This is a genomic window from Paenibacillus sp. FSL H3-0457 (assembly GCF_037981725.1).
GTDB classification, from domain to species: domain Bacteria; phylum Bacillota; class Bacilli; order Paenibacillales; family Paenibacillaceae; genus Paenibacillus; species Paenibacillus amylolyticus.
In genome coordinates, this window is the sequence record NZ_CP150283.1 from 5766453 (window position 1) to 6689198 (window position 922746).

Genomic DNA, 922746 nt, shown 5'->3' on the forward strand with positions numbered 1-922746 from the left:
ATCATGACTGATCACAGTGCGTAATGCTTCATGCCGATCAACAATGGCTTGCACAGCACTCCTCATAATATTTTCATTAAATGACCCTTTCATCTTTAACACGATGCTTTCATTTAGTGAAACTGATTTCCCCTCTTCAATTTGTGAAGCAAACCAGATTTGTTTTTGTTCGCTCGTTAGGGCATAGGTTGGGTTAACTAGCTTCACATTTGAGGCCAGAAAGCCTCCACGTGTTAAATCAGCAACTGTTTCCTTCACCGCTTGAATGATGAATTCAATATCTTCATCGGAATGTGCCGTAGATAAAAAGCAATTTCGGCCTTCCCAGATATACAATTTCTTATGAATGAGATGATAAAAAAATAATTCCAAGTCACCATAGGAAACAAAACGAAACAATGAGCCGAAATGAACCATCTGTATAGATACATTATTTTCCTTAAAGAAGGCATTGAGACGATTAACCATAGATGCTGTCTTCACGTTTAAGCTCGTATATAGAGGCTGACCTTGCTGACTTAAATACCGAAGGGTTGCATAGGCAACATCCATTGTAAGAGGATGTGTACAGAATGTTCCCCCGACAAAGGTCTTTTTCTCAGCAAATGGGGGGTCAGATTGATCATTGAAACGCCAAAAGCCTCCATCTATAACATCTAGGTACTGTGCTTTTCCTGCAACGATCCCTATCGGAAGACCGCCACCTGCTATCTTCCCATATGTGACAATATCCGCTTGAATATCAAACCATGCTTGGGCACCGCCAGGATGTATACGAAAACCTGTTATAACTTCATCAAAAATCAAGGCAATCCCGGCCTCTTCTGTCAGTGTTCTAAGTTTCTTTAAAAATGTAACGGGCTGTAAATCCGGCCTACGGCTTTGAATCGGCTCCACAAGTACAGCTGCCAGTTCATGAGCATGTTCTTTAATAATTTCAAGAGAAACAGGACTATTGTAATTTAGTATGATTACATCCTCCATCATGCTCTTGATTATGCCTGGAGCCATCGGTAATGCTCTGCCATATGAATCCTCGGGATCTGCAACCGCTAGGACACCATCAAATGTACCGTGATAAGATCCTGAGAAGATAACCACCTTGGAACGCCCGGTTGCCGCACGTGCTATACGTAGAGCTACCATAACGGCCTCTGTTCCAGAGTTGTAGAAAGCTACCCTTTCTGTGGATGTCATCTCGGATATAAGCGCTGCAACCTCTCCTGCTTTATTAGACATAGGTCCAACGGGAGGCAGGCTTAAATTAACGCTTGATAGCATGGTATTTACAATAAAGTCAGGATTATGACCCAACAAATTCACGCCAAATCCCATCGTAAGATCTATATATTCATTCCCATCGACATCCCGCATCTTAGAACCATTGGACTGCTCTGCTATAATTGGATACACTAATTCTTTCCAATACGAACGGTAACCCGAAACATTCCGATTGTTTGCATGCACTAGGCGGCTCTGTTGCGTTTGAGACTGAGAGAGCCTTGTCTGGGCCGTATATTGTGCAACAAATTGGTTCAGGTATTTTTGTTGAGAGAGAGTAAAATTACCTGCTTCAAAAATCAAAGGCTGATAGGGTGTAAATGGCTTTGGAGAACTCTCTTGTATAGTATTCACTTGATGCTTTTTCGTTTCTTGCGCTCCTACCCTTTCTTTCTTAACTTGAACATAATTTTCAGTTAGATCGGCAACTGAATTTCCATTTAGTATGCTTAATTTCAAAATTTCAAGCTGCTGATTAAATAAAGTATTTGTGAACTCTTGCTGTTGTGCGATGAGTTCCAGCTGCTTCGCCATAACAGAATCTAATGACCTGCTATGATTGCTGTCTAGACTGATTGGTTGTTTGCTTGCCTGTGGCGGAAGTTCTGACACTTGTCCATCTTTCATCCAAATTTCCGAATGCTGAGTTGTAGATGTTGCTGCTACAAGTTTGTCTGAAGATAAGGCCGACCCTACGTAGTCAATCAGCTTATCTAAGCTCGTTACCGATTCAAAGAAGAGATTCATAGGAATGTCTAGATCAAATACTTCCTTTAATTCCCTTCTAAGCGAAACAAGCATAATGGAATCCAGCCCCATATCCAGAAAATGGATACTGTTTTCAATTGCCGCCATCTCAATCCCGGAGGCTCGATGAATCATACCTTTTAACATCACAGCTATGTCATTTGCCATAGTCTTCTCCTGACTTATCATATCTTTCGTATTGCTTTCTATTTTTCCAGCATAATTAATCCAGCAACTCGTAGGTTCAAACGGATATAAGGGCAATTGTATTTTCGTCCCCTTTTTGTTAAACATGCTCCAGTTCACATCCGCACCTTTGATATATAGATCGCATATCTGTTCCACTTGCTCGCGGCTAATCGATCCCCTCTTCAGTAGTTCATCTAAAAGCACTTGAGCGGTTTCAGTTAGAGCATTCTGACCCGCGGCAGAAAGCTTGCCAAATTGCGAATGTTCTTTATGACCTTGAATTACGGAAGGAACTCCATCATGCTCTTTTTTTTGAATAACAGCCACAAGCTGTTCTTTGAGTTGACTTTGATTTACTACTGGAAGCGCAATTCTGTATTGATAATGTGATTTTTTTGTATTGGCTGAATAACATAAGTCTTCCATGGAGATGTCTTTAACACTTAATATATGAAGATATTTATCTACCAAACGCCATAAAGAGGCTTCACTTTTAGCCGAAATTGTAAAGATATTTATTTTTTCGGATTGTAGTTCAACCGTGGTCAGAGGGGCTCTGTATTCCTCTAATGCAATGTGGCAGTTTGTTCCGCTGAATCCAAACGAGCTTACTCCGCAACGACGGGGATGTATCGTCTCCTCCCATTCGGACAGCATGTTATTAACATACACTGGAGAGTTTTCAAATGAAATATTCCGGTTAGGCATGCTAAAATGCACCATTGGCACAAGTTGTTTGTGGTTTAAGCATAAGAGTGCTTTTATTAAGCTTGCTATACCAGCAGCTTCGTATAGATGCCCTATATTAGTTTTTAGAGAACCAATTGCGCAAAATTGCTTACGATCTGTATATTTGTCAAATGCTTTACGGATACCCTCAATTTCAATCGGATCTCCTAGTTTCGTTCCCGTTCCATGGGTTTCAATATATGTAACAGTTCTCGGATCAATATTACCTTTCTCCCACGCTTTCTCAATTACGCCTGCCTGAGAAAGAGGATTAGGTGCTGTTATTCCAACCGTATTTCCATCTTGATTAATAGCACTGGCTTTAATGATGCCATAAATGCGATCCTTATCTTCAACTGCCTTATGCAGTGGCTTAAGCAAAACCGATGCTACCCCTTCTCCCCAGCCGGTTCCACTTGAGCTATCATCAAAAGCTCTGGCTCGGTGATCAGATGACTCCATCCCTATACCCAACTTGAAGGGCATCAATATTGTCTTCACACCGCCTGCAATCGCCATTTCACAGTCTCCATTATGAAGCGCTTGACACGCTAAATGCACAGCAACCAGAGACGAAGAACAGGCGGTATCAACAGTCACAGCTGGCCCCTTCAGATCAAGTAAATAGGAGGCTCTGCTTGCAAGCACGGACGGCATATTTCCGATCATATGGTTGGGAATCGTACCCGGCTCAACTTCCGAAATCAAGCGTTCATAATCAAAGCTTGTTTTCGAGAAGCCTGCATAAATCCCTATATTTTGTCCAGAAAGGCTTTCAGGAGTGAAGCCTGCATCCTCAAAAACATGCCAAATATTTTGCAAAAATAACCGTTGATTCGGATCCATCATGACAGCCTCTTTAGGCGTCATTTTGAAAAATTGGTAGTCAAACTGATCTATATGCTCAAGATAGCCACCTTCTACAAACTCAATTTTGTCCCTGTCAAAGTTAAGATAAGATATATACCTCTCGGCTTCGCCCTGCCGGTTCCCATTTAATTTACCGACACCATCTTTGCCTGCCGCAAGATTCATCCAAAATGCATCTAGATCGTCCGCCATTGGAAATCTCCCTGCCATACCAATAACAGCGATATCCTTACTTTCACTTTCTATACCTTTGGCAGGAAATAATGCCTCATCTTGTTCCATGCTTGCTAGAAAGGCTGACATTTTAGCAATAGTAGGGTGAGAGAAGAGATCCGTTACATCAATCTTAATGTGAAGAGATTGCTCAATCTCTTCAGCAATTTGCACCATATGTATGGAGGTTGCTCCCATCTCAAAATAGGTGTCTTTCACATCAATCTGAGGGTTATTTAATATGTTCATACAAATTTCAGTCAGTCTCTTTTCAAACTGATCCTTGGTCGGAGAATACCCGTTACTTGTTTGAACCTTTTGATGTGCCAATTCCTTCAGTTGTTGCGAAATCTCAGCATATTTCTGACTTTGGTAAGCTTCGCTTAATTTGTAACGCTGTATTTTGCCGCTTGTCGTCTTTGGAATTTTTCGAACAGGTATAACATCCCAGATGTCCCACCCTCCCTTTAGGGTAAGATGGCTTCTCAACCTTTTCGCCAAAGGTATGAAGTTTGCTAAACTCTCTTTGAATAATACGAACAGGACAATTTTCTCTACATTATCTTCTTTAACCCCACACGCAACAATTTTGTTTAGGTCTATGCCATCTATTTCTTCTGAGACTCTCTCTATATCATGCGGATAGTAGTTTTGGCCATTAATAATGATGACGTCTTTAGATCTTCCGATTACAACTAAATTCCCATCTTTGATAAAGCCGATATCACCAGTACGCAACCATCCGTCCTTTGTTTTCACCTTCGATGTCGCTTCTGGATTGTTATAGTACCCCTCTGTCACGTTTTTCCCTTTAATATGGATATGACCAACAGTGTCTTCATCAACGACTTGATCCACATCGTCACACACTCTCAAATAACAATCAGCTATGGCTGAACCCACAGATACTAAACGGGTACCCTCACGATCGTTATCGTCCACCTCCATCACGGTACAGCCCATATTTAAGTGTTTTCGATGGAACGAATATGAAACAAGTGGCTGGTTAGGACGAGGGAAAGACACACCTAACGAAGCTTCAGCCATCCCATAGACAGTAAACATAGCTGTTCTTTTTAATCCGAATTTATCCATTTTATCTAAGAACAGATTGCATATTTCCACTGATATCGGTTCAGCACCGTTATATATCAAACGTATATGGGAGAGATCCCAGTTCATGGCATGCTCTGGTTTGAAGTAGTTTAGAAAATATTTGTATCCAAAGTTCGGTGACGATAATACCGTTGCTTTATGCTCATTAGCTTTTTTCAACCATAAAATTGGACGACGTATAAATAATGAAGTAGGGATATTATATTGATCCGCGTTCACCACAAGAGGCATTAGATGAAACCCAATCATCCCCATATCATGAGTGAAGGGCATCCAGTTGAGAAAAACATCATTCGAGGTATTGGTAGAACCCTCTATTATGCTATAGATATTAAACATTAGATTTTCATGAGTTAAAATAACTCCCTTTGGTTCACCTGTCGAACCAGATGAAAATTGGATAAATGCAATATCTGTAGGATTAGGGTAATATATAGTTCCCTTACCTGAGGAATCGGCAAATTGATCTATGTATAACGCACAGTCACTTATCGCTGAATCACCTAATAAGCCATGATCTTTCGCATATTTCTCTAAAGACTGCAATGTTTTGGGAGTTGTAATTAAACGAGGTTTATCCATTACTTTCCAAACTTTAAATACCTTAAGCTTGCTTTCGTCATTATCGCCAATGGTAACGGGCACTGGAATAATACCGCCTAATACACATGCCCAGAACATTTCAATAAACGGTTCATTTTCTCCAATTTGAAATAAGAGTTTGTCTCCTTTTTGCAGTCCCAATTGTTGAAAATCAAATAAGATCTGAATTGCCCTAGTATATAAGTCGTTATACGGAACACGTCGTTCTACTTTATCACCATTAATATATGTAATTCCTTTATCAAACTTAGATTGTATTTCAATTACTTCGACTAAATTAGCACATCTCATATTGTCAGCCGCTCCTACTCAACTAAAAATAGTAAACTATTCGACTTCTTCATTGGAATCGGAATTAAACTTTGCCATCATTAAATGGATATTCTGATCTGATAACCCTTTTACCGCCAGTATGCTTCGCAAACTATCTATTATCCCATTTTTTTCGCCCTCACTAAGCACTCCCTGCTCTGTGTGAAGTTGATTATACCTTCGTTTCATGCCTGTAATTGGCTCTATTACACCAGTAAAGAACTCATCTTTGTCCCAATTCTGGTTCCGAGAACAAACCGCTATAGTGATGCATGATGACAAGAAATCCTGATCTGACTGCAGTCTATTGCCAACGTCCATCTGTTCCCACTTCGGTAATGTCTCTCTCAGCCGAATTAATTCATTCAAGTCACGTTCAAATGAATAGCCATTGATTTCCTTTATGCAATTTACAAGGAGGTTATAAAGTGCTTTTTTAGGACCAATCTCAATAGCGCTATCTACACGTTGGCTCATTAGATACATCATAGTTTCTTGCCATCTTACGGGCATAATCATGTGTGCAGCTAAACAATCGGGTATCTCGTTTGGGTTCCCATAGGGTTGAGCCGTCACATTAGATATCACTGGAAACTGAAGTGGATTAAATATGTATTTCAGAAGCTCTTCTTTAAATTGCTCTGAAGCATTTTTCATATATATACTATGGAACGGAGCACTAACTTGTAAGGGTATTGCTTGCGCACCTTTGTTTAACACATGAGAAATGACATGTTCAACCGACTCCTTCAAACCAGAAATAACGTGTTGGTCCGGCGAATTGTAGCACGCAATGGTTACGGGAGTCTTTGGTGTTGACAGAATACGGCATAGATTTTCCATTTCTTCTTGACTTATACCTGTGATTGAGGCCATCATGCCATGGTTAGGCGACACAGCCGCTTGCATAAGCTCTCCTCTTTTTCTTACAATGCGAAGTGCATCAGAGAATGTAATAGCTCCCGCACAAGTTAAGGCGGTGATTTCACCCAGGCTATGACCAGCTACAAACTCAGGAGTAAGTCCAACTTGTTCCTTGTAAACGGCATAAGCCGCCATGCTTACTGTGAGCAAAGCAGGCTGCGCATTCTGGGTGAGTGAGAGTTGCTCCATTCCACCCTCGAAACACATTTTTTTCAAGTTAAACCCTAACATATCGTTTGCCTCTTCAAACACTAATCTGGAACAGGCAAAGCTTTCATAGTTCTTCTTTCCCATGCCGATGTACTGAGAACCTTGTCCCGGAAATAATAACGCTGTTTTTTTCAATGTACTAACCTCTTCTCAAATCAGGTTCTCAGGATGAATGTTCTTCGTTAACTGTCGGTTAACTATATTTAATAATTGGTTCGTATGGGTGTGGATAAAAAAATGGTCACCTTCCAACTTATATGTATAACACTCTAAATTAGAATGCTTTTGCCACCCTTCTATTGGCGACTTAAGCATATGATCATATATTCCATCTATAGTAGTAATATCACAATTCAGCTTGCTCTCACGTTGTATGTAGCGGTAATTTTCTGTTATTCTCAAATCCGACTTTATAATTGGAAGATAGTAGTCCCTTAACATTGGGTCTTGAAATACTTCAGAGGGCGTCCCTCCCATTGCTGTGAGCTCATTTATTAGCTCTTGCATCGGTAATGTATGCAGAATCTTATTGTTGCTCGTATAATCTGGGGGTTGCTTGGCAGCAAAGAAGATATGCTGAGGATTTTGTCCCAATAATTCTTTAATCTTATGTGCAAGCTCATAAGCGATTAAACTGCCCATGCTATAACCGAATAAAGCAAACGGTGTTTCCATGATATTGAATCTTTCATTCATACATGCGTAAATATCATCAACAGCCTCATGCAAATTTTGATAGAGGGGTTCTTGGCTCCTGGTTCCTCTCCCTGCAAGCTCAAACAAACATAATTCCACCCCAGGATTTAGTAACCCCCTCCATTTTTCATATGAAAACACTGAACCTCCAGCATACGGAATACAGATTAGTTCCATTTTCCTCATAAAACACAATCCTTTGAAATATATAGTAAAATAGTACTAATCACATGATAACATATAGTTATTTTTTTTCAACTTTTATCCAAGGCAATTATTTGAATATGTAGAGATAAGTACAAGCAAATGTCATAGAGAACTTTTTAATCCTCTAAAATGATAATATGGTTTATATCCCCAAATTGAAGAGCTTACTATAAGACACCCAGATGCATTTCATTCCAATTACTCATTAAAATGAACTCTTACTTTTTTCCTAAATGCTCATTCCCACACAACGAGGACGATTGAAAACTAACTGAGAATAAAAAAGTCCTGCAAACCAAGGAATTCTTAATCATCAGAACTAGAAATACTTAAGCCAGAAATCATTACAAACCCATGCCAAACGGTGACAGATGTCTTACACCAACTTATAGTTTTTCTAATCGCTCACAGTCTACCCCATCCTCTAAACAAATAAAAATTACTATCCCAAAACTCTCCCTCCTCCAACACGCTCTAACCCCTTACGCCGCATGCTTCTCCTCTATTTTCAAGATAAAAATTATTGTCCAAAAGGTGGAGAAATCAATGGGCAAAAGCTAAAGTTTAGAGAAAAAGAGCGAGAAAAGACTGGGGAAATGTGCGCTTGGATCAGCTGCATTTCTACCAGTCTTTAAAGTGTTTCCGAAAATTTATTTTTATTCAGGGACAGTTATTTGGGAATGGGACAGTTATTTGGGAATGGGACAGGAATTATTTAATGTTTACACCATCCTGTAGAAAACTAAAAATAACTGTCCCCACCTCCACCCCCCCCAATCCCTTACCCCACAAGGCTTCATCGCCATTTCCGAGATAAAAATAACTGTCCCCAAAACGCTGAGAAAAAGCCCTGAAAACTGGAAGGAAACTGGTTGAATTGTGAACGAAAACAACTAATAATTCGTGTCCCTGAAAGGATAGAGAATCGCCTGAGAAAAGCAAGGATCGGCATTTGAAACGCCTGGGTAAGAGCCTGGGAAATGACTGAGTAAAACCATCCGCGCTTACCCAAAAGCCTTGAGGAGACTGGGTTTCTGCTTGATTACCTATTCGGGATTTGGATGGGAAATCCCTGCTGTGACGCCTTAAAGCATGAAAAAAAAGACTGGAACAATGGTTGGCGCAATCGTCAACCAGGTTCCAGTCTTTGGTGGTTTGGGGACAGTTAATTTTAGTTAGGGACGGTAAATTTGAAATTGGACAGGAATGTGAGTTATATCATCAATTGAGACTAAAATCACGTGAAATAACGTGTTTCTATATCATAGTTTTATATTTTTTTTATCGTAATATAAGATAAACATATCTCTTCTATACTATAAAATGAGATTATACCGCTGACTAAACAATATTCATAACATATCCTTGATTTTATCACGTGCACGATCACGTGCACGACTAACTAAGATTACATCTGGAGAAGTACGAGACATTCTAGCTTCGATTCTTCTTAGTACTGTTTCCACTTCACCATACTTTGACCCAATATGTTCTGCTATTCTCCCTAATTGCTTTGTAATAAAACCAGCAAAGGGGATCGTGGAATTAGTGACTTCAATTATCGAGTCAAGAGTAACTCCTCTCACATCCCATACATCTAATCTTTTCCGATTTTTTTCGTAATGTTTTACTCTCTTGTTAAATTGTTCTATAATTTCAGTCATTTGTTCTTGTGATTGCTGTTCAGACAATCTCATGATTAAATTCCGTAGTTTATCTATCTCGCTCCCTTGAAAAGCTTCTGCAATTTCTAAAACTGGAACATGCCTCGATATAGTCAGTATTCCATCAGTAATTAAGTTAGGAGATGTCATAATATCATATTTCCAGTTATTATTTACGCCAGAATACAAATAAGCTAAATTCTCCTCATTTCTTGCTAACGGACCAACAGGGCAAAGAACTGCATTTTGGGCTGCTGCCCATTCAATTGAATTTGCAGCTTCCATTATTTCTAATTTATAGTTATTCCCAGTTAACGATTCAATTGTATTATGCAGAATTGGACCTAAACCTGTTATATATGTTCCAAGTGCTCCTTTTTTTGCAATTGACTCATACATCTTGCTCCATGAATCTGATAATACCATGGCAAAATTTTTCACCCATTTAGCTAAAATATCATCTTCATTGTTATTTAAGCTATCTGACAATCTGAAGAGTGCATTCAAGAATTCACTCTTTTCATTAGTCTCAATTGGAAGAAATATATATGGATTCCTGATCCTTTGATTTCTTAAAGTTCTGCATGCTAACTCTCTACTAAACACAAGATTTTTTGAGTTCACAGAAACAACTTTCTCGATGAACTTAGTATTGTATTTATTAACAGAGTGCGGAAGTACTATTTTTAATTTGTTCATCTCAATTAAACTCAAGAGTTCGCTTTCATTGACACCTAAACTGTTATAAAAATTTTCTTCAAAGGATTCTTTAGGAAGAATCAGATTAATCCCATTAAATAAAGTTAAATAGTTCCTTATATATTGGTTTCTCCAAAACTAGCATTCACAAAACAAGCTGAATGATTGTACTCTTGCTGGATAAAGTCATCAGTATCGTTCCATAATAAATTTTCTTTATTTTGGATCCATCCTTCTTCATCCTCTTCCCATTTGCGCATTAACTCTTTAGAAAAATCAAAGAACGAGTGCTTACTCACTGCAATTGAGATATTTGAAAATTTCTCGTAAACTGATTTAAATTCATTTTCAATATTTTCTGTCTGAGTTAAAATAATTTCTACCTGGTAACCCATCAAGTTAGAAATGCATTCTTTAACTATATCACTCTCATCACCTGATAAAATATATGCACTCATAATTTCCCATATATCATTTTTGTTATCATAATTCACCCAAATTGAAGGAATTTTATTGGGAAGGTTTAAAGACAAATGGAAATTAAAATCATTTAGGGTGAAAGGGCTACCCACTAAATTTTGTATATCTTTTTGCTCTCTTTCATTAATTCTTTGGGTTCCATTAGGCAAATCTATAACTAATTTAATTGGACAACTCGCAATTTTAATTTCTTTTTCGAAAGTACTATACATATCAGTATAAGTGCTATTAATGGGAACGATATTAAGATCATCACAAAGAATATAGTACCAACTTTGCTGTTTATATAAGCCTTTAAATTTTAATTGAGGTTGAAGTAACTGAAGACGCTCGTAACTGTACAATGCGTAATTTTCAATTATTTTACCTTCCATTTTTTCCCTCGATTCATTTTTTTTAGAAGCTAATGTTATTGTGCCGATATCTATTTTGATTAAACAACACTTTATACACAAAAACTCTGATATGAAAAAAGATATCATCTAGAAGTAGCTCGCTATTCTATTTTTTAATTTATTCAAATAATATCTGAAAAAGTGTAAGCGCATTCAGATTGCCCCGTTACTTCTTAGATTGACCATCAACTCGGGGTTATCATTTTCAACTTCAAAAAAGAAAATTTCATCTACATATTTTTCTATATCCCAATCATTAATACTCCACTCGTTTGTAGTAACAAATATAATTTTTCTTGAATTATTATCTTTGAGCCTAAGGAGAAATTTTTCATAACGCTTCGAATCGTTTAGGATAGTTTGAACTGGAAAAAACGTTGTAAAGGTGTTTTCGTTTCCGTTAAATTTAAACTTCGTTGACGTAGCATAACTAGTTATTAAAATTTCCATATCCCCTAATTCATAGGTAGAAGTAGACTTTACATTATCAGGAAGGAGCTTTATTTTAAAAGCATGATTAATTAATTCTGACACATTCGACATAGAAGACGTACTAATAATCCCTCTATCAAAAATTTTATTTAGACAGGAAAAAACTACCCTTAACTTAGCATCAGTGTCATAACCTCTCATCAAAAGTGTTCTTTTACTATCATCATTTAGAAAGTTTAAGACAGTTTGAACTGCTTTTTCCTCGTCTTTCACCGGATCTCCTCCTTAGGTCTTACCATATTTTTATATTTATACTACAGAAGTTGTTCACTATTTTTTGAACACTCTCAGATCCTTAGCCACTATAATTTCAGGAGTGAATCCGAGTGACCTAACTGTCGTTAACCATTCAATTATTTCAATTTTAAAATATATTGAAGCATTTTTACTGAAATCAATTTGTTTTTCTTTTCCTATTAGATTTGATGTAGTAACTATAAATATCATGGATATTTTTTTAATTTCATTAATCCCATAAGGATTTAATACGTTACCCTGCGAATTGTATAGTTCAGCACTATGGAGAGACTGTTGAATACAATATCTTAAAGATGAAGTCTCGCCTATCTTCAGATGGATTAGAGATTTTTGTTTATCATCATATAGATCTGCAAACTCAACATTTTTATAGAACAGTTGGCCCTTTTTACGATCAAGAAGCGTATATTGATGTTTATCTTCTAAGTAAATGTTGAAAGGATATTCTGCGTACTTGACACCACCGTCATATTTTTTCGGATTAGATAATTGTATCTTTCTTCCAGCCTCCAAAATATCATCTGTTAGACTATAGGCCTCATTATATGAAGATATTTGATTTACTTTTTTAATCTCACTAGCAATATAATCTATATATGACTTGTTAAAGCTCGCCCATCTTCCTTTGAAAAGACAATAATCTTTATTGCGGAGATTTGTACTGAAGTCTACCATTTTCAATAAACTAATTCTTTTATCTTTTTCTGATATAGTTTTTATTGAAACCTTTGATATGTCTTCACACTCAATCTCCTTTAACTTTCCACCTATAGATTCTATAGTATATGAATTAATTGGATGTCTTTTTGAAGCATATACAATTTCAATTTTTTCATCATTAGCAGGTCGAATAATAATATCTCCGTCATCCTCCATAAAATATGAGAGAGAAACCTTTGAATCCTCAGCTTTCAATTCCTTTAACAATTCACTATTCAAATCGGAAATTAAGGGCTTATTATCCTCATTGTTCTTGACAAAATTCATCCTTGGTAAACTTCCTGTTTTATCTTCATTGTTCAGAAGATAATGAAGCTCCGCTACAATCTCAATTATTTCTTGGGGCTTATATGTACGAACATTGATTTTAACAGTGGAACCAAATTTCAATCCTTCTTCATACTTGCTTAAAACGAACTGAGAATATTTTGGAGGAAATACAATTTTGCTAATCAGCATTTCATGACTTTCACCGATTTCAGTTGTTACATATGAATTCCTATTATATTGTGTCAAAGATTTGTTTTTTGATTGCTTAAAAAATTTCGCGGATTTAACATCTATTTTTTCGCTATCGTGTATAATTTCTGCAATATCAAAGCCAAACTCTATGTCTGCAAAATTGTTGGCGATACTATGGGCCCTCCCTAAGGAGATTGCATATAAATATTCGTCTACTTCAATAAGAATCATTCCATATGTTGATTCCACAATTTTAGTCTGCTAATCTGAATTCTGAAAATGAACCTTCCAATAATCGAACCATTCAATATTTGTGTTTTCATCTTCTGTCTTAAAAAAAAAGTCCATTTTAGTCTTCATTTTAATCTCTTGACTATCAATTAACTTTTGTAGTTCACCAACTTGTACAACACCAACTCTATTCATTTGATATTCTCGAGTTAAAAACTCTATGTAGTTATCTCTTGAAATTATTATTTTGTATATACTAAATTCCATGCTCTCATCTCCATAAATTCAATTTACACACCAAGAGCGAACACATTTTATTACCTTAACAAACTCTAATAACTTATTTCCGTGGTGATCACTAAGAAATGACATTATAAATCCACATTTTAAATTCTTACTTTGCTGAAGTTCACCAACAATATTTCTCACTTACATTTTACAAATGATTATTCATTATGTCTTAGACAACATAATGAAAATAACGTAGATCATTAAGACTACTCCCTTCATAAAACTAGTATAATCATACCACATACTCCTTAAATATATATCAAAATCTGGTATAAACAGGGGTATTAGTAAGAAGGATATAATTACATTTTTCAATATTCTTTTGAAGTTGCTTGAGGATATTCAATTATATATTTTCTTTTAATATCTTTTGTAACCTTCGACTAAATTATTTAGTTCTTTCGTTCTGACAAGAGTAATCACAAATTGATCTAATGATAGAAGAATCCCAACATTGTTCACAACAGTAATGACGCCTGGAAGAGCTTTGAGTTTTTCTGTCTTTGCTTTGGGAGATGTCGTGCAATTCGAACCGAAGTCGGGTTGCTCGGTGCGTAAGCCGAGCGATATTATCCCTTTTTCCAACCAATACCGAAAGCTCTTTCTGAATTTGGATATAAAAAAGACCAAAACGATATGCCTTCCCATACTCACATAAGGAAAATGCAATTTCATTTTAGTCATGCCTTCTTTACCAGTAACAGCCAAACACTGCTAATATTCAATTCGTTATTGATATAAACGTTTACTGGATCAAATATCACACAATAAATTAGTAGCATCACTTTATTCATTATATTTGTGTATGTTTCTTAACAGCAGGCATAATGATTGTTGCTAGTAGTTCAATGTTCTTTTTAATCTGATCCATACTGACGCCACCCGCATCGATCTCGGCTAAGAAGCGTTGTTGCCCATACATCTCGTATTGATACAACATTTTTTCAATAATTTGCTGAGGAGAGCCCACCATGAGTGCATCTCGATAATCGGTAGCAGCCAAGAATTGTTGCTCAGGGTAACCACTACCTCTTAATTGAACCGTAGCGTTATTAATATGTGGGTAGTATTCGCGTAAGGCTGTTTGGCTATCTTCAGCTACGTACATGAGACTCGTTGTGGAGATGGGTAATCTTGCAGGATCAAAGCCTGCACTTCGTGCAGCTTCACGGTAACGATCTACAGCAGTTTTAAATGCTGTTGACGGTCCACCAAGTGTCGTTAGCATCATGGGTACCCCTGCTAAACCTGCTTTAATCGCACTTGCCGGTGGTCCTCCTACTGCACGCCATATCGGCATTTTCCCATGTAATGGTTGGGGGATGATTTCGGCATGATGTAATGGTGCCCGGAACTCCCCTTGCCATGTAACGCGCTCTTCTTCGTTAATCTTCAGCAGTAATGCCAATTTCTCTTCAAATAGTTCTTCATAGTTACTCACATCAAAACCTAATAATTCATATGCACCTAGACGTGAGCCACGTCCTGCTACAATTTCCGCACGTCCATTTGAAATCAGATCCAACGTTGCAAAGTCTTCATATACTCGAACCGGGTCAGATGTACTCAGGACTGTTGCCGAGCTGGCGATTTTAATGGTTTTGGTTGCTTGGGCAATTGCTCCAAGGATCACAGTATGTGCCTGGGTTGCAAATAACGGCTGATGACTCTCCCCTACTGCGAATACATCAAGTCTTGCTTCTTCAGCCAGTTTGGCAGTTTCGATTAATTCGTTAATCCGTTGCTGTGCAGAGATGCGATGGCCTGTGAGAGGATTGCTTAAATGATCTCCAATGGAATAGAGACCGATCTCCATACCTTTTTCTTGTTGAATACGATATTGTTCCATCTTAGTCTGTCCTTCCATATGAGTTCCATGGAGGCCTAGAAACCAAAAGTTGGTTTCATCTCAATTCATTCGTTGATCTTACTGGCACCTAGTCCAAGTTTCTTGAGAAGATCGGTTAACTGTATTTTTTCTTCATTGGTAATAGAAGACAGATTTTTGGATATGACCTCAACGTGTTGAGGAAAGATCTCTTTGAATACATTTTGGCCTTGATCTGTAATGACTACAATTGAAGATCGACGGTCTGTCGGACTGGGTTCTCGCTTTACTAATTCTTTCTTTTCAAGCTTATCAACTACATATGTGATACTCCCGCTAGGGATCGAAAATTTCTCACTTATACTTTGGACCGTGTGTGGTCCTTTATTGTAGAGGAGTTCCAGCACCATAAAGTTCTCATTACTAATGCCGTATCGTTCTATATCTTTTACAACATCATCAAAAACAGTTTTACTGGCCTTTACCCACACACGGAAAAGCCGTAAATCTATCTGACTTTGTTCATCTCCTTGAAACATGTACAGGACCTCCTATTAGATACCTTCCCAAAAAACAGTATTTGTTATCTTGGTTTTCTGTATAAAGGATAATCAACTTCAGTCGGAACTTCAATAAGCAAGATTCTAAGGTCTTGATCAATAGCTTGTATGGCTACTCTCTCCTCTTGCTCTGATTGAACGATAATAAAATCCTTATGTGAGAAATGAGTTGCTTTAATTGTGTCTGACAAAAGAGTTCCATCTCCTCTAATGGCTAAACTAGCCAATGTACGACCCAAGGAAAGGCTATGAGTATATACTGTTCCCTTAGGAATAAGTACATCCCACATTTTAGCATCAGTCACGGTTTGCATAGGAGAATTGTTTCCTAAGAGTGTTTTAATTTTGACATCATCTATATCCACTAACGAAAACTGATTAGAATCGAATTGCGAATAAATAGGTGTACGTTTAACGGCTTGGCTTAGATGTGGTTCAAACCAAATTTGAAAGGCTTCAGTTGGTTCCTTTAACGCCTCAGCATGTTGCACACCAGAGCCTGTTTGCATGAGCTGAGCTCCTCCTTCTTGTACAACACTTTCCGTACCCAGTGTATCCCGATGATATCCCTTACCATGGATCACATAAGTGATGATTTCGAAGCCTTGATGTGGATGGAATCCGATTTCTGCTGGTTCCTGAGAATGAGCCCAAGCCCAGTAAAATAGGGGGCCTACTCGAGTAGTGATGGAGCCTTCTCCGGAAAAACCGATTGGTTTTTGTTCTTTGATTTTACCACCATCGAACTGACCACTCGCTTGATCTTTGGGTTTAATAATTTGGATTCTCATTATACTCACTCCTTAGTTTAACGGACCATTCACACAAACAAAGATCCGTAATTGATTAGAAATACGACCAACCCTAGAATTAATAAAATGATCGGCATAAGCATTTGTTTCAATTGATCCTTTATTTTAATGTGTGTCATGATCGCACCGATCATCGTTACCACGATGAGCAAACCACCCCATGCAGCTAAACCCTCATTCCAAATACCTGCAATAACTAAACCTGCTGCAATGACTTCGATCAACCCTGTAAACACTCGAAACGCTCCAGGATATCCATAGTGCTTAAATCCTTCTACCATCTGCTTGGACCCAAACTTCATCAACCCAAACATAAGAAAACCTAACCCTAAAATCACTTGCAAAACAATGGATAGAACACTCATAAATTCAATCTCCTCTTTACCCTATAATTATTAATCCTAATGTTAGGATATATGTATCCTAACATTAGGCTATATGTGTGTCAACAAAATTCTAATTAGACTAAAAACCTTCTCTCCGAAGGAAAGAAGGCTTTATGTTTAATTAAGATAAATTTATTAATTCAATCAGTATACTGCTGGTGTGCCGTCGTAATTGATTATCAGTCCATTGTGATTTTTATCATCCAAAACAAAATGTACTTCAGTTTACTCTGAAAATGCGAATGTACGTACCGAACCAAGTTCTTGTCCCGCGACGACGTTCGCCTCCTCATCTCCGTCAAAAAGATAATGGGCACTTGCGACGTTACCCGGATTTCACTACACAGTTGATATCCCGATCCATCTGGCAAATTGACATCCAACAAAATCAAATCGATCGTACACCTCAGCCCTTGTTTTATTTACATAAAATGGAATTGTAGTTTTTTAGATCACTCCAGCGTTAGTATACACCATTCTAACTTCTTCTCTAAATTTGCGTTTTGAACCCAATAAACAACACCTTTAGGCAAAGTAATTACGATTCCAATTTCATTTTTTGTATACTTACATCTATTTATTTTAGTATTCTACAAATTAAAAACAAACAGAATTAAGAACATAAGTGGAGGAACAGCTAATGCCGGCAACAGATTTAACGTCTTAAACTTTTTGATTCCTAAAATGCTCAATCCAGAACACAATATCAGGATCCCCCCAATGATTGATATCTCATTCATAAGATCTGTATTCAAAGAATTCTCTATTAAAGTGGCAATTAAATAAATGGAGCCCTGCCAGCAAAATAATACAAGAGCTGAAAATGCTATACCTATCCCAAATGTGGAAGCTAAAACAATAGAAGTGATAAAATCTAACATTCCATTAGCAAATAAGTATGTCATATTACCATTTAGAGCAGCTTCAACCGGACCGAGTATCGATAAGGAACCTATACAAAATAATAAAATAGCAGTAGATAATCCCTCCGCTAAATTCCCTTTCGAAAATCTGCTAACAATTTTGGAAAACTTCAATTCCAAGTTAAACCTCTGACCAATTAATGCACCTAAAGCCAGACTAACAATAAACAAAACCGGATATTTACTAGAAGGCATATGTTGTACGATCGAATTAATTCCAAGCGCTATCGCAGCTAATCCCATTGAGTTCATCAAGATTTCTTGGTATTCGTTTTTTATCCCCTTTTTAAAAACACTCCCAATACTACTACCTAAAATAATCATTAGTACATTAAAGACGGTTCCAAACATTATTTTTCTCTCCTTTAATAATCAGCTTATAAAAAAAATAAACCCTCTAGTTACTAGAGGGTCAAGTAATTTTGTTAGCGACTAAAAGGTAATAATATTTCTGTAACGTACTTTTCCACACTATTAGTGATTCCGTAATCAATTAATGTCACTTCGATAGAATCATCTAAAATATTATAATGATGTTCCCGACTATAAAGAAGTAGCTTTTCATAAAATAAAAAAGCATTGGCATGAGTTCCTCTAAAACGCACTCTTAAATATTCCCGAGAAGGAATAGTCACCGCCTTAGGGATTATGTCGCCTTCCTCTAAAATCATAAAAATACTGTTATATCTGTCAAATTTATTTGATTGAATGTCTTGTAAAGCAACCGATATACCAATTTTACCCAAAAATATACTTCCTTCAATGTTAAAGTTTTTTCTCAATTCAGCAATCGGATATTCAATATCTTCATCAGGTCTATATTCATGAATTAAATGGGCAACTCTTAGTTTGGGAAGCTTCACTTCTGCAATCGTGCCTAGTGGTTTGTTTATTGCATCATCTATCTGATCCAATCGTCGCTTAATTTTTTTATCTACTAACTCGAGTTCTCTAATTTTATTAGCAACTTCTATTTGTTGCTTTTTTAACATTTCAATTAGCCGATCCGTATCACGGTAATCGAAAAACTCTAAAAGGTCGTTTATCGGTAAACCGAGAGCTCTTAAATATTTTATAGTACTTAATCTTTCAAGATGTTGAGTTGAATAATACCGATAATTATTTTTTTCATCCACATATTCCGGTTTCAAGAGACCAATGTCATCATAATATCTAAGTGTGGAAATTTTAACTTGAAATAATTTTGATAAGTCACCTATCGTGAATAATTCCTTCATATATAAACCTCCTTTTGAAATCTCTTATTGAAAAGTGAAAAAAGCTATAATTCACAATTTACCTTTCTTGGAGATTAGGATTTGAGATAGTAGCTATTAGCTTAAAACAAGTCAATATAATCGGTCTGATATCATCCATTATTTTTTAAAGCGAAAGTTTCGGAATCAAAATAAACGCCTACTCAGGCGTTTATAAAAAAAAACTCGGTGTGCTTAGGCTCTGTCTGTGAAAAAATATTAATCAAGTTGATTAGGATATCTTTATTCCTTGTCCTCCCGATTCATACATATCTTACTGGATTTAGCCAAAGGATTGTATCGTCGGAACTATCGCAATTTTATCCGCCATTACCACTTGAGAATAAATTACCTTAGCTAGTCTTGTAGATCAATATAGTTTTGTTCTTTAGCACAAACTCTTCTTAAGCATCGTAATCAATCCAACGGCATACTTGATGACTAGTATTTAAATGCCTGGATATGAATCTCCTTAATTCCATGTCGTTACCCCTTTCTCAGCTATCTAGCTGTATACTTGTCATTTGTTTACTACTTTATTGTGTAATCTCAACCAACAAATCTATCCACCACTTATTATAACTGTAACAGTTAAACTAGATAGATGAATGAATGACTTGAAAATCAATATAATAAAAAGAAGGAGTGCTAAACGCAGTCCTTCTTTTCTTATTATCATTTACTTGTTCGACGAGAACTCCGTCAATAGATAATGGAGCACGCCAAACCCTCAAAAAAGAATTAAATTTGAATGAATGTGCAATTTCTTCTTAGCTTTATACGATTCCCATAATATCATATTTCATTAATACACTAAATCATTCTTTAGCTTCTGGTGAAGTTATTAGTAGCAATTGATTTGAGTTTGGATTATCCAAATTGACTTGAACCTGATCATAATTGAATGAGTTTGTAACCACAATCATTACAGTTGGATCGTAGCCTGCATCTACAACTTGTTTCAGATCAAACTCTACCAATTTGTCCCCAATTTTAATCTGATCATTTTCCTTCACCACGGGTTTAAAATGCTGTCCTTTTAGTTTCACTGTATTTATACCAATATGAATCAAAAGTTCAATTCCAGAATCCGAAACAATACCGATCGCATGCCCTGTTTTGTACACACTACTTATCTTACCATTGACAGGTGCGCTCACTACTCCACTTGATGGTATTATTGCTGCTCCCTTTCCCATTGCTTCAGAAGCAAATACTTCATCGTTTACACTAGTTAAAGAAACTACCTGACCTTCCACGGGCACCAATACCTCATTCGGAAGAGCTTTTACAGTGGGCATGATCTCACTTTTATTAGATACCCCGAAAAGGTATGTTAGGATAACAGCGCCAAAGAAAGCAATAATTAATCCAATTATCTCTCCTAGAAAACCATTTCCCAAATAGGTTGGAATCGCTAACAAACTTGGGAATGTGAACGTGGATGCATGAACTTCGAAAGAACCAATCACTGCTCCACCAATACCGGCAGCTATCATGGCACAGTAGAATGGGCGTTTTAATTTCAAAGTTACACCGTAGATTGCCGGTTCTGTGATCCCAAAAATAGCTGTGAGGGCAGCAGAGCCCGATAAACCTTTTAGCTTTTTATCTTTGGTTTTCAAGAACACACCGAGTGCTGCTCCAGCTTGAGAAAGTACTGCTGCACATACAATAGGTAACCATTGGTCGTATCCTTGGTTAGCGACGTTGTTAATCATAAGTGTAATAAGTGCCCAATGTACTCCAAAGATTACGATCGATTGGTGGAAAGCACCTAATACTAACCCAGCCAACAGTGGAGAAAAACCATAAACTCCAAGCAATATCCACGCAAATACATCGCTAATTTGTGTTCCTACGGGGCCAATAAGGGCCAAGGTTAATGGTAACATCATTACCAACGAAGCCAGTGGAGTCAACATATTCCGAATTGACTCCGGGAAAATTTTATTCAAGAATGGTTCCAGGTAGGAAAGGCCCCAGATAGACAACAAAATGGGAAATACGGAAGCTGTGTAAGTAATCGGTACAAGAGGTATACCAAAGAAATCAAGTGTTTGTGATTTTGTAACTACTTCTACCAAGGAGGGGTGAATCAGTGCCCCAGCTAAGGAAACAGCTACGAATTGATTCACTCTTAACTTTTTGGCCGCTGTAAAGGCCAAGAATATAGGTAAGAAATAAAAAATTGCATCACTTGCTGCATTCCATACTTTATATGCGCCACTTTCACTAGACAACCAGTTTAGTGTTATCACCAAAGCTAAGATTCCTTTCAGAATCCCTGCACCCGCTAATGCTCCAAGGAAAGGAGTAAATACAGCAGAAACGAAATCCATCAATTGGCTTATTGGATTAAATTTTTTATCCCCCTCCTCTGAAGCGCTTTCAGAGTTAGAAGAAATATGTGTATCCATTCCAGGCAACGAAGTAAGTTCTTCAAAGACTTGAGCCACAGAGTTACCAACAACAACCTGATATTGCCCTACACTATTTACAACAGTGATGACTCCATCTGTTTCTTCAATTTTTTTCGTATCTGCAGCATTGACATCCTTAAGTTTAAAACGTAGTCTTGTGGCACAATGCCAAACAGCATTCACATTTTCTTTACCGCCTACGCCCTCAAGGATTTCTTTTGCCAACTTTTGATGACTCATTGTTTTCCCCCCGGTTCAACTTTCCGGATCATCTTTGTTTATTCCATTAAACAAAGATGATCCGGGATGTCTTAATCATTTTGATTTATTGTCATTTAAACTATTCACACTTGGATGGGAATAATCTTTACCGTTTGAATCAATAAGCTGCTTATACCAGTAAAAACTATCTTTGTAATGGAATTGTCCACTACCCTTTCCCTCATCATCGTAATCCACATAAATGAAGCCATAACGTTTACTCATTTCTGCAGTACCTGCACTGATGATATCGAAGGGTGCCCATGAACAATAAGCAAATATGTCTGCGCCATCATGTATTGCTTCTAACATGGCGGAAATGTGATCCTTATGATACTCAATACGATAGTCATCGTGAACAAAATTATCTTCCGTTAATATATCTTTGAAACCAATACCGTTTTCTGCGATCATCATCGGAACATGATATCTATCCCAATAGTTAGACATGCAGAAATAAAGTCCGGTTGCATTGATAGACCAGCCCCAACGATTCGCTTTTAGATGGGGATTCTTGACGGTTGTATTCGGATCCATTGTATTTTCACTTGCCTTGACCGTATTGGACCAATAGTAGGATACAGCAAGGAAGTCCGCTGTGTTATTCCTGAGAAGCTCCTTCTCTTTTTCATCAATGTTCAACTGAATACCATTTTCTTCAAAGTAAGCGTAAGCGTAATCAGGATATTCTCCTCGAATGAGGACATCGCTATAAAAATATTGCATCCGGTTCCGTTTAAAGCTTAACTTCACATCTTCAGGCTCACATGAGTACGCTGTGGTTAACGTGTCCGCTAACATCACACCTAACTGAAGGTTTGAATTTATTTTGTGCCCATACTGAGTTATTTTTGATGAAGCAACAAACTGATGGTGAATAGCCTGGAATTTTGCCTGTTCGTAGTGATCGACTTTATCCTTCAGTATGCCAAGTGAAGCAAAAGCTTCTTTGTGTACTAAGTTAATCTGATTAATAATGATCCAGTACTTCACTTTTTTCTGAAATCTTTCTATCAAAGTTTGTCCATACTTCACAAAATAATCAATGAGTTTGGGGTTCACCCAACCTCCATATCGCTCAACCAAGTGTAACGGCATTTCATAATGGAACATGGTGACAATTGGCTCAATATTCTTTTGTTTCATATAATCGAACAATTGATCATAGAAGGCTAAACCTTGTTCATTTGGGAATTCATCATCCCCATTCGGATAAATTCTACTCCATGAAATGGATAATCGTAATGTTTTCACATGCATTTCAGCTAACACATCGATATATTCTTGATAGCGATCATAAAAATGCACCCCTTGACGTTTAGGGTAATAATAAGAGCCGTTTTTATAGCGTTCATACATTTCTGAATCCATCTCATTGAAATGCAACTCGGTGGGCTTAGCACCAGGTACAAATGGTTGAATGTCAGCAGTGCTTAGACCTCTTCCATCTCTCTGAAATGCGCCTTCGACTTGGTTAGCAGCAATAGCTCCTCCCCATAAAAAATCTTCTCTTATATCACTCATACACTTCCCTCACAATACTAATTCAAAATTTTTGTACAATTATAACTCCAGCAATAACCAACAATGCTCCCACCATTCGGGGAAGATTTATGGCATGCATTGTAGCTCCGACTAATCCGAAATGATCAATAATAATAGAGATAATAACCTGCCCTGCCAATACGTATCCCACAGTAGCCGCCACTCCGATTCTGGGCATAAGGATTGTTGTTGCCAAGACGTAAAAGGCTCCTAAGAGTCCCCCTGTCCACATCCACAAGGGAGCTTCCAACCATTCTTTCTTTACCAATGGCCCTCTCGTGAAAAAAGAAATAATTATTAGAGAAACTGCTCCTACTGTGAATGAAATGGCTGAAGCTGTAATGGGTGAACCAACAACAGTTCTTAACTGAGAATTCACACTGAACTGGGTGGGCAATGCCATGCCAGCCAGTAATGCAAATATCATAAAAAATATTGCCATTATTGTGTTTTCCTTTCGTTCAGAGAATGAATCACTCCAGCATCGGGACAAGTTAAACGTTCTCAATAATATCCATTCATTCATACTTTCACAACTCGAGTAGCACTTTTTACTCCTTAAAGAAAGAAATCAAATATCTATTGATTAATGGATAACCCGTGTAATCTCAGGACTATACTGGAGTGATTGATATTGATTTAACCATTGATTATTTTCTAACAATCCGAGTATAATCCAGAGATAAGAATAAGTAAAATTAATAATTAGTATGGGAGGTATACTGGATACTTATATGAATATAAACTTTGAACTGTATAAGGTTTTTTATATCACTGTTAAAGCTGGGAGTATGTCTAATGCAGCAAAAGAATTATTTACTTCCCAGTCGGCCGTAAGCCAGTCGATAAAACTTTTAGAAAGTAAAATGGGAAGACAATTATTTCACCGAAAGGCTCAAGGTGTAACTTTGACTTCTGAAGGGAAAATTCTTTTTCAATACGTGGAACAAAGCTACGAACTGTTACAAGCAGCCGAACGAAAATTTGAGGAGTTTAATAATTTGGATGCTGGCGAACTTCGATTAGCTGTCAGTACTACCGCCTGTAGTAATTTTTTGATGAAATATATAGAATCCTACTCTTTGTCATATCCTAACATTGAGATATATATTAAAGACCAATCTACGTATACCACGGTTAAACAGTTAGAATCAGGTGAAGTCGATATTGGCATTATTAATTTAGATGTAAAACAAGATTCATTATCTGTGATCGGAAAAATAGAAATACAAGATTGTTTTGTGGTCGGAGAGAGGTTTAGAGAACTAAGTCAGAAGGCAATATCACTTCAGGGGTTAGTATCTAATCATCCCATCAATTTACTTCAAAAGGGACTAAACACTCGAAATTACATTGACAATGTTTTTGCTTCATATAAGTTAAAAGTAACTCCTAAAGCTGAATTGAGTACGATGGAATTGCTAATTGAGTTTGCAAGAAAGGGATTGGGTGTTTCATGTGTCATTGAAGATTTCATTCATCAATATGTAGAACGCGAAGAATTATTTATCATACCTGTGAAGGAAAATATCCCAAAGAGGCATCTAAGCATAGCTGTGAAAAATAATTTCCCTCTAAGCTCAGCCGCCAGAAAATTCATAGAACTTTTCCAGAGTTCTCACATTTAAGTTTTTTTATAATTACTGAAAGACGCTAAATAGTAATTTTATTGCATAACCATTTTCATAACTAAGAGATTCTATAGCTATAATAAAATAAAGGGATAGGACGTTCCTGCGATGGTAGCATATGGTCTCCAATTCTACATTCATTTTTAACAAAATGAATGTAGAATTATTTACACTACAAGTGTATTAAGGGCTCCATCGCTATTTACTATTAGGATAGAATAGCTACTTTTTAATGTTTTATTTAAACCTTTGGTTCTTGCACTTTTTCAACCGTTACAATTACTAATACTTATACAACAAAAAAAGTCGCTATTACAGCGACTTTTTTTGTTGTATTATCCTTTTTTTCGCTGAATACTCTACAACAGCAATTTAGTGTAATATCTAGCTTTTTAATACTCTACTCTGAACATGATCCAACAGTAATAAGGTAATAAATCATTTGATTATTATGGAGCATTATATCGTTTTAACTTTAATTCTAAAATCCCTTCTACTTCTTGTTTATCTTCCACGTTAAGCCTTCGAAAGCCTGAAATTAAATTTGATTCTATCTCATTTAATCTCACATTAAATCTTTCTGAGTTTGAAACTATCGCACATTATCAAAAAGAAACGAATCCAGATCAACATCAAATTTTTCCTTCAAGGTAACTACCGTTTCCAAAGAGGGTTTATATTTATCTTTTTCTAAATCATTTAATGCTCCCTGAGACACACCAATTATCTGAGAAAACTCAGTTTGATTAAGCTTGTCCAACTTTATAATATATTTCATTTTTTTCCTATGCTCTTCATTATTACTGTCACGATCTGTCCATAAAGTACAAACAGTCCCCGAAGAATTATTACTATTCATGGGGACTGTTCGTGTTAGTTATTAAGTTTGTTATCAGCAGGAGGTTTATCTTACTAAATCATATAAAAACAAGAGAATTTAATTAGACGATTAACAGAACTTGAGAATATATTTATCCGCGTATTTATGTTGTCTCATTTTATGTTATAAGTTGTCTCATTCAATGATATAAACCACAAAATTTGAGTTATATCACTACCTATAACATCCGCTGTCTCATCGCCTCAAACAACAAAATCGTCGCCGCCATTGCCGCGTTAAGCGACTCTGCCTGTCCCTGCATCGGGATCGTAATCGCATCATCTACCAAACGTGCCGTAGCATCCGAAATGCCTTTGCCTTCGTTACCGATCACAAGCCATACCGACTGCGTAAAATCATAACTATAACATGAATGCTCTGCCTGCAAAGAAGTACTAACCAGCTTCACGCCCGCAGCCTTCGCTTCGGGAAGCAAAGATTCCAACTGGCCCTCCACAATGGGCAAATGAAACAATGACCCCATCGTCGAACGAATCGTCTTCGGGTTATACACATCAGCACAGCCCACGCCAAGTACAACCCCCGCTGCTCCAGCTGCGTCCGCACTACGGATGATCGTCCCCACATTACCCGGGTCTTGCACTCCGTCCAGCACCACAACAAGCCCGCGCGCTCCGGTAATCAGGCTTTCCAGTGGCTCACTGCCTTTACGCACAATCGCGAATACAGGCTGTGGAGTCATTGTATCCGTACATTTGGCGATAACCGCTGGAGATACACTGACCCACTCCACACGCTGAAGCGGGTTTTCAAGCCCGGCAAGCTCATTCGGTACGCCTTGCTCTCCATCGTACACGATACACTCCAGATTTGCTCCGGCACGTAGTGCTTCCTGTACAAGATGAATGCCCTCAATGATATATTTATGTTGACGGGTACGATGCTTTTTCTCCAGCAACTGCGCCCATTCTTTTACACGTGTATTTTGCGGTGATACAATATCCATCTTTCCATCCTTCCCATCTGCATCCATCACTTCGGATACGCAAGCTCCATTTTCGTCAAATGATCCTTGTGACCCACAATGATCAGCACATCTCCAGCTTCGATCCGATCCTCAGCGTACGGCGAGATGTTCATCGAGTTCCCACTGCGGATCGCCATCACGTTACAACCAAAACGTGCACGGATGTTTAATTCCATCAGGTTTTTACCGATCATTTGCTCGGAGGCTCTCATCTCCAAAATGCTGTAATCCTCAGATAACTCGATGTAATCCAGTATATTAGGCGAGGTCAGATGATGGGCTACGCGCAGTCCCATATCCCGCTCAGGATAGATGACTTTATCCGCCCCAATCTTCTGCAATACCTTACCATGAAGCTCATTTTGGGCTTTTACGATCAGAACGGGTACACCCATATCTTTCAATATCAGGGTTGTCAGAATACTCGCCTGTATATCTTCACCAATCGCCACAACGACAACGTCGAAATTCCGTATGCCCAGCGCACGCAGCGCTTCTTCATCTGTTGAATCTGCCGATACCGCATGGGTCACCACATTGGACATTTCCTGAGTCCGCTGCTCGTCCGCATCAATTGCCAGCACGTCGAATCCCATGCCACTCAGTGCATTGGCAACACTTGATCCGAATCGTCCCATACCAATTACGGCATACTGTTTCTTGGCCATTAGGGTCTTAACCTCCCGCTGCTCTTCAGCATGACGCATCATTACGGATACCCATGCTAACGTAAATAATCCTTCGTAGTATACCACAAAGCCCGATAAACTTGAATGCGCTCGCGCTTCCCAGGGAACAGTATTAGAGCAGCCGAATATACGAGGAGGGAATTGCGATGCCCATTACATTAAGCCTGCGTGAAGCGATTGTTCATAAAGTTCATGACAAGAGTGATGATCAGCTCCGGGAGATGATTGAAGGTTCAGTAGATGGACCGGAAGCTGCATTACCTGGACTTGGCGCCATTTTCGAGATGATCTGGAAGAACACAGAACCTGCCAAGCAGGAAGAACTGATTCAAATCGCGCAAGAGCATCTGCACACCATTCCCGTCCAACCGCTTAGCTAATCGAAGCAGTGGAGGGTAAGGTAACCATCATTACGTTTGTTCTGTCTGCAAAAGAAAGCTTTCCCTTATTCGGCTGGATCATACCCGCCTCTAAGTAAGGTGTATAGCAATAGATCCCTCCGCCACGATTGGCGGAGGGATCTTATTTTTAACAAGCTATCTCATCACATGAGCTTTTCACGTTTAACTAATTTTTTAACAATTCCCACGAAAGACTTCCGTCTTCACTTAAGGCGCAGTCTCCAGGAATTGAGCTGTAGGATTTTTATCCATAGCCGTTCTCATTGCATACTCATTTTCGAAGAGCACCACATAATTCCCTTTTTTATCTTTGACAAGCGCAGAGTTAATCCGGAATTTGCTTGGGTCCAGATTCTCGTCCACGATCCAGCGAGCGAACTGATAAGGCATGCGTTGTAATAGTACGTCTACCCCATACTCGCCTTTCATCCGGTATTCAAATACCTCGAACTGTAGTTGACCAATTACGCCGAGGATAGTCTCGTCGAAACTTGCCGTCTGGAACACCTGAATGGTTCCTTCCTCCGTCAACTGATCAATTCCTTTTTGGTACTGTTTATGTTTCAATGCATTTTTCACGGTAACTTTGGCGAAAATCTCTGGTGAGAACGTTGGCAACTCCTCAAAGACAATCTCGCTGCCTTGGCTCAGTGAATCGCCAATCCGGAAGATACCTGGATCGAACAAACCGATAATATCGCCAGCATATGCCTCTTCGACAATATCCCGGTCTTGTGCCAGGAATTGCTGTGGCTGTGACAGCTTGATTTCTTTGCCCACACGAGTATGCTTCACACTCATTCCACGTTGGAACTTGCCTGACACAATACGCAGGAACGCAATACGATCCCGGTGTGCCGGGTTCATGTTTGCCTGAATCTTGAACACATAACCGCTGAATTTCTCATTTGTTGGCTGAATCTCTCCTGCCGTACTACGACGTGGTTCAGGCTTCGGTGCCAGTTCCAGGAAGTTCTCCAGGAAAGTCTGTACGCCGAAATTGTTAATCGCACTACCGAAGAAAATAGGTGTCAATTCGCCGCGTTGAACTTTCTCCATGTCGAATTGGTCGCCCGCAATATCCAGCAACTCCAGATCCTGACACAATTGATCATGCAGGTATTCTCCTGCCATCTCACGGATAATCGGATCTTTGTAGCCATCTACCTTTTGTACTTTGATCGTTGAGTGATCGTCCCCTTGGAACAATTCCACCTGATTTTTCATCCGGTCATAGACACCACACAGCTCGCGACCTGTACCAATAGGCCAGTTCATCGGAACCGAACGAATACCCAGTACATTTTCAAGTTCTTCCATCAGGTCAAATGGGCTTTTACCCTCACGGTCGAGTTTGTTGATAAACGTAAAGATTGGAATGCCACGCTTCGCACATACCTGGAACAACTTGATCGTTTGTGCCTCGACACCTTTTGCCACGTCAATCAACATCACCGCGCTATCGGCAGCCGTCAGTGTACGATACGTATCTTCACTGAAATCCTGGTGACCCGGTGTATCCAAAATGTTGACGCGATGATCCAGATAATCAAATTGCATTACGGAAGAGGTAACCGAGATCCCCCGTTGTTTCTCAATTTCCATCCAGTCACTTGTTGCGTGTTTGCTGGCTTTCCGAGCTTTTACCGTTCCCGCAAGGCGAATCGCGCCCCCGAACAGCAACAGTTTCTCGGTTAATGTAGTTTTACCCGCATCCGGGTGAGAGATGATGGCAAACGTCCGGCGTTTGTCCACTTCCTGTTGAAGAATTTCATTTGCAGCTTTGCTCATAGGTTTAATCCCTTTCGTCCGTTCATTCACGTTAATCCGGCATGGCCGGTCCATCATTCAATCTTTATGCAATCCGGCGAGGCCGGTTGATTGTACATCAGTTTTTACGTACTAGGTATTTACACACTAGATTAATTTTACACATTTACAATGGAGTTCATCCTCCTCAAATCTGTGCTTTCATGTATACCGTGAACTGCTTCTTAACCCAACTCTCCTATTGTACCATAATCTGTACCGAAAATAACCGATTACTACCGCAGATTCTTCTCTTTTCCCTTGCAAAAAAAAGCACCCTTCAGCCATTTCCATGGCATCCAGGCACTCCTCATTCATTTTTATTTATGGTTTTAGAAAATCAATGCATCCAGCGCGTATTGTCCGCCACCTGTCAATGCCAGCGCTACACCAATCACCAGAATCGCGAGATTATATTCGAATCCGTTCTGTGTGGACCAGTATCCGTTCGCGCCATGGACTTTCACAATCGCAATGACCATCGTCAATGCAATCAGAATGCCACCTACCGGTGTGAGCAGACCTAGAGCCAACAGCAATCCGCCACCGAATTCCGCGAGTCCAGCCAGTAACGCCACCAATGCACCTGGCTTCATGCCCATCGACTCAAACCAGCCGCCTGTACCCTTGATCCCGTAACCTCCGAACCAACCAAACAGCTTTTGAGCTCCGTGCGCCATGAACGACAATCCAATCACCAAACGAATCAACAACAACCCTACATCCAACATCATTTTCTTTTTCCTCCATTCGATATATACAAAATAGTATTCTTAGATTAAAGATATTATGCACATTTTTTCTTCATGATTCTCTGTGACGCAAACCCCTTCAACTGGTTTACATTTTATCTCATGAATGATAACTTATCCGAAACGTTTGCCCGAATGAAGTTTGTCATTTGCGTAACTCTTTAACTCATGTGTTGAGTATAAGTTACATACTTACTTTTTGTCAACAACTTAATTTAAATTACTTATTTCCTTATGATGGATACCTACCTTTTCCCCCACTAAAAAGCCTGGGTACACCGCAAAATTTGCGATTTCCCCAGGCTCAGTCATGTTGTGTATATTGTTAATACTGTTGTTAATGCCCTTACTCTAACCATTCACTTGCCAGATCACGCTGTCCTCGTCCTGACCATTCACCGGCCACCAGTGGAATCCGTCCTGCTCCAGCAGCTTATCTGTCGCTTCTGGTCCCCAAGTTCCAGCAGGGTACGTATGAAGCTCTCCTTGATTCTGTCCCCAGGCTGCTGCGATTCGATCCACAAAAGACCAGGCTGTTGCCACTTCATCCCAACGGGTGAAGTACGTAGAATCCCCTTCTGCCGCATCGTGCAGCAGACGTTCATATGCTTCAGGCGAGTTAATTCCAATCATGCAGCTCTGACAGAAATCCATCGCGAGTGGCTGAATCTCGGAATCCGAGCCTGGTTTCTTGGCATTGATTTTGATATATATGCCTTCCATCGGATTCACCCGAATGACCAGCAGGTTAGGTTCGAGCTTATACTTTTTCCCAAGGTACACGTTGTTTGGCATCGACTTGAACTCAACTACGATCTCGGTCGTTTTCACCGGAAGTCGCTTGCCTGTCCGAATGTAGAATGGCACACCCGCCCAGCGGAAATTATCCACGAATACACGTGCTGCAAAATACGTCTCCGTATTCGACTGCGGATCAACCTTGTCTTCCTGGCGATACCCCGGAAGCTGCTTGCCACGGTACTCCCCTTCGGCATACTGCCCCCGCACAACGTTGTTGCTCACTTCCTCATCCGAGGTGAACGCCCGTAGAGAGCGTAATACCTTCACCTTTTCATCCCGAATGTCTTCCGGGAATAGGCGACTCGGCGGTTCCATCGCAATCATCGTCAGCATCTGGAGCATATGATTCTGCCCCATATCACGCAGTGCACCGGAGTGATCATAATAACCACCACGTTCTTCCACGCCTACCGTTTCACCAAGCGTAATCTGAACGTTGGCAATATGTTTGTTATTCCAGAGCGGTTCAAAAAAAGCATTTCCAAACCGAATCACTTCAATATTTTGCACCATTTCCTTGCCCAGATAATGATCAATACGATAGATTTCCTCTTCACGGAATACCTCACGAATCTGCTCATTCAGATGTTCGGCGGATTGCAGATCATAACCAAATGGTTTTTCGATCACCAAACGGTTCCAACCCTTACTTTCTAACATACCACCGTCCCGCAAACTGTACGAGACACTGCCAAACAGCTCAGGTGCCAGTGCCAGATAGAACAGCCGGTTCCCCGGCGTGTTAAACTTTGATTCCAGATGCTCCGTCTGCGCACGCAGCTCTTTGAATCCTTCCACATTATTGATATCCAGTGCTTTGTATTCAAAATGATCGACAAAAGCGTTCCACTCATCAGGTTCCCCCGCTGGATAACGGCAGAACTCTTTAATGGATTCATAGATGTCTTCCCGGAATTCTTCTGGGGACCTCGGACGACGTGCTACGCCAATAACCGCAAAGTCTTCGGCAAGCTTGCCTTCACGGTAAAGACTGTAGATAGCCGGAAACAGCTTCCGGCGGGCCAAATCACCCGTTGCTCCAAAAATGAAAAATACTGCGCCTGGTGTCTGTACTTCATCTTGCAATTGTTTTTCAACCATGGGCTCCTCTTTCTTCCGGGAAGATAACCTTCATGCTCTCCCCGAGCTATGTAATGGTGTTATATATGCACGACATACAACTGTCAATTACCAGCAAGTTCCTTCTTGGATGTGATGCCATTTTAGCATATCAACTGAATGGATGCACTATTTCAAACTCATTTTTCTGATAAAGATTCTCAATATTGGGTCCTAATTCATGAAAAAACCATTCCTTAATATTCAATCGTAATCACCGGAAACCCCACTGTAATTCGATTGTCGGCCTCGTCTCCAACCTGGTGAACTGCGAGTTGCATATTCAACATGTGCGAGCCACTCTTGATCGATAGGGGCAGCTCAGCCGCCTTATAAGAGACACTTCCGCTGGCTACATCTGTATAACGTTCAACTGAGGCGATATCCACCTTTGTGGACAGCTGTTTTTCGATCAGTTCCAGTTGCTGACTCGCATCATGTTCAGTAGCAGTAACTGCTGTACCTTGCACAGACATATTCCAGGTTGCCTTCATCCCTGAGTCTACAAGCAGTTGATCGACCTCTTCATGTAATGTCATTAATGCCTTCCGATCCGTGTGTGCATCCCCTGAGAGTTGTACGATGGCATAGTAACCATTGTCTCCTGTATCGACGACATTGACCAACATGCCTACGCCACCATTAGCTGTATCGACAATCTCTTCACTACGGTAAACATCATGACCCGTCTGGCGTACCCGCACAGGTTGTTCCAGTCCCAAGTGACCAGCCAGTAACACGGCCTGCGCTTGTGCATCTCCCTTGCCTTCTCCTTGCCATTTAATAACTAGACGATCCACATTATCAATCACGCTGTCAGCAGTATAGATTAACTGTTCCAGTTGGGCTGCTTTGGATTCATTCTTCTCTGCATATACCTGTGTCACACCGATAAGAATAATGATTGCCATTGCCAATATACCTGCTGTCATCCAACGATTTAACATTTGAATCCCCCGCTTCTTTCTTGCATTCTATGAATCTATCAACAGCATGCCCCTTTCGCATATTTGCTATACTTCTTCTGCACACAACAAAAAAGCCCCACCCGCCACTTGCATGGCAGATCAGAGCTTTCCATTCATCTTTTCTATATAAATTGAACTACACAATATTTACACTCGCCACTCCGATGACAGAACAACCTTCTGATCGCTGTTATCCCCAGATTTTTTGATTCCCTTTTTCAAGGTAAAAATCCGGGGATAAAGGCGAAGTTTATGCTTCCGAAGTAGCTTTCTTTCAGAAAGCTTTTAGCTTCGCTTCTTCAGGTTCTTTCTGTCCTCTTATCTATAACTTCCGCACATGAAAGCACGGTTCTTTGGCTTCATTATGTTATTACATATGATTCTTATTACTCTGCAAGTCCATTTTTATAAGCATAGATCGCGGCCTGTGTACGGTCGTCTACGCCCAATTTTGCCAGTAAGTTTGTAACATGGAACTTGACTGTTTTGATACCAATGATCAGATCATCAGCGATGTCCTGATTTGATTTACCTTTGGCGAGCAACCGCAGCACATCCATTTCACGGTCTGTTAATTCATCGTGCAAAGGAGCTGCTGCCTGTGGCTGCCGGAAGCGATTCATCATTTTCGAAGCCACCTGTGACTCCAGAACGGATTGCCCGCGAGCTGCTGCGCGAATCGCATCTGCCACTTCATTGGCTCTTGATGTTTTCAACAGATAACTGAATGCGCCTGCTTCAATGACAGGATACATTTTTTCATCATCCAAGTAACTGGTCAATACAATGACTTTGCACTCTGGATACATTTTAAGTACCTGACGAGTAGCCTCAATGCCGTCCATTCCTTCCATAACCAGATCCATCAGAACAACATCAGGCTTATATTCCTGTGCGAGCCGAATGCCTTCCTCTCCACTACCTGCTTCACCAACAACTTCAATTCCATCTTCGGTATCCAGTACCGCTGCAAGACCAATACGTACCATCTCATGATCATCCACGAGCAATACTTTGATCGACGTTTCCGTCTCCGTTTCGACTTCCGGTTCCATTGACATGTTCTTCCTCGCTTTCATCGTTCATCAAAGGTATCGTAATCTCAATCCGCGTTCCCTTACCAGGCGCTGTTACAAAATGTATGGCCCCGCCAATCTCCGTAACACGTTCACGCATGTTAGCCAGACCGTAAGAAGCTTGTTTATTCTCATCCAGATCAAAGCCTTGCCCATCATCACGAATCAATACCCGGATCGCATCAGTACGGCGCTGGATCCGTATCTCCATTTTTTCCGCTTTTGCATGCCGTAACGTATTGGACATAGCCTCCTGAACGATCCGGAACAGATGATTCTCGATGCCTTTGATCAGATCAATGTCTTCGTCCATTTCGAGCACAATGTCCATGGGTACTTTTGTTTTCAGTTCCATCACCAGATCACGCAGACCTTGTTCGAGATGTTTACCCTCCAGATAGACTGGACGCAGATGTAACAGTAACGCACGCATCTCGGACTGGGCTACCGAAGCCATCTCCTCAATCAAAGCCACCTGCCGCTGAGCACGTTCAAAATCCTTCTCCATCTTCCGTCCAACGGCCGTTGCTGTCATGGATATCGCAAACAATTGTTGCGATACCGCATCATGCAGTTCCCGTGCCAAACGTTGCCGCTCTTCCACAATAGCCGTAATTCTGGCTTGTTCAGCAAGCTGTGCATTATGAGTAGACAATCGCTGGAGCGTAGATATCTGATCTTCCCACTTTTTGCCGATTCGTCCGAGTTGCTCACTTAAACGGCCCACATCATCATCGCCCAGATCAGGTACAGTGCGTGATAGAGAGCCCTTCTCCCACAGTAGAAGTGTTTCCCGCAGCAGTTCAAGCCGGCGTTTAACCCGGTAACTCTGATAGAACCCAAAGACCGCACCAATCCCAATCAGAAGCAGCAATAAGGCCAGACCCGATTGAATCAGATGCCGCCAGCCTGTAAACGGAGCAAGATAACCATATGTATACAATACATACAAAATAACAGCTAGCACAATGAAAACCAGGAGGATCCCTTCACCCATACTTCGGGTTACCATGTCGGTATGTCGTTTTGTCTTCATCGGGGTCTCCTCCTTCTCTTCATCTATTTTACTACGGATTACTGATGTTTAGGTCGCCAACAATATAAGAAATGACAAATTTTGCTTTATGTTCACTGGATTCATATCCAGGCGTTCTCCATACTAATTTGTTCATCATGCCGCTATCTTGTTCTCCAAGAAGATTAATCCGGCCGAAAAGAACCGATGCTTCAATCTCCACACCATAATCTTCTGGTAGTGTAAGGCGAACATTACCCATAACTCCTTGCAGCAGCACAATTGTTTGTTTCTCCTCCGGAATCGAAAGAGATAGATCCGCGTTAACCTCACCTATGGCATGCCACAGACTCATACTACGTAACGTCCAGGATGATTGATCCCAGTAGTACCGAGCCATGAAATTCTGTTTCTTCATAACGCCTTCGTCCAGATGAATCTTTTTGTTTTTCGAATAAAAGTAAGCTAAAGAAGCCAGTACAATCAAAAATACAATCATTAAATTATCCAGCAATAACAGTGCCGCACCAATGCCAAGATACCGATGACCTTTGCGGGTATCCCCATTGCGGACTTGAAGCATTCCAACCGTTAACAGAATCAGTGCGGCAGCGGTCAGGAAGTTAATATTGTCATTCAATAACATCATTGTGCCAATAATCATAATGACAACTGCAAGCCATTTACTCTTTTGATTCATCCCCGCCGCACCTCCTCTGTAAGTTAATCTCTCTTTATTCAACGGAAAAGCCATACCAGGCAATGAAGTCCTGTATGGCTTAACTTTTGTTCTACCAACCGTACATTATACACGATTTATAGAATATCATATTGTCCACTAAGCGAACAGTTATTCTTTTGAAGTTCCGTTCGCTTCATTCTTGGAACCATTGCCCATTTTGTTTTTGAGGGCTTGTAATTGCTGATCCACTTTGAATTGTTTTTCCACATCTACAGGATTCGTATACGTGGATGATGTGTTGCGATAAGGTGCACGAGCTACGTCAGCTTCAGCTTCCAGCTGCATAATTTTCTCTTCCATGCGGTGGAATCCAAGTGATGCGCCGCCACTTTCGATCGAATGCAAGCTGTTGATAGAAGACATTTGTTTTTTAGCTTTTGCCATTTGTGCACGGGATACAAGTTCATTACGTTTGTTACGCATTTTGTAGAACTCATCTTTCATATCATGCAACTGTTGCAACAGATCTTTTGCTTGTGCTTCGGACTGTGCATGCAGTTCGCTGTACTCCGTAATTTTTTGATCAAAGTAGATTTTCTCTTCCAACAATTTGCGTGCCACTTCTTCCTGACCGTTAGACAGAGCAGCTTCTGCTTGGGACTCACGTTGTACCGAAGTACGCTCCGCTTCATCCAAACGTTGTTTCATGCGGCGCTCATTTGCCATTTGTTTAGCAACAGTTACCTCTGCCTCATGAATCTCAGCCTCCATATCACGCAAGTACTGGTTCAACATTACAATCGGGTCCTCTACTTTATCCAACATATCATTTACCGATGCTTTCGTCATATCCTTAATCCGTTTAAATACTCCCATTTTACTTTTCTCCCTTCTCGTAACGAGATAATTTTTGGCGAAGCTCTTCAACTTCTTTTTTCAGTGCTTTTTTCTCGATATCTTTCATCATGGAATCAAGTTCACTTTCTTGCGGTGCTCCTGCTCCGTAGGCGTTGTTGTCATAAGAACGGGGACCAGATTGAGGTCTGCCGTTGAATCCAGGGCCGGGACCGAAGTTACCAGGACCTTGTTGGTTGTGATTATTTTGAAAAGGACCTCTTGGTGGCTGATGATCATAGTTGTCGTATCCTCTGCCAGGACCAGGGCCTTGGCCCGGACCGTAGCCATATGGATCATAAGGCGGATACGGTTCTTTTGGTACCACCAGTGCTGCAATAAAGTATATTAACAACGACGTGCCGCCAGTTACGAAGATACTGATAACAAAGATGATACGCAGCAGGGTGGAATCCATTCCGATGGTTTCGGAAATTCCGCCGCACAAGCCGGTTAACATCCGGTCACGCGTTGAGCGGTATAATTTGCTCATGTGCTTGCTCCTTTCGTTTACTTGTATCCTCTTACGTTGGAATCATAAGCATATGGATCAACGTGATTGGATTCCTTTGGTACCACCAACGCAGCGATGAAGTAGATCAACAATGATGTACCTCCCGTAGCGAAAATACTGATGAAGAAAATGATACGTAGCAGCGTAGTACTCAATCCGAGATTTTCAGAAATGCCACCGATCAAACCTGTTAGCCTTCGATTACGCGCCGAGCGGTATAATTTATTCATTGTGACTACTCCTTTCTGTCATTGTTCAATTTTTGTCTTAAGCGTTCCAGTTCCTTATCCAGCGTAGAGGATGACATGCTGCCAGTCACTCCTGAACCATCTTGATTCATCCGCCGGATATCGCGGAGACTTTGTGCTTCATATTCGAGATCAGAGACTTGATCATCCAGTCGGTTGAACATACGGGGTACATTCTGACCGTTGTGATTGCCCCTCTGGTTCATACGTTGCTGTAACTGAATCGTCTGCATACGAGCGTAGTAATATTGGCGTTTGCTGTATACATTCTGATATTCAACCTTCAGCTGATCGATCTGTTCATCCAGCTCCTGTAATGCCGCATAACTTTGTGCATACAATTCATTGTACTGTTCCATTTTTTCCTCGTGGAGGATTTTCTCCTGCAAGGCCAGCTTAGCAAGATGTTCTTCCCCTGCTTTCAGAGCCATGGATGCCTGTTCTTCCCGTTTGTTCACCATACCTGCTGCCTGATCGGCTTGTTGTTTCATTTGTCTGGTATGGCTTGCATATTGATGACGAAGTTTCTCGGCTTCACCGATGTCTTGGCGGGTCGAGACCAGGAACTGATCAATCAGTTTGACTGGATCCTGACTTTGCTCCAAATGTTCGTTCAGATTGGCTACGGTAATATCCCGCATTCGACGAAATACACTCATTATGTTCTGTCCCTCCTTTTCATAATCGTGAAAGCTTAGTACCGTCCACGATGACTGCGGTTATTGCTTAGCATTGAGATACCAAAGATGATTAACCCGATCGCGATGATCGGTCCGATCAACCATGCTAGTTTACCCATCAGTGAGATGATACCGATGATGAGAACAATCCAGCCAAGCATCACATTCCCTCGTTTAACTCCGTAGTATCCCAGTGCAATCATCAGGACCGGAATCAGATAACCCATTAAGTGTCCAAGAAGTGGAGTTAACTTTCCGAAGAGGAGTAGTGCACCCAGCGCAATCAATACAATCGCCCAGCCATTTCCCTTATTCAATCTCATAATTGTTGTTCACCGCCCTTTCCATTCGTTCCTTTTAATGTGTTGAGTCATTTGTTCGTTTGTTTCTTGTTTTTTGTTTCCGTGTTTCTTGTTTAACCTTATGTCCTTATTCTAGGGGATTCCGCGACTTTTCAAAACAGACCGTGGACGGTTTTTCATCCTAGACTCAGGTCGGGGATCTAGTTGGACCTTTGTCTGTCCCTATATAAGACCAACGTTCCACCTAAGCTGAATAGCACTCCAGATACCTTCTATTACCCGTATTCAGGCTACCCTTTAGCAGATGTCGACCTGTAGAGAGAATGTTGTCCATGTCTCTATTTACGTTCACACTGCAATTTCGTTTCTCATGATTCCGTATTGGATAGTCAGTCCAAGCCATTTCTCTAACCTTTTCTGCAAAATCATCTATCAGCAATCCCTTATCTCTACTTCTATACACTTTTGTTAAATTACTTATTTATCCACATAAACAAAATTTAGATTGTTCTATATGTAAGCGTTTACTAAAATAGAAAGTGTTACTATTTCTAATGTCAGGGGTGGAACTGAAACTGTGCGACCAATCAGCTATCTCCATAAAATGATCATCTTCGGAATCCTGTTAAGCACCCTGCCCATTTTGTTAACGGGAATTGCCGCATTTATCTATTCATCAAACCAAACAGAGCTGCATCGTACGCAGGCTAACAGACAGTTGCTGGAACAAATGCAATCCAACGTAGAACACAAACTCGCTACAGTTAGTTATATGCTTGATCAGGCCGTTCGCTCTCCAGTAACCCTTCGCTCCCTGTCTGCTTCTTCTTCACTAGAGGGGAAAGGGCCTTTGCTTGCCGACAAGCTACAGAGCGAATTTCAGAATATGAGGTCATGGGAACCTTTGCTGGATATTACTCTGGTGAATCAATCTCAGAATTGGCTTATTGATCATGCCGGATTATATCGTAATACGGATTTTCCACTGGCTCTTCCCATGAAAGAATTGATATCGGATACGTTAACTTCTGGATGGCAGCTCTCCCCTTCATCGGTGTTCAGCAATGATGAGCGTTCACCCGGTACAGGCTGTATTTATCATATTGCCCTTGCGAGATCTATTCCGAATCTGAATACGTCTTCCGATGCTGCCCTGATTGCCGGAATCCCTGCCTGTTCTTTGCAAAACACACTAGGAGAAGCCTCCATAGGCAATGCTGCCTCAGGACTGATCATTTTGAATCGGGAACAACGTATCTTGGTCCATCCCGATCCTGTATACATTGGACAACCGTTGTCTGCCATTGGATTACAGGATCGGGATACGGAAGCCAACATAACCAAACTATCACCCATCACATTTTCAACAGGCTTTGAAAAACGGGAAGTTAAGATCGCCGATACACATTATTCTCTAACGTATAGCCCTTCTACCTTAAAAGGATGGACTTATGTTCTAATCTCACCTACGAATATTCTGACACAAGAATATATCGATATCGGATTGCACACCTTGTATATCAGTATCTTCTTACTTTTACTTTCATTATTACTCGCCTGGCTCGGCTCCAAGCGAATGCATGTCCCGATTCGTAAACTTTTAACCCAACTTGGTGACAACCATCTGTCCAAAGAAGGAAACACATTAGCTCAGCAATCACCACCATTTTCTGATGAGTTCGAACAGATCAGAGCAGGGGTCTCACAATTATCTGCCTCTCGCTCCCAATTAGAGAACACACTTAATGTGCATCTATTGCAGATTCGCAATCATTTTATGATGAATCTGTTCCAGGGTAAGATCCCTGTTCATACTCTTCCTGACACCCTGAGTGAATATGGCTACACGCATCAGGTTCGGGAATGGCAACAAATTGCTGTTATTACACTACAGGCCGATCTTGTTAATCATACAAAATATAGAGCTAGTGATCGTGACCTCTTATTATTCGCTATTCAAAATATATTGGAGGAAACCGTTGTGCATAACCAACAATTGCTTCCCATTGTGCTGGAACATACAGTAGTCACGGTGATTGGCACCGTGGAACAGGATCAGTTTATTTTTTCACAGCAGCTATATGTATTAACAGACCAGTTACAACAACAGATGGATAAGATTCTGGCTCTTCAAGTCAGTATAGGATTCAGCCAGTCGCACAGCTCTCTACATCACATCCCTCAAGCTTACACAGAAGCCTTGGAAGCACTGAGGCATCGGATGAAGCTGGGAACAGGCATTATTTTTCAATATGAGAACATAGATCATCACACTCCCACTTGGTCCATGACCTACCCGGAATCATTGGAATATTCGTTGATCCAAGCTATTCAAAGTGCGGATGAAGTCCAGGCCTCTGCTCTTCTGAAACAACTGCTTGAAGTAATCTTTGGTATGGAGGTTACACCCGAGGAGTATGAGGTGGCTCTTACGAGGCTGCTCACGCATATTTTGCAAATGACTCAGGAATCCGGCATACGACTCGGACAGATCTCCCAAGGTCGTGGCTCGATGTTTCATGAACTTCATAGTTTGCAGTACGCTGCTGAAGTTGAGGATTGGTTTAAATATCAAGTCATCTTGCCCGTCATTCAGGTTTTTAAAGCGAGACAATATGCCCAGTATCAGCATATATCTGAGAAAATGATTGCCATGATTCATCAAGATTATGATAAGGATCTGACGCTTGAGGAATGTGCCTTGAAGCTTCACTACAATGCCAACTACTTAAGTAGTGTTTTCCGCAAAGAGACAGGCTGTGCATTTAGTGAATATCTGACCAAGTACCGATTTAACATCGCTAAAAAATGGCTGGACGAAAGTGATCTAACCGTTAAAGATATCGCAGCACGACTTCGGTACAATAATCCGCAAAACTTTATCCGATCATTCCGTAAATGGGAAGGAATCACCCCCGGCCAGTATCGGGAGCGTAAGCAGAAAGCAGAAGTGTCGAACATCTCTAAATAAACGAGGGTCTGGTTCAAAGCGGTCGATGAATTAGTGGCTTCAAAAAAGAGGGAGCACATAACCTGCTCCCTTCACTTACAACTTTACTTCTGCAATCTTAACTTCATATGTTTGACACGTGTATCTTCTTGTTTTGCAGTATGATGCTTCCTAGTGTCATCTTAGAGGTTAGACTACATTGTCCGTCTCAATTCCTGATTATTAGTACACTTGCCACGCTTATGCGATTTATCGCTTATCCTTAGTGCGAACTGTTTTCATATTGGGCTGTTCAAGTTGGATTAGAATTTTACCAAATCTTCCTCCACGTGAGAAGGTCACCGTACTATCCTTGTACGTATCGTTAATGTAATCCTCAGCCAATCTGAGGGAATCTTCATCCGATGGTAACTCATACGTATTAAGCCATTCTGGTAGCTTCTCGATAATCTCTTCCACCGGTACTTCAAATGAGTTAACTTCTCTCGTAATGATCATCGTATAAGAATAACCCTTCAAATACAGCAACTGTTGGATATACCCCATATCACCGGCCTTGTATGAAGAAGTTACCCCCAGTACATCCTTAAGTTCATCCATTAGTGTGTGTTCCTTCTGTCCCGCCATAGTACTTATATACACATACTTCCGGGCACAATTGATCGCCTGCTCAATCGTTTCCCAATCCGACATCGCCGGACACATGGATGCAAATGCAAAGTCATATTTCTTCTCCCAGCCTTTATCCTTAATGGAGATTTCTTCATATCGTTCGTTTACGATTTCGATTTTGGATTCCAGAGCTGGAGGTATCGTCTCTTTCATAAGGGAGACAAGCAACTCAGAAGGCTCAACTGCGGTCACACTTGCCCCCTTTTCCGCAAAAGGAATGGTAAATATGCCTGAGGCTGCTCCAATGTCCAAAATGGATAACCCTGCGAATTCCACACCCTGGTTTTCAATCCAGCCCATAATGCGTTCAGAACGCTGCTTTCCTTCTTCAGTGAACGACTGTGCATGATAATCCCTGGCCCATCGCTCAAAAGCTTCTTCTATATTAGAGGGGACGCTTTTCTTCTTATATTTTGAACTTCTCGGACGATTCTTCCATGCCTCTTCCCATACAGAAAGATCAAATAACAGATCGGTATCCGATACATTTTTTCCATTAGTCACTCTACTTCACTCCTCCATATTAAAGACTTTACTTATCTACAATATACTCAATATAATCATACGTCAATCTTTATTAACGTCCATCTTCTCTTACTCTAGATTTTCTTACTGCACATAAATCGTTTCATATAAAATAAAAATAGCCCTACACATTGCATAAGCAACATGTAGGGCTATTCAATATACCGGCGAGAGGACTCGAACCTCCACGGTTTCCCACTCGATTTTGAGTCGAGCGCGTCTGCCATTCCGCCACGCCGGCATATGCTGGAGGCGCCACCCAGATTCGAACTGGGGATAAAGCTTTTGCAGAGCTGTGCCTTACCACTTGGCTATGGCGCCATATTTTGGAGCGGACGACGGGAATCGAACCCGCGACCCTCGCCTTGGCAAGGCGATGCTCTACCGCTGAGCCACGTCCGCATAATGGCTGGGGATATAGGATTTGAACCTATGCATGACGGAGTCAAAGTCCGTTGCCTTACCGCTTGGCTAATCCCCAATAAAAAATGAAAAAACAAAGGGGCGATCGAGGGGAATTGAACCCCCGAATGCCGGATCCACAAACCGGTGCGTTAACCACTTCGCCACGACCGCCATAAAAGGTTATTTTCTAAAAATTTAATTGGCAGGGGCAGCAGGAATTGAACCCACACCAACGGTTTTGGAGACCGTTGTTCTACCTTTAAACTATGCCCCTAAAAACTGGTGGAGGATGATGGATTCGAACCACCGAACCCGTACGGGAGCAGATTTACAGTCTGATGCGTTTGGCCACTTCGCTAATCCTCCAGGATTACATGGTGCCGGCGAGAGGACTTGAACCCCCAACCTACTGATTACAAGTCAGTTGCTCTACCAGTTGAGCTACACCGGCATATTAAATTATTTTAAAAATGGTGGCTCGGGACGGAATCGAACCGCCGACACGAGGATTTTCAGTCCTCTGCTCTACCGACTGAGCTACCGAGCCATAATAAAGTCTAATCTTAATTCCTTACACTTTATATAGGGCATCAGTGCCATACAGCAGATGTAGTGAACAGTTTGCCTCATGTAAAGATTAAATGGCGGAACCGACGGGATTCGAACCCGCGATCTCCTGCGTGACAGGCAGGCATGTTAGGCCAACTACACCACGGTTCCAGATCACTTTCTCAAAGGAAAGTATAATTGCGGGGGCAGGATTTGAACCTGCGGCCTTCGGGTTATGAGCCCGACGAGCTACCGGGCTGCTCCACCCCGCGTCGTTATAAAGTTTATATGGTGGAGGCTGAGGGGATCGAACCCCCGACCCTCTGCTTGTAAGGCAGATGCTCTCCCAGCTGAGCTAAGCCTCCGAACAACACATTTATGATCATACCATAATCTTGTTGTAAAAATCAACTTCTTTTTTTGAAGTTATTATGACCCGTAGGGGATTCGAACCCCTGTTACCTCCGTGAAAGGGAGGTGTCTTAACCCCTTGACCAACGGGCCTTAATATTATGGCGGAGAGAGAGGGATTCGAACCCTCGAGACGCTTGTGACGCCTACACGATTTCCAATCGTGCTCCTTCGGCCAGCTCGGACACCTCTCCATATGGCTCCCCGAACAGGGCTCGAACCTGTGACAACTCGATTAACAGTCGAGTGCTCTACCAACTGAGCTATCAGGGAATATGCTTCAGAGATCGTTCTCTGAAAACTAGATTCGAAACGAAACACGCGAATTACAACTTGCTATTGGATAAGCCCTCGACCGATTAGTACTGGTCAGCTCCATGCATTGCTGCACTTCCACCCCCAGCCTATCTACCTCGTCGTCTTCAAGGGGTCTTACATACTGGGAAATCTCATCTTGAGGGGGGCTTCACGCTTAGATGCTTTCAGCGTTTATCCCGTCCGTACATAGCTACCCAGCGGTGCTCCTGGCGGAACAACTGGTACACCAGCGGTACGTCCATCCCGGTCCTCTCGTACTAAGGACAGCTCCTCTCAAATTTCCTACGCCCACGACAGATAGGGACCGAACTGTCTCACGACGTTCTGAACCCAGCTCGCGTACCGCTTTAATGGGCGAACAGCCCAACCCTTGGGACCTACTTCAGCCCCAGGATGCGATGAGCCGACATCGAGGTGCCAAACCTCCCCGTCGATGTGGACTCTTGGGGGAGATAAGCCTGTTATCCCCAGGGTAGCTTTTATCCGTTGAGCGATGGCCCTTCCATGCGGTACCACCGGATCACTAAGCCCGACTTTCGTCCCTGCTCGACTTGTAGGTCTCGCAGTCAAGCTCCCTTATGCCTTTGCACTCTTCGAATGATTTCCAACCATTCTGAGGGAACCTTTGGGCGCCTCCGTTACTCTTTAGGAGGCGACCGCCCCAGTCAAACTGCCCACCTGACACTGTCCCCGCACCGGATTACGGTACCAGGTTAGAACCTAGATACGATCAGGGTGGTATCCCAACGTTGCCTCCACACAAGCTGGCGCTCATGCTTCAAAGGCTCCCACCTATCCTGTACAGATCGTACCCAAATTCAATATCAAGCTGCAGTAAAGCTCCATGGGGTCTTTCCGTCTTGTCGCGGGTAACCTGCATCTTCACAGGTATTAAAATTTCACCGGATCTCTCGTTGAGACAGCGCCCAAGTCGTTACGCCATTCGTGCGGGTCAGAATTTACCTGACAAGGAATTTCGCTACCTTAGGACCGTTATAGTTACGGCCGCCGTTTACTGGGGCTTCGGTTCACAGCTTCGGATTGCTCCTAACCACTCCCCTTAACCTTCCAGCACCGGGCAGGCGTCAGCCCGTATACTTCGCCTTACGGCTTCGCACAGACCTGTGTTTTTGCTAAACAGTCGCTTGGGCCTTTTCACTGCGGCCCCCTCGTGCTATTCACACTACCGGGGCACCCCTTCTCCCGAAGTTACGGGGTCATTTTGCCGAGTTCCTTAACGAGAGTTCTTCCGCGCGCCTTAGAATACTCTTCTCGCCTACCTGTGTCGGTTTGCGGTACGGGCACCATCACCTGGCTAGAGGCTTTTCTTGGCAGTGTGAGATCATGACCTTCGCTACTATAATTTTCGCTCCCCATCACAGCTCAGCCTTACAATGTGCGGATTTGCCTACACATCAGCCTTACTGCTTAGACGGACATCCATCAGTCCGCGTCACTACCCTACTGCGTCCCCCCATTGCTCATAACGGCTTACGGTGGTACAGGAATTTCGACCTGTTGTCCTTCGACTACGCCTTTCGGCCTCGCCTTAGGTCCCGACTTACCCTGAGCGGACGAGCCTTCCTCAGGAACCCTTAGGCTTTCGGCGGATCAGATTCTCACTGATCTTTTCGTTACTCATACCGGCATTCTCACTTGTATAATGTCCAGCGCTCCTTACGGTACACCTTCAACCCTTATACAACGCTCCCCTACCCCTGATGCAAAGCATCAAGCCATAGCTTCGGTGGTGTGTTTAGCCCCGTTACATTTTCGGCGCAGAGTCACTCGACCAGTGAGCTATTACGCACTCTTTCAATGATGGCTGCTTCTAAGCCAACATCCTGGTTGTCTGTGCAACTCCACATCCTTTCCCACTTAACACACACTTGGGGACCTTAGCTGATGGTCTGGGCTGTTTCCCTTTTGACAATGGATCTTAGCACTCACTGTCTGACTCCCGGAAGTAAGTCTATGGCATTCGGAGTTTGACTGAGCTTGGTAACCCTTGCGGGCCCCGCACCCAATCAGTGCTCTACCTCCACGACTCTGTTTTCCGAGGCTAGCCCTAAAGCTATTTCGGGGAGAACCAGCTATCTCCGAGTTCGATTGGAATTTCTCCGCTACCCCCACCTCATCCCCGCATTTTTCAACATGCGTGGGTTCGGGCCTCCAGTGCGTGTTACCGCACCTTCACCCTGGACAGGGGTAGATCACCCGGTTTCGGGTCTACGTCCACGTACTACATCGCCCTATTCAGACTCGCTTTCGCTGCGGCTCCGGCTCTTCACCTTAACCTTGCACGGGAACGTAACTCGCCGGTTCATTCTACAAAAGGCACGCCATCACCCCTAAAACGGGCTCTGACTTTTTGTAAGCACACGGTTTCAGGTTCTATTTCACTCCCCTTCCGGGGTGCTTTTCACCTTTCCCTCACGGTACTGCTTCACTATCGGTCGCTAGGAAGTATTTAGCCTTGGCAGATGGTCCTGCCGGATTCATACGGGGTTTCACGTGCCCCGCACTACTCGGGATCCGTCTCGGAGGGAACCAACTTTCAACTACAGGGCTTTTACCTTCTTTGGCGGGCCTTTCCAGACCTCTTCGCTTAACCGGTTCCTTTGTAACTCCATGTGAGACGTCCCACAACCCCAAAGAGCAAGCTCTTTGGTTTGGGCTTCTCCGCGTTCGCTCGCCGCTACTGACGGAATCACTATTGTTTTCTCTTCCTCAGGGTACTTAGATGTTTCAGTTCCCCTGGTATGCCTCTACACAACCTATGTATTCAGTTGTGAGTAACTGGAAATTACCCCAGCTGGGTTTCCCCATTCGGACACCCCCGGATCAAAGCTTGCTTACAGCTCCCCGAGGCAGTTTCGTTGTTCGCCACGTCCTTCATCGGCTCCTAGCGCCTAGGCATCCTCCGTGTGCTCTTAGTAGCTTAACCTCGTGCTCCGGTTTCGACTGCTCGCTTCCCTTGTTTTGCTTGCGCAAAGCCAAAAGTCGCTCCCATTCGATACCATCGTACGTGCAATCTACCTTATAAAAACACTTCACTTGTTTACACAAGATCAGCTTAAAGGAATGTTCTAATTCGCGTTTGTTTCGTTTCGATATCTAGTTTTCAAAGAACAAGCTCCATGCAAAAGCAAGCTGTTTGAGAGTTTGAGCTCTCAAAACCGAACAACGAGTGAGTGTTTTTGCAGCTAAGCTGCATATTTGAATGTTTCCGTTGCAGGAAACGATTCTCCATAGAAAGGAGGTGATCCAGCCGCACCTTCCGATACGGCTACCTTGTTACGACTTCACCCCAATCATCTATCCCACCTTCGGCGGCTGGCTCCTTGCGGTTACCCCACCGACTTCGGGTGTTATAAACTCTCGTGGTGTGACGGGCGGTGTGTACAAGACCCGGGAACGTATTCACCGCGGCATGCTGATCCGCGATTACTAGCAATTCCGACTTCATGCAGGCGAGTTGCAGCCTGCAATCCGAACTGAGACCGGCTTTGTTGGGATTGGCTCCATCTCGCGATTTCGCAGCCCGTTGTACCGGCCATTGTAGTACGTGTGTAGCCCAGGTCATAAGGGGCATGATGATTTGACGTCATCCCCACCTTCCTCCGGTTTGTCACCGGCAGTCTATCTAGAGTGCCCACCCGAAGTGCTGGCAACTAAATATAAGGGTTGCGCTCGTTGCGGGACTTAACCCAACATCTCACGACACGAGCTGACGACAACCATGCACCACCTGTCTCCTCTGTCCCGAAGGAAAGATACATCTCTGCATCGATCAGAGGGATGTCAAGACCTGGTAAGGTTCTTCGCGTTGCTTCGAATTAAACCACATACTCCACTGCTTGTGCGGGTCCCCGTCAATTCCTTTGAGTTTCAGTCTTGCGACCGTACTCCCCAGGCGGAGTGCTTAATGTGTTAACTTCGGCACCAAGGGTATCGAAACCCCTAACACCTAGCACTCATCGTTTACGGCGTGGACTACCAGGGTATCTAATCCTGTTTGCTCCCCACGCTTTCGCGCCTCAGCGTCAGTTACAGCCCAGAGAGTCGCCTTCGCCACTGGTGTTCCTCCACATATCTACGCATTTCACCGCTACACGTGGAATTCCACTCTCCTCTTCTGCACTCAAGTCACCCAGTTTCCAGTGCGATCCGGGGTTGAGCCCCGGGATTAAACACCAGACTTAAATGACCGCCTGCGCGCGCTTTACGCCCAATAATTCCGGACAACGCTTGCCCCCTACGTATTACCGCGGCTGCTGGCACGTAGTTAGCCGGGGCTTTCTTCTCAGGTACCGTCACCTTGAGAGCAGTTACTCTCCCAAGCGTTCTTCCCTGGCAACAGAGCTTTACGATCCGAAAACCTTCATCACTCACGCGGCATTGCTCCGTCAGGCTTTCGCCCATTGCGGAAGATTCCCTACTGCTGCCTCCCGTAGGAGTCTGGGCCGTGTCTCAGTCCCAGTGTGGCCGATCACCCTCTCAGGTCGGCTACGCATCGTCGCCTTGGTGAGCCGTTACCTCACCAACTAGCTAATGCGCCGCAGGCCCATCCCCAAGTGACAGATTGCTCCGTCTTTCCAGTTCCCTTCAGGCGAAGAAAACAATTATTCGGTATTAGCTACCGTTTCCGGTAGTTGTCCCAAACTTGAGGGCAGGTTGCCTACGTGTTACTCACCCGTCCGCCGCTAACTATCAGAGAAGCAAGCTTCTCTGATAGTCCGCTCGACTTGCATGTATTAGGCATGCCGCCAGCGTTCGTCCTGAGCCAGGATCAAACTCTCCAATAAAGTATTGAAAAGAGCGATAAGCTCATTTTGAATCTGACGAGATTAAAAATCTCATTTGTGCTCCAGTCGATTCAAGCCAAGGCTTGTTTCAAACTTTCGCGTTCATTCTGCAAGCAGAATGTTTACTCACTCGTTGTTCAGTTTTCAAAGATCAAACACGATTTGTTTTACTTTTTTTCGTCTCAACCAAGTTTCGGCGGCGACTTAAATAATGTAACACATTTCGTTTGTTTTCGTCAAGAACTTTTTTTAAGTTCTTTTTTGAAGCTTTAGTTCTTCACTTTTCCTCTGAAGAATTTATCGTTTGTTGACGATAATCTCGTTTAAGGAACGAAATATAATGTATCATATATCGTGAATGAGAGTCAACATCTTTTTATAAATTATTAAACAAACAAAAAAGGAAGGTTTCCCCTCCCTTATGTGATCAATATAATGTCAGGCCTCTGGAAAAGGTTATGCCTCAATCCAATACCGAATTTCCCGGCCCTCTCCTCCGATTGATGGCCATCCTGCCGATTCTTTTACAATAGAACGAAAGACCAGCTTACGTATTACCAAAGGCAGATCTTCTCGAACAAATCTTAACTGTGGATGATGAACAAGTTCATTCATGCTCCACGGCTCCTTGCGACTTCTTAACACACGCAGCAGCAGTTCTGAGCACTCACTCATTTTGGACATTACGGAAAACTCACAGGCAAGCAGGACAAGCTCTACTCGTTGCTCCAGCGTCTCCGAGCTTACGGTAAGCTCTTGATAAAGTTTCCATAAAGCGCGATCCAGATTCTGCACATGTGTCCAGACGGCATGATCCGGGTATATCCCCTGTTCAATCAATACAATTCTTGCCCAGTTCCCCAGAGCCTCTAATACATTGTAGTAGGCGTCTACAACATGACCTTCCTGAATATGACGTTTGGCCTCCACATACATTCTCAAGAAACTGGTGAATTCATGAAGCAGCTTCTGCTCACGCAATTCTGCCCCAAAGGTAGACAGTTCTTCTCGCAAATCACTTAAGGCGCTGTCCGCTTCCCAGATAATCTCACCTTCAATCAGACACTGGGTGAGATTATTATGATTCCCGGTTACTACACTACTCTTTAATTCATGACGGCTCGCATAGATCATCTGATAACGAAGATCACCATATCTGTAATGTCCGACCGTCGACTTCAATTGATCATCATTATGAACAACAAGTACTAATAATTCGAAATCTTGAATTAGGGAGCCGTGGAATCGCTCTCCCGGGTGGGAATAAGCGATAGCCCCAACTGCCCCTGTCTCTTCCGACTGTTCGGACAAAAAAGCAAGGTTCTTTAATTCCACGATTCCCTCCATACATTTCATGGCAGATAAGCGCCAAGTCAGTTATAATGTAATTCTACATCCAGACTGAAGTTTCCTTCTTTTCCAGGTCCAATACTACTCATACGATAGGAGCATTTTTCATGATTTTTAAATCAGCAAAAATTAATGCTTTTCGCACTTGGGGATTACTACTGACCATGCTAGGTATGGGCCTAATGATACTGGGAACAGCCGGGATTGTTTTCTGGGGACATGCAGGCAAGGTATTCGCAGCTGTAGGGCTCGTCATCGGACTGATTGCCATGATGGCCAGTCTAGCCATTTATTTCTGGGCGGGTATGCTCTCCACCAGCGCGGTACAAGTCGACTGTCCGGAATGCGGGAAGTTAACCAAAATGCTTGGCAAAACGGATCGTTGTATGTTCTGTCATACCATCCTCACCCTGGACCCTAATAAGGCCAACATGACCAGTCAACAACTGAAAGCGCCTTCTACACAAGCTCCCCCCACCGATGGTTAGCACGATATGATCTCCAACCGCTAAATGTCTTTTACCTTAATTTCATTGAAGAACAAAAAAAGGCCCGGTATGTTTACCGGACCTTTTTGGACTTGGCTTATAAGTGAGCCCTGATTGCAGTTATCAATAGCTAAAATATGAAATTAAGTTATAAGTTCTACGACCAATAAAACGGTATACTGTACGTATGATGGTATCCAATGAGAAACTTTGAACTTAGTGAAAATAAATTGGAGCAAGCAGACACTCTGAGTTCGAGTAAATTATTTCTGGTACCCGGCCTGCTTCAATACCTCCCATGCAGAAGCATTAGCAAAACTTCGATTCCATGCTGCTACTCCGCCCAGCTTCAGCGAAGCAATCAAATCCACACGCGCCTGAAGGGACACGGCATCTTCGATCCATATTTTCTTGGTAGCTCCGTCTTCCTTATATTCCACATAGTTCTGTCCACTTGCCTGATCCAGTTCAGGTTTGAGTTTCTTCTCTTGAATCAGCTCCACAATGGCATTCATGCCCACCGCTTTGGAAGACACTTTAACCTCACCCTGATCATTCGTCTCTTCCGTCCATATCCGGGTATAGAGCGGAACCGCCATGATCAACTTGTTAGAAGGGACTTCATCCTCCTCAAGTATGCGTCTCATGGAAGCCTCGGTCCAAGGCAGAGATGCTACCGAACCTGCCTTGGGACTGGCCGCCCAATGTTCATCATAAGCCATCACAATAACATAGTCTGCAAAAGAACCTAATGCACGGCGATCCAGAAAGGCAGACCACATCTCACTGTTTGATTTTGGTGTTACATCGATTGATAACATCAATCCATGTATACGAGCCATCGCCTTGATCTCGCGCACAAACTGCGTAATATTCGGCCCGTCATCGGTATACACGTTCTCAAAATCGATGTTGATACCATCCAGTTGATACGTCTGTGCATACTCTAACATTTGCTCAATAATATGAGTGCGTGTCTCGTAAGAAGCTACAGCTTCTTTTGTAACGTCCGGATCAAAGCTGTTATCCATGAGTCCCCATACTTCCATACCCGAACGGTGAGCCCAGTTCACATAAGCTTGGTTTCCCTTGCTTTTCACGGTGCCCTGTCCATCCGTAATATGAAACCATGTGGGGCTGACCACATTCACACCTGGCATTTTACCGATAGAGCCCACATCAGGCTGACGATTGTACACGGCTTCCCAAACCAGATTTACCGGTTTATTCTGCCACTTCTTCTCTACTGCAGTCAGCGTATACTTGGGCAAGTCCACCTTCTTTTTCTCGGTGAGGACAATATAATCATTATCTACATATCCGGCGTATCCATTATCGAGTTGAACAAAACTCTGTTTATCACCCGTCTGCCAAACACGTACCCGTGCATCCTTTTCCATGTCGGCAATGATTGGTGAGGATTCTCCCCCACGTTTATATAACGGCACCGTTTTGTCGGCTTTGGATGATAACGTATCAATCTCTGCATACTGTATCATGTCTCCACCACGCATCAGCAGCACAGCACCTGTTACTGAATCTTCCTGTACGGTTATGCCATATACTTCTTTCAAAGGTTTGAGCGGAATATAGGCTTCTCCGTCCTTAACCTCAGGCTTAACTGTCATAGGATAATCTTTGTGATTAAGTTCTGCTTGTGTGCTTCCATCTTTCATATGAAGGACTCGCTGAGGAGAGGCAATAATGATATCTCCCGATTCTGATTCATAACGTATGCCTGCATCAATCGCTTCTTGCAGCACATCTACAGGCAACTTGAGTTGATCTCCTGTACCCAGAGCGTCTCCATCCATCAGTTGCCCATCTACAAAAATAGGCTGGCTTCTTCCTACCCAGTCGGGGTCTTCATGGGTCTGGTTCAACCATACATTTGTTATAAGCCAGTAAGCCCCCCCGGCGATCAGACAAGCCCCGAGAAAACCGGGCCAAAATGAACGTCGCTTCTGACGTGTATATCTGCTTTTTCTACCCAAACGTCTACCTCCGTTAATTATGCTGATCATAAGGATGTGCGCATAAGTTGTTATAAAGATGAGCATTTTGCATAAATGCTAAAAAAAAAACGTGAAGAATCCATACTGAATTCTGCACGTTAATATTGTAATTCAACTCTCTTAATCCCTGCAACTTTTGCAAACGCCATATACTTCCAATCGGTGACCGTGTACTTCGAATCCTGTACTAGACTCCGCCTGAAGCTCTACACTTTTGAGTGAAGGATAGCTGAAATCTTCAATCTTGCCGCATTGATCACAGATAACATGATAATGATCCGTCACATTGGCATCGAAGCGACTTGAATTATCTCCGTATGTCAATTCCCGGACCATGCCAGCTTCCAGAAACATCTTCAAATTATTATATACCGTTGCCACGCTCATACTGGGAAATTGGGGTTCAAGGGCTCGGTAAATTTCATCGGCTGTCGGATGCCCCATGGATTCCATCAGATAGTTCAATATGGCATGACGCTGGGGTGTAATACGGACACCGGTCGTTTTCAGATGCTCCAACGCATGTTGGACACGTGTTGCCATAAAACCCACCGCCTTACCTTTCATTCTCTGGTGAAGAGTAAGTTACCGTCTCCTCGCTCAGAGTTGATTCCCGGCCATTAAGAACGACAATCCATCTTTCATGCCGTGTAATCTTGCCAGTGTACATTTATTGTACGGCGATTACAAGTTTATTGTCAACGCGGCAGTCAAGGAACCTCTGTAGAATCCTCCTGGGAATTTGCTCCGTCTTCGGTTGTCTGTTCCAGATTCTCAGCCGTATCTTCAGAATCAGGTGTAACTGTTTCAGGCGTAGATACAGCCGGGTTACTCTGAATGGTGAGATCACTGTTGCCTTCAATTTTCACCCTGTACTCGCCCTCACCGAGCTGGCCTTCTATGGTTTTATTCTGTACTTTGAACGGCAGATCCGTACTTAGATCTCCATAACTGCTGGAACCCGCAAGACTATAGTCTCCACGATCAGGAAGTAATACGTTAATGGCTCCCACCGCACTGTACACATCCCAGTCCCCTCCGACTTTGGTAGATACGATGTTAATACTGCCATTAAGTGATTGGGCTTTGATTCCCAGATTGGCTCCATCCAGCGTAATATTACCGTTGCGTGTCTCTGCGATGAATTCACCAACGGAGTCCGCAATACTGATACTTCCCACTTGTGTAGCAAGATCTACATCGCCGGAAATACCGCGAGCCTTCATATCTCCACGGTTACTGTCCAGATCGACATTACCTATGGCGTTGGCTACAATGACATCCCCGTTCAACGTTTTCCCGGAGATATCTCCAACAGCATTGGTAATCCGGATACGTCCGTTACCCGTTTCGGCCAGTATGGTACTAATGGCTTCCGGACGGTTTAATAATATGGCTCCATTGGAAGTTCGAATATCCAGATTAAAACGACGATCATCCGGGATCGTTATGGTAAGATTCATACGCGGCTGCGTTTTTTCATTGTCTCCATACGTCTTGCCTGTAGCTTTGATATAAATCACTTTTGTACCATCGGCCTCTACAAAAGAGGCTGCTGCAACGGCCTTTGCCTGTACTTCCGTCGTCTGATCTACCCAGATCACCGTCCGTACTTCAATCTCATCCGTATCTCCGCGTTGTACCGAGATATCTCCGTTGACACCTTCAACCACTAGGTCTGACGTATCCATGCGAACAGGTACACGAATCGTGCCCTTATCCTCCATATATCCTGCCGCTTGACTGTAGTCCATGGATGCCGCTCCGAGATTTAGACTCACTCTATTCCATAAGTGCATGTAATGATCCTGCTCGGTGACGATAAATACGGAAGCTGCCAAAATCAGTGAGGTTAGAATGCCTTTGGCATCGGGTCTGAAACGCACTTTGATTTGCTCATCAGGATTGCTCGGGTTATCCGATTGCACCTTGTTTCTTCTGCGTGTCCACAGGAACAGCACAATATATTCAACACCCAAAACAACGAGCAAAAATGGCCACCAGTCCACCATCTCATATACGTAGTCAGTTCCCCACCGTTTATCCAAAATCAACAGCACACCGACCGCTATGATTAAGGCGGCAGCCGTATAGCGGCCAACCCGGACTTTACGGTTCATCACGTTCCCTCCTTGTATCGTTTCCACTACATTTTTTTCTTGTTCAACATCACCCAGAACTCACGACCAAACAGAAGCAAACCGCCTACGATCATGAGAACCGCAAATGAATATCCGCCGTACATGGCGAGAAGCTCTTGAAACCAACGTGGTTTGCGGAAAAACAGTACCATCAAAGACCCTCCCACAATCAGAAGTAATCCAAACGATATGCCTCTCTCCCAGACCATCATTGCATCTCGTGTAGAACGTTCATTGGATATCGGCTTGTCCGAAGTTGCCTGGGTTACGGCTCTACGTCTGCGCATCATGACCCAATCCGCAGATTGCAATACATCATATACATTGTAAAAGTAAATAACCGGAATACACAAAGCCAGTAAGATGAGCAATGGCACATTAATCTGTATACCAATAGATGAGAAGTACAACACTGCTGACAGATCAAGCAAAACAAGCAGCATAAAGGTCAAACCCCTCATGTACAATCTCAGATAAATATGACCCAGGCCAGGAATAATGGCACTCAGTAATCCCGCAATAAACTTGTGAGTCCGATTTCTGACCGGTTTGGTCTGAACTGTACGAGTATTTTGGTTCAATTGACGTCTCCGTTTCATAACATACTCCTCTCTTCTGATCTGACCTTCCGCTCTTCATGCATTTGGTTAGATAGTACCCTAAAGAGCAAGGAGAGTAACTGGAAGAAATATGGATATGACCAAAAACCCTCCGGCACTACTGGCCTGGGGAGGGTTGTAATTCATTATTCGATCGACACCTTGGTAACGTGTTCCCATTGTCTTAACTTGGATACCAAGCCTACCGTTTGGAAATCATGCGGTACCTGAACATGTAACACAATCTCAATTTTACGTTCAACCGACACCATCTCTGCATAAGCCAAGTCCTGTTCATTCACGGTAATTTTACGAATTTTGATCTTCTCCTGCTCCATACATGAAGACAGTTGTTCGAGAAAACCGGGTTCTGACAAGGTATGAAGTGTAACAACATGCAGTTTGTTCCCTCGTAGATACCTTAGCTCTAATTTGTTAAATACCCAGAGATTAAGCAATACCAGAACGGTGGATACGATAGAGGCAAAAAAGAATCCCGCACCTGCTGCGAGCCCAATGGCTGCAACAACCCAGATTGAAGCAGCTGTAGTCAGTCCGGTAATGGATTTTCCCGTGAAGAGAATTGTCCCTGCTCCCAAGAATCCGACACCAGTAATTACAGCAGTAGCCAGACGGGCTGGATCAATCCTTACATTTAATTCATTAGCAAAATCTTTAAAGCCATAAACAGATAACATCATAATTAATGCAGAACCAAGACATACCAGGATATGGGTACGCAAACCGGCAGCATGATTGGACCGTTCCCGCTCCAGGCCTACGAGCCCTCCAAGCAGCATAGCCAGCAATAATCGTAATAAAATGTGCCACTCATCAATGAACCAGGGATCGCCCAAAGTTGGTATTCCTCCTCAAGTTGTTAATATTATTAAAGTTTATTCTTGTGAAAAGTCGTTAATTCCACTCCAGGTGCAATCTGTGTGACCTCCACGGGATTAAAACCAAATTTGGTGTACAGATTCACTGCGGGTTGATTCAGCGTTCCTGTGGAGACGATATAACGCGGAAGATCCGCATGCTGTTCCAACACATACGTCATCAAAGATGCCGCAATTCCCTTGCGAAAGTGATCCGGGTGCACCATCATTCGTGTAATGGTCAGTGTGTTCTCCTCTTCCTCCGCTACAGCGACAGCCCCGATAAGCTCTCCGTCATTATGGATACAACCATAAAAACTCTCTCCACAATCCCGAAGTGTCTCCATCGTATCCATCAAAGGAGGAATCTCCTGAAATCCGATGATTTCGGCTTCCAATCGATAGGCCACATGTTGTAGTCTCCATAACTGTCCCAACGTCTCCAGATCACTCAGTGACAATGGTTGAATGTTCATATCCGTTCCCCCGTCCGAAATACATTTGTATTTATCAATACCAAAAAGAGGCTGTCACAGGGACGAGCCTCTTTCTGTCCGGCCTCACCGGAAGGATTAGCGGTTCAGTACATCTGCAAGCAGTTGGTTGGCTAAAGCGGGATTCGCCTTGCCTTTACTTTCTTTCATAACCTGACCAACAAGGAAGCCAATGGCTTTTTGTTTACCAGCTTTATAGTCTTCCACGGATTGAGGATTATTCACTACAACCTGCTCAACGATGGCAAGAATGGCGCCTTCATCGCTAATCTGCACAAGACCCTTCTCTTCAACGATCTGCTGTGGAAGCTTGCCGCTCTCCAGCATTTCCTTGAATACCGTTTTGGCGATTTTGCTGTTGATTGTGCCCTTCTCAAGCAGCCCAATCATCTCACCCAAGCCTTGACCTGTCAGTGGAACTTGAGTCACTTCAAGGTTGCTCGTATTCAGGTAACCCAGCAAGTCGCCCATGATCCAGTTGGATACGGACTTCGCATCCTGAGTGTATTTCAGACTATCTTCAAAAAGATCTGCCACAGCTTTGGAGGAGGTAATAACCTCTGCATCATAACTAGGCAATCCATAATCAGCCGTGTAACGCGCCTTGCGCTCGTCTGGAAGCTCAGGTATGGTAGCTCTGATCCGCTCTTTCCAGGCTTCGTCGATATGCAGCTTCACGAGATCCGGGTCCGGGAAATAACGATAGTCATGCGCCTGTTCCTTACCACGCATCGACAGTGTTTTCCCTTGAGCTTCGTCCCAGCGACGCGTCTCCTGAACCACTTCACCGCCATCATCCAGAATCTCAGCCTGACGGTATTGTTCATATTCCAGACCACGCTGAACACCACGGAAGGAGTTCATGTTCTTCAGCTCGGCTCTTGTTCCCAGCTTCTCCTGTCCATGTGGACGCAAACTGATGTTGGCGTCACAACGCAGTGATCCTTCTTCCATCTTCACGTCCGACACATCACAGTACTGCATGATTGCACGCATTTTTTCAAGATACGCACGTGCCTCTTCCGGAGAAGAAATCTCAGGTTCGGATACAATCTCCACAAGTGGAGTACCGACACGGTTAAAGTCCACCAAAGACGCGTATCCGCCATCGATATGTGTAAGCTTCCCTGCATCTTCTTCCAAGTGAAGACGTGTAATGCCGATTCGTTTCGTTTCACCATTCACTTCGATATCAATCCAGCCATTCTCACCGATCGGTTGATCGAATTGCGAGATCTGATAGGCTTTGGGTGAATCGGGGTAAAAGTAGTTTTTACGGTCAAACTTGCTGACATCAGCAATCGTACAATTCAGGGCCATCGCTGCCTTCATAGCATAGTCTACCGCCTGACGATTCAGTACAGGCAGTACACCCGGATGTCCGAGACAGACCGGGCAGGTATGCGTGTTCGGCGGAGCTCCAAAAGCTGTGGAGCAGCCACAGAAAATTTTGGAGTTGGTATGCAACTCCACGTGGACTTCAAGTCCAACGACCGTTTCATATTTAGATGCGGACATTTCTATATTCCTCCGTTCCGGGCAGTCTACAGCTGCGGACGCTGCTTGTGGAATTCTGTATTTTGTTCAAACGCATGCGCTACACGCAATACGGTTGTTTCATCAAAGGCTTTACCGATAATCTGCAGGCCAACAGGCAATCCATCCGAGAATCCACATGGAATGCTAACAGCAGGTACACCAGCAAGGTTAACCGGAATAGTCAAAATATCGTTCAGATACATCGTAAGTGGATCATCCACCTGTGAACCCAGTTTGAACGCCGTAGTTGGCGCAGTTGGTCCGATAATCACATCATATTTGGAAAATACATTGTCGAAATCCTGTTTGATCAATGTACGTACCTTCTGTGCTTTCAGATAATAGGCATCATAGTAACCCGAGCTGAGTGCATACGTTCCGAGCATGATACGTCGTTTCACTTCCGGACCAAAGCCTTGACTGCGGGACTGATGGTACAGATCCAGCAAGTTATCCGGATTGTCAGCACGCACGCCATAACGTACGCCATCAAATCGAGCCAAGTTGGAAGAAGCCTCTGAAGATGCCAGCAGGTAATACGTAGCCACCGCATATTCGGTATGCGGAAGGGATACTTCTTCCCATGTTGCCCCGAGCCCTTCAAGAACTTTCAATGCAGACAAAACTGTCTCTTTCACTTGTGGATCTACGCCTTCACCGATGTATTCTTTCGGAACGGCAATGCGAAGCCCTTTAACATCACCTGTCAGTCCACTCAAATAATCCGGGATCTCTACTTTTGCAGATGTCGAATCTTTGGCGTCATAACCAGCAATGGCTTGCAATACATAAGCAGAATCTTCAACATTTTTCGTCAAAGGACCAATCTGATCCAGGGATGATGCAAATGCAACCAATCCAAAGCGGGAAACAAGTCCATACGTCGGCTTCAATCCAACAACACCGCAATACGAAGCAGGCTGTCTGATGGAGCCACCTGTATCTGATCCAAGCGTGAAGTATGCTTCTCCCGCAGCTACAGCTGCTGCCGAACCACCGCTGGAACCTCCTGGAACACGATCAAGTGCCCATGGATTACGTACAGGGGAGAAACTTGAATTCTCATTGGAGCCGCCCATGGCGAATTCGTCCATGTTGAGTTTACCAATAGTTACGGTGTCCGCATCTTTCAATTTCTCGACAACTGTCGCGTCATACACCGGGTCGAAATTACGAAGGAATTGGCTACCACACGTCGTGCGCAGTCCGTTCGTAACGATGTTATCCTTAATACCTACAGGCAGACCAAAAAGCAAACCTTTCTCCTCGCCGCTAACCAGACGGTCATCCAGTTGACGTGCACGAGCGCGTGCTTGTTCTTCATCCAGTGCCAAATATGCCTTAACTTTATCGTCATGCGCACCAATGTTCTGATACGCCTGATCCACCAAATCGCTGACCGACAGCTCTTTGGCATGCAGCTTGTTATGTAACTCAGGCAACGATTGTTCAAATAAACTCACAGTTTTTGTCCTCCTTCCGGTTATCCGTTATTCCATTACTGCAGGCACTTTAAACTGCCCGTCTTCTTCTTCCGGTGCATTGCGCATCACCTGTTCAATCGACAGGCTTTCTTTGGTCTCATCTTCACGCATAACATTGCTTACGTGCAGAACGTGAGTGGTGGGCTCGATGTCTTCTGTATCCAGCTCATTCAGCTTTTCTGCATATTTTAAAATCGCGTTCAGCTGACCTGTCAGGGTCTGTTCTTCTTCAGCAGTCAAGTTGAGCCGGGCAAGCTTGGCCACATGCTGAACGTCATTATTCGAAATACTCATTAGCGGATGCCTCCTTCATTCGTTCTGATTCCCGAAACGACCTGAAACGAATCGCTCGTTTAACGGGCTAAAGTCTCAAGATAACTTTTTTCATTATAGGTGAGATAGTTCGACAATTCAATGCAAATGACCTGACTGACTTCTGGGAAGCTAAAAACGAACTTATAAAATAAAAAAGAGCCGGCATCAGCCGACTCTTAAAATTCTAAATCCATGCACGCAGATTAACCTGCTTTATAAAATCCGCCTGTGACATAACATCGTTCGCGGTTTCCTCTTCCTCTTCCACAGCTTGAAAATCTCCGTTCATCAGATGATGAAACAGCTTCTCATTGTGTGTCGCAAGGGCGTAATCTATCAACGCTTCTCGCTCGACCCGCTCAGCTTCCTGCTTCAGCAGAACCTCTTCCAGATCGACGTCGCCGGATGGAACAAAAAAGTTCCGGTTTACCTGCGGCACTCGAAGCACGTAATCGAACGCATTGTCCGGATTCCGGTCATAAGCGATGATGAAACCATATTCCCCCACAGGAAGATTCTGCTCAAACGCATCCGCGACGATGACAACCTTCTCTCCTAATCGCAGCATCGTCTAACCTCCTGGTAGTCTATCATTAATATTTATTTGTATAGTCTACTAGAAAAGAATAACGATGTCTAGGAATACTAGAATTAAACAACATATTTGTGCAAAATCTTTTTTCCATTTTTAAAATGATGTTATTTCTGATTCCGTACACCTGGCTTGCGCTGTGATCGAATCACGACAAACCAATATATTATGAGCGGCGTAGGAAATCCTGTGATGCCCCATAATCCCCATAACCAAGGGAAACGTCCACGTCTGCGTGCGTCCTGAAAAATCCATGTGCCCTGAACCAGAAGAAAAATGCCAAGCAATGTAAGCCACAGTGGAGAAATCTCATCCAATGAATAATGCATTTTATTCATGATGAACCTCCTTCCGGCGCCATCCGGCCCAGATTACAACCAAAATCACCGCAACAGCTGTACCAAGAGCCTGAATTCCCAGATATAGAGCTGGAGCAGATACGAAAAATAATGCACTAAAGGTAATGGCAAGCAATCCAACCAACCAAAAACATATCATCTCAATCCAATTGGCTCGACGTCTAATCTGTCTCCGTTCCCTGACTTGGGCTTCAAGTGCACCCAAAGAAGGAATGCTTGTCGGCTCAAATGCATCATCCAGCACTTTCATGTGTTGCTGCAATCGTTCTACAACTTCTTGTTCTTGTGCATCATCTGATCTGCTCATCCTTACTCCAGCTCCTTTCTTAACTGACGGAGACCATAAGCTGTGCGTGACTTCACCGTTCCCGCAGGAATACCCAGCATTTCCCCGATCTCGTCATATCCGTATCCATAATAATGCTTCAGTAGCACTGCTACACGATGTTCGGGTGTCAGTCTTGTCATCGCATCCATGACATCTGTCCATTCTTCATTCCGAGTCTCAAGCTGCCAGCGGAATCGACGTACAGCCTGATCCCGAATGAGAGAAAGCCAGTTCTGTTCTCTCTTCTTACGTCTTGTCTTATCGATATAGATGCGAGTCGCAATGGTGATCATCCATGATGAAAAGGCAGACGTGCCATCATATCGATGGATATTTTCCATACAACGAATCATCGTATCCTGCACCGTCTCTTCTGCGAGGTTAGCATCCATCATCACTTTGACAAGATACTTATACACAAACGTGTAGTGACGTTGCAACAACGCTGCGAGTGCGCTATCGTCTCCCGATACTGCTCTGCGTACCTCTTCCAGCTCAGCTGCCTCTATCATGAAATCACCTGCTTCCCGTTCAATCTGGAGTTAATACGACAGGCTCTGCAAAAACGTTCAATGAAATCAAAAAAAATCAAACCCGACAATTTCCCGGGCAATCAGACTTGATTCCGGTAATCTTGCAGCTTGTCGAACCACGGTTGGTTGCGGGCTCCGTTTCTTAAAACACGGCTTGCCCATATATTCTGCTGAGACTTCACCACTTCATTGGCCATGCTAGGGTTATGTATTAAAGCTCGCTCAGTACCTGTTTCTCTTTTCCCACTTTCCAATATGCGACGGTTTTCTTCAATGATCGGATACTCGACACGCTGATTCAACGGAATAACTCTTGTTTTCTCCACTTTGATATTCCCCACTCTCATGATCTACTATTTCTTAAATTCATCGCTTTAAACAATCTGTACTTGCTGCTAACTTGCTATTGGTCTAAAACTGGCTTGTGATGAAGCGCATCTTGCATCTCTATGTAGCGTAAAAAAGGCTAATTCTGTGATAAAAAGGGGCTGAAAACAAAAAAAGAACGCAAACCGGGTATAGACCACAGTCTGCGTGCTTCGCGAGGTTGGGTGTTTCTTGGTAATGCTTCAGTTAGATGATGCCTTAACGCTTGTAACAACTAATTGCTATTCTAATGAAAAAGTTGTCACTTGTCCAGACTTTCTTCACATATCATGTCGGATTATCTTGCGGACACGTAAGGATTGTTCTGTTTCTCATAACCAATGGTCGTTTTGGGACCATGACCTGGATATACTTTCACTTCATCAGCAAAGGTGTAAAGCTTGTTCTGGATTGAATCAATCAGATCCCGTTCACGCCCTCCTGTCAGGTCCGTTCTGCCCACACCCATGCGGAACAGCACATCACCGGCAAACAGGTCGTTATCACAAAGCAAACTTACACTGCCTGGGGAATGTCCAGGTGTATGGAACACTTTAAACGTATGCCCAATCAGATTCAGCTTCTGCCCTTCGTCCATGGCATATTCAGCAGGATCTGTCGAAAGCGGTGGTGTCGCCTGCGGCCAATTCAAAGATCCATTTAATTTCGGGGTGGTGAGCCAGTCACTCTCCAAGTCATGAAGATAAACGGGACATCCCTTCAATTTACGGATCTCATCTACCCCGCCCATATGATCAAAGTGAGCATGAGTGAGGAGAATCGCTTCAATCTCCAAGTCTTGGATCGCCTTAAGCAGCGGCCCTGGATTCATGCCTGGATCGATAATGACGGCTTTACCCGGATCATCTCCTTGTAAGAGATACGCATTGGTCTGAAGCGGGCCTAGTGTAAACGTACGAATGTTAAGCATATCGGCTTAGTAACCCGAAATCAGTTCACGCAGCTCACGGATAATGGCCGCATGTGACTCCGTTCCTTCCCCATAACGTTTACCAATCTCTTGACGTGCTACAGCCAAATTTTCTTGATAATCTGCTGCTTCACGATCTGGATTAAGGCGTTTGAATTCAATCATGACTTCCTGTACATGCTGCGGACGAGGTCCCCACTGACCTAACACATGACCACCTGTATCTGCAAAAATAACGACTGGCACGGAACGGCCACCCATCGTCAGGAACTCATCCATCACTTCCGGATGGTTCTCCATGATCAGAACTTCAGTGGGGATTCCTGAGATTTCAAGCGCCTGGAACACAACCGGAATATTACGGACAACATCCCCGCACCAGTCAGCAGCCAGAATTAACACACGCAGATCATCGCGATGGTTCAGGCTCTCAAAGAACTCACGATCCTCTTCGTTCGACCAAGTAAAGCTATCATAGTTGGCCTGGAATTCACTTTGGTTCTTGGTCATACTCTCGATAAAATCTTTCGGTGGAAGACCTTTACCGAATTTGTGAGACAAGTTGGGTTTACCCATGACTAGACACTTCCTTTCTTTTTACGAACATTCATCCATTTAATAAGTACATAAACGATCATAAGGGCGAGAGCGACAAGCAAAATAGGCATAACATATGGTGCCGCTTTCTCATCAATATGCTTCCATTGATCTCCAAGAATCATCCCTAAATATATAAACAATGCAGTCCAAGGTATAACAGCGAGTGTAGTAAGCAAGATGAATTTGCCTGTGTGCATTTTCGTGATGCCAGCCGGGATGGAGATTGCATGTCTTACCACCGGAACAAAACGAGCCGTGAAAATGACACCTGTACCATACTTGCGGAACCACTCCTCGGAATGGTCGATGTGTTTTTTCTGGATGAGTATGTATTTACCGTAGCGTTCAAGCACAGGTCTGCCGCCATAACGGCCAATCCAGTAAATAAATAACTGGGCAATCACACCGCCCACCGTACCAAAAATCATAGCACCGAAGAAGTTGATATTACCTTGTGAAACGAGAAAACCTCCATACGCCAGCACAATTTCGCTTGGGATAACTTCCAACATTAATCCAAGCATGATTCCAAAGTACCCAAGACTTTGAATCCAATCGAACAATTGGCCAACAAGGTTATGAATAGCGTCCATCTCAACCCTCTTTCTCCATCCTGATTGGCGGTGCCCCTCCGCACCATGGATGTTCGTCCCTATTTTATCACAGGGCTGTGGACGTTGCTACTTCACGAGGTTGGGATAGTGTCCCGTTCGCAGCAGTCCGCATATGGTATGGGGAGAGGAGCGTGAGAAGATGTCACACAAGTCAATACCCGGTTCTCCGCCGGTCAAACATACGCAATCTGGTCAAAACCTTCCTTCCGCCAGAGGAATTCGCAGGGCATGCAGCAAGGAATTGTACCGGACAGCCAAAAGACTAAAAGTATATGTCTCTCCCGAACGGATGAAGCAGGCGGAAGAATATTATTACGGTAAGGTGATCACAAATCTGCTCTGGATTGGGGAGAATCGCGACAACCGCAAGAAATTATGTGAGTGGTGGAACAAGGATGTCAGTGCCGAGATCGCAGCGATGTGGGAAGTAGATGTTGAACCATTAAAAGATGCGTTTCAGCATGCATTTGGCGGTTATCGTCTGTAGATATGGAGGAATGAGGCAGATAGCTGTGTCTTCAAACCTACTGAAAGACGCAGCAAAGCTGAAGCGAATCTGAACATGTTAGGAACAGGCACGGGCACTGTGTCCTTAAACGTGTGATGTTAGTGCCTCCCTTCACGTACGAGCAAGCGATAGAGACAACATAAATGCGAATTGCTCACTTATGATGTAAAGCTTCGCTCTGGGCGGAATTCAGGGTCGTCCTCTGGCTTACGGATCGAGCAGAGCATGGAGCCGACCACCATGGGGAGCATGAACATAAGCTGAGAGTATATTTTCATGCTCATGCTCATGCTCATACTCATACTCAAGTTCAAGCCCATGAGCGGTAACGAATCTTAGGCGTCTTATTCGAGGATTTGAAGCACTCTTAGAAATCTAAGGAATCTGAGACACGTTATATCGGAATTTTTGGACTTTTATAGGGTTTTTGTTAGGGAATTTCCGGAAATAACGTGTCTGATGTTCCTTACAATTTAAAAGGAGGAGCTAAAGGCCAAATAAGACGTCCTGTGTTCCTTAGAAAATCGCATACCCATCCGCGAGGAGCAGCCAGCTTGGACTCCCAGAATTTTTAGACGTTGACATCCATCATCATTTCGCTTGGGTTAGCGTCAAGATCCAGCAGTGATTCAAGGGCTCCGCTTAGTCAACTCTGGAGTAAACGGAGGAGAAGAACCCGAAGCAAGCCTGCGCAGGTTCTCTCCATAGCCTGGAGCATGTTCTTCCAGTACAAAACGACGATCATTGCGAACGTTTCCTGCTTCCACTTCCTCAGCCAACAGTTGATACCGTTCATACATCTGTACACCAGCGGCGGCAGTCTGTCGGGCTCGATCCGTGAATCCTGCCTTCCATTCCCGCCGCGTTGCCTGCTCCATCCAATACAAAGCCGTGGATTGGCCAATGCCATCATACCGATTCAATGCGATCGCTTGTTCAAAATATTCTCCAGCTTGCTGTCCTTCGTCGAATTGGGCTGCCAATCGTCCCAGTTCGATGTAAATCTGAGGGTGCATCGGGGAATGGGACAAGCTGTTTAAAAGGAGTGTTTCTGCTTCTCGTACCGGGAGCGTTCGCGCAAAGGATATCACGATATCCGCTCGATTCGGGTTAGACTGAAGAGCAGCCATAAGATGCACCTTCTGCGCTGGAGTGCCATCCGGTTCAGACATCGCCTGACGGTACTGCACTTCTGCTACGGCATATCGAGAGGTCAGCCAGACTGTTCCACCAATCCAGAAAAGAATGATCATCACTGTGGATACCCTTATTAGCCGAGCAGTTACTCGCTGAAAAATATGAAAGAAGGAACGCATCGGGACAGCTGATGGGTGGGATTGGGTTGATAAATATCGCAAGAAAAGAGATCTGGTTTTAGATCTCAATTTAGATCCCGATTTGGATCTGACAGGAGTGTATTTCACAGTTACGCCGGATCGCTGGCCCCCCTCTGTTTCCGTCTTCAATGCGACTGCCCAAGCACCGAGCCAGATGAAGAGCATCCAAAATAATGTAAAGCTCCAGTCAAAGTCCATCACCCCATGCAGGCCAAAAACAAGCACGGATGGCATGAGCTGCGGTGCAAAATAAAAGATGCTTCGCAGGGTGAGGAGAAACCACCCTGCGACAAGCAGGATGCCGATCATGCCCGTGTCCAGGGCGAGATCGAGCAGGCCGTTGTGGACCTCGCCTCCAACATAAGGCGAGGATTGAATGGCGCGGAACATGTTGCGCCATGTATCCCCACCGTGGCCGAGCCATGCGGCCTCGGTCCACAGCTGGAGGGCGTCCCGCCACATCTGTAGGCGGGACATCCCAGTGCCGACACCCGCCGCGAGGCGATCGGCGGTGGAGGCCACGGCCATCAGTGCAGCGGCGGCTCCCGCCAGCACAATGGCCGTCAGAGCAGCGGCGCGCGGAGCCTTGGCGGCGCCGCTGTGCCATAGACGGCACAGCAGCAGCGTGCCGAGCAGCGCAGCTGCCCATGCCCCGGCCAGTGCCAGCAGGCCGGGCACGGGTGCAGGCGCCAGCTGGGCAGCAGCCAGCTGGCGGTACAGCCAGGCCGCGCACGCCAGTGGCGCGGCCATGGCCAGTAGCAGCGGCAGGCGGGCACCGCGCCGCTGCAAAGCAAAGGCGGCGACCGCGGCGCAGCCGGTCGCCAGCCAAGCGCCGCGCGACTCGCTCAGCAGGAGCGCGGCTTGCGCAGGCATGAGCGGCATCACTGCCGCGATGAGTCGCCCGGCCGGTACAGGCCGGGCTATGACTCGCGCGGTGGCTGTCAGCCGCTCCAATGCGTACATGCCAACAACGGCACCGTACGCATTCGGGTACTGCAATAGTCCGCCGAGCCTTGCTCCGGCGGAACTGATCTCGGGGTCAGCAGTCCGCATCACCCCGAAGGGCAGCGGCAATATCCCGCACACGGCAAAGATGCCGCTTAGCACAAGTAAGCCGCCTGCCATCTGCCAACCGCAGGCTAACCAACGCGCACCATTCGTGCGCGCAGCCAGTATTGCAGTGAGCAGCGTAAACATCGCAAGCAGGCTCCACCGCAGCATCTCATCCATGCTGCCCTGTTTACTCACTGAGCCTACCCATGCATGTAGCCCAAAACATGTCATCATCCCCAGCGGCCATAATACCCGCCACATTCCTGGAAATCGAAAAATTTTCTCAACGATTCGTTGGAGTCTCCCCCGACCCTGCCCCAATGACATGGGTATTCGTTCACTCGCCTTCTGCGGACGAATACCTACAAGGAAAAACAAAAACATAATCAATATGCTTCCTCCTGCGATCAAAAGGACAGGGTACAGATCCGCTGAATAGTACAGCCCTCGACTCAGACATCCTGCAAGCAGCAAGACAATGGAGAGTATGCCTACCCCAACAGTCCAACCCCATCCTGAATAACGTTTACACCTCAAACTTTGAGAAAAACGCCCTGACGCATCGGTCTGAATAGCTCCATTTGAATTATTTTTATCATCTTTTTTATACGTACCATCTTTGTTATATGTATCTTCCCTATTATATGTACTGTCTTTACTACCCTTACTGTCCCCATTACATAAGTCCCTGTTATCTACATATTCTGTACCATTTGCGTGGTGAGACCGTTCAAACGCCTGTTCCATCATTTCCTCATTCGCCGCATACCCTCGTCTATACTTTACAACTCCCTTATGCATTGTCCTATTCTTCATCCTTATACACCCTCCTTCCTTCCACCGCTCCATATGCATAACAAAAAGACAGAAGATCCCGATAACGGGTCCTTCTGCCTGATATACATCTGACAGTTATGATGTTGCTTGCTACGCAGTATGTGCATTGAATATCATTTTACATTCAGGGACCCTAATTGCAGTATGTCCCTGGATTGGCGTTGGCACACTCAGCAAAGGTCGCAATTTGCGGAATCTTGAACGGTTTCTTTGCTCGAATTTGATTTCCCATCGGCCTGCTTGCCATCGCCAGGAAGCAAATCGGCACAAGCCCGCTCCAAATATGGATCAGCATGAATGAAATCACGGAAAGCCGTATATTCATTCCACATCTCCGTCACTTCGCCAGCCTGACCGCGAACAGCACGAATCAATATGTTTTTAGGCGTATTCTCCATATCGATGAATTCAAGCAATTGTGTCTTGTATCCCATCAGATCAAGCAACTTGGCACGAATCCCATCCGTAGCCAGTGCGGAAAAACGTTCCTTGAGGATGCCATGGGACAACAACGGATTCATCACGGAAGCCTCTACTTGGTCAAACAGTTCATGCTGACAGCAAGGAACAGACAGAATAACAGAAGCCCCCCAACGAACTGCCTTCTCCAAAGCAGCATCGGTAGCTGTATCACAGGCATGCAGCGTGACAACCATATCCACTTCATTCAATTCATCGTAGTCCGCGATGTCTCCAACCAGAAACTTCAGATCGCCATAATGCAATCGATTAGCCAGATCATTACAGTGTTCAATTACATCTGCCTTCAAGTCCAACCCAATAATCTTGAGTGAACGCCGTTGTTGTACAGACAGATAATGATATAACGCAAATGTCAGATAAGACTTGCCACAACCAAAGTCAACGATGGTCAGTGGACGTCCTTCCGGCAGATGTGGTATGACATCCTGCACCATTTCGAGGAAACGGTTGATCTGTCTGAACTTGTCATACTTGCGGGCCAGCACACGACCTTCTTCGTTCATAATACCAAGTTCAACGAGGAACGATACGGGTACGCCTTCTTCTAATACATATTGCTTCTTGCGATTATGCGACAGATCCACCGCAGTTTTGGAAGCAGATTTGGTCAGAATGGATACTTTATATTTTTTGCTGATCAAAATTTGATAGTCTGCCTCGGTCGTACAGAGCAGCCCTTGACGAAACGTCTCTTCGCATAACAAAGTCATGCGCTCAGCCGCTTCAGCCGGAGTCAAATTCTCGTGCAGCACTTTGTTGTTATAATGAAATGCAAATTGATAATGCAGCTGATTCTTCAGTGTCACCGGCTTGACTTGCACTTTGGTATACGAGACATTGTCCCGTCTGCGCAGCTGGCTCCAGGTCGCTGTAATCAGCGAATTCTGTTCAAAGATGTCTTGTATAAGCTTTCGCAATGAATCCACGGGGTACATCTCACTTTCGATTTGGTTTGGTCAACCGTTACCATACCACAATTCCGTTCCCTCTCCAAGTAAAGGCATGTAACAGGCCTTGATCCAATCCATATTTTATGAGTTCATCTCTTGACGACTTAGTTCAGCTAGTCCCTCTTCAACTTCGTTCCGTGGCAGACCGCCCTGCTCCAGTTGTTCATCCGTGAGTGGGCTCAACCTTTCATAGAACGCCTGTACATCATCTCGGTAGCTCACCGGGAATTCAGCACCAAGCTGTAGCAGCCTGTACCAACTGTTCTCTGCCTGGTCATAACGCCCTTGTTGTTCACGATAAAGGGCAAGCTGTCTTTCGGTTCGAGCAGGGAGTTCATATTCTTTCGTAAGCCCCAACACACCCTCCACCCGTTCCGGTGCGTCCAACAACTTGGGATTAGCGCCATGATTCAATGCATACAGGTAAAAATGAAGTGATCTCATCAATCGAATGAGGGCGTCATCCTCTGCGTCCATTCTCTCCTGATCATCGATGCCTTCCACTTTGGCCTTCTCTTGATAGATGTAAGCCTCTTCTTCAATCAGCCTCGCGGCTTGCTGCAGATTATCTACCTCAATTATTCCGCGAAAACGGAACATTTCAATAACATCCTCTGCTGGCAATGAGTTCAGTAAAGATAAGTTCAACCCAAACTGCCTGCGCATCAACTCATCCAGTTCAGACAATGCCTCGGTGTGCTTACGCTGCTGTTTGAGCGTGAACACTTTGCCTATTGCTTCAGTCATTTCCTCCATCATGCGGAGCAGATAATCTTTTCTGAACATGCTGTATGCCCCCTCATCATTCGACCCTATACATTCAATCGTTCTCATATCGTTCCTTTATATTTATTTTAATTCATGCCATGACAAAAAGCCAAAAACAAGACACACGTGTCTTTGCTCTGGCCATGAACACACTAAACCCCTGCCTATCCCAAAGGGACGTGGCAGGGGCTCGGTTGAAATGGAACTGGGTACTCCTCCTCCACAAGAGGTTGAATCATCCAGGAACCAAACTATATTCTAATTATATCAACATAAATCACTTCATCAATTACTTCGATAATCCAGCCATAAATTGTTTAATGACCTGAATTAATTCTTCAGGAGCTTCATACATGCTCATATGACCTGCACCCGCAATCACGGCTTGCACGATATGTGGCTTGTCACTTGTAAATGTGCGTTCTGGCGGGATAACCGCATCCTTCTCTCCCGCAACCAGCAATACAGGTAAAGGTGTAGCCGATAACACATCGCGGCGATCCGGGCGTTCTCGCATAGCAAGTGCAGCACCAACAGCACCTTGAGGAGCAGTCTGGTATCCAATTTCCTTCACACGTGTTACATGCTTAGATAGCGATTCCACATGTTCCGGTGCAAACAGTCCGGGAACCAGTCCATCTACAAAATTCACGATACCTTCGGTCTGAATGGTGGATACAGCGCGCAGGCGTTTTTCCTTGGCTTCTTCACTGTCCGGATAGGCTGTCGAATGAATCAGACCAAATGCATTCAAACGCTCCGGGTGACGTTGTGCAATCGAGAGCGCAATGTATCCCCCCATCGAGTGTCCCAGAAGGACCGCTTTTTCCACATTCAACTCATCCATCAACTGTAATACATCGTTGCCCATCTGTTCGATGGTATAACTTCCTACAGGTGCATCTGTTTTTCCGTGTCCACGCAGATCAGGTACGATACAGCGATAACTGCGTGCCAGTTCAGGTACGACCTCATCCCAATACGATGAACTGCCACAGTATCCGTGGAGCAAAATGAGTGCTTCTCCCTTACCTTGTTCGGCATAACAAATCGTCGTTCCATCACACATCACTTTTTCCATATGAATCCCTCTCTCTGCGCGAATTAAATAATTCAGGTTGTATATTATTAAGCCTACATATCATGAATGAAACGTTTGTCTACATTTCCATGCTTCAATTGCGGCGTCTGCAATCGTTCGGGACATCCCCATGACCAAGTGAAGCGAGGTCATCTGCAAAATGGAATAGGGCCTTGGTCCATTCGCATTAACCACAGCTGCTACACTGTATTGTCCAACAGGGGGTAGCTTGCCTCCGACCGATTGGGCCGGAATGAGTGGGTTATTCGAGAGATAGTATGTACCTACCGCCTGCTTTGGACCCAGACATGCATCAATCGCTATGATGGCATGGTGTGCAGGAATAAGTGCCAATTTCTTTTCCAGCGTATCTGCATCACAAGGGGAAGACAGCGTGCCAATCACGTTCTCCATTCCGCTCTCTTGCAGTAAACTTCCTGTCAGTGGACCCAGAGCATCCCCGGTGGAACGATCAGTACCGATGCAGACAAACGTGATTTCAGCTGGAGAATGAAGTTGAACGATGTTTTTGAAAAATAAGACCAGATTCTCTGCAGGCACGCCTTTGCGGACTTCCCTTCCTTGATGGCGAACCATTTCTCGCTTATACGCTGCCAAGCTGTATTCCCTCCAGTGCACTCAGGTTTCCGTTAAATCCTGTTGTTGTATCCATCATTGTAACCGATGCTTGGTTTCCTCGCAAAAGCATTAGCCTGAGCGCTTCCAATCATGATACAATAACAAGAGTTTCCGATACGGAAGGGATGAACTTAACGATGGATTTAACACAAGCAACAGCAGCCAATATGGAATATATGATTGAAGCGATCAAAACCAAACTTCGTATGGCAAGCGGTGCCGCCATGCAAGCTTCTTCATTCCCACTTGAGAAATATGAAGATCTGTTTGACCTGTATGAAATGATTTTGAGCAAGGAACATCTCAGTATCTCTGAAGTGGAAGCTGTCGCTTCGGAACTGGGTAATCTTCGTAAATCTTAAGCCAAAAAAGGACCTGTTTTCCACATCACCGTGGGAACAGGTCCTTTTTCGCATGTTTATCCTTAAGGCAGGTCAACCAAAACAAATTCGGCAGGTTCACTGTCTGTACTCGTGATTTGCAGATCACAGCTTTTGCGAATTCGTGCGGCATCCCCCGGCTTGAGGTTGAAGTTACCATCCGAACAATGAATCTCCACATGTCCACTGATCAGGAAAAGATGTGTCCGTCGATCTTCGTGTTGCGGGTACATCAACTTTTTCCCGGACTCCAAATGGGACAGATAACAGGTTACATCCTGGGAAATAGGCAATGCGCCTTCGCTTCCCTCGCCCCCTTGCCCGGATACAATCGGACATAGACGATTCAAATGCTCCTGCGGCTCTATTCTCCGATTCGTATAGGAAGGTTTCAGCATACGCTCCGATGGCAAAAACCACATCTGGAGGAAACGTACCGGTTCATCCGCTGACGGATTGGTCTCGGAGTGTTCCACTCCCGTACCCGCACTCATCACCTGGACCGTTCCCGGTTCAAGCAATTGTTCTGTTCCCATACTATCCGTATGTTTGAGTGTACCTGATATGACATAACTGACGAGTTCAAGATCATGATGTGGATGTTTCTTAAAGCCTTCTTGCGGCATCAGCGTGTTTTCATTATGAGCCAACAGACAGCCAAAATGGGCATTGCTTGGATCATCATAATCCGCAAAGGAAAAGCTGAATTCACTGTGTATCCAACCTCGATCCGACGTGTGCCTTTCTTCCGATGTCACCACTTTAATCATGTTCATCCACCTCCAAGGGTTTAGAGCTGCCACATTACCGCGGCAGTCCATGCGTGTATATGAATTGTATAGATGAATACCAGTTGGTATGTCATCTTTACCCGGGGTCCGGCAACTCTAATCACGCCCCTTCTTAAGGTTATACGCTATCTTCAAGTGAGTGAAGAATGAACTCACTATCTGCATGACCTACAAGGGTACCCGCATCATTTCGGATGTCCGAAGGGAACACTTCAGCCAATCGTGCAATGGTTCTCTCATTGGAATAACCAATCTGTCTTAGGATGGATTGAGTGATGAAAGCCCACTCTTCCTCGGAACCATCAAGCACCTTGAAGGTGATTCCCAGTCTTTCTTTTTTCAGGCCAAAACCGAATACCCCCTTGAATCCACCCTTCGCTACAATGTTATTGTCTTCCAGCAGCACTGAATCTACACGCTCCGTGCCACCTACCATCAACGGATGTTCATTCATAGCTGATGTTATGGTCTCTACAGCTGTTCTTGTGGAAGGATCAGCGATAAGATCCGGACAAGCGAGCTTCAGATAAGCGTTCGACAATGCCGACAACGGCAAAGAAAATACCGGAAAGCCGCAGCCATCCGTCCCAAGCTTAATCTCTTTTTCCTCAATACCTGCCAGGTCGGCAAAGGTTTCAAGAATTTCTCGTTGTACCGGATGTTCCGGTTCAGCGTAACTGCCCAGATCAACCTGCTTCATCTGACTGTACCCCAGAATTCCCAGATGTTTTCCGGAGCAGTTGTGCAAGATGCGTCGTTTCTCTCCTTGTGCACGTAACCATTGATTACGGCTTTCTTCATTAAGCGGATAGCTTGGTGCACAGATCAGGCATTCTTCTCCCAATCCAATTTTACCGGATAACTGCTCCAGCACCCGAATGTGTTCCGGTTCCGAACGATGCGAAGAGGACATGATGGCAATCTCCTGTGCTGATAGGCCATAGTGACTGGCAATTCCTGCCCGAATACCTGGAATGGCTTGAAAAGGTTTGGCAGATGAGCGAGTGAACGCTCTAAAATGAGGGTCACCAGCCGAGTATACGATTCGGCCATACTCATCCGTAATACTTATGTGTCCGTAATGGGCGCATTCCATAACGCCTGCACGGTATTCTTTAATTAACAAGGCACTCTCCATGCGAGTTCTCTCCTTTGTGCTCCCGATTTCATCTCTGCTTTGCGTCACGACGCCGCATGGGATATCTTAAATAGTATAGTACAAAATCGACGTTTTTACAGTTTTTTCGACAGGCGTTTCGGGTATAGCTTTATCATCTATGTTCATCTACTACAATAACTGAAGGAGAAACTCATTATGCCGCGCAAAACGTATTCACCAGCCTCATTCAGTTCAAATTCCGGTACGTTATTACGTCCACTCTTCAACTGGGGGTTGGCTGGTCTGGCCCTCAGCGCATCGGTCGTATTTATCCTGGCAGGTCTGGGTGCCTGGTTGGGTGCTGATGTTATTATTCGTCTGGATGATCAAATTCAGCAATTATTTTATCTGAATTCAGATTCACGTCTTCATCTATTCCCTTACACTGCATTCATAACCGCACTGGGCTCATTCAAAATCTCTGCTGTGGCTGCAGGAGGTTTTGCTCTTCTTTTCTTCATTCAACGCAGTCCAAGGTTTGTTGTATATGGATATGCGCTCACGGGAAGTTTTGCCATGATGTGGATTCTGAACACCTTATTGAAGGAATTTTTCAGACGAAGCAGACCTGAACTGGATCATCTGCTGGTCGTTCACGGGTACAGCTTTCCAAGCGGACATGCCATGATCTCCATGGGCTTTTACGGCATGCTCTTTGTAATCTGGGCCATTGAACGACAGCGACATAACTCTTCCGGTGTGTGGCTTCCTGTTCTATGTGGTATTAGTTTTATTTTCTTGATTGGCCTCAGCCGGATCATGTTGGGCGTTCATTATCCTACAGATGTATTTACTGGATTTACTGCTGGATTGGCATGGATCTTCTGCATGGTTAAAGGCATTAAACAAAGCCACTAAAGAATCAATTCCTCTGATTTCCAGTTCATTCATCCTCATCTTTATTGTTTCACAGGGTTGCACGGGGTTTATATACGAAGTAAGCAAACGCGAACAGACAACATCCTACATCAAGTTTAAAGGAGGCGGTTGTTATGTGGGGCATCATTATCAGCATTGTGATGGCTGTCATCATCGGTTTGATCGGAGATGCACTTGCCGGTCACAACATGCCTGGAGGCATAATCGGTGCAATGATTGCCGGATTTGCCGGAGCCTGGCTGGGAGCACTCTTGCTTGGTAACTGGGGACCAGTTATCGGTAACTTTGCCATTATCCCTGCCATCATTGGTACAGCGCTCTTTGTTTTCTTGCTGGGGCTTGTGTCCAGACTGCTAAGACAGGCTGCCTGATTCGGGCAACAAGGTGTTCGTTGTTTCGTATTTGTTTCTTAAATTGAAGAAGGAGTGATTAGACATGAATAAAGCAGAAGAGCAATATCCTGTACAGACGGGTTCGACTTTCGCAAAAGGTATTTTCATCGGGGGTTTGCTGGGAGCTGCAGCAGCACTACTCTTTGCGCCTAAACCGGGACGTGAATTGCGTGGTGACCTTTCCGAGAAAGTGGGCATCGTTACTGACCGCACCAAAGAAGTGGCAACTGTTGTAGGTGACAAAGCCTCTGAACTGGCTAAAACGGTCTCTTCCAAAACTTCCGACATTGCAAAAACGGTAAATCAAGGCCGCAATGATGTAATGGACTCTGTGAGAAAAGCGTCCGCTGATGTGGCTAACGAAGCATCCCGTGCATCTGATGAAGTGGCTGCCGCTTCCGTTGAAGCGAAGGAAGATGCACGTAAAGAACTTAACTCGACTAGCCTGTAAGGCGATACAGATCGAGTGACTAATAGCCAGCTGCACTCCAGCTGGCTATTTTTTATCCAATGAGAGTTGAGGAGGACAAATAATATGAGTAAAGTTACAATCAACGGTAATACTCCAATTACGGGAGGAACACCGGCACAGCAGTATGATACAAGCGAGCACCCTTTTGAATTGCGTCATGAGGTAAAGCGATTGAACACCCGTCTGGACCAGATTGCGGACAGTCTGGAGAGAGCACAGATCAAGGATATTATTGAGAATTACAGCAGTCCCAAAAAGCGGATTATTACCAATTTTACAGCGGGCATGGCACGAGGTCTCGGTCTGACTGTGGGTACCTTTGTTGTTCTCGGTTTGCTGGCATTCATTCTCAGCCAATTCGTGAATATGCCAATTGTGGGCCAATATATCGCTGACTTGCTTGGTTATATTGAAGATTACAAAAACTAAGAGGACTAACCAACAGTAGGCTATCCCTTACGTTTTTCCGTTGCTCCTTTTTTCTCTGTCTCTTCAGCTGAAGGCTGTGAGGATTTCACTTTGAGCAGATCTCCTGTCCAGCCTTTCATCATCAGCCATACATACATGCTGATCATGCTTAAGATAATGACAACAAGGACCAGTACAACTCCCCATGATTTGTCGATAAAGGGCAGGTTCTCAAAGTTCATCCCCCATATCGCGCCAGCTGCCGTGGCAGGTATGAACACAGCAGTAACAATGGTCAGCGTCTTCATGATCTCATTGCCACGTACACCGGAGATCGCATTATCAATGGAGATTAACGTATCGATCTCTTTCTCGTAGTGACTAAACAAACGTTCCATTCGCTCTACTCGATGTTGGAGCTGCTGGAAATATCGATTTTCGTTGATTTCACTGAGATAAGCCTCATGGGCAGCAGCCATCAGTTCCGAATAGGGGATAAACAGATTGCTCCAGTATAACAGTTCAAATCGGGCGGCCAAAATCTGGTCCATTAAAGTTCGGGCATTGCGGGATTCCATCTTCCGTTCCAGATCACGCAGGTTCATCTCAAAATGATCCATCCCCACATGGTAGTAATGCAGTATAGCTCGAAAAAGTACAAACATCCCGTCCCTGGCTTCACTACATTGCTGTAACATATGGGCACGTTCATCCGTCTTCATAATGCCTCGTGTATTGTCATCCATATTCAAGGTAACCAGGTTATTGCGATCGACATAGAAAAACATCTGATTATCTTGACGTTTGTCATCTCTCTCATTCTTGACTGCATACAACAATGAACCAAATATGACTGGTTCTGTACCATTCACGAAACGGACGGACAAATAATTCGATTCCACTTCCGGAATCTTATGAAGCCAATACCGCATATCCGGAAACGCCTCTGTCAGCTCCCCCAACGCATCGTTCATGCTATCGGTGTCAGGCGCAACCCAATCCCACCATTGCCAATGGCCCGAGCAAGATAACTTGTCGCGGCGAGCTTCCAACTTGATTTGGTTCACAATCACAATATCCACTCCTGCACTCATGTTCTTCATTGCATACCCATCTTTTTGATCCCAAAAAGGACACGTATGCATTTCAGCGCATTGACGTGTCCTTCTTTATGCCGTACTCAACAACATTAGGGTTCCATTTTTCATAACATTGAAGCATTAGACATGATCTGTTTCAGTTTCTCTGTAGCTCGCTTCTGAATCCGAGATACACTCATCTGTGAAACACCAAGCTTCTGGGCAATTGCCCGCTGAGATTGGCCATCCTGGAATGCTAGAATAAGTACCTGCTGTTCTTGTTCCTTCAATTGTCCCAATGCCTGTTGCAAGTCCATCCGTTTTTCGACCGAATCATAGTCATTCACATCTGCACTGATCAGTTCTCCCAATGTTGCTGCACTGTCATCCTGAGATAAAGGAGAATCCAGTGATACATAGTGGTAACATTCCCGACCAGCCAGAACTTCAATTGTCTCTTCTGCAGTCAGATCAAGGTATTCAGCAATTTCGTTCACACCGGGTGAGCGCTCCAGCTTAACGGTTAACTCATCGATGGCATGTTGCACAAGGGCTCCCTTTTCCTTAATCCTCCGGGGCACCTGAATATACCAGGATTTATCACGCAAGTAGTTCTTCATATGACCGATCATGCTCTTCATGGCATAAGGTTCAAACGGAATACCTAGGTTGATATCGTATTGCTTAAGCAAACGAATCAAAGCCATCTGCCCGGTCTGATACAAGTCTTCGTATAGATCGGGGCGATTCCGAGCGATTTTACCTGCTGCCATCTTGACCATTGGTTCATATTTACGGATGAGAACTGTTGCAATTTCATTATCTAGGGTCTGCTGGTATTCCCAGATCAAACCTATAGCTTCAGACATGGACTCTGGGGGAGTCACTTTTTCATTCATACTTTCTCCTCACTTCTTGCAAGACGTTTTACGAGTACTACTTTCGTACCTTTGCCCGTCTCACTTTCCACACTGACATCATCCATCAAGGCTTGCATCAGGTAGAACCCAAGTCCGCCAATCTGTGCTTCCGTCAGTTCTTTGTCGTGTAGACCGGCACGTGACACAGCAGGGTTCATGTTCTCGAAGCTGGCACCTTCGTCCTTGACAATAATGGACAATGTTTCGCCATCCACTTCGAATACAACTTCAACCATGCCGCCTTCGTGTGAGTAGGCATACAATACAGAGTTGTTACAGGCCTCGGATACAGCAACTTTCATATCCTCAATGTCTTCGTAGGAAAATCCCATTTTGGATGCTACTCCATAGAGATTGAGTCTTACAATATCAACGTAATCAGCTGTCGCAGGTAAATTAAGGGTGACTCTTTGAACTTCTGCATTCATTCCTTTTTCGATCCTTTCCTATTGGGAATTCTTCTGTGTGACAAAGAATTTGGCGATGCCCGTCATGTCAAAAAGTTTCTGAATCTGCGCAGGAACTTCCTGTACTTCAAAGCGAGCTTCCATTCCATGTCTGGCCTTCAGAACAGATAACAGGATACCAATCCCTGTACTATCGATATACTTCAATTCTTTCATGTTAATCACAAGATCCTGTTCCTTGTTATCCACGAGCGGCTCCATCACCAAGCGGAAGTCAGGAGCAACCGACAAATCCAGTTCGCCAGTCAGATACACCGTACACACGCCGTCCTGAGTTTCAGTTCTTGCATTGAATTTTTCATTTTTATTTGTATTCATTAGACATCTCTCTCCTGATCAATGGTTTCCTTACCTAATAACCCAACTTCAGCACGAGTGAATCAGAAAGAAGTTTGGAAAATGTTTCAATTGGCCTGATTCATGGCTGAAGGGCCTGGGTCTAACATTTGTCGTTGTTTCTGAAACTGGGCTATTTTCTGTTTTACATTGCCCATTTTCACCGGTTTACTAATATAATCATCCATGCCGGCAGCAATACAGCGTTGCTGAATACCTTCCATCACGTTAGCAGTCATGGCTATAATGATTGGCTGATTAGACTGGGACAGACTCTCTCGAATCCGCCGTGTACATTCCAAACCGTCCATCACAGGCATCTGCAGATCCATAAACACATAGTCATAGGGATAACGGCTGCCGTTTACCATATCGAGTGCGCTCTGTCCATCTTCAGCAATGTCTGAGAGCAACCCCAGCTTACCAAGCATAATCGCCATCAACTTCTGGTTGATCGGATGATCATCCACAATTAATACCGTAGGATATTTATTCTCATTTTTCACATCCGTTGGTTTCTCTTCCCCGTTCCCCTGGACCAGTTCAGTTTCTACATAACGTTTCGCCTGAATTGTAAATACAAACGTTGCTCCCCGTTGCTCTGTTGTATCCAGATAGATCTGTCCACCCATCATTTCAACCAGAGTCTTGCATATTGCCAGTCCTAAGCCAGTTCCACCGTATTTACGTGTCATGGATGTATCCAGCTGGGAAAACGGCTGGAACAGGCGATCAACTTTGTCTGAAGCGATACCTATCCCGGTGTCTTTAACGGCAAACTCCAATGCCATTTCTCCATCCTCTTCTTCCTTAACTGACACGATCAGATAAACTCCACCCTGATCGGTAAATTTGATCGCATTGGCAATAAGATTCAAGAGAACCTGACGGAGCCTTGCCATATCTCCATAGATTAATTCAGGCACAGAATCTTCCAGGAAATAATCCAGTTCCAGATTCTTTTTGCCTGCTTCTGCAGCAAACAATCCCAACACTTCCCGAATACAGGAGACAATCTCAAAAGGATGCTCTTCCAGTTCCATTTTGCCGGATTCCATCTTGGTAAAATCAAGAATGTCATTGATAACCGTGACGAGTGCATCTGCACTGCGACGAACGATGTCTGCATATTCCTTCTGATCTTCCCTCAGTTCCGTCTCCATCAGCAGATCAACCATACCGATAACTCCGTTCATCGGTGTACGAATCTCATGACTCATCATTGCCAGGAACTCTGTCTTTGCATTGGCTGCAATTTCTGCTTCTTCCTTGGCCTGAATGAGTTGTTGGTTCATCTTCTCCAGTTCCTGTGTCTTCTGGTGAAGAAGCATGGTCTGTGTCTTCAAACGTTTATTGGTGATAAACATCTCCACAAAGCCCTCGATTTTGGATTTCAAAATCTGAGGAATAAATGGCTTAACCATGTAATCAATGGCCCCGGCTGAATATCCGGCAAACAAGTGCTCCGCTTCTCTGCTATTGGCAGAGATGAATATAATCGGCACATCCTTGGACTTGTCCCGTGCCTTAATTAACTTTGCTGTCTCAATTCCGTCCATTCCAGGCATCTGCACATCGAGAACGATAACCGCAAATTCGTCTTTTAGCAGACAGCGGAGTGCCTCTTCTCCGGAAGTTGCCTTAACGAGTTTATATTGTTCCGATTCCAGAACTGCTTCAAGAGCAAGCAAGTTCTCAGGGCGGTCATCTACCAATAATATGTGGATTGGTTCATTGAGCCCCATGGCTACCCCTAACCCCCTATTTGATCTTCCGGTATATTTTTTCGGTCCGGTCTAACGGCTCATAGGTATCACTGAACTCTGTAAAATGTATCGATTCTTTCGACCCCAGAACCAGAATACCAAAGTGGCTCAAGCTCTCATGAAACAGCCCATGCACATGGTTCCGCAGTTCATCATTAAAATAAATCATGACATTACGGCAAAAGATAACATTAAACTCGTTAAATGACCGGTCTGTTGCCAGGTTGTGCTCGGCGAAAATGATGTTCTTCCTTAGAAAAGGATGAAATATCACCGAATTGTATTTCGCTGTATAGTACTCGGAGAAGGCTCTGGTACCCCCTGCCTCCAAATAATTTGTAGTAAATAGTTTCATTTTCTCAATACCATATACGCCTTCTTTGGCCTGTTGCAAAGAGCGATCATTCATATCCGTTGCGTAGATTCTTGCCTTGTCATACAGTCCTTCCTCATGCAACATGATGGCCATGGAATAAACTTCCTCTCCTGTAGAACATCCCGCATGCCATATTCGGATATACGGGTAGGTTCTCAGGATAGGAATAATCTGTTCCCGAAACATTCGGAAAAGCGAAGGATCTCGAAACATTTCCGTTACAGGGATGGATAAGTTCTGTACAAAACGTTCAAACGCGGAACGGTCATGAAGAACACGCTCCTGCAAGCCGGATATGCTCTTAACACCTTCAGCATGTGCATGATGCCAGATTCTTCGTTTCAGGGATGGCAGTGCATAGTTTCTAAAATCATATCCATATAAACGGTGCATGCCTTCCAACAGCAACTCAATCTCGATCAGCTCGCGTTCTTCATCTTGCGGCATACGGACCAAATCTGCCCCCGTCTCGGTAGGTTCCCACGGTGTCATAAGTTCTCTCCACTTCTTCATTTGTTACTTGCGTATTCGTCGTATTGTCTTTCATTACCCAAACAATGAGCATACGAATAATGAACTTACGAATACAGCCATACGCGCATTAAGGATAACAATTGATCTGTCTGGATCGGTTTTTTCACATAATCAGATGCTCCGGCCTCAATACATTTGCCGCGATCCTCTTTCATGGCTTTGGCCGTAAGCGCAATAATCGGCAACTTTTCAAACTGCGGGATCTGTCTGATTCGTGTCATCGCTTCATAACCGTCCATCTCTGGCATCATCATATCCATCAGTACCAGATCAAATTCCGGATTTTTGTCTAAAATCTCCAAAGCCTCTCGGCCGTTCTCAGCAAACGTCACATCCATCCGATAGCCTTCAAGAACACTCGAAAGGGCAAATACGTTACGAATATCGTCATCTACAAGCAATATTTTCTTGCCTTCAAACAACGTTTCTTTGTTGTGTAGTTTCTGTAAGATTCGACGCTTGTCTTCCGGCAAATTGGCTTCTACCCGATGCAGGAACAAAGTGGTCTCATCCAGCAGACGTTCCGGTGACTTCACATCTTTGATAATGATGGATTCCGCATATTTGCGCAGCTTCATTTCTTCCTTGGAATCCAGTTCTTTGCCTGTATAAATTATAATCGGCAGATCGTTCAGATATTCATCATCGCGAATCTGGTCGAGCAACTCAAACCCGGTCATATCCGTTAACATCAGATCCAGTACCATACAGTCATAACGCTGGCTGTGTAATTCATTTAACGCCTCACTACCTGTCGACACAGCAGTGATTGCAACATCATCATGACCAATCAATTCAATAATGGCTTTACGCTGAATTTCATCATCTTCGACGATCAACAATCGTTTCAATTGATTCTCAGTATATGATTTGATATGTGAGAATGCTTTATCCAGTGAATCCTTGCTCGAAGGTTTTTTCAGATACGCAATGGCGCCCATCATCAGACCTTGCTTCATATCATCAATGACTGAAATCACATGAACCGGAATGTGGCGTGTTGCCGAACTGCTCTTCAGCTCGCCCAGAATGGTCCAACCATCCATCACCGGCAATTGAATATCCAGGATAATGGCATCCGGCAGATATTGACGTGCCATTTCAAGTCCTTTATCCCCTTGAAGGGCAACAAGTGCTTTGAAGCCTCTTCCTCTCGCCATATCCGTCAAAATATGTGCAAAGTTCACGTCATCCTCAATGATGAGCAGGATTTTGTCACCTTCCATCAGATTCTCCCGATCATCTTCGATCTGCGTGACATCTGGAGTATGGGAAGGAGAAAGATCTGTACCCACGCTACGCTCCGGATCAGGAGAGAGAATGGACTGATGACTTGAAAGCATGGTCCGTGCTTCGATGGACTTTTCATAAAGATCCTCTGAGGAAACAGCCGCTTCTCTTGAAGCACCTTCCTCCGCCAAGACTTCCTCTTCATGATTATCCGGCAGGTATAAGGTAAAGCAGCTACCTTCTCCCTCGGATGATTCCACCTGTATTGCACCACCAAGCAAACGTGCCAGTTCCCTGCTAATGGACAATCCCAGACCAGTTCCACCGTATTTCCGACTTGTGGTCCCGTCTACTTGCTGGAACGCTTCAAAGATCAGATCCGTCTTGTCCGATGGAATACCAATGCCGGTGTCTTTTACACTGAATCCGAGATATTCCTGATTGGTGTTCATATAACCCGGCAGTTCTTCCGGTTTCATCCGTCGTCCAATTAGACTAACCGAACCTCGATTGGTGAACTTAAATGCGTTCGACAACAAATTCCGTAAAATCTGTTTGACGCGATGGCTGTCGGTGTACACCCATTCCGGTAGATCGCTGTCGAAATCAATATTCAAGTTCAGTTCCTTTTTGTTCGCCATCGGTCCAAAGTTCTGCTGAACAAAGCTGGTCAGCTCTTCCATTCGTACGGTCTCATAATTGATATCCATCTTACCTGCGTCCACCTTGGACAGATCCAGAATCTCATCAATCATCTTCAGCAGATCCGCGCCCGACATGTAGATGGTTTGCGCATATTCCTGCTGTTTGTCAGTCAGATTTCCACCTTTGTTCTCCGACAATAACTGGGACAATATGAGCAGACTGTTCAATGGTGTACGGAGTTCATGTGACATATTCGCTAAAAATTCGGACTTGTACTTGCTTGTCATCGACAGCTGTGTAGCTTGCTGTTCCAACTGTGTCTTCGTTTTCTCAATTTCGTCATTTTTCTCTTCAACTTCACGCACCTGCTCTTCAAGCGCCCGCGTCTTGGCAATGAGTTCCGTATTAAAATGTTCCAGTTCTTCCTGCTGACGCTGTAGCAACTCCTCAGATCGTTTAAGCGCCTCTGTCTGCTCCTCCAGATTCTCATTGGAACGACGAAGTTCTTCTTGCTGTGTCTGCAATTCTTCCGATTGAACCTGCAGTTCCTCAGTCAGTGCCTGGGATTCACGTAGCAGCTCCTCCACACGCAAACGACGTCGAACGTTGTTCAAAATTACGCCCAGGTTCATAATCAGTTGTGTGAATAACTGCTTGTGCAGTTCATTGAAACCTTCAAAGGAAGCCACTTCAACTACACCAATCAGTTCATCTTCAAACACGACAGGATAGATCATGATACCCGCAGCACGTGTTGAGCCTGAAGCTGAACCAATATGCACGTAATCTTCGGGCGTATTTTCCAGAATAATCGGTGTCATATCCAGCGCGGCTTGACCAATCAGGCCTTCCCCGATGCGATACATTTCCTTACCAACATCTTCGTTCTCTTCAAATGCGTATGCACCGTAACGTCTCAGTTCGTCGGGATGTTTCTCCTCATCGATCAGATAGACGACACCCAACTGAGCACCAAGCACAGGTGTGAACTCACTGATAAACATCTGTGAAATTTGGCGAATGGAGCCAATCCCCCGAAGCAGCTCCGGGACTCTTGCGATGTTCGAACTCATCCAGTTTTGATCCTGCTGAGCCTGCACATAAGCCCTCTCGATCTCCAGTTTTTCTTCCAGATCACTGGATACATCTTTGAACACACTGGCAATCTGACCAATCTCATCGGTTGATTTGACCTGTATGCGCCGAATGGTTCGGTAACGCCCTTTACCAAAGCTGGTAATCATCATAGATACAGTGTTCAGACCCCGTGTAATACTCGGCAGCACCCACAGAATGACACCCAATGCAAGCAACAACCCGGCAATCATGATACTTATCGTGATCTGTACTGCTCTCGTATACGCTTCGTTAGCGTTCTTGATCTCAGCATCAATCTCTTGGTCCTGATAACGTGAAAGAGCATTCAAACTATCCACAGTTTCTTTTTGCACCGCGAGTCCTGTTGAATTGCGGTAGTTATTCGCATCTTCTACCCGGTTTTGGGACATCAGGTTGATCTGTCTCGTTGCATAAGATGTATAAGCGGTCCACGCCGTATTCACACGATCCACCAGTTGATGTTCAGGTGCACTGTCTGCCCGGTTTCTCACTTCTGCGAGGTAACCATCCCCCCGATCCTTCATCTCCTTCAGGTCACCCTCAGCAGCATTAATCGAATTGTTCGGATTCAATAACAAGTTAGCCAGCACTTTGGCAATATCATTGACCTCTCCACGTGCAGCAGAAGTGAACCTTACTTTGAGATAACGTTCCTGATACATCTGATCAATCTGTTGATTACTGCTGTTTAACCGTTCATAACTCACAAACGTGAGCACGATCAAAATGGCCATCAGAGCGGTAAAACCAATCAGCAGTTTATTCCTGATCTTCATTCATCCCCCGCCCCTTTATTCAAAGTAATCCAGACCAGACATTTATCATCATCCCGCTCTTGGGGAATTTCGTCGTCAAAAAACATGGCCTGCATAGCAGCTTCATTCCACTGATGTGAGCCAGTCAGTTTTTCGATCAGGAATTCATGTTGTTCTTCCTGCCCGCCCTGAACAGCTTCCAATAATCCATCCGTATAGAGTGCAATATGCCCGTCACCCTCATAATGGATCGTTTGTGGTTCAATATCCATCTTGTCAAATAAACCAACAGGACAGCAGACGCTGTCAAATGTGGTGACACTGCCGTCGTTTCGGAAAAATAAAGCAGGTGGATGCCCCGCATTAACATAATCAATACGTTTCATCCGTGTATCAACGACCAAATAAATTGCCGTGAAATAATACTGCACCAATTGTTTTTCCAGATGGAGCTGGTTAAAACGACGGTTCAACTCCTGAATGACCTTCTCTGGATCCACATAAGTGGTAACCGTATCTTTTAACACAGAAGCGATAAACATGGTAAACAGGGATGAAGATATCCCGTGTCCCATCATGTCGAGCAGCAGTACTCCGTAACGGCCTTCCCCAAGGGGGTACCAAGAATACAGATCACCCGCAAGCTCAAAGGATGGTTTATAGATGGCATGCACTTGGAACAACGGGTCCCTAATTGCCGGACTTAATACAGCATTTTGGACCATCGCTGCCAACTTGAGCTCATCCTGAATACGTTGATCACGCTCTTTATGCCAATCCTTCTCCTGTTTCAAACGAAGTGCGAGTCGAATTCTGGCCATCAGTTCGACTTTATTAATCGGCTTGGTCACATAATCAGATGCACCAGCATCCAATGCTTCGGCAAGTTTCTTGGAGTCTCCGATGGCAGTCACCATAATAATCGGTATATCCTTCAGATTCTCAAATTTCTGCACAATACTGCAGGCTTCGATACCGTCCATCTCAGGCATCATCATATCTAGCAAAATCAGGTCAATATCCGACGGTCTTGGACGAAGTTCGTTGCTTTCCTCCCCAATTCCTAACACTTCAAACATTTCCATGGCGGAACTCGCCGTTACAATGTCACGATAGTTTTCTTTTTTCAGAATTTCTCGAATGATAATGACATTCGTCGGATTGTCGTCAACAATAAGTATTCTCATTGATATCTCCTTATCTGTGGCGTCCGGGTTTGTCGATTCTTATTAGGTTAAAACAAACGTTGATTATACAAATTTTGCATACAAAACGGCAGTAGACATAATAATTCCTAGTATAACTATAATCGTAAAAACAAAAAACTTCTATCAGTAAATGGCACCATCGTAGGGGAATATCCCCGCGACTCACCCTGTTTTTGCAGCGTCCTGATCCCGCTTCCAAACTTGCAAAAACATAGATAAGGAATGGGGAAAGCCCCATTCCTTATCTATGTTTTTGATTAAGCATTTTACATAAATGATTCAGAAGCTTGTCCATGTTCAGCAAACTTCAACTTATCGAGTTAATCTTTCTTTTTAGCAATAACGAGTACTTTACCCTTGTCGAGTTCACTCTCGTAGAAGTCCGCTTCGGCTTCGGTAAAGCCCATCGAAACAATTTTGGCCCGGAGTTCATCACCACGTGAGCGGAACAGATTCGCCAAGGAATCAAATACGCCTTCTTCCTTTATGCCAATTTCTTTGGCATCTGCTGTATCGGCAATTCGATCTGTACGATCCTTCTCATGGGCGAGAACAAAGATTTGATCAGCAAGGTATCCGGTAATCTGCAATTCTTTCACCGCTTCTACCGCCTGGACTCCGTTTTCTACCACTTTTGCATAAGCTTGCTCATTGGTTGAATTCATCGTTTCCACTCTCCTCTGATTTAATCTTCTGTATCGAGCTACTTAGTATATAACCATACTATATGGGTTTGAAACGATTTGGTAATAACCAATCCTAGGAAACTGTGTCATCAAAAAGATCAATGCCTTCAATCTGATGAGATCCTGACTTCATATATACCTTCAGAGCCTGGTCTCCACGGAGAAACACTTCTCCGTCCTCTGCCACATAATAAGGTTTCCCTAGAGCATGATGGATCGCTTCAATATTCATCTCAATTCTCTTTCCGTTTAACATGATGTGATTCTCAGATGCATCGATATGCACATATTGAATGACATCCGTATCTTCACACAAGCCAACCTTCACATCATGAAAGTGATATTCAGGACATCCCAGATAAGGATCTTCCTGCTTATGCCCCGGCTGGCCCTTATTGGCCAACAAATCATCCATGGTGTCATCCAGAGAAATGCCATTCAGAGTCCGAAAATGCTGGAAAGTCTCGGATCGATCAACAGCCAGAGTTACCTCTGACGCCTTCTCTTCCATTGCCGTCCATTGCATATCGTGAGCAGCGGGTACCGCTGCCGGTTGAACGGAAAAGGGAGAAATTACGCTAAACATCACAAGCAGTAGTTTCATCATGATTCTCACCCTTTCATCAGGTTCATCACCGCTCTGAAGGCTTCTTCATGGGTTACAAAGCGGTCATGTTACTTGCGCATCCGTTGCCATACGTTCGCTGCAACATCAACATACTTCATCCAGTTTTTCCCGCCCTTAGCTTCACCATTATATGTAGCTTCATAGGATTGCAGGGTACGATCCGTTGATGTAGCAGGCGGTGCAGTTACATGAACCGCTTCAGCATGCTTGGTCTGTTCAGCGTTGTTACGTTTGGTCTGAAATTTCGCCATCAGCGTTGTGGAAACTTGTTTGGCTGCTGCCGTCACTTCATTTAACACTTCTCCCAGATTTTCAACAGATTCCATAACAGGATCAATTTTTTTCATTTTGTGTTGTACATCCACCGTAATATCATTGGCATGTCTTACCGTCTGCTTCACTTCATAACTAAGTTCGTCAATGGTTTTCTGTACCTCCTGCAATGTCTGTGAGACATTGTCCAAAGAACCCTGAGCGGATTTCAAGGTACGAATTAAAAAGAATACCAGTACTGCAAATGCCACTGCAATCAGGGCCACGCTAATTTGATAGATCATAGAAGAACCTCTCTTTCCATATGTGCATCAGTTTGTTATTGCTATAGTTACCCGGCGATTTCCCGGACGAAACAATATTATATATCCCTTCATATATGCCTTCGCTTGGAAAAAAAACCAATGTTTCAAGCGGTTAGCACTCGGTTAAAGTTAGACTACACAAGGCGGTGAGGTGAACACAACTCACTCCACAATCAATTATACGAAAGGATGAATACTTATGTTGAAATGGTCTGTATTATTTCTAATTATTGCACTGGTAGCAGGTATTTTTGGATTCTTCGGTATTGTTGAAGCAGCTGCTTCAATCGCGAAAGTACTCTTCTTCATCTTTGTTGTACTGTTCGTAATCTCCCTGATTACGGGACGTAGCCGAATGCGATAACCTCAGGCTCTGATATGACTGAGTGTTTACTAAACGAAATACATACAAAAGCCGATCGTGCTCCCAAGCCGATTGGCTTTTGTGCGTTCAGGCATAGGTCAACTTTTCTATATTATGTATTGCACTCCCTTCTGCTTTATTCCAATCCGCTCTCGTATGAATCCCAAAAAAAACAGGACCTTCTTGAGATAGCCAACCCGGTTTTATCCCACTGAAGTATGATATTTACAGGCTTGCTATATACCCACATATGAGCCAGTTGACACTGGAGAATGCAAGAAAATATTGTTATAATTTGTGATTCATAAGGGTGCTTGCTTGGTTACTTGTAATCAGGACAACATTTTACATACCTACCGAGGAGGAAAAACAAAATGAAAAAAATCGTAAGTTTTGCCGCTGCTTTAACGTTGATGGGTTCGATGGCTGCCGCTGCGGGTGCTGAGGAAGCGGTTACTGGAACGGTAAATCCGGAAACAGGAACTGAGGCTACAACAACGACAACGACCACAACAACTCCAGCTGTTGAAGTGAACAAACCTGCTGTAGAAACAGTAGAAGGTACTGCTGAGACTGTAACAGGTACAACAGTAGACACTACAGGTGCAGAAGGTACTTCAACTACAACTGAAACGCCAGCTACGACTACAGATGAGAAAATGTTTGAAGAGCCACTCGTAAAACCAGGTGATGAAGTACTGGCACCAACGATGTTGCTGAACCTTCTGGAGCGCACTTGGTTCTATGATGCACCTAACGGTAAACCAATCGGTGCATTAGGTTCCCAAGTCATCGATACAACAGGTGAAGTGGTTGATGGATTCGATGGCGGCGAGTGGGTACAAGTATACACTTGGAAAGGCAAAGCGTGGATCCACGTTGCCATTCAATAACATCGTATAATCGTTCTAATGATAAGTAAAGAGGACAGCACGCACAATTGCGGCTGTCCTCTTTTCATTTTCCAAGATGTTCACTCCCTGTTCAAGGGTTCCTTGTGACTTCTTCCGTCTTTGGTTCCACATGTACATGTACATGCATGATGTTATGCGATCGCTTCAACCGCTCTTCAACACGGTCACAGATCTGATGGCCTTCAATCAAGCTTAGGCCTCCGTCCACTTCAATGACTACATCCACAAGTACATGACTGCCGTGCACACGTGCCTTCACGTCCTTGATCATCTCAACACCGGGAACGCGTGCTACGGAGGATCTGAGATCCGTCAGTTCCTTCTGGTCAAATCCGTCGGTAAGACGATGTGTAGAATCCCGAAAAATCTCCCAAGCCGTTTTGCAGATCAACAGACCTACAGCAATGGCAGCTACTTTATCCAGCCATGGAAGTCCAAACTGCGCACCTATAATTCCAATTGCAGCGCCTATGCTGACCCAGGCATCGGAACGATTATCTTTCGCCGCAGCCATCAGAGCCTGACTATTAATTTGTTTTGCCAGACGGTGATTGTAACGGTACACGCCTAACATCACCACAGCACAGACTACAGCCACCGCTGCCGCCCACAGGTTTGGAGCAACAAAGGCTCCTTCATACCAGGAGCGAACGGCTTCAACCAATACTTGCAGCCCAACCATAGCCATAATAAATGAAGCTACCAAAGCAGCAACCGTCTCCGCTCTAAAATGACCATAGGCATGATCCGAATCAGGTGGTTTCTGGGAGATCCGAAGCCCAATCAGTACAGCAATGGATGCTACAATATCTGTAAGGTTATTAAAACCATCGGCCAGCAAGGCGCTGGAAGCAAATAAATATCCACAGATCAGCTTAAAAGCGGACAAGACGAGATAGGCTACGATACTAACCCAAGCCCCTCGCTCCCCTTTTCGAATTTCTTCATAAGCGTTCAAACCGGGCGACACCCCTTTAACGTTTCGTATTACGGTTTTTCCATGTTACCAAATGCGGAGCGTGTGGGTCTACAGAAACAGTGTTGCCAGGTTGCATTGCTGTAGGCAAGCCGAAACAAAGTTGCCAGACGGCAGGGCTGTAGTTATTGAGAAAAAATGTTGGCCTGGGTAAAACCAAAGGTTTTGAGCATTTTATCAGGTTGCCCTTGTAGGGCTTTTGTAAAACGTATAAAATAGGTACATCCCGTCCAATCTGGACGGCTCACTGTAAGACCGGGAGGGAAATAACGATGAGCGAAAATAACGAACCGAAAAAGGTCAGTTTGCAGGATGCTATACGCCAAAAACTGGCGCAAAAGAAAGAACAAGCAAATTCTGGTAACCAATCCAGCGCCTACTTTGAAGGCGGACCTAAAGCGATGAAGAGTCAAAACAACAAAAAGCCTAACAACCAACGTCGCCGTACTGGTGGATCTTAGGTCTTAAAGCCGCCGAGAAACCATTGAATTACAAAAAGAACCGCAAGCCCTCTTCACAGAGGCTTGCGGTTCTTTGGTGTTCCTATAATCATGTGCCGCAGATGATGCTTAGATTAAGCTTCTACCGGATACATTTTATTGCGCAGTTCTTTGATTTCATCACTTTCCAGATATTCGTCATAGCTCATTTGGCGATCAATGATGCCTGTTGGCGTAATTTCGATAATCCGGTTAGCAATCGTTTGGATGAACTGATGGTCATGGGATGTAAACAGCATTGTGCCGTCAAAGTCAATCATACCGTTATTCAGTGCTGTGATGGATTCAAGATCTAAGTGGTTCGTTGGCTCATCCAGAATCAGTGCGTTTGCACCTGTCTGCATCATTTTCGCCAGCATACAACGAACCTTCTCCCCCCCGGAGAGTACGCTAGCCTTCTTCTGGGACTCCTCACCGGAGAACAGCATACGGCCCAAGAATCCACGCAGATACGTTTCATCCTGATCTTTCGAATACTGACGGAGCCAATCCACGAGAGTCATGTCTACACCGTCAAAATATTGGGAGTTGTCTTTCGGGAAATAAGCCTGAGTCGTCGTTATACCCCAAGTATATTCGCCGCTATCTGCTTCGGTTTCACCCATGAGAATATCAAATAACAGTGATTTGGCATTTCCGTTCGGGCCAACAAATGCAATTTTGTCACCTTTGTTCACCACAAAGCTCACATCATTCAACATTTTCACACCATCGATGGATTTGTCAATACGATCTACCGTCAGCAATTGTTTACCTGCTTCACGTTCAGGCTTGAAGTTGATAAACGGGTATTTACGGTTGGATGGACGAAGGTCATCCAATGTGATTTTGTCGAGTGTTTTCTTCCGGGAAGTCGCCTGTTTGGACTTCGAAGCGTTCGCAGAGAAACGTTGAATAAAGGCTTGTAGCTCTTTAATCTTCTCTTCTTTTTTCTTGTTGGCATCCCGCTGCAGAGCAAGTGCCAATTGGCTGGACTCATACCAGAAGTCATAGTTACCTACGTACATCTGGATTTTACCGAAGTCAATATCTGCGATATGCGTACATACCTTGTTCAGGAAGTGACGGTCATGGGATACCACAATAACGGTACCTTCATAATCCATCAGGAAGTTCTCCAGCCATTGAATGGATTCGAGATCCAAGTGGTTGGTAGGCTCATCGAGCAACAGGTTGTTTGGACGGCCAAACAACGCTTGTGCCAGCAATACACGGACTTTTTCGTTTCCGCTCAGCTCTATCATTTTTTTGTCATGCATGTCACGAACAATGCCAAGACCGATCAGGAGCGCCGCTGCATCTGGTTCAGCATCCCAGCCGTTTTGCTCAGCGAATTCCCCTTCAAGCTCACCTGCACGCAAACCGTCTTCTTCTGTGAAGTCTGCCTTCGCATACAAAGCATCCTTCTCTTTCATGATGGAATACAGACGACTATGACCCATAATTACCGTTTCGAGAACCGGATACTCATCATATTCAAAGTGGTTTTGCTTCAAAACGGCCATACGTTCGCCCGGGGTGATGTGCACCTCTCCCGAGTTGGCTTCAATCTCACCAGACAAAATTTTCAAGAATGTTGATTTGCCGGCTCCGTTGGCGCCGATCAGGCCGTAACAGTTCCCTGGCGTGAATTTGATATTTACATCTTCAAAAAGTGCACGTTTTCCGTAGCGGAGCGTGATGCCGCTTGTACTGATCATTAAGCATACCATCCTTTATTGGTTAATCTGCATACTGCATGAATAGCAAGTTGCGTAAATCATGGATTCAATATCCCGATGCCTATTCTGGCACCATATTATAACACAAAAAAGCGGCAAATTCGAAAATTGGCCGCTTTTTACTTATTAAAGATTTGGTAAATACACTGTTCATGCAGGCATATCCCTACATTAACATATTTGGCTCACTTTTGTTAGCCCCGTTTACCTTCCTCGTGGTGAATGCGGAGTGTCTCGCCATGACCAAGCACCCGAATCCGCTCTTTACCAATGCCTAGCCGTTCACGTTCGGCTTCCAGCCGATCCAGCGCTTCCTTGGGCGTATCATCCGCCAGCTTGAATGTGCCGTAATGCATTGGCACCATGAGCTGTGAGCCGGATTCAACGAACCCCTGCAGCGCTTCTTCGGGTGTCACATGCTGAGAAGTCATGAACCATTCCGGATCGTAGGCACCGATGGGCATCAGGGTAACACCAATGTCAAAGCGTTCTCCAATTGTTTTAAAACCCTGGAAGTAACCTGTATCACCGACAAAATACAACACAGGCGGACCGCCTGATGTTTTGGATGTATCGTTCTTCCCTGATTCCGTGGATGATTCATCCTGATTGCTCGTTGTTGCAGCACTTTCCGCTGCTGAAGTCGTTGCCGAATGATGCGATTCCAATACATAACCGCCCCAATGGGACGTATTGGTGTCAAACAACGTTCGGCGCGTCCAGTGCTGTGCAGGAACAAAAGTTATTTTGACTCCGCCAAGTGTCATATGATCCCACCATTTCATCTCCTGGCATCGATGGAATCCTTTGCGAATCATCTTGCGCTTGAGACCATCGGGTACGATCAGCAACGTCTTGGCTGTAATCAGCTTACGCAAGGAAGCCAGATGCAGATGATCATAGTGGGAATGGGATATCAGAATCACATCCAACGGTGGAATATCCTGAATCGGAATGCCGGGGGCACCGAGCCTTCGTTGAAATCCCATTTTTTCGGCCCACACCGGGTCAGTCACGATGTTCAATCCATAATATTGAATGAAAAACGTGGAGTGTCCAATCCAGGTAATACTTGTGTCATCCCGGTTGGCATGCAGATAATCCAGTTCAGGCGGGTGTTTGGGCACGGTGTAGGAGTAGTCCTTCACTTTGCTCCGCCGTTGCTCCCTCCATTGTTTGAATTCCTTCAGCGTTTTGTCCGTACTTACATTATCGATATTGTTATAACGGATTTTCGGCATGAAAGGGCCCTCCTCCCTTCCTCATTTCTTAACAACAGATTACCCCAAACGGGAATGGACGTACCAACCAATCAATCCTTTGGGTTCTTATATACGGCCAGATATATAAACAGAAAGACAATAGCAGCCGCAATGATCAGTGGAGGGGCGTACATAATGGTGAATGTCTCAAAAAAGCTCAATCCGGTTATACCGGGTATCCCCGTGACTCCCTCAGTAGTGACCATGAACAGACTCATCCTTTCTTTTTACCAGAATTACCGCGCACATAATTGGCATCAAACAGGAACAGCTTCATAATCAGCACAAGCGAAGGAATGAGCACGAGTAACCCCAGACTAAACGCTGTAATGAGCGCAATCCCCATCGTGCGATTCGTAAAGCCGTCGTAAATATTGATGTAAGGATACAATATGTACGGAAGGTGAGATCGCCCGTAACCATACCAGGCAAAGGCAAACTGAAGCATGACAGCAACAAAACACCAACCCAGATATTTACTTCTCCACACCAGCGACACAGCAATGACAAAACAAATAAACGAAGCGATGAACATCCACGAAATATTTACCATCTGCTCAAAGTGTTCGGGATTCTGTTTGTTAATCTGCAGAAAAGCCAGAAAGCTTGCAAAAATGGTAGGCAAACTCCAGAGCAGCGCGTACTCTCGAAGTACCTCATATGCCGGCTCATCCCCCGCCCGTTTTGCATAATAGGAAAGAAACATCGCCGAGATGTACAGCACACTAACCAGTGCAAGCAAAACAACCGACCAGGTATAGGGATTCGTTAAAAATTCACGCCAGCGAAAAAACACCTGATCGCCCACCTCTTCAATGATCCCGCCTTCGGATATCGCCAAAATGGTGGAAAATACCGCCGGAATCAGCAATCCCGTCGCCCCGTACAATGCCATATAGATCCGGCTGTTCTGCCCATGATTGCCATAGGTATTGTAGGCGTAATACACGCCCCGGATCGCAAGCAGTACAATGGCCAAGGAACCTGGAACCAGCAAAGCCGTCCCGTAATAAAAGGCGCTGTCCGGATAAAACCCGACCAGTCCGACCACAAAAAAGATCAAAAATACATTCGTCACTTCCCACACAGGAGACAGGTAGCGCTGAATGATGTTATGAATTTTGTTCTCATGCCCGGTCAAAATGCTATAAAAGCTGAAGAACCCGGCGCCAAAATCAATCGACGCAACGATCAAGTAACCGAACAAAAACGTCCACAATATTGCGATGCCTGCAATTTCGAAACTCAATGCACGATCCCTCCTTCAAGCCCCAGAGACTCTAGTTCCTTCTCTGCTTCCTTGTTGCGGAACAGCTTGCTGAGTACCCGAATGCACGAGAAACACAGGATCAGATACAGCAAGATGAACAACACTAACATCCATCCTACCGAAGTTGACGTCGTGGCCGCTTCCGCCACCTTCATATATCCGCGTAAGATCCAAGGCTGCCTGCCCACTTCAGCGAACATCCACCCCAACTCGATCGCAATCATGGCCAGAGGCCCCAGCAAGACGATGCCAAGCAACAGCCATTTGGGGTATGGCTTACGCCCTGGCAACCAGCGCCGCAATACATATAACACAGGAATCATCAGGATGATTACTCCCGTTGTGACCTTCAGGTCGAACATATAATGAATGGACAGTGGTGGCCTCAGATCCGCCGGAAATTCTTCGAGACCTTTCACTTCCGTATCGGGACGATTCCCCGCCAAAATGCTAAGTGCATAGGGAATCTCAATCGCGTATTTCACTTCATTGTTCTCATCCAAAATACCCCCATAGACGAGCGGTGCCTTCTTCATTGTCTTGAAATGCCATTCTGCGGCAGCCAGCTTCTCCGGCTGATATTTCGCCAGAAATTTACCGGAGGAGTCTCCGATCATGACGGTGCTGATGGCAAATACGAGCGCAGATACCGTCGTGAGTTTCAGTGCTTTTTTGTAATACACATGATCCCGTCCCCGGAGCAAACTAAAGGCGGCTATCCCCGCCAGGATACCTGCACTCAGGGTGTAGGATGAGGCGAGTACATGGGACACCTTGGTTGGCGTCGCCGGATTCAACATCGCAGCAATTGGATGGATATCCTTCATGATGCCATTAATCAGGGTGAATCCCTGAGGCTGGTTCATGAAGGAGTTCACCGTTGTAATGAAAATCGCAGATGCAGATGAGCCGAGAGCTACCGGAATCAACAGCAGCATATGCGTATATTTCTTTTTGAAACGATCCCACGTATAGAGGTAAATCCCAAGAAAGATCGCCTCTATAAAAAAGGCAAACGTCTCCATGAATAGCGGCAGGGCGATTGCCTGACCTGCTACCCGCATAAACATCGGCCACAGCAGACTGAGCTGTAATCCGATCGAGGTGCCTGTAACAACGCCAACGGCAACGGTGATGACAAAACCTCGCGCCCACCGGCGTGCCAGCAAGGTGTAATGCATATCATTGGTTCGGAGTCCTCGCCACTCGGCCAAGGCAATCATAAGTGGAACACCTACACCGATAGAAGCAAAAATAATGTGTACAAACAGGGTAAGGCCGGTTAGTATCCGGCTGAGCAAAACAGGGTCCAGGGATGACATGGTTACACTCCTCTTTCACATAATCGTTATGTACGACAGCAGTTCCTCTGCTTGAACATGTATCTCAATAACTCATGATTCGGATGATGCTCTTCACAACGGCATACAGCACAACCACAGCTGCAACCAGACAGACGATAATGAGTGTTTTCTCTTGTTTACGGAACATATACCTGCCGTCCTCCTTTTGCATGGGATGCAAATTATGGCTCTATAGACAGTTTGCAAAAGAAGTTGTTTTTTTATCCGGGGAAATTGAAAAACAAAAAAAGCCTTTCCCCTTATCACGCTCACGCGCTGAAGGGCAAAGGCTCTATCCGTAGGTCTCGTACATAAACATTATTCATAAAAAAAGTGGAATACATTTCTTCATTCTTCATTAAATTCAGACCAATACGTCCTGCTTGGGCAGTCGAACCTTGAAGGTACTTCCTTTGTGCGGTGCAGATATAAAAGTCAGCGTACCCTTGTGATCCTCTACAATTTTACGGGAAATGTACAAGCCAATTCCTGTTCCACCAATCTGCCGATGATCCGAATTATCGACCCGATAGAATTTATTAAACAGCATGTCCTTCTCTTGCTCCGCAATACCTATTCCGTAATCACGCACATCAAGACATAACCATTCCTCTTCTTCCCATAACGTAATATCAATACGATCGGCTCCCGGAGAATACTTGACTGCATTGCCCACCAGATTATGTAGAACCTGAACCATCCTGTTCTGGTCAGCATAAGCAAAAAAGTCTCCATTAAACGTATGCACGTAGATACGTTGGGCAGACTTCATATTCCACTGTTCGGCAACCCCTTCTACCAACTCAACCAGCGGTACATACGTCATGTGGTAAGTCATACCTTCGTTGTCGAGACGTTGAATATCCAGTACATCATCGAGCAAACTGCTCAGCCGCTTGCCCTCCGAAGAGATGGTCTGCATGAATTCCCGCTGCTGAGCTGCCGGAAGGTCATACATCATCATGAGTTCCACATACCCCATTATGGTGGCTACAGGCGTTCGAAGCTCATGAGATACCACACTGATCAACTCATTTTTCATTCGATCCAGCCGTTCTTCTCCTGTCCGGTCACGGAACACCAGCAGAAACCCATGGTTTTTACCCGGGACATCCATCTGCTTCATGTACAAGGAAAATACACTTTTATCCACATTATTGAATATAAATTCGGTCTCGATAAACGCCGTTTCTCCATTCAGGAATGCTCTCGTCTGTTCCATCAGATTGAAGTTGTCCGTTAATACCATCGTATCAATCGCCTGCGCCAAATCCTCAATGGATCTTCCCATAAAATCACCCAAACCAAACATCTCTTCTATCCTTCGGTTGACGATGGTTATGGTCCCTGATCGATCAGACATCACGAGCCCTTCTCGTACGGATTCAATAAATTGCTCACTGATATCTCGCTGTTCCTGGATCGCAATCTTCTCATTGAACAACTCCGAGTTCAGCTTCTCCAGCGCAAGGGCATGACGTACACGATCTTCTTCTGCTCTGGTCCGCTCCGTAATATCCTTAATAAACAGGTTATATAATGTCTCATTTTTGCCCAACTGGATCTCAACAATTTTGTACTCAATCGGAAATACGGAACCATCCCGCCGGATACCTGAAATTTCTTCAACGATGGTGTATCTTTTACCTTCGACATATTCAAATCGCTCCAGCAAATTCTTGATCTCCTTGCAGCTGGCCCCTTGAAAAAGAGATGGTGCTTCCTTGTGCACGAGCACTTCTTCCCGACGCAATCCAAACATTCTTTCAGCCTCTGGATTAAACTCAACGATCAGCCCATTGGAGTCCACAGCGATAATCGCATCAATAGAGGATTCAATAATGGCACGTTTGACCTCTTCACTATTCTTGAGTTCCTTGGTACGCTCAATAACCCTGTCCTCCAGCGTTAACTTGTCGTGACGAATCTGTTCGAATTGTTCCAGCAGCACATCGGCCATTTTGCGCAAATTACCAATCAGGATCTGTACTTCGGTTACATGGCTGGTTGGCCACTCCATCTTCCCATTTCGAAACAGCAGTCTCGGAAGAGAGCCTGTCATTCGGGTCAGTCTTAACAACGGGCTAACAACCTTACTGCTGAGAGGAGCCGCTACGATCATGGAAGCCACGATGATGATGAACAGGGATTGCAGCGTGGTCAGATAAATGGATTCGATTCGGGGGTAATACTCGGACGAGTCAGTCACAATGAATACCCGATAAGGTGTTAACCTTGTCATTTCTGCTTCATAGATAAAAGAGGCTTGTTTCCAATGATTCAATACATCGCTGTAATGGATATTTGCGGAACTTAACAGAATGAGGTTATCCTTCGACTTCAGAAGACGGAATCTGTCCATGTCCAGATACTCGCCCACCTGTAGTGTATTCAAACCAGAAGCAACGACTGTATCATTGCGATTCAGCAGAATCACATTCACACCCAGTAGATGATGATAACGCGCCATATTCTGATCCATATTCTCAGAGGTAACGTACTCTTCATCAAGATCCTGAACAACCGCGGTTGCTGCATATTTCATATCACGTAATATGGCATCATTCATTTGACCCAATTGTCTGCGGCTATCTGCGGATAACAGTACGAGAGAAACAAATACCACAAAGGCGACTACGTATTTAAACGCAATTCTTGTTAGTGGAATGGTTCCCATGCGTTTTGACTTGTGTTCACCCGTGGTGATCCAAAAATCAACTACAATTCCCGCAATCAGCGCATTCACCATACCAATCACAGCAATATACATATACTCATACTTCAAATCGTCTATATTTAGACCCAACATAAAATGCCCGCCATAGATAACAGGAAGTAACATCACTACCCAAAAGACAGCATTAGCCTTGATTAAGCTGCCATTCTTCCAGCGGATCTGCCAACCGAGCATCCAAATTAATTCCATGAAGTGGGCAAGCATGACAGTTAAATTGTGCGGCACAATGCCGACAAAGACGGTATTCAGGAGATGGATAACTGTAAGGGTGACAAATCCATAGATGGCCCCATGCAAACGAAGAGCAATGAGTGCTGCCGCGCTACCAATCATAAACTGTACACCATAGAATAAAGTAAACGGAAAAATAGTGCTTAGTGAGCCCAGAATGATCAGAATGCTGGTCCCAATCCAGGGTATTCTCAGCTTCAACACGACCCAATCCAGCATTTGTCTTGCCTTTATACGATCCATAAGCAATTGCCCTCATGGATCATTTTTTCTTCTGTTTTCAACAACAACGTTGGTTCCCCCTATAAACTTAAGCGGATACAATATTACTTTTTTCCCCTTAACTCGTTCTGATCCATTATACTGTAATTAATACTTGGTGTAGCTTTGGGAAATTCTGATTGATCGGCAACCAAACTGCATTCATGCTAGAATATTGAAGTTCATTCAAAAAGCGTATTCTTTCTCTACATATACATCCTATATTTTGGGATAGAAACATTAAAAAATTTGCGGCATTTATTCGCAATTCACCTTGTTTTTTTAGCATTTTCTTAACATATTATTTTCACCAGGAGTGTGACCCTATGACTATCAAAGTACTTCTTATAGAAGATGAGAAAAATCTGGCCGACATGATTGCTTTCTTTCTTGAGGAGGAAGGATACATCACTGAACGGGTTCATCATGCCCGCGAGGCACTTCAACTGTTTCCACAATTCCAGCCGGATATTGTTGTAACGGATCTCATGCTTCCTGAAATGGATGGAAATGATCTCGTAGAAGCCTTTCGCCAGCACTCCACTGTGCCCATTCTGATGATCTCGGCAAGTACCATGCTAAATGATCGACTGCGCGCATTGCATAATGGTGCGGATGACTTTCTGTGCAAACCATTTAGTTTGAAAGAGTTGGATGCCCGGATTAAAGCACTGCTGCGAAGATCAATCATTTCCTATCAGGATAAACCGGTAAAAGAAGACAAGCAGGCAGAGGTTACTGGACATGTGAATGTGAATGAGTACAGAAGAACCCTGTTTGTGGATGGCGTTGAAATCGAGGTCACTCATATTGAGTTTGAGATTATGAAGGAATTGTACCGCAATCCGGGTAAAGTGTTCACCCGCAATGAACTGATGGATCGGATCAAAGGCTCCGAACGCGCCTATCTGGATCGTACCATTGATGTTCATATCTCAAGTCTACGTAAAAAAATTGAGCCTGACCCCAAGAACCCACGTTATATTAAAACGGTTTGGGGAACAGGCTATAAATATGTGATCTAATACGATCGTAACGATTAAAAAGTTAAACATTCTTTGGCCATATCTCTCTTTTATCTCATGGATAAGATGGGTGGTATGGCTATTTTTGAGTTATGGATAGACGAAGAATGAAACCAATTTTCCATATCCTTGATTAGTTGATTCGGGTCTTGCTCGTTCCAGAGAATCATCTTCATCTCACCCGTACCTGTAATTTCTTGCAGGTGACGCTTACGAATAAGGGATTGGAAATCCGTAATGACTAGTAACGGAAGTTGTGGCATAAAAGCCCGAATGGCATTTGCTGCTGACACCGCTTCTTCGGCAATCTGATAATCAACAATACAATAACGGGCATTTTCCCAACTTCCCCGATGTGTTTCTATCGCAGAACCAGATGTTGAGTCCTCAATCCAGTTCGTGAACAATTGAATAATATTCTCATATGCAATACGACGTTTTCCATCCGAGAGCACGGTAATGGGTTCCATAGGTATACCTCCAGTTGATTCTTATCTTTATTGTGCCAATTTTCGTTTAAAAATGTTTGTGCGTGAACATGAAAGAAGTGTTAACAAATTTCGCACTTCTTCACATTAAGTGTTAGACACGTCCACTTCACTTCTGGATGATTTCGCAGATTCCACACATTGATGTAAAATAGAGAAATACCCGTGTGGTTTAATTTACGGGAAGTTAAAGATGAATCTGGTACTATAGGAGGTTACATTGATGAATATTGTTTCCATTGAACCAACACCGAGTCCAAATACGATGATGTTACATCTCGATGAACGTCTGGAGGACGGAATTCGCAAAACATATACACTGGACAACGAACGATCTGCTCCGGCGTTCATTCGCCAGATGCTTCATATTCCCGGTGTAAAGAGTGTGTTCCACACAACAGACTTTGTGGCACTTGATCGTAAAGGGAATGCCGACTGGTCCGTTATCTTGGGCGAAGTCCAAAATCGCCTTGGACAGCACGGCATTGATCTGGACTGGATTGAATCCGAAGATGGTTCAGGCGAGCACTTCGGAGAAGCACAGGTATTTGTACAATTCTTCCGAGGTGTACCGATGCAAATTAGGGTCAAGGCCGGGGTCAAGGAAGAACGAATTTCGTTGTCAGACCGCTTTGTCAAAGCCGTAACAGAAGTCGCCAGTGCAACAATGATCAAAGAACGCAAACTGAGTGATTACGGTGTTCGATATGGTGAATTGCCTGATATTGCACGTGAAGTCGAGCAGGAATTGGAAGCCGCTTACCCGCCGGAACGGCTAGAGCAAGTCATTAAACAGGCCATTGAACATGGTACCAAATCCGAAGAGTTCGTCGAGCGCCGCCGTGAATTGGATGGAGCCGAACTTGAAGAGGCTCTGCGAAACGAAGACTGGAATGTTCGCTATGCGGCATTTGACAGCATGGAGCCTACGGCAGAAAGACTGCCTCTCGTAGCCCATGCCTTGCATGACAACAAAATGCAGATACGTCGCTTGGCTGTCGTATACCTGGGTGACATTCGTACACCGGAAGCGATGGAACTGCTGTATGAAGCACTTCAGGACAGTTCTCCTGCGGTACGCCGGACTGCCGGGGATACCTTGTCGGATATCGGTGATCCTGCCGCCACTCCAGCCATGACAGCTACGTTATCCGATAAAAGTAAACTTGTACGCTGGCGTGCAGCACGTTTTCTCTATGAGGTCGGAACTGAAGAAGCAGAGCAAGCGTTGCGCGTTGCAGCCGATGATCCTGAATTTGAAGTCAGCCTGCAGGCCAAGATGGCTCTGGAGCGGATCGAATCGGGCGAACAGGCTGCTGGAACGGTATGGCAGCAGATGGCTGGCCGTAATAAAAAAGAGGAATAGTCGTCTCTCAGACCTCACATCCAACAATTGTTATTGCACTGGAAAACCATGCGCGTTATACTGATTGTCTGTTTACTAAACAGGACACACGGTGTTAAGTTGTGTTGTTCATAATTTCATAGACAATAGATACACCTCATCCATTGATGGTGAGGTAGAGGTCGCGGGTGCGATCAGTACGCTGATGGAGGCGCTAAGGAGCCGCTTATGAGATCAGCCGAAAGGTGTACCCGCCGAAGCTCGCTGGACGTTCCTTATACGGTCCAGTGAGCTGGGGCTGCTGTCGAAAGGCGCAGAACTGTCACGGAAGTACATTTCCTTTATATAAAGGTATGAATTCTTCTGTGTTGAGCTATCTTAATCATCTGGGACATGGTGCGGACATTGAAATATTAAAGACCGCAGGCTGATGCCTGTGGTCTTTTTGTTTTTATGAATTCAAGTATCGCAAACATCAGTATATCGAATGAAGGAGTGTTCCCATGCAAGACCGCAATAACCCAACAACAACTGGACCTTCCCTGAAAAAAGGATTACGCGCACGCCATATGACGATGATCGCCCTCGGTGGCTCAATTGGTACCGGGCTGTTTCTCGCAAGTGGTACCGCCATCTCAACCGCAGGCCCTGGTGGAGCATTAATTGCCTATGTGGCCGTTGGCATCATGGTTTATTTCCTAATGACCAGCCTTGGTGAGCTTGCTACCTTTATGCCGGACTCCGGTTCATTTAATACGTATGCCGCACGTTTTGTCGATCCTGCTCTCGGGTTCGCCATGGGCTGGAACTTTTGGTACAACTGGGCGGTAACCATTGCAGCAGAGCTTGCTGCCGCTACTGTACTCATTAAATACTGGTTCCCCGACAGTTCATCCATGTTATGGAGCTTATTGTTCCTCGTGCTGATCTTTTCCTTGAACGTGTTGTCCGTTAAAGGTTATGGAGAGTCCGAGTACTGGTTCGCCATTATCAAAGTCGCTACTGTTATCATCTTCCTGGCCGTTGGTGTGCTCATGATCTTTGGTATTATGGGCGGAGAAGCCGTTGGTTTCAGCAACTTCACCATCGGTGATGCGCCCATCCATGGCGGATTCTTCGCTGTGCTTGGTGTGTTCATGGCTGCTGGATTCTCATTTCAAGGTACCGAGCTTATCGGAGTAGCTGCCGGTGAAAGTGAAAACCCGCGCGAGAATGTCCCTCGTGCAATTCGTCAGGTATTTTGGCGCATTCTGATTTTTTACATCTTGGCGATTACCGTGATCAGTCTGATCATCCCGTATACTCATCCGAATCTGCTCAAAGGTGACCTGGAAAATATCGGTGTCAGCCCGTTCACACTGGTGTTTGAGAAAGCTGGCCTCGCCATTGCGGCTTCCGTCATGAATGCCGTTATTCTGACTTCTGTACTCTCTGCCGGTAACTCAGGCATGTATGCTTCAAGCCGGGTTCTCTATGCCCTTGCCCGTGACGGTAAAGCCCCTCGTTTCCTCGGCAAGCTGAATAAAAAAGGCATTCCAATGAATGCACTTTTGCTTACAACAGCCGTTGGTATGTTGGCATTCCTTGCCTCCCTGTTTGGAGATGGGATTGTGTACACCTGGTTGTTGAATGCATCCGGTATGTGTGGTTTTATCACTTGGCTGGGTATCGCTATCAGTCATTATCGCTTCCGTCGTGCATACGTTGCACAAGGCAGGGATCTGAGCGATCTGCCTTACCGTGCACGCTGGTTCCCGTTTGGGCCGATCTTTGCTTTTGTCCTGTGTATTGTTGTGATCATTGGACAGAACTACCAGGCATTCACGGGTGATCAGATCGACTGGAGTGGAGCCATCGTTGCCTACTTGAGCGTACCCCTGTTCCTGGTGTTGTGGCTCGGTTACAAATGGATCAAAAAGACCAAAGTGGTGCCGCTACAGGAATGTGATTTCACACCTACTGATTCACCAAGTGATAAGCACTAACGAAGCAATATTTACACTTGCCACTTCGATGACAGAATAACCTTCCGATCGCTGTTATCCTCAGATTTTTTGATTCACTTTTACAAAGGTGAAAATCTGGTGATAAAGGCGCAGCGTATGCTTACGAAGTAGCTTTCTTGCAGAAAGCTTTTAGCTTCGCTTCTTCACGTTATTTCTGTCCTCTACGTTCTCATGTAAATGGTTAGTTTAACTTATACAGCTGATACGATTTAACTTCATATAAAAAAAACCTCCCCGTGGCGTTGCAGTCTTCCTACTGTAGCGAAACGGGGAGGTTTTGTTTGGATCGGCTTCCCCCTTCGAACATTTCTGTACGTCCTTTCGTCCCTGTCCATATTTTGTATAGGTCGGTAAGTAAAATAGAGAAAGGTATACTATTTTTCTTGGACAACGGGAGTTGATGTATAATGAAAAAATTCTCTATTCTGCTCGTTCTACTGGGCATCCTGATCATCAGCTTTCCTTTCCTGCGGGAAACGTATTATGACTGGCAGCAAACCCGTGTCATGAACGATCTGGAGCAATTGCAAAACGGCTTGTCTAAGCTTAATCACTCCTTCGAACAAGGCATGCAGGACGCAGCTTCCGCCGAGCCGACTACTGACAATACAGCTACAGTGCAAGAGCTCTCTTCGGATACGTTAGGGATACTATCAATTGACAAGATTGATGTCCGCTTACCGATTCTGGAGGGTGCAACGGAGGCTAACATGAAGGTAGCTGCAACCCATCTTGTTGAAACCACTAGTATCGGGAACAAAGGTAATGCTGCCATAGCCGCTCATCGCGCCCACAAAAAAGGACGACTATTCAATCGTCTGGGAGAACTCCAGATTGGTGATTCAATGGAAGTCACCCTGGCAGATCGAACGATTATCCAATACAAGGTAGATCAGATATCCGTTGTGGAGCCAACTGACTTATCTGTGCTGGAGGATCCCGGGCTTGGACAGGTCCTTACCTTGATTACCTGTGATCCACTCGTCAATCCAACACATCGCCTAATTGTAAGAGCTATTGCAGTGAAACCAAATGTTACGGGGACCTGATCCTCCCTAAATATCACCAAAAAATACCCTCTAGCATATTCACACGTCGACGCTAAGTCTTCGTAGTGATTGCTAAAGGGTATTTCTATCTCACACGATGAATTTTAGATACTGCGTGTTTCGATCTAGCGATGAAGCTGTTGTCTGCGGCGGAAGTACATGAATCCCGCGCTACCTAGCGCCATCAGCATCATGCCCACAGCAGTGTAAGCCATTGTGCTCTCTTCACCTGTTTGTGGCAGCATTCCCTGAGATCCAGAATTTCCGTTTGGCTGTGATGCAGAATTTCCATTGCCCTGTGATCCATCTGTATCCGTTCCAGCAGGAGGTGCAAGTGCACCATCCCCATCAGGTGCATCTGTATCCCCAACTGGAGGTGCAGTATCGTCACCGTTGGAATCGCCTGGTGTCGGTGTCACTACCCCGGAATCTTCATCTGTCGGACTTTCGCTTCCTCCCCCAGACTCTGTAGGTTCAGTTACAACCGTGCCTGGAACCGACGGATTTGGTTTTCCTGGTTCCGGAGTTACTGGTTTCTCTGGATCTGGTGTTACACCCGTAGTAGGTGTTCCCGGATTATAAGGTCCACTAGACCCACCACCCGATACCGGGATAGCTTGATTCGTTTTTTCCACAACTACAGCTTCGGTTTGTATGTTCGTAATTTCAAATGGTACGGGTGTTGTTTCCAACATGTATCCGTTAGGCGCTTTTATTTCAACCAACTGATATTTATTGATATCCAAGCCTTCAAGTACAATTTCACCTTGTTGATTGGTTGTCAGTGAAGCTTCATCTAGACCTGTTACCTTGTGGAATTTCCAATTCCCATTTGCATCCATCAATGCAGTTTGAGCTCGTAATTCAAATACAGCTCCTTGAAGGTGCTGAGTTCGACCCGCATTGGTTTTAATCAATTTCACAGAACGATCATTTTTTTTATTTTCAATGGTTAATTGAGTTTCCGGTTTGATAATAGATACAAGCGTCTCCGGCTGTTCAATAACAAAGCCTTCTGCCTTGGTCTCTACCAATGTATATGAACCATAATCCAAACCATCGAATTCAATGACCCCATTTAGGTCGGTTACTTTTGTATCGATGACAATGTTGGAACGATCACGCAATTCGAATTCAATTCCGCTTAATACGGACTTATCCTTGGCATTTACTTTGGTAACGACAAGTTTACCACCTGCACCCATTGCATTAGACTTCGTCAATGTAATACTCTCCGTCTGATTCTCTACAATCGTGAACGGAATTGATGTAGCATCCAATTGATAAAACTCAGGTGCCGCGACTTCTACCAGCTCATAATCCCCTGGCAACAGTCCACCTTTGGCGATCTTTCCATCTTCCCCTGTCGTTAACTCATCGATTTTCTCTCGCGTTGCTCCGTCCTTGGAGTACAATTCGAAAGTTGCACCCTTAAGTGTCTTGGAGGAGTCCACCGCATCTACCTTGGTTAATTCGAAGCCTTGACGAATCTTTTTATTTTCAATTTCAAAAGCGATATCCGCATCCTTGAATTCAATCGTTTTACCTGATGCAGAGCCATATTCAGGATCAACCAAGTATCCTGCCGGTGCAGATAATTCTTTTAACTTATAAGGTACACCGTTGGTTAGATTGTTTAATCGATAGTTTCTGGAGCTTTCAACCACACCATTCTCGTCCGTTGGTTTCAATGTTTCCAGAAGCGTAGTTCCAGACGCATTATAGATTGCAAATATTGCCCCCTCCAGCGGAACTCCTGTATCACTGACTTTGTGAATTCTGATTTTGCCCAGACCTGTAGAGGCTCCTCCACCTGCTCCAGCCAAGGAAACTTTGATTCCCGACTGATTACCTTCCCCGATTACCGAGGAAGATTGGCCTGCAAATTCAACCTTATTCTCAATTCGGGCGCCATGATCGGCATTAATATAAGACTGATATTCCAAAATGAATGCGGTATGGATATCTTTCTTGAAGGTAAAGGTAAATGTATTGCCCTCTACATTCAATTCATAATCAGCCGGATCAACAAGTCCAGCTTTGGTGGATACATTGCCTGAATTGTTGGCAGGTAAATTGGTTGCATATAATTTCAATGAATCAGCCAATAAAATCTGGTTCTCTGACAAGGTATCTGTTAATTGATTACCCGCGGGAATGAAAGATTGACTTGGATTGATATTTACCGTCCATGATGCTTTATCCGTTGTACCTTCTTGCTTCCCTGTTTTGCGCACGTATACACCACCGTTGGCAGGTGTAACACTGGCTGATCTATTAAATCGTATTGCACCACCCTCACCATCCGTCAGAACAGCCTGGTTGGCATATGCGCCTGCGACAGAATATGGTCCATCCAGACTTGTTTGGTACTGAATGCGATAAGCCATTTTGCCCATGTTACCCAGATCCAACGCAAAACCTTTACCGTCCGGGTTCAGCTGGAATTGACCAGGTGTGAGCGGAACCTCGCTACCTACAGCAGTAACATTATTGGCTCCCTGCAACTCTAACTCATGAACCTTCAATGAGCCGTCTACAAAAGATTGGTCTCCAGTGTACGCATCCTTAAGGATTGCGTCCTGAATATCAAACAAATTGTAGTTTACATCGATTGTCCAGGTGATCTTTTTATCTTTGGCGCTATATTCACCCTTTTTGTTACCATTTTGAATCGTGTAGTCCTGCGGTTTGACCGCAGCAGATTTTGTAATCGAAGTCTGTTTTACATCAGACTCTTCCCAATCGATCTTGGCTGAGTTACGATATTCATCATTCGTTGGCATACCCGCTGTGGGATCAAAGCTTGTCTTATAAGTAATAACATGCTCCGTACTGAGCGTTACGCCGTCTTTCAAGCGAAGTGAGAATCCTTTTTCATACGTTGGATCAGCCGGGTCTGGAGTCAGTTCAAAGTCCTCTTTGTTAACACCACTTACTTGAAGACTACCCGGAATCAGTTTCATATGTCTGCCTTCGTAATTGTCGGTGATGACGATATCCGTCATGTCCTGCAAATCACGGTTCAAAACAATCTGCCATTCGATTTCTTTTGTGTTGAAGTTTTCACTTTTTACACTCTTTGCAAAAATGACTTCCTGAACGTCTCTTCGGCCTGTTTTGGAAGTACCATCATACATGTTCACTGTGTTCGTAATGGTGTCGTTTGTATAAACACGATGAATAGATTGAGTATCATATTCGATCTCATAGGCCTTTGTAATATCGTTCTTAAAATGTAATCTAAAGCCATTATCGAACCCTGTACCCATCGCTTCGAGTGTGTATTCATTCGGATTGATCAGTGTTCTGTTGGAAGCCGCTCCACTTGCATTAATGTCCACTTGATACACTTTGACGGAATTGTTGATCAGTTGCTGTTTTGCCGTATCAAAGCGGTCTTCAATCCATGCATTCGTTTGCATAATTTCTTGCTGATTGTAGTTATATTGCACTTTCCATGTGACCGTCTGTGTTACCGGATCATACGCACTATCTTGCCCTGATTTGTTCAAAGGCTCATTAAAACTCACACGAACTCGGCCAATATCTGTTTCGTCGTGCTCGCTTTGATCCGTTGTAAGCGCAACCTGGTTTTGATACTCCACGTTGGTGAACGGAGCAGTGGTTGGTGCTTTAACACTCGTCGTATAAGTTACACGATAGGCCTTATCTGTGTCTCCCAATTGAATTGGAAACTGTGGTTCCGTTTGAACTACTGGGCCTTCTTTAACAGATCCATTCAATTGCACTTCCAATTCGCGAATTTCGATATCGCCCTTGAGCTCTAGCCCTGTTGGGAACGTGTCTGCAAGAACAGCATTTTTCATAGCCTTCTCGCCTTGGTTAAAATCTACGGTCCATTTAATCTCATCCGAGTTGAAGTTCTCTTTGTTTGCGCTTCCCGATTTCTTCAACTTATCTACAGCTGTGTTGGCAAAATGTACATCAATGATGCCCTGCCCTACGGAACTAAAGTCTATCTCCTGTTTCAAGCCATCTTCCATCTTGCTCTCATCGAACTTGATCCACACGTAGAAGTTGCCTTCCAGCTTCGCATGCTCGATCAATTCATTAAAGGTAAAGATGATTGTGCCATCTGGATTCACCACATACTCTCCAACACCACCATCCAGATTACCCTTAAGCTGCGATCCGATGATGAATTTATCGGGCAAGTTAAAGGTGAACGTAGAGCCATCGCTGTAGTTGTGGTTGTCATCTGCAAGTCCCCATGTAAAGACTACAGCCACCTCATCCTGAATGCGTGGTCGAATATCCTCGATTTTATCTCCTTTGACTTCAATCGTGCCATTCCCGTTGTCTTCTGGTTCCTGATTGTACATCTGCACACTGGTAATCAATTGATCTGTAATTACCGGACCTGCAGCTGCCATTGCTAGACTGCTCTGGTTGAGGTTTCCCTCCCCCTCTTCTTCCGGAGTGGCAGCAACGTCAACGTTGTTGACCTCTTCCGAACCTGCCAAACCTTCTTCTGATGCTGTATCGCTGATTGCACTGGCTGGCAAATTAGTTAATTCATCCTGAGCATGCATTGTTGGTGTAAATATCCAACCCTGCATCATTTGCGTGACCAGTAACAGAGCAATGATCACTATGCTCACTTTTTTCCTCATTTTTTGCATATCCTCCTCGTACGTAGTGTTGGCATACGCCGAAGATTAGAATAGCAAAGCGACATATACAAAAAATAGACAACACTAAAATCCTCGTTTTTGAACACAAAATTGAACACAAAAAAGGATACTCCTCAAGCGGAGTATCCTGTTCAAACGGTTGTTATAGTGTCCAGTTAATTTTGACGCGCAGATCCGTAGTACCTTCCATTTTGGACACATAATAAGATATCGATTTCATGCCAAGTTGGTACAAATCCTGCAAATCTTCAATCAGTCCAGCCTCCGTACCCTTGTACCTGAATGTCAGCGAGGTTCCGCCTTCCTTCAGCTTACTCTGAACTTTGGTCTTCAGCGCAGCATGGCCTTTAACGGCATCCTGTTCATCATACAGGGAATAGTCCAGAGCATGGTACAGCTTCTGATAAGCGGCTTTTTTGCTATCTCCGGCCTTCACCAGCTTTAATAAAGCTTCTCGATATGGGGCTGGCGCAGCGGGGTACTTGCTTTTGCCTGTCCAGATATGGTCACGTGCCATCTCATCATCACTCAGCAAATAGTAGCTGTGGCTAACCTTACCTTTGCGATCAGGGGTAGGATCATCCCAGGTGGTGTCCATGTGATACCACTTGCCGTCCAGGTTCACGATATTCCAGGCATGAAGCTGCCCGCCCGCTGTACCTTCCACAATCCGGTTATCGATACCTACTCGCTCCAGCATCCGATATGCCAACAGTGAATATCCCTGACAGACGGTACTGCCTGTAACAAGCCCGTCGTAGGCCGTATATTTCTTCAACGAAGTATCGTAGGAAAGGTTAAGCACAATCCAGTCATGGATGACCTTGACCTTCTCATGATCCGTCATGCCTGGTTTGATGATTTCTTTCAACACGTTTGTGACTTTACGATTCACATAATCGGTCTGCTCCTTGGTCTCCCGATAGGAGAGAGTCACATGCACCTCGGCCGACACATTGGAGCCTTTATAATTAAATGCATAACTTTTAACGGTATATTGGATATAGGGGTCACTCTTCATTGCCTCATCGATGGAGGTTTGTAATTGTTTTTTGAGGCCTTTCACATTGCCTTTGTATGTAAAAACAAGTTCCTCCGTTCGCTGTGACATTGCGGTAAGCAAGGTCTGGCGCAAATCTGTTGCCGTGGATATATCTGATGTCCCTGATGCAGCATACAGTTGATCCAGATCAACCGTACGTGGTAACGCTACAGCAATCAGACAGCCTGCCAGCAGTATGGTGATAATTCGTTTCCCGTTCTTACCCATGAAAGGAACCCACCCTTCTTTGCAAAGTTCTCACGCCCTATTGTATCACAAAAGGCTCTGTCGTCATTCTTCTAGTTTTGTAAAAATTAAATCAAAAGAGACCTTCTATGGAAGGTCCCTTTGATCTTTAGTTCATTGAATCACGATTACCCGTTATCTTCATCCTATGTTTCGTTTGGTCACGATATGAGTGATTCCTCGTCTAATACAGGCGATTACCACTCATAAACGTATCTGTTTTACCTTGAAGCTTCGCCAGCCGTTCCAATACCTGTGACGCTTCAGCTACCGTCACTTTACGTGCAGGCATGAATCGTCCTTCAATCGAAGGAAGCAATCCCAGCTTCAAACTCAGGGAGACCGCTCCCTTACTCGTAATGGCACTGGCATCCGCAATGTTGGGAAGATCCGATGGCAACGTATAGAATCCGGCCAGCTTCTCATAGCGTAAAATACGTACAAGCAGCACTGCCAATTCTTCACGTGTCATCTCTTCCTGCGGATTCAAATTCTGTTCAGGGTCCGCTCCCGCAAGCCAGCGCTGATCGATTAATGCCCGAACTGCCTTATAATAAGGGCTGTCAGGTGTCACATCAGCGTATAACTTGTCGTCTCCGTCCCCACTGTAGTACAGATCCATATTTGGATTAATCGCTCTTGCCAGATAGTTAAACCAATCTCCTCGGGTGATCACACGATCCGGGAATACGCGTCCCTGCTCATCAGCAAGCAATACGCCATGCTGTGTCATATTGCTTAGAGCCGCTTCGGCCACATGACCCAAGATATCCGTAGGTTCAGCCTTGGTTGCGGAGCTTGTGTCCCCGTATAAAAGCTTCCACTCCCCTGTGTTCGCATCCAGCGCTTCATAGTTGCCATAGATCGAATTCTCATCACGTGTAGGCATATAAGCAAGGTTCACCCCCGCTGGGATGACTTGACCACCGTTCATACCATATCCGCCATAACGGGAATATGCGAGGATCAGCTTGAATTCCTCCAGATAGAGTGCCTTGGCCTCTTCATAACTGATGGCTGGCTTAACATCTGCCGGCAGTTGTTCAGGCGTTGCCGCAATACGTGTATAGAACTCGTTAATCGTCCCGTTGTTTAACACCTGTACTTGTGCCGTATCTTCCTTAACCGGAATTCCGTTCAGATAACGCTGGAACAAAAATGTGCGAGCATCATCCACCTCAATCACGTTAGCCAGTCGGAACTGCTCCGTTGCGTCTGGAACTAGCGCAATCACCGTGTCCATCGCCAGTTTCTCAGCCTGCTTCCGGGTTACCAATTTGCCTGCCTTCTCCTCAGCCAGCTTCTCCTGTTCCATCTCCGGACCCATTCGTTGCATCATCGTATAACTGTAGATCTGCCCGGTAACTGCATCTACCTGTGCTGAGATATCCCGCATGAACATATAGGACATATTGGCACTTCGATCACTCCAGCTCAGACTCCACACCTGATTGTTCGGACTCGAGTAATATCCCTTGCCCAGCTGGTTATGTTCCAGCTTATAACCCTTGGGAATATCAAAGTTCGTTGCGACCCGATTGGCGGCCTGCTGTACATTTAACCTCGTACCATTGGCCGGGACAAAAGGCGTTACATCACCTTTCAACTTCGTATCCTGCTGCAAAGAATCTTCATCCACAGCTTTACCTGTTAATGTATTAATCCGTTCCAACGTATTGGCTTCAATCGGAATGATACTGATATTTTTTGGTGTATATGCAAGGTAATACTGCTGACCCTGTTTGGTAGATAGACGATCTTTGGCGATATAAGCCAGTTCCACATCGAACTGTTCTTCAAACTGCTGTCTGGCCTTCTCTTCTGAAGCTGCCGGTTTCGATGAGGGATACTTGGCTTCGATAGTACCTCGGGAGTAACCTGTCACCAAACCACTTTCATCCACATTAATGTAGACTGTCTCTGCGTCAGATAACAATCCATCATGTTTTAACTGGTACCCGTAACGATACTCTGTTCTGCCAAACAATGACTCTTGTTCGATGGAAGAATACAGATCTCCAATCGGAGCATATTCATTGTCCTTCAGACCTGGAATCGCTTGGTACAACAGTGCCACGGCCTTTTCTTCAGCTTGAGCTTTGGTTAACTTCACATCTGATTCCGAGACATGTTTATCCAGGATATCCGACGGCAAATGTACACTTAACACTTCCCCTGTGCCTGCATGTACAGTTCCACTGAATCCCGACGTATGATTGCCTTGTGTAATCTGGAACCCGATCTCCCACGCCTTGTATTCTGGCGGTGGATAGGAATTAGGTGAATCGAATCGTGCAGATGAGATCGTTGCTTTTTTTAATAATGGAAATAATTTCAGTATATTTTCACTGGCTTGCCTGGATGAGATTTTCGCTCCCTCAGGCACGTCATTGCTCGTTGCGTCTAGTTGTTCATTTTCCCCCGTTGTCGCTGCGGTCAACTGCTCTGCTTGCGCGGCTGATGCACTGCCTGCAAAACCTGGTGTTTGCGAAGCAAGCAGCAGTGTTGCCATCGCTGCGGTTGTTGCCTTGGTTGCGAACATTTTCAATCGTAAATTAAACTTCCAATTCAAACTCAAATCTGGACCTCTCCCTTCAATTTCATACAAAGAAGCATAACAAATAACCTCGCATGAATATTGCCAGTCTATTCTATGATACCATAAGCTTCCTTTTTAATCGTCGTTTTCGGGGCAATTTTACAAATGTGAATTTCTGCATATTGCTAGTAACAGCAAAAAAAACGCCAATTACGTTGGCGTTTTATCTGTTAGCCTGCACTCTTATGTAGGCTGAATCTACCTTGTCAACTACTCGCTTTAGACGAATCGTTCAACTTCGCCTGACCTTGGACATGGGTTTTCAAAAAGGGAATAACGGTGTCCCAGAAGGCGGGATCTTCCTCGGAACAACTGTGTCCTCCGCTGTTGACCCATAGATGTTCAACAGGCGGATCGGCTTTGGACATAAAATATTCAAGCTCACTCGGGGGAATGAAATTATCTCCCTTGGAGTGCACCATAAGCATCGGCAGTTGCATCCCCCTGCGCCGTTCATTCAGCATCATCACCGGATCACGCTGACGATAAGATTTCAGAGATTCACCCAGTCGCCAGAACCAGATTCTCGGAATTAACTGGGCCAGTGGAAACAAGGGCAGACGCCGGCGTCTCAGCTCTGAACTGACGATTACCTCAAATTGCGATGGCATCGAGTCCGTAATCACTGCTGATACAGGAATTCCCTCCGTCACTGCAAGAATCGTACCCAATCCCCCCAAAGAATGACCAAGCACTCCGATGGCATCTGCATCAATCTCCGGTCGTGCGGTCGTATACTGCAACGCCGCCAGCAGATCATCCCGGAACAAATAGGCAGATGCAGCACGTACCTGATCACTGGCCCCATGACTACGCACATCATACATTAATAAGGCATATCCCGCTTCCCAGATCGGACGTGCGTAACGAAGAACACGGGAGCGATTGGAGCCCCAGCCATGTGCAATAATAACGAGCGGCCATGGTTTCGAAATGTCGGCTCTGGCCGGGATGAACCAGCCATGCACCCGACCTCCCCCACTGTCAAAGGTCACATCCTCAAATGGCATTGGGGGTGTGAGTGTGATTGGAATCTTCTTGGGTGTCTGGCTCTTTACCGCTGCCTTCCATAAACCACCTGCCGTTACTGCGGCCACGGCGAGCATGCCGCCTATCATTGTTTTAGCTTTCACAGGGCATCTCTCCTCTCCGAATTCTGGCATACATCCATCATAAAACAATAGAATGAACGGCACGTTAAGCGACATGGGTTTTTATGATAAAGATTGATCCAACAATTAATCTAAAGGCACCTTCATATATATACCCAAATATACATATCCCTCATCTGATGTGGAAAACCTAGGCTTCAGCTGCTTCCACAAATCTCCGTGCACATGTTGCAATCTGCTCATGATCTCCTGCTACAAGAGCTTCTCGTGGTAAAAGTGCACTTCCCAGACCCACTGCAGCAGCGCCTGCTGCATAGTAGTCAGCAATGTTCTCCAGTGTGGCACCACCTGTTGCCAGCAGTGGAATATGATTCAGTGGAGCTTTGATCTCCCGCAGATACGGTATGCCCAGACTCGCCATCGGAAACAACTTCACAACTCGTGCTCCCGCTTCATGGGCAGCGACAATCTCCGTAGGTGTCATGGCTCCAGGCCAGATCTCGACACCATGTTCTACAGCATATTCAATGACAGACAGATCGACATTGGGAGATACCAGAAATTGTGCTCCTGCAGCGACTGCTTCCTTCGCCATCTGCACATTCAGTACCGTACCCGCTCCAACATAAGCCTTTCCTTCATGCCGCTCACGCCAGTCTGCAATAATATCATGTGCTCCAGGTGTGTTCAGTGTGACTTCCATTAGTCGGATGCCGCCACCTGTCATACCTTGTCCAGCTGTTACTGCCGCTTCGCGGCTTATACCGCGCACAATCGCGACCAGCCTCGACTCCAATAGTACTTCCGTCAGATTCATATCCAGTTCCCCTTGATTCATCAATTCGGCAGCCGAAGACAGGCAATCATCGTCACCGCTTTTCCGTTATTCATTATTGTAAAGCATATCCTCTCCTGGATGAAATCATTTGATCCAATATTCACTTCTTCCTTTTAAAAAGACATTGAATTCAACTTGGTTTTGTAGTCAACCTGAAGGAAACAAGGGCAATCGCCAACGCCAACAGCAGGACCATACCACCAATCCACCCCAAATTTTGAACGGAATTGTATTTCACAACTACACCTCCCAATCCGGCACCGAAAGTCATACCTATGTTCATTACTGCCGTATTGTAACTCAGGACTGTTTCAGAAGACTGTGGTCTCAATGTTATCAAATAGAACTGATTCGCGGGCGTTGTTATCCAGGCAGCTGTGCCCCAAATCATGATGGTCAGAAGAATACCTATTGTGGAACCTGCTGTGATTGGCAAAATAAAGAGGGCACCAGCATGAATAATCAAACTGATTGGAATCGTGCGAACAGGTCCCCATCGATCTACCGCATAGCCACCAAGACGGGAACCTATGAATGCAAATACACCCAATACAAGTAACGCCGTACTAATCATTTCTATTGAAAAATCGGCTACTGAACTTAAAAGTGGAGCGATATAAGCAAATACCATGGTGTAGCCCAGAATCCAGAAAACAGTCGTTAATAATCCGGTGATAACCTTTTTATCTTTGATAATCAATAATTGTTGCTTCAGGGAGAGAGACGGGGTACCCTCCATTCGAGGAATAAATCTGTACAACAGCATGAAATTAATAAATGCGATAATTGCAATCATGATATAAACGTAGTGCCAATCCATGTAGGCAGCAATGAAGGTACCAATCGGCACTCCTAATACCAATGAAACGGTGAATCCTGTGATGACAGTTGCAATGGCACTACCCTGTTTGCCAGAAGGAGCTAGTCTTGCAGCATAGTTCGTGGCTAGGACAAAATACAGACCACCACTCATGGCCAATACGATGCGTGAGAACATAAGCATGCCAAAGTTCAAACTGAAGAATGCAATGATATTTCCCAAGATAAAAATAAGCATGGAATACAGAAGTACTTTTTTACGTTGTAACTTGGAAGTCAGCATGACCAGAGCCCAGGCTCCCAATGCATGAGATAGTGCATATACGGTGACCAATTGTCCCGCTAATGAGATCGAAACCTGTAAATCGCGGGCAATGATATCTAAAACACCAGATACGACAAATTCGGCTGTTCCCACAACAAAGGCTCCTAAAGCCAATAAATAGATAATAAATGAATTCATTTCAGTCTCCTTTATTCAAAAGAATAGTGTGTGAAATCTTCTGGATATATTCGTTTGTTGAAATTTATAATAGATATAAAAGACAAATTATATCTATTATAAATACAAAAAAAATACTTAATGCATCATTGATATTTTACCGGCAATTGAAGATAATTTTCGATTTTTTAGCACTTCTTCCATCTGTCCTTCGGCAGTGATCATGGTTTCTTGAATTAAGCATCCCTGTTTATGATGACAGCAATCAAACAGAGAGGTTGTACCCTCAATGGCCTGTATGATGTCCAAAAACGTAAGATCCTCCCACTTCTCCTGAAGTGTATACCCGCCATGGGCACCAGATGAAGAATGAATCATCCCCTCTTTTGTCAATTTAGTTAAAATCTTGGACAGATATGTGGGTGAAACATTCTGCCACTTTGAAAGTTGCTGCACACCCACAGGTTTATCTGAATTGGATGCTGCAAGAAAAAGCATCGTGTGCAGGGCGTAATTGGTAGCTTTGGAATACTTCATCATCTCATTCCTCCTTAATAAAAGACTTAATATATCTACAATAACTCCTTTTATACAATTACGTCAATAACCCCCTCTCATAAAAGTGGCACATTGCGTCCACTCTTTTATCAGAGGAGGCTCTTGTTACAAACAACTGTTCCAGCAATATCTATACCTACACTTCCAATCTATATGCATGCTTTAGGCATTTTCCAATACGTTATCCTTCTCCAAATCTTTAAAGTATCGATCGTTATATAACATGCTTGGATGTGTTGGATGATAGGCGAGTGCGATATCATTATGTTCCCGGGCCTTGGCACGGTTACCCATCCGGTCATAACACACACATAGTTGCAGATGCGGCATCCAGGTCCAAGCTGCTTCATTCAGCACTACCATAGGGTCATCAGGACGTACAGCACGAGTCGCCTGTTCGTACCAGAACAGGGCCTTGCGATAATCTTCACGGTCGGCAAAATAACCACCCAATCGACAGCAAATCTCGGCTCTTGGCAAATCATAGGCAAATGATCGGAACAACGCCGTGACTTCCTGTTCCGAATGTTCAAGTGCAGCTTCACAATCCGCAATTTTCTGGCAAGCAGCGATCTGATCTTCCACCCAGCCCAGCCCGGTATCCAGAAACTTCTCATAGTACTTTACCGCATCCTCATGCTGGCCATGGTCCTTCAGTTCATTACCGAAATAATACAAGTCACGCGGCCCAAATTCCTCTCCGGCCTGTTCCCTTTTGCGATAGATCCGCAGATTACGATCGGTATACTCCTTATCTTTCTTGTGGGTAACCGCTATATCACTATGCAGCAGATTACCCGCTACAGCCAGATATTCATGCACCGCGCCAATCCAGCGAAATTGCCGATCCCGACGCACCAGACGATTCCGGCGCAGACTGTAGGCTACCTTGCCATCTGCTGTGAATGACAGATTGTAATCCATCGTGACACTATCAACATCCGGGTCGAGCGAACGTTTCAAGGCGATCAGTTTCGCCCGATCTTCCGGTTCGAACACATCGTCGGCATCCAGCCACAGAATATATTCACTCTTCGCCTGATCGAAGGCAAAGTTTCGTGCTGCTGCAAAGTCATCCACCCATTCAAAATCAACGATACGATCCGTATATCTGGAAGCGATCTGACGAGTACGATCCGTTGATCCGGTATCCACGATTACAATCTCATCGGCAATACCGTTGACCGAGTCCAGACATCTGGCGAGGGAAGCTTCTTCATTTTTCACAATCATACACAGGGTAATACTGATCGTCTCCTCACCTCTTCTCGCCCTGCGATTAAAGGCGGAAACCCCTGGCAGTTCGGACAATCGATAGATGTGGTACGCAGGGAAATGAGTATCAACGAACAAACGAAAACCCAGTGCCTGAGCACGGATGCAGAAATGACGATCTTCGCCCCAGAAGGATACATTGGGAATCTGGTCATATGAGACTCCTGCTGCCAGAACATTTTTGCGAATAAGGGTACATGCCCCTAGCCCTCCAACTTCATAACAACCCGGGATCCGCAGTTGAGTTAGAAAAGCAGTCGTTTGCGTGCCCTCGTCCTCCGTCTCGGTTCCGTCTACTGTTTTGCCACCACGGCGATACAAGGCATACTCATCTTGCAGCCATACCTGCGGCATTTCCCTGGCATCCGGCTGCCAGCGGGTCCAAAAAATATTGGATACAATGTCTTTGCCACTCAATACAAGTTGCTCCAGCGTCCGCGGATGCAGCACCAAGTCAGAATCAATCAGGAACACCGCATCGTAGTGATTGTCGCGTGCATATTGCAATATGCGATTTTTCAAACCGGCTACACGCCAAATCTGCTCATCCTGCCAATAGTGTCCTCCCTCATCCTTGCTGTACACCCCTTTGTTGTCAGGACTACCGCTACCATGTTCATCTGCTTGAATAACCGTCCCCTCATGCTGAAGCACAAATTCACGTAATATATTCGATGCGGCTTCTTCCACGTTATCGTCAACAAACAGATAGTCCGTCTTCACTGTTGTTCGTTCCAGTGCATGCAGAGAATCCAGAAATTCACGGAGCACCGGAGTTGTCTGGCGAACCGGGCTGGCGATCAGTATTCTTTCCTGGCCAGGCGCTTCAAGCGTTTCCGATTGGCGGGTTTCCAGCGAATTATCAGAACGTCTGGACGGTCGATGTTTACTCTGGCTCTCATGTTGCTCCTCTTTTTGATGTTCTTTCTCATTCTCTTTTTCTTGTGAATTCAGCTCTATTTGAGGTTGGGATTCTTCTTGCGATTTGCGTAACGGTTCTTTCTTCAACGTGCTCACTCCCCCTCTCCTTATTCGAACCATGCCAACAGTCGTGGCTCCTGATCCAATATCGATTCGTACTGTTCCTTCCAACCGTATCTTGCTTCAGGGTCCAGTGCTTGATAGCGTTCATATTTGCGGATACGGTCTTCTTCCCGCGCCCAACCATAGTGCTTCACCCGGGGAGCATGACATCCATAGGACCAATGTTGGATCGTTAACGGAAAACGACCACAATGCTGGGGTGTCTCCTTCCATTCATAGTTCATCCCCGGGTGATAACGAATCAGAAATGGCCGATAATAGGCATGCGCCTGCCAGAACTCATCTTCCCGGTAATGCGTCTCACTCCACATATCAAACAATCTGAAATAGATCGCATCTTCATTGCCACTGAGCAACAGATCCCGTACCAACCCAAAGTCACTGGTTAGAATCTCATCCGCATCCAGATTCAAAATCCACTCCGGATTGGTCGCCACCGTCTCTTCCCATTGTTGTTTTCTCAGGCTTACCTCGTCTGCAAAACGTGAAGCAGCGTTCTCCACTAATACGAGTGGAATACCGTCCAGAAGTTCCCTGCACAGCCCGACCGTTCCATCCGTGCTTCCGTCATCAATGATTACTGCGCGATCAATCCAGGGACGATGTCTCTCCAGTGCCTGCCTGAGATAACGATTCTCTTCATTACGAACGATCATCGACAAGGTAATATGTGGTCTTCCATGTTCCTCATGTCCATCCAAAGCTTCACCCCCTTGCTCAAACTTCTACCTATTAAAATTTCGGGCACACGATGCCTGGACGAATCACAATCCTCTATTTCCAATCTATGCAGAGCCTGAATGCGGATATGCAGGCCGAGTAAACCTTTCATGGGGTTAATCTTGATGAACGACAAAAAAGCACCCGCCTTCGCGGATGCTTTTAAATGTAATCATAAGATTAATGTAGTGAAATAAATGAATTAACGGTATTCAGCCAAACGATCATTGAGACTACGCGTCTGTCCATAGACTTCCTGATACAGTGCGAACAGTCCATCATAGACGGCAACCGTTTCCGGGTTCGGCTCATAGGACTTCGCTGGACGAATAAACGCTGTTGCACATTCTTGCAAAGACGGGAACCAGCCACAGCCATAGGCAGCCAGCATCGCTGCACCCATCGCTGGACCCTGTTCGCTCTCCAGCTTCACAATCGTGGCGTTAAAGACATCAGCCTGCATTTGCAACCAAGCTTCGTTCTTGGCGCCGCCACCAATGGAGATGACTTCATTGACGGTTTTGCCTGCACCACGCAGAATATCAATGGACTCGCGTAGCGAGAAGGTAATACCCTCCATCACCGCACGTCCAAAGTGCTCCAGCTTGTGCCCTGCATCCATACCGATGAAACTGCCACGGATATTCGCATCCGGATGAGGTGTACGCTCCCCAACGATATATGGTGTGAACAACAATCCGTTGCTGCCCGCCGGAATCTGATCGATGCCCTGCAAGAGCACATCAAACGATTTATCCGCTGCAAACGTATCCTTGAACCAGGACAGGCTATATCCTGCGGCAAGCGTTACACCCATAATATAGAAGGCATCTTTCTCTCCGTGGTTAAAAAAGTGTACTTTGCCTTCGAAGTCGAGATCTTTACGCTCTTCGTAGGAAAGCACAACCCCGGACGTTCCGATGCTGCACATCGTCTGTCCTTCACTCAGAATGCCTGCGCCAATGGCACCACACGCATTATCCGCACCACCTGCGTATACTTTTGTTGCAGCCGCTAGACCCGTTTGATCCGCAATCTCAGGCAGCAACGTGCCCACTTCCTCAAATGATTCCACAAGACGTGGACAAAGAGAGATTGGCAGTTCGAAAGCTTCTGCAATCTCGTCGCTCCACTGTTTGCCTGCAACGTCCAGCAACAAAGTTCCCGCTGCATCAGAATAATCCATAGCGTAATCCCCGGTCAGGCGATAACGCACATAGTCTTTAGGCAACAGGAACAAGGATGCTTGCTGTAACAATTCAGGCTCGTTCTCCTGAACCCACAGAATTTTTGGCAAGGTAAACCCTTCCAGTGCACGGTTCCGGGCAATACTTAACAGCTTGCCATCCAGCACTTTTTCGATGCGACGGCACTGAGCCGTTGTGCGTGTATCGTTCCACAGGATTGCGTTACGCAGCGGTTTACCTTCTGCATCCACCAAGACCAGTCCATGCATCTGACCGGAGAAGCTCAATCCCTCGATTTCCGAAGGCTGCACGCCAGATACTTCAAGCAATTTACGCAAGGAAACAATGGTCTGCTCTACCCAATCTTCGGGATTTTGTTCACTGTATCCAGCCTTGGGCTGGTACAACGGGTATGCCTCGGATGCTTCAAATGCCACTTTTCCTTCACGATTGACCAACACGGTTTTGACCGCACTGGTTCCAAGATCGACGCCAATTACGTAACTCATAGGTTAACTCCTCTCGTTTATCACAGGTTATATCCACGAAAGATCCAAGTACGCATGAAAGTCACTCCGTGATCAGAAAACCCTTGGATCGCCGTTACCCCCAGATTTCCTTTATACCCCTTAGCAAGGGTGAAATCCGGGGATAAATGCGACCGCTTTGCTTCCTCGGGTCCTTTCTGCTCACTCCGTTTTGCATGATACTGGACACACATGGATATGAAACGTGTAAAACATTACTCGTTCTTATAACAGAAAGATTGATCCAATAACCTTGATTCGTCATTGGTTATAAATGAAACCTTGATGCTCATGTGGTCACTCCGTGATCAGAAAACCCTCGGATCGCCGTTACCCCCGGATTTCCTTTAATCCCTTTGACAAGGGAGAAATCCGGGTATAAGCCTATGCTTCCGAAGCCAGCTTTCTTTCAGAAAGCTCTTAGCGAACGCTCCGCTTCCTCGGGTCCTTTCTGCTCACTCCGTTTTGCATGCACCATCTTAGACAACCATTTATATCAAAAAACTTAAAAACCATGTTATTTGTTTAACCAAAAAACCGCCCCCGTCTTCCCAAGGGAAAGTCGGGGACGGTCCGAATGTCATGCTTGTTCAGGCGTTCCATGGTACAAGCTAATCTTGTGCATAGGCTAGTTTGGACACTAATGTCCAACACATATGAGTTGAGTAACCATGGGTGGTCGACGTGCCCAACCCTGCCTAATCCGCTATTAGTCAGCCAGAATGTACTGGTTAAGTTGTGCTCTCAGCAATTCCTGACGTCCGGATTGGTTTTTGCGTGGGCTTTCGTTGTTGAGTGCATACTCAGCAAGGGAAGCCAGTGTTGCTTTACCTGCAACTACATCTGCACCGATACCTTCGCTGAAGCTGCTGTAACGTTTTTCGATGAAGTCATCGAATACGCGATCTTCAATCAACTTCGCTGCTACTTTCAGACCTTTTGCATACGTGTCCATACCTGCGATGTGTGCCAAGAACAGATCATCAGCTTCGAAGGAACCACGACGTACTTTCGCGTCAAAGTTCACACCACCACGGCCGATACCGCCGTTTTTCAATACTTCATACATTGTCAATGTAGCATCGTACATATCAACCGGGAACTCATCCGTATCCCAACCGATCAACATGTCGCCTTGGTTCGCATCGAGGGAACCGAGCATACCGTTTGTACGAGCAACGCGGATTTCGTGATCAAATGTATGACCAGCCAGTGTAGCATGGTTCGCTTCCAGGTTGAGTTTGAAGTGTTTGTCCAAATCGTATTTTTGCAAGAAAGCAATCGAAGTTGCTGCATCATAATCATATTGGTGTTTCGTTGGCTCTTTTGGTTTAGGCTCGATCAGGAATTGTGCATCAAAGCCAATTTCCTTCGCGTAGTCTACAGCCATGTGGAACATGCGAGCAATGTTGTCTTGCTCCAGTTGCATGTCTGTGTTCAACAACGTGTCGTAACCTTCACGACCGCCCCAGAATACATAGTTTTCAGCGCCCAGACGTTTACCAACTTCCAGACCTTTCTTGATCTGCGCTGCAGCGTGAGCGTACACGTCTGCGTTGCAAGTAGAAGCCGCACCAAACATGAAGCGTGGGTTCGAGAACATGTTCGCCGTGTTCCAGAGCAGTTTTTTGCCGCTGGATTTCATATGATCTTCAATCAGATCAACAATCGTATCAATGTTGCTGTAGAACTCACGCAGGTTGTTGCCTTCTGGTGCAATGTCCACATCGTGGAAACAGAAGAACGGGAGATTCATTTTTTCCAAAAATTCAAATGCCGCTTCCACGCGTACTTTCGCGAGGTCCAGACCCGAGTATTTATCCCACGAACGAACAGCTGTCTCCGCACCGAACGGGTCACTGCCGCCTGCAGTTAATGTATGCCAGTAAGCCATGCCAAAACGGAAATGTTCTTCCATCGATTTGCCGGCTACCACTTCTTCCGGATTATAATGTTTAAAAGCAAAAGGATTCTTGGAATCTTTACCTTCAAATGCAATTTTATTAACGGATTCAAAATAGGCCATGTGTAAAATGCCTCCTCAATAGTTTTAAGAAATCGTTTACACCGTTATCCTATCACATCGAATTTACTTTGTCTATTGGTTAAACAAAGTAAAATAAAATTGTTTTTTACATGGTTGTTTACGCTATAATAGTCGAATAACTTGTTTCGGATGTGGGTCAGAACCCTTTTATCAGAAGAATAGGAGTGCCTTAACCATATGAAAATTACCGGAGACCAGATGCTGGTCAAAAAAATAAACAAGTCGATCGTTCTGGATACGATCCGGCGCCATGCCCCTCTTTCTCGCGCACGAGTGTCCGAGGTTACGGGGCTGAACAAAGCAACGGTATCCAACCTGGTTGCTGATCTGATCAGTGATGACCTGGTGCAGGAGATTGGCCCTGGGGAATCCAGCGGCGGACGTAAACCACTCATGCTGCTGTTTCGAGGGACATCAGGCTATGCAGTCGGTCTGGAACTCAGTGTGACCCATTTGAAAGGCGTGCTTACAGATCTGGAAGGACACATCATTACAGAGTACGCAGTGACCTTGGAACATCATGACGTGTCCTCTGTACTGGAGCAATTGAAATTGGCAGCAAAACAGCTCATTGAAGCAGCTCCTGCTTCCCCTCATGGAGTCATTGGGATTGGCATCGGGGTGCCCGGCATGGTGGATGAGGCAGGAACGGTCCTGTTTGCACCCAACTTGGGGTGGGAGAAGGTAGCTCTGCGCTCGATGCTTGAAGAAGAATTTCAACTGCCTGTAACGATCGATAATGAAGCCAATGCTGGTGCCCATGGAGAGTTGAATTTTGGGGCAGGTATCGGTGTACGTCACATGATCTACATCAGTGCAGGCATGGGGATTGGTTCAGGCATCATGGTAGATGGTGAATTATACAAAGGCGCGTGGGGCTACGCAGGAGAAACAGGCCATATGTCCATTGAAGCGGAAGGTCTGCCCTGCTCCTGTGGTAATCGTGGTTGCTGGGAGTTGTACGCCTCGGAAAAAGCCTACGAGCACCCGGATCACCAGCTAAAATTACCTGCTCATACCACACGAGAGCTTATTCATCATGCGGAGCAAGGCCACGATGCTGTTCAAGAATTATACAACACGATTGGACGCAAACTGGGGATTGGCATTACCAATATCGTTAACAGTTTCAACCCGGAACGTATTATCATTGGCGGTCCGCTCTCTGAAGCAGGTCCCTGGATTGAAACAGCGTTAAAACAAGTTGTGGAGGAACGTACATTACCTTATCACCGCCGCAGTTTGCAGATTGAATGGGCAGCTCTGGGCAGCCGTTCCACCCGCGTTGGTGCCGCTTACTCTGCGATATCCCAGTTTTTAGGTAAAATTAGGGTGTCTGTCTAATAACAGATGAAAATTGACATCATTTCGCCCCATTTCCTCCCTTTTTGTTAAAGAAATCCAGATGTATAATGGGGTTATGTGATTTTTGTCATGGCTGTGTGAATCAAGCTGTGTTAATTCCGATAACGAAACGGAGTGAAAAAAAGCGTGACCTACGTGGATACTTCAGATATCTCGGCGCAAATGTTTGTCACCGTCCTCCTGTTCCTGATTGTGCTTGCGCCCCTGTTCAGCCTTGGCATACTCCGATTGTTCCAGAGCAAAAAGAAGGCTGGTTTCATGTACATGCTGTCAGGATTGCTGGTGTATGTTGTATTTCAGACTTTCATGAGTATTTTTTTCTAGATCATATTCTGCGTTTGCACAAAAAACCGTACCCTTCCGGGTACGGTTCTTTCTATATCCTAACGGCTCGCGAAAACCGGAATTGCATATGAATCGAAAATTTCTTTCAACACATGATGATTCAGATAATCAGCCTGATTTAAGCGTCCAATGCTTTGGCAAATTGGGTTTTATTCATACCCAGAATGCGATGTTCACCAATGACAGTCAATGGCACAGCACGTACGCCCATGTCCCATACTTGTTGCGCAAATTCATCGCTAGTTTCGATGTTGCGCTCTTCATAAGAGATACCTTTGTCAGCCAGGAACGTTTTTACGGATTTACAGTTCGGGCAGTTGGTAGATGTATATAAAATTACGTTTTCCATGTTTAATTCACCTCATATGTTTTTTATTAATCTATCGTTTGGTTGGAATCAGCTCATTCTATTACAGAACAACTGCGCTGTGCTCCAAGCTTTCAATGTATTTCTCTGTGTCCATAGCAGCCATACATCCGCTACCTGCAGCTGTTATCGCTTGTTTGTAACGAGTATCTTGAACGTCACCACATGCGAATACGCCTGGGATGTTTGTCTCGGATGTGCCTGGTGTAGTCAGGATATAACCATGTTCATCCGTAGTGATTTGTCCGCCAAGGAATCCCGTGTTTGGAGTGTGACCGATAGCTACGAATACGCCGCTTGCCGGAATCACTTCTTCTTCACCTGTTTCGTTGTTCAACACTTTCAATCCGGTTACGCCGTTGTCGCCAGCAAGTACTTCGAGTGGTGTACGGTTCAAAGCCATTTCTACTTTTTCGTTGCTACGTGCACGATCCTGCATGATTTTGGAGCCACGCAGTTCTTCACGACGGTGTACCAGCGTTACTTTGGAACCGAAACGGGACAGGAAGCTTGCTTCCTCAAGAGCAGAGTCACCACCGCCGATGACGATGATTTCTTTGTTACGGAAGAAGAATCCATCACATGTTGCACATGTGCTGACACCGCGGCCTATATTCGTTTCTTCGCCAGGGATACCCAGGTATTTAGCAGTTGCGCCTGTGGACAGGATCAATGTTTCCGATACGAGTTCACCCATACCTTCAACTTGAATCTTGAATGGACGCTCGCTCATGTCGATGTTGTTCACCCAGCCTGTGCGGAATTCAGCACCGAAGCGCTCAGCTTGTTTACGCATGTTGTCCATCAGTTCAGGACCCATAATACCATCAGGGAAACCTGGGAAGTTCTCCACTTCAGTCGTTGTTGTCAGTTGGCCACCAGGTTGTGGTCCTTCAATAACGAGTGGGTTCATGTTGGCACGTGCCAGATAGATTGCTGCTGTCAGCCCTGCAGGGCCTGTTCCGATAATGATTGATTTATACATGTATAGTTCCTCCCCCGGGTTCTGCAAAAAGGTTAGACCCTCCGGCATCAAAAGCTTAGGCTTTTGCATACACTAGAACGAAAAGCCTACATCATGTCCACAAGACCTGCCCGTGTAATGACAATTGCCCTATGCAGAAACGGAATTCTAATTTATAATCATTCTAATCTGTTGTTCATTATGATCTCTTTTATGTACGGTGTCAATGCTCGGCAGCGATTATGAAGAAGTCTTCATCAGGAGGGAAAATGGAAGCATGAACGATGCACTCATTGGCAGTTTTATATCAGCCATGTCTACCGGCCTAGGGGCCGTACCGATTCTATTTATGCGTAAAATATCACACCGTCTGCGTGATATCTTGCTGGCATACGCCGCAGGTATTATGACCTCAGCCTCGGTGTATAATCTCATTCCGGAAGCGCTTGGCCAATCAAATCTCTTTGTACTTGCATTTGGTATTATGCTTGGTAGCTTGGTTCTACTGGTGCTGGAGATGAAGATTCCACACGTCGATCTGGAGAATCCCGAGAAAATGCCATTTAAAATTGAAACCAAAGCCTTCATGATTATTGCAGCCATCACCATGCATAACCTGCCAGAAGGGTTATCCGTTGGCGTCAGCTATGCAAGCTCGGATGAGAACCTGGGCAATCTCATTGCCTTTTCCATTGGATTGCAAAATGCGCCGGAAGGATTTCTGGTGGCCCTTTTCCTAGTAAACCAGAACATTGGCCGCTTCAAAGCGCTGGGTATTGCCACCCTGACCGGAGCGGTAGAGATTATTACAGCTATGATTGGTTACACCTTGAGCAGTCTCGTAGCTGGTCTTGTGCCTTATGGTCTGGCCTTTGCAGCCGGTGCGATGATGTTCATTGTTTATAAGGAACTTATTCCCGAGAGTCACGGCGATGGCAATGCACGTGTGGCGACGATGTCCTTTTTACTCGGGCTCATCACGATGATTGGTCTGACCGAACTGTTTTAATTGAAGACTAAAGAACCCGGCGAACAGTCCAAGACTGTCAACCGGGTTCTTTGTTTAGCCACAAATGAAGATTCCATGAAATTACTGGGATCGTCTGTCAGAGGTATTATGCCCTCTCCTGATCAGGATTGGATGAAACGAATCAATTCCGAATTGAATTTTTCCAATTCATCATAGAATGCACCATGACCACTCTCTTCAAAAGCAATCAGCTGAGACGAAGCGATGCCTTGGTGCATCTGCTCGGCGAACTCAAACGGACAGATCTCATCTTTTTTCCCGTGTAAAATGGCTGTTGGCACCTGAATGGAACTCAGGTCACCTCGCAAGTCCTCATCCCGCAACGCAATTGCACTGCGAATGGTACCATAAGATGAAGCTTCCATGCCGAGGGCGTGGAACCAATCCATGAATGGCTGACTGTGTTTCTTCGCGAAGAACATGCCGCCAAACGTCTCCAGTAACTTCGGACGATCTGCAAAGATTGGCTCAATGATCTGCTCGTTCAGCTGCTCTGGAGTCAATCCATACGGATAACCTTCACGCTGTGTGAACACAGGTGCTGCCGCAGATAACAAGGCCAGCTTGGAGACGCCATGTCCCTTATGGCGAGCCATGTAATGTACTGCGATCGCTCCACCCATAGAGAATCCTGCGAGTACCGCGTCTTTCAGCTCCAGATCATCAATAACGGCACGAACATCGTCTGCCATGCGATCATAATCATATCCTGTGGAAGGCTTATCCGATAAGCCATATCCTCTAAAATCTATCGCAATGGCACGAATGCCATGGTTCGGCAGTACGTTCAATTGATATTCAAACATTTTATAATTAACAGGCCAGCCGTGCAAAAAGACAACCGGGGTTCCTTCGCCAATATCTTCAACATATACTTTTACATTTGGTTCCACTTGTACATAACGTCCCATATTTCACAGCTCCCTTAGTATCGAATCGTCTCTTCGAATCATTACCCGCTGACCCAAGGTTCAAACGTAAGCTGTTCAACCAGCCGCATACTACTAGCGAGACCAATTAGCCATTTTCCTCTTCTAATCTGATTACCGTAGCAGTCTAAGCCCATTCAGAATAACCAGAATTGTACTGCCTTCATGACCTACCACACCCAGAGGCAATGCAACGTCTTGGAGGAAGTTACCAACAATCAAAGCCAGAATAACGGTAATGGCAAAAAACATATTCTGTTTCACCGTGCGCTGTGCTCGACGAGCCTGCCCAATCACCCAAGCGATCTCTTCAATGTTATCGTTCATCAGTACCGCATCAGCGACCTCCAGTGCAGTCCCGCTGCCGGACAATCCCATCCCCATACCCACAGTAGCTGCTGCAAGTGCCGGTGCATCATTGACACCATCCCCTACCATCAGCACAGGACCATACTGTTTGCGGAGTGCTTGTACCTGCTTCACCTTATCTCCAGGCAACAAGTCTGCATAGACCATGTTTACTCCAGTTTCACGCGCAATTACAGAAGCTGATCTGGCTCGATCTCCTGTTAACATGGCAACTTTTACACCCATCGCTTCAAGCTTTTTCACTGCAGCTGCTGCCTGTGGCCGTACCATATCCCGCATCGCGATCAGCCCGACTAATTCACCATCAGCCATAACAGCGGATACGGTTTTTCCCTCCCCTTCAAGACGAGAGCATACATCGCCCCACTCAGAAGATACCTTCACAGGGTTAACATCATGTTCATCTGGATCAACGTTGCTGCCTGTCATCTTCTCTGACTGCATAGATCTCAGTACATCTGTTTTGCCAATGCTCCAGACCACATCGTTCACAGTTCCTTCGATGCCCCAGCCTGTTAGAGCCTGTACGTGCTCCGCTTCCTGAAGTGTAATGTTCTCCTTGTTCGCCTGATCTACGATGGCACGAGCCAAAGGGTGCATGGACAGGTTCTCAATCGCCGCTACTGCAGCTAACAGCTGGGCACGATCTACATGTTCAGCCGTAATAATATCGGTCACTTGCGGGGTGCCCATGGTCAATGTACCTGTTTTGTCAAAAGCCACGACCCGCGTGCGAGCCATATTCTCCATATGGGCACCTCCCTTAAAGAGAATGCCTCGGCGGGCGCTGCTGGACATCGCGGACAGCATAACAGGCATGATGGAAGACACCAATGCACAAGGTGAAGCAACAACCAGAAACACCATCGCTTTATAAAATGCCTCATTCCATGTCCAGCCAAGCAGTAGTGGAGTTCCTGCAATCACAAGTAAAGTTACCCCTACAACAAAACGTGCGTAAATTCCTTCAAACCGCTCCATAAAACGCTGGGAATCCGGCACTTCTGCCTGCGCTTCTTCCACCATTTTAATGATTTTGCCAAACAGTGACCCTTCAGCCGATTTTGTAACCTCTACGTATAATGCACCCTCCCCGTTTACCGTACCTGCATAGACTTCATCCCCCGCAACTTTGTCCACAGGCAGGGATTCTCCGGTGATGGATGACTGATTGATAAAAGAACTCCCACGGTACACCACGCCATCTGCTGGGATGAGTTCTCCCGGTTTGACCAACAGCAGATCACCCGGCTCCAGATCATCAATAGCCACGAGGTTCATCTGTCCGTCCTCAATACGCAGTGCAGTCTCCGGCTTCAGCGCCAGTAAAGATGAGATATCCTTATGACTTCGCTCTGTCGCATAACTTTCCAACGCACCACTGAGTGCAAAAATAAAGATTAGCATCGCACCTTCATTCCAGTAACCGATGGCTGCTGCCCCAAGGGATGCGGCAATCATCAGAAGGTTTACATCCAGATCACGTTCCTTCACCAGTGTCTCGATGCCTTCCTTCGCTTTGGTCCAACCGCCAACGGCATACGCCACAATGTAGAGCATGATGGATAAGGTACCAAAATAAGGTGCAGTTCCCCAGGCAATCAGCATCAACAGCCCGCTGCCCAATGCAGATTGCATCTCTTTATTCTGCACCATGGCTCGAAAATCAGGCTTACGTCCCCGGTTTGGGCCTGGTGTTTGGGATAAGCGCTGTTCCGCTTGTTTCTGTCTGTGTAGTGGTTGATGTATCGCTTGCATATGAATCACGTTCCTTTCGAATGGTAGGTTTGCGGATGACGAGTCTGCTAAATTCCGCTCCCAAAAATGAAGTTGTATTGAGAATGAGAGCCATTGTTAATGCCCTAAAAATGACACATGCTGCTGCGGGAATCCCGCAGCAGCATGGTTTTGTGAATGATTTTGAAATAATCTCGAATGAGAATGATAATCATTTTTGCACTTATGCAATTGTGTTTACTCAATACAACTTTTAATCAGTATATGCCTGTGATCCACATTTGTAAATGGGCTTTTTTCGATGGATAGTCATACATGCGTGTTCAAAAAGACAAAAAGCCGCTGTCCCGGGGGACAACGGCTTTAACCATCTATTGATATTCATATGACCTGTTTATGGCATATCACTTAAGTGATTGTTTATACATCCACCCAAATGCCATTTACGCGCCTACGCTTGCTCCCTGACTTGCTTTGATGGCTTGCTCCAGATCATAGATAATGTCCTGAATGTTCTCCGTACCCACAGACAGACGAATCAATTCCGGATTAACCCCTGCTGCAGTTTGTTCATCTTCGGTCAACTGCGCGTGAGTTGTACTTGCCGGGTGAATAATCAGTGACTTGGAATCGCCCACGTTTGCAAGGTGAGAGAACAGTTTGACACTTTCAATCAACTTGCGACCCGCGTCCGCACCACCTTTGATTCCGAAGGTTAGAATCGCACCCTGCCCTCTTGGCAGATATTTCTGTGCAAGCTCATAAGAACCATGGCTCGGCAGACCTGCATAACTTACCCAAGACACATCCTCATGTTTCTCAAGGAATTCCGCAACCGCAAGGGCATTGCTACTATGACGCTCTACGCGCAGATGTAATGTCTCCAGTCCTTGCAGCAGCAACCATGAGTTGAATGGAGAGATCGTTGCACCCAAGTCACGCAGAAGTTGTACACGAGCTTTGATAATATAAGCAATCGGTCCAACCGCTTCCGTATATACTACACCGTTATAACTGGAGTCCGGCTCCGTCAATCCAGGGAACTTGCCACTTGCTTTCCAGTCAAATTTTCCGCTGTCCACGATAACGCCACCAATGGATGTACCATGACCTCCAATAAATTTCGTTGCAGAGTGAACGACAATATCTGCGCCATGTTCGATTGGACGAAGCAGGTACGGACTTGGGAATGTGTTATCCACGATCAAAGGAATTCCATGTTCATGAGCGATGGCTGCCACCGCTTCAATATCCAGTACATTCCCCTTTGGATTACCGATCGTTTCGGCATACAATGCTTTCGTTTTCTCCGTAATCGCAGCCCGGAAATTCTCAGGATCACTGGAATCCACAAATTTTACGTCCAGACCCAGTTTCGGCAAAGTCGTCGAGAACAGATTGTATGTACCTCCATACAAACTCGCCGAAGATACGATCTCATCGCCTGCACCAGCAATATTCAGAAGTGAAAACGTAATGGCTGCCTGACCGGAAGCTGTAGCCAGCGCTCCAGCTCCGCCTTCCAACGCCGCAATCCGTTGCTCAAACACGTCGGTTGTTGGATTCATCAGACGGGTATAAATGTTGCCAAACTCTTTCAAACCAAACAAGTTAGCTGCATGCTCGGTGTCCTTGAATCCATAGGATGTCGTCTGATACAAGGGCACAGCTCGTGCGTTGGTGGTTGGATCAATTTCCTGGCCTGCATGAATTGCCAAAGTTTCAAATGAAAGCTCACGTTCGTTTGACATAAATCTGAATCCTCCCTCAATATATACGTTCTTTAAGTTCCTGATGTCTTCGCATGGTGGCGTATGTTTTCCATATTCTCTCACAAGATGTCGCATTTGAAAAGACTTATTTCCGATTGTTCCGATAAGAAAAATTAAATATGTACATTATCGATTTCTGTACCAAAAAAACCTTTGCACTCGCAAAGGTTTTTCAGCTACTTTGGCTTCGGTATGCAATACCTCATCCTGGGTTTGGTTAGACCCGAACTGCACTCCATACTTCACGCAAATGTTTGGCCGCAGGTACAGCTTCCTCCGCAGTTACGCCTTCAAGTGAAATATCGATATGTGGCTTATACGTTTTTAACAATTCAAAAAATAACGGGTAATCCAGTATTCCTGCCCCAGGTACCGGATTAAACTTCTCTCCCTGTGCATCAAAGGCTACATCTTTGGCATGGATCACAATCATGCGCTGATACAGCGATTCCATCACCTCGCGCAAGAAAGCCCCTTGATCTGCTGCATGTGGTTGTTTGATCAGATTACACGGATCGAACAGCATCCCCAGATTTGATGAAGGAATCTCTTCAAACAAACGTGTCATATGTTCATGGGTATGAAGAGTATGTGTCGACACAGGCTCAATCGCCGCATGCACGCCCCATTTCTCCGCTTCCTCAGCCAACTCCTCAACCGTTTCTTTCAGCACACTCCACGCCTTCTCTTCATATCCATCCGGATGTGTATCCTGATAGGTGTCCAAGCCGCCGGTCTCCGTTGCTACCATGCTGCAACCAAAATCCCGGGCATAACGCAGATGCTCCTTGAATCGATCAATGTCCGCACGTCGTCTTACCGGATCAGGGTCAATCGGATTAATATAACAGCCCAGTACTGCAATCTTCACCCCGCGCTGTGCAAATTGATCTCCGATTTCATTCGCTAGCCCTGGGCTCAGCTTGCCATTCGATGAGTCCACATCTGATAATGCTTTGGCCAGCGCCAGCTGTACGGAATTAAATCCGTTATCCGCAATCGTCTGCGCAAGCTGTGCTGTAGGCTGTTTGCCAAATGTATGTGCCAGAATACCAAGTTTCATCTCACTGCCTCCTTATGCTAATCCGATTATCAAGTGATTAACGTGCCATCCAGCCGCCATCGACATTCAGCACATGACCATTCAGATAATCCGAAGCGGCAGATGCCAGAAAGACAACCGGGCCTTTCAGATCTTCAGGTGTTCCCCAACGCCCCGCAGGAATACGGGATGTAATATCCCGGTAACGATTCTCGTCCGCACGGATCTGGGTAGTATTATCGGTTTCCATATAACCAGGTGCGATACCATTAATCTGGATTCCTTTACCTGCCCATTCATTGGCGAGTGCTTTGGTTAAACCGGCAACGCCATGTTTACTGGCTGTATACCCTGGCACATTGATCCCACCTTGATAGGACAACATGGATGCAATATTAATGATTTTGCCACTTCCACGTTCAATCATATGTCTGCCTGCCAATTGGCTTAGGAAAAATACAGTGTTCAGGTTCAGACCAATTACATCATGCCAGTCCTGAACTGCATGATCAGCCGCAGGTGTGCGACGAATGATTCCGGCATTGTTGACGAGAATGTCAATTCTGCCCTGGAACGCAAGCGCCTGTTCGAACACAGCCGACAACTCATCTTCACGACTTAAATCCGCTTCAATTACATAAGCTTTGCGTCCGAGTGCTTCAATGGCACTTGCCGTTGCCGCAGGCTTGGAATAAGAGACCAGCACCACATCAGCACCTGCTTCTGCCAAACCAATGGCCATCCCTTGTCCAAGTCCTCCCGAGGTACCTGTCACCAGTGCAACTTGTCCGCTTAAATCAAATGGGTTCATGAATGATTCCTCCGCATGGTTTTGATATGCAATCCTTAGATCCGTCCGTTCTTTAATCCCATGAATAATGAATGAGGTTAACTTTGATAATCCACTGTGACACCACTCTGCTCGTATAAGGCAGCCGTCTCTTCATCCAAACGACTATCGCTGATAATATAGTCCAGTTCCGAACACTGGGCGAAAGTTCGCAGTGCAAATTGTCCGAATTTATAATGATCCACAACGCCGTATACTTGCTGCGAGGCAGATATCATTGCTTTTTTCAAAGGAACCAGATCTCCGGTGTATATGGATAATCCAAATTCCGGATGAAGGGCTGTCGTGGATATAAAGGCTTTATGAATGTTAAGACTGGATATAAACGCAGCCGTATCATCCCCAACCAACATATTCCTTACACGCGCCCCGCCAGGCACAACCAGTCGCACTTGCTCCTTTTTGGTCAACTCCGCAATAATGAACAGGTCATTGGTCACCACCGTCAGAGGTTGATTATCGAGACGTTTGGCCATCTCCAGCGTAGTGCTGCCACCATCGAGAGCAACGATATCTCCAGGTCGAATGTAAGCAAGGGCACGTTCAGCAATCTCCGTCTTCTCCGAATGATGCTTCTCGGTAACTCCGCGGCTATTCAAGATGCCATACTGGTCATTCTGAGCCAGCATAGCACCACCATGGACACGTACGAGCAGTCCCATACTCTCCAACTTGTCGAGATCCTCTCGCACAGTCTTCCCCGTCACCTGCAACAACTCACTCAGATCACTGACGGTTACTTCCTGGCGTTCCAGCAGAGCCTCCATAATTTTTTCATGTCTTTTCAATGGATTCATCATAATCAACTTCCTATACCACCTGAGTCAAATGAATGAGTGTTCTAGTGTCTACCCTGTCCATTTAACTCAGACATCTGTAATTTATTATTTCAGGTCTTTCATCGCTACGCCGTCCATATCTTCGAACGTCTGGTTCTCACCAGCCATCGCCCAACAGAAGGTGTAATTGCTTGTACCCACACCACTGTGAATGGACCAGCTTGGGGAAATGATCGCCTGGCGATCACGTACAACCAGATGGCGTGTTTCGTTTGGCTCACCCATCATATGGAATACAACACCGTCCTCAGACAAGTTCCAGTACAAGTATACTTCGGAACGGCGGTTATGGGTATGTGCAGGCATCGTGTTCCACATGTTACCCTTGTTGAGTTCGGTAATGCCCATCACCAACTGACAACTCTGAATTCCGCCTTCTCCTTGGTGAATGTAACGATAGATCGTACGCTCATTGGAAGTTTCGATGCTGCCCAGATGATTTGGCTGAGCTTGTTCTTGTGTTGCTTTTACTGTTGGATAGGTGTGATGAGCCGGTGTGGATACAAAATAGAATTGGGCAGGTTGAGCCTTGTCACTGCTTGTGAACACAACTTCCTTCACACCTCTACCGATGTAGAGACATTCCTTCGCTCCAATCTCATAACCTTGTCCGTCCGCTGTCACTGTTCCGTGACCACCGACATTAATGATACCGATTTCACGACGCTCCAGGAAAAAGTTCGTTCCGATATCTTTCAGGTTCACTTCAAGGGTAATGTCCTTGCTCTCAGGTACAGCCGTTCCCACAATATAACGATCCACATGAGAATACACCGTTACCAATTCATCAGTTGCAAACAGTTGCTCCATCAAAAATTCCTCACGCAGGCGAGATGTATCATATGTTTTCACTTCATTGGGATGTGCAGCATAACGATTTTCCATTATTAATCCATTCCTTTCGTCATTTAAATTAGTTGGGATTGAGTTTGATAATGTTCATATAAGTTCATTTTAGTTCATTATGTATCTTTTGTGTACCTTTATTTTCGAAAAAGTAATTTATGTGATAAAACATTTATGATTCTAACTGCCTTCGATATAATACAAGACATGGTCAGTCAAAGGAGAGATGCAAGTTATGGATTACCAATCATGGATCGGAGTACCTACTCCTCCCAAGAAAATGGTTATTACCACAGATCAGATTGTCCAGTTCACACAAGGCTTTCCAGAAGAATTTCGTCCCGACGCAAGATCCATTCCTCTCACCTTTCCGATGATATGGTGGCAACAGACACACTTACCCTGGATGGAGCTTCCTGGGAAAATTATGATCCATGGACAACAATCGTTTACATACGAACGTAAATTGAAGTATGATGCAGCTTTATTTTACAGGATTGAACTTGCAAACGTACGCGAAACAACTGGATCTTTGGGGAAGATCCAGCTCCTTGATTGTACAATGAAGGTTACGAACGTCATGAAACAACCCGTACTCGTTGCTAACACCACATTAATACTTCTAGACTCTCCAGCGTTGCAGCCTTCGTACTCCGAACTCGAGCCTGTGTATCCGCAATATCCCTCGGAGATTTATTATCAATGGGATGGGAAACACCGTCTCTCATCTGGTGAACTCCTGTTCGACGCTTGTCTTGGAACCATAACCAGTGCTATGCTCATCGCCTATGCAGCCGCATCGAACGATAACAACCCAATTCATCTGGATGTTCTCAAAGCACATGAAGCAGGTGCACCTCGCCGAATTGCACAAGGTATGCTTATCGGTGGCATGATTGGAAACCGACTACAAATGCTGGGGTTGGATAACTGGATTCTATGCGATATAAAATACCGATTTCGCTCACCCGTGATGGAAGGGGACGCCGTCCGTGTCCTCGTGAGTGTCATCAACACGGATAACCTCTCCCATCTGGCATGCAGTATCACAGTCTATATTGAACATCGAGCGGGTGTTCCTTCTAACTTGCTAGCCTATGAAGGATCCGTTCGTTACACGGCCCGTTAATCCCACTCTCCAATTCGGACATGACCCTTAAGCAGATTGCGGGAAATAATCATGCGTTGAATCTCGTCTGTGCCCTCGAAGATTCTCCATACTCGCATTTCCCGATACCAACGCTCGATCGGCAAGTCCTTCGAATATCCGATTCCACCAAAAATCTGAAGGACCCGATCCACAATATCGTTTGCTCTACCTGCACCGTACAACTTGGACATCGTTGCATGATGTCTTGCATCCAGCCCCTGATCCACCCTCCAAGCAGTATATAATACCAGCCATTTCAGAGCCTCCAGCTCAACCGCAGAGTCGGCAATCATCCATTGGATGCTCTGCCGACTTGCCAACTGCTCTCCAAATGTCGATCGTTCTTTAACGTAGTCAATGGCCATATGGATCAGCCTGCCAGACGCACCTACAGCAATAGCAGGAATCACCCAGCGCCCTCGACTGATCCACTGCATCGCTGTTGTTAACCCCTGCCCCTCTTCACCGAGCACATTCCCGTTTGGCACGAACACTTGGTTAAACGTAAGTACAGAAGGACTTTTATCCCCACCCATCGTAGGAATCGGCTCTGACGTCCATCCCATGTCCCGGTCCACCAGAAAGCAAGTGATCCCTTTACCCGGCTCTGCCTGGACATCAGTCACTGCAAAAACAATCGCAAAATCCGCCTCGTTCCCGTTTGTGATAAATACTTTCTCTCCATTGAGTACCCAGCCATCCGCCACACGCTCAGCCCTCATCTGAATTCGACTTGCATCGGAACCTGCCGAACGCTCCGTTATTGCAAAACAGGACTGTTTCTCACCCGCAATAACGGGAAGCAAATACTTGCTTTGCTGTGCCTTGTTGCAAAGGTACAGAATATTGTCCGCTTCCCCCCCGAAGACAAACGGAATACACGTGCGTCCTAGCTCCATTTTCAGGAGTGCACTAGTGACCGTCCCAAGATTTGCTCCCCCATACTCTTCTGGTGTCTCAATACCCCATAGGCCCTGTGTTTTCGCCTTTTGTTGAAGCTCTCTAATCTGTCTAAGTTCGATCCCGGGTCTTCCCTCACGCTCGTTACGCAATAATTCAGGTTCCAACGGAATCAGTAGCTCGTCCACAAAATGGCGTGCGGCGGATTGAATCTGCTTCTGTTGCTCTGTCAATTCAAAATTCATGTCAACCTCCCGTATAAAATGTCATCATTTGGGGCCAGAACAGCTGATCCATGATCACTTGAAAATTTCATGTTTCACAATTCCCCTGACTGCATACTGATGGTACAAGTCGATTAACTGATCTTCCGAAGGATGCTTGTAATACAAAACATCAAATTTCTCGTTAATACATTGGCACAAGATATCCAGTTCCGATGATGGTGTCTTATCTATAACCAACACTTCTCTATGGGCAGCTTCTGCCGAAATGGTCTGGATCAGTTCTGGGCCCTCGGCATAGACAACAATGATGCTGACAGGTAATCGATCCCCCTCGTAACCCTGATGTGCTCTTACAACCTTCTCAAAGCGAATATAACAATCCCACCATGATTTTCTAATCTCTGGGTCAAAAAATTCCTTTAAGATGTTTTGCGCCTGTACTTCAAACATCGGATGACATTCGAGGAAATAATCCAGATTTGTTTTCCAACCATCATAACGATTCTCATCAAACTCGGAAGGGTGAAAGATATGGAAGGTTAACGCTTTTTTGTTCAATACGAACGTTCCTCCAGCCTGTTGCAGACGATAGCCAAGCTCACTGTCTTCCAACCCCCATCCCTTGAACCCTTCGTCAAACATACCCGATCGGATCAGTACTTCTCTGTTTACCGAGAAATTGCAGCTGAAAGACAGATGCCACGCTGTACGGAATACGCTTCCATTTTCCGAAAAACGTTCCATGAGCTGAAATCGTTCATCTGCTTCTGATGATGTAATAGCAGTATGCACCCATCCCGAATTTAACGACGTTATATCGATGCTCTCTTCACCCAAATATCTTCGAAACCCTATGACAAGTTTCCCCTCGGCTAGCTTGTGCACTCTCAAATGTTCATAGATAAAGTCCGGTCCGGCGAGTTGATCTCCATCAAGGAACACGATCACATCTCCATTCGAGATAGTAATCCCCTTGTTTCGTGCCGCTGCCCGACTTGATTGCTCCGTAGAAGGAATGTAATTATATCGTATAGGAAAATCATACGTAAGCCTGCCGATCATCTCGCCCGTGCCGTCTATAGACCCGTTATCGATAACTACAACTTCGTATTGATCGCCTTCACACAAACGCTGTCTCGATAAGGAAGACAAACAGGCCTGAATCACTTCTTTCTGATTATGCGATAGAATAATTACACTAGCTTTCATACGTATCTCCTCCCACATGCCGGACTACCTTTTTATTTGCGTTTGGCACCAATAATAGTACAAATCCCAGGAAGGCAAGTGCTGCCGAACAGGCAATCACTATTTTAAAACCAAAATAATTTCCGACTGCTCCGGCTAGTAATCCACCACCCATGGAACCAATGATGTTTGCATTGTTGTACAACGTTGTGGCCGTACCTGTCATTTTAGGAACCAAATCCTGAAAAAAAGTCATTCCAACTCCAAGTACAATCGCGATAAAAATGGCACTGAATATCTGGATAGCAATGATCTGCCATCCCGATTGGGTAAACCAAAATAGTGAAAAATAGGCGACTCCAAACAATCCCGCGCATTTCATAACTGTGATACTACCAAACCTTTTGGCCAGTATTCCCAAAATGATCATGGTGGGAACCTGCAAGGCTGCGTTAACTCCCGAGATCATGCCAACGTCCAACTTCCCGCCTTGCAACTCTTGCGTAACATATAAGGGAGTTACAATGCCCCCCATCGTATTAGCCAACTCAAATGCCATGAAAGCAAGTAATGAAAATACAATCTGCGGTGCCATCAGCAGGCGCTTGAAGCTACGTACTGAGTCAGATGATAATTCCGTTCCGCCCCCCGGTTCCCGAATCTCGTCTGCTCGAATCATCAGTACAAATACGGCAACGAGCATGTACATCAACGAAACAACCAGAAACAGGCCTGTGTACGAGAACTGGTAGATTATAAAAGACGCCATTACAGGACCAAGAATCCAGGCCAGAGACACCAGAGCTCGCAATACAGCCATAACAACGGTGACATCTTCACTCGCCTCCCTCTCGACTACTTCTCTCGCAAGAGCAAATAATTGCGGAAAGGCCGAGAAAGACAAGGCCATGAAAGTACAGGAAACCAGCATTAACACAATGTAACTGTCCGTATTTGCATAGAATACATAGCCTACAGAAGCAGATACACATGATCCAACAATGATCCACTTGCGCACAGGCTTTTTATCGGACAATCGACTAAACAGCGTACTAATGATAATGCCGCTTAACGATCCACACGCCATAAAGATCCCTAATGATAAGGGGCTCATTCCAGCCCGTTCTACTCCGAATAATGGCATGAATGGTAGCGTTAATCCGTATCCCAAACCAATAAAAAAAATACATACGGATAATAAAAGTAAGGCCGGACTTCTCAGGACAACCAAAAGACTTTTCAATAGAACCTTGCCCCCTCTTTACAACAACCGACGAATGAGTTCAGCTGCACGCCCGGCTCCTCCGTACTGCGAAGTACAGACGTTTTCCTTCAGCGACATAGCCTTATCCATGTCTCCATTAGTCATCATCGCGTTAACAGTCTCAGCTAGAGCGGATCCCGTAACCTCATCTGGGGACATTACTCTGCCACCGCCAACGTCCTGTAACTGCTTGGCGTTAAACTCACGTTCTGCCCAGGTCGGAATGACCAACGACGGCGTGCCTGTTAAGATCGTCGTCATGCAACTTCCATGTCCGCCATGGTGAATCATGACATCGCTATGCTCGGCTGCCATAACTCCCGATACATATGAGGTGAAGTGTACATTAGGGGGAACTTCCACGCTGTCCCCTTCCAATGGATTAAAACCAGTAGCAATCAAAAGCTCCGTCGAAGTGTTACCGAGTGCTCTAACGGCTTCCCTGAAAATATGACCACCACTCTCCACACCCCATTCCACGAGACGACTTGTGTACACAAATACACGTGGCCTCCTGTCGTTGTCTGATTTCTTCAACCAGTTCGCAGGCATTCCTGTCTCATTTGTATCTCTCCATACCACGGGACCGATATATTCAATTGGAACGGGCAGCTTCCCGATCTGTACCGGATCAAAATCCGGTATGCTCGGAAGAAGGGCAAGATTACCCGCCAGAAATGTGAGAAGGTTGTCCGTTTCAGGCAGACCATACTCAACCAACGCTCCGTTCAACACATTCGTGACATCTGGTATGTCTCCATATAATCCATAATTCGTTGTAAAAGGAAGACCACCTGGAAGTGTGCTGGACTGATTCATAGAAACGAGAGGAATGTCCAGCTTACAGGCAATGAACGCTGCGGGGACACTCGAATCGGAAATAACAAGATCCGGTTTAAAACCGATGGTTACCCGTAGACGAGCTTCAAGCTCATTTCGCATGTAAACAGGGTCCGAGTACCCCATCATGGACAAAAAGTGATTCATATCCTTGAAGTTTGGGTGGAAAACCTGTCCCTTGGGAGCAGGAATAACTGGAATCGGAATATAGGTAAAACCCATCTGTTCCATCGCCACCCCGGCATTTCCCCAGATTGTGAACGCCACCTCATGTCCCATCTCTCGTAACTTTAGTGCTATGGGAAGACAACGATTCACTCTCCCCATCCCGGCCATCATCCCAATAAAAATGCGTTTTTTCTTCAACAAAATTTCCTCCATCAATTCGTATATTTCGGAAATAGTTCTACACTTTCACGTAGGCTGACAACACTTGCTCAAAGAGTTCGCCTGCTTCCCAACCGTTCTCCCTACTGGATTGGGTGGCAACTATACGGTGCTCTGGAGGGGACCACACACCGATCTTTCCACCATTAACAGAGAAGATCTGACCGGTAACCTTACGGCAACGCGGCAGACATAAGGAAAGCATCAATTCGGCCACATCTTCCGTTGAACCTACTTTCCAGTACTCGGGAAACGACTCACCTTTCATTTCGGCGGTCTGCTTCGCCCGTTCGATATAGGGCATTGTCATGTCAGTACGCGCTGCGGGAGAAACTGCATTCACATTAATGCCATAAGATTCAAGTTCCAGCGAAAGTGTCCACGTCATGCCTATCAATCCGGCTTTGGCAGTACTGTAATTTAATTGCCCGATCATTCCGGTCAAGCCCGCCACGGAGATCATATTAATAATGCTGCCTTCCCTTCGTTCCCTCATGCCCGGCAGAGCGGACCGGATACAAGCAAAGGCTCCCTTAAGATGCGAATTCAATACAAGATCCCACTCGGTTTCACTCATTTTATGGGCCATCTTATCGTGAACAACTCCGGCGTTGTTCACCAGGATATCAATCTTGCCAAATTCGCGAAGACCCTCCGATATGATGCGTTCACCACCGGCCATGCTTGCGACGGATTCAACGACCCCAATAGCGGTCCCTCCCTGATTCCGAATCAACTGAACAACGTCCCATACCCCACCTTCTTGTACACCGTTGACAACTATCTTGGCTCCTTCTTGTGCCATACGTATTGCGGTTGCACGCCCAATTCCGCGGCTGGAACCCGTAATGACTGCTACCTGTCCCTCTAACAACAAAGGCTGTTTCCTCCTATTCGCACTTCTCCCACAATGATGCAAGCCCGATCCCGCCACCAATACCCAGTGTTGTGATTCCCCGAGCCCCCTTTATGTGCCTCATCTCGTTGAATAGGCGTGTAACCAGGATGGCTCCCGATGCACCGAACGGGTGTCCAAGCGCCAGTGCCCCGCCCCCCACATTAACAATGTGAGTTGGAATATGCAGTTCTCTTAAAGAGGCCAGAACTTGTGAAGCGAACGCTTCATTGAATTCCACAAGATCAATGTCTTCCATTGCCAAGCGATTTCGGCTGAGCAACTTGGTAACGGCAGGAACCGGACCGATACCCAAGTAGTTCGGGTCAACGCCCACTGCCACACTGTCGATAAATTTCATTAGTGGTGTAAGTCCTAACGATAATGCTTTTCCCATTGACATGATTAAAACGATAGCGGCTCCATCATTCAATGGACATGCATTACCAGCCGTCACTGTACCATCCTGTTCGAAAACAGATGGCAATGCTGCAAGCTTCGTAAGTGTTGTATTCGCCCGAGGACATTCGTCTGTATGAATGATTCTAAGTTGCTTACCCTCCGGGATAGACAATGGAACGATTTCGTTGTCGAAACGCCCGCTTTGTATTGAAGCAATCGCTTTCCTATGACTGGAAAGCGCATATTCGTCCTGGTCCATTCGAGTCACACCGTACTTCTTAGCAACGTTGTTAGCCGCCTTCCCCATATCCGGATCTCCGATCCATTCCGGAGAGAATCGTGTGCGAGTGATTACTTGAGGTACTACACTCCCGTACAGAGACAAGGGTTTCTCCAATCTCCAGGGTGCACGACTTGTGCTTTCGACACCACCAGCCAGATACACTTCCCCGGCACCTGATTGAATCAGCCTCGCTGCTAAATGAATGGCTTCAAGACCAGATCCGCATTGACGATCAATCGTCACGCCAGGGACCTCTACTGGGAGTTTGGCTTGTAACGCGGATAACCTGGCGATGTTACCTCCCCCACCTACTGCATTCCCCAATAGAACATCATCAATGTCACCGGGAGGGATGGGAATTTCGCTTAAAATGGCCTGAATGACTTCTGCAGCCAGTATCTCCGGCGGTGTCTCCTTAAACATCCCCCCGTATTTACCGATTGCAGTTCGCTTCGCGGAAAGAATAACAGGAATCAACATATTGTTCATATCTTTATTTTCAGTAACTCGTTCAGTTTTGTTCGCGAAATCTTTCCACTCGTTGTATAGGGGAAGGCATCCACCCGCATAATTTCCTTTGGACACTTGTAGGTAGCAAGCTCACGACGGCACAATGATACAATCTCATCATCACTAACCTCGCTACCCATTCTGAGCTTGATAAGTGCGCTCACCTTTTGGCCCCAGTATACATCGGGTACACCTACAACGATGACCTCCTCAATGCCTTCCAATGTTAACAACAGCTTCTCGATTTCCTCCGGATATATATTAAGCCCTCCGCTAATAATCATGTTTTTCTTTCGACCAACCAGATATAAATAACCTTCGGAATCTCGTGTTGCAAGGTCTCCCACAGTTGCCCATTCACCATGTACAACTTGGCTGGTTTCTTCCTCGGAACCATAATATCCGGTAAAGATCATCGGGCTCTTTACAAACAATTGTCCTACTGCGCCTTCGGTTACTTCCGTACTATCCGCTTCACGAATGGATACCTGCACACCGGCAAACGGTTTACCGATTGAATCAGGCTTATACCGATTTCCTTCCGGATCAAGTACTGTGACAAAGCTTAGCTCGGAGGCACCATAAAATTCATACAAACCTGCATTTTCAAATACCTCTTTCACCTTCCGTTTTGATTCTGGTGACCATTTATCACCTGACGTAATGAGAGATCTGACAGATGGCAGCGCAATAACTGAATCAGAAGCCATGAACGCTTTGTAGAGTGCTTCAAACATCGTAGGTACAAGATAAAGATGTGTAACCGCATGTGTTGCTAACGTCTCCAATACGTATTCCGCTCGGAATTTGCTTGTTAGATGGAATGTCCCGCCAATATACAACGTTTGAATGCACGCATATAACGTAAGTGAATAGACCAAAGAACCCGGCGCCAATACATGGTCTCCTGCATCATGCACGAATGTTTCACGCGCATATGCAAAGCTCTCGATCCATGAACGCTGAGAACGGAGATAGCCTTTCGGTCGTCCGGTCGTCCCGGAGGTATATCCCATGTAGAACAGGCTATCTTCAGTTGAGGATCGCTGTGGTTCGGCTTCTTCCCTTCTGAGAGAACGAGGTTCACCTGTATCCACAGTAATCACCCTTGTTGACGATGGAATATGAGGTATTCTGGCTTTGAACTCCACATCTATGACAAGCACACGAGGTTCACATTCATTAATAACCTCCGTCAGATCTGCATCGCTCCACTTGGGATCAAATACAGCAGCACACATTCCAATTTTGGTGGCTGCAAGAAAGTATTCGATCATCACGGCACTATTGTTCATCAGCAGGCCGACAAGAGGAAGTTCATCGGCTTCGAAATCTTCCTCAGTAGCCAGAATTGTATTTGCTGCCAGCTTTATTCCATGGTATAGCTCGGCGTACGAAATCTGCCGGGCATCATCAAAGATGGCAGTTTTCTCAGGATTCTGGGAAGCATGCATGCGTATCGCATCAGCCAGTAACATCATTTCACCTTCCTTACTGTATTAACTAAGGGGGTAGCCGGGAGCACTATCTCACCTGTTTTAACCAGATACAACCCTTTGTCCGATACACGAATATGCGGCAAATGTGAAGCTGTCAGAAATAAAAGAGAATACAGAGGATCACCAAATCGGTAACCGTGGACACGCATTTTCTCATTGAAATGATCCACACTAGCGCCGATTGATGCCACGCTCTCCAAGCTCATAGCTCCACTGAGAGGAAGAGGAATGTACAGTTGCTCCCCATCCACGAAATATACTAATATTCCTTCCCCGCGAACTTCCAACTCCTGAGATGCTTCGCGCATGACAGACAGAGATCGCCCAAGTAAAAGTGTATCGTTCGAAGCGTTGTAAGTACTTGCTAATGCCTTGATCCCACACGCTAAACCTTTGATTCGGGTGTTAATCACCCAACTTCCGTTAACATCCAGTAATGTCATCCAGTTCTCATCCGTTTCCAATTCCGCTCGGGGATCAAAATGGTACGATTGGGTGATGACATCGTTCACCAATTCAATACCGATGTCGGTTCGAGTTTCCATCTGGTCCAGCCTCAGGTTACCGATCGTTCGACGAGACCGAAAAGTGGAGCGCAACCAAGTGTGTATCTCTGCTTCATCTGGCTCTACTACTCGCCTTTGATTTTGGACCACCCAATCACCTCGTTGCAGGACATGCAGTGGATCAGGTTCATTTATGGAGGTTAAGACGTTCAAACAAGCCAGTCTGCCTGGTGCAATCCCGCCTAAGTCTTCATCCAGACCGTAATATACTGCCGGATTTAAGGTAGCAAGACGATAGGCATCCGCTACAGATATTCCCGTCTCCATACAGATCTTGATCATGCTGGCACAGCTCGTCCTCTTCACATAGTTTGGTGACGGGCCATCGCTGGTAAGCATCATTCGGTTCATATTGAATCGGGAATCACCTTTCATCCCTTTAAGGAGGTGTGGCAAATCAGGACGAATAGATGAGTATCGAAGAGAGGCGTACAGCCCCGCTTTTAATCGTCTAAGTACATCTTCGGCATGGAGAGCTTCGTGGTCAGCTGTGATGCCCGCTGCAGCCATAGTACTTATTTTTTCATAAGATACGCCCGGCAAATGTCCTTCCGCCCTCATCCCATGATGAGCCTTCGTTAGATAAAGTTGCTCTACCAATACTTCGTCGTTCGCCAGCAGTTTGGGCCATTCGGTCAGTTCCCCGCTCTGTATCACAAGGTTATGTTGTAGCCACTTGTCCATAGTCATTGGATCAGCTCGATCAGGACGGTCAATGTTACACCACCATAGGAACATATGGTGACTTGTCTCCTCCAGCTTCTCAATGAATGACAAAGCTTCAGTTCCTAGAAACGTTAACAGAGACAGATTATCATTAATGGACAAGACCGTACCCTTCTGTAACAGAGCTTCTCCCCATGTATAAGGATTGTACATTTGGCATGGGTGTGCATGAGGTTCAATATATCCTGGAACAACAACATGATCTTTCTCCAATTCAATGACCTGGGTCTGGTCTGAAGTGGGTAGTTCCTTGGCTCCAACGTAGGCAATACGACTTCCGGACAGATAGATATTCGCTTGTTCAACTTCCCCTGTGTATACGTTCAAGTAAGATGCCTGTCTAAACCACATTGTCGCAGGCTGATCACCTTTAGATACTGAAATAAGTCTGTGATATTCATGTAGATTTGTCGGGTAAATCCTCATAGCTTACCTCACTTTCGTAATGCCAACAAAAGTGCGAAACAAAAAATGGATATGATCAGCACTTTATAGTCGAGCTTTTTGAAAGCTAACGTTCTCAGTTGCGTTCGATTCATGCCAGGGCTATATCCGCGTGCCTCAACGGCCAGTGAAGCGCTTTCGGCTTTCTGGAATGCTAATAGAAGGATAGGGACTACAATTGGGATAAAACTTTGCAGACGACGAACGATATTACCGGAATTAAAACGAACACCTCTTGCCCGCTGTGCCTTCATCACGTTGTCGGTTTCATTCAACAGGATTGGAATAAAGCGGATCGTCCACGAGATCATCAACGCAAATTCCTGTGTAGGAACACCCAACCGCTTGGCAGGCTTCAACAGATCTTCAATAGCCTGTGCGAGATCACCCAGCTTTGTCGTAAGTGTCAACAATGAAGCGATGACGAGAAGAAGAATGATGCGAATGGCTATATTACCTGCTTTAATGACACCCTCCTCGTAGATCGAAAACACTCCCGCTTCAAGCCATAACTGCCCCCCTTGTGTCAGAAAAATGTGAAACACAGATGTGACAATGACTATTAGCCAAACAGGTTTCAATCCTCTAACAATATAGGAGGGTGGTATTTGCGATATAGTGACTACACACACCACAAACACCGCAGACAATACGTATGAAAGCCCTGAGTTCAACAGCATGACAGACAACATGAACAGGAACGCGATGACGAGTTTAGCTCTTGGATCAAGCCGGTGAATGATGGAGTTTCTGTGGACATACTGACCAATGATAAAGGATTGAGATAAGGACATAACTACAATTCCTTCCTCTGAAAAAAATCAGCAATATATGACAAAATCCATTCTTTCTTTACCGACTCCAGCTGCAATTCAACGTTCAATTTTACATTTATGGCTTCCACGAGCTGGAGCGCTTTAGGCAGCTTTAATCCCATATCTTTCAACTCAACTTGATATTCAGTGAACAATTGGAGCGGAGTCGTATGTCTTTGCACTTGACCACGTTCAAATATAATCACTTCTTCGGCGTACTCGGCAACAGTCTCCATATCGTGCGTCACCATAATGATCGTACTCCCCTGTTCCTGCTGCCAGGAACAAAAGAGTTCCATCAGCTGCTCTTTCCCTTCCGAATCCAACCCTACGGTTGGCTCGTCGAGAATAAGCACCTCCGGGTTCATCGCTAACACACTTGCAATTGCCACTCTCCGCTTCTCTCCGCCACTTAATTCAAACGGTGATCTATTGCAGAAAGATTCGTCCAGACCTACCATGTGTAATGCATCCAAGCATGTACTACGAACTTTTTCAGCTGACCAGCCCAAGTTCTTGGGACCAAAGGATATGTCTTTTATTACCGTATCCTCGAATAATTGATGCTCCGGAAATTGGAATACAATACCCACTTTATCGTAGAGAACGTACGTTTTCTTTCGATCGGTTGTCATTCGAAAATCCCCTATATCAACTGTTCCATTTGTAGGTTGCAGAAGCCCATTGAGCAGCTGTACAAAAGTTGACTTGCCAGATCCCGTTTTTCCCACAACAGCAAAAATGCGATTATCGCCCATGGTGAGTGTAATGTTGCTCAATACGTTGTTCTCCAGTGGTGTTCCAACATGATACGAGAAGTCCACTTCTTTTAGTGTAATTTGCATAAATCATCCACCAAATCTTCCAGAGTGAGTGCCGAAGAAGAGTGCAGCCCCTTCCGGTTCAATGTCTCTCTTGCCTCGACAACAAAAGGAGCCGTTATCCCGGGAAAACGCCAGTATTCCCCCTGAAACAAGGCCTCGGGCGATCCATCATAACAAATGTCACCCTGATCAAGTACAATAACCCTCGAAGATGCTGCAATCTCCTCTAAGTCATGCGTAATTGTTACAATCGTAATTCCTTGTTTATGCAACTCTCCCATCAGCAATGCAATCTGATCTTTGCCTTCCGGGTCGAGCATTGAGGTAGATTCATCAAAAACAATAACTTCTGGTCCCATAGCGAGAACTCCCGCAATAGCGATACGCTGTTTTTGCCCTCCTGATAACGAATATACATCAGAATTATAATAATCCAGCATCCCCACTTGGCTCAATGCCTCTGTTACATGACGCTCGATATTTTCAGTAGGGACACAAACGTTTTGCAGGCCGAAGGCGATATCTTCAAACACTGTAGATGCTACAATTTGATTCTCTGGATTTTGAAAGATCATTCCAATTCTCTGACGAATGATACTTAAATCATTTTCATTGGATGTCACATAATCATTAAAAGTTACTTGGCCTGTGGTTGGAAGGAGTAACCCGTTCATTAACCTAGCTATGGTGGATTTCCCTGCTCCATTCCTTCCAGCAAACGCCACATATTCACCAGAACCAATATGAAGGTTAATATCGTTTAACATTGTTGCTCGGTTTGCATAACCAAACGTTACATTGGAAAAATGAATCACTGTAGTACCTCCATCACTTGGGCGCGATTTACTTGTACAGAAGTGTTTAAGAATGTGCAGTCTCTGAATATCATAATGTTAGACCCCCGGAGTCTGCCTTTTCGTATCCTGGATCATTGTAGGACTTACCTTGAGGATTCTAACAGCAATAAGTGAAGCAAGCACTGCTTTGAGCAAGTCGCCTGGAATGAAAACAAGGTTGCCTATGATAGCCTGTGTAATTGGTACATCCGTTATAAAGGACAGGAATGGAATACCCACTGCATACACAACAAGGATTCCGCCCACGATGTTGCTCAGTAGAAAGTTCCAAAATTTAATGCCTGCAACGGATGTACGTTGAACTAACAACCCAATCACAAAAGCAGCAATCGGATAACTGAGAACATACCCGCCTGTAGGTCCAACCAGAACACCCAAGCCCCCTCTGCCACCGGACAACAATGGAGCTCCTAAACCAATCAGAACAACAAAGAGTAAGAGACTTATCCCTCCCAATCGAGCACCAAGGATACTGCCTGCCAGCATTACGCCCAGCGTTTGGACTGTAATTGGCACAGGTATAAATGGTAGTGGAATCGGCGGTAACAGTCCAAGTACTGCAATAACGGCTGCCATAATCGCAGTAAACATCATATCTTTAATCTTCACAACAAGGCCCCCAATATGAATTAGTTGTTAATTACGCATTCTTTATGTTGAGTTTTCCAAGTCTTATGTATTACTGTATTAAGAGAACCTTCCCCTCGATACCCGATTCAGCCGCTGCAATAGCCTGTTGTACATTCGTTAGTTCATACGTCGTCCCAATGTTTGCCATGACCAGCCTCCCTGCTCTGACCAGCTCCATCACCTCATGAAATACCTGTTCCCAGCGTTCTTGCGTACAGCGTTCAACCCAATGCTTTAACCAGAAAAGTTTCACATGAACTTGTGTCCCCCGGGTTACTTCATGCCATAATGGTGTGATCCCCGAAAGCAATCCTACGCTGATGACCGTCCCATTTGGCTTAAGGCAACTCACCAACTGTTCCCCATCTGTCCCTCCAATACAATCCACGGCTGCATCTGCACCGTAGCCCTCTGTTAATTCCGTGATTCTAGCCTGTAGCAACTCTTTCGTTGTACTGATAACAGAAGCTGCTCCAAGACGATACAGTTCAGCAGTATGACGATCATCTCTCGTAAGCGCAATCAATTTAAATCCATAGATTTTTGAGATCTGTGCAAAGATTCGCCCGATTGCAGATCCCCCTGCATTCACAATCAGGGTATCACCATACGTAAGCTTAAGCACCTCTGTACAGATCAACCAAGCCGTAACCGGATTAATATAGAGCTGACTTGCTGAGTGATCATCGATATCATTCGGCACAATGATTGTATGTCGCTCCAAAGTCTTCACGACGTCCTGCCAAGTATTCTCGCCTTTTAGTGGCAAGACACGGCGACCCAACATTTGATTGGAAACTCCCGGCCCTACTGCTTCTACCACCCCCACACCCTCAAACCCGGGAACAGCTGGTAATCGGGTACGATGCGGGTAAGCTCCTCGAACAGGAATAATATCGGAGGGATTAATAGGTCGAGCATACATCCTCACTGCTAATTCACCGGGGCCAGGGGGGATCACATCTTTTTCTTCCATACATAATACTTCACTTGGTTCGCCAAAACGATAATAACGGATTACCCTTGCTTTCATTAGTACATCTCCTAAAATAATTTTGCTAAAATTGCTCTAACTAAAATATTGAATATATTTCCAGAGTGTATAACAATAGTATCACTGGTAAATTATTTCATCAACGACTTATTATGATATAATACAACTTTTTTTTCATTAAAAAATGCGATAACTTCTGCTTAGAAAAAAAAGAGCCCCACAACCTTGAATTCCAAGGTCGTGAAGCTCTTTCATCATATCAATTAATGTGCAACAGCATTGTTAAGCATAATCCAGATCGAACCAATTACGATGGTCATCATAATCAGCAAACCGAAGATAAGAGCCATCACATTCCAGCGTGGTTTCTCTGTTTCACGGATATGCATGAAGAAGAAGAGTTGAACCACAAACTGAAGTGCTGCCGTGCCAAGAACAACAATGAGTGTTCCTGTTCTTTCCATCATATCATTGAGAACCACCACAAGTGGAATGATTGTCAGAACGACGGACAGAATGAAGCCGATGACATAAGACTTCAGTGAGCCATGTTGTTCATGGCCGTGGGAATCATGTGAGTTGTGCTCTGCCATCTACATCACCCCCATGAGATAGACGATCGACAGGAGGAAGATCCATACGACGTCCAAGAAGTGCCAGTACAAACTGATGACGTTAATTTTACCGCGAGTAACATCGGTAATACCACGTTTTTTCAGTTGTAACATAAGTCCAATCATCCAGATCAGACCGAGCGATACGTGAAGTCCGTGAGTTCCCACAAGGGTGAAGAATGCGCCAGAAGCAGCACTCGTTGTAAAGCTGAACCCTTCGTGAATCAACTCAATAAACTCATATACTTCCAGTGCGATAAAGCTTGCACCCAGAACGGCTGTAACTGCCAGCCAACTGATTAATTGTTTTACTTTGCCTTGATTCATCGCCAGTACGGCTAGTCCGCTCGTGAATGAACTTGTGAGCAAGATAAATGTTTCGGCAATAACACCAGGCATTTTGATCAATTCAGACAAAATCGGTCCGCCCGCCGTATTGTCACGCAACACAATGAAGGTTGCGAACAATACGGAGAACAGGATAACGTCGGAAATCAGGAAGAACCAGAAACCGAGAATTTTCATTTCCTGTGGATCATGATGTCCATGGTCGTGACCATGTGCATGATTCTCACCGTGCTTAGCGGCTGCTTGAGCCATCTATACCGACCCCCTTAACGACGCTTCGGTACGTTTAATTTCGTCGACCGGAATGTAATAATCCGTATCATATGAGAATGAACGGGCGATCATACAGATCCCTACGCCAGCGAGTCCGAGAATTGCCATCCACAACCATCCGAAGACAAAGCCGAAACCGGCGATGAACCAGAAGACAGACATGATGAACGGAATTCCAGAGTTCTTCGGCATATGAATCGGCTCAAGCGGTTGCTCTGGCGGATAGATGCCTTTGGCACGACGTTCTTTCTCTTCCCACCACTCATCAATATCATCTCCGCGCGGTGTAACGGCGAAGTTGTATTCAGGAGCTGGTGAAGGAATTGACCACTCCAGCGTACGGCCATCCCATGGATCGGCGGAAGCTTTGAGTGATTTGTATTTGCGAATACCGTCTGCGATTTGTGCAACTTGGAACAGGAATCCGACACCCATCAGGAATGCCCCGATTGTGGATACGAAGTTCAGTTCCCACCAGCCAGTATCCCAGCCGTATGTGCTCAGACGACGTGTCATACCCATTAGACCAACAGCGTACTGCGGCATGAAGCAGACATAGAAACCAATATTCCAAGTCCAGAATGCCCATTTGCCCAGTTTTTCTTCGAGTTGGAAACCGAACATTTTAGGCCACCAGTAGTACAGACCTGCGAAGTATCCGAAGACAACGCCACCGATCAATACTTGGTGGAAGTGGGCAATCAGGAAGTAACTGTTGTGGAACTGGAAGTCAGCAGGAGCAACGGATAACAGAACGCCTGTCATACCCCCGACAATAAAGCACGGGATAAAGGCAAGTGTCCACATCATCGGAGTCGCCATGCGAATCCTTCCTCGATACATGGTAAACAGCCAGTTGAATATCTTAACCCCTGTTGGAATAGCAATCAACATCGTAGTTACGGCGAAGAATGCATTCACGTCTGCTCCGGAACCCATCGTGAAGAAGTGATGCGCCCATGTGAAGAAGGACAGGAAGCTGATGATCAACATCGCGAACACCATCGATTTGTAACCAAACAGTTTTTTCCGAGAGAAGGTACTCACAATCTCGGAGAAAACACCGAATGCCGGCAAGACGACAATGTATACCTCAGGGTGACCCCACATCCAGATCAAGTTGATATACATCATTGGGTTACCGCCCAGATCAAGTGTGAAGAAATGCGCCCCGGCAAACCTGTCGAGGAATAACAATGCAAGTGTCACGGTCAAGATCGGGAAAGCAAACAAGATAATGATACAAGTGGAGAATACCGACCATGTGAACATCGGCATTTTCATCCATCTCATGCCTGGCGCACGCATTTTAATGATGGTAACCAGGAAGTTGATACCGGTAGCCAAGGAACCGATACCCGATATCTGTATACCCCATATATAGAAGTTCTGTCCTACCCCGGGACTGTGTGACAGCTCCGATAGAGGCGGATAACTCAGCCATCCTGCATCCGGTGAACCACCGATAACGAATGACAGGTTAAACAGCATTGCTCCCAGGAAGAATAACCAGAAGCTCAGTGCATTCAGGAACGGGAACGCAACGTCCCTTGCTCCGATCTGTAATGGCACGATAACGTTAAATAGACCAAACATAAATGGCATCGCCATGAACAAGATCATGATCGTACCGTGAGTTGTAAAGACCTGATTATAATGCTCAGGATTCAGAAATTCATTGTTAGGCATAGCTAGCTGAAGGCGCATCATTAGCGCATCCACACCACCACGGAACAACATGATAATGGAAGCAATGATATACATGATACCGATCTTTTTGTGATCGACAGTCGTTAACCAGTTACGCCAGAGCCAGCCCCATTTTTTGAAATAAGTTAGCACCGCTACAATAGTAATCATGGTAATTCCGATAGCTACCATCGCACCATAAATGAGCGGATCACCGGTTACGAAAAACTCCGATGCAAACTCTTTAAGTCCCTCTAACATTGGGGGCCTCCTTTCGAATCTTTAGTTAGCACTCTCGTCCTCGTCTTGATTGGACGTATCAGTTGCATTTTGAATGGCTCCAGAAGCTTCTTTTGAAGTTCCATGCTTACTGTGAGCACTTTGACCATCTACTACATACTTGGTCACAATATTTTGGAACAATCCTTCTGGGAAGGCAGAATAATAAGCAACGTTGCTTGTGCCTGGCTCAGCCAGTGCTTTGTAACCTTCTGTAGTCAACGCCTGAGAACTCTGTTTCACTTCAGCTACCCAATTGTCAAAATCTTCGTCCGATGTAGCATTCACATCAAAACGCATTTCTCCAAAATGCTCACCTGTGAAGTTAGCGCCTGAACCCCAGTACTTGCCTTCATGATCTGCCTGCAGATACAAGGTCATCGCCATACCCGACATCGTATAAATCTGTCCTCCAAGTTGCGGAATCCAGAATGAGTTCATCGGTGAATCCGCAGTGAGTTCAAATTTCACGGGCCGGTCTGCCGGAATATTCAACGTATTAACCGTTGCAATTCCTTGTTCTGGATACATAAACAGCCATTTCCAGTCCAGTGAAGACACTTGGATGGTAATTGGTGCTTTCTCGTGAGCCAACGGCTTCGAAGGTTCCAGAACATACGTGTAACGAATCGTTACAATTGCAAGTATTCCAATAATAATAATTGGAATGGTCCACCATACAACCTCCGCTTTGGTGCTATGAGCCCAGTTAGGTTCATATGCTGCTTTGTTGTCCGGTTTCTCACGGTAACGCCATACGATTACGGCAGCCAAAATGAGTACTGGCACAATAATGACAGCACACAAAATTGTCGAGATGACAATCAAATCTCTCTGCGAAGCGCCAATTGGCCCCTTCGGATCCAGAACAACGTACTGTCCGCCTGCCAGCATTGGCCAGACAATCAATGCAATTGTAACCAACGTCAGGACAACCGGAATGATAATCCGGATTAGCGACCTAGGTTTCTTGTTCATTTTGATCCCCTCTCCTTAAATTCGCTCATACTGAAAAATCAGTATACTACTCTCTTCCTACTAAAGATATCAGAAATGAACAACTTTTTTGTTCTTGTTAACAAATTTGTCGATTTTACACCTTAAATGTGTGAATTTTTTCTCACAAATCGCTTGCATGCTTGATATTTGTACTTCGTAATCTTTACACATCAAGTCACAAAATAAAACCCTTTGCAGTCCCGTTGAACAGTGTCAACGAATCCGCAAAGGGCTTTATTGACTGGATTCCGGGAACTTATCCAGTCTTATTATGAACGAATTAACGCAGGATTATAATCAATCGGCGCCTTCGTCTTCCCGGCGTGTATGAACAAGGCCAATCGCTTTGGCAATAACGTAAATAAACACACTACCTACAAGGAATCCAATACCAACCATCAAGCCAAGATTACGATCATTAAATTCGTTCAGATTGATCAGACACATGATCACTCCCGTAATGAGTGCGACCCATGCCAGAACTGTCATCGTCAAGACGGCGCGCCGCATATTTTTGTCTTTGCGCTCCAATTGGCTGACCATTGCTGTCTTCGATGCCATAGTAAACACTTCCTTTTCCCTTTTTGTAAGTGCTTTCCTTATACCAATATACCACATCAGTATGATTTTTAGTCAACAAATGTTCAAATTTTATTCGCAATTTGGACACTTTATTTTCATTTCGACCATTGACAAAACATTATTAAATTCTTTCATACTTCTTATAACCCAAAAAACGTCTCTTCATAACAGGAACTGCACTTGACCTTATGAAACCTTTATGAACTACTCATTTCCAACGGTAAAAACAAAAAAAAAAGACGGCACATTGGAATACTCCAATGTTACCGTCGTTCTCAGCTTTAATAAGGGAACCATATATAATGTGGACCTGCTCTACCCTTAAAACCTGCCACCCAAACTATTGGGGATTATGTTCGTTCCGTGTCTCCAACCAATTATTCTTGATGACGCTCTGATACCAGTAATAACTCTCCTTCGGTGTTCTCACGAGTGAACGATAGTCCATATGAACAAGACCAAAACGCATTCGGTAGCCTTCTGCCCACTCGAAATTATCCATCAGTGACCATGCCATGTACCCTTTCAGGTTAATCCCGTCATTAATGATGCGGTGAATTTGGGCCAAATGCTGCTCATAATATGAAATCCGGCGATCATCGTTAATCTTCCCGTTCTCCAGGTCATCATTGATGCAGGCACCATTCTCTGTGATATATACATCCACATTGCCGTACTTTTGCAAGTAATGCATAAATTCATACAAACCACGTGATTCCACAGGCCAGCCAATATCAGTTTTGGTGAGGCCCATATCAACTTCTTCCGATTGCAGAGCACCTGCCTCCGGATTGAAGCGATTGATGCCCATCGTGTAATAGTTAATGCCGAGCAGATCGATCGGTTGCGAGATAATCTCCATATCGCCTTCCTGAATTGGCACAGTAGCCCCCGCTTCTGCGAACCAATCCACCATAAACTGCGGATATGAACCTTTGTAGATTGGATCAAGGAACCAATCGGTATTAAGCGCAATTGATCGGTCACACGCAGCTTGGTCCTCGGGGGATTTGCTGTACGGCTCAGCCCAGCACACGTTCGGAGCAATACCAATCTGACCGGTTGTTCCCAAGCGACGGAAAGATTGAACAGCTTTACCATGAGCAACCAGCAATCCATGAGCAACATTGATTGAAGTTTGCAGGTCTTTGTTTCCTGGCGCATGAATCCCGAGAAGGTTCGACAGGAACGCGATACACCATGGTTCGTTGAATGTCAGCCAGAAGTTGATTTTGCCAGAGAATTCTTTGAAGATCACTTCGGCATATTTCACAAAAGCATCCACAGTTCTGCGGTTACCCCAGCCCCCGTCATCCTCCAGCGTTTGCGGAAGATCCCAGTGATACAGTGTGAGGAACGGTTCAATTCCAGCCTCGATCAATGCATCCACGAAGCGGTGGTAGAAGTCCAGTCCTTCCCGATTGATCTCTCCATCTCCGTCAGGAATAATGCGCGGCCACGCAATGGAGAACCGGTACGTATTAATCCCGAGTTTCTTCATCAGTTCGATGTCTTCCTCGTAACGGTGGTAACTGTCACATGCGACATCCCCATTGTCTCCGTTATATACCTTGCCAGGTGTGCGCGCAAACGTATCCCAGATGGATACCCCGCGTCCACCTTCCTGTGCCGCTCCTTCTATTTGATAGGAAGCTGTTGCTGTACCCCAGCGAAAATCTTGCGGAAATTTAAAAATGGTCATGGTTGGCTCCTCCGTCTCATGATGACACGCGGATCGTCTGTCCTGCGGTCATCGTTAAAATAATTACATAATCGCCCTGAGGCGTAAGCTCTGCCTTGGCTTGTTCATGTCCTTCCACTCGCAGCGGATAAGCACTGCGAAGGGTCAACGACTCATTTCGATCTGCCTTAATAACCGCTGACACAAGCTTGTTGTCCGTCCACGTTATTGCTACCGTATAACCACCTCTTGCACGAAGCCCTTCAACACGACCTTGAGTCCAGAGGTCAGGCAATGCCGGAAGTAAATGTAACTCGTTCAAGTGGCTCTGCAACAACATCTCGGCCATGCCAGCCGTGCCTCCAAAGTTACCATCGATCTGGAACGGCGGATGGTCATCAAACAGATTCGGATGTGTGGACCGGGCCAGCAACGTGCGCACAAACTGATGTGCCTGGCTGCTATCCAGTAGTCGTGCATACAGATTGATCAACCATGCACAGCTCCATCCTGTATGCCCGCCACCTTGTGAGATACGACGTTCAAGTGATACCCGTGCTGCTTCTACCAATTCCGGTGTGTGTACTCGATTGATCTGCTCTCCCGGATACAGTCCATACAGATGGGAGACGTGACGATGCCCTGGCTCGGATTCGGCAAAATCCTTAAACCACTCCAGCAATTGTCCTTCGATTCCAATTCGGAATGGATAGAGTTTCTCCAGAGCCTCACTCCACTCGCTTGCCAACGACTCATCTATATTTAGTTGCTTCGAGGCCTCAATACAGCGGCTGAACAGTTCACGAATTAACGTCATATCCATCGTTGAAGCCATGGATATACTGCGTGCCTCCCCAGCATCTGTGAGAAACTTGTTCTCTGGTGAAGTGGATGGAATCGTAACCAGATAACCATCGGGCCCTTCCACCAGCCAATCGAGACAGAACAGCGCCGCCTCTTTCATGATGGGATACGCACGTTCCTCAAGAAAACGCTGATCCCCGGTAAATTGGTAATGCTCCCATAGATGCGAGGTCAGCCACACACCACCCATCGGCCAAAAAGCCCAGCTTGCATCTCCGCCTGTCGGTGTAGAGGTTCTCCAGATATCCACGTTATGATGGGCAGTCCATCCACGGGCTCCATACAGAATCCGCGCCGTTCTTCGTCCTGTATCACTGAGATCGGTCAGCATATCAAACAGCGGCTCATGACACTCACTAAGATTGCAGACTTCTGCCGGCCAGTAATTCATCTCCGTGTTGATATTGATTGTGTAATCACTATGCCATGGCGGCTCTACCTGATGGTTCCAGATTCCCTGCAGGTTGGCAGGCTGGCTGCCCGGACGCGAACTAGCCATTAACAGATATCTTCCATATTGAAAATAAAGTGCCTCCAGTCCAGGGTCTTGTTGCCCTGTCTGATAAGCCTGCAGCCGCTCATCTGTAGATAATTCGGCGTTAGCCGATACCCCTAAATCAATAGAGACTCTGTTAAACAACGCGCTATGATCCTGAATATGTCGGTCACCAAGCGCTTCCGCGCCATGTGTGGTCGCTTTGGAGATCATCTCCTTGCATTCCTCTTCCAATACAAGATGGTCCTTCACAGGCAAAACATCATAACTTTCAAAGGACGTAGCTGCTGCCAGATAAAACACAACCTGATCAGCACCCTGAATATGTAACTTGCCTTCCAGATTGGAGACCTTCACCTGATCACCAGATGCCGTAAACGCTACACGGACAGCATAAGCCGTCCCCCGATCCTCTTCATAGAGGACGGATTCCGGGTGATCCCTGAAGTAATTGGACTCCACATGACTTGGGCACCGACTAAACATGGTTAGAGCATCTCCCGAAGTCTCAACGCGATAAGGATGGAGACTGTCTAGCGTAATACTTACACTCACAGCGTCCTTCTGATCAGCAGTTAATGTGCAGACCATTAGATCATCCGAAGCACTGGAATACACTTCACGTACGTATTGAGTTCCTTCCAATGAGTAGGTTGTGGTTGCAATACCCGATTCCAGATCAAGCTCCCGTTCAAATGCATCATATGAAGGATCATCCAGACCCTCATGGTGCAATAAAAAATGACCCATCGGCTGGTAGGCCTCTACATCACGACCAAGCATTTCACGGTTCAACAAATCCTCAGCTTCACCATACTGCCCAGACATGATCAACTCTCGCGTCTGCTTCAAATACCGCTGACTGCTGTATTGAATCGTATCCCGTGGAAACCCTGACCATAATGTATCTTCATTGAGCTGAATTCGTTCATCTGCTGCGCCACCGTACACCATGCCTCCAAGACGGCCGTTTCCGATGGGCAATGCTTCTTCCCAGCGTTTTGCCGGTTGTTGATACCAAAGACGATTGATTTTAGTTTGTTTATTGTGTTGGGACATGATTAGCTCCTGTTCCTGAATCAGCTGTATATTCCTCATGACGTAAAACGTTTTCGGTAAGTGCTTACAATAATAAAATTATATGTGATTTCAAAATTTGCGTCAATGCAAATCATCACATCATTCCACAAAAAAAGGCCCCATATAGGGCCCCTTCCTTGTGTAACCATGGATCACAGACAATCCATATTATTTTACGTCTTTTCCTGTCCACAGAGAGACACGTTCCTTAACCCAAACCGTAAATTGTTTCTCCATTTCAACTGCACCCGCTTTGTCCAAATCAGCCAGTAAAGCATCATAGGTTGCATCAAAGTTGGCTGGTGTAGTCAGAACAGCTTCCGGAATCCGTTTACGGATGATATCCTGCGTTTTCTGGAACGTTACCTCATAGTCTGTACCGGAAGGTACGGACATGTTATACGCTGCGCCCCAATCCTTAACTGGCAGATCTTCTTCAGCCGGATAGAACTCTTTCCAAGTCGTGATACCATAAGCTTTCAGCGTTTCTTTCTCTGCAGCCGTGTAACCAGCTACAATCTGCTCAGGGAAGTTTGTTGTGTAGTAGTTATCCGTAGAATCTTTTACACCATCACCGTATCTTGCGCTAAATATGTTATACATCCCAATTCCTGTTTCCTTACTGAAATTGGAGTTGTCATTCGTTTTGCGGTCTTGAACGTCTTCTGGAATCACTCGTTTACCATCTTCTACGTTGTAATGTTCACCTTCGATACCCCAGTTTCTCAGAACTTGTCCTTCATCGGAAGCAAGCCAATCCATGAATTTGATGATACGCACTGGATCTTTGGCCGAAGTTGTAATCCCGATGCCATAACCGTCAAATCCGGCTGGTTGGAACGTATGATCCACAATCTCATCGTTAAGTGATACAGAGAAGTGAGCGTATGTGGCATCATCCTTACCTGATGATTTAAGCGCGTTCTCCGCTTCTTGATAGTTCCACTCTTGGTCAATCAGACCGAGGACACGGCCACTGGCAATTTTGGACTTGTATTGGTCATCCTTTTGAACAAAGGCATCTTTGTCCAGTAGGCCTTCATTGTACATTTTATTCAACCAGCGGAAATATTCTCTTTCCTCTGGACGTTTGTAGTGCAATTTGGCTTCATACGTTTCAGGGTCAATGTAATATTCACCATCATCCGGTGCACCTGTTGCCTGGAAAGCCGGGTTCGTTACCGTGATCATGATTTTCCAATCATCTGCATTCAATGTTAATGGAATGGTTGGTTGACCATCAATGGTTGGATGTTTTTCATAATAGGCTCTAAGTACATTCTCGTAATCCTCAAGTGTCTTCACTTCAGGGTATCCAAGCTCTTTCAATACTCTTTGCTGAATTTCAAATCCACCTGTAGCGTCAAACGTAACATTATCAACACCCATATTGGTTGGAATGGTATAGATCGCTTGATCTTCCAAACTGTATTTCAAACGGTTCATCTGTTCTCCATAGATTTTTTTCAGATTGGGAGCATGCTCCTCAATCAGATCCGTGAGATCCAGCATCGCGCCTGCATCCACAAGCTTAGATAAGTTACCTTTAGGGTAGATCATATCAGGAAAGTCACCACTGGCAGCCATTAGTGCAATCTTCTGGTTACCACCATCGTTTACATCATACTCTGCTTCAATGGTAACGCCTGTTTGCTCCGTAATCTTTTTACCAACAGCATCTTGCATCTTGTTCCAGGTCGGACTAGCATCCGCCCCGAAGAATGTAACTGTGATCGGTTCGGTTCCGCTGGACTCCGAAGTCTCTTTGGTTCCCGAATTCCCACAACCAGCTGTAACCAACATTGCACTTGCGAGCATCAACATTGCAAACGTCTTGGGTGTATTGCCTTTCATTTTGCCTCTCATTGTCTAGTTCCCCCTATTATTTATGAAGGTTTTATCTGTATAACAGGCTTTATGCCTGAGGATACCACTTTTTTGAATGCGCTTTCGGTATCGTTCATTCCGACGTATTTACTGAAGCTGACGTTTCGATTCTGCCAAAAGAAAGATTCTTCTTCTAACGGACGTAAAACGTTTTCGTAAATGGAATAAACCGCTTACTGAAAGTGCTTACATGATAGATTATAGGCTATCCATCTCCTCACGTCAACAATAAAAAAAGCCCTTTCTCAAGGGCTTTTTTTGCTATGAAAATCCTTAACTTTAATGCTTGGTTTTCAAGCTTATTTCACATCTTTTCCAGTCCAAAGAGCTACACGTTCTTTGATCCAAACCGTGTATTGTTTCTCCATCTCCACTGCACCCGCTTTATCGAGTTCAGCCAGAAGACTATCATATACGCTGTCGAAGCTCTCAGGTTTGGCAAGGATCGCCTCTGGAATACGTTTACGTACGATATCCTGTGTTTTCTGGAACGTTACGTTGTAATCCGTGTCAGATGGTACAGGCATGTTGTATGCTGCGCCCCAATCTTTCAGCTTCAGATCATCTTCGGAAGGATAGAAATCTTTCCATGTTGTAATACCATAGGCTTTCAACGTTTCCTTCTCAGCTGCAGTGTAACCTGCTTGGATCTGTTCAGGGAAATTCGTTGTGTAATAGTTATCTGTGGCATCTTTCACACCATCACCGTATCTGGCGCTAAATACGTTATACATGCCTACGCCTGATTCTTTGGTAAAAGCAGAGTTATCATTGGTTTTGCGATCTTGTACGTCAGCCGGAATGATGCGTTTCCCATTCTCGACTTGATAATGTTGGCCTTCAACGCCCCAGTTTCTCAGGACCTGACCTTCATCGGAAGCAAGCCAATCCATGAATTTGATAATACGTACCGGATCTTTGGCCGAAGTTGTGATTCCGATACCATAACCGTCAAATCCTGTCGGTTGGAACGTATGATCCACAATATCCTTGTTCAGGGATACGGAGAAGTGGGCATATGTTTTGTCGCCACCGTTAGATGATTTCAAAGCATTCTCCGCCTCACCATAGTTCCACTCCTGGTCAATTAGACCAAGTACACGGCCACTGGCAATTTTGGATTTGTATTGGTCATCCTTTTGAACAAATGTATCTTTGTCAAGCAGGCCCTCATTGTACATTTTGTTCAACCAACGGAAATATTCCTTTTCTTCAGGGCGTTTGTAGTGTAGAACGGCTTCATAGGTCTCAGGATTAATATAATACTCACCATCATCCGGTCCACCCGTAGCTTGGAATGCAGGGTTCGTTACCGTAATCATAATTTTCCAGTCATCTGCATTCAATGTTAACGGAATTGTCGGTTGACCATCAATCGTTGGATGTTTTTCATAATACGTTCTCAGTACGTTCTCGTAGTCCTCAAGCGTTTTTACTTCAGGGTAGCCGAGCTCTTTCAATACTCTTTGTTGAATTTCGAATCCGCCCGTAGCGTCAAACGCAACGTTATCTACACCCATATTGGTCGGGATCGTGTAAATGGCTTGATCTTCCAAACTGTATTTCAGACGGTTCATCTGATCACCATAGATTTTTTTCAAGTTGGGAGCATGCTCCTCAATTAGATCGGTCAGGTCCAGCATCGCGCCTGCATCCACAAGCTTAGACAAGTTGCCTTTAGGATAGATAATATCAGGGTAATCACCACTGGCAGCCATCAAAGGAATCTTTTGGTCACCACCATTATTCACATCATACTCAGCTTCAATTGTAACTCCCGTTGCCTTAGTAATCTCTTGACCGACAGCATCCTTCATGTTATTCCAGTTCGGACTCGCGTCTGCACCAAAGAATGTAAAGGTCACTGGACTGGTTGTATCTCCGGAATCAACCGGTTTCTCTGAAGCGTTAGTTCCTCCTCCACTGCCGCTGCATCCTGCTGTAATTGCAAGAGCACTGGCTAACAGAAGCATTGCGAATGTTTTTGGTGTTTTGCCCTTCATGTGTAATCCCCCTTATGGATATTAATGAAGCTGTATATTTGTATAACAGGCTGACCTGCACATACCGTGACCAGATGAAACAAATATAATTTTCTTGTTTTTATAACATTAGAAGCGTTTTCTTAAAAAGAAAAAAATGTTCTTCTTGCCTTATTTCCTCTTCATTCTGCCAATGTTTACATTGAGATTCAGGTGTATGCCACGTGGTGTACAAGCAAATGTAAGTGCTTTCATAATTGAATAATAATCGCTCCTATATCCCTTGTCAATAGTGAATTTCTAAAATTGAAAACGTTTTTTAGAAAACGTTTTAGATAAAAAAAGAACCCAGATATCCTGGATTCTTTTTCGTTTTAGATCTGAATTGCTAATCGTTTATTTAGCCTCTTCACCGCTCCACAATTGAACACGGTTTTGAACGAGTTCTGTATATTGTTTCTCCATATCCTCTGCTCCTGCTTGGTTCACTTCTGCAATCATGCCGTCATAGATCGCATCGAACTGTTCAGGAGTACTCAGAATGGCTTCCGGGATACGTTTCCGAATGATATCCTGTGTTTTCTTGAAGATGACGTTGTAGTTGGAGTCACCTGGTGTTGGCAGATTGTATGCTGCTCCCCATGGTTTGATTGGGAACTCGTCTTCACTCGGGAACAGATCTTTCCACGTAGTAGCACCGTAAGCTTTGAGTGTTTCTTTCTCTGCATCGGAATAGGCTGCCACGATCTGTTCAGGGAAATTCGTAGTGTAGTAGTTATCCGTTGAATCCTTCACACCGTCTCCATAGTGACCAGACATATTGGTATACAGTCCAATACCCGTTTCTTTCTGGAATACGGCTGCATTATTGGTTTTCTGATCCAGAATGTCGGCAGGAATGACACGTTTGCCGTCCTTCACTTCGTACTGTTTGCCCTCAATTCCCCAGTTCATCAGCACTTGCCCTTCTTCAGAAGCCAGGTAATCGAAGAATTTGATCGTACGAACCGGGTCGGGATTCGATGTTGTAATCCCTACACCCCAACCGGATACAAAACCAGGATCTTGGTAGGCATGATCCTTGATATCCTCGGACAGGGTTACCGGGAAGTGTGAATACGTTGCTTCATCCTTGCCTGCAGATTTCAGTGCATTTTCTGCATCGGAATAACCCCAATCCTGGTCAATGACACCCAGAACACGTCCACTTGCAATTTTGGATTTGTATTGGTCTGTTTTCTGGATGAAGCTGTCCTGATCCAACAATCCAGTGTTGTACATATGGTTCAACCAGCGGAAGTACTCTTTTTCCTCTGGACGTTTGTAATGCAGACTTGCTTCATACGTCTCTGGATCGATGTAGTATTCACCGTCATCCGGTGCACCTGTTGCCTGGAAGGCCGGGTTCGTTACGGTAATCATGATTCTCCAATCATCCGCGTCCAGTGTTAACGGGATGGTTGGCTGACCATCAATTGTTGGGTGTTTCTCTTTGTACGCCTTCAATACATTCTCGTAATCCTCAAGTGTACGCACTTCCGGGTATCCGAGTTCTTTCAGTACACGGTGCTGAATGCCAAATCCACCACCTGCATCAAAGTACTTCTGGTCTACCGCATAATACGTTGGCAGCACATAAATAGCCTGATCTTCATTACTGTATTTCAACCGGTCCATGTAATTACCATACAGCTTCTTCAGATTGGGAGCATATTGGTCGATCAGATCTGTCAGATCGAGCATTGCTCCAGCATCCACCAGTTTGCTGAGTTCTCCTTTGGGGGAGACAATATCCGGATAGTCTCCGCTCGCCGCCATTAAGGATATTTTATCTTGACCACCACTAACGGCAAATTCACCGTTAAGGGTTATCCCTGTTTTTTCCGTAAGGACTTTACCTACTTCATCCTTCATGCCATTCCAGTTCGGACTGGGGTCAACGCTGAAGAAATCAAAAGTAAGTGGAGTTGTCTCTGCGCTTGTATCCTTGAACGACGTATCACTGCCGCTTCCTCCACCGCAACCTGCGAGTAAAGACATTGCAAGCACTGGTGCCAGTGCAATCTTCATTTTGGAACTTGCCATAATGGTAATCCTCCCTGTTTCATATGTCTGTTTGTCCGGGACTTTTTTGTCCCTGTCTATAGCTTCATGAATACCACACCGCAGCCCTATACGGTGAAGCGCAGACCAAATGGCTGCGCTTCGGGTATCCTGATGCTTCATTTGTAGATGTACGGCCGCTCTATGTGGCAGCCTGTACCCAATTGTTTAACCTTTTACTGCGCCCAGTGTCATACCGCCAACAAAGTACTTCTGAAGGAATGGATATACAATGAGGATTGGAACCGTTACAACGATCGTAATCGCCATTTTGATCGATTCCGGTGAAATCTGTGTCATTTGCTGCGCCATATCATTGGCATTTCGTCCAGCACCTGAGCCTTGCTGTGTACTTTGCAATACTTTCATCAGCTCATATTGGAGCGTGGTCAAATGTGCCTTTGAACCATTATACAGGTACGTATCGAACCACGCATTCCATTGACCTACAGCCAGGAACAATGCGATGGTAGCAAGCACTGGTTTACACAGCGGCAAGATGATTCTGTAATAAATTGTAAAGTCATTCGCTCCGTCCAGCTTCGCGGATTCCTGCAATGAGTATGGCAGGCCATCAATAAATGAACGGATGATGAACACGTTAAATGCACTGATCATGCCAGGCAATACATATACCCAGAATGTACCGATCAGGTTCAAGTCACGCATCAGAATGTACACCGGAATCAGACCACCGGAGAAATACATCGTGAGTGCGAGTGTTGTGGATACAAATTTTCTAAGTCCAAAATCAGGTCTGCTCAGTGTAAAGGCGATCATGGATGAACTGATCAATCCGAGCACGGTACCTACAAGTGTACGCAGAATGGAGATTTGCAAACCTTGTAACAATCCATCATATTGGAAAATCGTTTTGTAGTTCTGTAATGTGAATTCGCGAGGCCACAAGTAAATTCCGCCACGTACTGTATCTGTCGAGTTATTGAGTGAGATGGCTAGTACGTTAAGGAATGGATAAAGTGTTACAACCAGCACCATGGTCATCGCGAGGATGTTGAATATATCGAACAGTTTATCGCCCCGAGTAGCATTGAATGCTTTGTTCGCCATAATGTCGTCCCCTCCCTACATGATGCTTTCTTTTGTGAATTTTTTGAACAAGCCGTTCGCAGTAAACAGAAGGATGATACTGACAACGGAGTTGAATATACCTATGGCTGTACCATACGAGAATCGTCCCATATTCAAACCATAATTGAGCGCGTATAGATCAAGTACTTCCGAGTAGTCTGTGACCAGACTGTTGCCAAGCAAGAACTGCTTCTCGAAACCGATACTGATCAGATGTCCAATCGACATGATGAAAAGTACAGAAATCGTGGTCCGTATGCCAGGCAGCGTAATATGCCACATCTGTCTCCAGCGGTTGGCTCCATCTACACGGGAAGCTTCATACAGCTCATTGTCGATACCTGTAATCGCCGCCAGATAGATGATGGCATTCCAACCGGTTTCCTTCCACATATCTGAAGCGGTTACAATGTACCAGAACAAGTTCCCCTTGGCCATGAATTGGATCGGCTGATCGATGATGTTCAGTCCTACCAATAGATCATTGATAATCCCTCCATCGGTGGAGAGCATCTTCGTAATGATCCCGGCTACAACAACCCAGGATACAAAGTGAGGCAGATATGATACCGTTTGCACGGCACGTTTGAAGAACATGCCTCTCATTTCATTCAGGAGAATAGCGAAGAATATCGGTACGATAAAACCGACAACTAGTCCCATCAAGCTCATTGCAAGCGTATTACGAAGTACCAGATAGAAACGATCATCACTGAACAGCTCTACAAAGTGTTTAAAACCAACCCACTCTTGATCACCAAATGATCTGGCAGGTTTATAATTTTGGAAAGCCATCGTCCATCCCCATAGTGGCAGATAGTTAAATACGAAAACCCAAGCTACGAATGGCAATGACATGAGATAGAGATATTTCTGCTGTTTCATTCTGTCCCAAATTCCGTTCCGCCGATTCTTTAAAGGCGGTTTGGGGTCACTGCTTCTGTTCGCGGAAGCGGATTTTTTTGTTAGCGTTTCCATCTCCGTTCCCCCTCCTCTGTTTTATAAAATAATCATACTCGATAGAGCGTTTTCAAAATACCATCTGGATTTTAGAGAAAATCATATAAAAATTAGATATAGACATATATAATCAGACATTAATTCGTTAAATTCAGTGATAAACTCTACTTTTAAATGATATAAAAGTAATATTAAGGTAAAATACTATTCAAAGTGGTAAATATCGAAAACGTTTTATAGTAATCGTTTACTTCAATTACATGGCATACAAAAAGGACCCTTTCGGGTCCCTCTGATTACAATGTAAATTGAATGGTTTGCAGTTTAACGATGCCGAGTAATTGCGCTACGGATATGGAGGTTGCTGGACGGAATTGATCTCCATTCAGATAGGCAAGTATCTCCTGAAATAAGTAGGCGGCTTCCGGACGCTTCATTACAGCCAGATTGGCAAACGGAAGTGAGGATATCAAAATCTTGCCCTTCCCTACTTTTGCCTCAAAGGCATAAGCAAGTCGTTTGGCCCGATGGAAATGGTCCACCACTTCGATCAGCGGTTCCACCCCGGGCAACGTATCCAAACATATCGCTGGTGTACCGTTCACCAAGTGATACCAATGCCAGTCCGAAGCCTCATCATGCGGGAAGGAGCCTAGTAGTGCTGGCTGATCTCTCAAATACATGCCCATCGTTGCACCAGGCTGTGTAGCAAACATCAGGTAATTCCAGAATACAGGCAGATACTTGGTCTCCACTGAATCATATAACCCTTCTGCGGTTGGCTGTAGCCAAACACTTCCCCCGTTGACCACATAATCAACGACATTGGGTGTTAACGACTGAACGATAACCAAGTCAATCTCCTGATTTTTCAACAACTGAAATCCATCGATGCGATCTACGCAATCATCATGCGCTTCACCCAGGAATGGCTTCAACTCTGCCACGGTATTCCAGAACCGATTCGAACTCGGATGTGACTGATAAAAAGGAAACGACCAGCCCTGCCATACATTCGCTACAGTTCTTTCCGAATCGCCTGATATCAGCTCCGCTTCGATCCGAAAAGCTGCTGCCCCTTCATGAGGTGCGGTAGCGACGATGCTTCCCAGTGACATGACAGACCCACATTGGATATCTCCGGTCTTCCATGCCCCTTCAGTAAGTATCACATCATCGCTTATTAACCTCCACTGAATAACTGCGTCCTTAAGCGGCTCCTTACCGTAGTGAGAGATGCGTACATCGACATGAATGGGTTCTCCGTCGTAAAATGTACGCTCCTTACAGCTTAATAACAGTACCACATCTGCGTTGAAAAGCATGAATTCCTCTGGTGTTGTAATGCCTTTGTCATCCCAAAATACATCCAGAATGCCCGTCGTAGCATGTCCCTGCCCTGGAAAATCGCGAATGTCCAGAAGCTGTACGCCCGCAGCGTCCGGTGTTCGCCGAATCCGCTCCATGGCTTCTTTTAAGGAACGTACCAGATGGGTACCACTGACCTGTTGAAAATGCTCCAGGTCCTCCATCATGCCTTTGTTTGTTAACGATTCTTCGATCGGTCGTAACCAGCTAGGACGCAATACCCCAGTATACTTGGCTCGCTCTTGAGGCCGCACATACATGGTGTACTGTGCATGTTCGTGCCCAATGACGGGATGCTCCGCAAGCCGGGTGACTGCATGGTAGTCCAGCGTGGTATCCGGCACAGCAGAATATGCGGATTCCAGCGGGGGATGCCAGTTCAACGACTGAATATAATAATCACCTTCCCGCCCTTGCGCCGGAAGCTGTCCAAATCCTGTATTGTCCGTATATAACCGGGTCGGGTCCATATCCCTTGCCCTCGATACCCATGCATTAAGTTCAGGGTGGCCATTCGGACCAATGAGTTCATTCCCCATGGAGAACATGACGAATGAAGGATGTCTATACAGCGACTGAAGCAACCGGTCCAGTTCTTGTGTCAGATAGGACAATACTTCAGCTGGCGCAGACTGATCCGATTGCTCAAAGAAACGAGACCAATGGGGAAGTTCTGCCTGCACTAGCATGCCCGCTTCATCAGCCGCCTCCCAGAAAGGCTCCGGCGCGCTCCACCCATGCAGTCGGACATGGTTGAAGCCATACGATCTGGCGATTCGAAATTGCTGAAGATAATGCTCCTTGTCCCAGACGGGATAACCCGTCAGTGGGAAGATACAGCAATCGACGTACCCACGCAGATATACTGGTGTCCCATTCAATTCAAGCTGCTTCCCGTTTGCTGCAAAGGAGCGTACACCAAATGATTGCTCCAGCCGATCCAGTTCCTGTTCACCATTATGCAGACGGATCACAGCCTTGTATAATTCAGGGGATTCATCCGACCATCTTACGATAGACTTTTTTGTTCCAAGTTCCAATCGCCACTGATCTATTACAGCGTTGCTTACAGTTAACCCTGCTGAGCTTATATCCACATGTGATGGATCATTCAGATTCACATTACAACTATATCGATCAAGCCATGTGCCGTCCGGATGCTGGATATCCACATGTAATTGCATCGATCTAGCGGAATCATTTGCGGGAGCGCTTACAGTACAATCAACCAGAATGGTTCCGTTCTCAGCATCTGGTTGAATACGTAACGTCTGTAATCGGCATGGGGGCAGACTGTCCAGATAAACACCACCCGTGATTCCACCCCAGGCTGTGGCCGTATGCAATGAATGAATATGGCTACCCGCCAGCGGAAGTTTCATCGTATTATCCACGCGGATCTCCACACGATTCACTTCTCCCTGCTTCACCAGAGAGGTAACATCCCACTTCTGTTGATTCACCAGACTATCCTGCTGCCCGGCATACTGTCCATTGATCCAGAGATTTGTTGTCCATCGCACACCTTCCAATCTGAATACATAGTGGCATCCGGGATCGTCTGATGGAACATGAACATCCTGAGCATACCAGGCTGAGCCTTCATACTCGCGTACCTTGGTCCAGGTATCGAGCCTTTCGTATTCAGGCTCATCTCCGTATCCTTGCTCTTCCCATGAACCGGGAATCTGAATGGTCTCCCATGATGTATTTTTACACTGTGAAGGCGGTAATATCTCTTGTTCAACGAGTTTATCGGACTCCAGATCCAAACAAAACTGCCATGTCCCATTTAAGTTCAATTTATGACGTACAGCACCTATATCAGACAAATTCATATCGTATAGCCATCCCTTCATCTGGATTCTTGTAAATCCAGTCTAAAATGTGAAGCATTCCGTGACCATTGCTTATCATGGGAAGTGCATGGACAATATGATGAATCTGGAAATTTCTCAGAAATATCGAAAACGTTTTACACAATAGGCAAGGGCAACGCCCAGCACTCCGTACTTATTCCTCGTTTATATCCGTAGCCGTTCCTTTAATTGGTGATTGGGTTCTGGCCTGTTTGTAAGCGGAAGGGGATTCCCCTACATATTTCTTGAACTTACCGTGGAAGTAGTCCACATTTGCATACCCCACTCTCGCTGCAACCTGATGGACCTTCAGTCCTTCGTCCAGCAATTCTTTTGCCTTTTCCATACGAACCTTGTCCAGAAATGCATTGAAATACTCTCCAGTATGATTTTTGAACAACTTACCCAAGTAACTGCTGTTATAGTTAAACACTTCTGCCAGTACTTCGAGCTTGAGATTCTCGCCAGGGTTACGCTGGATAAATTCAATCATCTGTTTCAATACAGTATCCTTGCTTCCCCCACCCATACGTTGAATAAGTCGATTCAAATGTTCCGATGCCATGACTTTGAGATCAGACATCGTAAATTGATGATAGACTTCATTAATCAGAACCGAATGTTCCTGCATAATGGAGTGCATATGTTGATTCGTCGCTGCAAGCTTGTTGAACGCCAGGGAAAATACCTGTGAGAACGCCGTCTTGATCGCTTGCTCTGTTCGGTGATATGGAACCAGACGCTCTTCCATCTCACCAAGTACCCGCATAACGGACTCACTACTACGGATGTCTAACGCATAATACAGCTTGTCCGCGAGTTCGTCCTCAACTGGCTCATGTGCTCCGTCCACAGCTTCAACTTCTGGCTTAACAACGCTTTCGCCTTCGCTTCCTTCAGTCCACAGAATGATGCGCTGCTCCGTGAACAAGAAGCGTTCCCCGAGTAAACGATTCGCCTGTGTGTATGACCGCGCAATTTCAGAAGTGGAATGTACAGGTTCTCCCGCAGCACCGTACATGTGAACCTCCCATTCTCCCAGAAGTCCTTCCAGCTCATCATACAGATTTCTTGCAGATGACTCGGATGTGATTATTTCCTTACTTAACAGCCCCAGACCAGAATGGAACGAGAATACAATGCCTCGGTCTTTATGGTCAAATGCTTCAATCAGTTTGCGTTTCATAACACTTCCCCGCTGCAGGTCGGGGGTTACATGCATCTCAAGCAGCACAATCTGATAGTGAGGCCAGTGCAGCCCCAAGCTATCTTCTTCCATGCTACCCGCACCCTCCAGACTGTCAAAGAGCAAAGCCTCGATCTGATGCTCCCGAAAGACGGTATCTTCACCAGCATGACGTGCCATTGTCTCCCGTTCACGGGTCAGGATTGCAGCAATACGCTCCAGTTCACCAATAATCTCTTCTTCATCCACCGGTTTGAGCAGATAACCATCCACACCAAAACTGATGGCTTTTTTGGCATAATCAAAATCCGCGTAACCACTTAATATCAAAAAGTGCGAATCCGGATGATTCCGGCGCACTTCTTCAATCACATCCAGCCCGGTCATACCGGGCATGCGAATATCAATAATCGTCAGATCAGGCTCCAATTCCTCAAACCGGGAGATGGCCTCACGCCCGCTGGCAGCTGTAGCAATGACCTGGAATCCGTATTTTTCCCACTCAATAATGGTTGTCAGTCCCTCACGTATGCTCGGTTCGTCATCCACCAAAAACACTTTATACATGTTGGTCCCCTCCTGCTGGCAAAGTGAAAGAAACCTCTGTTCCTTCCCCATATACACTCTTAATCTGCAATCCATATGGCTCCCCGTACGTCAAGGTTAAGCGTTGATGTACATTACGCATGCCGATCCGGCTCTTCTCCTGTTCTTCTGGTCCACAGATGAACTGCATTACCTCAGCCAGTCGTTCTGGCGTTATGCCTGCACCATTGTCATCTACACGGATCTGCACAATGTTCTCTACTAAACGAATACTTATATGAACGCGGACTGTACCCTCTTTGTTCTCCAGACCATGGACAATCGCATTCTCAACTAAAGGTTGAATAATCAAAGGCGGAATGTACATCTTTTCCACCTCGGGATCGATATGGATCTGGAATGCAAGGCGGTCGCCGTAACGAAATTTCTGAATTTCCAAATAGGAACGTACCATTTCAAGTTCAGCCCGGAAAGTTGTTTTTCCACTGCCAATCTCCAGACTCTTGCGCATCAGTTTGCCCAACAGCCTGACGATGTTAGCAATCTCTGCTTCTCCCTTAATATGCGCTTTCATCCGAATGGACTCCAGTGCATTAAACAAGAAATGGGGATTGATCTGGCTCGCCATCATTTTCAGTTTAATCTCTTTTTGCGCGATTTCCAATTGATTGTTCTGTTCGGTCGCTTCTACAACCTGCGTCATGAGTTCATTAATACTTTTCACCATATAGTTGAACTGTCGTGACAGTTGCCCAATCTCATCGTTTCCATCAATCCGTGAAGTCACGTTCAGGTCTCCTAATGCAAGCTTGTTGAGGTGTTTACTCAGCCGGAGCAATCGGTTGGAAGTGAGGAACGAGATGATATATACGAAAAGTAGGGCGATGACCAGCACCAGTATAATAAAAATCATGCCGATCAAGCTGACCGTGTTGGCGTCTTTGACGATATTTTTGGTGGCAAAAACCGAAATCACCTTCAGGCTGTTCATACTCGATCCAGGGCCCAGCTCATCAATAACAATATTAGATGGTTCCCCCCGGAAATCACCCTCTATGGTGCCTTTTGCCTGATTCTGCAGATCGACGCCAAAATCAAGCTCGTCCAGCGTTTTTCCTACCAGTTCGGTATTCTTGGCTGCAACCACATACCCCTGCTCGTCCGTAATCATCGTCTCGAACTGTTCCTGACGCAACAATCCATTCAGCTCATCCTGATTGATCACAATCATCAACACACCCTCTGTCCGATACTCGGCAAAAGGTACTTTGCGCACCAGGCTGAGCTTGTGTACAGGATTATCTTCCTTGTCCGGAATGTAGAACCACCCGATGCTGGTTGTTTTCAGTGCCTGTTGGTACCAGTAACTCTCTTCTGTCTGCTTGTCTACCGGGATGAATTCGAGGTTGTTGATCAATGTTGGGTTAGTTGAGTAAAAACGAATGCCGGCTATCTCACGGTACAAACGCCTGTACTCCTGAAAGTCTTTGTATGCAAGATACGCTGAGGTTAACTCCACAACGCTCTTGTACCGCTTATTAACGATCTCCTTGAGATCTGCATTAAACATTAAAAGATTGGATATATCGGTTGGTACACGCAGCATGGTTGCCGTCTGGCTCTTGATCTTGTCCACATTAATGATTGTCTGTCCTATCGCATTGTCCAGGGCTTGCTGACGAAAATAACTGGTCACAGCAAGACCAACAATCAGGACCGGAATCATGACAACCAGTACATAGGAAATGAGCAATTTATGCTTTAATTTGAGATTATTAGTGGTTCGTATCAACCTTTTCAACATGTCTGCACCTTCCGTCATCTGTATAAGCGCTTACATATAAACAGCAGGATCAGGATGTTCTGTCCTCAGAATTAATCATACCACAGAACCGTCAGAATTCGGATTGTCATTGCAATGGGTACTATATTGCCAGGCTGTAAGCCAACCTACCTCTAGTAGAAGAGGCCGCCATTAACATGGCGACCGGGCTTACCGAATTTTTTCTACTGACAGAAGTTTAGTGACTCCTAGATGGGCGAAATCCCTGTTGAAGTGTTGGAAAAGCCAAAAAAGGCACTCCCACGATTGGAAGTGCCTTCTCAGTATCAGAGATTTACTCATATGTTATTAAGGACGAGGTGTACTTACCCCATTGAGGATCAGTTTAGGATGAATATCGGCGCTCAGCGAAGCGGAAACTGCACAATATTTTTCCTCAGCCATCTGGATGGCTTTCCAGATGCGATAATCCGGGATATCGCCATCGACTTTGAAGATCAGATCAATGGATGTGAAGCCTTTGGGCATCTCTTCACTGCGTGTGCCTTGCGCTTCAATCTCAATCGACTCAATTTTGTCCAGGAAAGCGTCCAGAATCATCGTAATATCGATTCCCATACAGCCCCCGAGACCCGCCAGTAACAATTCCATCGGGGTCGCCCCCTTGCTGTCACCACCATAAGCAGCAGTGGCATCCATGCCAACCGCGTAGCCAGAGGGTCCTTCGGAAGTAAACGCACGTTTGCCTTTCCATACGGTTGTTACATTCATGATGTTATCCTTCTTTCTCACAATAGTTTACGATTTGCAGAAATCCGTTCCGGGTACGGCTCGTTCTTCCGATCGCTGTTGTCTCCAAATATTTTTGATTTATATTCACAAAGGACAATATTCGGAGACAAAGGCGAGCGCTACGCTTCTTCAGAATCGATTCCGTCCCCTTCACTCAGCAGCTTATCGCTATAATCGATCGTATAAATCAGTATAAATTGTAGTAATGTAATTAGAATTCAGTAATCTGTTGCAAGAAACGGCGGGTGCGTTCTTGCGTTGGTTGTTCAAAAAAGGCTTGTGGACTTGCTTCTTCCACAATCGACCCGTCCGCCATAAAGACGATTTTGTTCGCCACATTACGGGCAAACTTCAATTCATGTGTCACAACCAGCATCGTCATGCCTTCCTCTGCCAGTTCCTTCATGACGGAAAGCACTTCTCCGACCAATTCAGGATCAAGAGCTGAAGTTGGCTCATCAAACAGCATCACTTCCGGCTCCATCGCGAGTGCACGCGCAATGGCAACCCGCTGCTGTTGTCCACCGGACAATCGGGATGGATACGCATCCTGCTTGTCCGACAAGCCGACCCGATCCAGAAGAATCCGGCCGCGTTCAGCCGCCTCGTCCCTTTTGATTTTTTTCACCGTAACAAGACCTTCTATCACATTACCCAGCACTGTCTTGTGCGGATACAGATTAAATTGCTGGAATACCATGCCGGTCTGGCGACGAATCTCCAGTACCCGGGCACGTTGGACTCGCAGCGGATCTGCGCTGTTGACCACAATGCCGTTCACTTCGATCTGTCCTCCGGACAACTCTTCGAGTCCATTCAGACAGCGCAGCAAGGTACTCTTGCCTGAACCACTTGGGCCGAGCAATACAACAATATCTTTGGCATCGACATGAAGATCGATGTTCGTAAGTACTTCATTTTGCTGAAAACGTTTGGTAAGTCCAGTTGTTGTAATCATCGGTTCTCTCCTCCCATCAGTAAGCCCGGGCCAACCGGCGCTCCACTTGTTCCAGAATGGCCGAGAAGCCGATACTCATAATCCAGTAGATCACACCAATAGCCAGATAAAAAGGCATATTCAATGCATATTGCGATACCAGCAGTTGTGCTGAACGCAACAACTCGGTAACACCAATCGCCGCCACAAGTGATGTTTCCTTCAACATGCCAATAAACGTGTTCCCCATCGGCGGGATGGCAATGCGCACAGCCTGCGGGAAGATAATGCGTCTCATCGCTTGAGCCGGTGTCATTCCCGTTGCATATGCAGCTTCTGTCTGTCCTTTAGGCACAGCCTGAATGGCTCCACGGAACGTCTCCGACAGAAATGCACCTGCATTCAGACTCAATCCCAGACATGCAGCCGTGAGTGATCCCAAGGTCACTCCATAATCGACCAATCCGTAATAAATAACGAATAATTGCACCAGCAGCGGGGTCCCCCGCATGATGGATACATAAAACCTTGCGATCAACCTAAGCCACATCGGTCCCTTCAGACGAGCAATCGCAACAAGCACCCCGATGATGAACGCAAAAAACATGGAGATCACAGTTACATACAGCGTATAATAAGCCCCCTTCAGAAAGAAGGGGATATTCTCAAATACCAGTTCCATGGGTCAAATCTTCCCTTCGCCTTGCAGGTTCATTATTGCGCAGGCTCTTCACCAAACCATTTTTTGAAAATGGTATTGTACGTGCCATCATCTTTCATGCCTTTGAGAGCATCATTCAGTGCTGCTACGAGTTCCGGATTGTCTTTACGAACAGCAATACCTGCCTGGTCACTCTTAATAGCTTCACCTACAGCTTTGATATTCAATCCGTTGGCATCCACAATCGGTTTCAGAGCGTACATATTGTTGATTGTTGCATCAATCCGCCCAGCATTCAGATCTTTGAGTGAAGAGATGACATCGTCATAGGTTTTGATCGTGAAGTCTCCCACTTTTGGCAACACTTCATTACGCAGATATGATTCATCATTTGTACCCAGACCTACGCCAATCGTTTTCCCTTTGAAATCTTCCAGCTTGGTAATATCGTTATTGTCTTCTTTTACAATAATTTTAACTTGGTTCGTAATATACGGATCACTGAAATCCAGTACTTTCTTACGATCATCGGTAATCGTCATTTGGCTGATAATGGCATCAAGCTTCTTCGCTTGCAGACTTGGTGTCAAACCGGAGAACTCTTGGGATACAAATTCAACCTCAACCCCAAGACGCTTCGCAACTTCACGTGCGATATCGGCATCGTAGCCGTCCATTTCTTTCTTATCGTTCAGGAAGTTGTACGGTGCGTATGTGCCCATCATGCCCACTTTGATAACGCCAGCCGACTTGATCTGTTCCAGTTCATTACTTGCCTGTGCACCATTTGTGCTTCCACCATCTGTTGCCTTACTTCCACAAGCACTAAGTACCAGCACGGTCATCAGCAGAATTGCTGTCAAAGACCAGCCTTTACGAGTTTTCGATCCATATGTGTTGTTCATTACGTTAACTTCCTCTCAGTCGTGTATTAATCTGGATGTACATTGGGTTACTTTATTGTGACTAAACCGCAGTTGTACCCATTATTCCCTGCTATTTGTTTAATCATGTGAATCTTATGTGCCCAATAGTCCGTAAAACTCAAAGCTTGCTGCTTCAGTTGCCAGCGATGAAGCTGTCATGGCTGAAAATTTGCTGTGTAACTCATCGGAACCGAACAACCAGCGTGATATCATGCCTTCAATCATGCTTACCAATAGCGCTGCTCGAAGTGGAACATCCATGCCCTTAGGCAACATGCCGAGTTCGATGGCACGTTCCATATTGTGACGAAAAGCAGTTTCCACGGCATTACGTGTCTCTTCGACCAGGCGTTGTACGGACTCTTCCGTCACGATGCCTTTGAGTAACAGTTCCATAAAATAACGATTCTGCGCGGCAAACAAAAACAAGTCAGTGAACAGCCTTTCCGATGCTTTCACCATATCCTCTACTGATCCGGCATCCTTGCGGTACCCTTGTCCAATCGACTCAAGTAACTCCTCCTTGCCTGTTAAGACAATCTCCGAAGCAATGGCTTCTTTACTCTTGAAGTGCCAGTAGAATGTCCCTTGCGCCACACCAGCCTCGCGGACGATATCGGAAATTTTCGTCTGATGGTAACCTTGGGTTGCAAAACGCTCCATCGCTATGCGTATTATTTGGTCCCGGCGTTCTTCACCGGGTTCCAAACCGTTAATTTTGGTCATTCATGTAACCCTCCCGATTGATCAGTCAGTCAGTTAAGTTATATCCTATGGGATAACTAGGTTTTTGTCAATATAGTTTTAAACAAATGGTTACAAGCATAAGTTGAAGTTGAGTGCATTTGTGATCATAATAGGTGATAGCCTTGTTCAAATGAACAGGCATGGTCAAGCAGGACAGCCTGTGCTGTCACCTGCATTTCAAGGAGGAAGAGAATTGGACATTATATCATCCATTATTATGGGCATCATCGAAGGTTTGACTGAGTTTTTGCCCGTGTCCTCTACTGGACACATGATTCTGACTGCCCACTTGCTGGGTTTATCGGAGGACAACGAGTCAGTCAAAACGTTTGAGGTGGTTGTTCAACTCGGAGCTGTACTTGCTGTTGTTGTACTGTACTGGAACAAATTCATTGATATGTTCCGCTTCACCGGAGGGAGCAGACCTTACTCCCGCCGCCTCAATCTGGGACATATCTTCCTGGCGATGGTTCCTGCCGTAGTCATCGGACTTGTATTCCGCGACTGGATCAAAGCACATTTGTTTGGTCCGGAAACAGTGCTGTACAGCCTCGTTATAGGTGGTATATTGATGATCGTAGCCGAACGTTGGAGCCGGAAGAGTGGGCGGATTACTACCCATGATGTCGATGATATTTCCTACAAACAGGCATTCGCGGTGGGTATATTTCAGATCTTGGCGTTGTGGCCAGGTTTCTCCCGTTCCGGGTCAACGATCTCAGGTGGTCTCTTTGCAGGGGTAAGCCGTGTAGCCGCTGCGGAGTTCACATTCCTCGTGTCTGTGCCAATTATGATTGGTGCTACGGGATATGACCTGTACAAAAGTATCGATCACCTGAACGGCAGTGATTTCCCAATCTTTGCGATTGGATTCATCGCTGCTTTCATCGTCGCCATGCTTGCGATCAAGACGTTCCTCTCCATTTTGAAAAAATTGAGCCTGACCGTCTTTGCTGTATATCGCTTTGTCTTGGCAGCCGTGTTCTTTATTATTTTGATGTAATCATTACAATTCAAGTAATTAGACAGGCAAAATCAATGGCGGCCTCACGTTCCCTTGGGAAGCGAGGCCGCCATATTTTATATTGCTATACTTCCGTTACTTCATGTTTCTGTTGCTTCACAATTCTGTTGCTGCTTCAGAGACAGCAATACCCGTAATTAGAAGAAGTCTGATTCTTCATTACTTCCTTCTTTGCTGGGTTGGTTCACTTGTGATGCCGACTAGGTTTACTATGTATCATGGACAACCATATTTATGTTCACTTCTGAAAAGCAGCCTGTCTAATACCACTCTTTTACTTGAAAGTTCCTGTGTTTCTTTCGACTCTTCAATCTCTCACGCAGATTATATCTATTCTCCTTTTGTTCCTGCAGCAATTGCTTCACCCCGATCATCAACAATCGGTATCTTCGGTCATCATTGTGACTTAATTGGTGCATTTCTTCAAAGATTTCATTCTTCATACGGATCTTGTTCACTCCAAATATTCAGTTTGTTCTCACAGTATACATGGGAGCACTGAACAAATTCTAAACAAGCGTTGTTTCTCAACTTCAGTTATTCAAATGCACATTTGAATGCACTTCAAGCGTGCTGGAATGAAACAGAAAAACCCCTTCCTGTCGCAGGACAAGAAGAGGTCTCCTTAGCTAAATTAATTAGACAAACTGCTGAGTCTCGTACGCTTAAACTTTGGATTCAAGCGTCTCCAGATACTCGGAGATTTGAGCAGGTGTTTTAGCCCATTTGCTATGCAGATGTGCGATTTTCTTGCCGTTCTGGAAGACGAGCAGGCTTGGAATGCCGCGTACACCATTCTCTTCGGCAAACGGCTGGAACTTTTCTGCATCCAGGGCATAGAAGGTTTTGTCCGTATGTTGGTCGATAACATCCCCGATAAAACGATCCAGGTTTTTGCAATCCGGACACCAGGTTGTATCAAATTTAATGACGGTAAAACCATCAGAGTTAATTGTATCCAAATATTGCTGTTCACTTTGAATTCTTTCCATATGTCTTCTCTCCCTTATATGTTCCTTTTTTGGCTGATCTTCATTGTACCTCGTATAGTTACAATTGAAAATAGGCTTAATGGAGTTAACGATGCTGCTTGTACAGATTAGCGGGACTGAGTTCTCGTATTTCCTGAATTTCCGCAGGGGTGAGTTCAGGCGAATTCGAAGCAGCAATATTATGCAACAACTGTTCTCTTGAACTGGCACCAGGGACAACAGCTGCTACGGCAGGATGGGATAACGCGTAGCGAATAGCCGTCTGAGCCATACTGCGTTGGTCTGTAACAAGACGACTTAGCCCTTGCCGAATGGTATATAGTTGCTCTGGCGTATAGTCCAGATAACCTTTGTCTGCCTTGGCAGATCCGGAATCGGCAAGCACACCGCTAGCTACTGGTCCACGGGCAATTACGCTGATCCCCTTTTGTTCCAATAAAGGCAGCACTTCTTCTTCCGCTCTGCGGTCAGCAATGCTGTACTGGTTCATCACACTGACGATGGCTGCCCTCTTTACATACTCCCGAATCACATTGGGACGAATGGAGGAAATTCCGTAATATCGGATAAGTCCTTCCTTCTTCAGTTCTTCAAACGCTTCGATCGTCTCTTCGATGGGGTCGTCCAAGGTCCCGCCATGTAGCTGATACAGATCGATGTAATCGGTCTGCAGACGCTTCAGACTTTCATGTACAGCCTGCTTAATGTAGGCTTTGGACGGGTCCCATGACCAGCCCTCTTTGCCAGGCAGACGACGATTACCTACTTTGGTCGCCACAATGACTTGGTCCCGACGCCCTTTAATAGCTTGTCCTACAATCTCTTCATTACGCCCTTCGTCATACAGATCGGCTGTATCCAACAGATTGACCCCATGATCCAGAGCCTCATGAACCAGGCCCACAGCGTGCTCCATTTCAGTTCCAAGTGACATACATCCCAGCCCAATCTCAGACACTATCAGTTCGGATGTACCCAGACGATTTTTCTTCATATGTGCATCTCCCTCCATACGTTCTGCAAGTATCCATTGTATCATTCTTGCTGGCAAAAATCGCATGCCTCACCGAAACAAAGGGTAGTTTTCATCTCACAAAAAAACCTGGAACGACTTCATCTCCAGGTTTCTCATGATCATCATTTAAATTCAATCGATAAACGAACTATCGCAATCTATTTCACTTCCACACGTGGTCTGGTTTTACTTGTTCCATTGGACGAATTGGAGTTTTTCATCATACCCGAGACAGTGCTAAACAGCTTATCTCTTGCTTGTTTGTTCCTCATCAGATAAGTCACACCTGCGCCGATAGCCGTCATGAGTATTCCTCTTCTTTTAGACATGTGCTTCTCCTCCTTCAGGATAAATGTACATCGTGTCTTGCTTGACAATTACCCTGTGGGAACAAAACGAAACGAAGTACAGGCTTGATCGCAGAAAAAAAGATGACCTCCGAATTCAATTCAGCGGTCATCTTCCAATCGTCCTGTTGAAACATCAACCGCACGAGATAAATCATACAAGCTTTCGTACAATCAAGACAAACATCCATGTCCAATTAATCAGATGGCGTTGCCACATGGGTCATTTCTTCATGTTTGTAGGTCGAACCATCGGCGGTCAGATAAAAGTGTCCGATGGGATGCAGATCTTCATCCAATTCGTAGACAAGCGGAATGCCCGTTGGGATATTGAGCGCCATCACGTCTGCTTCGGACAATTGGTCCAGATGCATGACGAGTGAACGGAGCGTGTTCCCATGCGCAGAGATCAGCACTCTTTTGCCAGCCGACACCATCGGTTTAATCTCCGCATTCCAGTACTCCAGTACACGCTTCGAGGTATCCATCAGGTTCTCCGTATACGGGATGGTGCATCCGAGCCGCTTGTACTTGTCCAGATCCTGCACATATCGGTCATCGGTTTCGTCCAGTGCCGGGGGAGATACGTTCACGGATCGTCTCCATTCCTTTACTTGGTCTTCCCCATACTTCAGAGCAGTCTGCTGTTTATTCAGTCCTTGCAGTGCACCATAATGGCGTTCATTCAACTTCCAAGTCTTCGTAATGGGAATCCACATGAGGTCCATTTCATCCAGCGCAATATCGAGTGTTCGGATAGAACGTTTCAGCACGGATGCATAGGCGTAATCAAAATCAAATCCCTGTTCCTTCATGATCTTCCCTGCTTTACGTGCTTCTGCGTAACCATCCGTCGTCAGATCCACATCTGTCCATCCGGTAAAACGATTCTCTACATTCCACATGCTCTGTCCATGGCGAATCAAAACAACTCTGTACATAAACGTGAACCCTCCTTCCATGGAAACATTACCCACAAGTCAAACTAATTAGCACAGTGAAACGTTCATCACATTAATAATATGGTGCCATCATCAGGTATACCACGACACCTGTAGAACTGACGTACAGCCAGATTGGCATCGTCCAACGTGCAATTTTGCGGTGTTTCTTCAATTGATTCGTCCAACCCCACACAAGTGTGAACAACGCCAATGGAACAATCAGGGCTGCCAGTATACTATGGGTAATCAGAATGAAGAAATAGATCGAACGAATGATGCCCTCGCCGCCGTATTTGGACGTCTCTGGTGAGAGGTAATGAAACGTCAGATAGGTCACGAGGAATAACAGTGTTGTTGAAAATGCAGCAAGAATAAATCGTTTGTGCAGCTTCACATTCCGCTTAATAATCGCAATAAGCGCTGCGAGCAGGAAGATGAAGGTAAAGCTGTTAAACACGGCATTAAACCGCGGCAACACCGTAATATCAAAGGTTACATCACCTTTGTAACCAATCGACGGTGCGAAGAACAATAATAAAATAATGACATTAGCGAGAATGGAAATCGTGATAATGATGCCTGCGAAATTTTTATTACTCGTCGGGGACTGAATGTTCGGCTCCCCTTTGTTATTTTTGCCCAATGCAAAATCCTCCTCATATCCTAACTTCTATGTTCTATATCATTATATCTCGCCAATTCCGGGCTGTTAAGTGACAACACTCTGAACAAAAACCGCTTCACTCCCCTATAAAATGCCCCTTTGCGGCTATTTTCACTCAAATCCAATCCGGCTCCCATTTACCGAATCCTTCATTTGTGGTATAATTAACGCAATTAATCACATACGCGTTGAAACTGGAGGAGCCTGTCACCAAGGGCCCCTCTTTGTCTTTTTCAGGCACAGAACGGCACTCTGCTAATGCCGTTCTGTGCCTTTTTGTCTGTTTGAAGCGGAGGATGGATCGCCCTTGGGTTGGTTAACCTATAGACGCTACTACTGGAGGGAAGAACACCTATGGAATTTATTTTGGTTCTTGCACTTATTTTAATCTTTACCAAACTTGCTGGTGATCTATCCGTAAGATTAGGCCAGCCATCCGTTTTGGGGAAACTGATTGTCGGTGTCATCCTCGGACCTGCGCTGCTCGGTTGGGTGGAGAAGACGGATTTCGTTCATTATATGGCCGAGATCGGGGTACTGTTGTTGATGTTCATCGCCGGATTGGAAACGGATCTGGAGCAGTTGAAGAAAAACTGGAAGGCGGCCTTTGCCGTAGCGGTCGGCGGTGTTATTTTACCTTTTATCGGAGGATACGGTTCGGCCATAGCATTTGGTATGTCGCAGACACACGCGCTGTTCTTTGGACTTTTATTCTGTGCTACTTCCGTCAGTATCTCAGTTCAGACGTTGAAGGATATGAATCAACTGAGTTCACGGGAGGGTACCACCATTCTGGGTGCAGCTGTTGTGGATGATGTGCTCGTTGTGGTTCTGCTCGCCGTGATGATGAGCTTGCTCGGCACAGGTGCAGGGGATGTCTCTATTGGATTGTTGATTGGTAAGAAACTTCTGTTCTTTGTCATCATCTTTGCAGCAGGCTGGTGGCTTGTGCCACGGGTCATGAAATGGATGGCCCCACTGCGGGTCACGGAAACCGTGATTACGACAGGACTCATTATCTGTTTCCTCTTCTCATACTTTGCAGAGTGGATGGGTGTTGCTGGAATCATAGGTGCATTTGCCGCTGGTATCGCTATCTCCCAAACCAAATTCAAACATGAGGTTGAAACTAAAATCGAGCCGATTGCTTACGGAATTTTTGTCCCGGTATTCTTTGTTAGTATCGGCTTAAATGTCACTTTTGATGGTGTGGGTTCACAGATTTGGTTTATTGTTGTTATAAGCCTCATCGCTATTGTTACCAAACTTATCGGTGGTGGAGCTGGTGCCCGGCTGACCGGGTTCGACCGTTCCTCTTCTATTGCTATTGGTGCAGGCATGATCTCCAGAGGGGAAGTTGCTCTAATTATTGCTTCGACCGGACTTGCTTCGGGCTTGCTTGATTCGGAATACTTTACCAGCGTTGTGATCATGGTTATTGTGACTACACTGGTTACTCCGCCACTCCTCAAAATCACCTTTGCACGTAAAAAAGGGGAGCAGCGGGTTGAAAAAGGAATTGAAGATTCTCATTTGAACGGGTGAGGTATTGAAATCATTCTGTATTTAAAAGCACGCCGCTTTGTTCCATTCTCTCCTTCTATCTCGAAGGTTGGAAATGGTCAGAGCGGCTTTTTGTATATTCACAAAGTTATCCGTCCGTAGCCGCTACTCATTCAATTTCGCTAAACTCATAGAAAAACAAAAAAAGACCACCTTACACTCAAGAGGTCTTCCATCCTTGCCTGTTGTTACAACAGGCTGTCCCATTTTAAGTTAACACGCCAACATAAAAACCAATCGAGATAAAGACAACACACCAGACGAATGCACCAATGCCCGATACAACTACGTACCTGCCGATTGCCATCTTGCTAATCCCGGAGAAACAACACATCAGATGACGAATGCCTGGAATGAAGTAACCCAGGATGATGGACCAATACCCATATTTGAGGAACCACGACTCCACCCTGCTGAATCGTTTGGCATTAACGCCAACCCACTTGCCGTATTTTTCAACCAGCGGCCTGCCCGCTTTTTTGCCAATCATGTAGCTAAGCAGCCCTCCGGTAAATGCGCCACCAAAACTGACGGCGATGGATACGGAGTAATTCAATACCGAGATGGAGGCGAGATAACCGACAAAAGTCATCATCACCTCATCCGGAATCGGCATGCCAATAACGCCGAGAGCCAGTAGTCCGTATATTGCGAAATAACCATATTGACCAATAAATTCTTTTGCAAATTCCATACTGACTCGCTCCTTATTTCGGTTCCACAATATCCTTCTCATGTGAGGCTAACACTTGTTTTAGAGACGGGAATCGGATTTGGCTCACCATGAGACCGGATAATACAATAATGACAAGATAGGCTACACCATGTGTGAAATAAGGACTCCAGAGTGCGAAAAAGGACATCAGACCTCCCGCAAATGTAATCGGCATTCCGACAAAACCACTGCTTGCTGTCTTCTGACAGTTATAACGGGCCAGACGCAAAGCACCGCAAATCGGAAACAATGCAGTCAGTGCCATCCCCAGCACACTCACTTCAATCATGGAATTCAGGTACAGAATCAGCACGGGTGCTGTTCCGAATGAAACTACATCCGCAAGCGAGTCCAAGGACTTGCCGAACTCACCCTCACAATGCAATTTACGAGCCGCATACCCGTCAAACAGATCAAAGAACATCGCTACCCATATCATCATCACAGCCAGGACAAATTCACCATGAATAGCCATAATGACTGCCAGCATGCCTGAACTCAGATTCCCCAAGGTTAAAATCGATGGTAAAGACTTCATAATATTTGACTCCCTTTCGTACTAGGCTTTAGGAAAAATAATATAAAAACGGACTCCATCCGGTGTATTCTCCACTCCATAACTGCACCCATGCAGATCAAGAATCTGCTTCGCAATGGCCAGACCAAGCCCGGTCCCCCCCATTTTACGATTACGTGAGCGCTCTACCCGATAGAACCTCTCCCATATATACTGCCGCTCAGTTTCAGCTATCTGCTCGCCCTTGTTCTCAATGGAAATATGGACAAAACCTTCACGCCTGCTGATCTCAATAGTTATATCGGTATGTGGTATCGCATGACGTATAGCATTCATCATGATATTGAAAATAACTTGCTCCAGCTTGCTTCGGTCACCCTCAACCGTCTGTTCTGTTGTGGATACAAGCACCACATCCAATCCTTTGTCCTTCAGTTGCGGGCCCAGACGGCCGGCGATATCTTCAATCATGTCTGCCAGTGCAACAGCATCCGTATTCAATTGAACCGCTGAGGATTCCAGTCGCACCAGATCCAGCATCTCTTCAACCATCGTTTCCATTTTGATCGTCTCATCGGCAATGATCTCAATGTAACGCTCCCGTTTGCTCTCACTGACGCCATCCTTCAGCCCTTCAGAATATCCCTTAATAATGCTGATTGGTGTCTTAAGTTCATGTGATGCATCGGCAAAAAACTTGCGCTGACGCTGTTCAATCTCCTGCTTCATTTCCATATCTGTACGCATCTGCGTGTTGGCCTGCCTCAGCTCTTCCAGTGTCTGACCCAAGGTTCCCGATAAGGCATTGAGGCTGTTAGACAGACTCCCGATCTCATCATTACGCCGGATGGGTGATTTCACCGTGAAATCCAGCGTAGACATTTTCTTGGCGACATGGTTCAAGGCCAAAAGCGGCTTCGTTATAATTCGGGACAGGAGCAACGCCAGCAACAGAATCAATATAAATGCCCCTATGCCAAAATACGCATAGAACAAACGTGTTGCCTCATTCGCTTCCCTCATCTCCTGTAGAGAGGTGAGCGAAAAGATCAGTTGTTGCTCGGGTCCAGAACGATGCACTGGAGCAATGGTGATGACATTGCGAACACCGCTCCAGCTATCCATCCATTCTTCATTGAGCATTTTGCCATTCGCCAACGCAAGTTGGTCTTCGGTGGACAACGGGAACCGGCTATCCAGTGCTTGCACCAGCAGTCCCTGCCTTTGACTCCACGTTGCCAGATTGGGAAGAACGACCTCGGTCAATACGCCTGACCATTCCTTTACCGGTTCAATCGATTCCTGAAAACTTTCTGTTCCCCATGCGGCAGAAGTGGCATCCTGGATTTTGAATGGATAGACCATGGATTCGCTGGCCGGACCTTTCACCGTCAATTCTTGCCCATATTTCAGATGGGATGTAATCCAGCCAGCATTCTCACTATTGATAAACAAGGACAAGGACACTTTCACGTGACTTCCATCCTCTTGAAGCAACGTAATGTGGAACGGGTCATTAACCAATCTTCCGGTATTCGTCAAAATGACCAGATGTGATTGATTCTGACGCATGAACTTCCCGGTCTCCTTGGCTAGCTGTAAATCACTCCAATGCCCATTAGAATATTGCTGTTCGAACTTGGACAGCTTTTTCTTCATACTGCTGACCTTTTGATGCTGATAGAAGTCGGGGAACCAGACCAACTGAGCAAAAACCGTCGTCCCATATAGAAGTACCAGACATCCTGCCATGACCAAGAAAAGCTTCATCGTTACGCCATTTCTTCTCATGCTTCTGCCTCGAAACGATATCCAGTACCAATCACCGTCCGGATACACTTGGCTTCATCACCCAATTTGCTGCGCAACTTCTTGATGTGGGTATCTACAACACGTGAGTCCCCTTCAAAATCAAATCCCCAGATCCGATTCAAAATGGCATCCCGGGACAACACAATGCCTGCATTACGTACCAAATAAAGCAACAGATCATATTCCTTTGGTGCAAGTTCCACTTCAATTCCGTCCTTCTCCAGACGTCTGGCCCATGGATCAAGGGTTACCTGTCCGAAGCGAATCACACCCTGCTCTCGTCCAAATGCACCTTCAACACGCTTCATTAATGTCTCTGCACGTGCAACCAGCACACGTGGACTAAACGGCTTGGTAACGTAATCGTCTACGCCCAGCTGAAATCCATGAATTTTATCGTCATCCTCGGACCGTGCAGTCAGCATGATAATAGGTACGGTGGATTGGGATCGAATATGCCCACATAACGTCCATCCATCCATTTCAGGCATCAAAACATCCAGAATAACCAAATCCACCTCATGCAGAGCCAACAGTTCCAGTGCCTGTACTCCATGTTCTGCTTCTATGACGTTCCATTGTTCTTTTATGAAATAATCGGCCACAATCTCACGAATGCGGCTTTCATCTTCCACCAGAAGCACTGTTCTGATCATGGCCGACTCTCCTTTTAGATTTCTGATGATAACATACCTATTCCATGTGTCGTTCATGTGTCCACACATGTTTTGGAATGCTCCCATGATATATACGATTAATATAAGCCAAAAGTTACTAATTTTTATAAAAATTCGCATAAAAAAAAAGCCATCAACGAGCAAGCTCCTGCTCATTGACAGCTACTTGAATGAAATCGAAGTGTGTTATCCAGAATTGATGCGCTACTGCGCGCTCCCTGGCAACACTTAACGTTGTTGCTCCAGACGGTGTGCCACATGCAGTGTCGGGCCAACAAAACGGTTTAGCGGGAATCCGCCGGCAATCGCTTTGGTCACGAAGGCTTTACCTTCACGAACAGCCTCTTTCACTGAAAGACCACGAGCCAATCCTGCGGTAATCGCCGCAGACGTCGTGCAACCCGCACCATGCGTATATCCGGAGCCGACAACATCGGCTTCAAACCATTCGTAGTTCGTTCCATCATAGAGTAGATCCATTGCTTTACCCGGGCTAATGACACCTCTGTCCTTGATCAGAACATGTTTCGAGCCATGGGCATGAATTGCTGCTGCCGCTGCTTCCATCTGTTCCTTGGAGCGAATCGGTCCACTCTTCGCCAGTTGGGATGCTTCGAACAGATTAGGTGTAACCAGATCGGCACCTGGCAACAGGAATTCGATCATCGCTTCCGTATTTTCCGGTTGCAGAACTTCGTCTGTACCTTTGCAGACCATTACCGGATCGATAACGATCTGTGGCAGACCGCTGCGGCGAATGTGTTTTGCTACCAATTCAATAATATCTACAGAACCGAGCATACCTGTCTTCATTGCATCAAAACCGATGCCGTCCAGAACCGTGCGAAGCTGCGCTTCAACCACATTTAATTCAACAGGAAAGACCTGGTGATCCCATGTTTCGGGCTCCATTGCCACAACCGTAGTCAGTACGGTCATGCCATACACACCCAGCTCCTGAAAAGTTTTCAAATCAGCTTGAATACCTGCACCGCCGCTCGTGTCCGAACCAGCTATTGTTAATGTTTTTGGAATCGTCATGGTAGTTGCATTCTCCTTCGTGTCTCAGTTGACATTATCCTATCCCTTGTACGAGCGGATGTCAATGGCATCTGAAGCCATACAGAGCATGGTTTTCCGAATGATTCAGTTCACATCTTTTGTCTCCAGACGAACCATGGACATCGAAGCAATCCATATCCCTATTGCTCCAAGGGTCAGAGGAATAATAATAAGAGAATGAATGGAAACTTCCGACCCGTTGAATCCGGAGCAGACAATCGAAACCAGCAAAATGGACGAGACCATTGTAGTTGTAACAGAATGCTTACGCATACCGAAGAATAGGGGAATGAGTGCCATACACGCAGCCGATAAAGAACTTATACTGTACTTCACCAGAAGTCCCAATATATCCCGATTCGTCAGTGATTCAGGAATGAAGGAGTAGAATTGATTAACAATCAACAATAGTGAGCCCATGAACAGATCGTTAACCATAATCATCACAAATGTAAAACCAAACACGATAATCAATTTGGCAGCGATGATTTTATGACGCTGGATGGGATAGGTGAACATGACGTTCATCGTTTTATTTCTATACTCACTGATCACCAGCTTGGATAATAAAGCCCCTGCAAATATGATAAAGGTCGCTCTCGCAAACGTATCGATAATCATAAAGGCGGTCTGGTAATCGGCATAGGCGTAATCTTCTGCTCCCACATCCACGAATCCAATCATGATCAGAAAAAGAAGAATGGCTATACTGGCAATACCTGCTCCTGCAAAATTACGTGCAAAACGGTGCTTCCGCATCTCAAGTCTGATTAGTTTAAGCAACGTCTTCATCCCCTTTCACAAGCTTCATGAAGTGTTCTTCCAGGGAATGAGCCCGTTTGGATATCGATTCGATCTCAATGCCGTGTTGGATCAGCTTGGTGTTCAGTTCCGATGGAATGATTCCCGGATCATAGATGCGTAACGTTTGGTCATCAACCAGTTTATAATTACTCAAACCAAGCTGGTGTTCAATGACATAGGTCGCTTTGCGGATATCCACCGCCTGTAACTCGATGTACTCATTTTGACTTCCACGAATGCTCTCCATCGATACTTCCTCCACCAAACGACCGCCGCGAATGACACCAACTGTGTCCGCAATCTGCTCTATCTCGCCAAGAATGTGACTGGAGACCAGCAGGGTAATGCGATACTCATTGCTAAGGCGCTTGAACAAATCTCGCATTTCCCGGATCCCTACAGGGTCCAATCCGTTGATCGGTTCATCCAGAATGAGCAGTTCTGGTGTGGTTATAAGTGCACGAGCCAGTCCCAGCCTTTGCTTCATGCCCAAGGAGAAATCCTTGACCGGTTTCTTGCCTGTATCCTTCAGCCCTACCATTTCCATCGTATTGTTGATGATTTTTTTGTTGTGAAACCCCATGTATTCACAGTGAAGTTCCAGATTTTCGCCAGCAGACAGTCTATCGTAGAAAAAAGGATATTCAATAATACTGCCCATTCGCTTCAGCACTTCATAGGAGGTCGGCGTTAGCTTCTCCCCAAACAGTTCTATCTCCCCTGTGGTTGGTTTGACGAGATTGGTGAGCATCTTCATGATGGTTGTTTTACCAGCACCATTCGGACCGAGGAATCCATAGATCTCACCTTGCTTAATATTCATATTGACGTTGGATACAACCTCCACCCCTTCATATACTTTAGTCACATCTATTGTTCGTGCGATATAATTCATCGTCCTTGTTCTCCTTTACGTCCCCTGTCCGGGTTCCTATATCTATATTGTAAAGAGAAAAGTCTTCTTTTTTATTAATCAAATCTTACAAAAACCTTAAGTCTGACCGGACACGCCAACGCAGGGTCTACCAAGCCTTTAAGGTAACCGAGAATACAGTCCGTTGATGTGGCACACTATGCAAGTGAATACTTCCACCCATCCGCTCAACTAGCCGTTTCGTAATGGTCAGACCCAGGCCACTGCCTTGATAGAGTCGATTACGGGAATCCTCCAGTGTATACATGCGTTCAAACACACGGCTATGCTCGCTCTCAGGAATCCCTTTTCCCTGATCCCAGATCTGTAACGTCACAGGTGCACCTATTGAATGATCAAGTGAAAGTCCCAGTACCTTACCCTCTGCTCCATATTTCATTCCATTGGTAATGAGATTATCCAGCACACGGTCCAATGCTTCTTCATTCGCTTGCACGAAGAGATCACCATCAGGTATCTCCAGCTCCACGTGCAACCCCAGATTCGTCAACATTTCATAAAAGGAAAGCATCTTCAACCGGCATAATTCACTTAAATTCACCCGACTAAGTACCAGTTCCGTATCTCCGGATTCCAGCTTCGCCAGATCAAAAAAGGAATGGATTAAACGCAGCACTTCCTGCGCCTTATCTTGTATTTTCTCCGTCATCATCTTCCGTTCCTGATCGGTCAATGATGGACTGTGCAGCAAGGTCTCACTATAGCCAAGCACTACCGTGAGTGGCGTTTTCAGATCATGCGAAATGTTGGAGAGCATATTACGCATCTCCTTCTCCTGGTTCGCATAACCGGCCTTAGCGCGGTGCGCATGATCCAGCAGCTGGTTCATGTCTTTCAAAAGCTGACTGACTTGGTCATCACTATTGAATACAAGTAAACGCTCAAAGGTGCCTTGATCCAGAATAGCGGATATTTTCTGATGAATATAAGACAGGTGTTGGGTGCGTTTCCGCAAGCTCATCCACAATCCAATGACGGTAATGGCCAAAATAGCTGTTGTACTGGCAAAAATCAGTGTCATCCCTGCTCCGCCTCCAGTTTATACCCGATGCCCCAGAGTGTCTTGATATACTGGGGAGCCGAAGGGTCTGCCTCCAGTTTCTCACGCAGACGACGCATATGTACGTTAATGATATTTTCGTCTCCATAATAATGATCGTTCCAGACGGAAGCGTAGATCTGAGCCTTGGTGAACACTTTGCCAGGATGGGTAACCAACAGCTTCAGAATTCCAAATTCCTTGGATGTCAGCTTGACGGGTGTACCTTCACGTTCCACCTCGTACGTCTCCATGTCAACTACGAGTCCTCCAATGTGAATACGTTGATCTTTAGCCACTTCAGCCACAGGCTGAGTCGTATAATTGGCGCGGCGAATCGCAGCTTTGATGCGGGCAGTCAGTTCGATTAACGAGAAAGGTTTGCTCAAGTAATCATCTGCACCGAAGCCCAGGCCTAATGCTTTGTCCACCTCCCCATCCTTCGCAGACAGAATGAGCACAGGTACCAGACTGACTGCCCGAATGGTTTGCAACACATCCATCCCACTTTTGCGGGGCAGCATCAGATCCAGAATAACCAGATCATACCCGGGTTGTGACTGGCTGAACTGACGTTCTGCCTCTAAGCCGTCATATGCATAAGTGACGTCGTAGCCCTCTTTTTCCAAGTATGGCCCGACCATCTCACTAATTGAACGATCATCTTCAACAAGCAACAAGCGGTGACTTAACACATGTTTCCCTCCCACATGAACAGTTTTCTTTATTACCTCACAGTTTGTTTGAATTGGCAATGACATACGAAAAAACCTGACAGGGTCACCACTTTGGTATAAAGTGTGTTTCCTGCCAGGTCTATGAGAGTTTATAGATGAGTGCTTATACGTCTAGTCTCTATATCCGTTCTCGCTGTGTATCCAGCACAGTCCAATGGTTCCTGCACCTGCATGGATACTTACCACAGGAATAAACGGCATGATTTCGGTCTTTAATTTAGGGAGCAGATTGGCAATCTGCTTCTTGATTGTAACAGCTTCTTCCTGATTGTTGGCATGCATAATGCACACATGCTTTACTTTCTCCATATCCAGCTTGAGCATATCCAGCATACGATCTTTTGTCCGCTTGAACGTGCGAATCTTCTCATTCACAACCACTTTTCCCTCTTCGAATCGAAGCAACAGGTGGATCTTGAGCAGTTGACTGATGATCAGCTGTGTGCCGGACACCCGGCCACTGCGGTGAAGATGTTGAAGACTGGCCGGTATGAGGTAAAAGGACATGTTATCAATCATCTGTTCAATGTTTACTTTGATCTCGGCAGCGGAACATCCCTGCTTCTGCCATTCCAGTCCTTGCATAATCATCTCACGGTGAGGATAGGCACCTGCCTTCGAATCAATTGCGGTCACCGTCACTCCTGCAATCTCTGCAGCCTGCATGGACGTATGCAGCGTTCCGCTAAGCTCTGTAGAGCAATGAATCGTAATAATCTCATCGTACTTGTCTTTGAGCGACTCATACAGTTCAATGAATTCGCCAATGGGTGGCTGCGAACTGCTCGCACGTGAAGCCTCCGCAAGTTTCTCATAGAACATTTCAGATGTAATGTCATCGGTTTCCCGGTAACATTCCTCTCCAAATAAGATGCGCAGCGGTACGATGTAGATATGATTTTGCTCCGCAAAAACGGGATCCAGTGTACTGGTACTATCGGTGACCCATGCAATTTTCTTCATGACATCCTTCTCTCTTGCCGGATTGTTCGTTCTGTATCTTCAATCGTCAAGCACAAGCCCGGCGGTTTATTTAAAATTTGAATATTTCACATTGTAAACGTTTGCGATACTACCTCTCAATTATAAATGAACGGACAGACTGTTGTCTTGTGGCGCAATCATGAACACCCCTGTTAATACCATTATTAGCTAAAAAAATGTCTTGCCTGTGAAGGAATAAATTGGTATGCTGTTGTCCTTCTCTCTTTTTCGCCTTGACTGAAGTGAACGGAAACGCCGTTCAATCCACTTATCGGAGGTGTCACATGCTTTATTTCACTCTGGCTTCCAAAGCCTACTCCCGGAATCTGCAATACCGCGGGGCACACATGGTACATAACTTGGCAAGCGCCATGTTTGGTTACATGTATGCCTGCCTCTGGATCGGCATCGGGGCCGACCATACTCTCGGAGAATATGGGACACAGGGAATGATCAGTTACATTGCGTTCACGCAATCCTCTCTCTGGATCTCGGGTTTTCTCACGAACGGATTGGGTATTCCCTTATCCGTCAGGACAGGGCAGATCGCACTGGATCTGATGAGGCCTGTTCATCTGTTCACCCACCTGATGGCACGCGAATGGGGGCAGATTGCCTACCAGTTCGTGTACAAAAGTATTCCGATCTACCTGCTCTTCTCCATTGTCTTTTCCCTGCATTGGCCCTCAGACGTTTCAACACTATTCTATGCCGCACTTGGTCTTGCCGGCGCCGCATACTTATCCATCTGTATGAACTACATCATTGGTGCTACGTCGATGTGGACCACGGAGTCCTCTTGGCTTCACTGGGGCAATCACGCGATGATGAATCTGCTGGCTGGTTTTTTCATTCCGCTGGAATGGCTACCGAACTGGCTTGAACAACTTGCCTGGATATCACCCTACCCTTTCCTGCTCTATGTACCTACCCGAATCTATCTTGGTTTCGAAGATGGCTCCTTGTTATGGGGAACCTTGCTTTGGTGTGTCTTTATGACGTTGATCTGTCTTGCCATCACCCAAGTGTTACGTCGTAAAGTGGAGGTACAAGGCGGATGAAGCGAACTTCCTGGTTCAATTTATATAAAATGCTCATTCGAACAAGCATCCGCAGTCGGATGCAATACAAGTTCAATTTCATCATGGCTTCCGTACTGGCTGCTTTAATTCAGATCTCCGAGTTTCTGATGGTTGCTCTCGTGCTGCACAAATTCGGAGCAATTAAAGGCTGGTCCCTCCATGAGATCGGTTATCTCTTTGCCATCATGACGTTATCCAAAACACTGTATCGAACGTTCGGAAACGAAGTTCATCATCTGGAAAAATATCTGGTTAATGGTGAGCTTGATCAACTGTTAACACGTCCCATGCCCGTATTGCTAGCACTGCTGCCGCAAAACTTCCGCATCATGGCTGGGGAAGTCCTGCAAGGCGGGTTCATTCTCTGCTGGTCAGTGGCAGGCATGATGCATAGCGGACAGATTGGCTGGATCGCCATTCCCTTCTCCCTGCTCATTATTCTGACGGGCGCAGTCATTCTCTTTTCCATCGGACTTGCTACCGCCACACTCGGATTCTGGACCACACGTATTGAGGAATTACAGACGATCACTGAAGATGCCGCACGAACGGCTGCCCAATATCCGCTAACGTTATATCCCAAATGGATGTCTGGCATTCTGCTAACGGTGATTCCCGTGGGATTCGTCAACTACATTCCGTCACTTTACCTGTTACGGGGTGAAGGAGGAGCGTGGATTCTTGTTGCTGTTGCGGCGGTTGCCGTACTAAGTTTGGCTGCAAGTCTGCGTTTCTGGCAATTTGGCATGACCAAATATCAAAGTACAGGTAGCTAAGGAGGCGAAACGAATCATGAACATGATCACAGCAAGGCATCTGCAAAAGGAATTCAAAACTCCTGTTATTCGCGAAGGACGTTTCTCAGGTCTACGTACGTTATTTTCACGTGAGTATGTGTCCAAGGAAGCGGTACGCGATATCAGTTTTGATATCGGCCCAGGGGAATTTGTGGGTTACATCGGTCCGAACGGGGCTGGCAAGTCTACCACGATCAAAATGCTGACAGGTATCCTGCACCCAACCTCGGGTGAGGTAAGGCTTGACGGTATGAACCCGCATCAGGACAGGCGCAGGACCGTTGGTCGACTGGGCGTTGTGTTTGGACAGCGCAGTCAGCTCTGGTGGGATCTGCCCGTGAAAGATTCATATGATATTCTAGCCGAGATGTACGGTGTCAGTGCCGAGGACAAAAAGAGACGGCTGTCCCAGTTCGCCGAGCTGCTGGACCTTGAATCGTTCTGGGCCACGCCTGTCCGCAAGCTCTCGCTTGGGCAACGCATGCGTGCCGATCTCGCAGCTTCCATGCTGCATGATCCCGAACTGCTTTTTCTCGATGAACCAACGATTGGACTGGATGTGAACGCAAAGCGGAACATTCGTCAATTTCTACGAACATTAAATGAAACGTTTGGCAAAACGATTTTGCTGACCACACATGACATGGACGACATTGAGCAGTTATGCAGCCGGGTCATGGTGATTAACCATGGTCAACTGACATATGACGGTACGATCTCGTCACTTCGCGAAACCATTGGACTACCTACGCTGATTCGGGTAACGTTCCGAGGAGAGTTCCACATCCCGGATGTTGTGTCGTCCGCGATACATATTACTGGAGTGGAAGGGCAAATCGTCACCGTCGAAGTGAACCGGAAGGAATGGAGTACAATGGACATTCTGAAACAGCTCGAGCACTGGGGTGAGATTGAAGATGTTGAGATGAAAGAACCCGATTTTGAAGATATCATTCATCGGGTGTATTAGTCGGCCCATTTTGTGAGGAAATAGGATGAAGACCTGTTCTTACGCCGTTACATGAAAGAGGGACATGGCGTACTGTAATAACGGAGGTGAAGCGTCATGCTTGTAATCAAACATGTCCTTCTAGCATCCACCGTACACGCTACTCCCTACTTCATTGTACGTGGCATGATGCCGGGACCCGTGATGTTCATTACATCCGGGGTTCACGGGAATGAAACGGCGAGTATGGCCGCTGCGCAAAAACTCGCAGATGATATTGCGACAGGTCGTCACGCCATTCAGCGAGGGCTGTTAATTATCGTGCCACGCGTGAACCAGCAAGCCTACGCAAAGAAAATCAGAGGCAAGCCAGATCTGAATCGTACGTTTCCACGCCGTATGTCAGGCAAGGCCAAGCATCCGCTCGCTGCGGCAGTTTTTCAGCTGGCGCGTGAACATCGGGCCGACTGGTGGGTTGATCTGCATGAAGCCAACGGCCTGTCTCAACTGAGTTCACGAGTGCTTGGACAGACGTTGATCACCAATCCCGGCAGTCAGACGATTCCAGCTTGCAGAAGAGTTATCGAACGGATGAATCGGTCGATTGCCATTCGTGATCGTCATTTTAACCTCAAGCAGCATGAATTGCCGGGATCTGCCCGTACAGCGGCTTCAAGACTATTACAAGCCCGTTCCGTCACAGTGGAGACCTGTTGGAGTCTGAAACGCTCGACCCGTATCAAGTATCAGATGAAGATTGTGCACCATTTTCTGCGTGAAGCGGGTATGTCATGATCAAGACCATTAAGATAGAACGAAAAAAACCTCCAACAGAGAGCGCCGAAGCACATCCTCAGGTGCTCTCTGTTCGTGGTGTTTTTTTATCTCTGCATCATGGCTTCCAGTATTTTATTACCCACAGGGTCCAGCGGCATAAGTGGATAAAGGTCTTTTTTAGTTATAAACTTGAATATCGCATCCAGATACTCATCCACAATAGAGGCTGATCCAAAACAATAATTGGACAATAATACGACGCCTATACTCTGTTCCTTATTTATAGCCAAATAACTGGAGAAACCAAATGTGCCACCGTTATGCCAGAGTATATTCTGATCTGAGATGTTATCACTGAACCAAGCGTAATGATGGGTTGAATCTCCAATCATCACAGACATATGACTTTGTTGTATTGCAGAGGCTGGCGGATGATCTTCATTCAGGTTGGCCTGTACAAATAAACACATATCGTGAAGAGATGACTTGATCGCCCCTGCGCCTTCATGTACACCCGTATCCCAGTGAGGCATCTTTTTCCCCGTTGACGTATGTCCGTCCACAAATCTGCCATTCTGTTCTGTATTCAGCATAGCTGCTGTCTCCGTCATGTTTAATGGACCTGTGATATATTTTTTCAGCAGATCGTCATATGTACTTCCTGATACTTTACATAGGATATAACCAAGTAAGCCCACGCCAGTATTGGAATACTCAAATGAACCCATCTGATCCGCAAAGTCAGCATCCGATAGAAAAGCAAGTAAATCATCTTCGGTATAATCTGAATACGGATTCAATCGGTTTTTCGTGGGGTTCAGATTTGTGGCAAGTCTAGGTAATCCAGAGGTATGCGTAGCAAGACTTTTTAAGGTAACCTTATTCAAATAATCGTTTTTACCGTTGTGTATGTACTTGCCAACCGTGTCATCCGCGGAAAGCTGCTGTTCACGTTCCAATTCTAACAGAAGGATCGATGTAAAAACTTTGGTTACAGAGCCGATTTCGAACAACCTGTGTTCAGGAGCAGCCACACTCTTCTTTTTGGGATTGCCCAATGAATGATATTCGATATCTCCCTTTGTAATGATGCCAATCTCAAGATGCAGATGTTTCTTTCCTTTGATGTAATCGGATACAAAACCTTGTAAATCCCTCATAGAAAATGTTACTCCTTTTGTGGTGTGAATTTCATTATTGAAATTATTGAAATCACGTTAACCACCATTATGTATTGGCAAACTAAACTATGTATTCTTTCTAAATCTCCGATTCCCTGCTCAATAGTCCACGCCTGTTTTCTGCTAAACAGGAAAAGAGCCGCGATTACGGCTCTTTCTTCTGCACCCTGAACGATTGAATATAATTGTCGATATCGTCCTCCGGTGTATGCAACAGTCGTGCCAGATTAATCTGCAGCTGTTCCAGATGGTCAATATGCTTCTGAATGTCAGTAATGCGTTCGCGTACAAGGGTTTTTAACGTTTCCTTTTCCATGTCTTCCTGACTGAGTAACTGTAACGTATCCTGTATTTCCTTTAGAGAGTAACCCAGCGACTGGGCATCCTTAATAAATTTAATCTTCACCAAATAATCCTCAGTATACACCCGGTATCCGTTGGAGGAACGACCGGGAGCGGGCAGAATCCCGCTGTCCTCATAATAACGGAGGGTTGCCATACTTACACCGGTACGCTTAGCCAGCTCTCCTCTTGTCATGGTTTCCATAGATACTCTCCATCCTTCTGCTGGGTTATTCCGCTTTTTGGTGACGTAGCTTGGTATACTTGGTATCATAAGTGGCCTCAGGGAATTTAGATGAAGGGCCTTGCAACAACGGCTGCTCCTCCCCCTTCAAATAACGGTCAAAGAATGCCAGCGCATAGGATCTGGTTATATCCACATTATGTTCTGGCGTCATGCCTCTGGCAAACATTTTCGGTGAAATTAACGAAATATCCGTAAAGCTTTGATGAAATAAATTCTCCACTGTCAGATAATAGGTATCATTAAGACTGTTTGACATCACCCGATCCAAATCAGGCTCAAACTCGGGATAAAATACTTTATCCTTGGCAGTGGCGTCCGGGTCCAGACTTTTGGCTGTCCCACCCGACATGATATACATAAACGGCTGTTTCAAGTCTGTTGTGGATACTTTACCCCAGAAACCGCCTTCCAAACTAAGTCCTGCTTTGAAACGGTCATCCTGAGCCAGCGCTTCCGCCGTGGTTGCACCGCCGTAGGAGTGACCCAAGATACCGACAGAATCCAGATCAAGCCTGCCTTCGAGCAATTGATTCGGATCATGTGAATTCCACTGTGTGAGAGTGTCCAGTACAAAGCTTGCATCCTCTGCACGAATACCTATACCTTTTATATTATATTGATATAGTTCTTTGGAGGTTGGGAAGTCAGGGTCCGGCTGATAAGAAGCGACATCGCCATCCGAGAATGTAACTTGTGCAGATGTATACGGATGGTCGATACCAACCACAATGTAGCCGTTGCTCACAAGTTCCTCAATCGCGGTCATACTTTGAAAGCGAGTAGAACGTATCCCTGGTGAAAACAGTAAAACAGGATACTTGCTCTGTGCGGCAGATACCTCGGCACCTTTAACAACATGCGTCGGAATCGTGTCAAGGTAACTGAATACCACTGGTGGAATACCAAATACCAGGCTGATCGCCTCTCCCAATTCGGCAGGATAATGCTCTAGCGGCAATCCTTTGGCTGTTTCCTGATCTACAGGATACCAGACATTGATCATGAGTTCCCGCTTGTCGCCCGGTTCAACCGATTTCGTTTCTTCCCGGGAATCATCCGTTAACTGCTGCGAAAAGGTTCCTATGGCAAATGAACCAGTCGATTCGGGCATCGTGAATGCAGGGAATAACGACGTCAACACCATTGTACCTGCACTAAGAGCCAGCACCAGAATGGATGCCAAAATGGTTTTGAACCACGATCGACGTTTCTGTTTCTGTGTATTCTGAATATTGCGCCGTGACTTCCATAATTGAACGGACAATACAATCAGTAAAACAAAGGCCACGATATAGGTAGGCATCAACTGCAAACGAAAATGATCCATTCCCCCATGCAAAAGGATAGCCAGTGCCAGTGCCGACAACGTACCGCCCCCCACTACCCGATGTTTGGGAGCCACCCAAATAACCACTGCGCTAATAACTGTCATGATTACCAAAATCCATTCTAAAATTCTCATTATTCAGCCTCCAATATTTCTTGATAAAAAAAGAATAAACCTTGAAGCATACTTCAAGGTCAAGGCTGTATTTTAGAAAAGATTTTATCGAGGAATTCGTAAATCCCATTTGCGAAGTTCGGTCAACGTGCACGTTCCGGACGAGAAAGCCTTAATACCTGTTGAGTTCGGCCCAGGATAGATCCGTCCTGTCATCACTTGCTCCCCCTGCTGAATGAACACCTCAATGGAGCTGACATCCATAAAGATATGAAGTTCCAGTTTCCCGTCAAGCAGTTCCACTGTTGCAGCTCGTTCTCCGCCCGGCCCTTGTCCGGCCTGCTCGCGATTCAAGCATAAACGCCGCTGCTCTACATCATAGGAAATCACGGTTTCTTCATCCTCACCCGTGCGCAGCTTTAACCCAAAGTGTTGTGCCTGTTCCGCTTCGAATACAGCATACAGTTCGTAACGGTCTCCACTGATTCCAAGATCAAAATCATGTTCATCACCATTTAAATGTATACCATACTGCTCGGTGCCTTCCGACCTGTACTGTATAAGTTCGGAAAGAGGCTGGAATATCAATCGTTCTCCCCTACGAATCAATTGTCTTGGCAACGTCATCGCTCCAGCCCAGGCATGGGACTGTTGTGTCGGGATTTCCGTTTCCCACGTATCCATCCAAGCCACCATGATTCGTCGTCCCTGTGCATCCTCCATCGTCTGAGGTGCGTAAAAGTCGAAGCCACAGTCCAACGGAACGTACTGCTCGTACTTCAACACACCCTGGTCTTCATCCAGCGTTCCCATCATATAAACGGTCGAATGCAAGTTGCGATAGTTATCTCCCTGAGCAGGCATGCGTTGCGGAGACATGATCAGAATATCTCGGCCATCCAGTGTGAACAGATCGGGACATTCCCAATTGTCGCCAAGCGTCCCGTCACTCTGGGCCATAATGTTGACATAACTCCAATCCAGCATGTCCGTTGAGCGGTATAACAGAATGACACCTTTGCCCGCAGCATCATTCGATCCAAGGACGCAATAGTACACACTGTTTCGTTCAAACACTTTTGGATCACGGAAGTCCTTCGTACTCGTATGCTCCGGAATCTGATCCAGCCGAATGACCGGATTCATCGTGCTTTTGACAAAATCAATCCCATTGTCCGAGACAGCGATATTCTGTGTCTGCAAGTAATCGTTATCCTTGTCAGGTCCAGTCACGACATGTCCCGTGTACATCAGCACCAACTTGCCATCCTGCACGATTGCACTTCCGGAGAAACAGCCTCCACTGTCGTAGCTCTGATCGGGCGCCAGTGCAACAGGCAGGTAAGACCACGTAACCAAATCACGGCTCACCGCATGGCCCCAGTGCATCGGCCCCCATACCGGTTCATAGGGATAATGCTGATAGAACAAATGATACATCCCACCGAAGTATATGAACCCGTTGGGATCATTCATCCAGCCCACCTCTGGCATCAAATGATAGGCCATTCGATAGGTTGGATCAACCTGATGTCGATGCTCCTTGATATATGCGTTGGCCCGGGCGAGTGTATACCTCTCCTTTGTTTGAGCCGAAGAACTCGTCAGTCCAAGGTCTGTCTCTTGCCTTGTGTCTATTTCCTGCTTCTCGTGTCGTTCCTGGTTCATATGTCCTTCACTCCTGTCTCTCTCTATATCACCCGACTGAACTTATTTGATTGCCCCTTGCATGACCCCCTGAATAATGTACTTCTGCGCAAACAGATAAACGATCAGGACAGGTAGCAGGGTCAACACCAGACCAGCCATCAATGGACCGTAATCCACTGTATATGTCCCATAAAAATAAAACGTGGACAACGGCAGCGTACGCTGCTCGGATGAAGTCAGTACTAGAGAAGGCAGCAAAAAATCATTCCATATCCACAATACATTCAGCACGCTAATCGTTACGGTTGTTGGCAGTAACACTGGCAGTACGATACGGAAAAAGGTCTGCACTCTGCCGCAGCCATCCATTAGAGCCGCTTCTTCAAGCTCCAGGGGAATACTTTTGATAAAGCCATGGTAGATAAATACGGCGAGCGGACTGCCAAAGCCAATATACATGTAGATCAGCGACCACTTGTTATCCAGCAGGCTGAGCGAGCCGTATATTTTAACCAATGGAATCATAATGGCCTGGAACGGAATAATCATCGCAGCTACCATCAGGAAAAAGAGATACTGATTCACCTTGCTTTTGTGACGAACAAAGTAATGGGCTGTCATCGCCGCAAAAAGAGCAATCTGTAATACACCTGCAATGGTAATGAGCAACGAATTGCTGAATGCGGATACATATCCCATTTTGTCAAACGCATTGACGTAATTATCGAATTGAAAGGAGCTTGGCAAGCCCAGCGGATCGGAGGTAATTGCCTGGTTAGCCTTGAACGAATTGACGATTAGAAGCACAAACGGAAATACAAACAAAATCATCACAATGATTAATGCAATAAACTTCATCCAGTTGAGAATGCGCGATTGTCCAGCCATCATGCCTCGACCTCCAGTTTTTTGCTGAAATAGACCTGGAGCAATGTAATGGCGGCTACAAGGATAAACAGAACAAAGGCTTCTGCCTGACCCAATCCGTAGTCACGAGCAAGAAAGGCCTGCTCATAAACATGCATGGATACCATCTCTGTGCTCTTGAAGGGCCCGCCACTGGTCAAAGAGACGTTCAGATCATACACCATGAATCCCCGTTGCAGTGACAAAAAGATGCATACAATAAACGAAGGAACCATCAGTGGCAATACAATGCGCGCCAGCATTTTGCGATTACTTGCCCCATCAATACTGGCTGCCTCCATAACATCCTTCGGCACATTCATCAGTCCTGCAATGTAGATAACCATCATATAACCGGCATACTGCCAAACGGTCACCACAACGAGAGCCCAGAACGCTTTATCCGGATCAGCTAACCAAGAGGTGGAGAACAGCGTGAGATTCATTTTTTGTCCTGCAAAGACGAGTACCTGATTAAAAATAAACTGCCAGATGAAACCAAGCACGATTCCACCCACCAGATTTGGCAGGAAAAATCCAGCCCGAAACCAGCCCTGTGCCTTCATTCCCCGAGTTACAACGTAAGCGAGCAGGAAGGCAACCGCATTGGTCAGCACAACGGTAATAAATACGTACTCCAGCGTCATCCCAAATGATTTCCAGAACACGGTGTCCTTGAACACACCGATGTAATTATCCCAGCCAACAAAGTTTTGATCGATGGCAATGCCATCCCAGTTCGTAAACGTCAAATAAATACCATACAAAAATGGAATAATCATCACCGTAGCAAACGCAAATAATGTCGGGCCAGTAAAGATCAGGCGGGTGCGCAGACGTGTCCATAATCCTTTTTCGGTCAGCATTGTCAACCTCCACTCTATCCAAATGATTAGCCTGGCGGTTATACCGGAAACAAGTCGAACAGACCTCGTGTGGAAGCTGTATGTTCACCATCTCCGGCGTACCGCAAGTCTCTCTCTATGTGCTGCACAGGGCTATGATTAATTCCTTTATTTCACGTTGCTCCAGTATGCCTGAATTTCACTGGCAAGTCCGGCACGGTCAATGACGTCAGCCAAATATTTCTGCATGGATGCACCCAGTTTGGACCAGTGATCCGCAGGAAGTGTGCTCATTGATTCCTCGATTTTGCCTGCCTTGATGTATTCACTAATGGATTTGCCAAGTGGATCGGTTGGCTCCAATGTAATGTTGCTGAATGCCGGAATAATACTGGCTTGATTCACCAGGAAATCCTGACCTTTTTCGTTATAAACGATCCAGTCCAAAAATTTCTTCGCTGCTTCCTGTTGCGCTGGTGTGCTCTTTTCCTTATCCAGCAATATTCGTTTGGATACGGCAGCAGAGATTTGCGTATTACCGAAATCATCTGGATTATTGCTCACAGGTACCGGGAGGAAGCCATATTTTCCATCTGCTGTATCAAAGCTTGAAATTTGTGGCCATGCCCAGTTGCCCTGGAACCAGATACCTACCTCACCCTTGCCAAGCACTTCAGGTCCACGCTCATAGGTTCCGGACAGTGGAGAAGCCTTGTCAATATTGTAGGTTTTCATCAGATCAAATGTATCTAACAAGCCATTAAACACGGCATTGGAAGCAAGGTCCACTTGACCTGCCTTCAGATCAGTAATGAATTGATCCACCTTCGCACGGTCTGAAGACTGCCCGCCATATGCAAGCCCCAGATAATGCGCACCAAGCGACCAATCCATCGGAGATACAATCAAAGGTGATTTTCCAGTAGCAGCGATCTTTTGGAACAACTCATCAAGCTGTGCAGTGGTCTGTACAGACTTTGGATCGAATGTCCCACCTACCGCCTGATCCAAGACATTCTGGTTATAGATGAATCCATATCCTTCAATAGAGAACGGGAAGGCATAATTTTTGCCATCAAACGTTGTAGCCGCTGTACTGTTCTCCACAGCATCCTTCATCCAAGACTCGGATGTGAGATCCAGAACACGATCCTTGAATTTCTCGACATCTCCTGTATCCAGCATCATCATCGTTGTAGGGCTGCCGGAGGCATACAGAGCAGACGCTTTTTCAAACGGAGACTGTCCACTGCCTACAGGTACAATTTCGAGTGTTATATTTGGATTTTCGGCATGGAAGTCTTTAGCTGCTTGTTCCAACTGACTGTTAATTTCCGACTTGGAATTAAGCAAGGTGATTTTAACACTCTCACTGCTGCTACCCTCTGAGGAGGAGTTGGACTCCGTCGCTGCTTTACTTCCACATGCCGACAATACAAGCATCATAATCAATGACAATACCGATAATTTCATCCATCTCTGTTCTCTTTTCATCTTGTTATGGCCCCCGATCAATAGTTTAAAAGGAAACGCTTACAAATCGAATTATAATGTCAAAGGTTTGACATGTCAATCGTTTGACATACCATTCAAAAAAAATTTTCTCGACTTCATTTCTTCATGGCAAAAGGACGAATAGGAAAAAACGACCTGTATCAGGTCGTCTCTCTCTCAACGATGTTAACTGGCAAAATATGCTCCATTCCGATCTTCTCTTCCGCGAGCTGGCGCCGAATCAGATCAATCGCCAGCTTAGCCATGGCCTCCACCGGCTGCCTGATCGTTGTAATGCCAGGCACCGTATACGCTGCCGCACGACTGTCATCATAACCTATAATAGCAATATCGTCGGGTACCTTGCGCCCACCTAACCCGATCTGCTTCAGCGCATGCACCGCCATCAGATCACTCGTTACAAAGAGCCCATCCACCTCGGGGTGTTGTGCAAGCAGCTTATCCACCAATTTCGTATACTGATGCTGATCAAACACATTCAGATCGGTTTCATGAATCATGACCGGTTTGACTCCATGAGCCTGCAATGTATCAACGAAACCTGTCGTCCGGCGATTGGACAGCATTTGCAATTCCAAATTACCGCAGATATGTGCCAAATGTCGTCTGTTCTTCGAGAGCAACAATTCAGCAGCCATAACCCCTCCCTGATAGTTATCAGATGAGATAAACGGGATGTCTTCACCGATCTTACGATCAAAGGTCACGATTGGGGAATGCAGATTCATATACTCATCAACTTCCAGTGTATGACTTCCCATAATAATGCCATCCACGCGATTACCCTTGAGCATTTCCACATATTCACGCTCTTTGGAAGGGTCCATGTGGGAATTGCATAACATAATTTTAAATCCATTCTGGTAAGCATGATACTCAACATAGCTAGCCAGTTCTCCAAAAAACGGATGGGATACATCGGGGATAATCAAGCCTATCACATTGGATTGCTTACGCAAAAGAGAACGGGCAATTTCGTTGGGTCGATAGTTCAGTTCGTCCATGGTTTGATACACTTTGTCACGAGTCTTCTGACTGATATATCCCCGGTTGTTTAATACACGCGAGACGGTAGTTACAGAAACTCCTGCCCTGAGTGCAACATCATGAATAGTTGCCATAACAGCCTCTTTTCCTACAACATTCTTCATACCTTTAACATTATAAACCTATTGTTAAACCTGAACCAAAGCCTTGGTACCCGCCTGCTGCTTCATTCCGCTACAATTCTCGCTCTCGGCATGCTATGCATAGCTCCGTGCGTAACATGGACCTGTACCACATACGTACCTGGTTCTTCAAAGGTATGCTGGATTTCATAATGCCCTTCCTCTGCCTCCTTGGCAGTTATAGCCCCCTGATTCTCCAGTTCGTCCGCTGTCATCATACCTTGTTCCGGAGATACAGAAGGCGGATCATCAAGCTCATTCCAGATCTGGAATTGCACATGGTCAGCATGACTTAACGGTGCATCTCCCTGTGTAAGCTTCACCTGCAACCGTGTTGGTTCATGAAGAGAAGCTTTCTCTGGAACGTCAAGTTTCACTTTGATCATCTCCGGCATCTCGCCCGATTGTGACTGTTCTTCATAAGAGCATCCCACCGTCAGGAGGAGCAGAATAACGAAGGGCATGAACCACCGAGCTTGTCCGCTCATCACCATCTATCCTTTCTTATTAAGAAGATTTTGGTGTTTTGCCGATACCCCACAGCATCACGATGATGATAATAAAGGCGATCAGTGCCAGTAATGGAATTGTGATGAAACCAAACCAGTTCAAATAGTCGGTATAACATGGAACCTTACCGCACGCGACGGCATTACCTGTAGCCGAAAAAATACGCTGGATCGTTACATGATATAACGAAATGCCGCCACCGACGAAACTCAGTGGGAGTACGTATTTCGTGATGCCCACGTCATCCTTAAAGTAAGCAATGCCCAGCAAAATCGTTAGTGGATACATGAATATGCGCTGGTACCAGCACAGATCACATGGAAGAAAGCCCTTGATCTCACTGAAATAGAGACTCCCCCCTGTTGCAATAACGGAAACGGCCCAAGCAACAAATAACCGGGTATCCACATTTCTCGCTGGGCGCTCCGATTTTGATGATGTACTCATTCCTCTGTCCCCCTCTTCATTTTGCTTATACCAAATTATCATACATCATTCTAGACTCCATCGGCTATTCAAGCTGTTATGTAGGTCATTACTCGATGATTATACCAAATATTTGAACTTTTGGGTGAATACAAAAAAGCTGCCGTATGGGGCAGCTCTTTTTGTTTTAATCTTGTTTCACTCTACTATTACATCGATTTAGTCAGCGTAATGGAACCATCTTTTTGTGCCCATTTCACGTCCCAGTTCAGAAGTTCAGCAATGAAGCGCAGGGGTACTTGCGTACGTCCATCTTTGTTTACAAATACAGTTGCACCCACATTTTTCTTCACACCATTCACTTCCATAACGTTGTTGTTCACCCAGAATTCAAGGGTATCATCGCCAGCCATTACGGTTACTTGTTGTGTTTTTTTGTCCCATTTAACTGTTGCACCAATACCTTCACTCAGGAAACGCAATGGAATGTATGTTGTGTTTTTCCAAAGCACTGGTGTAGTATCCATGTTGGTTGTTTTGTCGTTAATCTTCAGCATTTTGCTGTTCAGTTGCATCCACACCGTTGTCATTTCTGGCGCTGGTGCTGGTGTTGCTGGCTCTTGGAATTTGTCGTTGAATTGAGTCACGATGGCGTTACCCAGAGCTTGACCTACACCAAACATCACTTTGAAGCCTTCACGATTCGTTGTGTACGAAGCATCATAGTTACCTGCTGCATATTGATTCAATACGTTTTGTACTTGATTTTCATGTGTTGTCAGTGCTTGTTGTCCTGCTGCTTTTGGCAGATTACCAGCTGTTGCAGAATCCAGGAATGTAGCGAACTCTGTTGTGAATCCAGCAATACGTTTCTCTACTGCTGCACGAGCAGTAGCATCGTTGTTTTTAACGGCTTTTACATAGTCGCTTTGTGCGTTAACGTGGTTCGTTACCCAAATTTTCTCGAAAGCATTGGCACCATCATTACCGTAAACGGAAGCAATTGCTGCTTTGAAGTCAGCTGTGTTTCCAGCTTCAGTTGTAATCAGTGCGTTGGAAGCGGCTGTACGTCCATCAAATTGCTCTTGCATTTGCAGAGCCGAAAGCGCAAAGTGTTCGGAAGCCAAGTGGTTGAGTGCAGATCTCAGATCAGCTGCTTTTGTATCCGCTTTGGTATTTTCGAATTTCTCAGGCATTTGTGTCGTAATTGCTGTGGAGAGAGCCTTACTTACGTCGAACATTTCTTTGAAACCTTCACGGTAAGCCTTGTATGCATCAGCGTAATCTCCAGCTACATACTCATCAAATACTTTTTGCACGAGATCTTCATGTACTTTCAGAGCCTGTTTGGCTGCTGCTTTTGGCAACTTGCCTTCGGTAGCTGTGCTCAGGAATGTGGAGAACTCATCCACGAAACCGTTGATGTTTGCTTGTGCTTGTTTGATTCCAGCCTGGTTGCCCATTTTGGTTGCTTTCACCAGATCATCTGTGTATTTGTTATGAGCGCGGAAGATGCGTTCGAATTCTTTGGCACCTGCGTCACCGTATAGGGAAGCGATTGCTGGTTGCATATCCAGTGCATTCTGGTCGAGTGCTTTGTAGGCTGCATCTGCATCTTTTGCTCCGTCATATGCTTTGGCCATTGCCGTTACTGCGAGTGCAAAGTGCTCGGACAACAGGTGGTCCAGGTTTGCTCTCAGGTCAGCCGCAGGTGTGTTCACGGATGCTTTCATCATGGTCATTGGTGTCTGTGGTGCGGCAGCTGCTCCAGCGATCCCCGGCATCAACAGTGTCAAGCTAAGTACAGGTGCGATAAACTTCTTCATCTTCATTTTCATTACGTGTTCACTCCTCGATTATGTTGTGTGTATAATTTCTTTCCTCGTCGTCGTCTTCATAGGGTGTAACGCAGGGTTCTCTATTCTGGATCACTCTGTGGGCAAAAAAAATTCACAGCTTTCAGTGAAGAAAGCTGCGAACTCCTGTTGTATCAAGGTTTTTTTGAATTAAAAAAATATAAAATTGTAGTGATCTTTCCGATCCAAGACCACATACATACTGTAATATAGATACTTCATTTTCCTTTATTTCTCAACTAAAGCTTACATCAAAGGTTATCCTGAAGTACAATAAGGACATAACATATTATTCGCAAAGGAGGTCCATTCATGACCTGGTTGCCTTATGTTTTAATTGTGGGTATCGCCTTGTTTGGAGGTATTGCTACCATGATCATCGGAAATTCCAAAGCCAATCAGACCAGCAACCCCGAATATGACCGCCGCACAAAGCAAAACCTAAGCAAACTTTCCTATGTATACGTTGGTGCGATTGTACTTGGTTTTGGCGGACTAATCCTCTATCTTTTTAACTAAAATGTTTCGATTCGGCAAAGAATACGTTCAAACACACCAAGCAGCTTCAGTTTTCGTTCTACATTCTCCGTATATATACACATGTTTACAAGTTGGAGATAATTCAGAATTATTCTGGATATGTTCGGGGTTTAATATAAAGCCATAAGGGACAGCGAGCCCATTAAACAAAACTAACCCCAAACTTGAAGGAGAGATATATGATGAAAAAAAACATGAAGAAATCCGTAGCAACGATGATGGTACTGGGCATGACATTAACAGGAGCAACGGGTGTATTTGCCGGAACGCAACTGGAGAAAATCTCTGCATACCTTAACCATGGAATCAGCTTTAATGTCGATGGCGCGGCTTACTCACCAACGGATGGCAATGGCAACAAACTTGCGCCAATTACTTATAACAACTCTACTTATCTGCCCGTACGAGCGCTTGCCGATGCACTGCATGTGCCTGTATCCTATGACGGCAAAAAAGGACAGGTCATTATCGGCCAAGCTACGAGCAATCCATCAGCTCTGACAAATGTAACGTATAGCGCAGCACAAAAAGAGGCCATTCAAAAAGCTTTTGCACAATTCGATGGGTTCGAGACCGCTTATGCCCCTCAGCAGATGATCGCAGGTGACACGTTCAAAAGTGTAGGTGTGGGTGGCGACGGCGTCAGTTTTGTTTTCAACCATATGAAAGTGGATGTGTCTCCAAGAGATTATTCGGACGGTTATACGAGCAAAGACGTGAAACTGTCCAATGGTGTTATTGCCAAATGGTACACACCAGATCAAACGGGCATGCTCACATTCCAACTGGATGATCGCTACGTTACCCTTAGCTCCCCGGATCATAAGCTGAGCCAAGTTCAGTTGCAACAAGTCGCTGTCTCTGTTCAAAAAGCCAACAGCAACAATGATCAAGGGATCACTGCATTTGCAGATGTGAACTATAGCAAACAACAATTGGATAACATTCGCAAAGCATTTGCGAAGTTTGACGGGTTCACAACAGCCTATGCCCCACAACATATGGTTGCTGGAGATACGTTCAAAAGCGTAGGTGCGGGTGGTGATGGTGTAAACTTTGTTTTTAATCGTATGAATGTAACGGTATCCCCTAAAGATTACTCGTTCAGCTATGATGGCAAAACGGTAAAACTGCCTAATGGCGTATCAGCCAAATGGTATACACCAGACCAAACGGATATGCTCACATTCAAGCTGGATGATCGTTATGTAACCATCAGCTCGCCGAATAACCAATTGACTCACACTCAACTGGAGCAAATGGCGGTATCCGTACAAAAAGTGAAATAAACAAAAAAAGAAACACACATCATTTCGGTCCCGCTCTATGAGCTGGGGCTGATTTGATGTGTGTTTTGTCCTATGTAAGACACGCTACACTGATCTGAAAACAAGGCTTTTGTCCAGCTTCATTTTGAAAAAGATGGGGTTATAATGGAATATACATTATCTTATGCAAGAAGAGAAACGGAGTGGACCTCATGAACCAGCGTATTGATCTGTCCCCAGAAGAACTGCAACAACTTGCGGGTGAGTTCAATAAGGCATCCCAGAACGGACATGATATTCTTACCCAACTCAAAACGATGATTGATCAGTCTGAGGGACAGTGGGAAGGGGAACGCCAGCGAGAGTTTCTCGGGCGTATGAATGACAGCATGACAAACATCGGTCATTATTTGCGCGGTTTACAGGAAACCAGCACCAGTCTTCAACAGACAGCGACGCGTTTCCGCGAAACGGATCAGTCACGTTAGGACTGATCCGTTTTTTTTCATTTCCTCATATGTAGAACCGACCTTTACAACTCGGGCTACTTACGCTCCAGTTCCGCCGCAAATGTCTCTTCCTCCTGATCCACATACCCTCTGAAAATGATCTCTTCGATATCTTCATGATTGAATACATACGTATAATCCGGATTAATGTAACCCTCAGGGTATAGACAGCCAATATAATCAAATTGACGGGGTGGTTCTGTCATTAACATCTGCTTGCGTCCATAGATGACAAGCTTCTTGGTACCTTCTTTTAAACGAATAACAGACCCATTCGGCAGAAACGAAGCTATATTTTTTTCCAAAATGATCGCCCTCCTTAATTATGTCTCTATCCTGCAATTACCCCTCTGATTTGTTCATAACCTGGCGAAGCCAGTAATACCGATGCAAGTCCATAATGAAGTGAAACACGACAAAGGCCAGCATAATGTATACACACATCAGCACAACAGCCACAGTCTGCTGCGTAACAAAGGCCAGTGAAATATTGGCCAGAAGATATGCTCCGCCCGTAATCATCGTTAATGTGGCAACAGGCATACCCGGGCTTTTATCCCCTTTTTTCCGCTGAGGGGGCAGCCGTAGCTTACGCAAACGAAACTTCACGTATTGAAACAAGGCAAAACCATATACTGCAAATGATCCAATGGCGTACCAAGGTGTCGTCAGAGCAAGTGTCCCGTAGGCAAATTTCTGTATAATCACCATAAATCCCACAGAACAAACGATGCCAAATACCCCTCGGAACAATACATAATTCAGTTGAAGTCTGCGTGGGGCAGCAATAAGGGCAATCGCCCATATATTCATAAAGACTAGCGGTGGCACGAGAATATACGCATACATAGATTGGAACGGGACACTGAACACGGGAATGAGCAGAAATACGTTAAGAAAAAACAGAACCAGCGTACCTACACTCAGTCGAATACCATCTGCCGCATAGATGACCAGATAGTTCTCAAATGTTTCCCTTGGGTAAGGAGTGCCTTCATACATTGTAGAAACAACGACGTCACGGGCCGAGGGTTTTGAACGTTTTTTGTTCGCCATTTATTTAAACCACCCCGCCACTGTGGACCAGGCTTTCTTCGCACCATGCTTAACAACATCCTTCACCGAATCATCCTTCCCGTCACCGTCCAAATCCATATTCATCGTAACCCCTTCAGCTAGGTAAGTCAGACCTACGGAAACGCCCAACCCCACTGCACCTACTGCAAGCACAGGTGCCGCCGCAGGCAAGATGGCCGCAGTCAACAGCGTTGCACCTACCGTTGTTGCACCGCCTACGACAACATTCCCAATGATATCACCAGCAATTTTGTCACTGCCCGCGTTCTGATTGATGTTCTCTTGGGTATCTGTAAACACGTCTATTCCCACACTTGCCCAGCCAAGCTTGTCTGTCAAGGCCGATTTTACGGCATAACCAGGCTTGATCATAGAAGCTACTTCTTTAATCTGAGGAGTAGCCGTTCCATTGGCAATTTTGGCTTCGATATCACGCACATAATGGATTTTGTAATCCCTTGGTCTGCCGTTCGTAGCCTTATTGTCTTTAACCGAATCATAGCTCTCACGGACCAGAACGCGAGGAGAATTCCGATCCAATTGAGCCTTGATCATATAACCGTTCTTCACGCGATAACCCAATCTGGCAACTGCCGCTGCTCCTGTCAATGTTCCTACCGTGCTCCCAGGGCCATCAAAAGGAGCGAGTGGATTGATACCCGTAAGCCCAAATGTCCCCCCTGACTGATCCTCCTGTTCCATCTTCTCACGGGTTGTCTTTACATATGCAGCCAGCTGTTGCATGCTCTGTCCAGCCGTCTGAAACCGATGCTGATGTGTCTGGTACAGGCCAATAATAGTCTGTCGATTCCCCGACTGCCAGGCAGCTCCCTGAATGGCATGTTGGAGAACACTGTCCACCTGTTGCAGTTGTGCCGTCACCTGTTCAATCTGCTGTGCGAGTGAATTCAGATAGTCTGACTTCATGACAATTTTGGTCAACTGGATTCCCCCTTAGTTTACATATATGTATGACTCATATCGGACTTAAACTCCGGACAGTACGGATAATGAACGCGTCGTTAGCAGAAACAGGCTCTGCACCAGTTCTTCTTCCGTTATCTTGAAAGCTTTAATAGACCCTTCTCTTCCCCCTCAAGGAACAACCAATTACCGTGGATACTACCTATAAAATAAATGGTTTGCGGCTGTCCTTCCTGTCCTCGGGTGTACACTTCATACTGCCCCCACTTCTCCAGCGTGGCAAAGCCTTTAGCCAATGTCTGCATCAAAGTCTGATCCAGATGCCGGTCCTCTTGCAAAATAGATTCGATCATCTCCAGTGCTGAATCGACCGCCAACGCAGACAGACGCTGCAACGTTTCTACCTGCATGGGTGTACGAATTGTATCCTGTGATTGAGGGTTCACATTGGAAGCTAATGGATCAGGTAGTTCAATCCGATTCCCAATGACCTGAAACATTTTTTCGAATTCGTCAAAAGAAGTGAGTAGCGCCTGATCTTGTGCAGGTTCCCAGACCCACTCAACCATCTGCATGCCTGACAAAAATCCATAGGTCACCGATGATTTCCCATCTGTTGCACGCAAATCTAGTCTGGTTATTGCACTACTGAGCTTACAGCCTGTAAGCAGGTTATATATTTGCGGGTCCATGGTGATCTGTTGATTGTCCAATTCAATAATACCTTCTTCAACAAGACCTGTGAGAATTTGTTCATAGCTATGCTTGGCCTGTTCACCCTGTAATGGAGGGTCTTTCAGATCCATGAGAAGCTGATCCGCTTCCGGAATATTCATCAGTTGGAACAGCAACAAGGCCTCCCGGCCGCAACACTGAAACGATGTATATGAAGGCAAAGTCATTCCCCTTTTCCATGCTGTCAATTTAAAGAGGTCGGCGAAAGATTCTATTCTTTCATTGTAAAAGGAACCTTGGCTGGGCTCAATGCGCCCCCACTCCTGATCTTAAGCCATTAGGCCTGATTATATTTACCCAAAAAAATGAAAAAGGCACAGCAAAAATGATGCTGTACCAGAACTGCTTATTTTCTTTAGAATTTATTTTTATCAAATGGTTCTGGAAGCTTCAAGGAGTACACCATCGTTGATTTTCCTTCTTTCACGGGAACAATCACGTTAAGCACACCATCTTGTAACATGTTTTCTGGAATCTTGGCTGTGCTAAATCCCCACTTCCTCTCAGGTATGCCCGTTAAAGATACTTTCCCGAGCACCGAAGTGTAGTCTGGATTGATGAACAGCAACTCTGTAATTGAATCTTTAGAGGAGGAAATGGTCAATGTTCGATCAAAATTCAGCACCACACCATCAATTCGGTCTGGCACAGCTGATTCCATCGGCCTTGTATTTACCGGATCTAATTGGTAACTCTCCCCTACCCGATCCATCCATCGTGCTCTTGCATGAAAAGGAAGAATTTTGGAATCCATGGCTAGATCAGTTCCCTTTTCTTCATCGCTCATGCTTAATTGTTTGTTGTAACCAGTTGCTTTTGTTTCCGACACTTTGAGCCCCAAGTCCTTACTCCACTGACCTAAAGGAATAAAGGTCTGATTGTATAGCGTCAACAATTGTTTTGAAGGTTGATTCACACTGGAAGAACGCTGACCACGAGTGAAGGTGAGCCGATCCTTCCCGAGATTATATTGAATATGAAATGCTTTAGTGAATTCTTCTAAAGGAACATAATGCTGACCTTCCATATAGAAGGTGGGCTGCCCTTTATACTCCAATACACCCTGATCAGACTTAATAGCTACAGGTTCCATCGGGAAAAACACATTAGAGAACTGAAAAGAATTCCAATATTTTTTCCAGTCACTGTACGTACCATAATTCAATTTAAGATGTTTATTTTCTGAAATAACATATAAGGATGGCGGGTAAGAGCCTGGATTGGAAAAATACTGTTCAATAATATACTCATCCTCAGTAATCCACTGGATACTTTCGGTACGAGCGCGATAAGGAGAATCATAGGAACGAATCCGCTTAAGGGTCTTCAAATCATAGACTTGTACCTTGGACGACTCCATTTTACTATCCAGACCGTTCTCTGTGACCAGAACCAATGTTTTTCTTTCGGGTGAGATAAATGATTGCACATAGCCCACTCGCTCTTTAATCAGTGTAGTTTTTTTGCCATTTTTGGTTACAACCACAGTCCAGTCTGATTTCCGATCCCTCGTGTTGCCTTGAGAAACATTTAGATGAACATCTGCACTTACCTGAAAAGCTTTAGTAGACAAGCCCGTCTTCTGGTCGGGCTTCATCCACAAGTCGCTTACTTTGGCCTTCTTCCCCTTTATACCGCCATATTCAAGATAGTGACAATCTAAAGTATCTGTGCAATAAACCCCAAAATTACGGGTTTGTGGAATCGGTGATACCACATATTTGGTATCTGTAAAATCCCTTTCCAGCAAAAGCTTTCCGCGAGTGTATACTTTTTTTCCTGTGACCATGGAATAGTAGTTGGATTTAGGTACGTTTTTCTCATAGATCGTATAATATATTCCGATTTGAGGTTCCAAGTGGATACGGTTTTCGCCCTCATGGACCTTGCGAAGTGTGTTCGAGCTATAGTCATACTCGTACAAAACGTAATAATGCTGCTTATCATCCGTGGCATAATAAGTTATGTATCCTTTTAACCCTGCTGGTGTGTCACTAACGATAGGATCATACTGATGGGAAGTTGTCGTCAGACCGGTATGTATTCTAGGGAGAATAGCTGGATCGGTAAAATGGTACTCATTTTCTTTGAGTTCACCAGTATCAAAACTTGTTCGAAGCGTAGTCACGGTCACCTCCGTGCCTCTGATTGCAAAACGAATGTTATGTTGCACCCGATCTGTGGATGAAATGGATCGCTCTGCGTTCTGAGCCGTTTGAGTTATTGAAGTGGACGCTGAGACTGTGAATTGCGACATGCTGAGTATAAAAATTGAAACTAAACTGACGATGAGCCATTTGGATACTCTGGACATACTTAACTCCTTCTCTGTGTAATGGATTTGGTTGAGACTCGTTAAGTATAGAACTTTTGATCTAAATATTCATTACTTTTTCTTCCATCTTCTGGCCCTAATGGAACATTCCAAAGGACAGCGACAGATCTATTCATTTATCTGTCAACTGCCCTTTAGAATTCACTAAATCTCTTTCTACGTATGGATGCTACCGCTTAATAGCTGTTTCGGTTAACCCATCAAACCTTTAGTTCAGCCAAACGAATAACCCTGCGATACATCATCGCATCCATCAAATCCTCCCAGTCGAGTTCACTGGCATTAACGTCTCGATAATAGACCGTAGCAGCAGGCAAGAAACCAACCAGCGGCCCTGTACCGCCACATATCAGGCTACCGCCGTCTCCGCCTTTGGGCATCACATCTCCGACCGAATCCAGTGTAAGCTCATACTTGTAGGGATCACCAGCAAATTGCACTCCGAAGAAATTTGGCAGTTCCAGATCATAAGGACAATCATCCTTTTCTTCAACCCGTGAAGAGGCCGTCTCTGCCAATCCATCCACAATTTCATCCACGCCTTCCAGACTTCCAAAGTGCTTCAATCTCATCGTATAGTCGAAGCTGTCACCCCAGGGAAATAACGTGCGACAACCGCCGCCATAGATATACTCCCATTCGTCTTCGGTTAGTAAACCAAAACCCGCTGTAGCTTCCTCCCTCACAACGTCTTCCAACTCTATTCCTTCGTTGAACCACAGGATTCGGACTTCATTCTCACTTTGGCGAATCAGACGAAATTGTTGATGCAGTTCATATTCACGGATCTCCGACTGCTTAAACTGCTCCAGTGCTGAAGGGAAATCAGGATTTTCCTGTGCAAATGCTTCCTCCTTGGACACTTCAATCCAGCCAAGTGAGATCAGTTCGCATTCAACAAGCATCGGCGCAATGTTGACCGTTCTTACAGGTGACATTTGACTCGCCAGAAACGAATCTACGTCCTCCACACCATACTCACTGACCGTTTCATGCAGGTCGGCTGATGTCTCTTCGTTCATACCATGCTGCCAACGATCCCAGCCGAGTGTTACCCGATCCCCAGGCACAAACACAAATCTCAGCCCATCCTCCGTAAATACACCTGTCTCCATCCGCTGACCAAATCGTTCAAATGTCTCGAGACCCTCATATACCATACCGTCTGGTAACTGACGGACAAGCTTACGCATCCATGCCTCTTTGTCCTGAGCATTCAACGCCTGCCACATTTCTCGACTCAACGCTTCCATAACTCTCCCCACCTTTCCTTATGCACTTTCACTTCTCTGAAATGCTTTACTTACACAGCAATCTCACTTGTCTTGTTTACATTTTTATTTCCCTGCGGCCTGCAACAGTTCCAGTAATAATTCCTCCCGTCTTCCCTCCGCTTTGCGAGCAAGCGTTGAGAGCTTCTCCACCTTGCCAAAGATCGGATAGAGTACACGTTCCGCTTCATAATACTCAAGTTTTTGAATCTGCCTAACCAACAGTTCGAGTATTTCATCATTCTCCAGCTCGGGCTGAATCTTCAACTTCAGACTATCGGTCGAACGACGCAAGCTGGCGACTAACGCAGGTATGGATTGAGCCGTTACACCCTGTTGTTCTACAAATGCCGCAATGAACTTATCCTGAATCAACTGATGCTCATCATCCACTTCGCCCATGTAATATTCAACCAGCGGGAAATACCGCTCATCTACGAGCCCCAGCCCAAAAGTTGCATAACTGCCCGGCATACAGCTTTTCTCTCCCTCGGTATCCTCATAAAACTCAAACTCCTGGATAGCCTCACGCGCATACTCTTCCAGAAGCGGATGCAGCTCCGGGTACTCCAGTGCATTGGCAAAGAATCGGTAGGTATCCGACTTCGCGAGTCCCTTGATCGGCAAATACTGCTTTACGCTGGACTTGAGCTTGATCTTATAACTTTTCGGAAAGCCCTGTTTCAATAAATGAGTGATAAAGGTAAGTGCCTGTTGATAGGCACCAGCCTCTTCCTTACGAATGTGAATGGTCATCAAAGCAAATACATCATTTGCTTTGCATTCCACTTCTTCCGTTCTCACATGAATATCGTCCTTCGCATACGTTCCGCTACCTTCTGTCATCATACGTGCAGCACGTTTGCTACCGAGTTGCTTCGCGAGCTCCAAGAAAGTCAGACCTTTGGATTTGCTATAACTGGGTTCAAAACGTAGAATCATGACCGCCGCATATAATAGCAGATCGATTGATTGAGTTTCGGATGTTTGCTCCTTCCCAGGCTCGTTCAAATGTTGGCCTGCCTGTGTCTCAATGTTCGACTCCAGCGTTGCTCCAGGTTTTAGTGAATATTCATTGGTACGATAAGGCGAAGACTGAACATTATAATACTGTGGCAAAAACTGATTCTCCGCCCATGCCGTCACCGCACGAGTTATCTCACCACGATGTTCTGCAAGTGCCTCCTGACGCCCCTGATTCAACTCTTGTATCCGGTCATACTGCCCGATGGTCCATGCTACATCCAACTCCGGGAACAGCTTTGGATCGAGCAGATGGCTCGTCAAAAAGAAGGATTCCAATGGCTTCGTTGGATATGTACCGTGTTCCAGCTTCTTGTCTACATAGGTATGAATACGCTCAAGGAGTAGCTGTCTTTTCTCTTCGTTTATCCATTCCAATAAAGTCAGTTGCAGCTTGCCTTCAGTTGTTGGGAATTTCCCTCGCAAGGTGAAGCGGTAGTCAACCAACGGAGTATCTGCCAGCTTGTCCAATCTTTCCTGAACAACCTCTGCAAGCTTAGGCCCGATCTCGTTCCGTACCTGTTCCTCGGTAAAGGCTCCTGCCTGCTTTAATTTTACATCATCATCATCCAAACCCAGATCCAGGCTGTCTACCGTGGTCCGTCCAGGTCTGTAATCCAGTACAATATCATTAAAAATACCCATTTGCAGTGTAGTTCGCTTCACAACACTTTCCAAGTCATCCCGCTTTTCCTGTTCATCAAACCATTCATGGATCGTTGTCATCATCTCTTCCATCGCCTGATCATAAAGTGTACTCATCTGATCTCCTGCCTTCCCATGCATCTTATGATGTTCATCAACCACACTTGAACCTCTATGAATCCCGGATTAATCCGGGGCATCTATGTTATAAATACGTATTGATGTTCGTATATTACCTATTATTTTACTCTCTCAAGTACACCCGGAACAATAAGGCTTATGCACGGTTGTTTGCTGGTCAAAGAGATCTACGGATTCCTTTTTTTTCATAACTATGTACGCTCTCGGTATGCCCTCGCTATCATCATCCCCACGTTGTATAATCATTGTATTCCTTTTCAGGAGGTCTGACTAAATGAGCTACAGCAAATACTTCCCCTTGGAAAACTATTTGAATCAAGTTTCAATCACCCTTACATATGCAGAGCTTGAGGAGATTCTTGGATTTACGTTACCCCCTACAGCGTATAATCGCGAACAATGGTGGGTGAATAATTCCAATAATCATACACAGGCACTATCCTGGTTAAATGCCGGATGGAAGGTTGAGAATGTGATTCTAGGAAAACAAGTAACTTTTGTCCGCTGCGAGTCATAATCGATCTGTACGATATAGATTAATAGTTATAACTCCAAAGGTTCTATTTTTCCATAAATGTTATTCGAGACAAAAAAAGCAGGGTAGACTGATGAATTCATCAGTTCTCCCCTGCTTTGTAAATTAATTAACTGTCTTATACCACTCGTTCACTTCGGCGGTAATATCATCCCCGCCCATGGACTTCCACTTTGTCACAAACGCATCAAATTCCTCAATGCCCACCTGACCATAGATGATCTTGCTGAACGTATCTTTCTCCAACTTGTCGATTGCGTCCTTCTTCATTTTCATCGTCTCGGTTGGTGCCCCGGTGAACTTGTTCTTGATCGCGTTATCTTTATTCGCAACGACCACCTCAGCGGCTACAAATACTTCCGGTTTGTTGGCAATCTTCGTATTTTTCTCAAAAGGAGTCTCCGGTTCCTTGCCCTTTGCAAGTTCCGCCAGCGTATCCATCATGAGATTCGGAATCCGTGCACCATCATACGTAATCGTATATTTGAGTGGTGATACGCCGTCCTTCACTTCAGCTTCACCAACGACTTTGCCATCCACGATGTCATAATCATATCCTTGTGCGAAGCCATGTTCGAACTCGCTTCCCACTTCCGGATTAGCAAAGTTGTCGAACAGATAATTTTGGTACGTGAAGAAAATCTCCGGGTTCGCCATGTCTTTGTTAATCAGTACAACGCCGTTACTTGCACCAGAACCATGCTGGTGGCTCTCACCTGTTGGTCCTGTAGGTAAAGCAATGGCCTTGTACGTGGCACCGTCCACATTTTTCTTCACATCATCAATCGGCCAGTTTGGCATCCAGTGTGGTCCCACAATAATGCCTGCTTTACCTGCGGTGAACAATTCTGCTGCCTTGATCTCGTCATAGACACCCGCTTCTTTGGGCAGGTAACCTTTGGACAACCAATCTTTCATCGTTGCAAGGCCTTCCTTCACACCTGGCTGAATGGAGCCATATTGCAGTGTTCCGTCTCCGGCATCATTCCACTGTCCAGGCATCGTGTTGTACATGCCGAAGATCCAGCCGGATTCCGTCATCCAGGTATTGAGCGCATTTTTCATGCCCACGGTCAGACCATACGTATCTTTCTTACCGTTCCCATCCGGGTCCTGATTTGTAAAAGCATCCATGACCGTAACCAGCTCATCCATGGTTTTTGGTTCTTCCAGTCCCAGCTTCTTCAGCCAGTCTTCCCGGATAAACATGACCGAATCGCCGTTGTAGGCATAATCGAAGATCGGAATACCGTAACGCTCGCCCTCATACATGTATGGATACCATTCCTCGGGTGCCGATTCAGATGCCTGTTTCCATGTGTCCGAAGCATACTTGTCAAACAACTCGCCTGCATTCGCAAATTTGCCGGACTCAATTAATTCCCGTACCAGATTGTAGTCTCCCCGAATGGAGACAATATCCGGCAGTTCTTCGTTAGCGGACAGGGACAAGCGTAATTTCGTGTAAAATGTATCATTGGTCACCGATACAGCCCATGGCGTGGTCAGATCGATGCCAAGCCGTTCCTTGGCCCATTTGGTATGCACATTGTTCTGGGCTGTTTCCCCGTTCTTGAATTTCGTATCATCATTCCAGGCCCGCAAATAACTCATCTGTACCGCCGGTTCATACTTCCCATCTTGCAGAGCAAGTGGTGCAGCGGCTTCCTTCGCCGGTTCTTCCTTGACCCCCGAACTACATGCTGTTACAGCAACCATCGTGATTGCGAGCAATGCCGTCATCATTTTTCTATACATGAACTAACCCCTCCTCAGGTAACTTGGATACCCTTGCGTGCCAAATGCACCTTACATGAAAAGGATAGTGCAGCCGGGGAGGCAAACATATATCACAATTTCAATGTTCATATCGATTTGTTAACCGTTCCGAAAATCTTGCGGGGTCAGTCCATAATGTTTGCGGAACACCTGAATGAAATAAGGTGTATTATTGTACCCCACTTCCTGACCAACTTCATAGATCTTCATCGCCGTATGCTTCAGCAAATGAACCGCACGTTCCATTCTGGAACGGATAATATAATCACTAATGCCTTCACCTGTGGATTGTTTGTACATTTTCGACAGATATACGGGGTGCAAATGCACCTCTCCGGCAATGACCTGCAATGATAGATCCTCACCCAGATGATGGTCAATCCATTGCTGCACCTGCCGAATCAGCGTTGATCCGGCATCCTGTCCCGCATCGCTTGTGCTCTCTTCCCACTGCTTCATCACACATCTGGTCCACGTTTCCAGACTACGCAGCGAGATACCATATCCATCCTTGAGCAGCTGCTGGTATTGCTGGCCAAGCACATCGGCTAACTGTCTCCCTTCCCGATGAGCCATATAGGAGAATGCTGCCGCCAGATAATGAAAAGCCACATACACATGCTCCGGGAACACACTGTTCGACAGTTCGGCAAAGATCTGATCAATCTTGCGGTGTGCATCCTCCATGCGCCCGGCTTCCAGTAACGTCGTCAGACCCGGTGGTTCATACAGCGCTGCAAGAGACTTCAACGTGGCCCCATTGGTTCCTGCCGCCGCATTCAAATGTAATCCTTTGCCCGCCTCGGCCTGCTTGCGAAGTGCACTCACAGCTTGATGATATAGCTGCGGCACCTGATCTGGGAAACGCCCCATACGACTAACGGACAGGGAAATGGTCGCGTTCAGATACTGCCTCACACTGTGGATCAACCGCTCTCCAAGTCGGCCCATTAACATTTCCGGTTCGGCCTGAGTTTGTTTGGGACTGGCCATGAAGACCAGATCATCATAGGCATCATCCGTATGGCAGAGATGATAGGTACTGCCGTAGATCTCTTCCACTACATTCGAGATGGCGTACTTCATCAATCGAAACGCTTTATGTGTAGGTTGATGGTCATCATACCGGATGAGCAGCAGTTGCATTTTATCCTGTGGACGGAACCCGATCTCCAGTTGCTCCAGCTTGCCTTCGAGTTCAGCATCCGCAAATTTATGCCCTAACAGTACATCCTTCATCAGCTCCGCTCGCTTCTCAGGCAGATGTTCCCTTACCGAATACATGGCCCGCTGATGCAGCAATTGTTTCTCACCCTCCAGGCGAATCTGCACTACAGCCTGTTGCACGGATTCAATCAGTTCCTCATCCCGGACCGGCTTGAGCAGATAACTGACTGTCCCATGTTTGAGCGCCTGCTTCGCATAATCGAAGGAAGCATGCCCCGATAAAATAATACATTTGGTCTGTTCCCACTTTTGGCGGATGTGACTGACCAGATCCAGACCGGACATACCCGGCATGCGGATATCCGTGATAATAATATGGACCTGATGTGATGCCATATGTTCCAGAGCTTCTTTGACTGAATAGGCTTTGAATACCTGCCCAATCCCGTGTTCTCTCCACGGTATCGAGACAGCGATCGACTCTACTGCTGAATGTTCATCATCCACGACCATCAGATTCATCATGCGGTTGTTCCTCCTCAAACCATCGAATTTCTACACTAAGTCCACCATAAGGAATCGCTCCAAAATGAAGCCCGGACGACAGCCCATATCGCGTAACGAGACGCTGGTGCACATTCCACGTACCTGTTCCAATTTCCTCGCCCATCGGTTCATTGATCTCCCGTTCCAATTCCGCAATCTCTTCCGCTGTCAGCGTGACACCGTCATTGTCAACAAACAGGCTATATCTTGTATATTTCCGACCCTCAATATGTTCAGCTACCGCCATCCCCGTAACGACAACATGCCCACTGCCCTCCATCGGCTCGATGCCATGGATCACTGCATTCTCAACGATGGGTTGAATGAGCAGTCGCGGAATGTAGAGCTGCATCAAATGCTGCGGTACGGCAATCTCGTAGGTCAGCCGGTTGGTTCGCATCTGTTGAATGGACAAATAATGGTCCAGCAACCGGATCTCTTCTTCCACTGTCGTCATGTCATTCTCGCCCCGCGTAATGTAGCGATAGTAGTCTCCCAGACTTAGCGACATGGCAATAACCGCTTCACGGTTGCCGAGCTGGGTCATATTTTTGATATAAAACAGGCAGTTGTATAGAAAATGCGGATTGATCTGCGACTGCAGATGCTTCAATGTCGCTTCCCGTGAGCGAATACGTTCCTCGTATACCTTCTCGATCAGTTCCTGAATCTGCTCCGCCATATGGTTGAAGCTCTGGGTCAGGTACGCGAATTCATCACGAGAGTGATCGACCGGAATCCGTGTGGACAGCTGTCCTTTGCGAATCTGTTGCAGTCCTCTCATCAAACGGTGGATGGGCACCTGAACTTTTCGATACAAAAGCAGTGCAGCACCGATACTCAGCACGAGCAGTAACAAAATGGAAGTAATAAACATATTTCGGCTCTTGTCCATCGGGGTTAGCAAATCATCCAATACCACCGGGTTCACGTATACTGCTTGCAGTTGTTTGGAGTGCACGTAACTGACCAGATATTGTTTGCCGCCCACCTCCAATTGATGATTGCCTTCTCTCTCCGGCCCGTTAAAAGGCATATCACGCATAATCGCTTCGACCAGTTCGGGGTCCGCCGTACGATTCAGCAACGGATCATTACCTGGTACCAGCAAGAAAGGATCTCCTCCCTGCGTTTCTTTAAAATCATCCAACATGGCAACCACGTTCATCGGGTCAAAATTAATCTCCATCACCGTTCGCACGCCTGTGTTCACCGGTTTTTCATTCCACTCGTAGTTATCCGTGAAAAAGTAGGTGAAACTCCCCTGCTCCAGCTGCCATTGGCCAGGTTGCGGGAACGTCAACATCTTCTCATCGTAAACCGTCCGGCTGGACATGGTGGATAACACAAGTTCCGCTTGTGGCAGGACAATGGTAATATCGTTCTTCCAGCGGCTGGTGGACTGGTACAACGATAATTTGTCGAGAATATCCAGATAGATACTGTTCTTCTCATATTGGCTGGTGGAGTCCGTCATGTAACGGTAATGCAGGATACTCGGATCTCGCAGCAATGTCAGGCCATACAGCGAGAGCTGCTCGATATTTTTATCCACCTGCGAACTGAAATAATTGAACTGGTTCAGACTCGACTGTTGTTTCTCTTCAACGACCATGTCCACATTTGCCTGGTTCGCATACGTATAGAGCAGCAGAATGGGTACGAGCAGGCAGATTAAGAGAATGACCGTCTTCGCAAATACTGTGAATTTCATTGTTTCACCCTGTCCCTGAATTTGAAGTCGTTCTACACCGAAGTCCTATTTTATATTGAAAACCCTTACATTTCTATATGATTTTATGTTCTCCCGTTTTCCTGTGACTTGAAAACCTCTGTTTCCATCAACAAGTTAATATTTCAACATCCGCATTGAAATGTTGTTCTATAGTCGACCCTTCTCCGTTGCTATAATTCAGTTGCTCCACTCTGTGCTGAGGCTTGCTCGCCTCATGTTACCTGGGCTGGACGAGATAAAGGAGGGACCCTGATGGCTATCGAACAACCGTTAACAACCAATACGCCGGTGCGAAAAATGACACCCCATCCACGCAAACGTACCCGCTGGAATTTCAAACGTACGTGGCCGCTGCATCTGATGCTGCTGCCTGCTGTACTGCTCACATTACTGTTCGCCTATGTGCCCATGGGCGGCATTATTATTGCTTTTCAAGACTTCAAACCGTGGCTGGGATTCACTGGCTCCAAATGGGTGGGCTGGGACAACTTCCGGTTCATGTTCGAATATCCCGACAGCGTTCAGGTCATCTGGAACACGGTGCTGATTGCTTCGATGAAAATCGTGGCCGGACTTCTGGCCCCCGTGGTGTTTGCCATTTTGCTGAATGAGGTTCGGAACTCCACGTTCAAACGTTTCTCACAGACCTTGGTGTATCTGCCCCATTTCCTGTCCTGGGTTGTCCTGGGCGGCATTCTGCTCGATATGTTATCACCGGAAGGTGGGTTGGTAAACCAGGTGTTAGCGGCGGCAGGCGTTGAACCGATCTTCTTTCTGGGAGATGGCGACTGGTTCCGTGTAACGGTGGTTGTCAGTGATGTATGGAAGGAGTTTGGATTCGGAACGATTGTATTTCTGGCAGCACTTGCGGGTATTAACCCGGCATTGTATGAGGCTTCGGAGGTGGATGGGGCAACACGACTCAGACAGACTTTGCACATTACCCTACCTGCACTCGTGCCGATGATTATCGTGGTAGGTACGTTATCGCTGGGCAATATCCTGAATGCAGGCTTTGACCAGATCTTTAACCTGTACAATCCGCTGGTATATGAGAAAGGCGACATTATCGATACCTTTGTCTACCGGATGGGAATTCTGAATGGCAAAATGAGCTTTGCGACCGCTGTTGGACTATTCAAATCATTTGTCGCGATGTTCCTGGTCATCTCTGCGTACCGGATGGCGTACAAAATCGCCAATTACCGTATTTTTTAAGAAGCATTTTGCATAAATCCAGACAGCGACTTTCAATAAGAAAGATAGAGATCGAAATGGTTCAGTTCGTCTATATCTTGTACACGCGAGCGATTCAAATCGAATTATGCAAAATGCAGAGGAGGAATCAAGGTGTATCACAAAACAACCGGGTACCGTATATTCAATGGTTTCAACCTGATATTCATCGCGGCCGTCTCGATCCTGTGCATCCTGCCGCTGGTCCATATTCTGGCGGTTTCCTTCAGTGGTAAAGCGGCAGCATCCGCCAATCTGGTGACACTGTGGCCGATTGATTTTACGGTGGACGCCTATACCAAAACATTTGGTAACAGTAACTTTCTCAGCGCACTCTGGATTTCAGTTCAACGTACCGTTCTTGGCACACTGCTCAGTATGACACTTGTTTTCCTGACGGCTTATCCTTTATCCAAGGAGAGTCTGCATTTCAAGGGACGTTCATTATATGCGTGGTTTTTCATCTTCACGATGCTATTTAGCGGGGGATTGATTCCATCCTATATTTTGATCCAGAAGCTTGGATTGATGAATACGATGTGGGCTCTCATTTTGCCAGGCGCGGTGGCTGTCTGGAACCTGATTCTCATGATGAACTTTTTCCGCAACGTGCCGAAAGAGCTGGAAGAAGCCGCATTTATCGATGGAGCCAACCATATCACAACTCTGTTCAAAATCTATCTGCCTGTTTCCATGCCCGCCATTGCCACGATCTCCTTATTCACCATGGTAGGTCAATGGAATTCCTGGTTTGACGGTTTGATCTATATGAATGATGCTTCCAAATATCCACTCGCCACGTTAATGCAGACCATAATTGTACAGCAAGATTTCTCCAACATGAACGTGGATGCAACGCAGCTCCAGAACATGTCTCAACGTACGGTGAACGCAGCTCAGATCTTTATTGGCGCTCTGCCGATCCTGCTCGTATATCCGTTCTTGCAGCGTTTCTTCGTAAAGGGGATTGTGCTCGGGGCGGTAAAAGAGTAAGGCAAACACACGGAATCCCCTCTTGGAATTCTTTGTTCAGAAAGATCATGATTTCAGTTGATTCGAGATCGTTCTCCCGCGAGTTGCATTGTTATATTCATTAATTAACTCATCCAGCACCATGGATTGGCGAATAACCTCCGGATGCCATAGTTCCGGGTATTGACTTGCAATCTGGTAGAGTCTTTGCCGTGCATTCTCGATACATTCCTGAATGGTTTCCGGATTATGTACCATACTCCCGCCCCCTGTTGTCCTTGAATATCATCATCCAAAAAAGACCATCTAATATAATATTCGGAACAAGAGGGGATTTGGATTACCCCAAAATTAAAATTTTGGTTATTTTTTCTTGTAAAAGTTATGATTAGCGTGGATCATATAAGTTGATGTGCATATATGTTCAATACAAATAAACCGGATCGGCTGCGCCTGTCCGGTTTTATTCCTGCTGAGTTTTTCAATTTTCTCTATCATGCTCCAATTATCTTAATCCAACATCCTTAAAACGATTGCCTATCGTCTCTGGAAAGGCACGGTTAATGGCATCAATAGCACGTTGTTCCGTAGCCCCTGCCTTCCGGATAAGCTCAATAACTCTTTGCACACATTCCGGTTCTCTCGAATCCCAAGAGATGGAGTTGTCTATTTCCTCAATGATCATTGTGTACAGGTTTGCGAGTAGCTCATACTCGTTTATAACCTGGTCCATTTGAGTGGACAGATGCTCAAGTCCTGCAACATAAGAGGCAATATCCAATCTTGATTTGGCATAATAGCGAAGTACAGTTGCCGTTTGTTCTGCGTCATATGTTCCTGACTGCAAAGCAGCAGCCATAACCGTATACGCAGCCGCTCCACAGGCATAATCTTGGGGCGGCAGCATATAGTCATGAGTTTCCCATTTGTACACGGCCTGGATTAACGATTCCTTGCAGACTTCCCATAAATCGATAGGTGCACAGGCTTCCAGAACCTGATAATACCAGTAGGGTGTACTGTTCCTCCCAAACGAATCATAGGGCAGACGAATGATTTCATCACCTTTACTTTCACAGATGAATAACACCCGTTCCGCATCATCATATCCAGTAACAATGACAAATTGATCATGCCATAGAATCGCACCTACGCCCCGGTCAATGGAAGCTTTGATATCCAGCAGAGCCTGCTTCTGATACAGGGGAAAGGTTGGTTCGAACGAAAAGCCCGCTGCCTGGCTCGCCGTCACACCAATGAAGTCTGCTGCGACAAAGTTCTCTGCCATCCAATTGTATGCGGAGATTGACTCTGACGTCAGACGCCGATCCACCACTAATCGGAATGCACTTGCTGTCATACCTGCAATCATGTGGTGTGGGAAAACCGTCCACTGTTTATGTAATAAAATGCGAAACAACGCATCTGTATATGCGCTCACACCGCTCCATGATCTATATTCATCAGCAAAACTCGCAGCTTGCGGGGATTGAATCCAGTCCTGCAATACTACTTTTGTAGCCATCATCCTTCACTCCCTTCCCCTCTCATCCTATCGTGCGGAATGTGCTCCCCACCGTGGTATAGTGGACCTTTTACGGTCAGGATACTTCCTGGATATCACTCGAAAATAATCAATGGCCTGCTCTTCCAGTGCTTTCGCCTTCACGAGTACTTGTGCTAAATCTTCTGTGGTGTCTGGTCGCAAGACACGTCTATTCTCCTGCTGAACCATATATCCTTTCATTTGGTCAATTAACGTCCCAAGCTGTTCATAACATGCACAAGCCTGATCCAGTTCGTTCCATATCCCTCGAACACCCTGCAAATACATCCTTATTTCGGTTCGCGAATGGCAGAAGGATTCCAAAATATAACCTGCACCGGTTTCATCGAAATCCCCACTCCGCAGGGCCTCCACCCACACATCATATGCCTTTCTACCTGAAGTAATATTCTGATCAGGTAACAGACGATAGGGAATATCCCAATCCTCAATCGCCAGTCGCAGGGATTCCAGCAGCATCTGCTGTTCAGGGATACGGACCTGATCACCAAACACCTGACAATACCAAAATCCGGTAAAGTTCAAGCCGAAATTATCATATAGCAAAATCTGCGGTTCCTTGCTCCATCCGTCTTGCACATAAAAGATGCGGTCACTGTCATCATATCCATGAATAACACCGAACTCAGGAATCCAGTAAATCACACCAGTGCCTTCATCAATACTCCGTCTCACCCAGTTCACTGCATCCTGCTGGTAATAACCGAACGTGGAATGACGTGTACGTCCCCCATCCCAGATCGTGAATATCCCCAGGTTATCAATTCCGGGACGATGCGCTTCCCCCCATTGTCCATACGCTGTAACCGACATGGGAAGTAGTCTGCGATGCACCGACAGCTTAAAAGCCATGCCCGTATATCCGGCAAGTACAACCTTGGAACCTTGAAACTGGCCCGTATGGGTTAGTATCGCATGCAGACTATCCACGTATGATTTGGACTCCCGCTTCATGATGAGGTTATCTAAAATATTCTCAGCCAAGGACGGATCTTCTCCTCTCTATGCTGCTTTATTCCACGTTTTGCTTACTTTGTATCGCGAGCCTGTCAATTAATCCTTCTGCGCTTTGCTGAAGCTTGCGTCTAAGCCACCCAGGAGACAAAAGTTCCTCCCATTCGCTAATAAACAAATGCTGTAAGAAAGCATCCGTGTCATAAAATTCAATTGAATAAATCTGATCGTGCCTAGCCTGGATACGATACCCTTGCCATAGGTCCATTTGCTGCAATTCCTTCAAGCGAACCTCAGCTACAAACGGTTTACGCACAGGCAGTGGTTCTTCCCATCCACCTAGGAGGGTATCTGACCTGTACTCAAATCTCTCATCCAAGATCGATACATGAACAATGCCCTCCAAGCGAATCGCCACTTGCTGCACAGGATCTGCTTCATAACCCACCACGTAATCGGCGTTAAACTGGGATATCATCTTTAATGGACACAAGGAAAACTGCCGTTCTCCATCGTGATCCCTGTAATGAATATGCACTCTACGCAAGTCAGTTATGGCATGGGACAATAATTCAAAGAATTGCAGTTGCTTCGGTTGCGCCGAAAACACTGGGAGCTCACTACTTCCCATCTGTTGTTCCTCCAACGTAAAACGCTCCAGCAAATGCGCTACACGTTTCACCGCGTCCGATTGATCATAATCGTAATGCCGGTAACGATGCGCCAGATATTTCAGCACACGCTGCTCTTCTTCGGTCATATACAAATGGGGCAATCGAAAAGTCTGATCCTCATAACAATAGCCCCGATATTTCGCCATATACACCAAAGGGGCTCGCAAGGAACTTGCCATATATTCAATATCACGCTGAGCCTGACGACGGGAGATTTCAAATTCACGGGCAAGCCAGCTGCTATTCGGAAAACGTCCACCCCGAATCTGTTCGTCAAACCAGTGAATCCGATGCATGTTACTCATCTTCCCGCCCCCATCTCATCCATTCCTAATATATTAGATTATATCAAAAGACATGGCCCGTTCCGAAGAACAGGCCAGTTATGTTATACATGTGCCTTATCCACTCTGGATTGCACGGCTTTGAAGCATTTCTTGCATACTTTCAGACTTGTACCGTCTGTTTTTGTTTGCGTATACAACAATTTAATTCGGGTACTGCTGCACACCGGGCATGTTCCCCGGCCCCTGGAAGGAAGACTCCACAAAACGCGTCCTCTTTTAGTTTTTGCCAATGGTTGTGAACCTCTTTTCGATATGGTTTGTGTGTTCACCGTTATTATATAGGGCCTGGTACGACACAGAATGTCGCATCAGTATTAGAGCTAGTTCAGAAAATAAAAATGTCCCCTCTTCGACCTGAAGAAAGGACAACATTTAGGAAGGATCTGTGCTCGACTGAGCTGCGGCCTGCAATAACGGTTGCAGGAGTCCTGGAAAGCGCGTTTCCAGATCATCGGATCGCAGGGTGAGAAAATGCTGAGTGCCCTGCACTCTGACCCGAATAACTCCGGCTTCCCGCAAGGTACGAATGTGATGCGACATCGTTGACTTCACAACAGGTGCATGAAAATGACTGCACGGCTGCTCCCCGCTTCTCGCTGCTTCAGCAACAATCCCAAGACGAGTCGGGTCGCTTAACGCATACAATACGGAGGAAAGTTCAATATCTGATACTTGTGGATGATGTAAAATCTTCATATTGTAGTCTCCTTTTTTCAGACTATCCATTGTATTTTAACACAGATCCATGATATATTTCTAATGTTCGACACCAATCGAACTTTAATGATTTCGTTATGTAACCCCTGCTGTTAGGCACGGGATTGACATCATACTACATTTTGCAAATGTTACACACCGTTTCTGAAATGTTGCGAAATACACATCACTTTAGGAGGTTTTTATGAACAACACCGCAACCGCATCATCAGGGGAACGGACCGGAATACAGGAAGGATTAATTGTAAGCTTGCTTGGCTTCACCGTTGTACTCGTTGTTATGAATACAATGATGTTTAATCTGGCCCTGCCCAAAATTGCAGCCGAATTTATGCTTACATCCGTCGCTTCCTCATGGATTGTTACAGGGTATTCCATTGTATTTGCCATTTCCTCGATTACGTTCTCACGTCTATCGGATTTCATACCTATTCGTACATTATTCACGACCGGGCTTACGTTACTTGGCGCGGCATCCGTTCTCGGGTTCTTCAGTAATCATTTCATCATTTTGCTCATTGCACGTCTGATCCAGGCTGCGGGTGCTGCATCGGTTCCGGGGCTTGCCATTGTACTGATTACCCGGTACATTCCACATGATCGCCGGGGTAAATCGATGGCTGTAATCATGTCCGCGAGTTCACTGGGCCTTGGACTTGGTCCCGTCATCGGCGGAAGTATTACTCAGTTTCTGGGATGGCATGATCTGTTTATCGTTACGGGATTAACATTATTCTTGATTCCTGTATTCTTCAAACTGCTCCCGCGGGAAACACCGCAAAAAGGTTCATTTGACCTGCTGGGTGCCGTGCTTCTCGCCATCGGTACTACCGGTGTGTTGTTATTCCTGACTTCCCGTCAGTGGTACACGCTTGTTATCGGTGTTGCGGCACTGCTTCTGTTCTGGCTCCGAATTCGGCGCGCGGCAGATCCGTTTGTTCAACCTGCTTTGTTTAAAGACAAAAAATATATGATGCTCAGCTCGCTGGGGATTGTATCGTACATTAATAACTTCTCAACGTTGTTCCTGTTACCTCAAATCTTGGCGCATCTGTATGGACTGACACCTGCTCAATCCGGACTTGTCATCTTCCCCGGTGCAGTCGTGTCTATGCTGCTGTCCAACCGGATCGGCCGCATGATTGACCGACACGGCAATACGTTGCTGTTGAAATTTGCACCATGGTTGCTACTGGCCGCTGCCGGATTGTTCGCCTTATTTGCAGACAATAACATCTACGCCATCATGGCCGTGTATGTCCTGCTCAGCGTAGGCTTCTCTTCCCTAACCACCAGCGTGTCCAATGAATTGTCTGGCAATCTGACCATGGATCAGGTGGGCGCAGGTATGGGGCTGTTCCAACTTAGTCAGTTCTTCAGCGGTGCTTTCAGTGTTGCTGTTACTGGTGTAGCATTGACGGCGATGCAAAACTTGCCACTGTCCTCAGCGTACACCAATATTTTCTGGGGTATGACCGTAGTTGCACTTGCATCCGTTATTTTCTCTCAGGTGTATCTGAGAATGCAGTCACGAAAACAAGCTGCTGCTTAATATGAAGCAAGTCATAAAAAAGGCCCATAAAGCGATGTTCGCTTTATGGGCCTTTTTGCAAATTCCGTAAGGTTTCCTAGACTCCTAACTCGCAACCAGAATCTTTACCATGTTATGCGCTTCTTGTTCTATACCTATAATTTCTCCAATTTTACTCAACACTCGGTTCAACATGTGATAACGACTATCCATATCCAGGTACTGACTTTTCAATGTCATATTAGCGGCGAGATTCCATCGTTGCGCAGCATATTCGTATGCTTCCACCAGTTGATGAATATCCGGATTATATGGCATTCCCTCTCTTAGGAAGTGGCCATACAAATATCTGTTATTACTTATGCCAGCCAAGTCGCCATACATATTGTCCAGATATTCTTCGGTCAACACTGATGAATCTTGCATATGCTGACGTGTAGAGTCTATATATCGTTCAATTGCAGGCAGGCCTACATGCGGATTAACTAATTCATACCACTCAACCTGATTAACCAGTTGCCCGGATTTTCCATCCATTATTTCATGATTTTGATGAAGCATATCGTAGAATTCTCTCTCTTTTACCTGTTGGACGGCACTCCCAACATCTAATATAGCATAACGATAACGCGTGCCCTCACGAATCAACGATGTCTGACCTAGATCAAGAGCTTCAAATAACGTCTGTTCATCCATATTGCCTTTCAAATGATAAAAATCATCAATAAACTCAAACTGTCCATCTGTATAGTCGGACAATACAATACAATGCGACGAATGAAGTAATTGATAGAGTGAATTATACTGCATATAAAATACATCAACCCATACAATAACTGCTTCTTTTTGCTGAAGCAACGTCATGATTTCCTTTATAACCTCGGCCCGATCATTTTTTCTGACGATATTCAAATCAATATGATGAATATGTTGAAACTCATTTTCAACCGACATATACGTGGGAACAAGCTTCGGGGTGCCCCTCTCCGGGTCTTCATGGTACATCATCCCGCATTGTTTCCACACTGCAAGAAAATTCGTAATTTGTTTATAGTTGAGAATGCTGCTTACACATAAGGTAAAGCAATCTTCACCTTCTTCATGTGCTTCTCTGGGCTGAATATTCATATACTCCACTCCTTCCCCAAGGTTAGTGCAAAGATATGCATGCATGGATTGTCCGGCAATAGGATCTTGTCAAATGAAATGGGTTCTTCGAGTGTAATCTTCTGAAACCAGATAATAGGCTGTTTGGATGTCAGTAAGGCCCCCTTTTGGGTACACACCCCACTACATTGAAACATCATTTCCTCATTATAATGTGGAACCGTCTCGGTCCAGTTGGTCAGGTCCAATGATGCTCTCCCCATCCGCTCTCCATTTCGTTCAAAATAAATGAATTCATGGTATGAACCATTATCTGCTGCACCCAGAATGTATAGTGTCGAATATAGATCGATAGGTACCGGAATGTGCTGGCTATCCAGTTCTATATTATTAAACGCCTGTCTGTGTAGAGGAAAATGAAACGGAACATCCTGCCATTGTACCTTCTCCTGATCAGGCAGTTCGTCTCCAGGGTACGAGGAACCAAAGGTCGTGAAATTACCAATTTGGTTTGCAGCAAGATAACTGAATCCATTGTTGTTATAGTGTTCTTCCAAATGTAGTGGACAATAGATGGTCATGTCATAAACCTCCTAGGATCGTTCTACTTATTTCAGGTGACCACTGACCCGATACCTTGACGCTGATCCTTGAATAACGTGTCATACACCTCATGTCGTCCAGCCAGCTCCAGATGAGTGCCCGTAGCAACGATCTCTCCCTGATCGAGCACAATAACTTGCTCGGCATCCTGAATAGCTGAATAACGGTGTGCGATTACAAGCACGGTCATATCTTCTGCGATCCCGCGGATCACCTCATTTATTTTCCGTTCCGAGTCATTATCCAGTGCAGATGTTGCTTCATCCAGAATCAGCATTCGGGGTCTTGTTAACAGCACCCTGGCAAGAGCCAAGCGTTGCTTCTGCCCTCCCGATAGCTTAATACTTGACTCACCCAGGATGGTATTATACTGGTCGGGCAACCCTTCAATGAAATCATCCAGTAAAGCCATACGACATACCTCTCGTACCTCTTCTTCTGTTGCCAGAGGCTGTACGAGTCTGAGATTATCCATGATGGACATACTGAACAAGGCATTCTCCTGCATAACGACCCCAATATGTTGATAAAGATATTCTGATCCCAAGTCACCAATGGGCTGTCCGTCAACAAGAATGGCCCCTTGCTGTGTTTCGTTCTGCCCCAGAATAAGTTTGATTAACGTGCTCTTCCCCGAACCACTTCTGCCTACGATAGCCGTATAATCACCGGGCTGGATGTTCAGATTAATCTCATGCAAGACATTACTTTGATTCTCCTGATAATGAAAGGAGACATCCCTGAATTCGAGATGCCCTTGGAACTCTGGCTGTAATGCGAGCTTTCTCTGTGGTGTAACCGGAAGTTCCAGCAATTCAACGATCCGTTCAATGGAAGGTGTCACATCATGGAGTTGAACATTGGAGGCATTAATTTCATTAATGTTGTTAATCATCTGTTGATAGTAGGTCAGAAAGACAAGCAATCCCCCGATCGTTAATTCCCCCTGAAAAATTAGCAAACCACCGATAAAATAAAGATTCATCTTATTAATAAAGTCATCCTGGAAGGTATAATACAGCTCATTGGCGTAGGTGTACGCCAGATGCCGGAACTTGATTTTTCCAAATCTCTTCCAATATCCCACAAACTTAATGGATTCTTTGCGCTGCATATTCAGTGCCTTGATTTCCTTCCAGTGTCTGAAGCTGTTCGATATCCATGTCTCATATTCTCCGGTAGTCTGACGGAATTCGGAGACCAGCGCCTTGGCCTTTTTGCCCAATCGGGAACTGATGACGAAGGAAATAGGTAGCATGATAAAACCCAGCAAAGCCATCTTCCAATTCAGCGACAACAGAATAACCGCATATGCCCCTACGCTGATCCATTTGAACGTATAATCAATCAAATGCAAAAAGATAAAGTCTTTGACCAGTGTGACGTCTCCATCCAGCCTGTTCTTCAGATCTCCCGCACTATAGCGCTCATATAAAGTCGGCTTCATGCGCACTAATCTTTTCCACATATTCAGTTGTAAATCCAACTTGGTCCGACCTAATAACCGGTTACTGAACAGGGTTTGCAGCCCCAGAGCGGTTGTCTCCAACGCAAATAAGCCCAGGTATCCGGAAAGGATATAGGGCAACATTCCAAGCTCCCGTCCAACCATGACATGATCAATGAGCAGCTTGTACAGATAAGGAATCATGAGGGCAATAGCGGTCAGGGCCAATTTCAGTGCACCCAGAATAAAGATTTGACGGTCCGCATTTTTGATAAACGGCTTAATCTGTTTAAACAGTGCATACCGGGAAGTTGACGGTGCCTTGGTCACGACATCAGTCCCTCCTTCCGGATGAAATCTTCTGCAAATAACTCACGGTAGTGCTCACTATTCTCCAGCAGATATCCATGTGTGCCTGTAGCTACAATGCGTCCCTCATGCACAACAGCAACCCGATCAGCATTCAGGATAGAGGATAAGCGATGGGCGATGACAATCGAAGCCCGATCCTTGCTCAATTGCTGCCAGGAACGCTGGACCGCTTGTTCAGCTTCATAGTCCAAAGCGGAAGTGGCTTCGTCGAATATAATCAATTTGGGTTGCTTTAGAAAAATTCGTGCAATAGACAGACGTTGCTTTTGTCCTCCAGAGAACTCCATTCCCCCTGCGCCAATAACGGTGTCCAGACCCTGAGGAAGCGAACGGATAAAGTCTCCAATAAAGGCCTGATCACATGCCTCCAACAAGTGGTCGTCATCCGCATGAGCGCTGCCAAGCATCAGGTTGTAACGAATGGTTTCGTTGAACAGTATGGCTTCCTGCTGCACGATCCCTACTCTCTTACGCAGTCGAGACAGAGCATAGTCATCTATATGCCTGCCGCCAATGCGAATCTGCCCTTCTTCCGGGGCATAGAAACCGAGCAGCATGTTCACAATCGTTGTTTTGCCCGAGCCACTTTTTCCTACAAGCGCAACGGATTCATGGGCACCGATCTCCAAGGTGAGACCGTTCAGCACATAGGGACCCTGTTCCTCATACCGAAACCTTACTTGCTCGAATGACGTCTCCCCATCTTCCATATCCACTTCCGAGTGACCACCGCTTCTTTCCGTCTCTTCATCCAGAAGTTCAAAGACTTTGCGTGACTGTACCGTCAGCTTGGGCAGATTCACAACCGCCTCGTAGATCATCATCATGGATTGATTATTCTTGGTCAGATACGACATAATGGCAACAAAGGCTCCTGCCGTAAGCTGTCCCTGAACAATAAGCACACCAGCAATGGCGTAGATAGACAGATCCGATAGCAAAAAAATAAATGCATTAGAGCGGGTCGACATCCATTTCATGACTTCTGTCTGATTGTCGAGACGAATCACATCTGCACTCTGTCCCGTAAACAGTGTAGTGACCCGTTTACCACTCCCCAACAAACGAATATCTCTCATGCCTTGAAGCATCTCCAGCATCCAGCTGACAAAATGCCCGTATTTCTCACGCAAAATCGTCTGCTGCTTGGTCATCTTACGATTAAAATACTGTGATACCCAGACCGAAACCGGAACTAACACCATCATGGCTAAGGCGATATACGGATTTAGATAAAACAAAAAAACAAACGATACCAGCAATTTCGTGAACGGAGCAGCCATCTGAAAAATGATTAACTCTATTAACTGCATGACAGAATCCGTGTCTCTTGTTAGACGTGTGACCAGATCACCGGTCTGGACTTTTTGAAAATAAGACGCTTTAAAATGAAGAATGCGATCAAATAAACTTTTTCGAATATCAAACAGAAATTTAACATTCAAATAAATCCAGATGGATTTAATGATCCAACTCAGAGCCCTTACACCTACATACAAAGCAATATAAGTCAAAATAACATAGCCGAAGAAATGAAGATTACGGTGATAGAACACTTCGTCGATCAAAATGGCAAAAATAAGCGGTCCAATCAGATCCACCACCACCATGATCAGCTCGCAAAACAGCATGGTAATCAAGCTGATCCGGTAAGGTTTGGCGAATGTACGGATTCGTTTGCTCAGTGTAATATTCTCCATGCCATCCTCCTCTAGGATATCCAGCTCTCAAGTACAGTCTGGCTCTGGGACTGTACCTCCGTAACAATCGAGATCTCGGTTGTATGGGAGGACTTCATCCGCTCCCCCAGCTCTTCATTCCATACACCTTCGGCTGTAATACGAGTGGTAGCTGATGTGGGGTCTTGATTAACCTCAAGAATCTGCGCAGCATAACGTTTACCCTGTTCTTCTGTGTACCAGATCAAGGAGTCGCCTTTCTTAAATCCCGAATCAGGCTTTTCTGTAAATTCAGCTATAATGTGTACTTTGGTGTTCTCCCCTTGCATAGATTCAGCCACTGCACTTGCACTGGCGGTCTCACTGCGCAGATAGGAGGTCGTATGGAATTGCATGGCTAGTGTCACTAATGCGGTTACGGTTAATCCAATAATAACAAGTGCCGCCACGGGTAACTGAATAGAAAGCCTGAACCAGATCTGTCCTATTCGTCTAGTCCGGCTCATGTTCCGAATCTCCTTCAATGAGACTGACCAGATAATCCCTGAAATCGGAAATCGTATCGGTTTGCACAAAGGTCAATCGGTCGTCGTCTATTTCAATGTCGAATTCTTTCTCCATCTCAACCACAATTTTAATGTAATCGAGCGAATTCGTCCCCAGTTCGCCCCAGGCTTGATCCATCTGAATATCCGTTCCACACGCCATAACCTTGTCGATGACCTGTATTATTCGGGTCTCCAATGTCATGATTTCACTCATTCAGATCCTCCCCATCATGTGAGATTTAGCCAACTCATCGTAATACTCCCGTTCAAGCAAGCTTATATTCCTGTATATCTCCGGGAGTTTATGAAACGATGTTGGTTTATATGAAGAAGTAAGCACGTACTTGGCCAGAACTGCGCGAATATCACTCCACTCCATGACAATACGCTCACGAATATGTGTCAATCTGGAATCCGCACCCGTTAGATTGGCACAACGATACACCTCTGCCTTTTTGGCACTAATCAATTTATGCAACAATATAACCCATTCCTCAGCCATTGAAGACACCAGATGTGGATCATGAACAATGGCCTCAAATCGCGGCACACTCTCCACCAGCCTTGCCAGACTGCTCTCCACCCGCTCCTGTTGCTCTTCCATGTGACTCACATAGATCTGCCAGTATGCCTCCAACTGCTCCTGACTGGAATCTCTTCGATGTATCACCGGATTATGCTTGTTGTAGAACGTATAGAAGGTGTTTACTTCCATATTGAAATGATCGATATAACCATGATAACTGTCCATCAGATCCTGGTAACTGACGGTTCGTTCTTCATATGACAAGTTATCATGATGCTTATGCTCCATCACGGTAAACGTCTGGTTGATCGGATCAACACCGTATACAAGCCAGGTATGTGGAATATGCTTTTTGAGATACGTATCATTGCGTATGGATGTGTAATAGACGTCAACCCAGACAATAACCGGTCTGGCATTCAGTACAGCTCGACTGACATCCTGTATAATGTCCTCGCTGATTTTCACCATTTCATAGCCAATGCCCAGATCGTCCAGAATGTCTGTATCCTTGCGGCAGGAGAAGAAACCATTCACAAGAAATTGCTCATTGTCAGACCATAGATACTCGTCCACATGATGGATGAAGAACGGATGTATGCTTTTTTTCTGCTGCAATACAATCGGGAATAAAGAGTTATAGAAACATAATTTGAAGAAGACATCGTTAAAAGGATGGTATCCATCGGAATGGGCTCCCCATGAATGCTCCATGCCTATAGATGATGATGACGTCTTGTTAACCTGTACAACGTCAGATGCCTGCCCGTTATTTTCAATTTCATCTGAATCTGCAAGCCCGGGATTATCTTTCAGAACCGTTGCAAGCATCCTTATGGTCGGATTGTCATACAAAATGGAAGGCAGTACCCGAATACCGAGATTCTCCAGTTCGACCTCCATTCGAATCACAAGCAGGGAGTGCCCTCCAAGCTGAAAGAAGTCGTCGTCGATACCGATCCGTTCCATTTCCAGTAATGTACACCAGACATGTACCAGTTGGTGCTCCAGCTCACTCTCAGGCGGTGCATAGTTCATTCCAAAATGTAAAGACTGCTTCTGGTTCAATAACTCTCGTGTATCTATCTTCCCGTGGATCGTCCGCGGCATATGTGATATTTGAATGTATTTTGAAGGCAGCATATATTCGGGCAACAATGACATTAGATATTGGCGAACATCCATGACATACAGCTCCGTATCTGCCACGATATAAGCGGTTAGCACCTTTTCACCTTCGACTCCGATCGTCAGTACAACACATTCGCCAATCGGACCGTAACGGATCAGATGTCGCTCAACTTCTGCCAATTCAATCCGATGACCTCTGATCTTAACCTGCTTGTCCATCCTTCCCAGAAACAACACGCGGCCTTCCGCTGTCCACATCCCCGTATCGCCTGTACGGAACATCCGCTCTCCTTCAACAAACGGTGACTCGGCAAACTTCTGATCCGTCAATTCCGGCAATCCTACATATCCTCGGGATACCCCTTTGCCTGAAATACATATTTCTCCGGGTACGCCCACGGGTAACATTCGTCCATGCCGATCTCCAATATGTACGAAATAACCCTGAATGGGGCGACCTACCGGAATCGGATCAACAGTCTCTGATGACAGCTTCTCATAGAGCGCACATACCGTCGTCTCCGTGGGACCATACGTATTGTATACATTGGTATAGGTGAGCAGATGTCCAATGTCCGCCATCTTCAACACATCCCCACCGCTGATAAAGGTGCGAACACTCGCAAGATTGGGCATCCGGTTAAGCTCCCTCAGAATATGAGGTGTAGTACTGACAAGGGTGACCTTGTGTCGGTCCAGTAACTGCACCAGTCCGTGAATATCTAACAGTTGTTCCCGCTGAACCACAACAAGTGTTGCCCCCGCAGTTAATGCAGGAAACACTTCCTCCATATAAGTATCAAAGGTACTGGCGGCTTGTTGAAGCACCTTGTCTGTTGAATTTAGTTGAAACTCGGCTTGAAAAGCGTTCACGTATGCACTCAGATTTCGTTGCTCTACTCCGACCCCTTTGGGCTGACCCGTTGATCCGGAGGTGTATAGAATGTATGCTAGACCACTCATATCAGGTAAGGTACTTAAACCACTTCCATCTTCTGCTCTCCATGGGGCATCATCCAGCTTAATCATTTCTATGCCTGAGCCTGAGGGCATAGCCAATGTCATCTCCTCTAGAGCCTGTTGTACCTCCGTTTCCAACTTTCCCGTCAGGAAAATACGTGCATCCGATTCCATTAAAATATGACGTATACGCTCCAGGGGATATTCAGGATGAAGAGGAATATAGGTTCCGCCTGCCTTGAACACTGCCAGGATCGTAATGATTAATTCCACGGAACCTGCCATCATGACAAGCACTGGACTTTCGGCAGTCACTCCAGAGGCAAGCAAAAGACGGGCCAGTTGATTGGATTGCTCCTCCAGGGACTGATACGAAATTTGGCGATCTCCCTCTATAACCGCAGTCTGGTTGGGTATTCTGTTCACTTGTTCAAGAAATAAAGTACAGACAGAACGTTCCTCTGGCAGGGAAGAACGTGGACTTTTGTTCCAGCTTTCCATGATTTCATTCTCCTCTTCCGAAGAAAGGAGCCAACTTATGGATAAGGGTTGGTCTGGTAAGGCTGTTGTCTGTTCCAGCAATCGTATGTAGTGGGAACATAAACGCTCGGGTTGACTGGGTTCAAGAGGTATTGCACCATAACGGAGGGTCATGTGAAGTCGTTGGTCTACGCGATCAAACTCCAGTGAACAATGGGTTCCTTCATCCAGAACAGGCTCCTCATGAATTCCTTTCATATACAAAACCGTCTTCAACTCGCACTCCTCGGGAAGTCGTCCCAGCTTCTCTGCCATCTTATCGTAAGGAAAATGCCAGTACGTTCGGGCCGACATGACTTCAGCCTTGGTATCCAATACCAGTTGTCTGAACGATGCTGCCTCGTCTACTTTTCCACGAATCGCAAGCAAGTGAGAACTGCGAAAATCCTCGACTTGTTCTGGAGTTAGAGGCATACCCAACAACACATTCTGGTGTCCGTAATAACGATACAACAGATGTTGAAATCCCGATAAAAGCAATATATACAACGCCAGATTCGATCCCCCGCTCATGCGGATCAATCTTGCGGACAGTTCATCTGGAAAGGAAAAGGAAAGAACCTGTACGTTTGGTTCCCCAGTCTGGATCGAAGGTTGTAGAATTCCGTCAAACAAAGTTCCTATATGAATATCGCCATCTAGTTGTTCCTGCCAGTACGTTCGTTCTTCCTTAAATTTATCACTCGACATCATAACATTGAGTAGATGGATATCCATGATCTCACCCCGAATACATAGTAAACCGGCACAACAAGTGTTGATCTCACCTGTCATGCCGGTTGATTGGTGTACACGTACTTGTTATGCCGTAGGAACTTTATCGTCACTCCACAAATAATACTGTCCCGTCTCGTCCAGGATCTGGTGGAACCAGTCATCCCGCTCTTCCTGCTCTACTTGTTTGGTTTCGAATATGGTACCCAGCCATTCCAGAGACAATTTCATCTGCTCCGTAGTCGGTGCCCGATCCGCTGCCTCAAGTTCTTCTTGAAGCTGCTGGATTCGTTTATAAGGCTCAACGACTCCTTTTTGATATTGCTCCTGATCCCAATTCCGGTTCGGTGTGGCTACCGCCGCGGCCATACATTTGGTCACTACCGTTGGTCTCGGTCTGGATACAACAGCCTGATCCAGCAACTCCTTCAATGCTTTGCGGTCCTCTTTCTGTCCATAGGCAAAAGACTTCATGCCCAGCTTGTCCAGCTCCACCAGTCCGCTCAGGACATTCTTTGGTCCAAGTTCAATCGTCAGCGTGACACCATGCTTTTTGAGATATTGCATCGTCTGTGTCCACTTCACCGGCTGGGATAATTGCCTTTGGAGCAGTCCCTTAATTCGCTCAGCTTCGGTATACGGAGTAGCGGTCACATTAGATACGACGGGCCACTTGAATGGGTGGAAACGATAATTGGCAAGTTCTACCGCAAGCTGTTGACCGGCCGGCTCCATCAAACGGCTATGAAACGGCGCACTCATCATCAACGGGGTCGTCTGGGCATCTTGATCCAGCAAGAGGGATTCAACTTGTTCAATCGAATCCTGATGACCGGATATGGCATACTGACCTGAAGCATTGTAACAGGAGATCGCAGACCAGGCCGTATCGGTTGACACTTGCTCACAGGCTCTGCGGATCATACCCTCATCTGCACCATCAATGATGGTCATTCCCCCATCTGCTTCATCTGCGATGAGTTCGGTCAATTCGCCACGCCGCTTGGTGATCCGCACAGCATCACCAAATGTCATGGCACCGGAGCATGTTAGTGCTGCATATTCACCCAGGCTGTGACCCGCGCAGAACTGCGGGTTGATCCCGATCTCCTCCATGTAGACACGATAGGCAACAACACTTGCTGTCAGCAATGCCGGCTGCATATTGGAAGGTTTGTTCAGATCAAACAGGCTGCCTTCAAAACTCATTTTGGCCAGATCAAAGCCCAGAATATGATTAGCTTCTTCATACGTTTGTCTTGCAATCTCGTACTGATCATAGAAGTTTTTCATCATACCTATATATTGGGAACCTTGCCCTGGAAACAGAAATGCTATTTTTTCCATTGATTGAACACCTCGCCTCTTAGATTGGGTTTACGCGATAACTTCCATGGACACATACGCAGGCTGATCCTGAATCATGCTTAGATCACTCTCAAACAAATAAAAATCTCCGTTCTGCTCAATCTCACGGAATCCAGCAAATTTGTAAGTGATCATCATCGTACGATTGCGATCTGTTGATACAAACTCGGCCTGCAAACGGACGTTCGCTTCCTTAGCCATACGCATCACATGATGCAGCAGCAACGTACCTGCTCCTCTAGACATAACGCGACAGGAGACCAGTAGTAGTTTAAGCGTCCAAACTTCGTCATTTAATTCGAGCAGAGCCAGTCCGATTTTTCCATATGTGCCGTACTTGTCCTCCAATCCTGCAATCAGCAGTTTGTGACGTGGAGAGTACCGGAATTGATCGAGTTCCTCGTAAGAGTAGGTATAACCTGTGGCATTCAGTTGATGTGTTCTCACCGTCAGTTCTTCTGCACGCTGTAGATCCCCTTCCTTCACCTCGGAGATCGTGAAGATCATGCCAAGAGAGGCCAGGAATTCATCTTGAGTACCTTCAAATTCCTCCTCCTTCTCATTGCGGGCAATATCATTCATGTACATCTTTCTGCGTAAGGCAGAATCCTCGGTAATGAAACGTGGGTTCATCTCATCCATATCCGTTAATTCAAGGTAGGCCAGCGCATCGATACAGAGCACGTCGGGGTGAGTGAATAATACTTCCTCCCGTTCGAAAGGCTGATCATCGATAAAGGCAATCGTGTCCATTCCGATATTGATGGACTCCACAATCGTTTTTACCGATCGGGATTTGGCATTCCAATTGATTTGTGGATAGATGAAATATTCACGCAATCCGAATTCTTCCAATTTGGCCATTGCCAGTTCATGATCGTTACGGCTGGCAACCGATTGTAGAATGCCCCGTTCATCCAGTGTACGGATGACTTCTACAATATTTTCTTTCAGCGTGACCTCTTCATCCTCCAGCAAAATTCCGTTCCAAATGGTATGGTCCAAATCCCAGATCACACATTTAATTTTTTTCATGACAAAACAGCCTCCTCTTGTACGGATTCATGGGTACTCGCAGCGTATGAAGCAATAACCATCTCATGCATTTGTGTGGTGCCCTCAATAATCTCATTCACGCGGGCATCCCGATAGAAGCGCTCCACTGGATACTCCGCACTACAGCCCTTGGCTCCATGAATCTGTACCGCGCGGTGCGCTACCTTGTTGACCATATCAGCTGCATAATATTTAGCCGTCCAGGTCTCCATAATGGAATCCGGGTCCATTACTTCTTTCAGATAACCGGATTGATAACATAAGAGCCGCGCTGCTCTCACATCCACAATGATTTCTGTCAGCATTTTCTGAATTAACTGATTTTCCTGCAAAAGAGTTCCGAACTGACGGCGGCTGCCTGCATAACTCAGTGAAGCATCCAGACAGGCTTGTCCCAGTCCAATACAGCCCCAAGCTACGGTGTAGCGACCATAATCCAAACAATGCAAGGCTACCATGGAAACACCGATACCTGGGCTCCCTACCATACGATCCGGGCCAACATAACAATGCTCCAGATGCAGTTCCGCGAGCATCGAGCCTTTAACCCCCAGCATTCCGTTGATCGGCTGCGTCTTCAATCCCGAATTATTCCGTTCCACCAAGAATGCGGTTGGTTTATCATTCACTTGGGCAAAGATGAGAAACAGGTCAGCAAGCTGACCCATCGTGATCCACTTTTTCTTCCCGTTCAGCTGATACCCATCTCCATCCAATTCGGCAATAGTCTCGATGCTTTTGGCATCACTGCCCACTCCCGGTTCGCTCAGTCCAAAGGCTCCAATGACTTCACCCGAGGCCAGTCGTGGCAACCAATAGGACCGCATATCTTCGGAACCAAACTTCTGAATGGCTATGGCTACCATACCGTGAACAGTAAGCAGACTCCGGACGGATGAACATCCTCTTCCGATCTCCTCATTCAGCACCCCAACCGATATCGGATCAAGCCCCATGCCTCCATACTCCCTAGGAATCATGGAACCCAGATAACCGGAGGATTTCAGCGAATCGATAACCTCTGGATGAAGCCGTTCCTCTCTATCGTGCAAGCCTGCGTATGGGACGATATATTGATTGGTAAATGATGCAGCATCCTGCTTGCATTGGAGCTGCTGTTCGCTCAATTCCATTTTCAACACGTTAACCTCCTTAGAATGGGACTGGATGAATGCAAACGGTACACTGGACTGTGGACCGAATCGGCTTCCTAAGAACTGACCATCTTGCTCTCAATAAGCTCAACGATGGCGTTAATGGACTTGAAGTTCTGCAAATCCAGATCTTTATTGTCGACACGAATGGAGAATTCCTTCTCCAGAAACATAACTAGTTGCATCGCAAACAACGAATTCACAAAACCAAGGGCAAAGATATCCTCGTCGTCCTGAAGCTCGTGCTTTTTGAAAAAACGACCCAGAAACTTGCGAACTCTACCTTTAACTTCTTCCATGTGTATTACTCCCTTTCCCTCATTAAAATGGTGTTTTGAATACGCAATAAAGCTTTTCATGCCATGAACGATTCATGCAGTTGATTAGTAACTATAGAAACCTTCCCCCGACTTTCTTCCAGTCTGTCCGGCGTGCACCATCTTTCTCAGTAAAGGACAGCAACGGAATTTCGGGTCCTGATAGCTCTCATACAGCACATCGAGCGAATCCACAACAGTATCCAAGCCGATTAAATCTGCTGTCTCCAGCGGTCCCATCGTGTGTCCATAACATTTCACAAAAATATCATCCACCTCACGTGCTGTAGCCACCTGATCCTGTAGAACAAAAGCAGCTTCATTCATAAACAGATGGGAAATCCGGTTCGAGACAAATCCGGGAAAGTCGTTAACCAGAATCGTCTCTTTACCGATGGATGACAATAGTTCAGTTACTTCTTCAATGGTACGATCCGAGGTGTGCATACCCTTGATCACTTCAACTGCTGATTTCAGGGGAACCGGATTCATAAAATGAGTACCAATGACCCGATCAGGCCGCTTGGTTAGTGCTGCAATTTTGGTAATGGAGATACACGAAGTGTTCACCAGAAATATGCATGCCTCATGACAGATCGGATCGATCAGGCTGTACACTTCCTTTTTGATGTCCCACTGTTCATTCACATTTTCAACGATAATATCAGCTTCACGAAGCATCTCCAGTTCCGTCGTCATATGGATGCGCTCCATGATGATCTCCGGGTCTTCCAGTCCCTCTACTTTCTTGAATAACCTCAGCATCCGGATATTGTTATAGATCTCTTCTCCAGCGCTCTCCAGCACTTCATCCTTGATATCCACCAAGACAACCTCATGACCTGTCTGTGCAAAACTCTGGGCTACACCGCGGCCCATCACACCTGCTCCAATTACCCCGATCTTCTTCATTGTCCCTGTTCCTCCTGTTTGTGGGGGAGAGGCTATGCTCTCCCTGATCAGAAATTAAAATCAAGATCTTCTGAGGCCGTATCGTAAGAAACCAGCATATGCTTGCTGCTTTCCAGTTCAATCTCGCCAAGTTTTTGTTCCGGATGAAGCAATAACTGTTGCAGCAGCTCTACATAATCGTGAAGCATTTTCTCCGCCGTTTCCCGCTTGAAGAGCTTGGTACGATACTCCAGATTAAATCGCAGCTTGTCATGCTTCTCGATGATTTCGAGATACACGTCATAACGGCTTTCCGCAGCTCCAAACTCATATGGAGTCGTAGTGAATTTGCCCACAGTAACGTCCACTGTACCTACATTCTGAAGGGCAAACATCGCATCGAATAAAGGATTACGGTGTCTGTCTCTGTTCAAGTTAAGCTTCCGCACCAGGTCTTCAAACTGAAATTGTTGATTCTCATAAGACCTCAAGGCGCCTTCCCTAACTTCAGCCAGCAGCTCCAGGAACGTTTTCCCGGATTGTGGCTTGGTACGAATCGTGATGATGTTAATAAAAACACCAACGACATCCTCCAGATCGGCGTGAGATCTGCCCGCAATGGGAGAGCCCACAACGATATCCTCCTGATCTGCATATTTGGCCAGTAAAACGTTATATGCTGCAAGCAGCAGCATAAACAAGGTTGTTCCTGTCTTCGCAGCCATACGTTCCAGATCCATAGTCAAGGTTTCATTGCCGATAAACACGACCTGATCTCCTTCGAATTCATTAGCCAAAGGACGAGGATAATCGGTAGGCAATTTGAGCTGTGGAATGGAATCCTGATACAGGTTCAACCAATACTCTTCCTGTTTGAGCAGAGCACCAGAGGAGAGCAAGGCATTATGCCACACGGCATAATCTTTGTACTGAATGGTGAGTGGTTGCAGTTCACGCCCTTCGTACAGATCAATGATTTCCTGCATAATGATGTCCATGGACATGCCATCTGTGATGATATGATGCATATCAAAAAATACGGCGTGTACACGATCTGCAAGCTTAACCACTTCAAAACGGAATAATGGTGCCTGATCCAACTCAAAAGGTTTCACAAAACCAAGGAGCTTCTCGGTCAGTTGTTCCCGGGTACACTCTGAATAACCCACGTTGAAATCGACCTGATCCCATACCTTCTGATAAGGAATACCGTCCAGAATCTCAAACGAAGTCCGGAAGGATTCATGACGTTGAATCAGCTTGCGAATGATCTGTTCAAATGCCCCATGCTCAAAGTCCCCCTCCATGATGGAGGCTCTTGGTATGTTTGCATTGGTGTTTTGACCCTCCAGCCGGTCCAGAACGACGAATCTCTTCTGTGCAGAAGAGACTGGGTAATACGGTTGGGTCTCCACGCGAGTCAGAGCAGGCAGCGCTCCCACGGAATCTTCACCTATGGAAAGACCGTAAGACTCCTCCAGATAGGCAGCCGATTCCGCAATGGTTGGATACATCAGGATCTCTGCTGTGTTCACAAGAATCGACAACTCTTTTGTGAGACCATTGGCGATCTTGAGACCCAGAATGGAGTCTCCACCCAATTCATAGAAATCATCATAAATACTGAGTTCATTGACCCCAAGCGATTTACTCCATAGTCGGCCTAAGGCGTTCTCAATGACGGAATAAACTTCATCCATCCTGCCCAGCAACTTCATCTCGCCTGATGATTCATGTGAACGACTTGAATCTCCCTTACGTCCTGTCTCAATGGCCTCGCTAATATCGGAAGAAAACAGCATGAGCGGCATATCATCAGAAACATGCTGATAAATCCCTTCCCGGTTGAGTTCCCCGATCAGAACCTGGGTTATATCCTTGCGCATGGCTTCTTGCAGCCCTTGGATGCCCCGGGCTGTTGTGATCGCCTTGAATCCTCCATCTGAATTGGCATGAAAATCCCGGGCCATGCCGGTCTCTTTCCATGCTGTCCAGTTCACGGCAAGAGTGGACAAACCTGATTGCCTGCGATGAGCCGCGAACGAATCCATATAGGCATTAGCAGCGGTATAATCCCCCTGTCCAGGTTCACTAAAGAACGTGGTAGCCGTGGAGAACATGACAAAGAAGTCTGGCTGATCCGCACGTGTCAGCTGATCCAGACTCCATGTCCCCAGCACCTTAGGCCGCATAACGCGTTCAAAGGCTTCACGGTCTTTATTCATCAGGAAACCTTCGCCAGCCACACCAGCGCCGTGGATAATACCAGACACCAGACCATGTTGCTGTCTGATTTTGCTGAGCACCGAAGCAAGCTGAATGGGGTCAGCAATATCTACGCTGTATAGATGTACTTCTGTGCCCTGAGCTTCCATCTCTTTGATCCGTTGAATCTGAGCGGTTAACTTCGTTTCCTCACCTGAGGACAGCACCTCTTCCCATGTTGCCCGTTCTGGAAACGGTGAGCGGTTCATCAATACAAGTTTGATTTTCTCCGGCGCTAAAGATAGTGCACTCGCCGTCTCCATTCCAATTCCGCCTGTCCCTCCAGTAATGAGATACACACCGCCTTCACGCATGTGTATCGGTCGTTCCGGCAGCAAGGACATCGGGATTTCGCCCAACTCCTGAACATATCGCCGCCCCTTCCGGTACGCAGCAAGATATAACGTGTCCGGGTCGCGAATTTCCTGTAGCCATTGCTCCATCGGTGTCTCGGCATCAATATCAATGCTTCGGCAACGGAATTGATTCATCTCATGACAGATGGTCTTGCCAAGCCCAACCATGGGTGCGTGTTCTGGACGAATGTACAGCTCACTGCCCGTAACGCTTTGTGTACAAGATGTCACCAGTACCAAGTCGACCGGGCGTTTGAAATGAACCCTGGACATCGCTTTGGACAAATAAAACAGACTGTACACGCCACGATCAAGCGATTCTTCCAATTCCCCTACAGTACCTTCATCCGCATCCTGATCCAGTGCAAAGAAATGAAGAAGCTGCGAGATTTTATAAGGCTCTACCGCTCGGATTAACCGTTCATAATCTTCTTCACATGATCGAATGGTAAATTCGGCATTGGCTTGATTGGTGTAGGACTCTCCGCGGTAAACCTTGATCACAAGCCGGCCTTCCGCTTCCAGTTTCCCAGCTACGGATGTGGCTGTGCCATTTCTATCCATTAACATTACAACCGGTTCTGTACTGCCACCCTGTTGACCAATCGATATTCGATTCATTTCTTTCCACATAGCGGCATAGTGCAGAGGAGCCGGGACCTCTTCTATCGAGACCTCACGCAGCTGTGGACGTTCGGGAATGTTAATCCAGCAGCGCTTCCGTTCCAGCGGATACGCGGGCAAGCTGACTTTACGAGGGTGTTCACCTGCGTACAGTTCTTCCCAGTCCGCATCTGCTCCCTGTACATACAGATGGGCGATCTGCTTTAACAAATACTCCGACTCGCGTCCATCCTGTACAAAGCTCTGGATCGCTGAACGCATTAATTGGCTCAGACCCATTTTTTCCGATTCGGTCATTTCACCAGCAGCCTTATCCTTCTTGCTCTTGGGAACAGTCCGATGTTCACCGAACTCTACACCTAGTTGTGCAATGGATTGAAACGGTTTGTTCTCCAACTGTCTAAGCGTGTTCAGCAGCCCTTCCGTATCCCGCCCCATAAGTGACAACCGGAACGGGTAATGCCCTCGTCCCGTGCTTGCTGTACTGCAAATATCTGCGAGTGCATATTGCTCGTTCCGTTCAAGCAGGCGAACATAGTCGGCAACCAGCCGCTGAAGTGCCTCTTCGGATCGGGCAGACAATACCAGCAAATGAGGACGTGCTGTTACTGGTGCAGATACGGGTATTGTCACCGGGGGTTCTTCCAGAATGACATGGCAATTCGTACCACTAATACCGAACGCACTGACACCACAGCGACGCGGTCCGTCCTTCACTTTCCACGGTCGTAATCGTGTATTCACATATACAGGCGATGCATGAAAATCAATATTCCGGTTCGGACGATTGAAATGAAGATTCGGCGGAATCACACCATGTCTGACAGCCAGTGCAGCTTTGATCAGACTGATCATGCCTGCTGCCTCAGAGGTATGACCCAGATTGGTTTTAATGGAACCGACCGCGCAGAATTGGCGTCTGTCCGTGAATTGTCGGAACGCATTTTGGATGCCTTTGATTTCAATCGGGTCACCCAGTGCGGTTCCCGTGCCATGCGTTTCCATGTAAGTAATGGTCTCGGGATGAATACCCGCCTGTTTCCAGGCCTTGGTGATGACTTCCTGTTGAGCCGCTGGATTGGGAGCCGTAATACCGGCTGAACTGCCATCCTGATTCATCGCAGTGCCTTTGAGAACGGCGTATACCTGATCCCCATCCCTCAAGGCATGATCCAGCCTTTTTAGCATCACTACCCCGATGCCCTCACCAAGTCCAGCACCATCGGAATCATCATCGAATGCCCGGGTCTTTCCATCACCGGACTCCAGTCCCTGGAGCATGTTTTCATTCTTTTTGGTGATCGGCATGGTTGAGATTTTGATTCCACCGACTGCGGCCATGCTACACTCTCCACTTAACAGGGCACGCGAAGCAATGTGCACCGCTGTGAGAGACGAAGAACAGGCCGTATCTACCAACATGCTTGGCCCTTTCAAATTCAACAAATACGATATGCGGGCCGGAATGATCGATGGTGTGTTACCCACCACAGCATCCGGCAGAGCACCCAAATCCGTCTCATATATGAATCGTGAATACATATCGACTGTGTTGGTTGAATAACCCAAATAGACACCGGTATCTGACCCGGCCAATTTCCCGCCGCCATAACCCGAATCTTCAATGGCCCTCCACACCGTCTCCAGGAAGAGACGTTGATTCGGATCTGTCAGACTGGCTTCCTTAGGTGATAATTTGAAAAATGAATAATCGAATAAGTCAATGTCTTCAATAAAAGCTCCCGCTTTGGAATCCAGTTCCGGGAGATCCAGCCTTGTATTTTGCAAATACCAGTCCAGATCCTGTTGTCTTCGTTCCGGGAGAGGACGGATATGATCTACCTTGCCTTGAATATGCTCCCAGAATTCGGATACATCAGTTGTGGAAGCTACATTCAGAGCCATCCCTACGATGGCTAAATCTCCTGACAAAGGTCCAGGCACAGTTTGTCCTGGACGCTGCTGATCTTGGGAACCTGCCTCTGCTTGCTCCGCAACATGCGTGGATTCCTGTTTTTCGCTGGTCGCATATGCATCATCTATATCACTCAATACAGGATTAGCGTCTTCTTCCGATTCACCATGTTCTTTGAAAATATATTCAGCCAGCTTATGGATCGTAGAAAATTCAAACAAATCCGTCACGGCAAGAACACCAGAGTACCTCTTGGAGAGCCCCGCGTGAATTTTCAGCAGCAGAATGGAATCCGCACCCAACTCAAAGAAATTCTCATAGATATCGATTTCATCAAATCCAAGAACTTCTTTGCATACGCTGGCGACATGGCGTTCGGTAGCCGTATATCCGCCCCCGCTCTTGCCTGATAATTTCACTTCACCATTTGAAGTGCTGCCAGCCTTCTTGGTCGACCTCGTTTTGGAAGCAGCGCTTTGCAGATATTCGGCCACTTTGCCGCTGAGTTCTGTTGACAACCGAACCTGCATTTTATCCAGCAAGCGAACGCCGCCTCCACTGAAGTTCAGTTGCCCGATCAGCACCCTGCGGATCGAAGAGTTCATCGCCTGTGCCAAACCCTGTATTGCCTCTGCCGTAAGGACCGTTTTGAAGATGGTGTCTGCGGTAAAACCGGCATCCACCGACATGCCCGTCTCTTTCCATGTGGTCCAATTCACGGTGAGCGTGCGTTTTCCTCTTAAGGTACGCTCATCAGCAAAGGCATCCAGGTAGGCATTGGCTGCCACATAGTCTGCTTGCGTTACACCACTGAACATCGTGGCTACAGAAGAGTACATCACAAAGAAATCCAGATCATCACTGCGGGTCAGTTCATCCAGATTCCAGGTACCATATATTTTGGATGCCAGCACTTCGCTGAATCGTTCTTCACTCCGATCCAACAGAAGTTGATCTCCTCCGACACCCGCCCCATGAATAATTCCATGAATGGCCCCATAACGTGTACGCATATCCCGAATCACCATATCCATGGCTTCCCAGTCAGCTACATCCGCACTGTACCAAGACACTTCTGAACCTTTAGCCTCCAGCTCCGTAACGGCTGTAATGAATCGCCGAAGCTTGGCTTGACCGGGCTGGTTCATCAAGTTCTCCCAATGTATACGATCCGGTATCGGGGTCCGATTGATCAGAGCCAGGCGCACAGGTGCTTTGGAAGCCAGAAAACGCGCAGTTTCCAGACCAATACCACCGCCACCCCCAGTAATCAGATATACGCCCTGATGGCGTACAGATAATGGGGTATCCTCAGCAACCTGCACACGCGTAAATTCTTCAACGTAACGTTGTCCACCACGGTACGCGACCAGATAATCCCCCTGACCTTCTGTATCCAGCGCTTCCTCCATCCAGTCATCTGTGGCGGTGTCTGCATCTACGTCTATGGAGCGGAAAGAGATGGATGGATGCTCACGGCTCAATACCTTGCTTAGACTCAGGAATGGCGCATGTTCCGGCCGCTGAGCGGATTCGTCTCCCGTAATATTGTGGGCGTTCAATGCAATCAGTGTAATACCAGCAATCTCGGCAAAATCACTTCTCATCAGAGCACGCACTAAATAATACACACTGTACACACCTTGGCGCTGGCTGTTCTGCAATTCATTCAGACTGTGAATACCCGATTGCGGGGTATCCAAAGAACAGCCAACATGAATGATGTGATCCACCGACTTGTCCCGAAGGCTTGCGAAGAGACGGTCGTAATCCGCTTCCTCGTCACCAAGCGTATACCGATTGTCGCTCACATGTGCATAAGCAGAGCCCACTACAGCCCGGATTATATTCACGCCCGTGCGCTCAAGCACACGAGCTACAGAATCATCTGCACCAGGCTTGCCTTCAATCAGTAATACCGTTCCCGGTAAAACGGAGATCCCGCTGCCTGAACGTTTCCGTTCAGCAACTCTCCATTGCATCGTATAATGAAAATCTTCTGTCTGTTGAACAGGCACTGCTGCACCTCTATCGATACGACTCGAAACCAGATCCTCGGGCAGATCAATCCAGCAGCGATGGGATTCAAAAGGGTATACGGGCAGGCTGACCCGATGCACACCGGTACCTTTGTACAGTTCCACCCAGTTCACGTCTGCACCTTGTACGTATAACGAACCAAGTTCGGACACGCCAGCCTCATCAGTCCACTCGGAGAGGGTAACCTCTTGCGTAAGCTCCTGTACCCGTCGATCAAGCTTCTTCCGTGACGCTTCCGTCATATCACCTGGCTCAAGCTGTGATTTACTGGCAGGAACGATTTTATGCTCCCCGAAGCTAAACCAGGACTCAGGCTCATTCCACGTTTCCGCCAAAGATAGGACTTGCAGCTTCAGTCCCAGATCCGCGATACTTTCTGCTACTACAGCCAATCGGAAGTTGTAGTGTCCTCTGCCAACACTCGCGGTATAACACAGATCCTGCAGATGACATGCAGGCGGTTTTTCCTGCATTAATCGGCTATATGTGGCGACCAGTTCCCGCAGAGCTGGCTCAGACTTGGCGGACAACACGACCAGCCCTTCCTTCGCATAAGAAGAGTCAACATCTGTAGCAACCGGGGCTTCTTCCAGCACCAGATGACAGTTCGTTCCGCTAAAACCGAAACTGCTTACTGCACAGCGCATCGGAGATCCTTTTGCTTCCCATTTGCGAAGTCTTGTGTTTACATACACGGGTGATGTCTTGAAGTCGATCTGTGCATTGGGTCTGTCAAAATGAAGAGATGGCGGGATTTCACGGTTTTTGATAACCAGTGCCGCCTTGATCAGACTGACCAGACCTGCCGCTTCATAGGGGTGACCAATATTCGATTTCACGGTACCGATCGGACAAAATTGCTTTTTATCCGTATACTTCTGGAAAGCAAGCTCTAAGCCTTCAAGTTCCAACGGATCTCCCAGCTTCGTACCCGTTCCGTGTGTCTCAATGTAAGACAGGGTCTCCGGGTGAATTCCGGCCTGATCCCACGCTCTTGATATCACATCGGCCTGGGCCTCCGGGTTGGGAGCGGTGATCCCAATAGAAGCTCCGTCCTGATTGATGGCGCTGCCTTTAATAACCGCATAGATCTGGTCCTTGTCCCTGAGCGCTTTGCTCAACGGTTTCAGTAATACCGTAGCAACCCCTTCGCTGATTCCAGCCCCATCCGATGAATGGTCAAAGGCTCTTGTTCGTCCATCCGATGCTTCAAGCCCCCCACGGTAATATTCCGTATCCAGTGGCATCAGGTTCACACGTAATCCACCGGCAAGTGCCATATCACAATCGCCATTCCGAATGGATTGGCAGGCGAGATGCACGGCAACCAATGAGGATGAACAGGCCGTGTCCACCACCATTGAAGGCCCCTTCAGATCCAGAAGGTACGAAATTCGTGCAGGCATCATGGCGGCAATATTGCCGACGGCTGCATCGGAAGTTAATTGAATATCGATGTCCTGAATCATTCGCAGATAGCTGTCCTTAATGTTGCTGGCGAATCCCAGATATACGCCTGTACGGCTGCCAGCCAGACTTTTCCCACCATATCCTGCATCTTCGAGGGCACTCCAGGCTGTTCGTAGAAACAGTCTTTGAAAAGGGTCCATCAGCGCCGCATCCCGCGGCGGAATCCGAAATAATTTGTAATCAAATTGGTCAATGTCTTTCAGATAAGAACCATCACTGTATTTGATGTCCTCTCCATATCCTGCATATTGGAGATATGCATCAATATTTTGACGACGAGAGTCCGGAAAATTAGCAATGGAATCACAGCGATCACGGATGTTGTCCCAAAACTCGCCAATATTGTCCGCGGACGGAAGCATGGCCGATATGCCAACAATGGCGATTCCCTCAGAGTCGTTCCGCCTACCCTCCGATTTCAATCCTTTGAGCAGCTGGCCAGCAACCTGCTTGTCAATTTTGCCCGCGGCTGCATTCTCAATAATCATTCTCAGCATTTGGCTTGTTTGGTTCATCGGGTTCTCCTTCCTCAACGATCCTCGACGCTCTTGACTGCATCGTCAATGCTCAGACTACCGGCTTCAATATCTTTAAACAGCTGTTCAAAATCATCCACCGGTTGGACTGGCTCAGCAGCCGGTTTTATTTCCAGCTTGGTCATTACAAATTGGGATAGCGCATGTACACTGGTGTACGAAAATAGATGGATCAGTTTCATCTTGCCTGGATAGGCATCTTCGAGCAAAGAAAATAAACGGTTTAACAGGATGGAATCTCCGCCCAGATCAAAAAAGCTGTCGTGGATATCCAGTTCTTCAAAACCAAGTACTTCGTTATACATGCCTGCAATCTGCCGTTCGATGCTGTTGTAATCCTCGCCGTCTTTCCCTTTGAGCTCAACATGTGCATTCGTCGATTTGTTTCGTTTGGCTGCAACAGGAGCCACCTGCCGCGACTCTTCCAACTTCTCGGCTTCCTTCAGCCTGTTCGTCATCTCTTCCGAGAATCGGAATGGAAACTTGGTCAATAGCGCTTTGGCAAACCGTGGATGGTATGTAAATTCCCCGATTAACACACGCGGCACCTCTTTGTTCAATGCTGCCAAGAATCCGGCCGTTGCCTGTTCGGTCGGAAGGGCTTTCGTAATGGCGTCCACATTAAAACCGTAATCAACAGACATACCCGCTTCTTTCCAAGAAGACCAGTTGATAGACAAGGTCTTCAGACCACTTTTGCTGCGTGAGTAAGACAAAGCATCCAGATAGGCATTTGCCGCTGAATAATCCCCTTGTCCAACTTCACTTGACAGAGACAGACCGGAAGAGAAAAAGACCATAAAATCAAGCTCATCCTGCCGAGTCAGTTGGTCCAGTATCCAGGCCCCTTGCACTTTTGGATGAAGGACTTCGTCAAACGTTTCCTGGGTTTTGCGGATCAAATATCCAACCGCCGGTACCCCTGCACCGTGAATCACACCCGTGATGGACCCGTGCTTCTCCCTGACATCGGCCAGTACATCCTGCATCGCTGCATAATCCGACACATCGGCTGCATAACAGGATACTTCCGAGCCCTGTTGTTCAATCGCCAGGAAATTATGGAGACGAGCCGCCATCTTGGGTTCAAGTTCGGGGTCCTTAAGAAGAGTCTCCCATTCCGATCTTACTGGAACTGGGGTGCGACCAATCAGTACAAGCTTAACGTCTGCTTGGGCAGCAAAGAATTTTGCCATTTCCTGACCAATCCCGCCTGTACCTCCAGTAATGACGTACACGCCATCTCTTTGGATATGGACAGGAGAATCCTTTAACTCATTGGCTGGGACTTCACCCAATTCCTCGATATATCGAACCCCATTGCGGTATGCAGAGGTATAACTCTGATTTTGGGAACCCATTTCCTGAAGCAGTTCAGCTACTCCTGTACTCTCGTCCAAATCAATGCTTCGACACGTAATATGCGGATATTCCAGGGCGAGTACTTTGCCCAGACCGTATAACGAGGCCGCTTCGGGAGAAAGCCGACTCTCTCCGGTTGTGACTTCGTAGACCTGTTCGGAGACCAGCATCATATTCAGCGCGCTGTCACTTCCGTGCTCAATCAAGGCACGAATCAGATAAAACAGGCTATATACCCCTTTTTGCTGACTTTGTTCCAAAGCCTGAAGTGTACGAATTTCCGTGGAAGCCGGGACTGCAAAGAGATGCACAATGTCACTGATGGACGTTTCTCCCAACGCTACAAACAACTCCCCAAAGTTGCCTTCCGAACCATTTACCGTAAATGATCCATCCGGTTCCTGATTGAAAGATTCTCCATAACAGACCTCAATCACTTGGCGCCCTGACTGCTTAAGGCGTTCAATCAATTCACTTCCCCGGTTACCCTCATCCTTCAAAACCAGCACTGCACCTGTTCCTTGAATCGGCTCCGGCTCTGTTAGATCTGCTCTCCTCCAGTTCATCCGATAGAATCGGGCTGGCGTCGGTTCTTCCGAGTCCGCATTGCTGTAATTCGCGATAGCGGCGGTACGAGCTGCCTCAGGAACTTCAAACCAGCAGCGAGTCCGGGTAAATGGATAGGTCGGCAGACTTGTTTTGCGTAGCCCGTCCCCTGTATATAGAAGCTCCCAGTTCAGTTCTGCACCCTTCACATAATGCAGGCCAATCCGGTCCAGAATATCCTGTTCGACCTGCTGACCTTTGCCTATCTTCGCCAGTTCCGGATTCAGACTCATAGACCGATGGCCCGTATGCCCTTCTTCTCCACCTATGGCTGGTGAATCTGGACGGTTTTGATCGTTGCTGACCTTGTGATAACCGTAATAAATCCCTGGACTTCGATGTACATTGGGTCCTACACTTTTGCTTAAATTCTCATCCGCCGATCCGATCATTCGTCCAGCCTCAATTAAGCGAAGCTGAAGCTCCTCCGCATCCTGCCCGGTGACCAGTAAACGGTATGAATAGTGGCCCCTTCCCGTGTTGGCGGTATAACATACAGAAGGTACATGCTGAGATTCAACTTGAGAGAGCACGTTAGCATATTCCGTAATCAGGGTCTGGAGAGCTGCCTCCGTTTTGGCCGATACGGTTAGAAGATGTCCTCCCTGCACTTCCTGCACTTTAACCGTAGTGGTCGGTGCCTCTTCCAGAACGATGTGGCAATTGGTTCCACTGATACCAAATGCACTAACACCGCTACGTCGTGGTGTTGCATCGGTATCCCATTCCCGCAACCGGGCATTCACATAGACCGGGGAAGCCGCAAAGTCGATGGCCCGATTCGGTCTGTGAAAATGTTTGGAGGCAGGAATCTGTTTGTGTTGCAGTGACAGAGCAGATTTGATCAAACCCACGACCCCAGCCGCCTCCGACAGGTGGCCGATATTGGTTTTGACCGAGCCGATCCCGCAAAATTGACTTTTACCGGTGTGACGCCGGAATGCCTGCTCAATCCCTTGTACCTCTAGGGGATCACCCAGCATGGTGCCACTGCCATGCGTCTCAATATAAGAGACCGTCTCGGGATCGATACCCGCATCTGCCCAGGCTTGAAGAATCGCTTCGGTCTGCGCCTCTGGGTTCGGGGCGGCGATACTAATGGATTTACCATCCTGGTTTACGCCATAACCTTTAATGACAGCGTAGATCTGGTCACGATCTTCCAACGCTTTATCCAGCGGTTTGAGCATCACTACTCCTGCGCCTTCACCAATGCCCGATCCGTCCGAATCGTCATCAAAAGCTTTGGTTCTCCAATCTGTCGACTCAATCCCGATTTTGATATGATCACTCTTTAAAGGAACCAGATTAATCTTGATTCCCCCAACGAGTGCCTGATCACATTGCCCCTCCTTGATCGCCTGACAGGCCAGTGTAATGGCCACCAGAGAGGATGAACAAGAGGTATCCACCACCATGCTCGGCCCTTTCAAATCCAGTAAGAAGGATAACCGACCAGCCGCTACAGAAGCCAGATTACCCACAAGCGAGTACGCAAAGGATTCCGGTTCCGCATCGTAGATAAAACGTGAGTACAAATCCCGAATATTGTTGGACAGGCCCAGATATACACCGGTACGACTGCCCGTCAGTTTTCCGCCTCCATACCCTGCATCCTCGATCGCCTTCCATGCCGTTTCCAGAAACAGTCTGTGGTTGGGGTCTGTAAGACTAGCTTCTTTGGGTGACATTTTAAAATAGGCGTAATCAAATTTATCAATCTCATCCAGATAGGCATTTTCATTAAATTGAATTTCGTCTGGCGACATGCCCAAATATTGCAGATACGACTGGATGTCCGGCACTCTGGATTCGGGAAAGGAACGAATGCTGTCCGTGCCACTGACGATGTTATCCCAGAATTCGACAGGAGATTCAGCCTGCGGCAGCTTCAAAGCCATGCCCACAATGGCAATATCTTTGGCAGCATTGGTTGACCCGGACGCCGTATAAGCGTCCTCTTCCGCTTTGAGCTTTTTGAGTAGCTGCACGGCCACGGTTTTATCCAAGCTTCCGTCTTGCAGATGTTCCATGACAAACTTGTATACACTCTCCACCACAGTTCCTCCTTTACAGGTTAATCAGGTTATTCAATGCCTGCTGCAGCGTAACGTCGCCGCTTTCCATCTGGTCGATTACACGCTTCAAATCCTGCTCCATGTCTTGTGGCTTCGAAGTAGACTTCTCATCCATAAAACGAGCCAACCTAGTAATATTGGAGTTCGCAAACAAATCCGTGACTTTGGTCAGACCAGGAAACTGCTGATCGATCCGGGACTGTACCTGTATAAGGACGATGGAATCGGCACCCATTTCGAAGAAACTATCCCCTACATTAATTTCATGAAAACCAAGCATCGTTTTACAGATGGTGGCGAGTGCCTTTTCAGTCGGTGTATAGGATGCATCTGATTTACCTGTCAAAACGACTTCTCCGTCACGATTCTCTGACGAGGATGCTGGAAGACGCTTGCTTGCCAGCTGCTTCATCCGTTGGTCCAGTTGAACGCGAATAGAGGAAGAGAGATCAAACGGACTTTTGGCCAGTGCGGATATCAATTGACCCTCATAATGAATCTGGCCAATAAGTACTCGGCGAACCGAGGATTTCCGCATCACCAGAGACAATTGATTCATCGCCTGCTCTGTCGGCATGGCTTTGAACAACGTATCTACAGCAAACCCGTGCTCGGCTGACATGCCGGTCTCCTTCCAGGTAGACCATTGCACAGTCAGTGTGCGCTTGCCCATCATCGATCTGTAGTCAGCATACGCATCCAAGTAGGCATTCGCCGCAATGTAATCCGCCTGTCCCGGGGCGCTGAAGACCGAAGCAATCGATGAATAGAGCACCATGAAATCGAGATGATCCTGTTCAGTAAGTCGATCCAATACCCAGGTGCCATGCACTTTGGGAGAGAAGACCTCGGTGAATCCTGCCTGAGAACGGCTTGTGATCATTTCAGAGCTTCCGACCCCTGCACCATGGACAATCCCTTTGATTTTCCCGAACGTAACCCGAAGCTGATCCAGAAGTACACGCATGGCATCTAGATCCGACACATCTGCAGCATGGCAACTAACCTGATGTCCCCGGCTCTCCAGTTCACGAATAACTGTGATTTGATGAATCACTTTGAGTTTGGATTGTTCTGCAACAATGGCATCCCAATGCTCACGTGCAGGCATCGGTGTACGGCTGATTAATGCAAGATTTACTGGAGCATCGGAAGCCAAATACCGCGCGGTTTCCAGTCCAATTCCACCTGTACCGCCTGTAATGATGTATACACCATCGTTGTCAAAAACAAGTTCGTCTTCAGGAGGTGCTGATTCATTCAACGCTCTGAACTCCTGAACATACCGAGTTCCATTTCGATAGGCTACCTCATAATAGGAAGATGAAGTGCCGATCTCTTTCAGCAACAGATCCAGAGACGAACCTTCATCGATATCAATACAACGGCAATGAATCTGTATGTTTTCCTTGCCTACCACTCTGCCCATTCCAAAGGCAGAAGCCAGATGAGGTTTCATCCGCTCCGTACCCGTAATGGAATTGACCTCACGGGAAATCAGAACTAACTCGATGGGTTGACTCAGAGAACTGGACAACAACGCTCGAATAAACCGGAAGAACCCATACACACGTTCATTTAGAACAGACTCTAATGATTCCATGTCACTGGATTTACTTGCTGAATGTTCCTCACTACCAACACCGTTCAGATACACAATTCTTGAAAGTTGGTCTAGGCCCACCTGTTGCAGCACACGCTCATAGGCTTCCACTTGTTCCACATTTCGACTGTCCGGGTCAGATCGCAGAACATCCGTCTGAAGTACGGAATATACCTGCATCCCCGACTGCTCCATACGTGCCGCTATCTCAGCTGCATAATCGGACCCATCCAGAAGTACCAGTGTTGTGCCGTCGCTCACTTCGATCTGCTGATCGGAATCCCCTTTCGCTATCCCCTTCTGTTGCCATACCAGCTCGTAGGCTTCCGGTACCGCTCTGGTGCTCACTTGCGTGTATACCGAAGACTGCTCGGGAAGATCCACCCAGCAGCGTGTATTATCGTATGGATACAATGGAAGACTGATTTTACGAATTTCTTCTTCCCTGTACATCAGGCTCCAATCCACGTCACTGCCTGTGGTGTACAATCTGCATAATTCATGTAGTACTCCCGGATCTGAAGATTCCATGTATCGGGATAGGCACTCTCTACCCTCCTGCTTCAAAATGGACTTCTCCTGGCCCGTCAATTCGTAGTTCTTCCCTTCGTTCTTCTCTGTTACGACCTTATGCATTCCGTAATAGAGCTGATGCTCACCTACGGATTCGAGATCTGATGTAGCGAGTCGTCTCAGCTTCACGAGCAGATCGGACGTGTCCGTCACGCCAAAGGCGACACGATAAACATGATGCCAGCGCCCCGTATTCGCGGTATAACAGATGTTTTTGAGCGGAAGTTCCTGCTGACGTTCCGAGATAAAACGAATATAGTTATCAACCAGCGCAAGTAACGACTTGCGGCTCTTGGCACTTAGCGTGAATACTTCCACTTCTCTCGAAATCTTCCGCTCCTGAATAATAGGCGGCTCTTCCAGTACCAGATGGCAGTTGGTTCCGCTAAACCCAAAGGCACTGACTCCGCAGCGAAGCGGCTCGCCGTTTCCATCCCATGGTCTCGATTTCGTATTGACATACAACGGTGAATCCTGAAACGAAATGGAAGAGTTGGGCTTATCAAAATGAAGCGTGGGTGGCAATATCCGATGTTTCAAGGCCATAGCCGCTTTAACCAGACTGCCCACACCAGCTGCTTCAAACAAATGGCCTATATTGGACTTGACCGAACCTATAGCAACAAACTGATTCTTGTCTGTATATCGGCGCAGGGCCGTAGTAAGTCCATCCATTTCAATTGGATCACCAAGTTTCGTCGCTGTACCATGCGTTTCCACGTAACCAATGGTAGATGGATCAATACCGGCATCCTGCCATGCCTTCACAATAACATCCGTTTGCGCTTCAGGATTCGGAGCCGTAATGCCAATCGAAGCTCCATCCTGATTAATGGCACTTCCTTTGATGACTGCATAAATATTGTCTTTATCTGCAATCGCTTTGCTTAGTGACTTCAATACCACGGCGGCTCCGCCTTCACCAAGCCCCGAACCATCTGCTTCCTGATCAAATGGCTTGGTTAATCCATCCGAAGACTCAATGCCGACTTTCAAATAATCATGATCCAACGGACTGAGGCTGATCCGTGCACCAGCGACAATCGCCATCTCGCAATCACCATTACGAATGGCCCGGCAGGCCAGATGGGTAGCGACAAGTGATGCAGAACATGCCGTGTCGATGACCATCGTAGGCCCCTTGAGATCCAGTGGATAGGCAATACGGGTCGGCATCATGGCTGTGATATTCCCTACAATGGACATCGGATATTGATAAGGATCAAGATCACAGATCATTTTGAGATAAGAATCGTTCAGGCTACTGGCAAAACCCATATAGACACCCGTATTTGTTCCTTCGATGCGTCCCCCGTAACCTGCATCCTCTACCGCATGCCATGACGTCTTCATGAATAACCGCTGAATCGGGTCCGTTAATCCGGCCTCCTTCGGAGACAAGCGGAAATATTTATAATCGAATTGATCAATATCATCCAGAAATGCACCCTGAAGGTACTGTACTTCTTTGTCCGAACCCAGTCTGGCATTCATCCATTGATGATAGGCATCCATGTCTTTTTTGCGTCCCTCTGGAAAATCCGTTGTACAGTCCACACCGTTCAGGATGTTGTCCCAATACTGCTCTGCCGTATCTGCCATTGGCATTTCAGCAGCAATCCCAATAATGGCGATGGCCTCATCCTCTTCAACAGTTGTTTTCTTTTGCTCCAGAGGAGCAGCAGCTTTTGCTTTTACAGCCGTCCCGTTACCCTGATTCACATGCAGAGCCAGCTTATGAATAGACGTGTGGGCAAATAAATGAGCAATCTTCACTTGACCCGGAAACTCCTCGTTCAGTCTTTCATGCATACGGATCAGCATGATGGAGTTGCCCCCGAGATCGAAGAAGTTATCGTAAATGTTGATCTCCTGATAGCCCAGTATCTCACTGTATATGCGCGCAACCTGCTGCTCGGTTTCCGAATAGCGACCTTCCTCATTCCCGGAAAGATCTACGGGCCCCGTATGTTTCTCCTGTGGTATGGTCCGGTTCGGACGATGTTGCGCTCCTTGGTCAGCGATTTCCTTGCTGCGCTTCACTCCGGCTTCCAGCTTATCGGACAACCGGAACGGGAACTGCCCAAGTGCAGCAAGATGTTTGCTTCCATAATTCATTGCACCGATAAACACTCGGGAGAGCCGTCTGCTCATGGCCGCTTCCATCGCTGCAATCCCATCCGTTGTCGGAATGGTCTTGAACATGCCATCCACATTGATCCCAAATTCCACGGACATTCCAGTTTCTTTCCACGATACCCAATCAATGGAGAGTGTTCTGCGTCCCTGTCCCGTCCTCCATGCCGCGAAGGAGTCCAAATAACAATTGGCAGCCGTATAATCGCCTTGTCCAATTTCACCGATGACAGATATACCGGAGGAGAACAATACCATAAAGTCCATGTCTTGATCTCGCGTCAGTTTCTCCAGAATCCAGGTTCCCTTCACCTTGGGTCCAAGAATGGTCTGGAACTCATCATCGCTTTTGCGATATAAAAATCCGTCTCCCGGAATACCTGCTCCATGAATAACACCATTTATATTTCCATAGCGGTGAGTGATATCCTGAATCACTTCCGTCATGCCCACAACATCGGCCAGATCCGCACTGTAATAATGAACGGTTGCACCCAATGCTTCCAGTTCAAGGATGCCTTGCATTTTGGTACAGCGGGAGTCTTGGCCTGTTTGCAGTATGCCTTCCCACTCTTCCTTTGCTGGAAGAAGTGTCCGACCAACAAGCGCCAGCTTCACTGGCTTCGAAGAAGCCAGAAACCGTGCTGCTTCCAGACCAATACCGCTTGTACCACCCGTCACAAGATATACACCATCTGGACGCACCTCGAAAGGCACGCTCTCACTTTCATTAAGGTCTATCTCTGTGAACGTCTCCGTATAACGCTGTCCTTCACGATACGAAACAGCATAAGCTTTACCGTTTATATGTCTTTCCCTGAGGATGTCCTCCGCACATATGGACTGATCCACATCTACAAATTTGCTCCGAATATGTCCATACTCCTGCTGGATCACCTTACCCAGTCCCATCAAGAGTGCATTATGAGGGGTGATCCTCTCTTCTCTGCCTGTGACGTGTCCGGCGTATTCAGCAATCAGGTTCAGATGAATCTCTTCGGCGAAGCCTTTGCTCATCAGTGCCTGAACCAGATAGACAGGTGAGTAGAAAGCCTCCTGCTGCCTGGCTTCAATAGATGCCAAATCTTCGGGATAGAATGAACTCCCCATCATGGACATATAGATGATTTCAGTAATTTCACCGTCTGTGTACATGTTTAATAGCTGCGAATAAGCTCCAGGCATATCTCCGCCAACTTCGTATTGGTCCTCCGATATTTGCTGGAGCTGGTCACCCAGTCTCACATGGACTACCCGGCTGCCTTCGCCTTTCAGCCCAGCCGATAATTCCTGTTCCAGTTCGGTACCGTTACCGATAATCATTACTGTGCCTGAAGAGGAAGGTGCCGAGGTATCCGAAGTCGCATCCCCATGATCCTCTACCCAGCGCACCGTATGAAAGTAGTCTTTTAACGAAACAGCTGACGGTTCCTGAATATCAATCCAGCATCTGCTGGGCTCAAACGGATACGTAGGTAAGCTCAGCTTCTGAACCTGTCTCCCTTGATATAGCTGTCCCCAATCCATCGTTGCACCCTCGGCATAAAGTAAAGCCAAATCCCGGAGTGCTGTTTCATCCCACGAAAGTGGACTGGCAGCCAGTTCTTTGATCCGCTCTTGTGCCTGAGATGATTGACGTCTGGTGCGCTCACGTTCTTCCGAATCCATTCGCTCGGCTCCCGTAGGCTTAGGAGCAGGAGCACCGGCATAGACTCCTTCTTGTGTCTTCAATTGTGTCCAAGGCTGTTCCAACAAGTGGATCAGTTGAGCCGTATCCTCCACAAGCAGGGACAAGCGATGTTCATAATGTCCACGTCCTGTAGCTGCCGTATAACACACACTCGCAACAGGAGCTTCACGATTCTCCTTCAAGAAACGTTCATACCGCTGGAGCAATCGAACCAGTGCTTCTTCCGTCTGAGCCGAACACACAAACAGATGCTTGCCTGAACCCAGATTATCTCCCGGGTCTTTTACAGTAACAGCCGGAGCTTCCTCAAGCACGACATGGCAATTGGTTCCGCTGAATCCAAAAGCACTGACACCACATCTGCGCGGGATTCCCTCCTCCGCCTCCCAGGGTCGGAGTTGTGTATTTACATACACTGGTGTCTGCTCAAACCGGATGTTGCGGTTGGGTTTGGCAAAATGAAGGGATGGCGGGAGCTTCTGATGTTTCAAGGCCATCACCGCTTTGAGTAATCCTGTCACGCCTGCACATTCATATAAATGACCGATATTGGATTTCACAGAGCCAATCGCGCAAAATTGTTTTTTGGATGTAAACTGTTCGAAAGCGTTGGTAATCCCTTTAATCTCAATCGGATCTCCCAATTCTGTTGCTGTACCATGGGCTTCAATATAACGGATCGTCTCGGGGTCTATCCCCGCTTCTTCCCAAGCCTTCACGATCGCTTCCGATTGGGCCCGTGGATTCGGTGCGGTTAGTCCAATGGATGTTCCGTCCTGATTGGCAGCAGTACCCTTAATGACGGCGTAGATATGATCCCCATCTTCAATGGCCCGACTTAACGGTTTCAGAAGAATGGCAGCCACACCTTCACCAACACCCGCTCCATCCGAGGCATCATCAAATGTACGCGTCTCCCCGTCCGAGGACTCAATGCCAAATTGCTCATATTTATTAAAAACAGGGAGCGTATTCACCTTCACCCCACCCGCTATCGCTGCATCACATTCACCACTTCGAATCGACTGACAGGCCATATGGACGGCAACAAGGGATGAGGAACATGCGGTATCGACCACCATGCTGGGGCCTTTCAAATTCAGCAAATAGGATATTCTTCCTGCCAATACCGCCGTCACATTGCCCGTTACCGAGATGGAGATGGATTCCGGTTCTACATCGGCGATAATATTGGCATAATTATCTCGGGTGCTGCTGTAATATCCTACATACAATCCCGTATTGCTACCGGATAACCGCGCGCCTCCATAACCTGCATCTTCCACTGCTTCCCATGCCGTCTGGAGAAAAATTCTCTGGTCAGGACTCATCAGGGCTGCTTCTTTGGGTGTCAGCTTAAAATAGCGATAATCAAACTTGTCCACTTCATCCAGATAAGAGCCTTTAATAAAGCTTAACCCGTCTTCATCCTGCTGTTTGAAACGTACATATTTCAGAACATCCTCTTGTCTCGCTTCAGGGAACTCCACAATGGAATTCATTTTGTTCTCAATATTGCTCCAGAACTCCTCCACATGATCAGCCATGGGCATATGCGCAGAGATGCCGATGATGGCAATATCTTCACGAGTGTTCTTTTTCTGCTGTTTCAACAGTGTGATCATATCAATCGCCGTTTTTTTGTCGATTTTGCCACCAGATGTATTCTCAATAATATATTTAAGCAACTGTTCCAATGTATCGTCCCCTTACATATCAGATATGTTTTAATCCTTTGAGCATATCCTCCATGCTGATCGTGCCATCTTCCAACTGATCAAAAAGAGAATGGACTTCCTCGCCCAGCGCAATTGCACCACCTGTAGGCGCCTCTACCTGCTTGCTCTCCCGTTTATTGCCTGTTTTATCAGCCAGATATCCACCCAGTCTATGCACAGACGGATGTTCGAACAGATCTGCAACAACGAGTACTCCCGGATACTGACGGTCAAGTTGTGCATACATTTGTTTCACCAGTATCGAATCAGCTCCAAGTTCGAAGAAACTGTCATGAATATGAATTTCATTAAAGCCCAGTACGGCTTGGCACACATCCGCAACCTGCTTCTCCCATGGAGTGTATTCTCCGTCATCCGCACCATTCAGTACGGCATCCTGTCGGGCTACACTTTGCGGGGTCACTGGAGCCTTCGGTGATGATGTCCGCTGTAGACGTGAATCAATCCAGTTCTCCAGTTCAGGAGAAAGTCTGAACGGATAGTTGCGGATCATCTTCAACATGCCACGGTCTGTCGACATCTGTCCTATCAATACACGTTCAATCTGACGCCCTTCCACCTGATCCAGCCACGCCAGAGCCTCTTTATTGGTCATGGCTTTGAATAAGGTGTCCACTCCGTACCCGGTTGCAGCAGCTGCGCCTGTTTCTTTCCAGGTAGACCAGTTGACGGTCATCGTTCCGTCCAACTCCCGGTTGCGGTAGGCTGCGTAGGCATCCTGATACGCATTGGCAGCGACATAATCCGCCTGTCCCGGCCCGCTGAATAACGTTGCAATGGATGAGAACATCACAAAAAAGTCTGGATTGTCCTCTCTGGTGAGTTGATCCACAACCTGGGTTCCTTGCACTTTAGGGCGTAATACACGTTCAGCTTCTTCTATCGTTCTGTCCTTAAGCGGATGATCTCCACCTACAGCGACCCCAGCCCCATGAATGACACCTGCAATGCGGCCGTATTGCTGACGCAGTTCACTCAGAATGACTCGCATGGATGCTTCATCTGAAATATCTGCTTGGTAAGAGAGAACCGTGGCCCCAGCAGCCTCCATTTGTTGCACAGATCGGATTTTCTGAACTAACGCATCGTTGGAATCTGCTGCTACAATGCTGTCCCACTCCCCTCGAGTAGGAAGCGCAGTTCTATTCACCAGCGCAAGTGTGATTCCCGGGTATCGCTCCGCAAGTTGTAATCCAATCTCCAGCCCAATACCGCCCAGTCCGCCAGTAATGAGATACAATCCGTCATTGCGAATCTTGTAGTCCCGCTTAGGATATTGACTAGGGTCCATCGCTTCAAACTGCTGAATGTAACGAGTGCCCGCACGATAAGCTACACCATAATCATCACTTTCATGATCCAGTTCGGCCAGAATATCCTGGAGCGAAGTTTCCGCATCCACTTGGATGGAACGGCATTGCAGACGTGAGTCTTCTTTGCGCCCAGCCAAACCCAGACCAAACATCAGGGCAGCCTGAGGAAATACATTTTCTTCGGTTCCGGTAATGGAATGGATTGGATTCGTCAACAACACCACATCAACAGGCTCCGACGATTTCGTACGGATCATTTCCTGAAGAAGATAGAAAAATGGATGAAAGGACTGTTGCTGTTGAATATAGATGATCTGGGTGATCATCAATTCTCCCAAGTGAGCCCATAATTGCTCCATGCTCTCACGCTGGTGTGAAATGACGTACTCCCCGGAAGATACTTGAAGGAATGAAGGTCCATCAAACACTTCAATGAGCTGACGACCCTGCTTCTGTAGTGCCTTACGCAGAGAGCGGTCCTCTCTTTTTTCATCCATAAAAATAACGACATGACCTTCCGATAACTTCCGATCTGAATTGCGTTCCGGTTCACAGACCCAGCCCAACTCATAATGGTGTATGTTCTCCATAGTGATGGCACTTGTCTTGGTTTGGGTATAAGGAGCAGATAGCTCAATCCAGCACCGATGAGCTTCAAATGGATACGTTGGAATGCTGATTCGGCGAACATCCTCACCCGAATACAGACTTGGCCAACTTACCTCCCCACCACCAAGATAGGTTTCACAATGATCCGTTAAATGCAGTTGATTCGACTCCGGGACTGGCTGCTCTCGAATGGAGTGCAACCCGTCTTCTTCAAGTGCAACCAGTTGGGCGAGCAACTCCTCTTTGCTTGAAGCAATCCGTACCAGACGGTGTTCATAATGGGTTCGGGATGTGCCTGCCGTGTAACATATATCTGCTAACGTGTGATCGGTTGTTTTCAGATACTTCGTATATTTGGATATATATTGTTGCAGTGATTGAAGCGTCTTCGCTGAAAGGGGGAACAGATACTCCCGCATCTCAGTTTCGCTGGTGGTTTCCACTGCACCCGCCTGCTCCAGTATGAGATGACAATTGGTTCCGCTGAAACCAAATGCACTGACACCCATACGCGCAGGTGCACCCTCAGCAGGCCAGATCCGGTTACGTGTATTCACATACACAGGCGTTCCACTAAAATCAATATTGCGATTGGGGCGATCAAAATGCTGAACCGCTGGTAAAATCCCTTTTTTTAAGGACAATACAGATTTAACAAGCCCTGTAATGCCAGCGCTTTCATACAAATGTCCGATATTGGACTTTACTGAACCGATGGCACAAAATTGCCTCTTATCGGTGTATTGCTCAAACGCCCCCTTAATGCCGTCGATTTCAATCGGATCCCCCAAGACAGTCCCTGTTCCATGGGTTTCAATATACGAAATACTTTCAGGGTCGACCCCCGCAGCTTTCCACGCCTTCACAATGACCTCACTCTGGGCTCTGGCATTCGGCGCTGTAATCCCCATGGAGTTCCCGTCCTGATTAATGGCACTGCCCTTAATGACCGCATATACCTGATCCTTGTCCTTGATGGCATCCTGAAGTGGTTTTAGCATAATAACCGCCGCACCTTCACCTATTCCGGAACCATCTGAGCTATCATCAAAGGGACGTGTCATGCCATTGGACGATTCGATGCCCATTCGGTAGTAATCCTTGTCCAGAGGAAGCACATTCAGTTTTACGCCTCCTGCCAGCGCCATGTCACACTCACCCAAACGAATGGCATTACAGGCATGATGGACTGCAACCAGAGATGAAGAACAGGCCGTGTCCACCACCATACTCGGTCCTCTCAAATCAAGAAGGTATGATAGACGGCTGGGTAAAATGCAAGACAAATTGCCTGTGACCGAGATCGGCAAAGACTGTGGTTCCACATCATGAATCATTTCTTTATACCGATAACCTTCCAGATCCGAGACCAATCCCACATATACTCCTGTGTTGCTGCCCGCCAGCTTCTCACTGGTATATCCTCCATCTTCAAAAGCGGCCCAAGCCGTCTCCATAAAGATACGTTGGGCCGGATTCATCAAACTGGCTTCTTTCGGTGTAAATCGAAAAAAAGGATAATCAAAGGTATCGATATGTTCCAGATAAGAACCGTCCAAGTATTGGGCATCTTCACCAGTGTTCATTTTACGAGAGATATAATTATCGGCATCCTGGCGTCGCTGCTCCGGCAGATCCCTCGTACAATCCAGACCATGTAACAAGTTATCCCAGAATTGTTCCGCATCATCTGCCAAGGGCATACGAACACTGAGTCCAACGATGGCGATATCACCCGGACGGATGGCAGTTGTAGTTGGGGCTGGAGGCGTCTGACCAGACGACTCCGTCTGATTGGTGTCACGAATACCCAGTTCACTGAAATCCATCAGTTTGTTTTTCATTATTTATCCCCTTTCAGCCGCTGGGCGGAGACTTTCAAACACTTTGGCAAGCATTTGATCATAGGTTCTGAAAAAAAGATTCCATTGAATGGTGTTCATTCGGGGTTTGCAATACATCGTTACCAGCATATTTCGTTTTTCATTTTGAATTTCACAGATGACATCAAACAGCTCCTCCAGCGCCACCCTGCCTCCACTGACATAATCAGCCTCATAGAATAGCGGACGAATGGCGACATGTTGTGATTTCATACCTGTTCTAACCAGATCCTGGATATGGTGACCAGGCTGTTCGTCTGCTGTATGTAAAGCTTGTTTCGCTATAACAAACAACTCATTAAAATCCTGTACCTCTTGCACATCCAGCGAAATGGAACTGATATGGTTCATTCGATAAATCAGTGTATAGACCGTAAGTTGTGGCTGATTGCCAATCTCCGTCAACAGATATGCGAACAAAGACCACAACCATTCCACAGGCGTGCAACCTGCAATTCTGGATAAGTCTCTGATTTCATTAAAGCGATCCTTCTCGATCCTGAATTCATATCGATGGTCTTGAAGGACCTGTCCTGTATTCTGCATGTAATCCAACGGAACAGGATAGGCTTCCAGTTCCATGCCTTCCTGATCTGCGATGAATTTCGCAAGTCTGGAGATCGTAGGATAGGCAAACATATTGGTTAACGTAATTTGAGCTGGATATAATTTTTCAAGTTGATTATAGATCTGAGCAAGAAGCAGCGAATCACTCCCCAAGTCAAAAAAGTTAATCGTGGTGGTGACTCCCGCATCGGCTCCCAGCACCACATGAAATACGTCCAGAATGGTTGCCTCCAGCTGTTCTATTGGTGTAATTTGCCGTTGATTCATTGGACACCTCACCTCCGTATAGGATCTACTCCATATAACTTGTTAATGTCTGATTGATCATGCTGGTAACCCGATGCATACTGCCTTCGAATAAATAAAAATGCCCCCCTTTGTATATCCGGGCGGCACTTCCTTGTTCCGTATAACCTCTCCAATGTTCTGCACAATCCAGAATGTAGCCCTCATCCTCTGCTCCGTTCAGTATCGTGATATCACATTGCAGTTTATAAGGCTTCTCTTCGTAAGTATACGTCTCATTCATCTCCAAATCCTTACGTAATATGGGGATGAACATATCCATAAGTTGCTGGTTCTCAAAGAACTCATCCGGGGTACCGCCCATTTCCTTAATGCGGTCTATGAACTGTCCTTCGGGCAAATGGTAATAGACCTGGTCTTTTTTATAATCCGGTGTCTCTCGCCCGGAGAAAAACATGTGTATGGGTTTCCTGAACTGCTCTTCATGCATTTTGTTATACAGTTCATAGATAATCAGACTTCCGAGACTATGTCCAAATAGAGCATATGGCTCCTCATCTGGCAAATCGCGGGATATATAATCAAATACATCATCTACACTTTGCTGAATACTCTCATAGAGCGGCTTAGAGAATTTCAATCCACGTCCTGCAAGTTCAACAGGGTTCAGCACAATGGACTCGGATAACCCCTTTTTCCATTTGTTATATATTGATGCTGACCCTCCTGCATAAGGGACACAATATAATCGCATCTTGGCCATATAATCTCCTCTCCACTTACACGACTTCTCCCCATCTGATTGCTGTAGCGCAATAATACGTTCCAGCCCCAGCCCCAACCAACACGACACGGTCACCCGTTTTCAGTGCCCCTTGATTCACAGCCTCGGTCACCGCAATTGGCAAGCAAGCATTAGAGGTATACCCGTATTTTTCCATCGTCATATAGGCCTTTTCTTGTGGGATACCCAAGGCAACGGCCAGTTCTCTAATCAGATTACTGTTTGTTTGTGGGAAAATAAACAAATCTACTTCCCCCATATTCCATTTTACTTTGCGCAAAAGACGGTTCACGAGCCGCGGAATACCTCTGACCAATTGTTCATATAAATATCGACCATTGGACGTATAGACGGAAGCAGATCCATCAGAAATGTGTCCATAATGAACAGGCAGTGTTCCATAACTGATATCTTCCATATTCTCGTGATGCATAATTCCGTTCAGAAAAACGCTGTGATAGGAATCATTCTCATCTAATTCCTGTAAGACAAATGCCCCTGCTCCGTCTCCTACACTGGAACACGCTGCTCGATCCTGCCAATCAGTTACTTTCGAGTAGGTATCTGCGCCGATGACTAGAATATTGCTTATATCTTCTTCAGCCTGGAACGTATAATACGCATTCAATAATCCATAGCTGAACCCGGCACAACCCGCGCGGAGATCCAGACAAATGGCTTGGTCCGCTCCGAGCTTTTCCTTCACGAGAGCCGACGGATGAGGTATTAAACGATCCGGTGTGAACGTCGCCATAATGATCATATCAATATCCTCGACATCAATCGAAGCCTGTTCTATAGCTTGTCTCGCAGCTTCCAATGCCAAATCGCTGGTGTACTCATGCTCATGCGAAATTCTTCGTTCACGGATTCCGAGATTATGGTAAATCCAGTCCGCATTTGCGTTAATGTTCATAGCCTCCAGCCCCTGATTCGTTAACACGGATTCCGGCACATACATGCCAATACCCCGAATGGTCATTTTTCTCATGCATCACGTCTTCCTTTCCTGAATCTAAGGTAAGTAGCCCTCTCTGAAAACTATAAAAAATTTTTGAAGACAACAAAAAAACAGTTCAGCAGCTTACTCGCGCTGTACTGTCTCAGGAATACCTTTTTCAACAAAATGTAGTCTGGACCACTCCTAACTACACAGCTTCGCCCTGTTGATACACGTTGTGTATTTCAGAGTTTATGCATATGACTCCTTTGGTTGCATAATGTGCCTAAGCTTCATTCTGCTCCTCCGGTTTTGGTTGTCGTATGTGACCATAGCATATCTGAGTACATTATCATTTTTCTTGTTTTGCATATAAAATTTCAACACCCAAATCAACTAATCTGGGTTTATCATTACCTGTTAGGTGAAGCCATATCTTTGCTCTGCGCGTATGTCTGTCAATCTTCTTAATGATGCCTTCGTGTCCCATCAACGGGCCATCTAACACCACAACTTTGGTATTTTCCATATATACGGTTGAATAATCGATAATATCTTCCGGATTGATGAGGTTTAGCAATGTGGTCATTTCATGATCCGGGATTGGCGTGCAGCTTGCGTTAGTTCCCAGCATTTTAATGATATGAGGAATAGAACAGATTAAGTGGTAAGTTTCGGCGGTCATGTTGACTTGAATTAATACATAGCCAGGAAAGACCTTTTTGGTGCAGGCTTCAAAAATACCTGATTTCTTCTCCGGAACTTTTCTCTTGGGGACTAAAACTCGAATGGAGGTTCCTAGATACATATGTAGGTATTTCCTAATGACTTCTTCGCTTCCTGTGTGTACAAACAATGCGTACCAGTTCATGGCATCATCCTCTGATTAACAAATTAGCCAAGCGGAAATATACATATACATAAGAAAGAACAAAGACCCCAATTTTCAATTTGTGTAATAAAATGTATTTTATTTGTTGTAAGTATCTTAACTCATGACTTTTGGAACGTCAATGCTATTAATTCAATTTTATGTAAAATAACCTTACAATTCACATAAAACACTCACATTTTGTCTGATATCCAACTCCGGGACGTTACTCGTCTCCATTGTAACCAAAAAATCACTTACAGCATCAAGCATCTGTAAGTGATTATTATTCCATCCTTATACTATTCAAACAGGTCCAAACGAAGACGTTTCAAACTTGTATGTTTGATGTACCACTGGCCGTCGATTTTGACAAAAGTTTCGTGGTAATGCCCAAATCCGTGGAATGATTTGTTCTCATTGCCCTCCGGGAACGTGACCCAATCTTCCATTGGGGAGATGACCTTTGCTTCGTTCTCAGATACGAATTCAACTTCGGCGCTATGAACATGATGTACGGTTACGGCAACATCCACCAGATCACGGAATACTTGTACGATCGTATCACGGCCTGTTAATACCGGAATTGGATTGCCTTCTGTGCTGAAATCGGCCACTGCATCCGGAGCAAACACATCACTCAAGGTATCCCACTGTTTCGTATCAATATAGCGGCAATAACGTGCCTTGGTATTCCGAATGTTTTCAAGCGCGAGCAATTGTTCCAGTCCTGTGATCGTTGATTGGCCCATGTGTTGTCCCTCCAGAGATGTAAAATGTGATGTAAGATTAGGATCATGTATGTATGCATACTATACCTTCCTTATTGTACCATTCGCCTTCTATTAGGTACAACGATACAAAAAAATCTTTCCTTACCTCTCGCGAAGTTGGGGAAAGATCTGGATATACCTATGTGCCAGACGAGTTAACAGCGTCCATCGAAACTTCACTTCTAGTGCAAGTTACAGGGAATGTGCACCCTTCATCTGGGAAGCCAGTTCTGACATTTTTTTATTGTTCAAAAAACTTTCCATCTCTTCTTCCGCCTGCACCATCACCTGCTGGATCAAACAGCCTGCGTTATGATTCTGGGAACATTCGAACAGGGACGCCTGACCTTCAATCGCATGAATGATCTCCAGGAAAGAAGGATCCGGATTTTTACGACTAAGCCGGTAGCCACCATTGGCGCCAGAAGTCGATTCGATCATGCCCGCCTTAACCAATTTGGTCAAAATTTTGGACAGATATGTTGGTGATACCTTCTGCAATTCTGCAAGTTGGTGTACACTAACAAGCTGCTCAGGGGCAGTACTTACAAGATGAAGCATCGTATGCAAAGCATAATTTGTCGCTTTTGAATATTTCATGAGGGCACCTCATTATACACGGATTTAATTTATCCATAATAGACTTGATTGAGCTCTGTGTCAAACCACTATACCTCAAGCGCTGGCAACATCGAAAGGATACGGGTTAATTGTGATACAATCCGCGGTAATCCGTAGGTGTCATCCCCTCATGGGCCATGAACTGGCGGTTAAAATAACTGGCATTGGGATACCCCGCTTCCTCCGCGATTTGTCCAATGTTGGCCGTAGGCCGTTCGAGTAACCATTGCTTCGCCATCTGTAGTCGTGAACGAGTGATAAATTCCATGGGCGTCATCTCCACAGCGCTCTTGAACATTTTGCAAAAGTAATACGAACTCACACCTGCAAGATCCGCCCAGTCCTGCAACAGGAAAGGTTGACAGGCCTCCTGCTGCATCTGTGGAAGAAGTGCAAGAACCCGATTCTCCGCCTTACTTGTGGTACGTGTGCTCTTTAAAGGTACTGCATGCTGCACGAACTCGGCAAGTACGGCATAGGTCAGTGTGGATAGCTGAGCTGGACGCAGCATGGTGTTCTGTTCCGCTTCAGTGAGCAAGGCCAGATGAGCCTCTTCCCAAGAGTTGCGTTGCCGCAGTGTCCACAATAGATTGCGATGTAACCCCCGCTCGATCATATAATCATGCAGACGTTCACCGTAAAAATGAACCCATCGTACATCCCATGGATCATCTTCACTACTATAATAATGTTGCCGCTGCTGCGGGAAATAGAGAAATGCCTGACCTGCGCGAAGCTCATGTACCACCCCGTCCACTTCCACATATCCCTTGCCCGAAGCGACGTAGTGAATATTAAAATTGTTCAGTGCGCCGGCCTCACGCAACACGGCATGCTGGACGTGGTCCATATAATGTCCAACGGACTCGGGATAACAAAAATATGGAATATCCTGCAGGGTAAGCAATACGGTTTGTCTCATCATAGCCGGTTCTCCTTGATCAACAATATTGTGTTAACTAACTTCAATATATTATCATTTTAATTCATTGATCTATTCTTTATAATCACAATATACATTCATAAACGGGAGGATACAACACATGAATTCAGTTCAAAAATTGCGTTGGGGCATTCTTGGTAGCGCTAGCATTGCTGTGGAATCCGTCATTCCAGGCCTGCAGCAATCCGAGTTAAATGAAGTAACCGCGATTGCCAGTCGAGACGAAGATAAAGCCAAACAGACGGCCGAGAAACTTGGGATCGACAAGGCTTATGGCAGTTATGAAGCTTTGCTCGCTGATGATTCCATTGATGCCGTATATATCCCACTGCCGAATCATCTTCATCGGGAATGGACGATCCGGGCTGCTGAAGCAGGCAAACATATTTTGTGCGAAAAACCACTGGCTCTGACAGAACAGGAAGCTCAGGAGATGGTTCAAGCTTGTGCAGATGCAGGTGTGCATCTGGCTGAAGCATTCATGTACCGCCATCATCCAAGATATGAGCAGATCCGAGATATCATTGCCAGCGGTGAGATTGGTGAGATCCGTGGTATGCACAGCACATTTTCATTTAATAACTCCAATGCATCCGGCAATGTCCGCTTTCGGCGGGATTGGGGCGGAGGTGCACTGTATGATATTGGATGTTATTCCATCAGCGTAGCACGTCTGCTGCTTGGTCAAGAACCAAGTGCAGCCACTGTTATTGGCATGTTCTCCCCAGAGCATGATCAGGTCGATATGATGGCCTCAGGACTGCTGGAATTCGATAATCACGTTGGTGTGACCTTTGACAGCAGCATGTGGGCAGCATTCCGCAATACGCTGGAGGTACTGGGGTCCGAAGGAATTATTGAAGTCCCTTCGGCATTTATCAGCGGACAGGACCGCAGTTCCAACTTCTATGTAACGGCTGGTGGTGAACGCAGAGAGATTGAAGTCCCGCAAGTGAACCACTACTCTCTACAGGGAGATGATATGGCACGTGCTGTACTTCAGGGCAAGGATCTGCGCTTCGCCCCTTCCGATGCGGTAGCTAATATGAAAGTACTGGAAGCTTGCCTTCGTTCAGCGGAAGAACGTACACGAATTACACTATAATTGAGAGGATGAACTGACTTATGGAATATATCGAAATTGCTGGTGCAGGTAAACGTGTCTCCCGATTGATTAAAGGAACCGATTATTTCGTGCATAATGCCTACGATAAAGCAGCTACGAACATGGATGCTTTTCTGTCGATTGGCGGTAACACTGTAGATACAGCACATATCTATTGTGGTGGACAGAGTGAAGAAGTCCTTGGTCGTTACATGAAGGAACGTGGTAACCGCGACCAGATCGTCATTCTCACCAAAGGCGCGCATCATGACCAGAATGGGCCACGTGTGAATGCTGATGCCATCCGCAGTGACTTGATGGAAAGTCTGGAGCGTCTTCAGACAGATCACGTAGAGATGTATGCCTTGCACCGGGATGATCCCAATACCCCTGTCAGTGTTATTCTTGAAGCACTGAACGAACATATTGAATCCGGCAAAATCGGCGCAATTGGCGCCTCCAACTGGACCTGGCAGCGGCTCGAGGAAGCCAATGCATACGCTGCGGCAAATGGACTGAAGGGCTTCACATTCAGCAGCCCAAATCTCAGTCTCGCCAAAGCAAACGAACCTTTCTGGGAAGGCTGTGTGTCAGCAGATGCAGAGACGATGGCATGGCATGAGCAAACCAAACTACCATTGCTATCCTGGTCGTCCCAAGCACGTGGTTTCTTCACTGGAAGATTCACACCTGAAGTTCGGGATAACGAAGATCTGGTGCGTGTATTCTACAGTGATGATAACTGGGAACGGTTGCATCGGGCTGAACAATTGGCTAATTCAAAGAAAACAACACCAATCCAGATTGCACTTGCTTATGTATTGAATCAGACGTTCCCAACCTGTGCGCTGATCGGAGCCCAGAATCAGGCAGAACTGCTCTCCTGTGACGAAGGATCACGCATCACGCTTACTCCTGCTGAAATCGCATGGTTGGATCTGGGCAGTGATGTACCGGCTGGCATCTAAAGAAAATTAATCATTCCATCATTAATTTTGATGACTCTAAAGAGCTGATATTACGCGATAGGGCGTAATATCAGCCTTTTCTGTTGTGTAAAAACGATCCACTATTGTAAACCTATTGCACAATTACCGTATCCCTGTTCACTTTTCCCCACTTGCCCGGGGACAAATAAAGAAGGACTTACCCCAGAACACTTCTCTGAAGATAAGTCCCTTATATCATAGATTAAGCCATTTAGAATGTTAGAAATTGCACTGTCATTCGTATGGATTACAGTTTAACGATCTGACCTGTTTTCTCGGATTCGAATGCTGCCAAGATCACTTGCAGAGAACGCAAGCCCTCTTCCCCTGAAATCGCTGGAGGTGTTTGCGTGACAATCGACTCTACAAATGCGTCAATTACACCACTCGGCACTTGTTTCTCGTTGGTAGCCATGGCACCAACTTTGTACGTCTCAACTGTACCATTGGTTAGCTCAACGATAACTTCATCGCCTTCCACTGTTCCGATCTTCATAACACCATTCTCACACCACAGCACTGTACTGTTGTCTCCACCTCTGTATTGTGTCCAGCTCGCTACGAGCGTTCCGATCGCTCCGCTCTTCATACGCAGCAAACAAGTTGCGTTATCGTCAACTTTAGTGCCTTCCTTGTGCAGTGTGCTGATGAAACCAGCTACTTCAGATACTTCATCATTCAGCAAGTAACGGATGAAGTCGGATTTGTGCACGCCCAGGTCGCCCATAGCGCCCATAATCGCTTCTTCTTTACGGAAGAACCAGCTTTCAGCTCCGTCCACACTCCATCCTTCCGGACCCGGGTGACCAAATGATGTACGGAAATTCAGGACTTTACCGAGTTTGCCGGATTCGAGAATTTCTTTTGCTTTTACGTGAGGAGGCATCAAACGCTGGTTGTGTCCAACCATCAAATACACGCCATTTTTCTTGGCAGCTTCGATCATTTGCTCGCCTTCCTCAGTGGATACTGCCATTGGTTTCTCAACCAATACATGCTTGCCTGCATTTGCAGCAGCAATCGCCATTGGCGCATGCAGATAGTTTGGTGTACACACACTAACGGCATCCACTGTTTCGTTTGCAAGCAATTCTTCGTAACTGGAATACGCTTTACCGCCGTAAGTCTCGGCCATCTTCTCCGCACGCTCCACAACCGGATCGGCAAAAGCGACAAGTTCTACGTTCTCATTGGCAGCGTACTCTGGAATATGTCTGCGCTCGGCAATGGCTCCACAGCCGAATACAGCAACTTTAATTTTACTCATGTACATAAGTCTCCTTTGACAAATAGATTAGCATTTTTCATGGTTCGATGGTCCATTAGAATTGATTCAAGTAGTTCTCTTTCAACCAGTTGTAGCTATTGGATACGCTCTCAAGCGGAGGATTCTGACATACGTCTTGTTCCACGATCAGCCATTCCACGCCTGCATTCGTAGCGCCTTCAATAACAGCTGGCAGGTCAACCGAACCTTGTCCCAATTCCAGTGTTTTCATCTGGCCCTGTTCGTCTTTGCTGAAGTCCTTCAGATGAAGCAGCGGCAAGCGACCCGCATATTGTTTAATATACTCGATCGGATTTTGTCCCGCAAACTGTACCCAACATACGTCCATTTCCACTTTTACCGCTTCCGGTGATGTTTGAGCGAACATGGCATCAAAGGCATTGGCATCGCCAACCTGGCCATGGAATTCAAAGTCATGGTTATGGTATCCGAAGATCAACCCTTGTTTCGCTGCTTCAGCTCCATATTGTTGTAACTCAGCGAATAGCTTGGTCCAACCTTCTGCATTCTCAGGACGATCTTCTGGCATCAGGTAAGGACAAATGATATATTGTGCACCAATTGTTTTCAGGTAATCGATTTGTTTTTGCAAGTCCTCGCGCATTGCATGTAGTGAAACGTGGCTGCTGAATCCTTTCAGTCCAAGTTCATCTAGTAGCGCTTTCATTTCCTCAGCTGGAATATCGCCATATCCGGCAAACTCCACACCTTCATATCCAAGGGCCGCTACCTTACGCAACGTACCACGAAAATCTGCTGTAGTTTCATCACGGAGTGTAAACAATTGCAAACCAATATTAAGTTTTTTCATGTAGGATACACCTCTGTTCTCAAATTTGCTTTCATTGCTCTATCTGGTATCATCCTAACGCAAAACAGGCTAGAATGAACATATACAATATAGTCAGAACATGAACTATCTGATCAAATTTTATTTCCATCATTTTGCATCTATTGAATGTAGCCCATTTGAATGCATGCAGGATGTACATATTGGGGGATTTTATCTTTGGATACGTTAGAGACATCTGTACTGATCTGTGACTACTCATACCACTATAAAGCGTTCACTCATAATATGAAGGGCGAGTTGCAAACCTATCTGTTCCGTCTGCAGACCGAAGGCTCGTGCAAAGTGTATGTACAGGATGAAGAATTCAGGATGACTAGCGGGGATTTGCTGCTCTTAAAGCCTGGTGACGACTATCATCTCGTGGTCGATGAACCACATAAGGAAGGACGCTTGTCTAGCGGAGATTATTATCTGTTCTGCGAGGGCAGCTGGATCGAGAACTGGTGGAAACGGCAGCATCGATCTACCGTGAGCCGGATTGGACTTGATGACAAGCTCATCAGCCTGTGGAGAAATATGTTACTTGAGAAACGTCGCGGACCTCTTGAGGAAAATGCGGAGCTAAAGGATGCGTTACTACGCGGATTATGTCTTTATATCGACCGGGCAATTAAAGAAAATATTCAGACCGATCGGGCAGTTTCCTCTGCGCTGAAGTTAAAACGTTTTATTGAGGAGCATGCCACGGTTACGTTCAAGCTTGATGAAGCGGCTCGTTATGCGGGTCTCAGCCTGTCACGTGCAGTCCGTTTATTTAAGGAGCACTACAATCAGACCATGATTCAATATGCGATTGAGATCCGTTTGAATGCGGCATTGGAACGAATGAAATACAGTGAAATGACACTGGAGCATATTGCCGAATCCTGCGGTTTTGCAAGTTACTCCTATTTCCACCGGGTATTCCGGGCACACTTTGGTGTGTCTCCGGCGGAATATCTCAAATCCAAGCAGCATGAGCCTATCGATGATCTGGAGCATGTATGATGTTCAGTATCAGAAACCCATGACCTTAAAGAGGTTCATGGGTTATTTTGATACATTGAACTGTAATCAACTTTCAGTACGACTGGAAGTCAGAATGTTTTTTATAAGAATGAAGTTCACTTCAATATTTTTTCATGTGACTCCCACAGAACAAGACTGTACAATTATAGAGACAGTTTTTTTACAAATTCATACATATCCATTAAATCCATATCTATCATACTGGAGCGATACATATGCTAACCCACCAGCGCAAAGTCCTCATCATTGAGGATGAATCAGATATTTCGCGCATTCTGCGAGATTATTTAACCAAAAATCAATATGAAGCCGCCGTGGCAGCCACTGGACAAGATGGACTTCAGATTATGGAGCTTATTCAACCAGACTATATCATTCTGGACATTATGCTTCCGGACATGGACGGGATCGAGGTCTGTCGAGAGATCAGAAGGCGCAACAATATCCCCATCCTCATTCTAAGTGCCAGAGGCAGTGATACCGATAAGGTACTTGGTCTTGGCTTTGGAGCAGACGACTATATGACCAAGCCCTTCTCGCTGAGCGAATTGTTAGCACGAATTAATGCCCACTTCAGGCGTTATGACAGTATGACATCCGTTGGAGACAGAACAGATCTGTTGCATCTTGGAAACCTGGTGATTGATAAAAAAGCCTATAAAGTTACATTAAACGGATCGGAAGTTTCTCTGTCTGCCAAGGAATTCGAATTACTTCATTACTTGGCAAGCCATAAGAATCAGGTATTCTCCAAAGCCCAGTTGCTCGACGCCATCTGGGGATATGCAACCTACGGTGATGAAAATACCGTAACCGTATACATTCGCAGACTACGTGAAAAGATTGAGGCAGATGCCTCGCATCCGACCGTTCTGAAGACGGTATGGGGTGTCGGTTACAAATTCAATTACGAATAAGTGAGATTGGAGGCTCCCACATGTCATTGAACAGCTGGTCCAAACGCTGGTTGTTAACAACACTTGGGCTTCTCATTATTATCGTTTTAAGTATCCTTGCACTGTCGATGATGCTGTTACAAGATCGAAATTCAGGCGAATCCAATCTGTCCCTGAATCAGGTTCGACTCAAGGTCAATCCAATCTTACTCGCTTTGGAGCAAAATCATCAGCATCTTAATGAACAAAATATTCGTGAAGTCATACGTTCCACCGCCAGAGAGACCGGGGTTCTGCTTACCTATCTAAACTTGGATGGAAAAGTCATTCTGTCCTCCGCCCCCACCTCTGAAGGGACGCAAGCTAATCTGCGTAAAGCTCTTCATTATGATCTGCATCATGCCACTCAGGCCGCGGACGGTAACGATTTGCTTGATATTGCGTTTCCTGTGATGGACGGACCCACGGGAAGTCAGATCGGCAATGCCATCTTTTCCATCCCCCAAGCTATGGTTACGGTTCAGCAAGCGATGACTTTTCCGGTTATATTGATTAGCGCACTCATGCTCCTGTCACTGATTCTGAGCTTATTTCTATTTGGGATGAAACGAAAACTGGACAAACACCTGCTCTCTCCCATCCATCAATTGAAGCAACATGCGGAATCCATGCTTAAAGGCAATTATGAAGAAAAAATCCAGTACAACCGGAACGATGAATTGCTTGAAGTATATGCCATGATTGATCTAATGCGCACGGAGATTAAACATATGAGCGAGCAGCGTATTCAGCAGGAACAAGCACAAAAAGAACTCATCACCAATATATCTCATGACATTAAAACACCAATTACCACGATAAAAGCATACATAGAAGCTATTGAGGAAGGACTATGCAACGATCAGGAGACGCTGATGGAATATATGGGAGTGATGCGAACCCATACGGATAAAACGGCCCGCCTTGTGGAGGATCTGCTGGTTCATGCACTTCAGGAATTGGGGCAAATTTCGGTGGAAACCCGTGAGATGTACAGTGGGCCTATACTGGAGACGATGTTGAAACCTATTGAACATGTTGTCCTAACAAAGGGGCTTATCTATAAAGGACCCAATTACATCCCCAATGTGTTAATCGCTATCGACCCCACTCGAATTGAACAGGTGATCTCCAATCTTGCCGCCAATGCCCTCAAGCATACAGTTCCAGGAGACACGATCCGTATAGATATGGAACTGGAATCCGGACACTTGAAAGTGACGATTGCCGATTCGGGTCAGGGAATACGTGTACAGGACATGCCGTTTGTTTTTCAGCGTTACTTCAGAAGCCATACGAGTCATGCAGAACAACATATTCAGGAAGGTACAGGGCTGGGCCTTTCTATCTGCCAAAGTATTATTGAAGCACACAGAGGTCATATTTCCTTTACTAGTAAAGAAGGACAAGGTACAACCTTCCGGTTCTATCTGCCGATCTGCTGAGCCACCCTCCATAGCTGTAATACTTTATTCATAATTTGATAAGGCTTCCTCAACATCCCTCCTCTAGAATGAATCCTATACTGTACTCGGGAGTGATTCAATTTGTCGAAAAAGGTGATTATCCGTGCACAGAATCTGTGCAAAACGTACAACAGCGGAAGTGAACAACATCATGCCATCCGTAATGTTGATCTCGACATCTATGAAGGAGAATTCACGGTCATCATGGGTAACTCTGGCTCTGGCAAATCAACTCTCCTATATCTGCTAAGCGGACTGGACCAGATCACAGCAGGTGAGGTCTATTTTCGCGACCAGCGGATTGACGCTTACAGTGAACGCCAAATGTCCGATTTCCGCACCCGCCGGATCGGTTATATCTATCAAAGTATCAATCTGGTCCCAGACCTTTCCATCAAAGAGAACATTGCTTTACCGGGATATATTGCAGGAAACAAAAAGAAGGACATCCTATCCCGCGCTGCTGAGCTGATGAATGCCATGGATATTGATGGACAGCGTAACCGCCTCCCATCCCAAACTTCCGGAGGACAGCAGCAACGAGCTGCGATTGCACGGGCTTTGATCAATTTGCCGGATATCATTTTTGCCGATGAACCGACCGGAAGCTTGAATATGGAACACGGCACAGCTGTTCTTGATATCCTTACAGACCTCAACCGGAAAGGACAGTCCGTTGTTATGGTGACGCATGATATCAAGGCCGCCTGTCGGGCAGATCGCCTGATCTACATTTTGGACGGCAAGATTGGCGGAATCCTTGAGTTTGACACCTATGACGAACATCAAATTCAGGATCGTGAAGCGATTATCTTCGCTTTGGTTACGGGAAAGGAATAACGATGGCAGTCTTGTTTAAACTTAGCTTGTCGTATCTGAGTAGGAACAAAATACAAAATGCGCTGATTGCGCTGCTCCTGCTACTCTCGACAGTTCTTGTATCTACAGCTATTGTCATTCTGGCGAACACAGGCAATCAGTTTTATGAAATGCATACCCGAACCCATGGATCTCATCAGATCCTGACGTTTGAAAAAGGACTGAATGACCCTGACGCTTTGCACAACTGGTGGGCTTCTCAGGATGGAGTTCAGGTGTCCCCTTTGCTAACGTATCGTACATTGTCAGGCATCATTTTGAATGAAACTCACATCCCTAACATCTACCTGTACATGTTTAATACGCCTCCGCCGCCATGGGCTGTGGATGAACTAATTTTCTCAAGCGGGACGCCCGACACAGTTCCCGAACAAGGCTCTGTCTGGATTCCAACGTCCATGGCGAATGCTTATCATATTTCCGTAGGTGATACCATCGGCTTCAAAACCGGCTCAAGCACACTCGAATTGAATGTATCGGGCATTGTCATCGATGTACCATACGGGGCACCATTCTCCAATACAGCACGGGTCTGGATGAACCCTACCAATTATCAACATGATCTCGCGACACTTGCTGGCAACGAGAATCGTATGATGGGCATCCATTTTAACGATTACAGTATGAATTCGGTGTATTGGGAACGGTACAATCGTGAGACAGGTATTCCGTTTCTGGAATCCAAAATGGAGTTCGAGGCCATTGCCTCTTTCTATCTGATCATCAATCAGGTTATTGGATTTATCATGATATTCATGGGTGTTGTCATGCTCTCTATTGCCCTGATGACCATCGGGTTTACGATTGCGGATGCCATCCTGGCCAATTACAGAACGATAGGAATCCTCAAATCACTAGGTCTGACTTCCCGAAAAACGATAGGCACCTATGTTATTCAATATGCATTGATATCCATCGTAGCCATTATCCCCGGACTTGCACTCAGTATATGGATATCCAAATGGATCATTAATATTTCTGTATCCTCTCTTCGAGTGGGGAATCAGAACATTCCAGTCCAAGGATTGGATGCGGCCATACTGGCCGGCGTACTACTATTTGCTCTAGTGATTCTGTTCACTGTGTTATATGCCAAAAAGGCACGCAGCATACAGCCCGTGCAGGCTATTCGTTATGGTATGTCGGAGACAGATCACAGCCGGATGGCTGGGAAAATGAATTCGCCATGGGCACACTGGATCGGATTTACACGACTGCCTATCACCGCCGTACTTGGATTCAGACATGTGTTCAAAAACACCAAAAGCTCTGTTCTAACACTCCTGCTAGCCACCATGGCTTCCTCCGTACTTGTTCTGGGTTATGTTCTGCTGACCAGTATAACCGGAATTGAACAGACCGCAGCTAAATGGGGGTATGACAATGCCAATATCGCAGTAGTAGTCGTGAACAAAGGTAACTTTCCAAAGACTGAATTGAAACAAACGTTAGAAGAGGATACAAGGATTAGCAATGCAGGCTGGCAAGGGAACACAACGGGTGTAATTAGCCCGGAGTCTTCTGCAACAGTGAAGGGCCAATCCCTCAGTCTCAACTTGAGTGTACTGGACGGGAGTTATCAGGAACTTGGATTCGAAACGTTAAAAGGGGTTAACCCACAACATGCGAATGAAATTGCCATTGGTGTAAGTGTAGCCAAAACATCAAATAAAGATCTCGGTGATCTTATCGATATCTATATTGAAGGAGAAAAGCGTACATTCCTCATCACAGGCATCTATCAGGCGATCGCCAACATGTCTGTTTCAGGCAGAATCACCATTGATGCCATGAGAAGTGTGAACCCCGGTTATAGTGAATTTGATGTTATCTTCATCAATGTGAACGATATGGCACAAGCGGGTAAGGTTGCCTCTGAATTAAATGAGCAATTTAAAGATTTTGCTTCGGTAGTCACTCAGAAGACTTTGCTTGATTCGGTTTACGCGGAAGCCGCTAACATCCTGATCTATCCGATGAGCCTGATCGGATTTCTCTTTATCATTGTGACGTTCATCATTATTTTCAGTACTTGTAGAATCAATATCCGTAAAGAAAGCAGAACGTACGGGATATACAAATCGCTGGGAATGACATCTCGCCAAATCCGGTTGTCGCTCTCCATGGGAATGTTCATACTGTCCTCCGTGGGAGCCATACTGGGTATTTTCGTCGGCGTATACCTGCTGCCTCTTCTACTTGAAATGGTCCTTTCCGGTTATGGTATCGTACAGCTTCCACTGATCCTGCATTGGGGTGGAATGGTACTGTTCACCTGTCTAAGCATCATTGCAGCCAGTCTTGGCTCGTGGTTCTCTTCGAGAATCATTCGGGAAGCATCGCCACGTATGCTGGTTATCGAATAATGTAATCAGAATGCCTTAACACAATAAAACAAGCCCTTCCATACCTCTATAGGATGTGGAAGGGCTTGTTATCATGATATGAACTAATTCCGCCATTTCTTCGCAAGTGCACCAATCTGATGTGGCGTAGTACGGCAGCAGCCGCCAATAATCTGCGCGCCCGCAGCAACCCACTGCTCCGATGCGTCCCTCATACTACCACAGGTCCCCTGTCCGCTCCACGTCTTCGTTGCTGCATCATACGTCTCTCCCGAGTTCGGATACACAATAACAGGTTTATCGCTGGTACGGCGCAAAATACCCACTGCTTCCGTTACCACTTCCATCGGAGCACAGTTCAGGCCAATCGCCGCAATCTGCGGCTCGGAGCCAAACGTCTGTGCACATACCTCAAGTGGCGTACCCTCGCTGATGCTTGTCCCGTCTTTTAAAGAAAAGGATAGCCAAGCATACGCATGAGGAAACTCCTTCAGTAAATCAACCAGCACTTGTGCTTCCTGCAAGGAAGGAATCGTCTCAAACGCAAGAATATCAGCACCTGCTTCAATTAGCGCCGCCATACGCGGACGGTGAAATGCGACAAGCGTCTCATCCGACACGGCGTAATGTCCCACATACTCTGATCCATCCGCCAGATAGGCGCCGTACGGCCCAACGGACCCGGCAATAATTGGACGTGGACGAAGACAATCTCCTTCGTGATCTACTGTACGTTCTGTTATTTGCTCCTCATTCTCCACCGTCTCGGCACGTACCGAAGGAGCTTCTACAAGCTGACCTGTTGAGCTTTCTCTCCCTACTAAATCACTCTGCACTTCCGCCCATACGGCATCTCTCGCCTGAGCAGCCAACTCCACCGTCTTGCGGATCAGCTCAAGTGCTGCCTGTTCATCGATTCCTCTCTTGCGGAAGCCATCCACCGTCGCCTGATAACTGGATGTAATCGCACAGTCGGCTCCTGCTCGAAAATAATCTGCATGGACCTGAACAATAACATCCGGATTCTCAAGCAACACACGAGCAGACCATAGTGGATCATCGAGATCACATCCATGCTGTTCGAGTTCCGTAGCCAACGCTCCATCCAGAATCATGACTGGATGTTCACGCAGGATCTGTTCTATGGGGTTAGTCTGTTGTGCTTGCGTCATGTACTTTTCCTCTTTTCTTATTCACACGTTCTGTCAGATAATAAGCAGCGTAACATAATGCGATAAACGGAACCCCACAATACAGAGCAATTCGCTGTGTCGGGTCAAAGGCAATACCTATGCATGAAGCCAGACATAATATAAATGAAACAATTGGTACCACCGGATACAGTGGTGTGCGGTAGACCAGATCTTTGACCGCATGTCCTTCCCGGATATATTGTCTGCGGAACATGTATTGGGAAGCGCTGATGCTCATCCATACCGCAACGACAGCCAGACCTGAAATGGAAACCAGCGTAATATACACCGTACCTGGCGCAATAATACTGGACAGCAATGCCAGCGCACCACCCACCATACTAATCAGAAGTGCATTCAGCGGTACTCCGCTTTTGGTCAATTTGGCAAACCACGGAGAGATCGTTCTTTTGTCAGCCAGAGACCAGAGCATCCGTGAAGAAGCATATAGGCCTGAATTGGCAGCAGAGAGAATCGCCGTCAGAATAACAAAGTTCATAATGTCTGCTGCATAGGGTACACCCACCCGCTCCATTACCGCTACAAACGGACTTTCCAGTACACTGGCATCCGACATGGGCAGCAAGGCCGACAAGATAATAATCGTTCCGATGAAGAAAATAACCAAACGCCACAGCGTTGTATGAATAGCCTTTGGTATCGTCTTTTCCGGGTTCTCCGTCTCCCCGGCGGCAATGCCGATTAACTCGGTGCCTGAGAAGGCAAAGTTTACAGCAAGCATGGTCATCAATATCGCTGTAGCTCCATGAGGGAACCACCCGGATGCGGTAATATTCGATAGAAATGGAGCCGGTTCAGAATCCGCCATGGGAATAATACCAAACATGGCTGCGCCACCGATAATAATGAAAATTACGATAGTCACTACTTTTACAGATGAGAACCAGAACTCGGATTCCGCAAATAATTTCACCGTTAAAGCGTTGAATAGAAAGATCATCAGTGCAAAAACCGCGCTCCATATCCATACGTTCACCGATGGGAACCAGCGCTGCATCAGCAATCCGGCGGCTGTGAATTCGGAGCCAAGCGCAACAGTCCAGGTTAACCAGTATAACCAAGCCACCGTGTAGCCTGTTGCCGGTCCAATATACTTGGCTGCATAACTATGAAATGCTCCCGTCTCTGGCATATGAACAGACAGTTCACCAAGACAGAGCATCACCAGATATACAACGATGGCTCCGATCAGGTAGGACAGAATGGTTCCCAGTGGTCCCGCCTGCTGAATGGTGTAACCTGAGCTGAGGAATAATCCCGTTCCAATGACTCCTCCGAGAGAGAGCATGACCACATGCCGTGCCTGCATTTTCCGCTGAAAATGCCCTTTGTCGTTGTTGTTCTCCATACCTGCTGCTCCCCTACTTCTTCATCCAGAAAAAACAAAAAAGACCCACTCTGCCTAAAGAGTGCGCCGTTACTGACAAATAAAAACAAACGCTCCTATCTATCAGGCTTTCACCCGCTGGAATTAGCACAGTATCCTTCAGATCTGTTGCTGAGGTTTCTAAGGGCCAGTCCCTCCACCTCTCTGGATAAGAAAATGATTTTTTACTAATATAGCGATCTATCATGAATGTGTCAACATTTAAATATTAAATGGCACACCTCGCTATTCGGTGGAAGACCCCGGATTCGTGATGGTGGTCTTTACCTCATACGTGATCGGCACGGTGCTAAAAATTTTATCCCAATCGTCTTTGACTTTTTTCCATGTTTTAGGTTCTTTGATACGCAAGCTATCCCGAAAATCCGCAACATCTACTTTATAGGTATGCTGCAGTTTGTATAACAACTGTCGAATCTGTTGTTCGGCAAGTTCAGCAAATTCTTTTTCCAATTCCCTGAGATACGCACCTTTTTCCTCTTCCTCGGGAGCACGCCAATCCTCCATCAACCAGCCTTCGGATTCAGTCTTCACATGGAATGAAATATCATCGCCAACCACTTTTGGAATTATTGTTGTTTTTTTCTTCTTCATTTCATATACAACAGTGAACCCCGCTTTATTGTATGTCTTCAAGATACCTCCTTTTTCTTTAGGTCTGATCCACGATAGCCCTTCTAGATCCGTTTGGCTGAGTTCCCCGATGAATTTGGTCGTTTTCCCATCAAATATACTGGCACCGGAGAATTTGTCCTCTCCATTGGAGTTCAGTACATTCTGGAGCAAAAAGCTGGAACCGGATTGCATTTGTGCATCTAATTTGGAGAGTAGAACGGGGTCCAGGATTTTATTGGACAAGTACGAATTACTGGTAATGCCTGTAAGATAAAAGGCTGGAATCCGGGAAGGATCATCTGAAGTCAGTACATCAACAGCGCGATGATGGCTAATCAGCACCAGACAGTTAGGACGAATATCGTTATCCCGAAGTACAAAATCCAGTAGCTGATCCAGACCATACTTTTTGGCAATATCCTTGGACACAACGATAACCTTCAGATGATGTCCGATGAGCGGATGATCTCGCCTCAGTGCAAACTGACGAAAGATTTGCAGCAAGGAATCTCCAGTAAGCTGTTCATTGGAATAGGACGTTTTACCAGAAGCAGGCGAACCGGATTGTTGGCTCTTTTGGCTGCTAGAATTACCGGGAGCAATCTGTACCGTGGCCGTCAAATTGTTCTGCTTGGAATACGCTCCTCCCTGAGTAGCGATGTCTTTCTCAAATTCTGTCTCTTTACCGATATCGATCCCAAGACCAACGTAGACACTTAGATCCTCTATCTCCCGACTGCTCCAACATCCGGATATCGTTAAGAGAATGCATAATACAGTGGCTAAGCGTAACAACATACGAAATGTAATCATGCATGCTTGCCTCCTTTTTTGCGAATCAGACTTAACAACAGTAGTACCAGAGGTAAAATGCCAAACAAAAATACGGACACATTGCCCAGCATATCTCCTAGTGCAAAAGTATCATCCACTGTTTTGGGTATCATTGCTGTCAGATAAATGAACGGAAGCAGGCCGTACATGATGCCTTTGATTTTTTTGGAACGAAACAAATCACGAATACCCACTGAAGCGCAGTAATGTGTAATTGCTGTAGTTGAAAAGATTTGCATAATCCAGATGACCAGCAATAAGGATTCAAAACGCTCGAATATCAGACCCTGAATTTCGAAGCTTCTTACCAAATCCAGCGTTGGCCAGGTTCGAGTTTTGATGCCATCGAGCGATAAACTGCCTATAACCATCACCACCGTGATCAAGTAGATAATAGTGGATATGAGTATCCCCCAGGTCATCGCTTTATTGCTCTTCTTCGGATTTTTCATATAGGCAGTCATGATTAACATCACCTCATAGCCTGTATAAGATAATAGTGAAGGCTTCAACCCTTGGAAAACCGGCATGACCCCATCACCGAGTACGGGTCTCAGATTGCCAATTTCGAATAGCTGATTACTAAGCAAAATTTCAATCACAAATATAATAATCGTAATTGGAAGGATGATCTCAAACACGCGTACGATAACGCCAAGCCCGCCTGAAATCATATATACACCGATCCACATGAAGACCATCACAATCGCCCAGGTGGGGGTGCGTTCGAGCAGATACATCCCAGTTACTTCAGCCATAACTCTGATTTCGAATGCGGCAATAACTATGAAATACATAATCATAGACAATCCCAGTATGTAAGCAATCCAGCTGCCCGTAATCTCACGGGTGAACTGGAAGACGGTTTTCTCCGGAAATCTGCGACACAGGGTAACCAGAATTATTCCGACACCTATGATAATGAATCCAGATAGGATAATGGAAATCCAGACATCCGGTGTTCCGACAGCTTTGCTGGTCGTTCGAGGTAGTGTCAATATCCCGGCACCAAGCATGTAATTGACAATAATTACAACGGCCTGTGTCGTGGTTAGCTTTCCTTGGGAGCCATTCACTTTAGTTCACCTCCAGACCTTCAGTAGATAGAATTCCATTTATTTTTTCCGATCATCATCGATCGGATTAGTCATCTTGGGACGCATTCTCATCATATTTAACGGAGCACGGATAACGAAGTCTTTCCATTCATTGATGTGATAAGGAACGGCTGGTGCAACATAAGGTACGCCAAAGCTTGAGAGTCGTGCCAGATGTGTACACACAAGCAGAAAGAACATAACCACGCCAAACAATCCGAGTACGGCTGCGCTGAACATAGCGGCAAATCGTAGAATCCTTAGCGTTAATCCCGCACTATAGACCGGAATCGTAAAGGAAGATATGGCTGTTACCGCAACGACAATGACCAGAAATTGGCTTATTATTCCCGCTTGCACCGCTGCTTGGCCAATAATCAGACCTCCAACGATACCCATCGCTGGCGCAATCGGTTTGGGCAAGCGTATCCCGGCCTCCCTCAAGATTTCAATTGAAAGCTCCATGATGAGTACCTCAATAATTGAGGGGAATGGCACTCCGGTACGCGTTTCAATAATCGTCAATACCAGCTTGGTTGGAATAAGACCCGGATGGAACGAGATAAACGAGATATAGAGCGCAGGAGCAAGCAATGCCAGCATCGCGGCCATAAAACGCAGCACTCGCAAAAATGTTCCAGGAATCCAGCGTTCATAATAGTCCTCTGGAGACTGAAGCAACATGCTAAAGGTCACCGGTACAATTAATACAAATGGCGTTCCATCCAACAAAATTGCCACTCGGCCTTCCAGAAGGGCACCCATCACCCGGTCAGGTCTTTCCGTATTCAGTACCTGCTGAAAAGGACTCAGCGTATTATCTTCGATGAGTTGTTCCACATAACCTGATTCCAACATCGAATCCATATCCATCTCTTCAATTCGTTTGCATACTTCAGCAACGAGATTTGGATCGGCAATATCCTGAATATAAGCTATCGCCAAATCTTTTTTGATCCGTGAACCCACTTCATATTTCTTAATAAACAGGCTCTGATCACTTCCATAACGACGTAAAATGCCTGTATTATCGCTTAATTGCTCTGTAAAACCAATACGAGGCCCACGAAGCAGTCCCTCTGACAAGGGTTCATTCATACCTCTTGTTTTGATCTTATGAGCTCCAATTAATAAAGCACCTGGCAAACCATCAACCAGCAGTGCATTTTTCCCAAACAACACACCAACTGCAAGTTCTTGGAGGGACTTCGTCTCTTCAACCAGACTGACAGGAAGTAATTGATCTTGCAGATATGCCGACAGTAAGTGTGCGTTGTCTGGATGGAGAAAACCCTCCTGCTTAAGTAGAGGAACACCTTCGAACATCAACGGTGTAATCAAGTGATCATCAACTAAGTCCTGATCTACCAGGCCTTCGGTATAGATGACCGCAGCCCGTGTATTCGTTCCCTTAATAATAAATTCTCGAATATGCACGTCTGCATTGAGTCCAAAGCTTTCTTTCACACTCGTCAGATTTATGCTGTACTTTTCGGTTAATTTAATATTGGCATAGTGGCCTGTTTCGGTCCCTTCACCCTGCCCTTTGGCTGCTGGCGAGATATCCTTCGAGGATATGGACGATGGCTTCGAACGAGAGAAGCTTCCGCGCTTAATGGCAGCATTGATCCAGCGCATGCTCAATGTAATACCAATTGGAATGATGAAGACCAAGAATGCCTGAATCCATATGGACCAATCCGGCACGTAGGATACAATTGTTGACCACATGTTCCCACCCCAACATTTCTCTGCATGACATAGCTGCAGGTATTCCCAAGTATTGTGTCCCCGTTTGATCACAATAATTCCCGATTTTTTGAGTACTGAACGACAAAAAAACGGTTCCTGTGAAAGGAACCGCTATTACTATATATTGTTATACGATTCTGGTCACATGCTCCGCTTTGGCATCCAACAAGTGAGCTGAAGCAGCAATTGCTGTAAAATCATTCAATGCAATCTCAATCTGCTTCTGGCTCTGCTCCACATATTCTTCTACTTTTTTGGTGCCACCTGTGATATTACCAATCTCCTTCGTTATTCCAGTCACGCTATCACGAATCTCATTAATCGAACTCTCCACCATTGCGGATAGTTTCTTAACTTCCTTGGCCACGATATCGAATCCTCGTCCGTATTCTCCTGCATGTGCAGCCTCAATGGCAGCATTCAACGCGAGCAGTTGCGTCTGAGACGAAATCTCGCGTATCGTTCGTACCACGCCCTGAATCGATCCGGCCTGTTCCTGCAAATGAGTCAACGTTGCACGGTTAGAAGTCGACACCTCAGAGATATAGGAGATACTGGACATCAATTCCTGACTGCGTTCAATACCTACATCTGCCTGCCCATTCAGTTCATGAGACATTGTTTTCAGCTCATTCACTACGACCGAAATGTTGTTCTGACGGTTGGTAATGTTGGTGGCGATTTTGGAGACACCCAGTATCTTCTGATTTGTCTCATCGTACACCGGCATATATGTCGCCTCAAGCCATACGGAATTCCCCTTTGCATCCTTGCGTTCAACCTTGTCCTGGAAGCTGACACCATTAAATATGCTATTCCAAAAAGCATCATATTCCGGAGTATTTGCAAATTGACCGAAGCACAGTTGCTGATGCTTCATGCCGTACATCTCATCTACCGTATATCCCATCGTCTGGGCAAAGACTTCATTCACGTAGGTTACCCGGCGATCCAGATCGAATCGAATGATAGCAAGACTTTTCTCCATCGCCTTGATGACCATTGCATCGGTGACAACATCTTTCTTTTCCATATCTAATATAGACACTTGATAACCCCCACAGTTCATTCCATAATAGACAGCCTTTAACTAGCAAAAAACAATCATAACAACATATGTATCCATCAGGTTCTAGATGGCTCTACTATGGATACCCGATTTGCAGCATTTTGGATCACCTGTTGTTATTTATTTTTATTGCAACCCTGTGAAGTCAAAATATATAGTTGTTCCTTCGTTTCAATGCTTCTTCAATATCCTGGATAAAAGGGTTCCATCAACATACTTTCGGAGCATATTCATCGTCCAGAAAAGAGACGTTATAACTTATCTTATCCGTAAAATATCTCTGTATCTACTAGTACGTATCGTAACATAAGGCAAAGAGGTATACACTTCTGTATTTGTAACGTATTTGTAACATAATTTCTGTTTTTTAATAACCGTTTAACCCCTATATACAAGAAAAACAGAACGATTTGTCGTGCATCGTCCTGTTTCTTATCCAGTCTCATCTTTATTATTTTTTTCGTGGTGTCCAGCGCTTCGTTTCACTGTGATTCGGATACTGAATGCCCGCAGGATAGGAGATCAGCTCGATCAGCATCCCCCAAGGTGCTCTTCCATACACAAACTGATTGCCTTCCCCACCTTCAATATGACCGGTCAACGCCCCAGGCTCTGTTAGCAACACCCCGCCCGCTTCCTCGAAGTGTAGTGCAGCTTCTTGCATATCGTCCACATACAACGCCATATGTTGCAATCCGTAATCTGATGCCCTAACTGGCTCCGATTGCGCTGTATTCGCGTACTGAAATAACTCTATACTGGCGCTCTCCCCGAGCGATAACATCCGAATATGAATAACCTTTGCTCCTGAACGCAGTCCTAATTTAAGCTCTGCCTCGGGTCCTTCCTGTGGGGGATCATCCGGCGTTATATGGTCATAGGCAAGTTGAGCTCCAAACGCCTGTTGTAGAAATAGTGTCGCCTGCTCCATATCCGGTACAGTTATTCCAATATGGTCGAGTCCTCTCGTAATCATGTTATCCCTTCTTTCCTTTATCCATTGAACTTGCTTGTACACAGCGACATCCGTACCTCTATGATTTACACGAAAAGAGGTCCGCTATAACCATTCAGCTGTCTCACTTATCTGATGGTTGTGCGAACGACCTTGTATAAAAACCGAAAAAAGAAGAGAGCATGATATCCATGGCTCTTCTTTTTTTGATGTTTTTAAGTTAGTTACAGGTTTACATAACGAGTGCTTAACCGGGGGCCTGAACTCATTTTAAAAATCATGCACAGTGACACACAGCTGAATCGCAATGCCAAATGGGTCCCTTACAATACCGTATCCTGGGCTGAATTCATTTTGTTCATACGGTACCAGTACCTTCACACCCTCATGTTGCATCAGAGAATGATACAGTTGATCGATGGTATCTTTATCCTTGGATTGAATACATAGTGACGTGCTGTTCCCCAGCTGCCATGCTCTCTCCGTGTCCATTGCTTCTTCCGCAATCATGACTTTGTTAACCCCAATCTCCAGCACCGAATGTGTAATATACTCATCTTGACCAGCAGGGTACTCGAAACCTGGGTTCATTTCCTTCATCTCTTTATAACTTTTCTTGAATATCACCTTGGCGCCCAGAAACTCTTCATAAAAAGCAATGGCTACTGCCGCATCCCCGTTCATCGACAAAAATGGTATCACTTCAAAATTCATTATATTGCCTCCTTGTTCCTATTGGATTACACTTATCACTATAACAACGAAAGGTGCCAACACATGGCACCATTAAGAGGGTTTGATATGAAAAAATCAGAACGTATGAACCAGATGCTGCGCTTCATTAATCAAAAACAACAGTTCACCCTGCAAGATCTCATGCAGGAGTTCCAGATCTCCAAACGAACCGCGTTAAGAGATATCACTTCATTGGAAGAGTTAGGTGCGCCCATCTATGTCGAATATGGACGCTACGGCGGATATCGACTGCTGCAACAGATGCAGCTGCCTCCCATTTCGTTTAATACGGGGGAGCTTCATGCCCTTTATTTTGCGATGCAGGCTCTCCGCAGCTTCTCCAGCTTACCCTTTCAAGTCTCTTTCCGGACCATTCATGAGAAATTTATGAGCGCGTTATCCGACAAGCAACGACAGGATATTGAGAACATCCAACACCGGGTTTACTTCCAACATACGGAGCAGATCCGCGACAGTGCACATTTGGAGTTTCTGTTGATGGCTGCTGTTCAGAATATAGTGATCCAGATTACGTACGCTAATCAGCGTAGATCCTCTGATCAAAGGCCATCTTCTGCACACACCAATATCCGCACCATTCAACCCATCGCGCTCTATGCCAGGAAAGGTTATTGGTATTGCCAGGCCTATGATCTGCATAAACAAGCGTATCGTGTATTTCGCTGCGACCGCATCATTTCAGCCGAAACAACGGAGATTGAACCTTTAACTCATGTAAAGGAACTCTATTCACAGGATGCCCAATCTCTATGGAAACCATCGGAACAAGCAATTCCATTCAAATGCCTGATTGATGAAGCCGGGATGGAGCTATTCCAGCAAGAACATTTCCCATCTATGCAGATCAGCGAGAAGAGGGGACACATGTATCTTGTCGGTTCGTATGAACCTCACGAGCTTGATTTCATAGTGAGATATCTTGCGGGCTATGGTAAATCGATTAAGATTATGGAGCCCGTCATCTTACAGAAAGCATTAAGGCAGTACTACCTGGACTTATTGGATCATGTATAAAGATCATCATATTTCTATATCCATTTTACTTTACATGCCTTTTAGCTCTGCTCCTGGCTAACTTTTAAACTTTTTTATTGCCAATAGCCAATTGAACGATAATCTGCAACACGATGATGATAGCCAAACCATAAAATGCTTGCACGAAGCTGCCTGTTAGATCGCGGAGCCAACCAATCGCCAGCGGCCCAAGTGCTCCAAGAATGTAGCCACCAGATTGAGTCATAGCGGACCAGCTACTCGCTTCCTGAGCATTGTTTGTCTCATCAATCGGCAACATAAGTGCAATCGGGAACAGTCCACCTGCACCAATACCGAGCGGAATCGCCGCGAGCCACGGACTGACAGAGAGATTCAGCATCAGGACACCTATTAACTCCAACATCGCACATCCAACAAGCCAGAAGACACGTCTTTGGTACCGATGTACAAGCATGGGAATGAATAACGTTGAGGGCAGTGATATCAATGTAAATAACGTTTGGATGTTGCCAGCAGTCTCTTGGCTATATCCATGGCTCTGAATGGCTGGCGCAAGCCAGGCGGTTAATGAATAGAAGATCGCGGCCATCAGTCCAAAGAACAGTGTCAGCACCCATGCACGCCTGTTCTTCACCGGAAGTGGTGCATGGACTACAGCCGAAGTTTGTCCGGATTGCCGCTCTGTACGCGCAGACCAAGCTAATTTTAACCAGATCGGCAATGCAATGGCTGCGAGTAATGCCCATGTAGCCAAAGAACCTCTCCAAGATCCACCCAGCGTATGCTGGAGCGGAACCGATAACCCCACACTAATGCTGGCCCCCATCACCATTGCTGTAGAGTAGATGCCGACCATGGCTGCCACTCGGTTAGGGAAATACTGCTTAATGAAGCTTGACAACAGTGGCCCTGCCAATGCAATCCCTACACCAGACAGAAAAGAAGTGAACATCATCAACGGAGTTGCGCCTACGAACAATCGTAATCCCGTACCTATCCCAATAAGGATTAAAGCCAGTACAATGGCTCCTTCGTTCCCCCACCTTCTACTTAGTCTTACAGAGAATGGAGCGAATATACCCATACATAATACCGGTAGTGTAGTTAACAGACTGGCGGTCATGCCGCTCAAACCCAGATCATTCTGTATGGTACTCATCAGAGGAGAAATGGAAGTAATCGGTGGTCTTAAGTTCAGTGAAGCCAGAATAAGCGCCAATACAATATAAAAAAGTTTCATTATGAATCACCTCATGGGAGTAGTCTCGTTGCCTTCACCAAAGATCCTATTCTTTAATGACAAGATCTTCGGGTGGTGCACGAATTAAGTATAGGATCATTATAATGATTGAACAATACTATTGTTTCTATTAAAATGATTACTAAAACCAATGATTAGAGGTGAATTCATGGAGATTCGTCAAATGGAAAACTTTATTACGGTGTGCGAGGAGCTTCATTTTACACGGGCAGCGGAGAAACTTGGCATATCTCAACCTACGTTGAGTCAACAAATACGTGGGTTGGAAGATGAACTTGGTGTTCCTTTGTTTGACCGTGTCGGCAAAAAGATTGTGATGACCCAGGCAGGCACTCTGTTTCTGGAGCACTGTGTACAGATGATCCGGCATTTACAGAATACCCAGGATGCGCTAGCTGAATTTCGGAATGATCAGCGGGGACGATTGGTTATTGGTGTTCTTCCGTCGGATTTGGATTACCGTATCACTCCATTGCTCGTTGATTTTCATGCCCGATTCCCCAAGGTACAATTGAAGGTTATCTCTTCGATCTATGTCGTAAATCAAGTGTTGGAAAATGAAGTCGACATCGGCATCGAGATCACGTCTGCCCCGGATAGGCGGCTTGTACGCATTCCTTTGTGCAGTGAAGAATATGTACTCGTCGTTTCCGAGAATCATGATTGGGCTGAACGAAGCACAATTGAAATTCAGGAGTTACGTGATATCCAAACGGTGATGTTCCCCGAAGGATTCACAGGCAGAGAATTGGTTGACGGCTATTGCCGTAAATATGGATTTAGCCTAAATACCATCATGGAGACCAGTTCAGCAACCTCCATCATTAGCCTGGTCAAAGCCAACGTTGGAGGAACACTGCTGCCTTATCCTCTGATCCAAGCCATGAATGAACCTACGCTACGTTGCATCCGAATTACAGACGATCCGCCATACCGGCACTTTGAGATCATCCATCGGTCCGACCGTTATCTGACGAAATCGGCCAAGGCATTTATTGAGAAAACAATCGAGTATTTCAATCAAAGGTGAGATTAAAGGAGGATAATGAAATGATAATAAGAGAAGTTGGTTTGTTGACACATCAGGTCGAGGCCATAAAAGAGTTTTACGGTACACTACTGGAATTGGATCTTGTGGAGGATAATGCAACATGCGTTTCATTCCGTGCGGGGAACTCAGTCCTCTCTTTCAAGAAGGCGCCAGAACAAGAGAAGCCTTGCTATCATGTAGCATTTACGATTCCAACGAATAAACTTGCTGATGCAAAAAGATGGGCTCAAGACCGTAACATTTCATTGCTATCCAAAGATGGACAAGATGAATTTTATTTCCCCTACTGGGATGCAACAGCCTTCTATTTCTATGATCCAAGCGGCAACTTGATGGAATTTATCACTCACCATTCACTCGATAATGCAGTTGATGAAGCTTTCGAAGCGAAGCATCTGTTATGTATTAGTGAAATCGGTCTGCCTGTCGATGATGTTCCTGAGACAATGAACACATTGAATGAGCATTATCAACTTGAACCATTTGCCGGAGACGGAAAACAATTCTCCCCCACGGGTGATGCAGAAGGCATGTTTATTGTCATTGATAAACAGAAGCCATGGTTCCCAGACGGACGTATGCCTGGTGTATTTGTTACAGAGGTGAAGGTGGAAACTGGGCAGCCCGGTAATCTGCGTATACAGGACGGCCTATACTCCATTGTATCTAATTAAAGGAGAACAACTAAAAAAGCCGAATGAACTCAGGAATATGATCCTGACTTCACTCGGCTTCTATGACTTGACTTTAAACTCGTCTGCAACAATTGGCAATTACTTCTAAGAATTAGAAAATAATATCAATAGCCTCTAGCTCATCTTGCTCCTGTTCGGATTGCCCGTTCAGGGAAATATCCTTGAGCAGCACCGAAGGCTGTTCGCCAATTTGGGTGATGATCACGAGCAGGTCCTGAGCGAAATTGTCGATCAGATTGCGCGTAAACAACTTGGTAGCATATTCAAACTGCCCGTTCATTCCCTCATCCAGCAACGAAATGACCAAGGTAAGGTCAAATTGAGCAACCGCATGCGTTTCCGGATAAGATTCGATCTGGATATCCCCGAAGCTTTGAACGTTATCTTCCTTCGTTTCCAGCGCAAACATGACATCAAATACAGGATTGCGGCTTTGATCTCGCGGCACCTGCAGCTTTTTCACAAGCTCTTCAAACGGATAATCCTGGTGGTCGTAGGCCCCCAGCATCGTTTCTTTGACTTCGTTCAAGTAAGCAAGGAACGTCTTCTCCCCGGATGGATAATGACGAATCGCCAACGTGTTGACAAACATTCCGATGAGCGGCTCCAGGTCGGCATGTGTGCGGCCTGAAACCGGTGTGCCTACAATGAAGTCTTCTTGTCCCGAGTACTTGCTGAGCAGGATTGAATAGGCCGCCGATAACACCATATATAGGGTAGCACCGTTCTCATCGGCAATGCGCTGCAAGTTGTCAGTCATCTGCTTGTCGATACTGAAAGGCAGCACATCTCCCTCAAAGCTGCGAGCGGCAGGTCTGACAAAGTCCGTAGGTAGCTCAAGCGTTGGCAGTTCACCTTCCAGCATGTCCAGCCAGTAGGCTTCCTGGCGTTTCAGCCGTTCTTTTACAGGTTCGGACTGCTGCCAAGTGGCAAATTCCTTGTATTGAATCCGAAGCGGTTCCAGCGTCTCACCGTTATACAGGCGTAGCAGCTCTTCGATGAAGATACCCATCGACATGCCATCCGTGACGATATGATGAATGTCCAGCATAAGCAGATGACGTTCCGCTTCCCATTCAACTAAGCCCACACGCAGCAGCGGCGGCTGCTCCAAATCAAAGACACGTACAAAGGCATCCGCAATGCTTTTCGTTTCACTTTCCGTCGCCTTTGTATACTCGACGGCAAACTCCAAGTCCAAATAAATCCGTTGTACCGGTTCGCCGTCGACCATTTCGAAGCCGGTTCGCAAAACTTCGTGACGAGCGATTAATCCTTTGAGCGCCGCCTCGAATTGATTCCGCTCCAAGCGCCCGACGAGAACCGTCATGCCGGACATGTTGTAACTAAGCTCGGCCCCTTCCATCTGCTGCTGGATGTACAGCCGCTTTTGCACAGAGGAAAGCGGATAATACTCCCTTTTATCCAGAACCGGAATGGAAAGAAACTCCTGCTGCTCCAATCGGCTAATCACTTCAGCCATCGCTTCAATAGTCGAGTACCGGAATACATCGCGCAGTGGCAGGTCCACGTGCAGCTCCTTGTGCACCTTGCTGACCAGCGTCGTCGCCCGCAGCGAATGACCGCCGAGGTCGAAGAAGTTGTCCGTCACACCAATCGTAACTGACCCAAGCACGTCCTGCCAGATGGAGACCAGTTTCGTCTCCAGATCGGTGCGCGGCGCCACGTATTCGCGCCCTGCACTTGCTCCCTCTTCCGGCGCCGGCAGCGCTTTCCGGTCGATTTTCCCGTTTGGTGTCAGAGGTAAATGCTCCAGCTCCACAAAGTACGACGGGATCATATAACCTGGCAGCTCGCTGGAGATCGCTCGTTTCAGGTCGGCCGCCGTCAGTTCGATATCCGTTGTGTAGTATGCGCACAGTGCCTTTTGCCCGTTCGCATCACTTCGAACCAGCACCACCGCTTCGCGTATACCTACCACCCGCAGCAGCTGCGACTCAATCTCACCCGTTTCGATCCGGTAGCCCCGGATTTTCGCTTGATTGTCGATCCGGCCGATGAAATCCACGTTTCCGTCCTCCATCCACCTCGCCAAATCTCCCGTGCGATATAACCGCTCACCCGCGGTGAAAGGGCTGTCTACAAACTTCTCTTCCGTCAGCTCTGGACGGTTCAAGTACCCACGTGCTACGCCAACGCCGCCGATGACCAGCTCGCCCAGCACACCGACGGGTACGGGATTCAGATGTGCATCCACGATGTAAAACTTCGCATTCAACCACGCTTTGCCAATCGGCACATGGCCTGTTTGCGGCAGTTTCTCCAACTGCTCGTCATAGAAACTGGAGTCAATTGCCGCTTCCGTCACACCGTAGGCGTTAATAATGCGGAACGACGAGCCAAACCGCTCCTGCAAGGTACGGTAATCCGCTATACTGCAGCTGTCCGAGCTTGTGATCAACAGCGCCATACCGCTTAACTTTAGCCCCTGCTCATGCACGTATTCCATAAACGGCACGATCAGTGCTGGTGTTGATTCAAAGATCGTCACTTGCTCCTGCTCTATCCAGTGGTGCAGACGAGACGGATCAATCCGGTCGTCCTTCGGTACAATGACCATGGTGCCTCCGTTATACAACGTGCGTGCGATATCGCCCACGAAAACATCAAACGAGAAGCTTGCGAGTTGCAGCAGTCGCACCGGGAACTGATCCAACCGGTATTCCCGTCGGTAGCCCGCTGCCGTGTTCACCAGGCTGCGATGCTCGATCATCACGCCTTTTGGCTTGCCCGTCGTTCCCGACGTGTAGATGACGTACGCCAGATCCTCCGGACGGGCTTCATGGAAGCTGTCCATACCGACAACATCAACATCATTTGGATGACTCTCGCCACCACCGTTCACAGCCCCCGTTAGCTTGCCGTTGACTCGATCGGGAGCACTGTTGGAGCCTTGGCCAAAGTCCATTGGCACATTGCTTCGTTCCTCGCTGTATGACGTTTCGTCGTCGAGATACAGCACCGTCGCCAGTGCCAGTTCCTCTTCACCGAGCCAGGCTTCGGCACGCTCTCGCAGCGGCGTTTGCGTCAGCAGCACCTTCGCTCCGCTGTCTTCGAGCATGAACCGCACACGGTCTGCCGGATAATCCGGGTCGAGGGGTACATACGCCCCGCCTGCTTTCCAGACGGCCAGCACGGCCACCAACAGGTCCACCGAACGCTCGGCGAGAATGCCAACGATTGACTCCCGGCCGATGCCGCTTGTGCGCAGCGTGGCCGACAGGCGGTTCGCCCGCTCGTTCAGCTCCGCATACGTCAGCCGATCGTTTTCGTAAACGACAGCTTCAGCTTCCGGCGTGTGTTCCGCCTGTTCCTCGAACAGTCGATGGAACGCTGCCATAAGAGCCTCTTCCGGTTGCGCAGGGTTAAACGCGCCGACAATCTGCTCTTTTTCCTCTGCCGTTAACAAGTTCAGCTCGGCAATAGTCGCCGACGGGTTGCAGAGAATGGATTCAAGCAGCTGCAAGTAGTGAACAGCCAATTTCTCCACCGTTTCGGTTTTGTATAGAGCTGTGGCGTATTCAAACAGATATTCCAAGCCGTCCTCAATCTCCGTAACGTCCAAGCTGAGATCGAATTTGGAAACAATTTCTTCGCTGGCATACGTCGACAAATGCAGTCCCGGAAGCTGGATTTCCACATTTTCTGTATTCTGCAAAGCAAACATCGTATCGAACAGTGGATGACGGCGTAGATCACGAGCCACGTTTACCTTATCCACCAGTTCCTCAAACGGATAATTCTGATGTTCAAAAGCACTCAGCGTTGTCTCCTTGATCTCCTTCAAGTAGTCAAGGAACGTTTTACCGGCAGCCGGGTAACTTCGGATGGCCAAAGTATTAACGAACATCCCGATCAGCGGTTGAACGTCGCTATGATTTCTGCCCGCAATCGGCGTACCTACCACCACGTCTTCCTGACCTGAATATTTATGCAGAAGCACGTTATATGCCGCAAGCAGAACCATGTAAAGCGTTGCGCCGTTTTCAGCTGCAAGCCGTTTCAGACCTTCGCTTTTCTCAATATTCATAAACAATTGCAGCGTGCGGCCCTCATAGCTCTGCATAGCCGGGCGCGGATAGTCCGTTGGCATTTCCAGAACTGGCAGTTCTCCGCGGAACATGTCAATCCAGTAGGCTTCCTGCTTGGCAAGTTGCGTTTTCTGCTCGTCCGATTGCTGCCATACTGCATAATCTTTGTACTGAATGCGGAGTGGCTTGAGCGGCTCCCCGCTGTACAAGTGCACAAACTCTTCGATCAGTACGTCCATTGAAACGCCGTCCGATACGATATGATGTGTATCGAACATCAGGATGTGCCGGTCCGGCGCGAGTTCGGCAATGCCCACCCGCAGAAGTGGCGGCTTCGCTAGATCAAACGCACGAACAAATTGGCGCACCGTTTCTTCCGCCTGCTCCCCGCTGATCTGCACATATTCCACCTGGAAGGTGACTTCTTCGTAAATCCGCTGAACCGCTTCGCCTTCAACCATCTCAAAGCTGGTACGCAGCGTTTCATGACGAGCTACAAGCTCGCGGAACGCTTCTTCAAACCGCTGCCGGTTGAGCTGCCCTTTGAGCAGCATAGCTCCCGGTATATTGTAGCTCAGCTCGCCTCCTTCCAGCTGGTTCAAGATATAGAGACGTTTCTGCGCAGAAGAGAGCGGATAATACTCGCTAGGTTCCGCAGCCGGAATAGCCATAAACGAGCCGATCTCCAAATGCTCCATAGCCACAGCCATTTCCTCAACTGTCGAGTAGCGGAATACGTCGCGAAGCGGGAATTGGGCGCCCAGCTCCTTATGCATTTTGCTGACAAGTGTTGTCGCCCGCAGGGAGTGTCCTCCGAGGTCGAAGAAGTTGTCCGTTACGCCTACCGCCTTATCCCGAACAAGTACCTCCTGCCAAATGGCGGCCAGTTTTGCCTCCAGTTCGGTGCGCGGCGCCACGTAATCGCAGCCTCCGCCTGCTCCCCCTGCCGGCGCTGGTAGCGCCTTCCGGTCAATTTTCCCATTCGGCGTTAGAGGCAATTGCTCCAGTTCGACGAAGTACGACGGAATCATGTATCCCGGTAGCTCGCTGGAGATCGCCCGTTTCAAATCTGCCGCCGTCAAGCCTTCTTCCACTGTATAATAAGCGCACAACGCTTTCTGCCCTTCTTGATCTTCCCTGACAACAACGACCGCTTCCTTCACGCCACCTACACTCAGCAGCTTTGCTTCGACTTCGCCCGTCTCGATCCGGTAACCCCGGATTTTCGCCTGGTTATCGATCCGCCCGATGAAGTCCACGTTGCCGTCCTCCATCCACCGCGCCAAATCTCCCGTGCGATACAACCGCTCACCCGCAGTGAAAGGACTGTCTACAAACTTCTCTTCCGTCAGCTCTGGACGGTTCAAGTACCCGCGCGCCACACCGAATCCGCCGATAACCAATTCGCCCAACACACCGACCGGCACCGGGTTCAGGTACGCATCCACGATGTAAAACTTCGCATTCAACCACGCTTTGCCAATCGGTACATGGCCTGTCTGCGGCAGCTTCGCCAACTCCTCATCATAGAAACTGGAGTCAATTGCCGCTTCCGTCACGCCGTAGGCGTTGATGATGCGGAACGACGAACCAAACCGTTCCTGCAAGGTCCGGTAATCTGCCACACTGCAGCTGTCCGAGCTTGTAATCAACAGCTCCATACTGCTTAACTCTAGTCCCTGCTCATGCACGTATTCCATGAACGGCACGATCAGTGCCGGCGTTGATTCAAAGATCGACACTTGCTCCCGTTCTATCCAGTAGTGCAGACGAGACGGATCAATCCTGTCGTCCTTCGGTACAATCACCATGGTCCCTCCGTTGTACAGCGTCCGCGCGATATCACCCACGAACACGTCAAACGAGAAACTGGCGAGTTGCAACAGCCTTACCGGGAACTGATCCAACCGGTATTCCCGTCGGTAACCCGCTGCCGTGTTCACCAGGCTGCGGTGCTCGATCATCACGCCTTTTGGCTTGCCCGTCGTTCCCGACGTGTAGATGACGTACGCCAGATCCTCCGGACAGGCTTCATGGAAGCTGCCTATACCGACAACATCAACATCATTTGGGTGACTCTCATTACGGTCGTTCACAGCACCCGTTAGCTTGCCGTTGACTGGATTGGGAGCACTGCTGGAGCCTTGGCCGAAGTCCATCAGTGCATTCGCTCGGTCTTCGCTGTATGACGTTTCGTCGTCAAGATACAGCACCGTCTCCAGTGCTAGTTCCTCTTCGCCGAGCCAGGATTCCGCACGCTCTCGCAGCAGCGTTTGTGTCAGTAGTACCTTCGCTCCGCTGTCTTCCAGCATGAACCGCACGCGGTCCGCCGGATAATCCGGGTCAAGCGGTACATACGCCCCTCCCGCTTTCCAGACGGCCATTACGGCCACCAGCAAGTCCACCGAACGCTCGGCGAGAATGCCAACGATTGACTCCCGGCCGATGCCATTTGCACGCAGCGTTGCCGACAGGCGGTTCGCCCGCTCGTTCAACTCCGCATACGTCAGCCGATCGTTCTCGTACACGACAGCTTCCTCTTCCGGTATGCGCTCCGCCTGTTGCTCGAACAGTCGATGGAACGCTGCCACTGGAGCCATTTCCGGCTGCACCGGATTAAACACGCCGACAATTTCTTCTTTTTCCGCTGCCGTCAAAAGCTCTAACTCATGTACACGAACATTCGGATTAGCCGCAACCTGCTCCAATGCACGGGCAAAATGACCGTGGATCTGCCTGATGTCTTGCTCTCTAAATGTCAGTGCATTGTACGTAAACCGCAGCAAAATATGCTCTTCCGGAATGACGGTAATGTCCAGATCGTAGTTCGTTTGTTCCGGCGATTGGATATTAGCGATTTTCAGCGCTTCTTGTCCTCCGCCGACAACCTGCTCAATCTGTTCTTCCATCGGATAATTTTCAAAGACCATAATATGGTTGATCAAGTCGCTCTTTTGCTCGCTCAGCGACTGAATTTCGAAGAGCGGGAACGTTTCGTAAGCTCCCGATGTCAGCGCTTGATCCTGGGTTTTTCTCAAAATATCAGCTACCGTCTCCTCGGCTTTACCTTGAATACGGACGGGGATCGTATTAATAAACAGACCGATCATGCTTTCGATACCCGGAATCTCCGCCGGACGCCCGGATACGACGGAGCCAAATACAACATCTTCGCTGTTGTTGTATACCTGCAGAACCAGTCCCCATACGGTCTGCATGAATGTATTAAGCGTCACCTGATGCTGGCGCGCCACCCGCTCGATTTGCCCAGTCAGTTCCTTGCTGAGTTCCACATCGATCTCAGCTGCTTCAAAAGTGCCCTGCTTCAGCCCTGTTTTCTCCCGAGGCAGCTTGGTCTGCTGATCATAACCCGCCAAATACTCGGACCAGTAACGCGAAGCTTTCGCGGCATCTTGAGCTTCCAGCCATTCGATATACCGAGAGTACGAGGTAACCGGAGGAAGCTCCAGCGTCCGTTGCTCCTGGAACGCGAAGTAGGTGTCGAACACTTCCTTGATCATTAAGGACATGCACCAGCCGTCCAACAAAATGTGATGGTGACTCCAGATCACTTGGTAGGACTCGTCGCCCGTACGCAAAACTGTAACGCGCATCAGAGAGCCTTGGGCCAAATTGAACTTGTTCGCTTTATCCGCGCTGACAAAATCGGCTATCGTCTTCTCCGGGTGTTCATCTCTTGCCGAGCGAATATCTTCAAAGTACACTTCACACTTCCGCTCGCGGAATACCACTTGAATCGGCTCGTCTCTCCAGCCGGTAATAAAATTGGTCCGCAGCGCCTCATTTCGCTGTACCAGCGTATCCAATCCGCGGGTGAAGGCTTCCACATTCAGGCTTCCATACAGATCGAAGGTCACCTGTTCGAAGTAGGCTTCCGAATCGGCATCCAGCAAGCTGTGGAACAACATCCCTTTTTGCAGCGGAGTAAGGGTGTATACATTCTCCAGTTCGCCGAGTGCCGTCGTATGTTCTGACAGCCGCTCCAGTTCCTCCACCGTCACATCTTGAAGCAGTACGTCACTAGGCGTAAGCTCCGGCCGCTCTTTCGATACGCAATGGCTGATGACTTCAAGCAAACTCGATTGAAGCAGGGTGCCCAGGCGCTCAACCGTCTCCCGTTGATACTGGGTTTCCCCATAACGGATCGTAAGTTCCAACACGCCTTCCGATACCATACCGTTGATATCGAGGACATAATTCATCACAGCATTCGGGCTTGAATCGGAGCCCGGACTGAACGGAGACGGCTGCGAGCCGCTGCTTTCGTAATCCTGGTCGAACTGACCCAGATAGTTGAAACTGATCTCCGGCTCTAAAGCAAAGCGCTCGCCGTCATGCGGCGCCGACAAATAACGCAGGATGCCGTAGCCGATTCCTTTGTTCGGAATGCGGCGCAAGTTTTCTTTCACCTGTTTCACCTGATGACCGAGCGCCTGGACGTGACCCGGCTCCAGAACGACAGGGAATTGGCTTGTAAACCAGCCTACCGTCCGCGTAATGTCCACATCCGGCAAAAGTTCTTCCCGACCGTGGCCTTCGAGATTCACCAGCACGCGTTCCCGACCGCTCCAAGCTTGTACCGCGAGGCCAAGCGCGGCAAGCAGCAAATCGTTCATTTCCGTATGGTAAGCACGGTGTGCCTGCTTCAGCAGCTGTTCGGTTTCCTCCGCCGTCCAGCGGACGGTCACGAGCCCGCTGTCCTTCAGCTTGGATGTGCCTTGTTCAAAATCTTTTGGAAGCGGCTCATAGGTCAATTGCTCGAGATGCTGCCAATACGCTCTCTCGCTTTCCATCGCCGGACCGTTCGCATAATCAGCGAGCTGTTTCGCCCACGTTTGGAATGAATCCGTTTTGAGCGGCAGACGGATCAGCTGCCCTTGCAGCGCCTGCTCATAGCCGACAGCAAAATCCTCAAGCAGAATCCGCCAGGATACGCCGTCTACGACCAAGTGGTGGATCGCGATCAGCAGATGATCTCCATCCGTACAGCGGAACAAGCCGAGCTTCAGCAAAGGCCCTGCCTGCAGGTCAATGCTGCGCTGAAGCTCGTTCGCCTTGGCTTCGATCGCCTGCGCGCAGTCCGTCATTCCACGGAAATCGATCACTTCCAGGTTGTAGAGCTCGCCATCGCTTTCCGCGATGCCCCGGTTCCATGCCGCATACCCGCTCTCGGTCCGGCTGAAGACGAGGCGCAGCGCATCGTGATGCTCGGCCAGCTTCCGCACGGCCTGACGAAGCGCCGCTTCGTCATAGCCTTCCTCCCGGTACAGCATCACCGCCTGGTTAAAGTGGTGCAGCTCGGCGAACGACTGCTCGAAGAACCAGCGCTGAATCGGCGTCAGCCCCGTCTCTCCCGTTGCTGCCCCCTGATCGGCGCGTCTTAAGACCGACTGGAGATACGGGCTTAATTCCGCTACGGTCGGATATTTGAACAAATGCTTAATTTCCAGCTTGTACCCGGCCTGATGTAGCCTGGACGACACCTGGATCGATTTAATTGAATCCCCGCCGAGTTCGAAGAAATTGTCCATCACGCCGATCGGACGACCCGTTCCCAGCACCTTTTGCCACACCGCAACCAACGTCTGCTCCGCCGCCGTCCGGGGCGCCACGTATTCCGTTCCAACGAGCATACTGCTTTCCGGTGCGGGCAGCGCCTTGCGGTCGAGCTTCCCGCTGTGTGTGAGGGGCATCCGCTCCAGCTGCACGAAGTAGGACGGAATCATGTACGCAGGCAGATCCTCCGCCAGCGCGCTTCGCAGCTCGCTCGCCGCAAGCGGCTTGTCCGCCACGAAGTACGCGCAGAGCTGCTTCTGACCGGCTTCGTCCTCTCTGGCGATGACAACCCCCTCTTGGACGGACGCCGCTTTCAGGACCTGCGCCTCCACTTCGCCGAGTTCGATCCGGTACCCGCGGATTTTCACCTGATGGTCGATCCGGCCCATATACTCGATGTTGCCGTCCGGCAGCCATCTGGCCAGATCGCCCGTCCGGTACATCCGCCCGCCCGGCGCAAACGGACACTCTACGAATTTCTCCGCGGTCAGCTCGGGACGGTTCAAGTAGCCTCTAGCCAGACCTTCGCCCGCGATGCACAACTCGCCCGGCACGCCGACCGGCTGCAGCGCTGTCGTCCCTTCCTTGACAATATGCAGCCGGATGTTCGAGATCGGCTTGCCGATCGGCACCGATACATTCGCCTCTTCCGGTCCGCAATCGTAGTACGAGACATCAACCGTCGCTTCCGTAGGCCCATAAAGGTTGATCAGCTGCGCTTGATTCACGGATGACGAAATCCACTGCCAGAACCGGCTCACATGCGACGTCGCCAGCGCTTCCCCGCTTGCAAACACCCGTTTCAGCGAAGACAGCTTGTTACCCAGATCTTCGCTCGGCTGACGCTCGACATATTCGAGGAAGACGTGCAGCATCGACGGCACAAAGTGCATCGTGGTGACGGCTTGCCGTTCGATCGTGTCCAGAATCGTCTCGGGATTCTTCTCTCCGCCCGGCGGCAGCAAGCAAACTTTGGCCCCCGTCCAAGCCCACCAAAACAGCTCCCACACGGAAACGTCGAAGGTGATCGCCGTCTTTTGCAGAATCGTATCCCTGGAGTCGATCGGGTATGCATTCTGCATCCACAGCAGCCGGTTGATCACCGGACGGTGCTCCACCATGACGCCTTTGGGCTTGCCTGTCGAGCCCGATGTGTAAATGACGTAGGCCAAGTGCTCCGGTCCGCTCGCCGGCTCCAGGTTCGAGCCGTCTTCATCATACGCGGATGGATCGTTCAGATCGACGAGCGATAGACCACCAAGTGGCTCGGTCCCGGCAAATGACGCGCTTTCCCGCAAATGGCTCTGAATCAGCAGCAGCCTAGCGCACGAATCTTCGAGCATGTAGCGGATACGCTCCTGCGGGAATTGCGGGTCGATCGGCACGTAGGCGCCCCCGGCCTTCAAGATCGCATAGATGCCGACAATCATCTCCAGCGAGCGCTCGGCCATGATCGCGATCGGCTGATCGGCCTGCGCGCCAGAGGCACGCAAGGATCGCGCCAGCCGGTTCGCCCGCTCGTTCAACTCCCGGTAAGTCAGGCGGCTGTCCTCATAGACAACGGCCACCTGCTCCGGCGTTCGCTCTGCTTGCTCCTCGAACAGCTCGTGGATCGTTCTCTCTCTCCACGACTCATCCGCTTCCAAGCCTGGACCCTCTGAGGCGGATTGCTTCGCTAGAGCCGAAGACGACACGGCAAACCCGACCAGTAAATCATGCTTTTCGCTGTCCTTCAAGATGTTCAAATCCGAGATCCTCGCACCCGGCTGAGCTAGGATCGATGCCAAAAGCTGCTCGTAATGACCCGCCAGCCGTACCATCGTTTCCTGTCTAAACAACGAGGTAGCGTACTCGATCTTGCAAACCAGCTCGTTACCCTCTTCCACGATATCCAGGCTAAGATCAAACTTTGCTCTCTTTTCCTCGATGTCAAACAGCGACCATTGCAAGCCTTCCAGGGCTAAATCCAGACTTTCGTGCTTTTGCAAAGAAAACATGGTGTCAAACAGCGGATTCCGGCTTAAATTCCGGCTCACCTGAAGAGCTTCTACCAGCTCCTCGAACGGATAGTCCTGGTGCTCGTAGGCTCCAAGCGTTGTTTCCTTCACATCCTGCAAGTAATCCAGGAACATCTGTTCTGCCGTCGGACCCAAGCGAAGGGCCAGCGTATTTACAAACATGCCGATAATCGGTTGTAGGTCGGCGTGAGAACGAGCGGCAATCGGAGTGCCGACTACGATATCTTCCTGTCCCGCGTATTTATGAAGCAATACGGAGTAAGCAGCCAGCAGAAGCATGTACAGCGTCGCCCCCGAATCTCCGGCAAGCCGTTTTAGAGCTTCGCTTTTCTCCGCATCCAGCGCAAACGTGAGCGTTTGACCGTCAAACTGTCGGACGGCTGGGCGGGAAAAGTCAAGAGGCAGCTCAAGAACCGGAAGCTCGGATCTGAATACCCCGCGCCAGTATTCCTCCTGCCGTTTGATACGCTGACATTGCTCGTCGGATTGCTGCCAAACGGCGTAATCCTTGTATTGAATCCGCAGCTCCGGCAATTCTTCCCCATTGTAAAGCCCCACAAATTCGCGTAGTAGCACGTCCATGGAAAGACCGTCGGAACCAATATGATGCATATCCAGCGCAAGCAGGAATTTCTCTTTCTCAAGTATGATCAGCAGGGCGCGCAGCAAAGGCGCCTGGGTCAAGTCAAAAGGCTGAATGAAGCCTTCCAGAATGGCCGCGACCTGATCTTTGCTTGCTTGAAGCTTCTCGACCTTGAAATCTACGAGCGGATGAATACGCTGAACCGGCTCTCCATTCACGATTTCAAAACCGGTGCGCAGCATATCGTGCCGGGCCACCAAAGTAGTCAGCGCCTTTTCCATTTTGGCCTCGTTCAAATTCCCTTTCAATTGCAAGGCGCTCGGGATGTTGTAATTCAGCTCCGAGCTATCTAGCTGGTGCAGGACATACAGCCTTTTTTGCGCAGAGGAAACTGGATAGTACGCTTTCTCTTCCGCTTTTGGAATCGAGCTGTGCTCTGATTCTTCCAAGCTGGCAATAGCCCCGGCCATCGATTCTACCGTCATATAGCGGAACACATCGCGCAGCGGAAGTTCAACGTTCATTTCCTTCCGAATCTTGCTGACAAGGTTTGTCGCCCGCAAGGAATGCCCTCCGAGCTCAAAGAAATTGTCCAGGACTCCAATGCCGGAGTTGCCCAGCACTTCCTCCCAGATCTTCACAAGCTGGGACTCCGTAAGGTTACTAGGGGCTACGTATTCGACGCCTGTTTGCAAGCTACCTTGCGGCTCCGGCAGCGCTTTGCGGTCCACTTTGCCGTTAGATGTCAGCGGCATGCGCTCCAGCTGCACGAAATACGACGGGATCATGTATCCCGGCATTCCCTGTGCCAGCGAGGTTCTCATTTCGCTGACTGTCAGCGTCCGGTCTGCAACAAAGTAGGCAACAAGTGCCTTCTCTCCCTCGTTGTCCTGACGGGCGAGCACCACCGCTTCTTCCACGCCCTCCACGTTCAGAAGTTGCGTCTCGATTTCGTCCAGCTCGATCCGGTACCCGCGGATTTTGACCTGATGGTCGATCCGGCCGAGGTATTCAATGTTGCCGTCCGGTAGCCATGCCGCCAAGTCGCCTGAGCGATACAGTTTTTCCCCCTCCGCAAACGGGGAATCAACGAACCTTTCCGCCGTCAAATCCGGTCGATTCAGGTATCCTCTTGCCAGGCCTTCACCGGCCACGTACATTTCGCCTGCTACGCCGATCGGAACAGGACGACGGTTTTCATCCAGAACATACACGCTCAGCGTCGGGATCGGCTTGCCGATATTACTCTTTGCCGCCTCCATCTCGATCCATGTAATTTCCTTATACGTCACGTGAACCGTCGTCTCGGTAATACCGTACATATTGATCAGCTTTGTCTCCGGGTACTTCGTCTTGAAACCCTTGAGCAACAGCGGGCTGAGTGCTTCGCCGCCAAAGATGACGTTGCGAATCCGCAGATTGTACGGATGGTCCGCTAAAACCTCACGCAGCAGTTGGTAGAAATATGTTGGCGTCTGGTTCAAAATCGTGACCCGTTCGCGGCTCAGCAGTGCCAAGAACTCGGCTGGATTTTTCGCCGTAAGTGGCGGTACGATAACCAGCTTTCCTCCATTCAGAAGTGCTCCGTACATCTCCCAGACGGAGAAATCGAAGCAGAACGAGTGGAATAACGTCCACGTGTCGGACGGCCCAAAGTCGAACAGGTTCTTGTCGTTGAACAAAAGGCGCACGACGTTTTTATGCTCAATCAACGTGCCTTTGGGTTTGCCGGTCGTTCCCGATGTGTAGATGACATAAGCCAAGTTACCCGGGCCAGAAATTGGTTCCAGATTCGAATCGTCCAGTGCATCAGCGGAGTCCGCCCCTTTGTCGCCCCAAACGAAATCGTCCAATTCAAGGCGCGTTCCTGCGAAATCGGTCTTCTCATGCAAATGCTTTTGAATCAGCAATAACGGTGCGCCCGAATCCTCAATCATGAAGCGGATGCGTTCCTCCGGGTAGTCGGGATCGACAGGCACGTAGGCTCCGCCCGCTTTGAGAATCGCCAGAATGCCGACGACCATATCAAGTGAACGTTCGGCCAGAATCGCTACCAACTGATCCGCTTCGACTCCTGTCTCCCGCAGCTTACGCGCAAGGCGGTTGGATCGCTCGTTCAGTTCGTGGTAGCTCAACAGCCGCTCATTCATGACGACGGCCACGTTATCCGGGTAAAGCTTCGCCTGCTCTTCGAACAAGCCATGAATCGTCTGCTGCCGTGGGTAGTCTGCCTCCGAATCATTAAAACCGCGCACCAGTTCACGGATTTCCTGCTCGGTTAGCATTTCCAGCGAAGCAATATCCCCTTCCGGCGCTGTTGCGATAGTTTCGAGTAGCTTGTCATAATGTCTGGCGAACCGCTCCGCGGTCTCCTGTTTATACAAAGCCGTAGCGTACTCCAACCGGCATTCGAGCTGACCATCCAGCTCCGAAATATCCAGAAGCAGCTCGAACTTGGACGTTCGGTTTTCCAACGGATAAAACGATTGCTCCAGCCCCTCGATGACAATTTGCTCATTCTCCGTATTTTGCAGAGAGAAGAACGTATCAAAGAGCGGATTCCGGCCGGTCGCGCGCGGAATATGAAGACTTTCCACCAAATCTTCGAACAAATAATTTTGGTGTTCAAAAGCCCCGAGTGTGATTTCCTTCATTTCTTCCAGGTACTTAAGGTACGGCTTGGAACGCTCCGGATGGCTGCGAATGGCAAGCGTGTTGATAAACATACCTACGATTGGCTGCACTTCTTCCTGCGTTCTTCCGGCAATCGGGGTTCCCACGATCAGATCTTCCTGACCCGAGTATTTATGCATAAGGATCGAGTAAGCAGACAACAGCACCATGTACAGGGTCGTGCCCGTCCGTGCGGCCAGTTCTTTCAGCTTCTCCGTCCGTTCTTTCCCAATATCAAACTTCACGGTCCGGCCGTCAAAACTTTGCACCGCAGGCCGCGGGAAGTCCGTCGGAAGTTCCAATACAGGCAGCTCGCCCGACAGCTGTTCCAGCCAGTACTCCTTCTGCGGCTGGATCAACTGCCCGTAGGCTTCGGAATGCTGCCAAACGGCATAATCTTTGTATTGAATACGCAACGGAGCCAGCTCCTCACCCCGATACAGGCGGCTGAACTCGTCGAAAAGCAATGCTGTCGAGATGCCATCCGAGACGATGTGATGCATATCGAACAACAGGATGTGGCGATCCTCGGCGACTTCGATCAGGCCGATGCGAAGAAGTGGCGGCTTGGTCAGATCAAACGGGTGATAGTATGCTTCCACCACATGGTCCACTTCTCGCTCGCTCGCCTGGAAATAATCTACAGCAAACTCCAACTCGTCATAGATGCGCTGCACAAGCTCGCCTTGAACCTGCTCGATCCCGGTACGCAGCGTCTCATGGCGCTGAATCAGCGCCCGGAACGCGTACTCTACACGCGTGCGGTCCAGCTTGCCTTCGAGAAGAAGCGCCGCCGACATATTGTAGCTACGCTCGGCCGCGTCAAGCTGGCGCAGGACGTACAGACGCTTTTGCTCGGATGAAACCGGATAGTACTCGGTCTCTGCCGCCTTTGTAATCTCATACGTTTCTTGCTGCTTTAAACCGCTAATTCTTTGGGCAAGCTGTTCGATCGTGGTGTAGCGGAAAACGTCCCGCAGCGGAACCTCGACTTGCAGCTCTTTTCGAATCTTGGAAACAAGCGCGGAGGCCCGCAAGGAATGACCACCCAGGTCAAAGAAATCGTCTTGGACTCCAACTCGCACAATACCTAGGACCTGCTGCCAAATAAGAGCAAGTCTTGTTTCCAGCGTTGTGCGAGGAGCCACATACTCACGGCCGGCTTCTATCTCTCCGGTCGGCTCAGGTAGCGCTTTACGGTCAATCTTGCCATTCGGTGTGAGCGGAAGCTGATCAAGAGACACCAGTCGGGCCGGGACCATATGGGCAGGCAGCTCTTGTTTCAATTGGGACAGCAGATCGCTCAGCTGCAAGGAAACATCCCCCGCCACGTAACCGCACAAATACTTTTGCCCCTGCTCATCCGTACGGTCAGTCACCACAGCCTGCTTGACCCCCGCGAAACTGAGCAGGACCGTTTCAATTTCGCCGAGTTCGATCCGGAACCCGCGAATTTTCACCTGATAGTCGATCCGGCCGATGAAGTCAACGTTGCCGTCTTCCAGCCAGCGGGCCAAATCTCCTGTCCGATACAGACGTTCTCCAGGCACAAACGGGCTGTCTGCAAACTTCTCGGTGGTTAGGTCCGGACGGTTCCAATACCCGCGCGCCACCCCGGCGCCGCCGATGACAAGCTCCCCCGGAACCCCTACAGGAACCGGCTTTAACCCGGCATCTACAATGTAAAACCGGGCGTTCAGCCAGGCTTTGCCGATCGGCACATGACCCAACGATGGCAGCTTGTCCAGCGGCTCATCGTAAAAACTGCTGTCAATGGCCGCTTCGGTAACGCCGTAGCTGTTGATGATGCGGAATTGTCCGCCGAATCTTTCCTGCAGCATTCGGTAATCGGTGACACTGCAAGCATCCGAGCTGGTAATCAGCAAATGCATGGAGCTGACGTCCAGCCCTTCTTCATAAATATGCTGCATGAACGGCAGGATAAGCGCAGGTGTCGATTCAAATACCGTAATGTTTTGGTCCCGAATCCAGCCGTATAAGCGGTTCGGATCAATCCGGTCATCCTTTGGCACAATTACCATCGTTCCTCCGTTATACAGCGTCCGCGCGATGTCTCCAACGAACACGTCAAACGAGAAGCTCGCCAGTTGCAGCAACCGCACCGGGAACTGATCCAACCGGTACTCACGGCGGTACGCATCCGCCGTATTCATGAGGCTACCATGCTCGATCATGACGCCTTTTGGACGTCCCGTCGTACCGGAGGTGTAAATCACATAAGCCAAGTCTTGTGGGGCACTGTCAGCAGATTCAAATTCCACGGCTGAGGTATCCCCGTTATACATCTGTTCATCGTCCATCGCATAGACAGCTTGAAGCTTCAGCCGGTCATCGGCCAGCCAACCTCCGGCCCCCTCCAACAGATGACGCTGCGTAAGCAGCACCGATGCTTCGCTATCGCTGAGCATGTACTCAATCCGCTCCGCTGGATAATCGGGGTCCAGTGGTACATAAGCTCCGCCGGCTTTCCATACGGCGAGCACACCGACCAGAAGTTCCACCGAACGCTCTGCCCAGATCCCCGTAATCGTCTCCCTTCCCACGCCCTGTTCACGAAGGAGCGCAGCCAGCCGCTCAGCGCGTTTGTTCAATTCGCCGTAAGTCAGCTTTTTGTCCATGTAAACAACTGCCGGGTGATCCGGAATGTCTCGGGCAAACTTTTCGACATACCGATGAAACGCTATTCCCTCGCTCAGTGCTGCCACCGGCGGGTTAAACACGTCCAGAATACGGTGTCTCTCCTCATCGCTCAACAGAGAAATCTCGCTCACCCGCAGTTCCGGAGTCTCAAGAAACTGGTCCAAAACGGTTACATACTGTTCCATAATGCGATCAATCTCGGTCGTCTCGAACAGGCCGGTACGATAGGAAGCATGGAGAATGACATGGCCTTCATTCAGCATATGGTCGAAGCGCAGCAGTAGATCGTCCATCTCGTGTCTAGCAAAGTGAGCCTCCAGACGTACCTTGATTTCTTCGTACTCCACGATTTTCAAAGGTAGATATTCCAGAGACGTGCGGAACAACTCCGAAAGATCGTTGCGGCCGTGTTGTTCGCGTAAATCCTGAATCAATTGGTTATAAGGATATTTCTGATGCCGCAGATCCGCCGTATTTTCCTTGGAAACGGTTTGGATCAAGGAAAGCACGGACCCAACTGGATTCAGACTAATCCGCGTAGCCACGGTGCTGACGAACATACCGATCGTTTCTTTTTCCTTCTTGCTCGTGCGATTGGCAAAAACCGTGCCGACTGGAACATCGGTGCTGTCGGTCAGCTTATACAATAAGACGTACATGGCGGACAAAAATAACGTATATAAACTAACCTGATATTGTTCGCTAAAAGCCAGAATGCGGTCATAGCGGGAACCATCCAAAGTGATGGAACGTTTATTCGATTCGCTACCAATCGAGAATGGCGGAACTGATTTAATGCCGCTCGTTTCAGGCAAAGTCTTGTACTTGGTTAGCCAATATTCCTTGCCTTTTTGATAACGCTGCGATTGCTCATATTCATGCTCAGTTGAAATATAATCCAGATAGGATGGGGCCTGGTAACTGCTGAAGATGCCATTGCGCAGTTCCAGGTATTTTTCCATCACCGCATGCAGCAAAGCAGTGACGGACAAGCCATCGGCGATGATATGATTTATAGTCAAATTAAGCCATACTTGGCCGTTCGCAAAATGGATCATCGTAAATTGATAGAGGTGTTCGTCGAACACACTCGCCGGTTTTTCGGTTACTTCTTTCACCCAAGCATAGAATTGTTCGGTTGTGCCTATTTCGAGGTGGCTTATCCTGGTTTGGACATTCTCCAGCTCTTCGAACCACTGCGTTGGATTTTGCATATCCCCGCTAATGCGGATTCGGAAAGCGTCATAGGTTTTTACAATCTCTGCCGCCGCTTGCTCAAGCAGCTTGGTGTCGATCTCGCCCGTAATCTGGTAGGTCGCGGAAAGCATCGTGATGGATGTGCCCGGATTCATAATTTCCATGAACCATATCCGGCGCTGGGCTTGCGTTAATCCATATTGCTTGTTCGTATTCTCTCTCACATCGACACACTCCCGTATTAGAGATTGTTTGTAGATAGGCTTTATACCTGAATATCAGCAGGAAGCCGCCCGCCGAAAAGCGAGTCTAGCCGTACAGCCGCGCGTAGTAACCTCCGAGCGCCAGCAGTTCCTGATGGCGGCCCCGTTCCACGACCGTTCCTTGATTCATGACCGTAATCAAATCCGCATGTTCCACAGTGCTGAGACGGTGGGCAATCAGAATGGTGGTGCGCCCCTTCATCAATACGTTCAGAGCTTGCTGTACCCAATGCTGGGATTCGTTATCCAATGCAGAAGTCGCTTCGTCCAGCAGTAGAATCGGGGCGTTTTTGAGAATCGCCCGGGCGATCGCAATTCGCTGCCTTTGTCCACCTGACAATGACGCTCCCCTCTCTCCCACCGGCGTTTTATACTGTTCAGGAAGTTCCTGAATAAAATGGTGAGCGTACGCCGCTTTGGCCGCTTCCACCACTTCTTCATCCGTTGCATCCGGGTTGCCATAGCGGATATTTTCCTCAATCGTGCCGGTAAACAAAAACGGTTCCTGCGGAACGTATGCAATCTGCCTGCGGATTTCTTCCAGCGTGTAATGGCCGAAAGGTTTACCCTGAAGCAGGATATCTCCGCTGTCCACAGGATAAAAGCCGAGCAACAGCTTAATCAGCGTACTTTTACCGCTGCCGCTGGCTCCTACAATCGCAGCGACCTGACCAGGAAACACTTGCATGGACATGTCGACAAGTACCTTTTTATCCGCCTGATAGGAAAATTCCACATCGCGAAACTCCACCGCAGCCTCCGATACAAGCTCGCTACGAGAAGATCCCAAACGCTCCGGTTCCTCTTCCTCACTTAGTACCTCTTGAATCCGGTGAGCGCCCGCGAGCGAATTTTGGGTCATCGACAGAACCATCCCCAGGTTCAACAAGGCGTGCGTCAGATTCACTTGCAAAACTGCCAGAGCGGCGACACTTCCCATTCCCATCAATCCGTAAGCATAAAGAAGACTGCCGATGACGATGATGCCGCAGAACGTGACATAGCTGATAAAATGGTTCACCGCAGCCTGCATACCGTTCTTTTTCGCCGTTTGCCGAAGCGTTTGCGTCATTTGCTCGTTCAACGCCTCGTACTGGCCGTAAATCGTGCGGATGCGAAACAGCTTCACAATTTGAATGCCGCCCATAAAATCTTTAAATTTTTCGGTCATTTTACCGAGCGTACGCAAGCCTTGCTCGGACAAAGCGCGGATATCCCGTGCAAATTTCAGGCTGACCAGAGAAGACAGCAGCAGAATGACGAAGGATACGCCAGCAAACCGCCAATCGATCACCGCCATAGAGACAATGGAGCCGATGCAGAAGACAACTTGAAGCAGCAAAACGAAGTAAACCTGCGAGAATGTAAACTCAACGGTCGTTACATCGTTGTTCACTCGCGACAGCAAGTCCCCATGATGGTTCTGCTCCAGGAATCTCGGCCGCACCCGGCACAGCTTGTCATAAAGACGTTTGCGGATATTCAGCACAGTCAGCTCGACACTGCGCTGGTATAAGTAAATGAACCAGGGAGAAATTATATTTTCCAGGAACAGGGCCGCGCCCAAAATAACAAAAGCTTCTACCATCAGGGACGTATCTCGGGACACGGCGAAATCAACCAAGTTATGTACGACCAAGCTGAAGGCGATCAGAAACAATGTCTGGGTGAGCGCCGTTACAGCAAGGCCAATCGCGTACTGGGTTTTGCGCTTGCGGTTCATAAACGTCAGCAAGTAGCCGAGTTCTTTCACTTGTGATAGCCTTCCGCCCTTTTTCATGTGTACGACACCTCCCTGCGTTCGGCAGACTCGGTAAACTCCTGGTAATACGACTGGGCGTACAGTCCCTTCCTCTCGAGCAATTGTTCATGAGTGCCCTTTTCGACAATACTTCCTTGTTCCATAACCCAAATTTCATCGGCGTTTTGTACCGTAGAAAGCCGGTGGGCAATAACCATGGTCGTTCTCTGCTTCATCAATACGCCCAACGCTTCCTGAACCGCGCTTTCCGACTCCGGATCAAGTGCCGATGTGGGCTCGTCCAACAGCAGAACGGGAGCATCCTTCAGAAACGCCCGAGCCATTGCAATGCGCTGGCGTTGCCCACCGGACAAAAACCCGCCGCGCTCTCCGACATACGTCTGGTAACCGTCCTCAAGCTGCATAATGAAAGAATGAGCCTGAGCGGCTTTGGCGGCTTCGATAATCTCGTCCATCGACGCTTCTTGCCGCCCATAGCCGATATTTTCGGCGATCGTACCGCTAAACAAATATGAATCTTGGGTTACCACGGAAAAATGCGACCGAAGCTGCTCCGGATCTGCACCGTGGATCAGGCTTCCGAACACGCGGATCTCGCCCTGATCCTCCGGAAGTGGATAAAAGCCGCATACCAGCTTAAACACCGTACTCTTCCCTCCGCCGCTCGCTCCGACAAGTGCAATCGTCTTGCCTTCCGGCACCGAGAAGCTAACATTCCGCAGAATCGGGGAACTCTCTTCATACCCGAAGGTTACGTTCTGAAACTGGATGGGGGCGGCGCTCGCTTTTGGAAGCAAACGGCCATTTTCCGTTTCGGTCGGCTGCTCGACGATTTCGGAGACCCTTCTCAGGGCACCGGTCATTTCGAACGTGCGCGTGATGAGCTCGGGAATATGCTCCAGCGGCTCCAGACACAGATTAAGCAAGTACAGGAAGGCGATCAGTTCTCCCGCGCCTAGCTGCCCGTTGTAGATCAAATAGCTTCCGTAACTGACGGCGAAAATGATCGGGCTAATCATCAGCGTAGAAAGCAGCGGGTTGACCCAGGCTTCCCGCTTTTTCACGGCCAGCTTTTTTTGAGCTGTCAATTGCAACAGCACTTGGTAGGAGCGAGATAACATACCGGATAGCAGGTAGCTTTTTACAATAGGCATCCCCCCAAGCGTATCCTGGAGGTTGACGTTCATTCGGCCCATGTTCGCCTGGGCTTCCTCCGTCAACTGTTCCAACTGCTTGCCGATCCATTGGGAAACCAGCAGTGCTACGGGAAATAACAGCAGGCTGTACAGCATCAGCTCCCATTGGAGATACATCAAATAAGCGAAACAGCCGATAAATAATAGCGGATGATAAAACCACTGGGCGAGGTCCCGAATCATAAATTGCTGGATGAGCTGCAGATCGTTGTTGATCCGCGACAACACGTCGCCGGAGTGCTGCTTTTCCAAATAGGGGACCGGGAGTTTGCCGATATGACGCATGACATGGTTGCGGATATCCTGCACCGCAGAGGCACTGCTTCGCTCCACACCAAAGCTCATGAAAAACTTCGCCGGCACACCGATCAAGATGACCACAAAGACCGTGTACACGATCTGCAGAACGATAGGCCCCGCCCCATTCTCGGCCTGTGTGGTCAGCTGCTCGACCAGACGTCCCGTCCATATCTCAATAACCGCGGCGGCAATTGCGGACAGGATACCGACGATCATCCAGCCTTTGTGACGGCTTACATAGGACATCAGCCAGCGGAACGCTTTCCAGGTGGCATAAGCGGTTCGGCGCTTGGAAGGCGCCGCTGTGCCTTGTCCTTGAACAGACGTCTGCTGGTCAGCTCCCATGCAGGACCCCTGCCTCCGCTTCGATCTGCTGCTTGATTTGCACTAAGATGTCACGGATGACAACGGCCGTTTCGTCCACGCGCGCGAGTTCCAGTAACTCCTCGTGTGCGCCCTCCAGCCGGTAATCGGCGTAAGCTTGCGTCGTTGCCCTCTGCCAAGACGGCAACTGGTGCTCCAGGCGGAACGCTTCACTGTCCTTCGCAATCAGTTCGTAAATCCGGGCAGTTATCGTTCCTGAATTAATAAGCTGCGCTTCGTACGTCAATGTGGCTTTGATCTTCCGATGAACACGCTCCCGTACGAGCGGATTGCTCATTAATTCCTTCTCTTCTTCGTCGAAATCCGCAAGCATCTCTTCAAGCTCTTTCTCAGACGTTTCATAAGGTGTGAGTGTGTCCTTAATCCACGAGTCCACCATGAGCATGTCCGTTACGGAGTACCCTCTTCTTTCCATCGATTTGGCTACCTCGAACGTCAGGTTGCCTCCGAAGCAGTAACCGAGCAACACGTAAGGTCCTTCAGGCTGGATACGAACAATCTCATCCACATAACGGTTCAGCATGGCCTCGTAATCGATGACATCGTCGATAAAATCAATGCCGTAAAGCACGAATCGGCCGTCTAGTCTGCTTGCAAGCTCTCGGTAACCGATGCCGAAGCCGCTGCCTGGAGGGAAGCAGAACACGTTCAGATCCCCTGTTTTATTTAGCTTAATGAAGGAGTCTCCCCCTTTATCCAGACCCAGATCCTCCTCTCCAAAAGCCATGGCTTCAACGGTTACATGATGGAATTGGCGATTCAGCGGTATCTCGATGCCCGTTTCATCGTAAACGGCTTGAACGAGCCTAATCAGACTTAAGGAATTGCCTCCCAGCTCAAAAAAGTTATCCTTTACGCCAACCTGTGAAATGCCAAGTGTATCCTGCCAGACACGGGCGATCTTCATCTCGAGCAGCGTTCTCGGCGCGACATATTCCGTTCCTCCAGTGGGGGCTTCCTCTGGCGCGGGTAGCGCTTTGCGGTCGATTTTCCCGTTCGGGGTCAGCGGCATCCGCGAAAGCTGCACGAGGTACGAAGGAATCATATATCCTGGAAGCTGCTTGGCGAGCTGCTCCTTGAGTTCATGCGCCGCCAGCCTCGTTTCCGCAACGTAATAAGCGACAAGCTGCTTATGGCCGTTCGCGTCGTCGCGGGCGAGCACCACCGTTTCTTGCATGGCGGCGATCTTCAGCAGCTGCTCTTCAATCTCGCCGATTTCGATCCGGTAGCCGCGGATTTTCACCTGATGATCGATCCGCCCCCGGTATTCGATGTTGCCGTCCGGCAGCCAGCGGGCGAGATCTCCCGTCCGGTAAAGGCGTTCTCCCGGCGCAAACGGATGTTCCACAAATTTCTCTGCCGTCAGCTCCGGTTGGTTCAGGTAACCTCTCGCAAGCCCCACGCCTGCCACGCACAGCTCTCCGTCCACTCCAGGAGGCACAAGCTGCAGGTGGGCATCCAAAATGAAAATCCGGTGATTGGACAGCGGGCGCCCGATCGGAATAACTCTGCGCTCTGGCTGCTGCTCAACCGCATCCCAAAGCGTTGTAACAATCGAAGCTTCGGTAGGCCCGTAAGCATTGAAATAGTGGACCTTCTCCTTCCACTGCTGCACAAATTCGGCCGATACCGCCGAACCTCCCGTTACAAGCTTCGTTAAGCTGGGAAGGCGGTCCGGGTTCAAATATGCGCTGTACGTCGGAGGCAAAATCGCCGCCGTAATCGCATGCTCGTTCATATAACTCTCGAACAGGCGGTTGTCGAGAATCGTCTCGGCCGTCGGGATGTACAAAGTCGCGCCAAAATAGAGCGCTTTGAACACTTCCCAGCAGGACGCGTCGAATGACAGGCTGGCGAATTGAACGATCCGGTCATGCTCCGTGATGCCCAGCCTGTCCGCGAACATCAGCTTCAAACTGACCAAACCACGATGCTCCAGCATGACCCCTTTGGGTTTGCCCGTCGTACCTGATGTATAGATGACATAAGCCAGATCATTCGGACCGCTGGCCGGCTCCAGATTCGAAGCATCCAGCACACCAGTGGATTCCGCCCCGCTATCGCCCCAAACAAAATCGTCTAATTCAAGGCGTGTTCCTTCAAAGTCGGTTTTCTCGTGCAGATGTTTTTGAGTCAGCAATAACGGTGCACCTGAATCCTCGATCATGAAGCGGATGCGCTCCTCCGGGTAGTCGGGATCGACAGGCACGAAGGCTCCACCCGCTTTAAGAATTGCCAGAATGCCGACGACCATATCAAGCGAGCGTTCGACCAGAATCGCTACCAGCTGGTCTGCTTCTACTCCTTTTTCCCGCAGCTTCCGCGCAAGGCGGTTGGATCGCTCGTTCAGCTCGCGGTAGGTCAATTGCCGCTCGTTCATGACGACGGCCACGTTATCCGGGCGATGCTCCGCCTGTTCTTCGAACAAGCCATGAATCGTTTTTCCCCGCTCGAACTCGGTTTCGGTGTCATTAAATCCCTTGAGCAGCATCTCCCTCTCGACTGGGAACAGCATATCGACTTGTCCAAGCTCCAGATCTGGCTGAAATAAAAGCATGGACAGCAACCGAACAAGATGGTCGGCCGCCTGCTCCATAAATGCCCGCTCGTACCGCTGTCCGTCAAAGCTTATTTCCAGCTCGATGGAGTGGTTTTGGCGGTCGAAGCGAAAAACGGTATCAGCCGCCACACGGTTACCCAGCGGTCCCGGATGAATCGGGGCGAAGGATGCGATGGTGTTGACGACCGGGAGGCCATGCCCCGTATAGTCCAGATGGAGCGGCTCCACCATTTTTCGAAAAGGCAGGTGCTGATGCTCCAGCGCCTCGCCGATGGAGCCTTTGATGCCCCCAAGCAGCGTTTTCAGCGTAGTCTGGCTGCTTACCGATGTCTTGATCACCAAGATGTCATGCGGCGGCGTCTCGCCCTGGTCTGCGCTATACGAAGGCATGCCGACCAGCACTTGGTCCCGCCCGGTATATTTGAACAGCAGGCTTTTGACTCCTGCCAAAACAATCATGTACAGAGCCAAATCCGAACCGCTGGCGAGGCCAATGATTCTCTCCGAGAGTTCGCTCGGCAGAGTACGGTGAAGCAAGTCCGGCTCTGCCGCAGATTCCCCGCCCTCGAATAATTTGGAGGATTGACTGTATGGAAGGAAGCTCAGGCTATCATCTGCGTCAAACTTGCCGCTCCAGTACCGTTCTTCCTTTTCAAATAAAGATTTCATTCGTACCTCCCCTAAAAATGAAGTGACCGCATACCCCGACGCAGGTCCGAAAGAGCTTGCTTTCGGCCTGCGCGTTTACGGGCTTGATTTACGGACTAGCAAGTTGTTCGCCGTCTTTCTTGGGATGCGCACCACTTTCGGTTACGGCGGAGCGCGCTTGTCTTATTAGAACGCGAATTCGATCGTATCGACGGCACTCTTTGCGCCTGCCGCCGGTTTATGACATTCAATTCGGCTTAGCTCGAGTTGTGGATTTTCCGCAATTTGAGACAGTACCCGCAGGTAATCCTCAGTCAAGGTGCGGATCATCGTTTCTTTAAACAGCTTGGTGGCGTAGAAGAAGCCCCCGCTCAACGCCCCTTCGTTTTCATACATAAACAGCGTCAGATCAAACTTCGCTTCTTCCAATGGGTCAAGCTCGTAATTCTTCAGGCTGACCCCTTCCAGTTCGGCGTCTCGTTCTTCGATATTTTGCAAGTCGAAAACGGCATCGAACAGCGGGAAGCGGCCCGGCTCCCGTTTCACATTCAAACGCTCCACGAGATCCTCGAATGGATAATCCTGATTCTCAAAAGCACCCAAAGCCGTTTCCTTCACTTCTTCCAGGTAGGACAAGAACGTTTTGTCGCCAGACGGACGATTGCGGAGCGCCAGCGTATTAACAAACATGCCGATGACCGGCTCCAAATCGGCGTTAGTTCTTCCAGCCACCGGGGTACCCACGATCAAGTCCTCCTGACCGCTGTACTTGGACAGCAACACAGTATAAGCCGCAAGCAGCACCATGAACAGTGTGCTTTCACACTCGGCAGCCAATTCGCGCAACCGCGCAGAGAGAGAAGCTTCGACGTCGAACTCCACATGCGCGCCTTCGTAGCTACGAACGGCAGACCGTTCGTAGTCCATCGGCAGGTCCGCCGTGGGCAGCTCGCCTTCGAAGGTTTGCAGCCAGTACGCTTCCTGCCGCCCGATTCGCTCTCGGTGGGCCTTCGACTGCTGCCAAACGGCATAATCCTTGTAATGAATGCGCAGGGGTGGCAGCTGTTCTCCGGCGTAGAAACTCGAGAACTCCTCCATCACAATCGCCATCGATACGCCGTCGGACACGATATGGTGCATATCGAAAAGGAGAATACGCAGGTGCGGCTCCAACTCGATGACCCCGGCGCGCAGCAGCGGCGGTTGGCCGAGATCAAACGGACGAACGAAGTTGCGGACGATCTGCTCGATTTGATCTGAATCCTCTGTATCCGCTTGATGATGCTCGATAGCAAAATCGACCTGTGGGTATATCCGCTGAACCACTTCGCCCTTCATCATTTCAAAACCGGTGCGCAGCGATTCATGCCGTGTTATCAATTTTCGCAAGGCGGCTTCCAACCGGTCTAAATCAAACTCACCTTCCACCTGCACCAGTTCCGGCATGTTGTAAAGCTGATCTGCTCCATCCAGCGTGTGCTGAATGAACAGCCGTTTCTGCGCGGAGGACAGAGGGTAGTACTCTCTCTCTTCCGCTTGAGGAATGGCCTCATGCTCCCGCCGTTCCATCCGGGTGATCGCCTCGGCCATCGCCGCAATCGTTGAGTGACGGAATACGTCGCGCAGCGGCAGGTTGACGTTTAATTCCTTAAATATTTTGCCTGCCAGCGTCGTCGCCCGCAGGGAGTGACCGCCGATGTCGAAGAAGTTGTCGTGAACGCCAATCTGCTTCGCAAGCCCCAGCACCTCCTGCCAAATCACCGCTAGCTTCATTTCCAGCTCATTGCGCGGTGCGACATACTCTCTTCCACTTCCCGCTTCCCCTTCCGGCGCTGGCAGCGCCCTCCGGTCTATTTTCCCGTTCGGGGTCAGAGGCAGACGATCCAGCTCCACGAAGTACGACGGGATCATGTACCCAGGTAACTCCTGTGCCAGCGCGCTGCGCAGATCGTTCACTACCAGCTCAACTCCGGTATCCGGCGTGTAATATGCGCATAGCGCCTTCTGCCCGTTCGCGTCACTTCGAACCAGCACCACCGCTTCGCGCACACCTTTCACCCGCAGCAACTGCGACTCGATCTCCCCCGTCTCGATCCGGTAGCCCCGGATTTTTGCCTGGTTATCGATCCGGCCGATGAAGTCCACGTTGCCGTCTTCCATCCACCGCGCCAAGTCTCCCGTGCGATACAACCGCTCACCAGCGGTGAAAGGACTGTCTACAAACTTCTCTTCCGTCAGCTCTGGGCGGTTCAAGTACCCACGCGCCACACCGACTCCGCCGATAACCAATTCGCCCAGCACGCCGACTGGCACCGGGTTCAGATGTGCATCCACGATGTAAAACTTCGCATTCAGCCACGCTTTGCCGATTGGCACATGACCTGTCTGCGGCAGCTTCGCCAACTCCTCGTCATAGAAACTGGAGTCGATCGCCGCTTCCGTCACACCGTAAGCGTTAATGATGCGGAACAACGAGCCAAAGCGTTCCTGCAAGGTTCGGTAATCCGCCACACTGCAACTGTCCGAGCTTGTGATCAACAGCTCCATATCGCTTAACTTTAGCCCCTGCTCATGCACGTATTCCATAAACGGCACGATCAGCGCCGGTGTTGATTCGAAGATCGTCACTCGCTCCCGCTCTATCCAGTAGTGCAGACGAGAAGGATCGATCCGGTCGTCCTTCGGCACAATCACCATCGTGCCTCCGTTGTACAGCGTCCGGGCAATGTCGCCCACGAACACGTCAAACGAGAAGCTGGCGAGTTGCAGCAACCGCACCGGGAACTGATCTAATCGGTATTCCCGCCGGTAACCCGCCGCCGTGTTCACTAGGCTGCGGTGCTCGATCATCACACCTTTCGGCTTGCCCGTCGTTCCCGATGTGTAGATCACGTACGCCAGATCCTCTGGGCGGGCTTCATGGAAGCTGTCCATGCCAACAACATCAACATCATCCACAACATCCAGATGGTTCCGATCCGCACCGTTCACAGCCCCCGTTAGTTTGCCAGAGACCCGACTGGAAGCCATGTTGGAGCCTTGATCAAAGCACATCGGAGCATTTGCCCGATCTTCGCTGTACGACACTTCGTCGTCGAGGTACAGCACCGACATCAGCGCCAGCTCCTCTTCGCAGAGCCAGGCCTCGGCACGTTCTCGCAGCGGCGTTTGTGTCAGCAGTACCTTCGCTCCGCTGTCTTCGAGCATAAACCGCACGCGGTCCGCCGGATAATCCGGGTCGAGGGGTACATACGCGCCGCCTGCTTTCCAGACGGCCATCACGGCCACCAGCAAGTCCACCGAACGCTCGGCGAGAATGCCAACGATTGACTCCCGACCGATGCCATTTGCACGCAACGTGACCGCTAAGCGGTTCGCTCGCTCGTTCAGCTCCACATACGTTAGGCGGTTATTTTCATACACAACGGCCTCCGCTTCCGGCGTACACTCTGCCTGTTTCTCAAACAGACGGTGGAACGTAGCCGCAGGAGCCGCTTCTAGCTGCGCTGGATTAAACGCATTGAGAACTTGTTCTTTTTCCTCTGCTGTCAGCAAGTTCAGCTCGGCAATCTTCGCATCTGGACGGTTTACAATTGTCAGGAGCAACTGCTCGTAATGTTTTGCCAGCCGTTCAATCGTCTCCCTTTTGTAAAGAGCTGTCGCATATTCAAAGCTGTAATCCAAGCCGCCGTTCTCCTCGCCCACATCCAAGCTGATATCAAACTTCGCAGTATCAAGTACGCTCGGATAAGGAATCAGGCGAAGCCCTTCCAGCTCAAATTGCTCGTTCTCCGTATTCTGCATCGTAAACATCGTGTCGAACAGCGGATTACGGCTTAAGTCACGGGTGACTTGCACCTTGTCCACCAATTGTTCGAACGGATAGTTTTGATGCTCAAAGGCACGCAGAGTTGTTTCTTTGACTTCGTTCAGATATGACAGGAATGTTTTCTCCGAAGACGGATAACTGCGAATCGCCAGCGTGTTTAGGAAAATCCCGATCAACGGCTGCACATCTCCATGATTCCTTCCGGCAATCGGCGTACCAACGATTACGTCTTCCTGACCTGAATATTTATGCAAAAGCACGTTATACGCCGCAAGCAGCACCATAAACAGCGTCGTGGCCGTTTCCGAAGCCAGCTGTTTCAGGCCGCCGGTTTTTGAAGCGTCGAAGGAAAACTCCAGCGTTTGACCTTCGTAGCTCTGTACAGCCGGACGTGGATAGTCGGTCGGCATTTCCAGCACCGGAAGCTCGCCCTGGAACATGTCCAGCCAATACGCCCCCTGATGCTGAAGCCGTTCCTGCTGCTCCTGCGAATGCTGCCAAACGGTGTAGTCTTTGTACTGAATGCGCAGCGGCTCCAATTGCTCTCCACCATACAAACGCACGAATTCTTCAACAAAGATTTCCATTGAAACGCCGTCAGAAATAATATGATGCATGTCGTACATCAGAATATGGCGTTCCGGAGCCAGCTCAACAAGGCCTACCCTCAACAGCGGTGGCTTAGCCAAGTCAAACGGACGGACGAAACCGTGAACCACCGCTTCGACCTCTTGCTCATCCGCTTGATAGAACTCCACCGCAAAATTCACGTCCTGGTAAACCCGCTGTGATGCTTCTCCATCCACCATTTCAAACCCGGTGCGCAACATTTCATGCCGCGCCACGAGCTTACGGAACGTTTCTTCGAACCTTGCCCGGTCCAAAGCACCCTCCAGCAGCATCGCTTCCGGCATGTTGTAGCTAAGCTCCGCAACTTCCAGCTGATTTAGAATAAAGAGACGTTTTTGAGCAAAAGATTGCGGGTACACCTCTCGGACATCCGTCACCGGAATGGAAACAAATATCTGCTGATCCAGCCGAGAAATGGTGGTAGCCATGCTCTCGATCGTGGAATGGCGGAACACGTCGCGCAGTGGCAGATCCACGTTCAACTCTTTATGAATCTTGCTGACCAACGTTGTCGCTCGCAGGGAGTGGCCGCCGATGTCGAAGAAGTTGTCGTGAACACCAATCTCCTTCGCAAGCCCCAGCACCTCCTGCCAAATCGCCGCCAGCTTCGTTTCCAGCTCATTGCGCGGTGCGACGTACTCCGTTCCGCTTCCCGCTTCCCCTTCCGGCGCTGGCAGCACCTTCCGGTCTATCTTTCCGTTCGGTGTCAGAGGTAGACGATCCAGCTCCACAAAGTACGACGGGATCATGTACCCAGGCAACTCCTGTGCCAGCGCCCTGCGCAGATCGTTCACTACCAGCTCAACTCCGGTATCCGGCGTGTAATACGCGCATAGCGCCTTTTGCCCGTTCGCGTCACTTCGGACCAGCACCACCGCTTCGCGCACACCTTCCACCCGCAACAGCTGCGACTCGATCTCCCCCGTCTCGATCCGGTAGCCCCGGATTTTTGCCTGGTTGTCGATCCGGCCGATGAAGTCCACGTTGCCGTCTTCCATCCACCGCGCCAAGTCTCCCGTGCGATACAACCGCTCACCAGCGGTGAAAGGACTGTCTACAAACTTCTCTTCCGTCAGCTCTGGACGGTTCAAGTACCCACGTGCTACCCCAACTCCGCCGATAACCAATTCGCCCAGCACACCGACTGGAACAGGATTTAGATGTGCATCCACGATGTAAAACTTCGCATTCAGCCATGCTTTTCCGATTGGCACATGACCTGTCTGCGGCAGCTTCGCCAACTCCTCGTCATAGAAACTGGAGTCGATCGCTGCTTCCGTCACGCCGTAGGCGTTAATAATGCGGAACGATGAGCCAAAACGCTCCTGCAAGGTCCGGTAATCCGCCACACTGCAGCTGTCCGAGCTTGTGATGAGCAGCTCCATCCCGCTCAACTCCAGCCCTTGCTCGTGCACGTATTCCATAAACGGTACGATCAGTGCCGGTGTTGATTCAAAGATCGTCACTTGCTCCCGCTCTATCCAGTGGTGCAGGCGAGACGGATCAATCCGATCATCCTTCGGTACAATGACCATGGTGCCTCCGTTATACAACGTGCGTGCGATATCACCCACGAACACGTCAAACGAGAAGCTGGCGAGTTGCAGTAGCCGGACTGGGAACTGATCCAACCGGTATTCCCGCCGGTAGCCCGCTGCCGTGTTCACCAAGCTGCGGTGCTCAATCATTACACCCTTCGGCTTGCCTGTTGTCCCCGACGTGTAGATCACGTACGCTAGGTCCTCCGGACGAGCTTCATGGAAGCTGTCCAAGCCAGCAACCTTCAGATGACTCGGATCATCGCTGTTCACAGCACCCGTCAGCTCGCCGGAGACTTTACCGGAAACCATGCTGGAGCCAAGCGGTGCATTCTCCCGGTCTTCGCTGTATGACGTTTCGTCGTCGAGGTACAACACCTTTGCAAGTGCCAGTTCCTCTTGGCTGAGCCAAGCTTCAGCACGCTCTCTCAGCAACGTTTGTGTCAGCAGCACCTTCGCTCCGCTGTCTTCAAGCATAAACCGCACGCGGTCCGCCGGATAATCCGGGTCAAGCGGTACATATGCCCCGCCTGCTTTCCAAACGGCCAGCACGGCCACCAGCAGGTCCACCGAGCGCTCGGCGAGAATGCCAACAATCTCCTCCCGGCCGATTCCACTTGCGCGCAGCGTGGCCGCTAAGCCGTTCGCCCGTACGTTCAGCTCCGCATACGTCAGCCGAACGTTCTCGTAGACAACCGCTTCCGCTTCCGGTGTACGTTCCGCCTGTTCCTCGAACAGGCGGTGGAACGCGGCCTCCGGAGCCGCTTCCGGCTGCGCCGGGTTAAACGCGCCGAGAATTTGTTCTTTTTCCTCTTCCGTCAGCAAGTCCAACTCGGCAATCTTCGCATTCGGATGGCTTACAATCGCCGCAAGCAAATGTCCAAATTGAATCGACAGCCGCCGGATCGTGCTTTCTTTATAAAGAGCCGTTGCGAATTCAAAGTTGCACTCCAGTCCGCCATTTTCTTCCGTAACATCCACACTCAGGTCGAACTTGGCCATACCATATTCGCTAGGGTACGGGGACAATTTCAGCCCTTCCAGCTCAAACTCTGACTCCTCCAGGTTTTGCAGGGAGAACATCGTGTCAAACAGCGGGTTGCGGCTCAAATCCCGGCTAACCTGCACTTTATCGACGAGTTCTTCGAACGGATAATTCTGATGCTCGTAAGCGCCTAAAGTCGTTTCTTTCACTTCTTCCAAATACGACAGGAAGGTCTTCTCCGAAGCCGGATAATTGCGGATCGCCAGCGTGTTGACGAACATTCCGATCAAAGGCTGCGTGTCGCCGTGCGTTCTGCCCGCAATCGACGTTCCGACGATCAAATCGTCCTGACCTGTGTATTTATGCAAAAGCACGGTATATGCGGCAAGCAACACCATATATAGCGTCGTTCCTCTTTGAGCGGCCAGCTGTTTCAAGCCTTCGTTCGTTGCCTCGTCCAAGAAGGACGTCAGCGTATGTCCCTCATAGCTCTGTACAGCAGGACGCGGATAGTCCGTTGGCATTTCCAGAACCGGCATCTCGCCCCGGTAACGGTCCAGCCAGTAAGCTTCCTCGCGTTTCAATTGAATTTTTTGCTCGTCCGATTGCTGCCATACTGCATAGTCCTTGTACTGAATGTGCAAAGGCTCTAATGACTCACCGCCACACAGACGAACGAGTTCCTCAACGAACACGTCCATCGAAACCCCGTCGGAGATGATATGGTGCATGTCAAACATCAGTAAATAACGATCGGCGGCCAGCTCTACGAGCTCGGCACGCAGCAGCGGTGGCTTCGCCAAGTCGAAAGGTCGGATAAAAGCCTGCACGACTGCAGATGCTTCTTCCTCGTTCGCATGTCGCCACACGACGGAAAAATCAACGCTCTCGTAAATACGCTGTACCGCTTCGCCTTGCACGACCTCAAATCCGGTTCTCAACGTTTCATGACGTTGGATCAGTCCGCGGAAAGCTTTCTCCAGCAGGCTATGGTCAATTGATCCTTCGAGCAGCAGCACACCCGGCATGTTATAGCTCTGCTCGGCTCCTTCCAGCTGATTCAGGATAAACAGCCGCTTCTGAGCTGAGGAAAGTGGATAATACGCTCTTGCGCCTACCAGCGGAATCGACGAGAACGAATGTTCTTCAATCCGGGAGAGGGCGAGAGCCATCTGTTCGATCGTTGAGTAGCGGAATACGTCGCGCAGAGGCAACTCGACGTTCAACTCCTGATGCACCTTGCTCACCAGTGTCGTTGCCCGCAGGGAATGGCCGCCCAAGTCAAAGAAGTTGTCATGAACCCCGATACGCTCCAATCCAAGCACGCTTTTCCATATTTCAGCCAAGCTGGCTTCGAGCGGAGTCCGAGGCGGAGTATGTCCTTCGCCCGGTTGCAAGCTCTCCTCAGGTGCCGGGAGGGAGCGGCGGTCAACCTTGCCATTCGTCGTCAGCGGGAGACGCTCCAACTGGATCAGGTACGTCGGGATCATATAGGCCGGCAGTTCCTGAGACAGCACGCTCTTCAGCTCGGCCGCCGGAAGCTCACAGTCCGCTTCATAATAGGCGCAAAGCTGCTTTTCGCCGGACACGTTTTCCCGCGCAAATACTGTCGTTTTCCGAATTCCCTCCACTTTCTGAAGCTGAGCTTCGATCTCGCCCAGCTCTATGCGGAAGCCACGGATTTTCACTTGGTCGTCCGTTCGTCCCACATATTCAATCGTGCCGTCCGGTAGCCATTTCGCCAAATCCCCCGTCCGGTACATGCGCTCTCCTGACGTAAAAGGATTGTGCACAAATTTCTCCGCCGTCAGTTCCGGCCGGTTATTGTAGCCACGTACCAAACCTTCTCCGCCGACACATAGCTCCCCGACCACGCCGATCGGCAGCAGCTTATTCCGGCTGTCGACGATATACACCGTCGTATTGCTGATTGGTCGTCCGATAGGAACGGTAAGCGCCGACTCATCAACGAAGTCGACCGGAAGGTACGTGGTAAATATCGTGCTTTCCGTCGGTCCGTACACATGGTTGAGCCTACCCGCTCCAAGATGGGTGAGTGCTTTACGTACATGACCAACCGAGACACGCTCTCCTCCAAACAAAATCGCCCGGACATCCCGAAAACAATGGACGTTCACATCTACAAGCACGTTGAAGAAAGCCGTCGTAATAAACATGACCGATATGCGCTGGCGCTGGATGAGATCCGCCAGTAGACCAATTTCCAGCAACGTCTCGCGGGGAACCAGCACCAGCCGCGCCCCGTTGGTCAAAGCACCAAAAATATCGAAAATCGCTCCGTCGAACGAATAGCTCGAAAGCTGGAGGACATGATCGCGATTGGTGATGTGAATATAATTTGTATTTTGCACAACGCGCCCAATGTTGCGGTGCGAAACAAGGTTGCCTTTTGGCTTGCCCGTCGTGCCTGACGTATAGATCACGCAGGCCAGATCTGTCGCTTCAATCCCTTGATTTAGGTTTGTTCCGTCCTCGTGATAGAAGGACTCGTCATCCAGTAAAATCAACGAGTCCACACCCGCCAGGCGCTCGCGCAAGCGGCTTTGTGTCAGCATAACCTGCGCTCCTGAATCCTCTATCAAGAAACGGATACGCTCCTCTGGATATTCCGGGTCAATCGGTACGTAAGCGGCTCCGGCTTTGTGTGCTGCCAGTATACCTACAACCATTTCGATGGAACGCTCAGCCATAATGGCGACCAGACGTCCTTGGGATATCCCGTGGCTGCGCAAGGTACGGGCAAGGCGGTTGACACGTTCGTTCAGCTCCCGGTAAGTCATCTCTTGCTCATTCATGGAGATGGCGGCTGCATCCGGGATGTACTCCGCCTGCTCTTCGAACAATTGAATGAGCGTCTTCCCGCGCGGAAATTCCGTCGTGGTGTCGTTAAAACGTCCGAGAAGGTCGGCCTTTTCTGCCTCCGTCACAAGTTCCAGCTCGCCCACAGTAATTTCCGGGTTATCCGTTACCTGCTCCAGCAGATGCACGAGATGCCCCTTGAGCCGCTCAATGCTGTCTTTATCGAACACTTCGGCGTTAAAGTCGAATCGAATTTCGATCTCGGCTCCCGGCATTACAGTCACGTTGAAGTTATAGTTCGTCTGCTCCTCCATCTGAACGTCAGCAATTGTCAGGCCGCCGTGCTGCTGGTCCCCCGCCTGCTCCATCTGCTCGTCCACCGGATAGTTCTCGAAAGCGATGATATGGTTGATCAGATTCTGCTTTTGCACGCTGCGAGCTTGAATTTCATACAGCGGATAGTAATCATAACGCCCGGAATCCAGCGCCCTCTCTTGGAGCTTCGCCATCAGGTCGGCGAACACGGTGTCCACTTCGCTATTGACGCGGACCGGCACCGTATTGATGAACAGCCCGATCATAGACTCAATGCCCGGGATTTCCGCCGGTCTTCCGGCAACGACACTGCCGAATACGGCATCGTTTGTTCCGTTATATTTTTGCAGCATCACGCCCCAAACGGCTTGCAGCAGCGTATTGACTGTAACCAGGTGCTGTTTCGCCACCCGGTCCATCCGTTTGCTCAAGTCCTTGCCCAGTTCGACGGTGACGTGATCAGCCGTAAATCTGCCGCTCGGCGCTGGTTCCTTTTGCCCCGGAAGTACGGTTTGCCCTTCGTAGCCTGCCAGGAACGCCGTCCAATAGCCGGATGCTGCCTGATCGTCCTGTTTCTCCAACCATTCGATATAATCGCCATAATCCGATCCTTTACCTCCCGCTGGCTGCTTCCCAGAGGTCAGGGCCGAGTATATCTCAAACAACTCCTGCGTCAGCTGAGCCAGGCACCAGCCATCCATCAAAATATGTTGGAAACTCCACAGTACGTGATAACTTTGCTCTTCGGTGCGTAGAATCTTAAACCGAACGAGCGCATCATGTTCCATGTCGAAGCCACGAAGCTTGTCCTCCTCGGCCTTTTCATCCAAGTAAGCTTGTTTCTCGTGTACCTGCAAATGAAGCAGTTCTTCATATTCAAAGCCGACTGGCTTATCGCGGTATATGATTTGCAGCGGCTCGCCCGCTGGTCCATTCACAAAATTCGCCCGCAGCACCAGATGACGTTTTGCAAGCTCCATCCAGCTCCTCTCAAAAAGCTGGACGTCGAGCGCTCCCCGCATCGTAAACCGCGTCTGCTCAAAGTAAGCTGCCGTTTGCCGGTCAAGCGCGCTGTGGAACCACATACCCTTTTGCATCGGCGTCAGCGAGTAGATATTTTCGATTTCCCCGAGATGACTCGAGCGCTGGGCGATTTGCTCCAACTCTGGGATGGTCAAGCCTTTAAATTGCACGTCGCTTGGCGTCAATTCGGTGTTCTCTTTGCCTGCGCAGTGGGTAATGAGCTCTCGGAGACTTTGCTCAAGCCGCTGAGCGAAGGCTTCCATCGTTTCCTTGCGATACTGCTTCCGGCTGTAGCTGAGATCGAGCGATAAAGCACCGTCCAGCACCATACCGTTGATATCCAGCACAAAGCTGCGCGCCTGCCGGTCGCTAGCCGGGCTGCCACTCGAATAAGAAGATATGCCGATCTCGCCCTGGTTGACATCATCGTCGAACTGGCCGAGGTAGTTAAAATTAATTTCCGGCTCTGCGCCCCAAACCAAGCCATCCTCCGATTTCGAAAGATAGCGGCATATGCCGTACCCAAGCCCCTTGTTCGGAATGCGGCGCAAGTTTTCCTTGACCTGTTTAATCTGATAGGTCAAATCCCGGTCGGTTTCCGGCTCCAGGACGACCGGAAACTTGGTCGTAAACCAGCCAACTGTACGCGTGATGTCGATATCCGTTCCGATCGATTCACGTCCGTGTCCTTCGAGATTGATCCGCACCCGTTCGTGCCCCGTCCATTTGCGTAAGGCTATGCCAAGCGCCGTTACCAAAATATCATTCATTTCGGTGTTGAAGGCACGGTGAACCCGCTTCAGTAGCAGCTCCGTTTCTTCGGGAGCCAAACGGACAAACAGCGATTCGCTGTCCTGCTGCGTCGTAACGTCCGCCTCCGTATCCTTCGGCACGGCCGGAACCTCCATTTGATCCACGGCCTGCCAATAGGCCCGTTCCTTCTCCATCTCCGGGCTTTGCGCGTAAGCAGCCAACTGCTCGGACCAAGTGCGGTACGCATCTGTTTTCGCCGGGAAACGAATTTCTTCGCTTTTGCCAGTCTGCTCGTAACCTAGAGCGAAATCCTCCATTAAAATGCGCCAAGACACGCCATCTACCACAGCATGATGAACCCCGAGCAGCAAATGATCACCGTCCGCGCACTGGAACAGTCCCGCCTTCATGAGGGGCCCGTTCTCCAGATCGATGCCCGCTTGAATGTCCGTTGCCTTCGCTTCCACAGTCTGCGTGGGATTCTCCGCATCTTTGAAGTCGAACACGTCCAGCGTGAACATCTCGTCTTCCTGAATCGCGCGGTTCCGTGCGCTAAACCCTTGTTCCGTTTTGCGGAACACCATCCGTAAGGCGTCATGATGCTCGGCCAGCTTTTGCAACACCTGACGTACCATCTCTTCGTCGAAGCGTTCCTTCCGGTACAGCATCACCGACTGGTTGAAATGATGCGGGTCCGCAAAGGAGCTCTCGAAAAACCAATGCTGAATCGGCGTCAGCGCCGTTTCACCCGTAATTTCGCCTTGATCAATGGTACGTCCGATCGGTATCACATGCAGGCTAAGCTGTGAGATCGTCGGATATTTGAACAAATCCCGAATTTCCAGCTTGTACCCGGCTTGATGAAGCCGCGAAGATACTTGAATGGACTTGATCGAATCTCCGCCCAGCTCGAAGAAATGATCCGTTACCCCAACGCGATCGGCGTTCAATACCGCCTGCCACACATCGGCAAGTGTCCGCTCGGCTTCATTGCGTGGAGCTACGTACTCGCCGCCGGTCAGTGCGTTTCCTTCCGGTGCAGGCAAAGCCTTGCGGTCGATTTTGTCGTTCGGGGTGAGCGGCATCTGCGGAAGCTGAACAAAATGTGCCGGAATCATGTAATTCGGCAATTTTTGCGCCAGCGCGCTTCTCAGCTCGCCGAGCGTAAGAGGGAGACTAGCGACCAGGTAAGCGCACAGTTCTTGCCCACTTTTGCCTTCCCGCGCAATCACAATCGTCTCCTGCACCGAGTCGATCTTCAGAAGCTGCTCTTCAATCTCACCGACCTCGATTCGGAATCCACGGATTTTCACCTGATGGTCGATCCGGCCCAAATACTCCATATTACCGTCCGGCAGCCAGCGGGCGAGATCTCCTGTCCGGTAAAGGCGTTCTCCCGGCGCAAACGGATGTTCCACAAATTTCTCTGCCGTCAGCTCCGGCTGGTTCAGGTAACCTCTCGCAAGCCCCACGCCTGCAACGCACAGCTCGCCGTCCACTCCCGGAGGCACAAGTTGCAGGTGGGCATCCAAAATAAAAATCTGATGATTAGACAGCGGGCGCCCAATCGGAATGACTCTGCGCTCCGGCTGCTGCTCATCCGCATCCCAAAGCGTCGTAACAATCGAAGCTTCGGTAGGGCCGTAAGCATTGAAATAGTGAACCTTCGATTTCCACTGCTGCACGAATTCGGCCGATACCGCCGAACCTCCCGTTACAAGCTTTGTTAAGCTGGGAAGACGGTCCGGGTTCAAATGAGCGCTGTACGTCGGAGGCAAAATCGCCGCCGTAATCGCATGCTCGTTCATATAACTCTCGAACAGACGTGTGTCGAGAATTGTCTCGGCCGTCGGGATGTACAAAGCCGCGCCAAAATAGAGTGCTTTGAACACTTCCCAGCAGGATGCGTCGAAGGACAAGCTCGCAAATTGAACGATCCGGTCATGCTCCGTAATGCCCAGCCTGTCTGCGAACATCAACTTCAAGCTGACCAAACCACGATGCTCCAGCATGACCCCTTTGGGTTTGCCCGTTGTACCTGACGTATAAATGACATAAGCAAGATCATGTGGACCACTGGCCGCCTCCAGGTTCGAGCCATCGTCGCTATAGGCCTGCTTGTCATCTAGCGCCAATACGGTCCCTTCGAACGGGACTTGCTGTAACAGCTCTCTTTGAGTCAGCAGCAGCTGCGCGTTCGAGTTCTCCAGAATGTAGCGAATACGTTCTTCCGGGTACTCCGGGTCGATCGGCACGTAGGCACCGCCAGCTTTCAGAACCGCCAAAATGCCAATGACCGTCTCCAGCGATCTCCTAACCATCAAGCCTACCAACTGATTGGGCAGCACACCGACCGATCGTAGCGTACGCGCCAGCTGGTTCGCCCGTTCGTTCAACTCTGCGTATGAAAGCCGCTGCCCCTCAAAGACAACCGCCGTCGCCTCGGGCACACGCTTCGCTTGCTCCTCCACAAGCTGATGAATCGTCCGATCACGAGGATAGTCCTTCTCGGTATCGTTGAAGCTTTGTATTAATTGAAATTTTTCGTCCTCCGACAGCATGTCCGTTCGTACGATGTCCAGCTCCAACTCATGAAGCCCCACGGACAGTAGGCGATTCAGATGGCCGACGACCCGATCCATGAACTCGGAGTCATATAAGTGCTCGTTATATGACAGCGCTAGCTGTATCGTCCCGCCGGCTAAACTGAATTCAAAGGAACAGTCCGTGACCACGTTTTGCCCAATTTCGTCCAGATGCAACTCCTTAAGGGATACTAGCGTATGGACGAAGGGTATCCCTTCTGCATATTGCAGATCCAGCTTCTCCGTCATTTTCAAGAACGGAATATGTTGATGCTGAATGGCTTCCGGCAAGGAAGTCCTCAGTTCGCTCAGAAGCGTCTTAAAAGTTGCCCCCACCGAAAGCGAGTTTTTCAAAATGACCGTATGATTAACGGATCGACGCGTCTCCCCCTTTTTCGGCACAACCGGCATGCCAACCAGAATGTCTGAAGAACCTGTATATTTATGCAAGAGTGCCTGAACACCTGCGAGCAAAATCATAAAAGCAGCCAGCGGAGCACCCTTGCTCATTTGAAGGACCCGCTGCGCCGCTTCCTCCGAAAGCGAACCGCCAACGGTTTTCACATTGGGCACCAGGGAGTTTGGAGCTTTGCTGTAAGGCAACCGCGTCAAGGTATAATCGTCACTACCGAATTTTTCGTTCCAAAACAACGTTTCTTTTTCAAAAGCCATCTGGATCGTTCCCCTCTCTTCATCGGTAAAAGCAATCCGGCAGAGCATATGCCGAAGCAACGCTCCACTCCTTTTCAAACATCTGACAACAATATCAATGGCTTACGCCATGTCACCGCTTGGATTGCCCGGTTGATCGCATACGGCAATCCTCTGCCTAGCAGCTGTACCGCTCGGCTCCCATGCGTAAAGGACAACAAACATCGTTCTACGCAAGAGATGCGGCTACTTCGGACTCCTCTGCTTCAATAAGATTGCTGCGGACGAGCCACCCGAAGACGGGATTTGGTTTAACTTGGGGTTCGGAATTGGATTTGGGGATAGACGACAAGGAATGTTCCTCCTGTCGATGTAAGGCTTGCCGCAGGGTTCCGGCCGTCCAGCAGGAAGTCGATCGTACCTCCTGATTTGGTACCCGAGCTACCTTTGACGAAGCCTATGTTTAAGGGGTATTGATACACTCTATGTACGATTTGATTATTCCCCCACAGCCCTGGTGTGGATAAGTAAAGATTCGGCTGCGGGGTAGTGAGCTTTTCCTGACGATTAAATTTAACGAGGGTACTGCATGAGGCTCAAAGAATGCTCCGTATGGCACGAACGGGACTGCGCTTGGATTGCCGGAGAATTCCATGCTGATTGACGTTACCGCAGGTAGCGTGAGGTGAAAGCGCTACCTTAACATCAAGTCCGCACGCCCTCCGGAAGGCACTTTCGTGCCTCTTGCCGGGGGCGACCATCGGCTTGGCCAAGCTTAGGTCGTTACTAGTAAATCCTTGGTCTCCTGAGAGATCACCTGCTGCATACTGGACTTGATAATGTCGCAGCCGGCGGCCAGATGCTCCATCGAGACGGTCAGCGGAGGCATGATCTTCAGCACACAATCTCCTCTGCCGGCTCTTTCAATGATGAGCCCGTTCTCGAAGCTGATATCCGCCACCCGCTTCGCCCCGGTTTCATCCATGAACCCCGAGACGTCAATGCCCCAGATCAGGCCGAGTCCGCGGATGGCGATGGACGGATGTAGAGGCTTAATTTCTTGATCAAGGAACGAGCGCACATATTCTTCCTTCTGCTTCACCTGAGCTTCCAGTTCGGTTCTGTCCCGGAACTCGAGAGCAGCCTTCGCGGCCACAAAAGCCAGCTGGTTGCCGCGGAAGGTGCCGTTGTGCTCGCCCGGCGTCCAGATATCCAGTTCGGGCTTCAGCAGCAGGAGGGACATTGGCAGGCCGTACCCGCTGATCGACTTCGACAGGGTAATGAGATCCGGCTCGATCCCCGCACGTTCGAAGGAGAAGAATTCGCCTGTCCGGCCGCATCCTACTTGAATCTCGTCTGTAATGAGCAGAATATCGTGCCTGCGGCAAATCTGCTGCAGCTCACGTAGCCACTGCGCGTCGACAACGTGAATTCCGCCTTCGGCTTGTACCGTTTCAAGCAGAATCGCGGCCGGCTTGTCGATTCCGGAGTGCGAATCAGTCAGGATATTCTCGATATAACCGAGCGTATCCATTTCTGCGAAAGCCCCGCTCGGGTGCGGCATGAACGTAACTCCGTCCAGAGGAAGCCCCGCCCCTTCTCTCATGGACTTGGAGCTTGTCGCCGACAGACTGCCGAGCGACATGCCGTGGAAGCCACCCATGAATGCGAATATTCCACTTCTCTTCTTCGCCTTGCGTGCGAGCTTCAGGGCCGCTTCCACCGCATTCGTCCCTGTTGGACCGCAGAATTGAAGCTTGTAATTCAGCTTCTTCGGCTCCAGGATCCGCTCGGAGAAGCTCTGGATGAATTCACGCTTGGCCATTGTATACATATCCAGACCGTGCATAATCCGGTCGGAGGTCAAGTAATCGAGAACCCGGTCTTTAATATAATCGTTGTTATGGCCGTAATTGAGTGCCCCGGCACCTGCAAAGAAATCAATATATGCTCTTCCGTCCTCAGAATATAAAAGGTCTCCCTTGGCCCGGTCGAATACCACCGGAAAGCTTCTGCAGTAAGATCTTACGTTGGATTCCAGCTTTTCAAAAATGCTCACTCGCTTCATCCTCCATCGGAATTGGGATAAGGTTGGCTCCATCTTTCTGAACCTTCCTTTCTAAACCTTCTGACGTCATGGAGCAACATATTCTAGGCTGTCATTTTCCACAATTGTTGGTCCCCACATGCCGGCTTGTTGGTAAGCCAGTATACTGGTCTCTCGCACACAGCTTGGATGGGTATAAAAAACCCTACAATTCCATTTATTATAATAATAGGGAATAAGACCTAGGTTGAATTATATCAAAATTTACAAGAATGTATAGTGAAATTTTTGTTAAATATAGTCATTATATTGTTAAATTTGGTTCATAAAACATTATGTGTTAACATTTTTCGTTAAAAATAGTGAATGGAGAAGAAACGTTGGGCATGATTTGACATCAATCAAGGAATTCGACGAGTGTTGACATTCAGTCATTTAACAGGTAAATTTGGTATATATTCCCTTTAAATATTCTTTGCCGGTGTTCCGATTCCTTGCACTTTGTAATTTTCAACATGATTACCTGACCAATTTCTGAAAGCCTGGCTGGAAACTGGTCACAGCGTCCGCACGGATGGTAGCCGACATCGTTTTGTATCACGCCTTCTTCTCTACGCCTCTGTTAGAGTAAAGGGTAAATATATTCTGCTCCTCCTCGTCAAACCGTAGGTGAGGTTTTCCCTTATACGCTTTCCGATGTCCTTCACTCATTTACATGCAGATTACAATCGCGTTCTGAGTCCGAATTGAACGGTCAATAATTTTACTTCGCGTAATAAGCTTCTTCATCGAGCGCATTGTTGCTTCTTGGCATACCATTTTGTGAGTTGCTGAAAGATGTACCCGTCACGTTCAGTCATCTTCCTTTACCATTCAAATGATCTTTTATGCCCGATCCGCATCCTTCTTGGGGATATATTTGCACTTACGAGTTGCGAAGGTTAATGATTCTCTTTAAGAAGTTGATTACATTCGTGCACGAAGAATATTTCAAATGTGAGAATTACAAAAGGATACTCTTCCTAAGATACTTTATAATCTGATGGATTTTCGTCCAATGAATGACCGCAATTTACAATGAAAAAACACAAATAAGGTGGTTCTAATATTTAGAACCACCCTCCTGAAACATCAAAAAAGTCCTGATGACTTAGAGTCATCAGGACCATTATTTTGTCCATACTTTATTAGTTTACTGAATTCCTTACCTTACTCAACCGTTACACTTTTCGCCAGGTTACGTGGTTTATCTACATCATGACCCAGTGCCAGGGAAGCATAGTATGCCAGCAATTGCAGCGCAACTACAGACAAAGCAGGGCTAAGCAGTGGCAGCGTCTTAGGAATCGCAAACGCTTGGTCTACGGATTTCAGCAATGGTGCTACGTGCTCTTCATACGTAATTGCCAATACATCTGCGCCACGTGCTTTTACTTCCTTAATGTTGCTCACTGTTTTCTCAAGTACGTTCTCCTGCGTTGCCAGGGCAATAACAGGGATACCATCTTCGATCAATGCAAGCGTACCATGTTTCAACTCACCCGCAGCATACGCCTCGGAGTGAATATAAGAGATCTCTTTCAGCTTCAAAGATCCTTCTTGAGCTACTGCATAGTCAAGACCACGGCCAATGAAGAAGAGATGTTCATGTTTGGAGATTTGCTCTGCATATCCTTTAATTGCTTCCGCTTGCTCCAACATGGATTCCACTTGCTCAGGCAATGCTTGCATTGCTGCCAGCGTGTGTTCAATCTCTTCTGCAGATTGAGTACCACGAACTTGTGCAAGGTACAGACCAAGCAAGTTAAACGCGATCAATTGCGAAGTATACGCTTTGGTAGAAGCTACTGCAATTTCAGGACCTGCCAATGTTGCGATAACATCATCTGCATCACGTGCAATGGAGCTGCCCACTACGTTTGTGATTGCCAGTACATGTGCCCCATTGGATTGTGCTTCACGCAATGCAGCAAGCGTATCGGCAGTTTCACCGGATTGGCTCACTACGATTACAAGTGTATCTTTGTGCACGATTGGGGAACGGTAACGGTACTCGGAAGCCACATCTGTTTCAACCGGAATACGTACCAATTGCTCAATCACTGTACGTCCAACCAGACCTGCATGGTACGCTGTACCACATGCAATGATTTGAACGTTACGGATATTTTTGATTTGTTCTTCAGTCATTTTCAACTCAGGAAGTTGAACTTTTTTGCTTTCATTATCGATGCGACCCAGCATAGTATCACGATATGCTTTTGGTTGCTCATGAATTTCTTTCAGCATGAAGTGCTCAAATCCGCCTTTTTCTGCGGTTACAGCATCCCAATCGACACGAATCATTTCCCGAGAAATAAAGTTGCCTTCAATCGTCATCAATTCGACAGCATCATGTGTCAATACAGCCATTTCACCATCATTCAGAATGTACACGTTACGTGTATGCTCCAGAATTGCCGGGATGTCGGAACCAATGAAGTTCTCGCCTTCACCAATACCAATAATCAACGGGCTTGCTTGACGCACAGCTACGAGTTTCTCAGGCTCATGCTCTGTCAATACACCCAGTGCAAATGCGCCACGCAACAGCGTAATCACTTTTTGTACTGTTTTGACGATATCACCATTGTATTCACGTGCGATCAGGTGAGAGATAACCTCAGTATCTGTCTCGGAAGTGAACGTGTGACCTTGAGCCATCAATTCGTCCTTCAGATCCAGGTAGTTCTCAATAATACCGTTATGCACAACAGAGAACTTCTGGCTTCCATCTGTGTGTGGATGAGAGTTCTCATCCGATGGTTTACCATGAGTTGCCCAACGTGTGTGTCCGATTCCGGCATTACCTACCAGTGGTGCACCATCCAGCTTGGCTTCAAGGTTCGCAAGACGACCAAGAGCTTTCGTGATTTGCAGACCTTCCGGTGTGAATACTGCGATACCTGCAGAATCATAACCACGATACTCGAGTTTCTTCAATCCTTCGACCAATACCGACTGAGTGTTCTTATTACCAATATATCCAACAATACCGCACATAATTTATTTCCTCCGTTTGTATATGAATACTGTGTCACGAAGAGAAACAGGCAGAGGCGGCATATCGGAAAAATGAGTGATTGCCTAGCGTTTCATGAATACTTGGTACTTATTCAATTATCAATGATCAGAGCGACCTCGTGTCGCCCCGCTGTCATCATAAGCTGTAATGAATGCAATCATGAATGTACATCATTTTCCCGTCCGCGTACTGTTTACGCTCTTCACGCACATTCATTTGAATTTTAGTTTAACTCTTGCACCTGCACCGGCGCGTTGTGTGGACAGTCACCTATCCATTTTCCGCAATCCGGTTTACGGCTCTGGTGCTTCACCGGGAGGTCCCCGCCGAACAATCCGAACACCTCCACCTCGTCAGCTTGATTGCCGTTGATCTTAATCAGCGTTCTTCAACCTAGAAGAAATCCTGATCAACATCATCCCGCGCAACTCCAAGCTCTGGCGCTTGTATAACTGTAACCTTACGTTCCTCACTTTCTGTGTCTGAATGACGACTCCACTCATTATATGCACGTCAGGTCCATTTTGCAATGGAGCAAAGTACCTGTGACAATTTTAGCATATTTACCTACAATCCCGACCGGATAAACAGACCTATGGTCTCATCAGGCCGGGACGCAGGAATATCCATCTTTAGAGGAAATTCAAAAAGTCCGCTTTTGATTACGAATCATGCCTATTGGCATAATCAGCATCGAATATGAAATTCAGCCGAAATGTCCGTTGCTCACGTAGTTTCCCTACGCTCCGCTACTCCATTTCTATCTTCATTCCATCTTCTCGGTACTGAAAACCAAACTTTTTGAACACGCACTATATGTCCTAAATCCTGTTATATCATACCCTTTATACACAACAATTCCCTTTAGAAAACCGTATGCACATGGGATTTCTTCCGGTCCTATACCAGTTCTTTTTGCACTACATCTGCGATTTGAGACACAAATTGTTCAAGTTCGTCTTTATCTGGTCCTTCCGCCATAACACGGATCAGAGATTCAGTACCTGAAGCACGAACGAGTACACGTCCATTATCCCCGAGTTGTTGTTCTACTGTAGCAATAGCTTGCTCGATTGCAGCATTACCCTCGTATTTGCTCTTATCTTCAACACGCACATTCACCAATACTTGTGGGTACTGGGTCATTAGCGCTTTTAGTTCACTCAGTTTTTTACCGGAAGCCTTGAGCGTATCCACGAGTTGAATCGCAGTCAGCATACCGTCTCCGGTTGTATTGTAATCCAGGAAAATAACATGGCCAGATTGTTCTCCACCCAAGTTGTAACCGCCGCGACGCATTTCCTCCATCACATAACGATCACCTACTGCCGTTTTAGCTGTTTTCAGTGCAAGTTTCTCCGTTGCTTTGTAGAATCCGATGTTACTCATAACGGTCGATACAACAGTACTGTCCTTCAACTTGCCTGCACGATTCATCGCATCACCACAGATACACAGAATGAAGTCTCCATCCACCTCAGCGCCTGTCTCATCAATAGCAATCAGACGATCTGCATCCCCGTCAAAAGCAAGACCCAGATCTGCTTTATGTTTGAGCACTTCTTGTTTCAGGTTCTCTGGATGAGTTGATCCACATTGCTCATTAATATTCAGGCCGTTAGGCTCAGCGCCAATGGCAATGACTTCTGCACCTAGTTCACTGAACAATTTTGGTGCCAGTTCATAAGCTGCTCCGTTTGCACAGTCCAAAACAATTTTAAGTCCAGAGAACGATTCATTTACAGTCGTTTTCAGGAAATCAAGATAACGATAACGGGATTCTTCATCTGTCGTTACAGTACCCAGCCCGCCACCAACTGGCCGTGGCAATTGATCAGTCTCCGCATCCATCAGTTCTTCAATCCGGTTCTCTGTTTCATCAGAAAGCTTGAAGCCATCTCCACCAAAGAACTTGATTCCGTTATCCTCAACCGGATTGTGGGAAGCCGAGATCATCACGCCCGCGTCAGCTTTCAACAAACGTGCAATATACGCCACTCCCGGAGTGGATACCACGCCCAGACGGATCACATCAGCGCCAATGGACAGCAGACCTGCAACCAGTGCGGATTCCAACATCAATCCCGAGATACGAGTATCCATGCCGATAACCACTTTTGGTCTTTCCACACCACCTGCAAGCACGTAACCACCACAACGTCCAATGCTGTAAGCCAGCTCTGCCGTTAACTCTTTATTGGCAACCCCTCTTACACCATCTGTACCAAAATATTTCCCCATGATTTAACTCCTTCTATTCGCATCATATACGAGCACTATTATTATTTTTTTGAGAATTTTAAAATTAGAACGTTTACGGATTCGCGCCACTTTTACTGCCAGTACCGCTGTTATTATTATTTAAATTACCTCGACTGCTTGTGCTCCCCTGTTGACCCTGATCCTGAGTATCCGTATTCGATTCCGTTTCTTCATCATCAGGAACAGGCTCTGTTTCCCCATTTTCAACCTCGGCTGGTGTTGGGTCAGGTGCTACCGTTCCCTCGTCCGTCGGTTCTTCGCCAGGAGTGGTCGTGGTATCTTCAGCCTTTTCGCTAATTTTGACCGTCGCACTCAATGCAGTGGATGATTCATCCAGTTTGGCATAACGGGGCAGGTCGGCTTCAAGCTTGATCTCATGCGTTCCGACCGCAAGTCCAGCAAGATCCCCGGTTAACGTGAGATCATCACTACTCAGACCCTCAAGCATACTTGCTGAGCCTGTAAGTGTGAGGTTCAGACCGCCGCTTCGAGGCGTAACCAGCGTCCCTTCCAGTCCATTCCCCGCACCGGTAAGTGTGATGGGGACGTTCGGAAAGACTTTGGTTGTCTCCTCTGCCTCGTCAAATGGTGATATGGTTACCTTGATCTGAATCGAACTAGGCTCGATTTTCTCAAAACCGGAAGGCGGCGTCAAGTCCACGTTAACTGTCGATGTACCCGACTGATCAAACTGTGTAAGATCAAGGGTTACTTGGTCGTAGGACTGTATACCTGCAAGCGCATCCTCTGATCCATAAACCGAGACTTCTTTCACGTTTGGCTCTACCGTGGAGAGTACCAGGCCTTCCGGAAGCTGTCCCGAATATTTGATTCTTAAGGGTACAGATGTATAGGGCTGATTGACCGGAACTCGGACTTCAACCGTTTGAGGCGTTATAATCGCATTTTCAAGGACCTTGCCTTCAGCATCGTATGCTTGAAGTTTCACTTTTTTCTGTATGACATCTTCCTTGGCATCTTTCACGCTCACACTGCCCTGGACCTTCGCTACAGCCTCGAGTTGCCCTTCGGGCAGAGTTACCTTAACCGGCGTCGAAGGTTCAGTTACGGGCGTTCCAGCGCTGTATCCGGCGGATGGTTCCCCTTCGGGTACAATATTCACATTGAAGGATTTGGTGCCCAATTTTTCTACGTTCACCGTAACCATGGAAGGTTCCATGCTGACCACTTCTACCCCGGAAGGCAAATCAGGTACAAGTGGCAGTGTATTGGACCCATCTTTCACCTGACTCAGATCGACCAGTACCTTGTAATCGTCATTCGTAAAAATCGATGTTAGCATCGAGCGCTGTCCTTTAATCTCCAGCCGGACCTCATCCGTACTTAATGAAGTGAGCACATAGCTGTTGCTGTCTAATCCATAAGGTTGAACAGGCACCGTACGTTCCACAACCTTGTTGGTTGTCCCTGTTGTAATCGTAGGGGTGGTTGGTACTTCATCCAGATGAATCATGAACCAGAGCAACAGGCTCACCGCAAGCGCAAGTATTTTGGCAAAGTTATTATTGTTAAACCACTTATCCATTGTTACGTCCTCCCTTCCGTTTCCAGAAGGTTGTCCAGCCATTCTTTTTCAGATTGGATGTTGGGCGCAACTCCTCATACAGTTTGGCAATCAGCGATTCTTCCTTAATATCACGAACGACCTGTCCATTCATTGCCAGTGACACTTGTCCTGTCTCCTCGGAGACAACCAAACAGATCGCATCTGCAACTTCGGTAATCCCGATTGCTGCACGGTGACGTGTTCCCAATTCCTTACTGATAAAAGGATTCTCTGATAATGGCAAATAACAAGCTGCCGCCGAAATCTGTTTTCCCTGTATAATAACGGCTCCATCATGGAGCGGTGTATTTGGAATAAAGATGTTAATCATCAGCTCCGAGCTGACCAGAGAATGCATCTTAATGCCCGATTCCGTGTAATCGTTCAGACCTGTTTCACGTTCAAATACGACCAAAGCGCCAATTTTACGCCGTGACAAATAATTAACTGACTTAATAATCTCACCAATTAACACGGTTAGTTCTTCATCACTCGCTGCCGCTGAACGTCCAAACAGCTTACCGCGTCCCAATTGCTCCAGACCACGACGTAGTTCCGGCTGAAAGATAATGAAGACCGCAACGACACCAAACGTAAACATCTGGTTCATTAACCATTTGAGCGTATACAAGTTTAGCCACGTACTTAATGCCCAGATCAGCACAAGGAACAGAATCCCTTTTAGGAGCTGAACCGCACGTGTCCCCCGCACAAGCAAAATCAGTTTGTACATAATATAGGTAACGATCAATATATCGATAACGTCCTTAATGGACTCTGTCCACGTTAAGTCAGCAAAATAATTCATAAGCCAGCCCCCGCTATCCCCATTGATGAGTAAACCCTGATCTCATATTAACCCATTAGGATTTTATATAATCCTTTGTCTCCGCATTTTTGCATTATTTGATTTGTGCAAAATGCTTATCTATATGTAGTAGTATGTTCTCTTTAGTATCTAGGTTATAACGTTAACGTTCAGGTTGCAAGTTACGGCAGTCTCAAACTGCACATAAACATCACATTTACCATGAATTACAAAGTTTGCGTATAAAAAAAGAGTACCCCATGCAATCTGGAGGTACCCTGCTTGGTATATACCATTGAAGAATTTTACCCTGTTCTAGCGATAAGCCACTTCATTTACCATATTGGTTATTTTGTACCAGAACCAGTCCAGCGCCTGATCAATACTTTTCACCTGACCTGAAATATGCGCCGTTGAAGCCTGAAACAGTTGTCCGTCGATAACCGTCAGATTGCCGTTCACATCACCATATACTTGTGCGGTTCCATTTTCTATCGTAAGATCGCCAGCAATTGACTTACCTTCAGGAACAATAACCGTGTTACCCTGAATCACGATCTGGTCCAGATTATTTCCCTTAACAACCATTTCGTTATTCTGATTCCAGAAATTCAAGGCGCTAAAGAGCATCACGACCAAAAAGAAGGCTGCCGCCGTCAGCGCGGGATGTCCTTTGACCCATTTGAGCCATGCTTGCTGTCTCTTGGGCTGGGGCAGAGCATTCATAATTCGATTGGTCAGCTCATCAGAGGCAGACGGTGAATAGTGTTTCATGGCAAAGAGTAACATTTCCGTCTGTTCCAACTCTTTAAAGCGCATGCGACAATCCGGACAGATCACAAGGTGACTTTTCAGTTCAACCTTCTGGGCCGGGGACAACGACTCATCCAAACATTCATGCATTAAAGAGACGGCCGAGTTGCAATCCATATGAGAGCCAATCCTTTCTTAAATCACTTAGTCCATGTGCCATTAAAAAGCACGCATAAGACTTGCATACATTACATACGCATCCGTTTCGGATATGTTTCAAATAATTTCGCCCATATTTAAAGGCGCTTAACATTTATAACTTATACTCCAATTTTTTACGTAGAAAATCACGGCCCCGATGAACGCGTGTCTTGATCGTTGTTACGGGCATACCTGTCACATCACTGATTTCCTGTAGCGACAAGTCCTGTAAATATCTCAGAATCATAACGGACTTATACTTGGCTGGCAAACTGTCAATGGCCTCACGAATGAGTGTCTGCGTTTCTGACAGGAGAGCTTCACTCTCCGGTGTACGATCATCACTCGGGAGCATCGCATAACCATCAGATCCTTCCTGATCATTCAGTTCAGCATCCAATGAGTATGAAGGTTTCTTTCTGCGCAGTCGGTCAATACACAGATTCGTTGCGATCCGGTAGATCCAGGTTGAGAACTTCTGGTTCGGATCGTACTTCTCCATATTACGAAACACACGCAAAAACGTCTCCTGCACAACGTCTTCAGCTTCATGACGATTGTTCAGCATCCGGTATGCCAAATGAAATAGCTTGTCCTTATATAGTTCAACGATTTCTGCAAAGGCTCTCTGGTCGCCCTTGAGCACCAGTTTAATAAGCCTATTCTCCAAATTGTCCACCCTTATTCCCCCAGACATGCTGATGGGTCTTCCGTCTTCTGATACCCGTCCACACTTGTAATTCACCAATCAAATCGTAAATCAACTTTGGTCAAAAATCAAGACTGTATGACAAATATCCGCCAAAAACAGTAAAAACGGGAACTCCCGCAGGAGTCCCGTTTCATCTCTTACTCCGTAGAGCAGAGAATGGAGCTTTTTAGTTAACAAAGTAATGGGTACTTTGTTACATATAATTATTCAAATGCAGCAGTTCAATCATCAACCTGTGTTACGCAGTCCTGCAGCGATGCCATTGATTGTCAGCAACACTTCTCTGAGCAGTTCTGTATCATCCTCACCACGTTCACGCATATCTCTGAGCTCGCTCAGAAGTTGAACTTGCATGTAGGACAACGGATCTACATAAGGGTTACGAAGGCGAATGGATTCTTGAATAACCGGTACATCATCCAGAATTTCAGCTTCTCCGGTAATTTTCAGAATCAGCTCTTTTGTGAGCTTGAATTCGGCTTCAATCTGACCGTAGATGCGATCACGGGCTTCCTTGTTCGAAGTCATGGCTGAATATTCTTTGGCAATGACCAGATCTGCCTTAGCTACGGCCATCTGTACCGTATCAATTAATGTACGGAAGAATGGGAAGCTTGCATACATTTCTTTCAGGACAACCAGATTTTCCTCTTTATCCTGATAGTAACTTTGCAATCCTGTTCCTGCCGCATACCATGCCGGAAGCAGATAACGACTTTGAGTCCAGGCGAATACCCAAGGGATCGCTCTCAGATCTTCAAACTTATCACTATTTTTACGCTTGGATGGACGGGAACCAATATTCAGCTCACCAACCTCCGGAAGCGGCGTTGATTCTTTGAAGAAGGTGAAGAAGTCTGGATCACGGAAAATCAGATCCTGATATTTCGTCAGAGATACTTCCGAAATCTCTTTGATGATGCTGTCCCAATGACGTTCGGATGCTGACTCTTGCGGCTCAAGCCCGTTAAGTGCTGCTGTGATTAGAGCCGAAGTTGCCTGCTCCAGACTGCGGTATGCAATCCCCTGAAGGGAATAACGGGAAGAAATAACCTCTCCCTGCTCCGTAATCTTGATGCCCCCACCAATCGTATGTGGTGGTTGAGCAAGAATACTGCGGTTGAGTGGCATGCCGCCACGTCCAAGAGCCCCGCCACGTCCATGGAAGAACTTCAGCTTAACGCCGTGTTCATTACCTACAGCCGTGATGGCATTCATTGCTACACGCAATTCCCAGTTTGCTGTAACCACGCCGCCATCCTTGTTACTGTCTGAATAACCAAGCATGATTTCATGCAGTTCATTCCGTCCTTTTACGCTTGCGCGGTATACAGGAAGGTTGAACAGCTTCTGCATAATGTCCGAAGCCGCATGTAGATCATCAATCGTTTCAAACAGCGGTACCGCTTGAAGTGTAGATACAACGTCACCGTTGTGACCTTTGGTGAATAAGCCCACTTCTTTGGCAAATACCATAACCTCCAGCAAATCACTTGCGCCCTGCGTCATACTGATCAGGTAACTTGTGATACAGCCGTTCCCAAATTCGTTCTGGGCACGCTTGATGGTACGGAAGACATCCAGACACTCTTTGGTTCCCTCCGTGTATTGGTGATAAGGAGAAGTAAGTGGACGTGGATCATCCAGCAAACGAGCAAGCAGATCGATTTTACCGTCTTCAGTCAGACGCGCATAATCCTCTACAATGTTCATTTTCGCCAAAATCTCAGACATCGCATTTTCATGTTCCTTACTGTGCTGACGCACATCCAATGCTGCGGTATGGAAACCAAACAACTCGACTTGACGAATCATTTTGCGAATGGTCGTATCTGCTACGTAATCGGCAAAATGATGGCGCAGACTTCGATCAATAATCATCAGTTCATCAATCAAATCCTGTGCGCTATGATAACGGTCAGGCTGACCTAATTTGTTTTCATCCAGTACATTGTTCAGCTTGGCAATCATATAAGCCAATTTGATGCGGTATGGCTCTTTTTCATTCCGCCAGATATCCACTTTTTTCAATGTAACAGAATTACGATCCTGCTCAATCGACTGCACCAGCTCATCCGATACATGAATGATGTTTGTGCTGAAGCTGAGATGGCCCATAAGTTCAATCATAATCCGTTGGTATTCACGCAAAGCAAGCTTGCGTTGCATCAACAGTGTCTGCCATGTTACATCTGAAGTTACCGAAGGATTTCCATCCCGGTCTCCACCGATCCAGGAACCGAACCGCAAATACGTCGGCACATGCCAGTCATGGTCAGGATAAAATTTGTTCAGGCAGCGTTCCAGCTCCTGATATACATCCGGAAGTACGTGGAACAACGTTTCATGAAAGTAATACATCCCGTTCCGCACTTCATCAAGCACAGTCGGTTTGCGGTCGCGAAGTTCATCTGTCTGCCAGAGTGTAATAACCTCATTCAGCAGCTTCTCACGCAACTGTTCACGTTCACGCAACGTCAGCGTAGGATTATCAAGTGACATGACATCTTCGGATATCCGTTTATGAATGTCCAGAATAACCCGGCGCATAGCTTCGGTTGGGTGAGCTGTCATAACGAGTTCCAACGACAAATCGTCGAGAATCTCTTCCACCTCTATATGAGACAGTCCACGTTCCTTAAGATCCTGTACTGCTTTCTCAATCGATCCTGGCTGCACAGCGTCCCCAGCAGAACGTTCATAATCCCGTTTACGCCGGATCCGATGGTTTTGTTCAGCAATATTAACTAATTGAAAATAAATAGCGAAAGCCCGAATAACCTGGTGACGATTGTCCGAGTCTAATTCCTGGATCATCGTTTTGAACTCTGCATAGAGTTCTGGCAGAAATTCTGCACGTAACGATTTGCTCGTTTCCCGAATCTTCTCAACGATATCTAGAAGCTCCGTGCCGCCTTGATGGACAAGAACTTCTCCGAGTATATTGCCCAGGAACCGCACGTCTCGCCGAAGCAGGTTGTTGGATTGGCTTTTGCTGGCGGTTACCATAGTTTCAGTCATGCTTATCCTCCCATCTGATCGTTCCATTCGTACACGTAAATTTGACACCTTCATAACATCATACAATAAAATGGTACGAAAATCTTTATTTTTCTACTAGAAAAAATGGGGATTATCCCCGATTTACAGCACAAAAACACGCTTTTTTATTCATTTTCTTGTTCTGCTTCAATTAATGGTCATATACTGTCGCATGATACCTTTTTCACGTACTTTAGATAAATCAAAAGTCTCATACCTATTCTTAAAAACTCATAAATATACAGTTCTTTTAGATATGATCCCATGTACCTGATATTAAGGTTAAACCGCATAATTTCATTGTTTGAGAACAGATGATATACAAAGAAACATGACCGGCAAAGCAAGCTTTTGTATACTTTACCACAGTGACGCAATAAATTAAAGGTGTAATTATAATTTTCTTCCCACTACAGTCTGCTTACTAGGCAAGTTTCTTATGTATGTTGTTATTCAATTGGACTCAAAGGTATATCTTAACAGACTTTTTCTACATATTGTACTTGTCTTCTTGGGCAGATTAATCTGTAGCTCTTACTAAAAAGGAGGAATCCACATGATGAAGAAAGGTACAACAATTATTGCTTCCGTGCTTCTGGTGGCCGCGATGGCTGGCCCTGCTGCTGCTGATGGTCATATGTCCAAAGGAATGGATACAACCGGCTCACGTGTCCGGTCTTATCAGGACACCAACTACATGGACCGCACAAACACTAATTCTAACATGAATATGAACATGGATGGAAACTACCGCAACAATGGTGACTATCGTACCAACAATGTTCGGGCAAACGCCACAACAACCGACCGTGACAACGGCATGGATTGGGGCTGGCTTGGTTTGTTGGGACTGCTTGGATTAGCGGGCATGCGTAAAAGAGTGACGGATCGCAACGAACGTTAAATTGTACTCACGTCACTATACAATAGCTGCTACGTCTTAGAAGCAGCTCATCCACAGAGGTAAACAGAAGAGCCAAGACCCCTTTACTATTAAAATAGGGAGGTCTTGGCTCTTTTTTAAATAAACCTGTATTATACTTTACATAAATTATAATATAAAATAACTGCTGATTATTTCGTTAAATAAAATAAAAAAGCCTCTGCATCTGCAAAGGCTCTTTCATTATATTCTGTAAGCGGGTGATGGGAATCGAACCCACGCTATTAGCTTGGAAGGCTAAAGTTCTACCATTGAACTACACCCGCGTAAACAAAAATCGGGATGACACGATTTGAACATGCGACCCCCTGGTCCCAAACCAGGTGCTCTACCAAGCTGAGCTACATCCCGATACTAAAAAAATAATGGCGCGCCCTGAGAGATTCGAACTCCCGGCCTTTTGATTCGTAGTCAAACGCTCTATCCAGCTGAGCTAAGGGCGCAAAAATATTGGAGCGGAAGACGGGAATCGAACCCGCGACCCTCGCCTTGGCAAGGCGATGCTCTACCGCTGAGCCACTTCCGCAAATAAAGGATGCGCGTGGAGGGACTTGAACCCCCACGTCAAAGACGCTAGATCCTAAGTCTAGTGCGTCTGCCAATTCCGCCACACGCGCATATGATGGTGAGTCATGAAGGGCTCGAACCTTCGACACCCTGATTAAAAGTCAGGTGCTCTACCAACTGAGCTAATGACTCATACTAAAATGGCTGGGGATATAGGATTTGAACCTATGCATGACGGAGTCAAAGTCCGTTGCCTTACCGCTTGGCTAATCCCCAATAAAAATATGGTGGAGGCTGAGGGGATCGAACCCCCGACCCTCTGCTTGTAAGGCAGATGCTCTCCCAGCTGAGCTAAGCCTCCAACTATATGACCCGTAGGGGATTCGAACCCCTGTTACCTCCGTGAAAGGGAGGTGTCTTAACCCCTTGACCAACGGGCCCCATTTCCAAAGCTCTCAACCGGGATCGAACCGGTGACCTCATCCTTACCATGGATGCACTCTACCTACTGAGCTATGAGAGCAAATGGCTCCCCGAACAGGGCTCGAACCTGTGACAACTCGATTAACAGTCGAGTGCTCTACCAACTGAGCTATCAGGGAATAATATGCATTTGCAGGGCAAATGCAATTCATCGTACAACGTCCACATGCAGAGCCTGTTTTCTATGTATGATGAAAGAGTTCGCTTGGCGGCGTCCTACTCTCCCAGGACCCTGCGGTCCAAGTACCATCGGCGCTAGAGGGCTTAACGGTCGTGTTCGGGATGGGTACGTGTGGAACCCCTCCGCCATCGCCACCAAACGCGATTTGTCGAAGCATAGCTTCTTAAAATCAGATATGGAACTGAAAATCATACACACGTTCTGTGATGTACCAATTTTCATTTCAGAGATCGTTCTCTGAAAACTAGATTCGAAACGAAACATGCGAATTATCACTTGCTATTGGATAAGCCCTCGACCGATTAGTACTGGTCAGCTCCATGCATTGCTGCACTTCCACCCCCAGCCTATCTACCTCGTCGTCTTCAAGGGGTCTTACATACTGGGAAATCTCATCTTGAGGGGGGCTTCACGCTTAGATGCTTTCAGCGTTTATCCCGTCCGTACATAGCTACCCAGCGGTGCTCCTGGCGGAACAACTGGTACACCAGCGGTACGTCCATCCCGGTCCTCTCGTACTAAGGACAGCTCCTCTCAAATTTCCTACGCCCACGACAGATAGGGACCGAACTGTCTCACGACGTTCTGAACCCAGCTCGCGTACCGCTTTAATGGGCGAACAGCCCAACCCTTGGGACCTACTTCAGCCCCAGGATGCGATGAGCCGACATCGAGGTGCCAAACCTCCCCGTCGATGTGGACTCTTGGGGGAGATAAGCCTGTTATCCCCAGGGTAGCTTTTATCCGTTGAGCGATGGCCCTTCCATGCGGTACCACCGGATCACTAAGCCCGACTTTCGTCCCTGCTCGACTTGTAGGTCTCGCAGTCAAGCTCCCTTATGCCTTTGCACTCTTCGAATGATTTCCAACCATTCTGAGGGAACCTTTGGGCGCCTCCGTTACTCTTTAGGAGGCGACCGCCCCAGTCAAACTGCCCACCTGACACTGTCCCCGCACCGGATTACGGTACCAGGTTAGAACCTAGATACGATCAGGGTGGTATCCCAACGTTGCCTCCATGCAAGCTGGCGCTCACACTTCAAAGGCTCCCACCTATCCTGTACAGATCGTACCCAAATTCAATATCAAGCTGCAGTAAAGCTCCATGGGGTCTTTCCGTCTTGTCGCGGGTAACCTGCATCTTCACAGGTATTAAAATTTCACCGGATCTCTCGTTGAGACAGCGCCCAAGTCGTTACGCCATTCGTGCGGGTCAGAATTTACCTGACAAGGAATTTCGCTACCTTAGGACCGTTATAGTTACGGCCGCCGTTTACTGGGGCTTCGGTTCACAGCTTCGGATTGCTCCTAACCACTCCCCTTAACCTTCCAGCACCGGGCAGGCGTCAGCCCGTATACTTCGCCTTACGGCTTCGCACAGACCTGTGTTTTTGCTAAACAGTCGCTTGGGCCTTTTCACTGCGGCCCCCTCGTGCTATTCACACTACCGGGGCACCCCTTCTCCCGAAGTTACGGGGTCATTTTGCCGAGTTCCTTAACGAGAGTTCTTCCGCGCGCCTTAGAATACTCTTCTCGCCTACCTGTGTCGGTTTGCGGTACGGGCACCATCACCTGGCTAGAGGCTTTTCTTGGCAGTGTGAGATCATGACCTTCGCTACTATAATTTTCGCTCCCCATCACAGCTCAGCCTTACAATGTGCGGATTTGCCTACACATCAGCCTTACTGCTTAGACGGACATCCATCAGTCCGCGTCACTACCCTACTGCGTCCCCCCATTGCTCATAACGGCTTACGGTGGTACAGGAATTTCGACCTGTTGTCCTTCGACTACGCCTTTCGGCCTCGCCTTAGGTCCCGACTTACCCTGAGCGGACGAGCCTTCCTCAGGAACCCTTAGGCTTTCGGCGGATCAGATTCTCACTGATCTTTTCGTTACTCATACCGGCATTCTCACTTGTATAATGTCCAGCGCTCCTTACGGTACACCTTCAACCCTTATACAACGCTCCCCTACCCCTGATGCAAAGCATCAAGCCATAGCTTCGGTGGTGTGTTTAGCCCCGTTACATTTTCGGCGCAGAGTCACTCGACCAGTGAGCTATTACGCACTCTTTCAATGATGGCTGCTTCTAAGCCAACATCCTGGTTGTCTGTGCAACTCCACATCCTTTCCCACTTAACACACACTTGGGGACCTTAGCTGATGGTCTGGGCTGTTTCCCTTTTGACAATGGATCTTAGCACTCACTGTCTGACTCCCGGAAGTAAGTCTATGGCATTCGGAGTTTGACTGAGCTTGGTAACCCTTGCGGGCCCCGCACCCAATCAGTGCTCTACCTCCACGACTCTGTTTTCCGAGGCTAGCCCTAAAGCTATTTCGGGGAGAACCAGCTATCTCCGAGTTCGATTGGAATTTCTCCGCTACCCCCACCTCATCCCCGCATTTTTCAACATGCGTGGGTTCGGGCCTCCAGTGCGTGTTACCGCACCTTCACCCTGGACAGGGGTAGATCACCCGGTTTCGGGTCTACGTCCACGTACTAAGTCGCCCTATTCAGACTCGCTTTCGCTGCGGCTCCGGCTCTTCACCTTAACCTTGCACGGGAACGTAACTCGCCGGTTCATTCTACAAAAGGCACGCCATCACCCCTAAAACGGGCTCTGACTTTTTGTAAGCACACGGTTTCAGGTTCTATTTCACTCCCCTTCCGGGGTGCTTTTCACCTTTCCCTCACGGTACTGCTTCACTATCGGTCGCTAGGAAGTATTTAGCCTTGGCAGATGGTCCTGCCGGATTCATACGGGGTTTCACGTGCCCCGCACTACTCGGGATCCGTCTCGGAGGGAACCAACTTTCAACTACAGGGCTTTTACCTTCTTTGGCGGGCCTTTCCAGACCTCTTCGCTTAACCGGTTCCTTTGTAACTCCATGTGAGACGTCCCACAACCCCAAAGAGCAAGCTCTTTGGTTTGGGCTTCTCCGCGTTCGCTCGCCGCTACTGACGGAATCACTATTGTTTTCTCTTCCTCAGGGTACTTAGATGTTTCAGTTCCCCTGGTATGCCTCACACTAACCTATGTATTCAGTTAGGTGTAACTGGAAATTACCCCAGCTGGGTTTCCCCATTCGGACACCCCCGGATCAAAGCTTGCTTACAGCTCCCCGAGGCAGTTTCGTTGTTCGCCACGTCCTTCATCGGCTCCTAGCGCCTAGGCATCCTCCGTGTGCTCTTAGTAGCTTAACCATTTTGTTCCGGTTTCGGTCGCTCGCTTCCCTTGGTTTGGACTACGTCCAAATCCAAAAGTCACTCTCACCCGATACCATCACAAAAGCAATTTAACTACCTTTATACACTTGACTTGTTTGCACAAGTTCAGCTTAAAGGAATGTTCTAATTCGCGTTTGTTTCGTTTCGATATCTAGTTTTCAAAGAACAAACTTGTAAAACTTTTTTGGTGGAGCCAAGCGGGATCGAACCGCTGACCTCCTGCTTGCAAGGCAGGCGCTCTCCCAGCTGAGCTATGGCCCCATATAAAGTTTAAAGGTATAGATGGTGGGCCCTGGTGGACTCGAACCACCGGCCTCACCCTTATCAGAGGTGCGCTCTAACCAACTGAGCTAAGGGCCCACATTACATATACTATTTGAACCCAAAATGGGTTACGCTTGGCGGCGTTCTACTCTCCCAGGACCCTGCGGTCCAAGTACCATCGACGCTGAAGGGCTTAACGGTCGTGTTCGGGATGGGAACGTGTGGAACCCCTTCGCTATCGCCACCAAACGTTTGAGAGTTTGAGCTCTCAAAACTGAGCAACGAGTGAGTTGCTTGTGCTCTTCATTTCATCCACACCGAAGTGACGGACCGAAATGAATCGCTGTTGCAGGTTCTAAGAACCTGCGTATTTGAATGTTTCCGTTGCAGGAAACGATTCTCCATAGAAAGGAGGTGATCCAGCCGCACCTTCCGATACGGCTACCTTGTTACGACTTCACCCCAATCATCTATCCCACCTTCGGCGGCTGGCTCCTTGCGGTTACCCCACCGACTTCGGGTGTTATAAACTCTCGTGGTGTGACGGGCGGTGTGTACAAGACCCGGGAACGTATTCACCGCGGCATGCTGATCCGCGATTACTAGCAATTCCGACTTCATGCAGGCGAGTTGCAGCCTGCAATCCGAACTGAGACCGGCTTTGTTGGGATTGGCTCCATCTCGCGATTTCGCAGCCCGTTGTACCGGCCATTGTAGTACGTGTGTAGCCCAGGTCATAAGGGGCATGATGATTTGACGTCATCCCCACCTTCCTCCGGTTTGTCACCGGCAGTCTATCTAGAGTGCCCATCCGAAATGCTGGCAACTAAATATAAGGGTTGCGCTCGTTGCGGGACTTAACCCAACATCTCACGACACGAGCTGACGACAACCATGCACCACCTGTCTCCTCTGTCCCGAAGGAAAGATACATCTCTGCATCGATCAGAGGGATGTCAAGACCTGGTAAGGTTCTTCGCGTTGCTTCGAATTAAACCACATACTCCACTGCTTGTGCGGGTCCCCGTCAATTCCTTTGAGTTTCAGTCTTGCGACCGTACTCCCCAGGCGGAGTGCTTAATGTGTTAACTTCGGCACCAAGGGTATCGAAACCCCTAACACCTAGCACTCATCGTTTACGGCGTGGACTACCAGGGTATCTAATCCTGTTTGCTCCCCACGCTTTCGCGCCTCAGCGTCAGTTACAGCCCAGAGAGTCGCCTTCGCCACTGGTGTTCCTCCACATATCTACGCATTTCACCGCTACACGTGGAATTCCACTCTCCTCTTCTGCACTCAAGTCACCCAGTTTCCAGTGCGATCCGGGGTTGAGCCCCGGGATTAAACACCAGACTTAAATGACCGCCTGCGCGCGCTTTACGCCCAATAATTCCGGACAACGCTTGCCCCCTACGTATTACCGCGGCTGCTGGCACGTAGTTAGCCGGGGCTTTCTTCTCAGGTACCGTCACCTTGAGAGCAGTTACTCTCCCAAGCGTTCTTCCCTGGCAACAGAGCTTTACGATCCGAAAACCTTCATCACTCACGCGGCATTGCTCCGTCAGGCTTTCGCCCATTGCGGAAGATTCCCTACTGCTGCCTCCCGTAGGAGTCTGGGCCGTGTCTCAGTCCCAGTGTGGCCGATCACCCTCTCAGGTCGGCTACGCATCGTCGCCTTGGTGAGCCGTTACCTCACCAACTAGCTAATGCGCCGCAGGCCCATCCCCAAGTGACAGATTGCTCCGTCTTTCCAGTTTCCTTCAGGCGAAGAAAACAATTATTCGGTATTAGCTACCGTTTCCGGTAGTTGTCCCAAACTTGAGGGCAGGTTGCCTACGTGTTACTCACCCGTCCGCCGCTAAGTATCAAGGAAGCAAGCTTCCTATCAACTCCGCTCGACTTGCATGTATTAGGCATGCCGCCAGCGTTCGTCCTGAGCCAGGATCAAACTCTCCAATAAAGTATTGAAAAGAGCGATAAGCTCATTTTGAATCTGACGAAATTAAAAATCTCATTTGTGCTCCAGTCGATTCAAGCCAAGGCTTGTTTCAAACTTTCGCGTTCATTCTGCAAGCAGAATGTTTACTCACTCGTTGTTCAGTTTTCAAAGATCAAACATTCAATTTAGTGCTGTTTTTCATGTTGTCGTCGTTTCAGCGGCGACTTTTATAATATATCATGTTGAAGTTCTCTTTGCAAGCATTATTTTTTCGATTATTTTCAATCGCTTTATTTTCATGCTTGTTTCCGTGAACCGCGCCTAAAAAAGGAACGAAAATTAATTTACCATATGAAATTAGAAAGGTCAACCTTTTTTCGACAAAAAGTATGAAACCCTTAACAATTTCACATTCTCATAGTTCAGAGGTACAGCACCCGCTATGAAGAGCCGCACCTCACTTCCACTACTGTAAATCGAATATATGACCAGCTTCAGCATTATGGCTTCGACTTTTTCAGCTTCCCACCTCTGGCATACTTGGACAACTCTTTTGGCGGGGCAAAGCGTGCATACATGCGGAACACAGTCTTATATCGGCTCGCGATAGCATATTTGATCTCTTGGTCAAGACGATTATCACTTAGATCGAAAAGCATCTCATCTAATTCTTTACGCAGCACATAGTCTAGTTCCTTGCATTCCTTCTCGTTAAACAACATACCCAGCATTAGAGTTCTCCTTTTTGTGCATAGCCTCTTTATCACACTTACACAAGTTTCATGCAACACCCCGTGCATTCTCGCTTTTGTGGGTGCTGCTGAAACCCGTTTTATTGTTATGGTCAACTTTCTGAAAATTTATGAATGCCAACCACCACAAAATTTTATCCTCTCACCAGAGTATACGTAAGTGTGCTTTCGATGATTGCTGCAACAAGAAGCAAGATGACAACCCAGAAGGATGCCGTTAACGTCCTATTCATGAATGCTCTCCACCGGGTACCCATCGTATTTCGCTTGTCACTTCCAAGTTGTGCAAGGCTTTTGATAACCAGACCACCAAACTTCAGTCCGAAGGCGCAAGCAATAATTATGACCGGAATCTCAATAATGCCATGCGGAAGTAAACCTTTAACCACAATATCATAGAAGCTTGCTCCATAATTCATCGTGGTGTGCACCACAAATCCAAGGACCATCCCATTGATCAGCAGGAAGATGACAGGCAGAATTCCGAAGAATATACCGGCATAGATGACAAGTACACTTTTGATGGCATTATTGAAAAAGATAAACAGAAAGAAGTTCCATTGCACATTGCCCCCCTGCTCCAGCCGTTCACTGACTTCACGTAATCCTCCGATTTGGTTCAACAACAGTTCTTCCAGTGGCCCTGTACTCACCCATCCTGCCCCTATACCAACAGCAAACAAAACTACGGACCAGATTAATGCACTGCGGATGGAACCAAGATCTTTAAGAAATGTACTGAATTTTAACATAATAACCTCCTGTAGAATCTAAAATGATGGACAAACAAGGATCAGTGACGAATAACTGGGCAGTACGAGCATACATTGGAGAGTAAACAAACATTTCTTATGGGAGAGGGGCGCTTATTGAAATGAACTCGTTCTATGTATTTAGCGGCAAAAAGATTAAACGGTACTTGATTGTCCTCGTTGCTGCCATCTTTGCGATCGGTATTATCTATCTGGAGAGAGGCAATGTCTCCGTATTCTCGGAGGAAGCACCATCCGCCGTCTACAGCGTTCCAACCGAGAAGAAGGTAATCGCACTTACCTTTGACATTAGCTGGGGGGATAAACGGACGGAGCCAATTCTGAAAGTTCTTCAGGAGAATAAAGTGCAGAAGGCAACCTTTTTCCTTTCCTCCCCCTGGAGCAAGACACACCCCGAAATTGTTACTGCCATCAAAGAGGCAGGATATGAAATTGGCAGCCATGGTCACAGACATGAGAACTACAGCAGCCTGACTGAAGAAGAAATTCGAAAAGAAATTTCGACAGCTCATAGCATTTTAACCGATTTAACGGGAAAAGAACCGAAATTACTACGTCTGCCCAACGGGGACTTTGACAAGCGAGTGCTTCAGGTAGCCAATAGTCTGAATTATCAGGTTGTGCAGTGGGATACCGACTCCTTGGATTGGAAAAACCCTGGTGTACAGACCATTGTTGATCGCGTAGTAAGCAAAGCACATCCGGGTGACATCGTACTGCTGCATGCAAGCGATTCTTCTAAACAAACTCATGAGGCACTCCCTGTCATTATCGACAAATTAAAAAACCAGGGCTATGAATTCGTTACCGTCTCGGAACTGCTGAACCATTCTAGTGTCGAGGGCAAAGAAGTTCGTGACCAAGCCAGCGGTCAATGATTACTAGATCATTTGAGCCATAGCTCAAATAGGTGCTTAAAAGTTGAAAAGAGCTAACCAGGTTAGCTCTTTTTGGTATGTTTTTTATGCAAAATGAATTCTATACTCGGCTTTCTTTCAACTGTTCTGCCTTTCCACTTACACTCCGGTTCGTCGATACATCCACCAGCCTGTGCAATATCAGCATTTGGTATGCATTACATAGGAGCAAGGGAACCACAATAAATATGGTTGCAGCATTCACATCAATACGTAATACGCCGATCGTCTCCACTATGGAGACGGCAATCATGAAAAAGAGTGTAGGTACGAGCGCAGAGATATGAGTCAACTTTACTTTAACGTAAGCGGTAACAATTGCAGCTGCCAAAATAATGATACCTAACACAATATCCGATATGCGCTCCCGGTCTCCCCCAACAAACAGGCGTAAAAACATCACGTCAAGCAGGGCTAACACCGTTAGTACAATCTGCACGATCTGCCAACCGCGCTTTGGAAATACACCTTTACCCATATAATTCAATATCAGATATGCAAAGAAACCCATTTGTGAATACACGCTGATCATAACCCCTGATCCAAATAAGATCAAAAGATACAGAAGAAAATCATTCAATCCATTTGTTTTCTCCCCGTTCACCAGCATCATAATCAATCCTGTACCCAATGCTCCCGCGGCCCCAATAAGCAAGGCTGTCCAAAACAGGAAAAACCATTTACGTAAATTCAAAAGTTTTCCACCCCCGAGTGTTTATTTTACCAACCTTCTCAGCAAAAAACCATCATTGCTCAACATATTTCCCCCTTTCCCATCACATACTACATCCAGTATCTAATCAAGGAGGGATTGTACACATGAAACGGCCTTTGTGGCAGCTATGCTGTGTCGTACTGGGGCTATCCGTCATGCTTGCCGGCTGCGGTTCAGATCAGAGTTCTTCGCCTCCTCAGGGCAGTTATAAAGAGATGAAAACAATGGTTGTAGATATCTTAAAAAGTGATGAAGGCAAGAAAGCGGTGGAGGAAGCTCTTACAGGTCAAAGCTCATCCAGCGGAAGCAGCGGTTCTGAAGAAGGCGGCGGTTCGGGTGGTGCTTCGGGATCCATTGGTATGAAAATGTTAATGCCTGTGCAATCTTCGGAACAAATACGTATTGCAGTAAAAGATACCATCACAGCTCCCGAATATAAGAAGGAATTCGAAAAGATCATGACCGATCCGCAGTTTGCGGGTGAATTTGCCAAAGTGATCAACGCACAAAGTAAACAGCTTCATATGCAATTGATTAAAGATCCCACATATCAAAAGTCTGTTGAAGACATCATGAAGTCACCTGAGGTATCCAAGATGTTCATGGATATGACAAAGACTCCGGATTATCGCAAACAGACGATGACTGTCATGCAGGAAGTGATGCAAAACCCGTTGTTCCGCATGGAAGTACTCACTTTGCTCAAGAAGGTAGTACAGGACGAATTGCAACCCAAAGTGGAAAGTGGCGGAAAACAGGGGGAAGAGCAAGGCGGACAGCAAGGCGGACAGCAAGACGGTCAGGGCGAAGGTGGTAGTGATGGTGGAGATGGTGGAAGTGGAGATTCTGGCAGCGGTGGAGGTTCATAAACAGTAGATGTTGGTATATTACAGAAACTGAAAAGCCTGCATCCGAATGGTGGACGCAGGCTTTATTTGTATTTATAACACTCATACCATTAGAATTTGGAGTCAATGGACCGGGCAACTTCATCGTAGATAGCCCCTATACGGGAATCTGCTTTGTAAACCGAAGGTGAGAAATCAGGCTCGGAAGGATGATTATCCGGCGTGCCTAATGGAATCTGGGCAAGCAGGCTTGTATGCAGACTTTCCGCAAGTCTTCCCCCGCCTCCACGACCAAAGACATAATCCTTCTCTCCGCAACTGCCACACTCATAGTACGCCATATTCTCAACCACACCAAGTAACTCATGATCGGTCTGAATGGCCATCGCACCCGCACGTGCTGCGACAAAAGCTGCCGTTGCATGCGGCGTGGTAACGATGATTTCCTTACTCTGTGGCAACATCTGATGCACATCCAAAGCAACATCTCCCGTACCTGGTGGCAAATCCAGTAATACATAATCCAATTCGCCCCACTGGACATCCGTAAAGAATTGACGAAGCATCCGACCTAGCATGGGTCCACGCCAGATTACCGGGTTGTTCTCCCGAATAAAGAAGCCCATCGACATGACTTTGACGCCAAAACGTTCAACAGGTTGAATAACACCATCTTCAACGACCGGATATTCTTCAATCCCCATCATGTCGGGCACACTGAAGCCATAGATATCCGCATCAATTAAGCCCACTTTCTTGCCTTGACGTGCCAAGGCTGCAGCCAGATTAACGGTTACCGTTGATTTACCAACGCCACCTTTACCACTGGCCACAGCAATAAAACGAACACCTGATTCAGGACTTAACAGCTCATGTCCATCCAGACCCGCTGCGTGACCTTTTACGAGCACTTCGTCCCGATCTGGCTCATTATCGGGTTGTCCCATATTCAGGCTCTCACGATCATGCTCAGAAGCTGCACGCACACGAATATGTACATCCTTCAGTCCGTGCTGGGACAACAGATTACGCGCTGCATCACTCAAAGCTGTTGTATCCTCAGGTCGATTTTCCAGTGTCACTATGGTCAGAGCCACATGATTTTCTTTCACCATAATATCTCGAAACCATTCCAGTTCGGTCAGACTTACTCCCAATTGTGGTTCTTGTAATGGCTGTAATAGTTCAAGTATCTGTTCTTTTGATAACATCAGACAGCACCTCAGCTTTATCTATTGGCATGTAATTAGGTATGCTGATCCAATTATATCATTACCTTTCTTGTTCTGACTAACTTTTAGGCCGTTCTCCTGAGGAATATCTGAGAATTCCATTATAGATCGAAGCAGCTACCTTACGTTGATAAGCTTCGTCAGCAAGCATACGTGCCTCTTCCGGATGAGAAAGGAAACCCACTTCTACCAGCGCTGAAGGGATCTTCAGAGCCTGTAACAGATAAACCGTATTCACCGTTTTGGCGATTCGATCTGTATTCTCCAGATTACGAACCATCTCTTGTTGAAGCAAATTAGCCAAACCTTCGTTATCCGGATGGTTAGTTGTATAGAAAACCTGCGCTCCACTCCATCGGTTGGATGGGACACTGTTCATGTGAATGCTGATAAAGAGATCTGCTTGCTTATCCTCTATCCGTCGTACTCTTTGTTTCAGATCTTCCGTCTTGCGTTTGGAGTACCCCTTGGTGTCCGATTCCGCCAAATCAGTGTCTATTTCTCGTGTCATAACCACTAAGGCCCCTGCCTGTTGCAAATAATCTCTCACATACAGGGCGATAGACAGGTTGATATCTTTTTCAATAACCCCCTGTTTACTTACCGCTCCTCCATCTGGACCTCCGTGTCCTGCATCAATGGCAATGACTTTACCCGCCATCGGCAAACTCCAATAACCTGACGTCTTAGCGGAAGGCAGTTCATAGGACATTACCGCCACTAACATGGCCAGTAGACAGAGACTCAGCATGACCCTTTTGATTGTTTTTAGCCTAATCCAGACTACAAAGTGTTTCCCCATATTTTTACGCATAAAAAAACCACCTCGTCCCTATAAATGACTCTAATCATCTATATGGGACAAGATGGACAATTATACCGCTAGGAGCGGACTTGCTCCGCCATTCCTTCAATCAGCACCTCAGCTACCTCAGGACGTGTAAATTCAGGTGGAGGGCACTGGCCGTCACGGAGCAACCCGCGTACTTTGGTGCCGGAAAGCGCCATATGATGTTCTTTATCATGTGGGCAAGTTTTGCTGGATGCCATGTTTCCACATTTGGTACAGAAGAAACTATGTTCGAAGAACAACGGAGTAATCCCCAGTTCCTCTGCTGTAAAGTTAGTAAAGATCTCCTGTGCTTCATATGTTCCATAATAATCACCAACACCCGCATGGTCACGACCAACAATAAAGTGGGTACACCCGTAATTTTTGCGAACCATCGCATGGAAAATAGCTTCACGTGGACCGGCATACCGCATGGCTGCGGGGAACACACCAAGAAACGCACGATCAGCCGGGTAATAGTTCTCCAGTAATACCAGATAACTCTTCATCCGAACATCTGCAGGTACATCGTCCGACTTCGTCTCTCCAACAAGCGGATTCAGGAAGAGTGCGTCTACAATCTCCATAGCGCTCTTCTGAATGTATTCATGAGCCCGATGGACCGGATTACGTGTCTGAAAACCAACTACGGACTTCCAACCCTTCTCCTGAAAAATCTTCCGGGTATCTGCAGGATCATAATAGAATTCTTCGAATTTCGAAGGTTTTGGACGGTTCAACACTTGGATTGGACCTCCTACGTATGTTGCAGGACGCTCCAAAAGTTTTTTAACGCCCGGGTGCTCGGGATCATCTGTTTTGAATACACGCCGGGCTTCTTCACCCTGATCCACCTGGTATATACTTTGGACTTCGAGCAATCCATAAGTGACTCCATCTTGGTCACCAACAAGTTTCACACGTTCACCAATCTGGAGGGATGCGGCTTGTTTATCGTCAACAGCAAGTGTAATCGGTATACTCCAGACTGTTCCATCGGCGAGACGCATGCGAGACACCACCGAAAGGTAATCTTCCTCATTCAAGAAACCTTGAAGTGGTGAGAACGCACCTACACCAATTAGATCCAAATCTGATATCGTCCAAGTATTAATACGCAAAGAAGATAAGTTTTTACTGTCTTGTAACAATTGCTCCCGTTCTTCTCCTTGTACGATACGTTCAACCAACGTACCTCCATGAGGCAGAATCGATGTCATCTTGTCAGCTCCTTGTATATCTATTATTTATGAAGGCCACATTCCGTTTTATCATTACCAGACCAGCGTCCGGCACGTGGGTCCTCTCCAGGCATAACTTGACGTGTGCAATGCTCACAACCAATACTTGGGTAGTTCTGATCATGAAGAGGGTTATATACAACGTTATTGTCACGAATATATTGCCATACATCCTCAGTCGTCCAGTGAGCAATCGGATTAAACTTCATCAGGCCAAATTTGGAATCATACTCAACCTTCTTTGAGTTTGCACGAGTTGGTGCTTGATCTCTGCGGATACCTGTAATCCATGCATCATACTGAGAAAGAATACGTGTTAACGGTTCGACTTTGCGAATGTTACAGCACCCATTGGGATCAGACTTCCACAACTCTTCACCGTGTTGAGCTGCCTGCTCTTCTGGAGTAATCTTAGGTGACACACGTACAAATTCAAGGTTGTAGTTCTCCTGCATCTTATCACGTGTTTCGTATGTTTCTTTAAAGTGAAAATCTGTATCCAGATAAAAAATATCTGTGGATGGGCTGATTTTCTGCACCATATCTACAAGTACAACATCTTCTGCACCAAAACTACATGCAAAAGTGATATTTGGGAATGTTTCAATAGCATACCGAATAATATCCTCTGGACTGGCATGTTCCAGTTCCTCTGCCTTCGTCCGTGCCAAATCTTCTTTCTCCAACAAGTTCATCTGTGAATTTCCCCCATTCTGCATTTCAATACACCTAAAGCCGACTAATCTAATATGAATTATGTTTAGTATAAATCTTTCATTGGAGATGTCAATGCCTGCCATATGGTAAAATAAATCAGTTTTTGACCCTTTTTGATTGCCGCTATCACACAATATTTTGGTTCAATTTATCCATTTCTCTGTTAATGAGATAAAAACAATGATATTGGCCCAGGTCATTAGACAGGTAAAAATACATCGCTTAGCCTAGGAAACCTTTGCTGTTACTGGGTTTGGACAGTTCTTGTCGTCAAGAACAACATCAAAAAATCACTGGGCGATTGAAGTTGAAGGAAGAAAAGCTAAAGTTTTAAGGGGAGCAACGTTGCGAATTTTAGCTGTTGATATGTAAGAGACTTTTATCGTTTCCATAAGAAATACTGATAAGGTTTGCACCAAAGAATTAAGTACAAAAACAGTAAGCCGAGTGCATTCAAGAAATCCCTCGTGAGTTCTAATCGATGACTTTATAGGAGCTGTTATAAAATGTGTGGTGAGCGATGGGTATGAGAGTATTCAATGATCTAAACGATTAGAGAGGTTCAGTAAGATGTAGATGTATCAACGTACATATTATAGGACTGTATTGAGGGACATTAAGAGCACAATGAAAAGGCAATGAAGGAAAAATGCACAAGCACGGGGAGAGACATCAGAGATATGAGAGCTATCGCACAAACTAATATAATATATGGCGTGATGGTCATGAATATATAAAAAAGCCTTTGACCGAGGCCAAAGGCTTTTAATATTAACGTTTGGAGAACTGAGGTGCGCGACGAGCCGCTTTAAGACCGTATTTTTTACGCTCTTTCATACGTGGGTCACGAGTCAGGAATCCTGCTTTTTTCAGGGATGCACGGTATTCCGGATCTGCTTTGAGCAGAGCGCGGGAGATACCATGACGGATTGCGCCGGCTTGACCGGAGATTCCGCCACCATGAGCAATAACAAGAACGTCATAGTTGTTGAGCGTTTCTGTCAAGTTCAGTGGTTGTTTTACGATCAGTTTGAGTGTTTCCAAACCGAAGTATTCATTAATATCACGTTTATTGATGACAATGCGTCCTTCACCCGGTACAAGGCGAACACGTGCTACCGAATGTTTACGACGACCTGTCCCATAGTATTGTACTTGTGCCATGAAACTGTCCTCCTTTTAATTAACCGCGAAGTTCGTAAACTTCTGGTTTTTGTGCTGCATGTGGATGCTCAGTGCCTCTGTACGCTTTAAGTCTCAACTTCATTTTCTCGCCCATGCGAGTTTTAGGAAGCATACCGCGAACAGCCAATTCCAACATACGCTCAGGTTTGTTTTTAACCATCTCTTCAGCTGTAGTTACTTTCAAACCACCTGGGTGCATTGAGTGACGGTAGTATTTTTTACCTTGCATTTTCTTACCAGTCAATACGATTTTCTCAGCATTGATGATAACAACGAAATCGCCAGTGTCCACATGTGGAGTGAATTGTGGCTTGTGTTTGCCGCGAATCAAAGCTGCTGCTTCGCTCGCCAAACGTCCGAGGGTTTTGCCTTCAGCATCAATGATGTGCCATTGGCGCTCAACTTCGTTAGGCTTCGCCATGTACGTAGTACGCATGAAAAGTTCCTCCTTAAAATGTTCAAAATCATCATTTTCATTTATCTTCGTTCGTTAAGTTATAACTTCAGGTGTTGATGGATTGTAAATTTGATGTGAAACTCTTAATTGGGGCTGTGGGAAAGCCATTAAGAAAACACAACTTTTATATTACATGATAGGCGATTAAATCGCAAGTGTTAATTAAGCTTTTCACTCACCAAATTTAATCTTTTTTGTATTCAAGATCCCAGAGCATTAAACCGCAGCTAACTGCAGTAGGTCCTGCAGCAGATCGATTACATGCAGCAATCATTTTTGGTACATCAGAGGCTTTCCGTTTGCCCTCTCCGATCTCCAGCAGTGTCCCTACAATGATACGAACCATATGCTGCAAAAAGCCGTTACCACTCACATAAATGTGAATGACACCCTGATCGCGCGGATGGTCTCTGCACATTGATCGGTCCACTTCCATCCATGCTTCGTACACCGAACGGACATGATTCTCTTTCTGAGACTTGCGTGAAGCAAAAGAGGTAAAATCATACGTCCCTATGAAATGTCGTAAGCCCTCCTGCATTGCCATAATATCAAGCTTCGCATGATGATGATATTGCAGTCTTCTGTTGAATACATCCGGAAATTGATTCGCATTGACTGTATAACGATACGTTTTCTTTTTCGCTGCATAGCGAGAATGAAAATCAGCCGAAACTTCAATCGCATCAATAACGACAATATCGGAGGGTAATCTGGAGTTGAGTGCAATACACCAACGTTCAATCGGGATCTGGGACTCCGTAGGAAAATTGAAGATTTGTCTGCGGGCGTGAACACCTGCATCTGTTCGGCCTGAACCTGTAATTTTAACCTTCTCACCGGTTAAAGCACGAATCGCATCTTCAAGATGATCCTGAATGGTATTCCCACCCGGCTGTACTTGGAAGCCGTAATAGGCAGTGCCATCATAAGTTAACGTCATACATAAGTTTCGCATTATTACCACACCTTTGTTCCATACTATACATATCCCTATCCCGAACAGCAAAAGAAGCCCCTTACGGAGCTTCTATTACAGCACGAATTCCGAAATGAAGAGAAAAAAAGGGTTAATCCAGAATCGTTGATTCTGTCCCCTTTCCTCATCTCATCTGTTTTACGCGCGGTCTACCAGTTCCAAGTAAACCATTGGCGCTGCGTCACCACGACGAGGTCCCAGTTTCAAGATACGAGTGTATCCACCTGGACGCTCAGCGTAACGACCGGACAATTCGCTAAACAGTTTTTGGATTGCATCTTGCTCACCATCGATAGTTTCGCGGCGAACATAAGCTGCCACTTGGCGACGGGCATGAAGATCTCCCTTTTTCGCTTTAGTGATCAGTTTTTCAGCAATAGAGCGAACCTCTTTTGCTTTCGCTTCAGTTGTCTGAATGCGTTCGTATAAGAACAGGTCGGTTACCAGGTCACGGAACAAAGCTTTACGTGCGCTGGAATTACGGCCCAACTTTTGGTATGCCATTGTTTTCCCTCCTTCACTTCAAGCACTCGGCTGTCTATTCTTCTGTACGGAGTCCCAAACCAAGTTCCTCAAGCTTCTCTTGAACTTCTTCCAAAGACTTGCGTCCGAGGTTACGGACTTTCATCATGTCTTCTTCCGTTTTCGTAGTCAGCTCTTGCACGGTATTAATACCGGCACGTTTGAGGCAGTTGTAGGAACGAACAGAGAGATCCAGCTCTTCGATCGTCATTTCGAGTACTTTTTCTTTTTTGTCTTCTTCTTTTTCGACCATGATTTCTGCATCTTTCGCTTCGTCTGTAAGACCCACGAAGAGCATCAAATGCTCAGTCAAAATTTTAGCGCCGAGGCTTACAGCCTCTTCAGGACGAATACTTCCATCAGTCCAAACTTCCAACGTGAGCTTGTCATAGTTGGTCACTTGACCGACACGCGTATTTTCCACAGCGTAGTTAACGCGACTGATCGGGGTGAAGATGGAATCGACTGGGATGACGCCGATCGGCTGGTCATCGCGTTTATTCCGATCTGCCTGGACGTAGCCGCGACCGCGATTGGCAAAAATACGCATGTGAAGTCTCGAACCTGGTCCGAGCGTAGCAATGTGCAAATCCGGATTAAGGATTTCCACATCGGAGTCAGCACGGATATCTCCAGCCGTAATTGCTCCTTCGCCTTCAGCATCAATCTCGAGCACTTTCTCCTCGTCTGAATGAATCTTAAGCGACAAAGCTTTCAGGTTAAGAATAACCTCCGTTACATCTTCCATTACGCCAGGAACTGTAGCAAATTCATGCAGAACGCCATCGATTTGAACCGAAGACACTGCCGCACCCGGCAGTGACGAGAGCAAGATTCGGCGAAGCGAGTTTCCAAGCGTCGTACCGTATCCGCGCTCAAGCGGTTCTACTACGAATTTCCCATAGGTGCCATCATCGTTGACGTCTACCGTCTCAATTTTCGGCTTTTCGATTTCAATCACTGCAATACCCCTCCTTCAAAACGTCGGTCCTCTATGAAACATTTACCTTCTCTTGCGAAAACATGTAGTAGTATGCCTAAACAACCATTATTAGCAGATTGTGCCGGAAATATACCACACGCAGGGGCAAATCTCATTAGACACGACGACGTTTTGGAGGACGGCATCCGTTATGCGGGACTGGAGTTACGTCTTTGATCAGGTTAACTTCAAGACCAGCAGCTTGCAAAGAGCGGATCGCTGCTTCACGGCCTGCGCCTGGTCCTTTAACCATAACCTCAACGGCTTTCATCCCATGTTCCATTGCAGCTTTGGCAGCAGTCTCAGCAGCCATTTGTGCAGCAAACGGAGTCGATTTACGGGAACCTCTGAATCCGAGGCCGCCGGAGCTTGCCCACGAAATTGCGTTTCCGTGAGGATCCGTAATAGTAACGATAGTGTTATTGAAAGTGGAACGGATATGCGCCACGCCAGATTCAATATTCTTACGGTCACGACGTTTAGTACGTACGACTTTTTTCGGTTTAGCCATTTTCTCTTATCCCCCCTTATTATTTCTTCTTGTTCGCTACTGTACGACGAGGACCTTTACGAGTACGAGCATTCGTTTTCGTACGTTGTCCACGAACAGGCAGACCACGACGATGACGAACTCCACGGTAACAACCGATCTCCGTCAAACGTTTAATATTCAAAGAGATTTCTCGACGCAGGTCACCTTCTACTTTGACCTCTTTATCGATACTTTCACGCAATTTGCTGACTTCATCTTCCGTCAAATCACGAACACGAGTGTCCGGATTGATGCCTGTTGTGCTCAGAATTTTCTGGGAAGTCGTTTTACCGATTCCGAAAATATAAGTCAAGGCGATCTCAACGCGCTTATCACGTGGCAAATCCACACCAGATATACGTGCCATTTTACGCTACACCCCCTTCTTTAACCTTGTTTTTGTTTGTGTTTCGGATTTTCACAGATAACCATAACATTCCCTTTGCGGCGAATGACTTTGCACTTTTCGCAAATCGGCTTGACCGAAGGTCTTACCTTCATGTGAATTACCTCCTCAAAGTTTTGCTAAGCAAAACCCTCTTCGTAAGCATTGACCTTGTTCTACTATTGTAAAACCGGCTTCGAAGCTTTCGCAAGTTTTGCCGGGCAAAACCCGCTACATAAGCTTCACAGTTCATTGCAACTGTCTACTACTATTTACGGTAAGTTATGCGACCTTTTGTTAAATCATAAGGCGACAACTGAACAACTACTTTGTCTCCAGTCAGGATACGGATAAAGTGCATCCGCAGTTTTCCGGAAACGTGAGCGAGAATTTGATGACCGTTCTCAAGCTCAACCTTGAATGTTGCATTCGGTAGCGGTTCGAGAACCGTACCTTCCACTTCAATGACATCTTCCTTAGCCATTAGTCAGTCTCCTTTCTCTTCAGATTGAATGTTGGTGGATTCCAGAAATGAATGAACCGCGTAACGGAGCTTTCCATTTGTCACCCGACCACTCTCGTTTAAACTGTTCACAACCTCGCTGCTAATCATGGGCTGGAGCTCAAGATGAAGAAGATTCTTCTTCTTTGGTTGATCAAACTTACGTTTGTCTCCATCCGCAATATATACGAACTTACCGTCCGCTATAGCAACAATTACTGCGGCTTGGTCCGCATTGCGGCCTTTACGGATCTTCACAAGTTGACCGAGCTGCGGATTAGACTGACTGTTCATGCCTCATCACCTACGCATTCAGTTTCGTGAAAATTTCCATACCATCTGGTGTAACTGCTACGGTGTGTTCAAAGTGTGCACATAACTTACCATCAACCGTGACGACAGTCCAGTTATCTTCCAACGTTTTCACATACCGTCTACCTACGTTAACCATCGGCTCTATGGCCAGCACCATGCCCGCTTTAAGCCGTGGTCCCCGATCGGGAAGACCATAGTTCGGAATCTGTGGTTCTTCGTGCAGATCTGCGCCTATGCCGTGACCGACATATTCACGAACTACGGAGAACCCTTCATCTTCAATATATTTCTGAATCGCATGAGATATTGTAAACAAGCGAACGTCCGGTTTTACCAGCGCCAGACCTGCGTATAACGAAGCCTCGGTAACGTCCAGAAGACGACGGGCTTCTTCGGAAATACGGCCGACCGGATAAGTCCAGGCGGAATCTCCATGATACCCCTGGTACTGCGCGCCAATGTCAAACGTAACGATATCGCCCTCGTTCAACTTGCGTTTGCCGGGAAATCCATGTACCAACTCTTCATTGACTGAAGCGCACACACTGGCAGGGAAACCGTTATAACCTTGGAAAGACGGCACAGCTCCTTGACTGCGGATATATTGATCAGCCATATGGTCAAGTTCTCCAGTCGTAATACCGGGAGCGATATGCTCTGCCAAGAGACGATGCGTTTCCGCAACAATTCTCCCTGCTTCCCTCATCAAGCCCAGTTCCGTTTCGGACTTACCAATGATCATCAATTAACCTCTCAGTAAGGACACGATTTCTTGAGAAACTTGATCGATATCCTGTTCTCCGTTCATTTGACGAAGAAGACCTTTAGTCTCATAGAACGTGAGGAGTGGTGCTGTTTTGTTGATATACTCGTCCAGTCGTGTACCTACACTCTCTTCATTATCATCAGAGCGTTGATACAACTCACCAGCGCATTTATCACAAATACCTTCCTGCTTAGGCGGATTGAATACCACATGATAAGTGGAACCACAGTTTTTACAAATTCGACGACCCGTCAAACGAGCGAGCAATTTGTTGCGATCCACTTTCAGGTTGATTACATGATCGAGACCTGAGTTCAATCGATCCAGAATGCCATCGAGCGCTTCTGCTTGCGAAAGGGTTCTTGGAAATCCGTCCAAGAGGAAACCTTCTCTGCAGTCAGGCTGCTGCAAACGTTCTTCAACGATGCCAATGGTTACATCATCTGGTACAAGCAATCCTTGATCCATATATTCCTTGGCTTTCATGCCAATGGGAGTTCCCTGTTTGATCGCGAGACGAAATGCATCGCCTGTTGAAATATGGGGAATACCGAACTCTTTCACGATGACGTCTGCTTGCGTTCCTTTTCCTGCCCCCGGAGGGCCCATGAATAGGATGTTCACGTTATGTCACTCCCTCCAAGACTACCCTACATCAACAAACAGCACAATAGGTGCCGGCAAGTAAATCTTCACTCGACCGGTACCTATTGCCTATTTATTGATAAAACCTTTGTAGTGGCGTTTGATCAATTGGCTTTCGATTTGCTTCATCGTATCCAGCGCAACACCGATAACGATCAGGAGGGATGTTCCTCCAATTTGCGCAGATTGAGGCAAACCAGACAGTGCCCCCAAGATTACAGGCAGAACGGAAATGACTGCCAAGAACATGGCACCGGCCATTGTCAAACGAGTCATGACACGGGTCAGATATTTCTCGGTTGCTTTACCCGGGCGAATGCCTGGGATGTAACCGCCGTTCTTTTTCATATTATCAGCCATCTGCTGTGGATTCATCTGTACGAAAGTATAGAAGAATGTGAAACCGAAGATCATCACGACATACAACAACATACCCAGAGGTTTGTGTGTAGTCAGGTTCTGTCCGATCCACTGTGCCCAAAGGCGATCTGCCCAGAAGTTGGCGATGATCGTCGGGAACATCAACAACGATGATGCGAAGATGACAGGGATAACACCTGCTGCATTAATTTTCAGCGGGATATGTGTATTCTGTCCACCGTACATTTTGTTACCTACGACACGTTTAGCGTACTGTACCGGAATTTTCCGAATCGCCTGCTGAATGTAAATGACCCCTATGATGATCAACACAATAACAATTGCGATGATAACACCTTTAAGAATATTCATAAACAGTTGGTCAGGTTGAATGAAGTCGGATTCGATCGTTTGTTTGATAATGTTAGGCACCGTAGATAGGATACCCGCAAAGATCAAGATCGAAATCCCGTTTCCTATGCCCTTCTCGGTGATCTGCTCACCAAGCCACATCAGGAATGAAGTACCGGCCGTAAGTACAATCGCGATCAAGATATAATCTGCAAATGTAGCGTTAGGAATCATGTCTGTATTGTACAAGCGGTTGAATCCGATCGACGTACCAAACGCTTGAATCAATGCCAGGCCAATCGTTAAATAACGGGTCAATTGTGCAGATTTCTTCTTACCTTGTTCACCTTGCTTTGCCCACTCCGCTAATTTAGGAATAACGTCCATGGAAAGCAACTGTACTATGATAGACGCAGTGATGTAAGGCACGATCCCGAGCGCAAATATCGAGAACTGGAAGAGCGCTCCACCCGAGAACGTATTGAGAAGTCCAAAAACTTCTTTACCCGCAGAATTTGTCGCTTCGAACACGTCTTTGTTAACTCCCGGTACGGGAACAAAGGAGCCGATGCGGTAAATGATCAGTACAAAAAGGGTAAATAATACCCTTTTGCGCAGATCTTCAACCCGCCAGATATTCTTTAGGGTCTTGAACATTAAATCACCTCGGTTGTACCGCCGGCAGCTTCAATTTTCTCAATAGCAGATTGAGAAAACTTGTTAGCTTTAACAGTCAGCTTCACAGTGACATCACCGTTACCCAGGATTTTGATTCCGGATTTAGCGTTTTTAACTACGCCGTTCGTCATCAAGAATTCTGGAGTTACTTCAGTACCCGCAGCAAAACTGTTCAGGTCTTCAGTATTCACAACTGCATATTCTTTGCGAGTTGGGTTTACAAAACCACGTTTTGGCAAGCGACGATACAATGGATTTTGTCCACCTTCGAAGCCTGGACGTACTCCACCGCCAGAACGAGAATTTTGTCCTTTGTGACCGCGACCTGATGTTTTACCTGTACCACTACTTGGACCGCGACCAAGACGTTTACGTTCTTTGCGGGATCCAGGAGATGGTGAAAGCTCATGTAACTTCATCGTTCGTTGCACCTCCTTAAAGATTTGTGGGATTAACCCGATATTAAGCTTCTACTTCTTTAACAGCAACCAAGTGGCTTACTTTGTTAATCATACCACGGATGGCAGGATTATCGTTTTGTACCACTTTGCTATTGATTTTGCGCAAACCCAATGTTTTCACAGTTGTTCTTTGCGTCTCCGGACGTCCGATCAAGCTGCGGACGAGGGTAATTTCTAATTTAGCCATGAGAATTCCCTCCTTAACCCAGAAGCTCTTCGACGGATTTTCCGCGCAGTTTAGCCACGTCTTCAGCACGCTTCAAACGGGACAAACCTTCCAAAGTCGCATTGACCATGTTCATGGAATTCGAAGAACCCAGAGATTTTGTCAAAATGTCACCTACACCAGCAAGTTCGAGAACCGCACGTACAGGACCACCAGCGATAACACCAGTACCTTCAGATGCTGGTTTCAACAGCACGCGTCCTGCGCCGAACTTACCTGTTACCAAGTGAGGAATCGATGTTCCTACGAGTGGAACGTGTACAAGGTTTTTCTTAGCGTCTTCAATACCTTTGCGAATTGCATCAGGTACTTCGCCCGCTTTACCGATACCAGCTCCAACCCAGCCGTTGCCGTCGCCGACTACAACCAGTGCGCTAAAGCTGAAACGGCGTCCGCCTTTTACTACTTTAGCTACGCGATTAATATTTACAACTCTTTCAGTCAGTTCCAAAGTATTCGGATCTACACGCAAGTCGTTAACCTCCTTTTGAAAAATATCTTAAAACTCAAGTCCTGCTTCACGAGCCGCTTCAGCCAATGCTGCGATACGACCATGGTACAGATAACCGCTACGGTCAAATACGATGTTGGAAACACCTTTGTCTTTCGCACGTTTAGCAACGAGTTCGCCAACTTTACGAGCTGATTCAACAGATGCACCATTTTTGATGTCAGTGCTCAATTCTTTGTCTACGGTAGACGCGGAAGCGATTGTTACACCAGCAACATCATCGATGATTTGAGCATACATATGTTTACCAGAACGGAATACGTTCAAACGAGGACGTGCTGCCGTTCCTTGGATTTTCTTACGAACACGAAGGTGTCTTTTCAGACGAGCCTTATTTTTATCTGGTTTCGTAATCATCTCAAAGATTCACTCCTTTCAGGTTACCTCGCTGGCTTCAAAGCAGAAGCCACGGGGTATATTAGAAACACACGAAGCAAGCAAGCCGAAAGCCGCGCAAAGGCGGTAAGAGAAATCTTATTTCTTCTTACCGGCTTTACCTTCCTTACGGATGATACGCTCGCCTTCATATTTAATACCTTTACCTTTGTACGGCTCAGGTTCACGTACGGAACGGATTTTAGCAGCGTAAGCACCTACACGCTCTTTGTCAATTCCGCGAACGATGATTTTTGTATTCGAAGGTACTTCGAATTCGATTCCCGCTTCCGGTGTAATTTCAACCGGGTGAGAGTAACCAACGTTCAGAACGATTTTATCTCCGGATTTGCTTGCACGATATCCGACCCCAACCAATTCCAGAGATTTCGCGAATCCTTCAGTAACGCCGCTCACCATATTGTTTACAACGCTACGCGTTGTGCCGTGCAAAGAACGGTGAGTTTTGTTATCGGAAGGACGCACAACTGTGATTTCGTTATTTTCAACTGTAACCTTCATGTCTTTATGAAGCTCACGAGTCAAAGTTCCTTTAGGTCCTTTTACCGTAATAACGGTGTTGTCCAGGGTGATGTCTACACCACTTGGTACTGTGATTGGTTTGCGACCAATACGAGACATATGTTGCACCTCCTATCTTGTGACGTTATATTACCAAACGTAGCAAACGACTTCTCCGCCGGATTTCGATTGACGAGCTTCTTTGTCCGTCATGATACCTTTAGATGTCGAGATGATCGCGATTCCCAGGCCACCAAGTACACGAGGTACTTCGTTGCTTTTCGTGTAAACACGAAGACCAGGTTTACTGATTCTTTTCAGACCAGTGATAACGCGCTCGTTATTTTGACCGTATTTCAGGAAAACACGGATAATCCCTTGTTTGTTATCATCGATAACTTCAGCGTCACGGATGAAACCTTCACGCTTCAGGATATCGGCGATTTGTTTTTTCATTGTTGAAGCAGGCATTTCTACCGTTTCGTGACGAACAGTGTTCGCGTTACGAATACGAGTAAGCATATCTGCAATTGGATCAGACATAGTCATTGTGAGTTAACCTCCTTCCCGTTCAGGACTTTTTACCAGCTTGCTTTTTTCACGCCAGGGATCTGGCCTTTATAAGCTAATTCACGGAAACAAATTCTGCAAATTTTGAACTTTTGCAGGACCGAATGTGGACGTCCGCAACGCTCACAGCGTGTATATGCACGTACTTTAAACTTAGGTGTACGTTGTTGTTTAACTTTCATCGAAGTTTTTGCCACTTAGCCTGACACCTCCTAAATAATTTCGGAGAAAAGGGAGTCTTTCCAGACACCCGGAAACGTTATGCCAACATTACTTAACGAAAGGCATTCCCATTTGCGTAAGCAATTCACGGGACTCTTCGTCTGTTTTCGCCGTTGTTACAATGACAATATCCATACCGCGGACTTTATCAACTTTATCGTATTCGATCTCCGGGAAGATCAATTGCTCTTTCAGACCCAGTGTATAGTTACCACGTCCATCGAAAGCATTACTCGATACACCGCGGAAGTCGCGGACACGAGGAAGCGTTACGTTGAGCAGCTTATCTAGGAAGAAGTACATACGCTCACCGCGTAATGTAACTTTCGCACCGATAGGCATATTCTCACGCAGTTTGAAACCTGCGATAGATTTTTTAGCACGAGTGATTACAGGTTTTTGACCCGCGATCAGTTGCAAATCGTTTACTGCAGAATCCAACACTTTAGAGTTTTGGACAGCGTCGCCCACACCCATGTTGATAACGATTTTCTCGATTTTCGGCACTTGCATTACCGTTGTATAGTTAAACTTCTGCATCAAAGCAGGAGCGATTTCTTGCAGGTAACGTTCTTTCATTCTTGATGCCATGAATCATAGCCCTCCTTTCTCATTCGGTTCAATTAGTCGATAATTTCTCCGGAACGTTTAGCAACGCGCACTTTCTTACCGTTATCCAAAACTTTGTAACCTACACGGGTTACTTTTCCGCTCTTCGGATCGATGTGCATTACGTTGGAAACGTGAATCGGAGCTTCCTTCTCGATAATGCCGCCTTGCGGATTTTGCTGGTTAGGCTTCTGGTGTTTTTTCACCATGTTAACACCTTCCACAAGGACGCGGTTCTCACGAGGATAAGCAGCGATGACACGGCCTTTTTTACCTTTGTCTTTACCGCTGATCACCATAACCGTATCTTCCTTTTTAACGTGAAGTTTGTTGTTATGGGATTCCAGAACTTTTTTCACTCTTGGCATTTCGTACACCTCCTGTTTCTAACATCACGAGATTAAGCTTTAGATAACTTCTGGAGCCAAGGAAACGATTTTCATGAAGTCTTTATCGCGAAGTTCGCGAGCAACTGGTCCGAAAATACGTGTTCCACGTGGGCTTCTGTCGTCTTTTACAACAACCGCTGCATTTTCATCAAAACCGATGTAGGAACCGTCTTTACGACGTACAGAACGTTTCGTACGAACGACAACCGCTCTAACTACATCACCTTTTTTGACAACGCCGCCTGGTGTTGCTTGTTTAACAGAACAAACGATCAGATCACCGATTTGAGCTGTACGACGTCCCGTACCGCCGAGTACGCGGATACACATCAGTTCCTTCGCACCGGAGTTGTCGGCCACAGTCAAACGTGTAAATGGTTGAATCATTTAGTATTCCTCCTTTCAGCAATGCTGCTGATGCATTAGATGATAACCGCTTTTTCTACGATTTCAGTAAGTCTCCAGCGTTTATCTTTCGAAAGCGGACGAGTCTCCATGATTTTCACCGTGTCACCGATTTTCGCAGTGTTTTCTTCGTCATGCGCTTTGAATTTTTTAGTAACCTTAATGCGTTTATGGTACAAGTTGTGTTTTTTGTAAGTTTCTACAGCAACAACAATCGTTTTGTCCATTTTATCGCTGACCACTTTACCAGTTTGCACTTTACGTGCGTTACGTTCTTCGCTCATTGTTGGCCTCCTTCCTGATTACGGACGGATTGTCCATCCTATCCCTAATTAACCGATTCCCAATTCTCTCTCACGGATAATGGTTTTAGCACGAGCTATTTCTTTCCGCACATCACGGATGCGAGTCGGGTTATCCAGCTGACCGGTAGCTAATTGAAAGCGGAGGTTAAAGAGTTCTTCTTTAAATCCGGCAATCTTTTGCTCGATTTCAGCAGAGGTTAGGTTGCGAAATTCACTAGCTTTCATTTGCTTCACCACCCAATTCTTCACGTTTCACGAACTTCGTTTTGATTGGCAGTTTGTGAGCGGCAAGACGCATTGCTTCGCGTGCAATTTCCTCCGGTACACCAGCAAGTTCAAACATGATCTTACCTGGTTTCACTACTGCAACCCATTTTTCTACGTTACCTTTACCGCTACCCATCCGAACCTCGAGAGGCTTTTGAGTGATTGGTTTGTCTGGGAAAATTTTGATCCAAACTTTACCACCACGTTTGATGTAACGAGTCATCGCAATACGAGCCGCTTCGATTTGACGGTTCGTAATCCAAGCCGGTTCCGTAGCTTGCAGACCGTATTCGCCAAAGTTCAGAGTCGTTCCGCCTTTAGCTTGGCCTTTCATATGTCCACGTTGTTGCTTACGGTGTTTTACGCGTTTTGGTACCAACATGATTAGTTGCCTCCTTCCTTAGCAGCTTGTTTCTTAGCCGTAGGAAGAACCTCTCCACGATAGATCCATACTTTTACGCCGATAAGTCCGTAAGTAGTATGAGCCTCTGCTGTACCGTAGTCAATGTCAGCACGCAGTGTGTGCAGTGGAACAGTTCCTTCGCTGTAGCCTTCAGAACGTGCGATCTCAGCACCGCCAAGACGTCCGCCTACTTGAGTTTTGATACCTTTAGCACCGGAGCGCATAGTTCTTTGAATTGCTTGTTTCAGAGCACGACGGAAAGAAACACGACGTTCCAATTGTTGTGCAATGCTTTCAGCTACAAGAACAGCGTCCAAGTCTTGGTTCTTAATTTCAGAAATGTTGATGTGTACTTTTTTACCGCCAGCAATTTTCGTAATTTGGTTACGAAGATTTTCAACTTCCGAACCACCCTTACCAATAACCATACCTGGTTTAGCAGTGTGAATCGTTACGTTTACGCGGTTAGCCGCTCTCTCAATTTCTACACGAGATAAAGCGGAGTCTTTCAATTTATTTTTCAGGAATTCACGAATTCTCACGTCTTCCATCAAAAGATCACCGAAGTCTTTGCCTGCATACCACTTAGATTCCCAGTCACGGATAATTCCGACACGGAGTCCGACTGGATTTACCTTTTGGCCCACACATTTCCCCTCCTTCTACTTCTCAGATACCACCAAAGTAATGTGGCTAGTACGTTTGTTAATACGACTTGCACGTCCCATTGCACGAGGGCGGAAACGCTTCATTGTCGGTCCTTGGTTCACGTAAGCTTGCGAGATAACCAATTTGTTAACATCCAAAGAATAGTTATGTTCCGCATTCGCAATAGCGGAGTTAAGCAACTTCTCAACGATTGGAGAAGCAGATTTCGGAGTGTGACGGAGAATGGCAACCGCCTCACCTACTTGCTTGCCACGAATCAAGTCAACAACGAGTTGAGCTTTACGAGGAGCAATCCGGATAAACTTAGCATGTGCTTTTGCTTCCATTGTGTAACCTCCTTTCAAACATTAAAGATATTCATTTATCTTCTTGTTTTCTTATCATCAGCAGTATGGCCTTTGTACGTACGGGTTGGAGCGAACTCACCCAGTTTGTGTCCGACCATGTCCTCAGTTACATACACTGGCACGTGTTTACGACCATCGTAAACGCCAAATGTGTGTCCGATGAATTGCGGGAAAATTGTAGAACGACGGGACCAGGTTTTGATCACATTCTTCTTACCTGAAGCTTCCATCTCTTCTACCTTTTTAAGCATGTAGCCATCAATGAATGGCCCTTTTTTCAAACTGCGACCCATGTGGAGATCCTCCCTTCAAACATAGCTATTATGCATCCGCAGATGCCTCACGAAGTTATGCACAGTGTGTATTACTTCGTGCGGCGGCGAATGATGTATTTATCAGAAGCTTTATTTTTCTTACGCGTTTTGTAACCAAGTGTAGGTTTACCCCATGGTGACATTGGCGATTTACGTCCGATTGGAGCACGACCTTCACCACCACCGTGTGGGTGATCGTTAGGGTTCATTACTACACCACGAACCTCAGGACGTTTACCCAACCAACGGCTACGACCGGCTTTACCGATTTTGATGAGCTCGTGGTCTTGGTTACCTACAGATCCGATTGTCGCGCGGCAAACTTTCAAAATACGACGAACTTCTCCGGAAGAGAGACGAACGGAAACGTATTTTTCTTCTTTACCAAGCAATTGAGCTTCTGTACCAGCAGCACGAACCAATTGTCCGCCTTTACCTGGTTTCAACTCGATGTTGTGGATAACGGTACCTACTGGAATGTTTTCGAGTGGCAGTGCGTTACCGATTTTGATGTCTGATTCAGGTCCGGAGAACACTTGATCTCCAACTTTCAAACCTTTAGGAGCGATGATATAACGCTTTTCACCATCAGCATAGTGAATCAGAGCGATGTTGGATGTACGGTTCGGGTCATACTCAATCGTAGCAACGCGGCCCGGTATTCCATCTTTAGTACGTTTGAAGTCAATGATACGGTATTTACGTTTGTGTCCACCACCATGGTGACGAACTGTAATTTTACCTTGGTTGTTGCGGCCTGCTTGTTTGCTCAACGGGGCCAACAACGATTTCTCCGGCTGATTTGTGGTGATTTCCTCAAATGTAGAAACGGACATGTTCCGTCTTGCCGGGGATGTTGGTTTATACTTTTTGATTGGCACTGGGTTTCCCTCCTTACTTCAAAAATTCAATTATACAGTTTCAAAGAACTCAAGCGTTTTGCTGTCTTTTGTCAACGTTACAAACGCTTTTTTCCATTCGCTAGTATATCCGGAATAACGTCCGTACCGTTTCGGCTTAGCTGGAACACGAAGCGTGTTCACGTTTTTCACTTTTACATTGAAAATAGCTTCTACTGCCTTTTTGATCTCGGTTTTGTTTGCACGGATATCGACTTCAAATACATATTTCAAGTCGTTCATCATGTCAGCAGTACGTTCCGTAATAATCGGACGTTTTACAATATCACGAGGATCCTTCATTACGCGAGCACCTCCTCTACCTTCTGAACTGCTTCTTTCGTAATGATCAATTTGTCGTGCGAGAGCACGTCAAGAACATTAATACCGTCAGCAGCTACGAATTTCACGCCTGGAATATTCCGTGCGGAAAGAGCTACATTATCATCATAGCTAGGAGCTACGATCAAAGCTTTACGTCCCACTTTGAGGTTACTCAAGATGGCTGCAAATTCTTTAGTTTTAGGCGTACTCAACGTGAGAGCGTCCAAAACGATAATGTCATTGTCAAGCACTTTGGATGAAAGGGCTGATTTGATCGCCAAGCGGCGAACTTTTTTAGGCAGTTTATACGCATAGCTCCGTGGTGTTGGACCAAATACGATACCGCCGCCTTTCCATTGTGGTGAACGAATTGAACCTTGACGAGCGCGACCTGTACCTTTTTGTTTCCAAGGCTTACGTCCACCGCCACGAACTTCAGAACGTCCTTTTACTTTGTGGGTACCTTGACGAAGGGAAGCGCGTTGCATAAGAACTGCATCGTACAGAACGTGTTGGTTCGGCTCAATTCCGAAAACCGCATCATTCAATTCAACTTCGCCTACTTGGCTACCATCTACATTGTAAACTGATACTTTTGGCATTTTGTGTTCCTCCTTTCTTCAGTGGTTATTTTTTCACCGTTTCTTTAACTCTAATGAGACTGTTTTTCGGTCCAGGAATGGAACCTTTCACGAGCAACACGTTACGCTCAGCGTCTACTTTAACTACTTCAAGACGTTGAATTGTAATAGTGTCATGTCCCATGTGTCCTGGCAGGCGTTTGCCTTTAGGAACGCGGTTAGCTTGGATCGAACCCATTGAACCAGGGCCACGGTGGTAACGCGAACCGTGTGACATAGGTCCAGTGCTTTGTCCCCAACGTTTGATAACGCCGGCAAAACCTTTACCTTTAGAAATACCCGTTACGTCAACGAATTCGCCTTCAGCGAAAATGTCAGCTTTCAGTTCTTGGCCAACTTCATATTCTGCGATGTTGATACCGCGAACTTCACGAACGTAGCGCTTAGGGGCAGTGTTCGCTTTTTTAGCGTGACCTGCTTCTGGCTTGTTAGCATTTTTCTCTTTCTTATCGGAGTAACCGATTTGAATTGCTTCGTAGCCATCGTTCTCAATGTCTTTCTTTTGCAAAACAACACAAGGGCCTGCTTCGATAACCGTTACTGGAACGACGTTACCTTCAGGAGTAAATACTTGAGTCATTCCGAGTTTTTTTCCTAAGATTGCTTTCATGTTGACACCTCTTTTCCTTTATACATGGTCTTTGTTGTAGCTTATATTACAATTTAATTTCGATATCTACACCGGACGGCAGATCCAAGCGCATCAAGGCATCCACAGTTTGTGGAGTCGGGTTAACGATGTCGATCAAACGTTTATGTGTACGTTGTTCGAATTGTTCCCGAGAATCCTTGTACTTGTGCACCGCACGAAGAATAGTAATGATTTGTTTTTCAGTAGGAAGCGGAATCGGACCGGATACACCAGCACCCGAACGTTTTGCTGTTTCAACAATTTTCTCCGCGGATTGATCAAGAATTCTGTGGTCGTAAGCTTTCAAACGAATACGAATTTTTTGCTTTGCCATTTTAGTCCCTCCTTCTATCGCCCAATTTTTTATCGGACATACTCCGTGAAAATTTTCTAGCCACTCTCCCATGGCAAAGGGGCCGGGTGTGCCAGTAACCTCTCACATCATCGCAACGTCACAGAACAACATTCATTATTATATAGAAAAGATAGGCGTATTGCAAGCATATTTAAGAAAAACATTTAAACTTATCTTTTCTGATGAAATGACTTCGTTTATTGCAGTGTTAATCTTCAATATCCAGGCTGCCTTGCCAATCCTTCTAAACACGTAAATGATGTTCATTTCGTATGACGCAGGTTCCGAACTTTAAACATAATAAAAGAGTTCTCTATCCGATGTCGGATAAAGAACTCTTCCGAAGCTTCGTTACAATACAATGTTACTCGTTCCAGTACACTGTTACATATGCTTTATTCAGCGTTAAGCCGAATTATTTTTGGATAGATGCTACGGAACCGGCACCTACTGTACGTCCGCCTTCACGAATGGAGAATTTAGTTCCTTCTTCAATCGCGATTGGGGAGATCAGGGAAACAGTAACAGTGATGTTATCACCAGGCATTACCATTTCAGTACCTTCAGGCAAGTTGATGATGCCTGTTACGTCAGTTGTACGGAAGTAGAACTGTGGACGGTAACCAGTGAAGAATGGTTTGTGACGTCCGCCCTCTTCTTTAGTCAGAACGTAGATTTGAGCTGTGAATTCTGTGTGTGGCTTAACAGAACCTGGTTTTGCAAGTACTTGACCACGCTCGATTTGAGTACGGTCAACACCACGCAACAATGCACCGATGTTGTCACCCGCTTGAGCGGAATCCAACAATTTACGGAACATCTCAACGCCTGTTACAACGGATTTTTTAGTTTCTTCAGTGATACCAACGATTTCGATCTCTTCGCCGACTTTAACAGTACCACGCTCTACACGGCCAGTAGCAACAGTACCACGACCAGTGATGGAGAATACGTCCTCGACAGGCATCAAGAAAGGCTTGTCAGTTTGACGCTCAGGCAGTGGGATGTAAGTGTCGATCTCTTTGAACATCTCAACGATTTTTTGAGCCCATTCGCCATCTGGGTTTGCCAGAGCTTCACGAGCGGATCCACGAGTGATTGGAGTATCGTCACCTGGGAACTCATATTCGTTAAGAAGGTCGCGAACTTCCATCTCAACCAATTCCAACAACTCTTCGTCTTCAACCATGTCACATTTGTTCAAGAATACAACAATGTAAGGTACGCCTACTTGACGGGAGAGCAAGATGTGCTCACGAGTTTGTGGCATTGGGCCGTCTGCTGCGGATACTACCAAGATAGCTCCATCCATTTGAGCCGCGCCAGTGATCATGTTTTTAACATAGTCGGCGTGACCTGGGCAGTCAACGTGAGCGTAGTGACGAGTGTCAGTTTCGTACTCAACGTGTGATGTGGAGATTGTGATACCGCGTTCGCGCTCTTCTGGAGCTTTGTCGATTTGGTCGAATGCAATTGCAGCACCACCGTAAGTTTTGGACAATACAGTTGTGATTGCAGCAGTCAGAGTTGTTTTACCGTGATCGACGTGACCAATAGTACCGATGTTAACGTGGGGTTTATTACGTTCGTATTTAGCCTTTGCCATTTGAACGTGGCCTCCTTAAAATTATAATTTTATGTTTTCACTGAATGAAGTGCTCCGAATTTAATTCTTATGCACTTGCATCCAGTGTGAGAAAACTACTCGGTGCCTTTTGTTTTGGCAACGATTTCTTCAGCGATGCTCTTAGGAACTTCTTCATAGTGAGAGAGTTCCATGGAGAATACGCCGCGTCCTTGAGTACCGGAACGAAGAGTTGTAGAGTAACCAAACATTTCAGACAGAGGTACCTTAGCACGGATGATTTGAGCTCCACTACGGGAATCCATACCTTCGATGCGGCCACGACGGGAGTTCAACATACCCATTACGTCACCCATGTACTCTTCTGGAACAGTTACTTCTACTTTCATGATAGGCTCAAGCAGAACTGGTTTACACTTGTCTTTAGCCGCTTTAAGCGCCATAGATCCGGCAATTTTAAATGCCATCTCATTGGAATCGACATCATGGTAAGATCCGTCTACGATTGTAGCCTTAACGTCAACAAGCGGGAAGCCTGCAATAACGCCGTTTTTCATTTGCTCTTCAATCCCTGACAGTGCAGGTTGAATGTATTCTCTTGGTACGGAACCACCGACAACCTTACTTTCGAACTGGCTGCCTGTACCCGGCTCGAGAGGTTCGAATTCAACCCATACGTGACCGTATTGACCACGACCACCGGATTGACGTACGAATTTACCTTCAACGCGCGCTGGAGCACGGAATGTTTCACGGTAAGCTACTTGTGGTTTACCCACAGTAGTTTCAACCTTGAACTCACGACGCATACGGTCGATGATGATATCAAGGTGAAGCTCACCCATACCTGCCAAGATCGTTTGGCCTGTTTCTTCGTCAGTATGAGCACGAAGAGTTGGATCCTCTTCAGTCAACTTACCGAGAGCAACACCCAGTTTATCCTGGTCAGCTTTGGTTTTAGGTTCAACAGCGATTTCGATAACCGGATCAGGGAAGTTCATTGACTCCAGGATAACCGGATTTTTCTCATCACATAGTGTATCACCTGTACCTGTATCTTTCAAACCTACGGCAGCTGCAATATCACCGGAGTAAACTACAGTGATTTCTTGACGGCTGTTCGCATGCATTTGAAGGATACGACCGATACGCTCACGTTTGTTTTTAGTGGCATTCAATACATATGATCCGGATTGAAGAACACCAGAGTATACGCGGAAGAATGTCAATTTACCAACGTAAGGGTCAGTCATAATTTTGAATGCCAATGCGGAGAATGGCTCTTCATCGGATGACTTACGAATTGCTTCAGTTCCATCTTCAAGATGTCCCGTGATCGATGCAACATCTGTTGGAGCTGGCAAGTAGTCGATAACAGCATCCAACATCAGTTGAACACCTTTGTTACGATATGAGGATCCACAGATAACTGGGAAGATCTTAACATCTACAACACCTTTACGGAGTACGGTTTTGATCTCATCAATTGTGATCTCTTCGCCTTCCAGGTATTTCATTGTCAAATCTTCATCCAGTTCAGCAACGCGCTCAATCAACTCGTTGCGAAGTTCTTCAACTTGATCTGCAAACTCTGCAGGAATGTCGGTTTCTTCGATATCTTGACCAAGGTCATCTTTGTACATATGAGCTCTTTGTGCAACGATATCGATGATACCTTTGAAATCATTTTCAGCGCCGATTGGAAGTTGAATCGCAACAGCGTTCGCTTGAAGGCGATCACGCATGTCAGATACAACGTTCAGGAAGTCAGCACCGATGATATCCATTTTGTTTACATATGCGATACGAGGTACGCCGTACTTGTCAGCCTGTCTCCATACGGTTTCGGACTGAGGCTCAACGCCTTCTTTCGCACTGAATACACCAACTGCTCCGTCTAATACACGAAGGGAACGTTCAACTTCAACAGTGAAGTCAACGTGTCCCGGGGTATCAATAATATTAACGCGGTGGCCTTTCCAAGCAGCGGTAGTTGCAGCGGAAGTAATCGTAATTCCGCGCTCCTGTTCCTGTTCCATCCAGTCCATTGTCGCAGCGCCTTCGTGTACTTCACCGATTTTGTGCGTACGTCCTGTGTAAAACAGGATCCGCTCAGTTGTCGTGGTTTTACCCGCATCAATATGAGCCATGATCCCGATATTACGTGTATTTTTTAAGGAGAACTCTCTAGCCATGAAATGGGTCTCCCTTCAAAATTGAAGTTTTTTTATTGTGAACTGAATCCTACCAACGGTAGTGAGCAAACGCTTTGTTCGCTTCAGCCATTTTGTGCGTATCTTCACGTTTTTTAACGGAAGCGCCTGTGTTGTTGGAAGCGTCGATGATCTCAGCCGCCAAACGCTCTTCCATTGTTTTCTCACCGCGGTTGCGGGAGTAGTTCACGAGCCAACGTAATCCCAGAGCAGTACGTCTCTCTGGTTTCACCTCGATTGGTACTTGGTAGTTGGCACCGCCGACACGGCGAGCTTTAACTTCCAGGACTGGCATGATGTTCTTGATTGCTGCTTCAAATACTTCCATAGGGTCATTACCCGTACGTTCTTGAATCAACTTGAACGCATTATACAGAATGCTTTGAGCAACACCGCGTTTTCCGCCGATCATGATGCGGTTGATTAAACGAGTAACCAACTTGCTGTTATATAACGGATCAGGCAGAACGTCTCTTTTCGTAACTGGACCTTTGCGTGGCATGGATATCCCCCTTTCTTTCTTGTTCAGCAGATCCTGTACCTTCCAGACTTAGACCAGAAGGCTTTCAGGCTATCTGCCTATAATAGTTTAGGCTTTTTTAGCTTTTGGACGCTTAGCGCCGTATTTCGAACGAGCTTGCATACGGTTGTTTACACCAGCAGTATCGAGAGCTCCACGAACGATGTGATAACGAACTCCTGCAAGGTCTTTAACTTTACCTCCACGGATCAATACCACACTGTGCTCTTGAAGGTTATGTCCGATTCCCGGGATATAAGCAGTAACCTCGAGACGGTTCGTCAAACGAACACGGGCATACTTACGAAGTGCAGAGTTTGGTTTACGTGGAGTCATTGTACCTACACGAGTGCAGACACCACGTTTTTGTGGGGCACTGATGTTAGTAGATTCACGTTTCAAAGCGTTGAATCCTTTTTGCAAAGCTGGAGATTTTGACTTCTCAACTTTTGCTTGACGTCCTTTACGAACCAGTTGGTTAATAGTTGGCATGTGATTGCCACCCCCTTCCTCAAATATTCATGTTTCTTTACAAACCTCTTTGCACTAAGTCCACAGACCCAGGCGGTTCATAAAAAGACAAATGAAAAGTTTTTGCCTTGGAGAATCCTTAAAAGTTCTCGGACAAAAACGTTCCTTACCCTATGATTTTACGACAGCAGCCATAGCTGCTCCTACTCCAATCCCGCAAGCCTTGCCGAGATTTTTCATTGTATCCACTTTCGTGCATTTTACATTGTGTTGTTCACACAAAGCAATGATTTTGGAAGTAAGCTGCGGATCACTATCTTCTGCGACATAGACTTCAGAAGCCATACCTGTCTGCACCATCCGCATGGTCTGTTTGGTACCTATTTTGACATGAGCATCTTGCAAGGCTTTTTCATTAGACATTGTGTATTCCTCCGAATAGAACCATGTACAATCAGCTGCCCACGCACCTTTGATATATTAGCATCTAGCGCAAGCATTGTCAATGCTAATCCTAAAACATTTTTTAAAAGTTTACGTACATCAGGATTCGTCCGCCTGTATCATACAAACGTCCGTCTCCTGACGCACAAAACTTTCACTCTCCTCTAATGAGGAGAAATAAATTTAATCAACCGAAACTGGCTCAAGTTCTTCTACTGAAGATTGGCCATCTTCTGGCTCAGCAAATTTGATGCTGCGGTAACGGTGCATACCTGTACCTGCAGGAATCAATTTACCGATGATTACATTTTCCTTCAGACCGAGCAACTGATCGACTTTACCTTTGATCGCTGCATCTGTCAATACACGTGTAGTTTCTTGGAACGAAGCTGCCGAGAGGAAGGAGTCTGTTTCCAGGGATGCTTTCGTAATACCGAGCAGGATTGGTTTAGCAACCGCCGGCTCTTTATCACTAAGAATCGCAATTTTGTTAGCTCTTTCGTACTCATGCATATCCACGAACGATCCTGGCAACAGCGTTGTATCTCCTGCATCTACGATACGGATTTTACGCAGCATTTGACGGATCATAACTTCAACGTGCTTATCGTTAATTTCTACGCCTTGGTTACGATATACGCGTTGTACTTCCTGCAGAATGTAGTTTTGTACACCACGTATACCTTTAATCCGTAACATCTCTTTTGGATCAATGGAACCGTCTGTCAACTCGTCACCCGCTTCAACTTCCGCGCCTTCGCTTACGCGCACACGGGAACCGTAGGTAACGGCGTATACTTTGGATTCCGCTTCACCTTGAATTTCGATTTCACGACGATCTTTCGCTTCGCGAATCTCTTTAACCACACCATCGATTTCACTGATCGTTGCTTGACCCTTAGGATTACGAGCTTCGAACAACTCCTGGATACGTGGCAAACCTTGCGTAATATCGTCTCCGGCTACACCACCGGTATGGAACGTACGCATTGTAAGCTGTGTTCCTGGCTCACCAATGGACTGTGCTGCGATAATACCAACTGCTTCACCGATCTCCACGTGTTTACCAGTCGCGAGGTTGCGACCATAACACTTCTTGCAGACACCATGACTTGCACGGCAGCTGAGGACGGAGCGGATTTGCAATTTAGTAATACCTGCTTTGATAATCGCTTCTGCTTTATCGGAGTCAATTAATTCATTGCGACCTACAATGATTTCTTTCGTTTCCGGATGACGAAGTGTCTCGAAGCAGTATCTGCCTTCAATACGGTCGTAGAGATCTTCGATAACCTCTTTACCATCCTGGATACGACTTACCGTAAAGCCTTTATCTGTACCACAATCATCATCACGCACGATTACGTCTTGGGCTACGTCTACGAGACGACGAGTCAGGTAACCTGAATCGGCTGTACGCAGGGCTGTATCCGCCAAACCTTTACGCGCTCCGTGAGTGGAGATAAAGTACTCGAGTACCGTCAGACCTTCACGGAAGTTCGATTTGATTGGGAGTTCGATAATTCGACCAGATGGGTTGGCCATCAGACCACGCATACCGCCCAATTGGGTGATTTGCGATTTGTTACCCCGTGCTTTGGAGTCTACCATCATCATGATCGAGTTGTAACGATCCATGGACTTCATCAGAATCTCAGTGATGTCATCTTTGGATTTTGACCAGATATCAATGATACGGTCATAGCGCTCCTCATTCGTAATCAGACCACGACGGTACTGATTCGTAACGATTTGTGCTTTTTCCTCAGATTGTCTAAGAATTTCAAACTTCTCAGGAGGAACGATAACATCAGATACCGCAACCGTAATACCGGCACGTGTAGAGTATGTGAAACCAAGTTGTTTGATTTTATCCAAAATAACGGCTGTTTCCGTTGTGTGATAAATTTCAAAACAACGTGCAATGATGGAGCCGAGGTATTCTTTACCGACACCGCCAGCCAGAGGAGCATTCATAATAGCTTCTCTGAGATCAGCACCTTTTTCATATACAAATGAGTGATCTGCAGTACCTTGGTACAGGTTAGCACGAGTCGCATCATTGATATACGGGAAGCTTGCCGGGAAAATTTCATTGAAGATAATTTTACCGACAGTTGTCAGCAACATTCCTTCTTGTTGTTCTTCCGTGAAGCTTGTTTTACCAAGCGCCTTAACCGGAATAGCTACACGCGCATGCAGACCAGCAGTACCACGTTGGTATGCCGATACAGCTTCGTTAACTGTACGCAAGATCATACCTGTGCCCTTTTCTTCCTTGTTATCCATAGTGAGGTAGTAAGAACCAAGCACCATATCCTGGGAAGGAGTAACAACCGGTTTACCGTCTTTAGGGTTCAAAATGTTACCCGATGCAAGCATCAGGATACGTGCTTCCGCTTGAGCTTCAGCGGACAAGGGAACGTGCACGGCCATTTGGTCACCGTCAAAGTCGGCATTGTATGCCGTACATACGAGCGGGTGAAGACGAATTGCTTTACCTTCAACGAGAATCGGTTCAAATGCTTGAATACCGAGTCTGTGAAGCGTAGGGGCACGGTTCAACAGAACCGGATGCTCCTTGATTACTTCTTCAAGAACATCCCATACTTCAGGACTTACACGCTCAACTTTACGTTTTGCGCTCTTGATGTTGTGGGCAAGCCCTTTATTTACAAGCTCTTTCATAACAAAAGGCTTGAACAATTCAAGTGCCATATCTTTTGGCAAACCACACTGATACATTTTCAGGTAAGGTCCAACAACGATAACGGAACGACCAGAATAGTCAACCCGTTTACCGAGCAAGTTTTGACGGAAACGTCCTTGTTTACCTTTCAGCATGTGGCTGAGAGATTTCAATGGACGGTTACCAGGACCCGTTACCGGGCGGCCACGACGACCATTATCGATCAATGCGTCAACAGCTTCCTGCAACATCCGTTTTTCATTTTGCACGATAATATCTGGCGCGCCCAGATCAAGCAGACGTTTCAGACGGTTGTTCCGGTTGATTACACGGCGGTACAAGTCATTCAGGTCAGACGTTGCAAAACGTCCACCATCCAACTGTACCATTGGACGAAGTTCCGGCGGGATAACAGGAAGTACATCCATGATCATCCACTCTGGCTTGTTGCCGGAGTTGCGGAATGCTTCGATAACTTCCAGACGTTTGATTGCACGATTACGACGTTGTCCTTGCGCAGTCCGGAGCTCTTCTTTCAGGAACTCGAGCTCTTTGTCTATGTCAAGGTCTTGAAGCAATTTTTTAACCGCTTCTGCGCCCATGCCAGCATGGAAACCATAGCCGTATTTTTCACGGTAGCTGCGGTATTCTTTCTCGGACAACAGCTGTTTTTTCTCCAGTGGAGTTTCTCCTGGATCAGTTACAACATATGATGCAAAATAAATAATCTCTTCAAGAGATCTTGGTGACATATCCAGGGCAAGACCCATCCGGCTCGGAATACCTTTGAAGTACCAGATATGCGATACCGGAGCAGCGAGCTCAATATGGCCCATCCGTTCGCGGCGTACTTTTGCACGTGTTACTTCAACGCCACAACGATCACAGACAACGCCTTTATAACGGACGCGTTTGTATTTACCGCAATGACATTCCCAGTCTTTTGTAGGGCCAAAAATCTTTTCGCAGAACAGCCCTTCTTTTTCCGGTTTCAACGTACGATAGTTGATCGTTTCCGGTTTTTTCACTTCTCCGCGGGACCAAGAACGAATTTTCTCTGGGGAAGCAAGCCCGATCTTCATGTATTCGAAATTGTTGACGTCCAACAAGGAGCAACCCTCCTTAACCAATTCCTGATTCTAGGTTACGCCCACTCCGGCCGAAGCCGGAGCAAGACGTGAGCCTGATGAAAAACGCCGGTCATCATGCGCTCGAAGCGGTTTATTCCGCTCCGACCTCTGTACCCTCAAGGTTGAGGCTGAGCTTATCGCTCGCAGCGTCATCTTCATCGTCCATTTCTCTCATTTCAATCTCTTGCTCATCTTCGCTCAAAATCTTAACGTCCATACCCAAGCTTTGCAGCTCTTTGATCAATACTTTGAATGATTCAGGAACACCTGGTTCCGGAACATTCTCACCTTTGACAATGGATTCATACGTTTTAACCCGACCAACAACGTCATCGGATTTAACAGTCAAGATTTCTTGCAGTGTATAAGCAGCACCGTATGCCTCAAGCGCCCATACTTCCATCTCCCCGAAACGCTGTCCACCAAATTGGGCTTTACCACCCAATGGCTGTTGCGTAACAAGTGAGTAAGGACCCGTGGAACGGGCATGGATTTTATCATCAACCATGTGTGCCAGTTTGATCATGTGCATGACACCTACGGTAACTTCACGTTCAAACTCTTCACCTGTACGACCATCATACAGGACAGTTTTACCATTACGTTGCATACCTGCTTCTTCCATCGTATCGAAGACGTCATACTCCTTCGCTCCGTCGAATACAGGAGTTGCTACGTGAATACCCAGTTGCATCGCCGCCATACCCAAGTGAACCTCGAGTACTTGACCGATATTCATCCGGGAAGGTACGCCCAGTGGGTTAAGAACGATCTGAACCGGTGTACCGTCTGGCAGGAAAGGCATATCTTCTTCCGGCAAGATGCGGGCCACGACCCCTTTGTTACCGTGACGTCCAGCCATTTTATCACCCTCGGAAATTTTCCGTTTTTGAGCGATATATACACGAACGAGTTGGTTAACACCTGGAGGCAGCTCATCACCGTTTTCGCGGGTAAATACTTTCACGTCTACTACGATACCATCAGTACCATGTGGTACACGCAAGGAAGTATCACGTACTTCACGTGCTTTCTCACCAAAGATCGCATGCAAGAGACGTTCTTCTGCTGTCAGCTCTGTTACACCCTTAGGTGTTACTTTACCAACCAGAATGTCGCCAGCACTGATCTCAGCACCGATACGGATAATACCGCGCTCATCCAAGTTACGCAACGCTTCTTCCCCAACGTTAGGGATGTCACGTGTGATCTCTTCAGGTCCAAGCTTGGTATCACGTGCTTCTGACTCATACTCCTCGATATGGATGGATGTGTATACATCTTCCTTAACGAGTTTTTCACTGAGCAAGATCGCATCCTCGTAGTTGTAACCTTCCCAAGTCATGAAGGCAACAACAACGTTACGTCCCAGAGCCAATTCACCCATTTCCGTTGAAGGACCATCAGCGAGGATATCACCAGCTTTGACAGCGGCACCTCTTTTAACAATCGGACGTTGGTTAATGCATGTTCCTTGGTTCGAACGCATAAATTTGTGTAATTTATATTTAACGATGTCGCCTTTAACTTCCTGACCGTCCACTTCTTCAACACGACGGACCCAAATCTCGTTCGCAGTAGATCGTTCAATAATTCCGTCATAATCGGAGACAATACATACACCGGAATCTTTCGCGGCTTTGTGTTCCATACCTGTTCCCACAAGTGGTGCTTTAGGAATCAAAAGTGGAACCGCCTGTCGCTGCATGTTCGATCCCATGAGCGCACGGTTGGAGTCATCGTTCTCAAGGAACGGAATAAGCGCTGTAGCGACGGATACAACTTGCTTAGGAGATACGTCCATGTAGTCAACGCGCTCACTCGGCATCGTAAGGATGTTATCCGACTGTTTGTTATAACGTACAATGATCGCTTCTTCTTCAAATGTACTATCTTCATTCAGCTTCGCATTCGCTTGCGCGATAACATAGTTGTCCTCTTCGTCCGCTGTCAGGTAATCAATTTGCTCGGTTACAATACCTGTCTTCGGATCAACCCAACGATATGGAGCTTCAATGAAGCCATATTCATTCACACGGGCGAACGTAGACAAGGAGTTGATCAAACCGATGTTTGGTCCCTCTGGCGTCTCGATTGGACACATACGGCCATAGTGGGATGGATGGACGTCACGCACTTCCATACCTGCGCGCTCACGTGTCAAACCACCGGGTCCGAGTGCGGACAAACGACGTTTATGTGTCAACTCACCCAGCGGGTTCGTTTGATCCATAAATTGTGACAACTGAGAGCTACCAAAGAACTCTTTAATCGATGCAATAACAGGACGTATGTTGATCAATGCCTGTGGTGTAATTACGTTAGCATCCTGAATGGACATTCTCTCACGAACCACACGCTCCATACGGGACAAACCGATACGGAACTGATTCTGCAGGAGTTCACCCACCGAACGCAAACGACGGTTGCCCAGATGGTCAATATCATCCGTGCTACCAATTCCCTGCAGAAGGTTAAGGAAATAACTGATGGACGAAATGATATCCGCCGGCGTCACGTTTTTAACGGACTTGTCAATGATTCCATTGGCAATCAGTTTGACTACTTTACCATCTTCTGTTGGTGAAAATACATCGATCGTTTGCATAGGAACATCATTAGCATCCAGAACACCGTTACCCACGTGATACGTGCGGAAACCAACGCTCTTCTCCAGATACGGCATGATTTCATCCAACAAGCGACGATCCACCATTTGACCTGCTTCAGCAATAATCTCGCCTGTTTCAGCGTCAACAAGTGATTCAGCCAAACGCTGGTTAAACAAACGGTTTTTGATGTGAAGCTTTTTGTTCATTTTGTAACGACCTACATTAGCCAGGTCATAACGTTTTGGATCAAAGAAACGTGCTACGAGCAAGCTTTTCGCATTATCCAGCGTTGGCGGCTCGCCCGGACGAAGACGCTCATAGATCTCAATGAGTGCTTTCTCCGTGGAATCCGTGTTGTCTTTGTCCAGTGTGTTGCGGATATATTCGTCATTACCGAGCAGATCCAGAATCTCAGCATCTGTGCCAAAACCAAGTGAACGCAGGAGAACCGTAACCGGTATTTTACGTGTACGGTCGATCCGGACATAAACAACATCCTTCGCGTCCATCTCCAGTTCCAACCAAGCGCCGCGGTTAGGAATAACTGTAGCGGTATACGTTTTTTTGGCGTTTTTATCTACTTTGGTACTGAAGTAAACGCTAGGAGAGCGAACCAACTGGCTGACAATAACCCGTTCCGCACCATTAATAATAAATGTGCCCGTGTTGGTCATCAGCGGGAAATCTCCCATGAATACTTCCTGCTCTTTGACTTCGCCGGTTTCCTTATTAATGAGCCGGACTTTGACCCGAAGCGGTGCTGCATACGTAACGTCACGCTCTTTTGCGTCGTCTACTGTATACTTCGGTTCACCGAGACTGTAATCGATAAATTCCAAAATCAAGTTACCTGTAAAATCCTGGATCGGCGAGATATCCTGGAACATTTCGCGCAACCCTTCCTCCAAAAACCAATCATAGGATTTTTGTTGGATTTCAATCAGGTTCGGAACTTCGAGTATCTCGTTAATTCGTGCATAACTGCGCCGAGTGCGTCGACCATATTGAACAAGATGTCCTGCCAACTTAAACTCACCCCTCAATGTCTACTCACTTTAAAAATTTCGTTGCGAACCTCTGTTTGTAACCTTATAATGGTACACATACAGAGCAAAGCAATGCATCCACAAATAAAGAAAAGCCCTTACTCGAAATGTCGTTCGAAAAAAGAGCAACTTTGATCGGCGGATGTCTTTCCAAATCATTCTTATCCCCAGTTTGCCCAAAATGTACATATTATACGCCAAACGTAGGCATAATAAGCCCGTTCGGCGTAAAAAAAGGTTGACATTTTTAGTTAGCTAAAGCCAAGTAGGGCATCTTAATACTGACATTTTACAACTATACCACGACCTGAATTTCAAGTCAATAGTCCTATTGCAAAAAAAATGATCCCCTGCTTACTTTACAAACTCGGATTCAGCTTTTAGTAGATACCTCTTCCGATTTCACCGCTTTGAAAATCCGATAGCCTTTATCCTTCGTCACTTCTTCCACTCTTCCAAACAAAGATTCCAATTTCGCTTTCGCTGACGGTGCTCCTTGTTTCTTCTGAATGACAATCCACAACGAACCGCCTACCTTCAGATGGCGATGTGCCTGTTCGAAAATAGTATGAACCGTCTCTTTCCCAGCCCGTATAGGCGGGTTGGTTAGGATAACGTCAAAATCTTGCTTTTTTACTTCAGACAGTAGATTACTTTGCAATACCGTAACATTGTTAATTCCGTTCGCTTTTGCATTTTCCCTGGAAAGTTCAACGGCTCTCTCGTTGATATCGATCATGGTGACATGCCCATCCGGTACAAGTTTGGCTGCTGTAAGACCCATTGGCCCGTATCCACAGCCCACATCGAGAACATGAGCCCCTGATGGCAACTCTATCGCATCAATCAATACTCTGCTGCCATAATCGATTCCGTTTTTGGAAAACACACCGGCATCCGTCACGAATCGCAGACTGAATCCGCGAAGAACCGCTTCAGTTGCTCTGCGATCATGCGCCACTTGCGGTTTGTCCGAATAATAATGATTGGACATGCCCTCACTCACTTTCCATTTACAATTACAGCAACAAACCCCTTGATATAAGTCAAGGGGTTTGTTGTTTTGTTCATTTAGCTTGTAATAGCTAAATTATTTAACTTCAACTGAAGCGCCTGCTTCTTCAAGCTTAGCTTTAACCGCTTCTGCTTCTTCTTTAGCAACTTTTTCTTTCAATGCTTTTGGAGCGTTGTCAACCAATTCTTTTGCTTCTTTCAGGCCAAGACCTGTGATTTCGCGAACTGCTTTGATAACGTTGATTTTGGAAGCACCAGCGCTAGTCAAGATTACGTCGAACTCGGATTGCTCAGCTTCAGCAGAAGCTACTGCACCTGCAGCAGCTACTGGAGCTGCAGCAGTTACGCCGAATTCTTCTTCGATTGCTTTAACAAGATCGTTCAATTCCAGTACAGTCATGCCTTTGATTGCTTCCAAGATTTGCTCTTTACTCATGAGTGAACCTCCATATATAATATTATTTTTTTTAATTCGTTTGCCGCCTAAGCAGCATTCAGATCAAGTTGCTTACGCGCCTTGTTCTTCTTTTTCTGCAACTGCTTTAACCGCAAGCGCGAAGTTGCGCACTGGCGCTTGAAGCACGCTGAGGAGCATGGAGAGGAGTCCATCGCGGGATGGCAGTTCTGCCAATGCCTTAACTTCTTCTACTCCGATTACGCGACCTTCTACGACTGCACCTTTCAATTCCAGTGCATCGTTCTTTTTCGCGAAGTCGTTCAGAATTTTAGCTGGAGCCACAACGTCATTTACGCTGAATGCAATTGCAGTAGGACCTGTAAGAACATTTTCAAGTTCTGTCAGTTCTGCTGCTGCAGCTGCACGGCGAAGCAACGAGTTTTTCAGCACTTGGAATTCGATCCCTGCTTCACGAAGTTGCTTACGCAACTCAGTTACTTGGGCAACGTTCAATCCGCGATAGTCAACAACAACAGTTGTAACGCTCTCGCGCAATTTTGCTGTTACTGCATCAACGGATTCTTGTTTTGCTTGAATCACTTTTGCGTTTGCCAATCTGTACACCTCCTGATCAAATTTATCCCATTAAGAAAAGCCTCCGTAGAATCACGAAGGCTTGATATATACTCATCATCGATTTGCATCGTTCTAAGTTCTATAATCACACCTCGGCAGGAAATTAAGCCAAATGGCACCTACTGTCTACGGCAAGCATATTCAAATGTCAACGGTCAGTCACTCGGACTCACAACTTTTATATCTTATCAAAAACAGGACAAGCCTGTCAAGAGATATTATCTAAAAGCTGCTGCGTTCACGCGTGCGCCAGGGCCCATCGTGGAAGAAAGACTAACATTCTTCAGATAAACACCTTTTGCTGCCGCTGGTTTAGCACGATTCAGAGCTTCCATGAGAGCTTTGAAGTTCTCATTAAGTTGCTCAGAAGAGAAAGAAGCTTTACCAATCGGTGCATGAATTTGACCTGCACGATCCAGACGATATTCGATTTTACCGGCTTTAATTTCTTGAACAGCCTTAGTTACATCGAAAGTTACCGTTCCGGCTTTAGGGTTAGGCATCAGACCTTTACCGCCAAGCAGTCGGCCCAATTTACCTACTTCACTCATCATATCTGGTGTCGCTACGCAGACGTCGAATTCGAACCAGCCTTGTTGGATTTTGTTGATCATGTCTGCATCACCAACATAGTCCGCGCCAGCCGCTTCCGCTTCTTTCGCTTTGTCACCTTTTGCAAATACCAATACGCGTTGTGTTTTACCTGTGCCGTGTGGCAAGACAACAACACCACGTACAGCCTGGTCTTGCTTACGAGGGTCTACGCCCAAACGAACTGCTGCTTCGATTGTTTCATCGAATTTTGCAGTAGCTGCCTTTTTCACAAGCTCTACAGCTTCTGAAGGCTCGTAAGTTGCTTCGCTGTCAATCAGCTTAGCAGCTTCCAGGTATTTTTTACCGTGTTTAGCCATGTTTTATTCCTCCTTTGTGGTGTTAGCGGATATACCTCCCACATCAACCGGTCGCGAATCGACCGGTTTTACGAAGCCATGTTTCTTATGAAAATTAGTCTTCGATGGTGATACCCATGCTGCGGGCAGTACCTTCGACCATACGCATTGCGGACTCAACGTCTGCTGCATTCAGGTCAGGCATTTTTGTTTCTGCGATTTGACGTACCGCATCACGTTTAACAGTAGCAACTTTTTTCTTGTTCGGTTCGCCGGATCCTTTTTCAACTTTAGCTGCCACTTTCAACAGAACTGCTGCTGGTGGAGTTTTAGTGATGAAAGTAAAGGAACGGTCCTCGAATACAGAAATTTCAACTGGAATAATCAATCCCGCTTGATCAGCTGTACGAGCGTTGAATTCTTTACAGAATGCCATGATGTTGACACCTGCTTGACCCAAAGCTGGACCTACTGGTGGTGCTGGGTTTGCTTTACCTGCTGGAATCTGCAGTTTTACCATTTTAATAACTTTTTTCGCCATGATTGACACCTCCTTGCAAAATAGTGGTTAACGGGTTTTTCAACCCTCCCACAAGAAACTTGAAGAAACTAGATCTTCTCCACTTGTGTGTATTCCAACTCAAGCGGCGTTTCCCGTCCAAACATGTTCACGTGCACTTTCAACTTGCTTTTCTCTACCAAAATTTCTTCCACGGAGCCTACGAAATTCGCAAAAGGACCGACTTTAATACGCACGGATTCCTTAATATCGAACTCAATTTTCGGCTTAGGCTCAACCATTCCCATGTGCTTCAGAATTTGTTCCACTTCTTCAGGCAACAATGCAGTTGGTTTGGACCCAGAACCTGTCGAACCGACAAATCCTGTAACCCCTGGTGTGTTGCGAACAACATACCAAGAATCATCCGTCTGTACCATTTCCACCAAGACATAACCGGGGTAAACTTTACGCATAACGGTTTTTTTCTTACCGTCCTTGTTTACCACTTCTTCTTCCATAGGAACAAGAACGCGGAATATCTTGTCTTCCATGCCCATAGACTCTACGCGTTTTTCCAAATTGGCTTTGACCTTGTTCTCATACCCTGAATAGGTATGAACGACGTACCATCTTTTTTCCATATCAAGCCACCGGAACCCTTCTTAAATAATCGCTTCGATCACAAAGGAGATGCCAATGTCAATGACCCAAAAAAACAGCGTCATAACCACAACAGTACCAAGTACGATCAATGTGTAGTTGGTCAGCTCTTTACGATTAGGCCAGCGAACTTTTTTAAGTTCAGCCCAGCTTTCTGAGAAAAAGGAAATCAGAGATTTGAAACTTCGTTTCACGCCGACACCTCCAAAAACTATCTGGTTTCGCGATGAGAAGTCTGCTCGTTACAAAACTTGCAAAATTTCTTCATCTCCATGCGGTCGGGGTGATTACGCTTGTTTTTTGTCGTAGTGTAATTTCTTTGTTTGCAGTTAGTACAAGCCAAAGTAATAATTACCCGCATGATGTACACCTCCCGAAGACTTCCACATTCAAGCAGAGTCTCTAAATTGATCCTGAAAAAAAGCCATAAATTTAGGCCTACCTAAAACACTTTATCACAAGGGTATAACCATGTCAATGAAAGAATAGTCTTTCATTCATTGGGTATTACTTCCGTACAACGTACATTCGTTTCTCATCTCTGTTTTTCTCTTCTCCTGCTTGGACCGAGCGATTACTAGTATAAACATTCTTAGATTTTATAAACTTGAGACACTAAAAAAAGACTCAAACACCGAGCCTTTTCCGTCAACGACAACATGTGTTTAATTATCTCGAACTTCCAGGTACTTTTCAAGTTTGCGCTTGACGCGCTGAAGTGCATTATCAATGGACTTCACATGTCTGTCCAAATCTACTGCAATCTCTTGATAAGATCTCCCGTCCAGATACAACATCAATACTTTACGTTCCAGATCACTCAGAATCTCGGACATTTTATCTTCCAGGCCCACAAACTCTTCCTGATTGATGATAAGTTCTTCCGGATCACTGACCTGGGTTCCACAAATCACATCGAGTAACGTACGATCAGACTCTTCGTCATAAATAGGCTTGTCCAGAGATACATAAGAATTAAGCGGAATATGCTTCTGACGTGTTGCTGTCTTAATCGCCGTGATGATCTGTCTTGTAATACACAGTTCGGCAAAAGCCTTGAACGAAGCCAGTTTGTCCCCTTTGAAATCTCGAATGGATTTGTAGAGGCCAATCATTCCTTCTTGAATAATATCTTCCCGGTCTGCCCCAATCAGAAAATAAGATCTTGCCTTGGCGCGTACAAAGTTACGATATTTGTTAATTAGAAACTCTAACGCTTCGCTTTCGCCTTCACGGAAAGCTTCGACAATGTCTTCGTCACTTTGGTAATCATACTTAGATAACATGATATCTTTGAGGTCGACACTCACAGACAATCCCTCCGGCTGCAACGCAAGGTACCCCGTTACTCTACTCTATGAAATATAGGATCAGTATATATGATGGTACCTCACACCGTCAACCACGCTCTGCCTAAAAAAGAACATCAATAACATAAATGTCAAGAGTTTCAATATTCTAAATTTTGTAAAAACGTGCTGTTATTCCCGGCGCCATCGCTCAAACTCTTTTAATACATCGGGACTTAACTTACCCCCGAGTGTGTTACGCGTGGTCTTCGCCTGATCTTCTTCCAGTCGTTTTTTTAATTCTTTTTCGTTCTGCTCAACTTCAATTAGTAACTCCCTTGCAGATACGCGTAGCGCTCCCTGTCCAAAAATAACATGTTGCTCTACCATATCGCTCGTAGCCACATAGATTTGGCGTCTTCGCATGCTTAGTTCCCGAACGAGTCTTTCAATGCATTCGTCTGCCGTCTCTTTTTCCTTTGTAAAATAGATCTGCACTTTGCTCTGAGTAAAGGATTTACCGAGTCCAGGCACGAGGTAGGCGTCAAACACAACAATGACTCGACGGCCGGAGAAAGCCTGGTAGTCTGCAAGACGAAAGAGAAGCCTGTTACGTGCCTCTTCGAGCCCACTTTCCGCCAGTTTGGTTAATTCCGGCCAGTCGCCAATCATGTTGTACCCGTCTACAAGAAGCACATCACGGGAATCAGCCATACCTTCTATTCCTGCGCTTGACGCGAGCGGAGCACTTCGTACATGACAACCCCCGCTGCCACGGAAGCATTCAGGGAATTAATCTGACCTTGCATTGGTAGTTTGATAAGCACATCGCATTTCTCACGAATAAGTCGTCCCATTCCCTTGTTCTCATTTCCGATTACCAATGCCACAGGGCCAGTAAAGACTCCATTACCAAAGACACCTTCGTGAGCGGTGACATCTGTCCCTACAACCCATACACCTTCCTCTTTGAGGCGATCGATGGTCTGACCAAGATTACTTACACGAGCCACTGGCACGTACTCCACAGCGCCTGCTGATGTTTTGGATACGGTCACGGTTACCGCTGCCGAGCGACGTTTCGGTACAATGACGCCATGCGCACCCGTGCAATCTGCTGTCCGCAAAATGGACCCCAGGTTATGAGGATCTTCAATCTCATCCAGCAGAATCAGGAAAGGATGCTCATTCTTCGCTTTTGCTGCGGCAAGAATGTCTTCTACCTCCACATAAGCGTAAGGTGCTGCTTGAGCAACTACCCCCTGATGCTGAATGCCTGGTACCGTTTGATCCAGCTTACGCTTGTCCACGTGTTGAATGACAATACCTAGTTTTTTAGCTTCAGAGATAATAGGTTGAGTCAGATGTTTCTGTGCTGTATCGGCAATCCATATTTTATTAATGGTCCGGCCTGAACGCAGCGCCTCCGTCACGGAGTGTTTACCGGCGATCCATTCTTCTTCCATCGTTGTTCGATCCTCTCTGTAATGCATTGTTTTGTTGAAATTTCTATTTTTTTGTCGGCGATGGCGATTGTTGTTCCGCGTGCTCAATGCCAAGCCCGATCAGTTCAATCATGCGATCATGATGACCACTGCTATAGAGGTAACCAATGAGACATTCAAAAGCCGTAGCATGTCTGTACTCCAATACATCTGCATTTTTGGGTACACTACCCGACTTGGCATTCCGCCCTTGCCGGACGATATCCCGTTCTTCCTCTGTCAGTTCATCCTCAATCGTTGTAAGTATGCGGCTCTGTGCCTTCGCTGATACCAACCCGGTTGCACTACGGTGCAAATGATTGGGACGCATGTTTGCCTTCGACAACAGATATTGACGAACAGCTACCTCATATACCGCATCACCAATATAGGCCAGTGCAATAGGTGGAATCAACCTCGCAGGTCTGGAAGGAGGATAAGGGAACCACCCTCCCTCTGTGACCTGGTCCTGTTGTTTTGGTGTATTTGGATGTCCTTCGCTCATTTGCGCCGCCATCTCATGCCCTGCGCCGTATCTTCAAGCAGAATGCCACGTGCAGACAATTCATCGCGAATTTCATCCGCTCTTGCCCAGTTTTTGGACTTGCGCGCTTCTACACGCTCTTCAATCAGACGTTCTACTTCCTCATCCAGAAGTCCTGGCTCTGCGTCAGTATAAATGCGCAGTACAGCATTCAACTCACTGAACAACTCGAGGAGTGCGCGAATGTCTGCCGCATTAGCTACTTCTTGCTGCAACAGTTGGTTGGCTTCCCCTGCCCACTCAAACATCGCAGTAATTGCATCAGGAGTATTGAAATCATCCTGCATCTTCTCGTGATACTGCTGACGAATTTGGTCGAGTCTTGCCGCAAACTCTGCTGTGATGTCCTGATCAACAGTTACTGCATTCAGACGATGGTTCAGGTTACCTACCGCATTTGCAATCCGGTCCACACTGTTCTGTGCCTGCTCCATCGTATCCTCCGTGAAGTTCAATGGATTGCGATAGTGGGTAGATAACATGAAATAACGAATCGCTTCGCGTTTATATTGATTCCGCAAGTCTTTAACCAGAACACCATTACCGAGTGATTTCGACATCTTCTCGTTATCAATCCGGATGAATCCATTATGCATCCAGTAGTTCGCAAGTGGTTTACCTGTTAATACCTCGGATTGGGCGCATTCGCACTCATGGTGCGGGAACTGCAAATCCTGTCCACCCCCGTGAATGTCCAGTGTATCCCCAAGGTACTCCCTAGCCATGGCGGAGCACTCAATATGCCAGCCTGGTCGACCATCGCCCCAAGGACTGGACCAATAGATCTCACCTGGTTTGGCAGCCTTCCAGAGCACAAAATCTTCGGGATGCTCTTTGCGCTCGTCCACACCCACACGGATTCCAAATTGCAGCTCCTGCAGGTTTTGTTTCGAAAGTTTGCCATATTCGCTGAATTTGCCTGTGCGATAATAGACGTCACCGCCATTTTCATACGCAAATCCTTTTTCAACCAGCTCACGGATAAAATCAATGATCAGCGGCATGTTTTCCGTTACTCTCGGATTGCTGCTTGCCTTGGGAATACCCAATCCCTCAATGTCTTCATAATAGGCAGCTATAAATTTCTCAGCCACGTGAGGAACGTCTGTTCCAAGTTGTTCTGCTTTGCGAATCAACTTATCGTCCACATCCGTGAAGTTCACCACATAGTTCACATCATGTCCTGTCTGTTCCAGGTATCCACGAACCGTGTCGAAAAAGATAACCGGGCGTGCATTCCCGATATGAATGTAGTCATATACCGTTGGTCCGCAGACATACATTTTCACTTTCCCTGGCTCTTGGGGAACAAATTTCTCTTTGGTACGACTCATCGTATTATAAATCTGAAGCGTCATGGTCACTTATCCTTTCATCCTATACTGCCTTTATTTATTGTATCACGTATCACGCACAGTCTCATTTTCACGGGCATTTTGCAGTGTACGTACTTCTTCCTGCAATCGTTCGAGTTCTTTTTGCATACCGCGCAAGGAGTCAACGACCGGATCGGGCAATTGCTGACTGAGGCGATCTACCCGTCGGCCATCCTGTTTAACAATTCTGCCCGGTATACCTACTACGGTACTATTGGAAGGGACCTCCTTAAGCACAACGGAGTTCGCACCAATGTTACATTGATCTCCCACGCTAAATGAACCCAACACCTTGGCTCCGGATGAGATAACCACATTATTACCAATGGTCGGATGTCTCTTCCCTTTTTCTTTCCCTGTTCCGCCCAGGGTAACCCCCTGATAGATAACGACATCATCGCCAATCTCACATGTTTCTCCAATAACGACGCCCATTCCGTGGTCAATAAACAACCGATTTCCGATCGTAGCTCCAGGATGTATCTCGATTCCTGTCATAAAACGGCTAACCTGCGAAATGAACCGGGCAACCGAGAACCATCTTCGCTTGTATAAAAAATGAGCGATCCGGTGTGCCCATATCGCATGCAGCCCTGAGTAGGTGAATACCACCTCAAACCAACCTCGGGCCGCCGGATCGTTTTCAAACACCGCCTGGATATCTGATCTGATCTTCTTGAACATGCTCGTTCCCCTCTTGTTCAGGTTCCCGTCCTCCGGCTTACCGGACGGCGCGTTCCTTGGTAGTGTACTGCACACTCGCCTAAACAAAAAAACGCCCCTGCAGCATTTAGCTGCAGAGGCGTTTATCGCGGTCCCACTCTGCTCGGTCCATTCTTAAATAGAATGAGCCCTCAAGCGGTTTGGTAACGGAAACCAATCGTCACAACCTATCCTAACGTTTTCCCATGTCATGATCGACAAAGGCGGGGCTGGATTCGGCTGTGCAGCTCACGGGCGCATTTCGACTGATGGACAGTGGATGGTTCACAGCCACCGCATCCAAAGAAATCTCTCTTTGCTACGGGACCATCCTCTCTGAATCTGTCCGGGTCAGTCTACTCCTCCCGATCTTTGCTGTTCTATTAGATAAATCATATCAATTATTCGTTGTGTTGTTATTATAGCGAAAAGGCCTCAGACTGACAACAGCCTCCTACGTAATCTATCCATTGTAGGACTGTGTTCAGATTCCAAATAAACGGAATGTCTTCGACTAAGATTATTTTACTTGTGCAAGCAAACGTTCGATCACCGTATCACGACCCAGAAGCACGATCGTTTGGTTCAGATCCCGTCCATGCGTCTGTCCAGTCAAGGCTACACGAATTGGCATAAAGAGCTGTTTGCCCTTAAAGCCGGTTTCTTTCTGTACTTCCTTGATCAATGCAGCCATTTTGCTTGGAGTAAACTCTTCGCTCGCCTGTACTTTATCCGCAAATGCCTTCAGTACAGTTGGCACCTGCTCCTCCGCAAGCACTGCTTCTCCTTCACTTTCAAGCTCCAGATTGGAACGGAAGAATACTTCCGACAATTCGACAATATCGGAGGCAGAATTCATCTGCTCTTGGTACAGGTGTACCAGAGTATAAGCCCATTCTTTTTGTTCAGCAGACAGCTCGGAAGAAATACGTCCAGCCTTTTGCAGATGCGGAATGGCCATTTCGGCAATACGTTCCGGGTCAGCATGTTTGATATAGTGGTTGTTCAAGTGCGCCAGCTTGTGGGTATCAAATACCGCAGGGCTCTTGGACAGACGTTTCGTATCAAAAATGGAGATCAGTTGCTCTTGCGAGAAGATCTCTTCTTCCCCTTCCGGCGACCAGCCGAGTAAGGAAATAAAGTTAAACATTGCTTCAGGCAAATAGCCGAGCTGATCATACTGCTCAATAAACTGGATAACGGACTCATCCCGTTTACTCAGCTTCTTGTGATTTTCATTCACGATCAACGTCATATGACCGAATTGCGGTGGCTCCCAGCCAAGCGCTTCATAGATCATCAGTTGACGCGGCGTGTTCGAGATGTGATCTTCCCCACGCAGGACGTGGGAGATCTTCATCAAGTGATCATCCACAGCAACGGCATAGTTGTATGTGGGAATGCCGTCTTTTTTCACAATGACGAAGTCACCGGATTCCTTGCTGTTGAACGAGATTGTGCCTTTAACCATATCATCAAACGTATATGTGCGCTCTTCCGGCACACGGAAACGAATACTCGCTACGCGACCTTCCGCTTCAAACGCACTAATTTGCTCTGGAGTCAGGTCACGGTGTTTGCCAGAATAACGCGGTGTTTCTCCACGTGCGAACTGTTCCTCGCGCTCTTGCTCCAACTCTTCTTCCGTGCAGAAGCAACGGTAAGCCAGACCTTTATCCAGCAATTCCTGCGTATATTTACGATAGAGGTCCAGACGTTCCGTTTGACGGTATGGTCCGTATTCTCCGCCCACGTCAATACTTTCGTCCCACTCAATTCCGAGCCATTTCAGGTATTTCAGTTGGCTTTCTTCACCACCGGCAATATTCCGTTTCACGTCCGTATCTTCAATACGAATAATGAATTTACCGTTATTATGTTTGGCATATAAATAGTTAAACAACGCCGTACGGGCATTCCCGATATGCAGGTGTCCCGTTGGGCTCGGCGCGTAACGCACACGAATATCCGTGCTCATATGATCCCCTCCGTCACTAATTGATTGATGATATCACACACGTACAAGGCAAACAACGGATTGAGCGGCAATGCCCTCTCCCCGTCCCGGGAATCCCAGTTGCTCTGTCGTTGTTGCTTTCACGTTCACCTGCGTTACATCCGCTTCCAGTGCCTTGGCAATAACCTCAGCCATCTGTGGGATATAAGGAGCCATCTTTGGCTTCTGGGCAATAATCGTTGAATCGATATTCCCTAGCTTATACCCGCGATCCTTCACAAGCTGCCATACATGCTCCAGCAATTTCAGACTGTCCGCATCTTTGAATTCCGGATCGGTATCCGGGAAGTGTTTGCCAATATCCCCAAGTGCCAGCGCACCCAAAATGGCATCACTAATGGCGTGCAACAGCACGTCTGCGTCCGAGTGACCCAGCAGTCCTTTTTCATAAGGAATCGTTACTCCGCCAATAATACACGGGCGTCCCTCTACCAGCTGATGTACATCAAATCCCTGTCCTACACGTATCATCGCTTCTTCTCTCCCCCCAGCAAAAACGCAGCATATTGCAAATCTTCCGGCGTTGTTAATTTGATATTGGTATAATTGCCTTCCACAACCTTGACCGACATTCCCTGACGTTCAGCCAGCATAGCATCATCTGTCCCCAGAAATCCGTCCTGCTCGGCTGATTCGTAGGCGGAGAGCAGGGAAGAAAGACGAAAAGCCTGCGGGGTTTGAATGCTCCACAGACTGCTGCGGTCTGGCGTCGCCGTAACGACACCTTCCGCATTCACTTGTTTGATCGTATCCTTCACGGGAACCGCCAGTACAGCTGCTCCACCACCGGCTATGGCGGCCGCCATGCATCCCTTGATCTGCTCATGGTTCACAAAAGGACGTACCCCGTCGTGAACGAGAACCCAATCCGTCCCAAGTGCCTCAAGGCCTTTATGGACAGAATGTTGTCTCTCTTTCCCTCCGGGGATAACACGGACACGTGAAGCCAATTGGTATTCTTTTACCCAATCCTGGCAGCGTTCAACATCTGCGGTTCCTGTGACCAGCACCATCTCGCGGATCTCGTCCAGCACAGCAAATACCTCAAGCGTATGTATGAAAACGGGCTTGTCCTGCAGCAACAGAAACTGTTTGCTCTCGGTCGTCCCCATCCGGGTTCCGCGACCTGCTGCCACAATGACAACGCCCCACCCTTTATCCATGCCGCAATCCCTGCCTTGTCTGTCAGTTTATCGTCCAAAGATATACAATATCATTCAACGATACACTACCCATCATACCGCTTTATTGGGCTTTTTCCAACAGTTTCGGCTTGGCAAAAATCATTCGTCCGGCTGAAGTCTGCAACACACTGGTCACCAGCACTTCCATCATCATGCCGATATACTCGCGTCCGCCCTCCACAACGATCATTGTGCCATCATCCAGATAGGCTACACCTTGACCATGCTCCTTGCCATCCTTGATGATCTGCACCATGATCTCCTCACCTGGCAGAACAACCGGCTTAACCGCATTGGCGAGATCATTAATGTTCAACACAGATACACCTTGGAGTTCGCACACTTTGTTCAGGTTAAAGTCATTGGTGACCACTTTGCCCTGAAGCACTTTAGCCAGTTTAACCAGTTTGCTGTCCACCTCGGAGATTTCCTCGAAATCCCCCTCGTAAATCAGGACTTTTACATCAAGTTCCTTCTGGATTTTGTTCAAAATGTCCAGTCCACGCCGTCCTCTATTCCGCTTGAGCAGATCCGATGAATCAGCAATATGCTGTAACTCCTCCAGAACAAATTCCGGAATTACGATCGTACCTTCAATAAATCCGGTTTTGCATATATCAGCGATACGCCCATCGATAATAACACTGGTATCCAGAATTTTATGTTCTTCCATCCGTCTATCCTCGTCCACCTCGGGATGACCCCATCGTCCAGACATCCAGAAGGCCCCCAGATCGTCTTTCTTCGCCATGGCAAGGGTATAACCGGAATAAGCACTAATCACCGTCAGCGCCACTTGCAGCACCTCTCCTGCCGTCCCCATCCATCCCACAACAGGGTAAAGTAGCAAGGCCACGAGCAATCCTGCAACGGTACCTGTAGCACCTGCAGCCAATTCGTTCATAGGTACTTTTGCCAATGAATCAATTCCACTATGCAGCCTGTCTGCCATCAATGTTCCACCAATATTACATACAGCCATAAACATTACAGCTCCCAGCAGCGTCGATATACCAGCTCCCAGTAATCCTGCTGACTGAATCCACTCCGCCATCCATGGGACCGATTTTCCTGCCAGATGATATGCCGTGTAGCCGAACCATGCACCGCACAATCCTGTAAAAGTTAAAATGCCTTTTTTCCACATTAGTCCCTGCACCTCCTTCAATGTATCTTGATCTTTATATCCAGTATGATCCAATTCCTGAATTGCTAATCCCATCTGGAAGAACTTTTTGGAAATGTTGCAATCGTCAGTTGAAAGTAGGTAAATTATTGGCATATAATGAATTCAATTCATATCCCGAGGTGAGTGGCAAAATGAGTACGCTAAGTTTACAGGCTTTCCAGGATCAAGTTTCTGAACTGTTGTTGCGTCATCGCAGCCTGATTGATGTACTGTCCAAAACGGGACAAGCCGGAGCGTCTGTTAACCGTGCCGTGTCCAAAGCCATTACCGAATGCGGCTGCATCGAGCTGCACGCCACCAAGCAGAAATATGCCCCGGAGAGCGATATCGCTCAAACCAAGGGCCTGCTGGAAACGCATGTGGAAGGTGAGTTGTGTGAGAACTGCAGAGAGGTCATCAGCTCTGAGCTAGGGCGGAACCTGTTCTACATGTCGGCTCTCTGCAATCTGCTGGACATTAACATGGAAGAGGTCGTAAATCACGAATCACAGAAGTGTTCAACGTTAGGGATGTTTAATCTGTCGTAAGAAGATATGTATGTCGTCCGTAAGGGTTTCTTTTACCGTAAATAGATCTGAATAAACAAAAAGCACGCATTCTCCAGTTCAGGAGAGTACGTGCTTTCTTTGTATAGTGTTGTCCCCAAGGCGACTTAACGATCGGAAGGACGGGAGGATTTCTCATCCTTGCGCTTTTTCGCCCGACTACGCGAGGCCGCTGTTCGCACATTATGCTTCATTCCATACAAGGCGTATAACACCAGCGGAATAAAGATCAATTTGGATAACTGCTCTGGGAAAATAACGGCTACGGCTATGGCAAATAACACAACCCATGGTGCAATCCAGATTGCCTTGCGTGGCAACCCGACCTTTTTGAAATTGGGATATTTAAGCGAACTCACCATCAGATACGATAACAGCAATGTAGCAATCATCATGCTAACTGGGCCAATATCCTTATTGAACAAGGACAGTGTGGCCAGTACCCCGCCGGCTGCCGGTATCGGCAGACCTGTGAAGTATCCGGGAATACCCGGACGAACGTTAAACCGTGCAAGACGAATGGCTCCACAGATCGGAAAAGCCGCTGTTGCGATCCAGGCGAGGATCGGCATTGAATCTTGAAACGACACCATAAATATGATCAGGGCTGGTGCTGCACCAAAGGAAACCATGTCAGACAAGGAATCCAGTTCCTTACCGAATTCACTTTGAGCATTAAGTGCACGTGCCACTCGGCCATCCAGACCATCCAGTAGCATCGCTACAATGACCATAATGGCAGCCAAACTGTAATTTCCATCAATCGCAAGCAAAATTGCCATCATTCCAAGAAACAGATTACCCAGGGTAAAGAGATTCGGAATGAATCTGGTTAGCATCGTTGTTTCACCTCATCCATTTCAAGCCTTTATATAGGCAAACCCTTACATCTGTCTGTCGATAAACATTTGCTCCTGCAAACGTTTGAGGCCTTCCTTAATGGTCCGGGCACGAACTTCACCAATACCGTCCACTTCGTCCAGTTCTTCAATTGTAGCCATAATAACATGAGGCAATTGTTCGAATTGATCCACCAGATTATGGATAATGACATTGGGCAGGCGGGGGATCTTATTTAATACCCGGAATCCACGAGGGGCAACCGAATCCTCTGAAGTAGCCGCTGATGAAGGATAGCCGAGCAGACGGACAATATGATGTGCATCCAGCAACTCATCGTCCGACAATCTTTTCAGTCCCACGATAATTTCACGGATTTTGTCATCACTGTCGTCACGGGCATAGTCTTTATACAATAACCAGGCTTCTTCTTCCGTTGTACCCACAAGTTCTTCCATTTGCATGGAAATGAGTCGTCCCTCATTCCCGAGTTCATGAATGTACCGTTGGATTTCCGTTTTGATCCGCATCACCATTTCGGTACGCTGAATCACATTAACCACTTCAGGAATCGTTACTAATTCCTCAAATTCCGAAGCACTCAGATTCGTAAGGGACTGTGTTAATACCGCTTTGTATTTCTCCAGGGTTTGAATCGCTTGATTCGCTTTGGTCAAAATAACCCCGATTTCCTTGAGGGAATAACGAAGTGTTCCCTGATACAAGGTAATGATATTCCGGCGCTGTGATATGGATACGACCAATTTACCCGTTTGCTTTGCTACACGCTCTGCCGTCCGGTGACGAATCCCCGTCTCTGATGAAGAGATAGATGAATCCGGGATTAACTGGGTATTGGCGTAAAGAATACGCTTCAAATCCTCGCTAAGAATAATGGCTCCATCCATCTTGGCGAGTTCGTACAGATAGTTCGGGGAGAAATCACAGTTAATTGAGAATCCCCCATCCACCACTTCCATTACTTCAGGGCTGTATCCTACAACAAGCAGTGCGCCCGTCTTGGCGCGCAGCACATTTTCCAGACCTTCGCGGAAAGGTGTACCTGGTGCGATCAGCCTTAACAACTCATTCATATTATCCAGTTGGCTCATATCTTTCATCTTGTTATGCCCCCTAATCTAAAGCAACCGCTAGTGCATCTGCCACGGTATTCACACCGATCAGTTGTATCCCGCGAGGATGTTTCCAGCCCTTTAAGCTTTTTTCTGGTAAAATGACTCGTTTGAAGCCCAGCTTTGCGGCTTCCTTCACTCGTTGTTCGGCCCGTGATACGGCTCGAACTTCACCTGTCAGACCGATCTCGCCAAAGATGACGTCATCCGGCTTGGTCGGTACATCTCTCAAACTGGATGCAATGCTGACGGCAACCGCCAAGTCTACAGCGGGCTCATCCAATCGTACTCCACCAGCCACGTTCAGATACGCATCCTGGGTCTGTAAAAACATGCCCATCCGTTTCTCCAGCACTGCAATGATCAGATTTAATCGATGCAGATCTACCCCTGTTGCCATACGGCGAGGAGAAGGAAAATGGGTCGTCGAGATCAACGCCTGTAATTCCACGAGCAGAGGGCGTGTACCCTCCATACTGGCAACTACCGTTGAACCTGCTACACCCAATGGACGTTCCGACAAAAAGAGTTCGGACGGATTGCCCACCTCACGAAGTCCATCCTCGCCCATTTCAAAAATACCAATCTCATTGGTGGAACCAAAACGGTTCTTCACCGCACGCAGCAGGCGATACGTATGATGCCGTTCTCCTTCAAAATAAAGCACGCAATCCACCATATGTTCTAACATACGTGGACCGGCAATGGCACCTTCTTTGGTAACATGCCCCACAAGAACCGTTGCAATGCCTCTGCCTTTGGCAATCCGCATGAACCTTGACGTACATTCCCTTACCTGTGCAACACTACCAGGCGCACTGGTAACTTCGGGAAGATATACCGTCTGAATGGAGTCGATGACCAGAAAATGCGGCTGGATCTGATCCACCGCTTCCTCTACACGTTCCATATTGGTTTCACACAGTACATACAACTCGGCAGAGAGTGCCCCGAGACGGTCTGCCCGCAATTTGGTTTGCTTGACTGATTCCTCACCGGAAACATATAACACACGCAAACCCGAATGCGTCAGAGCATGGGACGTCTGCAACATCAACGTTGATTTACCAATACCCGGATCTCCGCCCACCAGAACGAGTGAACCCGGAACGATTCCGCCACCCAATACCCGGTTCAACTCTCCGATTCCAGTCTGTACACGCGGTTCCTGACCGCTATCTATATCTATGATAGGAAGCGGTTTATCTTTACTGTCAAACAGAGGAGAATTTCTCCCTTGTGTTTTGACCACCGTCTCTGTTTCTTCCACCATTGAATTCCATGACTGACAACCCGGACACTTACCGTACCACTTGGGGGCTTCATAGCCGCATTCCGTACATTGAAACTTGGTTTTAACTTTGGCCACTTCAGCACTCCTATAATTTAATTTTATAACAGCATTTTGCATTATTCGACGAATTTCACCCAAACTCCCTGACGTGCAGGGTTACTAAAAGTTTACCATTGTTTGAGATTTTTCGTAAAGGATTATCGCAAACTTTACACATGTTCCTGACATAATCATGTCCGTCTTCTGTCCAAAGTGAAAAAAATCCTCCCCGGCCGAAGCCGAGAAGGATTTGATTAAGGATTATGGATCAATACAAGCTGAAGTTTAACTCCAAAGCTTGCTAAATATTATTTAGTTTCGATTTCCTCATTGGACGGAACGACCACGTCTTTTTTCGTAACAGACAGTGCACCGTTCTCTTCGTCGATGAGCAATGAATCCCCTTTGGTTACGTTACCTGTGAGCAACTCTTCGGACAATTTGTCCTCGATATGCTTCTGGATCGCCCGACGAAGCGGACGCGCACCGTAAGCTGGATCAAAGCCTGACTTCGCAAGGAAAGACTTGGCATTATCAGTGAGTTCGAAATCGACCTCATGTTCGAGCAGTCGTTTACGAAGTTCTTCACTCATAAGCGTAACAATTTCAGCGATGTGTTTTTCTTCGAGTGAATGGAACACGATAATTTCATCAATCCGGTTAAGGAACTCTGGACGGAAGCTTTTCTTCAGCTCATCCATTACTTTCCCCTTCATGTTGTCATAATCTGCTCCTGCATCTACAACTGCAGTGAAGCCCAGTGTAGAGTTACGTTTGATCGCTTCGGCACCCACGTTGGATGTCAAGATAATCAGCGTATTGCGGAAGTCAACGACGCGACCTTTGGAATCCGTCAGTCGGCCATCCTCAAGCACTTGTAACAAGATATTGAATACTTCTGGATGTGCTTTCTCGATTTCATCGAGCAAGACTACGGAATATGGTTTGCGACGAACTTTCTCTGTCAGCTGACCACCTTCTTCGTACCCAACATATCCTGGAGGCGCTCCGACAAGTCGGGAAGTCGAGTGCTTCTCACCATACTCGGACATATCAATCCGGATTACTGCATTTTCATCGCCGAACATCGCTTCAGCCAGAGCACGAGCAAGTTCTGTTTTACCTACCCCTGTAGGGCCGAGGAAAATGAATGAACCCATCGGACGTTTTGGATCTTTAAGTCCCGCACGAGCACGACGAACCGCACGGCTGACAGACTTCACTGCCTCATCCTGACCGATGACACGTTCATGTAGAATAGACTCCAGATTCATCAGACGCTGTGTCTCTTCTTCTTTCAGTTGGTTCACAGGGATTCCAGTCCAGCTGGCTACCACTTGTGCGATATCCTCAGGAGTAACCTCGGAATCGGTGCGACCTTGTTTCTCTTTCCACTGGTTCTTCGTTACATCCAGCTCTTCACGGATTTTTTGTTCCGTATCACGCAGAGCTGCTGCTTTTTCGAACTCCTGACTTTGAACTGCAGCGTCTTTTTCCTTACGGATATCTTCCAGACGGCTTTCCAGTTGTTTCAGGTTTGGTGGGATCGTGTAAGAGTTCAATCTTACTTTGGAACCCGCTTCATCAATCAGGTCAATCGCTTTATCTGGCAGGAAACGGTCTGTAATGTAACGGTCAGACAGTTTAACCGCCTGCACAATTGCTTCGTCCGTAATTTTCACGCGGTGATGCGCCTCATAACGGTCACGCAAGCCGTGCAAGATTTGAATCGCTTCTTCCGGAGAAGGCTGATCTACAGTAATCGGTTGGAAACGACGCTCAAGCGCTGCATCCTTCTCGATGTATTTACGATATTCATCCAGTGTTGTCGCACCGATACATTGCAATTCTCCACGGGCCAGAGCCGGTTTCAAAATGTTAGAAGCATCGATGGCACCTTCAGCTCCGCCTGCGCCAATCAAGGTATGCAATTCGTCGATAAACAGGACAATGTTACCTGCTTGGCGAATCTCATCCATGATTTTTTTCAGACGATCTTCGAACTCACCACGATATTTGGTTCCAGCGACTACAGAACCCATATCCAGGGTCATTACACGTTTGTCGCGCAATGTTTCCGGAATCTCATTTGCAATGATTTTTTGTGCAAGGCCTTCAGCAATCGCTGTTTTACCTACACCTGGCTCACCGATCAATACCGGGTTGTTCTTGGTACGACGGCTGAGCACCTGAATGACACGTTCAATTTCTTTGCTACGTCCAATGACTGGGTCCAGGTTGTTCTCTCTCGCATAAGCCGTGAGATCACGTGCCAGACTGTCCAGCGTTGGTGTACTTACATTGGCAGGTGTGCCATTATGACTGGATACAGCTTCACTGCTGCCAAGCAATTGCAGCACTTGTTGCCGTGCTTTGTTCAGGCTAATTCCCAGGTTATTGAGCACACGTGCTGCAACACCCTCGCCTTCACGAATCAATCCAAGCAGGATATGCTCTGTGCCTACATAAGTGTGGCCCAATTTACGAGCTTCATCCATAGACAGTTCAATTACTTTTTTCGCACGTGGCGTATATGCAATGTTGGTAGGTTGCTCTTGGCCACGGCCAATCAGCGTTTCTACTTCATCCTGAATTTTTTCCAATCCGAGTCCCAGGCCGATCAGTGCTTTGGCTGCGATGCCTTCGCCTTCACGAATGAGGCCGAGCAAAATATGCTCAGTACCGATGTTATTATGACCGAGACGGACAGCTTCTTCCTGCGCGAGTGCGAGCACCTTTTGGGCCCGTTCCGTAAATCTTCCAAACATCATATCTCCTGCACCTCCATGGTTTTGGATAAAACGAGGGTCATATAATGAAATAACCGTCGTATTCTTCATATCATTTTTGTTTGCAGCCGTGCTGCGAATAAAGTCATTCGGCATTTGTACATGCCTTATTATATAAAAGCCGCAATGCGGCATGAAACCATAATTCAATACAATATCAGGCTAAACTAGGACTGCTTCGCTGCATTGATCGTATCACGAATCAACTGAGCACGGTAGATGTCACGCTCATCTGTGCGCATATCTTCCCCGAATGTTTTCTGCAAAAACCCCGGCTGTGTCATGACATTCAACTCATTCATTACCGTAATGGACAGTCCATCCAACAATCCGAGATCCACGCCAAGGCGTACATCCGATAAGCGCTGTGCAGCTTCCTTGGAATCAACAATAGCTGCATGAGACAATATGCCATAAGAACGCATGACACGATCCGTAATCCGCAGTCTGGAGTCGGTAATTAACCGTTCTCTGGCTGTACGTTCATGACCAATCATCTGTAACACAACACCATGCAGGTTCTCAATGACTTCCTGTTCGGTCTGTCCCAATGTAATCTGGTTCGAGATCTGGAACAGGTTACCCATCGCCTCGCTACCTTCACCGTATATTCCTCTTACCGTCAATCCCACTTGGGAAACTGCGGTTAGAATACGGCCTATCTGCTGTGTCATCACGAGGGCAGGCAAGTGCATCATAACCGATGCTCTGACACCTGTACCTACATTAGTAGGACAGCTGGTTAAGTATCCTCTGCGATCATCAAAAGCATAATCCACATGCGCTTCAAAAGCATCATCTATTGCGGAAGCTTTCTCCCAGGCTTCTTTCACCTGGAACCCCGGATAGAGGCACTGGATACGAAGATGATCCTCTTCATTAATCATAATACTGACAGACTCATCCTCACTGAGAATAACCGCACCATTCCTGGATTCATTCGCAAGACTTGGACTGATGAGATGTTTCTCCACCAGCACCCGTTTGTCGAGTTCGTCAATATCGATCAGATCCAACGTATGAAAATCCCCAAAGGCATGAACGTCATCGTATTGAAGTACTTCGCTCAGCTTATTCAGCACCTCTTCCGATTGCTCATTGGAAGCCAGCATCGGAAACGGAACATGCTGAAGGTTGCGTGCAATCCGGACACGGCTGCTAATGACAATTTCGGAATCAGCCGCATCACTGCGCATCCAGTCGCTGAGCGCCTTCTCTGTAAAGCGCAGATTAGGCATTACGCATCCCTCCTACTCATGACAAACTTTACTCCTGAGCTATTCCTTTTTCAAGTCCTCTGATCTGGTCACGGATCTGGGCCGCCTCTTCAAATTCCTCTTGCGCGATGCTCTCCTGGAGCTCACGCTTCAGATCAGCGATTTGCCGTTTCACCTTGATGCGACCACCAGCTCGTGCAGGCACTTTGCCTACATGGGACGTATTACCATGAACCCGCTTGAACAAAGGATCCAGACGGCTGTCAAAATATTTATAACATGAACTGCAGCCGAAGCGTCCTATCTTACTAAATTGTGCGTACGTCATACCACACTCTTCACATTGAAGAGCTTTTGCAGGTGGTGTTCCTGCCGATCCACTTTTGCCGGCTGGATCAAAATCAAGCAATCCGGACAACAAGTTGTGAATGGAAAACCCACCTGCTGTTCCAGGGATCATTTCCCCTTTTTCACGGGCACATGACTCACAAATATGGAATTCCGTCTTCTCTCCATTTACGATTTTCGTAAAATGAAGTGTCGCCGGACGTTTATTGCATTCTTGGCACAGCATATTGATGTACCTCCTTTGACCCCGATAGTTTTCATTTACCGAGCAAAGATATTAACATCGCCTTCAACATTCTGGCACGAATTTGATCCCGGTAAGGAAGTTTGACCAATATAACCTCTCTAGATACAGCAGCTCGCATCAACCCGGCTTCCCGCTTGCTCAAGAAGCGCGCTTCTTCCAATTGATAGATCAGACCTTCGGCAGCTGTCTGCCCGATCTCTTCACCAATACTATGGTGCAAATGATTATGCAGAGCTGATTGGGCCGGTAATTCAATGCGCTGTATGCGAACATAACCACCACCGCCACGTTTACTCTCTACCAGGTATCCCTTCTCGAGTGTAAAACGTGTGCTGATGACATAATTGATCTGGGAAGGTACACATGAGAATTGATCTGCCAGATCATTACGCTGAATTTCAACCATTCCTTCGGGACTTTCATGCAAAATACTCTTCAGATATCGTTCGATAATATCAGAGATATTACGCATCCAATCATCCTCCACTGTCTGAAACGTTAAGTCAATAAGGACCCACACGCCCCCACAGAGTACACCTTCTCTACCCATTTAACCAATCAGGGAAACAGCGAATCTTGCTTCCACAGGTGCCAACAGGAGAGCGAAGGAAGCACGAAGGTCCTTTAATATTCCCTTGATCCTCTGATGAAATGAATCCCGTATATTGGCGATCATGCATCAGATTGTAGAAAGAAAGCTACTTAAGTATTAAACCTTTAGTTGACTTTGACTTTCTTTGACTTTATAACCATTATAGCATATTTTGTGGTTTTGCCAAGTGGGGTCACTATTCATTTTTTACGATTTTACACGAAATATTCCCCGGACACAAAAAAACCTCCCCAAAATTGCTGGAGAAGTCCATTGGTCTTTCAATCACGCCGTATTTCTATATAAGCTAATCAAGTTAAATGGAGCAGTGGGAATAGTCATCAGAAGAAATCGAGCAAATAGGTTTCCCGTTCAGGAATCGCTTGTTCCAAAGCCTTGATTGCTGTGTTCGGTCCGTGAATTCTTCCGATTCGTGCCATTTCCGTTGGTCTGCGATATCCCATCAGGACCGCGGTAAGGGATTGAATATCCACCTTAATGATCTGATCATCAGTAATTGGCTCCGATGTTTTCCATATGGACGCTGTTCCGTTCATTGCCACGTTTAATTGCCATACCCCTTCATTCCATGGAGCGTGGGCATCTTCTACCTGAAGTACAATCTGCACCGGTGAGTCCTGGCTTGCAAATGGATACTGGGATATAAACTGCTCTACACTAACGATACGCGCCATAAAATAAGGTACAATCTCCTGCTGAATCCGTGGATTATCCAATTGGAAGGCAAGCGTATCACTGGCAGGCGCCTGCAACGTAACTTCCTGGATCATGGAATCATGGTTAGCAATGAAGGTCCACAGCCCTTGCCTAGCCTCTTCATTCAGATAGATGATCTCTTTAATGGTAAATTTATTTTCCTTAACCTCATATAAAAGATAACCTTGTGCTGCATCAGCTTCATCGTAATATACAGCCTTCTGGCTGGTCCCATTAACAAGAACTGAATTCTCCCACCTTGCATCATCCCGAACCAGAGTTCCGTTATAACGCTCAGCATAAGCACTGTATACTTCCTTTAATATGCTGAGGCCTGGATCCCCACGTCGAATCGTTCCAGGTGTCGCTTTTTTCAGAGGCAAATGAGCTGTAGGTACTTTATAACGTTTAAATTCAACATACGTCTCCCATCCATACTTCCGATAGAAACCAAAAGAGAATGGATGCAAGAATGATATGCTCTGTTTGTTACGATTCATTTCTTCCAACGCATGCTTCAGCAGACCCGCTACCCAGCCTTTGCGTCTATACTCTGGCCAGGTGGCAACACCCGCAATACCGCCCATCTCGAACGATCTGCCATGAATATAGGTTTGAAAAGGAATGATGTGAAGTTTGGCTCCTAGCTGCCCGTCCTCATATACACCCCATATATCCTGTGACGAAAATTGACTCCGCCGTTTTTCTTTCTGTTCTTCACTCATTACTACTTGAAAAGCATATTCGGAGAGTGCCATCGCCGGTTCAAAATCATCTACCGTCAATTTCTGAATTTCCATGTTGTCCTACACCCCATTCGCTAGAGTTATATCAATCCAAATCATGGCCTGATATCTGATATATGTACCCCTTAGAGTGTGTCAGAGGATTCTTACAAAGTCAAATAGGAGATGCTTTCGCATCCCCTAAAATAAACAAATAAAAACCACCACCGAATAACATCGGCAGTGGTTCTTCGCTTGGCGGCGTCCTACTCTCCCAGGACCCTGCGGTCCAAGTACCATCGGCGCTAGAGGGCTTAACGGTCGTGTTCGGGATGGGTACGTGTGGAACCCCTCCGCCATCGCCACCAAACGCGATTTGTCGAAGCATAGCTTCTTAAAATCAGATATGGAACTGAAAATCATACACACGTTCTGTGATGTACCAATTTTCATTTCAGAGATCGTTCTCTGAAAACTAGATTCGAAACGAAACATGCGATTTACAACTTGCTATTGGATAAGCCCTCGACCGATTAGTACTGGTCAGCTCCATGCATTGCTGCACTTCCACCCCCAGCCTATCTACCTCGTCGTCTTCAAGGGGTCTTACATACTGGGAAATCTCATCTTGAGGGGGGCTTCACGCTTAGATGCTTTCAGCGTTTATCCCGTCCGTACATAGCTACCCAGCGATGCTCCTGGCGGAACAACTGGTACACCAGCGGTACGTCCATCCCGGTCCTCTCGTACTAAGGACAGCTCCTCTCAAATTTCCTACGCCCACGACAGATAGGGACCGAACTGTCTCACGACGTTCTGAACCCAGCTCGCGTACCGCTTTAATGGGCGAACAGCCCAACCCTTGGGACCTACTTCAGCCCCAGGATGCGATGAGCCGACATCGAGGTGCCAAACCTCCCCGTCGATGTGGACTCTTGGGGGAGATAAGCCTGTTATCCCCAGGGTAGCTTTTATCCGTTGAGCGATGGCCCTTCCATGCGGTACCACCGGATCACTAAGCCCGACTTTCGTCCCTGCTCGACTTGTAGGTCTCGCAGTCAAGCTCCCTTATGCCTTTGCACTCTTCGAATGATTTCCAACCATTCTGAGGGAACCTTTGGGCGCCTCCGTTACTCTTTAGGAGGCGACCGCCCCAGTCAAACTGCCCACCTGACACTGTCCCCGCACCGGATTACGGTACCAGGTTAGAACCTAGATACGATCAGGGTGGTATCCCAACGTTGCCTCCACGCAAGCTGGCGCTCACACTTCAAAGGCTCCCACCTATCCTGTACAGATCGTACCCAAATTCAATATCAAGCTGCAGTAAAGCTCCATGGGGTCTTTCCGTCTTGTCGCGGGTAACCTGCATCTTCACAGGTATTAAAATTTCACCGGATCTCTCGTTGAGACAGCGCCCAAGTCGTTACGCCATTCGTGCGGGTCAGAATTTACCTGACAAGGAATTTCGCTACCTTAGGACCGTTATAGTTACGGCCGCCGTTTACTGGGGCTTCGGTTCACAGCTTCGGATTGCTCCTAACCACTCCCCTTAACCTTCCAGCACCGGGCAGGCGTCAGCCCGTATACTTCGCCTTACGGCTTCGCACAGACCTGTGTTTTTGCTAAACAGTCGCTTGGGCCTTTTCACTGCGGCCCCCTCGTGCTATTCACACTACCGGGGCACCCCTTCTCCCGAAGTTACGGGGTCATTTTGCCGAGTTCCTTAACGAGAGTTCTTCCGCGCGCCTTAGAATACTCTTCTCGCCTACCTGTGTCGGTTTGCGGTACGGGCACCATCACCTGGCTAGAGGCTTTTCTTGGCAGTGTGAGATCATGACCTTCGCTACTATAATTTTCGCTCCCCATCACAGCTCAGCCTTACAATGTGCGGATTTGCCTACACATCAGCCTTACTGCTTAGACGGACATCCATCAGTCCGCGTCACTACCCTACTGCGTCCCCCCATTGCTCATAACGGCTTACGGTGGTACAGGAATTTCGACCTGTTGTCCTTCGACTACGCCTTTCGGCCTCGCCTTAGGTCCCGACTTACCCTGAGCGGACGAGCCTTCCTCAGGAACCCTTAGGCTTTCGGCGGATCAGATTCTCACTGATCTTTTCGTTACTCATCTAAGCATTCTCACTTGTATAATGTCCAGCGCTCCTTACGGTACACCTTCAACCCTTATACAACGCTCCCCTACCCCTGATGCAAAGCATCAAGCCATAGCTTCGGTGGTGTGTTTAGCCCCGTTACATTTTCGGCGCAGAGTCACTCGACCAGTGAGCTATTACGCACTCTTTCAATGGTGGCTGCTTCTAAGCCAACATCCTGGTTGTCTGTGCAACTCCACATCCTTTCCCACTTAACACACACTTGGGGACCTTAGCTGATGGTCTGGGCTGTTTCCCTTTTGACAATGGATCTTAGCACTCACTGTCTGACTCCCGGAAGTAAGTCTATGGCATTCGGAGTTTGACTGAGCTTGGTAACCCTTGCGGGCCCCGCACCCAATCAGTGCTCTACCTCCACGACTCTGTTTTCCGAGGCTAGCCCTAAAGCTATTTCGGGGAGAACCAGCTATCTCCGAGTTCGATTGGAATTTCTCCGCTACCCCCACCTCATCCCCGCATTTTTCAACATGCGTGGGTTCGGGCCTCCAGTGCGTGTTACCGCACCTTCACCCTGGACAGGGGTAGATCACCCGGTTTCGGGTCTACGTCCACGTACTAAGTCGCCCTATTCAGACTCGCTTTCGCTGCGGCTCCGGCTCTTCACCTTAACCTTGCACGGGAACGTAACTCGTAGGTTCATTCTACAAAAGGCACGCCATCACCCCTAAAACGGGCTCTGACTTTTTGTAAGCACACGGTTTCAGGTTCTATTTCACTCCCCTTCCGGGGTGCTTTTCACCTTTCCCTCACGGTACTGCTTCACTATCGGTCGCTAGGAAGTATTTAGCCTTGGCAGATGGTCCTGCCGGATTCATACGGGGTTTCACGTGCCCCGCACTACTCGGGATCCGTCTCGGAGGGAACAGACTTTCAACTACAGGACTTTTACCTTCTTTGGCGGGCCTTTCCAGACCTCTTCGCTTAAGTTCCTTTGTAACTCCATGTGAGACGTCCCACAACCCCAAAGAGCAAGCTCTTTGGTTTGGGCTTCTCCGCGTTCGCTCGCCGCTACTGACGGAATCACTATTGTTTTCTCTTCCTCAGGGTACTTAGATGTTTCAGTTCCCCTGGTATGCCTCTACATAACCTATGTATTCAGTTATGAGTAACTGGAAATTACCCCAGCTGGGTTTCCCCATTCGGACACCCCCGGATCAAAGCTTGCTTACAGCTCCCCGAGGCAGTTTCGTTGTTCGCCACGTCCTTCATCGGCTCCTAGCGCCTAGGCATCCTCCGTGTGCTCTTAGTAGCTTAACCATTTTGTTCCGGTTTCGGTCGCTCGCTTCCCTTGTTTTGCTTGCGCAAAGCCAAAAGTCGCTCTCACCCGATACCATCACAAAAGCAATTTAACTACCTTTATACACTTGACTTGTTTGCACAAGTTCAGCTTAAAGGAATGTTCTAATTCGCGTTTGTTTCGTTTCGATATCTAGTTTTCAAAGAACAAGCCAAATAGATGAAATTGTTTGGTGGAGCCAAGCGGGATCGAACCGCTGACCTCCTGCTTGCAAGGCAGGCGCTCTCCCAGCTGAGCTATGGCCCCTCAAATTCCATCAAAACTGAACAAATGGATAAGTAACTGTGTTGCTGTTGCAGGTTCTGAGAACCTGCATATTTGAATGTTTCCGTTGCAGGAAACGATTCTCCATAGAAAGGAGGTGATCCAGCCGCACCTTCCGATACGGCTACCTTGTTACGACTTCACCCCAATCATCTATCCCACCTTCGGCGGCTGGCTCCTTGCGGTTACCCCACCGACTTCGGGTGTTATAAACTCTCGTGGTGTGACGGGCGGTGTGTACAAGACCCGGGAACGTATTCACCGCGGCATGCTGATCCGCGATTACTAGCAATTCCGACTTCATGCAGGCGAGTTGCAGCCTGCAATCCGAACTGAGGCCAAGCTTTGTTGGGATTGGCTCCATCTCGCGATTTCGCAGCCCGTTGTACCTAGCCATTGTAGTACGTGTGTAGCCCAGGTCATAAGGGGCATGATGATTTGACGTCATCCCCACCTTCCTCCGGTTTGTCATAAGCAGTCTATCTAGAGTGCCCATCCGAAATGCTGGCAACTAAATATAAGGGTTGCGCTCGTTGCGGGACTTAACCCAACATCTCACGACACGAGCTGACGACAACCATGCACCACCTGTCTCCTCTGTCCCGAAGGAAAGATACATCTCTGCATCGATCAGAGGGATGTCAAGACCTGGTAAGGTTCTTCGCGTTGCTTCGAATTAAACCACATACTCCACTGCTTGTGCGGGTCCCCGTCAATTCCTTTGAGTTTCAGTCTTGCGACCGTACTCCCCAGGCGGAGTGCTTAATGTGTTAACTTCGGCACCAAGGGTATCGAAACCCCTAACACCTAGCACTCATCGTTTACGGCGTGGACTACCAGGGTATCTAATCCTGTTTGCTCCCCACGCTTTCGCGCCTCAGCGTCAGTTACAGCCCAGAGAGTCGCCTTCGCCACTGGTGTTCCTCCACATATCTACGCATTTCACCGCTACACGTGGAATTCCACTCTCCTCTTCTGCACTCAAGTCACCCAGTTTCCAGTGCGATCCGGGGTTGAGCCCCGGGATTAAACACCAGACTTAAATGACCGCCTGCGCGCGCTTTACGCCCAATAATTCCGGACAACGCTTGCCCCCTACGTATTACCGCGGCTGCTGGCACGTAGTTAGCCGGGGCTTTCTTCTCAGGTACCGTCACCTTGAGAGCAGTTACTCTCCCAAGCGTTCTTCCCTGGCAACAGAGCTTTACGATCCGAAAACCTTCATCACTCACGCGGCATTGCTCCGTCAGGCTTTCGCCCATTGCGGAAGATTCCCTACTGCTGCCTCCCGTAGGAGTCTGGGCCGTGTCTCAGTCCCAGTGTGGCCGATCACCCTCTCAGGTCGGCTACGCATCGTCGCCTTGGTGAGCCGTTACCTCACCAACTAGCTAATGCGCCGCAGGCCCATCCCCAAGTGACAGATTGCTCCGTCTTTCCAGTTTCCTTCAGGCGAAGAAAACAATTATTCGGTATTAGCTACCGTTTCCGGTAGTTGTCCCAAACTTGAGGGCAGGTTGCCTACGTGTTACTCACCCGTCCGCCGCTAACCATCAGAGAAGCAAGCTTCTCTTCAAGTCCGCTCGACTTGCATGTATTAGGCATGCCGCCAGCGTTCGTCCTGAGCCAGGATCAAACTCTCCAATAAAGTATTGAAAAGAGCGATAAGCTCATTTTGAATCTGACGATTCATTGTGAATCAAAAGTTACTATCCATTTGTTCAGTTTTCAAGGAACTTGTATGTCCGTTTATGTTGATGTTTGTCAACCGGACAGGAATCTTATCATATCATGTTAACTAACTTACTGTCAACACTTTGTTTTCGTCATCTTTCAAATGATTATGACAATCATTCGTTTGAAGCGACAAGAAATAATATATCACGTAGTGATTTATTTAGCAAGCATTTTTAATCAACCTTTTGATATCATCATATCTTCATCTACGGCGTCTTGTCTCCAACCTGTTTCGACAGATTAGCACATGCTCTGAACCCAAGATGGGATAACGATCCCGGCTCTTCTGTTCGTTTGAAGAAAGTGATCCAAAAACTCTATAATAAGGTATATAGATATAGAGATAAGGTTAAGCAGTCAAGTGTACTACTTTCATAAGTAGCCTATGAACAATCGTATATCCATCTCGCATTGCACCTTTACACAGATCACGTACTCCATTCACAGCTAGCTATTACATATCAAAGTTATGAATAAACTCATTATTAACCTATATGGGGTGATCGCACTTGAAGCAATGGTTGAAGAACAGACGCAAAGGTTACGGCAAAAAGTTGGTTTCCATCCATGCGTGGAATGCCTGGATTGTTGTGATCCTTGCTATAACAGGTCTTATGCTGGTAGGCGGCTTTTGGCGCGAGATACTCGGAATTGGACGTGTCTGGTTAAAATGGCTACATATCATCGTTGGGCTAGCTATGCTGGCACCCGTAGTATATTACTTGATTTTGGCCGGAAAGCACTGGAAACAACTTCGAAATAGGCCTTGGCAAAGGGTGAACACCATCTTTGTTCTTGCGCTGCTGGTAGGCTGGATCCTCTCGGGTATTGTATTATGGCAGTTCAAGCTAGCTGGACCTCGATGGTCGAATGCTGCACTTTTGATCCATGACCTGCTGACTTGGGTGGGCTTACCTTATATTATCTATCACTCCATCACTCGGACCAAATGGTTAAAGGATCCTGCACGTCGTGCGGTTAAAACCACTACAACTTCAACACGAACTCAAAATACAGCTGACCCATCTGATTCAATATCGGATGAAAAAGAAACTCCGGCTCCTATATCTTCTTCCCAGTTTGATCGCAGTTCCGAGAGAGATCCCCTCAAATCAGAGGAGCGACCTCAACCGTTGTATACACGACGAGCTTTCATCCGTTCTGCTGTGGGGGTTGGTCTCGCCGTGACTCTTGGTCCTACTTTTATATCCTGGGTAGGACGAAATCTCAAGATCGATAACAGTATTGATAGCATGCTGGAGAACGACCCTAACCGCATGGTTCCTCTGCCACAACCGCTGTCTGCCTCTTCACCTCCCATTGGAGGCGGGGCTGAAGGTCATTTCCGCGTATATACGGTTACGCCCATACCGTCCTTCTCCAATGCTAACTGGTCTTTCCGAATCGATGGACTGGTTGAACGGGCACAGGTCTGGAATTGGGAACAATTCGTGAAGCTGGCGCGCACCGTACAGGTTAGTGATTTCCACTGTGTAACGGGCTGGTCTGTATATAAGAATACCTGGGAAGGCATTTCTCTTGCACAGCTTTTGAAACAAGCCGGGGTCAAACCGGAAGCTCACAGCGTGAAGTTTTATTCCGGTGATGGTGTGTATACGGATGCCATTACGATGGATCAAGCACAAATGGAAGATATTATGGTCGCTGTCATGCATGATGGCAAACCTATTCCTGCTGATCTTGGCGGTCCCGTACGGCTCGTTATTCCTCAGATGTATGCCTATAAATCAGTAAAATGGTTGAATCGCATTGAACTCATCGACAGCGAACATATCGGTTACTGGGAAGAACGAGGATATGATAAGGATGCATGGCTTACAGGCGCATCTCAGCGCATCCCTAACAATTTAAGTGGATCATGATGAGATAAGATTGGTGAGCGTTCTTTCGTTGTAAAAATAATTCAATAAATAGCAAAAGCCCCCGACCACATATTCGTGTCTTCGGGGGCTTTTTTCTTTTTCCTCATTATGAACTCTCTGATTACACTTTAACCCTGTGGGTTCAAAAGACGTACAAGTTCGTCCTCATCCTCAATCGTAGGAATGCCAAGATCATGGGCTTTGGTTAGTTTACTACCTGCCTTCTCTCCGGCAATAACCAAATCTGTCTTTTTCGACACACTGCCAGTCACCTTCGCTCCGAGCGCTTCCAGTCTTTGCGTTGCCTCTTCCCGCGTCAATTGGTGCAGCGTTCCGGTCAAGACGACCGTTTTACCACTGAAGAAGGAATCTTCCACAACAGCAACGGCTGGTGCCTCAGGTGCCTGAGCTTTCACGCCCAAGTTAAGCATTTTCTCAATTGCAGCCTGTGTAAACGGATCTGCAAAAAAGTTTACGATGCTCTCTGCCACAATACCACCGACGTCGGGTAGTTCAACCAGTTCTTCCACGGTTGCATTCATAATGGCGTGCAGATCTCGATAATGATCAGCGAGCATGCGCGTTGTCGATTTACCTGTGTTCGGAATACCCAGTGAGTATAAGAAGGAAGCCAAGTCTCTATCTTTACTAAGCTCAAGCGCAGCGATAAGGTTGTTCGCTTTCTTTTCCCCAAACCGCTCCAGCTTCACCAGATCATCAAACTGTAACGTATACAGGTCGGCAGGCTCACGTACGTTCAATTCATCATACAACTGAATCGCTGTTTTCTCACTGAACGTCTCGATGTCCATAGCATCACGGGAAGCAAAATGGGAAATACGTGCCACCGTTTGTGGTTTACACGCAAGTCTATTGTTGCAGAACAGATGCGCTCCGCGTTGCTCCAGTGGGAATCCACATGCAGGACACTGCTCAGGGAAGACGATCTCCTCGCCATCACTCTCCTCCGTCACTTTACCCAGAATCTCAGGAATGACGTCGTTGGAGCGACGGATAAAGACCCGTGTGCCCAGAGCGAACTTCAGATTTTTGCGCTCAATATCGCCGACATTGTTCAGCGTACAGTTCTGTACCGTTACCCCGGCAAGTTCAACCGGTTCTACGCGTGCCAGCGGAGTTACTTTACCAGTACGGCCCACATTCCATACCACAGCGTTAAGAACCGTCGTGGTCTCTTCAGCCTCGAATTTATATGCCACCGCCCAGCGAGGGAATTTATCGGTATAACCCAACACTTCGCGGGTGCGCATGTCCGTAATTTTGATAACAGCTCCATCGATCAGATAGTCCAGCTGACCCCGGTTCTCCTGAATCGCGGCCAATTGCTCCATCACATCATCAAACTCATGGAAATACGTGATGGATGGATTAACTTTGAATCGGTTCTCACGCAGGAAGTCCATCATCTGCTGATGATTGGCAAACTGAATGTCATCCGAATAACCTACATTATAAAAATAAGCATTCAGCCTACGCTCAGCCGTAGCCTTCGGATTCAGGTTACGGAGCGCTCCTGCTGCTGCATTACGCGCATTCTTGAGTGGCTCTGCCGCTGTCTCATTGTATCGGTCCAAGACAGACAGATTCATGATGCCTTCACCCTGTACTTCAATCGTACCGCTTGTGTAAGGAATTTTGAGCGGAACGGATCGGATCGTTCTTACCTGTGCCAAAATACCTTCACCTACGGCACCGTTCCCTCGTGTAGAGGCTTGCACCAACTCACCGTTGGTGTATGTCAGGTTCAACGTCAATCCGTCAAACTTCAACTCAATGACATAACCTGGTTCCGGTAAAGGCGTATCGGGATTTTTACTGTTATAGTCATTAATCAGTTTTAGTACACGGGTATTCCAGCTCCGAAGCTGCTCAATATTCTGTGCTTTGTCCAGACTCCATAATGAGGATAAGTGGCGATGCGGGGTAAACCCCTTTAGCAGTTCGCCACCCACACGCTGTGTTGGAGAATCAGGCAGAACCATGCCGCTTTCCTGTTCCAGCGTAACCAGTTCATCGTACAGAAGATCATACTCCTTATCGCTGATCTGTGGCTGATCCATCGTGTAGTACTGATAATTATGCTGGTTCAGCTCGGTAACGAGTTGCTCCATCCGGTGCATCGGGTCCATACAGGGCCATCCCTCCGTTAATTTGATCTATGTAGAAGGAACACTCCTATTGCACTGAACTGTGATAACAGAAAAACTTTCTGATCGATGTCATCCCCGGACTTCTTTTAATCCATTTTAAAAGGTGGAAATCCGGGGATAAAGGCGAACGCTATGCTTCTTCAAGTTATTTCTGCTCTCTCTGTTATCGTGCAAAAGGAGGTTTCGTTCTTATTCTACTTTCGTAATTGGGGCAAATCCGGCAAGCAAACGTTTCACACCCACCGGAGCCGGGAAGGCAATCTGCAGTTCGGTATCATTACCTGTCCCTTTGACCGCAACAATGGTGCCTGTCCCCCATTTGCCATGCTGCACTTTATCTCCTGCCTTGAATCCTGCTTCACCATCAGAAGCTACCGGCTTGGAAGCAGATGATGGCGTAGAATATGTTGGGCGGGAGACACTTGTGGTCACACGCGAAGTTGGCGTGGATGAGGTAGCAGATGAACCGCTTTTACTTTGGTGATCAAAGAGCTTGGTGCCGCCACCGAAGTTACTTCCTCCACTAGAGCCTAACCCACGTCCACCATATGAGCCGCCTCCACTACTTCCACGTCGGTAACGATCACGAGCCATGGAAGTGTCTTCCTTCAGCTCATCCGGAATTTCATCCAGGAAGCGGGAAGGCGGGTTCGCTGTTGTACGTCCAAACAACGTACGCATCTGGGCACAGGACAGGAACAGTTGCTCTTCCGCACGCGTGATCCCTACATAAGCAAGTCGGCGTTCTTCCTCCAGCTCTTCATTGTCCATAAAGGCACGGCTATGCGGGAAGACCCCTTCCTCCATACCCACGATAAAGACAACCGGGAACTCCAGACCTTTGGCGCTGTGCATGGTCATCAGGGTAACCGCGTCGCTCTGATCCTCTTCATCATCGTTCATGCTGTCGATGTCAGCAATCAATGCAAGATCGGTGAGGAACGACACGAGCGTTTTGTCTTCATTATTTTTCTCAAATTCCATCGTTACCGACAGGAACTCTTCAATGTTCTCCAGCCGTGCACGGGATTCGAGTGTGTTTTCATTTTGCATCTCAAGACGGTATTGGCTCATCTCAAGAATCTTCTCGGTCAGTTCAGTTACAGACAGATACTCTACCATCTGATGCAACGCAGCGATCATGTCATAGAACTCCACCAGCGCATTCCGCGTACGACCAGCAAAACCAAGATCATCTACGACCTGAAGTACACGGAAAATAGAAATTCCACGCTCTCCTGCCGCAGCCGCAAGCTTAGCTACCGTTGTATCACCAATGCTACGTTTCGGTACATTAATGATCCGGGTAAGACTGATATCATCGTCCGGGTTAGATAACAGGCGCAGATACGCCAGAATGTCCTTGATCTCTTTACGATCATAGAACTTGATGCCGCCGACAATCTGATACGGAATATCAGACTTGATCAGAATTTCCTCTATAACCCGGGACTGGGCGTTAGTACGGTATAAAATAGCATGGTTCTGATAGGATTTGCCGTTCTTTACATTTTTACTAATCTCGGAGGTAACAAAATACCCCTCATCATGCTCGGAATCCGCACGGTACACCTTGATCTTCGAGCCACCCTCTTTGTCCGTCCACAGTTTCTTCGGTTTACGCCCTGTATTCAGGCCGATCACTTCATTGGCTGCATTCAGGATATTGGAAGTTGAACGATAGTTCTGCTCCAGCAAAATCGTGTTTGCTTCAGGGTAATCTTTCTCAAAGTTCAGGATATTGCTGATATCCGCCCCACGCCAGCGATAGATCGACTGGTCACTATCCCCTACAACGCAGATGTGATGGTGACTGTCAGCGAGCATACGGCACAGCATGTACTGTGCACGGTTCGTATCCTGATACTCGTCCACGTGAATGTATTGGAATTTCTTTTGGTAAAAGTCGAGGACTTCCGGCACTTCTTTGAACAGTTGAATAGTCTGCATAATGAGATCGTCGAAATCAAGTGAGTTGTTGGCTCTTAACTTTTTCTGATACATCTTATATATCTTCGCTACAATACCCTCGAAATAATCTCCTGCCTGCTTCTCATATTGCTCCGGACTAATCAGTTCATTCTTCGCCGTGCTCATCATGGATTGAACTGCTTTGGGCTCGAATTTCTTGGTATCAATATTCTGGTCTTTCATACAGCTGCGAATAACAGATAATTGGTCCGATGAGTCCAAAATACTGAAGTTGGAGGTAAAGCCAATACGTTCAATATCACGACGCAAAATACGCACGCACATGGAGTGGAACGTGGATACCCATATGTCGCGGCCTTGGGAGCCACCAACTAGTTGGGATACACGGTCCTGCATCTCACGGGCGGCTTTGTTCGTAAAGGTAATCGCTAAAATGCCCCACGGGGGTGCTTTCCGTGTTGCAATGAGGTAGGCAATCCGGTGTGTTAGCACCCGGGTCTTGCCGGAGCCCGCTCCGGCCATAATCAGCAGCGGGCCATCCGTTGCCTCGACGGCTTGCCGTTGAGGGGTGTTAAGCCGTGCAACGGCATCATGTATATTTACAGGTTGCATGCATGCATGCTCCTTTCGTTGGTTGGTCTATAAAGCAAAATTAATAGGTTACACTCGCCACTCCGATGACAGAATAATCTTCCGATCGCTGTTATTCCCGGATTTTTCGATCTACTTTTTCAAAGGTAAAAATCCGGTAATAAAGGCGAACGCTCCGCTTCTCCAGCTTATTTCTGTCCTCTTCGTTCTCGTGTAAAAATTAGTTTAGCTTATATTTAAAGGTAGTAAAAATACAAGAGAGAACACTTCGTTTCTGTGTAAACCTTACTCTTGTATACGAATTGCTTAATTAGTAAGGGCAAAGTTCTATTTTAACAGATCATAAGGGGAAAATGGGGGAATGGTAAACTAAACCGATTAAATGGTTCCTTTTACAGCCAACACCGTCTCAAGTGCCTTAGTTAAATCGCTGTACACAATGTTACCTACCACGACAGTATCTGCCACTTGGGCAGCTTGCGCGGCTTTCTCCGAATCATCAATTCCGCCGCCGTAGATAAGGTGTGCCCGATCCAATTGTCTGTGTGTCTCACCAACAAGCTCCATATCTCCGAACGTTCCGCTGTACTCCATGTACACGATTGGAAGATTGAGCAGACGCTCCGCAGCCTGGGCATATGCCACCGCAGCTCCTGTCGTCAGATCCGTATCTGCGCCAGTCAACCGAGCTACCGTGGAGTTTGCATTGAGCACAATATAACCCTCGGCAATAAGTAGATCCCACGGGATGAGATAACCATAACGCTCTATCGCTTGCTGGTGGTGCCCAATCATCCATTTGCTGTCCGTTGCATTCAAGACCATCGGGATCAAATATCCGTCAAACCCGGGAACAACAGCCTCCAGATCGGATACTTCAAGCACACATGGCAACTCATAACGACGCACACGGGACATCAGGTCTACCGTGTTATCATAGGTAATCCCCGAAGATCCGCCAACGATAATTGCATCGGTCCCCGACATACAGACCAGATCGAGTTCTTCGTCCGTAATTTCCCGGTCTGGGTCAAGCTTAAATACATGTCTCCACTGCTTAATCATGTCTATCAACGAACATTCCTCCAGAGGTTCTTCTGCATCCTAGAAAGCTTGTAAACTAAGTCTAAGTCAGCAGGCAGCGAGTGTCAATGTTCGTATAAAAAGGGGAACAGAAAAAAATGTATTTTTACGGTTTCCAGGCAAAACGTGTATTCATTTCATCCAACTCCTGCTCCGTCAGCACGTCAGAGTATACCCCGTACACGCCCCATTTCTCATAGTTAGCCACCTGTTCAGTGTCGTTGATGGTGTGCACGTAGGTGACAGAACCTGCACTATTCAGCTTGGCGACGAAATTCTGGTTTACTTTATATTCCGGCATAGTCACGGCATCAATATCATTCTTTTGTACAAAATCAACAACCTGAGCTTCTGTATCCTGTGTGGCATATAACGTATAGATAATGGAAGGGAATGCATAGACTTCTTTCACCGTTTCGAGCATCGGTTCGTTATAAATCTGTACAACCACCCGATCCAGCACGGAGGGATCATGTTCTTTAGCTGCATCCACCAGGGACTGTAACACCTGCTGAATATCCTCATCCTTCTGTTCCTTGGTGTCGGTTACGATATACATATCCGGATACTCGGCCAGTACATCTATAATGCCATCAGCATCCATGGGTTGATACATGCCTAAAATAGGCGTATTCATAAATTCATCATGTGTCAGTGCCCCGGCTTGTCTATCCTCCGGAAGCTGTTCGTCCTGTCCTAGCATTTTGCTCATATTAGCGGTCCATTCATGTCTGGCTACGGCTTTGCGATCCGAGGTTAACATAAAGTCGATCTCAAATACACGTGTGCCTTTCTCGTAATTGGCAATCATCGCTTCATAGGCGTTGGTATATGGTTGATCACGAATGCTGCCCATCGCATGGGCGATTAATCTATAGGCGGTAAATCCGTCCCGTTGTTCCTCACTCTCGCTTTCATAGGCGAAAAAGAGTGTGCCCACGGTAACGATCAGTAGTATTAACACGGCGGCAATGCGTTTCATATCACATTCACATCCTCAGTACCTTTTTGTTAGCTAACTACCCGAATTGATGAGGTGTAAAACAAAATAGCCGCCCGAGGCGGCTGTTAAATGGTGGGTGTAGTTTGGGAATAAAGCACGGACCCTCCACATGCTCAGTCCTTTTGCTGTACACTCAACTCTTTCAAAAACGCAATCAGCGCCTCACGCCAAGGTCTCAGAGGTTCCAGAACGTTCGTTCGAATTGCCAAATGATCCATGACCGAGTATGCAGGACGGGGGGCTGGACGCGGAAACTGATCGGTTGTGCATGGCGTAAGTTCGGCTGTCGGCTCGAGCCCACTCTGCTTATTGGCTTCTTCTTTTATTGCCTCTGCAAACTCGTACCATGTGCAAGTTCCTGAATTGGAGGCATGATAGATACCATATTTTTCACTTATGGAAAGGATATGAATGAATCGGGCAAGATCGACCGTATAGGTTGGCGAACCTTGTTGGTCATGAACAACTTGCAGTTGTGGACGTTTTTCCATAAGTTCCAGCATGGTTTTGACAAAATTACTGCCATACACGCCAAACACCCATGATGTTCGAATGATAAACCATTGCGTACACAAACTTTGAACCAGCCGTTCCCCAGCAAGCTTCGACTTGCCATATACACTCTGCGGATTCGTTACATCGTACTCGCGGTAAGGTGTACTCCCGCTCCCATCAAATACATAATCAGTACTGATATATACCAATTTTGCTTTCACTTTCTCGGCGGCAACCGCGATATTTCTAGTACCTGATGCATTAATTGCGTATGCTGTATCCTCATCTACCTCAGCCTGATCGACCGCCGTGTAAGCAGCGCAGTGAATAATGATGTGAGGCCGGAACGTTGTAATCATATCTGTGCACTGCTGTTGATCGGTAATATCCATCTGGTTTTTGTCACAGGCCAATACCTGATGACCCTCTGCTTGAAAGGTCTTCACCACATCATAACCCAGCTGTCCTGCCGCGCCAGTCACCATAACTCTATAGTTCATTTGGACGAATCACCCATCCGCTTACCGTACTGAAGCTGAACATAGTCCTGATATGTGCCTGATTGAATTCTCGTCCACCAATCTTGATGTTTCAGATACCACTCGATCGTCTCCTTGATCCCTGTCTCAAAATTGTGTGCAGGTTGCCATCCGAGCTCTGTACGTATCTTGGTAGGATCTATACCATAACGTCGGTCATGTCCCAATCGATCCTGTACATATTGAATCAGACTCGCCGGTTTACCCAGTTGTTCCAACACGCTCTCCACAATATATATATTAGTACGTTCATTATTACCACCAATGTTGTATACCTCTCCAGATTGTCCATTATGAATCACCAGATCAATCGCGCTGCAGTGATCCTCGACATAAAGCCAGTCACGAATATTGAGGCCGTCACCATATACTGGAATGGCTTCATCATTTAATGCACGGGATATAATCAGCGGAATCAGTTTCTCCGGGAATTGAAAAGGCCCGTAGTTATTGGAGCAACGTGTAATATTTACAGGCAGTCCAAAGGTTTCATGATAGGCTCTTACGAGCAGATCCCCGCCAGCTTTACTTGCAGAGTAAGGACTGTTTGGCATCAGAGGTGTATCTTCAGTAAATAACCCTGTTGCACCCAATGATCCATATACCTCATCCGTCGATACCTGAACAAATTTGGTGACTTGATACTTCTTTGCCGCATCCAGCAGAACCTGAGTACCCATCACATTGGTACGCACAAAGATATCCGGGGACAAAATACTTCGATCCACATGAGACTCGGCAGCGAAATTCACAACCACATCGATGCCTTGAGAAAAAACAGCTTCCATCTGCTGTACATCTGCAATATCTGCCTTGATGAAGGTATATCGGGGATTGGACTCTACCGTATGCAAGTTCTCCAAGTTCCCTGCATACGTTAATGCATCCACATTGATAATTTCATAACTCGGATGTTCACGAAGCATATATAACACAAAGTTGCTGCCGATAAATCCGGCCCCACCCGTAACCAGTAGTTTCATGCTGTCTCTCTCCCTCTGCCTCCAGATACAGAAGTATCTGAAAAGTCTGATTAATTAGTCGAAATTCAGTTCAGCATCTTTCAGTAAAGGATGCTTCTGATCCTTCTCCGATAATATAGGTTTCGTCACAGGCCAATCAATGGCGAGCGCCGGATCGTTCCACAGAATTCCACGATCATGTTCAGGCGAATAATAGGCATCTACCTTATAAGTTACCCGGCAATTAGGCACCAAGGTACAAAATCCATGAGCAAATCCTTGAGGAACAAGCAGTTGCCGCTGGTTGTACTCACTTAGAATGACACTTTTCCATCGGCCAAAAGTAGGGGATGAGGTGCGGACATCCACAATCACATCATATATAGCCCCAGATATAACCCTAACCAATTTAGTCTGTGCTTTGGGCTGAAGTTGATAATGAAGCCCACGCAGAACACCTGCTTCAGCCGACAAGGATTGATTGTCCTGAATAAAGACGTGCTGTATCCCCTGTTCACGCAGAACCTGCTCATTATAACTCTCCATAAAATATCCACGGTGATCACCATAAACCTTGGGTTCCAATATGGCAGCGCCATCCATAAACAGCGGAAGTACCTTCATGACATCCCTCCGTTTTGCTGTTGACATCATTTCTTCATATTGACTATGTATATGTAAAGTGTCGGGTATGTGTTTGTTCATTGGCCTGTATAACCCTCATATTTGCTCTTCCATAAAATAAATTAAAGCCCAGCCGCGATAACATTCTTCGGCTGGACTTCAAGGGCATGCGGAAAACCATTTATTGATCCTTTACGACCTGTTCCAAATACTTTAAGAGATCTTTCCGTAGATCCGGGCGTTGCATTGCGTAGTGAATCGATGTCTCAATAAAGCCCAACTTTTCACCAACATCATGACGTAACCCATCAAAATGATAAGCAAGAATTTGTCGCTGTTCATTCAATCGGGACAAGGCATCCGTGAGCTGGATTTCTCCCCCGACACCAGCAGATTGTTGACCCAGTATCTCAAAGATATCCGGTGTAAGAATATAACGTCCCATAATAGCAAGGTTCGAAGGGGAATCTTCGGTCTTTGGTTTCTCAATTAAGCGGCGGGCCCGAAAAACACGATCATCGGTAGGAGTCAGCAATTCTCCGTCTACAATCCCGTAGCGGGATACCTCGCTCCAATCAACAGGCTGTACACCAACAATCGGAGATTGCAGTTCATCGTAGACATCGATCATCTGCTTCAGGCAGGGATGTTCCGCTTCCACAATATCATCCCCTAACAGGACGGCAAAAGGCTCGTTGCCGATAAACTTGCGGGCACACCAAATGGCGTGACCAAGTCCCTTCGGTTCCTTTTGACGGATATAATGAATATCTGCCATCTCGGAGGGTTTGCGTACTTCGTTAAGCAAGTCCCACTTCTGTTTGTCCGCCAGATTCTGCTCCAGCTCAAAAGAATAATCGAAGTGATCTTCAATGGCCCGTTTCCCTTTACCTGTCACAATAATGATATCTTCAATGCCTGAAGCTACGGCTTCTTCAATAATGTACTGAATCGTTGGCTTGTCCACGATGGGCAGCATTTCCTTAGGCATCGCCTTGGTGGCAGGCAGAAACCGGGTACCCAGCCCTGCGGCTGGAATAATCGCTTTGCGAATACGCACACGAACCCACTCCTTTTGCTAGATACATATTTTAATATATTTAATGATTATTAGTTCTACGATGCTTGGACTCCATTATACCATCAACAATTCGCGGATATCCTGTTCGGATAAGGTCGTCGATCCTCCGTCTCCCGGTTCGATCACTTCGGCAATTAAGTCCTTCTTCCGCTGCTGGAGTTCCAAAATCTTCTCTTCGATCGTACCTTCGGTCACCAGGCGGATGACTTGCACGACTTGTTTCTGTCCCATGCGATGGGCACGGCCAATGGCCTGTTCTTCCACGGCGGGATTCCACCATAGATCATATAATATAACGGTATCTGCACCCGTTAAGTTTAGTCCTGTACCTCCAGCTTTCAGGGAGATTAAGAACAATTCCGCTTCGCCCTCATTAAATCTATGACACATCTCGACCCGGCTCTGAGCAGGCGTCTGACCATCGAGGTAAAACAGGTTTTTTCCCTGTGCCGCAAGGGTCTGACGAATCAGGTTCAACATGCTTGCAAATTGGGAGAAGATAAGAATTCGTTTGCCTGAAGCCAAACAATCCTCGACCGTTTCAAGCAACTGTTCCATTTTCCCGGAATCGCCTTGATATCCTTCCACAAAGAGGGCCGGATGACAACACAACTGACGCAAACGGGTGATGCCAGCCAGAATTTTGATACGATTCTTCTGGAATCCGTTATCCTCCATGTCCTTCGATGCTTCATCCTGAAGCTGGGAAAGGTATGCGGCATACAATTTCTTCTGTTCAACCGTAAGCTCTGACCGCTGTACCGTTTCAATTCGATCAGGCAATTCTTCCAACACATCCTTCTTCAAACGGCGCAGAATAAACGGACGTACCATCCGCGAGATCCGTTCCGGAGGAAGGTCGCGGAATCTTCTGTAACTTGGAAATAACCCAGGGAATACCGCTTCAAAAATGGACCACAATTCATCCAGCGAGTTCTCCACAGGTGTACCTGTGAGTGCAAAACGGCGCGGAGCTTGAATTTGTTTGACTGCCTGCGCGGTCTGGGAAGAAGCATTTTTGATTGCCTGAGCTTCATCCAAAATGAGCGTATGGAAGGTTCGGCCGAGATAGGTGTCCAAATCCCGTCGCAACAGAGGATACGACGTCACAATTACATCTGCCTCATCCATGCCTGAAAGCATGCTGGCTCGTTCTTCTTTCTGACCTGCGGCAATCAGTACGTTCAGATGCGGGGCGAACCGCGCAAACTCATTGGCCCAGTTATAGGTTAGCGAGGCAGGCGCCACGACAAGTACCGGAGGGTGAATGACCCTCGTTCGGATCGTCAGTCCATCCTGCTGCATCGTGGACCATAGGCCATCCCTATTCTCTGAGGCCATCTTTTCCAATGGGAGACCAGTTTCGGGGTCGATGTCGGAAGTCGTTAACGTTTCACCGCCCCATAGCGATCCGCTCTCCCGGTATTTTTCACCGCCCGTATTGCCCATATTGTGCTCGGGCTTTTCCTGAAGCACCGCTGTAATATAGGCGATGCTTTGCAACGTTTTTCCAAGTCCCATATCATCCGCCAGAATGCCGCCAAAACGATAATAAGCGAGGGTTCGCAGCCACTGGTATCCGCTGTTCTGATAATCCCGCAGGATGGGGGTCAGTGATCCCGGCAATGCAAAATCCATCCTTTCGGGATCTCGGAGATCATCGAGGAAACGTTTCAGAGAGCCTCCCCACTTCACATGACCGGAAACTTCGTCCCTGCCTGGCAATTGTAACGCCCGAACAGCTGGCAGCCGGATATGGCTGCTCTTGATGTCATCTTCTCCCAGCCCAAGTGAATCGGCCATGTGAGCGAAGCTATCTGCACCTTCATTTTCAAGTGAAAGAAAGACACCGCTCTTGAGACGGAAATACGGTTTCTTTTCCACAATGCGACGCATGAGTTCTTGAAGCTCCTGCTCGTCCACACCTTCCATCTCAAATGAAATCTCCAGCCAGTCCAATCCTCTTCCCAAATCTGCCCGTACTTTCGGCGGTGTTGGATAGGATTGCACCATCGCCTTCACGGCGTTTGGCATATAGATATCTACCTGTTTCTCAAGCTCAGGCAACAGATGATACATTACATCATATATTGCATCTTCCCGTTCGCTCGCCCAAACACTACCATCCCTTTCGAGAAAGGATCGATCAAGCCGTTCAATCAGATTCCGCTCTTTGTATCGATCACGCACCAAAATAACCTTTTTCTCTTCTTCATCTATTAAATACTCGGCAAGCGGATTAATAACCATGACCTCATAGTCGAATTCCAGACGCGCTGTAATACGTTCACGATAGAAGTCAATGTACAGCTTCGGTGAAAGTTCCGGTTCCGCGATCTGTTCACGCACCTGCGAATCAATGGACAGATGTCCAAGCGTACGCAGTTCTGGCACGACATGCTGTACGAATTCATCCACCTGCTGAGTCGAAATATCGATGCTTTCCTTGATTCCATACGACGTGAGCGCCCCACTCAAGTCCTCCAGACTTCGCATCTGCATCGGCTCCAACATATGCAACTGTCCTTCCACCACGGCGGCATCATAAGCAGGAAGAAGAATCAGCTCACGCAGTCCCGAAATTTCAAGCTGATACCCTTCATTCGCTCCCTGGGCGATCCGGTAAAATAAAGGAAGTACCCCTTCCCCTAGTGTGAGTGGCCCATTGGCAAATCCCGTGCCCTCCATCCGACTGTCGGCCTGTAGTAGTAATTCCAGCAATGGCTTCCATACGAGCGGAGCAATCAATATATCCCGTCCGTCCGAAGCTCCCAGATAACCGGAGATGGATTGGCGATAGGCCTCCTCACTCTGTCTCATTCGAATAAGCATCGAGAGAATGGCCTGATCCTGCGGAGTGAAAACATGCATCAATGGATCATAGTGGAACAGTTTGGTAAATGACATGGGCTCGCCCTTCTCGATACAGTTCAGGAATTGCTTCACTTTCTGCACCACATACAGACGTTTGTTACCCACTTTCAATTCAAGAGCAAGTTTCCCACCACCATTGTGAACCTGTATCAGCTTACATATAAACTGAACCTGCAATTCTTCCCGCAGGGAGGAACGGCTGACAGGGGCAGTGTAATTACGATCATTTCCATGCAGCGGTCTCCGATCCTTGGCAAACATGGACAGAATCTGATCCGCCGTACGGTAAGAAGGTTTATCTGCCGAGCGGCCCCACCCCGAAGCTGAGCTTGGACGACCTGCTTGGGCAAAGTGAACGGGCGGACGCTCTGGGGCATCATTCAGTTGCTCTCGTTGTGAAGCGGACTGTGGTCGCTCCCATATGCTTTCTTCGACCAACGTCCCAACCCTGGACTTGGAACCTGAGCTGGAACTGGTATTGGCTCCTTGACCTGTAGCAGGTTGAGGAGCCTTCCCAGAAGCAATCGTGGCATTACGCTCCTGCTGCTCACCCCATTCGTGAATAGCCAACAAGACAGCAGCGACATGTTTACAATAGTCATAATGCCTACCGTCACCCGGACAACTGCAGCCTGCCACAATCTCACCTGATCCATCTACATCCACCGTAACCTGATAACGCTCCGATCCACGTACCTGAGCTTCATAATGAAGCTGATCCTCACCGACCACCAGATTGGTCACCCTGCCAGATTGGTTATAATCTTCTCCGCGCTTGAATGCCGTGACCCCGCACAGCAATTTGATATCCATAATTGTGAATGGCGCCACGCTTCTTCGCCTCCTGTATCATGATGTAAAAAAACCCCAAGAGCTCCTTAAAGCAGAGATTGGGGTTCCTTCATGCTTGTAACTGTTGTTGTACCATACAATCGTTATTTCACCAATTGACCACGTGTAACGCCCAGTTGGTTCGTTGCTTTGAGTGTTTTCCACACTTGTGTACCACTGATCTCGCCGCGCAGTGCACGGTTGTAAAGATCGATAACTTCGCGTACCTGCTCCGGTGTCTCTTCCAGGAATTCCACACGGTAACGGGATACACCCAGATCCATAAAGTTGGTCAGATACTCGGCACCAGACTGCTCCACTGCGTTGTACACCGTATTACGGCAACCTTCATCCACACGTACCGGGTGGGACATGCCGATCCGGTCTTGCAGGGATGCACGCTGTTCCTCACAAGGACGTCCACAGTTAGTATAGTCCGTTCCTTCACTCATGAACGTACAATATACACAGTGCTCGGTGTGGAACATCGGCAGATGCTGATGGATAACCACTTCAGTCTGACTTGTACGGGAGTGGCCCAGCAAATCAACCATTTGTTGAATGTTCAGGTCATAGGATGGGGTAATCCAGTCACATCCGGCTTCCAGGAACAATTCTACTGCTTTGTGATTAGCGATGTTCAATGAGAAGTCGCCGATCAGTTCCGGGTGCTTCGCATCCGGGTTTTCCATCCGGTGACGAAGGTAAAAGTACAGTGCGCCTGTATTACGTACCAATACCGCATCCGGCTTCAGACGCAGGATGTTGTTATGATATCCGTTCTCCCCAGGCATATGAATACGCGGTGTTGCCAGCGCGATCTTGCGACCAGCGGCATGCACAGCTTCCACGGCTGCCGGGAACTGTTTGATAAACTCGAAGTCGGCATAGATCATACCGATTCCTGCTTCAATCGCTGCCTCCACTTGTGGCAGGCTGCGGCAGAGTGCGGTCAGTTCTGCTTGACCGCGAGCGACTGGCGATGCCGGTTTAACCGAATCGCCGTACACATCTACCGCCCGTTTGACGTAGACGGGTGGTTTAGGGCGTTCGCCCGCGAGTTGTTCTACCGCCTGACGGCGAATGTTATTCAACTCGCGCATTGGGATGATGACGTCACCGTGCAAGTTGACGTCCATTCCTTCCAACTGGAACACGGTGCCTCCCAGACGTCCGAACTGCTCTTCGAGCAATTCATGTGTCATTGGACGTTTCTGCGCGATGTCCAGTTCCATCTCGGAATCAATACGGACGGTCGTGCCTTTCTGTACGTCTGTCCACCATGTGCTAAGCGGCTGCCCCGGGCTGCCGATGACCTTCACCTTCACCGGGAATACACGGTACGGCTTCTCGGTCTCGAAGCTTTGACGCAGACGTTTGTCCAGCGCCGGGTCATTCGTTTTCCACACTTTGTCGCCAACTTTCACGCGTCGCAGATCCACGTCACTGCGGCCTGGCACGACATCAACGATCCAACCCTCTTCGGCTTCGCCTTCGAGTTTTACGCCTTTGCGACGTACATCGTATACACGTCCGCCCTCTTCCTTCTGAGTCGGGTCTCCGGCGTCAAATACAATTCCGTCTCCACGTTTCACAGGTGCATCCAGTTTCAGGACCACACCATCGCGCAACACTTGATCTACACGACCGAGGTAGACACCACGGCTTTTCGGGAACGTTCCATCCACCAGTTCTTTGTTGTTTGTACCGCTCAGGAAACCATGTGTGAATCCACGGGAGAAGCTTTGCTGCAATTCGCGAACTTCTTCCTTGCTTGGCGGTGTGTTATCTCCATCAAAATAACGGTCAATCGCTTTACGATATTTGCTTACTACGTTTGCTACGTATTCCGGCGTTTTGAGACGTCCTTCAATTTTGAAAGAAGTTACTCCTGCTTCGATCAGTTCCGGCATCAGGTCAATCGCTGCCAGATCTTTCGGAGACAACAGATAGGCTACATCACCCATCGGTTTGTGTACCCCATCCACCATCAGGTCATATGGAAGACGACAAGCTTGTGCGCACTCCCCACGGTTCGCCGAACGTCCTCCCCACATTTCGGAAGTAAGACACTGCCCCGAGTAGGATACACACAGCGCACCATGAACAAATACTTCCATTGGAAGTTTTGCCTGCTCACCGATCTTCTGGATCTGCTTCAGGTTGTTCTCCCGTCCCAGAACGACACGTTCCATATCAAACGGCTTCGTAAACTCGACCGCTTCCGGAGACGTAATTGTCATCTGTGTTGAACCGTGAATCGGGAAATCCGGTGATATCTCGCGGATCATCTTCACCAAACCCAAATCCTGAACAATTACAGCGTCCACACCTGCATCGACACAAGCGTCAATCAGTTCTTTGGCATCCGTCAATTCATTTTCAAAAATCAATATATTAAAGGTCAAAAAACCTTTTACGCCATAACTGTGCAAAAACGCCATTATCTCCGGCAGCTCGTCCATACGGAAATTGTTCGCCCGTGCCCGTGCATTAAACTTTTCGACTCCGAAGAAAATTGCATCTGCGCCATTAGCTACCGCCGAACGCATACAATCCCAGTCACCAGCGGGTGCCAGAAGTTCAACGTCTTCTCTTCGTATTGTTGCTGTTTTCATGTAGATCCTCCCCATAACCGGCTATCCGCCGGATTTCATCCCTATATCCTTAAACGCCTGAACATACTAAGCTTAAGACTGCACCTTATCGGGTACACCTGCATTGTCACGGTATTACAATATCTATCTATTATGTCTGTATTGCCTGAACTCCAAGCTTACAGTCATTCCTATTCATCAGATCAGTAGTCATAACTCCTGAACTAGTATAGTGTACCACTTCTGCACCGACTCTTCTACGTTTTCCTGAAAAAACCGTTTACCATTTTCATTTCCAGTACAACGAAAAAAACCGAAAGGTCTTTTGACCCTCCGGCTCCACTACATTTATTTAATAAAAGTAAATGAGTTCACTGCTTTTTCCAAGGCGGATGCCTGAACTTCTGTCTTGTTGGCATCATTCAGCCCACTTGTGATCGTATAGGTTGTTCCGTCCTTTTCAAACACGATCTGACGACCCGCATATGGCACGCCTTTGTCCAGCTCATGATACGTAAAGGAAAATGCAGGCACACCCGCAAACGTCAGCTCTTCACTGCCAAGCAACTTGAAGTTCTTACGGGTTTTGGTGGCTTCGGCATAGGCTTCTCTCAATTGGCTGACCGTCATCTCGATTGACTTGTCTTCGCTCGCCGCAATGGAGAATTCTCCGCCAGTAAAGGTATACACCACAGGTGAATATTCGAATCGATCACTATACGGTGACCAGTAACGCGGAATATCTACACTGTATTTATAACGTTTGGACGTACGTGTAAGTGTCTTCGATTTGTCTGTCAAATAAGGATCTTCATCCAGCTGACCGAAATTATCGGCAACCGTATCAAAATCAATCTCCACACTCTTCATGATCCGTTCAAACCATGCCCGATCTGCAATCTGCTCCTCAGGGAACGTATACTCTGCATAATACCGATACCCATTCTTCTGTAAAAGAACATCGAACTCGGTCTGCCAGCCCCCGCCAAAGTTATAACGGAATTCATTCACCTCGGCAGTCTCTCCCGAGATATCCATCGTATATGAACCAATTGGCTCGTAACTCTCTGGTGTAAATGTCTCACGCATCCACTTATCCAGTTGGCCGCTCCAATCTTTTACCGTTGTACCTGCCTTCGCGGAAGTGACACGCCATTGCAGATACGCACCATCCTTGGCTTCATAGATCATCTGATTGTTATCCATCGACCAGCCGGCAGGAATCTTCAATTCAATACCATAATCATCATTCCACGCGGAGCGCATGCCATTATCTACGGTGGACAGATCTTTGATCGTTCGATCCGATTCTGCAAAGGTTGGCTGGAATGAGTTGAGCAGCGCTGCTCGTCTGCCCAGATCTTTATAATTCAAGGCTTCGTAATCCGCGAGGTACACATCATATTGACGGCCTTCGCTCAGATACTGACGCATCTCCCATAACATGCCGTCTACATCTTTCACGATAATCCGTGCATAAGGCGTTTTGCCTTTCGACACCGCTTCACGATCCAGCACCGTATCTCCCGATTGTTTGGCCTCCTGGACAAGTTGCTGCAACAAATCATCCGCATCCAGAGCCACATCCTGATCGCTGACATACACTTCAAGATAATAACTGTTGTCCGCAGCGCCGAAAGTCATCATGCGCTCCTGCTCACCGGTCTGGAAAACCATAAGGTCTGCCGGGTAGTTAATGGACCAACCGTAAAAACTGTTACCAATTCTGGTTTTGCCTTCGTCCGGATGAATGCCATCCTCTTCATCCACCGAATCATCGGTTTGCAACAGACGAATGACCATTTCTCCGGAGCTAGTCGGAGCTAGCGTCGCCCCGATACCGGCAGCAACCGGACGAAGTGGAACCATAAGTACACCATTCACCATCTTGGGAGCGGCACCCATCTCATGTTTTACACCATCCACCCAGGCAATTGAACTGCCAATCGTTAGGGTAACCGTGTGTGGACCTTCCTTGATTTTGACAACATCATTTTTCTCCAACCGGATTTCACTGCCAAATGCTTTCTTGAACACTCCCACAGGCACCATCGTAACACCCTTGAACTTGTAAGGTTTGGCTATGGCCTGCTTATCGCCGTTGATGTAGGCGCTCGTGCTCCCCGCTTTCACCCGTAGTTCACTTGTCGTCAGATCAGATGCCCATACAGGCAATGCCGCGCCAATGGTCAGCATCCCGGTTAATACACCTGTGCTTAGCACACGTATCCATGACTTTTTCATTCCGTTCTTTCGTCCTCTCTCCATCCGGGCTGATCGCCGGGCTTTATTGTTCTTCATCTGCAAGGAACGCTTCATCTTCCTCGTCTACGATGTCTGCGCGATCAGCAAGCACCAACGTGCGGGTGACGATATCGCCATCCGATTGCATCAACAGCCTTACCTTTTGCCCAGGCAGATACTTTTTGAGCAACTCATTGATATCCACTACTGAAGAGACACGTGTGCCCGCGACACTGTATAGGACATCGCCCTCTTTGATTTTGGCTTTCTTGGCTTCTGGAGACAGTACGCCCGTAATCGTTAAGGGATCATCTGTAGGCAGGCCCACAATCGCAGACCAACTTTCTTCCAGCTGTAGCCCCAGACTTGCACGTTTTATTTTTCCATATTTAAAAAACTGATCGATGATATATTGAACGGTATCCACTGGAATCGAAAACCCCAAACTCTCTACGCCGACCGCAGAAAATTTCATGGAATTGATACCAACCACTTCACCCTTCAGGTTGACCAGCGGTCCTCCGCTATTTCCTGGGTTAATGGCCGTGTCGGTCTGAATCAACCGGTATGTCGCCTCAACACCACGATTCAAGCCGCTAATTACCCCTACCGTTGCCGAGTTGCGCAAAGAAAAGGAAATCGGCGTACCCAAGGCAATCACCGTTTCTCCAACAGTGGTTTGTGAAGCTTTGGCAAAGCTCGCCGGTTTGAGTGATTTGGCATTGATTTTGATTAGCGCCAGATCACTGAGTGCATCACTGTATGTTTTCGTAATTTTGTATGTATTGCCATCGGTCGTTACGACCACGGGGTTCGTTAATCCGTCGACCACGTGAGCATTCGTTACAATCCATCCGTTCGACCGGATAATGACACCTGTACCATGTGCAAGATTATAACGGTCGTCTGATGTTGCACCGTCCTGCGCTTCGGTAGATTTCCCAATAATTCCTACGACGGAAGGAGATACCTTTTCGATCACTTTGGGAATGGCTTCACTTCCCTTGTACGTGTACGTTCCTGATTTGGCATCATATTGTCCAGTTCCACCAACTGCCTTGAGCAGATCCTTGGTGTTCACATAGACTTGACCGTCTACCACTTTCGCTTGCATCGCCGCTTTGGATTCAGCTGCACCGGCCGTTGCCGCTACACTAATCGAGAGTACAGCAGCCATCAGTATGGCTACCCCCTTTTTACCCAACACGCTCATATTCTCACCTGACCCTCTCTATACATCCTTCTTGCGCGACTCGACATCGGATTCATCGCTGAATCTATTCTCTTTTTCTCTCATCTGCAATTCCGGTATCCCTCAATGTATCATACAGAATCTGGATATACAATTGTTTTAAGTCCTATTTTAGTAGAGAAGATAGAATCTTGTTCAATCGCTCCATATAAACGAAAAAAAACACCCTCCATGTCTCCCATGGAAAGTGTTCCTCCATATCTCTTTTGGCTTAAATTCCATTCACTTCAGCAGCATTCCTACTGAGCAAACCAACCCGTTATCATCGCATAGTCTGTCATCAGAAATACCAGTAGGCTGACTACTGCAAATCCGATCGCAAACAGATTTTTCTTCGGTGCCCGAAGAAGCCGAACAACTCCGATGAAAATCAGGATCGTAAATAAGATGACAAAAATATCAAATGCATTAAAATTCGATGTACTCGCCGTGGCAGCTTCTGCAAACAGCATGGATAGACAGACCTCCTTACCATAGTTGAACAGCTAACGCATACCCTAATATCTTCCTCTATGTTATCTGTACCCCGCTTGTAATGCAAGCCCTATCATCCATAAAAATGAAAAAAAGACAATTTGGCCGAATATTCCTGTAACGCTCGTCGCAATGCATATGTAAACACTTTCACGAAATAACCTTAGTCCGAAGGAAACACCTTGCATAATTCATAATGAAAGCCCTTCTTCTCAGAAGCAGAGCACATTAGATCGTAATCCAACGTCTTTACCTTTTCGAGAAGAAGGGCCAATACTGCCACTTCATATTGATATAACTACTGGTTAGAGGACCTTAGTCCACCAACTGCAGTGCCTTGCTCCGCTCGGTATCCCGCTCCAGAACCGGCTTCAAGTACTTGCCGGTATAAGAAGCTTCCACTTTAACGATATCCTCAGGTGTTCCGGTTGCAACAATGGTACCTCCACCGCTACCGCCTTCTGGACCCAGATCAACAACATAGTCTGCCGTTTTGATCACATCGAGGTTATGCTCGATCACTAGCACCGATTCCCCAGAATCAACCAGACGGTGTAATACGTTCAGCAAACGGTCGATATCATCGACATGCAAACCGGTAGTCGGTTCATCGAGGATGTAGATGGTTTTCCCTGTACTGCGGCGATACAGCTCGGAAGCAAGCTTCACACGCTGGGCTTCACCACCAGACAATGTGGTTGCAGGTTGTCCCAGGTTGATATAACCCAATCCCACATCCATCAGTGTCTGCATTTTACGATGGATCTTCGGAATGTTCTCGAAGAATTGGGTTGCATCTTCAACCGTCATTTCCAGCACATCGGAAATATTTCTGTTTTTATATTTCACTTCAAGTGTTTCCCGGTTGTATCGTTTGCCTTTGCAGACTTCACAAGGGACATAAACGTCCGGCAAGAAGTGCATCTCGATTTTGATAATACCGTCTCCACGGCAGGCTTCACAACGTCCACCTTTGATATTAAAACTGAACCGGCCTTTCTTGTATCCACGTACCTTGGCTTCGTTCGTCTGAGCAAACAGATCCCGGATATCATCAAAGACACCTGTATACGTAGCCGGGTTGGAACGTGGTGTCCGCCCGATTGGCGACTGGTCAATATCGATAACTTTATCGATATGCTCCAGACCACGAATCTCTTTATGTTGACCCGGACGTACCCGAGCACGGTTCAGATCACGTGCCAGCGTTTTGTAGAGGATCTCATTGATCAATGTGGATTTACCTGAGCCAGACACACCCGTTACCGCAGTAAATACACCTACAGGAATCTTCACATTCAGATTCTTCAGGTTATTTTCTTTGGCTCCACGTACTTCCAACCAACGGTCTCCTACACTTCTACGTTCAGTACGAATCGGAATGAATTTGCGTCCACTCAGATATTGACCGGTTAAGGAGTTCTCATCGTTCATGATCTCCTCCGGTGTACCCTGTGACATGATGGTACCTCCGTGGATACCTGCACCTGGGCCAATATCAATAATATAATCGGCAGCCATCATCGTATCTTCATCATGTTCAACCACGATCAACGTATTACCAATGTCGCGCATATGCGCAAGCGTTGAGATCAGACGATCATTATCCCGTTGATGCAAGCCAATACTCGGCTCATCCAGAATATACAGCACACCCATCAGGCTGGAACCAATCTGTGTAGCCAGTCTGATCCGCTGAGCTTCCCCACCAGACAATGTTCCGGCAGCACGACTCAGTGTAAGATAATCCAGACCAACATTCACCAGGAAGCCGAGACGACTGTTGATTTCTTTCAGAATAAGCTTGGCAATCGTCTGCTCTTTCTCACTCAATTCCAATGAATCGAAGAATCGGCCAGCTTCACCAATGGACAAACTAGTCACATACGCCATGTTGTGATCATTAATCGTAACTGCGAGACTTTCCCGTTTCAGACGCTGACCTTTACATGTACCACAAGGCTTCGCACTCATGTAACCCTCAATAAACTCACGGATACCTTCAGATGCTGTATCCCGGTAACGACGCTCCAGGTTATTCACGATACCTTCAAAGGTAACCAGTGCTTCCTTACGTTGTCCAAAATCATTCTCATAGCGGAAACGGATTTTCTCCGTACCTGTACCCTGCAACAACTTGTTCATCTGCTCAGCTGGCAGATCTTCGACAGGTACATTTTGCGGAATGTTGAAGTGCTCACATACCGACTTCAGGAACTGCGGATAATAGGTGGATGTACCACCTGTCCAAGCATCAAAAGCTCCATCTTCGATGGTCTTAGTCCGATCTGGTACGAGCAGATCAGGGTCAACGATCATTTTGACACCTAACCCATCACAATCCGGGCAAGCCCCGAAAGGGCTGTTAAATGAGAACATCCGCGGTGCCAGCTCTTCAATACTGAATCCGCACACCGGGCAGGCAAAGTTGGAACTGAATCGCAGCTCTTCTTCACCCATAATGTCCACCAGGAGTTGTCCACCAGACAGATTTAGTGCTGTTTCAATAGAGTCGGCCAGACGCGCCTGTACATCATCCTTAACAACGATCCGGTCAACAACCACTTCAATCGTATGCTTTTTATTTTTCTCCAATTGAATATCTTCTGACAGGTCACGCAGTTCCCCGTTTACCCGTACACGGACAAAGCCCTGCTTGGACACATCAGCAAATACACTTTTGTGCTCGCCCTTACGGCCCGAGATAATGGGTGCCAAAATCTGCAACCGGGTACGCTCTGGATATTGCATAATGCGGTCAACCATTTGTTCTACGGTCTGGGAACTAATCTCCACGCCATGGTCAGGACAATGGGGATGGCCCACACGTGCAAACAACAGACGCAGATAATCATAAATTTCGGTGACGGTTCCTACTGTGGAACGTGGGTTACGGCTTGTTGTTTTCTGATCTATTGAAATGGCAGGAGATAATCCTTCGATGGAATCCACATCCGGTTTCTCCATCTGTCCCAGAAACTGGCGTGCATAAGCTGACAATGATTCTACATAACGCCGCTGTCCTTCGGCATAGATGGTGTCAAAAGCCAGCGAGGACTTGCCTGAGCCACTCAGGCCGGTCAATACAACAAAGCGGTCACGCGGGATGGTAATGTCTATATTTTTCAGGTTATGCGCTCGTGCGCCTTTAATGACAATGTTATCGCTCGCCAATAGTATTCATCCTCTCAAATTTACTAATCCAACCTTTTAAAAGGCTTTTCGATCCCTCCCAAACCCTCCCTTCCAAGGGAGGGCCCCAGAGGGCGCAGCCCTCTGGACACCCGAAACAAGCGGTGCAACCGTGAGGGGTCGGGTCTTGCTATGTGAAGGGTTGTCGTGTGCCCGCGGCTCCGTATAAGGTTCCGGCTCATTGCCGGAACCTTATACGGCCGCTCTACTGCGAGGGTGCGCTCTCGGCTTCGCCACGTTCGCGACAGGTCGCCATTGCCTTTGGCTCGGCTCCAAGGTCAACACCGGGGACGCTCTCAGCTTCGCCTTGATCGCGGCAGGTCGCCATTGCCTTTGGCTCGGCTCCTAGGTCAACACCGGGACGCTCTCGGCTTCGCCACGTTCGCGACAGGTCGCCATTGCCTTTGGCTCGGCTCCAAGGTCAACACCGGGAACGCTCTCGGCTTCGCCTTGGTCGCGACAGGTCGCCATTGCCTTCGGCTCGGCTCCAAGGTCAATACCAGGACGCTCTCGGCTTCGCCACGTTCGCGACAAGGTCGCCATTGCCTTCGGCTCGGCTCCGAGGTCAACACTGGGGCACTCTCGACTCCCAATTGCTTTCCTATAAACCTTTTAACCAATTTCAACATTTCTATCAGTATAGACCCGAATTCAAGATTTCAACATCTCTTATTATCGGTAGATATCAACGATTTCCTTACTCAACAAGAGAACGGCCAATTGGCCGTTCTCTTGTTACAGATCCATCTTTACTGGAGCATATGAATGAGCTGTATCTTATTCAGCGCGAAGTTCCAGCAACGCATCGCGAAGCTCGGCAGCACGCTCAAACTGCAGGTTTTTGGCTGCATCTTTCATCTCTACCTCTAGGCGCTGAATAAGCGCCTGGCGATCCTTCTTCGACATCTTCTCGGCTGCGCCTGTGAGATAGTCTTTCTTGGATTCGGCAACTTTGGTTGCCTCAATCACGTCACGCACTTTTTTGCGAATCGTCTGCGGTGTAATGCCATGTTTCTCGTTGTACTCGATCTGGATTGCACGACGACGCTCTGTTTCCTTTATTGCTTTATCCATCGAATCCGTTACTTTGTCACCGTATAGAATAACTCGACCCTCGCTGTTCCGTGCCGCACGACCAATCGTTTGGATCAGTGAGCGTTCGGAACGCAGGAATCCTTCCTTATCAGCATCCAATATAGCGACGAGGGAAACTTCGGGCAGATCGAGACCTTCCCGGAGCAAGTTGATTCCGATTAGGACATGGAAAACGCCCAATCTTAAATCACGTAAAATCGCCATCCGTTCCAACGTTTTGATCTCGGAGTGCAGATAACGAACCTTAATTCCAACTTCCTTCAGATAATCCGTCAGGTCCTCGGACATCTTCTTCGTTAATGTTGTGATCAACACACGCTCGTCTTTGGCAATCCGGTCGTTAATCTCACCAATCAAGTCATCGATCTGTCCCTTCGTTGGACGCAGTTCGATAATTGGATCAAGCAAACCGGTTGGACGGATAATCTGTTGCACCATCGTATCGGTATGCTCGATCTCATACGGGCCTGGTGTGGCCGATACATAGATGATCTGATCCATCTTACCTTCGAACTCTTCGAATTTGAGCGGACGATTATCCAGCGCTGATGGCAGACGGAAACCGTGCTCAACCAATACCGTCTTCCGCGCTTGGTCACCATTGTACATCGCACGGATCTGTGGCAAAGTCACGTGAGACTCATCGACCACGATCAACATGTCATCCGGGAAGTAATCCATCAGTGTGTATGGGGTATCGCCACGTTCGCGGAAAGTCAGTGGACCGGAATAGTTCTCAATCCCCGAACAGAATCCAACTTCCTTCATCATCTCGATATCGTACCGTGTGCGTTGCTCCAGTCGCTGAGCCTCCAGCAGTTTCCCCTGTTCACGCAACACTTCAAGACGCTCCTCCAGTTCACGCTCAATGTTCACCAGCGCAACCTTCATTGTCTCTTCTTGCGTTACGAAGTGAGACGCCGGGAAGATGGCAATATGTTCACGTTCACCAATCAGTTCTCCGGTTAACACATCAATCTCCGTAATTTTCTCGATCTCATCACCGAACAATTCAACCCGAATTGCATGTTCACCCTTGGAGGCAGGGAAAATCTCAACAACATCCCCACGAACACGGAACGTCCCCCGCACAAAGTTAATATCATTTCGCTGATACTGGATCTCTACCAGACGGGACAAAATCTGATTGCGCGGTTTCTCCATGCCTACCCGGAGTGACAGCAACATGCTTGAATACGAGTGCGGTGAACCCAAACCATAAATGCAGGAAACACTCGCTACAATGATGACGTCCCTGCGCTCAAACAACGAACTTGTCGCTGCGTGCCGCAGTTTGTCGATCTCTTCATTAATACTTGAATCCTTCTCGATATACGTATCGGAGGACGGGATATATGCTTCTGGCTGAAAATAATCGTAATAACTGACGAAATACTCAACCATGTTATTAGGAAAAAAATCTTTGAACTCACTTGCAAGCTGCGCTGCCAATGTTTTGTTGTGTGCAATAATCAGCGTCGGACGTTGCAGTTGGGCTATCGTCTGGGCTATCGTAAACGTCTTACCCGTACCCGTTGCACCCAGCAGTGTCTGGTATCTCTTCCCCTCCTGAACACCCTTCACCAATTCTATAATGGCTGCAGGCTGATCACCTTGGGGAGAAAACTCTGATTCGATTTCGAACGTTTTGTCGCTCATTATAATATCGCTCATTGCCGTATCTCACCCTATCGTCTAAAATAATAGTCACTATATATTGTCGAAGTTCCCCGAATTTTCATATGGGAAAACTTATAGTAATAGGAATATTTGTTCCCGTTTAATTATACCTCGTTCGTTTTAGTGATGCAAACGTGAAATGAAGATAGGAGTGGGTTAATTTATGGATATTGCGACACTTATCGGTATTATTGCCGGAATTGCCGCAGTCATTAGCGGTTTTTTGTGGGAAGGCGGCCAATTGTCTGGTCTCCTGCAAAAAACGGCTGCTTTAATTGTATTCGGTGGAACGATTGCTGCTGTGGTTGCCAGTTTCCCGGCGCATCGCCTTCGTACGATTCCAGCTGCCCTGCGTATGGCTTTTGGACGTAACAATAATGATTCAGGCTTGTGGGTTGAAGAACTGGTGGAGATGTCTTCTATCGCACGCCGCTCAGGTGTACTTGCATTGGAACGCAAGGTTATGGATCATCCGCATCCATTTTTGCAAGACGGTATTCAGATGGTTGTTGATGGTACCGATCAGGATGTGGTTCGCCAGATCCTGGAGATGGAGATCGATTCTATTGAACAAAAACATGAGGGTTACGCCAAAATATTCGAATCTGCTGGTGGTTACGCCCCAACCATGGGCATCATCGGAACCGTGATGGGACTCATTCAGGTCCTTGGCAGTTTGACCGATCCCACAGGACTCGGACCTGCCATTGCTGTTGCCTTTACCGCAACCCTGTATGGGGTCGCCAGTGCCAATCTTATCTTTTTGCCCATTGCCTCCAAGATCAAATCCAGAGGTGCCGATGAAGTGCAGACCATGGAAATGCTTCTCGAAGGTGTACTTGCCATTCAGAACGGTGAGAATCCCCAGCTTGTACGCAAAAGACTGGAGTCCTTCACCCTCACGCATCGTCAGCATATACGCCCCCTAGCAAAGGAGGGATTGGATGAGTCGGCGCAGTAAACGGCGCGAAAAACGTGAAACTATCGATCATCGGGATCGCTGGATGATTACTTATGCCGATCTCATAACTCTGCTTTTGATCTTTTTTGTCATCATGTATGCCATGAGCAATCTGGATTCCGGTAAATATGACGTCGTTACTCAATCGTTACAAAATACATTTAATGCGTCCGACTCAATCCTTGAGCTTGGTGAGGGACTCGGTGAGAAACCCGGTCAAACGATTACAGAGACTCCACCATCCGAGGTGCAGGGTGAAGATCCTTCAGATGGTGAAGGAAACCCTTCCGATTCCGGGACTGCAACACCAGATAATGACAACAAGCCCCTCACAGAACGGGAAGAACAGTTCAGATCACAGGAGCAGGAATTGCAAAATCTGTTCAATGTGATTACCCAATATATCGAGGATAATAAACTGGAAAATCAGATTTTTGTTGCGGACAAGCCACAGGGCCTATCCATTACACTTAGTGACCGCTTCTTGTTTGATCAGGGACAGGCCGCTCTAAAGGACGGTGCAGCACCAACGCTAAGTAAACTTGCCAGCCTGTTCCGTGATCTGAATACCGTTGTCAGCATCGAAGGACATACGGACAATATTCCGGTCGGGGCCAACTCCACGTACAAAGACAACTGGGAACTTTCTGGAGAACGTGCACTGTCTGTATTACGATTCTTTTTGGATACAGAGAAACTTAACCCGGACGGCTTCCAGTATGCCGGATATGCGGATACTCGCCCAACGGGTGACAACACCACTGCCGCCGGAAGACAAAAGAACCGTCGGGTTGAAATAACGGTCCTGCGTCAACTCCAACCTTAATCATCAATATCTCCCATAATGCATCATTCCTTATGTAAAGAAAGCACGCTCTAACTGAATTCAATTCAGCAGAGCGTGCTTTCTTTTATGTCGTATTACCTTATGCCTCTACTCCTGGCTGGCTAGGGCGTAGAATCGCAGAGCCTACAGTCAGCAAAATGGCAGCCATGCCAAACAAAATCAATAGTGGCAATGTGATATCCGATAACGTACCGCCAGCAGAGATTGTCTCCACCGCCTGAATCGCCCATTTCTGTGGAACAAAGTTAGCGAGCTTTTGCATATAATCAGGCATCAACGAGATCGGCCAGAAACAACCACCTATCATACAGGTTGGCATAATGACAAGTGAATTAAGCATATTGGCATTTTTGGGATTACGGATTAATCCTGCCACGGTACTTGCGATCCCCATGGAGACCAGCATGAATGCGGCCAAGATAATGAAATGAATGCCAAAAGGAATATCGGCATCATAATGCAGCAGCCACCTGCTGACTCCCAAAACGAGAACAATCTGAATCAAGCCAATGACAAAGCTACCCAGGAAATTACCAAGCGCAATCTCATATGCACGGACGGGTGCCGTATATACTCTGGCCATCGTACGTTTCCTGCGATCTTCCATTATCACAGCCACTACACTGGTCAGCAGCCCCATCATAAACATAATCGTAAATCCAGTCACATTGTTCAGGCCTGGCTTGGGATAGATCTGCAGATCGGTAACTTCACCAGCAACCTGATGTTTTCCTATCTCCTGTAAAAGCTGTTCAAATGGCTTCTGTGTACTCGATAATATGTCAGTCTCACTTGAGACAGGACCTGCCGCCACCTTAACAGCTGAAACAGATTGTAACAATCCGCTCGTCAAACCTTCAACTGCTGCTCGTAGGGTATAGGAACTTTCACTTATACGCAGTTCCACCAATTGAATTTCGGTTGGCTTTCCTTGTAACAAATCCTCCGTATAATGTGCCGGAATGATGATGCCAGAGCTTCCTTTTTGCTGAGCGATGGCTTCCTTCACTTCTGCTTCGTTTGTCATCGGTTTGAGCAGATACTCCTCTTTGCCGGCAAGTTCATGAATCATCCATGTCCCTGCTACCCCTGTATCCTCATTGACGTAGGGAATGACCGTCCGTGTACTCTGCTCACTTCCAAAAAGGGCAACCGCTCCCGTAACCACCAGGCAAGGCAGAAGCAGAAACGTAATGAAGCCCATTTTACGGCCAAGTGTACGTCTGATCATCAACCAGGCGATGTGTAGACTATTCATATCGGTATCCTGCCTTTCTATAGATCATCCCTGAGATGAACACTAATACAGCGCATACCACGCCTAACATTAGAATGTTATACACAATCTCTGCTACAGGTGCATCCAGCATCATTCTCAGAAAACTCTGGAGCGCCCAGTGGTTAACCGTAAATTGGCCAAGCCGTTGTACAAAATCAATTGGAATGGGCGTGAACCCACCGCTAATAAATGTCATGGCAACGATGATACCTTGGATGGTTGCACTGGCCGATGCTGTGCTTTTGCATACTAATGCCACGATTACGCCAAGAGTCATGGATGCCAATGTGATACATACACATGTCAGCACAATATACCAAGGATGGGTTCCCCAATCCACACCGTAGAGCCAATATGTCATAAGTATGATCGTTGTTGCTTGTAAGAAAGCGAGCAGACTATTGCCTGCAATTTTGCCAGCGAAAATGACTCCGTTACCTATCGGCGCAGCCTGAAGGCGAATTAACGTTTTGTTATCACGCTCTCCAAAAAGGCTGGTACTGGTTGTCATGCCTGAGTACAACATGAACATCGCCAGCATGGAAGCTGCATAGTATTGGGAGGCACTATACGCCGTACCTGTCTTACCTGGATTAGTGACAGCAATGGAGGTGGAATTCGCCGCACCGGACTCCGAATAAGAGGCCATGGCAGCAATTACTTCCGGACCGAACACTTTGGTAATCGCCATCTGTCGGTTCCATTCATCCGTAAAACGTGTGAACAAAGTTTCACCCAAGGTATTAAGTGTGTTGTCCTTTCCTCGTATCCACTGTAACCTGGCCTCTTTCCCCATCATCACGTTTTGCTCAAAATCCGAAGGAATCATTACAGCAAAGTCCAGCTTGCCGGTACGCAGCGAATGAACGGCCTCTTCTTCTGTCGTAAAGTTCTGCACCTTGACCATCTCAGCCACTTCCGGGGATTTAACGAATGTATCCAGCGCTTGATTAACCGTACTTGATTCTCCACCAGATTCAGTGCTCAAATGGATGATTCCCACGCGTACAGTATCCGGAATAACATCCTTCGCCGTACCCATCGTACTGGAAAGTGCCGTGCCCAATATAAAAATCAGTAACAACGGCAGAATGAACAGGTTCAACACCACAGATCGAATCTTAAGAATACGCCTTAATTCAAAGATGCAAATATGCCATATATTCATCTCTTGCTCCCCCTAGTCCCGAAGTGTACGCCCGGTCAGATTGAGGAACAACGTTTCCAGATCCGGCTCTTCGACCTTGAGCGACTGAATGGATACTTCATGTTTGCTGCAAATGAAGAGCAGATCCTGGAGATCCTGCTGTGCCGAAGGCAGCGTAATGGTCAGTGTATTCTCTGAAACGTCTACCATCCGCACACGGGGGTGAAGTTTCAGTTCTTCCACGACATCGGTACCGATACCGGAAGTGGAGAGCACTACTTTTTCCTCCGATGCTACACGTTCTCTCAGCTCTGCTTCAGTCCCACAGGCAATGATTCGTCCCTGATCCATAATCGCAACCCGGTGACTAATCGCCGCCACTTCCTCCATGTAATGACTTGTATATATGATCGTTGAACCCATCTTGTTGAGTGTCCGTACCGATTCAAGAATATGATTCCGAGATTGCGGATCAATGCCAACTGTAGGTTCGTCCATGATAATTAGATCCGGGCGATGTGTAATCGCACATGCGATGTTTAACCTGCGTTTCATACCGCCAGAGAAGGTCGAGGGGGCATCCTTTGCTTTATCCTGCAACCCTACAAATTCAAGGGACTCCTGCACTCTTTCCTTAAGCAACTTACCACGCAGTCCATACAGTCTGGCAAAAAAGGTCACATTCTCCGCAGCAGACATGGTTTCGTATAAAGCCAGATCCTGCGGAACCAGTCCGATCTTGCGCTTTACTTCAAGCGGTCGCTCTTTGACAGAGATCCCATCTAATCTGATTTCACCCTGATCCATATTCAGGAGCCCCGCAATCATGCTAATGGTGGTACTTTTTCCTGCTCCATTGGGACCAAGCAATCCAAAAATCTCGCCTTTGCCAACACTAAGGTTCAAATGATCCACGGACAGCTTGCTGCCGTATCGTTTTACTACATGATCCACTTCAAGTATGCCCATCCCTTTTACGCCCCTTTTCCGTTTCGGCCTTCGCCGCTGGATTTCATAATTTTATTGTAACGGATCGAAATCTGTAGCGAAGGTACAAAAAGTCATGAATCGAAGGTGACTTAAGTCATCTCCTGAATCGAATGCTGCTTATGGTATAATCAAGGGCGCATTACCAAGAGATTTTGTACTCCACTTTTTATATAAAGGATGTCACAACCATATGCCGATGCGGTTTCTGCAATACGGATTAATTATCGTTCCAGCAGTACTGTACCTGTTGATGCTGCCCTTGGAAAATGAAGCCGTCTACACCTTGTATGTCATCATTGCGCTTGGACTCTCCGTGTGGAAAGATTTTATCCGTTCAAGTACACAGCAATGGCTGTTGCTGCTGGCCGAAATACTCTGGAGCTGCTGGCTGATTGCTTCGTATGGACCATTCATGTTATTCCTCTCTCTATCCGTGCTCTACGTGTATATATACAGACTGGAGGGAAGTCGGAGATGGTTGATGTTTGCAATTCAGCTTGTCGCTAACAATGTCGCTTTGCATTGGCAATATTCTGTCCCACAGGCATCGCAGCCAGGGTTAACCACACTAAATACAACCGCCACTACATTACTCTCCACAGAGACAACCGCGATGGTTCTTGGCAACCTGCTTCTGCTCATCACAGCGGCTCTGTCCTGGCAGGGATCAAGAACGGCGAACAGCCGCGGACAACTGGAACAAGTCTATGACGAGCTTCGCAGCAAACATTACGAGCTACAAGAAGCGCGTGCGCAACTGCTGTTATTTACAAAGCAACTTGAAGGAGCGGCTCAGGCAGAGGAACGTACCCGTATTTCAAGACAGCTTCATGACGATATCGGCCATCGACTGATTCGCACCAAAATGATGTCGGAAGCCGCCCTGCTGACCCTTCCCCTGAATATGGAACAAGGAACGGAAATGGTGAGACAGATTCGCGATCAATTGGCCGATAGTATGGATGATATGCGCAGCACACTACACAAACTGCAACCTAATTCCTATGCATCCGAAGCCTACGCCCTGGATCGTCTCCTAGAGGAAGTGGGCAGAGATACCGGCGTGAAGACAAATTATGAAGTTCATGGCCCATCTCATGTGCTGTATCCCAGCATACAAATTGTTTTATTCAAAAATGCCAAAGAAGCCCTGACCAATGCCCTGCGACATGGAAATGCTACTTCGATCACAGTGGAGTTGGTATTCGGGGATCAAGAAGTGTGTATGCGTGTGAGTAATAATGGCAAAATCAATCCTCATTTTTCCAAGCGAAATGGCATAGGACAGGAAGGTATGCTTCTGCGCACACAAATGGTGGGAGGAGCCCTGGAGATTCAATCGGCTTATCCGTATACAGTGATTACACGCATTCCAATAACGAACCAGTTGAATATACTCTGAAAAAAGGAAGTGAATGTTCTCATGTCTGAACGTAATGATGTGAACAACAACAATGATTCAGCCCAACTCCCACTTATTCGGCTGATTCTCGCAGACGATGATTACTTCATTCGTGAGAGCCTGAAAGTGCTGCTTGGACTCGACTCCGGCATTAGTGTTACAGGCACAGCCTCAAATGGACAGGAAGCGTTGGAATTGCTTGAAGCAGGGACGTCTGCGGACGTGGTGTTAATGGATATTCGGATGCCGGAATGTGACGGAGTTGAAGGTACCAAACGCATCAAGGCACGTTTTCCTGAAATCCAGGTGCTCATGCTGACTACGTTTGACGACGATGAGTATATTATTCAGGCATTACAGAATGGAGCAAGCGGTTATTTGCTCAAAAATGTTCCACCCGAGCGGATTATTCAAGGCATCAAGACCGTACATAACGGTGATATGTTAATTCATCCGGATATTGCCCGCAAATTGGCAGGCCTTCTTCGTCCCGCTGCCACTCCCTTGACACAGAACCCAATCGAAGCCTATGGACTGACACGTATGGAGCTGGCGGTTGCCGAGGCCATATCGGAGGGGTTGTCCAATAAGGAAATTGCCGCCAAACTGTTCCTCAGTGAAGGCACCGTCAAAAACTATGTCACGGATATTCTCGGTAAGTTGAGCTTGCGTGATCGGACCCAAATCGCCATCTTTATGTTAAAACAATAACAAAAAAGGTATTTCCCTTGCCTGTGACGGCGCTCGGAAATACCTTTTTCATTGCTTGATTTATGCAACATACTTCATCACGTATGCTTAGTTGTTACATCTCTATGGACCCTTTATCACTGCCCACAGGGGCGGGCGGTAACGCCAAGGGAGCTTCGTCCCTGAGTGGTTTTTTCAGACGGGCAAACAATTTGAGGTTGATGATATGGAACAACGTCAGTGGACGTAACCGAATCGCCCAAACCTCGTGATTGTCCGGTGCCATAATGACCCCAAGCTGATGATGCTCCCCTTCATAGATCGCTCGTTGCATGAACTTGCTTTCTCCCTGGTGATTTCGCACCTCAAGTTTGCAAAAAGCCGGGTTCATCCGCAGGGCACGATGTAACTCTTCCGGTGAATGAACCAACTTACCATTCACCTTGTACAATGTCTCACCTGCTTCAATCCCCAAATCCGCTGCAGGACTCTCCGGAATAACAGCCAATACCTTCAGGCCATGCTGCGGATGGACAAATACCGGACTGCGGTTTTGCTCTTCAAACGCGCTGTACCATACCAGAAATTCATGTCCAATAAATGCGATAAGCGCAGCAACCACTATGAGTGGAGACCACCATGCAGCAAGCAAACTGAACACAAGCAAAGTTGCCCCGTATATCATCAACCGCTTTGATGAGATCTGTACCTTTTGTCCCGGAAGCATACTCTGCGTTATCTCACCAAATCCGAGCATAATCGGCAACGCAACCAGCATGTAACTATGACCTGCATTCATCAGTGGATTCCATATCAGCTCCGCGTCACCTCCTGTGACTGGAACAAGAATTAGTAGAGGAATGGCCCAGAACTGCTGCAGTTGATATCCCCCAACCAGTTTCCCGCGTTTTCCCTCGAAGAGAAGTGGTGATGCCATCGATACCCCCTGCATGCGTACCAACAAGGCTTCACCCATATGTAGAAGGGCAGCCAGGACAAGCAGTGCAGGCATATCCAGGGTACGTAGCGTTTCCGTGATAGTGCCCATCCAACCCGATGGTTGCCAGCCTGAAGCCACATTCAAACCAAATTGCAGCACACCCAGTAACCCGGTCGCATAAGCAAAGCACAGATACCGGATACGGAATAAGGATAGAATTAATGTTGCAGCCCATATGCATATCAGGCTTCCCAGTGTAAGGTGTGCACCGAGGAATAGGGACACGATCGAGACAATGGTACCGATGAGTATGCCTCCGAGCACCGCACGAATCGTCTGTGTTATCGAGCTTTGCAAACGGACATGAAACAATTTACGCTCCTGTAGTAACTGACGATGATAGATCAGCGCAATCAGGATCACCGCAATATAATAAAACGGCTGAATAAACAACTGCAACAAAGCTTCCCCTAATGTAGTTAACCACGGCCATACCCATTCCATTGTGGTCGGTCACCCCTCTCTTTCAGCCGGTTCAGAAAAAAAGAAGGCTGAAAATCAGCCTTCTTTATGGCTTCGACACAGCGGACGAAATATCCTTTGAGACATTTTCGATCGCGCGTTTCAGCTGTGCATCATATTGAGGATTGGCAATACGTTCAATCAGAGCCGCTTCCAGTGATTCAGCGGTTTTCTCGTCAATCTGGCCTGTAGCCTGAATGCCTTTTTGCTTCTGGAATGCCTTGACCGCTTCTTCCGTCTTCTGGTCGTAGTATCCATCCACACGATCCGGTTTGAAATCGAGTCCTCTCAGCATCGTCTGCGCACTTTTCACATCCGAGCTATTGCTGTCATATTTCAGTGGTAACTTCTCTTTGTTAATCGGTGCCACCGAGAAATAATCCGGCTGGTCTACCGCAATATCCGGTTTAATTCCTTTTTCATGAATCCAGTCTCCGTTCGGAGTGAGCCACTTGGCAATAGTGATCTTCAGCAAGCTGCCATCACCCATCTGCTTGTCATAACTCGTCTGGACGGTTCCTTTACCAAAGGAGTTTTCACCAATCAACTTAGCACCTGCTGACTGTTGTAATGCACCGGCCAAAATCTCCGACGCACTCGCACTGCCTTTGTTCATCAGGACTGTGACTGGGTAAGCTTTGGCTGATCCATTGGACTTGCTTTGTTCCTTTTTGCCGTTCTTGTCTTCAACCTGCACAATAACCTTGCCTTTAGGAACAAACTGTTCAGCAATATCAATAACAACTTGCAATACACCGCCTGGGTCATTCCGTACGTCGATGACCAGACCTTTCATGTTCTGCTTCTCAAGCTTCGCCAACTCTTCCTTAAAGCGATCACCTGTATTCAAAGAGAATTGAGTAATGGCAATAACGCCAATTCCGCCATCCTCCATGTGAGCATATACGGTCTCCAGATCAATATCATCCCGTACAATGACAAATTCAATCAGCTCGGAAGATCCAGCACGTTTGACCTGTACCTTCGCTTCACTGCCCTTGGGACCTCTGATTTTGTTAACAGCCTTGTTCAGTTCCAAACCTTGCAAGGATTCACCGTTGACCGACATAATCATGTCTTTTGCACGAATACCCGCTTTCTCGGCAGGAGATCCTTTGATTGGGGAAACAACAACAACGTTTCCATCCTGTGAGGATACCTCTGCGCCAATACCGGTAAATGAACCTTCGATCGACTCTTCAAACTGAGCAGCCGTTTCCTGCCCCATATAGTTGGAGTACGGATCACCAAGTGATTCCATCATGCCGTTGATCGCACCGTCAATCAATTTGGTCTGATCCACGTCCTTATAATAGTTGCTGGAGATCAAATCCATCGCAGTTTCAATCTTTTTCAAATCGTTCTTCTGCTGTGTATTGCCGGTTACACTAGCCAGCAAACCTTCGCCCGCTGTGGTTTGGTTTGCTATTCCCGGGTAAGTCATTAGTACCAGGGTTAGCAAACTACCACCCAGGAGACCCACAATGACAAGCAGTAGCGCCGATCTTTTCTTCATCATCCGTTTGTCACCGCCTTTAGTTTTGAAGCGTGTCCGATTCCATTGTTGCCAGAATCCATTCCCTGAACATGCCAGCTTAGTATATGTCTAGCTTGTACGGAATATGTTTTTTCCATTCGAACGATGGAGCAATAATTACAAATAGTTCATCGGATTTACAGCGGTACCGTTGTCTCTCACTTCAAAGTGCAAGTGAGGTCCAGTAGAGTTCCCTGTATTTCCTGACTCCGCAATGGTATCCCCTTTGCTTACTGTGTCTCCCTTGCTGACTTTGAATCCACCTTCGCGCAAGTGACCATATAACGTCCATAGTCCACCGCCGTGGTCCACAATAACCGTATAACCATAACCGCTATACCATTCAGCCATGATCACGATTCCGCCAGAAGCAGCATGAACCGAAGTTCCCTGAGGAACAGCAAAATCGACACCGGCATGCATTTTACCCACTACGCCCGTAATTGGATGGGTACGGGGGCCGAATCCAGAAGAAATACGTCCTCCAGATACCGGTCTGGAGAAGATACCATTACCGGATGAATACGTGACCTCACTGCTACTATCCGAACTCACTCTAGTAGGCGCCTTGGCTGCAGCTTTCGCCCGAGCCGCTGCTGCGGCTTTTGCTTTGGCTGCGGCAGCCGCCTGCTGTTCACGCAATTTATTTTTCTCTTGAAGAAGTGCCGAACGTTTGCTGGCAATCTGCATTAATACATCTTCCTGCTCTTGTGTCAGCTCTTCTGACTCTTCAATTTTAGCATCATATGAAGCGAGAAGCACTTGCTTTTCCGCTTCTTTTTCATTCAATTGGGACTTACGCTGTTTCTTCTGTGCATACAGGCTCTTGGCTTCCGCATATTGCACATCCAATTCTGCCTTTTTGTCCACGACAAGTTGCTTGTCCGCTTTGTGCTCATCCAGCAGATGCTGATCCTGATCCACAATCGTTTTGAGTGAATCCGCACGGGTCAGGAAGTCAGTGAAGCTAGTAGAGGACAACAATACATCCAGATAGGATACAGCACCGTCCGTATACATCAGGCGCACGCGTGACTCCAACAATTTTTCCCTTGCAACAATGCGTTCTTCTGCCGCTTGCAGATCTTTTTTCGTTGTACGAAGATCTTCCTCCGTGTTCTCGATCTGCAAGGATACACTCGCCAGTTCATCACTAACGACATTGATCTGTTCCATAACAACCTTCAGATAAGCGTTGGTTTTGTTCTTGTAATGCTGTGCTTCCTTTTTGTTGGAAGCCGCTTTTTTTTGCTCCTGCTTGGCAGAAGCCGCCTTGCTCTCCAGTTGCTGAATCTGTTGGTCAATATCGCTGATGCTACTCTTGGCATATCCGTCAGAAGGTTGAAGCGTCAAACTGGCCAATAACGTAAAGGCCAGCAGCGAAGCGGTTTTTTTCAAAATGATGATCCCCCATCCTATGATTTCACAAGAAAGCAACCTGCACAGGTGGTGAACAGCATGTTCTTTGCTTTCTTCAATCTTAAAAGACTCCGTCTTTCCTACATATCGTCAAACAGCGTCCATTAATGAACCTGCTTTACCATTCTTTTCGACATATTCTGCAATTCGATCGTTGAAAACAAAATTAAACGTTGAGTGATTTCCGAATGGACAGTGTACTTCCCAAAATACCTACCAGCACACCAAGTCCGATCAACAGTGTTCCAAACAGCCCCCAGATTTCGCCGAGCGGGATCAAGTTAAGCATCTGCATGAAAACATCCTGACCAATCGTCTTCATCAACTGGCTGTATCCAACAAACAGCACACCAACCGTAATGACCGAGCCAATAAATCCAATGAGTGCACCTTCAATAAAGAAAGGCCAGCGAATAAAGGTATTGGTTGCGCCAACCAGCTTCATAATTCCGATCTCCCGGCGACGTGCCAGAATCGTTACGCGAATCGTATTCGAGATCAGGAACATGGACATGAGACCCAGTCCCCCGACAAAAATAAATCCGATGTTACGAACAAGCTTCGTAAATTTGAACAACACTTCCACCGTTTCCTTGCCGTAGTTCACTTTCATGATCGGCTTCTCCGGGTGTTTTTCGTTCAAAGCTTCGATTTTTTGCGCCACAAAAGTGACGGTTTCCGGTTCAATGACCTCAACTTCAATGGTCTCCGGCAGTGGGTTGTTGTCCACATCGAAACCGCTAAGCACGTTATCTGCGCTCTCTCCAAGACGCTCACGGAACTCCTTGAGTCCTTCTTCCTTGGAAACAAAACGAATCTCACTTACTTCAGGCATCGCACTGATTTCTTGCTCCAGTGTGTTACGCAGGTTCTCGTCCACATTCAGTTCGAGGAACGTGCTGATCTCCACCTGGCTATCAACCTGATTCGCCATGGAGTTCACATTGAGGACCAGTAACATAAACACACCAAGAATCAATAGCGACACAATGATGGACATGATGGAGGCCACAGACATCCAGCCGTTGCGGAATACGTTTTTGAATCCCTCCCGCAGATGGCGCAAGAGAGTACTAAAATTCATAACCGTATTCCCCTCTCATCTGATCCCGTACAATCTGTCCACGTTCAATCGCAATTACCCGCTTACGCATCGTATTCACGATATCTTTGTTGTGGGTTGCCATAACAATGGTTGTTCCCCGGAAATTGATCTCATCCAGCAGTTGCATAATGCCCCACGACGTCTCCGGATCGAGGTTACCTGTAGGCTCATCCGCGATAATAACCGATGGGTTATTGACGATAGCCCGTGCAATGGCAATACGTTGCTGTTCTCCACCTGAGAGCTGTGAAGGTTCGCGATTTGCCTTGCTCCGCAGTCCCACCAAGTCGAGCACTTCCATCACCCGTTTTTTGATATGACGCTTCGGTGCTTCAATAACTTCCATGGCAAATGCCACATTCTCAAATGCTGTCATCCGTGGCAGCAGACGAAAATCCTGGAACACAACGCCGATGTTACGACGCACATAAGGAATCTTTCTTGGCTTCAACTTACCAATATTAAATCCGTTAATGGATATTTGTCCTTTGGTCGGAACTTCTTCTCTGTACATCAATTTCATAAATGTCGATTTACCTGCTCCGGACGGACCGACGATATAAACAAATTCATTGCGGTCGATCTTCACCGATACCCCTTGTAATGCGTGGGTCCCATTGGCGTAGGTCTTCCACACGTCCTGCATTTCTATCACATCATCACTTCCTGCTCGCATAGTTAGCCATTATCATTTCGACACAATCCCGGCATTTCCTTTAAAAAGACCTGAATTTCATCAGGGAAAAATCCACTTCGTTCCTGTTTCAATGGTGAAGCATGGATTCATATGAAGTTTATTGTAACAAATTTGTTACCTATTGAGTACCCGAAAGTTTTCCTGCATTGGATCATATATATAGAAAGTGTTACAAAGTCGGGAACAACTGAAGTATAAAGGAGCGTACGGTTATGAAAAAAATACATTTGACGGTCATTGTTCTATTCTCCATCCTCTTGATCGGCTCCGCGTCTTATGGATTGCTGTATATGTACGTGAATCAACCTGCCCTGCCCAAAAACGTTCATGTTGGCGGCATGCTGGTGGAGGGGAAGAATCGCAAGAACGTATTGCATGAATTGGATGAGCAGATCCAAAAGCTGGAGGACTGGCCTGTCACCTTTGAAGTGACTGAACCCAACCCCCAGACGATGTCGTATAGCGCAGCTCAGGTGGGGGTGAGCTACAACGTTAACAGCTTGAAATCCGCGATACAACAGCTGGAGGAAGGTAACCTGTGGGAACGCGCTTATGCACGTTATCATTTTCCGAAAGAGTTCTCTCTCGATATGACCTACAACTCAAGACCACTCCAAGAACATCTCAGCCCTGCCTGGGAAAAAGAAACCTTCGGTACACCTGCGGACGCTGTTCGCCGCATTACCACAAGTGACAAAGTCCAGTATATCCCGGAAAAGGGCGTCCGCCGCATTGATTGGGATACACTCACAAGTCTCATTCAGACCAAGTTGCACCGAGATTTCAGTGTACTGAACCCGGATGAAAAACCAGCCCCATTGCTGATCCAGGTACCACTGTATACGCTGAAACCTGAAGTAACTCTTGATTCGCTGCGCCAGGAAGGCATTGACCGAAAGATCATCCAGTTCTCCACGGGTCTGGGCAATAGTAGTGAAGGCCGGATACATAATGTCAGCGCAGCAGCGGAAGCGATTAACGGCATGATTTTGCCACCAGATGCCACATTCGATTATGAGAAGGTCGTCCGTAAAGCTGAAAAGGAGTATGGGTTTCGTGAGGCCCCGGTCATTGTTAATGGCAGACTAACCCCCGGAATTGGCGGGGGAATCTGTCAGGTATCCAGTACGGTGTATAACGCAGCGCTATTGACGGGTCTTGATATTATTGAGCGTCGCAACCATTCCCTGCCGGTCAAATATTTGCCCAAAGGACTGGATGCCACCTTTGCCTCGGGAGCCATCAATTTTCGCTTCAAGAACAATACAGGAAAATCCTTACTCATTCATGCAGAGGTGAAGAACCATCAATTGATGGTGAAATTTTTCGGCACATTCCCGGAGAATGTCAGCTATGCACTTGAATCTCGCACCATTGAAACATTAAGTGTTCCGGTAAAGTATGTGTCCAGTACTGTACTGCCTGATGGTGCACAGCAGGTGCTGCAAGACGGACAGCCTGGATATATTGTTGAGACGGTAAGAACCAAGAGACTGGACGGCAAAGTGGTCGAATCCAAAACGATTACACGGGATACGTACAAAGCTCAGAATCGTCTAATTGCCCGCTCCGGTCATAGCAGCTTGCCAGATCCACAAGAACCTTCTGTTGTCGAGGATGGTATTAGCGATACGAAGCAACCTTAATTTTTTTCAAAGCAACCGACAACTTACAGATCACGGAATGGTACAAACAAGGTCCTGCCGTAATTCATGGATAAGGATAAGCTGATCACACGAAAACAAAAAGACACACTTCACGTCCCTTTTGAGGATAAGCGAGAAGTGTGTCTCTACATTTTCAAGATATGTTATTCGAGTTTTACCAAGCTACAATCAGCTTTACTACCGTAACTTACAGTTTACTGCATTACGGTTTAGTGACCGCCAGTGTATTCGCCTTGCTCTTCGCCTACAACCATCTTCTCTCTTCCCATGAAGAAGGAAGCGACCAACGCGAGTGCAGCCGGAATTACAGCCCAGGCAAATAACTGTACGATGGAAGAAGACAGGGCATGTGTGATGGTATCCAGCACCTGAGGCGGAATCGCCTGTCTAAGTTCTGGTGAGAGTAGCGCATGTGGATCGGTCAGATCCACTCCCTGCGGCACGCCACCCGCTGAAGCACCACCTGCTTCCGCAGCTGAACCAGCGAGAGCATCGTTCATTTTACGCGTAAATACCTGGCTCTGTACGATACCAAAGATCGTAATGCCCATCGTCATACCGAGGGACCGCAAAAAGTTAAGTGTGGAGCTTGCCGCACCGCGTCTTTGCGGTTCAAACGCATTCATGGCTGCATTGCTAAGTACGGAGAACGAAGCACCGACACCCAGACCAACCATCACCATGTAGATACGTATCGTCCAAAGGGATGAGTTCTCATCCAACGTAGTCAACAATCCAAGTCCTATGACAAGTAAAGCCAACGTAGGAATCATGATATTACGATACTTGATTTTGGTCATCAACACCCCGCCCAAGGACGCCGTCACAACGGACCCAAGCATCATGGGCAGCAGCACAAGACCGGAGTTGGTCGCTTTACCACCGAGTACCCCCTGTATGAAGATCGGAATGTACACGGATGCTGTAATGAACGCCGCACCACTGAACATACCAATAACGTTACTGGACCAGTAGACCCGGTTGCGGAACATGCTGAAGGAGATGATTGGTTCTTTGGCTTTGGTTTCTGCAAAAAGGAAGAGCAGCGCTAATGCTACAAATCCGGCAAACAAGCCAAGAATCTGCCAGGAACCCCAGGCAAATGTTTTGCCGCCCAGTTCCAGACCAAAGATCAGGCACACAACAGCACCGATCAGTGTTACAGCACCCAGCCAGTCGATCTGTTGGGATTGATGCTGATGGGATTCTTTATAGAAGAACGCAATAAACACAAATGCAATCAAGCCTAGCGGCAGGTTGATATAGAATACCCATTCCCATGTCGCATACTGGGTAATGTAAGCACCGAGCAGAGGTCCGAATACGCTGGAGAGGCCAAAGACGGCTCCAAACAATCCACCCAATTTACCACGAGATTCTGGTGCAACGACATCAAACATGATCGTAAAGGCAATCGGCACCAGGGCCCCCGCACCAATACCTTGAATCGCTCTGTACATCGTCAATTCCACAATAGACGTTGCCGTTCCGCACAGCGCTGAGCCAAGCATAAACACAATAATACCAAATACAAAAAACTTCTTCCGTCCATACATATCGGATAACTTACCGAAGATCGGCATCCCTGCCATCTCAGCCACCATGTACGCGGAGGTAACCCAGACGAACTTGTCGAGCCCACCCAGCTTCCCGACAATATCCCCCATAGCTGTTGCCACGATGGTATTATCCATCGAAGCCATTAGTATGCTGAGCAGTAACCCTGCCAGCACCAATCCAATACTGTTTTTACGTGCAGCCATTGTACTCAATCTCTCCATTCACGCTCTATTCATATGACTGCATTAGTATATCCGAAAAGAAGTCTGCGTTAATCAGTCCAAGGACCGATTGCTTTGCAGCAAAACTTCCGATTGCGGATGAATTTGCAGAGATGAACGGTATTCCACTGTACCAATCCGGCAGCCAGGACCGATTTTTATTTTATCGCCACGGACAATCTCTGCCTCCGTATTCTCTAATTCAATATCATCACCTTCAATAACCTGTGCTTTGAGAATTGACTTACTCCCCGTAAACAAGTCATTCAACCGGCCACTCTTCACCGAGATGATGGAACCACCCATTTCCTTGACCTCGGATGGACCCATGATTTTGAGTGTCATGTGTTCAGCGCTTAGCATCCCCGCTATCGTCAAACGCCCGTTCAGCTTGATATTTTCCGCCTGACAATCCCCTGACAGATGAAGTTCACCGACCACTTTTATATGCTCAGCTTTGGCATGCAGGCCAGATGCCTGGATTCCATCCTCACCATCGTTGCTGGTCTCTCGCTCTGTTAGAGTCAGGGTTCCGGTAATTTTAATATCTGTGGATTCAAGCGATCCGTATATGACCGATGTACCCGTACATTTGAATCGTTCACAAGATAGATTGTCGTTAAAGGACGCGTCCCCTACGACCTTGATCTTGCCGTACACGCCACCAGAAGAACTGCCATCACCAACGATGCTGATATCCATTTTTTTGTCCAATGAACGCCCAGGATTGTTATTCATGTCGATCCCATCCCTTTCTCTCCATATCCAAACTTTAAATTCGCTGACTGCTGCCCACCTTGGCATCCTGATCTACCTCAAGTTCACCTGAATACTCAACCAGTCTGATGTTACAGCCGCGACCGATAAAAATGTTACTCCCCCGAACAATGTCAGCTTCGGTATCTTCCAGCACAATCTCATCACCCTCAATTAAGGAAGTCTTAAATGAAGGAGTCCCGCCCAGACCAATACTTTTCCAAAAGCCATTCTGTTGTTCCTTGCGACGAATATCGATACGCTCTCCGCCAATCTCTTTAGCCGAAGATGATGTATGCAGCCTGATCTCCACTGTTCCCGCATTCAGTAAACCGCTGATCTTAATATTGCCCCGTACATTCAGGGACTCACATTGGACATCCCCTTCAATATCGATCACACCGCCAATATCAATTCGTTCCCCATCCACTCTTCCACGTACGGTACACTTTCCGTTCACTTCAAGCTCAGGGCTATGGAGATCTCCGTTAATCGTCGTCAAACCATCCACCCGAACACGAGAACTGGTCAGAGGTCCATTCAACGTGCACATGCCGTTAATCGCTGCACTCTCGGAGGTCAAAGCGCCATGCATCTTCAATGTTCCATTCACTTCCATAGAGGTGCAGTCCAGGTTGCCGTTCACCTTAGCCATGCCATCAATAGATACACGGTGAAAATTCCCGCCTGCCGTTTGACTTATGCCCGCCACATTCAGATCATTCCGCTTATTCCGCTCTTCCATAGATGAACCTCTCCTTATCCCAATTTGAGTTTTAATTCTTCCATAAATGTTCCCATCGGCTGCCTAAGAACCACTTTCACACCATTGTCAAAATAAAACTCCGTTCCTGCTGTTACCAGCATGAATGAAGGAACACCCATCTTACGAATAAGCACGAGTTCGCTGGGTTTGCCAGTAAAACGATAATAATGTTCGGACATCACTTCGATCAGCAACGCACCCTCTTGCCGAGTAATATCTCCGCTCATTAACAGCTTATCAAGGACGTAGAGCATCATAATCTGCTCCAAAGCATACAGCGGTTGTTCTCGACCTGCTTCTTTTAACAGATCCAGCGAGATCTGTGAAACAATGTTTCGCTCTAATAGTTGCTGTGCAGACATCTCTACTTCACCCAACGTAGGTGAAAACACGTCTGCCAGCTCATCCAGCGATAATCCGTCTTTCATATTGAGAATCTTGTCAATGCGCAGTAAAATCTGTTGTTTGGGGAAAAAGGTCTCTTGTCCGGTGTAGGACGACTTCCGAATGAACCATTCTTCCGGAATGAGATTTTTTCGCTTCCAACGGTATAACTGGCCGTATGAGATTCCTGTCAGGTCCAACAATTCTTTCTTGGAGATCAAATCATCCGTCATATATGGTCCCCCTTTTTATTGAAATGAGTGTAACATAACATTGTTACGTTGTAAACCACATTGAAAAATCGATGATCAGATTACAGACTCCCATTTTAACCATTGGTGTGAGTTTCTTTGTTTTCTACTGTAGATCTTGTTATTGCAATGGAAGAGTAATGCGTATAACCTGTTACATATAAACACTTTGAGGCCTAGGCATCCGATTTCCATCCCATCGTCTCATGTCAGAACACGTGGTTAACGAACTTATGAAAGGGGTTTCTTATACTCATGGCACTTATTAAATGTGATTTTTACTCGGATACGCTCGGGCTTAGCACCAGCATGCATGTCATTCTGCCGCAACAAACCCACAATCAGATCGGCATGGAGAATGTGACTGGCAAAGGACTACACCCAACCCTGTACCTGCTGCACGGCCTGTCTGATGATGATTCCATCTGGCTGCGTCGGACTTCCATCGAACGTTATGTGGCCAACCTCGGGATCGCCGTTGTTATGCCACAGGTTCACCGCAGCTTCTATACAGATATGGTAGAAGGCGGACGTTATTGGAGCTTTATCAGTGAAGAACTCCCGGCACTTGCTCGTTCTTTCTTCCCACTCTCAGACCAACGGGAGGACAATTTCGTTGCCGGATTATCCATGGGTGGCTATGGGGCGTTCAAGCTGGCCCTTCGTAAACCAGATCAATATGTTGCAGCTGCCAGTTTGTCTGGAGCACTCGATATGTCTGCACATATGGATAGAAACGCATCCTCAGCATTGCAACAGACGGAGTTACAACGTATTTTCGGACCAGAGGTGGCAGGCACCGAGAATGATCTGATCCATCTGTTAAAAGAAAATCAATCTAGCGAAAATCCTCGACCTTTGCTCTACCAATGCTGCGGAACGGAAGATTTCCTGTATGAGGATAATCAAACCTTCCGTCAAGCCTGTGAACAGACGAACTTCGAACTGACATACGATGAAGGGCCTGGTGAACATGAGTGGGGCTACTGGGATGCCAAGATTCAGGATGTATTGAAATGGTTGCCTTTACAAAAGCGCGATTAGTGGAGAATTGCAATGGAGCTACCAGGAGTAACTAAACTGGTACTCCGCTAGTACAACAACCTACCTTCCGTTCGCGGTTGAGTTCAATATATCTAGGGCACATCGCTGTACAACACAAAGAAGCAGGCCGTTGAGAACAAAGTTCTCTGGCCTGCTTCTTTGTTGTACTGTTGTATCTGTAAGTGTACCTTATAGTAGCGGTGGTATTAACCGCGGTTCGTAATCCATTGCTCGGTGATCTCCAGTACCTTCTCACTGCGTCCAATCGCTTCAGCAACTTGACCCGAAGCTGTCCCGCCGTAAACATTACGAGCGTTCACTACCGCTTCCGGTTGCAGCACATCATAGATCCGGTCATCAAACAGTGGTGAGAACTGACGGAATTCATCAATCGTCAGATCCAGCAAATACTTGCTGTTCTGGATGCAGTACAGCACCGTTTTACCAATCACTTCATGCGCCTGACGGAAAGGCAAACCTTCGCCTACGAGGAAGTCGGCAATATCCGTAGCATTGGAGAAATCCTGGTTGACCGCTTGACGCATCCGATCCTTGTTCACTGTCATTGTCGCGATCATTGGAGCAAACAGTTGCAGCGCACCCTCCAGCGTCGCTACTGTGTCAAACATACCTTCTTTGTCTTCCTGCATGTCTTTGTTGTATGCCAGTGGAAGAGATTTCAGTACCGTCAGCAAACCGATCAGGTTGCCGTACACACGTCCTGTTTTACCACGCACGAGTTCAGGAACGTCCGGATTTTTCTTCTGAGGCATGATGCTGCTGCCTGTGCAGAATGCGTCGTCCAATTCCACAAAACCAAACTCCGTGCTGCTCCACAGTACCAACTCTTCGCTCAAACGGGACAAGTGAGTCATGATCAGCGAAGCTGCCGCCAGAAACTCAACGATAAAGTCACGGTCGCTTACTGCGTCCAGACTGTTCTCGTAAACCCCATCAAAGCCCAGTTGTTCCGCGACAAAATGACGGTCAATCGGGAATGTTGTGCCCGCGAGCGCACCTGCGCCCAGTGGCAGGATGTTAATGCGTTTGTAGCTGTCCATCAGACGCTCCGCATCCCGTTGGAACATGGATACATACGCCATCAGGTGATGAGCGAACAGAATCGGCTGTGCCCGTTGAAGATGCGTATAACCCGGTACGATGGTATCGAGGTTATCTTTCGCTTGTCCAATCAGTGCTTCCTGCAAGGAATGCAGCATGCCTACAAATCCAACGACGCGCTCACGCAGGTACAGGTGCATATCCGTTGCAACTTGATCGTTCCGGCTACGGCCTGTATGTAATTTACCGCCTACAGGACCAATCGTCTCGATCAGGTTTTTCTCAATATTCATGTGGATGTCTTCGTCCGATACGGAGAATTCCACTTCGCCCGCACGGATTTTGTGCAGAACGGTGATCAATCCTTCTTTGATGGTCTCTACATCTTCCGCTGGCAGAATGCCGCATTTGCCCAGCATCGTTACATGAGCCAGACTTCCTTGAATATCTTCCTCAGCCAAGGCCTTGTCAAAATTGATCGATGCCGTATATTCCTCAACCAAATGATTGGTTTGTTTTGTAAAACGTCCTCCCCACAGCTTGCTCACGGTGAGTACTCCCCTTTCGCTCATGGACAAAGCCGCTCCTGCCAGATGTGCAAGAACGGCCTGCCTTGTCATTTATATTGATATAGCTCTATAGATGCAGGTTGAAATTAGTTTTTGTTTTGCTCCACGCCGGAGTTTACTTTCAAACGCAGTGCATTCAGGCGGATAAAGCCTGTTGCATCACCTTGATCGTAGGCTTGCGTTGGATCAGCTTCCATGGTTGCGATGTCCGGATTGTAGAGGCTGACAGGACTTTTCACACCTGCGCCGATGATGTTGCCTTTGTACAGTTTCACACGAACCGTACCTGTTACGTTCTTCTGGCTTTCAGTCACCAGCGCTTGCAGCGCCAGACGTTCCGGTGCGAACCAGAAGCCGTTGTAAACGAGTGTGCTGTAACGTGTGATCAGGCTATCACGCAGGTTCATCACTTCACGGTCCATCGTGATGGATTCCATTTTGCGGTGTGCTGTGAACAGGATTGTTCCACCTGGTGTTTCGTATACGCCACGGCTCTTCATACCAACAAAACGGTTCTCAACCATATCTACACGGCCAATACCATGTTTGCCACCCAGCTCGTTCAGTTGCTCCATCACTTGCAGCGGGCTCAGGCGCTCACCGTTCAGTGCAACACAGTCACCTTGTTCGAATTCCAGTTCAACATATTCCGCTTGATCTGGTGCATCTTCAGGTGCACTGCTCAGCAGGAACATGTCTTTGTTCTCGTCCGCGCTTGGATCGAACCAAGGATCTTCGAGCACACCGCTCTCATAGCTGATATGCAGCAAGTTACGGTCTGTGGAGTATGGTTTAGCCGCAGAAGCGGTTACCGGAATGCCATGTTTCTCAGCGTACGCGATCATCTCGGCACGTCCCGGGAATTGGTTACGGAATTCTTCCAGACGCCAAGGTGCAATTACGTTAATATCTGGTGTCAGTGCAGCCGCGTTCAACTCAAACCGAACTTGATCATTTCCTTTACCTGTAGCGCCGTGAGCGATGGCTGTAGCACCTTCTGCACGAGCGATGTCCACCATACGTTTAGCGATCAGTGGACGAGCAATACTTGTGCCAAGCAGGTATTGTCCTTCATAGAGGGCACCTGCCTGGAACATCGGATAGATAAAATCTTTTGCGAATTCATCGCGTAGATCGTCGATGTATACTTTGGAAGCGCCTGTTGCCAGTGCTTTTTCCTCCAAACCGTCCAATTCATCCTTTTGTCCAATATCCGCTGTGAAAGCGATAATCTCTGCATCATACGTTTCTTTCAACCATTTCAAAATTACAGATGTGTCCAACCCGCCTGAATACGCGAGTACAATTTTTTCCTTAGCCATGTTCAATGGTCCTCCCCAAGATCAGTTAAGTTAAACAGAGCCTTCATACACTGAATCCTACGAGCCAGAAAATCCTTCCGATCACTGTTATCCCCAGATTTTTTTCATCCCTTTATGACAAAGGGTAAAATCCGGGGATAAAGGTGAACGCTTCGCTTCTTCAGGCTTTTTCTGTCTCTCCGTGTTTGTGTATGCTTCTTATTTAATTAACTTTTTAAAGTACATTATAGATGAATCTATCATCGCGAAATCTGCGCCTAAAATCAACCCATAAAGGCAAATAGCATCTATTCGCTCATTAATGCAGCCATTAATGCTTTCTGTGCATGCAAGCGATTCTCCGCCTGATCAAAGATCAGGGAGTTCGGTCCGTCAATTACACCGGCACTCACTTCTTCGCCGCGGTGTGCTGGCAGACAGTGCAAGAACATGTAGTCCGGCTTCGCGCCTTTCATCAGTTCCTCGTCCACTTGATATGCCGCAAATGCCTGCTCACGAATCTTCTGCTCTTCTTCAAAGCCCATGCTCGCCCATACATCCGTATACACGATATCTGCATCTTTGGCTGCTTCTTGTGCACTGTAGGTTACAGTCACTTCAGAACCGCTCTCCTGTGCGATAATGCGCGCCTGCTCCACAACTGCGCTATCCGGCTCATAACCTTCTGGCGTTGCTACAGCAACATGCATTCCCATCTTCGCTGCTCCGAGCATCAGGGAGTGTGCCATGTTGTTGCCATCTCCGATGTAAGCCATTTTCAGACCTGCGAGCTTGCCTTTGTGCTCCAGCACCGTTTGGAAGTCTGCCAGTACCTGACAAGGATGCGCTGCATCGCTCAGGCCGTTAATGACCGGAACATCGGCATGCTCTGCCAGTTCAGTTACATTATGGTGTCCAAAGGTACGGATCATGATGCCGTCCAGGTAGCGGGACAATACTTTGGCTGTATCATGTGTTGTTTCCCCGCGACCCAGCTGGATATCATTTTTGCTCAGGAAGAGCGCGTGTCCGCCCAATTGGAACATACCCACTTCAAAGGATACACGCGTACGTGTGGATGATTTTTCAAAAATAAGTCCGATCGTTTTGCCTTTCAACGGTTGAAAAGGTACACCGCTTTTTTGCTTGCCTTTAATCTCAATTGCGAGATCAAGCAGATAACGAATTTCCTCTGCTGTGTAGTCCGTGAATTCGATAAAATCCCGGCCTCTCAGATCAATTTTCTGAATCTTTTCCGTCTGTTGTGCTGTCATCTATAATGTCCTCCTTATTTCCGGTTCCCTGCACCCGCATGGGCAGAAGAGAGCAACGTTGACACTTTGTTTGGATGCTTCTCAAGTTTATTCATTTCCACCTTCTGCAAGTTCACCGCGCGGCTACAGGGATTCATCATCTCGCTCTGCTTCGAGGCCGGTAATGGCCCCGAGACAGAAAGGTTCTCATTTTTATGTTAGGCTTTCGCCGCTACGTGCTCTTCGATCAATGTGGCTACCAAGGATACCGCCTCGTCGATCTCTTCTTTGCTCACATACAGGTTCGGAAGCAAACGAATCACATTCGGTCCTGCAGAGACAAACAAGATACCGCGTTTTTGCCCAGCAAGTACAATATCACCTACCGGCTCAGCACATTCGATGCCGACCAACAATCCCAAGCCACGAACTTCCTTCACAAAGGAATTACCCACCAAACGATTCCGCAGGGAGCTCATCAGGTATTCACCCATCTCCGCTGCACGCTCTGGCAAGCGATCTTCCAGCATCGTTTCAATTGTTGCGATTACAACGGATGAAGCTAGTGGTGTTCCACCAAATGTCGTCGCATGGCTACCTGGCGTGAACGCATCCCGCAGGAAACCTTTACCCAACATCGCGCCTACAGGAAAACCACTGCCGATGCCTTTGGCAACGGTGAACACGTCTGGCTCAATGCCATAATGTTCGTGCGCAAACAATTTACCCGTACGTCCCATTCCTGTTTGTACTTCATCGACAATCAACAGCAACCCATGCTCGTCACACAATTTCCGTACATGTTTGACGAATTCCGGTTCAACCGGATATACACCACCCTCGGCCTGAACCATTTCCAGCATAATAGCTGCTGTGTTGGGTCCAATTGCCGCTTCAAGGGCAGGGATATCATGCAAAGGTACAGTTACAAATCCGGCTGGCAATGGTAAAAATCCTTCTTTCACCTTATCCTGTCCGGTTGCTGTCAGCGTTGCGAGTGTCCGTCCATGGAAGGACTGGGCAAAGGTGATCACTTCATAGCGATCTGTGCCTTTCACCTTTTGGTGATAACGACGTGCAACTTTGATAGCTGCTTCATTCGCTTCGGCACCACTGTTGCAGAAAAACACTGCATCAGCGCATGTATTGGCTGTCAGCAATGCTGCTGCTTTCTCCTGGCCTGGAATCTGGAACAGGTTGGACACATGCCACAACTCATCAATCTGAGCTTTCAGCTTGGCTCCAACTTTCTCCGGTGCATGGCCCAGGCTAGTTACAGCGAGTCCGCACATAAAATCGAGATAACGGTTGCCCTGGTCATCCCACAACAAGCTGCCTTTACCTTTGACCAGACTGATTGGATAACGCGCATACGTTTGGAAAAGCGAGCTTTCCGTCTGTGCGGCTGCACCGGTTGCTGTTGCGCCCGCTACCGCTGTGCCAGAACCTGGCTGTTCGTTGCCTTTTGCCATGACCCTATCACTCCTTATTGGTTGGTACAACGGCAATTATATAAGAGCTTTTATACACTAGATCACTCCGATTGCGGAACCATCTTCCGAACGTATGCATACTACACTTCGATGACAGAACAACCTTCCGATCGCTGTTATCCCTGGATTTTTTTTATTCCCCTTCAATGGGGAAAATCCTGTGATAAAGGCGCACGCTCCGCTTCTTCAGGTTATTTCTGTCCTCTCCGTTATGCATTTTTATTCTTCAGATTGGTTCTGCACCCTACGATATGTGAGTGTAATATTAGATTTCTTATATAAAAAAGCCGTGCACATATTTTATTTAAATAAGACTATTAAGACCCTAGCGTATCGAGCAAATTATTGCATACGGATGATTCTTGTTCCGATGATTTCTCCGCTGAGCACTCGGCTCAGGATTTGGGGTTCGCTGCCGTCTACGATGACGACCTCACGTACTTGGCCATGAATACATGCAATTGCTGCACGTACTTTGGGAATCATACCGCCATAGATTTCTCCGGTCTGGATCATGTCCTCAATCTCTTGTACAGATACGGATGGCAGTACTTTTTTCTCGCCGCCTACGTTCTTCATGATGCCAGGAACGTCTGTCACGACAATCATCCGGCTTACGCCGAGATGAGATGCCACTGCACCCGCAGCTGTATCTGCGTTAATGTTGTAGCGTTGTCCAGTTGCATCTACGCCAACCGGTGCGATAACCGGCATGTATCCCATGTTCACGATGCCTTGGATAATCTCTGCGTTCACACCAGTGACATCGCCTACCCAACCGATCTCTGCGTGGTTCGATACGGGCTTCGCCTGAATGAGACCCCCGTCCACGCCGGACAAGCCTAGTGCACGACCGCCCACACGCTGAATCAGGCGCACGATCTGTTTGTTGATACTGCCCGCAAGCACCATCTCCACTACGTCCAGCACAGGTTCAGTTGTTTTGCGCAGGCCATTAACGAATTCGGTTTCGATACCAAGCTTCGCCAGGTTATCCGAGATCGCAGGACCTCCGCCATGCACGATGACTGGTTGCGTGCCCTGAGACTGCAGATCACGCAGATCCGCAAAGAAAGACTCGGGCAATGCTGCCAGCGTGCTGCCTCCACATTTCATGACAAACATCTGTTTCTCTGTGCTCGCTTCCGTTGCGGTACTCTCGTTTGGCATTGTTGAATTCATGAGGGCAAGCTCCTATCATAGTAAAAATTATATTCAAAAAAATATAACACTTTTATACGGTCACAAAGCCTGGTAGGAGTCCATTCCGAATTCGGATTGTTCTTTCGATCGCTGTTGTCTCCAGGTATCTTGAATTATCCCTATATAGGGGAACACCCGGAGACAAAGGCGACCGCTCCGCTTCTGCAGAATCAATTCCGTCTTCTCCATTACTATCGCTATATGTCCAACACCAAACAACAAGTTTAAATTTCATTGATAATTTTTGAAACATCTCACGAAACAGCTTCACAATAGAAGACAGCTGTTTCGTAAAACCTTTACCCCAAAGGTTTATTACGTGCGGTATGCGGCGTTAATTCGGACGTAGTCATACGTCAGGTCGCAGCCCCAGGCTGTTGCTATTCCTTCGCCGTGGTGCAGATCCACCACAATGCGAACTGTATCAGTCTGCAAATAGGCCAATGCCGCTTCTTCATCAAACACGACGGGACGGGACTGCGCGAGTACCGAGATATCTCCCAAACGGATATCTACGGTATCCGGGTTTACCGGCTGTCCTGCACGCCCTACGGCTGCAATAATCCGTCCCCAGTTGGCGTCTGCGCCAAACATGGCGGATTTCACAAGACTCGAACCGATGACAGTTTTCGCGATTGCTTGCGCGGACTCATCACTTACTGCTCCTGTAACTTCTACCTCGACCAGTTTGGTTGCTCCTTCACCATCGCGAGCAATGGCTTTGGCCAGCACTTGGCATACATAGGTGAATCCAGCTGCAAAAGCATCCCAGTCCGGGTGCTCCATCGTCAGCTCTTCATTGCCTGCATATCCACTGGACATAGCTACCAGCATGTCGTTTGTACTCGTATCTCCATCTACGGTAATCATGTTAAATGTATGATTGGTTGCCTGGCGCAACAGGCTCTGCAACGCTTCTGCACCAATGACCGCGTCAGAGGTCATGAAAGCGAGCATTGTCGCCATATTCGGATGAATCATACCCGAGCCTTTGGCGGCTCCCGCAATTGTAACCGTCTTACCGTTAACTATAACGGAGACGCAAGCTTCCTTTTTCACCAAATCCGTTGTCAGAATCGCTTGTGAAAATTGCTCCGCCTCATTCGACTCCTTGCCCATATGCGCTGGAAGACCAGTGATACCTGAATGTACAGCATCCATTTTGAGCAACTCCCCAATGACACCTGTGGATGCCACAGCCACATCTTCTTCTGCCACACCCAACTCACGCGCAGCAGCCGATCGCATCGCATAAGCATCTTCTTCCCCTTGTTGCCCTGTACATGCATTAGCATTACCACTGTTAACGATAACAGCCTGAAGGCGTCCGTTGCTCAAGCTTTCGCGCGTTACTTTGAGTGGTGCTGCTTGAAACACGTTCGTCGTGTATACAGCAGCAGCTGTAGCCGGTACATCACATCGGATTGCTCCGATGTCATTGCGAGATGTCTTTTTCAATCCGCAGTGAAGTCCACCAGCAGTGAATCCCCCAGGGGTTACAATTGTTCCGTTCTCAACCACGGTAAAAGTCTGTTGCTCCACATTCGTTCCCATATCATATCCCCCGTATGCGTTCAGCTATATGCTGATGATCGCCTGCTTAACCTAATCCGTTCTCCCTAGAAGACTCTGAGAGAGCACTCTTACACCGAATGTCCCAGTGCTCCTCCTGAATTCCAATCCCTTATGGATATACCGGTGTCATGTTCAGCCCGAGGTTCTCCTCCCATCCCATCATCAGGTTCATATTTTGAATCGCTTGCCCGGAAGCACCCTTCACCAGGTTGTCGATGACCGAAATAATCGTTAAACGCCCTGTGCGAGAATCCACCGCAAATCCGATATCACAATAGTTGGATCCGTACACTTCTTTGGTAGAAGGCCAGATGCCCGGTTCACGTACACGTACGAAAGGTCGGTTCTCATAATATTTGCGGTACAAATCCACGATCTCCCGGTCGCTGTGTTCCCCAACGAGGTTTGCATACATCGTACTCATAATTCCACGTGTCATTGGCACCAGATGTGTTGTGAAAGTAACCGTAACAGGCGTTCCCGTTATATTGCCAAGCACTTGTTCGATCTCGGGAATATGTTGATGTTTATTCAGTTTATAGGCTTTGAGATTCTCGTTCATCTCTGCATAATGGTACGACAGATGGGTTCCCCGTCCTGCACCGGATACGCCTGATTTAGCATCAATAATAATAGTAGAAGGATCAATCCAGCCTGCCTCTACTGCAGGGATCAGTCCAAGAAGTGTAGCCGTTGGATAACAACCTGGGTTGGATATAAAATTCTGTCCCTTCACTTCTTCGCCATACACCTCAGCCATGCCGTATACCGCTTGTTCCAGCAAATCAGCTGGAGGCGCCGGATGTTTGTACCACTCTTCGTACACTGTTCCATCCTTAAGTCTGAAATCGCCAGACAGGTCAATCACCTTAAGTCCTGCTGCCAGCAGGCTTGGTACGAGCTTAGCACTTACGCCGGACGGGGTCGCTGTGAATACCAGATCCGCACGACTCGCAATTTCAGCCGGATCTACACCGTCGAGTGGCCTGTGAATCACGCCCGTCAAATGCGGAAATCCATCTGCGATGGACTCACCACTGCTCGATGATGAGATCACCGATGTGATTTCAACCAGCGGATGGTTCTGGAAAAAACGAATCAGCTCCACCCCGCCGTAGCCGGTGGAACCGACGATTGCTACTTTTAATTTGTTATTCACTCTCGCTCCCCCAATCTCGATGTATGCGCTACTTGTGCTATGTCCTTGCCTGAAGGATACTTGAACACAGCAATTCCGTCGCTTATATGCATATTTGTGTATTATTATACGACTCTGGTTATATAAATACAACACTCTATCATCAATTTCACATGGATTTTCATCCAATCCGAACATATCTTTTTTTCTCATCCGGGACGAATTGGTATACATCTGTTAAAATACGTATTAGTAGGAAACATTACAATCAGGGTCTCATTCATAACTAACCTGCTACCAAGGACATATGAATAGATTCATGATGGTCATTATGAGACGTGGGGGACTATAGTGCATATCGAATCCATTTTACTTATTGTACTCCTTGGCCTGAATATTATTTTTGCCGCAGCAGTCGTTTTCTTCGAACGGAAGGATGCCAGTGCTTCCTGGGCTTGGCTGCTCGTCTTGAACTTTATTCCGGTGTTTGGGTTTTTACTTTATCTTTTAACCGGTCAGAACCTGACCCGATACCGGCTTTTCCAGTGGAAGGAACGTAAGAAGCTCGGGCTAGAGGAACGTATTGAAGCCCAGCTCACGCAGTTGCACGATAACCGCACCCCTTTCCGCAACCAAGCAACCGAGACTAGCCAGGACATGATCTATATGAACCTGAAGCAGAACGGTGCTCTGGTGACGGAAGATAATGCGGTCGAGATCATTACGGATGGAACAGATAAATTCCAGCGGCTCTTGGATGACATCGAAGCGGCTCAGGATCACGTGCACGTACAATACTACATTTATAGAGGCGACCGTCTGGGCAAAAGAATTCGAGATGCACTCATCCGCAAAGCGCGTGAAGGCATCAAAGTTCGTTTGCTGTATGACGCGCTCGGATCGCGGCGGGTATCCAAACGCTTTTTCAAAGAATTGCGCGAAGCAGGCGGTTTGGTTGAAGTCTTTTTCCCCTCCAAATTCAGTCTGATCAACTTGCGTATGAACTACCGGAACCACCGTAAGATTGTCATCATCGATGGTAACCTTGGGTACACAGGCGGGTTTAACGTTGGAGATGAGTATCTCGGCTTGAACTCCAAATTCGGTTACTGGCGTGACACACATCTGCGTATTCAAGGGAATGCCGTTCATGCGCTGCAGACCCGTTTTCTCCTGGATTGGAATGAAGCGTCCAAACAACACGACACACCTTATGTTCCGGCGCATTTCCCTCATATCGAGGGTACAGGAAAGATTGCCATGCAGATTGTCTCCAGTGGACCGGATGCAGAGACTGAACATATCAAGAACAGTTACCTCAAGATGATTAATGGGGCCAAACAATCGATTCTGATTCAAACGCCTTATTTTATCCCGGATGCCAGTGTATTCGAAGCTATTCGTCTCGCGTGTCTGTCCGGCATTGATGTTCGCATTATGATTCCAAATAAACCCGACCACGCCTTTGTATATTGGGCTACGTTATCTTATATTGGTGAGTTGTTGAAGGTGGGCGCCAAAGTATTTATATATGATAATGGCTTCATTCATGCCAAAACACTTATCATTGACAGTTTGGTTGCATCCGTGGGAACCGCCAATATTGACTACCGCAGTTTCCGGTTGAACTTTGAGGTTAATGCTTTTATGTACGATGAAGCGATTGCGACAGCACTTGTACAAACCTTTGAGCACGACCTGCATGTATCGCGGGAAATGACGCTCGATGAATACCAAAAACGTAGTCTCATTATCCGCTTCAAAGAAGCCATTTCCCGTCTGCTATCTCCGATTTTGTAGCGGTCAATATTTATAGTAAAAAAACAGGCACATCCTCTCCCGTCATTTCGGAGAAGGATGTACCTGTTTTTTTCTTGTCTTGAAATTCCAAACTTATGAGCCTACACGGCTCACCCGCTATTTTTCACACCGTTCACACATGTTCTCCCCGCTTAAAACCTTCACCAAGCACTTCGTGCGCGTTACTAATAATGACAAAAGCTCCTGGGTCCACAGACCGGATCAACGCTTTAAGTCTTGGCACCTCATTTTGCCCAACGACTACCATCAGTACTGTTCGTTGATCGTCAGTGTAACCGCCTTTGGCTTCCAGCTTCGTTAATCCGCGATCCAGATCATCCAGAATCACTTTGCTAATCGCTTCGGTCTGGTTGGAGATAATATAAGCCACCTTTGAAAAGCCCAGCCCCATCTCAACAGCATCGATCACTTTACCAGTAACATACAACCCAATCAGCGCATAGAGGGACTGCTCCAACGACAATACAAAAGCAGCCATAATAATAACCGTAGCATCCATAATTACGACACAAAGAGAATAACTCAGTCCGCTGTATTTCTGTACGATTCTGGCAAGAATGCTCATGCCACCTGTTGATCCTCTACCTCGGTATACAATTCCAATCCCTAAACCAACACCAATCCCACCATACAGTGAACCAAGTAGCGGATTCGTTGTTGGAATGGCCCAATCCTTCGTGAGATAAACTAACAGTGGCAGGACAATACTGCCCAATACCGAGCGAACACCATACTGCTTGCCAATGAGCAGGAAACCCGCAATCAAAAGTGGGATATTAATTGCCCATTGGGTATATGCCGGCTCCCAATTAAGCCATTCCTTGCCCAGAATTGATAACCCGGACACCCCACCCGAAGCGATCTGATTTGGTAATAAAAATAAATTAAAGGCCACTGCAATTAAAAACGAACCTACAATGATAGATACCGTATCCACGACGTTTCTCCATGGACCATTGAGTGGAATGAGGCTAGTTATCCTCTTTTTGCGATTATTGTGAAGTTGTGATCGTTGTTGCATGTTCTCGTGCTCTCCTTTTATGTGACTGATCAGTTGTTCGCTCATTTTTTCTATCCTATAAAATTATTCAAAAAAAAGCTCCCGTATACACCAGCATACGCCTACACGTATGGGTCCATACAGGAACTTATATTAATCGGTTTCTACTTTAATCTGGCTACGCAAATAACCATCGATGAATGCATCGAGGTCGCCGTCCATTACTGCCCCTGTATTTCCAGTCTCTACGCTTGTACGGTGATCCTTTACCATACTATAGGGATGGAACACATAGGAGCGAATCTGGCTACCCCATGAAATATCCGACTGATCTCCTCGGATTTCATCCAGCTGTTGTTTTTGCTCTTCAATTTTACGCTCATACAATTTCGAACGAAGCATCTTCATCGCCCGCTCACGGTTCTTGATCTGTGAACGTTCATTCTGACACGTTACAACTACACCTGTCGGAAGGTGGGTAATCCGCACGGCTGAGTCGGTGGTATTGATATGCTGTCCACCCGCGCCACTCGCACGGTAGGTATCAATCTTGAGATCCTCTGTTCGAATGTCCAATTCAATCGTATCATCAATCTCAGGAACCACATCACATGATACGAAGGACGTATGTCTACGGCCCGATGAGTCAAAAGGAGAGATCCGCACCAGTCGGTGTACACCCTTCTCGGCTTTCAGATAACCATAAGCATTGTGCCCCTTGATCGATAGCGTGACACTCTTGATCCCCGCCTCATCTCCTGGCAGATAATCCAGCACCTCAACCTTGAAGCCACGCTTCTCGGACCAACGTGTATACATCCGCAGTAACATTTGTCCCCAGTCCTGTGACTCGGTACCACCTGCGCCCGGATGAAGCTCTAGAATGGCATCCATCTTATCATACGGCTGGTTCAGGAGCAGCTGAAGTTCGAACTCTGCCACCTTGCTCACGATCGCTGTGACGCTTCTACCGATCTCTGCAGCGAGGTCTTCGTCGCCTTCCTCGTCAGCCAGTTCTACCATCATCACCGCATCATCGTAGTCCTGTTGGAGTTTGGTGTATTGATCCACAGATCCCTTCACCGCATTTAGCTCAGCGATTACGGATTGCGCCTTGTCACTATCATCCCAGAAATCCGGAGCAGACATCTTCACTTCGAAGTTGCCGATCATCTCTTGCTTCAGATCTAAGTCAAAGAGACCCCCTAAGGTTGGTTAGTTTCTTGCCTATTTCACGCAGGTCATGCTTCACGTTTGGATCGATCATGTGCAATTCCTCTTTTCATTAAGATAAGCTCCCCGCATCCAGGGCATTCCTCCAGATCAAGTATCCGATGCGTTACCCTGGTGTTGAGACTACTGTTGTATCAGTATCTCTCTTCCCCGTGATCATGGTCATATTATTATAACTATGCACCATTAATCGGTTTTGCATCCTTCACTTCATCCTATGGAATACCCGGCTGCAAGGAGCCATTCATGTCATTCGTGTATAAATGAACCCTTTAACTACTCTTGACCGTGGCAGTGTTTGAACTTCTTACCACTACCACATGGGCATGGATCGTTACGTCCGATTTGGTCAGAAACCTTCACTGGACGTTTCTCAGCAGGTTCACCGCTTGTCGAGATCTGACTTTCCTCAACAACCGCTTGACGCTCCTGATTGCTCTCGATCTGTGCTCTCATCACATAAGTCGCTACTTCTTCTTGAATCGAAGCGATCATTTGATGGAACATCTCGAAGCCTTCGAACTGGTACTCACGCAGTGGATCTGTACCGCCGTAGGCACGAAGGTGGATACCTTGACGCAATTGATCCATTGCATCAATATGATCCATCCACTTGCTGTCTACTGCACGGAGCACAACCACTTTCTCGAACTCACGAACCATCTCTTCGCCAATTCGCTCTTCACGTGCATTGTACTTGTTCTGAACTTTCGTGAACAGGAACTCGATGATCTCTTCTGCTTCCTTACCCCACAGATCATCTTTAGTTATGGAACCATCGTCCAGCAATTTGCTGTTCATGTAATCAGCAACTTCCTGAAGCTCCCAGTTTTCCGGGATATCGTCACTACAATGTGCTTCAACGATACGTTCAATGGAAGGCTTGATCATATCCATAACGATTTGTTTGATATTTTCGGACTCCAGTACCTCGCGGCGCTGTTTATATATAATTTCACGTTGTTGGTTCATTACATCATCATATTGGAGAACGACTTTACGCACGTCAAAGTTGTTACCTTCAACACGCTTCTGCGCTGATTCTACTGCACGGGTAATCATCCGGCTCTCGATCGGTTGGTCTTCTTCAAAACCAAGACGCTCCATCATGTTCAATACATTGTCTGCACCGAAACGTCTCATCAATTCATCACCCAGTGACAGGTAGAATTGTGTTGAACCCGGGTCACCTTGACGTCCCGCACGGCCACGTAGCTGATTATCAATCCGGCGTGATTCGTGACGCTCTGTACCGATGATATGAAGGCCGCCTACTTCAGCTACACCATCACCCAAGATAATATCTGTACCCCGTCCTGCCATGTTGGTTGCAATCGTTACTGCACCCGCTTGACCAGCTCCTGAGATGATCTCTGCTTCTTCCGCGTGGTACTTGGCGTTCAGTACCTGGTGTTTGACACCACGGCGTTTAAGCATGTCAGACAGACGTTCAGAGTTCTCAATGGACACTGTACCTACCAGAATCGGTTGATTCTTACTGTGGCGTGCCACGATCTCTTCTACAACGGCATTGAACTTGCCATCGATGCTCTTGTACACGACATCTGCCATGTCATCCCGCTTGTTTGGGCGGTTGGTTGGAATTTGCAGTACTTCGAGACCGTAGATTTTTTTAAACTCTTCTTCCTCGGTTTTCGCTGTACCCGTCATACCCGCAAGTTTACGGTACATCCGGAAATAGTTCTGGAAGGTAATCGTAGCAAGCGTCATGCTCTCATTTTGTACTTCAATGCCTTCTTTGGCTTCAATCGCTTGGTGCAATCCATCACTGTAACGACGTCCAGACATCAGACGACCTGTGAATTCATCGACGATCATGACTTCCTCATCACTGACCACATAATCCACGTCACGACGCATGATTGCATTAGCTTTCAAGCCCTGTACAATGTGATGGTTGAGAGTTACATTGGCATGATCATACAAGTTCTCGATACCAAATGCTTTCTCTGCTTTTGCCACGCCCGCCTCAGTCAACGCTACGGATTTCACTTTAATGTCTACCGTAAAGTCTTCTTCAGGCACCAAACGTTTCACAAAACGATCTGCTGCATAGTACATATCCGTCGACTTCTGAGCTTGTCCAGAGATAATGAGTGGCGTACGCGCCTCATCGACCAAGATGGAGTCTACTTCATCAATGATACAGAAGAACAATGGACGTTGTACCATTTGCTCTTTGTACAGCACCATGTTGTCACGCAGATAGTCAAAACCAAACTCATTGTTCGTTCCGTACGTAATATCACATGCATATGCATGTTGTTTCAACGCATGGTCCATACCGCTGAGGTTAACCCCAACCGTCATGCCCATGAACTCATAGATTTGTCCCATTTCCTGGCTATCCCGTTGTGCCAAATAGTCATTGACTGTGACCACGTGTACACCTTTGGACATTAACGCGTTCAGATATACTGGAAGTGTTCCTACCAGCGTTTTACCTTCACCCGTTTTCATCTCGGAAATACGGCCTTCATGCAGAGCGATACCGCCCAGCATCTGTACATCGTAGTGACGTTTGCCCAGTACACGACGTGATGCCTCACGTACGGTTGCAAATGCCTCTGGAAGAAGTTCATCTGTCGTTTCTCCCTTTTCAATACGAGCACGGTATTCGTCCGTTTTACCTTTCAGTTGTTCATCAGACAACGCCTGAAATTGTGGTTCCAGTTTATTGATCACATCGACCGTCTTCATCAGACGTTTAACATCACGTTCATTCATGTCGCCGAAGATCTTTTTGACAAGTCCTAGCATGGTATACCCCTTTCATGCAAAACAGAATAGACCCCCTGTTGCCGCCACGCGACACCATCGGATGGATATTGCATCCACTTGCCCGGGGGTGACAAACAATATGATTTGAGCTTAATGAAGGTTACACTTCGTCAACTCAGTTGCCAGAATGTCCTTTCGATCGCTGTTATCCCCTGATTTCTTTTAAACTCTCTTCTCAGAGGGGGAAATCCGGGGATAAAGGCGAACGCTTCGCTTCTACAGATCATTTCCGCCCTCTTCGTCATCCGTGTAAAAATCAAATTCAAATCATATGCTAATAAGTAATATGATGAATCAACTCCAGGCTTGCCAAGGGTTCCTCATGAAGCTGATTCGGTATTCAAACGGATTCGGTTATTAAAAAGTAGCCGAAGCCCGAGCCTTGCGAATCATGTTCATGGTGCTGTGCCTGTCATTGATTATGATTAGCGATCATTCGTTGACAATTCCTCATCAGGACAATGATTCTCTTTGCATAAATTGTAACAGTTTGTAAGAGCCGCCGCAACACGCCACGGCACACTTCTTTGAACTTCTGAGACATATCAAACCGAGTTTAAGTGCAAAAAATCATAGTCGTTAGCGGAAGCGTCCGATTGTCATGTTTCGTTTTGCAGGATAGACAGCTCTGTCAACGAATTTTGATGGTAAATTTGGATGGAAATCTCAATATCCAGTTCTCGAATGTAGGTATACGAATATTTTCGTAAGCATCGGAATCTGGCAGTAAACTTTTACAGTTTGTGCTTCTTCTTACTATCTATTAGACGCAGCAGCATAGGGAATAGTTTCACCATTTTATTTCCAAAGATCATTTCCCAGCTTCTCTACGCACAAAAGAGCCCCATCCCCTAAGGGATGGAAGCTCTTGTTAAGTCTAATTCAGGAAACTACAGTCCCTGTCTTCATTATTATTAGATATTCATACGCATGTCCGTTCCGATGATCCTGTACGTTAAGATTAACCTTGTTCGATCAATCCGTACTTACCATCGTTCCGTTTGTAAACAACGCTAACTTCTTCACTGTCAATGTTGGAGAATACGAAGAAATTGTGACCAACCATGTTCATTTGGAGGATGGCCTCTTCCACGTCCATTGGTTTCAACATAAAGCGTTTCGTCCGTACGACTTCAAAATCATCGTCATCCGTATCCGTATCCAGTTCAGCAGTAGCTACAGTACCTGTTGGATCTTCAACGAAGAGTGTTTTCAGGCTACCTTCCTGGCGGAACTTACGGTTAATTTTTGTTTTGTGTTTGCGGATCTGACGTTCCAGCTTGTCCACTACGGAGTCAATGGATGCGTACATATCGTCGCTCTCATCCTCGGCGCGGAGCACAATGCCTTTCAAAGGGATCGTCACCTCTACCGTATGCAAACCTCTCGTCGTGCTCAATGTAACAGCACCGTCAGAGTTAAGGGGTGCATCGAAATACTTCTCGAGTCTACTCAACTTTTTGTCGACATAATCCTTCAAAGCATCAGTAACCTCGATTTGTTGACCTCGAATACTTAAATTCATAGGGCACTCCTCCTTTTTCCTTTGCCACTTCATTATAACACGAATGTAAGCGCCATGTAAAAACTCCAGGTGACCGAATAATGACATCTGTTCAAGCCACATCTGCCAACGTAGGCATAACGCCATATTTCGCGATATTTCATCATATTCAGCCATAATCGAATAATTACTTGGTATGTCTTATTAGGCGCTTGATGACGTATTTAACCGTTTTTGAGCCTGCTCAATCTAATATGTAAAATGAACTTCAATCTATCTCTTAAATCTCTTGAATCCACTAGAATATTGTTCCTCGGATGATTCTCAAATCTCGAATCTATTAAAACAAAAAAAGACCCCGGAAACGCCGGAGTCTGATGCTAGCGATAATTCAATTTGGTAACCATCTAACCATATATGTAGGTCGGATTGTCCGGATGATTATAATTTGATTACGTTAGCTGCTTGCGGTCCACGCGCGCCTTCGACGATGTCGAATTCTACGGATTGACCTTCTTCCAAAGTTTTGAATCCTTCGGATTGAATTGCGGAGAAATGTACGAATACGTCGCCGCCGTCTTCAGTCTCAATGAAACCGTAACCTTTTTCTGCGTTGAACCATTTTACTTTACCTTGCATGCACTAACATTCCCTTCGTCATCAAATGAAGTGAAGCTTTCGGCCTTAACCTCTGCCCACAATTCAGATAATACCATCCAAAGTTATCCATTGTCAATTGGAAAAGTAAATGTTTTCTTGGAATTTTTTGTAGATTAATTGGGGATTGTGTTGAGAGGTGGGATATTATTTATATGTCAGGTTATTTGTAATAAACCGCCGTTGGAAATGGTTCTAATCCTTTAGCATACCAATAGTTCAAACTACTTGCAAAGTCTATAACCTTCTTTTTATCCAAATCATACACCAAGAGATCTGGATCGCCCGCCATATCAATTTCGTCCAATCTTCGAGGTGTCTTTCTACCCGATACATCATCAAAAGTACTCCAGCTTCCCACACCAGAAACAAATTCAGACCGGAAGGAAGTAAACAATGTCTCTTTATCTAGAACAATAAAAACAGCATTGTCTGAATTCACATATTGAGATGTATATTTAAATGGGATAGTCACACTTTTAATTTTCACGTCCGAAATATCATGATTCAACGATGAATGTGCGCCACTATTACTAAAAGTATATGTTCTATACCAATTAAGATGAGCATTTATATTGGAAACAGAAGACGTGTTCCCAACCTTTAAACCATTGACAGTGATATCTCCGTTGGGATACTCCATAACAGCCGATATCAGATTTTCAGAATACGAAGTGAGCTTCGCTGTTTTGGCTGGATTATTGGGGTCAGGAATGACTGAGGGATTAGCCATATTAGCATGAATACTATAACTATCACCTACAGTACCTGTAGATGTTACACGAAGCCCCCAATCCCCTGCTCCCAAATCTGTTGCAAATTTGATCTCACCTGCTTTTCCTCCAAATGGAGTCGGCGTTGCTGTTCCAGTACTCCAATCAATTGAATACAGATCAACTCTATAATTAGAGTTAGTAGATCTAATTTGAGTTAGTATACTACGATTCGAAGGGACACTAAAAAACCAAAAGTCTGATGGATCTGCTGCAGATAAACTGTCATTAAAGCTCATCAGATCACCAGTAACATTAAAATTCGACATAATTGAAAACTCAGGTCGACTAACTTGGATAGTCTTTCCTCTAATCAATCCTTGTGTTGAAGTTGAATCTGTTAAAACTGACTTTTCAAAATTCGTTGGCAGTTCAATTTGGACTTTTTCTACAGATCCTTCCTTATTCTCAGCTAGTACAGTACTGCTAACTAATCCACTCAGTAAACTAATACTTAATAAACAACTTGCTGTCATCAATCGTATTCTTCTCATCGTTCTACCTCTCTTCTTTTTTTCCTTATAAGTACCAGAGAAAACACTAGTTAGGTAAATTATAAAGGTATATATAATATATTATGTATTTATATTGAATTTCCTTCCTTAATGTGTAATTAGTTATTATATTTTCTTTATAATCATCTATTTTAAATAGTAAATCAATGAATTGAAGGGTTGTAATATGAAGTGCCACACCTACTGTAAATAGGGCACATAAGCGGATTAGTGTAAAAATGAAGTCACCCCAACAACCAATGATCTGTCATGAGAATAGCCCTTTACTAGCGTGTTTTGCGTTCAAACAACGTTGATACGTATTTTGCCCTTTCTTTGTGCGACCCGATATGACCCTGTCCAGTTCTCAGTACCAAACGTTTCATGAGGACGAAATTCTCTGGAACGATCCGAAAACGATCTGCCAATGGCGAATTACCGCGAGTTACTGTGGGTTTCTGGTGCTTTCCTTTGTGTCAGGGAGTCTGTAACGTTTCTTGACTGCCCATCGTGGGATCCTTCGATAGATCGTTTTAAAGGAGAACGAAAGCCGGCCGTAGGTGCTTGTTATGTGATTTTCTCTGGAGGCCACGTTGCCTTGAACTTTCCCCCTAAGAAAAAAGCCATTTCACCTGATCATTTATCGGGAGAGACAGAAGCCTTCGGAGCTCCTAATAAGTGTCATGGGCTTGCTCAGTATGACAGGGCTGCGACGACTCATGAACTTTGGCTAGCTTGCGGGGTTTCAATCTTGCTGCATTCGATTATGCTAAGACATACATGGCTCTGAGTGAATTCCCTTGTGTAACCAGCCAGTATCTCGGAGGTACCGTCCTCAGATTTACCGCTGACCAAGGAAAGAATTTTGCTTGCTATGGCAACTGGAAACAACCTATACTCGCTCATTTAATTCACAAATCCCTATTCATCTTGGCAACGCGGTGCGAATGAAACTTCGATTGGGTTACTTCAAGAATTTTTACTAAAGTTACCGATCTAGCTCAAATTAAATATAAAAAATTCGCCCGTTCACTGGATCTAATTAACTCACAGACCACTAAAATGCTGGGGCTAGAGAACCGCTCACAAATTCCCCACAAGAGGAACTTTCACAACTTGTTTCACAATCGGTTTAGAAATTACACAAAATTGCTATTAATCGGGTAATAACCACTGGCTTAGCCGGTGACCTCCACAGCCCTATAGGGCATCGTACTGGCTACGGTCCTATAGTTCTTTCATGATCAACGGTCGGTAGTTCTTATCCTCCGCTAGCTGATTCCGAATGTATTCGGCGATCACTTTCTTGTTTCTTCCTACCGTGTCCACGTAATATCCTCTGTACCAAAACTGTCAATTGCCATATCGATATTTCAGATCGGCAAACATATCGATAATCATTAGCAAACTTTTCCCTTTCGATAACCCATGAATTCCAAAACACTCATTTTTGGCGAAATATTCACCAGTTTGTATATGTGATCGACACAAACTTCCGCCTCCAATATTTCTATATCTTTCCTCTTACATAGCTATCTAAAGATCTTCCCAATTTCCCTTTTGAACTTCCCATAGATCACTTGTCTTGGATATTTAGGCGCAAATACAATATGGTATATGCAGTTCAATTTCGCATGTACTAGACTGCTTTTGTCCATCTTGCTCCCTACTTTGTTTCATCCGTGCGGTTGGCAGACCGGCACTCATTTTATCATGAATGTCAAAAGGTGAACTATTTATAGCTATAAGCTTCACAGAACCCCCTGTCGGACGAGAGCTCTGAAAAAGTTTCTTATAAAAAAACGATAAAAAAATGAGCCTATAGAATCGCTTCTAAGGCTCGTTTCGCGTTTTGGGAATCATATTTGAACCGCTAAATTTTTGGTGTTTTCAAATAGAGGTAGTTTTCCAGTGACTTCAGTCTGGAGAGCTTAAAAAAAAGAGAGCATATTGCTCTCATAAATTATATTTAATTAGCCCTTTCTCCCACTACTCTCTGTAGATTACATCAACTAAGAGTAAGACAAAGAAACATACAAATAGTCAATGTTATTCTCATATTAACGAATCAGTTTTTAATAAGCTATAGAATAAAGAGTCACACCATTTTCCTTGAGACCAGTGTGTTTGTCTATGCCTTCCATCTATTTTGAAACCAATACTTTCAAGCATTTCTCTTTTCAGTATGTCGAATTCATACACCTCACACCACAAACGATGTAAATTCAATTCTGCAAATGCATAATCCACAAGAATATGTGCTGTATCTGGTGCAAAAACTTGATCAATATACAAATCATGATGACCAATATAAATAGAAAAATCAGCACTTCTATTGATCCAGTCTATATAACATACACCACATGCCCCTAAAAGTTTTTTGTTCTCCATTTCTATAATGGAGAACATAATTGTATTAGGATCTTGAATAACCTTATTTTCAAACCATAATTCTTGATTGTATTGACTCAATTCACGAAACTCTCGAAAATACTGTCGCAAATTGGGATTATTCCGCCACTCAAGTAATTGACTAAGATCTTCTCTTTCTACTGCACGCAGTGCTACATGAACACCTTTAAGCATCTTGATATACCAACTCATCCATAGACAATGCATCACCCTTAACTTTATTTACAAGGAGACGTTTACCTAATACTTCATTTATTTTGTAAGGTTCAATCCCCTTATGAGGAGCAGGTCTTAAAGCCTCTAAATCCTCTTCTCTAAGAATATCTCCTGCATTTAAATTATGCTTCAATCTTAAACACCGTCTCTGTAAAATCACAGTATGTCTCTCATTATCTTCCACTCTCTTAAAGCCATCTCCCATAGCAGCTTCTAATTCTTTTGATCTGTCGATCATTTCTCTCCATGTTGAAGGATTCATAGAGAACTTATGATCAGGTCCAATTCTGTCATTATCATCTGTAAAATGCTTTTCGATCACTTTAGCTCCCATAGCTATAGCTCCCAAAACTGTTGCATGCCCCAATGTATGATCTGACAGCCCAAGGATCAATTGCGGAAATCGGAGGGCATAAAGTTGAAGCACCTTAAGATTAATATGCTTTAAATTGTCAATATCGGCGGTGTAGTTAGTATTGCACTGCAGAAGCACCAGTTGCCGAGTATATTTAAGTACTGCCTCTACTGCTCTCTCCACATCTTCGAAAGAGGAAGCACCCGTCGCTAAAATTACAGGTTTGTTTTGCTTGGAGATTTCTTCAATAAGATCTATCCATGTAATATCCCCTGATCCGATTTTATATGCTGGAATAAAGGGATCTAATAAACGAATTGCTTCATAATCGTATGGTGTGGTCATAAAGTCAATCTTTGCCTCTTTTGCAGTTAATGCGAGTTCCTCGTTCCAATCGCGATTACACTCGTACTCTTTATATGTTTCAAACACAGTTTTGTCCCAATCTGCTTGATGACTCAAAGAACCGTTTAGCTTTCTAAACCCATAATCACTCACGATACTTTCAGCTTTAAAATGTTGGAATTTTGCAGCATCCGCGCCTGCATCTTTTGCCATCCAAATCAATTCTTTAGCTCTTGTCAAGTCCCCATCGTGATTTGCTGCAATGTCAGCGATGAAATACGCGGGAGAATCCACATCGATTATTCTATCGTTGATTTTAATTGAATTATCATATTTCAAAAGTGATTAACCTCCAAATAATCTTTATATAGTCGTTCAATAACCTCTACAGTATCAGGCATTCGATAACCTAGAAAATTTTCTACTTTCCTTACCTCAAGCCCCATACTAGTTGCCCTATAAGGTTTACCTTCGTTCTGAAATTTTTTTACATTAGTATTTTCCGTACTTAATTCAAACTTCTCAGCTAACCTTTGTACAAATTCCTTTTTACTAACGGATTGACGCGATGCTACATTAAAGACCCCTCTAGCTTTGGCTGTGATCAAGTCATACACTATTTGAGCCAATTGTGATACAGCTATACTTGAGGTATAAACATTGTCAAAAAGCATCATTTCATCTTTATTTATCAAGGATTTTAAAACCCATTCAATAAAAGTAGGTCTTTCTTCTACTCTACGATAACCTACAATGTTTGTCCTTACTACTAAACTATTCCTAGCCGTGAGTGCAAAACATTCTCCCGCAAATTTTGTTTTTGCATATTCATTCAAAAGTGATATTGGTGACATTTCATTGTGTACAACATTTCCTTGATCACAATAGTAGTGATCTGTCGAAATTTGAACTAAATACTTATTATTAACATTTGCATATTCAGCTAATACTCCAACTGGTCTTGCATTTAATAAATACGCAAGCGACGGATCTTCTTCACACTTTTTCAAATCTACAATGGCTACTGCATTAACAACCACATCTGGGTCAAGCGTTTCTAACGCTTGCTTTAAATCCTCAACATTTAAAAAATCAAGATTAATATCCGCATGTTTTCTAGCCAATGTATATACTTCAATTTGCAGTTGGTTAAATTCTTTAACCAGTGCTTGTCCAAGCATTCCTGTTGAGCCACATACAAGTAACTTCAAAATACTGCCTCCACATATAATTCATTCACCTAATTTTTTTTGTTCAATATGTTGATTGATTAATGGTAAATCCGGTATTCTTTCCATTAAGGCTATTACTTGTCTCCAACCAAAAATTTTATCGGGCTGATGTAGATAATTATATATTTCAGTAATTAACTTGTAATCCTCTTCTGTATCCAAAGTCCAACGGTATCTTGAATAATCTACGGGTGAGTTATATTCAGAAATAGTAAATTGTTCAGGGTGTAAATATATATAAGGAGTGACATGCTCAGTATGGACATCATTATAAGCATTACGATATGAAATTTCTAATGCATCTCTTGTAAAAACCTCTATATCAAGACCTCTAGGAAATGTAGGCGTAGTTTTGTTGCTCATGTAGTCCACTTCCATTTTATAAAAAGTCTTTATTACTTCCTCTGTAATTTCAGGATCTATAAGAGGACAGTCTGAGGTCACCCTTACAATACCATCAGCTCCATATAGTTCAGCTGCTTCATAATACCTTGACAATACATTTTTTTCGCTACCACGATAAATATGGACTTCGTTGGCTTTAGCTTCTTCTACAATTAGATCATCCTCTATCGATGTGGTTGTTGCAACAACAATAGCATCAATTGAAGGAACAGCTTTTAATCTCTCTAACACGCGACTCAATACACTGTCCCCACATAAAGGTTTTAAGACTTTTCCCGGAAGACGTGTAGATCCCATTCTTGCCTGTACAATAGCTACAGTGTTCATTGTTTCTCCTTTCACATGTGAATTATTCAATTCAACCCTTCAATAACCAATTTTTAGTGCGTTCCAAACCTTCCTGTAAAGTCACCTTAGGTTCCCAACCAAGAAGTTCTTTAGCTTTTGAAGAATCACACAAAAGTTTATCAATCTCACTTTGTGGATGAATATGTTCAATGTGATGAATCCTTTTATTATCATTAGTAATCAAAAAAGCAAGATCATTAATAGAAATGTCTTTACCCAAACCTGCATTTATAATTTGTCCATTAGCTTTATCATTAAAACCAGCCATAACTACGAACTCCGCGCAATCCTCAACATATAGAAGATCACGCGTTTGATTTCCATCACCATATATAGAGAGCGGGCTGTTAGAGATATGATTTTTTAAAAATATGGCAACAACCCCACCTTCTCCACCAGTTTTTTGATACGGACCGTAAGTATTAAAAGGCCTGATAACAACAGTAGGTAGTTTGTATGCATAGTAATAAGACAACACCAAATTTTCTGCTGCAACTTTTGCTCCTGCATAAGGTGAGGCTGGTTTAGTCGGGTGTTTTTCACTTATTCCATTTTTATTCACACAACGGTCATAGACCATACAAGTACTCATAAATACAATTTTAGTATTATTTTCACGACATCTTTCTAAAACATTAAACGTTCCAATAGTATCATTATTAAAAGTAGTTTTAGGATCGTCTATGGAATCTTGAACATTAATAGAAGCACCGAGATGGTAACAAATATCAAATTTATGCTCCTGGAAAAGTGATATAAGAAGATCTTCATCTAAAATGCTCCCTCTTAAGAACTCTTGAAACCCTTCATAATTTAATAATTGCGTTATGTTCTCTTCACTTCCATTAGATAAATCATCCAAAATCCAAACCTTATGTCCTTTTTCAAGTAATTTCAAGGCAACCCACCTACCAATAAATCCAGCTCCACCAGTCAATAAAATTTTCATTTATATCATCTCCTTAAGTTTAAATATTCTAAATAAGCTTCTCCTCGATTAACCATTTTTCTAGAGTTTCTTTACTTACGAGCATTGACTCTAATTTAGTTTCCTCCCTGTTTTGCAATTCTGTTTTTTTTCGAAAACTCGAAGGAATAGTATACATTTCCGGGCTTTCTAGAGCTATCATTCTTTCATCCAGTGTCATAAGTTCCTCAAATCGCTTCTCACCAGGACGCAGTCCAACGTTTAAAATCTTTGTTGGCCATGAAATACTATAATTCTTAGATGCTACATTAATAACGGCCTCTGCTAAGTCCCCAATTCGTACCGTTGGCATTTTCAACACAAAGACTTCTCCCCCTGTTGCCAGATCATTTGCTTTTAAAATTAAATTAATAGCCTGAGTGGGGGTCATCATATATCTCAGCATATCTGGATCTGTAAGAGTTACATCCTTTCGGTCTAATATTTGTTTTTTAAATAGTGGAATTACTGATCCTCTGGACCCCATAACATTACCAAACCTAACAGACGAAAAAATAGTATCTTTAGAACCCTTTTGGTATTCTGCAGCAGAGATTAGTCTTTCCGCGGTAAGTTTCGTAGCCCCGTATGTGTTGGTCGGAGAAATTGCTTTATCTGTACTTGTAAACAATACTTTCTTCACATTATTGGAAATTGCAGCTTGAATTACATTTTGCGTTCCAATGACATTAGTTTGTACCGCTTCAAAAGGATTATATTCACATGAAGGCACATGCTTCATTGCAGCTAGATGAAAAACATAATCAATATCCTCCATAGCTCTCATCAGTCTGGATAAGTCTCTCACATCTCCGATTAAAAATCGAAGTTGATCAGAGAACGAACTAAATTCATGATTCATTTCATATTGCTTATGCTCATCTCTACTGAAAATTCTAATTACATGAGGTTTATGTTTGATCAAATGCTGCACCAACTGTTTTCCAATAGTTCCTGTACCACCTATGACAAGTATCTTTTTTTCAGTATAGATTGATTTCATTTTTATGCACATCCTTAAATTAATGCGAATTCACTATATTTTTCATGAATTATATCATTACTATCATTATCGGTATAACATGCTTCTCTGTGAATCCTTGTAACAAAAAAACCCCTCAATTGAGAGGTTAACTACATATAAATATCTAGTTATTTTCTACGATCCATTAGTATGCTGCCGGGTGAAAGATTAGATTCATACGCACTACGTTGAGTTGCCGCTTGCCTACGATTATACAACCATTCCTGAGCTTCAATACGGAGTGACTCCATTTTCCGGAGTATGACCGGATCCAATTCGAGTACACTTTTAATCCTATCTTTTTGATCTTCTGTAAATACCTCTTTATTTAATAATGCCATATTAATAAGATCAACAATGGATTGTCTCTTTGTAATAAATTCTTCTACTTCTTCGTAAGAACATGTTTCAATATCATCTAGAAATGACTCGGTTAATACTTTTAATTGGTCAATATAACTATCCATTAGCAGTTTCCATTTGACCTAATGCTATTTTATTGGCCTGAATCCAAGTCTCACGTAACTCAACTAAATAACTTAAAGCTTCTTCTATTTTTTGTTGATCTTTACGTATATTCGCCTCAATAAGCAGATAGTTGGTGTATTCATAAAGAGAGTACAGATTCTTTGATATTTCATAATCAAAATTAAGCGTGCCCATCAATTCACTGACAATAGATTGAGCTTTACCAAGATTGGTACTTGTCTTTTCATGATCATGTTGCTGCAGGCCCTGGAGCGCAGTTTTGATAAACCTTATAGCACCATCATAAAGCATAACAACAAGTTGGGCTGGAGTTGAAGTTTGGACTGCTGATTGCTTGTATTTATTGTAAGGAGAATTAATCAATTCGCTCACCTCTAACTATGAATTCGAGCCCAGACTTGATAACAAACTGGAAGACTGGGAATTTAATTTGCTAATTGCCTGTTCCATTGCAGTAAATTGTTTGTAATATCTATTTTCAGCAATAGTAAGATTTTTCAGCATTGTATCCATACGGCTATCATATGACTTTAGTTCACGTCCCATAACACTCTCAGGTTTATAAGCTCCTGTGACTGAACCGGAAAAACGGTCAGTACCCGCACGGTCAGAGATCATATTGATTGAACTACTAACTTTCTCAGCAAGCTTATCAAAAATTCCCGTAGAAGGAGAACTTACTGGTCCTTGAAATAGGTCCAATATTTTTTGAGGATTATCAGAGATGGCCTTCTTCAATTTAGACTCATCCAGTATAAGTTTACCTTCATCATAATACTTACCCGTTGTTATCCCCATAGCACTAAGATCACCCAAATTTGCGGTGATGATCATCCTCATCTGTGAAACCGTGGATGTCAAAATATCATCATTTTTCAGCAAACCACTTTGTGATTTCTCTGTCCAGGCTTTAATATCAGCGTCTTTCATTTCCTTCTTTTGCTCATCTGTAAGTGGTGAAAAATTACGATATTTAGCTTCACTCGTTTTGGTATTCAATGTACTGAGTAAAGAATTATAATCTTCAATGAATCCTTTAATAGTTTCCAAAACATTATCTGGATTTCTCTGAGTTGTTATATTAACGGTCTCCCCAGATGGGGTCGTTGAGAGCAAATTGAATGTAATTCCATTTAATATGAAGTTGTTGCTATCTTTCTCAACATCTATTCCGTTAATATTTAATTTTGCATTTTCACCCGATTTGAAATTTTGCTCACCTTTAAACAGCGCCAGTAACGTATTATCACCTGTATCGGTTCCAAGTTTAATTGGAGTTCCATCTTTGGAGGTTAAGACTAGTTTTCCAGACTTCTCATCAAAACTTGCTGTTGCATTTGCACCTGTACGAGCCGAGATTTCTGTTATAACATCAGCGATGGATTTAGAACCTGCAAAGCTGAAAGTTTCATTGTTAATTTTGAGAGAAAAAGGTTCAGTTGCTCCAGTCAGGTCAGATAATTTAGTGCTTCCCAAAAAACCTGAACCCACGCCATTGGTCTCGATAACTGTTTTATTAGTTGGTGTACCACCAAATAAATTAATAACAGAATTTGAACCAGTATTACCTCCGATATCTACCTTACCAGCAGGGCCACTTGTCTTGGAACGGATGATCAACTGGCCTGTTAATTCGTCATAACTTGCATTGACATTCGCTTTGGTATTAGAGTTAATTGTAGAAATCATACTTGAAATTGATGTAAGACCATTAAATAATGGTTTTCCATTATCATCTTTGAAGCTCACACCATTGATGACTAGATCGAAGCCTTTATCAAGATAATCCTTACGGTCAGTTTCACTCATCCCTGCTAAATTAACACCGTCAACTTCTGCAAGAGTAGAAGTACCTTTATAAGTCTTATCCGTACCTGTAGTTTGCACGGTAGCACTTGTTGCAAGTTTTGATATTTGTACTTTCATATCAATCCCATTCGCATCAGCAGTGGCGTCTGCTTTAAGTGCATCCGTATTCCCCGTAACAACAGCTTTATTCGCGTTCAGTGCTGAATCCTTACCATACTTGTCCGTTAGTTTATTAAAACGGAAATCATAGAGCTTGCTATTTATCTCCCGATAGCTATCACGCTTCCATTCTACCAATTGTTTATTTTGGGTAATTTTATCGTACGAAGCACGTTTTGCAGTCATCATACTTTTCACAAGACTATCTATATCCATACCTGAAAAACCATTAATACGAGTCACCATAATCACTTTTCCCCCTTAGATTCAGATTTTTTCATCAATAAGTATACCAGCAATTTCCATCATTTTAGCTACTAAGTCTAGCGTTTTTTCAGGTGGGATCTCACGAATTAACTCTCCAGTTTCTCTGTTCAATACTTTCACCATAATATCATGTGTCTTTTCGTGAACACTAATTTCCAACGAAGTTTGTGGCCCTTCTAAAGACTTGATTGCCCGTTCTATTGTCTTAACAAGTTGTTCATTCACTACAGAATTCTGAACCACTGGGGTCTTCAATTCTTTGGGGTTAGAGACCGAAGGAGCCGATTGTGCAGTCAACGAATGCTGATCATTGTATTCAGAGTTATGCTGCCTGTTTATAGTAGTATTTGCCGTTAATGATAATTCTATATTCATGAATGCCCGCCTCCACAATAATTAATGTTATTATGTTTATCGGTATATTCTCAAAGTTCCATTAGGTAATTTTTGTATACTCACCTTTATTCAATCTCCAATTGGTTTTCTAACACTGCTATAATTTCCGAGAGAACAAGTAGGCTTGTTTTCACAAATTCGATTTGAATTTCCCTGTTCTTGCTTAAATTATCTGTTGATAGGAATTGCTCTATCTCAAATAATCTCCACACACTTGTAATCAAAACGGCTTGTAAATTATGACGTAAAAGCCAGTTGCTTGATACCTCTCCAAAAAGAACATCGGTCTTTTCCAATACTTTTAGAGACTTTAATAGTTGAGATTGAGACGAACGTTTGTGAATAATTAGTTCTTGGAGATTTACAAGTTGTTTTCTGAACTTCTTTTCTTTATCTTTAAAATTTTCTAATTCGATCTTCAAACTCATATGAATTTGTTTAACATCAACAGGATAATGATCGAGTTTCTTTATTTCTCTTTGAACGTTTAATAAGTTTGAACTGTTAACACAATACTTTTCATGTACGGCATTCAAGCTCATCTGGACCGTATGATTTATTAATGCACCACCTTCTGTTGCATCAATAACAAATAACTGCTTATTATACGTTTCTGTTTCAAACCAATTACGAAATGCATTCCAAATCTCCGTTGTTTCAACCTCTTCGCCTTTATAGCCTTTTGTATATACCTTTTTTGAAGTATTCACACCGCCTGAATTAATTGGATTTTGATCATATACAGTGTTACTAGCATGAGTTTCTGCTGAAGAATTACCAAAAGCGAGATCTTGTCCAACAAGCACAATAGGTGAAGCCCCTAAATGATCTGCAAGTCCAAAAGCAACATGAGCACAAGATAGTCCAAGGCTAATCGAATTATCTTGTGTGAGATTTAATATTTGTTTAAGCCAGTTGTACTCTCCAACGTTATCACGGATTGGAATAATAACTTCGCCTTGAAATTCTTCGAATATTTTAGGATAAACTAGCAAGGGTGCAACTAATGTAACCTCAGATGGATATGACTTATCCTTATAGAAATAGGAGTAGGTCAATTCCCCTCTTTCGATTGAGCAGATAAAATCAGGTACGATCCCTTCCTGACACAACCTCTCAGCAATCGTATCAACCGCAACAATAACTGCTTTACCTATAAATTTTTTCAACTCTTTTATATTTTTATTAAGTGACGGACCAGCTGCTACAACAATAGCAGGCATATCTTTAAACAAATCTCTTAATTGAGAAACATCCTTCGAACGAGCGAGCTTTTTAATATTTAACATGTTCTGTCTGAATCCTATTAAACTATCATCTACAGAATTCCCATATAATGTTGTTTTATATTGAGCTACTTCTTTAATCTGTTTAATAACAGAAGTACAAGAATCGACATCAAAATTTCTGTAATAAGTGGTGAAGTAGAATTTAATATTTTTGAGGTAAAAAATCAGACTAGTAGAGAACAATTTTTCCAAAAACATAGGCAGGTTACTCAAATCATCAGCAAAAAGAATCACGTTAGAGGATCGAAAGAAAGAAAGATCTTCTTCATTTAAAACGTAATTAAAGAATGAAAAACTTGGTTCTATAATGATCAAAAAAGACTCTTTGCTCATAGTTTGAATTAATCGCTTAAGTTCTGAAACAGAGTATAGGCCAATCGCAAAAATGAGTTCCTTCTTCAATGCATTTGGTACATGAGTATCATCAAAGTTATTTTTCAAATAAATAATTTGATTATTCAATTCAATTAAATCTCCCTTAACCGAATCTTTCTCATAGAGATTAAGAAATATCTCATTATTTTGAGGCTCACCAATCCAATGCAAATTGTTTATAGACAAAATATTAATATTCTCTTCAATTAATTTCACTGCATTTTCTCCTTAATTACATATTAAAATAACCCATTATAAATCAATCTATAAAAATAAAGCCCCACAGAAAGTGGGGCACATGTATTGAATGAGCTTAAACAAATTATCTAAGCAGTTGAAGCACGCCTTGTGGTTGTTGATTAGCTTGAGCCAACATAGCTTGGGAAGCTTGTGCCAAAATGTTGTTTTTGGTTTGTTCCATCATTTCTTTAGCCATGTCAACGTCACGGATACGTGATTCAGCCGCAGTCAAGTTCTCGGAAGCTGTTCCCAAGTTATTGATTGTGTGCTCTAAACGGTTTTGTACAGCACCCAGTTTAGAACGTTCGGTGGATACTTTTTGCGTTGCTACGTCAATGACTTTAATAGCTACGTCAGCTTGAGCTTGAGTAGAAATTTGCAACCCTTTAACACCCAATGCAGAAGTACCCATATCATTGATTGAAAGGTTCATTGATTGGCCTGTGTTTGCACCAATTTGGAATGTAGCTGTACCATCGGTACGAACGTTAGCTGCTGCTGTTTTTTCAGTGAAAGAAGAGAGTGTATTTGTAGCAGAAGTACGAATATTTCCACTTGCATCTTTAACAGAAATAGTGAGTCCATTCACAGCCCCTGTAGAACCAGCGGTACCAGCAGTAACAACTATTTTACCAGCACTAATTGTCAGAGCAGAATCAGCATTGTCCAAGTCAGAGATAGCTGAAGCCGCAGAAACTGTGATTTCATTAGTCACGGTAGTGCCATCTTTAACATAAGAAATAGTAACTTTGTCACCAGCAGTAATACCAAGACTGTTACCATTTTTATCAGTAAGATCAGTCAAGACTACAGTAGCCGCTGTCAAAGTAGCGCCTGCAGCGCCTTTAACAGAAGCATTCTCATTAATGTTTGCTACAGCAGTATTAACCGCACTACCCATGGAACCATCAAGCAGGTTTTTAGTATTGAATTGAGTAGTCGATTGGATACGATCGATCTCTTTATTCAATTGATCCATCTCATCTTGCAGGTTTTTACGGTCGCCAGAAGTATTCGTATCGTTACCCGATTGAACTGCGAGTTCACGCATACGTTGCAGGATGGAGTGAGTTTCGTTCAGTGCACCCTCAGCAGTTTGGATCAAAGAGATACCATCTTGCGAGTTACGGGATGCTTGATCCAAACCACGGATTTGACCGCGCATTTTTTCGGAGATTGCCAAGCCTGCAGCATCGTCACCAGCACGGTTGATGCGAAGACCGGAAGACAATTTCTCGATGTTTTTGTTCGTGTTAGTAGTGTTAGTAGACAGTTGACGGTGAGTGTTCAACGCCGCGATATTGTGATTAATAATCATTTGATATTTCCTCCCTGAAAATAAGTTAGTTCCACATCCTTGTGGTAAACGCCGCGACATTAAGGTCGGCCGCCCTGCCGAAGCAGCGTCTAAATAATATATCGACAGGAGAGGAGCAACTGTTTATAGCAAATTGGAATTTTTTTATTCTTTTTTAGTACTATCGTTTCGCAAGCGTTCCATAAACGCTTCAACGTTGGCTACTAGAGGTGTTGCAGACTCACGATTTGCTTCCTGAATGGATGTATATATCTCCTGTCGGAATATATCAATATGCTTGGGTGCAGAGATACCTATTCGAACCGTATCACCTTCTACAGCAAGTACAGTCACCTCAATATGATCCTGGATGACGATGGACTCTCCCTTTTTACGTGATAGTACCAGCATGTCAAACGCCACCTTTCTCTGATTTCGCTTCATCTTCTGCCCAGATAAGATGACGTGTATCGTAGCTGGTTTGATGGAGTACAACCTGCTTGCCCACCCGGTTTTCGGGATTAAGTACAACAGGTGCAAGAAGGTTCATGGTAGATTTATTCGTTTGGGAATGGATTGTAACCATAGAGTACACTGATACTTGGTCAATGATTCCCATCTCTTCCTTGTCTATCTCGCTCAGCTCAAAACTATAATCGGACACAAACGTAAATGGACTTACCAACAAGAACGATAAATTCGGCTCTCGTACGGACTGTAAATAAATGAATGGCGTTTCCTCCCACGGAATTAACGCAAACTCTGTCTCTTCTTCAAATCCAGGCAAACCTTTGGGAAACTGATATACGTCTTCTCCACTAATCTCTACTTTTCCCCACGTGCTTGTATGAATAATAATAACGAACGCCTCCTTGGCGAATAATAAATTATACAAAAAGAGCCATAGAGGGCTGCATCCGAGACCGTCTATAGCTCTACATTATAACTCACAACCCCACATCTATAGCAGGTGGAGTGTATTGAACTGATGCATATTGTTTCACATAGATATCCAACTTACCTCGTTGATACTCAATTTCCGGTTTATTCACTATAACATTCATTTCGGAGACAGCTGATTCATAACTGATATCTGGCGGCCTTGTCTCAATTTGAATATCTACGTTATCAAATGACGCAGGAGTCCTTGTTTCTGGAAAAGGCTTTTGTTGCCAATCCATACCAATAATATTAGCTATCGTATTGCTCGGTTTATGAATAGCAGCCAACTGATTTCCTTGTTGAACGCGTTCAGCCATGTTTTGCAAAAACTGTTGTTCAATGCCTGAGTATATTCGGGCATTCATGTCAATCATATTGCCACCATTGTAGGCAGAGAAAGCCTTGCTCTGATCTACATGAAGAGTGATTGGGTGACTCTCCACTGTAAGCTTGGCAGGTTTAGTGTTTAGCTGAACTTCTGCCTTAGGCTGACGAATAGAGTACTGACCAGGATTAGTCTCCATATTTAGAATAGAAGGTGTAGTTCTAATCTGAACTACAGGAAGAGTCTTCATGATTTAGATCCCCCTCTATCTAAGGAAATCCACCAAAGATGGAGAGATAATTTTTGCGCCTGCAGACAAAGAAGCATTGTAGATATTTTCCTGAATTTTAGATTGAATGGATAACTCTGCATAATCTGCATCCTCAACCTTAGATTGAAGATCAGTTAAGTTAATGCCTAGATCATCCAATCTTCCCATCATCAGATCAACACGATTCGTCTTCGCACCAATTTCAGAGCGGATTGCCAGCATTTTGTCCATCCGACTGTCAATGTTGTCAAGTTGATTTGAAAGTTCCTTCTGGTCGCCATCAGACAATGCTTTCATAATTGTATTCATAACAACAAATAAATTGTCATCTTCTGTACCTGTACCAAACACCTCATTACCATCCACGTTAATTGGTAATTGTACACTCTCACCAACAATAAAATTAACCTTACCTTTATCCGTTACAACAGAAGCAGCATTGGTTGTGTCGAAAGAGCCATCTGGATTAGAAGGGAAATCATACGGCTTAATATCATAGGTCTCGCCATTAAAAATATATTTTCCGTTCAGTTTACTGTTGGATATATCCACAAGCTGTTCCTTAAGTTGTTGTACTTCTTCATTGATACTATCCAATGCCGATTGAGGGTTTGTTCCCGTCGAAGCTTGCACCGTTAACTCACGAAGACGTTGCATTACGTTTCCAGCCTGATTCAAAACAGTGTCATTGAATTCCAGCCAAGAAACTGCACTGTCCACGTTTTTCTGATATTGCTCATTAGAGGACAATTCTGCACGATAGCGAAGGGAATAGGTAATCCCTACAGGGTCATCAGAAGGCTTATTTATTTTCCTGCCTGTCGCTAACTGAGTCTGGGTATTATTCATCTGTTGCGCATTACGGTTCAAGTTCAAAAGCAGTTGCGAACTCAACATATTATTAGTAATTCTCATAATAGATGCTTACTCCTTCCTTAACTATCTGCCTACTACGCCAGTAGAGTTAATCAATTTATCAAGCAGTTGATCAAATGTGGTCATAAAACGCGCCGATGCACTATAGGCATGCTGGAACTTAATCATGTTCGCCATCTCTTCATCCAGCGATACACCACTCACGGATTGACGACGGGTATCCACTTGCTCGACTAGGAACTCAGAGTTAGATGTCTGACGTGCTGCTTCTTGTGACTGAACTCCGAGTTGTCCCACAATAGCACTAAACTGTGCACCAATCGTTGCATTGCGAAGACCATCAGCGGACTTCATTGGTGTATCTTTCAAATTGGCAAGCAAAATGGCGAGTGTATTATTCCCTTTAATTACAGTCTCTGTACCAGAGGCATCCGAAGTACGAAGCGAAGTTGCAATCTTATTCGGATCAGCCAAAATTTCAGCATTCAATGAAATATTACCAGCTGTGATCGCTGTTCCACCACCAGATGCTGTGAAGAAGGGTGAACCCGGTGACGAAGTTCCGTCCATGCTGTATCCGAGTTGATGCAAACCGTTCAGACCCTTGACCGTAACTTTCAGATCAGTTGCAAGCGTCCGTGCCGCACCCGTGTATGTAACACCATCCAGAACAGTATTATCTGGCAAGACAGAACCCGCAGGAAGGGTGATCTCAATATCCCCATTGGCAAGTGTATTAGCTAAGTCGTCCATTTGCTTCTGATAATCAGTCACCAAAGTGTCTCTGGACTTAATCATGCCGTGGACCTCGCCGTTGGTGAGCGTGCCTGCTGTATATGCAGCATTCAGAAAAGCAGGATCAACCGCGACTTGTACCGCCCCGCCAGTGACGAGTGCCTGTCCATTCATCTGAACCTGGTATCCTTGCGGAGAATCCGTAACGGTAACGTTCATGATTTTGGACAGCTTGTCTGTCATCAGATCACGTTGGTCACGTAAATCGTTGGCATTGTCGCCAAGAGACTCTACTTTCACAATGGCACTATTAAGGTTCGCAATGTTACCCAGGTAACCTTGGATCTCATTACCTTTGACCGCGATGTTGCTATCCAAATCCTGGCTAAGCGCATCCAGTTGGCGGCTAATCTGGTTCATCGCATCCGTAAGAGCGAGTGTGGTTTCCTTGACAATCCGGCGTGCCGTAACGTCCTCAGGATTCTTACTTAGATCTGACCATGATTTATAGAAATTATCCATAACCGTCCGAAATCCGGTGTCCGATGGCTCGTTTACAATAGCTTCAAGTTTCTCAAGCGTATCTCGTTGAATGGACCAACTCCCGAAGTTGGTGTTTTCATTACGATATTGGTCGTCCAGAAATTTCTCACGCACACGAGTAATGGAGTCGAACTCCACCCCTGTACCGAGCTGTCCTGGTGTTGTGCTATGCAGAAATGCGAACGGCTCCATTGGAATGGATGCCTGCATGTTTACCTTTTGGCGTGAGTACCCTTCTGTGTTGGCATTGGCTACGTTATGGCCTGTTGTGCTAAGAGCTGTCGTCTGTGTGAACAAACTGCGTTTAGCCGTTTCGATTGAATGAAATGTAGATGTCACCTGGTTTCCCCCTAATTAATCAGGCACGCGTGTCAAACAGACCGATTCGCCCTGGATTGCCGTTCTTATCAGCAGGATGCTGATATGTGGCATCCTGTTCTGGCCGAGAAGCGAAGATGTCCATTGAGAGATCAATAAACATCAACGATTGCTCGATCAACTTTTGATTCAGTTGATTGATTTCTTTTAATTCATGCAGTGTTCCCGCCAGCTTCTTCTGGACTTCAAGCAATCGCAGTTTGTCAGCCGGATCAAAAATCAGCTTCGAGATCTCAGTAATATTCAGGTTCAGCATAGATTTGATTCCACGCTCCTGTAGCAGTTCGTGAACTGCACTCTGCCGTTCGATCTCTAATGGCTCCTGTTGTTTCATGAAACGAGATTCTTTGTTGAGGAGGGCAATGAGTTCATCTACATCATTTTTGACAATGACCTGTCTCTTGACCTCACTGAGTGCCAGCATATCGCGGTGACTTTGTTCCATTTGCTGCAAAACTGCAATCAATCTGTCCAGTGCTGCCATTACGTGATCACCTATTCCTTATCAAAAGACTTAAAATACGGCAGCAGCTTGTCAGCAAGCTTGCTACTATCTACCTGATACGTTCCCGAACTCACCTGTTCTTTGAGTTCCTGTATCCGTTGTATGCGTCCCGCATCCTGTGTACGACTTTGTTCCTCAAGCATCTTCATCGCCTCCGGAGAAATGGATACCTCGTCCTTACGGCGGCTCTTCTTGGCATCAGCCTGCTGATTGGATTCAACGTTCCTTTGATATGAATTGATGGCGCCAATTCTACTCGGTTCATTGATTTTCATTTAAAATGCACTTCCTTCCATGATTAGGAATTTATGTTGATATACGTTTTTCTTACTTCAATCTTTATGTTTTCAAAATGATTAGGATAATAAAAAAAACCGATAATCTTTAATAAGTTTATCGGTACGTTTCAAAACATTTGTTATAGCAAAACATGTATTTGAGCCCTCGCTCCTATTAATCGCGTAGTTTGTCGACAGCATTGTAGGTTCGTCCGCCTAAATTGTTGTTATCCTTCTGACCTACTTCACGAGCTGCTCCTGCCAAGTCTTTCGTTAAACGATTACGGCAAGAGTCGCACATATGACCTTCACGAATCAATGTTCCGCATACTTCACAAGGATACATCATATTCGGGGCATTCTCGATGGAAATTCGTCCCTCACGGATGAACTTGGTAATGTTTTTAATTGAAACTTCTGTTGCATCGGATAGCTCCTGTATGTTGGTACCTTTGTTTTCGCGCAAATAATCTACACAAATCTGATATTCCTTTTCTATTTCCTTAATACAGTTTGAACATACATCTCGAAAATTCAACGCATATAATTTACCACAGCGAGGACAATTACCCAGATTCATCGCTAAAACGCCCCTCTCAAACTTCCATTTCCGAATAAGATAATAACTATAGATTACCTTATTTTCTCTGATGAAGCCATAGTCTATTTGCAAAACAAAAGAAGGGAGCAGGATGCACATACACGCAACCCTGCTCCCAAATTTTATATCCCTAATTCAATGTTCTAATACTAATACAGGAGACCATACACTTGTGTTCTGATCGTTGAATGCCCGAATACGATATTTATGCAAACTGGACGGTAACAGGTCAGAATGAATAAATGTTGCATCACTGACAGTCGCCACAATTTGCCCATCTGCTTCAATTTCGTAGGATGATGAAGCTCCCCCAACCGCATCCCAAGTCAGAATAACGTTTGTTCTGTCCGAAGTTCCCTTCAGCACAGGTGTTGTTAATTGAGTCACTCCTGTTATGATCTCACTCCAAGCTCCCACACCAGAAGCATTTTTGGCACGAATCCGGAAGGTATGCTCCGTATTTGGTGCAAGTCCGCTCTTCGTATAAACAACTCCACTCACGGCAACCACCGTACCATCAATCTCCAGATCATAACCGGTAGCTCCAGTTACAGCACTCCATCTCAGCGCGATAGCCGCTGTGGTTGCAGAGTTAATACTCAAGCCTGAGACACTCGCAGGTAACGTAGTTTGGGACAATACTGCTGTCCATGCACTCACATTAGTGTCGGTCAGGGCACGAATACGATATTTATGAATGGTGCCACCAAGCACTCCATTGTGTACATACATGAGATCACTCACAGTAGCAACTACTATGCCGTCTGCCTCAATCTCATATTTTGTTGCACCAGCAACTTCATTCCATGTCAGCGTAACTGCGGTTTCTTCAGGTACAGCTTTCAGCGTTGTTGGTACATTTAATTGGGTCGAGGCGGTTATGATCTCACTCCAGCTACCGACGCCGGCAGAATTTTTGGCACGAATGCGGAAGGTATGATCTGTATTTGCTAGAAGACCGTTTTTCGTATAAGCAGATCCACTCACAGAAATCACAACGCCGTCAATTTCCAAATCGTAAGCGGTAGCGCCTGTAACAGGGTTCCATTTCAATGAAATAGCAACAGGTGTAGCGGTATTTAACATAAAACCGTTAACTGCATCAGGGATGGTGCTTTGCGTCAGCACTGCTGTCCATGCACTTGTATTGGTATCCGTCATCGCACGAATGCGATACTTATGCGCCGTTCCGGGCAGCAATGATGTATGAGTAAAGCTAGGCTCTTCTACCGTTGCTACCACTACTCCGTCAGCCTCAATCTCATACTTCGTTGCATCAGTAAGGGCTGCCCATGTCAGATTGATTGCAGTTTCTTCTGATGTTGCTTTTAATACCGGTGTATTTAGAAGTGTTGTTCCACTGATCAACTCACTCCATGCCCCTACACCTACGGCGTTCTTCGAACGGATTCGGAAGGTATGATCTGTGTTGGCTGCAAGACCACTCTTCGTATAAGCTACTCCCGTTACTGGGACAACCGTTCCATCGATCTCGAGATCATATCCCGTTGCTCCCGTTACTGCTGTCCATTTCAAGGCAATGGCTACGTTCGTAGCCGAGCTAACTGTTAATCCTGTAACGGAGGAAGGGATGGTGCTCTGCGTCAGGATTGCTGTCCATGCACTTGTATTGGTCTCGGTCAACGCACGAATGCGATACTTATGAGCGGTTCCCGGAAGCAGTGTTGTATGGGTGAAGCTAGGTTCCTCTACCGTTGTAACCACTGCTCCGTCAGCCTCAATCTCATACTTAGTCGCATCCGCAATAGCTGCCCATGTTAGGTTGATTGCAGTTTCTTCCGATGCTGCTTTTAGTACCGGTGTATTCAAAAGTGTCGTTCCATTGATGAGTTCGCTCCAAGCCCCTACACCGGCAGCATTCTTAGAACGAATACGGAAGGTATGGTCTGTATTCGCTCCAAGACCACTCTTCGTGTAGGCTACTCCCGTCACTGGGACAACGGTATCGTCGATCTCCAGATCATATCCTGTGGCTCCGGTTACTGCTGTCCATTTCAATCCAATGCCTACGTTCGTAGTTGAGCTAACAGTTAACCCTGTAACTGATGCAGGAATCGTGCTCTGTGTCAGGATTGCTGTCCATGCACTCGTATTGGTCTCAGTCAACGCACGAATGCGATATTTGTGCGCCGTTCCTGGCAGCAATGATGTATGGGTAAAGCTAGGTTCTTCTACCGTTGCCACTACTGCTCCGTCCGCTTCAATCTCATACGTCGTTGCGTCTGCTACCTCAGCCCACGTGAGGTTGACTGCAGTTTCTTCCGATGTTGCTTTTAATACCGGTGTATTTAGAAGTGTCGTTCCATTGATGAGTTCGCTCCAAGCCCCTACACCAGCGGCATTTTTCGAGTGAATACGGAAAGTGTGCTCTGTGTTAGCTGCAAGACCACTCTTCGTATATGCTACTCCCGTTACTGGGACAACGGTACCATCGATTTCCAGATCATATCCCGTTGCTCCCGTCACAGCTGTCCATTTCAAGGCAATGGCTACGCTCGTAGCCGAGCTAACAGTTAATCCTGTAACGGAGGCAGGGATGGTGCTCTGCGTCAAGATTGCTGTCCACGCACTCGTATTGGTATCCGTCAACGCACGAATGCGATACTTATGCGCCGTTCCTGGCAGCAGCGCTGCATGGCTATAGTTAGGCTCTTCTACTGTTGCCACTACTGCTCCGTCCGCCTCAATCTCGTATGTAGTCGCATCTGCTACATCAGCCCAAGTCAGATTGATATTCGTTTCTTCTGATGCCGCCTTTAATACAGGTGTATTCAACAGTGTCGTTGTACTGAGCGGATCACTCCAATCACCCACACCTGCAGCATTTTTCGAACGAATACGGAAGGTGTGTTCTGTATTCGCTGCAAGGCTACTCTTTGTGTAGGCTACGCCAGTGACAGGTACAATTGCACCGTCAATCTCCAAATCATATCCTGTCGCCCCTGTCACTGCTGTCCATTTCAGACCAATAGCTGCATTAGTGACCGAGTTTATAGTGAGATTCGAAACAGAACCGGGGAGTGTACTTTGAGACAAGATTGCAGTCCAGGCACTTGTATTGGTATCATTCAAAGCTCGTACACGATATTTATGAAGTGTCCCCGGTGATAGATCAGTGTGTGTATAAGCCGGATCTACAACAAGTCCTACGTTTACTCCATCAGCTTCCACCTCATAAGAGGTAGCCCCCTCAATTGCAGGCCATACCAAAATCATCTCTTCTTGCGATGAAATTGCTTTAAGAACAGGCGTACTTAAAAGTGTTGAAACAGTTAGCATATCAGTCCACTTACCTACGCCGCCTGTATTTTTAGATCTCAATCGAAATGTGTGCTCGCTATTGGGCGTAAGAGCCGTCTTGCTGTATGTTGTACCAGAGACCGGAACGACGACCCCATCAACCTCCAGGTCATATCCACTAGAACCTTTAATTGCAGTCCAACTTAAAGAGATTTTATTGAATGTATTTTCTGTAATTTTCAAACCACTTGCTGAGTCAGGTACAACAAGTTGCGTAGCCGTACTACTCCAGTTGCTCTCATTATCTGAAGATACTGCTTTTAATGCATAGTTATGACTGGAGTTGGCCTCCAAACCAACGTGTTCGTAATTCGTTACATTACCTAGGTCAATTGGGGCTTCACCATCAATCTGGAGTTGATATCCATCAGCATGATTAATTGCAGTCCACTCTATTATAATCTTCCCTTGCTCAGAGCTCGTAGAGATAACAGGTTCGTTAAGCAGTGTTTTGATATTAAAGACACTACTCCATTCACTTTTCCCTATAGAATTTATAGCACGTATTTTGTAAGAGTAATTTTTGTTAGGAATGAGTACGGCATCATCCAAGCTCGTACCATAATAAGGCCCCATTAAAATACCATCACGCTCAATTTCATATTGTACAGCTTCCTGTGCATGATCCCAGTGAATATGAGTCGTATTTTCACTTGAGTTACCCGTTATATTCGAAGGCACCGATGGTACGTTATTAATCGGTAACGGATTCACCTCCTGTTTGGTAAAAGAAGCGGGTTCAGCTTTACGTGTATAGTAAGGATTAAGTTCAGAGTAAAAATCTACAACTTCTCCCGTATCTGCATTTACAACCAAACTCAACTGTCTTACATCATAATCATATACATCAATTGGCGTCAGTTGACCTAGCACATTATAGTGTGTGATCGTCCATTGGCCAACTTGGTTATACGGTTGTCTGTACGTCATCTCAGTAGCAATCTCACGAACTTGGCTTAAATCAATGAGAAAAGCATTGTCGATCTGTCCAGCATATTTTGAAGTATACGATCCAAAACTTATATTGGTAATATCACTTGTGAAACCCAGGATCGACTGCATTCTGGTAAACGAATATCCTGTTGATGAAATGTTGTATGATCTCGCCCAACTCAGTTTAATTGGTTTTTGATTCACCTGTAGTTGGCCGTTGTTGTTGGTCAACACATATTGGTAATCATTACTTGATGAGACTATCCCACTTCCTACTGCTGCATGTGCCCGGTTCCCCCCGTACACGCCAAACTGTCCGAATACCAGCATGAATACTAGTAGACGGACAGTCCATAAGTAAAATCCATTTTTTCTTTTTCCTGCGACCACTTTTGTTCTCCCCTTCAACAGATATGTTGTGCCACTCCCTATGCTGTCACCTGTGGTGAACGGCAAAACTATCTATTCTGCGCGAGAAAACAAATTCCTCTTTTTTACATGTAAAAATTTTCTTATAACGATTTCATTCATCATTTCTTCAAACAACTATACTTCAAACGGTATAAATGGAATGGAGACAATCAAAATTATAACAATGATTAATAAAGGAACATATTTTCCTGTCTACTATTAATCATAATGTATAGATTCCCCGCCTAGAGTGTCTGAAGATTACTGGACAGTCATTTATTATTTGGATTCACCTCCTAAGATCTTGCCAGTGTCAGTGTGTATATCTCGACCGGAATCTCCATGTGGAAGCCAGAATTTAGAATAACCCGGCCACAAGCGTCCAAAGTGCTACCTGTTGTGTATATATCATCGATCAGCAGTAACCGTATGGGTGTGGCATGCGATATGCCCATATGTGTTGGCAGATGAGATCCCTTGTATAGCTCTTCAATTAACTTCGTGCCATCCGGGTTGATGGAAAAAGCGTTCTTCATCGTTTCAATACGCTCACCGCGTGATTTGAAGCTTTGTTTGGTGGTGTTGATCTGGCGCTGCAACAGATCCACGATGGGTAGGCGGCAGGCGGTGGCGAGCCCAGCAGCCAGCCGCTCCGCCTGATTGAAGCCACGCTCGGCAAGCCGCTCGCTGCTCACCGGGACATAGGTGACCGCGTCAGGCCGCCATTGTGGCTTCGTTTGTTGAGCATGTGTGGCGGAATGAGCCACGGGGGCTGGGGGTTCTTTTGCCAAAGCAGAATTTCGTTCTTCGCTCATCGCTTGAAAGGCTTGAATCAACAGCGCGGTTAGGAGCGGCGCGTATCTTTCATGGCCTCGAAATTTGTACATTCCAATCCATTCTCTCATAAGAGCGTTGTACTGTACGGCGCTGCGGTTGGCGATAAAAGAACGGTTTTGCATGTGTGGACGAGCACAGTCCGGGCACCCAACACCCCGACCACAACGCAGGCAACGGATGGAACGGATCCATGGAATTTGCTTCACACAACGTGGGCATATGCCTGGATAAGTTGAAGACAGAATCGCTCGAGTGCCACATGTCAAACAAGTCGCTCCCGGTGGGGCGAGCAGGTGATGGAGACGCTGGGTCAGGTGTTGCGCGTGATCGGTTATGTTGCTGAGCCAGTTGAACATAGGGGGCATACCTCCAGTCTCGGGAATGTATTGTGAAATGCGGATACGAACTGGGCAGATGACAATTATGTCTTGGATGGTGGATGCAGGTAACCTTTGCGACGAGCGATAGCGTTCATTTTCCGAATCTGTGAAACAGCCTTCACCTGGGAACGTGTCCGACGCGACGATGCAAAAACCACTCTACCCGCTGGGTCATCCATGGAACGCCCTGCTCTACCCGCCATCTGGACCAGTGAAGCTTCATCAAAGAGACCATTGTCTGCATCCAATATAAAAACATCACTGCGCGGAATGGTCACGCCACGCTCCAGAATTGTTGTCGTTACGAGCAAACGAATTTTACGTTCACGAAAGGCTATAACTTTGCTAGCGCGGTCAGGATCCTGAGATGAAGTTCCTTCGATATGGATTCCGGGAAAAGTACGACGCATCAGGTTCACAAACGCCTCAATCTGGGCAATGCGTGTCACAAAGACAAATACCTGGGCGTCACGCTTCAATGAAATTTGGATGTTAGTCCTCAAGGCAGAGGGAAGATTTCGTTTCTTAATACATTCAGCAACGGTAACCATCTTGACCAATCTTGGCACGGGCAAAGGATGACGGTGGAAACGTACTGGAACTTTGGCATGAGTGAGTTTCCCCCGTGCTGCTTCCCTCTGGAGCCGAGCAGGTGGTGTGGCAGATAGATAGACAAAATTCCCGTCCGGTTTACAGGAGGATGCCGCCGCGTGAGCGAGCATGGGATCGTTGTGATAAGGGAAAGCATCTAGTTCGTCGATGATGACGAGATCAAACCCCTGATAAAAACGCATCAGTTGGTGTGTGGTCGCGAGCGTAAGCTGAGCGTCTTTCCAGCGTTCGTCACTGCCTCCGTATAGGGTAGCGAGCGAGGTGTCCGGAAAAGCTTTAGCTAGACGCGGAGCCAGTTCCAGCACCACATCCCTGCGCGGCGTAGCGACCAGTGCTCGTCCGCCACGATCCAATGTATGTTGGAGCAAGGGGAATATCATCTCGGTCTTGCCGGCCCCGGTCACGGCCCACAGCAAGAACCGCCCCGGCCCATCCCCTGCGGGCGGCCGAGCCAAAAACGCGAGCGCCGCAGCTGCTGCCGCGCTCTGCGCTGCGCTAAGCCCCCACCGGGCGAGCCCGCCGCCGGTGGGGGCCAAGGCCGTGCCACGTGGTGCTTCGCCGCGTCGTGGCACGGCCCCTTGCGCTGCACTGCGTAGCAGCAGCGCACAGGCACGGCTGCGCCCCAGCGCGAGGCAAGCCTCGCAGTAGGCGCACGCCGCCAGGCCGCAGGCAGCGCAGGGCACGCGCTGCCTGGCTTCGCTGCCACAACGGTGGCAGCGGGGCGCGCTCTGCGCGCGTCCTAGCCACGCGTGCCGACGGCGCGTGGCAGGCCCTTCGAGGGCGGCTGTGATACTCAGCCGCCCGTGCAAGCGCGCGAGCTGCGCAGCCGCGCGCCACTCCTTTGGCGGCTGGGCGGTATCCGCCAGCAACGCCTCCGCCTCGGCCGCCAGTAATTGGCGGCCGCTGATCCGCTCAGCCAGCAGGGCCGCGTCCCGCTCCAGCTGAGCCCACTGCCCGGCGGGATACGGCTCTGGCATCCCGCCTACCTGATTGCCACGCACAGCGGTACTTCCCGCTTTGCCCGCTATGCCTTTTCTGGCCTCTGTTTCCCCAGAGGCCAATTCATACACATCCAGCTTCCGTGCAAGATAACTCTGCCATTCGCGCTGGCCCCACTGATCCATACCTCGCTCCATCTCATAATGTTCAACCAACCAGGATGCCTGACTTAACGGTAACGCCTTGTCTAACAGCAACCAGCGCAGCACATGTCGCCCACTTCCTCCCTCCAGCCACCAAGCCACATCCACTCGAATATCGAGTGATAACAACATGCTCCACCCTTCCCCTACACGGCACACATACAAAGCAACCTTCATTTAATCTCCTCCCCCATCGTACTTTCTCCTGAACGCAAAAAAAGCACATGCCAACCCGGCTGTTCGCCGGAGCATGTGCTTCATGTCCATATTCCATCTTCGTATGATCAATCTACTTATCACTATACCAATTGAATCTTTACATCACAAGGTTAGTCACACAACGTGATCCATCACACCAATTCTGCTAATAACCAGAATCTTTCTATAAAATTGCGAAACTTTTTCCAATCTGAATCGTCTATACTTTTAAATTAAGAGTTCTGACTTCGAAAAGTTTATTTTAATACTCATGAACTCGTCAAAACCCAGACAATAACCATAGATTGCATAAAAACCCATTTTTAATTTAAAAGCAGACTTGGCTACAATTACAAAAAAAGACTACAGCTTCTGCTGTAATCTTTTCACTGTAGATCTGCGAAATGTTAATCCCATTTCCGTTCACATGATAATTTATTGCTCTGACTCACGCAAATCAATCAGGCGAAACGTGTGATCGGTCTGTGCTACCCGTTCAATATCAGCAGGGACAGCAGGCAGATAAGATGTCTCCATGCCTTGCCTTTGCATAAGCTTTTCAATAATCGTAATCGTTTCCGCTTCTGTACGATCAGCAACAACGGTTAATCTGAAGCTCTTACCACGGTATAACAATTCCCGGCAAAGTTCTCTTACAATGCCTTCGATCCGCCCTGCCTGATTGGAAGGGATAAGCAGAATCTGCTCGAAACCTTCAGATTCCGGACGGGAAAGATGGCGCTGGTGCATGGCATGAACGGCCATTGCCGCCAGGAAGTATATGAGCAGAATCATAGTCAGATGAGCAACCATGGCAACTGCACCTCCTCGGAAGGTCATGCTCACCCATGGCGAACATCCCTGTATACAACAAGTATATGCTGTACTTCCTGAAGGGTTACACTTGCATTTCCTATCACTCATATTCCACGCTGATCGACACCGGACGAAGAAAGACAGGCCAGGTCATTCATTCACGCCTAAGCTTGAACATATGTTCCGCACAACCTTACACTTTGCTCATTTGCAGTGATAAAGTCCATTAACCCGCAGACCAATCCAACATTCTGGAAAGGGCGCGAGTGAACACCAATCTATACTTCGTCTAGGTTGAATCAACCAATGGACTGACTTACCGTAAGAATACTGCTTTACAAAAAACATAAGGTATTAGAGCGTAACCCAACCATATTTGATCGAATTGATAACAGCTTGCGTACGGTCGTCCACTTCCATCTTCTGCAGAATACTGCTGACATGGTTTTTTACTGTTTTTTCACTGATGAACAGGAATTCACCAATCATTTTATTGCTCTTACCTTCTGCCATCAAGCGAAGCACTTCAGCCTCACGACGTGTGAGCGGGTTATTGTCGCCAGCGACAAATTTAACACCTGCTTCCTTCGAAGCTCCTTCACTCATTGCCCCTGTTTCATTAAGGTACGTCATACGACGCAGCTGCATGATCAGTTTGCCTGTTACTTTCGGGTGTATGAACGCATGTCCTTCATGCACGGAACGAATCGCATTGATCAGAGACTCGGCCTCCATATCCTTCAGCAAGTATCCGTTAGCCCCTTTACGAAGCGTCTCAAATACATAACTTTCATCATCATGAATGGACAGGATAATTACTTTGACATCAGGGAACAGCTCACGCAATTTCTCCGTTGCTTCAACCCCGTTTTCGATTGGCATGTTGATATCCATCAATACGATATCAGGTTTATCCTGATTGCAGAATTCGAGCACTTGAATACCATCGCCGCATTCGCCGATGACCTCAATGTCGTCCTCCATATTTAAAATGCGTTTCAGTCCCTCACGGAACAGCTGATGATCATCAGCCAAAAGAACTTTAATCGATGCTTTACCAGTATCACGGTTTTCCATCATCCTGCTACTCCTTTCCCTTATCCACGTTTGTCGGGATATGAATCACTATTTTGGTTCCTTGATTTTCTCCGGATTCAATCTCTATTCTTCCTTCTAACAGTTCAACCCGTTCTCTCATCCCAATCAGACCGAAGTGGGTATGATCCTTGCTTTTCTTCGCAAGAAGCTCCGGTTTGAACCCAAGCCCATTGTCCTGAACGACAATTTTGACGAGCTGAGCCTGGTATGTAATTTCCACTACAACATATGTGGGATAAGCATGCTTTGCAGCATTCGACAGACCTTCCTGCACAAGGCGGTAGATTGCAGCCTCCATGGCTGAAGATAAACGATGTTCCTTACCTCTTGTTTCAAAAAGCGACCGGATTTTCGTTTTTACCTCAAAATCCTGCACGTACTTCCGAAGCGTTGGAATCAGTCCCAGATCATCCAGTGCCATAGGACGCAGATTGAAAATAACTTTTCTCATTTCTTCAAGACTGGAACGAACCTGGCCTTTCAAATCTACTATTTCGGCCTGGACCATCTTAAAATCCTGCTTAATGAGCATTCTTTCTACAATTTCCGTCCTAAGCACTAGATTGGCGAGCATCTGGGCAGGCCCGTCATGAATTTCACGAGCAATACGTTTCCGCTCTTCTTCCTGGGCCAAAATTATTTTCAAACCAATCATTTGTCGATTTTTGGCATTTTCAATGATCCGGGTCACTTGACCTAGTTCACCTGACAGGTATTCGAGTACAACACCCATCTGCGAACCGATGGTCTCGGCACGCTCCACAGAAGCTTCCACATTTTTGGCACGCTTCTGTAGGTCATCCCGACGAGCCTTCAGATACATTTCCTTCTCACGATAAATCATCAGATCCAGCTGCAGCTGTGTTGCTTTCTCATATGCCTGCTTGATATCATGCTCGGAATAACGGACAAAGTCGCGGCTAACCTCAGTCAGCCGGATCCGGGAACGGCGGTAGTTCAGCTCCAACTGATCTACTTTCTCGATCGTTTCCGCCGTCTCCTTCAACACCGACTTCAACTCCTCGTTGAGTGTTTTTAGCTCATCGCGAGTCGAGTCCATGATTTCGAACATTTGATATTTGCTGTTTTCCATGACTTGTATGGCGTTTTTAATGACGCGGTCTATGGCATCGGCTTGTAAATCCACGTTTGTTCGACTCCATTTCTATCGTTTCCGGTATATATCATACCATATCACGATGAGATGGTAACGGTCTTCGTTTTCTGTTCCCATTTTACAGTGAGACCAAGTTGCTCGGAAACGAGTCTGAGCGGGACTAAAGTCCTACCACCCGTTACGTATGGTGCAACAGTTGCGCTCTGTCTTTTACCATTCAGAATGAATTCTTTCTGCCCTACAACCAGATCAATCAGCTTGCCACCACGTAATACCGTGATCCGCTGATTTTTGCTATCCCAGCTTGCCTGACCACCAAAAGCGTCCAAAACATGTTTGATTGGCACATACGTTGTACCATTTTTAAGGACCGGTGCTGCATCAATCGCTTTTTTCGTTCCGTTCACCGTCATCGATTTCTGTCCAAGCACAAGTGAGGCAGTCCCCGTAGGCAATCCGACTTCACTTGACTTGGAAGGCATCGTGAATGCGATGTTGTCAAAAGCAACCGTACCTGATTTCGCACGCTCATCCTGACCTTCCTCCACGTTCACCACATAGACCCGCTTCAGCTTCGCCGGATAGGCGATGTTCAGTCCATTCAGGTCCACGCTCAGCTTCTTCCACCCGTTCCAGTCAATCGCCTTGGCGAGATCGGCATATACCGTTTTGCCATTGGCATCCGTGAATTCGGCACGTAACCAGTTCAGGCTTTTATCTCCCATAACATCCATTGACATCGATGTAGCTGCAGCAGATACCTCTCTACCGGTAGAGCCATTCAGTTGTGCATAAGCGTACATTTTGCCTGTTCCAGCAGTCATATCATAACCGAGTTGCAGTACATTGGAGCCGGATTTTTCACCAGTTCCTGCTGTGACGGTTGCCGTACCAGTTACACCCGCTGCGTTCGTTGTGAAGCTGATCGGATAATTCACATTTTCGAAGTTCTCCCAGATCGTTTCGCTGGCAGAAGCCGAGAGTACTACAACTGTGCTGTAACCATCATAACGACCAATCGCATATCCTACTTGTGCACCAGAATTGACAGAAGATACGGTTAATTGGTCAGCAGTGACTTTACCTTTGAACCCGATAAATTCCCATGTCAGCGAGTCCGCCGGAACCGTAACACTTTGTCCACTCTTCGTTGTTGCCGTTACAGGAATCGACATCGTTGTGCCCGCTTTGAGCGAACCGAGGCCTGATCCTGCTGTCAGGGAAGCCAGTTCACTTCCACCCAGTACCGATACTTTAATGGCGGATGAAGCTCCATTGCTCGTTGCCGTCAGCGTTGCTGTTCCTGGCTTCACGCCTTTGATCGTTCCGTTGCTGACACTCACGATACCGTTGTTGCTGGACTTCCAGGACATGCTGATATCGCCTGTTGCGATCGGGTTGTAGTAGGTGTCATATCCTTTGGCTGTGTACTTGCCCTCTTGACCCACCAGCAACGTTTGGCTGCCACTCACGGCAAAGCCCTTCAGTTTACCTACAGGAGCCGTAGAGAACACACCTAGCGTGTTTACAACCTGACGTTGCTCGGTGCCATACTCTGTGTTGAACGTCAGACCGGCGGTCTGCTCACCTAACGGACGGGTTACCATGGTTGTGGAGCCGCCTCCATCCAGGTTCATGCCTTTCCAGACACCCACACTGGTCATAAAGGATTGCAGTTCCGTCAGCGACATCCCACTGCTGTTACTGTTTTTCTCCGCTGCAATGATATAGACATACCGACCATCCTGGGAGTATCCTACTGCCGTTCTTGCACGAATGCCACCGATGCCGGAAGATGCGATATCACGGGAAAAGGAAGCTGCCTTGCCACCGTTTACCAAAATGGTGTGACCGCCAATCATCATCTCCAAATTACTCGGATCAACCGATTGTCCGGTTGTTTTGGCTTTTAGCTTGTAATCCGCATCTAAGGTTTGTCCAACAGATAAATGGCTCATGATCCATGTCGCCGCTGTTCCATGCGCACGCAAAATGTACCCATCCTTCGGCACCGTCATGTTTAGCGCTTTTTTATCCGAGATTTGGGTGATTACTCCGTTCTGCACAAGAACCTCTGTTGGGGTTGTGGAAGGATCATTTGGTCGTTTGCTCGATGTCCATGCCGGTGTATAAATATACATCGAGTTGGCATGACTATACTTCACCGCACCCGACTCTACTGTATAATCCTCTTTATTTATCCCACGCAAAGCAAAGGTTGAACCATCCTGTGCCTTCACAGTTCCGTCAAAGGAATACTCGTCGATCATCGGTTTGCCATCCTTGGTCACCGTCAGGGCATACATGCCTGACAGCTCAGAAGGTGTGGAGACCAGCACGCCATCGGAGACCTGTCCACCAATGGGTGCGAGCTCGCCGGATACATTGAAGTAATCGCCATTTACAGCAGCTACTGCACCGTTTTCCTTGGCCATGGCACCTGTGCTCTGTTTACTGTTCAGATTACCGCCCTTGCCTGTCATCACATCCAGCTTCACATACGGGTTCTGCAGATCCACCTGGATTACATCCGCCAGTACGTTGACCTTGGAACCGGAACGTGTTGTTGTATATCTGTATTTCATGAGCTTCGCACCCGAAGTCAGAATTTCTTCACTCAACTTGCTTGTATTTGTAGATGCTGCAGCGGCCACCGATTGCCACGAAGTGCCTGACCACATCTGCCCGCCTGCGCTCATCACCGGTGCAATCCAGATCACACCCGCCAGCGTCACAATCGCCCATTTCTTCACCTTACTGCCCTTAACGTCTTCCAGCTGTTTCTCATGTTTCCCCAGCATGTCTGAAACGTCTCTCCCATCTTGTATATCAATCTTAGACATCACGAACACTGCCAAGTAGGCAGCCGATAGCGAGATCTCTAGTATACTCTTCTATTAATAGACTGCTTTTTGTGGAAAAAGTTACGCCCCCAGCTAACTTTGAGGGGATTCTTGGCAAAAAGAAACCCATGTATGCAATTAGCTACTCATACATAGGAATTTATCTGTATACTGATATTCGTTATATTTTCAATTTAACTCTGGGAAATGAATTTCGGGTAACATTCGATTGGGGTCCTCTTCGTTCACACCAATGTCATGATCATAACTATAATTCCAGTGCCCATTGGCGTAATCGAGGTAGATCAGCGCCTCATATATAGAATGGTTCTGCTCTCTGTTCTCTGAAATGTAGCTCCATTCCAAGGTTGCATGAACAACAGCCTGCTTCTCCCCAAGGAACACGACTCGTTCATTAGACATATGATACGTAGTGTCTCCATACTCAAAAGAAGCTCTTGTAATGTGCTCCCATGTCCTCCATTCATCAACTGCATTTGCGTTAATTCGTTCAATATCAAATGGCGAAGTATATTTATACGTTAAATCAAAATCTTTCTGATTATATGCTCTATAATATGTCTTTAAGTCAGATAGGACTCTTTGTTGCTCATCATTAAAATTCTCTTTTACTATATTTACAGATTTATCGATATCTTCTGGAAGCGCAGTATTACTGGAAAGATATCGATCCTGAAGTATTTTCCACTGATTGTTCTCCTTTATAATTCGAAATACGACCTCATGTTGGTCATTTATTACCTGATTATTATGAATATAAGTAACGTACAATAATGCCTGGTTCGCAGATTCGTATGTAATGCTTGTTATATCAACATTGTAGATTCGATCAGGGATTTCTCTTTCTTGGGGTGCAATCCAACTCTCAGTCAGATAAAATCTCTGCATATGTTTAGAAGCTAGTAGTTTTACAGTGAAAGCTCTATCATATGTTGTTATCAAATCAAGTATCTCTTTCTCTTGACCATACCCATACTGCACCATCCACGCCGTATTCGACTTTTTATCATACTTAACCGCATGCTTGGTTAACCAGGCGGCATAACGGATAGGTAAAAAGAATTTTCCATCAATCTGAATACCTGGCCTTTGTAATTCGTAGTAATCTCCCGATCCACTAATGTAACCATCGTCCGGTAGAAAGATAAATTTTGATTTCCCGATCTTAACTGAAATCTCTCGATCTACCACTGAGTAATCCGCTTGGTACCCCATTAGTTGAATAAACTCTCGAAACGGAACATACACCGTTCCTGATTTTGTCATCAGTTTAATATTTGTTGGCTTTTCATTTACGTACAGTTGTATGGATTCTTTATTATCTTGAGCATACGCCAGTGATGGTATAGATATTAACCCCAGAACGAGGACAAAAACTAGCATTTTTTTAAGCAAATTTACACCCTCTATCCATGAAATTTATGACTTTATAATATAAAGAAGCGAAACCAACCAGTTGAACTTATTCCCCTGATCGATTTCGCTTCACTAAGATAAAGAGCTAATTACTATTACAGATATCCTAACTTATCCAGGACACGTTTCAACATGACTGCTGCCTGTGCACGAGTTGCATTTCCCTGAGGTTCAAATGTTCTGGCTGTCATGCCTTGAATGATTCCCTCCTGCACCGCTTTGGCAACAGAATCCTTAGACTGGATTTTGTTGCTGTCCTTGAACTTGGATAGAGTGGTAGCAGCGGAAGATTGAAGAGAGACTGTTTTCCCACCGTAGTTCATCGCACGTACCATCATAAGTGCCATCTGCTCACGCGTAATGGGGCGATCCGGCTTAAAGGTACCATCGGTATTTCCTGTAATGATTCCCGCTTCAGCAGCAGCACCGATATAGGCACTTGTCACACTACCGCTACGAACATCTTGGAAACGACTTGCTGCAGTAGGTTCTCCATTCAGTCCTAGACCTCTAGCGACCAATTCAGCAAATTCCGCACGTGTAATGTTCTCATTCGGTCGGTAGAAGGAACCACCCGGTGTGTTAATTATCCATTTGGCAGAGAGCTCCTTAATGACCTCACTAGCCCAGTGTGACGCCGTATCCGGATAACTAACGATGTTGTTAACAGGGACTACCGACTGATTGCCATTCAGCTGTCCTCGAACAACTACACCACCTGTCGTATTTTTAAAGGAACTAGGTACATTGGATAACCTAAACGTAACTGGATCGATATACGTAAATCCAGATGTTACACTCGGGGTATTGGCAGCCAATTGCATGGCCAGTTGGCTTTTGACATTCTGATCTACACGTTGATCGCTTGTTCCATTACCGGTATACAAATATACGTCCGTATAGTTGCCAAGCTTCTGCGCTCCTGCACCTGCAATCAAGCCTTCCATCGTCCCCGATGAAGACACAGGTACCGTCCCTAACTGAACGTATAAGGATGGAACTGCTGCTGCTGTCGTAGCACTTGTGTTTGACGTTCCTACACTCCGACTCATAGCCGCCATATCTAAATTAGACAGTGGCACCGTCCAGAGAAGATCGCCATATTTCACACCAATAGTGCCTGTGCGATAACTTGCAGCAATCTGAGTCAGTGCATTTAATGGGAATCCAACATACGCAGCCGATTCACTGTCCGGAATCTCAAATACCACCGGCTGAGTCAATTTCCCGTTTGCTCCAGCGTATTCAAAGGACTGAATCAACTTGGTTGCATCCACGTTGAATTGACGAGTCGGGCGATTATAGTGGGACATCGCAGATACAGCAGAAGCCGTAGTATTATTCATCACAAGTAAAGACTGACCATAGTTCAATGCATCCAATTCCGACAACCAGGAAGGACGGTTTCCCGACTGATTATTGTTCGAACTATTATTCGTCTGTTGTAACGTAAGTGGACCAAATGCTGTTATCGTGACATTCGACGCATCCCGTAACGGCAAAGCCCCAGGTACATAACTCACCGTTCCCGTCTGAGTAGCTGTCGATGTAACTGCTGAAGTATCCACTTTCAACGTCACCACAGTGCCAGAAGCTGAAGCAGACAATACAGTTGTGGTTGAATTACCAATCACTACACTGAACTGAGATGCTGTTAGTGCAGCCTGGGACTGGATTGAATCACGGAAATTAATTTGAACCGTGTCTCCCTGAAGCGTAGCCGAAAGGATTTTGCCATTTCCATATGTGTACGTTACTGGAGTCAGATTGAGATATCCTGCTGGGTTATTGTTTAGATCCGTTAATCGCAATGCTCCAGGTACATATGATAACGATATATTTTGTGTATCTTTCACCGCTGAAGCCAGCGTTAACGTGACCAGATCATTTTCGATCTCGGAATCATTAACGAAGACTGGCTTACCATCGACCAGAACAGAATATTGGCTGTTGAGGGGTTTATTCGTCATGTTCAGTGGTTCATTGTAACGCACCCATAACTTGTTGCCACTCACCTCAGCACTCTTGAACTCAGGTGATTTGGTATCAATTGAATTGCGGACATAGAAGCCGCTGAATCCAGCAAGAGCCTGTCCACGTGTATCTTTTACAGGCCATGAACCTGGCGTGTATGCAACCTGAACGACTTCACCATCCGTAATGGATCGACTAAGATTCAATGTCACCACAGAGCTGCCATTGATCGATATGCTACTAATGCCTACAGCCGACTGATCCGCAGTTACACTGAATTGTCTTGCTGCATCACTTGAAGTGATATATACCGTCTCAGGGTAGTACAACGTAATTGTACTGTAATACACGTTACCTTCTCGCGGCTTGGACATAACAGAATCTAAACCGTTCTCCACATCTCTTGCGCCAAAAGCAGCCGCAGCATTGGAAGACTGATCTGTAAGACGATTACCTGTAGTACCGGGTGCATATGCGATTCGCACAACCTGTCCTACCGCTACACCCGTATCCAAGACAACATATACACTGTCACCTGAGATATAAGTGGAGCTGACATTCCTCTTTTCACCATTTACAGTTACAGCATAAGTACTACTCAGCGAATTAGTGCTGTACAGCCACTCATCATACGTCAGGCGAATGGTGTTATTGCTATGCATCTTAGCATTTTTCAACACAGGTGCAGTTGTATCTGCACTTAATGTTTTAAAGGCCCATGATGTAGACCCATTAAGACCTGTAAATGTATTTCCTGCTTTATCACGAAACGTATTGGCTGGAATGTCTACCACATAATTCGTGTTGCTATCCAATGCGTTCGTAGGTGTAATCAGCAATTGTCTATTGTTTGCACTATTAATGACTGTCTTAGATGCAACGGTTGCTCCATTTGATTTTTTGAGCGTTACATTCTGAATGTAATTCGGATCAAGTTCTTTGTTGAACGTAACTGTTAAATTTCCCGTTAATGGTGCATTGGTAGTACCGTTTGCGGGAGATACAGTAGATACCATAAGGGACGTCGGATCGGATATGACATTGAATCCCCAAACATTCCCACTAATTGCACTGATATCATTCTCATTTCTATCCCTCAAAAAACCTTCTGGCATTACGATGTAATATGTAGTGTTGTTGTTCCAGTTATTCGTGGGATCGATCGTAATCGTATTTGTTCCAAAACCTGTAATTCGAGGTGTTCCTGCGTTTACTGGAATCTGCTCAAATACAGTACCACCAACTCTTCCCTGATAAATAATGAGATTCCCTCTACCTGCGGTTACCGGCTTATCGAAAGTCATCACTACCTTAGTTGAAGGAGATACCATTGCTGCGTTATCAGGAATTCTACTCACAAGGGAAGTTGAGCCTAGTCCCAGAGTGCTGAAGGTCCACTCTTTGTTAGTCAGTCCCGGAAATGGAGTATTGTCCGCGTAAACAAATGATTTATTATCTATCTCTACGTAGTATGTTGCTCCCGGTAGAGTCTTGCCCAGTGTAATCGTCACTCGTAGGCCAATAGCTGGTACTGGCGTATTTTCTCCCGCATCCGGTGTTGTAGGGTCTGTAATCGGTGGTGTGGGATCAATCACAACTTGGTCACTGGATACCAGCACCGAACCCATCGTTGTATTGTCATCCAAACGCTTAATCAAGATTGAACTTTGTGTACCAGTTGCCTTCTGAACAGGTTTATCAAAATCAATAACGAATGGTATTGAACTATCCACATTCGTTCCTTTCACCGCAGGAACAGTATTCGTTATTCCATTTGCACTTAATGCGTGTGCAGCATATGCTTCCTGCTCGACTCCACTCCAACCCGTAAGCCAACCTTGAGCCGTCAGCATAACAATTAAGATTCCGAGCATGATTTTTCTTACAATTCTCTTGAATTCCACTCATCTTCCCCCTTATCTGCATTTCTTCTCCTGTCTGATGCACAGACCTCATTATGTATTTCGGTTAGAGAAGGGATTTCATTTAGTTATTTGGGGATTTATTCCATAATTTTTCCTTTGTCCATGACAAGCAGTGAAATCGATGGAAGCACAAAAAAGCCCTTAATTCCTTAACGGAATCAAGGGCTCCATTACTATTGCACCTAACTTACAGACCTGCTTGAGTTTTCAAAAGGTCTACTTTATCCACTTGCTCCCAAGGTACATCCAGGTCTGTACGGCCGAAGTGACCGTAAGCAGCGGTTTGTTTGTAAATTGGGCGACGCAGATCCAGCATACGAATGATGCCAGCCGGACGAAGATCAAAGTTGTTGCGCACAAGCTCAACCAATTTCTCTTCGCTGACTTTGCCTGTTCCGTATGTATCCACATTGATCGATACCGGGTTGGCTACACCAATCGCGTAAGCGAGCTGGATTTCCAATTTGTCTGCAAGACCTGCAGCAACAAGGTTTTTCGCTACGTAACGAGCTGCATATGCTGCTGAGCGGTCTACTTTTGTCGGATCTTTACCGGAGAACGCACCACCGCCGTGACGTGCATAACCGCCGTAGGTATCTACGATGATTTTACGTCCAGTAAGGCCTGCATCTCCCTGAGGTCCGCCAATAACGAAACGTCCTGTTGGGTTGATGAAATATTTAGTCTGCTCATCCAGCAATCCAGCTGGAACAACAGGCAAGATTACATGTTCTTTGATATCTTTTTGGATCTGCTCCAGCGTAGTCTCTTCAGCGTGCTGAGTAGACACAACGATTGTATCCACACGTACCGGTTTGTCACCGTCGTATTCAATCGTTACTTGCGTTTTACCATCCGGACGAAGATATTCCAATGTACCGTTCTTACGCACTTCCGCCAGACGACGCGCAATACGGTGGGACAGAGCGATTGGCAAAGGCATGAGTTCAGGTGTTTCGTTCGTTGCAAAACCGAACATCAGACCTTGGTCACCTGCACCAATGTTTTCTGTCTCACGAGCCATTTGTTCCGGGTCACGGTTCTCAAACGCTGCGTTAACGCCTTGGGCAATATCAGCAGACTGCTCATTCAGAGAAGTCAGAACTGCACAAGTGTTATAATCAAAACCGAACTGGGCATTGGTGTACCCAATTTCCTTAATTGTATTACGAACGATGGACGGAATGTCCACGTATTCAGACGCTGAACTGATTTCACCGATGACAAGCACTAAGCCTGTGGCTACGGAAACTTCGCAAGCTACGCGAGCATTAGGATCGTTCGCCAGGAACGCGTCCAATACGGCGTCTGAGATCTGATCGCAGATTTTATCCGGATGTCCTTCAGTTACAGACTCCGATGTAAATAGATGCCGGCCTTTAACAGACATGAAGTTTCAACCTCCCATAACTAGTAGTATGGCGATTGCCCGAACAAAACATGACAGCGATTCGTTCACTGTACCCTCGAAGCTTTCCAAAATGGAATAAGGACGCAGAGTCCGCAGTACCGAAGATAAGGATTTTTCAGGTAATTGCCTCAAACGAAAATCAACCTTTCCCTAGTGGAAAAGGTTGCATACCTCAAGTGCCATCTTAACGTATTTGTCAAGACGTGTCAAACGAAATGGGGTAAGGAAAATGCCCTATAAGTGCTGTTCTGCCTGGCGAATTAGCCTTTTGGTGATCTCTCCACCAACCGATCCATTCTCGCGGGAAGTCAGATGTCCCCACCCTTTGTATTGCCCATAGGAGTGATCACTCACTTCACCCAGTTCAGATCCAAATTCTGTATCCGCACCAGCTAAACCTCTGCCACCATAACCTACATTGAGACCAAACTCTGCAGCAATCTCATACTTCATCTGATCCAGCATTTGACGACTTTCGGGTACCACTTTGCGATTGCCTCTAGCCATGATTCCTGCACCTCCATTAATTGATTGTCAACAGTTATAGAGTGAGCAGGAACAAGGCTGGCTAGCCGTATTAATGTTTGTTAGAACTGGGTAATCTGAGCAAATGAAATGTATAACTAATGAATAATTCCTTTAACAGCTACAAATCCTATTTCAGAGTATATCCACCACGAACCATTACAGTTAAGCTATATTTGTTTCCTTCCAATACCGTGATCCCCCGTCCATCCCTTGGAAAAGAGAGCAGGTGATTGGTCGGCGCTGCCTGTCCATTCGTCAGATCAATCCCGTCCGTCAGATCAGCTACGCCATTCGTACCTTCACTGACGATCACAGCTTTGCCGCTACGTACAATGAACTCTGCGCCAGACTTGCCGATCAGCTGTTGACCCGGCTTTACGGTTACGATCTCAACGGCTTCAGAAGCGCCCGAGACCAGTGGAGGAAGGGATGTGTCTCCACCTGTGCTACCGGAGTTCCCGGTTCCTGTAGAGCCAGTGTTGTTACCATTTCCTGCATTGCTGTCTGTTCCCGTATTGGTACTTCCTCCTCCAGTCGGGATCTTACCGCCCAAAGCCTGTTGAATCTGCTGATCTACATAACTCTTTGTTACAACCGGATCATCTGCTGTTCCTGGCTGGCTTGTACCTGCACCGATTGCTGTATTACTGTATACCGACCCAACCCACACGCCAACACCAATGGCGAGCGCAGCGAGGGATACTTTCATATAAGGTTTCATGTGAATCATTTTCCTCCTCTGGTAATCTATTAACTTTAACTATAGAGAAAAAATAGACATGCGACAAGCAAAACCTCGCTTCCGTAGATGTGGAAGCGAGGTCTTAGCTTTAAAATATCTTAATTTTCGTACAAATTACCGATTATTATTGGGATTATTAGAACCCTCTTCCGGGAACTCCGGGATGATCGGTTCTTCTTTAGGCAGTTTGGATACATCGTAACTATAACCTTGTTCTGCAAGACGAATTCGTTGACCTTCGAAAACATCATACAAGGCTACGCGATATGAGCCACCACGTATTTTATCAAATACCGTATCATCAATACTCCAGTTGAGCGTCTGATTAATACCTGTCTTCAGATCAGTTCCTGGTGTGAGCTCTTTATCAAACACTTTTCCTGACCCATCAGTTATAGACAGAATCAGCTTGTGTCCGTACTCTCCACTATCCACAGCTTCCTCCTGTGTTAAGGAGTAGATCATCTCAATCTGTACTGCCGTTCCACCTGTAAGGTAAGCTTTAATATTGCTACCCGAGAATTTGAACGGATACAAGTCGATATCATTCAGAGAAGATAGAACAGATAATGATTTCGGCTGTACTTCAAATGACATGGCATTAACATAAGCCGTTGCCTCACCTTCACCGGTGACAAACTTGTTATCAGCAACCCCTTCACCTACAATCAGACGCATATCAGATAATGTTTTTACACTCTTCGGCACTTTGGCCCAGAACGTAACAATACTCTTCTGACCTGGTCCCGGTACACGGTTTGCCTGCTTAGCTGTTGCTTTGTAATATTGACCATCTGCTGTTTTGTAGTATCCTACCAACTTCGCAAGGCCACTCTGACGCAGAGACTTATTCGTCATCTCGAATTCGGTGTATACAATATCGGACGAAGATCCCGGATATACATATGTTCTGCGTATGCCCAGCTCTGTTTCTTTATCTGCAGTTCCTTGAGTATAGGTTTTCCCTTCGCCTACATAAGAGAGGGGCTGAATTAAACCGGACGTACTAAGAGTAATCCAATCGTTCTTTTCTTCCTCACTTACTTTCTCCTGCAAAGTTAATTCCAGACGGCTCATATTGAGTTCAGATGGAATCTTCGTCAGGAGATAAGCTTCGGTGACCATACCAGAACCTAGTAACTTGCCGCCTTCTGCACGAATCAGCTTCGTATCTCCATCAATGCGTGCGGAATCGATTGTGAACATCGCTTCCAGTTCTGGCAATTGAACTGTTTTGGCCGATGCATTACGGATGGTGACCTTGGCAGCAATAATATCACTGTCTGTCCATGGAAGCCGTTGCAAGGAGCCAACAGATACCCCGAATGTACCTTTACTATTCTTAATTACCGTTTCTGTCGTAAGTCCATCTCCACTTGTTACAGATTCAGGAATAGCATAGATGCCAACCGGATAGGAGAACTCAAAACCACTTGTACCTCCACCAGACGTTTCCCCTTCTTTGCTCTCATCTTTGGTTGTAGGTGTCATCGCATATAATTTGATTTTGCTGGTATCCCCATTCCCTTGAATCGTAGAGTTCAGTTTGATCGTTTTAGTCGCACCTGGCTTCAACTTCAGATCATCTAGTGCCTTCGTCTCGATCGGATAGGAAGTACCATCTTCTGTACGGATCTCTAATGCGTATTTGGGAACCTTAACTTCTTTTTTCCCTTGGTTCTTAATGACCCACTGCATCGTTAGATCGAACTCTTCATCCTCGCCACGGACACGAGCAGATTCCAGAAGAGTCGATACAGGTTGTCCATCAATCGAGATAATGTTCGGTTGATTCGCTACTACGTTTACATTCGTTTGGCTAGCTTCAGGAAGCTGTAATGCAGCCACTGGCAGAGCAGTCTTCTCTTCACCTTGTTCTTCCACAAGAAGTAATTCGGACTTTTCCAGTTTCAATGCTGTAGGCAATGAAGCCATTAAATTTAACGTTTTGTTGGCCTGTGCCTGAATGCTGACACCTGTACTATCCTTATCCGGGGTCAACGGATAATTCGTACCACCTGGTGTACGTAGAATCCACTTGATGTTTGGATTATCCAACAGCTTGTAACTGATATTATTCAGGTTTACGCCGACTTTGACGTATTGCTTCTTATTCTCACCCGGATACACTTTAATACCAGAGACTTTAACCTTGACGGCTGAGTCACTCAGACGAACCGTCTTCGTTTTCCCTACAGGTGTAGTGATGCTATATGATGCAGGAACATTGAATTTCCCCAGCGTGCTTTCATAATTTGGTTTACTGAAATCCCACTTTACAATCAGGAAGTTCAGATCACTTAATTTCACTTCACGTCCAACCTTCATAACATATGTGAGATCCACCGTGGAACCAGGTGATACTGTCTTCTTCTCTTGATCCTTGGCGATCAGTTTCGGAGAGAAGCTTGTTCCACCTTTTGTTTTCACTTTGCTCCAATAATCGAGCATCATCATCGGTGTGCTGTCATTATTTTTATACGTTAGTGTATACGTCACCGTATTCCCGTCATCTTGAGACAAGATATTGACGTCGGTTAATTTCACGGTACTCCGCGCAGTTACTTTAACCGAAGGTACCTTAGCCAGTGTATGTACGACTTTGTTCGTGGTTGTTGTCTGTTGTTTCTTTGTTGTTGCGCTGTTATTTGTAGCTGGTGTACTTGCTGCAGCTACTAAGCCTCCACTTGAACTGATGAATAACATACTAGTTATCAAAGTCGTTATGACCTTTTTATGATTCACTTCCAAACCTCCCATAAGTTGCTTGTTGCTATATAGTATAAACGTTTAGCAGGGAGAGAAAGTTACGATGTTGTTGGTTTTTGCAGTGAGAATATGGTGGGTCTCTAATCTACTATTGATTGATCATTCTTAGTTGTCGTGTAAAACTCTGACTGCATTGCTGGTATTCCATTAGAACGGATAAAAAGTGCATCTTTTACTTGTACCGCTTATTCAGCTGTTATTTGAAAAATCGTTGTGAGTCTAGTTTCTATATTTGAAATAAATATTAAAGGAGTTCAAAAATTTATACAAATAGTAGAGAACCCATTACTCAAATAAGAGTTTAATCGAATGATTTAGGGAATTACTTATATAAGAATAGAAAAAGTTATGATAAATGGACAGTTATTGTTTACTTATTGACTCCTTTCAATATAATTTAATTGCTTTGATTATAGAAAAGTTTTAAAGTTAAATTTTTAAAATAAAAAATGCACCAGGAGAGAATTCTCTCCTGGTGCACTATTCAAAATTAGTTTGTAACTGTTTTAGTAACAGTATCGAATTGACCTTTTGTATCTGTTGCTTTCACAGATACTTGTTTGCCAACAACAACATCTTTGTTTACATTAATTGTTAATGTTTTCTTATCAGTACCAAGCTTAGCAACATCAGCCGCATATGCTTTTCCATTAATAGTAACATTTTCAACTTTTGCAATGTCTTTAGCAAATACTACAACTACATTACCTGCTGAATCAACGCCACCAGCTAATTTGAAATCACCAGTATCAACAAGATCAGCAGCAACTGCAGTACCAGCAAGCTCTACATCATATTCAAACTCTACATCTTCAAGAGCATCAATAACTTGTTGATTAGTTACAGTGTTATCTTTAACGAAGATATTAGATCCACTAACAACTACTGGATTTGTTTGAGTAGGACGAAGTACAATTTTGAATTCTGTATCATTTGCTGCAGTTCCTACAGTTTTAGCTGAAATTGTCAAGCCACCTACTGTATCTTTAGCAACTTCACCGGCAGTAGTTACAGCGTAAGTAGCTGTGTTGATAGCTACAGGTGCTTCATTCTCCCAGTTGTTTGTAGATGTAGTATACGTGTCGGACTCAGCAGCAACTTTTTCAGCATCGCTGAATGCACGGATGTAATTAGGATCTTTTTTGATTTTGATTGAATACTCATCGTTGTAGTTTGTATTCAAGAATTTCACGATAACTGTTTTACCAGTAGTATCAGTAGCATCAATTGCAGTAGTATAGTCTACTTTAGCAACCAACGGACTAGCAGCGTTTTCTCCAATTCTTGTAACGATCAAATCACTTGCAATATCAGCTACAATAGGAGCATCTTTGTAATCAGTTGCCAGTTTCACAGTGAATGGAATTTTCACAGATTGGTCAACTTGTGGAAGAGGTGCACTATTGCTTACTGCAACTTTTGGAGCAACAGCATTAGTAGTATTAGTGCTGAATTCAGTTGCGAGCACGTTCTCAGAGTAAGACTGAGCACGGTTAGCAAGTACTGTTACAGAAGTTCCTGTGGAGAACTCAGTAGTTGTTTTCAATGTAACTTTAGTTCCATCAATTGAAACTGAAGAAGGAATTGAGTTACCTACTCTGAAGTCAGAAGTAGTTGCATTTGCAACAACTTTATTGAACTCAACTTCGAAAGTTTTAGTATCTTTTTGTGTAACAGTTTTCACAGCAAGAGGGTTAACCACTGTTGCGAAATCTTGGATAGCTACATTTTGGCCAGTTCTAGACTGCAGTCCTGCAACAGTAATGCTGGATACAGAACCAGTTGATCCGAACGTAACTCTTGTTCCATCAATGAATTCAGGGAACAACAATGTAACTGATTTACCACCATTCACAGCATTTACTCTAACATCAGCTGGCAACGAACGTTGTTCAGTAACATTAGAACCTTCTTTAGTGAATTTGATGTAGTAGTTGTTAGCATTGTTCAATCTTGCAAGGTCCATATCTCTGTCAAAGTTCAGTGTTACTTTGCGGCTACTATTGTTAGCATCTACTTCACCTTTAAGTACAGGTGCATTGTAGTCACTAGCAATGAAAGTGCCATTGTATTCAACTACAGTATTTGCAAGAGCAGTAGTATCTTTAACTCCAGCTACTTTAATTGAGTATGTGCCGTATTCAAGGTTGTTGTAGAATTCCAGGTTGAAGATTTTACCATCAACATTTTCAATGGATTTTACTGGAATTGTGTCGTTACCTTTTTTAATTGTGAAGAATTCTCTGTCAGTTGATTTGATTTCCACAGCTTTATCAAAACGAACTGTCAGTTTGTTAGAAACACGGCTTCCGTATGCAACTTCAACTACTTGTGGACGAACCAAGTCAACAGTTGCGTTGATTTTGTGTTCTTTCACAGCATTAGCATTACCGGAGTAGTCTTTTACTTCTACAAACAAAGTGGACTCATATCCAGGCAAACGATTAGCGGAAGTAAATTGAACTTCGTAAACGTTAGAAGCAACCTGAGTTACTGTACCAGTTTTGTTAGTAGAACCGGATTTCCAGTAGAAGCTGTCGTTAGTTACGGAATCTGGATCAATTTCTTCGTCGAAAGTAACTGTTACTTTTTCCAATGTTGCAGAAACTTCAGTCACTTTAGGACCTTCAGTATCAGCTGCTACAGTGAAATCAGTTGTTGCAGACAGAGATTTCAAACCAGCAAAGTCTTCAACCAAAGAAGTAGTCAGTTTGTGTGCACCTTCAGAAATAGTTCCTGTGTAGTCACGCAAGATTACTTCACGTTGGTTAGCTCCCAAAGTTACAGCACCCACATAAGCTTTGTCATCCAATTGGAAGTTGCTGCTTGTCGGAGCTACGATTGGCTCAGAGAAAGTTACTTTGATAACTTTAGTTCCCAGAGCTTTTACTTCAGTTACTGTAGGCAAAGTGTTGTCAGCAGATGTGAAGGAAACTTCACCTTGTGGCAATACAGTACCAGTAGAAGATTTCACGTTTTTAACAACTACTTTGTAAGTAGTACCTTGCGTGAGTTTGCTGGATTCGTTCAACAACAGGCGTGCTGTTTTACCGTCAGCCAACAAAGTGATGGATTTGATTCCTTTAGAATTGCTGTCCACTGTGTAGTTGTTTTTGTCAGTTGCAGTAGCTTTGTCTACTTTACCGTCAAAAGCAACGTCTACTTCTTTCAGGTTAGTGGAAGTAGCGGATTGTACTTTAGTTGCAGCTTCTACAACATAAGTAACTTTTTCAGTGAAAGATTTTTCTTTGTAAGTAAATTTCACTTCAGTTTCTTTGTTAGCTTCAAGAGCTTTATCCAAAGTAACTTTTACAGTTTCGCCGTCGCTGATTTTGAATTCAACAACTTTTCCACCTTCAGTTACTGTGTAAGAAGATACTTTCAAGCTTTGCGCTTGGTCAATTGAGTAAGCAGCGCCTACAAGCAATTCACGGGAAGCGTTAGCTGTGAAGTTAGTGTTTGCATCAACCAAACCAGCGTTGATTGCTGCTTGCACATAACCTTTAGCCCAAGCTGGAGCAGTGTTGTTTGTTTCAGCTGGGATTTCAAGATCCAATGCACGAGTCAGGATTGTAGCCATCTCGGACACAGTCACTTTACCGTTGAAGTCGAAGATTTTCTTCTCAACGTTTTTACCTTCCATGATACCAGCAGCAGTTACTGCTTCGATGTAAGGTACAGCCCAGTTTTTAGCTGTGTAGTTTTTGTCAGTGTAAGAAAGAGTTCCAGTGATCTCTTTCAGACCCAGCAATTTAGTGATAACTTTTGCAAACTCAGCGCGAGTCATGTCTTTGTCAAGACCTGCTGTACCATCCGGATAACCGTTGAAGATACCTTTTGCTTTCAATGCATCAAACTGTTGTTGCGGGGAAACTGCTGTGTCACCGAATGCTACAGATGCAAACATTGAGAATGCCATTGCTGTAGACAATGCTACGGATAAAATTTTCTTCATAACCTTTTTTTCTCCTCCTTGGGCGTTCATAACATTTGAATTTTCTTTAATAGGGTCGCTCGTATTCCTCATATATTGTTGCACCCCCTTTCCAGAGTTGTGAGCAAGTTAATATAAATGATGTCTGTGAGCATATCACAGAAACTTGTAAACTAGTTAATAAAGCAGAATCACACGTAAATAGAGTAGTTTCCTAATCCTACCTTACGTATTATACAATGGGTCTCTCGTGCCGTAAAGCAATTTTTTCTAAAAAATAGACAAGATTCTTCACGAGGTCATTCTTGGTAACAGGCCCAATGTTTTCGACTCTACACTTTAAACGCAGTAGATTTCAAAAAGTTGCGGATTGCACAAAAAAAGTTTTGATTTTTTTTATGTATAGGTCCAGTGCGGGTATTGAAGCCATTCAAAACCTTTTCAAACCGTTGATACAGCAGTGAATCTGGAATGGTGATCTCTGGTTTGTCTGTGCTACCAACGTTTATTTATACCCGCAACTTCAACCTATGAAGCGACAAAATTCACAAAAAATAAAATAAAAAAGCACCCCTATTGGGATGCTTTTCCTGCAGTTCTGGAAATATAAGTTATTTAATCTTCATCGCGAGTTCAATAATTTGAGCACGCATATTTGGATCACTGTTCAATCTCAGATACATATCGTCAATTGGTTGTCTGTTCTCACGGTACGTTTTCTCATGCTTCATCGTTGTGTGAGACCATTCAATCAACTCATTCTCAGCCAGAACCAGATTGTTATACGCATCATGGAAGCCAGTGGACTGTACAAGCCCTTCCATAACTTCCTGAGAGATCTCCTGAGTCTTGCGTGTATCTTCCAACTTTTTCTCCAGAATGACTGCCTGCTTCTCAAACTGTGTCTTTGCCTTCATGTAGCCCAGCTGGGCTTTCGAATAAATCGGTTTCATTAGCTAACTTCACCCTCTAGATCATTGTGTATTTACCGTTATTGTATCTTAAACTCTAGCAAATTACAAAAATAGTTATTGGTAATAATTCTGTTTCTTCTATTATAAAAGTACTCTATGTCAATTCATTGACAGCCATGAAAAGGACCTGCCCCTTTAGAGTAAGGGACAGGTCCTTCCTAAATTGCATCGATGTATCAAATGAATTAACTCAAGGTTTTAGGGAATACTTTTGTGCTCTTCTTGAGCAATTCTACTGCAATTTTACCCGCTTCTGCACGTGTCAGATTACCTTTTGGATTAAAAGCGAACTGTGGCTTCTTCTGACCTGCAACTGTGACTGGAGATCCCTCCATAATTTTAGCCTTCGTCACCGCTTGTATCGCTGGTCTTGAATAAGCTTCCATGCTTCCTGAGTCAATAAAGGATTTGGCCAATGCACTAGTTAACTTGCTATCATTGCTGGCTAACTTTAATTCAAGGGCTCTTGCGATCATTACAGCTGCTTGCTCTCTTGTAAGAGGTTGATCCGGACCAAAGTTTCCATCCGTAAGTCCTGATACAATACCCGCTCTGGCTGCCGTTTCAATACTTGCGTAGTCCCATGTAAATGAACTTGTCCCTGCTCCTACATCTGTAAATGTAGGTTTATTATCAGCAGTAATCGGCAAGTTCAATCCTTTGACGAGAATGGTAGCAAATTCGCCACGGGATGCACGATCATCTGTTCCGAATTGTTCGAAACGAATCGGTTGCATGAAACCTTTAGCATATAACGCATTCAGAATATTTCTAGCCCATCCATGATTCGTGATGTCGTTGTAACTTCTTCTTAATTTCATGACTTTATAATATCCGAACTGATCAAATGGCACAGTAACTGTGTGTTTCTTGGAATCCACTTCTCCACCAATTCGTTTCCACTCGCGTCCTGGTGTGTAATAGAAGACGGAAATAGTCGTTCCAGCATCATCTACTACATTTGAATCATAGGTCAGTGTCAATGTTCCACGCTGTGAAGGCTTGATTGTACGCTCCGCTGGTACTTTAACATCTCCGTATAGAGCGTCAGGTGTATACGGTCCGATACCATTTGTCGGCGCTTTATACGTTGTTGAATCTCTTGAACCATATTCTCCGAGACCACCGCTGACCCAATAAATATCAGAAATTGGACTGAAGTTCAATGTATCTCCTACAATGGCAGAAAATCTTCTGAAGTATTCTTCTTGTACATCGAAGTTTACTGGGTCACCCTCACCTCTCTCTGCACCTACGCCCATGACAGTGCCATAATCATTGCGACGCTCTACAATACCATTATTGGGATCTGCGATACCAAAGAGAAGTTTATTGTCTGGATAAAATTTCTTGATTCCGCGAATATCAGTACTTTCCATAACTGTACCTTTCGGGAAACTCAATTCCAGCTTTTTATTAAAGGCTGAATACTTATTAGCTACTTTCGGAGCCATGTATTGGGAATCTATACCTGGACTTGTTGTGTAGAATACATCAATAGTGTCAGTGGTTGTTACACCATCACGGTTAATGGTTAGTTTAATTTTATTAGATTTGTCCGGCTTCAACCCTACATAATCCAGGACAAAGCGATCTGTCTCTACACCTTGCAGCTTCTGTGCAGGTTCTTTATCAATGATAACCCCTGTTGCACCTTCTGCTTCGATGTCAAAATGAACAAAGTTCTTATTTACAACTACACGATCACCTGAAGTCGGTTTAGGTGATAAAATACGGTATCCAGTTACTTCTTTAACAATTTCAAGTTTCTGACTGGTCTTCGCTCCCGTCCGATTGAAGAGGTCTAGTGTATAGATATACGTTCCTGGTGTATCCATTTTCAGATTACGCAGACGAATAACAAAGTCCTGTTGGCGACCTGCTCTGTCAACTGTAACAGTACCATTATCCAGTGCATACTGAGGATCAATCTTTGCATTGTCCCAAGTTGCCGTGTTTCCATCTGGAATGTCCTGATCGAATATCTTCTGAGTCCCCATGCTCAAACTCATCCGTGTCGCACCTGCTCCGCGAATGACAATATCAAAGTTCTTCAAGCTGGTGGTGATTTTATTATCAGAATACACAAACTCTGGTGACATATTGAAAGCATCTTTGACCCATTGTGCATCCTGGTCTAATGGTTCAATAAATTCTGGTCGACCTTTCGTAATTGCAGGTTGGAAGTTTCGAATGTTCGAAATATTATTATCATTAATATAGATTCGAAGTTCCTTAGATACCTCTTTAAGTTGTCCGTTCTCATCCTTAGTTGTTCCTGTCAGCACAATTCGGTTCTCACCGAAAAATAACAAGCCATCGGGTTCTCCAATAGGAATGATCACGCTATTAATTGTTCCATCTGCCCCCAGGTTCAACTTGCGTGGGAAATCCGTATTTCCGCTACCCTCAGTAGAATATGCTTTTGTACCGTTGGCAAAAATTTCAGCTACAAAATATGGACTGCTAAGCGTATCAAATCCAATGTACTGACCCAGAATTGGAACGCCTGTGGCATTGTCTTTCAAATCATGAGTTTGACCATCAGTAAGATTTTCTACAGAGATAAAGCTCTTTGAAGCGAATGAAATCGTTGCATTCCGACCTGTGCTCGATCCGGAATACTTAAATTGAACAACTTGATTTCCCGTTTTGAACCCTTTAATCTCGTAAATATTTTTTGTAGTATCTGTCGCACTAAGCGGACCTACATGGTTCACGGTAATTGTGCTTGTTCCTCTAGGCAGATAGTCCGCAACCAAAGTTTTTGGATCACTCGGTGCTCTGCTAGTCTCCACTAAAATATAAAAGTTAGATCCACTTACGCTGGCACCATCAAGTGGTATTCCATCTGGAACAGTACCAGACCCATTGTAGTCTCTAAGATACTTCAATCCTGTAATTACAACTGCATCTTGTACATATTCAAAATTCATACTTGTTGTAACTTTTTTATCCCCATAGTCTACCGATAGACTATGATTCTGTAATCGGTCAGGAGCTCCGTTGAATGTGATCGGGTTAATATCAAAGGAAATTAGGACATAAGCCGGTGTGTTTTGTCCCACGCTAGGGATATGTTCCACATTTACATTACTTACACCCGTGTTCCCATTTCCATCGACATCAATGACCGGAACTTCAGTAACATCAGCTCCCGGAAGCAATAACTGTGCTTTCACATTGGCACTAGCAGGAGTGCCTCCATAGGTCGGTCTAGCTGATGAAAGCATACTCTGCGGCAGCCCGTTTGCACCTTCAATTAAATCCAACTGAGTGAATGGTTTTGTTTCATCATAATATAACAAAGAATAATTAAATACTTTCTTATCGACGCCACTCTCAATCGTCATTCTTAGGGTATTCTCACCTGATTTTAGTGTCAGTACCGGAGAGAAGAATGTACCATCCTGCAATAGTGATGTAGGCAGCTCCGAGCCACCATTCAACGATATCGTTACTTTGGATGAGTTCTGCGCAACACCTTGAATTGTAACTTCGCCGGTGTTAACCACAACCTGAGATCCCTCATTCAAGTTGAGGTTATCCGCTCCACCAAGGACTTGCAACTTCTCAATGTATGGGACGGAATCGTATAAAATATAAAAACTCTCAGAGCGTTCACTTGGTCCTTGGGAACCTGTAAACGTAATTTTATTCATCCCTGGGAACAGTGTAATGGTTGATCTAAACCGATTATCCGGTCGATTAGGATCAACAGTTACTACCCCTGGTGCAACACGTGTACTATCAGGAGTCCAAGTGTCACCTTTGAGATTCATCAGCTGAACATTCACTCCGAGTGTTGAACCTGTAACATTGGTGAATGTTCCTGTTAAAACCTGTTCCTTTCCTGTAACAACAAAAGCTGATGTACGAGACAACACATCCGCATTGGCACTGTTTCCGCTCAACTTCAGTCCTACTGTATCTTTCAATTGGACATTCCCAGCATTGTCAGGAGTAAAGTAACTTGTCTGTCCCGCGGCCGATGCAACTGGTGCATAGCCAGCGGGAACCAGAGTTACTACCAGCGCTATCAGCATTAGCCAAACAATTGGCTTTTTCATACGCAGCATTAAATATCATCTCTCCTCTTTTTAAGTCAGTTACCTTTATATATCGGCAAAAGGTACCAATTATTTAGTAAAAATCTCAAAATAAACAAAAAACCTTATCCACTAGGGATAAGGTTGGGTCTGGAATAATATTCAAGAATAGCTGTAACCATTACATTTATCTATTTATGATTTCGAACGGGTCTCCGGATTCAACTTGACGCGCATACGCATCAGGAAGTTAATAACCGGTCTTCTCGTTTTGCTAACAAGCCCGATAACTTCTGCTCCCACTTGGAGGAAGAACATCATGATACAGATGACCACAAACGTTACCCAGTTCGCTTCAAACATGGCAGCGGAAGATTGGATAATCGCCAGAACTCCGAAGAACGCGGCAATTCCGTATATGATCAGTACCGTCTGACGGTGACTGAATCCAAGTTCACGCAAGCAGTGATGAAGGTGACCTTTGTCCGGTGCGAAAATCGGTTTCCGTTGTACCGCACGACGGATAATCGCGAAGAAGGTATCCGAGAGCGGCACACCGATAATGATCAGCGGTGTAATAAAGGACACGATAGCAATTTGTTTGAATCCCAGCATGGACAGCATCGCCAGAGAGAAACCAAGGAATAGTGATCCGGTATCCCCCATGAAGATCTTGGCAGGGTGGAAGTTGAAGAATAGGAATCCGATAATACTACCCAGCAATACAAGACACATCAAGGCAATCATCATGTTACCCATCAGGAAGGACATCACGGCAATGGTACCAATTGCAATACCAGATACACCGGCAGCCAGACCATCCAGACCATCAATCAGATTAATCGCATTGGTTACACCAACGATCCATAAGATCGTCAGAGGAATGGATACCCAAGCTTCGAGTGAAGAATAGGAATCCTGAAAAGGAATGTTAACGAAATCTACCCGGATATTAAATCCAAATACAACGACAGAAGCAGCAACGATCTGACCAAGCAACTTCACTTTGGCCGACAGTTCAAACCGATCATCGAGTGCTCCGATCAGCACGATAATTGTTCCACCAATGAGAAACGCACTGACAAAACTCATATCCCGAGTTGTGAACCATGCCGATACAAAAGGAAGCAATGCAGCAACTGTAATAATAAAGGCCAGGAATATCCCCAGACCACCAAGACGTGGCATGATCCGTGTGTGTACTTTACGTGCATTCGGCGTATCCATTGCGCCAATGCGGACTGCGAACTTTTTGACAAGTGGTGTCAGGGCAAGAGCCAGTCCCATTGACACGATAAATCCAATGATAAAGATCGCTACCATTTGAACATTCGACCCCCAATTATAATACCTGTACGAAATTATAAATCCCCTGATCTCTTTTTATATATAAAAAATTATTTGTTAGTCACTTTTGATGAAAAATTTTGTTACACGATAACGGAGAGTGCAAGGAAAACTAGAGAAGTGTAACGTTCGCATTTATCACCGGATTTCATCCTTTGGAAAAGGATAAAAGGAAATCTGGGGATAACGGCGATCGACAGGTTGCCTTGCAATCGTAGTGCCAAGTGTAACGCTTCTGTTTTCATGGAGTGGCACACATGTAATCCGGAATGAATTATACGCTCATCACACCCGAAAAGCCATCCTCAATTTCTAGCAAAAACACGCATTTATCTCGCAATTACCTGTTTTTAACGGACTTTCGTCACGTTTTCTTTGTCACGCATCACCTTAACAGCGAATTTCGGAAGCGCAAGCATCCGTCCAGCCCGGCTTGGTTCACGCAATAAGCGATAGAACCACTCCAGTCTTAACTTTTGGAACAGCATAGGCGCACGTTTGGTTTTGCCCGAAATCACATCAAAGCTGCCGCCAACGCCCATGGTTACAGGAACCTGTAGTGCATCTTTGTGCTTGTGAATCCACGGTTCTTGGGTGTCCGCCCCACGTGCTACAAACAACAGATCAGGTGCCGATTCCCGAATAGAAGCGATGACCTGTTCATCCTCAGCCGGACCAAAATAACCGTCGCGATAACCCACAATTCGAATCGCCGGATATTGCTGTTGTAACCGAACTGCCGTTTCTTGAATCACCTCAGGGGTGGAACCAAGCAGATATACGCCCCATCGATAGTTTTCTCCAACACGCAGCAATTCATGTAAAAGCTCAAAACCCGGCACTCGCTCAGCTACAGGATCTCCACAATAGTTTGCAGCCCATACGACACCTGTTCCATCAGGAACAATCAATTCCGCAGCTTGCATGACTTCCATGATTGCGGGATTTTCCAATGCGGCCATAACCATAATGGGGTTGGCTGTGATGACCTGATGTGGTGTCTGCTTGGACAGCACAGCTTCCTGGAGAACCTTTACCGTTTCTTTCATCGTCAGTTTGGAAAAAGGAATGCCGTAGATTGAAACGGTAGGTATTGATCCGGTCTGACTCATCTTTATCTCATCCTTTGCGGCCTAAATAGTTAATAATCTGCTGTGCAGGCACTCTGGCTTCCTGCTTCAGTTGGGTGATGCCTTCTTCATGTTCCTTCAACCACTGTGAACGTTGATCCAGCAGTCCAACAACAGTCTTGGCGAGTTTGTCGCCATCGAGTGTATCCGTATTGCCTGCTGGTTCACTGTCCAGACGAAGCAGGAATTGATCAATTTTCGGATCATACGAGATACCCACCGGAGGCACATATTGCGAAGCCGCATAGATCAGACTGTGCAGACGCATACCGATGACGAGATCACACTTGCTGACTTCCTCCAGCATAAGCTGAGGGTCGGTCAGATCTTCTGTGATGCTAATCTCGCTGCCTTTGCTGGTCACATCACCTAGCATTTCAATAAGGAATCGTGATGCCTGTTCATCCACTGGCAGATGAAATGGTAGAAAACGCAAGTGCACCGCTCTTTTGGAGCACAGCTTTTTCAATCCGGCGGCAATAGCCGTAAGTTCCTTCCGGTCTGACTCCCAGAAACGTACCGATACGCCGATCACAGGAAGCTTGGTATGTCCTCCAGTTGAAGGTTCCACTCGATTAGCTTGAGTAGCAGCATTTGCTGAGACAGCACCTGCGCCCCTCTCAACTTTTGTTTCAGGTAATGGCAAACCCATTACGGGGTCAGGTACAACATGGATCTGATTCCACTGTAACCCGAGCCCACGCAGGTAGTCTGCAGATTGTTCATCCCGAACGGATACATAGGTGCAGGCCTTAAAAACCGATTTGATCATCGGATTAAAAATTTTACGATTCACAGGGCCAATCCCCTGTGCATAGATAAACGTTGGTTTTTTCAGCCACTGGGCCAGCTTGATTACACCCAGATAATAAGGAATGGATTTCAGTCCAGTTGCATCCTGCAGTAGACTTCCTCCGCCACTGATTAACCCGTCGCTCTCCTTGAGTGCTTCACGGACTTCCTTCAATTTCATACGATGCACGGAGCGCACACCGTACATGGCGGTTGTCGACTCGGGATCACCCGAGAGAACAATCGGTTCAATGGTTATGTTCGACCTTTGGCTTTCCTCTTCCAGCGCTGTCAAAATCGACTTTAGCACCGCTTCGTCTCCGCTATTGCGGAATCCGTAATACCCCGAGATGACTAACTTTTGAGAAGTGGTGACCATTTTTTCCAACATCCTTCCGCTACTTGCCACACACCCACAGCAATGATACCGAAGATTAAGCCAAGTCCCAATCCCATCACTCCACGAATGAGTGACAATACAGCCGGCGTATGGATATGCGCGAACGTATCCACCATGGACAACTGTCCAATCGCTGCAATAATGAGCACAAAGATGACTTTACGATATTTTAAAGCGGCGAACACGCCAACGATAAATAGCGGGTGTCCCAGCATAAATTCTTTGAATCTCGGACGTACACCGAACGTATCTTCCAACGTGGTACGAAGGAACATCTCAAATGGTGTTACTGATCCCGAGTTGCCTGTACGGCTCAAGTAATAGTACCCAACAACGGCAGCAACAAGCGCCAAAACAACCATTAACACATTAATTGGCATACGAAGCATTTCTTTAATTTTCTTAATAGAGAATGAACCCGACCCACGATAAAACACAATATATATCGCTACCAGTGCCATAGGTGCAAAGTGCAACAGACTCACGCCGCGGAACTGGTTAATCACCAGACTGTACGTAATACTGTTAAGCAATGCGATGACAAAAGGTACCGCCAGGAATGACAGAATCGAAGTTCTTACATATAACACCAACGTTTGTTTCAAACGACGACCCGCAGATGCGTCGGGTTGACGCTGTTGCTGATAGTTCACTGTACGAACGGCCAGCACCATCGCTATGGTCGGCGCGGCGATTGCCACAAGCAAGGCGATTCCTTGCTCCAGCAGCGTTGGTTTCAAGAGGAACAATCCTGCACTGCCCACCAAAGCGACCACAAATGCGATCAAAGTCAGTAGGGGGATAAAATAAGAAACCATAAGTGCAATCATGGCAATTGCACCAACAAGAGCAACCAGCTTGGCATAACGCTGAATCGAAGAATCCTTAACTGTAAATGCTTCAGCTTGTCCTAGCTCGAATCCATGCTTCGCCATGCGTTCTACGGCATGACCCGGCTCACCCAGGCTGTTGATCAGATTCTCAATTGGATCTGTAATCATAGCCTTTGCTGTATTCCGGCTTGGTGATGCATTCATATAGAGCATACGAATGTTGCGATCCTTGGTTGCCAGAACAAAACGGTCAGCAATCGTATCTACGTCCAGATTGGCATCCCCATCACTAAGCGAGTACAGACGCGTAACGTTGTAATCCGTTTTATAAGCGAGGGTCTGGAATCCAGACTGCGGTTTCTTCAAGTTCTCAATTGCTGCAAGACCAATATTGTGTTTGTTCAGCAACTGTGCGAATTGGTCGAGACTTTTCATGTCTGCATTATCATTGTACCCTTTCACAGCATCACCATCAAACAAGATGCGCTTTACGCCATTCTGTTCGAAGAAGGTAAGCAAGCGCTCCATCGATTCCTGGCTATATGGCACACTGTCCGAGATCCGCGGCAAAATGTAGAACCCTTTATCACGCAGCATCTTCACGGCAACCGGATCGGGCTGCAAAGGCTGCATGTTGGCATTCTCCGGAGGAGTCTGCAATATTAAGCCGCTACGACCTTCATATTCCCATGGTACTACCGGAATCTGCCGATCAGCGAACGTTTGTTCAATAATAGGGGTATACGTCTGTGCGTTTTCCTCTGATGTAAATAACACATACGTGTAATTTGCATTAGAAGGGATCACATCTTTAGTCAGGTTTGCGAGATCCTGGCCGTTATATACCATTAGTCGGCGTGTCTTTCTCAGCTCGTCCAATGTACTTTCGAACACAGCCATCGTTGTTACGCCTGCGTCTTTTAGACGAGTCAATTGTTCATTCATGAAATCTTGCGGATGTGCCTGATACGCTGAGATATCCAGCAGTCCTCGATAGTTAAAGACAAGCTCCACCTTTTTGGCAGAAGATTCTGTCTGCACCCGATCACTGATTACAGGGATGGACGCGACCAGACCGATAATAACGACGAGCCACAACCACTTCCGAGAAGCGTTATTCCAATAAAGCCATTTTTGACGCACTACATGTACCTCCTCAAGTGTTGGAACCAAATGCACGTTCAGCTCAAGTAATTCGTTCATTTAAACATTCATACAATAGGTTACAAACAGCTTGTGTCAACAAGCCTTCTTATATGCTAGAACCATCTACACTTTATTTCAAAGAAAAACCCCTCCGCCAACCAACCTTACGGTGCGGAGAGGCCTTCTCATGTTCTTGCTCATTGTTGCATTCGTATTATTGTGCGTCTACACGCGACATCACTGTAGTCACCAGACGCTCGATCCAGCTTTCCGCATCTTCCAAATTCTCTCCACGCACGGCGAAGTATACTTTGATCTTCGGTTCTGTTCCTGAAGGGCGCAAGCAGAACCATGAACCGTCTGCCAAAATGAACTTCAGTACGTCCGCCTTCGGAAGACCGTCCAGACCAAGGGAGTAATCCAGTACATCTTGTACAGCAATTCCCGCTACTTCTTGTGGCGGATTGGAACGCCAGTCCGTCATTTTGGCTTGAATCTGAGCCACGCCGTCTTTGCCTTTCAGCGTACGGGACTCCAGCTTCTCCAAGAAATATCCGAATTGGTTGTACAGCTCTTGCAAGACATCATACAACGTCTTGCCTTGGCTCTTATAATACGCAGCTGCTTCAGCAATCAGCATCGAGGCAAGGACAGCATCCTTGTCACGGGCATAGTTACCGGAAAGGTAGCCATAACTCTCTTCATATCCGAACAAGAATGTATGACTGCCTGTTGCTTCGAACTGGTTCATTTTTTCACCAATATATTTGAAGCCCGTCAGTGTGTTCATCACTTCTGCACCGTAATGTTCAGCAATAACAGCACCCATCTCACTTGTTACGATTGTTTTGACAACCGCACCGTTACTTGGCAATGTACCCGTCTCTTGCAGGCGACTGAGCAGGTAATGTACCATAATGGCACCAGACTGGTTACCGGACAAGACGAAATATTTGCCATCATTGTCCTTCACGACAGCACCCATACGGTCTGCATCCGGATCTGTTCCGATCAGAATGTCAGCACCCACGGATTCTCCCAGCTTCATTGCAAGCGTAAACGCTTCGCGTTCTTCCGGGTTAGGGGATTTCACAGTAGAGAACTCAGCATCTGGCTGTTCTTGTTCAGCCACAATGTGCACTTGCTCGAATCCGATCTGCTCCAGCACGCGACGTACAGGGATGTTGCCTGTTCCGTGTAGCGGTGTGTAAACGATTTTGAAATCACGGCCTATGCCGGATTGGATCAGTTCACGGCTCAGACTGCGGCTCGCTACGGTATCCACAAACGCTTGATCTTGGTCTTCACCCAACCAGATCAGGAGTCCTTGAGCTTCTGCTTCTTCTTGCGTCAGCTTTTTCACGTCAGCAAGGGAAGGCACTTCCTGGATGTACTGAATGACTTTTTCCGCTTCATCCGGTACCAATTGACCGCCCTCATGATTGTATACTTTGTAGCCGTTATATTCCGGTGGGTTATGGCTCGCTGTTACAACGATCCCTCCAGTTGCCTTCTGATGACGCACTGCGAATGACAGCTCAGGAGTTGAACGCAGGGATGGGAACAGCTTGGCTACAATGCCGTTTCCAGCCAGTACAAGCGCAGCATCCAGTGTGAATTCAGGTGAAAAATGGCGGGAATCATGAGCAATGACAACAGAAGGTTTGCCTTCTTGGTCACCATGTTGCTCAAGCAAATAACGCGCAAATCCTTGCGTTGCCCGACCTACGGTGTAACGGTTCATCCGGTTGCTTCCGGCACCAATGACTCCGCGCAATCCCCCTGTGCCAAACTCCAGGTTTCTGTAAAAACGTTCCTCCAGCTCTTTCGGCTGATCCTGCAAGTCACGAAGCTCCTGTTTCGTTGCTTCATCAATCGAAGCATCCTCCAACCATTGCTGCAAAGTCTCTGCTGCTGCTGTGCTTAACTGTTCCATTCCGATAAAACCCCTTCCGTCTATATAAATTCAGGTGTGCTGAGTTACTTCAGCATCTTGCATCATTCGGTCCGTCTACGTTCCTGCATGATGTCAATGCTCACATATGTAATCAGCTTGGGTCAGACAGTGCAAACATGATCTCGCCTTCAGCGACCACTTTGTCGTTGACTCGGGCAGTTGCTTTACCTTTACCAATAGAACCTTTCAGACGTGTAATCTCCACTTCCAGAATCAACGTATCTCCGGGCACAACTTGTCCACGGAATCGGAAGTTGTCCAGTCCCGCCAAAAAGCCGATTTTTCCTTTGTTGCCTTCCAGATTCAGAATGGCTACTGCACCAACTTGCGCCAGCGCTTCTGTAATCAGTACACCCGGCATTACCGGATACTCTGGGAAATGACCAATGAAGAAAGGTTCGTTAATGGTTACGTTTTTCAAACCAACGGCACGTTTGCCATCCTCAATCTCTAGAATCTTGTCCACCAACAGGAACGGCGGACGATGCGGGATAATTTCTTGAATCTGTTTGATATCGAGCACAGTGTAATCTCCTCTCAGGATGTTTATATGAGCGTTCTTCATCATGGATTTTTCATGTGCGCATAGGTGACCGTTACGGTTACGGATCGTTCTTTCGATCGCTGTTGTTTCCTAATGTTTCTGAACTATTTTTCAGATGGATAACATTAGGAAACAAAGGCGAGCGCTTCGCTTCTTTCGAACGATTCCGTTCCCTTCACTGACTTTAGTGCGGACATGGAAAACCTGATTATGATCAAGTCGAAGCTCATATAAAAGGTTTTTAATTTTTAAATTTTGTATGGAAAGCATATTTTCGGTTAACACTAGTTATATCCTTCATGACTGCAGTAGTGAAGGTTAAGATAAGGGGTCTCTCTTCGCGATGACGAATGTCTTTCGCAGGGGAGGCCTCTTTTGTGACGTCAAACGTCATCCATCATTATACTGTTTTCAACGTCAAAAAGAAAACTCCTGCCTGCGCAGGAGTTTTCGCTTAACTCGTTACATTATGGAGCGAATACCAGATTATATACATGTTCCCATGTACTCCATTGCCATACGGAACCGATATCCTGTTTGCCCAGTACCACATATCCAGCTACCATTCCGCCAGCGAGGGCAAGAACAAGCAGGACCGGAACCAGGAACCATCTTGCGATGCGCCATCCACTCTTCTTCTTCTTGACTTCCTTTTTCTCCGGCTTACTGTTCTGCTGCTGTGTTTCTGTCATCACATTCACCTTTTACGCTCTCATATTGTTGGCAAGACCCAACATGGAATCACTTGAAGTTAGCGCCTTTGCCGCCAGCTGATATGTCCGCTGTCCTTGCATAAGCAAAGACATCTCCTGTGTCAGATCAACGTTGGATTGCTCCAGAAATCCTGGTCGGATCAAGGCCGCTGCTTGACGTGTAGCTGCATTAGCGCCAAATACATCATCTTCGGTTAATCCCGCATCCAGACCAAACAGGTTATCCGCAAACTGCACCAGCCCCTCAGGACGTTCAATGTCTACCACTTGCAGCTGTGCTCCAATGGTTGCGTTTGCCGCATTACCGCGTCGGATTAACAGGTTGCCATTTTCATCAAAAGCAACTTTGCTATTATTCGGTGCCGTAATACGATTGCCTTGACGATCCAGGGCAAAGTGGCCTTCGCCATTGACCATCACCATCATATCAGGTGAATTCGGAGTAGGCTTAGGTCTTGTATCAGGTACAAAATGAAATGCACCCTGACGTGTCCACATTTTCTCCCCATTCGCTTCAACTGCAAACATCGCATTTCCTTCAATGGCCAGATCGGTCGGAAGACCAGTCTCGTTCAAGGGGCCTTGAGACATATCCTTCGTTACATCTGCCAAACGAGCACCAAAACCGAGGTTATATCCCATCGGTGTGGAACGCCCATCCAGTTTGTACTTGTCCGGTTGTTGTTGAACCCGGGTCAGCACATCCTCGAATGCCGCCTGCTTGCTCTTATAGCCTGCCGTATTCACGTTGGCAATATTATCGGAAATGACATCCAGACGCTGCTGTATGGCAGTCATGGAAACCTTGGCACTAATCATGGAATTATTCATTGGTGGTATACCCTCCCTTGTGTCCTGTCCACCCTCCCAAACCCTCCCTAGTAGGGAGGGCCCCAGATGGCGCTGCCCTCTGGACTCCCGAAACAGGCGGATTAGGTAAGTGGGGTACGATCTTGCTAAGTGGCGGTGGTGTATGTGCGCCGCGACTGCCCGACTATGATTCCCGCCATCGTTTCACATGGCTGAATCATAGCACGGCACGCTCTTTATGCGGCGTGTAGCTCCGCGGGGTCTCTTCCCTGCTTTGCTCCGCAAAGGGCTGTCGTGACCGTCGCTTCGCTCAGGTACTGCTACGCATTCCTCGCATAGGCTCTCCGCTGCGCGGTTATATTTAAACGTCGGCGTTATACACGCCCGACTTCATTGACGGCTTTATCCAGACTGCGGTCGTAGAATTGTACGATCTTCTGGTTTGCTTCATACGCACGGTATGCAGCGTTCATATCAACCGTTGCCTGTGAGGCATCCACATTGGAACCTTCCAGGTATCCCTGACGGATCTGCACATTATCACCAGCAGCCATCATCCGGGACGTTGCCCCGTTTGCATCGCTGAGACTGAAATTGCCATTACCTTGACGAACCAGTTGATTCGGCTGGTCAATGACACTAATGCCAAGAGTAACCCCTGTTGGTGTACCCGTTGCTGCATCTACCAAACGGCCTTGCTCATCCACTTTAAATTGCTCCACAGAACCTGTCAACACTACAGGTTGTCCATTATTATCCAACACTTGTGAACCTGTTGAACTCAGCAATTGTCCCGTTCCAGTGATCTCGAAGTGACCATCGCGTGTATATCCGGTGTTACCTTCTGCATCCTGAACTGTAAAATACGCCTGAGGCTGGTAAGTCACCGTGCCATCGGCCCGTACAAACTTGCCTGATGCGTCAAACGGGACAGGTTGTCCAGTCTGCGGATCATTGACCGTCATATTGGATGAAATGGAAAAATCATTTTTCTGCCCAGTCTCCATAATGGTCCCCTGCAAATTCATGGACAAACTCTCTTCCGCGAACACCCCCGTGTTCAGCTTGCCCAGCCGCTTTGTTGGAAGATTTGCATCTCCGCCTACCAAAGTAATGAGCATTTCCGGGAAGGAACGGCTTACGCTGTTCACCTGTTTGTATCCCGTGGTGTTCATATTTACGATATTCTGTGTTGCTGTGTCATGGCGGCGTTGTTGCGTAATCATTCCCGCAGTAGCGGTGTACAGACCTCTTAACATGAATTAACCCCTCTCCTCAAGCGCTTGACCTGCATCACAGGTTGGCTGCTTGTCCGTTCTGCTTTCCGAGCATGGCGAACCTTTGCTATTTATATCGGCAGATTAGAACTTTTTCTTAACCACCTGATCCAAATTATTAAGCATTATGCCTGTCCCCTTCACGACACAGTGCATTGGATCTTCCGCCACCCATACCGGTACATGCAATTCATTGGACAAAAGCTCGTCCAGTCCGTTCAGCAATGCACCTCCACCAGTCAATACAACACCACGGTCGATAATGTCCGCTGACAATTCAGGCGGTGTACGTTCCAATACCGATTTGGCTGCCACGATGATGGATTGCACGGAATCCCAAAGTGCTTCCTGTACTTCATTTCCCGATATCGTTACGGTAACAGGAAGGCCGGATACCATATCGCGTCCGCGAATGTCCATCTCTGTTTGATGTCCACCCGGATGTACGGTACCAATCGCAATTTTGATATCTTCAGCGGTCCGTTCACCGATCATGAGCTTGTACTTGGCTTTGATAAACTTGATAATGGCTTCGTCGAACTTGTCCCCTGCGACTTTAATAGAAGAGGCGGTGACCACGTCGCCCATAGAAAGGACTGCAACGTCAGTCGTACCGCCGCCGATATCCACGACCATATTGCCGCTCGGCTGAAAAATATCCATTCCCGCACCGATCGCTGCCGCTTTCGGCTCTTCTTCCAGAAACACTTCTTTGGCACCACTGCGTTCTGCCGCCTCACGGATGGCCTTCTGCTCCACGGAAGTAATGTTCGTGGGTGCACAGATCAGAATTCGAGGGTGGCTGTACCAGCTTCTTGCACCCACACGATTAATGAAATGTCTGAGCATCGCTTCTGTAATCTCGAAGTCCGCAATAACGCCGTCACGCAGCGGTCTAATTGCAACAATGTTACCTGGAGTACGCCCCACCATACGACGCGCTTCTTCCCCAACAGCAAGGACACGCTTCGTATCTCTTTCAATGGTCACGACGGAAGGTTCATCGAGGACAACCCCACTTCCTTTCACGTGAATAAGCACGTTCGCCGTGCCAAGATCAATACCGATATCCTTGCTAAACATAAAAGAGCCCCCAAAGTGATATTATTTGGTCAGCGTATCCTGTGAAAAAGAGTCCCTTATCACGTCACCGCTCGTTCGACAAAGTGCAACATATATATGTAAAAATCGGGCTGATAAGATGTCATAATTCGATCCTGTACCAGCTTTTAACATATCATACTTCAGGGGAGGGATTCAATGCATGTGTGAGCTTTTTGCCCTACGTCTTTGTGAAGATGCTTACGATTTGGCGGAAGCCAACACCTCACGTTTCTTGCCACTCGTTTTTTTGTATTTAATTTTGGTCGCTTCCCCGCCCCGCAAATGGCGGATCGACTTGTGATACTCCAAAATGTGTTTCACCTGGTCAGCAAGATCAGGGTTGATTTCCGGCAGACGCTCCGTCAGATCCTTATGCACAGTACTCTTTGACACGCCGAATTCCTTGGCTATGGTACGGACCGTATTCCTCGTCTCAACAATGCAGCGACCAATTTTGATGGTCCGTTCCTTGATGTAATCGTGCACGCTCCCGCCTCCCTACTGTGTGGATAGTTTGGTACATTATATGAGGAGCATGCCTATATATTCGCGGTTTAGAGGTGTGACAAGCTTCGAAGGTCCCATTATTTTCTGAAAAGCACAAAAAGAGCAGAGGTTTAACCCCCTGCCCGTCATGTTGCTGCGGTAAAATTCATTTATTTTTCCGGAAGATATCCTTGAGGGTTAACCGGCTGTCCGTCTTCGTACACTTCAAAGTGAAGATGGTTGCCAAGCGTTTTACCCAATTCATTGACGCCAGCGGATGCAATCGCATCTCCCTGTTTCACTTCGTCGTCCTGTTTCACTTTGACGTCTGCCAAGCTTTGGTACACCGTCTTCAGGTTATCGCTATGTGTGATTTCCACAACTTGACCTGTGAGCGGATTTTGCTCAACCCGGGTAACTTTACCAGCAAGCGCTGCTTTTACTTCAAACGTTTTGTTATCCCCACGTGCCAGATCCACACCTGTGTTCGGGATGAATGTATCATTGTACTGCACCATTGCCGCTTCATGTTCCTCGGTTGAAGCTTCGCTATCATAGAAAGGTTTTACTACCGAAATTTCGGACGGTACCGCTACCGGCCATACAAAATTCTCCGACTTTGCAACAACTTCCACACTTTCTTCTTCTCCGCCTACTGTTGTTCCTTCTGTACCCGCCGATGCACCTGTTTCTACTACCCCGCTAGCAGGGTCCGAGTTTAGCGTTTTGTCGCCTGTGCCCTGATAGACCCACACTAAGGTTAGTATAATGCCTGCTGCTGCGATGTAGGCTGCCGGGAAGACCCAGCGTTTGGACATTGCTCTTTTCCATGAAGAGGGCTGACTAGCCGGTACTCCTTGAGTTGTTTTAGGAGTTTCTTCTTGGTTTGTTTTTTTGTTTTGTTCATTCATGTTAATCACCTCAGTAACAAGTGTTACCGGGTGCAACTCTTTTATACACGCGCGACTCTAATTATTTTCACGGAGGTTTCAGAGAGTGCTATATATGGAGTGTGTGTGCAGCTAGTTGGTGCGCCGCTTCGGGGCCAGAAAACCTTTCGACCGCTGGTTACTACCAGATTTCTTCTATCACCTTCTTCAAAGGTGAAATCCGGTAGTAAAGGCGGACGCTTCGCTTCTACAGGTCTTTTCTGTCCCCTGCGCTCTCCATACGCTAGCACTCTCCGCATATATAGCCGAATCTCGAAAGCTCCGGAATGCGTGTTGGTAGACTGGTCTGGATTGGCTGTAGAGGCCGATCCTTCTATGAAGTGCATTTATCGGTGAGAGCGAAATGATATAGGATGTGACTGATGAAATACCCTTTAAGCCACCTTAGGTTCGTTAAAACGAGATATGAGATTAGAGATTGGCGACGCCACATCAACAATAACTGTTCAATACAACATCTAGATTTGAAAGAAGCTAAATCATGAATGGTTACAGTATAGTTAGAAGTTGCTTGGTAGACAGGGAACATAAATCAATTTTTTAACCTTAGGGCTTGGAAACTTGATTTCAACGTTCTGGTTCTGGTTCTGGTTCTGGTTCGGCTTGCTTATTGCGAATGAGCATGTAGTGAACGGCAGTAACCTAAATTTTGCTAATGATTAGGATATTAAAATAATTCTAACGAACTCAGGCGGCCTTAATGGCGGGGAAATCGTGGCTTAGAAATTCTAACGAACCGTAGACACGCTAATCACTCTTTTGGGCGCTATTATCGAATCAGTTCGGTGGTATGTCGTGATATAACGCGTCTGAGATTCGTTAAAATTTCCATTCGTTGTAATATCGCCTGATAAGGCCTCCCAGGTTCGTTAGCGTGCAACTGCTCTCATTCACATACATTTGTATACATTCGCACATACTCCTACTCATTCGAATTATTTCGCTTTATCCATCCGTGTTCATCTCTCCTACTTCGATGCAAGCATCTTGGATGCCTGTCCGAATGAAATGCCGGTATAGTAGTGTTTGAGAATTTGGGTGGCCGTGTGTCCCTCCTGCGCCATGCCGTTTGCTCCCCATTGGCTCATGCCAACCCCATGACCGTAACCGTACGTTGTAATCTGGATTTCGTCACCTGTGGTCTTCCAACTGAACTGGCTGGATCTTAATCCAAGCAGTTTACGAACCTCGGGTCCGCTGAATGTCTCACCTGCGATCTGCATTTCCTTAATCCGATGTCCTTTGGTTGTAGACAATACTTTCATCCACGATCCACCCTTCTGGGCGGTAACCGGAATGGCATCCAGGTTTAACTTCTGCAGAATCTCGTTACGCTTCATGGTAACGGTCTGCTTGAATCCTGGTGCCAGGTTTTTGTCCCACGGACTGTCTACACTTTGCAGATACGGCACGGCGTTCCCCCATACATCCTCGGCATTCTCGGTATACCCATTACTTGTGGAAAAAAAGGATGCGGTGATTGCCTTGCCCTGATATGTCATCACCGTATCTCGACTTTCGCGCACAGCCTGTTGCAGCTTCTCCCATTCCTTCGCCTTCCCTAGACGCGTCCAATCCGCTTTCACCTGATCTGGCGGAATAAACACCTGATGGCTGACCGTATCCGTCACATCCGCCGCACCTGATGGCACACCGCTTGTATCACTCGCAGCTAACCTACGCACGATAAATGTACGAGCAGCTATTGCCTGCGCCTTTAACGCCTCCAGTCTGAATTCCGCTGGCATCTCAGCTGCCACAACCCCGGTAACATAGTCTTCCAATGGCAGATTCATCGTTGTGCCCGTTGCAGACAGGTATACGCGCACTTTAGGTTCAGGGTACGTAACAGGAACGGCTGGCGCAGGAGCTGGGGTTCTTGTACTGCTTGAATCTGTTGGAGCAGGGATCGGTTTTGGTGATTCGCTTGTCCGCGGCCATACCAGAATTACCGGAATCAGTAACGCCATTGCCAATAAGGCAGATACAGCGGCAGCAGGTTGCCATCGCGTCGTATTACGTCCCCATCGGGGTTTTCGTCCAAATGTCCGCATTCGGCGACGCTTCACTCGGCGGAACTGGTCCAGCTCAATAACAGGTATATGAATATGCTCGGTTGTCTTTCGGTTCAGTTCATCTGCCGACACCCGTCCTGGATTGGATAATCTTGCAGGCTGTGATGGAACAGTCCTCAGGTTCAATGGGGCAGGCTTGTCTTTTTCCACTCCAGAAACGGTATTTCCCTCTGGCTCTTGCATACCTGGACGAGGGACAAGGGGTACCTTTACCTGTACACGAGCTTCTTTCATTCGAATATAACCCTCCGTTATCTATGGCCGGTCATGTGCCGGTCGTGTTGTTCAAATCCATAGTTTAGGTTATGAGCTGGCTTGATCTGATAGAACCTGATTTGAGAGAAACGAGGCCCTTTTCGTTCTGTTCAATTTCTTGTTTTCTTTTGCTATGTACATCATAGAAACGTTGATCTGTCGCTGTATACCGGTGTTTAGCTGGATCCGACACCCATATAAAGTATGCTCTTTCATTTGGTTCAGAATCGATACAGAATACGATGTTATGCTATACAAGTTAGGACCAGCTATTAATAGAATCAGGTATCAAATATCTCGTTGTCTTCTTAAAAGTAAACACAAAAAAAGCCAAGCCAGATGGCTTAGCTTTATCATTTTTTACAATATACGTTCCATCGCATTCATAATCCACACAACCGTGTGACTCATAATAGAGGGCCATATTTTTTCTATTCAATCCAGTGTTAAGCCAAAGTTGGTTGTACCTTAAACATCGGTACTTCTTTCTCCACTTTTTCACTAGGTGCTTTGGTTGCTTCCAGCTTAGGCTCATCAACCGAGATCCGATAGATGTCAGCGCCAAGTCCGTTAAGCTTCTCAGCGAGATGTACATAGCCACGGTCGATGTGATGAACACCGCCCACTTCCGTTGTACCTTCAGCAACAAGACCTGCAATAATGAGTGCGGCACCCGCACGCAGATCGGTAGCCGTTACTTTGGCACCCTTCAGTTTGGCATTACCTGTGACGATGGACGAACGTCCTTCAACTTTGATCTCCGCATTCATCAATTGGAATTCATCCACATGCATGAATCGGTTTTCAAAAACAGTCTCTGTCACGACACTTGTTCCTTCAGATGCAAGCAAAAGTGCCATCATCTGGGATTGCATATCGGTCGGGAATCCTGGGTATGGTAATGTTTTCACATCCACAGCCTTAAGAGGGCGATCTGCGATTACACGCACGCCATTCTCATCCGGTTGGATTGTAACACCCATCTCTTCAAGCTTCGCGATAACGGAGCCTAAATGATCAGAGATTGCACCTTCAATGTACACGTCACCGCCCGAAATTGCAGCAGCAGCCATATACGTACCAGCTTCTACCCGATCCGGAATAACGGTGTGTGTAACACCTGTCAGTTTCTCCACACCTTCAATGCGGATCACTCCAGTACCAGCACCACGTACGATGGCACCCATCCCATTCAGGAAGTTGGCAAGATCCACAATCTCAGGTTCTTTTGCCGCGTTCTCCAGAACAGTTACACCTTCGGCCAATGTTGCAGCCATCATAATATTTTGAGTGGCACCTACGGAAGCCACATCCAGATAAATTTTCGCGCCACGCAACCGACCTTGGCTACGAGCTTCGATATAACCTTGGCCCAAGCTGATCTCTGCGCCCATGGCTTCAAAACCTTTCAAATGCTGATCAATAGGCCGTGTACCGATGGCACATCCACCAGGAAGTGAGATTCTTGTATGACCCATTCGAGTCAACAAAGGCCCCATGACCAGGAAAGACGCCCGCATTTTACTTACCCATTCATACGGGGCTTCACAGGAAGTAAGTTTCTCCGCATTTACGGTAATCACTTCGTCCCGGTATGTAACTCCCGCTCCCAGCGATTCCAACACCTTGTTAATCGTCATCACATCGTCTAGAGGAGGCGCGTCAATAATAACGCTTTGTCCTTCTTCCCCTAAGAGAGAGGCAGCGATGATCGGAAGAACAGAATTTTTAGCGCCGCTAACTTTGACACTTCCGGTCAACCTTTTGCCACCGCGGACGATAAATTTGCTCATCATGGTTCCCTCCGCGCTTTTATTCCCTTTTCTTCATTCCGGAATACGTAAGCCCCACTATGCTAGAAAGGACTGTTGCTGTGTGTGGAATTTCGACATATTCTGGCATATTGCCACAGATGTCTGTTCAGAAAAGAATTGGTTTTTATAATCCATATCAATGATACCATGTGCCGTGCATCTTGCTATTCAGCATGTAAAAATCAGTGTCTTACAAGCCAGCAGAGCATCAGAACAGACAGAGTGGGATGGTTATTAGCCGGCATGAACCGGATATCCCGTTTATAACTACAAAATAAGTGAACAATTGTGAATTCCCTAACTTCCATCATAACATTGTTGAATTGTACGATACAAGCATTTTTACATAAAACATCTCAAATTCATCCAATTTTACGTCACATTTTTTTCTTAATTTCTTTACCGACAACTCATACTCTAATTGTTAACACAATTAATCGATGTTATTCGACAATGAGCAGCTTGAAGAACCTAACAGATGATTAACCAACCATCTCAACATTAAAACAAATTACGCAACATTTGAGTCCAGGACAAGTAGTCAATGACAAAGCCAGCAACGGCATGCCCCAAAATGATGGCGAGCAACAAATGCAACAGTCTTCCCTGAGCACCTCGTGGCTGCCTGATGATTAAATCCAGTTTGAGATTTGTCAAAGCCCACCAAGACAACGCAATACATAACAGGGAGACGATGATTGAGACCAAGCCATTGGTGCTTAATGCTTGGTTCACCTGATTCGTCAGATCAGTATCCATATATTCTTTACCTCCACATTTGTTGCAGCGATCAGCATATCATATGCCCGGCACCCATAACTTGTTAGTATACTGGAATGTCTTAAGCACAACATACTGAGCGTACTGTCAGATTTACTCCTGCCAGGCAGGAATCTCCTGATGCCCAATCACCGAGCAGCAACAATGCGGCTGTGCATGACTATGGAATCTACTACGCAGCTTCCTGCTTCTGCTGACTCTATGGAATATAGGCTCTTTCATCATACATTGTCAATTACATTGATTTCCACTTCTAAAATATTTTAATTTTAAAATGCCGGGATTTTGTGACTAAAACGACATAAAAGAGCGCTATTTCGATATCGATTCTGTCATTTCCTCGGAAATAATTTAAATTTACTCATGAAAAAAATGGTTCTCTTAGTGGTAAATGCGCCCACTACTTTAGTCCTACATTCTATTCAAATAATCATAATCGGTGAATATTTTGCTTAAAATACTTCTGTTTACTGAAGGGATAGGATGGATTTGTGGTCAGCCCTTTTGATATATTCGATAAAACAATTCTATTAAACAAACTCAAAAAAGCCCGGCAGACTAAGCCGCCAGGCTTCAAAGAATCGTTTATTTGCCGAACACATTAATCCGGTTAACCGCTTTTTGCAGCGCAATCTCTGCACGACGGTGATCAAAGTGGTCCTGATTGCTTTGGCTTGCAAGCCGACGTTCTGCCCGCTCTTTCGCCGCACGCGCACGATCCACATCAATGCTTTCCGGGAATTCAGCACTCTCTGCGAGTACAACAACCTTATCTTTACGAACTTCGATAAACCCGCCACCGATAGCAACTCGTTTATTTTCTTTTCCGTTATGGATATAGATTGGTGCAATCTGCAAAGGTGTAACCATAGGAATATGACCTGGCAGAATGCCCAGTTCCCCTTCAATACCACGAGCCGTAATGCTATTCACCTGTTCTGAATAGACCAAACGCTCGGGTGTTACGATTTCCAACAAAAAGGTGCTCAATTCCATCCCTCCTGAAACTATCCGAAGGATAGCCCACATAAGGACAATCCTGGATTCAGACTAAACCAGTGTTTTGGCTTTCTCCACTGCCTCTTCAATTGTACCAACAAAGAGGAAAGCTGCTTCCGGAAGATCATCATACTTACCTTCGAGAATCTCTTTAAAGCTGCGCACCGTTTCTTTAACCGGAACGTATTTACCTGGAATACCGTTAAATGCTTCAGCAACGTGGAAAGGCTGGGACAAGAAACGTTGGATTTTACGAGCACGGTATACAAGCGCTCTATCTTCTTCACTCAACTCGTCCATACCCAGGATTGCAATGATATCTTGCAATTCATTGTAACGTGCCAAGATACGTTTAACGCCTTGAGCTACGCTGTAGTGTTCTTCACCTACAACTTCAGGGGACAAGATCCGGGAGCTGGAAGCCAGTGGATCTACCGCAGGGTAGATACCCATCTCGGAAATTTTACGCTCCAAGTTCGTCGTTGCATCCAAGTGGGCAAACGTCGTTGCAGGAGCCGGGTCAGTGTAGTCATCCGCAGGCACGTAGATGGCCTGGATGGATGTTACAGAACCTTTTTTCGTTGATGTGATACGTTCTTGCAGTTGACCCATTTCTGTTGCCAGCGTAGGTTGGTAACCTACCGCGGAAGGCATACGTCCAAGCAAGGCAGATACTTCTGAACCCGCTTGGGTGAAACGGAAGATATTATCGATAAAGAGCAACACGTCACGGCCTTCTTCATCACGGAAGTATTCCGCCATCGTCAGACCTGTGAGGGCTACACGAAGACGTGCGCCTGGAGGCTCGTTCATTTGTCCGAAGACCATTGCTGTTTTGTTGATAACGCCGGAATCACTCATCTCGTGATACAAGTCATTACCTTCACGTGTACGCTCACCAACACCCGCAAATACGGAGATACCGCCGTGCTCTTGTGCGATGTTGTTGATCAATTCCTGAATGGTTACCGTCTTACCTACACCGGCACCACCGAAGAGACCGATTTTACCACCTTTAGCGTAAGGAGCAAGCAAGTCGATAACTTTGATTCCTGTCTCCAGCATTTCTGCTTGGGTAGTCAGTTCATCAAATGCAGGTGCTGAACGGTGAATCGGGTTCTTGTGCTCAGCAGCTACGGCACCGCCAGTATCAATTGCTTCGCCGAGTACGTTAAATACACGACCCAGTGTTGCTTCTCCGACGGGTACAGAGATTGGTGCTCCTGTATCTAAAGCTTCCATACCACGAACAAGTCCATCCGTGGAGGACATCGCAATACAACGTACTCGGTTGTCACCCAGATGTCTCGAAGCTTCGAGTGTAAGGTTCACACTTACGCCGCTCTCACTTACTGTAGTGATCGTAATGGCATTGAGGATTTCCGGCAGACCGCCGCGATCAAACTCGACGTCAACAACCGGACCCATGATGCTCACAACGCGTCCTTTGTTCATCTTAACGTTCCCCTCCTACAAGCCTGCTACTTTTGCAAAAATAATGTACCGTTCGTTTATCTTTGCTCTGCAAGCCTTCATTAATAAAAACAGTTAGCCTTGTGCTGCGTTGGCACCTGCCACAATTTCCGTAATCTCCTGCGTAATCGCCGCTTGACGGGCACGGTTATAGGTCAATGACAATTCGTTAATCATTTTGGATGCATTTTTGGTTGCATTACCCATCGCCGTCATTTTCGCGCCTAGCTCACTCGCCTTACCGTTCAAAAGCGCACCATAGATCAGCGTTTCCGCGTAACGCGGAAGCAGAACCTCCAGTACAGCCTCAGCAGACGGCTCGTATTCGTAGCTTGCCGTTGGTCCTTCCGCAGCAGTTACCTCAGGTGTTTCCATCGGAAGAAGTTTTTCTACCGTAGGAATCTGGGTCAACGCATTCACAAAGCGGTTATAACAAATGTACAATTCATCAAATTCAGCCAGTTCAAACCCATGAACAGCTTCGTGTGCGATGGATTTGATGTCTGCAAATGAAGGCGAATCCGACAGATCCGTTGTTGTGGATGCCATCGCAATTTCACGACGTCTGAAGTAATCGCGTCCTTTACGTCCAATGACGAACAATTCGTAGTCATCCTGGGAGTTGTGGCGCTCTTTGAGCGTCTGATTAACCTGACGCAAAACGTTCGCATTGTATCCACCTGCAAGACCACGGTCCGATGTAATGATCAGGTAAGCTGTCTTTTTGACCGGACGGCTCTCCAGCATCGGATGCTGTATACCTTGCGTGCTTGATGCAATACTAGCTACAACTTCTTTCAGTTTCTCCGAATAAGGACGGGCTGCTTCCGCTTTTTCCTGCGCTTTACGTAGTTTTGCAGCAGCTACCATCTCCATTGCTTTGGTGATCTGCTTGGTGCTTTGTACGCTTTTAATTTGCCGCTTAATTTCGCGCATGCCTTTTGCCATGATTTCACCACCTTAAAGTTTTGACAGAGTCAAAACTACATCGTAAGCACAACCCTACTTTGACGGGGTCAAAGTTACTTCGTAAGCATCATCTTTTTTGACAGAGTCAAAGTATTACATGCAGACATGCGGAATCGGTTAGACAACTCCGCACCTGCAATCATTTATTTAGACAGAGACAGCAAAGCTCTTTCTGAACTTCTCAATTGCACCTTTCAGTGCATTTTCGTTGTCTGCAGTCAATTCTTTAGTATCACGGATGGATGCAAGAATCTCCGGATGGCTGCTCTCCATGAACGCGAGGAACTCACGTTCGAAACGAGTAACATCACCTGTTGGAATCTCATCCAGGAATCCTTTAACCGCAGTGTACAAGCTGACAACCTGTTGTTCTACAGGCAGCGGCTGGTTAACACCTTGCTTCAGGATTTCCATCATACGCGCACCACGATTCAGGCGGGCCTGAGTCGCTTTATCCAGATCGGAACCAAACTGGGAGAACGCTTGAAGCTCACGATATTGAGCGAGGTCGAGACGCAGGGAACCTGCAACCTTTTTCATCGCTTTGATCTGAGCAGAACCACCGACACGGGATACGGAAATACCTACGTTGATGGCCGGACGTTGTCCAGCATTGAACAAGTCAGCTTCCAGGAAGATTTGTCCGTCCGTGATGGAGATTACGTTCGTTGGAATGTATGCAGATACGTCGGAAGCTTGTGTTTCAATAAACGGAAGTGCGGTTAAAGAACCACCACCAAGTTCATCATTCAGCTTCGCAGCACGCTCCAGCAAACGGGAGTGCAGGTAGAAGACGTCACCCGGATAAGCCTCACGGCCCGGTGGACGACGAAGCAACAAGGAAAGCTCACGATATGCAGAGGCTTGTTTGGTCAAGTCATCATAGATAACCAGAACGTGCTCGCCTTTGTACATGAAGTACTCACCCATCGAACAACCGGAATACGGTGCGATGTACAAGAGTGGTGATGGATCGGAAGCTGCTGCAGTTACAACAATTGTGTACTCCATTGCGCCTTTACGACGAAGAGTTTCCACAACTTGAGCAACCGTAGACTGTTTCTGACCAATAGCCACATAGATACACTTCATGCCGCTACCTTTTTGGTTCAAGATCGCATCAATCGCGATGGATGTTTTACCTGTTTGACGGTCACCGATGATCAACTCCCGTTGTCCGCGACCGATTGGAACCATTGCATCAATGGCTTTGATCCCTGTTTGCATCGGCTCATGAACCGATTTACGATCCATTACGCCTGGTGCTTTACCTTCAACCGGACGGAATTCCGTTGTAGCGATTGGCCCTTTGCCATCTACAGGAATACCGAGCGGGTTCACAACGCGTCCAATCAATGCTTCGCCTACAGGCACTTGCATGATTTGACCAGTACGTTTCACTTGGTCACCTTCACGAATATCGTAGTAAGGTCCCAGGATAACGACACCGACATTGCTTTCTTCGACGTTCATGGCGAGTCCCATAACACCGCTTGGGAATTCAACCAACTCGTTGGACATGACGTTCTCAAGTCCGTAAACACGAGCAATACCATCACCAACCTCGATTACCGTTCCGACTTCGACTACATCGATATCGGTCTTGTATTGTTCGATTTGGCTCTTAATTAATGTACTGATTTCTTCTGGTTTGATACTCAAGTGTCCTCACCCCAATCTACTGTACTCGTCTGTTAAAAGACTGCTCAAGACGTTCGAGCTTGCCAGCCAAGCTGCCGTCATAGATCGTATCGCCAATGGCGACTTTCAATCCGCCCAGCAGAGTCGGATCAACAATGTTCTCGATACGAATCTTTTTATTCACACGGCCACCGAATTCACGGGCTACCGCTTCTTTTTCTTCATCATTCAACGCATAAGTCGAATAGACACGTGCATCAGCGATGCCCAGCGACTCACCTTGGATCTTCCGATAATCATTCAGCAAGTCTCCCAGCAATTCAACGCGTCCGCGCTCAATCAACAACAAGACTGTACGAAGGACTGAATCGGATACCTTGCCATCAAGACTTGAGTGAATCACGTTCTGCTTGGCTTCATCAGAAATATTAGGGGATACGATAAATTTCTCGATATCTGCATCTCCGGTCAATGCACTGACTACTGCAACCAGTTCCTGTTCAACCTCAAGCACCTGCTGTTGCTGAAGAGCAACTTCGAACAATGCTTTCGCATAACGCTTGGCAACAATCGTATCGCGGCTCATTGTCGGCCTCCTACCTCATTGAGGTATTGGTTCACAAGCTCTTCTTGTGCAGGACCGTTCTCAACTTCTTTTTTGATCAACTTGGATGCAATCTGAACGGAAGCTGTACCCAGTTCGCTGCGAAGTGCTGCGACTGCTTTGTTCTTCTCGCTCTCGATTTCGCGTACTGCATCGTCTTTCAGACGATTAGCTTCAGCTTTTGCATCAGCCAAAATCGATTCAGCTTGTTTGCCACCCGTTTGTTTGGACTGTTCAATGATGTCGTAAGCATCTTGACGTGCTTGCTCAAGAGCTTGTTTTTGTTCCTCCACATAGGCAATGGCCTGTTCCCGAGTCTGTGCAGCCTCATTCATCTGCGTCATCACGAGTTCACGACGTTTTTCCATAATGGAGAACAAAGGCCCGAAGGCATAACGGCTAAGCAGCCAATATAAAATTGCAAATGCAACAATCGCAAGAAGCGTATTTTCCCATATGAAACTCAATCTGTTCACTCCTTCCTGGAGGTATCCTTGAAACGTCATCCGTTAGAACGGACATTACCTAAAAAGAAGGCGCGGATGGCTATGGCCTTCCCCGCCAAACCTTTAAAATTTAATTAAGCCATACCGTAGAACATGAACGCGAGTACCACACCGATGATCGGCAATACCTCGATCAAACCTACACCGATAAACATTGTTGTTTGAAGAGTGGATTTAGCTTCTGGTTGACGGGCAATACCTTCCACCGTTTTGCTGATTACCATACCGTTACCAATACCTGCGCCAAACGCGCCCAGTCCTGCAACAATTGCTGCTGCGATTAATGCCATTGCTCCCATTTGTATATCCTCCTTAAAATGATAAATCGAATTTTTTATTGTTCAGCCTGGTGAAGAAATCTTCGTAGGGCTTGAAACTTAATGCTCGTCGTGCGTCTCGATGCTCTGTGAAATGTACACCATCATCAAGATAACAAACACAAATGCCTGGATCGCGCCGATAAAGATACTAAAGCCTTGCCACACCATAAGTAGCGGAATCGCTGCAATAGCACCAAACACTTTAAATGTGGTCAGTTTCAGGATCGTTGCGATCAGTACCTCACCCGCGAAGATATTCGCGAATAGACGCATACCGTGTGTCAACAGCTTGGATGCCGTCTCAATCAAGTTGATTGGCAAGAACAAGGCGAATGGCTTCAGGTAATGCTGGAGATATCCTTTTGTGTTGCGGAACAATCCTAGTCCATGAGATACAAGGAACGCTACAAGAGCTAGTCCCATCGTTACAGACAAGTCGGCTGTTGGTGATTTCCACCAAGCCAATTCAACGTGTGGGTGTGCTTCAGGGTCCTTGGCATGCGCTTTTTCAAACGCCTCCACCGCTGTAACAATCGGCTTACCGAATACCTGTGCCTGATTAACATCTGTTACCTCAGATACAGCCACGAGCGGAAGGCCGAGCATGTTCCCTACAAAAATGAACATAATCATGGAAAGAGCGAGAGAGATAAAATGTTTACCTTTCTTCATATCCATTGTGCTGGAAATCAGATTGCGGACGAATTCTACTGCCCACTCCATAAAATTTTGCAGCTTGCCGGGATTTTCAACGGATAATCTCCGTGTTGCCAGTACAGCAAAAATAAAAACAATTGCACCTGTAACTACCAGCATCAACAGAACCGATAGATCCAGTCGAAATCCGCCAAGCATAATAATTGGAGCTTCATGCATATTTTTCTCACCCCTTTCTCGACTTGAAAGCTGCAGCCCTTAACATCATTCTGCTCTGCGGGAATGGACAATCCCTATAATCAGTAAGGAAAATTGTGCAATGACGAGACCGCCTGCAACCGCATATGTATTGAAGTACTGCGGAAAGCGCATCGATATGAATATACCGAGCACAGCGAGTGCCGCTCTTGTCAAAAATCCCAGGTTCACACGCTTCAAGTTACCTTCTGCCGCATCATCAGACATTTTCCTTACTTTGTAGCCCAAGTAAAATGCATTGATCCAGCTAATTCCTGTACCCAGGGCCAGTCCCAAAGCAATTGTCTCCACACGTGGCATAAAGGCCGCTGCGAGAAAACAAATCATAAGAAAGTACATGATGAAAACAGTCATCGATCTGCGGTATCTGGTTAGTTCACTCATCACTTTCCCCCATGAATTTTTTCGCGATAAAGTAGATGCTTACACCGCCTGCCGCAAGAAAAAAGAGAACGCTTACGGCGATCCATATTCCGTTACCTCCGATGGTCTTGTCCAACCAGGAGCCAGCGTAATATCCGGCAACAGCGAGAATGGCAACCTCGATCCCAAAAGCTGTCACGAGTCCCATCGCTTTCCATACATTATCGTCATGGTTACGGGATGAATTTGGTTTGTTCGAATCGGCCATTTTCCACGCCACCCTTGCAATCCCAGTTAATTTTACTGAATGATGAGAGCCTTTGTCAATTGAATGATTTTAGCGTTTTAAAGGGGAAAACGACGGGAATACAGACCCTCAAAGCCCATAAACCCGCGTAAACCGTACAGTTTAACTGTATGCTTGCCCTTTATAAATCCGTCAGAAAAAATGTATTATTTTTTGAATTTTCTGTGAAATGATTCCGGACGCTCACTATTTACACCAAAATGGTGCAGAATCGCATTGACAATTCTTTCCGAAGCATGTCCATCACCGTATGGATTGGCAGCCTGACTCATGCTTTCATACAGGGTTTTGTCTGTAAGCAGAGCTTTGGTCCGTTCATACACAAGTTCCTCTTCGGTACCTACCAATTCCAGCGTTCCGGCTTCAATACCTTCCGGGCGTTCTGTTGTATCGCGCAATACGAGCACAGGCACACCAAACGAAGGCGCTTCTTCCTGCAAACCGCCTGAATCGGTCAAAATCAAGTGAGTGTGCGGGTAAAAGTTATGCAAATCCACCACGTCTAGTGGATCAATTAATTGAATACGGGGATGATTCCCCAAAATCGCGTGAGCCGGCTCCTTCACAGCAGGACTTGGATGCACCGGGTACACGATGGCAATATCTTCGAATTCGTCGGCAATCCGTTTGACGGCCTGGAAAATGTTGCGGTGAGGCTCGCCCTGAGATTCACGGCGATGAGCTGTCATCAGCACAAGGCGTTTGCCCTGGGCCCAATCAAGTACCGGGTGTGTGTAGTCCTCCCGTACTGTATATTGAAACACATCTGTTACCGTGTTGCCTGTGACGTACGTACTAGACTCCGATTTATTTTCTTTGGCAAGATTGGAAGAAGACCAATCCGTAGGCGCAAAGTGTAGATCAGCCAGTACTCCCGTCAGCTGACGGTTCATCTCTTCCGGATATGGAGACAGCTTGTTCCACGTCCGCAGCCCCGCTTCCACATGTCCTACCTGAATCTGTTGCAAGAATGCTGCGTAGCTCGCTACAAAGGTAGTTAATGTATCCCCATGAACCAGTACAATATCTGGCTTAGCTTCGGCTAACACCGGTTCCAGACCGCCAAGCACACGAATTGTAATTTCATTCAATGTCTGACGGTCCTTCATCACATCCAGATCATAATCGGGATGAATGTCGAAAACTTCAAGTACCTGATCCAACATCTGGCGATGCTGCGCAGTTACGCAAACAATAGATTCAATAGACTCAGGGTGTTTCTGCAATTCTAAAATAAGCGGAGCCATCTTGATGGCTTCCGGACGCACCCCGAAGATCGTCATGACTTTAATTTTGTTGGACATTCGAGCAAAGCCCCTTTTCTACTCCGCATGCAATATGCTTATTTAGTGCCGTATAGACGGTCTCCTGCATCTCCAAGCCCTGGAACGATATAACCATGATCATCCAGACGGTCGTCCAATGCTGCTACATAGATGTCCACATCGGGATGTGCATCTTGCACAGCTTTTACGCCTTCCGGTGCTGCAACCAGGTTCATCATTTTAATTTGGGTACAGCCACGTTTTTTGAGCACGTCAATAGCTGCAATTGCCGAACCACCCGTTGCCAGCATCGGATCAATTACAATCAATTGACGCTCTGTTACGTCTGTAGGCAGTTTGGTGTAGTATTCTACCGGTTGCAGTGTTTCCGGGTCACGGAACAGACCAACATGTCCAACTTTTGCCGCTGGCAACAATTTCACAACGCCATCCAGCATTCCGAGTCCTGCGCGCAGAATCGGCACCAGTCCGAGCATACGTCCAGAGATGACTTTACCTTGTGTTGCAGCTACAGGTGTCTGTACATCAATCGTTTCCAGTTCAACATCTCTTGTAATCTCATAAGCCATCAACGTTGCTACTTCATCCACCAATTCACGAAAATCTTTCGTATTCGTACGCATGTCGCGTATAAACGTCAGTTTGTGTTGAATCAAAGGGTGATCACATATTACTAATTTTCCCATCTAATTTGTCCCTCCGGTAAGTTCTTCATGTTCAGCATTTCCAAATATACCTAGCCACCATTCATGGGCTCGATAAATCCTGTATATTATATCATCACCAACAACGAATTACACCATCAAAGGGCACCCAATCATTACAGATTACCGAATCCTATAAAAAACAGGACCGGAAAATGAGTCTTCCGGTCCTGTTTTGCTCCTGCTGTTATGTCGTTAAGAAAATGAAAATGATGAATACAATGGCACTCCGCCTACAGAATGATCCTTCGATCGCTGTTATCCCCAGATTTTTTTTATTCTCCTTTTAACAAGGGAAAAATCCGGGGATAAAGGCGAACGCTTCGCTTCTGCGGTCTCATTCTGTCTGCTTCGTTTTTTTGTATCCCATTTTAAGAACATCTCAAATACAAACACCATTAGCAAAGTTTTTTAGTATTTAAGATCTGTATAGAGCGGGAATTGGTCTGTCAGTGCAGTCACTTCTGCACGGGCTTCATCCAGCTTCGCTGTATCTTTAGGATTTTTCAGCGTTTTGGCAATGATCTTACCGATCGCTACCATCGCTTCTTCGTTCATGCCACGGGAAGTTGCAGCAGGTGTACCAATTCGAATACCACTCGTTACAAACGGGCTTGTAGGGTCAAATGGAATGGCATTTTTGTTCACGGTAATACCGATGGAATCAAGCACATGCTCAGCTTCCTTACCTGTGATGTTCACACTGCGTGTGTCGATCAGCATCAAGTGGTTATCTGTACCACCAGATACGATGTTCAATCCTTCAGCGATCAGTGTTTCAGCCAGAACCTGTGCGTTTTTCACGACATTCTCTGCATACGTTTTGAACGATGGTTGCAAAGCTTCTCCGAATGCTACCGCTTTGGAAGCGATCACGTGCATCAGAGGTCCACCTTGGGAACCTGGGAATACGGCTTTATCAATCGCTGCTGCCCACGCTTTGCGGCACAGAATCATACCACCACGAGGTCCACGCAGCGTTTTGTGTGTGGTTGTTGTTACGAAATGCGCATGTGGAACCGGGTTTGGATGCAAACCCGCAGCAACCAGTCCTGCGATGTGAGCCATGTCCACCATGAACAAAGCGCCTACATCATTGGCGATGGAAGCCAGCTTTTCAAAATCAATGGTACGCGGATATGCACTTGCACCTGCAACGATCAGACGAGGGCGGTGTTTGAAAGCCGCTTTGCGTACTTCATCATAATCAATCAGGAATGTATCTTCCTGTACGCCGTATGCTACAAAGTTGTACAGCAAACCAGATGCGTTAACCGGGCTACCGTGTGTGAGGTGTCCACCATGGGCAAGGTTCATACCAAGTACAGTATCACCAGGTTTCAACGCTGCAAGATAAACTGCCATGTTCGCTTGTGCACCGGAGTGAGGTTGAACATTCACGTGTTCTGCTCCGAACAATTCTTTTGCACGATCACGCGCGATGTCTTCAACGATGTCCACATGCTCACAACCGCCATAGTAACGTTTACCTGGATATCCTTCAGCGTACTTGTTGGTCAGAACAGATCCCATTGCTTCGATTACTGCTTCACTTACGATGTTCTCGGATGCGATCAGTTCGATGTTGTTCTGTTGACGTTTCAGTTCAAGATTCATCGCTTCCAGTACTGCCGGGTCATTCTTGCGCAATTGTTCCATGATTAAATTCCTCCCAGGTATAAGTGAAGTTATAAAGTGAAACTAATGTTTACACGAAAACGGCGAGTGCAACACCAATCTGAAGAAACGAAGTGGTCGCCTTTATCACCGGATTTCCCCTTTAAATAGGGAATAAAAAAATCTGGGGATAACAGCGATCGGAAGATGGTGATGCAATCAAAGTCAGAAGTGTAACCCAATTAGTCTCGCTTTATATGTTAGTCACAAAATGTCGAATCTGGTTGTTCTTCCATACGATACACCGCGCGTTCGCCGCCAATCAACTTCGGACGAGTCAACGCTGTGGTTACACGAGCATCTCCAACATAGCGGAGCGCTGTACGATAGGGTACGGCTACATGCCGGAGATGCATCCCAATCATCGTCTCCCCAATGTCCAGTCCCGCATGGGCCTGCACATGTTCAGCCAGGCATGGATCGGTCAGCGAACGATATGCTGCGGATGCCATTGAACCTCCGGCCTTGGGCACGGGTACTGCACCAACCTCGGTCAATCCAAGTCGAGTAAGCACAGAACGTTCCATTACCAGCGCACGGTTCAGATGCTCACAACATTGGAATACCGTGTCAAAACCGAACTCTTCCTGCACCTCGCGTATACCCGCAAGAAGCTGCTGCGCCACTTCAATGGCACCACTCGTACCAATCCGAGCGCCTGCGACTTCACTTGTGCTTGTACCGATCACAACGATCTGTCCAGGTCCAAGCTGTCCGGCAAGCGCCAGTTCATGCAGAATAGACGCGGTCTGTTCCTGCAATCCGGGTTGTTCCGAATCTAACTCTATAGTCATCCTATCATCGCCTCCCGATAAAATCATGCCCGCTGTCTCTTGGTTCCTTCGTATTCTTGCACGGCATCTCAGGTACTATTATAGCGAATAATCAGATGAAAGACGAAAAAAAGAGCAGTCTGCGGGTAACGCAGAATTGCTCTTTTGCCCAGGCGACCGGCCGTTTGTTCCGGTGCTCCATCGTGGTTATGCCCACTTCGTCGCCAGTTACACCGGATCCCTGTTTTCCCCTTCATCATAAAACAACCCGCGGCTAAAATCAACGGTTAATTTACATCACGTGTCCTATTTCTATAACCTGCCTCGCAGGATCAGAATTATCCCAGCTTATCCAAAAGCCGGTCCAATGCCGTCCGAATCTCAGCTGCAGCTATATTGTAATCATCACGACTTCCCCCAAACGGATCGGAGATGTCGAAACTTGGAATTCGTTGTCTAATCTCAATGGCTCGCTCACGCTCCGATGCCAGGATCTCTTGGCCAAGGGCACGTTTCATCTCCAGCGTTGCAAACAGGCTGTCCAACTCCTGAACATCACTTAATACCTGTTCATCATCCTCCACATATTCTTTCAATGTATAGGTTTTGTGGACTGAATCGGGAAAAACCTGCATGACATGCTGCTTATGACTCCGTGTTAATGTAAGAACCAGATCGGCCCAACCTACCAGGTTAGAGCTAAGCTGTGTGGAATGAGGTGGACCTTCAACGTTATGATCTCTCAAAACCGCTTCAGCATGACGAGAGATCGGCATACCCGACGTTGCTGCCACACCTGCGGAACGAACTTCTACCTGAATGCCACGCTCCGATGCCAGTTTTCGCAAAAGCCCCTCTGCCATGGGGCTGCGGCACGTATTTCCTGTACATACGAATAAAATATGTTTCATTGTGTTAGCCTCCCCATTTTACATATGATGCGAATGATATGATATCTCAAGTTTTATTCTAAAATATAAACAAAAGTCCAAACGCAAGCAAGATTGCGCCACCAATAGCTTCGCCGTAATCCCCGAGATTCTGACTCACCCGACGGCCTAATAACAGCCCCATAACCGACATCACCCCGCCACACACACCGAAAGCAAGTACAGTTAAGATCAGATCACTGCTGAACATCCCTAAGGAAACGCCAACGGAGAATGAATCCACACTTACGCTGAGGGAGAACAAAACAACGCCGAGCAGGGAACGGTGGTCCACCAGCTTTGTATCGCCTTCACGGAATGCATTCAGAATCATATGAGCACCCAGCAAAACAAGCAATCCACCTGCCGCATACGTCGTAATGTCACCGAGCAGGGAACTGACGTATTTGCCCATATACATGCCGATGAGCGGCATGATGATATGAAATAGCGCCGTTACAATACTGATTCGCAATACATCCCGCAGCCGAATGCCCTTCATGCCAATTCCGATCCCGAGTGAGAACGCATCGAGGCCAAGCGCAATAGCCATGATCAAAATGGTTACCAACTGCCCTACATGGACAGACACATCCCACATCCCCATACCCCCAAGTCACGTAAAGGTTCTTGTACACGATATGCGGACAAGGACCTAAACATGACCGATGAAAGGCAAACGGCGACGGATCTCTGGTCAGATGCTGGCTTTATAGAATCTTGATTTTGTTTTGGAAAAAGAGTGATTACTCTCCTGACTGTATGATCAGGAGAGGTTATGAGGGTTGCTGGTTGCCAACTTGTATGAGTTGGTTCCCCGCAGCCTTGAGCAGCCGATTCATGACGGCTGCTCCCAGCCCTTCGCGTGAGCAGGCTTCAGCCACAATATATGTGGCGCCTTGCTCATCGCAACTGCGCAGCGCGGCGTATAGCCGGCGCGCTGCTTCTTCCAGCTCGCTGGCGTCGCCCAGCGAGAACACGGCATCGGCGCGGTACTGCTCCGCGTGCTCGGCGAACGCCAGCACAGCGGTGCGCTCTCCGCGCTGCGCCGCCTCTGCGAGGGCGGCGCTGATCCAGGCCGCCACCGCTGCGGGCGGCCCCTCTACCACGCACAGCGCCCCTGCGGGTGCGTAGTGCGTGTACTTCATGCCCGGCGAGCGCGGCGCCGGGCTGCCCACGCCATCGGGCCCCTCCGCGAGTAGCGCGGGGTCCGTGGCGACACGGGCGGCAACGGCGGACAGTTGTTCCGCCGTAATGCCGCCAGGGCGCAGGATGGTGACGCTACCGTCGTCACCGACCTGCACAACCGTGGACTCGACGCCCACCCCGGTGGGGCCGCCGTCCACAATGCCGCCGATGCGGCCATCCAGATCCTCGCGCACATGAGACGCGAGTGTGGGGCTTGGCCGCCCGGAGCGGTTGGCGCTTGGCGCAGCCACAGGGCATGCCGCCGCGGCGATCAACTGCAAGGCCACCGGGTGGTCCGGCATGCGCACGGCCACCGTGTCCAGACCGGCGGTGACACGCGGGGACACCGCCCCTGGCCTAACCGGCAGCACCAGCGTCAGTGGTCCCGGCCAGAAGGCCGCCATCAGCGCTTCCGCCGTTTCGTTCACTTCCGTGACCAGCGTATCCAACTGGTCACGGTGCGCGATATGCACAATCAGTGGATTGTCGGAAGGTCGGCCTTTAGCGACAAATACAGCCTCCACGGCTGCTGTGCTACGCGCATCAGCACCCAAGCCATAGACCGTCTCGGTCGGAAAGGCCACCGTCTGACCTTGACGAATGCAGGCTGCGGCAGCCTGCAAGTCGGCGAGCGCCTGTTGATCGGCGCTCCCCTTTTTCACATCCAATAATTCAATATTACCCAATCCGTGATCGTTCTCAGCGCTCACCAAGACACGTACATCCCACATCTCGGTGACCAGCTCTCCCGGAGCTTTCATATCACGTTCTTCTCTACCATCCCTCATCTCAGAGGTGTGTTGCACTGGTTCGTTTTCTCTGCTCATATATCATCATTCCTAAACTTCAAGTAGGTTAGTTCATATCCATATTCAATATAAGAGGTTGTTCAAAAAGTACGCTTTTGATTACGATAGATGCCTAGCGGCATCATCAACGTCGAATATGAAATTCAGCCGAAATAAGCGGGAGGCTTACGAAGTATGTTTCCGAAGGAAACATTTTGGTTGCTCACGTAATTTTCCTACGCTCCGCTACTCCATTTCTAGCTTCATTCCATCTTCTTGGTACTGAAAACCAGACTTTTTGAACACGCACTATAAGTAATTATAACATACCTGTCCCAACTCGGATGCCCTTCAAACTTCGCCCGGAAATTCACCACTAAATCATATCAAAAGGGCAGCTCCCTGAATCGAAGTCGCCCTTATTTTCAGTATAAATCCGTTGTTATGCGAACAATCCAGTCACCCAACTCCATAGTTTCACAGCCATATCCCACAGAAAGAATCTTGCTTCCGGTGTGTCTCCCTGCACAGATGCCTCTGCATCTCCTGGTTCAGCTGCAACGGCCGATACGGTTGAAGGTTTCGCCAGTGCATCCCCGGTCCCTGCATCAATGAAACACAGCGGCGGGAACAACACACACCACCAGTTCTGACCTTTGCCTTCGCCCAGTATGATTCGAACCGCTTCATAATCTCCGGCAGGATAGACGGTACCCCCATACAGCTTGGTCGGGAAAGGAACAGAACCCAGCTCCACCTGATACTCATAATTTAAACCGCGACTGGCCAACTCTTCTCCTACTCTATTCTCGATCTCGGACAAATGCTCACGAATAACCTTGCGCGCTTCATCTAGACTTTGCGGATTCTCCAGCTCGGCTACCCACTCGCCCATCTGAGCAACGACAGCATCCCGAATCTCGCGTTTCACCAATTGATCTCCTGGTGCATCCGAGTTTGCTAGAATACGCAAGCGAATTGATTGTTCTGGAATTGCTGTGGCCGCCACAGCTGCATCCGTTTTCTGACCTTCCCACATCATGATAATCAACATAAGACATACAATAATAAGTCCAATTTGCTTTACAATTCGTCTGCTCATTCCGTTCTCCCCCTCGGCTCTCTGATCACGTTGCCTGCAACTCTCTCATGTCTATCAGTATGCCCCGTAGAGACAGAAGTAAACCTAGCATTTGCAATAAATCTACTAAATCGTTTCTATGATTTACACTTTCTCACCTATCATGTTAAAAAGGCTGATCCGCACCTGGTTACAGGGCAAATCAACCTCTTCATTCCTATAAACGATCACGTTATACGTCCCACCGCTTTACTTTTCACCTACACCGACTCAACAGTTACACAGCACTTTTCTCTTTCTTGAGCATATTCCATAAACGTTCCGACAACCGGGGTTGTTGCTCTCCCATCAGAAGTTCATCCTCCTCTTCTTGCCCGTACAACTTAATGCTCATGACTACACCGATGCAAGCCATATTAATAAGCAAAGAGGTGCCGCCGTAACTGATGAACGGTAACGTAATACCTGTGAGTGGCATCAGTCCGAGAAACGCCCCCACGTTCTCAAACACCTGATACAACAACATTCCTATAATACCTACAATGATGACGGGTCCCGCGCAATCTCTACATGCCAGAGCAATCAGCACCATGCGGTGGATCAGGATAAAGTACAACAGAATCAGTACGGATGCACCAACAAAGCCAAACTCCTCTGCGATCACAACAAAAATGGAATCAGAATACGTATAGGGGACTCGTCCACTCTGAACGGATGTTCCTTGCAAGTAACCTTTGCCGATGATGCCCCCTGAACCGATGGCTAAACCTGCATTTTTTGTATGCCAGGAAGCTTTGGAGGTAGCCTCCTCCGGTACAAGCCAGGGATCAATACGCTCTGCCCAATGCTCACGTTTTATCTTTTCAAGAAAAGTGAATACTTCATCATGGTAGAAGGTATAGGCTTTGACAAAACCAAAGAACGCTACCCCCACAATCGCCAGTGCAATCAATGCGTGCTTCAGCCTCATATTTCCGATCCAGAATACCGCAGCCAGAATCACCACATACCCCAGCGCATTTCCCAAATCATTCTGAGCCATAACAAGGGCAAACGGAATAAACGCCCAACAGCCAATCGGCACAATATCTCTCCAAAATTTCAGTGTGCCTCGTTGTCTCTTCACGATCAAATGGGCGAGGAACAAAATCAGAATCATCTTGAACAGCTCTGCCGGTTGAAAAGAAAAGTTTTCGCCCAGCTTCAGCCAACCGTTGGCGTTATTGATTGAACTTCCCAGGACATTGGCCAGGATCAGCAGTATGATCCCCAAGCCATACAAATAAAACGCATATTTCACGTATAACTTGTAATTCACAAGCCCGATCACAAGCACCGCAATGAACCCGGCCACATAGAAATACATCGTTTTGACATGATGATTCGCCAGGTTGGCATCTGTCTGCGTTCCGCTATAAATCGCAAATACACTAATAATCATGAGCAACAGCATTACAAAAAGAATCACACCGTCCATCTTTTTCAACATTCTCAACATGACGCTGTCCATCCCCCTGAAATCTAGCATTCTATCATTTCCAATTGAACTCAATATTACTATTGTATAAAAATGGATGATAAAATGGAAATCTGGATGCTTCAGGATGACTATTAAACCATTCAATGGCCCGACTCACACTCTAAAAACAATAAAAACCCCAAAACATCCACCCCTTGTAACTTGGGTTGGTCTGTTCCAGGGTTTAATAGTTATATCGTTATTTACGCTTATACACATATATCTTACGTTCTGTTCACGAGAGTTATTGCTCTTGCTGCGACTGCTTCCGTCTGAACAACTTCATGACCATCTCAGTGATACTGAGTTGTTCTGACGAACCCAGGATATCTTCATTTTCTTCCGTATGAACTTTAATACTCATGACAACACCCATACTAAGCATGTTGAGCACAAGAGAGGTACCGCCGAAACTGATAAATGGAAGTGTGATCCCTGTTAATGGCATCAGACCGATAAACGGACCAATATTAACAAAAATCTGATAGAGAAGCATCGAAATAATACCTACAATCAGGTACGGCCCAGCCCGATCTTTGCACTCCAGTGCGATCAACACCAGCCTGTGAATCAGAATAAAGTAGAGCAGTAACAATACCGATGCTCCAACAAAACCGAATTCTTCACCAATCTGCACAAAGATGGAATCCGCATATGCGAGCGGTACTCGATTGGACTGGATTGTCGTACCTTCGAGATACCCCTTACCACTGATTCCTCCGGAACCGATGGCTAACTTGGCATTATAGGTCTGCCACAATACATCTCTGGATGTCTGTTCTGGCACGAGCCAAGGGTCAAACCGCTCAGCCCAGTGAGCACGTCCAATATCTTTGAGGAAATTGGCAACTTCATCATGATAATGAATATAGGCCTGTGTTCCACCAATAAAGGCAGCAACAGCAATCACGAAACCAATCAGTGCATGGCTGAATTTCACATTGCCAATCCACAACAGACCGACAAGAATGACTACATAACTCAAAGCATTCCCCAAGTCATTTTGAAGCAGAACCAACAACAAAGGAGGCAAAACGCACAGTGCGATCGGAATGACATCACGCCCGAAGAATAAGGGTCTGTTTTTCTTTCTCGCAAGCAGAGCAGACAGGAAAACGATTAAACACAACTTAAATAATTCCGCAGGCTGCAAACTCAGGCCAAATATGGATAACCAGCCTTGGGCTCCATAATACGTAACACCGAAAAAGTTAACGATAACGAGTAGCAGTAAGCCCACACCGTAGATATATAAATAGTTTTTGATGATCACTTTATAGTTAATCATGGACATTCCGAAGAATACGATGAAACCTATAATATAGAAAATCCCTGCCTTTTGAGGGTAGGATTCCCATCTCGGACGACCAAACGTTGTACTGTAAATCGATAAAATACTGATACCCATCAGAATAACGAGTATAAAGACAATAGAATAGTCTATCTTTTTAAATTTGTGCAGCATGTAATTATGTTCCCCCAAGCATTCAGAAATCTTCGGTATATCTCATTGTAGAGGATTTCACGGCAAAAAGAAAACCCGCGGAACCTTACATTTTCGTCACCTGTTCCGAAGTACGAACACCCAGGACATGCCGCTCGATTCCGGCAAGGTCCGGTACAATGATAATTTCCGGCCAATGTCCCGCCGTTTCAAGTAAAGCTGCGATGTCGCGAGCCTGCCCTTGGCCCAGCTCAAAACCAATGATCTGCGGCGGCGCAGGCAACAGCGCCAACTGCTCCAGCATGATACGGTACGGTGCAAGCCCGTCCGGACCGCCGTCCAGTGCCATGCGCGGTTCATGATCGCGCACCTCTTGTTGTAACCCGGCGATATCAGCCGCCGGGATGTATGGCGGGTTGGACACCAGGATGTCCACCCGTGCCCCGGCGAACGGGGCCAGCAGATCGCCTTCACGGAAGTCGATCTGTACCCCGTTCGCGGCCGCGTTCCGCGCGGCCACTTGCAGGGCAGCCGCCGAGAGATCCCCGGCGCCAACCCGCCAGCGCGGGCGCAGTGAAGCCATCGTCACCGCGATGGCGCCACTGCCCGTGCCGATATCGACGGCGAGCGGAGCGCCGTCGGGAAACACGCGGTCGGCTTCGCGTAGCACAGCCTCGACCAACAGCTCGGTCTCCGGCCGCGGAATCAGCACGGCCGGCGTGACCTCGAACGGCAGCCCATAAAATTCCTGGCTGCCGATAATGTATTGCGCCGGCTCACCCGCAGCCTTGCGCGTGACGGCGTCCTCCCAGCGGCTGCGATGCTCGCTGGGAAAAGGCTCCGGCTGCATCATGTAATACGCGGCGCCATAAACGCCGAGTACATGTTCCAGCAGCAGCCGGGCATTGTTTTGCGGCTCGTACACGCCGCACTTCTCCAAAAAAGAGGAAGCCTCCACGAAGGCTTCCCGACAGCTCTGTTCCGGCGTCATGACAAACTGCGCGCGGGTCACAGATTATTCTCCTCTATCCATCAACTCGGTCTGCTGAGCAATCGTCAGTGCAGACAAGATATCTTCAATCTCCCCGTTCATGATCTGATCCAGCTTGTGCATCGTCAGACCGATACGGTGATCCGTCACACGGCTTTGCGGGAAGTTGTACGTACGAATACGCTCACTACGGTCGCCCGTTCCCACTTTGCTCTTCCGCTCAACAGAGATCTTCGCTTCCTCTTCCATACGTTTCATATCGAAGATACGTGTACGCAGAACCTGCAACGCTTTTTCCTTGTTGGAGTTCTGTGATTTTCCATCCTGACATGTCGCCACAATTCCCGTTGGAACGTGCGTTACCCGTACTGCGGATTTCGTGGTATTAACCGATTGTCCACCTGCACCACTGGAACAGAACGTATCAACACGGATGTCTTTATCATGAATTTCGATATCAAAATCTTCGGCTTCAGGCATAACCGCAACCGTTGAAGTTGACGTATGAATTCGTCCGCCGGATTCGGTTGTCGGAATACGCTGTACACGGTGTGCGCCGCTTTCGTATTTCATTTTGCTGTATGCGCCACGTCCGTTGATCAGGAAAACAACCTCTTTGAATCCACCGAGATCATTTGTGTTAACGTCCATCAGCTCTACACGCCAGCCTTGTGCATCTGCATAACGTGTGTACATCCGATACAGATCTGCTGCAAACAACGCTGCTTCATCTCCACCAGCTGCTCCGCGAATCTCAACAATAACGTTTTTGTCGTCATTCGGATCTTTTGGCAGCATGAGTACACGAATCAATTCGTCCAGTTCCTTCTGGCGAGTGCTCAGTTCGTCAATTTCCATTTTGACCATTTCGCGCATCTCATCATCCAGTTTCTCACCCTGCATTTCCTTTGCAGCTTCGAGATCCTGACTTACCTGTTTGTATTCATTGTACGCTTCATAAGTTGGTTGCAGATCGGATTGTTCTTTGGAGTATTCCCGCAACTTTTTGTTGTCACTTGCCACATCCGGGTCACACAAAAGTTCGCTCAACTTGTCATAACGGTCGGCTAACGCCTGTAATTTATCCAACATGTATAGTCACCTCACACATTATTTTGTCCATGCAAATATCGTTTTTAATAATTATTTCGGTTTCATTATTCATAACATCTATAATCTATATTCCACAACGCACAGGATTCACACCGAATCCCCTGACCGCAGCATGTATTCACATTCCTGTATGATCGACGTATAACATCGCTACAACGTCATCAAATCCTTTACTTTTAAAGTGAAATCAAGAAATCGCGTACCCTGTATGAAACTCGCTTAAGCTCATCTGTTCAAGCGCGAATTTTAACGTGGTATACGACTCTTAATTATAGCATATTCTTATGGTTCTGAATAGTAACTGTTCCGCATGCGGATGAACTAATTTTTATAATTCAATTTTCTCAACTTTCACTCGTTGTCATTCCGCTGATGGATTCGCCTACCGAGAATGTTTGTAACAAATAGATCATTCAAGTTTATTTCTGATGTTGTAAAATATATACAAGGGCTCTATAATTCATAGTTTTGATATTTTAGTTTAGGAGGGAATGGATGCTATGAACTTAACACCAGCTGTTTTTCCAACAGAAAAATTAAAGATTGCTTTGGCACAATGTTCTTCGATCGACGGAAATATTGAAGAGAACGTTAATAGGGCTTATGAGATGATTGAAGAAGCTGGAAAAGAGCACGCCGATATTATCATGTTTCCAGAAAAATATCTGACGGGATATGTGCCAGAAATCGTAGAATCCAATGTAACTGAATATACACTCTCCATTAATGATGCGAGGATTGATAAGTTGCGTCAAGCATGCAAAAAGTACGGCATTTGGTCAATCATCGGAACCCCTGTAATAAGAGGCGAGGATGTGTTCATCTCTTCAGTTATAATAGATTCCAATGGACATGAAGTGGGTGTTTATGACAAGTCTCATTTATTTCAAACGGAGAAAGAAATGTTCTCAACCAATAATGAGCAGGTCATCATTAAATTAAAGGGCTGGAATATTGGGATGGCCATCTGTTATGACGCAGGTTTCCCTGAACATTCTCGTCTTTTAGCACAAAATGGCTGTCATTTATATATGGGTAGCTCTCTTTTTAGTAAAGGAATGGGGTACAAAGAGTCACGAGTATGGTTTCCTGCCCGCGCTCTGGATAATACGATATTTACAGCGATGTGTAATCACGTTGGAACAACCGGAGTCTGGGATACGTGTGGACATAGCGGTGTATGGAACCCTCTAGGTGATAATATAATTGATGCCTCGCAAGACAACGTTGAGTTGCTCATAGCTGAATTAGACCCCGATCTTCTTAATCAAGCTAGAAATGGCGAAAGAATGCTTGCGGATTCGTTTGATATAAATAAAGAACACTATTCTTTCAAGACTATTGTTGGTAACTAAGCAAACCTCGTATGAATTGAGCGTACATAAGTACATTACGATTGAGGTGGCCCCTTACATCGATACTAAAAACCCTACAATCTTCACAAGAAGATCGTAGGGTTTTGGTTATTGAATCTAAATATAAACGAGTAACAACTTATACGTTGAAACGGAAGTGCATAACGTCGCCGTCATTTACAACGTACTCTTTACCTTCAAGACGAAGTTGTCCGCGCTCTTTGGCACCGTTCATGGAACCCGCTGCAACCAGATCGTCGTAGGAAACCACTTCTGCACGGATGAATCCACGTTCGAAGTCGGTGTGAATGACACCCGCTGCGCCAGGCGCTTTGGTACCTTTGCGGATTGTCCACGCACGAACTTCCTGTACACCTGCTGTGAAGTATGTGTACAGACCGAGCAATTTGTAAGCCGCTTTGATCAACAGGTTCAGACCGGAATCCTCGATACCGAGTTCTTCCAGGAACATTTGTTTATCTTCGCCTTCCAGCTCAGAAATCTCTTCTTCAACCTTCGCACTGATTGGCACCACTTCTGCGTTCTCAGCAGCTGCGAATTCTCTTACTTTTTGCACGTAAGCATTGTTCGCCACGTCGCCGATTTCGTCCTCAGCTACATTGGCTGCGTACAGAACAGGCTTCAAGGTAAGCAAGTGCAGATCGCGCACGATCAGAAGCTCATCATCCGTAAGTTCCATGCTGCGTGCCGGCTTGTCATCGTACAGAACAGCCTTCACTCTCTCCAATACTTCTACTTCTTGAGAGGCAGTCTTGTTGCCGCCCTTCATGTTTTTCTTGGAGCGATCGATTTTCTTCTCAACACTCTCGATATCGGCCAGGATCAGCTCCAGATTGATCGTCTGGATGTCGCTCACCGGGTCAATTTTACCGTCGACGTGTGTGATGTTCTCATCTACAAAGCAACGTACCACGTGTACAATTGCATCTACTTCACGAATGTGAGCAAGGAACTTGTTACCAAGACCTTCGCCTTTGCTCGCACCGCGAACAAGACCAGCGATATCTACAAACTCAAACGCCGTTGGTACTGTTTTCTTAGGTACAACGAGTTCTGTCAGTTTGTCCAGACGCTCATCCGGTACTTCAACAATCCCCACGTTAGGGTCAATTGTACAGAACGGATAGTTTGCCGATTCGGCACCTGCTTGTGTAATTGCGTTAAACAATGTAGATTTACCAACGTTAGGCAAACCCACGATTCCAGCTTTCAAAGCCATGTATATGACAACTCCTCATTGATTACTTGTTCGGTATGGATAATCCTATACATTATATATGACAAACCTCAAGGCATCAAGGAACTTCGCCAATTCGACCAGAGTCCCATACGCTTCCCGAAATCCCCGGTTACTGCGGATAATTCGTTTTGCGCAGATCTTAAGTTTTGCCTAGAATATCCGCTATTAGGTTTACCCTTTTATTTCCTTGTACATGGTTAGATCCGTTACCTCATATCCCATCTTGCGATATAGGCTGCTCGCCCGCACATTATGTCCAAAGACATGCAAACCAATGCGATCCACGCCAAGACTCAAGGCCGTCTGTTCAAGCGCCTGCATTGTCTCTGTTCCGTATCCCTTACCACGGTGCACTTCTTCAACCACGATATCCAGCAAAAAAGCATCTTTTCCACGACGATTATCCGTGATATTAAACCAGATATACCCTACATTTCCGTCCACAGGATGCACCAGATTGTAGAGATATGCTCCGGGTGTGTTCAAGCCTTCTGGCAGATAACGTTCATAAGATTCCTCCGCCAGTCGCTGCGCCTCTTCCTCAGCCCAGGTACCCGCTTCTACTTTTTCCTGTGCAAAATCCTTAATCGATCGAATGCAAAAACTCGAATAATCTTCCTGATTCATTGGAGAAAGTTCCATGTTGTTTACCTCCTTATTTCGAGTGATCTTAATTATGTATCATCTCTGTGCAGTCCTTTTTGCACTACTAGTATCTTATTGTATCCTGTTCTTCCGCTTAGCGCATAAAGTTATTCTGACGATTCGGTTTTCAATTTTCATATTTATCCATTTTAATCAAAACTTTTGATCTCATCCCATCGTTTATACCTCATAGGAAAGGAGTGGATCTTATTGAACACACGTCGCCGATTCTCCAAAAAGAAAATGATTATCTTATCCGCTATCATACTCGGAATCGCCATAGTCGCTTTTATGAGCTTTCTGAATGCAATGGATCCCTTTCGCCACTTAAGAATCACGATCCACAATCAGTCCGACTATGACCTCACCCATATTCAGGCCAGCCTGGTTCAAGGCGACAACTCGTTTAACAACAACGAGAGTGGCTCCACCTACATATTCGACAAGGATATTCCCAGCGGAGCAAACGTGAAATTCGCCCCGCAACTGAAACGTTCCGGGGAGGGGGTCGTCTCCTTGGCGTTCACGGACAGTCGCGGAAAAACCTATAACAAAACGGTTTGCGGTTATACGGAATACTTGTCCGGCAATTCCTACGTCACTGTAACCAATGAGAATGTCACCGTGAAAGAAGAATGTATGTAAAAGGTAGATCAGTCAATCATCAAATAAACATGCAATCTCCCTTTAGGAAGATTGCATGTTAGGGTCCTATTTTATTTCAACATCGTTTATCACCGTTAAAAGTTAGTAAAAAGAACTTTACGGGCCTTTTACTTCTTGCTATGCAATAGGTTATAGATTATCATTGCAGCCTCCTGTCGGGTTAGCTGCTTTTTAGGCATAAACTTCCGATCGGGGTATCCTTTCATAACAGATTCTTGAGTTACAAGACTGATACTATTTCTAGCCCAATTGGAGATCATTTGGTTGTCATCGTAAAGTGTGAATGATGATAATACATAACCTTGTTTTTTCATTACGTTCTCAATCATACTTGATGCTTCTTCTCTCGTAACGTCCACATTCGGTCTAAGCGAACCATCACTGAATCCTTTAAGTATACCTTGTTGTAATGCAGGAGTTATCTCCGAATAGTACCAAGAGTTAGATTGAACATCGTTGAATTCATTAATATAAGGAACCACAGAATTATATCCAAGGGCTCGTTTTAAGAAGATTGCAAATTCGGCTCTCGTCACTTTTTGATGTCCACCAAACGAACCATCGGAATAGCCTTTGACAATTCCCTTCTGTGCCAAGTAGATAATAGCCTCCTTCGCATAACTCTTTTCTATATCTCTAAAAGTAACACTTGCTGGATTTTTCACTTCTCCATTTGAACCCACAACTTGAGTATCAATTGTAATGCTGTCGTTTTTCCCCGTAACCGCACTAGGGAAAGGGATATTATTAACATTATGGTAAGGAGGAATAGGATAATTATATCCATATACCGTTGCACCACTTCCATCTGCTGGAGTTGTTACAGCAACCGTCTGCTTGCCAATGACCTCTTCTGATCCATCAGGTCTGACACGAACAGCGATGACATTATACTCATAATATTTATTTCGTTCGACGCCCACTTCACTAAACTGCAACTTACCGTTCACAGCAGTCACCATACCCTCATCACGTGTTTCTCCAGTGGCAGTATTCAAATACGTCTTACGATAAACACCGTTTCCTAGAGGTTCGTACTTCGTTTGTGGATTACGTTCAACGTAATGAACTGCTCCTTCAATAGGTTGATATTCAAAGGCAATCGTTGCGTTCGAGGCATTCATTGGAGCCACATTCATTGGTTGAGGTATGCCCGCCGTCTGCACTTCGATTGTACTAGATTCAACCTTTCCGTATTTGTTACTCGCTACAACCCGATAGGTATATGTTCTTCCTGGCTGGAGCGTGTACGCTATCATCGTATTTGAATGACCTGACCATACTTTACTCACTTGATCCTGGTAAATCTCATAATGGGTTGCTCCCTCCACCAGATTCCATTGTAGGTCCACTCTATTATCGTACACTCGATTGACTCTGATGTTAATTTGGCCTTTCGGTGCCACGTCCTCAGTCACCTTAGGTATCTTCACACTTTTAACTGCAGGAGGACCTTCATTGTCTCCGTCCCGGCCAATCACTTTATAGATGTATGTGGTGTCAGGTGTAACATTCCCATCCTCGTATGAGGTTGACTTAGTGATCGCTAAAGGCTGATCATTACGAGTAATCACATACTCTACTGCATGGTCTACCTTGCTCCACGTAAGTCTAACTTTGGTGGAATCCAGCGCTTCAGCTCGGAAATCTGGTGGATATGTAATAAAATTTCTAATTCCGATTGTAAATTTCGCTTCTTCACTGTAAACATCGCCTTTGCGAGCTACTAATGTATACTTAGTGATCGAATTAAAATTCACACCTTCATGCACATATTCTAAAAGCGGACCCTCATATAGAATTTCAGAACCACTCTTGAGAATATATTGTTCAGCACCTTCCACTGCATGCCACTGCAACCGAATCGCATTATTACCCACAGCACTCGACTGGGAGTATCTAGGACTATCTAGTTTCGTGATCACAGGTTCCCCATCAGCTAGCGTCGGAATAACGTAAGGATCTTCAGGAGTCCCCTGTCCTTTAAATTCCACATTATTTTTTAAGAAGGCTTTATATTTGAAGTTTTGTACCGCGCCGCCTGCTGCAACAGAGTTTATATGATTATTTGGGAATGCATCAGATCCAGTGGCTATCTCCGTAAAAACAGGCCCCTTATTACCATGTTTTGCATTTTCATATGTATTAGGATTAGCCAAAGCCAGACTGGATATCATCTGATTCGGACGATTAGGATCATTTAGAACAACCCCTGTATATTTCTCTAAATCCTCCTTGGTAACGATCCCTACAGGAGATGAATAGCCATGAACGTACTCCCCTGTATCAAACGCATTGACATTCCACCATAGCGTGTTAAAAGGAGACTGCTTGTCTTCTTTAATTTTATTTAGTTCATAGCCCACACTATCTGCGAACTTGGAATACAGGTCTACTCTCCATCTAGCACTATCACCTTGTGTATCAATGTATTTAGAAACGGTATTCTGAGAGATTAAGGTTTGATTATCCACGAGGTACCATTTACCGTATTGCTTAAGATCAACGACTGATCCAAACCCCGCCTTGGAAACTCCTAAAGTATAAGCATCCTTTGCAGGAGGCGTAATAATAAACTCGACTGAGTCTTGAGTGGAGTCTGTAGAATTCGTCCAAGCTAACTTGATCACATTTTTCTCACCTTGTTTCAAACCATTAATGAGAGCACTTGAGCTGGATTGGCTGTTCAGATCAGTATTTTTCACGTCATTGACGTACACCTCAGCCAGTACATTGGCATCTTGCTTGTAAAACAGACTGATCGCATTGCCATTCACAAGCCCCCAGTTTACATAAGCGAAGCCACCATTAACAATCTCTAATTCACCTGAAATTTTCCCCGTAAAATCAATTCTACCCGCATCATCGTAGATTGGCGCAGGTCCCTTCAATCTAACGAAGAGTAACTCTTGTTCTCCGTATTTTTCCCCGTCATAAGCGAGAACTCCGATCCTATATGTTTCATCTGGTGCAACTCTTGTTATTGTGTACGTTCTTATATTTTTATCCATAGCAACTTCTCGATTGACAGTAACAGCATATTTAGTTGCTCCGGGAACTTCATCCCAAGACACCGTTATGGAGTTTTCCGTTGTCGTTACCGTTACGTTAGGTTTCGGCAAATATGACGTAGTAATAGTGTCACTTATTGTTTCAATTGATGCAGACGTATTAGTCGTGTTGGTATTATACGAGTCTATAAAGTTATCACTCGACTTGGAAGACTCCGTAGTTATTTTATCTGTACGAGGCTCATAATTTGCATGAGCTACTTCTGTCCCTGCTCCTGAAATCAGTAGATTAACCAACAATAAATTAATAACTAGCATGAAAATTAATACGTTCTTGAACTTCATGTATGTATCACCTCTTAGAAATTGTGTTTAATGCCTCATATGTATGATCTTAAAAAACCTGCATTATTACTTTGGATATCTAAAACTTAAATATATACTTATAATTTCGAAATTTTAACTTCTAGTCTTGAATCAATCCATCCTTTCCTTAATTTCAAGTGAGTCTTCGTGCCTATAAAATTATTAAAAACCATTCCTTAAGACTCATCAATCATAAAGTGTAATGTATTAACAAACAATAAAAAATTTTACTTTGAATTAAATCTTCATCTTGTTATACATTACAAAAAAGCATGCCGTTGATTATCGACATGCTAAAAGTAATACACCAATATTAATCAATTGACTTGTCGCAGTCTACAGTTGAAGTGCCAAGTTCGGTCCATGAACCGTTCCACGTTTCCCTCACATTCTAACGAACCCGAGAGACACTATTCAGCATTTTTCCTGCGTTTTGAAAATCTAACGAACTATAGACTCGTTATTTACTCTTTCTTTGGCGTCATCCGCTGCAAATCGCAGTTTTCTAACCCATTAGCGTGTGTGAGATTCGTTAGATTCCCAACTAACGCCTATATTGCCAAATAAGGTGTTGCAGGTTCGTTAGCGGAAGTTGCTCCATCGGGCCCAGCGCATACTCTCACAAGTCAAAACTGTTCAGCAAGACTTCACCTCTGGTTTTATCTAACGCCGTTCCACCAGACGTGATGTCTGCTTCAGATCCTCAATCCGACCTGCACCAATGCCAAACATGACAGTACGAAGTTCAAACTCAACCTGTTCCAACCGCTCATTCAGCGCATCATCGGAAGCTACTGCGGATTCGAGAAGAGATCGACCAAAACCAGCCAGATCCGCACCGAGCGCGAGGGCTTTGGCCGCATCCACGCCAGTGTACAGTCCACCGCTGCCAATCAGGGCACCAGTAGGATTCAGCGCTCGTACTTCCTGTATACACTCCGCTGTGGGAATGCCCCAGTCGGCAAAAGCTTCAGCAGCTGCCCGGCGTACCGGGTTATTGTTGCGGTACTTCTCTACCTGCACCCAGCTTGTGCCCCCTGCTCCGGCTACATCAATGAACGCGACACCCGCTTCATATAGGCGTTGAGCCGTCACGCCATCGATGCCAAAACCTACTTCTTTCACACCAACAGGTACGTCTAGCTCACGACACAAGTTTTCAATCCGTTGAAATAATCCACTGAAGTTGGTGTTACCTTCCGGCTGGAAAACTTCCTGCAAGGTGTTCAGGTGAAGCACGAGCATGTCCGCACCCGCAATATCTACGGCGCGCTGGAAATCAGCCGTGGTAAAGCCATAGTTCAGCTGCACCGCGCCAAGGTTGGCAATGACCGGGATGTCCGGTGCCCAGCGCCGCACATCGAAGGTACTCGCCAGTTCCGGCTGTTCCACGGCAGCCCGGATCGAACCTACGCCGAGCGCCCAGCCTCTGGCGTTTGCTACTCGGGCGAGGCGCTCATTGATGGCGCCCGTTGTTTTGCTTCCACCCGTCATCGAACTGATGAGCAAGGGTGTACGTACTTTTTTGCCAATAAACGAAGTTTCCAGATGCACCTCTTCAAAATCCAGTTCCGGCAGTGGGTGATGGCGAAACGCAAACCGCTCCATACCGCTGGTTACCCCTTCTCCTGCCACATTCTCCTCAAGACAGAGGCGCACGTGCTCTAGCTTCCGTTCTCCCGTAGCCACTTCGGGAAGCAGCCGTTCGCCGGCTCGCTCTTGTTCATTCATGATGAGACCTCCTATGTGAGAATCGCGCGGATCGACAGGATAACCTGCCCGTTCCTTACTTCTATGTATATACGTCTTTTGCAAAAGACAAAAACATTAATCCTATAAGCATTGCAGCTCAGCAGTTTAACTCTATCCAGTATAACGTTCCAAACCGGCTATTGAAAGGATGCCCCGACACCAAATGTCTCACTTAAATCCCGGAGCACCACTATCTCATCCTACTCAAAAGCACGGATCATCTGTCGCACCTTCAAAGCTGGTTAGCACGGACGATGCACACGCACATGGATCAACAGAACACATTTCACTCCATCATCCTGCACAACGAACTATCTCAAGATTTCAGATGCCAACTGCTCACCAACAAGCTGTCCGGACAACGTTACAATCGGGGTTCCACCGCCTGGATGTGTCGTTCCGCCGACGTACCAGAGTCCTTGTACATCTTTACTTCGATTGCCCGGTCGCATGAAGGTCTGCTTCACAGAGTTGGACGAGATGCCATAGATCGACCCTTGATGCGCCAAGGTATCCCGTTCGATATCTTGCGGTGTGTACCGGATAAGCACATCGGATTGGTTCAACCCGGTAATTCCCCGCGCCGCCAATTGTTCCAGTACAAACGCACCGTAACGTTCCGTCTGCTGCTCCCAATTCCACGAATCCGACAAGTAGGGGGCATTGACCAGAATGAATAGGTTACTGGCTCCCGCCGGGGCCATGCCTGCTTCCGAATAACCGGAATAACAGATGTAGATCGTGGGATCGACAGGCATTTTACGATCACGGAAAATATGGTCAAACTCCGGTTCATACCGTTCCGGGAAAAAGACCGTATGGTGTAACAACGCATCATATTGCCTTCGCACACCCGCTAGCGTCACAAATCCCGAAATGGACGGCTCATACTTCCGTATGCGCGCATTGCTCATCTCTTTCCGATGTTCCGGTGCGAGCAGCAGTCGATTCACGCTAAGCACATCTCCATTGGCAACGACCTGTTCGGCTTCCCGAAAGCCTTGATCCGTGTCTACACCTGCCACTTTACCATTCCGAACAACAATCTGCCGGACCTCTGTGCCGGTAATGATCTGTACACCTTTTTCCCGAGCCAGCCGGGTCATTCCTTCGATCAGTTGATAGGTTCCACCTTTGACCCCGTAGATGCCGACTTCTGCTTCCACATGCCCCATCATGGCAAAAATGGAAGGCGATTGATACGGTGATGATCCCACATAGGTCGCGTACCGTCCGAACATAGCCAGCGTATGTGGATGTTGAAAATACGAACGCAGCAACTTATCCAGCTTCACCGTTGGCCGCACGCGGAGCAGGCTGCGCAGCATCTGAAGATTGTATTTGTCAGAAGGAGACAGCAGCAACTTACCGAGAAAATGACGATTGGCTTCCGCATATAGCGCAGCAGACTCATCCATAAATGCATCATAACGAGCCGCATCCTCCGGACTGTACGCTGCGATCTGCTCCTTCATCCACCCACGATTACCTGACAAATCTACCACTGTGCCATCTGCGAAAATATTACGTGTGCGCGGCTCTAACTCATATAACTGTACGTAATCTTCCATTGCTACACCCGCATGGTCGAAGACTGAACGAAAGGTCGATGGCATCGTGATTGTGCTCGGTCCCCGGTCAAAATGATACCCGTCCCGCTCAATCTGCTGCAGCTTGCCACCTACGTGCTTCTGCCGTTCCAGAATGGTCACCTGCACACCTTGTGAAGCCAGTCGTATTGCACACGACAGACCTCCAAATCCTGCACCGATTATAATGACGTTACCTCTCAACTGTACCGCCTACCTTTCCATACATACCCCTTGCCGGAGCGGCCTGCCTGCCAGGAAGCAAGTCCGATGGCAATGACACAGGCCATGCTGACCGGTTGCAGAAGGGCAAGCCACCAGGGTTGTCCGCCAGCATGATCCGCTACTCTTTTCACAGCCATACCTAATAAAGTTCCTATCAATCCATACAGAATGAACATCGAACTGCCCATAAGGAGTCCAATAATCAATCCTAGTGGAGGCACAATATACATCAGTGTATACATTAACATCGTGCCAAGCAGCAGCACGTCTTTGCGCCCCATACCTTCGTACATGTTTTTCTTATATCCGTTCCATACTTCTGCACCGTTCTGATACATGCGGGTATTTGTTACGTCATGCACGTCTGTCAGCATAACCGGATGACCTGCACGCTTGACTGCTTTGGCAAGACTCATGTCATCCACCAGATGTGCCTGAATGGCAGCATGACCACCGGAAGCCTCGTAACTGGAGCGATGAATCAGCAAAAAAGCCCCCGTAGCGGCCACAAACATCGGACTGGATGATCTGCGTATCATAAAAATGGGTAGATGACTGATGATGGTGAAGACCATCATGGGCACAACAAGCTTTTCCATCCACGTCTTTGTTACCTGATAAGGAAAACCGGTTACCAGCCCCCCGCTCTGCTCACACCCTGCCGCAAGCGTCTGCCGAATGGCACTTGGCTCCAGACGCACATCCGCATCCACGAACATATACCATTCTCCCTTGGCCTCCTGAACCAGCCTGTGACACGCATGGGATTTCCCCATCCAGCCTTCGGGAAGATCAACGCCATGCAGCAAACGCACACGTGCATCGCGATCCGCAATCGCTTGTACCATGGCCGCTGTCTCATCTTCGGAGCGATCATCCAGCACCAATACTTCCATCCGGAATCCTGACGTATCGCTTGCGAGTACACTTTCAAGACATCCTTCGATATGTAGTCTTTCATTTCTGGCTGGAATCAGCACCGAGACCAGCAGATCTGGCGGTTGTATTCGATCTGCTCGGAATGAACGCACTTTGGGCAGACAGGAGACGTTCCATAGAGCGAACAGCAACTGTATGCCCAATATGCAGGTAAGCACAATCCAGAAGATTTCAGATGCATTCATGCTAACGGTTCACCCGCTTTCGTGCCGCATCGTATTTTTCACTTGTCGAACGTACATGACGAATCAGTGGAATCGCATCTGGCAAACTTCCCTGCCCCATCCGTATAAGCTCTGATCTATGATCGTCTAACTGCTGTTCCAGCACATGGCCGAGTCTGGCGGCAATCTCTTCACTCTTCAACGCCTTCCAGTCTTCCATCACAGCTGGGCCCGCCTGCATCGATATTTCCGGTAGATCATGCTGGACCATCCCATGGCACAAGGTTACCGGTACGGCGATGGCATTCGGAGAACGACGAAGCAACAATCCGATGCCTGGACGGAACTGAATTGGTCTGGCCTCCTGATGCAATATTTCTCCTTGGGGAAAAATCCAGACCCTTTTACCTGAATCCAATAATTCACTGGTGTACTGTAGAGAGGTCCGAATACCGGACGCACTCTCCTTATTGATCGAATACGCACCCAATTTACGAAAAAAAGCATATTGCTGAAGCTGTTGCTCCTCCATCATCACATAATGATCACCCCGCGATGTCTGCCTGGCCGCATGATAGAGCAGCAGACCATCCCACCATGAGCTGTGATTCATGAAATAGATCACCGGACGAGTCGCTTCAATCGGGGAGTTGTCCCTGATGTCCACCTGTGGGTCCAGTGACCCTGTGAGCGTGAAGGAGCGGAAGCGCCGACGTAGCAGATAATAGTGATTGTATAAGGCAAAAATACGATTAAACGGTTTTGATTTTACGGCGCGAATCATAGAGCCAGCTCCCTTCGGCAAGAAGCACACCAGCAATGGCGATGATAAAGCTGCCCGTAATCCCTTCCTTTAGAGCAAGCAGGCCGAACAGAAGAATAAACAGCTGATACAACCATTTTGCACGCAGCAATGAGCTACGGTCATTAGGCATGGCCGGAAGGAAAAGGGATAAGAATGCACCCATGATAAACCAGCTTATGTAATTGGTCCACGGAACACCGTAGAATCCACCTGGGGCTTGCCACTCCCAGAATCCTCTTGCATGCGCAACAGGGTCGAGCACCAGATCAAGTACAATCGCCCAGAACCCGGTCTTCACTGCTCGAAGAAATTTGCCAGTCCACGTTGAACCACCGCCACTTAACAGCGCCGAGTTACCCACCACTGCGATCCAGGCGAAACCCAGCGTAACTGGCACACTGAACAGATGAATCCCGAAGAAGTCTGAGTAAGCATACTCACCAAAGGGCCAATGCGTATGAACGCCTACCCACTCTACGCCCATACCTCCAAGCCAGATAATCACAGAGGATATCCAGAGTCCGGGTTTCAGCCAGATGACTGACTGGTCGGACAGGCCTGTCCGATTACGCCCTTGATAGATCAGATCCAGCACATACAATGCGTAGAAGATTAGAAATAAACCATTTGAAAAAGATAATACGTCAGGCACACCGATCGTTAGCATCAAGGTTGCTCCAATGACATACCACGCCCAGTAAAGCCACTGGATCATCAGGATACCGCCGTTCGGGAGGCTTGATAGGCCAGCATCGGGTAACGTTTCACAATCGCACCCAGCATCTCCAGTTTCAATTCATCGCTAACATATGCCCGCTTGGTATATACGTCATAGTCGTTGCGTTCAACGGCGTGTAGAATGGTGGAGTAAAAGGCTGCTGCCAGCTCGATGGAAAACGCACTTTCCGTTGGGTACGTATCCAGACGATCCATGCCAATACGGAACCAGTTCAATGCTGCAGCTTTTAATTCATGAACAATGGCAATAAAACGTTCGTCCACAACCCCGTCTTCAAAGTCCTGCTCGGTGTAACCATGCTTCTCCATGATTTCCAGCGGAACATACCGACGCACTCTGGCCCGATCTTCACCAACATCCCGAATAATATTAACGATCTGCATCCCTTTACCCAAAGCAATCCCGTTCATCGCTACTTCTGCGCCGTTATCATCTCTCAATACAGGCAACAACATCTCGCCTACGGTTCCGGCCACCAGATAACAATAATGCTCCAGTTCCTGCATCGTTGTATAATGTGTTACTTTAAGATCCGTGAGTTGCCCTTCCATCTGACGGAAAAATGGCCCCTTATCCAGATGAGGAAAACTGTTGAACAACCATCTCAGTGCTGGCCAGATAAAATGTCCTTCCGCGTCGTCCAACTGATCAAACAAATCATGGATCTCGTGAATCGTATAGGGCGAATGTTCCGGCTCGTCTACACTGTCATCAATCATGCGGCAGAAGGCATAAATGACATATACCGCTTCCCGACGTGGACTTGGCAGCCCTCTAAAGGCCTGATAAAAAGAGGAAGAACCCTTTTGCATCAACTCTTCACACCTGCTCAAAATCGCTTCATTCATGTTCCCATCTCCTTCATGAGTTGATTGACGGCCATCCGTGCACTCTGCATTACAATCGGCACTCCGCCACCTGGATGTACAGATGCTCCTGCGGCATATAATCCCTTTATATTAGGGAATGGTTTGGGTTGCGGTCGGTATACACCGGACTGGAACAATACAGGTGCTATACCAAAGCTTCCGCCCCCATAGAGCCCGTCTCGCTCTGCGTCAGCGGGTGTACGTACCTTTTTCCACTTGATCGCTGCACGAAGTCCCGGGAATCCACGTTGCTCCGCTTCTTCCAGTACCCGTTCTGCCAATGCTTCACTCTCCTGATCCCAGTCGACACCTTCGGCATCTGGTACGGGAATGAGGAAATATAATACACTCTGTCCTTGAGGCGCTGCAGTTTCATCCAATGCGACCGGATTAAATACGTAAAATGAGGACTTTGCCGGAATGCGTCGCTGATTGAACACTTCCTGCAAACTGCCTTCAAGACTCGGTGGCAGGAAGAACTGGTGCGTCGTTGCATCTTCCCAGGTTTTGTCCACGCCCACATAGAGCAATACACATCCGGAAGAGGGACGATACGGTTTTCTTTTACGTGCTACCTCTGGTGATTGCCCAAGCAAACCTGATAGATGGGGGAAATCACCATTGTAGATAACTGCATCCACATTTTCTGCGGCTGCTGCCGTTTCTATACCTTCACACACACCATTTTTAATCTTGAGTCCGGTCACTTCCGAATTCAGCACGACACGTCCACCACGTGATATCAGTTCCTGTTCCAGAATGGCCGGCAATGCTGCATATCCACCTTTGACCATCCAGATGCCATATTCATGCTCTGCGTAAGGTAAAAGGGAATAGATACCTGGCGTCCCAAACGGTGATCCACCAATGTATAAACTTTGCAGTGAGTATGCATCGAGCAGTTCCTCATGCTCAAAATAATCGCCTACCGCTTTCCGGACACTTTTGTGTGCACGCAATCTGCCCATGAGGGACATGAGCGAAGGGGTGAAGAAATCCCTTTTGCGTGGAAAAGCCCTTTCCAGAAAAGCTGCCCGGCCTGCCGGAAACAACGTGTCCATATCTTTCATGAATCGTGTGAATCCCCGGCTCTCTCCCGGGAACAAACGTTCAATCTCCGCCGTCTGCTCTTCACGTGAGGTCATCTTGGTCATGACACGACCACTGTGGTAATGCACTCTGTATAACGGATCACAGCGAAGTAACTCAATCTTCGAACGATCTACGCCTGCCTCCTCCATGATGCCAAGTAACATCTCCGGCAGCAGTACGATCGTTGGCCCCTGATCGATCCGATACTCGCCTTCCTGCTCATATCCAATGCGTCCGCCAACGCGGGAACCCCGTTCATACACGGTGACATCCCAGCCTTGACGGTTCAATAACAGTGCCGAAGTGAGTCCGCCAATCCCTGCGCCTACAATAGCGGCCCGCTTCATGAATGCCCTCTGGCTTCTGCCGTCTTCACATAAGAGGATGGCTTGGAACGTGTGCGTGCGTCCTCTTCCTGAATCAGTCTGACACTGATCCGTGCCGATTCGAAAATCGTGGGCAACCCGCTGCCCGGATGTGTTCCGCCGCCTACCAGCCATACACTTTTCAACTCTTCAAACTGGTTATGGGGACGCAGATACATCATCTGACCCAGATTGTGTGCCATATTAAACGTTGCTCCGCGATACACATCCAGTTCAGTCTCCCAATCAAGTGGAGTGAACAGCATACATTCTTCAATACGGCTGCGTATGTCTGCCAGCTCAGGAATGCCTTCCATGCGTTTCATCATGGCCTCCTGCACATTCTCCCGTTCTGCCTCCCAATCAATGTCTGCGGTAAGGTTAGGCGTAGGCATAAGAACATACAAAGCGGATTTCCCTTCCGGTGCCAGCGTCGAATCAAGTCTGGAAGGGTTATGAATATATAGAGATGGATCGGCTGATAACATTTTATGCTTTGTAATCTCATCAACGTTTAACCGGTAGTCCTCGGGAAAATAGATCGAGTGATGCGGCAGGTCCACATCACCATCCACGCCCAGATACAGCATTGCTGTAGAGCAGGAATACTTTTTGCGTTTCATTTTCTCCGGGGTATACTTCTTAAGCACGCCTGGTTCAAACAGATGGTTAACCGCATGTGCAAAGTCGGCGTTCACCACCACATGGTCTGCTTCGATGCGTTCACCGTTCTCAAGCAACACACCTTCTGCACGACCATTGCGAACGATGACCTGTTTCACCGGGGTGGAAGTATGTATGCGTCCTCCGTATTCTTCCACGACATCGGCCATGGCTTGGAAGATCCGATTCACGCCGCCAATGGGGTGGAACAATCCGTAGTGATGCTCAATAAACGATAATATGGTAAAGGTACCCGGACAATCCCAGGCAGACATGCCAAGGTATTTGGATTGAAATGTAAATGCCCAGCGCAGACGCTCGTCTGTAAAATAGCGGGACAAGATTCCATAGACTGTATTGTGGACATCAAGCTTAGGTAGAGCTGTTACCGCATCCTTGCGTAGATAGTCAGTCAGCTTGCCAAAAGGACGACGGAGCAGAGGCATGACTTTGCCAAACTTCACTTCTTCTTCTTGCATGAACCGAAGGTAATTGTCTTCATTGCCCGGAAACAATTCCTTAATCTGTGCAGCTGTATCTTCCCGATTACGAGAAGGCGTGAACACCTTATCACCAAAGTTCAGTGCGTACAGCGGAGTTAGCTCTTTCATATCCACATAATCGGATAATTTGCGTCCCACCACATCGAACATCTCTTCGATCAGCTGTGGCATCATCAAAAATGTAGCACCCCGGTCGAATCGATATTCACCCAGTTCCAATCTGGCAGAACGCCCCCCGATGACTGGCTGTTTCTCATACACATCTACCTCGTACCCCTGACCGGACAATAACATCGCTGCTGCAAGTCCACCCGGACCTGCGCCAATGACAGCTGCACGTTTGCGTTGTTGATTCGGTATCATGCCACTCACCTTTCTATGTAGGGAATTCCTATAGTTCTCTAGCCCCTAACCTATTATTAAACCGCCCAAGAACACTTTAAGCGGTAACTAGCAAAAACATTATACAAATATAATACAAATATTATACGAGCTTGTAAACCAAAAAATGACCCGTCGGTCAAAATACCTGGTAATCCATTTATAAACACAAAAAACACCCTTTGATCACTTTCGTCAAAGGATGTCCTTTATACACTAACCTATTCATATCATTTGAGATTATGTTTAATTATTGGCCTGTCCAAACCGTGCACCAGGTGACCGCTCGGAGAGATATTCACGCTCCATCCACGACTGCCAGTCCGCAGAACTCTCCGGCATAATCCATTGCGGATAACGCGCATGCTCTGCACGCTCATAGCCCTTTCCACCAAGTACAAAGCGAATATGCGGGAACTCGTTTTTAATCCGCTCGACGAGTTGATCACATTTAACAAGAAGCCCTGGACTTGTGATCGACAGGCAGACCAACTTGATCTTCTGCTCCCGGATAATCGGGAAGATACCTTCTTCTGGCGTGTTCGCACCGAGATACAGTACTTCCGCTCCATTTTTGCGCATAAAAAGAGAGAACAGCAGCAATCCGACCTGATGGTGCTCCCCTTCCGGACACAACGCCAGAACTTTGGGCAGATGCGGATAGATCGGGAACAGATGGAAAAACTGATAAAAGCGCTGTGATATCAGCTGTGTCATGAAGTGTTCCTGAGCCACCGAAGCCCTGCCTTGCTCCCATGCATCTCCAACCCGAACCAGAATGGGCACCAACACATGATAGAACATCGAGTCATACCCATACATGGTGAACCCAAAATCAATCAAACCATTGGCACGTTCACCCTGAAAGTTGTAGAGCGAGTCATAGATCTGATCTGCCATGCGTGCGTAGGCTTCTTCCATCGTAGGCACCGGAGCCATGATCGGCGTGGGCACAGCCTCGGGCGGATTTAATTTGTTTACTTTCAACATCCGTACCGCTTCCGAAATATTGGTCTGATGTAGCTCAACCTGTTCTTTCAACCAGCGCAGATCCGCAACATTCTCTTCGGTATACATTCGATAACCCGATTCCGTCCGCTCAGGGGTGACCGCACTATATCGATTCTCCCAAGCCCGGAGCGTCACCGTCGGGATACCGAGCATGGCAGCGACTTGTTTGATGGAATACACCTTATTACCCACTTTCTTTCCTAAATGTCCAGATTTCAAAGGTTATATCATTGGTTCCCCGTCCTTGTCAGGCATATGAAAACCCTAACATTCTACAAAAATAATACACTCATTATACACAACGCTCAGACACCTGTCGATTGCATACTGCCAATTTTGCCATATGCATTTTACCACTACATTCGTTATGCTAGCGGGTTCTTCTGCGTCAACGTTATCATCCGTGTGGTAATAGAAGTCAGCAAGTACAGAAGGGGGAGTCCACCGTTGGCCTCATTACGCCGCCATACATCAGACCGCAAGTCTTCACGCGGCAAATTTCCATACATACGAACAGGACTCGTCCTATTGGTCCTATGGCTCATCGCCGTCATGCTCTATCAGACCTACAAACCATTACCAACGGGCATTTCCTACGAAAGTCCGGAGTATCGTGTGGATCAAGTCGAGTTCCTGCATGACCTCACTTATCCTTCCTCCGACGGACAGATGGAGCACGAGCAGCAGATTTTCCAGCGCATGATGCAGATTGTGGAGGAAGCAGAGCAGTTTGTCCTGGTGGATATGTTCCTGTTCAATAATTATCAGCACAAGGGACAAAACTTTCCTCCCGTTAGTACTGAATTCACCGAAGCGCTGGTCGCCAAAAAAAATCAGCACCCGGACATGGACATTTGGTTCATTACAGATGAAGTAAATACCAACTATAACTCAGCACCCAATCCGTTGCTGGAACAAATGAAACAAGCAGGTATTCATGTGGTCATCACGGATGTGGACCCTTTGCGTGATTCAACTCCAGTATACTCTGCGGTCTGGCGGACCTTCTTCCAATGGTTTGGCCAATCTGGAGATGGCTGGATCAAGAACCTGATGGCCACGGATGGTCCGGATGTCACTGTGCGTTCCTATCTCAAGCTGCTCAATGTGAAGGCCAATCATCGTAAAGTTGTTGTTAGTGAGAAGACAGCGATTGTCTCTTCTGGCAATATCCATGATGCGAGTGCCTACCACTCGAATATTGCATTTGAAGTAACAGGTCCAATCATTGGCGATATTCTTCAGTCCGAGCAAGCTGTTCTCGACATCTCAGGCGGAGGCAAGGTTCCTGCCTACACAGCTCCTTCCTCCAATTCAAACACGGGAGATTTGCGAATACGCTATTTAACTGAAGGCAAAGTGAATGACGCTGTACTCCATGAGATCAATCAAGCTGGCAAAGGTGACACCTTATGGATGGGCATGTTCTATGTGGCCTCTCCGAAAGTATTGGAAGCCCTGCTGGAAGCGGCAAAACGAGGAACCGAGATCCGGCTTGTACTAGATCCAAATGAAAATGCTTTTGGTCAGGAAAAGATCGGGATTCCGAACCGTCCTGTCGCCGCTGAATTGCATGATAAATCCGACGGTAAAATACAGATCCGCTGGTATAACACCACCAAGGAGCAATACCATACCAAGATGATCTATCTTGCCAAAGCAACCGGAGATCATATTGTCCTAGGGGGTTCAACCAACTTTACACCACGAAACATGAATGACTACAATCTGGAGAATGATCTATGGGTTGCTGCACCTCCAGACAATAAGTTCACGCTTGATATCGCGAATTATTTTGAGCGTATTTGGAATAATAATGATGCCGAGTTCACGTTAGACCTGGATGAGTTCCAGGAGAAGACTACGTTTTTGAAAGGTATCCTATATAAGTTGCAACTGATTCTGGGTCTTACGACCTTTTGATCAGAAACCACATCCATACCTGTTATATCCGCCTGTACTCTACTGTGCAGGCGGATATTTTCATCTTGACAGGTGATGTAAAGTATGGAAATATAATTACCTAACGACCGTTAGGAAGGTGATTGAATGACTGCACAATCCATTCGGGATGCAGCCCTGTTCCATTTTGCCAGAGATGGATATGAGGGAGCTTCTCTAAGAGCTATTGCTGATGAAGTCGGGATTAAAAAACCGTCCATATATGCGCATTTCAGCTGCAAGGATGACTTGTTTTTACACACACTGGACTTTGCATTTCACGAGGTAACACGGCACACACTGGAATATTTCCGTGATCATGCGGATCTGCCATTGGAGCAGAGGCTGAAAGGCTTGTTGATCTGGTTCGAACAAGAATACAATGCCCATGCTTCGGCTCGTTTGATGTTGCGTAATTGTTTTTACCCCCCACTTTCTCTGTATGGCGAAGTGATGGATCAAGTGTATCCGTTTATCGATGGTATGGAACGTGCACTGACTCGTCTGCTGCAAAGGGCAATGCGTAATGAAGATATACCGCCCCTTCCCGCGGAACAAGCCGCCATTGCATTTATGACGTTTCTCGACGGTATTACCGTGGAAATTATCTATGGAAGTTCCCGTCGGTACAAGAGACGGTTGGAAGCAGCCTGGCCTGTATTTTGGCATGGCATTCATCATCTGAACGACGAGGCACACAGCGTTGTGCCGGAAGGAGATTTAACAACATGAACCGCAACTGGTTATATGTATTTATCGGTGGAGTTATTGAGATTGTCTGGGTAAGCGGGCTGAAACATGCCTCGAATGCCTGGGAGTGGACTTTAACGGGGATTGCCATCGTGATCAGCTTTGGACTGATCATTGCCGCTTCTAAAAGATTGCCTGTGGGTACGGTGTATGCCGTCTTTACGGGAATTGGTACGGCGGGTACCGTCCTTACGGAAATGGTATTGTTCGGTGAACCGTTCCGCTTGGCCAAAGTATTGCTCATCGGGCTGCTGCTCTGCGGCGTAATTGGACTGAAGCTGGTTACGGATCAGCAAGAAGCCAAAGGAGGTGCAGTATAATGGCTTGGATGGCAATTGTAGGTGCAGGGATATGTGAAATTTTCGGCGTAATCGGTATTAATGGTGCTTCCACCAAGAAAGGATGGCCATACATCGTACTTATGCTGGTGTCGTTTGTGTTCAGCTTCTCGCTGTTGTCCTATGCCATGACGTCCATTCCCATGGGCACAGCGTATGCCGTGTGGACGGGGATCGGGACGGTCGGCAGTACGTTAACAGGCATGTTCCTGTTCGGTGAACGGAAAGAAGCGAAGCGTATCCTGTTTATCGCGATGATTTTGGTGGCAGCCGTTGGTCTGAAACTGATCACGTAACGAAAGTGAAATGAAGTTATACTTTATATCTCCGGTGATAGCATATGCTTCCGAAGAAGCTTTCTTACAGAAAGCTTTAAGGCGAACATTTCGTCTCTTCAAGTTGGTTCTGCAATCTCCGTTATCGTGTAATTCTTAGCTTCCATTATGATATCTATTAAATTCTGTAATATAAAAAAGACGACTTCGATCAGGAAGTCGTCTTTTTTGGGGAATGATATAAATAGGGAACCTCTTTATACTTTGCCACGTAAGAAAGGATGTCGTATTCATGAGAAAATTATTGGCACACATGGGCTCTTTTACCGGGTATACCCTTCTGATCGCCATGGCCATTTTCTATCTCATCGCTCTAATCGCTATTATTATACTCGCCTTGTACGCCTTCACTGGAGGAAACTAACTTAAACGTTCTTGATACCTTATCCCTATCGTACATACAAGCTGCACCTTGTTACTTGCCGTCTCTCCTTCCCTTTGATCAGCCACTTTTCCCCATATACATTTTCCCAATTTACTCCCATTTGAATTCCTTTAACCAGATCGTTTATACTTATTTTGACCTTAAAGTCAATTCAAGAACTCACAAGTTCCCTGATGAGGTGAATGCATCGTTAATGAACCCTATACATGAGATGAATGAGAAGAAAAAGCTCATCATTACTACAGCACTCAAGTTATTCTCATCCAAAGGCAGTGCTGCAACATCCATGCAAGAGATTGCAGAATTATGCGGGATGTCCAAAGGCAGCCTCTACATCATGTTCAAATCCAAAGAGGAATTAGAAGCCAGTACTCTGGAGTACTGCATGTACACGCTCATGGACGAGATGACACAGATCGAGCATGAAACCAGCCTTACCTCACGTGAACGTCTGCACAAGCAGATTGAGACACTGCTCATCCATGTTGCCGAACTTAAGGAGTTTTTGCGAGTACAGATGCGCAGCATGATGATGGATGATGAACAGCAACGCAAGGAACAATGCCATCCGCTGCAAAGAGATCTGGAGGTACGTACCTTACATTGGTTTAAGGATAAGCTGGAGGAGCAGTACGGATCGGAGATTGAACCTTATACGATTGACCTTATTTTGCTGACACAGGGACTGTTCCTCTCCTACGTCAAGATCTGGTTTACGGAGATGCCTTCCCTTACTGTTACCAAGATGGCAACAAATTTACTGCAAATGATGGACTATGCAGCGCACGGATTCCTTAAGCAGCGACCTTTGCCTTTGATTCCTTTGGAGGACTGGCCTGCATGGATTACCGAACCCCATCCGGATTCCACGGTGATGCGGCATCCTATTCATATTATCAAGCAAATGCAGGATATTGCTGCCTCCGAATTGCCTGCTGGGCAACCAAAGAATGATGTACTTGAGACCATTGCCATTCTCCGGCAGGAGATGATGGAATTCACACCGCGGCGTGCCATTATTCTGGGCATGATGCACAATCTGGAGAACGTAACTGCCATTCAATCTTTGCACTCCGAGCTTCAGCATATTCTGGATGCCATGTATAGCCGGTTCATCCAAGCTGACTCGTCACACACATAAACAGGAGAAACAGAGAGGAGAAGAAACCATCGTATGAAAGGTATTATTAATTTTTCACTGAACAACAAGTTTGCGATTTGGATTCTGACGATTATCATCTCTTTCGCAGGTTTGTACAGCGGATTGACGATGAAACAAGAGACAATCCCGAACATCAACGTACCGTTTCTGAATGTCACTGCCATTGATCCGGGGGCTGCACCGGAGGGAATTGTTGAGGATGTCACGAAGCCGCTGGAAGTAAAACTACGCAATGTAGATGGCGTGAAGACGGTGACCTCCACTTCTATGGAGAACGCAGCATCGATCACACTCGAATTTGATTATGGAACAGATCTGACCAACGCAACTGCAACCGTTCGTGAGGCACTGAATGAAGTTCAACTGCCTGACAGTGTGCAGAAGCCGACCATTTCCAAGTTCAGCATTAACTCTTTCCCGGTTGTATCTCTGAGCCTGTCCGACAAGGACGGCGGTGACCTGGAACAATTGACACGACTGGTTGAATCGGATATTCAGCCTGCACTCGAAGACATTGACGGTGTAGCTCAGGTTCAGGTGTCCGGTCAATATGTAAAAGAAGTTCAATTGAAGTTTGACCAAGCCAAAATGGCCGAGCTGGGCCTAACGGAAGATACGGTAAACGGCATTGTTCAAGGTTCATCCATTCGTGTGCCCCTTGGACTGTTTGAACTGGATAAATCCCAGAAAGCCGTTGTTGTAGATGGCAACATCATCGACATCGATGATCTGAAAAACCTTGCCATTCCAGTTGTACCCGGCGGTGCCGGTGCTTCCGCAGGCAATGGTTCAAACGCAGCCCCACAAGGCTCTGGAGCACCAACTGGTGAAGCTGGTCAAGGTACCGCTCCAGGTGCTTCACAAGGAACGGACCAAGCCGCTGGTGGTAATGCCGGTGTAGGTAGCCCTTCAGCTGCTGCCAACGCAGCTGGTATCCCGACAGTAAAATTAAGTGAAATTGCCAAGATCGAAGTCATCGGTCAAGCGGAATCCATTTCCCGGACAGACGGCAAGGAATCGATTGGTATTTCCATTGTAAAATCCAACGATGCCAACACGGTTGATGTCGTTAACGCAGTCAAAGATAAAGCTGAAGAGTTGCAATCGCAGTTCAAAAATGCTGATTTGACTGTATTGCTTGACCAAGGTAAGCCGATTCAGGACTCGGTGAACACGATGTTGGGCAAAGCCGTTTTTGGCGCCTTGTTTGCCATCCTGATCATCCTGCTCTTCCTGCGTAATATTCGTTCAACCATTATCTCCATTATCTCGATCCCGCTCTCCTTGCTCATGGCATTGACTGCTCTCAATATGATGGATATTACTTTGAACATGATGACGCTGGGTGCGATGACGGTTGCCATCGGACGGGTTGTCGATGACTCCATCGTTGTTATCGAGAACATCTACCGCAGATTAACACTCAAAGGTGAAAGATTGAAAGGCCGTGAACTAGTCCGCGAAGCAACTCGCGAGATGTTTGTGCCAATCCTTTCTTCCACGATCGTAACTATTGCGGTATTCCTGCCACTGGCATTGGTAAGCGGCATGGTCGGTGAGTTATTCACGCCATTTGCACTGACCATGGTATTCGCTTTGCTGGCATCCCTGATCGTTGCCATTACCATTGTGCCGATGCTTGCGCACACCCTGTTCCGTGGAGGGTTGAAGAACAAACAGAATCACGAAGAAAAACCAGGCAAAATGGCGGAAGGTTACAAACGCTTGCTGAACTGGACCCTGTCACACAAACTCATCACCGTCAGTATTGCAGTGATCTTGCTGGTCGGCAGTTTGTTCCTGTACCCGTTCATCGGTGCAAGCTTCTTGCCAGAGCAACAGGATAAATATGTGACCATTACGTACAGCCCACAAACCGGAGCTTTGCGTGAAGATGTCGAAAAAGAAGCACTCGTTGCCGAGAAGTGGTTGCTGGAACAACCAGGTCTGGAGAAAATGCAATATTCCATCGGCGGAAGTAATCCACTGAGCAGCATGGGTGGCGGTGGTTCCAACTCGGCTCTATTCTATATTGAATATAACGAAGACACGAAAGACTTTACCAAAGTGAAGGAACAGCTTGTAGAAGGTCTGAAGAAAGAAGTTACCGTAGGTACCTGGAATGAGCTCGACATGTCCGGCGGTCTGGGTGGCAGTGGCTTGAGCCTGTCCATCTATGGCGATAATGTAGAGCAACTCAAACCTGTATCGGACGAAATTCTGAAACTGGTTGAAGCGGATAAGGATAATTTTGAAAAAGCAGATACAACACTTGCTGACACCTACGGGCAGTATACGCTCGTGGCGGATCAGGAGAAATTGAGTTCCCTGGGCCTGACTGCAGGCCAACTGGCGATGACGCTGAGCCCGGCACGGGAACGTCCTGTGCTTACGGAAGTCGATATCGATAACAAAACGTACAAAGTATATGTAGAGACAGACAACAAAACATTCAGCAGTATTAAAGAAATTGAGGATGAAACCGTCACTTCACCGCTTGGCATCGAAGTACCAATCAAAGATGTTGCCAAAGTAGAAGAAGGTACGTCCCCGAACTCCATCATGCAAATTGATGGTAAAGTTGTCGTACAAGTCACAGCCAACATCCTGGCTTCGGATGTAACGAAAGCTTCGAGTAACCTACAGGCTGAGATCGACAAGCTGGATCTGCCTGATGGCGTTGAAGTGAAGTTTGGCGGTACAACCGAACAGATTAATGATACCTTTACTCAACTGGGTCTCGCCATGCTGGCGGCCATCGCCATTGTATACTTCGTGCTCGTTGTTACATTCGGCGGCGGATTGGCACCATTCGCAATCCTGTTCTCCCTGCCATTTACGGTCATTGGTATTATGGTAGGTCTGTTCATCGCTGGTGGTACGCTCGACGTCTCGGCCATGATGGGTGGACTGATGCTCATCGGTATCGTGGTCACCAACGCTATCGTGTTGATCGACCGTGTTATTCACAAGGAAAAAGAGGGTATGCCTACCCGTGAAGCCTTGCTGGAAGCCGGTGCAACACGTCTGCGTCCAATTCTGATGACCGCTCTCGCAACTATCGGTGCCCTCTTGCCACTGGTAACGGGTCTCGAAGAGAGTGCGGGTATCATCTCCAAAGGACTCGGAATTACCGTAATCGGTGGTCTGATCAGCTCCACGCTGCTCACGCTGGTTATCGTACCGATTGTGTATGAGTTCCTGATGAAATTTAAAAAGAAAAGAATCGAAGATTAAGAAGTCGTTGATTGTACTCATGTAACGGTTCGAGTACAACTTAAATGTAGACTATAATATTAGCTTCTCGCCCCTTAGCGCATATTGGAATGGTTGAATTCCGATGTGATGTTAAAGGGCTTTTTTTTATGTAATTTACACGATACATAGACTGACATATAAATTCTTCACTTTAATCAAAATCACAAAAAGCACAGTCCCATTTGTCATTTGAAACAAATGAACGTTAGATTTCAGCCCATTGGCTGTAAATAGAATTATAATATGGATTAATTATGTAAGTTGACGGATTCCAGACTCCAGATAGATCACATGTGATTGGGGAAGGATGGTGGTTGTGTGGGGGAGACAACGCTTCATATTCAAGTCAGAGACATGTTAAAACGTCCTGTGTTTCGCAAGGCAGAAGTCCTGGCCAGTGATCGTGCGCTGGAGCGGTATGTTCGCTGGGTTCATATCATGGAGGTTCCCGAGGTGGGGGACTTGCTCAATGGCGGGGAATTGGTGCTGACAACAGGCATTGGCTGGCAGGAGGGTGAGCAGCAAGGCCTGTCTTTTCTGCGTCAGTTAATTGCACGTGGGGCTGCCGGACTCTGTATGGAACTGGGGGATCACACCAAGTTACAGCTCGGGGCTATGAAAGAAATTGCAGTAGCAGCTGATTTTCCGTTGATCTGGTTCCACGAACAAGTCCGTTATATCGATATTACGCAAGACTTGCATTTCACCCTGATTCGCAGTCATCAGCGGATGATCGCTGAACTCGATAGTCTCACCACCTCCTTTAACCAACTTCTTCTGAATGGAGATGGCGTACAACCTCTGCTTCGATTATTGTCACGAACAACCGGATGTGCCGTGGCGTTATATCCACTTGAAGGGGAAGCAAGTGCCGTTCCCTACTGCCCTCCAGAGCAGCTGGAGACTCGTCGGCAGGATTGGTTTTTGCAGCGGGAACATTTGGCGGGGGAGGATATTCCGAATTTAATGCAGCTGTCAGATAACACATTGGATGTGATCAGCATGCCTGTTCAGGCGTTGGACTACACCTTTGCCGACCTTGTGCTGATGCATCAAAAGCTGACGGATCAAGATTCAAGCATACCGATCAAACCTTCGGATGAATTCGTCATTCAGGCACTGGAACGATGCGCGGCCGCGATTGCTCAGGACTGGATGCGAACCAAATACATGGAAGAGAAACGCCGCTACAAAGAAGATATGTGGGTCATTGATTGGCTTAACGGACACCACTCCACGAAGGAAATCCATGAATATATATCTACCGTTAATCCCCTTCTCGCAACGAGCAAAGCCACTATTATTTTATTCGACAACAATCCAGCATACACAGATAGCCTCAGACTTCAGAAGTTGTTGATCCAACGTAACATCGTCGCCCGGTCGGTATTTGCTCGGGAGAACTTCACCCTCTACAGCACCGTTCTGAACCACCAGATCATTCTTATCATTCTCGACCCACTACCTGGATCTCAGCGCAAAAGCAGTCTCTGGCGCTGCATCGAACAGCTGCAGCAGCACGAGCAGGAACAGACCCACTGCCTCTTCTCAGGCTTGATCGGTATCAGTCATAACTGCACAGACCTCTCCCGTCTCAAGGATAGTCTGGAATCCGCGAAGGAGACACTGCGAATTCAGAAGGACATCGGTGTGATGCAGCAGCCCTTTTACAGTAATCTTCATTGTTACCGCATCATCGCTAGTATGAAGCAGAGTGGCAATCTGGATGATTTCATCGAAGAATATTTGGGGCCGCTCATTCGTTGCGATGTGGAGAAAGGAGGTCAGCTGCTGCGGACCCTCAAGCAATATTTGGTCCTGTGCTGCTCCAAGCAAGAGACAGCCACCGCTCTATATATCGTCAGACAGACACTGTATCACCGTTTGGACAAAATCGAAGCCCTTTTGGGAGAAGACTATATCCTCCCCGAGAAAAGGGTCGCGATCGAACTTGCCATCTACGCTTATGAGTACGTACACGGCCCGATCGCATGAAGAGCTTCATTATGGTCTACGCTCCCCGTTGCTCCTGAAGCTGGCGAATCAGGATGTGACTGAACCACTTCCGTCCAGACGCCGTGCCTACGTATTGCTCTTGTTTCTCTTCGGGAAGATCCGGGTGCCCCCATATGACGTGAGCACCCTCCAGATGTTCCCGTACCGCATAGATCCGATAACCCTGTGCAACCATTCGCTCTATGGCGATCCTCTCGGCCTCAAACACATCATGATCCGACATCAGCTTCTCCCTCCATTCACTGCCGCCACAGGATGTTTCATCGGTATGGGCGCGCCTGCATCATACTTGTTGCGCTTCACATATTGGCCTGCCCCTGCTGTTCCGGTATACTGCCGATCTCGAATGACATACTCCCCGCGGCACAACACCGTCACCGGACATCCCTGTACCTGCATACCTTCAAATGCACTGTAATCCACGTTCATATGATGCGTATCTGCTGAGATCACCCTGTTTACAGAGGGGTCAAAAATAACGATATCCGCGTCTGTCCCGACAGCGAGAGTCCCTTTCTGCGGAAATAGTCCAAATAACTTGCTCGCTCTTGTCGAACATAGATCAACCCACTGATTCAGTGTGATCCTTCCTTTGACTACACCTTCGGAATACAGAATGCTGAGGCGATCTTCGATGACAGGCCCCCCGTTCGGAATTTTACTGAAATCATCCTTGCCCAAGTCCTTCTGCCCCTTGAAATTAAACGAGCAATGATCGGAGCCAATCGTCTGCAACTGACCACTTTTCAATGCATTCCACAACACTTCCTGATGCGCAACTTCCCGCAGCGGAGGTGACCAAACATACTTTGCACCCTCAAAGTCCGGCTGATCCATGATCGACTGATCCAGTGTCAAATACTGAGGACAGGTCTCCCCCCAGATCCGGTAGCCCATTTCACGCATACGCGCAATTTGCTCCACTGCTTCCGCACAGGTCACGTGCACCACATACAGCTGCGAATCCGCAAGTGCAGCCAGACGCGCCGCACGCCCTGTTGCTTCTCCCTCCAGCATGGATGGACGAGTCAGCGCATGATGAATCGGCTCCGTGCGCCCTTCGGCGAGCGCCTGTCGAACCAGCAGGTCAATGACATCCCCGTTCTCGGCATGAACCATGACGAGTGCGCCGTACTCTTTTGCCTTTTGCAACGTCTGGAAGAGAATCCCGTCATCCGCCTGAAACTGGTTTTTATACGCCATGAACACCTTGAAGGATGACACACCCTCTTCTTCAATGATCTGCGGCAGCTCTTCTAACACCTGATCATTCATCTCGCCGATCATGAGATGGAAACCGTAGTCGATGGCGGCTTTACCCTCGGCTTTGGCATGCCACTCCTGGAGAGATTCGATTAATGGACGGCCTTTTTGTGTCAGACAAAAATCAATGATCGTTGTTGTACCACCAAAGGCTGCCGCTGTCGTTCCCGTCGCAAAATCATCCGCCGTTACCGTTCCACCGAAGGGCATATCCAGATGCGTATGCGGGTCGATCCCGCCCGGAATGACGTAACAGCCCGCTGCATCCACAACCTCCGTTCGTTCGTCAGGCATCAGTCCGATGCCAATCTGTGTGATTTTACCCTTTTCGATCAAAATATCTGCTTCAAAGGTATCCGACGCCGTGACCAACACACCGTTACGAATCAATTTGCGGGTACTCATGATATCGCCTCCTTGGTTGATTGATCTCTAACGGATTGCAACATCGCAATCGCAGACTGCCTTTCATTCCAGGTTACAGGTTCCTGCTCAGGTACAAGTTCAACCATCTCAATCGCCCCATCCACCGGGCAAACGATCGAACACAGATTACAGCCAACACAGTCCTCTTCCACCACTTCCAGATAGGAGCCGGACGGGCCGGTCAACATATCAATACATTGATGCGAGGTGTCCTCACAAGCAATATGGCATTTGTTGCAATTGATGCAGACATCGCGGTTGATGCGGGCGACCACTTTGTAGTTCAGATCGAGATTGCCCCAATCCGAGTAACGTGGAACCGTCTGACCTACCAGTTCTGCTACACTGCTCAGACCCTTTTCATCCAGATAATCGTTCAGCCCATCAATCATGTCCTCCACAATACGGAATCCATGATGCATCGCTGCGGTACATACCTGAACCCCTGTAGCGCCCATGAGCAGAAACTCTGCGGTATCCCGCCAATCAGATATGCCGCCTATGCCAGAGATTGGCACACCCACCTCCGGATTACGTGCACACTCCGCAACCATGTTCAGTGCAATTGGCTTCACAGCTGGGCCACAGTATCCACCATGCGCTCCTTTGCCGCCCACATGGGGCACGGTATTCCACGAATCCAGATCCACACCTGCCAGGGAGTTAATTGTATTGATCAGGGAGATCGCATCCGCGCCACCTCGTACAGCTGCCCGGGCTGTCGCCGTAATATCCGTGATATTCGGCGTGAGCTTCACAATCACCGGTGTGGTCGCCACTTCCTTCACCCACATCGTCTGTAGTTCGACCAGGTCAGGTTGCTGACCGGAGGCAGCTCCCATGCCACGTTCAGCCATGCCATGCGGGCAGCCAAAGTTCAGCTCCAGGCCATCGACGCCGACGGCTTCCACCTTCTTCACAATCTCATGCCACTTCTCCCGCGTAGGTTCCACCATCAGTGAAGCGATAACCGCACGGTCCGGGAAGCGTTTCTTGGTCTCGGCGATCTCCCGCAGATTCACTTCCAGCGGACGATCGGATATCAATTCAATATTATTAAACCCCGCCACCCGTTGCCCACCAAAATGGACCGCCGCGAAACGCGAGGATGTATTGATAATTGGCTCACCCAGCGTCTTCCACACCGCACCACCCCAGCCGGCCTCGAATGCACGCTGGACCTGATATCCCGTATTGGTTGGTGGTGCAGAAGCCAGCCAGAATGGATTGGGTGATCGAATACCTGCCAGATTAATGGATAAGTCAGCCATAACGATCCCTCCTTGGTGTTGTTTGAAATTACTATATAAGTTGAACTAAAGATTATTTACACTGACACTACGATGACAGAATAACCTTCCAATCGCTGTTATCCCCAGATTTTTTTGATTCCCTTTTCCGAAAGGGAAAATCCGGGGATAAAGGCGAACGCTTTGCTTTTTCAGGTTTTTTCTGTCCTCTCCGTTATCGTGTAAATGATTAGTTCAACTTATATAGTTACACTGGAATATTTGGTCGTGCTCAGGATCTCTGCGTAGTAAGGGTGTTTCTGGATAACACCTAAATTCTAACGAACCGTACACCTCTTATTGGACTCATTTGCGGCAATTTCAAAATCTAACGAATCGTAGAAAGCTTATATTACTGTAGTAGCTCATTTCGGCTTCATTTCAACAGGTGTTCGTCAACATAAGACGTGTGAGATTCGTTAGATTTTCCAATCCTCGGTAATTGCCACTATAAGGTGTGTAGGGTTCGTTAGCGTGTCAGGTACACGAGAATTTGATGTACCCACACTTCTTGCTCAGATCTGATCTACACCTATATCACTCTATCAGTCCCTTGCGCCCTCCCACCTTCGCCTCTCCTTGTACTCTCTCCTTACACCCTTTCATTGCACGGTTTCCGTGTACTCTCCACTTTTCCTTGTCTCGCTCACAACTCACGCCGTCTCTTCCACCTGTCCAGGCAACGCCTTCATGACTGCGGCGGCAGCCAGCTTACCCTGCTGTGCAGCCGAGACAACCATCGCCTCACCCTGGCCCTGACCAAAAATGACATCTCCTGCCGCATAGATCTGAGGATGCGAGGTACGATACGTATGCGGTTCGATCTCAACGACGCCCCATTGGTGACGCAGCCCAAACGCTTCGATTAATGGTAATAACCGATGCTGCCCAATAGCCCGGATGACCGTATCACATTCAATCATGAACTCCGATCCCTCGACAGGCGCAGGCAACGCGCGCCCACCACCAGACGGGGTAATTAGCTCCATTTTCACGCATTCCACAGCCTGAACCCGACCGTTCTCGTCTCCAATGATACGCTGCGGCATCGTAAACCAGCGGAACTCCACACCCTCCTGCTTGGCAAACGTATATTCAAACGCATACGCCGTCATCTGACTTTCCCCGCGCCGATATAACATCTGCACCCGCTCGGCACCAAGACGTACCGAACAAGTCGCTGCATCTATCGCCGTATTACCCGCGCCAATAACGGCGACCTTCAGACCATTCAAAGCGGGTGGAACACCTTGCTTGGTAGACTCCACCAGTTCAATCGCATCATAGACACCTTCCAGTGTCTCCCCTTCAATGCCCAGCATGGGTACTGAACCCATGCCACAGGCCAGAATGACCGCTTCATGTTGCTCCAGCAACTGCGAAGCAGGAATATCCACACCAATGCGCACCCCATAACGGATCTGCACACCAAGTGCCTCCACCTGCTCCACTTCCCATAGCGCAACCGATTCGGGCAAACGGAAAGATACGATGCCGTACGTATTCAACCCGCCGCCTTTGGGTTTGGCCTCGTAGATCGTCACCTCATATCCTTCGCGCCCCAGTTCACGTGCCGCCGACAGTCCTGCTGGCCCTGCTCCCACTACAGCGACGGTTCTCCCATTGGCAGGTGCTGCCTGGAATAACGGCTCATTCTTCGCCCGCACCCAGTCGGTGGCATATCGCTGCAAGTCACCAATCCGGATCGGCTTCGACGATTCGTTTAACACACATGCGCCTTCACAGAGCTCTTCCGTGGGACATACACGTGCGCAGCTGGCTCCAACCGGATTCGCATCCATGATGGTGCGGGCCGATCCTTTCAGGTGCCCTGTTGATATTTTGCTAATAAAAGAAGGGATATTAATGTCGGTTGGACAAGCCTTGATACATGGTGCATCGTAACAGTACAGACAGCGGTTCGACTCCTCCATCGCTTCCTTACCTGTCATGGCGGGTTTCATCTCGGCAAAACTACTCTCCCACCCATAATCGGATAACGTTGTTCCTGAGCTGTTCATCAATGTCATGCACCTCCTGAAGTTTGATCCGCGCAACTTCCAGCTACTTTTACAGACTAACCAGATGTTCGTACGTTTCCGGCCTGCGATCGCGGTAGAACTGCCACACATTACGCACCTCACGAATCATCTCCGTATCCATCTCGCCAATGACGACCTCATCCTGATCCCGGCTGCCTATCGCTACCATTCTGCCTCGCGGATCGACCAGGTACGACTGTCCATAAAATTCACCCATATTCCATGGCGCTTCCACGCCAACCCGGTTGATGGCCGCTACATAATAGCCGTTAGCTACCGCATGAGCAGGCTGTTCCAGTTTCCACAGATATTCCGATGTACCCGCAACCGTAGCGGACGGATTGAACACAATTTCTGCCCCTGCGAGCCCAAGCAATCGTGCCCCTTCCGGAAAATGACGATCATAACAGATGTACACACCCACTCTGACGTAGGCCGTATCAAAAACCGGAAACCCAAGGTTACCTGGTTTGAAATAATACTTTTCCCAGAACCCATTCGTACCCTCACCTGCTTCCACATGCGGGATATGATGTTTGCGGTATTTGCCCAGATACGTACCATCCGCATCTATAACGGCTGCCGTATTGTAATACGAAGCAATGCCCTCCACCTCGTATACAGGTAAAATAATCACCACCACAAGCTCCTTTGCCAGCTCCTGAAAACGTCTGGTCGTCGGTCCTTCCGGCACCGGTTCAGCGGATGCATACCATTTGGGATTCTGCTCTGTGCAAAAGTACGGCCCATAGAACACTTCCTGCAACCCGATGATCTTGGCCCCTCTTGCAGCCGCTTCACGGACCAGCACAATGTGTTTCTGAACCGCAGCCTCCTTATGCACCTCAACGGGAGCTGAACCTTCAATCTCATGAGAAGCCTGGATTAATCCGATGCTGATTTTGCTCATAACGTCACAACGCCTCCTCAGGTAAAATGGTTGGTTGGTTCACTCCACTACACATCCTCCGAATGGTGCGATATAACACTTCCGTGCCGAGTCCAATATCCTCCGGGGAGGAATATTCGCTGGGATGATGACTGATGCCGTCCTTGCTGCGGACAAAAATCATGCCATAATCACACACAAGCGAAAGGGCCAACGCATCATGGAACGGACCACTCATCAGTTCTGGCAAAGTAACCCCAATCTCTTCCGCGGATGAACGAATCACCGACTTGATTGGCTCTGCACAATACCGCGGCTCACTATTCGTATCCTCTGTCAGCGAGTAGGTTAGACCATATCGGAAACTCACGTCATCCAAAATGTTCATCAATCGGGCTTCAAGCCGGTTCCTGCGCTCCATCTCCATGTCTCGTAAATCAACCGTGAAGCTGACTTCCTCCGGGATAATGTTACGCGAGTCTGGAAACACCCTCAGACTTCCCACCGTACCTACAGTTGGAGCTTCCGGGTCTTCTCTCACCATATCGTCAAAAGCCGCAATGACTTTGGCGCTACCTACCAGAGCATCATGCCGCATTCCCATCGGAACGGAGCCGGCATGACCCGCCATGCCTTTCATCGTCACCGTAAGCCACAACGGACCCGAGATGCCCGTCACCAGACCTACTGGTGCATTCATCGCTTCCAGCACCGGCCCCTGCTCAATGTGCAACTCCAGATAACTGCCTATGGAACCTGGCGGATAGATCGCCTCTTCAAAATCCGAAGGAGAACAGCCAAAGGCTTCCAGTGCCTCCCGGCGGGTCACTCCATTTTTATCCTGCCGCTCCAGTTCGCCTTCTTCCAACTGACCCGTTATGCCACGTGAGCCGAACAGGCCTTTGTTAAAACGGGAACCCTCTTCGTCGCAAAAGGCAATTATCTCAATTGACATTAGGGGCTGAATGCCATTTTCGATCAGGCATTGCACTGCTTCGAGCGCGCCTAGCACACCAATCGCTCCATCATATCGACCGCCATAAGGCTGAGAGTCGATGTGGGAACCAATCATGAGGAGCGGCAGCGCCTGATCCGCACCCTCCAGACGACCAATCAGATTGCCAAACGGATCAAGTCGCGTCGTCAGACCGGCATTTTCCATCCAGAGACGAACTTGTATGATGCCATCCATATCTTCCGGGGTCAGGGCAAGTCGGCAAACACCCGTCTCCGCGATTCGGCCAATCTGTGACAACTGCTCAATTCGCTCATTCAGCCGAAGCTGATTAATGAGTTTGCCTGTTGTGGTCTGCATCCTTCCTCGCCTCCTTGCGCTTATTTTCGCGTAATGATATGAAAATTTTCATCTCGCTTGCTAAACCGTAAACGTCTGTCGTACCTGTGTATGGCAACTAACCTGCGTCCAGACTACGTAGCGCAACGAGTAAACTTCCAGCGATCAGATCCAACTCATCCTCGGTGGTAACAAACGGTGGAGAGATCGTCAAAATGTTTGCAAACCCCGGTACGGTATCGCCGTTCTTGCCAATCAGGATGCCATCCCTTTTACAACTGGCGAGTACCTTCATTACTTTATCCGCCTCCGCAGGAGATCCGTCTGCTTCAATCAATTCAATGCCACAGGCGAATCCGAATGAACGGATATCCCCCACAATGGACAACTCCAGCAAAGGTTCCAGCTTCTCACGAAGCAGGTTTCCCAGTTCCTCCGCCCGGCTGACCAGATTCTCTCGTTCCAGAATCTCCAGATTCGCCAGTGCCACCCGGCAGGATACCGGATTCCCGCCAAACGTATTCACATGGCGAAAATGGGTATCCGGGCCGGGTTCCCGGAACGTGTCGTACAGATTGGCTCGCACCGCCGTTGCTGATAGCGGTGAATACGCACTGGTCATGCCTTTTGCCATCGTCACAATATCTGGCTGTACGCCATAGTTCTGATGACCAAACTTCTGCCCAGATCGGCCAAAACCGCAGATTACCTCATCTACAATGAGCAGCACGCCATAGCGCTGACAGATCTCTTGCACGGTACGCATATAATCCGGTGGGGGTACAATCATGCCGCCCCCTGTGATCACCGGCTCCATAATTACTGCGGCAACCGTCTCAGGACCTTCCCAACGAATCACCTCTTCATAGATGGTTGCACATTCGAGTCCGCATCCATCCTTGTTTCGTCCAAACGGACAGCGGTAACAATACGGTGGTGGAACATGAGAGAAACCTACGCCGAGTGGCTCGTATTTGATCTTGCGTGCGGCTTGCCCGGTGGCGCCCAGCGCTCCCATGGAGTTACCGTGATAGGCACGGTGACGGGAGATGAATTTGTGCCGAGTAGGCTCACCATTCTGATGGTGGTACTGACGGGCTATTTTGAAAGCCACCTCATTTGCATCTGAACCTGAGTTGGAGAAGAATATTCGATACTCCCCCTCCAGCCATTCATTCAGCTTCTCCGCCAGCAAAATCGCCGGTTCATGACTCTGCGTCATCGGTACATAAGCGAGTGCTTTCATCTGTTCGTAGGCACTTCTCGCAATCTCCTCACGGCCATGCCCCACATTCACACACCACAGTCCCGACATCGCATCCAGATAACGTGTACCATCCTGATCAGTGATCCAGCTGCCCTCCCCGCTTACTGCAATCATCGGATGATCGTTATGAGGCGAGATGTGATGCCACACGTATTTGCGATCCTTCTCCAGCCACTCTTCTTTCGTACTGCCAAGCGGCTGCGGCTGCTGATCCACAGAACTCATTCGTCATCCTCCTTCTATAAGCTGATCCAATATGCTTTACACTTGCCCACTCCGATTGCAGTACCATCTTCCGATCGCTGTTATCCCCCGATTTTCTAGATTCATTTTTCCTAAAGGAAAAATCTGGGGATAAGCGTATGCTTCCGATGCAGCTTTCTTTCAGAAAGCTTTTAGCGCACGCTTCGCTTCCTCAGATTGGTTCTGCACTCTTCGTTCTCGTGTAATGTTGGTCCACGCTTATTTCACCGCTTCTTCATAGATGCTTTTCTCCAGCGCTTCATCCAGATTTGCGGCTTTTTTGATCAAACCATAATTCAGTGCAATATCCGCAGTTCGGGCAAAAGACTCATCCACAAAGCTACCGACCTGCTGCTCCGTAAATCCTTCCGGGCGAATTAGCTTCGCAATCTCTTCCAGCATCGTTACCTGATGTTCACGAGTGGTGCTGCCATCCGTCACATTACTCATCACGATATCCACCGTTTCATCCTGTTGATCAATGGCGTAGTTCCAGCCTTTTAGAATGGCACGGGTTACTTTGACAGCAAGCTCACGGTTGCTGTCTACCCAATCCTTCTTGGCAATCAACGTATCCTCCAGCATGCCAACACCGGCATCTTCAATGTTGAACACATCAAGATCGGATTCTTTCGTTCCACTTTCCAGTACAACGTGATATTCGTTATAGATTGTTGCCGTAGCTACATCCACCTGATCATTGAAAAACTGATCCATCGTGAACCCCTGCTTCACCAGTTCAATGTCTTTCTTCGGATCCAGGCCATTCTTCTCCATGAACGCGAGCACCTGAAACTGCTGACTGCCGAACCAGGTACTGACCTTCTTACCTTTTATCTGAGCCGGATCAGTAATACCCAGGGACTTCTTGGCGATTAAGCGATAGCTACTCTTCTGTGAGATCTGGGCGAGCGAGACGAGCGGTAGACCGTTATCCCGGCTGACCAGCAGACTATCTACTCCTGTGATCCCCACATCGGCCGCGCCATTAACCACCTGCTGCTCAATCACGATATCCGGACCACCCGGAATAATCTCGGCATCAATGCCTTCATCTGCAAAAAAACCTTTTTCCTTCGCTGCATAGATCCCAGCAAACTGCGCCTGCGGCACCCATTTCAGCTGAATTTTCACTTTGGTTAAGGGTTGATCTGCCTCTCCCGCTCCTCCTGAACTCGCAGCAACAGGCTCAGCCGCCGGCTCGGACTTCGTAGAACATGCGCTCAGCATCGTAACAACCAACAGGACCAATACCAGCAAACCCGGCTTCAACGTTTTGTACATGTACAGAACAACCCCCTGTTTATATACGATTTTTCTAGCATCAGTCCGTGTTCAAAAAGTCTGCTTTTCAGTACCGTGGACTTTTTGAACAACCTCAATCACGTATTACGATCTATGGATGGTTGGTACCCTGATGTATGTTAGTGATCTGTGCGTGCACGATTCCACGGAATGAGTCGCTTTTCTGCCAGGACAACCGCTTCATACAACACAATACCGAGCGCGGCAGCGATGACAATGCAGGACCAGGCCAAGGGCATGTTCGCCAGTCGAATCTGATCCGAGAGCAAGTACCCCAGCCCTTGGGAGGCGATGAAAAATTCACCCACAATGGCCCCGATAATACTGGTCGACATGTTGATCTTCAGACCGGCAAAGAGGGAAGGCAGGGCATGAGGCAGTCTCAGCTTCCAAAAAAACTGCATCCTGCTCGCAGCAAGGCCACTCAGCAGATCACTGTACTGCGGCTGAATGGAAGTCAGCCCTTTGAACAGGCTGACAGCCATCGCTGCCATTGTAATCACCGTGACAACAGCAATACGGGACCAGATCCCATCACCGAACCAATTGTTCATAATCGGGGCAAGGGCCACGATCGGAACTGCGTTCAGTGCCGACAAAACCGTAACTGCCGCCCTGCCGCTTGTTGGAAAGAACGATGCACCTGCCGCTGCCAGAGCACCCAACAATGAACCGAGCAAAAAACCTCCCAGCATTTCGGTTCCGCTGTACATCGCATATCGAAAGAGCATGTTGGCATTTTCCTGAATGGATGCCGCGATCGCGGAAGGTACAGGCAGTTGGTAGCTTTCCAGCGAGAATATCCAATGAAACAACCTGAGTTGCCAGAGGGCGAGAAACACCACACCCGCCCCCCAAGGAAGCATGCTCAGTGCAATCGAGCGCCCGCGAACGCCGGTGTCCGGTATAGCCTTTCCGGCTTGTCCCCGTTGTCCATGAATTTCCGATCCGGGAGCAGCTGCTGTCTGTGAACCATTGAGGGGCGTAGCCGCGCCAGTTACAGCAGCAATCGACACACCTTCATCACTTTTCCGGCTCAACACACTACCTTCACTCATGTGGCCTGACCTCCTTTGGCCCTAAATTCAGGCTGCCAAGGGGTTAGCCAACGTTCAGCCAGACTGATGGCCAGATACGAGATCAGGCCAATGCCAATGCTAAGCATGATGGTGGCCCAGAACATGCCAACTTGGGCATGACCGTAATATAATGAACTGACCATCAGGACGCCGAGTCCATCGGGAGCGCCCATCAATTCCACAACGATGGAGGAAGTCACCGCGAGCGGAGCAGCTATTTTCATACCGGAAAATAGTCCCGGCAGTGCAGAGGGCAGCAGGCATTTGATATATCGTGCAGTCAGTGAAGCTCCACAGGAACGCATCAGTTCCAGGTGCTCTGGTGCTGCACTTTTCAATCCTTTTAACGTATGGATGATGATCGGGAAGAAAGTGACATACGCCGCCATAACAATTCGGGCCCACTCTGCGTTGTGGATAATACCGTACACAATTGGAGCGAGACCAATGACCGGAACCATCTGTGAGGAGACTACATATGGCGATAACGTGCGCTCCAGCCAGACAGCCGCGCTCATGAGCAACGCCAAACCCAGACCCAGCAGCGTTCCCCCTGCAAAACCAATGGCGGCATTGCCAAACGTGACAGCCCCCTGTTCTGCGAGCGTACCCGAGTACCGAAAAAGGGCCGCAAGGACTTCGTGCAGATAAGGAAGGCGAGACGCGGCCTGCTGAGGTGACAGGAACAATTGGAGCATCCAGGCGGCTGCTTCCCACAGTACCAATACCGCTGTAATCCAGATGACAACCCATGAACGATAACCCGGTTTAAAGAATCGCAGGGACATGAGATTCATCACGCTCCTCGTAGAAGCAATTGCGGATGGTTGTAATCATGTGGTAGAAAGCTTCCGTTTCTCTCAGTTCACTATGACGTTCGGAAGGCAGATTGACGGAATGAATGGAATGTACTTGCCCCGGATGTGCCGAGAGCACGATGATCCGGTCGGACAAAAATACGGCTTCGGGGATGCTGTGTGTGACAAAGAGGAAGGTCTTGCCTGTTGAACGCTTGATCTCAAGCAGCTCCAATTGAAGTTTTTCTTTGGTGAATTCGTCCAAGGCGGAAAAGGGTTCATCCATGAGCAGCAATGGCGGATCAAGCGCAAGTGCACGTGCAATGGATACACGTTGCTGCATCCCTCCACTGAGCTGCCATGGATAATGGTCTGCGAAGCGGGTTAACCCCACCATTTCAAGCAGTTCACCGCTAATGCGGCGGCACTCCTTACGGCGGGTACCCAGCAGTTCCAAGGGCAATTCCACATTGTGACGAACGGTGCGCCAATCGAACAAGGCGGGTGTCTGAAAGACAATGCCGAACTGTCGCTGTAGTCGAGCCCGCTCAGGCTCCTGACCTGCAATGCGTACGGTGCCTGAGGTAGGTTGAAGTAGATCACCCACCAGCCGGAGCAAGGTCGACTTGCCACAGCCGGAAGGGCCCAGCAGAGAGACAAACTCATTGGAATGGATCTGGAATGTAACATCCGACAAGGCAGTCACTTGTTGTGTACCTGTACCAAAAACAACGGACACATGATCTACATCAATATGGCAGGCTTCGGGGACTGTGGCTGAGGATATGGAGGACATGGGCATTCTCCTTTGTGGGAAGTTGTTTTCATTGCACACCAAGGCTGAATGGGAGATTTATATACACGAACGTAACAGGTTTTGCTTGTTAGATAATACTATATCGCTTTGGGCGGGGAATACATTATACAGTGTGTTTTGAGTATGGGCCTGTTCATGTTACACAATGTAAAATGAAATGGATTCTCAGATACATATATGTGAGTTTTCTTCATAGATAGCTAACATACATTTCACCTAACAACAAGCGCACGATCATTTGTATTTATTGATTAAATATTCGGAAAATATGACATATCCCCTCGTATTCTTGTTCGTTTTCTTGTATAAAGATTGAATAGACAGGTTGGAATCCTCATTCATGTATCGCTTTGAAAATCACATATATAGGTCTATCCAAAGATCAGTAGAACGAAGCTTTCAAATCCAGAAATCGGGGTGGTCATGATGTTTGATTGGCTGGGATGGAGAAAAGGATTGCCGCTCTGGCGATCGTATTGGTTGAATGAACATATGAAGGAAGATGTGGAACAGATTTTTGAGGGGATTGCCGAAACGAGACGGCAGCTTATGATGGACTGGGCAGATGAACAATGGAATCACCTGGATCGTTTGCTCCAACAGTTACAGTCGGTCCAATTACAGGATGTATTACAAGGTTCACAGCAACTTAGCAAACTAGATGCATGGTTTCAATCCAGTTATAATCGAGCCGTTGACAGTACGGAGCTATTCATGCTGAACGAACAGAATCAGGTGGTATTCTCTACATATAAGAAACATATTGGACAGATCTATGAAGATTACGAAGCTTTAATTGGACCAGGATTGAAATACTCCAGAGCAGATCGTCAGGGCAAAAAATGCTTGTATGGTCCTTATTCTGATCCACTAACGTTGGATATTGGTCCACGCTCGTCCGCTTTTCACGATGATGTCACCTTGCTGTTTATCTCCCCAATCCTGCAGGAAGGTCGATATGTCGGTTCATTATGCAGCCGTGTTCCCGGGGATGTACTCGGTGACCTGATCCAACGAGAATCAGGTCATATCTATCCCGATTCCGGTGACAATTACCTCTTTATGGCTGAGTCGATATTACGGCCCCATCTGCAACCCGGCACCGCCTTATCCCGAAGCCGCTTCGAAGACCGTACCTTTACACATGGGGAAAATCTCAAAGATGGCGTCACCACCGAATGGGGTATCGTTTCCGTCAAGGAGCATACCGAACTGGAACTCATGTTCACTGACCCATCGACCGGAGAACTACACCCTGGAGTAGCAAACACCATTCAGAATGGTTCCAATCTGTCCGTAGCTTTTCCCGGCTACTCGGATTATCGCCATATTTCTGTGATCGGCAAAGGCATCACCTTCCAGCTGCCACACTGTCCTGATCGCTGGGGCATGATGTGTGAAGGGGATCTGGAGGAAGTGTATCGGATACGAAGCATCGGCTGGCGCCAGTTCAAGCAGCACAGTCTCTTCACGCTTTTGTCAGGCGTTGCAGGAGCAGCTCTTGTCTATGCCTTCACTGGTAGTGGTTGGAGCGCGGCAGCAATGGCCGCTTTTAATGTGTTATTCGGATTCTTCACTGCATTACAGCTGCATCGTAGCCAATATCGACGGGTTCATGAAGACTTGCGCCGCATCAGCCGATTTATTCGAATTAACGCCGAAGGCAGGGGGGATCTAACCCAGCGCCTGAACACATCTGCTTTTGCCCAAGACGAATCGGGTGAACTGGCGAAGTGGATCAACAACATGATTGACTCTCTGGAAGGCATTATGCTGAAGGTACAACTTGCCACGGTAGACGTTATGGACAACCAGTATCAGATGCGAACTTCAACAGAGACAACCCAGGGTACGACTGAGCGTGTAAACCACAAGCTTGGTTCGATGATTCAGGCCATTCGCACTCAACTGGAAGATCTCGACCAGGCCAGGGTCGCTGCCGATCACATGCGCATAACGCTGCAACAACTGGAGACCTCTGCAACCGAACAGATCGGCGTGGCCCAGCAGGAAGTGGAACGAATCGGCGACAAAATGACCCAAATCTCAGGAGCGGTATCCGATACCAACCGTACCATCCTGTCCTTTATGGATACGATGAAAGAGATTTACCGTGCACTGGCTATTATTGATGAAATTTCAGCTCAGACGAACCTGCTGGCTCTCAATGCTACCATTGAAGCTGCACGCGTGGGCGAACATGGCCAAGGCTTCTCGGTCGTGGCAGGGGAAATCCGCAAGCTGGCCGAATTATCCCGTTCTTCTACGGAAAATATTCATCAGATTCTGGACCGAATCTCAACGGCAGCAGGAGCTGCATCCCAATTGATCACAGAGGGGGATCAGGTACTTGCTGAGGGAACGACACTGGTTCAGGCCGCTTCGCAACTTCTGAAAAACGCTACCGCTGAAGAACCTGAGCGCACACAAGTCGTGGATCAAGTGGTCATGCTGATGGAGAATATTGCTGCAATCAGCCATCAAAATCGGGCGACTTCTGCCGAGGTAGAAGCCGAGATGATGGAGCTGATCCGTGATATGTTGCAGGTTCAGCATTCTTCGCATAACGTGGAAGCCATTACGGTCTTTCTGCAACAACTCGTGGGACAATTCCATCTAAATCACCCTGCCAAAAATGCTGTCATCTGACGTCATCGTTGACGCGGATTGGAGAAATAGCTAAAATTTGATGCAACTGTTCCTTTTGAAATTGTCGTATCATTTATAATAGAAGATTTCCAATCTGAACCGATGAAAGGGTGGTCTGCATGGAACTGCTTCAGGATTCATTTGGCCGGATACATGACTACATCCGTATTTCTGTTACGGACCGCTGTAATTTACGCTGTGTGTACTGCATGCCTGCAGAGGGCATGGAATTTGCTCCACATGATGAGATTATGAGCTACGAAGAAATAGCACAGGTGCTGAAAGTGCTTGCTCCAATGGGCATGCGCAAAGTCCGACTCACCGGGGGCGAACCGTTGGTACGCAAGGATCTGCATAAGCTCGTCAGCATGATCTCGGCAATTGACGGGATTGACGATATTGCCCTGACTACTAACGCTCTTCTACTGGATAAGCAAGCTCAGGCATTGAAAGACGCTGGATTGAACCGGATTAACATCAGTCTGGATTCCCTGCGAGCTGATCGCTTCTCCATGATTACCCGCGGCGGAGATGTGAACAAGGTACTGAAAGGCATTGAAGCTGCAACAGCCGCTGGCCTTGCTCCGATCAAGCTGAATGTTGTGCTGATGAAGGGTATCAACGATGATGAAATCAAGGATTTTATTGCAATGACGATTGATCAACCTCTTCATGTGCGTTTTATTGAATATATGCCGATTGGACAGGCTTCGGATTCATGGCGCAAATCTTATTTGCCGCTGGAAGCCGTGACAGATGTATGTGCTGAAGCAGGCTGGACGGTAGAAAATACAACAGGCCCTGCGGGCAATGGCCCATCACGCAATATGAAAATTGCGGGCTCCGAAGGCACATTTGGATTGATTCATCCCGTGAGCGATCACTTCTGTGACAATTGCAACCGACTTCGGCTGACCGCTGACGGACATATCAAAGCCTGCCTCTACTGGTCCGATGAGTATAATGTCCGCCGCTTCGTGGATGATCCGAATGCCATGGCGGCGCTTTTCCTCAAAGCGCTGGGTACGAAACCAAAGAATCATGAGATGGCTCTGGCTTTGGAACAAAAAATGCAATCTCATACGCCGACGGTACGGCGCATGTCCCAGATTGGCGGATAGCAACCGTACGTAATATAACTCAACCGCGTATTCCTGCGCACAGATACTATCTGTACCCGTCAGGATGAAATCTGCATACAACGGAGTGAGGTAACGCTGATGGGGTGAACCCTTACGTAAATCAGCATGGATCACGGGACATGGAGCATTGCACAGAATAAGTGGATAGCAAAGCAGACGAGAACTTGATTGTTCTCGCCTGCTTTTTCGTTATGTTTTCATAAATTCCTGAAAATCATCAATTCTCCTGTTTCATTTGTTAAAAATTTAATTAATATACCTTATTGCCCTTGTTGGGTCTTCAAGATTCCGATAATTCTGACGATGTATATACATACATCTAGATGATATGCACACATACACTATAGGAGCTGAACCTTATTGAACATTGTTGAAGCACTCGTTGCAGCGAGTCCGTATTTTAAAATTATGCTCAAAGAACACGATATCATGATTGCAGTAACTGACACGGAGAAGTTCTGGTATTATGTTCCCAGCAACGAGCTTGATCTGGGCATCAAGGCAGGAGACCCCGTTTCTCTCGATGACCCTACACTCCGCCGGGCACTTATACATGGGGAGACTTCAGCGAACCGAATTGATGCAAAATTCTATGGCACATCAATCAACTCGGCGGCCACCCCGCTTCGGGATGAGCAAGGAAATATCGTGGGTACACTTGCCATTGGTTTCTCTCTTCAGAACGAGGAAAAACTGGAGCACTTCACTGAATTGATCGGTGGTATCAGCGGAAAATTAACAGATATGGTGCAGACGGTAGCCGCCCAATCCGAGCAATTGACGGCATCTTCCACGCAGATTTTGGATAATACCCGCATGGCTGTGCAGAACTCAGGCGAAGTGAACAAAGTCGCCGCATTCATCCGTGAAATCTCGGAACAGACCAATCTGCTCGGCCTGAATGCAGCCATCGAAGCGGCCCGAGCAGGTGAAGCAGGCGCCGGATTCAGCGTCGTTGCATCTGAAGTGCGTAAACTTTCTACAGGTACCAAAGAAGCTACGGTGAATATCGAACGTTCCTTGAAAGATGTTCAGCATTCCATTCAGCAGATGGAGCAGGAGATCACATCCATCTCACAGTCTAGCAACCAACAGGCGGTGCTGGTAACCGAGTTCAGCGAGGTCATTGATCAGTTGAACAGTGTAAGCCGTGATCTGAAAGTGTTTATTGAATCCATGTTGCTGAAGGCGGAATAGATCCGATTACGATGAACTTAACTCAAATGACTAACCATATATAAGAGACGCAATACCGATGCATTATCGAGCACTACATATTCCTACTCAATAACTAATTCAACAGGCTATGCTGATTACCAAATTCAGCATCCACATTGAACTCTCCGTGCGATTAACGTCACGGGGAGTTTTTTTATTTTAACAAGTTGTGCCAGCCACATCACGGTCCTTCTATGAATAGATGAGCTTCCACAGCATCATACACACAAGCCCAACCATGACCACAGCGGAGAACCGATTAAACACCAGACTGATGCGTCCAGTTCGATCCGTTCTGCCAATCACCCTGCCTGCGCCTGCAAGTCCCAAGAACCATATCCACGATACAGCCGCGGCTGTTAGGGCAAAATAAATGCGCTCCACCCCTTCATACTGAAGTGAACTGGTGCCAATCACGGCAACCGTGTCCAGCAGAGCATGGGGATTGAGTAAAGATACCGATGCTGCGAACGCAATCTGTCGCCCTGCTGACATTACCGTTTGCGAACCTTCCACAGATTCGGACGACCTCCAAATACTCCATGCCATATATAGCAGAAACAAGCTTCCTACTGCATACATCACATTCGCTAGCAATGGCCATTGCAACAAAATGAGCGACACCCCTCCAACGGCTGCCCCGATCAACAACGTATCACTGACCCCTGCCGTTATTACAGCAGGCAGGGCATGTATATAACGCCTCTGTCTCATGCCTTGGTTAAAAATAAATACATTCTGCACACCCAGTGGCAAGATCAGGCCAAACGCCAGAACCACTGCGTGAATAACAACCTCCATCGCGCTTCCCCCTTATCTCTGTATTCCATAGTAGGGCAGATGATGGCTGACGTAACCAACCACTTGGATGGCATCAGACCCAACCAAATGATATAGTGTTCGTTACAAAGAAAAACGGAGGTGATTCTGCCAGTTATGGAACGTTCTGATTCTCGGCTAAGCATGGGGTGGAAGCCGAACCCTTCTCTCGACTTGCCCTTATATCGCCAGATTGAAGCCTATATCCGGCAGAAAATCACAACGGGCGAATGGTCCGCAGGATATCGTCTCCCCTCACAGCGATTATGGGCTAAGTCCATGGGCGTAAACCGCAGTACATTGGTCACCGCCCTGGATAATCTGGCCGCCGCGGGTCTACTTGAAGGCAGACATGGCGGGGGAACCTATATTTCCGGCTCCGGTTGGCATGGTATGGCTCACGAAGCGATGCCCAACTGGAATGAAGCCATTGAGGAGGGCTGGTATTATCCCAACCTGCCCGAGATCCAGCAGATTAATCAGGCTGAATTCCGACCTGGCATCATACGTCTTGGTACAGGGGAGCTTTCCCCGGAACTGATGCCTCAGGATGCTTTCAACGACATTCTGTACTCCCTGTCCCATCGTTCTCGTACACTCAACTATCTGGAACCTCAAGGAAGCTTGGAGCTTCGTGAGGCTTTATCCGTCCATTTGCAGACTACCGGCATTCAAGCCTCTCCAGATTCCATACTAATCGTATCGGGCTCTCTTCAGGCACTGCATTTGATTTCGGTCGGACTGCTCCCTCGCGGATCAGCGGTTCTGCTGGAAAAACCGTCGTATCTCTATTCGATTCACGCCTTTCAGTCAGCAGGGTTGAAAATGAGTGGTATCCCGATGGATAACGAAGGCGTACACATTGCACGTCTGGAGGACGCGGCGCAGCATGTCAAAGATCAAGACCACATCTCGCTTCTCTATACGATCCCGAGCTTCCATAATCCCACCGGCTCTGTGATGGGTGATCACCGCCGGGAAGAACTGATGACCACCGCTCGAACACTAGGCATCTCCATACTGGAGGATGCCGCCTACAGTGATCTGTGGTTGGATAAACCTCCTCCGTCATCGCTGAAGGCGCGTGACCAGGAAGGACGGGTGCTGCATATGGGCACCCTGTCAAAGGCAGTCAGTCCTGGACTGCGCCTCGGATGGCTGGTTGGGCCAGAGCCGGTCATTCGTCGTCTCGCAGATATCAAGATGCAGACCGATTATGGTACCAGTTCACTCGCCCAAGAAGCTGCTGCCCTGTGGTTCGCAGAAGGACATCACGCTGGACATATGGAACGCCTTCGTCCTGAACTTCGCAAACGCAGAGACTTCATGCTGGATCTGTTGCGACAGTACTTTCATGACATTGCGGAGTGGGAAATACCCGCTGGCGGGTTTTACATCTGGCTGCAATTCACTGTCTCTCCGCTCTCTATCCGTCAATTGTTCCATACCTGTCTGGAGCAGGATATACTTATCCACCCTGGCTATCTGTATGATCGGCTGGATGCGAGTCACATTCGGCTCTCTTACGCCTATGCTTCCCCTGATGAGATGGAGCGTGGACTGCAATGCCTCGCAGAAGCTGTCCACAGGCTTATGGATTCTGGCTCCTGACTACGACCAATGCTGTTTCCTGATTTCACAACCAAAAAACAGCCTTGACCTGGAAGGACCATGTCCTTCAGATCAAGGCTATTTGCGTAAGTTTCGAAAGTTTGGCCGAATAACACAACGGGCAAACACCAGATGCGCTGCGGTATTCCTTTGAACGTTCTATCCTTTGACCGCACCCTCCGCAATACCCTCCATGATGAACTTCTGGAAGAACGCATAGATCAGAATAACCGGAATCGCAGTCAGTACCAGGGAGGACAGAATCAATGGCCATTCCTTGTTATATTCACCAAACAGCATGTTCGTGGACAGTATCAGCGTATAACGATTCACATCGGTCAGCATGAGCAGTGGCAACAAGAAGTCATTCCAGATCCACAGGAAGTCCAGAATCGCGATGGTGACTGTGATCGGCAGCAAGAGTGGGAAGATAATCTGGAAGAATGTCTGGAACTCATTACATCCGTCCATCTGAGCTGATTCTTCCAATTCACGCGGAATGGACTTCACAAACCCTTGATAGAGGAAGATTGCCATGTTCACGCCAAGTCCGATATAGATCAGGGCCAATCCGTACGTGCTTCCCTGTACACCCATGCCTTTGGCTACCCGTGTCAGCGGAATCATGATCGAGTGGAACGGTACCAGCATGGACGCAACAAACAGGAAGAAGATCAGGTTGCTCAAACGGCCTGAGGTACGTGACAGCTTGTATCCCGCAAGTGAGGCACAGAAGACAATTCCCCCGATCCCCAGAAAGGATACAATTGCCGAGTTCATGGAACTGCCCAACAGATTGATTTTGTTAAACGCGTCCGAATAATTCTCCCAGTGCAACGTTGTTGGCAGCGCGAGAAAAGATTGGAACATCTCACCCTGTGTTTTGAAAGAGTTCACCACCGCCATGTAGATCGGCAGCATGGCGACGAGAGAGCCCAGAATCAGCAGCACTCGAATCAGATAACTGTTCAGTCGTTGCATCCTCATGCTTCCACCTCTTTCTTCTTCATGACGGTGATCTGGATGAGTGTAAAGATGAGTACGATGATGAACAGCACAACCGATTTGGCACTCGCATAGCCATATCTGAAGTTGTTGGAGAATGCTTCTTCATAGATGTTCATCGTGATCACCTGCGTGGCCCGGCCCGGTCCACCACCAGTCAGTCCATACACCACTTCGAACACTTTGAATGCTCCGTTCAGCGTCAGGAAGAAACAGATGGTCACGGCATGAGTAATCATTGGCAACACCACATTGCGCAGTACCTGGAATGCGTTGGCCCCATCAATAACAGCCGCTTCTTTGAGACTTTTCGGCACACCCTGGAGAGCAGCCAGATAGATGATCATCATATACCCTACACCGTTCCAGAGCGATACGATCAGAATGGAGTAAAATGAAAACTTCGGATCACCCAACCATTGCTGGTCGAGGAACGAAAAAGCCAGTTTCTCTGCGAGCTGTGGCAGCACCTGAGAGAAGATGAAGGTCCACATGAAAGCACTGATGATTGTACTGATCATGTTAGGCATGAAGAACAACGTCCGGAAAAGCCCTTTGCTGCGCGTTCGTGACTCAATCAACACAGCGAGCAGCAAGGCAATTCCATTTTGCAGAATCAGCATAAATATTACATATTTCATCGTGAACCACAGAGAGTTCAGAAAGTCAGGATCTTCTTTGAACAATTCCACAAAATTGCCCAGACCGATAAAGCTGTAATCCTGATTGAGTCCGTTCCAATCCGTCAGACTATAGAACATACCACTAAACGTGGGATACAGCAGGAAAATCGCATAGATGACAAAGGCAGGCGCAGTGAACGCGAGCAGTGACAGATACTTCTTGAACACATTCGTAGCCATTGGTTCTCCCCCTTTTCACTCAAAGCGGATGATTGTAAACGAGGGAACAAAGAACGTTCTGCCTGCCGTATCATCTGCTTGAAGACTCTGACGAAACAAAGTACCGCTCATTTGTTGACAAAACTCTCAGACCGTTGAGATTTGCCAACAAAAGCGGATACTCCATTCCTCACAGCTCCTTACTTGTTGACTTTGTTGTAGGATTTCCACGCCTTGTCGAGCGCATCGATAACCTGCTGTTGATTTAATTGCCCAGAGTAGTAGCCTTGCAACGCTTTGCCTGACTCGTCTTTCACCGCTTGAGGGAGGGATGGGTCCTCATAAGCTTTACCTTCACTCACATATTTCTGTGCATCGTCTACCCACGGGAAGCTCTTGAAGTCATGGATCTTGGCAATCGGATTGAATTTGAGCGCTTCGAAGAATGCACTTGAATCCTTGTCATCGAGAATGTAGTTCACGAAATCGAGTGCCACTTCTTTGTTTTTGCTAGATGACGATACTGCCAGTGAAGTGGAGGTGCTCAGATTGATTTTGGTATCATCCGGATTATCATTGATCGGCATTGGTGCTACACCAAAGTTCAAGTCCGGGTTGGACTTCAGAATGGTTTCGGCAAACCATGGTCCCTGAATCCACATCGCGGCGCTTCCTGATGCGAAGGCTGCTGAACCATCATCTCCGCCCACTTCCAGCGCTTTGTCCGTTCCATTGGCATTGACGAGATCAAAGATATCAAACAATGCTTTCATATCGGAGAAGGAGCCCTGATCCTGATTCATCTTCTCCACGAAATCTTTGTGCTCAGATTGAGTTAATGCACCCACAGTAAGTGGCAGGAATAATTGCGGAATCCAGGCTTCTTTGTAAGACAGTTCAAACGGTGTAATGTTGGCTGCTTTGAGTTTCTCCACGACCGCTTTCATTTCTGTTAACGTCGTTGGCACTTCCAGCCCTTGCTCTTCAAAAATATCTTTATTGTACAGATAGCCCCATGATACTGTTTCCAATGGAATAGCTACGATTTTACCCTCCGCATCCGTTATGGAGGGTTTAACCGAATCCAGCAGCTTATCGACAAAAGGTTGGCCCGACAGGTCTTCCAGATATCCAGCTTTGCTGAACGGTGGAATCTCATTGACCGCATGCAAGGCGAACACATCCGGTGCATCATTGGAGGCGAGTCGTGTCTTCAGAATCTGAGGTGCATTATCCGCAGGCGGCATCTCCAGTTGCACGTTCACTTCAATGTTTTTCTCTGCTTTCTCCTTAGCTTTGAACTGTTCTATATATTTGTCGTAGTGTTCTTTCAGCCGAGGTTGTGCAACGAATACTTTGAGTGATACCGTGCTGCCTGATGCCGATTCCTCCTGCCCATTGTCCGTTCCTGCATTGGAACCGCAACCTGCGAGCAGAACACTGACCAGTAACGCACTTGCTACGCTTTTCCATACTTTCATCTCTTATGACCTCCCGGTGTGTAACTGGTTTGTCTTTCATAGGCTCATTATATATCAGAAAATGAAAGCGCTTCATTGGACAAAATTAGACTTGTGTATTGGATTATTTTAAACCTTAATCCTGCCGCAAATGCTCTCTCGAACGACTCATTCCGTACTACTGCTTGAATTGCCTGACATACGAGGTTGTCCCTTCCGCATCTCTCCCGGTGAAACTCCAAAATGCTTCTTAAACACTCGATAGAAGTAAGACACATCCTCATAACCCGCCATCTCGGCAATATGCTTGAACGGAATCTGTTCATCCATCACCCATTCTTTCGCTCTCGTCATACGTAACTGGACAACATAATCGGTCACATTCACCTCATACTCTTTCTTGAATACCTTACTGAGATATTCCTTGCTGACAAAAAAGATCTGGGCGAGCTGCTCCAGCGTAATCATCTCCATACAGTGTTGCTCAATGTATTGCTTCACCTCGTCCAGGTTCAGCTTATTCTTGAACTTACGCTGCGCAATCAGCTGCTCCAAAGCCTGATAGTACGGAGTCGAAATCCATGTGATCGTGGATTCGATGGAAGCCAGCGCAGACGCAGGAGGTAGCGCCGTTGCTTCGGGCCGCTCGTACAAGCCATTGGAGACGCACAGTTCGTCCAGCAAAGCCTGTAATTCATGAGCCACCCTTCCAAGCTGCCGAGGTCTGTTAATCTCGCATCGTTCCAGCTTCTGCTGTAATTGCTGGAACCACTCACGCAGACTCTGACCGTTTAGGTCATTAAACCGCAAGCGAGCCTGCTGCTGAAACAGGGAGAACTCACCTGCGAACGAAGATGGGTACGATTCCCATGATTCAGGTGCTGATTTAACCTTTTCCAATTCCTTTGCACATTTAGCAAGTACACCATTCAGTTCATCCGGATTCACCGGTTTGAGCAGATAATCTGCAGCCCGATGCCGGATCGCATGTTTTGCATAATTGAAGTCATCATATCCGCTCACCACGATCACCTTGATCTGTGGGTATTGTCCGCTAAGCGTCTGCAACAGCTCCACACCGTCTGTGCCGGGCATGCGCATGTCCGTAATGATAATGTGAGGCTGATGCTGCTTGACCAGTTGAATGGCCTGCTCGCCATCCTCTGCCTCACCTGCAACGGTCATGCCAAGTTCATTCCAATCTCCTAGGTTACGCAAAATATCCCGGTTCCACGGTTCATCATCCACCAACAGCACTCTGTACAGTTCCTTGTTCACAAGGCTTCGCCTCCTGTATTGCAGGGGATTCGTACCGTAACGCTTGTCCCCTGTCCGTATTCACTTTCTATGCTCATCCCATATTCAGGTCCAAAATGCATTACCATTCGTGAGGCCGCATTGACCAGTCCAATACTTGTACCTGAACTCCACACCCGATCAGCCTGCCGGGTAATCCGCTCCAGTCTGGACTGCATCTCCGTTAGTTTCTCAGCATCCATACCCACGCCGTTATCACAAATTCGAATGGTTACATCTGAAGGTTCACAGACGACCTCAATGCCCAGCTTCCATTCGCCCTGTTTCTTCTCCAGACCATGCAAAAATGCATTCTCCACAATGGGTTGCAAAGACAACTTGGGGATATAACACGCCCGAAGTTCTCCGGTAATCTCCAGTGTATATTCAAGCCTGCCGGCAAAACGTTGCTTCTGAATCAGCATATAATGCTCCAACTGATCGAGTTCAGACTGCAGGGGCACCAGTCCATCCGGCGCTCGCACAATATAACGAAACATCTCGCTTAAGGCTCGAATGACTTTGTAACTGTCTGCCGGTTTTTGCGAGTAGACCATGCCGCCAATCATCTGCAGTGTATTTTGTAGGAAATGCGGATGGATCTGTGATTGCAGTGCTTTGAGCTCGGCCGTCTGCTTCTCCAGATTCATTAGATAGTTGTCGCGAATATGTTCCCGGATACGACTAGCCATGCCGTGCAGATTTTTCTCCAGCAGACCAATCTCATCTACCCGGCCACTTCGCACCACTTCCCTGTCCTTGATCAGTTGAATACCCTTCATGGAATTCGCCAGTCTGACAATGGGTTTCGATGTACGCCAGGCTACGAGCGCAGCTAGTCCCACAGATATGACAGTGGCCAGGCCACCCACAACCAGTCCGTATTTCATCGTGTCCAAAGCACTTTCGTTAACGACATGGGCAGGTACAATCTTGACCACACGCAGTCCTGACGGCTCGATGGAGTGAAAGAATACGTATTCCTTGGCTGTCCGGATGAAGCCCGAACTTTCTTTTGTGCCTGCCAATTTCTCCAGTGCTTCCGCAGACGGCTGAATCTCTTGGTTTGGCTGATAGACCGGACTGCCCGTGCTGTCAGCAATGTATACCCCATAGTCACCCCGGCTATCCAGCAGCTCCAGCGTCTGATTGAACTCAGCCCACTTGACCTCCAGACTGATGGCACCGATCTGTGCCTGATCCTCGAAGCGGTTCATGCTGCGGGTCATGTGAAACTTTTGCGGATCGTCCGGATCATTGATAATCGTAAAATCTTTATGTTGTGCAAAAAGCTCATGATACCCTTCCGGTATTTCCGATACCGCTTTGATGCGAGAATCCATGGAGTTGAAGGTGAACAGGGTGTCCAATTCCTTCAGATAGAGTTCAACACCAAATACATAATTGCCAGCAGAATAGTATACACTGTTCAGCATATTGAACATGGCCTTCTGTTCATCGAACCGACTGGCTGCAGGCGCTTCTTCGTTCAACGCCAGATATTGATGCAATTCGTCACTGATCTGAATCGAATAGATAATATTGTTCATGCGGGCGAACTGTTCACCCAGATAGATGGAGGCCCAGTTCATATTGGCTCGGTTGGTCTCCATAATCTCCTCTTCCATGGAAGAGCGGGTATTCTCAGCTGCCATAGCGGTCATGGCAATGACGGGCACAACGGCCAGCAGCGTCATGGTAAGAATCAACTTATTGCGAATGCTGCGTTTGAAAGGATCTATCAGCTTCCGATAACATTCGGTAAACACAGCGCATCCACTCCTGAGCTAAAATAGACAAACGCCCCAGCATGGAAGCTGAGGGCGCTTTGGTCTTTATATTCGTTTGGAAATGTTAAAATATCACGTTATACAATAGAATGAATGGTTACACGAGATCACTACGTGGTCAGAACAACCCTCTGATCGCTGTTATCACCGGATTTTTTTGATTCCCTTTTCTAAGGGGAAAATCCGTTGATAAAGGCGAGGTATATGCTTCCGATGCAGCTTTCTTTCAGAAAGCTTTTAGCTCCGCTTCGTTATGTTATTTCTGTCATCTCCGTTTTTGTGTAAATTTATAGTTCAACATCCATTGCCTACTCTATTATTTCCTATTATTGTTCGATAATCCGTATGCCCCATGGCTCCAGTTCGATCTTCTCTCCTGCAGCAATCGGGATTCCTGCCAGAAGTTCAGTCCCTTCTCCATAAGCATTCACGAAAGATGTTGCCTCATCCGCATAATTGAAATAGTAGCGAATCGTGTTCCCCTCATCGTTCACACCTGTCTTCACAATGATAGGAAAAGCCAGCTCCTGATCCGCTCCCCAGACGCCCGCTTCCTTCATGACACGTTCCAACACCTTACGGATCACCGCAGAACTGGTGTAACAGCCGACATAGGTGGCTTTGCCTTTTCCATAGGCATTCTGGGTAATTGCCGCATATTCACCCCAATGTGGATGATCATACCAAGCGAGTACTTCAGCCGTTGTCGGCGTAATCAGTTCCATCCAGGTGAGAACCTGGTTCTGCTCCTCACCAACCTTGAATGGATCATCGCGCAGCGAAACATGTTTTGGCTCTACAAAAAGGTTATAGCTGATCCCGCATGCCTCACTAATCAGGCCGGGCTGGCGGGTAGAGCGTACCTTGATATGGTCATTTGCAAATCCACTTTTGAACGAGTAGACGATATGTCCGCCATGCTCTACGAATTGATTCAATTTTTCCAGCAATGCATCCGAAGCAGCATACAGAGCAGGTACAACGAGCACATCATATTCCGCATAACTCTCAACCGATGGATCGATCAGGTCACAGCCAATGTTCATCTTGTACAATTCATCGTACATCCAGCGCACCACGTCATTGTAGTTCTTGTCACTGGTGAAGTTAAACCCAAACCACTTGATGGAAGTCAGGGCCTCATTGCTGAACAGCACGGCCACCCGATTCTTTTTCTTCAGATTCACAAGCTTAGGACTGAGTCGGGCAAAATCCCTACCAATGGTCTTCGCTTCGTTGTACACCGGATTCGGTTCGAAATCATGACTGAGCAATCCTTTCCAATACGTCTCAAAGGAATTGTGCAACGAATGCCAGTGCCAGTAAGCGACCATGTTCGCCCCTGATGCCAGATGACTGAATGCCTGCAAACGCAGCTGTCCCGGATAGGGAACCCAATGCCAGAACGCCTGCGCTTCGGTCTCCAGTACCAGATAATTCGATTGTTTGGTGGAACGCGCCACATCGCCGCCGAATGAAATCTCAATGCCCGTCAGATCATCCTGGGAAGGATGGTAGATGTCCACACTGGTGATGTCAAAAGGTTTCGATGCGGCAAAATGATCCACATCCCCTTGAATGCCGTACGAATACCCACGCCAATCAAAGTCAAAATTCTGGGTAACAAACTGTCCTTCCTGTTTGTATTCATTCACGATCCCCACTTGCCAAGCCAAAAAGTTGGTTACCAGCTGCCGCTGGAACTTGGCAAATTCAGCGCCAAGACTACCGTTGATCGTTCCTACAACAGACGGGAAGTCTTCCCAGCTATTGATTCGATTGCTCCAGTAGTCGAGGCCAAATTCCTTGTTGAGTTCATCCAGAGAACTGAACTTGTTCCGCATGTATTTGACGAATTGCAGTTGTACATTATCTCCGGCCGTATTGTAATGCTTCGTCTCGTTATCTGTCTGATAACCGATGACCGCTGGATGTGTGCTTACCCGAGAGATCAGCTTGCGGATGATCCGTTCAGCATAGAATAGATAGGTTGGGTGTGTAATATCCATGATCTGTCTTGCGCCGTATTTGCCAGGTCCCTGTGAGGTGGTAGCCAGCACGTCCGGATGTTCCTTGACCATCCATGTAGGAACAGCATACGTTGGTGTGCCAACGATAACCTGAATCCCTGCCTCATTCATGGCATTGAGCACACGGTCTACGGAAGAGAAGTCAAATACGCCATTCTGTGGTTCATGGGTACTCCAGGTTGATTCTGCAATACGGACCACGTTGATCCCTGCATCCTTCATCATCTGAATGTCTTTGTCCAATCTTTCGTAAGGCATATATTCATCATAGTAAGCTACGCCATATAATAATTTGTCCATGATTTAATCTCCTTTTTGGGTGGAAAATATAATGATCTTGACGTGTGCAAGAGTTGACATATTCCAATCCATAATGGTAGCGTTTACATTAATGTCGGTTGAAGAACTTGGATTGTTCAGCAACCACTTGAAAAGCTGATGTATTCCATGGATTATCCCTGCTTGCGTTAAACTGATTATAATGAAGTATACTACGGGTGCCGATTGTATAAGGCAAGTTGTTTTTACCCTTTTCCGAGGTGAATATGATGGATATCCGATCACAGCTCCGAGAAATGCCACATCATACGCTGGCCCACTGGCTGCCTATTATCGACTGTAACATCAAATTCTATGGTGCTCACAGCCAACAAGTACCCTATGGATGGGCGATGCCCGAGGAATCACATCCGGGCTTTGAGATTATGTTGATCATCGAAGGTACGCAGGAGAGTGTGATTCATGGTTATACCTATACCGTGGAGGAAGGTTCCATTCTTCTCATTCCTCCCGGGTTCAAACATACAAATCAATGTGTATCCACGGAAGGCATGACTTATTTTAGCGCTCACTTTAATGTGGATGATCCGGTCTTCACCCTGAAGCTGATGTCACAGCACAGCCGAATCTACGCAGCAGGTACGGCTGATAATAGGAAAATGCGCGTTGTGCTGGAGGGTTGGATGGGGATGATTAACATATCTGAGGCCTACACATCCACTGACAAAATGATCATGCAGGCACGCATGTTTGAACTGTTCGCCCTGTTGTCCCAAGCCGCTGACAATGAACCGGAGGCCACCACTTCCGTTGCTGTTTCAGATGCACCAGCTCCAACAGCCATGCATTATGCGGGAGCTATAGCGGAGGCAATCAAGCAGGCATTCCATGCCCAGCTTCGAACCAAGGAAAGCAGTGTATCCACCGTCAAAGTAGAGCAGATTATATCCTCGTTTGGCATCAGCCCGGGATATGGTCTACAGGTCTTTCGCAAGGTGTACGGGCGATCGCCCAGGGCTTACCTGTCCAGCTTGAAGTTGCAGGAGGCCAAAGTGCTGATCGAACAGCCAGAGCTGTCGCTCGGGGAAATTGCGTGGAAGCTCGGTTACACCCATCTGTCCCATTTCAGCAGACAATTCAAACGTTGGACAGGCCAAAGCCCGCTTCAATATCGCAATCATCATGCAGATGCATCAGGTGATCCTGTATCCTACAGATCGGAATCGAGTCCAGAATCTTGATTACGGATACGTTTGTACTCTTCCGGCGTGTTCATATTACTCAATTGTATCGCTACTTGATGAACGCCCGTTCTCTCAAGCTCTTCCGCTTCGACATAACAGCAACCGATCTCTTCAAGCCATCGCATGACTCGAAGATGATCCTGTATCAGACGTTGCTCCAGATCAGGGAGCACTCGTATGTGGTAAGCCCCTGCAAGAGGGTGGACATGTCCACCCACGCGTGGAACGATAGCAGAATAAGAGTCATGCGACTCGGCCAGCTTTTTTATCCCATCAAAAAAGGACGTTTGCAGGAGCGGCATATCGCAGGCGCAGACTAGATTCCATTCCGTACCGGAATCCTCCAGTGCCGCGTGAAGACCGGCGAGTGGCCCCTTCCCCGGATAGTGATCCTGAACGCAGTCGTAGCCCATTGTACTGTAGGTTGTCACATTGGGTCCGGCAGCCACGATGATACGGGATACAGCGGGTCTCATGGCATTTGTGACATGTTGCAGTACAACGGAACCATTCAGTTCCAGCATGGCCTTGTTGGTCCCCATGCGACTGGATAATCCTCCTGCCAATATGATGCCTGTCCATTCACGCGTGTTCATGTTGTTATCCTCCCTCCTGGTAACGATATGTGTTTGACTGCATCAATTTCAAAACGTTCGCTATGCATTGAATCCCCTTTCAACAAATGATACATTGAACAATATGCATTTGAAAGGAATGGCTTAATTGGACAGACCTGCACCTTCAAGAGGCAATCCCTCATTGGTTTCTCTGAAACTATATAACTTTTTCATATATGGAGCCATCTCGATCTTTGCCGGATTCCTGCAGCTTTACCTGCAAGAGATTGGTATGACCAAACTGGAGATTGGCAGTCTGATGGCGATTGGACCCTTTGTATCCTTGTTTGCCAACCCGTTCTGGGGTTTCTGGAGCGATAAATCTCGCAACATTCGCATCATTCTGATGATTATGATGGGAGGCACATTTGTGCTCGCCCAGGGTGTATTCTATGCGCCCACTTATACATGGATCTATGTAGCCATGATTTTCTTTTATTTTTTTCAAAGTCCATTATTTGCTCAAACCAATAGCCTGATTCTCGGATATATCGATGGTACAAACCAGAAATTTGGATCATTCCGGCTCTGGGGTTCACTCGGTTGGGCGCTGACTGCCGTCGCAGCCGGACCGCTCATTGACCGTTTTGGCATCGGCAGTGTATCCATTATATTTGCGTGCATGATTGCCACCGCCTTTGTATTATCCGTATTTCTACCCAGACAGCCGATCGCTTCGGATACACCGGTGGTTACTTTTCGGCGGTTTGGCAAAGTCATGTTCAATCCGTATTTTATGGCATTTATCGGCCTGGGTGTACTCGTATCGGTGCCTAATGCGATGAACAGTACGTTTATGTCACTATATATTGTAGAAATGGGTGGCGACAAACAGATGGTCGGCTGGGCCATCTTCACCTCATCCATTCTCGAAGTCGGCGTATTCCTGCTGCTAGATCGCTTGCTCAAACGCAAAATGAGCATGCTCCTGGCATCCCTTATCCTGATCAGTGTGCTGTTTGCACTTCGCTGGCAGCTCATGGCACTGGCTAACAACCCGCTGGAGATTGTATTCATTCAGTTGATGCACTCCATTACGTTTGGTGGGTACTTCTATGTGGGTACGCAGCTGACTATGCTGTTCATTCCAAGACCTTATCGTTCCTCCGGTCAAGCGGTGTATACGATGGCCTGGGGCGGTCTCTCGGGCGTTATTGCCGGTCTGTTCGGCGGCTGGTTGTTCCAGAGCTTCGGTGCGGAAATCATGTATAGTATCGGCGTATTCTTCTCGCTCATCGGCGCTGTTGGATTCAGCATCATGTGGTTATCGAATCGACGTAACGGCTATCAGCCGGTTGTATTGACGGAGATGGGTAATATGGATGAGGACAGATAATCTTTTGTTTGAAAAAGTTGAAAGATTTCCACTGGAGCACTACGAGGACAGAACAATCTTTCGATCGCTGTTATCCCCTGATTTTCTTGATTCCCTTTCTTCAAGGGTAAAATCCGGGGATAAAGCGGAGCTGTAGTTCGTTCTATCATAATATGAATATGATGCTAGTTTCTCTATAGATTTTAACTAATCATTAAACTGAACAAACACATGCATATACTTATCTAATCCTGGAAAACCGGTTGTACCTTTGATATCCAAGAAATTCAGTTTCTCTTTCCAGTCTACTCTTTCTTGATCGGAGTCATCAGTCGAGAGTTCAAAAATATATGCTAAGACAAATGCATCCATACTCGAGATCCCGTTTTTCAATTGTACCCACTCTTGAGGGAGCACAACTTGATTGTTACCCGCTGTGATTTCTTTGCCAGAGAAATTAAGAATCAGTTCTTGTCCTTCATTTTTAATCGTGGTGATTTTTTTCTTTCCATCCCATTTAAACGTTGCTCCAGATCGTTTAAAAACATCTTTCACTGGGATATAAATGGATTTATAAGTTGTTTTTGTTGCCTTTCCATCCTTTATGACACTTAGTTCAACTTTTTTTAGTGATGAATTGTACACATTCGCCGCACGTTCCTTAAAAGGTAGATCCATTAGGGATTGGTCCAAAGCAGCAGAGGCAACAGAGCCTACACAGACAGCTAAAGTTAACATCAACAATAAAGAAACAAATCGCTTCATCTTGATTCCTCCTTGAAATTATTGTTCACATTAACTTAAACGTCGAAAGTTGGAAAAATGTTCATTTAAGTATCCCGTTGTATTAATAATTATTTTTTGTGTATCCACGCATAACCAGGACTTGTACCAGTACAATCTTCTTTAGCAATTTCAGGTGCACAAGAAAAAGGCGTCTCCATTGGCTTATTGCCCTGGAGACGCCTTTTACGTTCATAGATTTAAGTTTACTGCTAACCTATCGTCCTACCTATGCGCTTCACATTACGCCTTCGGCAGTTGGAATGAGCTTTTCAGGGATACGACCCGGTTAAATACCGGACGTCCTGGCTCGGAATGTTTTGGATCTACACTGAAGTAACCGTGACGGAAGAATTGGAATTTATCCTGAGCGTTTGCTTCCTTCATCTCTTGTTCCACAAACCCGTTAACAATCTCAAGGGAGTTCGGGTTCAATTGATCCAGGAACGTTTTCTCCGGTTGCTCTTCCACAACCTCAGCTTCAGCCCCAGCTACTGCCACTTCGACCTCTGCTTCCGGTGCTTCATCCAGGATCAACGGCTCGTACAGACGGAATTCAGCAGGTACCGCTTGAGTCGCTTCTACCCAGTGGATTGTTCCTTTGACTTTACGGCCAGTAAAGCCACTGCCGCTCTTTGTCTCCACATCATAGGTACAATGAATCTCAGTCACATTACCTTCTGCATCTTTGATCACATCGTTACATTTGATGAAGTATGCATGTTTCAGACGAACTTCGTTGCCAGGGAACAAACGGAAATATTTGTTCGGCGGATTCTCCATGAAATCGTCTTGTTCAATATAAATCTCACGGGAGAACGGAATTTGGCGATTACCCATCTCCGGGTTCTCCACATTGTTCTCTGCTTCAAGCCATTCCACTTGCCCTTCAGGGTAGTTGGTAATGACCACTTTAAGCGGATGCAGCACAGCCATCGTACGCGGAGCTTTCAGTTTCAAATCTTCACGCACAAAGTGCTCCAGCGTTTGCAGGTCGATAACTCCATAGTTTTTGGAAATGCCTGTCTCATATACAAAATCACGAATAGCTTCCGGTGTATAACCCCGGCGGCGCAGACCCGAAATCGTTGGCATACGTGGATCATCCCATCCATCCACATGTCCTTCATCTACGAGCAGTTTCAGCTTCCGCTTACTTGTCACCATCTGGGACAGATTCAGCCGACCAAATTCATATTGACGTGGTTGGTTCTCCATCTCACACTCGGCAATAACCCAATCGTAGAATGGACGTTGATCCTCGAACTCCAGGGAACAGAGGGAATGCGTTACACCTTCAATTGCATCTTCAAGCGGGTGAGCAAAGGCGTACATTGGATAGATACACCATTTGTCGCCCGTGTTATGATGATGTGCATGAGAAATCCGGTAAATAACCGGATCGCGCAGATTGATATTCGGTGCAGACATATCGATCTTGGCACGCAGCACTTTCTCTCCGTTCTTGAATTCACCTGCACGCATACGTGTGAACAGGTCGAGATTCTCTTCCACCGAACGATCACGGTACGGGCTGTTCTTACCCGGCTCCGTCAGCGTTCCGCGCATTTCACGGATTTCGTCGGCGCTTTGGTCGTCGATGTAGGCTTTACCTTTTTTAATCAACAAGACAGCACGGTTGTACATCTCGTCAAAATAATCCGAGGCAAAACGTTTCTCATTCCACTCGTATCCGAGCCATTTCACGTCTTCCTGAATCGATTGAACGTACTCTACATCTTCCTTGACCGGGTTTGTGTCATCAAAGCGCAGATTCGTTTTGCCGCCAAATTCGCCGCCCAGTGTAAAGTTAATCCAGATCGCCTTGGCATGGCCGATATGCAGATAACCGTTCGGTTCCGGAGGAAAACGGGTAATAACTTCCTGGACTTTCCCAGACCGGAGATCTTCGGTAATAATATTTTTGATAAAGTTAGGTGGGGTTGTACGATTGTCCACAGGTATCAAACCTTTCATGAATGGATTGGAGCCTTAGGGAATTGCAGCAATTCCGGCTATAATTCCTTAATAACGAAGTCATTTCCTGAAAAAATCTATTTTCTTGGAAAGTTTCGTACGCGTTTCATTTAAATATACCTTTAACGGGGGAGGAGTTCAATAAAGAACGGCACCAAAGTCAGGATAAGCCGTGCATAAATAGGCCCTAAACCATTTTGACGGGTTCGCTCGAATCATGTAGCATGATAGTAAAAACAAATTAAAGGGAGGGTTTCCCATTCCATCGAACTCGCTTAAACTGACCAAAGAACAGCAGGATGAAGCCATTCGCACCATCCAGTCGTATTTCGAAGAGGAACGTGGCGAAGAACTCGGCGATCTGGCCGCTTGGGGTGTCCTCGACCTGTTCATGACACAGCTCGCTCCCTACATATATAATCAGGCACTCCGTGACGCACGCACAACAGTCAATCAACGCATGGCCTCAATGGAAGAAGACCTGTTTGCACTGGAGCAAAAGTTACCCAAGACTTCCCGTTAATCCACTACAAATACGTGTTCAAAAAATCTGGTTTTCATATTCGATGCTGATAATGCCGTTAGGCATGATTCGTAATCAAAAGTGGACTTTTTTGAACAACACTATACAAAGAAAGAAGGTTGCATTCATGTTTACCTATTCATTGGATGAATATACCGAACTCCGGCCACTGGCCATGGAACATACCAAACCGCTGTTCGAACTGACGGATCGCTCGCGGGATCAACTGAGACATTGGTTGCCGTGGGTGGATCATGTGACAGAAGTGGAACACACCTCGAACTTTATTACCAACGCGTTAAAACAAGGCGCCGAGAATGGCGGATTCACCGCCGGAGTATGGTCAAAAGGGGATCTAGCCGGCGTCATTGGATTCCACGAAATTAACTGGACCAATCGCTCGGTAAGCATCGGATATTGGCTTGGCAAAGGCTTTGAGGGTCAGGGCTTGATGACAAGCGCTTGTCGCGTTCTGGTTGATTATGCTCTGGTGACCCTCGATCTGAATCGCGTCGAGATTCGCTCGGCAACAAATAACAAACGGAGTCGCGCTATCCCTGAAAGACTCGGATTTGTTCTCGAGGGTGTCATTCGTCAGGCAGAGAAACTGCCTAAAGGTTACGTGAACCATGCGGTGTACGGCATGCTTCAGCATGAATGGGAACTCTTGCGCTAATTCGCCTACATAATAAATCGGAGTGATCTCTCCCAACATAATGGATCAACACGAATACCCTCGATCTCCACAGAATGTGGTGACAGAGGGTATTTTATTGTATCCATGACTTTTATAGGGCTCGGACCATGCCACCATCCACGATCAATGAGGTTCCGGTAATGTACGTATTGGCCCCGGATAACAGGAACACCACCGCTTTGGCAAACTCCTCTGGTTGACCATAACGGCCCAGTGGAATCTCTTTACGGAATTGGTCAGATACCTCTTCCTCACTGATTCCGTTCTGCTCAGCCCGTGCTGCATCGAGCTCACGTATACGGTCTGTTGCAATACGTCCCGGCGCCACCGTGTTGATCAAAATTCCGTATGGAGCCAGCTCCTGGGATAACGTCTTCGCCAACCCAAACACGCCGGTACGGAACGTGTTGGACAGCACCAGACCCGGAATGGGCTGTTTCACCGAAGTTGAAGCGATATTGACAATGTGTCCTCCGCTTTCTTTCATATAAGGAAGAGCGCCACGAATCAGCCTTACATAACTGAGCACATTTAATTCAAATGCACGTTCCCAATCTTCATCCGTCAGTGACTCAAATGAACCCGATGGCGGGCCACCCGAATTGTTCACCAGAATATCAATCTGTCCGAACATTTCTGCTGTATTGTGAATCAGAGCCTCAATATCTTCCTTGCGTGTCACATCGGTTGCACAATATTCCACACGTCCGCCACCACCAAGCGCCAGAAGCTCCTGCTTCACTGCTGCGAGCTTTTCTTCGCTCCGGCTGGCAAGCATGACGTCAGCACCTTCTGCTGCCAATTGAGCAGCCACCGCTTTGCCTAGCCCGCGACTGGAAGCCAGCACCAATGCTTTTTTACCCCTAAGTCCCATATCCATCGTTGTTCCTCCTCCTCAGCTATGTTTCTATTTGGTCTGGATAAAATAACCCATAAGAATATCGTCCACATACTTGTCTCCGATATAAAACTCGGAAACCAACCTGCCTTCCGTCACAAATCCACACTGTGTATAAAACGTGATGGCTCCCGGATTGCTGGAAAGTACGCGCAGCCTGAGCTTGCGAACGCCTTGTTGGGCCGCATGCTGCTTAATGGCATCCATCAAAGCTGTGGCAATTCCACAACGCCGATCATGAGGATGAACTGCAATATGAATCTCATAGACATGACGGTTGACCGGCATACCTGTGGCTGGCTGAAAGCCCACATAACCACATACCCGCTCTCCCTGCACCGCAATCAATTGACTGCCTGGCGGGCAATGCTGCAGATAGTGCTGTCTGGAACGCCAATGCATCGGTGCAGGAGAGGTGTATTTGTCCCATACCAGGGCATCCAACTCCATTAGCTGGGCTGCATCTTTAATCTCGGATGGACGAATCGTAAATGTATGGCTGGTAAGCATAATGATTCAACCTTTCGTGCTATAGTCGACAACGCTGTGCGTTACAACGTCGGGAGATTTAAGAAATTATGAGAGTTAAGAAATTTAAGAAACTTAGAAATACGTTGTTCGTTTGCTTCACTGTTTACATATGTTCGTTCTATATATTGTAGCATAGCCTCAGCTTTGACTAAAATTCCACTCGGTATTGAACCTTTTCGCAAAATAAAATAAACACTTAACCTTGCCGTTACGTCATAGTTTATACTGATTCGATAAGGAGGGGGTGCATGATGAATATCAAAGAGGCAGCAAGCAGGCTTGGTATATCGGCGAGAGCCATTCGTTTTTATGAGGAAAAAGGATTAATTCTCCCCGCCAAACAGTCCAGTAACGGTTATCGCACATACACCGAGAATGATATCTGGCGGCTTCAGACCATTGCTGCGTTGCGTGAGATTGGCATGTCGCTACAGGATATTACACATGCGCTCGGAGAGATTGATCAAGGAAACCAGCAGCGGCTGGAAGAATATCTGGAACTGCAACAGGCCGTCATATATGCCCAGTGGATTGAGCTCAAACGTATGATGGATACAACCCAGCGCATGATTGACCTGAATCGTCAGGATGGTCCACTGGATGTCAGCCATCTGCACGATCTCGCGGACAGTGCCCGTCGCCTGCGTGAAGCACGGCAGAACTGGCATGATCGGTGGAATTATGACACGCAGGCAGCCATCCATGATCAGCGAGTGCAGGCAGAAGGCAGAGTCAGTACTGAACATCCCAATTCAGAGGACAATCATCATTCGGACAACACCTCGCCTATAAGCAATGAGATTGAAGTTTCACATCCATATCAGGATACAGATCATTCCACGCCGAGCGATTCCAATGATACGGTACAGTGTTCCTTTTATCTGTATCACAACTATGACGAAGCGCTCGAACAGACAGCTCATTGGATCTCTCCCGCCCTTGGTGAGAAAGGACTCGATATTGGTACAGGCACAGGTAATCTGGCTGGGAAACTGCTACAGCACGGCGCAGACATGACTGCAATCGACCAATCCCGGGAGATGCTACGCAGATGTCGTACCAAATATCCTGAGATGCATGTGAAACTTGGTAATTTCCTGGCGCTGCCTTTTGCCGATCATTCCTTCGATTTTGTTGTATCCAGCTTTGCTTTCCATCATCTGAGTCCAGATCAACAACTATTGGCCTTACAGGAGATGCAGCGGGTATTAACCTCGCGCGGACGTATCAGCCTAACCGATCTGATGTTTGTTGATGCGACTCACCGTGATTCCTATATTCGGCAGGCAGAAACCACAGGACACGAGGAACAGCTGCGCGCCTTGCGTGAGCGTCACTTCCCTCTGTTGGGTGAGCTATGCAGCTGGCTGGAACAACAGGGCTATGTAACCAAGCATGTGCGGCATAATGAGCTGTTGCATACGTTGCTGGCAGTTCCGCTGCGGTGAGCCATCATGAGCATATGCCAAAAAGGCCATCCCGCCTTGAATAAAGGAGGATGACCTTGGTATACATCATGCTATGAAATTACATATAAATATCAACAACCGTACGCTCAGTTGCACTGCGTGCTTGTCTGAACTCATCAAGCGAGATGCTTACCCCGCCCTGACGGTAACGGTTCGCTGTACGCTCGGTACGAATGTCCTTGCCATTCACCGCTACACGGCTCACAGCACCTTCATTCAAGTGATAGATAAACGTCACCGGCTCACCCGCATACTCGAATTCGAATTGCATGCCGTTCAGCTCAGCTGGCAATACCGGGTCAATGACCAGATCGCCGCCCTCTTGACGAATGCCAAGTGCATTAGAGATCAGCTGGTTCATGTAGATTCCAGGGCCGCTGGAGTAGATTCTCCATCCGCCTTTCACCTGTACAGTACCTTTACGAAGCTGGTCAAAATGCTCCTGTGCCTCGTAACGCGTATTAAACTTGCCGTCCGAACTACTAAAGTACGAGTTCGCTTGGCGAATCTCCGCGTTAGGTACAACCTCGCCGATACCAACCGGGTTGATCATCGCGAGACCATTCCACACCTGATCTGTCTTACCGAGCTTCGCCATCGCTTCCACATAACGGATATGAGCATGAACATATTGCAAACCAATCTCACGTCCGAAGTTGGATGCTTGCTCTGCACGTTTGAAGTGTGTGCTTACACCACCAGCATATTGAGCTGGACGATTCATCAGACGCACCCCATCCGGGCATAGGAACTGTTCACGGATCAAGGCATAATGTGATTCTGCTTGCTCCGCGTTCAGCAATTCACCGATCATGCTGCGCGTCATTGGCAACAGACGATATTGAATGCCTGTCTCTGTGTCCGTTGGATGAAGCATAAGCTTCGCTTGGTCCGCTTCTTCCATGTATACAAAGCCTGGAATCACATCTGTGCCCAGCATGTAACGGTTAAAGTCCTCACGGATGCCTTGAGCCAGCACGTCAAGCTCCTGTGCAAAGTCCGCATCTTTGAATTTCAGCGCTTGCGAGAGCACGTTCACGGACTGATACGTCAATGCCACAGTCCAACTGCTCACCATGTATTGCTTCAACTGTGCATTGGCTGGTTGGAGCGTATCATCCCAGTCACCATCGCCGTAGGAAGACAGGAACGTATCGTGCAGGAAGTGCGAACGGATATATTCAATCTCTTTTTTCGCGTGATCCAGTACAGTTGCCGTCTCTTCCGTGAACCCGAAGCTATGCTTGACGGTATAAGGTACTTTCTCATCCAGGATTGCATAGTCGCGAGTCGCTGTCAGGTAGTCCGCCAATACTTTCAACGGCCATACGATGATGTCGCCATGACTCTCTTCCTGTTGAATCGCAAAGTATTTATCAAACATGAACCATTGCGGCCAGTTACCATCATCTTCATATTGGTGGGTATAAACCATTTTGATGATATCGCGAACTTGCTCATATTTTTGCGTAGCCATAAAGTACTCTACCGGACCTTGGCACACATCCCGTGTACCCCAAGCCGCGCCGCCATACTGCTCCAAACCGTGAGGCACGGAGTAGTGAACCAGCATATTGTGGGTGTACCACCAAGCCAGCGCATTTACTTTGAACAGATCCTCAGCACTCTGACCTTCGCCACGGGACAAACGGAACCCGTTCATCACACCTGCGAAGAACTCGCGGTATGCCTGCACTTCCTCTTCAAACGTCAGGCTTGAACCTGCTACCACTCCGCTGTCCGCTTGGCCTTCCAATACCCCTTGTACCTTCAGCGTCCATTCAGCACTTGCTTCCAGACTAAGCGTAACCAGTGATGCGGAACCACTGCGGATACCACTTGCCAGCAACGTTTCGTCTCCTACATTCACAGCTGCGCCGTCCACCGACATGCGGTATTGCAGATCTGGATACGTTCCTGCACTAATCGCTTGTGGATCAGCCTTGAAGATCAATGTATCGCCATCCTGCGTCATATGCAGCGGATACTCGTATTCATTCACATTCATCGTAATCTGGTTTGTTACCAGGTAACGGTATGCTGTGCCACTTGTGGAGCGTACGTTCATGCTCACTTCGGTGGTGTGTGCCCCTGTATAGTTCGTTACGATGATCGTATCGGATGCCGTTTTGTAGATCCAACGTACATAGTTGAAACCAATTTCGAACAGGGAAGGCATCGTCAGCAGACGATATTGTCCGTCCATTTCCACATAGATGCGTTGTCCCGCCGTTTTCGGCACGTTTAATGCATTGCGAGCATTACTGATCATTTTATTAAAATTGGTGTTACCAATAACGAGTTGTGAGTTGAAAATACCGTACATATACGATGTTGTCGTAATAACCTGTGCTCCAAGTTGCACGTTGCCACCACTCATCAGAATGTGACCGTGTGGACGCTCTACGAGCAATTCTTTTGCTTTCAGAACGATATGCTCATAACTGCCTGTGAAGAAGGACAACAGTTCCTCACCGCTGTGCTCTTCCTGATGACGATCAGGGAACAGTTCATGAATCTCATCTTGTGTCAGATCAAGTGTAACCAGTGGTTCACCCAAGAAGGAGGACAGTTTCACCTGTTCCAACGTATCGCCGTTTTCCACAGTCAGAGCCTGTACTTCATTCCATGCTGCTGTAACTTCATCTCCGAACTCCAGTGCAGAGATTCCTTCGGCATGATTAGGCTTCGCCAGTCCATAGAAGACCACCTGAGCTTCTCCGTTCAGATTCAGCAGTTCAGATTGCAATGCCGTATAGGCAAATTCATACTGATATGTCTCATTTGCCAGCGTTGGGTGATTCAAGCTCTCTGGTTGATTCGTTTCCTTGTATGACAGACCGAAGAATTGGAATCCATCTGTGGAGTAACCAACTGCTTTGGTCAGGGAACCTTGTTGCATATATGGAAATGCACCGCCCTGAGGCTGGTTTTGACGGGAACAAACGACATAACCTTTCGCCTCATCTTCAAACACCGTATGGTCAATGTATTGTGACAGATAAGCCTCATTACTGCGTACCGCACCTGGATCTGCAAGCCCAACATCCTGTCCGTATACCACATCTACGTTATGTTGTTGTCCTGTGAGCTTCACATCCCAGAACCATACACCTTGAGGTGTAGCTGTAAATACGACCTGATAGCCAATGCCTTTTTCGCTACCTTCCAGCTGGACTGTGCCCTCCCAGATCAACTGGTTGCTGGATTGTGCCTTGCTTGTAATCACCTTGCTGTTCGAACGTACACCGAGCAACGGGAACGAGCTGATATTCTCTCCCTCATGTACACGCAGGTACAGGTTGTTCAAAGATCCATCAATCTGGTTGCTGAGCAACTGGTTCAACATCGTTGTACCGGATGTAGCCTGATATAGGTCGCCACTGTTCAAAAAGGTAAAGGATAACTCTCCGGCACTTAACCGGATCGGTTCATTAATCATCGTTGTCATAAGGTTCACTCCTTGAATTAGTTAAAATCGAAACGTTTCGATAAATCTGAAAAAGAATAGGGGCCTCTTCAAACCGGCTTTTTACAGCCCGTCCGGACGATAACCCCATCATTAAACTTTCACTTCAGCATGCAGGCAGTTCTTTGTTGTTCAGACTCAGTCTAAACCGAACGTACAGAGCTGCGCTCGATCATATTAATCGTTAACGTATATGAAGGGTCAACCGCTTCGCCATTGAGCATCTGGAATAACAGATGTCCGGCGAGCGACCCGGCTTCATGCTTCGGCTGGCGTATCGTTGTCAGCGGTGGATGCACATATTCGGACAACTGAATATCATCAAAACCGATCACGGAAATATCATTTGGCACCGATACACCACGCTCTTCCAATGCCTTCAGGCCACCAATCGCCATCTCATCGTTACCGTAAAATACCGCTGAGGGAAGATCGCCCTGCATGATCATCATTTTGGTTGCACTGTATCCGCCCTCACGTACAAAATTACCGTTCAGACGCCATTTGGACTTTTCTTCAAGTCCCGCTTCCCGCATCGCTCGCAGATACCCTTGGTAACGGAGCGCGTTGTCATACGAGTTGGATGGGCCACTGATATAAGCAATCTTCTGATGTCCTGCCTGGATCAGGTGGCGGGTTGCAAGGTAACCACCCTGCTCTCCATCCACCAACACGTTGACCAGATGGTCACTCGACAGCTGACGATCCATCACAATGATCGGAAAACGATGACCGGCAGATTCCACCAGAATATCATCATGGATGTTATGCGCCAGGATGATGGCTCCATCTACTCTTTTTTCACGCAAAAATCGCACTGCCGTTGAGTCCCGTCCACCCATGGAGCTGCACGCAATCAGGTCATACCCGTTCGCAAGGGCTACATCCTGTACACTACGGATCAACTCCGAGTAATACGGGCCCGACAGATCGGTCAGGATCAAAGCGATCGTGTTCGTCCGGCTCCGTTTCAGGTCCATGGCAAAGCCGTTCTTGCGGTAATTCAGTTCTCGTGCTGCCTCAAGCACTTTAGCCTTGGTCTTGGCACTAACCTTGCTATCCCCGCTCAGCGCATAGGAAGCAGTCGAGAGTGCTACACCTGCCAGCTTTGCCACATCCTTAATCGTTGCCATTCCACGTTCGCTCCTTCTAAACTAAAACAAATTCAAGGTTATCTACATTTTATACGATACATGGTTCGAACAACCACTAAATCCTTCATTATCGTTTATTAATCTTTATACATATCATAGCGATGGATGTCAATCGAAACGTTTCGAGGTGTTCTCAAAAAAAATCCTCGTTCCCATCCTTATGGGGCCACGGTTGAATGCGTCCCGTTCCAATCCATACCATTAGTGATGGTCATGACACGTCTTTCAATCTGGCGCTCTATAAACAGTTCGTGCCTAATACAATGAAACTGGCAGTAAACGCCAGATTGAAACGTTTCGACATTTTCATTATAGTCGGTGTTGATAGCGATTTCAACCACTTTATCTATTTTTCAAATAAAAAGTTGATTTGTTCAATCTGTCCATCCACGTCACTCCGTTTATAGTATATACTGCATAATAGTCGAGATCCGAGAATTACGCCAGTACACCAGGGGCATGAGACGAATACTGTCCCTGCTGACTTATGTAAGGAGACAGTTATCTAATGAATATTTCCAAGCCTATTTATCATAAAAAATCGCTGTCCCGTCCCATTTCCTTGCAGAAGATTCAGTCCGTACCTGTTGCCCACTTCAAGCTGTGCCATCTGGTGCAGCTTCACGACCGCGAGGCATTCTCCCGCATAGATGAGATGTGGAGCACTCTTCATGTGCTATACGTCATTACTGCTGGCCAGGCCAGGCTGATCAGTACAGAGGGTAAACTGACATTAAATGCAGGCTGTGCAGTCGTTCGGCAAGCTGGAAGCCTGCTTCAGCACGAGAACAAGCGCGGCTCCCTGTCGCCAGTACAGGGCATTGCTATTGCTTTTGATTCCACTGAAAATGAACAGCTGTTCTGGCCGTTCGGGATACCAGTTCCCATTGCGAGTCGTACTCTCACCGACAGGGCAGTAGAGCTGGTTCAAGCCAGTACGGCAGGCCGTGATTCCAGCCCCTTCAGGCCACATATGCTTTTCTATGAGTTACTGGATATTTTACGGGATCATGTGGCTCATTCTGCTCATGAAGATCACTCCTGGCTTGATGCCGTGCTTAGACATATCCATCAGATGTATACCCATCCGCTGACCCGCGAACAATTGGCTAGGGATGCAAATGTGAGTCCTGAGCATTTTTCACGGGAGTTCAAGAAACATACAGGTCTTACGTTTGTTGAATATGTGACCCGTCTCAGAATCAGGATGGCTCAGGAACATCTGTTGTTCGCGAACCCTACACTACAGGAGATTGCACAACTGACAGGCTACAGGGACACCTTTTATCTGAGCCGCAAATTCAAACAGATGGTTGGATCAGCACCAACACACTACCGGAAAATGCCCAAAAAGATTGTATCTTTGACTTACAATTATACGGCCTCACTTCTGGCACTGGGCCACACTCCCCACATGGGCGCCGTAGCAAGCTGGATGGAAGAAAAACTGGGGGAACTTGGTCATGATGGTCATGAGCAATTTGAGCAACATTCCGAATATGAGCTGGTTAAACATACGGATCTGATTGCAAACGCTCAGCCCGATGTCATTATCGGGTATGCACCGCATCCCGCTTCCGATGAACTACGTCTGATCGCACCGACCATTCTAATGCCTTTTGAGGAACTCGATTGGCAGGAGCAGCTTCTTCTTTTGGGTCGAATCACAGGGCTTGAGTCCAATGCACAAGCTTTGTTAGATCAATATCATCAACTTGAGCAAGAAGCCAATCATACGTTGGACCAACAAATGGAAGGAACACGAGGGTCCGCCGTTTGCATGTTTATGATTGGAGAAGACGGGGCTTATATCTACGGTCATGGCTGGGGCAGAGCTTCTCATGTGCTGTATCAATCGCTGGGCTTCACTCCGCCCTCACGTATGGAGCAGGATGGACAGTTACTTACGGGGTACGTTCATGTTCCGTTGTCCGAGATTCACTTGTATGCCGCAGATCACATGTTTGTCGCCTTCCCTGAGGAACCTGCCGAACGAGAAATGCTGGATAACTTGCTGAATCAGGAATCTTGGGGCACCCTCTCTGCCGTTCGTGAAGGACGCGTATACGAGATTGATGCCGACATGTTCTATGGATTTGATCCCCTGTCCGTTATGGAGCAGTTGCAGCATATCATGCGTCACCTCACATCATAATTGTCCATGCTGTAGTGATCATAGTTGTCCATGTACAAATATCACATCTTCCTCTATGTTATTAATGAGAATAATAATCATTATTGATTATACACAGGGGGAACAAAATATGTTTGCTGCAAAAAAACGCTTTTCCGGCTTGCTTCTTATGCTCGCCATCATTATGATTCTGGCTGCATGTAGCAGCGGAACAGGCTCGACTGCCACTGAACAGACATCGGCAGCGGGAACCGAAACAACAACAACAGCCTCTTCCGAGACGAACACAGACACGTCGTCCGGTTCAGACAATTCAAATGCTACACGGATCTACAAGTCATTAAGCGGAGATGTTGAAATTCCGGCTGAACCGAAACGAATCGTTACCGATATGTACGTAAGTGATCTGCTCGCACTGGGTGTGAAACCCGTTGGTGCTGTTCAATATTATTTGGAAAACCCGTTCTATGCAGATCAGGTAGCGGGCATAGAGAGTATTGGTGATCGGGCGGCGGTATCCATGGAGAAGGTTGTTGCCTTGAACCCGGATCTGATCATTACCTACTCTGATCAGGCCAGCGAAATTGAGAGTTATCAAAAAATCGCACCGACCGTGGTCATTCCGTATGGTACTTTCACCAATGTACACGACGAAATCCGGGGATTCGGAGAGCTGATGAACAAATCCGAAGCAGCCGAAGCTTGGCTGAAAACGTACGATGAACGGATTGAAGCCGCTCGCGCTAAGGTGAAAACAGTCATTAAACCGGAGGAAACCTTCTCCATCCTTGAAGTATCCGACAAAAGTTATTATGGATATGGAGACAATTTTGGTCGAGGAGGACAAGCGGTCTACAGTGCTTTGCAACTTGCCCCACTCGAAATCACCAAAAAAGAACTGATGGGTGATACCCAATGGAAAGAAATTTCGCGTGAAGTTGTTGGTGATTATGCAGGGGATCATATCTTCTTAACCGTTGGAGAGAACACTAAAAATTACCAAGGTGACTCCATCTGGCAATCCCTGCCGGCTGTGAAAAACAATCAGGTGTATGAGTTGCTGGAAGACCGTTACTGGTACTTCGACCCGATTGCGATTCAAGGTCAGGCTGAAGAATTTGCCGATATGATCGTAGAACGTGCCGAGCAAAACCGTAAATAACATAAGCATGAATACAGGTGTCCGGACAGGCTAATTATCCTGCTCGGACATTTATGTCATATTGAGGAGGACTTACATATGCTTCGCCGTTTTATGTCTTATTATCGTCCTTACAAAAGACTCTTTATCTTGGACTTCTCCTGTGCCATCGCTGCCGCTCTGCTGGAGCTGGCCTTTCCACTCGCCGTTAACCGGGTGGTCGATCAACTGCTTCCGGCTGGCAATTGGTCCATGATCTTAGCGGCGTGTGTTGGGTTGCTCGGCATCTACCTGCTCAGTTCCTTTTTCCATTATGCAGTGACCTATTGGGGCCACAAGCTTGGTATTAACATCGAATCCGATATGCGGCGTGAACTGTTCCAGCGTGTACAGAAACAGTCCTTCCGCTTCTTCGATAACAATAAGACCGGGCATCTGGTCTCCCGCATGACCAACGATCTGATGGATATTGGTGAGATCGCGCATCACGGACCCGAGGATCTATTCATTGCCCTCATGACACTCGCCGGAGCTTTCGGGATTATGCTGGGGATCAACTGGCAGCTCGCTGTGATGACGTTTATCATTGTGCCGCTGATGATCTACCTGTCGCTGTATTTCAGTCGCAAAATGTCCAAGGCGTTCAAGCGCATGTTTGCGGATATCGCCGATTATAACGCACGGGTTGAGAACAATGTGAGCGGCATCCGTGTGGTACAAGCTTTTGCCAATGAAAAACATGAAGTAGGACGTTTCGTTGAGAACAACGAACGTTTCCGGCTTACAAAACTAATCACCTACCGTATTATGGCCTGGAACTCTTCACTCAGTTTTATCCTGATGAAATTTGTATCGCTGTTTGTACTGGTATGTGGAACCTGGTTTGTCATTCAAGGCAGTATGACCTACGGGGAATTCATCGCTTTTGTGATGCTCTCCAATGTATTCCTCGGACCGATCGAGAAGATTAACTCCGTCATCGAGACGTATCCCAAAGGCATCGCCGGATTCAGACGTTACCTGGAGCTTCTTGAAGCTGTACCGGATGTAGAAGATACACCACAAGCGAAACCGATTCCGGATGTCAAAGGAGATATTGCTTTCCATAACGTTACCTTTTCTTATGGAGAACACAAACCTACGCTGTCTCAGGTTAATCTGGATATTCAGGCAGGCCAGACGGTTGCTCTGGTTGGACCTTCGGGCGGAGGTAAAACGACGTTATGCAGTCTGATCCCACGCTTCTACGATGTGGATGCAGGACATATCTCCATTGATGGCATTCCGGTGAAGGACATGACGCTGGAATCAATGCGCTCCCATATCGGGATTGTGCAGCAGGATATTTTCCTGTTTGATGGAACGATTCGAGAAAATATTGCATACGGCAAACTGAATGCTTCCGATGAGGAAATCTGGCAAGCCATTCGCCGGGCCCAATTGGAAGAGCTGGTACAATCCCAGCCAGATGGACTGGACACCATGATCGGTGAACGTGGCGTGAAATTGTCCGGCGGACAGAAGCAACGTTTGTCCATCGCCAGAATGATCCTGAAAAACCCGCCAATTCTCATTCTGGATGAAGCTACATCCGCTCTCGATACCGAGACGGAGGCTGCCATTCAACTGGCGTTGTCCGAGCTGGCTCAAGGCCGTACGACATTGGTGATTGCCCATCGACTGGCGACCATTAGACATGCCGATCGCATCGTGGTGGTGGAGAACGGCAGCGTAGCCGAACAAGGAAGTCATGAAGAACTGCTCGCGCGTAAAGGCTCGTACAGCCGACTGCATCAAGCCCAGTTTGGGTGAATACGTAAATACAACGACAAAACAACCTTCCCTCAAAACTAGAGGTGAAGGTTGTTTTATTCATTTCAGGTATCCTTTGGATTTCCAAAATCGTTTTGCAAATGATTCAGCAGCGTAAGGCAGCTCCCCATTCAGTAAATCCTCATTCGCTTGAATGAGCACTTTGCGTCCATGTTCCAGCAATTGAACGGCATGCAGTAACTGAGAGCCGCCGATGTAATGAAGTTCAAGCAACAATGGATCTTCTTCCTCGTCATCCTGAGCCGAGTATTCGATCAACACACTTTCCGTACCGTCCGCATGCTGATGCAGAGTATAGTAGTATTTCTCCACATGCGTCTCCCCTTGTTTATCCACATACTCTCTTCCAATACGTAGCATGGCTGGCTGAAGAACACCATCAGACATCTGACCTGCTTGTCGAAATGCATAATATAACTCTCCAATCCACAGCCCGTGCCGATCATCATCATAATAATCGTCATATGGCTCCACGACAGGCAGTGCTAATAAATCGTGGATCAGTTGATGCGAAATTAAGGAACGGGCATACTGATAATTCGATACAGACTGCAACAAGGTGCTCCATCCTTGCTCGCTTAACTGCTGAATATCAGCAGGTGAGTTCTCCGAAAATACGTTCCATTCCGACTTCTCATTGTTTAGATAACGATATGCTCCTGAGATCATCCAGACAGGTTCACCCGGTTGTACGATATGTTTATCAGGAGAGTTGGAACCTTGATCTGATGGCTCCATCTTAAGCAACAATGCACAATTGTGGTCATCCTGAAAATACAGACTACGGAAATATCCCTCCGTATGCTCATCTCCATAGACCGATACTCGGCAAAATTGCTCGTCCAACCAAAATTCATAGCTGTTCAGTAACTCATCCTCCTCTCTTACAGGTAACAAAGATGGATGAGTAAGACGCTCTATGTTCTCAGCGGTAATCCGATGATCTTCGAACCAATCCGGCGCATCTGGCTCTGATTCATCAGCATGAATGTACTTTCGGTTGATTACAGGTTGTCCTTGTTGCAGCCTCTTTAACATTTCTTCTCGCCAAGGAAACGGCTCTGTATCTTCATCAATCACACATTCAGGAACCAATAACGCCAACATGTCAAAGCCCCGCCATGGTCCGAGATCCTCCCATTCTTCAAGCTGACGCTTCACATTACGCTGTCCTTGAACCTGAATCGTATATTGATCGGTACTTACCAGCAATCCACCTTCTACATTCCCTCTCACTGTCAATTCTCCATGGTTATAATCCCCCCAGAACATATCCTCCACATAGAGATTACCTGTAATATATATTTCCTGCCCACCCACGATCATATAGGGCGTTATGAGATTCCCAAGTACAACCAGATTTGAACTGGCCGCGTCGGAACTTGTATTTCCAATATAACGATCCACTGTCAGATTTCCTTCAACTAAGATCAAAAAGGGTCCTTCATCCAACAACAGTTCACTGATATGAAGATCACCAGAATGTAACCATACTTCCTCGGCTTCAAATTCACCGTTGTGCGCTTCATTCTGAGTGTACATCCAGCTCTCCTGAGGCAACTTCGTTTTCATATCGGCAAAAGACACCTTGTGACCTATCTGATGTATGGACATGTCCTGACACTCCTCATCCATTAATATATGGATAGAATCTATCTAATCTACAGATAGGACAACTACCCATTTTCATTATACTAGAGGAAATATACACCATTCCATAACAAAAACCCTCACCCGAGTAGAATGAAGGTTGAGCTTGTGAACGACAACAGCCCCAAGTCCATTAAATGCATATATGATCTAGTCCATTCTTATAACTACCCATCCAAAATGGCATTCGCCCGTTCACGAAATTCCACCGCCGCCTGCTCAGGCGTAATTTTGCCAAACAGTAGAAGATCATACAACTCACGTAACACCGCGGTGACCTCTGGCGCACCTACGGGATCAGGCGGGTCCATCTGAGTGCTGTTATCCGCAACCCAATCAATATAGTCAAACACCTGCGCCAGCTCCGGTTCAACCACCAGCTTCATCCGCTCTTTGACACTGGATGAGACGGGCACACCCCGCTCCCCTTTGAGCAGCAGATTGGCATCCAAATCATTCACAAAAAAGCTGATGAACTTGGCCGCTTCCTCCTTATGTCTGGAATTACCCGCCATGGAGAAAAACATGCCTGGCTTCAAGAACAATCCATCCTGGCTGTTTGGCCCAGGCATTGGGGAGATGGTCAAGGGTTTGCCATAACGCTGAGCGGTGCTGATAAATTGGTTGGAATACCCCCAGCTAAACAAAGCCTCTCCCAGATAAAACGGGTCGTTATCAGGCTGGCCAATGTCTGATGTCCAGATATCCGGTGCAAAAATAAGTTTCTTTTCCGCGAGCTTCTGCATCCTGCCAAAGTATTCAATAAATAGCCCATCATCCTCATAACCCAACCTCTTGCCATCCTCCGCGTATAGCTTGGAACCATACTGTCTCAAGTAATACGCGAAAAACTGTTCCGGCGTAAAATAGGTTCCCAGATAGATGCCTTTCCCGAGTAATTGCTCGCCCATCCGGTCAAAATCCGCCCATGTCCACGTATCCGTTGGCAATTCAATATCATTGGCCTTTAACACTTCCGGATCATAGATGCTGAGCATGGCGTTAACCCCCAAACTGAGACCATAGGTTTTTCCATTCAGGCTACCACTCTCCAGCTGTTCCTTCTCAATATCTGTCGCGTCAATCAGTCCGCTCTGCATGTACGGCGTCATATCCTCCAACAGTTGCAGCGAGCTGTACTGGGACAGATAGGAGATGTCCATCTGGATAATGTCGGGCAACGCATTGCCTGCTGCATGTGGGGCAAGTTTTCTCCAGTATTCGTTGAAACTGCTATATTCGTATTCGATGTTCACATGTGGATTCAACTTCTCATACAGGTTGATAACGGCTATCGTTGCATTGTTACGGAACTCCCCACCCCACCAAGCGATGCGCAGCGTTATCGGCTCTTCCTCCACAATCATGCCTGGCCTTTGATCCAACTGGTTCACGCAGCCAGGAAGAGTCAGCATAAGGCAGAGCATGCCTATCATTCGCATCCATCTTCCCATAACTTCTCCTCCTTACCTGGTAATGGGAGTGGCAGCAGCACCGTTACTCTCGTTCCACGCCCCGGCTTGCTCTCCAGCAGAACATCATATTCTTCACCAAAAGCCAGACGTACCCGCTCCCTGATATTCAGTAGGCCAATACCTGTGCCTCTGGTTTTCACTTCACCGCGCAGCACCTGTTCCACATATTCGGGTTCCATGCCGGGACCGTGATCCTCCACGATAAGGGCCAGCTTGCCACCTGATATCTCGGCATACACTCGAATCAGACATGATCCAACCTGTGGTTCCAAACCGTATTGAATGGCATTCTCCAGTAGTGGCTGTAGGGTCAACTTGGGAATGGCACACCCCAGATAAGGAGCGGGCACATCCATACGGAAATCCAGCCGTTGCCGGAAACGGTAGGTCTGAATGGTGATGTAATGATTGACGATCTCCAGCTCTTCCGCAATGGTAATGATATTTTGTTTGAAACTGATGGAGGAACGCAGCAAATATCCGAGTGATAACACCATACTGGAGATTTGCTCCTGCCTGTTCTTTTTGGCGAGCCAATGGATCGAATCCAGCGCATTATACAGAAAGTGGGGATTGATCTGCGCCTGTAGCGCCTTGAACTCCGTTTCTTTAATGACCAACTGGCTTGCATAATTTTCTTTAATCAATGTATTAATATGTGTAATCATCAGTCGATACGTACGCTGTAGTAACCCCAGTTCATCCATGTACTGGTGCGTTGGAATGGACAGATTGGCGTCTATATTCTCCAGATCCCCATACTGAACCTCCTTCATCTGACTGATGAGCTGCCTGATCGGCCTTGTCAGACTTCGTGCGAACACCATACCAAGCGCGAGAACAACCAGAATGGCGATAAGATAAACGACGATCAGTATATTTTTCAACCATATAATGCGTTCAAAAATTTCATCATAAGAGGCCATATTATAATACACCCAGTCGGTGTATGCGGATTTCTTCTGGGAAAGAAATATCTCCCTCCCATTCAGATTTTTGATCTCATATCCCCCACTGCCTGGAAGTGGATTCAGTCCGGCGGACACCGCTTCTGGAAGCTGGCGATAAGGATACACCACATCACTACCTGCTTTTAAAATAATGTCACTGTCCTGGCTATCGATGCCCGCATACTCCTCGACGAGTCGCTCGATATTAATACGCAGAAACAGTATGCCTACTGGTTCCAGGGTCATCGGTTCATAGGCTCGCACTTGACGCACCATAACCAGCATCGGGTCATCGTCATCCGGGTATAACCAGCGCACTGCACCATTGGCCTGCTCCGCAGCCGCAATCATCCGATCATATTTTTCCTGAGATACGGTCAGTGTCTCGCCATATTTATTGACTCTTCCCCTGGAATCAATCAGATGAACGGACTGCACATATCGTGCAGCCCCACTAATATGCTCCCATAGCCGATCCGTGATCTTTTTTCGTTCAATAAAGCTTGAATATGCGCTATCGTCATCCAGCAACGACTTCAAGGCTCTTTGAATCTGCGTATCGGAGATCATGTTTAATGATAACGCTTCCAACTTCTGAAGTTCAACATCCACTGTAGACGAAGAAAGGTTCAGAAGTCGGGACGACTTATCAAACAGCTGTTTGTCATACACCGAGTACGTATAATACAAGGACCCAAACGCGAGGATGATGACAAACGCCATCATGAACATAATCATCAGAAACATTTTCATTTTGATGCTGAGTTTGCGGTAGGCTGTCATGACCAAAGCGCTCCTTTGAACCACGTGATACTACTAGGTATATCACATACAGGAAGGTTTCCCCAAAGTTTTAGCGCTCGATTTCTCACGTATTATTTGGACTGATATCGATCATACGCAGCCTGATGAACCTCAATCGCCCGGTCAATATCCATGCTCTTGATTGTTTCGGCCATCTTGTCAAATTCGGTGATCGGCTTCTGTCCGCTAATAATGGCAGTCATCGTCTCATTCAAATACGTATTCACCTGACTCATGATGGATGTACTTGTGGTCACCTCATCTGTTGACAAACGAATTGGAGGAAGCGTTAATGCTGAGCTTGCTTTCATCCATTCCGCATTTGCCGCACGCTGTCCATCGTCAAATAATAATGCATCCAGATAACGACTATCCTGATTGATTGGACCGTCCATAATGGATAAGGCATAGGAAGCCAGTGCCTGGTCATACGTTAGACCGTTCGGATTATCAATGATGGTATCTGTGAATTTGACACCTTCCCCGTCACGAACATAGCTGTCATTTTCGATACCAAAGTTGAACAGATCACTACCCTCTTCGCTATAGTTGTAGTCCATCCACTGAACAATATATTTTAATTTGTCTTCGTCTGCGGAAGCCGTAATAGCCTCACCATAAGACAACACTTTAGCGTCCAGATTAAATGTCGCATACGAAGTTCCATCCGGAGATACAGGCCATGGTACACCCGTCACGTTAAAGTTCGGATCCGTATCTCTCATCAGATTGAAGTATTTCCCCATGCCGCTGAACACACCACCCTGATATGCGCCTGCCAGATTGCTGGTGACCTTGTAATCGAAAGCTTTACCGTCATTGGTCATGATCTCGGGATCAATCAGCCCTTCTTTGTACCACTTGGCCATGGTCTCCAAGAAATCACGGTAGCCCGGCTGAATCGGTCCAAACTCCACCTTGTCTCCATTCATCTGGAAACCACCAATTACACCAAATGCCGCGGCAAAATCATGGAGCTTGGTCAGGTTACCCGGTCCCCAGTTTCCGGTGAATGGTAGCTCATCTGGCTTGCCGTTGCCGTTAGGGTCCTGTTCCTTAAATGCCTTAAGCACCGTATACCACTCATCAATGTTGGTAGGTACTTTGAGATTTAATTTATCAAGCCAGTCCTGGCGCATAATTAAACCTGAAGTGGCATTCAGCTTCAATGCATCCAGCTTCAGCAGCGGGAACATATAGATCGTTCCATCGTCGAGTGCAATCTGCTTTTTCACATCCGGATCGGATTCAATAATCCGCTTTAAGTTTGGTGCATAACTGTCGATCAATTCATTCAACCGGATGATCCGGCCGTCCTTGATCATTTTTTCCGGTCCGCCAACGGCATCCGCCCAGTTATAATAAATGACATCCGGCAGCTCCTTCGTGGAGATCAGCAGATTGAACTGGTCACGCTGTTGTCCAAGCGGAGGATGTGTGAACTTCACTTTTATGCCTGTCAGCTTCTCCTTTTCCTTATAAGCCGCCATATCGCCAAAATTGTTCAAGGAAGCTGTCAGTTTGGCATCATTGGCGCGCCAGTAATCAATGGTAAATGGCTCACTTGTAATCGGTAGCGGAATCTCGGTCAACGCCTGAACCGCAGGTTCTGTTCCTTCTGCTGGCTCTGCGGTACCTGGTTCATTATCACCCGTACAGCCCGCCAGTAAAGATATGGTAAGTAGCGATGACAACAGGATGGACCCCATTCTTTTTTTCACGTAATTCGCCTCCATAGATTACATTTTTTATTGTTTCACAGCACCGATTAGAGCGCCCTGAACAAAATAACGTTGGATGAACGGATATACCAGCATAATCGGCAGCGTGGAGATAATAATAGTCGCATATTTGATGTTCTCCCCAATGGCAAAGCCGGTATAAGCGCCAGCGCCCATGGCCTCTGTACTGCTGCTGATCAGAATATCACGCATAATAATTTGGATCGGATACAACTCCTGACTACGCAGGTAGAGCATCGGTCCGACATAATCATTCCAATGGTCAACCGCATAATACAGCATCATGACCGCCAGGATCGGTTTCGACAAAGGCAGTACAATTCGGAACAAAATCAGAAAGTCATTGGCACCATCAAGCTTCGCCGATTCGATCAGACTGATCGGAATGCCCTCAAAGTTTGTTTTCATAATGAGGAAATAAAACGTGCTGATGGCACCCGGAATAATAAGCGCAAAACGGGTATCCACCATGCCCAGATTCTGAATCAGCAGAAAAGTCGGAATCATACCCCCGCCGAAGAACATCGTGAACGTAATTAATTTCATCAGCGTTTTTCTGCCCATCAGATCACCGCGTGACAGCCCATATGCAGCCAGTGAAGTCATGAGCAGATTAATGGCGGTACCCACCACAACATAGAACAAGGTGTTCATATATCCCGTATAGATGCGAGTATCCTGAAATACCGACTTGTACGCTCCCAGCTGAAAACCTTCAGGAATGAGCATCAGTGAACGGGAACGCAGCATCTGGTCCGGGTCGCTGATTGAAGAATTGAACACGTACAGCATCGGGTACAAGCATAAAACCATGATCACCAAGAGCAGCAGTGTATTAAATACATCAAAAAGTCGTTCCCCTATAGACTGTTTCATCGCTTCACCTTCCGATTACCATAGACTGGTTGAGTTAAGCTTTCTGCTGATCGCGTTCGCGATAATGAGCAGCGCGAAATTAATGACGCCGTTAAATAGTCCGATGGCGGTTGAATACGTATAGTTCCCCTCCAAAATACCGGATCGATAAACAAAGGTGGATATGACATCCGATGTCTCATAGGTCGGTGCCGTTTGCATCAGCAATATTTTCTGAAAATCCGCGTTCATGACCGCCCCCATACGCAGAATTAACATGATCACAATCGTGGGCATAATGCCCGGCAGTGTAATATGTAACAGCTGTCTCCAGCGGCCTGCACCGTCAATTTTGGAAGCCTCATACAATTGAGGATCAATACCACTGAGCGCTGCCAAAAAGATAATCGAGGCCCAGCCTGCGCCCTGCCATATGTTGGACAGGATGTACATCGGACGGAACATATCTTTTTCCGCCAAAAACATAATCGGCTGCAGATCAAAAAAGTCACGAATGACGTTAAATAACCCACCGTCCAGAGATGAGAACGTTTTCAACATTCCAACCACGACGACAACCGAAATAAAATGCGGCATATAACTGATGGTCTGTACTGCACCTCTGAACCACTTCTTCCGGACTTCATTCAGCAACAGTGCTAGTAGAATCGGAGCCGGGAAACCAAATACAATACTGTAAAAACTCAAAATCAGTGTGTTCTTAATCAGTCGCCAGAAATAATAACTTTCAAAAAACATGGTGAAGTTGTCAAATCCAACCCATTCGCCGGCCAAGATTCCTTTGATCGGGTTGTAGGATTCCTGAAATGCCATCAGTAGCCCGTACATTGGCCCATAGCTGAAAATCAGATAGTAGGCTACCACAGGAACGAGCATCAGATAGACGTATCTGTTGCGGACAAGTTCCTTTTTCACCGAACTCCATTTGCCAGCTGGCTTCAAACGCCCAGGTTCGATCCCCCGGCTTCGATTCAGCTCCATCCACTCAACCTCCACTCGATGTTCATTACTTAACATGACACTTCTAATGATAGAATCGAGCGCCTTTTCTTCCCATGCTCATTTCCGATAAATGGATGTTCAAAACCGAGTTCCGTCCGACAAAAAAAGACCCTGCTGCCGATGAATGGCATACAGGGCCCGATCACAGATTAGATGCAGATCGGATATAAAGATTAGCTATGTGGAAGCGACAGCAACGCTGTCTTAAGGTACTTTTTTATACTCGGAAGGGGAGAAACCCGTGTATTTCTTGAACATTTTGCTGAAATACGGCCAGTTGGCACCAAACCCTGTCTGCTCGGCAAGCGAGGATACAGTGTAGTTCCCGTCCTGCTCCAGAAGCTCCAACGCTTTACGGATGCGGTAGCTTAACACATAGTTCGTAAATTTCTCACCAGTTTCTTTTTTGAACATTTTGCCGATGTAGTCTGGATTCATGTATATTTCCCCAGCGATGGACTGGAGTGTTAATGTCTCGTCCTTGTAGCGTTTCTCTACCAACTGTTTCACACTGCCTACCATCTGCGATTGTCTGGAGCGATGTTGATCATAGCGGCGCAAGGTGATTTCTTTGGCGACGGCAAGCAGAAACTGTTGAAAAGAATGCAGGGTGCTGGATTCAATCATGCCTGGCAACTGGTCCATATACCTTTTCATCTCGGCAGAACCACTAAGTCGAATCATCTCCATAAACATCTGAATAAGATAGGACTTCGTTTGGGATATATCGTATCGTAAGCTGGCAAGCAGCTGAAACATCCGGTTCAGCTCTGATCCAACTTCCTGCCAGTGTCCCGCCTTGATTGCAGTAACCATCCGCTCCGGATCGTATTCGAATTCAGGAAGAATGCGCTCTCCGGGAGAGTAAATATCCCGCTCCATAATAAGACTGCCCTCACCGAGGTAAAAGCGGTAATTGAGATACACCAGCGTCTGCATGTACAAATGGCGTGCCTGCGAAAGATCTCCTGGCTCGCTCAGCGCAATGGTGAGATCATCATGATAATATCGGGTAAATGTGGCACGAATCTCATCGATATTATGGAACAACTGCGTTTCAGACAACTTGTCCTCCATGATTAGTAGCACATGCCTTCCAACCGTGGCACTTAAGATTGGATTGTGAAAAATATCTTCGGCAATGTTCTTCACCGCGAACAAGTGCAGATACTCATGATCCCCCTCAATCTCTACCAGTAGCAACCGTACACGTTGATCCTGAAACTGTACATCGAATAATTCCTCGAAATACTTCCATTCCTTGACCCCATATGTTCTGTTCGTGACTAGCTCTTTCAGAAAATATTCCTTGGCATGTGGCAGTACACGCTCCAGATTATATTGGATCGACTGCACAAAACGCTCCTGATCGGTTAACTCTCGCTTCTCACTGACCAATTCACTGATAGCCTGTACAAGATGCTCCTCGCTGCAGGGCTTAAGCAAATAGTGCTTCACCCCATACTGCATGGCCGTTTTCGCATATTCGAACTCCGTAAAACCCGTGAGCATGATAAACGAGATATGCTGATACTTCTCTGCCACAGCTTCAACCAGCTGTAACCCATCCATTCCCGGCATGCGGATGTCCGAGATGATGATATCCGGGCGTTGCCGCTCGATTGAAGCAAGCGCTTCCAATCCATCTTGAGCAATGCCAATCAGTTCTGTTCCTAATCGGGACCAGTTCACCACACTGGAGATCCCGTCCGAGATCATAAATTCATCATCAACCAACAAAACCTTGTACATCGTGTGCATCCTCCTGCCTTTAACCAGTTCCATTCTATTATATGGGCATTATGCACAAATAGAGGGGAGGACATTGAATGACATGGAATTGCACCCTAACAAGTCTGATTGTTGAACATTCATGGCTCATCTCATCGGAAAAATCATTCGCTGGCAAGCTATTGGAGTTTGTCTCTGCAAAGACAAAACAACCCTCACCCCGCTACTGGGGTGAAGGTTAGCCTCGCTTCATTTTACAATATCATCAGGGTATGGGTACGGTACAGGAAAAGAAATTACGAAACTGCGTTACGTATCCATCCCATACTCCTTTACCTCACGATTACGGTTCAACACCGCATGCAACACAAAACCAAGTACCGCAATAGCTGCTGTGCCTGTTGCCAGCCACGCTACCGGAATAAGTCCCTGTTTGTCATACATGACCCCCATCGCATAGGGGCCGATAACCCGTCCAACCGCACCGATCCCACCCGATATCCCGATGTAAAAAGGTGCCGCCCTGCCGGCATGCTCCGAGATAAACGCAGGTGTTGCAGGGGAGATCAACATCTCTCCAAACGTGGCAAGTACCATTGCAAGCACCATGCCTGGATAGCTGTACATGGTAATCATCACAATGTAGGCCATGCCATAGAATACCGCACTCGCGGTCATCTGGGCAGTGGAGGTACGGGCCATGGTCCGTTTCACCCAGCTGGTAAAAGGTTGGCCCACAAAGATCAGCACCCCGTTCAGGGTCCAGAGCAGACCGTACATTCTTTTTTCCATACCCTCAGAGATGATATACGGGGAAACACCTGTGTTCCAGATGGAGTTGCCGAATAACAGGAAGAGTACGCCCAAGCTCATAAACAGATATAGTCGGGTATTCCCCAGCAATGCCCAGACGCCCGGCCCATTGGGGACGGTTTTCCGTTTGGTCAGATGTACTTCCCCCTGATCCGGTTCAACCCGCGACAGATAATACCAGAAGAAAATTGCAAATCCGGCTGAGGTCACCCCGTTCAGTACAAAGCTGAGGTGATAGGAAAAGTCAGCCAAAAAACCGCTCAACGCCGTACCAATCGCCACCCCGATATTGTTCGCTACATAGATAATATTGAATAATTCACCGCGTCGCTCCGCAAACCGGAAGCCAATAAAGGCTTGAATCGCTGGCAGCGACAATGAACTGAACAGCCCAATCCAGCCCATGGCACATATAAATACGACCCAATACGCACTAATCCACGGCAACGCAAACAAACCTAACGCATTAAGCGCCAGTGAACCAATGATCAGCTTCTTCACGCCCACCCGATGGTACAACGAACCACCCAGCAATTGTCCAAAGATGCCACCCAGGGACTGAATGAGGATCACAAAACCGGCGTTGGCCATCGTTCGTCCAAGCTCATCAAACACATACATGGTGGTCAGCGGCCACATCAAGGCACTGCCTGTTGCGTTAACCAGACTTGCTAATAAAAATATTCTCACTTCTTTTGGATAGTTATCCAGCCATCTCATCATCGTTAATTCATTCTCCTTAGTACCTCTGCACAAACAAATGGCCATAAAAAATAGACCTTTGCCCTGACGGCATAACCATAACCAGCCAGAGCGAAGGTTTTATGAAGTGTTGCATCTATTGCACTATAATCCTGCTCAAATTCTAGCCTTTGTTCATCTTACCTCAAAAAAATCATGCTGCAAGCACACTCATTGACGCTTCACTTCAACAGTGGTCGAGAAGAAGGTAGCACCGTTACCCATGTCCGACAACCGATTGGACGTCAGTGAATTCGCCCGTTGCTTCTTCCCGTCACCATCCCACCATAAGCCTTGGCTGATGACAGTTCCCGGCAACATGGCTTCACAAAAAAATCATTAAATGACCTTGTATTTAATATTCATGTCAGAAACGTAGATTTGAATTTTAGGCCTAACTCAAACAACGCGCACCGACTGAATATCGATACGCGCTGGAAGCAAAGGTTTTAACTTAAATTCTACTCAACAGGGTATAACTAGTTCATTAAGAAATTTTTTATTATTTTTAACATACATCCCACAGAAATCCCACTAAGGTGCATCATTTTTTTTTAACTTTTTAAACTTTTTGACTTCATGAATTAATCTAATTATAAAAGCAATTTCAAGAGGCATACAAATGATAATTGCCACCACTAAAGAGGCCTCTAACGCCATATAAAATAATATTAAGACACCAATAATATAAACAATGGACATAATGATATCTCTCTTCGCTGCCTCGTATTCGGTTAATTGCTTCATATCATCATTCCTTTATAGCTTCTGGAGTACTACATTATATACCCCGATATCAATTAATTCATCATAAGTTCTTTCATCCCCGCCATCATTCACCTGTGCTGTTTTGCCATTAAACGTAGCTTTTACTATATATCTCTCTGAGGCCAATCCTAGCATACCCTGAGAATAGACTTCCACTTGTGTTAAATATCTAGTTGCATCCATGGCACCAATCATTGAATCAACTGTAACTCCTAGAATCGTGATCCCCATTGCCTTCAAGAAGGTAGTGAACTTACCCTTAGTATAATAAATATCTATTATTGTAATTACCGTTGCTATAGCAGTCCCAGCGGATATATTCAGCTTATAATGCTTATCTTGCAGAACAGATTGCTTTTGATATATAGAACCGTATTGCTTCCAAGCCGTATTATACTTTTGCTTAACAAAGTTAAAACCTGGAGAAGCATTCAAAACAGCGCTTTGTGTTTCTACCGCTCCTGTGATTTGATTATCATATTCATTAGAAAGTGCATTACCATCTGACTCACTAATCATTTCACTTGCTTTTTGTGTAACGACCTCACCATCCGCCGTAGTAGTTACTATTTCGTCAGAACTTATATCGTAAATGGCTTCAGCTACGAGTTTATTGTCTATAAAATGCTTAACAGTACGTATTCCGTTTTCTTCTTTTATATTAAAATCTATTACCTCTCCTGTTTTAGTCTCTTCATAGCTCGCGTCAATATCAATTAACCCGTCCTGCTCAGAATAATTATAGTTCAATTCTTTAATTTGATCATCTTCTACCCCAACATTATCAGCGTAAGTGTTAGCAGAAAAGGTTGAAAGTACTAATGTTAACATCAGTGTCAGAGAAGTAATTAAAGCAATTCTTTTCATTATATACCTCCTTATTAAGTTAAATAGATAACAACAAATAATCCATTTACTGGTTCAAGTATGACATACAGAGGATATAATGGAACCCTTTTTTTGAATATTAATACAAATTAACTACATTATTTCGGGAGATTAGGTCTATTTACTTATATTTAACTTTAGGCAACTAATAAATTAATACACCTGACAAAGAACCTACCGCCCTATCGTATACTATTTTTAACACATTTAAAGTACAGCTTCTTATAAAAATAGGCCTTTACTCTGACAGCATAACAGTCAGTGCAAAGGCCATTGGAGTTGTTCATCTTACCTCAAAAAATTCACGCTGCAAGCACACTCATTGACGCTTCACTTCAACAGTGGCTGAGAAGAAGGTCGCCCCGTTCCCCATGTCCGACAACCGATTGGACGTCAGTGAATTCGCCCGCTGCTTCTTGCCATCACCATCCCACCATAAGCCTTGGCTGATGACGGTTCCCGGCAACATGGCTTCACTTACCTTGGCAGTAAGTTCGATGCGCCCGCGTTCATTCCATACGACCACTGCATCGCCATCCTCCACATTTCTACGGATGGCATCCTCGGGGTGTATCTGCAATAGAGGCATCTTTTCCAAACGTTGATGTTTGGCTGAATTGCCAAAGGTGGAGTTCAGGAAATTATGGTTTGGCGGCGACAGGAACATCAATGGATACGTATCGGCAGGTCCAGCCGGATGCTCCCCATCATATCCTTCAACCAGAGCACTATAGGTAGGGAGCGGCGGAAGCCCTCTCTGTTCCATCGTCTCGGAATACAATTCAATTTTGCCTGAAGGTGTGGGCAGCTGATCCAGATATGTAGCATGTGGCGTCATATCCAGCTTCACGAATCGGTGTTCCTTCAGTCCCTCCAACGTGACCCCATTCATGTAGGGGTTGCCTGTGCCCTGAAGTGCGTCCTCAATCATCTGTTCCGGCGTTTCTCCGAAGATTGCAGGATCGTACCCCATAGCCTGCCCAAGCAGTGAGAACAGTTCCACGTTGCTCTTGCTCTCCCCAATCGGTGCAATTACCGGCTCTTGCAGATGAACGTACTGATGCCAATAAGAGGTGTACAGGTCTGTCGCTTCAAATGAAGATGTGGCTGGCAAGACGATATCTGCATATTTCGCCGTATCCGTCATGAACAGATCATGCACAACCGTGAACAGATCCTCCCGTGCAAAACCTCGCTCCACCCGCTCGGTATCCGGTGCCACCACCAGTGGATTGCTGCAGTAGACCATCATCGCCCGGATTGGCTGCTCTGCTTCCAGCAACGCTTCACCAATCCGGTTCATGTTCACCACTCGCGGCTCCGGATTCTGCCGCAGCTCCGGACGTTCGAGCGCGTCGCTATTTGTGCTCGCGTAGCTGTTGGTGCGAACGGCACCGCCGCCTTGCTTCAGCCATTGCCCTGTAATAGCAGGCAGACATGCAACGCTGCGCACGTTCATGCCCCCATTATCATGGTGCTGGAGGCCGTTGCCGATGTGAATATGAGCTGCTTGTGCGTTGCCGTATAGTTCGGCCAGCTCCACAATGGTTTCCTCCGGCACGCCCGTAATACGTGCAACACGTTCAGGGGTGTAACTGTGGACATGATCACGTAGTGCCTCATGACCTATCGTATACTTTTGCATAAACGCTTCATCCGTTAGTCCCCGTTCGAACAGCACATGCATTAATCCTAGCGCCAGTGCACTGTCCGTGCCCGGATACAGCGGAATAAACCAGTCGCCCCATTGGGCCGTGCGATTGCGATGAACGTCGATGACGACGATCTTGGCGCCTTTCTTGCGGGCTTTCTCCGCCAAAACGACCTGGTGCATATTTGTACTGACGATATTGCCTCCCCACACCAGGATGAGATCCGCATGCTCCGTATCTTCCGGCACCGTTCCCCGATTGGCACCCATCGTATATTTCCAGCCGGTATTTCCAGCGGAGTTACAGATCGTCTGCTCCAGTACACTCGCACCAAGCGCATTGAAGAAACGCCGATCCATACCGTCTACGCCGAGAATGCCCATGTTACCGTAAAAGCTGTAGGGCAGGATGCTCTCCGGGCCGTAGGTTTCGGACAATGCAGTGAATTTGGTCGTAATCTCGTGAATCGCTTCATCCCAACTAATTCGTTCAAACTTGCCTTCACCTTTGGCTCCTACACGTTTCATCGGATATTGTAGACGCTCGGGGTGATATACCCGCTCAGTCATATTCCTAACTTTATTACAGATGGCACCCTTGGTTATGGGATGATCCGGATTGCCTGCCACCTTCACAATTTTGCCGTTCTCTTTATGTAATAACAGACCACAAGTGTCCGGACAGTCGAGCGGGCACACCGCCGCAAATACACCATTCTCCTGATCGATCATCGTAAGGCTCCCCTCTTTAAAAGCTATCCCTATATCATATCTTCTTCGAGGTTATCGCGTAAAGAGAACAGTATGTTTTTGCTTCATATTCACCGCTATAGCGGCTTCAAAATATTTTCAAAAAAATGTTTTTGAGTTTGATTCAACTTCAGAATTCAGGGGTAAATTAAAAATAAGGCATTAGGCTAGTGTTTCCCCACTTCCTCCTCATGCCATATCATGGACCACTCCCGAAATTCGCCATGAACAGGTTTCGTTCCCCCGAACCTTGTCATGGCGAATTTATTTTGCGTTAAACTCCAACAAGAACCCCATACAAAAAAACGATCCCACCCTGCTCCATCACAGCATATTCGCCATGAACCGAGCAAGATCAGAATCGTCTTCACTTCTGCTATAAGTGTATATATGCCCCGCTTTGTGCCCTCTATGCCTGCTTACTCAACATCACTCTAGCCTCCGTCTCCACAGCTTCGATCGACGTTGCTATCTCCGGCTTTACTTTTGGCTCAGCTTGGCGCAGGTACGCCACCCAATAGGCTGCAGCTACAAACAGAGCACCACCAGTCAGATTCCCGAGCCATACCGGAATGAAATTCATCACATATTGACCCCATGAATAATGTCCTTCAAAGATTGCCGCCGGGATGAGGAACATATTGGCCACAACGTGCTGGAATCCAATCGCCACAAATGCCATCGTTGGAAACCAAATGCCCAGTACCTTGCCACTCATCGTATCCGAAGCATAAGATAGCCACACGGCCAGCGCGACCAACCAGTTACAGCCGATGCCAGAGATGAAAGCTTGCAAGAAGCCGTCATGCAGCTTATGTCCAGCCATATCCACCACTTTCGCCAGATATACACCTTCTCCGGTCAGACCCAGCACATGTCCAAACGCGTACGCGACAAACAAAGCTCCAACAAAATTACCAATCGTCACTAAGGTTAGATTTTTCAACATACTACCCACAGATAATTTTCTTGCAATCGTAGCAAGTGGAACTGCCATCATGTTACCTGTCAGCAGCTCTCCACCACCGATGAGTACCAAGATTAATCCAACCGGGAACACTGCTGCTCCAATCAGATTGACCAGACTTCCCCACTCAGCTGGCGCAGAAGCAATCACCCGAATATCCAGTAGAAACCCCAGCGCAATAAAAGCCCCTGCCAGAAAACTAAGCACCAGTACAGAAGACACCGGATATTGAGCCTTCTTCATTCCTGTTTGCGCCGTATATTGTGCAACCTCAAGAGGTGTTTTTGCTGCCATATCATTCATCCTCTCCTTCATTGTTCATCGTTTGGAAAAACGACCTGAATTTCATTGTTTATGCGTTGAATACCATATCTCAATTGTATCTTGGTACTGCGCAAAACTTTGTGCAAATTATCACAATGTTGTTTAAAAAGATACTTTCAGAGCGTCTTTGAATAGTTAAGTCAGCAAGAGTGTAGTAAGGCCTTTTGTAGTTAAAAAAATCACAAAAAAGACTGACGATATACTCGCCAGTCTTCTTTTCCTTTATAATCATCCGCCTTGTTTCGTAATCTTGGCAGTTATTGTACTCCTCTTATTTACGGACAAGCATGACTTATCTTTGTATGGCGTTTATCATGCCCTCTGTTCAACCATCTATTCTGCTTCCTTACACCATTGCTGGTGCTTTTACTTCTATTGGAGGCAGTGCTTGCAGACCCGCCGTGTTCAGGAAGTTCCATGGTTTGTTGTAATGCGGCTGGAAGAAAAAGTCGATGAAGGCCAGCTCATCTACGGTCATGTTATTTTGGATGCAGACCGAGATCGTATTAATCGATTGAGTCAGATCAACCTGAGACATCACCTGTGCTCCGACAATTCGACGAGTAGCCTGCTCATATACTACTTTGAGCAACAGTTTCTCAGCCGTTGGCATAAACTCCGGACGGTAGCTGTCTTCCAGTACGACAGATTCAACAATCAGACCTTCGTCAGCCGCAGACATTTCCGTCATCCCTGTACCCGCGATATTTTGCTCATAAATTTTGATACCCGATGTTCCTTGTGTACCCATATACGGTGTCGTAGGACGAACCAGGTTACGGGCTACGAGTGTACCCATCCGCACGGCGTTGGTTGCCAGTGGAATGTAAGATGCTTTGCCTGTTGGGTTGTAATGAATAGCACAGCTGTCACCCGCAGCGAAGACGTCTTTTTGACTCGTTTGCATATATTTATCCACGATGATTGCGCCGTTTGGCAGCATATCCACTTGGCCTTTGAGCAGCTCTGTATTTGGACGGAAACCAATGCACAGAATAACCAGATCGGTTTCGAACTCTCCTTTGGACGTGATCACTTTAGTCACTTTGCCATTTTCACCAGTAAACTTCTGTACCGTTTGACCAAGTGCCAAATTGATGCCGCGTCCAGTCAACGTATCTTCAATCGCATCCGTGAACTCAGGGTCCAAGTATTTATTCAAAATCCGGTCCACACTGTCGATCAGGGTAACTTCCTTGCCGTTCATTTGGAAAGCTTCCACCAGCTCTACGCCGATATATCCTGCACCTACAACAGTGACACGTTTGGCATCTTTGGCTTTTTCAATAATCGTGTTGGAATGATTGTAGTTTTTGCAAAGTAAAATGTTATCCATCTCGATGCCTTCAAGCTTTGGAACGACAGGCCATGACCCCGTTGTCACGATCAGTTTGTCAAACGTATCTTCAAATTCTTCCCCGGTTTGCAGGTTTTTAGCCTGAAGGGTATGGCCCTTGGCATCTACTGCTGTTACTTCATGAAGCATCTTGGTCTCAACACCAAGCTCTGCCAGTTGATTAGGCGAAGAATAGAACAAGCCGTCAGGGTCTTTCACAACCCCACCTACGTAGAGCGCAATGCCACAAGATAGGAAGGAGATATTGTCATTGCGCTCATACACCGTGATGGTAGCATCCGGGTACAATTTGGCGGTATTTACGATGGCTGCGGTTCCTGCGTGTGTACATCCGATAACTGCGATTTTCATTAAAAGTTCCTCCTCGAAATATATAAATGAGTTTGAATATAAGGTTGTTATGGTTGTGAAACATTTCACTTCTTGTTCGAAACTGTGTATGTGATTTATTTCACTTTATACACTCATTATAATGTGATATTTTTCACATTGCAATAGGTTGAGCAAAAAAAGTTTGTCGAAGGAGGTCATTTCCCTGTATTTAAGCCTTTCTTCCCTTCATTGTATTGATTTCATTGTCCCCGGATTTGGGCAGGTTTATGCTATGTAATGGCTTCCGTGATCCCTGTATGAACGCAGTGTGGACGTATAAAGTTATAGGCGTCTCCTGCCTCATGTTTGACTTATACAAAAAATAAATGGCTTCAATTTTCATTACAGAGTTGATTTCATGGATCCAACTCCTACCTGTGAAGAGAATAAATCTGCGTATATAAAATAATCAAAGAAGCCCATCTTTGCTTATGCAAGGACAGGCTTCTCAAACGTTCTTGTATTAACCGAGCAATTTCTCGATATCTGCAATCATTGTCTCCGGAGATTCTTTCGGTTCAACACGACCTACCACTTCACCTTCGCGGTTAACAAGGAACTTGGTGAAGTTCCATTGGATGTCGCTTGTTTCACCTACGCCAGGTTGTTGCTCCTTCAGGTATTGGAACAGGGGATGAGTGCCCTCACCATTCACATCTACCTTGGCAAACACCGGGAAATTCACACCATAGTTAATCTGGCAAAATGATTCCGCTTCCTCACTTGTACCTGGCTCCTGCCCTCCAAACTGGTTACAAGGGAAACCCAGTACAACCAAGCCTTGATCACGATAACGATCATAAAGCTTTTGCAATTCACCGTATTGCGGGGTCAGCCCACACTTGCTGGCTGTATTGGCAATGACCAATACCTTACCTTGATACAGATCCAGTGAGACTTCTTGGTTCGCGGTGGTTACCGCCTGATATGAATATACGGACATGACTGATTCCTCCCATGACATATGTTGGTTTGGGCTGTTGCGAGCACGTTGGCATAACCAACGGACTCACAGCCTGTCCTATTATTATAGACCTGATCCAATGCGATTACCAAATCCCGGGTCTACCCCTTCCCTTTGCTACCATGCGTTGCAAATTCCCCATGAATGCAAAAGAGCCGCGTGCAATAGCGCACAGCGGCTTCATTCTATAATGTAAGGACCACATATGGCCCATTTCGTTAACTTCCTGTCGCTTGGACACGTGGTTCTGCCCGTCCTCCAGCATGAACCATCGCACTGTTCATGACCAGCTGCTCTGGCGTCTTCGATTGCTGGCGTTCGCCTGCAAGAGCGTAAGGCAAGCAGAGCGGTACACCGGAACGCGGATCAATCACGATATCTGCTTCAATGTTGAATACTTCACGAAGTACATCTGAGTTCATAACTTCCACAGGTGAACCATGAGCGATGGCTTTACCTTTTTTGATACCAATCATGTGATGTGCGTAGCGGGAAGCATGATTCAAGTCATGCACAACCATAACAATGGTACGGTTGGCTGTGGCATTCAGTTGCTCCAGTAATTGCAATACTTCGAGCTGGTGAGCCATATCCAGGAACGTAGTCGGCTCGTCCAGGAAAAGGATATCTGTTTCTTGGGCAAGTGCCATGGCAATCCAGGCACGTTGACGCTGTCCACCGGACAGTTGATCAATCGGACGATCATGGAATTCAGTCATGGCTGTCACTTCGATAGCCCATTCAATCATACGTTTGTCTTCCGCACGCATGGAGCCAAATCCTTTTTGATAAGGAAAGCGACCATACGATACCAGTTCAGTAACGGTAAGACCTTCAGGGGCTGTTGGATTCTGTGGCAAAATCGCAAGTTGCTTGGCAACTTCACGCGTGGACTGCTTATGGATGGACTTCCCGTCGAGCAATACATTACCTGCTTTTGGAGCCATAATACGTGCCATCGTTTTCAGGATGGTTGACTTCCCTGAACCATTGGCTCCAACAAGTGCTGTAATTTTTCCTTGGGGAATCTGAATATTCAGATCCTCTACAATTAGTCTTTCCTCATAAGCGATATCCAGCTTGGTCGTCTCCAGACGAAACATGCGATCATCCCTCTCTCATTTATCCCGGTTATGTAATCCGGCTATGACAACAAAAACGAAATTGTAATTCTGTGATTTCCGACGCAAATATCTTCTACACTAAAGATACTGATAATCATTATCATTTGTCAACATAAAAAACCAAATTTTCTTCTCTTTTCGTGCTTTATTTGGTCTTTCTGTAGCAGAAATCCCGCTCTTTCCCCAAGTACACATGAGACCTTTTCTCATTCATTCCGCGCACTTTATCACTTCTGACTGTCTTTCAAACTCTTGAATCGCAAATTTTGTGTCTGAATTGTGAATGTGTGAGTTTTTTTGTGTTTGCTATATCCGCCATATCAAATAAAAAAAGATGACCTTGAAATCTAAAGTTCAAGGTCATCTCACATACGCTCGTTTAATAAGGTATGAAGTCAGCATTTTTCATTATTGGATCAAAAGACACTTAATGAATCTATGCAACACGCTCATATAAAATAACTTACAGCTTCGGCTGAGGCATCAATTGGATTACAGTCATACTGCCCTGCGTACTCTTCACACTGGCAATACTCTCGGCATCCATATTCGCTGGAAGATCGATCTGCAATCCATACGGATAGAGACGATCTACCTCTCCAATAGACATCTGTGCAGGAGTGTTCGCATCCTGTTCATTGGATACAGATGTGTCAGGCGATGTGGAACCAGTAGCTTGATCGGCATCCGTACCTTGATCCGTGTCTCCACTCCCAGCATTAGACGGTGCATTCGTCCCTGTATCCGTTGTTGTATCAGTAGCAGGATCTGAAGTGGAATCACCCGATGTTGAAGGATCGGCCTGCTGATCGCCATCCTCCGTCTGCTCTATGTTTCCCGCTGAAGAACCATCCGTGCTTCCTTCGGAAGTACTTCCTGAGCCACCATCGGAAGGAACTTGGTTATCTGGCTCCTCATTCCGATTAAAACTCTCCCACTTACCTGTAGCATCCAACTCCTGCGTGTTGCCATCTTTCATCGTCAATTGCAGCGGGCCTTGCTCAAACTCAGTGCTTCCCGTATCATTCCTGAAACGGATCACCAGTTGGGCAGGTGATTGCGTACCCTCCTGTTCACTCGCAGGAATCATATAAGCAATCTGCTCCGCGAGCTGCACCTCCGGTTCAGCCGGTATGACAGGCTCCTGGGTAGAAGGAGGGGATGCCGCTGGCGGCTCTACAGAATCTTTCATCCATGCATATGTACCGCCAGCAATACCCAGAACCAGGATCAAGAGGATTAATCCAAACAGATTTTTCCTTTTACCCGTTAGCATCCGCACCAGTGGAGAGGACAATTCCGTCTTCGCACGGTCATAGACCGGCTTCATTGTCTTGCTGGCTCTCACATAATACGGTTTGAAAGCTGACTTCGACTTGAAAGCTTCACGGTCATGGGCTTTGAAATACGCCACGATGGCATCCGCATATCCTTTATGCGCATTGGAACCCCGGACAAACATTCGATGATCTCCTGACCATTCGAAGAATGGATACAGCCCTTCAGCACGACTTGCATTGGTGCGGATGAATTCAATCAGGCCAGGATAATCCAGTCGGTTACTACCGCTTCCTCCCCGATAAAAAGCCATCGGCAAAGCTTCATAAGCCGCTATCCCCGGATGAGCCTGCAGCTCTCCGGCAAGCCAGCGACGCGTCCAGCGTTGAAGTTCATTGCGTTCTGCCAGGGAAAGTGCCTCCAATGCCTCTTCTTCATTCCCCTCGCCACTAAGCCACACTCTCGCAGCCAGCATCATGTTCGTTCGAGCAGATACATCAGAGCCCTGACGTGCCGCCCAATCCCGAACCTCATTGCCATGCTGTAAAATATCAATGCTTAATAGCTGTTCACGGTTAACCCGTTCCAGATCCAGATCCTGAATCATAAACAGGTTAATGACATAAGCCAGCTTGTCTGCAAGGCGGGTTAACTCTTCCTGATATGCCGGATCTTGACTGGCAGACGGAGATCCCCCTTTGCGATTAGGACGGGCTGTAGCTTCAGATTGACCAATTCGTGCCGTAATGCCTGTATCATAGGTGACATCAGCGGATACCCGATCCAGTATGTTAACACGCTGGAGGGCTTCATTCGCAGACTGTACCGGATTAGGCGCAGAACATAACCGTTCACGCAGCTCATTGGCTGTCCGCTCCTGCAAGAAGCTGTAGTGGATCGCAGATGGATGGGACGTAACCCATCTTCGGATCACTTCCACAACGTTCGCTGCCGATTCCGTGCGTTTCAGCTGATTGTCCAGATAAGGCTCGAACAACAGCTTAGTGAGCGATTCATTGGCCAGCACTTTATCAAAGAAAGCCCGATTCAGCTGCGGATCCCGATCCAGCACAGCATACAATTCCTGCACAGCACGCATACGCTTCTGGGCGCGGGCATTATTCACACCGTAGATAAAATAGTCCACTATCCGGGATTGCACCACGGGCGCGGCAACACTGAAATATTCGCCAATGCGAGCTGCGACGTCTTCTTCGGGTACGTTCTCACGCTTCACGCTGTCCAGTTCCCTGCTGAGCAAGGTCAGGAACAGCTCGTTCAGACGGGAACGTTGCTGTAATCCACCATCCGGCTTCAAATAGGTCAGCAAGCCACTCAGGACATGACTTTTGTTATCCAGATACAGGTCTTCCATGCCTTGTTCAAGACCATAGAACACCGCAAGTTCGCCATAGGCTTCAATGGAAAGTTCCCGCCCAGGTTCCATGCCGGACAACATTTCATCCGCAAACGTATAGAACGCATCCGCCGCCGCAGGTTCCTGCAATAAGGCCCAAGCGAATTCTGCATAAGGTAACTTCGCCACAGATGCATCCGCATGTGTCACTCTGCCTGATACGAGATCAAAGGTGAAATCCTTCTCCGTATTCCGGTCTTTCGGACGTAACGTCCCTCGCTCAACAAACTGGACGTGGATGCCCTTCTTGGCCTGTGGCTCCTTGGCAAACGTCATGAATCCCAGCTGCCGCCGGAATGCGTATGGTAAAGCCGTGTACAGCAAACGTAACAATCCTTTGGCCCCTGCGGTCACTTCCTCTGCGGGAAGGTCCAGCGCAATGTATACTTTTCTGCGTGTCGCTACAGACTGCATTACCGCATAGAGCAGGCGCTTGAACAGCACTTCGTTCATCTTCAAGGTGCTCAGCACTTGGGTGGGTGATCCTACGCCAGCATCGGTCGCCCCACCCTGTCCGCTCCTAGGTGATATAGGCAATTCAGCAAGCGCCGGCAGAACTGTACCTTGTTCGATGTCATAGGACGTGGCGAACACGGCATCCAGCCAGCCGCCTTGTTTCATCTGCTCTTCCGAACGTTCGGGAGACAAGACGTAATTATGTGCAAAAAAGGCACTGCGCAGCCCGGTGAAATCCGCAGACTGGTACACATTTTGCCCAAGAATCGTCTCTCCACTCTCCAGATGAAGCAGGTGAATAGAAGCCGGAAACTTCGTCTCGTCCTTCTCGCTACGGCCTGTTAGCTCCGCTGGAGCATCATAGACACAGTAGGGGTGAAGCACTTTTTTGATAAAAGAAGGGTCCAGTCCCGGCGATGCCGCAACCGTATCAAACCCCTCTGTTGTGCGAAACACCCCGCGCCGCTCTCGGGTATACAACTGTTGTTCAATGGGCGGGGTTACGGAAGAACGCATCATCCCACTCTCCCCTCAATGTACTTCAGCTTGTACAATAGCCATAAGAAGGGTTCATCCACGCGAATCGGACTAACCACACCCTGCAATTTCATATCCACCGGATTGCTGCCCAGCGCAGAGACTGCGAAATAGGCTGTATCCTTGAAGTACACATCCATCGTGCCCTTGAACGGACGATCCACCTTCTCAATAAAACGCCGGATCTCCCCGTCGATATTCTCGAACTCGGTTAAGTCGAACCAATCACGGTGCACCATGTTGCGGAAGACATTACTGTTGGATTTGATATAGTCGCCCTCTTCATCCTTGAGGGAATGCAGCATGTCGCTTTTCGTGAGCACAACGGCCGTTGGAATATTCGTTTTGGCTTTGTCCTGATACGCAATAAAATCTCCGAACATCGTCAGCACCACATCGCGTGGCTCATCGTATCGTGGTGTCCACTCTCCCGGCTCGTTGCCAAGGTTAATGCGGATTTTGTCCCGAATCGAACGAATCTGAAGCGGGTCCACCATAAACAGAATGCCTGCCGAGTTCTTGATGTGTTGCCCGTGAAGTCCGAGATAATCCTGCTCCACCATACCTTCACCCGCAACGTCAAAGAACACCAGTGTCAGCGGCGCTTTATCTTCGTCCTTGAACACAAACTGGAAGATAAACGGCTCCTGCAACTTTTCCTTCTGTGTGGAATCCAGCAGATCGCCCCGTTCAAACAACGGTTCTTCATAATCCGCACGGAACCGGCGGCTAATCTCCGCATTCAATGGCATGCAAGCCGCGTCAAAATGATCGGCCGTATAATGCTGCAATGTATGAATTAATGAAGTCATGTAGACGGATTTCCCCACCTGGGATGCACCGATAATAGAAATGATGTTGCTCGGTGCTTTACCTGCCGTAACAGGTAGCTCGTTATGACATTGCGGACACAACCGGCGACGCGTAACGACACCATACCGATCGTTCAGCCCCATCACGATGTTATCGGAATAAATACGGTGTTCCTCCGGTACATCATGGGGTGCCAATACCGCCTCCATATCAAATACCGTGTCGAGTCCGAACCTTTCGCGATACCGATTCAACTTCGCATCTTCCCCGAGTGCGTAGTCCTCATCATCATCACGGTGATGGGCAGCGCGGAACACCACCTCTTCCGGTGAAAACTTGCTGAAACAATAAGGGCATACAATATCATAAAACAGCGGACGTTCCTCCGGCTGTTGTCTCTTCAAAAACCGACTAAAAAAGCTCATAGCCACTCCCCTCCCCTGATCAGTCAGACTAAGGTGATATACACTTGCACTACGATGACAGAGTAACCTCCCAATCGCTAGTCCAACTATCTAGTCTGATATAAGCCGATAGGCGGCTCCATATTTCGGTCCGTCCGTGAAGAATAATCGCACATAATCATCCTTGGCAACTTCAACGGGCGGCATCTCATTTCTTCCGGGAGCAAAATCACTCACAAAAGGATACACCGTACCATCTTCCTTATTCAGCGGAACCCCGCCCTGTTTGCGAACATAACAGAGGGCTTCCTTTGGAACAGGTACTTCCGCTGTGACGGTGATCAATACACTTTTCCGTTTCTGAAAAAAACCGCTCTTGTAGCGAATGGAAAAGCGGATATCCGCCTTCCCTGCGCTTGCAATCACCATGTTGTCCTCGTCTCGTTGACGGATCAGCACAGGTCCCTCTTCCTGCATCTGACACACATAAACCGTATACTTGATGGCACCAAAACCCGTGATCCGATCCGTGTATCCATTGCTCGCCTTATATTCCTCTCTCGTGTACAGCTTCAGCTTGCCCTGTGCAGGCTCTTCCCCGATATGATCATAGCTCATCATATCCAGCTCCAGCCGTTCCACATACACAGCTTCTACCCGTTCCGGCCAGAGCCAGCGAAGTGTACAACGCCCTTCGTCCACCGCAAGTGTCAGTTTTCGAATCAAGGGTGTCGAAGGGTCTGCATCCGTAAACCGCATTTCCATTGACCTCCCGACGTTAGAATCCTTTGCTGCGTGTATCTCTTGGTCTCTGACCAAACCCTTCGGCAGAAGAAGTTCCGCCGCCAGCTTCACGACAACCCTTGCTCTTCCGCGGCGTGTTCTCCTTAATCGGAACAATCCAGGAGAAGAGGGTCAGTACGCCAGACAAAATGAGCATCGCACCAAGTCGTACGAATGTATCACCCACGTTCGAACCGTCGAGGCCCCATTCCAGCAGAAGCCCTGCCAGTAGACCCGATACCGCACCACCAATACCGAAGCTGAGCGCGAGATGACGGTTATCAAACACAAGTCCGAGTGACACACCCAGTGCTACTCCAATTAGCAGTACGGCAACGACACGGAAAATCGCCAGATAAACGCTATGCTCCATCATACCTGTACGCTCCGTTACCAGCGTCCGTTCATCAATCGTATCGTAGATCTGCTGGAATGCCAGATTCAGACCACCGGAATCCGGTACATCATAGTACATGCCACCCGTTTGCTGGGCAATATTACGCAGCAAATCCGTTCCTGATGGGTCTACCAGACTGAGGCCGACTGTATTAATGGTAATCTGTTCGTTGTTATATTGGGACAAAATATCGGTCGTGTCCGCTTCACTGAAGCCATCGGATAACAAGATGACCACCGTACCGCGTTTCGGGTCCTGTTTGCCCTGAATCTGTTCCATACCTTCCCGCAGCACGGCATCAAAATTGGTGCCGCCCGAAGTCGTGACAATGCCATCGATTTTGCTATAAACCTCATTCTTGGCCGCTTCACTATCCAGCGCAATAAACGGCTGTAACAACTGCGGTTGGTCATCAAACGTAATGACAGCTACCTGTTTGTCACTCTCCATCTGGCTGATTAGTGTCTTGGCGGCTTCAAAACGTCCGTTATCCGGATCTGTCTCGCTCATGCTGCCCGAGTTATCGATCATCAGTACGATGTCCTTCACTTGCTTCACACCGCCCGGATTGATCTGATACAACAATTGCAGGGCGAGTCCAACAACAAATAACAGAGCCAGTGTTGCCGGAACAAGCAATTTCCACGACAGTCCCAGATACCGGAGCTTCCATGAAGCGCCATTCAGCTTGGGTGAGATCATCTCTGCGATCAAACAGAACAATCCAACGCTCAGCGCCAGTACGCCAAAGTATAATCCCATCAGCAACAGACGTGGCATCTCCCCAAGCCATTGACGCAGCATGATTTCTCCTGCCGCAAAGCCCACTGCCCCGCCAATCAGGCTGAACAGGACCAGGAGAAGATTGATTTTTCGCTGCATGTCTACATGCATCCTTTCCATACCAGCCGTAAACAGGCTGAGTTAATACAAGATTGGTGCTGGGTGTCAGGACACCGCCGGCGTCTTAACGAATGGGTGACAACTTTTCCACCAGACCAGCGGGGTGAAGTTCATAGCCATTCTCCGTGTACGAGTCATAATATACCTTGCCGTTCCGATACACCATGAGATCCTCCAGATGGAAACCGCCCATCAGATTCAGCTTCTCCACGCCACTACTGCGTTCTTCGTACACCACACCCAACTTGTAGATACGTGACGTCTCTTCGGCATGTGCCGCGTAGTCCATGAAAGCACTATGATGATCACCAAAGAAATACTTCTCTTCATACCGATGTTCCTGCGTATAATCGAATACCCGGACCCGAACAACCGCCTGATCCTCCAGCGTGTGGTACAACCTGCGGAACAGATCATCCCGGGTTAATACGTCTTTATCTCCGTAGGCAATCGTAACGTTAGCACGCTGCAACAGTTCTTCTTCAAATGGCAATCGCAATGGCTCGGCTGTAAGCAGCAACGAGTGACATACCTCCATCAACCGTTTCAGCAGACGATCATCGCCTTCTGTGGCAAGCCGGTTCATGTCTCCCATGTAACGGTTCTCAAACCATACATCCCGTCCGCGTTTGGCTTCCAGGTCGATGATTAGCTCTTCCGTCACTTTGCCGTAGTACTCCATCACGTTCTGGCCGATGTATTCATCCGCAGCGGCGATACTTTGGGCAGCTGTCTCTCGCAGTGTGCGTTCCAGCGCTTCAAGTGTTGCTGTGACGTGGCGACTAAAACGATGAAGTTCTTCCATCTCCGTATCGTAGATGCGCAGCAGATGTAATTCATTTTCCAGTCGCAGTAATTCTACCTTTGGTACATACACTCGCTCCAGCATGCAGTCAATCAGATTGCGTACATTCTGTTTATCACGGAACAACGCTCGTTTGAACGACTGATCTTCCACTCGCTCTTGCTGACGTTGCTCCAGCAGAGCACGTGCCGATTCAAGCTGCATCGATTTATCCCGAATCAGTCCGAGCAGCGCTTCACGTACACTGCCAGGCTCACTGTCACTCCAGGCCGCCCACTGGAAGTAACCAACCTCTGGATGCTCCGCGCGGGAATGTTCAGCCTGACGGCGCAGGGAACCGCTAGAGCTACGCTCGCGCACACGCTCTTCGACAAGACGGACAACGTTATCGCGGAAGTACGCTTCAGCTCCTTGTCCAAACAACGCTCTCTCCGCTTCACGAAGTGAGAGCGGCTTCAGATCGGAGAAACTGACGTTATGCGTCATGATGCCACTCATGCCACTAACCAGATCTTCATCGGGCAGCAGGCCTTCGACTTTGCGTTCCACCGAAGCCGCGTCCAGTCCAAAGAAAGCGAGCTTGTCCTTAATGCTCCAATCCGGCTCTTGCCGCATGCGTGCGAGCAGATATCGATACAGGTGATATAACACCGTCAGGGCAATCGGCTTGTTTGGCCGCCTGATCTCGGCAAAACCCGCACTTGCATAACCATGCTGATCAGAGGTAGTACGAATATTGTTTTTAAAGGATGTATTGTTGTACGTGTTCGCTCCCGTGCTTGAAACGCTACCCGAGTGATCCACATCCTGCTTCCTGTTCTTCAGCAGGCAGATGCGGCAGATGATCTCGGCATTTTCGATCCAGCCACCGGGAACGCCGGTTCCACGCTCATTTTTGTCGGACAACAGATATACCAGATCAAACAACGGTGACGCGGGATGTGTAACCGGAATGGAGATCCCATCCTCCGTCACCAGCAGTTTACCGCTGAACGTGTAGTCCAAGGACTGCATATAATCCAGTTCCCGCAGAAAAGCGAGGCCTGCTGCGCTGGCATACCCGAAAGAATCCACCTGTTCCATCTCGCTGACCAATACATGCAGATCCGTCTGCACCGACTTGAAGGCTTGGGACAAAATGGTCTCCGTCAGCTTGGTGAGCTCTGGCAACAATACATTCAGCGGATCATCCGCCCTGGTTACCACCGTAACGTAAATCCGATCAAATGACGAGTACAACCGTCCATATTCAGCAATTCGGTTACTGACCCGCCGAAGCGTACGATTCAGATCGTAGAGCGCCTGATCCGATTCGTGGAAACTGCGATGTACATCCTTACGCCGTGTTTTGGACGGTCGCTCCGTCTGCCCAGCGGACAAAGGCAAGCGATGACAAGTCACCTGACCATCATCGGACGAGCCACCATTCCTCGTTCCACCCGGATGCTCTTTCTGATCTTCTGTACCAATCTGAACGTAGACCACACCGTCTCCATTATCCCATTTCAGCCGATTGATCTCCTGCACGGCAGACACCGCGGGTGCAACCAGATCACCCACGAAAAGGAACAAAGCCGGGTAATGGATACTGCTGCGTCCATCACCCAAGCTGCCTTGACGCTCCTGCTCTATTGCATACTGCGCTGCATACTTCTCCAGATCACGCTTCAGGGTATTGTTCGAATTGAACTCCATCCCGGCCGCCATCTTACTTCAGCCTTCTGCGAATGTCGTTCAGCTTGGACGACATTGTTCTGTAGAACTGATAGATGTCTTCTCCGTTAGCCAGTTCTACCCGCTCATATTCCAGACGATCACGTGATTCCATGAACAGCGCAGCCAGATCATCCAGCTTTGTCAGCAGTGGGGTGATATCTTCTGAAGCCGTGAGATCGTTATCGCGGCGGGAGGCTTTGCGCAGCAATGTACTGCGATCCTTCTCCGCCAGACCGCGGAAGTTGCCAAACACTTCATACTCGGCAAAGTTACGGCTCTTCATCAGGTTTGCGAACGGCTCCCATGCGTCTTCTTCCGGGTCACGGTCATAGACGTAGAGGGCACCTTTTTTGACGATGGTGTCGGTATATAACGCTTCGATGAAGCGGTCATACCATTGCTCCTCGTCCTGGTACTGGGCAAGAATGCCTTCGAGTTCGGCGACTTTGGCCGAGATGGCATTCATCTTTGCCAGTTCCTCACGTACGCGCGCGATCAGCTGCGGGGAGCGTACCAGGTTTTCTTTGGCCATATCTTCATTAATACTGCCGAAAATATCCTTAACGCCTACACGCGGCAACCCTTCGGATTGCAGACGTTTCAGTTCGATCACCGCCCGCTTCACTTCGCCGAGGTTCGGCGTGGTGGACGTGAGACGCATGTCGTACGCTCCCAGTTTGGCAGACAAATCAAACGCTTCTGTTGTCACAATCGCATACCGGTTGCTTGTATTCTCATCAATCGATTTGGCTGTCACAATGTTGTATCCAAGCGCCTGCTCGAATTCGCTACGTACACGCGCGTTATACTGCTTCACGCGGGCGTTCTCATACACATCTCCCCATGATTTCTCCGGAATCGGCGACGGCAGATAGGTCCAGTTGTTTTTCTCCGTTTGCACCAAGTGGCGACCAATGCCTTCTTTGTCCAAAATGGTACGTTCATAACTTTCCTCATATACCTTAAGCGGTGTATAAACAAAGAGTGGTACCCCGTTGCGGGTATTCAGCCAGAAAATCCGGTTACGCACTTCACTTTCCTTAACGGTAAAATGAGACTTGCCCACCGCATTGTTCTGATAATTGCGAATCCCTTTCAGAATGCCTGGTGCCTGTGCCGGTACCGATACAAATCCCCATGAAGGGAAATGCAGACTGCCTGTACTGTTGCTCAGATTGAACACCGGAACAGCCTCATCATCCAACTTGCCAGCAATGAAACGTTCCACGAATTTCTCGACTGACTCATCCTGACCGTATTTGATCACCAGGAAATCTTCCATGGAACGGGTAATCAGATCACCGAATTTCTCACTCAGGAAGTCGGAGATGGAGCTGACGATATCAATCTCGTTTTCTTTCACCCATTGGCTGGAGTTTTCCAGCAATTCACGAGAGAAGTCACGGATCAGATCATCTGTATCACGCTTATCCAACAGCCCGTCCACCACACTGACGATATCCGGTACACTTACAACGTTCCAGTAATATGTTTTGTTGCCTTTGTGATCGGCTTGTTCTTCGCCACGTGTCAGGAGGTCACCGTTCTTCGTGAATATCGAGCTAAGGGCATTCAGCGTTTCGGTAAATACGTTATAAATGCGGCTGTTTTCCTGGTTCAGCAACTCATACAGATCTTCATAGAACTCGATCATCTGATCGTTGCGTTCCACGTCGGCGTGCAGCCAGTACTCATGAATTTTTGCTTCAATATAAGCATTCTTTTTCTTCTCTTTGGAGACAAAAGCACTCTTCGCATCGCCCAGTTTCTCTTCGGACTGCTCCTGAGCTGCTTCAATATCACGCGGAATGCGGAAGGCATTCTCACGCAGGGTTTCGATGTACGACTGAATCATCTTCAGTACACAGAAACCTTTTTCCGTATAAATCAGACGGGAGACATAAAACGGACCTTGTTCGGGATGCAAAAACATACGCCGGATCTGTTCGGTGAACTGACCCGCAATCTCACCAGGCAGTTGTTTCTTCGCTTTAATATATTCTTCACGAGCACGAGCCAGGAAGTTCTGCTCCAGTTCAGTATCCATATTCACAACCTGTGATTTCACCACGTTGCCATAGGATAAACGCTCGCTGTTCTGATACCCAGGCAGTGGCTCTGGCACGCGCGCTTCAAAGGACTTGACCACACTTTCGAGATCAATACCCAGCTTGCGGGCAAACTTCTCGGTATCCTCCTGGTTTGGTGCTTTGGAGAACATGGTGTTCATTTTATCGAACATGCGATACGCCAGATAAGTGGTCATCTCTTCAATCGGCAGGACAGCCGAAGATGCACCGATGATGTTGTAATCATAGTTAGCCGGGTACACCTTGTTCATCTGTGCAATGTTGGTGCGAATGTTGCTGATATAGTCATGGATCGCAAACTCCTCACCCGACTGCTTCTCCTCACTTGCCATGAAGTTGGTAATGTTCTCGGCCGTGACGTTCATGCAGTAATCGTAGGCGTTCTCCAGCAATTTGCCTTCGGTATTCGTAGCAGAGATTAGATGACACAGGTTAAATGGAGGCAGTGGTGAGTTGACGGTTAAAATATTGCCGTACTTCTGTGTAAACCGCTCACCGCGGCTATCCACGTTCATCCAGTAATCCAGCTCTTTGAGCGCAGCATATCCGTTTTTACGAATGTATTCACGAGTGTGTTCACTCAAGCTTTTGTTGGACAGGTTCACATCTGGCGTGAACAGATATCCCAGCGTATTCACGCGGTCAATCCCGGCAGAGCCGTGATCCCGTTCGATAATGCCGCGCACGATATAGGAAATATCGAGGAAACAGCCGCTGCCTGTGCCGCCGGACAGACCTGTCAGCAGGAACACCATAAGTTTTTTGTTGGTGCCTACGGATAAGGTTTTGATCTTTTTGTCGATAGCCTGTACGACCTGATTAATCTTGGTGAACAGGAGCAGACGTCCAGCCTGACGCACCCCTGCGGCGCCGTTCATGCCGTCCGTAATGCTCAGTTCGGGAGACAGCCAGTCCGTAATATACGGTTCAAGCACGCTGCGGTTCTGTAGAAGTCCGCCAATTTCGGCATTGGACAGCAATACGAATTCATTGATCGGATCAAGTCCGATCCCTTTATACTTTTTGGCACGATCCTGTTCGTTTGTCTCAAAAGCCAGAAACTCCACATTGTCCGGCTTGTCCATTTTTTTCTTGGATACCGGGTCCTGTGGCAGCTTGAAACGACGGTTGATCTGATATTTAAGGCGCAGCAGCGCATCAATTCCCGTTCCTCCCAGACCAATAATCAGAATGGGATTATCAATCGTATCAACTCTGATCTTCTCACTGACAATACCTCCGCCAAGTGATACATCCAGTTGCTGAATATGTTCTCTAACAATCGGTTTCATTCCATGTCCTCCTTAGATTAACGCACGTATGCTTCAATCTATATAATTAAACTAAAGAATATTTACACTTGCCACTCCGTTGACAGAACAACCTTCCGATCGCTGTTATCCCCAGATTTTTTGATTCTCTTTTTCAACGGTGAAAATCTGGGGATAGCCTATGCTTCCGATGTAGCTTTCTTTCAGAAAGCTTTTAGGCGAACGCTTCGCTTCTTCAGGTTTTCTCTGTCCTCTGCGTTCTCGTGTAAATGGATTAGTTCAACTTATATAGCTTACATTCATTTAGCTATAATCCTTCACACCAAATACTCGATCAAAATCGTTTTGTCCGCCTGTTGCAGCGGGATGCTCAGTCGGTCACCGTTCTTCAGTTCAACGCCTGAGCTTGCATCGACTGCACGACCGGATTTCTCCAACGTACCGCCTGCGGTGTTACGGATTATAATTCGATCCCCATTGCTGGGCGTGAATACATATTTTTCGGTTTCCTTCAGCTCAGGGTCCAGTTGCAACAACTGATGCAGATGAAATCTACCGCGGAAGGATACCAGCTTTTTATATTGTGGATATGACTTGTCTCCTGTGTTCTCATCACGAATCTCCACAACCATCTGGCCTACAAATCCCCGGTTTTTGCGTTTCAGCCAGCCCATCAGGAACCATGCTCCAACACCTACGACAATCAGAGCTATAACACCCAGGATGACAGGTAACCAAGGAAACGGCTTATCCTGTTCACCGCCTGACGTTGTTGGTTGAGATCCACTTCCGGCTGCTCCGCTAGCGTTGATCGTGATTGGCTCACTTTCACGGTAGAAGCTGTCTTCTTCCGCACGGATGACTAATTCATAGTTATGATTGTCTGGTACTTCAAACGTTCCGGCAAAACCAGAACCTGTGTTTTCCAGCGGTTGTTCTTCACTTTTGCCTGTATCCACATCTTTCACAACCAGCGTGGCCTTCATATCCTTATACAGGTCATTATCCTGAAGCGGCTGACCGCCATTCTCCAGTTTGGCTGCAAGATCAACCTTGTCTCCTTTGGTATAGGACTTGGTCTTAATTGGGTCCACAACGAGCTGAAGATCATAGTTGAACAACAGGTTGATATCGATGCTGTCTTTCGGAGCCCCTTTTACCCGAAGTTTCCAGTCTCCTTCTTGGGGTTTCAACAGCTTCACGAGTGAATAACTCTTCGACGTCGAGAGCTTGGCTGCGTCCGATTTCAGGTCTACAGCTTGTCCAGAAGGGTCCGTCAATTGCACTTCCACCGGCTTCGAAGACATGATCGAAATGTTTGCTTCCAATACACTGTCATTCGGTACATTCACGGTAACTTCCTGATAACTGCCGTTTCCCGTTACAGAGGGCAGCTTCACCACATTCAGTTTGGCATGATCGGCGAAGATCTCACTCAGAATCTGTGGCAGATCATCCGGCGTATCGGTAATGAATGATTTACCTCCAGTCTGCTGAGCCAGGTCTGCGAGTGCATTCTTGTTCAGCTTGCCATCGGCGTTCAATCCAATCGTATACACCGGAATACCCTGATCCTGTGCTTCCTTCACGGCTTTTGCCAGGTCAGCATCAGATTGTGCCTGTGTACGGCCTTTGGTTTTGTTAAAGTCATTGTTACCATCCGCCAGCAGCACGATCATTGGCGAGTGGGATGGGTCTGCACCATGATTCAGTATGTTCACGGCTTCGGCGACACCAACTGAGACATCGGTATATGGCCCCCGGCCGAGCTGATCAATAAAATCTTTCAGGCTACTCTTGTCCGCATCGGACTGAATCTCCAGCATAGCCTTTTCCCGCTCCACCTGATCGGTATAAGCGACAATCCCTACCTTGTCCCCCTGGACGGGCAGCATATCAATAAACATTTTCATGGCTTCATTACTGATCTTGTCACGGTCACTTGTATTCATCGAATTACTTACATCGGCTACAAGTACCGCATCGATTCCGCTTGTCTGTGCCTGAGCCGCTGCAGCTTGTGGCAGCAACGCTTGAGGTAACAGTAGCGTTAGAATTGCCAGCAGAACCATCGTTCCACTAAGCCAGCGTATTTTGCGTGTCCGCAGCATTGGGTGTACTCCTTCACGTTTGAGATTAAAATGGGAATAGTTTATTATAGGCGTCAAGCCTTAAGGAAATCTTAACAGTCTACTAACAAATTCTGAAAAGCACCCCTATCTTGAGTTACAGTTTTGTAATGACTGACAAAAATCGACGATTTCATGCCTTGAACTGGCACAAAAGTACCAACTATGGAAATATGATATAGTTATTGCCAGCAAACTGCAATATAACAGCGCTTGTTCACCAAGCCATAGAAGGGAACGGATTATGGTTACATACGGATGCCTCGCCATATTGTTTCTTTTTGTCATTATAAAGGTAACTGCACTCCAGCTTCATCGGCGGAAACCAATCTCCCGCGAAGACACGGATCGTACCCTCTACACTATTCTGAATGGTGAGCGTGATTGAGCATGAGTACTAAACTAGTTGTATCCATAAGACCATTTCATCGAACGACCTATGCCTATGAAAAGTTGCAAGTCTGCTCACGTTGTGGACAGTACACCTGCCTGTGGGAAGAGGAGTGCACGGCCTGTGGCCGGGGTACCTTGAATTCCGTTCAAGCGAAGGCAACTTCCCGTGTGAAACGCCGGATTGCACGCGACTTGTTCATTACGATATTGTTCGGTGTAGCTGCTACCTATTTCGGTGAGACCATAGATCAGACCATGGCGGCAGCCAGCATTTCCCTGCTGCTTCTGGCCTTACTGATCTTCATGCAGAAACGTTCATTCGAGGTAGAGCAGCAGCGCGAGTTGAAGCGCACGTTACAACAGGATGAGGAACTCATCCGCCAGGGTATTAACCGCAACTGGGCTCTGGTCGCCGAAGCTCGAAAGCAGGATGAAGCACTTGCCTATGAGATGCTCCGCGAGATCGGCTCACTCGTCTACAATGACCGGATTCGACTGCAGCAGGTTGCGCTGTTACAATCCTTTGTCCTGCGTAGTGACATGGATTTGCAACTCAAGCCCTTGCTGCTACGCAGCTTCGAGCGGCTGCTCGCTGAATATATCGGTGAGATTGCTCGGCTCAAGCCGGATTTGATCCGGGAAGATGCGATTCGTTATATCGCAACCTATGAAGTGAACATTTTACAGCTCCACAATGGAATTCAGATACTTACAGCCGTAGCTGCTGCTGCCGTGCGCAAGAGCAAATATATTGAGTTATTCCCTAGTCTTATTACCCGCTACGCCCGCTTTATGCCCAAGGATCGCTTCATGAGACTTTATCACACGATTGAACGCTATCCGAGCAAGGCACGAGGGGGATTGGCCGAGTCGGTAGGTCGGGTGTATAACGAGAAATATCGGGATCAATATGCAGATGTTCAGCTGTAGGGATGATATATTGAGAAAGAAAAACGTAGTTTAGTGCAAACTCACTCCCTGTATATAGACGAATGCAATTTCATCCATCCCTGCATGCGCGTCAGCACCACAGATCGAAGGTTATGCTTCTAATGATATAAGAATTAATCCAAAAACACCCCATCCTTAGGTCTAGGATGAGGTGTTTTGAATTTTATGGCAGTCTGCCACGTGCTAAACGCAGTACACGAAAAAAAAGGAAAAACTACATGGGGAATACCTAAATGGCATCTTCCATGGACCAAGCAGGCGCGCAAACAGGCACTCGCAGATGACAAAAAGAATAAGCGGAAATGAGCATCTGTCCTGGTGAAAAAGGGCCGCGACGTGGTTCCGTCGCGACCCTTGATCTGAGGGTTGGGTACATCCGTACCCGAACCCTCTCATATGTGCCATGCCAAACCCTGTGGCATGGCATGTTGCCTGCGCAATTGCGGCTGCATCGCCGCTTGCGCCAAGGCTTTACCGTCCGCGACGAGAATCGCGACGGTCGCCCTTCGCCGGTCCGCGTCCTGCGGATTCCGGACGGCGAGAGCCTTCGCTGCTGCGCCCGGAGGTGCGCTTGTCGGCACTACGGCCAGCCCAGCCGCTGCTAGCTGCACCGCGTCCGCCTTGACCCGCTGCACCACGACTGCTGTCGCTGCTGCGCGCGGAACCACGACCTGCGCTGCGCTCGTCGCCACTGCGACCCGCACCGCGTCCACCTTGACCTGCTGCTCCGCGACTGCTGTCGCTGCTGCGGCCACCGCTACGACCACCACTGCGTCCGCCTTCACTGCGGCCACCTTCGCCACCGCGGGAACCACGCCCCCCACGTCCGCCATCTCTGCGATCGTTACGGCCTGCACCGCGACGGGCACTACCAGTTCCGGAAGAGCGTCCGCCTGAACGTTCGTCATCCCCCTGACTGTTGATGGAACGTCTAGCTGCTCCAGTCGAAGCAATTGGACCTTCGCTTGTCCACTGAATACGGGACAGCTTCTGGTCGATACCTTGCTCAATACGTGCAAGTTCCGGTCTGTCGTGCTCTGTTGCAAACGTTACAGCAAGACCTGTACCGCCTGCACGGCCCGTACGACCAATCCGGTGAATATAACTTTCCGCATCATGCGGCATATCGTAGTTAAATACATGCGTGACGCCTTCTACATCAAGTCCGCGTGCAGCTACATCTGTAGCAACCAGCACTTGCAGTTTGGCATCACGGAACGCTTTCATTACGTTCTCACGCTTGGATTGGGACAGATCTCCATGAAGTTCATCACTTGCATAACCTGCTTCACGCAGATCTTGGTTCAGCTTGGATGCACGACGCTTGGTCCGACAGAAAATAATCGCCAAGTATGGGCGATACGTATCAATCATGCCGCGAAGTGCTTCTAATTTACCACGATCCGTGCATTCCAGCACTTGCTGGCGAATTTGTTTGATCGGAATAACAGATTGAGAAGATACTTTTACATCTTCCGGATCTTTCATGTAGGTCTTCGCCAGGTTGCGAATGCCCTTAGGCATCGTTGCTGAGAACAGCATTGTCTGACGTTTATGTGGCAGCTCGCTAAGAATCGTCTCCACATCGTCCAGGAAGCCCATGTGCAGCATTTGGTCGGCTTCATCCAGTACCAGTTTTTTCACATTATCCAGCTTCAACGTGCCACGGCGCAGGTGATCCAGCAGACGACCCGGTGTACCAATAACGATCTGGGTACCGTTCTGCAATTTACGCAGTTGTTTGTCCACATCCTGCCCACCGTATACGGCAAGCACGTGCAGTTTATCGTCATTTGCCGTGAGCTTCTTCGCTTCTTCCGTAATTTGCAGCGCAAGCTCACGCGTAGGCGCGATAATCAGCGCTTGTGGCGAACGGTCGGATACGTTAATTTTCTGAATAATCGGCAGCAAAAATGCCAGCGTTTTCCCTGTTCCTGTCTGTGCCTCAGCGATAATATCGCGTCCACCCAGCAGTACCGGAATCGAACGCTCCTGTACCGGAGTCGGCACGGCGATTCCCTGATGTTTCAGGATCTCGCACCATTCCGGGCGAATGCCCAGTTGTTCAAAGTTTGCCAATCGTTACACCTCTGTATATTCATTTAGATAAGTCCATTTCATAATGACCTTAGTATCAGTATCTGCCATCAAGACTAGTTTTCCTTATATCAATCATGATTATGAAATGAATTTTTTAAAAAGCAATCCACTCGTTGCTCTTCTTCTCCATACCCTGTAGTTTACACGTTAGTCAAGCAAAACAAAAGGGGATACAGCGTTACACCCCCAACTTGTAGCACAAAATCCCAAGATCAGCGTAACTTGTATCGACCAAGTGAGTTTGAGGTTGGTTTTTGAGAGAGTGTGTGAGGTTGGTTTTGAGAGTAACTATAGGAGCCCCTCTGAGAATGATGATGAGTGGAGTAAGCTAAAGCGGTAGCTCGAAGTATGACCCTGACTCTGTAGAACGGGGTTGAGGATTGAACTGCACATGGTCAGGAGGAGGTTATAGCGGGCTACAGTGTCTGATGGCACTCCTTGAGAAAGATGTATTGGATCGTTATGTTCATAATCCCAGGATAGTTGAGAGATAGCGTTAAGATTGAGATAGCTGCTATGATTCTATAAATTGTTGTGAAGTTCATCCTAAACAGATCAAAAGGAAGCGATCTTGCGAAAGTATCAGGAATTGAAAGGTACCTTACATAACTCCGTACATTGAGATCAAGATTCAAGATTTCTCGCGGTTCGAAAATAGCTCTTACGATGAAACCTCCCACGTACCACTGATTCTAACGAATCCAGGGCACCCTATTACGCCAATTAAAGCCGTTTGGATTTTCTAACGAACTCCAGTCACTTAATTACTCGGAAATACCCGCGAAACGGCATCAGTATAGGTGAAATCAGCAAAATAAGATGTCTGAGATTCGTTAGAATAATGAAAACATGAAATAACCCCATATAAGACGTGCCAGGTTCGTTAGATTCTACACACTCTGAAGGACACAAGCTTGAGCACAATAACATCAGCTACAGTAATAACAACATTTACTAGAACCAGAACACCAACTACAAAAACTAGAACTAGGAACAACAACAACAACCAGCACTACCTATACTTCTACTAGAACTATTACTACAACTTCTACTTCTATTTCTATTTCTATTTCTACTACAACTACCACTACCACCATTAGAACTACTACTACTTCTACTTCTTCGTTCTTTTTCTGTTCTCTTCTTCACTGTACACACCACACACTCTAATAAAAAAAAACAACGACGCCCTCTCCCCGACTTACATTGGGAAAAAGTGCGCCGCTGATAAAAAGTATATTTTTATGTTATCTACTACATAGGGCTGTCGCATGTCTGCTCAACACTACTTTAGGACAGTAGCCTTCATAACTTTATTACTTGTTTAGATCCTTAATTCCAGATTTACTAAACCGTTCATTTTTCACCTTGTCCGCGTAACTATAGTCAGACATTGCACCTTTGAACAACAACCTTCGTTGCAACCAAGTTACGAACCGTGCCCTCCAGCTGTAGCAAACCCACTCCGTTCAAGAATGCGAGTGCTCTCCTCGTTTAACCCGCGCAGGTGCACGGTTTTGCCAAGCTTCGCGTATTTGAACTTCACTTTGCCGATAGCCACAACCGCAGTGTTATCCCAGATATGTGACCCTCCGAAATCAATCGTGATCTCCTTCGGATCGGCCTCTGCATCGAACTCATCCACGAATCGGGACGAAGAACCAAAGAAGAATGGTCCGTGAACCCGATAAACTTTCTGCCCTTGCTCTTGGCTCGCCTGTACACGAATCTTGGTCTGTTTCCAGCCAAAATGCAGCACACTGAACACAACGCCGACCATAACCCCGATCGACAGATCGTGGGTATAGACCACAATTGCCACCGTCACGATCATGACAAAGGCTTCCGCGCGCGGCACGCGAGTTATATTTTTGATAGAACTCCAGTCGAATGTCCCGATACACACCATAAACATCACACCGACGAGTGCCCCCATCGGTACCTGTTTCACCACACCGCTAAACAGCAGCAACAGGATCGCGAGAAACGCACCCGCAGTAAACGTAGATAATCTTCCACGTCCGCCAGACTTCACATTAATGACCGACTGCCCAATCATCGCACAGCCACCCATGCCGCCAAACAAACCGTTCACAAAATTTGCAATACCCTGACCACGCACTTCACGGTTCTTGCTGCTCTTGGTCTCGGTCATCTCATCCACGATGGTTGCGGTCAGCAGGGATTCCAGCAAACCAACCAGTGCCATGGTGAATGAATAAGGCAGCAGAATCATCAGCGTGTCCCAAGTCCACGCAATATTTGGCAAGTGGAACATCGGCAGAGTGCTCGTTATATTCCCCATGTTTCCTACCGTTCTTACGTCCAGATGGAACACCACGGTAATAATCGTCATCACGATGATCGCAATCAGTGGAGCTGGAACGCCTTTGAAAAACCGTGGCAAAATATAAACGATCGCCAGCGTGCCCGCTACCATCGCATACATAATCCAGTTCGCTCCCGTGAAGTGGGTTAACTGCGCCATAAAGATGAGTATAGCCAGTGCGTTAACGAATCCGGTCAGTACCGAATGAGGCACAAACGTAATAAACCGTCCAACCTTAAATATGCCCAGTAGAAACTGGATAATGCCCGTCAAAATCGTCGCCGCAAAAAGATATTCCACGCCATAATCCTTGACGAGTCCAACCATCAGTACCGCCATGGCACCGGTTGCCGCCGAGATCATGCCTGGTCTTCCACCAGCAATCGAGATCACAATCGCAATCGTAATCGAAGCGTATAATCCGACCATCGGATCAACACCCGCAATGATGGAGAACGCAATGGCTTCCGGAATTAACGCCAGCGCTACCGTAATGCCTGCCAGCACGTCTCCGCGAATGTTGCCAAACCATTGTTGTTTTAAAGTATTCATATGTTCTTGCCGTTCCTCCTACGTGTATTCCTTATAATGGACAATCCCGCTGAACAGTAACGGAAGCCGTTCACACTAACCATCTACCCAGGACAGCACAAAACAACGGATTCCTCTCCGCGTCATTCACCTATGCTCATCCCTGAGTTGCATCATTATTTACCATCCATATTGCTTTGAAGGGTTAATATGCACTCATGTCTTTTCCGTTCCAGTGTGTACCGCTGGTGTTCCATTACTGCCTCAGTTGTCTTACTCGTGCGACATCAGGAGCTGATCCTGATGCCAATAGGTTTTCCCCTCTCAGAAAAACCGGGTCCGTTAATGTACTGACCTATTATTATAGTCACAGGACCGGATATGTACTAATACAGTTAAGGCGAAAAAACAGAACCTTTTCTTCTATTATCTTAATCTTTCTATAATTTACTCACCAATTCTCTATTCACAAAAAAATAACCCGCAAAGATCCTTTGGAGAAAGTCTCTTTACGGGTATTCTTGTGATGTAATGCTGTTGCTAGAACCTTCCCGATTTGAATATCGAATAGAGCAGGAAAGCCACCATCAGAATCGCCACCAGGAAACCAATCTCAATGACCGGAATATCCCACAGCATCGTGGACTGATGACTGATCGACGAACCGATAATCAGGCCCACCATAATGATACAAAAGGCAAGTAACACAATACTGAAAGACAGCCGATTACTAATCTGGTCCATTCTGCGCATGAGTGCATCCAGTTCAGGGACACTAATCTCCAGTCTCAGCTTGCCTTTGCTAATAATGGATGATAATTGCCTTAACTGCCCTGGCAGACCAATGACACTCTCGGCCATATCGGCCGCACTGCGGAACAACCGATTCTTGATTCTTCCGGCACTAAAACGTTCCTTGATCAGCTTCCGCCCAAAAGGCTCGGCCATATCTACAATGCTCAGGGAAGGATCGAGATGTTCAATTACACCTTCCATTGTAAGCAACGACTTACCGAGCAGCAGAATATCGGCAGGCATGACAACCCGGTGCCTCTGGGCTACGCCGAATAAATCATTCAATGCCTGACCCACACTAATCTTGGAAAAGGGAATATCGTAATATTTGGTACGTAACTTGTCCAAATCCACATGAAGACCACGCAGGTCCATGTCATCTGGCATCATGCCGAGCTTCTCAATCGCCCGGATCATACTGTCTGTATCTTTGCGCATTAATCCAATAATAAGCGAAGCGAGCTGTTGTTTCATCTCATCACTCAGACTGCCCACCATACCGAAGTCTATAAAAGCAAGACGTCCATCCTTTAATACCATCAGATTGCCCGGATGTGGGTCAGCGTGAAAGAATCCCTGAATAAAGATCTGATTTAATAATGAATCCACCAGCCGCTCGGCAATGTTATTCAGATCATGACCGCGTCTGACCAGTTCTTCACGATCATTGAGCTTGATACCTTCGATATACTCCATAGTGAGCACACGGGACGAAGTCTGATCCCAGTAAATTGCCGGGATTTTGACCTTGTTGTCCTGTTGGTACTGCTGTGCAATCTTTTCCGTATTGCGGCCTTCGACTGTATAATCCAGCTCGGCCATCAACGCCTGAGCGTATTCTTCGACCATTTGCGGAATCTGATATTGCTTCACCCAGTCCCAGCGCTTCTCGGCCATGGCTGTCAGCTCACGCAAGATATCCAGGTCACGCTGCACAATACGCGATATGCCCGGCCGCTGAATCTTGATGGCTACCGATTCACCGCTTTGAAGTTTGCCCAGATGCACCTGTCCAATGCTGGCCGCAGCTACAGGGGTATCCTCGAACCGGGAAAAGATCTCCTCCAGCGGTGTATCCAATTCCTGTTCCAAAATACCCCGTGCCGTCTCGGAAGAGAACGGCGGGACCTGATCCTGCAACTTCACCAGCTCACGAATGACAGACTCAGGCAACAGATCTGCCCTTGTGCTTGCGAGTTGCCCCAGCTTGACGAAAGCTGGCCCCAGCTCCTGCAGCACAAGCCTGATGCGTTCACTCAGCGTTTTGGTGGTGTGTGCTTCACGCGACATCCACCGTCTGGGCAGAGCCAGCAGCTGGAACAAGCCCAGCTCCTCGACCATATAACCGAAGCCATGACGCACTAGCGCCATGGCAATTTCACGGTATCTGCCGACATGTTTGATTCGCACTGCCATCTACTCGATCTCGTTTCCTTTGAGAGGAGGAGGAACTTCAAGTGGAGCTGGGGATTCATCAGGATGAAGCTGTGGTGAGTGGCCCAGTTCGGCAAGTTTTTTCTCCAGAACGGCAACGCGCTGTTCCAGACTGGTTACATCACTTTCGGATGCCACACCAGCTTCCTGAAGCACACGCTTGACCTGTTCTTGAATCACTCTCTTGAACTGGCCTTGTTCTTCATCGCCCCGTTCCAGCAGACGTTCAACCAAAGCTTTGGATTCACCGGGCGCAAGTTCCCCGCGCTTGACCAAATCATCCACGGTTTTCTCAATTTTTTCTTTGCTTACGACAGTAAGACCAAGCCCTAACGAGATCGCCTTTTTGAACAAATCGCTCATTTTTGTCATCCTCCTCTTCGTTGATCTCTATATTATACCCCTTATACTCTGCATGCAAAAATGTCAGTCCGATCAGACGTAACGCGCAGCCCATTTGCCTGCTTGCAGAAGTAACTTCCGGTACGTTTCGTGTGCAAAAGACGGCACATGGTGACCCGGCATCAGATAAACAATACGCCCAACACCATATCGATGAGCCCAAACCGCAGGCTTTGGTCCATCTTCGGATTGATATTCTAGCAATATCTTCGTTTCGGCAAAAGAACCAAATTCGAACTGATACGGCTCTTCTTCCATTGTGAAATTCGAAATGCCCTCCGTCACGGGATGGCTTTCCGCCGTTACAGTGAATTCAAGCGGTGCATACGCCGGATGATGCAGGAACTTGGCACCGATCATCTGTTTGAGCTCATAACGATTTTGGAGCGAAATGCCGTTATGTATAATGACCAGTCCACCCCCATTACTTACATAGGACAACAAACCTGCTGTCTGCTGTGGAGAGACTTTCCCCTTCCAATCGTCCATGTATGAGATACATACATCAAACCCGGTTATATTTTCTTGCAGCAGCATATTCCGATTCTCACTGCACTGCACAGTCATAGTATCATGAAAAATTCGGCTAATCTCCGCATCCACCCCCTGAAGCGGGTGCCAATCCGGATGTGTATAATCGCCAAGTAGTAATGCTTTTTTACGATGATCCATTCAATTAATCTCCTTTCTTGTTCACCTCACTGTATAAAACCAACTACCAGGGGAGCTTCTCTCCCTTGTAGTCCACATATGCGGGCTGATCTCCTTTAAACTGTTCATGGCGGTCGATAAGTACTGCGATATGCTGTGCAGATTGCTCGGGCGTGAGATCCGCAGCAACATCCAATTCGCCCCTCATATAACTCTGTACCCAACCGGGATGCACAAGCATCACTTGTCCGCCTTCATCCTTCAGACCATTGTGCACAAGACGGGCCTGCATGTTCAAAGCAGCTTTGGACATACAATAGGCATACCACCCATCCCGACTGCATTGCTCTATACTTCCAGCCTCGGAAGAGATATCAACAATCAGCTTGACCTGTCCTTGAAGAAGGAGGGGTAACAGGGAATGAGTCACACGCAGTGTACCTAAGGTGTTCACATTAAATACTTCAGCCATCTCCGCCATATTCAACGGCCCGCGGATATGATCCGTAATACTTCCTAGTATAGCCGCATTATTGATCAGCATATCCAAATGATTCGTATCCAGCTTCAATGTCTCCGTGAACAGAGCTACCGACAGGTCGTCCGCGATATCCAGTTCGATGGCGCGCAGATGGTCAGGATATCCTTCTGCAAGCATACGAATTCCCTCGGAATCTTCCACGTCCAGACCGGCCGCATACACGAGATACCCTCTCTTCAGCATCTGTGCCGTCAAAGCCAATCCCAATCCCCGGGCAGCTCCCGTTACACATACGGTTCTCATCATGATGTCCCTCCCTCGCATAATGATTCTGTCTTTTATTCATTCCACATATTCATCTGAAAACCTTTAATTCAGAATAGGATCGCCAACTTCACGACCAAAGACTCAGGAGGTAAAAGCGAGATTAGAGCCATTTTGCTTATTGAATTCAGCTATCTATTTGAGCTATAAATAGCTGCTATTATCTCTGCATATCTCGCTCCTGCCGATAGGCTAAACAATGCTCCACCCATCTTCGAGCGGCTGCCGGGTAAGAGCCCAGATGAACGTGCGTATACCCCGCCACGATGTTGCCTGCGGCATATCCCTCTTGCTTCAAGCCACACATCCCCTTGGTCTCATACGCATAAGGAATCGTTTCTTCATCACGATAGGTCATTGTCGAATAATGAAATTCATGACCCCGAAGTACTTCACCCTTTTTCATCAAAAAGGAATCCCGAACGCTACTTGCTTCACGGTAGCCAAGCGCAGCGCGCTTCTTCTGCATCTGCACCTGTGCGGGGATAATGCCCGCCATGTCGAAAGTAACTCCCTCTCGGTCGGTCAACGTTTCTCCAAGCACCATGTAACCACCACACTCGGCAAATAAAGGCATGTTGGATTGTACTGCCTGTCGAAGTCCTTCCAAGAACCCTTGGTTACCGGCAATCTCTGCTGCAAATTCCTCTGGAAACCCGCCGCCCAAATAGACGCTATCCACATCCGTTGGAATACCTTCGCCAGCAAGAGGACTGAAGTATTGTAATCGGGCCCCGGCTGCTTCGAGCAATTCCAGATTATCGGGATAATAGAAATTAAATGCGGCATCGCGCGCAACGGCAATGACAGGCTGTACCGCATATGATACATGTCGATTATTAACGTGGATCACTGAATCGAATTGTGAATCGTAATTGGAGCCTGATTCAGCATTAGCCGAATCCGTGTGGGCAGTCGTGGCAGGACTCACTTCTTCTGCATTTAACGGCGGGGCGCTTGCCGCCAGTCCCAGCAGAAGATCCAGATCAGTGCCTTCCATCAGCACATCGGCAGCCCGCTGAAATAATGGCTCCAGTTCACCGCGCTCAATGGCAGGCACCAGCCCCAGATGTCTCTCCGGGATGGACATGTCTTCGTCCCGCTTCAGCCAGCCAACCACAGGAATGCCGCACATCTGCTCAATGGCTTTTTGCACAATGGTATAATGACCCGCACTTCCACACCGGTTGACGATCACTCCGGCAATATTTAATTCAGGCTCCAGCTGTTGAAAACCCAAGACAATCGCGGCCGCACTGCGAGCCATGCTGCGTACGTCCACAACCAGAATCACAGGGGTCTGCGTGACCAGAGCAATCTCTGCAGTTGAGCCTGTATTGCTGAGAGGATCTTTGCCATCGTAGAGGCCCATTACGCCTTCAATAATGGAAATATCATGTCCCGCCGATGCCTTCTCGAACGTATCTCTCACATACTCAGGCGATGTCATCCATGCATCCAGATTACGTGACGGTCTCCCCGTGACGGCGGTATGGTATGTCGGATCAATATAGTCCGGGCCGCATTTGAACCCCTGTACACTCAAGCCACGCTGAGCGAGTGCCCTCATTAGCCCCAAGGTTACTGTCGTTTTCCCTGCACCACTTCCGGTGCCTGCAATGATCAGTCGGGGTCTGGCATTACGATCTGCAATGGTCATCGTCATTTCCACCTTTTCTTCGATATAACAAAAGCCTCTGATCGAAGCACTATCAAGGATGTACATTCGTGTTTTAGTTGTAACGTATAAATTCTATAATCTAAACAAAACCGCATCATATAGCGATGCGGTTAAGATTAATGCACACTTTTTATTCATGAAGCGACGCCAAAAGCTTTTTGTCGAACTGATCTAAAAGCAGGCCACTAATCTCTAATCTTGGCCGCACGCCCTGCTGCAAAGTAACGCCCAAGCTCAACGATGAGTGCTCCCATCTTCTCTTCCTCCGGAATGACCAGTGCCTCAATGCCTTCTTCACGCATAGAGTTTGCTGTAACTTTACCTACAGACGCAGGAATTACACCTTGTCTGAAGGCTGCAAGCAACGGCTCAAGCTTGTCCTGGGAAGCCGCATATTGCGTCAGAAATCTAACCTGCGGTCCACTTGTGAACGCAACAGCATCTACCTCGAAATTTAGAATTTCATTCAATAACTGTTCCAGTTCTGCCTCTTCTGGCGGTACATGGCGGTAAGGAAGCACTTGTCTGACGATGGCACCTTGTTCTTCCAACCATGCAACGAGTTTGGGAGCTGTCTCCCCATGAAGCTGCAACATAACCTTTTTCCCTGCGAGATCATGTGGGGTGAATTCTCGGATGAGCCCGTCCGTGCTACCGTCATCATCTCGTACCAGCGGTGTTAGCTTGCGCTTTTTGAGCGCATTCACCGTCTTGTATCCCCTTGCCGCAATTGAGGATTCTGATAATACATCCAACAATTGGCCTGCCACTTCCATATCCTCAGCCATTTCAAACAATGCATCCAATCCCATACCCGTCGTTAATACCGCCCATTCTGGCGGGTCTGAGATCCAGGATACCAGCCCATCCCTGATACTCCGATCATCCAGGAATACGGTCCCCTGTGCCGGTCGCACAAGCGGGATTCCACCCATTTTTTCAACCAGTATGGACATTTCTTTCGATTTTCGTGGTCCTGTCAATGCTACACGCACACCTGCCAAATGTTGAGCCATTCATGTTCCCCCCGTTAGTTCAGCCGAATGTTCATCAGTCTGACTACAGTATACAGGGTACTTCTGTGGAGGGAAACTGTACTTTCCCTCTTTTTGCCCGTTCATCTATAAGGATTTTTGATGGGATGTATCAGGAAGGCTGGAGTTCTCCACCGTGAGAATCCTGCCTTCTTTTCTCTCCGTTCTTCTCCGAATCAGAGGATTCTTGTCCCTGCTCATGCTTCTCTTTCTTTGATTGGTCTCCCGATCTCTGTTGGGTAGATTCTTTTTTATCCTTTTTGCGAGGACGAAGGAACAGAAACAGCACGAGAGGGAACAGTACTTCAAAAACAATGGCGATCCATGTCCATTCCCGAGTAAAGCGATTGAGCTGAATGGCATTTCGGAAGAACCAGAATGCACAGACAAATCCGACGAGGGCAATCGGGCCTGTCAATACCTTTCCCGATACGTTCGGAATCATTCGCTTCAATCCCCAGCAGACAAAGTACAGGTCAAAAGCAATCTTCGTGATCATCGTAGGCAAAGTCGCTGCTGCCAGTGCCAAGTCAAATCGGTCCAGAAAGTCACTAATTTGCAGCTGTCTTGCAAGCTCGTAGGAAGGGTATACCAGTCTTGAAGCAATCGGAACGCCAATAGAAGTGATGGTTTCCACAACAATCAGCATCATGAGCAGTGCCGAGAGGATAATTCCCCCCAGGGCAGACTTAAAACGAAAATCACTACCCTTGATTACAAAGGGCAATGCAATCATCTCGCCATAAAATGAAAATATGTACCAACTCCCTTTACCTACGCCTGCAACATCGACATGAAAATACGGCATCAGGTTGTCCATGTCGACTTGTTGAATGAGCATGAAAGGTACAATTACCGAGTTCAACAGGAACAAAGTGACGTACAATTCCGTCATTCCAATCAAGGAGCCCAGTCCGCCCCGAACGATAAAAACGCCCATAATCATCAGTGACATTACAATGATAGAGATCGGTGTTGTCTCCAGCAATGTGATACTGATATAGTCACCTGTTAACCGAATATCTCTTGCAAACACAAAGAAAAAAAACATAATGTACAGAAACGCCATTAATCTTCCCAGTAAGGGGAATCTTCCGATGAGCGACTCGAACAGATCCTTCTCAGGAAATCGCCGCTGAACCCGGCTCAACATCCACATGGATGCAAGCATCACTACGACTACAGGTATATACGAGAGATAAGCATGTTGTTCCGCATAGTAGATAGCTTGCGCGTGTGGCTGAATTAACGTACCTGAAACACTGAGCAGCAGCACGAGCAGGATCATCTGACGGTGTGTCACTCTCTGATTCATGATATACCTCCTTTCCCTCTCGTGATCCCGCAAACTTAATGCGTCCTGTCCATAAACCTAGGGCAGTGGCAGTAAACGCTGGATAACGTGGCTTATCCATACCGACACAAATAAGGTTTTGCTTAGATTAGTGACATAGAACCAAATGCCTGTACCTACTGCTATCAAACTATAGGATAGCCAGCGATTAATGGCAGCTGCCTGTTTCAAATGTCTGAAATCCATCAAGATGACCACGATTGCCATGGCCAGGTAGGTAAATAAGAGTGGTTTAATCATGTACAACTTCCTCCTCTACAACGCCGATTGGTTTATTACTCACCCCAACGTTTTCAATAAGGACATGGGGGGTAACCGTCACCTCAACTTCAGGGTATATGTCATCCCAACGATCCTTCATCGTGTCCCACTTGGCCGGCAGATGTTGATGAATGGATCGACCAATTCCAAGGATGTCCGCATGGTATTTTCCCTGAACCAATCGGACACCTTCCTCGATATCCAATTTTATTTTCTCGTGAATGGCTTCATGTAACTTCAGAATCTCATTCTCACGCCGGTCACCATAATTGGATTCGTTATCTACGAGAACTCCCTTGGCATATAATTCAATATTCACGGTGACCTTGTCAGCCTTGATACTGGGATGTAGTGAAGCGTTGTTCTCGTTCAACTTGATGAACATATTTCCATCTCCGCCAGGAGCTTTAACCATAATCTCCGGCGCATTGGCCTCGCCCATAGCAAGAATGAGCGCATCGGCTGGAGCTTTGTCGATCATGCCAACCAGCTTATCTTTCTTGAAAATGGCCAACCCATCCAGCTTGATGTTTGTTTTGGCGTCCTTCCACCCTTTTGGAACATTGCTCACTTTCGAAGCGACCGGCAGGAATGGATCGACACCTTCACTCAGAATGGCATCTATAAACGTTTTAAGTGAACGTGGATTCCGCATATTGAGGAAGCACAGTTCCCGCACCATCTCGGATGGAAACTTCTCTATAGGTGCATCCGTATCCATGACCTCATATGCTGCACCTTTTGTGACCACTGGCAATGCAGAGAATCGGTTCAGCGGATACCGCGTAAACAGATCAAGCATGGAGGCCACGCCATCCCGGGCAAGCTCCTCACCAATAAGCATCGTACGGCGATGCGCATAATAGATTGTTCGTGAGAGTTCCTTTTGACCTTCAATAGACGTACCATGCAATGATTTGGCTGTATTGGATAACATGAACCAGGATTTATCCCCACTCGTGCCGCCTCCGCCTCCCTCACTACCGGAAGAACCGGATTGTCCCGGCAGAGCAATCTGAAGACTGGATCTGTAATTGTCCCCCTCCTTATCAACAGCAATACCAATCACAAAGGCAACATCATTAATCTCCTTACGATCCCAGCAACCTGAAATAAAAGTGGTACATAACAACAGTGCTATCACTGCCCGGTACTTATATATGAACTGCATGGGTTCACCACCCTTCCTCAGCTTCAGGGGAACCGTTGATCTTTTCGGTCATCCGTTTCTGATCCCGATGTACCGTAGAAGGACGATTAATCATTTTCCACCATGGCACACGAATGAGAATGTCTTTGGTATCTGTTTTACTGTACGGGCTAAGACCAGAGAGATATGGGACACCGAACGAAGTCATCTGTGTCAGATGGACCGAGATCAGGACCAAGCCGATGACGATGCCGTATAATCCAAGCATACCTGCCAGTAACATGATCGGAAATCGGAGCAGACGCACCGTAATCGCGAAGTTAAATCGCGGGATCGTGAAGGAAGCTATTCCTGTCATGGATACGATAATAACCATCGGTGCGGATACAATCCCCGCTTGAACTGCGGCCTGTCCGATCACGAGTGCACCGAGGATACTGACAGCCTGACCCACTGTCTTGGGTAACCTGACCCCCGCTTCCCGGAGAGCTTCGAACGATAGCTCCATGATGAGAGCTTCGACCAGTGCCGGAAAAGGAATAGCTTCCCGTGCCCCCGCGATACTCAGTATCAATGTGGTTGGCAGCATGTCCTGATGAAATGTCGTAATAGCGATGTATAGGGCTGGCAGAAATAACGCAATGGCTACGAACAAAAAGCGAATCCAGCGCAACAGATTACTGATAAAGAATCGCTCGTAATAATCCTCGCTGGCTTGCAGCATCTGCCACATCGTGACTGGAGCAATCAGCGCAAAGGGGGTTCCATCTACCATAATGGAAAAGCGTCCCTCCAACAGATTGCCTGCAACGGTATCCGGCCGCTCCGAGTAGTGCATCTGAGGAAAAGGGGAATACGGATGATCTTCAATCAATTCCTCGATATAACCCGTCTCCAGGATGCCATCAATATTGATTTTTTCCAGACGTTTCTTGACATCTTGAATCGTTTTTGGATCGGCAATACCTTCCAGGTAGGTCAATACAATATCTGTCTTGGTGTCTGTTCCAAGGGTCATACTCACCATCTTGAGCGCAGGTGTTTTCAGCTTGAACCGCAATAAGGCCGTATTCACACGGAGCGTTTCGGTAAATCCCTCCCGCGGTCCCCGAATGACGGATTCTGTCTGCGGTTCCTCCACACCACGTCTGACGCCACCTTTGACATTGAACATCCAGGCTTTGTTACTTCCATCGACCACCAGAAGGGCAGAGGATGCCAGCACCCCTTCTGTCGCAGCAGCCCAGGTATCCACTCGCTTCACCTGTGTTAGCTCAACGGTTGTATCATCCAGTGGAACATCAGGTTCATCTGTTCGCTGCTGCACCAGCCCTCGAATAATCGGACGCAGCATGTGTTCCTGGATATCAGCCGAATTAACAATGCCTTCAATATAGACCAGAAGTCCTTTCACTTCAGGCGTAATCATGACGTTGCGAAAAACCACATCCGAGCATTCGGAGAATATCTCCTTTACCGCCTTAATCTGAGTTTCATGTACTGCACTAATCGGCTGCCGAAGAAAAGGCGGGGACGGCAGTCCCAAAGGAATATGTTTTTTTTCTTCTGAAGCTCGTCCCGGTTGTCGGGACTTGTCTTTCCCAGATGTTTTGTCTGCCATATGCCGCCCCTCCGTTCTTGTTTTTATACAAGGTAGCTTGTGCCAGACAGCAGGGAATTATGTGGTCTTTTTTGCAAAATTACGATTAAATTCTCTGAGTTTTCAGACAGCAAAAAGGCCTCTGTATTTAACAGAGACCTCTGGGATGTTCCAAGTTCTATAGTTACTTATAGGTTAATCCGCAAAATAATCTTCAGGCACATAACGAATCTCCGACTTCGCATAGATGCTTAGCGTGTGACTCTCCCTGTCGTATACTACCCGTTCACCATCTACGTAGTACCAGTGTTTCAAAAGGGGCTGATCCTTGCGTTGGACGAATCGAAATACGTTCAGTTCCTGTCTAAGCTCCATAATCTGTTCCACAATCTGCTCGTCCAGACCCGTAACGGTAAATATGAAACCTGTACCCTCCTGTTGGAACCGATAGGACAGCGAATCTGTTTTGCTATTAGCTAATCCTCGCCCGGTCACCGCATGTTTGACCATAAACCATTCCTGTTGCGCCATACGTGTATATCCTCCTTCATCTTGGAGTTCATTTCATCAGCCATCTACGGCAAATCAATAATCATATAGAACGTATCTTCGTTTCCTTGCAGTTCGATTGAATCTTGCTGTTCCACACGAGCCGTGTCGCCTTCGTTCAACAGGTACTCTCCATCCAATCCCAGCTTGCCTTCGATGGAGAAAATGTACATTCGGCGGCCTGCATCCTGATTAAAGGTTAACGTTTCGTCTTTGGCTAATCGGCCAAGGTAGATCGTCATATCCTGATGAATGGTCGCAACTCTTGGTCCCCCATCTGGGGTTACAATCGGCACGAGTGCTCCTGCCAATGCCGCTGGATCAAATGATGTCGTCTCATAGGAGGGCTCCAACCCTTTTGTCTGTGGCATGAACCAGAGCTGAAGCAAACGTACTTCTTCGGTATCGGATGCATTATGTTCGGTATGAATCATGCCACTGCCTGCTGACATCCGCTGGATACCGCCAAAACCTGTAACGGCTACATTCCCAAGGTTATCTTCATGTCGCAACTTGCCGTTCAGTACGATCGATACAATCTCCATATCACTATGCGGGTGAGCCCCAAAACCGCGACCAGGCGCGATCACATCGTCGTTCGCTACCCGCATCGGTCCAAACGCCGTATTCTCCGGGTCTTGGTATTCTCCGAAAGAAAAGCTGTGACTACCACGGAGCCAGCCTCGATCGAAGCTGGAGCGGGCATCGGATGGAATGACGTTAATCATAAAATGCATCCTCCTTATTTTTTCTTAGTAGCATACTTATTCTCATTGTAACAAACCATAGGCATGTCGTCCAAACAAGGTGAAACGGCTGTCGCCGTCCTCTAGCGGCTCAGCGTGTTTCATTCCGAAGAAATATAGAGAAGGATGGTGAAATAACATAACTCCCTATATTTCGAAAAAAGTTCTCTACTGATCAGCCCGGTTCGCAAATCAATTCCCGAACCGGCCTGGCCAATAAAGAACCTCGTTACAGGACTCATCTTGCACTTCATTATTTTTTAGCGATCGTTAGTCAATTCAAGCACTCACATTCTGGCGAGCGTTCCCCTGTCTGGAGAACAGATAATCCACGGCCAGGAGGCGGCTTCCTGTGAATAGCAGTGTCAGGGAACCCGCCAGCAGCAGGTAATCTAACTCGGTACCACTCAGGAACGGCTCACCCACTTTGGCTGTAAACAGAACGCCAACCATCACGATGGCAAACAGGGCAGCAAACACACGTGTTCCCAGACCCAGAATCATCGCTGCACCACCTACCAACTCAATGATGGCTACAACGGATGCAAGAAATCCGGGAATACCAATACTTTCGAAAAAACCTACCGTACCGCTGATTCCACCTTCAAATTTACTCCAGCCGTGCAATACAAAGATCAAACCGATCATAATCCTTGAGAAAAGTAATCCAATCTCTACACTTTTATTATTCATGTTCATCTTCCTTCCTCATTATATTCGACTTCACATGTAGCCCAATTAATCTATCCGATGGACCAAACAAACAAGATAGACAGCAATAGAAAAACAGTAGCCGACATCAGAACAGCATAACGTGGCAACCTCAACGTCACGTCCTGTTCCGGGTCCAGCAGACGTGAAATCCGGACATTCACCGACGTATCCGCAAATGAGGATTGAACGGTCAGTTCTTTGGCCCCCCAAGGTTCAGGACAAGCACGGAGCAGCTTGAGCAAAGCACTGCCAATGCCTGCCACATTGCCTGTACGCTCGATGGCCTCATTGTCTGCCAGAATTTCTCTCACAATATTGTAATGTTTCGAAGTATGCTTCAATACGGGAATATACGGCATCATGATTGCAAATACCGATAACAGTGTTGTCTTCAGTGGGTCACGGTGCCACAGATGATGAACTTCGTGGTACACAACTGCAGTCTCCTCTTCTGCATCCAGCATCGTCAGAAGTCCCGTGGAAAGTACGATACAAGGTCTCCATAAACCAATTGTAAATGCAACCGGAGAATGCTTGTCCACCACAATGAATCCCGGCTGTCCGAGATGGTGATACTTGGACTCCAGTTCACGAGACAATGCACGCACTTCCATGGAGCGAAGCTTACGTACAGCTGCCCTGGTTTTCATCATACGCACCATTAACAACCAGCCTGTTCCCGCAAATGTCAGCAATACCAGTGCCAGCAGAAAATGTCCCACAGATAACCATCCCAGTCGACTCATCCAATGATTGCAGAGCCAGAGCAGGTTAAACGGGATATCCCAGCCAAAAATTTTGTACATCGCGTACATGAACATCTGCATGAACACGAGTAACGGAATGCCAAACCCGACGGTAAACAAAAGTTTCGAGCGGGTCTTCCACATCTTAATCGCTATCCTTTTTCCATTGTTTGATCTTCTGTTCCAAGCGTTCAATCAGACCCGCATCTGCTTCGTCCAGCGCATCCAGCATATGATTCAATGCCAAAGCTCCGAATTCATCTACCAACTCATGTGACAGTTCCTTGGATTGGTCGTTCATAAACTCCTCCTTGCTCTGTACCGGTTGGTACAAAGATGTTCTGCCCTTTTGTGACTTTCCGAGAAGTCCCTTGTCTACGAGCCGGTTCATCACGGTCATGACTGTATTAAAATTGACGTCTTTGTCTTGTTCAAGTGCGGTCTGCACTTCACGGATGCTGCTGCCAGGACGAGCCCATAAAATGTCCATGATCTTGGCCTCCAGCGGACCAAAAAATCGGTTGAGCCCACGCTCACCCACTTTGAAATTGTGTATTCTCATTTTCTGACACCCCTCACACTACCCATTGTAGTGCCATCAAATGAGAAGTCAACCTCTATGTCAGCTATTTTATGTAAATGATTTGTAAATTTGTTTTCCATTTCAGTAAAAAAGGCCAAAGACCGGGAGTTCCGCACGTTCGCGGTTCTGCCCGGTCTTCAACGAATATTAGTCCGTATGATGTTGTAGAACATGGTCAAACTGTGCTTTATTTTCCATCCTGTGACGGCATATGTGCAGAAATATCCACGCCGAGTCCATGAGCCAAACGTCCGCCAAGCTGTCCATCCGCTCGGAAGAAGTGGCACAGGGCACGCATTTGAATATCAACAGATACGCCCTTAAGGTCATTGATCAGATTATCAAGCAAATGCTGCTGCTCTACAGGAGTAAATGAACGGAAAAGCTCCCCTGACTGCGTATAATCATCCGTCTTCTCGATTTTCTCTCTTATAACATTCCCTTGTAACGGAACCTGACTGTCCCGGTATGCCGGATCTTCTTGCGGGCTGTTTCCTGAACTGTTGGGTTCATAGTTCACCGGAGATGGGTCCTGATTCACATTCATGAGTCCATCACGCTGATGATTACGAACGGGTGCGTACGGGCAATTCACCGGAATTTGCAAATAGTTCGGTCCAAGCCGGTGACGCTGTGTATCTGGATAGGAGAATAGGCGTCCTTGCAACAATTTGTCTTCGGAAGGCTCAATTCCGGGTACAAGCGCACTAGGAGAAAAGGCCGCCTGTTCCACTTCAGCAAAGAAGTTTTGCGGATTACGATTCAGGGTCATGGTCCCTACCGTATGGAACGGCAATACATCTTCAGGCCATGTTTTGGTTGGATCGAGCGGATCAAAAGCAAAATCATCCATTTGCTCAGGCTTCAAGAGCTGTACCTGAAGCTTCCACTGTGGGTACTGCCCGTTCTTGATATGTTCATGCAGGTCCCGGGTAGCATGATTAAAGTCTTGCCCCTGTACCTCGGCAGCTTCCTGACGAGAGAAGCCTCGCACGCCTTGTGCAGACTCCCATTTGTATTTCACATAGTGGACCTGTCCCTGTGCATTAATCCATTTGAAAGCATGTACGCTGAAACCATCCATCTCTCGATAACTTGCTGGTGTGCCTAGATCAGAGAACAACCAGGTCATCATATGTGTTGATTCCGGTGAGAGAGTCATAAAGTCCCAATATCGGGCAGGTTCCTGAATATTTGTATCCGGAGCCGGCTTCAAGGAATGCACCATATCAGGGAACTTCATCGCATCACGAATGAAGAAAACGGGCAGATGATTACCGACAATATCATAGTTGCCTTCCCGTGTGTAAAATTTGACGGAAAATCCACGTGGATCTCGTGCAGTCTCTGGTGATCCCGTACCATGAATAACGGTTGAAAAACGAACCAGCACATCCGTCTCCGTACCTGGATCTTGTAGGAAGTTAGCTGTTGTATACTCCTTCATACTTTGCTCTAGCGTGAATACGCCATGAGCACCTGCTCCTCTTGCATGAACCACCCGTTCTGGAATACGTTCACGGTCAAAGTGGGCTATTTTCTCAATGAGATGGTAGTCTTCAAGCAGTGTCGGCCCTCTTCTGCCTGCTGTGCGGGAATTCTGGTTGTCACCTACAGGTGCTCCCTGATTTGTTGTCATACGTTCTGTCATCATGTCGTCCTCCTCTAATGGGTCTCACGGCTGTTATATATCTACTATTAAAATCATATTCGGCTTCGGTTTAAATATACATTTAGACTTGATCTAACTGTTAAATTGATTCTAACATGTCCCACTCTACTCTTGCATGAGGTTCACATGAGATTAAGATGAGGTTCTTCAACATTCATGAATGAACTATGAACATGTTTTAAGGGAATGATTCTGATCTGCCTCTCTATTAGGTAGTACCCGAAAAAGCATGAAGTGAAAGATAAAATTTGGGCAAAAAAAAGCGGACTAATCCGCCAGGCGGTAGCCCACTCCTCTTACTGTTACAATATATTGCGGCGAAGACGCATTATCGCCCAATTTTTTGCGCAAGCTTTTGATATGAACATCGACCACATTACTTCCACCCGTAAAGTCCGTCTCCCAGATATCGCTGAGCATTTCCTCACGGGAAATGACTGCACCTTTGGCATCAATCAGTTTGAGTAACAGATCATATTCGGTCTTGGTTAGATGAATCCGGTTATTATCGCGCTGTACACTCATCCGTTCACGATCGAGCCACAGATCTTTAAATCCGATACGGTGCCCTTCCTCAGGCAAAAAACCACGGTTGGGCAGAGCAGGGCTGTTGCCAATCATGCGCTGCACTCGGTAAAGTGCTTCCTGCGGGCGTGCAGGCCACACCAGCAATTCCTCCTGAAGCATCGGTCCACTTGCACTGCCAATCATCTTCTCACCAACCAGATACAAACAAGGGGTTGTGTGCTCAGCCTCACGATTCAATCGGCTGCTAATGCCGGCAAATGCATCGATAGTTCCAGCCACAGACAGATCATAGATCAACAGATCAAAGACAAGACGCTCATGCAGATCCGGTTCCCAGCGATGGAAAACCAGTACATCAAAGCAGCTATCCGTTAAGGCCTTTACCAGTTCATGAACCTGCCCCGGCATCGGGCTGATCAGAATAACACGCCGTGTAACCGGACAATTGTCCACAAGGGGTGTTGAGTCAGACAAGGCTGGTTTAACCCTTAGGGGTAAACGGCGGCCAGGCAGTTTTATTTTTACTTGATCCGTTTGTTTCTGCATTCCCCGCAGACACCTCCAAAGACCACATGAGCATGATCGATTGCATATCCGGTTTCTTCAGCTACCTGTTTCATCCATTGTGGAGGAACCTCTGTCATCACCTCGTCCACTTTGCCGCACACTTCACACATAATATGCTGATGATCATCCATACGGGCATCGTACCGGCTTGCTGTCTCTCCGAGTTTAAGTTCCCGTATCAATTCTTTGTCCGTCAGATAACGAAGAGAATTATACACCGTACCATAGGCCAGATTATATCCTTGTTCCACGAGTCGATTCATGACATCAGCAGCTGTCGGGTGATCCTCTGAATGGCGCACCACATCATATACCGCTTGCCGTTGTATCGTCAGATTTAAAGTTCTCACAACCATTTCTCCTTTATTATTGATCCATTTTATATGAAATCAGACACTGATCTTCTACTTATGATGGTCTTCCCAAAAAGAAGGAATATATTTTGATTTAGATTAAGTATAAATCTCATTGCATATTGAAGTCAATATCACTCTAACATCCTGTATATGCAAATAAACCACCTTTACCAGCAATCACCTCATAAATTTGGGATAATATGGTTCGCTACAGCACCACTTTTCAGATAAAATATAGGGATGTGCGTAAAAAGGGGGAATGTCGGTTGTTTAGCACTTTTTTCATTAATATCTGTGTCATGATTACGTTTATGTATGTGTCCGGGATCATCGCAAAGTTCTATAGTATCCGATTGCCTTTTCCCTCGTTACGTGTTCAGTTGATCGGCGGCTTATTATTCGGTATATATGGCACAGTACTCATGAACTATTCTTTCCCTCTGAACGAAACTACGATTGTAGATCTACGGCATCTGGCCATCGTTACCGCAGCGGTATATATGGGAGGATTAGCTTCAGTCGTTACGGGACTCATGATCTCGGTCATTCGTATTCTGATGTTCGGCTTATCATCCTCTGCCATAGATGCAGGTTTTGTCATGACTCTGATCGGACTGTCCGGTGTGTACTTCGCCTATGCTCCTTGGTCCAGACTGACCAAAATAATTACAATGAATCTGCTTGGCATGACATTAATCTTTATCATCCTTATGTTGAATACAGACAGCATGAATTCATTAATGAAGATATATCCGTTACAAATGACCATTTCTTTTGCCGGTGGAATATTTATCTATTTCATCGCAGAATTCATTAATAAATCCAATGAAATGTTATTTCTATTGGAAAAAAGAGCTTCTACCGATCATCTTACCAACCTGAGCAATCGACGACAGTTCGAAAAATCACTTCAACTGGAACTTCAGCGTGCGCGGGATTACCAACAGAAGCTTTCCTTGCTTGCCATTGATATTGACCGATTCAAAAAGGTAAACGACACCTATGGTCATTCCGCCGGCGATGCGGTCCTGAAGCAACTTGGACAACTGCTTGTTGAACATGCACGTTCTGCTGATATCGTGTCACGAAATGGTGGGGAGGAATTCGCCATTCTCTTGCTCGACTGTGGACACCGTCAGGCCGTGGCTACCGCCGAATCTATACGACAGGCTGTAGAGAAATACCATTTTGCTCTGCCCGACGGGCACACGACACGTCTAACCATCTCCATTGGTGTAGCCGTATATCCCGATCATTGTGATGATCATGACGATGACGACTTCTTCGAACAGGCCGATCGCGCTTTATATGAAGCCAAGAATACAGGGCGTAACCGTGTATGTGCCTTAACTTTTCGCTCCTTGCCTCTTACACTTTAAAGTAAGATCTAACCTTTCAACGTTCTCCAAAAAGAGGGATGTCTCGTTCGCCCATTCAGGCGCACAGGACATCCCTTTCTTTATAGATCATTGCATATCATCTCAGCTTGTGTAATGACAGGAGATCAAGCAAGGATACTCTCAATCTCCTCCACAATGGCAGCATCCAGCTTCACGCCAGATGCAGCCGCGTTCTCTTTTACCTGCTCGGGACGACTCGCCCCTACAAGTGCACTGGATACATTGTTTTGGCGCAGAATCCAGGCAAGGGCCAGTTGCCCAACCTTCAGATCCAGCTTGTCCGCCACTTCAATCAGTTGACGAACTTTCCCGATACGATCCACATTGATCTTTCCTTCGTCCCATCCTAGCTTGGCAGCACGGCTATTCTCTGGGATATCGGAAACGGACGTATATTTCCCGGTCAATAGACCTTGAGCAAGCGGGGAATATACGACTTGTCCGATGCCTTTACGCTCACCGAGCGGGATAATTTCATTTTCGATATAACGGTCAAACATGTTGTACACCGGCTGATTAACCACGATACGATCCAGAAGCAGACGATCTGCTGTACCCAACGCAGCTTCCATCTGAGCCGCTGTCCACTGGCTGACGCCTACATATAACACTTTGCCTTGGCGTACCAGATCATCGAGCGCGCGGAGTGTTTCTTCAATTGGTGTTTCGGTATGATAACGATGGCAGTAATAGATATCCACATATTCAACGCCCAGGCGCTTCAAGCTGGCTTCACATTGCTCCTTGATATGTTTGCGAGACAGCCCTTGGTCATTCGGACCATCACCCATTTTGCCAAATACTTTGGTTGCAAGTACATAAGAGTCACGGGAATATGCTTTGAGCGTCTGCCCCAGCAGTTCTTCTGCTGCACCCCGTTCGTATACATTGGCAGTATCAAAAAAGTTAATGCCTTCATCAAATGCAGTTTCAATTGATTTCACCGCATTCTCACGTTCCACATACCCTCCGTACGTCAGCCAGCTTCCCAGGCTGATCTCGCTGACTTTCAGTCCGCTTCCACCTAATCTGCGATAATCCAATGTACATCCTCCTCTGTTGGTTATAAAGATGAAGTTCACATTCTATTGTAACGTAACCAGCTCGGAATAAAAGGGCTTTGGCTCAGAAAATGGAAAATGAAAAGAAGCGCACCTATAACAGGTGCGCCGAATAAAGATTTGTTCTCTGATCATGATTTAAGGCAAAGTAATGCTCAATGCATTCAACAGATCAGCCTGTCTGACCGGCTTGGTTAGAACAGCATCAAAGGCTTCTGCTTCATGTAATTCAATGTGCATACCATAAGGAACAAGAACAATGACGGGCAGATTCTCCAGTCGCTGTTTCAGTTCATGTACAAAATCAACCGCGCCACCTTCCATTAATCCCATATCCACAACGGCTACATCCGGCATGAATCCTTCCTTGATCCAATCATGCGCTAATGTCAAACCCGAGGTCATGTGTACATCCATCTCCCACCTACGCATCAGGGAAGAGACACCTTGCAAAATATCAGGGTCCTTGGCAAGCAACACCTTTTTCCCTTTTAACCGTTGCTGAACACTTGCGAGTTGAGGTAACTCCCAGTATCTGCGCAATGGAAGGGAGATGTTGAATTCCGTCTCATTTTCCTTCACACTACTCACCTGAATACGGCCATGCATGAGAATGGCAAGATTCTGGCTTACAGCTAAACCTAGATTGCTTCCAATCAGTTTTTGGATATTCAAATTTTCATCTTGGCTGTTAAAGGTTGGGGTCTTCTTGTCCGATAACATCTGACCCGTGTACTTCACCTTGAGCTGAAGTGTACCGGTCTCCTCCAATTCTTCTCCGTTCACCACTGCTGTGATCAGAACGGAACCTTCACGCGTTGAATCGAGAGCATACTGAATGACGTGTGCAAGCAACTGTCCAATCTTGACTTCATCCCCAACGAACACTTGAGATACATTCAGTTCAAGATTTAATCCCAGCTCAATGTTCTTGCCCGTCGCAATCCCGGCATAGAGATACACGGTATTCTCAATGGTGCCTACCAGATCAAACGGATCATCATGTATAACCGTTTTACCTGCTTCATTAATGTTGAAATTCATCATATTATTCAGCAAGGAAAGCAGAATATTGCCGCTTGTCTCAATCATATTCACATATTCGGACTGCTCCTCAGGCATATCCGGTGTGCGCATCAGATCTGTCAGTCCCAAAATACCGTTCAAAGGATTGCGAATCTCGTGACTCATTAGCTTCAACATCTGTGTTTTGGTCATAGCCTCAGATTCGGCACGTTCTTTCTCTGCCTGGAGCTGTTCTTGCATTTGTTCCGAATCACTCAATTTCCGCTCCTGAACATGCAACGTGCTTTCCAGATCAACAACATAACCCAGGAATACAGCCATCGCCTTCAGTGTCTTCATATCGGTTTCGCTGATTACATAACCAGGATCATCCATCAGACAGATGGTACCAAATGTTTCGCCCGATCTTCTCATAATAGGCACGCCCACGAAAAAGCGATTGCCAAGTCCGCTCGTAACGCCCATGGATCGTGTCATCGGATGTTCACATGTATCCGGGATCGTAAGCACGTTACCGTTGTCTCTTAATACCAGGCTGCAATATGAATCCGTAAATGGAAGTGCACTGCCTTTAACAACTAACTCTTCCGTACGATTAAAGGCCTCCAAAATGACATTGGTCACCCCGTCATTCGTGGCAACAAAGATGGTATTGACCTTCAATATACCACTTAATACGTCTACGATGTGGGCCGCAGCTTCCTTTATATCTTCATAGAAGCCTCTTGTAATGCCTTCTGCCGTCCCCATGATTCACCCCTCTTATCTTAGCTGCACTTTCAAATCTGTATTTCAGAATGTTTAATCACGTACAGGGGTCATCAAAAATCCGAATAGCTGTCACAATCTATACTTATATGATTAACACCGTAGAAGTATAAGAGAATCATACTCCCTGCCTATTGCCCATTTGTGGACAAAAGCAGGTCTTAAACGGATGGTTTAACGACCGCGAATTCATTGCAACTCGCCTTTTCAGCTTGATTAAAGTCCATCTTGTCCGACTTCGAATATTATACTTGCAGAATAACTAGAAATTATACGCTTCCGCTCAGACTTTGGGAACCTTTATCCGCAGCAATTAAAGGAAAGTCCACTTTGTTCAGTAAGCTCTGTGATCATTATCACACCCAAAAAACCACATATAGTTTATAAATGGATAAGACGAATCTACATATAGTATTTAACGTAAATTGAATGATAACCAAAATCATTTTAGGAGGAACCTTACATGAACATGCTTGAGTATGCCACCCCACCGGCATCCGATCTATTATCCGACCTGGGAAGACGAATTATTGGCGCAGAAGACGCCGATACGCTGAGGGAAAATGCGAATCTGAACGGGGATTCCTTCAGTGGTAAGATGAGCAGGCTCGGTTCGGAGACCGCCAAGTGGCATGCTCTGCGTCATGTGTTGCCGAAAGAGCTTGCCCAAGCTGTGGAGAATGGGGATCTGTATGTACACGATCTGGATCAGTATGCACTTGGAACGACCAACTGTATCTTTATCCCGTTTGACCGTCTCCTTGCTGCGGGTTTCAACACAGGTAACGGATCGGTTCGCACACCTCAGACGATCATGTCTGCCATGGCTCTGGTTGCGATCATCTTCCAATCCCAGCAGAACAGTCAATATGGCGGTGTATCGGCCAATAAAATTGACTGGGATCTGGCCCCTTATGTACAGCGATCGTTCCGCAAACACTACCGCAAAGGGCAACGGCTCTTTGGTGAAAATGTTCTGATCGGGGATGAACAGCTTCATCTGGATAGCATCGAAGCGAAGAATCAATGTCCGCGGGCATATGCCTTCGCCTATGAAGAGACTGAATTGGAGACAGGACAAGCTGCTGAATCACTGATTCATAACCTGAATACGATGAGTAGCCGGGCGGGTGGTCAGATTCCATTTACTTCACTGAACTATGGATTATGTACTTCTGCGGAAGGACGGTTGGTATCACGCTCGTTGCTGGAAGCAACCATTCGTGGCCTGGGCAACGGGGAGACTCCCGTGTTCCCTCAACATATTTTCCAATGTAAACAGGGGATCAATCAGGCTCAAGGAGAGCCGAACTATGATCTGTTCCGGCTCGCAGTCAGCTGTTCATCCCGGCGGATGTATCCTAACTTTGTCAATGTGGATGCCTCTTTCAATCTGCCTTTCTATCATCCGGAAGATCCGGATACGATCATCGCAACTATGGGATGCCGCACACGTACACTGGCTGACCGGTTTGGTCGCAATCGTCAAAGTGGTAAAGGTAATCTGTCCTTCAACACCATTAACCTCGTGAAGCTCGGCATCCGGTTTGGCATCTGCCAAGGTGCAAGAGCTGTCGCTGACCGAGCCGGATTCTATACTGCTTTGGAGTCAGTTATGCATAATGCCGCTTCCGGCCTGTTGCAGCGCTACCGAATTCAGACATTGCAGCCTGCCAAGGCATCGGACTTCATGATGCGGGAGGGTGTATGGGAAGGTGGAGAACAGCTTGGCCCGAACGAGCCGGTTGCCGAGCTTTTAAAGCATGGAACATTATCTCTTGGTTTTATCGGACTCGCGGAATGTATGACAGCTCTCTATGGGCGCCATCATGGGCAGGACCCTCATGTACATCGCGAAGCGCTCAACATTATTCGGACCATGAGAGAGTTCTGTGACCGGATGAGCGAGCAGCATAACTTGAATATCACCCTGTTTGCCACACCTGCTGAAGGGTTGTCCGGCAAATTCACGAAGATCGACAGAGAGCGTTATGGCATTATTCCCGGAGTGAATGATCGGGAGTATTATACGAATTCATTCCATATCCCGGTCTACCACACGCTTCCAGCATATCGGAAGATTGAACTGGAGGCACCGTTCCATACGTTATGTAACGCGGGTGCAATCTCCTATGTGGAGCTTGACGGAAACGTTCGGGCCAACACCGCAGCTTTCCTGCGAATTGTACAGTATGCACTGGCGCAGGATATCGGTTATTTCTCCATTAATCATCCAATTGATCGCTGCCCTGCATGTGGTTATGAAGGCGTCATTGGGGATGTATGCCCAAGCTGTGAAGCCCATGAGAACCATGTACACTTCCAGCGGTTACGCCGCGTAACTGGCTATCTGACCGGAGATTACAAAGTACGCTTCAATGCTGCTAAGCAAGCCGAAGTGCGGGATCGGGTGAAACACCGGTGAATCTATATGGTTACATCCCGGAATCGGTGAATGAAGGAATCGGCCTGCGTGCCGTGTTGTTCATCAGCGGATGCCGTCACGCCTGTCCGGGCTGCTTCAGTCCGGATTCATGGAGCTTTCGAGCGGGGGAGCCCTTTACAGAGGAGCGGCAGCAGCAGATTCTGCATGAAGTGACGACCCATCCATTGCTGGATGGCGTTACGTTGTGTGGTGGTGATCCCTTTTTCTCGGCAGCAGAATGTACGTCTTGGGTCCAGCAGCTCCGCGCTGCACGTCCTGATTTGACGGTATGGGCCTACACGGGATTCGAATATGAAGAACTGATTACCGACCCTGCAAGAGCGGAGCTTGCCCGGTTGTGCGATGTGATTATTGACGGTCGATACGTTGAAGCGGAGCGTGATGTTTCCCTTCCCTTCCGCGGCAGCCGGAATCAGCGTTTGATTGATGTCAGTGCAACACTAGCCACTCGAACCATCGTTACAATGCAGCTCAGTATGCTGTAACATTGGTTTTATTCCCCTCACCAACTAACAAGGCACGGGTCCCCAGCGGACTCGTGTCTTGTTGGCGTATAGCGGTCTTCTTTAAGAAATAGGTTTTATCCATTCTCTCTATTTTCTTCTCTATTGCATGACGATATATAATATAGGTAGTTATTAAGTTAGCATTTAAAATTTAACCGTTTACATAAGGTAACCAGGGAGGAATCATCTTTTATATGGATATTGTTCAAGCATTAATTACATGTATGCCTTTCTTTCGAGATACGATTCGTCAGGATGTAACCCTCTCCGTGATTGATCATGAGAAATTCCTATATTTCTCAGCAGGGGAATCGTTAAAGCAACTGAATTATCAACCCGGCGACCCTCTATTGGATGGAAATCGAAATTTTGCTGATCTCAACGGCGGTACAGTCAAACGATTCGATCACTACCCTAAAGATTTATTCGGTGTTCCTTTTGACGTGGCTTTTATCCCCATTAAAAATGAAAAAGGTGAAGTCATCGCCCTGTTTAACCTGCTCTACAGTATGGATGACCAGGATCAGCTGCAACAGCTCATGGATGCTACCGAAAATCTGACCAACCAGTTAATTGACAGTGTACAGCATGTAGCTGCACACTCCGAGGAACTCAGTGCCACAACCGAAGAGATCCGGAACAATTCCAAACAAGCCGTACAGAAATCAGGCAATGTCACTCAGGTCGCCAGTTTCATTCGTGAAATCTCCGAACAAACCAATCTGCTCGGCTTGAATGCTGCCATTGAAGCTGCTCGTGTAGGTGAAGCAGGTGCAGGTTTTGGCGTTGTTGCCAAAGAAATTCGCAAACTGTCTGTGGATACCAAAGAAGCAACGGCCCGTATTGAAGATTCTCTTCTGTCGGTTCGGCAATCCATTCAAGGCATGGAGAATGAACTTGGTGAGATCACTGCAAGCTCCCAAGAGCAGGCTGAACTCGTAAACAATTTCATGAGCACAATTGAGAAACTGAATGAAACCAACAAACAATTGAAGCAATTTGTGCAAAAAATGATTACGTTTGACGGTAAATAAAAATACGTTTAATGGACCATACAAGCACGGTTCATATCATAGAAATTTGTATAATTCGTTTCCTACCGCTCAGGGGATTTATGCAAAATGGTCATTAAACAACAAACTAAGCCTCCGAATAAGTTCGGAGGCTTTTTCATGAGCTATTTGAATTAACGAATCTCAAAGTGACTGATGCGCACACCCGCAGACAACACAATGTATACATCCTGTGCACCTGATGCACCTGTGAGTTCCGCCTTCACGGTAGACCACTGCTGGGCTTCACCTTGCGCCAGTTCCACACGTCCTGCGAGCGTACCGTCTGGTGAACCGAGTCGAACTTCCAACACAGCACCTGCTTGTTCTGCGGAGACACGCGCTTCAATTGTTGCTGCCCCACTACCCAGATCGGCATCCTTGAAAGCAATCCATCCTTGCTCTCCAACGACACGGACAGCACTTCCACCCTCTTTGCTCTCATCCAGATCAACACCCAGGTAAGCATCATAATTCTCAGCACGGGTAGCCACACCCAGATTACGAGCGGGGATTGTCTCTCCTTCAACCGTCAGGTCTGCAACCAGCTGAACATCGGAGGATGACTTGGCAACCATAATGGAGTAAGTTCCACTTTCCACGACATACCGATCACGAGTTACATCCCAGATTGCCAGTTCCTGAACAGGCAAAGTAAAGCTGACCTTCGCTGTAGCTCCCGCTTCGATATGAAGACGACGGAATCCTTTTAACGTTTTGAGTGGACGTTTCACCCGGGATTTGCCTGCACGAACGTACAACTGTACAACCTCGTCGCTGGCAATTGAACCGGTATTGGTTACATCTACAGTTACCGTTGCGTTGCCCTCTGTACCCACTTGAGCTGGGCTAAGTTCCAAATTGCTGTATTTAAATGTTGCATACGTCAGACCATGTCCAAACGGATACAATACATTGCCTTCAAAATATTGATATGTCCGACCAGATTGAATGATATCGTAATCCTTGATGTCGGTCAGTTGATTTGCCGATTGTACCCATGTCATATTCAGACGGCCTGCTGGTGCATAGTCGCCATACAAGACGTCAGCTACTGCGTTACCCAGTTCCTGTCCTGCGTGTGAAGTATACAATACCGCCGGGATGTTCTCCTGAACCCAGTTGGATGTGAACGGATAACTACCCACGATGACAACTACCGTGTTCGGGTTCGCGGCATAGACCGCCTCAACCAGACGTTGCTGGGATTCGGCGAGATCCAGACTTGGACGGTCAATCTCTTCTTTACCATTTACAAGCGGATTATTACCAACAAAGACAATCGCCGTTTCCGCAGCCTTAGCCGCTGCTACCGCTTCTTCAAGTCCGTTCACAACCACATCCTGCTTGAACGTCTCTGTGGCACCAAAGGTTTTCAGTTCCTCGGACACTACGAATGCATCGTTTCCACCATTAGGTGCAGTCACCGTTTTGCCATTCCAAGTAGTCAGACCTACACTGCCATCCTCTTGTGGCAACAGGTGGAATACTTCCTTCACGAACCAGCCGTACACTTCATCAGCGGAAGCCGTTACGGTCTCTTCATCTGTGGTCAGATATTTGCCGTTGCTTTCGGCCTGCAAGGTATAACTTCCGAAGCCCCAGTCGGAAACCATAAACGTCTCCGCTTCTCCCGAAGCAATCACAGGTGATTTCTCACCTTCTGCCAGTCCAATTTTCTTCCCATTGGCTATGGAAGTTAACGTAATACGATCATTACCATCCTTGAACGATACTTTATCGTTGCCTACTTTGCCACGGATCGCTTCAAGCGGGGATACGTTATACGGCATGGTGCCTGCATACCAGTCACGATAGACGGTTCCGCCCAATTGACCAATCACAGCCACTTTACCAGCTTTTGTTTTGTCCAGCGGGAGCGTGCCTTTGTCGTTTTTGAGCAATACCACTTGTTCTCTTGCAGCTCTGAGCGACAGTTCTTTTGCTTTCTCTGTCATCATGGACTCTTCACCAATAGAAGCGTACGGGTTGCCTTCTTCCGGATCGAACTCGCCCAGACGGAAACGCACACGGAACGTATTGAACAACGCCTTATCGATGTCATCCATCGTGAGTGTACCTTGTTCCAATCCTTCACGCAGTGCCTGTTTGGACAGCTCAGCATCATCGGTGATGCTATCAATTCCGGCCTTCACGGATTCTACGGTACCTGGTGTGTGGGAATCATAGTATTTATGATCATTCTTGATGCCCATTACGTCGCCTGCATCACTGACAATGAAACCATCCATGCCCCATTCGCCTTTGACAATCTCGTTCACAAAAGGATGCAACAACGCTGGCGTACCATTAATGGAGTTGTACGCCGTCATCATGGACTGTGCGCCGCCTTCCTTAAATGGCTTCTCAAACGCCTTCAGATAATATTCACGCATGTTACGTGGATCAATGCTGGACGAACCACTTCCGCGATCCACTTCGTTATTATTGGCGAGGAAATGCTTCAAGGTAGCGACCGCTTTGTAATACTTTGGATGGTCGCCCTGGATTCCTTTGACCAATGCTGTCGTCAGCTCGGCTGTCAGTTCCGGGTCTTCACCATACGCCTCTTCATTCCGTCCCCAGCGCGGGTCACGTTCCATATCCACTGTAGGTGCCCACAGCGTAAGACCGTTCACTGCCGGATTTCGTTTATAAAATACACGCGCCTCGTCTCCTAGTACGGAGCCAATCTCCTTCATCAGATCCGCATCCCATGTGCATGCAAGCCCCACCGGTTGTGGGAAAGATGTTGCTTCTCCAAGCCAGGCCAAGCCGTGGGCCGCTTCTGTTCCGTGTTTGTATGCAGGTACACCCAGGCGGTCTACTGCCGGCTGATATTGCAGCATGGATTCAATTTTTTCATCTTCCGTCAAGCGGGATACAAGGTCCTTCACCCGGGTGTCTAACTCTAGTGCTGTATCTTGAAACGGATATTTCGTTTGGTTGGTCGTCATATAGAATCTCCTTTGGTTATCGGTAGTTAATTAAAATGATAGCGAATACATATCTCAAGAAAAAACGAGGGTTAATTCGGAGGAAATATTTCTTCCGATGGATGGATTAGTCCTTTTACAATCAACGTTTACAGGTGTGAAACCTGATCTCCTTTTCAAAACCTAAAACGATTTCGGTAATCTTATCATATAGCATGTTTAACAAAAAAAACAGAGGTTCTGCGCAGGAAATTGTGAACATCCCCTCTGCAAAATCTGAACAACACCGTTTTTTCCTGGCATAGTCTGGCAATCATGAATAAGAGTACAACGATGTGCGCTGAACAACACCCCATGCGATAGATTGAAGATAATCAAGGAGGAAAAAAAATGAGCGACAATCAGCAGCCCAAGACGGGTCTGCCCCCGGTCCCCGAATCGCTGTGGCGTGCTACGCATCAATTCGATGCCTATCCAAAACTGACCGAAGATATCACCGCGGATGTAGCAATTATTGGTGCCGGCATTGCCGGCATTACTACAGCCTATCTGCTCGCGCAGACGGGTATGCGTGTAGTCGTGCTAGAAGCTGGAAAAGTATTGGGTGGAACGACCGGTCATACCACTGCCAAGGTATCTGCACAGCACGGTGTCATATTTGATGAAATTATGCATCACTTCGGACAAGAACAAGCTCGGATGTACTATGAAGGCAATGCCGATGCCGCGAAGTGGATGCGCAATCTGGTGAAGGAAAAACAGATTGATTGCCAGTGGGCAGAGGAAGATGCCTACGTCTACATTCAATCAGAGGAAAACATCAAAAAACTGGAGATCGAGCTGACCGCCTATGGCAAACTCAATATCCCTGGTGAGTGGGTAGACCCACTCCCTATTCCAGTTCCCGCAAGGGCAGGCATTCGCATGCCGGGTCAGGCACGATTTGATCCGCTGGCCTACCTGCACTACTTGCTCGATTCCGCTGTGAAACAAGGTGTACAGATCTACGAGCATACGACAGTTACGGATGTAGAGGAAGATGCTTCACTACATGTCAGAACTTATGGAGATGGCCCATCCGTAACAGCGGAACATATTGTCGTGGCTTCTCATTTTCCCGTCTATGATCCCGGATTTTATTTCACACGATTACACGCCGAACGATCCTACGCTGTATTAGTCGAACCGGAGAAACCCTATGTGGGCGGCATGTACATCTCGGACGATACACCTTACCGCTCCTTGCGTACCGTCTTACATAACGGGAAGGAACACATCCTTTTTGGCGGCGAAAATCACAAAACTGGACAAGGCATCTGTACCTTTGGTCATTATGAACGCCTAGAGCAGTTCGCAGCGGAGACATTTGGCATTCGCAACATTCCTTTTCGCTGGTCAGCCCAGGATCTGATCTCCATCGACAAGGTGCCTTACATCGGACCGATTACCGGAAGACATGAACGAGTCTATGTGGCGACCGGGTTTGCCAAATGGGGAATGACAACTGGCACGATGGCAGGACACCTTCTTGCGGATCGCATCACCGGTCGTGACAACCCTCATGCTGCCATATTCGATCCGGCAAGATTCAAGGCCGATCCTGGTATGAAACACTTTATTGTGGAAAATGTGAATGTAGCCAAGGAATTAATCTCCGGTAAAGTAGGCATTGTGCACAAAAAGGTTAGCGATATTGGTGAAGACGAAGGAGCCGTCGTTCGTCATAATGGCAAACGTGCTGGCGCCTACAAGGACACCAGTGGCAAGCTGTTTCTGGTGGATACCACCTGCACCCATCTGGGTTGCGAAGTCGAATGGAACGAGGGCGAACGTTCGTGGGATTGCCCATGCCATGGTTCCCGCTTTGATTATGCAGGCCATGTCATTGAGGGCCCTGCTGTGGAAGACCTTAAAGTCCTGGATGCACAAGAATAACCGACATTTAGCGATTAACCTGTAACCAAAGAAACAAAAGTTCATCTCACAGACCGGATCGGAATCCGCCTCCAGACGGAAGTAACCGATCCGGTTTTTGCGTATGCTGAATTATAGCTAAACAGACAGCTTCAGCTGATCATCAGTATTAAACGAACTTATTATCGATCAATCGTGATACGGAACTATTTTAAAGTCACTACCTTGCATTAAACAGTACTGGATGCTATGATGAATTCACCACTACTGAACAATATACACTAGCAATAAATGAAGCTACTAAGGAGGAACCTGTGTGAATGTGAACATCCAGTTCAAAAAAGGAGTATTGGAGCTGTGCGTCCTGGTATTAATTAACCGCCAGGATCGGTATGGCTACGAACTGGCTCAGGCGGTCTCCAAACATATCGAAGTTGCTGAAGGTGCACTGTATCCCTTGCTTCGCCGGCTTGTGAATGACGGTTACTGCACCACCTATCTTCAAGAATCAACTGAAGGCCCGCCGCGCAAGTATTACCGGCTATCCGATACAGGTCGCGACTACATGACGGCACTGACGACAGAATGGAATGAATTTGTGCGCAATGTCGCAAATCTGATTGAGGAAGGAATCCCCAATGAATAGACAACAATTTATGAAAGCCATGGAAATTCATCTACGGCCGATGGACCCATTCGAACGGGCTGAGTTGCTCGCCGACTATGATCAACATTTCGAGCTTGGACTACGAGAAGGCAAGCTGGAAGAAGAGATCGCTCGGGAACTCGGACAGCCGGAAGAAATCGCCAAGGAAGCACTCGGTGATCGTTATGACATGCATACGCCGGGTTCAGATGCGTTCTATGCACCGACGTATCGCGAGATGCGGTCACCCAGAAACAGCACCAGCGCCACTCGCAAATTTTTCAACGCCATCGGCCTGTTATTCCTGAATCTGATTCTTGGCATTCCTCTTGGTCTCACGCTATGGTCAGTATGGCTTACGCTCGCCAGCCTGTCCTTACTGGTATTGGCTCCTGTGGCAGCAGTTGTGGACTTTGTATTCCTGGGCCAACTCGATAAACCGGAAATTTTCGTTGCGATTGGCGCTTTCGGTGTCGGCATTTTGTTTGCCATCGCATCGAAGTATGTTTTTAGAGCCTTCAAAAACACTACTCTTCAATACATTCAATGGAATAAAAATATGATGAAAGGAGATGTTTCCGCATGAGTACCAAAAAATGGCTTGCGCTTGCCGTGATATGTATCGGAATAGGTTTGCTCGGGACATCCATCTATGGCGTTCAGTTCGGGGATGAACGGGAGCATTATTCCAAACGATGGGATTTCAAAGCAGATGAATTGCAGAACATTATCATGAATGCTAATTTCAGTGCAGATATTGAATTTGTCATAAGCCCCGATTCGAATGGTTATATCGAAGTGGATGGTAAATGGGACCCTACCGTAGTCAAAAGCTTCGAACAAGCCACTTTATCCAAAGGCACATTCCAACTGTCTCAGACAGCACGTGAACGATTGCAATTTTTCACCTTGTACTGGAATGATCAAGACTCCACAATAACGGTTGCTCTGCCTGAAGGACACCAATTAAATGAGGTTAAGCTGGACTCCTCTTCAAGTGACTGGGATCTGACAGGTCTGAATGCCAATCAGCTTGAGCTGAACAATACCTCAGGTTCCATACGTCTGGAAAATATTAAGGCGCCCAATATTGAATTGGTTCTAACTTCTGGTGACATTAACGCTTCCATGATTGATGGAGACATGACCGTGAAACAGACATCCGGAAGCTTCACTGCTGATCAGATAGTCGGTCAAGTCAACAGTGAGATTAAATCAGGAGATATTGAGATCACTGAATTGAATGGTGCGGCCGATGTTAAATTCACCTCGGGTAGCATTCATATTGAACAGTCCCATGCTGCGCCAATCAATGCATCCGGAACATCTGGAGATATTTTCATTCAAGCTGCACCTGATTTTGACGGAATCTATGATGCTAAGGCTACTTCCGGAAGTGTCGATGTACCTGAATCGCCAATGGTGAGCCGCGAAGTGATCAAGGCCCGTACTTCTTCTGGTAGCATCGAGATTACCAGATAGTGATGAAGCCAATTTCCGAACTGTGGGTAATAATAGTATAATTGAATGCTAGTCCATTTCTAAGGAGGAATTACCCACATGGAACTTAAAAATAAAACAGCGATCATCACAGGTGCCGGAAAAGGTATCGGCCGTGCGATCGCTGAAGCTCTTGCCAAAGAAGGAGTGCACCTCGGCCTTATTGCACGTACCGCTTCCGATCTTCAGGCTCTGCAACAGTCACTGAGTCAAGAATACGGTGTGAAAGTAACCAGTGCAGTAGCAGATATCTCGGATCGCACGCAGGCCGAAGCCGCTGTAGCAGCCATCGAGATGGAACTCGGTGCGGTGGATATCCTTATCAATAATGCGGGGATCGGAAAGTTCGGAACGTTCATGGAGATGGAGCCGGAAGAGTGGGAGCGCATCCTGCATGTTAACGTTATGGGTACATATTACGTTACACGCGCTGTCCTTCCGAGCATGATCAAGGAAAGTAGCGGCAGCATTATCAATATTGCTTCCACTGCAGGTGAGCGCGGATTCGCTACAGGTTCGGCATACTGCGCGTCCAAGTTTGCATTGCTTGGCATGACCGAATCTCTGATGCAGGAAGTGCGCAAGTCCAACATTCGTGTAACGGCACTGACTCCAAGCACCGTTAATACGGAGCTTGCGACCAATGCCGGACTGAAAATTGGCGACGAAGATCGCATGATGCAAGCGGAAGATGTAGCAGAACTTGCACTCGCAACGCTCAAGCTGTCCGACCGTGTCTTCGTTAAAACAGCAGGCATCTGGACGACTAATCCACAATAGACAGGTGCTTCTGACCTTTCTAAGGAATCTCTCGCACCTTATTGTACTCTTTTGCAGGAAATGAGAAACGTAACGAATCACTGTGAGGTTATCTCGCCAGAATTCTGTGGAGTGTAGCCAAATTACACACACAGCAGTGAAATAAAGCGCCTGAGATTCGTTACATCTCGAGATCTGCTTAGAATCATCTAATAGGGTTCGCTCAGTTCGTTAGAAATATAAAAGGACGTTTCCCATTGTACATGTATGCAGGTTCGCATGTTCATGACTTGGGAGCCGTCCTTTTTGTATTTTACAGATGATCCAGACCCAATTCTTTGGACACCGCAATGAGCACCACCGCAGGTTCCTCACCGATATTGGTCACTTCATGGGGCACGATTGCATTCCAGGTAAACGAATCCCCCACTTCAAGAACTTCCACATCTTCACCTTGTTGCGCACGAATCATGCCTTGCAATAAAAGATGACTCTCTTCTCCCGCGTGTTTGCTCACCCCGGTCGATGCACCTGGCGGCAACTCTACAATGGACATACGCATCGCACCTTTGGCTGTAAGATGCTGCACTTTGATCTGTCCGCTTCCGGCCGTTGTTTCCTTGCGCTCGTTCTTACGTACCACATTCATCCGTTGCTCCGGTGTCAGCAGCAAATAGGGAAGTGGCACTTCCAGATAATCTGCAATACTTTCAAGCGTAGCAATGGAAGGTGACGTTTTGTTGTTTTCCACGTTGCTGATAAAACCTTTGGACAACCCCGTTCCCTCGCACATCTGCATGATCGTAATCTGTTTCTGTTTGCGGATCGTACGAATAGCCAAGCCAATATCCATATCGCGTCCCTCCCTTCTATTGATTTTCAAACACTAGACGTCCGCTTCTCTTCTTCAGGTTATCTATTCGGCGCTTGTCTCAACAAATATAATCCGATTACCAAACGGATCTGTCACGGTCATTTCTCTTGATTGCCAAGGGGTCTCCTCTATACCGGGTCTCGCATTTTTGTACTCTTTCTGACGAAGTGCACCATGGAATGTATCCAAGTTATCTGTTTCCACGCGCAAGGCAGCTCCAGGTGTACAATCTCCATGATGTTCGGAGAGATGAATCACGATGGAATCGAGCGAAACCTGCATATATAAGGGCATTTCTTGCTCAAATCGATGTTCCCAATCCAATTGGAAACCCAGGTATTCAAGGTAAAACTCTCTAGCTTTATTTTCATCAAATATTCTCAAAATAGGCACGATACTCTTTAACATCCTGATCACGTCCTCGGGAATAAAATATGAACCATCCGCAACGACACTTCTTTTAAATCCATTCAAGGTTTCTTATAAACAACATATATTCATCATACAAAAAAAGTATTGACCCTACAATGAAACCATGATAAATTTTGTTCATAAATAAGAATATTTATTTCATATTGGTGAACTTTATTGTCAGAACGATATATTTAACTCATTCCTCTTCAGGTGGTGGTTTCAATGAATTCTCCTTATATACATGAAGTCCGATTACCGTCTCATTACAATCCAGATCAACGTTATCCCGTAATTTTCGCCTTACATGGCATGGGATCAGATGAGCAAGATATGCTTCGTTTAATGGAGCCTATGCAGTCTGATTTTATTATTGTTGCCATCCGTGGGCCTATCGTTCAGGGTAGTGGTTATGCTTATTTTCAGATCAAAAGCATTGGCAACCCTATCCGTGAATTGTATGATGCCTCCGTTCAGGGACTACAACAATTGATTGTTGAGCTGTCCGCCAAATATGCTATTGATCCCAAGCGGCGTTATATCGCCGGATTCAGCCAGGGCGCAATTATGGCGATGACTTTATCGCTGGTGATGGGAGATGCGATTAAAGGCATTGTAGCGATGAGTGGGTACATCCCGCAATTTGTGAAAGACGAGTACATGCTGCACCCCGATTCGGAGCTGTCTGTGTTCATCTCGCATGGAGATCAGGATCATCTATTCCCGCTGCAACTGGGCGAAGATAACGCCAATTTCTTCCGTCAACACACCAATCACGTCACATATGTACCTTACAACGGTGGACACCAGGTGACCCCCGATCTATATCAACAATTCCAACACTGGCTTCGGACGGATGCAAATCTGACTACCGAAGACCCGAAAGGACTGAATTCATAATGATGCCATCTCTTTTTATTGCTCACGGTGCCCCATCACTGGCACTGGAGGAGAATGCGTACACCGAATTTTTGCAAAAACTTGGACAGGAACTGCCGAAACCCAAAGCAATTGTGTTGTTCTCTGCTCACTGGGAATCCACAACTCAGCTTGTATCCTCGGTAGCCAACTACGAGACCATCTACGATTTCGGCGGTTTCCAGCCCGATCTGTATCAGATCAAGTACCCGGCTCAAGGACAGGCAGAGACCACAGCCGAGGTAGAACGTTTATTCACAGAAGCCGGGATTCCGGTACAGACCGATGACGTTCGTGGACTGGATCACGGCGCTTGGGTCGTTCTACGCCTGCTCTACCCAGATGCGGATATTCCTGTAATTGCCTTGTCCGTGAATCGCTATCTGACAGGTGAGCAGCAATATCAGGTCGGACAAGCGCTCGCTTCCTTGCGTGAGCAAGACATTCTTGTCATTGGTAGCGGAGGAACCGTCCACAATCTACGTCGATTGAACTGGGAAAGTAACGGCGTTGACCCGTGGGCATCAGAGTTCGACAACTGGCTGCATGACAAGCTGGTGAGCTGGGATACGGAGTCTCTCTTCTCCTATGATAAACTGGCACCTTCAGCTCAAGCCGCCGTGCCTACGCCGGAGCATTTTGTACCGCTGTTACTCGCCATGGGTGCGGGAGATCAGAACAAACGTGCATCGCTCCTGTTTAAAGCCTATCAGTATGGCAACCTGAGCTTGTCCTGTTGGAAGTTTGATTAAAGAGGACTATATAAAAGGTTAGTTTCACTTATATAGTAGATAAAAAATGTAGCGTGGGTTACAGGGATTACCCCTGTAACCCACGCTTATTTGTTGTTAGGAGTGACTTTCATGATGGTTGTACGTAATCGATTGGAATGGAGACAGGTGTGCTGATATGCAACAACCGCCTATAAATAATGAGACCATTGTATTACATAAGCAAGGTCTCCGGTTTCTTGTGTGCTTTTCCGGATTATAACTATAATATGAGGTGAAATTAGGCACAGTTTGCTCGCATATCACTCACCATATTATCTGAATAGCTCATACGGAGGGAATTGGATGCCAGAACAGCGTATATATGAATTGATGGATGAACTGGATATGTTGCTGGAGGAGAAGGTACAAGATGAGGAAAACCGGGAGCTCTTGGAGGCTTATCGCGAGTTTGAAGGCGTGACGGATGAGCAGCTCGACGCATTCGAGCAGGAACACGATATTCGATTACCTGCTGATTTTCGTGCATTTTATAAACGTAAAAATGGGAGTGGTTATGGCTTTCACGTCTTGTATCCAAGCCTTGAGGAAGGACGGGAATCCGAGCCATTTTACCTGTTATCCCTGGAAAAAATTCAAAAGGAGCAGTCCACGCTGGTGGAGAACCGCATGGATGATTATTTTACCGAAGAAGAGATCCGTGAGCTTGATCCCCGAATCAAACCCTACCTTTTTCAAAAGAAATGGATCACGTTTGGCATGCTTGGAGGTGGCTCACTGTATCTGATGTTCGACTTTGATCCGACAGAGCAAGGAACGGTTGGACAGATTATTATGTACGTGCATGACCCGGATTTTGTATATTATGTCGCTGGGACGTTTACGGAACTATTGGAACAATCCAACCGCAATTTACGTGCCTTGGAAGCCATTGAGTACTGAAATGCGCATGATGATATGACCTTTTTTGCATAATGCTGGGATATGTCAAAGCGGTTATAATAACATTTAGTGGAAATGCACATGCTGTATAGATAAGACTGCCTTTTCTACACCTAATACATTGATCTGGGAGGAACATACGAAGTGGCTGAACAACCGAAGTCTGAGAGCTTTATGTCTCTCGTCAAAAAAGGAAACACATCCTCCGCCGTAGCGATGGCAGGTAATGCCGTACTTGCTGTGTGCAAAGGGGGAGCCTTCCTATTCAGTGGCAGTGGTGCCATGTTCGCTTCGGCGATGCATTCACTCGCTGATGCCATTAACCAAGGATTTGTATTTGTCGGAAGTGTGTTGTCCGAGAAAAAACCTACACGCCGCTTCCCAACCGGATTCGGACGGGTCATTAACATTTTCTGCATGATCGCCGTGATTGTTGTTACCATTATGGCGTATGAAACGATCCATGAAGGTATCCATCTGTTGCAGCATCCTGTTGGTCATACCGGTGGTCTATGGATTAACATCGGAGTGCTCGTCTTGAACATTCTGATCGACGGGGCCATTCTGATCAAAGCCATGAAGGAAATTCTAAAAGAAGCACGCGCACCCAAAGCCGCCGGATTTGCCTTGGTCCCTGCTGCCATTAAAAATGTAGGCCGTGCTGCACCGCCAACCCGTCTCGTGTTCTACGAAGATGTTGTCGCTGTACTCGGTGCCCTGCTTGCGCTGATTTCCGTCGTGGTGATTGCCTTGACCAACTTTGCATTGCTCGATGGCATTGTGACAACGATTATTGGATGTCTGATGATCGCTGTAGCCTTCCGTGTCGGTTATGATAATATGATCGGATTGATCGGGGTTGCAGCTCCGCAGGATATTGAGGACAAAGTGTCCCAAACCATTCTGGCAGACACACACGTTGCTGACATTCAGATGATGCGTATCATTCAGGAAGGCCGTTATTATCATGTCGAAGGTCTGATTGAGTTGACCAAAGGACTCAGTCTTGCCGATGCGGATGACATCAAGTTCCGTATTCAGGAGAAACTGATGACAAACCCCGACATCGCCGACGCTGCCATCTCCATTATTGAGGATGACGGTGTGAACAGCTGGGGCAAGAAACATTCGGATGTGGTGAAATAACAAGCTTCGTTTTGGATGACTCGCTTTACCATTCAGTAGTTGCTCAATTTAAGTTTAACTGTTGACTAAACAGTCAACGAATCGTATATTATTAATAACAGATCTCGCCCGCACCTCTGCTTATGCATGTGGAACAGGGCGAGACATTTTTGCGTTATGGGGGTATTTTCCTTGCCAGATGATGTTCAGCTACGTGAAATGAAAGCGCCTACTACATATGAAGAACAGCTCGAAAAGTTTAAAAACCGAAAAATGACAATTGAAAATGATGTAGAAGCAATTACAATCCTGAAACGCATTCACTATTACAGGTTTACTGCATATGCCTTAACTTTTAAACAGGATACCTCGGACAACTACATTGAAGGAACGACTTTCAACAAAGTGTATAAGCATTATTTGTTTGATGCAGCCCTTAGAAATCACTTTATGAAGATTGTCGAGTACATCGAGATTGCCTTAAGATCACAAATTTCATACAAACTCGCCCACAAGTATGGTGCTCTTGGATATACGAATGCCGCTAATTTTTCTAAAATTCAATTTCACCAACGCTTTATGGAGGATTTGCAAAAATGCATTCAAAAACAGCACAAAGAAGTGCTTATTGCTCATCATAGAGAGAATTACCAAGATAGATATCCTATCTGGGCGGCCTTTGAAGTTAGTACAATTTCTATGATGTCCTCACTCTATAAAAATTTAAAAACGTCTGACAAAAAATCTATTGATCGAGAATACTACCCTTCTCGAAACATAAGTTATAGGGAACTTGAGAACTGGTTCCACGTCTTAACTGTTTTTAGGAATAGATGTGCTCACTACAGCAGACTTTTTAATTATAGAATCCCTGTTACCATAAGATACACACGAAATGATGAATTATTAGGCTTAGACAAAGCCTTTCTTTTTGGAGCTATCTACAATGCGAAGTACCTGATAAAGGATAGAACAATCTGGGATAGTTGGGTGACTGAGCTATCTTCATTAATCGAAGCTTACACTATAGTTGATATATCCCTTTTGGGATTCCCTACAAACTGGGAGCATCTGCTACGAAAGCAATGATAATTCTCTCTTGCAACATGCAAGCCTAAATCACATTTTTCTGTGTAACTTGTTCACCACCGTTTGGCACGGATTGTTTGCATGAAAAAGCGGCTGAGCATCTTTCGAACCTAGACTTTGGTCTAGGTTCATTTTAACTCCAAAGGCGGAGGATATACTTTTCCAGTTCATGGTATGCTGTGAATAACGAAAGTAATTGCTCTACATACAACCGTTCGGAAAATTGATTTTGTATTGAGAAGGAGAGATATTATGGCTAAACGTACGATCCTTGCGCCTGTTCTCATTTTGCTGGGCGTGTACCTGATTCTGAACCAGGGAGGTTCTCTCGGTCCGGGTACGATCTTTGCGACTTTCTGGCCCACGTTATTCGTGATTCCACTAGGACTGTTCTTCCACTGGCTCTACTTCTCCATGATTGGCAGAGGTGTTGGACTACTGGTTCCTGGTGGCTTGTTGCTCACGGTTGGTATCGTCTGTCAGATCGCCATGCTGTTCAACAACTGGAGTACAATGTGGCCGGGCTTCATTCTGGCTGTTGCTGTTGGTTTGTTCGAATTGTATTGGTTCGGTGGTCGGAACAAATGGTTGCTGATCCCCATCAACATTCTAACAGTTATATCACTGCTGTTCTTCGCTGTGATGTCGATTGGCACGATGCTGAGCAGCTTGAGCTTTATCCAACCGTTCGTGGCGATTGTGCTGATTATGGGTGGGGCGTGGATCATGGTGGGTCGCAAAAAACGCATGTAGTGGCAATTATATAAGATGAATGGGGTGCGATTAACTGAGTCACTGCGGTGACAGCACAACTTCGGATCGCTGTTATCCCCGGATTTTTTTGAATCCCATCTAGCAATGGGAAAATCCGTTGATAAAGGCGACCGCTTCGCTTCCTTCGTTTGTTCTGTCCCCTCCGTTAACGTTTGATCTTAAATGTTCATCTTATATGGCACTTCAAGCGCTATTGCTCTGAAGTAAGTAATAAAAAAGGGTTGCTGCTTGTCATTCAAATGAAATGACGAGCAGCAACCCTTTTTGTTTTTTTTCAGAATCTAACGAACTGTTCACACGCTATTGACTCTACTTAATAAGCCACGGTGAATCGTTATCAGATGCTATTACCTCTTATTTGCTATGCATTTTAAACTCCAGGAATAGGTCGTTATAATGTGAGAGCATTTTTTTGCCCAGATTATCGTAGACCTCCAGCTTTCCTGTCAGTGTCTCGTCCGGGTAGAAACGTTCATCCTCCGAGATGTCCTCTGGCAGCAGCTTAAGCGCCTCGGCGTTCGGTGTGGAATACCCGACATACTCCGCATTACGAGCGGCATGATCCGGGTCCAACATGAAGTTGATAAACTGGTGAGCCCCTTCAATATTACTCGCTGTCTTCGGAATAACCATGTTATCGAACCAGAGGTTTGAGCCTTCTTCCGGCACCATGTAATCCAGCTTGTCGTTCTCATCCATAATCTCGGACGCATCTCCAGACCACACAAGTCCAACTGCTGCTTCCTCATTGGCGAGTAACATTTTGATCTCGTCTCCGACAATTGCTCTGACGTTTGGTGTCAATGTAGACAGCTTCTTCAGCGCTTCTTGCAGATGATTTTCGTTGGTATCGTTCAAGGAATACCCGAGACTGTTCAATCCCATCCCAATGACTTCGCGTGCGCCATCAAGGAGCAGGATTTGATTTTTCAGACGCGGGTCCCACAGGTCATTCCAGCTATCAAACGTTAATCCATCCACCAGTTCGGGATTGAACACAACCCCCACCGTTCCCCAGAAATAAGGGATGGAGTACTTGTTGCCTTCATCAAAGGACAAGTCCAAGAACCGCGGATCGATGTTGCTCAGGTTAGTCAGTTTGCTGTGATCAATTGGAACGAGTAGGTCTTCCTCTTTCATTTTGCTAATCGCATATTCGGAAGGAATCGCCACATCAAACGTGGTTCCCCCCTGCTCAATCTTGGTCAGCATCGCTTCATTGGAATCAAACGTCTGATAGATAACCTTAATACCTGTCTCGTCCTCAAACTCCTTGAGCAGATCGGGGTCGATATAATCGCCCCAGTTATAGATGGTCAGTGTGTTGCCACCAGAATACCCCTGACTCTTGTTCAGATACGAAGCCAGGATCATCAGGGCAAACGCGGCCACAAAAACAAGCGCAAATGTCCGTACCAGTTGCTTCATGGTCGCAGCCCCTTTCCTCCTGGAGGTATCCGTGTTGCACGGCGGTTAATGAAGTAATATCCAACAACTAGCAACACGGTCAGCAGGAACAATAGGGTGGACAGAGCATTGATGGACAACGAAACGCCCTGCCTTGCTCTGGAGTATATCTCTACCGAGAGTGTGGAGTATCCATTACCCGTGACGAAGAATGTTACTGCAAAATCATCGAGCGAGTACGTCAATGCCATGAAGAATCCGGCAAAAATACCCGGTTTCACGTATGGCAACACCACACGCGTCAGAATCTGCCATGAACCAGCGCCCAGATCGCGCGCCGCATCCATCAGTGTTGGGCTCATCTCCTGCAGCTTCGGCAGTACCATGATTACAACGATCGGTACACTGAATGCGATATGAGACAGCAGGACCGAAGTGAAGCCCAATTTGATGCCAATCATGGTGAACAGAATCAGGAATGACGCACCAATGATGACATCCGGACTAACGATGAGCACGTTATTGAGTGACAGCAGCGTGTTCTTGGTCCGTTTGCGACGCACATGGTAGATCGCCAGTGCTCCTGCTACACCAAGGATCGTCGAGATCGCTGATGACAGGAGCGCGATGATAAATGTATTCAGCACAATGATGAGCAGCCGAGTATCAGCAAACACCTCTTTGTACCATTCAAGCGTGAATCCTTCGAAGCTGCGCATGTGGCCGCCACTATTGAAGGAATAGAAGATCAGATACGCAATCGGTGCGTACAATATGGCGAATACAACGGCTAGATAGACGTTAGACAGCTTTCCGTTTCTTCCCATTACGCACCTCCTTCTTGCCTGATCCAGTCAGGAACATAATAATCGCCATCGCAATAATCAAAAAGACGGCAATCGTTGAACCCATCCCCCAGTCCTGGGTGACGAGAAAATGCTGTTCGATCGCTGTTCCCAGCGTAATTACACGGTTCCCCGCAATGAGGCGGGTAATCATGAACAGAGACAGCGCAGGAATAAATACAGCCTGACAGCCTGATTTCACTCCACTAATCGTCAGTGGAAAGATAACCCGGCGGAATGTCAGCCACGATGAGGCTCCCAGATCACGCGCCGCATAGATCAACGATGGATTCATCTCTTCCAGCGCATTGAAGATGGGCAGGATCATGAATGGAATGAAGATGTACACCGAGACAAAAATAAAGCTGAAATCGGTGAACAAAATCTGCTGTGTACCAATACCCACCACTTCAAGCAGGGAGTTGGTCAGACCGTACGTTCCGAACAGGCCGATGAAGGCGTACGCTTTTAGCAAAAGATTGATCCAGCTTGGCAGAATGATCAGCAGCAACCATAGCTGCTTGTGCTTCGTCCGGGTCAGCATATACGCCGTCGGGTAGGAGATGAGCAGCGAGAACGCCGTAATCAGAAATGCATACCAGAACGAACTGAGCGTCATCTGCAAGTACACCGGTGTGAAGAATCTGGCGTAGTTGCCAAACGTGAAGTTACCCTCCACATCGAAGAACGAATAATAGATGACCAGCAGAACCGGCGCCACAACAAACAACACCATCCATAATACATATGGAATCAGATACGCATTGCGTGTGCTGGCCTTAGTCTGCATGAGCGGCCTCTTGGTAGGCTTCGAGTCGTTTGTCGAACTCTTCTTCGGTCTCGTTAAAGCGCATGACGTGTACCGCTTCCGGGTCAAAATACAGTCCAATCCGTGCGCCTACAACGGCTTTTTTGGTTGAATGAACAAGCCACTCATTGCCCGCATCATCGTACGTGGATATCTCGTAATGCACCCCGCGGAATAACTGGGAGTCCACATTAACCTTGAGCTTGCCTTGGTCTTCGGTTGTAATCTCCAGATCCTCTGGGCGAATGACAATCTCTACCGGCTCGTCCCGCTGGAGACCCTGATCGACACACTCGTGCTGTGCGCCAGCGAATTCCACCACAAAGTCCTGCTTCATTTTGCCTGATACAATGTTCGATTCCCCGATAAAGTCTGCCACAAAGCGGTTAATTGGCTCATCATAGATATCATTCGGTGTACCGCTCTGTTGAATCACACCGCCATTCAGGACAAAGATCTCATCCGACATCGCCAAGGCCTCTTCCTGATCATGTGTAACAAAAATAAACGTAATACCCAGTCGCTGTTGCAACTCGCGCAGCTCGTACTGCATTTCGGTCCGCAGCTTCAGATCAAGTGCCGAAAGCGGCTCGTCCAGTAGCAGAATTTCAGGTTCGTTCACAATGGCGCGTGCAATCGCGACACGTTGTCGTTGTCCGCCGGACATTTCGCCAATTTCCCGGTTTTCATACCCGGATAGATTGACGAATTTGAGGGCTTCCAACACTTTGCTGCGAATTTCAGCCGTTTTCATCTTTTTGATCCGCAAACCAAAAGCCACGTTCTCAAATACATTCAAATGTGGAAATAACGCGTAATCCTGAAATACGGTATTCACCTGCCGTTGGTGAGCAGGCACCCGGTTGATGAGCGCACCGTTAAAATAAATACTGCCCTGTGTCGGCTCCGCAAAACCGGCAATCAGCCGCAATATCGTTGTTTTCCCGCAGCCCGATGGGCCAAGAAGCGTATAAAATTTACCCCGCTCAATCTCAAAGCTGACCGCCTTCAATACGGCTTCATCCTGATCGTATTGCTGAGTCACCGCTTCGAAGCGGATAATCGGTTGTTGTTCTGACATGCTTCACATCGCCCCCTTATACTTGAGGTACCTCTTAAGTCTGTACACTTTTCGTTCATGCATCCTTATAGATAACCCATCTATTATATATGATTCAGGTATATCCGCAATGGTTTTGATGTAAACGCCGCGTGTCATTTCTTCTTATTTTCAAAAATTCTGCATACATTACGGGTAATGTCGATAATACGTACCCATATGGAGTAAATGAAGGATTTTAGGATTCCATTTTATGTGTGAGAGGAGTCTTGGCTCTTGGATATTCGTCGTAACCTGCCTTTGCTGATGACCATTTGTTTCTTAAGTCAGATGGGCGGATTCATGATCCTGCCCCTATTTCCTTTGTTTATTGAAGAATTCGGCCTGTCCGGCTGGATGATGGGGGTTATTTTTGCACTCTTTTATGTGGGGAAAGTAATTGGTGGCGTTCCAGCAGCGGCAATTTATAAGAAACTAGGTGGTAAAAAGGCTCTCATCCTGATGCTAATCCTGCTGGCTGTCTGTATGGGCGGTTTCGCGCTGTCTACTGCTGCGGTGTTATTCGGCCTGCTCCGACTTGTACAGGGGCTCGCTTCCACGGGCCTTACCGTGGTCGTACGTTCTATCATCGGGGATGGGGGCAATGTAGACAACCGAGGACTGTACAATGGATATATCAGCAGCAGTGAGGGCGGCGGCATGGTGCTCGGTCCGGTCATAAGTGGCTGGCTCGTGCTGCAGTGGCCATTGTCGGTGCCTTTTTTACTCGTTACCGTATGTTGTCTGATGGCCGTGGTCGCTGCGATGGGGATGAAGACGACGGCACAAGCTAGAGCTACTCATGAATCCGGGAATACGTTAAGTGATCACCTATTAGAAGATCATTCGGCTGTCATTAAGCAAAAACCTCTGGACAACTCAGCACACTCAGTACCCTCCACGGATGAAGTTGTTGTAGATTCCACCACAAGTGGCTCCCACCCTCATACTACTGTATCGACTGCGCCTCCTTTATCTTCATCACCGTCTGATGCAAAGCATACTCAGGAGGTGCATACAAGGCTTACCCGGCGGCAACAGCTGATTGGCTATGGCACAGTACATTTTTTGGAGATGAGCGCCTATGCGGTGTTTCTCACCTATTTTGCACTGTATGCAGCTCACATCATGCATTGGGACCCCTTTGCAACCAGTCTCGCCTTCACTGTATCCGGGATCTCTACGCTTGCCGCTGCTCCCTTTGTTGGTCATCTCTCTGACCGGTTAGGCGATCGTCTGTTGCTTTGCATGCTCGGCATGTTCCTGATTGGAATCGAAGTTGTTGTATTTCTAAGCACGTCCTCCCATCTATGGGTCTACGTTGGCATGTTGATTGGCGGGGTTGGCGGTGCATGTTACATGGATTCGTTCTTTGCTCATATTGGTGATCATATCCCGGATGAGAGTCGAAGCTCTGTCATAGGCAAAATTGTCTCTGCCGCCGAGATCGGCTCCATCGTGTCTCCACTAGTTGCTGCGTTACTTACGGAAGTTGGATCGCTTTACTCTGTGTTTGTGTTCAATCTGGTGCTGATTGCTGCTGCCATTGTAGTTCAGGCCGCAATGCGCAGTCGATATCGATTGAAAGAGGGGTAGTTCTTCGTTTGATAAAAAAGGATCACAAAAAATAACCCGTCTGCACAATTTAGTGTGCAAACGGGCATTTCATTGGTGCATCTCCGGCCTGCGGCTGGTGATTCTCTACCTGTGCATTCTGTTGCTCACTGCTTCGCAGTTCTGCGGCAGATGCCACGCCATCTTTCAGGGTATACGCCTGATCCTGATGGAAAAAGTTCGGCTTCACGATCTCATTACGATAGGAGCTGTGGAAAATATGTGTTGTCGCCGGGGATACTGGCGGAATCAGCCACACCCAATCTCCGGTCAGTTCACGCCCAGCCTTCTCTTCCCGCTGTTCAAATAAATCGAACTGCGTTGCCGCCGTGTGGTGATCCACAATGCTCACACCTGCTTTTTTGAACGAATGCAGCACAGCCACATTCAGCTCAACTAACGCACGATCCTTCCACAGCGTCGTTTCACTCGACGTATTCAATCCAAACGCTTCCGCCACCGCAGGCAGCTTGTTATACCGGAACGTGTCCGCCAGATTACGGGCGCCGATCTCGGTACCCATATACCAACCATTGAACGGCGCTGCTGGATAAGATATACCACCAATCTCCAGTCGCATATCAGCAATCATCGGCACACCGTACCAGCGCATGCCCAGCTCGGCAATTTCCGCTTGCTCCGGATGTTCAATAAGAACTTCCACAATCTCTTCTTCTGGCACAACATACCACTCTGGGGCTTGCCCTTGTGCCTGAATAATGAGCGGTAACACATCATAGGGGCTACCTGCCCCTTGCCAGCCAAGTGACATCGCCACCTTGGTCAGCTCCACCGAAGCAGGATCTCCAATAATGCCTTGCTCTGTCTCATATCCTGCATAACGAATGAGTTGATGATTCCAGAGGCGTACCGGAGTTCCATTCGGCCCATCCGCTGGAAGGATGGTAATCATCGGGATTACTTTGCCACCGTTGGATGCCACATGGATATGATTCAACACAGCTTCCGCTGCCGTTCCTGCCGTATCAGCGTGACGGGCGTCCACGATCCGCAATTTATCCCAGAACAGCCGCCCGATGCAGCGGTTGCTGTTGCGCCATGCCATTTTACAACCCTGCTCCAATTCTTTTGTGGTATGCACATAGGTACCCGTCACTTCAATCTCGCCCATAACGGCAACAAGCCGGGCCTGCGCGTCTTCACGCGAATGGCCCAGCTCTTCATAACATGTATATATAAACCGTTCAGCTTCTTCCTGCAATTGTTCCAGGTCTGACCGCATCGTTCATTCCACCATTCTGTACATCTTGAATGCCACCATTATACGGCAAGCGCACCGGATTTGTAAGCGAACGGACACTTTGTTCACGGACTCTACATATCGTTGTCAGGATGAAGGGTAACTTTGCTTATTTGCCCAGAAATGCGTTTAACATCCAGACCTCTTTATCCAGTGCAGCGGTGAATCCAATCAGCATATCTTCGGTTGCGTTATCTTCCGCTTCTCCTGCTTCGTGAATGCCTTGACGAATGACTTCCACCATCGTGTGCAGATCAGCAACCACCGACTCTACCATACGCTCAGCAGACAGCTGTCCTTGTGCCTCTTCAATCGGAGACAGACGTAGTTGTTCACCCATCGTAGCCACTGGACGTCCACCAATAGCAAGCAAACGTTCTGCAACTTCGTCCATATTTGCCGTAGCCAAGTTGTACAGCTCTTCAAATTTGGCATGCAGTGTGAAGAAATGAGGTCCTTGGACATACCAGTGGAAGCTATGCAGTTTCGTGTAAAGTACGGACCAACCTGCGATCTGACGGTTCAGGACATCTTGAAGTGCGGTGGCATTGTTAGCAAAAGTGTTGTTTCTAGTTTGGATTGTGCTCATGGAATTTATCCCCTCTCGAATATAAAAATAGAATTTGAATTTTATGATGGATTGCTTTGATTCGCTTCTTTTTAATTTAGACTTAATCTAAATCTTGTTTTAATTATAACACCGCATATCCTGTTTGGGAAGGCTCTGAACTACTCTTTCAAATGAAGATTCCATGAAGTACAGCTTCATAGAAACGTTGGAACAGGCTAATTAAAAAAGATGATTTTAAGCAAACTCTCCCCAACCTATTGGAGTTATGATAGACTCATCTGATCGGATTATCCATAAATTAGTGAAATAGGATGATACCCATCATAAAGATAGTTACCATTATAGGAAGTTAACTTAGTCACTATTGCGAAGGTAAACATGAGGATATTTCAATTTAAACAAAAGTCAGGGAAGAAGATTACCAAATTCGATTCTAATTTCGTAATGTCACGTATAACGCAGACCAAAAAAGCAGCTCATATCGGATGTATGCATTTAGCTGAGGGTGGGGTCATAGGTTATCACCAAGCTGTAGTTCCTCAACTCCTTTTAATAGTAAGTGGAGAGGGTTGGGTTAGAGGGGAAGCGGTTCTCTGGGATAAACATGAATGGCACGAAACCAAAACAGAAGCTGGACTCATGGCAATTGTAATTGAGAGCGAAGAGTTAGACACCTCATTAATGATGCCTTTATAGAAGGTATAATATAAAAAAGCAGACCTGCACCTAAGACGGTAACAAGACTGCTCCTTTAAACATAAATCTCCTTAAGCTTGAACACACTCAAAAGTCAGAATACGACTGATCTCTTCATAGCTTGATGCTACAAAATGAGGTTGATGATCGGACTCCGGCAGCGCCTCCCGATGGTTAAACCAGATGACTGTCCAACCTGCATCCACTGCACCTACCACATCATTACGCCACGAGTCGCCGATGTAATAGCTGGATCGGGCATCTGTCCCGGACTGCTTACTCACATATTCGAACAACCTTCGATCCGGCTTCGCATAACCAGTCGTACCGGAGATAAAGACCAGATGCTCGTCCACGAGACTGAGCACATCCAGTGCTTCAAGCTTGCGGCGCTGATGCTCTCCTTCTCCATTGGTGATTAGACCAACGGTATGGCCTTCTGCCTGAAGCCTTCTGATTAACTCATACGCTCCTTCAAAAGGTACAATCTCGAACTGTCTGCTCAGATACTTTGCTTGCAATTCTCCAGCTTGTCCCAATTGTAAGGGGAGTCCAAACTCTTCCATCGTCAGCTCAAACCTCCGACGGCGCATTCGCTCCACCGCATCCGGCTCCGGTACAGCGGACAGATCTTCTTGTGCAGACAGCCAGTCACTATAATAACGAAAACGATGATAGGCCTCAGCATAAGGGAAATCATCCGGCAGGCCGAGAACGTCCTGCAACGCGCCACGAAGTGGCTGCAAGTGATCATATAACGTATCATCTACGTCGAAAAATATCGTTTTAGCATTATTTATTTCATTCATAATGGTTGTCTATCCTCCTGCTTTTGCGTCCAAACACTCTTTTCTTACTACTATATATGTATTCCTATGCATCGTCCAAAAGGGATTTGTTGCGTGATCATCTCTACTCCAGAACAGTGCCCATAATAACGCTTAGACCAGAATTGATCGGACGGCTTTATATGTTAAAATAAGGATGATTAAATCTGAGGTGATGACGATGTTCAACCCAAAATTCTTCTTCTATTAGTTGTGCTCAAGGCACTGGCTACTCAAGCCAAAATCTAGCCCGGTACAACGGGGATGAAGATGTTCACACAGGAAGAGATTCAATCATGGGAAAATGAAACAGCTTTTGCACAGAGACACAACAAGAAGTTCATTGATCCAAGAAAAGAAAAGCTGAAAGATCACCGTAAAGGAATCAAGAGCACGCATTACAACAAAGAATGTAAACCCAATCGTAAACATGATTATCGTCTGTATAGAACCAAAATGAAGCGTCTCATGCACTATGAGCAATATGATCTTCTGTACAACTATAAACGTACAAGCGGTTGGCTTACCTGGTAGATCAAATATAGAAGAGTAGTTCCTTACATCATCGTGTCCTGCTATTTATGATGAATAGTAGGACACGATGGTGGAGGACTCTTTTCCAATGGAGTACATAGCCTTGCTCAAATATTAGCCGTGGACAATCAATGATTGCCTCATTCCAGTTACTGGAATATAATTTATTAAAGAACACATCCAAAATGATACAAAGGTGGAATCAACATATGAGTACTTCTGTAAAGAAATGCACCGATTGTGGAAGCACGTCTTTCGTACAGGCATCCGACTTCATCAATCTTCGTCCATTGGATAAGAAATTATCAATTGGTTCGGAAAGAGTATATACCGTTTGTTTGGATTGCGGGGAAGTGGTCTCCATTAAGGTGAAGAATCCAGAGAAATTAAAATAAGCAGGGTTCGGATTAAATATACTTACACGAATATGATAATACGAATATGAATCCGCGAAAAAGAAGCCCCGCTCACCTGAGTGAACTGGGGCTTCTTTTTCTTATAGAACACACAAACGATAAAACAACGAATAATCGAATGGATCATCGCAAGCAGACCACCAGATATGTCTACCCCACTTAAACAATCAACGATACAACCTTACCTGCATTCACATCAATCAAGCCATGGTCCGTGATCTTCAGCGCGGGACTTACCGCAAGAGAATGAGTACTGATCGACATGATCGGGTTGTAATGCACATATCCAAGAGACAACATCGCTGCTCTCAGTTCCTTCACTTGATGGGATACCACTGCCAATGGTTCTTCCGTCAAAATGCCACCTACGGGAAGTTCCAGATGGGATAACACCTTGCCGTCTTCCACCACACAGAAGCCACCCTGGCTCGAAATCACTGTGTTAGCTGCCAATATCATATCTTCACGATTACGTCCTACAACCAGCAGGTTGTGATTGTCGTGTGAATATGTCGTTGCAATAGCACCACGCTTGATAGTGTCTCCACCGATCAGACCATGTGCACGATTGCCGTTCACACCATAACGTTCAAAGGTCGCGATCTGCGCATATCCGCTTTCTTCCCAGCGTAATTCACCATCCGAGGACTGAACCGGTGCAATATGCTCTTCCACAAAGGTAGAACCATCCTTCACCATCATGACACGGCACTGGTGCTCACCTTCACCAGCGAGATCAACACCTGATCCACTGACTTTTGGATCTGACAACTGAATTGCAAAATCTGTTACGCCCAGCTTCTCCAACTGTACACTCTTATAGAAGTGAGGTGGGAACTGCCCGGTTATGCGTTCCTGCTTATACGGTTCGTAATCGTCATAAGCTTTGCGGCCGTTTTTGTACACCTGATCAATAGCGAGCTCCTCCAGGTTAGATAACAACACATAATCGGCTACTTTGCCTGGGGCAACGCTGCCACGATCGGTCATTTTCATCCGGGAAGCAGGGGTTGATGTGGCTGCATAAATCGCGTCTTCCGGACGCATCCCCATCTGAATTGCCTTGCGTACGATATGATCCAGATGACCACGCTCCACCAGTGAATCCGGCATTACATCATCTGTTACGAAGCAGAAGTGCTGCGCCACATCATGTTGAATCAGGTACTCCATGACTTCCGGGGTCATTGATTTCTCTTGAATTTCAATAAACATACCTGCCGCAATCCGCGCCTGTAATCCCTCAATGCTCTGATGAGTGTGGTCGGAATCGATGCCAGCGTAGATCAGTCGATGCAGATCAAGTCCAAGCAGTTTCGGTGTATGACCTTCGATCACCAGGTCGGGATAGTTTTTGCGAATATGCTGTAAAATCTGGTTTGTCTTGCACTCCGGATCACGGATGACATCGACATAGTTCATGATCTCGCCCAGACAGATGATCTCTCCAGTCGCGAGCAACACGTCCATATCTTCAATCTCAATCGAACCACCTGTTGTCTCCATCGGGGTTGCCGGAACGGAACTCGGGATCGCATAGAACATATCTACTGTCGTCTCCCGACTCACAGCCATCATCTCCTGCACACCCTCCAGCCCGAACACATTCGCCATCTCATGCGGTTCTGCGACAATGGACGTTACCCCGCAGCCAATCAGACCATGGGAGAAGGTTTCCGGCGTCACCATCGTACTTTCGATATGCAGATGGATATCGATCAAGCCAGGAATCATGTATCTTCCCCGCGCATCAATGGCTTCGTCTGCCTGAATCATCTCAGGTCCACCGGGTCCAACATATAGGAATCTGCCGTCCAATACAGCGACGTTGTTCATTTCAAACCGTTTATAATAACTGTTATACACATGTACATTCACAATTAGTTGATCTGCACGCATGGGGCATAATCTCCTTCTTCACAAGCATTTCACCACGATCCGGACTGGACAATGAATCTGCACTTTAATCAGATGTACTGCACTTGATTGCGTACCACTGCCTCGTCCGGAATCATCGCATGAAATGCCTTCTTTGCTGCTCTTATTTCTTAATGCTACTCCCTACATTCACGACTACTCTACCAATACAAGCTTGTCCTGTGGGAAAATCAGGCTAACACGTTGCCCACTAAGGTACGGTGTTTCCATCTCCTGATTTGCTGTAAAGTCACCCAGTTCCGTCTCAATTACATACTGATAACTGCGTCCCAGATACGTGCTGACTTTGATAATCCCCGGCAAAGCATTCACCACATCCGCAGAAGTATCTCCACTAACGATCAGATCATCCGGACGAATTGCACCTTTACGTGCACCAGGACGTGCTGTTCCAGGATGTGCGGTAGCTGTAAACGTACGTCCACCTGCGCTCAGGGTGATTAATTCATCTGTATCGCTGCGATCCGCAAATTCAATAAAATTATGGAACCCGATGAATCGTGCTACAAACTCCGTTGCCGGATATTTGAAAATGGTTTCCGGGCGGTCGAGCTGCTCAACCACGCCTTTGTTCATAATCGCTACCTGATCCGAGATCGAGAAGCACTCTTCCTGGTCATGAGAGACATACAGCGTTGTAATACCCAGCTCTTGCTGAATGCGGCGAATCTCCACCCGCATGTTGAGTCGCAGGTTGGCATCCAGGTTACTGAGTGGTTCGTCGAACAAGAGCAGGTCAGGTTCAATCACCAATGCACGAGCAATGGCTACACGCTGACGCTGTCCACCGGACAGTTCTTGTGGAAAACGTTTTTCAAATCCATTCAGGTTAACGACTTCCAGGATTCGCATCACACGGGAAGAGATATCCTTGTCTTTCACCTTGCGCATCCGCAGGCCAAAGGCCACGTTGTCATAGACAGATAGATGCGGGAATAACGCATAACTCTGAAATACAAATCCGAAGTTCCGCTTGTTCGCCGGAACCTTCGTATAATCCTTGCCGCCGAACATAAACTTGCCCTGTGATGCTTCCAGAAATCCGGCGATGAGGCGCAGCGTAGTTGTTTTGCCGCAACCGCTCGGTCCGAGCAGGGAGAGCAGTTTACCTTTTTCCAGCTCCAACTGAAAATCCTTCAGGATTGTCTGCTTATCGTATGCCACGGATACGTGGTCTAATGTCAGCAATGCCATAGCGTTCTGCGCCTCCAATTAACGTTTAGTAAAGTATGAAAATCCGCCCATGATCCGTTCGATCACGAACATTAAGAGTCCGGTCAGTACCATCAATAGCACGGAAATCGCGGCAATCGTTGGGTCAAAATAATTTTCCACATACGTCAGCATCTGGATCGGTAATGTGCTTACCCCTGGTCCGGTCATGAACACCGAGATGTCCACGTTGTTGAAGGACTCCAGGAAAGCAATCAGCACGGCAGCGATAATTCCTGAGCGGATATTAGGCAGCACGATCGTGAAGAACGTTCTTACCCGTCCCGCACCAAGACTCAGCGCAGCTTCTTCCACTGCAAAGTCAAAGCTCGACAGACTCGACGCGATAACCCGAATGATAAATGGAAGCATGATAATCGTATGACCAATCAACAATCCGAGATACATCGGCAGATGGTAGATTACGATCAGGTATTTCATCAATGTAAAACCAAGCACGATTCCCGGGATCAGTACCGGGGACAGGAACAGTGCGTTCAGCACGGACTTGCCTTTGAAATCGTAACGACTAAGTGCATACGCAGCCGGAACTCCGAGCACCAGTGCCAACAAGTTTCCCAGTAAGGAAATGATGATGGACGTCTGGAATGTGCGGAGGAAACCGCCTGTGTTGAAAATATTCTCATACCAGCGGAAGGAGAACCCTTCCGGCGGAAATTTGAGTACCGTTCCCGGTTCAAACGAAGTGACCGATATGATCAGAAGCGGGCCCAGCAGAAAGATAAAGACCAGCAGACTGAACAGGCCCAGCCCGATATGTTTCTCCCGCATATGTCTACCCCTTCGGATTTAAAGTTTTGGCCATTTTGTTCATGACACCAACCACGACAAATGTAATCACAATCATAATCGCGGCAACAACCGAGGCCAGATACCAGTCGTTGAGGGTCATGGCGTTTTGATACAGGAACGTAGCAATTACACGCTGTTTTCCTCCAAGGAGGGCAGGTGTGGTATACGCCGTCAGGCTTCCGACAAAAACAAGCACGGCTCCGATCACAAGTCCTGGCACAGCCAGTGGGAACACGACCCGGCGGAATGCCGTAATGCGCGATGCGCCCAGACTTTGTGCTGCTTTGAGCAGGTCACCGTCAATGTTCTCAAGTACACCGACCAGAGAGATAATCATCAGTGGCAGGAACAGATGCGTCAGACCGATCATCATCGCTGCCGGCGTGTACAGAATGTCCAGCGGCTTGTCCACGATACCCAGGCCAACAAGGGTATTATTGATCAGCCCTTTGCGTCCAAGAATGATCATCCAGCTAAACGAGCGCACGACCGGGCTCGTCAGCAGCGGGAAGATCGCCAGTGCCAGCAAAATGCCTTTGCGGCGTGGCGCTTTCTGCGAGATATAATAAGCTGTCGGGAATCCGAGCACCACACAGACGATGGTGGTGACCACGCTGACTTGCAGCGTCGTAAGCAATATTTTCAAAAAGTATGGGTCTCTGAAAAAATGCATGTATCCTTCAAACGTGAAGGAGTTTTCTTGGAAAAACGTCGACCCGATCGTCAGGACAATCGGAATGATCATAAATGCCGCCAAAAACACGAATCCCGGCAGCAATAGCCAGTAGATTACTGATTTCTTCATCGCGATACTCCTGACTTGTAAATTTAATTCGAGATTGATACTTGAATACTCCGATTGCAGTACCGTCCTTCGATCCCTGTTATCCCCCGATTTATTGATTCACTTTCATAGGTAAAAATCGGGGGATAAAGGGGAACGCTTCGCTTCTCCAGATCGGTTCTGCACTCTCCGCAATCGTATAAATATCTAATTGGGGCAGAGCAACTACGCGTTTAACGCGTTGATAAACAGTTCAAGGAATGCTTCCGCATCTACGGTTTCGCAGACGAGGGTGTTGGGCTGCTCGCCTAAACGGTTTTGGAAGTCACATACCATCTGACCATCGCACAGGCGGCTGGCGGTTTCGACATCCACGTAATACGATTTGCGTCCTACCAGTTCCGGGGCAAGGACTACGCCTACGGCTAGTGGATCATGTAAAGCGCAAGCGCGGACGCCGTTCATTTGTTCGTAACGGTTGATGTAAATCTCTGTGCTTTGAGCGACGTATGCACGTATTACAGGATCTGTGAGGCGCTCAATCGTTGCTTCATTCAGCAATGTTTGACGCGTCACATCCAGTCCGACTTGAGTAAGCTTCTCGATGCCTGCGTGCAGTACAATGCGTGCCGCCTCTGGATCAGCGTATGTGTTGTACTCAGCGGTTGGTGTAATATTGCCATGTCCGCGAACAACACCACCCATGAAGATGACTTCCTTCAATAAAGAAGGTAATTCAGGGCACTTCATAAGCGCGAGGGCCAAGTTCGTTAAGGGTGCGGTCATGATTAATGTCAGTTTGCCCGGATATTGCTTGGCTTGTTCCACGATAAAGTCTGGCGCAAAACCTTCCTCGGCTTTCTTGGACACGGCCGGATCAGGCAGCGCACCACCCAATCCGTCCTGTCCATGTACCCGGTGTTCATAATGAGACTTGCGAGTAAGCGGTCCAGCTGCTCCGGCAATGACCGGAATTTCAGGTGCACCCGCGAGTTCAAGAATTTTGCATGTATTCTCTGTTGCCTGCTGAAGTGATACGTTCCCACAGACTGTGGTGATACCGAGAATGTCCAGCTTCCGGCTTTTGACGGCCAGCAAAATCGCCAGTGCATCGTCAATCCCCGTGTCCACGTCCAGAATGATGCGATTTTGCGCTTCACTCATCCGTTCTCAACTCCTATGCGGTGATATGGTTGCTTGCTGCAAATGATAAGTTGAACTAAAGAATATTTACACTTACCACTCCGATGACAGAATAACCTTCCGATCGCTGTTATCCCCAGATTTTTTTGAATCCCTTCTTCAAGGGGAAAATCCGGGGATAAAGGCGAACGCTTCGCTTCTTCACGTTATTTCTGCCCTCTCCGTTCTCGTGTAAAAAGTTTAGTTAAACTATATAGATCAAAGATAACTATTTAGTCGGTTACTTGTTTTTATTGTGCAATCTCACGGTTCCAGCGATCTGTCCAGCCTTTAACCTGTTGATTCACGAATTCCATATCCAGCTTGTTCAGCTTCTCAACAACTTCAGCGCCATATGTTACGCCTTCTGCTTCTTCAGCAGTCAGTTCAACCTTTGTGTTAACCGGGGAATCGACTTTGGCTTTGGCAGATTTCGCTTGTACATCCTGGCTCAGCTGCCAGTTGATGAACTCTTCAGCCAGCTCTTTGTTTTTGCTGCCCTTCACGACATTGATTGTGTTCATCACGGCATATGCACCTTCGCTAGGTGTAACAAACTTTGCATTAGGCACGGCTGCTTTCAGATCTTTGAAATACATTTCCATGATCGGTCCGCCAGCAATCTCTTCTTGGGAGAACATATTCACGAATTCGGATGTTTGACTGTAGAATTTCACCACATTGCCGCTCAGTTTTTTCAGTTCAGCAAATGCCGCATCTTCATTAAACGTATCGTTTCCAGCTACACGGGAAGCTGCATCCACAACCATCGGGCCTGCTGTTGCCGTAATATTCGGAATGGTCAGGTTACCTTCGAACGCCGGGTCCCACAGGTCACTCCATGAAGTCACTTCTTTGGATACGAGATCCGGGTTATAAGCGATACCGAGCTGTCCAACCGTGTAGGCCGGGCCATAATCCTCACCAAGTGGTGCTTTGGCAATATCATAAATGTCATTTACATTTGGAATTTTGGAGCGGTCAATTTTCTCAAACAGACCTTCATCGATACCTTGTTGTGCATAGTAATCAGACAGGTAGATGACATCGACATTCGATGTACCTTGACGGATTTTGTTCAGACGTTCAGCATTATTGCCGACTTCGAGCACGATGTCTACATTATGTTCTTTTTCGAATGGACCAAATACTTCTTCATTGAAGAAATCTTCAGAGAAGCCCCAAGTGGAGATAACCAATTTGTTCGCTGCGGTTCCCCCACTGCCTGATCCGCCTGTTGCATCATCCGTGCTGCTGCCACAACCTGCAAGTAATACTGATGTCATTGCCACTGCTGCCAAACCGCTAATCCACTTTTTCATCATGATCCTGATTCCCCCTGATATATGTGATGTGTATGAAAAAACAAAAAGAAAAGTGCTCTTGTATAAACAAGAACACTTTTCTTCGTAAACAAAGGAAAGCGACACCCGCTGCCGGTACATCATCGGTTTCTGCTTCAGAATCAATCCGAAGACAGACGCCATCATATGAAATTGTACGGAACCTGATCATGAATCCGGGCCATAACCTCTGCATACATCAACAAGAATTAATCCTGCCGATCCATCCTTAGGCCTGTTCCAGAATCACATTTGTGATTGCCCACTGAGTGGACGCATCATAATCCCGCAATATAGCTTCAATTGGCAAACCCATGTGTTGCTCGAGCTTCTCCCGGAATTTCTTCTTATATAAGACAGACATGCGGAAGTCCACTTCCAGCTTTAAGCCGGGGGCCTCCCCTTCCAGGGCGTCAGAGCGCGGTGAACGTCGGTGCTTCGCGTAGAAGGTCACAATATTCTGATCAATGGTCACTCTCAGGAGAGTGGTGCCAAATCCGAACAGTTCCTTCGAAATTTCGTTATAATACTGGCACATCTTCTTCTTGCTCTCATTGCTGTCCAGTAGTTCCATGAACTCACCCACATCTCTTACTACCGTACATTCGACGTGTTAACACGATTGATTATACATAAATATACGATCATAGGCAACCCAAAAGATATAGTTAACATGAGAATAACACATAAAAGCGAACGATGAGACATTAACAACCAAAAACAATTCGTCTTAAACCACAGTGAATTTACATTAATATGCCTGCATGTCATTCCTATACTATTGTTGCTTCTATACTCCGTTTTCATACACAGGATTCGAGGCCTTTGTTTCAACTTTCCCTAATTGGGTACTAATTCCTGCGAAACATAGACAAACTTCGTCATTAACCGTTAAAATGAGACACAATGTTGACATGTTTTTATTTTCTAGAAATTGGAGGCTTATACCATGAAATGTCCAGTATGTAATCACGAAAATGGAGATGCCCATTTTTGCGAGAGGTGCGGCTCTAATCTAACGCAAACAACCTCATCACCAACTCCTGTACCGAACTCGGAATCTGCTGCTTCCGAACCCGAATATACCCGTTGGTCCAGCACGCAGGCTACCTCTTCCCAGGCATCCGTTCCATCCAACACACCATCCATCTCCATTCACAAGGAACAGGCGAGAGAATCAACAGGCACCAATGACCATGCTTCTGCAGGAGACAATAGCTCCAATCAGTGGAATAATATTGTGCAGAATGAGAAAGTTCAGCAAGCCAAAGAAGTAAGCAAACAGTATCTATCCTATTTCCTCAGTGTATTGGCCCGTCCTTATCAGACGATGAAAACCGTTGGTGACCAGCATTCCCTAAACGGATGGCTAACGATGGCGCTAATTGCAGTTCTATCTTCTACATACTTCTTAATTACCTTTAGTCGCATAGGCATGGACGGCTTGTTCATTGGTGGATTTTTAAGACCGTTGTTGTTCACCGTCATTATCCTGATTGCCTCTATTGCACTGATGTACGCTATTCTGAAGATTGAAAAAATAACCTTCCGTCCCAAAACACTGGTTGCCCAGTTTGGTACATTGCTTGTTCCTGCTGTCGTATCCCTTGTTCTGGCGAATCTGTTTATTATCATCTCGTATTCCATCGCGATCTCATTACTTGCTGTCTCGTATATCATTATCTTTGTTGCGCTGAACGCGGTGCTGTTCCAATATCCACTGAATCGTACCAAAGCAGCCATCGACAGCATGTACAGCGTACTAATCGCCAATGCGGTCGTATTCTTTATTCTGTATCGATTGTTGGGTGAGATTATCATTGGACTGATTGGCATGATGCTTTCGCCGTTTGGACGTCTGTAAACTATATCAGTTGGAATAAAGCTGTTTACACTCGTTACTTCGATGACAGAACAACCTTCCGATCGCTGTTATCTCCAGATTTTTTTATTCACTTTTACAAAGGTGAAAATCTGGAGATAAAGGCGAAGCATATGCTTCCGAAGCAGCTTTCTTGCAGAAAGCTTTTAGCTTCCGCTTCTTCAGGTTATTTCTGTCCTCTACGTTTCGTGTAAATGGTTATTTCAATAAATATAAATCTTACTGACTCTTTGGATTTATATTAAGGCCTTCCTTGCTCATGCCGGGAAGGTCTTTTTTTGTTTTTCCAAGGCAGCATTGCACGGAGCATGTATCATACACTATAATGTGTAGTGCAACAGGTATGTTCTTATTTACGTAATAAACCAATCCAGAAACTCCTGTTACGTAATGTGAGGATTCTTCGTTGCCATCAACACTACATTATGTAGTGTATTAATCACTCATTTTACAAAGAAAGCAGAGGAACTCTCTATGGACATGACTCATATGAATCATATGCAAATGGAGCACGAGACAGGTACATCCTACCTGTGGCTCATCGTAGGTGTAATTGTATTGCTGTTCTCCATCGCCGCCTATATCTGGGCATCACGCACACAGGGCAAAATTCTGGGCCACATGAAAAAGAAAGAGCGGGCAGACATCCATAAAAAAAGTCGATCCCTTCGGCTGGCTGCACATGTAATGATGGCAGTGTCGATTATTACGTTTGGTCTGTTCTTCATGCAAGGGGCAGGTAAAACATATAATGTAGCTGATCTGGAGTCCAACGCGACAATCGACGTAACGGACGATAAATATTACGGGGCAGACCATACGGAGGACCCCATTCAGTATGAGATGACAATTCCAACATCGGGACCGCATAATCCGCATGATATCAAGTTTGGATTTTACACCGACTTCCCAGGCTATAATTATCTGGTACACAATCTGGAGCACGGGGACATCATCATCTATTATCGTGAGAACGCAAGCGAGGATTTGAAGGAACATCTGAAATACCTAGCCAAATTCCGCGAAGCCGGAGCAGGTATTCTGGCTGTACCCAACAAGAGTATTCCCGAAGGCAGTGAAGTCGTGGTGACCGCATGGACCAAAACAATGAAGCTCGACCAATTCGACGATGCCAAAGTAGGTACTTTTATCAATAAATATATTAATCAGGGACCTGAAAAGATTCCTGCCTCTGTTCGCCAGGGCGGCGGAACGATGTAATGACGTAATCACTCAGTCATGTGAAGCCCCTCACTATGGAGTAACAATGAGGTTTCTTCCACTGATGGGCATGGACAATATAGGATTGAAACGAAACTAGCTCCCGGATCAAATTGACTCGGGGGCTAATTCTTTATCGACCAGATGCCGATATTTCAAGTAGAAAACTGTATATTTGATATACAATACATACCGAACCAAAGAAGAACGACAAGCACCGAGTAAAGAGACAAAAAGACGATTGATTTAACAAATCAAGGGGGAACACTTTTACCAATGAACAGTTTGTTTATGAGGATCTTTTTATTTTTTTCCTGTCTGATGCTGGCCGCGGGTGCGGTTCTTGGCATTACCATGTACCGTTCATCAGCCCAACTGGTCGAGCAATCCATGGGGATGCAGGCACAGGCTGTGGGTGAACGGGCAGCTGCATTAATTGACACCTCTCTGTATGCACCACTCAGTACCGGACAGGACGAGACAGCGTATTACGACATATTGCGTGAGCAGCTTAGTCAGCTACGCGAGGCCAATGGACTCAAGTATCTGTACACCCTTGGTACACGCGAAGAAAATGGAACAAATACATATTTCTACGTTGTGGATGGGGCTGCTGCGGATGTGGCAGAGGATGACTTCTCCTCTTACGGTTCCGCAGAAGAGACCCATTATGAAGGAATGTTGCAAGCTTTTGAACAGAATGAGCCTATTCGGGGTGAACTCACACAGGATGAATATGGCGCTACCATTACAGCATATGTGCCGATCCATGGGGCTGACGGGAAAGTACTAGGATTGGTCGGTGCGGATCTTGATTCCACTGCGGTCTATGAACTGATGTCCCGCAACCGTATGACCATGATCTGGACAGCCTTGGCTATTGTTCTGCTGAGTGTCTTGCTGGTGTATGGATTCGCCCATTACTTGACCCGACCATTGGTGAAGTTGAAGAAGTTAATTACCCAGGTAGGAAAAGGCGATCTGACCGTCAACGTTGAACTTAGTCGCAAGGACGAGGTGGGACAGCTCGCTTCCGAGTTCAAACATCTGGTTACAGGTACCCGTGATGTCATGACGGGCATCCGTCAAAGCTCCGACTCTCTGCTACAAGCTGCAGAAGGAGTATCGAAACATTCACAGGCGACTGCTGAAGCCAGCCAGCGCATTGCCGAGCATACCAATCATACGGCCAGTGGAGCTGCTGAACAGGTGGCTCGTGCTGGCGAAGTTACGGTAGCCATGGAAGAGATCACACGCAGCATGCAGCACATTGCGAATTCTTCTTCTATAGTCGCGGATGTATCACAGGAAACGACCAATAACGCGGTGCAAGGTCAAGCCAACATCAACACGGCGATGGACAGTATGGACAAAATTCATCAGGCGAATGTGCAGATGGTAGCCTCCACCTCCCAGCTGGAGCAGTACTCAGGTAAAATTGAGTCGGTGGCACATCTGATGAAAGGTATCGCTTCACAGACCAATCTGCTCGCACTTAATGCAAGTATTGAAGCAGCTCGTGCAGGAGAGTATGGCAGCGGGTTTGCAGTGGTTGCCTCAGAGGTTCGCAAGCTTGCGGGGGAATCAGAGCAATCGTCCCAGCATGTAACCGAACTGATCGCCGAGATGACACGCCAGACTGCCCTGTTGTCAGAACATATGTCTGCCAGCACATCAGCAGTCCAATCCGGTCTCGCTGTTGTTCAGGAGGCGGGCCGTTCATTCACATCCATTCATACCGGGATTGAGACGATGAATGAACGTCTGCACGAAGTATCCGCAGCATCCGAGCAGCTGTCTGCCAGTGCAGAAGAAGTATCCGCTTCCGTGGAGGATATGGAACATATCTCACGCGAATCCTCTTCAAGTATCCAGAAGGTATCGCACGCTACCGGTAGCCAGCTGCAATCCATGGATGAGATGAGTGCATCCGCCGAATCTCTGCGGGTATTGTCCAGTGAGTTAAACGGATTGATTGGTCGATTTAAAATATAGCGGGCAGCTAGATTGTTATACAAATTGAACTAAAGAATATTCACACATGCCACTTCGATGACAGAACAACCTTCCGATCGCTGTTATCAATCTATATAGATCAGCCCACAACAAAAAAAGCCGCACGGCAGGGACGGGAACATGGGGGTAATCCCATTTCCGGACACTGCCTGCGGCTTTATTTTTGTACCTTTAAGGATGGCAAGCCTTACAGCTGCCTGAATTAGTAGCGCTGCGGAGCAGCTTTTTTACCCAAATCCGTCATATACGTAAAGAACGCTTCTGGATCGGTATCATACACCAGTTGTACTGGACGTCCGTCTGCTTGCTCCACCGTGCGGCCTTGGCTAGGACCATCCGGGATGACAATACAGTTTACGGTTTTTTTCTTCACGATGTCCTCGCGTCCAACGGAAGCCGTTGTCAGCACATCCCACAGATAGTATGTGGAATTTGTCTCACTGTACACCAGTGGCGGACAACCTGCGTAACAGTTACCCAGGAAATCAACGCCTTCGAAGCGACGCTCTGCTGCCCAGCGGTTACGAACGGCTGGAGTCAGAGGTACTTTGTTCGTGCTTTCCAGTGCAACCAGATCGATCTGGATGCCGCTCTGCCACACGCGGTAAGCGGCTTCCGGGTCCCAGAATACGTTCCACTCTGCTGTGCCATCATGCTCAGGTTCTTCTACGTTACCACGCTCAAATGTACCGCCCATCCATACCAGCTTGTCGATTTTCTCTTCAATGTCTGGTGCTTCGTCCAGTGCACGCGCAAGGTCTGTCAGTGGGCCTGTGAACAGGAGCAACGTTTTGCCTTCGGTATTGCGCACTTTCTCGATCAGATGCTGGTGTGCCGGAACAGCAGAGAGTGGAGCTTCCATTTTGCCGGACTCGTTCAGTACAGGAAGAGCATCTACATAGAAGGAATGCAGTCTCCACGCCGCAGGAAATGGATTTTTCCCTCTGGAGTTGGATTTGGATACCTCTACGGAATATGTACCGAAACGATCGATAATTTTACGGCTGGCATCTGTTGCTGGCTCCAGATATCCGTCTGCCGGAATAACCGATACGCCGGTTACATGTACATTGTCCATTTGCAGAAGCATGAACAGCGATACGAGGTCATCCACGCCGCCGTCATGGTTAAAATACACATTAAGTTGGTTCGTCATGCTTGCTTTCATCCTTCCCCTGGTTGTCCCATTGATGTTGATCATCCGTCTGCCCAAGGCCGACGCTCTCTCTATTATGTCCCATAACCCTTGGCTACGTAAACCTTCCCCATGCAAAGAAAACAAGGATCATGCCTCATCCTGCGGATATTTTACAGTTCCACCATTCCATCTCAGGAGGACAACTGGTAGAGGTCATTATCGTTCGGAAAATAAAGAAATGGACAGCAGGCTTGAAGCCCCGCCGTCCATCTCACCCATTCCATGCATTACATGGAATGGTTCTGTTTCTCTTCATTCTTCTCTGCAATCGGCACATACTTGCCTGGCCAGAAGGCCCATTTACCCAGCAATGCGGTGATTGCCGGTACCATGAACGGACGAACCAGGAAGGTATCCAACATCACACCAACGGCTGTGATAATACCAAACTGTACCAACACCTGAATTGGTAATGTAGCAAGAACCGCAAACGTTCCTGCCAAGATCAGACCTGCAGATGTAATAACAGAGCTTGTCTCGCCAACACCTTCTCTAATCGCTTGACGAAGCGGCATCGTTTTACGTTTCTGCCAGATGCTAGAGATCATGAAGATGTTGTAGTCTTCACCCAGTGCCACGAGGAATACGAAGGAATACAATGGAATCGCTCCCTGGATGGCATCTGCGCCAAGGCCATAGTGAATGATGATCCAACCCAGACCCAGTGCAGAGAAATACGACAGAACGACCGTTGCAATCAGATACGCCGTAGCTACAACTGAACGCAGGTATAATAGTAATAACAAAGTAATCATGCCGATGACCACGGGAATAATGATCTTGGCATCCCGTTCTCCGGTTACTTCAATGTCATACTGTTCAGCCGTCTGACCATCGATCCAGACCTGACTGTCCACATTAGCTACACCAGCGTCTTGAAGCGCCTGTTCCGCAGTAGCTCGCAGATCTGGAATATGCTGCATTGCCTCCATGGAATATGGATTCAGATTAAATTCCACATCAAAGGCGGTAATGTTGGCATTCTCGGCACCCTGCTGAGCATCGCCTACTTTGCTAATGTAATCCAGCGATTCGAGACGTTGCTTCAGATCAGTTTCTTTGCCTTCGGCATCAACGATCACTTTGACTGGAGCCAGCTCACCTTGGGAGAATTGTTCACCGATGACGGTGAAACCTTCGCGGGAAGGTACATCCTCCGGGAAGGAAGACAACAGATCATACGTGAATTTAACCTGAGTAGAGAATGCCGCCAGTCCTCCCAGCAATACCAACGTAATTGCAAGAACGGTCCATGGCTTTGTTACTACAACACGGCCAATCCAGCTTTCCTTCACTTTGCGCGGGGCAGGAGCCGGTTTGCCTTTTTTCTTCGCACGCTCCACTTCCATCTCATGTGTACGTGGTACGAACGGATAGAATGAACCCCGACCGAAGATCGCCAGAAGCGCCGGAACCAGTGTCAGACTTGCAATAAACATGATAAAGATGGACAGACTGAATGGTACTGCAAAGCGATGATATGCACCGTATTCAGCCAGCAACAGTACCAGTAGTGCTGCAACGACCGTGAATCCACTCATAGCAATGGCGCCAGATGATCCGGTAATTGCCTGGAAAATGGCTTTCTTTTTGTCCGGCTCATGATAGAGAATTTGGCGGTATCTGGAGATCATGAACAGGCAGTAATCCGTTCCTGCTCCAAATAACAACACGGTCATGATCGAAATGGACTGTGCATCCACCGTAATCCAGCCTTGATCTGCCATGAATCCGAGTATGGGGCTTGTCACCATATACGCGAATCCAACCGCAATAATCGGGATAATTGCCAGTACAGGCGAGCGGTAGATCAACAGCAACAGTACTAATACCAGTACAACCGTAGCGATCAGCAAGGATACATCGGCGGAGGAGAATAGCCCGCTCGCATCAATGGATATCCCTACTGGCCCTGTCACACGGGCAATCAGTGTATTGGTATCATCTATGGCTACATCGAACGGATTTGCCCCGAAGATGTCTTGTGTTTTTTGCTCAAGTGCTTCAATAGCTTCCTTCAATTGTTCTGAATCGGCACCTTCATTGAAGAAAAGTGGCATAACCAAAGTACTTCCGTCTTCCGAAAGCTGGCCTTTCAATGCCTGTGGTGGCAATTGATAGAGTGGCACAACGGACTGTTGTTGTTCTACCGGATCTTGATCCAGTCGCTCCGTTAATGCCTGAATGTTCTCAATCTGCTCATCCGTCAGACCGCCGGCTTGACGCCATACGATCAGCGCGGGCAATCCTTCACCACCAGGGAATTCCTTCTCGGCAAGTGCAGCTGCCTGAACCGATGGTTTGGATTCACTCAGATCCTGTGCGTTATTGGTTTCACGATCACCTACAGCAGGCCATACCATGCCAAGCACAACGGCGATAATGATCCATACCAACAGCGTAATCCATTTGCTTCGTTTGCCGGCAACCCAGCGGCCGTAACCCGAACCTTCCTGCATTGTCTCTTCATCTCCCTATTCTGTTTCTATGAAGCCCTAATATATATGATGGTGTAGTAATGAACCACGGGTCATAGTATAATCGAGTTAATTATATATACCGGAAGGTTAATTTTGCAATGCCTAATTTTGTGAACACTTCTAACAAGCAATTAAATACGTAAAGAGGTATGTACTTATGAGCAAAAAAACAAACATTCCCCGTTCACCGGGTAGACCCAAAACTGGTGTGGATCAAGCATCTGTACAATCAAACATATTGATGACCGCGTCACGTCTATTTATGGAATACGGGTATGAACCCGTCTCTCTCCAGCAGATCGCTTCGTTATGTAATGTGACCAAAGCATCAATCTATTATCATTTCACCAGCAAAGCCGACCTGTTCACCGTTGCCATCACCCGCATGATGGCGATGGGCATGCAGCAGACTTCGCTCCGTCTGGATGAACCTGGTACGTTGCAAGAACGACTGGTTAAGGTTGCTGAAGCGAAGATGCAGCATTCCCATATTGAAACGGAAACCATGATGCGAGAAGCCGAGAAACATCTGGACACGGAGCAGCTCGCTCAGATTCGGGAAGCGGAGATTCGTATCTTTGAAGTGCTAGCCACCCATTTTCAGAAGGAGATGGATAATGGTTATTTGCGGGTCGGGAACCCTATGCTGCTTGCCCATGCATTTACGTCACTGCTGATGCTCGCGAACCGCGAAGATGTACGAAACATGAATGGCGGCAGCATTGAGGAACTTGCGCAGGAACTGGTGGCGCTATTTCTGGATGGAGCGGTTAGGCGAAACTAAAATATATAGCTGTATCTCAAAAGCAGTTATGCCAAAAACCATCGGGCGATGTAATGAACACACCTACCGATGGTTTATTGGTTGAAATCTAATCATGATTATAGGACTCTGCTCCTGAAAATTTTGAATTGTTCCTGTAATTACTTCCCTGTTACTTAGTCGACAGTGATATAAATAGATATATTAGGACCATCACTACTATTCTCCGTATAGAATTTACCTTCACCCGTTGGTCTTCCGTTTTTAAACATGCCCACATAGACTAACTTACCGTTTAAGTACCCTTTACCTTTGCCGGTAATAGCTCCATTTTTAGCCTGCCCATCATAGATGATTACACCATCTTCGTACAATTTAATTTTGCCAGAATACGTGGGTACTCCTTTATCAAATGCACCAACATAGGCAATTTCTCCATATTGATATGCTTTACCTTGTCCCTGTGGCAAACCATTCTTAAACGTACCCTGATAGAACATTTCACCATATTCTGTATACCACTTACCTTGACCATGAAACGAACCATTCAAAAAATCGCCCTTATATTTAACCGTTCCATCTGGATAATATTCGGTACCCTTACCTGAAGGAAGCCATGTTTCCTTATCCACCTTACCAACATAATTAAACTTTCCATTTGGGTAATAAGTCTTTCCCTGTCCATTAGAAATATCCGAGTACAGCTTTCCATCTGCGTTATACCTTTTTCCTTCATGAGGCATTCCCGCTACAAACTTACCTTCAAAGCTCTTCTTCCCATTTGGAAAGTAGGATATTCCTTTACCATTAGGAACACCATTTTTGACTTCTCCCACATATCTGTGTTTCTCACCAGAAAGAGTAATATAGATTTCTTTTTTCGCTGCTAAGACCTGTCCAGGTGAAGTAAACAGCGGTGTAACCAAAATTAAAAAAACAGTAAACCACTTCAAATAATTCTCTAACTTTCGCATTTCGTTAAATCCCCATTTCTATTATATAAAATCTATCGGCCTGCTAAGGTAAACTGATACGTCTCTTTAAGACTATGAATGTCTGGTTTACTACAACGCAGCTATGTATACAGTACAGCAAATCAAAATATGTAATTCGAGCAGAGTAATACGAATCTTCAAACTAGGTTTCTCTTCGACTTAGCAAGCACGACAATACTTATATCGACCATTATAGCTACAAGCATGAGAAAATATGGTAAAGTGTTGTTAATTATCTATTTCCCGTTGATTAATACGATACATAACATGAATAACACTAGCCTTGAACTCATAGGAGGAAACAACAATGTCACCACCAAAACCATCCCCACGTATCCCTCGTCTGCTGGAAACGTCGCGCATATACCTGCGCCCTTTCGAGATTACAGATGTGGATGCTTACTTCCCTGGCCTGTTTGACGCCGAGATGCGCAGGCTGACAGGAACACAGAACAGTTTCACACGCACTCAGGTTGAACGTTACGTTGAGAATGCAGCACAGGATGACACCAGACTCATGCTACTTATTGCTTTACAGGAAGATAACCAGATCATCGGAGATGTCGTCCTGATGGACATGCATGCCAAGAATCGCAGTGCACATATCCGGGTTGCCATCGATCAGGCGGTGCATCAAGGAAAAGGTTACGGTACCGAGGCGTTGCTGCTTATGCTGGACTACGGCTTCGGAATCTGTAACTTGCATCGAATTGAGCTTGAGGTGTATGCCTTCAACGAGCGAGCCATTCGCACTTATGAGAAGCTTGGATTCCAGCGCGAGGGTGTGAAGCGGGATGTCTTGTTCTACAATCATCAATACCATGATGCCATTCAGATGAGCATGCTTGAGGATGAGTTCAGGCAACGTCATATGAGAGATCAGCCAGAGAGTGTTTAAGTTTTCGATCAGCTAAAATCAAACCAAAAAACCGGGGGATTTAATAACCCTCCCCGGTTAGAAACTTCAAATGACCCGTCAGCACCGACAGCTCGGCGGGTGTCTTCATATACAATTCGCCATCCGTATCGGCTGACATCGGCGCATCCGTCTTCACTTTTAACGTAGATGCCTTGAAGTATGAAATGCTCTCACTCTGAGGTTGCCATTCTCCCTCTGGCTTGTGTGACAGAACCTCTCGCAGCAGCGGAATGCCTGTCTCATGAATAATGAGCACGTCCAGTTCGCCATCCTGCAACGCATCCGGTGCAAAGGGTAATGCATTTGTTCCCAGAAAACGGCCATTGGCTGCATAGATCATCACCGCTTCGCCTTCCATCTCTTTCCCATCCGCCTCCAGTTGGTAACGAAATGGCTCTGTATGACTAATTGTCTGTAAAGTGCTGATAAAATAACTGAGCTTCCCCAGCGCGCCTTTCAGATTCTCGTTAATATTCTGCGAAGCATCACTGATCAAGCCAATGCCAAAAAAGTTCGTGAACACCCGATCATTAGCTCGTCCAACATCAATAGATACCACCCGACCTGCCAGCATTTCTTGTGCCGCAATCTCTGCATCCGGTGAAATCCCGAGCGAACGCGCAAAGTCATTACAGGTGCCTCCAGGCAATATGCCTATCAACGGAGGATGTTGCAGATCGGCCAGTCCATTCACGCATTCATGCACCGTGCCATCCCCACCCAGGATAAACACCACATCGAATTGTTCCCCGCGTTCACGACACAGCTTCTCTCCTTCACCTGGTTCATCCGTACGCACAATGACGAGTTCAGGAACAGCGGGAGCCAGCACACCAGCCACAAGGCCTACTGTATTCTCACGATTGGCCTTGCCCGAATGATGATGATGAATTAACAACGCTTTGTTAAACTCCATCCCTCTTCCTCCATTCCAATGCTTGTTACCCTTTACCCACAAAGGTCGAAGCCGTAAACAAGCCCTTCGCTACGCACTCATCATGATTCCAAATAGGTTTCCCAATCAGGTATGCATCCTAATCCTCATTCATTCGTAATAGCTATATAAGTTCAACTTAAGAATATTCACACATGCCGCTCCGATGCCAGAATAACCTTCCGATCGCTGTTATCCCCAGATTTTTCTGATTTACTTTTACAAAGGTGAAAATCTGGTGATAAGCGTATGCTTCCGATGTAGCTTTCTTTCAGAAAGCTTTTAGGCCAACACTTCGCTTCTTCAGGTTATTCTGTCCTCTACGTTCTCGTGTAAATGTATAGTTAAACTTAAATAGATAACCCTTTTATCTAACTAGCCAATTCCTTTTTTAACCAGATTTATGCATGAGAATGAGGGTTTCTCCGCACCTTAATGTCATAAGGCTGCAAATTTTGCTGGTGAGAACCCATTCAAATTGAGTCAAAACGGTTATATCTATACCATATACGAATGGAGGGATTCCCTATGATTCCGGCAACGTTGGAACAATTGGAGCAAGTTCGCAAGGAATGCCGTACCATGGTTCGCAAAAGAGCTACCGCATCTGCCGGTACAACACTCGTTCCGCTACCCGGTACAGACGTACTGGCTGATGTGGGGATGCTGATGCAGCTGTTGCCTGCCATTAACAATAAATTCGGATTATCACAAAAACAGCTGGACGGCATGGACCCCGAGACCAAATCCATGATCTATGGATTCGTGATGTCCATCGGAAGCAAAGTCATCGGTCGTATGATCACCAAGGAATTGGTGGTACAGGTTCTGAAAAGAGTCGGCATACGCGTAGCCACCAAATCGGTCGCCAAATTTGTTCCGTTTGCAGGACAGGGACTGGCTGCCGCACTCAGCTTCACAGCCATGCGCTATGTGGGTAACAAACATGTGGATGACTGTTATGAGGTTGTCAAACGCATGATTGAGCAGCGCGAATTAATCCCGGGTGAACCCGCTCCGTCTGCCCTGGAGGAAGCTAACAGCGACGACGTGAAGGCAGAAGTGAAGTCAGTCTCTAGCAATGACACTGATGAACCTTCGAACGATTCTAAGGATCAGTAAAATGCGGGTCATGCCCTGTTCAAACAGAGGCATACAAAGTATCTCATGACTAATCTGGATGTCCCAATCGGTAATCTTATGCTCGTATGCTTGTATCTAGATTGATGTACAATGAATTCAAAATATAAATAAACGGGACAAAGCAGTGTAGTTACACCGCTTCGTCCCGTTTTTATTTTTGCAGCATGGCATATGTAAGACAATTATGACTACGGTTTATTTGAAATGTTTAACGAACTAAGCACACTCAAATAGGCCCAATTCCACAATTCCGGCATTCTAACGAATCGTAGACACTTATTTTCTCATTCTGCAGTTTATTTTACCACTTTGTGTTGCTTATCAGAGAAATAACATGTCTCAAGTTCGTTAGAATTGGGAGTGCTTGATAATCCTCCATATAAGGTGTCTACAATTCGTTAGTATGGACGAAGGATGAACCCTCATCCTGTCTGCACCTCACGCAAACAACTGAAAGGCTGACGGACACCTTAACCCAGTTACCATGCCAACGTTCCTTCACATCTTATAGATCCATCGTATCCAAACGAATCCAATCAGCTTCACATTGGAATACACTCCTCTGGATACACGACAAATAGCCGGGAGCATCCCTAGGGGGCTCCCGGCTATTCTTGTTAGTTACAGTGTAATCAGATCGCCTGCGGTTGTTGCTCCGCAAACTGACTATTGTACAGATCCGCATAGAAGCCCTGACTTGCCATCAATTCATCATGATTACCCTGTTCAATCACGTTACCATGATCCATAACCAGGATCAGATCGGCGCCGCGAATGGTAGACAAACGGTGTGCAATGACAAAGCTTGTGCGATCCTTCATCAGATCATTCATTGCTTTCTGGATAAATACTTCGGTCCGTGTATCCACGCTACTCGTCGCTTCATCCAGAATGAGGATGGCCGGGTTCGCCAGAATTGCTCTTGCAATTGTGAGCAACTGTTTCTGCCCTTGAGAGATGTTCGACGCCTCTTCATTCAGCACCGTATCATAACCATCAGGCAGTGTACGGATAAAGTGATCCGCATGTGCCGCAACGGCTGCCTTAATTACATCGTCTTCCGTAGAACCTTCTCGACCATAGGCGATGTTGTCCCGAATCGTTCCGTTGAACAACCAGGTATCCTGAAGCACCATGCCGAACAGACTGCGCAGCTTACCACGCTCCATGTCCTTAATGTCTGCACCGTCAATCGTAATCCGACCATCCTGAATTTCGTAGAAACGCATTAACAGGTTGATCAGGGTGGTTTTACCGGCTCCCGTTGGTCCAACAATGGCTACCGTCTGTCCCGGTTTTACATCAATATTCATGTTATGAATGAGCAGTTCATTTTCTTTATATCCAAAATTAACACCTTGGAATGCAACCGCACCTTTAGGCTGCTGTAATTGCACGGGTTGTTTGGACTCCGGAACTTCTTCCTCTTCATCCAGCAACTCGAATACCCGTTCTGCCGAAGCAATCGTCGATTGAATAATATTCGAGATATTTGCAATCTGGTTAATCGGTTGTGTAAATTGACGGGAATATTGTGTGAAGGCCAGAATATCCCCAATAGAGATAGAACCACGTGTAACGAAGATCCCACCGACCACACAGATCAGTACATAACCCAAGTTACCCACAAAACTCATGAGCGGCATAATAATACCGGAGATAAACTGGGCTTTCCAGCCAGATTCATACAATTCTTCATTGACCTTCTCAAATTGCTGTACGGATTGTTCTTCGCGTCCAAATGCTTTGACAACCTTGTGTCCCGTGTACATCTCTTCGACATGACCATTCAGTTCCCCAAGGGATTTCTGTTGACCCGCAAAGTGTTTTTGCGAACGAGATGCAACCAGCATGACAACAACTACACTGAGTGGCAACGTCAAAATCGTGATCAGCGTCATCCATGGACTAATCGTCAGCATCATGATAATTACGCCGACAATTGTGACGATGGACGTAATGAACTGTGCCAAACTTTGCTGAAGTGTATTACTGATATTGTCCACGTCATTCGTGGCACGGCTAAGTGTCTCCCCAGTTGTGCGGGAGTCAAAATATTTCAAAGGAAGACGTCCAACCTTCGCACTGATCTGCTCACGCATGTCATACACAACACGTTGGGCCACACCGGCCATCAGGTATTGCTGAACATACATAAATGCAGCACTGAACAGATAGAGTCCGCCAAGCAGGTATAACACTTTCATCAATGCAGGAAAATCAATCCCGGCTCCCTGTACACCCTGAAGGATGGCAATGGCGCCTTTACTGAGAATATCCGTTCCTTCGGCCATAACTTTTGGACTGATGATGCTGAATACGGTACTCAAAATGGCTGCAACCAGCACACCTAACAGACGAGAACTATGGGGCTGGAGATAACGAATCAAGCGACGCAGTGTGCCTTTAAAATCTTTTGCTTTCTCAGCGGGAGGTCGCATGCCCATTCCGGGACCTGGACCCGGCCCACCATGGGAACGAGGCGACTTACGTTCTGTACGTTCACTCATGCGATCTCCTCCTCTGTCAGCTGGGAGGATACAATCTCGCGATACACTTCATTGTGCTCCAGCAGCTCTTTATGTGTTCCTGAACCGACAATTCGGCCCTCATCCATAACCAGAATGCGATCGGCATCCATTACTGTACTTACGCGTTGCGCAACAATTAGCACAGCCGCTTCTGTCGTTTCGGACTTCAGTGCAGCACGAAGTTTAGCATCCGTTTTGAAATCGAGAGCAGAGAAACTGTCATCAAAGATATAAACTTCCGGCCGGCGAACAAGTGCGCGAGCGATGGACAGACGTTGCTTTTGTCCACCAGATACGTTGTTACCACCTTGTGCGATAAGGCTGTCATATCCCTCTTTCATCTCGGTAATGAAGTTCTCCGCCTGAGCCGTACGGGCTGCATGAACAACTTCATCCATTGTGGCATCATCTTTCCCGTGACGAATATTCTCCGTAATCGTACCCGTAAAGAGGACTGCTTTTTGTGGTACAAAGCCAATTTTGGCACGCAGATCTTCCTGCCGAATTTCACGCACATCCGTACCATTTACCCGAACACTGCCTTCGGTCACATCATAAAATCGTGGAATAAGACTGAGCAATGTCGATTTCCCAGAACCCGTACCGCCTATGATGGCTGTTGTCTCACCTGAGCGAGCTGTGAAGGAGATATCGGACAAAGCTGGATTCTCTGCGCCCGGATAACGGAAAGTTACATTGTCAAACTCAATCATACCCTGCATGGATTTCATACCACGAGGCTGCTCGGGATTGCTAAGATCCGGCTGCATATCAAGCACTTCGTTGATCCGTTCTGCCGATGCTGAAGCTCTTGGAATCATAACAAAGATCATCGAAACCATAATCAGTGAGAACATGATCTGCATTGCATATTGGATGAAGGCAATCAACGCACCGATGTTCATATTACCAGTGTCGATCCGCATTCCACCAAAATAAAGGATGGCAATCATCGAAAAGTTCATAACCAGCATCATCACAGGCATGATGGTCGCCATGAGCACATTAACTTTGATCGATGAATCTCTCAGTTCTGTATTAGCCCCGTTAAAGCGCACTTTCTCATGCTCCCCACGGTTAAAGGAACGAACAACCCGAATCCCTGTTAACTGCTCACGTAGCACCAGGTTGAGTCGGTCCAGCTTTTTCTGAATGGTTTTGAACAAAGGTAAACCCTTGGCACCAATCAGCGCAATAGCTCCACCCAGTACCGGAAGCACGACCAGGAAAATCGTAGATAATTTGGCGTCCTGAGATACCGCCATGAAGATCCCCCCGATACACATGAGCGGAGCCATAATCATCATGCGCAGCATCATTGTAAGTACATTCTGTACCTGTGTGATGTCATTCGTCGTACGCGTAATCAGCGAAGCAGTACCCATCTTATCGAACTCTTGGAGAGAGAAGTTCTCCACATGGCGGAATACTCTGCTACGCAGTTGTTTGGCAAATCCACCCGCTGTTCGAGATGAGAGATAACTGGCAATCACCGAACACGCTGTTCCGCCAATCGCGATGACCAACATCCATCCACCAATCTGCCAGATATACGGGATATCCCCTTTAATGATGCCGTCATTCACAATATCTGCCATTAACGTAGGCAGGTACAATTCAGCAAGCGACTGAAACAGTACCAACACCAGAATAAAAATAATCGGAATTTGGTATGGCTTCAGCATGCGAAACAGTTTCATCATGGCTTATCATCTCCTCTTGTCGAATCATCCTTTTGCAAGGAAGTTAATGTATCAAAAAAGGTGTATACCTTTGTCAACAACTCAGCCAGCTGAGTACTGTCTTGCTCACCCAAATGGTCAACTAACTTATTGAATATTTCCATGCGTTCTTGGTGAGCAGCCCGAATAATTTCACGACCTGCTTCAGTAATCGTGATGCGGACAGCACGGCGATCCTCCGGGTCCATCGTCCGTTTGACCAGTCCCTCATCTTCAAGGCCACGAATAACAGGTGTAATGGTCGGTGACTTCACTCGTAGCAATGCGCTGATTTCCGAGACTTTCATCCCGGGGTGATTGGATTCGATCGTGTCATTGAAATCAGGCGGATTGTCCTGCCAGTTCAATTGTTCTCCCGGATGCATCCCGTGGAGTAAACAACCCAGCACCATAATTTCATTGTGATTGCGCCCATGAGGTTTATGTTGCCTCCATTTGCCTTTATTAAACTGCATAATGGAGTACAAAAGCTTCTGAGCGACCGGATCTATACCAGTCATAATGGGTCCCTCCTTCTTTCTTTATCATTCCATAGACATCCAACATCATAGGACATCTATTAAATAGTAATACAATTAAATAGATGCACAATTAATTAGGTGTACTAAGTATATTATCGCAAGAAGCCATTGTCAAACATCTAAAAATAACCAACATAAACCCATAACCAAGAGCCTATACGCGCTTGATTTTGGGTTTTGTCATTATGCCGTCATTGGAGCTTGCTATACTTATTATGTGTAATTCCATGAATTCAACTTACAAAGAAGCTCCCATTCATTACTCCGGTGGATGATGGCCCGGAGGTAAGGAAGGGGAGCATTTTATTACGATTGAAAAGTAGACACAAAAGAACTTTCTTATTGTATAAATTGCATGATTAGGTGCGTTTGTTACTCATCAGGACTGTGAAGCAGAGACTGTTTTAAGCACTGAGGCAAACGGGAAATATTCTTTTGCATTGTTGTAGGCAATGCCCTGTACGATCTGACCGAGCAACTCCATATCCTGCGGTGCCTCCCCTTGTTCGGCCCATTCACCAATTAGGTTGCAGACCAGACGACGGAAATACTCATGCCGGGTGTAGGACAGGAAGCTGCGTGAATCGGTCAGCATGCCAACAAAACGGCTTAGCAGACCAACATTCGCCAAGGCTTTCATCTGAGCGAGCATGCCATCCTTCGTATCATTGAACCACCAGGCGGCACCAAGCTGGATTTTGCCCGGAATGCCCCCGCCCTGGAAGCTGCCGATGATCGCCGCGAGCACTTCGTTGTCCCTTGGATTCAGAGAATACAGAATCGTTTTGGGCAGTGCTTGCTGCTCATCCAACGCATCAAGTAATCCAATCATCGCTGACGACAGCGGTGTATCATTCACGGCATCGTAACCGGTATCCGGCCCAAGCTTGGCAAACATCCGCGTATTGTTGTTACGGGCTGCATTGATATGAAACTGCATCACCCAGCCCCGATCTGCATACAGTTTGCCAAGGAACGTCAGCGTTACCGTCTTGTACTTGTCCTCTTCCTCACGAGTTACCTTCTGACCCGCAAGTACCTTGGCAAAGATGGCACCCGCCTCTTCGCGTGTAGCCACACCGTAAGGGACATAATCGAGTGCATGGTCAGAGACTCTGCCGCCGACGGAATGGAAAAATTCCACACGTGACTCCAGCGCAGCAAGGAAGGATTCATAATCTGAAATGGCAGTGCCAGATGCCTGCGACAGCTTGCCCACCCATTCCACGAAGGTATCCCGGTTCAATTCCAAGCCTTTATCCGGGCGGAAAGAAGGTAATACCGCCGTATCAAAGCCTTCGATTTCCTGAATTTTCAGATGATACTCCAGAGAATCCGTTGGATCATCGGTTGTGCACACAACAGTGACATTGGATTTGGTAATCAGATCGCGTGCACCGAATCCGTCACTGTTCAGTTTGGCATTTACTTTTTCCCAGATGGCCGGTGCGCTTGTCTCATTCAATACTTCGTAGACGCCGAAATATCGCTGTAATTCCAGATGAGACCAGGCGTACAGCGGATTACCAATCATCATCGGTACCGTTTTGGCATAAGCCATGAAACGATCGTAATCGGTTACTCCCTCGCCGCCGGTCACATATTGCTCTTCAATTCCGTTTGCGCGCATGAGCCGCCACTTATAGTGATCACCGTATAACCAAGCCTCTGTAAGATTGCCAAAGGTTTTGTTCTCGTAGATCTCCTGAGGACTGAGGTGGCAATGATAATCAATAATCGGCATGTCTTTGGCATAATCCTCATATAACTTGATCGCCGTTTCATTGTGCAGTAAAAATTGTTCATCCAGAAAAGATTTCATTCGCCTCGCACGCTCCCTTTAGGTGAGTTTACGTTCATATGGGTTCACTTCCCATCTTTACGCTACACTGTTTATCATCAAAGTTCAATATAAAATGATAGCGTTATCAAAAAAGGTTGATTTAGGCATATATTCGGGAACAAGGTATACTGGATTTAACGCAAGGATGCTGATCTGAAGATCACACAAGGAGATGAAATGAATTGAAAATCACTTTTCTCGGCACAGGAGATATGTTCAGCATGGAGCAGCACCACAATAGTATGTTGGCTGAATTCGGAGACACGCATCTGGTCATTGATTTTCCAGAATCAAATGCTAAAGCACTCAAGGAATATGGGTTCCCCATGACCGATATCCACAACGTGTTCATTACTCATTTGCATGAAGATCATATTAATGGTGTACAGATGCTGGGTTATTACGCACAGATCGTAGGCGACCGCAAACCCCGTCTGTTCATACACGAACAATTGGTAGATCCGCTCTGGAACATTCTATCCCCCGGCATGCGCTACACAACGGATGGTGAACGTACCATGAGCGATTACTACGATGTCGTTCCCCTGCCAGATGGAGGCACATTCGAACTGGGCGGCGTGACGTTTGAGACGTTTCGGACGCAGCATGTTCCCGGTATGGTCAGCAATGGGCTTCTCGCCAAGCCTTACTTCTATTACAGTGCAGACAGTACACTCGACCAGGAACGGGTGGAGCAAGTTGCCGCTGATGTGCAGCTGATTTTCCATGAATGTCATATGCACGATCTGGTCATCAAATCCCATACCTCATTGAAGGATCTGGAGCAGTTACCCGCGGAAGTGAGACAGAAAACCGTACTGATGCATTATCATGACGAGTACGCGGATGCGGACAGACGGGATCAGTTCAACCGCGAGCATGATCTGCGGATGGTTGGCACGTTGGAATCATTTGAACTGGAGTAGGTAAAACCACAAACCCGAAAAGCCTGGAGCATTTTCAATGGAACGAAGTGAGTTCAATCGAATGTGGGATACGATGAATCAGTATTTTGAAAAGTAATAACCTTACTATCTCAAATAGATGAACCGGCAGCGTCTACTCAGATTCCTCATACGGAACTGGCGGATGCTGCCTTTCTATTAATCTAATCTCTCTCCAATGACTTCATATACTCAATCGTCCTTGGAGACGGCTCGGCCTGAACATGAAAATAATCTTCCGTTCGCTGATCATTTGGGCCATAGGAAATTTTGATATACATATCTGCATAACGCTGGAGGATATTGCTGTCGATCTCCGCCTTTGGTTTCAAGACATAACTTCTGCTCAGACTCAATCCAAGCGGTTCCTTGTCCGGCCCTAAACTAATCTCGTGTGTATTGCTCACATTGGAATGAAATAACTCTCCAGCATCTATTCGATTTATCATGTTGGGATCGAGGGTGAAGGACTGAATGACATTAACCATGGGCACCCGAGCCTCATTCACCAAAATCTCATAAGTAATCCGATCAACTCCGGATGCATGACTCACATCCACCGTTGCTGTCAAATTATAATCATCTGGCGAGTTCGTCTGAAAAGACTCAAGGTTCTTCGTAACCCGCTCATTCAAATCTCTTCGCTCCGAATTCAACGTATACTCATCGGTTCGCTTCGGTTCACCCGCTGGCCCCTGGTTTGGTCCCAAACTGCAAGCCCCCAGACACACGGCTATTACACATAGGTACATGACCAACGGGAAGAAACGGTTCATCTCTCTTTTGGGACTCATGTCATCTCTCCTCTTCTCCAATCCTCTGCAAAGAATATCGCTTATTACGTTCTCTCATTTTGTTTTCTAACACTCCATATTTGGATTATTGTACCATGTATTAAGATGTGGAACCGAACTGTTCCTTTCTCATTTCATGTTTTTACTAGTAGCAGTGATTCGTTAGCTTAACTCAGTTAAGCTAACGAATCTGAGAGGCCTTATTCGGTTGAAATCCGAGTTACCAGTATTCTAACGAATCTCAGACGCGTTAATCTGGTGATGTTGCTCCAATTGGCGTTATTTCAATCGTTTTTGAGAGTAATAAGATTACTGAGATGCGTTAGAATTCCAATAACGCTAATTCAGTGCAAATAAGGCGTGCTGAGTTCGTTAGGATGGAGTTTTAGTTGCACCTAGAAAAATGCAAAAAAAACACCTGAACACAGGCATGCATGCTCTCCTGTTCAGGTGATTCAACGATCTATATATACTGTTTTTATACGGTCGGTGTATCATTTCTTATCCTGCCTGGCACATGCCGTTACTCAGCGTCAGCGCAGTCCTCATTCTGTTCAGGAAGAGCCCATACCGAGACGCCTCCACCGCACACATGGAAGGTGGCCCAGCCGTCTTCCTCAATGGTAATCTGATCATCACAGCTCTTCGTCAGATCCACCCAGACTTCACCAGCACGATGCTCTCCGATGAACATCCTCTTCTCACCGTCATCCCCGTTGGAGATGACCACTGCACAACCGGAACCTTCGATTTCCTCTACGCCACGACGTACCCAGCCAATCGTATTGGCGTGATCGAAGTAATCTTCCTGCTCTCCATACGCCTTGTTGCAACGGGCAGACAGCAGAATGTCCAAAATCTCTTTTTTGCCATCCACAGGTTCAGGACCACCAATGCCATAATAATCCCCGTAAAATACAACCGGATACCCATCACGACGTAATAGCGTCAACGCATAGGCGCTTGGCTTAAACCAGTCTCCAATCCATGATTCCAACGCTTCATGAGGTTGGGAGTCATGGTTATCTACAAAAGTTACCGCATGGGTAGGATGTGTCTGAACCAAGGTATCATCAAAAATTTTGGAGAGATCAAAGTCTCTACCTGCAAGCGAAGCCTCATGCAACTTGTAGTGAAGAGACACGTCAAACAGGTCGATCTGATAGTCTACCGTATCGAGGAATTCACGACATGCATCCAGGTTTGAATTCCAGAACTCGCCTACGATGTAGAAATCCTGACCGCGTTTGCGGATCATCTCTGCTGCGAATTCCTTAATGAATTCATGGTTGATATGTTTAATCGCATCCAGCCGGAACCCACCACACTGGAGGGTATCGATCAGCCATTTCCCCCAATCGATCATCTCGCGCCGAACATCCGGGTGGTTATAATCTATATTGGCGAACATCAGATAGTCATAGTTACCAAACTCATCATCGACATTCTCATTCCATTTTTTATTCTCTCCTGCGATGCGGAATACACCTGTTCGTTCTCCCTTGGCATCAAAGTCCGTGCCGTTGAAGTGTTCAGAGTTCCATTTAAAAGAGGAGTGTTGATCCCCGCGACCCGGGAATGTGAATTTGGTCCAGCCCTCAATCTCAAACGGCTCAGAAATTTCCTTCGTTCGATCATTGGGATCAACCTCGATCACTTTGAACACTTCCGTCTCATCTGCTCCGGCCTTGTGATTCATGACCAGATCCACATAGACGGCGATTCCGTTCTTCTGACACTCGGCAATGGCCTCCACCAGTTCCTGCTTGGTGCCATATTTGGTCCGTACGGTACCCTTTTGATCAAATTCGCCCAGATCGTACAGATCATATACACCATAACCTGTATCTTCTGCGGACACTGCCTTGGTTACGGGTGGTACCCATACCGAGTCAATGCCTTTGGCTTTAAGTTCCGGGGCCATTTCAGCCAGTCGCTTCCAATGATCTCCGTCTGCAGCCAGGTGCCATTCAAAAAACTGCATCATGGTATGATTTCTCTTCATTATAACCGACCTCCTTGATTGCTATCGAAGCGGACCGCGGAACGGATAGGGTAATCGCCGTTGTTCGTTCGTTGCTAACCAAGTTATAACCCTTTCACCCTACCCTTCAATCATATAAAGGAAAGAAAATCGAAAAATATATGCTGTATAAGCTGAACAAAGATTATTTACACTGACACTACAATGACAGAATAACCTTCCAATCGCTGTTATCCCCAGATTTTTTGATTCCCTTTTTCGAAGGGGAAAATCCGAGGATAGCGTATGCTTCCGATGCAGCTTTCTTTCAGAAAGCTTTTAGGCGAACGCTTCGCTTTTTCAGGTTTTTTCTGTCCTCTCCGTTATCGTGTAAATGATTAGTTCAACTTATATACATGCATCATTTCATTCGTAGTTCGTTCATCAAATTCGCTTGTAGTCCCGCCACTCCTCTGGCAGCAGGGAACGATAAGGTTCTTGGATAAACCGATCGTCGACCAGCACCAGCACACCCCTGTCTTCCTCCGTCCGAATCAGCCGTCCACCCGCCTGCAGCACCTTGTTCATACCGGGGAAAATATAGGCATAATTGAATCCGTTGCGTCCTGTCCGATCATAGTAATCACGTAATACGTTGTTCTCCAGACCAATCTGCGGCAGCCCCGCACCTACCACAACGACGCCATTCAAGCGGTCTCCCGGCAGATCGACACCCTCAGAGAATACGCCACCCATGACAGCAAATACCAATCGTGTTCGTTCAGGATTGGGCTGAAATCCATCCAAAAACTGCTCCCGTTCCAGTTCGTTCATGCCTTGCTTTTGTATGACCGTATCCGCTTCATTCGGAAGTTGTGCATAGGTTTCATATATCTCGCGCATATAAGGATAGGAAGGGAAGAACACCATTAGATTACTGCGCGGCCATTCACTTACCAGCTGTTGCAGCATCTCCGCAATGGGTCGCCGGGATTGCTCCCGGTCCTTATATCGCACAGATAAGGGCAGAAGCCTTACATCCAGTTGTTCGCGCTGAAATGGTGATGGAATCTGCAATGTATAATCCTCTTCCTCTGCACCCAGCATATCCCGATAATAGCGAAGGGGTGACAATGTGGCCGAAAAATGAATGAGGGAGCGGAATCCTTTGGCCGTCTGACGAAGCAGTACCGAAGGATCGAGACAAAATAACTTCACTCTCACTTCACTTCGAACACACTCTGCATACGTAATAAAACGTTCATCATACAGCTTGGCAATGCGCAGGAAATTCTGTGCCGTGAAGTAGGCATCCAACAACAACTGATCCGTCTCGGCATTCCCCGAACCACCTTCAACAAGACATTGCTCCGCAACCATGACAAAAGGCTCAAGTCGTTCAATCAGTTCCTCCGGTGCTTCCTGCTGGATGATCTTTCCTTCTTCTCCACCGTTTTTCCGAAGGGTAATCAGATACTTATCAATGGCCCCGGTGTAGTCAACAATGGCTTTGGCAGCAGGCACACTGCTGTCCAGCGACTGGAACTCTCTTTTCACATCCAGAAATACTGCCTTCTCCAGCTCAGCGGAAAACATCATTCGGCCACGATCGACCAGATTATGAGCCTCGTCCACCAATAACACCGTCTTGCGTTTCTGCTCCTCCAACATTCTTTTCAGAGAGATCCTCGGATCGAAAATATAGTTATAATCGCAGATCACCGCATCGGCTGCATACGCCGCATCCAGGGAAAACTCAAACGGGCACACCCGATGTTTGCGCGCATACTGCTCGATGACCGGACGTGTCATCAACGTCTCATGTTCCAGCATGTCCAGCACAGCACCGTTAATACGGTCATAATACCCTTCACACATGCCGCACTGCCCCGTATCACATGCTTCCTCTTCTTTAAAACATATCTTGTCCTTCGCGGTCAGACTGATCACATGCATCTTCAATCCTTCCGATTGCATCCGGGCAAAAGCTTCTTCTGCCGCCACCCGTGTCGTCGTCCTCGCGGTCAGATAGAACAATCGGCTTGCTTCGCCTTCGCCAATCGCTTTGACCGTGGGGAACAGTACGGACATCGTTTTACCAATGCCTGTTGGTGCTTTGGCCATCAATCCCTGGCCTTCACGAATGGTCTTGTACACGGCTCCTGCCAGCTTCCGCTGTCCCTCCCGGTATTTGCGAAAAGGAAACGGCAGCTCTTTCACACTGATATCACGCTTTTCTTCATATGCAGCGATCATCTCTGCATATGGCGCATAACCGGCAATTACTTCTGCCGCAAACTGCTCCAGTTCCTCTCGTTCTGCCATTCGGCGGAATCGTCTTTCTTCATGAGTTACCGAATGCACGTACGTCAGCTGCACTTGCATGCGTGGTTCATCTTGCTGAACGGCGTACATGTAGGCATACATCATCGCCTGCGCCCAGTGTACGGGAAGACCTTCTCCCAGATCATCCAGATTGCCCGCAGTTGATTTGATCTCATCCACCGTCAACTGACCCTCCAACCGGATCAGGCCATCACATCGTCCCTCCACCACATAGGTCAGATCCCCATGTTGAATCTCAGCTTCGAGCACAATCTCTTTTAAATCCTCTTCCGTGTACTCCTTCTGTACCCGCTGATGAATTCGAGTTCCCTCCTGCATCGAGGCATTGGTACGGAACCCTGGACGTATGCTGCCGCTGCGGTACACATACTCCACCAAAGGTCTAACCGATATCCGAATTGTTGTTGTCATACGATCACCCGTTCTGTTTGTAGTGACTATACTTTATCATGAAAAGGCGTACTCAAACCAGTTGATCCGCCGATTGGACTCGCACAATCCCATATGCTATGTTGAGTTAGAATGTACTTAATAAGGAGGCCGCTTCTATGTATATCTATTTGGTTCCTTCACCGATTCCGGATGCACTTGCTGCATACCCGCATCTGACTTTGCGAAGCGAAGAGCACGTGCGTCTGGCTATTGAATCCGCAGAACGCCTGATGAATATTGAGTCTGATGATAAAGTAGCGGCATATGAAGCTTTTGATGCCGCAGGCTCCTGGACTGGCGGTGGTTACGCTGTTCTCAACAATATCCCTGTCACAGAGGATGGTCGTAACGACTTCGAAGAACGGTTTAAGAACCGTGCCCGCAAGGTAGAAGACGAGCCTGGCTTTGTCGGTATTCGTGTGCTTCGTCCTCTGAAGGATGACACATATGTCGTACTTACACTCTGGCAGTCAGAAGAAAACTTCAAAGGCTGGCAGGAATCCCAAGCATATAGTCATGCTCACCGTAACCGCAGTACAAGCGAAGGCCTGACCGCACAGAAACCTACCATGTTCCCCAGACCTTCTTACGTCACAACGTACACTATAGAATAACGAAATTGGGTCGCATCTGGCTTTTATCGCAGTAGCCCATGTTTTTTCAAACCTCTTCCTGCATGGGAGAGGTTTTTTGCCGTCAATTATAGAAGGCTCTCATTTTTGACACAGCCATGCTGAGATAGGATAATACTTGTTAAATGAAACTTCGGAAGGGAAGGCGGTACCTTGTCACGCAGTTCACTCACCCGATTTCTAAGCGGACCGTTTATATTCTTTACCATTATCATGATGATCAAAAGTTCACTGGCCTGGATTGTTATCTTTGATGACATCCCTGTCTGGAAACCACTGCTGACCGAATTGCCGCTCATCTGGATCGGCTTCTGTCTAATCGAGTGGTTTGCTGCCAAGCGGCGAATGTGGATATACCTTGCCATGAATTTGCTGCTCTCAGGGATTTTCTTTGCAGCCATCATGTACTACAAATACTATGGCGTAATCGTTAACTATCACGCGTTGGCACAGGTGAATCAGGTGACTTCGGTCAAGAGCAGCATGTTCTCTTTGCTTGATCCCTATTATTTGTTTATTTTTGCAGACGTGCTGATCATTGGGGGGATACTCATTCGTCGTCGGATCAAGCTCGGGAGTACAGAACGTCCGAACCGCATTCCGCTTGAACGACGTGCCAGAAGACGGGTTGCCTCGGTCATTCTGACCCTTTCCATGATCCTGTGCATGCTCAACATCTATCCCAATCGGGCCAGCATGAGTGAGCTTACACAAGCAGAACAGATGGGCATCCTCGGTTACGAGGCGTATACCATCCTGGATCGACCTGATAAACCTGTGCCCATTGCTCACATTGATCAGACTGACATCGACCGGCTGAAACAAACGACCGAACTTCCTGCAATTGTGGAGCAGGGTGCCGCGAGCGGACGCAACGTGATTATGCTCCAGTTGGAATCGTTTCAGAACTTTCTGATTGGATTAGAGGTAGATGGACAAGAGATTACGCCTAATCTGAATCAATTGGCTAGACAGAGCCTGTATTTTCCGAACTTCTATCAGCAAGTGGGACAGGGAAATACATCGGATGCAGAATTTGTTGTGAACACATCGTTCTACACCCCGCCGAACGGGGCAGCAACAACTGTATATGCGGATAAAGCTCTGCCGAGTCTACCCAAGCTGATGTCAGCAAACGGATATCAGACAGCTACATTTCATACAAATGATGTTCGTTTCTGGAATCGGGATCAGTTATACAAGGCACTTGGATTTGACCAGTATTATGATATTAATTATTTCGGCACACAGGACTCTATCGCCTTTTCGGCCTCGGATGAAGTACTATATTCCAAAACACTGGATAAGCTGGAATCCATGCAGTCTTCGGGCGATCCCTTCTATGCCCATATCATCTCCATGTCAGCCCACCACCCGTACACTTTGCCTAAAAACAAGGTGAAGCTGACGCTGCCAGAGCGTTACAAGGATACGTTGCCCGGTGATTATCTGATATCACAGCATTATGCGGATGAGGCAGTTGGACAGTTGATTGCTGGAATGAAAGAACGGGGATTATGGGAAAATAGCTTGTTCGTCTTGTACGGGGATCACCTTGGACTTCCCATCTACTCACTGGATCGGGATGACAAAGTCCTTATGAAAGAATTGTATGGTCGGGAATACACATCAGCAGATATGATTAATATTCCACTCATTATCTCGGCCCCGGATGCTACTCCGGGTGTACAGCTGGAGCAGATCGGAGGCCAGGTGGACATTCTGCCAACGATTGCGGGACTCACCGGAGTATCGCTGAAGGACCAATTACACTTCGGACAGGATTTGTTGCATGAAGGTGGAAATCTCCTACCCGAACGATATTATCTTCCTTCCGGTTCCGTGCTAAACGATGCTTCTCTCTTCATACCGGCGAAAGGATACGGGGACGGAACACATTATTCCCTAGCTGATGCGGGCAGACAAGATGCCGAGCAACAGCAGACGGGTGTTCCTTCAGAAGAGATATCGAAGATTTCGGGAGATGAGGAATCTCCAGCTATAGCCACACCCAATTGGCAGTCTTCTTCACGGTTTATAACGAAGGAACAATATGATCGAGCATTGGATCTTGCACACTTGTCCAACAGTTATTTGAGCCAACTACCGGATCGAAAGGACGCGAACTGATTTTATTTTTCTAATATTCTAAAAAGAGCTTCATGGTGAATCACCAAATACTGAAGTTTCTTCAAGATTACACATCTATAACGTACATGATCAATCCTGCAAGGATGAACATGTGCGTTATTTGAATTACACACAATCGGTATTCAACCCTTTTCCATTTCAGAAGGCTACAAGAGCTGATGAATCAATATTCTTTAAAATATTTCAGTAGTTCCGATTGGAAACTTTCAGCAGTAAAACTATGCTCTCGATTTTTATGAACAATCAGACCATGCGTAAAGCTTATTTTAGAAGTAAAAGGAAGAATTTTTAATCTACCCATCTTTAGTTCGTTTTTGATCGCTATTTTAGGGACCAAGGCAAAACCTTTTCCACAGCATACAAGTTCCTTGATCATCTCAAGACTTGAAAGCTCTAACGCATCCTTAACCACAATCCCTTCATTCTTTAGAACATCTACAGCAGTCGTATGATACAAACAAGATGTGCCGTTACTGATAAACACCTCGTCATTTAGAATCTGCGCCCCTACACTTTCCACTTTCCAAACCAAATCCTCAGATGCAACAAAAACAATAGTCTCTTCCATAATCGGATAAAAGAGAATGTCATGTCGCTCAGGGTTTTGAGGAACAATGCCAAAATCCAGGGCATAATCCAGCACACTTTTTAGAATATCTTGATGCGCCCCTTGTTCAACACGTAAATTTACGCTTGGAAAGTTTCTCGTATATTCCTGTACAAATGGAAGCATGCGTGTAAGAAAAAAGGATTCCTGTAGTCTAATATTTATTGTTCCGCACGGCTGATTCATATCATTCATACTTTCTTTAAGGGATTCACTTAAGTGGACATACTGATAAGCATATTTGGAAAATACTTTTCCAGCTTCCGTAGGTTCCACCCCTCGTGGAAATCGATGAAACAACTTCTGTCCGCAGATCTTCTCCAGCTGTTGAATATGAGTTGTTACTGTGGACTGGACATAACCTAAGCGCTCCCCAGCTCGGCTGAAACTCTTCTCTTCAAGCAAAGCAATAAATGCCTGAAAAAAACGACCCTCTAAGGAATTTATCATATCTTTCACCCTTTTGTATTTTGATTTGAAATAGCTAGTATTCAATCTATTCGTTATTCAAATGAATAGTTTAATTATACAATAAAAACACGTCATCACCAGTTCTACAAGTAAGTAAGAGAAATAATATTGGACTTCTTAATGAATCCAGAAGGAGATGTAAAAAATGAAGATTAGTTATCAGCACCAGAAAGTTGGAGATGTCGAAGTTTTTTATCGTGAAGCCGGGCCTAAGGATGGCCAAGTTATTTTACTATTACACGGGTTTCCATCCTCTAGTCATATGTTTCGCGACCTTATTCCCAAACTCGCAGAACAATACCGTGTCATTGCCCCTGATCTTGCTGGGTTTGGTCGTACAACAACTCCACCCCGTAGTCAGTTTGACTTCACATTTGACAGCCTGTTTCGAGTTATTGAAGGTTTCACTGAAGCATTAGCTCTTAAGAAATATGTAATGTATGTGTTTGATTATGGGGCACCTGTCGGTTATCGCTTGGCAGTGGCTCACCCGGAACAAGTTCAAGCCATTATTAGTCAGAATGGCAACGCATATGTCGAAGGGTTTAGTGACGCATGGGGACCTTGGGAGATGTATTGGCACTCTCCAACACCTGAAAATCGTGAAGCATGTCGTGATTCCTTAACCCCCGAAACTATCCGTAACTTTCAGTATCTTCATGGAACTGATGCTAGCCTTGTTTCACCAGACGGATATTCACTGGATATTGCCTACATGTCACGCCCGGAAGCTGAAGAAATCCAACTGGATTTAATCCTCGATTATAGAACAAACGTGGATCTTTATCCTGAATTTCAGGCTTATTTCCGCAATTATCAACCTCCTCTTCTAGCTGTATGGGGTAAAAATGATCCTGCTTTTCTTCCTGCTGGAGCTTTAGCTTATAAGCGTGATATCCCATCTGCAGAAGTGCATTTACTTGATACTGGGCATTTTGCTCTCGAAACACATGTGACAGAGATCCATGAGCTCATTCACCACTTCTTAAAGAAAATATTTTAAAACCAACTTACATTGGCTCAATCTCAACCTCGAACTAAATAGAAAAAACCCGTAGAAAGCAGGTCCAATAATGGCCTGTTCTACGGGCTTTTTGCATCTGTCATCATTCTTCAAGGTACTTGCAACGCCACTATGATTTAATGTTCTATCCCGTCCAGTTTACAACGGCAGTAGCGCAACCGACTTGCGAGCAGTCAATTGCTCTACCATGGCAAGCCATTCCTGCGGTTTGTTAGGAAGCACAGCATAATATCGATTCAGGAAATCAGCCACCAGACTGGCTGGCAGTTCATCAAGCGACTCATCGCCTGGCATGAAACACAGATCCAATCCGCCAACTGCTTCACCGTCACCTTGCCAGGATGGATGAACATACGGGAAGTCCAGACGCTGATATCCCAGATGGGACAGCACTTCGCGACGCACATACGGGTCCATCGGCTTGATGCCGCCAAACTCATGATCCTGACTCAGATAAGGGTTATAGATTTCGGCAAACATACCGAACAATTCTTTCCCGTTTGCTGCAGCCAGCTTTTGCAGATCACGCTTGCGGTGATTCGCCAGGAAACTGCCGATCCCCAGACCTTCACGCCCAATAATCGTGAAGTCCGTCATGGCTACGTTCCAATCCTCGTAATAACGGTACTCTGTCGCTCCAACAACCTGTCCCTCATGCACAGCCACGAACACCCGAATACCCGGATCTTCCAGCGGTTCTTCCCACAGGGGGAAGTCAAGCACTTCTTCCCGCGGGAAAATCTCCTGCATCAACTTGTGCATTTGGGCAAACAATGGATCTTTAATGGATGTAATACGCGTGAATTCCATGAATAAATACCCCCTCGATTGATGATGTATTTCGTTTAACATTTCTTTATCTGAACGGATTCCGCCACTCCATCAGGGCTGCATAATTGCAGGATTCCTCATCGTCCAGATAGTCCGCTGTCACACCAACTGGCATGCGCCCACAACGAAGCAGGAACGATATCACCGGATCACGTCTTTCTCCCGCTGCCACCTGGTTCAGATATTCCTGCGCAGACAGTTGGTCTGCAACCAAATGATAACCGGGCATTCTACCAGCACCCAGTAACCGATCCATCCCCTGAGCGATGACAAGGTGGTACATCGCCTGCATCATAAGCTGAGCCAGTCCCCATTTGCGGTACTTTGGACGAACACAGAGATCAACAATATACAGCGTGTTGCCATCCGGCTGGTGGTTACGAATATAACCGTCATCCGTTACTTGGGCCCAGGTATGACTTGCTGGATGTGCAGGGTCCCACTGCATCCGTAGCGAGGTCATTGATCCGGCCAACTCTCCATCGACTTCAATACAGATGGCACCCTCCGGGTAATGCTGTACATGACTGGTGAGCTGCTCGTGACTCCAGAGCAGCTCTTCCGGATAAGGAGGAGGGAAACTCTCCGCCTGAATGCGAATGAGTTCCTCAAAGTCGGATGCAACATAATTGCGAACGACTGCATTTACCCTTTTGCCACTTCGCTCCGGGTCGGTAATCAGCATTTCTTTGGTATACATGTTGCCGGTTCACCCCTTTCCACTGACAAAATGAATTGCCTACTCTGTTTCGCTTCGGTTTTAATTATGTGTTCAAAAAGGTCGGTTTTCAGTACCGAGAAGATGGGATGAAGCTAGAAATGGAGTAGCGGAGCGTAGGGAAGACTACGTGAGCAACGGACATTTCGGCTGAATTCCATATTCGATGCTGATGATGCCACTAGGCATCCTTCGTAATCAAAAGCGGGCTTTTTGAACAACCTCTATAAGGTTGCCTACTCCCAATCGGTATATAGATCAGTACGGCGGTCACGCCAGGTCGTTACCGATCCACGTTCGCGCACCTCATACAACAAGTCCAGATCCAGATCGGCGGTCACGATCATATCGTTGTTAATCTCACCCTCGGCCAGAATGCCACGTGGCGGGAATGGGATATCATTCGGCGTAATAATTGCAGCCTGTCCATAGTTGGCACGCATGAAGTCAACGGTCGGCAGGTTACCCACTGTTCCGGTTAACACAACATACACCTGATTCTCCACCGCGCGGGCATGACTCGTATAACGCACACGGTAGAATCCATGACGATCGTCCGTGCAGGAAGGACAGAAAATCACGTCAGCGCCTTTGGCTTTCGCCATCCGTACAATTTCCGGGAATTCAATATCATAACAGGTCAGCATGGCAATACGGCCTTTATCGGTGTCGAACACCTCAAGTCCATCTCCGGGAGCCATATTCCATTCCTGTACTTCGGTTGGTGTAATGTGAATCTTGTCCTGACGCGCGATGCGACCATCCGGGTAGAACATGTGGGCTGTATTATACAACTTCCCTTCACGGCGAATGACGTGGGTTCCCCCGATGACGTGCATGCCGTACTTGGCAGCGAGTGACGTGAACAGTTGTTCATATTGTTCCGTAAAGTTTGGCAGATCCTCAATTGTCAGTGCATTGCCTTGTTTGTCCCCAATGGACATTAACTGCGTTGTGAAAAATTCCGGGAACAGGACAAATTCGGTTCCGTATTCACTCGCTGTCCGTATGTAATGCTCAGCCTGAGCGGCGAACTGCTCAAACGAGCTGATTGTGTGCAATTGGTATTGTACAGCGGATACCCGCAGTTTCATGTTCGTACACCTCCATCATGATTATGCTTCCATTGTAACAACGATCCGGGGTCAACAAAAGAGTATTTACACGGAGCATTACAATGACAGAACAACCTTCCGATCGCTTCCCTTACTCACCCAGCATCGACTGAGTGAATCCAATCCACTCTCTCGTGGCAAATGAAAGATAACGATCCTTCCGCCAGATCATGCCGAGCTGCCATGGAATCACCGGTTCCACCACGGGTATAATGCGCACGCGCATATGGTCTACCTCACGACAGATCGTCTCCGGCAGTAGAGCTACCCCCAAATTGGCAGCAACCATCGCGCTGAGCAGATCCCACTGGGAGCTCTCATATACCACACGGGGCTGGAACCCAGCATGCTGACAGGCCACAATAATCCGGTCATGCAATGCAAAATCCTCCCTAAACAGCACAAAGGCGTCGTTTTCCAGTTCATGCAATGCAACCGACTCTTTCCCCGCAAGTGGATGTGAAGGGTGTACAAGCAGGTTCAGCTTCTCTTTCACAAACACAAAATGATCCAACAGCTCATCCACGGTTGGCAGTACGGCAACGCCAATATCCAGTGCACCACTGATCACATCGGCCTCCACTTTTTTGGCACCATCCTCAAATAGTTGAATGGTCACCTGCGGGTAGGCTTTGTGAAATTCACCAATGATCATGGGGAAAAAGCTTGATCCTACCATCGGCGGCAGACCGATCCTCAGGTGGCCTTTCTTCAAATTCATCAGATCGTCCAATTCGGATGACAGACTGCGGAATGATTTTTCGATCTCAAGTGCCTGCCGAAAAAACACATGACCTGCATCGGTTAGTTCAACTTTCTTCCCATAACGGTCCAGTAAAGTGATACCCAATTCCTCTTCAAGACTCTTGACCGTCTTGCTGATCGTAGGCTGGGTGATATACAGGACTTCGGCGGCTTTAGTGAAGCTCTGCTGCCGGGCAACTTCCAGAAAATATTGCAAATGGCGGATATCCATCGGTTGATACTCACCTCTCATAGACAAATGGAATAGTAAACATTCTTAATATGCATTTTACTCATGAAAGAATGCCATGTAAAATTTGTGATATCAAATGAATCATTTTCATTTTCATAATAACTTAAACGATTACGTTGATTATACAAGGAGGGATTGAAGTGAAAAAATGGGGCCTTGGTATTGCACAGGTTGCGCTCTTAATGGTTTTTTCACTGCTCATGGACCTGCTGGCCCGTACTCTCCATCTTCCTGTACCAGGTTCAATACTCGGTATGGTTGTGTTATTCATTCTGCTTCAGACTCGTGTCGTGAAGTTGCGCTGGATTGAAGTTGGAGCTGCCTGGTTGCTCGGTGAACTACTGTTATTTTTTATCCCGTCAGCCGTTGGCATTATGAACTATATGCCCATGCTGGAGCATGACGGATTGCAAATTTTATTCATCGTACTACTTAGTACTTTCTTGGTCATGTCCTGCACAGGCCTGGTGGCTACACGAATCGCCAAACGAAAGGAGCGTCACACCGGATGATTGGATTCCTCTGCCTGTTGTTAACCGTCGGTATCTATTGGGTTACCAAACGAATGTATCGCAATCTGCCTAAAGTATATCTGTCTCCGTTGCTCATTACACCGCTTCTTGTTGTTGGCATATTGCTTGCAACCGGAACGGATTATGCCACGTATAGCAGTGGTGGCAAATGGCTGAGTCTGCTTCTTCAACCAGCCACGGTGGCTTTTGCCGTACCGCTCTATACCTTTTTCCATGTACTCAAAAAACATATTTCCGAGATTGTCTTCAGTGTCATGACCGGTTCGGTCGTTGCCGTACTTTCTTCTGCCCTGCTCGCCAAATGGTTGCGCCTGGATTCCGGTCTCATTCATAGTCTGATCCCAAGATCGATCACCACCCCAATTGCCATGAACGTATCCGCCACTATCGGTGGCATACCCGCAGTGACAGCTGTTTTTGTTATTATGACTGGTCTGCTCGGAGTAATTATGGGCCCTTCCATCGTCAAAATGCTGCGCATCGATGGGGAGATTGCACGAGGCACACTGTTTGGAACCGGTGCCCATGGCACAGGGACATCCAAGGCGTTTGAACTGAGTTCCCTGACCGGTACCATCTCCAGCATCTCCATGGTGCTCGCTGCATTGTTCACTTTAGCGGTTGCACCCGTGCTTTCTAAACTTATTTTCCCATAATGGATGGAATTATCCACTTTTTTGAAATATTATTGTTGTATTAAAGCCCTTTCTTCCTTACAATAAGGACAGGTTTTTAATTGTGAATATTGCGGGGGAGATGCGATGAAAAGAACCGGAATGAAGAGATCTCTGGACCGTCTTGGACGAATTGTCCTTCCCAAAGAAATGCGGGATACGATGGAAATCCATATCGGCGATCCGCTTGAGTTTTTCATTGAAGGAAAAGAGTTGATTTTAAGAAAGTACAAATCAACATTATGTATTTTTTGCGGTGATGTAGATACGGAAATGTATTTCAAAGAACAATTCATCTGCCGGACTTGTGCAATTCAATTAAAACACCCGGATGACTCTCCCAACTGGTTCGTACCTCAGAACAAACAGGCTCCTGCACCCGTGGAGCGTCCTGCTTCCAAATCCGCCCCAGTCTCATCTCCCGCTAGGGAAGAAGGGACCACAGCTGACAACCAAGAATACCCGGACCTGCGGCCAAAGACGGCACGTATGCTGCAACAGATGAAAGAAATTGTTGAACAGAATCCCGGTTTGGCTCAACAGCAAATTGCGGAAAAGCTTGGCATCAGCCAAGGACGCGTCTCTCAATTAAAAAAGTTACTATAATCAAAATGGCATTTGATCATTTATAGTCAGAAGACCTTCCGATCAGGAAGTCCCGCTGCAAGAGAACCCGTTGTTTTTCGTGGGTTCTTCTTTTTTTTATATTCATATTGTAATGGAAAGGAGTTCTATGGATAAAATTCTGTATTTATCACAATTCGACCTCATGTCCTCCTTATCCGAGGCAGACCTGATTGAAATGGATGGGATGACTTCTATTACGACCATACCTAAAAACAGACAGATCCAGACACCCGATACGTTTACAGAAGGTTTCTATTTTGTAAAACGGGGAAAGGTTCGTTTATATACATTAAATCCGGAGGGCAAGCAGTTCACTCTCGATATTTTGACGGAAGGTAACGTGTTTGGAGAAATGAACGGAATCTCACTCGGAACACGCGCCGTTTATATCGAAACGATGGAGGAGTGTGATATTTGCCTGATGAACAAACAACGTTTTGAACAGTTTCTGATTGAACATCCGGAATTTATGATGAGACTGATGAACGTACTAAGCGAGCGGATCAAACGAATGAGCGAGTTGACACAGACGCTCGCACTCGGAAACCTGCATGAAAAGGTGATACATAATCTCTTCCGGCTGGCTGAACAGATGGGATGGATCGAAGAAGATGAGTACTGCCGGATTCAACTCGGGCTTACCCATCAGGAGATTGCCTGGATGGCAGGAGCCACACGGGAATCGGTTACGATTGTCATGCAAGACTTGGCAAAATCTGGACGTATTCGTACCGGATTCAAATCAGTCTCCCTTCATCGTGACGAAATCGCTAACCTCCGGAAAATCACTGCCCACTTGTAAGATGCCTTACATCCCTGTTCTCCAGCAAGTTGTATTGTATAACGCATGATGTTATACAACCAAGGAGGAATATACTGTTGAATGCTAAGCCAGATCTATTTATCCCTGAAGACATTTTTCTTCGCAAAGGTGCCCGTAAAGCAACGGAAATCCCTGAGCATATCCGCAATTGGCTACAAGCAGGACATATCGAATCGGTCAATCTGACCGAATGGCTGGCTGTAGATCATGTTTCTCTTTTTCAGAAGGTTACCCGTGAATGGGGAATGGATGCCGAAACCAGAGCAATTACAGAGCAGTTAACACAGATGGATGAGCAGCGGATCATGAAAATCATCCCGGCCATAGCCATGCAATGGCTTGATCTGTTGAAACGTCCATCAGTCAATGAACAAACGAATCTCTTTTGTTCTATTGCAGAGCATCGTGCAGACAGTGTTCGCTGCTGGGCGGCTTATATCATTGGGCTAGATTCCGGTCTGAACCTGACTGAAAAGTTGGAGCATATTCGGCCCTTTGCAGCAGATCATCACTTTGGTGTAAGAGAAATCGCCTGGATGGCTGTACGGGAGTCCATCTCTGCCGAATTATCCTTAGCCTTGCAGCAGTTAATCCCATGGAGCGTTGACCCTGATCCACTGATCCGTCGATTTGCCATAGAATCAATCAGACCTCGTGGCGTCTGGGCCAAGCATATTCAGGAGTTAAAAGAAAATCCGGCCATGGCCCTTCCCTTGCTTGACGCGGTAAAATCCGATGCCCATAAGTATGTACAGGATTCGGTAAGTAACTGGCTGAACGACGCCAGCAAGACCAATCCAGAGTGGGTGCGGCAGGTCTGTGCCACTTGGACGCAGCAGTCGGATACCCAACATACGCGGCGAATCGTTACACGTGCCACGCGAAGTCTTACATAAAAAAAGATGACCACCGCTTACTGGCAGTGGTCATCTTCTGCATAGGCATCCGCGTTTACATTCCTTTTGACAGGAATACCTTTTCCACGTTGAACAGCCCAATTACGTTCCCTCTTATCTTTAACTTACGCCTGAATCGCGTCCATCTGGCCTTCTTCTTCCGCTTCCAATCTGCGCATGCCCACAACCAAAACAATAATGTTAGCTACCAACAACACAGCCGGGAACGGAACAGCAGCGTATTGTGCATAGATCAGATGACTTCCCACGGCCCCAATCAGAATGAAGGTCAGTATGCCAGAAGCCAGGATGCGAGTCCGTGGAATCAGCAGTCCTACAGCACTAAGCAACTCCGCAGCGCCCAGCAGATACATCGTCCATGTTGGATAAGAGAAACTTTCGAATGTCTGAATCATCATATCTGCCCCACTAATCTTGTTAAACCCCGTCATGACGAAGACACCTGCTAACACAACCAGAAAAACGTAACCCAAAATCTTGTTCATATGTAGATCCTCCTGTAACAAATTATATGTTCCTACTATGTAATGATTATTTTTGCTGCACATTGTAAAAAAAGAATCTATGTAAAAGTTCCCAAAGGTCACTCTGTTTTCAACCGTTCAGCCCAGTTCAATTTTCAGAATAGTACGCGTTCATATTATACATATTATTTATCACCAACTTACTTTTGTGAAGTTAGTATATAATAATAATATAATTTCTTCAAGTAATTTTTCGCTGTATGATGTATAATACATACAAAAGGTATGTTACAGTATATTTTGTAGTAACCCTCATTTACTTGGATGTCCTATATTCTTAAAGCGGCAGAAATCATGTCCTTTCATATACAACTTTGAAGAAAATCATTATGAATCGAGGTGAACACGTTGAAGCTGAAAAAAGTAAAAGCACCAAGTCCCTGTATGATCACTCAAGCCATAGACATCATAGGCAAGAAGTGGGTACTGTTAATCATGTACCAACTGTTGTCCGGACCCAAGCGGTTTACGGAGCTTGAAGCAGAGATGGCGATCAGTGGACGACTTTTATCGGAGAGATTGAAGGAAATGGAGACGGAAGGTATCGTAACCCGACACATGTTTCCCGAGATACCTCCCCGTGTAGAGTATGAATTGACACCGAAAGGCAGAGCCATTGAACCTGTCATTGATCAGATCTACAGTTGGTCATCCGACTGGTTGAAACAGCAGAAATCCGAGTAGTTGAATTGCTACTTAATAATCTCTACTCAACACAAATACGCCTGAATCAGGCTGATCTGCGGATCATTCCCTGATTCAGGCGTATTTACATTACCTTCAACCTTTTAATGAGAGAGATGTTTTGAAGGCTGAAGCTGTACCGGCAGACCGGAATCTGCCGATGCCAGCGCCGCCGTCGTAATCTCCTGTGTACGGCAGGCATCCGCATAATCGGACAGAATTCGTGAACGGTCTCCCGTACGCAGGGCGTGAATGAACGCTTCATTCTCACGCTCGTATGGGTTATGTCCTGCCGGAATCTCCAGACCTGCCATCGCATGTTTTGCGGCACTTGGCAGAAGCAAACGTTCTGGCGTCCAATCCCACACACCTGCATCCGTGTAGAACTGGAGTCCTGCGCCGCCCTCTCCGTCTGGCAACAGACATGTATTGGCGATACTGGCAATCGCTCCACTTTCCAGCTTGAGCGTCACATTTGCCACATCGGCTACGGTCACATGCTCATGCTTCTCATGCATGCTTCGCTGAGCTGCTACAGCATATACCTCCGTAACTTCTCCTGCACAATACCGAAGCAAGTCTACAATATGTGTAGTTTGCTCTACGAATTGCCCTCCTGAACCGTCCTGACGCCGCCACCAGGCGACCTCTGGCATTCCGCCCATCCAGCGGCCAAGAGCCATGCCGACCGTCTGTTCTTTCATCGCTTGCTGCAGAACCTGCGCAGCCTCCTGATAACGGAAATGGTATCCTACAGAGGTTAACAATCCACTCTTTTGCACCTGATCCAACACCTGACGTGGAACGTCCATTCCAGTACTCAGCGGTTTCTCCACCAGGAATGGAATACCGCGGCGGATTAATTCGGACTCAATTGATCCGTGAGACATCGGAGGCACACAGATATACACCGCATCCAGCTTCTCACCATCCAGCATATGTTCAAGTTCCCCGTAACCAACAGCATCATAAACGAAGGCCATAGCCTCTGCCTTTTCGAGCGAAGTTCCACAGACACTCGCAACACGAACACCTTCCATCCGTGCGAGAATATCCGCGTGTACCTTACTGAACCAGCCTGTTCCAATGATTCCGATCTGTAATGTCATGGATGTAATCCCCTCTCTATGTTACACGCTTACATGTTCCATTCGACTCTCGATCTTGAAATCCTGCCTTAGATTTTGCCGGATGCTTCCAGCAACAGCTGATCCAGTTCCTGTGTATGTTTAACCACTTCCTCTTCTGACCAGTCCAAACGACCTGCCATATACGAGATAACTGCTGCTTTATAGCGACGAACTTCATCAATACGGAAGAATAAATCACCTGTTCTTCGTACCAAAAAGTCAGATGGAGTTGCAGCCATCTCTTCATCAATCGCGTAATGTAGCATAAGCAATAACTCCTGTGGCATGCCATGAAGATCGGACTTGGTGCGTGGATCGGGCATTCGCTCATACAGTGCCTCCACATTGGAACCATACGTGCGAACCAGCCGCTCCGCAGCAGGTCGGGCAAGCCCGAGAGCAACACCGTCCTTGATCTTGCGCTCCGCATACGATACAAATCCAGCCGATCCCCCTACATCACCGCCGGAGATGGGCATCTTCTTTGTTACACAAGGGCCTATGGAATGCCCACTCTCCTGCTCCATCTGGCGTGCGACCAGATCAACAACCATCTCGGCCATTTTACGGTACCCGGTTAACTTGCCCCCGGCAATCGTAATCAGATTGGATTCGGATACCCAGACTTCATCTTTACGTGATATTTCGGAAGGATTCTTGCCTTCCTCATGAATTAGTGGACGTACACCCGCCCATCCGGATTCCACGTCCTCGGTACCAATGTGTACATCTGGAAACATGCCATTAACTGCATCAATCACATAATCGCGATCCGCGTCGGAAATTTGCGGGTGTGCAGGATCGTCCTGATATACAGTGTCGGTTGTACCTACATAGGTTTTGCCATCACGTGGGACAGCAAATACCATTCGACCATCTGGTGTATCAAAATAGACGGCCTGTCTTAATGGGAATCGTTCACCATCAAAGACCAAATGAATGCCTTTGGTCATCTGCAGCGTTTTCCCCTGGCGCGAACCGTCCAATTCCCGCAGACCGTCCACCCATGGACCGGAAGCGTTGATCACCTTGCTTGCTTTCAGCATATATGCCTGACCGTCGATCTGATCCACGGCTTCAATACCTGTAATCTTGCCATTCTCCTTCAGGAAACCTTTCGCCTTAACGTAGTTCACTGCCTGTGCCCCACGTTTGACAGCTTCTTTCATAACTTCTATGGTGAGCCTGGCATCATCAGTCCGGTACTCCACATAGAGTCCACCACCCAACAACCCCTGTTTGCGTAACAGAGGTTCACTATCTGACACTGCTCCAGCATTCAACATTTGGCGCCGTTCACTGCGCTTCACCCCGGCGAGCCGGTCATACACCATCAGTCCAATGGATGTGCTGAAGCGGCCGAACGTGCCAGCCGTATAGATCGGTAACAACATCGGTTCCGGTGTGGTCACATGTGGCCCATTTTCATAAACTACAGCCCGCTCCCGTCCTACCTCAGCAACCATCTTCACTTCATATTGCTTCAAATAACGTAATCCGCCATGGACAAGCTTGGTCGAACGACTGGATGTACCTGCTGCAAAATCCTGCATTTCTACAAGCGCCGTCTTCAACCCACGCGAAGCCGCATCCAATGCAATCCCTGCGCCTGTAATCCCGCCGCCAATAATCAATACGTCAAAATGTGCATTCGCCATATTTTGCAAATATTCGGTCCGTTGTGCTGACGAGAACGTTTCTGTCATTCTTGAACCTCCCATTGATTTCCTTAATATTTCCGTAAAAAACAAAAAAAGGACCACGTCATTCGCTCAGCAATTGCTGAGCGGCACGTGGTCCCTCCCGATCTCCAGACATCATTTTTTTAACTTGTGCCTTTATCCTATCACAGATTTTTGACGGCGTGAAGTACTGAAATGACACATTATTCAAAAAAAATTCAAAAAGTTGTTCTGCCAAAGGATGGAATTTCAAATGAATCCACTAACCTTGTTTTTTTCCTTATAGTGGATATATATTTTGCCTTCTCCAGGAAGAATAACCCTGTAAATCATGCATCATTTTCCACCAGTAAATATCATTTATAACATATGTTTAGTTAAAAAGTACAAATACCCACACCAAGAAATATTCATTTCATTTCTTTTATTTAAAAGCCATTGCTGCATTCACTGCACGCTTCCAACCTGCATACAGTTCTGTTCGTTGTTGCTCAGCCATAACAGGCTGGAAGACACGCTCCGTATTTTCATGATCCGTCAATTCATCCGCACTCGTCCAATATCCTACTGCCAATCCTGCCAGATAAGCCGCACCCAATGCAGTCGTTTCATTCACCGTTGGGCGTTCGACAGGAATGCCCAGAATATCACTCTGGAATTGCATGAGAAAATCATTGGCCGCCGCCCCGCCATCCACACGTAGAGCATGCACGGGAATACCCGAGTCGGATTCCATTGCCTCCAGTACATCTTTGGTCTGATACGCCAACGCCTCAAGCGTAGCACGGATAAAGTGTTCCTTTGTCGTGCCTCGGGTCAGGCCAAACACCGCACCCTTAACCTCACTATCCCAATACGGACTGCCCAATCCCACAAATGCAGGTACCATATAAACGCCGTCTGTCGAAGGCACGCGTGAGGCGTAGTCCTCACTATCTTTTGAAGAGCGAAGCATTCTTAATCCGTCACGCAGCCACTGAACCGCTGAACCTGCAACAAAAATGCTGCCTTCGAGCGCATATTCAACCTTGCCATTCATCCCCCAGGCAATCGTTGTAATCAGTCCGTGATTGGATTGTACCGGGTTCTCTCCCGTGTTCATAAGCATGAAACAACCGGTACCATATGTATTTTTCATACTACCCTTGGTGTAACAGCCCTGACCAAACATCGCTGCCTGTTGATCTCCTGCCGCTCCCGCAATCGGAATCCGATGACCGAAGAAATGATAGTCTGTTGTGTGTGCATACACCTCGGACGAACCCCGTACCTCTGGCAACATGGCCTTAGGAATGTCGAGGATATCCAACAATTCGTCATCCCATTGCAGATCATAGATGTTATAGATCAGAGTACGTGAGGCATTGGATATATCCGTGACATGTGTACCCCCGCTCAGTTTCCAGATCAGCCAGCTATCAATCGTGCCAAACAGCAATTCACCCTTCTCTGCCCGCTCCCGGGCACCAGGGACATGATCCAGAATCCACTTCACCTTTGTTCCCGAGAAGTAGGGATCGATCAGTAATCCTGTTTTACGGCGGAAAAGGTCCCCGAGACCCTGCGTCTTCAATTCTTCACAGATATCTGCGGTCTGTCTGGATTGCCATACCACTGCATTATAGATGGGTCTGCCTGTTTCTTTGTCCCATACAACAACGGTCTCACGTTGATTCGTAATTCCAATTCCGGCAATCTGAACAGGTTTAATTCCGCTCTCTGCCAGACATGAAGCCATCACGGCAAGAATGGAACTCCAGATTTCGTTGGCATTCTGCTCTACCCAGCCCGGTTTGGGGAAATATTGAGGGAATTCCTGCTGTGCAATGTGCACAATCTCCCCGCCACGGTTAAATAGAATAGCTCGGGAGCTTGTTGTTCCCTGATCCAGAGCCAATATATATTTTTCCATACAGCCAACCTCCTGTTGTGGGTTCTTTTTAAGGTGTAAGCGATTTCTCGAAGTGTCGGATCAGATCTGCGTTGGATGTGGTCACTGCCGTAGCCCCGACGCCAAGCGCAAGTTCAACCTCTTCCGGTGAACGGATCAATCCCCCTGCAATAATGGGTATCCCTGTACGCACAGATACTTCCGCAATAATATGCGGAATGACGCCAGGTAATACTTCAATATAATCCGGTTGGGTTTTGGCCAGCAGCAGATAACTTTTCTCCAGTGCATGGGTATCGAGCAGAAAAATACGTTGAATCGCTGTAATGCCTTTCTGCTTTGCCTTCTGAATGACACTCGCTCGCGTAGAGATCAGTCCTGCCGGGCGAATGTGCTGACACAGATACTCTGCCGCATACTCATCATTCTTCAATCCTTGGACCAGATCTGCATGCAAAAGTATCTTTTTGTCGTACCGCCGAGCCTCGTCCATTACACTCTGAAGCTGTGCAATATGCGTTTCCAACATCACCCCATAGGTATAAGGGCCTTCAATCATCGCTTCAAACTGCTTCATGCTCTTTGCAGCCGGCAATATACGTTGTCCCTCAAATGGCACCTTGGTTCCTCCCGCATTCATCAGATGACTATATTGTATAATCCGCACTGCGGGAACGGCAAGCCATTCCGTGAATCAGGAAAACCTGATCGCTACCCTATCATCCATAGCAAAAAGACCGCTGTTGTACTTCTCCATAACAGAGAGTACATCAACGGCTAGCCATCTATTCGTATACGTCTATAAATAATGATTAACCCTGCGCATGCGGAAGCAGCGTCTCTGCCCCAGCCCAACCATCACTTTCTGCCAAGTGACCGGAACGGTTCACTTTCGTTTGCAGATATTTCTCGTTGAAAGCAGAGCGATCTCCCCATAGTGGCACACGTCCGCCCACATTTAATCCCGCTTCCTGCAAAGCAGCCAGCTTCCGTGGATTGTTGGTGATCAATGTAACCGGTGCGGAGCGAAGTGTACGCAGCACAGCAATCGCATCGTCATAATTACGAGCATCGTCTGTGAATCCGAGTTGCAAGTTTGCATCTACCGTATCCAGACCTTCTTCTTGCAAAATGTACGCCATGGCTTTGCTGAACAGACCAATGCCACGTCCCTCATGGTTCGCAAGATAGAACAGTGCACCCGCTCCGTGAGCGGCGATCATTTTCATGGATTGCTCCAATTGGAAGCCGCAATCACAGCGTTTGCTGCCAAAGATGTCGCCTGTATGACAGATACTATGCATCCGGATCAGCGCTTCTTGTGCTTCAGCAAAGTCACCGTACACCAGAACACTGGATTGTTGACGCTCTGCCAGTTCAGCCTCAGCAAGGGATTCGATTAACTCGCCGCTCTCCATCGCTTTGTCCGATTTCATCCAGCTATACCACTGGAATGTCTTGGTCTCCCCATCGAGGTTAACCGGAAGCTTGATTGGTCCCACCAGGTATATGAACTCTTTTCCACTCGGAAAAGTCTGAATTTTGGGGGCAAGCAGTTGAATAATATGTGAATTGATCATTGTCGTTCCTCCTGTTTAGGCCAACTTGTATGTTGATTGATTCGCATCCAGCGTGAAATTGGATCACTTGGATGTTATATAGTACGTATCTATATTATTCTCATCATCATTAGTTACTTTATGTAAGTTAGTTTAGAATAAAAATTATAATGTGTCAAGTAACTTTTATTTTTAAAGTAACTACCCAATTTATGTTACGCAATCGACACAAATATGTGTTTCATTTTAGGAATATTGGGTATGAGTTTATAAACTGCTCATACACTAATGTTGTAGTCCAAAGCACTTCATGCCTCGAACTTAATGATGAGGGGGTAATACACATGATCCGCCGGAAAAGAACATGCTGGACAGCCATACTGATGGTCTGCGTCCTGCTCATAAGCGGATGCTCCATCTGGCCCGGACAGGACGATTCAGCGAACAACAAAAAGGTAGCGCTTACATTATGGTACTGGAATCGTTCCATCGATGATAAGTTGATTGCCAGGGCTAAGGAAAAGTTCCCCAATATCGAACTGACAGCTCAGAAAATCGGCGGTGATTTCAAAGCAAAACTCAAAACAACACTCGCTGCACGCTCAGGTGAACCAGACATTGTGGCATTGAACGACTGGATCATGGAGCTATTCCCCAGTGAGGACCGTTTCTATAATCTGTATGATCTCGGTGCAGGAGATATTGAAGACCAATATCTGCCGTGGAAATGGAAGCAAGGCGTTACGCCAAGCGGACAGATGATCGGTTTCCCGATGGATACGGGCCCAACAGCCCTCTTCTACCGAGAAGATCTGTTCAAGGAGGCCGGATTGCCATCTGATCCCGAAGACGTTACACGCCAGATCAACAGCTGGGATGCATATGCTGCTGCCGGAGAACAGCTCAAGGAAAAATTCGGAGGCAAGGTTTTTCTAACCGACAATATTGCAACCGTTTACAATCAAGTCATATCGCAGTCTGCGGAGCGTTATTTCCGGCCGGACGGGTCCTTTATCGGCATGGATTCCCCTATTGTGGGCAAGAGCTGGGATACGGCCGTTGCTTTCAAAGAGAAGGGACTGCTAGCCAATGCAGATGGCTGGACTCCAAGCTGGAACGCCGCGATGAATAATGGCGAAATCGCCTCTTTTGTAGGTGCCGTCTGGATGAAACAAGTGCTTCAGGAAGCCGCTCCGGATACCTCCGGGAAATGGCGGGTCGCTCGGGCACCAGGGGGAGATGGCAACAACGGGGGATCATTCCTGTCCATCCTGAAGTCGAGTGAACATCCTCAGGAAGCCTTTGAACTGGTTCGCTGGCTGCAAAGTCCCGAAAATCAACTGGAGCAATATCAGACACTGAACCTGTTCCCTTCTGCACCAGGTGTGTTTGATGATCCTGCCATGAAAGAAAAAGAACCTTTCTTCGGTGGACAGGCGACAGGGCCTGTATTTGCCGAATCGGCACAGGATGTGCCGGATGCTTTCTTTGGCGAACGATACCCATCCGTACACAACATTATCACCCGGCGGCTGAATGATGTCGCGAAGCAAAATGCCGATCCACAGCAGGTCTGGACAGATACAGTACACCGCGTCGAGCGGGAATTGCAGCGTTAACCTGAAGAACGTGTGGTTTCGTTATCCGCAAAGGAGGAATTCATATGGCTGTAACTGAACCTCGTCTTACTCCCGATCCCGGAAATGCAAGACCTGATCTGGATCGGCAGAAGTCACTATGGGCGAGAATGTGGGAGCATCGTGCACTTTATGTTGCGATATCGCCGTTTTATATTCTGTTTGCGGTATTTGGACTGTTCCCAATCGGATTCTCACTCTATCTGGCTTTTCATAAATGGGATGGCATCGGTGTCATGACGTTTAACGGACTCAACAATTTCAAATACATGCTGACCGATGCCGAGTTCTGGCAAGCCGTGGGTAACACGTTCATGATCTGGATCTATTCGACGATTCCGATGCTCTTCTTCGCCCTGATTATTGCCTTTTTGCTGCATGCACCATTTGTGAAGTTCCGTACCCTGTTTCGGGTCGGTTATTTTCTGCCAAACGTCACATCCATCGTGGCGGTAGCCATTATCTTCGGTGCTTTATTTGCCAACAATTATGGCTTTCTCAATTATCTGTTGCAGTCGGTCGGGCTACCGGTTGTGGAGTGGCTTAATGCACCATGGGGCATTAAAGTCGCAATCTCCTCCATGGTGGTCTGGCGCTGGACCGGATATAACGCCGTCATCTATCTGGCCGGACTTCAGAGTATTCCGCAGACGTTATACGAAGCGGCCAAGATTGACGGCGCCTCAGCGATACAGTCCTTTTTCCGAATTACAATTCCGATGCTGCGTCCTGTGATCCTGTTCACGGTCATTACGTCAACGATCGGCGGTATGCAGCTGTTCACCGAGCCACAAGTATTGGTAGGTAATGACGGTGGCGCAGGTGCAGCAGGCATGACGATTGTACTGTACCTCTACCGTGAATCCTTCATTAACAATTATTTCGGATATGGCGCTGCCGTTGGTTGGGGCATGTTCCTCATTATCGCCCTGTTCTCGATTGTGAACTGGAAGCTTGTTCAAGGCAAATCATCCTGATGTGATAAGGGGGAGCGCACATGGCGACCAAACACCTCAAATCGCTGGTGTTGTATACCGGTCTTATCGGGGGCATGCTCATATCCATGTTCCCGTTCTATTGGCTGATTGTAATGTCTACCCGGACAACGTCCGATATCTACAAGTTTCCACCCCAGCTCTGGTTCGGGGGCGAATTGTGGAATAATATTACGCGGGTGTTACAGCAGATTGACTTCTGGGGAGCTTTTCTGAATACGTTGTTTGTGTCGGGCCTCGTGACCATACTTGTACTGTTTTTTGACTCACTGGCGGGGTTTGCGTTTGCGAAGTTTGAATTTCCCGGCAAAAAGTGGCTCTTCATCTTGCTGCTCGCAACCATGATGGTACCTTCCCAGCTGTCGCTGGTGCCTTCCTTCGTACTCATGGCTACGTTCGGTTGGGTCGGTTCCTTCAAAGCTCTCATTATTCCGGGCATGGTGAACGCCTTCGGCATCTTCTGGATTCGCCAATATGCCACGGAGTCCATTCCGAACGATCTACTGGATGCAGGTCGCATCGACGGCTGTAATTTCTTCCGACTCTATTGGAACGTAGCGCTGCCAATCCTGCGACCTGCCTTTGCTTTCCTTGGCGCGTTCACCTTTATCGGGGTATGGAATGATTATCTGTGGCCTTTGATCGTTCTGACGGATGAACGCAAATATACATTGCAGATTGCGTTGTCTCAATTAAACGGACTATATAACACAGACTATGCCATGGTTATCGCTGGTACGTTGCTTGCCGTCATTCCACTCATCGTTATGTTCCTATTCATCAGCCGTCAGTTTATCTCGGATATCGCAGCGGGAGCAGTGAAGGACTAAGATTGTGGCATTTTGATCCATCCCTCAAGTCTGATATTCTTATCTATAGTTGAAATAACAGATGCCATATAAGTTGGATGAATAGCACCACGTGCACGAAGGGGACAGAAAGGGCCTGAAGAAATGGAGTTAAAAGCTTTCCAGAGGAAAGCTACTTCGAAAGCATATGCTTCGCATTTACGCGATCGGAAGGCTTTCTGTACCCGAAGTGTGAACGTGTAACAGCATTCATTCACTTATATATTCAAGAAAGAGGGATGACAAAATGGCTTCTTCACCCTATATGATCGGCGTAGATATCGGCACGACCTCCACCAAGGCCGTCTTGTTTGAACAGAACGGAACCATTGTGGCTCAAGGCAGTGCCGATTATCCGCTGCACACCCCCACACCTGCGATTGCGGAGCAGGATGCGGAAGATATTTTCAAAGCAGTCATCGAATCGGTTAAACAGGCTACTTCCAAAGCGGGAGTGAAGCCAGAGGAGATCCTGTTTGTATCGTTCAGTTCGGCCATGCACAGCATTCTGCCAGTCGATCAACACGGCAAACCGCTGATGCGGGCCATGACATGGGCAGATAATCGCAGTGCCGAGTGGACGGAAGTACTCAAATCCGAGATGAATGGTCACGAAATCTATCTGAGAACAGGTACGCCGATTCATCCGATGTCCCCTCTCACCAAGATCATGTGGCTCACCCGGGATCAGCCTGAATTGTTCAGACAGACGCACAAATTCATATCCATGAAAGAATATGTTTTCTATAAATTATTTTCTGAATACGTCATTGATCACTCCATGGCCTCCGCAACCGGACTCATGAATCTGGAGAAACTCGACTGGGATGCTGAAGCGCTGCATGTAGCGGGCATTACGCCGGAACACTTGTCCCGATTGGTCCCAACCACACATGTGCTGAAACATGGGTTGCACCCGGAGTACGCCAAGGAGATGGGCATTGCGGTCACCACACCATTTGTCATCGGTGCAAGTGATGGTGTGCTCTCCAATCTGGGCGTGAACGCCATTGATCCGGGCGTCGTGGCCGTGACCATTGGTACCAGTGGAGCGATTCGTACAGTCGTAGATAAACCGGTGACCGATCCAAAAGGACGCTTCTTCTGTTATGCGCTCACGGAGGATGCCTGGGTCATTGGCGGACCGGTGAACAATGGCGGTGTTATTTTCCGCTGGATTCGGGACGAGTTTGCAGCTTCCGAGGTGGAGACTGCGAAACGACTTGGCATCGATCCATATGAAGTGCTCACTCGTGTCGCAGAAAACGTACCTCCGGGTTCGGAAGGTCTCTTGTTCCATCCGTATATGACAGGTGAGCGGGCTCCGCTCTGGAATCCCAATGCACGGGGTTCGTTTTTCGGCCTGACGCTGCATCATAAGAAAGAACATATGATTCGCGCAGCGCTCGAAGGTGTGTTGTTTAACCTGTACACGGTCATGCTGGCAATCGAAGAAAAGATTGGCCGTCCGAAAAAAATTCAGGCGACAGGCGGCTTCGCCCGCTCTGAGTTGTGGCGCCAGATGATGGCCGATATTTTCGATCAGGATGTCATCATCCCCGAAAGTATTGAAAGCTCCTGTCTCGGCGCTGCTGTACTGGGCTTGTACGCTCTTGGCCGCATCGATTCACTGAGTGCCGTCTCCGGCATGATCGGATCAACGCATCGGCACCAACCAGACCCGGACAGTGTCCGCGTCTACCGGGAACTGCTGCCGATCTTCATCCGCATCTCCCGCAAATTCGAAGAAGAGTATGCGGATATCGCTGCCTTTCAGAATAAGACGATGCAGGGATAAGGGCGGCAGTAGATTGCATGTAGGATGACCGGAGAACGGGACGGTGTGAGGGCTAGAAGGTTAAAAGCCTAGGATGTTGCAACACGTTGGACGGTCAAAAGTTGAGATGGAATAGCTAACGAATCGTAGACATCTTATATGAGGTTTATAGCATGTTTTCAAAATCTAACGAACCTGAGCCACCTTATATCGGCTTACATGGGCACAAAACTGATCTAGAACCTAATATGTAGCCAATTAACTTGTCTGTGGTTCGTTAGAAAATCACTTTTGCCAAATACCCTCCAATAGCATGTGTACAGTTCGTTAGAATTAATACGAGATATCGTAAGTTAAAGAGACCCACCCCGCCATGGTTATGTCCATATGGGAATGGGCTTTTTTTCATGCACAGACTATATAAACTCTATTTAGATTGGATCAAATTTATCTCTCATCATACTTGGAGCTTCCCTTTATGTTCTATTAAAGTATCCAGGGGCCGCCACAGCAACCGTCCTAAAATAGAAAAACCTCTTTTCCAGTTCCTGATTCTCTGGCATAAACTCGGTCAGAAACTCAACTGAATTCATCATTTCTTCGGTCATCACGCTAGGTCTCCACAAAGCCAATTGGATGTCTTTGAAAATAAAAGAAAATCCCAACTCCGCATCGATGTCTCGAGTATATGGTGTCTTACTATCTATTAGCTTAACGAGATCATCAGCCTTTGTTCGAAAAACATCAATATTATCATATGTAAGGACAACATCAGATTCATCAGGTGGATAATCGTGTGGATTAGTTACTTCAATGAAATAGAGTTTATGTTCCGAATCATACTCCATTTGGTTGTAGAGCTGACTAATCTCTGGGGTGATGCACTCAATGATCTCTTTTACCTCTGATTTACTCATTCCCAACTTAAATGGTCCAATACCGACCATCGGTATGACCTCTAAAGGTTCCATGACGTTTCGGTTCCCAACTTCGTTCATGTAGTTCACTCCTCTTTATTCCAACAAATAAGAATTATAATGTTCATCCCTTTATTCTAATCCTACCCTAAAAAGAATGATTGAGCATGTTGGGTATAACAAAACCCCACAGCATGAAAAAGCGGTGGAGTTAAGGTTTCCTATCTTTTATTGATTCAGATTTCTAACAACTATAGAACTGAAATCCTAGATTTTAATTACTGATTATACTTGTTGAACGCATTCTGGTCGGCCTGTACATTCTCCAGATACACAATCTGTCCCTCATCATTTACACGTGCGATATCGATGCCTGCTTTGGCATATACCGTTCCGTCTGCCGCTTGTCCGCATACCGCCCAGTTAGTTTGGTAGCTGCCGTCAGGCTGTTGCACCCACGCGTCCCACATATGTTTTACATCCTTATTGTATTCGTAAAAAGCTTTCATGAAACCATCGAATCCTGATCTGCTGGTGCCGTTAAGCACAATCTCTGCGTCCGGTGTAAACAGGGACAATAAGTCCTGCATGGCGCGCTCGTCTGTGCGTGAAGCATCAAATAAACGGAAATAGTTGTTCAACATCGTAGTTGTATTTGTGGCACTCATTTATATTCCTCCTAGAATAAAAAGCCGTTTTCCAATCTTTCAGTTCGAATATTTTCGAACTATCGAAAAGAAATGTATCATACTTCTTATACTGCCTGCAAGAAATATATAAGTTGAGACCGACTTTTACACTAACACGGAGAGTGCAGAACCAATCTGAATAAGCGAAGCGTGCGCTTAAAGCTTTCTGAAAGAAAGCTACATCGGAAGCATACACTATCACCGGATTTTTCCCTTGGACCAAGGGAATAAGAAAATCTGGGGATAAGAGCGATCGAAAGATGGTACTGCAATCGGAGTAAACAAGTGTAATAGTTAAAAGTTCAACTTCTATAGTTCGAAATATTTCAAACATTGAAAGAGAAAGCCGATTATGCTAACGTCATAGATATGAGAACTCCAACGATACCTATGGCTTCGGAATTGAAGCTGACCATGGTCTGCAATGCATTGGGTGATCCGATCCGCATGAAAATTGCACACTGTCTGGCCAGCTCTGGCGAGAAAAACTGTTCCGCCTTCGAAGTAGACCATATTTCCAAATCCACGTTGTCCCATCACATCAAAATTTTACGTGAAGCTGGCGTGATCCAGCCACGCATTGAAGGTAAACAGCACTTTTATTCCCTACGAAAGGAAGAACTAAACGTACGTTTTCCAGGCCTCGTCGACATGATTCTGAATACAACCGAGGAATACGCACATTAAGTAGGTCTGAGATAAAGAATCACATTCATCATAATCGCAATTCCCATAAAGGAGGCTAACCATATGGACAAAAAAGCGGCAAAGATACTGCTGAGCACCTTCTGGGGCGGTGGTGGCTGGAAAACAACCTCTCTACCCTTCTCCGGGGAGGAATTTGAATACGCCAAAAGCAAAGGTGTTATGTTCGATCCACTCACGATAACGCATGACGAGATTGTCCAGCGTCTGTACGACATGCATCAGGAGGACTCGTTTAAGGAACGGGTGATTTCGGCATTTCTACATAGTCTGTCCACCAAAAAAGCCTATCTACGCAGCGCATTATCCAGCTGGGCTTTAACATCGAACATGCCTTTACACACCTATGCAGAGCGCCCTGCCCTTCACCCTAACACCAGTGCCTGTGGAGATTGTAACTTCCTGCGTTTGCAGTCAGACAAGGAATATTCCAACGTCGACTTAAACGTCCTGAACTTTGAACGGATCAAGTGGGGCGGCGTGCGTCATGGCTGGCTTATCTATTGCCTAATGGATTTGGAATTACTGCTTCAGGACAACGATGCGAACTATGAAGTAACTCCTGAAGACCAAGCCATCCTGGTCAACCTGCTTGAAGCAGCTCAGACGGAAGACCCCAAAGACAGTGCTCGCTCACTTGAGAAGAAGTGGAAGGATCTCTTCCCTTCCAGCAAACAGGAGCGGGATGCCCTGCTGGAAATCTGGGCGGCAGCCGGCATACTGGCTCCTGGAGATAAACCGAGAAAACGCAAAGGTGGTTCCAGTGATTTTGTCTTTGCAGCAACCTGGCAAGGTGATGATGGATATCATACAGAAGCCGTAAAACATTATTTCGGCTCCTATCTTCCTCACATGCAATAAAACCTGAACTTTTGCTCACCTTTGCGTACGTCTGGTTACAATAATGACATCGACAGATTTCCTGTTTAACTCGTATAATAAGGGGAAATTGGTAGATGGGAGTGAAACAAGCGAGTTTATGGTATACATACTGGCTTTTATAGTGTCTTTTGCTGTCGTGGTTCTGCTTATTCCACCGCTTGGTCGATTGGCTCACCGGCTCGATTTTGTGGACAAGCCTCGGGAAGATGTGGAGCGTAAGCTACACAGGCAACCTATCCCGCTCACGGCGAGTTACGCGATATTTACTGGATTTTTCCTGACATACATTGCTCTGACGAAAGAAATCACATGGGAAACAGCGGCTCTTGTCGCTGGTGGTATGCTTCTGCTAACGATTGGTACCGTCGACGACTGGTACAAAACAAAAGGCAAAGATTTTCCTGCCCTGCCCAAAATGCTCGTACAAGTCTCTGCGGCAGTACTCGTATTTGCTTCTGGCATTGCGTTCACCGGATTTGTGAATCCCTTCAACGCGGAATATGTCATGCTTCCGATCTGGCTGCAATTCATTCTCACGATCCTGTGGATCTTCGGGGTGACAACAGTCATCAACTTCTCGGACGGCATGGACGGACTGGCTGGCGGGTTATCGGCCATCTCGGCAATTACCCTGTTCATCGTGGCGCTTGCCAAAGGTCAAAGTGATTCCGCACTCATGTCGATCATTCTGGTCGGTGTAACGATTGGTTATCTGAAGTACAACAAAGCTCCTGCCAAAGTGTTCATGGGTGATGCAGGCGCTACGTTCCTTGGCTTCATTCTGGCGGTTATCGCTCTGGATGGTGCATTCAAACAAGCAACCATGTTGTCCATCTTCATTCCGATTCTGGCGCTGGGTGTACCGATCTTCGACAACATCTTTGTCGTTATCAAACGTTTCATTCAAGGTAAAGCGATCTATCAGGCCGATGCAAGTCAAGCTCATTATCGGTTGCTGCGTGCCGGATTGAATCAAAATCAGGTGGTGGGTGTGCTGTATCTAGTCAGCACATGTCTGTGTCTATCCTCCATTATTCTGATGTTAGTGGAGTTATAAAAACAAAATAACGATGAAAATAATAGAAGCCACCTTCATTGCGTTGAGGGTGGCTTTCTTATGATGTTTTTTTGGGTCGCTTGCCTTTTTTTCTTTTCAGTTAAAGCGGAGTGATTCTAACTTACGATTTAACAGCCCCTGCCATAGCACCTCCAACAATGAAACGTTGCAAAGCAACGTACAGGACAACCAGTGGCAAGGTAACAATCAGAATACCACAGGCGAGCAGCGGCCAGTTGTTCATGTACTGTCCATAAAATGTAAAGAGTCCTTTGGTTACCGGCTGATAATTCGGATCAGATAAATAAATGGTCGGCCCGATAATATCGTTCCATACACCAATCGCGGTAAGAATAATACCTGTTGCCAGGATTGGTTTCATTAACGGAACAAGGATAGTGAACAGATAACGTGTATATCCACTCCCGTCCATGGCTGCCGCCTCATCCAGTTCACGCGATATTGATTTGATATAACCCACAAACATGAGAAAGGCAATGCCCGTACCTGTCGTCTTCAATAAGATGTACCCGATTTGGGTGTTGTAAAGACCCAGATTATTGATCAGGGAAAACTGCGGAATGAGGGGGTTGGGAAGGTACATGGAAATCAGAAAGAAAATATAAATGAGTGTGCTGAATTTAACATATCTGCGTGCGAGCGGGAATGCAGCAAATATAGATAAAATCAACGTCAGCAGGGTGGACATCCCTGTATAGAGCACACTGTTCCACATATACTGAGAGAAGTTCCCTTTGTTCCATGCTTCGGAAAAGTTCTCAAGCCTGATCCCTTCGGTAAGAGCTACAGGATCGAGCAGATACTCTGTCTGTGTCTTCATGGATACATTGAACAGATAGAATAGAGGGAAAACGTACAACGCAAGCATGAGCAGAACGATAACGTAGCTGACCATTCTGGACGTTTGACTCTGTTTCATTACGCTTCCACCTCTCTTCTGCGGAGATAAAATAAAGCAACCATCGATATGGTAAATACAAAGAGGAACTGAATCATCGCGACAGCAGAAGCCAAACCGTAATCAGCCGTTCCTGTGCCAAATGCCGTAGCATAAACATCAAACGCAAGCGTCGTTGTATTGAACTTGCCGCCTGTAAGTACATAGATAATATCAAAGGTTTGCAATGCCCCTATGATAGACAAGAGCATGTTAACCGTGAATGCAGGAGCAATCATGGGGAATGTAATGTTCGTAAATGCTTTCCACCCCGAAGCACCATCCATGTAACCCGCCTCATACAGATCACTCGGAATAGACTGCAGACCTGCAAGAAAAATCGTCATGGAGTAACCCATGTACATCCAGATTTGAACAAAAATAATCAATTCGAAGGCAATATTATAATCGCCAAAAAAGTTGGAACTGGTACCCAAGAAATTCAGAAAGGACTGGGCTGGTCCGCCCAGCGGATTTGCAACGAGTTGCCAAATGAGTCCAGACACAGTAACCCCCAGCACCACTGGCAAAAAGAATACCGCGCGATATAATTTATCGCCTCTAAGCTTTTTATTGATCAAAATCGCTATAAACAAACCCACTGCATTTTGTATGATCACAACAGCAAACGCAAAGTATAAGGATCGCCCAATAGCATCCATTCGGTCTCCAGCATTGGATGCACCAAAAAATGTTTTATAGTTTTCAAAGCCGATAAAGCTCCATTCCTGGCCCCGAACACCAGTAGCATCTGTAAACGAAAACAGTATCGTCACAAGTGATGGACCGAAGCCAAACACGACATAAAGTAACAACGGAATGCTCAAATACAGATAAGGAATAAGTCTTGCCTTACCTTTCCCAAACGGATACATCGTCCTCACACCTTTCATGGGGTAAAACTAAGACATAAAAAAACCGGAATAACAGCCTTGTCTGGCCTGAAGGCTCAGACCCGAGCGCTATTCCGGCGCATACGGCCAACTTGTGCCATGAATATGAATGATTATGAATTACTTTGGAGCAGCAGCATCCCAGTCCGCTTGGGATTTACCCGCAAGCTCTTCCGGTGTTGCAATCGGTCCGGCTGGCTTGAGCATCTCTGCGTGAACGCTGGCCTCTGAAATGTACTGTCCTACATTCTGACGGTTAATGAACAACTGATCCCAAGAAAGTTTAAAGTCCTCCAGGTAAGGCTGAATGCCTTGGATAAACTCACTTGTCATCTCCACATCAGGCTGTGTTGGCAGGAATCCGGCTGCATTCACAAATTCCGTATAGTTCTCTTTCTCCGATAACATATCAAGCCATTTCATTGCGTAATCCTTGTTCGGTGAGTTATCCACCACCATCCAGGTCATATCGTATTTACCCGCCAGATTTTTGTTCTTGGCTGCATCATTGCTACCTGGAATTGGGAAATATCCAAACTTCAGATCAGGGTTGGCCGTTTGAATTGTTGTTGCATCCCAAGTGCCGTCAGCAATCATAGCCACCTTGCCTGTAGCGAACAAACTGGGCAATGTTCCGTAGTCAATACCCATGAAACCAGGCATTGCATTGTTCATCAGATCCTGAGATTTCTGCAAGACTTCAAGTTGAACCGGATCAGTCAGCTTGGTTTCACCAGTCCATAGACCTTTGATATAAGCAAGCTGATCTTCATGAATAGAGGCCTGAAGCCCTTGCACCGCAAGACCTATTGGCCATACATCTTTACCCGCCAGACCCAGCGCTTCGACACCATTGTCTTTGAACACTTTGATAACATGTTGCAATTCATCCCAGGTTGTAGGGATTTCCAAATTATATTTTGCGAAGAGTTCCTTATTGTAGAACAGTCCTGTGAATGCCACCTTGCCCATGTTTACACCGTACACCTTATCGTTATACGTCATTGCGTTCTGTACATCCAATTCATTGTAGTTTTTGATAAAAGATTGATCAGACAGATCACTGATTAACCCGGCATCGATCCATTGCTTCCACATCGGATCAGCAGCACCACTGGACCATTCCTGTGGAGCGCCTACAAAGCTTGATTTGAGTGGAATGATATCTACGTCCCCATTACTTCCGGCGTTCATCCGTGTTTGCATCAACTGATCGTAAGTCGCGTCTGCCGGAACCGTAGTATATTCCACCTTTACGTCCGGATATTTCGCTTCAAATTTCGTATTAAACTCTTTGATGTAGTTGTTAATATTCTCTTGCTGCCAGTGAATGATCTTCAAGGTGACTTTTTTGCTGCTGTCTGTAGCCTGAGTCCCTTCTGATTCCGAAGAGCTGCTACTACAAGCGGCGAGCACACATAATAAAGCGGTTACAAGTAGAATGGCTAAAGTCATTTTCTTCATTTTCGTTGTCCCCCATATTTTTGAATTAAATCCACGAAATCAGTTTCGTTAATTTCACCCTTATTATGACTTCAGATCTTTATTTTGTAAATAGTCATTTTGTTTTTTTGATTCCCATGCTCCAACCTGCTTGATAAAAGCTTTATTTATTGCTGTATACGTTGAAATCAAGGTAACCTTTACGATAGTTACGAAAGTTACGAAACACAGCTTATGACATAATTTCATATAGAGCCCCAGATAACCCGGTATTCCTTTAACTGGACTCAAAATCTGTAAAACAATTAAGATTACGAGCTAAAATTCGTCTTTATTTTCGCAACAAACATCCTTGATCACTTAAAACCTATGGATGCATATCATTTCAAGTGTGAAACCCTCTCTCTGCTGTTGACTCTCCGGTCTATGTAGCATAGAATACTTGCAAGAAAGCGAAAAAACCGATACAGCCCCAGTTTACGAAACCAGTTTAGGAATCCGAGGGATGTTTATGAATATCAAAACGATAGCGAGTTTAGCCGGCGTATCTGTAGCCACGGTGTCCAAGATTATCAATAACTATCCAGATATTAGCGAGGAAACGCGCCAGCGTGTGCTTAAAATTATGGAAGAGACAGGCTATCGTCCATCTTCTTCAGCCAAAACACTGGCAACCAAAAAATCCAGCCTCGTTGGCGTTGTGTTTGCAGGGAAGCTGAACGTGGATTTCAGCCACCCTTTCTTCGTACAGGTTATCAATGCGTTTAAGAAACAAATTGGCTTGCTTGGATACGATCTACTCTTCTTCTCGAATGAGAAGTTTCTGGATCAGGGTGAGGACTACTTGGCGAGATCCAAGTATTTTCAAGTGGATGGCTGTATTATTATTGCGGGGGATGAGGTCGAGAGCAGCATATTCGACCTGGATGCCAGCCCGATTCCTTGTATCGGAATAGATATCAAGCTAACAGGACAAAGCTCCTGTTACATCATGTCCGATAACGATAAGATCTCAACCAAAGTTGTAGAACAATTTTATATGAACGGTTATCGAGATGTTGGTTTTATCGGGCTGGAGCGCGCCTCTCTTGTGATGCAACAGAGAGAGATGGCTTTCAAACGTTCACTAAATCAGTTTAGTCTTGATGAAAAGCCCGAGTGGGTTGTATACAGCAAAGATTATGCTGCAGCGGATGGATACGAAGCGGCCAAGAAAATGCTCGCCTGCAAGACTCTGCCACGTGCCGTGTTTGCAGCCACAGATCTACTTGCCTTTGGAGCTATTCGCGCCTTTAAGGAAGTGGGGTTACGCATTCCAGAAGATATAGCTGTGGCAGGTTGTGACGACATCGAAGCCTGCCGTTATACCGATCCACCACTAACAACCGTCAAGCAGGATACGGACAAAATTGGACGCCTTGCTGCCATGATTCTGTTCGATCTGATGAACAAACAAATGGATAATCGTTGCATTAAAGTAGAGCCGGAACTGGTTGTGCGTCAATCCTGTGGCACAGCCATGCTGCTGGCACAGGAGATCTGAGCGTTAAGTCTTTGGGACTGGCTGCTACAGATCAATTCACATCATAGACATAGCGATTTTTCATAAAACTCCACACCAAGAAGCAAAAAGGGGATATCCCATAAGTCATGAATATGACAGGGGACATCCCTTGTTTGTGTTATTTTGTTTTAATGAACCTGAGACAAGCTATTCACTTCCATTTGCCGAGAAAGTTCCTGCTATCTGGAAGCGGCAGTAGGCAGCTTGCCCTCTACTGTCTGCAAGTCAGACCATCCGGGTCGATCAAGTTCGATGAGACGGCGGTATCTCTCTTCCCCAGCCAGCAATTGTTCGTGAGAACCTTGCATGGCAATCTTTCCATTTTCCATAAAAATAAGTTCATCCATCTGTTCCGCACCAATCAGGTGATGGGTCACCCAGATCATCGTTTTGCCTTGCAAGCTATCCAGAATGGTCCGCATCAACTCTCGTTCCGTCACCGGATCAAGCCCTACGGTTGGTTCATCCAATATAATAACAGGTGTCTCCCGAAGCAGTACCCGGGCCAGAGCAATCCGTTGCCTTTCCCCACCAGAGAAACGCAGCCCCGTCTCCAGCATCGGCGTATCATATCCCTGCGGCAAGGATTCGATTAGACCGGATAACCCTACTTGGGCGGCCACCTGACGAATCTCCTCATCCGTTGCATGTGGACGACCAATCCGCAAATTATTGGCTACCGTGGTGTCGAACAGGTGAGGACTCTGATTCAGCACTGCGATGACATCAGTGACACTCTCACCCAAGGTCTGCACAGGCATATTATTGATCAGAACTTTCCCCGCAGATGGAAGCAATGCCCCCTGAATCAGCTTCAACAAGGTTGATTTGCCGCCGCCGCTTCGTCCAAGAATAGCTAATCGTTTGCCTTGTGGCAGATGAAGGGATACGTCCTGTACGGCGTAGGAATCATCCGCTGCATAACGATAACTTACGAGATTAATCTCGATGTCTGCTCTGAGTTTGGGTGGAATACGAAGACGAATTCGTCTGTCTGGGATAACATTCGCAGCTGGCAAGGACTCCGATGTCTGTCCAGCCATCACGTTGCCGTTTTTTACTACAGAGATCGATTCGCCCGTTCCATCCGCATCACCAACTCCATTCTGCAACGGAAGATACCCTTTCCCTTCGAGCTGTTTCAAGCGATCCAGCGATTCTCGATACTGGGGAAGATGCTCCACCGCATCCCCTACAGGCAGAAGTGTTTCCGTGAGCGGAAATAACACCAGTACAAAAGCAGCAATCATCACAGCAGGCAATTGTCCGACAGAAGCGGCATTTCCGGCCCATAACGTAACCGATACCACCAGCAGGCCAATGACAGACTGGGCCATCAGATCACGCCAGCGTGTCCAACGCCGCAACTTGCGACGAATCACGTCGACCTGTTCCTCTGCCTCTTCCTGCTGCTGAACAAATTCGGCCGCTCGTCCACTTGCAAGCCAATCTCCCAGTCCAAGTACACCGTCGGTCAGACGGGTATACAACCTGCTGTTTTCCTTTTTTAGCCGTATACGCCATTTCCACGTCACTTTCAGAGAGATTACAGGTAACACGGCAACGAGAAATAACATATACAAGCCCATCCACACCGCAAATCCCAGATCAACACTGCCAAAGGCAATCACAGCCCCACCGTACATCACAAGCGCGGTAACGGCGGGGAAGACTGTACGCAGATAGATATCCTGCAACCGTTCCACATCATCGGCCAGTGCTCCAAGCACATCTCCGGTCTGCATACGAGAGCGCAGGAACAGGGCCTGCGGCTCCAGAATGCGATATAGCTTCACCCGTTGATCGGCCAATACCCGCAGTACGGCATCATGTCCTGCCAATCGCTCGATATATCGAAACACGGCGCGGAATATCCCAAATGCACGTACACCAACAATGGGTACATACACCATCAGAATATTTTCAGGACGCAGCGCAGACTTGGAGATCAGAAATCCGGAGGTAAACAGCAGCAGTACCGCACACAGTGCAGCGCATGTACCTAGCGCAATAACTGCGATGAATCTCCAGCGGTACTGTGCCACATACGGAGCAATCCAGCTATTTTTTTCTTTTTCGTTACGGACGGTCTCCATATGCTCATATCCGGACTTCATTTTATATCGCCTCCATCTGGGCCTGAATCATCTGATAATATACGCCTTGTCGTGCCAGCAATTCCTGATGTGTTCCCGTCTCTGCCACTGTGCCGCCATCCATGACAATAATTCGATCCATATGCGGCATCCAGTGCAGACGATGGGTAGCCAAAAATACAAGTTTTCCTTCAAACAGCGGCAGCATCGTCTGTTTCAGTTCATACTCTGTTTCCACATCCAGATGTGCTGTCGGTTCATCAAGCAACAGGATGTTTCGTTTACTAAGCAAGGCCCTTGCCAGCGCCACGCGTTGCTCCTGCCCACCACTGAGCTGTCTGCCGCCAGCCCCAATTAGCTCATGCAGCCCACCGGATAATGAAGACAGTAGCTTGGTTAATCCAGCTGCGCTAATGGCCTTCGCCACTTCCGCATCCGATGCCTCCGGCATGTAGAAACGAACGTTATCGGCCAGGCTTCCACTGAAAATATACGGATGCTGCGGGATAGCTGCTGTCTGTCTTCGCCAGGATTCAAGCATATCCTGTGTCACAGGCTGTCCGTTGGCTAATACTTGGCCTGAAGTAGGCAGCTGAAATCCAGCCAATACATCAATCAACGTGGATTTGCCTGCTCCGCTGGCGCCAATAATACCGATTTTGCCAAGACCCATGATCTGAAATGTGACATCCTTTAGCGAATAAGGACCTTCATCATCATGCCGTACCTGTACATCCGTTAGAGCCAATCTGCTATTCTCATTCCAAGAGAACACTGAGGAAGAGGAAGAAACAAGCTCAGGAGTAGTAGAAACAGAAGCAGAATCAAGATGCCCCGCAGCCATTTTATCATTCAACACGACACGTATGGTCGAAGTGCCTGCTTTCCTTTTACCCGAAGATAACGATGATGCAGATCCCGTCCCATCCTCTGCCATGTCCGCATGCGCAACAACGTTTGCATAAGCTTCTTTTTGTTTCCGTTCAGCAGCTTTCCCCCGTTCAATCACTTGGTTGATAGCCGCTCCAGCTTCCTTACCGTCCAATGTGGCATGATAATCAGCGCCGAGCATACGTACAGGCAGGAAATATTCGGGTGCCAAGATCAGTACCGTCAGCGCAGGGCCAAGCAGCATATGCCCTTCTGTCAGACGTAATCCCAGACCAACCGCTACGGAAGCAACGGACAACATCGTAAAGAAATCGAGTGCAAACGAAGAAAGAAAAGCCATGCGCAGCGTAGACATCGTTGCTTTCCGATACCGCTGACTGACCCGCAAAATGGACCCTTCATGTGTTTTGCTCTGTCCCAATGTTTTTAGCGTTTCCAGCCCCCGCAGGGTATCAACAAAATGGTTGGCGAGTGCTTTGTAAGATCTGAATTGTCCGTCTATCTTACGCTGAGCTGCGAGGCCAATCAGAATCATGAATACGATCAGGATTGGGAGTGTCAGCATCAGAATAACCCCGGACATCAGATCCAGCTTGAACACATACAGCAAAATGACGATGGGTGTGAATCCTATGCCCAGCATGCGAGGAATAAATAGTTCCAGATACGTCTTGTATTGAGCTGTTCCCTCACGTGCCAGTGTGACCAGATGGCCTGTGCCCTCTGTCTTGGCATAACGCGGCCCGAGCCTGAACCACTGCTCCACCATCTGTCTGCGCAGATCAGTCCCTGTCCTCTCCGCATATCGTGAAGTCACGAGTTGTAACCAGAAGGATAGGGCGTAGCGGGCGGCAAAAGCAGCCAGGAACAGCAGCAGTACAGGGTACTGCTCCGTTACGGATGAACCTTCAAATAATGCCGTTATGGCCTGTGCTAGCCATTTAGCCTGCATAATGATCGTCATCGCCTGTAGCAGCACCAGCGCTGAGGCCAGCGCAAGTACCGGCCGGATGCCCGGCAGCTTCATCAGCCCCCGTCCCATATCAGTACTCCAGGTGGTGCTGCTCGTTCAGACGTTTGCGGAAGATATAATAACTCCAGATCTGATAGCCAAGAACAAACGGCAGCAATGTGCAAGCTACAATGGTCATTACTTTCAATGAATAAGCGCCGGATGCGGCGTTGTATACAGTCAGGTCATATGCCGCCCCAAAGGAACTCACCATCACTCTTGGGAAAAGTCCGATAAAGACCGAGGCAATGGCAATGGCAATCACTGCCCCAGTCATACCAAAAGCCCAGCCTTCACGCTTCTGACGAACAAAGTATGCCGCAAGTGCAAGCGAAACTGCGCCAAGTACAACCATGATCCAAAGAGCCCAGCCTCGTACGGCGAACACATCCGTCATGAAATACGTCATTAACGCGTAAACAGCGAGTAGTGCAGCCAGCGGCAGCATCAATTTTTGCGCTGTCTTCAAGGCACGCTCTCTAAGATCACCTACTGTTCGTAGTGATGCAAACAGCAATCCATGAACCAGACACAACAGGGTTACACTCAAGCCACCAATCACGGTGTACGGATTAACAATATCGAGGAATCCTGCACGCAACTGCATCTCCCCATCAATGGGCAGACCTTTCATCAATGTGGCAAAGACCACGCCGAACAGGAAAGGCAACAGCGCGCTGGAGACAACAATGATGATGTCCCATGTTTTGCGCCAGCGCTGCTGTTTCATTTTACTGCGGAATTCGAAAGCAACTCCGCGGCCAATCAAGGCGAGTAACACCACCACAAGTGGCAGGTAAAAACCACTGAACAACGTGGCATACCAGTGCGGGAAGGCAGCAAACATCGCGCCCCCTGCCGTAATCAGCCATACTTCATTACCATCCCAGAACGGACCGATTGAGTTAATCAGGGTCCGGCGTTCACGATCTGTTTTGGCAATAATGCCTGTAGACATCCCCACACCAAAATCAAAACCTTCCAAAAAGAAGAAACCAACAAACAATACGGCAATCAGCAAAAACCACAACTCACTTAGTGACAACGGAATAACCTCCATCCACGCCGAACGGATCGGCCGATTCATCGTGATCTTCTGGCTTCTCGACCGCAAACGGTCCTGCTTTGATCTCACGTACGAACAGGTATACCATCACGATTCCGAGAACCGTATACGCAGCGGTAAAAGCGATGGTCGAGAACAGGATCATTCCTGCGGATACGTTCGGCGAGACCCCGGCTTCGGTTGTCATATAGCCAAATACCGTCCATGGCTGTCTTCCTACTTCGGTCATAATCCAACCTGACGTATTGGCGATAAACGGCAGGGAGATGGCGAACACCATCAGACGCATAAACCACTTTCCAGCGACCTCCAGCTTCTTACGCATGGCTAGGAACGTACCGTATAGCGCCAATGCAATCATTAAACCACCCGCTGCGATCATAATGCGGAAACTCCAGAATGTTGTCCGTACCGGCGGGATGTAGTCCCCCGGTCCATACGTCTGTTCATACTCAGCTTGAAGTTCCTTCATACCTTTGACACTACCGGAGAACTTGCTGTAGGACAGATAACTGAGCAATCCGGGGATTTTGATCTCACCCGTACTCTCCTGTTTATCCGGGTCAATAAAGGCGACCACCGTCCATGGTGCCGGATCTTCTGTCGTTGTCCATGTGCCCTCACTGGCTGCCATCTTCATCGGCTGTGTCTCCACCAGATATTGCGCCTGGAAGTGACCCGAGAATGCGACGCCGAATGAAGAAACAAGAGCGATAATGATCGCGATATTAAACGATTTGCGGAAGATCTCCACATCCTGCTTTTTCATCAATTTGTAGGCACTGATCCCGGTTACGACGAAGGCCCCTGTCATCAATGCCCCAAAGATTGTATGTGGGAACTCGACGAGAAGCTGACCATTTGTGATGAGTGCAAAGAAATCATTCATCTCAGCTCGGCCGTTGTTAATCTCAAACCCAACAGGATGTTGCATAAATGAATTGGCTGCCAGAATCCACAGCGCGGACAGGAATGTGCCAACAAACACCAGCCAGATGCAGGCCAGATGCACTTTTTTGGACAAACGATCCCAGCCAAATATCCACAATCCAATAAATGTAGACTCCATAAAAAACGCCAGTAGCGCTTCAATAGCCAGTGGCGCACCGAATACGTCCCCGACAAATCGGGAGTACTCGGACCAGTTCATGCCGAACTGGAACTCTTGCAAAATACCTGTGACAACCCCGACGGCAAAGTTAATCAGGAACAGCTTGCCCCAGAACTTCGCCATCGTTTTGTAGATCTCCTTACCCTTAACAACGTACAACGTCTCCATAATCGCAACCAACAGTACAAGACCGATGGATAGCGGGACAAAAAAGAAATGGAAAATCGTTGTAAGTGCATATTGGATACGCGATAACATAATCGGATCCATACCGTTACCCCTTCTTTCTGTTCACTTCGCAGTATGCGTATCTGGCATTGAAGCTGCACCTTCGCTGTCTGTCCGCCAAATACGTTGATGAACGTATTGTGCCAGATTACCTATTTTATACATGTGAGAATTATCACAATCTTCGTCTCTAGAGCAAAAAAAAGTGATCCTGGTCACACAAAAGATAAAATTCAGCCTATTATCACAGCTTGCCAGCTTCATCTATTCATGGAAGATACTCATGTTTGGGACGGAATGCCCATATGTTAGTCTCAGGCATATCATGCGAAGTACCGTGAGGGCTTTACATATGAAGTGAAAGCATGAAGCACATGCAGAGCGAAGACGCTCCATATTACAGTCAAGGTGAGGTGAACTATTCATGGAAAAACCTGCACCACTACCAGGTGAAGACGCCGAAGCCAGCCTGGATAAGCCCAGTACAACACAGCCCACTGTCCGGTATGTTCTCTTCCCTCGCAAAGGAGGCTGGTCATCCTTTCCCTATCCCGATATTGCTGCACTGCTGTCGATCGAGGGAGAGGTCTACTATGTCAGCAGCCTGACGCAAACAGAAGATGTACCTCCGGTCATTACTGTCATCTCCCTCCCTGAAGCCGAACAGCTATTGCTGGAACCTCGCACCGTAGCCGTAGTCGCCCATCCCTACTGGCTAATGGCTACAGCTTCGCTGGAGCCTGAGCTATGTATTGCCCTGCTCCCTGAGCCTGCTGGAAACGAAGCAGAATCTCCGCTATGGGAGAGCAGTATTTCCAAACTCGTCGGCATCGCCGATCTGGTCGGCACATCCTCCGAGACACGTTATATGAAGCTGTTATTCCAAGGCGTACGTGCCATCTGGCTGGGCGGAGAAGACCCTGCACCTGCGGGTACGATGCAAAGGGATGATCTCGAAGTCCCTCTCCGGGACTACGAACTGCTCTTCTTGCATGCGCTGCGGCAGATCCTGTCAGGTACTCCAGATAGCGTCACCCTGCTTCAATGCAGTGTACGTGCCGACTTCTACCGTCAGCTCCGTGCCAAAGCAGGTGCACATGAGACGATATCCTTTTTGCTGGCAGCCTATGAGTACTTGCTTGAAGATCCGCGGGCCGTCCATTCGTTGCAAGAGGCCTTCACCCATGCGGTCATGAATGGTCGCAGTGATTGTGTGGTCTCCCATTATCGATTCCTGTCTGCCATCCATGCCCGGGCTGGACAGTTGGAGGACGCCCTGCGGGTGTATGGAATTAGTGCAGCAGATGAACAAGAACGGCATCATTATGAACAGTTATGTCGCTGGTTTGAGGCAGGAGAAGATCAACTTGTACGAGCGGAACTACTCCGTATGAACGATGATTACGGAAACGCCCTGCGTATCCTGGACGAACTTGGCGGAGAAACGGCGAGACATTGGAAATTCCGCATTTACCAGGAGACTGGACGTGTGGAAGAAGCACTGGCTCTGGTGCATGCAGTCGATATTCAGGATGATGCCAGTCGCCGGGATTATCAGCAATTATCCGGCAGTGCGCTGGCACTGCGAGGGGAACGACACGGGGCAGTCCGACATTTCCTTGAGACAGCACTGGAGGATGAAGATGCGCTGGCCCGGATTGTGGAGCTGGAGCTGTTGGATCATGCTGTACAGCAATTGCTTGGGGAGGTGCCATGATGCTGGACCCAAAGAAGCGTAGACAACAGTTGAATGGACCAATGGTGCACAGGGATATCCGAACTGAAACCACTTACACGCCAACCGAAACAGTCGATCGAACACATACAGACGCATTGGAAAATGGAGATCACACCCCGGATCATGCACAACCAACGCAGGACATCCGAAGCCAAGTGCATCACTGGAATGATTCACAAGGTCAGGCAGAACAGAATGCTGCTGTAACACAAGAGGAAACAAGTGTATTCAAAGAGCCTTTCTCCATTCATCGGGTTCGCAAAAGCAAAGGCAACAAGCTGACCGCCATGCTCCAGGTTCGCAATGAACGCGGCCGATACCTTGAAGAAGTATTGCATGATCTGAGTGAATTCGTGGATGAGATCGTCATTGTGGACGATGCCAGCACAGACGGAACACCGGACATATGCAAAGCCTATCCAAAGGTGGTCCGTCTGGAGGTATTGGAGAAACCACTGTTCGCCGAGGAATGGCGACTTCGCAACACCTTGTGGCAAGCGGCTGCGGGAACATGTCCCGACTGGTTGCTCTCAGTTGATGCGGATGAGCTGTACAGCTCAGAGGCCAAGAAAGCCATACGCACTCTGATTAATCAGGAGTATGCGGACTGGTTTGCATTCCGATTCTACGATATGTGGGGTGGCCGGACCCACTACCGGGAAGATGATCTCTGGTCTCTGCACAAACGGCATACCGCTTCACTTGTACGATATATGCCTGGATATCCTTATTTTTATCCACAACAGAATCATCATGTTCCCCGCCTCCCCTTGTCCTGCACGGTATTGCCTGGGGTCAGCACGGAATTGAAGGTTCAGCATCTCGGATGGGCAGGCAGTCTCGAGGACCGGGTTCGTAAATATTTGCGTTACAAGCGCATTGATCCTGGCGGTGAGTGGGGCAATCTTGCACATTACGAGTCTATTCTCGATCCGGAACCTCGGCTGATTCCCTGGAAGGAGGGACCGTGAGATGGGCGTGGTGAGTATTCTGACGCATAGTTTCACCGACGGGTACAACCGGGAATTCGGTCGTGTATTTGGTGGTGGACTGGAACGTTATATTCTGGATCTGTGCAGTGTCATCCGAGGACTCGGGCATATTCCCGAGGTTCATCAGCTCTCTTATTTTGAAGCATTCCAGACTCGGACGGAGCAGATTGACGTATTTGGTTATTCGTACGACATGGATAATGTACCGGAAGCCTTTGACCGGATGGCAGCAGCAGCGCGCGGCCCAGTGATCTATGCCAGCTGTCTGTGGCAACCCATCACCTACAAACCCGGCAGTCTTGGCATCTGTCACGGCATTAACTGGGATCGTCCCAGACTGCCACTGGAGACCAAACAACAAGTCGCGGAACATATTCAACTGGCTCTGGATGGACTCGTGCGCATTGTATCCGTGGATTCCCATTTCCAGACCTTTTGCCGGGCTGCGTGCACCTATACCGATCCAAGGCAGGTTGTCCTTATTCCCAACGCTGTGGATACGTCCTATTTCACACCAGCCCCGCCAACACGAACCTTCGAGCAGAAACAGGAAGACGAATGGCTTGTCGCATGGAAGAATGATCTGGCGAGTCATGAAGAAAATGTTGGTGCAGTTATATCAGGGGTGCAAGCTGTAGAAGGCAAGGGTGGAATGAGTCGTGATGGAGCGAACAGTGGTAAGGCTAACGGAGATGGAGGTGGGGATACAGATAGCGATCAAGAACGAGAGGAGAAAGAAACGGTAGATTTCCATTTGAATTTATCGAAACTGGAAGAAGTCGAGGCAGATGGCGAAACGTATAGGTTTGCTCATAACCACCGGAATTCAAAGGATTGGGCTACGGAGATTCTAGTAGAAGCAGATGCTGAGTATCAGGTTAATGGTCGGATTCAGGGACAGGTTGAAAAGAAAACTGTGGATGCCCGTATAACCTCTCCTCACCCAATTCGCATTATCTATCCACGCCGCATCAGCATGGAGCGGGGTATTATTCCAATGATGCTGGCGGCGGATAAACTACTTGGAGCCTTTCCAGATCTGGAGGTTGAATTTGCCGGGGAACTGGTCGAAGGCAGCACGGTCGGGAGAGTCTTTCGTTACTGGCATCGTACTCATCCACATGCGGAGCGAATTAACCAGCGCACGTATGATTTCCGGGATATTCGGGAGGCCTACCATCAGGCAGATATCGCCGTAATTCCAACCGTGTTCTCGGAAGGCACCTCCTATGCCTGTCTGGAAGCGATGAGCTGTGGACTTCCGGTAATTGCCTCCAATGTTGGCGGATTGAATGATCTGATTCAGGATGGTTTTAATGGGCTGCTGGTACCTCCTGGTGAGCAGGAACTAACCGCTGCACTGGTACGTCTTGTACAGGATCGGGCCGAGCGAGAACGACTGGGAATCTATGCGCGAGAGACTGCACTGTCCTATGATTTGTCCAGGTGGCGGAGCCGGTGGAGCACGGTGTTGGAATCTTTTTTGGCAGAGACAGGATTAAAGGAGGGAATTCGGGGATGATGGATACGCCCAAGGCAACGGAATTCATGGAATCAAGATACATTCGGCAAAGTGACCCTAAAACGGACACACTGGTCTTCCCGCTGCATCCGGCATGGTGGAGCCGTCCCTACGAATATGAATGGGCCCGGCGGTTTGCACGTCCAGATGATGTCGTCCTTGATGCAGCCTGCGGCATCTCCCATCCGTTCAAATTCTGGCTTGCAGAACACTGCCGCGAGGTTCACGCTTGTGACTGGGATGAACGTATTTTGTCTGAAGAGGCGATAAGACTGGATATTGTTTCTGATTTTGGCGAGCAAGCCGCTCAGGATCTGCCAGAATCAACTCTCACGCGATTGCACCGTGCAAAGGCCAATCTGGCCCAGCTTCCGTACGAGTCGGGTAAGTTTGATCGGGTGTTCTGTATCTCTGTACTGGAGCATCTGGATACAGGCACGATGCTGCGAGCTTTTCGTGAATTCGCTCGGGTGCTGAAACCAAACGGACAGTTAATTGCTACCTTCGATGTGCCCGAGATGCGCCCGGATCTGCTGGAGACAATCATGGCTGTCACCGGATTAACCATTGAAGATAAGCTGAATGTGAAAGAGCCAGACGATGCCATCTGGTCTGACATGTACGGCACGCCGATCCGCTGTTTTCGAGCGGTGATATGCAAAGGTTGAGAGAAATTGGGTTACGCTGAGTTAAGTGCAGAGGGGAAAATTAAGAGCTTAAGGGCTCGACCCATTAGCAACGGAACAATACACGGTTCGGGCAATGCTCCGATTACCGGTAGCTCCGTTGCTTTTGCAATTTCAATCGGATGGGCTATTACAAGAATATGTGGGGATGTACAGGGGTTGGAGGTTGGGGACTAGGACTAGGAATAAGAGATTAGTGATTAAAGATTAAAGATTAAAGATTAAAGATTAAAGATTAAAGGAAATTATAGGTGTACCAGTAACATGTTGCACTGGTTGGTGTATTCATCAGCATAGGCTGCGCCGGGTGCTGTCAGGCGCAACAGGGTTTGCAGGCCCGGCGAGATTGTCGTCGCCGGGCGACCTGTAGCGGCAGGTTGCCGCGCAGTGAGTTGGGCCGATTTGGCCCATTCACGCGCCAGGTTCTGCCGCCCGGCGAGCAGCGCGAGCGTGCCCGCGAGGAGCGCGTGAGCGGTGCGCTCCGAGGCGGGCACTTCGTCCGCTTGGGGCTGCTGCGCGCCGTCAGGCGTGCCGCATAGCGCAAGCAGCCCTTCGCGGACGCTCGCGGGTGCGCGCAGCAACCCGCAGCGTGCCGCAGGCGGAAGCGCTGCAAGCAACGCCAGCGCGCCGCAAGGCGGCAGGGCTTGCAGCAGGCGCAGCCATGCGGCCCAGGCGCCTACGCCGCATGAGCGCTTGCGCAGCCGCGAGCATGCCGCTAGGCGCGGGCGCGGTCAAGCCGCCGGGCGTTGCGGCGCGGGGCGGGCTGCACGCCAGGCCGCTGCTGCGGGCCGTGGCCCCGCGCAGCAGCAGCGCCTCGGCGGCGTGGGCCGCGGCGGGCAGCGCTGCCGCATGGCGAGCCGCCGCTCGGGCGTTGCGCCCGCCGGGCTGCTTGTGGCCCAGCGCCCATAGCGCAAGGGCCGCCTCTGGCCCGTGCTGCGCATGCGCCGCCCAGGGCTGCAAAGCCGCCCGAGCCGCGGCGTCCTCGCCCAGCTGGGCCAGCGCAAGCCCGACGGCAAGCGGCTGTGCCCGCAACGGGCCAGCAAGCGCCGCCGCATGGCGTAGCAGCCACTCCGGCCGATGCGCGGCAAGCGCGGCCGGGATCAACGCTTGCCATGCCGCAGGCGGCAAGCTTATCCGAGCGGCTGCGCTAGCGATGGCATGCGGCCGCCCTGTGGCTGCGGCCAGCAACAACAGCCGCTGCCATGCAGCCATGCTGCCGGGTTGCATGCTCAGCGCCGCCGTGTACGCGGTTTCTGCCTCTGCCCAACGGCCAGCCCGCTCATATGCCATGCCTTCCAGCGTCAGGCTACGATAGGTCCCAGCACCAGAGACTGATGTATACCTGTGGCTGTGGAAGCAGCTGATTTAGCCTGTTTTAACCAATTCAAGGCCACGTCCTCTCTCCCTTGATCCAGTTCAAGTACAGCACCAAACTCCAACAAATCCGGAAAATCCTCATACACGGGCGCCCATGCTTCCACTACAGCAAGCGCCCGTTCCGGGCTGCCAATCTCTCGCCAGGCGTAAGCCGTTTTCAGCACCAGATCCGAGTGATATCCACACTCCGGCTTAAGCTGTGCCAATAATGGCTGTAACAAACGGAGTGCTTCATCATACTTCGCTTGCTGAAACCATTCGGCGGCCAGAGCATATAACAACTCCGGTTGATCTCCTCCTGATTCAACGCGGAACGAATCAACTGCATGTTCCGTGCGCCTTTATTTTTGGCGGTAATCACCTGCTCCAGATATCCGTAATGAATGACTTCAAGTCCAGAATGAAGCACACCTTGCGGAGCCAGAGCCATGATGGAAGAAGCAATCTCTTCATGAATTCTGCCCTGAAAGGCAATTCGGGGATCATTTCGGAACAAACGACACACCGCATCTGTCACACGCTCTTCACCAGACATACCCAACAGACTCGTGACCTGTATCCAGTACCCCCATACGTTGTCCTTGCTTGCCGCTAACAACTGCACGAGTTCAGTCTTCATCTGAGGGGTCTGTACCCATACCTCATCCGCATCAAGCACCAGAATCCACGGTTTCGTAGCAGCGGTCAGCGACAGATTACGGGCTTCACTGAAATCTCCGTTCCATTCCGTTCGGATTACAACGGCACCATGAAGGCGGGCAATTTCAGTTGTATCATCTACCGATCCTGTGTCTACAACGATGATCTCATCCACAACATCCCTGACTGCATTCAAACACCGCTGGAGTGAAATGGCTTCATCCTTCACGATCATACACAAACTAATCCCTATACCCATATTCATCACCACCCCTCACCAACGGAGTCAGCCCCACCCATTAGCCCGCTGAATTAAGTTGAACCCCCGGACCTGCCTGATCCCCTCTCAGCTCTCAAACCCGTCCGCTCCCGGTAACTCCAGCCGAATATGCTGAACGACAGGCCAACAACGGTGCCGCTGTCCATCTGCATGCTGAGCGAACACCTCCAGATGATGATCCGCAGCACTGACCAATCCTTTCACCAGCCAGCTTGTTCCCGTCAGGGTATCCGAAGCCCCAGGGAACGAATCAATGTCACTCACCTTCCCGTTTTCCTTTTTCCCTTCCATCTCTTTCTCCTTCTCTCCCACTCGAACGCTCTGTTCCACCGATAACCCTTCTCCAGCCAATTGCTGTCGACACATCTGAATCAGGCTATGCAGCTCTTTCCATCTCCCTGACTGTACACATCCTTCCATCATCAGTCCAAGCGCCTGCCAGCCATCATACTCTGTTCCTGCAACCGTTCCGTCTATGCTGGAGTCCATGTCCTTCTTCTTTGTCGCTCTCAGACCAACCGTTCTCCCTGTCTGCACAGCAGATTCCTCATTCGTTCCTTCACCCACCTGCGAACTACGCTTTAACCACAAGGTCAATGGATCATCTCCGTTGGCTTTCTCCCCCTCGATCCACTCCAAACGTTCGAGCCATCGTGCAGACGAGATAGCGAGCAGCCCTTTTTTCCGCTGCACAGGTTCCAATTTCAGACGCGCCTTGTTCCATCTTCCCTGTTGGATTTGGAGCATCGCCTCCGCCACAGATAAACGCTCCCTCATCTCTGCGGAGGGTTGTGAGGATATACCCGATAACAATTGCAGAGCCGCATCATAACAACGAGATTGCTCCAGAATACCCAATACTTTGTGTGTGGCCTCTTCCGAACTGAGTGCAAAGCGCTCCCTCACCAGCTCTGGAATCTGATGTTCCTGCCCGGAGACTCGCATAATTCGGAATATCCGATAGAGCGGCGGTAACAGACTCGATTTGGCACGTACCGCTTCCACGTAAGCATCCACCGCCCCCTCCAAATCTGCCCTTCCTTCCAGCAATCGCCCTAACGTATACCACGTCTGATAGGTGCCGATGCCTTCTTCCGTATGGTATATGGGGGGAGGTGGACCCATGCGAATAGCTTCACGGAGCGAATACTCTGCCCGATCTGCATCACCCAATGCCTCTGCACATACCCCGTGATGGTGCATCAGATCCGTGTACTCTGGAAAGAGTTCAAGCGCAGCATCAATGCGATCCAATGCCTCCCGCCAGCGATTCAGCTGCTGGAGACAACGAACTTCATATTTGAACAGCAAATGCGCGTAACTGGTCACCGCAGGATTAATCCCCATCCGAGCCACACCAAACGTCTCCAAGGCCCGCTCTGCTTCCCCCACACGCAGATACTCGACACCCAGATTATAGTGATGGAACGGCTGATCCGGTTCTTCCTCCACTGCCTGTTGCAGCAGGCGAACATTACGGTTCACCTTATCTTTGCGCTCCACAATCGCCGTCTGATACCCATAATGATGGATGACCATGTCCGTCACATGAAATGCAGCCTCTGGATTCCCACGACAGATCGCCGCCGCAATCTGCTCATGAATTCGACCTTCGAACCGATGCTCCGGGGCATTACGGAAGAGACGCAAAACCGGATTCACGGTAACCCCCTGCTGACCCGTACCTGTATAGTTATGAATGTTTAAAAACAATCCGTCACATCCGCTGACCGACGTCCAGCTCCTGATCTGCTCCCGCGCAGCCCTATCGAGCGCCTCGTCCGCATCAAGAAAGAGAATCCAGTCGCCGGAAGCGCGCTCCAGGCCAGCATTCCGTGCTGCGGCAAAATCATCGCACCACTCAAACCCCACAACCAACGCGCCATATTGCTGCGCAATCTCTGCGCTTCGGTCCGATGAACCTATGTCCACCACAATAATTTCGTCCACCGCTCCCTGGACACTGGCAAGACAATGAGGCAGCAACTCTTCCTCATCCTTCACGATCATGCATAGGGAAATTCGTTCCGCTCGCAAGCTGATTCCTCCTTTCCTTTGCATGGAAAAGCTTACGCCACGGCATACCCTCGGTCGTTCGCAGCCTTTGTTCCAGTGCATTATGTTGTGCAGCGAGTACGCCTGAAGAAGGAGATCGAACCAATTCCTTCCGAATCGCCTCTATTGCCAATCGCAAGTAACATACAGCAGCTCCAGCTCGGGCCTGCCACATATCAGGCTCCCGCTCCAATGCCTGCTCGAACAGAGAGAGCGCTTGATCATTGTGGCCTTTGGCATACAGCGTTTCACCTAGCCAGAACAAACCTTCAGCATCCAGCTCACTCTCGGTCATGCACTGAATCAGGATGTTCGCGGCTACCATGGTATACCCCTGACGATACAGCAGACTTGCAAACTTTCGCCTTCGAGTTAAAGTCGTTCCCCAATGATCACACATCATCATAGCCCGCAACTCATGCAGTTGCTCAGCAAGTGTAAGCTGTCCTGTCTTTACGGCTTGCTGCACAACCTTCTCTGCTACCATCTCTGCCTGCGGACCCCATTGCATAAGCTTTTGTTCTTGTGAAGCAGGTTTCATGCTTCGCGGCTCTTTGATCAATTGATCCAGCAGTCGATCCATGACCTTCCAAACGTTCTTTTCTTGTGGAAGCGTAGTTGCGAGGAATGCCTCGGATAATCGTAATCCGTTGGTCCAACAAGCCAGTGCCCAATCCATTCTGTGCTCAGTAAGCAGATTGACTTCATGCACACACCCCACGCTCCAGTGTTCTTCTGCCAGTTGCAGCGCTTCGGAAACCCTATTCGCACATAACATCCAATGTATTTGATCCGCTACATGGATACGATCAGTACACGCATTTGTATCCAGCATTTTCAATGCCTGTTCATATGCTCCACAGCCTGTTAGAACATAAATCACCTTCACCAGATGATCCTCATTTGTCACTGCATATGAATGGGGCATTTCACCACAAATCGAATCACCGTGACCCGATTTCTCGATTCCTCTGCATCTGGCGAGCAATGTTTCTGCTATGTTCTCATCCGTTTTACCGGATTGTTGCAGCACATCTGCCAACCCGGCCCATGCCGGAGCATATGTGAACATGCTATCCAGAGCCAGCCCATACAGATGTGCAGACTCTTTAAAGAATCCCCGTTTCTGTGCAAGTCTTGCCATCGCAGTATAGGCTCTGTAACTGTTAGAACCCGCTTCCATTACATATGACGCTTCTAACGCGATGCTGCCATCACTCTGTCCAACACGTGCTGTTCCCTCCCGGCAGTCCGTTGCTCGGGCATACGATTGATATGCACGCTCCTCCAAACCTTGCAGCTCCAACGTCTCCCCATACAACAGGTGCAGATCAGCATAGGATGGATAACGCTGTCTTTCCACAGCCAGAATTGCATGCGCCTCGTCGTAATGTTCCGATTCCACAAGGGTCTTTGCATAATCCCTAACCAGTGTAGGTCGATATGGTGCGAGCAGCTCTGTCAGGTGTAATGATTCACGGAACGCTTCAATTGCCTGTTCGATCTGACCAAGCTGGCAATACGTTACTCCCAGATTGTACAGGTGAAAAGGCTGTGCAGGTTCATCTGCGAGTTCCCGCTCAATCAGTTTCAAATTACGTCTTGGCTTATGCTCTTGCGCAATCGTTGAAGCCAAATATCCATCATGAACCAGACATAGTGGAGCAAGCGGTTCAGTTTCGATCAATTGGTTTTGTTCATCTGTATAGGTCTCGCTCTTATTCATATCAGCAGCCTGATCTAGGACAAGCTTACTTGGGATACAACGAACCAACTGCTCATGGACGCGTCCCGAATATCGATACCCCTGATGAGCACGGAATAATCTCACTGGCTGAGAGATAACGTTCTCTTCTATCCCTTCACCATATCGATTCTCTATGGTAATACGTAATCTCGAAATGCTTTTATGGACTTTAGGTAAATAATTCAGCAGTTCTTCCAATCCCTGCGTAACGTACTCATCCGCATCCAAACACAGGACCCATTCCGTGCTCGCCAGAGGCAGGCTGATATTTCGTGCATGGGCAAAGTCATCTTCCCAACAGGCGTGCAACACCGTTGCTCCGTATAATCTAGCGATCTCGGGTGTACGGTCAGATGAGCCAGTATCGGTGATAAAACATTCCATGCTGATATGCTTCAAGCTGTCGAGACAGCGGGGCAGGTGATGTTCTTCATTTTGCACAATCATATGAATTCCAAGTAAACGGTTCTTCAAATCCAACCACCTCCAATACAAAAAAGTACATGAAGTCCACCAAAGGAACTCCATGTACCTATATGACAAATAAATGGGTTATGTGCCTTGTCCATTGAAGAACACATCAATCGTGCTTGGTGCGCCGATTAGGCTGGAGCGGTAGGAAAGACGCGTGTATTTGAGAAAACGCTGCGGTACCAATACATCGACTGACCCGGACAAAATGCCCGTTACCGTCGTTACATCCGTGTACCAGTTCGTTCCGTTGGCGCTGATCTCAACAAGAGCATCTACCCGGTTTACACCCGGCCCCCGGTTATATACAAAGAAAGAATACGTGCCAAATACACTGGTCGTAACCGCCGGGAGCGCTGTGAAGGTGTTGGCGGTCGGGGTGCTTATGAGTTGGGACTCCTGGAAACTCTTCTGTGAAATCGACGTCACACTGCTAAGTGTTCCCGCTGTAATTGTAGCACCCAGCACACTGGTAATCGTTCCGTTCAACAAATTTGTCAGGGTTCCTGCGGTGATCGTTGCCCCGAGTACACTCGTAATCGTACCGTTCAGCAGGTTCGTCAATGTACCAGCAGTTACGGTTGCGCCAAGTACGCTTGTAATGGTTCCGTTCAATAAGTTCGTCAGGGTTCCGGCTGTAATCGTTGCTCCCAGTACACTCGTAATCGTACCATTCAGCAAATTGGTCAACGTACCCGCTGTTACCGTTGCACCGAGTACACTGGTGATCGTACCTGCGGTAATCGTTGCTCCGAGTATACCTGTGATGGTACCCGCCGTGATGGTCGCTCCAAGCACGCTAGTGATCGTTCCGGCGGTAATCGTCGCTCCCAATACACTTGTGATCGTACCATTCAGCAAGTTCGTCAACGTTCCTGCGGTCACCGTGGCTCCGAGCACACTCGTAATCGTTCCCGCCGTAATCGTTGCTCCCAATACACTCGTAATCGTACCATTCAGCAAGTTTGTCAGCGTTCCTGCGGTCACCGTGGCTCCGAGCACACTCGTGATCGTTCCGGCTGTGATCGTTGCTCCCAATACACTTGTAATCGTACCATTCAGCAAGTTCGTCAACGTTCCTGCGGTCACCGTGGCTCCAAGCACACTCGTGATTGTACCGTTCAACAAGTTTGTCAGTGTTCCTGCTGTTACGGTTGCCCCGAGTACACTTGTAATCGTTCCCGCCGTGATCGTTGCTCCTAATACACTTGTGATCGTACCATTCAGCAAATTCGTCAATGTACCTGCTGTTACTGTGGCTCCAAGCACACTGTTGATCGTACCTGCCGTGATCGTCGCTCCAAGTACACTCGTGATCGTTCCGTTCAGAATGTTGGTAATGGTTCCGGCGTTAATTGTAACCGTGGTCAGACCTGAGATGTTACTGATCGTTCCGTCCAAAATAATACCAACCACGTTCCCGCTCGTATCCGTTCTGACGGGCTGGGCTGTGCCTGTACTATCCTGGCCAAAAATCAACGTTCTCAGATTATCCGGATTCGTATTAAACGTTGTAAAGTTAGGCATGTGTCTCGTCCTCCTCCCTGGTCAAATCTGTGAGATCATACTCCCTTACGGCATACGCTGTGCCTGAAAGTAAACATCGAGCCGGGTCGGCTGATCCGGTTCAACGGATCGAATTGCAAGCCGGGTATAGTGCAAAAATCGCAATGGTACCAGCGCTTTGGTCTGGCCTCCCGCGACCACCTCCTGGCTGTCCACAGCATAATCCACGGCATTTGGGCTGATCTGGATCTGTACAAGAGCCGGATGTTTGCCCCGATTCACAACGCCATAGGTATACATGCTGAGTGATGAGGTGTCTTGTGCCGGGAGTGAATCCATGCTGCTACTGGTTTCGGCTCCGACATACGTATGCTCTGTAAAACAATGAATAGCACCAGGGAGTTTCGTGCGTGAGGAAGCACCCTGCTTGAACCGGGGACGAGTAATCCGGGAACAAGGGGGTTTCAGCAATTTAGCGCGGCAGGAATGACGGGAGCTGCGGCGACTGACATATTTAGTTGGTTGCTTCAATCTCTTCTTGCTTTGCTTTGCTGTTCGACTCATCTCGATTTCCCCTTAAAAAATGTGCTTACGCATCGTATGCCCGGATTGGATATACGGGCACGGCAACCGCCGTTATTTCCAGATATACGGCTCAGTCCCCAATCCATTTGCTTCTTTTCACATACACTGCAAGTACAATGAAATGCGAATCAAGAGGCACCCTTCGTAATCATAAGCGGACTTTTTGAACAACCTCTATAAGTTAATCTGGTCTATGGGAGGTGGATGAGATGACCAACTATAATGTATTCAACCAATCTAATCGTCCCCTGTTTACTCAACTGACCAATACCTTCTCAGCCCCGGGCATTGAAGCGTCACCAGACAGCGGTGCAGCTGCTGCAGGCAGTTTTTTTGCCCTGACGACCAACAATACCTTAATTCCTTCCAACCAGAGTCTTCTTCTACAGATCCTGAATGCGGTAAGCGGGCCGAACAATACGTATATCCAGCCTCACAGGAGGCACAACAGCGGCAGCTACTCTTGTTATCTATTCAGGAGGAACCGTGACTGCTGGTAGCACACCCGTGCCCGTCAATACGTTACTTGGAAATACCAATACCAGTGTAGTTACCACAAGACAAAATACAGGTACCCTGGGGGGAACCTTCACGAGCATCGCAAGTATTCCGCTCACCGCAGGAATGTATTCACTGGATCTGAATGGCTCTATTATTGTTCCACCGGGACAAACATTATCCATTAGCGTAGGCACGGGGAATCAGACCGCAGCCATTAATCTATTCTGGTGGGAATTCTGAGTTTGATCCTGATAAAAGGAGGTGCACACTGTGCCAAATAATAATGTATTCAACCCGTTAAGCCAGCCCGTCTATACGTCCAACACCAACACGTATATTTCTCCCGGCATTGTTGCACCTCCGGAGAATAATGCTGGCAGTACAGGCAATCTGTACAATGCAGGTTCCACCAACTCCACAACACTGGGGTTGCTGGGAGGAACGGTGATCGCCACCGTACAATTGGCCAATCCAGCAGGGAGTGGGAAAACCCTATACGTATCACGACTCTCCGGCGGAATCACGGTATCACTCAATCTGTTATCTTCCTTCAGTGGTTCCATGAGTCTGAGCGCTAATGGAACACTGACATCGCCTACCACACTCACGCCAGTAAACAGCAATCTTTCCAGCAGCAATACCAGCGTAGCCACGGTACGCTTCTCTGCTGCTACACCTTCAGGAGCGACCCATTGATGGCTATGCCCCTTCAAGCAGGGCCGTTTCTGTCCAATGAATTTGGCCGTTACGTGGTTCCTCCGGGTCAAGCGATTAACCTCTCTGTCAGCGGATCACTTTCGGTTGGTGGGCTGATGGCCTCCACTGCTTATTTTGCTTGGTGGGAAGTGTGATTCGTTCAACGATGTATAACAATGCAACGTGCAAACAGCCGCCTTCGGATGAGTACCGAAAGCGGCTGTTCTTTATATTGTAGATGCAATGATGATAAAAAATGTTGTCCGATTCCCGCACCCACGAACAAGTGTTCCCTCGTCTTAACCCAGCACGACACGATCATCTGCCATTTTTTTGCCGCTAATCCGTTCGAATTCACCAAGCAACTCAGGGACAGTCAACGTACGCTTGCGCTCTTCGCTGACATCCAGAATTATTCGGCCTTTGTCCATCATGATCAGACGGTTACCCAGACGAATGGCCTGCTCCATATTGTGCGTCACCATCAATGTAGTAAGTCTCATCTCACGCACAAGTGTCTCCGTTAGTTCCGTTATCAGTTCGGCACGTGATGGGTCAAGGGCTGCCGTATGCTCATCCAATAGCAAAATTTGCGGCTGGGTAAACGTAGCCATTAACAGGCTAAGTGCCTGGCGCTCCCCGCCAGACAAGAGACCCACTTTTGCATTCGGACGCTTCTCCAGTCCAATTCCCAGCTTCTCCAGTTGCGTGTTAAAAATCTCCCGTCTGGCACGGGTAACTCCGAAGCCTAGTCCGCGTCCTTTGCCACGTTTGTATGCCATCGCCATGTTTTCTTCAATGGACATATGTGGTGCTGTTCCTGCCATCGGGTCCTGAAATACCCTGCCAATCCAGCTGCTACGTTTATGCTCCGGCAGGTTTTTAATGGAGCGGTCATTGATCAGCACATCGCCCATATCCGGCTTCATCACACCCGAAATGATGTTCATCAGCGTGGATTTACCCGCTCCGTTACTGCCAATCACCGTCACAAAGTCTCCCGGATTCATCGTCAGATTCACACCAACCAGCGCGGTCTTCTCATCCGTTGTACCTGGGTTAAACAGCTTGGTTACTTGCGTAATCTCCAGCATGATCACATACCTCCCTTCGCCTGTTGACCCCCGGATCGCATCAACTCTTCCGTTCGTTTGCGAGCCAGACTACGCTGCTTCATGGAGCGCTGCATCGTTGGGAATACAAGGGCAATAATGACGATCACCGCGGTGATCAACTTCAGATCAGATGTATCAAACCATTCCACTTGAAGCGCAAGCGCGACCACAATCCGATAAATGATTGAACCAACGATCGCTGCAAGTGTAGCCCAGAATACCGTTCTTGCTCCAAGAATGGCTTCACCGATAATGACGGAAGCCAGTCCAATAACGATCATACCGATGCCCATCGTGATGTCTGCAAAACCTGATTGCTGTGCAATGAATGCACCAGATAGTGCAACCAATCCATTGGATAAGCTGACACCTACAATGGTAGTCACATCCGTATTTGCACCAAAGCTGCGAATCATACGTTTGTTATCACCTGTCGCGCGGAGTGCCAGTCCAACATCTGTTTTCATGAACAGATCGAGCATGATTTTAAACACCAGCACCACGATGATAATTAACACCATGACATGCTCACCTGAGAATGGATTATCCATGCCCATAATGGATTTATTCGGTGCGCCAAGAATACGCATATTAATGGAGTAGAGCGCGATCATCATCAAAATCCCGGATAATAATCCGTTGATTTTGCCTTTGGTATGAAGCAGACCTGTACAAGCCCCAGCCACCATGCCGCCAGCCATTGCCGCCAAACAGGCAAGCCAAGGAGAGAAGTCATTGGAGATCATAACCGCCGCGATTGCGCCTCCTGTTGTAAAACTTCCGTCTACGGTAAGGTCAGGAAAATCGAGTATGCGGAACGTAATATATACACCAAGTGCCATCAGTGCATATAAAAGCCCCAGCTCGATCGCCCCTTCAATTGAATTCCAGCTTATACTCACACTACTTCCTCCCTGTCTATCGAAAAGAATGAGGCGAACCCGTTGCACGTCCGCCTCGCATCCATACTGCCGGATTACACTCCGGTCAGATTATTGAATCAATCTCATAACTCATTAAATTTATGAATTGATTCTATTGAATAATGTTGTTTTCCTGGTCTTTTACTTCCGCTTTCATCTCATCCGTAACCGTGATACCTTGGGCTTCAGCCGCTTTCAGGTTCAGGATCAGATCCAGTTTGTCCGGAACGGTGACTTTCATATCACCAGGATTCGTACCATTTTTCAGAATGTCCGCGGCCATCTCACCAACCTGATATCCATGGTCATAATATTTGAAGCCAACGGTTGCGAAAGCTCCTTTTTCAACGGTATCCCGATCACTGGAGAAGAACGGAATTTTATTACTGTTTGCCGTTTGGATGATCGTATCCACCGCACTCACGACAGAATTATCAAGTGTAATGTAGAAGGCATCTACTTTGCCAACGAGGGAATCCGTAGCCTGTTTTACTTCAGATGTATTCGTAACTGGTGCTTTCACCAGCTTGATATTATGTGTTGCGAGCGCTTTTTCAGCGTTATCTGCCATAACCACCGCATTTGGTTCACCTTCGTTAATGACCAAGCCCACCGTTTTCACATCCGGCAGATTTTTAGCGATAAAGTCAGCCAATTGTACGATAGCCTCCGGATTCGTGTCGGATGCACCTGTAACATTGCCGCCCGGCTTATCCATATCGGTCACCAGTTTGGCACCCAACGGGTCTGTTACCGCTGCGAACAACAATGGCTTGTCCTTCACTTGTTGAGCCAGCGCCAGCGCAGATGGTGTTGCGATTCCGAGTACGAGATCATTTTTGGAATCACCCGAGATTTTCTGTGCAATGGACAGGTTGTTCGTCGAATCACCCTGCGCGTTATTGTAATCGATTTTGAGGTTCTTGTTTTCTTCAATGCCCGCATCCTTCAGGGCTGCGATGAAACCTTCGCGTGTAGCATCCAGGGATGGATGTTCAACAATCTGCGAGATGGCAATCTGATATGATTTTTCCTCACTGCCTCCACCTGTTGTAGTCCCCGATCCTTCGGATTCCGAGCCTGTACCGCTGTTATTTCCGCAACCTGCTGCAACGATCATTGAAGCAACCATCATCAGTGACATCCAAATTTTCTTTTTCATGTGTGAGAACCCCTCTCCATCTTATAAAATGTGGTTACCCTTATCGAGATTCCATTGACACGATAGGGCGGGACAAAAAAACGCTTCAACGCATTGTTGCTTTGATCGACAAAAGCAGACAAATATAGACTTTTCTCATGCGACTGAAGTCCATGACCCGTGTTGGTGTTTTATTGTTCCCCTAATATTAAGGGGCGTCCCGATATCCGTCAATGGTTGAACCGCTTCCAATTTACTTTCATCGTATGGTTGTGATAGAAAACATTACATAAAGAAAAAAGCAACCCGCAAGTTATGCGAATGGCTCGTCAAGAAGCTAGTAATGGGCTTAGCGCTTCACGTTGACCAGCTGCACCAAGCCAACGTATTAGCGCCAAACAATAAAATTGCCCTTTCTCCAATGCTAGCTATGATGAACGTAACCGCAAAAAATAGCCCTCCATATTGCTGCACATCGTAGGTTAAAATGGACAGTAAGAAGACCACCATTTCAGAGCTACACAGCAAAGGAGAGCTATCCCTATGAAGTCTACCACAAAATTCATTGGTTTAGATGTATCCAAAGAAAAATTTCTGTCGCTATTGCTGACGAGGGTAAAGACAAGCCGCGGTATTACGGTACCATTGCTCATGCGCCTGCTGCCTTACGCAAACTCATCAAAGAGTTGGGTCCGGCAAGCTCCCTCTCGTTTTGTTATGAGGCTATCCTACAGGATACGAAACCTACCGCTGGATCGAATCCATGGGGGCCCATTGTGTCGTCATTGCCCCTTCACTCATCCCCAAACGCTCCGGCGATCACGTGAAAACCGATCGACGGGATGCCGAGCAACTGGCACGTCTGTTCCGTGCAGGCGAGCTTACGCCGATTTACGTTCCAGCACGTGAAGATGAGGCGCTTCGTGAATTGGTTCGGGCACGCGAATCGGCAAAAGAAGATGCTCACCGGGCTCGTCAACGCGTGCTCAAATTTTTATTGCGTCACCAGATCCATCCGCCTGAACAAATCAAACGTCGCTGGACGAAAAAATATCGCGTATGGCTTGGACAACTGACCTTCCCGAATGCGCCTATGCAGATTGCGTTTACGGAGTACCTTCATGCCATGGACGAGATCGAGCAACGCATCGGTCGACTGGAAAAAGCCTTGATTGAAGAGGCAGCGACCAGTTCCAAAGCCGATTTGATTCAGATTTTACAGTCTCTGCGTGGCATTGGATTTCTCACGGCCGTCACGCTTGCTGCGGAGATCGGTTCCTTTGCCCGGTTCCGTTCTCCTGCTCAGCTCATGGCTTACTTGGGCCTGGTTCCGCGTGAGCATTCGTCTGGAGTCCGTACCCAACGAGGCTCGCTCACCAAAGCGGGAAATGGACGATTGCGTCGCACCTTGATTGAATCGGCATGGAGTTACCGCCATCGGCCTGCGATTAAAGGGGACTTGGCCCGCCGTTTGGAAGGTCTGCCTGCGGACATACAGCTCATTTCATGGAAAGCCCAGGAACGGCTGCACCGAAAATTCCGCCGTTTAGTTTATGGATTAAACAAACACAAAAATGTCGCGGTCACCGCGGTGGCCAGGGAACTGACCGGGTTCATTTGGGCGGTCGCCCGAACGTTGGAGCTACCGAACGCTCAGTAATCTGTTATTCATCTTGAAGAGACGGATGGTTTAAAAGGAAAAGGGGAAAACTCCGGAGCCTTAGGCCCGGGAGTTCATGGAAGGTTCAGGAGAGAATGTACGAGGTTCGTTTGCACTAGGCTTTTAATGGGCTGAACGTGCGTGGCTAGCTTGTAAAAGCTCTCCTTGACGAAGGCATACCATGTGGTAACCAACCCACGGATAGCAGCGTGCCAACCGTCGCTCGCATATGGACTCCCGCGCTTAGGGCTTCGGGGAAAAGCAGCTTTTTGTGATGGACTTGACAAAAACGTTCATAGCAACGAACCCGAGACATCTTATTGGGGGAATAATCACGATATGCAAATCCTAACGAACCTCACACTCGTTATTCATTCTAATATTAGAATGAATAACGAGAATCGGCCAAATTAAGCAAAATAGCGCCTTTACGATTCGTTAAATTTTGAAAAGATCTTTGGAGAGGAAAATAACGTCTACAGGGTTCGTTAGAGAAATTTCTTTCATACAGTTTCACGTAACGCAGGATATAAAAAAGAGATGGCCTCGACGAAACTCGATACCATCTCTTCTTCTTTACACTTTGAATATCTTTTATTATCTTTTTTTCAAACTCTCACCAATTAATTCCCCGACGCTTCGCGAATCTCATACTTGCACCTTTTGCCGCCATCGGCGTAACATTCGGTACGCTCCACCTCAGCTTGAAGTAGCGAGCGGAACAGTTCCAGTTCACAGCGGCAAGCCTGCTTGTAGACACTTGCGACTTGCACAATCGGGCAGTTCATTTCCGTAATGACGTAAGTTCCATCGTCTTCTCTGGACGCATCCGCCATATATCCGTTGGCATTCTGGATTCGCGCCAGTTCCTCCACCCGTCCGGCCAGATCCTGGCCCTCCATCTGTGGCAATCCGCTACGAAGCAGCTTGTCCCGGCGACTCTCGAACAATGCATCTACCACACCGCTCCCGGCTGAGTCAGACAATTCTTCAAGCAATTCCAGCGTAAGGGACGAATATGATTTTGGAAAAAAGCTATCCCCGCGTACCGTCAGTTGGTACACCGAGGACGGACGTCCGGCCGTAGCCCGGGCCTCCCGAACCTCGATCCAGCCGTCCTGCTCCAGTGCCGTCAGATGACGGCGAATGGCCATGCCGGTCAGACCCAGATCAGCTGTCATTTCCCTCGCGGTCAATGTACCTTGCTGCTTCAGCATGAACAAAATCCGTTCACGCGTCGTTCGTTCTTCTTCGCGCTTCACGATCAGCACCTGCTCTCCTGCTTATGCGTGTACCGGTGCTGCCTCCCGGCAGGCATCCGAGCAAAAGCGGTTATGCGTCTCTTCGCAATCCTCACAGCTTACGTGCTGCAGGTTGCAGGTTGGACAATTAATATATCGGTCATGTGTCGTTCCACAGTGATAACAGCTAGCAATGACAATATCCTCTTCTGTCCGGTTAATCGGTACAGAGATGCGCTCGTCAAACACGTAACACTTGCCATCGAACAGATGGCCTTGTACTTCCGGATCTTTACCGTACGTGACAATACCGCCGTCCAATTGAGCCACATCCTGGAATCCTTCATTGATCATGAACCCGGTCAGCTTCTCGCAGCGAATGCCGCCAGTACAGTAGGTAATAATCGTTTTGTCTTTCATGTCACCCAGGTTCTCCCGAATCCACTCCGGAAACTCACGGAACGACTCCACATCTGGACGGATGGCCCCGCGGAAATGACCAATTTCGTATTCATAATCATTGCGACCATCGATAACGATAACGTCATCACGTTGTAGATGTTCATGGAACTCTTTCGGCGAAAGGCGTTTGCCGCTAGTCACATTTGGGTCAAGTTCATCTTCCACACGGAAGGTTACCAGCTCTGCTTTGTGACGAACAAAGATTTTTTTGAACGCATGCTCCTCGACATCATCAATCTTGAACACCATGTCGCTGAACAGCGGATTAGCCAGCATATCTTTCATGTACTGTTCCGTCTGTTCTGGCGTTCCGGATACCGTACCGTTAATGCCTTCGGATGCGATCAGAATACGGCCTTTCACACCCAGGTCCTTACAGTATTGCAGATGCTCTTGTGTAAACGTCTCGGGGTCTTCAATCTTCACGAACTTATAATATAAAAGCACGCGGTACGCGCTGTTACACATGTATATCACCTGTTCCTATTCCATGTTGTTATTAGCCGGATCATCCGGCAAGACGACTACGTTGCACCCTTACTTCTAAAAAAGAAAATAAACAGCCGCCCGAAACATCGTCTCGAACTGCTGCCTGACATTCGACTTTTATTCCTGCATTCTAGTTTATCGGAAGCGGAACAGCTTAGTCAATATAAATGTATAGAAAGGCATGAAAGATATGGAACATATCTGTCCGCAACATTCACCCTATTCCGAGATCGTAATGACCGAGGTTACAAAGTGATACGATTCATTCTCCAATACCGCCTGCGATAACAGAATTTTATTTCCTTTCGGGCTCCAGGCGAGTGGGTCAGAAGCGTTGTCCATATCAGCCGAGATCTGGAACTGTTCTGCCGACTCCGTGTTGGAGACAAATAGCCCTTTCTCATTATCATTCTCAGAATTGATGGTATATGCAATCTTGGAATCATCACCCGACCAGCTTGTGCCGAAAATCTGTGTGCCTCTGGCAAGCGTGGCCTTCTCATTGCCTTCCAGATCGGTGAGCACCAGCGCCCGTTTGGTATCCGCTGTTTTTTTCACAATCGCAAGCCTTGTTCCATCATTAGATGGGATGACCCACTCCACACTTTTCAGCACCTGTTTTACGTCACCCGTCTTCGCATCGTATGCATTCAACTGGCCGTCCTCGCCCGTAATATAATAGAGCATATCGCCTGACACCTTGATACTCCGTACATTGAAATTACCTGTTTCCACCAGTATCTTTGTTGTACCGTCCACACTTGCCGAGATCAGATCACCCTTCATATTAGGGAAAACGACATGTTCATTATCCAGCCATGCGCCCTCTTGGATAAATCCATCCTCCTTACCAGCAGGGGTTGTCTCCCCGTTATGCAGGTTCAGGAAGTAGCCTTTGCCCGTATTTTCCTCCGGCTCGCGGTAGAACAGGTACTGACCATCCGGTGATACCAGCGGTGCACCCAGACTGGCTTCACTTTCTTTGAGCGGCGTGTCTGTACCTTTCGTCAGATCATACATATATAAGTTATGCGGGTATCTTTCCTGACCTTCAACCGTGACGGGTATCAAGGACTTGTTCTCTTTGTCGGATACAATCCAATCATCACTTAGCCATGCGATCCCGCGCATATTCGGCAATTTATCAATTTTCTCCAGCTTGAAGCTCTGGTACACGGACGTGTTGGTATTATCTTTTACCGTAATATCCGTGCCCGTTTTCCCGCCTTGTGCGTTGCCCCCCGGCTCCGTTGTTCCCCCGCATGCCGCTGTCGTTAACAGGGCAATGGCTCCGAACGTGCCCATAGCTGCTTGTTTCCAATTCATGATGGTCCCCCCTGGTTTCTCTTGCTATAGACCAAGCATACACATCGCATACTTCCAAAGTTATTCAGACTTGTTTCGAACTTGTAAACTTGAATCAGCCAAAGGGAACATGAGCTGGAACGTCACACCTTCCCCATCTTCTGGATCACTCAACAGCAGGGTGATTGTACCGCCCTGTTTTTCAACAAACTGCTTCACGAGAGATAGCCCCAGTCCGGTTCCTCCGGTTTTTCTGGCTCTGTCTTTGTTCACGGTGTAAAAGGGTTCAAAAATCTTCTCCTGTGCCTCTGCCGGAATCGGCGTACCCGAGTTGTAGATGCGAATGACCGCTTGACGCTCCTGCATCCGCAGTTCATTCTTCACCCGGATCACACCATCCGGAACGTTATATTTAATGGCATTATCCAGCATATTGATGAAAATATGCATAAGACTCTCCCGATCGCTGCGGATCACCGCCGGTTCAAGATCCAGTTCCATGTTCAGCCCAAATTTCTCGGCTTTCCCCCGCATCCGGCCACAGGCATCCTTCAGTAGAGCGCTGACCTCTACATCTTCGGCCTGGTTCTCGAAGTCATACTTCTCCAGAGCAGATAAATGTAAGACTTTCTCGACCATCTCGTACAGCCGCTCCGTTTCTTTGCCAATGTTACTTGTGGCATCATCAAGCAGTTGCGGATCATCCTTATACATGTCGAGCAGCTCCACATAAGCTTTGATCGATGTCAGCGGTGTCTTGAACTCATGGCTGATGTTACCGATATATTGTTTCTGTTGCTGTTCCAGCGCCTGAAGTTTCTCAATCGCCAGTTGCAGCTTCTGCTGCTCCGCATGCATGGCTGTGATATTTTGTTGAATGGATGTACTCATATAATAAATGCCCTGCCCCAGCTCCCCCAACTCATCCTTGCGCTTTAAAGGAGACTCCGTAATGTAGTGCCCTTCGCGAATGGAATCTGCGGACTTTTTCAGCCGGGTAATCGCAACGGCAAACCGATTGTAGAACAAATAACCTAATATGAAGCTCAGCGCAACAACGGTAATTCCTGCCCATATGAACAATTGAAGGATGCGAGTATAGAATTCATGGTAGCTTTGGACCGGATATTGCATCCATACAGCCCCCATCTGTCCATCCGGACCGTCCAGTGGTGCGGCATAGAGCAAGGTATCCCCTTGTTCATGATAGGCAATTTTATTTTGCAGTGCATAGTTGAGCGTATCCTGAACAATCGCACTCTCCCCGGAACTGATCGATGAGCCAACTTGCTGGCCTTTCATATCATAGAGCGCTATCGGCAATCCGGTAGAGTTGGCCAGTTCCTGTGCAAGCCTACGGCCGTTTTGTTGTAAAAAGACTTCCTGTTCAAGATGAACGGACTCCGTGTAGTAGGACTGTCGCACATTCAGATTCACCAGCCGTGTCTGCTGTGATAAAATACCTTCAATCTGTGACTGCTGATTGCGTTCAATACCGCGCAGGACCAATGAACTAAGCACCACCACGGTAAGGATAAGCAAGGCTGCCAGAAAAACACTGAATTTCAGCTTGATGCTGACTCTCATATGGCCCCGCCTGTTTCAGGTGCAGATGCTTTGTAGCCAATCCCGTATACGGTCTGTAATTTTTGCTGATCCGTATCTCCAATTTTTTTACGCAAACGCTGGATGTGAATGTCTACGGTTCGTGTACCACCCGCATATTCCATGCCCCACACTCGATCCAGCAGATCGTCTCGTGTGTACACACGTTCAGGATTGGACATGAGAATGGTCAGCAGATCAAACTCTTTTGGTGTCAGATCCAGCTTCTCCTCATTCACGGTCACTGTGCGGTGAGCAACATGAATACGCAGTGTGCCATTCACGATGGCCTGATTCTTCGAATCGTCAGGTGGTGGACTGCTTTTCTCGACACGGCGCATGAGCGCTTTCACCCTTGCGAGCAGTTCACGGATCTCGAATGGTTTGGTCATGTAATCATCGGCGCCCATTTCCAGGCCAACGATTTTGTCCACGATATCATTTTTGACGGTCAGCAAAATAATGCCGATATCCTCGCGGTCCTCCAGCCTGCGGCATACGCCATATCCATCAAGCCTGGGCATCATCACGTCCAGAATCATGACCTGTGGGTGAAACGATGCGACCTTAACCAAGGCCTCTTCGCCGTCACTCGCAGTATCTACTTCATATCCTTCGCGCCGCAGCGCGTAAGCAATGGCACTGACGATACTTGATTCGTCATCTACCACGAGCACTTTTTTATTCATGGGATTCATCCTCTACGTTACACGAGATAACTTCAAATGCAGTACCGTCTTCTGATCGCTGTTATCCCCAGATGTCTTTAATCCCCTTCTTCCAAAGGGGAAATCCGGTGATAAAGGGCGTAGCATATGCTTCCGAAGTAGCTTTCTGACAGAAAGCTTTGAACTTCGTTTCTTCAGACTGGTTCTGCACTCTTCGTTTTCGTGTAAATATTCAGTTCTTTTTTATTTATGTTAGCAAGGTCTTTGCGATTTAGCTATGGATGAGTTTGCAATTTGTATGAGAAGCTTTCATCCTCTCAGCTTGGACTTGGCTCTACTTTCTTTATACCCCAATGACGACAAAAAGAGCCAACCCGTAATTGGATCAGCCCTTAATCTATAGATTCCCGTTTCATGTTACTGTTTAGGCAATAACTTCTTAATTTCATCTTCGGAGAGTCCTGATGCTTTAACTATAGCAGAAAGATCTACACCAAGTGTAAGTAATTCACGGGCCATTTCTCTCTTGCCTTCCAACTTACCCTTGGCTGCACCTTCAGCTCGTGCGCCTTCAATCATTGATTTTTCGTCACTCAATGCTTTCATCCGAGCATCGTAGGCCATTCTGGTGGACGCATCCTGACTCAGAAATTCCAGCGTATCCATCGCCTTTTTCAACATCGGTTCATTCATGGCCAGCACCTCCCAGTTTGATGTATCTATCCCCTTCAGGAATAATAACCAATTCACGAGTCCGCCTTTTTCCATCGGAACAGAATACTCATCCAATTTGGTTAGTTCCATCACATGTATTTCGATATCATCCGTCAAACCAATACCTGTATGATCTTCTCGTAAATGAAAAACATTGTGATATCGCTCATTATCCAGACAGGAGTAGTTGAGTATATTAATAGTCACGCATTTTTTGAGTAGACTATAGTTTTCACCCTTTTTTATCTGATGAAAGTACATCTCACTCCAATAAAACAACGTCCTTTTCTCCATGTTATACGGGTTAAACAGCTGCATTTCAATGTTAATTAGTTTGCCTTCTAACGTCTTTGCTTTAATATCCAGAATGGATTGTTTATCCTCTGGACTATCCTTATCTGTATACGTGTTAACCACAGTGATCTCCGTAAGAGGAGATTCGCCGGTCTCTATAAACGTGCTGTTCAGAAAAGCTAACAAAACATCTTTGTTTTGCTCACTTCCAAAAATGCGTTTGAACACAAAATCTACTCGTGGATCGAGTAATTCCGTCACTCAGCATCAGCTCCATTCTCACCAGCATTATATCATAATTCCCATATAGCCTCAGCTTGATAATGGATCTGCACTTAAATTGCATCTACTCCTCAAATGACAGATTGAGCGGCTCGTCCGACATCTCGTACTCTGTCTCCGTATGTGTCAGCGGTGTGTTCGGATCAACCTCCTCGAAGCGGAAGCTGTCGACCCACACTTTTCCTCTACCGTTCAAAATAACCCCGAATGAAATGACCGCGCTACCCTCCGGTACATCAAGCACAATACTATACTGATTCCATGGCTGCGTACCCGTAATTGGCCGATCATGCATGTTATCAAATTGAAGTACATCATGCACGTTATTATCCACACGCATCCATAATCCGCAGAACGCATCCACATGCTCGGTCTTCACAAATCCCGATAACTTCATCCGCTTGCCCACATACTTGTCCGCTCTGAACTGTTGCATCATTGTTGCGAACTCGTTAGGCTCCATCGGCGTAACGGCCTTCAAATATCCTGAAGCTTTCCCCTGATGCACTTCAGCAGGATCAATACCCATCTCATAATTCTGCGGGTGACTTCCGGTTAACATCCAACCTGTAATTGTTGACGTCTGATTCATCTGTAATTCTCCTCCTCTGGTTCTTCCTTCGAATAATTTCAGATCAAACAATTTGCGAAAACGTCCTGGTGGCATGCCATATAATTTGCGGAATGCGCGGGTGAAGGCTTCCTGACTCTCAAAACCACATGCCAGGGCGATGTCCAAAATGCCCGCATCCGTCGATCGGAGGGTGGTGGACGCCAGACTCATCCGACGGTTTCGGATATAATCCACCACGGTCATGCCCACCTCATTACGGAAAATTCGATGGTAGTGATACGGCGACAACAACGCCTCGGATGCTACTTCTTCCAGCCCAATCTGCTCATGCAGATGAGTCTCAATATAGAACAAACTTTGCTGAATCATTGCACGGTAACGGCTCAACTGAGGTAAAGCCCCCTTCCATATCCTTACTATACGTGAAGGATGTCATCGCCGTTTTGATCATTTTTGCTATCTTTATTTCTGTTTACCTCTGCCGGAGATGCAAAAAGAGCCAATCACGGATTGAATCCTTTCCGTAATTGACTCTTCTGGGAAACTGCTGCCCTGTGGCTACTGTAGAGCCACTTCATTGATCTACAGCAGGTTCATTTAACTATTTGCTTTGTTTATCCGTACAACACTTCGTCAGACAGCCGGTACCGGCTGTGCACCAACCTCTTCATCATCATGCTCCACCAGTTCATGTTTCTCCCAAGCTCTACTCTTCCAGCGGAAGTACATAATGACCGCGCGGGTCCACTCATCCGCCGCAATGGCAAGCCACACACCAGCGAGCCCCAGATGAAGCTTGAATATGAGCAGGTATCCCAGAGGCAGACTCATGCAGACCATAGAGATCAGACCCATGTATACCGGGAACTTTGCATCCCCTGCCGCACGCAGGGAACCAATGATCACAATATTGCAGGTACGCCCGGTTTCGAGCAAAAGACTGAGTAGAATCACTTGAGCCCCCAGCTTGATAATTTCCGGATTATCCGTAAAGATGCTCATCAGCGGTACACGGAAAAAAATGATGATTACATCAATGATAACCGTGGCCAGAAGTGCCCATTTTACACTGTCAAAAACACGTTTGTACGCATCGTCTTTGCGCCGCGCACCGACAAGCCGACCTACAATGATCGATGTCCCCATACCAATCGCCATGCTGAACAAGTAGATATAGCTGGAGATATTACCCGCATACTGCTTGGTTGCCATAGCTTCTGCGCCCAGATAGGTCACATACAGCGTGAACACGAGCTGGCAGGAATGATATACCATCGATTCCATCGCAGACGGAATGCCAATCCGCAGAATTTTGCCAATGAATTTCTTGGACAACTTAATGTAGTATTCAAAATCCACCCGCACCTCGCTCACACGATACAACAACCAGAAGAAGATCAGCAGGCAGATAAACCGGCTTCCCACCGTGGAGATCGCTGCCCCTTCCACCCCAAGCTTCGGCAGGCCGAAGTTTCCAAAGATCAATGCATAGTTACCAACAACGTGAATCACGTTCATGAATACAGCAACATACATCGTTTCTTTGGTGTAACCATGTGTACGAATCGTCGCAGCCAGCGCATTAATGAGCGCCTGAAGGAAGATACCGCCACCGACTATATTTATATACGAACGGGCAAAATCATAAATTTCGCCTTGAATGTTCAGGAGTGATAACAAATGTCCTCCGAACAGAAGGAAGATTCCGCTCAGGACCAGACCTACGATAAGATTCAGTGTGATCGCATTACCCGTAACTTGTGCTGCTTCACTTAACTTTTTGGATCCGATATATTGTGCGACTACAATCGCAGCACCATGTCCAATGACTTCCAATACAAGGATAGCGATAGAAATAATCTGATTGGCTGCTCCAACGCCGGAGACCGCATTATCGGATACCGAGCTGAGCATGAGCGTATCCACGCTCCCCATCAACATAAATAAGAAGAGTTCCAAGAAAATAGGCCATGTAAGTCGAATCAGATTCAGATCCTTGGCATCAGAACGAAGGGACTCTTTGGTTGAGGATATTGCTGTCATTTTCTCACCTTTCCCATGTGGGCTTTAATTCTTAGGGTATGTTAGCACAGGTGGTTTGAAAATGCAGTAGTTTTGCGAAAATAGTTGAAAGTTTTTTGTAATTCCATAAATAGGTATTTTCAGTGCTTTCATCAAGCTCCGCTTCCGTACGCCTGCAAGAGGTTTTAGAAGACAAAAAAGGTCCTTCCCAACTCGCTTTTGAGCAAGTAATGGAAGGACCTTAAACCCTCAGCCTTTTAACCTTTAACAGAACCCGCAGCAATTCCCTCCACGATTCGGTTACTCAAGATAAGAAAAGCAATCAGGATTGGCATAATACTAATCATCAGCGTTGCACCAATGGCTCCCCAATCCGTTGTGTATTGACCAATAAAGTTCTGTACCCCAACAGTCAGGGTTTTGTACGAATCTGTACTGATGAACGTATTAACAAAGATGAATTCATTCCAGTTATAGATCATGTTAATGATCGCCGTTGTGGAAATGACCGAAGACGTCATCGGCAGCACAATCCGAAAGAAAATCCGATGCACGGAGCAACCATCCATCACTGCGGCTTCTTCCACTTCTCGGGGAAGCGCGTAGTAGAATCCGAGTAAAATCATAATAGTAATTGGCATATTAAAGGCAATATAAGACAAGATGACTGACAAAGGATGATCGGTGAGATGTAGCTTCAGGAACAAGCTGAACAACGGAATCAATGTGGAGTGCACAGGGATCATCAGACCCACCATGAACAGCCCCAGCACCAGCGAACGACCCTTCCAGCGCATACGTGTAATGGCAAAGGTCACCAGACTGGCAAACAGCACGGTGACCACCACCGAGACCACCGTAATCCATACACTGTTGAAGAAGTACAAGCTGATATTTCCCTCTGTCCATACCTTGACATAGTTTTCCCAACGCGGAGTGGCAGGAAGGGAAAAAGGCGCCATGTCGAATACTTCCTGATTATTTTTAAGCGAGAACAACAGTAGCCATACCAAAGGTAAAATTTGCAGCAAAGCTACCAGGGACAAGAGGAAATACAGCAGAATATAGCCAAATCTCCTTAACCATGCCGAACCTCGGCTTGTCCCCGGGTAAGTTGGCAATCTAACGGCCGTATCCGTCTTCACCGGGATGGACCTCCTTTCATTTCACTAGGGCGTGTCTGGAAACTCCGAAGGTGGCAGATTTTGCCGAATTTTCGTTCCAAGCAAGGAAATTTTCCGCAGGCGTGCCGGGGCACGTCAAGGGAAAGTGACGCAGCAGGGGGCGAAAAGGCGGTAAAAGATGCACTTCAGCGAGTTTTCAGACACGAACTAGCGTCAGGAATACTGGATCGTATCTTTGGATGCTGTCGCTTTTCGAAGCAGCCAGGTAACAAGCAGACAGATCAAGAGCAGGAAGAACCCTACAGCACTGCCGTAACCAAAGTCGAAGCTACGGAACGCCTGACGATACATATAGGAGGCCATCACTTCGCTGGAACCATTCGGTCCGCCATCGGTCATCACGTAGATGAGATCAAAATACTTGAGTGAGCCTACCACAGCCAGTACCACAGTCACCTTGATGACTTCTGTAATAAGGGGCAGCTTGATTCGAAAAGCGATCTGCCAAGGGCTTGCTCCATCAATCCGGGCTGCTTCCACCAGAGATTCCGGAATATTTTTGAGGGCCGCATAATAGATCAAAATATAGAAGCCTGCATACTGCCATAGAATCGGCACGAACAGTGCATACAACACCAGGGATGGCTCCGCCAGCCAGGCTGGCGGATTGCTGAAGCCGATCGCTTCCAGAAAGGTGTTTAGCACACCATTGCTGGGATGATAGATCTTCAGCCATAACTGGGCGATCGCGACCGAAGACAGCAGCATCGGGATCAAATATATTTTACGGAACAGATTGGCACCCTTGATCTTGCCTGACAGCACCAAAGCAATCATCAGATAACCGATCAGACTCAGCGCAGAGAACAAAGCAAGTAAAAAGGTATGATTCGCACTCTGCCAGAATGTTCCGTCTTGAAGAAGTCTGGCGTAATTATCCAATCCAATAAAGGTCATTGCACCGATCCCGTCCCATTGCATCAACCCATAATACCCGGTGAGCACGATCGGGATGTAAACCAAGACCAGCAGCAGAAGCAGTGCAGGAAGCACGTACAACGCAGCAACGAGACGGTTGGACATGACTTTGTCCATCACATTATCCTCCCTTCAAGCGTTCAAGCACGTGTACGTCAATTGCCTTTATCAATTGCAGCCTGATGATTCTTCACAAAATCCTCTGGTGTCACCGCTTTGCCAAACAATGCTTGAATCATGTCCAGATGTGCCTGAGCGGCTGCCGGTTTCATCTGTACATCTGCAAAGAGTGTAAGGCTGCTGGCCTGGTTCAATTCGTTCAGCAGGTCAATATAGAGCTGTGGCAACTGTACTGCCGCCGTATCCACTTTGGTAGCCGGGATGACGCCTGCTTCAGTTACCGAACTTTCACCCCATTTTTCCACAAAGTATTGCACAAACTTCTGCGCTTCTTCCTTCACTTTGGAGTTCTGGGCCACGAACAACCCTACACCTGGACCACCTACCCAGCTATTAATATCGCTCTTGCCATCTTCCATTGTTGGGAATTTGAAAAATCCAATCTTGTCTTTGAATTCCTGCGGGATGTCCGGGTTAGTCGTGAAGTTTGGCAGTTCCCAGGTACCCATCAGATACATAGCAGCTTTTTCGTTCATGAATTCGGATTTGCCCTCATCGTTAGACAACCCGTTAAAGCCTTTGTTGAAAGCATTCATATCCACCAGTTTTTGTACCTCGGCAGCAGCTTGAGTCAGCGCAGGGTCGTCAAACTTGCCAGAGCCATTGATGGCCTTTTCCAGTGCATCTCCACCTAACCGATTCGCCAGATACATATACCAGAGTGAGCCGGTCCAGCGGTCTTTATTGCCCAGTGCGATCGGCACCTCACCGTTCTCTGTCAGTGTCTTCAGCACACTCAGGAATTCATCGTACGTTGCTGGCGGCTGCAAGTTATATTTCGCAAAAATGGCTTTGTTATAATAAATGGGGGAGATATTCAACTCGATTGGTAGCGCATATGTTTTGCCGTCTATGGCATAAGCTTCTGTTGTACCGGCTATGAATTTCTCGCCCAGCGAGTCGCTCAGCAGATCATCGACCGGTGCGAACAGGTTCCCCTTTACATAAGGCTCCAGAAATCCAGCAGCCCAAGTTACACCCACATCGGGAAGTTCATTGGATGCCGACAGAATTTTCAATTTGTTCTTATATTGTTCATTCTCCAGCACTTCCTGCTTAATGGTTACATTCGGATGATCCGTTTGATACTGCTTGATGATATCGTTGACCAGTTTGTTTTGCTGTGCGGAACTGCCTGCTGGCCAGAGGTGCATAAATTTGAGGGTTACTTTCCCATCTGTGCCGTTGTTGCCTGTTTCACCCTCTTCATCCGAACTTGAACTGTTACATCCGGATAAAATTACGGCGAGAACCAGCGTCCATGACAGAAGAATGGCCATCGTCTTTTTGCTCATTATTCCAACCCCCTTGGTTTTATCGGTTAATGTAACCGCTTTAACCAAATTGTAGCACGCGCCTATCACACCTATAAGACCAGAACAATTTGGAAAAACTCCACTTTTTTGAGGTTATTTGTTACTTCGTTCAGATAGGGAATGCCGATATTTGCTTGGACTTAGCCCCTCAAGGCTTTTAAATACTGTGATAAAATACTTATCCGTCTGATAACCCACCTGTTCGGCAATTTCCGAGATTGGCATCGTTGTCTGTACAAGCAACTCCTTCGCGCGCTGAATGCGTTTGCGGGTAAGGTATTCACTAAAATTGATGCCGATCTGTTCCTTAAACAATACGCTGAAGTAACTGGAGTTGAGATGGAGTAGATCAGCGATTTCACGCATGGTCACATGTTCACCCAGATGAGCATCCACATAGGTCAAAGCTTCACTTATCTGGCTATTGAGCCTCTGTTCCCCTCGCTCCTTAACATCCAGCAACTTGGGGTCAACCATTTCCTGCATCGTTTGAATACGTCGCTGTTGTTCGCTGAACTTTAGGGCTTTTTCGACGGTCTGCAGCAATTGTTCCTTATCAATTGGTTTCAACATATACTCCACAACACCCAGCTTAATGGCCTGTTGGGCGTACTGAAAATCGGCATGTCCCGACATAATCAGGACAACAGGCTTGTTCGAAAAATGTTGAATGGCTTCAATCAGAGACAAGCCAGAGAATTCCGGCATGCGAACATCCGTTATTAACAGATCTGCTGGCTTTTTCTTGAGCCATTCCACAGCCTCGACACCACTTTCTGCAGTCTGAATGTGATTTCGTCCTGCCGACCATCCTTCCAGTGTTTTGCGAATACCCTCTCTTGTACGCGGCTCATCATCCACGATAAGAATCGTTTTGTCATGAATCATATGCACCCTCCGTTCCCATGGGAATCTCAAAACAAATGACAGTTCCTTCCCCAACCTTACTTGTTATGGAAAGCTTGCAACGTTCGCCAAGTTGGCTGCCAAAGTAAAGCTTCAGTCGCCGATGTACGTTGATTAGACCTACACCTGTACCCTTGTTAGATACAGCGGGCCCGCCATGTAAAGCATGAATGACAGATTGAAGCCGTAATTCATCCATACCGGGACCATCATCCCGGACCTCAATGCAAACCAGATTTTTCTCTGTCGAAGCATCCACATGGATGCTTATCTTTCCCGGTCCCAGTTTACTTTCAATCCCATGGAGAATCGCATTTTCCACCAAGGGCTGTATAAGAAGTTTCGGTATTGCGACCTTACGTACCGCATCACTCAGCTGAATCTCCCATTGCATTCTCTCTCCCAACCGCATCTGCATAATTTGAAGATAACGCTCCGCGTGTTCCAGCTCGTCGGCAATCGTAACCCATTCATCCTGCTGCGAACTGGAGATGATGTAGCGAAATAATCGGGACATCGCCACAACCATACGTGCCATCTCCTCGTCTCCCTTCTCCTCAAGGGACCAATAGAACGCTTCCAGTGTGTTGAATAGAAAATGGGGATTAATCTGAGATTGCAACGCCTTCAGCTCAGCCCGGGACTGCATGACTTCCTTCTCATGAACCACACGGGTCAATTCATTCTGCCTGTAGACCATCTGGTTATATACGTTGTTAAGTTCATTGATTTCCATCGTAGAGCTAACCATTAGATTAGGTCTCATTGCTCCCGGCTCTGCACTGCGCATGGCCCGCATCAGCCGTATGAGTGGACGTGTAATCATTGTGGACAGGAAGAAGGACATGATAAGAAACAGAACAACACCAATCATTCCCGAGACGAGCAACGCTGTTCTCAGGATGGATACACCTTCCGTTGTCTCCCGCAACGGGGTCAGGACAGCAAGTGTCCATCCCGTTAACTCCGATTTTTGCCGGACGACGATATAGGATTCCTCCCCGTTCTGCACGACTGATCCGCTGTCCAATATGGCTTTGGGATCGAGATTGATCTCCAGATCGGAAGCCACCACTTCGCCTGCCCCATCCAAGAGCATGATAGAGTCCTGCGAACCATCTGTCCCATTCGAATCATTGAGTTGAAAAAAACTGCGCTGCATCCGCACCACCACATAACCTCCATGTTCGAAAGAATGATCCAGCAGGTTAATCCGCCGAATAGCCAGAAGCACACCCGGATCTTCAGGGTCAGCGCCTGCCCATACCAGTCTGCCTTTTCCTTCATCCGCCAGGTTGATCCAGTTGCGCTCCACTCTGAGATCGAGGGATCGGTCATCCATCGGAAAGATGCGGTTATAACCCGTAGTGTATATCTCCATACTCTGCGCGCCATTGATGAAAGACTGATAACTGCCTGCAATCTGCAAGAGAGCTTGGCGCTGATTAAAGGTCGCCGGGTTGCCTTGTTTCTCATCGCTGAGCAGACGCTGCACGTATGAATCATCCGCCACCTGGGCGGTCAGCGAATTCACTTGTGCAATAATTGCATCCAATCTTCCACTGGCCTGGACGGCGGTTTGGTGAATATGTTTCTCCGCATTGCTTTTCAGCAGGGCAGCTACCCGATCATAGGCCGATATGCCTGCGAGCAGCAGAACAACAAGCATCACCATCACGAAACCAATGAAGATCTGATTGCGAAGTGAGTTAAAATGTCCTTTTTTCCCGTGCAACTTCCCCATTCTCCTCTCTTTTTGGCATGTAAAAGAACCCACCACCTTACGCCCGTGCTCTTGAAGACTGGGTACAAACGATGCCGGATTTATCTACGTATTCAGTTCTTCTCGTTAAAGCGCTTGCAGAAATGAACCTTACTCTTCTTCTCTCTTAGTCTTTGTTTACCGATTAAACTAACGACTAAAAAATAGCATAGTTTTACAGGTTAATCAATCCTCCCAGGAGTTCCCAAACGTTAAATGACAAGGATCAAAAAAAAGAGAGGGGACTCTTACAGTCCACCTCTCTTTACTCATCTTCCCTTTACATATGTCCATTCCTTTTACATCTATCTTTTTCTTCCCTACACAACTTCAATTATTTCACGGACCCTTGGGTAACCCCGTTGATAATCCATTTCTGTGCAAACAGGTAGATGATAATCATCGGCAGTAACGCGAGCAAGTAGGATGCAAACGCAAGGTTAAACTCGGTATTAAACTGTCCTTGGAATACATACTGTACCAGCGGCAACGTGTATTGTCCCGGATCACTGATAATAATGAGTGGCAGCAAGAAGTCGTTGTACGTGGACAGGCAAGTCAGAATACCAACCGTGGCACTGATGGGTGCCATGAGCGGGAAAATAATTTTCCAGAATGTGCCCCAGGTTGTCGCCCCATCCACAAACGCCGCTTCCTCAAGCGCTACCGGAATGGACCGGATGTAGCCAACGTATACAAATACGTTAAATGCCAGTCCATAGACCGTGTGCAGCAGGATCAGACCTACCAGATTTGTCATCTCCAGCGATGCGGTCAGCTTAACAATCGGCAGCATGATGATTGGGAACGGAATGAACATCGCGCTGACGAAGTAATAATATAGTCCTTTGAAAAACTTTCGTTTCTCCATATTCCGCGCAATCGCATAGGCTACCATAGAGTTACTGAGCAACGTCAAAAGTACGGTGGATGCGGTAACGATTGCACTGTTACGGAACGATTGGAAGAAGTTTGTCATGTCGATGGCCCTCGCGAAATTCTCCCAGTGAAGTGTCGTCGGAATGGCAAAGACCGATTGGGCCATCTGTTCCGGATTTTTCAAAGCAATCGTAACGGTCATATATAATGGGAACAGGATAAACAGGGTACCCAGCACAACGAGCAGCATAACAGGCCAATTGATTCGTGTACGGCTTCTCATTACAGATCCATCTCCCTTCTTTGCAGGAACCGGATTTGCAGAATTGAAATCACCGCAATAACGATGAAGTAAATAACCGAGTTCGCAGATTGATATGCATATTCGCCGCCTTCAAATCCACCGGTGTAGATCAGATGAGAGATGGACTGCGTCGCCCGTCCGGGACCACCGTTCGTCAAGGCTACGATTTGGTCGAAGACCATAAGTGAATTTTTCATCGCCAGCACCATATTAATGGTGAAGAATGGGGCAATAAGCGGGAAAGTAATACTCCAGAATTCACGCCATTTGCCTGCGCCGTCGAGGTTGGATGCCTCGTACAGTGTCGTTGGTATCGTTTGCAGACCAGCCAAATACAGAATCGTATTCAGGGCCACGGATTGCCATACTGCAACAATGACGATACCAATCCAAGCCAGACTCTCGCTGCCGAGAATGTTGGTGGATAGCGCATTGATGCCCAGGTTTTGTCCCCAGATCGGGAATACGTTGGAGAACAGGTAGTTAAATATGTAACCTACGATCAGTACACTCAGAATATTGGGCAGGAAGTAGATGCCTCGGAAAAAGTTACGGAACTTGATCTTGGCATTCAGCCCGAGTGCAATGAGCAGGCTCAGGATATTGGTCAGGATCGTCACCACGATCGCGAACTTGAACGTAAACCAGTAGGCGTTGCCTACATTGTCATCCTGGAACAAGTTGAAATAGTTTTTGAAGCCAACAAAATCATACTCTTTCCCGAATCCGTTATAATTCGTAAATGAATAATAGATGCCCTGGAGGGCCGGCAGCGTCATAAATACAAAGAACAATACTACCGCCGGAACCGTCATCCAGTAATAGGGTGCGATACGCTTGTTCATACTCCATCCTCCTTCTGACAAGGCTTAGCGCCGATTAGCAACCTTGTCCCATTCTTTGTCGAGTGTATCTAGATAGTTGTCGATGTTTTGGTTCTGCAAAAAGGACTGTACGATGGAATTCAGCTGCACCGCAGCCGGAATATAGTGATCGGGAAAGTCAATAACCTTGTCCTGCTCGATGTAAGGCATCAATTCCTGTACCGCAGGATCATCCTGCTTCACGCCTTCTACCGCAGAGAACAGCGTCTGTTCGTCAATGTATCTTCCGATATTTTCAGGCTCTAACAGGAACGCAATAAACGTCTCTGCCTGCTCGCGATTAGGCGTGTCCTCCGCAATGGTAAACAGGGAGTCGATCCCGTTCACCAGCTTGATCTCGCTTGCATCGTTGCCCGTAGGGAATGGGAAGAAACCGATGTCAACATTTGGGTTCGCTTTGCGAATCTCCGAGATGGCCCAGGTTCCCTGGATGTACATGAAGGCTTCACCGTTAGCGAAGGCACGGTTACCGTCCGAATAAGCTTTACCAAAGTTATCGCCGTGACCGTATTTCATGAGTTCCAGTTGCTTCTCAGCTACCTCGCGGTACTTCTCCTTGAACGTCATTTTGTTATCGCGCCGCTCTTGGTAGAAATCAATACCGACCAGATTGGAGGCTAGTGCATTGAACGGCAGGCTCGTCTGCCAGTCATCCTTGTATGTGAAATAAAATGGAATCTCACCTGCATCCTTAATCTTTTGGGCGGTCGCAATGAGTTCATCCCACGTCTTGGGCACGTCCAATCCCATTTCCTTAAACAACGTTTTGTTGTACATGATGCCGTTTGCATTAGTCGCGTAAGGAATACCTGTCACTTCGTCCATGCCTGTGAGATCATTCAGCATTTGTATGTAGTTCGGATCAATCGTCTGGAGTAATGTGCTATCCGTCAGATCGGTGAAAATATCACTCTGAGCCAGAATGGAATAGGTGTCGGTTGCCCCCATGGCCATAATATCCGGAATATCATTTTTGACGACACGCGTCTTCAGTACTGTCTCCGCATCGGGCGGATTCACCTGTGTCACTTGGATATCGTCATGCTCCGCATTAAACGTTTTAATTAATTCATCAAAGGTTGTTTTGGCTTCAGGCTTGTTCTGGAAAAATTCAATCTGCACTTTGCCATTCGCGCTATCTCCACTGGTACAGGAAGATAAAAGTACAGCCATCATTCCACACAGCAACATTGTCCCGAGAGCCTTGGTAAGCGTTGTTCTCATGTTGTACCTCCCTCAGCTTAATAAATTGAACTAATGTGATTTACACAGTGTCACTCCGATTGCAGTACCATCTTCCGATCGTTGTTATCCCCAGATTTTTTTGATTCCCTTCCTCAAAGGGAAAATCCGGTGATAAACACGCACGCTGCGCTTCTTCAGTTTGGTTCTGCACTCTCCGTGTTCGTGTATATCTTAGTTTCACTTTATATACGTAAAGATTTACCCATAAAAATAGTGAAATAACCATTTGGTTAATCCTTCCAAACTAACTTCAATCTGAATGGATGATATAGGTCTTTATTATTTCTAAAACGGTTTCGGTAAAAATGAATCACGGCAGTTCTTCCCATGACCCGAATTGGGCATAACAAAAAGGACACTGGATAATATCCAATGTCCCTCATTTAATAAGCTTATATTCAGCCACTGTAACGCTTTTATCCAACCTATTACGAACGTTCTGCTTTCGGCAAAGCATTACGTAAACGCTTGGCCCGATAACTCTGATATGCACGAATCAACATGCCGATGATAATCATGACCACACCGATGTTAATTGCAACATCAGCGAGATTCAAAATCCCGCGTCCTGACGGAAATACGAGGAAATCCGTTACCCGGGCATAGATAAATCGATCGATCGCATTTCCTAAAGCCCCGCCGACCATAAAACCCGCGCCAGCTTGCATCCAGAAACCGCGAATCTCACCTTTACTCCGGTAATACAGCATGCCCGCTATGAACAGAACAGCAATCACACCGAACAGACGCGCATTTCCCTGAAACATGCTGCCAGCCATTCCACTGTTCTCGTAATGCTGTAACTGCATGCCCGAGTTACCCAGTCTCATGACGTCGCCAACTTCCATATACATCCTCACTGCAATCTTGGTTCCCTGGTCCACCAAAGTCACCAGCAGTGCTACAAAATAAAACAGCATCGTGCTTCTCCTCCTGCCTACGTAGCAATAACTTATTTTAACTTTAAGAGTTATGTATATTAGGTTCCCTTCACTTTAACACAGCCGATGTACGGTCTCCAAATGAACGGTCTTTAACCACGCAAATAACGTTCACTAACATCGTTCAGACTGCATCCAGAAGGGACTACACCAATCCATGTCGAATGTAGACATCAATCATATACGTAAAGGGGATGCCTGTAATTTGAACCTGACCACGACAGAGAAATTAAAGGAAATGCAACAGGAAGAAAAGGACTTGGTATTTGACACATTTGATTCTGAAACAGCACTCCAACTTGGCCAGCATCTGGTCGAAGAAGCGAAGCGTCGCTCCCAAGCCGTGACCATCGACATCACCCTGGAGGGGCATCGCCTCTTTTTGCATGCGATGGAAGGCACTCATCCCGACAACGAAGACTGGATTCGCCGCAAGAACAACGTAGTGAATCATTTCTCATCCAGCTCTTGGCACACGGCTCTGCGGTTGAGAAGTGAAAACCAGACACTTGAACAAGACTTCAATCTGCCTTCATCGGACTATGTCCTAGCCGGTGGCGCTTTCCCGCTGATTCTGAAAAATGAGGGACAAGTCGGCACCATTACGGTATCAGGTCTGCCTGATGAGGAAGACCATGATCTGGTCACGACAGGCATTCGCTCGTTTTTGTTGCAGCAAGATTAGATTAAAATGGGCAATAAAAAATCCGTACCTGGGATAGGCACGGATTTTCTTCTTTTTCCTGTAGTTAAATTCCTGCGTTTATTGGATCGCCGAGAGAACGTCCAGCAGCATAGATTTGAATTTGGGCCGATCGATGGCTTCACAGACACGTACATTCGGCTCTTTGCCAAAACGTCCGTTGATATCGACCACGCTATATCCACGTGTCAGTTCTCCTGCCGCTTCCACGTCCACATAATATTGACCCGACTTGGTCATGATGGATTCATCCGCGGCTACAGCCATCAACAACGTATCGGGATGAGTGGTGCCATTGAGTTTATGTACCGACTTGTTGAACTGCATAACCACTTTGTTGATTGCAGTGAAGAAATCGGCACCCGATGTACCCAGAGCCGCAATCTCTGCATGATCGTCATCGTCCATCACTGAATATTGCGTGCACATCTCCCAACCAACCATCGTGATTGGAATGCCTGCATGCAGTACAATTTTCGCTGCTTCCGGGTCCACGTAGAAGTTATACTCCGCCGCCGGTGTAATATTGCCCAGTGCATTATTCGTTCCGCCCATGATGTACAGGTGAGCAATCTCCGGGATAATCGTGGGGTCTTTCTGAATTGCCATCGCAATGTTAGTCAGTGGAGCAATAGCCAGAAGTTCAATTTCGCCTGGATGTGCATGCACCTTCTCAATGAGAAAATCAACCGCATGCCCGCTCTCGGGACGCTGATCTGCCTTCGGGAAATGCGCGCCGCCCATACCATCATCGCCATGCACATCTTCCACTGTCCGGTGCTGAGCTTTACCGTAGGCCATTAGCGGACGTTCGCAACCTTTATACACAGGTACCTTGCCGCCATGTCCAGCAACCTGTACCGTGTACAGGGCATTTTCAACCTCTTGGTCGAATTGTACGTTACCGCCCGTAATGGTGATGCCCTCCACCTGAAAGTGATGCAATGCTGTCAGGATCGCAATCGTATCGTCTCCTGCTGTATCTGTATCGATGATGACTCTTCTCATGATGCCGCGCTCCTTCTTCCGTTTAATAGTAAACTCCATAAAACACTATGTCTTATTTTACATCAAAAACGTACCAATGACGATGGAAACGCCGATGATAATCGAACGCAGCAACTGTGCTACCGCCATATTACCTCGTGCGATTTCGTCACACACCCGCATTTTTGGAATCAGGAAATCAAATATAATATAGACCAGGCACAGCACAATAATTCCAAACGCCGACCACAGCAGCATATCCAACCACGAATGCGTCGAGAAAGATACCATGCCCACAATAATACACAGTCCCAGTAATTTGCTGCCCATGTACATGCCTGCCGCCTCGTTACCTTTGGCGATTTCCTCACTATCGTTATACCGGGTCAATTTGCTAAAAGCGAAATATCCACATACCAATACCACCAGCAGAATGCCTACACCCACCGCCACATTCACGAGGTTTAATCCCAAGTTTTCCATTCCTTCTTCTCCTCCTCATCATTCATCCGTTCACTAACCGTAGCCGCGCAATAATAGGCCATATCTCCGGTTACTTTCTCCCCGACCCGTGGTAGTATCCCAGCCAAACGCCCACCGATAACAAACACCCCTGTAAGCAGATAGCCGCTGTATGCTCCAGCTTCCGTCTCGATCACAACCTGTTCCATCGGAACCAGCTGCTGATAGATTTTGGGCTGATTTTCGTAATAAGCTGTGATCTCTTCATCCTCGTCTGTTGCCCCAGATGCAAGATTGGATTCCAGCGCCTCGTTAAGAGGATGCTCCATATCCTGCTTTCCAAAGGCATTGTCCGTTCCTTCATCCAGCAAAAGAGTTCCTCTGCCTTCGCGCCCCCAATAACTCTTCGCTACATATGGCGTGGCGTTCAGCTCGAAAGGCTCTGCCGAAAAATAGGTGGGCAGCAGATATCGGGAAATCACGTCCATCTCTGCTTCATCAAAGAGGGTAAACCCGCAATATTCTGGGGTTTGCTCGTTACGCTCGTAAAGTGACCAGATTGCTGCCATGAAGCCTTTGCTCTGCATCAGCACATGCTGAACGGGATTCATCAGGCCCAATCTTCCCTCACGTACAAGTTCAAGCAGCGCAGCACCAATGTCCACCCCTGTCGTCTCATCCCGATCATCGATCAGATACTCCAGTGGATAAAGGCGATACAGCAAGTTAATCTCCCGCCCCCTATGGTAAAGCGCCTCTCCCGGAACAATCTCCAGTTCCTCAAGTGGAGCATAGAAAACCTCGTATCCCGCTTCCTGACAACGTCTCATCAGGTATTCCGTATTCGTTCGGTCTTCGACATGTTCGCCAAAAGAAGTGAATGTCACCGGACCCTTTAATCCCTGCTCTGTATAGAATTCCAGCCACATCTTGAAACATTCCCGAATACGTGTATCCATCTCGGCAGATGGCGCAGTTAACGCGGCATCCTCAGCAAGACCGACCAGGATATTTTCCAATGCAGCAGCCTCCGGTATGCCAGTAGGCGTGTCCGTATTATTTTCAATACACTTGGGCCCAGCTTCTCCGATAATCCAGTCCTGACGGGTAATGCCTCCAGTTACCAACTCCATACGTGCCGCCGGGATAAGCCCCGGATGAATACCCAACTGATGCTCTAAAAAAGAATCCGGCATATATTGCTGGATAAATCGCATCACTTTACAGTAAATGCCGTCTACCGCCTCGGCTGCGGTATGCAGTTCCAGCACCTCCGAGGGAGAGTAGACCGTTAATGCTGGCACACAATATTGCTTCCCGTACATTCGATGATATGGAATCTGTTGTTCCGTTTCACCCTGAAATACCTCTTCGTGACTTAACGGCAGTTGAACCACTTGCCTCATCCGGTTATCCTCCCGAGCTGCGGAAGAAGCTACCGAAGCCGCTTGATTTGGACTTGGATTTGCTATAGGAGCTGTTACTGTCCTTATTGCTTCGATACGACGACCCACCGTAGTAATAGTGCCCACTGCTGGAATCATATTCACATCCGGTATCATACTCCGGGTCACATTCATCATTGTTGCTAGCACAACCGGATAACACGGCAGGAACCGCCAGCATCAGGGAGAAAGCAACCAGCTTTGCTTTTGATCCGGGTTTCGATGCTTGCCCCCGCTCTTGGTCACTCATTACAGATCCACCTCTTTCATATAAAACAACACTTTCTTGCGATCCGCATCCAGCACGGAATACAGGAACTCATACGTCTTGCCACCGCGAACCATGTAATGGTCCAGCAGTTGCTCGGCAAGCTCCATTGTATAGGTGGATGAAGCTATGAGCTCCAACTCCTGAAACGAACTTCCATTCCACAACATATACTCTGGGCTGTACATGGAAGACATTTTGCACATCGCCAGCGCAGCATCCGCAATGGCTGCACCGTACTCGTCCGGCATCTGTTGGTCATATGGCGTTACATATACTGCATGTTCCCGCCCATCCTGGCATTCATTGGACAGATGCGCCCAGAGTTTGTTTTTCACCAAGGTGGCATCCACCAGTTTGCGCATGAACAGTTCATCTCGTGTGACTGAAGCCTGTTCCAGCACTCCCGTCTCCGCCTGTCGATCATCCGACCAACTCCGATACGTCAATGAATAATAGATACCGATAACCTCCCTTTTTGCGAGCTCTTAGGTGAGCCGTTTCAATTCATACAAACGTATTTAACGCATCAGAAGGAAAAAAGTTACACTAGTGAATCAATTTCATAGTACCTTTAGCTGCTTCAAATCAAGGCTAGACATAGATCAAAATGGTTTAATTTGTCTATGTCTAGTTACAAAACTCCATTTTTAGTGATTTATGAAATTGATTCTATTCACCATGACATGTAATAAAGAACATGTTGGCTACCTTCGTTCTCCGATTAACGAAGCAGGAAATAACATACTGTTTTCTACTTTTGGTATGTAATCCAGTTCAAAAAGGCCGGAGAAGACTCTCCGACCGCACTTTTTTTAATCTTATGCTCATGCCATTCTGACTTATAACTCAGCCCACTGTGCCAATACATCATTATATTCAGCGGACAATTGCTCGCGATCATTCCAGATTTGTTCCAGTTCAAGCGGATTGTTCTGCACCATTTCCAACTGTTGATCCAGCACCTGAATCTCTGCCTCAAGACGAGCCAACGTCTGTTCCAGCTTCTCCGCAGATTGTTGGTTGCCACTGCCACTTCTATGTTTCGATGCAGTTGCTGCCGAAGGAGTCAACGCCTTACCTGATTCAGTAGAAGCTTTATGGTCATGACTTCCACCGGCAGCTACAACAGTGGATCCGTTCATTGTCGAGGTTGCTCCTGGCTTCTTCCCTGATCTGGCAGTCCCGCCGGGCGCGGACGTTAAACCTGACTTCATCTCTGACTTGGTGTTCCCACGAGAAGAAACGCCCACGCCTGCTGTAGCCTGAGTTGTCGCCGCCGCACGAGCTTGCAAATCAAGCTTCTTCTCACGATACGCCTCATAGTCTCCCAGGTAAGCGGTCATCTGACCGTCCTCCAGTTCCCACACACGGGAAGCGAGGCGATTGACGAAGTACCGATCATGCGAGATGGCAAGTACGGTTCCTTCAAAATCAACCAGTGACTCTTCCAGCGCTTCTCTCGATGCGATATCCAGATGGTTGGTTGGCTCATCGAGCAACAGTACATTGGGTTTGCGCTGCACCAGCAGAGCTAGCCGCAGACGCGTCCATTCCCCACCAGATAATTGCCCGACAGAGCGGAATACATCCGCTCCATAGAACAGGTATCGGGCCAGAATTCCGCGAGCCTCTCCCTCTTCCACGCCTGCTTCCAGACGGAAGTATTCGAGTACGTTCAGCTTTGGATTCGTGGGTTCCTCCTGTTGAGCCAGATACCCTACATCCACGCGTGCTCCCCACTCCAGCTTGCCCGCATTGGGCTGCTCGTCACCAAGCAACAGCTTGAACAGGGTCGTCTTGCCGGAGCCATTGCGTCCAATGAGTGCAATTTTATCCCCATATTCCAACAGACCCGAGATTCCGCGCAGGATTTCACGCTCGCCATAGCTCTTCTCGACCTGTTCCAATACCGCTACCCGTTTACCCGTTCGATCCGTAGGACGCACATCGAACTCGGCATTGCGGCGCTCCAGTACAGGACGCTTCACCTGCTCCATCCGCTCGATGGCTTTACGCATCGAAGCCGCCCGCCGGAAGAACTTTTCATTGCCACCCACACGACCCCACTCCTCTAACTGGCGGATCGTTTCCTTCATTTTTTTGATAACCTTCTGCTGCTCCTTGAACTCCTCGAATTGCTGCAACAGCCGTTGTTCCTTCACTTTCATATATTCCGTATAACCGCCAGCAGATGTTTCCGCTTCTCCATCCTCCAGCTCCAGTGTTCGATTCACGACCCGATCCAGAAAATAGCGATCATGCGAGATCAGGACAATGGTGCCGGGATATTCTCGTAAAAATCCTTCCAGCCACTCAACCCGCTCCAGATCAAGATGGTTTGTCGGCTCATCCAGCAATAACAGGTCGGGTCTTACGATTAGCTGTGAAGCCAGCACCACCCGAGTCTGCTCCCCACCAGACAGGGAACCAAAGCGCCAACCATAGTGTGCCTTGGCGATATCCAAACCGTCCGCCACCTGATCGATCCGGGCATCCATTTCATATCCACCCTCACGCTCGAACTGGTCTTGCAGTGCCGCGTAGCGTTTCAGCAGGCGCTCCAATTGATTAGGGTCTGCTGCACATGCCGGATCGGACATCTGCTGCTCCATTTCCTTCATTTGCGTGCGACATATCATAAGCTCCTTGAATCCAAGACTCAGTACATCCAGTACGGTATGGTCATCCAATCCTTCTGGAACCTGAGCCACATATCCCATTCGTGTATCTTTCTTGATCATCAATTGCCCTTCATCCGGCTTGTTCAGTCTTGCCATCAGGCGCATAAGTGTGGTCTTGCCGCTTCCGTTGCGGCCAATCAGGGCGACCTTGTCACCTTCCATAATTTCAAACGTAATGCCGTCCAGCACCAGATGTGCTCCGTGGTATTGAGTCAGTTGTTGCGCGCTAATCATTATCATAATAAGGTTCCTCCTATGGTATGGAAGATCCTGACCGCAACACAAAAAGAGCCGCAGGAGGTTAGCTCCGCGGCCCTTCAGAATTCAAGCAATATCGCTTATAGTCCGAATGAGGTCAAGGCAGGCATCTTCTCGCAAATGTTAACTTCCGTATATTCAAAATTGGACAGACTTCTCCCGTTGGTCAGAAAAGTATGAACAATGCCAGCCATAGCAATCGGCAGCTGGCTAATACGGTTGTTAAGCATCTCGTGATTCACCTGTCTTCACCTCCCTTGTCATAATTAATGTCAATATATCACAGACGAATGCGTTTCCGCAACCATCCCTTCGCCCAATTCAATCATACTGTACAGTAGTTTCATTCTTACGCTTAATTCCTGCCCCGTCGCCGAAGCATTACATCCCTGATCGCCACCGTAATAAGTGTTAACATTCCCGAGGTACCCAGTGATGCGCCAAGCAGGGCATATCCGATGCCATTCCACCCGCCAATATCGATGCTGATCATGATTACAACGGCACCGCCGAGCAAGGCCACACATGGCAATATATATTGAACCCACGTCATTCGCCGTCCTTGCAATCGGTAAATAAGCCATTCAATCAGCAGCAGCACCGCCCACATTCCCAATGTCCACAAGATCAGTACTTCCATAAGGTTCCCCTCCTGTTGCTGGATGGATTAAGCCCTTTGTTACAGACCTTACGTTACTTCAACCAATCTGAGAAAAAGTTCCGGTACCCTTCTTTCATTTTCGTGCGCGAAAAAGCACCAAAGGCATACTTCCGGTTGTCTTCTGACACACTGCGCGGCGCAGCCGCAGCCATGTTCACCAGTTCAAACCAGTTATCCTCGTTGCCTGCAAAGGCATGCGTGGATCGAATGTGACCGTAGCAAGCATGCTCCGGTTTCACGACCATTTTGCCCATGGCCATCGCTTCCGTCAGCGGCATCGCAAACGTATCAAAGGCCGAACAGTTCCAATACACCTTGGATGAGTTCATCAACGTAAATATCTCATCCTGCGTGAGCGCAAACTTCAGCTTCACGTTGGCAGGAATGTCGTACTTCTTCATGGTTTCCTTATAGCGTACACCGCCAAACACCATATATACTTCCTTGTCCGGGTTCTGCCGAGCGTATTCCAAAACTAGATCCGGGCGACGGTTCGCCTCATCCCGACCGATCCAGAGCACCCGATTATGCACAACCTGGCTCGGATCATAGTGCCGGTTCGCCAGCTCTTCGCTAAAGCCAATCGGAATAACGTTCACGTCATGTACACCGAAATTGCGACCCAGTTCTGTTTTTAAAAACTCCGTCTGTACAATTGCTTTATCCACCATCGTATAAAATGGCTTCATCATCTCATATCCCGTTAGCGCGGGATCGGGGAAACTGTGCGGGAACAATACACTTTTCGGTAAGAACATCTTCAAAAATGTAAACCCGGATACGGTGTAGATAACATGCTCTATATTATGGCTATGAATCTGGTCCAGCACGATATCGTAGTTCACCAGGTCACCTTTCTCATGCTCATAACCAGGCAACCAGTCGTATCCACTGACATGACGCTCCGGCGAGATGAACACGATATCCACGCCCAACTCCAGACCAATCTGCTTCAGCCTATCCGCAAATACGCGCGGCCCCTGAGCTTCCGTGAATTGAATTTTACGCATAACAAGTCCGACTTTACGCAAGCTTCTCACCCCTCATTTCTATTCCTCACCCATATGCTTCATGCACTGCTCCAGCGTCGCTGCCGTCTCATTCCATTGGCTTCGCAGCTGTTCCTTCGGCCACACACATTCCTCACTTCTCAGATCACCGTCAATTAAACGCAGCATCCAGAGCGAGAATACAATAGCATAGGCGTGGTACCATTCTGCAAAAGAAACCCGTTCAATCTGCATGCCCAGGCTCCCCAGTTTGTCCAAATAAACATCCATAACCCGCTCTCGCAATGCAGGCGTAACCGTTCTGGGAAACAGCGGATGCGAGAGATCAACTAGGTGAAATATATCCCACAATGGCGCATTCAGATGGGCATGCTCCCAGTCCAAGATGACCAGTCTGCCGTCCACCTCCGCCATGTTACCTGGATGCAGGTCTCCGTGACACAAAACGGTTGGAAGTTCTTCCTCTGCCATGAGGATCAACCTGGAGATCTTGTCCCAATCGGATTCGGACAGCTGCATATCCAGCCTGGATAAAAATTCATCCGTAGATTGTCTGTGCATTTGTAACTCATCCAGCATTGTGTGAATGGGCGGTTTCTGGCCCACGCGAGGCAGTTCGCTCCAATCCGTGACAGACAACGCATGCCATACTGCCATATGTGCCGCTGCGCCGAGCATCGTCGCTTCTTGCGAATCATGCACCAGTTGCCCCAAATCCTCGTAGATCATCCAGCTCTGTGCTGGAGCAATGGTAAGATCCGACGCTGCAATGAGTTGCGGATAGATTGGTGGTAAGCCAGACATCACATGCTCGTACATCCATCGTTCCCGTCCATGCTGCGCAGGATTCGTCAGTGGTTTGAAAATATAACTGCCCCCGGTAGGAATCGTGAATCGCTCCACATATCGTCCGTTTATTCCTTTATACAACTGCTCGCGGCTTGTTATATAGTGATCATTCAGCATTCCTTCGGGCGTCACCCAGCTGTATGCATCCAACTCTTCGTTCACGCTACCCACCATCCATTTCGTTCTCCCTGCTACTCCGATGTTGATTTCTATTCATCATACGTTGCCGCTCACAAGCCTGCAAGCTTTGGTCGTAAGAGCTTATTCAGTGTCTCAATTCAGAGTTTCAAAATTGCTTATTGCATTTTGGTTAGTAATCACTTACTATACAATCATGAAGAACAAATCTCATGTGGATAGCAAAAAGAAAGATATCCTACAAGCGGCGATGCGCTTGTTCGCAACCAAAGGCGTTGACGGCATATCCGTCAAAGAGATCGGTGACGCCGCCGGAGTAACCGATGCGGCGATCTACAAACATTTTAAAAACAAAGATGCCGTTGCCCTGGAAGCCTTCACCCAATACTGTGTCGACTATACTGCACTGATTGACGGGTATGTTCGACAGGAAGGTCCGGTGTTGGAACGCTTCAAGCAACTGGTTACCGAGGTTCTCCATCTGCATGATGAAGATCCCTACGGACTGCTACTGATTTCACAGAATCATGAAATATTCATTGAAGCCGGAAGCAGCGAGGATTACCGTCAGCCGTTGGATGCGTTGATGGATCTGATCGATCAGGGAATGATGCGGGGCGAACTGCCTCAGCAGGATTCACGGCTCACAGCCGTTCTGGTGATCGGTGCAATTACACGCATGGCGGTCTCCAGTATGCAAGGTGAGCTACCGGAGCTGTTGGTACCTTATACGGGGGAAACGGTTCACCGGCTTGCATCAATGTTGGGGCACTTATCTCAGAAGTAACGATGGAGATGGGATGAAGCTAGAAATGGAGTAGCGGAGTGTAGGGAAAACGACGTGAGCAACTACATTGTTTCCGAAGGAAACAACCTTCGTAAGCACCCCTCTTATTTCGGCTGAATCCCATATTCGATGCGGATTATGCCGCTAGGCATGATTCGTAATCAAAGGCGGACTTGTTGAATAACTTCTAAAAGAGAATCGTCAACATACCATCAGGATATACAGATGGATTACCGGGTCATACGTGACCTTTTCTTTTTGCACATGAGGTTAGTGTTCATTAACTAAAATAGTCAGGACGTGTCATCTTCCATGAAAAAAATATTAATTATTCAAGGCAATCCCGTCTCTCCCAGTTACAACGGTGCAATCGCCGAGGCTTACCGAAAAGGTGCGGTGCAGGCTGGTGCCGACGTCCGCATGATCACCCTTAACGAGTTGGCATTCAACATGAATCTGGAGGGAGGATATCGTAATAAACTTCCACTTGAACCAGATTTGCTGGAGGCCCAAGAAGCAATCAAGTGGGCCGAGCATCTTGTATGGGTATTCCCAATCTGGTGGGGAGGACCACCTGCCCTGCTGAAAGGTTTCGTTGACCGAATCTTTATGCCAGGTTACGCCTTCAAGTATCAGAAAGGAAAACCATTCCCGGATCAACTGCTCAAAGGCCGCACCGCTCGCATGATCACCACGATGGATGGTCCGAGCTGGTACTTCAAATGGTTCCAAGGTGAGCCTGCACATAAAATGATGAAAATCTCCACATTTGCACTGACTGGCATCAAACCTGTGCGGATAACACCTGTAGATCAAGTTGGTAAAAAGTCAGATGAACAGAGAAAGAATTGGTTGGATAAGATCGAGCAGCTTGGGCGGAAGATGGGGTAAAAGATTTCTGCAAGAAAGCCTCATGGGAAGTATATACTTCTCTCCAGATTTTCACGTTGTAAGTTAAATCAAAAATCTGTGGATACGCGCAATTTGAAGGTAGTCCTGTAATCCACGAGTGGCGCAATTGTAATTATAGTCTGACTTATAACAGAAAGCAGAAATGTGCCTATTCCCAGTTACAAAAAAGGGTTGTCCCCTACGTCTTGTTCAAGACGTAGGGGACAACCCTTTTAGCATTCATTATGATCTAACGAATCGTAGACGCGTTATTTCCTCGATCTGTGTATCATTTAATGATTTTAAACTAGTTTGCACCGGAATAACTTCACTGAGGTTCGTTACATTTTGCATTCCACGCTAAATCGCCATTTAACACTGACTCGGTTCGTTAGCGACCTGCACTTAGAGAGACAAATCTGCACTACAGGTCAGCTTGATACGCCAATCGCCCGCCTTTGGAAAGTCGACTTCGCATCAGTAATGCAATGGAAACGACCATGGTTAGCGCCCCAATGAACAGCCATCTACAAATACAAACAACGCATTACCTAAACGAAATACGACCTGATGGATGCTCAGGCAAAATAGCTGTAACCAACTGCTGTACAGCCGGATGATCCGACTGCATTACCGAATCCCCGGCATCACCGCTATATACCAGCTTTCCCTGATCCATCACGGCAATGCGGTCACAGATCGTCATGGCAGCTCGAATGTCATGTGTGATAAAAAGGTAAGACAACCCGTAGGATGCTCTTAACTCTCCCAATAAGGATAGAATTTGCGTCTGGTGCACCATGTCCAGGCTGCTGATCGATTCGTCCAGTACGATTAACTTTGGCTTGAGCGCAATGGCTCGTGCGATGTTAACTCGCTGTAATTGCCCACCGCTGAACTGGTGCGGAAGCTTGCTCCCATCCTCAGGTGTAAGCCCAACCTGCTCAAGCAGTTGTCCGACCACACGAAGTTGTTCTTTTGCCGAAAATCGCTCGTAATTATCCAGTGGCTCACCGATGATCTGCGCGGCAGTCATGAGTGGATTCACAGCCGAATAACAGTCCTGGAACACGACCTGCAGATCGCGCCGTAATCCCTTAAGCACGGGTTTGCTGGATCGATAGATATCCTGACCCTGAAATAAAATCTGACCCTGGCTGGGCTTCTCCAGACCAAGAATGATTTTACCCAAGGTACTTTTACCTGCCCCGCTCGTACCCAGGAGCCCCAGACACACACCCTTTTCGATCGTAAGTGAGATATCTGCCAGCACAGGAGGACGCGCTCCCAAACGATCCAGCCAGTTGCGTTTGCCATAGCTATGGCTTACTTCACGTACCTGAAGCATCAGGTCACCCTCCTCTTTTGTACTTGGCAGAAGCAATCTCCGAAGAAGCTGAAATTACACATCACCATGTTCATTCCACCCCTACGCCTACCCACTCAAAATCAATTCATACCCGCTCTACACATACATTCACTGAACGATTCATACCACATGTCATTCGCTATCGTCCCAAAGACATACTGGGCCTGGCATTTAACAACATCCGTGTATACTCATGCTGCGGGTGATCGAACAGTTGGTACACATCCGCCTGCTCCACAATTCGCCCCTTCTGCATGACCGCGACTTCATCCGCCATTTGCGAGATCACGCCCAGATCGTGGGAGATGAGCAAGATGGATGTGCCATACTCCGTACGTAGCCGATCCAATTCCTGAAGCACCTTGAACTGATTCACGACATCCAGTGCCGTCGTTGGTTCATCAGCAATGACCAGGGCTGGTCGCAAGCACATCGATATGGCGATCATCACCCGCTGCAACATGCCCCCACTCAGTTGAAATGGATATCGCTTCATTAGCTTGGTCGGCTCGGGCAGGTTCATGTCTGCCAAGGCAGCAATCGCCTGTTCTCTCGCTTGTCCCTTGGGCATTCCCGTATGCGTACGCAAAGTTTCAATAAATTGCGATCCAATCGTATATACGGGTGTAAAAGCATTCATCGGATTCTGCATAATAAATCCGATGTCCTTGCCGCGGATGCGCCGCATCTCCTCACCTGACAACGAGCCAAGCTCCCGTCCATTCAGGTGGATGCTGCCCGACACTTCCATCCTGCGCGGATCAAGCAGATGGAGCAACGCGTTACATGTAACGGTCTTACCGCTGCCACTCTCACCGACGAGACCGAAGACACGACCTTTTTTCAATTCAAAATCAATGGGCTCCAGTAACGGGACTGAACCCTCCGCTGTTCTTAGATTCACTTGCAGACCACGAACTTCGAGTACCTTCGCTGCATCATCCATCGTTACGTTCACCCCTCATATGCCTTCGATTCCGAACCACTACCTTTTTGCAATGCCATAACGCTCGGATAACGCTTCTCCCAAAATGTTGAACGTAATGACTACGAGCAGAATCAATGCCCCCGGGTAGATCATCAACTCCGGATGACTGCGAATATAACCTGTCCCCTCATGAATCATAGCGCCCCATTCTGCATTCGGTGGTTGAATACCGAGTCCCAGGAAAGACAGAGCAGATATATCCATAATCGCCCACCCCATCTCCAGAGTACCCATCACAACGATCGGACGCTGCACGTTGGGGATGATATGTTTCCGAATAATCGTCCACGAAGAGGAGCCGCTAATCCGCGCCGCTGCGATGAAGTTCCGTTCTTTCAGACTAACGACCATGTTCCGGCAGATACGTGCATAATACACCCACTGTACCATCATGAGTGCTAGAAGCACCTGCATCAAACCTGGACCAAAGATCCCTACAATACCGAGTACCAGCACCAGATTCGGAAACGCCATAATGCCTTCACACAAGCGCATCAACAGACTGTCCACCCAACCACCAAGGTAACCGGAGATTGAACCTACAATGACACCTATGAGCAAAGATGACAGGAAGATCAGGGTAGCAAATCCAAGCGACACTCTCGCTCCATACATCAGCCTAGTGAGATTGTCGCGTCCCAGATGATCCGTTCCGAGCCAATGCTCAAGCGATGGACTCGCCAGCTTCTGCAACAGATTCACCTTCACCGGGTCATGAGGAGCAATCCATGGGGCTAATAACGCGATCACGAAGAAAAGCAATATGATCACCGAGCAGATCTGGATGGCTCTCTGCCCTTTAAATACCGCACGCCATTTGTTTATCAATGTTCTGCCCGTCCTTTCGCTGAAATCCGTGGGTCCATAACGAGCTGCACCAGATCAACGAGCAGATTGCATACGATGAACAGGCAGGCCGCCAGGAAGACATAACATTGAATAACGGGAATATCCCGATTAAATATCGCATCGACAAAATATCGTCCGAACCCAGGCCAGGAAAACACCTGCTCTACAATAATGGTGCCTGTGAGCAGCTTGCCCATACTCATCCCCATTCCTGTAATAAGGGGCGATATGGCGATTTTCAGGACATGCTTGAGCATAATCACTCTTTCGCGAATCCCGCGTGTTCTCGCATACTGTACATATGTCTCCTGCAATTGCTCCAGTACACTGGAACGTAACAATCGGGTGTAGACCGCAATAAGAATCAAGGAGAGAGTAATCGTAGGCAGAACCAGATTCTCCCACGATCCACGCCCCTCCACAGGCAGCCAGTCCAATTTCACTGAGAAAAAGAAGATCAGCAGGTAACCGAGCCAGAATTGCGGAATAGATGCTCCAAAATAGGAAATCGTACGGCTGACCATGTCAATCCAGCTATTCTTATACACCGCCGCCAGTATTCCCAATGGAATACTCACCAAAGCGGATAACAACATACTCCAGAAGGCTAGTTCAGCCGTAGCGGGAATCCTTAGTTTCACTTCATCCCATACGGGTTTGTTGGTGAGATACGAAGTGCCGAAGTCGAGCTTGGCAATCTTCTGAATCGTATGCACATATTGGGTTAACATAGGCTGATCCAGACCGAACTCATGCCGCTTTTGCGCAAGCAGCTCCGGTGTGGGATAGATATGAGCAGCTGTCAGATAAGCCTCGGCCGGATCAACTGGTGATATATGAATAAGCGCAAAGGTAACAAGTGTAGCGATAAAAACGATAGGAATGATCGCGATCATTCGTTTCCCGATATAACTGATCAACAAACTTCCTCCCTTTTATCAAGCTACATGACCTTGCCAAGGCTTTACCACTCCGAAATTAAAGTAAATACAACTTATTGGTTGCCCAATTCAATGCCTACAAACGGATTCTCATCACGGTTTGCCGGGAAAATAAAGTTGGAAATTTTCTTCTGATATACCGCCGTTTTCTTAACATACGAGATGGGGACAATCGCCGATTGTTCCTGGAGTGTTGTCAGGATAGAGCCATACAGCTCCTGACGTTTCGTCTCATCTGTTGATGATAGTGCGGCATGTACCTGCTCGTCCAGTTCCTTTTTCATCGGCAAGGCACTGAGCGTCTCAGAGATACCAAATCCAGGGCTCGCTACAACGTTAATGAAGGAATGTGGATCATACGGAGCACCATAGTTGTACCAGAAATACAGGTCGAAATCATTGGCTTTCAAACGTTTGATCTGTACCGTCAGTTCCAGCCCAGTGAGGTTTACCTTAACCCCAAGCTCGCTCCATTCCGCCTGAATGGTCTCAGCCATCGCTTTCTGAATCGGGTCCGTCTTGTCAAAAATCATTTCGAATTCAAGCTGTTGGCCGTCTTTCTCACGAACGCTACCATTCGCAGGCATCTTCCAACCCGCTTCATCCAATAAAGCTTTGGATTGTTCCACGTTATATTCGATCGGTTTCAGGTCAACATTGGTGTATGGGTAGTTTTTGGATAGTGCCGTATCTGCCGGTTCTTCCAGACCCAGAGTGATGCCTTCCACCATCGCTTTTTTGTTAAATCCTTGCTGGAGCGCCATCCGCACTCTGAGATCAGACAGCTTCGGATTGGAGGAATTCAGCAGCAGATCTCGCGTACCTACCGGATCAGACAGCTGACTCACATATTTATCGTTGTCACGAAGCTGTTGGAACGCATCCAGACTGATCATACCTTCACCATAGATCAGGTCGAGATCACCTTTTTCAAAAGCAAGCACGCGGGTTTCTGCATCAGGGATGATCTTAACCGTAATCTGATCCACCTTCGGTGCGGTTCCCCAATAATTCGGGTTGCGTTTGAAAACAGCATATTCGTCCTGCTTGTAATCAGCCAGCATCCACGGGCCCGTTCCAACTGGCTCTTTGATGCCTTCGGATGTATCTCCGTCATCCGGGAATCCGGCTTCACCCAGGAAGCGGAAAGGACGAACCACAGACAAATCCTGAAGAACAGGATAGTACGGCTCTGTGAGTGTCATACGGAACGTGTGGTCGTCCACAACCTCTGTCTTGTCGAGCACACCTACAATGCCCAGCCAGCTATGTGTAGCTTTATTTTTCATCACAGCGTCAAAATTCTTCTTTACAATCTCAGCATTAAATGGCGTACCATCTGAGAATTTCACACCTTGGCGAAGCTTAAATGTATATACTTTGCCGTCATCGGAGATGGTCCATGATACTGCCAGCGCAGGTTCCAGTTTTCCGTCCTTCTGGTAACTGATCAGTGGCTCATAGAGCATGGATTGGGCAAATAATTGCGAAGGATTGTACGTGTGCGGATTCATTGTACCGATATCACGTGGCCATGACATCGTAATCGACTTCGTAGATGTTTGATCCGAAGCAGCAGATGAGGATTCATCTCCACTTCCTGTATTGCTGCAACCCACAATAACGAATAACAACAAGAGCATAGTTGCCAACGTGAGGGCCGAAGATTTGCGATGTTGTACAGACATGAATGTTGAACCCCTTTTCTCTATTTTATGATAATGATTATCATATTCATCCATTAAGAATAGGCAGGAGCCCTCCTTTTGTCAACAAAATTCGACATGGTATGTGTTGTTACTAAAATAGCCAAAAAACCTTTCCTATGGGAGGAAAGGCTTCTTGACATGAATGTGAATTACAACTAAAAAAATAAGCTCCACCATAATCTGTTATTCCTTGCTCACAGCATGGAAATCACGAAAGTACATATGCAGATATATCACTGAAATCCATCTTCACATACGCCTTCTTGTTTCTCATTTTAAACGTCTACAGCGATGCCCTCATAGAACCGACGAATCACCTGCTCCGCTGGCTTGCCGTAAACACCATATCCATCATCGGTCAGCGCCTCCTTCTCCGCATGCAGATATGCGCTCCAATCCCATAGACCGAATCCGCGTACCCAGTCACGCTGACTGACATCCCGGAACATCGCCTCATAGAAACGCTCTTGTTCCTCCGCACTTACTTCGCCTTCTAGTCCCCAATCGTTCGGTACCTGGGCTGATCCACTGCGGCTGGGACAGCCTGCTTCTGCGAAGAAGAAAGGTTTGCCGTAGGGAGCAATCGCCTGCTCAATTCGATCCAGCTGTGCCTCCCAATCTCCGATGGGATAATAACCACTGGAAGAGATCACGTCCACAGCATCCCACCACTTCACATGATCTTCCTGATATTTGTCCGTGTTGTATGACACCAGTCCCGTATACACTTCACGCACACCAGCGATCACCTCGCGCCACTCTTGATCCCGACGCTCGGATTGCACCATCTCACAGCCAACGATGAACATTTCACACTTTTCCTGCTCTGCAATCGCTGCATAATGCTTCTGAAATGCCGTGTAGCTGCGGAACCAATCCTTCCACTTTGGCTCACACGGCACATCGATATCAAAAAAGTTAATGTGTGCACGCCATGTGCCATCGGTACAGTTGACGGTTGGTTTCAGAATGACACGCAGCCCGAGTGTACGGGCATAACGAATCATGTCCACCAGTTCATCATCATCCACCAGATGTGTGCCCCGATACTTGACCTCTACCGCCTGCGGATGATCCTGATGTGCCGCCAGTGCAAAAATAACATGAGAACTGCCTGTACGTTCTGCCATCAGGCGCAAAGATTCTTTGGCTTCCGGCTTACGGAAGTCACCCTTACCACTCATCCAACCAAATGTAAATCCCTTGATATAATCCATATGCATTACAGCTTGCCCTCTTCATGATCTCCGGCAATAACTTCATCCGTCTCGATCACATAGTTCACGATCTCTTCGATGGTTGTGTAAGCCACGCCCACATACGTGTCGGCGGCGCCGTAATAGATAGCGATACGTCCGGTCTCGGCATCATGCAGTGTTGCACACGGGAAGATGACGTTATCAACGAATCCTTGTTCTTCGTACCATTTTTCCGGTGTCAGTACAAAGTTGGAGGAACGATATTTTACTTTGGATGGCTCATCCAGATCCAGAATGACCGCCCCCATGCTATAGACAAAACCATTACAGGTCCCAGTGACGCCATGGTAGAACATCAGCCAGCCTTCGGACGTTTCGATCGGAGCAGGCCCGCCACCAATTTTGACCGATTGCCACCAGCCTTGGCCGCCCTTGCTCATCACATGACGATGCTTGCCCCAATACACGAGATCCGGGCTTTCACTCAGGAAGATGTCCCCGAATGGAGTGTGTCCACTGTCACTCGGTCTGGACAACATCACATAGTTATCGTTGATTTTGCGTGGGAATAACACGCCATTACGGTTAAACGGCAGCATTGGATTTTCGAGGCGGACAAATGTTTTGAAGTCATCTGTTTTGGCCAGGCCCAGTGCTGCGCCGTAGAAGTCTGTACACCAGATGATGTAATACGTGTCCTCGACTTTGACCAAACGTGGATCGTACGCATAGTTCGGCATAAACGGATCGCCATTTTCATCTACAAATGCAATGCGTTCCTCTTCAATTGTCCACTCCAGACCATCTTCGCTTGCGCCCATGTGAAGGTGTGGACGTCCATTAACGGTTTCGGCGCGGAATACCCCAATGAATTTTCCTTCATACGGTACAACGGCACTGTTGAAAATGCGGGCAACACCTTTGACCGGGTTACGCGGAACCACCGGGTTGGCCGAATGTCTCCATACCGGGCCTTCCGTTCCCTCCGGTTTGGCTTCCCATGGCATATTCGGCAAAGCGTCCCCAACAATGTGTACGTTTTTCGTTTCAGCAACTGACATTTTTCATTTCTCCCTTCGGATTTTATTTAACGGAGCCTTGCGCGAAGCCATTGTAGATGTACTTCTGTAACAACAGGAAGATGATCATCGTTGGAATAATGGCGATCATAATGCCGGCGCTGATGACCTCCCACTGCGATCCGAACGGTCCCTTGAATTTGAACAAGGCGGTGGATATGACCTGTAGATCGGTCTTAGGCATGTAGAGGAACGGTGTGTAGAAATCGTTATAGATGTTCACACCCTTCACGATAATGACCGTTACAATGGCCGGTTTCAGCAGTGGCAGAATGATTTTCCAGTAGATCGTGAAGTACGACGCGCCGTCCAGCATGGCGGATTCATCCAGTGCACTTGAGATGGAGCCCAGGAATTGCAGGAAGATATAAACCGCGATGATATCTGTACCCAGGTACATCACGATGGCCGCCCAGCGCGTGTTGAACAGGTCGAGCGCGTTGATGATCTGGAATGTGGCGACCTGCGTTGTAACACTTGGAATCAGGGTAGCGAGCAGGAATGCCGCGACCATAATCTTCTTACCTTTGAATTTGAAACGATCCAGTACATACGCGATCATGGAACCGGTTAAAGTCGCTCCTATAATGGAGATGATCAGGATAATAATTGTATTTTTGAAACCGACCAGCATGTTACCATCCACAAAAGCCTTCGTATAGTTCGCAAAGTTCAGCCAGTTGGCTGGTGGAGCAAGCGGGCTGCTGGTAGCGTATTCCGCATTCGTTTTGAGAGATGCAAATAGGATGACCACGATGGGCAAAAGCGCGATAAACGCCGCAATAACCAGGGAAGCATATTTAACCACGCTCGCAAGGGTGTATTTGAGTTGTGTCACGTTTATTCCTCCCCTTTCATGGTGACGCGTTGCACAAGCGTAACGAGAATAACGATCAAGAGCAGCACCACAGCCATGGCGGATGCCAGTCCCAGCTTGCCATATTTAAACGCCAAATGAACCGTCTGGATTACAAATGTCATACTGCCGTTGGAACCATCGGTCATGATATATGGTATATCGAACGCACTAATTGCGCCGCTAATCGCCAAGATCAGGTTGAGCTGCAGGATACGTGTAATGCTTGGCAGGATGATGTGGCGGAATTGCTGCCAGCGATTGGCGCCATCAATATCGGATGCTTCATACACATCCTTCGGAATGGAGGAGATTGCACCCAGGAAAATGATAAAGTTGAAGCCCATGTATCTCCATACCGATGCACCTGCGAGTGACACGTTGATAATATTCGGATTACCGAGCCAGAGCTGCGTGTATTGTCCCAGCCCTACAGCATGCATGAGCATATCGAGTGTACCGTCCGGTTTGAAGAAAAAGAGGAAGATAAAACCGATGGCTACCCCATTCAGCAAATAAGGGAAAAACAGTATGCCTTTGAAAAAGTTTTTGCCTCGAACCTTGAAACTCAGAATGGTGGCAAAGTAAAGCGCCAAGCCCATCTGTAAGAACGTAGCCACGAAGTAATACAAGCTGACAATAAATACTTTGAAGTATTCGGGATCACTGAATATGCGCGTGTAGTTCTCAAACCCAACATAATCAAACCTTTTACTGTATCCGTTCCAATCGGTGAAACTGTATTTGAACATGTTGATGACAGGTAAGTATGCAAACGTGAACAGCAACGCCAGCGGAATAATTGAGAAGGCACAGATGATAAATATGCGTTGCGCTGAGTAGCCCCAATTCGAAAGTTTTAAGTACTTCATGCTCTCCACACCTCCAAGCGGTTCTCCCGCCTATATATCGAAAGACTCCCGTCCAATGGAATTCCTGCGGAATAACTGCCGGGGAAGAGCATGGGTACCATGCTTTCAAATACCACATATTCCATACTCCATTCATAAATGGCTTCCTATATCCCCGCAGTCCATTCATCACCTGATCCACTTACGTTAATCCAATTATTTTGTGAGTTCTGCTCTTGCTTTGACCCACTTGTCGTTCAGATCTTTCATGATGTCGTCATACGATTCCTTGCGGTTCCCAATACCTGCTTCGATAATGCGTTTCTTGAAATCAGGCTGCCAGAGACCGATTTCGCCTTCGTTATCAATCTTGTCGACCAGACCTTCCTGACCTTCTTTGGCAGGTGTAAGCGTGGAGAATTTAACGTCTTTATATTGATCCAAAATGGGTGGTAATTCAGCATTCTTGTCTGCATCCATACCGCCACCCTGTTCAACCGCGTAGTTTGATTTCGCCAGGAACCAGTCAATCCAAGCTTTGGCAGCAGGTTTGTTCTCACTGTTCACGTTCATGCCGATGTTATAGTCCGCGGAGAGCGGAACCACAACCTCACTTGCATTCGTAGGGAAAGGAAGGAATCCAATGTCGTCCGGTGTATCCGTCATCCCTTGAATCTGCGTGATGGCCCAAGAGCCCAGTGCCATCGTGGCAATTTTGCCTTTGGCGAGATCCGCTTTGGAGCTTTCCCAGTCGGTTGTTGTTGGATCTTTCTCGATTAGACCGTTCTTGGCTGCATCATAGAGCACTTTATATAGTTCATAGTGCGGCTGACCAGGCACAAAGTTCTCATCTGTATTCGGTTGGTCCACGTTAACGTAATCCACACTGCCTGCAACGGTTGGCAGATCCGATTCCCATTGGGTGAGAGCCCAGCCAGATGCATAGTTGGTGTAGAGCGGAACCGCATCTGTATTGTCTTTGACCAATTGGAGCGCAACCTGGAATTGCTCCGGTGTTTTTGGCAATTCGGTAACGCCTGCGTCTTTGAAGACCTGTTTGTTATAAATGATTCCGGAGAAAGTGATCACGGTAGGGATACCGTAGACCTGACCATCCACCATGCGTTCTTCAATAGCGGTGTATTTGTCTTTCAATTCATCGTACGTGCCGAGTGGCTCGAAAAAGTCCGGGATATCTGCGATCGGAACACTGGTCGGGATCATCAGTACGTCACCATAATCTTTGGTGCTCATACGGATTTTCACTTGTCCTTCGTAGTCGGCCAGCGCCTGAAAGTTTACTTTTACATCAGGATATTCCTTGTTGAATTCTGCTGCGTAATCTTTGAATACGGCATCAACAATATCTGTCCGTTGCGTCAGAACGGTTATTTCACCTTTGATATCTGCCGGATCTGTACTGATCTCCTCCCCTGCCTGCGAAGATCCACCTCCGGATGAACATGCAGCAAGTAGTGAAGTGATGAGTAGCATCGTCAGCAACATCATCCAACCTTTGTTTTTTCTCAATTGTTTCGACCCCTCTCTTAAGTTAATTAAGTTATCGTTAAGGTTACAAAATGAATTCTATTATGGTAACGCTTACCTGTCAATTAAATTATTTATAACTTAACAATAAAAATTGCGATGCATTTCGTTGACATCTGTTTTTCAGAGCACTAATATTATTTAATAAAGTTACCGTTAACTTAACTATATATATTGATTAAACATTTACACGAAACGTAGAGGACAGAAAGAACCTGAAGAAGCAAAGCGTTCGCCTTTATCACCGGAATTTCACCTTTGAAAAAGGGAATCAAAAAAATCTGGGGATAACAGCGATCGGAAGGTTATTCTGTCATCGGAGTGGCCAGTGTAAATATTCTTTAGTTCAATTTATATATTAAGATTTATGTAACACGTTGAAGGAGCGCTCACTTATGAATACAAAAACAATCGAACTTCAATCTGAGATTAAGGCGCATTGGGAGAAGCAGATTTTACCCTTCTGGTCCAACCTTAAAGATACAACCCACGGTGGATTCTACGGTTGGGTTGGCAATGATCTTCAGGTGAATCCACAGGCACCCAAAGGCGGGATCGCCACGGCACGACAACTCTGGTCTTTTGCAGCAGCCTATCGGGTTACCGGAAACGAAAGATGGCGCGATCACGCGGAGCACGCCTATCGTTTTCTCGCTGACCATGTGATGGATACCGAATATAGCGGTATGTACTGGATGGTAGATTACACAGGGGAAGCGCTGGACACGAGCAAACATGTGTATACGCAATCATTCGGTGTGTATTCACTCAGTGAGTACTATCGTGCTACCGGGGATGCTTCTGCATTGGAACTTGCGAAAACGCTTTTTGCTCTTATCGAGGACAAAGGTCTGGACGCCGGACTACCTGCTTACAAGGAACAATTTGATCGCACATGGAAGGAACAGCCCAATGAAATGCTGAGCGAAAATGGAGTGATTGCGGATTACACAATGAATACGCATATCCATGTACTGGAGGCCTACACCACGCTCTATCGCGTGTGGCCGGATCAACAAGTGAAGGCGGCGCTGGAACGCCTGCTCGGAATTCTATATGAACGGGTGTATGACCAAGACACCAAGTTTCTCGGGGTATTTTTCAACAAACAGTGGGAATCCATCATCGATCTGCGCTCGTTCGGACATGACATCGAAGCCAGCTGGCTAATCGACGAAGCACTGAAAGTTCTGGGGATGGAGCAACATCTGGAGTATGCGGCGATGGTAACAGATATCGCCTATAACATCTCCAATGTAGCCGTGAATGCGGATGGTTCCCTGCTCAATGAACAAGAAGGTGAACATATCGATGAGAAGCGAATCTGGTGGGTTCAGGCCGAGGCGATGGTCGGTTTCTATAATGCATATCAGCGTACAGGTGATCCATTGTTTCTGGAGAGAGTGGAACGCTTGTGGACCTATACCAAAGAAAACATCATTGATCAGCGGGCTGGTGGGGAATGGTACTGGTCGGTTGACGGCAACGGTACACCGGATCAGAGCGAAATTGCTGGACCGTGGAAATGCCCGTATCACAATAGCAGATTCTGTATTGAACTAATGGAGAGGATGGGATCAGAATGATACACCCGAAATACAAGGAGTTACTGGAGAAACAGGAACAGCTGCTTACTCGCCCTAATGAGATCAATTCTTCCTTTTACAACGGCATATATGATCGGTACCAATATCCAGTAATCACTCGCCATCATGTACCGCTGCATTGGAGATTCGATCTGGATGAGACGACAAACCCGCATTTCATGGAACGCCTGGGCATTAACGCTACACTGAACCCAGGAGCCATCTATTTCAATGGCAAATACGTCATGGTCATCCGTACGGAAGGATTGGATCGCAAATCAATCTTTGCGCTCGCCGAGAGCGACAATGGAATTGACGGGTTCCGTTTCACGGGTAAACCATTGGTCTGGGATGATATCGATGCGGATGAAACCAATCAGTATGATATGCGCCTCGTTCAACATGAAGATGGCTGGATCTATGGCATCTATTGCTCGGAACGCAAAGACCCTGAGGCTCCTGCATTTGATACATCCAGCGCAGTTGCACAGGCAGGACTGGTTCGGACACGAGATCTCACAAGCTGGGAACGGTTGCCCAACATCACAACGAATTCCCCTCAACAACGCAATGTCGTATTGCACCCGGAATTCGTGGATGGAAAATATGCCTTCTACACCCGTCCACAGGATGGATTCATCTCAACAGGCAGTGGCGGCGGAATCGCCTTTGGTCTGTGTGAGGATATCTTGAACCCTGTCATTCATGAAGAGACAATTATCGACGAACGGCAATATCATACGGTATATGAGGTCAAAAACGGTCAAGGCCCTGCTCCGCTCAAGACGGATCGTGGCTGGATTCACATTGCTCATGGAGTTCGGAACACCGCAGCAGGCCTGCGTTACGTGTTATACACCTTCGCTACGGATCTGAATGATCCGGCGCGTATTATTGCCAAGCCGGGCGGCCACTTCATTGCTCCTTATGACGATGAGCGGGCAGGCGATGTGTCCAATGTTATTTTCTGCAACGGTGCTGTGGTCAATGAGCAGGAAGAAGTCTTTATCTATTACGCTTCCAGCGATACCCGCTGTCATGTGGCAACAACGACTCTGGAGAAACTGGTCGATTATACGTTCAATACACCGGCTGATCCGTATCGTTCCCTGGACTGTGCCAGCCAGCGGGGTCAGCTGATTGAACAGAATGAGAAGCTTTTACAGAAACAATTAACGTAACATCGGTAGAGCGTCCTCTCAGGGAAACCTGCAATGTGCTGAAAATTAGCGAAACAACAGCCAGAATGGCTTTATTCCAAGTGGGTAACGATGTATACTGATATGGATTGTTATTATGTTGGAAGAAAGTGTTCATCATAATGACAGCACATTGTGCCTATACCGGCTTGAAGGAGGCGACCATACTGAAGAACAATATCACCATGCGGGATATCGCCGACAGGCTCGGGGTCAGCAGTGTGACCGTCTCGAAAGCATTGAATGATAAAGATGGCGTGAGTGGCGAATTAAAGGAAAAAATTAAAGTGCTTGCTGTTGAAATGGGCTATCGGTATAATGCTGCTGCCCGTTCCATGAAGGAAGGCTTAACCCATAATATTGGCGTAATTATCCCGGAGCGTTTTACCGGGCCTACGCAGTCGTTCTATGTACGCGTGTTCCAGCGCATCACCAAACATCTGGAGGAACAGGGCTACTACGGCATTCTGCACATTCTGAATGTGGAGGATGAGGAGGAATTAACACTGCCCAAGCTGTACAGCGATAACAAGGTCGATGGTTTCATCGTGCTCGGACAGATTAGCAAAGAGTATATTGAACTGGTGCGATCGATGGAGGTTCCCAAAATGTTTCTCGACTTCTACGATGAACATTCGGACATCGATTCCGTTGTTACCGATAACTTCTACGCTGCCTATGAGCTGACGAACTATCTGGTTCAGCAGGGCCACCGTAACATTGCTTATGTAGGGAACCTGTATTCCACGAGCAGCATCCAGGATCGATTCCTTGGGTACTACAAATCCTTGCTGGAACATCGCTTGCCGATGAATCCGGATCTGGTTCTGAATGATCGGGATGAACGGGGTACGTTTATTGAGATTGATCTGCCGGAACAGCTGCCAACCGCTTTTGTATGCAACTGTGATCAGGTCGCTCATCTGCTCGTTCAGAAACTGACTTCCATGGATATTCAGGTACCTGGCCAATGCTCTGTTGTTGGTTTTGATAATGATATCTATGCCACGCTCTCCGATCCCAAGCTGACAACCGTCGAAGTGGACGTAGAACAGATGGCGCGTACCGCAGTTCAGTCGATGCTCAAAAAGATCGACAACCCAAACCGCAGCTTCGGCCGTGTTCATGTTAAAGGCAATATCATCTATCGTGAATCGGTAAGTGCTGTGTCTGCCTCATCAGATACTATGGATATCTGAATTAAAAAATGAAATCAACGAACACAGATGACTGGCCTTTATCTTACTGGCCAGTCTTTTCTGATGCATTGGAGCTTAACGACGGCGATGATCTGTTGAATCCATCAAAAATGTAGTCGTTCTCCAAATCGAGAGGATGAGGATCAACTCATACACATTGGTTAAAGTACCGGTTTCCACTGGCAGGGAGATTAACTGCCCTACAAACAACAAGGCAGTTCCAACAAACAGCCAAACCCATTTATGTTTGAAAAGAACGACCAGGCTAACAAATAACAGAACAATCCCCACGATGATCACCATCATCGGCGGACCTCCATGACCTTCTGCCATATATCTCAGTACTCCATACTCTTCTATCACCTTGAGATTTTTAACCTCGGATAAAGTAAAACCTACAATCTGGTAGATAACCAAACCTAAAGTTATCAGCCATGCCACCACACTCGTTATACTTCTATTGGCAAACTTGGCACCTGAGCTGCGCAAGATATGGTAGCCAACAAGAATAAGGGTAGGGGTAGCAAAGGCATGTAGCCAAAATCGAAGGCTACTGAGGACCATTAACACTTCCCCATCCCCTATCAAATTACCTATAGCAATAATTCCATTGTCATATGCCAAGCTGAACGCTACAAATAGCTGAAAACTGGAATACGCGAGCCATTGCTTCCTCTGGGTTAAATCGACGGCCATCCAAACAACAAGTATCAAATAAACAAGAGTAAGTACGGAGTATATCCATACATCCAAGCTGCTTCACCATCCTTATTGGTTAATTCTAATAAATTATATTTACCGGTAAGTAAAATTACAAGGCGTACTTGTATAAATGGTTAATTTGTCATAAATTACTCACAAAGGTAATGAAGATAAATAAAGATTCACATCGATCACCGGCGAGACTAACACATGCTGCAGCTGGAGATGATCCACCCTAACAAGGAGTCACTTTTCAAGCGGCCCGCCAAACTGTTTATGGAGCCGATTCATATAAAAAGAGCACTCCCGGCTATCGTAGCTGCAGGAGCACTCTTTTCCTTATTTGAAGAACGTAAAAGCAACAGGTTACTTTGATATCAATAACTTGTCTTCAACCAATTGTCCTTGGACCAGGTCAATTTACCGGAACCCGCGCCATTGGAAGCCGTGAGGCGTGCATTCAACGTAGATGGATCATCCGTGGTATAGCTGTAAGGCAGTGACGAGAAGCCGTTCCAGGAGAACGATTTCACCACGGCCGGGATTGGCGCCAGTGGACTGCCAGACGTATCACTGTTGCCACGGAATGAGCTTCCATCCAAAGAATACATGGTATCGGTCACTCTGATTTTGCCGGTATAGGTTGGATCTGCCGGATCGGTCTGATTGTTGCGAACAGGATACAGAACGTCCTTGATGACTGATTTCTCGACCAATACGGCTCCGCTCTCTGTGGAGATTGCCCCATTGCCAATGATATCGAACTTATAACCTTTGGACGCGATCGCTGTTGCCATCGCCGTTGTAATTTTGGCTTTAGCGGCACGTGCCCCTGTCGAATCCATCACGATGTTGTATGCATGTGCGTTGCCGCCGCGGAGACGTGGCATCCGGTCCTGAATATCCTTGTATAAGTTATGGTGCAGCGTCATGGACAGGTTGGCATTAGCCGATTCCAGGCTGGTCGAACCGACCAGATGTCCTTTCTTTTGTGGTCCTGAGATGGCGATAATATCGGCTTTGCTAAGACCTACCGCACTGCTGCGCAGGTAGTTATACATGGGATAGGAAGCCTTGTTTGCTTCCAATTCGTTAATCTGCTGGGTAACCCAGCTGTTCGAGCTGCCGTCATCCCCTTTGAAGAGGGACCAGGAGATGGTCACGCCGCTGGTTCCTTTTTTCGAATCGACGAGTCCGTCGTAGGCTTTATTAAATGTGCAGTGATCAATCCATACGTTGCTGTTCTCCTCCAGGGTGATGTAATCCCAATCGTTCTTGTCGTAATCACCTTTGGTGGATTCATCCCATTCCCATAACTCATCAAATTCCAGGTTGCGGATAATGACATTTGAGCTTCGTTTCACGCTGATCGCAGCGTGTTTGATTTTGGAGCCGTTAGCGGAGAAAATCGTGAGTCCATTGAAACCGTCAATCGTGAGCTTGCTGACACCGGTCTGTTTTAATACGGGATGCGTCAACGCATCATTATGCTTGGCAAAAGGAGCAGTCTGCGCTGCGCTCGGAATTTCATTCCATCCCAGATTCAGATCGTTCATGATCTCAACAACTTTGACACCGGAGTTCTTTTTCAGAGCCAGTGCCAGATCGGTCGCATTATACACTTTCTTATACGTGGCTGTGTTTGATTCGCTAATGATGCCGCCGCCCGCGTTCCCTTGGGAGAAGCCTGTAAGATTGTAGTCTGCGTTACCCGCTGCCTGCACACTTGCCGGGCCGGACAATAAAGTTAACCCCAACGTTAGAGCCAGGGCTGTGCTGCATAAACTTCGAAATTTAGATTTCATCGATTCCATTCCTCCCAATATATGATGATGACATTCGCCCATCGCTGCCATGACGTGTTACGAAGGACATGTTCTCAATGTACATTTTGAAAGCGATTACAACAATAATCCCTATCTCACATGTAGTTAGGAAAGGCTGGTAAGGTAAGGGTTTGTACTGTAAGCAACCTTGAATCGTACAGAGTTAACTTGGGGAGTAAGGTTTCAGGAATATATCGTGGTAATAAGAACATTCCAGATGGGATGAAATTAAAAAAGCAGGACTGCATCTGCCGCAGACCTGCTCGATTTTACTTTTTGATGGAACGTGTCCAGAAGCCGCCATGGAACTGTTTGGGCTCCACGGTAATAACAAATGCTTTGGGGTCCAGATCGAGAATTGTCTGGTAGAGCAGTTTCTGGTTTTTTCGTTTTGCCAGAATCTCCATCACAAGCCGATCCCCATCACGTCCACTGCCCACCCATGCAGTAACACCATATCCTTTATCTCGCAGAGCATTCGCGACGTTGTTGCCCATCTGGTTACAGATGACTTTAACGGTAACATAACCGAGCGCGATCTTCTCTTCAATCCACGCACCAAGCAACACCCCAAGTCCATAACCCACCGCGTACACAATCAGGGCCGAAGGCTGAGTCAGGTATTGGAGCACAAGATTCAGACCGAGTACGTAGATCACAATCTCACCCATGCTGATCAGTGCGGCGATGTATTTCTGTCCTTTGAGTGTCAGAATCATCCGGAGTGTATAAGCGGATACGTACACAATCTGGATCAAAAAGATAAATACCAATATTTTAAACAATCACAATCCCTCTTTCCTGGCCTTCGCAACGGAATTGGCCCTTTGCTGCATATACTCGACGATTTCGTTTCATCTATGCTTCCTGTATGTTCGCTCTATCTCCATCATTGGACGTTATGCCCTCATTCTAAACGGTTGAATGTAAATCCGTAGGCACTTTCTGCTCTCTGGCATGCCGGAACTGCAATTATAGAACCGTTTGTACCGATTATCAACCCGGCGGAGGTCCCAGGGGCGAAAATGGGAGTCTTTGAATATGCTGTATCATCATAAAGCCAAGCACGCTCGCACAGGATATCAGGTCAGAACCAGGATGGATGGGTCAAAACAAAAAGGGGGTACCGTCATGCAGTTATGGCAGGAGATGGAGCGGGAAGGCATGGAGGAACTCATTTTTTGCCATGATGCAAATAGTGGATTGAGGGCGGTCATTGCCATTCATAACACGGTCCTTGGACCTGCGCTCGGCGGATGCCGCTACTGGACGTATGCATCCGAGGAAGAAGCTGTTCGGGATGCTGTAAAGCTTGCCAAAGGCATGACGTACAAAAATGCAATCTCCGGATTGCCATATGGCGGCGGGAAAGTAGTCATATGGAATGTGCCTTTAGTGAAGAATACAAAACCGGATGAGGATGGTTGCGGATCTCAAAGTGTTGAGCAGGTCGCTGGAGATCTAGGGGTAGAGCAGCAAAAGGGCGCTGCGGCTGAACGGAAAGTCGCCGCTGATGAGGGTACGCATCCACAAGATAAAAGCCTGGATACGGACGTATCCAAGCGGGCGCAGCGCTTTCGTGCACTGGGTCGTTGTCTGGAGCGGCTGAACGGGCGATACGTGACTGGTCTTGATCTGGGTACCACGGCGACAGACATGGACCAGATCCGACTGGAGACCGCACATGTGACGGACACCACGGGTTCGCTTGGGGCGCAGGATGACTTCACTGCCGAGATGACCGCCTACGGCGTACACATCGGCATTGTGACCTCGCTGCGCCAGCAAGGCATTGAATCTTTGCAGGGCATTCCCGTTGCCGTCCAGGGACTGGGCAAGGTCGGGTATGCCCTGTGCCGTTACCTGCATGCAGCCGGGGCACGGCTCATTGTGGCAGACGTTGTACCGGAGCGTGTACAACGTGCCCTTGTGCAGTTCAGCGGCGCCATCTCGGCCGATCCGGCCCATATCCACGCCGCTGACTGCAAGGTCTTCGCCCCCTGTGCCCTAGGGGGCGTACTGACCCCGGCAACGGTGGAGGAGCTGCGCTGCTCCATCGTTGCCGGGGCGGCCAACAACCAGCTGAGTGAACGACAGCTGGTTGCAGGCAGCATGCAGGCGCGCGGCATCCTGTACGCGCCTGATTATGTGCTCAACGCAGGCGGAATCATCTCCACCGCCTACGAGCTGGAAGGCGAAGGGCCTGACCTGATCCGCCAAAAGGTGGCGGGGATTGCAGGCACGCTGAGCAAGGTATACGCAGACGCTGCGCAATCTGCGATCTCCACAGCCGATGCAGCCGATCGGCTTGCAGAATTCATCCTCCGCTCAGGCCATAAGAAATAGGGCATCCAACCCTGCTACCTATGTATATTCACACCGCCCACACATTCTTCGTCACTCTAATGTTCAAAGCTATAGCATATCTGGAACTCATTATAGCTTCACTGGATTTCGACATTTCGACGTACTGAAAGAGAGCCTCCACTGCTTTACTCCATTCTAATGAATCTCTTACACCCTATTTGCCCCTTTTAGCATGGATCTAATATCTAACGAATCTCAGACACGTTATTGTGCCTAGATTGGTTCTTTTTCAAGCTAAATAACTACTTTTCCGAAGGATAGCGTTCCTGAGGTTCGTTAGAATTTATATTTCAGATTTTGACCCTGAATAGGTTGTCTCAGGTTCGTTAGCGCTGCGGCGAAGGTTTCTTTGGGGGTAGCATCACCTTTCAAAAAGAGCTAACCTAGACGTAAGTGTCCCGGTTAGCTCTTTTTAGTTCTTCTTAGCACTCTTAACTCTTCTAGGCTCTTATCACTTCGTCCTTCTACTTTCTAATCCTTATCGCTTTGCCTCTTGCTCTGGCTCTTTATTCTTCATTCTTCGGTGTTTAATTCATGCTTCTCTGGTGCACTGTACTCTAATCTCTTACTTCTCTAGAACGTTGACCCTTTGGCTCATTTTTTTCCAATCGCTCTCTGTACGGATTACATTAAGTTTTCTTGTAAACCGTCCCTCTCAACGTAATCCACCCTCTTTTCTTTCCTTCTTTTACTACTTTACTTCAGTCCTTCTTTTACTCTTTTATTCTTCAGTTCTGCTGCAACTTCTCAAACTGCAACCGACCTCTTCTTCGCTGTCTTCTTCTCTCGAAACAGTAGCGTCCACAGCAACACATTCGCTACGATCAGTAGCGCACCATAGATCCATACGCCCCCTGACACCGAACGGAAAAAGACATGGACTCCCCATAACATGGCAAGCACAGGAAGGGCGGCGAATACATACCAACCATCACTTTGCTGCGCCATACTAAAGGATTGGGAGAACGGTGGCTTACGCAGCAACAACTTGCCTGCCAGTGGGACAAGCGCCGTAGCCGTCAGCATAATAATCGCAATATCCGGCATTATCCGTGATCCAAATGTCCAGGTAAACAAAATGGCATTTGCCAGAAATATAGGCAGGAACATGTTGCATAAGAATGCCTTTAGAGCTCCTTTATATAACGCGCTATCATTTGCCATCGGTGCAGCGCGAAAGGTCCAGAACGCCTTGTATTGTCCCGAAAATTTCAGCATGACTACAACCGTTACAACCAGCATCAGCACGATGTAAAAGGTGTATACAAACGAACTTTGTCTAAACTCCGCCCAACTAGAAGATTGCAATTCAGTAAACCAAAATACATAAGGTAAAACAAATGATAAACCAAGCGATGGATACACCTTCAGCTTGAATTCCCGTTCATTACGCATCATGCTGGCTGACAGACGGAAGCAAGCCTGCTCCTCTCTCGAACGACTGACCACCTTGGAGATCAACCGATCCCATCTTCCACGTCTGCGTCCGGAGGACTGACCCGAATGTGCCATTTTTTCCAAATACAATTCAAAGGAAGGCATAAGCTTCACATATACGATCATACTCACCACAGGAACCAAGACTGCAAGTGCTGTGAACGTATAGATCCACACATTCCCGCCCCCTGCAAATAACCATTCATATGCAGCCGCATACCATAACGGAGGCAACAGCAACTGCCACCAAGCCGGGGTAAATACCATACCAAAATCAATAATGCTGAACGAACGAATGACCAGCTGATAACCGATCGCAATCCCCACGGAAAGCAGAATTTGCACCATATTGATCATATCCTTCAGCTTCTCACCATCCAGAAACTTCATCATGAACAGATAGATCAGAGACGTTGTCACCAGAATCAGCATATTGATCAGAATCAGTTCCACAAGGAAGATCAGAAAGAATCCGATCCCATGCGTTACCAACGCAGCAATTAGCGGTATACCGGTTAATGAACCTGTCAGTAATAGCAGGTATACGCCCGCATGGATGGCTCGGGCCATCCCCACCGTTCGCCCATTAACAGGCTTCGTCATAATGATATTACGATCACGAATGTCCAGCAGCACGGAGGAAAAATCTGAGATCATAGACGTCATGATCATAAACATTAAGATGCCAAACACAAGGCCCATCTGAAGCATGAAATGCCCCGTATCCCAGACGATGAAGGGAACCATCATCAGTCCCATTAATCCATACAACCACAGGGATCGAAGAAACTGATTACCTTCCTTGCGCTCCTTTTTCCCTGAATTGTTGGATAAAATGGTAGGTACTCTGCGTTGATCCATCTGGAACTTCACTCGCAAGATCAGGCGCAGTACATCATAATCCGCCCCTGTTTTGGCGATAAGCGGACGAAAGCGATCCAGAATCTTGAGCGTGCGGAAGTCAGAGGATTCCTCCATATCAGTACACCTCCTGCACAATCGATACAAATCGCTCAGCAATGGCTTTATGTTCATTGAAGCCTGTCAATTGATTGAATACTTCCTCCAGCGTACCTTCCATGGATTGCTGTTGGAGCTGCTTGAACGTACCGTCTGCCACTACGCGTCCTTCAGCAATCAGTACAATTCGACTGCTGATCTTCTCCACCACATCCATGATGTGTGACGAATAGAAGATGGTTGTGCCTTTGGCTGACAATTGTGACAAAATCTCTTTGACCACCATCACACTATTGGCATCCAATCCGCTGAGTGGTTCATCCAGGAACAACAGATCCGGGTCATGCAGCAGCGCAGAGATCAACAGCACTTTCTGACGCATACCTTTGGAAAAAGAGGCAATGCGGGAATGATATGATTTTTCCATTCCAAAACAATCCATCAATAGCTTGGCTTTGTAATCCGCATCCTCATAGGACATACCGTATAACTCTCCCGTAAAAGTCAGATACTCCGCAGGCGTTAATTGTTCGTACAATTCCGCCACCTCCGGAACATAGCCGATTCTGCGTTTATACTCTACATCGCCATCCGCAATATCTTTACCAAAGATTCGCACCGTGCCTACATACCCTTCAACCAGCCCGAGTAAAATCTTAACCGTCGTACTTTTGCCAGCCCCGTTTGGACCAATATATCCAATCATCTCACCGCGATTTACTTCCAGATCGATGCCGTTCAGCACATAACGTCCGTTGTATCTCATACGCAAGCTTTCAATTGATAGCACTTGTTGTTCACTCACTTCGTTATCCAGCTCCTGTCTCTATCTTTTTCTACAATTCTACTAGTTTACCACAGATTGGGATGGTAATGATCGGAAATAGGTCACGATATGAGCCATCAACTGGATATCCCTTTCGAGTAAGAGCATCACGTAACAAGCGCGAACACATCACAAAGCCCCTGTCCCACCTTATGGTAAGAGACAAGGGCTTCCACTTTATGTTGAATCTTATTTTCTAATATCTAAAAGTCTTACTGCACCTTAACAATCTGAAAATGTTGATTCGTGCCGCCATTATCCGTCCACTGGATGGCCGCAGCCCCATCTGCCAGGGATTGACTGGAGATATCCAATACTTTGCCTGTACTGCGGTTCTTCAGTTTATAATAACCACCACCTACATGGACGAGCTGCCATTGCTGACTGGCCCAGCCACCATCATTCCACTGTTCAATGACAGCCCCATCGGTCGTGGCACCATTCTCCACACCAATTAGCTTGCCACTGGAACGGTTGATGATTTTGACATAACCGCCACCCGCATCGGTAATCTGCCACTGTTGACTTGTCATCCCCCCATCTGCTCGCTGCTCCAGGTCCGCACCGTTGGCGGAAGAACCCCCAATGACATTTAGCAATTTGTTACTCTTACGACTAATCAGCTGATATGAAGCATTCGGGTCCCAGACATCCGGTGTACTCACTCCGGTCACAGTCCCTGTTGCTGTATCAATCGTAATACTGCTGGCCCAGTTCATCGCCAGACTGGTTGCACTCGGGAATGAAAGTGGCAGCCAGACATACTTGGAATCCTGCACCGGTCCGCTCCATGCACCAGCCCAGCGATCACCCATGTAGAGATAGGATGTGGTCTGTGAACCTTCTACTGGAACAACATAGGTGGATTGAGAACCATACGTTGTGCTGTCTCCAAAATTGCTAAGCCCGCTCCATGTGCCTGTAATGCTGGAGGCTGTCGCATATTTGGCCTGATTTGGATTCCAGCCGGTCGCACCCGAGGTGATCAGGAAGTAGACGCCGTCTTTTTTGAATAGAGCTGGTGCTTCACGATATTGTCCAGGCCACAGTGTTGTGACAAGGGATTCCACACCCAGGAAATCCGGGGTCAGCTTATATATATTCAGATCAGCATTCACTCGGGTCGCAGAGATCAGATAAGCGGTTCCGTTATCGTTGTATACCGTCATGTCTCTGGAATCATACCCAAGTGGACGATAACTGCCCACATATGTGTAATTGCCATCCACCGTATTCGAAGTAGCTACCGCCACTCGGGCCTCGCCATAATCCAGACCATTCTCCTTGTGCATCCACAGCACATATTTGCCGGTAGCACTGTTGTAGATGACCTTTGGGCGTTCAATGTTAGAGATATTTAGCTCGGCTGCCGAGCTGCTGGTCAGCACATCATTACGATACTCCCAGTTCTTCAGATCCGATGAACGATACACGGACACTGCCTTGAACGTTCCATTCGTATTACGATTCTCTCCAAACCAGTAATAATACCCATTTGCCTTAATCATCCCGCCCCCATGAGCATGAACGACATTGCCATTGGTATCCTTGAACTGTATCCCGTTCGTTACACTAAGTGGAGCAGCTGAAGCATTCGGTCCGGGTGCAAGCAGCATACCTATTGATTGCAGCGCCAAAACCAAAGCAAGCAGATAACTTAAGCGGCGGGTAAAGCGACGTGAATGTGTATTCTTTTTCAACCATCCATCGTTCATAGCCATATCGTAATGCACCTCCATGTTTTTTGTGAAGCGCTTACATAAAATAAAATCGATATGTCTTATCTGCCTCCGATCGATGATGCATTTCAGCATTAGAATTCCTGGCAATACTGGCTGGGCGTTCACCTCCCTGATTCCGATTGTATCCGCCACGTTCCTGCTCGAATAGTGAACAATCCGGCGGAAGATGTACAATTTCATACTCCGCTCTCTCTCCATCAACAACAAAAAGACGCTTCCCCCGAAGCGTCCTCTGCTATACCTGCCTTGCCCCTCCATGATGTAACGATCTCTAGCTGTGTGCGGCTGTTCATAGGCAGGTTTTTATATGATGTTTTATCGGCGTATACTCACCCTTATTGCTTAATCTTGGTCGTCAAAATCCTGGTCAAACGATAACACTTTACCTGTGTTGGCATCGATATCTACATCTGCTTCACCTTGAGCAGTTCTCAGTTCGATCTCATACACATAGCGACCATCATCATGATCCAGCTCGACTTTGGTTACTTTACCACCCGTAACTTGTTTCAACGCAATGTTTGAAGCCTGGGATGCCGTCAATTTGACCTGCTTGGAAGTAGAGTTATTAGATGTGTTGCCTGTTACAGTACCTTTATAATCGTCGTCATCATCGTAGTCTTCATCATTCACGACCGCAAGGATTTTGCCTGTATAAGCATCCAGACGAACGACAACATCATTGGTTCCTTTTCTGTCGATCTCAACTTCATAGAACGTTTGGCCGTTTCTACGCTCCAGATCCACGTCATCCACTTTACCATCGGCTGCTTTTAACGCCAACGCTTTCGCTTGGGATGCATTCAGCATTTTACCTGTGCTGTTCTGATTCTGTGTTGCAGATTGTGTTGTTGACGTTGGTGTAGTTTGCACCGATTGTCCGTTCACATTCCCGCTAGCCGCTACGGCTGATCCACCAAGTAATACTGCTGCTGACAAGCTACCAATCCAAAGTTTATGTTTGTTCATCATCATCATTCATCTCCTCGTTGTTGTTTCGTTCTCGTCTACATTTATAGAATAACCTGCAGGAATGAGAGATCAGCGAGAGTTAGATTAGAATTTGATGAGAAAATGAAGAGAATGCTCATTTAATGAGTGTTCATTATGTATGTAATCTAAAAGAAATGAAAAAGATGACCCCAACATTAGGAATCATCTATCCAACAAGGTGTAACTCTATATTCAATGGATTCCTGTACAAATGTTAATCATCGTCCTCATCCCAAGTCACCGAACGAATTGCTCCTGAGATGGCATTCACTTGCACAATAGCCTCCCGGCCATCCTCCAAATCAATTTCAACCAGATAATATGGATTCCCGCTGTTAGTTCCACGCAGTTCGATGTCGTCCACTTCCCCCGGAACCTCCGCAAGTGCCTTCTGTTTGGCTTGTTTCTCGCTCAGAAACTGAGGTTTGGGATCATCCTTGGTTGGTTCAGTTGTCGGGGCTGCTATTGTTTTGGAAGCTATCGTCTCTCCCGTGTATGGATCAATCGTGAGTTCTTCACGACTGTTATCCTTTGCCTTCACTACCGCGGTGTATACCGGACTGCCTTGCTGCTCCACAAGTTCAAGCGAGACCAATTGGTTATCTGTCTGTTGTTTTAACAACGCCGTCTTGATCTGCTCGCGGCTCCATAACGTCTTCTCTTCCGCTTGCGGGTTCGACTCCAGCCGTTTAATGGAATTCACAGCAGCTGTAACGGCATCCACTTGCACATCATATAGGCCGGTCTCCGAACGGAGCTGCATGATATACGTCCCGTCCTTCAACGTCGAATTTACAATCTCTCCTGGATATTGATCAAGCACCGATTGTGCTGCCGCATCTGCCGTAAGTACCGCACCAGTCGATTGCCAAGGCTTCCACCACACCACAACTGCCACAATCAGCA

General features: G+C 46.9%; 733 protein-coding genes, 29 tRNA genes, 9 rRNA genes, 1 pseudogene, 3 riboswitches and 1 other annotated feature (2 of these 776 running past the window's edge). Of the genes and pseudogenes, 140 read left to right on the forward strand and 632 right to left on the reverse strand.

The genetic code is table 11. The annotated features are described in order from the left end of the window. The 18 genes from MHH25_RS25565 to MHH25_RS25650 form a co-directional block, all read right to left on the reverse strand. Window positions 1–6039: the 5' portion of an aminotransferase class III-fold pyridoxal phosphate-dependent enzyme gene (locus tag MHH25_RS25565; RefSeq protein WP_340018500.1), read on the reverse strand. It extends 1968 nt beyond the left edge of the window; 6039 of the gene's 8007 nt are visible here — the first part of the coding sequence; its start codon is at window positions 6037–6039; its stop codon lies off the left edge, out of view. Between the two features lie 36 nt (window positions 6040–6075). Then, window positions 6076–7329, reverse strand: coding sequence for an ACP S-malonyltransferase (gene fabD / locus MHH25_RS25570; RefSeq protein ID WP_051446905.1), 1254 nt, complete (start codon window positions 7327–7329; stop codon window positions 6076–6078). A 15-nt stretch (window positions 7330–7344) separates the two neighbouring features. Beyond that, entirely contained in the window at window positions 7345–8076 is a 732-nt protein-coding gene (locus MHH25_RS25575) for a thioesterase domain-containing protein (protein ID WP_051446904.1), read from the reverse strand. 1373 nt (window positions 8077–9449) lie between these two features. Continuing rightward, complete coding sequence (locus MHH25_RS25580; RefSeq protein WP_340018501.1) at window positions 9450–10460, reverse strand: hypothetical protein; 1011 nt, start codon at window positions 10458–10460, stop codon at window positions 9450–9452. A gap of 116 nt (window positions 10461–10576) precedes the next feature. Then, on the reverse strand, window positions 10577–11314 hold the full coding sequence (locus tag MHH25_RS25585) for a hypothetical protein (RefSeq protein WP_340018502.1): 738 nt from the start codon (window positions 11312–11314) through the stop codon (window positions 10577–10579). 174 nt (window positions 11315–11488) lie between these two features. Beyond that, on the reverse strand, window positions 11489–12040 hold the full coding sequence (locus MHH25_RS25590) for a hypothetical protein (protein ID WP_076328951.1): 552 nt from the start codon (window positions 12038–12040) through the stop codon (window positions 11489–11491). 57 nt (window positions 12041–12097) lie between these two features. After that, complete coding sequence (locus tag MHH25_RS25595) at window positions 12098–13516, reverse strand: DUF6119 family protein (RefSeq protein ID WP_340018503.1); 1419 nt, start codon at window positions 13514–13516, stop codon at window positions 12098–12100. A gap of 12 nt (window positions 13517–13528) precedes the next feature. Beyond that, a complete protein-coding gene (locus MHH25_RS25600; RefSeq protein WP_340018504.1) occupies window positions 13529–13765 on the reverse strand; it encodes a hypothetical protein in 237 nt (78 codons plus the stop codon). Window positions 13766–14582: 817 nt separating this feature from the next. Next, window positions 14583–15638 (reverse strand): LLM class flavin-dependent oxidoreductase, encoded by a 1056-nt coding sequence (locus MHH25_RS25605; protein ID WP_340018505.1) that lies wholly within the window; start codon window positions 15636–15638, stop codon window positions 14583–14585. A 65-nt stretch (window positions 15639–15703) separates the two neighbouring features. Then, window positions 15704–16156 (reverse strand): MarR family transcriptional regulator, encoded by a 453-nt coding sequence (locus MHH25_RS25610; protein WP_076328947.1) that lies wholly within the window; start codon window positions 16154–16156, stop codon window positions 15704–15706. Between the two features lie 44 nt (window positions 16157–16200). Further along, window positions 16201–16968: a pirin family protein gene (locus tag MHH25_RS25615; RefSeq protein ID WP_076328946.1), complete on the reverse strand. Its 768-nt coding sequence runs from the start codon at window positions 16966–16968 to the stop codon at window positions 16201–16203. A gap of 29 nt (window positions 16969–16997) precedes the next feature. Continuing rightward, window positions 16998–17354 (reverse strand): DoxX family protein, encoded by a 357-nt coding sequence (locus tag MHH25_RS25620; protein ID WP_076328945.1) that lies wholly within the window; start codon window positions 17352–17354, stop codon window positions 16998–17000. 200 nt (window positions 17355–17554) lie between these two features. Beyond that, window positions 17555–17767, reverse strand: a complete 213-nt coding sequence (locus tag MHH25_RS25625) for a response regulator (RefSeq protein WP_076328944.1) — start codon at window positions 17765–17767, stop codon at window positions 17555–17557. Window positions 17768–17965: 198 nt separating this feature from the next. Beyond that, window positions 17966–18649, reverse strand: a complete 684-nt coding sequence (locus MHH25_RS25630; protein WP_340018506.1) for a DUF554 domain-containing protein — start codon at window positions 18647–18649, stop codon at window positions 17966–17968. A gap of 74 nt (window positions 18650–18723) precedes the next feature. Then, window positions 18724–19536: a MerR family transcriptional regulator gene (locus MHH25_RS25635; RefSeq protein ID WP_340018507.1), complete on the reverse strand. Its 813-nt coding sequence runs from the start codon at window positions 19534–19536 to the stop codon at window positions 18724–18726. A gap of 836 nt (window positions 19537–20372) precedes the next feature. Beyond that, entirely contained in the window at window positions 20373–22217 is a 1845-nt protein-coding gene (locus tag MHH25_RS25640; protein ID WP_340018508.1) for a beta-glucoside-specific PTS transporter subunit IIABC, read from the reverse strand. A 75-nt stretch (window positions 22218–22292) separates the two neighbouring features. Further along, window positions 22293–23762, reverse strand: coding sequence for a glycoside hydrolase family 1 protein (locus MHH25_RS25645; RefSeq protein ID WP_340018509.1), 1470 nt, complete (start codon window positions 23760–23762; stop codon window positions 22293–22295). A 22-nt stretch (window positions 23763–23784) separates the two neighbouring features. Next, window positions 23785–24225, reverse strand: coding sequence for a DMT family transporter (locus MHH25_RS25650; protein ID WP_076328939.1), 441 nt, complete (start codon window positions 24223–24225; stop codon window positions 23785–23787). 292 nt (window positions 24226–24517) lie between these two features. Between MHH25_RS25650 and MHH25_RS25655 the strand changes: the two genes are divergently transcribed. Further along, complete coding sequence (locus tag MHH25_RS25655) at window positions 24518–25411, forward strand: LysR family transcriptional regulator (RefSeq protein ID WP_340018510.1); 894 nt, start codon at window positions 24518–24520, stop codon at window positions 25409–25411. Between the two features lie 595 nt (window positions 25412–26006). On the opposite strand, the gene MHH25_RS25660 is transcribed toward MHH25_RS25655, so the two are convergent. The 3 genes from MHH25_RS25660 to MHH25_RS25670 all read right to left on the reverse strand — a co-directional run bounded on the left by MHH25_RS25660 (window position 26007) and on the right by MHH25_RS25670 (window position 27989). Then, window positions 26007–26273, reverse strand: coding sequence for a helix-turn-helix transcriptional regulator (locus MHH25_RS25660; protein WP_340018511.1), 267 nt, complete (start codon window positions 26271–26273; stop codon window positions 26007–26009). 199 nt (window positions 26274–26472) lie between these two features. Then, window positions 26473–27261, reverse strand: coding sequence for an RNA methyltransferase (locus tag MHH25_RS25665; protein WP_340018512.1), 789 nt, complete (start codon window positions 27259–27261; stop codon window positions 26473–26475). Between the two features lie 26 nt (window positions 27262–27287). Continuing rightward, a complete protein-coding gene (locus MHH25_RS25670; protein WP_076254620.1) occupies window positions 27288–27989 on the reverse strand; it encodes a TrkA family potassium uptake protein in 702 nt (233 codons plus the stop codon). 128 nt (window positions 27990–28117) lie between these two features. On the opposite strand from MHH25_RS25670, the gene sspI reads away from it, so the two are divergent. Next, window positions 28118–28351 carry a small acid-soluble spore protein SspI gene (sspI, locus tag MHH25_RS25675; RefSeq protein WP_017692323.1) on the forward strand — a complete coding sequence of 78 codons (234 nt, stop codon included), beginning with the start codon at window positions 28118–28120 and terminating at the stop codon, window positions 28349–28351. Between the two features lie 228 nt (window positions 28352–28579). Here the strand turns inward: sspI and MHH25_RS25680 are convergent, their stop codons facing one another. The 12 genes from MHH25_RS25680 to MHH25_RS25735 form a co-directional block, all read right to left on the reverse strand. After that, window positions 28580–30163 carry a peptide chain release factor 3 gene (locus tag MHH25_RS25680; RefSeq protein WP_340018513.1) on the reverse strand — a complete coding sequence of 528 codons (1584 nt, stop codon included), beginning with the start codon at window positions 30161–30163 and terminating at the stop codon, window positions 28580–28582. 350 nt (window positions 30164–30513) lie between these two features. Next, on the reverse strand, window positions 30514–30912 hold the full coding sequence (locus tag MHH25_RS25685; protein WP_024634146.1) for a DoxX family protein: 399 nt from the start codon (window positions 30910–30912) through the stop codon (window positions 30514–30516). Between the two features lie 372 nt (window positions 30913–31284). Then, the gene (zwf, locus tag MHH25_RS25690; protein WP_076328936.1) at window positions 31285–32835 is read right to left on the reverse strand and encodes a glucose-6-phosphate dehydrogenase; all 1551 of its coding nucleotides are present in this window, start codon (window positions 32833–32835) and stop codon (window positions 31285–31287) included. A gap of 215 nt (window positions 32836–33050) precedes the next feature. Continuing rightward, window positions 33051–33800, reverse strand: a complete 750-nt coding sequence (locus MHH25_RS25695) for a YwmB family TATA-box binding protein (RefSeq protein WP_076328935.1) — start codon at window positions 33798–33800, stop codon at window positions 33051–33053. A gap of 407 nt (window positions 33801–34207) precedes the next feature. Then, window positions 34208–34876, reverse strand: coding sequence for a response regulator transcription factor (locus tag MHH25_RS25700; protein ID WP_091020933.1), 669 nt, complete (start codon window positions 34874–34876; stop codon window positions 34208–34210). Further along, entirely contained in the window at window positions 34818–35933 is a 1116-nt protein-coding gene (locus MHH25_RS25705) for a sensor histidine kinase (RefSeq protein ID WP_036605687.1), read from the reverse strand. Before MHH25_RS25705 ends, MHH25_RS25700 begins: the two co-directional genes overlap by 59 nt. Before the next feature lie 31 nt (window positions 35934–35964). Next, window positions 35965–36612: a cell wall-active antibiotics response protein LiaF gene (liaF, locus tag MHH25_RS25710; protein ID WP_036605686.1), complete on the reverse strand. Its 648-nt coding sequence runs from the start codon at window positions 36610–36612 to the stop codon at window positions 35965–35967. 150 nt (window positions 36613–36762) lie between these two features. Then, window positions 36763–37470, reverse strand: a complete 708-nt coding sequence (locus MHH25_RS25715) for a PspA/IM30 family protein (protein WP_017692315.1) — start codon at window positions 37468–37470, stop codon at window positions 36763–36765. A 1-nt stretch (window position 37471) separates the two neighbouring features. Next, window positions 37472–37981 (reverse strand): PspC domain-containing protein, encoded by a 510-nt coding sequence (locus tag MHH25_RS25720; RefSeq protein ID WP_017692314.1) that lies wholly within the window; start codon window positions 37979–37981, stop codon window positions 37472–37474. A 17-nt stretch (window positions 37982–37998) separates the two neighbouring features. After that, window positions 37999–38232, reverse strand: coding sequence for a PspC domain-containing protein (locus MHH25_RS25725; protein ID WP_036673255.1), 234 nt, complete (start codon window positions 38230–38232; stop codon window positions 37999–38001). 5 nt (window positions 38233–38237) lie between these two features. After that, window positions 38238–38909, reverse strand: coding sequence for a PspA/IM30 family protein (locus MHH25_RS25730; protein WP_017692312.1), 672 nt, complete (start codon window positions 38907–38909; stop codon window positions 38238–38240). Between the two features lie 35 nt (window positions 38910–38944). After that, window positions 38945–39253, reverse strand: a complete 309-nt coding sequence (locus MHH25_RS25735; RefSeq protein ID WP_036673253.1) for a hypothetical protein — start codon at window positions 39251–39253, stop codon at window positions 38945–38947. A 556-nt stretch (window positions 39254–39809) separates the two neighbouring features. On the opposite strand from MHH25_RS25735, the gene MHH25_RS25740 reads away from it, so the two are divergent. After that, window positions 39810–42203, forward strand: a complete 2394-nt coding sequence (locus MHH25_RS25740) for a helix-turn-helix domain-containing protein (protein WP_340018514.1) — start codon at window positions 39810–39812, stop codon at window positions 42201–42203. 228 nt (window positions 42204–42431) lie between these two features. On the opposite strand, the gene MHH25_RS25745 is transcribed toward MHH25_RS25740, so the two are convergent. The 19 genes from MHH25_RS25745 to MHH25_RS25835 form a co-directional block, all read right to left on the reverse strand. Continuing rightward, window positions 42432–43358 (reverse strand): methyltransferase domain-containing protein, encoded by a 927-nt coding sequence (locus MHH25_RS25745; protein ID WP_340018515.1) that lies wholly within the window; start codon window positions 43356–43358, stop codon window positions 42432–42434. A 183-nt stretch (window positions 43359–43541) separates the two neighbouring features. After that, window positions 43542–43620: transfer RNA gene (locus MHH25_RS25750), tRNA-Leu, on the reverse strand. A 6-nt stretch (window positions 43621–43626) separates the two neighbouring features. Next, a tRNA-Cys gene (locus MHH25_RS25755) sits at window positions 43627–43700 on the reverse strand. Between the two features lie 6 nt (window positions 43701–43706). Continuing rightward, window positions 43707–43781: transfer RNA gene (locus MHH25_RS25760), tRNA-Gly, on the reverse strand. A gap of 4 nt (window positions 43782–43785) precedes the next feature. Next, window positions 43786–43860, reverse strand: a tRNA-Gln gene (locus tag MHH25_RS25765). Window positions 43861–43882: 22 nt separating this feature from the next. After that, a tRNA-His gene (locus MHH25_RS25770) sits at window positions 43883–43955 on the reverse strand. 29 nt (window positions 43956–43984) lie between these two features. Beyond that, window positions 43985–44058 (reverse strand) — tRNA-Trp (locus MHH25_RS25775). 6 nt (window positions 44059–44064) lie between these two features. Further along, window positions 44065–44150 (reverse strand) — tRNA-Tyr (locus MHH25_RS25780). A gap of 9 nt (window positions 44151–44159) precedes the next feature. Next, window positions 44160–44235: transfer RNA gene (locus tag MHH25_RS25785), tRNA-Thr, on the reverse strand. A 20-nt stretch (window positions 44236–44255) separates the two neighbouring features. Further along, a tRNA-Phe gene (locus MHH25_RS25790) sits at window positions 44256–44331 on the reverse strand. Between the two features lie 95 nt (window positions 44332–44426). After that, a tRNA-Asp gene (locus tag MHH25_RS25795) sits at window positions 44427–44504 on the reverse strand. Window positions 44505–44531: 27 nt separating this feature from the next. Next, window positions 44532–44605 (reverse strand) — tRNA-Met (locus tag MHH25_RS25800). 17 nt (window positions 44606–44622) lie between these two features. Further along, window positions 44623–44698: transfer RNA gene (locus tag MHH25_RS25805), tRNA-Val, on the reverse strand. A gap of 67 nt (window positions 44699–44765) precedes the next feature. Next, window positions 44766–44837 (reverse strand) — tRNA-Glu (locus MHH25_RS25810). A gap of 9 nt (window positions 44838–44846) precedes the next feature. Further along, a tRNA-Ser gene (locus MHH25_RS25815) sits at window positions 44847–44938 on the reverse strand. A 3-nt stretch (window positions 44939–44941) separates the two neighbouring features. Next, window positions 44942–45017 (reverse strand) — tRNA-Asn (locus tag MHH25_RS25820). 66 nt (window positions 45018–45083) lie between these two features. Continuing rightward, window positions 45084–48009, reverse strand: a 23S ribosomal RNA gene (locus MHH25_RS25825). Window positions 48010–48317: 308 nt separating this feature from the next. Further along, a 16S ribosomal RNA gene (locus tag MHH25_RS25830) occupies window positions 48318–49870 on the reverse strand. Together the 16S and 23S rRNA genes with 15 tRNA genes alongside form the textbook arrangement of a ribosomal RNA operon. Before the next feature lie 456 nt (window positions 49871–50326). Then, window positions 50327–51205: a nucleotidyltransferase-like protein gene (locus MHH25_RS25835; protein WP_036667991.1), complete on the reverse strand. Its 879-nt coding sequence runs from the start codon at window positions 51203–51205 to the stop codon at window positions 50327–50329. 122 nt (window positions 51206–51327) lie between these two features. On the opposite strand from MHH25_RS25835, the gene MHH25_RS25840 reads away from it, so the two are divergent. Then, window positions 51328–51708 (forward strand): DUF2614 family zinc ribbon-containing protein, encoded by a 381-nt coding sequence (locus tag MHH25_RS25840; protein ID WP_017692307.1) that lies wholly within the window; start codon window positions 51328–51330, stop codon window positions 51706–51708. Window positions 51709–51971: 263 nt separating this feature from the next. Here MHH25_RS25840 and MHH25_RS25845 read toward each other — a convergent pair whose 3' ends face one another. The 17 genes from MHH25_RS25845 to MHH25_RS25925 all read right to left on the reverse strand — a co-directional run bounded on the left by MHH25_RS25845 (window position 51972) and on the right by MHH25_RS25925 (window position 65475). Beyond that, the gene (locus tag MHH25_RS25845; RefSeq protein WP_340018516.1) at window positions 51972–53702 is read right to left on the reverse strand and encodes a glycosyl hydrolase family 18 protein; all 1731 of its coding nucleotides are present in this window, start codon (window positions 53700–53702) and stop codon (window positions 51972–51974) included. Window positions 53703–53843: 141 nt separating this feature from the next. Beyond that, window positions 53844–54266 (reverse strand): peroxide-responsive transcriptional repressor PerR, encoded by a 423-nt coding sequence (gene perR / locus MHH25_RS25850; protein WP_026081471.1) that lies wholly within the window; start codon window positions 54264–54266, stop codon window positions 53844–53846. A gap of 167 nt (window positions 54267–54433) precedes the next feature. Continuing rightward, window positions 54434–55843: a DUF4097 family beta strand repeat-containing protein gene (locus tag MHH25_RS25855; RefSeq protein WP_076253605.1), complete on the reverse strand. Its 1410-nt coding sequence runs from the start codon at window positions 55841–55843 to the stop codon at window positions 54434–54436. 26 nt (window positions 55844–55869) lie between these two features. Next, window positions 55870–56463 carry a hypothetical protein gene (locus MHH25_RS25860; RefSeq protein ID WP_083684937.1) on the reverse strand — a complete coding sequence of 198 codons (594 nt, stop codon included), beginning with the start codon at window positions 56461–56463 and terminating at the stop codon, window positions 55870–55872. A gap of 146 nt (window positions 56464–56609) precedes the next feature. After that, window positions 56610–57320, reverse strand: a complete 711-nt coding sequence (locus tag MHH25_RS25865) for an MgtC/SapB family protein (RefSeq protein WP_017692302.1) — start codon at window positions 57318–57320, stop codon at window positions 56610–56612. A 32-nt stretch (window positions 57321–57352) separates the two neighbouring features. After that, window positions 57353–57817, reverse strand: a complete 465-nt coding sequence (locus MHH25_RS25870; protein ID WP_076319628.1) for a GNAT family N-acetyltransferase — start codon at window positions 57815–57817, stop codon at window positions 57353–57355. 96 nt (window positions 57818–57913) lie between these two features. Continuing rightward, window positions 57914–59353 (reverse strand): Asp-tRNA(Asn)/Glu-tRNA(Gln) amidotransferase subunit GatB, encoded by a 1440-nt coding sequence (gene gatB / locus MHH25_RS25875; RefSeq protein WP_340018517.1) that lies wholly within the window; start codon window positions 59351–59353, stop codon window positions 57914–57916. A gap of 26 nt (window positions 59354–59379) precedes the next feature. Beyond that, window positions 59380–60837, reverse strand: coding sequence for an Asp-tRNA(Asn)/Glu-tRNA(Gln) amidotransferase subunit GatA (gene gatA, locus MHH25_RS25880; protein ID WP_340018518.1), 1458 nt, complete (start codon window positions 60835–60837; stop codon window positions 59380–59382). Window positions 60838–60864: 27 nt separating this feature from the next. Beyond that, entirely contained in the window at window positions 60865–61152 is a 288-nt protein-coding gene (gene gatC / locus MHH25_RS25885; protein ID WP_036607033.1) for an Asp-tRNA(Asn)/Glu-tRNA(Gln) amidotransferase subunit GatC, read from the reverse strand. Between the two features lie 205 nt (window positions 61153–61357). Further along, complete coding sequence (locus tag MHH25_RS25890; protein ID WP_024631336.1) at window positions 61358–61741, reverse strand: hypothetical protein; 384 nt, start codon at window positions 61739–61741, stop codon at window positions 61358–61360. A gap of 131 nt (window positions 61742–61872) precedes the next feature. Beyond that, the gene (locus MHH25_RS25895; protein WP_179088694.1) at window positions 61873–62103 is read right to left on the reverse strand and encodes a hypothetical protein; all 231 of its coding nucleotides are present in this window, start codon (window positions 62101–62103) and stop codon (window positions 61873–61875) included. After that, window positions 62096–62431, reverse strand: a complete 336-nt coding sequence (locus tag MHH25_RS25900) for a YxlC family protein (RefSeq protein WP_036607022.1) — start codon at window positions 62429–62431, stop codon at window positions 62096–62098. The genes MHH25_RS25895 and MHH25_RS25900 overlap by 8 nt, the downstream gene beginning before the upstream one ends. Window positions 62432–62433: 2 nt before the next feature. Next, window positions 62434–62964: an RNA polymerase sigma factor SigY gene (gene sigY, locus MHH25_RS25905; protein ID WP_340018519.1), complete on the reverse strand. Its 531-nt coding sequence runs from the start codon at window positions 62962–62964 to the stop codon at window positions 62434–62436. 101 nt (window positions 62965–63065) lie between these two features. Continuing rightward, window positions 63066–63311 (reverse strand): hypothetical protein, encoded by a 246-nt coding sequence (locus tag MHH25_RS25910; RefSeq protein ID WP_340018520.1) that lies wholly within the window; start codon window positions 63309–63311, stop codon window positions 63066–63068. A 338-nt stretch (window positions 63312–63649) separates the two neighbouring features. After that, window positions 63650–64282, reverse strand: a complete 633-nt coding sequence (locus MHH25_RS25915; protein ID WP_036607016.1) for an MBL fold metallo-hydrolase — start codon at window positions 64280–64282, stop codon at window positions 63650–63652. Window positions 64283–64288: 6 nt separating this feature from the next. Beyond that, window positions 64289–64858, reverse strand: a complete 570-nt coding sequence (locus MHH25_RS25920) for a thioredoxin family protein (RefSeq protein ID WP_017692292.1) — start codon at window positions 64856–64858, stop codon at window positions 64289–64291. Between the two features lie 2 nt (window positions 64859–64860). Further along, window positions 64861–65475 carry a DedA family protein gene (locus MHH25_RS25925; RefSeq protein WP_340018521.1) on the reverse strand — a complete coding sequence of 205 codons (615 nt, stop codon included), beginning with the start codon at window positions 65473–65475 and terminating at the stop codon, window positions 64861–64863. A 160-nt stretch (window positions 65476–65635) separates the two neighbouring features. On the opposite strand from MHH25_RS25925, the gene MHH25_RS25930 reads away from it, so the two are divergent. Continuing rightward, complete coding sequence (locus MHH25_RS25930; protein ID WP_036607010.1) at window positions 65636–65983, forward strand: hypothetical protein; 348 nt, start codon at window positions 65636–65638, stop codon at window positions 65981–65983. A 650-nt stretch (window positions 65984–66633) separates the two neighbouring features. Here MHH25_RS25930 and MHH25_RS25935 read toward each other — a convergent pair. The 5 genes from MHH25_RS25935 to yyaC form a co-directional block, all read right to left on the reverse strand. Beyond that, window positions 66634–69210, reverse strand: a complete 2577-nt coding sequence (locus tag MHH25_RS25935) for an O-antigen ligase family protein (RefSeq protein WP_340018522.1) — start codon at window positions 69208–69210, stop codon at window positions 66634–66636. A 191-nt stretch (window positions 69211–69401) separates the two neighbouring features. Next, complete coding sequence (locus MHH25_RS25940) at window positions 69402–70649, reverse strand: SAM-dependent methyltransferase (protein WP_047841566.1); 1248 nt, start codon at window positions 70647–70649, stop codon at window positions 69402–69404. Between the two features lie 96 nt (window positions 70650–70745). Next, window positions 70746–71450, reverse strand: a complete 705-nt coding sequence (locus MHH25_RS25945; RefSeq protein ID WP_076253599.1) for a DUF6483 family protein — start codon at window positions 71448–71450, stop codon at window positions 70746–70748. Between the two features lie 271 nt (window positions 71451–71721). Further along, entirely contained in the window at window positions 71722–72513 is a 792-nt protein-coding gene (locus tag MHH25_RS25950) for an alpha/beta hydrolase (protein WP_036607004.1), read from the reverse strand. A gap of 60 nt (window positions 72514–72573) precedes the next feature. Then, window positions 72574–73131: a spore protease YyaC gene (yyaC, locus tag MHH25_RS25955; protein WP_081745863.1), complete on the reverse strand. Its 558-nt coding sequence runs from the start codon at window positions 73129–73131 to the stop codon at window positions 72574–72576. A gap of 158 nt (window positions 73132–73289) precedes the next feature. On the opposite strand from yyaC, the gene MHH25_RS25960 reads away from it, so the two are divergent. Then, the gene (locus tag MHH25_RS25960) at window positions 73290–73514 is read left to right on the forward strand and encodes a DUF1128 domain-containing protein (RefSeq protein ID WP_017692283.1); all 225 of its coding nucleotides are present in this window, start codon (window positions 73290–73292) and stop codon (window positions 73512–73514) included. 62 nt (window positions 73515–73576) lie between these two features. Here the strand turns inward: MHH25_RS25960 and MHH25_RS25965 are convergent, their stop codons facing one another. Together MHH25_RS25965 and MHH25_RS25970 are read right to left on the reverse strand one after the other, a co-directional pair. Beyond that, entirely contained in the window at window positions 73577–74302 is a 726-nt protein-coding gene (locus tag MHH25_RS25965) for a pirin family protein (protein ID WP_036607001.1), read from the reverse strand. Between the two features lie 139 nt (window positions 74303–74441). After that, window positions 74442–75461: an asparaginase gene (locus tag MHH25_RS25970; RefSeq protein ID WP_036668003.1), complete on the reverse strand. Its 1020-nt coding sequence runs from the start codon at window positions 75459–75461 to the stop codon at window positions 74442–74444. A gap of 177 nt (window positions 75462–75638) precedes the next feature. On the opposite strand from MHH25_RS25970, the gene MHH25_RS25975 reads away from it, so the two are divergent. From MHH25_RS25975 to MHH25_RS25990, 4 genes are all read left to right on the forward strand, one after another. Continuing rightward, window positions 75639–76340 carry a phosphatase PAP2 family protein gene (locus MHH25_RS25975; protein ID WP_051449537.1) on the forward strand — a complete coding sequence of 234 codons (702 nt, stop codon included), beginning with the start codon at window positions 75639–75641 and terminating at the stop codon, window positions 76338–76340. A gap of 134 nt (window positions 76341–76474) precedes the next feature. After that, complete coding sequence (locus MHH25_RS25980; protein WP_017692278.1) at window positions 76475–76732, forward strand: GlsB/YeaQ/YmgE family stress response membrane protein; 258 nt, start codon at window positions 76475–76477, stop codon at window positions 76730–76732. A gap of 64 nt (window positions 76733–76796) precedes the next feature. Continuing rightward, complete coding sequence (locus tag MHH25_RS25985) at window positions 76797–77204, forward strand: YtxH domain-containing protein (RefSeq protein WP_036606997.1); 408 nt, start codon at window positions 76797–76799, stop codon at window positions 77202–77204. Window positions 77205–77288: 84 nt separating this feature from the next. Next, window positions 77289–77654, forward strand: coding sequence for a DUF5665 domain-containing protein (locus MHH25_RS25990; protein ID WP_017692276.1), 366 nt, complete (start codon window positions 77289–77291; stop codon window positions 77652–77654). A 20-nt stretch (window positions 77655–77674) separates the two neighbouring features. Here MHH25_RS25990 and MHH25_RS25995 read toward each other — a convergent pair whose 3' ends face one another. The 11 genes from MHH25_RS25995 to MHH25_RS26045 form a co-directional block, all read right to left on the reverse strand. Further along, window positions 77675–78727 carry a magnesium transporter CorA family protein gene (locus MHH25_RS25995; RefSeq protein WP_081745867.1) on the reverse strand — a complete coding sequence of 351 codons (1053 nt, stop codon included), beginning with the start codon at window positions 78725–78727 and terminating at the stop codon, window positions 77675–77677. 110 nt (window positions 78728–78837) lie between these two features. Continuing rightward, window positions 78838–79611 carry a sigma-70 family RNA polymerase sigma factor gene (locus MHH25_RS26000; RefSeq protein WP_036606995.1) on the reverse strand — a complete coding sequence of 258 codons (774 nt, stop codon included), beginning with the start codon at window positions 79609–79611 and terminating at the stop codon, window positions 78838–78840. Continuing rightward, window positions 79608–80060: an anti-sigma B factor RsbW gene (gene rsbW, locus MHH25_RS26005; RefSeq protein WP_036606993.1), complete on the reverse strand. Its 453-nt coding sequence runs from the start codon at window positions 80058–80060 to the stop codon at window positions 79608–79610. Before rsbW ends, MHH25_RS26000 begins: the two co-directional genes overlap by 4 nt. A gap of 18 nt (window positions 80061–80078) precedes the next feature. Beyond that, entirely contained in the window at window positions 80079–80417 is a 339-nt protein-coding gene (locus MHH25_RS26010; RefSeq protein WP_036606989.1) for an STAS domain-containing protein, read from the reverse strand. Window positions 80418–80503: 86 nt separating this feature from the next. Next, complete coding sequence (locus tag MHH25_RS26015) at window positions 80504–82180, reverse strand: response regulator (protein WP_036668004.1); 1677 nt, start codon at window positions 82178–82180, stop codon at window positions 80504–80506. 16 nt (window positions 82181–82196) lie between these two features. Next, window positions 82197–83069: a protein-glutamate O-methyltransferase CheR gene (locus MHH25_RS26020; RefSeq protein ID WP_036606984.1), complete on the reverse strand. Its 873-nt coding sequence runs from the start codon at window positions 83067–83069 to the stop codon at window positions 82197–82199. Window positions 83070–83155: 86 nt separating this feature from the next. Further along, window positions 83156–86881, reverse strand: a complete 3726-nt coding sequence (locus tag MHH25_RS26025; RefSeq protein WP_340018523.1) for a response regulator — start codon at window positions 86879–86881, stop codon at window positions 83156–83158. After that, complete coding sequence (locus MHH25_RS26030; RefSeq protein ID WP_036606980.1) at window positions 86878–88047, reverse strand: fused response regulator/phosphatase; 1170 nt, start codon at window positions 88045–88047, stop codon at window positions 86878–86880. The genes MHH25_RS26025 and MHH25_RS26030 overlap by 4 nt, the downstream gene beginning before the upstream one ends. A gap of 341 nt (window positions 88048–88388) precedes the next feature. Beyond that, window positions 88389–88733 (reverse strand): general stress protein, encoded by a 345-nt coding sequence (locus MHH25_RS26035; RefSeq protein WP_017692267.1) that lies wholly within the window; start codon window positions 88731–88733, stop codon window positions 88389–88391. Window positions 88734–88827: 94 nt separating this feature from the next. Beyond that, complete coding sequence (locus tag MHH25_RS26040; protein WP_036606978.1) at window positions 88828–89361, reverse strand: hypothetical protein; 534 nt, start codon at window positions 89359–89361, stop codon at window positions 88828–88830. Window positions 89362–89429: 68 nt separating this feature from the next. Then, window positions 89430–89939: a DUF948 domain-containing protein gene (locus MHH25_RS26045; protein WP_036606976.1), complete on the reverse strand. Its 510-nt coding sequence runs from the start codon at window positions 89937–89939 to the stop codon at window positions 89430–89432. Window positions 89940–90159: 220 nt separating this feature from the next. On the opposite strand from MHH25_RS26045, the gene MHH25_RS26050 reads away from it, so the two are divergent. Together MHH25_RS26050 and MHH25_RS26055 are read left to right on the forward strand one after the other, a co-directional pair. After that, window positions 90160–90324, forward strand: coding sequence for a DUF1328 domain-containing protein (locus tag MHH25_RS26050; protein WP_017692264.1), 165 nt, complete (start codon window positions 90160–90162; stop codon window positions 90322–90324). A gap of 374 nt (window positions 90325–90698) precedes the next feature. Beyond that, on the forward strand, window positions 90699–91217 hold the full coding sequence (locus tag MHH25_RS26055) for a hypothetical protein (protein ID WP_143781127.1): 519 nt from the start codon (window positions 90699–90701) through the stop codon (window positions 91215–91217). A gap of 91 nt (window positions 91218–91308) precedes the next feature. On the opposite strand, the gene MHH25_RS26060 is transcribed toward MHH25_RS26055, so the two are convergent. Beyond that, window positions 91309–92196, reverse strand: a complete 888-nt coding sequence (locus MHH25_RS26060) for a cation diffusion facilitator family transporter (RefSeq protein WP_036606974.1) — start codon at window positions 92194–92196, stop codon at window positions 91309–91311. A 290-nt stretch (window positions 92197–92486) separates the two neighbouring features. On the opposite strand from MHH25_RS26060, the gene MHH25_RS26065 reads away from it, so the two are divergent. After that, on the forward strand, window positions 92487–92675 hold the full coding sequence (locus tag MHH25_RS26065) for a hypothetical protein (protein WP_017692261.1): 189 nt from the start codon (window positions 92487–92489) through the stop codon (window positions 92673–92675). 113 nt (window positions 92676–92788) lie between these two features. Here the strand turns inward: MHH25_RS26065 and MHH25_RS26070 are convergent, their stop codons facing one another. The 6 genes from MHH25_RS26070 to MHH25_RS26095 form a co-directional block, all read right to left on the reverse strand. Next, entirely contained in the window at window positions 92789–94414 is a 1626-nt protein-coding gene (locus MHH25_RS26070) for an ATP-binding cassette domain-containing protein (RefSeq protein WP_036606972.1), read from the reverse strand. Between the two features lie 215 nt (window positions 94415–94629). Further along, on the reverse strand, window positions 94630–95676 hold the full coding sequence (locus MHH25_RS26075) for an MBL fold metallo-hydrolase (protein WP_076319639.1): 1047 nt from the start codon (window positions 95674–95676) through the stop codon (window positions 94630–94632). 71 nt (window positions 95677–95747) lie between these two features. Then, window positions 95748–95903, reverse strand: coding sequence for a hypothetical protein (locus MHH25_RS26080; RefSeq protein ID WP_165790098.1), 156 nt, complete (start codon window positions 95901–95903; stop codon window positions 95748–95750). Between the two features lie 8 nt (window positions 95904–95911). After that, on the reverse strand, window positions 95912–96946 hold the full coding sequence (locus MHH25_RS26085) for a cytochrome d ubiquinol oxidase subunit II (protein ID WP_036606967.1): 1035 nt from the start codon (window positions 96944–96946) through the stop codon (window positions 95912–95914). After that, complete coding sequence (locus MHH25_RS26090; protein WP_076319640.1) at window positions 96943–98289, reverse strand: cytochrome ubiquinol oxidase subunit I; 1347 nt, start codon at window positions 98287–98289, stop codon at window positions 96943–96945. Before MHH25_RS26090 ends, MHH25_RS26085 begins: the two co-directional genes overlap by 4 nt. Window positions 98290–98674: 385 nt before the next feature. Next, window positions 98675–101521 carry an ATP-binding protein gene (locus MHH25_RS26095; protein WP_340018524.1) on the reverse strand — a complete coding sequence of 949 codons (2847 nt, stop codon included), beginning with the start codon at window positions 101519–101521 and terminating at the stop codon, window positions 98675–98677. Between the two features lie 344 nt (window positions 101522–101865). On the opposite strand from MHH25_RS26095, the gene MHH25_RS26100 reads away from it, so the two are divergent. Next, window positions 101866–102564, forward strand: coding sequence for a response regulator transcription factor (locus MHH25_RS26100; RefSeq protein WP_017692253.1), 699 nt, complete (start codon window positions 101866–101868; stop codon window positions 102562–102564). Window positions 102565–102614: 50 nt separating this feature from the next. On the opposite strand, the gene MHH25_RS26105 is transcribed toward MHH25_RS26100, so the two are convergent. Continuing rightward, a complete protein-coding gene (locus MHH25_RS26105) occupies window positions 102615–103034 on the reverse strand; it encodes a hypothetical protein (protein ID WP_340018525.1) in 420 nt (139 codons plus the stop codon). Between the two features lie 241 nt (window positions 103035–103275). On the opposite strand from MHH25_RS26105, the gene MHH25_RS26110 reads away from it, so the two are divergent. From MHH25_RS26110 to MHH25_RS26120, 3 genes are all read left to right on the forward strand, one after another. After that, entirely contained in the window at window positions 103276–104418 is a 1143-nt protein-coding gene (locus MHH25_RS26110) for a virulence factor (RefSeq protein ID WP_127546582.1), read from the forward strand. 147 nt (window positions 104419–104565) lie between these two features. Beyond that, window positions 104566–104781: riboswitch (Lysine riboswitch) on the forward strand. 119 nt (window positions 104782–104900) lie between these two features. Next, complete coding sequence (locus tag MHH25_RS26115) at window positions 104901–106382, forward strand: amino acid permease (protein ID WP_340018526.1); 1482 nt, start codon at window positions 104901–104903, stop codon at window positions 106380–106382. 428 nt (window positions 106383–106810) lie between these two features. Beyond that, window positions 106811–107452, forward strand: a complete 642-nt coding sequence (locus MHH25_RS26120) for a class D sortase (RefSeq protein WP_340018527.1) — start codon at window positions 106811–106813, stop codon at window positions 107450–107452. 125 nt (window positions 107453–107577) lie between these two features. Here the strand turns inward: MHH25_RS26120 and MHH25_RS26125 are convergent, their stop codons facing one another. From MHH25_RS26125 to xylA, 11 genes are all read right to left on the reverse strand, one after another. Further along, complete coding sequence (locus MHH25_RS26125) at window positions 107578–112089, reverse strand: collagen binding domain-containing protein (protein WP_340018528.1); 4512 nt, start codon at window positions 112087–112089, stop codon at window positions 107578–107580. A gap of 163 nt (window positions 112090–112252) precedes the next feature. Continuing rightward, entirely contained in the window at window positions 112253–113380 is a 1128-nt protein-coding gene (locus tag MHH25_RS26130) for a transglutaminase domain-containing protein (protein WP_036606951.1), read from the reverse strand. 202 nt (window positions 113381–113582) lie between these two features. Further along, complete coding sequence (locus tag MHH25_RS26135) at window positions 113583–115976, reverse strand: S-layer homology domain-containing protein (protein ID WP_340018529.1); 2394 nt, start codon at window positions 115974–115976, stop codon at window positions 113583–113585. Between the two features lie 227 nt (window positions 115977–116203). Continuing rightward, a complete protein-coding gene (locus MHH25_RS26140) occupies window positions 116204–117130 on the reverse strand; it encodes an alpha/beta fold hydrolase (protein WP_340018530.1) in 927 nt (308 codons plus the stop codon). Between the two features lie 169 nt (window positions 117131–117299). Then, window positions 117300–117926: a bifunctional 4-hydroxy-2-oxoglutarate aldolase/2-dehydro-3-deoxy-phosphogluconate aldolase gene (locus MHH25_RS26145; RefSeq protein ID WP_340018531.1), complete on the reverse strand. Its 627-nt coding sequence runs from the start codon at window positions 117924–117926 to the stop codon at window positions 117300–117302. 151 nt (window positions 117927–118077) lie between these two features. Beyond that, complete coding sequence (locus MHH25_RS26150) at window positions 118078–119229, reverse strand: MFS transporter (RefSeq protein ID WP_340018532.1); 1152 nt, start codon at window positions 119227–119229, stop codon at window positions 118078–118080. A gap of 117 nt (window positions 119230–119346) precedes the next feature. After that, entirely contained in the window at window positions 119347–119745 is a 399-nt protein-coding gene (locus tag MHH25_RS26155; RefSeq protein ID WP_036607093.1) for an Rrf2 family transcriptional regulator, read from the reverse strand. 183 nt (window positions 119746–119928) lie between these two features. Beyond that, complete coding sequence (locus tag MHH25_RS26160; RefSeq protein ID WP_340018533.1) at window positions 119929–122058, reverse strand: glycosyltransferase; 2130 nt, start codon at window positions 122056–122058, stop codon at window positions 119929–119931. Between the two features lie 11 nt (window positions 122059–122069). Further along, window positions 122070–122786: a glycosyltransferase family 2 protein gene (locus MHH25_RS26165; protein WP_256720160.1), complete on the reverse strand. Its 717-nt coding sequence runs from the start codon at window positions 122784–122786 to the stop codon at window positions 122070–122072. A 221-nt stretch (window positions 122787–123007) separates the two neighbouring features. Continuing rightward, a complete protein-coding gene (gene xylB, locus MHH25_RS26170) occupies window positions 123008–124501 on the reverse strand; it encodes a xylulokinase (protein WP_076253582.1) in 1494 nt (497 codons plus the stop codon). A 727-nt stretch (window positions 124502–125228) separates the two neighbouring features. Beyond that, complete coding sequence (gene xylA / locus MHH25_RS26175; RefSeq protein ID WP_338707031.1) at window positions 125229–126545, reverse strand: xylose isomerase; 1317 nt, start codon at window positions 126543–126545, stop codon at window positions 125229–125231. 198 nt (window positions 126546–126743) lie between these two features. On the opposite strand from xylA, the gene MHH25_RS26180 reads away from it, so the two are divergent. Together MHH25_RS26180 and MHH25_RS26185 are read left to right on the forward strand one after the other, a co-directional pair. Continuing rightward, window positions 126744–127910: an ROK family protein gene (locus tag MHH25_RS26180; RefSeq protein ID WP_338707032.1), complete on the forward strand. Its 1167-nt coding sequence runs from the start codon at window positions 126744–126746 to the stop codon at window positions 127908–127910. 147 nt (window positions 127911–128057) lie between these two features. Beyond that, complete coding sequence (locus MHH25_RS26185; RefSeq protein ID WP_017692236.1) at window positions 128058–128255, forward strand: hypothetical protein; 198 nt, start codon at window positions 128058–128060, stop codon at window positions 128253–128255. A gap of 139 nt (window positions 128256–128394) precedes the next feature. On the opposite strand, the gene MHH25_RS26190 is transcribed toward MHH25_RS26185, so the two are convergent. Both MHH25_RS26190 and trxB read right to left on the reverse strand, forming a co-directional pair. Then, window positions 128395–128625, reverse strand: a complete 231-nt coding sequence (locus MHH25_RS26190) for a glutaredoxin family protein (protein ID WP_036606936.1) — start codon at window positions 128623–128625, stop codon at window positions 128395–128397. A 61-nt stretch (window positions 128626–128686) separates the two neighbouring features. Further along, complete coding sequence (trxB, locus tag MHH25_RS26195) at window positions 128687–129628, reverse strand: thioredoxin-disulfide reductase (RefSeq protein WP_036606934.1); 942 nt, start codon at window positions 129626–129628, stop codon at window positions 128687–128689. Between the two features lie 256 nt (window positions 129629–129884). On the opposite strand from trxB, the gene MHH25_RS26200 reads away from it, so the two are divergent. Next, a complete protein-coding gene (locus MHH25_RS26200; RefSeq protein WP_036606933.1) occupies window positions 129885–130616 on the forward strand; it encodes a ZIP family metal transporter in 732 nt (243 codons plus the stop codon). A 122-nt stretch (window positions 130617–130738) separates the two neighbouring features. Here the strand turns inward: MHH25_RS26200 and MHH25_RS26205 are convergent, their stop codons facing one another. The 7 genes from MHH25_RS26205 to kduI all read right to left on the reverse strand — a co-directional run bounded on the left by MHH25_RS26205 (window position 130739) and on the right by kduI (window position 139060). After that, complete coding sequence (locus MHH25_RS26205) at window positions 130739–131548, reverse strand: alpha/beta hydrolase (protein WP_127546588.1); 810 nt, start codon at window positions 131546–131548, stop codon at window positions 130739–130741. A 132-nt stretch (window positions 131549–131680) separates the two neighbouring features. After that, a complete protein-coding gene (locus MHH25_RS26210; protein ID WP_340018534.1) occupies window positions 131681–133693 on the reverse strand; it encodes a heavy metal translocating P-type ATPase in 2013 nt (670 codons plus the stop codon). Window positions 133694–134115: 422 nt separating this feature from the next. Further along, window positions 134116–135423 (reverse strand): homocysteine synthase, encoded by a 1308-nt coding sequence (locus MHH25_RS26215; RefSeq protein WP_036606925.1) that lies wholly within the window; start codon window positions 135421–135423, stop codon window positions 134116–134118. A 238-nt stretch (window positions 135424–135661) separates the two neighbouring features. Continuing rightward, window positions 135662–136507, reverse strand: a complete 846-nt coding sequence (locus MHH25_RS26220; RefSeq protein WP_074096473.1) for a sugar phosphate isomerase/epimerase — start codon at window positions 136505–136507, stop codon at window positions 135662–135664. A 37-nt stretch (window positions 136508–136544) separates the two neighbouring features. Further along, window positions 136545–137297 (reverse strand): 2-dehydro-3-deoxy-D-gluconate 5-dehydrogenase KduD, encoded by a 753-nt coding sequence (gene kduD / locus MHH25_RS26225; RefSeq protein WP_076319654.1) that lies wholly within the window; start codon window positions 137295–137297, stop codon window positions 136545–136547. A 77-nt stretch (window positions 137298–137374) separates the two neighbouring features. Continuing rightward, a complete protein-coding gene (locus MHH25_RS26230; RefSeq protein WP_026081467.1) occupies window positions 137375–138133 on the reverse strand; it encodes a DeoR/GlpR family DNA-binding transcription regulator in 759 nt (252 codons plus the stop codon). 87 nt (window positions 138134–138220) lie between these two features. Next, window positions 138221–139060: a 5-dehydro-4-deoxy-D-glucuronate isomerase gene (gene kduI, locus MHH25_RS26235; protein WP_076319655.1), complete on the reverse strand. Its 840-nt coding sequence runs from the start codon at window positions 139058–139060 to the stop codon at window positions 138221–138223. A gap of 196 nt (window positions 139061–139256) precedes the next feature. Here kduI and MHH25_RS26240 point away from each other — a divergent pair, with 196 nt between their 5' ends. Next, window positions 139257–140150, forward strand: a complete 894-nt coding sequence (locus MHH25_RS26240; RefSeq protein WP_340018535.1) for a MaoC/PaaZ C-terminal domain-containing protein — start codon at window positions 139257–139259, stop codon at window positions 140148–140150. On the opposite strand, the gene MHH25_RS26245 is transcribed toward MHH25_RS26240, so the two are convergent. The 33 genes from MHH25_RS26245 to MHH25_RS26405 form a co-directional block, all read right to left on the reverse strand. Then, complete coding sequence (locus MHH25_RS26245) at window positions 140147–141316, reverse strand: acyl-CoA dehydrogenase family protein (protein WP_340018536.1); 1170 nt, start codon at window positions 141314–141316, stop codon at window positions 140147–140149. The two genes, MHH25_RS26240 and MHH25_RS26245, sit on opposite strands and share 4 nt — an antisense overlap. Before the next feature lie 54 nt (window positions 141317–141370). Continuing rightward, window positions 141371–142507 carry a glycosyltransferase gene (locus tag MHH25_RS26250; protein ID WP_340018537.1) on the reverse strand — a complete coding sequence of 379 codons (1137 nt, stop codon included), beginning with the start codon at window positions 142505–142507 and terminating at the stop codon, window positions 141371–141373. Then, window positions 142497–143729, reverse strand: coding sequence for a sugar efflux transporter (locus tag MHH25_RS26255; RefSeq protein WP_100529841.1), 1233 nt, complete (start codon window positions 143727–143729; stop codon window positions 142497–142499). Before MHH25_RS26255 ends, MHH25_RS26250 begins: the two co-directional genes overlap by 11 nt. An 18-nt stretch (window positions 143730–143747) precedes the next feature. Further along, window positions 143748–144956, reverse strand: a complete 1209-nt coding sequence (locus tag MHH25_RS26260) for a nucleotide disphospho-sugar-binding domain-containing protein (protein ID WP_340018538.1) — start codon at window positions 144954–144956, stop codon at window positions 143748–143750. Window positions 144957–144996: 40 nt separating this feature from the next. Next, window positions 144997–145854: an SDR family NAD(P)-dependent oxidoreductase gene (locus tag MHH25_RS26265; RefSeq protein WP_076319659.1), complete on the reverse strand. Its 858-nt coding sequence runs from the start codon at window positions 145852–145854 to the stop codon at window positions 144997–144999. 13 nt (window positions 145855–145867) lie between these two features. Next, on the reverse strand, window positions 145868–147046 hold the full coding sequence (locus tag MHH25_RS26270) for a thiolase family protein (protein ID WP_305955693.1): 1179 nt from the start codon (window positions 147044–147046) through the stop codon (window positions 145868–145870). Beyond that, the gene (locus MHH25_RS26275) at window positions 147043–148548 is read right to left on the reverse strand and encodes an AMP-binding protein (RefSeq protein ID WP_340018539.1); all 1506 of its coding nucleotides are present in this window, start codon (window positions 148546–148548) and stop codon (window positions 147043–147045) included. The genes MHH25_RS26270 and MHH25_RS26275 overlap by 4 nt, the downstream gene beginning before the upstream one ends. Next, complete coding sequence (locus MHH25_RS26280; protein ID WP_179086540.1) at window positions 148545–150209, reverse strand: adenine deaminase C-terminal domain-containing protein; 1665 nt, start codon at window positions 150207–150209, stop codon at window positions 148545–148547. Before MHH25_RS26280 ends, MHH25_RS26275 begins: the two co-directional genes overlap by 4 nt. An 83-nt stretch (window positions 150210–150292) precedes the next feature. Further along, on the reverse strand, window positions 150293–151096 hold the full coding sequence (locus tag MHH25_RS26285) for an energy-coupling factor transporter transmembrane component T (RefSeq protein WP_076328882.1): 804 nt from the start codon (window positions 151094–151096) through the stop codon (window positions 150293–150295). Window positions 151097–151098: 2 nt separating this feature from the next. After that, entirely contained in the window at window positions 151099–151962 is an 864-nt protein-coding gene (locus tag MHH25_RS26290) for an energy-coupling factor transporter ATPase (protein WP_036668054.1), read from the reverse strand. Continuing rightward, on the reverse strand, window positions 151947–152756 hold the full coding sequence (locus MHH25_RS26295) for an energy-coupling factor transporter ATPase (protein ID WP_076328881.1): 810 nt from the start codon (window positions 152754–152756) through the stop codon (window positions 151947–151949). The genes MHH25_RS26290 and MHH25_RS26295 overlap by 16 nt, the downstream gene beginning before the upstream one ends. Before the next feature lie 78 nt (window positions 152757–152834). Then, window positions 152835–153407 carry a biotin transporter BioY gene (locus MHH25_RS26300; RefSeq protein ID WP_340018540.1) on the reverse strand — a complete coding sequence of 191 codons (573 nt, stop codon included), beginning with the start codon at window positions 153405–153407 and terminating at the stop codon, window positions 152835–152837. A 70-nt stretch (window positions 153408–153477) separates the two neighbouring features. Continuing rightward, complete coding sequence (locus tag MHH25_RS26305; RefSeq protein ID WP_076328879.1) at window positions 153478–154461, reverse strand: zinc-dependent alcohol dehydrogenase family protein; 984 nt, start codon at window positions 154459–154461, stop codon at window positions 153478–153480. Window positions 154462–154685: 224 nt separating this feature from the next. Beyond that, complete coding sequence (gene cyoD, locus MHH25_RS26310) at window positions 154686–155015, reverse strand: cytochrome o ubiquinol oxidase subunit IV (protein ID WP_076328878.1); 330 nt, start codon at window positions 155013–155015, stop codon at window positions 154686–154688. Beyond that, complete coding sequence (gene cyoC, locus MHH25_RS26315; RefSeq protein ID WP_036606911.1) at window positions 155016–155636, reverse strand: cytochrome o ubiquinol oxidase subunit III; 621 nt, start codon at window positions 155634–155636, stop codon at window positions 155016–155018. Further along, entirely contained in the window at window positions 155637–157607 is a 1971-nt protein-coding gene (locus MHH25_RS26320; protein WP_036606909.1) for a cbb3-type cytochrome c oxidase subunit I, read from the reverse strand. Between the two features lie 21 nt (window positions 157608–157628). Continuing rightward, window positions 157629–158603, reverse strand: a complete 975-nt coding sequence (cyoA, locus tag MHH25_RS26325) for a ubiquinol oxidase subunit II (RefSeq protein ID WP_076253565.1) — start codon at window positions 158601–158603, stop codon at window positions 157629–157631. Between the two features lie 318 nt (window positions 158604–158921). Next, complete coding sequence (locus MHH25_RS26330; RefSeq protein ID WP_036606904.1) at window positions 158922–159185, reverse strand: hypothetical protein; 264 nt, start codon at window positions 159183–159185, stop codon at window positions 158922–158924. Between the two features lie 361 nt (window positions 159186–159546). After that, entirely contained in the window at window positions 159547–160908 is a 1362-nt protein-coding gene (locus MHH25_RS26335) for a GH1 family beta-glucosidase (RefSeq protein WP_036606902.1), read from the reverse strand. A gap of 16 nt (window positions 160909–160924) precedes the next feature. After that, entirely contained in the window at window positions 160925–163306 is a 2382-nt protein-coding gene (locus MHH25_RS26340) for a glycoside hydrolase family 95 protein (RefSeq protein WP_036606900.1), read from the reverse strand. A 189-nt stretch (window positions 163307–163495) separates the two neighbouring features. Then, window positions 163496–165181 carry an ABC transporter substrate-binding protein gene (locus tag MHH25_RS26345; RefSeq protein ID WP_036607083.1) on the reverse strand — a complete coding sequence of 562 codons (1686 nt, stop codon included), beginning with the start codon at window positions 165179–165181 and terminating at the stop codon, window positions 163496–163498. 332 nt (window positions 165182–165513) lie between these two features. Further along, entirely contained in the window at window positions 165514–167217 is a 1704-nt protein-coding gene (locus MHH25_RS26350) for an ABC transporter substrate-binding protein (RefSeq protein WP_340018541.1), read from the reverse strand. Window positions 167218–167592: 375 nt separating this feature from the next. Further along, complete coding sequence (locus MHH25_RS26355; RefSeq protein ID WP_340018542.1) at window positions 167593–169281, reverse strand: ABC transporter substrate-binding protein; 1689 nt, start codon at window positions 169279–169281, stop codon at window positions 167593–167595. Between the two features lie 186 nt (window positions 169282–169467). Further along, a complete protein-coding gene (locus tag MHH25_RS26360; protein WP_036606894.1) occupies window positions 169468–170370 on the reverse strand; it encodes a carbohydrate ABC transporter permease in 903 nt (300 codons plus the stop codon). Window positions 170371–170385: 15 nt separating this feature from the next. Beyond that, complete coding sequence (locus MHH25_RS26365; protein WP_036606891.1) at window positions 170386–171369, reverse strand: sugar ABC transporter permease; 984 nt, start codon at window positions 171367–171369, stop codon at window positions 170386–170388. A gap of 278 nt (window positions 171370–171647) precedes the next feature. Further along, entirely contained in the window at window positions 171648–174557 is a 2910-nt protein-coding gene (locus tag MHH25_RS26370) for a sugar-binding domain-containing protein (protein ID WP_340018543.1), read from the reverse strand. A 175-nt stretch (window positions 174558–174732) separates the two neighbouring features. After that, window positions 174733–176331 carry a response regulator transcription factor gene (locus MHH25_RS26375; RefSeq protein ID WP_340018544.1) on the reverse strand — a complete coding sequence of 533 codons (1599 nt, stop codon included), beginning with the start codon at window positions 176329–176331 and terminating at the stop codon, window positions 174733–174735. After that, entirely contained in the window at window positions 176324–178114 is a 1791-nt protein-coding gene (locus MHH25_RS26380; protein WP_100529851.1) for a histidine kinase, read from the reverse strand. The genes MHH25_RS26375 and MHH25_RS26380 overlap by 8 nt, the downstream gene beginning before the upstream one ends. Window positions 178115–178441: 327 nt before the next feature. Continuing rightward, window positions 178442–178864 carry an OsmC family protein gene (locus MHH25_RS26385; protein WP_036606882.1) on the reverse strand — a complete coding sequence of 141 codons (423 nt, stop codon included), beginning with the start codon at window positions 178862–178864 and terminating at the stop codon, window positions 178442–178444. Between the two features lie 232 nt (window positions 178865–179096). Next, window positions 179097–179843: an amino acid ABC transporter ATP-binding protein gene (locus MHH25_RS26390; RefSeq protein WP_340018545.1), complete on the reverse strand. Its 747-nt coding sequence runs from the start codon at window positions 179841–179843 to the stop codon at window positions 179097–179099. Between the two features lie 16 nt (window positions 179844–179859). Next, window positions 179860–180504 carry an amino acid ABC transporter permease gene (locus MHH25_RS26395; protein ID WP_017692207.1) on the reverse strand — a complete coding sequence of 215 codons (645 nt, stop codon included), beginning with the start codon at window positions 180502–180504 and terminating at the stop codon, window positions 179860–179862. Between the two features lie 32 nt (window positions 180505–180536). Next, window positions 180537–181388, reverse strand: a complete 852-nt coding sequence (locus MHH25_RS26400; protein ID WP_076253558.1) for a transporter substrate-binding domain-containing protein — start codon at window positions 181386–181388, stop codon at window positions 180537–180539. 114 nt (window positions 181389–181502) lie between these two features. After that, window positions 181503–182135, reverse strand: a complete 633-nt coding sequence (locus tag MHH25_RS26405) for a TetR/AcrR family transcriptional regulator (protein ID WP_076253557.1) — start codon at window positions 182133–182135, stop codon at window positions 181503–181505. A 238-nt stretch (window positions 182136–182373) separates the two neighbouring features. Here MHH25_RS26405 and MHH25_RS26410 point away from each other — a divergent pair, with 238 nt between their 5' ends. After that, window positions 182374–183159 (forward strand): undecaprenyl-diphosphate phosphatase, encoded by a 786-nt coding sequence (locus MHH25_RS26410; protein WP_047841678.1) that lies wholly within the window; start codon window positions 182374–182376, stop codon window positions 183157–183159. A 686-nt stretch (window positions 183160–183845) separates the two neighbouring features. On the opposite strand, the gene MHH25_RS26415 is transcribed toward MHH25_RS26410, so the two are convergent. The 5 genes from MHH25_RS26415 to MHH25_RS26435 all read right to left on the reverse strand — a co-directional run bounded on the left by MHH25_RS26415 (window position 183846) and on the right by MHH25_RS26435 (window position 187121). After that, window positions 183846–184172 (reverse strand): thioredoxin family protein, encoded by a 327-nt coding sequence (locus MHH25_RS26415; protein ID WP_017692202.1) that lies wholly within the window; start codon window positions 184170–184172, stop codon window positions 183846–183848. A gap of 85 nt (window positions 184173–184257) precedes the next feature. After that, entirely contained in the window at window positions 184258–185166 is a 909-nt protein-coding gene (locus MHH25_RS26420) for an aldo/keto reductase (protein WP_340018546.1), read from the reverse strand. Window positions 185167–185345: 179 nt separating this feature from the next. Then, window positions 185346–185516 (reverse strand): hypothetical protein, encoded by a 171-nt coding sequence (locus MHH25_RS26425; RefSeq protein WP_167350917.1) that lies wholly within the window; start codon window positions 185514–185516, stop codon window positions 185346–185348. A 215-nt stretch (window positions 185517–185731) separates the two neighbouring features. Then, entirely contained in the window at window positions 185732–186475 is a 744-nt protein-coding gene (gene gpmA / locus MHH25_RS26430; RefSeq protein WP_340018547.1) for a 2,3-diphosphoglycerate-dependent phosphoglycerate mutase, read from the reverse strand. Window positions 186476–186548: 73 nt separating this feature from the next. Next, window positions 186549–187121, reverse strand: a complete 573-nt coding sequence (locus MHH25_RS26435) for a DUF420 domain-containing protein (protein ID WP_074096493.1) — start codon at window positions 187119–187121, stop codon at window positions 186549–186551. Between the two features lie 375 nt (window positions 187122–187496). On the opposite strand from MHH25_RS26435, the gene MHH25_RS26440 reads away from it, so the two are divergent. Beyond that, on the forward strand, window positions 187497–188687 hold the full coding sequence (locus MHH25_RS26440; protein WP_127546622.1) for a cation:proton antiporter: 1191 nt from the start codon (window positions 187497–187499) through the stop codon (window positions 188685–188687). A gap of 226 nt (window positions 188688–188913) precedes the next feature. Here the strand turns inward: MHH25_RS26440 and MHH25_RS26445 are convergent, their stop codons facing one another. The 10 genes from MHH25_RS26445 to MHH25_RS26490 form a co-directional block, all read right to left on the reverse strand. Further along, window positions 188914–189399 carry a DedA family protein gene (locus MHH25_RS26445; protein ID WP_036606861.1) on the reverse strand — a complete coding sequence of 162 codons (486 nt, stop codon included), beginning with the start codon at window positions 189397–189399 and terminating at the stop codon, window positions 188914–188916. Window positions 189400–189412: 13 nt separating this feature from the next. Then, entirely contained in the window at window positions 189413–189958 is a 546-nt protein-coding gene (gene pssA, locus MHH25_RS26450; protein ID WP_340018548.1) for a CDP-diacylglycerol--serine O-phosphatidyltransferase, read from the reverse strand. Between the two features lie 21 nt (window positions 189959–189979). Continuing rightward, window positions 189980–191728 (reverse strand): HAMP domain-containing sensor histidine kinase, encoded by a 1749-nt coding sequence (locus tag MHH25_RS26455; protein ID WP_340018549.1) that lies wholly within the window; start codon window positions 191726–191728, stop codon window positions 189980–189982. Next, window positions 191725–192405 (reverse strand): response regulator transcription factor, encoded by a 681-nt coding sequence (locus MHH25_RS26460; RefSeq protein ID WP_036606855.1) that lies wholly within the window; start codon window positions 192403–192405, stop codon window positions 191725–191727. Before MHH25_RS26460 ends, MHH25_RS26455 begins: the two co-directional genes overlap by 4 nt. A 249-nt stretch (window positions 192406–192654) precedes the next feature. After that, the gene (thiD, locus tag MHH25_RS26465; RefSeq protein WP_017692191.1) at window positions 192655–193467 is read right to left on the reverse strand and encodes a bifunctional hydroxymethylpyrimidine kinase/phosphomethylpyrimidine kinase; all 813 of its coding nucleotides are present in this window, start codon (window positions 193465–193467) and stop codon (window positions 192655–192657) included. Between the two features lie 105 nt (window positions 193468–193572). After that, window positions 193573–194271 carry an ABC transporter permease gene (locus tag MHH25_RS26470; protein WP_036668082.1) on the reverse strand — a complete coding sequence of 233 codons (699 nt, stop codon included), beginning with the start codon at window positions 194269–194271 and terminating at the stop codon, window positions 193573–193575. Continuing rightward, window positions 194264–195187: an ABC transporter ATP-binding protein gene (locus tag MHH25_RS26475; protein WP_340018550.1), complete on the reverse strand. Its 924-nt coding sequence runs from the start codon at window positions 195185–195187 to the stop codon at window positions 194264–194266. Before MHH25_RS26475 ends, MHH25_RS26470 begins: the two co-directional genes overlap by 8 nt. 127 nt (window positions 195188–195314) lie before the next feature. After that, window positions 195315–196247: a sensor histidine kinase gene (locus tag MHH25_RS26480; RefSeq protein ID WP_340018551.1), complete on the reverse strand. Its 933-nt coding sequence runs from the start codon at window positions 196245–196247 to the stop codon at window positions 195315–195317. Beyond that, window positions 196244–196960, reverse strand: coding sequence for a response regulator transcription factor (locus tag MHH25_RS26485; RefSeq protein WP_076253548.1), 717 nt, complete (start codon window positions 196958–196960; stop codon window positions 196244–196246). Before MHH25_RS26485 ends, MHH25_RS26480 begins: the two co-directional genes overlap by 4 nt. A 153-nt stretch (window positions 196961–197113) precedes the next feature. Beyond that, entirely contained in the window at window positions 197114–197965 is an 852-nt protein-coding gene (locus MHH25_RS26490; protein WP_211084441.1) for a DegV family protein, read from the reverse strand. A gap of 305 nt (window positions 197966–198270) precedes the next feature. Between MHH25_RS26490 and MHH25_RS26495 the strand changes: the two genes are divergently transcribed. The 4 genes from MHH25_RS26495 (at window position 198271) to MHH25_RS26510 (ending at window position 201609) form a co-directional block, all read left to right on the forward strand. After that, complete coding sequence (locus MHH25_RS26495; protein ID WP_036606839.1) at window positions 198271–199047, forward strand: ABC-2 family transporter protein; 777 nt, start codon at window positions 198271–198273, stop codon at window positions 199045–199047. Then, on the forward strand, window positions 199044–199844 hold the full coding sequence (locus tag MHH25_RS26500) for an ABC-2 family transporter protein (RefSeq protein ID WP_047841615.1): 801 nt from the start codon (window positions 199044–199046) through the stop codon (window positions 199842–199844). Before MHH25_RS26495 ends, MHH25_RS26500 begins: the two co-directional genes overlap by 4 nt. A 22-nt stretch (window positions 199845–199866) precedes the next feature. After that, window positions 199867–200835, forward strand: coding sequence for an ATP-binding cassette domain-containing protein (locus MHH25_RS26505; RefSeq protein ID WP_340020552.1), 969 nt, complete (start codon window positions 199867–199869; stop codon window positions 200833–200835). A 96-nt stretch (window positions 200836–200931) separates the two neighbouring features. Then, window positions 200932–201609 (forward strand): succinylglutamate desuccinylase/aspartoacylase family protein, encoded by a 678-nt coding sequence (locus MHH25_RS26510; protein WP_340018552.1) that lies wholly within the window; start codon window positions 200932–200934, stop codon window positions 201607–201609. A gap of 86 nt (window positions 201610–201695) precedes the next feature. On the opposite strand, the gene MHH25_RS26515 is transcribed toward MHH25_RS26510, so the two are convergent. The 11 genes from MHH25_RS26515 to MHH25_RS26565 form a co-directional block, all read right to left on the reverse strand. Further along, window positions 201696–202751, reverse strand: coding sequence for a serine hydrolase domain-containing protein (locus MHH25_RS26515; protein WP_340018553.1), 1056 nt, complete (start codon window positions 202749–202751; stop codon window positions 201696–201698). Window positions 202752–202917: 166 nt separating this feature from the next. After that, complete coding sequence (locus tag MHH25_RS26520; protein ID WP_036606833.1) at window positions 202918–203319, reverse strand: MerR family transcriptional regulator; 402 nt, start codon at window positions 203317–203319, stop codon at window positions 202918–202920. A gap of 25 nt (window positions 203320–203344) precedes the next feature. Next, window positions 203345–204823 carry a lipase gene (locus tag MHH25_RS26525; protein ID WP_340018554.1) on the reverse strand — a complete coding sequence of 493 codons (1479 nt, stop codon included), beginning with the start codon at window positions 204821–204823 and terminating at the stop codon, window positions 203345–203347. 84 nt (window positions 204824–204907) lie between these two features. Further along, window positions 204908–206470, reverse strand: coding sequence for a glycoside hydrolase family 32 protein (locus MHH25_RS26530; protein WP_340018555.1), 1563 nt, complete (start codon window positions 206468–206470; stop codon window positions 204908–204910). Between the two features lie 42 nt (window positions 206471–206512). Next, window positions 206513–207340, reverse strand: coding sequence for a carbohydrate ABC transporter permease (locus MHH25_RS26535; protein WP_340020553.1), 828 nt, complete (start codon window positions 207338–207340; stop codon window positions 206513–206515). After that, window positions 207340–208224: a sugar ABC transporter permease gene (locus MHH25_RS26540; RefSeq protein WP_036606829.1), complete on the reverse strand. Its 885-nt coding sequence runs from the start codon at window positions 208222–208224 to the stop codon at window positions 207340–207342. Before MHH25_RS26540 ends, MHH25_RS26535 begins: the two co-directional genes overlap by 1 nt. Window positions 208225–208371: 147 nt before the next feature. After that, window positions 208372–209697, reverse strand: a complete 1326-nt coding sequence (locus MHH25_RS26545; protein ID WP_315372333.1) for an ABC transporter substrate-binding protein — start codon at window positions 209695–209697, stop codon at window positions 208372–208374. Window positions 209698–209858: 161 nt separating this feature from the next. Continuing rightward, a complete protein-coding gene (locus tag MHH25_RS26550; protein WP_338707047.1) occupies window positions 209859–210839 on the reverse strand; it encodes a LacI family DNA-binding transcriptional regulator in 981 nt (326 codons plus the stop codon). A gap of 92 nt (window positions 210840–210931) precedes the next feature. Then, a complete protein-coding gene (locus MHH25_RS26555) occupies window positions 210932–211375 on the reverse strand; it encodes a FixH family protein (RefSeq protein ID WP_036668090.1) in 444 nt (147 codons plus the stop codon). A 19-nt stretch (window positions 211376–211394) separates the two neighbouring features. Further along, the gene (locus tag MHH25_RS26560) at window positions 211395–211844 is read right to left on the reverse strand and encodes a disulfide oxidoreductase (protein ID WP_047841622.1); all 450 of its coding nucleotides are present in this window, start codon (window positions 211842–211844) and stop codon (window positions 211395–211397) included. 188 nt (window positions 211845–212032) lie between these two features. Continuing rightward, a complete protein-coding gene (locus tag MHH25_RS26565; RefSeq protein ID WP_339191318.1) occupies window positions 212033–213661 on the reverse strand; it encodes a copper amine oxidase N-terminal domain-containing protein in 1629 nt (542 codons plus the stop codon). 330 nt (window positions 213662–213991) lie between these two features. On the opposite strand from MHH25_RS26565, the gene MHH25_RS26570 reads away from it, so the two are divergent. The 3 genes from MHH25_RS26570 to MHH25_RS26580 all read left to right on the forward strand — a co-directional run bounded on the left by MHH25_RS26570 (window position 213992) and on the right by MHH25_RS26580 (window position 215975). After that, the gene (locus tag MHH25_RS26570) at window positions 213992–214198 is read left to right on the forward strand and encodes a hypothetical protein (protein WP_017692174.1); all 207 of its coding nucleotides are present in this window, start codon (window positions 213992–213994) and stop codon (window positions 214196–214198) included. A 200-nt stretch (window positions 214199–214398) separates the two neighbouring features. After that, window positions 214399–215508, forward strand: a complete 1110-nt coding sequence (locus MHH25_RS26575) for a stalk domain-containing protein (RefSeq protein ID WP_235200716.1) — start codon at window positions 214399–214401, stop codon at window positions 215506–215508. A gap of 191 nt (window positions 215509–215699) precedes the next feature. Next, window positions 215700–215975, forward strand: coding sequence for a WXG100 family type VII secretion target (locus tag MHH25_RS26580; RefSeq protein ID WP_076212874.1), 276 nt, complete (start codon window positions 215700–215702; stop codon window positions 215973–215975). Between the two features lie 56 nt (window positions 215976–216031). Here the strand turns inward: MHH25_RS26580 and MHH25_RS26585 are convergent, their stop codons facing one another. The 7 genes from MHH25_RS26585 to MHH25_RS26615 all read right to left on the reverse strand — a co-directional run bounded on the left by MHH25_RS26585 (window position 216032) and on the right by MHH25_RS26615 (window position 224123). Continuing rightward, the gene (locus tag MHH25_RS26585; RefSeq protein WP_076212877.1) at window positions 216032–216301 is read right to left on the reverse strand and encodes a DUF4176 domain-containing protein; all 270 of its coding nucleotides are present in this window, start codon (window positions 216299–216301) and stop codon (window positions 216032–216034) included. A gap of 37 nt (window positions 216302–216338) precedes the next feature. After that, entirely contained in the window at window positions 216339–216998 is a 660-nt protein-coding gene (locus MHH25_RS26590) for a hypothetical protein (RefSeq protein ID WP_340020554.1), read from the reverse strand. A gap of 54 nt (window positions 216999–217052) precedes the next feature. Beyond that, window positions 217053–218015: a hypothetical protein gene (locus MHH25_RS26595; protein WP_340018556.1), complete on the reverse strand. Its 963-nt coding sequence runs from the start codon at window positions 218013–218015 to the stop codon at window positions 217053–217055. A gap of 116 nt (window positions 218016–218131) precedes the next feature. Then, complete coding sequence (locus MHH25_RS26600) at window positions 218132–218848, reverse strand: hypothetical protein (protein WP_340018557.1); 717 nt, start codon at window positions 218846–218848, stop codon at window positions 218132–218134. A 239-nt stretch (window positions 218849–219087) separates the two neighbouring features. Further along, window positions 219088–221046 (reverse strand): hypothetical protein, encoded by a 1959-nt coding sequence (locus MHH25_RS26605; RefSeq protein WP_340018558.1) that lies wholly within the window; start codon window positions 221044–221046, stop codon window positions 219088–219090. A gap of 221 nt (window positions 221047–221267) precedes the next feature. Further along, window positions 221268–222320, reverse strand: coding sequence for a hypothetical protein (locus MHH25_RS26610; protein WP_340018559.1), 1053 nt, complete (start codon window positions 222318–222320; stop codon window positions 221268–221270). An 84-nt stretch (window positions 222321–222404) separates the two neighbouring features. Next, a complete protein-coding gene (locus tag MHH25_RS26615) occupies window positions 222405–224123 on the reverse strand; it encodes a DUF6138 family protein (protein ID WP_340018560.1) in 1719 nt (572 codons plus the stop codon). Window positions 224124–224421: 298 nt separating this feature from the next. Here MHH25_RS26615 and MHH25_RS26620 point away from each other — a divergent pair, with 298 nt between their 5' ends. Further along, complete coding sequence (locus MHH25_RS26620; protein ID WP_036606815.1) at window positions 224422–224664, forward strand: hypothetical protein; 243 nt, start codon at window positions 224422–224424, stop codon at window positions 224662–224664. Window positions 224665–224787: 123 nt separating this feature from the next. Here the strand turns inward: MHH25_RS26620 and MHH25_RS26625 are convergent, their stop codons facing one another. The 3 genes from MHH25_RS26625 to MHH25_RS26635 all read right to left on the reverse strand — a co-directional run bounded on the left by MHH25_RS26625 (window position 224788) and on the right by MHH25_RS26635 (window position 229888). Then, the gene (locus tag MHH25_RS26625; RefSeq protein ID WP_340018561.1) at window positions 224788–226440 is read right to left on the reverse strand and encodes an extracellular solute-binding protein; all 1653 of its coding nucleotides are present in this window, start codon (window positions 226438–226440) and stop codon (window positions 224788–224790) included. Between the two features lie 120 nt (window positions 226441–226560). Beyond that, window positions 226561–228153 (reverse strand): response regulator, encoded by a 1593-nt coding sequence (locus MHH25_RS26630; protein ID WP_340018562.1) that lies wholly within the window; start codon window positions 228151–228153, stop codon window positions 226561–226563. Further along, a complete protein-coding gene (locus MHH25_RS26635) occupies window positions 228128–229888 on the reverse strand; it encodes a histidine kinase (protein ID WP_340018563.1) in 1761 nt (586 codons plus the stop codon). The genes MHH25_RS26630 and MHH25_RS26635 overlap by 26 nt, the downstream gene beginning before the upstream one ends. Before the next feature lie 318 nt (window positions 229889–230206). Between MHH25_RS26635 and MHH25_RS26640 the strand changes: the two genes are divergently transcribed. Next, a complete protein-coding gene (locus tag MHH25_RS26640; RefSeq protein ID WP_237178266.1) occupies window positions 230207–231127 on the forward strand; it encodes an ABC transporter permease subunit in 921 nt (306 codons plus the stop codon). A gap of 132 nt (window positions 231128–231259) precedes the next feature. Further along, window positions 231260–232138 carry a carbohydrate ABC transporter permease gene (locus MHH25_RS26645; protein ID WP_047841631.1) on the forward strand — a complete coding sequence of 293 codons (879 nt, stop codon included), beginning with the start codon at window positions 231260–231262 and terminating at the stop codon, window positions 232136–232138. A 45-nt stretch (window positions 232139–232183) separates the two neighbouring features. Here the strand turns inward: MHH25_RS26645 and MHH25_RS26650 are convergent, their stop codons facing one another. From MHH25_RS26650 to MHH25_RS26675, 6 genes are all read right to left on the reverse strand, one after another. Beyond that, complete coding sequence (locus tag MHH25_RS26650) at window positions 232184–232375, reverse strand: aspartyl-phosphate phosphatase Spo0E family protein (RefSeq protein WP_036668104.1); 192 nt, start codon at window positions 232373–232375, stop codon at window positions 232184–232186. 247 nt (window positions 232376–232622) lie between these two features. Then, window positions 232623–233645 carry a hypothetical protein gene (locus MHH25_RS26655; protein ID WP_340018564.1) on the reverse strand — a complete coding sequence of 341 codons (1023 nt, stop codon included), beginning with the start codon at window positions 233643–233645 and terminating at the stop codon, window positions 232623–232625. Window positions 233646–233669: 24 nt separating this feature from the next. Continuing rightward, entirely contained in the window at window positions 233670–234668 is a 999-nt protein-coding gene (locus tag MHH25_RS26660; protein ID WP_340018565.1) for a hypothetical protein, read from the reverse strand. Window positions 234669–234696: 28 nt separating this feature from the next. Next, window positions 234697–235617, reverse strand: a complete 921-nt coding sequence (locus tag MHH25_RS26665; protein ID WP_340018566.1) for a WYL domain-containing protein — start codon at window positions 235615–235617, stop codon at window positions 234697–234699. A gap of 83 nt (window positions 235618–235700) precedes the next feature. Continuing rightward, window positions 235701–235889 (reverse strand): hypothetical protein, encoded by a 189-nt coding sequence (locus MHH25_RS26670; RefSeq protein ID WP_074096524.1) that lies wholly within the window; start codon window positions 235887–235889, stop codon window positions 235701–235703. 142 nt (window positions 235890–236031) lie between these two features. After that, the gene (locus tag MHH25_RS26675; protein WP_036606795.1) at window positions 236032–236355 is read right to left on the reverse strand and encodes a helix-turn-helix transcriptional regulator; all 324 of its coding nucleotides are present in this window, start codon (window positions 236353–236355) and stop codon (window positions 236032–236034) included. 205 nt (window positions 236356–236560) lie between these two features. Here MHH25_RS26675 and MHH25_RS26680 point away from each other — a divergent pair, with 205 nt between their 5' ends. Continuing rightward, complete coding sequence (locus tag MHH25_RS26680) at window positions 236561–237928, forward strand: MFS transporter (RefSeq protein WP_340018567.1); 1368 nt, start codon at window positions 236561–236563, stop codon at window positions 237926–237928. Between the two features lie 84 nt (window positions 237929–238012). Here MHH25_RS26680 and MHH25_RS26685 read toward each other — a convergent pair whose 3' ends face one another. The 23 genes from MHH25_RS26685 to MHH25_RS26795 form a co-directional block, all read right to left on the reverse strand. Continuing rightward, window positions 238013–239035, reverse strand: coding sequence for a BtrH N-terminal domain-containing protein (locus MHH25_RS26685; protein ID WP_036668109.1), 1023 nt, complete (start codon window positions 239033–239035; stop codon window positions 238013–238015). Continuing rightward, complete coding sequence (locus tag MHH25_RS26690; RefSeq protein WP_036668110.1) at window positions 239032–239595, reverse strand: hypothetical protein; 564 nt, start codon at window positions 239593–239595, stop codon at window positions 239032–239034. Before MHH25_RS26690 ends, MHH25_RS26685 begins: the two co-directional genes overlap by 4 nt. Window positions 239596–239627: 32 nt before the next feature. Continuing rightward, window positions 239628–241394 (reverse strand): ABC transporter ATP-binding protein, encoded by a 1767-nt coding sequence (locus MHH25_RS26695; protein ID WP_340018568.1) that lies wholly within the window; start codon window positions 241392–241394, stop codon window positions 239628–239630. Continuing rightward, a complete protein-coding gene (locus tag MHH25_RS26700; RefSeq protein ID WP_338707059.1) occupies window positions 241391–243136 on the reverse strand; it encodes an ABC transporter ATP-binding protein in 1746 nt (581 codons plus the stop codon). Before MHH25_RS26700 ends, MHH25_RS26695 begins: the two co-directional genes overlap by 4 nt. Before the next feature lie 11 nt (window positions 243137–243147). Continuing rightward, window positions 243148–243621, reverse strand: a complete 474-nt coding sequence (locus tag MHH25_RS26705; protein WP_340018569.1) for a hypothetical protein — start codon at window positions 243619–243621, stop codon at window positions 243148–243150. After that, on the reverse strand, window positions 243608–243877 hold the full coding sequence (locus MHH25_RS26710) for a phosphopantetheine-binding protein (protein WP_340018570.1): 270 nt from the start codon (window positions 243875–243877) through the stop codon (window positions 243608–243610). Before MHH25_RS26710 ends, MHH25_RS26705 begins: the two co-directional genes overlap by 14 nt. Further along, window positions 243878–247537, reverse strand: coding sequence for an amino acid adenylation domain-containing protein (locus MHH25_RS26715; protein WP_340018571.1), 3660 nt, complete (start codon window positions 247535–247537; stop codon window positions 243878–243880). 84 nt (window positions 247538–247621) lie between these two features. Next, window positions 247622–248881 carry an ACP S-malonyltransferase gene (fabD, locus tag MHH25_RS26720; protein WP_338707062.1) on the reverse strand — a complete coding sequence of 420 codons (1260 nt, stop codon included), beginning with the start codon at window positions 248879–248881 and terminating at the stop codon, window positions 247622–247624. 30 nt (window positions 248882–248911) lie between these two features. Then, window positions 248912–249937 (reverse strand): HAD-IIIC family phosphatase, encoded by a 1026-nt coding sequence (locus MHH25_RS26725; protein WP_076328853.1) that lies wholly within the window; start codon window positions 249935–249937, stop codon window positions 248912–248914. Then, the gene (locus MHH25_RS26730; RefSeq protein ID WP_235193722.1) at window positions 249934–251091 is read right to left on the reverse strand and encodes an acyl-CoA dehydrogenase family protein; all 1158 of its coding nucleotides are present in this window, start codon (window positions 251089–251091) and stop codon (window positions 249934–249936) included. The genes MHH25_RS26725 and MHH25_RS26730 overlap by 4 nt, the downstream gene beginning before the upstream one ends. Window positions 251092–251168: 77 nt before the next feature. Further along, window positions 251169–251411, reverse strand: coding sequence for an acyl carrier protein (locus MHH25_RS26735; protein WP_036668118.1), 243 nt, complete (start codon window positions 251409–251411; stop codon window positions 251169–251171). 84 nt (window positions 251412–251495) lie between these two features. Continuing rightward, entirely contained in the window at window positions 251496–252341 is an 846-nt protein-coding gene (locus MHH25_RS26740; RefSeq protein WP_036668119.1) for a 3-hydroxyacyl-CoA dehydrogenase NAD-binding domain-containing protein, read from the reverse strand. Window positions 252342–252388: 47 nt separating this feature from the next. Continuing rightward, window positions 252389–261505, reverse strand: coding sequence for an SDR family NAD(P)-dependent oxidoreductase (locus tag MHH25_RS26745; RefSeq protein WP_340018572.1), 9117 nt, complete (start codon window positions 261503–261505; stop codon window positions 252389–252391). A gap of 14 nt (window positions 261506–261519) precedes the next feature. After that, window positions 261520–265551, reverse strand: coding sequence for an SDR family NAD(P)-dependent oxidoreductase (locus MHH25_RS26750; RefSeq protein WP_340018573.1), 4032 nt, complete (start codon window positions 265549–265551; stop codon window positions 261520–261522). 13 nt (window positions 265552–265564) lie between these two features. Next, window positions 265565–273271: an SDR family NAD(P)-dependent oxidoreductase gene (locus MHH25_RS26755; RefSeq protein ID WP_340018574.1), complete on the reverse strand. Its 7707-nt coding sequence runs from the start codon at window positions 273269–273271 to the stop codon at window positions 265565–265567. A gap of 19 nt (window positions 273272–273290) precedes the next feature. Continuing rightward, window positions 273291–277079, reverse strand: a complete 3789-nt coding sequence (locus MHH25_RS26760; protein ID WP_340018575.1) for an SDR family NAD(P)-dependent oxidoreductase — start codon at window positions 277077–277079, stop codon at window positions 273291–273293. Between the two features lie 3 nt (window positions 277080–277082). Next, a complete protein-coding gene (locus tag MHH25_RS26765; RefSeq protein WP_036668121.1) occupies window positions 277083–277952 on the reverse strand; it encodes an acyl carrier protein in 870 nt (289 codons plus the stop codon). A gap of 25 nt (window positions 277953–277977) precedes the next feature. Then, window positions 277978–278694 (reverse strand): thioesterase domain-containing protein, encoded by a 717-nt coding sequence (locus MHH25_RS26770; protein ID WP_051449553.1) that lies wholly within the window; start codon window positions 278692–278694, stop codon window positions 277978–277980. A 16-nt stretch (window positions 278695–278710) separates the two neighbouring features. Beyond that, entirely contained in the window at window positions 278711–279706 is a 996-nt protein-coding gene (locus tag MHH25_RS26775; protein ID WP_036668122.1) for a ketoacyl-ACP synthase III, read from the reverse strand. A 301-nt stretch (window positions 279707–280007) separates the two neighbouring features. Next, on the reverse strand, window positions 280008–280526 hold the full coding sequence (loaP, locus tag MHH25_RS26780; RefSeq protein WP_036668123.1) for an antiterminator LoaP: 519 nt from the start codon (window positions 280524–280526) through the stop codon (window positions 280008–280010). Window positions 280527–280828: 302 nt separating this feature from the next. Then, on the reverse strand, window positions 280829–281278 hold the full coding sequence (locus tag MHH25_RS26785; RefSeq protein ID WP_338707066.1) for a nuclear transport factor 2 family protein: 450 nt from the start codon (window positions 281276–281278) through the stop codon (window positions 280829–280831). 213 nt (window positions 281279–281491) lie between these two features. After that, a complete protein-coding gene (locus tag MHH25_RS26790; protein WP_017692155.1) occupies window positions 281492–281899 on the reverse strand; it encodes an Rrf2 family transcriptional regulator in 408 nt (135 codons plus the stop codon). Window positions 281900–282005: 106 nt separating this feature from the next. Continuing rightward, window positions 282006–282845, reverse strand: a complete 840-nt coding sequence (locus MHH25_RS26795; protein WP_076328847.1) for a helix-turn-helix domain-containing protein — start codon at window positions 282843–282845, stop codon at window positions 282006–282008. 118 nt (window positions 282846–282963) lie between these two features. Between MHH25_RS26795 and MHH25_RS26800 the strand changes: the two genes are divergently transcribed. After that, a complete protein-coding gene (locus MHH25_RS26800; RefSeq protein ID WP_340018576.1) occupies window positions 282964–283968 on the forward strand; it encodes a Gfo/Idh/MocA family oxidoreductase in 1005 nt (334 codons plus the stop codon). 20 nt (window positions 283969–283988) lie between these two features. After that, on the forward strand, window positions 283989–284936 hold the full coding sequence (locus tag MHH25_RS26805) for an aldo/keto reductase (RefSeq protein WP_340018577.1): 948 nt from the start codon (window positions 283989–283991) through the stop codon (window positions 284934–284936). 268 nt (window positions 284937–285204) lie between these two features. On the opposite strand, the gene MHH25_RS26810 is transcribed toward MHH25_RS26805, so the two are convergent. Together MHH25_RS26810 and MHH25_RS26815 are read right to left on the reverse strand one after the other, a co-directional pair. Further along, window positions 285205–286224, reverse strand: coding sequence for a Gfo/Idh/MocA family oxidoreductase (locus MHH25_RS26810; RefSeq protein WP_340018578.1), 1020 nt, complete (start codon window positions 286222–286224; stop codon window positions 285205–285207). A 55-nt stretch (window positions 286225–286279) separates the two neighbouring features. Then, the gene (locus MHH25_RS26815; protein WP_036668129.1) at window positions 286280–287056 is read right to left on the reverse strand and encodes a sugar phosphate isomerase/epimerase; all 777 of its coding nucleotides are present in this window, start codon (window positions 287054–287056) and stop codon (window positions 286280–286282) included. A gap of 198 nt (window positions 287057–287254) precedes the next feature. On the opposite strand from MHH25_RS26815, the gene MHH25_RS26820 reads away from it, so the two are divergent. The 5 genes from MHH25_RS26820 (at window position 287255) to MHH25_RS26840 (ending at window position 293752) form a co-directional block, all read left to right on the forward strand. Continuing rightward, entirely contained in the window at window positions 287255–288085 is an 831-nt protein-coding gene (locus MHH25_RS26820) for an AraC family transcriptional regulator (RefSeq protein WP_036668130.1), read from the forward strand. A 236-nt stretch (window positions 288086–288321) separates the two neighbouring features. Continuing rightward, window positions 288322–289023, forward strand: a complete 702-nt coding sequence (locus MHH25_RS26825) for a response regulator transcription factor (RefSeq protein ID WP_036668131.1) — start codon at window positions 288322–288324, stop codon at window positions 289021–289023. Window positions 289024–289043: 20 nt separating this feature from the next. After that, window positions 289044–290486 (forward strand): HAMP domain-containing sensor histidine kinase, encoded by a 1443-nt coding sequence (locus MHH25_RS26830; RefSeq protein ID WP_340018579.1) that lies wholly within the window; start codon window positions 289044–289046, stop codon window positions 290484–290486. Between the two features lie 102 nt (window positions 290487–290588). Beyond that, window positions 290589–291347, forward strand: coding sequence for an ABC transporter ATP-binding protein (locus MHH25_RS26835; protein ID WP_340018580.1), 759 nt, complete (start codon window positions 290589–290591; stop codon window positions 291345–291347). A gap of 2 nt (window positions 291348–291349) precedes the next feature. Beyond that, window positions 291350–293752, forward strand: a complete 2403-nt coding sequence (locus MHH25_RS26840; protein ID WP_340018581.1) for an FtsX-like permease family protein — start codon at window positions 291350–291352, stop codon at window positions 293750–293752. Between the two features lie 83 nt (window positions 293753–293835). Here MHH25_RS26840 and mmuM read toward each other — a convergent pair whose 3' ends face one another. The 8 genes from mmuM to MHH25_RS26880 all read right to left on the reverse strand — a co-directional run bounded on the left by mmuM (window position 293836) and on the right by MHH25_RS26880 (window position 303368). Next, window positions 293836–294903 carry a homocysteine S-methyltransferase gene (gene mmuM / locus MHH25_RS26845; protein WP_340018582.1) on the reverse strand — a complete coding sequence of 356 codons (1068 nt, stop codon included), beginning with the start codon at window positions 294901–294903 and terminating at the stop codon, window positions 293836–293838. Further along, complete coding sequence (gene mmuP / locus MHH25_RS26850) at window positions 294881–296293, reverse strand: S-methylmethionine permease (RefSeq protein WP_340018583.1); 1413 nt, start codon at window positions 296291–296293, stop codon at window positions 294881–294883. The genes mmuM and mmuP overlap by 23 nt, the downstream gene beginning before the upstream one ends. A gap of 92 nt (window positions 296294–296385) precedes the next feature. Beyond that, window positions 296386–296487: riboswitch (SAM riboswitch) on the reverse strand. A gap of 70 nt (window positions 296488–296557) precedes the next feature. Next, window positions 296558–297760 (reverse strand): Ger(x)C family spore germination protein, encoded by a 1203-nt coding sequence (locus tag MHH25_RS26855; protein ID WP_340018584.1) that lies wholly within the window; start codon window positions 297758–297760, stop codon window positions 296558–296560. Then, window positions 297757–298857, reverse strand: a complete 1101-nt coding sequence (locus MHH25_RS26860; RefSeq protein WP_047841650.1) for a spore germination protein — start codon at window positions 298855–298857, stop codon at window positions 297757–297759. Before MHH25_RS26860 ends, MHH25_RS26855 begins: the two co-directional genes overlap by 4 nt. Window positions 298858–298896: 39 nt before the next feature. Continuing rightward, window positions 298897–300609, reverse strand: a complete 1713-nt coding sequence (locus MHH25_RS26865; protein WP_340018585.1) for a spore germination protein — start codon at window positions 300607–300609, stop codon at window positions 298897–298899. Between the two features lie 148 nt (window positions 300610–300757). Continuing rightward, window positions 300758–301678 carry a PAS domain-containing methyl-accepting chemotaxis protein gene (locus MHH25_RS26870; protein WP_235200715.1) on the reverse strand — a complete coding sequence of 307 codons (921 nt, stop codon included), beginning with the start codon at window positions 301676–301678 and terminating at the stop codon, window positions 300758–300760. Between the two features lie 472 nt (window positions 301679–302150). Then, a complete protein-coding gene (locus MHH25_RS26875) occupies window positions 302151–302675 on the reverse strand; it encodes a VOC family protein (RefSeq protein WP_340018586.1) in 525 nt (174 codons plus the stop codon). A gap of 249 nt (window positions 302676–302924) precedes the next feature. Further along, window positions 302925–303368, reverse strand: coding sequence for a VOC family protein (locus MHH25_RS26880; protein WP_340018587.1), 444 nt, complete (start codon window positions 303366–303368; stop codon window positions 302925–302927). 87 nt (window positions 303369–303455) lie between these two features. Here MHH25_RS26880 and MHH25_RS26885 point away from each other — a divergent pair, with 87 nt between their 5' ends. Continuing rightward, window positions 303456–304424, forward strand: a complete 969-nt coding sequence (locus MHH25_RS26885) for a YafY family protein (RefSeq protein WP_340018588.1) — start codon at window positions 303456–303458, stop codon at window positions 304422–304424. Between the two features lie 64 nt (window positions 304425–304488). Here the strand turns inward: MHH25_RS26885 and MHH25_RS26890 are convergent, their stop codons facing one another. Next, window positions 304489–305646, reverse strand: coding sequence for an MFS transporter (locus tag MHH25_RS26890; protein ID WP_340018589.1), 1158 nt, complete (start codon window positions 305644–305646; stop codon window positions 304489–304491). Between the two features lie 169 nt (window positions 305647–305815). Between MHH25_RS26890 and MHH25_RS26895 the strand changes: the two genes are divergently transcribed. Together MHH25_RS26895 and MHH25_RS26900 are read left to right on the forward strand one after the other, a co-directional pair. Further along, window positions 305816–306697: a LysR family transcriptional regulator gene (locus tag MHH25_RS26895; protein WP_083677463.1), complete on the forward strand. Its 882-nt coding sequence runs from the start codon at window positions 305816–305818 to the stop codon at window positions 306695–306697. Window positions 306698–306717: 20 nt separating this feature from the next. After that, a complete protein-coding gene (locus MHH25_RS26900; RefSeq protein WP_340018590.1) occupies window positions 306718–307392 on the forward strand; it encodes a hypothetical protein in 675 nt (224 codons plus the stop codon). 112 nt (window positions 307393–307504) lie between these two features. Here MHH25_RS26900 and MHH25_RS26905 read toward each other — a convergent pair whose 3' ends face one another. The 14 genes from MHH25_RS26905 to ppc form a co-directional block, all read right to left on the reverse strand. After that, complete coding sequence (locus MHH25_RS26905) at window positions 307505–326398, reverse strand: non-ribosomal peptide synthase/polyketide synthase (RefSeq protein ID WP_340018591.1); 18894 nt, start codon at window positions 326396–326398, stop codon at window positions 307505–307507. Window positions 326399–326483: 85 nt separating this feature from the next. Continuing rightward, a complete protein-coding gene (locus MHH25_RS26910; protein WP_036606743.1) occupies window positions 326484–328217 on the reverse strand; it encodes an ABC transporter ATP-binding protein in 1734 nt (577 codons plus the stop codon). Further along, window positions 328214–330040 (reverse strand): ABC transporter ATP-binding protein, encoded by a 1827-nt coding sequence (locus tag MHH25_RS26915; protein ID WP_036606741.1) that lies wholly within the window; start codon window positions 330038–330040, stop codon window positions 328214–328216. The genes MHH25_RS26910 and MHH25_RS26915 overlap by 4 nt, the downstream gene beginning before the upstream one ends. Further along, window positions 330030–333308, reverse strand: coding sequence for a non-ribosomal peptide synthetase (locus MHH25_RS26920; RefSeq protein ID WP_036606739.1), 3279 nt, complete (start codon window positions 333306–333308; stop codon window positions 330030–330032). The genes MHH25_RS26915 and MHH25_RS26920 overlap by 11 nt, the downstream gene beginning before the upstream one ends. Before the next feature lie 165 nt (window positions 333309–333473). Further along, on the reverse strand, window positions 333474–348437 hold the full coding sequence (locus tag MHH25_RS26925) for an amino acid adenylation domain-containing protein (RefSeq protein WP_340018592.1): 14964 nt from the start codon (window positions 348435–348437) through the stop codon (window positions 333474–333476). 208 nt (window positions 348438–348645) lie between these two features. Next, complete coding sequence (locus tag MHH25_RS26930) at window positions 348646–348768, reverse strand: hypothetical protein (protein WP_256721367.1); 123 nt, start codon at window positions 348766–348768, stop codon at window positions 348646–348648. Window positions 348769–349191: 423 nt separating this feature from the next. After that, the gene (gene ectB, locus MHH25_RS26935; RefSeq protein WP_036614038.1) at window positions 349192–350475 is read right to left on the reverse strand and encodes a diaminobutyrate--2-oxoglutarate transaminase; all 1284 of its coding nucleotides are present in this window, start codon (window positions 350473–350475) and stop codon (window positions 349192–349194) included. Between the two features lie 1197 nt (window positions 350476–351672). After that, on the reverse strand, window positions 351673–353505 hold the full coding sequence (gene glmS, locus MHH25_RS26940) for a glutamine--fructose-6-phosphate transaminase (isomerizing) (RefSeq protein WP_036614040.1): 1833 nt from the start codon (window positions 353503–353505) through the stop codon (window positions 351673–351675). 922 nt (window positions 353506–354427) lie between these two features. Beyond that, window positions 354428–355768, reverse strand: coding sequence for a phosphoglucosamine mutase (gene glmM, locus MHH25_RS26945; protein ID WP_017692121.1), 1341 nt, complete (start codon window positions 355766–355768; stop codon window positions 354428–354430). A gap of 73 nt (window positions 355769–355841) precedes the next feature. Beyond that, window positions 355842–357335, reverse strand: a complete 1494-nt coding sequence (locus MHH25_RS26950) for a CdaR family protein (RefSeq protein ID WP_051447345.1) — start codon at window positions 357333–357335, stop codon at window positions 355842–355844. After that, window positions 357328–358164, reverse strand: coding sequence for a diadenylate cyclase CdaA (cdaA, locus tag MHH25_RS26955; RefSeq protein ID WP_017692119.1), 837 nt, complete (start codon window positions 358162–358164; stop codon window positions 357328–357330). The genes MHH25_RS26950 and cdaA overlap by 8 nt, the downstream gene beginning before the upstream one ends. A 315-nt stretch (window positions 358165–358479) precedes the next feature. Then, entirely contained in the window at window positions 358480–359094 is a 615-nt protein-coding gene (locus tag MHH25_RS26960; RefSeq protein ID WP_036614042.1) for a zf-HC2 domain-containing protein, read from the reverse strand. A 136-nt stretch (window positions 359095–359230) separates the two neighbouring features. After that, the gene (gene sigW, locus MHH25_RS26965; protein ID WP_036614044.1) at window positions 359231–359797 is read right to left on the reverse strand and encodes an RNA polymerase sigma factor SigW; all 567 of its coding nucleotides are present in this window, start codon (window positions 359795–359797) and stop codon (window positions 359231–359233) included. A 261-nt stretch (window positions 359798–360058) separates the two neighbouring features. Further along, the gene (gene ppc / locus MHH25_RS26970) at window positions 360059–362851 is read right to left on the reverse strand and encodes a phosphoenolpyruvate carboxylase (RefSeq protein ID WP_036614045.1); all 2793 of its coding nucleotides are present in this window, start codon (window positions 362849–362851) and stop codon (window positions 360059–360061) included. A gap of 577 nt (window positions 362852–363428) precedes the next feature. On the opposite strand from ppc, the gene MHH25_RS26975 reads away from it, so the two are divergent. Further along, window positions 363429–363776: a WGxxGxxG family protein gene (locus MHH25_RS26975; RefSeq protein WP_036614046.1), complete on the forward strand. Its 348-nt coding sequence runs from the start codon at window positions 363429–363431 to the stop codon at window positions 363774–363776. 234 nt (window positions 363777–364010) lie between these two features. Here MHH25_RS26975 and MHH25_RS26980 read toward each other — a convergent pair. The 19 genes from MHH25_RS26980 to MHH25_RS27070 form a co-directional block, all read right to left on the reverse strand. Next, window positions 364011–364081 (reverse strand) — tRNA-Gly (locus MHH25_RS26980). 11 nt (window positions 364082–364092) lie between these two features. Continuing rightward, window positions 364093–364166: transfer RNA gene (locus tag MHH25_RS26985), tRNA-Pro, on the reverse strand. A gap of 15 nt (window positions 364167–364181) precedes the next feature. Next, window positions 364182–364258 (reverse strand) — tRNA-Arg (locus MHH25_RS26990). A gap of 8 nt (window positions 364259–364266) precedes the next feature. Next, window positions 364267–364341: transfer RNA gene (locus MHH25_RS26995), tRNA-Gly, on the reverse strand. A 10-nt stretch (window positions 364342–364351) separates the two neighbouring features. After that, window positions 364352–364432 (reverse strand) — tRNA-Leu (locus tag MHH25_RS27000). A 6-nt stretch (window positions 364433–364438) separates the two neighbouring features. Beyond that, a tRNA-Lys gene (locus MHH25_RS27005) sits at window positions 364439–364514 on the reverse strand. Window positions 364515–364523: 9 nt separating this feature from the next. Then, a tRNA-Gln gene (locus MHH25_RS27010) sits at window positions 364524–364598 on the reverse strand. A 9-nt stretch (window positions 364599–364607) separates the two neighbouring features. Continuing rightward, a tRNA-Val gene (locus MHH25_RS27015) sits at window positions 364608–364683 on the reverse strand. Window positions 364684–364690: 7 nt separating this feature from the next. Further along, window positions 364691–364762, reverse strand: a tRNA-Glu gene (locus tag MHH25_RS27020). A gap of 10 nt (window positions 364763–364772) precedes the next feature. Continuing rightward, window positions 364773–364845 (reverse strand) — tRNA-Thr (locus MHH25_RS27025). A 3-nt stretch (window positions 364846–364848) separates the two neighbouring features. Beyond that, window positions 364849–364924: transfer RNA gene (locus tag MHH25_RS27030), tRNA-Asn, on the reverse strand. A gap of 84 nt (window positions 364925–365008) precedes the next feature. Then, window positions 365009–365125, reverse strand: a 5S ribosomal RNA gene (gene rrf, locus MHH25_RS27035). A gap of 143 nt (window positions 365126–365268) precedes the next feature. After that, a 23S ribosomal RNA gene (locus MHH25_RS27040) occupies window positions 365269–368194 on the reverse strand. A 209-nt stretch (window positions 368195–368403) separates the two neighbouring features. Then, a tRNA-Ala gene (locus tag MHH25_RS27045) sits at window positions 368404–368479 on the reverse strand. Window positions 368480–368501: 22 nt separating this feature from the next. Beyond that, window positions 368502–368578: transfer RNA gene (locus tag MHH25_RS27050), tRNA-Ile, on the reverse strand. Between the two features lie 36 nt (window positions 368579–368614). Continuing rightward, window positions 368615–368731 (reverse strand): 5S ribosomal RNA (rrf, locus tag MHH25_RS27055). 158 nt (window positions 368732–368889) lie between these two features. After that, window positions 368890–370442 (reverse strand): 16S ribosomal RNA (locus tag MHH25_RS27060). A 479-nt stretch (window positions 370443–370921) separates the two neighbouring features. Further along, window positions 370922–371152, reverse strand: coding sequence for a hypothetical protein (locus tag MHH25_RS27065; protein WP_017692114.1), 231 nt, complete (start codon window positions 371150–371152; stop codon window positions 370922–370924). 155 nt (window positions 371153–371307) lie between these two features. Further along, window positions 371308–371925 carry a stage II sporulation protein M gene (locus tag MHH25_RS27070; protein WP_036607221.1) on the reverse strand — a complete coding sequence of 206 codons (618 nt, stop codon included), beginning with the start codon at window positions 371923–371925 and terminating at the stop codon, window positions 371308–371310. Between the two features lie 122 nt (window positions 371926–372047). On the opposite strand from MHH25_RS27070, the gene pdaB reads away from it, so the two are divergent. Next, window positions 372048–372824, forward strand: a complete 777-nt coding sequence (gene pdaB, locus MHH25_RS27075; protein ID WP_036607219.1) for a polysaccharide deacetylase family sporulation protein PdaB — start codon at window positions 372048–372050, stop codon at window positions 372822–372824. A gap of 100 nt (window positions 372825–372924) precedes the next feature. On the opposite strand, the gene MHH25_RS27080 is transcribed toward pdaB, so the two are convergent. Then, complete coding sequence (locus MHH25_RS27080) at window positions 372925–373557, reverse strand: KinB-signaling pathway activation protein (RefSeq protein WP_340018593.1); 633 nt, start codon at window positions 373555–373557, stop codon at window positions 372925–372927. 125 nt (window positions 373558–373682) lie between these two features. Here MHH25_RS27080 and gerD point away from each other — a divergent pair, with 125 nt between their 5' ends. Then, on the forward strand, window positions 373683–374447 hold the full coding sequence (gerD, locus tag MHH25_RS27085; RefSeq protein WP_340018594.1) for a spore germination lipoprotein GerD: 765 nt from the start codon (window positions 373683–373685) through the stop codon (window positions 374445–374447). Window positions 374448–374536: 89 nt separating this feature from the next. On the opposite strand, the gene MHH25_RS27090 is transcribed toward gerD, so the two are convergent. From MHH25_RS27090 to MHH25_RS27400, 63 genes are all read right to left on the reverse strand, one after another. Continuing rightward, window positions 374537–375637: an Mrp/NBP35 family ATP-binding protein gene (locus tag MHH25_RS27090; protein WP_076254719.1), complete on the reverse strand. Its 1101-nt coding sequence runs from the start codon at window positions 375635–375637 to the stop codon at window positions 374537–374539. A gap of 79 nt (window positions 375638–375716) precedes the next feature. Beyond that, window positions 375717–376472: an N-acetylmuramoyl-L-alanine amidase CwlD gene (gene cwlD / locus MHH25_RS27095; protein ID WP_036607212.1), complete on the reverse strand. Its 756-nt coding sequence runs from the start codon at window positions 376470–376472 to the stop codon at window positions 375717–375719. A gap of 68 nt (window positions 376473–376540) precedes the next feature. Beyond that, window positions 376541–377710, reverse strand: a complete 1170-nt coding sequence (sat, locus tag MHH25_RS27100; RefSeq protein ID WP_340018595.1) for a sulfate adenylyltransferase — start codon at window positions 377708–377710, stop codon at window positions 376541–376543. A gap of 23 nt (window positions 377711–377733) precedes the next feature. Beyond that, entirely contained in the window at window positions 377734–378426 is a 693-nt protein-coding gene (locus tag MHH25_RS27105; RefSeq protein ID WP_074097059.1) for a phosphoadenylyl-sulfate reductase, read from the reverse strand. Window positions 378427–379219: 793 nt separating this feature from the next. Continuing rightward, a complete protein-coding gene (gene rpsI, locus MHH25_RS27110) occupies window positions 379220–379612 on the reverse strand; it encodes a 30S ribosomal protein S9 (RefSeq protein WP_017692105.1) in 393 nt (130 codons plus the stop codon). A gap of 19 nt (window positions 379613–379631) precedes the next feature. After that, entirely contained in the window at window positions 379632–380069 is a 438-nt protein-coding gene (gene rplM, locus MHH25_RS27115; RefSeq protein WP_024633564.1) for a 50S ribosomal protein L13, read from the reverse strand. Between the two features lie 205 nt (window positions 380070–380274). Beyond that, window positions 380275–381048 carry a tRNA pseudouridine(38-40) synthase TruA gene (truA, locus tag MHH25_RS27120; RefSeq protein WP_339191218.1) on the reverse strand — a complete coding sequence of 258 codons (774 nt, stop codon included), beginning with the start codon at window positions 381046–381048 and terminating at the stop codon, window positions 380275–380277. Between the two features lie 159 nt (window positions 381049–381207). Further along, complete coding sequence (gene rplQ / locus MHH25_RS27125) at window positions 381208–381573, reverse strand: 50S ribosomal protein L17 (RefSeq protein WP_017692102.1); 366 nt, start codon at window positions 381571–381573, stop codon at window positions 381208–381210. A gap of 34 nt (window positions 381574–381607) precedes the next feature. Then, a complete protein-coding gene (locus tag MHH25_RS27130; RefSeq protein ID WP_017692101.1) occupies window positions 381608–382552 on the reverse strand; it encodes a DNA-directed RNA polymerase subunit alpha in 945 nt (314 codons plus the stop codon). A 136-nt stretch (window positions 382553–382688) separates the two neighbouring features. Beyond that, window positions 382689–383084: a 30S ribosomal protein S11 gene (gene rpsK / locus MHH25_RS27135; RefSeq protein ID WP_017692100.1), complete on the reverse strand. Its 396-nt coding sequence runs from the start codon at window positions 383082–383084 to the stop codon at window positions 382689–382691. A gap of 19 nt (window positions 383085–383103) precedes the next feature. Further along, window positions 383104–383472, reverse strand: coding sequence for a 30S ribosomal protein S13 (gene rpsM / locus MHH25_RS27140; protein WP_036607200.1), 369 nt, complete (start codon window positions 383470–383472; stop codon window positions 383104–383106). Window positions 383473–383492: 20 nt separating this feature from the next. Next, window positions 383493–383606: a 50S ribosomal protein L36 gene (gene rpmJ / locus MHH25_RS27145; protein ID WP_003333770.1), complete on the reverse strand. Its 114-nt coding sequence runs from the start codon at window positions 383604–383606 to the stop codon at window positions 383493–383495. Window positions 383607–383758: 152 nt separating this feature from the next. Continuing rightward, the gene (gene infA, locus MHH25_RS27150; RefSeq protein WP_017692098.1) at window positions 383759–383974 is read right to left on the reverse strand and encodes a translation initiation factor IF-1; all 216 of its coding nucleotides are present in this window, start codon (window positions 383972–383974) and stop codon (window positions 383759–383761) included. Between the two features lie 3 nt (window positions 383975–383977). Next, window positions 383978–384286 carry a KOW domain-containing RNA-binding protein gene (locus MHH25_RS27155; RefSeq protein ID WP_282320141.1) on the reverse strand — a complete coding sequence of 103 codons (309 nt, stop codon included), beginning with the start codon at window positions 384284–384286 and terminating at the stop codon, window positions 383978–383980. Between the two features lie 10 nt (window positions 384287–384296). Next, entirely contained in the window at window positions 384297–385049 is a 753-nt protein-coding gene (map, locus tag MHH25_RS27160) for a type I methionyl aminopeptidase (RefSeq protein ID WP_076320288.1), read from the reverse strand. 3 nt (window positions 385050–385052) lie between these two features. Next, window positions 385053–385697: an adenylate kinase gene (locus tag MHH25_RS27165; RefSeq protein WP_036607188.1), complete on the reverse strand. Its 645-nt coding sequence runs from the start codon at window positions 385695–385697 to the stop codon at window positions 385053–385055. A gap of 90 nt (window positions 385698–385787) precedes the next feature. Next, a complete protein-coding gene (secY, locus tag MHH25_RS27170) occupies window positions 385788–387086 on the reverse strand; it encodes a preprotein translocase subunit SecY (protein WP_017692094.1) in 1299 nt (432 codons plus the stop codon). Further along, complete coding sequence (rplO, locus tag MHH25_RS27175) at window positions 387086–387526, reverse strand: 50S ribosomal protein L15 (protein ID WP_017692093.1); 441 nt, start codon at window positions 387524–387526, stop codon at window positions 387086–387088. The genes secY and rplO overlap by 1 nt, the downstream gene beginning before the upstream one ends. Before the next feature lie 43 nt (window positions 387527–387569). Further along, a complete protein-coding gene (rpmD, locus tag MHH25_RS27180) occupies window positions 387570–387755 on the reverse strand; it encodes a 50S ribosomal protein L30 (RefSeq protein ID WP_017692092.1) in 186 nt (61 codons plus the stop codon). 13 nt (window positions 387756–387768) lie between these two features. Further along, window positions 387769–388266 (reverse strand): 30S ribosomal protein S5, encoded by a 498-nt coding sequence (gene rpsE / locus MHH25_RS27185; protein WP_017692091.1) that lies wholly within the window; start codon window positions 388264–388266, stop codon window positions 387769–387771. A 27-nt stretch (window positions 388267–388293) separates the two neighbouring features. Continuing rightward, window positions 388294–388662, reverse strand: coding sequence for a 50S ribosomal protein L18 (gene rplR, locus MHH25_RS27190; RefSeq protein ID WP_017692090.1), 369 nt, complete (start codon window positions 388660–388662; stop codon window positions 388294–388296). A gap of 117 nt (window positions 388663–388779) precedes the next feature. Further along, complete coding sequence (gene rplF, locus MHH25_RS27195; RefSeq protein ID WP_017692089.1) at window positions 388780–389322, reverse strand: 50S ribosomal protein L6; 543 nt, start codon at window positions 389320–389322, stop codon at window positions 388780–388782. A 30-nt stretch (window positions 389323–389352) separates the two neighbouring features. Beyond that, window positions 389353–389751 (reverse strand): 30S ribosomal protein S8, encoded by a 399-nt coding sequence (gene rpsH, locus MHH25_RS27200; RefSeq protein ID WP_017692088.1) that lies wholly within the window; start codon window positions 389749–389751, stop codon window positions 389353–389355. A 32-nt stretch (window positions 389752–389783) separates the two neighbouring features. Further along, on the reverse strand, window positions 389784–389969 hold the full coding sequence (locus MHH25_RS27205; RefSeq protein ID WP_013312154.1) for a type Z 30S ribosomal protein S14: 186 nt from the start codon (window positions 389967–389969) through the stop codon (window positions 389784–389786). A gap of 73 nt (window positions 389970–390042) precedes the next feature. Continuing rightward, complete coding sequence (gene rplE / locus MHH25_RS27210) at window positions 390043–390585, reverse strand: 50S ribosomal protein L5 (protein ID WP_017692087.1); 543 nt, start codon at window positions 390583–390585, stop codon at window positions 390043–390045. A gap of 32 nt (window positions 390586–390617) precedes the next feature. Continuing rightward, window positions 390618–390971 carry a 50S ribosomal protein L24 gene (gene rplX, locus MHH25_RS27215; protein WP_017692086.1) on the reverse strand — a complete coding sequence of 118 codons (354 nt, stop codon included), beginning with the start codon at window positions 390969–390971 and terminating at the stop codon, window positions 390618–390620. Between the two features lie 39 nt (window positions 390972–391010). Next, window positions 391011–391379, reverse strand: a complete 369-nt coding sequence (rplN, locus tag MHH25_RS27220) for a 50S ribosomal protein L14 (protein ID WP_017692085.1) — start codon at window positions 391377–391379, stop codon at window positions 391011–391013. A 35-nt stretch (window positions 391380–391414) separates the two neighbouring features. Next, on the reverse strand, window positions 391415–391681 hold the full coding sequence (gene rpsQ, locus MHH25_RS27225) for a 30S ribosomal protein S17 (protein WP_017692084.1): 267 nt from the start codon (window positions 391679–391681) through the stop codon (window positions 391415–391417). Window positions 391682–391729: 48 nt separating this feature from the next. Continuing rightward, window positions 391730–391927: a 50S ribosomal protein L29 gene (gene rpmC, locus MHH25_RS27230; RefSeq protein ID WP_017692083.1), complete on the reverse strand. Its 198-nt coding sequence runs from the start codon at window positions 391925–391927 to the stop codon at window positions 391730–391732. After that, a complete protein-coding gene (gene rplP / locus MHH25_RS27235; protein WP_017692082.1) occupies window positions 391917–392351 on the reverse strand; it encodes a 50S ribosomal protein L16 in 435 nt (144 codons plus the stop codon). Before rplP ends, rpmC begins: the two co-directional genes overlap by 11 nt. 2 nt (window positions 392352–392353) lie before the next feature. Next, complete coding sequence (rpsC, locus tag MHH25_RS27240; RefSeq protein WP_036607182.1) at window positions 392354–393019, reverse strand: 30S ribosomal protein S3; 666 nt, start codon at window positions 393017–393019, stop codon at window positions 392354–392356. Between the two features lie 15 nt (window positions 393020–393034). Then, complete coding sequence (rplV, locus tag MHH25_RS27245) at window positions 393035–393367, reverse strand: 50S ribosomal protein L22 (RefSeq protein WP_036607180.1); 333 nt, start codon at window positions 393365–393367, stop codon at window positions 393035–393037. A 35-nt stretch (window positions 393368–393402) separates the two neighbouring features. Then, entirely contained in the window at window positions 393403–393681 is a 279-nt protein-coding gene (rpsS, locus tag MHH25_RS27250; RefSeq protein WP_017692079.1) for a 30S ribosomal protein S19, read from the reverse strand. A 71-nt stretch (window positions 393682–393752) separates the two neighbouring features. Beyond that, window positions 393753–394583, reverse strand: a complete 831-nt coding sequence (gene rplB / locus MHH25_RS27255) for a 50S ribosomal protein L2 (RefSeq protein WP_017692078.1) — start codon at window positions 394581–394583, stop codon at window positions 393753–393755. Window positions 394584–394613: 30 nt separating this feature from the next. After that, the gene (gene rplW / locus MHH25_RS27260) at window positions 394614–394904 is read right to left on the reverse strand and encodes a 50S ribosomal protein L23 (protein WP_017692077.1); all 291 of its coding nucleotides are present in this window, start codon (window positions 394902–394904) and stop codon (window positions 394614–394616) included. Continuing rightward, entirely contained in the window at window positions 394904–395527 is a 624-nt protein-coding gene (gene rplD, locus MHH25_RS27265) for a 50S ribosomal protein L4 (protein WP_017692076.1), read from the reverse strand. The genes rplW and rplD overlap by 1 nt, the downstream gene beginning before the upstream one ends. A 25-nt stretch (window positions 395528–395552) precedes the next feature. Then, on the reverse strand, window positions 395553–396176 hold the full coding sequence (rplC, locus tag MHH25_RS27270) for a 50S ribosomal protein L3 (RefSeq protein WP_017692075.1): 624 nt from the start codon (window positions 396174–396176) through the stop codon (window positions 395553–395555). Between the two features lie 46 nt (window positions 396177–396222). Further along, window positions 396223–396531, reverse strand: a complete 309-nt coding sequence (gene rpsJ / locus MHH25_RS27275) for a 30S ribosomal protein S10 (protein ID WP_017692074.1) — start codon at window positions 396529–396531, stop codon at window positions 396223–396225. Between the two features lie 436 nt (window positions 396532–396967). Then, entirely contained in the window at window positions 396968–398158 is a 1191-nt protein-coding gene (tuf, locus tag MHH25_RS27280; RefSeq protein ID WP_017692073.1) for an elongation factor Tu, read from the reverse strand. Between the two features lie 95 nt (window positions 398159–398253). Next, complete coding sequence (fusA, locus tag MHH25_RS27285; RefSeq protein ID WP_036607177.1) at window positions 398254–400332, reverse strand: elongation factor G; 2079 nt, start codon at window positions 400330–400332, stop codon at window positions 398254–398256. 49 nt (window positions 400333–400381) lie between these two features. Beyond that, window positions 400382–400852 (reverse strand): 30S ribosomal protein S7, encoded by a 471-nt coding sequence (gene rpsG, locus MHH25_RS27290; protein WP_017692071.1) that lies wholly within the window; start codon window positions 400850–400852, stop codon window positions 400382–400384. An 87-nt stretch (window positions 400853–400939) separates the two neighbouring features. Further along, the gene (gene rpsL / locus MHH25_RS27295; protein ID WP_017692070.1) at window positions 400940–401362 is read right to left on the reverse strand and encodes a 30S ribosomal protein S12; all 423 of its coding nucleotides are present in this window, start codon (window positions 401360–401362) and stop codon (window positions 400940–400942) included. Between the two features lie 150 nt (window positions 401363–401512). After that, window positions 401513–401764, reverse strand: a complete 252-nt coding sequence (locus MHH25_RS27300; protein WP_036607175.1) for a ribosomal L7Ae/L30e/S12e/Gadd45 family protein — start codon at window positions 401762–401764, stop codon at window positions 401513–401515. Window positions 401765–401968: 204 nt separating this feature from the next. Further along, on the reverse strand, window positions 401969–405583 hold the full coding sequence (gene rpoC / locus MHH25_RS27305) for a DNA-directed RNA polymerase subunit beta' (protein WP_036607173.1): 3615 nt from the start codon (window positions 405581–405583) through the stop codon (window positions 401969–401971). A gap of 112 nt (window positions 405584–405695) precedes the next feature. Further along, window positions 405696–409241, reverse strand: a complete 3546-nt coding sequence (gene rpoB / locus MHH25_RS27310; protein WP_036671573.1) for a DNA-directed RNA polymerase subunit beta — start codon at window positions 409239–409241, stop codon at window positions 405696–405698. 394 nt (window positions 409242–409635) lie between these two features. Beyond that, window positions 409636–410256 carry a class I SAM-dependent methyltransferase gene (locus MHH25_RS27315; RefSeq protein ID WP_074096568.1) on the reverse strand — a complete coding sequence of 207 codons (621 nt, stop codon included), beginning with the start codon at window positions 410254–410256 and terminating at the stop codon, window positions 409636–409638. A gap of 96 nt (window positions 410257–410352) precedes the next feature. Next, on the reverse strand, window positions 410353–410712 hold the full coding sequence (gene rplL, locus MHH25_RS27320; RefSeq protein ID WP_017692065.1) for a 50S ribosomal protein L7/L12: 360 nt from the start codon (window positions 410710–410712) through the stop codon (window positions 410353–410355). Between the two features lie 72 nt (window positions 410713–410784). Then, on the reverse strand, window positions 410785–411288 hold the full coding sequence (gene rplJ, locus MHH25_RS27325; RefSeq protein ID WP_036607167.1) for a 50S ribosomal protein L10: 504 nt from the start codon (window positions 411286–411288) through the stop codon (window positions 410785–410787). Window positions 411289–411311: 23 nt separating this feature from the next. Next, window positions 411312–411459 (reverse strand) — a sequence feature (ribosomal protein L10 leader region). Window positions 411460–411527: 68 nt separating this feature from the next. After that, window positions 411528–412220, reverse strand: a complete 693-nt coding sequence (gene rplA, locus MHH25_RS27330; protein WP_017692063.1) for a 50S ribosomal protein L1 — start codon at window positions 412218–412220, stop codon at window positions 411528–411530. 94 nt (window positions 412221–412314) lie between these two features. Further along, window positions 412315–412740 carry a 50S ribosomal protein L11 gene (gene rplK, locus MHH25_RS27335; protein WP_017692062.1) on the reverse strand — a complete coding sequence of 142 codons (426 nt, stop codon included), beginning with the start codon at window positions 412738–412740 and terminating at the stop codon, window positions 412315–412317. A gap of 68 nt (window positions 412741–412808) precedes the next feature. After that, window positions 412809–413342, reverse strand: a complete 534-nt coding sequence (nusG, locus tag MHH25_RS27340) for a transcription termination/antitermination protein NusG (RefSeq protein ID WP_036607165.1) — start codon at window positions 413340–413342, stop codon at window positions 412809–412811. A 21-nt stretch (window positions 413343–413363) separates the two neighbouring features. Next, window positions 413364–413555: a preprotein translocase subunit SecE gene (gene secE, locus MHH25_RS27345; RefSeq protein ID WP_017692060.1), complete on the reverse strand. Its 192-nt coding sequence runs from the start codon at window positions 413553–413555 to the stop codon at window positions 413364–413366. A 17-nt stretch (window positions 413556–413572) separates the two neighbouring features. Further along, the gene (rpmG, locus tag MHH25_RS27350) at window positions 413573–413722 is read right to left on the reverse strand and encodes a 50S ribosomal protein L33 (RefSeq protein ID WP_072735843.1); all 150 of its coding nucleotides are present in this window, start codon (window positions 413720–413722) and stop codon (window positions 413573–413575) included. A gap of 304 nt (window positions 413723–414026) precedes the next feature. Next, window positions 414027–414671: an RNA polymerase sporulation sigma factor SigH gene (gene sigH, locus MHH25_RS27355; RefSeq protein ID WP_017692059.1), complete on the reverse strand. Its 645-nt coding sequence runs from the start codon at window positions 414669–414671 to the stop codon at window positions 414027–414029. Between the two features lie 171 nt (window positions 414672–414842). Further along, entirely contained in the window at window positions 414843–415364 is a 522-nt protein-coding gene (locus tag MHH25_RS27360; RefSeq protein WP_036607162.1) for an NYN domain-containing protein, read from the reverse strand. Between the two features lie 5 nt (window positions 415365–415369). After that, a complete protein-coding gene (rlmB, locus tag MHH25_RS27365) occupies window positions 415370–416116 on the reverse strand; it encodes a 23S rRNA (guanosine(2251)-2'-O)-methyltransferase RlmB (protein ID WP_017692057.1) in 747 nt (248 codons plus the stop codon). Window positions 416117–416159: 43 nt separating this feature from the next. Continuing rightward, the gene (locus MHH25_RS27370) at window positions 416160–416639 is read right to left on the reverse strand and encodes a Mini-ribonuclease 3 (RefSeq protein ID WP_076254727.1); all 480 of its coding nucleotides are present in this window, start codon (window positions 416637–416639) and stop codon (window positions 416160–416162) included. Continuing rightward, on the reverse strand, window positions 416636–418036 hold the full coding sequence (cysS, locus tag MHH25_RS27375; protein WP_340018596.1) for a cysteine--tRNA ligase: 1401 nt from the start codon (window positions 418034–418036) through the stop codon (window positions 416636–416638). Before cysS ends, MHH25_RS27370 begins: the two co-directional genes overlap by 4 nt. Before the next feature lie 42 nt (window positions 418037–418078). Beyond that, window positions 418079–418738, reverse strand: a complete 660-nt coding sequence (gene cysE, locus MHH25_RS27380; protein WP_036607155.1) for a serine O-acetyltransferase — start codon at window positions 418736–418738, stop codon at window positions 418079–418081. A gap of 538 nt (window positions 418739–419276) precedes the next feature. Then, window positions 419277–420734 (reverse strand): glutamate--tRNA ligase, encoded by a 1458-nt coding sequence (gltX, locus tag MHH25_RS27385; protein WP_340018597.1) that lies wholly within the window; start codon window positions 420732–420734, stop codon window positions 419277–419279. Window positions 420735–420767: 33 nt separating this feature from the next. Continuing rightward, entirely contained in the window at window positions 420768–421244 is a 477-nt protein-coding gene (gene ispF / locus MHH25_RS27390) for a 2-C-methyl-D-erythritol 2,4-cyclodiphosphate synthase (RefSeq protein ID WP_017692052.1), read from the reverse strand. Continuing rightward, window positions 421241–421936: a 2-C-methyl-D-erythritol 4-phosphate cytidylyltransferase gene (gene ispD, locus MHH25_RS27395; RefSeq protein WP_340018598.1), complete on the reverse strand. Its 696-nt coding sequence runs from the start codon at window positions 421934–421936 to the stop codon at window positions 421241–421243. Before ispD ends, ispF begins: the two co-directional genes overlap by 4 nt. An 82-nt stretch (window positions 421937–422018) precedes the next feature. Next, a complete protein-coding gene (locus MHH25_RS27400) occupies window positions 422019–423104 on the reverse strand; it encodes a PIN/TRAM domain-containing protein (protein ID WP_336765974.1) in 1086 nt (361 codons plus the stop codon). A gap of 173 nt (window positions 423105–423277) precedes the next feature. On the opposite strand from MHH25_RS27400, the gene MHH25_RS27405 reads away from it, so the two are divergent. Beyond that, a complete protein-coding gene (locus tag MHH25_RS27405) occupies window positions 423278–423673 on the forward strand; it encodes a hypothetical protein (RefSeq protein ID WP_017692049.1) in 396 nt (131 codons plus the stop codon). A gap of 125 nt (window positions 423674–423798) precedes the next feature. Here MHH25_RS27405 and pssA (MHH25_RS27410) read toward each other — a convergent pair whose 3' ends face one another. The 12 genes from pssA (MHH25_RS27410) to MHH25_RS27465 form a co-directional block, all read right to left on the reverse strand. Continuing rightward, window positions 423799–424530, reverse strand: a complete 732-nt coding sequence (pssA, locus tag MHH25_RS27410; RefSeq protein ID WP_017692048.1) for a CDP-diacylglycerol--serine O-phosphatidyltransferase — start codon at window positions 424528–424530, stop codon at window positions 423799–423801. A 45-nt stretch (window positions 424531–424575) separates the two neighbouring features. Beyond that, complete coding sequence (disA, locus tag MHH25_RS27415; protein ID WP_036607144.1) at window positions 424576–425652, reverse strand: DNA integrity scanning diadenylate cyclase DisA; 1077 nt, start codon at window positions 425650–425652, stop codon at window positions 424576–424578. Between the two features lie 13 nt (window positions 425653–425665). Next, window positions 425666–427033 (reverse strand): DNA repair protein RadA, encoded by a 1368-nt coding sequence (gene radA, locus MHH25_RS27420; protein WP_036671578.1) that lies wholly within the window; start codon window positions 427031–427033, stop codon window positions 425666–425668. Window positions 427034–427305: 272 nt separating this feature from the next. Next, window positions 427306–429768 (reverse strand): ATP-dependent Clp protease ATP-binding subunit, encoded by a 2463-nt coding sequence (locus tag MHH25_RS27425; protein WP_036607223.1) that lies wholly within the window; start codon window positions 429766–429768, stop codon window positions 427306–427308. 185 nt (window positions 429769–429953) lie between these two features. Beyond that, a complete protein-coding gene (locus MHH25_RS27430; protein ID WP_036607140.1) occupies window positions 429954–431024 on the reverse strand; it encodes a protein arginine kinase in 1071 nt (356 codons plus the stop codon). A gap of 28 nt (window positions 431025–431052) precedes the next feature. Continuing rightward, window positions 431053–431577 carry a UvrB/UvrC motif-containing protein gene (locus MHH25_RS27435; RefSeq protein ID WP_036607138.1) on the reverse strand — a complete coding sequence of 175 codons (525 nt, stop codon included), beginning with the start codon at window positions 431575–431577 and terminating at the stop codon, window positions 431053–431055. Window positions 431578–431608: 31 nt separating this feature from the next. Further along, window positions 431609–432070, reverse strand: coding sequence for a CtsR family transcriptional regulator (locus MHH25_RS27440; RefSeq protein WP_036607135.1), 462 nt, complete (start codon window positions 432068–432070; stop codon window positions 431609–431611). A 461-nt stretch (window positions 432071–432531) separates the two neighbouring features. Next, complete coding sequence (locus tag MHH25_RS27445; protein ID WP_036607133.1) at window positions 432532–433707, reverse strand: GNAT family N-acetyltransferase; 1176 nt, start codon at window positions 433705–433707, stop codon at window positions 432532–432534. 178 nt (window positions 433708–433885) lie between these two features. Beyond that, window positions 433886–434002, reverse strand: a 5S ribosomal RNA gene (rrf, locus tag MHH25_RS27450). A 143-nt stretch (window positions 434003–434145) separates the two neighbouring features. Next, window positions 434146–437068: ribosomal RNA gene (locus MHH25_RS27455) — 23S ribosomal RNA — on the reverse strand. Window positions 437069–437278: 210 nt separating this feature from the next. After that, window positions 437279–437354, reverse strand: a tRNA-Ala gene (locus tag MHH25_RS27460). Window positions 437355–437462: 108 nt separating this feature from the next. Next, window positions 437463–439017 (reverse strand): 16S ribosomal RNA (locus MHH25_RS27465). Between the two features lie 598 nt (window positions 439018–439615). Here MHH25_RS27465 and MHH25_RS27470 point away from each other — a divergent pair. Beyond that, window positions 439616–440989: a molybdopterin-dependent oxidoreductase gene (locus tag MHH25_RS27470; RefSeq protein WP_340018599.1), complete on the forward strand. Its 1374-nt coding sequence runs from the start codon at window positions 439616–439618 to the stop codon at window positions 440987–440989. A gap of 128 nt (window positions 440990–441117) precedes the next feature. Here MHH25_RS27470 and ligA read toward each other — a convergent pair whose 3' ends face one another. The 15 genes from ligA to uvrB form a co-directional block, all read right to left on the reverse strand. Further along, on the reverse strand, window positions 441118–443139 hold the full coding sequence (ligA, locus tag MHH25_RS27475) for an NAD-dependent DNA ligase LigA (protein ID WP_340018600.1): 2022 nt from the start codon (window positions 443137–443139) through the stop codon (window positions 441118–441120). Window positions 443140–443349: 210 nt separating this feature from the next. Further along, window positions 443350–445704 (reverse strand): DNA helicase PcrA, encoded by a 2355-nt coding sequence (gene pcrA, locus MHH25_RS27480; protein ID WP_340018601.1) that lies wholly within the window; start codon window positions 445702–445704, stop codon window positions 443350–443352. A 357-nt stretch (window positions 445705–446061) separates the two neighbouring features. After that, window positions 446062–446757 (reverse strand): heptaprenylglyceryl phosphate synthase, encoded by a 696-nt coding sequence (locus MHH25_RS27485; protein WP_036612366.1) that lies wholly within the window; start codon window positions 446755–446757, stop codon window positions 446062–446064. A 115-nt stretch (window positions 446758–446872) separates the two neighbouring features. Further along, the gene (locus MHH25_RS27490) at window positions 446873–447748 is read right to left on the reverse strand and encodes a phosphatidylinositol-specific phospholipase C/glycerophosphodiester phosphodiesterase family protein (RefSeq protein WP_076328773.1); all 876 of its coding nucleotides are present in this window, start codon (window positions 447746–447748) and stop codon (window positions 446873–446875) included. 134 nt (window positions 447749–447882) lie between these two features. Then, a complete protein-coding gene (gene rfbD, locus MHH25_RS27495) occupies window positions 447883–448764 on the reverse strand; it encodes a dTDP-4-dehydrorhamnose reductase (RefSeq protein WP_340018602.1) in 882 nt (293 codons plus the stop codon). Continuing rightward, window positions 448761–449786: a dTDP-glucose 4,6-dehydratase gene (gene rfbB / locus MHH25_RS27500; protein ID WP_036667707.1), complete on the reverse strand. Its 1026-nt coding sequence runs from the start codon at window positions 449784–449786 to the stop codon at window positions 448761–448763. The genes rfbD and rfbB overlap by 4 nt, the downstream gene beginning before the upstream one ends. 54 nt (window positions 449787–449840) lie before the next feature. Further along, a complete protein-coding gene (gene rfbC / locus MHH25_RS27505; protein ID WP_340018603.1) occupies window positions 449841–450389 on the reverse strand; it encodes a dTDP-4-dehydrorhamnose 3,5-epimerase in 549 nt (182 codons plus the stop codon). Between the two features lie 181 nt (window positions 450390–450570). After that, window positions 450571–451449, reverse strand: a complete 879-nt coding sequence (gene galU, locus MHH25_RS27510) for a UTP--glucose-1-phosphate uridylyltransferase GalU (protein WP_036612381.1) — start codon at window positions 451447–451449, stop codon at window positions 450571–450573. Window positions 451450–451524: 75 nt separating this feature from the next. Next, window positions 451525–455175: a DEAD/DEAH box helicase gene (locus MHH25_RS27515; protein ID WP_340018604.1), complete on the reverse strand. Its 3651-nt coding sequence runs from the start codon at window positions 455173–455175 to the stop codon at window positions 451525–451527. Window positions 455176–455279: 104 nt separating this feature from the next. Further along, window positions 455280–457793, reverse strand: coding sequence for a DUF3656 domain-containing protein (locus MHH25_RS27520; protein ID WP_340018605.1), 2514 nt, complete (start codon window positions 457791–457793; stop codon window positions 455280–455282). A gap of 327 nt (window positions 457794–458120) precedes the next feature. Then, window positions 458121–460016 carry a stalk domain-containing protein gene (locus MHH25_RS27525; RefSeq protein ID WP_340018606.1) on the reverse strand — a complete coding sequence of 632 codons (1896 nt, stop codon included), beginning with the start codon at window positions 460014–460016 and terminating at the stop codon, window positions 458121–458123. Window positions 460017–460059: 43 nt separating this feature from the next. Then, window positions 460060–461229 (reverse strand): trypsin-like peptidase domain-containing protein, encoded by a 1170-nt coding sequence (locus MHH25_RS27530; protein ID WP_340018607.1) that lies wholly within the window; start codon window positions 461227–461229, stop codon window positions 460060–460062. Window positions 461230–461507: 278 nt separating this feature from the next. Next, window positions 461508–461720: a hypothetical protein gene (locus MHH25_RS27535; protein ID WP_017692026.1), complete on the reverse strand. Its 213-nt coding sequence runs from the start codon at window positions 461718–461720 to the stop codon at window positions 461508–461510. A gap of 337 nt (window positions 461721–462057) precedes the next feature. Beyond that, complete coding sequence (gene uvrA, locus MHH25_RS27540; RefSeq protein WP_282320133.1) at window positions 462058–464916, reverse strand: excinuclease ABC subunit UvrA; 2859 nt, start codon at window positions 464914–464916, stop codon at window positions 462058–462060. A 795-nt stretch (window positions 464917–465711) separates the two neighbouring features. Then, window positions 465712–467703, reverse strand: coding sequence for an excinuclease ABC subunit UvrB (gene uvrB, locus MHH25_RS27545; RefSeq protein ID WP_338707140.1), 1992 nt, complete (start codon window positions 467701–467703; stop codon window positions 465712–465714). A 169-nt stretch (window positions 467704–467872) separates the two neighbouring features. Here uvrB and MHH25_RS27550 point away from each other — a divergent pair, with 169 nt between their 5' ends. After that, a complete protein-coding gene (locus MHH25_RS27550) occupies window positions 467873–468670 on the forward strand; it encodes a flagellar motor protein (protein ID WP_036612388.1) in 798 nt (265 codons plus the stop codon). Next, a complete protein-coding gene (locus tag MHH25_RS27555; RefSeq protein WP_340018608.1) occupies window positions 468654–469496 on the forward strand; it encodes a flagellar motor protein MotB in 843 nt (280 codons plus the stop codon). Before MHH25_RS27550 ends, MHH25_RS27555 begins: the two co-directional genes overlap by 17 nt. 100 nt (window positions 469497–469596) lie before the next feature. Here MHH25_RS27555 and MHH25_RS27560 read toward each other — a convergent pair whose 3' ends face one another. The 3 genes from MHH25_RS27560 to MHH25_RS27570 are packed head-to-tail and all read right to left on the reverse strand — an operon-like array spanning window position 469597 to window position 472912. Next, window positions 469597–470775 carry an ABC transporter permease gene (locus MHH25_RS27560; RefSeq protein ID WP_340018609.1) on the reverse strand — a complete coding sequence of 393 codons (1179 nt, stop codon included), beginning with the start codon at window positions 470773–470775 and terminating at the stop codon, window positions 469597–469599. Continuing rightward, the gene (locus MHH25_RS27565; RefSeq protein ID WP_340018610.1) at window positions 470768–471964 is read right to left on the reverse strand and encodes an ABC transporter permease; all 1197 of its coding nucleotides are present in this window, start codon (window positions 471962–471964) and stop codon (window positions 470768–470770) included. The genes MHH25_RS27560 and MHH25_RS27565 overlap by 8 nt, the downstream gene beginning before the upstream one ends. Before the next feature lie 12 nt (window positions 471965–471976). Beyond that, window positions 471977–472912, reverse strand: a complete 936-nt coding sequence (locus tag MHH25_RS27570; protein ID WP_315371179.1) for an ABC transporter ATP-binding protein — start codon at window positions 472910–472912, stop codon at window positions 471977–471979. A gap of 211 nt (window positions 472913–473123) precedes the next feature. Here MHH25_RS27570 and MHH25_RS27575 point away from each other — a divergent pair, with 211 nt between their 5' ends. Further along, the gene (locus MHH25_RS27575) at window positions 473124–474335 is read left to right on the forward strand and encodes a sensor histidine kinase (RefSeq protein ID WP_340018611.1); all 1212 of its coding nucleotides are present in this window, start codon (window positions 473124–473126) and stop codon (window positions 474333–474335) included. A 21-nt stretch (window positions 474336–474356) separates the two neighbouring features. After that, window positions 474357–475046, forward strand: a complete 690-nt coding sequence (locus tag MHH25_RS27580) for a response regulator transcription factor (protein WP_340018612.1) — start codon at window positions 474357–474359, stop codon at window positions 475044–475046. Window positions 475047–475140: 94 nt separating this feature from the next. Here the strand turns inward: MHH25_RS27580 and MHH25_RS27585 are convergent, their stop codons facing one another. The 5 genes from MHH25_RS27585 to ftsE all read right to left on the reverse strand — a co-directional run bounded on the left by MHH25_RS27585 (window position 475141) and on the right by ftsE (window position 481203). Beyond that, a complete protein-coding gene (locus MHH25_RS27585) occupies window positions 475141–476469 on the reverse strand; it encodes a PDZ domain-containing protein (RefSeq protein WP_340018613.1) in 1329 nt (442 codons plus the stop codon). 64 nt (window positions 476470–476533) lie between these two features. Further along, complete coding sequence (locus MHH25_RS27590) at window positions 476534–478006, reverse strand: S41 family peptidase (protein ID WP_237177463.1); 1473 nt, start codon at window positions 478004–478006, stop codon at window positions 476534–476536. Window positions 478007–478141: 135 nt separating this feature from the next. Continuing rightward, complete coding sequence (locus tag MHH25_RS27595; RefSeq protein ID WP_036612408.1) at window positions 478142–479422, reverse strand: M23 family metallopeptidase; 1281 nt, start codon at window positions 479420–479422, stop codon at window positions 478142–478144. A gap of 187 nt (window positions 479423–479609) precedes the next feature. Then, on the reverse strand, window positions 479610–480527 hold the full coding sequence (gene ftsX / locus MHH25_RS27600) for a permease-like cell division protein FtsX (RefSeq protein WP_036612410.1): 918 nt from the start codon (window positions 480525–480527) through the stop codon (window positions 479610–479612). Beyond that, window positions 480517–481203, reverse strand: coding sequence for a cell division ATP-binding protein FtsE (gene ftsE, locus MHH25_RS27605; RefSeq protein ID WP_024631580.1), 687 nt, complete (start codon window positions 481201–481203; stop codon window positions 480517–480519). The genes ftsX and ftsE overlap by 11 nt, the downstream gene beginning before the upstream one ends. A 254-nt stretch (window positions 481204–481457) precedes the next feature. Here ftsE and MHH25_RS27610 point away from each other — a divergent pair, with 254 nt between their 5' ends. Then, complete coding sequence (locus tag MHH25_RS27610) at window positions 481458–482891, forward strand: VanW family protein (protein WP_340018614.1); 1434 nt, start codon at window positions 481458–481460, stop codon at window positions 482889–482891. A 230-nt stretch (window positions 482892–483121) separates the two neighbouring features. Here the strand turns inward: MHH25_RS27610 and MHH25_RS27615 are convergent, their stop codons facing one another. The 4 genes from MHH25_RS27615 to MHH25_RS27630 form a co-directional block, all read right to left on the reverse strand. After that, window positions 483122–484675: an MDR family MFS transporter gene (locus MHH25_RS27615; protein WP_076319186.1), complete on the reverse strand. Its 1554-nt coding sequence runs from the start codon at window positions 484673–484675 to the stop codon at window positions 483122–483124. 72 nt (window positions 484676–484747) lie between these two features. Then, window positions 484748–485431 (reverse strand): hypothetical protein, encoded by a 684-nt coding sequence (locus MHH25_RS27620; protein ID WP_340018615.1) that lies wholly within the window; start codon window positions 485429–485431, stop codon window positions 484748–484750. 34 nt (window positions 485432–485465) lie between these two features. Next, complete coding sequence (locus MHH25_RS27625) at window positions 485466–486194, reverse strand: polymer-forming cytoskeletal protein (protein ID WP_047840647.1); 729 nt, start codon at window positions 486192–486194, stop codon at window positions 485466–485468. A 14-nt stretch (window positions 486195–486208) separates the two neighbouring features. Further along, the gene (locus MHH25_RS27630; RefSeq protein ID WP_036612427.1) at window positions 486209–486832 is read right to left on the reverse strand and encodes a YhbD family protein; all 624 of its coding nucleotides are present in this window, start codon (window positions 486830–486832) and stop codon (window positions 486209–486211) included. Between the two features lie 273 nt (window positions 486833–487105). Between MHH25_RS27630 and MHH25_RS27635 the strand changes: the two genes are divergently transcribed. Then, window positions 487106–487894: an alpha/beta hydrolase family protein gene (locus MHH25_RS27635; RefSeq protein ID WP_100528445.1), complete on the forward strand. Its 789-nt coding sequence runs from the start codon at window positions 487106–487108 to the stop codon at window positions 487892–487894. Window positions 487895–488100: 206 nt separating this feature from the next. On the opposite strand, the gene argH is transcribed toward MHH25_RS27635, so the two are convergent. From argH to argC, 7 genes are all read right to left on the reverse strand, one after another. Continuing rightward, window positions 488101–489504 carry an argininosuccinate lyase gene (gene argH, locus MHH25_RS27640; protein ID WP_036612430.1) on the reverse strand — a complete coding sequence of 468 codons (1404 nt, stop codon included), beginning with the start codon at window positions 489502–489504 and terminating at the stop codon, window positions 488101–488103. A 107-nt stretch (window positions 489505–489611) separates the two neighbouring features. After that, window positions 489612–490847, reverse strand: coding sequence for an argininosuccinate synthase (locus MHH25_RS27645; protein ID WP_017692004.1), 1236 nt, complete (start codon window positions 490845–490847; stop codon window positions 489612–489614). 287 nt (window positions 490848–491134) lie between these two features. Next, window positions 491135–492100 (reverse strand): ornithine carbamoyltransferase, encoded by a 966-nt coding sequence (argF, locus tag MHH25_RS27650; protein ID WP_047840650.1) that lies wholly within the window; start codon window positions 492098–492100, stop codon window positions 491135–491137. A 197-nt stretch (window positions 492101–492297) separates the two neighbouring features. Then, a complete protein-coding gene (locus tag MHH25_RS27655) occupies window positions 492298–493551 on the reverse strand; it encodes an aspartate aminotransferase family protein (RefSeq protein WP_340018616.1) in 1254 nt (417 codons plus the stop codon). A gap of 363 nt (window positions 493552–493914) precedes the next feature. Next, window positions 493915–494754 (reverse strand): acetylglutamate kinase, encoded by an 840-nt coding sequence (gene argB, locus MHH25_RS27660; protein WP_100528444.1) that lies wholly within the window; start codon window positions 494752–494754, stop codon window positions 493915–493917. 336 nt (window positions 494755–495090) lie between these two features. Beyond that, entirely contained in the window at window positions 495091–496329 is a 1239-nt protein-coding gene (argJ, locus tag MHH25_RS27665) for a bifunctional glutamate N-acetyltransferase/amino-acid acetyltransferase ArgJ (RefSeq protein WP_340018617.1), read from the reverse strand. Between the two features lie 130 nt (window positions 496330–496459). Continuing rightward, window positions 496460–497509, reverse strand: coding sequence for an N-acetyl-gamma-glutamyl-phosphate reductase (argC, locus tag MHH25_RS27670; protein WP_340018618.1), 1050 nt, complete (start codon window positions 497507–497509; stop codon window positions 496460–496462). Window positions 497510–497839: 330 nt separating this feature from the next. Between argC and cls the strand changes: the two genes are divergently transcribed. After that, on the forward strand, window positions 497840–499288 hold the full coding sequence (gene cls, locus MHH25_RS27675; protein WP_340018619.1) for a cardiolipin synthase: 1449 nt from the start codon (window positions 497840–497842) through the stop codon (window positions 499286–499288). Window positions 499289–499421: 133 nt separating this feature from the next. On the opposite strand, the gene MHH25_RS27680 is transcribed toward cls, so the two are convergent. The 80 genes and pseudogenes from MHH25_RS27680 to prfA all read right to left on the reverse strand — a co-directional run bounded on the left by MHH25_RS27680 (window position 499422) and on the right by prfA (window position 600284). Beyond that, a complete protein-coding gene (locus MHH25_RS27680; protein WP_036612451.1) occupies window positions 499422–500330 on the reverse strand; it encodes a YitT family protein in 909 nt (302 codons plus the stop codon). Window positions 500331–500462: 132 nt separating this feature from the next. Next, window positions 500463–501576 (reverse strand): peptide chain release factor 2 gene (gene prfB, locus MHH25_RS27685; RefSeq protein ID WP_101313559.1). Its coding sequence is split into 2 segments (ribosomal slippage): window positions 500463–501503 and window positions 501505–501576, totalling 1113 coding nucleotides; the frame shifts between segments, so codons are not numbered across the junction. A 242-nt stretch (window positions 501577–501818) separates the two neighbouring features. Beyond that, window positions 501819–504323, reverse strand: a complete 2505-nt coding sequence (gene secA / locus MHH25_RS27690; protein WP_036667733.1) for a preprotein translocase subunit SecA — start codon at window positions 504321–504323, stop codon at window positions 501819–501821. A gap of 982 nt (window positions 504324–505305) precedes the next feature. Beyond that, window positions 505306–505869 (reverse strand): ribosome-associated translation inhibitor RaiA, encoded by a 564-nt coding sequence (gene raiA / locus MHH25_RS27695; protein WP_036667734.1) that lies wholly within the window; start codon window positions 505867–505869, stop codon window positions 505306–505308. A 420-nt stretch (window positions 505870–506289) separates the two neighbouring features. After that, a complete protein-coding gene (locus MHH25_RS27700; RefSeq protein WP_024631599.1) occupies window positions 506290–506487 on the reverse strand; it encodes a cold shock domain-containing protein in 198 nt (65 codons plus the stop codon). Between the two features lie 181 nt (window positions 506488–506668). After that, window positions 506669–507772 (reverse strand): hypothetical protein, encoded by a 1104-nt coding sequence (locus MHH25_RS27705; protein ID WP_340018620.1) that lies wholly within the window; start codon window positions 507770–507772, stop codon window positions 506669–506671. A 1227-nt stretch (window positions 507773–508999) separates the two neighbouring features. Further along, window positions 509000–509430 (reverse strand): annotated as a pseudogene (gene tnpA, locus MHH25_RS27710) (IS200/IS605 family transposase). A gap of 397 nt (window positions 509431–509827) precedes the next feature. Further along, complete coding sequence (locus MHH25_RS27715; protein ID WP_340018621.1) at window positions 509828–510376, reverse strand: GNAT family protein; 549 nt, start codon at window positions 510374–510376, stop codon at window positions 509828–509830. Further along, a complete protein-coding gene (locus tag MHH25_RS27720; protein ID WP_340018622.1) occupies window positions 510351–511439 on the reverse strand; it encodes an N-acetylneuraminate synthase family protein in 1089 nt (362 codons plus the stop codon). The genes MHH25_RS27715 and MHH25_RS27720 overlap by 26 nt, the downstream gene beginning before the upstream one ends. Further along, the gene (locus tag MHH25_RS27725; protein WP_340018623.1) at window positions 511436–512311 is read right to left on the reverse strand and encodes a sugar nucleotide-binding protein; all 876 of its coding nucleotides are present in this window, start codon (window positions 512309–512311) and stop codon (window positions 511436–511438) included. The genes MHH25_RS27720 and MHH25_RS27725 overlap by 4 nt, the downstream gene beginning before the upstream one ends. 21 nt (window positions 512312–512332) lie before the next feature. After that, window positions 512333–513064 carry a glycosyltransferase family protein gene (locus tag MHH25_RS27730; protein ID WP_340018624.1) on the reverse strand — a complete coding sequence of 244 codons (732 nt, stop codon included), beginning with the start codon at window positions 513062–513064 and terminating at the stop codon, window positions 512333–512335. A gap of 31 nt (window positions 513065–513095) precedes the next feature. Continuing rightward, entirely contained in the window at window positions 513096–514034 is a 939-nt protein-coding gene (locus MHH25_RS27735) for a GDP-mannose 4,6-dehydratase (protein ID WP_340018625.1), read from the reverse strand. Between the two features lie 28 nt (window positions 514035–514062). Then, complete coding sequence (locus tag MHH25_RS27740) at window positions 514063–515055, reverse strand: SDR family NAD(P)-dependent oxidoreductase (RefSeq protein ID WP_340018626.1); 993 nt, start codon at window positions 515053–515055, stop codon at window positions 514063–514065. A 149-nt stretch (window positions 515056–515204) separates the two neighbouring features. Further along, the gene (locus MHH25_RS27745) at window positions 515205–515543 is read right to left on the reverse strand and encodes a hypothetical protein (RefSeq protein WP_340018627.1); all 339 of its coding nucleotides are present in this window, start codon (window positions 515541–515543) and stop codon (window positions 515205–515207) included. Further along, window positions 515536–515937, reverse strand: coding sequence for a flagellar export chaperone FliS (fliS, locus tag MHH25_RS27750; protein WP_340018628.1), 402 nt, complete (start codon window positions 515935–515937; stop codon window positions 515536–515538). Before fliS ends, MHH25_RS27745 begins: the two co-directional genes overlap by 8 nt. A gap of 6 nt (window positions 515938–515943) precedes the next feature. Next, window positions 515944–517779: a flagellar filament capping protein FliD gene (gene fliD / locus MHH25_RS27755; protein ID WP_340018629.1), complete on the reverse strand. Its 1836-nt coding sequence runs from the start codon at window positions 517777–517779 to the stop codon at window positions 515944–515946. 21 nt (window positions 517780–517800) lie between these two features. Continuing rightward, window positions 517801–518175 carry a flagellar protein FlaG gene (locus MHH25_RS27760; RefSeq protein ID WP_340018630.1) on the reverse strand — a complete coding sequence of 125 codons (375 nt, stop codon included), beginning with the start codon at window positions 518173–518175 and terminating at the stop codon, window positions 517801–517803. 86 nt (window positions 518176–518261) lie between these two features. Continuing rightward, window positions 518262–520076 carry a 6-hydroxymethylpterin diphosphokinase MptE-like protein gene (locus tag MHH25_RS27765; RefSeq protein WP_340018631.1) on the reverse strand — a complete coding sequence of 605 codons (1815 nt, stop codon included), beginning with the start codon at window positions 520074–520076 and terminating at the stop codon, window positions 518262–518264. Between the two features lie 106 nt (window positions 520077–520182). Then, window positions 520183–521418, reverse strand: coding sequence for a flagellin (locus MHH25_RS27770; protein WP_340018632.1), 1236 nt, complete (start codon window positions 521416–521418; stop codon window positions 520183–520185). Between the two features lie 144 nt (window positions 521419–521562). Beyond that, window positions 521563–521808 (reverse strand): carbon storage regulator CsrA, encoded by a 246-nt coding sequence (gene csrA / locus MHH25_RS27775; protein ID WP_340018633.1) that lies wholly within the window; start codon window positions 521806–521808, stop codon window positions 521563–521565. Window position 521809: 1 nt separating this feature from the next. After that, window positions 521810–522292, reverse strand: a complete 483-nt coding sequence (fliW, locus tag MHH25_RS27780) for a flagellar assembly protein FliW (RefSeq protein ID WP_340018634.1) — start codon at window positions 522290–522292, stop codon at window positions 521810–521812. 52 nt (window positions 522293–522344) lie between these two features. Continuing rightward, a complete protein-coding gene (locus MHH25_RS27785) occupies window positions 522345–522914 on the reverse strand; it encodes a DUF6470 family protein (protein WP_340018635.1) in 570 nt (189 codons plus the stop codon). Between the two features lie 15 nt (window positions 522915–522929). Continuing rightward, the gene (gene flgL, locus MHH25_RS27790; protein ID WP_215074426.1) at window positions 522930–523850 is read right to left on the reverse strand and encodes a flagellar hook-associated protein FlgL; all 921 of its coding nucleotides are present in this window, start codon (window positions 523848–523850) and stop codon (window positions 522930–522932) included. Between the two features lie 24 nt (window positions 523851–523874). Next, window positions 523875–525428: a flagellar hook-associated protein FlgK gene (gene flgK, locus MHH25_RS27795; protein ID WP_340018636.1), complete on the reverse strand. Its 1554-nt coding sequence runs from the start codon at window positions 525426–525428 to the stop codon at window positions 523875–523877. A 19-nt stretch (window positions 525429–525447) separates the two neighbouring features. Then, complete coding sequence (locus MHH25_RS27800) at window positions 525448–525951, reverse strand: flagellar protein FlgN (RefSeq protein ID WP_145149342.1); 504 nt, start codon at window positions 525949–525951, stop codon at window positions 525448–525450. A gap of 11 nt (window positions 525952–525962) precedes the next feature. Then, on the reverse strand, window positions 525963–526247 hold the full coding sequence (flgM, locus tag MHH25_RS27805) for a flagellar biosynthesis anti-sigma factor FlgM (RefSeq protein WP_047840678.1): 285 nt from the start codon (window positions 526245–526247) through the stop codon (window positions 525963–525965). A 178-nt stretch (window positions 526248–526425) separates the two neighbouring features. Further along, on the reverse strand, window positions 526426–526830 hold the full coding sequence (locus tag MHH25_RS27810) for a TIGR03826 family flagellar region protein (RefSeq protein ID WP_047840679.1): 405 nt from the start codon (window positions 526828–526830) through the stop codon (window positions 526426–526428). A 156-nt stretch (window positions 526831–526986) separates the two neighbouring features. After that, a complete protein-coding gene (locus MHH25_RS27815) occupies window positions 526987–531495 on the reverse strand; it encodes a fibronectin type III domain-containing protein (RefSeq protein ID WP_340018637.1) in 4509 nt (1502 codons plus the stop codon). Between the two features lie 317 nt (window positions 531496–531812). Next, window positions 531813–532619, reverse strand: a complete 807-nt coding sequence (locus tag MHH25_RS27820; protein WP_340018638.1) for a ComF family protein — start codon at window positions 532617–532619, stop codon at window positions 531813–531815. Between the two features lie 155 nt (window positions 532620–532774). Further along, window positions 532775–533917 carry a helicase-related protein gene (locus MHH25_RS27825; protein ID WP_314825578.1) on the reverse strand — a complete coding sequence of 381 codons (1143 nt, stop codon included), beginning with the start codon at window positions 533915–533917 and terminating at the stop codon, window positions 532775–532777. A 1203-nt stretch (window positions 533918–535120) separates the two neighbouring features. After that, entirely contained in the window at window positions 535121–535498 is a 378-nt protein-coding gene (locus MHH25_RS27830) for a hypothetical protein (RefSeq protein ID WP_036612497.1), read from the reverse strand. 357 nt (window positions 535499–535855) lie between these two features. Next, entirely contained in the window at window positions 535856–536578 is a 723-nt protein-coding gene (locus MHH25_RS27835) for a response regulator transcription factor (protein ID WP_026081439.1), read from the reverse strand. Between the two features lie 7 nt (window positions 536579–536585). Continuing rightward, window positions 536586–537746, reverse strand: a complete 1161-nt coding sequence (locus MHH25_RS27840) for a sensor histidine kinase (protein ID WP_036612500.1) — start codon at window positions 537744–537746, stop codon at window positions 536586–536588. A gap of 47 nt (window positions 537747–537793) precedes the next feature. Continuing rightward, window positions 537794–540517: a stalk domain-containing protein gene (locus MHH25_RS27845; protein WP_340018639.1), complete on the reverse strand. Its 2724-nt coding sequence runs from the start codon at window positions 540515–540517 to the stop codon at window positions 537794–537796. A gap of 231 nt (window positions 540518–540748) precedes the next feature. Further along, on the reverse strand, window positions 540749–541975 hold the full coding sequence (locus MHH25_RS27850) for a stalk domain-containing protein (protein ID WP_076328740.1): 1227 nt from the start codon (window positions 541973–541975) through the stop codon (window positions 540749–540751). 116 nt (window positions 541976–542091) lie between these two features. Further along, on the reverse strand, window positions 542092–545874 hold the full coding sequence (locus MHH25_RS27855; RefSeq protein ID WP_076328739.1) for an Ig-like domain-containing protein: 3783 nt from the start codon (window positions 545872–545874) through the stop codon (window positions 542092–542094). Between the two features lie 208 nt (window positions 545875–546082). Further along, window positions 546083–547285 (reverse strand): methionine adenosyltransferase, encoded by a 1203-nt coding sequence (gene metK / locus MHH25_RS27860; protein ID WP_076254038.1) that lies wholly within the window; start codon window positions 547283–547285, stop codon window positions 546083–546085. A 255-nt stretch (window positions 547286–547540) separates the two neighbouring features. Further along, a complete protein-coding gene (locus tag MHH25_RS27865; RefSeq protein ID WP_076319209.1) occupies window positions 547541–547813 on the reverse strand; it encodes an alpha/beta-type small acid-soluble spore protein in 273 nt (90 codons plus the stop codon). A 148-nt stretch (window positions 547814–547961) separates the two neighbouring features. Then, window positions 547962–548555 carry a hypothetical protein gene (locus MHH25_RS27870; protein WP_036667757.1) on the reverse strand — a complete coding sequence of 198 codons (594 nt, stop codon included), beginning with the start codon at window positions 548553–548555 and terminating at the stop codon, window positions 547962–547964. Window positions 548556–548690: 135 nt separating this feature from the next. Beyond that, window positions 548691–551321: a hypothetical protein gene (locus MHH25_RS27875; RefSeq protein ID WP_076319210.1), complete on the reverse strand. Its 2631-nt coding sequence runs from the start codon at window positions 551319–551321 to the stop codon at window positions 548691–548693. Window positions 551322–551835: 514 nt separating this feature from the next. After that, window positions 551836–555372: an S-layer homology domain-containing protein gene (locus MHH25_RS27880; RefSeq protein WP_076319211.1), complete on the reverse strand. Its 3537-nt coding sequence runs from the start codon at window positions 555370–555372 to the stop codon at window positions 551836–551838. Between the two features lie 518 nt (window positions 555373–555890). Continuing rightward, window positions 555891–556232, reverse strand: a complete 342-nt coding sequence (locus MHH25_RS27885) for a hypothetical protein (RefSeq protein WP_036612519.1) — start codon at window positions 556230–556232, stop codon at window positions 555891–555893. Window positions 556233–556438: 206 nt separating this feature from the next. After that, window positions 556439–560332 (reverse strand): S-layer homology domain-containing protein, encoded by a 3894-nt coding sequence (locus tag MHH25_RS27890; RefSeq protein ID WP_076328738.1) that lies wholly within the window; start codon window positions 560330–560332, stop codon window positions 556439–556441. A gap of 165 nt (window positions 560333–560497) precedes the next feature. Continuing rightward, window positions 560498–561625 (reverse strand): MraY family glycosyltransferase, encoded by a 1128-nt coding sequence (locus MHH25_RS27895; RefSeq protein ID WP_036612523.1) that lies wholly within the window; start codon window positions 561623–561625, stop codon window positions 560498–560500. Between the two features lie 374 nt (window positions 561626–561999). Continuing rightward, complete coding sequence (locus MHH25_RS27900; protein WP_340018640.1) at window positions 562000–562761, reverse strand: WecB/TagA/CpsF family glycosyltransferase; 762 nt, start codon at window positions 562759–562761, stop codon at window positions 562000–562002. A 7-nt stretch (window positions 562762–562768) separates the two neighbouring features. Then, entirely contained in the window at window positions 562769–563950 is a 1182-nt protein-coding gene (csaB, locus tag MHH25_RS27905; RefSeq protein ID WP_076328737.1) for a polysaccharide pyruvyl transferase CsaB, read from the reverse strand. Beyond that, window positions 563926–565947, reverse strand: coding sequence for a DUF5693 family protein (locus MHH25_RS27910; protein WP_076328736.1), 2022 nt, complete (start codon window positions 565945–565947; stop codon window positions 563926–563928). The genes csaB and MHH25_RS27910 overlap by 25 nt, the downstream gene beginning before the upstream one ends. Before the next feature lie 217 nt (window positions 565948–566164). After that, window positions 566165–567886, reverse strand: a complete 1722-nt coding sequence (locus tag MHH25_RS27915) for a phospho-sugar mutase (protein ID WP_047840692.1) — start codon at window positions 567884–567886, stop codon at window positions 566165–566167. Window positions 567887–567998: 112 nt separating this feature from the next. Further along, the gene (gene fabZ, locus MHH25_RS27920) at window positions 567999–568430 is read right to left on the reverse strand and encodes a 3-hydroxyacyl-ACP dehydratase FabZ (RefSeq protein WP_036613058.1); all 432 of its coding nucleotides are present in this window, start codon (window positions 568428–568430) and stop codon (window positions 567999–568001) included. A 488-nt stretch (window positions 568431–568918) separates the two neighbouring features. Beyond that, complete coding sequence (locus MHH25_RS27925; protein ID WP_017691949.1) at window positions 568919–569143, reverse strand: DNA-directed RNA polymerase subunit beta; 225 nt, start codon at window positions 569141–569143, stop codon at window positions 568919–568921. Window positions 569144–569155: 12 nt separating this feature from the next. Next, entirely contained in the window at window positions 569156–569995 is an 840-nt protein-coding gene (locus MHH25_RS27930; protein ID WP_076319216.1) for a flagellar hook-basal body protein, read from the reverse strand. Between the two features lie 353 nt (window positions 569996–570348). After that, a complete protein-coding gene (locus tag MHH25_RS27935) occupies window positions 570349–571233 on the reverse strand; it encodes a flagellar hook-basal body protein (RefSeq protein WP_340018641.1) in 885 nt (294 codons plus the stop codon). 102 nt (window positions 571234–571335) lie between these two features. Next, a complete protein-coding gene (locus tag MHH25_RS27940; RefSeq protein ID WP_036612542.1) occupies window positions 571336–572334 on the reverse strand; it encodes a rod shape-determining protein in 999 nt (332 codons plus the stop codon). Window positions 572335–572553: 219 nt separating this feature from the next. Continuing rightward, a complete protein-coding gene (spoIIID, locus tag MHH25_RS27945) occupies window positions 572554–572841 on the reverse strand; it encodes a sporulation transcriptional regulator SpoIIID (protein WP_024632710.1) in 288 nt (95 codons plus the stop codon). A gap of 170 nt (window positions 572842–573011) precedes the next feature. Then, window positions 573012–573752, reverse strand: coding sequence for a M23 family metallopeptidase (locus MHH25_RS27950; protein ID WP_192134995.1), 741 nt, complete (start codon window positions 573750–573752; stop codon window positions 573012–573014). Between the two features lie 1007 nt (window positions 573753–574759). Continuing rightward, window positions 574760–576100 (reverse strand): stage II sporulation protein D, encoded by a 1341-nt coding sequence (gene spoIID, locus MHH25_RS27955; protein ID WP_340018642.1) that lies wholly within the window; start codon window positions 576098–576100, stop codon window positions 574760–574762. Between the two features lie 467 nt (window positions 576101–576567). Continuing rightward, window positions 576568–577914: a UDP-N-acetylglucosamine 1-carboxyvinyltransferase gene (gene murA / locus MHH25_RS27960; RefSeq protein ID WP_017691942.1), complete on the reverse strand. Its 1347-nt coding sequence runs from the start codon at window positions 577912–577914 to the stop codon at window positions 576568–576570. A 522-nt stretch (window positions 577915–578436) separates the two neighbouring features. Then, window positions 578437–578694 (reverse strand): DUF1146 family protein, encoded by a 258-nt coding sequence (locus tag MHH25_RS27965; RefSeq protein WP_017691941.1) that lies wholly within the window; start codon window positions 578692–578694, stop codon window positions 578437–578439. 606 nt (window positions 578695–579300) lie between these two features. Further along, window positions 579301–579705, reverse strand: coding sequence for a F0F1 ATP synthase subunit epsilon (locus MHH25_RS27970; protein ID WP_036612555.1), 405 nt, complete (start codon window positions 579703–579705; stop codon window positions 579301–579303). 60 nt (window positions 579706–579765) lie between these two features. Further along, window positions 579766–581169, reverse strand: coding sequence for a F0F1 ATP synthase subunit beta (gene atpD / locus MHH25_RS27975; RefSeq protein WP_036612557.1), 1404 nt, complete (start codon window positions 581167–581169; stop codon window positions 579766–579768). A 93-nt stretch (window positions 581170–581262) separates the two neighbouring features. Further along, window positions 581263–582135, reverse strand: a complete 873-nt coding sequence (atpG, locus tag MHH25_RS27980; protein WP_340018643.1) for an ATP synthase F1 subunit gamma — start codon at window positions 582133–582135, stop codon at window positions 581263–581265. A 168-nt stretch (window positions 582136–582303) separates the two neighbouring features. Further along, window positions 582304–583818, reverse strand: coding sequence for a F0F1 ATP synthase subunit alpha (gene atpA / locus MHH25_RS27985; protein WP_047840700.1), 1515 nt, complete (start codon window positions 583816–583818; stop codon window positions 582304–582306). Between the two features lie 16 nt (window positions 583819–583834). After that, entirely contained in the window at window positions 583835–584383 is a 549-nt protein-coding gene (locus MHH25_RS27990; RefSeq protein ID WP_036612565.1) for a F0F1 ATP synthase subunit delta, read from the reverse strand. Then, window positions 584380–584868 carry a F0F1 ATP synthase subunit B gene (gene atpF / locus MHH25_RS27995; RefSeq protein WP_036612568.1) on the reverse strand — a complete coding sequence of 163 codons (489 nt, stop codon included), beginning with the start codon at window positions 584866–584868 and terminating at the stop codon, window positions 584380–584382. Before atpF ends, MHH25_RS27990 begins: the two co-directional genes overlap by 4 nt. A 113-nt stretch (window positions 584869–584981) precedes the next feature. Next, on the reverse strand, window positions 584982–585206 hold the full coding sequence (atpE, locus tag MHH25_RS28000; protein ID WP_017691934.1) for a F0F1 ATP synthase subunit C: 225 nt from the start codon (window positions 585204–585206) through the stop codon (window positions 584982–584984). A 78-nt stretch (window positions 585207–585284) separates the two neighbouring features. Then, entirely contained in the window at window positions 585285–586103 is an 819-nt protein-coding gene (atpB, locus tag MHH25_RS28005; protein ID WP_221821822.1) for a F0F1 ATP synthase subunit A, read from the reverse strand. Window positions 586104–586148: 45 nt separating this feature from the next. Further along, window positions 586149–586526, reverse strand: a complete 378-nt coding sequence (locus tag MHH25_RS28010) for an ATP synthase subunit I (RefSeq protein WP_062836961.1) — start codon at window positions 586524–586526, stop codon at window positions 586149–586151. Next, window positions 586519–586773: an AtpZ/AtpI family protein gene (locus MHH25_RS28015; protein WP_340018644.1), complete on the reverse strand. Its 255-nt coding sequence runs from the start codon at window positions 586771–586773 to the stop codon at window positions 586519–586521. Before MHH25_RS28015 ends, MHH25_RS28010 begins: the two co-directional genes overlap by 8 nt. A 185-nt stretch (window positions 586774–586958) precedes the next feature. Continuing rightward, a complete protein-coding gene (wecB, locus tag MHH25_RS28020; RefSeq protein ID WP_036612570.1) occupies window positions 586959–588116 on the reverse strand; it encodes a UDP-N-acetylglucosamine 2-epimerase (non-hydrolyzing) in 1158 nt (385 codons plus the stop codon). 38 nt (window positions 588117–588154) lie between these two features. Further along, the gene (gene upp, locus MHH25_RS28025) at window positions 588155–588784 is read right to left on the reverse strand and encodes a uracil phosphoribosyltransferase (RefSeq protein ID WP_017691929.1); all 630 of its coding nucleotides are present in this window, start codon (window positions 588782–588784) and stop codon (window positions 588155–588157) included. A gap of 429 nt (window positions 588785–589213) precedes the next feature. Then, the gene (gene glyA / locus MHH25_RS28030) at window positions 589214–590461 is read right to left on the reverse strand and encodes a serine hydroxymethyltransferase (RefSeq protein ID WP_164783303.1); all 1248 of its coding nucleotides are present in this window, start codon (window positions 590459–590461) and stop codon (window positions 589214–589216) included. Window positions 590462–590679: 218 nt separating this feature from the next. Beyond that, window positions 590680–591273, reverse strand: coding sequence for a TIGR01440 family protein (locus MHH25_RS28035; protein WP_076254013.1), 594 nt, complete (start codon window positions 591271–591273; stop codon window positions 590680–590682). 139 nt (window positions 591274–591412) lie between these two features. Beyond that, a riboswitch (ZMP/ZTP riboswitch) is annotated at window positions 591413–591494 on the reverse strand. A 96-nt stretch (window positions 591495–591590) separates the two neighbouring features. Continuing rightward, entirely contained in the window at window positions 591591–592163 is a 573-nt protein-coding gene (locus MHH25_RS28040; protein ID WP_036612575.1) for a low molecular weight protein arginine phosphatase, read from the reverse strand. Window positions 592164–592221: 58 nt separating this feature from the next. Next, entirely contained in the window at window positions 592222–592782 is a 561-nt protein-coding gene (locus MHH25_RS28045; RefSeq protein WP_036667772.1) for a manganese efflux pump MntP family protein, read from the reverse strand. A 175-nt stretch (window positions 592783–592957) separates the two neighbouring features. Next, entirely contained in the window at window positions 592958–594130 is a 1173-nt protein-coding gene (locus tag MHH25_RS28050; RefSeq protein WP_340018645.1) for an L-threonylcarbamoyladenylate synthase, read from the reverse strand. 469 nt (window positions 594131–594599) lie between these two features. After that, complete coding sequence (spoIIR, locus tag MHH25_RS28055) at window positions 594600–595259, reverse strand: stage II sporulation protein R (RefSeq protein WP_339195833.1); 660 nt, start codon at window positions 595257–595259, stop codon at window positions 594600–594602. Between the two features lie 256 nt (window positions 595260–595515). Next, window positions 595516–596736, reverse strand: coding sequence for an FtsW/RodA/SpoVE family cell cycle protein (locus tag MHH25_RS28060; RefSeq protein WP_339195837.1), 1221 nt, complete (start codon window positions 596734–596736; stop codon window positions 595516–595518). A gap of 265 nt (window positions 596737–597001) precedes the next feature. Next, entirely contained in the window at window positions 597002–598222 is a 1221-nt protein-coding gene (locus MHH25_RS28065; RefSeq protein WP_076319224.1) for an FtsW/RodA/SpoVE family cell cycle protein, read from the reverse strand. 85 nt (window positions 598223–598307) lie between these two features. After that, window positions 598308–599192: a peptide chain release factor N(5)-glutamine methyltransferase gene (gene prmC, locus MHH25_RS28070; RefSeq protein WP_339200074.1), complete on the reverse strand. Its 885-nt coding sequence runs from the start codon at window positions 599190–599192 to the stop codon at window positions 598308–598310. A gap of 24 nt (window positions 599193–599216) precedes the next feature. Then, entirely contained in the window at window positions 599217–600284 is a 1068-nt protein-coding gene (prfA, locus tag MHH25_RS28075; protein ID WP_017691918.1) for a peptide chain release factor 1, read from the reverse strand. A 521-nt stretch (window positions 600285–600805) separates the two neighbouring features. On the opposite strand from prfA, the gene MHH25_RS28080 reads away from it, so the two are divergent. Beyond that, the gene (locus MHH25_RS28080) at window positions 600806–601660 is read left to right on the forward strand and encodes a carbon-nitrogen hydrolase family protein (protein ID WP_051447271.1); all 855 of its coding nucleotides are present in this window, start codon (window positions 600806–600808) and stop codon (window positions 601658–601660) included. A 139-nt stretch (window positions 601661–601799) separates the two neighbouring features. On the opposite strand, the gene ychF is transcribed toward MHH25_RS28080, so the two are convergent. Together ychF and MHH25_RS28090 are read right to left on the reverse strand one after the other, a co-directional pair. Continuing rightward, on the reverse strand, window positions 601800–602900 hold the full coding sequence (ychF, locus tag MHH25_RS28085; protein ID WP_017691917.1) for a redox-regulated ATPase YchF: 1101 nt from the start codon (window positions 602898–602900) through the stop codon (window positions 601800–601802). 192 nt (window positions 602901–603092) lie between these two features. Further along, window positions 603093–603563: a GNAT family N-acetyltransferase gene (locus MHH25_RS28090; protein WP_036612595.1), complete on the reverse strand. Its 471-nt coding sequence runs from the start codon at window positions 603561–603563 to the stop codon at window positions 603093–603095. A 213-nt stretch (window positions 603564–603776) separates the two neighbouring features. Here MHH25_RS28090 and MHH25_RS28095 point away from each other — a divergent pair, with 213 nt between their 5' ends. Then, window positions 603777–604211, forward strand: coding sequence for a hypothetical protein (locus MHH25_RS28095; RefSeq protein WP_036612598.1), 435 nt, complete (start codon window positions 603777–603779; stop codon window positions 604209–604211). Between the two features lie 128 nt (window positions 604212–604339). On the opposite strand, the gene MHH25_RS28100 is transcribed toward MHH25_RS28095, so the two are convergent. The 10 genes from MHH25_RS28100 to MHH25_RS28145 form a co-directional block, all read right to left on the reverse strand. After that, a complete protein-coding gene (locus tag MHH25_RS28100; RefSeq protein WP_340018646.1) occupies window positions 604340–607588 on the reverse strand; it encodes an S-layer homology domain-containing protein in 3249 nt (1082 codons plus the stop codon). Window positions 607589–608272: 684 nt separating this feature from the next. Beyond that, entirely contained in the window at window positions 608273–609340 is a 1068-nt protein-coding gene (gene fni, locus MHH25_RS28105) for a type 2 isopentenyl-diphosphate Delta-isomerase (protein WP_036667780.1), read from the reverse strand. A 332-nt stretch (window positions 609341–609672) separates the two neighbouring features. Beyond that, on the reverse strand, window positions 609673–611154 hold the full coding sequence (gene crtI, locus MHH25_RS28110; RefSeq protein ID WP_036667781.1) for a phytoene desaturase family protein: 1482 nt from the start codon (window positions 611152–611154) through the stop codon (window positions 609673–609675). Beyond that, window positions 611151–612299: a glycosyltransferase family 2 protein gene (locus MHH25_RS28115; protein ID WP_340018647.1), complete on the reverse strand. Its 1149-nt coding sequence runs from the start codon at window positions 612297–612299 to the stop codon at window positions 611151–611153. The genes crtI (MHH25_RS28110) and MHH25_RS28115 overlap by 4 nt, the downstream gene beginning before the upstream one ends. A gap of 1 nt (window position 612300) precedes the next feature. Further along, a complete protein-coding gene (locus MHH25_RS28120; protein ID WP_036612609.1) occupies window positions 612301–613062 on the reverse strand; it encodes a lysophospholipid acyltransferase family protein in 762 nt (253 codons plus the stop codon). Next, window positions 613031–613798 carry a carotenoid biosynthesis protein gene (locus MHH25_RS28125; RefSeq protein WP_036612610.1) on the reverse strand — a complete coding sequence of 256 codons (768 nt, stop codon included), beginning with the start codon at window positions 613796–613798 and terminating at the stop codon, window positions 613031–613033. Before MHH25_RS28125 ends, MHH25_RS28120 begins: the two co-directional genes overlap by 32 nt. Next, entirely contained in the window at window positions 613798–614670 is an 873-nt protein-coding gene (locus MHH25_RS28130; RefSeq protein WP_036612612.1) for a phytoene/squalene synthase family protein, read from the reverse strand. Before MHH25_RS28130 ends, MHH25_RS28125 begins: the two co-directional genes overlap by 1 nt. Beyond that, window positions 614667–616130, reverse strand: coding sequence for a phytoene desaturase family protein (crtI, locus tag MHH25_RS28135; RefSeq protein ID WP_340018648.1), 1464 nt, complete (start codon window positions 616128–616130; stop codon window positions 614667–614669). Before crtI (MHH25_RS28135) ends, MHH25_RS28130 begins: the two co-directional genes overlap by 4 nt. Further along, window positions 616127–617677, reverse strand: coding sequence for a phytoene desaturase family protein (gene crtI / locus MHH25_RS28140; RefSeq protein ID WP_036612615.1), 1551 nt, complete (start codon window positions 617675–617677; stop codon window positions 616127–616129). Before crtI (MHH25_RS28140) ends, crtI (MHH25_RS28135) begins: the two co-directional genes overlap by 4 nt. A 264-nt stretch (window positions 617678–617941) precedes the next feature. After that, window positions 617942–618886 carry a MerR family transcriptional regulator gene (locus tag MHH25_RS28145; protein ID WP_036612617.1) on the reverse strand — a complete coding sequence of 315 codons (945 nt, stop codon included), beginning with the start codon at window positions 618884–618886 and terminating at the stop codon, window positions 617942–617944. A 372-nt stretch (window positions 618887–619258) separates the two neighbouring features. On the opposite strand from MHH25_RS28145, the gene MHH25_RS28150 reads away from it, so the two are divergent. The 8 genes from MHH25_RS28150 to MHH25_RS28185 all read left to right on the forward strand — a co-directional run bounded on the left by MHH25_RS28150 (window position 619259) and on the right by MHH25_RS28185 (window position 628870). Then, on the forward strand, window positions 619259–620629 hold the full coding sequence (locus MHH25_RS28150) for a phospholipase D family protein (RefSeq protein WP_235193714.1): 1371 nt from the start codon (window positions 619259–619261) through the stop codon (window positions 620627–620629). A 126-nt stretch (window positions 620630–620755) separates the two neighbouring features. Then, the gene (locus tag MHH25_RS28155; RefSeq protein ID WP_036612623.1) at window positions 620756–621379 is read left to right on the forward strand and encodes a TetR/AcrR family transcriptional regulator; all 624 of its coding nucleotides are present in this window, start codon (window positions 620756–620758) and stop codon (window positions 621377–621379) included. Then, on the forward strand, window positions 621376–621717 hold the full coding sequence (locus tag MHH25_RS28160; protein WP_036612625.1) for a multidrug efflux SMR transporter: 342 nt from the start codon (window positions 621376–621378) through the stop codon (window positions 621715–621717). Before MHH25_RS28155 ends, MHH25_RS28160 begins: the two co-directional genes overlap by 4 nt. Continuing rightward, complete coding sequence (locus MHH25_RS28165) at window positions 621717–622031, forward strand: multidrug efflux SMR transporter (protein ID WP_017691901.1); 315 nt, start codon at window positions 621717–621719, stop codon at window positions 622029–622031. The genes MHH25_RS28160 and MHH25_RS28165 overlap by 1 nt, the downstream gene beginning before the upstream one ends. Before the next feature lie 271 nt (window positions 622032–622302). After that, a complete protein-coding gene (locus MHH25_RS28170) occupies window positions 622303–622434 on the forward strand; it encodes a hypothetical protein (protein ID WP_268748587.1) in 132 nt (43 codons plus the stop codon). Between the two features lie 214 nt (window positions 622435–622648). Then, the gene (locus tag MHH25_RS28175; protein WP_036612627.1) at window positions 622649–623596 is read left to right on the forward strand and encodes a TetR/AcrR family transcriptional regulator; all 948 of its coding nucleotides are present in this window, start codon (window positions 622649–622651) and stop codon (window positions 623594–623596) included. Between the two features lie 33 nt (window positions 623597–623629). Beyond that, window positions 623630–626854, forward strand: a complete 3225-nt coding sequence (locus tag MHH25_RS28180; protein ID WP_340018649.1) for an efflux RND transporter permease subunit — start codon at window positions 623630–623632, stop codon at window positions 626852–626854. Between the two features lie 339 nt (window positions 626855–627193). Then, window positions 627194–628870, forward strand: coding sequence for a PucR family transcriptional regulator ligand-binding domain-containing protein (locus MHH25_RS28185; protein ID WP_340018650.1), 1677 nt, complete (start codon window positions 627194–627196; stop codon window positions 628868–628870). A 16-nt stretch (window positions 628871–628886) separates the two neighbouring features. On the opposite strand, the gene MHH25_RS28190 is transcribed toward MHH25_RS28185, so the two are convergent. From MHH25_RS28190 to MHH25_RS28240, 11 genes are all read right to left on the reverse strand, one after another. After that, window positions 628887–629114, reverse strand: a complete 228-nt coding sequence (locus MHH25_RS28190; RefSeq protein WP_062836929.1) for a hypothetical protein — start codon at window positions 629112–629114, stop codon at window positions 628887–628889. Further along, window positions 629114–630559: a dihydropyrimidinase gene (gene hydA / locus MHH25_RS28195; protein ID WP_340018651.1), complete on the reverse strand. Its 1446-nt coding sequence runs from the start codon at window positions 630557–630559 to the stop codon at window positions 629114–629116. The genes MHH25_RS28190 and hydA overlap by 1 nt, the downstream gene beginning before the upstream one ends. Next, complete coding sequence (preA, locus tag MHH25_RS28200) at window positions 630556–631851, reverse strand: NAD-dependent dihydropyrimidine dehydrogenase subunit PreA (protein ID WP_340018652.1); 1296 nt, start codon at window positions 631849–631851, stop codon at window positions 630556–630558. Before preA ends, hydA begins: the two co-directional genes overlap by 4 nt. 671 nt (window positions 631852–632522) lie before the next feature. After that, entirely contained in the window at window positions 632523–633890 is a 1368-nt protein-coding gene (locus MHH25_RS28205; RefSeq protein WP_076319241.1) for an NAD(P)-dependent oxidoreductase, read from the reverse strand. 49 nt (window positions 633891–633939) lie between these two features. Beyond that, complete coding sequence (locus MHH25_RS28210) at window positions 633940–634821, reverse strand: nitrilase-related carbon-nitrogen hydrolase (protein WP_076328716.1); 882 nt, start codon at window positions 634819–634821, stop codon at window positions 633940–633942. Between the two features lie 4 nt (window positions 634822–634825). Further along, the gene (locus MHH25_RS28215; protein WP_076319243.1) at window positions 634826–636115 is read right to left on the reverse strand and encodes a M20 family metallo-hydrolase; all 1290 of its coding nucleotides are present in this window, start codon (window positions 636113–636115) and stop codon (window positions 634826–634828) included. 97 nt (window positions 636116–636212) lie between these two features. Then, complete coding sequence (locus MHH25_RS28220) at window positions 636213–637586, reverse strand: aspartate aminotransferase family protein (RefSeq protein ID WP_340018653.1); 1374 nt, start codon at window positions 637584–637586, stop codon at window positions 636213–636215. A gap of 237 nt (window positions 637587–637823) precedes the next feature. After that, a complete protein-coding gene (locus MHH25_RS28225) occupies window positions 637824–638888 on the reverse strand; it encodes an ABC transporter substrate-binding protein (protein ID WP_340018654.1) in 1065 nt (354 codons plus the stop codon). A 140-nt stretch (window positions 638889–639028) separates the two neighbouring features. Beyond that, on the reverse strand, window positions 639029–639967 hold the full coding sequence (locus MHH25_RS28230; protein WP_244988424.1) for an ABC transporter permease: 939 nt from the start codon (window positions 639965–639967) through the stop codon (window positions 639029–639031). Next, entirely contained in the window at window positions 639964–640776 is an 813-nt protein-coding gene (locus MHH25_RS28235) for an ABC transporter permease subunit (RefSeq protein WP_340018655.1), read from the reverse strand. The genes MHH25_RS28230 and MHH25_RS28235 overlap by 4 nt, the downstream gene beginning before the upstream one ends. Beyond that, window positions 640757–641581, reverse strand: coding sequence for an ABC transporter ATP-binding protein (locus MHH25_RS28240; protein ID WP_340018656.1), 825 nt, complete (start codon window positions 641579–641581; stop codon window positions 640757–640759). The genes MHH25_RS28235 and MHH25_RS28240 overlap by 20 nt, the downstream gene beginning before the upstream one ends. Window positions 641582–642025: 444 nt before the next feature. Between MHH25_RS28240 and MHH25_RS28245 the strand changes: the two genes are divergently transcribed. From MHH25_RS28245 to MHH25_RS28255, 3 genes are all read left to right on the forward strand, one after another. Continuing rightward, window positions 642026–644251, forward strand: coding sequence for a methyl-accepting chemotaxis protein (locus MHH25_RS28245; protein ID WP_340018657.1), 2226 nt, complete (start codon window positions 642026–642028; stop codon window positions 644249–644251). 119 nt (window positions 644252–644370) lie between these two features. Continuing rightward, entirely contained in the window at window positions 644371–645372 is a 1002-nt protein-coding gene (gene moaA, locus MHH25_RS28250) for a GTP 3',8-cyclase MoaA (RefSeq protein WP_100528370.1), read from the forward strand. Window positions 645373–645753: 381 nt separating this feature from the next. After that, window positions 645754–646590: a methyl-accepting chemotaxis protein gene (locus MHH25_RS28255; RefSeq protein WP_076319250.1), complete on the forward strand. Its 837-nt coding sequence runs from the start codon at window positions 645754–645756 to the stop codon at window positions 646588–646590. A gap of 213 nt (window positions 646591–646803) precedes the next feature. Here the strand turns inward: MHH25_RS28255 and MHH25_RS28260 are convergent, their stop codons facing one another. Next, on the reverse strand, window positions 646804–647412 hold the full coding sequence (locus MHH25_RS28260; RefSeq protein ID WP_076319251.1) for a LysE/ArgO family amino acid transporter: 609 nt from the start codon (window positions 647410–647412) through the stop codon (window positions 646804–646806). A 135-nt stretch (window positions 647413–647547) separates the two neighbouring features. Between MHH25_RS28260 and MHH25_RS28265 the strand changes: the two genes are divergently transcribed. Next, the gene (locus MHH25_RS28265; protein WP_076319252.1) at window positions 647548–649041 is read left to right on the forward strand and encodes a PLP-dependent aminotransferase family protein; all 1494 of its coding nucleotides are present in this window, start codon (window positions 647548–647550) and stop codon (window positions 649039–649041) included. Between the two features lie 159 nt (window positions 649042–649200). Here the strand turns inward: MHH25_RS28265 and MHH25_RS28270 are convergent, their stop codons facing one another. The 6 genes from MHH25_RS28270 to MHH25_RS28295 all read right to left on the reverse strand — a co-directional run bounded on the left by MHH25_RS28270 (window position 649201) and on the right by MHH25_RS28295 (window position 657764). Further along, window positions 649201–650028 carry a carbohydrate ABC transporter permease gene (locus MHH25_RS28270; protein WP_076319253.1) on the reverse strand — a complete coding sequence of 276 codons (828 nt, stop codon included), beginning with the start codon at window positions 650026–650028 and terminating at the stop codon, window positions 649201–649203. Next, a complete protein-coding gene (locus MHH25_RS28275) occupies window positions 650025–650909 on the reverse strand; it encodes a sugar ABC transporter permease (RefSeq protein ID WP_047840741.1) in 885 nt (294 codons plus the stop codon). The genes MHH25_RS28270 and MHH25_RS28275 overlap by 4 nt, the downstream gene beginning before the upstream one ends. A 179-nt stretch (window positions 650910–651088) precedes the next feature. After that, the gene (locus MHH25_RS28280; protein ID WP_076319255.1) at window positions 651089–652369 is read right to left on the reverse strand and encodes an extracellular solute-binding protein; all 1281 of its coding nucleotides are present in this window, start codon (window positions 652367–652369) and stop codon (window positions 651089–651091) included. A gap of 147 nt (window positions 652370–652516) precedes the next feature. Beyond that, window positions 652517–653626 (reverse strand): response regulator, encoded by a 1110-nt coding sequence (locus MHH25_RS28285; RefSeq protein ID WP_245838288.1) that lies wholly within the window; start codon window positions 653624–653626, stop codon window positions 652517–652519. Beyond that, the gene (locus MHH25_RS28290) at window positions 653623–655413 is read right to left on the reverse strand and encodes a sensor histidine kinase (protein ID WP_076319256.1); all 1791 of its coding nucleotides are present in this window, start codon (window positions 655411–655413) and stop codon (window positions 653623–653625) included. Before MHH25_RS28290 ends, MHH25_RS28285 begins: the two co-directional genes overlap by 4 nt. Before the next feature lie 347 nt (window positions 655414–655760). Then, window positions 655761–657764, reverse strand: a complete 2004-nt coding sequence (locus MHH25_RS28295; protein ID WP_340018658.1) for a beta-galactosidase — start codon at window positions 657762–657764, stop codon at window positions 655761–655763. A 245-nt stretch (window positions 657765–658009) separates the two neighbouring features. On the opposite strand from MHH25_RS28295, the gene MHH25_RS28300 reads away from it, so the two are divergent. Further along, a complete protein-coding gene (locus MHH25_RS28300; protein WP_305955687.1) occupies window positions 658010–658984 on the forward strand; it encodes an AraC family transcriptional regulator in 975 nt (324 codons plus the stop codon). Here MHH25_RS28300 and MHH25_RS28305 read toward each other — a convergent pair. After that, window positions 658954–659583 (reverse strand): molybdenum cofactor guanylyltransferase, encoded by a 630-nt coding sequence (locus MHH25_RS28305; RefSeq protein ID WP_076319259.1) that lies wholly within the window; start codon window positions 659581–659583, stop codon window positions 658954–658956. The genes MHH25_RS28300 and MHH25_RS28305 overlap by 31 nt on opposite strands. Before the next feature lie 163 nt (window positions 659584–659746). On the opposite strand from MHH25_RS28305, the gene MHH25_RS28310 reads away from it, so the two are divergent. After that, a complete protein-coding gene (locus MHH25_RS28310) occupies window positions 659747–660940 on the forward strand; it encodes an MFS transporter (RefSeq protein WP_047840746.1) in 1194 nt (397 codons plus the stop codon). 186 nt (window positions 660941–661126) lie between these two features. On the opposite strand, the gene MHH25_RS28315 is transcribed toward MHH25_RS28310, so the two are convergent. Further along, window positions 661127–661684, reverse strand: coding sequence for a stalk domain-containing protein (locus tag MHH25_RS28315; RefSeq protein ID WP_076319260.1), 558 nt, complete (start codon window positions 661682–661684; stop codon window positions 661127–661129). A gap of 261 nt (window positions 661685–661945) precedes the next feature. Next, window positions 661946–663679: a glutamine--tRNA ligase/YqeY domain fusion protein gene (locus MHH25_RS28320; RefSeq protein ID WP_076319261.1), complete on the reverse strand. Its 1734-nt coding sequence runs from the start codon at window positions 663677–663679 to the stop codon at window positions 661946–661948. Window positions 663680–663959: 280 nt separating this feature from the next. Between MHH25_RS28320 and MHH25_RS28325 the strand changes: the two genes are divergently transcribed. Then, window positions 663960–664202: a DUF2164 domain-containing protein gene (locus MHH25_RS28325; protein ID WP_244988428.1), complete on the forward strand. Its 243-nt coding sequence runs from the start codon at window positions 663960–663962 to the stop codon at window positions 664200–664202. A gap of 127 nt (window positions 664203–664329) precedes the next feature. Next, on the forward strand, window positions 664330–664878 hold the full coding sequence (locus tag MHH25_RS28330; protein ID WP_036612698.1) for a GNAT family protein: 549 nt from the start codon (window positions 664330–664332) through the stop codon (window positions 664876–664878). Window positions 664879–664990: 112 nt separating this feature from the next. Here the strand turns inward: MHH25_RS28330 and MHH25_RS28335 are convergent, their stop codons facing one another. Both MHH25_RS28335 and MHH25_RS28340 read right to left on the reverse strand, forming a co-directional pair. Further along, window positions 664991–665779 (reverse strand): SDR family oxidoreductase, encoded by a 789-nt coding sequence (locus tag MHH25_RS28335; protein ID WP_340018659.1) that lies wholly within the window; start codon window positions 665777–665779, stop codon window positions 664991–664993. A gap of 27 nt (window positions 665780–665806) precedes the next feature. Beyond that, window positions 665807–666307, reverse strand: coding sequence for a GNAT family N-acetyltransferase (locus MHH25_RS28340; RefSeq protein ID WP_091012846.1), 501 nt, complete (start codon window positions 666305–666307; stop codon window positions 665807–665809). 269 nt (window positions 666308–666576) lie between these two features. Between MHH25_RS28340 and MHH25_RS28345 the strand changes: the two genes are divergently transcribed. After that, window positions 666577–667776: a methyltransferase domain-containing protein gene (locus tag MHH25_RS28345; RefSeq protein WP_340018660.1), complete on the forward strand. Its 1200-nt coding sequence runs from the start codon at window positions 666577–666579 to the stop codon at window positions 667774–667776. 79 nt (window positions 667777–667855) lie between these two features. Here MHH25_RS28345 and MHH25_RS28350 read toward each other — a convergent pair whose 3' ends face one another. Both MHH25_RS28350 and MHH25_RS28355 read right to left on the reverse strand, forming a co-directional pair. After that, entirely contained in the window at window positions 667856–671248 is a 3393-nt protein-coding gene (locus MHH25_RS28350) for a cellobiose phosphorylase (RefSeq protein WP_047840751.1), read from the reverse strand. A 161-nt stretch (window positions 671249–671409) separates the two neighbouring features. After that, a complete protein-coding gene (locus MHH25_RS28355; RefSeq protein WP_036667797.1) occupies window positions 671410–672399 on the reverse strand; it encodes a LacI family DNA-binding transcriptional regulator in 990 nt (329 codons plus the stop codon). A gap of 529 nt (window positions 672400–672928) precedes the next feature. On the opposite strand from MHH25_RS28355, the gene MHH25_RS28360 reads away from it, so the two are divergent. The 3 genes from MHH25_RS28360 (at window position 672929) to MHH25_RS28370 (ending at window position 677507) form a co-directional block, all read left to right on the forward strand. Continuing rightward, window positions 672929–674575, forward strand: coding sequence for an AraC family transcriptional regulator (locus MHH25_RS28360; RefSeq protein ID WP_340018661.1), 1647 nt, complete (start codon window positions 672929–672931; stop codon window positions 674573–674575). Between the two features lie 109 nt (window positions 674576–674684). Then, the gene (locus MHH25_RS28365; protein ID WP_340018662.1) at window positions 674685–675716 is read left to right on the forward strand and encodes an ABC transporter substrate-binding protein; all 1032 of its coding nucleotides are present in this window, start codon (window positions 674685–674687) and stop codon (window positions 675714–675716) included. 78 nt (window positions 675717–675794) lie between these two features. After that, window positions 675795–677507 carry an ABC transporter ATP-binding protein gene (locus tag MHH25_RS28370; RefSeq protein WP_036667800.1) on the forward strand — a complete coding sequence of 571 codons (1713 nt, stop codon included), beginning with the start codon at window positions 675795–675797 and terminating at the stop codon, window positions 677505–677507. Between the two features lie 60 nt (window positions 677508–677567). Here the strand turns inward: MHH25_RS28370 and MHH25_RS28375 are convergent, their stop codons facing one another. The 7 genes from MHH25_RS28375 to MHH25_RS28405 form a co-directional block, all read right to left on the reverse strand. Further along, a complete protein-coding gene (locus MHH25_RS28375) occupies window positions 677568–679142 on the reverse strand; it encodes a hypothetical protein (protein WP_036667801.1) in 1575 nt (524 codons plus the stop codon). Window positions 679143–679345: 203 nt separating this feature from the next. Then, window positions 679346–680632 carry an ABC transporter substrate-binding protein gene (locus MHH25_RS28380; protein ID WP_036667802.1) on the reverse strand — a complete coding sequence of 429 codons (1287 nt, stop codon included), beginning with the start codon at window positions 680630–680632 and terminating at the stop codon, window positions 679346–679348. After that, window positions 680611–682386 (reverse strand): sensor histidine kinase, encoded by a 1776-nt coding sequence (locus MHH25_RS28385; protein WP_036667804.1) that lies wholly within the window; start codon window positions 682384–682386, stop codon window positions 680611–680613. Before MHH25_RS28385 ends, MHH25_RS28380 begins: the two co-directional genes overlap by 22 nt. Window positions 682387–682478: 92 nt before the next feature. Then, window positions 682479–684128: an extracellular solute-binding protein gene (locus MHH25_RS28390; RefSeq protein ID WP_036667807.1), complete on the reverse strand. Its 1650-nt coding sequence runs from the start codon at window positions 684126–684128 to the stop codon at window positions 682479–682481. A 27-nt stretch (window positions 684129–684155) separates the two neighbouring features. Continuing rightward, complete coding sequence (locus MHH25_RS28395) at window positions 684156–685025, reverse strand: carbohydrate ABC transporter permease (protein ID WP_340018663.1); 870 nt, start codon at window positions 685023–685025, stop codon at window positions 684156–684158. A 15-nt stretch (window positions 685026–685040) separates the two neighbouring features. Next, window positions 685041–686006 (reverse strand): ABC transporter permease subunit, encoded by a 966-nt coding sequence (locus tag MHH25_RS28400; RefSeq protein WP_017691858.1) that lies wholly within the window; start codon window positions 686004–686006, stop codon window positions 685041–685043. Between the two features lie 225 nt (window positions 686007–686231). Further along, window positions 686232–687779, reverse strand: coding sequence for a response regulator (locus MHH25_RS28405; RefSeq protein WP_036667809.1), 1548 nt, complete (start codon window positions 687777–687779; stop codon window positions 686232–686234). Window positions 687780–687856: 77 nt separating this feature from the next. Here MHH25_RS28405 and MHH25_RS28410 point away from each other — a divergent pair, with 77 nt between their 5' ends. After that, window positions 687857–688000: a hypothetical protein gene (locus tag MHH25_RS28410; RefSeq protein ID WP_156946070.1), complete on the forward strand. Its 144-nt coding sequence runs from the start codon at window positions 687857–687859 to the stop codon at window positions 687998–688000. A 67-nt stretch (window positions 688001–688067) separates the two neighbouring features. Here MHH25_RS28410 and MHH25_RS28415 read toward each other — a convergent pair whose 3' ends face one another. From MHH25_RS28415 to MHH25_RS28490, 16 genes are all read right to left on the reverse strand, one after another. Then, window positions 688068–689291, reverse strand: coding sequence for an MFS transporter (locus MHH25_RS28415; protein ID WP_340020555.1), 1224 nt, complete (start codon window positions 689289–689291; stop codon window positions 688068–688070). A 192-nt stretch (window positions 689292–689483) separates the two neighbouring features. Next, a complete protein-coding gene (locus MHH25_RS28420) occupies window positions 689484–689633 on the reverse strand; it encodes a hypothetical protein (RefSeq protein WP_179086528.1) in 150 nt (49 codons plus the stop codon). Between the two features lie 213 nt (window positions 689634–689846). Next, a complete protein-coding gene (locus MHH25_RS28425) occupies window positions 689847–690059 on the reverse strand; it encodes a hypothetical protein (RefSeq protein ID WP_036612733.1) in 213 nt (70 codons plus the stop codon). 12 nt (window positions 690060–690071) lie between these two features. Next, entirely contained in the window at window positions 690072–690947 is an 876-nt protein-coding gene (locus MHH25_RS28430) for a hypothetical protein (protein ID WP_036667811.1), read from the reverse strand. Between the two features lie 340 nt (window positions 690948–691287). Next, window positions 691288–693351: a molybdopterin oxidoreductase family protein gene (locus MHH25_RS28435; protein WP_143781456.1), complete on the reverse strand. Its 2064-nt coding sequence runs from the start codon at window positions 693349–693351 to the stop codon at window positions 691288–691290. Between the two features lie 427 nt (window positions 693352–693778). Further along, the gene (locus MHH25_RS28440; protein WP_076319271.1) at window positions 693779–694630 is read right to left on the reverse strand and encodes a formate/nitrite transporter family protein; all 852 of its coding nucleotides are present in this window, start codon (window positions 694628–694630) and stop codon (window positions 693779–693781) included. Between the two features lie 376 nt (window positions 694631–695006). Then, window positions 695007–696368, reverse strand: a complete 1362-nt coding sequence (locus MHH25_RS28445) for an FAD-dependent oxidoreductase (RefSeq protein WP_076319272.1) — start codon at window positions 696366–696368, stop codon at window positions 695007–695009. Window positions 696369–696852: 484 nt separating this feature from the next. After that, window positions 696853–697332, reverse strand: a complete 480-nt coding sequence (locus tag MHH25_RS28450; protein ID WP_076253672.1) for a glutathione peroxidase — start codon at window positions 697330–697332, stop codon at window positions 696853–696855. A 239-nt stretch (window positions 697333–697571) separates the two neighbouring features. Beyond that, complete coding sequence (locus MHH25_RS28455) at window positions 697572–698456, reverse strand: ABC transporter ATP-binding protein (protein WP_036612750.1); 885 nt, start codon at window positions 698454–698456, stop codon at window positions 697572–697574. 484 nt (window positions 698457–698940) lie between these two features. Further along, window positions 698941–702147 (reverse strand): hypothetical protein, encoded by a 3207-nt coding sequence (locus MHH25_RS28460; RefSeq protein ID WP_143781099.1) that lies wholly within the window; start codon window positions 702145–702147, stop codon window positions 698941–698943. Further along, the gene (locus tag MHH25_RS28465; RefSeq protein ID WP_024632789.1) at window positions 702144–703403 is read right to left on the reverse strand and encodes a hypothetical protein; all 1260 of its coding nucleotides are present in this window, start codon (window positions 703401–703403) and stop codon (window positions 702144–702146) included. Before MHH25_RS28465 ends, MHH25_RS28460 begins: the two co-directional genes overlap by 4 nt. Window positions 703404–703493: 90 nt before the next feature. Further along, window positions 703494–704141 (reverse strand): beta-mannanase, encoded by a 648-nt coding sequence (locus MHH25_RS28470; RefSeq protein ID WP_076319274.1) that lies wholly within the window; start codon window positions 704139–704141, stop codon window positions 703494–703496. 19 nt (window positions 704142–704160) lie between these two features. After that, complete coding sequence (locus MHH25_RS28475; protein WP_340018664.1) at window positions 704161–705444, reverse strand: vWA domain-containing protein; 1284 nt, start codon at window positions 705442–705444, stop codon at window positions 704161–704163. Between the two features lie 85 nt (window positions 705445–705529). Beyond that, window positions 705530–707977, reverse strand: a complete 2448-nt coding sequence (locus MHH25_RS28480; protein WP_340018665.1) for a transcription initiation factor TFIID — start codon at window positions 707975–707977, stop codon at window positions 705530–705532. Window position 707978: 1 nt separating this feature from the next. Beyond that, entirely contained in the window at window positions 707979–711368 is a 3390-nt protein-coding gene (locus tag MHH25_RS28485; RefSeq protein WP_076319276.1) for a tubulin-like doman-containing protein, read from the reverse strand. Between the two features lie 296 nt (window positions 711369–711664). Continuing rightward, window positions 711665–713458: a VWA domain-containing protein gene (locus tag MHH25_RS28490; RefSeq protein WP_076328712.1), complete on the reverse strand. Its 1794-nt coding sequence runs from the start codon at window positions 713456–713458 to the stop codon at window positions 711665–711667. 262 nt (window positions 713459–713720) lie between these two features. Here MHH25_RS28490 and MHH25_RS28495 point away from each other — a divergent pair, with 262 nt between their 5' ends. Further along, window positions 713721–713864 (forward strand): hypothetical protein, encoded by a 144-nt coding sequence (locus MHH25_RS28495; protein ID WP_179086527.1) that lies wholly within the window; start codon window positions 713721–713723, stop codon window positions 713862–713864. Between the two features lie 2 nt (window positions 713865–713866). Next, the gene (locus MHH25_RS28500) at window positions 713867–714799 is read left to right on the forward strand and encodes a hypothetical protein (RefSeq protein WP_076328711.1); all 933 of its coding nucleotides are present in this window, start codon (window positions 713867–713869) and stop codon (window positions 714797–714799) included. Window positions 714800–715291: 492 nt separating this feature from the next. On the opposite strand, the gene MHH25_RS28505 is transcribed toward MHH25_RS28500, so the two are convergent. From MHH25_RS28505 to MHH25_RS28600, 20 genes are all read right to left on the reverse strand, one after another. Further along, the gene (locus tag MHH25_RS28505) at window positions 715292–716899 is read right to left on the reverse strand and encodes a DEAD/DEAH box helicase (RefSeq protein WP_074092592.1); all 1608 of its coding nucleotides are present in this window, start codon (window positions 716897–716899) and stop codon (window positions 715292–715294) included. A 1450-nt stretch (window positions 716900–718349) separates the two neighbouring features. Next, complete coding sequence (locus MHH25_RS28510) at window positions 718350–719801, reverse strand: SulP family inorganic anion transporter (protein WP_076328710.1); 1452 nt, start codon at window positions 719799–719801, stop codon at window positions 718350–718352. A 519-nt stretch (window positions 719802–720320) separates the two neighbouring features. Further along, a complete protein-coding gene (locus tag MHH25_RS28515) occupies window positions 720321–721991 on the reverse strand; it encodes an AarF/UbiB family protein (RefSeq protein WP_036667829.1) in 1671 nt (556 codons plus the stop codon). After that, window positions 721992–722372 carry a phasin family protein gene (locus MHH25_RS28520; protein ID WP_076328709.1) on the reverse strand — a complete coding sequence of 127 codons (381 nt, stop codon included), beginning with the start codon at window positions 722370–722372 and terminating at the stop codon, window positions 721992–721994. It abuts the gene before it with no gap. 72 nt (window positions 722373–722444) lie between these two features. Beyond that, window positions 722445–723083: a ThuA domain-containing protein gene (locus tag MHH25_RS28525; protein ID WP_074092596.1), complete on the reverse strand. Its 639-nt coding sequence runs from the start codon at window positions 723081–723083 to the stop codon at window positions 722445–722447. Between the two features lie 43 nt (window positions 723084–723126). Then, entirely contained in the window at window positions 723127–723849 is a 723-nt protein-coding gene (locus MHH25_RS28530) for an SDR family oxidoreductase (protein WP_235193706.1), read from the reverse strand. Window positions 723850–724027: 178 nt separating this feature from the next. Continuing rightward, entirely contained in the window at window positions 724028–725527 is a 1500-nt protein-coding gene (locus MHH25_RS28535; RefSeq protein WP_340018666.1) for a cobyrinate a,c-diamide synthase, read from the reverse strand. Window positions 725528–725733: 206 nt separating this feature from the next. Further along, window positions 725734–726564 (reverse strand): uroporphyrinogen-III synthase, encoded by an 831-nt coding sequence (locus MHH25_RS28540; RefSeq protein ID WP_340018667.1) that lies wholly within the window; start codon window positions 726562–726564, stop codon window positions 725734–725736. Window positions 726565–726694: 130 nt separating this feature from the next. Next, window positions 726695–727897, reverse strand: coding sequence for an endospore germination permease (locus tag MHH25_RS28545; protein WP_338707224.1), 1203 nt, complete (start codon window positions 727895–727897; stop codon window positions 726695–726697). Window positions 727898–727954: 57 nt separating this feature from the next. Further along, window positions 727955–728176, reverse strand: a complete 222-nt coding sequence (locus MHH25_RS28550; RefSeq protein ID WP_100528318.1) for a hypothetical protein — start codon at window positions 728174–728176, stop codon at window positions 727955–727957. After that, window positions 728169–729368 (reverse strand): Ger(x)C family spore germination protein, encoded by a 1200-nt coding sequence (locus tag MHH25_RS28555; protein WP_100528317.1) that lies wholly within the window; start codon window positions 729366–729368, stop codon window positions 728169–728171. Before MHH25_RS28555 ends, MHH25_RS28550 begins: the two co-directional genes overlap by 8 nt. 4 nt (window positions 729369–729372) lie before the next feature. Beyond that, window positions 729373–730968 carry a spore germination protein gene (locus MHH25_RS28560; protein ID WP_100528316.1) on the reverse strand — a complete coding sequence of 532 codons (1596 nt, stop codon included), beginning with the start codon at window positions 730966–730968 and terminating at the stop codon, window positions 729373–729375. A gap of 174 nt (window positions 730969–731142) precedes the next feature. Then, window positions 731143–731478, reverse strand: coding sequence for a hypothetical protein (locus MHH25_RS28565; protein ID WP_036667838.1), 336 nt, complete (start codon window positions 731476–731478; stop codon window positions 731143–731145). A gap of 44 nt (window positions 731479–731522) precedes the next feature. After that, a complete protein-coding gene (locus MHH25_RS28570) occupies window positions 731523–732224 on the reverse strand; it encodes a pirin family protein (protein WP_100528315.1) in 702 nt (233 codons plus the stop codon). A gap of 297 nt (window positions 732225–732521) precedes the next feature. After that, window positions 732522–732935, reverse strand: a complete 414-nt coding sequence (locus MHH25_RS28575) for a DoxX family protein (protein ID WP_100528505.1) — start codon at window positions 732933–732935, stop codon at window positions 732522–732524. A gap of 50 nt (window positions 732936–732985) precedes the next feature. Beyond that, window positions 732986–733846: a M56 family metallopeptidase gene (locus MHH25_RS28580; protein ID WP_036667841.1), complete on the reverse strand. Its 861-nt coding sequence runs from the start codon at window positions 733844–733846 to the stop codon at window positions 732986–732988. Window position 733847: 1 nt separating this feature from the next. Beyond that, window positions 733848–734264: a BlaI/MecI/CopY family transcriptional regulator gene (locus MHH25_RS28585; protein ID WP_017691824.1), complete on the reverse strand. Its 417-nt coding sequence runs from the start codon at window positions 734262–734264 to the stop codon at window positions 733848–733850. A gap of 208 nt (window positions 734265–734472) precedes the next feature. Beyond that, window positions 734473–735936, reverse strand: a complete 1464-nt coding sequence (locus MHH25_RS28590) for a catalase (protein ID WP_340020556.1) — start codon at window positions 735934–735936, stop codon at window positions 734473–734475. Between the two features lie 288 nt (window positions 735937–736224). Continuing rightward, a complete protein-coding gene (locus MHH25_RS28595; protein ID WP_036612804.1) occupies window positions 736225–737031 on the reverse strand; it encodes a winged-helix domain-containing protein in 807 nt (268 codons plus the stop codon). Continuing rightward, a complete protein-coding gene (locus MHH25_RS28600; RefSeq protein WP_036612807.1) occupies window positions 737007–737402 on the reverse strand; it encodes a transcriptional repressor in 396 nt (131 codons plus the stop codon). Before MHH25_RS28600 ends, MHH25_RS28595 begins: the two co-directional genes overlap by 25 nt. A gap of 272 nt (window positions 737403–737674) precedes the next feature. Between MHH25_RS28600 and MHH25_RS28605 the strand changes: the two genes are divergently transcribed. Continuing rightward, the gene (locus MHH25_RS28605; protein WP_100528313.1) at window positions 737675–738787 is read left to right on the forward strand and encodes a diguanylate cyclase; all 1113 of its coding nucleotides are present in this window, start codon (window positions 737675–737677) and stop codon (window positions 738785–738787) included. 125 nt (window positions 738788–738912) lie between these two features. Here MHH25_RS28605 and MHH25_RS28610 read toward each other — a convergent pair whose 3' ends face one another. Together MHH25_RS28610 and MHH25_RS28615 are read right to left on the reverse strand one after the other, a co-directional pair. Continuing rightward, window positions 738913–739851, reverse strand: a complete 939-nt coding sequence (locus MHH25_RS28610; RefSeq protein ID WP_036612812.1) for an aldo/keto reductase family protein — start codon at window positions 739849–739851, stop codon at window positions 738913–738915. A gap of 156 nt (window positions 739852–740007) precedes the next feature. Next, on the reverse strand, window positions 740008–741645 hold the full coding sequence (locus MHH25_RS28615; RefSeq protein ID WP_338707226.1) for a histidine kinase dimerization/phospho-acceptor domain-containing protein: 1638 nt from the start codon (window positions 741643–741645) through the stop codon (window positions 740008–740010). A 481-nt stretch (window positions 741646–742126) separates the two neighbouring features. On the opposite strand from MHH25_RS28615, the gene MHH25_RS28620 reads away from it, so the two are divergent. The 3 genes from MHH25_RS28620 (at window position 742127) to MHH25_RS28630 (ending at window position 745649) form a co-directional block, all read left to right on the forward strand. Next, on the forward strand, window positions 742127–744088 hold the full coding sequence (locus MHH25_RS28620) for an anaerobic ribonucleoside triphosphate reductase (RefSeq protein WP_340018668.1): 1962 nt from the start codon (window positions 742127–742129) through the stop codon (window positions 744086–744088). After that, entirely contained in the window at window positions 744085–744594 is a 510-nt protein-coding gene (nrdG, locus tag MHH25_RS28625; protein ID WP_315370646.1) for an anaerobic ribonucleoside-triphosphate reductase activating protein, read from the forward strand. The genes MHH25_RS28620 and nrdG overlap by 4 nt, the downstream gene beginning before the upstream one ends. Before the next feature lie 215 nt (window positions 744595–744809). Next, complete coding sequence (locus MHH25_RS28630) at window positions 744810–745649, forward strand: methyl-accepting chemotaxis protein (protein WP_340018669.1); 840 nt, start codon at window positions 744810–744812, stop codon at window positions 745647–745649. A gap of 152 nt (window positions 745650–745801) precedes the next feature. On the opposite strand, the gene MHH25_RS28635 is transcribed toward MHH25_RS28630, so the two are convergent. Next, window positions 745802–748624, reverse strand: a complete 2823-nt coding sequence (locus MHH25_RS28635) for a glycoside hydrolase family 3 C-terminal domain-containing protein (protein WP_100528307.1) — start codon at window positions 748622–748624, stop codon at window positions 745802–745804. A 369-nt stretch (window positions 748625–748993) separates the two neighbouring features. On the opposite strand from MHH25_RS28635, the gene MHH25_RS28640 reads away from it, so the two are divergent. From MHH25_RS28640 to MHH25_RS28660, 5 genes are all read left to right on the forward strand, one after another. Further along, a complete protein-coding gene (locus MHH25_RS28640) occupies window positions 748994–750538 on the forward strand; it encodes an FAD-dependent oxidoreductase (protein WP_340018670.1) in 1545 nt (514 codons plus the stop codon). A gap of 295 nt (window positions 750539–750833) precedes the next feature. After that, window positions 750834–751163: a PadR family transcriptional regulator gene (locus tag MHH25_RS28645; RefSeq protein ID WP_036612821.1), complete on the forward strand. Its 330-nt coding sequence runs from the start codon at window positions 750834–750836 to the stop codon at window positions 751161–751163. Next, window positions 751156–751749 (forward strand): DUF1700 domain-containing protein, encoded by a 594-nt coding sequence (locus MHH25_RS28650; protein WP_340018671.1) that lies wholly within the window; start codon window positions 751156–751158, stop codon window positions 751747–751749. Before MHH25_RS28645 ends, MHH25_RS28650 begins: the two co-directional genes overlap by 8 nt. Beyond that, entirely contained in the window at window positions 751746–752645 is a 900-nt protein-coding gene (locus tag MHH25_RS28655) for a DUF4097 family beta strand repeat-containing protein (RefSeq protein ID WP_036667854.1), read from the forward strand. Before MHH25_RS28650 ends, MHH25_RS28655 begins: the two co-directional genes overlap by 4 nt. A 78-nt stretch (window positions 752646–752723) precedes the next feature. Then, entirely contained in the window at window positions 752724–753443 is a 720-nt protein-coding gene (locus MHH25_RS28660) for a 3-ketoacyl-ACP reductase (RefSeq protein WP_036612827.1), read from the forward strand. A 292-nt stretch (window positions 753444–753735) separates the two neighbouring features. On the opposite strand, the gene MHH25_RS28665 is transcribed toward MHH25_RS28660, so the two are convergent. Continuing rightward, a complete protein-coding gene (locus MHH25_RS28665; RefSeq protein ID WP_339195950.1) occupies window positions 753736–754275 on the reverse strand; it encodes an XRE family transcriptional regulator in 540 nt (179 codons plus the stop codon). Between the two features lie 63 nt (window positions 754276–754338). Beyond that, entirely contained in the window at window positions 754339–754704 is a 366-nt protein-coding gene (locus MHH25_RS28670) for a glyoxalase superfamily protein (RefSeq protein WP_339195952.1), read from the reverse strand. Window positions 754705–754932: 228 nt separating this feature from the next. Here MHH25_RS28670 and MHH25_RS28675 point away from each other — a divergent pair, with 228 nt between their 5' ends. The 6 genes from MHH25_RS28675 to MHH25_RS28700 all read left to right on the forward strand — a co-directional run bounded on the left by MHH25_RS28675 (window position 754933) and on the right by MHH25_RS28700 (window position 760265). Beyond that, a complete protein-coding gene (locus tag MHH25_RS28675) occupies window positions 754933–755607 on the forward strand; it encodes an alpha/beta hydrolase-fold protein (protein WP_339195954.1) in 675 nt (224 codons plus the stop codon). Continuing rightward, window positions 755607–756377 (forward strand): class III extradiol ring-cleavage dioxygenase, encoded by a 771-nt coding sequence (locus MHH25_RS28680; RefSeq protein ID WP_339195956.1) that lies wholly within the window; start codon window positions 755607–755609, stop codon window positions 756375–756377. Before MHH25_RS28675 ends, MHH25_RS28680 begins: the two co-directional genes overlap by 1 nt. 324 nt (window positions 756378–756701) lie before the next feature. Then, window positions 756702–757298: an SMI1/KNR4 family protein gene (locus MHH25_RS28685; protein ID WP_076328695.1), complete on the forward strand. Its 597-nt coding sequence runs from the start codon at window positions 756702–756704 to the stop codon at window positions 757296–757298. A 144-nt stretch (window positions 757299–757442) separates the two neighbouring features. Then, window positions 757443–758444, forward strand: a complete 1002-nt coding sequence (locus MHH25_RS28690) for a cation diffusion facilitator family transporter (protein ID WP_143781454.1) — start codon at window positions 757443–757445, stop codon at window positions 758442–758444. Window positions 758445–758615: 171 nt separating this feature from the next. Then, window positions 758616–759512, forward strand: a complete 897-nt coding sequence (locus tag MHH25_RS28695) for an Abi family protein (RefSeq protein ID WP_179086526.1) — start codon at window positions 758616–758618, stop codon at window positions 759510–759512. A gap of 252 nt (window positions 759513–759764) precedes the next feature. Beyond that, window positions 759765–760265, forward strand: coding sequence for a hypothetical protein (locus MHH25_RS28700; protein WP_036667859.1), 501 nt, complete (start codon window positions 759765–759767; stop codon window positions 760263–760265). 375 nt (window positions 760266–760640) lie between these two features. Here the strand turns inward: MHH25_RS28700 and MHH25_RS28705 are convergent, their stop codons facing one another. From MHH25_RS28705 to MHH25_RS28720, 4 genes are read right to left on the reverse strand one after another with little or no spacing between them, the layout of a single operon-like run. Further along, entirely contained in the window at window positions 760641–761714 is a 1074-nt protein-coding gene (locus MHH25_RS28705; RefSeq protein ID WP_047840792.1) for an ABC transporter substrate-binding protein, read from the reverse strand. Next, window positions 761711–762520 (reverse strand): ABC transporter permease, encoded by an 810-nt coding sequence (locus MHH25_RS28710; protein WP_036612847.1) that lies wholly within the window; start codon window positions 762518–762520, stop codon window positions 761711–761713. Before MHH25_RS28710 ends, MHH25_RS28705 begins: the two co-directional genes overlap by 4 nt. Beyond that, complete coding sequence (locus MHH25_RS28715) at window positions 762495–763328, reverse strand: ABC transporter permease (protein WP_017691799.1); 834 nt, start codon at window positions 763326–763328, stop codon at window positions 762495–762497. The genes MHH25_RS28710 and MHH25_RS28715 overlap by 26 nt, the downstream gene beginning before the upstream one ends. Beyond that, the gene (locus tag MHH25_RS28720) at window positions 763318–764427 is read right to left on the reverse strand and encodes an ABC transporter ATP-binding protein (RefSeq protein WP_036612848.1); all 1110 of its coding nucleotides are present in this window, start codon (window positions 764425–764427) and stop codon (window positions 763318–763320) included. Before MHH25_RS28720 ends, MHH25_RS28715 begins: the two co-directional genes overlap by 11 nt. Before the next feature lie 255 nt (window positions 764428–764682). Here MHH25_RS28720 and MHH25_RS28725 point away from each other — a divergent pair, with 255 nt between their 5' ends. Beyond that, window positions 764683–766041, forward strand: coding sequence for an MFS transporter (locus MHH25_RS28725; protein ID WP_338707234.1), 1359 nt, complete (start codon window positions 764683–764685; stop codon window positions 766039–766041). A 49-nt stretch (window positions 766042–766090) separates the two neighbouring features. Here the strand turns inward: MHH25_RS28725 and MHH25_RS28730 are convergent, their stop codons facing one another. Continuing rightward, on the reverse strand, window positions 766091–767302 hold the full coding sequence (locus MHH25_RS28730; RefSeq protein ID WP_340018672.1) for a nitric oxide synthase oxygenase: 1212 nt from the start codon (window positions 767300–767302) through the stop codon (window positions 766091–766093). Between the two features lie 127 nt (window positions 767303–767429). Next, window positions 767430–767909, reverse strand: coding sequence for a DNA starvation/stationary phase protection protein (locus tag MHH25_RS28735; RefSeq protein WP_340018673.1), 480 nt, complete (start codon window positions 767907–767909; stop codon window positions 767430–767432). 360 nt (window positions 767910–768269) lie between these two features. On the opposite strand from MHH25_RS28735, the gene MHH25_RS28740 reads away from it, so the two are divergent. After that, window positions 768270–768587, forward strand: a complete 318-nt coding sequence (locus MHH25_RS28740) for a cupin (RefSeq protein WP_340018674.1) — start codon at window positions 768270–768272, stop codon at window positions 768585–768587. A gap of 71 nt (window positions 768588–768658) precedes the next feature. Here MHH25_RS28740 and MHH25_RS28745 read toward each other — a convergent pair whose 3' ends face one another. Next, window positions 768659–769396, reverse strand: a complete 738-nt coding sequence (locus tag MHH25_RS28745; RefSeq protein WP_340018675.1) for an HAD family hydrolase — start codon at window positions 769394–769396, stop codon at window positions 768659–768661. Between the two features lie 288 nt (window positions 769397–769684). On the opposite strand from MHH25_RS28745, the gene MHH25_RS28750 reads away from it, so the two are divergent. Together MHH25_RS28750 and MHH25_RS28755 are read left to right on the forward strand one after the other, a co-directional pair. Further along, window positions 769685–769948, forward strand: a complete 264-nt coding sequence (locus MHH25_RS28750) for a hypothetical protein (RefSeq protein ID WP_340018676.1) — start codon at window positions 769685–769687, stop codon at window positions 769946–769948. A gap of 209 nt (window positions 769949–770157) precedes the next feature. Continuing rightward, window positions 770158–770343: a hypothetical protein gene (locus MHH25_RS28755; RefSeq protein ID WP_076332428.1), complete on the forward strand. Its 186-nt coding sequence runs from the start codon at window positions 770158–770160 to the stop codon at window positions 770341–770343. A 180-nt stretch (window positions 770344–770523) separates the two neighbouring features. On the opposite strand, the gene MHH25_RS28760 is transcribed toward MHH25_RS28755, so the two are convergent. The 7 genes from MHH25_RS28760 to MHH25_RS28790 form a co-directional block, all read right to left on the reverse strand. Next, complete coding sequence (locus tag MHH25_RS28760; protein WP_340018677.1) at window positions 770524–772263, reverse strand: adenine deaminase C-terminal domain-containing protein; 1740 nt, start codon at window positions 772261–772263, stop codon at window positions 770524–770526. 174 nt (window positions 772264–772437) lie between these two features. Continuing rightward, window positions 772438–773496: an ABC transporter ATP-binding protein gene (locus tag MHH25_RS28765; protein ID WP_340018678.1), complete on the reverse strand. Its 1059-nt coding sequence runs from the start codon at window positions 773494–773496 to the stop codon at window positions 772438–772440. 18 nt (window positions 773497–773514) lie between these two features. Then, the gene (locus MHH25_RS28770; RefSeq protein WP_017691790.1) at window positions 773515–774306 is read right to left on the reverse strand and encodes an ABC transporter permease; all 792 of its coding nucleotides are present in this window, start codon (window positions 774304–774306) and stop codon (window positions 773515–773517) included. Between the two features lie 4 nt (window positions 774307–774310). Next, window positions 774311–775132 carry an ABC transporter permease gene (locus MHH25_RS28775; RefSeq protein ID WP_036612869.1) on the reverse strand — a complete coding sequence of 274 codons (822 nt, stop codon included), beginning with the start codon at window positions 775130–775132 and terminating at the stop codon, window positions 774311–774313. Window positions 775133–775336: 204 nt separating this feature from the next. Then, window positions 775337–776275, reverse strand: coding sequence for a nucleoside hydrolase (locus tag MHH25_RS28780; protein WP_340018679.1), 939 nt, complete (start codon window positions 776273–776275; stop codon window positions 775337–775339). Window positions 776276–776544: 269 nt separating this feature from the next. Continuing rightward, on the reverse strand, window positions 776545–777615 hold the full coding sequence (locus tag MHH25_RS28785; RefSeq protein WP_036613093.1) for an ABC transporter substrate-binding protein: 1071 nt from the start codon (window positions 777613–777615) through the stop codon (window positions 776545–776547). 250 nt (window positions 777616–777865) lie between these two features. Then, window positions 777866–778210 carry a Na-translocating system protein MpsC family protein gene (locus MHH25_RS28790; RefSeq protein ID WP_017691786.1) on the reverse strand — a complete coding sequence of 115 codons (345 nt, stop codon included), beginning with the start codon at window positions 778208–778210 and terminating at the stop codon, window positions 777866–777868. Between the two features lie 375 nt (window positions 778211–778585). On the opposite strand from MHH25_RS28790, the gene MHH25_RS28795 reads away from it, so the two are divergent. The 3 genes from MHH25_RS28795 to MHH25_RS28805 all read left to right on the forward strand — a co-directional run bounded on the left by MHH25_RS28795 (window position 778586) and on the right by MHH25_RS28805 (window position 782734). Then, entirely contained in the window at window positions 778586–779500 is a 915-nt protein-coding gene (locus MHH25_RS28795; protein ID WP_340018680.1) for a hypothetical protein, read from the forward strand. Between the two features lie 492 nt (window positions 779501–779992). Further along, on the forward strand, window positions 779993–780739 hold the full coding sequence (locus MHH25_RS28800) for a DUF3105 domain-containing protein (RefSeq protein ID WP_340018681.1): 747 nt from the start codon (window positions 779993–779995) through the stop codon (window positions 780737–780739). Between the two features lie 276 nt (window positions 780740–781015). Beyond that, the gene (locus tag MHH25_RS28805; RefSeq protein WP_340018682.1) at window positions 781016–782734 is read left to right on the forward strand and encodes a methyl-accepting chemotaxis protein; all 1719 of its coding nucleotides are present in this window, start codon (window positions 781016–781018) and stop codon (window positions 782732–782734) included. Between the two features lie 223 nt (window positions 782735–782957). Here MHH25_RS28805 and MHH25_RS28810 read toward each other — a convergent pair whose 3' ends face one another. Continuing rightward, the gene (locus tag MHH25_RS28810) at window positions 782958–783911 is read right to left on the reverse strand and encodes a nucleoside hydrolase (RefSeq protein ID WP_017691781.1); all 954 of its coding nucleotides are present in this window, start codon (window positions 783909–783911) and stop codon (window positions 782958–782960) included. A 269-nt stretch (window positions 783912–784180) separates the two neighbouring features. Beyond that, a complete protein-coding gene (locus MHH25_RS28815; protein ID WP_340018683.1) occupies window positions 784181–786412 on the reverse strand; it encodes an MMPL family transporter in 2232 nt (743 codons plus the stop codon). Between the two features lie 178 nt (window positions 786413–786590). Here MHH25_RS28815 and MHH25_RS28820 point away from each other — a divergent pair, with 178 nt between their 5' ends. Then, window positions 786591–787217, forward strand: a complete 627-nt coding sequence (locus MHH25_RS28820; RefSeq protein ID WP_340018684.1) for a TetR/AcrR family transcriptional regulator — start codon at window positions 786591–786593, stop codon at window positions 787215–787217. 155 nt (window positions 787218–787372) lie between these two features. Here the strand turns inward: MHH25_RS28820 and MHH25_RS28825 are convergent, their stop codons facing one another. Beyond that, window positions 787373–788170 carry a hypothetical protein gene (locus tag MHH25_RS28825; protein ID WP_338707243.1) on the reverse strand — a complete coding sequence of 266 codons (798 nt, stop codon included), beginning with the start codon at window positions 788168–788170 and terminating at the stop codon, window positions 787373–787375. Window positions 788171–788498: 328 nt separating this feature from the next. Between MHH25_RS28825 and MHH25_RS28830 the strand changes: the two genes are divergently transcribed. Next, window positions 788499–789089 (forward strand): GNAT family protein, encoded by a 591-nt coding sequence (locus MHH25_RS28830; protein WP_340018685.1) that lies wholly within the window; start codon window positions 788499–788501, stop codon window positions 789087–789089. 40 nt (window positions 789090–789129) lie between these two features. On the opposite strand, the gene MHH25_RS28835 is transcribed toward MHH25_RS28830, so the two are convergent. Then, entirely contained in the window at window positions 789130–790026 is an 897-nt protein-coding gene (locus MHH25_RS28835; RefSeq protein ID WP_340018686.1) for a YegS/Rv2252/BmrU family lipid kinase, read from the reverse strand. A 546-nt stretch (window positions 790027–790572) separates the two neighbouring features. On the opposite strand from MHH25_RS28835, the gene MHH25_RS28840 reads away from it, so the two are divergent. Further along, window positions 790573–791166 carry a hypothetical protein gene (locus MHH25_RS28840; RefSeq protein WP_340018687.1) on the forward strand — a complete coding sequence of 198 codons (594 nt, stop codon included), beginning with the start codon at window positions 790573–790575 and terminating at the stop codon, window positions 791164–791166. 653 nt (window positions 791167–791819) lie between these two features. Here the strand turns inward: MHH25_RS28840 and MHH25_RS28845 are convergent. From MHH25_RS28845 to uxaC, 4 genes are all read right to left on the reverse strand, one after another. After that, on the reverse strand, window positions 791820–793697 hold the full coding sequence (locus tag MHH25_RS28845; RefSeq protein WP_340018688.1) for an ABC transporter ATP-binding protein: 1878 nt from the start codon (window positions 793695–793697) through the stop codon (window positions 791820–791822). After that, complete coding sequence (locus tag MHH25_RS28850) at window positions 793694–795421, reverse strand: ABC transporter ATP-binding protein (protein WP_076253717.1); 1728 nt, start codon at window positions 795419–795421, stop codon at window positions 793694–793696. The genes MHH25_RS28845 and MHH25_RS28850 overlap by 4 nt, the downstream gene beginning before the upstream one ends. Beyond that, window positions 795418–795960: a MarR family transcriptional regulator gene (locus MHH25_RS28855; RefSeq protein WP_339190835.1), complete on the reverse strand. Its 543-nt coding sequence runs from the start codon at window positions 795958–795960 to the stop codon at window positions 795418–795420. Before MHH25_RS28855 ends, MHH25_RS28850 begins: the two co-directional genes overlap by 4 nt. 400 nt (window positions 795961–796360) lie before the next feature. Further along, window positions 796361–797803: a glucuronate isomerase gene (uxaC, locus tag MHH25_RS28860; protein WP_340018689.1), complete on the reverse strand. Its 1443-nt coding sequence runs from the start codon at window positions 797801–797803 to the stop codon at window positions 796361–796363. Between the two features lie 203 nt (window positions 797804–798006). On the opposite strand from uxaC, the gene MHH25_RS28865 reads away from it, so the two are divergent. Beyond that, a complete protein-coding gene (locus MHH25_RS28865) occupies window positions 798007–798750 on the forward strand; it encodes an MBL fold metallo-hydrolase (protein WP_340018690.1) in 744 nt (247 codons plus the stop codon). 182 nt (window positions 798751–798932) lie between these two features. Here the strand turns inward: MHH25_RS28865 and MHH25_RS28870 are convergent, their stop codons facing one another. From MHH25_RS28870 to MHH25_RS28880, 3 genes are all read right to left on the reverse strand, one after another. Beyond that, window positions 798933–799562 (reverse strand): hypothetical protein, encoded by a 630-nt coding sequence (locus MHH25_RS28870; RefSeq protein WP_340018691.1) that lies wholly within the window; start codon window positions 799560–799562, stop codon window positions 798933–798935. A 523-nt stretch (window positions 799563–800085) separates the two neighbouring features. Further along, the gene (locus MHH25_RS28875; RefSeq protein WP_340018692.1) at window positions 800086–801567 is read right to left on the reverse strand and encodes an alpha-amylase; all 1482 of its coding nucleotides are present in this window, start codon (window positions 801565–801567) and stop codon (window positions 800086–800088) included. 402 nt (window positions 801568–801969) lie between these two features. Next, the gene (locus MHH25_RS28880; RefSeq protein ID WP_340018693.1) at window positions 801970–804282 is read right to left on the reverse strand and encodes an ATP-dependent DNA helicase; all 2313 of its coding nucleotides are present in this window, start codon (window positions 804280–804282) and stop codon (window positions 801970–801972) included. Between the two features lie 137 nt (window positions 804283–804419). On the opposite strand from MHH25_RS28880, the gene MHH25_RS28885 reads away from it, so the two are divergent. Together MHH25_RS28885 and MHH25_RS28890 are read left to right on the forward strand one after the other, a co-directional pair. Then, the gene (locus MHH25_RS28885; RefSeq protein ID WP_100528274.1) at window positions 804420–804917 is read left to right on the forward strand and encodes an antibiotic biosynthesis monooxygenase; all 498 of its coding nucleotides are present in this window, start codon (window positions 804420–804422) and stop codon (window positions 804915–804917) included. Between the two features lie 171 nt (window positions 804918–805088). Continuing rightward, window positions 805089–807065 carry an LTA synthase family protein gene (locus tag MHH25_RS28890; RefSeq protein ID WP_340018694.1) on the forward strand — a complete coding sequence of 659 codons (1977 nt, stop codon included), beginning with the start codon at window positions 805089–805091 and terminating at the stop codon, window positions 807063–807065. A gap of 184 nt (window positions 807066–807249) precedes the next feature. On the opposite strand, the gene MHH25_RS28895 is transcribed toward MHH25_RS28890, so the two are convergent. After that, on the reverse strand, window positions 807250–808143 hold the full coding sequence (locus MHH25_RS28895) for a LysR family transcriptional regulator (protein WP_340018695.1): 894 nt from the start codon (window positions 808141–808143) through the stop codon (window positions 807250–807252). A gap of 166 nt (window positions 808144–808309) precedes the next feature. On the opposite strand from MHH25_RS28895, the gene MHH25_RS28900 reads away from it, so the two are divergent. Beyond that, entirely contained in the window at window positions 808310–809167 is an 858-nt protein-coding gene (locus tag MHH25_RS28900) for an alpha/beta hydrolase (protein ID WP_036612931.1), read from the forward strand. Between the two features lie 159 nt (window positions 809168–809326). Here MHH25_RS28900 and MHH25_RS28905 read toward each other — a convergent pair whose 3' ends face one another. The 4 genes from MHH25_RS28905 to MHH25_RS28920 all read right to left on the reverse strand — a co-directional run bounded on the left by MHH25_RS28905 (window position 809327) and on the right by MHH25_RS28920 (window position 812828). Then, the gene (locus MHH25_RS28905) at window positions 809327–809998 is read right to left on the reverse strand and encodes a hypothetical protein (RefSeq protein ID WP_036612933.1); all 672 of its coding nucleotides are present in this window, start codon (window positions 809996–809998) and stop codon (window positions 809327–809329) included. Window positions 809999–810044: 46 nt separating this feature from the next. Continuing rightward, window positions 810045–810719 (reverse strand): GNAT family N-acetyltransferase, encoded by a 675-nt coding sequence (locus MHH25_RS28910; RefSeq protein ID WP_340018696.1) that lies wholly within the window; start codon window positions 810717–810719, stop codon window positions 810045–810047. 254 nt (window positions 810720–810973) lie between these two features. Continuing rightward, window positions 810974–811831 carry a carbon-nitrogen hydrolase family protein gene (locus tag MHH25_RS28915; RefSeq protein WP_221819709.1) on the reverse strand — a complete coding sequence of 286 codons (858 nt, stop codon included), beginning with the start codon at window positions 811829–811831 and terminating at the stop codon, window positions 810974–810976. Window positions 811832–811943: 112 nt separating this feature from the next. Further along, entirely contained in the window at window positions 811944–812828 is an 885-nt protein-coding gene (locus tag MHH25_RS28920; RefSeq protein ID WP_047840818.1) for a LysR family transcriptional regulator, read from the reverse strand. Between the two features lie 161 nt (window positions 812829–812989). Between MHH25_RS28920 and MHH25_RS28925 the strand changes: the two genes are divergently transcribed. From MHH25_RS28925 to MHH25_RS28945, 5 genes are all read left to right on the forward strand, one after another. After that, window positions 812990–813361: a CidA/LrgA family holin-like protein gene (locus tag MHH25_RS28925; RefSeq protein ID WP_017691758.1), complete on the forward strand. Its 372-nt coding sequence runs from the start codon at window positions 812990–812992 to the stop codon at window positions 813359–813361. Beyond that, complete coding sequence (locus tag MHH25_RS28930) at window positions 813358–814038, forward strand: CidB/LrgB family autolysis modulator (RefSeq protein WP_076251772.1); 681 nt, start codon at window positions 813358–813360, stop codon at window positions 814036–814038. The genes MHH25_RS28925 and MHH25_RS28930 overlap by 4 nt, the downstream gene beginning before the upstream one ends. A gap of 105 nt (window positions 814039–814143) precedes the next feature. Then, window positions 814144–814662: an AbrB/MazE/SpoVT family DNA-binding domain-containing protein gene (locus tag MHH25_RS28935; RefSeq protein ID WP_036612972.1), complete on the forward strand. Its 519-nt coding sequence runs from the start codon at window positions 814144–814146 to the stop codon at window positions 814660–814662. 127 nt (window positions 814663–814789) lie between these two features. Next, window positions 814790–815485: a Crp/Fnr family transcriptional regulator gene (locus MHH25_RS28940; RefSeq protein ID WP_340018698.1), complete on the forward strand. Its 696-nt coding sequence runs from the start codon at window positions 814790–814792 to the stop codon at window positions 815483–815485. 77 nt (window positions 815486–815562) lie between these two features. Continuing rightward, a complete protein-coding gene (locus tag MHH25_RS28945) occupies window positions 815563–816402 on the forward strand; it encodes a DNA alkylation repair protein (RefSeq protein ID WP_340018699.1) in 840 nt (279 codons plus the stop codon). Between the two features lie 125 nt (window positions 816403–816527). Here the strand turns inward: MHH25_RS28945 and MHH25_RS28950 are convergent, their stop codons facing one another. Continuing rightward, the gene (locus MHH25_RS28950; RefSeq protein ID WP_051447288.1) at window positions 816528–816908 is read right to left on the reverse strand and encodes a DoxX family protein; all 381 of its coding nucleotides are present in this window, start codon (window positions 816906–816908) and stop codon (window positions 816528–816530) included. A gap of 423 nt (window positions 816909–817331) precedes the next feature. Between MHH25_RS28950 and MHH25_RS28955 the strand changes: the two genes are divergently transcribed. Further along, window positions 817332–817631: a helix-turn-helix domain-containing protein gene (locus MHH25_RS28955; RefSeq protein WP_026081419.1), complete on the forward strand. Its 300-nt coding sequence runs from the start codon at window positions 817332–817334 to the stop codon at window positions 817629–817631. Window positions 817632–817735: 104 nt separating this feature from the next. On the opposite strand, the gene MHH25_RS28960 is transcribed toward MHH25_RS28955, so the two are convergent. The 5 genes from MHH25_RS28960 to MHH25_RS28980 all read right to left on the reverse strand — a co-directional run bounded on the left by MHH25_RS28960 (window position 817736) and on the right by MHH25_RS28980 (window position 823914). After that, window positions 817736–818740, reverse strand: a complete 1005-nt coding sequence (locus MHH25_RS28960; RefSeq protein WP_340018700.1) for a Gfo/Idh/MocA family oxidoreductase — start codon at window positions 818738–818740, stop codon at window positions 817736–817738. A gap of 68 nt (window positions 818741–818808) precedes the next feature. Then, entirely contained in the window at window positions 818809–820467 is a 1659-nt protein-coding gene (locus MHH25_RS28965; protein WP_340018701.1) for an FAD-dependent oxidoreductase, read from the reverse strand. A 400-nt stretch (window positions 820468–820867) separates the two neighbouring features. Next, entirely contained in the window at window positions 820868–822355 is a 1488-nt protein-coding gene (glpK, locus tag MHH25_RS28970; protein WP_253503971.1) for a glycerol kinase GlpK, read from the reverse strand. 28 nt (window positions 822356–822383) lie between these two features. Then, window positions 822384–822953, reverse strand: coding sequence for a glycerol-3-phosphate responsive antiterminator (locus MHH25_RS28975; protein ID WP_026081418.1), 570 nt, complete (start codon window positions 822951–822953; stop codon window positions 822384–822386). 193 nt (window positions 822954–823146) lie between these two features. Beyond that, window positions 823147–823914, reverse strand: coding sequence for a GTP cyclohydrolase II (locus MHH25_RS28980; RefSeq protein ID WP_315372491.1), 768 nt, complete (start codon window positions 823912–823914; stop codon window positions 823147–823149). Window positions 823915–824276: 362 nt separating this feature from the next. On the opposite strand from MHH25_RS28980, the gene MHH25_RS28985 reads away from it, so the two are divergent. From MHH25_RS28985 to gntK, 4 genes are all read left to right on the forward strand, one after another. Then, window positions 824277–825512: an ABC transporter substrate-binding protein gene (locus tag MHH25_RS28985; RefSeq protein ID WP_047841063.1), complete on the forward strand. Its 1236-nt coding sequence runs from the start codon at window positions 824277–824279 to the stop codon at window positions 825510–825512. Between the two features lie 128 nt (window positions 825513–825640). Continuing rightward, on the forward strand, window positions 825641–826507 hold the full coding sequence (locus MHH25_RS28990) for a sugar ABC transporter permease (RefSeq protein ID WP_036613110.1): 867 nt from the start codon (window positions 825641–825643) through the stop codon (window positions 826505–826507). 20 nt (window positions 826508–826527) lie between these two features. Continuing rightward, the gene (locus tag MHH25_RS28995) at window positions 826528–827355 is read left to right on the forward strand and encodes a carbohydrate ABC transporter permease (RefSeq protein ID WP_036612996.1); all 828 of its coding nucleotides are present in this window, start codon (window positions 826528–826530) and stop codon (window positions 827353–827355) included. Window positions 827356–827620: 265 nt separating this feature from the next. Continuing rightward, window positions 827621–829171 carry a gluconokinase gene (gene gntK / locus MHH25_RS29000; protein WP_339195999.1) on the forward strand — a complete coding sequence of 517 codons (1551 nt, stop codon included), beginning with the start codon at window positions 827621–827623 and terminating at the stop codon, window positions 829169–829171. A gap of 455 nt (window positions 829172–829626) precedes the next feature. Here the strand turns inward: gntK and MHH25_RS29005 are convergent, their stop codons facing one another. After that, entirely contained in the window at window positions 829627–830148 is a 522-nt protein-coding gene (locus tag MHH25_RS29005; protein WP_340018703.1) for a hypothetical protein, read from the reverse strand. A gap of 197 nt (window positions 830149–830345) precedes the next feature. Next, window positions 830346–830735, reverse strand: a complete 390-nt coding sequence (locus tag MHH25_RS29010) for a nuclear transport factor 2 family protein (RefSeq protein ID WP_340018704.1) — start codon at window positions 830733–830735, stop codon at window positions 830346–830348. A 390-nt stretch (window positions 830736–831125) separates the two neighbouring features. Between MHH25_RS29010 and MHH25_RS29015 the strand changes: the two genes are divergently transcribed. The 3 genes from MHH25_RS29015 (at window position 831126) to MHH25_RS29025 (ending at window position 833400) form a co-directional block, all read left to right on the forward strand. Then, window positions 831126–831443, forward strand: coding sequence for a metalloregulator ArsR/SmtB family transcription factor (locus tag MHH25_RS29015; protein WP_340020557.1), 318 nt, complete (start codon window positions 831126–831128; stop codon window positions 831441–831443). Window positions 831444–831506: 63 nt separating this feature from the next. Further along, window positions 831507–832322: a hypothetical protein gene (locus MHH25_RS29020; protein ID WP_100528260.1), complete on the forward strand. Its 816-nt coding sequence runs from the start codon at window positions 831507–831509 to the stop codon at window positions 832320–832322. Window positions 832323–832440: 118 nt separating this feature from the next. Beyond that, entirely contained in the window at window positions 832441–833400 is a 960-nt protein-coding gene (locus MHH25_RS29025; RefSeq protein WP_036613004.1) for an MraY family glycosyltransferase, read from the forward strand. Between the two features lie 121 nt (window positions 833401–833521). Here the strand turns inward: MHH25_RS29025 and MHH25_RS29030 are convergent, their stop codons facing one another. The 3 genes from MHH25_RS29030 to MHH25_RS29040 form a co-directional block, all read right to left on the reverse strand. Next, window positions 833522–834340 carry a carbohydrate ABC transporter permease gene (locus MHH25_RS29030; RefSeq protein ID WP_076329266.1) on the reverse strand — a complete coding sequence of 273 codons (819 nt, stop codon included), beginning with the start codon at window positions 834338–834340 and terminating at the stop codon, window positions 833522–833524. Next, window positions 834340–835233 carry a sugar ABC transporter permease gene (locus tag MHH25_RS29035; protein WP_036613007.1) on the reverse strand — a complete coding sequence of 298 codons (894 nt, stop codon included), beginning with the start codon at window positions 835231–835233 and terminating at the stop codon, window positions 834340–834342. The genes MHH25_RS29030 and MHH25_RS29035 overlap by 1 nt, the downstream gene beginning before the upstream one ends. Window positions 835234–835371: 138 nt before the next feature. Beyond that, window positions 835372–836715, reverse strand: coding sequence for an extracellular solute-binding protein (locus MHH25_RS29040; protein ID WP_100528258.1), 1344 nt, complete (start codon window positions 836713–836715; stop codon window positions 835372–835374). A 490-nt stretch (window positions 836716–837205) separates the two neighbouring features. Here MHH25_RS29040 and MHH25_RS29045 point away from each other — a divergent pair, with 490 nt between their 5' ends. Then, window positions 837206–838237, forward strand: a complete 1032-nt coding sequence (locus MHH25_RS29045) for a LacI family DNA-binding transcriptional regulator (RefSeq protein WP_100528501.1) — start codon at window positions 837206–837208, stop codon at window positions 838235–838237. A gap of 200 nt (window positions 838238–838437) precedes the next feature. Here MHH25_RS29045 and cydC read toward each other — a convergent pair whose 3' ends face one another. The 4 genes from cydC to MHH25_RS29065 are packed head-to-tail and all read right to left on the reverse strand — an operon-like array spanning window position 838438 to window position 844704. Then, window positions 838438–840375: a thiol reductant ABC exporter subunit CydC gene (gene cydC, locus MHH25_RS29050; RefSeq protein ID WP_100528257.1), complete on the reverse strand. Its 1938-nt coding sequence runs from the start codon at window positions 840373–840375 to the stop codon at window positions 838438–838440. Between the two features lies 1 nt (window position 840376). Further along, the gene (gene cydD, locus MHH25_RS29055; RefSeq protein ID WP_100528256.1) at window positions 840377–842287 is read right to left on the reverse strand and encodes a thiol reductant ABC exporter subunit CydD; all 1911 of its coding nucleotides are present in this window, start codon (window positions 842285–842287) and stop codon (window positions 840377–840379) included. A gap of 1 nt (window position 842288) precedes the next feature. Continuing rightward, window positions 842289–843344 (reverse strand): cytochrome d ubiquinol oxidase subunit II, encoded by a 1056-nt coding sequence (gene cydB / locus MHH25_RS29060; RefSeq protein WP_340018706.1) that lies wholly within the window; start codon window positions 843342–843344, stop codon window positions 842289–842291. Further along, window positions 843289–844704, reverse strand: a complete 1416-nt coding sequence (locus MHH25_RS29065) for a cytochrome ubiquinol oxidase subunit I (protein ID WP_047840834.1) — start codon at window positions 844702–844704, stop codon at window positions 843289–843291. The genes cydB and MHH25_RS29065 overlap by 56 nt, the downstream gene beginning before the upstream one ends. Window positions 844705–845086: 382 nt before the next feature. Between MHH25_RS29065 and MHH25_RS29070 the strand changes: the two genes are divergently transcribed. The 4 genes from MHH25_RS29070 to MHH25_RS29085 are packed head-to-tail and all read left to right on the forward strand — an operon-like array spanning window position 845087 to window position 849582. Beyond that, on the forward strand, window positions 845087–846379 hold the full coding sequence (locus MHH25_RS29070; RefSeq protein ID WP_100528254.1) for a hypothetical protein: 1293 nt from the start codon (window positions 845087–845089) through the stop codon (window positions 846377–846379). After that, entirely contained in the window at window positions 846376–847371 is a 996-nt protein-coding gene (locus tag MHH25_RS29075; RefSeq protein ID WP_243391383.1) for a glycosyltransferase, read from the forward strand. Before MHH25_RS29070 ends, MHH25_RS29075 begins: the two co-directional genes overlap by 4 nt. Window position 847372: 1 nt before the next feature. Beyond that, entirely contained in the window at window positions 847373–848914 is a 1542-nt protein-coding gene (locus MHH25_RS29080; protein WP_340018707.1) for a glycosyltransferase, read from the forward strand. Next, window positions 848911–849582, forward strand: coding sequence for a class I SAM-dependent methyltransferase (locus MHH25_RS29085; RefSeq protein ID WP_340018708.1), 672 nt, complete (start codon window positions 848911–848913; stop codon window positions 849580–849582). Before MHH25_RS29080 ends, MHH25_RS29085 begins: the two co-directional genes overlap by 4 nt. A 263-nt stretch (window positions 849583–849845) precedes the next feature. Here the strand turns inward: MHH25_RS29085 and MHH25_RS29090 are convergent, their stop codons facing one another. The 7 genes from MHH25_RS29090 to MHH25_RS29120 form a co-directional block, all read right to left on the reverse strand. Beyond that, window positions 849846–850181 (reverse strand): hypothetical protein, encoded by a 336-nt coding sequence (locus tag MHH25_RS29090; RefSeq protein WP_340018709.1) that lies wholly within the window; start codon window positions 850179–850181, stop codon window positions 849846–849848. Between the two features lie 720 nt (window positions 850182–850901). Continuing rightward, window positions 850902–851198 carry a hypothetical protein gene (locus MHH25_RS29095; RefSeq protein WP_340018710.1) on the reverse strand — a complete coding sequence of 99 codons (297 nt, stop codon included), beginning with the start codon at window positions 851196–851198 and terminating at the stop codon, window positions 850902–850904. Then, a complete protein-coding gene (locus MHH25_RS29100; RefSeq protein WP_340018711.1) occupies window positions 851135–851881 on the reverse strand; it encodes a glycosyltransferase family 2 protein in 747 nt (248 codons plus the stop codon). The genes MHH25_RS29095 and MHH25_RS29100 overlap by 64 nt, the downstream gene beginning before the upstream one ends. Window positions 851882–851962: 81 nt before the next feature. Beyond that, on the reverse strand, window positions 851963–853933 hold the full coding sequence (locus tag MHH25_RS29105; RefSeq protein ID WP_340018712.1) for a glycosyltransferase: 1971 nt from the start codon (window positions 853931–853933) through the stop codon (window positions 851963–851965). Continuing rightward, complete coding sequence (locus MHH25_RS29110) at window positions 853890–856172, reverse strand: glycosyltransferase (RefSeq protein ID WP_340018713.1); 2283 nt, start codon at window positions 856170–856172, stop codon at window positions 853890–853892. The genes MHH25_RS29105 and MHH25_RS29110 overlap by 44 nt, the downstream gene beginning before the upstream one ends. Before the next feature lie 78 nt (window positions 856173–856250). Then, complete coding sequence (locus tag MHH25_RS29115) at window positions 856251–857696, reverse strand: DUF6385 domain-containing protein (protein WP_338707274.1); 1446 nt, start codon at window positions 857694–857696, stop codon at window positions 856251–856253. Window positions 857697–857741: 45 nt separating this feature from the next. Continuing rightward, window positions 857742–858239: a DUF6385 domain-containing protein gene (locus tag MHH25_RS29120; RefSeq protein WP_340018714.1), complete on the reverse strand. Its 498-nt coding sequence runs from the start codon at window positions 858237–858239 to the stop codon at window positions 857742–857744. A 230-nt stretch (window positions 858240–858469) separates the two neighbouring features. On the opposite strand from MHH25_RS29120, the gene MHH25_RS29125 reads away from it, so the two are divergent. Genes MHH25_RS29125 through MHH25_RS29140 form a run of 4 tightly spaced genes read left to right on the forward strand, consistent with a single transcriptional unit; the run spans window position 858470 to window position 859612 of the window. Further along, window positions 858470–858760, forward strand: coding sequence for a hypothetical protein (locus MHH25_RS29125; protein WP_340018715.1), 291 nt, complete (start codon window positions 858470–858472; stop codon window positions 858758–858760). After that, the gene (locus tag MHH25_RS29130) at window positions 858747–859001 is read left to right on the forward strand and encodes a hypothetical protein (protein WP_340018716.1); all 255 of its coding nucleotides are present in this window, start codon (window positions 858747–858749) and stop codon (window positions 858999–859001) included. Before MHH25_RS29125 ends, MHH25_RS29130 begins: the two co-directional genes overlap by 14 nt. Before the next feature lie 30 nt (window positions 859002–859031). After that, window positions 859032–859457, forward strand: a complete 426-nt coding sequence (locus MHH25_RS29135) for a hypothetical protein (RefSeq protein ID WP_340018717.1) — start codon at window positions 859032–859034, stop codon at window positions 859455–859457. After that, window positions 859457–859612 (forward strand): hypothetical protein, encoded by a 156-nt coding sequence (locus tag MHH25_RS29140; RefSeq protein WP_340018718.1) that lies wholly within the window; start codon window positions 859457–859459, stop codon window positions 859610–859612. The genes MHH25_RS29135 and MHH25_RS29140 overlap by 1 nt, the downstream gene beginning before the upstream one ends. Window positions 859613–859756: 144 nt before the next feature. Here MHH25_RS29140 and MHH25_RS29145 read toward each other — a convergent pair whose 3' ends face one another. From MHH25_RS29145 to MHH25_RS29155, 3 genes are all read right to left on the reverse strand, one after another. Then, window positions 859757–860551 (reverse strand): ATP-binding cassette domain-containing protein, encoded by a 795-nt coding sequence (locus MHH25_RS29145; protein WP_036606660.1) that lies wholly within the window; start codon window positions 860549–860551, stop codon window positions 859757–859759. Window positions 860552–860553: 2 nt separating this feature from the next. Then, complete coding sequence (locus tag MHH25_RS29150; protein ID WP_036606658.1) at window positions 860554–861474, reverse strand: ABC transporter permease; 921 nt, start codon at window positions 861472–861474, stop codon at window positions 860554–860556. 133 nt (window positions 861475–861607) lie between these two features. Further along, window positions 861608–862657 (reverse strand): ABC transporter substrate-binding protein, encoded by a 1050-nt coding sequence (locus MHH25_RS29155; protein ID WP_340018719.1) that lies wholly within the window; start codon window positions 862655–862657, stop codon window positions 861608–861610. 742 nt (window positions 862658–863399) lie between these two features. On the opposite strand from MHH25_RS29155, the gene MHH25_RS29160 reads away from it, so the two are divergent. Then, a complete protein-coding gene (locus MHH25_RS29160) occupies window positions 863400–864296 on the forward strand; it encodes an IS110 family transposase (RefSeq protein WP_340018721.1) in 897 nt (298 codons plus the stop codon). A gap of 623 nt (window positions 864297–864919) precedes the next feature. Here the strand turns inward: MHH25_RS29160 and MHH25_RS29165 are convergent. From MHH25_RS29165 to lspA, 17 genes are all read right to left on the reverse strand, one after another. After that, window positions 864920–865567 (reverse strand): winged helix-turn-helix transcriptional regulator, encoded by a 648-nt coding sequence (locus MHH25_RS29165; protein ID WP_081745846.1) that lies wholly within the window; start codon window positions 865565–865567, stop codon window positions 864920–864922. A gap of 12 nt (window positions 865568–865579) precedes the next feature. Next, window positions 865580–866467 (reverse strand): rhodanese-related sulfurtransferase, encoded by an 888-nt coding sequence (locus tag MHH25_RS29170; protein ID WP_036606654.1) that lies wholly within the window; start codon window positions 866465–866467, stop codon window positions 865580–865582. 240 nt (window positions 866468–866707) lie between these two features. Continuing rightward, window positions 866708–867814 carry a hypothetical protein gene (locus tag MHH25_RS29175; RefSeq protein ID WP_340018722.1) on the reverse strand — a complete coding sequence of 369 codons (1107 nt, stop codon included), beginning with the start codon at window positions 867812–867814 and terminating at the stop codon, window positions 866708–866710. A 60-nt stretch (window positions 867815–867874) separates the two neighbouring features. Continuing rightward, entirely contained in the window at window positions 867875–869380 is a 1506-nt protein-coding gene (locus tag MHH25_RS29180) for a HAMP domain-containing sensor histidine kinase (protein WP_340018723.1), read from the reverse strand. Beyond that, a complete protein-coding gene (locus MHH25_RS29185) occupies window positions 869377–870087 on the reverse strand; it encodes a response regulator transcription factor (protein WP_036671592.1) in 711 nt (236 codons plus the stop codon). The genes MHH25_RS29180 and MHH25_RS29185 overlap by 4 nt, the downstream gene beginning before the upstream one ends. 396 nt (window positions 870088–870483) lie before the next feature. Beyond that, window positions 870484–871335 carry an Rpn family recombination-promoting nuclease/putative transposase gene (locus MHH25_RS29190; protein ID WP_047840846.1) on the reverse strand — a complete coding sequence of 284 codons (852 nt, stop codon included), beginning with the start codon at window positions 871333–871335 and terminating at the stop codon, window positions 870484–870486. Window positions 871336–871420: 85 nt separating this feature from the next. Further along, on the reverse strand, window positions 871421–872317 hold the full coding sequence (locus MHH25_RS29195) for an AraC family transcriptional regulator (RefSeq protein WP_340018724.1): 897 nt from the start codon (window positions 872315–872317) through the stop codon (window positions 871421–871423). A 246-nt stretch (window positions 872318–872563) separates the two neighbouring features. Further along, window positions 872564–873973: an MATE family efflux transporter gene (locus tag MHH25_RS29200; RefSeq protein ID WP_340018725.1), complete on the reverse strand. Its 1410-nt coding sequence runs from the start codon at window positions 873971–873973 to the stop codon at window positions 872564–872566. A gap of 236 nt (window positions 873974–874209) precedes the next feature. Then, entirely contained in the window at window positions 874210–875073 is an 864-nt protein-coding gene (locus tag MHH25_RS29205) for a carbohydrate ABC transporter permease (protein ID WP_047841074.1), read from the reverse strand. A 216-nt stretch (window positions 875074–875289) separates the two neighbouring features. After that, window positions 875290–876171 carry a sugar ABC transporter permease gene (locus tag MHH25_RS29210; protein WP_036606643.1) on the reverse strand — a complete coding sequence of 294 codons (882 nt, stop codon included), beginning with the start codon at window positions 876169–876171 and terminating at the stop codon, window positions 875290–875292. Between the two features lie 38 nt (window positions 876172–876209). Then, entirely contained in the window at window positions 876210–877529 is a 1320-nt protein-coding gene (locus MHH25_RS29215; protein WP_340018726.1) for an extracellular solute-binding protein, read from the reverse strand. A 114-nt stretch (window positions 877530–877643) separates the two neighbouring features. After that, on the reverse strand, window positions 877644–878438 hold the full coding sequence (locus MHH25_RS29220) for a response regulator (RefSeq protein ID WP_074092689.1): 795 nt from the start codon (window positions 878436–878438) through the stop codon (window positions 877644–877646). Continuing rightward, on the reverse strand, window positions 878428–880191 hold the full coding sequence (locus tag MHH25_RS29225) for a sensor histidine kinase (protein WP_340018727.1): 1764 nt from the start codon (window positions 880189–880191) through the stop codon (window positions 878428–878430). Before MHH25_RS29225 ends, MHH25_RS29220 begins: the two co-directional genes overlap by 11 nt. 361 nt (window positions 880192–880552) lie before the next feature. Beyond that, complete coding sequence (locus MHH25_RS29230; RefSeq protein WP_076251848.1) at window positions 880553–881380, reverse strand: carbohydrate ABC transporter permease; 828 nt, start codon at window positions 881378–881380, stop codon at window positions 880553–880555. Then, window positions 881380–882246: a sugar ABC transporter permease gene (locus MHH25_RS29235; protein ID WP_036606633.1), complete on the reverse strand. Its 867-nt coding sequence runs from the start codon at window positions 882244–882246 to the stop codon at window positions 881380–881382. The genes MHH25_RS29230 and MHH25_RS29235 overlap by 1 nt, the downstream gene beginning before the upstream one ends. Before the next feature lie 24 nt (window positions 882247–882270). Further along, window positions 882271–883509 (reverse strand): extracellular solute-binding protein, encoded by a 1239-nt coding sequence (locus MHH25_RS29240; protein ID WP_340018728.1) that lies wholly within the window; start codon window positions 883507–883509, stop codon window positions 882271–882273. A 449-nt stretch (window positions 883510–883958) separates the two neighbouring features. Next, window positions 883959–884450 carry a signal peptidase II gene (gene lspA / locus MHH25_RS29245; protein ID WP_036606631.1) on the reverse strand — a complete coding sequence of 164 codons (492 nt, stop codon included), beginning with the start codon at window positions 884448–884450 and terminating at the stop codon, window positions 883959–883961. A gap of 226 nt (window positions 884451–884676) precedes the next feature. On the opposite strand from lspA, the gene MHH25_RS29250 reads away from it, so the two are divergent. Further along, on the forward strand, window positions 884677–885156 hold the full coding sequence (locus MHH25_RS29250; protein ID WP_076329286.1) for a heme-degrading domain-containing protein: 480 nt from the start codon (window positions 884677–884679) through the stop codon (window positions 885154–885156). Window positions 885157–885234: 78 nt separating this feature from the next. Here MHH25_RS29250 and MHH25_RS29255 read toward each other — a convergent pair whose 3' ends face one another. The 10 genes from MHH25_RS29255 to MHH25_RS29300 form a co-directional block, all read right to left on the reverse strand. Next, window positions 885235–886182 carry a nucleoside hydrolase gene (locus MHH25_RS29255; RefSeq protein WP_036606629.1) on the reverse strand — a complete coding sequence of 316 codons (948 nt, stop codon included), beginning with the start codon at window positions 886180–886182 and terminating at the stop codon, window positions 885235–885237. A 57-nt stretch (window positions 886183–886239) separates the two neighbouring features. Continuing rightward, on the reverse strand, window positions 886240–886644 hold the full coding sequence (locus MHH25_RS29260) for a DUF350 domain-containing protein (protein ID WP_017691702.1): 405 nt from the start codon (window positions 886642–886644) through the stop codon (window positions 886240–886242). After that, window positions 886626–888029 carry a glutathionylspermidine synthase family protein gene (locus MHH25_RS29265; RefSeq protein WP_036606627.1) on the reverse strand — a complete coding sequence of 468 codons (1404 nt, stop codon included), beginning with the start codon at window positions 888027–888029 and terminating at the stop codon, window positions 886626–886628. The genes MHH25_RS29260 and MHH25_RS29265 overlap by 19 nt, the downstream gene beginning before the upstream one ends. A 4-nt stretch (window positions 888030–888033) precedes the next feature. Next, on the reverse strand, window positions 888034–888318 hold the full coding sequence (locus MHH25_RS29270) for a hypothetical protein (protein ID WP_036606625.1): 285 nt from the start codon (window positions 888316–888318) through the stop codon (window positions 888034–888036). After that, window positions 888318–888785 carry a hypothetical protein gene (locus MHH25_RS29275; protein ID WP_081745842.1) on the reverse strand — a complete coding sequence of 156 codons (468 nt, stop codon included), beginning with the start codon at window positions 888783–888785 and terminating at the stop codon, window positions 888318–888320. Before MHH25_RS29275 ends, MHH25_RS29270 begins: the two co-directional genes overlap by 1 nt. Window positions 888786–889178: 393 nt before the next feature. Further along, window positions 889179–891260, reverse strand: coding sequence for an ABC-F family ATP-binding cassette domain-containing protein (locus tag MHH25_RS29280; protein WP_036606623.1), 2082 nt, complete (start codon window positions 891258–891260; stop codon window positions 889179–889181). A gap of 98 nt (window positions 891261–891358) precedes the next feature. Beyond that, window positions 891359–891520: a hypothetical protein gene (locus MHH25_RS29285; protein ID WP_179086570.1), complete on the reverse strand. Its 162-nt coding sequence runs from the start codon at window positions 891518–891520 to the stop codon at window positions 891359–891361. Between the two features lie 113 nt (window positions 891521–891633). Then, window positions 891634–891918 (reverse strand): YesK family protein, encoded by a 285-nt coding sequence (locus MHH25_RS29290; RefSeq protein ID WP_036606621.1) that lies wholly within the window; start codon window positions 891916–891918, stop codon window positions 891634–891636. Between the two features lie 53 nt (window positions 891919–891971). Then, window positions 891972–892970, reverse strand: a complete 999-nt coding sequence (locus MHH25_RS29295; RefSeq protein WP_036606619.1) for a glycosyltransferase — start codon at window positions 892968–892970, stop codon at window positions 891972–891974. An 18-nt stretch (window positions 892971–892988) separates the two neighbouring features. Next, window positions 892989–893972, reverse strand: coding sequence for an aminoglycoside phosphotransferase family protein (locus MHH25_RS29300; protein ID WP_051447006.1), 984 nt, complete (start codon window positions 893970–893972; stop codon window positions 892989–892991). A gap of 160 nt (window positions 893973–894132) precedes the next feature. Between MHH25_RS29300 and MHH25_RS29305 the strand changes: the two genes are divergently transcribed. Both MHH25_RS29305 and MHH25_RS29310 read left to right on the forward strand, forming a co-directional pair. Continuing rightward, window positions 894133–894723: a TetR/AcrR family transcriptional regulator gene (locus MHH25_RS29305; protein ID WP_036606709.1), complete on the forward strand. Its 591-nt coding sequence runs from the start codon at window positions 894133–894135 to the stop codon at window positions 894721–894723. A 312-nt stretch (window positions 894724–895035) separates the two neighbouring features. Next, the gene (locus MHH25_RS29310) at window positions 895036–895614 is read left to right on the forward strand and encodes an NAD(P)H-dependent oxidoreductase (RefSeq protein WP_036606617.1); all 579 of its coding nucleotides are present in this window, start codon (window positions 895036–895038) and stop codon (window positions 895612–895614) included. Window positions 895615–896161: 547 nt separating this feature from the next. Here MHH25_RS29310 and nikE read toward each other — a convergent pair. The 10 genes from nikE to MHH25_RS29360 all read right to left on the reverse strand — a co-directional run bounded on the left by nikE (window position 896162) and on the right by MHH25_RS29360 (window position 906985). After that, window positions 896162–896962, reverse strand: a complete 801-nt coding sequence (gene nikE, locus MHH25_RS29315) for a nickel import ATP-binding protein NikE (RefSeq protein ID WP_340018729.1) — start codon at window positions 896960–896962, stop codon at window positions 896162–896164. Between the two features lie 160 nt (window positions 896963–897122). Next, window positions 897123–897929 (reverse strand): ABC transporter ATP-binding protein, encoded by an 807-nt coding sequence (locus MHH25_RS29320; RefSeq protein WP_340018730.1) that lies wholly within the window; start codon window positions 897927–897929, stop codon window positions 897123–897125. Window positions 897930–897968: 39 nt separating this feature from the next. Then, entirely contained in the window at window positions 897969–898799 is an 831-nt protein-coding gene (gene nikC, locus MHH25_RS29325) for a nickel ABC transporter permease subunit NikC (RefSeq protein ID WP_036606611.1), read from the reverse strand. Beyond that, window positions 898796–899740 carry a nickel ABC transporter permease subunit NikB gene (gene nikB / locus MHH25_RS29330; RefSeq protein ID WP_076320104.1) on the reverse strand — a complete coding sequence of 315 codons (945 nt, stop codon included), beginning with the start codon at window positions 899738–899740 and terminating at the stop codon, window positions 898796–898798. Before nikB ends, nikC begins: the two co-directional genes overlap by 4 nt. 74 nt (window positions 899741–899814) lie before the next feature. After that, window positions 899815–901449: a nickel ABC transporter substrate-binding protein gene (gene nikA, locus MHH25_RS29335; RefSeq protein WP_036606706.1), complete on the reverse strand. Its 1635-nt coding sequence runs from the start codon at window positions 901447–901449 to the stop codon at window positions 899815–899817. Between the two features lie 296 nt (window positions 901450–901745). Continuing rightward, complete coding sequence (locus tag MHH25_RS29340; protein ID WP_218641579.1) at window positions 901746–902693, reverse strand: 1,4-beta-xylanase; 948 nt, start codon at window positions 902691–902693, stop codon at window positions 901746–901748. Continuing rightward, a complete protein-coding gene (locus MHH25_RS29345) occupies window positions 902693–903730 on the reverse strand; it encodes a glycoside hydrolase family 130 protein (protein WP_017691679.1) in 1038 nt (345 codons plus the stop codon). The genes MHH25_RS29340 and MHH25_RS29345 overlap by 1 nt, the downstream gene beginning before the upstream one ends. A 22-nt stretch (window positions 903731–903752) precedes the next feature. Continuing rightward, window positions 903753–904586 (reverse strand): carbohydrate ABC transporter permease, encoded by an 834-nt coding sequence (locus MHH25_RS29350; protein ID WP_074092703.1) that lies wholly within the window; start codon window positions 904584–904586, stop codon window positions 903753–903755. 2 nt (window positions 904587–904588) lie between these two features. After that, window positions 904589–905476 (reverse strand): sugar ABC transporter permease, encoded by an 888-nt coding sequence (locus tag MHH25_RS29355; protein WP_017691677.1) that lies wholly within the window; start codon window positions 905474–905476, stop codon window positions 904589–904591. A gap of 195 nt (window positions 905477–905671) precedes the next feature. After that, complete coding sequence (locus MHH25_RS29360) at window positions 905672–906985, reverse strand: extracellular solute-binding protein (protein ID WP_340018731.1); 1314 nt, start codon at window positions 906983–906985, stop codon at window positions 905672–905674. 413 nt (window positions 906986–907398) lie between these two features. On the opposite strand from MHH25_RS29360, the gene MHH25_RS29365 reads away from it, so the two are divergent. The 3 genes from MHH25_RS29365 to MHH25_RS29375 all read left to right on the forward strand — a co-directional run bounded on the left by MHH25_RS29365 (window position 907399) and on the right by MHH25_RS29375 (window position 910987). Beyond that, window positions 907399–908589: an AGE family epimerase/isomerase gene (locus MHH25_RS29365; protein WP_340018732.1), complete on the forward strand. Its 1191-nt coding sequence runs from the start codon at window positions 907399–907401 to the stop codon at window positions 908587–908589. Further along, window positions 908586–909770, forward strand: coding sequence for a glycosidase (locus tag MHH25_RS29370; RefSeq protein ID WP_036671619.1), 1185 nt, complete (start codon window positions 908586–908588; stop codon window positions 909768–909770). The genes MHH25_RS29365 and MHH25_RS29370 overlap by 4 nt, the downstream gene beginning before the upstream one ends. 140 nt (window positions 909771–909910) lie before the next feature. Beyond that, the gene (locus MHH25_RS29375) at window positions 909911–910987 is read left to right on the forward strand and encodes a substrate-binding domain-containing protein (RefSeq protein WP_036606594.1); all 1077 of its coding nucleotides are present in this window, start codon (window positions 909911–909913) and stop codon (window positions 910985–910987) included. A 75-nt stretch (window positions 910988–911062) separates the two neighbouring features. Here MHH25_RS29375 and MHH25_RS29380 read toward each other — a convergent pair whose 3' ends face one another. The 3 genes from MHH25_RS29380 to MHH25_RS29390 form a co-directional block, all read right to left on the reverse strand. Then, complete coding sequence (locus MHH25_RS29380; protein ID WP_051447005.1) at window positions 911063–911740, reverse strand: hypothetical protein; 678 nt, start codon at window positions 911738–911740, stop codon at window positions 911063–911065. A 326-nt stretch (window positions 911741–912066) separates the two neighbouring features. After that, window positions 912067–913494, reverse strand: coding sequence for a hypothetical protein (locus MHH25_RS29385; protein WP_339190704.1), 1428 nt, complete (start codon window positions 913492–913494; stop codon window positions 912067–912069). A gap of 290 nt (window positions 913495–913784) precedes the next feature. Continuing rightward, window positions 913785–914300 (reverse strand): DUF2179 domain-containing protein, encoded by a 516-nt coding sequence (locus tag MHH25_RS29390; RefSeq protein WP_036606590.1) that lies wholly within the window; start codon window positions 914298–914300, stop codon window positions 913785–913787. A 346-nt stretch (window positions 914301–914646) separates the two neighbouring features. Between MHH25_RS29390 and MHH25_RS29395 the strand changes: the two genes are divergently transcribed. After that, window positions 914647–915861 (forward strand): Glu/Leu/Phe/Val dehydrogenase dimerization domain-containing protein, encoded by a 1215-nt coding sequence (locus tag MHH25_RS29395; RefSeq protein WP_340018733.1) that lies wholly within the window; start codon window positions 914647–914649, stop codon window positions 915859–915861. A gap of 768 nt (window positions 915862–916629) precedes the next feature. On the opposite strand, the gene MHH25_RS29400 is transcribed toward MHH25_RS29395, so the two are convergent. The 5 genes from MHH25_RS29400 to MHH25_RS29420 all read right to left on the reverse strand — a co-directional run. Then, on the reverse strand, window positions 916630–918297 hold the full coding sequence (locus tag MHH25_RS29400; RefSeq protein WP_340018734.1) for a hypothetical protein: 1668 nt from the start codon (window positions 918295–918297) through the stop codon (window positions 916630–916632). A 1-nt stretch (window position 918298) separates the two neighbouring features. After that, window positions 918299–919084: an ABC transporter ATP-binding protein gene (locus MHH25_RS29405; RefSeq protein ID WP_036606587.1), complete on the reverse strand. Its 786-nt coding sequence runs from the start codon at window positions 919082–919084 to the stop codon at window positions 918299–918301. Between the two features lie 233 nt (window positions 919085–919317). Then, a complete protein-coding gene (locus MHH25_RS29410; RefSeq protein WP_340018735.1) occupies window positions 919318–920826 on the reverse strand; it encodes an RICIN domain-containing protein in 1509 nt (502 codons plus the stop codon). A gap of 363 nt (window positions 920827–921189) precedes the next feature. Continuing rightward, the gene (locus MHH25_RS29415; protein WP_084650299.1) at window positions 921190–921825 is read right to left on the reverse strand and encodes a PepSY domain-containing protein; all 636 of its coding nucleotides are present in this window, start codon (window positions 921823–921825) and stop codon (window positions 921190–921192) included. A 229-nt stretch (window positions 921826–922054) separates the two neighbouring features. Next, a protein-coding gene (locus MHH25_RS29420) for a PepSY domain-containing protein (protein ID WP_036671624.1) crosses the window boundary here: on the reverse strand, window positions 922055–922746 show its 3' portion. Its footprint extends 109 nt past the window's final position; the window shows 692 of its 801 coding nt (coding positions 110–801); the start codon falls outside the window, past its right edge; its stop codon occupies window positions 922055–922057.

Coding starts and splice junctions, on each gene's coding strand:
- MHH25_RS25575 (WP_051446904.1), bottom strand. CDS start 8,076: ATGAGGAAAATGGAACTAATCTGTATTCCGTATGCTGGAGGTTCAGTG.
- MHH25_RS25580 (WP_340018501.1), bottom strand. CDS start 10,460: ATGAACAAATTAAAAATAGTACTTCCGCACTCTGTTAATAAATACAAT.
- MHH25_RS25585 (WP_340018502.1), bottom strand. CDS start 11,314: ATGGAAGGTAAAATAATTGAAAATTACGCATTGTACAGTTACGAGCGT.
- MHH25_RS25600 (WP_340018504.1), bottom strand. CDS start 13,765: ATGGAATTTAGTATATACAAAATAATAATTTCAAGAGATAACTACATA.
- MHH25_RS25605 (WP_340018505.1), bottom strand. CDS start 15,638: ATGGAACAATATCGTATTCAACAAGAAAAAGGTATGGAGATCGGTCTC.
- MHH25_RS25610 (WP_076328947.1), bottom strand. CDS start 16,156: ATGTTTCAAGGAGATGAACAAAGTCAGATAGATTTACGGCTTTTCCGT.
- MHH25_RS25615 (WP_076328946.1), bottom strand. CDS start 16,968: ATGAGAATCCAAATTATTAAACCCAAAGATCAAGCGAGTGGTCAGTTC.
- MHH25_RS25620 (WP_076328945.1), bottom strand. CDS start 17,354: ATGAGTGTTCTATCCATTGTTTTGCAAGTGATTTTAGGGTTAGGTTTT.
- MHH25_RS25630 (WP_340018506.1), bottom strand. CDS start 18,649: ATGTTTGGAACCGTCTTTAATGTACTAATGATTATTTTAGGTAGTAGT.
- MHH25_RS25635 (WP_340018507.1), bottom strand. CDS start 19,536: ATGAAGGAATTATTCACGATAGGTGACTTATCAAAATTATTTCAAGTT.
- MHH25_RS25640 (WP_340018508.1), bottom strand. CDS start 22,217: ATGAGTCATCAAAAGTTGGCAAAAGAAATCCTTGAGGGCGTAGGCGGT.
- MHH25_RS25645 (WP_340018509.1), bottom strand. CDS start 23,762: ATGAGTGATATAAGAGAAGATTTTTTATGGGGAGGAGCTATTGCTGCT.
- MHH25_RS25650 (WP_076328939.1), bottom strand. CDS start 24,225: ATGGCAATATTTTTTATGATATTTGCATTACTGGCTGGCATGGCATTG.
- MHH25_RS25655 (WP_340018510.1), top strand. CDS start 24,518: ATGAATATAAACTTTGAACTGTATAAGGTTTTTTATATCACTGTTAAA.
- MHH25_RS25660 (WP_340018511.1), bottom strand. CDS start 26,273: ATGAATAGTAATAATTCTTCGGGGACTGTTTGTACTTTATGGACAGAT.
- MHH25_RS25665 (WP_340018512.1), bottom strand. CDS start 27,261: ATGGATATTGTATCACCGCAAAATACACGTGTAAAAGAATGGGCGCAG.
- MHH25_RS25670 (WP_076254620.1), bottom strand. CDS start 27,989: ATGCGTCATGCTGAAGAGCAGCGGGAGGTTAAGACCCTAATGGCCAAG.
- sspI (WP_017692323.1), top strand. CDS start 28,118: ATGCCCATTACATTAAGCCTGCGTGAAGCGATTGTTCATAAAGTTCAT.
- MHH25_RS25680 (WP_340018513.1), bottom strand. CDS start 30,163: ATGAGCAAAGCTGCAAATGAAATTCTTCAACAGGAAGTGGACAAACGC.
- MHH25_RS25685 (WP_024634146.1), bottom strand. CDS start 30,912: ATGTTGGATGTAGGGTTGTTGTTGATTCGTTTGGTGATTGGATTGTCG.
- zwf (WP_076328936.1), bottom strand. CDS start 32,835: ATGGTTGAAAAACAATTGCAAGATGAAGTACAGACACCAGGCGCAGTA.
- MHH25_RS25695 (WP_076328935.1), bottom strand. CDS start 33,800: ATGTTAAATCGTTGGATGACAGCAGGTATATTGGCAATGGCAATCATT.
- MHH25_RS25700 (WP_091020933.1), bottom strand. CDS start 34,876: ATGGAACCGGAAGTCGAAACGGAGACGGAAACGTCGATCAAAGTATTG.
- MHH25_RS25705 (WP_036605687.1), bottom strand. CDS start 35,933: ATGAAGACAAAACGACATACCGACATGGTAACCCGAAGTATGGGTGAA.
- liaF (WP_036605686.1), bottom strand. CDS start 36,612: ATGAATCAAAAGAGTAAATGGCTTGCAGTTGTCATTATGATTATTGGC.
- MHH25_RS25715 (WP_017692315.1), bottom strand. CDS start 37,470: ATGGGAGTATTTAAACGGATTAAGGATATGACGAAAGCATCGGTAAAT.
- MHH25_RS25720 (WP_017692314.1), bottom strand. CDS start 37,981: ATGAGCAAATTATACCGCTCAACGCGTGACCGGATGTTAACCGGCTTG.
- MHH25_RS25725 (WP_036673255.1), bottom strand. CDS start 38,232: ATGAATAAATTATACCGCTCGGCGCGTAATCGAAGGCTAACAGGTTTG.
- MHH25_RS25730 (WP_017692312.1), bottom strand. CDS start 38,909: ATGAGTGTATTTCGTCGAATGCGGGATATTACCGTAGCCAATCTGAAC.
- MHH25_RS25735 (WP_036673253.1), bottom strand. CDS start 39,253: ATGAGATTGAATAAGGGAAATGGCTGGGCGATTGTATTGATTGCGCTG.
- MHH25_RS25840 (WP_017692307.1), top strand. CDS start 51,328: ATGATTTTTAAATCAGCAAAAATTAATGCTTTTCGCACTTGGGGATTA.
- perR (WP_026081471.1), bottom strand. CDS start 54,266: ATGGCAACACGTGTCCAACATGCGTTGGAGCATCTGAAAACGACCGGT.
- MHH25_RS25855 (WP_076253605.1), bottom strand. CDS start 55,843: ATGAACCGTAAAGTCCGGGTTGGCCGCTATACGGCTGCCGCCTTAATC.
- MHH25_RS25860 (WP_083684937.1), bottom strand. CDS start 56,463: ATGAAACGGAGACGTCAATTGAACCAAAATACTCGTACAGTTCAGACC.
- MHH25_RS25870 (WP_076319628.1), bottom strand. CDS start 57,817: ATGAACATTCAACCATTGTCACTGAGTGATCTGGAGACGTTGGGACAG.
- gatB (WP_340018517.1), bottom strand. CDS start 59,353: ATGTCCGCATCTAAATATGAAACGGTCGTTGGACTTGAAGTCCACGTG.
- gatC (WP_036607033.1), bottom strand. CDS start 61,152: ATGAGTATTTCGAATAATGACGTTCAGCATGTGGCCAAGCTTGCCCGG.
- MHH25_RS25890 (WP_024631336.1), bottom strand. CDS start 61,741: ATGCTGCGATTAGGAGAGAAGGTTGTCATCGTCGCGGATGCGTTTGAG.
- MHH25_RS25895 (WP_179088694.1), bottom strand. CDS start 62,103: ATGAATAAAATGCATTATTCATTGGATGAGATTTCTCCACTGTGGCTT.
- MHH25_RS25900 (WP_036607022.1), bottom strand. CDS start 62,431: ATGAGCAGATCAGATGATGCACAAGAACAAGAAGTTGTAGAACGATTG.
- sigY (WP_340018519.1), bottom strand. CDS start 62,964: ATGATAGAGGCAGCTGAGCTGGAAGAGGTACGCAGAGCAGTATCGGGA.
- MHH25_RS25915 (WP_036607016.1), bottom strand. CDS start 64,282: ATGCTTAACATTCGTACGTTTACACTAGGCCCGCTTCAGACCAATGCG.
- MHH25_RS25920 (WP_017692292.1), bottom strand. CDS start 64,858: ATGGGTAAACCCAACTTGTCTCACAAATTCGGTAAAGGTCTTCCACCG.
- MHH25_RS25925 (WP_340018521.1), bottom strand. CDS start 65,475: ATGGACGCTATTCATAACCTTGTTGGCCAATTGTTCGATTGGATTCAA.
- MHH25_RS25930 (WP_036607010.1), top strand. CDS start 65,636: ATGTCACACAAGTCAATACCCGGTTCTCCGCCGGTCAAACATACGCAA.
- MHH25_RS25935 (WP_340018522.1), bottom strand. CDS start 69,210: ATGAAGAATAGGACAATGCATAAGGGAGTTGTAAAGTATAGACGAGGG.
- MHH25_RS25940 (WP_047841566.1), bottom strand. CDS start 70,649: ATGTACCCCGTGGATTCATTGCGAAAGCTTATACAAGACATCTTTGAA.
- MHH25_RS25945 (WP_076253599.1), bottom strand. CDS start 71,450: ATGTTCAGAAAAGATTATCTGCTCCGCATGATGGAGGAAATGACTGAA.
- MHH25_RS25950 (WP_036607004.1), bottom strand. CDS start 72,513: ATGGAAAAAGTGATGTGTGATGGAACGACGATTTGTTATGCCGAACAA.
- MHH25_RS25960 (WP_017692283.1), top strand. CDS start 73,290: ATGGATTTAACACAAGCAACAGCAGCCAATATGGAATATATGATTGAA.
- MHH25_RS25965 (WP_036607001.1), bottom strand. CDS start 74,302: ATGATTAAAGTGGTGACATCGGAAGAAAGGCACACGTCGGATCGAGGT.
- MHH25_RS25970 (WP_036668003.1), bottom strand. CDS start 75,461: ATGGAGAGTGCCTTGTTAATTAAAGAATACCGTGCAGGCGTTATGGAA.
- MHH25_RS25975 (WP_051449537.1), top strand. CDS start 75,639: ATGCCGCGCAAAACGTATTCACCAGCCTCATTCAGTTCAAATTCCGGT.
- MHH25_RS25980 (WP_017692278.1), top strand. CDS start 76,475: ATGTGGGGCATCATTATCAGCATTGTGATGGCTGTCATCATCGGTTTG.
- MHH25_RS25985 (WP_036606997.1), top strand. CDS start 76,797: ATGAATAAAGCAGAAGAGCAATATCCTGTACAGACGGGTTCGACTTTC.
- MHH25_RS25990 (WP_017692276.1), top strand. CDS start 77,289: ATGAGTAAAGTTACAATCAACGGTAATACTCCAATTACGGGAGGAACA.
- MHH25_RS25995 (WP_081745867.1), bottom strand. CDS start 78,727: ATGAGTGCAGGAGTGGATATTGTGATTGTGAACCAAATCAAGTTGGAA.
- MHH25_RS26000 (WP_036606995.1), bottom strand. CDS start 79,611: ATGAATGAAAAAGTGACTCCCCCAGAGTCCATGTCTGAAGCTATAGGT.
- rsbW (WP_036606993.1), bottom strand. CDS start 80,060: ATGAATGCAGAAGTTCAAAGAGTCACCCTTAATTTACCTGCGACAGCT.
- MHH25_RS26010 (WP_036606989.1), bottom strand. CDS start 80,417: ATGAATACAAATAAAAATGAAAAATTCAATGCAAGAACTGAAACTCAG.
- MHH25_RS26015 (WP_036668004.1), bottom strand. CDS start 82,180: ATGGGGCTCAATGAACCAATCCACATATTATTGGTAGATGACCGCCCT.
- MHH25_RS26020 (WP_036606984.1), bottom strand. CDS start 83,069: ATGACACCGTGGGAACCTACCGAGACGGGGGCAGATTTGGTCCGTATG.
- MHH25_RS26025 (WP_340018523.1), bottom strand. CDS start 86,881: ATGAAGATCAGGAATAAACTGCTGATTGGTTTTACCGCTCTGATGGCC.
- MHH25_RS26030 (WP_036606980.1), bottom strand. CDS start 88,047: ATGAGAATACTTATTGTTGACGACAATCCGACGAATGTCATTATCATT.
- MHH25_RS26035 (WP_017692267.1), bottom strand. CDS start 88,733: ATGAATTCAACCAATGAGCAAGCTTATGCAAAAGTGGTAGAAAACGGA.
- MHH25_RS26040 (WP_036606978.1), bottom strand. CDS start 89,361: ATGATGAAACTACTGCTTGTGATGTTTAGCGTAATTTCTCCCTTTTCC.
- MHH25_RS26045 (WP_036606976.1), bottom strand. CDS start 89,939: ATGATCTATCAAATTAGCGTGGCCCTGATTGCAGTGGCATTTGCAGTA.
- MHH25_RS26050 (WP_017692264.1), top strand. CDS start 90,160: ATGTTGAAATGGTCTGTATTATTTCTAATTATTGCACTGGTAGCAGGT.
- MHH25_RS26055 (WP_143781127.1), top strand. CDS start 90,699: ATGAAAAAAATCGTAAGTTTTGCCGCTGCTTTAACGTTGATGGGTTCG.
- MHH25_RS26065 (WP_017692261.1), top strand. CDS start 92,487: ATGAGCGAAAATAACGAACCGAAAAAGGTCAGTTTGCAGGATGCTATA.
- MHH25_RS26070 (WP_036606972.1), bottom strand. CDS start 94,414: ATGATCAGTACAAGCGGCATCACGCTCCGCTACGGAAAACGTGCACTT.
- MHH25_RS26075 (WP_076319639.1), bottom strand. CDS start 95,676: ATGCCGAAAATCCGTTATAACAATATCGATAATGTAAGTACGGACAAA.
- MHH25_RS26080 (WP_165790098.1), bottom strand. CDS start 95,903: ATGGTCACTACTGAGGGAGTCACGGGGATACCCGGTATAACCGGATTG.
- MHH25_RS26090 (WP_076319640.1), bottom strand. CDS start 98,289: ATGTCATCCCTGGACCCTGTTTTGCTCAGCCGGATACTAACCGGCCTT.
- MHH25_RS26095 (WP_340018524.1), bottom strand. CDS start 101,521: ATGGATCGTATAAAGGCAAGACAAATGCTGGATTGGGTCGTGTTGAAG.
- MHH25_RS26100 (WP_017692253.1), top strand. CDS start 101,866: ATGACTATCAAAGTACTTCTTATAGAAGATGAGAAAAATCTGGCCGAC.
- MHH25_RS26105 (WP_340018525.1), bottom strand. CDS start 103,034: ATGGAACCCATTACCGTGCTCTCGGATGGAAAACGTCGTATTGCATAT.
- MHH25_RS26110 (WP_127546582.1), top strand. CDS start 103,276: ATGAATATTGTTTCCATTGAACCAACACCGAGTCCAAATACGATGATG.
- MHH25_RS26115 (WP_340018526.1), top strand. CDS start 104,901: ATGCAAGACCGCAATAACCCAACAACAACTGGACCTTCCCTGAAAAAA.
- MHH25_RS26120 (WP_340018527.1), top strand. CDS start 106,811: ATGAAAAAATTCTCTATTCTGCTCGTTCTACTGGGCATCCTGATCATC.
- MHH25_RS26125 (WP_340018528.1), bottom strand. CDS start 112,089: ATGAGGAAAAAAGTGAGCATAGTGATCATTGCTCTGTTACTGGTCACG.
- MHH25_RS26130 (WP_036606951.1), bottom strand. CDS start 113,380: ATGGGTAAGAACGGGAAACGAATTATCACCATACTGCTGGCAGGCTGT.
- MHH25_RS26145 (WP_340018531.1), bottom strand. CDS start 117,926: ATGAATCTGACGGAAGTACTATTGGAGTCGAGGCTGGTCGCGATTGTG.
- MHH25_RS26150 (WP_340018532.1), bottom strand. CDS start 119,229: ATGAATTCATTTATTATCTATTTATTGGCTTTAGGAGCCTTTGTTGTG.
- MHH25_RS26155 (WP_036607093.1), bottom strand. CDS start 119,745: ATGAAGTATTCCAAAGCTACCAATTACGCCCTGCACACGATGCTTTTT.
- xylB (WP_076253582.1), bottom strand. CDS start 124,501: ATGAGTTACGTAATTGGCGTCGATCTTGGAACCAGTGCGGTCAAAACC.
- xylA (WP_338707031.1), bottom strand. CDS start 126,545: ATGGCCTATTTTGAATCCGTTAATAAAATTGCATTTGAAGGTAAAGAT.
- MHH25_RS26180 (WP_338707032.1), top strand. CDS start 126,744: ATGAAAATTACCGGAGACCAGATGCTGGTCAAAAAAATAAACAAGTCG.
- MHH25_RS26190 (WP_036606936.1), bottom strand. CDS start 128,625: ATGGAAAACGTAATTTTATATACATCTACCAACTGCCCGAACTGTAAA.
- trxB (WP_036606934.1), bottom strand. CDS start 129,628: ATGTATAAATCAATCATTATCGGAACAGGCCCTGCAGGGCTGACAGCA.
- MHH25_RS26200 (WP_036606933.1), top strand. CDS start 129,885: ATGAACGATGCACTCATTGGCAGTTTTATATCAGCCATGTCTACCGGC.
- MHH25_RS26205 (WP_127546588.1), bottom strand. CDS start 131,548: ATGGGACGTTATGTACAAGTGGAACCAAATGTAAAAGTATATGTTGAA.
- MHH25_RS26210 (WP_340018534.1), bottom strand. CDS start 133,693: ATGCAAGCGATACATCAACCACTACACAGACAGAAACAAGCGGAACAG.
- MHH25_RS26215 (WP_036606925.1), bottom strand. CDS start 135,423: ATGTCAAACGAACGTGAGCTTTCATTTGAAACTTTGGCAATTCATGCA.
- MHH25_RS26220 (WP_074096473.1), bottom strand. CDS start 136,507: ATGAAACTTGGTATTCTGGCACATACATTTGGCAAACAGCCTACAGCA.
- kduD (WP_076319654.1), bottom strand. CDS start 137,297: ATGAACCCATTTGATTTAAGCGGACAAGTTGCACTGGTGACAGGTACC.
- MHH25_RS26230 (WP_026081467.1), bottom strand. CDS start 138,133: ATGAATCCATTGAAAAGACATGAAAAAATTATGGAGGCTCTGCTGGAA.
- kduI (WP_076319655.1), bottom strand. CDS start 139,060: ATGGAAAATCGTTATGCTGCACATCCCAATGAAGTGAAAACATATGAT.
- MHH25_RS26240 (WP_340018535.1), top strand. CDS start 139,257: ATGGATTACCAATCATGGATCGGAGTACCTACTCCTCCCAAGAAAATG.
- MHH25_RS26245 (WP_340018536.1), bottom strand. CDS start 141,316: ATGAATTTTGAATTGACAGAGCAACAGAAGCAGATTCAATCCGCCGCA.
- MHH25_RS26250 (WP_340018537.1), bottom strand. CDS start 142,507: ATGAAAGCTAGTGTAATTATTCTATCGCATAATCAGAAAGAAGTGATT.
- MHH25_RS26270 (WP_305955693.1), bottom strand. CDS start 147,046: ATGAACAATATGTTGATTCCTGTTATTCTTTCCGCGAAGCGAACTGCA.
- MHH25_RS26275 (WP_340018539.1), bottom strand. CDS start 148,548: ATGATGTTACTGGCTGATGCGATACGCATGCATGCTTCCCAGAATCCT.
- MHH25_RS26280 (WP_179086540.1), bottom strand. CDS start 150,209: ATGTGGTTTAGACAGGCATCTTACTTGAACGTATACACAGGGGAAGTT.
- MHH25_RS26285 (WP_076328882.1), bottom strand. CDS start 151,096: ATGTCCTTATCTCAATCCTTTATCATTGGTCAGTATGTCCACAGAAAC.
- MHH25_RS26290 (WP_036668054.1), bottom strand. CDS start 151,962: ATGCAAATTACACTAAAAGAAGTGGACTTCTCGTATCATGTTGGAACA.
- MHH25_RS26305 (WP_076328879.1), bottom strand. CDS start 154,461: ATGAAAGCAAGGGTAATCCGTTATTATCGTTTTGGCGAACCAAGTGAA.
- cyoD (WP_076328878.1), bottom strand. CDS start 155,015: ATGGCAGAGCACAACTCACATGATTCCCACGGCCATGAACAACATGGC.
- cyoC (WP_036606911.1), bottom strand. CDS start 155,636: ATGGCTCAAGCAGCCGCTAAGCACGGTGAGAATCATGCACATGGTCAC.
- MHH25_RS26320 (WP_036606909.1), bottom strand. CDS start 157,607: ATGTTAGAGGGACTTAAAGAGTTTGCATCGGAGTTTTTCGTAACCGGT.
- cyoA (WP_076253565.1), bottom strand. CDS start 158,603: ATGAACAAGAAACCTAGGTCGCTAATCCGGATTATCATTCCGGTTGTC.
- MHH25_RS26330 (WP_036606904.1), bottom strand. CDS start 159,185: ATGGCATCGAAGACAGCAATGGTCAGCCAATTGGAGCGCAAAGACAAA.
- MHH25_RS26335 (WP_036606902.1), bottom strand. CDS start 160,908: ATGACCATTTTTAAATTTCCGCAAGATTTTCGCTGGGGTACAGCAACA.
- MHH25_RS26340 (WP_036606900.1), bottom strand. CDS start 163,306: ATGTCCCAACACAATAAACAAACTAAAATCAATCGTCTTTGGTATCAA.
- MHH25_RS26345 (WP_036607083.1), bottom strand. CDS start 165,181: ATGAAAGGCAATACACCCAAGACGTTTGCAATGTTGATGCTCGCAAGT.
- MHH25_RS26350 (WP_340018541.1), bottom strand. CDS start 167,217: ATGAAGGGCAAAACACCAAAAACATTCGCAATGCTTCTGTTAGCCAGT.
- MHH25_RS26355 (WP_340018542.1), bottom strand. CDS start 169,281: ATGGCAAGTTCCAAAATGAAGATTGCACTGGCACCAGTGCTTGCAATG.
- MHH25_RS26360 (WP_036606894.1), bottom strand. CDS start 170,370: ATGGCGAACAAAGCATTCAATGCTACTCGGGGCGATAAACTGTTCGAT.
- MHH25_RS26365 (WP_036606891.1), bottom strand. CDS start 171,369: ATGGAAACGCTAACAAAAAAATCCGCTTCCGCGAACAGAAGCAGTGAC.
- MHH25_RS26370 (WP_340018543.1), bottom strand. CDS start 174,557: ATGAATTTGTCTGATATAGGTGCTGTACGTCATAAATTGAACTTAAAT.
- MHH25_RS26375 (WP_340018544.1), bottom strand. CDS start 176,331: ATGTATAAAGTGTTTTTGGTGGATGACGAACCGAGCATACGTGAGGGA.
- MHH25_RS26380 (WP_100529851.1), bottom strand. CDS start 178,114: ATGTTGAAAAGGTTGATACGAACCACTAATAATCTCAAATTAAAGCAT.
- MHH25_RS26385 (WP_036606882.1), bottom strand. CDS start 178,864: ATGAATGTAACAACCGTATGGAAAGGCAAACGTGCGTTTACTTCCGAA.
- MHH25_RS26390 (WP_340018545.1), bottom strand. CDS start 179,843: ATGATTACAACAACTGGACTTACCAAACGTTTTCAGCAAAATGAAGTA.
- MHH25_RS26395 (WP_017692207.1), bottom strand. CDS start 180,504: ATGGAACTGGTATTTGAGAATATCCCCTTCTTTCTGAAGGGGGCTTAT.
- MHH25_RS26400 (WP_076253558.1), bottom strand. CDS start 181,388: ATGAACAACACATATGGATCGAAAACTCGTAAAGGCTGGTCTTTGACA.
- MHH25_RS26405 (WP_076253557.1), bottom strand. CDS start 182,135: ATGACCAAAATTAACGGTTTGGAACCCGGTGAAGAACGCCGGGACCAA.
- MHH25_RS26410 (WP_047841678.1), top strand. CDS start 182,374: ATGGGCATCATCGAAGGTTTGACTGAGTTTTTGCCCGTGTCCTCTACT.
- MHH25_RS26415 (WP_017692202.1), bottom strand. CDS start 184,172: ATGGAAAGAATTCAAAGTGAACAGCAATATTTGGATACAATTAACTCT.
- MHH25_RS26420 (WP_340018546.1), bottom strand. CDS start 185,166: ATGAAGAAAAATCGTCTGGGTACATCCGAACTGATAGTGTCTGAGATT.
- MHH25_RS26425 (WP_167350917.1), bottom strand. CDS start 185,516: ATGTCTAAAAGAAGAGGAATACTCATGACGGCTATCGGCGCAGGTGTG.
- gpmA (WP_340018547.1), bottom strand. CDS start 186,475: ATGTACAGAGTTGTTTTGATTCGCCATGGACAGAGCATGTGGAATGTA.
- MHH25_RS26440 (WP_127546622.1), top strand. CDS start 187,497: ATGGAATTTATTTTGGTTCTTGCACTTATTTTAATCTTTACCAAACTT.
- MHH25_RS26445 (WP_036606861.1), bottom strand. CDS start 189,399: ATGGAATTTGCAAAAGAATTTATTGGTCAATATGGTTATTTCGCAATA.
- pssA (WP_340018548.1), bottom strand. CDS start 189,958: ATGAAGTCTTTACCATCGATTTTAACCTTGGGGAATCTGAGTTCAGGC.
- MHH25_RS26455 (WP_340018549.1), bottom strand. CDS start 191,728: ATGAGAAGAAATGGCGTAACGATGAAGCTTTTCTTGGTCATGGCAGGA.
- MHH25_RS26460 (WP_036606855.1), bottom strand. CDS start 192,405: ATGATCAGAACAGTGCTTCTGGTGGAAGATGAAAGCCGCATTCGTGAG.
- thiD (WP_017692191.1), bottom strand. CDS start 193,467: ATGACGATTCCAAAAACATTAACAATAGCTGGTTCGGACACGAGCGGC.
- MHH25_RS26475 (WP_340018550.1), bottom strand. CDS start 195,187: ATGAATTATATCGCACGAACAATAGATGTGACTAAAGTATATGAAGGG.
- MHH25_RS26480 (WP_340018551.1), bottom strand. CDS start 196,247: ATGACACTGATTTTTGCCAGTACAACAGCTATTTTGGCCATTACCGTC.
- MHH25_RS26490 (WP_211084441.1), bottom strand. CDS start 197,965: ATGAAGAAAATTGCATGGGTCACCGATAGTACCAGTACACTGGATCCC.
- MHH25_RS26495 (WP_036606839.1), top strand. CDS start 198,271: ATGCTTTATTTCACTCTGGCTTCCAAAGCCTACTCCCGGAATCTGCAA.
- MHH25_RS26500 (WP_047841615.1), top strand. CDS start 199,044: ATGAAGCGAACTTCCTGGTTCAATTTATATAAAATGCTCATTCGAACA.
- MHH25_RS26505 (WP_340020552.1), top strand. CDS start 199,867: ATGATCACAGCAAGGCATCTGCAAAAGGAATTCAAAACTCCTGTTATT.
- MHH25_RS26510 (WP_340018552.1), top strand. CDS start 200,932: ATGCTTGTAATCAAACATGTCCTTCTAGCATCCACCGTACACGCTACT.
- MHH25_RS26515 (WP_340018553.1), bottom strand. CDS start 202,751: ATGAGGGATTTACAAGGTTTTGTATCCGATTACATCAAAGGAAAGAAA.
- MHH25_RS26520 (WP_036606833.1), bottom strand. CDS start 203,319: ATGGAAACCATGACAAGAGGAGAGCTGGCTAAGCGTACCGGTGTAAGT.
- MHH25_RS26525 (WP_340018554.1), bottom strand. CDS start 204,823: ATGAGAATTTTAGAATGGATTTTGGTAATCATGACAGTTATTAGCGCA.
- MHH25_RS26530 (WP_340018555.1), bottom strand. CDS start 206,470: ATGAACCAGGAACGACACGAGAAGCAGGAAATAGACACAAGGCAAGAG.
- MHH25_RS26535 (WP_340020553.1), bottom strand. CDS start 207,340: ATGGCTGGACAATCGCGCATTCTCAACTGGATGAAGTTTATTGCATTA.
- MHH25_RS26540 (WP_036606829.1), bottom strand. CDS start 208,224: ATGCTGACCGAAAAAGGATTATGGACACGTCTGCGCACCCGCCTGATC.
- MHH25_RS26545 (WP_315372333.1), bottom strand. CDS start 209,697: ATGAAAAGAGAACAGAGATGGATGAAATTATCGGTATTGTCATTGATT.
- MHH25_RS26550 (WP_338707047.1), bottom strand. CDS start 210,839: ATGGCAACTATTCATGATGTTGCACTCAGGGCAGGAGTTTCTGTAACT.
- MHH25_RS26555 (WP_036668090.1), bottom strand. CDS start 211,375: ATGAGCGGACAAGCTCGGTGGTTCATGCCCTTCGTTATTCTGCTCCTC.
- MHH25_RS26560 (WP_047841622.1), bottom strand. CDS start 211,844: ATGAGTACATCATCAAAATCGGAGCGCCCAGCGAGAAATGTGGATACC.
- MHH25_RS26565 (WP_339191318.1), bottom strand. CDS start 213,661: ATGAAAATGAAGATGAAGAAGTTTATCGCACCTGTACTTAGCTTGACA.
- MHH25_RS26570 (WP_017692174.1), top strand. CDS start 213,992: ATGACCTGGTTGCCTTATGTTTTAATTGTGGGTATCGCCTTGTTTGGA.
- MHH25_RS26575 (WP_235200716.1), top strand. CDS start 214,399: ATGATGAAAAAAAACATGAAGAAATCCGTAGCAACGATGATGGTACTG.
- MHH25_RS26580 (WP_076212874.1), top strand. CDS start 215,700: ATGAACCAGCGTATTGATCTGTCCCCAGAAGAACTGCAACAACTTGCG.
- MHH25_RS26590 (WP_340020554.1), bottom strand. CDS start 216,998: ATGTATGAAGGCACTCCTTACCCAAGGGAAACATTTGAGAACTATCTG.
- MHH25_RS26605 (WP_340018558.1), bottom strand. CDS start 221,046: ATGTCCAGAGTATCCAAATGGCTCATCGTCAGTTTAGTTTCAATTTTT.
- MHH25_RS26610 (WP_340018559.1), bottom strand. CDS start 222,320: ATGGAAGCGTTGAGTCGAGAAATGTGGCAGGCGTTGAATGCTCAGGAC.
- MHH25_RS26615 (WP_340018560.1), bottom strand. CDS start 224,123: ATGAGTACACTTTATGATCAGGCGATGGAAGAGATGATGACAACGATC.
- MHH25_RS26620 (WP_036606815.1), top strand. CDS start 224,422: ATGAGCTACAGCAAATACTTCCCCTTGGAAAACTATTTGAATCAAGTT.
- MHH25_RS26625 (WP_340018561.1), bottom strand. CDS start 226,440: ATGTATAGAAAAATGATGACGGCATTGCTCGCAATCACGATGGTTGCT.
- MHH25_RS26630 (WP_340018562.1), bottom strand. CDS start 228,153: ATGATGAATCTGATGGTCGTGGATGATGAACATTCAGCAGTAGAGTCG.
- MHH25_RS26635 (WP_340018563.1), bottom strand. CDS start 229,888: ATGAAATTCACAGTATTTGCGAAGACGGTCATTCTCTTAATCTGCCTG.
- MHH25_RS26640 (WP_237178266.1), top strand. CDS start 230,207: ATGACACCCCATCCACGCAAACGTACCCGCTGGAATTTCAAACGTACG.
- MHH25_RS26650 (WP_036668104.1), bottom strand. CDS start 232,375: ATGGTACATAATCCGGAAACCATTCAGGAATGTATCGAGAATGCACGG.
- MHH25_RS26655 (WP_340018564.1), bottom strand. CDS start 233,645: ATGATGGCTACAAAAGTAGTATTGCAGGACTGGATTCAATCCCCGCAA.
- MHH25_RS26665 (WP_340018566.1), bottom strand. CDS start 235,617: ATGAGTAACATGCATCGGATTCACTGGTTTGACGAACAGATTCGGGGT.
- MHH25_RS26675 (WP_036606795.1), bottom strand. CDS start 236,355: ATGAAGATTTTACATCATCCACAAGTATCAGATATTGAACTTTCCTCC.
- MHH25_RS26680 (WP_340018567.1), top strand. CDS start 236,561: ATGAACAACACCGCAACCGCATCATCAGGGGAACGGACCGGAATACAG.
- MHH25_RS26685 (WP_036668109.1), bottom strand. CDS start 239,035: ATGAATATTCAGCCCAGAGAAGCACATGAAGAAGGTGAAGATTGCTTT.
- MHH25_RS26690 (WP_036668110.1), bottom strand. CDS start 239,595: ATGACCATCTATTGTCCACTACATTTGGAAGAACACTATAACAACAAT.
- MHH25_RS26700 (WP_338707059.1), bottom strand. CDS start 243,136: ATGGAGAATATTACACTGAGCAAACGAATCCGTACATTCGCCAAACCT.
- MHH25_RS26705 (WP_340018569.1), bottom strand. CDS start 243,621: ATGAGCCGGACTAGACGAATAGGACAGATCTGGTTCAGGCTTTCTATT.
- MHH25_RS26710 (WP_340018570.1), bottom strand. CDS start 243,877: ATGAGTGAAATCATGACATTGGAGACCCGAATAATACAGGTCATCGAC.
- MHH25_RS26715 (WP_340018571.1), bottom strand. CDS start 247,537: ATGGATATCCATCTACTCAATGTTATGATGTCGAGTGATAAATTTAAG.
- fabD (WP_338707062.1), bottom strand. CDS start 248,881: ATGGAAAAAATAGCATTTCTGTTTCCAGGGCAAGGTTCCCAATATATA.
- MHH25_RS26725 (WP_076328853.1), bottom strand. CDS start 249,937: ATGAAAAAAATTAAATGTGTGATCTGGGATTTGGACCATACCATTTGG.
- MHH25_RS26730 (WP_235193722.1), bottom strand. CDS start 251,091: ATGGAATTGAGCGAACAGCAGCTCCAATGCAAGCAGGATGCTGCATCA.
- MHH25_RS26735 (WP_036668118.1), bottom strand. CDS start 251,411: ATGGAAGAAGTTAAAGGTAGAGTTCGCAAGTTTCTGGGTCGTTTTTTC.
- MHH25_RS26740 (WP_036668119.1), bottom strand. CDS start 252,341: ATGAAGAAGATCGGGGTAATTGGAGCAGGTGTGATGGGCCGCGGTGTA.
- MHH25_RS26745 (WP_340018572.1), bottom strand. CDS start 261,505: ATGAACCAAACAAGCCAAATGCTGAGAATGATTATTGAGAATGCAGCC.
- MHH25_RS26760 (WP_340018575.1), bottom strand. CDS start 277,079: ATGAAAAACAAACTGATGGATTTCAGTGAACTGGGTATTCGTGACACC.
- MHH25_RS26765 (WP_036668121.1), bottom strand. CDS start 277,952: ATGAATCAACGGCAAATTACACCAATAGAACAGCTGGAGGCAACCATT.
- MHH25_RS26770 (WP_051449553.1), bottom strand. CDS start 278,694: ATGGCCAAGATGCGATTATATTGTGTCCCTTATGCAGGAGGGTCAGCA.
- MHH25_RS26775 (WP_036668122.1), bottom strand. CDS start 279,706: ATGAGAAAAATGACCATTCGGGGTATTGGCATGTATGTGCCGGAATCC.
- loaP (WP_036668123.1), bottom strand. CDS start 280,526: ATGAACTGGTACGCATTGTTTGTACACACAGGAAGCGAAGAAGTCATT.
- MHH25_RS26785 (WP_338707066.1), bottom strand. CDS start 281,278: ATGGGCCAATCAACGATCACAGGACTGGAACAATTGCTCGCGCTTGAA.
- MHH25_RS26790 (WP_017692155.1), bottom strand. CDS start 281,899: ATGAAATATTCAAAAGCGACAAATTATGCTTTGCATACGATGCTTCAT.
- MHH25_RS26795 (WP_076328847.1), bottom strand. CDS start 282,845: ATGATGAGACAAACCGTATTGCTTACCCTGCAGGATATTCCATATTTT.
- MHH25_RS26800 (WP_340018576.1), top strand. CDS start 282,964: ATGAATTCAGTTCAAAAATTGCGTTGGGGCATTCTTGGTAGCGCTAGC.
- MHH25_RS26805 (WP_340018577.1), top strand. CDS start 283,989: ATGGAATATATCGAAATTGCTGGTGCAGGTAAACGTGTCTCCCGATTG.
- MHH25_RS26810 (WP_340018578.1), bottom strand. CDS start 286,224: ATGAGTAAAATTAAAGTTGCTGTATTCGGCTGTGGAGCCATTGCCGAG.
- MHH25_RS26815 (WP_036668129.1), bottom strand. CDS start 287,056: ATGAAAAAACTTAATATTGGTTTGCAATTGTTTACACTCCGTGATGAA.
- MHH25_RS26825 (WP_036668131.1), top strand. CDS start 288,322: ATGCTAACCCACCAGCGCAAAGTCCTCATCATTGAGGATGAATCAGAT.
- MHH25_RS26830 (WP_340018579.1), top strand. CDS start 289,044: ATGTCATTGAACAGCTGGTCCAAACGCTGGTTGTTAACAACACTTGGG.
- MHH25_RS26840 (WP_340018581.1), top strand. CDS start 291,350: ATGGCAGTCTTGTTTAAACTTAGCTTGTCGTATCTGAGTAGGAACAAA.
- mmuM (WP_340018582.1), bottom strand. CDS start 294,903: ATGACGCAAGCACAACAGACTAACCCCATAGAACAGATCCTGCGTGAA.
- mmuP (WP_340018583.1), bottom strand. CDS start 296,293: ATGGAGAACAACAACGACAAAGGGCATTTTCAGCGGAAAATGCAGGCA.
- MHH25_RS26855 (WP_340018584.1), bottom strand. CDS start 297,760: ATGATTACATTTCGTATGTTGTTACGCTTAGCCACTGTATTATGCATT.
- MHH25_RS26865 (WP_340018585.1), bottom strand. CDS start 300,609: ATGTGGTCAACAATTGTATCCTACGTGCCGGATTGGTCCATATGGATT.
- MHH25_RS26875 (WP_340018586.1), bottom strand. CDS start 302,675: ATGATTACGAGAGGACTCGACCATATTGGAATAACTGTACCGGATATG.
- MHH25_RS26880 (WP_340018587.1), bottom strand. CDS start 303,368: ATGAATTTTGAAGTGATACCATTTTTGTCGATGAACGGGGATGCGGCA.
- MHH25_RS26885 (WP_340018588.1), top strand. CDS start 303,456: ATGAAAAAATCAGAACGTATGAACCAGATGCTGCGCTTCATTAATCAA.
- MHH25_RS26890 (WP_340018589.1), bottom strand. CDS start 305,646: ATGAAACTTTTTTATATTGTATTGGCGCTTATTCTGGCTTCACTGAAC.
- MHH25_RS26895 (WP_083677463.1), top strand. CDS start 305,816: ATGGAGATTCGTCAAATGGAAAACTTTATTACGGTGTGCGAGGAGCTT.
- MHH25_RS26900 (WP_340018590.1), top strand. CDS start 306,718: ATGATAATAAGAGAAGTTGGTTTGTTGACACATCAGGTCGAGGCCATA.
- MHH25_RS26910 (WP_036606743.1), bottom strand. CDS start 328,217: ATGAAAAAGGGCGGAAGGCTATCACAAGTGAAAGAACTCGGCTACTTG.
- MHH25_RS26915 (WP_036606741.1), bottom strand. CDS start 330,040: ATGGGAGCTGACCAGCAGACGTCTGTTCAAGGACAAGGCACAGCGGCG.
- MHH25_RS26920 (WP_036606739.1), bottom strand. CDS start 333,308: ATGAAATCTTTATTTGAAAAGGAAGAACGGTACTGGAGCGGCAAGTTT.
- MHH25_RS26925 (WP_340018592.1), bottom strand. CDS start 348,437: ATGGCTTTTGAAAAAGAAACGTTGTTTTGGAACGAAAAATTCGGTAGT.
- glmS (WP_036614040.1), bottom strand. CDS start 353,505: ATGTGCGGTATTGTTGGATATATTGGTAATAAGAACACTCAGTCGGTA.
- glmM (WP_017692121.1), bottom strand. CDS start 355,768: ATGGGGAAATATTTTGGTACAGATGGTGTAAGAGGGGTTGCCAATAAA.
- MHH25_RS26950 (WP_051447345.1), bottom strand. CDS start 357,335: ATGGATAAGTGGTTTAACAATAATAACTTTGCCAAAATACTTGCGCTT.
- cdaA (WP_017692119.1), bottom strand. CDS start 358,164: ATGAATTATTTTGCTGACTTAACGTGGACAGAGTCCATTAAGGACGTT.
- MHH25_RS26960 (WP_036614042.1), bottom strand. CDS start 359,094: ATGGATTGCAACTCGGCCGTCTCTTTAATGCATGAATGTTTGGATGAG.
- ppc (WP_036614045.1), bottom strand. CDS start 362,851: ATGACTGAAACTATGGTAACCGCCAGCAAAAGCCAATCCAACAACCTG.
- MHH25_RS26975 (WP_036614046.1), top strand. CDS start 363,429: ATGATGAAGAAAGGTACAACAATTATTGCTTCCGTGCTTCTGGTGGCC.
- MHH25_RS27065 (WP_017692114.1), bottom strand. CDS start 371,152: ATGCTGGGTATGTTGTTTAACGAGAAGGAATGCAAGGAACTAGACTAT.
- MHH25_RS27070 (WP_036607221.1), bottom strand. CDS start 371,925: ATGTTAAAATTCAGTACATTTCTTAAAGATCTTGGTTCCATCCGCAGT.
- pdaB (WP_036607219.1), top strand. CDS start 372,048: ATGAACTCGTTCTATGTATTTAGCGGCAAAAAGATTAAACGGTACTTG.
- gerD (WP_340018594.1), top strand. CDS start 373,683: ATGAAACGGCCTTTGTGGCAGCTATGCTGTGTCGTACTGGGGCTATCC.
- MHH25_RS27090 (WP_076254719.1), bottom strand. CDS start 375,637: ATGTTATCAAAAGAACAGATACTTGAACTATTACAGCCATTACAAGAA.
- cwlD (WP_036607212.1), bottom strand. CDS start 376,472: ATGCGTAAAAATATGGGGAAACACTTTGTAGTCTGGATTAGGCTAAAA.
- sat (WP_340018595.1), bottom strand. CDS start 377,710: ATGACATCGATTCTGCCTCATGGAGGTACGTTGGTTGAACGTATCGTA.
- MHH25_RS27105 (WP_074097059.1), bottom strand. CDS start 378,426: ATGAACTTGTTGGAGAAAGAAGATTTGGCACGGACGAAGGCAGAGGAA.
- rpsI (WP_017692105.1), bottom strand. CDS start 379,612: ATGGCACAAGTACAATACTATGGGACAGGTCGTCGTAAACATTCGGTA.
- rplM (WP_024633564.1), bottom strand. CDS start 380,069: ATGCGTACTACGTACATGGCGAAGCCTAACGAAGTTGAGCGCCAATGG.
- truA (WP_339191218.1), bottom strand. CDS start 381,048: ATGCGAAACTTATGTATGACGTTAACTTATGATGGCACTGCCTATTAC.
- rplQ (WP_017692102.1), bottom strand. CDS start 381,573: ATGGCATACCAAAAGTTGGGCCGTAATTCCAGCGCACGTAAAGCTTTG.
- rpsK (WP_017692100.1), bottom strand. CDS start 383,084: ATGGCTAAACCGAAAAAAGTCGTACGTACTAAACGTCGTGACCGTAAG.
- rpsM (WP_036607200.1), bottom strand. CDS start 383,472: ATGGCACGTATATCTGGTGTGGATTTGCCACGTGATAAGCGCGTTGAG.
- rpmJ (WP_003333770.1), bottom strand. CDS start 383,606: ATGAAGGTAAGACCTTCGGTCAAGCCGATTTGCGAAAAGTGCAAAGTC.
- infA (WP_017692098.1), bottom strand. CDS start 383,974: ATGGCTAAGGAAGATGTCATTGAAGTGGAAGGTACGGTTCTCGAACCG.
- MHH25_RS27155 (WP_282320141.1), bottom strand. CDS start 384,286: ATGAACAGTCAGTCTAATCCGCAGCTCGGTCAACTTGTGAAGATCCGT.
- map (WP_076320288.1), bottom strand. CDS start 385,049: ATGATCATTGGTAAGTCCGAAACGGAACTGGGCTTGATGAGGGAAGCA.
- secY (WP_017692094.1), bottom strand. CDS start 387,086: ATGTTCAAGACCCTAAAGAATATCTGGCGGGTTGAAGATCTGCGCAAA.
- rplO (WP_017692093.1), bottom strand. CDS start 387,526: ATGAAGTTACATGAGCTTTCACCATCTCCTGGATCCCGCAAAGAACGT.
- rpmD (WP_017692092.1), bottom strand. CDS start 387,755: ATGGCTAAATTAGAAATTACCCTCGTCCGCAGCTTGATCGGACGTCCG.
- rplR (WP_017692090.1), bottom strand. CDS start 388,662: ATGATTACGAAACCAGATAAAAATAAGGCTCGTCTGAAAAGACACCTT.
- rplF (WP_017692089.1), bottom strand. CDS start 389,322: ATGTCTCGTATTGGTCGCAAACCAATCACAGTACCAAGTGGTGTAGAC.
- rpsH (WP_017692088.1), bottom strand. CDS start 389,751: ATGACTATGTCTGATCCAATTGCAGATATGCTTACTCGTATTCGTAAC.
- rplE (WP_017692087.1), bottom strand. CDS start 390,585: ATGGCATCAAGAATGAAAGAACGTTACCTGCAAGAAATCGCTCCTGCT.
- rplX (WP_017692086.1), bottom strand. CDS start 390,971: ATGCCAAGAGTGAAAAAAGTTCTGGAATCCCATAACAACAAACTTCAC.
- rplN (WP_017692085.1), bottom strand. CDS start 391,379: ATGATTCAACCATTTACACGTTTGACTGTGGCCGACAACTCCGGTGCG.
- rpsQ (WP_017692084.1), bottom strand. CDS start 391,681: ATGAGCGAAGAACGTAACGCACGTAAAGTGCAAACTGGTAAAGTGGTC.
- rpmC (WP_017692083.1), bottom strand. CDS start 391,927: ATGAAAGCTAGTGAATTTCGCAACCTAACCTCTGCTGAAATCGAGCAA.
- rplP (WP_017692082.1), bottom strand. CDS start 392,351: ATGTTGGTACCAAAACGCGTAAAACACCGTAAGCAACAACGTGGACAT.
- rplV (WP_036607180.1), bottom strand. CDS start 393,367: ATGGAAGCAAAAGCACATGCTAAGTTTATCCGGATTGCTCCTCGTAAA.
- rpsS (WP_017692079.1), bottom strand. CDS start 393,681: ATGGGTCGCAGTTTGAAAAAAGGGCCATTCATTGATGGCTACATGCTT.
- rplW (WP_017692077.1), bottom strand. CDS start 394,904: ATGAAGGATCCTCGTGATATTGTAAAACGTCCGATTATTACGGAACGT.
- rplD (WP_017692076.1), bottom strand. CDS start 395,527: ATGCCAAAAGTATCAGTTTACAATGTAGATGGTAGCCAAGTAGGCGAA.
- rplC (WP_017692075.1), bottom strand. CDS start 396,176: ATGAAAGCAATCTTAGGAAAAAAACTCGGAATGACTCAAGTATTTACT.
- rpsJ (WP_017692074.1), bottom strand. CDS start 396,531: ATGGCAAAGCAAAAAATTCGTATTCGTTTGAAAGCTTACGACCACAGA.
- tuf (WP_017692073.1), bottom strand. CDS start 398,158: ATGGCAAAGGCTAAATACGAACGTAATAAACCCCACGTTAACATCGGT.
- fusA (WP_036607177.1), bottom strand. CDS start 400,332: ATGGCTAGAGAGTTCTCCTTAAAAAATACACGTAATATCGGGATCATG.
- rpsG (WP_017692071.1), bottom strand. CDS start 400,852: ATGCCACGCAAAGGTCCAGTTACGAAAAGAGACGTTCTGCCTGATCCG.
- rpsL (WP_017692070.1), bottom strand. CDS start 401,362: ATGCCAACTATTAACCAACTGGTTCGTAAAGGACGTCAAGCAAAAGTT.
- MHH25_RS27300 (WP_036607175.1), bottom strand. CDS start 401,764: ATGTCTAATGAAAAAGCCTTGCAAGATGCTCATGTCAAAATAGGTACC.
- MHH25_RS27315 (WP_074096568.1), bottom strand. CDS start 410,256: ATGTCCAATCATTATTATTCGGACAAACCGCAAGTGGCGCATGATCGC.
- rplL (WP_017692065.1), bottom strand. CDS start 410,712: ATGAGTAAAGAGCAAATCTTGGAAGCAATCAAAGGCATGACTGTACTG.
- rplA (WP_017692063.1), bottom strand. CDS start 412,220: ATGGCTAAACACGGTAAAAAATACCTGGAAGCTGCTAAGCTGATTGAC.
- rplK (WP_017692062.1), bottom strand. CDS start 412,740: ATGGCGAAAAAAGTTATTAAAATGGTAAAACTGCAGATTCCAGCAGGT.
- nusG (WP_036607165.1), bottom strand. CDS start 413,342: ATGGAAAAAAGATGGTACGTCGTTCATACCTATTCAGGGTATGAGAAC.
- rpmG (WP_072735843.1), bottom strand. CDS start 413,722: ATGCGGGTAATTATTACTTTGGCTTGTACTAACTGCAAACAAAGAAAT.
- MHH25_RS27360 (WP_036607162.1), bottom strand. CDS start 415,364: ATGGCTGATTCCCGTGATGTGCTTCTTGTAGACGGGTACAACATGATT.
- rlmB (WP_017692057.1), bottom strand. CDS start 416,116: ATGGAAGAAGAATGGATCGCCGGTAAACACTCCGTGACGGAGGCGCTG.
- MHH25_RS27370 (WP_076254727.1), bottom strand. CDS start 416,639: ATGAGCGAAGGACATCCAAATACACCAAAACAACAGGACCAGGTCACA.
- cysS (WP_340018596.1), bottom strand. CDS start 418,036: ATGACGCTTCAGATTTATAATACGATGAGTCGTACCAAAGAGAAATTT.
- cysE (WP_036607155.1), bottom strand. CDS start 418,738: ATGTTCAAGAAGATCAGATCAGATATCCAGGCGGTGTTTGAAAACGAT.
- gltX (WP_340018597.1), bottom strand. CDS start 420,734: ATGAGCACGGATATTCGTGTGCGTTACGCGCCGAGCCCAACGGGACAC.
- ispF (WP_017692052.1), bottom strand. CDS start 421,244: ATGATACGTGTAGGACAGGGATTTGATGTACATCAGCTGGTAGAGGGA.
- ispD (WP_340018598.1), bottom strand. CDS start 421,936: ATGGATAAAGGGTGGGGCGTTGTCATTGTGGCAGCAGGTCGCGGAACC.
- MHH25_RS27400 (WP_336765974.1), bottom strand. CDS start 423,104: ATGTGGAAAAAAGGCATTTTAACTTTTACAGGATTGTGCGGTGCATGG.
- MHH25_RS27405 (WP_017692049.1), top strand. CDS start 423,278: ATGAGTACGCTAAGTTTACAGGCTTTCCAGGATCAAGTTTCTGAACTG.
- pssA (WP_017692048.1), bottom strand. CDS start 424,530: ATGCTAACCAGATTCATTCCGAATCTCTTTACCCTGGGTAATCTGTTT.
- disA (WP_036607144.1), bottom strand. CDS start 425,652: ATGAAAGATATGAGCCAACTGGATAATATGAATGAGTTGTTAAGGCTG.
- MHH25_RS27425 (WP_036607223.1), bottom strand. CDS start 429,768: ATGATGTTTGGAAGATTTACGGAACGGGCCCAAAAGGTGCTCGCACTC.
- MHH25_RS27430 (WP_036607140.1), bottom strand. CDS start 431,024: ATGCCTAATCTGCGCTTTACAGAGAAGGCGCTCAGCGACTGGATGCGC.
- MHH25_RS27435 (WP_036607138.1), bottom strand. CDS start 431,577: ATGCTGTGCCAAGAATGCAATAAACGTCCGGCGACACTTCATTTTACG.
- MHH25_RS27440 (WP_036607135.1), bottom strand. CDS start 432,070: ATGCGTAATATCTCTGATATTATCGAACGATATCTGAAGAGTATTTTG.
- MHH25_RS27445 (WP_036607133.1), bottom strand. CDS start 433,707: ATGGAAATTCAGAAATTGACGGTAGATGATTTTGAACCGGCGATGGCA.
- ligA (WP_340018600.1), bottom strand. CDS start 443,139: ATGGACCCGATGCACCGGATGGAGCAACTCGTTACCGAGCTGAACCAG.
- pcrA (WP_340018601.1), bottom strand. CDS start 445,704: ATGCAACCTGTAAATATACATGATGCCGTTGCACGGCTTAACACCCCT.
- MHH25_RS27490 (WP_076328773.1), bottom strand. CDS start 447,748: ATGAAACGCATTGCCGCCGTGTTAATACTACTGATCGTTACCGTGGGC.
- rfbD (WP_340018602.1), bottom strand. CDS start 448,764: ATGAACTATAGAGTTATGGTGACTGGCGCGGCAGGACAGCTGGGTTAT.
- rfbB (WP_036667707.1), bottom strand. CDS start 449,786: ATGAAACTACTGGTTACGGGTGGGGCCGGATTTATCGGCAGCAACTTT.
- rfbC (WP_340018603.1), bottom strand. CDS start 450,389: ATGAAGGTACTTCCGCTGTTTATGGATGGCGCTGCCATATTGGAACCC.
- MHH25_RS27520 (WP_340018605.1), bottom strand. CDS start 457,793: ATGAAAACAGCAACAATACGAAGAGAAGACGTTGAACTTCTGGCACCC.
- MHH25_RS27525 (WP_340018606.1), bottom strand. CDS start 460,016: ATGAAAAAGTCATGGATACGTGTGCTAAGCACAGGTGTATTAACCGGG.
- MHH25_RS27530 (WP_340018607.1), bottom strand. CDS start 461,229: ATGAGCGTGTTGGGTAAAAAGGGGGTAGCCATACTGATGGCTGCTGTA.
- MHH25_RS27535 (WP_017692026.1), bottom strand. CDS start 461,720: ATGCTGTTTGCAGAAGCTGCCACGGCGAGTACATCGAATTTTAATGCA.
- uvrB (WP_338707140.1), bottom strand. CDS start 467,703: ATGAGCGATATTATAATGAGCGACAAAACGTTCGAAATCGAATCAGAG.
- MHH25_RS27550 (WP_036612388.1), top strand. CDS start 467,873: ATGGATATTGCGACACTTATCGGTATTATTGCCGGAATTGCCGCAGTC.
- MHH25_RS27555 (WP_340018608.1), top strand. CDS start 468,654: ATGAGTCGGCGCAGTAAACGGCGCGAAAAACGTGAAACTATCGATCAT.
- MHH25_RS27560 (WP_340018609.1), bottom strand. CDS start 470,775: ATGAATAGTCTACACATCGCCTGGTTGATGATCAGACGTACACTTGGC.
- MHH25_RS27565 (WP_340018610.1), bottom strand. CDS start 471,964: ATGAATATATGGCATATTTGCATCTTTGAATTAAGGCGTATTCTTAAG.
- MHH25_RS27570 (WP_315371179.1), bottom strand. CDS start 472,912: ATGGGCATACTTGAAGTGGATCATGTAGTAAAACGATACGGCAGCAAG.
- MHH25_RS27575 (WP_340018611.1), top strand. CDS start 473,124: ATGCCGATGCGGTTTCTGCAATACGGATTAATTATCGTTCCAGCAGTA.
- MHH25_RS27580 (WP_340018612.1), top strand. CDS start 474,357: ATGTCTGAACGTAATGATGTGAACAACAACAATGATTCAGCCCAACTC.
- MHH25_RS27585 (WP_340018613.1), bottom strand. CDS start 476,469: ATGGAATGGGTATGGCCGTGGTTAACTACATTAGGGGAAGCTTTGTTG.
- MHH25_RS27590 (WP_237177463.1), bottom strand. CDS start 478,006: ATGATGAAGAAAAGATCGGCGCTACTGCTTGTCATTGTGGGTCTCCTG.
- ftsX (WP_036612410.1), bottom strand. CDS start 480,527: ATGAATTTTAGTACTCTCTTGCGCCATCTGCGGGAGGGATTCAAAAAC.
- MHH25_RS27610 (WP_340018614.1), top strand. CDS start 481,458: ATGAAAAAAATACATTTGACGGTCATTGTTCTATTCTCCATCCTCTTG.
- MHH25_RS27615 (WP_076319186.1), bottom strand. CDS start 484,675: ATGGCTGCACGTAAAAACAGTATTGGATTGGTGCTGGCAGGGTTACTG.
- MHH25_RS27620 (WP_340018615.1), bottom strand. CDS start 485,431: ATGAATAACAATCCTGGGCGTTCATTGGACAAAAAAATGGATATCAGC.
- MHH25_RS27625 (WP_047840647.1), bottom strand. CDS start 486,194: ATGGAAGAGCGGAATAAGCGGAATGATCTGAATGTGGCGGGCATAAGT.
- MHH25_RS27630 (WP_036612427.1), bottom strand. CDS start 486,832: ATGACGGATGATTTGATCTCCAAGAAAGAATTGTTGGACCTGACAGGA.
- MHH25_RS27635 (WP_100528445.1), top strand. CDS start 487,106: ATGGCACTTATTAAATGTGATTTTTACTCGGATACGCTCGGGCTTAGC.
- MHH25_RS27645 (WP_017692004.1), bottom strand. CDS start 490,847: ATGGCTAAGGAAAAAATTGTACTCGCGTATTCAGGCGGGTTGGACACA.
- argF (WP_047840650.1), bottom strand. CDS start 492,100: ATGACAGCACAACAGACGGAAAAGATTCAGAAAATTGATCTGAGAGGC.
- MHH25_RS27655 (WP_340018616.1), bottom strand. CDS start 493,551: ATGGCAAAAGGCAACGAACAGCCAGGTTCTGGCACAGCGGTAGCGGGC.
- argB (WP_100528444.1), bottom strand. CDS start 494,754: ATGAATTCAACAATGCCAAACGAGAGTACCGCAACGGAAGCGAGCACA.
- argJ (WP_340018617.1), bottom strand. CDS start 496,329: ATGGGAACGAATGTGGAGCAACAGACTTTTACCGTGGTTGAGAACGGA.
- MHH25_RS27680 (WP_036612451.1), bottom strand. CDS start 500,330: ATGCAACAACGATCACAACTTCACAATAATCGCAAAAAGAGGATAACT.
- secA (WP_036667733.1), bottom strand. CDS start 504,323: ATGCTAGGACTTGTCAAAAAGATCTTCGGCGACATGAATGAACGTGAT.
- raiA (WP_036667734.1), bottom strand. CDS start 505,869: ATGAATTTAAGTATTCGAGGTCAACAAATCGAGGTTACTGATGCTTTG.
- MHH25_RS27700 (WP_024631599.1), bottom strand. CDS start 506,487: ATGCAAGGTAAAGTAAAATGGTTCAACGCAGAAAAAGGTTACGGTTTC.
- MHH25_RS27705 (WP_340018620.1), bottom strand. CDS start 507,772: ATGAGAAGAATACGATTGATGACAGCAAGTTGTTTATTAAGTATTAGT.
- MHH25_RS27715 (WP_340018621.1), bottom strand. CDS start 510,376: ATGAGTTGGTATATCAAGATGCTTAAAGGTGTTCATGTAGCACTGCGT.
- MHH25_RS27730 (WP_340018624.1), bottom strand. CDS start 513,064: ATGAACACTGTAGCTATTGTACAGGCAAGAATGGGATCTACACGTCTT.
- MHH25_RS27735 (WP_340018625.1), bottom strand. CDS start 514,034: ATGAAAATTTTATTGACTGGTGGAGCTGGATTTATTGGTAGGTGGGTT.
- MHH25_RS27740 (WP_340018626.1), bottom strand. CDS start 515,055: ATGAAATCAATCTATACTGAAAAAAAGATACTTGTCATAGGTGGTACA.
- MHH25_RS27745 (WP_340018627.1), bottom strand. CDS start 515,543: ATGGATAGTTATATTGACCAATTAAAAGTATTAACCGAGTCATTTCTA.
- fliD (WP_340018629.1), bottom strand. CDS start 517,779: ATGGTGACTCGTATTAATGGTTTTTCAGGTATGGATATAGATAGTCTT.
- MHH25_RS27760 (WP_340018630.1), bottom strand. CDS start 518,175: ATGAATATAGAATTATCATTAACGGCAAATACTACTATAAACAGGCAG.
- MHH25_RS27770 (WP_340018632.1), bottom strand. CDS start 521,418: ATGATTATTAATCACAATATCGCGGCGTTGAACACTCACCGTCAACTG.
- csrA (WP_340018633.1), bottom strand. CDS start 521,808: ATGCTGGTACTATCACGTAAAAAGGGAGAGTCCATCGTCATCCAGGAT.
- MHH25_RS27785 (WP_340018635.1), bottom strand. CDS start 522,914: ATGAAGACTCTTCCTGTAGTTCAGATTAGAACTACACCTTCTATTCTA.
- flgL (WP_215074426.1), bottom strand. CDS start 523,850: ATGAGAATTACTAATAATATGTTGAGTTCGCAACTGCTTTTGAACTTG.
- MHH25_RS27800 (WP_145149342.1), bottom strand. CDS start 525,951: ATGGCAGCACTGGACAGATTGATTGCAGTTTTGCAGCAAATGGAACAA.
- flgM (WP_047840678.1), bottom strand. CDS start 526,247: ATGAAAATCAATGAACCGAGTAGAATTGGCGCCATCAATTCATATCAA.
- MHH25_RS27810 (WP_047840679.1), bottom strand. CDS start 526,830: ATGAATCTGGGTAATTGTCCTCGCTGTGGTAAATTATATGCGTTGAAT.
- MHH25_RS27830 (WP_036612497.1), bottom strand. CDS start 535,498: ATGGTTGCTCATCTGACTATGATTCTGCTCATATACTTCCTGGCGGCA.
- MHH25_RS27835 (WP_026081439.1), bottom strand. CDS start 536,578: ATGGAAAACCGTGATACTGGTAAAGCATCGATTAAAGTTCTTTTGGCT.
- MHH25_RS27845 (WP_340018639.1), bottom strand. CDS start 540,517: ATGCTGGGGAAACATGAGAAACAGCTGGAAGACGTTAAGGGCAGTAAG.
- metK (WP_076254038.1), bottom strand. CDS start 547,285: ATGTCTGTTAAAGGCCGGCATCTATTTACATCGGAGTCTGTAACTGAA.
- MHH25_RS27865 (WP_076319209.1), bottom strand. CDS start 547,813: ATGGCTAGAGGCAATCGCAAAGTGGTACCCGAAAGTCGTCAAATGCTG.
- MHH25_RS27870 (WP_036667757.1), bottom strand. CDS start 548,555: ATGAAACCTTATATGAAAGTATCCCTCGCTGCGCTCGCCATTGGTGTT.
- MHH25_RS27880 (WP_076319211.1), bottom strand. CDS start 555,372: ATGAGGAATACGAGCGACCCTATTAAAGAAAATTCAAATGTTATGAAC.
- MHH25_RS27885 (WP_036612519.1), bottom strand. CDS start 556,232: ATGAAACCGATTTATTCGAAAGCCCAGCTGGGCTACATGAAGGCAAAG.
- MHH25_RS27890 (WP_076328738.1), bottom strand. CDS start 560,332: ATGCTGCGTATGAAAAAGCCAATTGTTTGGCTAATGCTGATAGCGCTG.
- MHH25_RS27895 (WP_036612523.1), bottom strand. CDS start 561,625: ATGGTAGCGATCTTTATCATTGGATTTATCGTGTCAATGGGACTGGCT.
- MHH25_RS27900 (WP_340018640.1), bottom strand. CDS start 562,761: ATGAGTCAGACCGGATCAATACCTACCGTTTCAATCTACGGCATTCCT.
- csaB (WP_076328737.1), bottom strand. CDS start 563,950: ATGGTCACCACTTCTCAAAAGTTAGTCATCTCGGGGTATTACGGATTC.
- MHH25_RS27915 (WP_047840692.1), bottom strand. CDS start 567,886: ATGGAACAGTTAAGCACAGCAGCAGCAGAGACTTTGCAGCAATGGTTG.
- MHH25_RS27925 (WP_017691949.1), bottom strand. CDS start 569,143: ATGACAGAAACACAGCAGCAGAACAGTAAGCCGGAGAAAAAGGAAGTC.
- MHH25_RS27930 (WP_076319216.1), bottom strand. CDS start 569,995: ATGAATAATTCCATGATTAGTGCCAAGGTTTCCATGACTGCCATACAG.
- MHH25_RS27935 (WP_340018641.1), bottom strand. CDS start 571,233: ATGTTAAGAGGTCTGTACACCGCTACTGCGGGAATGATTACGCAACAA.
- MHH25_RS27940 (WP_036612542.1), bottom strand. CDS start 572,334: ATGTTTAGCAAGGATATCGGTATTGATCTTGGCACGGCGAACGTGCTT.
- MHH25_RS27950 (WP_192134995.1), bottom strand. CDS start 573,752: ATGAATGAACAAAACAAAAAAACAAACCAAGAAGAAACTCCTAAAACA.
- spoIID (WP_340018642.1), bottom strand. CDS start 576,100: ATGAAAGAAGCTCGTGTACAGGTAAAGGTACCCCTTGTCCCTCGTCCA.
- murA (WP_017691942.1), bottom strand. CDS start 577,914: ATGAGCAAATTTATCGTCCGCGGTGGCAAAAGGTTGACCGGAAGTGTC.
- MHH25_RS27965 (WP_017691941.1), bottom strand. CDS start 578,694: ATGGATACTGATCTGACGAATCAGGTGAACCAAGCATTAAGCACCAAT.
- atpD (WP_036612557.1), bottom strand. CDS start 581,169: ATGAACAAAGGACGCGTTGTGAGCATCATGGGTCCGGTTGTTGACGTC.
- atpG (WP_340018643.1), bottom strand. CDS start 582,135: ATGGCAAAAGGCATGCGCGAAATTAAGCGGCAAATTAAAAGCGTACAA.
- MHH25_RS27990 (WP_036612565.1), bottom strand. CDS start 584,383: ATGAGCCGCGATACGATTGTTGCCAAGCGTTATGCGAAAGCATTGTTC.
- atpE (WP_017691934.1), bottom strand. CDS start 585,206: ATGGGAGCAATGGCATTAATCGCAGCAGCAATTGTTGCAGGACTGGGC.
- atpB (WP_221821822.1), bottom strand. CDS start 586,103: ATGCATGAAGCTCCAATTATTATGCTTGGCGGATTTCGACTGGATCTA.
- MHH25_RS28010 (WP_062836961.1), bottom strand. CDS start 586,526: ATGAGTGAACTAACCAGATACCGCAGATCGATGACTGTTTTCATCATG.
- MHH25_RS28015 (WP_340018644.1), bottom strand. CDS start 586,773: ATGGCCGATTCGAACAAACCAAATTCATCCCGTAACCATGACGATAAT.
- wecB (WP_036612570.1), bottom strand. CDS start 588,116: ATGTCCAACAAAATTAAAGTCATGACGATCTTCGGGGTGCGTCCGGAA.
- upp (WP_017691929.1), bottom strand. CDS start 588,784: ATGGGAAAATTAGTAATATGTGATCACCCTTTGATTCAACACAAACTG.
- glyA (WP_164783303.1), bottom strand. CDS start 590,461: ATGGAACAATTGCGCAAGAATGACCCGGCAGTACTGGAAGCGATGAAT.
- MHH25_RS28035 (WP_076254013.1), bottom strand. CDS start 591,273: ATGACTATAGAGTTAGATTCGGAACAACCCGGATTGCAGGAACAGACC.
- MHH25_RS28040 (WP_036612575.1), bottom strand. CDS start 592,163: ATGAAACATATTTTATTCGTATGTACAGGAAATACGTGCCGCAGCCCC.
- MHH25_RS28045 (WP_036667772.1), bottom strand. CDS start 592,782: ATGTGGGATGTGTCTGTCCATGTAGGGCAGTTGGTAACCATTTTGATC.
- MHH25_RS28050 (WP_340018645.1), bottom strand. CDS start 594,130: ATGAAAGCTCCGGGAGAGCTGGTCACCGAGATGTGGGATGTACGTGTC.
- spoIIR (WP_339195833.1), bottom strand. CDS start 595,259: ATGAGCAGACGAATTGTAAAGCAAATTGGACTTATTATTGTATGTCTT.
- MHH25_RS28060 (WP_339195837.1), bottom strand. CDS start 596,736: ATGTTGAGAATGTTGAAAAAGATGGACGGTGTGATTCTTTTTGTAATG.
- MHH25_RS28065 (WP_076319224.1), bottom strand. CDS start 598,222: ATGCTGCACAAATTTAAAAAGATAGACTATTCTATTGTCTTTATACTC.
- prmC (WP_339200074.1), bottom strand. CDS start 599,192: ATGACGCCGGAACAGAGCTGTCGGGAAGCCTTCGTGGAGGCTTCCTCT.
- prfA (WP_017691918.1), bottom strand. CDS start 600,284: ATGTTGGATAAATTACAGGCGTTAGCCGACCGTTATGACAAGTTGAGC.
- MHH25_RS28080 (WP_051447271.1), top strand. CDS start 600,806: ATGAACTTAACACCAGCTGTTTTTCCAACAGAAAAATTAAAGATTGCT.
- ychF (WP_017691917.1), bottom strand. CDS start 602,900: ATGGCTTTGAAAGCTGGAATCGTGGGTTTGCCTAACGTTGGTAAATCT.
- MHH25_RS28090 (WP_036612595.1), bottom strand. CDS start 603,563: ATGGAACTTTCTCCAATGAATCAGGAAGATTATTCGAGTTTTTGCATT.
- MHH25_RS28100 (WP_340018646.1), bottom strand. CDS start 607,588: ATGAAGTTCAAGAACGTATTAATTTTCATGCTAGTTATTAATTTATTG.
- fni (WP_036667780.1), bottom strand. CDS start 609,340: ATGAATGAACAAGAGCGAGCCGGCGAACGGCTGCTTCCCGAAGTGGCT.
- MHH25_RS28115 (WP_340018647.1), bottom strand. CDS start 612,299: ATGAATGCATCTGAAATCTTCTGGATTGTGCTTACCTGCATATTGGGC.
- MHH25_RS28120 (WP_036612609.1), bottom strand. CDS start 613,062: ATGATTCGCGCCGTAAAATCAAAACCGTTTAATCGTATTTTTGCCTTA.
- MHH25_RS28125 (WP_036612610.1), bottom strand. CDS start 613,798: ATGATCCAGTGGCTTTACTGGGCGTGGTATGTCATTGGAGCAACCTTG.
- MHH25_RS28130 (WP_036612612.1), bottom strand. CDS start 614,670: ATGAATGAAGCGATTTTGAGCAGGTGTGAAGAGTTGATGCAAAAGGGT.
- crtI (WP_340018648.1), bottom strand. CDS start 616,130: ATGAAGCGGGCCGCTATTGTAGGCGCAGGGATTGGCGGACTCACTTCG.
- crtI (WP_036612615.1), bottom strand. CDS start 617,677: ATGATACCGAATCAACAACGCAAACGTGCAGCTGTCATTGGCGCAGGT.
- MHH25_RS28150 (WP_235193714.1), top strand. CDS start 619,259: ATGCTCTATCAGACCTACAAACCATTACCAACGGGCATTTCCTACGAA.
- MHH25_RS28155 (WP_036612623.1), top strand. CDS start 620,756: ATGACTGCACAATCCATTCGGGATGCAGCCCTGTTCCATTTTGCCAGA.
- MHH25_RS28160 (WP_036612625.1), top strand. CDS start 621,376: ATGAACCGCAACTGGTTATATGTATTTATCGGTGGAGTTATTGAGATT.
- MHH25_RS28165 (WP_017691901.1), top strand. CDS start 621,717: ATGGCTTGGATGGCAATTGTAGGTGCAGGGATATGTGAAATTTTCGGC.
- MHH25_RS28170 (WP_268748587.1), top strand. CDS start 622,303: ATGAGAAAATTATTGGCACACATGGGCTCTTTTACCGGGTATACCCTT.
- MHH25_RS28175 (WP_036612627.1), top strand. CDS start 622,649: ATGAACCCTATACATGAGATGAATGAGAAGAAAAAGCTCATCATTACT.
- MHH25_RS28180 (WP_340018649.1), top strand. CDS start 623,630: ATGAAAGGTATTATTAATTTTTCACTGAACAACAAGTTTGCGATTTGG.
- MHH25_RS28190 (WP_062836929.1), bottom strand. CDS start 629,114: ATGTCGGATCATGATGTGTTTGAGGCCGAGAGGATCGCCATAGAGCGA.
- hydA (WP_340018651.1), bottom strand. CDS start 630,559: ATGAGTACCCGCAAATTGATTCGTAACGGTGTGTTGGTCACGGCGTCG.
- preA (WP_340018652.1), bottom strand. CDS start 631,851: ATGGCTGACTTATCCATTAATCTGGCAGGTATTCGATCACCCAATCCA.
- MHH25_RS28205 (WP_076319241.1), bottom strand. CDS start 633,890: ATGAACAGCTCAGGAACAACGTTATCCGATTATGGGTGGGAGAGTAGT.
- MHH25_RS28210 (WP_076328716.1), bottom strand. CDS start 634,821: ATGAGCAAAATCAGCATCGGATTAATCCAGGCTTCTCATGAGATTGAA.
- MHH25_RS28215 (WP_076319243.1), bottom strand. CDS start 636,115: ATGCAGACCACAACAGGCAAACTCATTAATCAGCTTCGGCTGAATGAG.
- MHH25_RS28220 (WP_340018653.1), bottom strand. CDS start 637,586: ATGAGTTCTGTGGATCAGCAGCCGCAGCCGCTTGGCAGTACGAAAGAA.
- MHH25_RS28225 (WP_340018654.1), bottom strand. CDS start 638,888: ATGTACAAAACGTTGAAGCCGGGTTTGCTGGTATTGGTCCTGTTGGTT.
- MHH25_RS28230 (WP_244988424.1), bottom strand. CDS start 639,967: ATGAGTGAAGGTAGTGTGTTGAGCCGGAAAAGTGATGAAGGTGTGTCG.
- MHH25_RS28235 (WP_340018655.1), bottom strand. CDS start 640,776: ATGTCCCTGCGATTCTTTAAACCGGGTTATCGTTCATGGGTTGTCATC.
- MHH25_RS28240 (WP_340018656.1), bottom strand. CDS start 641,581: ATGTCCTCCATATCCTCAGCCACAGTCCCCGAAGCCTGCCATATTGAT.
- MHH25_RS28245 (WP_340018657.1), top strand. CDS start 642,026: ATGATGTTTGATTGGCTGGGATGGAGAAAAGGATTGCCGCTCTGGCGA.
- moaA (WP_100528370.1), top strand. CDS start 644,371: ATGGAACTGCTTCAGGATTCATTTGGCCGGATACATGACTACATCCGT.
- MHH25_RS28260 (WP_076319251.1), bottom strand. CDS start 647,412: ATGGAGGTTGTTATTCACGCAGTGGTTCTGGCGTTTGGCCTGATCTTG.
- MHH25_RS28265 (WP_076319252.1), top strand. CDS start 647,548: ATGGAACGTTCTGATTCTCGGCTAAGCATGGGGTGGAAGCCGAACCCT.
- MHH25_RS28270 (WP_076319253.1), bottom strand. CDS start 650,028: ATGAGGATGCAACGACTGAACAGTTATCTGATTCGAGTGCTGCTGATT.
- MHH25_RS28275 (WP_047840741.1), bottom strand. CDS start 650,909: ATGGCTACGAATGTGTTCAAGAAGTATCTGTCACTGCTCGCGTTCACT.
- MHH25_RS28280 (WP_076319255.1), bottom strand. CDS start 652,369: ATGAAAGTATGGAAAAGCGTAGCAAGTGCGTTACTGGTCAGTGTTCTG.
- MHH25_RS28295 (WP_340018658.1), bottom strand. CDS start 657,764: ATGGACAAATTATTATATGGCGTAGCTTACTATGATGAATATATGCCT.
- MHH25_RS28300 (WP_305955687.1), top strand. CDS start 658,010: ATGATGGATATCCGATCACAGCTCCGAGAAATGCCACATCATACGCTG.
- MHH25_RS28305 (WP_076319259.1), bottom strand. CDS start 659,583: ATGAACACGCGTGAATGGACAGGCATCATATTGGCAGGAGGATTATCC.
- MHH25_RS28315 (WP_076319260.1), bottom strand. CDS start 661,684: ATGAAGCGATTTGTTTCTTTATTGTTGATGTTAACTTTAGCTGTCTGT.
- MHH25_RS28320 (WP_076319261.1), bottom strand. CDS start 663,679: ATGAAAGGTTTGATACCTGTGGACAATCGTACAACCCCACCTAACTTT.
- MHH25_RS28330 (WP_036612698.1), top strand. CDS start 664,330: ATGTTTACCTATTCATTGGATGAATATACCGAACTCCGGCCACTGGCC.
- MHH25_RS28335 (WP_340018659.1), bottom strand. CDS start 665,779: ATGGATATGGGACTTAGGGGTAAAAAAGCATTGGTGCTGGCTTCCAGT.
- MHH25_RS28340 (WP_091012846.1), bottom strand. CDS start 666,307: ATGCTTACCAGCCATACATTTACGATTCGTCCATCCGAGATTAAAGAT.
- MHH25_RS28345 (WP_340018660.1), top strand. CDS start 666,577: ATGATGAATATCAAAGAGGCAGCAAGCAGGCTTGGTATATCGGCGAGA.
- MHH25_RS28350 (WP_047840751.1), bottom strand. CDS start 671,248: ATGACAACGATGATTAATGAACCGATCCGGTTAAGTGCCGGAGAGTTA.
- MHH25_RS28355 (WP_036667797.1), bottom strand. CDS start 672,399: ATGGCAACGATTAAGGATGTGGCAAAGCTGGCAGGTGTAGCACTCTCG.
- MHH25_RS28360 (WP_340018661.1), top strand. CDS start 672,929: ATGAATATTTCCAAGCCTATTTATCATAAAAAATCGCTGTCCCGTCCC.
- MHH25_RS28365 (WP_340018662.1), top strand. CDS start 674,685: ATGTTTGCTGCAAAAAAACGCTTTTCCGGCTTGCTTCTTATGCTCGCC.
- MHH25_RS28370 (WP_036667800.1), top strand. CDS start 675,795: ATGCTTCGCCGTTTTATGTCTTATTATCGTCCTTACAAAAGACTCTTT.
- MHH25_RS28375 (WP_036667801.1), bottom strand. CDS start 679,142: ATGTCCATACATCAGATAGGTCACAAGGTGTCTTTTGCCGATATGAAA.
- MHH25_RS28380 (WP_036667802.1), bottom strand. CDS start 680,632: ATGGGAAGATGGATGCGAATGATAGGCATGCTCTGCCTTATGCTGACT.
- MHH25_RS28385 (WP_036667804.1), bottom strand. CDS start 682,386: ATGACAGCCTACCGCAAACTCAGCATCAAAATGAAAATGTTTCTGATG.
- MHH25_RS28395 (WP_340018663.1), bottom strand. CDS start 685,025: ATGAAACAGTCTATAGGGGAACGACTTTTTGATGTATTTAATACACTG.
- MHH25_RS28400 (WP_017691858.1), bottom strand. CDS start 686,006: ATGGAGCTGAATCGAAGCCGGGGGATCGAACCTGGGCGTTTGAAGCCA.
- MHH25_RS28405 (WP_036667809.1), bottom strand. CDS start 687,779: ATGTACAAGGTTTTGTTGGTTGATGATGAATTTATGATCTCGGACGGG.
- MHH25_RS28410 (WP_156946070.1), top strand. CDS start 687,857: ATGACATGGAATTGCACCCTAACAAGTCTGATTGTTGAACATTCATGG.
- MHH25_RS28415 (WP_340020555.1), bottom strand. CDS start 689,291: ATGAGATGGCTGGATAACTATCCAAAAGAAGTGAGAATATTTTTATTA.
- MHH25_RS28420 (WP_179086528.1), bottom strand. CDS start 689,633: ATGTTGCCGGGAACTGTCATCAGCCAAGGCTTATGGTGGGATGGTGAC.
- MHH25_RS28425 (WP_036612733.1), bottom strand. CDS start 690,059: ATGAAGCAATTAACCGAATACGAGGCAGCGAAGAGAGATATCATTATG.
- MHH25_RS28430 (WP_036667811.1), bottom strand. CDS start 690,947: ATGAAAAGAATTGCTTTAATTACTTCTCTGACACTGATGTTAACATTA.
- MHH25_RS28435 (WP_143781456.1), bottom strand. CDS start 693,351: ATGATCGATCAGGAGAATGGTGTATTTGCGGCGGTGTGCCCGCTCGAC.
- MHH25_RS28440 (WP_076319271.1), bottom strand. CDS start 694,630: ATGGCAGCAAAAACACCTCTTGAGGTTGCACAATATACGGCGCAAACA.
- MHH25_RS28445 (WP_076319272.1), bottom strand. CDS start 696,368: ATGAAAATCGCAGTTATCGGATGTACACACGCAGGAACCGCAGCCATC.
- MHH25_RS28450 (WP_076253672.1), bottom strand. CDS start 697,332: ATGTCCGTATATTCATATCAGGCGGTAACCACCGCGAACCAAGAAGTC.
- MHH25_RS28455 (WP_036612750.1), bottom strand. CDS start 698,456: ATGTTTCGTCTGGAGACGACCAAGCTGGATATCGCTTATGAGGAAAGA.
- MHH25_RS28460 (WP_143781099.1), bottom strand. CDS start 702,147: ATGATGCGTTCTTCCGTAACCCCGCCCATTGAACAACAGTTGTATACC.
- MHH25_RS28465 (WP_024632789.1), bottom strand. CDS start 703,403: ATGAGCTTTTTTAGTCGGTTTTTGAAGAGACAACAGCCGGAGGAACGT.
- MHH25_RS28470 (WP_076319274.1), bottom strand. CDS start 704,141: ATGCGGTTTACGGATGCAGACCCTTCGACACCCTTGATTCGAAAACTG.
- MHH25_RS28475 (WP_340018664.1), bottom strand. CDS start 705,444: ATGCAGCGAAAAATCAATCTTCTCCTGGTCCTGTTCAGCCTGATTGGC.
- MHH25_RS28480 (WP_340018665.1), bottom strand. CDS start 707,977: ATGGCGGCCGGGATGGAGTTCAATTCGAACAATACCCTGAAGCGTGAT.
- MHH25_RS28485 (WP_076319276.1), bottom strand. CDS start 711,368: ATGAAACCGATTGTTAGAGAACATATTCAGCAACTGGATGTATCACTT.
- MHH25_RS28490 (WP_076328712.1), bottom strand. CDS start 713,458: ATGCTGCGGACACGCAAAATACGCTGGCTTAGTGGAACGATGGTTCTG.
- MHH25_RS28495 (WP_179086527.1), top strand. CDS start 713,721: ATGGTTACATACGGATGCCTCGCCATATTGTTTCTTTTTGTCATTATA.
- MHH25_RS28500 (WP_076328711.1), top strand. CDS start 713,867: ATGAGTACTAAACTAGTTGTATCCATAAGACCATTTCATCGAACGACC.
- MHH25_RS28510 (WP_076328710.1), bottom strand. CDS start 719,801: ATGAATACTTTAAAACAACAATGGTTTGGCAACATTCGCGGAGACGTG.
- MHH25_RS28515 (WP_036667829.1), bottom strand. CDS start 721,991: ATGGCAGTGCGAATCAAACATGTCGGCAGATACCGTGAAATTGCCATG.
- MHH25_RS28520 (WP_076328709.1), bottom strand. CDS start 722,372: ATGAGCGATTTGTTCAAAAAGGCGATCTCGTTAGGGCTTGGTCTTACT.
- MHH25_RS28525 (WP_074092596.1), bottom strand. CDS start 723,083: ATGGATCATCGTAAAAAAGCATTACTACTTGGCGATTATACACATCCG.
- MHH25_RS28530 (WP_235193706.1), bottom strand. CDS start 723,849: ATGATGAGAACCGTATGTGTAACGGGAGCTGCCCGGGGATTGGGATTG.
- MHH25_RS28535 (WP_340018666.1), bottom strand. CDS start 725,527: ATGACCATTGCAGATCGTAATGCCAGACCCCGACTGATCATTGCAGGC.
- MHH25_RS28540 (WP_340018667.1), bottom strand. CDS start 726,564: ATGGCTCAACATTTGGCAGGTGTGCGTGTAGCATTGACAGGACCACGA.
- MHH25_RS28545 (WP_338707224.1), bottom strand. CDS start 727,897: ATGAATCAGAGAGTGACACACCGTCAGATGATCCTGCTCGTGCTGCTG.
- MHH25_RS28550 (WP_100528318.1), bottom strand. CDS start 728,176: ATGATTAAACCACTCTTATTTACCTACCTGGCCATGGCAATCGTGGTC.
- MHH25_RS28555 (WP_100528317.1), bottom strand. CDS start 729,368: ATGCAGTTCATATATAAGTACCGGGCAGTGATAGCACTGTTGTTATGT.
- MHH25_RS28560 (WP_100528316.1), bottom strand. CDS start 730,968: ATGGCAGACAAAACATCTGGGAAAGACAAGTCCCGACAACCGGGACGA.
- MHH25_RS28565 (WP_036667838.1), bottom strand. CDS start 731,478: ATGGCGCAACAGGAATGGTTTATGGTCAAACATGCGGTGACCGGGCGA.
- MHH25_RS28570 (WP_100528315.1), bottom strand. CDS start 732,224: ATGATTAACGTCATTCCATCCGATGCCCGCTCCAGCTTCGATCGAGGC.
- MHH25_RS28575 (WP_100528505.1), bottom strand. CDS start 732,935: ATGAATAATAAAAGTGTAGAGATTGGATTACTTTTCTCAAGGATTATG.
- MHH25_RS28580 (WP_036667841.1), bottom strand. CDS start 733,846: ATGTGGAAGACCCGCTCGAAACTTTTGTTTACCGTCGGGTTTGGCATT.
- MHH25_RS28585 (WP_017691824.1), bottom strand. CDS start 734,264: ATGAGAATACACAATTTCAAAGTGGGTGAGCGTGGGCTCAACCGATTT.
- MHH25_RS28590 (WP_340020556.1), bottom strand. CDS start 735,936: ATGACAGAACGTATGACAACAAATCAGGGAGCACCTGTAGGTGACAAC.
- MHH25_RS28595 (WP_036612804.1), bottom strand. CDS start 737,031: ATGCAGAAACAAACGGATCAAGTAAAAATAAAACTGCCTGGCCGCCGT.
- MHH25_RS28615 (WP_338707226.1), bottom strand. CDS start 741,645: ATGGGGACGGCAGAAGGCATTACAAGAGGCTTCTATGAAGATATAAAG.
- MHH25_RS28620 (WP_340018668.1), top strand. CDS start 742,127: ATGAACATGCTTGAGTATGCCACCCCACCGGCATCCGATCTATTATCC.
- MHH25_RS28630 (WP_340018669.1), top strand. CDS start 744,810: ATGGATATTGTTCAAGCATTAATTACATGTATGCCTTTCTTTCGAGAT.
- MHH25_RS28635 (WP_100528307.1), bottom strand. CDS start 748,624: ATGACGACCAACCAAACGAAATATCCGTTTCAAGATACAGCACTAGAG.
- MHH25_RS28640 (WP_340018670.1), top strand. CDS start 748,994: ATGAGCGACAATCAGCAGCCCAAGACGGGTCTGCCCCCGGTCCCCGAA.
- MHH25_RS28650 (WP_340018671.1), top strand. CDS start 751,156: ATGAATAGACAACAATTTATGAAAGCCATGGAAATTCATCTACGGCCG.
- MHH25_RS28655 (WP_036667854.1), top strand. CDS start 751,746: ATGAGTACCAAAAAATGGCTTGCGCTTGCCGTGATATGTATCGGAATA.
- MHH25_RS28660 (WP_036612827.1), top strand. CDS start 752,724: ATGGAACTTAAAAATAAAACAGCGATCATCACAGGTGCCGGAAAAGGT.
- MHH25_RS28665 (WP_339195950.1), bottom strand. CDS start 754,275: ATGGATATTGGCTTGGCTATTCGTACGATCCGCAAACAGAAACAGATT.
- MHH25_RS28670 (WP_339195952.1), bottom strand. CDS start 754,704: ATGTTAAAGAGTATCGTGCCTATTTTGAGAATATTTGATGAAAATAAA.
- MHH25_RS28675 (WP_339195954.1), top strand. CDS start 754,933: ATGAATTCTCCTTATATACATGAAGTCCGATTACCGTCTCATTACAAT.
- MHH25_RS28680 (WP_339195956.1), top strand. CDS start 755,607: ATGATGCCATCTCTTTTTATTGCTCACGGTGCCCCATCACTGGCACTG.
- MHH25_RS28685 (WP_076328695.1), top strand. CDS start 756,702: ATGCCAGAACAGCGTATATATGAATTGATGGATGAACTGGATATGTTG.
- MHH25_RS28700 (WP_036667859.1), top strand. CDS start 759,765: ATGGCTAAACGTACGATCCTTGCGCCTGTTCTCATTTTGCTGGGCGTG.
- MHH25_RS28705 (WP_047840792.1), bottom strand. CDS start 761,714: ATGAAGCAACTGGTACGGACATTTGCGCTTGTTTTTGTGGCCGCGTTT.
- MHH25_RS28710 (WP_036612847.1), bottom strand. CDS start 762,520: ATGGGAAGAAACGGAAAGCTGTCTAACGTCTATCTAGCCGTTGTATTC.
- MHH25_RS28715 (WP_017691799.1), bottom strand. CDS start 763,328: ATGCAGACTAAGGCCAGCACACGCAATGCGTATCTGATTCCATATGTA.
- MHH25_RS28720 (WP_036612848.1), bottom strand. CDS start 764,427: ATGTCAGAACAACAACCGATTATCCGCTTCGAAGCGGTGACTCAGCAA.
- MHH25_RS28730 (WP_340018672.1), bottom strand. CDS start 767,302: ATGCGGTCAGACCTGGAACAATTGCAGGAAGAAGCTGAACGGTTTATA.
- MHH25_RS28735 (WP_340018673.1), bottom strand. CDS start 767,909: ATGAGCACAATCCAAACTAGAAACAACACTTTTGCTAACAATGCCACC.
- MHH25_RS28740 (WP_340018674.1), top strand. CDS start 768,270: ATGAGGATATTTCAATTTAAACAAAAGTCAGGGAAGAAGATTACCAAA.
- MHH25_RS28745 (WP_340018675.1), bottom strand. CDS start 769,396: ATGAATGAAATAAATAATGCTAAAACGATATTTTTCGACGTAGATGAT.
- MHH25_RS28750 (WP_340018676.1), top strand. CDS start 769,685: ATGTTCACACAGGAAGAGATTCAATCATGGGAAAATGAAACAGCTTTT.
- MHH25_RS28755 (WP_076332428.1), top strand. CDS start 770,158: ATGAGTACTTCTGTAAAGAAATGCACCGATTGTGGAAGCACGTCTTTC.
- MHH25_RS28760 (WP_340018677.1), bottom strand. CDS start 772,263: ATGCGTGCAGATCAACTAATTGTGAATGTACATGTGTATAACAGTTAT.
- MHH25_RS28765 (WP_340018678.1), bottom strand. CDS start 773,496: ATGGCATTGCTGACATTAGACCACGTATCCGTGGCATACGATAAGCAG.
- MHH25_RS28770 (WP_017691790.1), bottom strand. CDS start 774,306: ATGCGGGAGAAACATATCGGGCTGGGCCTGTTCAGTCTGCTGGTCTTT.
- MHH25_RS28775 (WP_036612869.1), bottom strand. CDS start 775,132: ATGAAGAAATCAGTAATCTACTGGCTATTGCTGCCGGGATTCGTGTTT.
- MHH25_RS28780 (WP_340018679.1), bottom strand. CDS start 776,275: ATGAGTGAAGCGCAAAATCGCATCATTCTGGACGTGGACACGGGGATT.
- MHH25_RS28785 (WP_036613093.1), bottom strand. CDS start 777,615: ATGAAAAAGTGGATTAGCGGTTTGGCAGCAGTGGCAATGACATCAGTA.
- MHH25_RS28790 (WP_017691786.1), bottom strand. CDS start 778,210: ATGGAACTACTGGACAGCAATGAGAGCAAGAAGAAGATGTGCCAGTAT.
- MHH25_RS28795 (WP_340018680.1), top strand. CDS start 778,586: ATGAAATGTCCAGTATGTAATCACGAAAATGGAGATGCCCATTTTTGC.
- MHH25_RS28800 (WP_340018681.1), top strand. CDS start 779,993: ATGGACATGACTCATATGAATCATATGCAAATGGAGCACGAGACAGGT.
- MHH25_RS28805 (WP_340018682.1), top strand. CDS start 781,016: ATGAACAGTTTGTTTATGAGGATCTTTTTATTTTTTTCCTGTCTGATG.
- MHH25_RS28810 (WP_017691781.1), bottom strand. CDS start 783,911: ATGACGAACCAACTTAATGTGTATTTTAACCATGACGGCGGCGTGGAT.
- MHH25_RS28815 (WP_340018683.1), bottom strand. CDS start 786,412: ATGCAGGAAGGTTCGGGTTACGGCCGCTGGGTTGCCGGCAAACGAAGC.
- MHH25_RS28820 (WP_340018684.1), top strand. CDS start 786,591: ATGAGCAAAAAAACAAACATTCCCCGTTCACCGGGTAGACCCAAAACT.
- MHH25_RS28825 (WP_338707243.1), bottom strand. CDS start 788,170: ATGCGAAAGTTAGAGAATTATTTGAAGTGGTTTACTGTTTTTTTAATT.
- MHH25_RS28830 (WP_340018685.1), top strand. CDS start 788,499: ATGTCACCACCAAAACCATCCCCACGTATCCCTCGTCTGCTGGAAACG.
- MHH25_RS28835 (WP_340018686.1), bottom strand. CDS start 790,026: ATGGAGTTTAACAAAGCGTTGTTAATTCATCATCATCATTCGGGCAAG.
- MHH25_RS28840 (WP_340018687.1), top strand. CDS start 790,573: ATGATTCCGGCAACGTTGGAACAATTGGAGCAAGTTCGCAAGGAATGC.
- MHH25_RS28845 (WP_340018688.1), bottom strand. CDS start 793,697: ATGAGTGAACGTACAGAACGTAAGTCGCCTCGTTCCCATGGTGGGCCG.
- MHH25_RS28850 (WP_076253717.1), bottom strand. CDS start 795,421: ATGATGAAACTGTTTCGCATGCTGAAGCCATACCAAATTCCGATTATT.
- MHH25_RS28855 (WP_339190835.1), bottom strand. CDS start 795,960: ATGACTGGTATAGATCCGGTCGCTCAGAAGCTTTTGTACTCCATTATG.
- uxaC (WP_340018689.1), bottom strand. CDS start 797,803: ATGAAATCTTTTCTGGATGAACAATTTTTACTGCACAATGAAACGGCG.
- MHH25_RS28870 (WP_340018691.1), bottom strand. CDS start 799,562: ATGAGTCCCAAAAGAGAGATGAACCGTTTCTTCCCGTTGGTCATGTAC.
- MHH25_RS28875 (WP_340018692.1), bottom strand. CDS start 801,567: ATGAAGAGAAATCATACCATGATGCAGTTTTTTGAATGGCACCTGGCT.
- MHH25_RS28880 (WP_340018693.1), bottom strand. CDS start 804,282: ATGACAACAACAATTCGGATATCGGTTAGACCTTTGGTGGAGTATGTG.
- MHH25_RS28885 (WP_100528274.1), top strand. CDS start 804,420: ATGTATATCTATTTGGTTCCTTCACCGATTCCGGATGCACTTGCTGCA.
- MHH25_RS28895 (WP_340018695.1), bottom strand. CDS start 808,143: ATGATAAATTCCTTAGAGGGTCGTTTTTTTCAGGCATTTATTGCTTTG.
- MHH25_RS28900 (WP_036612931.1), top strand. CDS start 808,310: ATGAAGATTAGTTATCAGCACCAGAAAGTTGGAGATGTCGAAGTTTTT.
- MHH25_RS28905 (WP_036612933.1), bottom strand. CDS start 809,998: ATGGAATTCACGCGTATTACATCCATTAAAGATCCATTGTTTGCCCAA.
- MHH25_RS28910 (WP_340018696.1), bottom strand. CDS start 810,719: ATGTATACCAAAGAAATGCTGATTACCGACCCGGAGCGAAGTGGCAAA.
- MHH25_RS28915 (WP_221819709.1), bottom strand. CDS start 811,831: ATGAAACTGCGGGTATCCGCTGTACAATACCAATTGCACACAATCAGC.
- MHH25_RS28920 (WP_047840818.1), bottom strand. CDS start 812,828: ATGGATATCCGCCATTTGCAATATTTTCTGGAAGTTGCCCGGCAGCAG.
- MHH25_RS28930 (WP_076251772.1), top strand. CDS start 813,358: ATGATTGGATTCCTCTGCCTGTTGTTAACCGTCGGTATCTATTGGGTT.
- MHH25_RS28935 (WP_036612972.1), top strand. CDS start 814,144: ATGAAAAGAACCGGAATGAAGAGATCTCTGGACCGTCTTGGACGAATT.
- MHH25_RS28940 (WP_340018698.1), top strand. CDS start 814,790: ATGGATAAAATTCTGTATTTATCACAATTCGACCTCATGTCCTCCTTA.
- MHH25_RS28950 (WP_051447288.1), bottom strand. CDS start 816,908: ATGAACAAGATTTTGGGTTACGTTTTTCTGGTTGTGTTAGCAGGTGTC.
- MHH25_RS28955 (WP_026081419.1), top strand. CDS start 817,332: ATGATCACTCAAGCCATAGACATCATAGGCAAGAAGTGGGTACTGTTA.
- MHH25_RS28960 (WP_340018700.1), bottom strand. CDS start 818,740: ATGACATTACAGATCGGAATCATTGGAACAGGCTGGTTCAGTAAGGTA.
- MHH25_RS28965 (WP_340018701.1), bottom strand. CDS start 820,467: ATGACAGAAACGTTCTCGTCAGCACAACGGACCGAATATTTGCAAAAT.
- glpK (WP_253503971.1), bottom strand. CDS start 822,355: ATGGAAAAATATATATTGGCTCTGGATCAGGGAACAACAAGCTCCCGA.
- MHH25_RS28980 (WP_315372491.1), bottom strand. CDS start 823,914: ATGATCAATTCACATATTATTCAACTGCTTGCCCCCAAAATTCAGACT.
- MHH25_RS28985 (WP_047841063.1), top strand. CDS start 824,277: ATGGTCTGCGTCCTGCTCATAAGCGGATGCTCCATCTGGCCCGGACAG.
- MHH25_RS28990 (WP_036613110.1), top strand. CDS start 825,641: ATGTGGGAGCATCGTGCACTTTATGTTGCGATATCGCCGTTTTATATT.
- MHH25_RS28995 (WP_036612996.1), top strand. CDS start 826,528: ATGGCGACCAAACACCTCAAATCGCTGGTGTTGTATACCGGTCTTATC.
- gntK (WP_339195999.1), top strand. CDS start 827,621: ATGGCTTCTTCACCCTATATGATCGGCGTAGATATCGGCACGACCTCC.
- MHH25_RS29005 (WP_340018703.1), bottom strand. CDS start 830,148: ATGAACGAAGTTGGGAACCGAAACGTCATGGAACCTTTAGAGGTCATA.
- MHH25_RS29010 (WP_340018704.1), bottom strand. CDS start 830,735: ATGAGTGCCACAAATACAACTACGATGTTGAACAACTATTTCCGTTTA.
- MHH25_RS29015 (WP_340020557.1), top strand. CDS start 831,126: ATGAGAACTCCAACGATACCTATGGCTTCGGAATTGAAGCTGACCATG.
- MHH25_RS29020 (WP_100528260.1), top strand. CDS start 831,507: ATGGACAAAAAAGCGGCAAAGATACTGCTGAGCACCTTCTGGGGCGGT.
- MHH25_RS29025 (WP_036613004.1), top strand. CDS start 832,441: ATGGTATACATACTGGCTTTTATAGTGTCTTTTGCTGTCGTGGTTCTG.
- MHH25_RS29030 (WP_076329266.1), bottom strand. CDS start 834,340: ATGAAACAGAGTCAAACGTCCAGAATGGTCAGCTACGTTATCGTTCTG.
- MHH25_RS29035 (WP_036613007.1), bottom strand. CDS start 835,233: ATGTATCCGTTTGGGAAAGGTAAGGCAAGACTTATTCCTTATCTGTAT.
- MHH25_RS29040 (WP_100528258.1), bottom strand. CDS start 836,715: ATGAAGAAAATGACTTTAGCCATTCTACTTGTAACCGCTTTATTATGT.
- MHH25_RS29045 (WP_100528501.1), top strand. CDS start 837,206: ATGAATATCAAAACGATAGCGAGTTTAGCCGGCGTATCTGTAGCCACG.
- cydC (WP_100528257.1), bottom strand. CDS start 840,375: ATGAAGTCCGGATATGAGCATATGGAGACCGTCCGTAACGAAAAAGAA.
- cydD (WP_100528256.1), bottom strand. CDS start 842,287: ATGGGACGGGGGCTGATGAAGCTGCCGGGCATCCGGCCGGTACTTGCG.
- cydB (WP_340018706.1), bottom strand. CDS start 843,344: ATGAATCGGCCGATCCGTTCGGCGTGGATGGAGGTTATTCCGTTGTCA.
- MHH25_RS29065 (WP_047840834.1), bottom strand. CDS start 844,704: ATGGATCCGATTATGTTATCGCGTATCCAATATGCACTTACAACGATT.
- MHH25_RS29070 (WP_100528254.1), top strand. CDS start 845,087: ATGGAAAAACCTGCACCACTACCAGGTGAAGACGCCGAAGCCAGCCTG.
- MHH25_RS29075 (WP_243391383.1), top strand. CDS start 846,376: ATGATGCTGGACCCAAAGAAGCGTAGACAACAGTTGAATGGACCAATG.
- MHH25_RS29080 (WP_340018707.1), top strand. CDS start 847,373: ATGGGCGTGGTGAGTATTCTGACGCATAGTTTCACCGACGGGTACAAC.
- MHH25_RS29085 (WP_340018708.1), top strand. CDS start 848,911: ATGATGGATACGCCCAAGGCAACGGAATTCATGGAATCAAGATACATT.
- MHH25_RS29100 (WP_340018711.1), bottom strand. CDS start 851,881: ATGAATATGGGTATAGGGATTAGTTTGTGTATGATCGTGAAGGATGAA.
- MHH25_RS29115 (WP_338707274.1), bottom strand. CDS start 857,696: ATGCCTAACTTTACAACGTTTAATACGAATCCGGATAATCTGAGAACG.
- MHH25_RS29120 (WP_340018714.1), bottom strand. CDS start 858,239: ATGAGTCGAACAGCAAAGCAAAGCAAGAAGAGATTGAAGCAACCAACT.
- MHH25_RS29125 (WP_340018715.1), top strand. CDS start 858,470: ATGACCAACTATAATGTATTCAACCAATCTAATCGTCCCCTGTTTACT.
- MHH25_RS29140 (WP_340018718.1), top strand. CDS start 859,457: ATGGCTATGCCCCTTCAAGCAGGGCCGTTTCTGTCCAATGAATTTGGC.
- MHH25_RS29145 (WP_036606660.1), bottom strand. CDS start 860,551: ATGCTGGAGATTACGCAAGTAACCAAGCTGTTTAACCCAGGTACAACG.
- MHH25_RS29155 (WP_340018719.1), bottom strand. CDS start 862,657: ATGAAAAAGAAAATTTGGATGTCACTGATGATGGTTGCTTCAATGATC.
- MHH25_RS29160 (WP_340018721.1), top strand. CDS start 863,400: ATGGGGGCCCATTGTGTCGTCATTGCCCCTTCACTCATCCCCAAACGC.
- MHH25_RS29170 (WP_036606654.1), bottom strand. CDS start 866,467: ATGTGTAACAGCGCGTACCGCGTGCTTTTATATTATAAGTTCGTGAAG.
- MHH25_RS29175 (WP_340018722.1), bottom strand. CDS start 867,814: ATGAATTGGAAACAAGCAGCTATGGGCACGTTCGGAGCCATTGCCCTG.
- MHH25_RS29180 (WP_340018723.1), bottom strand. CDS start 869,380: ATGAGAGTCAGCATCAAGCTGAAATTCAGTGTTTTTCTGGCAGCCTTG.
- MHH25_RS29185 (WP_036671592.1), bottom strand. CDS start 870,087: ATGAATAAAAAAGTGCTCGTGGTAGATGACGAATCAAGTATCGTCAGT.
- MHH25_RS29200 (WP_340018725.1), bottom strand. CDS start 873,973: ATGACAGCAATATCCTCAACCAAAGAGTCCCTTCGTTCTGATGCCAAG.
- MHH25_RS29210 (WP_036606643.1), bottom strand. CDS start 876,171: ATGGACAAAGTCATGTCCAACCGTCTCGTTGCTGCGTTGTACGTGCTT.
- MHH25_RS29215 (WP_340018726.1), bottom strand. CDS start 877,529: ATGAGCAAAAAGACGATGGCCATTCTTCTGTCATGGACGCTGGTTCTC.
- MHH25_RS29220 (WP_074092689.1), bottom strand. CDS start 878,438: ATGATTCATGACAAAACGATTCTTATCGTGGATGATGAGCCGCGTACA.
- MHH25_RS29230 (WP_076251848.1), bottom strand. CDS start 881,380: ATGAGAAGCCGTACACGAATCAATTGGCCTGTTATGCTGCTCGTTGTG.
- MHH25_RS29235 (WP_036606633.1), bottom strand. CDS start 882,246: ATGAACAAGCGTATCGCACCCTATTACTGGATGACGGTTCCGGCGGTA.
- MHH25_RS29240 (WP_340018728.1), bottom strand. CDS start 883,509: ATGAGAACAACGCTTACCAAGGCTCTCGGGACAATGTTGCTGTGTGGA.
- lspA (WP_036606631.1), bottom strand. CDS start 884,450: ATGCTGTTTTATTTTGTAGCACTGCTGGTGACTTTGGTGGACCAGGGA.
- MHH25_RS29255 (WP_036606629.1), bottom strand. CDS start 886,182: ATGAGAAGAGTCATCATCGATACAGATACAGCAGGAGACGATACGATT.
- MHH25_RS29260 (WP_017691702.1), bottom strand. CDS start 886,644: ATGGAAAACTTGGGATTAAACCTCGTGAATGTGGCGGTGGGTGTAGGC.
- MHH25_RS29265 (WP_036606627.1), bottom strand. CDS start 888,029: ATGAGGCAAGTGGTTCAACTGCCGTTAAGTCACGAAGAGGTATTTCAG.
- MHH25_RS29270 (WP_036606625.1), bottom strand. CDS start 888,318: ATGAGTGACCAAGAGCGGGGGCAAGCATCGAAACCCGGATCAAAAGCA.
- MHH25_RS29280 (WP_036606623.1), bottom strand. CDS start 891,260: ATGATAATGATTAGCGCGCAACAACTGACTCAATACCACGGAGCACAT.
- MHH25_RS29290 (WP_036606621.1), bottom strand. CDS start 891,918: ATGGAAGTACTGATCTTGTGGACATTGGGAATGTGGGCGGTGCTGCTG.
- MHH25_RS29300 (WP_051447006.1), bottom strand. CDS start 893,972: ATGGTGGGTAGCGTGAACGAAGAGTTGGATGCATACAGCTGGGTGACG.
- MHH25_RS29305 (WP_036606709.1), top strand. CDS start 894,133: ATGAAGAACAAATCTCATGTGGATAGCAAAAAGAAAGATATCCTACAA.
- MHH25_RS29310 (WP_036606617.1), top strand. CDS start 895,036: ATGAAAAAAATATTAATTATTCAAGGCAATCCCGTCTCTCCCAGTTAC.
- nikE (WP_340018729.1), bottom strand. CDS start 896,962: ATGCTTCAGGTACGTGAAGTAAGCCATAGCTATGGCAAACGCAACTGG.
- MHH25_RS29320 (WP_340018730.1), bottom strand. CDS start 897,929: ATGGATGATGCAGCGAAGGTACTCGAAGTTCGTGGTCTGCAAGTGAAT.
- nikA (WP_036606706.1), bottom strand. CDS start 901,449: ATGTCTGTACAACATCGCAAATCTTCGGCCCTCACGTTGGCAACTATG.
- MHH25_RS29340 (WP_218641579.1), bottom strand. CDS start 902,693: ATGCATATGGATTATATCAAGGGATTTACATTTGGTTGGATGAGTGGT.
- MHH25_RS29345 (WP_017691679.1), bottom strand. CDS start 903,730: ATGTCAGTTGCTGAAACGAAAAACGTACACATTGTTGGGGACGCTTTG.
- MHH25_RS29355 (WP_017691677.1), bottom strand. CDS start 905,476: ATGAAGTACTTAAAACTTTCGAATTGGGGCTACTCAGCGCAACGCATA.
- MHH25_RS29365 (WP_340018732.1), top strand. CDS start 907,399: ATGAATACAAAAACAATCGAACTTCAATCTGAGATTAAGGCGCATTGG.
- MHH25_RS29370 (WP_036671619.1), top strand. CDS start 908,586: ATGATACACCCGAAATACAAGGAGTTACTGGAGAAACAGGAACAGCTG.
- MHH25_RS29375 (WP_036606594.1), top strand. CDS start 909,911: ATGACAGCACATTGTGCCTATACCGGCTTGAAGGAGGCGACCATACTG.
- MHH25_RS29385 (WP_339190704.1), bottom strand. CDS start 913,494: ATGAAATCTAAATTTCGAAGTTTATGCAGCACAGCCCTGGCTCTAACG.
- MHH25_RS29395 (WP_340018733.1), top strand. CDS start 914,647: ATGCAGTTATGGCAGGAGATGGAGCGGGAAGGCATGGAGGAACTCATT.
- MHH25_RS29400 (WP_340018734.1), bottom strand. CDS start 918,297: ATGGAGGAATCCTCTGACTTCCGCACGCTCAAGATTCTGGATCGCTTT.
- MHH25_RS29410 (WP_340018735.1), bottom strand. CDS start 920,826: ATGGCTATGAACGATGGATGGTTGAAAAAGAATACACATTCACGTCGC.
- MHH25_RS29415 (WP_084650299.1), bottom strand. CDS start 921,825: ATGATGATGATGAACAAACATAAACTTTGGATTGGTAGCTTGTCAGCA.